The 922746-nt window shown below is 53.9% G+C and carries 881 protein-coding genes, 11 tRNA genes, 1 other RNA gene, 14 pseudogenes, 2 riboswitches and 1 other annotated feature (2 of these 910 only partly in view); of the genes and pseudogenes, 528 read left to right on the top strand and 379 right to left on the bottom strand.

Annotation, left to right across the window (positions count from 1 at the left end; translation table 11 throughout):
• Nucleotides 1-26, bottom strand: partial view of a helix-turn-helix domain-containing protein gene (locus K7B04_RS20800; RefSeq protein ID WP_223802925.1) — the beginning only. 640 nt of this gene lie to the left of the window's left edge; 26 of the gene's 666 nt are visible here — the first part of the coding sequence; the start codon lies at nt 24-26; its stop codon lies beyond the left edge, outside the window.
• Between the two features lie 475 nt (nt 27-501).
• On the opposite strand from K7B04_RS20800, the gene K7B04_RS20795 reads away from it, so the two are divergent.
• The 6 genes from K7B04_RS20795 to K7B04_RS20770 all read left to right on the top strand — a co-directional run bounded on the left by K7B04_RS20795 (nt 502) and on the right by K7B04_RS20770 (nt 7471).
• Nucleotides 502-1041 (top strand): fimbrial protein, encoded by a 540-nt coding sequence (locus K7B04_RS20795; protein ID WP_163448865.1) that lies wholly within the window; start codon nt 502-504, stop codon nt 1039-1041.
• 54 nt (nt 1042-1095) lie between these two features.
• The gene (locus K7B04_RS20790) at nt 1096-1839 is read left to right on the top strand and encodes a molecular chaperone (protein ID WP_223802924.1); all 744 of its coding nucleotides are present in this window, start codon (nt 1096-1098) and stop codon (nt 1837-1839) included.
• A gap of 52 nt (nt 1840-1891) precedes the next feature.
• Entirely contained in the window at nt 1892-4543 is a 2652-nt protein-coding gene (locus K7B04_RS20785; RefSeq protein ID WP_223802923.1) for a fimbria/pilus outer membrane usher protein, read from the top strand.
• Nucleotides 4544-4558: 15 nt separating this feature from the next.
• Nucleotides 4559-5905, top strand: a complete 1347-nt coding sequence (locus tag K7B04_RS20780) for a fimbrial protein (protein ID WP_223802922.1) — start codon at nt 4559-4561, stop codon at nt 5903-5905.
• Nucleotides 5905-6630, top strand: coding sequence for a molecular chaperone (locus K7B04_RS20775; RefSeq protein ID WP_223802921.1), 726 nt, complete (start codon nt 5905-5907; stop codon nt 6628-6630). Before K7B04_RS20780 ends, K7B04_RS20775 begins: the two co-directional genes overlap by 1 nt.
• Before the next feature lie 220 nt (nt 6631-6850).
• Nucleotides 6851-7471: a LuxR C-terminal-related transcriptional regulator gene (locus tag K7B04_RS20770; protein WP_167575506.1), complete on the top strand. Its 621-nt coding sequence runs from the start codon at nt 6851-6853 to the stop codon at nt 7469-7471.
• A 154-nt stretch (nt 7472-7625) separates the two neighbouring features.
• Here K7B04_RS20770 and K7B04_RS20765 read toward each other — a convergent pair.
• The 9 genes and pseudogenes from K7B04_RS20765 to K7B04_RS24555 form a co-directional block, all read right to left on the bottom strand.
• Nucleotides 7626-7829: pseudogene (locus tag K7B04_RS20765) on the bottom strand (hypothetical protein).
• A gap of 319 nt (nt 7830-8148) precedes the next feature.
• Nucleotides 8149-8580 (bottom strand): hypothetical protein, encoded by a 432-nt coding sequence (locus K7B04_RS20760; RefSeq protein ID WP_223802920.1) that lies wholly within the window; start codon nt 8578-8580, stop codon nt 8149-8151.
• Nucleotides 8562-10007, bottom strand: coding sequence for a UvrD-helicase domain-containing protein (locus K7B04_RS20755; RefSeq protein ID WP_223802919.1), 1446 nt, complete (start codon nt 10005-10007; stop codon nt 8562-8564). Before K7B04_RS20755 ends, K7B04_RS20760 begins: the two co-directional genes overlap by 19 nt.
• Nucleotides 9997-11868, bottom strand: a complete 1872-nt coding sequence (locus K7B04_RS20750; protein ID WP_167575508.1) for an AAA family ATPase — start codon at nt 11866-11868, stop codon at nt 9997-9999. The genes K7B04_RS20755 and K7B04_RS20750 overlap by 11 nt, the downstream gene beginning before the upstream one ends.
• A 160-nt stretch (nt 11869-12028) precedes the next feature.
• Nucleotides 12029-15631, bottom strand: a complete 3603-nt coding sequence (locus K7B04_RS20745; protein ID WP_167575509.1) for an AAA domain-containing protein — start codon at nt 15629-15631, stop codon at nt 12029-12031.
• 448 nt (nt 15632-16079) lie between these two features.
• Nucleotides 16080-16460, bottom strand: coding sequence for a hypothetical protein (locus K7B04_RS20740; RefSeq protein WP_223802918.1), 381 nt, complete (start codon nt 16458-16460; stop codon nt 16080-16082).
• Complete coding sequence (locus K7B04_RS20735; RefSeq protein ID WP_167575510.1) at nt 16453-16863, bottom strand: DUF1493 family protein; 411 nt, start codon at nt 16861-16863, stop codon at nt 16453-16455. The genes K7B04_RS20740 and K7B04_RS20735 overlap by 8 nt, the downstream gene beginning before the upstream one ends.
• Nucleotides 16864-17271: 408 nt before the next feature.
• Nucleotides 17272-17511 (bottom strand): annotated as a pseudogene (locus K7B04_RS20730) (RHS repeat-associated core domain-containing protein); the annotation flags it as partial.
• A gap of 36 nt (nt 17512-17547) precedes the next feature.
• Nucleotides 17548-17808: pseudogene (locus tag K7B04_RS24555) on the bottom strand (contractile injection system protein, VgrG/Pvc8 family); the annotation flags it as partial.
• A 332-nt stretch (nt 17809-18140) separates the two neighbouring features.
• Here K7B04_RS24555 and K7B04_RS20725 point away from each other — a divergent pair.
• A complete protein-coding gene (locus tag K7B04_RS20725) occupies nt 18141-18425 on the top strand; it encodes a hypothetical protein (RefSeq protein WP_163449321.1) in 285 nt (94 codons plus the stop codon).
• A 379-nt stretch (nt 18426-18804) separates the two neighbouring features.
• A pseudogene (locus K7B04_RS20720) lies at nt 18805-19395 on the top strand (integrase domain-containing protein); the annotation flags it as partial.
• Nucleotides 19396-19565: 170 nt separating this feature from the next.
• Here the strand turns inward: K7B04_RS20720 and K7B04_RS20715 are convergent.
• From K7B04_RS20715 to mtfA, 3 genes and pseudogenes are all read right to left on the bottom strand, one after another.
• Nucleotides 19566-20703, bottom strand: a pseudogene (locus K7B04_RS20715) (integrase arm-type DNA-binding domain-containing protein).
• Nucleotides 20704-20864: 161 nt separating this feature from the next.
• Nucleotides 20865-20940 (bottom strand) — tRNA-Asn (locus tag K7B04_RS20710).
• A 100-nt stretch (nt 20941-21040) separates the two neighbouring features.
• A complete protein-coding gene (gene mtfA, locus K7B04_RS20705) occupies nt 21041-21838 on the bottom strand; it encodes a DgsA anti-repressor MtfA (RefSeq protein WP_167575511.1) in 798 nt (265 codons plus the stop codon).
• A 90-nt stretch (nt 21839-21928) separates the two neighbouring features.
• On the opposite strand from mtfA, the gene K7B04_RS20700 reads away from it, so the two are divergent.
• Nucleotides 21929-22018 (top strand) — tRNA-Ser (locus tag K7B04_RS20700).
• 66 nt (nt 22019-22084) lie between these two features.
• Here K7B04_RS20700 and K7B04_RS20695 read toward each other — a convergent pair.
• The 6 genes from K7B04_RS20695 to K7B04_RS20670 form a co-directional block, all read right to left on the bottom strand.
• Nucleotides 22085-23128: a tyrosine-type recombinase/integrase gene (locus K7B04_RS20695; RefSeq protein ID WP_223804206.1), complete on the bottom strand. Its 1044-nt coding sequence runs from the start codon at nt 23126-23128 to the stop codon at nt 22085-22087.
• Nucleotides 23067-23345: a DUF4224 domain-containing protein gene (locus K7B04_RS20690; RefSeq protein ID WP_223802917.1), complete on the bottom strand. Its 279-nt coding sequence runs from the start codon at nt 23343-23345 to the stop codon at nt 23067-23069. The genes K7B04_RS20695 and K7B04_RS20690 overlap by 62 nt, the downstream gene beginning before the upstream one ends.
• 69 nt (nt 23346-23414) lie before the next feature.
• The gene (locus K7B04_RS20685) at nt 23415-25550 is read right to left on the bottom strand and encodes an exonuclease (protein ID WP_223802916.1); all 2136 of its coding nucleotides are present in this window, start codon (nt 25548-25550) and stop codon (nt 23415-23417) included.
• Between the two features lie 141 nt (nt 25551-25691).
• Nucleotides 25692-26036: an Rrf2 family transcriptional regulator gene (locus K7B04_RS20680; RefSeq protein ID WP_346015173.1), complete on the bottom strand. Its 345-nt coding sequence runs from the start codon at nt 26034-26036 to the stop codon at nt 25692-25694.
• Nucleotides 26037-26077: 41 nt separating this feature from the next.
• Entirely contained in the window at nt 26078-26218 is a 141-nt protein-coding gene (locus K7B04_RS20675; RefSeq protein WP_167576110.1) for a hypothetical protein, read from the bottom strand.
• 254 nt (nt 26219-26472) lie between these two features.
• Nucleotides 26473-26883, bottom strand: a complete 411-nt coding sequence (locus tag K7B04_RS20670) for a helix-turn-helix domain-containing protein (protein WP_223802914.1) — start codon at nt 26881-26883, stop codon at nt 26473-26475.
• Between the two features lie 131 nt (nt 26884-27014).
• Here K7B04_RS20670 and K7B04_RS20665 point away from each other — a divergent pair, with 131 nt between their 5' ends.
• The 54 genes from K7B04_RS20665 to K7B04_RS20400 all read left to right on the top strand — a co-directional run bounded on the left by K7B04_RS20665 (nt 27015) and on the right by K7B04_RS20400 (nt 65016).
• Nucleotides 27015-27236: a YdaS family helix-turn-helix protein gene (locus tag K7B04_RS20665; RefSeq protein WP_042897101.1), complete on the top strand. Its 222-nt coding sequence runs from the start codon at nt 27015-27017 to the stop codon at nt 27234-27236.
• A 2-nt stretch (nt 27237-27238) separates the two neighbouring features.
• Nucleotides 27239-27793: a toxin YdaT family protein gene (locus tag K7B04_RS20660; RefSeq protein WP_223802913.1), complete on the top strand. Its 555-nt coding sequence runs from the start codon at nt 27239-27241 to the stop codon at nt 27791-27793.
• Nucleotides 27794-27847: 54 nt separating this feature from the next.
• Complete coding sequence (locus K7B04_RS20655; protein WP_223802912.1) at nt 27848-28669, top strand: DUF1376 domain-containing protein; 822 nt, start codon at nt 27848-27850, stop codon at nt 28667-28669.
• A 2-nt stretch (nt 28670-28671) separates the two neighbouring features.
• Nucleotides 28672-29412, top strand: coding sequence for an ATP-binding protein (locus K7B04_RS20650; protein WP_064546128.1), 741 nt, complete (start codon nt 28672-28674; stop codon nt 29410-29412).
• Between the two features lie 18 nt (nt 29413-29430).
• On the top strand, nt 29431-29871 hold the full coding sequence (locus tag K7B04_RS20645; RefSeq protein WP_064546126.1) for a PerC family transcriptional regulator: 441 nt from the start codon (nt 29431-29433) through the stop codon (nt 29869-29871).
• 2 nt (nt 29872-29873) lie between these two features.
• Entirely contained in the window at nt 29874-30200 is a 327-nt protein-coding gene (locus K7B04_RS20640; protein ID WP_223802911.1) for a DNA-binding protein, read from the top strand.
• Nucleotides 30197-30445 (top strand): hypothetical protein, encoded by a 249-nt coding sequence (locus tag K7B04_RS20635; RefSeq protein WP_223802910.1) that lies wholly within the window; start codon nt 30197-30199, stop codon nt 30443-30445. Before K7B04_RS20640 ends, K7B04_RS20635 begins: the two co-directional genes overlap by 4 nt.
• The gene (locus K7B04_RS20630) at nt 30442-30885 is read left to right on the top strand and encodes a hypothetical protein (RefSeq protein ID WP_223802909.1); all 444 of its coding nucleotides are present in this window, start codon (nt 30442-30444) and stop codon (nt 30883-30885) included. Before K7B04_RS20635 ends, K7B04_RS20630 begins: the two co-directional genes overlap by 4 nt.
• Nucleotides 30878-31213, top strand: a complete 336-nt coding sequence (locus K7B04_RS20625) for a hypothetical protein (protein WP_223802908.1) — start codon at nt 30878-30880, stop codon at nt 31211-31213. Before K7B04_RS20630 ends, K7B04_RS20625 begins: the two co-directional genes overlap by 8 nt.
• Nucleotides 31210-31530, top strand: a complete 321-nt coding sequence (locus K7B04_RS20620) for a hypothetical protein (RefSeq protein ID WP_223802907.1) — start codon at nt 31210-31212, stop codon at nt 31528-31530. The genes K7B04_RS20625 and K7B04_RS20620 overlap by 4 nt, the downstream gene beginning before the upstream one ends.
• Before the next feature lie 5 nt (nt 31531-31535).
• Complete coding sequence (locus K7B04_RS20615; RefSeq protein ID WP_223804205.1) at nt 31536-32048, top strand: hypothetical protein; 513 nt, start codon at nt 31536-31538, stop codon at nt 32046-32048.
• Entirely contained in the window at nt 32045-32806 is a 762-nt protein-coding gene (locus K7B04_RS20610; protein ID WP_223802906.1) for a DUF551 domain-containing protein, read from the top strand. The genes K7B04_RS20615 and K7B04_RS20610 overlap by 4 nt, the downstream gene beginning before the upstream one ends.
• A complete protein-coding gene (locus K7B04_RS20605) occupies nt 32806-33033 on the top strand; it encodes a hypothetical protein (RefSeq protein ID WP_223802905.1) in 228 nt (75 codons plus the stop codon). The genes K7B04_RS20610 and K7B04_RS20605 overlap by 1 nt, the downstream gene beginning before the upstream one ends.
• Before the next feature lie 65 nt (nt 33034-33098).
• Complete coding sequence (locus tag K7B04_RS20600; RefSeq protein WP_223802904.1) at nt 33099-33584, top strand: DUF1643 domain-containing protein; 486 nt, start codon at nt 33099-33101, stop codon at nt 33582-33584.
• Between the two features lies 1 nt (nt 33585).
• Nucleotides 33586-33834 (top strand): DNA polymerase III subunit theta, encoded by a 249-nt coding sequence (locus tag K7B04_RS20595; RefSeq protein ID WP_223802903.1) that lies wholly within the window; start codon nt 33586-33588, stop codon nt 33832-33834.
• Between the two features lie 76 nt (nt 33835-33910).
• A complete protein-coding gene (locus K7B04_RS20590) occupies nt 33911-34111 on the top strand; it encodes a hypothetical protein (RefSeq protein WP_223802902.1) in 201 nt (66 codons plus the stop codon).
• Nucleotides 34112-34240: 129 nt separating this feature from the next.
• Entirely contained in the window at nt 34241-34570 is a 330-nt protein-coding gene (locus K7B04_RS20585; RefSeq protein WP_223802901.1) for a hypothetical protein, read from the top strand.
• A 174-nt stretch (nt 34571-34744) separates the two neighbouring features.
• Complete coding sequence (locus K7B04_RS20580; protein WP_223802900.1) at nt 34745-34978, top strand: DinI-like family protein; 234 nt, start codon at nt 34745-34747, stop codon at nt 34976-34978.
• Nucleotides 34979-35400: 422 nt separating this feature from the next.
• Nucleotides 35401-35601: a hypothetical protein gene (locus tag K7B04_RS20575; protein ID WP_223802899.1), complete on the top strand. Its 201-nt coding sequence runs from the start codon at nt 35401-35403 to the stop codon at nt 35599-35601.
• A complete protein-coding gene (locus K7B04_RS20570; protein ID WP_167576098.1) occupies nt 35598-35975 on the top strand; it encodes a RusA family crossover junction endodeoxyribonuclease in 378 nt (125 codons plus the stop codon). The genes K7B04_RS20575 and K7B04_RS20570 overlap by 4 nt, the downstream gene beginning before the upstream one ends.
• Nucleotides 35960-37009, top strand: a complete 1050-nt coding sequence (locus tag K7B04_RS20565; RefSeq protein ID WP_223802898.1) for a DUF968 domain-containing protein — start codon at nt 35960-35962, stop codon at nt 37007-37009. Before K7B04_RS20570 ends, K7B04_RS20565 begins: the two co-directional genes overlap by 16 nt.
• A gap of 12 nt (nt 37010-37021) precedes the next feature.
• Nucleotides 37022-37621, top strand: coding sequence for a hypothetical protein (locus K7B04_RS20560; protein ID WP_223802897.1), 600 nt, complete (start codon nt 37022-37024; stop codon nt 37619-37621).
• 406 nt (nt 37622-38027) lie between these two features.
• Nucleotides 38028-38414 carry a phage holin family protein gene (locus K7B04_RS20555; RefSeq protein ID WP_223802896.1) on the top strand — a complete coding sequence of 129 codons (387 nt, stop codon included), beginning with the start codon at nt 38028-38030 and terminating at the stop codon, nt 38412-38414.
• On the top strand, nt 38401-38682 hold the full coding sequence (locus K7B04_RS20550; protein ID WP_185670054.1) for a phage holin family protein: 282 nt from the start codon (nt 38401-38403) through the stop codon (nt 38680-38682). The genes K7B04_RS20555 and K7B04_RS20550 overlap by 14 nt, the downstream gene beginning before the upstream one ends.
• Complete coding sequence (locus K7B04_RS20545) at nt 38682-39224, top strand: glycosyl hydrolase 108 family protein (RefSeq protein ID WP_223802895.1); 543 nt, start codon at nt 38682-38684, stop codon at nt 39222-39224. Before K7B04_RS20550 ends, K7B04_RS20545 begins: the two co-directional genes overlap by 1 nt.
• Complete coding sequence (locus K7B04_RS20540; protein ID WP_223802894.1) at nt 39221-39496, top strand: hypothetical protein; 276 nt, start codon at nt 39221-39223, stop codon at nt 39494-39496. The genes K7B04_RS20545 and K7B04_RS20540 overlap by 4 nt, the downstream gene beginning before the upstream one ends.
• Entirely contained in the window at nt 39447-39641 is a 195-nt protein-coding gene (locus tag K7B04_RS20535) for a hypothetical protein (RefSeq protein WP_346015167.1), read from the top strand. Before K7B04_RS20540 ends, K7B04_RS20535 begins: the two co-directional genes overlap by 50 nt.
• Nucleotides 39642-39671: 30 nt before the next feature.
• A complete protein-coding gene (locus tag K7B04_RS20530) occupies nt 39672-39965 on the top strand; it encodes a hypothetical protein (RefSeq protein ID WP_223802892.1) in 294 nt (97 codons plus the stop codon).
• 194 nt (nt 39966-40159) lie between these two features.
• Complete coding sequence (locus tag K7B04_RS20525; protein ID WP_223802891.1) at nt 40160-40513, top strand: hypothetical protein; 354 nt, start codon at nt 40160-40162, stop codon at nt 40511-40513.
• Between the two features lie 120 nt (nt 40514-40633).
• Complete coding sequence (locus K7B04_RS20520) at nt 40634-41350, top strand: Fur-regulated protein (RefSeq protein ID WP_223802890.1); 717 nt, start codon at nt 40634-40636, stop codon at nt 41348-41350.
• A gap of 11 nt (nt 41351-41361) precedes the next feature.
• Nucleotides 41362-42819 (top strand): glycosyltransferase family 2 protein, encoded by a 1458-nt coding sequence (locus K7B04_RS20515; protein ID WP_223802889.1) that lies wholly within the window; start codon nt 41362-41364, stop codon nt 42817-42819.
• Nucleotides 42801-43412 carry a hypothetical protein gene (locus tag K7B04_RS20510; RefSeq protein ID WP_223804204.1) on the top strand — a complete coding sequence of 204 codons (612 nt, stop codon included), beginning with the start codon at nt 42801-42803 and terminating at the stop codon, nt 43410-43412. The genes K7B04_RS20515 and K7B04_RS20510 overlap by 19 nt, the downstream gene beginning before the upstream one ends.
• 36 nt (nt 43413-43448) lie before the next feature.
• Nucleotides 43449-43817 (top strand): HNH endonuclease, encoded by a 369-nt coding sequence (locus K7B04_RS20505; protein ID WP_223802888.1) that lies wholly within the window; start codon nt 43449-43451, stop codon nt 43815-43817.
• A gap of 106 nt (nt 43818-43923) precedes the next feature.
• Nucleotides 43924-44433: a terminase small subunit gene (locus K7B04_RS20500; RefSeq protein ID WP_223802887.1), complete on the top strand. Its 510-nt coding sequence runs from the start codon at nt 43924-43926 to the stop codon at nt 44431-44433.
• Nucleotides 44434-44436: 3 nt separating this feature from the next.
• Nucleotides 44437-46095, top strand: coding sequence for a terminase large subunit (locus K7B04_RS20495; RefSeq protein ID WP_223802886.1), 1659 nt, complete (start codon nt 44437-44439; stop codon nt 46093-46095).
• A gap of 58 nt (nt 46096-46153) precedes the next feature.
• A complete protein-coding gene (locus tag K7B04_RS20490; RefSeq protein ID WP_223802885.1) occupies nt 46154-48088 on the top strand; it encodes a phage major capsid protein in 1935 nt (644 codons plus the stop codon).
• Between the two features lie 204 nt (nt 48089-48292).
• A complete protein-coding gene (locus K7B04_RS20485) occupies nt 48293-49648 on the top strand; it encodes a phage portal protein (protein WP_223802884.1) in 1356 nt (451 codons plus the stop codon).
• Nucleotides 49645-50550, top strand: coding sequence for a phage gp6-like head-tail connector protein (locus K7B04_RS20480; RefSeq protein ID WP_223802883.1), 906 nt, complete (start codon nt 49645-49647; stop codon nt 50548-50550). Before K7B04_RS20485 ends, K7B04_RS20480 begins: the two co-directional genes overlap by 4 nt.
• Complete coding sequence (locus K7B04_RS20475) at nt 50547-50873, top strand: head-tail connector protein (protein WP_223802882.1); 327 nt, start codon at nt 50547-50549, stop codon at nt 50871-50873. Before K7B04_RS20480 ends, K7B04_RS20475 begins: the two co-directional genes overlap by 4 nt.
• An 8-nt stretch (nt 50874-50881) precedes the next feature.
• Nucleotides 50882-51232 (top strand): phage head closure protein, encoded by a 351-nt coding sequence (locus K7B04_RS20470; protein ID WP_223802881.1) that lies wholly within the window; start codon nt 50882-50884, stop codon nt 51230-51232.
• Complete coding sequence (locus K7B04_RS20465; protein WP_223802880.1) at nt 51229-51678, top strand: HK97-gp10 family putative phage morphogenesis protein; 450 nt, start codon at nt 51229-51231, stop codon at nt 51676-51678. The genes K7B04_RS20470 and K7B04_RS20465 overlap by 4 nt, the downstream gene beginning before the upstream one ends.
• The gene (locus K7B04_RS20460) at nt 51675-52022 is read left to right on the top strand and encodes a DUF3168 domain-containing protein (protein WP_223802879.1); all 348 of its coding nucleotides are present in this window, start codon (nt 51675-51677) and stop codon (nt 52020-52022) included. Before K7B04_RS20465 ends, K7B04_RS20460 begins: the two co-directional genes overlap by 4 nt.
• A gap of 54 nt (nt 52023-52076) precedes the next feature.
• On the top strand, nt 52077-52547 hold the full coding sequence (locus K7B04_RS20455; RefSeq protein ID WP_223802878.1) for a phage tail tube protein: 471 nt from the start codon (nt 52077-52079) through the stop codon (nt 52545-52547).
• 54 nt (nt 52548-52601) lie between these two features.
• A complete protein-coding gene (locus K7B04_RS20450) occupies nt 52602-53003 on the top strand; it encodes a phage tail assembly chaperone (protein ID WP_223802877.1) in 402 nt (133 codons plus the stop codon).
• A 23-nt stretch (nt 53004-53026) separates the two neighbouring features.
• The gene (locus K7B04_RS20445) at nt 53027-53290 is read left to right on the top strand and encodes a DUF4035 domain-containing protein (RefSeq protein WP_223802876.1); all 264 of its coding nucleotides are present in this window, start codon (nt 53027-53029) and stop codon (nt 53288-53290) included.
• Nucleotides 53291-53324: 34 nt separating this feature from the next.
• The gene (locus tag K7B04_RS20440) at nt 53325-56612 is read left to right on the top strand and encodes a phage tail tape measure protein (RefSeq protein WP_223802875.1); all 3288 of its coding nucleotides are present in this window, start codon (nt 53325-53327) and stop codon (nt 56610-56612) included.
• Between the two features lie 2 nt (nt 56613-56614).
• A complete protein-coding gene (locus tag K7B04_RS20435) occupies nt 56615-56953 on the top strand; it encodes a phage tail protein (RefSeq protein ID WP_223802874.1) in 339 nt (112 codons plus the stop codon).
• Entirely contained in the window at nt 56950-57708 is a 759-nt protein-coding gene (locus tag K7B04_RS20430; protein WP_223802873.1) for a phage minor tail protein L, read from the top strand. Before K7B04_RS20435 ends, K7B04_RS20430 begins: the two co-directional genes overlap by 4 nt.
• A 1-nt stretch (nt 57709) precedes the next feature.
• Complete coding sequence (locus tag K7B04_RS20425; protein ID WP_223802872.1) at nt 57710-58420, top strand: C40 family peptidase; 711 nt, start codon at nt 57710-57712, stop codon at nt 58418-58420.
• Between the two features lie 29 nt (nt 58421-58449).
• The gene (locus K7B04_RS20420) at nt 58450-58791 is read left to right on the top strand and encodes a hypothetical protein (RefSeq protein WP_223802871.1); all 342 of its coding nucleotides are present in this window, start codon (nt 58450-58452) and stop codon (nt 58789-58791) included.
• Between the two features lie 43 nt (nt 58792-58834).
• Nucleotides 58835-59440 carry a tail assembly protein gene (locus tag K7B04_RS20415; RefSeq protein ID WP_116325831.1) on the top strand — a complete coding sequence of 202 codons (606 nt, stop codon included), beginning with the start codon at nt 58835-58837 and terminating at the stop codon, nt 59438-59440.
• Nucleotides 59441-59494: 54 nt separating this feature from the next.
• On the top strand, nt 59495-62713 hold the full coding sequence (locus tag K7B04_RS20410) for a host specificity protein J (protein ID WP_223802870.1): 3219 nt from the start codon (nt 59495-59497) through the stop codon (nt 62711-62713).
• A gap of 4 nt (nt 62714-62717) precedes the next feature.
• Nucleotides 62718-63683, top strand: a complete 966-nt coding sequence (locus K7B04_RS20405) for a DUF6453 family protein (RefSeq protein ID WP_223802869.1) — start codon at nt 62718-62720, stop codon at nt 63681-63683.
• Nucleotides 63684-63696: 13 nt separating this feature from the next.
• Nucleotides 63697-65016, top strand: coding sequence for a tail fiber domain-containing protein (locus K7B04_RS20400; protein ID WP_223802868.1), 1320 nt, complete (start codon nt 63697-63699; stop codon nt 65014-65016).
• Nucleotides 65017-65558: 542 nt separating this feature from the next.
• Here the strand turns inward: K7B04_RS20400 and K7B04_RS20395 are convergent.
• On the bottom strand, nt 65559-67535 hold the full coding sequence (locus tag K7B04_RS20395) for an alkyl sulfatase dimerization domain-containing protein (protein ID WP_223802867.1): 1977 nt from the start codon (nt 67533-67535) through the stop codon (nt 65559-65561).
• 385 nt (nt 67536-67920) lie between these two features.
• Entirely contained in the window at nt 67921-68121 is a 201-nt protein-coding gene (locus tag K7B04_RS20390; protein WP_163449323.1) for a hypothetical protein, read from the bottom strand.
• Nucleotides 68122-68163: 42 nt separating this feature from the next.
• Here K7B04_RS20390 and lpxO point away from each other — a divergent pair, with 42 nt between their 5' ends.
• On the top strand, nt 68164-69066 hold the full coding sequence (gene lpxO, locus K7B04_RS20385; protein ID WP_223802866.1) for a lipid A hydroxylase LpxO: 903 nt from the start codon (nt 68164-68166) through the stop codon (nt 69064-69066).
• A 183-nt stretch (nt 69067-69249) separates the two neighbouring features.
• Nucleotides 69250-69879, top strand: a complete 630-nt coding sequence (locus K7B04_RS20380) for a winged helix-turn-helix transcriptional regulator (RefSeq protein WP_163449325.1) — start codon at nt 69250-69252, stop codon at nt 69877-69879.
• Nucleotides 69880-69932: 53 nt separating this feature from the next.
• Here K7B04_RS20380 and K7B04_RS20375 read toward each other — a convergent pair whose 3' ends face one another.
• The gene (locus tag K7B04_RS20375) at nt 69933-70316 is read right to left on the bottom strand and encodes a hypothetical protein (RefSeq protein ID WP_223802865.1); all 384 of its coding nucleotides are present in this window, start codon (nt 70314-70316) and stop codon (nt 69933-69935) included.
• Between the two features lie 254 nt (nt 70317-70570).
• Between K7B04_RS20375 and K7B04_RS20370 the strand changes: the two genes are divergently transcribed.
• Nucleotides 70571-72553: an alkyl sulfatase dimerization domain-containing protein gene (locus tag K7B04_RS20370; RefSeq protein WP_223802864.1), complete on the top strand. Its 1983-nt coding sequence runs from the start codon at nt 70571-70573 to the stop codon at nt 72551-72553.
• A 59-nt stretch (nt 72554-72612) separates the two neighbouring features.
• Here the strand turns inward: K7B04_RS20370 and K7B04_RS20365 are convergent, their stop codons facing one another.
• The 5 genes from K7B04_RS20365 to K7B04_RS20345 all read right to left on the bottom strand — a co-directional run bounded on the left by K7B04_RS20365 (nt 72613) and on the right by K7B04_RS20345 (nt 80990).
• The gene (locus tag K7B04_RS20365) at nt 72613-73593 is read right to left on the bottom strand and encodes a LacI family DNA-binding transcriptional regulator (protein WP_223802863.1); all 981 of its coding nucleotides are present in this window, start codon (nt 73591-73593) and stop codon (nt 72613-72615) included.
• 17 nt (nt 73594-73610) lie between these two features.
• Nucleotides 73611-74513: an ROK family protein gene (locus K7B04_RS20360; protein ID WP_223802862.1), complete on the bottom strand. Its 903-nt coding sequence runs from the start codon at nt 74511-74513 to the stop codon at nt 73611-73613.
• A 195-nt stretch (nt 74514-74708) separates the two neighbouring features.
• Entirely contained in the window at nt 74709-77078 is a 2370-nt protein-coding gene (locus tag K7B04_RS20355) for an autotransporter domain-containing protein (protein ID WP_223802861.1), read from the bottom strand.
• 691 nt (nt 77079-77769) lie between these two features.
• Entirely contained in the window at nt 77770-79419 is a 1650-nt protein-coding gene (fumA, locus tag K7B04_RS20350) for a class I fumarate hydratase FumA (RefSeq protein WP_163449331.1), read from the bottom strand.
• A gap of 56 nt (nt 79420-79475) precedes the next feature.
• Nucleotides 79476-80990, bottom strand: a complete 1515-nt coding sequence (locus K7B04_RS20345; RefSeq protein ID WP_209438759.1) for an anion permease — start codon at nt 80988-80990, stop codon at nt 79476-79478.
• 629 nt (nt 80991-81619) lie between these two features.
• Here K7B04_RS20345 and K7B04_RS20340 point away from each other — a divergent pair.
• On the top strand, nt 81620-84424 hold the full coding sequence (locus K7B04_RS20340; RefSeq protein WP_223802860.1) for a flavocytochrome c: 2805 nt from the start codon (nt 81620-81622) through the stop codon (nt 84422-84424).
• A 69-nt stretch (nt 84425-84493) separates the two neighbouring features.
• Complete coding sequence (locus tag K7B04_RS20335; RefSeq protein ID WP_223802859.1) at nt 84494-85459, top strand: FAD:protein FMN transferase; 966 nt, start codon at nt 84494-84496, stop codon at nt 85457-85459.
• Here K7B04_RS20335 and dcuR read toward each other — a convergent pair.
• A complete protein-coding gene (gene dcuR / locus K7B04_RS20330) occupies nt 85440-86159 on the bottom strand; it encodes a two-component system response regulator DcuR (RefSeq protein ID WP_163448941.1) in 720 nt (239 codons plus the stop codon). The two genes, K7B04_RS20335 and dcuR, sit on opposite strands and share 20 nt — an antisense overlap.
• Nucleotides 86156-87775 (bottom strand): sensor histidine kinase, encoded by a 1620-nt coding sequence (locus K7B04_RS20325; protein WP_223802858.1) that lies wholly within the window; start codon nt 87773-87775, stop codon nt 86156-86158. The genes dcuR and K7B04_RS20325 overlap by 4 nt, the downstream gene beginning before the upstream one ends.
• Nucleotides 87776-87943: 168 nt before the next feature.
• Here K7B04_RS20325 and K7B04_RS20320 point away from each other — a divergent pair, with 168 nt between their 5' ends.
• Nucleotides 87944-88840 carry an N-acetylmuramic acid 6-phosphate etherase gene (locus tag K7B04_RS20320; protein ID WP_223802857.1) on the top strand — a complete coding sequence of 299 codons (897 nt, stop codon included), beginning with the start codon at nt 87944-87946 and terminating at the stop codon, nt 88838-88840.
• Between the two features lie 56 nt (nt 88841-88896).
• Here K7B04_RS20320 and ompC (K7B04_RS20315) read toward each other — a convergent pair whose 3' ends face one another.
• On the bottom strand, nt 88897-90084 hold the full coding sequence (gene ompC, locus K7B04_RS20315) for a porin OmpC (protein ID WP_223802856.1): 1188 nt from the start codon (nt 90082-90084) through the stop codon (nt 88897-88899).
• A 695-nt stretch (nt 90085-90779) separates the two neighbouring features.
• On the opposite strand from ompC (K7B04_RS20315), the gene drpB reads away from it, so the two are divergent.
• The 4 genes from drpB to K7B04_RS20295 are packed head-to-tail and all read left to right on the top strand — an operon-like array spanning nt 90780 to nt 93764.
• Nucleotides 90780-91061 carry a cell division protein DrpB gene (gene drpB / locus K7B04_RS20310; RefSeq protein ID WP_163448945.1) on the top strand — a complete coding sequence of 94 codons (282 nt, stop codon included), beginning with the start codon at nt 90780-90782 and terminating at the stop codon, nt 91059-91061.
• 44 nt (nt 91062-91105) lie between these two features.
• Nucleotides 91106-91813, top strand: coding sequence for a phosphohydrolase (locus K7B04_RS20305; protein ID WP_163448946.1), 708 nt, complete (start codon nt 91106-91108; stop codon nt 91811-91813).
• Nucleotides 91814-91867: 54 nt separating this feature from the next.
• On the top strand, nt 91868-93289 hold the full coding sequence (locus K7B04_RS20300) for a DNA cytosine methyltransferase (protein WP_223802855.1): 1422 nt from the start codon (nt 91868-91870) through the stop codon (nt 93287-93289).
• Entirely contained in the window at nt 93270-93764 is a 495-nt protein-coding gene (locus tag K7B04_RS20295; protein WP_223802854.1) for a very short patch repair endonuclease, read from the top strand. Before K7B04_RS20300 ends, K7B04_RS20295 begins: the two co-directional genes overlap by 20 nt.
• Here K7B04_RS20295 and yedA read toward each other — a convergent pair.
• Nucleotides 93724-94650: a drug/metabolite exporter YedA gene (gene yedA / locus K7B04_RS20290; protein ID WP_223802853.1), complete on the bottom strand. Its 927-nt coding sequence runs from the start codon at nt 94648-94650 to the stop codon at nt 93724-93726. The genes K7B04_RS20295 and yedA overlap by 41 nt on opposite strands.
• 176 nt (nt 94651-94826) lie before the next feature.
• Here yedA and K7B04_RS20285 point away from each other — a divergent pair, with 176 nt between their 5' ends.
• The 3 genes from K7B04_RS20285 to dgcQ all read left to right on the top strand — a co-directional run bounded on the left by K7B04_RS20285 (nt 94827) and on the right by dgcQ (nt 97847).
• Nucleotides 94827-95738 (top strand): DUF808 family protein, encoded by a 912-nt coding sequence (locus tag K7B04_RS20285; RefSeq protein ID WP_167575526.1) that lies wholly within the window; start codon nt 94827-94829, stop codon nt 95736-95738.
• Between the two features lie 77 nt (nt 95739-95815).
• On the top strand, nt 95816-95998 hold the full coding sequence (locus K7B04_RS20280) for a DUF2158 domain-containing protein (RefSeq protein ID WP_163448950.1): 183 nt from the start codon (nt 95816-95818) through the stop codon (nt 95996-95998).
• A gap of 154 nt (nt 95999-96152) precedes the next feature.
• A complete protein-coding gene (dgcQ, locus tag K7B04_RS20275) occupies nt 96153-97847 on the top strand; it encodes a cellulose biosynthesis regulator diguanylate cyclase DgcQ (RefSeq protein WP_223804203.1) in 1695 nt (564 codons plus the stop codon).
• 315 nt (nt 97848-98162) lie between these two features.
• Here dgcQ and K7B04_RS20270 read toward each other — a convergent pair whose 3' ends face one another.
• Complete coding sequence (locus tag K7B04_RS20270; protein ID WP_167575527.1) at nt 98163-98369, bottom strand: DUF2525 domain-containing protein; 207 nt, start codon at nt 98367-98369, stop codon at nt 98163-98165.
• 172 nt (nt 98370-98541) lie between these two features.
• On the opposite strand from K7B04_RS20270, the gene dsrB reads away from it, so the two are divergent.
• Nucleotides 98542-98733, top strand: a complete 192-nt coding sequence (gene dsrB / locus K7B04_RS20265; protein WP_064544524.1) for a protein DsrB — start codon at nt 98542-98544, stop codon at nt 98731-98733.
• A 48-nt stretch (nt 98734-98781) separates the two neighbouring features.
• Here the strand turns inward: dsrB and rcsA are convergent, their stop codons facing one another.
• The 14 genes from rcsA to fliF all read right to left on the bottom strand — a co-directional run bounded on the left by rcsA (nt 98782) and on the right by fliF (nt 110304).
• Nucleotides 98782-99405: a transcriptional regulator RcsA gene (gene rcsA / locus K7B04_RS20260; RefSeq protein WP_163448953.1), complete on the bottom strand. Its 624-nt coding sequence runs from the start codon at nt 99403-99405 to the stop codon at nt 98782-98784.
• Between the two features lie 278 nt (nt 99406-99683).
• Nucleotides 99684-100478: a flagellar biosynthetic protein FliR gene (fliR, locus tag K7B04_RS20255; protein WP_163448954.1), complete on the bottom strand. Its 795-nt coding sequence runs from the start codon at nt 100476-100478 to the stop codon at nt 99684-99686.
• 5 nt (nt 100479-100483) lie between these two features.
• Nucleotides 100484-100753: a flagellar biosynthesis protein FliQ gene (gene fliQ, locus K7B04_RS20250; protein WP_062778154.1), complete on the bottom strand. Its 270-nt coding sequence runs from the start codon at nt 100751-100753 to the stop codon at nt 100484-100486.
• A gap of 9 nt (nt 100754-100762) precedes the next feature.
• Entirely contained in the window at nt 100763-101500 is a 738-nt protein-coding gene (gene fliP, locus K7B04_RS20245) for a flagellar type III secretion system pore protein FliP (protein ID WP_163448955.1), read from the bottom strand.
• Complete coding sequence (gene fliO, locus K7B04_RS20240; protein WP_223802852.1) at nt 101500-101937, bottom strand: flagellar biosynthetic protein FliO; 438 nt, start codon at nt 101935-101937, stop codon at nt 101500-101502. The genes fliP and fliO overlap by 1 nt, the downstream gene beginning before the upstream one ends.
• Nucleotide 101938: 1 nt before the next feature.
• Nucleotides 101939-102352 (bottom strand): flagellar motor switch protein FliN, encoded by a 414-nt coding sequence (gene fliN / locus K7B04_RS20235; protein WP_064544530.1) that lies wholly within the window; start codon nt 102350-102352, stop codon nt 101939-101941.
• Nucleotides 102349-103353, bottom strand: a complete 1005-nt coding sequence (gene fliM, locus K7B04_RS20230; protein ID WP_064544532.1) for a flagellar motor switch protein FliM — start codon at nt 103351-103353, stop codon at nt 102349-102351. The genes fliN and fliM overlap by 4 nt, the downstream gene beginning before the upstream one ends.
• Nucleotides 103354-103357: 4 nt before the next feature.
• Nucleotides 103358-103825 carry a flagellar basal body-associated protein FliL gene (gene fliL / locus K7B04_RS20225; protein ID WP_223802851.1) on the bottom strand — a complete coding sequence of 156 codons (468 nt, stop codon included), beginning with the start codon at nt 103823-103825 and terminating at the stop codon, nt 103358-103360.
• A gap of 104 nt (nt 103826-103929) precedes the next feature.
• Complete coding sequence (locus K7B04_RS20220; protein WP_223802850.1) at nt 103930-105123, bottom strand: flagellar hook-length control protein FliK; 1194 nt, start codon at nt 105121-105123, stop codon at nt 103930-103932.
• Complete coding sequence (gene fliJ / locus K7B04_RS20215) at nt 105120-105563, bottom strand: flagellar export protein FliJ (RefSeq protein ID WP_064544537.1); 444 nt, start codon at nt 105561-105563, stop codon at nt 105120-105122. The genes K7B04_RS20220 and fliJ overlap by 4 nt, the downstream gene beginning before the upstream one ends.
• Before the next feature lie 21 nt (nt 105564-105584).
• On the bottom strand, nt 105585-106955 hold the full coding sequence (fliI, locus tag K7B04_RS20210; RefSeq protein ID WP_163448967.1) for a flagellar protein export ATPase FliI: 1371 nt from the start codon (nt 106953-106955) through the stop codon (nt 105585-105587).
• A complete protein-coding gene (gene fliH / locus K7B04_RS20205) occupies nt 106955-107653 on the bottom strand; it encodes a flagellar assembly protein FliH (RefSeq protein WP_163448959.1) in 699 nt (232 codons plus the stop codon). Before fliH ends, fliI begins: the two co-directional genes overlap by 1 nt.
• A complete protein-coding gene (gene fliG, locus K7B04_RS20200) occupies nt 107646-108641 on the bottom strand; it encodes a flagellar motor switch protein FliG (RefSeq protein ID WP_163448960.1) in 996 nt (331 codons plus the stop codon). Before fliG ends, fliH begins: the two co-directional genes overlap by 8 nt.
• Nucleotides 108634-110304 (bottom strand): flagellar basal-body MS-ring/collar protein FliF, encoded by a 1671-nt coding sequence (gene fliF, locus K7B04_RS20195; RefSeq protein ID WP_223802849.1) that lies wholly within the window; start codon nt 110302-110304, stop codon nt 108634-108636. Before fliF ends, fliG begins: the two co-directional genes overlap by 8 nt.
• A gap of 216 nt (nt 110305-110520) precedes the next feature.
• Between fliF and fliE the strand changes: the two genes are divergently transcribed.
• Together fliE and yedD are read left to right on the top strand one after the other, a co-directional pair.
• Complete coding sequence (gene fliE / locus K7B04_RS20190; RefSeq protein ID WP_163448962.1) at nt 110521-110832, top strand: flagellar hook-basal body complex protein FliE; 312 nt, start codon at nt 110521-110523, stop codon at nt 110830-110832.
• A gap of 149 nt (nt 110833-110981) precedes the next feature.
• Complete coding sequence (gene yedD / locus K7B04_RS20185) at nt 110982-111395, top strand: lipoprotein YedD (RefSeq protein ID WP_223802848.1); 414 nt, start codon at nt 110982-110984, stop codon at nt 111393-111395.
• Between the two features lie 42 nt (nt 111396-111437).
• On the opposite strand, the gene fliT is transcribed toward yedD, so the two are convergent.
• From fliT to fliD, 3 genes are read right to left on the bottom strand one after another with little or no spacing between them, the layout of a single operon-like run.
• Nucleotides 111438-111812 carry a flagella biosynthesis regulatory protein FliT gene (gene fliT, locus K7B04_RS20180; RefSeq protein WP_223802847.1) on the bottom strand — a complete coding sequence of 125 codons (375 nt, stop codon included), beginning with the start codon at nt 111810-111812 and terminating at the stop codon, nt 111438-111440.
• On the bottom strand, nt 111812-112222 hold the full coding sequence (fliS, locus tag K7B04_RS20175) for a flagellar export chaperone FliS (RefSeq protein WP_064544546.1): 411 nt from the start codon (nt 112220-112222) through the stop codon (nt 111812-111814). The genes fliT and fliS overlap by 1 nt, the downstream gene beginning before the upstream one ends.
• A 24-nt stretch (nt 112223-112246) precedes the next feature.
• Nucleotides 112247-113653 (bottom strand): flagellar filament capping protein FliD, encoded by a 1407-nt coding sequence (gene fliD / locus K7B04_RS20170; protein WP_223802846.1) that lies wholly within the window; start codon nt 113651-113653, stop codon nt 112247-112249.
• A 265-nt stretch (nt 113654-113918) separates the two neighbouring features.
• Here fliD and K7B04_RS20165 point away from each other — a divergent pair, with 265 nt between their 5' ends.
• From K7B04_RS20165 to sdiA, 8 genes and pseudogenes are all read left to right on the top strand, one after another.
• Nucleotides 113919-115706: a FliC/FljB family flagellin gene (locus tag K7B04_RS20165; RefSeq protein WP_223802845.1), complete on the top strand. Its 1788-nt coding sequence runs from the start codon at nt 113919-113921 to the stop codon at nt 115704-115706.
• Between the two features lie 166 nt (nt 115707-115872).
• The gene (locus K7B04_RS20160) at nt 115873-116592 is read left to right on the top strand and encodes an RNA polymerase sigma factor FliA (protein WP_064544586.1); all 720 of its coding nucleotides are present in this window, start codon (nt 115873-115875) and stop codon (nt 116590-116592) included.
• A gap of 60 nt (nt 116593-116652) precedes the next feature.
• Nucleotides 116653-117138, top strand: a pseudogene (fliZ, locus tag K7B04_RS20155) (flagella biosynthesis regulatory protein FliZ); the annotation flags it as partial.
• A 151-nt stretch (nt 117139-117289) separates the two neighbouring features.
• Nucleotides 117290-118090 carry a cystine ABC transporter substrate-binding protein gene (gene tcyJ, locus K7B04_RS20150; RefSeq protein ID WP_163449006.1) on the top strand — a complete coding sequence of 267 codons (801 nt, stop codon included), beginning with the start codon at nt 117290-117292 and terminating at the stop codon, nt 118088-118090.
• An 81-nt stretch (nt 118091-118171) separates the two neighbouring features.
• A complete protein-coding gene (gene dcyD / locus K7B04_RS20145; protein ID WP_223802844.1) occupies nt 118172-119158 on the top strand; it encodes a D-cysteine desulfhydrase in 987 nt (328 codons plus the stop codon).
• A gap of 13 nt (nt 119159-119171) precedes the next feature.
• Nucleotides 119172-119840, top strand: coding sequence for a cystine ABC transporter permease (gene tcyL, locus K7B04_RS20140; protein ID WP_064544553.1), 669 nt, complete (start codon nt 119172-119174; stop codon nt 119838-119840).
• A complete protein-coding gene (tcyN, locus tag K7B04_RS20135; protein WP_064544555.1) occupies nt 119837-120589 on the top strand; it encodes an L-cystine ABC transporter ATP-binding protein TcyN in 753 nt (250 codons plus the stop codon). Before tcyL ends, tcyN begins: the two co-directional genes overlap by 4 nt.
• Before the next feature lie 321 nt (nt 120590-120910).
• On the top strand, nt 120911-121633 hold the full coding sequence (sdiA, locus tag K7B04_RS20130) for a transcriptional regulator SdiA (RefSeq protein ID WP_223802843.1): 723 nt from the start codon (nt 120911-120913) through the stop codon (nt 121631-121633).
• Nucleotides 121634-121703: 70 nt separating this feature from the next.
• On the opposite strand, the gene K7B04_RS20125 is transcribed toward sdiA, so the two are convergent.
• Nucleotides 121704-121928: a DUF2594 family protein gene (locus K7B04_RS20125; RefSeq protein WP_064544561.1), complete on the bottom strand. Its 225-nt coding sequence runs from the start codon at nt 121926-121928 to the stop codon at nt 121704-121706.
• 456 nt (nt 121929-122384) lie between these two features.
• Here K7B04_RS20125 and uvrY point away from each other — a divergent pair, with 456 nt between their 5' ends.
• From uvrY to arsC, 9 genes are all read left to right on the top strand, one after another.
• Nucleotides 122385-123041 (top strand): UvrY/SirA/GacA family response regulator transcription factor, encoded by a 657-nt coding sequence (uvrY, locus tag K7B04_RS20120; RefSeq protein WP_064544562.1) that lies wholly within the window; start codon nt 122385-122387, stop codon nt 123039-123041.
• On the top strand, nt 123038-124870 hold the full coding sequence (uvrC, locus tag K7B04_RS20115; protein WP_223802842.1) for an excinuclease ABC subunit UvrC: 1833 nt from the start codon (nt 123038-123040) through the stop codon (nt 124868-124870). The genes uvrY and uvrC overlap by 4 nt, the downstream gene beginning before the upstream one ends.
• Nucleotides 124871-124925: 55 nt before the next feature.
• Nucleotides 124926-125474 (top strand): CDP-diacylglycerol--glycerol-3-phosphate 3-phosphatidyltransferase, encoded by a 549-nt coding sequence (pgsA, locus tag K7B04_RS20110; RefSeq protein ID WP_064544567.1) that lies wholly within the window; start codon nt 124926-124928, stop codon nt 125472-125474.
• Nucleotides 125475-125625: 151 nt separating this feature from the next.
• Nucleotides 125626-125701: transfer RNA gene (locus K7B04_RS20105), tRNA-Gly, on the top strand.
• A gap of 40 nt (nt 125702-125741) precedes the next feature.
• A tRNA-Cys gene (locus K7B04_RS20100) sits at nt 125742-125815 on the top strand.
• 11 nt (nt 125816-125826) lie between these two features.
• Nucleotides 125827-125913, top strand: a tRNA-Leu gene (locus tag K7B04_RS20095).
• A 265-nt stretch (nt 125914-126178) separates the two neighbouring features.
• Complete coding sequence (locus K7B04_RS20090) at nt 126179-126499, top strand: transcriptional regulator (protein WP_167575540.1); 321 nt, start codon at nt 126179-126181, stop codon at nt 126497-126499.
• Between the two features lie 43 nt (nt 126500-126542).
• Nucleotides 126543-127835: an arsenic transporter gene (locus K7B04_RS20085; protein ID WP_163448990.1), complete on the top strand. Its 1293-nt coding sequence runs from the start codon at nt 126543-126545 to the stop codon at nt 127833-127835.
• Between the two features lie 10 nt (nt 127836-127845).
• A complete protein-coding gene (gene arsC / locus K7B04_RS20080) occupies nt 127846-128271 on the top strand; it encodes a glutaredoxin-dependent arsenate reductase (protein WP_167575542.1) in 426 nt (141 codons plus the stop codon).
• Nucleotides 128272-128389: 118 nt separating this feature from the next.
• Here the strand turns inward: arsC and K7B04_RS20075 are convergent, their stop codons facing one another.
• Nucleotides 128390-129346, bottom strand: a complete 957-nt coding sequence (locus K7B04_RS20075; protein WP_163448988.1) for a sensor domain-containing diguanylate cyclase — start codon at nt 129344-129346, stop codon at nt 128390-128392.
• A 539-nt stretch (nt 129347-129885) separates the two neighbouring features.
• Between K7B04_RS20075 and K7B04_RS20070 the strand changes: the two genes are divergently transcribed.
• From K7B04_RS20070 to K7B04_RS20045, 6 genes are all read left to right on the top strand, one after another.
• Nucleotides 129886-131004, top strand: a complete 1119-nt coding sequence (locus K7B04_RS20070; protein WP_064544573.1) for a branched-chain amino acid ABC transporter substrate-binding protein — start codon at nt 129886-129888, stop codon at nt 131002-131004.
• Nucleotides 131005-131083: 79 nt separating this feature from the next.
• Complete coding sequence (locus K7B04_RS20065) at nt 131084-131998, top strand: branched-chain amino acid ABC transporter permease LivH (RefSeq protein ID WP_065357839.1); 915 nt, start codon at nt 131084-131086, stop codon at nt 131996-131998.
• Nucleotides 131999-132007: 9 nt separating this feature from the next.
• A complete protein-coding gene (livM, locus tag K7B04_RS20060; protein ID WP_163448987.1) occupies nt 132008-133297 on the top strand; it encodes a high-affinity branched-chain amino acid ABC transporter permease LivM in 1290 nt (429 codons plus the stop codon).
• The gene (locus K7B04_RS20055; protein WP_163448986.1) at nt 133294-134172 is read left to right on the top strand and encodes an ATP-binding cassette domain-containing protein; all 879 of its coding nucleotides are present in this window, start codon (nt 133294-133296) and stop codon (nt 134170-134172) included. Before livM ends, K7B04_RS20055 begins: the two co-directional genes overlap by 4 nt.
• Entirely contained in the window at nt 134169-134885 is a 717-nt protein-coding gene (locus tag K7B04_RS20050; protein WP_163448985.1) for an ABC transporter ATP-binding protein, read from the top strand. Before K7B04_RS20055 ends, K7B04_RS20050 begins: the two co-directional genes overlap by 4 nt.
• Nucleotides 134886-134970: 85 nt before the next feature.
• Complete coding sequence (locus tag K7B04_RS20045; RefSeq protein ID WP_223802841.1) at nt 134971-135639, top strand: YecA family protein; 669 nt, start codon at nt 134971-134973, stop codon at nt 135637-135639.
• Nucleotides 135640-135677: 38 nt separating this feature from the next.
• Here K7B04_RS20045 and tyrP read toward each other — a convergent pair whose 3' ends face one another.
• Nucleotides 135678-136889: a tyrosine transporter TyrP gene (gene tyrP, locus K7B04_RS20040; RefSeq protein WP_223802840.1), complete on the bottom strand. Its 1212-nt coding sequence runs from the start codon at nt 136887-136889 to the stop codon at nt 135678-135680.
• Nucleotides 136890-137085: 196 nt separating this feature from the next.
• Between tyrP and K7B04_RS20035 the strand changes: the two genes are divergently transcribed.
• Entirely contained in the window at nt 137086-137325 is a 240-nt protein-coding gene (locus K7B04_RS20035; RefSeq protein ID WP_223802839.1) for a YecH family metal-binding protein, read from the top strand.
• Between the two features lie 34 nt (nt 137326-137359).
• Here the strand turns inward: K7B04_RS20035 and ftnA are convergent, their stop codons facing one another.
• The 3 genes from ftnA to K7B04_RS20020 all read right to left on the bottom strand — a co-directional run bounded on the left by ftnA (nt 137360) and on the right by K7B04_RS20020 (nt 140655).
• Complete coding sequence (ftnA, locus tag K7B04_RS20030; protein WP_163448981.1) at nt 137360-137857, bottom strand: non-heme ferritin; 498 nt, start codon at nt 137855-137857, stop codon at nt 137360-137362.
• A gap of 190 nt (nt 137858-138047) precedes the next feature.
• On the bottom strand, nt 138048-138383 hold the full coding sequence (gene yecR, locus K7B04_RS20025) for a YecR family lipoprotein (protein WP_163448980.1): 336 nt from the start codon (nt 138381-138383) through the stop codon (nt 138048-138050).
• Between the two features lie 85 nt (nt 138384-138468).
• Nucleotides 138469-140655: an HD domain-containing phosphohydrolase gene (locus tag K7B04_RS20020; RefSeq protein WP_223802838.1), complete on the bottom strand. Its 2187-nt coding sequence runs from the start codon at nt 140653-140655 to the stop codon at nt 138469-138471.
• Between the two features lie 288 nt (nt 140656-140943).
• On the opposite strand from K7B04_RS20020, the gene K7B04_RS20015 reads away from it, so the two are divergent.
• Complete coding sequence (locus K7B04_RS20015) at nt 140944-141582, top strand: RpiB/LacA/LacB family sugar-phosphate isomerase (RefSeq protein WP_065357827.1); 639 nt, start codon at nt 140944-140946, stop codon at nt 141580-141582.
• A gap of 63 nt (nt 141583-141645) precedes the next feature.
• Here K7B04_RS20015 and K7B04_RS20010 read toward each other — a convergent pair whose 3' ends face one another.
• A complete protein-coding gene (locus K7B04_RS20010; RefSeq protein WP_167575548.1) occupies nt 141646-143070 on the bottom strand; it encodes an MFS transporter in 1425 nt (474 codons plus the stop codon).
• 210 nt (nt 143071-143280) lie between these two features.
• On the opposite strand from K7B04_RS20010, the gene azuC reads away from it, so the two are divergent.
• Both azuC and K7B04_RS20000 read left to right on the top strand, forming a co-directional pair.
• Complete coding sequence (gene azuC / locus K7B04_RS20005) at nt 143281-143370, top strand: stress response protein AzuC (protein WP_015963980.1); 90 nt, start codon at nt 143281-143283, stop codon at nt 143368-143370.
• A gap of 81 nt (nt 143371-143451) precedes the next feature.
• A complete protein-coding gene (locus K7B04_RS20000; protein ID WP_223802837.1) occupies nt 143452-143703 on the top strand; it encodes a DUF2766 family protein in 252 nt (83 codons plus the stop codon).
• A 70-nt stretch (nt 143704-143773) separates the two neighbouring features.
• Here the strand turns inward: K7B04_RS20000 and K7B04_RS19995 are convergent, their stop codons facing one another.
• Nucleotides 143774-144277: a non-heme ferritin-like protein gene (locus K7B04_RS19995; RefSeq protein WP_064544615.1), complete on the bottom strand. Its 504-nt coding sequence runs from the start codon at nt 144275-144277 to the stop codon at nt 143774-143776.
• A gap of 632 nt (nt 144278-144909) precedes the next feature.
• Between K7B04_RS19995 and K7B04_RS19990 the strand changes: the two genes are divergently transcribed.
• The 4 genes from K7B04_RS19990 to araH all read left to right on the top strand — a co-directional run bounded on the left by K7B04_RS19990 (nt 144910) and on the right by araH (nt 149323).
• Nucleotides 144910-145467, top strand: a complete 558-nt coding sequence (locus tag K7B04_RS19990) for a DJ-1/PfpI family protein (RefSeq protein WP_167575549.1) — start codon at nt 144910-144912, stop codon at nt 145465-145467.
• 303 nt (nt 145468-145770) lie between these two features.
• Complete coding sequence (locus K7B04_RS19985; RefSeq protein WP_223802836.1) at nt 145771-146751, top strand: arabinose ABC transporter substrate-binding protein; 981 nt, start codon at nt 145771-145773, stop codon at nt 146749-146751.
• Nucleotides 146752-146813: 62 nt separating this feature from the next.
• Complete coding sequence (gene araG, locus K7B04_RS19980) at nt 146814-148328, top strand: L-arabinose ABC transporter ATP-binding protein AraG (RefSeq protein WP_223802835.1); 1515 nt, start codon at nt 146814-146816, stop codon at nt 148326-148328.
• A 14-nt stretch (nt 148329-148342) separates the two neighbouring features.
• Complete coding sequence (araH, locus tag K7B04_RS19975) at nt 148343-149323, top strand: L-arabinose ABC transporter permease AraH (protein ID WP_163448974.1); 981 nt, start codon at nt 148343-148345, stop codon at nt 149321-149323.
• Nucleotides 149324-149405: 82 nt separating this feature from the next.
• Here the strand turns inward: araH and uspC are convergent, their stop codons facing one another.
• Complete coding sequence (gene uspC, locus K7B04_RS19970) at nt 149406-149825, bottom strand: universal stress protein UspC (RefSeq protein ID WP_223802834.1); 420 nt, start codon at nt 149823-149825, stop codon at nt 149406-149408.
• 791 nt (nt 149826-150616) lie between these two features.
• Here uspC and flhD point away from each other — a divergent pair.
• From flhD to cheW, 6 genes are all read left to right on the top strand, one after another.
• Nucleotides 150617-150967, top strand: coding sequence for a flagellar transcriptional regulator FlhD (gene flhD, locus K7B04_RS19965; protein WP_163448972.1), 351 nt, complete (start codon nt 150617-150619; stop codon nt 150965-150967).
• Entirely contained in the window at nt 150964-151548 is a 585-nt protein-coding gene (gene flhC / locus K7B04_RS19960) for a flagellar transcriptional regulator FlhC (protein ID WP_191091026.1), read from the top strand. Before flhD ends, flhC begins: the two co-directional genes overlap by 4 nt.
• A 123-nt stretch (nt 151549-151671) precedes the next feature.
• Entirely contained in the window at nt 151672-152565 is an 894-nt protein-coding gene (motA, locus tag K7B04_RS19955) for a flagellar motor stator protein MotA (RefSeq protein WP_064544632.1), read from the top strand.
• Nucleotides 152562-153488: a flagellar motor protein MotB gene (gene motB / locus K7B04_RS19950; protein WP_163448970.1), complete on the top strand. Its 927-nt coding sequence runs from the start codon at nt 152562-152564 to the stop codon at nt 153486-153488. The genes motA and motB overlap by 4 nt, the downstream gene beginning before the upstream one ends.
• A gap of 10 nt (nt 153489-153498) precedes the next feature.
• Nucleotides 153499-155523 (top strand): chemotaxis protein CheA, encoded by a 2025-nt coding sequence (gene cheA / locus K7B04_RS19945; protein ID WP_223804201.1) that lies wholly within the window; start codon nt 153499-153501, stop codon nt 155521-155523.
• 23 nt (nt 155524-155546) lie between these two features.
• Complete coding sequence (cheW, locus tag K7B04_RS19940; protein ID WP_064544638.1) at nt 155547-156050, top strand: chemotaxis protein CheW; 504 nt, start codon at nt 155547-155549, stop codon at nt 156048-156050.
• Nucleotides 156051-156090: 40 nt separating this feature from the next.
• On the opposite strand, the gene K7B04_RS19935 is transcribed toward cheW, so the two are convergent.
• Nucleotides 156091-156270 carry a hypothetical protein gene (locus K7B04_RS19935; protein ID WP_167575553.1) on the bottom strand — a complete coding sequence of 60 codons (180 nt, stop codon included), beginning with the start codon at nt 156268-156270 and terminating at the stop codon, nt 156091-156093.
• 451 nt (nt 156271-156721) lie between these two features.
• Here K7B04_RS19935 and K7B04_RS19930 point away from each other — a divergent pair, with 451 nt between their 5' ends.
• Complete coding sequence (locus K7B04_RS19930; RefSeq protein ID WP_223802833.1) at nt 156722-158008, top strand: porin; 1287 nt, start codon at nt 156722-156724, stop codon at nt 158006-158008.
• Nucleotides 158009-158186: 178 nt separating this feature from the next.
• On the opposite strand, the gene K7B04_RS19925 is transcribed toward K7B04_RS19930, so the two are convergent.
• Nucleotides 158187-159449, bottom strand: a complete 1263-nt coding sequence (locus K7B04_RS19925) for a dicarboxylate/amino acid:cation symporter (RefSeq protein WP_223802832.1) — start codon at nt 159447-159449, stop codon at nt 158187-158189.
• Nucleotides 159450-159724: 275 nt separating this feature from the next.
• On the opposite strand from K7B04_RS19925, the gene tar reads away from it, so the two are divergent.
• The 12 genes from tar to K7B04_RS19865 all read left to right on the top strand — a co-directional run bounded on the left by tar (nt 159725) and on the right by K7B04_RS19865 (nt 174649).
• On the top strand, nt 159725-161383 hold the full coding sequence (tar, locus tag K7B04_RS19920) for a methyl-accepting chemotaxis protein II (RefSeq protein WP_163449518.1): 1659 nt from the start codon (nt 159725-159727) through the stop codon (nt 161381-161383).
• Between the two features lie 39 nt (nt 161384-161422).
• Entirely contained in the window at nt 161423-163027 is a 1605-nt protein-coding gene (locus tag K7B04_RS19915) for a methyl-accepting chemotaxis protein (protein WP_223802831.1), read from the top strand.
• Nucleotides 163028-163050: 23 nt separating this feature from the next.
• Complete coding sequence (gene cheR, locus K7B04_RS19910; RefSeq protein ID WP_223802830.1) at nt 163051-163917, top strand: protein-glutamate O-methyltransferase CheR; 867 nt, start codon at nt 163051-163053, stop codon at nt 163915-163917.
• A complete protein-coding gene (locus tag K7B04_RS19905) occupies nt 163914-164963 on the top strand; it encodes a chemotaxis response regulator protein-glutamate methylesterase (RefSeq protein ID WP_064544649.1) in 1050 nt (349 codons plus the stop codon). Before cheR ends, K7B04_RS19905 begins: the two co-directional genes overlap by 4 nt.
• A gap of 16 nt (nt 164964-164979) precedes the next feature.
• A complete protein-coding gene (cheY, locus tag K7B04_RS19900) occupies nt 164980-165369 on the top strand; it encodes a chemotaxis response regulator CheY (RefSeq protein ID WP_024552273.1) in 390 nt (129 codons plus the stop codon).
• 10 nt (nt 165370-165379) lie between these two features.
• Nucleotides 165380-166024: a protein phosphatase CheZ gene (gene cheZ / locus K7B04_RS19895; protein ID WP_163449515.1), complete on the top strand. Its 645-nt coding sequence runs from the start codon at nt 165380-165382 to the stop codon at nt 166022-166024.
• A 200-nt stretch (nt 166025-166224) separates the two neighbouring features.
• Complete coding sequence (gene flhB, locus K7B04_RS19890; protein ID WP_163449521.1) at nt 166225-167379, top strand: flagellar biosynthesis protein FlhB; 1155 nt, start codon at nt 166225-166227, stop codon at nt 167377-167379.
• Nucleotides 167372-169453: a flagellar biosynthesis protein FlhA gene (flhA, locus tag K7B04_RS19885; RefSeq protein ID WP_223802829.1), complete on the top strand. Its 2082-nt coding sequence runs from the start codon at nt 167372-167374 to the stop codon at nt 169451-169453. The genes flhB and flhA overlap by 8 nt, the downstream gene beginning before the upstream one ends.
• Nucleotides 169453-169848 carry a flagellar protein FlhE gene (locus K7B04_RS19880; protein WP_064544662.1) on the top strand — a complete coding sequence of 132 codons (396 nt, stop codon included), beginning with the start codon at nt 169453-169455 and terminating at the stop codon, nt 169846-169848. Before flhA ends, K7B04_RS19880 begins: the two co-directional genes overlap by 1 nt.
• Before the next feature lie 269 nt (nt 169849-170117).
• Nucleotides 170118-171704 carry an MFS transporter gene (locus K7B04_RS19875; protein WP_163449513.1) on the top strand — a complete coding sequence of 529 codons (1587 nt, stop codon included), beginning with the start codon at nt 170118-170120 and terminating at the stop codon, nt 171702-171704.
• Between the two features lie 4 nt (nt 171705-171708).
• The gene (locus K7B04_RS19870; protein WP_163449512.1) at nt 171709-172848 is read left to right on the top strand and encodes a glycoside hydrolase family 105 protein; all 1140 of its coding nucleotides are present in this window, start codon (nt 171709-171711) and stop codon (nt 172846-172848) included.
• A 232-nt stretch (nt 172849-173080) separates the two neighbouring features.
• Nucleotides 173081-174649 (top strand): MFS transporter, encoded by a 1569-nt coding sequence (locus K7B04_RS19865; RefSeq protein WP_167575558.1) that lies wholly within the window; start codon nt 173081-173083, stop codon nt 174647-174649.
• 21 nt (nt 174650-174670) lie between these two features.
• On the opposite strand, the gene mrdA is transcribed toward K7B04_RS19865, so the two are convergent.
• The 4 genes from mrdA to K7B04_RS19845 all read right to left on the bottom strand — a co-directional run bounded on the left by mrdA (nt 174671) and on the right by K7B04_RS19845 (nt 178759).
• Nucleotides 174671-176542: a penicillin-binding protein 2 gene (gene mrdA, locus K7B04_RS19860; RefSeq protein ID WP_223802828.1), complete on the bottom strand. Its 1872-nt coding sequence runs from the start codon at nt 176540-176542 to the stop codon at nt 174671-174673.
• Nucleotides 176543-176969: 427 nt separating this feature from the next.
• Nucleotides 176970-177057: transfer RNA gene (locus K7B04_RS19855), tRNA-Ser, on the bottom strand.
• Between the two features lie 145 nt (nt 177058-177202).
• Entirely contained in the window at nt 177203-177880 is a 678-nt protein-coding gene (locus K7B04_RS19850; RefSeq protein WP_163447956.1) for an isochorismatase family protein, read from the bottom strand.
• 18 nt (nt 177881-177898) lie between these two features.
• Nucleotides 177899-178759, bottom strand: a complete 861-nt coding sequence (locus K7B04_RS19845) for a pirin family protein (protein WP_167575559.1) — start codon at nt 178757-178759, stop codon at nt 177899-177901.
• A 114-nt stretch (nt 178760-178873) separates the two neighbouring features.
• On the opposite strand from K7B04_RS19845, the gene K7B04_RS19840 reads away from it, so the two are divergent.
• Nucleotides 178874-179779: a LysR family transcriptional regulator gene (locus K7B04_RS19840; RefSeq protein WP_223802827.1), complete on the top strand. Its 906-nt coding sequence runs from the start codon at nt 178874-178876 to the stop codon at nt 179777-179779.
• A gap of 29 nt (nt 179780-179808) precedes the next feature.
• On the opposite strand, the gene K7B04_RS19835 is transcribed toward K7B04_RS19840, so the two are convergent.
• Nucleotides 179809-180540: a MerR family transcriptional regulator gene (locus K7B04_RS19835; protein ID WP_167575561.1), complete on the bottom strand. Its 732-nt coding sequence runs from the start codon at nt 180538-180540 to the stop codon at nt 179809-179811.
• A 220-nt stretch (nt 180541-180760) separates the two neighbouring features.
• Nucleotides 180761-181981, bottom strand: a complete 1221-nt coding sequence (locus tag K7B04_RS19830; protein WP_163447960.1) for a diguanylate phosphodiesterase — start codon at nt 181979-181981, stop codon at nt 180761-180763.
• A gap of 327 nt (nt 181982-182308) precedes the next feature.
• Between K7B04_RS19830 and ycgZ the strand changes: the two genes are divergently transcribed.
• The 4 genes from ycgZ (at nt 182309) to K7B04_RS19810 (ending at nt 183876) form a co-directional block, all read left to right on the top strand.
• The gene (gene ycgZ, locus K7B04_RS19825; protein ID WP_163447961.1) at nt 182309-182548 is read left to right on the top strand and encodes a regulatory protein YcgZ; all 240 of its coding nucleotides are present in this window, start codon (nt 182309-182311) and stop codon (nt 182546-182548) included.
• Nucleotides 182549-182611: 63 nt separating this feature from the next.
• Nucleotides 182612-182917 carry a hypothetical protein gene (locus tag K7B04_RS19820; protein ID WP_163447962.1) on the top strand — a complete coding sequence of 102 codons (306 nt, stop codon included), beginning with the start codon at nt 182612-182614 and terminating at the stop codon, nt 182915-182917.
• A gap of 39 nt (nt 182918-182956) precedes the next feature.
• Complete coding sequence (locus tag K7B04_RS19815; RefSeq protein WP_223804200.1) at nt 182957-183223, top strand: biofilm development regulator YmgB/AriR family protein; 267 nt, start codon at nt 182957-182959, stop codon at nt 183221-183223.
• 92 nt (nt 183224-183315) lie between these two features.
• Nucleotides 183316-183876 carry a LuxR C-terminal-related transcriptional regulator gene (locus tag K7B04_RS19810; RefSeq protein ID WP_163447963.1) on the top strand — a complete coding sequence of 187 codons (561 nt, stop codon included), beginning with the start codon at nt 183316-183318 and terminating at the stop codon, nt 183874-183876.
• Nucleotides 183877-183950: 74 nt separating this feature from the next.
• Here the strand turns inward: K7B04_RS19810 and argS are convergent, their stop codons facing one another.
• Nucleotides 183951-185684, bottom strand: coding sequence for an arginine--tRNA ligase (gene argS / locus K7B04_RS19805; RefSeq protein ID WP_163447964.1), 1734 nt, complete (start codon nt 185682-185684; stop codon nt 183951-183953).
• 211 nt (nt 185685-185895) lie between these two features.
• On the opposite strand from argS, the gene K7B04_RS19800 reads away from it, so the two are divergent.
• Together K7B04_RS19800 and cutC are read left to right on the top strand one after the other, a co-directional pair.
• Nucleotides 185896-186462: a VOC family protein gene (locus K7B04_RS19800; protein WP_223802826.1), complete on the top strand. Its 567-nt coding sequence runs from the start codon at nt 185896-185898 to the stop codon at nt 186460-186462.
• Nucleotides 186463-186536: 74 nt separating this feature from the next.
• Nucleotides 186537-187277 carry a copper homeostasis protein CutC gene (gene cutC, locus K7B04_RS19795; RefSeq protein ID WP_167575564.1) on the top strand — a complete coding sequence of 247 codons (741 nt, stop codon included), beginning with the start codon at nt 186537-186539 and terminating at the stop codon, nt 187275-187277.
• Nucleotides 187278-187511: 234 nt separating this feature from the next.
• On the opposite strand, the gene cmoB is transcribed toward cutC, so the two are convergent.
• From cmoB to K7B04_RS19770, 5 genes are read right to left on the bottom strand one after another with little or no spacing between them, the layout of a single operon-like run.
• Entirely contained in the window at nt 187512-188480 is a 969-nt protein-coding gene (cmoB, locus tag K7B04_RS19790; RefSeq protein ID WP_065358126.1) for a tRNA 5-methoxyuridine(34)/uridine 5-oxyacetic acid(34) synthase CmoB, read from the bottom strand.
• Nucleotides 188477-189220 (bottom strand): carboxy-S-adenosyl-L-methionine synthase CmoA, encoded by a 744-nt coding sequence (gene cmoA, locus K7B04_RS19785; protein ID WP_167575565.1) that lies wholly within the window; start codon nt 189218-189220, stop codon nt 188477-188479. The genes cmoB and cmoA overlap by 4 nt, the downstream gene beginning before the upstream one ends.
• A 39-nt stretch (nt 189221-189259) precedes the next feature.
• Nucleotides 189260-189655, bottom strand: coding sequence for an MAPEG family protein (locus tag K7B04_RS19780; RefSeq protein WP_064544680.1), 396 nt, complete (start codon nt 189653-189655; stop codon nt 189260-189262).
• 51 nt (nt 189656-189706) lie between these two features.
• A complete protein-coding gene (locus K7B04_RS19775) occupies nt 189707-190525 on the bottom strand; it encodes a DUF72 domain-containing protein (protein WP_167575566.1) in 819 nt (272 codons plus the stop codon).
• Nucleotides 190522-191088 carry a hydrolase gene (locus K7B04_RS19770; protein ID WP_163447970.1) on the bottom strand — a complete coding sequence of 189 codons (567 nt, stop codon included), beginning with the start codon at nt 191086-191088 and terminating at the stop codon, nt 190522-190524. The genes K7B04_RS19775 and K7B04_RS19770 overlap by 4 nt, the downstream gene beginning before the upstream one ends.
• 267 nt (nt 191089-191355) lie before the next feature.
• Here K7B04_RS19770 and aspS point away from each other — a divergent pair, with 267 nt between their 5' ends.
• The 6 genes from aspS (at nt 191356) to ruvB (ending at nt 196627) form a co-directional block, all read left to right on the top strand.
• Complete coding sequence (gene aspS / locus K7B04_RS19765) at nt 191356-193143, top strand: aspartate--tRNA ligase (RefSeq protein WP_223802825.1); 1788 nt, start codon at nt 191356-191358, stop codon at nt 193141-193143.
• A 1-nt stretch (nt 193144) separates the two neighbouring features.
• Complete coding sequence (gene nudB / locus K7B04_RS19760; protein ID WP_163447972.1) at nt 193145-193588, top strand: dihydroneopterin triphosphate diphosphatase; 444 nt, start codon at nt 193145-193147, stop codon at nt 193586-193588.
• Nucleotides 193589-193616: 28 nt separating this feature from the next.
• Complete coding sequence (locus K7B04_RS19755; RefSeq protein WP_064544690.1) at nt 193617-194360, top strand: YebC/PmpR family DNA-binding transcriptional regulator; 744 nt, start codon at nt 193617-193619, stop codon at nt 194358-194360.
• A gap of 34 nt (nt 194361-194394) precedes the next feature.
• A complete protein-coding gene (ruvC, locus tag K7B04_RS19750; RefSeq protein WP_064544692.1) occupies nt 194395-194916 on the top strand; it encodes a crossover junction endodeoxyribonuclease RuvC in 522 nt (173 codons plus the stop codon).
• An 80-nt stretch (nt 194917-194996) separates the two neighbouring features.
• Nucleotides 194997-195608 (top strand): Holliday junction branch migration protein RuvA, encoded by a 612-nt coding sequence (ruvA, locus tag K7B04_RS19745; protein WP_064544698.1) that lies wholly within the window; start codon nt 194997-194999, stop codon nt 195606-195608.
• 8 nt (nt 195609-195616) lie between these two features.
• Complete coding sequence (ruvB, locus tag K7B04_RS19740) at nt 195617-196627, top strand: Holliday junction branch migration DNA helicase RuvB (protein ID WP_163447974.1); 1011 nt, start codon at nt 195617-195619, stop codon at nt 196625-196627.
• A gap of 71 nt (nt 196628-196698) precedes the next feature.
• On the opposite strand, the gene znuB is transcribed toward ruvB, so the two are convergent.
• Both znuB and znuC read right to left on the bottom strand, forming a co-directional pair.
• Entirely contained in the window at nt 196699-197484 is a 786-nt protein-coding gene (gene znuB, locus K7B04_RS19735) for a zinc ABC transporter permease subunit ZnuB (protein ID WP_163447975.1), read from the bottom strand.
• Nucleotides 197481-198236 (bottom strand): zinc ABC transporter ATP-binding protein ZnuC, encoded by a 756-nt coding sequence (gene znuC / locus K7B04_RS19730; protein ID WP_064544705.1) that lies wholly within the window; start codon nt 198234-198236, stop codon nt 197481-197483. Before znuC ends, znuB begins: the two co-directional genes overlap by 4 nt.
• Nucleotides 198237-198313: 77 nt before the next feature.
• On the opposite strand from znuC, the gene znuA reads away from it, so the two are divergent.
• From znuA to lpxM, 3 genes are all read left to right on the top strand, one after another.
• Nucleotides 198314-199273, top strand: coding sequence for a zinc ABC transporter substrate-binding protein ZnuA (gene znuA, locus K7B04_RS19725; RefSeq protein ID WP_167575569.1), 960 nt, complete (start codon nt 198314-198316; stop codon nt 199271-199273).
• Nucleotides 199274-199285: 12 nt separating this feature from the next.
• Nucleotides 199286-200608, top strand: a complete 1323-nt coding sequence (gene mepM, locus K7B04_RS19720; protein WP_163447977.1) for a murein DD-endopeptidase MepM — start codon at nt 199286-199288, stop codon at nt 200606-200608.
• 131 nt (nt 200609-200739) lie between these two features.
• On the top strand, nt 200740-201717 hold the full coding sequence (lpxM, locus tag K7B04_RS19715; RefSeq protein ID WP_163447978.1) for a lauroyl-Kdo(2)-lipid IV(A) myristoyltransferase: 978 nt from the start codon (nt 200740-200742) through the stop codon (nt 201715-201717).
• A gap of 113 nt (nt 201718-201830) precedes the next feature.
• Here lpxM and pyk read toward each other — a convergent pair whose 3' ends face one another.
• Entirely contained in the window at nt 201831-203273 is a 1443-nt protein-coding gene (gene pyk / locus K7B04_RS19710; protein ID WP_064544712.1) for a pyruvate kinase, read from the bottom strand.
• A gap of 110 nt (nt 203274-203383) precedes the next feature.
• The gene (locus K7B04_RS19705) at nt 203384-204253 is read right to left on the bottom strand and encodes a MurR/RpiR family transcriptional regulator (RefSeq protein ID WP_064544714.1); all 870 of its coding nucleotides are present in this window, start codon (nt 204251-204253) and stop codon (nt 203384-203386) included.
• A 397-nt stretch (nt 204254-204650) separates the two neighbouring features.
• Between K7B04_RS19705 and zwf the strand changes: the two genes are divergently transcribed.
• The 3 genes from zwf to K7B04_RS19690 all read left to right on the top strand — a co-directional run bounded on the left by zwf (nt 204651) and on the right by K7B04_RS19690 (nt 208853).
• Nucleotides 204651-206126, top strand: coding sequence for a glucose-6-phosphate dehydrogenase (gene zwf, locus K7B04_RS19700; RefSeq protein ID WP_064544716.1), 1476 nt, complete (start codon nt 204651-204653; stop codon nt 206124-206126).
• A gap of 234 nt (nt 206127-206360) precedes the next feature.
• Nucleotides 206361-208172 carry a phosphogluconate dehydratase gene (gene edd, locus K7B04_RS19695; RefSeq protein WP_223802824.1) on the top strand — a complete coding sequence of 604 codons (1812 nt, stop codon included), beginning with the start codon at nt 206361-206363 and terminating at the stop codon, nt 208170-208172.
• 39 nt (nt 208173-208211) lie between these two features.
• The gene (locus K7B04_RS19690) at nt 208212-208853 is read left to right on the top strand and encodes a bifunctional 4-hydroxy-2-oxoglutarate aldolase/2-dehydro-3-deoxy-phosphogluconate aldolase (protein WP_064544721.1); all 642 of its coding nucleotides are present in this window, start codon (nt 208212-208214) and stop codon (nt 208851-208853) included.
• A gap of 76 nt (nt 208854-208929) precedes the next feature.
• On the opposite strand, the gene purT is transcribed toward K7B04_RS19690, so the two are convergent.
• Nucleotides 208930-210108, bottom strand: coding sequence for a formate-dependent phosphoribosylglycinamide formyltransferase (gene purT, locus K7B04_RS19685; protein WP_163447980.1), 1179 nt, complete (start codon nt 210106-210108; stop codon nt 208930-208932).
• 183 nt (nt 210109-210291) lie between these two features.
• Between purT and K7B04_RS19680 the strand changes: the two genes are divergently transcribed.
• Both K7B04_RS19680 and ptrB read left to right on the top strand, forming a co-directional pair.
• Complete coding sequence (locus tag K7B04_RS19680; RefSeq protein ID WP_163447981.1) at nt 210292-210933, top strand: tellurite resistance TerB family protein; 642 nt, start codon at nt 210292-210294, stop codon at nt 210931-210933.
• An 83-nt stretch (nt 210934-211016) separates the two neighbouring features.
• A complete protein-coding gene (gene ptrB, locus K7B04_RS19675; RefSeq protein ID WP_223802823.1) occupies nt 211017-213068 on the top strand; it encodes an oligopeptidase B in 2052 nt (683 codons plus the stop codon).
• Here ptrB and exoX read toward each other — a convergent pair whose 3' ends face one another.
• The 3 genes from exoX to K7B04_RS19660 form a co-directional block, all read right to left on the bottom strand.
• Nucleotides 213069-213728: an exodeoxyribonuclease X gene (gene exoX, locus K7B04_RS19670; protein ID WP_163447983.1), complete on the bottom strand. Its 660-nt coding sequence runs from the start codon at nt 213726-213728 to the stop codon at nt 213069-213071.
• Nucleotides 213729-213750: 22 nt separating this feature from the next.
• Nucleotides 213751-214419, bottom strand: coding sequence for a carbon-nitrogen hydrolase family protein (locus K7B04_RS19665; RefSeq protein WP_167575575.1), 669 nt, complete (start codon nt 214417-214419; stop codon nt 213751-213753).
• An 88-nt stretch (nt 214420-214507) separates the two neighbouring features.
• Nucleotides 214508-214738, bottom strand: a complete 231-nt coding sequence (locus K7B04_RS19660) for a DNA polymerase III subunit theta (RefSeq protein ID WP_064544733.1) — start codon at nt 214736-214738, stop codon at nt 214508-214510.
• 137 nt (nt 214739-214875) lie between these two features.
• On the opposite strand from K7B04_RS19660, the gene yobA reads away from it, so the two are divergent.
• The 3 genes from yobA to K7B04_RS19645 are packed head-to-tail and all read left to right on the top strand — an operon-like array spanning nt 214876 to nt 216473.
• Complete coding sequence (gene yobA / locus K7B04_RS19655) at nt 214876-215250, top strand: CopC domain-containing protein YobA (protein ID WP_167575576.1); 375 nt, start codon at nt 214876-214878, stop codon at nt 215248-215250.
• A gap of 2 nt (nt 215251-215252) precedes the next feature.
• Entirely contained in the window at nt 215253-216122 is an 870-nt protein-coding gene (gene copD / locus K7B04_RS19650; protein ID WP_223802822.1) for a copper homeostasis membrane protein CopD, read from the top strand.
• 12 nt (nt 216123-216134) lie between these two features.
• Entirely contained in the window at nt 216135-216473 is a 339-nt protein-coding gene (locus tag K7B04_RS19645) for a YebY family protein (RefSeq protein ID WP_163448017.1), read from the top strand.
• Nucleotides 216474-216967: 494 nt separating this feature from the next.
• Here the strand turns inward: K7B04_RS19645 and cspF are convergent, their stop codons facing one another.
• The gene (gene cspF / locus K7B04_RS19640; protein WP_223802821.1) at nt 216968-217180 is read right to left on the bottom strand and encodes a cold shock-like protein CspF; all 213 of its coding nucleotides are present in this window, start codon (nt 217178-217180) and stop codon (nt 216968-216970) included.
• A 480-nt stretch (nt 217181-217660) separates the two neighbouring features.
• Here cspF and K7B04_RS19635 point away from each other — a divergent pair, with 480 nt between their 5' ends.
• Together K7B04_RS19635 and uraH (K7B04_RS19630) are read left to right on the top strand one after the other, a co-directional pair.
• The gene (locus K7B04_RS19635) at nt 217661-217843 is read left to right on the top strand and encodes a cold-shock protein (protein ID WP_167575579.1); all 183 of its coding nucleotides are present in this window, start codon (nt 217661-217663) and stop codon (nt 217841-217843) included.
• A 125-nt stretch (nt 217844-217968) separates the two neighbouring features.
• The gene (gene uraH, locus K7B04_RS19630) at nt 217969-218379 is read left to right on the top strand and encodes a hydroxyisourate hydrolase (RefSeq protein ID WP_223802820.1); all 411 of its coding nucleotides are present in this window, start codon (nt 217969-217971) and stop codon (nt 218377-218379) included.
• A 103-nt stretch (nt 218380-218482) separates the two neighbouring features.
• Here the strand turns inward: uraH (K7B04_RS19630) and K7B04_RS19625 are convergent, their stop codons facing one another.
• Nucleotides 218483-218695 carry a KTSC domain-containing protein gene (locus K7B04_RS19625; protein WP_167575581.1) on the bottom strand — a complete coding sequence of 71 codons (213 nt, stop codon included), beginning with the start codon at nt 218693-218695 and terminating at the stop codon, nt 218483-218485.
• Nucleotides 218696-219250: 555 nt separating this feature from the next.
• Here K7B04_RS19625 and lpxP point away from each other — a divergent pair.
• Complete coding sequence (gene lpxP / locus K7B04_RS19620; RefSeq protein WP_223804199.1) at nt 219251-220186, top strand: kdo(2)-lipid IV(A) palmitoleoyltransferase; 936 nt, start codon at nt 219251-219253, stop codon at nt 220184-220186.
• 31 nt (nt 220187-220217) lie between these two features.
• Here lpxP and K7B04_RS19615 read toward each other — a convergent pair whose 3' ends face one another.
• From K7B04_RS19615 to yebS, 4 genes are all read right to left on the bottom strand, one after another.
• The gene (locus tag K7B04_RS19615) at nt 220218-220457 is read right to left on the bottom strand and encodes a YebV family protein (protein WP_163447991.1); all 240 of its coding nucleotides are present in this window, start codon (nt 220455-220457) and stop codon (nt 220218-220220) included.
• Nucleotides 220458-220568: 111 nt separating this feature from the next.
• A complete protein-coding gene (rsmF, locus tag K7B04_RS19610) occupies nt 220569-222008 on the bottom strand; it encodes a 16S rRNA (cytosine(1407)-C(5))-methyltransferase RsmF (protein WP_223802819.1) in 1440 nt (479 codons plus the stop codon).
• 84 nt (nt 222009-222092) lie between these two features.
• Nucleotides 222093-224726, bottom strand: a complete 2634-nt coding sequence (locus tag K7B04_RS19605) for a PqiB family protein (RefSeq protein ID WP_223802818.1) — start codon at nt 224724-224726, stop codon at nt 222093-222095.
• On the bottom strand, nt 224695-225978 hold the full coding sequence (gene yebS / locus K7B04_RS19600) for a membrane integrity lipid transport subunit YebS (protein ID WP_167575584.1): 1284 nt from the start codon (nt 225976-225978) through the stop codon (nt 224695-224697). The genes K7B04_RS19605 and yebS overlap by 32 nt, the downstream gene beginning before the upstream one ends.
• Nucleotides 225979-226121: 143 nt before the next feature.
• On the opposite strand from yebS, the gene K7B04_RS19595 reads away from it, so the two are divergent.
• From K7B04_RS19595 to htpX, 4 genes are all read left to right on the top strand, one after another.
• Complete coding sequence (locus K7B04_RS19595) at nt 226122-226619, top strand: GAF domain-containing protein (protein ID WP_167575585.1); 498 nt, start codon at nt 226122-226124, stop codon at nt 226617-226619.
• Nucleotides 226620-226716: 97 nt separating this feature from the next.
• On the top strand, nt 226717-227409 hold the full coding sequence (proQ, locus tag K7B04_RS19590; protein ID WP_163447996.1) for an RNA chaperone ProQ: 693 nt from the start codon (nt 226717-226719) through the stop codon (nt 227407-227409).
• 19 nt (nt 227410-227428) lie between these two features.
• Nucleotides 227429-229477, top strand: a complete 2049-nt coding sequence (gene prc, locus K7B04_RS19585) for a carboxy terminal-processing peptidase (RefSeq protein ID WP_163447997.1) — start codon at nt 227429-227431, stop codon at nt 229475-229477.
• A gap of 192 nt (nt 229478-229669) precedes the next feature.
• Entirely contained in the window at nt 229670-230554 is an 885-nt protein-coding gene (gene htpX, locus K7B04_RS19580) for a protease HtpX (RefSeq protein ID WP_163447998.1), read from the top strand.
• A gap of 51 nt (nt 230555-230605) precedes the next feature.
• Here the strand turns inward: htpX and pgaD are convergent, their stop codons facing one another.
• The 4 genes and pseudogenes from pgaD to pgaA all read right to left on the bottom strand — a co-directional run bounded on the left by pgaD (nt 230606) and on the right by pgaA (nt 236807).
• On the bottom strand, nt 230606-231034 hold the full coding sequence (gene pgaD / locus K7B04_RS19575; RefSeq protein WP_223802817.1) for a poly-beta-1,6-N-acetyl-D-glucosamine biosynthesis protein PgaD: 429 nt from the start codon (nt 231032-231034) through the stop codon (nt 230606-230608).
• A pseudogene (gene pgaC, locus K7B04_RS19570) lies at nt 231034-232343 on the bottom strand (poly-beta-1,6-N-acetyl-D-glucosamine synthase). The gene pgaD and the pseudogene pgaC overlap by 1 nt, the downstream one beginning before the upstream one ends.
• Nucleotides 232336-234351: a poly-beta-1,6-N-acetyl-D-glucosamine N-deacetylase PgaB gene (gene pgaB, locus K7B04_RS19565; RefSeq protein WP_223802816.1), complete on the bottom strand. Its 2016-nt coding sequence runs from the start codon at nt 234349-234351 to the stop codon at nt 232336-232338. Before pgaB ends, pgaC begins: the two are co-directional and overlap by 8 nt.
• 8 nt (nt 234352-234359) lie before the next feature.
• A complete protein-coding gene (pgaA, locus tag K7B04_RS19560) occupies nt 234360-236807 on the bottom strand; it encodes a poly-beta-1,6 N-acetyl-D-glucosamine export porin PgaA (protein ID WP_223802815.1) in 2448 nt (815 codons plus the stop codon).
• A gap of 615 nt (nt 236808-237422) precedes the next feature.
• Between pgaA and K7B04_RS19555 the strand changes: the two genes are divergently transcribed.
• Complete coding sequence (locus K7B04_RS19555; protein WP_223802814.1) at nt 237423-238040, top strand: LuxR family transcriptional regulator; 618 nt, start codon at nt 237423-237425, stop codon at nt 238038-238040.
• Here the strand turns inward: K7B04_RS19555 and K7B04_RS19550 are convergent.
• Nucleotides 238037-239410, bottom strand: coding sequence for an MFS transporter (locus tag K7B04_RS19550; protein ID WP_163448004.1), 1374 nt, complete (start codon nt 239408-239410; stop codon nt 238037-238039). The genes K7B04_RS19555 and K7B04_RS19550 overlap by 4 nt on opposite strands.
• 176 nt (nt 239411-239586) lie before the next feature.
• Between K7B04_RS19550 and kdgR the strand changes: the two genes are divergently transcribed.
• Nucleotides 239587-240378 carry a DNA-binding transcriptional regulator KdgR gene (gene kdgR / locus K7B04_RS19545; RefSeq protein ID WP_064544768.1) on the top strand — a complete coding sequence of 264 codons (792 nt, stop codon included), beginning with the start codon at nt 239587-239589 and terminating at the stop codon, nt 240376-240378.
• A gap of 50 nt (nt 240379-240428) precedes the next feature.
• Here kdgR and K7B04_RS19540 read toward each other — a convergent pair whose 3' ends face one another.
• On the bottom strand, nt 240429-240668 hold the full coding sequence (locus K7B04_RS19540) for a YobH family protein (protein ID WP_064544772.1): 240 nt from the start codon (nt 240666-240668) through the stop codon (nt 240429-240431).
• Between the two features lie 168 nt (nt 240669-240836).
• Here K7B04_RS19540 and mgrB point away from each other — a divergent pair, with 168 nt between their 5' ends.
• The 5 genes from mgrB to rlmA all read left to right on the top strand — a co-directional run bounded on the left by mgrB (nt 240837) and on the right by rlmA (nt 243438).
• On the top strand, nt 240837-240980 hold the full coding sequence (gene mgrB / locus K7B04_RS19535) for a PhoP/PhoQ regulator MgrB (protein WP_163448005.1): 144 nt from the start codon (nt 240837-240839) through the stop codon (nt 240978-240980).
• Between the two features lie 72 nt (nt 240981-241052).
• On the top strand, nt 241053-241346 hold the full coding sequence (locus K7B04_RS19530) for a YebO family protein (RefSeq protein WP_163448006.1): 294 nt from the start codon (nt 241053-241055) through the stop codon (nt 241344-241346).
• A 756-nt stretch (nt 241347-242102) separates the two neighbouring features.
• Nucleotides 242103-242273: a DUF2627 domain-containing protein gene (locus K7B04_RS19525; RefSeq protein WP_074398761.1), complete on the top strand. Its 171-nt coding sequence runs from the start codon at nt 242103-242105 to the stop codon at nt 242271-242273.
• Entirely contained in the window at nt 242260-242469 is a 210-nt protein-coding gene (gene cspE / locus K7B04_RS19520; RefSeq protein ID WP_001062678.1) for a transcription antiterminator/RNA stability regulator CspE, read from the top strand. Before K7B04_RS19525 ends, cspE begins: the two co-directional genes overlap by 14 nt.
• Nucleotides 242470-242640: 171 nt before the next feature.
• On the top strand, nt 242641-243438 hold the full coding sequence (gene rlmA, locus K7B04_RS19515; RefSeq protein ID WP_163448007.1) for a 23S rRNA (guanine(745)-N(1))-methyltransferase: 798 nt from the start codon (nt 242641-242643) through the stop codon (nt 243436-243438).
• On the opposite strand, the gene mntP is transcribed toward rlmA, so the two are convergent.
• The 5 genes from mntP to manX all read right to left on the bottom strand — a co-directional run bounded on the left by mntP (nt 243435) and on the right by manX (nt 247593).
• Nucleotides 243435-244007: a manganese efflux pump MntP gene (gene mntP / locus K7B04_RS19510; protein ID WP_223802813.1), complete on the bottom strand. Its 573-nt coding sequence runs from the start codon at nt 244005-244007 to the stop codon at nt 243435-243437. The genes rlmA and mntP overlap by 4 nt on opposite strands.
• Before the next feature lie 378 nt (nt 244008-244385).
• Complete coding sequence (locus tag K7B04_RS19505) at nt 244386-244844, bottom strand: DUF986 family protein (protein WP_065356793.1); 459 nt, start codon at nt 244842-244844, stop codon at nt 244386-244388.
• 54 nt (nt 244845-244898) lie between these two features.
• Nucleotides 244899-245750, bottom strand: coding sequence for a PTS mannose transporter subunit IID (locus K7B04_RS19500; protein ID WP_064544784.1), 852 nt, complete (start codon nt 245748-245750; stop codon nt 244899-244901).
• A 12-nt stretch (nt 245751-245762) separates the two neighbouring features.
• Nucleotides 245763-246563, bottom strand: a complete 801-nt coding sequence (gene manY, locus K7B04_RS19495; RefSeq protein ID WP_064544786.1) for a PTS mannose transporter subunit IIC — start codon at nt 246561-246563, stop codon at nt 245763-245765.
• A gap of 61 nt (nt 246564-246624) precedes the next feature.
• Complete coding sequence (manX, locus tag K7B04_RS19490; RefSeq protein WP_163449283.1) at nt 246625-247593, bottom strand: PTS mannose transporter subunit IIAB; 969 nt, start codon at nt 247591-247593, stop codon at nt 246625-246627.
• Nucleotides 247594-248048: 455 nt separating this feature from the next.
• Between manX and yoaE the strand changes: the two genes are divergently transcribed.
• Nucleotides 248049-249608, top strand: a complete 1560-nt coding sequence (gene yoaE, locus K7B04_RS19485) for a CNNM family cation transport protein YoaE (protein WP_167575592.1) — start codon at nt 248049-248051, stop codon at nt 249606-249608.
• Nucleotides 249609-249642: 34 nt separating this feature from the next.
• Here yoaE and K7B04_RS19480 read toward each other — a convergent pair whose 3' ends face one another.
• The 4 genes from K7B04_RS19480 to pabB all read right to left on the bottom strand — a co-directional run bounded on the left by K7B04_RS19480 (nt 249643) and on the right by pabB (nt 254801).
• Nucleotides 249643-251199 carry an EAL domain-containing protein gene (locus tag K7B04_RS19480; RefSeq protein WP_167575593.1) on the bottom strand — a complete coding sequence of 519 codons (1557 nt, stop codon included), beginning with the start codon at nt 251197-251199 and terminating at the stop codon, nt 249643-249645.
• Between the two features lie 136 nt (nt 251200-251335).
• Nucleotides 251336-252700, bottom strand: coding sequence for an L-serine ammonia-lyase (sdaA, locus tag K7B04_RS19475; protein ID WP_064544793.1), 1365 nt, complete (start codon nt 252698-252700; stop codon nt 251336-251338).
• A gap of 164 nt (nt 252701-252864) precedes the next feature.
• The gene (locus K7B04_RS19470) at nt 252865-253443 is read right to left on the bottom strand and encodes a CoA pyrophosphatase (RefSeq protein WP_163449280.1); all 579 of its coding nucleotides are present in this window, start codon (nt 253441-253443) and stop codon (nt 252865-252867) included.
• Nucleotides 253444-253445: 2 nt separating this feature from the next.
• On the bottom strand, nt 253446-254801 hold the full coding sequence (pabB, locus tag K7B04_RS19465) for an aminodeoxychorismate synthase component 1 (RefSeq protein WP_223802812.1): 1356 nt from the start codon (nt 254799-254801) through the stop codon (nt 253446-253448).
• 91 nt (nt 254802-254892) lie between these two features.
• Between pabB and K7B04_RS19460 the strand changes: the two genes are divergently transcribed.
• Both K7B04_RS19460 and K7B04_RS19455 read left to right on the top strand, forming a co-directional pair.
• On the top strand, nt 254893-255072 hold the full coding sequence (locus K7B04_RS19460) for a YoaH family protein (RefSeq protein ID WP_223804198.1): 180 nt from the start codon (nt 254893-254895) through the stop codon (nt 255070-255072).
• A 3-nt stretch (nt 255073-255075) separates the two neighbouring features.
• Nucleotides 255076-255798: a phosphodiester glycosidase family protein gene (locus K7B04_RS19455; protein ID WP_223802811.1), complete on the top strand. Its 723-nt coding sequence runs from the start codon at nt 255076-255078 to the stop codon at nt 255796-255798.
• A 30-nt stretch (nt 255799-255828) separates the two neighbouring features.
• Here K7B04_RS19455 and K7B04_RS19450 read toward each other — a convergent pair whose 3' ends face one another.
• Together K7B04_RS19450 and K7B04_RS19445 are read right to left on the bottom strand one after the other, a co-directional pair.
• A complete protein-coding gene (locus tag K7B04_RS19450; protein ID WP_223802810.1) occupies nt 255829-257826 on the bottom strand; it encodes a heparinase II/III family protein in 1998 nt (665 codons plus the stop codon).
• A complete protein-coding gene (locus K7B04_RS19445; RefSeq protein WP_223802809.1) occupies nt 257826-259064 on the bottom strand; it encodes an alginate lyase family protein in 1239 nt (412 codons plus the stop codon). Before K7B04_RS19445 ends, K7B04_RS19450 begins: the two co-directional genes overlap by 1 nt.
• A gap of 514 nt (nt 259065-259578) precedes the next feature.
• Here K7B04_RS19445 and K7B04_RS19440 point away from each other — a divergent pair.
• Genes K7B04_RS19440 through K7B04_RS19420 form a run of 5 tightly spaced genes read left to right on the top strand, consistent with a single transcriptional unit; the run spans nt 259579 to nt 264928 of the window.
• Nucleotides 259579-260868: a sugar ABC transporter substrate-binding protein gene (locus K7B04_RS19440; protein ID WP_167575598.1), complete on the top strand. Its 1290-nt coding sequence runs from the start codon at nt 259579-259581 to the stop codon at nt 260866-260868.
• 11 nt (nt 260869-260879) lie between these two features.
• Nucleotides 260880-261821, top strand: a complete 942-nt coding sequence (locus K7B04_RS19435; protein WP_223802808.1) for a sugar ABC transporter permease — start codon at nt 260880-260882, stop codon at nt 261819-261821.
• Nucleotides 261822-261830: 9 nt separating this feature from the next.
• Complete coding sequence (locus tag K7B04_RS19430) at nt 261831-262670, top strand: carbohydrate ABC transporter permease (RefSeq protein ID WP_064544808.1); 840 nt, start codon at nt 261831-261833, stop codon at nt 262668-262670.
• Nucleotides 262671-262680: 10 nt separating this feature from the next.
• Nucleotides 262681-263775, top strand: a complete 1095-nt coding sequence (gene ugpC / locus K7B04_RS19425) for a sn-glycerol-3-phosphate ABC transporter ATP-binding protein UgpC (protein ID WP_223802807.1) — start codon at nt 262681-262683, stop codon at nt 263773-263775.
• A gap of 7 nt (nt 263776-263782) precedes the next feature.
• Nucleotides 263783-264928 carry an alginate lyase family protein gene (locus K7B04_RS19420; RefSeq protein ID WP_163449272.1) on the top strand — a complete coding sequence of 382 codons (1146 nt, stop codon included), beginning with the start codon at nt 263783-263785 and terminating at the stop codon, nt 264926-264928.
• Nucleotides 264929-264997: 69 nt separating this feature from the next.
• On the opposite strand, the gene K7B04_RS19415 is transcribed toward K7B04_RS19420, so the two are convergent.
• Nucleotides 264998-265342: a RidA family protein gene (locus K7B04_RS19415; protein WP_064544814.1), complete on the bottom strand. Its 345-nt coding sequence runs from the start codon at nt 265340-265342 to the stop codon at nt 264998-265000.
• A 128-nt stretch (nt 265343-265470) separates the two neighbouring features.
• On the opposite strand from K7B04_RS19415, the gene K7B04_RS19410 reads away from it, so the two are divergent.
• The 5 genes from K7B04_RS19410 to rnd all read left to right on the top strand — a co-directional run bounded on the left by K7B04_RS19410 (nt 265471) and on the right by rnd (nt 271853).
• A complete protein-coding gene (locus K7B04_RS19410; RefSeq protein ID WP_167575601.1) occupies nt 265471-267381 on the top strand; it encodes an ATP-dependent DNA helicase in 1911 nt (636 codons plus the stop codon).
• Nucleotides 267382-267448: 67 nt separating this feature from the next.
• Nucleotides 267449-268144, top strand: a complete 696-nt coding sequence (tsaB, locus tag K7B04_RS19405) for a tRNA (adenosine(37)-N6)-threonylcarbamoyltransferase complex dimerization subunit type 1 TsaB (protein WP_223802806.1) — start codon at nt 267449-267451, stop codon at nt 268142-268144.
• 37 nt (nt 268145-268181) lie between these two features.
• On the top strand, nt 268182-268763 hold the full coding sequence (locus K7B04_RS19400) for a Slp family lipoprotein (RefSeq protein ID WP_223802805.1): 582 nt from the start codon (nt 268182-268184) through the stop codon (nt 268761-268763).
• 207 nt (nt 268764-268970) lie between these two features.
• Nucleotides 268971-270656 carry a long-chain-fatty-acid--CoA ligase FadD gene (gene fadD / locus K7B04_RS19395; protein WP_223802804.1) on the top strand — a complete coding sequence of 562 codons (1686 nt, stop codon included), beginning with the start codon at nt 268971-268973 and terminating at the stop codon, nt 270654-270656.
• Nucleotides 270657-270737: 81 nt separating this feature from the next.
• A complete protein-coding gene (gene rnd / locus K7B04_RS19390) occupies nt 270738-271853 on the top strand; it encodes a ribonuclease D (protein ID WP_167577273.1) in 1116 nt (371 codons plus the stop codon).
• Nucleotides 271854-272009: 156 nt separating this feature from the next.
• On the opposite strand, the gene minE is transcribed toward rnd, so the two are convergent.
• The 3 genes from minE to minC are packed head-to-tail and all read right to left on the bottom strand — an operon-like array spanning nt 272010 to nt 273826.
• Nucleotides 272010-272279, bottom strand: coding sequence for a cell division topological specificity factor MinE (gene minE / locus K7B04_RS19385; RefSeq protein ID WP_064544824.1), 270 nt, complete (start codon nt 272277-272279; stop codon nt 272010-272012).
• A gap of 3 nt (nt 272280-272282) precedes the next feature.
• Nucleotides 272283-273095: a septum site-determining protein MinD gene (minD, locus tag K7B04_RS19380; RefSeq protein ID WP_064544826.1), complete on the bottom strand. Its 813-nt coding sequence runs from the start codon at nt 273093-273095 to the stop codon at nt 272283-272285.
• 23 nt (nt 273096-273118) lie between these two features.
• Entirely contained in the window at nt 273119-273826 is a 708-nt protein-coding gene (gene minC / locus K7B04_RS19375; RefSeq protein WP_223804197.1) for a septum site-determining protein MinC, read from the bottom strand.
• A gap of 127 nt (nt 273827-273953) precedes the next feature.
• Between minC and K7B04_RS19370 the strand changes: the two genes are divergently transcribed.
• The 3 genes from K7B04_RS19370 to K7B04_RS19360 all read left to right on the top strand — a co-directional run bounded on the left by K7B04_RS19370 (nt 273954) and on the right by K7B04_RS19360 (nt 275489).
• Nucleotides 273954-274235 (top strand): YcgL domain-containing protein, encoded by a 282-nt coding sequence (locus tag K7B04_RS19370; protein ID WP_163449266.1) that lies wholly within the window; start codon nt 273954-273956, stop codon nt 274233-274235.
• Nucleotides 274236-274289: 54 nt separating this feature from the next.
• Nucleotides 274290-274949: a fumarylacetoacetate hydrolase family protein gene (locus tag K7B04_RS19365; RefSeq protein WP_163449265.1), complete on the top strand. Its 660-nt coding sequence runs from the start codon at nt 274290-274292 to the stop codon at nt 274947-274949.
• A 93-nt stretch (nt 274950-275042) separates the two neighbouring features.
• Nucleotides 275043-275489 (top strand): YcgN family cysteine cluster protein, encoded by a 447-nt coding sequence (locus K7B04_RS19360; protein WP_163449264.1) that lies wholly within the window; start codon nt 275043-275045, stop codon nt 275487-275489.
• A 267-nt stretch (nt 275490-275756) separates the two neighbouring features.
• Here the strand turns inward: K7B04_RS19360 and dsbB are convergent, their stop codons facing one another.
• Both dsbB and nhaB read right to left on the bottom strand, forming a co-directional pair.
• Nucleotides 275757-276287: a disulfide bond formation protein DsbB gene (gene dsbB / locus K7B04_RS19355; RefSeq protein ID WP_163449263.1), complete on the bottom strand. Its 531-nt coding sequence runs from the start codon at nt 276285-276287 to the stop codon at nt 275757-275759.
• 139 nt (nt 276288-276426) lie between these two features.
• Nucleotides 276427-277980, bottom strand: a complete 1554-nt coding sequence (nhaB, locus tag K7B04_RS19350) for a Na(+)/H(+) antiporter NhaB (RefSeq protein WP_163449262.1) — start codon at nt 277978-277980, stop codon at nt 276427-276429.
• Between the two features lie 212 nt (nt 277981-278192).
• Here nhaB and fadR point away from each other — a divergent pair, with 212 nt between their 5' ends.
• Nucleotides 278193-278912: a fatty acid metabolism transcriptional regulator FadR gene (fadR, locus tag K7B04_RS19345; protein WP_163449261.1), complete on the top strand. Its 720-nt coding sequence runs from the start codon at nt 278193-278195 to the stop codon at nt 278910-278912.
• A gap of 319 nt (nt 278913-279231) precedes the next feature.
• On the opposite strand, the gene K7B04_RS19340 is transcribed toward fadR, so the two are convergent.
• Both K7B04_RS19340 and K7B04_RS19335 read right to left on the bottom strand, forming a co-directional pair.
• On the bottom strand, nt 279232-280515 hold the full coding sequence (locus K7B04_RS19340) for an autotransporter outer membrane beta-barrel domain-containing protein (RefSeq protein ID WP_223804196.1): 1284 nt from the start codon (nt 280513-280515) through the stop codon (nt 279232-279234).
• Nucleotides 280516-280518: 3 nt separating this feature from the next.
• Complete coding sequence (locus tag K7B04_RS19335) at nt 280519-282786, bottom strand: hypothetical protein (protein ID WP_223802803.1); 2268 nt, start codon at nt 282784-282786, stop codon at nt 280519-280521.
• Nucleotides 282787-283635: 849 nt separating this feature from the next.
• Between K7B04_RS19335 and K7B04_RS19330 the strand changes: the two genes are divergently transcribed.
• Complete coding sequence (locus K7B04_RS19330) at nt 283636-284256, top strand: helix-turn-helix domain-containing protein (protein ID WP_223802802.1); 621 nt, start codon at nt 283636-283638, stop codon at nt 284254-284256.
• A gap of 5 nt (nt 284257-284261) precedes the next feature.
• Nucleotides 284262-284858, top strand: coding sequence for a hypothetical protein (locus tag K7B04_RS19325; protein ID WP_167575606.1), 597 nt, complete (start codon nt 284262-284264; stop codon nt 284856-284858).
• 395 nt (nt 284859-285253) lie between these two features.
• Here K7B04_RS19325 and K7B04_RS19320 read toward each other — a convergent pair whose 3' ends face one another.
• On the bottom strand, nt 285254-286786 hold the full coding sequence (locus K7B04_RS19320) for a SpoVR family protein (RefSeq protein WP_223802801.1): 1533 nt from the start codon (nt 286784-286786) through the stop codon (nt 285254-285256).
• Between the two features lie 325 nt (nt 286787-287111).
• On the opposite strand from K7B04_RS19320, the gene K7B04_RS19315 reads away from it, so the two are divergent.
• Both K7B04_RS19315 and dadX read left to right on the top strand, forming a co-directional pair.
• Complete coding sequence (locus K7B04_RS19315; protein ID WP_167575607.1) at nt 287112-288410, top strand: D-amino acid dehydrogenase; 1299 nt, start codon at nt 287112-287114, stop codon at nt 288408-288410.
• 9 nt (nt 288411-288419) lie between these two features.
• On the top strand, nt 288420-289490 hold the full coding sequence (gene dadX, locus K7B04_RS19310; protein ID WP_163446229.1) for a catabolic alanine racemase DadX: 1071 nt from the start codon (nt 288420-288422) through the stop codon (nt 289488-289490).
• A 90-nt stretch (nt 289491-289580) separates the two neighbouring features.
• On the opposite strand, the gene K7B04_RS19305 is transcribed toward dadX, so the two are convergent.
• Both K7B04_RS19305 and ldcA read right to left on the bottom strand, forming a co-directional pair.
• Nucleotides 289581-291314 (bottom strand): potassium/proton antiporter, encoded by a 1734-nt coding sequence (locus tag K7B04_RS19305; protein WP_223802800.1) that lies wholly within the window; start codon nt 291312-291314, stop codon nt 289581-289583.
• 94 nt (nt 291315-291408) lie between these two features.
• The gene (gene ldcA, locus K7B04_RS19300; RefSeq protein WP_223802799.1) at nt 291409-292323 is read right to left on the bottom strand and encodes a muramoyltetrapeptide carboxypeptidase; all 915 of its coding nucleotides are present in this window, start codon (nt 292321-292323) and stop codon (nt 291409-291411) included.
• Nucleotides 292324-292416: 93 nt separating this feature from the next.
• On the opposite strand from ldcA, the gene emtA reads away from it, so the two are divergent.
• Nucleotides 292417-293028 (top strand): membrane-bound lytic murein transglycosylase EmtA, encoded by a 612-nt coding sequence (gene emtA / locus K7B04_RS19295; RefSeq protein ID WP_065356773.1) that lies wholly within the window; start codon nt 292417-292419, stop codon nt 293026-293028.
• Here the strand turns inward: emtA and K7B04_RS19290 are convergent, their stop codons facing one another.
• A complete protein-coding gene (locus K7B04_RS19290; RefSeq protein WP_163446226.1) occupies nt 293029-293760 on the bottom strand; it encodes a flagellar brake protein in 732 nt (243 codons plus the stop codon).
• A gap of 269 nt (nt 293761-294029) precedes the next feature.
• Here K7B04_RS19290 and K7B04_RS19285 point away from each other — a divergent pair, with 269 nt between their 5' ends.
• Both K7B04_RS19285 and K7B04_RS19280 read left to right on the top strand, forming a co-directional pair.
• Nucleotides 294030-294284, top strand: coding sequence for a GlsB/YeaQ/YmgE family stress response membrane protein (locus K7B04_RS19285; RefSeq protein WP_064544875.1), 255 nt, complete (start codon nt 294030-294032; stop codon nt 294282-294284).
• A gap of 150 nt (nt 294285-294434) precedes the next feature.
• Nucleotides 294435-296543, top strand: a complete 2109-nt coding sequence (locus K7B04_RS19280) for a TonB-dependent siderophore receptor (RefSeq protein WP_223802798.1) — start codon at nt 294435-294437, stop codon at nt 296541-296543.
• Between the two features lie 71 nt (nt 296544-296614).
• Here K7B04_RS19280 and hpaX read toward each other — a convergent pair whose 3' ends face one another.
• Entirely contained in the window at nt 296615-298006 is a 1392-nt protein-coding gene (hpaX, locus tag K7B04_RS19275; protein ID WP_223802797.1) for a 4-hydroxyphenylacetate permease, read from the bottom strand.
• Nucleotides 298007-298267: 261 nt separating this feature from the next.
• On the opposite strand from hpaX, the gene K7B04_RS19270 reads away from it, so the two are divergent.
• The 14 genes from K7B04_RS19270 to catA all read left to right on the top strand — a co-directional run bounded on the left by K7B04_RS19270 (nt 298268) and on the right by catA (nt 310067).
• A complete protein-coding gene (locus K7B04_RS19270; protein WP_167575614.1) occupies nt 298268-298741 on the top strand; it encodes a MarR family winged helix-turn-helix transcriptional regulator in 474 nt (157 codons plus the stop codon).
• Between the two features lie 334 nt (nt 298742-299075).
• Nucleotides 299076-300197 carry an amidase family protein gene (locus K7B04_RS19265; protein ID WP_223802796.1) on the top strand — a complete coding sequence of 374 codons (1122 nt, stop codon included), beginning with the start codon at nt 299076-299078 and terminating at the stop codon, nt 300195-300197.
• 105 nt (nt 300198-300302) lie between these two features.
• Nucleotides 300303-301430, top strand: a complete 1128-nt coding sequence (locus tag K7B04_RS19260) for an acyl-CoA dehydrogenase family protein (protein ID WP_223802795.1) — start codon at nt 300303-300305, stop codon at nt 301428-301430.
• A gap of 21 nt (nt 301431-301451) precedes the next feature.
• Nucleotides 301452-301811 (top strand): IacB protein, encoded by a 360-nt coding sequence (locus tag K7B04_RS19255; protein WP_167575617.1) that lies wholly within the window; start codon nt 301452-301454, stop codon nt 301809-301811.
• Between the two features lie 11 nt (nt 301812-301822).
• Nucleotides 301823-302374 (top strand): nuclear transport factor 2 family protein, encoded by a 552-nt coding sequence (locus tag K7B04_RS19250; RefSeq protein ID WP_223802794.1) that lies wholly within the window; start codon nt 301823-301825, stop codon nt 302372-302374.
• Nucleotides 302364-303674, top strand: coding sequence for an aromatic ring-hydroxylating dioxygenase subunit alpha (locus K7B04_RS19245; protein WP_223802793.1), 1311 nt, complete (start codon nt 302364-302366; stop codon nt 303672-303674). The genes K7B04_RS19250 and K7B04_RS19245 overlap by 11 nt, the downstream gene beginning before the upstream one ends.
• On the top strand, nt 303675-304157 hold the full coding sequence (locus K7B04_RS19240) for an aromatic-ring-hydroxylating dioxygenase subunit beta (RefSeq protein WP_223802792.1): 483 nt from the start codon (nt 303675-303677) through the stop codon (nt 304155-304157). It abuts the gene before it with no gap.
• A 10-nt stretch (nt 304158-304167) separates the two neighbouring features.
• On the top strand, nt 304168-304902 hold the full coding sequence (locus K7B04_RS19235; RefSeq protein ID WP_223802791.1) for an SDR family NAD(P)-dependent oxidoreductase: 735 nt from the start codon (nt 304168-304170) through the stop codon (nt 304900-304902).
• A gap of 10 nt (nt 304903-304912) precedes the next feature.
• Nucleotides 304913-305845 (top strand): PDR/VanB family oxidoreductase, encoded by a 933-nt coding sequence (locus K7B04_RS19230; protein WP_223802790.1) that lies wholly within the window; start codon nt 304913-304915, stop codon nt 305843-305845.
• A 10-nt stretch (nt 305846-305855) separates the two neighbouring features.
• A complete protein-coding gene (locus K7B04_RS19225; RefSeq protein ID WP_223802789.1) occupies nt 305856-306350 on the top strand; it encodes a flavin reductase in 495 nt (164 codons plus the stop codon).
• Nucleotides 306351-306371: 21 nt separating this feature from the next.
• Nucleotides 306372-307715 carry an MFS transporter gene (locus K7B04_RS19220; protein ID WP_223802788.1) on the top strand — a complete coding sequence of 448 codons (1344 nt, stop codon included), beginning with the start codon at nt 306372-306374 and terminating at the stop codon, nt 307713-307715.
• A complete protein-coding gene (locus K7B04_RS19215) occupies nt 307702-308814 on the top strand; it encodes a muconate/chloromuconate family cycloisomerase (RefSeq protein ID WP_223802787.1) in 1113 nt (370 codons plus the stop codon). Before K7B04_RS19220 ends, K7B04_RS19215 begins: the two co-directional genes overlap by 14 nt.
• A gap of 12 nt (nt 308815-308826) precedes the next feature.
• Nucleotides 308827-309105, top strand: a complete 279-nt coding sequence (gene catC, locus K7B04_RS19210; protein ID WP_167575624.1) for a muconolactone Delta-isomerase — start codon at nt 308827-308829, stop codon at nt 309103-309105.
• Between the two features lie 35 nt (nt 309106-309140).
• Nucleotides 309141-310067, top strand: coding sequence for a catechol 1,2-dioxygenase (catA, locus tag K7B04_RS19205; RefSeq protein WP_167575625.1), 927 nt, complete (start codon nt 309141-309143; stop codon nt 310065-310067).
• A gap of 43 nt (nt 310068-310110) precedes the next feature.
• Here the strand turns inward: catA and proX are convergent, their stop codons facing one another.
• Nucleotides 310111-311109: a glycine betaine/L-proline ABC transporter substrate-binding protein ProX gene (gene proX, locus K7B04_RS19200; RefSeq protein WP_223802786.1), complete on the bottom strand. Its 999-nt coding sequence runs from the start codon at nt 311107-311109 to the stop codon at nt 310111-310113.
• A 398-nt stretch (nt 311110-311507) separates the two neighbouring features.
• On the opposite strand from proX, the gene K7B04_RS19195 reads away from it, so the two are divergent.
• The 9 genes from K7B04_RS19195 (at nt 311508) to K7B04_RS19155 (ending at nt 319756) form a co-directional block, all read left to right on the top strand.
• The gene (locus tag K7B04_RS19195; RefSeq protein WP_167575627.1) at nt 311508-311816 is read left to right on the top strand and encodes a hypothetical protein; all 309 of its coding nucleotides are present in this window, start codon (nt 311508-311510) and stop codon (nt 311814-311816) included.
• Between the two features lie 596 nt (nt 311817-312412).
• Complete coding sequence (locus tag K7B04_RS19190) at nt 312413-312988, top strand: fimbrial protein (protein WP_167575628.1); 576 nt, start codon at nt 312413-312415, stop codon at nt 312986-312988.
• A 16-nt stretch (nt 312989-313004) separates the two neighbouring features.
• A complete protein-coding gene (locus tag K7B04_RS19185; protein WP_223802785.1) occupies nt 313005-313589 on the top strand; it encodes a fimbrial protein in 585 nt (194 codons plus the stop codon).
• Nucleotides 313590-313626: 37 nt separating this feature from the next.
• Nucleotides 313627-314334 carry a fimbria/pilus periplasmic chaperone gene (locus K7B04_RS19180; RefSeq protein WP_223802784.1) on the top strand — a complete coding sequence of 236 codons (708 nt, stop codon included), beginning with the start codon at nt 313627-313629 and terminating at the stop codon, nt 314332-314334.
• 24 nt (nt 314335-314358) lie between these two features.
• The gene (locus K7B04_RS19175) at nt 314359-316974 is read left to right on the top strand and encodes a fimbrial biogenesis usher protein (protein WP_223802783.1); all 2616 of its coding nucleotides are present in this window, start codon (nt 314359-314361) and stop codon (nt 316972-316974) included.
• Between the two features lie 16 nt (nt 316975-316990).
• Complete coding sequence (locus tag K7B04_RS19170; RefSeq protein ID WP_223802782.1) at nt 316991-318004, top strand: fimbrial protein; 1014 nt, start codon at nt 316991-316993, stop codon at nt 318002-318004.
• A gap of 10 nt (nt 318005-318014) precedes the next feature.
• Nucleotides 318015-318548, top strand: coding sequence for a fimbrial protein (locus tag K7B04_RS19165; RefSeq protein WP_223802781.1), 534 nt, complete (start codon nt 318015-318017; stop codon nt 318546-318548).
• Nucleotides 318548-319066, top strand: coding sequence for a fimbrial protein (locus K7B04_RS19160; RefSeq protein WP_223802780.1), 519 nt, complete (start codon nt 318548-318550; stop codon nt 319064-319066). Before K7B04_RS19165 ends, K7B04_RS19160 begins: the two co-directional genes overlap by 1 nt.
• Before the next feature lie 12 nt (nt 319067-319078).
• Complete coding sequence (locus K7B04_RS19155) at nt 319079-319756, top strand: molecular chaperone (protein WP_223802779.1); 678 nt, start codon at nt 319079-319081, stop codon at nt 319754-319756.
• A gap of 170 nt (nt 319757-319926) precedes the next feature.
• Here the strand turns inward: K7B04_RS19155 and K7B04_RS19150 are convergent, their stop codons facing one another.
• Nucleotides 319927-320535, bottom strand: coding sequence for a helix-turn-helix domain-containing protein (locus tag K7B04_RS19150; protein WP_317983357.1), 609 nt, complete (start codon nt 320533-320535; stop codon nt 319927-319929).
• Between the two features lie 320 nt (nt 320536-320855).
• Between K7B04_RS19150 and K7B04_RS19145 the strand changes: the two genes are divergently transcribed.
• A complete protein-coding gene (locus K7B04_RS19145; protein ID WP_167575635.1) occupies nt 320856-321479 on the top strand; it encodes a hypothetical protein in 624 nt (207 codons plus the stop codon).
• Nucleotides 321480-321495: 16 nt separating this feature from the next.
• Here the strand turns inward: K7B04_RS19145 and K7B04_RS19140 are convergent, their stop codons facing one another.
• The gene (locus tag K7B04_RS19140) at nt 321496-322452 is read right to left on the bottom strand and encodes an AraC family transcriptional regulator (protein WP_223802778.1); all 957 of its coding nucleotides are present in this window, start codon (nt 322450-322452) and stop codon (nt 321496-321498) included.
• 115 nt (nt 322453-322567) lie between these two features.
• Between K7B04_RS19140 and K7B04_RS19135 the strand changes: the two genes are divergently transcribed.
• Nucleotides 322568-323764, top strand: a complete 1197-nt coding sequence (locus K7B04_RS19135; RefSeq protein WP_223802777.1) for an MFS transporter — start codon at nt 322568-322570, stop codon at nt 323762-323764.
• A 47-nt stretch (nt 323765-323811) separates the two neighbouring features.
• Here K7B04_RS19135 and K7B04_RS19130 read toward each other — a convergent pair whose 3' ends face one another.
• The 4 genes from K7B04_RS19130 to K7B04_RS19115 form a co-directional block, all read right to left on the bottom strand.
• Nucleotides 323812-324132, bottom strand: a complete 321-nt coding sequence (locus tag K7B04_RS19130) for an AzlD domain-containing protein (RefSeq protein WP_223802776.1) — start codon at nt 324130-324132, stop codon at nt 323812-323814.
• A 1-nt stretch (nt 324133) separates the two neighbouring features.
• The gene (locus K7B04_RS19125; protein ID WP_223802775.1) at nt 324134-324874 is read right to left on the bottom strand and encodes an AzlC family ABC transporter permease; all 741 of its coding nucleotides are present in this window, start codon (nt 324872-324874) and stop codon (nt 324134-324136) included.
• 129 nt (nt 324875-325003) lie between these two features.
• Nucleotides 325004-328081 carry a beta-galactosidase gene (locus K7B04_RS19120; RefSeq protein ID WP_223802774.1) on the bottom strand — a complete coding sequence of 1026 codons (3078 nt, stop codon included), beginning with the start codon at nt 328079-328081 and terminating at the stop codon, nt 325004-325006.
• A 143-nt stretch (nt 328082-328224) separates the two neighbouring features.
• Nucleotides 328225-329301: a LacI family DNA-binding transcriptional regulator gene (locus tag K7B04_RS19115; protein WP_167575641.1), complete on the bottom strand. Its 1077-nt coding sequence runs from the start codon at nt 329299-329301 to the stop codon at nt 328225-328227.
• A 189-nt stretch (nt 329302-329490) separates the two neighbouring features.
• Between K7B04_RS19115 and K7B04_RS19110 the strand changes: the two genes are divergently transcribed.
• Together K7B04_RS19110 and K7B04_RS19105 are read left to right on the top strand one after the other, a co-directional pair.
• A complete protein-coding gene (locus tag K7B04_RS19110) occupies nt 329491-329928 on the top strand; it encodes a hypothetical protein (RefSeq protein ID WP_223802773.1) in 438 nt (145 codons plus the stop codon).
• 122 nt (nt 329929-330050) lie between these two features.
• Nucleotides 330051-330683: a helix-turn-helix domain-containing protein gene (locus tag K7B04_RS19105; RefSeq protein WP_223802772.1), complete on the top strand. Its 633-nt coding sequence runs from the start codon at nt 330051-330053 to the stop codon at nt 330681-330683.
• Here the strand turns inward: K7B04_RS19105 and K7B04_RS19100 are convergent.
• Nucleotides 330670-331902 carry an MFS transporter gene (locus tag K7B04_RS19100; RefSeq protein WP_223802771.1) on the bottom strand — a complete coding sequence of 411 codons (1233 nt, stop codon included), beginning with the start codon at nt 331900-331902 and terminating at the stop codon, nt 330670-330672. The two genes, K7B04_RS19105 and K7B04_RS19100, sit on opposite strands and share 14 nt — an antisense overlap.
• Nucleotides 331903-332405: 503 nt before the next feature.
• Between K7B04_RS19100 and K7B04_RS19095 the strand changes: the two genes are divergently transcribed.
• The gene (locus K7B04_RS19095; protein ID WP_223802770.1) at nt 332406-332816 is read left to right on the top strand and encodes a hypothetical protein; all 411 of its coding nucleotides are present in this window, start codon (nt 332406-332408) and stop codon (nt 332814-332816) included.
• Between the two features lie 28 nt (nt 332817-332844).
• Nucleotides 332845-333072, top strand: coding sequence for a hypothetical protein (locus K7B04_RS19090; protein ID WP_167575646.1), 228 nt, complete (start codon nt 332845-332847; stop codon nt 333070-333072).
• 77 nt (nt 333073-333149) lie between these two features.
• On the opposite strand, the gene K7B04_RS19085 is transcribed toward K7B04_RS19090, so the two are convergent.
• The 6 genes from K7B04_RS19085 to hpxD all read right to left on the bottom strand — a co-directional run bounded on the left by K7B04_RS19085 (nt 333150) and on the right by hpxD (nt 339326).
• On the bottom strand, nt 333150-333542 hold the full coding sequence (locus tag K7B04_RS19085) for a hypothetical protein (protein ID WP_223802769.1): 393 nt from the start codon (nt 333540-333542) through the stop codon (nt 333150-333152).
• 175 nt (nt 333543-333717) lie between these two features.
• Nucleotides 333718-334719 carry a porin gene (locus K7B04_RS19080; protein WP_223802768.1) on the bottom strand — a complete coding sequence of 334 codons (1002 nt, stop codon included), beginning with the start codon at nt 334717-334719 and terminating at the stop codon, nt 333718-333720.
• A 216-nt stretch (nt 334720-334935) separates the two neighbouring features.
• Complete coding sequence (locus K7B04_RS19075) at nt 334936-336021, bottom strand: YadA C-terminal domain-containing protein (RefSeq protein ID WP_223802767.1); 1086 nt, start codon at nt 336019-336021, stop codon at nt 334936-334938.
• Between the two features lie 274 nt (nt 336022-336295).
• A complete protein-coding gene (locus K7B04_RS19070; RefSeq protein ID WP_223802766.1) occupies nt 336296-336502 on the bottom strand; it encodes a hypothetical protein in 207 nt (68 codons plus the stop codon).
• An 801-nt stretch (nt 336503-337303) separates the two neighbouring features.
• Nucleotides 337304-338275: a PDR/VanB family oxidoreductase gene (locus K7B04_RS19065; RefSeq protein ID WP_223802765.1), complete on the bottom strand. Its 972-nt coding sequence runs from the start codon at nt 338273-338275 to the stop codon at nt 337304-337306.
• A 13-nt stretch (nt 338276-338288) separates the two neighbouring features.
• Nucleotides 338289-339326, bottom strand: coding sequence for a molybdenum cofactor-independent xanthine hydroxylase subunit HpxD (hpxD, locus tag K7B04_RS19060; RefSeq protein WP_223802764.1), 1038 nt, complete (start codon nt 339324-339326; stop codon nt 338289-338291).
• A 123-nt stretch (nt 339327-339449) separates the two neighbouring features.
• Here hpxD and hpxR point away from each other — a divergent pair, with 123 nt between their 5' ends.
• Nucleotides 339450-340358: a LysR family hpxDE operon transcriptional regulator HpxR gene (gene hpxR / locus K7B04_RS19055; protein ID WP_223802763.1), complete on the top strand. Its 909-nt coding sequence runs from the start codon at nt 339450-339452 to the stop codon at nt 340356-340358.
• Nucleotides 340359-340375: 17 nt separating this feature from the next.
• Here the strand turns inward: hpxR and hpxO are convergent, their stop codons facing one another.
• On the bottom strand, nt 340376-341530 hold the full coding sequence (gene hpxO / locus K7B04_RS19050; RefSeq protein ID WP_223802762.1) for an FAD-dependent urate hydroxylase HpxO: 1155 nt from the start codon (nt 341528-341530) through the stop codon (nt 340376-340378).
• Nucleotides 341531-341874: 344 nt separating this feature from the next.
• Between hpxO and K7B04_RS19045 the strand changes: the two genes are divergently transcribed.
• The 3 genes from K7B04_RS19045 to uraH (K7B04_RS19035) are packed head-to-tail and all read left to right on the top strand — an operon-like array spanning nt 341875 to nt 344058.
• The gene (locus K7B04_RS19045; protein WP_223802761.1) at nt 341875-343257 is read left to right on the top strand and encodes a nucleobase:cation symporter-2 family protein; all 1383 of its coding nucleotides are present in this window, start codon (nt 341875-341877) and stop codon (nt 343255-343257) included.
• Nucleotides 343235-343735, top strand: a complete 501-nt coding sequence (gene uraD / locus K7B04_RS19040) for a 2-oxo-4-hydroxy-4-carboxy-5-ureidoimidazoline decarboxylase (RefSeq protein ID WP_223802760.1) — start codon at nt 343235-343237, stop codon at nt 343733-343735. The genes K7B04_RS19045 and uraD overlap by 23 nt, the downstream gene beginning before the upstream one ends.
• Entirely contained in the window at nt 343732-344058 is a 327-nt protein-coding gene (gene uraH, locus K7B04_RS19035; RefSeq protein ID WP_223802759.1) for a hydroxyisourate hydrolase, read from the top strand. Before uraD ends, uraH (K7B04_RS19035) begins: the two co-directional genes overlap by 4 nt.
• Before the next feature lie 45 nt (nt 344059-344103).
• Here the strand turns inward: uraH (K7B04_RS19035) and guaD are convergent, their stop codons facing one another.
• Both guaD and K7B04_RS19025 read right to left on the bottom strand, forming a co-directional pair.
• Complete coding sequence (gene guaD, locus K7B04_RS19030; RefSeq protein ID WP_223804195.1) at nt 344104-345423, bottom strand: guanine deaminase; 1320 nt, start codon at nt 345421-345423, stop codon at nt 344104-344106.
• 104 nt (nt 345424-345527) lie between these two features.
• Nucleotides 345528-347015, bottom strand: a complete 1488-nt coding sequence (locus tag K7B04_RS19025; RefSeq protein WP_167575656.1) for an NCS1 family nucleobase:cation symporter-1 — start codon at nt 347013-347015, stop codon at nt 345528-345530.
• Between the two features lie 144 nt (nt 347016-347159).
• On the opposite strand from K7B04_RS19025, the gene K7B04_RS19020 reads away from it, so the two are divergent.
• The 3 genes and pseudogenes from K7B04_RS19020 (at nt 347160) to puuE (ending at nt 349565) form a co-directional block, all read left to right on the top strand.
• A complete protein-coding gene (locus K7B04_RS19020; RefSeq protein ID WP_223802758.1) occupies nt 347160-347876 on the top strand; it encodes a GntR family transcriptional regulator in 717 nt (238 codons plus the stop codon).
• Nucleotides 347876-348748 (top strand): annotated as a pseudogene (gene hpxA / locus K7B04_RS19015) (allantoin racemase). Before K7B04_RS19020 ends, hpxA begins: the two are co-directional and overlap by 1 nt.
• The gene (gene puuE / locus K7B04_RS19010) at nt 348633-349565 is read left to right on the top strand and encodes an allantoinase PuuE (RefSeq protein ID WP_223802757.1); all 933 of its coding nucleotides are present in this window, start codon (nt 348633-348635) and stop codon (nt 349563-349565) included. Before hpxA ends, puuE begins: the two are co-directional and overlap by 116 nt.
• A gap of 40 nt (nt 349566-349605) precedes the next feature.
• Here the strand turns inward: puuE and hpxZ are convergent, their stop codons facing one another.
• Genes hpxZ through hpxX form a run of 3 tightly spaced genes read right to left on the bottom strand, consistent with a single transcriptional unit; the run spans nt 349606 to nt 351571 of the window.
• Nucleotides 349606-349992, bottom strand: coding sequence for an oxalurate catabolism protein HpxZ (gene hpxZ / locus K7B04_RS19005; protein WP_065356721.1), 387 nt, complete (start codon nt 349990-349992; stop codon nt 349606-349608).
• Nucleotides 349989-351386 carry an AtzE family amidohydrolase gene (locus K7B04_RS19000; protein WP_223802756.1) on the bottom strand — a complete coding sequence of 466 codons (1398 nt, stop codon included), beginning with the start codon at nt 351384-351386 and terminating at the stop codon, nt 349989-349991. Before K7B04_RS19000 ends, hpxZ begins: the two co-directional genes overlap by 4 nt.
• Nucleotides 351383-351571 carry an oxalurate catabolism protein HpxX gene (gene hpxX / locus K7B04_RS18995; protein WP_223802755.1) on the bottom strand — a complete coding sequence of 63 codons (189 nt, stop codon included), beginning with the start codon at nt 351569-351571 and terminating at the stop codon, nt 351383-351385. The genes K7B04_RS19000 and hpxX overlap by 4 nt, the downstream gene beginning before the upstream one ends.
• 198 nt (nt 351572-351769) lie before the next feature.
• On the opposite strand from hpxX, the gene hpxU reads away from it, so the two are divergent.
• The 7 genes from hpxU to hpxK all read left to right on the top strand — a co-directional run bounded on the left by hpxU (nt 351770) and on the right by hpxK (nt 358173).
• Nucleotides 351770-352609 carry a MurR/RpiR family transcriptional regulator HpxU gene (gene hpxU / locus K7B04_RS18990; protein WP_167575661.1) on the top strand — a complete coding sequence of 280 codons (840 nt, stop codon included), beginning with the start codon at nt 351770-351772 and terminating at the stop codon, nt 352607-352609.
• A 213-nt stretch (nt 352610-352822) separates the two neighbouring features.
• Entirely contained in the window at nt 352823-353608 is a 786-nt protein-coding gene (locus tag K7B04_RS18985) for a transporter substrate-binding domain-containing protein (protein WP_223802754.1), read from the top strand.
• 9 nt (nt 353609-353617) lie between these two features.
• Nucleotides 353618-354283 (top strand): amino acid ABC transporter permease, encoded by a 666-nt coding sequence (locus K7B04_RS18980; RefSeq protein ID WP_223802753.1) that lies wholly within the window; start codon nt 353618-353620, stop codon nt 354281-354283.
• Complete coding sequence (locus K7B04_RS18975; protein ID WP_223804194.1) at nt 354283-354939, top strand: amino acid ABC transporter permease; 657 nt, start codon at nt 354283-354285, stop codon at nt 354937-354939. The genes K7B04_RS18980 and K7B04_RS18975 overlap by 1 nt, the downstream gene beginning before the upstream one ends.
• Nucleotides 354920-355657, top strand: a complete 738-nt coding sequence (locus tag K7B04_RS18970; protein WP_167575664.1) for an amino acid ABC transporter ATP-binding protein — start codon at nt 354920-354922, stop codon at nt 355655-355657. The genes K7B04_RS18975 and K7B04_RS18970 overlap by 20 nt, the downstream gene beginning before the upstream one ends.
• A 15-nt stretch (nt 355658-355672) precedes the next feature.
• Nucleotides 355673-356914 carry an alanine--glyoxylate aminotransferase family protein gene (locus tag K7B04_RS18965; protein ID WP_223802752.1) on the top strand — a complete coding sequence of 414 codons (1242 nt, stop codon included), beginning with the start codon at nt 355673-355675 and terminating at the stop codon, nt 356912-356914.
• Nucleotides 356911-358173, top strand: a complete 1263-nt coding sequence (gene hpxK / locus K7B04_RS18960; RefSeq protein WP_223802751.1) for an allantoate amidohydrolase — start codon at nt 356911-356913, stop codon at nt 358171-358173. The genes K7B04_RS18965 and hpxK overlap by 4 nt, the downstream gene beginning before the upstream one ends.
• 64 nt (nt 358174-358237) lie before the next feature.
• Here the strand turns inward: hpxK and K7B04_RS18955 are convergent, their stop codons facing one another.
• Nucleotides 358238-359083 (bottom strand): Vmh family MBL fold metallo-hydrolase, encoded by an 846-nt coding sequence (locus K7B04_RS18955; RefSeq protein WP_223802750.1) that lies wholly within the window; start codon nt 359081-359083, stop codon nt 358238-358240.
• A gap of 115 nt (nt 359084-359198) precedes the next feature.
• Between K7B04_RS18955 and K7B04_RS18950 the strand changes: the two genes are divergently transcribed.
• Nucleotides 359199-360077 (top strand): LysR family transcriptional regulator, encoded by an 879-nt coding sequence (locus tag K7B04_RS18950; protein WP_223802749.1) that lies wholly within the window; start codon nt 359199-359201, stop codon nt 360075-360077.
• Between the two features lie 266 nt (nt 360078-360343).
• Here K7B04_RS18950 and K7B04_RS18945 read toward each other — a convergent pair whose 3' ends face one another.
• Entirely contained in the window at nt 360344-361060 is a 717-nt protein-coding gene (locus K7B04_RS18945; protein ID WP_223802748.1) for a hypothetical protein, read from the bottom strand.
• A gap of 342 nt (nt 361061-361402) precedes the next feature.
• On the opposite strand from K7B04_RS18945, the gene K7B04_RS18940 reads away from it, so the two are divergent.
• From K7B04_RS18940 to K7B04_RS18745, 40 genes are all read left to right on the top strand, one after another.
• The gene (locus K7B04_RS18940) at nt 361403-362872 is read left to right on the top strand and encodes a winged helix-turn-helix domain-containing protein (protein ID WP_223802747.1); all 1470 of its coding nucleotides are present in this window, start codon (nt 361403-361405) and stop codon (nt 362870-362872) included.
• A gap of 19 nt (nt 362873-362891) precedes the next feature.
• Nucleotides 362892-363374: a transglycosylase SLT domain-containing protein gene (locus tag K7B04_RS18935; protein WP_167575671.1), complete on the top strand. Its 483-nt coding sequence runs from the start codon at nt 362892-362894 to the stop codon at nt 363372-363374.
• Between the two features lie 123 nt (nt 363375-363497).
• A complete protein-coding gene (locus tag K7B04_RS18930; protein WP_167575672.1) occupies nt 363498-364256 on the top strand; it encodes a helix-turn-helix domain-containing protein in 759 nt (252 codons plus the stop codon).
• 3 nt (nt 364257-364259) lie between these two features.
• On the top strand, nt 364260-365924 hold the full coding sequence (gene sctC, locus K7B04_RS18925; protein ID WP_223802746.1) for a type III secretion system outer membrane ring subunit SctC: 1665 nt from the start codon (nt 364260-364262) through the stop codon (nt 365922-365924).
• Entirely contained in the window at nt 365915-367078 is a 1164-nt protein-coding gene (gene sctW, locus K7B04_RS18920) for a type III secretion system gatekeeper subunit SctW (RefSeq protein ID WP_223802745.1), read from the top strand. Before sctC ends, sctW begins: the two co-directional genes overlap by 10 nt.
• A 2-nt stretch (nt 367079-367080) precedes the next feature.
• The gene (locus K7B04_RS18915) at nt 367081-369132 is read left to right on the top strand and encodes an EscV/YscV/HrcV family type III secretion system export apparatus protein (protein ID WP_167575674.1); all 2052 of its coding nucleotides are present in this window, start codon (nt 367081-367083) and stop codon (nt 369130-369132) included.
• Between the two features lie 17 nt (nt 369133-369149).
• On the top strand, nt 369150-369551 hold the full coding sequence (spaK, locus tag K7B04_RS18910; RefSeq protein WP_223802744.1) for an SPI-1 type III secretion system chaperone SpaK: 402 nt from the start codon (nt 369150-369152) through the stop codon (nt 369549-369551).
• On the top strand, nt 369551-370843 hold the full coding sequence (sctN, locus tag K7B04_RS18905; RefSeq protein ID WP_223802743.1) for a type III secretion system ATPase SctN: 1293 nt from the start codon (nt 369551-369553) through the stop codon (nt 370841-370843). The genes spaK and sctN overlap by 1 nt, the downstream gene beginning before the upstream one ends.
• Entirely contained in the window at nt 370833-371279 is a 447-nt protein-coding gene (locus K7B04_RS18900) for a hypothetical protein (protein ID WP_223802742.1), read from the top strand. The genes sctN and K7B04_RS18900 overlap by 11 nt, the downstream gene beginning before the upstream one ends.
• Nucleotides 371267-372223 carry a type III secretion system needle length determinant, SpaN/EivJ family gene (locus K7B04_RS18895; protein WP_223802741.1) on the top strand — a complete coding sequence of 319 codons (957 nt, stop codon included), beginning with the start codon at nt 371267-371269 and terminating at the stop codon, nt 372221-372223. The genes K7B04_RS18900 and K7B04_RS18895 overlap by 13 nt, the downstream gene beginning before the upstream one ends.
• Nucleotides 372220-373167: a FliM/FliN family flagellar motor switch protein gene (locus tag K7B04_RS18890; protein ID WP_223802740.1), complete on the top strand. Its 948-nt coding sequence runs from the start codon at nt 372220-372222 to the stop codon at nt 373165-373167. The genes K7B04_RS18895 and K7B04_RS18890 overlap by 4 nt, the downstream gene beginning before the upstream one ends.
• Entirely contained in the window at nt 373154-373822 is a 669-nt protein-coding gene (locus K7B04_RS18885; RefSeq protein WP_167575680.1) for an EscR/YscR/HrcR family type III secretion system export apparatus protein, read from the top strand. The genes K7B04_RS18890 and K7B04_RS18885 overlap by 14 nt, the downstream gene beginning before the upstream one ends.
• 12 nt (nt 373823-373834) lie before the next feature.
• On the top strand, nt 373835-374092 hold the full coding sequence (locus K7B04_RS18880; RefSeq protein WP_167575681.1) for an EscS/YscS/HrcS family type III secretion system export apparatus protein: 258 nt from the start codon (nt 373835-373837) through the stop codon (nt 374090-374092).
• Nucleotides 374093-374094: 2 nt separating this feature from the next.
• Nucleotides 374095-374871 (top strand): type III secretion system export apparatus subunit SctT, encoded by a 777-nt coding sequence (gene sctT, locus K7B04_RS18875; RefSeq protein ID WP_223802739.1) that lies wholly within the window; start codon nt 374095-374097, stop codon nt 374869-374871.
• A 19-nt stretch (nt 374872-374890) separates the two neighbouring features.
• Nucleotides 374891-375955 carry an EscU/YscU/HrcU family type III secretion system export apparatus switch protein gene (locus tag K7B04_RS18870; protein ID WP_167575683.1) on the top strand — a complete coding sequence of 355 codons (1065 nt, stop codon included), beginning with the start codon at nt 374891-374893 and terminating at the stop codon, nt 375953-375955.
• An 81-nt stretch (nt 375956-376036) separates the two neighbouring features.
• Entirely contained in the window at nt 376037-376543 is a 507-nt protein-coding gene (sicA, locus tag K7B04_RS18865) for a type III secretion system translocator chaperone SicA (RefSeq protein WP_223802738.1), read from the top strand.
• 52 nt (nt 376544-376595) lie between these two features.
• Nucleotides 376596-378488: a type III secretion system translocon subunit SctE gene (gene sctE / locus K7B04_RS18860; RefSeq protein ID WP_223802737.1), complete on the top strand. Its 1893-nt coding sequence runs from the start codon at nt 376596-376598 to the stop codon at nt 378486-378488.
• A gap of 18 nt (nt 378489-378506) precedes the next feature.
• Nucleotides 378507-379616 (top strand): hypothetical protein, encoded by a 1110-nt coding sequence (locus K7B04_RS18855; protein WP_223802736.1) that lies wholly within the window; start codon nt 378507-378509, stop codon nt 379614-379616.
• A 56-nt stretch (nt 379617-379672) separates the two neighbouring features.
• On the top strand, nt 379673-380833 hold the full coding sequence (locus K7B04_RS18850) for an IpaD/SipD/SspD family type III secretion system needle tip protein (protein ID WP_223802735.1): 1161 nt from the start codon (nt 379673-379675) through the stop codon (nt 380831-380833).
• Nucleotides 380834-382273: 1440 nt separating this feature from the next.
• The gene (locus K7B04_RS18845) at nt 382274-385465 is read left to right on the top strand and encodes a hypothetical protein (protein ID WP_223802734.1); all 3192 of its coding nucleotides are present in this window, start codon (nt 382274-382276) and stop codon (nt 385463-385465) included.
• A 31-nt stretch (nt 385466-385496) separates the two neighbouring features.
• Nucleotides 385497-385742, top strand: coding sequence for a phosphopantetheine-binding protein (locus tag K7B04_RS18840; RefSeq protein WP_223802733.1), 246 nt, complete (start codon nt 385497-385499; stop codon nt 385740-385742).
• Nucleotides 385743-386344: 602 nt separating this feature from the next.
• A complete protein-coding gene (locus tag K7B04_RS18835) occupies nt 386345-387562 on the top strand; it encodes a PrgH/EprH family type III secretion apparatus protein (RefSeq protein ID WP_167575689.1) in 1218 nt (405 codons plus the stop codon).
• 1 nt (nt 387563) lies between these two features.
• Nucleotides 387564-387827, top strand: coding sequence for a type III secretion system needle complex protein (locus tag K7B04_RS18830; RefSeq protein ID WP_167575690.1), 264 nt, complete (start codon nt 387564-387566; stop codon nt 387825-387827).
• Nucleotides 387828-387842: 15 nt separating this feature from the next.
• Complete coding sequence (gene sctI, locus K7B04_RS18825) at nt 387843-388145, top strand: type III secretion system inner rod subunit SctI (RefSeq protein ID WP_167575691.1); 303 nt, start codon at nt 387843-387845, stop codon at nt 388143-388145.
• A gap of 2 nt (nt 388146-388147) precedes the next feature.
• Nucleotides 388148-389020, top strand: coding sequence for an EscJ/YscJ/HrcJ family type III secretion inner membrane ring protein (locus K7B04_RS18820; RefSeq protein WP_223802732.1), 873 nt, complete (start codon nt 388148-388150; stop codon nt 389018-389020).
• Nucleotides 389010-389549, top strand: a complete 540-nt coding sequence (locus K7B04_RS18815) for a type III secretion apparatus protein OrgA/MxiK (protein WP_223802731.1) — start codon at nt 389010-389012, stop codon at nt 389547-389549. Before K7B04_RS18820 ends, K7B04_RS18815 begins: the two co-directional genes overlap by 11 nt.
• Nucleotides 389530-390243 carry a hypothetical protein gene (locus tag K7B04_RS18810; RefSeq protein ID WP_223802730.1) on the top strand — a complete coding sequence of 238 codons (714 nt, stop codon included), beginning with the start codon at nt 389530-389532 and terminating at the stop codon, nt 390241-390243. Before K7B04_RS18815 ends, K7B04_RS18810 begins: the two co-directional genes overlap by 20 nt.
• Nucleotides 390230-390430, top strand: a complete 201-nt coding sequence (locus K7B04_RS18805; RefSeq protein WP_167575695.1) for a hypothetical protein — start codon at nt 390230-390232, stop codon at nt 390428-390430. The genes K7B04_RS18810 and K7B04_RS18805 overlap by 14 nt, the downstream gene beginning before the upstream one ends.
• Entirely contained in the window at nt 390417-391010 is a 594-nt protein-coding gene (locus K7B04_RS18800) for a hypothetical protein (protein WP_223802729.1), read from the top strand. The genes K7B04_RS18805 and K7B04_RS18800 overlap by 14 nt, the downstream gene beginning before the upstream one ends.
• A 224-nt stretch (nt 391011-391234) precedes the next feature.
• A complete protein-coding gene (locus K7B04_RS18795; RefSeq protein ID WP_223802728.1) occupies nt 391235-392782 on the top strand; it encodes a winged helix-turn-helix domain-containing protein in 1548 nt (515 codons plus the stop codon).
• 674 nt (nt 392783-393456) lie between these two features.
• The gene (locus K7B04_RS18790; protein WP_167575698.1) at nt 393457-393990 is read left to right on the top strand and encodes a fimbrial protein; all 534 of its coding nucleotides are present in this window, start codon (nt 393457-393459) and stop codon (nt 393988-393990) included.
• Between the two features lie 52 nt (nt 393991-394042).
• Nucleotides 394043-394600 (top strand): fimbrial protein, encoded by a 558-nt coding sequence (locus K7B04_RS18785; RefSeq protein ID WP_167575699.1) that lies wholly within the window; start codon nt 394043-394045, stop codon nt 394598-394600.
• Nucleotides 394600-397098: an outer membrane usher protein gene (locus tag K7B04_RS18780; protein ID WP_223802727.1), complete on the top strand. Its 2499-nt coding sequence runs from the start codon at nt 394600-394602 to the stop codon at nt 397096-397098. The genes K7B04_RS18785 and K7B04_RS18780 overlap by 1 nt, the downstream gene beginning before the upstream one ends.
• An 80-nt stretch (nt 397099-397178) precedes the next feature.
• Nucleotides 397179-397931: a fimbria/pilus periplasmic chaperone gene (locus K7B04_RS18775; RefSeq protein WP_167575701.1), complete on the top strand. Its 753-nt coding sequence runs from the start codon at nt 397179-397181 to the stop codon at nt 397929-397931.
• 71 nt (nt 397932-398002) lie between these two features.
• The gene (locus K7B04_RS18770) at nt 398003-398569 is read left to right on the top strand and encodes a fimbrial protein (protein ID WP_223802726.1); all 567 of its coding nucleotides are present in this window, start codon (nt 398003-398005) and stop codon (nt 398567-398569) included.
• A 10-nt stretch (nt 398570-398579) separates the two neighbouring features.
• Nucleotides 398580-399077 carry a fimbrial protein gene (locus tag K7B04_RS18765; protein WP_223802725.1) on the top strand — a complete coding sequence of 166 codons (498 nt, stop codon included), beginning with the start codon at nt 398580-398582 and terminating at the stop codon, nt 399075-399077.
• A 10-nt stretch (nt 399078-399087) separates the two neighbouring features.
• Nucleotides 399088-399603: a fimbrial protein gene (locus tag K7B04_RS18760; protein WP_163446177.1), complete on the top strand. Its 516-nt coding sequence runs from the start codon at nt 399088-399090 to the stop codon at nt 399601-399603.
• Between the two features lie 10 nt (nt 399604-399613).
• Entirely contained in the window at nt 399614-400168 is a 555-nt protein-coding gene (locus K7B04_RS18755) for a fimbrial protein (RefSeq protein ID WP_167575703.1), read from the top strand.
• Between the two features lie 10 nt (nt 400169-400178).
• Entirely contained in the window at nt 400179-401102 is a 924-nt protein-coding gene (locus tag K7B04_RS18750; protein ID WP_223802724.1) for a fimbrial protein, read from the top strand.
• A gap of 289 nt (nt 401103-401391) precedes the next feature.
• Entirely contained in the window at nt 401392-401892 is a 501-nt protein-coding gene (locus K7B04_RS18745) for a hypothetical protein (protein ID WP_223802723.1), read from the top strand.
• A gap of 132 nt (nt 401893-402024) precedes the next feature.
• Here the strand turns inward: K7B04_RS18745 and ychF are convergent, their stop codons facing one another.
• Both ychF and pth read right to left on the bottom strand, forming a co-directional pair.
• On the bottom strand, nt 402025-403119 hold the full coding sequence (gene ychF, locus K7B04_RS18740; RefSeq protein ID WP_064544932.1) for a redox-regulated ATPase YchF: 1095 nt from the start codon (nt 403117-403119) through the stop codon (nt 402025-402027).
• 115 nt (nt 403120-403234) lie between these two features.
• Nucleotides 403235-403819 (bottom strand): aminoacyl-tRNA hydrolase, encoded by a 585-nt coding sequence (gene pth, locus K7B04_RS18735; protein WP_064544934.1) that lies wholly within the window; start codon nt 403817-403819, stop codon nt 403235-403237.
• Nucleotides 403820-404097: 278 nt separating this feature from the next.
• Here pth and ychH point away from each other — a divergent pair, with 278 nt between their 5' ends.
• Nucleotides 404098-404382 (top strand): stress-induced protein YchH, encoded by a 285-nt coding sequence (ychH, locus tag K7B04_RS18730; RefSeq protein ID WP_064544936.1) that lies wholly within the window; start codon nt 404098-404100, stop codon nt 404380-404382.
• 79 nt (nt 404383-404461) lie between these two features.
• On the opposite strand, the gene lysC is transcribed toward ychH, so the two are convergent.
• The gene (gene lysC / locus K7B04_RS18725; protein WP_223802722.1) at nt 404462-405826 is read right to left on the bottom strand and encodes a lysine-sensitive aspartokinase 3; all 1365 of its coding nucleotides are present in this window, start codon (nt 405824-405826) and stop codon (nt 404462-404464) included.
• A gap of 614 nt (nt 405827-406440) precedes the next feature.
• Between lysC and K7B04_RS18720 the strand changes: the two genes are divergently transcribed.
• The 9 genes from K7B04_RS18720 to K7B04_RS18680 all read left to right on the top strand — a co-directional run bounded on the left by K7B04_RS18720 (nt 406441) and on the right by K7B04_RS18680 (nt 417001).
• Entirely contained in the window at nt 406441-407826 is a 1386-nt protein-coding gene (locus K7B04_RS18720; RefSeq protein ID WP_167575705.1) for a diaminobutyrate--2-oxoglutarate transaminase, read from the top strand.
• A gap of 15 nt (nt 407827-407841) precedes the next feature.
• Nucleotides 407842-409305, top strand: a complete 1464-nt coding sequence (locus K7B04_RS18715) for an aspartate aminotransferase family protein (protein WP_223802721.1) — start codon at nt 407842-407844, stop codon at nt 409303-409305.
• Nucleotides 409306-409500: 195 nt separating this feature from the next.
• Nucleotides 409501-412266, top strand: a complete 2766-nt coding sequence (locus K7B04_RS18710) for a sigma-54-dependent transcriptional regulator (RefSeq protein ID WP_223802720.1) — start codon at nt 409501-409503, stop codon at nt 412264-412266.
• 100 nt (nt 412267-412366) lie between these two features.
• A complete protein-coding gene (locus tag K7B04_RS18705; protein ID WP_065356707.1) occupies nt 412367-412789 on the top strand; it encodes a PTS sugar transporter subunit IIA in 423 nt (140 codons plus the stop codon).
• A gap of 14 nt (nt 412790-412803) precedes the next feature.
• Nucleotides 412804-413274: a PTS sugar transporter subunit IIB gene (locus tag K7B04_RS18700; protein ID WP_065356706.1), complete on the top strand. Its 471-nt coding sequence runs from the start codon at nt 412804-412806 to the stop codon at nt 413272-413274.
• Nucleotides 413275-413290: 16 nt separating this feature from the next.
• On the top strand, nt 413291-414070 hold the full coding sequence (locus tag K7B04_RS18695; RefSeq protein WP_163446163.1) for a PTS mannose/fructose/sorbose/N-acetylgalactosamine transporter subunit IIC: 780 nt from the start codon (nt 413291-413293) through the stop codon (nt 414068-414070).
• Nucleotides 414048-414899 carry a PTS system mannose/fructose/sorbose family transporter subunit IID gene (locus K7B04_RS18690; protein WP_065356704.1) on the top strand — a complete coding sequence of 284 codons (852 nt, stop codon included), beginning with the start codon at nt 414048-414050 and terminating at the stop codon, nt 414897-414899. The genes K7B04_RS18695 and K7B04_RS18690 overlap by 23 nt, the downstream gene beginning before the upstream one ends.
• A gap of 12 nt (nt 414900-414911) precedes the next feature.
• Entirely contained in the window at nt 414912-415973 is a 1062-nt protein-coding gene (locus tag K7B04_RS18685) for an SIS domain-containing protein (protein WP_223802719.1), read from the top strand.
• Nucleotides 415974-415990: 17 nt separating this feature from the next.
• Nucleotides 415991-417001, top strand: a complete 1011-nt coding sequence (locus tag K7B04_RS18680; RefSeq protein ID WP_064544951.1) for an SIS domain-containing protein — start codon at nt 415991-415993, stop codon at nt 416999-417001.
• Nucleotides 417002-417043: 42 nt separating this feature from the next.
• Here K7B04_RS18680 and dauA read toward each other — a convergent pair whose 3' ends face one another.
• From dauA to lolB, 4 genes are all read right to left on the bottom strand, one after another.
• Nucleotides 417044-418732 carry a C4-dicarboxylic acid transporter DauA gene (dauA, locus tag K7B04_RS18675; protein WP_256450013.1) on the bottom strand — a complete coding sequence of 563 codons (1689 nt, stop codon included), beginning with the start codon at nt 418730-418732 and terminating at the stop codon, nt 417044-417046.
• A gap of 123 nt (nt 418733-418855) precedes the next feature.
• Nucleotides 418856-419803, bottom strand: a complete 948-nt coding sequence (gene prs, locus K7B04_RS18670; protein WP_003856663.1) for a ribose-phosphate diphosphokinase — start codon at nt 419801-419803, stop codon at nt 418856-418858.
• 205 nt (nt 419804-420008) lie between these two features.
• Nucleotides 420009-420860 carry a 4-(cytidine 5'-diphospho)-2-C-methyl-D-erythritol kinase gene (gene ispE, locus K7B04_RS18665; RefSeq protein ID WP_223802718.1) on the bottom strand — a complete coding sequence of 284 codons (852 nt, stop codon included), beginning with the start codon at nt 420858-420860 and terminating at the stop codon, nt 420009-420011.
• Nucleotides 420857-421474 carry a lipoprotein insertase outer membrane protein LolB gene (gene lolB / locus K7B04_RS18660; RefSeq protein ID WP_223802717.1) on the bottom strand — a complete coding sequence of 206 codons (618 nt, stop codon included), beginning with the start codon at nt 421472-421474 and terminating at the stop codon, nt 420857-420859. Before lolB ends, ispE begins: the two co-directional genes overlap by 4 nt.
• A gap of 206 nt (nt 421475-421680) precedes the next feature.
• Here lolB and hemA point away from each other — a divergent pair, with 206 nt between their 5' ends.
• Genes hemA through kdsA form a run of 6 tightly spaced genes read left to right on the top strand, consistent with a single transcriptional unit; the run spans nt 421681 to nt 427014 of the window.
• A complete protein-coding gene (gene hemA / locus K7B04_RS18655; protein WP_065356699.1) occupies nt 421681-422937 on the top strand; it encodes a glutamyl-tRNA reductase in 1257 nt (418 codons plus the stop codon).
• A 35-nt stretch (nt 422938-422972) separates the two neighbouring features.
• Nucleotides 422973-424055 (top strand): peptide chain release factor 1, encoded by a 1083-nt coding sequence (gene prfA / locus K7B04_RS18650; RefSeq protein ID WP_163446160.1) that lies wholly within the window; start codon nt 422973-422975, stop codon nt 424053-424055.
• Nucleotides 424055-424906: a peptide chain release factor N(5)-glutamine methyltransferase gene (gene prmC / locus K7B04_RS18645; RefSeq protein ID WP_223804193.1), complete on the top strand. Its 852-nt coding sequence runs from the start codon at nt 424055-424057 to the stop codon at nt 424904-424906. The genes prfA and prmC overlap by 1 nt, the downstream gene beginning before the upstream one ends.
• Nucleotides 424903-425295 carry a SirB2 family protein gene (locus K7B04_RS18640; protein WP_167575711.1) on the top strand — a complete coding sequence of 131 codons (393 nt, stop codon included), beginning with the start codon at nt 424903-424905 and terminating at the stop codon, nt 425293-425295. The genes prmC and K7B04_RS18640 overlap by 4 nt, the downstream gene beginning before the upstream one ends.
• Nucleotides 425296-425298: 3 nt before the next feature.
• Nucleotides 425299-426108, top strand: coding sequence for an invasion regulator SirB1 (gene sirB1, locus K7B04_RS18635; RefSeq protein WP_163446158.1), 810 nt, complete (start codon nt 425299-425301; stop codon nt 426106-426108).
• Between the two features lie 51 nt (nt 426109-426159).
• The gene (kdsA, locus tag K7B04_RS18630; protein WP_064544969.1) at nt 426160-427014 is read left to right on the top strand and encodes a 3-deoxy-8-phosphooctulonate synthase; all 855 of its coding nucleotides are present in this window, start codon (nt 426160-426162) and stop codon (nt 427012-427014) included.
• A gap of 140 nt (nt 427015-427154) precedes the next feature.
• On the opposite strand, the gene K7B04_RS18625 is transcribed toward kdsA, so the two are convergent.
• Both K7B04_RS18625 and chaA read right to left on the bottom strand, forming a co-directional pair.
• Nucleotides 427155-427262 carry a type I toxin-antitoxin system toxin Ldr family protein gene (locus K7B04_RS18625; RefSeq protein ID WP_167575712.1) on the bottom strand — a complete coding sequence of 36 codons (108 nt, stop codon included), beginning with the start codon at nt 427260-427262 and terminating at the stop codon, nt 427155-427157.
• A gap of 311 nt (nt 427263-427573) precedes the next feature.
• Complete coding sequence (gene chaA / locus K7B04_RS18620; RefSeq protein WP_064544973.1) at nt 427574-428674, bottom strand: sodium-potassium/proton antiporter ChaA; 1101 nt, start codon at nt 428672-428674, stop codon at nt 427574-427576.
• Between the two features lie 364 nt (nt 428675-429038).
• On the opposite strand from chaA, the gene K7B04_RS18615 reads away from it, so the two are divergent.
• Nucleotides 429039-429719: a gamma-glutamylcyclotransferase gene (locus K7B04_RS18615; RefSeq protein ID WP_163448671.1), complete on the top strand. Its 681-nt coding sequence runs from the start codon at nt 429039-429041 to the stop codon at nt 429717-429719.
• A gap of 46 nt (nt 429720-429765) precedes the next feature.
• Here K7B04_RS18615 and K7B04_RS18610 read toward each other — a convergent pair whose 3' ends face one another.
• The 3 genes from K7B04_RS18610 to K7B04_RS18600 all read right to left on the bottom strand — a co-directional run bounded on the left by K7B04_RS18610 (nt 429766) and on the right by K7B04_RS18600 (nt 430895).
• Nucleotides 429766-430011, bottom strand: coding sequence for a DUF1883 domain-containing protein (locus K7B04_RS18610; RefSeq protein WP_064544976.1), 246 nt, complete (start codon nt 430009-430011; stop codon nt 429766-429768).
• Between the two features lie 245 nt (nt 430012-430256).
• Nucleotides 430257-430610 carry a DsrE/DsrF/TusD sulfur relay family protein gene (locus K7B04_RS18605; RefSeq protein ID WP_065356693.1) on the bottom strand — a complete coding sequence of 118 codons (354 nt, stop codon included), beginning with the start codon at nt 430608-430610 and terminating at the stop codon, nt 430257-430259.
• Between the two features lie 9 nt (nt 430611-430619).
• Nucleotides 430620-430895 carry a hypothetical protein gene (locus tag K7B04_RS18600; protein ID WP_223802716.1) on the bottom strand — a complete coding sequence of 92 codons (276 nt, stop codon included), beginning with the start codon at nt 430893-430895 and terminating at the stop codon, nt 430620-430622.
• A 153-nt stretch (nt 430896-431048) separates the two neighbouring features.
• Between K7B04_RS18600 and K7B04_RS18595 the strand changes: the two genes are divergently transcribed.
• On the top strand, nt 431049-432398 hold the full coding sequence (locus K7B04_RS18595; RefSeq protein ID WP_275957290.1) for a YchO/YchP family invasin: 1350 nt from the start codon (nt 431049-431051) through the stop codon (nt 432396-432398).
• Nucleotides 432399-432441: 43 nt separating this feature from the next.
• Here K7B04_RS18595 and narL read toward each other — a convergent pair whose 3' ends face one another.
• Both narL and narX read right to left on the bottom strand, forming a co-directional pair.
• Nucleotides 432442-433092 (bottom strand): two-component system response regulator NarL, encoded by a 651-nt coding sequence (gene narL / locus K7B04_RS18590; RefSeq protein ID WP_065356687.1) that lies wholly within the window; start codon nt 433090-433092, stop codon nt 432442-432444.
• Entirely contained in the window at nt 433085-434884 is a 1800-nt protein-coding gene (gene narX / locus K7B04_RS18585) for a nitrate/nitrite two-component system sensor histidine kinase NarX (RefSeq protein WP_223802715.1), read from the bottom strand. Before narX ends, narL begins: the two co-directional genes overlap by 8 nt.
• 310 nt (nt 434885-435194) lie before the next feature.
• On the opposite strand from narX, the gene K7B04_RS18580 reads away from it, so the two are divergent.
• From K7B04_RS18580 to narI (K7B04_RS18560), 5 genes are all read left to right on the top strand, one after another.
• Nucleotides 435195-436586 (top strand): NarK family nitrate/nitrite MFS transporter, encoded by a 1392-nt coding sequence (locus K7B04_RS18580; protein ID WP_163448665.1) that lies wholly within the window; start codon nt 435195-435197, stop codon nt 436584-436586.
• A 392-nt stretch (nt 436587-436978) separates the two neighbouring features.
• The gene (locus K7B04_RS18575; protein ID WP_223802714.1) at nt 436979-440722 is read left to right on the top strand and encodes a nitrate reductase subunit alpha; all 3744 of its coding nucleotides are present in this window, start codon (nt 436979-436981) and stop codon (nt 440720-440722) included.
• Complete coding sequence (narH, locus tag K7B04_RS18570; RefSeq protein ID WP_223802713.1) at nt 440719-442257, top strand: nitrate reductase subunit beta; 1539 nt, start codon at nt 440719-440721, stop codon at nt 442255-442257. Before K7B04_RS18575 ends, narH (K7B04_RS18570) begins: the two co-directional genes overlap by 4 nt.
• Entirely contained in the window at nt 442254-442964 is a 711-nt protein-coding gene (narJ, locus tag K7B04_RS18565; RefSeq protein ID WP_167575716.1) for a nitrate reductase molybdenum cofactor assembly chaperone, read from the top strand. Before narH (K7B04_RS18570) ends, narJ begins: the two co-directional genes overlap by 4 nt.
• On the top strand, nt 442964-443641 hold the full coding sequence (gene narI / locus K7B04_RS18560; RefSeq protein WP_064544999.1) for a respiratory nitrate reductase subunit gamma: 678 nt from the start codon (nt 442964-442966) through the stop codon (nt 443639-443641). Before narJ ends, narI (K7B04_RS18560) begins: the two co-directional genes overlap by 1 nt.
• Before the next feature lie 180 nt (nt 443642-443821).
• Here narI (K7B04_RS18560) and K7B04_RS18555 read toward each other — a convergent pair.
• The 4 genes from K7B04_RS18555 to K7B04_RS18540 form a co-directional block, all read right to left on the bottom strand.
• Nucleotides 443822-443906 (bottom strand) — tRNA-Tyr (locus K7B04_RS18555).
• 34 nt (nt 443907-443940) lie between these two features.
• Nucleotides 443941-444025 (bottom strand) — tRNA-Tyr (locus tag K7B04_RS18550).
• A 163-nt stretch (nt 444026-444188) separates the two neighbouring features.
• Entirely contained in the window at nt 444189-445031 is an 843-nt protein-coding gene (gene purU, locus K7B04_RS18545; RefSeq protein WP_163448661.1) for a formyltetrahydrofolate deformylase, read from the bottom strand.
• A 48-nt stretch (nt 445032-445079) separates the two neighbouring features.
• A complete protein-coding gene (locus K7B04_RS18540) occupies nt 445080-445538 on the bottom strand; it encodes a YchJ family protein (RefSeq protein WP_163448673.1) in 459 nt (152 codons plus the stop codon).
• Nucleotides 445539-445651: 113 nt separating this feature from the next.
• On the opposite strand from K7B04_RS18540, the gene rssA reads away from it, so the two are divergent.
• The 3 genes from rssA (at nt 445652) to galU (ending at nt 448894) form a co-directional block, all read left to right on the top strand.
• Nucleotides 445652-446563, top strand: coding sequence for a patatin-like phospholipase RssA (rssA, locus tag K7B04_RS18535; RefSeq protein WP_163448660.1), 912 nt, complete (start codon nt 445652-445654; stop codon nt 446561-446563).
• A gap of 91 nt (nt 446564-446654) precedes the next feature.
• Entirely contained in the window at nt 446655-447668 is a 1014-nt protein-coding gene (gene rssB, locus K7B04_RS18530; RefSeq protein WP_163448659.1) for a two-component system response regulator RssB, read from the top strand.
• A gap of 317 nt (nt 447669-447985) precedes the next feature.
• Nucleotides 447986-448894, top strand: coding sequence for a UTP--glucose-1-phosphate uridylyltransferase GalU (gene galU, locus K7B04_RS18525; RefSeq protein ID WP_163448658.1), 909 nt, complete (start codon nt 447986-447988; stop codon nt 448892-448894).
• 162 nt (nt 448895-449056) lie between these two features.
• Here galU and hns read toward each other — a convergent pair whose 3' ends face one another.
• On the bottom strand, nt 449057-449470 hold the full coding sequence (hns, locus tag K7B04_RS18520; RefSeq protein ID WP_064545023.1) for a histone-like nucleoid-structuring protein H-NS: 414 nt from the start codon (nt 449468-449470) through the stop codon (nt 449057-449059).
• A 913-nt stretch (nt 449471-450383) separates the two neighbouring features.
• On the opposite strand from hns, the gene tdk reads away from it, so the two are divergent.
• Nucleotides 450384-451013 (top strand): thymidine kinase, encoded by a 630-nt coding sequence (gene tdk, locus K7B04_RS18515; RefSeq protein ID WP_163448657.1) that lies wholly within the window; start codon nt 450384-450386, stop codon nt 451011-451013.
• Between the two features lie 143 nt (nt 451014-451156).
• Here tdk and adhE read toward each other — a convergent pair whose 3' ends face one another.
• On the bottom strand, nt 451157-453829 hold the full coding sequence (adhE, locus tag K7B04_RS18510) for a bifunctional acetaldehyde-CoA/alcohol dehydrogenase (RefSeq protein WP_223802712.1): 2673 nt from the start codon (nt 453827-453829) through the stop codon (nt 451157-451159).
• A gap of 496 nt (nt 453830-454325) precedes the next feature.
• Here adhE and K7B04_RS18505 point away from each other — a divergent pair, with 496 nt between their 5' ends.
• The 7 genes from K7B04_RS18505 (at nt 454326) to K7B04_RS18475 (ending at nt 462193) form a co-directional block, all read left to right on the top strand.
• Complete coding sequence (locus K7B04_RS18505; protein ID WP_163448655.1) at nt 454326-454973, top strand: YchE family NAAT transporter; 648 nt, start codon at nt 454326-454328, stop codon at nt 454971-454973.
• 760 nt (nt 454974-455733) lie between these two features.
• Nucleotides 455734-457365, top strand: a complete 1632-nt coding sequence (gene oppA / locus K7B04_RS18500; protein ID WP_064545033.1) for an oligopeptide ABC transporter substrate-binding protein OppA — start codon at nt 455734-455736, stop codon at nt 457363-457365.
• A gap of 85 nt (nt 457366-457450) precedes the next feature.
• On the top strand, nt 457451-458371 hold the full coding sequence (oppB, locus tag K7B04_RS18495) for an oligopeptide ABC transporter permease OppB (protein WP_163448654.1): 921 nt from the start codon (nt 457451-457453) through the stop codon (nt 458369-458371).
• Nucleotides 458372-458385: 14 nt separating this feature from the next.
• Nucleotides 458386-459294, top strand: coding sequence for an oligopeptide ABC transporter permease OppC (oppC, locus tag K7B04_RS18490; RefSeq protein ID WP_163448653.1), 909 nt, complete (start codon nt 458386-458388; stop codon nt 459292-459294).
• A gap of 11 nt (nt 459295-459305) precedes the next feature.
• Nucleotides 459306-460301 (top strand): ABC transporter ATP-binding protein, encoded by a 996-nt coding sequence (locus K7B04_RS18485; protein WP_163448652.1) that lies wholly within the window; start codon nt 459306-459308, stop codon nt 460299-460301.
• Nucleotides 460298-461302 (top strand): murein tripeptide/oligopeptide ABC transporter ATP-binding protein OppF, encoded by a 1005-nt coding sequence (gene oppF, locus K7B04_RS18480; RefSeq protein WP_163448651.1) that lies wholly within the window; start codon nt 460298-460300, stop codon nt 461300-461302. Before K7B04_RS18485 ends, oppF begins: the two co-directional genes overlap by 4 nt.
• Nucleotides 461303-461350: 48 nt before the next feature.
• Nucleotides 461351-462193, top strand: coding sequence for an ion transporter (locus K7B04_RS18475; RefSeq protein WP_167577287.1), 843 nt, complete (start codon nt 461351-461353; stop codon nt 462191-462193).
• 41 nt (nt 462194-462234) lie between these two features.
• Here the strand turns inward: K7B04_RS18475 and K7B04_RS18470 are convergent, their stop codons facing one another.
• Complete coding sequence (locus K7B04_RS18470; protein ID WP_163448650.1) at nt 462235-462564, bottom strand: HI1450 family dsDNA-mimic protein; 330 nt, start codon at nt 462562-462564, stop codon at nt 462235-462237.
• Between the two features lie 33 nt (nt 462565-462597).
• On the bottom strand, nt 462598-464058 hold the full coding sequence (gene cls / locus K7B04_RS18465) for a cardiolipin synthase (protein ID WP_163448649.1): 1461 nt from the start codon (nt 464056-464058) through the stop codon (nt 462598-462600).
• A gap of 143 nt (nt 464059-464201) precedes the next feature.
• On the opposite strand from cls, the gene K7B04_RS18460 reads away from it, so the two are divergent.
• The gene (locus tag K7B04_RS18460) at nt 464202-464375 is read left to right on the top strand and encodes a YciY family protein (protein ID WP_122983154.1); all 174 of its coding nucleotides are present in this window, start codon (nt 464202-464204) and stop codon (nt 464373-464375) included.
• A 54-nt stretch (nt 464376-464429) separates the two neighbouring features.
• Here K7B04_RS18460 and K7B04_RS18455 read toward each other — a convergent pair whose 3' ends face one another.
• Entirely contained in the window at nt 464430-464726 is a 297-nt protein-coding gene (locus tag K7B04_RS18455; protein ID WP_064545104.1) for a YciI family protein, read from the bottom strand.
• A gap of 220 nt (nt 464727-464946) precedes the next feature.
• Between K7B04_RS18455 and tonB the strand changes: the two genes are divergently transcribed.
• Nucleotides 464947-465660, top strand: a complete 714-nt coding sequence (gene tonB / locus K7B04_RS18450; protein ID WP_223804192.1) for a TonB system transport protein TonB — start codon at nt 464947-464949, stop codon at nt 465658-465660.
• A 29-nt stretch (nt 465661-465689) separates the two neighbouring features.
• Here the strand turns inward: tonB and K7B04_RS18445 are convergent, their stop codons facing one another.
• Together K7B04_RS18445 and pfkB are read right to left on the bottom strand one after the other, a co-directional pair.
• Entirely contained in the window at nt 465690-466550 is an 861-nt protein-coding gene (locus tag K7B04_RS18445) for a fructosamine kinase family protein (protein ID WP_167575721.1), read from the bottom strand.
• A 252-nt stretch (nt 466551-466802) separates the two neighbouring features.
• On the bottom strand, nt 466803-467735 hold the full coding sequence (gene pfkB, locus K7B04_RS18440) for a 6-phosphofructokinase II (protein WP_163448646.1): 933 nt from the start codon (nt 467733-467735) through the stop codon (nt 466803-466805).
• Nucleotides 467736-468050: 315 nt separating this feature from the next.
• Between pfkB and K7B04_RS18435 the strand changes: the two genes are divergently transcribed.
• Together K7B04_RS18435 and K7B04_RS18430 are read left to right on the top strand one after the other, a co-directional pair.
• Nucleotides 468051-468809: a YdiY family protein gene (locus tag K7B04_RS18435; RefSeq protein ID WP_163448645.1), complete on the top strand. Its 759-nt coding sequence runs from the start codon at nt 468051-468053 to the stop codon at nt 468807-468809.
• 270 nt (nt 468810-469079) lie between these two features.
• Complete coding sequence (locus tag K7B04_RS18430; RefSeq protein WP_163448644.1) at nt 469080-469325, top strand: hypothetical protein; 246 nt, start codon at nt 469080-469082, stop codon at nt 469323-469325.
• A gap of 248 nt (nt 469326-469573) precedes the next feature.
• Here the strand turns inward: K7B04_RS18430 and yniD are convergent, their stop codons facing one another.
• Entirely contained in the window at nt 469574-469681 is a 108-nt protein-coding gene (gene yniD, locus K7B04_RS18425) for a small membrane protein YniD (protein WP_100249959.1), read from the bottom strand.
• A gap of 290 nt (nt 469682-469971) precedes the next feature.
• Here yniD and thrS point away from each other — a divergent pair, with 290 nt between their 5' ends.
• The 14 genes from thrS (at nt 469972) to selO (ending at nt 482691) form a co-directional block, all read left to right on the top strand.
• The gene (thrS, locus tag K7B04_RS18420; protein WP_064545116.1) at nt 469972-471900 is read left to right on the top strand and encodes a threonine--tRNA ligase; all 1929 of its coding nucleotides are present in this window, start codon (nt 469972-469974) and stop codon (nt 471898-471900) included.
• 3 nt (nt 471901-471903) lie between these two features.
• A complete protein-coding gene (gene infC, locus K7B04_RS18415) occupies nt 471904-472446 on the top strand; it encodes a translation initiation factor IF-3 (RefSeq protein WP_071845866.1) in 543 nt (180 codons plus the stop codon).
• A 96-nt stretch (nt 472447-472542) separates the two neighbouring features.
• Nucleotides 472543-472740 (top strand): 50S ribosomal protein L35, encoded by a 198-nt coding sequence (gene rpmI, locus K7B04_RS18410; protein ID WP_003030583.1) that lies wholly within the window; start codon nt 472543-472545, stop codon nt 472738-472740.
• Between the two features lie 50 nt (nt 472741-472790).
• The gene (gene rplT, locus K7B04_RS18405) at nt 472791-473147 is read left to right on the top strand and encodes a 50S ribosomal protein L20 (RefSeq protein WP_000124850.1); all 357 of its coding nucleotides are present in this window, start codon (nt 472791-472793) and stop codon (nt 473145-473147) included.
• 118 nt (nt 473148-473265) lie between these two features.
• Nucleotides 473266-473390: a sequence feature (Phe leader region), on the top strand.
• Nucleotides 473271-473315, top strand: a complete 45-nt coding sequence (gene pheM / locus K7B04_RS18400; RefSeq protein WP_001386830.1) for a pheST operon leader peptide PheM — start codon at nt 473271-473273, stop codon at nt 473313-473315. Its footprint overlaps the feature before it by 45 nt.
• A 60-nt stretch (nt 473391-473450) precedes the next feature.
• Nucleotides 473451-474434, top strand: coding sequence for a phenylalanine--tRNA ligase subunit alpha (gene pheS, locus K7B04_RS18395; protein ID WP_064545118.1), 984 nt, complete (start codon nt 473451-473453; stop codon nt 474432-474434).
• 15 nt (nt 474435-474449) lie between these two features.
• Nucleotides 474450-476837: a phenylalanine--tRNA ligase subunit beta gene (gene pheT / locus K7B04_RS18390; RefSeq protein ID WP_223802711.1), complete on the top strand. Its 2388-nt coding sequence runs from the start codon at nt 474450-474452 to the stop codon at nt 476835-476837.
• 4 nt (nt 476838-476841) lie between these two features.
• On the top strand, nt 476842-477141 hold the full coding sequence (gene ihfA / locus K7B04_RS18385; RefSeq protein WP_003030571.1) for an integration host factor subunit alpha: 300 nt from the start codon (nt 476842-476844) through the stop codon (nt 477139-477141).
• A gap of 99 nt (nt 477142-477240) precedes the next feature.
• Nucleotides 477241-478224, top strand: coding sequence for a vitamin B12 ABC transporter permease BtuC (gene btuC, locus K7B04_RS18380; RefSeq protein WP_163446509.1), 984 nt, complete (start codon nt 477241-477243; stop codon nt 478222-478224).
• Between the two features lie 99 nt (nt 478225-478323).
• Nucleotides 478324-478878 carry a glutathione peroxidase gene (locus tag K7B04_RS18375; protein ID WP_163446508.1) on the top strand — a complete coding sequence of 185 codons (555 nt, stop codon included), beginning with the start codon at nt 478324-478326 and terminating at the stop codon, nt 478876-478878.
• Nucleotides 478875-479636 carry a vitamin B12 ABC transporter ATP-binding protein BtuD gene (gene btuD / locus K7B04_RS18370; protein WP_223802710.1) on the top strand — a complete coding sequence of 254 codons (762 nt, stop codon included), beginning with the start codon at nt 478875-478877 and terminating at the stop codon, nt 479634-479636. Before K7B04_RS18375 ends, btuD begins: the two co-directional genes overlap by 4 nt.
• Nucleotides 479637-479730: 94 nt before the next feature.
• Complete coding sequence (locus K7B04_RS18365) at nt 479731-480195, top strand: NlpC/P60 family protein (RefSeq protein ID WP_163446506.1); 465 nt, start codon at nt 479731-479733, stop codon at nt 480193-480195.
• Nucleotides 480196-480473: 278 nt separating this feature from the next.
• Complete coding sequence (locus K7B04_RS18360) at nt 480474-481187, top strand: EAL domain-containing protein (protein ID WP_163446505.1); 714 nt, start codon at nt 480474-480476, stop codon at nt 481185-481187.
• 61 nt (nt 481188-481248) lie between these two features.
• Nucleotides 481249-482691, top strand: coding sequence for a protein adenylyltransferase SelO (selO, locus tag K7B04_RS18355; protein ID WP_223802709.1), 1443 nt, complete (start codon nt 481249-481251; stop codon nt 482689-482691).
• 32 nt (nt 482692-482723) lie between these two features.
• Here the strand turns inward: selO and hemP are convergent.
• The 3 genes and pseudogenes from hemP to K7B04_RS18340 all read right to left on the bottom strand — a co-directional run bounded on the left by hemP (nt 482724) and on the right by K7B04_RS18340 (nt 485071).
• A pseudogene (gene hemP / locus K7B04_RS18350) lies at nt 482724-482946 on the bottom strand (hemin uptake protein HemP).
• A 91-nt stretch (nt 482947-483037) separates the two neighbouring features.
• Complete coding sequence (gene aroH, locus K7B04_RS18345; RefSeq protein WP_163446502.1) at nt 483038-484084, bottom strand: 3-deoxy-7-phosphoheptulonate synthase AroH; 1047 nt, start codon at nt 484082-484084, stop codon at nt 483038-483040.
• A gap of 153 nt (nt 484085-484237) precedes the next feature.
• Nucleotides 484238-485071, bottom strand: a complete 834-nt coding sequence (locus K7B04_RS18340; RefSeq protein ID WP_035896136.1) for a pyruvate, water dikinase regulatory protein — start codon at nt 485069-485071, stop codon at nt 484238-484240.
• A gap of 331 nt (nt 485072-485402) precedes the next feature.
• Here K7B04_RS18340 and ppsA point away from each other — a divergent pair, with 331 nt between their 5' ends.
• Nucleotides 485403-487781, top strand: a complete 2379-nt coding sequence (ppsA, locus tag K7B04_RS18335) for a phosphoenolpyruvate synthase (RefSeq protein WP_223802708.1) — start codon at nt 485403-485405, stop codon at nt 487779-487781.
• Nucleotides 487782-487945: 164 nt separating this feature from the next.
• Here ppsA and K7B04_RS18330 read toward each other — a convergent pair whose 3' ends face one another.
• Together K7B04_RS18330 and K7B04_RS18325 are read right to left on the bottom strand one after the other, a co-directional pair.
• Entirely contained in the window at nt 487946-489148 is a 1203-nt protein-coding gene (locus K7B04_RS18330) for a glycoside hydrolase family 88 protein (protein WP_223802707.1), read from the bottom strand.
• Between the two features lie 44 nt (nt 489149-489192).
• Nucleotides 489193-490443 (bottom strand): oligosaccharide MFS transporter, encoded by a 1251-nt coding sequence (locus K7B04_RS18325; protein WP_223802706.1) that lies wholly within the window; start codon nt 490441-490443, stop codon nt 489193-489195.
• Nucleotides 490444-490729: 286 nt separating this feature from the next.
• Here K7B04_RS18325 and K7B04_RS18320 point away from each other — a divergent pair, with 286 nt between their 5' ends.
• Nucleotides 490730-491581 (top strand): helix-turn-helix domain-containing protein, encoded by an 852-nt coding sequence (locus tag K7B04_RS18320; protein ID WP_163446498.1) that lies wholly within the window; start codon nt 490730-490732, stop codon nt 491579-491581.
• A gap of 203 nt (nt 491582-491784) precedes the next feature.
• Nucleotides 491785-494157: a glycoside hydrolase family 3 N-terminal domain-containing protein gene (locus K7B04_RS18315; RefSeq protein ID WP_223802705.1), complete on the top strand. Its 2373-nt coding sequence runs from the start codon at nt 491785-491787 to the stop codon at nt 494155-494157.
• Between the two features lie 45 nt (nt 494158-494202).
• Here the strand turns inward: K7B04_RS18315 and rprA are convergent.
• Together rprA and ydiK are read right to left on the bottom strand one after the other, a co-directional pair.
• Nucleotides 494203-494302, bottom strand: an RNA gene (gene rprA, locus K7B04_RS18310) — antisense sRNA RprA.
• A 175-nt stretch (nt 494303-494477) separates the two neighbouring features.
• On the bottom strand, nt 494478-495599 hold the full coding sequence (ydiK, locus tag K7B04_RS18305) for an AI-2E family transporter YdiK (RefSeq protein ID WP_064545139.1): 1122 nt from the start codon (nt 495597-495599) through the stop codon (nt 494478-494480).
• Nucleotides 495600-495845: 246 nt separating this feature from the next.
• Between ydiK and K7B04_RS18300 the strand changes: the two genes are divergently transcribed.
• Nucleotides 495846-498902 carry an FAD-binding and (Fe-S)-binding domain-containing protein gene (locus K7B04_RS18300; RefSeq protein ID WP_223802704.1) on the top strand — a complete coding sequence of 1019 codons (3057 nt, stop codon included), beginning with the start codon at nt 495846-495848 and terminating at the stop codon, nt 498900-498902.
• A complete protein-coding gene (gene menI / locus K7B04_RS18295; RefSeq protein WP_163446494.1) occupies nt 498899-499309 on the top strand; it encodes a 1,4-dihydroxy-2-naphthoyl-CoA hydrolase in 411 nt (136 codons plus the stop codon). Before K7B04_RS18300 ends, menI begins: the two co-directional genes overlap by 4 nt.
• A gap of 42 nt (nt 499310-499351) precedes the next feature.
• Here the strand turns inward: menI and K7B04_RS18290 are convergent, their stop codons facing one another.
• The 3 genes from K7B04_RS18290 to K7B04_RS18280 all read right to left on the bottom strand — a co-directional run bounded on the left by K7B04_RS18290 (nt 499352) and on the right by K7B04_RS18280 (nt 501576).
• Nucleotides 499352-499645 (bottom strand): putative quinol monooxygenase, encoded by a 294-nt coding sequence (locus K7B04_RS18290; protein ID WP_163446493.1) that lies wholly within the window; start codon nt 499643-499645, stop codon nt 499352-499354.
• Nucleotide 499646: 1 nt separating this feature from the next.
• Entirely contained in the window at nt 499647-500654 is a 1008-nt protein-coding gene (locus K7B04_RS18285) for a zinc-binding alcohol dehydrogenase family protein (protein ID WP_223802703.1), read from the bottom strand.
• Between the two features lie 109 nt (nt 500655-500763).
• Nucleotides 500764-501576 carry a DNA-binding transcriptional regulator gene (locus tag K7B04_RS18280; protein WP_163446491.1) on the bottom strand — a complete coding sequence of 271 codons (813 nt, stop codon included), beginning with the start codon at nt 501574-501576 and terminating at the stop codon, nt 500764-500766.
• 188 nt (nt 501577-501764) lie between these two features.
• Here K7B04_RS18280 and K7B04_RS18275 point away from each other — a divergent pair, with 188 nt between their 5' ends.
• From K7B04_RS18275 to K7B04_RS18235, 9 genes are all read left to right on the top strand, one after another.
• Entirely contained in the window at nt 501765-503429 is a 1665-nt protein-coding gene (locus K7B04_RS18275) for a bifunctional 3-(3-hydroxy-phenyl)propionate/3-hydroxycinnamic acid hydroxylase (RefSeq protein ID WP_223802702.1), read from the top strand.
• Nucleotide 503430: 1 nt separating this feature from the next.
• On the top strand, nt 503431-504375 hold the full coding sequence (gene mhpB / locus K7B04_RS18270; protein WP_163446489.1) for a 2,3-dihydroxyphenylpropionate/2,3-dihydroxicinnamic acid 1,2-dioxygenase: 945 nt from the start codon (nt 503431-503433) through the stop codon (nt 504373-504375).
• A gap of 17 nt (nt 504376-504392) precedes the next feature.
• Complete coding sequence (mhpC, locus tag K7B04_RS18265; protein WP_223802701.1) at nt 504393-505259, top strand: 2-hydroxy-6-oxonona-2,4-dienedioate hydrolase; 867 nt, start codon at nt 504393-504395, stop codon at nt 505257-505259.
• A gap of 9 nt (nt 505260-505268) precedes the next feature.
• Entirely contained in the window at nt 505269-506072 is an 804-nt protein-coding gene (gene mhpD / locus K7B04_RS18260; RefSeq protein WP_223802700.1) for a 2-keto-4-pentenoate hydratase, read from the top strand.
• Nucleotides 506069-507019, top strand: coding sequence for an acetaldehyde dehydrogenase (gene mhpF, locus K7B04_RS18255; RefSeq protein WP_223802699.1), 951 nt, complete (start codon nt 506069-506071; stop codon nt 507017-507019). Before mhpD ends, mhpF begins: the two co-directional genes overlap by 4 nt.
• A complete protein-coding gene (gene mhpE, locus K7B04_RS18250) occupies nt 507016-508035 on the top strand; it encodes a 4-hydroxy-2-oxovalerate aldolase (RefSeq protein ID WP_223802698.1) in 1020 nt (339 codons plus the stop codon). Before mhpF ends, mhpE begins: the two co-directional genes overlap by 4 nt.
• Before the next feature lie 106 nt (nt 508036-508141).
• The gene (mhpT, locus tag K7B04_RS18245) at nt 508142-509359 is read left to right on the top strand and encodes a 3-(3-hydroxy-phenyl)propionate transporter MhpT (protein ID WP_163446484.1); all 1218 of its coding nucleotides are present in this window, start codon (nt 508142-508144) and stop codon (nt 509357-509359) included.
• A gap of 95 nt (nt 509360-509454) precedes the next feature.
• Nucleotides 509455-510321: an aldo/keto reductase family oxidoreductase gene (locus tag K7B04_RS18240; RefSeq protein WP_223802697.1), complete on the top strand. Its 867-nt coding sequence runs from the start codon at nt 509455-509457 to the stop codon at nt 510319-510321.
• A gap of 11 nt (nt 510322-510332) precedes the next feature.
• Entirely contained in the window at nt 510333-510740 is a 408-nt protein-coding gene (locus tag K7B04_RS18235) for a GFA family protein (RefSeq protein WP_163446482.1), read from the top strand.
• 71 nt (nt 510741-510811) lie between these two features.
• Here K7B04_RS18235 and azoR read toward each other — a convergent pair whose 3' ends face one another.
• Nucleotides 510812-511414 (bottom strand): FMN-dependent NADH-azoreductase, encoded by a 603-nt coding sequence (azoR, locus tag K7B04_RS18230; RefSeq protein ID WP_064545170.1) that lies wholly within the window; start codon nt 511412-511414, stop codon nt 510812-510814.
• A 200-nt stretch (nt 511415-511614) separates the two neighbouring features.
• Between azoR and hrpA the strand changes: the two genes are divergently transcribed.
• Nucleotides 511615-515517 (top strand): ATP-dependent RNA helicase HrpA, encoded by a 3903-nt coding sequence (hrpA, locus tag K7B04_RS18225; protein ID WP_163446481.1) that lies wholly within the window; start codon nt 511615-511617, stop codon nt 515515-515517.
• Nucleotides 515518-515607: 90 nt separating this feature from the next.
• On the opposite strand, the gene K7B04_RS18220 is transcribed toward hrpA, so the two are convergent.
• From K7B04_RS18220 to K7B04_RS18180, 8 genes are all read right to left on the bottom strand, one after another.
• A complete protein-coding gene (locus tag K7B04_RS18220; RefSeq protein ID WP_163446480.1) occupies nt 515608-515715 on the bottom strand; it encodes a type I toxin-antitoxin system toxin Ldr family protein in 108 nt (35 codons plus the stop codon).
• Between the two features lie 271 nt (nt 515716-515986).
• Nucleotides 515987-517288, bottom strand: a complete 1302-nt coding sequence (gene pbp4b, locus K7B04_RS18210) for a penicillin binding protein PBP4B (RefSeq protein ID WP_163446520.1) — start codon at nt 517286-517288, stop codon at nt 515987-515989.
• A gap of 104 nt (nt 517289-517392) precedes the next feature.
• Nucleotides 517393-518052, bottom strand: coding sequence for an O-methyltransferase (locus tag K7B04_RS18205; RefSeq protein ID WP_163446479.1), 660 nt, complete (start codon nt 518050-518052; stop codon nt 517393-517395).
• 21 nt (nt 518053-518073) lie between these two features.
• Entirely contained in the window at nt 518074-519450 is a 1377-nt protein-coding gene (locus K7B04_RS18200) for an efflux transporter outer membrane subunit (protein WP_223802696.1), read from the bottom strand.
• A complete protein-coding gene (locus K7B04_RS18195) occupies nt 519447-520532 on the bottom strand; it encodes an HlyD family secretion protein (protein ID WP_223802695.1) in 1086 nt (361 codons plus the stop codon). The genes K7B04_RS18200 and K7B04_RS18195 overlap by 4 nt, the downstream gene beginning before the upstream one ends.
• Nucleotides 520533-520556: 24 nt before the next feature.
• A complete protein-coding gene (locus tag K7B04_RS18190) occupies nt 520557-522209 on the bottom strand; it encodes an MFS transporter (protein WP_163446476.1) in 1653 nt (550 codons plus the stop codon).
• Nucleotides 522209-522640 carry a MarR family transcriptional regulator gene (locus K7B04_RS18185; protein WP_163446475.1) on the bottom strand — a complete coding sequence of 144 codons (432 nt, stop codon included), beginning with the start codon at nt 522638-522640 and terminating at the stop codon, nt 522209-522211. Before K7B04_RS18185 ends, K7B04_RS18190 begins: the two co-directional genes overlap by 1 nt.
• 147 nt (nt 522641-522787) lie before the next feature.
• Nucleotides 522788-524110: an MFS transporter gene (locus tag K7B04_RS18180; RefSeq protein ID WP_223802694.1), complete on the bottom strand. Its 1323-nt coding sequence runs from the start codon at nt 524108-524110 to the stop codon at nt 522788-522790.
• Between the two features lie 360 nt (nt 524111-524470).
• On the opposite strand from K7B04_RS18180, the gene K7B04_RS18175 reads away from it, so the two are divergent.
• Nucleotides 524471-525265, top strand: coding sequence for a YdcF family protein (locus K7B04_RS18175; RefSeq protein ID WP_223802693.1), 795 nt, complete (start codon nt 524471-524473; stop codon nt 525263-525265).
• Between the two features lie 48 nt (nt 525266-525313).
• Here the strand turns inward: K7B04_RS18175 and K7B04_RS18170 are convergent, their stop codons facing one another.
• The 4 genes from K7B04_RS18170 to gap all read right to left on the bottom strand — a co-directional run bounded on the left by K7B04_RS18170 (nt 525314) and on the right by gap (nt 528971).
• Entirely contained in the window at nt 525314-525802 is a 489-nt protein-coding gene (locus K7B04_RS18170) for a hypothetical protein (RefSeq protein WP_163446519.1), read from the bottom strand.
• Nucleotides 525803-526026: 224 nt separating this feature from the next.
• Nucleotides 526027-527091: a methylated-DNA--[protein]-cysteine S-methyltransferase gene (locus tag K7B04_RS18165; protein WP_163446472.1), complete on the bottom strand. Its 1065-nt coding sequence runs from the start codon at nt 527089-527091 to the stop codon at nt 526027-526029.
• Complete coding sequence (locus K7B04_RS18160; RefSeq protein WP_223802692.1) at nt 527075-527851, bottom strand: isocitrate lyase/phosphoenolpyruvate mutase family protein; 777 nt, start codon at nt 527849-527851, stop codon at nt 527075-527077. Before K7B04_RS18160 ends, K7B04_RS18165 begins: the two co-directional genes overlap by 17 nt.
• A 118-nt stretch (nt 527852-527969) precedes the next feature.
• Nucleotides 527970-528971 (bottom strand): type I glyceraldehyde-3-phosphate dehydrogenase, encoded by a 1002-nt coding sequence (gap, locus tag K7B04_RS18155; RefSeq protein ID WP_223802691.1) that lies wholly within the window; start codon nt 528969-528971, stop codon nt 527970-527972.
• A gap of 224 nt (nt 528972-529195) precedes the next feature.
• Here gap and cybB point away from each other — a divergent pair, with 224 nt between their 5' ends.
• The 5 genes from cybB to K7B04_RS18130 all read left to right on the top strand — a co-directional run bounded on the left by cybB (nt 529196) and on the right by K7B04_RS18130 (nt 533817).
• Nucleotides 529196-529723, top strand: coding sequence for a cytochrome b561 (gene cybB / locus K7B04_RS18150; RefSeq protein WP_163446469.1), 528 nt, complete (start codon nt 529196-529198; stop codon nt 529721-529723).
• Nucleotides 529724-529797: 74 nt separating this feature from the next.
• Nucleotides 529798-530436, top strand: coding sequence for a leucine efflux protein LeuE (leuE, locus tag K7B04_RS18145; protein ID WP_065357142.1), 639 nt, complete (start codon nt 529798-529800; stop codon nt 530434-530436).
• Between the two features lie 130 nt (nt 530437-530566).
• Nucleotides 530567-530842, top strand: a complete 276-nt coding sequence (locus K7B04_RS18140; RefSeq protein ID WP_163446466.1) for a metal/formaldehyde-sensitive transcriptional repressor — start codon at nt 530567-530569, stop codon at nt 530840-530842.
• A 23-nt stretch (nt 530843-530865) separates the two neighbouring features.
• Nucleotides 530866-531984 (top strand): S-(hydroxymethyl)glutathione dehydrogenase/class III alcohol dehydrogenase, encoded by a 1119-nt coding sequence (locus tag K7B04_RS18135; RefSeq protein WP_163446465.1) that lies wholly within the window; start codon nt 530866-530868, stop codon nt 531982-531984.
• A 138-nt stretch (nt 531985-532122) separates the two neighbouring features.
• Nucleotides 532123-533817, top strand: coding sequence for a methyl-accepting chemotaxis protein (locus tag K7B04_RS18130; RefSeq protein WP_163446464.1), 1695 nt, complete (start codon nt 532123-532125; stop codon nt 533815-533817).
• Between the two features lie 46 nt (nt 533818-533863).
• On the opposite strand, the gene K7B04_RS18125 is transcribed toward K7B04_RS18130, so the two are convergent.
• The 4 genes from K7B04_RS18125 to pcaH form a co-directional block, all read right to left on the bottom strand.
• Nucleotides 533864-536239, bottom strand: coding sequence for a membrane-bound PQQ-dependent dehydrogenase, glucose/quinate/shikimate family (locus K7B04_RS18125; RefSeq protein WP_223802690.1), 2376 nt, complete (start codon nt 536237-536239; stop codon nt 533864-533866).
• A 407-nt stretch (nt 536240-536646) separates the two neighbouring features.
• A complete protein-coding gene (locus tag K7B04_RS18120; RefSeq protein ID WP_064545207.1) occupies nt 536647-537570 on the bottom strand; it encodes a LysR substrate-binding domain-containing protein in 924 nt (307 codons plus the stop codon).
• A 185-nt stretch (nt 537571-537755) separates the two neighbouring features.
• Nucleotides 537756-538376: a protocatechuate 3,4-dioxygenase subunit alpha gene (gene pcaG, locus K7B04_RS18115; RefSeq protein WP_223802689.1), complete on the bottom strand. Its 621-nt coding sequence runs from the start codon at nt 538374-538376 to the stop codon at nt 537756-537758.
• Nucleotides 538373-539113 carry a protocatechuate 3,4-dioxygenase subunit beta gene (gene pcaH / locus K7B04_RS18110; RefSeq protein ID WP_163446461.1) on the bottom strand — a complete coding sequence of 247 codons (741 nt, stop codon included), beginning with the start codon at nt 539111-539113 and terminating at the stop codon, nt 538373-538375. Before pcaH ends, pcaG begins: the two co-directional genes overlap by 4 nt.
• A gap of 225 nt (nt 539114-539338) precedes the next feature.
• On the opposite strand from pcaH, the gene K7B04_RS18105 reads away from it, so the two are divergent.
• From K7B04_RS18105 to rimL, 4 genes are all read left to right on the top strand, one after another.
• Nucleotides 539339-540682, top strand: a complete 1344-nt coding sequence (locus K7B04_RS18105; RefSeq protein ID WP_223802688.1) for a VOC family protein — start codon at nt 539339-539341, stop codon at nt 540680-540682.
• A gap of 44 nt (nt 540683-540726) precedes the next feature.
• On the top strand, nt 540727-542232 hold the full coding sequence (locus tag K7B04_RS18100) for a carboxylesterase/lipase family protein (RefSeq protein ID WP_223802687.1): 1506 nt from the start codon (nt 540727-540729) through the stop codon (nt 542230-542232).
• Nucleotides 542233-542346: 114 nt separating this feature from the next.
• A complete protein-coding gene (locus tag K7B04_RS18095) occupies nt 542347-544002 on the top strand; it encodes a glucan biosynthesis protein (RefSeq protein WP_167575756.1) in 1656 nt (551 codons plus the stop codon).
• 62 nt (nt 544003-544064) lie between these two features.
• Nucleotides 544065-544616 carry a 50S ribosomal protein L7/L12-serine acetyltransferase gene (gene rimL, locus K7B04_RS18090; RefSeq protein WP_223802686.1) on the top strand — a complete coding sequence of 184 codons (552 nt, stop codon included), beginning with the start codon at nt 544065-544067 and terminating at the stop codon, nt 544614-544616.
• On the opposite strand, the gene ydcK is transcribed toward rimL, so the two are convergent.
• Complete coding sequence (gene ydcK, locus K7B04_RS18085; protein ID WP_223802685.1) at nt 544611-545591, bottom strand: YdcK family protein; 981 nt, start codon at nt 545589-545591, stop codon at nt 544611-544613. The two genes, rimL and ydcK, sit on opposite strands and share 6 nt — an antisense overlap.
• A gap of 153 nt (nt 545592-545744) precedes the next feature.
• Between ydcK and tehA the strand changes: the two genes are divergently transcribed.
• The 3 genes from tehA (at nt 545745) to K7B04_RS18070 (ending at nt 548157) form a co-directional block, all read left to right on the top strand.
• Nucleotides 545745-546749, top strand: a complete 1005-nt coding sequence (gene tehA, locus K7B04_RS18080; RefSeq protein WP_223802684.1) for a dicarboxylate transporter/tellurite-resistance protein TehA — start codon at nt 545745-545747, stop codon at nt 546747-546749.
• Nucleotides 546746-547342, top strand: a complete 597-nt coding sequence (gene tehB / locus K7B04_RS18075) for a tellurite resistance methyltransferase TehB (RefSeq protein ID WP_223802683.1) — start codon at nt 546746-546748, stop codon at nt 547340-547342. Before tehA ends, tehB begins: the two co-directional genes overlap by 4 nt.
• A gap of 146 nt (nt 547343-547488) precedes the next feature.
• Nucleotides 547489-548157 (top strand): DUF3313 domain-containing protein, encoded by a 669-nt coding sequence (locus tag K7B04_RS18070; protein WP_163446453.1) that lies wholly within the window; start codon nt 547489-547491, stop codon nt 548155-548157.
• 160 nt (nt 548158-548317) lie between these two features.
• Here K7B04_RS18070 and K7B04_RS18065 read toward each other — a convergent pair whose 3' ends face one another.
• Complete coding sequence (locus tag K7B04_RS18065; RefSeq protein ID WP_223802682.1) at nt 548318-549217, bottom strand: EamA family transporter; 900 nt, start codon at nt 549215-549217, stop codon at nt 548318-548320.
• Between the two features lie 185 nt (nt 549218-549402).
• Here K7B04_RS18065 and K7B04_RS18060 point away from each other — a divergent pair, with 185 nt between their 5' ends.
• Nucleotides 549403-550278 (top strand): AraC family transcriptional regulator, encoded by an 876-nt coding sequence (locus tag K7B04_RS18060; RefSeq protein WP_163446451.1) that lies wholly within the window; start codon nt 549403-549405, stop codon nt 550276-550278.
• On the opposite strand, the gene K7B04_RS18055 is transcribed toward K7B04_RS18060, so the two are convergent.
• Nucleotides 550255-551421 carry a benzoate/H(+) symporter BenE family transporter gene (locus K7B04_RS18055; protein WP_223802681.1) on the bottom strand — a complete coding sequence of 389 codons (1167 nt, stop codon included), beginning with the start codon at nt 551419-551421 and terminating at the stop codon, nt 550255-550257. The genes K7B04_RS18060 and K7B04_RS18055 overlap by 24 nt on opposite strands.
• 133 nt (nt 551422-551554) lie before the next feature.
• Between K7B04_RS18055 and K7B04_RS18050 the strand changes: the two genes are divergently transcribed.
• Together K7B04_RS18050 and K7B04_RS18045 are read left to right on the top strand one after the other, a co-directional pair.
• The gene (locus K7B04_RS18050) at nt 551555-552130 is read left to right on the top strand and encodes an XRE family transcriptional regulator (protein ID WP_163446449.1); all 576 of its coding nucleotides are present in this window, start codon (nt 551555-551557) and stop codon (nt 552128-552130) included.
• A gap of 199 nt (nt 552131-552329) precedes the next feature.
• Entirely contained in the window at nt 552330-554300 is a 1971-nt protein-coding gene (locus K7B04_RS18045; protein ID WP_223802680.1) for a U32 family peptidase, read from the top strand.
• Between the two features lie 123 nt (nt 554301-554423).
• Here K7B04_RS18045 and K7B04_RS18040 read toward each other — a convergent pair whose 3' ends face one another.
• Genes K7B04_RS18040 through K7B04_RS18030 form a run of 3 tightly spaced genes read right to left on the bottom strand, consistent with a single transcriptional unit; the run spans nt 554424 to nt 556956 of the window.
• Nucleotides 554424-554549: a DUF2474 domain-containing protein gene (locus K7B04_RS18040; RefSeq protein WP_223802679.1), complete on the bottom strand. Its 126-nt coding sequence runs from the start codon at nt 554547-554549 to the stop codon at nt 554424-554426.
• A complete protein-coding gene (gene cydB / locus K7B04_RS18035; RefSeq protein ID WP_223802678.1) occupies nt 554549-555559 on the bottom strand; it encodes a cytochrome d ubiquinol oxidase subunit II in 1011 nt (336 codons plus the stop codon). Before cydB ends, K7B04_RS18040 begins: the two co-directional genes overlap by 1 nt.
• Complete coding sequence (locus K7B04_RS18030) at nt 555556-556956, bottom strand: cytochrome ubiquinol oxidase subunit I (protein ID WP_223802677.1); 1401 nt, start codon at nt 556954-556956, stop codon at nt 555556-555558. The genes cydB and K7B04_RS18030 overlap by 4 nt, the downstream gene beginning before the upstream one ends.
• Nucleotides 556957-557185: 229 nt before the next feature.
• Here K7B04_RS18030 and K7B04_RS18025 point away from each other — a divergent pair, with 229 nt between their 5' ends.
• The 8 genes from K7B04_RS18025 (at nt 557186) to K7B04_RS17990 (ending at nt 564977) form a co-directional block, all read left to right on the top strand.
• Nucleotides 557186-558598, top strand: coding sequence for a PLP-dependent aminotransferase family protein (locus K7B04_RS18025; RefSeq protein WP_223802676.1), 1413 nt, complete (start codon nt 557186-557188; stop codon nt 558596-558598).
• Nucleotides 558599-558894: 296 nt separating this feature from the next.
• Nucleotides 558895-560040 carry a putative ABC transporter substrate-binding protein YdcS gene (ydcS, locus tag K7B04_RS18020; RefSeq protein WP_223802675.1) on the top strand — a complete coding sequence of 382 codons (1146 nt, stop codon included), beginning with the start codon at nt 558895-558897 and terminating at the stop codon, nt 560038-560040.
• Nucleotides 560041-560057: 17 nt separating this feature from the next.
• On the top strand, nt 560058-561071 hold the full coding sequence (locus K7B04_RS18015) for an ABC transporter ATP-binding protein (RefSeq protein ID WP_223802674.1): 1014 nt from the start codon (nt 560058-560060) through the stop codon (nt 561069-561071).
• Complete coding sequence (locus tag K7B04_RS18010; protein ID WP_223802673.1) at nt 561072-562013, top strand: ABC transporter permease; 942 nt, start codon at nt 561072-561074, stop codon at nt 562011-562013.
• The gene (locus K7B04_RS18005) at nt 562003-562818 is read left to right on the top strand and encodes an ABC transporter permease (RefSeq protein WP_223802672.1); all 816 of its coding nucleotides are present in this window, start codon (nt 562003-562005) and stop codon (nt 562816-562818) included. Before K7B04_RS18010 ends, K7B04_RS18005 begins: the two co-directional genes overlap by 11 nt.
• Nucleotides 562819-562832: 14 nt before the next feature.
• Nucleotides 562833-564257 carry an aminobutyraldehyde dehydrogenase gene (patD, locus tag K7B04_RS18000; RefSeq protein WP_223802671.1) on the top strand — a complete coding sequence of 475 codons (1425 nt, stop codon included), beginning with the start codon at nt 562833-562835 and terminating at the stop codon, nt 564255-564257.
• Between the two features lie 111 nt (nt 564258-564368).
• Nucleotides 564369-564605: a hypothetical protein gene (locus K7B04_RS17995; protein ID WP_223802670.1), complete on the top strand. Its 237-nt coding sequence runs from the start codon at nt 564369-564371 to the stop codon at nt 564603-564605.
• A 198-nt stretch (nt 564606-564803) separates the two neighbouring features.
• On the top strand, nt 564804-564977 hold the full coding sequence (locus tag K7B04_RS17990; RefSeq protein ID WP_163446438.1) for a GhoT/OrtT family toxin: 174 nt from the start codon (nt 564804-564806) through the stop codon (nt 564975-564977).
• Nucleotides 564978-564980: 3 nt separating this feature from the next.
• Here K7B04_RS17990 and K7B04_RS17985 read toward each other — a convergent pair whose 3' ends face one another.
• Entirely contained in the window at nt 564981-566012 is a 1032-nt protein-coding gene (locus K7B04_RS17985) for an AI-2E family transporter (RefSeq protein WP_167575776.1), read from the bottom strand.
• Nucleotides 566013-566412: 400 nt separating this feature from the next.
• Here K7B04_RS17985 and mdtJ point away from each other — a divergent pair, with 400 nt between their 5' ends.
• The 3 genes from mdtJ (at nt 566413) to K7B04_RS17970 (ending at nt 569360) form a co-directional block, all read left to right on the top strand.
• The gene (gene mdtJ, locus K7B04_RS17980) at nt 566413-566781 is read left to right on the top strand and encodes a multidrug/spermidine efflux SMR transporter subunit MdtJ (protein WP_163446436.1); all 369 of its coding nucleotides are present in this window, start codon (nt 566413-566415) and stop codon (nt 566779-566781) included.
• Nucleotides 566774-567103 carry a multidrug/spermidine efflux SMR transporter subunit MdtI gene (gene mdtI / locus K7B04_RS17975; RefSeq protein ID WP_163446435.1) on the top strand — a complete coding sequence of 110 codons (330 nt, stop codon included), beginning with the start codon at nt 566774-566776 and terminating at the stop codon, nt 567101-567103. The genes mdtJ and mdtI overlap by 8 nt, the downstream gene beginning before the upstream one ends.
• Nucleotides 567104-567194: 91 nt before the next feature.
• Nucleotides 567195-569360 carry a bifunctional diguanylate cyclase/phosphodiesterase gene (locus K7B04_RS17970; protein ID WP_223802669.1) on the top strand — a complete coding sequence of 722 codons (2166 nt, stop codon included), beginning with the start codon at nt 567195-567197 and terminating at the stop codon, nt 569358-569360.
• On the opposite strand, the gene K7B04_RS17965 is transcribed toward K7B04_RS17970, so the two are convergent.
• The 3 genes from K7B04_RS17965 to K7B04_RS17955 form a co-directional block, all read right to left on the bottom strand.
• Nucleotides 569357-570181: a serine protease gene (locus K7B04_RS17965; RefSeq protein ID WP_163446433.1), complete on the bottom strand. Its 825-nt coding sequence runs from the start codon at nt 570179-570181 to the stop codon at nt 569357-569359. The genes K7B04_RS17970 and K7B04_RS17965 overlap by 4 nt on opposite strands.
• Before the next feature lie 340 nt (nt 570182-570521).
• A complete protein-coding gene (asr, locus tag K7B04_RS17960) occupies nt 570522-570941 on the bottom strand; it encodes an acid resistance repetitive basic protein Asr (protein WP_163446432.1) in 420 nt (139 codons plus the stop codon).
• Nucleotides 570942-571112: 171 nt separating this feature from the next.
• Nucleotides 571113-572309 (bottom strand): MFS transporter, encoded by a 1197-nt coding sequence (locus K7B04_RS17955; protein WP_163446431.1) that lies wholly within the window; start codon nt 572307-572309, stop codon nt 571113-571115.
• A 438-nt stretch (nt 572310-572747) separates the two neighbouring features.
• Between K7B04_RS17955 and K7B04_RS17950 the strand changes: the two genes are divergently transcribed.
• A complete protein-coding gene (locus K7B04_RS17950; RefSeq protein ID WP_223802668.1) occupies nt 572748-573386 on the top strand; it encodes a hypothetical protein in 639 nt (212 codons plus the stop codon).
• Between the two features lie 56 nt (nt 573387-573442).
• Here the strand turns inward: K7B04_RS17950 and K7B04_RS17945 are convergent, their stop codons facing one another.
• Complete coding sequence (locus tag K7B04_RS17945) at nt 573443-574657, bottom strand: MFS transporter (RefSeq protein ID WP_223804191.1); 1215 nt, start codon at nt 574655-574657, stop codon at nt 573443-573445.
• 152 nt (nt 574658-574809) lie between these two features.
• Between K7B04_RS17945 and K7B04_RS17940 the strand changes: the two genes are divergently transcribed.
• The 3 genes from K7B04_RS17940 (at nt 574810) to bioD (ending at nt 577881) form a co-directional block, all read left to right on the top strand.
• A complete protein-coding gene (locus tag K7B04_RS17940) occupies nt 574810-575712 on the top strand; it encodes a LysR family transcriptional regulator (RefSeq protein ID WP_163446428.1) in 903 nt (300 codons plus the stop codon).
• A gap of 124 nt (nt 575713-575836) precedes the next feature.
• Nucleotides 575837-577054 (top strand): sugar metabolism global transcriptional regulator Mlc, encoded by a 1218-nt coding sequence (mlc, locus tag K7B04_RS17935; RefSeq protein WP_163446427.1) that lies wholly within the window; start codon nt 575837-575839, stop codon nt 577052-577054.
• 131 nt (nt 577055-577185) lie between these two features.
• Nucleotides 577186-577881 (top strand): dethiobiotin synthase, encoded by a 696-nt coding sequence (bioD, locus tag K7B04_RS17930; protein ID WP_163446517.1) that lies wholly within the window; start codon nt 577186-577188, stop codon nt 577879-577881.
• On the opposite strand, the gene clcB is transcribed toward bioD, so the two are convergent.
• The 5 genes from clcB to ynfE are packed head-to-tail and all read right to left on the bottom strand — an operon-like array spanning nt 577834 to nt 583728.
• On the bottom strand, nt 577834-579129 hold the full coding sequence (gene clcB, locus K7B04_RS17925; RefSeq protein WP_163446426.1) for a voltage-gated ClC-type chloride channel ClcB: 1296 nt from the start codon (nt 579127-579129) through the stop codon (nt 577834-577836). The genes bioD and clcB overlap by 48 nt on opposite strands.
• Nucleotides 579130-579143: 14 nt before the next feature.
• Nucleotides 579144-579758, bottom strand: a complete 615-nt coding sequence (gene dmsD, locus K7B04_RS17920; RefSeq protein ID WP_223802667.1) for a Tat proofreading chaperone DmsD — start codon at nt 579756-579758, stop codon at nt 579144-579146.
• A gap of 47 nt (nt 579759-579805) precedes the next feature.
• Nucleotides 579806-580663, bottom strand: coding sequence for a dimethyl sulfoxide reductase anchor subunit family protein (locus tag K7B04_RS17915; RefSeq protein WP_223802666.1), 858 nt, complete (start codon nt 580661-580663; stop codon nt 579806-579808).
• A 1-nt stretch (nt 580664) separates the two neighbouring features.
• Entirely contained in the window at nt 580665-581282 is a 618-nt protein-coding gene (locus tag K7B04_RS17910) for a DMSO/selenate family reductase complex B subunit (RefSeq protein ID WP_223802665.1), read from the bottom strand.
• 10 nt (nt 581283-581292) lie between these two features.
• Nucleotides 581293-583728, bottom strand: coding sequence for a selenate/tellurate reductase subunit YnfE (gene ynfE / locus K7B04_RS17905; RefSeq protein WP_223802664.1), 2436 nt, complete (start codon nt 583726-583728; stop codon nt 581293-581295).
• A gap of 265 nt (nt 583729-583993) precedes the next feature.
• Here ynfE and K7B04_RS17900 point away from each other — a divergent pair, with 265 nt between their 5' ends.
• Entirely contained in the window at nt 583994-584395 is a 402-nt protein-coding gene (locus tag K7B04_RS17900; RefSeq protein WP_163446421.1) for a dTDP-glucose pyrophosphorylase, read from the top strand.
• 32 nt (nt 584396-584427) lie between these two features.
• Here the strand turns inward: K7B04_RS17900 and K7B04_RS17895 are convergent, their stop codons facing one another.
• Entirely contained in the window at nt 584428-584682 is a 255-nt protein-coding gene (locus K7B04_RS17895) for a DUF1161 domain-containing protein (RefSeq protein WP_163446420.1), read from the bottom strand.
• 103 nt (nt 584683-584785) lie between these two features.
• Here K7B04_RS17895 and K7B04_RS17890 point away from each other — a divergent pair, with 103 nt between their 5' ends.
• Nucleotides 584786-585496, top strand: a complete 711-nt coding sequence (locus K7B04_RS17890) for a YnfC family lipoprotein (RefSeq protein ID WP_223802663.1) — start codon at nt 584786-584788, stop codon at nt 585494-585496.
• 49 nt (nt 585497-585545) lie between these two features.
• Here the strand turns inward: K7B04_RS17890 and K7B04_RS17885 are convergent, their stop codons facing one another.
• Nucleotides 585546-585887: a DUF1283 family protein gene (locus tag K7B04_RS17885; RefSeq protein ID WP_163446418.1), complete on the bottom strand. Its 342-nt coding sequence runs from the start codon at nt 585885-585887 to the stop codon at nt 585546-585548.
• A 150-nt stretch (nt 585888-586037) separates the two neighbouring features.
• On the opposite strand from K7B04_RS17885, the gene K7B04_RS17880 reads away from it, so the two are divergent.
• The 6 genes from K7B04_RS17880 (at nt 586038) to K7B04_RS17855 (ending at nt 593064) form a co-directional block, all read left to right on the top strand.
• Nucleotides 586038-586364, top strand: a complete 327-nt coding sequence (locus tag K7B04_RS17880) for a YnfA family protein (RefSeq protein ID WP_223802662.1) — start codon at nt 586038-586040, stop codon at nt 586362-586364.
• Nucleotides 586365-586558: 194 nt separating this feature from the next.
• Nucleotides 586559-587773: a starvation-sensing protein RspA gene (gene rspA / locus K7B04_RS17875; protein ID WP_223802661.1), complete on the top strand. Its 1215-nt coding sequence runs from the start codon at nt 586559-586561 to the stop codon at nt 587771-587773.
• A 47-nt stretch (nt 587774-587820) separates the two neighbouring features.
• On the top strand, nt 587821-589227 hold the full coding sequence (gene uxaC / locus K7B04_RS17870; protein WP_223802660.1) for a glucuronate isomerase: 1407 nt from the start codon (nt 587821-587823) through the stop codon (nt 589225-589227).
• Nucleotides 589228-589253: 26 nt separating this feature from the next.
• A complete protein-coding gene (locus tag K7B04_RS17865; protein ID WP_223802659.1) occupies nt 589254-590795 on the top strand; it encodes an MFS transporter in 1542 nt (513 codons plus the stop codon).
• A gap of 168 nt (nt 590796-590963) precedes the next feature.
• On the top strand, nt 590964-592424 hold the full coding sequence (locus K7B04_RS17860; RefSeq protein ID WP_223802658.1) for a mannitol dehydrogenase family protein: 1461 nt from the start codon (nt 590964-590966) through the stop codon (nt 592422-592424).
• A 211-nt stretch (nt 592425-592635) separates the two neighbouring features.
• Nucleotides 592636-593064 carry a universal stress protein gene (locus K7B04_RS17855; protein WP_163446413.1) on the top strand — a complete coding sequence of 143 codons (429 nt, stop codon included), beginning with the start codon at nt 592636-592638 and terminating at the stop codon, nt 593062-593064.
• Nucleotides 593065-593096: 32 nt separating this feature from the next.
• On the opposite strand, the gene K7B04_RS17850 is transcribed toward K7B04_RS17855, so the two are convergent.
• On the bottom strand, nt 593097-593783 hold the full coding sequence (locus K7B04_RS17850) for a GntR family transcriptional regulator (protein WP_163446412.1): 687 nt from the start codon (nt 593781-593783) through the stop codon (nt 593097-593099).
• A gap of 92 nt (nt 593784-593875) precedes the next feature.
• Nucleotides 593876-594625: a bifunctional NADP-dependent 3-hydroxy acid dehydrogenase/3-hydroxypropionate dehydrogenase YdfG gene (gene ydfG / locus K7B04_RS17845; protein ID WP_163446411.1), complete on the bottom strand. Its 750-nt coding sequence runs from the start codon at nt 594623-594625 to the stop codon at nt 593876-593878.
• Between the two features lie 300 nt (nt 594626-594925).
• On the opposite strand from ydfG, the gene dcp reads away from it, so the two are divergent.
• The gene (gene dcp, locus K7B04_RS17840) at nt 594926-596971 is read left to right on the top strand and encodes a peptidyl-dipeptidase Dcp (protein ID WP_223802657.1); all 2046 of its coding nucleotides are present in this window, start codon (nt 594926-594928) and stop codon (nt 596969-596971) included.
• Nucleotides 596972-597324: 353 nt separating this feature from the next.
• Nucleotides 597325-597495 carry a hypothetical protein gene (locus K7B04_RS17835; RefSeq protein WP_163446409.1) on the top strand — a complete coding sequence of 57 codons (171 nt, stop codon included), beginning with the start codon at nt 597325-597327 and terminating at the stop codon, nt 597493-597495.
• A 167-nt stretch (nt 597496-597662) separates the two neighbouring features.
• On the opposite strand, the gene mgtS is transcribed toward K7B04_RS17835, so the two are convergent.
• A complete protein-coding gene (mgtS, locus tag K7B04_RS17830) occupies nt 597663-597758 on the bottom strand; it encodes a protein MgtS (protein WP_163446408.1) in 96 nt (31 codons plus the stop codon).
• Between the two features lie 82 nt (nt 597759-597840).
• Nucleotides 597841-598830: a transcriptional regulator FtrA gene (ftrA, locus tag K7B04_RS17825; RefSeq protein WP_223802656.1), complete on the bottom strand. Its 990-nt coding sequence runs from the start codon at nt 598828-598830 to the stop codon at nt 597841-597843.
• An 85-nt stretch (nt 598831-598915) separates the two neighbouring features.
• Here ftrA and K7B04_RS17820 point away from each other — a divergent pair, with 85 nt between their 5' ends.
• Together K7B04_RS17820 and K7B04_RS17815 are read left to right on the top strand one after the other, a co-directional pair.
• Nucleotides 598916-599314, top strand: coding sequence for a rhodanese-like domain-containing protein (locus K7B04_RS17820; RefSeq protein ID WP_163446516.1), 399 nt, complete (start codon nt 598916-598918; stop codon nt 599312-599314).
• 152 nt (nt 599315-599466) lie between these two features.
• Complete coding sequence (locus K7B04_RS17815) at nt 599467-600573, top strand: cobalamin-independent methionine synthase II family protein (RefSeq protein ID WP_163446406.1); 1107 nt, start codon at nt 599467-599469, stop codon at nt 600571-600573.
• Between the two features lie 37 nt (nt 600574-600610).
• Here K7B04_RS17815 and ydeE read toward each other — a convergent pair whose 3' ends face one another.
• Nucleotides 600611-601801 (bottom strand): efflux MFS transporter YdeE, encoded by a 1191-nt coding sequence (gene ydeE, locus K7B04_RS17810; protein WP_223802655.1) that lies wholly within the window; start codon nt 601799-601801, stop codon nt 600611-600613.
• A gap of 196 nt (nt 601802-601997) precedes the next feature.
• Here ydeE and eamA point away from each other — a divergent pair, with 196 nt between their 5' ends.
• Nucleotides 601998-602900, top strand: coding sequence for an O-acetylserine/cysteine exporter (gene eamA, locus K7B04_RS17805; protein ID WP_167575794.1), 903 nt, complete (start codon nt 601998-602000; stop codon nt 602898-602900).
• Between the two features lie 32 nt (nt 602901-602932).
• Here eamA and marB read toward each other — a convergent pair whose 3' ends face one another.
• The 3 genes from marB to marR are packed head-to-tail and all read right to left on the bottom strand — an operon-like array spanning nt 602933 to nt 604014.
• Nucleotides 602933-603145: a multiple antibiotic resistance protein MarB gene (gene marB, locus K7B04_RS17800; protein WP_163446403.1), complete on the bottom strand. Its 213-nt coding sequence runs from the start codon at nt 603143-603145 to the stop codon at nt 602933-602935.
• Nucleotides 603146-603175: 30 nt separating this feature from the next.
• Nucleotides 603176-603559, bottom strand: a complete 384-nt coding sequence (gene marA / locus K7B04_RS17795; RefSeq protein ID WP_163446402.1) for an MDR efflux pump AcrAB transcriptional activator MarA — start codon at nt 603557-603559, stop codon at nt 603176-603178.
• A 20-nt stretch (nt 603560-603579) separates the two neighbouring features.
• On the bottom strand, nt 603580-604014 hold the full coding sequence (gene marR, locus K7B04_RS17790; protein ID WP_064545351.1) for a multiple antibiotic resistance transcriptional regulator MarR: 435 nt from the start codon (nt 604012-604014) through the stop codon (nt 603580-603582).
• Nucleotides 604015-604243: 229 nt separating this feature from the next.
• Here marR and K7B04_RS17785 point away from each other — a divergent pair, with 229 nt between their 5' ends.
• On the top strand, nt 604244-604912 hold the full coding sequence (locus tag K7B04_RS17785) for a MarC family NAAT transporter (RefSeq protein WP_065358073.1): 669 nt from the start codon (nt 604244-604246) through the stop codon (nt 604910-604912).
• Between the two features lie 42 nt (nt 604913-604954).
• On the opposite strand, the gene K7B04_RS17780 is transcribed toward K7B04_RS17785, so the two are convergent.
• Entirely contained in the window at nt 604955-606154 is a 1200-nt protein-coding gene (locus tag K7B04_RS17780; protein ID WP_167575795.1) for a sugar transporter, read from the bottom strand.
• A gap of 200 nt (nt 606155-606354) precedes the next feature.
• Here K7B04_RS17780 and K7B04_RS17775 point away from each other — a divergent pair, with 200 nt between their 5' ends.
• A complete protein-coding gene (locus K7B04_RS17775) occupies nt 606355-607143 on the top strand; it encodes a PhzF family phenazine biosynthesis protein (RefSeq protein WP_223802654.1) in 789 nt (262 codons plus the stop codon).
• Nucleotides 607144-607183: 40 nt separating this feature from the next.
• On the opposite strand, the gene K7B04_RS17770 is transcribed toward K7B04_RS17775, so the two are convergent.
• Nucleotides 607184-608128, bottom strand: coding sequence for an L-lactate dehydrogenase (locus K7B04_RS17770; RefSeq protein ID WP_163446399.1), 945 nt, complete (start codon nt 608126-608128; stop codon nt 607184-607186).
• A 151-nt stretch (nt 608129-608279) separates the two neighbouring features.
• Between K7B04_RS17770 and K7B04_RS17765 the strand changes: the two genes are divergently transcribed.
• Nucleotides 608280-608759, top strand: a complete 480-nt coding sequence (locus tag K7B04_RS17765; protein ID WP_223802653.1) for a GNAT family N-acetyltransferase — start codon at nt 608280-608282, stop codon at nt 608757-608759.
• Here K7B04_RS17765 and K7B04_RS17760 read toward each other — a convergent pair.
• Complete coding sequence (locus tag K7B04_RS17760; protein WP_223802652.1) at nt 608731-609591, bottom strand: LysR family transcriptional regulator; 861 nt, start codon at nt 609589-609591, stop codon at nt 608731-608733. The genes K7B04_RS17765 and K7B04_RS17760 overlap by 29 nt on opposite strands.
• A 103-nt stretch (nt 609592-609694) precedes the next feature.
• On the opposite strand from K7B04_RS17760, the gene sad reads away from it, so the two are divergent.
• From sad to K7B04_RS17720, 8 genes and pseudogenes are all read left to right on the top strand, one after another.
• Nucleotides 609695-611080 carry a succinate-semialdehyde dehydrogenase gene (gene sad, locus K7B04_RS17755; RefSeq protein ID WP_223804190.1) on the top strand — a complete coding sequence of 462 codons (1386 nt, stop codon included), beginning with the start codon at nt 609695-609697 and terminating at the stop codon, nt 611078-611080.
• Between the two features lie 71 nt (nt 611081-611151).
• Nucleotides 611152-612078, top strand: coding sequence for a glutaminase B (gene glsB, locus K7B04_RS17750; RefSeq protein ID WP_223802651.1), 927 nt, complete (start codon nt 611152-611154; stop codon nt 612076-612078).
• Nucleotides 612078-612443, top strand: coding sequence for a DUF4186 domain-containing protein (locus tag K7B04_RS17745; protein ID WP_163446395.1), 366 nt, complete (start codon nt 612078-612080; stop codon nt 612441-612443). The genes glsB and K7B04_RS17745 overlap by 1 nt, the downstream gene beginning before the upstream one ends.
• Nucleotides 612444-612608: 165 nt before the next feature.
• Nucleotides 612609-613602 (top strand): annotated as a pseudogene (locus K7B04_RS17740) (diguanylate cyclase).
• A gap of 88 nt (nt 613603-613690) precedes the next feature.
• The gene (locus K7B04_RS17735) at nt 613691-614218 is read left to right on the top strand and encodes a GNAT family N-acetyltransferase (protein WP_167575800.1); all 528 of its coding nucleotides are present in this window, start codon (nt 613691-613693) and stop codon (nt 614216-614218) included.
• 114 nt (nt 614219-614332) lie between these two features.
• Entirely contained in the window at nt 614333-615784 is a 1452-nt protein-coding gene (locus K7B04_RS17730; protein ID WP_223802650.1) for a tagaturonate reductase, read from the top strand.
• A 273-nt stretch (nt 615785-616057) separates the two neighbouring features.
• Nucleotides 616058-616972, top strand: coding sequence for a bestrophin family protein (locus K7B04_RS17725; RefSeq protein WP_163446391.1), 915 nt, complete (start codon nt 616058-616060; stop codon nt 616970-616972).
• A gap of 10 nt (nt 616973-616982) precedes the next feature.
• Entirely contained in the window at nt 616983-617423 is a 441-nt protein-coding gene (locus tag K7B04_RS17720) for a GNAT family N-acetyltransferase (protein ID WP_167575803.1), read from the top strand.
• Between the two features lie 314 nt (nt 617424-617737).
• Here K7B04_RS17720 and K7B04_RS17715 read toward each other — a convergent pair whose 3' ends face one another.
• Entirely contained in the window at nt 617738-618685 is a 948-nt protein-coding gene (locus tag K7B04_RS17715; RefSeq protein WP_223802649.1) for a helix-turn-helix domain-containing protein, read from the bottom strand.
• A gap of 15 nt (nt 618686-618700) precedes the next feature.
• Nucleotides 618701-619477 (bottom strand): MBL fold metallo-hydrolase, encoded by a 777-nt coding sequence (locus tag K7B04_RS17710; RefSeq protein ID WP_223802648.1) that lies wholly within the window; start codon nt 619475-619477, stop codon nt 618701-618703.
• A 269-nt stretch (nt 619478-619746) separates the two neighbouring features.
• On the opposite strand from K7B04_RS17710, the gene K7B04_RS17705 reads away from it, so the two are divergent.
• Entirely contained in the window at nt 619747-620097 is a 351-nt protein-coding gene (locus tag K7B04_RS17705; RefSeq protein ID WP_163446387.1) for a PerC family transcriptional regulator, read from the top strand.
• Here the strand turns inward: K7B04_RS17705 and K7B04_RS17700 are convergent.
• Complete coding sequence (locus tag K7B04_RS17700) at nt 620094-620831, bottom strand: helix-turn-helix transcriptional regulator (protein ID WP_223802647.1); 738 nt, start codon at nt 620829-620831, stop codon at nt 620094-620096. The two genes, K7B04_RS17705 and K7B04_RS17700, sit on opposite strands and share 4 nt — an antisense overlap.
• A 175-nt stretch (nt 620832-621006) precedes the next feature.
• On the opposite strand from K7B04_RS17700, the gene cfa (K7B04_RS17695) reads away from it, so the two are divergent.
• Complete coding sequence (gene cfa, locus K7B04_RS17695) at nt 621007-622161, top strand: cyclopropane fatty acyl phospholipid synthase (protein WP_167575807.1); 1155 nt, start codon at nt 621007-621009, stop codon at nt 622159-622161.
• Between the two features lie 49 nt (nt 622162-622210).
• On the opposite strand, the gene K7B04_RS17690 is transcribed toward cfa (K7B04_RS17695), so the two are convergent.
• A complete protein-coding gene (locus tag K7B04_RS17690) occupies nt 622211-623422 on the bottom strand; it encodes an AAA family ATPase (protein ID WP_223804189.1) in 1212 nt (403 codons plus the stop codon).
• A 327-nt stretch (nt 623423-623749) separates the two neighbouring features.
• Nucleotides 623750-625024, bottom strand: coding sequence for a glycoside hydrolase family 10 protein (locus tag K7B04_RS17685; protein ID WP_163446513.1), 1275 nt, complete (start codon nt 625022-625024; stop codon nt 623750-623752).
• A 416-nt stretch (nt 625025-625440) separates the two neighbouring features.
• On the opposite strand from K7B04_RS17685, the gene K7B04_RS17680 reads away from it, so the two are divergent.
• Both K7B04_RS17680 and K7B04_RS17675 read left to right on the top strand, forming a co-directional pair.
• Nucleotides 625441-628647, top strand: a complete 3207-nt coding sequence (locus K7B04_RS17680; protein ID WP_223802646.1) for a molybdopterin cofactor-binding domain-containing protein — start codon at nt 625441-625443, stop codon at nt 628645-628647.
• 43 nt (nt 628648-628690) lie between these two features.
• Entirely contained in the window at nt 628691-629149 is a 459-nt protein-coding gene (locus K7B04_RS17675; RefSeq protein ID WP_163446383.1) for a (2Fe-2S)-binding protein, read from the top strand.
• Between the two features lie 45 nt (nt 629150-629194).
• On the opposite strand, the gene fdhF is transcribed toward K7B04_RS17675, so the two are convergent.
• Together fdhF and K7B04_RS17665 are read right to left on the bottom strand one after the other, a co-directional pair.
• Nucleotides 629195-631348 (bottom strand): formate dehydrogenase subunit alpha, encoded by a 2154-nt coding sequence (gene fdhF, locus K7B04_RS17670; protein ID WP_223804188.1) that lies wholly within the window; start codon nt 631346-631348, stop codon nt 629195-629197.
• A 143-nt stretch (nt 631349-631491) separates the two neighbouring features.
• On the bottom strand, nt 631492-632964 hold the full coding sequence (locus tag K7B04_RS17665; protein ID WP_223802645.1) for a nucleobase:cation symporter-2 family protein: 1473 nt from the start codon (nt 632962-632964) through the stop codon (nt 631492-631494).
• 477 nt (nt 632965-633441) lie between these two features.
• Here K7B04_RS17665 and ygfT point away from each other — a divergent pair, with 477 nt between their 5' ends.
• Together ygfT and K7B04_RS17655 are read left to right on the top strand one after the other, a co-directional pair.
• Nucleotides 633442-635382, top strand: coding sequence for a formate-dependent uric acid utilization protein YgfT (ygfT, locus tag K7B04_RS17660; RefSeq protein ID WP_223802644.1), 1941 nt, complete (start codon nt 633442-633444; stop codon nt 635380-635382).
• The gene (locus K7B04_RS17655; RefSeq protein ID WP_223802643.1) at nt 635379-635843 is read left to right on the top strand and encodes a 4Fe-4S dicluster domain-containing protein; all 465 of its coding nucleotides are present in this window, start codon (nt 635379-635381) and stop codon (nt 635841-635843) included. Before ygfT ends, K7B04_RS17655 begins: the two co-directional genes overlap by 4 nt.
• Before the next feature lie 154 nt (nt 635844-635997).
• Here the strand turns inward: K7B04_RS17655 and ssnA are convergent, their stop codons facing one another.
• The 3 genes from ssnA to K7B04_RS17640 form a co-directional block, all read right to left on the bottom strand.
• The gene (gene ssnA / locus K7B04_RS17650; RefSeq protein ID WP_223802642.1) at nt 635998-637332 is read right to left on the bottom strand and encodes a putative aminohydrolase SsnA; all 1335 of its coding nucleotides are present in this window, start codon (nt 637330-637332) and stop codon (nt 635998-636000) included.
• A complete protein-coding gene (ygfK, locus tag K7B04_RS17645) occupies nt 637329-640400 on the bottom strand; it encodes a putative selenate reductase subunit YgfK (RefSeq protein WP_223802641.1) in 3072 nt (1023 codons plus the stop codon). Before ygfK ends, ssnA begins: the two co-directional genes overlap by 4 nt.
• Nucleotides 640401-640655: 255 nt before the next feature.
• Complete coding sequence (locus K7B04_RS17640) at nt 640656-641240, bottom strand: NTP transferase domain-containing protein (RefSeq protein WP_163446377.1); 585 nt, start codon at nt 641238-641240, stop codon at nt 640656-640658.
• Between the two features lie 38 nt (nt 641241-641278).
• Between K7B04_RS17640 and yqeC the strand changes: the two genes are divergently transcribed.
• Together yqeC and yqeB are read left to right on the top strand one after the other, a co-directional pair.
• Nucleotides 641279-642037, top strand: coding sequence for a selenium cofactor biosynthesis protein YqeC (gene yqeC / locus K7B04_RS17635; RefSeq protein ID WP_223802640.1), 759 nt, complete (start codon nt 641279-641281; stop codon nt 642035-642037).
• Nucleotides 642038-642079: 42 nt separating this feature from the next.
• The gene (yqeB, locus tag K7B04_RS17630; RefSeq protein ID WP_223802639.1) at nt 642080-643705 is read left to right on the top strand and encodes a selenium-dependent molybdenum cofactor biosynthesis protein YqeB; all 1626 of its coding nucleotides are present in this window, start codon (nt 642080-642082) and stop codon (nt 643703-643705) included.
• Nucleotides 643706-643754: 49 nt separating this feature from the next.
• Here the strand turns inward: yqeB and arcC are convergent, their stop codons facing one another.
• From arcC to ygeW, 5 genes are read right to left on the bottom strand one after another with little or no spacing between them, the layout of a single operon-like run.
• Nucleotides 643755-644687: a carbamate kinase gene (arcC, locus tag K7B04_RS17625; protein WP_223802638.1), complete on the bottom strand. Its 933-nt coding sequence runs from the start codon at nt 644685-644687 to the stop codon at nt 643755-643757.
• Nucleotides 644688-644699: 12 nt separating this feature from the next.
• Nucleotides 644700-646106, bottom strand: a complete 1407-nt coding sequence (gene hydA, locus K7B04_RS17620; protein ID WP_223802637.1) for a dihydropyrimidinase — start codon at nt 646104-646106, stop codon at nt 644700-644702.
• A 44-nt stretch (nt 646107-646150) separates the two neighbouring features.
• Complete coding sequence (locus K7B04_RS17615; RefSeq protein ID WP_064545433.1) at nt 646151-647368, bottom strand: YgeY family selenium metabolism-linked hydrolase; 1218 nt, start codon at nt 647366-647368, stop codon at nt 646151-646153.
• A gap of 32 nt (nt 647369-647400) precedes the next feature.
• Entirely contained in the window at nt 647401-648600 is a 1200-nt protein-coding gene (gene dpaL / locus K7B04_RS17610) for a diaminopropionate ammonia-lyase (RefSeq protein WP_163446372.1), read from the bottom strand.
• Nucleotides 648601-648660: 60 nt separating this feature from the next.
• Nucleotides 648661-649848, bottom strand: a complete 1188-nt coding sequence (gene ygeW, locus K7B04_RS17605; protein ID WP_163446371.1) for a knotted carbamoyltransferase YgeW — start codon at nt 649846-649848, stop codon at nt 648661-648663.
• Between the two features lie 19 nt (nt 649849-649867).
• Between ygeW and K7B04_RS17600 the strand changes: the two genes are divergently transcribed.
• The 3 genes from K7B04_RS17600 (at nt 649868) to K7B04_RS17590 (ending at nt 653997) form a co-directional block, all read left to right on the top strand.
• Nucleotides 649868-650158 (top strand): hypothetical protein, encoded by a 291-nt coding sequence (locus tag K7B04_RS17600; protein WP_223802636.1) that lies wholly within the window; start codon nt 649868-649870, stop codon nt 650156-650158.
• A gap of 147 nt (nt 650159-650305) precedes the next feature.
• Entirely contained in the window at nt 650306-652087 is a 1782-nt protein-coding gene (locus K7B04_RS17595) for a sigma-54-dependent Fis family transcriptional regulator (RefSeq protein WP_223802635.1), read from the top strand.
• A 260-nt stretch (nt 652088-652347) separates the two neighbouring features.
• Nucleotides 652348-653997: an OFA family MFS transporter gene (locus K7B04_RS17590; protein WP_223802634.1), complete on the top strand. Its 1650-nt coding sequence runs from the start codon at nt 652348-652350 to the stop codon at nt 653995-653997.
• A 77-nt stretch (nt 653998-654074) separates the two neighbouring features.
• Here the strand turns inward: K7B04_RS17590 and K7B04_RS17585 are convergent, their stop codons facing one another.
• Nucleotides 654075-654359, bottom strand: coding sequence for a VF530 family protein (locus tag K7B04_RS17585; protein ID WP_223802633.1), 285 nt, complete (start codon nt 654357-654359; stop codon nt 654075-654077).
• A gap of 314 nt (nt 654360-654673) precedes the next feature.
• Nucleotides 654674-654771, top strand: a riboswitch (guanidine-I (ykkC/yxkD leader).
• Nucleotides 654772-654828: 57 nt separating this feature from the next.
• On the opposite strand from K7B04_RS17585, the gene K7B04_RS17580 reads away from it, so the two are divergent.
• From K7B04_RS17580 to uca, 6 genes are all read left to right on the top strand, one after another.
• Nucleotides 654829-655887, top strand: coding sequence for a putative urea ABC transporter substrate-binding protein (locus K7B04_RS17580; RefSeq protein ID WP_223802632.1), 1059 nt, complete (start codon nt 654829-654831; stop codon nt 655885-655887).
• A gap of 17 nt (nt 655888-655904) precedes the next feature.
• Nucleotides 655905-656720, top strand: coding sequence for an ABC transporter permease subunit (locus K7B04_RS17575; RefSeq protein ID WP_223802631.1), 816 nt, complete (start codon nt 655905-655907; stop codon nt 656718-656720).
• Nucleotides 656717-657493: an ABC transporter ATP-binding protein gene (locus tag K7B04_RS17570; RefSeq protein WP_163446365.1), complete on the top strand. Its 777-nt coding sequence runs from the start codon at nt 656717-656719 to the stop codon at nt 657491-657493. The genes K7B04_RS17575 and K7B04_RS17570 overlap by 4 nt, the downstream gene beginning before the upstream one ends.
• Before the next feature lie 4 nt (nt 657494-657497).
• On the top strand, nt 657498-658214 hold the full coding sequence (locus tag K7B04_RS17565; RefSeq protein ID WP_167575825.1) for an urea amidolyase associated protein UAAP1: 717 nt from the start codon (nt 657498-657500) through the stop codon (nt 658212-658214).
• 11 nt (nt 658215-658225) lie between these two features.
• Nucleotides 658226-658858 carry an urea amidolyase associated protein UAAP2 gene (locus tag K7B04_RS17560; protein ID WP_223802630.1) on the top strand — a complete coding sequence of 211 codons (633 nt, stop codon included), beginning with the start codon at nt 658226-658228 and terminating at the stop codon, nt 658856-658858.
• A 151-nt stretch (nt 658859-659009) separates the two neighbouring features.
• Nucleotides 659010-662612: an urea carboxylase gene (gene uca / locus K7B04_RS17555; protein WP_223802629.1), complete on the top strand. Its 3603-nt coding sequence runs from the start codon at nt 659010-659012 to the stop codon at nt 662610-662612.
• Nucleotides 662613-662709: 97 nt separating this feature from the next.
• Here uca and K7B04_RS17550 read toward each other — a convergent pair whose 3' ends face one another.
• The 4 genes from K7B04_RS17550 to galB are packed head-to-tail and all read right to left on the bottom strand — an operon-like array spanning nt 662710 to nt 666120.
• Complete coding sequence (locus K7B04_RS17550; RefSeq protein ID WP_223802628.1) at nt 662710-663585, bottom strand: NAD(P)-dependent oxidoreductase; 876 nt, start codon at nt 663583-663585, stop codon at nt 662710-662712.
• Nucleotides 663585-664667, bottom strand: coding sequence for a 4-oxalomesaconate tautomerase (locus tag K7B04_RS17545; protein WP_223802627.1), 1083 nt, complete (start codon nt 664665-664667; stop codon nt 663585-663587). Before K7B04_RS17545 ends, K7B04_RS17550 begins: the two co-directional genes overlap by 1 nt.
• A 2-nt stretch (nt 664668-664669) precedes the next feature.
• Nucleotides 664670-665383 carry a 4-carboxy-4-hydroxy-2-oxoadipate aldolase/oxaloacetate decarboxylase gene (locus K7B04_RS17540; protein WP_223802626.1) on the bottom strand — a complete coding sequence of 238 codons (714 nt, stop codon included), beginning with the start codon at nt 665381-665383 and terminating at the stop codon, nt 664670-664672.
• Nucleotides 665380-666120: a 4-oxalmesaconate hydratase gene (gene galB / locus K7B04_RS17535; RefSeq protein WP_223802625.1), complete on the bottom strand. Its 741-nt coding sequence runs from the start codon at nt 666118-666120 to the stop codon at nt 665380-665382. Before galB ends, K7B04_RS17540 begins: the two co-directional genes overlap by 4 nt.
• Before the next feature lie 128 nt (nt 666121-666248).
• Between galB and K7B04_RS17530 the strand changes: the two genes are divergently transcribed.
• Entirely contained in the window at nt 666249-667475 is a 1227-nt protein-coding gene (locus tag K7B04_RS17530) for a LysR substrate-binding domain-containing protein (RefSeq protein WP_223802624.1), read from the top strand.
• Here the strand turns inward: K7B04_RS17530 and K7B04_RS17525 are convergent.
• The 5 genes from K7B04_RS17525 to K7B04_RS17505 all read right to left on the bottom strand — a co-directional run bounded on the left by K7B04_RS17525 (nt 667472) and on the right by K7B04_RS17505 (nt 672040).
• Nucleotides 667472-668734, bottom strand: coding sequence for a gallate dioxygenase (locus K7B04_RS17525; RefSeq protein ID WP_223802623.1), 1263 nt, complete (start codon nt 668732-668734; stop codon nt 667472-667474). The genes K7B04_RS17530 and K7B04_RS17525 overlap by 4 nt on opposite strands.
• A 13-nt stretch (nt 668735-668747) precedes the next feature.
• Nucleotides 668748-670118, bottom strand: coding sequence for an aromatic acid/H+ symport family MFS transporter (locus K7B04_RS17520; protein ID WP_223802622.1), 1371 nt, complete (start codon nt 670116-670118; stop codon nt 668748-668750).
• A 503-nt stretch (nt 670119-670621) separates the two neighbouring features.
• On the bottom strand, nt 670622-671332 hold the full coding sequence (locus K7B04_RS17515; RefSeq protein WP_223802621.1) for a winged helix-turn-helix domain-containing protein: 711 nt from the start codon (nt 671330-671332) through the stop codon (nt 670622-670624).
• Nucleotides 671329-671721: an amino acid-binding protein gene (locus K7B04_RS17510; RefSeq protein WP_223802620.1), complete on the bottom strand. Its 393-nt coding sequence runs from the start codon at nt 671719-671721 to the stop codon at nt 671329-671331. Before K7B04_RS17510 ends, K7B04_RS17515 begins: the two co-directional genes overlap by 4 nt.
• Nucleotides 671714-672040 (bottom strand): antibiotic biosynthesis monooxygenase, encoded by a 327-nt coding sequence (locus tag K7B04_RS17505; RefSeq protein ID WP_223802619.1) that lies wholly within the window; start codon nt 672038-672040, stop codon nt 671714-671716. The genes K7B04_RS17510 and K7B04_RS17505 overlap by 8 nt, the downstream gene beginning before the upstream one ends.
• Before the next feature lie 160 nt (nt 672041-672200).
• On the opposite strand from K7B04_RS17505, the gene K7B04_RS17500 reads away from it, so the two are divergent.
• Nucleotides 672201-672785 carry a GDP-mannose pyrophosphatase gene (locus tag K7B04_RS17500; RefSeq protein ID WP_163445610.1) on the top strand — a complete coding sequence of 195 codons (585 nt, stop codon included), beginning with the start codon at nt 672201-672203 and terminating at the stop codon, nt 672783-672785.
• 4 nt (nt 672786-672789) lie between these two features.
• On the opposite strand, the gene K7B04_RS17495 is transcribed toward K7B04_RS17500, so the two are convergent.
• Complete coding sequence (locus tag K7B04_RS17495) at nt 672790-673680, bottom strand: LysR family transcriptional regulator (RefSeq protein ID WP_223804187.1); 891 nt, start codon at nt 673678-673680, stop codon at nt 672790-672792.
• 149 nt (nt 673681-673829) lie between these two features.
• Here K7B04_RS17495 and K7B04_RS17490 point away from each other — a divergent pair, with 149 nt between their 5' ends.
• A complete protein-coding gene (locus K7B04_RS17490; RefSeq protein WP_167575835.1) occupies nt 673830-674807 on the top strand; it encodes a nitronate monooxygenase in 978 nt (325 codons plus the stop codon).
• 32 nt (nt 674808-674839) lie between these two features.
• Here the strand turns inward: K7B04_RS17490 and K7B04_RS17485 are convergent, their stop codons facing one another.
• Nucleotides 674840-675220 carry a tautomerase family protein gene (locus tag K7B04_RS17485; RefSeq protein WP_163445606.1) on the bottom strand — a complete coding sequence of 127 codons (381 nt, stop codon included), beginning with the start codon at nt 675218-675220 and terminating at the stop codon, nt 674840-674842.
• On the bottom strand, nt 675211-675534 hold the full coding sequence (locus tag K7B04_RS17480) for a carboxymuconolactone decarboxylase family protein (RefSeq protein ID WP_223804186.1): 324 nt from the start codon (nt 675532-675534) through the stop codon (nt 675211-675213). Before K7B04_RS17480 ends, K7B04_RS17485 begins: the two co-directional genes overlap by 10 nt.
• Nucleotides 675535-675630: 96 nt before the next feature.
• Here K7B04_RS17480 and K7B04_RS17475 point away from each other — a divergent pair, with 96 nt between their 5' ends.
• Nucleotides 675631-676515, top strand: a complete 885-nt coding sequence (locus K7B04_RS17475) for a LysR substrate-binding domain-containing protein (RefSeq protein WP_163445602.1) — start codon at nt 675631-675633, stop codon at nt 676513-676515.
• Nucleotides 676516-676534: 19 nt separating this feature from the next.
• On the opposite strand, the gene K7B04_RS17470 is transcribed toward K7B04_RS17475, so the two are convergent.
• From K7B04_RS17470 to K7B04_RS17450, 5 genes are all read right to left on the bottom strand, one after another.
• The gene (locus K7B04_RS17470) at nt 676535-677605 is read right to left on the bottom strand and encodes a protein-tyrosine phosphatase family protein (RefSeq protein WP_163445600.1); all 1071 of its coding nucleotides are present in this window, start codon (nt 677603-677605) and stop codon (nt 676535-676537) included.
• 373 nt (nt 677606-677978) lie between these two features.
• Nucleotides 677979-678293, bottom strand: a complete 315-nt coding sequence (locus K7B04_RS17465; RefSeq protein WP_163445599.1) for a non-heme iron oxygenase ferredoxin subunit — start codon at nt 678291-678293, stop codon at nt 677979-677981.
• Between the two features lie 10 nt (nt 678294-678303).
• Entirely contained in the window at nt 678304-678780 is a 477-nt protein-coding gene (locus tag K7B04_RS17460) for an aromatic-ring-hydroxylating dioxygenase subunit beta (protein ID WP_223802618.1), read from the bottom strand.
• Nucleotide 678781: 1 nt separating this feature from the next.
• On the bottom strand, nt 678782-680041 hold the full coding sequence (locus tag K7B04_RS17455) for an aromatic ring-hydroxylating dioxygenase subunit alpha (protein ID WP_223802617.1): 1260 nt from the start codon (nt 680039-680041) through the stop codon (nt 678782-678784).
• Nucleotides 680042-680074: 33 nt separating this feature from the next.
• Nucleotides 680075-681052 (bottom strand): 2Fe-2S iron-sulfur cluster-binding protein, encoded by a 978-nt coding sequence (locus K7B04_RS17450; RefSeq protein WP_163445594.1) that lies wholly within the window; start codon nt 681050-681052, stop codon nt 680075-680077.
• A gap of 115 nt (nt 681053-681167) precedes the next feature.
• On the opposite strand from K7B04_RS17450, the gene K7B04_RS17445 reads away from it, so the two are divergent.
• A complete protein-coding gene (locus K7B04_RS17445) occupies nt 681168-682073 on the top strand; it encodes a LysR family transcriptional regulator (RefSeq protein WP_163445592.1) in 906 nt (301 codons plus the stop codon).
• Here the strand turns inward: K7B04_RS17445 and K7B04_RS17440 are convergent.
• Entirely contained in the window at nt 682063-682869 is an 807-nt protein-coding gene (locus tag K7B04_RS17440) for a helix-turn-helix transcriptional regulator (RefSeq protein ID WP_223802616.1), read from the bottom strand. The genes K7B04_RS17445 and K7B04_RS17440 overlap by 11 nt on opposite strands.
• A gap of 102 nt (nt 682870-682971) precedes the next feature.
• Here K7B04_RS17440 and K7B04_RS17435 point away from each other — a divergent pair, with 102 nt between their 5' ends.
• The 3 genes from K7B04_RS17435 (at nt 682972) to K7B04_RS17425 (ending at nt 687777) form a co-directional block, all read left to right on the top strand.
• On the top strand, nt 682972-683730 hold the full coding sequence (locus tag K7B04_RS17435) for a class I SAM-dependent methyltransferase (RefSeq protein ID WP_163445588.1): 759 nt from the start codon (nt 682972-682974) through the stop codon (nt 683728-683730).
• Between the two features lie 235 nt (nt 683731-683965).
• Nucleotides 683966-685660 (top strand): NAD-dependent malic enzyme, encoded by a 1695-nt coding sequence (locus K7B04_RS17430; protein ID WP_223802615.1) that lies wholly within the window; start codon nt 683966-683968, stop codon nt 685658-685660.
• Nucleotides 685661-686064: 404 nt separating this feature from the next.
• Nucleotides 686065-687777: an ATP-binding cassette domain-containing protein gene (locus K7B04_RS17425; protein WP_223802614.1), complete on the top strand. Its 1713-nt coding sequence runs from the start codon at nt 686065-686067 to the stop codon at nt 687775-687777.
• Nucleotides 687778-687842: 65 nt separating this feature from the next.
• Here the strand turns inward: K7B04_RS17425 and K7B04_RS17420 are convergent, their stop codons facing one another.
• Nucleotides 687843-688442 (bottom strand): inorganic diphosphatase, encoded by a 600-nt coding sequence (locus tag K7B04_RS17420; RefSeq protein ID WP_167575842.1) that lies wholly within the window; start codon nt 688440-688442, stop codon nt 687843-687845.
• Between the two features lie 217 nt (nt 688443-688659).
• Here K7B04_RS17420 and adhP point away from each other — a divergent pair, with 217 nt between their 5' ends.
• Complete coding sequence (gene adhP / locus K7B04_RS17415; RefSeq protein ID WP_163445580.1) at nt 688660-689670, top strand: alcohol dehydrogenase AdhP; 1011 nt, start codon at nt 688660-688662, stop codon at nt 689668-689670.
• A gap of 35 nt (nt 689671-689705) precedes the next feature.
• On the opposite strand, the gene araJ is transcribed toward adhP, so the two are convergent.
• The 4 genes from araJ to fdnG all read right to left on the bottom strand — a co-directional run bounded on the left by araJ (nt 689706) and on the right by fdnG (nt 695678).
• Complete coding sequence (gene araJ / locus K7B04_RS17410; protein WP_163445578.1) at nt 689706-690863, bottom strand: MFS transporter AraJ; 1158 nt, start codon at nt 690861-690863, stop codon at nt 689706-689708.
• Between the two features lie 219 nt (nt 690864-691082).
• On the bottom strand, nt 691083-691739 hold the full coding sequence (gene fdnI / locus K7B04_RS17405; RefSeq protein ID WP_223802613.1) for a formate dehydrogenase-N subunit gamma: 657 nt from the start codon (nt 691737-691739) through the stop codon (nt 691083-691085).
• The gene (gene fdxH / locus K7B04_RS17400; RefSeq protein ID WP_163445576.1) at nt 691732-692619 is read right to left on the bottom strand and encodes a formate dehydrogenase subunit beta; all 888 of its coding nucleotides are present in this window, start codon (nt 692617-692619) and stop codon (nt 691732-691734) included. The genes fdnI and fdxH overlap by 8 nt, the downstream gene beginning before the upstream one ends.
• Before the next feature lie 11 nt (nt 692620-692630).
• Entirely contained in the window at nt 692631-695678 is a 3048-nt protein-coding gene (gene fdnG, locus K7B04_RS17395) for a formate dehydrogenase-N subunit alpha (protein ID WP_223802612.1), read from the bottom strand.
• A gap of 220 nt (nt 695679-695898) precedes the next feature.
• Between fdnG and yddG the strand changes: the two genes are divergently transcribed.
• Nucleotides 695899-696777 (top strand): aromatic amino acid DMT transporter YddG, encoded by an 879-nt coding sequence (yddG, locus tag K7B04_RS17390; RefSeq protein WP_163445572.1) that lies wholly within the window; start codon nt 695899-695901, stop codon nt 696775-696777.
• A 5-nt stretch (nt 696778-696782) separates the two neighbouring features.
• Here the strand turns inward: yddG and K7B04_RS17385 are convergent, their stop codons facing one another.
• From K7B04_RS17385 to K7B04_RS17375, 3 genes are all read right to left on the bottom strand, one after another.
• Nucleotides 696783-697478, bottom strand: a complete 696-nt coding sequence (locus K7B04_RS17385) for an RES family NAD+ phosphorylase (protein WP_223802611.1) — start codon at nt 697476-697478, stop codon at nt 696783-696785.
• Nucleotides 697475-697876: an antitoxin Xre-like helix-turn-helix domain-containing protein gene (locus K7B04_RS17380; protein ID WP_064545512.1), complete on the bottom strand. Its 402-nt coding sequence runs from the start codon at nt 697874-697876 to the stop codon at nt 697475-697477. Before K7B04_RS17380 ends, K7B04_RS17385 begins: the two co-directional genes overlap by 4 nt.
• Before the next feature lie 123 nt (nt 697877-697999).
• Entirely contained in the window at nt 698000-699490 is a 1491-nt protein-coding gene (locus K7B04_RS17375) for an MFS transporter (RefSeq protein WP_223802610.1), read from the bottom strand.
• Nucleotides 699491-699614: 124 nt separating this feature from the next.
• Between K7B04_RS17375 and K7B04_RS17370 the strand changes: the two genes are divergently transcribed.
• The 7 genes from K7B04_RS17370 to K7B04_RS17340 all read left to right on the top strand — a co-directional run bounded on the left by K7B04_RS17370 (nt 699615) and on the right by K7B04_RS17340 (nt 709901).
• Nucleotides 699615-700196, top strand: coding sequence for a TetR family transcriptional regulator (locus K7B04_RS17370; RefSeq protein ID WP_163445568.1), 582 nt, complete (start codon nt 699615-699617; stop codon nt 700194-700196).
• A gap of 175 nt (nt 700197-700371) precedes the next feature.
• Nucleotides 700372-701760 carry a NarK family nitrate/nitrite MFS transporter gene (locus tag K7B04_RS17365; protein ID WP_163445623.1) on the top strand — a complete coding sequence of 463 codons (1389 nt, stop codon included), beginning with the start codon at nt 700372-700374 and terminating at the stop codon, nt 701758-701760.
• A gap of 59 nt (nt 701761-701819) precedes the next feature.
• Entirely contained in the window at nt 701820-705560 is a 3741-nt protein-coding gene (locus tag K7B04_RS17360; protein ID WP_223802609.1) for a nitrate reductase subunit alpha, read from the top strand.
• A complete protein-coding gene (gene narH / locus K7B04_RS17355; protein WP_223802608.1) occupies nt 705557-707083 on the top strand; it encodes a nitrate reductase subunit beta in 1527 nt (508 codons plus the stop codon). The genes K7B04_RS17360 and narH (K7B04_RS17355) overlap by 4 nt, the downstream gene beginning before the upstream one ends.
• Nucleotides 707083-707778: a nitrate reductase molybdenum cofactor assembly chaperone gene (gene narW, locus K7B04_RS17350; protein WP_065357005.1), complete on the top strand. Its 696-nt coding sequence runs from the start codon at nt 707083-707085 to the stop codon at nt 707776-707778. Before narH (K7B04_RS17355) ends, narW begins: the two co-directional genes overlap by 1 nt.
• A complete protein-coding gene (gene narI, locus K7B04_RS17345) occupies nt 707775-708455 on the top strand; it encodes a respiratory nitrate reductase subunit gamma (RefSeq protein WP_064545526.1) in 681 nt (226 codons plus the stop codon). Before narW ends, narI (K7B04_RS17345) begins: the two co-directional genes overlap by 4 nt.
• A 194-nt stretch (nt 708456-708649) precedes the next feature.
• Nucleotides 708650-708833, top strand: a riboswitch (M-box (ykoK) riboswitch).
• 54 nt (nt 708834-708887) lie between these two features.
• Nucleotides 708888-709901, top strand: a complete 1014-nt coding sequence (locus K7B04_RS17340) for a magnesium transporter (protein WP_223802607.1) — start codon at nt 708888-708890, stop codon at nt 709899-709901.
• Between the two features lie 34 nt (nt 709902-709935).
• Here K7B04_RS17340 and K7B04_RS17335 read toward each other — a convergent pair whose 3' ends face one another.
• The 3 genes from K7B04_RS17335 to nhoA are packed head-to-tail and all read right to left on the bottom strand — an operon-like array spanning nt 709936 to nt 712195.
• Nucleotides 709936-710457 carry a shikimate kinase gene (locus K7B04_RS17335; protein WP_223802606.1) on the bottom strand — a complete coding sequence of 174 codons (522 nt, stop codon included), beginning with the start codon at nt 710455-710457 and terminating at the stop codon, nt 709936-709938.
• A gap of 42 nt (nt 710458-710499) precedes the next feature.
• A complete protein-coding gene (locus K7B04_RS17330) occupies nt 710500-711291 on the bottom strand; it encodes an MBL fold metallo-hydrolase (RefSeq protein ID WP_223802605.1) in 792 nt (263 codons plus the stop codon).
• A gap of 58 nt (nt 711292-711349) precedes the next feature.
• Nucleotides 711350-712195 (bottom strand): N-hydroxyarylamine O-acetyltransferase, encoded by an 846-nt coding sequence (nhoA, locus tag K7B04_RS17325; RefSeq protein ID WP_223802604.1) that lies wholly within the window; start codon nt 712193-712195, stop codon nt 711350-711352.
• A 184-nt stretch (nt 712196-712379) separates the two neighbouring features.
• On the opposite strand from nhoA, the gene K7B04_RS17320 reads away from it, so the two are divergent.
• From K7B04_RS17320 to K7B04_RS17305, 4 genes are all read left to right on the top strand, one after another.
• A complete protein-coding gene (locus K7B04_RS17320; RefSeq protein ID WP_163445555.1) occupies nt 712380-712964 on the top strand; it encodes a flavin reductase family protein in 585 nt (194 codons plus the stop codon).
• A 252-nt stretch (nt 712965-713216) separates the two neighbouring features.
• A complete protein-coding gene (locus K7B04_RS17315) occupies nt 713217-714299 on the top strand; it encodes a glycoside hydrolase family 88 protein (RefSeq protein ID WP_223802603.1) in 1083 nt (360 codons plus the stop codon).
• Nucleotides 714300-714328: 29 nt separating this feature from the next.
• Complete coding sequence (locus tag K7B04_RS17310; protein WP_223802602.1) at nt 714329-716812, top strand: hypothetical protein; 2484 nt, start codon at nt 714329-714331, stop codon at nt 716810-716812.
• 36 nt (nt 716813-716848) lie between these two features.
• Complete coding sequence (locus tag K7B04_RS17305) at nt 716849-718195, top strand: MFS transporter (protein ID WP_191091002.1); 1347 nt, start codon at nt 716849-716851, stop codon at nt 718193-718195.
• A 25-nt stretch (nt 718196-718220) separates the two neighbouring features.
• Here the strand turns inward: K7B04_RS17305 and K7B04_RS17300 are convergent, their stop codons facing one another.
• The gene (locus tag K7B04_RS17300) at nt 718221-719261 is read right to left on the bottom strand and encodes a LacI family DNA-binding transcriptional regulator (protein WP_223802601.1); all 1041 of its coding nucleotides are present in this window, start codon (nt 719259-719261) and stop codon (nt 718221-718223) included.
• Nucleotides 719262-719264: 3 nt separating this feature from the next.
• Nucleotides 719265-720086 (bottom strand): helix-turn-helix domain-containing protein, encoded by an 822-nt coding sequence (locus K7B04_RS17295; protein WP_223802600.1) that lies wholly within the window; start codon nt 720084-720086, stop codon nt 719265-719267.
• Between the two features lie 201 nt (nt 720087-720287).
• On the opposite strand from K7B04_RS17295, the gene K7B04_RS17290 reads away from it, so the two are divergent.
• Together K7B04_RS17290 and K7B04_RS17285 are read left to right on the top strand one after the other, a co-directional pair.
• Nucleotides 720288-721859 (top strand): sugar hydrolase, encoded by a 1572-nt coding sequence (locus K7B04_RS17290; protein WP_223802599.1) that lies wholly within the window; start codon nt 720288-720290, stop codon nt 721857-721859.
• A gap of 22 nt (nt 721860-721881) precedes the next feature.
• On the top strand, nt 721882-723261 hold the full coding sequence (locus K7B04_RS17285; protein ID WP_223802598.1) for a glycoside-pentoside-hexuronide (GPH):cation symporter: 1380 nt from the start codon (nt 721882-721884) through the stop codon (nt 723259-723261).
• Between the two features lie 55 nt (nt 723262-723316).
• Here the strand turns inward: K7B04_RS17285 and pptA are convergent, their stop codons facing one another.
• Nucleotides 723317-723544, bottom strand: a complete 228-nt coding sequence (gene pptA / locus K7B04_RS17280) for a tautomerase PptA (protein ID WP_163445541.1) — start codon at nt 723542-723544, stop codon at nt 723317-723319.
• Between the two features lie 58 nt (nt 723545-723602).
• A complete protein-coding gene (locus K7B04_RS17275) occupies nt 723603-724160 on the bottom strand; it encodes an adenylate kinase (RefSeq protein WP_223802597.1) in 558 nt (185 codons plus the stop codon).
• 102 nt (nt 724161-724262) lie between these two features.
• Here K7B04_RS17275 and K7B04_RS17270 point away from each other — a divergent pair, with 102 nt between their 5' ends.
• Nucleotides 724263-725153: a LysR family transcriptional regulator gene (locus tag K7B04_RS17270; protein ID WP_223802596.1), complete on the top strand. Its 891-nt coding sequence runs from the start codon at nt 724263-724265 to the stop codon at nt 725151-725153.
• A 62-nt stretch (nt 725154-725215) separates the two neighbouring features.
• Here the strand turns inward: K7B04_RS17270 and paaY are convergent, their stop codons facing one another.
• The 13 genes from paaY to paaA form a co-directional block, all read right to left on the bottom strand.
• Complete coding sequence (gene paaY / locus K7B04_RS17265) at nt 725216-725812, bottom strand: phenylacetic acid degradation protein PaaY (protein ID WP_223802595.1); 597 nt, start codon at nt 725810-725812, stop codon at nt 725216-725218.
• 11 nt (nt 725813-725823) lie between these two features.
• Entirely contained in the window at nt 725824-726750 is a 927-nt protein-coding gene (gene paaX / locus K7B04_RS17260) for a phenylacetic acid degradation operon negative regulatory protein PaaX (RefSeq protein WP_163445534.1), read from the bottom strand.
• 157 nt (nt 726751-726907) lie between these two features.
• Entirely contained in the window at nt 726908-728224 is a 1317-nt protein-coding gene (gene paaK, locus K7B04_RS17255) for a phenylacetate--CoA ligase PaaK (protein ID WP_163445532.1), read from the bottom strand.
• Nucleotides 728225-728252: 28 nt separating this feature from the next.
• Nucleotides 728253-729458, bottom strand: a complete 1206-nt coding sequence (gene pcaF / locus K7B04_RS17250; RefSeq protein WP_167575863.1) for a 3-oxoadipyl-CoA thiolase — start codon at nt 729456-729458, stop codon at nt 728253-728255.
• Nucleotides 729458-729880 carry a hydroxyphenylacetyl-CoA thioesterase PaaI gene (paaI, locus tag K7B04_RS17245; RefSeq protein WP_163445528.1) on the bottom strand — a complete coding sequence of 141 codons (423 nt, stop codon included), beginning with the start codon at nt 729878-729880 and terminating at the stop codon, nt 729458-729460. The genes pcaF (K7B04_RS17250) and paaI overlap by 1 nt, the downstream gene beginning before the upstream one ends.
• Nucleotides 729873-731291 carry a 3-hydroxyacyl-CoA dehydrogenase gene (locus K7B04_RS17240; protein WP_223802594.1) on the bottom strand — a complete coding sequence of 473 codons (1419 nt, stop codon included), beginning with the start codon at nt 731289-731291 and terminating at the stop codon, nt 729873-729875. Before K7B04_RS17240 ends, paaI begins: the two co-directional genes overlap by 8 nt.
• A 3-nt stretch (nt 731292-731294) precedes the next feature.
• Nucleotides 731295-732083 (bottom strand): 2-(1,2-epoxy-1,2-dihydrophenyl)acetyl-CoA isomerase PaaG, encoded by a 789-nt coding sequence (gene paaG / locus K7B04_RS17235; protein WP_223802593.1) that lies wholly within the window; start codon nt 732081-732083, stop codon nt 731295-731297.
• A gap of 2 nt (nt 732084-732085) precedes the next feature.
• Complete coding sequence (gene paaF, locus K7B04_RS17230; RefSeq protein ID WP_223802592.1) at nt 732086-732853, bottom strand: 2,3-dehydroadipyl-CoA hydratase PaaF; 768 nt, start codon at nt 732851-732853, stop codon at nt 732086-732088.
• The gene (gene paaE, locus K7B04_RS17225) at nt 732850-733920 is read right to left on the bottom strand and encodes a 1,2-phenylacetyl-CoA epoxidase subunit PaaE (RefSeq protein WP_223802591.1); all 1071 of its coding nucleotides are present in this window, start codon (nt 733918-733920) and stop codon (nt 732850-732852) included. Before paaE ends, paaF begins: the two co-directional genes overlap by 4 nt.
• Nucleotides 733921-733927: 7 nt before the next feature.
• On the bottom strand, nt 733928-734428 hold the full coding sequence (paaD, locus tag K7B04_RS17220; RefSeq protein ID WP_167575867.1) for a 1,2-phenylacetyl-CoA epoxidase subunit PaaD: 501 nt from the start codon (nt 734426-734428) through the stop codon (nt 733928-733930).
• A gap of 12 nt (nt 734429-734440) precedes the next feature.
• Nucleotides 734441-735196: a 1,2-phenylacetyl-CoA epoxidase subunit PaaC gene (gene paaC, locus K7B04_RS17215; RefSeq protein WP_223802590.1), complete on the bottom strand. Its 756-nt coding sequence runs from the start codon at nt 735194-735196 to the stop codon at nt 734441-734443.
• Between the two features lie 7 nt (nt 735197-735203).
• A complete protein-coding gene (gene paaB, locus K7B04_RS17210; RefSeq protein ID WP_003030843.1) occupies nt 735204-735491 on the bottom strand; it encodes a 1,2-phenylacetyl-CoA epoxidase subunit PaaB in 288 nt (95 codons plus the stop codon).
• Nucleotides 735492-735501: 10 nt separating this feature from the next.
• Complete coding sequence (paaA, locus tag K7B04_RS17205; protein ID WP_223802589.1) at nt 735502-736431, bottom strand: 1,2-phenylacetyl-CoA epoxidase subunit PaaA; 930 nt, start codon at nt 736429-736431, stop codon at nt 735502-735504.
• 285 nt (nt 736432-736716) lie between these two features.
• On the opposite strand from paaA, the gene paaZ reads away from it, so the two are divergent.
• The 4 genes from paaZ (at nt 736717) to K7B04_RS17185 (ending at nt 743446) form a co-directional block, all read left to right on the top strand.
• Nucleotides 736717-738762, top strand: coding sequence for a phenylacetic acid degradation bifunctional protein PaaZ (paaZ, locus tag K7B04_RS17200; RefSeq protein ID WP_223802588.1), 2046 nt, complete (start codon nt 736717-736719; stop codon nt 738760-738762).
• 184 nt (nt 738763-738946) lie between these two features.
• A complete protein-coding gene (gene tynA / locus K7B04_RS17195) occupies nt 738947-741214 on the top strand; it encodes a primary-amine oxidase (protein ID WP_223802587.1) in 2268 nt (755 codons plus the stop codon).
• Nucleotides 741215-741460: 246 nt separating this feature from the next.
• The gene (asd, locus tag K7B04_RS17190) at nt 741461-742579 is read left to right on the top strand and encodes an aspartate-semialdehyde dehydrogenase (RefSeq protein ID WP_167575872.1); all 1119 of its coding nucleotides are present in this window, start codon (nt 741461-741463) and stop codon (nt 742577-742579) included.
• Between the two features lie 213 nt (nt 742580-742792).
• Nucleotides 742793-743446 carry a LysE family translocator gene (locus tag K7B04_RS17185; RefSeq protein ID WP_163445505.1) on the top strand — a complete coding sequence of 218 codons (654 nt, stop codon included), beginning with the start codon at nt 742793-742795 and terminating at the stop codon, nt 743444-743446.
• Nucleotides 743447-743605: 159 nt separating this feature from the next.
• Here K7B04_RS17185 and K7B04_RS17180 read toward each other — a convergent pair whose 3' ends face one another.
• Nucleotides 743606-744130, bottom strand: coding sequence for a hypothetical protein (locus K7B04_RS17180; RefSeq protein WP_223802586.1), 525 nt, complete (start codon nt 744128-744130; stop codon nt 743606-743608).
• 400 nt (nt 744131-744530) lie between these two features.
• Here K7B04_RS17180 and K7B04_RS17175 point away from each other — a divergent pair, with 400 nt between their 5' ends.
• Entirely contained in the window at nt 744531-745151 is a 621-nt protein-coding gene (locus K7B04_RS17175) for a histidine phosphatase family protein (protein ID WP_167575875.1), read from the top strand.
• A 190-nt stretch (nt 745152-745341) separates the two neighbouring features.
• Here K7B04_RS17175 and K7B04_RS17170 read toward each other — a convergent pair.
• Nucleotides 745342-745933: pseudogene (locus tag K7B04_RS17170) on the bottom strand (isochorismatase family cysteine hydrolase); the annotation flags it as partial.
• Nucleotides 745934-745973: 40 nt separating this feature from the next.
• Nucleotides 745974-747176 (bottom strand): MFS transporter, encoded by a 1203-nt coding sequence (locus K7B04_RS17165; RefSeq protein WP_223802585.1) that lies wholly within the window; start codon nt 747174-747176, stop codon nt 745974-745976.
• An 85-nt stretch (nt 747177-747261) separates the two neighbouring features.
• Between K7B04_RS17165 and K7B04_RS17160 the strand changes: the two genes are divergently transcribed.
• Both K7B04_RS17160 and K7B04_RS17155 read left to right on the top strand, forming a co-directional pair.
• Nucleotides 747262-747912, top strand: coding sequence for a GntR family transcriptional regulator (locus K7B04_RS17160; RefSeq protein ID WP_223802584.1), 651 nt, complete (start codon nt 747262-747264; stop codon nt 747910-747912).
• A 210-nt stretch (nt 747913-748122) separates the two neighbouring features.
• Nucleotides 748123-748524, top strand: coding sequence for a hypothetical protein (locus K7B04_RS17155; protein ID WP_223802583.1), 402 nt, complete (start codon nt 748123-748125; stop codon nt 748522-748524).
• A gap of 171 nt (nt 748525-748695) precedes the next feature.
• Here K7B04_RS17155 and K7B04_RS17150 read toward each other — a convergent pair whose 3' ends face one another.
• The 4 genes from K7B04_RS17150 to K7B04_RS17135 all read right to left on the bottom strand — a co-directional run bounded on the left by K7B04_RS17150 (nt 748696) and on the right by K7B04_RS17135 (nt 751192).
• The gene (locus tag K7B04_RS17150; protein WP_163449599.1) at nt 748696-749070 is read right to left on the bottom strand and encodes a hypothetical protein; all 375 of its coding nucleotides are present in this window, start codon (nt 749068-749070) and stop codon (nt 748696-748698) included.
• Nucleotides 749071-749186: 116 nt separating this feature from the next.
• Nucleotides 749187-749777: a GNAT family protein gene (locus tag K7B04_RS17145; protein WP_223802582.1), complete on the bottom strand. Its 591-nt coding sequence runs from the start codon at nt 749775-749777 to the stop codon at nt 749187-749189.
• Between the two features lie 154 nt (nt 749778-749931).
• Entirely contained in the window at nt 749932-750237 is a 306-nt protein-coding gene (locus tag K7B04_RS17140; RefSeq protein ID WP_223802581.1) for a transposase, read from the bottom strand.
• A 244-nt stretch (nt 750238-750481) separates the two neighbouring features.
• Entirely contained in the window at nt 750482-751192 is a 711-nt protein-coding gene (locus K7B04_RS17135; protein ID WP_223802580.1) for a YnfC family lipoprotein, read from the bottom strand.
• A 231-nt stretch (nt 751193-751423) separates the two neighbouring features.
• Here K7B04_RS17135 and K7B04_RS17130 point away from each other — a divergent pair, with 231 nt between their 5' ends.
• Nucleotides 751424-751741, top strand: a complete 318-nt coding sequence (locus K7B04_RS17130) for a YebG family protein (protein WP_223802579.1) — start codon at nt 751424-751426, stop codon at nt 751739-751741.
• A 217-nt stretch (nt 751742-751958) separates the two neighbouring features.
• Complete coding sequence (locus K7B04_RS17125; protein WP_163449594.1) at nt 751959-752345, top strand: VOC family protein; 387 nt, start codon at nt 751959-751961, stop codon at nt 752343-752345.
• A 69-nt stretch (nt 752346-752414) separates the two neighbouring features.
• On the opposite strand, the gene K7B04_RS17120 is transcribed toward K7B04_RS17125, so the two are convergent.
• Entirely contained in the window at nt 752415-753440 is a 1026-nt protein-coding gene (locus K7B04_RS17120) for an NAD(P)-dependent alcohol dehydrogenase (protein WP_223802578.1), read from the bottom strand.
• Between the two features lie 105 nt (nt 753441-753545).
• Between K7B04_RS17120 and K7B04_RS17115 the strand changes: the two are divergent.
• Nucleotides 753546-754452 (top strand): annotated as a pseudogene (locus tag K7B04_RS17115) (LysR substrate-binding domain-containing protein).
• Between the two features lie 104 nt (nt 754453-754556).
• Here K7B04_RS17115 and K7B04_RS17110 read toward each other — a convergent pair.
• A complete protein-coding gene (locus K7B04_RS17110) occupies nt 754557-756056 on the bottom strand; it encodes an aldehyde dehydrogenase family protein (protein ID WP_223802577.1) in 1500 nt (499 codons plus the stop codon).
• A gap of 233 nt (nt 756057-756289) precedes the next feature.
• Here K7B04_RS17110 and feaR point away from each other — a divergent pair, with 233 nt between their 5' ends.
• Nucleotides 756290-757198 carry a transcriptional regulator FeaR gene (feaR, locus tag K7B04_RS17105; protein WP_223802576.1) on the top strand — a complete coding sequence of 303 codons (909 nt, stop codon included), beginning with the start codon at nt 756290-756292 and terminating at the stop codon, nt 757196-757198.
• Nucleotides 757199-757209: 11 nt separating this feature from the next.
• Here feaR and K7B04_RS17100 read toward each other — a convergent pair whose 3' ends face one another.
• Entirely contained in the window at nt 757210-757431 is a 222-nt protein-coding gene (locus tag K7B04_RS17100) for a YgdI/YgdR family lipoprotein (RefSeq protein WP_163449589.1), read from the bottom strand.
• A 140-nt stretch (nt 757432-757571) separates the two neighbouring features.
• The gene (locus K7B04_RS17095) at nt 757572-758636 is read right to left on the bottom strand and encodes a YncE family protein (protein WP_167575887.1); all 1065 of its coding nucleotides are present in this window, start codon (nt 758634-758636) and stop codon (nt 757572-757574) included.
• Nucleotides 758637-758893: 257 nt separating this feature from the next.
• On the opposite strand from K7B04_RS17095, the gene pqqU reads away from it, so the two are divergent.
• Nucleotides 758894-761005 carry a TonB-dependent receptor PqqU gene (gene pqqU, locus K7B04_RS17090; RefSeq protein ID WP_167575888.1) on the top strand — a complete coding sequence of 704 codons (2112 nt, stop codon included), beginning with the start codon at nt 758894-758896 and terminating at the stop codon, nt 761003-761005.
• A 44-nt stretch (nt 761006-761049) separates the two neighbouring features.
• Here pqqU and K7B04_RS17085 read toward each other — a convergent pair whose 3' ends face one another.
• Together K7B04_RS17085 and K7B04_RS17080 are read right to left on the bottom strand one after the other, a co-directional pair.
• Complete coding sequence (locus tag K7B04_RS17085; RefSeq protein ID WP_223802575.1) at nt 761050-761715, bottom strand: GntR family transcriptional regulator; 666 nt, start codon at nt 761713-761715, stop codon at nt 761050-761052.
• Between the two features lie 173 nt (nt 761716-761888).
• On the bottom strand, nt 761889-762464 hold the full coding sequence (locus K7B04_RS17080) for an XRE family transcriptional regulator (protein WP_163449539.1): 576 nt from the start codon (nt 762462-762464) through the stop codon (nt 761889-761891).
• A gap of 38 nt (nt 762465-762502) precedes the next feature.
• On the opposite strand from K7B04_RS17080, the gene K7B04_RS17075 reads away from it, so the two are divergent.
• Entirely contained in the window at nt 762503-763021 is a 519-nt protein-coding gene (locus tag K7B04_RS17075) for a GNAT family N-acetyltransferase (RefSeq protein WP_167575890.1), read from the top strand.
• Nucleotides 763018-763467, top strand: a complete 450-nt coding sequence (locus K7B04_RS17070) for a DMT family transporter (RefSeq protein ID WP_163449541.1) — start codon at nt 763018-763020, stop codon at nt 763465-763467. Before K7B04_RS17075 ends, K7B04_RS17070 begins: the two co-directional genes overlap by 4 nt.
• A gap of 56 nt (nt 763468-763523) precedes the next feature.
• Here K7B04_RS17070 and K7B04_RS17065 read toward each other — a convergent pair whose 3' ends face one another.
• A complete protein-coding gene (locus tag K7B04_RS17065; RefSeq protein ID WP_163449542.1) occupies nt 763524-763757 on the bottom strand; it encodes a DUF2526 family protein in 234 nt (77 codons plus the stop codon).
• Nucleotides 763758-763766: 9 nt separating this feature from the next.
• Nucleotides 763767-765365 carry an ABC transporter substrate-binding protein gene (locus K7B04_RS17060; protein ID WP_223802574.1) on the bottom strand — a complete coding sequence of 533 codons (1599 nt, stop codon included), beginning with the start codon at nt 765363-765365 and terminating at the stop codon, nt 763767-763769.
• A 258-nt stretch (nt 765366-765623) separates the two neighbouring features.
• Here K7B04_RS17060 and K7B04_RS17055 point away from each other — a divergent pair, with 258 nt between their 5' ends.
• The 4 genes from K7B04_RS17055 to K7B04_RS17040 all read left to right on the top strand — a co-directional run bounded on the left by K7B04_RS17055 (nt 765624) and on the right by K7B04_RS17040 (nt 773616).
• A complete protein-coding gene (locus tag K7B04_RS17055) occupies nt 765624-766946 on the top strand; it encodes an SrfA family protein (RefSeq protein WP_223802573.1) in 1323 nt (440 codons plus the stop codon).
• A 3-nt stretch (nt 766947-766949) separates the two neighbouring features.
• The gene (locus tag K7B04_RS17050; protein WP_223802572.1) at nt 766950-769931 is read left to right on the top strand and encodes a virulence factor SrfB; all 2982 of its coding nucleotides are present in this window, start codon (nt 766950-766952) and stop codon (nt 769929-769931) included.
• Complete coding sequence (locus K7B04_RS17045) at nt 769928-772051, top strand: virulence factor SrfC family protein (protein ID WP_223802571.1); 2124 nt, start codon at nt 769928-769930, stop codon at nt 772049-772051. Before K7B04_RS17050 ends, K7B04_RS17045 begins: the two co-directional genes overlap by 4 nt.
• A gap of 131 nt (nt 772052-772182) precedes the next feature.
• On the top strand, nt 772183-773616 hold the full coding sequence (locus K7B04_RS17040; RefSeq protein ID WP_223802570.1) for an aldehyde dehydrogenase: 1434 nt from the start codon (nt 772183-772185) through the stop codon (nt 773614-773616).
• 73 nt (nt 773617-773689) lie between these two features.
• Here the strand turns inward: K7B04_RS17040 and K7B04_RS17035 are convergent, their stop codons facing one another.
• The 10 genes from K7B04_RS17035 to K7B04_RS16990 all read right to left on the bottom strand — a co-directional run bounded on the left by K7B04_RS17035 (nt 773690) and on the right by K7B04_RS16990 (nt 782104).
• Nucleotides 773690-774940, bottom strand: a complete 1251-nt coding sequence (locus K7B04_RS17035) for a putative acyl-CoA thioester hydrolase (RefSeq protein WP_223802569.1) — start codon at nt 774938-774940, stop codon at nt 773690-773692.
• Nucleotides 774941-775131: 191 nt separating this feature from the next.
• On the bottom strand, nt 775132-775941 hold the full coding sequence (locus K7B04_RS17030) for a PhzF family phenazine biosynthesis protein (protein ID WP_163449549.1): 810 nt from the start codon (nt 775939-775941) through the stop codon (nt 775132-775134).
• Nucleotides 775931-776587, bottom strand: coding sequence for a PAS domain-containing protein (locus tag K7B04_RS17025; RefSeq protein WP_163449550.1), 657 nt, complete (start codon nt 776585-776587; stop codon nt 775931-775933). Before K7B04_RS17025 ends, K7B04_RS17030 begins: the two co-directional genes overlap by 11 nt.
• Complete coding sequence (locus K7B04_RS17020; protein ID WP_167575900.1) at nt 776584-776949, bottom strand: RidA family protein; 366 nt, start codon at nt 776947-776949, stop codon at nt 776584-776586. The genes K7B04_RS17025 and K7B04_RS17020 overlap by 4 nt, the downstream gene beginning before the upstream one ends.
• Nucleotides 776950-777037: 88 nt before the next feature.
• Complete coding sequence (gene pcaC / locus K7B04_RS17015; protein ID WP_223802568.1) at nt 777038-777430, bottom strand: 4-carboxymuconolactone decarboxylase; 393 nt, start codon at nt 777428-777430, stop codon at nt 777038-777040.
• A complete protein-coding gene (gene pcaD / locus K7B04_RS17010; RefSeq protein ID WP_223802567.1) occupies nt 777420-778184 on the bottom strand; it encodes a 3-oxoadipate enol-lactonase in 765 nt (254 codons plus the stop codon). Before pcaD ends, pcaC begins: the two co-directional genes overlap by 11 nt.
• The gene (locus K7B04_RS17005) at nt 778162-779526 is read right to left on the bottom strand and encodes a 3-carboxy-cis,cis-muconate cycloisomerase (RefSeq protein WP_223802566.1); all 1365 of its coding nucleotides are present in this window, start codon (nt 779524-779526) and stop codon (nt 778162-778164) included. Before K7B04_RS17005 ends, pcaD begins: the two co-directional genes overlap by 23 nt.
• 9 nt (nt 779527-779535) lie before the next feature.
• On the bottom strand, nt 779536-780738 hold the full coding sequence (pcaF, locus tag K7B04_RS17000) for a 3-oxoadipyl-CoA thiolase (RefSeq protein ID WP_223802565.1): 1203 nt from the start codon (nt 780736-780738) through the stop codon (nt 779536-779538).
• A gap of 9 nt (nt 780739-780747) precedes the next feature.
• Nucleotides 780748-781404, bottom strand: a complete 657-nt coding sequence (locus K7B04_RS16995) for a 3-oxoacid CoA-transferase subunit B (protein ID WP_223802564.1) — start codon at nt 781402-781404, stop codon at nt 780748-780750.
• A gap of 10 nt (nt 781405-781414) precedes the next feature.
• Nucleotides 781415-782104, bottom strand: coding sequence for a 3-oxoacid CoA-transferase subunit A (locus K7B04_RS16990; protein ID WP_163449557.1), 690 nt, complete (start codon nt 782102-782104; stop codon nt 781415-781417).
• Nucleotides 782105-782271: 167 nt separating this feature from the next.
• On the opposite strand from K7B04_RS16990, the gene K7B04_RS16985 reads away from it, so the two are divergent.
• A complete protein-coding gene (locus K7B04_RS16985; RefSeq protein ID WP_064545606.1) occupies nt 782272-783078 on the top strand; it encodes an IclR family transcriptional regulator C-terminal domain-containing protein in 807 nt (268 codons plus the stop codon).
• Here the strand turns inward: K7B04_RS16985 and smrA are convergent.
• Nucleotides 783075-783638 carry a DNA endonuclease SmrA gene (gene smrA / locus K7B04_RS16980; RefSeq protein ID WP_167575905.1) on the bottom strand — a complete coding sequence of 188 codons (564 nt, stop codon included), beginning with the start codon at nt 783636-783638 and terminating at the stop codon, nt 783075-783077. The genes K7B04_RS16985 and smrA overlap by 4 nt on opposite strands.
• 598 nt (nt 783639-784236) lie before the next feature.
• Between smrA and ogt the strand changes: the two genes are divergently transcribed.
• Together ogt and fnr are read left to right on the top strand one after the other, a co-directional pair.
• The gene (gene ogt, locus K7B04_RS16975; RefSeq protein WP_163449559.1) at nt 784237-784752 is read left to right on the top strand and encodes a methylated-DNA--[protein]-cysteine S-methyltransferase; all 516 of its coding nucleotides are present in this window, start codon (nt 784237-784239) and stop codon (nt 784750-784752) included.
• Nucleotides 784753-784947: 195 nt separating this feature from the next.
• Nucleotides 784948-785700 carry a fumarate/nitrate reduction transcriptional regulator Fnr gene (fnr, locus tag K7B04_RS16970; RefSeq protein WP_061708991.1) on the top strand — a complete coding sequence of 251 codons (753 nt, stop codon included), beginning with the start codon at nt 784948-784950 and terminating at the stop codon, nt 785698-785700.
• A 67-nt stretch (nt 785701-785767) separates the two neighbouring features.
• Here the strand turns inward: fnr and K7B04_RS16965 are convergent, their stop codons facing one another.
• The gene (locus tag K7B04_RS16965; protein WP_223802563.1) at nt 785768-786274 is read right to left on the bottom strand and encodes an anti-virulence regulator CigR family protein; all 507 of its coding nucleotides are present in this window, start codon (nt 786272-786274) and stop codon (nt 785768-785770) included.
• A 219-nt stretch (nt 786275-786493) separates the two neighbouring features.
• Here K7B04_RS16965 and uspE point away from each other — a divergent pair, with 219 nt between their 5' ends.
• On the top strand, nt 786494-787444 hold the full coding sequence (gene uspE / locus K7B04_RS16960) for a universal stress protein UspE (protein WP_163449561.1): 951 nt from the start codon (nt 786494-786496) through the stop codon (nt 787442-787444).
• Between the two features lie 106 nt (nt 787445-787550).
• Here uspE and K7B04_RS16955 read toward each other — a convergent pair whose 3' ends face one another.
• From K7B04_RS16955 to pntA, 3 genes are all read right to left on the bottom strand, one after another.
• Nucleotides 787551-787739: a YdiH family protein gene (locus K7B04_RS16955; protein WP_163449562.1), complete on the bottom strand. Its 189-nt coding sequence runs from the start codon at nt 787737-787739 to the stop codon at nt 787551-787553.
• A 138-nt stretch (nt 787740-787877) separates the two neighbouring features.
• A complete protein-coding gene (gene pntB / locus K7B04_RS16950; RefSeq protein ID WP_163449563.1) occupies nt 787878-789266 on the bottom strand; it encodes a Re/Si-specific NAD(P)(+) transhydrogenase subunit beta in 1389 nt (462 codons plus the stop codon).
• A 10-nt stretch (nt 789267-789276) separates the two neighbouring features.
• Complete coding sequence (gene pntA, locus K7B04_RS16945; RefSeq protein WP_223802562.1) at nt 789277-790806, bottom strand: Re/Si-specific NAD(P)(+) transhydrogenase subunit alpha; 1530 nt, start codon at nt 790804-790806, stop codon at nt 789277-789279.
• A 525-nt stretch (nt 790807-791331) separates the two neighbouring features.
• Between pntA and ydgH the strand changes: the two genes are divergently transcribed.
• The 3 genes from ydgH (at nt 791332) to folM (ending at nt 794594) form a co-directional block, all read left to right on the top strand.
• Nucleotides 791332-792282, top strand: coding sequence for a DUF1471 family protein YdgH (ydgH, locus tag K7B04_RS16940; protein WP_163449565.1), 951 nt, complete (start codon nt 791332-791334; stop codon nt 792280-792282).
• A 168-nt stretch (nt 792283-792450) separates the two neighbouring features.
• Nucleotides 792451-793833 carry an amino acid permease gene (locus K7B04_RS16935; RefSeq protein WP_223802561.1) on the top strand — a complete coding sequence of 461 codons (1383 nt, stop codon included), beginning with the start codon at nt 792451-792453 and terminating at the stop codon, nt 793831-793833.
• Nucleotides 793834-793871: 38 nt separating this feature from the next.
• The gene (gene folM, locus K7B04_RS16930; RefSeq protein WP_223802560.1) at nt 793872-794594 is read left to right on the top strand and encodes a dihydromonapterin reductase; all 723 of its coding nucleotides are present in this window, start codon (nt 793872-793874) and stop codon (nt 794592-794594) included.
• Between the two features lie 3 nt (nt 794595-794597).
• On the opposite strand, the gene K7B04_RS16925 is transcribed toward folM, so the two are convergent.
• Nucleotides 794598-794933, bottom strand: a complete 336-nt coding sequence (locus K7B04_RS16925) for a GlpM family protein (protein ID WP_064545630.1) — start codon at nt 794931-794933, stop codon at nt 794598-794600.
• Between the two features lie 322 nt (nt 794934-795255).
• Here K7B04_RS16925 and K7B04_RS16915 point away from each other — a divergent pair, with 322 nt between their 5' ends.
• Both K7B04_RS16915 and rstA read left to right on the top strand, forming a co-directional pair.
• A complete protein-coding gene (locus K7B04_RS16915; RefSeq protein WP_163449568.1) occupies nt 795256-795363 on the top strand; it encodes a type I toxin-antitoxin system toxin Ldr family protein in 108 nt (35 codons plus the stop codon).
• A gap of 140 nt (nt 795364-795503) precedes the next feature.
• On the top strand, nt 795504-796223 hold the full coding sequence (gene rstA / locus K7B04_RS16910) for a two-component system response regulator RstA (protein ID WP_163449569.1): 720 nt from the start codon (nt 795504-795506) through the stop codon (nt 796221-796223).
• A 126-nt stretch (nt 796224-796349) separates the two neighbouring features.
• On the opposite strand, the gene K7B04_RS16905 is transcribed toward rstA, so the two are convergent.
• The 4 genes from K7B04_RS16905 to K7B04_RS16890 form a co-directional block, all read right to left on the bottom strand.
• A complete protein-coding gene (locus K7B04_RS16905; protein ID WP_223802559.1) occupies nt 796350-796892 on the bottom strand; it encodes an isochorismatase family protein in 543 nt (180 codons plus the stop codon).
• A gap of 51 nt (nt 796893-796943) precedes the next feature.
• Nucleotides 796944-797795 (bottom strand): PhzF family phenazine biosynthesis protein, encoded by an 852-nt coding sequence (locus K7B04_RS16900; RefSeq protein ID WP_223802558.1) that lies wholly within the window; start codon nt 797793-797795, stop codon nt 796944-796946.
• A gap of 74 nt (nt 797796-797869) precedes the next feature.
• Nucleotides 797870-799810 carry an EAL domain-containing protein gene (locus K7B04_RS16895; protein WP_223802557.1) on the bottom strand — a complete coding sequence of 647 codons (1941 nt, stop codon included), beginning with the start codon at nt 799808-799810 and terminating at the stop codon, nt 797870-797872.
• Between the two features lie 17 nt (nt 799811-799827).
• On the bottom strand, nt 799828-800322 hold the full coding sequence (locus tag K7B04_RS16890; RefSeq protein ID WP_163449573.1) for a molybdopterin-dependent oxidoreductase: 495 nt from the start codon (nt 800320-800322) through the stop codon (nt 799828-799830).
• 374 nt (nt 800323-800696) lie between these two features.
• On the opposite strand from K7B04_RS16890, the pseudogene K7B04_RS16885 reads away from it, so the two are divergent.
• Nucleotides 800697-801816 (top strand): annotated as a pseudogene (locus K7B04_RS16885) (IS3 family transposase).
• A gap of 674 nt (nt 801817-802490) precedes the next feature.
• On the opposite strand, the gene K7B04_RS16880 reads toward K7B04_RS16885, so the two are convergent.
• The gene (locus K7B04_RS16880) at nt 802491-803537 is read right to left on the bottom strand and encodes a hypothetical protein (RefSeq protein ID WP_163449259.1); all 1047 of its coding nucleotides are present in this window, start codon (nt 803535-803537) and stop codon (nt 802491-802493) included.
• A 289-nt stretch (nt 803538-803826) separates the two neighbouring features.
• Nucleotides 803827-804657 carry a hypothetical protein gene (locus K7B04_RS16875; RefSeq protein WP_163449258.1) on the bottom strand — a complete coding sequence of 277 codons (831 nt, stop codon included), beginning with the start codon at nt 804655-804657 and terminating at the stop codon, nt 803827-803829.
• A 141-nt stretch (nt 804658-804798) separates the two neighbouring features.
• On the opposite strand from K7B04_RS16875, the gene K7B04_RS16870 reads away from it, so the two are divergent.
• The 3 genes from K7B04_RS16870 (at nt 804799) to tus (ending at nt 807579) form a co-directional block, all read left to right on the top strand.
• Entirely contained in the window at nt 804799-805233 is a 435-nt protein-coding gene (locus tag K7B04_RS16870) for a tyrosine-type recombinase/integrase (RefSeq protein ID WP_223802556.1), read from the top strand.
• 29 nt (nt 805234-805262) lie between these two features.
• The gene (gene rstB / locus K7B04_RS16865; RefSeq protein WP_163449506.1) at nt 805263-806564 is read left to right on the top strand and encodes a two-component system sensor histidine kinase RstB; all 1302 of its coding nucleotides are present in this window, start codon (nt 805263-805265) and stop codon (nt 806562-806564) included.
• 82 nt (nt 806565-806646) lie between these two features.
• Nucleotides 806647-807579 carry a DNA replication terminus site-binding protein gene (gene tus / locus K7B04_RS16860; protein WP_163449505.1) on the top strand — a complete coding sequence of 311 codons (933 nt, stop codon included), beginning with the start codon at nt 806647-806649 and terminating at the stop codon, nt 807577-807579.
• Here tus and fumC read toward each other — a convergent pair.
• The 3 genes from fumC to fumA (K7B04_RS16845) form a co-directional block, all read right to left on the bottom strand.
• Nucleotides 807576-808979: a class II fumarate hydratase gene (gene fumC, locus K7B04_RS16855; RefSeq protein WP_163449504.1), complete on the bottom strand. Its 1404-nt coding sequence runs from the start codon at nt 808977-808979 to the stop codon at nt 807576-807578. The two genes, tus and fumC, sit on opposite strands and share 4 nt — an antisense overlap.
• Before the next feature lie 273 nt (nt 808980-809252).
• Entirely contained in the window at nt 809253-810038 is a 786-nt protein-coding gene (locus K7B04_RS16850) for a hypothetical protein (protein ID WP_223802555.1), read from the bottom strand.
• A gap of 436 nt (nt 810039-810474) precedes the next feature.
• The gene (gene fumA / locus K7B04_RS16845; protein WP_167575929.1) at nt 810475-812121 is read right to left on the bottom strand and encodes a class I fumarate hydratase FumA; all 1647 of its coding nucleotides are present in this window, start codon (nt 812119-812121) and stop codon (nt 810475-810477) included.
• Between the two features lie 199 nt (nt 812122-812320).
• On the opposite strand from fumA (K7B04_RS16845), the gene manA reads away from it, so the two are divergent.
• Nucleotides 812321-813499 carry a mannose-6-phosphate isomerase gene (gene manA / locus K7B04_RS16840; protein WP_223802554.1) on the top strand — a complete coding sequence of 393 codons (1179 nt, stop codon included), beginning with the start codon at nt 812321-812323 and terminating at the stop codon, nt 813497-813499.
• Nucleotides 813500-813597: 98 nt separating this feature from the next.
• Entirely contained in the window at nt 813598-815109 is a 1512-nt protein-coding gene (locus tag K7B04_RS16835; protein ID WP_167575931.1) for a YdgA family protein, read from the top strand.
• 46 nt (nt 815110-815155) lie between these two features.
• Here K7B04_RS16835 and K7B04_RS16830 read toward each other — a convergent pair whose 3' ends face one another.
• The gene (locus tag K7B04_RS16830) at nt 815156-816184 is read right to left on the bottom strand and encodes a Mal regulon transcriptional regulator MalI (RefSeq protein ID WP_167575932.1); all 1029 of its coding nucleotides are present in this window, start codon (nt 816182-816184) and stop codon (nt 815156-815158) included.
• Nucleotides 816185-816360: 176 nt separating this feature from the next.
• On the opposite strand from K7B04_RS16830, the gene malX reads away from it, so the two are divergent.
• The 7 genes from malX to K7B04_RS16795 all read left to right on the top strand — a co-directional run bounded on the left by malX (nt 816361) and on the right by K7B04_RS16795 (nt 824526).
• A complete protein-coding gene (gene malX, locus K7B04_RS16825) occupies nt 816361-817953 on the top strand; it encodes a maltose/glucose-specific PTS transporter subunit IIBC (RefSeq protein ID WP_065356936.1) in 1593 nt (530 codons plus the stop codon).
• 66 nt (nt 817954-818019) lie between these two features.
• On the top strand, nt 818020-819192 hold the full coding sequence (locus K7B04_RS16820) for a MalY/PatB family protein (RefSeq protein ID WP_223802553.1): 1173 nt from the start codon (nt 818020-818022) through the stop codon (nt 819190-819192).
• A gap of 293 nt (nt 819193-819485) precedes the next feature.
• Nucleotides 819486-819860, top strand: coding sequence for a spore coat U domain-containing protein (locus K7B04_RS16815; protein ID WP_223802552.1), 375 nt, complete (start codon nt 819486-819488; stop codon nt 819858-819860).
• Nucleotides 819861-819881: 21 nt separating this feature from the next.
• Nucleotides 819882-820598, top strand: a complete 717-nt coding sequence (locus K7B04_RS16810; protein ID WP_223802551.1) for a molecular chaperone — start codon at nt 819882-819884, stop codon at nt 820596-820598.
• Nucleotides 820564-822906, top strand: a complete 2343-nt coding sequence (locus tag K7B04_RS16805) for a fimbria/pilus outer membrane usher protein (protein ID WP_223802550.1) — start codon at nt 820564-820566, stop codon at nt 822904-822906. Before K7B04_RS16810 ends, K7B04_RS16805 begins: the two co-directional genes overlap by 35 nt.
• Nucleotides 822897-823847 carry a spore coat U domain-containing protein gene (locus tag K7B04_RS16800; RefSeq protein ID WP_223802549.1) on the top strand — a complete coding sequence of 317 codons (951 nt, stop codon included), beginning with the start codon at nt 822897-822899 and terminating at the stop codon, nt 823845-823847. Before K7B04_RS16805 ends, K7B04_RS16800 begins: the two co-directional genes overlap by 10 nt.
• A 100-nt stretch (nt 823848-823947) precedes the next feature.
• Nucleotides 823948-824526 (top strand): nucleotidyltransferase family protein, encoded by a 579-nt coding sequence (locus K7B04_RS16795; RefSeq protein ID WP_223802548.1) that lies wholly within the window; start codon nt 823948-823950, stop codon nt 824524-824526.
• Between the two features lie 29 nt (nt 824527-824555).
• On the opposite strand, the gene K7B04_RS16790 is transcribed toward K7B04_RS16795, so the two are convergent.
• The 3 genes from K7B04_RS16790 to K7B04_RS16780 form a co-directional block, all read right to left on the bottom strand.
• Complete coding sequence (locus K7B04_RS16790) at nt 824556-825440, bottom strand: HNH endonuclease (protein ID WP_223802547.1); 885 nt, start codon at nt 825438-825440, stop codon at nt 824556-824558.
• Nucleotides 825441-825526: 86 nt separating this feature from the next.
• Entirely contained in the window at nt 825527-826060 is a 534-nt protein-coding gene (locus K7B04_RS16785) for a phospholipase D family protein (protein WP_223802546.1), read from the bottom strand.
• Nucleotides 826061-826091: 31 nt separating this feature from the next.
• Nucleotides 826092-826862 carry a DeoR/GlpR family DNA-binding transcription regulator gene (locus tag K7B04_RS16780; RefSeq protein ID WP_223802545.1) on the bottom strand — a complete coding sequence of 257 codons (771 nt, stop codon included), beginning with the start codon at nt 826860-826862 and terminating at the stop codon, nt 826092-826094.
• 217 nt (nt 826863-827079) lie between these two features.
• Between K7B04_RS16780 and K7B04_RS16775 the strand changes: the two genes are divergently transcribed.
• Nucleotides 827080-827601, top strand: coding sequence for a phosphoribosyltransferase family protein (locus tag K7B04_RS16775; RefSeq protein ID WP_167575939.1), 522 nt, complete (start codon nt 827080-827082; stop codon nt 827599-827601).
• A gap of 180 nt (nt 827602-827781) precedes the next feature.
• Nucleotides 827782-828783, top strand: a complete 1002-nt coding sequence (gene add, locus K7B04_RS16770; RefSeq protein WP_223802544.1) for an adenosine deaminase — start codon at nt 827782-827784, stop codon at nt 828781-828783.
• Between the two features lie 43 nt (nt 828784-828826).
• Here add and K7B04_RS16765 read toward each other — a convergent pair whose 3' ends face one another.
• A complete protein-coding gene (locus K7B04_RS16765) occupies nt 828827-829867 on the bottom strand; it encodes an oxidoreductase (protein ID WP_163449418.1) in 1041 nt (346 codons plus the stop codon).
• A 236-nt stretch (nt 829868-830103) separates the two neighbouring features.
• On the opposite strand from K7B04_RS16765, the gene blr reads away from it, so the two are divergent.
• The 13 genes from blr to gstA all read left to right on the top strand — a co-directional run bounded on the left by blr (nt 830104) and on the right by gstA (nt 841984).
• Nucleotides 830104-830247: a division septum protein Blr gene (gene blr / locus K7B04_RS16760; RefSeq protein ID WP_163449419.1), complete on the top strand. Its 144-nt coding sequence runs from the start codon at nt 830104-830106 to the stop codon at nt 830245-830247.
• A 117-nt stretch (nt 830248-830364) separates the two neighbouring features.
• A complete protein-coding gene (locus K7B04_RS16755) occupies nt 830365-831735 on the top strand; it encodes a GH1 family beta-glucosidase (protein WP_223802543.1) in 1371 nt (456 codons plus the stop codon).
• 283 nt (nt 831736-832018) lie between these two features.
• A complete protein-coding gene (gene ydgT, locus K7B04_RS16750) occupies nt 832019-832234 on the top strand; it encodes a transcription modulator YdgT (RefSeq protein WP_163449421.1) in 216 nt (71 codons plus the stop codon).
• An 84-nt stretch (nt 832235-832318) separates the two neighbouring features.
• Nucleotides 832319-832759, top strand: a complete 441-nt coding sequence (locus K7B04_RS16745) for a DUF2569 domain-containing protein (protein ID WP_223802542.1) — start codon at nt 832319-832321, stop codon at nt 832757-832759.
• 77 nt (nt 832760-832836) lie between these two features.
• A complete protein-coding gene (gene rsxA, locus K7B04_RS16740; protein ID WP_064545680.1) occupies nt 832837-833418 on the top strand; it encodes an electron transport complex subunit RsxA in 582 nt (193 codons plus the stop codon).
• Nucleotides 833418-833993, top strand: a complete 576-nt coding sequence (gene rsxB / locus K7B04_RS16735; protein ID WP_163449423.1) for an electron transport complex subunit RsxB — start codon at nt 833418-833420, stop codon at nt 833991-833993. Before rsxA ends, rsxB begins: the two co-directional genes overlap by 1 nt.
• Nucleotides 833986-836115, top strand: a complete 2130-nt coding sequence (gene rsxC / locus K7B04_RS16730) for an electron transport complex subunit RsxC (protein ID WP_223802541.1) — start codon at nt 833986-833988, stop codon at nt 836113-836115. Before rsxB ends, rsxC begins: the two co-directional genes overlap by 8 nt.
• The gene (gene rsxD, locus K7B04_RS16725) at nt 836116-837168 is read left to right on the top strand and encodes an electron transport complex subunit RsxD (protein WP_163449425.1); all 1053 of its coding nucleotides are present in this window, start codon (nt 836116-836118) and stop codon (nt 837166-837168) included.
• Nucleotides 837169-837176: 8 nt separating this feature from the next.
• Nucleotides 837177-837797 carry an electron transport complex subunit RsxG gene (rsxG, locus tag K7B04_RS16720; RefSeq protein ID WP_223802540.1) on the top strand — a complete coding sequence of 207 codons (621 nt, stop codon included), beginning with the start codon at nt 837177-837179 and terminating at the stop codon, nt 837795-837797.
• 3 nt (nt 837798-837800) lie between these two features.
• Nucleotides 837801-838496 (top strand): electron transport complex subunit E, encoded by a 696-nt coding sequence (locus K7B04_RS16715; RefSeq protein WP_167575946.1) that lies wholly within the window; start codon nt 837801-837803, stop codon nt 838494-838496.
• Nucleotides 838496-839131 carry an endonuclease III gene (nth, locus tag K7B04_RS16710; protein WP_064545690.1) on the top strand — a complete coding sequence of 212 codons (636 nt, stop codon included), beginning with the start codon at nt 838496-838498 and terminating at the stop codon, nt 839129-839131. Before K7B04_RS16715 ends, nth begins: the two co-directional genes overlap by 1 nt.
• A 594-nt stretch (nt 839132-839725) precedes the next feature.
• Nucleotides 839726-841231 carry a dipeptide/tripeptide permease DtpA gene (gene dtpA / locus K7B04_RS16705; RefSeq protein ID WP_064545692.1) on the top strand — a complete coding sequence of 502 codons (1506 nt, stop codon included), beginning with the start codon at nt 839726-839728 and terminating at the stop codon, nt 841229-841231.
• 147 nt (nt 841232-841378) lie between these two features.
• On the top strand, nt 841379-841984 hold the full coding sequence (gene gstA, locus K7B04_RS16700) for a glutathione transferase GstA (protein WP_223802539.1): 606 nt from the start codon (nt 841379-841381) through the stop codon (nt 841982-841984).
• 94 nt (nt 841985-842078) lie between these two features.
• On the opposite strand, the gene pdxY is transcribed toward gstA, so the two are convergent.
• From pdxY to anmK, 5 genes are all read right to left on the bottom strand, one after another.
• Nucleotides 842079-842939, bottom strand: coding sequence for a pyridoxal kinase PdxY (gene pdxY, locus K7B04_RS16695; RefSeq protein ID WP_223802538.1), 861 nt, complete (start codon nt 842937-842939; stop codon nt 842079-842081).
• 65 nt (nt 842940-843004) lie between these two features.
• Nucleotides 843005-844279 (bottom strand): tyrosine--tRNA ligase, encoded by a 1275-nt coding sequence (gene tyrS / locus K7B04_RS16690; RefSeq protein ID WP_223802537.1) that lies wholly within the window; start codon nt 844277-844279, stop codon nt 843005-843007.
• A 125-nt stretch (nt 844280-844404) separates the two neighbouring features.
• Nucleotides 844405-845061 carry a pyridoxamine 5'-phosphate oxidase gene (pdxH, locus tag K7B04_RS16685; RefSeq protein ID WP_163449433.1) on the bottom strand — a complete coding sequence of 219 codons (657 nt, stop codon included), beginning with the start codon at nt 845059-845061 and terminating at the stop codon, nt 844405-844407.
• Between the two features lie 57 nt (nt 845062-845118).
• A complete protein-coding gene (gene mliC, locus K7B04_RS16680; RefSeq protein ID WP_064545700.1) occupies nt 845119-845442 on the bottom strand; it encodes a C-type lysozyme inhibitor in 324 nt (107 codons plus the stop codon).
• Nucleotides 845443-845536: 94 nt separating this feature from the next.
• Nucleotides 845537-846661, bottom strand: coding sequence for an anhydro-N-acetylmuramic acid kinase (gene anmK / locus K7B04_RS16675; protein WP_223802536.1), 1125 nt, complete (start codon nt 846659-846661; stop codon nt 845537-845539).
• 274 nt (nt 846662-846935) lie between these two features.
• Here anmK and slyB point away from each other — a divergent pair, with 274 nt between their 5' ends.
• Together slyB and K7B04_RS16665 are read left to right on the top strand one after the other, a co-directional pair.
• Complete coding sequence (gene slyB, locus K7B04_RS16670; RefSeq protein ID WP_064545703.1) at nt 846936-847403, top strand: outer membrane lipoprotein SlyB; 468 nt, start codon at nt 846936-846938, stop codon at nt 847401-847403.
• 216 nt (nt 847404-847619) lie between these two features.
• On the top strand, nt 847620-848978 hold the full coding sequence (locus K7B04_RS16665; RefSeq protein WP_223802535.1) for a GGDEF domain-containing protein: 1359 nt from the start codon (nt 847620-847622) through the stop codon (nt 848976-848978).
• Nucleotides 848979-849014: 36 nt separating this feature from the next.
• On the opposite strand, the gene slyA is transcribed toward K7B04_RS16665, so the two are convergent.
• Nucleotides 849015-849455, bottom strand: a complete 441-nt coding sequence (slyA, locus tag K7B04_RS16660; RefSeq protein ID WP_163447466.1) for a transcriptional regulator SlyA — start codon at nt 849453-849455, stop codon at nt 849015-849017.
• 195 nt (nt 849456-849650) lie between these two features.
• On the opposite strand from slyA, the gene K7B04_RS16655 reads away from it, so the two are divergent.
• Genes K7B04_RS16655 through K7B04_RS16645 form a run of 3 tightly spaced genes read left to right on the top strand, consistent with a single transcriptional unit; the run spans nt 849651 to nt 852778 of the window.
• Complete coding sequence (locus K7B04_RS16655; RefSeq protein WP_223802534.1) at nt 849651-849887, top strand: DUF1656 domain-containing protein; 237 nt, start codon at nt 849651-849653, stop codon at nt 849885-849887.
• A 9-nt stretch (nt 849888-849896) separates the two neighbouring features.
• A complete protein-coding gene (locus tag K7B04_RS16650; protein ID WP_167575952.1) occupies nt 849897-850757 on the top strand; it encodes an HlyD family secretion protein in 861 nt (286 codons plus the stop codon).
• Complete coding sequence (locus K7B04_RS16645) at nt 850754-852778, top strand: FUSC family protein (protein ID WP_223802533.1); 2025 nt, start codon at nt 850754-850756, stop codon at nt 852776-852778. The genes K7B04_RS16650 and K7B04_RS16645 overlap by 4 nt, the downstream gene beginning before the upstream one ends.
• 41 nt (nt 852779-852819) lie before the next feature.
• Here K7B04_RS16645 and K7B04_RS16640 read toward each other — a convergent pair whose 3' ends face one another.
• Both K7B04_RS16640 and K7B04_RS16635 read right to left on the bottom strand, forming a co-directional pair.
• Complete coding sequence (locus K7B04_RS16640; protein ID WP_223802532.1) at nt 852820-853716, bottom strand: aldo/keto reductase family oxidoreductase; 897 nt, start codon at nt 853714-853716, stop codon at nt 852820-852822.
• A gap of 50 nt (nt 853717-853766) precedes the next feature.
• Nucleotides 853767-854006, bottom strand: a complete 240-nt coding sequence (locus K7B04_RS16635; RefSeq protein ID WP_064545717.1) for a DUF1289 domain-containing protein — start codon at nt 854004-854006, stop codon at nt 853767-853769.
• Between the two features lie 143 nt (nt 854007-854149).
• Here K7B04_RS16635 and K7B04_RS16630 point away from each other — a divergent pair, with 143 nt between their 5' ends.
• The 4 genes from K7B04_RS16630 to rnt all read left to right on the top strand — a co-directional run bounded on the left by K7B04_RS16630 (nt 854150) and on the right by rnt (nt 857129).
• Nucleotides 854150-854746 carry a TetR/AcrR family transcriptional regulator gene (locus K7B04_RS16630; protein WP_223802531.1) on the top strand — a complete coding sequence of 199 codons (597 nt, stop codon included), beginning with the start codon at nt 854150-854152 and terminating at the stop codon, nt 854744-854746.
• A 55-nt stretch (nt 854747-854801) separates the two neighbouring features.
• Nucleotides 854802-855899 carry an alkene reductase gene (locus tag K7B04_RS16625; protein WP_163447460.1) on the top strand — a complete coding sequence of 366 codons (1098 nt, stop codon included), beginning with the start codon at nt 854802-854804 and terminating at the stop codon, nt 855897-855899.
• Nucleotides 855900-855971: 72 nt separating this feature from the next.
• Nucleotides 855972-856379 (top strand): lactoylglutathione lyase, encoded by a 408-nt coding sequence (gene gloA, locus K7B04_RS16620; RefSeq protein ID WP_043000807.1) that lies wholly within the window; start codon nt 855972-855974, stop codon nt 856377-856379.
• 102 nt (nt 856380-856481) lie between these two features.
• The gene (rnt, locus tag K7B04_RS16615) at nt 856482-857129 is read left to right on the top strand and encodes a ribonuclease T (RefSeq protein ID WP_163447459.1); all 648 of its coding nucleotides are present in this window, start codon (nt 856482-856484) and stop codon (nt 857127-857129) included.
• 56 nt (nt 857130-857185) lie between these two features.
• Here rnt and K7B04_RS16610 read toward each other — a convergent pair whose 3' ends face one another.
• A complete protein-coding gene (locus K7B04_RS16610; protein ID WP_035896299.1) occupies nt 857186-857530 on the bottom strand; it encodes a Grx4 family monothiol glutaredoxin in 345 nt (114 codons plus the stop codon).
• A 340-nt stretch (nt 857531-857870) separates the two neighbouring features.
• Here K7B04_RS16610 and K7B04_RS16605 point away from each other — a divergent pair, with 340 nt between their 5' ends.
• Nucleotides 857871-858647: a C40 family peptidase gene (locus K7B04_RS16605; RefSeq protein ID WP_223802530.1), complete on the top strand. Its 777-nt coding sequence runs from the start codon at nt 857871-857873 to the stop codon at nt 858645-858647.
• A gap of 123 nt (nt 858648-858770) precedes the next feature.
• The gene (sodB, locus tag K7B04_RS16600; RefSeq protein ID WP_163447457.1) at nt 858771-859352 is read left to right on the top strand and encodes a superoxide dismutase [Fe]; all 582 of its coding nucleotides are present in this window, start codon (nt 858771-858773) and stop codon (nt 859350-859352) included.
• 80 nt (nt 859353-859432) lie between these two features.
• On the opposite strand, the gene K7B04_RS16595 is transcribed toward sodB, so the two are convergent.
• Both K7B04_RS16595 and K7B04_RS16590 read right to left on the bottom strand, forming a co-directional pair.
• The gene (locus K7B04_RS16595) at nt 859433-860599 is read right to left on the bottom strand and encodes an MFS transporter (RefSeq protein ID WP_223802529.1); all 1167 of its coding nucleotides are present in this window, start codon (nt 860597-860599) and stop codon (nt 859433-859435) included.
• 160 nt (nt 860600-860759) lie between these two features.
• Nucleotides 860760-860849, bottom strand: coding sequence for a YnhF family membrane protein (locus K7B04_RS16590; protein ID WP_163447455.1), 90 nt, complete (start codon nt 860847-860849; stop codon nt 860760-860762).
• Between the two features lie 294 nt (nt 860850-861143).
• On the opposite strand from K7B04_RS16590, the gene purR reads away from it, so the two are divergent.
• Nucleotides 861144-862169 (top strand): HTH-type transcriptional repressor PurR, encoded by a 1026-nt coding sequence (purR, locus tag K7B04_RS16585; RefSeq protein WP_064545731.1) that lies wholly within the window; start codon nt 861144-861146, stop codon nt 862167-862169.
• Nucleotides 862170-862172: 3 nt separating this feature from the next.
• On the opposite strand, the gene punR is transcribed toward purR, so the two are convergent.
• Nucleotides 862173-863099, bottom strand: a complete 927-nt coding sequence (punR, locus tag K7B04_RS16580) for a DNA-binding transcriptional activator PunR (RefSeq protein WP_163447454.1) — start codon at nt 863097-863099, stop codon at nt 862173-862175.
• Between the two features lie 112 nt (nt 863100-863211).
• Here punR and punC point away from each other — a divergent pair, with 112 nt between their 5' ends.
• Nucleotides 863212-864405: a purine nucleoside transporter PunC gene (punC, locus tag K7B04_RS16575; RefSeq protein WP_163447453.1), complete on the top strand. Its 1194-nt coding sequence runs from the start codon at nt 863212-863214 to the stop codon at nt 864403-864405.
• Between the two features lie 298 nt (nt 864406-864703).
• A complete protein-coding gene (gene cfa / locus K7B04_RS16570; protein WP_163447452.1) occupies nt 864704-865852 on the top strand; it encodes a cyclopropane fatty acyl phospholipid synthase in 1149 nt (382 codons plus the stop codon).
• Between the two features lie 39 nt (nt 865853-865891).
• On the opposite strand, the gene K7B04_RS16565 is transcribed toward cfa (K7B04_RS16570), so the two are convergent.
• Entirely contained in the window at nt 865892-866530 is a 639-nt protein-coding gene (locus K7B04_RS16565) for a riboflavin synthase subunit alpha (RefSeq protein ID WP_163447451.1), read from the bottom strand.
• Nucleotides 866531-866780: 250 nt separating this feature from the next.
• Here K7B04_RS16565 and mdtK point away from each other — a divergent pair, with 250 nt between their 5' ends.
• The gene (gene mdtK / locus K7B04_RS16560) at nt 866781-868154 is read left to right on the top strand and encodes an MdtK family multidrug efflux MATE transporter (RefSeq protein ID WP_167575960.1); all 1374 of its coding nucleotides are present in this window, start codon (nt 866781-866783) and stop codon (nt 868152-868154) included.
• A gap of 44 nt (nt 868155-868198) precedes the next feature.
• Here mdtK and zinT read toward each other — a convergent pair whose 3' ends face one another.
• Entirely contained in the window at nt 868199-868846 is a 648-nt protein-coding gene (zinT, locus tag K7B04_RS16555; protein WP_223804185.1) for a metal-binding protein ZinT, read from the bottom strand.
• Between the two features lie 274 nt (nt 868847-869120).
• On the opposite strand from zinT, the gene K7B04_RS16550 reads away from it, so the two are divergent.
• From K7B04_RS16550 to K7B04_RS16540, 3 genes are all read left to right on the top strand, one after another.
• Nucleotides 869121-869197, top strand: a tRNA-Val gene (locus K7B04_RS16550).
• Nucleotides 869198-869201: 4 nt separating this feature from the next.
• Nucleotides 869202-869278, top strand: a tRNA-Val gene (locus K7B04_RS16545).
• 4 nt (nt 869279-869282) lie between these two features.
• A tRNA-Val gene (locus K7B04_RS16540) sits at nt 869283-869359 on the top strand.
• 48 nt (nt 869360-869407) lie between these two features.
• On the opposite strand, the gene K7B04_RS16535 is transcribed toward K7B04_RS16540, so the two are convergent.
• The 5 genes from K7B04_RS16535 to K7B04_RS16515 form a co-directional block, all read right to left on the bottom strand.
• Nucleotides 869408-869725, bottom strand: a complete 318-nt coding sequence (locus tag K7B04_RS16535; RefSeq protein ID WP_163447449.1) for a putative quinol monooxygenase — start codon at nt 869723-869725, stop codon at nt 869408-869410.
• A gap of 156 nt (nt 869726-869881) precedes the next feature.
• Nucleotides 869882-870220 carry a thiosulfate sulfurtransferase PspE gene (gene pspE / locus K7B04_RS16530; RefSeq protein ID WP_167575962.1) on the bottom strand — a complete coding sequence of 113 codons (339 nt, stop codon included), beginning with the start codon at nt 870218-870220 and terminating at the stop codon, nt 869882-869884.
• A gap of 131 nt (nt 870221-870351) precedes the next feature.
• Nucleotides 870352-870981 (bottom strand): carboxymuconolactone decarboxylase family protein, encoded by a 630-nt coding sequence (locus K7B04_RS16525; protein ID WP_223802528.1) that lies wholly within the window; start codon nt 870979-870981, stop codon nt 870352-870354.
• A gap of 130 nt (nt 870982-871111) precedes the next feature.
• Nucleotides 871112-872095 carry an aldo/keto reductase gene (locus tag K7B04_RS16520; protein ID WP_223802527.1) on the bottom strand — a complete coding sequence of 328 codons (984 nt, stop codon included), beginning with the start codon at nt 872093-872095 and terminating at the stop codon, nt 871112-871114.
• 16 nt (nt 872096-872111) lie between these two features.
• The gene (locus K7B04_RS16515; protein ID WP_163447445.1) at nt 872112-872639 is read right to left on the bottom strand and encodes an NAD(P)H-dependent oxidoreductase; all 528 of its coding nucleotides are present in this window, start codon (nt 872637-872639) and stop codon (nt 872112-872114) included.
• Between the two features lie 142 nt (nt 872640-872781).
• On the opposite strand from K7B04_RS16515, the gene K7B04_RS16510 reads away from it, so the two are divergent.
• Nucleotides 872782-873735 carry a LysR family transcriptional regulator gene (locus K7B04_RS16510; RefSeq protein WP_167575966.1) on the top strand — a complete coding sequence of 318 codons (954 nt, stop codon included), beginning with the start codon at nt 872782-872784 and terminating at the stop codon, nt 873733-873735.
• A gap of 145 nt (nt 873736-873880) precedes the next feature.
• On the top strand, nt 873881-875182 hold the full coding sequence (locus tag K7B04_RS16505) for a uracil/xanthine transporter (RefSeq protein ID WP_223802526.1): 1302 nt from the start codon (nt 873881-873883) through the stop codon (nt 875180-875182).
• A gap of 89 nt (nt 875183-875271) precedes the next feature.
• Here K7B04_RS16505 and K7B04_RS16500 read toward each other — a convergent pair whose 3' ends face one another.
• On the bottom strand, nt 875272-875478 hold the full coding sequence (locus tag K7B04_RS16500) for a glycogen synthesis protein GlgS (RefSeq protein WP_163447442.1): 207 nt from the start codon (nt 875476-875478) through the stop codon (nt 875272-875274).
• A gap of 250 nt (nt 875479-875728) precedes the next feature.
• Here K7B04_RS16500 and K7B04_RS16495 point away from each other — a divergent pair, with 250 nt between their 5' ends.
• Nucleotides 875729-875869, top strand: coding sequence for a hypothetical protein (locus K7B04_RS16495; RefSeq protein ID WP_100250004.1), 141 nt, complete (start codon nt 875729-875731; stop codon nt 875867-875869).
• A 53-nt stretch (nt 875870-875922) separates the two neighbouring features.
• Here K7B04_RS16495 and K7B04_RS16490 read toward each other — a convergent pair whose 3' ends face one another.
• From K7B04_RS16490 to K7B04_RS16460, 7 genes and pseudogenes are all read right to left on the bottom strand, one after another.
• Complete coding sequence (locus K7B04_RS16490; protein ID WP_223802525.1) at nt 875923-876789, bottom strand: oxygenase MpaB family protein; 867 nt, start codon at nt 876787-876789, stop codon at nt 875923-875925.
• 17 nt (nt 876790-876806) lie between these two features.
• Nucleotides 876807-877682, bottom strand: a complete 876-nt coding sequence (locus K7B04_RS16485; RefSeq protein ID WP_223802524.1) for an NAD(P)-dependent oxidoreductase — start codon at nt 877680-877682, stop codon at nt 876807-876809.
• A gap of 128 nt (nt 877683-877810) precedes the next feature.
• Nucleotides 877811-878741 (bottom strand): annotated as a pseudogene (locus K7B04_RS16480) (MurR/RpiR family transcriptional regulator).
• Nucleotides 878707-879657: an ABC transporter substrate-binding protein gene (locus K7B04_RS16475; RefSeq protein WP_223802523.1), complete on the bottom strand. Its 951-nt coding sequence runs from the start codon at nt 879655-879657 to the stop codon at nt 878707-878709. Before K7B04_RS16475 ends, K7B04_RS16480 begins: the two are co-directional and overlap by 35 nt.
• Nucleotides 879658-879665: 8 nt before the next feature.
• On the bottom strand, nt 879666-880718 hold the full coding sequence (locus K7B04_RS16470) for an iron ABC transporter permease (protein ID WP_223802522.1): 1053 nt from the start codon (nt 880716-880718) through the stop codon (nt 879666-879668).
• Nucleotides 880715-881740 carry an iron ABC transporter permease gene (locus K7B04_RS16465; RefSeq protein ID WP_223802521.1) on the bottom strand — a complete coding sequence of 342 codons (1026 nt, stop codon included), beginning with the start codon at nt 881738-881740 and terminating at the stop codon, nt 880715-880717. Before K7B04_RS16465 ends, K7B04_RS16470 begins: the two co-directional genes overlap by 4 nt.
• Complete coding sequence (locus K7B04_RS16460; RefSeq protein ID WP_223802520.1) at nt 881740-882561, bottom strand: ABC transporter ATP-binding protein; 822 nt, start codon at nt 882559-882561, stop codon at nt 881740-881742. Before K7B04_RS16460 ends, K7B04_RS16465 begins: the two co-directional genes overlap by 1 nt.
• Before the next feature lie 513 nt (nt 882562-883074).
• Here K7B04_RS16460 and K7B04_RS16455 point away from each other — a divergent pair.
• Complete coding sequence (locus K7B04_RS16455) at nt 883075-885156, top strand: TonB-dependent siderophore receptor (RefSeq protein WP_223804184.1); 2082 nt, start codon at nt 883075-883077, stop codon at nt 885154-885156.
• A gap of 146 nt (nt 885157-885302) precedes the next feature.
• A complete protein-coding gene (locus tag K7B04_RS16450) occupies nt 885303-886262 on the top strand; it encodes a L,D-transpeptidase family protein (protein WP_223804183.1) in 960 nt (319 codons plus the stop codon).
• 88 nt (nt 886263-886350) lie between these two features.
• Here the strand turns inward: K7B04_RS16450 and bhsA are convergent, their stop codons facing one another.
• The gene (gene bhsA, locus K7B04_RS16445) at nt 886351-886608 is read right to left on the bottom strand and encodes a multiple stress resistance protein BhsA (protein ID WP_064545779.1); all 258 of its coding nucleotides are present in this window, start codon (nt 886606-886608) and stop codon (nt 886351-886353) included.
• A 245-nt stretch (nt 886609-886853) separates the two neighbouring features.
• On the opposite strand from bhsA, the gene K7B04_RS16440 reads away from it, so the two are divergent.
• Nucleotides 886854-887489, top strand: coding sequence for a TetR/AcrR family transcriptional regulator (locus K7B04_RS16440; protein ID WP_163447433.1), 636 nt, complete (start codon nt 886854-886856; stop codon nt 887487-887489).
• 56 nt (nt 887490-887545) lie between these two features.
• On the opposite strand, the gene K7B04_RS16435 is transcribed toward K7B04_RS16440, so the two are convergent.
• The 11 genes from K7B04_RS16435 to K7B04_RS16385 form a co-directional block, all read right to left on the bottom strand.
• Nucleotides 887546-888082 (bottom strand): glycine zipper 2TM domain-containing protein, encoded by a 537-nt coding sequence (locus tag K7B04_RS16435; protein ID WP_074398785.1) that lies wholly within the window; start codon nt 888080-888082, stop codon nt 887546-887548.
• 259 nt (nt 888083-888341) lie between these two features.
• Nucleotides 888342-889646 (bottom strand): NAD(P)/FAD-dependent oxidoreductase, encoded by a 1305-nt coding sequence (locus tag K7B04_RS16430; protein ID WP_167575976.1) that lies wholly within the window; start codon nt 889644-889646, stop codon nt 888342-888344.
• 273 nt (nt 889647-889919) lie between these two features.
• Nucleotides 889920-890462, bottom strand: coding sequence for an alpha/beta hydrolase YcfP (gene ycfP, locus K7B04_RS16425; RefSeq protein ID WP_163447431.1), 543 nt, complete (start codon nt 890460-890462; stop codon nt 889920-889922).
• 38 nt (nt 890463-890500) lie between these two features.
• The gene (nagZ, locus tag K7B04_RS16420) at nt 890501-891526 is read right to left on the bottom strand and encodes a beta-N-acetylhexosaminidase (RefSeq protein WP_223802519.1); all 1026 of its coding nucleotides are present in this window, start codon (nt 891524-891526) and stop codon (nt 890501-890503) included.
• Nucleotides 891514-892356: a thiamine kinase gene (thiK, locus tag K7B04_RS16415; RefSeq protein WP_223804182.1), complete on the bottom strand. Its 843-nt coding sequence runs from the start codon at nt 892354-892356 to the stop codon at nt 891514-891516. The genes nagZ and thiK overlap by 13 nt, the downstream gene beginning before the upstream one ends.
• Nucleotides 892337-892975 (bottom strand): penicillin-binding protein activator LpoB, encoded by a 639-nt coding sequence (gene lpoB / locus K7B04_RS16410; RefSeq protein WP_223804181.1) that lies wholly within the window; start codon nt 892973-892975, stop codon nt 892337-892339. Before lpoB ends, thiK begins: the two co-directional genes overlap by 20 nt.
• A gap of 22 nt (nt 892976-892997) precedes the next feature.
• The gene (locus K7B04_RS16405) at nt 892998-893372 is read right to left on the bottom strand and encodes a YcfL family protein (protein WP_163447428.1); all 375 of its coding nucleotides are present in this window, start codon (nt 893370-893372) and stop codon (nt 892998-893000) included.
• Between the two features lie 3 nt (nt 893373-893375).
• Nucleotides 893376-893732 carry a purine nucleoside phosphoramidase gene (hinT, locus tag K7B04_RS16400; protein ID WP_163447427.1) on the bottom strand — a complete coding sequence of 119 codons (357 nt, stop codon included), beginning with the start codon at nt 893730-893732 and terminating at the stop codon, nt 893376-893378.
• Between the two features lie 128 nt (nt 893733-893860).
• Nucleotides 893861-894184, bottom strand: coding sequence for a YdbL family protein (locus tag K7B04_RS16395; protein WP_163447426.1), 324 nt, complete (start codon nt 894182-894184; stop codon nt 893861-893863).
• An 11-nt stretch (nt 894185-894195) separates the two neighbouring features.
• Nucleotides 894196-894387: a YnbE family lipoprotein gene (locus tag K7B04_RS16390; RefSeq protein WP_163447425.1), complete on the bottom strand. Its 192-nt coding sequence runs from the start codon at nt 894385-894387 to the stop codon at nt 894196-894198.
• Nucleotides 894387-897026 carry a YdbH family protein gene (locus K7B04_RS16385; protein WP_223802518.1) on the bottom strand — a complete coding sequence of 880 codons (2640 nt, stop codon included), beginning with the start codon at nt 897024-897026 and terminating at the stop codon, nt 894387-894389. The genes K7B04_RS16390 and K7B04_RS16385 overlap by 1 nt, the downstream gene beginning before the upstream one ends.
• Nucleotides 897027-897336: 310 nt before the next feature.
• On the opposite strand from K7B04_RS16385, the gene K7B04_RS16380 reads away from it, so the two are divergent.
• Together K7B04_RS16380 and hslJ are read left to right on the top strand one after the other, a co-directional pair.
• Nucleotides 897337-898326 carry a 2-hydroxyacid dehydrogenase gene (locus tag K7B04_RS16380; RefSeq protein ID WP_163447423.1) on the top strand — a complete coding sequence of 330 codons (990 nt, stop codon included), beginning with the start codon at nt 897337-897339 and terminating at the stop codon, nt 898324-898326.
• Nucleotides 898327-898449: 123 nt separating this feature from the next.
• Nucleotides 898450-898890: a heat shock protein HslJ gene (gene hslJ, locus K7B04_RS16375; RefSeq protein ID WP_223802517.1), complete on the top strand. Its 441-nt coding sequence runs from the start codon at nt 898450-898452 to the stop codon at nt 898888-898890.
• A 3-nt stretch (nt 898891-898893) separates the two neighbouring features.
• On the opposite strand, the gene K7B04_RS16370 is transcribed toward hslJ, so the two are convergent.
• Complete coding sequence (locus K7B04_RS16370; protein WP_064545809.1) at nt 898894-899160, bottom strand: DUF333 domain-containing protein; 267 nt, start codon at nt 899158-899160, stop codon at nt 898894-898896.
• A gap of 308 nt (nt 899161-899468) precedes the next feature.
• On the opposite strand from K7B04_RS16370, the gene nifJ reads away from it, so the two are divergent.
• Both nifJ and ompC (K7B04_RS16360) read left to right on the top strand, forming a co-directional pair.
• The gene (gene nifJ, locus K7B04_RS16365) at nt 899469-902996 is read left to right on the top strand and encodes a pyruvate:ferredoxin (flavodoxin) oxidoreductase (RefSeq protein WP_223802516.1); all 3528 of its coding nucleotides are present in this window, start codon (nt 899469-899471) and stop codon (nt 902994-902996) included.
• Nucleotides 902997-903351: 355 nt separating this feature from the next.
• Nucleotides 903352-904509, top strand: a complete 1158-nt coding sequence (gene ompC / locus K7B04_RS16360; protein ID WP_065358171.1) for a porin OmpC — start codon at nt 903352-903354, stop codon at nt 904507-904509.
• Nucleotides 904510-904549: 40 nt separating this feature from the next.
• On the opposite strand, the gene K7B04_RS16355 is transcribed toward ompC (K7B04_RS16360), so the two are convergent.
• From K7B04_RS16355 to K7B04_RS16345, 3 genes are read right to left on the bottom strand one after another with little or no spacing between them, the layout of a single operon-like run.
• Entirely contained in the window at nt 904550-904834 is a 285-nt protein-coding gene (locus K7B04_RS16355) for a heavy metal-associated domain-containing protein (RefSeq protein ID WP_064545815.1), read from the bottom strand.
• A complete protein-coding gene (locus K7B04_RS16350) occupies nt 904831-905187 on the bottom strand; it encodes a hypothetical protein (protein ID WP_157093548.1) in 357 nt (118 codons plus the stop codon). The genes K7B04_RS16355 and K7B04_RS16350 overlap by 4 nt, the downstream gene beginning before the upstream one ends.
• The gene (locus K7B04_RS16345) at nt 905165-906310 is read right to left on the bottom strand and encodes a transglutaminase family protein (RefSeq protein ID WP_223802515.1); all 1146 of its coding nucleotides are present in this window, start codon (nt 906308-906310) and stop codon (nt 905165-905167) included. The genes K7B04_RS16350 and K7B04_RS16345 overlap by 23 nt, the downstream gene beginning before the upstream one ends.
• Nucleotides 906311-906803: 493 nt before the next feature.
• Between K7B04_RS16345 and K7B04_RS16340 the strand changes: the two genes are divergently transcribed.
• Complete coding sequence (locus K7B04_RS16340) at nt 906804-908513, top strand: penicillin-binding transpeptidase domain-containing protein (protein ID WP_167575997.1); 1710 nt, start codon at nt 906804-906806, stop codon at nt 908511-908513.
• A 23-nt stretch (nt 908514-908536) separates the two neighbouring features.
• On the opposite strand, the gene K7B04_RS16335 is transcribed toward K7B04_RS16340, so the two are convergent.
• Nucleotides 908537-909442 (bottom strand): alpha/beta hydrolase, encoded by a 906-nt coding sequence (locus tag K7B04_RS16335; protein WP_223802514.1) that lies wholly within the window; start codon nt 909440-909442, stop codon nt 908537-908539.
• A 290-nt stretch (nt 909443-909732) separates the two neighbouring features.
• Between K7B04_RS16335 and K7B04_RS16330 the strand changes: the two genes are divergently transcribed.
• The 3 genes from K7B04_RS16330 to K7B04_RS16320 are packed head-to-tail and all read left to right on the top strand — an operon-like array spanning nt 909733 to nt 912549.
• A complete protein-coding gene (locus tag K7B04_RS16330) occupies nt 909733-910800 on the top strand; it encodes an ABC transporter substrate-binding protein (RefSeq protein WP_223802513.1) in 1068 nt (355 codons plus the stop codon).
• The gene (locus K7B04_RS16325) at nt 910787-911794 is read left to right on the top strand and encodes an iron ABC transporter permease (protein ID WP_223802512.1); all 1008 of its coding nucleotides are present in this window, start codon (nt 910787-910789) and stop codon (nt 911792-911794) included. The genes K7B04_RS16330 and K7B04_RS16325 overlap by 14 nt, the downstream gene beginning before the upstream one ends.
• On the top strand, nt 911791-912549 hold the full coding sequence (locus K7B04_RS16320) for an ABC transporter ATP-binding protein (protein WP_223802511.1): 759 nt from the start codon (nt 911791-911793) through the stop codon (nt 912547-912549). The genes K7B04_RS16325 and K7B04_RS16320 overlap by 4 nt, the downstream gene beginning before the upstream one ends.
• Here K7B04_RS16320 and K7B04_RS16315 read toward each other — a convergent pair.
• The 4 genes from K7B04_RS16315 to K7B04_RS16300 all read right to left on the bottom strand — a co-directional run bounded on the left by K7B04_RS16315 (nt 912524) and on the right by K7B04_RS16300 (nt 917448).
• A complete protein-coding gene (locus K7B04_RS16315; protein ID WP_223802510.1) occupies nt 912524-913264 on the bottom strand; it encodes a substrate-binding domain-containing protein in 741 nt (246 codons plus the stop codon). The genes K7B04_RS16320 and K7B04_RS16315 overlap by 26 nt on opposite strands.
• A 67-nt stretch (nt 913265-913331) precedes the next feature.
• Entirely contained in the window at nt 913332-914168 is an 837-nt protein-coding gene (locus K7B04_RS16310; protein WP_223802509.1) for a ThiF family adenylyltransferase, read from the bottom strand.
• Nucleotides 914158-915507 carry an MFS transporter gene (locus K7B04_RS16305; protein ID WP_223802508.1) on the bottom strand — a complete coding sequence of 450 codons (1350 nt, stop codon included), beginning with the start codon at nt 915505-915507 and terminating at the stop codon, nt 914158-914160. Before K7B04_RS16305 ends, K7B04_RS16310 begins: the two co-directional genes overlap by 11 nt.
• Before the next feature lie 90 nt (nt 915508-915597).
• Entirely contained in the window at nt 915598-917448 is a 1851-nt protein-coding gene (locus tag K7B04_RS16300; RefSeq protein WP_223802507.1) for a sugar phosphate isomerase/epimerase and 4-hydroxyphenylpyruvate domain-containing protein, read from the bottom strand.
• 133 nt (nt 917449-917581) lie between these two features.
• Here K7B04_RS16300 and K7B04_RS16295 point away from each other — a divergent pair, with 133 nt between their 5' ends.
• A complete protein-coding gene (locus tag K7B04_RS16295; RefSeq protein WP_223802506.1) occupies nt 917582-918220 on the top strand; it encodes a TetR family transcriptional regulator in 639 nt (212 codons plus the stop codon).
• Nucleotides 918221-918228: 8 nt separating this feature from the next.
• Here K7B04_RS16295 and fumD read toward each other — a convergent pair whose 3' ends face one another.
• Nucleotides 918229-918444, bottom strand: coding sequence for a fumarate hydratase FumD (fumD, locus tag K7B04_RS16290; protein ID WP_163447408.1), 216 nt, complete (start codon nt 918442-918444; stop codon nt 918229-918231).
• Nucleotides 918445-918909: 465 nt separating this feature from the next.
• On the opposite strand from fumD, the gene pykF reads away from it, so the two are divergent.
• A complete protein-coding gene (gene pykF / locus K7B04_RS16285; RefSeq protein ID WP_163447407.1) occupies nt 918910-920322 on the top strand; it encodes a pyruvate kinase PykF in 1413 nt (470 codons plus the stop codon).
• A gap of 311 nt (nt 920323-920633) precedes the next feature.
• The gene (locus K7B04_RS16280) at nt 920634-920870 is read left to right on the top strand and encodes a major outer membrane lipoprotein (RefSeq protein WP_002908860.1); all 237 of its coding nucleotides are present in this window, start codon (nt 920634-920636) and stop codon (nt 920868-920870) included.
• Between the two features lie 63 nt (nt 920871-920933).
• Here K7B04_RS16280 and K7B04_RS16275 read toward each other — a convergent pair whose 3' ends face one another.
• The 3 genes from K7B04_RS16275 to sufS all read right to left on the bottom strand — a co-directional run.
• Nucleotides 920934-921908 (bottom strand): L,D-transpeptidase family protein, encoded by a 975-nt coding sequence (locus K7B04_RS16275; RefSeq protein WP_163447406.1) that lies wholly within the window; start codon nt 921906-921908, stop codon nt 920934-920936.
• A gap of 110 nt (nt 921909-922018) precedes the next feature.
• Nucleotides 922019-922435, bottom strand: a complete 417-nt coding sequence (gene sufE, locus K7B04_RS16270; RefSeq protein ID WP_163447405.1) for a cysteine desulfuration protein SufE — start codon at nt 922433-922435, stop codon at nt 922019-922021.
• Nucleotides 922436-922447: 12 nt separating this feature from the next.
• Nucleotides 922448-922746, bottom strand: the end of a protein-coding gene (gene sufS / locus K7B04_RS16265; protein WP_223802505.1) for a cysteine desulfurase SufS. It continues 922 nt past the right edge of the window; 299 of the gene's 1221 nt are visible here — the last part of the coding sequence; its start codon lies off the right edge, out of view; the stop codon is at nt 922448-922450.

Genomic DNA, 922746 nt, shown 5'->3' with positions numbered 1-922746 from the left:
AGGCCTTTAATATCATTTGAAGTCAATTTCTTATCTCTGCTAAGAGTAATTGGAAAAATCTTAGTAAAACTTAGTATGAGATTGCTTTTTTATATTTAGAATATAAAAAGATGTTCTTTTTGGACTCAATGAGTAACATATTTTTAATAAATTTAATTGAGAATCATTTCTGTTGATGAAGTTCTACGAGAAGATATGATGATTGACGGAAAGGCGAGCTTATTATGTTAATTTAGTGTTAATAACAGAATCCAGGAAAAACAAATATAAGAATTGCCACATTAAAATTGTTTCTATAAATTGCCGTTTAGCAAGTGTGTTATTTTACCAGGGAAACAGTAAGACTCAGGAAAACGCGATAAAAGTATACTCATAGTAATGCTTCTACAGGTTAGTGATATTTGTATAAGAGCAGCGTACGGCCAATGTTTTATGACATGAGTCATCCCGGATGTCACTCGCTAAAATAAGCGTTGAGTTTTTTATTAAGGAATAAATAGTATGAATAATAAATTGATAGCTGTCGCTTTTACCACCGCCGCCGTATTAGGTACTGTGTCTACTACCGTAAATGCGGATAATACTATTAAGTTTCAGGGTGAGGTTGCCGATCAAACCTGTACTGTAAATGTTAATGGTAATGCGTCTTCTCCTCTGGTCTTATTGCCAACGGTTCCTGCCTCATCTTTAGCCACAGCGGGAACAACGGCAGGCACGACTAATTTCACAATTGATATTTCAGGATGTACGGCTTCAACTTCCGATACGGCGATTAAAACTATTTTTGTCGGTAATAACCTGACCAGCAATGGTCGTATGGGAAATACGGGGTCCGCGACAAATGTCTCTTTACAACTGGTCGACCCGGCGACGCCATCGACTCCGCTTGATTTGACAGGGCAGACCGGTGCACCGGGTTTAAATCTGGTCGCAAACGCCACGTCTGCCTCTCACGATTTTGCCGTGCAGTACTACTCAGAAGGCACTGCAACGGCGGGTTCTGTACTGGGTAGTGTTCAGTACGCTATTTCTTACCAGTAATGCTGTCACCCCTTCCGAACTCTCGGAAGGGGGTTTTACGAAGAGTAATTTAAAATGACTACAAGAGCATTTTGCCGACTTATTATTTTTATCCCGGTTTGCATCCTGATGCTCTGTTCACCGGTGATGGCTAGCGTGGTGATGCTGAATACCAGGGTTATTTATCCGGCAGATACTCAATCTCAAACACTCCAGTTTTCTAATAATGACAATATTCCATATGTAATGCAGGTATGGTCAGATGTGAACAATCCCGCTTCAACGCCAGATACTACCGATGCGCCCTTTATGTCGGTTCCGGCACTGTTCCGTATTGAGCCACATACCGGACAGTCTGTCAGGCTGATCTTTACGGGTAAAGATTTACCAAAGGATCGGGAGTCCTTATTTTATCTTAACTCAGTGCAGATCCCTCCAAAAAATGCGATTAGGGGAAATCAGAATCAAATGTCTGTTATTCTGCGTAATCGCTTAAAAATATTTTATCGACCTAAAGATATTGTTGGTAACCCGGATGGTGTTGCCCAACAGATCCATTTCTCTTTAAAAGAAAATAATGGGCATTGGGGACTGGTTGCAGAAAATACGTCTGGATATTATGCCTCTGTCATTAGCGCTTCTCTCATATCCGGCACGCAAATCATACCGTTTCAGACCAGCATGATCCCGCCAAAGACAACGGTAACCTGGCCAATGAACAAGAAAGGACAGTCAATATCAGCGGCTAGCAAAGTGAAGTTTATATTAATAAATGATTATGGCGGCCAGACTCACGCGCAGGCGGAACTCGGCAGATAAGATTTACCCTGATAAAAATATTGCTTAGGATTTTTATATGCAGGGGATAGGGATGAATATGATTAATAAAATACCCCCTCAGAAATTTTTTATTGAAAACAAAAATATCGTTAATTTTGGACTGCCTTTAGAGTGTAAGACCCGGCTTAAACCCTTGGTATTGCTTTTGTGGATGATGACACCACTTATGGTTTCAGCGTCGAATATGCCTGCTCCTGCGGAAACAGAACCATTTGAGTTTGATAACAGTATGTTGATCGGTGCGGCTAAAAACCAGAATATTCTTGCTCGTTTTGATAAAGCGGATTCGGTTGCGCCTGGAGAGTATCAGGTAGATATTTTCATCAACGGAAATTTTTATAATCGTCAGGCGGTATTGTTTTCTGCAGATAAACAAAACAAGGTTTCTCCCTGTTTTTCGCGCGAGCAGCTTATTGCTATTGGCATTATGCCAGGGAGCATTCAGGCCAAAGATGATCATGATACCTGCTTGCGGGTGACTGAACAGGTTCAGGGGACCAGCGCTCAATTTGATTTTTCCCAGCTGCGTCTGAATATACTTATTCCGCAGGCGCAGATGATGCATACGGCGCGCGGGGCGGTGCCTCTGGAGAGTCTTACCGCCGGTGATAGCGTATTTTTTACCAACTATGACACCAACTTTTATCGTACCCAGGCAAGCGGTAATTACAACAGCGATTCGACTTATCTTGGGCTTAATTCCGGGATAAATATGGGGTTATGGCAACTTCGCCAGCTATCAAATTATACCCGCTATTCCACGAACAATGGCCCGGACAGCAGTCATTGGAAATCGGTCAGAACCTATGTTCAGCATCCCATCCCGGCAATCAATAGTGAATTGACGTTGGGTGACAGCTACACCTCCGGCAACTTTTTCAGCAGTCTTGGCTTTCTTGGTATCCAACTGGAAACCGACGATCGCATGATTCCGGAATCTCAACGTGGCTATGCGCCGACAATTCGTGGTATTGCCTCGACAACGGCTAAGGTCACGGTTAGCCAGTCGGGCACGCAAATCTATCAGACAACTGTCGCACCTGGTGCCTTTGTCATCGACGATCTTTATCCGACCAGCTACGAAGGTGATTTGGTGGTCGAAGTTCAGGAAGCGGATGGCCGCGTGTCGTCATTTACCGTTCCCTTTGCGGCCGTACCCGGCTCAATGCGGCCTGGTCGTTCGCACATCAGTCTGTCGGCAGGTCAGGTGCGAGATATTGGCGATAGCGACGATATGTTCGCCGATGCCACCTGGCAGACCGGCCTGACTAACGCCATCACCGCTAACTCGGGGGTGCGTATTTCCGATGGCTATCAGGCTTTACTGGGCGGCGCTGTCTTTGCGAGTGAACTCGGCGCGTTTGGTGTCAACGCCGTTTATTCCCGGGCCAATATGTTTGGCAACTACCTGACAGGTTGGCGATTTGGTGCCAACTATAGCCGTACGTTTGTACCGACATCCACAACGCTGGCCCTGGCGGGTTATCGATATTCAACTGAAGGATATCGCGACTTAACCGACGTATTGGGGGTTCGTAGTGCGGCGAATAGCGACAGTACCTGGACGTCAAGCACCTACGAACAGAGAAACCAGTTCGTTGTGACATTAAGTCAGGGGCTTGGTCAGCTTGGGCAGACCTATATTTCAGGTTCAACCACTACCTACCATGGCGGGCGTGGTCGCGATACGCAGTATCAGGTGGGTTATTCCAATCATTATAACTCGCTCAGTTACAACCTTTCGTTGAGTCGGCAGCAGACAGGACGTACGCGGTATGGTGTACAAAGTACAGACGTTAATGATGGCGGTGGTGTCAGTAACAGTCGCACTGAGAATGTATACATGTTTTCTGTCTCTCTCCCGTTGGGGGCGGGATCGCGTTCGCCGATTCTGACGTCAGGATATAGCCATCAGTCAGACAATGGCGGCCACGATAGCTATCAATCGTCGCTGACGGGTACCCTTGGGGAGTCGCAAAACACCGCTTATAGCCTTAATGCCGCTTACGATAACGGCGGTAGCGGCAGCAGCGCGGGCGCCAGTCTCACTCAGCAACTGCCTTTTGCAACCATCGGAGGGAGTCTCTCGCACGGCAAAGATTACACCCAGTATGGCGCGAGCGCGCGTGGCGCGGTGGTGGCTCACGCGGGCGGCGTAACGCCGGGGCCATATTTATCCGATACCTTTGCATTAGTTGAAGCGAAGGGGGCCAGCGGTGCCCTGGTGGGGGGAGGTATGGGAGCGACGATTAACGATTCCGGTTATGCGCTTGTTCCTTCGGTGATTCCCTACACCTTTAACGATATTACCCTGGATGCCAAAGGGATCAGTAATCCCAACGCAGAACTGGTCGACAACCAGCAACGTGTAGCGCCTTATTCTGGAGCAATGGTGAAAGTGCACTTCAGAACGCTTGAAGGCTATGCCCTTTTAATCAAACTTGCGCCGGGAGGAGGGGAGCCGTTACCGCTTGGTGCAGAGGTTTACGATAGCAAAAATCGGGTTATTGGCCTTGTGGGGCAGGGTAATCAAATTTATGCGCGAGCATCCAGCCGACAAGGCACGTTAAAGATCAAATTGGGAGATGCCGCTGGCGGGCAGTGCCTTTTGAACTACGACCTTCGTGGCCAGGAAATGAATAAGTCAATGTATCACCTGACGCTGCCGTGTCGCCGGAATTAATGTGAGTAACAGCGAATGAAAAAGTATCTCTCTATACCAATACTGCTGGTCGTTGGGATTGGCTTGCCGCAGCTCTCCTGGGCAATGTGCTACCGTATTACCGGGACGAATACAAACTCGGCCTCAAACTATTATACCGAGCCGGGGAAAGGGACGGCGGCCTCCTGGGATGGGATGCCGGATGGCGCTGGCTCTATAGGGACGCTGCCTACCGTGGTGAATATCAATAACAGCGCTTTTCAGCCAGACGGCACGCTGTTAGCCACGGGGATTGTTCCGATGGTCGGGAACCAGGTCTATAACCCGGAGCAGATCCTGTTTCGCTGCCAGGCTGCTGATATTAATAATCTTTATGAATATTACGCGACCAACGGTGATTCAACTTATGCGGGTCACGTGGAGGTAGGGACGGCTGCGGGTTTACCGCAAAGCTACCAGACTTATGTCCCCGGAATGGCGCTGCGCGCAACCAATATGCTGACGGGGGAGTATTACAGCCGTTACTGGAAGGCTCGGCAGCTCACCAATCTTGATACAGATTCTCAGGGTTGGCTTTTAGTGAAAGCGAAAAATTTCAGTAATACCAAAGTGGAGCTGTTTCGCCTCAGCACCAGCGCAGGCGGGTGGGGAGCCACCAGTACCGGCATTTATCCCCAATCGCAACCGGCTACTTATATCGCTTTTAAGGGGCCGGGATTTTCTAACGGTTTGAGCGTAGGCGCTGATTCTAACTCGCAATATGATGGCTGGTATGGCTACTGGCCGGGGGGCGTTAACCTCTATAACCGTCTGTATATCCGCCGCTCTGCGACCTGTGTTGTCAATAATGTGACGCCATTAGTCCTCTTCCCGACGATTTCTGTTTCCCAACTGCAGGCGGGGGCAACAGTACGACAGCCCATTAATATTTCATTTAATTGCCAGACAGGGAGCCCGGCTAACAGCGGGGTGACATCATTCACGAGTGGTGTCGCGGTAAATCAGACCGCAATGGGTATTCTGGTTAATCCGGGTAATGCCGCGACGGCAACGTCATTAGGCCTGACAACAGGCTCTGGCGTCACTTATTTGGTTTCAGATAACTACGGTACGGATCCTTCGGTCGCTACCGGGGTAGGGATTCAGATAAGCAGAACCAACGGAACGCCGCTTAATTTACTCAGTTCGTTAAGTGGTTCGGTATTGGGTGGAAACGCGGCGGGCTGGTATCCGCTTCTGGATGATGCCGTAGGCGGGAGTGTGGTGAGCGGCGTGACGACCTATTCCAAAACGTTAAATGCGACCCTAAAAGCGTTACCTGGAAAGACGGTTACCGCAGGTAAAGTGAGCGCAACCGCGCAAGTAATTATTCAGGTGCAGTAATGAACAAAATAAGTATAACGGTTGCGGGGGTGTTGCTGCTATTGCTGAGTCAGCTGGCGTTAGCCGGCGTGATGGTGGAATCGTCTCGGGTGGTCTTTTCCGCTGCTGACCCTGAGCGTTCGCTGATGCTATTCAATAGTAATGCATACCCGGTTATCGTCCAGAGCTGGGTTGATGATGGCTCACCAGACGGTACGCCAGAAAAAGCGGTCAACTCACCGGTTATGCCGCTGCCCGGTATTTTTCGTCTCGAGCCTGGAGAGAGGAAAAGTCTACGATTACTGGCGACACAGATGCCGTTACCTACCGACCGTGAGATGTTGTACTGGCTTAATATCTATGAAATTCCGCCAGCGGATGCCCACCTGCCGAAAGAGGCGATGTTGGTAAAAGTTGCGGTACGCTTACAGTTGAAACTGTTCTGCCGTCCCGCTCATCTCGAATTGTCCGTCGATGATGTGGCGGAGAAACAGCAGTTCAGCATTATCCGACAACCCGGCTCGCTGGCGCTGAAAGTGATAAATCCTACGCCGTATTACGCTACTTTTGACCGCGCCGAGGTGACAGATGGCACCAAATCACAGCAGGTAAATATTGGTATGTTGGCGCCCTTTGCCAGTAAAACGCTGCTGCTCAATGGGAATCTGATCGCCTTGCCAAAAAGAATCCATTTTCTACTGATAAATGATGATGGGAATCGTGTAGAGAGGAATGACTCCCTATGAGAGATGCTTTTGTTGTATCGCATATCTCCAGGTTTTTTACGCGTTGTTAAAGAATCGACTGTGGCCACTCTGATTGGATACAGAGTAATCATGTCCTGATGAAGATTGAATACTCTATTGTCGTCGAATATTCATTCGACTCGGCGATATAAAAAAGACGCTCGCGGGTTGAGGATTCAACTCTGCTGAGGATGGGTTTAATTAAGTTTTGGCATAAGTAATGATTAATATTGTTATCAAAGATTCAGATGTGTTATTTCAGCGTGGGCTGACCTGGTTTTTCAGTGATTTCTTTTCCAATGAGCAGATGAAAATTGAATTCAATTATAGCCTCACGTCCGAAAGTGTTAAAGTGGCTGACATCATTGTCCTTTCCTTGTGTCCCGGAGAGTGTTTTATTTGTTTACCTGAATTACAGCTACGCAAAAAGGGGATTGTGATTGGCTTTATTGATGATGAAACACGAGTTTCAGCTCAGCGTTCCTGTTTTCAGGATATTATCTTTATTCCTCGCCGGGCGCCCGTGACGCAGGTACGCACAGCATTCAATTCGGCCTGGCGGAGAGTACAGCATGAAGGCTATCGCCAGTCATCGGTCTCATGTTTTGACTGTCGGCAGCAAACCCTAACCGCTCAGCAACTTCGTATCATGATCGGTTTATACAAGGGGATGTCGGTTATGCAAATTGCAGGCGAGTTAGTGATTAGCGATAAAACAGTATTCACGCATAAATATCGCGCTATGCGGAAATTTAATTTGCGCAGCGATTACGAGTTAATGCGACTACTTGATGAAATGGGAAACAGGAATGATTGGCAAAATATGTCCATGAATATATAAAACCATCGTATAAAGAGAGTAGTAGGTTGCCGTTGAGTTTTTCGCTTAGGGCTATAATGCGGTTGTTGTCGGGAGTATCAGTAAGCCGAGAGAGGGGATGGAGAGGCGTTGTACTTCGGATTCGGATGTCGGTAACGGCGATAGAGGGGGGCTTCTATACACTTTCCCTCCCAAATCCACACGCCAGGAAGTCGTTTTCCAGACAAACCCGCTGAATCAAAAGCAAAAAGCCTGCTGAGTTTCCTGAGCAGGCTTTTCTAAATTTGGCTCCTCTGACTGGGATCGCCTTAGCCATTAACTGGCTGACGATTAAGCTAAATCATAAATCTGGTTCTGTCAAGACCACCAAAATGACCACCTATTTTGATCATGTAAGCATTCAATTAGTTAGCTTAATAGGTTCAAAGATTCTATGTATTCTTAGCATGACAAGACTTGTTCTGGTATACAGACTGATACTATTGTAATGACTGTATAAGATACTATATTTGGGCCTTTCCTGTTTTGTCTGAATGATGTACGATATGTAAATATATTTTTAATATTGTAACACTCTCTCTGAAGAATAAACCGAAGTTTTTAAAATATATGGTTAACAAAATAATAGTTTCTTATGAGTATTGCTGTTGCTATGGGTATTTGTAGCAACAGCTTCGTTATAGTAAATATTAATGTCACTATTGAGTTAAATCGCAAATATTCCAACCTGCAAGCTCATGCTTTGAAATATGTTCAGCCGGAAACCCTGATTTATTCATTGCAATACACAATAAGTATTTAGGTCTTGTGAGTGCAACATATATTTGCTTCATAAATTTCTTTTTTCTGGCTTCTGTCGGTTGTGTTAGATTTTCTAAAAGAATGTAGTCAATTAAGGTTGTTATATCATTAGTATGATATTTTGTTTCTAGAAGTAAAGTTGCAGCATGCGTCTCCCCTTTTACAGAATGAATTGTTGCAATTTGATTCTCTATAACCCTTCCCTCAATTTCAAAAGAGATAATATTTCTAGTTGGACTATCAAGGGTTTCATTTATTAGATTACGCTCAAAAGATAAAAAGATGTGATTTCGATTAGATATATTAATACCTAAGTAAGACAATAACAAGACAACAGAATCCCCCAAGTTTCTTCAGATATTTCATTAGTCATTAAGCTCATAACTAACAAATTGAAATCAACAAAAAGTGAAGATAATTTAAGGTGCTTTTTTATGTTTGCAACTGATATATCAGATTGTGAACCATCTTGCATTGTGATCTTAACATTAGATACTCTCCCAAAATGAATAATGCCATCAAGGATTGTACGGTAAGATTCACTGTTACGATTTTGTTGGCGGGCAACATATATATATTGAATTAACTTAGTGTTTTTGAATCCTACCGTAGAATCAGTTTTTTCAAAACTCTCATAATAACTGCAAATCGTTAAAGAGTTTTCACTTCTTTTACCAATTGCACCAACAGATTTTATTGGATATTCACAGTTAATCGGAACTGCTTGCGAGCATAAATTAGCGAAACGCTCAAATACATTAGTGCGAGAACTATCATCAACAAGAAATATTGTATGTAGTGATTGATTAGGATGAGAGATTTCTGATGTTAAATTTATGCGATTATAACTTAGATTTCTAGCAATTGATGCGATAGCGCTATTAAAGCGATGACTATTCTGTACTTTTTCTAACTCTGCTTGATTATAGGTTTGGTTCTCTTCCTCATTAGTCCCATAAATAGCTTGGTCAGGATCGCCAAATCGTTGCATCTTAACTTGAATATTATCATTTCTAAATATCGTGTTTAAAAATTCATCTTGAAATTTTTGGGTGTCTTGCATTTCGTCGATAAAAACGATGGGGAAACGAGATTGAATCGCTTTTATAATATCAGAGTTATGGTAGATATACTCTTTTGATATTTCATACATTTCGTGATAAAAGAAATAACCTTCTGCCATAAGTGTATTTTTTACATTTATCAAATCTTGATAGCTGTTCGACTGTGATTCTCTACGGAAACCAGGGATGTTAAGCTCAAGACATCCATCTATAAATTTATATTGCATATCTTGAATGGATGTTATTCTATTTCTTTCAAGGTAATTTTTCGTTCCTCTATTAAGAAAACTCCAGCCCCTTGCACAACATATTTCATCATCGATATGAGTTATTTTAAATCCTTGAGAACGAAGATAAGGTATTGCAAGAAATTTATTAACGAACTCTTGAATAGTGCCGATGAAATGTGGTGAAGTTAACAACTTTCCACCATGTATACTTGTTTGGAGACGCTCTATAATTTCTTTTTTAGCTACATTAGTATGCGTTAGGACGCATACACCTTGATGTAAACTCATCCATTTTTTTGCAATGATTAACAACTTGGCTGCTACCATTGTTGTTTTTCCGCTACCAGGACAAGCTTGGACATCATTATATGATTGTATTATCTCTCGTCTGGCATCATCAAATGACAAGTTTAACTCTTGCTCTATATCGTTGATGTCCCTTTCACTAATTTCAATGTTCATTCGGCATCTCCTCGTCATCAGAGAACTCTTCGGTCACGTATTCGATGGCTTCTATAATATAAGGAGGTAGCTTAGATCTTAACTCTGAAGGTCGTCCACTATATTTCGATAAGATCTTTGCAAGAAGATAACTCACTTCGCTTTTTCCATCACCTTTATTTTCGATTTGTCCATATAATTGAACAGCCTTTATTTGTGCATTAGTACTAAGATTTTCATAGCCAATAAGGTCACCATGAAGGGCCTCATATAATTCTTCACTTAACCCATATTTGGCAAGGCAAAATTCAAATGTCCAGTCATTTGATATAAATGTTTTAACAAGCTCTCCATCAAACTCGGCTTTACTATTTTTTTTCTGGTTTATTTGTTCTGGCGTCAACTCACTCAGCCAATGTTGAAGGTTTCCCCCTCGGCCGGTGGTTTCATTAGGCTGTATTTTTTGTTTAAACCCATAACTGTTTGAGGTTGTTACCTCCGCTTCATCTGGCCATAGGTCTAAATCAGTAACACACCCAACTTTAATTGGGAGATAAGAAGGGGCCGTTGAAGCGGCGTTAGAACGATAAACTTTAGCGTACCTCTTTCTGGATAAACCATTGACATTAACCAATGACACGGCATAGTCTTCTAGGGGGCGTCCTAGTAATTCAGCTATTTTAGGTATTAACACCATCTCTGCAATACCCTCAACAATCAATATACCTCTTGCAAAAAACATATTTGCCTTAGTTGAGTCTAAGAATTTCTCAAGAAATATATAGTCATCACCACTTAGAGCGGTGCATTCCTTTCTTAAAGGAAATGCCTTTCCATCTTGCATTAAAATTAAGCTTTCCAATGGGGCTTTTGATGAAAGCACTGGACTGTGAGTGGATAGAATACATTGCAGTTTACTATTTTCAGTTCTGAGGTAATTAATGAATTTCAACTGTAGTTGGGGATGAAGATGAGCCTCTGGTTCCTCAACCAGTAAAAGTGAATACTGTTCTTCCTCCTGACGAATTAACATTAGTTCTGTAGCCATAAACAATAGACTGTTGTAACCTAATCCATGCTTAATTCCTGAAGTGTTGAGTTCAAGTGATAATTTCTCTAAAATGGATTTGAGAGCAAACGCTTTCTCCGGGGTGCTCATTTCAGTATACTCTTTACTCCCCAATAAACTTAAAAAAGGTGTAAAGGTATTGGATTTGAATGTTAAAGAGTTCAAGAGAGTTGAAATTTTCTCTTGAGTCATTTGAATAGAAGAGTCATTTTGAATTGCCTGTGTGGCGTGAATTAATAACTCAATAATCCGCTGGGTCGCCTCTTCATCTCCAGCTAAACTGACATTGCTCCCTAAAATCTGGGAGAGCCTTGAGGTTCGCCCTGCTGATAGTTCAACCTCAGCATCGCGTAGCGGTTTTAAATATGTTGTAGCAAGATATTCTCTGATATCTCTTTCTATGATAGGGCCATCATTACTCAAACCAGATCGAATATCCGTCTTGATAAATTGAGTTTTTTTGAATGGATTAATTGTTATGCTTGCTGAGAGATTTACATATAAACAGCTCTTGTTAACATCAGTTGTTACTTCTTCGTTGGTTAAATATTCTAGAAATAACCCTAACTCACGAGTTGACAGATCTTCAAATTTTAATTGAATATATAGTTCATTCTTGCCGCTAAGGAAATCAGTGCTTTTTATACTCACCCATTCTACAGACGTAGTATCAAGAACAATCCGGACTGCATCAATGACGGAACTCTTTCCTGCATTATTTTCACCAACAAGTAGATTAAGTCCTTTATTTAACTTTAAGGAAAAATCTTCGAATTGTCTGAAGTTGTTTATTTTTAGATTTGATAAATACATATTCCCCACCAATGTGTTTTAACTGTGTATAATTTAACTTGCTTTCGGAGTAATCCGTTTTTATATATTGAGATATACGAAAAGATAGCACTGAGAACTGAATCGTCGCAATGTCGAAGATTCAGTTGAGATCAGTTTATCAGCTTTAGTTCTTTGTCAGTTATTCCAGCCGCAACCTCTCCCTAAGTTCTTTCACCAGTGACACATCATCAAGCTCTGCGCTAATCTCATGACGAATAGCATTACTGAACTGTTCACTACGCTCGCAACTATCATGATAACCATGTGACAGCCAGTTCCAGCTCCCGAGAACAATGTAGCGGCCATCGATCATCAGCACCTTTTCATGAGTACCTTCGGTCAGGCGGATAACATTGTCTTTTCCCAGTTGTTCGCGGTACTCAGCAATCAGAGTTTCATCATTATCCTCTGCACGGTCCAGACGTTGATGGTAATACCCGTAATAGACTTTAACGCTGACACCACGCCGCTGTGTTGCCACCAGTTGTGCCAGTTCCGGCCTTTGATATTGTTTACCGCCCCGACGGATCCATGGAGTGATAATAACCAGCTCCTGTTCACACTGGCTCGCCAGAGCACTGAATGCGGCGATATGTTCGCAGTCGCGGTAATAACGCTGCAAACGTGGTGTCTGGCTCAGGCTGGCGAAATTTGGATGCTGACTGCCCTGTTCAAGAATGAAATCTTCAGCAACAGTGTCCGCAAGAACTTTCAGGTATCCACCTGCCTGCCGTAACCGGTGGTGGTTTCCTACTACGATAAACTGCTGTTTTGCGCGCGAAACCACGACATTCAGCATGTTTGGCGCACCGTTCTGAAAATTTGGATTATCAAGGGGATGAAAAATTACCGGGCTGTAAATGATGACCTCAAAGCCCACACCCTGGAACTGATGCACTGTACCAATGCAGTTTTTCTGCCAGTGATTCATACGCTGGGCAAGGCGCTTGATCAGTAATGATTTCTGGTTGCTATAGGGAGTGACGATGCCCACATCGGCAGTCAGATTGTAACCAGCTTCTTCCAGCTTATTCAGCAGTTGCTCAATAGCATCGACTTCATCCAGATTGGTGTTAACCATATCGCCTTTCTGGCCCTCGACGCTGTAGAACATCAAATGATGCCCACCAGACTTCTCAAAGGCGCTGGCAATGCGGTCGGAAGGGGAGGCCGTTTCCACGCTGACGCCTTGATAGCCCGCCAGCCGGATAAAGAGATCGGCAATGGGTTTCTGGCACCGACGATGCTCATCGAGAATAATACCGTTGCCGGTATCATCCACTCGTCCAGAAAGTGTACCTGCCGCGCGGTGCCAGCCTGTAACGCTTGCAGGTGAAACCCGCTCATATAACGTATTATTGTCAGCAAAATGACGTTCGCGCAGTTGTGTTTGCAGGTTTTCTGACAGGTTTCTGATGGGTTCGATTTGCAGAGGATCGCCGACGATCATCGCTTTCTCGCTACGACTCAATAGTGGCACCAGGGATTCAAGCGAAATCATGCCTGCTTCATCGCACAGTGCCAGATGCCAGGGTTTGTGCCCCTTGAGTTCATCAAGTTTACGATAACCCGCCACTTTCCACGCGGAGACCAGTGTGGTTGCCATTACCGGATACACTAGTGACAGTGCACGATAGAATTCATCCAGCTTATCCAGCCAGCGGTAGTAGCCTGCACTGCGGCGATTACTCATCAGAGCCCGCCAGTGAGTCAGCACCTCTTCCAGCTCAATTTTTCGCTTCAGTTGTTCCTGCCAGAGATAGCCGATAGCAGCTTCAAACATTTCCCGGTGCTGCCTGATGAAGCGTTTACGCAAAATGTCACACCAGTTACCTTCGGGGTAATGCTGTTGATACTGCGCTGTAACCTGTTGTGCCCGGATGACCCGCTGCCATTGTTTCCGGAGCGTTGCGATATCAGCACACAGGCTCACCAGATTGTCTTCCTGCTGCTCATCGGGTTCGTCCTGCATGAGCAGTTCCAGCAGGGCCAGATTGTCTGGCTGATGTGACAGCATCTCTCCCGCATCAGCCAGAGCCGCTAGCTGGCGATGGGGCAGGGAAGAAAGACTGAAATGCTGAAAGTCCTCCGGTGCAGCAAGATTCATTTGTTGCAGCCGTGCCGGATATTTTCCCTCGAACAGTCGGGCCAGATGACGCTTTATCCCTTTACGCGGATAGTCGCGGTAATGCAGTTCCAGAGCGGGGCGTAGTGGTGAATCCATCCAGCGCAGTATCTGCGGCAGATTATGTTGCTGTGGCCATGTCGCCTGCAATGTCTGATAAATTCTGCTGGCCTGTAGACGCTGTGCTTTTATCCCGCGAAGTTCCTGCAGGCGTTGTTCCAGCAGGCAGGTTAAGTTGTCCAGGTCGTCGGGATGATGCAGTGAAACGTCAATCCCCAACTGCTGTGCCTGAGCGGCTACCGCGGGCATTTTTGCCATAAAACGAGCCGGGAGCTCTTCTGCGTTTGTGGTGTTCAGATCACAATCCACAACAGACTGTATCGCGGTTGCCTTTTCATTCAGATACGCCCGGTAACAGGCGTTCAACTTGTCGCGATGCCTGAGCAGAACAGCTAAAAAATCGCGCTGGTGTTGTTCGTCATAGCTTTCCTGCCGCCAGCGGCTGATCAGTTGCTCAAGCCGGGTAAGCTCATGCTGAACCTGTTCGTTCGAGCCGCTATGAAACCATAACCAGTCAAGATCCTGGGTTGCAGGGTCACTTCGCAGATCGTCAATGATATTCTCCACCGCTTTTATTGCCGTGGACGTTACCAGCATGCCGAAGTTCTGATCCTTTCCATCAGCAATTGCCAGCGCTCTGGCAACCAGCTGTTGTGCAATGAGTGACTTGAACAGTGTTGTTTTACCCGTACCTGGTGCGCCCTGCACGGCAATCAGGCGCTCATCCTGATTAATGGCCTGTATTGCCGCCATCTGTCCATGACCCAGCGGGTATTGTGTTTCAAACAAGCCACCGGTTACCACTTCGTATATGTCAGGGGCATTCCCGTCATGGTGAATATGGTTGAGATACTGCTCCAGCAGAGGGAAGTCACCAGACGCGTTATTGCACAACCAAGTGAAGTCTTCCGCATCCCGCTTGAGGTTGTAATCCTCATTATGCAACGGAGCAACCAGGGCGTTAAATGCAGTTTCCAGTCCCTGATATTTACGGTTTGATTGCTGAGCAACCCATACCTGGAGAGCCTCAAACGCCTCAAGGAAGGTGTCATATTTACGCCCGGTGAGAGCACTAACGATACTCATCATATGGCGGTTCTCACCCAGTTCATCCAGCTGGATGCCAAACATTTCGCGAAAAGCGAAGGGGAATGCGCTGACCAGTTGTCCGTCTTTAACGGGAACCAACAGTGAGGTATTGCCCTGTTCAAAGAAGGATTTGGGGAGTGGAAAAGAGAACAGTGGCAGGTATTTTACGCTGGCCTTGCCACGCTCATTCTCGATACAGCGCAACACCGGAAACAGCAGATTGACAGGTTCGATATGAGTAATCTCACCCTTTTCACCATACTTAACGAAACGCCTGCGCCAGTTTTCGCGCATTTCTGGCGTAACGCGGAGCACTACGCCGCTCTGGTTTTCTTCACAGTTATCTTCACCGAGCATAAGTTGATGGTGCTCATGCACCTGGCTGGCCGGTATTTTACTCTTTTCCGCACCGCTGAATTTCAAATAATCCTGCCATGCACAGAGGATATCGTTAGAGGAATTTTTCATTATTCTGATAGTGCCTTGCTTAGCTCAACTCCCTGAAATTAATGACAACAGGATAACACAGGCTTGATGGTTTTAACCTGGGCCATATGTCCTTCTCTGTATAGAAATACGATTTTAGTTACAACATCCATGATGGTATATTTGTTCCTAACAGGTCTTTCAGCCTCCAATAGGTAAAGATGCTAAGTCAGGATGAATCAGGGGACGCCACAACATGATTTGGTTATGGTTATCTCTGACCCCAGAGAATCATTACTCGTGTTATCGGTGAACTAATCGGGTATGAAGAATAATTGAGCACCTTGATCTGAACGATGTTTTGCACTTAGCTGACAGCTCAGTGCATTGTCCATAAGGCATCTCTTTAGCAATTTCTTCTTTATCCATTTTTGAGAGTGTAAAAAAACACATAAGACCTCATTGAGTCGGGTAGGTTTTATCTTTATCATCAGTATTTCATCCTCGGCGGAATACCCATTTCTTTGCGGACAGGGTTCTCATGTTTTTTGACATTATTCATTTGCCCTGGTCCGTTATCTTTTTCGCCCATTGCATGCCCCATTTTATGGACGATAACTACACTTAATGGTGTAGGTGTCAGTTTACATACTTTACCTTTTCCTTGATATTGGCATGAGGCATGGTCAGAATCTTTTTCAATATAGAAAATATATTTGGAGGGATCATAGCACGTATGCTCCATAACCCGTTCAGGTGGGAAGGTCACGTTCGCTTCCTGCTGAAATTTCTCCGCCAGCGTGGGGCGAACTGTTTTTGTCAGCCCTATGGTTTCTATTTTGGAATAATTCATTTTGATATTTTTATTCAATAGAATCGGCCCATTTTTTTTCCCTGATACTCATTTCTATCATATGCAATGTAATAGGGCGGTAATTTGCATATATTCCATCCACTTTCTCTTTTATATTTAGAAAATGTTTTCTTGCAATAGCATTAAATTTAAAGAATAATAATGTGTTAAGCTTGTCTATGTGTTTGACATCTTGGGAATATTCAGTAGGGAAGTATTTGTCGAATTTAAAAGATGACATGTCAACATTAAATTCTCTTTGAAGAATTTCTAAAATATTTTCAGCAGTGTCGCCAAATAAATCCAAGTCATGAAATAATCTTGTGTCATATGTAAGTAGAGCGATCTCCTTTTCAGAAAATCTGGCTGTTTTTAAAAAATAGATTATTATCGGACCGAGTTGTCTTGAATGCGGATTCATAATTTGTATCTCATTCATCTCGTGCACTTAATCATCGCAATTACTAGCATCATAAAACTGATATAGAGTAATAGCAGTTCCCACATATGGTATTGCTTTAGCTACTCGTCTTCCTCCATTGCGGAGAACTCTTGTGGTCTCCTTATTGATAACTTTGTTTTTATAAGCATTATGAACCGTCTTGCTGTAAACGGATGTTTTATTTCCTGATGGCCCACCACCGGCGATACCACCACGAGGTCTATTCTCAAACCCACCAAAAGTTCCAACTGCTGCTCCACTTGCTGCATTTCCTGCTTGGCCAAACGCAGTATCTGCGTCAGGGTCTTTACAGTGTTCTTCTTTCCATTGATCTAATGCATAATCGAATACTAAACCACATGCTAATCCAACCAAAATAGGAACGAATAACCCCAATGGGTCAATATCAGTTATCGGATCTAACGGATACTGATATAAATTCCACCCGCCCAGCAATCCAATTGGGTCCTGCGTGGTATACCTACCCTGTAACGGATCATAGTAACGATGGCGGTTATAATACAGACCCGTTTCTGCATCATATTGCAGCCCCGGCAGACGAATGAGCTGTTTCAGATTGTGCGGGTTATTCTCACTGAGCATATTACCCCATGCATCATATTCTGCTGACCAGTCGATTTTTCCGTCGCTGTAATTCATCTGCCAGTCGTTGTTTTCCCCGGTTTCCATCCCGGTAATGATGCCGTGGAGATAGCGCTGTGGGGTGTTACCCTGCCAGATGGTCAGCGTGGCGTTTTTCTCGAGAAAACTGACGGCGGTGAGGCCGGACCGGTCGCTGGCAATATCAACACTGAGAAGAAAAGGCGTGGAGAGATTCTGGTAGAGGGTAAAGCTGACGACAGCTGTTGCCGTCGGCGTTAATCCGTCCACATCCAGCGTAAAACGCAGGCCTTTTTGAGACATAAATCCCCCTCTTATACGTGACAATACTGCCAGTGAATGCCAGAACAGAAATGGTAGATATATAAGTAATATGAAACATTAGAGGTTTTTTTTAACTGATTTTTTTGACGAAAGTCTCTTTTATTAAAAGGCGTTATAAATTAATTATTATTTTCCAAATAATTAATATTTACCGTGGATGACTTTGCTGGCATAAATAAAATTTACTAATGATACATCCGTTATTTTGCTGCTCTCATAGAGTGGCAATAGTCTGTTAATTTGAAAAATAGATGTTGGGATGGCTACGCTGATCACTCACAGAGGAAATATGGAGTGGTAATTCATTAAAAATGACAAAATTTTCAAAGCAAAATTCAGTTTCTTCTTTCAGTATTCGCATACAGAATGTAATTTCCTGCCTGCATTCTGTTGTCTGCGGACGACGCCCTTTGCTTCATGGCCTGAAAGAAGCACCTGAATTATTCAGGATGGCTATTCCCTTTACCGGTGCAAACCTCGTAACACGCCGGGTCACAGAAAGTGTGGCAGAGGTCATTTCTTCACTTCTGATGACCGCCCTACCAGGCGGGCTGCGGGCTGCATTGCCGTCAGGCTTTGCTGCCGCGTGGCCGTAAACCTGCACCAGACCCGTGCGTCACTTTAACCGCGCAAAGCGGGAAAGTGACGCACGCAGCCCTTTAGCTCTGGGCCAGAGAAATCCACTGCACCAGCCCATCGCGGGATTCTGACACCGCCTTTTCAGGCCATTTCACGCATTAAGGAGAACACAAACCGATATCGAGGAGGATCAGGACGATCCGGGGGATGACCCGCTCAGGCGGGCGGCTGCTCAGAGAGCACAACCGACACCCCACAACACCTCAACGGCTGCCGCCCCGGCGCTCAGGTATCGTTCGCAGCCCCGACAAAACTCAGGGGCTACTGGCCTGCGCGCCGGGGAAAGCTGTATCAGTGTTGGGTTATGGATTTGAGGCATCATTAAAAGGGGAAAATATGGGGGTTCTGGTGCAGGAAATGACGCGGCTGGCGAAACTGGCGGGCGGCAGTCACAAGACCGTTCACGACCGTATCGCGCTGGCGCAGCGTTTTTGTGAGCGTCTGGCGATGGCGCAGAATGTGCAGGTCCGTCGGGTGGAGCACCTGAAAGCGCGGCATATTGAAAGCTACGTCCGTGAACGGCTGGCGCAGGGCATTACTAAACGTTCCCTGCAAAACGAGATGGCCGCGATCCGCTGCATGTTGAAACAGGCCGGGCGTGGCAAACTGGCAGACAGTGAGCGGATAAGCAATTGCTCGCTGGGGCTGCGTTCGCAGGAAGCGGTACAGAGCGCGCAGTCGCTGAAGACATGGCGGAAGGCTCTGGAGCGCGAAGAACCCCGGTTAACGGTGGTGTTTGGCACCAAAGGCGGACGTCCGCGGGAAACCGTTATTCTGGATGTTGTGGCGGTCAGAAAGGCACTCGATAAGGCATTATCTGTCGCAGAAAACCGTCATGACAGGCTGCTCGATAAACCGGATCTCAGAAGTGCGATGAAATACTGGCACAGCCAGGCGTCACGTATTGGTTTAAGGGGCGTGTATTCCGGGTAGTTTCTGGTGCAGATAAACGATGATATTGAACTGGTGCAGCTATTGCGTTCCAGCAAGTCGGTTGCTGGTGCTGATTGTCTGACAGTTGTTGCGCAATGTAAAAGCAGATCCGGATTAAAGCAGGATCTGCTTTTTCATTTTCAACAAAATATGCAGTCTCTGGCTCAGGCCGCTTTATGCCGCCGCGCACAGATATAGGGTGCAACGTACCCCTCGCGGCTTACGTCAAGATAGTCTGACCACCACTGCATCATGTCCTTGCGTGCATCGAGATGTTCAGCACGGTGGATATATGCTGCCCGCACGCTGTTGCGTTCCTGGTGACTCATCTGCCGCTCCACTGCATCCCGCGACCAGAGTTCAGATTCCACCAGTGCGCTACAGGCCATTGCCCGGAAGCCATGTCCGCAGACGTCGGTTTTGGTATCGTAGCCCATCAGACGCAGCGCCCGGTTGATGGTATTTTCACTCATTGGTTTATACGGATTATGGTCGCCGGGGAACACCAGTTCCAGATGGCCGGAGATTTCCTTTATCTGCTTCAGAATGGCAAGCGCCTGATGAGATAGCGGGACAATATGCGGGGTACGCATTTTTGCGCCACGGCCCGAGAAACGAACTTTCTCTATCGTTTCCCTTGTGGAGGGGATGGTCCAAATTTTGTGTCTGAAATCAATCTCGCTCCAGCGGCAGGGCGGGATAGTGATTTTTAACCGGCGGTGCGGTGACGCCTTCCAGATGCTGCGCTGGGTTGCTTTCGGTCAGCCCCTGCTGCACGGCGTAGCGCATGATGGAGCAGAGCTGCTGCCGGGTACGGGATGCGACTTCCAGAAAACCTTTATCCTCGATAACTCTCAGCAGTGCCGTGAAATGCTGCGTTTTCAGCATCGTGACGGGCAGATGACCAATTGCCGGAAAGATATGATTTTTCATACTGGCAAGAATGCGTTCTGCATAGTCAGCCGACCATTTCTTGTTGGTTTTATGCCATGCCACCGCAACGGCCTCAAAGCATTTTTCCGGTGATGCGGCAGCTTTTTCAGTCATGCGTTGTTGTGCTGGATTGATATTCTGTGCCAGTAGCTTACGGATATCGTCGCGCTGCTGGCGGGCGTCGGAAAGCGAGACTTGCGGATAGGCACCTAAGGCAATGCGGGATTCTTTTCGGTTGAAGCGATATTTGAGATACCAGAGGCGTGAACCGCCCGGATTGACAAGTAGATACAGACCATGAGAATCGGTCAGTTTAAAGGGTTTATCAGAAGGCTTGATAGTGCAGTTTTTCGCGTCGGACAGGGACATATGGTGGTCACTCCATTATCGAACTGAAATGACCCCAAATCAGACCACCAATTTTGCCGGATGCTCAGGGAAAACCAGATACGCATCGGGAAATATTTTCACGCTAACTTATTGAAACCTAATTAAATAGGAACCTATAAGCACGCCTGAAAACAGGAATTTGGCTCCTCTGACTGGACTCGAACCAGTGACATACGGATTAACAGTCCGCCGTTCTACCGACTGAACTACAGAGGAATCGTGTGAACGAGGCGCATAGTACTGGGCACGAATATTTGTGTCAACACTAAATTTAACTTGCTGATTCAATTGGCTGAATTTAGCACAAGGTGTTGTTTTAGTGTACTGCCGGGGGATTTTCATCCTGCTGGCTATTATCTCGCAACCGCTGTAATGGGTCCTGTCCATAGAAACCGCAAAAACGTTGCCACAGCGCCGGGAAGCGTGGAGCGAAAAGTTCAGGCGCGCTGAAAAAGTACTCCGAAAGCACCGCAAAACATTCTGCCGGGTCGGTCGCGGCGTAGGCATCGATGCTGGCGGCGTTTTCGCCAACTAAATCAATCTCATCCTGGATATTATTCATGGCGGCATGCAGGTCGTGTTCCCAACCCGCCACTTCACGCAGCGGAATAAACGGCACGCCGCTGGCTCGGTCACCGTTGCGCGTATCGAGCTTATGCGCGACTTCATGAATAATCAGGTTAAAACCGGAGGCATCGAAGGAATCCTGAATATCGAGCCAGTTGAGTACGATAGGCCCCTGTTGCCAGCTTTGCCCGGACTGAACTATCCGCTGGTTGTGCACCAGCCCAATATCATCCTCCCATTCGTCGTCGACAATAAACGGGGCGGGGTAAATAAGAATTTCATGGAAACCGTCGAGCCACTCTAAGCCAAGCTCCATGACCGGCAGGCAGAACAGCAGCGCAATACGCGCTTCGGTGATCGGTTCAACGGTTAGCCCCTGTAAAAACACCATCCGCTTTTGCTGGAGGAAACGATCGGCAAGCTGGACCAGCTTCACCTGCTCGTCCGTAGACAGATTGGCTAACAGCGGGATCGCCAGGGCCTGCGCCCACGGCAAATCAGCTTTATCGGCAGTGTCACTCGCTTTCCAGGGCCATTTAATCATCATTCTGCTCGTAAACTCGTCACTTGAACGTAATTGAAGAGACTGGGTCTGTTAAAATGCCAAAATTCCTGGCATGATGGCAACCATCAAAACGGAGAGATGCCGGAGCGGCTGAACGGACCGGTCTCGAAAACCGGAGTAGGGGCAACTCTACCGGGGGTTCAAATCCCCCTCTCTCCGCCACTATTCAAGCACTTACATCAATTCCTTTCAACGATACGCGTCACACTTGGTATAGTGTTGGTATACTCACTTGGTATATTTTCCATGGTGATCACTATCCGAATGCTCCAGTGATGGCCTGTTGAGTGTAGGCGAAACCTTCACTTTTCTGTCGTAAACCAGTACCTGACTTTCAGTTTTATGCCCTGAAAAAAGCTGTTTTTCTTTGCTCGAACCTTCGTAATCAGAAATCCCCTTTGCCTTAAGATCATGGAAAGTACATTTCAGCTTTCTACCAAGAACAGTTCCCGCCGATTCGCGCGCAGCCTCCCATAAGTCGTTAAACCCACTTTTTGAATATTTTGTACCTTTGCTGCTGCAAATCACTGTTGTTCTGCCGCCTAACGTTTTGGCAAGCTCCACAGCGTCGTGTAAACGATCAGTCCATGCTTTTATCTGTTTTGTACCCGTTTTACCCTGTTGAATAAAAATTCCTTCATCACTCACCTGAGACCAGCGCAATGAGAGTACGTCAGATACTCGGGCAGCGCACAAATAAGCGATCTCCATCCCGGCGCGTAGAGCTGGTACCGCTTCAAGATAAATAGCCTGGTATTCCTCATCAGTAATGTATACCTCCCGAGGTTTTAACGTAAATTTACGAACCCCTTTACAGGGGTTGCCTTTCACATAACCTCTTTCAAATCCCCATCCATAAACGCGGGACATACTTGAAATTTCCTGATTAGCCTGATTTTTGCTGGTCAGCCCCCGTCGGTCCATATAAATACGCACCTGTTCAATTCGGATATCATCAGCTCTCATCTTGCCGAACACGGCCAGCAGATTTTTCTGGTGCTGCCGATAGTCAGTCTGCGTTCTGGCTGCCAGCTCTGTAAATGTAGGGCTCTCAAGGAACATTCCCCACAGTTTGGAGAATGTCATAACGTCGTGACGCTTGGCTTTTTCCTCTTCGTATCTCCGCCAAAGTGCGGACATGCTGGTTTCTCTAATCTTCCCAAGGGTTATGCTCAATTTCGTTCCCTTGGGCTTCCACACATAGCTGTACTTATTTTTGGTAACCCTGGGCGGCAGCTGCGCGTCTGATGGGTTTTTTCGTGGTCTTCCCATAAATGGCGTCGAAGTTTGGTTCCGTTGCAACATACTCATCAACCTTTGGTAATTCAGCAATATTCGGTTCCAGGTGCCTGCGCAAAACAATCGGTCTGTTTCTGCCATCAGTGGTAAAAGGAATGCCATGGCATCTTAGTTGCCGCTGTTGTTCTGTGTAGCGTCTGTATCCCGTTATTTCTTCTATTTCCGCTGGTGACAGTGTAAGGGTTTGCATGGCTATCACCTCAGTTAGCCAGCCAGTTAAAAGTAACTGGCTGGGGGGCTGTTTTCTGAAAATAAAAAATCAGTTCTTAATCAATTTCTGCCAGATAGCGGAAACGTATTTGACCTGATGACGGGCATCAGAAAGGGCATTGTGCATATCCCCTTCAAATGGAATGTCGTAACGAGGTTTTATCCCAATGGCCTCACCCATTTCTGTAATGGTTCGCACGTCACGATCATTCCTGAACTTCCACGGGCATTCGATATTTGCTCGCTCATACGATGAACGCAGGATGACATTGTCAAATGATGCGCCATTGCCCCAGACCTGTACGTCAGAGCCAGCGTCTGAATTTTCACTGATAAAATCAGAAAATAACTCCAGTGCATCCACGAGCGGCATTGCGTCATCCATTGTGATGGCAGAACGTGCTTCCGGAGACTGCTTTAACCACCACAAAATAGTTCCTGCATCTGGCAAGCCACCCAACAGCATGGCTGATTCCAGAGATACGACTGCATAAAACTCGGCGCCAGTTCTGCCGCTGGCTGGGTTAAAAAAAACTGCTCCAATCGATACTATGGGTGCGCTAGATTTGTTCCCCATAGTCTCGAGGTCTACCATAACGTGGCGGAAATCATCATTGTGATGAACGGTATCATTATTTAAGGTATCTGTTTGATCGCTATCTTCAGCATTGCCTGTAACTGGGTCAGTTGTTGTTTCGCTAACTGGCATTTCAGGTTCAACCGAGTTTTCATCATTGAGATCTTTTTCCATCTGCACATCGCTGGTTTCCTCGGTATCGACTTGAAGAATTTTTTCTTCGACTGCGCGCTGGCGCACCTGATCTACGACTGAAAGAGCAGGGGCTGGCTGACTGTCCATCAGACCATCGATGGAGAAAACGCCGTTGCCCATGTTGGCGATTTCAGGCTGTGGTTTGGTCAAGTCTTCATGCACCCACTTTGGATCCGTAGGGTCGCTGATACCCGGAACGAATTCCCCGCGTTCGGCTGCCAGTCGGTGGCTTATCTCGTTTTCCCAGCTTTTTTCTGGAACGTGACCAGCTGCAGCCAGCATTTCTTCTGATGGGTGCTGGTGGTCTGTTTCCGTCAGGTTCTTGTTGATGTAACGGCTCAACAGTTCCGGGAAATGGTGAGTGTTTTCTTCGGCTCCGCGAATAAGCGCGAAAATAGCGGCGCGGGAATAATCCAGAATGCCAGCTCGTTTGCGTAGGGCGGCGGACCACTCTTTGAACGGGCTTTCGTTTTTAGTGATGATCTCTTTTGCTCGGCGGTAAACTCCGCCTGGGATATCGTAGATATTGAAATCCATTGGCAGTGTGGCCAGCGCAATATCAACGTCCAGAGTGTCCAGCGTATGAGTCATGGTCGGGTTACGGTCTGTCTTGCCGCCGCCGGCGTTTGTCTTGACGTCGGTGCGCTGAACCTGCGCCACACGGTTCCCACTCAACCACTCTTTGACCAGCAGACCGCGATCGATGTGTTCGGTGCCTCCCCACGCTTTGACGAACTGGATCACCTGGTTCAGTTCGCATCGCTTATCCTGCGGAAATACCTTTTTCACCGCGTCGGTAAGCTTCCAGAGCGTCGGCATGTCGAATGCTTTAACTTCCGGACAGTTCTCGACGGCCAGCAGCAGGTTCTGAACGTAGGTGTTATCCGTGTCCATTTCGAGGCTGGCAAGTTGTGCGCGAGTTTCCTTGTTGATGTGCCATACGTGGCCGCCCTTGGCATTGAACTGTGCCAGCAACTGAATGCGGAATGGCATTTGCGCGATACTGTCGAGAGTATCGATGATTTTACTTTTTGCGTTGCTGCTGTTGTCATCCTGACCAGCATCAGCATCAGCATCAGCATCAGCATCAGCATCAGCATCAGCATCAGCATCAGCATCAGCAGGCTGAGTGACTTGAATCTTTTGCCAGCAGTTCTTGTCGTCGAGTTGATAGCGGTCACACCATGTGCTGTCTAAAACACTTTCTTCTGGCAGATCGTCCAGAACAGGGAAGTTTGTACGAATAGGCAGCTGGTGGTCAGCTGCGCGACCGACGGTGATCCCTTCATCTTCAAGGATGTTGAGAATTTCACGCTCAGCACGGGAATCGGACTTTGCGGAAAACCAGCAGAAAAGGCTTTTTGCTTCTGTGGCTTTTGCTTTTGCTTTTATCAGGTACGCATAGTTGTTCATTGCGTTCGGGCTCCTTCAGGTTGTAAGATACCCGGCAGCTGATGGCAGCCGCCTTGGTGGTGGTCATTGGTCAAAACTCGAAACCGGAACGCTTTGGTCGGCTTTCCGGGTACTTAACCCGCCTTGCGCGGGTTTTGTGCTTTATGGGGCTGGCGAATCGCCCCGTAACAGCTGTGAAACGCGAACGCCGTCAAGCGCTCGCAGGATAGGATAAAAGGTTTTATGGGCTGGCAGTTTAGATACAGCGGTGATCACGTCTGTAACGGTGATGTCATCGCTTCGAGGGCTATATCCGCCACCGGGGCCGCGCTGTGAAATAACCAGGTTACCCGTACGCAGCTTTTTGAAGATCTGCTCAAGGTATGAAGTCGACAGCTTTGACTCTTTGCTGATGGCCGTCAGAGAAACGGGCGAGCCGTTATAGAGCTTATTCAAAGTGGCTGCGGCCTGGACGGATGCCAGAACGCGTTTCATTCCAAATTCCATGATCACTTCTCCGGCCATAACGGCCATTGGTCAAAACTCGATTAGTAACTTTTTACAGGCTGTTGGTCGGCAGCCGGGTCGCCTTTCTGGGCGAGGAAGTAGCAGAGGCGGCGGATCCATGCCTCAATAAAATTCAACTTTACGGCCTGCTGCCGTGCTGGTTCGCGTGCAAAATCAATCATGATTTCTCCTTTGTGCCCTTAACGTCTGGCTGACGGAACGGTACTGCCTGCTGCGCGTTGATTATTGTCATCTCATCCGGTGTTTCGTATGCCGCCGGCAGCTACTTCGTGGGCTTCCTGCCTGGATGACGTGTTGCGATGGGAGTATTATTATCGAAGTAATCGATATGCGTCAAATTAAATCGATAGATAAGGGCGAAAAAAAACAGCAGGTCATGACATGACCCACGAAATGTGGAAGGAGATAGAGGGACTTATTTAGTAGGGGGAATAAGGTTTCTTTTTTGTAGATAGGCCTTTGCGAAATTATCAAGTTCCTCAAGACGCATGTCTATAAGGCTGATAATTCTCTCTTTTTCATCTTCAGTTGGTAACTGTTCAAACGCATTAAGAAGCCTTGCCTGGAGTTCAGAAGACGGCTTGATTTGAACGTTTGTCTCCCATGGGTCCCTATCTTGAGATACTTCACCATCTTCCATAAAAAACCATGAAAGCGGATAACCCGTTGCTGCCGGCAGAAGATTTAAGATTTCAGATCTAGGCAGAATATCAGAGTTACACCAGCCGCTTACCGACTGAGCCTTAACTCCCAACCTGCGGGCTAGCTCAGATTGAGATATGTCGAGATCTTTTATAGCCCTTTGCAATCTCTTTCCGAAGTTCATCTCTTCATCCAATTCATAAAGTTACCACTAATTATACAGATTTTTTCTGTAGGCCTAACTATCGAAATAATTTGACGATATCGATTTAATTTGTTTTATTGTCTTCCATCGACAACTAATGAGATCAACCGATGAAGACATCAACCCAAAAAAAGCTCTTGAACATCTGCAGCCAAGCTGAGCTCGGCCGCCGTATGAAAAGGAGAGCCCAAACAGTTAATGGGTGGTTTAAAAATAAAATACCAGGAGAGCTAGTGATCAAGGTGAGCAAAGCTGTCGACTGGAAGGTAACACCACACGAATTGCGCCCAGATCTTTATCCGAACCCTGCTGATGGACTTCCAAAGGAGTAACCATGCAAACCATCTCTTTTGAAAATCATACCCCGGTGAAAGGTATGCAGCTGAAAACAGAAAATCAGTATTCGCCACGTCGCCGGGATGGCATTCAGTGTCAAAAAATCTATGCCGCCGTGCAGGAGTGGGAATCCACCATCCCCGGAAAATCTCAGGAGGTGGTGGCTCAGCTGGTGGCCGAACAATGGGAAAAACAAAACGGTCGAGGAATCAGCGTTAACAAACAAAACCTGTACCGCTATCTGAAGAACGAAGCCGGTTCCGAAAAGTACACCAGTTATGTGATCCAGCTTTCCTCAGCAATTGCTGATGCGATGCCGATCGAAATCGCCCGTAAATATGGGTTGAAGCACGGGTTAACGGAAACTGAGCTGGTGGCCAGTGCGATCAAAGAATGCAGCGAAGCTCACCAGGCGAAGTTGTTAGGCGCTCCAGTTCAGAAGCTTGAACGCGAGATAAGGGAGGCCGCAATTGCTTTGTTTAACCTGCTACCTGCAGATCTGGCGGGACCACTACTGGCGAGCGTAGCCGCCGTAGCGCCACAGTGTTTTTAATCGAGTTTAGACCAATGACCATAAATCCTCTGCAAGTCGAGGGTAGGAGTAACCATGGCAGCACTGCCTTACATGCAACTCTACATTGCTGACTATCTGGCAGACACCATGCATTTGTCTACAGAAGAGCATGGAGCGTACCTGCTGCTGATGTTCAATTACTGGCAGACAGGCAGGCCGATCCCAAAAAACCGACTGGCGAAAATTGCACGGTTGAGCAACGACCGTTGGATTGCCGTTGAAGCTTCGTTGAAAGAGTTTTTCAACGACAACGGTACGGAATGGGTTCAGGAACGAATCGAGCGGGACCTTGAAGCCGTAAAAATGTCGATTAGTCAGAAGTCAGCAGCAGGGAAAGCCTCTGCACAGGCTAGAAAAGCCAAAAAATCAACGAAAGGCCAACAAAACGGGAACGGTCGTTCAACGGGTGTTGATTCTCCGTTTGAACAGAACTCCAACGGAAACCCAACTAATAAAGATACAGATACAGATCTAATAAATAAAACCAGAGAGAGAGAAGCGCGCGAGCCCGACGAAGAACGGGACGGGAATAACCCCGAGTACATCGCGCCTTTCGGGAAATTCTCGATCACTCCTGAATGGAAGCCGGGGCCCGACTTCGTGAAACAAGCCGCTTTGTGGGGTGTTAATCTTGGCCCCGAACCGGGCTATTCACAGGAGGAATTACAGCAGTTTCGCGATTACTGGGGGCCAGAGGGGAAGGTGAAGCACCACCAGCAGTGGGAGCAGGCGTTTGCACAAAGTCTTAGAAACTCCCGGGCACAGCCACGGAACTTCACTGGCGGTTCGAAAAAACCAGCGGGGATAAAGATTTCTCAACCTGACACAACGATCCCACCGGGATTCAGGGGCTAGCCATGAAATCAACGAGTGACCTGTTTAGCCGTTTACAAAAAATGATGCCACCGGGTGTTCAGCCTCGCTTCCAGAACGCGCAGGAGCTGATGGAGTGGCAGCGCACGGAGGGGAAGAAACGAGCTGCCGAAGTCGAGAAAGAAAACCGGAAGGTGCGCACTGAAAAGATTTTCGGGCGGTCTGGCATCTGTGATCTTCACCGCGGCTGTACGTTCGCCAGCTACCAGGTGAACAACGAAGGTCAGCGCCACGCGTTGAGCATGGCCAAGAGCTATGCCGAACATTTCGGTACTGGATTCGCCAGCTTCATTTTCAGCGGTGGCTGCGGCACCGGAAAAAATCATTTGGCGGCGGCCATCGGCAACAGCCTGATCAAGCGAGATCACAGCGTACTGGTTATCACCGTGATGGACCTGATGCTGAAAGTTCGGGAGTGCTACGACGGTGGCCAGTCCGAAGCGTCTCTGCTGGATAGCCTTTGCCGTGTTGACCTGCTGGTACTTGATGAAGTCGGAGTACAGCGCGAAACACGCGGCGAACAGGTGGTGCTTAACCAGATTATCGACCGCCGCCTGGCGGCAATGAAGCCGGTCGGGGTGTTGACCAACCTCAACCATGACGAGCTGACGAATATCTTAGGCGAGCGAGTTATGGATCGCCTGACGATGGATGGCGGTATCTGGGTGAATTTTACCTGGGGAAGTTACCGCAAAAACGTGACCCATCTACGGGTCGTTAAGTAACAAAGCGAGTTTTGACCAATGACCAAAAAGACCAAAAACCGAGTAACACAGGCGCAGCTGGTGCTCGCCATCGTGGACAGAACGCCAGATTGCGTCCTTCAGGATGTGTGCGAAGTTCTGGAACTCCCATCGAGCAGCGCCGGTAACCATCTGCGCAGCCTCCACAACGCCGGGAAACTGCGCCGGGAGCATAACGGCACGCAGTTTGTGTATTACGTTGCGGCTGGAACCGAGGTGCCTGATGTTGAACTACCGAACATGGAACCGCGGCCAGCAGTTGAGAACATGCAGGAAGTTCAGGCAGCGATAGGCCAGGCCAAAAAACTGGAAGGCAAAGGGCTGTGGCGCCGCGCTGCGACGGTTTATACGGCAGTCATGGGGATGGCCGGTACTTCAAACGAGCTGTGGAGAATCGCCAGAATGCGGTCTCGCTGCCTTCGTAATGCTCAGAGGTGCTAACGATGACCAGGAGAATGCGGAAGAAAGGTAAGGACTGGTGCCGAGCTGAATTAATCGTTGTTCATCAGTGTAGTGGGAACATGAGAGTAAAACAGATTGGTTTGCTCATTGGGCGCTCAGAATCGGCGGTAAGAACGAAAGCCCGGGAAGTTGGTATTAATTTGCGGCTCCGCGGCAGGTTCCACCAGTCGGTTAAATATCCGGAAGCGGATGTGGAGCTTGCGCGCGAACTGCACGCTGGTGGGGTGAAACTCCGGGATATAGCTGAAAAGTTAGAGCTGCCGCTGGGCATGGTGAAACGGTATGTGTATCTGGAGCGGAGAGCATGAACGAAACCACTGTGAAAGAAACCAAAAAGGCGATCGCAATTATCGCTGAATACCTCCAGCGCGCCAGCCGGAACGAGCAGCTGCAGGAAGCCAAAGTTCGGTTGGATAAGAAAATTTTTCTGCTTTCCGACGATGAGAACTGCGATCAGGGCATGCTGATGGCTGCGTTTGTACCGGCCATGACCAGCCACACCCGGGAGAAGTTTTTCGAAGAAATCGCCGTAGCACTGGAGACCGCGCAATGACTGATATCACCGCACTGGCGCAGCGTATGAGAGCGGCAGCAGAGAAAGCGAAACATGCTGGTGAAGCGCCGGTCATGAATTTCTGCTCCCGAATTGATGCCCTCAATGAATTCCAGTTAGCAGCTTGTCCAGCCAACGTCCTGGCGCTGGTAGAGGCGCTGGAGAAGGCGCAGAAGAGTAATGATTTTCTTAAAGGCCAGTTGTCTGAACTTGCCAACTTCAATCCGGATTGGGACAAGTTGGAGGCCAGTTACGAAAGCTGGCGTGAAATTGCTGCTGAATTGCTGGTAGCAAAAAACCGCATCGCCGAGCTGGAGTCCCGCATCGTCACCGTGAAGCTGCCAACAACTCGGTTTTGGGCTGGCATGATCGAGTGCTACGAAAAAGCAGACGTAATCACCGCTATTCGTGAGGCGGGCGGGGAGATTTATAATGATTAGCAGAAAGGAATTATTCGCTGAAATAAGCAACGAGGCCGTTTGTGAAGATGGTGAAGTCGTCGGCTATTTCGTCAAAAATAGCCGAATGGATTTACTGGAGCAAATGCTATGCAGTCAAGCCACCGTGAAGCTGCCAAAGCCACACGCTCACTTAATCTGGATTCAGGCTGGTCACGCACCAGATGATTACTGGGACGATGTCGCGGTATCTCACAGCGAGAAAGATCGGTGCTGCGATGGGTCTGAGCGATATCCAGTTTATGCGCAATGGGAAATCGAAGAAATGCTTGCCGCCGCTGGCATCCAGGTTATCGAAGGAGACGCATGATGAAAGCTGCAAACCTTGCGCCAGTATATTGCGCCATATACCCGGAGTTGGCAGAGATAGCCCGCAAACACGGCTACGCGATGGCAATACACGGAACGATGGCTCGTGACTTTGACCTGATTTGCATTCCATGGGTTGATAGCCCGTCAGCGCCGCAGGCGGTGGTTGATGAAATTACGTCAACTTTCGCGACTACTGACATCACCAACCCGGGGTTTAAACCTCATGGGCGGTTAGCTTACTCAGTTTGTTTTGGCTTCGGTGAGTTCTTTGCCGACCTGTCGTTTATGCCGGTTATCGAAGGAGAAGGACAATGAGCTTATTGCCAGTAACGCATGACGAGCTTTGCCTGATCGCCTGCCAGTTCCTGCAAAATAACGGCTTCAAAATCGCTTTTCATGACCGCTTCCGTGCCTGGACTCCATACGGTGAGCAAGCTGATGCAATCGGCTTTCGTAACGGGGCAAGCTGTCTGATTGAGGCTAAATGCTCTCGTTCTGACCTGTTAGCTGACCGCAAGAAGCCTTTCAGGATTGAGCCAGAAAAGGGTATGGGTGATTGGCGCTTCATGATTAGCGAACCGGGTATCGTAAATATTGAGGATTTACCGCCGGGATGGGGATTACTTCACGTAGTGAAAGGCCGGGTCAAGAAAGTTCATGGCTGGCCCGGTAACGGGTTGTGGGTTAATCGGGACAGCAAACCATTTCAGGCAAACAAACAGGCGGAGTGTGATTACATGTTTAGCGCACTACGGCGCATGGATTTACGCGGTCACCTCAAAGAGGTTTATGACGGTGTAATCGTTAACAAGCCAGAGGGGAATGCAGCATGACAACCAACTTAACAGCCCCTCAAGCACCAGTAACCGAGGAAGAACTAGATCATCTCATCTTGGGGCTTGAGCGCTACGGACTTTATCCACGCCAGCTGGCTGCCCTGAAAGAGCTGCGGGAGTGGCGGAGGGCTATGTGTGAGCCGGTTGCTTACATGACGTACAAGGGATATCTATTGCATGCTGGCGACCCAAAACTTGGTGAATACAGCGAGCCCGTACCGCTTTACGCTGCACCGCCAGAGCCGATAGTGCCTGATGAGCTAACCCGCGAAGAATATAAGCGTCGTTTCATGGCAGATGATTGCTTTGACGATACTTTCCGTGGTGGCTGGAACGCCTGCCGCGCCGCCATGCTCAATACAGAAAAACTTAATCAACATGTTAGCGAAACTGAAGCGCTGCCTTCGGGGTATCTGCAGGGCCACCAGGACGGGCTCGAATGGGCCGCTCAAATGGCTGAAGCTAACCATCCGCAAACTGGTGATTGGCTTCACGATGATCCAATAGCGTTGGCTGCGGCGATTCGCAAAGGTCCGGATATGCCATTAGCCAGTGGCAACTCCCCGGCAACTCCGGATGGTTGGATTCCAGTAAGCGAGCGGATGCCAGAAACGATGGTAAGCGTACTGGTCACAGGAGATTGGTTCCATCATGCTATTGCGTTCTGGGATGGAGGGAGCTGGTGCGATCTTGATTTCGAAGCACCAGCTACCCACTGGCGGCCACTGCCGGCAATGCCAGAGGAGGTGGGGTGATGCCTAAGTTCAGCACAATTCAGGAGCTAACAGGCGCTGATATGGAGCAGGGAGGCTCACTGATGAGACGTTACTGGAATCAGTCTTCACTGCCTGCGAAAGAGAAGCGCTTAAACATGCCGAAGTTCTGTGTATTCCGGCGTGATAGGGTGCTTCGCAGATTGATGAGTAATGAGATGGGCGCTCTCGCCAGTCGTATCGCTGACTGGAGCAATCTGAATGCCTAAATCCCCAGAAGAACGCAAATCAGCGCAGTGATGTATAATCCCCTCAATTCATCGAGGGGATTCTTATGGACGCAATATTTAGCCCGTGCGGTAAATATCGATATAGGCTTGATCGAGAGATTCATGGCGGGCACAAAACGGTAGTGTTTATTGGCGTAAATCCGTCAATAGCCAATGAAGAAAAAAATGATAACACAGTGAAAAGAATGTTGGGTTTCGCGGAGCGAGAAAGGTTTGGCAAGGTAATCGTTGCTAATGTTTTTTCAATTATATCAACAGATATCAATGGATTAAGAGCAGATATTCCACTAAGGGGAGAGGAGCACGATTTCCACTTCCGGAAGATTATTAGTGAGGCCGACATTTTAGTTCCATGCTGGGGGGATAGGACTAAGTTGAAATCGGCTAACAGACACTTTCTGGATGACTGCATGAACTTACTTCTTTCTAGTAGGAAACCAGTTTTCTGTCTTGGTAAAACAAAGGTAACAAATGACCCGTGCCACCCACTAATGCTCTCAGCAAAAACAGAGCTTATTAAGTTGATATAATATGAGTAATTTCAACATCACAGCAAAAACTAAAGACGAGCAGGACAGGGTTAATGTTGACCTGGCTGCTTCAGGTGTAGCGTACAAAGAGCGCCTGAATATGCCGGTTATCGCTGAGCAGGTAGCGCGAGAGCAACCAGAGCACCTTCGTGAATACTTCATGGAGCGCGTACGTCACTATCGCGAACTGAGCATTACGCTGCCAAAAGCATCCGATCCGCGCTACCAAAAACAAGAAGAATCAAAATAAAATGAGAATATTAATTTTTGTGTTTGCATTCACGTCACTTTCTTCTGCATTTGGAGAAACTCTGGACTACCGAAAAATGACTGAATCGGCCTGCTTCAATCCAGGGAACGAAGAGAAGCAGGAGTTGTGTATAAAGTCGGTAAAGTTGATGCTCGTGAATGCTGCGTTTTCTGGCTATGGAGAGGCTGCATGCACGGCAAAAATTGTGAAAGATAAAAAATCCTGTGAAAACAATGAGAAGGAATATCAGGAGATCGTTCGATACGGCATGAAGTAAGCCAGGAATTTTCAGCCTATGGGTGCCTGCAGCAAAGCCATAGTTTTATACCGGCCATCACTAATTGACATGCTATCAGTAAAATAATACTGTTTATATATACAGCATTATTAGTTGATGAGGTGTAAAATGGCCTTCCCATCCCCAGCAAACGACTACGTGGAAACACGTCTGACAGTGGACTCCCTTTGTCAGATGGATGCTAACTGCACAGTCATTCAAACGACAACCGGCTATGCGGTCATTAATCGGTCGCTGAGAGCAGAGCAGGGCAACATCATGCTTATCACTCATTGCGGCCGGACCCAGTTTGCAAAACTGATGGGGGCGGCGCTCATCACGGATGAGGGCGAAGCACTGGAAGGTGATGTGCTGGATGATGTGACGGTGTCCGGTGTTATGACATACGAGATCAACGTAATACGACGCGCCGAACCTGACGAATTACCCATAATTTAGGCCCGAAAACAGCCCAGAAAACACCAGAACCCGCCCCGGCGGGTTTTTTGTTGGCGTGATAAAAACTCATTAGAAACAACATAGTAACCTTCGCAAAAAATGCCTTTATAGGATTGATAAATCTGCCGTATGGGTGTACTGTTTATTTATACAGTATTTCGAGCGGGAGGAATTATGAAAGTTGAAGTGACGATCGACAAAACCAAAAAACTGCCCACTGGCGCAGAAGCCGCGCTGCAAACTGAGCTGCTTCGCCGCCTGAATCAGAGCTTTGAAGATTGCCGGTTGATTGTGCGCCGCGCGGGTTCTGATGGCCTCAGCGTTATCGGTGGCGCAGATGGCGACAAAAAGCGAGTAGAGGAAATCCTGCAGGAAACGTGGGAAAGCGCAGACGACTGGTTTTATTAATTCGACGCTGACACATTGCCGTAGCGAGGGTTTTTTAGTGGAACAAAAACAGAATATGCCTGACCGTGGGTATGTTGTAATCAGGTGTGATGACGGCGTTATAGTCGCCAGGCTGGCGTCATTCCCCGTAACTGAACGTGCTTTGATGTACCGCCGCGGCGATATGGTTTCTTTCATGCCATTACAGCCAGATGAAATTGTCGGCACTCCGTCATTATTCGCACAAATGATTGAAATGGCGAAGTCCAGACCCGGTTACCTCATTCCGTCTGGTTCTGCTAAACTCCCGTCATAGGCCTGAACAACCTATACCTGCTGCGCCACGGAGACACCATGGCGCAAAAAATACACACCACGAATTACTCCCTGATGTGCAGCCACGTCAGCGGTTTCTTTTTGTCTTTTTTCTGCCGGGGTACGGTATGAAAAGAGACTGGTTTTACCAGGACAACCTGACCGAAGAACAGGCCGAAGAGCTGGTGGCCCGTTATCGTGCGAATAACATCACCGTAGAAAAAAGCCTCGATGTTGATCCCCGCTTTTGGGTTGTATCAGCGTTCCTGCCTGTATCAAACGGCCACCAGCGTACACAGCGCTCTATGTGCTCTCGAGGGTGGAAATGAACGAGAAGGTTTTCAGCATTACCCCGCTGGGCAAACCACGAATGACCCGCGCCGATAAATGGAAGAAGCGCCCGGAGGTTCTCCGGTACCGTGCTTTCTGTGATGAGGTGAGGCTGAACAATGTCTCGCTCCCGGAAAGCGGGTATCACGTTATTTTTGTGCTGCCGATGCCGCCGAGCTGGAGCAAAAAGAAACGGTCCCTGATGGACGGGAAGCCCCACCAGCAAAAGCCCGATAAAGACAATTTAGAGAAGGCGCTGCTGGATGCCATTTTCGGCGAGGATAGCCATATCTGGGATGGCCGTGTAACCAAAATCTGGGGCGAAACCGGAAAGATGATCATCCGGGAGGGGGAACCGTGCGAGCTCTCCTGATGCCTGAGATTGCCCGTCATATGGGAATTGTTCTGCTGAAGCCAGGCAAGGAACTGATGGGCTTATTCAGCGCTGGCCGCGTCCTGATTGAACAGCAACCGGACTCCATGAAGGATTTACCGTCGGGAAAAATAGCGGATGCTCGGCAGTTGCTGGCGGAAGACCCGACATTAACCCCTTTCTTTCTGGATGCGCGTGTTGTTCGCGCTGCTGGTGGCGTTTCGGCGCTTGAAGACTGGCTGGGGCGGCATATTTCAAAATGCCAGTGGCCACACAGCAACTACCACCACCGCGAGCTGGTTATGTTCCGGCATGAACCGGGGGCGATAGTTGCCTGCTGGCATTGTGACAACGAATTACGCAACCAGAGCGACAAAGTTCTGGATGATTTGATCGCCAGAAACCTCACTGACTGGGTGATTGAATGTGTGCGGATCAAAACCGGCTGCGCGGCGGACAGAATGCTATCGCTGGCTGAGTTGTGCTGGTGGGCTGTATCTGAGGGGATAGGCGATGCCATAACCGAAAATATGGCGAGCCGCTCCCTTGGCCTCAAAGATGACCTTATCCAGTCAGTCTACAAAGAAAGCGAGATAGTTCCGTCACGTCCTGCAGCGGACATACTCGCCGAACGAATTAGTCTTGTTCCCGCTCGCCCAGCCGCGGCTGAACCAGAAACGCAACCTAAAGCCGTAAAACCAGTTGTTCAGGTTCAGGTGGACGCTGAAGCCCCGGCCACATTATTCGCGCGGCCCAAGCGTATTCGCTGGATCTCTCCGCGCTTTATTGAGTGGGTTAAAACCCAGCCGTGTGTGTGCTGCGGGCAGCGGGCCGGTGATGCCCACCACCTCATCGGATGGGGGCAGGGGGGAATGGCAACCAAAGCCCACGACATTTTCACCATACCGCTATGCCGGGTTCATCATCGGCAGTTACATGACAATCCCGCCGCCTTCGAGCGCGAGTATGCGCCGCAGCCAGTGTTAATCATTCAATTGCTGGACCGGGCCTATGCGCTCGGCGTTCTGGCGTAAAGGAGAATCTTCATGACACCACGTCAACGCCGTAATCACATTGAAGCGCTTGGGAAAGCAGCTGCAGCACCACGCAAAAGCTGGCTGGGTAAAAGTATGCTCCTGACCTGCATTCAGTCCGCATGGATCAAATCATTGCTTTCAACATGGGGGGAAGGGGTTCGGGGCGGAGCCGCCCCGCGTATGCCGCGCGAGCATGCATGCTGGAACGTAATCAGAAGGGGCCGCTGGTCAGACAAAGCTCTGGAGCGATTTACAGTTGCTCTTGACCAGGCAAGGCGCGAGGGTTTCAAAGGTGAGCAGGCTTTAAAGAGAGCGCATTGCATACTCTGGCCTCAAGCGCCACACAGTATCATTGATGAGGCAATGACTAATGATGATGTGGATTTTATAGAAGAGTCTGTACTGTCAGCCTTTGATATCAACGATCCCGTCTACATTATCGGCCTTCAGTATTACACCACGCGAAAGAAAATAGCGGATATTACCAGGGAACTACAATCGATAGCCCCATGGCTGACTGATGGAGAGGCCCGGAAGCGGGTTCGCTGGTGTCTTGAGATTTTCCGGGCAAAGGTATTTCTCTCATCCCGTAAGCTGATGGAAAAATAAACTTGTTTTAGCTATTTGTGCTCTAAATTGGATTTTCTGTTGAAAACTGACCAGAAAATCAGATAATCCATTCATGCTTGGCAGAGCTGCGCCACGATGGCAGCGACGTTAAGCGACAATTTGAATATAGCGAAAGCCCCGCCAGTCGGGGTTTTTGTTTTTCGGCGATACGACAGGGGTATTCGCGAAGGTGCATTGCATCAGTACCCCTGTCATATCGCCGGCCATCCGCACTACCTCACAATATTTCTATTTCCTGTTAAGGCTGCCATCTGGTGGCCTTTTTAATTTTCAGGCTCCGGAAATCACTCCTTAATGACCTTTTACCTAAGAGCCCGCGAGCCTGACCTTTACTCCCCTCATTAATTTTTCTGAGAGGATTCACAGCAATATCAATGGGGGGATTATGTCCGATCCTGTTTCTGGCACTGGAGTCGCTGGTGGAGTCCTGACGGGGGCCAGCGTCTATGGAATGCTAACCGGCACCGATTACGGTGTGGTGTTTGGCGCGTTTGCTGGTGCTGTGTTCTATATAGCAACGGCTTCCGACCTCAGCTCACTCCGTCGGCTGGCGTATTTTGTCGTTTCTTACATCGCTGGAATTATCTGTTCCGGGCTGGTGGGGGCGAAGCTGGCCGCCTGGACGGGGTACAGCGATAAACCGCTGGATGCTATTGGTGCCGTAATCATTTCTGCATTAGCCGTCAAAATCCTGACGTTCCTGAACAATCAGGATGTCGGCTCGCTGGTGGCGCTGATAACGCGCCGGGGAGGTTCAGGTGGTACTAAATGATCCATCAGCGACCATCAACGCGCTGCTTTGCGCCGGGGTCGTGGTAACCCTGATGTTTTATCGCCGGGGTGATTCCCGACACCGACCATGGATTTCGCGCCTGGCATGGTTGCTCACTGTTATCTACAGCGCTGTACCGTTTGCCTACCTGTGCGGGATTTACCCGCATTCATCATTGGCAACCATCGGGGCAAACATCATTTTTCTTTCTGTGCTGGTTGCCGTCAGGGGCAACGTAGCGCGCCTTGTTGATCACCTGAGGCACTAATGACTAAAGACGATATTTTCAATGCCATCCTCGGGAAAGAGGGCGGCTACGTTAATCATCCGGACGACAAAGGCGGACCGACTAACTGGGGGATCACTCAGACAACGGCGCGCGCTCATGGTTATACCGGAGATATGCGCCAACTTACCCGGCTGCGGGCATTGGAAATTTACGAGGCTGATTACTGGTATGGCCCACGATTTGACTTGGTGTCAGCTGTTTCCCCGGCCATCGCAGCCGAACTCTGCGACACCGGCGTGAACATGGGGCCATCGGTCCAGGTTAAATGGTTCCAACGCTGGCTGAACGTTTTCAATATTCAACAACAGCTATATCCCGATCTGCTGGCTGATGGTCAGATTGGTCCGCGAACGATCAGCGCCCTTAAATCGTTCCTGGTTCGCCGTGGATCTGAGGGGGAGACCGTGCTTTTGCGCGCGCTGAACTGTAGTCAGGGGCAGCGTTATCTGGAATTAGCTGAACAGCGACCGGCAAACGAATCGTTCGTGTATGGCTGGATGCGTGAGCGGGTGGGCCTATGACTCTTGAAATGTTTGTTGGTCTGGCGGTGGCTGTGATAGCTGCTATCGCTGGCGCATTTGGCTTTGGTCATATTCGCGGTACCAGCAAGGCAGAAGCAAAAGCCGAACAGCAGCGCACCGAAGAGAACGCAGCGGCGACCGTTGCGGCGGCAGAACGTAAAGCGGAAGTCACTAAAGAGGCCAGCAATGTACAGCAGAATGTTAATCATCTTCCTGATGACGATGTTGATCGCGAGCTGCGTGAATCGTGGAAGCGTCCCGGTAGTCGTTGATACGGCGTGTGACTGGGTTAAGCCAATTTATCTTACCGACCACGATATTAGCGTTATGGATAAGCAAACGAAGCGCGATGTGCTGGCGCACAACAAATCGTGGAAGGCTAACTGCCAGAGCAATAACACAACGGACTCGCAATAGCGGGGCTTTTTAACAATGAGAGAGCGAATAATGGAAAAAGAACAAAACGCCGCTGCAATCTTTCCTGTAGCAAAAGACTTTAAATTCTGCCTGGGCCAACTGGTGAACTTGCGCATTAGTGATGAGTTCGGCGAGGTGCAGGCCCGCTCTCAGCACGTAACGGGTGAGAATCAGTATTACGTTTATTACCAGGCTGCGGACAAATGCGCCACTGAGCGCTGGTATTCCGAATCGCAGTTGGTCGCGGTGGAAGATGACCGCTCACCGGGTATGCCAGTCTTTGGTTGCGTTGAGTTGCCCGAGGGCGCTGTAGTCGAAGAGTAAGGCATTACAGCAGGCATTCACTGAGTGCTTGCGATAATGCACCCAGAAGGACAATCAAATGTTTAATTTACCAATAGTCTTTTTCACCTATCCGACAGCGTTTTTTATGCTGCTGGCAATTTCAATCACCCTAAACGGTTGCATGTTATGGGCACGAGCTAAGGGAAAGTAATCGCCTAATCGAAAGGTGTTTTATGAAATTTGAGAATAAGTCTGGTGACTCAGTCACCATGAGCGAGAAGGGCGTCGTTGTTAATATGGCTGGTGGTGGTCGAATAGTCCTCGGTAATTGGGGAGACAGCGGCACCAGCGTATCAAAGCCCTTGCCACCACTTACGCCTGATGAAGAAAAATATGGGCGTGGACTCTGCCTGTTGCCTGCTGATTGGGAAGACTTAAGCGGCGGCGAGTCGTGGCAGGCACATCTGAGCGACGAGCTACGAGCTCAATGGTCTGAACTCAGCCGTGAACAAAAAATGGCTATCGCTCATACCGTCGGCGAACTGTCTGATGAGTTGATCAACACAGCGTACGAACGCGCCTGGTAACACCTATCCGCGCTTCGCACGCGCACATCAAAGAGAGTCTTTCAGTAGTGAGCCTGGGCAATCCGTTTGCTCTCGGGCGGTTTTGCTGTGCGACAGGCTCACACCTAAAGGAAACATTCCATGAGTAACAAAATCATTACGCTATCTGGCGCAGCTACTGACGTGCTCTACGCGCTTTTTTATCGTGGCGCTCTGGTTTCTGGCGATCTGCCATCTAAATCCGGTGCCGCCGAACTTCGCGAACTGGGCTTTGCTGAAACCAGACATACAGCGACGGAATACCAGAAAGAAAACCACTTCACCTTCCTGACCGCTGAAGGGCAGAAATTTGCCGTTGAACACCTTGTCGATACGCGATTTGGAAGGCAGCAATATTGCAGTTCGATATCGCTTGGCGTTGAGATTGATACCTCTGCCACACAAAAGGCACTTGAGGAACTGGATGAGTTAGTTCGCAAAAGCGACGCCTTCAAAATTCTTGGTAATGATCTGGCGTTCATTAACGACATCACTATCTTCAGTGGGGCGATCCACACAGCGGAAATAGAAACACCTCAGCCTGTGACCAATATCTACAACATCAGCCTGGGCATTCGCGGTAACGATCCGGTGCAGAACAAGGTAACCATCGGTGCCGATAAGTTCGAAGTTAAATCTGGTGTCGATAGCAACATCGATGGCATTTTGAAAAATGCACTGAAAAATGTTGCAACAGTGGCAGCAAGGCAAGCTGAAGCAACCGAAAAGACAATGGTCGAATTATCCGAAGTTGTCCGTAAAGCCATTCACAAAGAGTGCCTGCCCGGTGGCCTAATCTGGCATCAGCGCTGCCGCTGACAGGAGAGAGTATGCAGGTCACAATTGATGGAGTGGATTACTCCCCGGCCAGCAACGCCTCTTCCAGAATCGGCATAGCGATTTCAACTCATAATCGCGCAGACGTACTGAAACGCGCATTGTCACAGCACATGCAGTTTTTACCCGCTGGTGCGCTGGTGGTCGTTATCGATGATGGTTCAAAACCTGCTGCGGTAGTGCCTGACGGCGTGCAGCTGATTCGCCATGAAACATCGCTCGGTATTGTTGCCTCGAAGAACGCCAGCCTGTCAGCTCTGATGGATGCCGGCTGCGAGCATCTTTTTCTGTGGGACGATGATGCCTGGCCAATCGCTGATAACTGGCATCTGCCTTATATCGAATCACCAGAACCGCACCTGGCTTACCAGTTTCTCGATCTGGCTGGCCGCAATAAGCTGAACGACATGTCTGTGCTATATCGGGATGATAAGCACATCGCTTACACCGGACAGCGCGGCGTTATGCTGTATTACCATCGCAGCGCTATCGAAAAGGTCGGCGGTTTTGATCCGGTATACGGCCGCGGTATGTACGAGCATCCTGATCTGGCCCTTCGCATCTACAATGCAGGGCTATCAACCTGGGCATTTGCTGATGTAGCTGGTTCTGAAAAGCTGATCCATTCAATGGATGAGTACGAAGAAGGGTTGCGTTCAATTCCTCGGCCTGAACGTGAAGCGTTGGCAAAAGCCAATGCGGTTATCTATAGCGCGCGGCGTGATAGCGGACATACCGGATTTGTGCCGTTCAGGAAGCAGCGCGACGTTGTAATCACTTCATTGCTGACCAGTCAGATTGATCCACAGAGACAGACGAGAATGGTTCCAACACCGGAAACATTACAGGTCTGGGCCTCATCAATCCGCGGTGCAGATACTGTCATTCTGGCAGATGAGCTGAGCACAGCGCCGGAAGGTGCGAACCTTGTCCGCGTCCCAGCGCTTTCAATGAGTCCCTACTTTGCACGTTGGCTGCATATCTATCAGTACTTACGCGGCAACCCTGATATCAACCGTGTCTGGTGTACAGATGGTACAGACGTTGAAATGCTGCATGAGCCGTGGGATGAAATGGAGCCCGGTAAGATTTACGTGGGCTCTGAACACAATACGTATGCTGAGCCATGGATGAAGGCAAACCACCATGGACAAGCATACAGCACCTTCATTGAGTTACATCGGCACGAGCCCTTGCTAAATGCTGGCCTGTTGGGCGGCGGCCGTGACGATGTAATGGAGTTCGCTCACCGAATCATTCGACAGTACTACCTGATTGAAAGCCACCGTTTCTGGAAGATGGAGACGGCACCTACCACGCTGGTGGACATGGGTGCTTTCGGTATGGCTGCCAAATCATTCGGCGACCGAATCGTTACCGGCCCGCGTATCCATACGGTATTCAAAACGGACGGCATCGGGAAAGAGGTGGCATATTGGAAACACAAGTGAAGTACGTGGTTGTTGGTCACCATTCCCGTTATGCCTCAGCTGCATTGCTGGCTGGCGAACTTGGCGCACACCTTCTTATCGATGAAGGGAATCACGGGGCTAACTGGAATCACCGGCGCGCGCTTGAATGGGCCGCTGAGCAACCTTGCCGGGTAGTGGTGTTGGAAGATGACGCGCTACCGGTTCCTGGGTTCAAGGAAATGGTAGCGGACTGGTTGGAGCGTTTTCATTACGCGCTGGTGAGTTTTTATCTCGGTACTGGCCGACCGCCTCAATATCAGATGCAGATAGCTGAACGGCTAATTATGGCTGATAAACTCCGCAATGATTACGTCACGCTTCCGCGATTGATACATGGTGTTTGCTATAGCGTTCCGCCGGAGCGCATTGAAAAGGTACTGGCGCGCTGGGACAGTCGCAAGCCTGCTGATTATGCAGTAGGTGATGCTTATGATGACGAGGTGGTTTATCCGTGTTACTCACTGGTCGATCATTCCGATGGTGAATCGGTAGAACGCCATCCTGACTTAACACCCAGAACAGAACGCCGCCGCGCGTGGCGATTGGGTATCTTTCCAGTAATGAGGATTTGATGCCACGTACAGAACGCCGATTAGCCTGGAGGTTACATGTCTAAGCTCGCAACGCTAAAGCCACGACTGAAAGCCATTGATACGCGTCGCATAAAGCCGGTTTACGGTGAGCAGCGCCGCATAAGTGGAAGTGCAAGGGTGAGTTTAAAGCGTCGAATCTATGCGCGTGACGGTGGTCAGTGCTGTATGTGTAATCGGGTTGTTGATCTGACTGACAGCGAACTGGACCATCGCATCGCGCTTCAGTTCGGAGGCGATAACTCAGAGCGCAACCTGTGGACTCTCTGCACTGAATGTCACTCAGGTAAGTCAGCACGTGAATTAGCCTCCGGACAGCCTGACGAGCAAGCCCTGCACCATGATGTGCCTGAAGGTAATCGTGGGGCTGGTTTTGTAGGTCTCTGACGCCTGCCAACCCAGGGGGGGGTATCATCCAGAGTAAACATCGATCGCCCTGGACACCGCCCCCTCCCTCACGCGCAGAAAAAATCCCCCTCTGGAGGGTGTAAACATGTTAACAGCGCAAAAGCGGAAATTCGCCGTCGCGCTGATGTCCGGTATGTCTCAAAAAGATGCGGCAATAAAGGCGGGGTACTCTGAGAAATCCGCACGGTCAAAGGGTTCGCAGCTTGCAAAAGACCCGGAGGTCATCGCATTTATTGAACGTAAAAAAAAGGAAGTGATCGAGACAGACGACGTACCGACCTACCGCCAGAATGTTTATACCCCAGCGGTAAACAGCAATGAGAAAGATAAGGCATCGGTACCCCTGCCGGAGGCACCACCTGTTAGCGGCAGTTTCGACGACCCGCTCAAGTTTCTGATGGCAGTGATGAATGATGCCACCGAAGAAATTGACGTCAGGAAGGATGCAGCAAAAGCGATGCTTCCCTATATCCACCCCAAAAAGGGCGAGACCGGGAAAAAAGACGCGCGCAATGCCGCTGCGAGGGTGGCCGCCGGTGCCAGTAAGTTCGGCGCCATGGCACCGCCGAAGCTCGTGGTAAATAACAAGGGGTAAATCATGGCGCAGTGGACTACAGCCTGCACGGACTGGGAATCCCGCCTGGTGGCCGGTGAATCAATCATTCCGCCGCCGATTTTTCCCGACCAGGCAGAGCAGGCGCTCGGGATATTCCGCGAATTGCGGGTTTCTGACCTGCCCGGGAAGCCAACATTTGGCGAGTGCTCGGAAGAGTGGGTTTTCGACTTTGTAAAAGCAATTTTCGGCGGCTATGACGCAGAAACGGGTAACCAGCTGATTCGTGAGTACGGCCTGCTGATATCCAAGAAGAACACCAAATCAACCATCGCGGCAGGCATTATGCTGACCGCACTAATTCTCTGCTGGCGAGAGGATGAAGAACATCTGATTCTGGCGCCGACAAAGGAGGTAGCGGATAACAGCTTTAAACCTGCCGCAGGCATGATACGGGCTGACGATGAGCTGACCGATATGTTTCAGATTCAGGATCATATTCGAACAATCACCCACAGGGTGACACGCAATACTCTGAAGGTTGTGGCCGCCGATACGGATACCGTATCGGGTAAAAAGTCGGGCCGCATTCTGGTAGACGAGCTCTGGTTGTTCGGTAAGCGCGCTAATGCTGAAGCGATGTTCATGGAAGCGCTGGGCGGACAGGTATCTCGCAACGAGGGGTGGGTGATATTCCTTACCACCCAGAGCGATGAGCCGCCTGCCGGCGTATTCAAGGAGCGGCTGGATTACTGGCGCAACGTGCGGGACGGTAAAATAAGCGACCCTAAAACGCTGGGTGTTCTTTACGAGTTCCCGGAACGGATGGTGGAAAGCAAGGCCTACCTCGAGTCAGAAAATTTCTATATCACCAACCCGAATATCGGGCGGTCGGTCAGCTCAGAGTGGATAGCTGACCAGCTTCGAAAAAATCAGGCCAAAACGGACGGCACGCTGCAGCAGTTTCTGGCAAAACACCTGAATATTGAGATTGGGCTGAACCTGCGCAGCGACCGCTGGGCGGGTGTCGATTTTTGGGAGCAACAGGCAAGGCGCGTCACTTTTGAGGATATTCTTCGTCGTTCCGAGGTGGTCACCGTCGGTATTGATGGCGGTGGTCTCGATGACCTTCTCGGCCTGTCTGCCATCGGGCGCGATCGCGAAACTCGCGAGTGGTTGTGCTGGTGTCATGCCTGGGCGCATACCATCGCACTGGAAAGGCGCAAGAGTGAAATTTCAAAATTGAAAGATTTTGAGAGGGCCGGTGACCTGACGATCGTTAAGCGGGTCGGTGAGGATATTGAGCAGGTTGCAGAGTATGTCAGCCGAATTTATGAAGCAGAACTGCTGGATAAAATCGGTATTGACCCCTCTGAGGTCGGGCAAATTCTTGACGCGCTCAGCGAGGCCGGCATTCCTGATGAAGCTGTGACGGGTGTCAGCCAGGGCTGGAAGCTCGGCGGTGCTATTAAAACTACTGAACGCAAGCTCGCTGAAGGTGTTCTGCTTCACGGTGGGCAGCCTCTTATGGCCTGGTGCGTCGGTAACGCACGCGTTGAACCGAGAGGTAACGCCATACTTATCACCAAACAGGCCAGCGGTAAGGGTAAAATTGATCCCCTGATGGCGACATTCAACGCCGTAACGTTAATGGCGCTGAACCCCGAACCGGTCAAAAAAGACTACCAGGTATTTTTCGTTTAACACACACGTCAGTTAATGACCCGCGCATGCGGGTTTTTTCATTTCTGGAGGACAGCAAATGACGCTTAAACGCGCCTGCACCCTCATGACGGTGAAGTCGGTAAATGAGGATGAGCGGATTATCACCGGCATCGCCTCAACACCGTCTCCCGATCGTGACGGTGACATTATGGAGCCTGAGGGGGCGAAATTACGCAGCGACACGCCGTTCCTCTGGCAGCACGACCGCTCTCAACCTATTGGCACCTGCACGCCAAAAATGGTGAAAGAGGGGGTACAGATCACTGCGAAGCTTGTGAAACCAACCCCCGACATGCCATCCCAGCTTATTGCCCGCCTTGATGAGGCGTGGACTTCGATAAAGGCGGGGCTGGTGCGCGGCCTGTCTATTGGATTCAGGCCTATTGAGTATTCCTTCCTGGATGAAGGCGGTATTCGTTTTTTGTCCTGGGACCTGCTTGAGGTCTCGGCAGTGACCATTCCGGCCAATGCCGAATGCTCCATCCAAACCGTTAAATCTTTCGATCGCCAGTTTTTCGCCGCGTCAGGCAATGAGAAACCGGTAGTGAAAACCTCTAAAACCGCTGGCGCTACAGCAACTGAAACCAAAAAAGGAAATAATTCGATGAATATCGCAGAACAAATCAAGAGCTTTGAAGCGAAGCGTGCAGCGCTGGCCGCATCACTGGCTGAAGTGATGTCAAAGGCGGCTGAAGAGGGACGCACCCTGGACACTGAAGAAGAAGAGAGCTACGACAATACGTCCACAGAAATTAAATCCGTTGATGCGCACCTCAAGCGACTGCGCGACATGGAAAGCAATCTGGCATTGACCGCAAAACCTGTATCCAAAGCAGCAGGTGGCGAAGTCGCTACCGTGAAGGCAAACGCACCGGGGATCATTCGTGTAGAGCAGAATCTGGAAAAAGGTATTGCCTTTGCCCGTTTTGCCAAAGCACTGGCGGCAGCTAACGGCAGCCGTTCTGAGGCTCTGGAGATTGCCCGTAAGCAGTATCCGGATGATGCAAAGCTTCATCATGTGCTTAAAGCAGCGGTCGGCGCGGGTACAACGACCGATCCTAAGTGGGCTGGTGCGCTGGTGGAATATCAGGAATATGCAAATGATTTTGTTGAATTCCTCCGCCCGCAGACCATTATTGGTCGTTTCGGTCAGGGTGGTATTCCTGCCCTTCGCCAGGTCCCGTTCAACATCCGCATTCCGGCACAAACTTCCGGCGGATCTGCAAACTGGGTAGGCCAGGGTAAGGCCAAGCCGCTGACCAAATTCGACTTTGAGTCCATCACGTTCAGCTTCGCCAAAGTCTCAGCCATTGCGGTGCTGACCGATGAACTGATCCGGTTCTCCAATCCGGCAGCTGATGCACTGGTGCGTAATGCGCTGGCAGAAGCAGTCATTGCACGACTGGATACGGACTTCATTAACCCGGCGAAAGCTGAGGTTGCCAACGTCTCTCCGGCATCAATTACCAACGGTATTGCGGCTGTTCCATCCACCGGCGATCCGGATGCAGATGCTGAAGCGGCATTCGCTCAGTTTGTCTCTAATAACCTTCAGCCGACTGGCGGTGTGTGGATCATGTCCAGCACTAACGCCCTGGCGCTTTCCATGAAGAAAAACGCTCTGGGACAAAAGATGTACCCGGAAATGACTCTGCTTGGCGGTACCTTCCAGGGGCTTCCGGCTATCGTTTCTCAGTATGCTGGTACCAATCTTACGCTGCTTAACGCGCCGGATATCTACCTCGCGGATGATGGCGGTGTGGCGGTCGATATGTCCCGCGAAGCGTCTCTGGAAATGGAAAGCGATCCGACTGGCGACAGCATTACACCAACGGGAACCGAGCTGGTTTCCATGTTCCAGACTAACAGCGTGGCTATCCGTGCTGAGCGCTGGATCAACTGGAAGCGTCGCCGCACGGCAGCGGTAGCCGTGATTTCCGGTGTGAACTACAGCTCAAATCAGGGCAGCTAATCAGCTACGGAGGGCGGGGGAAACCCCGCCATATTGCATGGCAAAAATCAGATATCTACAACGTACCCATGATTCAAATCCGGAAGACGTAAAACTTGTGGACGATCGGTGCGCAAGGGTGCTGGTGCTGCTCGGCAAAGCTGAATATCACACCGAGGTGGCTACCGGAGTGAAGAAGAACAAGCGCAAAGCGGAGAACGGCTAATGTGGAACCCTTTCCGTAGAAAAGAGGAACAAACAAAAACCCTGCAGCAGCCTGTCAGCCGTGGCGGATGGACGCCGATGTTCAGTTATGTCCATGAACCTTACGCAGGAGCATGGCAACAAAATATGGAGATTAAGCCCAAAACGGTTTTCTCCTATTACGCTGTCTTTTCCTGCATATCTCTGATCGCCAGCGATATCGCCAAGATGCCTCCGCGTCTGATGAAACAGGATTCAAACGGCGTTCGAAAGGTGATTAAAACCGGGAAGATAGCTGCACTGTATTCCAGGCCAAATGCCTTTCAGAACCGCATCCAGTTCTTTGAGCACTGGCTTAATTCCAAGCTGTGCGAGGGTAATACCGTTGCGCTTAAGATCCGGAACAACCGCGGCGAAATAACTGAGCTGAGGCTGCTTGACTGGAATAAGGTTACACCGCTGGTCGCTGATGATGGTTCTGTTTTCTACCAGATCAACCCGGACAATATGTCAGGCATTGAAGCCACAGTAACAGTTCCGGCACGAGAGGTTATCCACGATCGGTTCAACTGCCTGTTCCATCCCCTTATTGGTCTTTCCCCGATTTATGCGGCTGGTCTGGCTGCTATGCAGGGTCACCATATTCAGGAAAGCTCAGCGTACTTTTTCCGCAATGGCGGGAAACCCAGCGGTGTTATCGAGGTTCCGGGCTCGATTACGGAAGAGAACGCAAGGAAGATAAAAGAAAACTGGGATACCGGGTATACCGGCGAAAACGCGGGTAAAACCGCTATTCTGAGTAATGGCGCGAAATATGTTCCACGGACGGTCTCAGCTGCTGATGCGCAGACTGTCGAACAACTCCGCATGACCGCGCAGATTGTCTGTTCCGTGTTTCACGTGCCAGCGTATAAGGTTGGCATCGGCGAGCTGCCGACACATGACAATATTGAGGCGCAGGATCAGCAGTATTACTCGCAGTGCCTTCAGTCCCTGATTGAATCCATAGAATTGCTGCTGGATGAAGCGTTTGAGCTGGATGGCGATACGGGAACTGAGTTTGACGTTAATGCGCTGCTGCGTATGGACAGTGAACGCCGTATCAAATCCCTGGGCGAGGGGGTGAAAAATACCATCCTCACACCAAACGAAGCGCGTAAAAGTGAGAACCTTCCTCCGCTGGCCGGTGGTGATTCTCTTTACCTACAGCAGCAGAATTTCAGCCTTGAGGCGCTGGCGCGCCGTGATGCTTCGGATGATCCCTTCGGTAAAAGCAGTTCGTCACAGTCGTCACCATCCGTGAATGAAGGAAAGGCTTTAACCGACGCTGAGCAATCGGCGGCTAAAGCCATGATCAGAGGATTTCTTACAAAATGAACGAACGCGAACTATCCCTGATAAAGGTGCTGGGCGAGGAATTCGGTCAGGTTCTCGCTGAAATGCGTGACAGCTTCAATAAAGGTCTTCAGGCGCAGCGAGTGGAGTATGAAGGAAAGCTATCCCTACTCGCAAAGCGGGTTGAAGAAATCTGTTCTACGCCTGCCCCCGATTTTCCGGGGATGGTAAAGGCTGCAATTGCTGAATTACCAGCGCCGGAGCTACCGGATATTGCCGCGATGGTCAGCGAGGCGGTAGCAGCCATTCCAGTGCCGCAGGACGGTAAAAGTGTCACTCCTGAGGACGTCCGGCCGATGATTCAGGAGATGGTCAGCAAGGCAGTCTCTGAGATACCTGCTCCGAAGGATGGTAAAGACGTTGAGCCCGCCACGCTTAAACAGGCAGTTGAAGAGGCTGTCAGCGAGGCGGTGGCAGCAATGCCAGCCGCAGAACCGGGCAAGGATGGTGAAGATGGCCGGGACGCCATGTCGCTTGAGATCCTACCTTTCATTGACGAAGGGAAAAGTTACCCGCGTGGTAGCTATGCAACGCATAACGGCGGTCTTTGGCGCGCTTACGAGAAAACGCACGGTATGCGAGGCTGGGAGTGTCTTGTTGATGGCGTTGCGGGTGTTGATATTCAGCGTTCAGAGCAGCGTAGCTTCACTCTGACGGTTAACCGCACCAGCGGCGCCAGAGAAACCAAAACGTTTGACGTGCCTGTGATGATTTATCAGGGCGTATTCAAATCCGGGCAGGAATATATTCCTGGCGACACGGTGACGTGGGGAGGCTCGCTCTGGCACTGCGATGAAACGACGCAGGATAAGCCCGGTGAGAATGGTTCGAAAGGCTGGACACTGGCTGCCAAGCGTGGCCGTGACGGGAGGGATAAAACGTGATTGAACTAGTGACACTGGATGAGATAAAGGATCACCTGCACATTGATCATGATGCTGATGACGGGCCGCTTGAGGAAAAAATTCAGGAAGCCAGCTCAGTGTTGCTGGCTTTTATCCAGGGTAGTCGGGATAAGGTCGTTGATGAGACGGGAAAGTTAATAGAAGGTGAAGCGTTGAGTCGGATGAAAGCCGCCACGATGCGTCTGGTTGGTATGCTGTACCGAAACCCCGATCTGGCTGAAAAAGAAGATTTACTTCATGGGGAGCTTCCTTTTTCTGTGTCGTTTTTAATTCATGATCTCCGTCTCCCGACAATTATTTGAGGGCATTCATGGCTATATCCGCTGGTAAGCTCATACAAATTATTGTGATTCAAAATCCCATACATGCACGCGACAATTCAGGCCAGCCAGTTGAAGCATGGGAAAATGGCGAAACGATCCGTGCAGATATCAGGGGCAGAAGCGGAAGAGAATTAATGTCTGCCGGTGCCGAAATAGCTCAGGCTGATGTCAGGGTATGGGTTCGTGGAAAATCGGGAGAAACAATAACGGCGGCATCCAGGCTAAAGGTTCAGAGTGGGCCATACCGAGGCAAAACACTTAACGTTATAGGCCCGCCCATCCCGGATGAAAAGGGAGGGCGCCTGGAGATATTGTGCAAGCTGGGGGCTGAAAAATGATTGAGACGAGTCTTGATTTTTCCGGTCTGAATGACATTGCAAAGGACCTGGAGGCGCTTAGCCGTGCTGAAAACAATAAGGTTCTGCGTGATGCCACTCGCGCCGGCGCCGAAGTGCTTAAGGAAGAAGTGATCGCACGCGCACCAGTGCGCACCGGGAAACTGAAAAAAAATGTGGTGGTATTGACCCAAAAAAGCCGCCGCCGCGGGGAGATTTCTTCCGGCGTCCATATTCGTGGTGTTAACCCGCGCACCGGGAACAGCGATAACACGATGAAGGCGAGCAACCCGAGAAACGCCTTTTACTGGCGATTCGTTGAAATGGGAACCGTTAACATGCCACCGCACCCTTTCATTCGTCCCGCGTTCGATGTTCGCCAGGAGCAGGCGACAGAGGTTGCGATCAGGCGTATGAACCAGGCCATTGACGAGGCATTAAGCAAATGACGGAAGACGATCTCTATCCTCTGCTGAAGTCGCTGGCCGGAGGGCAGGTTTATCCCTACGTTGCCCCGCTGGGTAGTGACGGGAATCCTTCGATTTCGCCACCCTGGGTAATTTTCTCGCTCATCTCCGATGTGTCTGCTGACGTTCTCTGTGGACAGGCGGAATCAGCCGTTTCTGTGCAGGTTGATGTTTATTCCAGAACCATCACTGAAGCGCGCACGATCAGGAATATGGCACTTGATGCTCTGCAGGTGCTGAAGCCTGAAAGCATTGTGAAAACGCCAGGCTATGAGCCTGATTTGCGCTATCACCGCGCGACGCTTGAATTTCAGGTAACCGTTTAAGCTTACTCACCATAACAGACCGCCTCGGCGGTCTTTTTTTTATCTGGAGAAACCATGACCAGTAAGTATGAAGTTACAAAGGGGATGACCTTTGCCGTCTCCGACGCACCCGTAACCGCCGAGGATTTTAACGCCTCAGGTTTCCCGGGGGCTGGCGTTACCTGGCTGGAAGCAGCCTGTGCAACGAAGGAGATCACCTTCACGGGCGGTCAGAAAGGGGATATCGACGTAACCACTCTGTGCTCAACTGAACAGGAGCAAACCAACGGCCTCGCCGCGCCTGCTGAAATGAGCATTACCCGTAACTGGGTTGGCGATGAAGCAGCACAGGAGGCACTGCAGACCGCATATGAAAACGACGAACTGCGTGCGCTGCGCGTATTGTTCCCTTCAGGAAACGGTTATTACGTGCTTGTCGAAGTGCGTCAGAGCTCATGGTCTGCGGCAACCTCTTCAGTTGTCGGTGCGACGTACTCGCTTCGTGTTCGCGGTAAGCCTAAACGCATTTTCACATCAGGTTCCTGAGCGGCTTCGGCCGCTTTTTTTATCCCTCCGATCATGTAACAAGAGAAAAATGAAATGCCGCAAAAAACATCACAGAATTCATTACGCAACGTGGCGCTTACAGCATCGAAAGCCTATCGCACCAAAGAAGGTATCACGGTCCCTGAATGGGATGGCGCAAAGGTAACGCTGCGTGAACCCTCTGGCGATGCCTGGGTGAAATTCCGGGAGATCGTTAATCCCCAGCTCGCCGAGGGCGAAGAGGCACCGGCGCTGACGGAGGCGGAAAAGTTTCTGCGCAATAAAGAGGCTGATGTGGTCCTCTTTATTGACGTTCTGCTGGATGAAAACGGCGAGCGCGTATTCAGCGACGAGGATCAGGAGTTGGTATCCAAAATTTATGGCCCAGTGCATGCACGCCTGCTGGCTCAGGCGCTTGGCCTCGGAATGAGCCAGGAAGAAGCGGGAAAGCCGTAAAGCAGCCGCTGACCTTCTTCCTGATGTCGCTGGCGCTCCGGTTGGGGCGCACTCTCCACGAACTGCGCCAGACCATGACCGCCAGCGAGCTCAAAATGTGGATCGAGTTCGACCGCATCAGTCCGATTGGTGACTGGCGCGCCGATGCACAGGCGGCGCAGATCTCCGTTGCAATGCTGAACTCTCAGGGCGGGAAATTCACTATCCCTGATGTGATGCTGAAATGGGGTGAGCAGGAAGGAGGCGCTGAAGTCTCTGAACTTGAAGAATGGATGTCCAGTCTTTGACGCCCGCGGCTGCGGGCTTTTTTATGGGTGAATTATGGCAACGCTGCGCGAGCTAATCATCAAAATTTCGGCGAACTCTTCATCTTTCCAGTCAGAGATCGCCAGAGCGTCCCGTATGGGAACGGATTACTACCGCACCATGGAACAGGGCGGGAAAAAAGCTGCAGCGGCCACGCGTGAAACTCAGCGGTCTTTGGCTGACCTGAACTCTCAGCTTGCCACCGTGCGATCTTCTGCTGTTGGACTTGCCGGGGCATGGGCCGGTGCATTTACCACGCATCAGCTGATTCAGTTTGCCGATACATGGAACCAATTGAATGGGCGCCTTCGCCTTGCGTCCTCTTCCAGTGAGGATTACGTGCAATCCCAGCGCGTGCTGATGGAGATCAGCCAGCGCACCGGAACATCACTCGAAGCAAACAGCAACCTTTACAGTCGTATTGCCCAGTCACTGCGTGATGCTGGTTACGCTTCCGCTGACGTGGCAAAAGTTACGGAAACCGTTGCAACCTCACTGAAGCTGTCTGGCGCCAGCACCGAAGAGGCGAGCTCTGTTATCACCCAACTTAGCCAGGCGCTTGGCTCAGGCGTTTTGCGAGGTGAAGAATTTAACGCCATCATGGAGAACGGCGGCCGACTGGCTAAACTGCTGGCTGATGGGCTGGGTACCACTGTTGGTGGCCTGCGAAATATGGCCAACAACGGCGAGCTGACGACCAACAAGATCGTCCCGCTGCTGACCAACGTTGAGATCCTCCGTAAAGAATTCGACACCCTTCCTGCATCCATCAGCGGATCAGCACAGAAAGTGCAAAACGCCTTCCTTGCATGGGTTGGCGGGGCGAACGATGCGGTCGGAGCATCATCAACGCTTTCCGGCGTGCTGGATGGCTTGGCGACTAACATCGATGATGTGGCAAATACAGCCGGTATTTTGGTTGGTGTTGGCCTCGCCCGTTATTTCGGCAATATGGTTGGCAGCGTCGCTCAGTCAACCCGGGCAGTGCTCGCTAATACGGCCGCCGAGGTCGCGCTGGCGCAGGCTCAGGTTCGCGGCGCTCAGGTTAGCGTTGCTGCTGGTCGCCAGGCTGTTTATCGCGCTCAACAGGCGCGCGCAGCGGCGACGAGTATTGAGGCTCAGATTGTCGCTGAGCGTAATCTTGCTGCAGCTCAGGCATCATTGAATACGGCGCTGGCTGGCAGGACCTCTGCAGTTAACAATCTCACCAATACAGCCTCGGTAATGTCACGGCTAGGTAGTGGGGTGCTGGGTATTCTCGGTGGCTGGCCTGGAGTAATTATCGGTGCCGGCGCTGCGATGTATGGCCTTTATCAGCATACCCAGCAGGTTCACCGTGAGGCGGTAGGTTTTGCCAACAACCTTGACGAGATCAACACCAAGCTCCAGCAGATGTCGGTGCTTGGCCTGCGTTCGACCGCGGCTGATGCCCGTACATCTTTACAGGCGCAGAAACAGGACCTGGCCGACCTCGACTCTCAGATCGCGAAGGTGAAAGACAGCCTTAAGGCGGTTGACCAAATCCAGCAGGACTACAACCGCCATCCGACGCTGACCCTGATTAACACCTTCATGGACCAGGCCGACATCACGGCCAAAAACATCGAGCTGACAGATAAGCTGAACCAGCTGGAGTACCAGCGCGAACAGGCAGCCTCAAAAGTCGAGCAAACGCAGAAGCTGGTAAACAATGCCAGCGATCTGGCTACGCAAAAGGCTATCGAACAGGCTGGCGCCGTCTCAATCCTGAAAGGTGCGTATGACCTGCTTAACCGCTCAATGTCAGCGACCGCTGGCGCCAAGCCGCCGCAATATGCCGGGCCCGTCGTTTCACTGGCGAACGCAACTCCTCAACAGCAAACCGCACTGGAGCGCTCACGCCGCGATAACGAGCTGGCCAGCCTCAGCGGATTAGAAAAACTCCATCAGCAGCACGTCTATGAAGCAGAAGACCTGAAGCTGACGGGGGCACTTTACACCCAGTACATCTACAACAAGGATCAGGCAGCCAAAAAGGATGCAGCAGCTGCAGAGGCAAAAAAAACCTCCACTGCTGCCTCAAATGCGCAGAGTAAAGCCGAGCGCGAAGCGGCCAGCACCGCCGAACAGTATTCCCGGAAAATGGCCGATCTGAGCGTGGCTATCGACGTGCAACGCGTCCGGGCCACGGAAGGTGAAAAAGCCTCGGAGCTTTACGCTGCATCGCACCAGGCAGGAACTAAATGGACCGACGAGCAGCGCAGGGCGATCCAGGCATCATCAGCAGAGCTGGCAAAATGGACGCAAAAAGCCGACGAGAACGTGCGTAAGCAGCGCGAACAAGCTGATGCCCTGAAGGATTTAACTGACGCGGCCCGAAAGTTCAGGGATGAGGCGACGCTGACAACCGAAACCGCAGGCATGAGCGAGCGCCAGCGCAGCCGGTTCGACGAGACGCAACAGATCGACCGTGTTTTCACTAAAGCCGGTGGAGACAAAAGCACCCAGGCGGTGATTGCTCGAAATGAGGCCCTCGATGCTCTGGATAAGAAATACAAAGCTATCGCAGCTGCTGAGGCGGATTGGATGTCCGGAGTATCACGCGGCTATGCCAACTGGTTTGATGAAATCAGTGACGTATCCGGCACGGTCTCTGACGGGGTGAAAACCACACTCGACAGCGCGTTTGGTAACGTCACATCAATGCTTGAAGGCAACAAAGTTAGCTGGAAATCGTGGGGGGTTTCTGTCCTGCAGATCATCGAAAAAGTGGCGCTGCAGATGGCGGTGGTCAGTGCGATGGGGGGGGCATCTTCTGCTTCTGGCATCTTTGGCTCACTCATCGGCAGTGTAGGCAGCTTCTTCGGGGGCGGTGCGGGAGCATCAGCCAGCACCGGTACGGCGGTTTCCAGTTACGGATCGAACTTCCAGTTTAACGACAAAGGCGGCGTTTATGACTCTCCATCTCTTAGCGCTTTCAGTAATGGGATCGTCAGAAACCCCACCATGTTCGCTTTCGCAAAAGGCGGTGCCGGAATCATGGGCGAGGCGGGGCCGGAGGCAATCATGCCGCTGACCCGCGCGCCGGATGGTTCTCTCGGCGTTCGTGCGGTCGGAGGTGGCGGAGGTCAGTCCGTATCTTCGGCGCCACAGGTTTATATCACTATCGATGGCAACGGCAACACCTCAACGCAAACCTCACCAGGGCTTGAGCAATTTGGTGCCGATGTCGGGAAATTTGTCGATCAGCGATATAAGCAGAATGTAATGCGTGATATCCGCCCCGGCGGTGATATTTGGAACGCAATGAAAGGAACCCGATAATTATGGCCATCGAAACTTTCACATGGTGCCCACGGATTAACGCTGAAGCTGATACAAATTTCCGCGTCAGAAAAGCCCAGTTTGGCGATGGATATGAGCAGGTTTCAGGGGATGGATTGAACACCAGAACTCAGCAGTGGACGCTTAACTTCACTGGCAACGAAACCTACATTTCTGCCATTAAGTCTTTCCTCGACAGGCATGAAGGAACGAAAGCCTTCCAGTGGAAGCCACCGCTAGAATCTTTGGGTTTGTATCGTTGCGAAACGTATAAACCCACCGGGCTGGGCGCGGGAAAATTCAACCTTGAAGCAACATTCATCCAGGCATTTAAACCATGAGCTTAAACGCAGATTATCAGAAGCTGGAATCCGGAAACGATGTTCGTCTGATTGAGGTGGACGGTTCTTCCTTTGGGCTAACGGACGTTCTCCGCTTTCACAATTACAGCATTCCCCACACAGAAGCGGAAATCATCGCCGCTGGTGGGGATGAGTCCAATCTTCCGGCGAAACCAATCTGGTGGCAGGGAAATGAATACGCCGCCTGGCCGTATCAGCTGGAAGGTCTGGAAAAATCAACCAGTGGGAGCAATGCAACGCCATCACTGACGGTTGCGAACATCGAAAGCTCCATTTCTGCCCTGTGTCTTGCGTATGACGATCTGCTGCAGGCGAAAGTCACTATTCACGACACAAAAGAGAAATATCTCGATGCCAAAAATTTCGCAGACGGCAACCCCACAGCAGACCCGAATCAGGAAAAGCTGCAGGTCTGGTATATCGACGGGAAAACGGGCGAGCTTGCTGGTGAAACTGTTGAGTTTGTTCTGTCCAGCCCGATGGGCCTGCAGGGGCAAATGATCCCGACGCGCCAGCTTCATTCCCTGTGTACCTGGTGCATCCGGAATAAATATCGCACCGGCGACGGCTGCGATTATGCGGGAACCAACTATTTCGACAAAAACAACAACCCGGTCAGCGATCCGTCGCTTGATGAATGCAACGGCACGCTCACGGCCTGCAAACTTCGGTTCGGTGAAAATAACGAGCTCTCGTTTGGTGGGTTCCCTGGCACGTCTTTGATCAGGAGCTGATATGCGGCAGAAAACCATTGATGCCATTATGGCGCATGCTGCAGCTGAATATCCTCGCGAGTGCTGCGGCGTGGTGGCGCAGAAAAGCCGTGTTGAACGTTATTTCCCGTGCCGCAACCTTGCCGCAGAGCCAGAGGACAATTTTGTCCTCTGCCCGGAAGATTATGCAGCTGCTGAGGACTGGGGTACGGTGATCGCCATCGCTCACAGTCACCCTGATGCCACGACACAGCCGAGCGAACTGGATAAAGCGCAATGCGACGCAACGCTTTTACCCTGGCATATTGTGAGCTGGCCGGAGGGGGATTTGCGCACCATCCAGCCGCGCGGAGAACTGCCTCTGCTGGAGCGCCCGTTTGTTCTGGGTCACTTTGACTGCTGGGGGCTGGTAATGAGTTATTTCCGGCAAACGCACGGGATCGAGCTTCACGATTACCGGGTGGATTATCCCTGGTGGGAAAACGACTATCCGGATAACTTCTATCAGGATTGCTGGTACGAGTGTGGATTTCGTGAATTCGACGGTCCACCGAAACCAGGCGATATGGTGATCATGCAGGTCCAGGCTGATAAGTGGAACCACGCGGGAATTCTGCTGGAGGGAAATATGCTGCTGCACCACCTGTACGGACATCTGAGCCAACGCGTGCCGTATGGTGGATACTGGCAGGAACGAACGATGAAGATTCTACGTTACAAATCTCTGTGCTAACCTTTTGTAAAACCAAAGGGGACAGGGATATGAAAAAAGCATTATTGGCACTTTCTTTGTTAATCATGGCTGGTTGTTCGAGTATGCAGGACCTCCGGAAGGAGCCAGCGTCAAATACTTTTCAATCGAAGAAAAAAATTGACGCAGTATCTGAATGCATACTTGTTGGCTGGCAAGAGGAAAGCCAAAAATATGGAAGCGTTTTTATTCAGCCTTATGACGGTGGTAAAACTGTTTTTACACAATCTCAACTTGAGATGGTTGATTTAATATCGGACGGCGAAATTACCAAGATTGAATTCCGTCATCAAGGTGGCCTATTTGCTTATCGAATCAACAGCCGGATTAAAGTAATAGAACGCTGTATCTAACCAAGACTTAACCCGCTTCGGCGGGTTTTTTAATGGTGAGAATATGAAAGAAGTAATGACAACAATTCAGCTAGGCGGAGTATTAGGAAAGACCTTCGGTAGAACCCATCAACGACTGATAGCGCGAACTGGTGAAGCTGCTATTGCTTTAAGTAAAACATTGCCCGGTTTCGAAAGTTTTATGATCAGCAGTAAACGACGCGGATTAACTTTCGCGGTGTTTAAAGGAAAAAGGAATATTGCTGCAGATGAGATGGGTTTTCCCTCAGAGGGCGATGTAGTAAGGATTATGCCTGTAATTATCGGTAGTAAACGCGCTGGTCTATTTCAAACCATATTAGGAGCGGTTTTGATAGCTGCGGCCGTCTTTGTTTCTGGCGGAGTTGGCGCCGCGTTCGCTGCTGGTGGATTGACGGGGTTTGCTGCAGCCACTGGCGCCTCGTTGGTCCTCGGTGGGGTTATTCAGCTTCTTTCACCGCAGCCATCAGGCATAGCCAGTAAACAAAGTGCAGATAACCGCGCATCCTACGCATTCGGTGGTGTAACTAACACCGCGGCGCAAGGCTACCCGGTACCGCTCCTTTATGGTAAGCGTCGAATCGGCGGAGCGATTATTTCTGCCGGAATTTATGTCGAAGATCAGCAGTAGATAACTAACCTTTTTTTCTGGCCACCTTCGGGTGGCTTTTTTTATGGGCGCAATATGGCTACAGATAAAGTGTTAAAGGGCCGCAAGGGCGGCAGCTCAAGTTCCCGAACTCCTACCGAACAGCCTGATGATCTGCAATCTGTAGCGAAGGCAAAAATTCTCGTTGCGCTTGGGGAAGGGGAGTTTGCAGGACAGCTAACCGGCAAAGATATCTACCTGGACGGAACGGCCCTGGAGAATGCAGACGGCTCCCAAAACTTCAGCGGCGTGACGTGGGAGTTTCGCGCTGGAACGCAGGCGCAAAAATATATTCAGGGTATTCCCGGTACCGAAAACGAAATCAGCGTGGGAACTGAGGTATCAAGCGCCACAGCCTGGACGCGCACCTTTACCAATACGCAGCTTTCAGCAGTTCGTCTGCGTCTGAAATGGCCTTCGCTTTTCAAACAGGAGGACGACGGCGATTTGGTGGGTTACTCGGTCAATTATGCGATTGACCTTCAGACGGATGGCGGCACATGGCAGACGGTACTCAATACCAGCGTGACCGGCAAAACGACGTCTGGTTATGAGCGCAGCCACCGTATCGATTTACCGCAGGCTGGCAGCACCTGGACAATCCGCCTGCGTAAGATTACCTCTGACGCCAACAGCGCGAAGATCGGCGACACAATGACGCTGCAGAGCTTCACTGAGGTGATTGACGCCAAGTTACGCTATCCCAACACAGCGCTACTCTACATCGAATTCGATTCCAGCCAGTTTAACGGCTCTATCCCGCAGATCTCCTGCGAGCCTCGCGGGCGTGTTATTCGTGTGCCAGATAACTATGACCCCGAAACAAGAACGTACAGCGGGACATGGACCGGTGCGTTTAAGTGGGCATGGACGGATAATCCGGCGTGGATTTTTTACGATCTCGTTGTTTCTGACCGGTTCGGCCTCGGTCACCGTTTGACTGCTGCGAATATCGATAAATGGACGCTGTATCAGGTTGCTCAGTATTGTGATCAGATGGTACCAGACGGCAAGGGGGGCAACGGTACCGAACCACGTTATACCTGTAACGTGTACATCCAGGACCGAAACGACGCCTACACAGTCCTGCGTGATTTTGCTGCTATCTTTCGTGGCATGACATACTGGGGAGGGGATCAGATTGTGGCCCTGGCTGACATGCCGCGCGATGTTGATTACAGCTATACGCGCGCCAACGTTGTTGGCGGTCGATTCACCTATTCGAGCAGCACCACGAAAAGCCGCTACACCACAGCGCTGGTTTCATGGTCAGACCCGGGTAACGCTTATGCCGACGCGATGGAGCCGGTATTTGAGCAGGCGCTGGTGGCGCGATACGGCTTCAATCAGCTGGAAATGACAGCCATCGGCTGCACCAGGCAGTCAGAAGCGAACCGAAAGGGGCGCTGGGGTATTCTCACCAACAACAAGGATCGCGTTGTTTCGTTTGATGTCGGGCTGGACGGCAACATTCCGCAGCCGGGCTACATCATCGCCGTGGCAGACGAGCTGCTTTCCGGAAAAGTTATGGGCGGACGTATCAGCGCCGTTAACGGTCGCGTTATCAAACTTGACCGCGTGGCAGATGCAGCAGCAGGTGATCGCCTTATTCTCAACCTGCCTTCCGGAGCGTCGCAGAGCAGGACCATTCAGGCCGTGAACGGGGAATCAGTCACAGTTACCACGGCATACAGTGAGACGCCACAGGCCGAAGCTGTTTGGGTGGTTGAATCTGACGAGCTTTACGCGCAGCAGTATCGTGTTGTCAGCGTTTCCGATAACGATGATGGCACTTTCTCGATTACCGGCGCATGGCACGACCCGGATAAATATGCCCGTATCGATACCGGAGCCATCATTGACCAGCGGCCGGTGAGCGTGATCCCGCCTGGTAACCAGTCCCCGCCAGCTAACATTGTGATCAGCTCGTTTTCCGTCGTCCAGCAGGGCATCAGCATTGAAACCATGCGAGTGAGCTGGGACCAGGCGCAAAACGCTATCGCCTATGAGGCACAATGGCGACGCAATGACGGGAATTGGGTCAACATACCGCGTAGCTCTACCACGTCTTTTGACGTACCCAATATCTATGCCGGGCGATACCTAGTCCGCGTCCGCGCAATCAACGCCGCGGAGATTTCATCCGGCTGGGGATACTCGGAAGAGGCAACGCTGACCGGGAAAGTAGGTAATCCGCCGAAGCCGGTTGGATTTGTGGCCACGGGCATTAACTGGGGCATCCGTCTGAACTGGGGATTCCCGGCGAACACCGCCGATACGCTGAAAACGGAAATTCAGTACACGCCAAACAGCGACCAGTCGGATCCGCTGCTGCTGAGCGATGTCCCCTATCCATCATCTGAATACACCCAGCTCGGCCTGAAAGCAGGGCAGGAATTCTGGTACCGCGCGCAGCTGGTCGATAAAACCGGGAACGAGTCGGGCTGGACAGACTGGGTGCGCGGCCTGTCGAACGACAACGCCGATGACTACCTGGGCGATATTGCCGACGACTTCATGAAGGCCAAAGACGGTGACGCGCTGACGAGCCAGATTGACCAGAACATCGAGGGTATCCTGCAAAATGCGCTGGCCAATAACGCAACTATCGAACACCAGTGGGCGCAGTACGGTAGCGTTCGCGCCGATATTCTGGTGGTGAAAACGACAATTGCGAAAGTCGATGAGGCGATGTCGGAGTTAAAAACGCAGGTACAGGCGCAAATCGACGATGTGACGGCCACGCTGGAAGATAAGCTCACAGCAACGGTTGATTCCACTGGCGCCACGGCGATTCATACACTCAAAGCGGGCATCAGGATTAATGGCGTGTACTACAGCGCCGGGATGAGCATTGCGGTACTGGCGGAAAACGGTAAACCGGTTGTCACCCGTATTGGATTCAATGCGAACCAGTTTGTTCTGATGAGTGGTACTGATGATGCGCAATATTCGCCGTTTGCAGTAATTAACGGTCAGGTGTTTATCAGTAGCGCATTTATTCAGGATGGCACAATTACCAATGCAAAAATTGGTAATTACATTCGCTCGAATAATTATGTTGCTGGTGCTACAGGATGGAATATTCCAAAAGACGGCTCACCTGAATTCAATAACGGTACCTTCCGTGGTGCTCTTTATGCCGCATCCGGCGCATTCAGCTTTAACGGCGTGAATAATACTGTTGTGCTGAATGGTAATGGTGTGACTGTAAACCTTTCAAATGGTGGCCGGATCGTTCTCGGCACATGGTAATGCTATGCCAAATGGATTGTTGATTGATTTAAATGACGGCCGTCCTATGGCTATTACTGCCGGACTCCGGGCCCCTGTATTCAGTACAGGGGTTGCTGGTGGGTATTATGGTGACGGTGACGAGGTTTCGTATATTGATACGCCAGGCTGGAGTGGCGGCTATGAATCGGTCTATATCCCCGTTGAAACGGTCGCGGCTTATGAAGTCGGAACAGACCTGTATCCCACGATTGCCTATCTTACCAGCGTGAATCAAGAGTCAGGGCGCTTGCGTCTGACCTCCGGTTCAACCAGCGGGCGACCGCGCAGGCGGAATCTGTGGGCCGGTCAGGTCTGGTTTATCACGCCAGCCAGCCAGTCCGGTAACTCCGGGTTACTTATTCAGGATTCCACTGATTTCACCGTTATACCCACCAACGCCAACCTTGGAAGTTGCATATGGTATGGCGACGTTAATATAAATGGTGCCTGGAATATACCCGTTGATGGAATGGTATTCGCGTCCTGGGATAATCCCAGCGCGGTGTTATCGCGGATGGGCAATACAATTTATTGCACACTCGACCAGAATATTTATGAAGAAACCAGCGGGAATATTTGGGTACGCATTGCGATATTCGGGAATGCTGCCCCTTATGCCGGAACAGGACTTAATTATTTCAACGCCGCGGGACAATGCACTTTTTCAACCACCCGCAAACCTTTTGTGATTCAGGGCTTTTTCTACCCGTCGACTAACTGGCAGGGAATTGGCGGCATGGTACCGCTCGGAACCTGTGGCTGGGCAGTACGGCCAGCCACTAACTCAACCAGCTGGAACATTGTCAGGATGAAAGGGCTGATGATGTCAGGCGGCAACGTAAAGAGCGGTTTTGGCCGTATCGTCAGACGTGTTTCACGTCAGACCTTCGATATTCAGTCAGAGGGCGTATCGGGCGTAAAACTCCCCGTCATCCCGAACTTTTATTAATCAGGAGTAGGCAATGTCTGCTGGAACTATTTCCATTCAAAATAATGCAGCGGCGGTGGCCGGCGCTGGAACGGCATTTACCACTGAATTATCCGCGGGTGATTTCATTGTTATTACCACAGGCGGGGTGACCTATACGCTGCCAGTGAAATTTATCGAGAGCGATACCGCACTGACTCTTGCCCGGAACTACAACGGCCCGGCGGTGACTGGCGCCGCATGGACGGCAATGCCGCGGGATACTCTGAACCGCATCAGCGCGCAGATTGCAGCGGACACTTCCTATGCTATCCGCCAGCGCGTTCTGGAAATCGATAACTGGTATCAGCTGCTGGAAGTCAACGGCGATGTGACAATCAAAATGGCAGACGGTTCGAGCTACACTGGCCCCTCCTGGCCCAAGCTGATTGATGCCATGAACAACCCGACCTGGGCGCTGGCCAAAAGCAAAAACCTATCCGACCTGGAAGACCGCGATGAGGCATGGATGAATGTCCGCCCGACAGGCCCGACACCGCTGGCAGCGGCTCCTGTGGGTGAGGGGGACGCGGCGACAAAGGGATATGTTGATAATAAGAAAATTGATATTGCGCACGGAGGAACCGGGGCGACGACAGAAGCGGGTGCCAGGGAAGCCTTAAAGCTATCATCAGCGGCAACAACTGAAATAGGGACCAGTGGTGCAAAACTTCCGCTTCTGAATGCAGCGAATACATGGGGCGCGACTCAAACTATAAAATCGCCAATAGTGGTCGCCGTCGATGGACCCGCCAGCCCGGCATCAGGGCAGCTTATTAATAGCCCTGTGTTGAGAATGCGTGTTAACGGACGCGGTGCTAATGGCGATGCCCTTGGTGAAATTGGCGATATATTCATCCAGGAAAAAGTAGGTACATATGTCGCTTTAACATTCAATGTTAGCGCTTTTTCTGATAACAAATTCTGGAGTATGAATGCTTCTACGGGAGAAACCTTTTCCCCTCTTGGGGCTCTTGCTGTTCAGGGGTCCGACGTTCGTATCAAATACAATTTCACACCGCCAAAATTAGGGGCATGGAAACGCGTAGAGGCAATCGGCATCTGCGAATATATGTATAACGGCAGCGCCATTCCGCAGCGTGGTTTTCTGGCACAACAGATGGGTGAAGTTGATGAGATGTATGTGTTCGAATCATCTGTCTCTACCGCGAAAGACGCGGACGGTAACGAATTCAACATTCTGAATGTCAATGACCGTGCTGTGATGGCGGATATGATTATCGTCATTCAGGCACTACAGCAGAAAGTCACAGCCCTTGAAGCGCTGGTGGGAAACAAGGTGGCATCTGAATAACCTGAGAACTGCGGTCCGTGGTATGCAAGCACGGACCGCAGTGGTAGGCCAGGGGTTCATGCCGTGGCGCTGGCGCAAGTATAGGGGAAATCGCTCAAACATGTTGGTATACTATCTGATTAAAAGTGGATAACTTATTGAATGTAATAGATATGAAAATAGATGGATATACCATTTATAAAAGATAACTCATTGATTTGTAGTGAATTGCTTCCGGTCTCGAAAACCGGAGTAGGGGCAACTCTACCGGGGGTTCAAATCCCCCTCTCTCCGCCACTATTCAAGCACTTACGTCGTTTCATTTCAGTGACTGAAATCCCACTGAGAAAATCCTTCGAGAAAACAATGCACCGGAAATGGCTTCCGGCGTGTATCTATTTTACCCCTTTTTGTTCGATGTCGGGCTGATCTCACCGTACGAGCATACACTCATAAGTGCCTTCCTGAATGGAAACAGAACATTGGGGGCGAGGTTAATACGGATTGCGTTTTAAATGAGCTAATAAAAAGCTGCCCGTAGGCAGCTTTTTACACAGCGGGGATTACGGCGTGACGATATTGAACCAGAATTCAAATTTGTCCATGTAGCCCAGCATCTCATCAAGCTTAGCACCGTTGCCGGTGACCTTAACTTCACCTTTCTCTTCAGCCTGCTTGAGCGTTTCTTCTTTCAGGATGATCTTATTTAGCGTCGCGCGGTCGAGCGCGATGGTCGCATCGGCATCTTTCGCTTCTGCGTTCGCCGTGTGGTTCAGCACGCCGTTTTCCAGCTCCAGCTTGTATTTACCGCCATCGCTGCCAAGATCAATGTTAAACACCGACTTCGCTGTGCCGGCTTTCTCGCCGTTAATATGGACCGCCAGATAGTCGAAGAACATCTCTGGTGTCATCGCGCGCACGGTATCCGGACTGGCCGTATTTGGCGTAGGTCCTTTCACCACGCCGTTACGCAATTCCTGCGCGCCGGTCAGGTAGAAGTTACGCCACGGGCCTGATTCTGCCTGATAACCCAGCTGTTCCAGCGCATCCGCTTCAAGATTACGCGCGTCCTGGTTATTCGGGTCGGCAAACACAATTTTGCTGACAACCTGAGCCACCCAACGGTAGTTGCCCTGATCGTAGTCCTCTTTGGCCTTCTTCATGATGGCGTCTGCACCGCCCATATAATCAACGAACTTCTTCGCCGCTTCTTCAGGTGGCAGTTCATCGAGGGTGGCCGGGTTGCCATCGAACCAGCCAAGGTACAGCACATAGGTCGCCTTCACGTCATGACTCACAGAGCCATAGTAACCACGGTTTGCCCAGGTGTGTGCCAGGCTATCCGGCAGCTTGAAGTTGGCGGCAATTTCATCACGGGTCAGGCCCTGGTTAGCCATGCGTAACGTCTGGTCGTTGATATAACGATAGAGGTCTCGCTGGCTCTTCAGCAGGTTAACCACATTATCGTTGCCCCAGGTCGGCCAGTGGTGTTGGGCCATAATGATTTCAGCTTTGTCGCCCCAGCGAACAATCGCTTCGTTGATGTACTTAGACCACGGCAACGGCTCACGAATTTTCGCGCCGCGCAGAGAGTAAGTGTTGTGCAGGGTGTGGGTTACGTCTTCCGCAGACTCGATGAGTTTTTTCTCTTCGATATACCACAACATTTCAGACGGAGCCTCAGAACCCGGCGCCAGCATGAAGTCGTAGGTCAGGCCATCAATCACTTCTTTCTGGCCGTCTTTGTCGATGATATTGGTGGGGGCAATCAGGGTAACCGTACCCGCTGAGGTCGTGGTACCGAGACCCGCGCCAACCTGTCCCTTCGCGTCAGGTTTCAGCAGGTTGCCGTACATGTAGCTGGCACGACGGCTCATAACGTTACCGGCCATGATATTTTCCGCCACCGCGGCTTCCATAAAGCCTGCCGGCGCATACACCTTCACTTTACCGGATTTCACATCGGCTTCATCCACCACGCCGCGTACGCCACCATAGTGGTCAACGTGGCTGTGGGTATAAATAATCGCGACAACCGGTTTTTTACCGCGATTTTTGTAGTACAGGTCCATCCCGACTTTGGCGGTTTCGGCAGAAACCAGCGGGTCAACGACCGTAACGCCTTCTTTACCTTCAATGATGGTCATATTGGAGAGGTCGAGGTTACGGATCTGGTAGACGCCGTCGGTGACTTCAAACAGGCCGCTGATGTTGATCAGCTGAGACTGGCGCCACAGACTTGGGTTGACGGTATCGGGGGCCTTTTCACCTTCTTTGATAAACGCATACTGCTGGGGATCCCAGATGACGTTACCCTGTTCGCCCTTGATAACGTCAGCAGGCAGAGCGGCAATAAATCCCTTATGCGCATTAGTAAAATCGGTATTGTCAGAGAATGGTAATTGGTTATACAGCGCGTCGTTGGCTTTTTTGGTGGTGTCGGTTGCCTCTTTGGGGGTGATATCAGCATAAGCCGGCAGAATGACCGTTGACATCAGCCCGGCAAGCGCCAGACTTTTGACAATAAGCTTCAGTTTCATTGGAACCCTCTTTGACTTGTTGGACCGGATAATACATTTACGACACTAACTTCTTAATACATCTACAGATATTTATGTTTAAACATAACCTTATTTTTACATTTGGCAATGTGAAGCCATTAAAAACTTGCCTTAACGTGATAGTAATATTGTTTTTTTGAAGTAAATAGGCGGTTTCTTTTTAAGTGATTGAAATTTATGTATTTTATTTTTAATTTTACATTATATTTGAATTTGACTAATTATGTTTTTTCTACTAGCAATGCGCGTTTATAAAGTTCGGAAATAATGAGTAAATTCCGTGAAATTAATGAGTTGTTAACAAGTTATTGGGTGTTGTGAGTGTGTCTCAAGAAAAGATGTATCGGAAACAGGCTCCATAGCGTTATTTCACAAAAGAGACTGTTAACCATGCTGTTAATTTAGTGGTGGTATTATTCTGAATCAGAAGGGATAGCTGCCGTTCGTGCTGGTGGCGCAGTCCGACATTTTTGCTCTGCTCATCGCTTTTGCCCGCTGATTTTGTTCGTGGCAGATTTTCTTTGCTAAGATTTTTGGGCTGCGGATTTTCTGATGCCGCGGTCATCGAACGAAACGTTTAAAGTAACCTATGGTCGGGTGAGCAAAGATGAAGTACATCATTCTGCTGATAATTATTATTTCCGTGCTCTATGTGCATTTCCGGGGAAAGGTGCGGTTTCGCTTCTGGCGCCAGCTTTCCGATCATTCGACGTTCACGGCACCGTTGAATGGTTTTATGTATCTTTTCTCGCGCGTCGACAATACGCCATATCTCCGCCCAGAATCATTTCCCGAGCTTGCTGTATTACAGGAAAACTGGGAAGTGATTCGTGACGAAGGGGTCCATCTGCAAAATATGGAGAAAATTAAAGCGGCCGAAAAGTACAACGACGCTGGCTTTAACTCATTTTTTAAAACCGGATGGAAACGTTTCTACCTGAAATGGTATGAGGAGGCACATCCGTCGGCCAGCACACTGTGCCCGAGAACCACCGAACTGTTGCGTAGCATTCCCTCAGTGAAGGCGGCAATGTTTGCCACGCTCCCCGACGGTAGTCGCTTACCGCGTCATCGTGACCCTTACGCAGGCTCATTGCGTTTCCACCTGGGTCTGTTGACGCCCAATGACGATCGTTGCTTTATTGAGGTCGACGGCGAACGCTATAGCTGGCGTGATGGTGAAGGGGTTCTGTTTGATGAAACCTATATACACTACGCAGAAAATACAAGCGGTGAGAATCGCCTGATTTTGTTCTGCGATATTGAGCGTCCTATGCGTTACCGCTGGGCGCAAAGGGTAAACCATTGGCTGGGACGCAATTTAATGAGTGCGGCGGTAGCGCCGAATGACGTCGGCGACCGTATCGGCGGTATTAATCGTAGTTTTCGTTATATTTATCAGATTCGTATTGTGGGAAAACGGCTGAAAAAATGGAATAAGGCGGTGTACTACATCGTTAAATGGACGCTGTTTGCGGGGATCGCGGTACTTATCTGGCGAGCATTTTGAGTCGGCGACCCTGATCGACGTTTCCATAATGATAGGCCAGGGAATTGCTTACTTTGTTTAGATTTAAACAAAGTTGCGGTTTGCCACGGGTTCGGGATATGCGTAAATGCTTAATTGTGCAATTTTTACGGACATCCTGTTGCGCTCTATAATCGTAAGGAATGGAACTAATCAGGTATTTCTATGCATATTTTACCGCCTATCCGCCCGGAACAAAGTATCCAGCGTTTGACGGCACTGCTTGAGCCGATTGCCGAAAAAATGAAGGTTGTGCCGCGAAAGCGCATGACCTGGACATACAAAAACCAGCCCCAGCTGTACCTGTTTCAGCAAGGTGAGCTGTCAATCCTCAGGGCTTCCGACGGGCTCTTGATTGTCTCCGTTTATGACCCGCATCTGTTTGGCATTGCCGAAATGATCCAGCCCGTACGGGGCCATTTGCTGCGTGCCGAAACCGAGTCCACGATCCTGCGCGTCGATGCAAACACCGCGATGGAGATGTTTCGTCAGCACGGGGTCTGGGAAGACGTTGCCGCGCTGCTGTCTTACCACACTGCCTATCTTTTTTATCGCGATGCGCTGGTGGTTCAGCAGCGGACCTACTCGGTGATTCGTAACCATTTGCTGGATATGAGCCAACTACCGGAAGAGATGCGTATGCGCGTATCGATTCTTGATTATATTCAGGAACGTACGCACCTGTCGCGCAGTAGCATATTAAACGTGCTATCAGCATTGAAGAGCGGCCACTATATAACGTTTAAACGTGGCGGCTATCTTATGGAACTGCATAATTTACCGGAACGCTTTTAAGAAGACGTTCCTCCTAAAGATTAAAGGCTACCGCCTCAGACGGTAGCCTTTAATCATACCTCGGTAAGTGGTCGAAGGACCTCATTGACTTGCTGTAATCCAGCTGCGTTCTGCTCCTTCAAATAGAGGTTGTTCATCAGTCGAATTTGATCAAGTTTTGATAGAGAGATATAAACCTGATGCGCCTGACTGTGCTCGTCAAATATTTCCGCGGTTTTCACATTCAGCAGATAGTCCGTCTTCAGATTCAGCGTTGTATTATCAAGAATCGTTTTATTCTGCTGGTAGAGTGAACTCATTGCAGCAACGTCACCTGATGGCGAGCCATTTTGTACGACAGGAATTTGGATTGCGTCAATTTTCGTCAGCATGGCGGGAGGTTGTGAAGTGCAGCCCGCTAGCCAGAATGTCAACACCATAAGCAGCAGTTTACGCATTAGTTTTCCTGAGATAAATGAATATGCTGCTCATTATCTTTTTTCGCTGCGATATCGCGAGTGTTGATTTATCCATTTTTAAATGATGCGAAGTCTTGACGTCCAAATTTAAATTTAAATGACTTATCTTTTTCTCTGTATCTCTGCCGGTGCTAGCTTAATGCCATTGTTATTTTCGTTAGATGTCACCTGCCGCCGATTATTTATATCAATATTTTCTTTCCTGTGCGGCGAAATGTAAAAACAGAGGTTTTATGAAACTGAATAAAATGGTTGGCTGGATGGCTATTGCCGGCGTGTGCTCAACATCCCTGATTTCTCTGCCTGTTATGGCACAGGAAATGGGAAACGATGCCACGGTACAGACCAAAACGAGCAATGACGCGCTGTACAAAACCCTGCCGTTCGCCGACCAGACCGACTTTATGAATGCGCATAAGGGTTTTATTGCTCCACTGCCACAGGAGTTGATTAAAGGCGCAGCCGGCAACGTGGTATGGAATCCTCAGCAGTACAACTTCATCAAAGAGGGCGAGAAAGCACCGGATACCGTCAACCCGAGCCTGTGGCGTCAGTCTCAGCTGATCAACATCGGCGGCCTGTTTGAAGTCACCGACGGTGTCTACCAGATCCGTAATCTCGACCTCTCCAATATGACCATCATGGAAGGCAAAGAGGGGATCACGGTCATTGACCCATTGGTTTCCGCCGAAACGGCGAAAGTCGGGATGGACCTGTACTACAAAAATCGCGGTAAGAAGCCCGTTGTTGCGATTATCTATACCCACAGCCATGTGGATCACTACGGCGGCGTACGTGGCGTGGTGGATGAAGCCGACGTGAAATCCGGCAAGGTAAAAGTTTACGCGCCCGCAGGCTTTATGCAGGAAGCCGTGTCGGAAAACATTATGGCCGGGAATGCCATGAGCCGTCGTGCCAGCTACATGTACGGCAACCTGCTGAAGCCAGGGGTCAAAGGTCAGGTGGGCGCAGGGCTGGGAACCACCACGTCCGCAGGGACCGTGACGTTAATTGAGCCGACTGATTACATTACCCACACCGGGCAAAAAGAGGTCATCGATGGCCTGACCTATGACTTTATGATGGCGCCAGGCTCGGAAGCACCTTCAGAAATGCTGTGGTATGTGGAAGAGAAGGGGATGATCGAAGCGGCGGAAGACGTAACCCACACCCTCCACAACACTTACTCTCTGCGCGGCGCGAAAATTCGTGATCCGCTGGCGTGGTCGAAGTATGTCAATGATGTGATTGATCGCTGGGGCGGTAAGGCGAAAATTATTATCGCTCAGCACCACTGGCCGACCTGGGGCAATGAAAACGTCGTTAAGTTGATGAAAAGTCAACGCGATATGTATCGTTATATCAACGACCAGACGTTACGTTTGGCTAACCAGGGCCTGACCCGCGATGAAATTGCCGCTAACTTCAAGCTGCCGTCGGGCCTGGCAAACTCATGGGCCAGCCGCGGCTATTATGGCTCCGTGAGTCATGACGTGAAGGCGACCTACGTGTTTTACCTCGGTTGGTTTAATGGCAACCCGGCCACCCTCGACGAGCTGGCACCGACCGATGCCGCGAAGAAATATGTCGATTATATGGGCGGTGCGGATGCCATTATGCAAAAAGCGAAAGCTGACTACGCGCAGGGGCACTATCGCTGGGTGGCGCAGGTCACCAACCAAATCGTCTTCGCTGATCCGAGTAACCAGGCGGCACGTAATCTGGAGGCAGATGCGCTGGAACAGCTGGGTTATCAAGCTGAGTCAGGCCCGTGGCGTAACTTCTACCTGACCGGCGCGCAGGAACTGCGTAACGGCGTGGTGAAAGGACCTACGCCAAATACGGCCAGCCCGGATACCGTCAAGGCGATGTCGCCGGAGATGTTCTTCGACTATCTGGCGGTGCATATTAACGGCGAAAAGGCGGCCAACGCAAAAGCGGTGTTTAATGTCGATCTCGGCGGCGAGGGGGACAAATACAAGCTGGAGCTGGAAAACGGCGTGCTGAACCATAGTGCGAACGTTCAGGCCAGCAACCCGGACGCCACCATTGTGCTCAACCGCGAAACCCTCAACAAAATTATCCTGAAGCAAGAATCGCTGCAGCAGGCGGAAGCGCAGGGCGACGTACGCGTCACCGGCAATCATGCGAAGCTGGACGAGATGCTAAGCTATATGGATAAATTCGAATTCTGGTTCAATATGGTGACGCCATAAGCGTTCAGGAGAGCCCGGACGAGGCGAGAACGCTGATGCCGGGCATTGACGATAGTCCGTTACGCGCCAGAGCTGGCGCGTACCACCAGTTCTACCGGCAGCAGAACGTTGGTTTCCATTTGCCCGGACAACAATACCGCCAGCGCTTCGCGCCCCAATCGCTGCTTATCGACCGCAATGGTGGTTAACGGCGGCTGCGACCATGCCGCAGGTTCAATATCATCAAACCCCACCAATGCAATGTCTTGTGGCACGCGTAGCCCACGTTCGGCGCACACCGCTAACACCAGCAGCGCGGTGGCATCGTTGTAGGCAAAAATCGCATCCGGCGGCTCGGCGAGATCGAAAAGCTCGTGAATGGCGCGCACCAGGGATTGCTCGGTATCAAGTTGCGGTAGCGCGATGGCCTCGTACTCCGGAGGCATCAGCAGCTGAGCCTCATACAGCGCCTGGCGATAGCCTTTTTCACGCTGACGGATACTGTAGTGTGACAGCGTGCTGGCGAGAAAAGCGATGCGCTTACGCCCCAGCGACAACAAATGACGGGTGGCAAGGTAGCCGCCCTGCATATTATCGGGGTTGATGCAGGGCAGACCCGGCGACCAGAGATCGACCAGGACCAGCGGCAGCTTTAGCTGTTCCAGCAGGGCTATTAGCTCTGGCTCAAAAAAACCGGCGCAGATTAGCGCATCAGGCTGGTGAAGCATCACCTGTTCAGCCAGCGCGTCACCGGGGCCGGTTGCCAGAAAACTCAAGGCGATACCCTGTTCACGACACTCGGCCTCAATGGCCAAAAACAGCGGCGAATAGAAGGGCAGCGCGCGGTTGATATTGTGTTGCCGATGGAGCAAAAACAGAACGCGTTTTATTTTATCGCTGCGCAGGCGCGAAAAATCGTAACCCTGCTGCTCGGCAGCGGCGATGATGCGCTGCCGAGTTTCCTCGCGCAGGCCGGGTTGACCTTTCAGTGCGCGGGATACCGCTCCTGGCGATACGCCGCACGCGGCGGCAATATCGCGAATTCTGACTGCTTTAGCCATCTCTCTCTCGATGTGTGTTATCGACGCTGCGCCCCAAGCCAGGCTGCGCCACGCACGCCGCTGCTGTCACCATGACGCGCCTGTACGACAGGGGTGCAGCATTGCTTACCAAAGACATACTGCGCAATGCGTTCCTGCAGGCCGGTATACAGCTGTGGAATATTCGACACCCCGCCGCCAAGCACGATGACATCCGGATCGAGGGTATTCACGATTCCCGCTAGCGCGCGCGCCACCTGGTCCTGATAGCGATCCCATAGCGCGGCAATCACCGTATTCCCCGCATTCAGCTGAGCAATAATTTCCGGTACCTTATCATGTTTACTAAATATCTGGAAATATTGCCTTTCCAGGCCGCTGCCGGAGATAAAACTCTCGATACAGTTGGTTTGCCCACAGTAGCAAACCTCGCTGGCACCGTCTTTCTCGGGGTGATAGTGAGGAAGCGCGTTGTGCCCCCATTCGCCAGCACAGGCATTGGGCCCGGTAATCAAACGGTTGTCGACGCACAGACCGCCACCGCACCCGGTGCCTAAGATAACGCCGAAGACGACGTCGTAGTCTTTACCTGCGCCGTCGATGGCTTCCGATAAGGTAAAGCAGTTAGCGTCATTGGTCACGGCGACGGGCATGGCAAGTTGCTGCTCGAGGTGCTGGACAAATGGCTGCTGATTTAGCACCAGAATGTTCGAATTTTTAATTAAACCGTCGCGGCCTGCGGCGCCCGGTATTCCCAGACCTATGGCGATATTGTGTTGTGTGGCGTCGCGCGCAGCATGAATGGCGCTGATGACAGCCTGCAAGAAATCCTCATAGCGCTGTTTTGGCGTAGCGTAGCGCTGCCGATAGATGATTTCCCCCCCATCATCTAATACCACTGCCTCTATCTTTGTCCCGCCGATATCCAGTCCTAATCTCATGGTTGCTGTCCTGTTGTTGGAAACGATGGCGGAAGTGTAGAACTTTTGTTTACTATACAGAATATGTAATGCGGAAAAATGTGAGATGGAGAGGTTGGAAAGGCGACAAATTAACAGGATGAAGTGAGAGTACGTATAGTGGACAAGCTGGGAGGGTATAAAAAAGGCCCTGAAGAGTCAGGGCCTGAAGAGTGATTAGAAGTGGTAACTTACGCCTGCCTGGACGCTGGCATCGTTATCCACATCGCCGGTACCGAAGTACACGCCGGTATTCAGAGAGAAATCTTTACCGATGGTGGTATTAATCCCTGCGCCGAAGATACCCATGGTGGCGTTATGACCGTTGGTGTTGTGATAGTCCGCCGCTTTGATATCGGTGTTATCGCTAAACTCGGTTTGATAGCGCGCATCCAGCCATGGATACAGCTCAACGTTTTTATTGAGATCCGCCAGTTTGGTGGTCACCCGCATACCAATGCCGGTGTTCCATTCCGATACCTGGCTGTCGCCGAAGGTGATGGCCTGGTCAGAGAAGCCGTCTTCCTGCGCTTTATCCCAGCCGAGGGTTGCATAAGGCTGGATAACGGTTTCACCTGGCAGTACGACGTTAACGCCCGCCCGCGCTTGGGTGGTGTACAGATTGCCGTCGGAAGACCCGTCCAGTGCCTGGGTCATGCCGGTCGTGGCGTTGCTAACGTTGTTGGCTGAAGTGGAATAGCGCATATCGCCATAGCTGAAGCTGCCGTCAACGAACATGCCCCACAGATTGTCATGCAGCGACTGTTGCCAGCCACCGTACACGCTGTAGTAGTTGCCATAGACGCTGTCGTTAAAGTTGTTGCTACCGCCGTTGGTGCTGCGGTCACGGCTGCGGGTCCAGCCCAGAGCGATACCGCCGGTCAGGCTGTCGCCATTGTTCAGATGCGTGGTCCAGTCCACACCGCCCTGTACGCCCTGAGTAATATCTTTATAGTCAACGTCATCGCTGTAATCGCCGTTCTGGTAGAGGAAATCACCCCAGACCTGCGCACCATCAACGCCGTGGCCGAACAGATTCTGCAAGTGTACCTGGGTCAGGCGGTTCGCCAGATCGTCGGTGATCATGCGGCCGGCTTGTTTGGCGGCATCCAGACCGGCGATCATCCCCTGCACGTCGCTGGCGAGGTCGCCGCGAGAGCTGCTGAACATGACGTTGTACACGGTATCGTTGTTGGCTTGCAGCAGGCCGTTGGACACCGTGCTCGGCTGCGCTTGCTGCGTCAGGCTGTTGTTGTAGTTGTAAGCCCCGTTGCGGCTTTCAACCTGCTGTGCACCGTTGCTGAAGGCGACGGAGACGGCATTCGATGGGTTGCTGGCGCTGGTGGTATAGGTAGCAATCGCCAGATTCTGCTGGTTTGCGGTGCTCATCGAGGTGTTGCTGACCACCAGATTGCTGTTCGCTGTCGCGCCAACGGTGCCTAAGTTCACCAGGCTGTCGGAAGACATATTGACCTGTACGTTACTACCGGTGGTGTTGGTTACAAACAGCGTAGAACCGGATTGGATATTCCAGGTGGTGTTATCTTCAATGGTATCAACGGTCAGGCTGTTATTACCTGCGGTGTTGACGGTTTCGAACTGAGCGATAGACCCATCAACTGAGCTCCCCGCATCCAGGGAAAGCGTATCGGCGCCCGTACCGCCGTCGACAGTGCCAGTCACATGTGAATTATTCGCTAATGTGATGGAATCATTACCCGTGCCGGTGGTGATATTGCCATTGACCGTCGCATTGTTCAGTGCGACAGCGGTGTTGCCTTCATTCGTCGCATCAATGTTGCCCGTTAATGTGCTGTCGCTCATTGATACGGTTGCGGCGCTGTGATCGGCGAGGATGATATCGCCAGTAACGTTGCTGTTTCCGCTCAGGTTTAGGCTTGCAGTGGAACTGCTGCCGGTGCCTACCATGGCAATATCACCGGTAACTTTACTATTGCTCAGCGCAACGCTTGAAGCCTGAGTGCCGGATACGCCCATGGCGATGGTGCTACCGTTCAGCAGATTATCAATGGTGGACGCATTGCTATTGCCAGAGATATTATCTTCAAAATATTTTAAAAGCGTTTTGTCTGTCGGTTCGCTGGCCGAGCCAACGACAGTACTATTCTCCAGAGTAATGGTATTATTGCCGCCATTACTCATAGCATAAATGGCTCCCGTTGAACCATTTGTACCGCCAATCGAGCTGTCGGACATCGAGATATTATTATCCCCGCCCGTGACAGCATACACAGAGCCCATTAGCGAGCTGCCATTTTTGATGCTGATATTATTGGTACCAGCGTTAGATCCGGAGTCGACAAAGAGTGCCGCGCCGTCCATGTAAGCTTTGTTACCCTGGGCTGGTTTGTAACCATATGCCGTGCTGTCGTCTTCGCCGTTTAAGGTCGAGTTATTAATTGCCAGGTTAACGTTTGTAGAATCACCGCTAGTATTATTACCAGCTTCAATCATATCGGTGGTGGCATTATTCAGGGTGATATTTTTGGTGCCAATATAACCACCTTGAATATATGTTCCGGACATATCGGTACCATTTACCGTTAAGGACTGCGTATCTCCGGCTGTCTGATCCCACAGGTATATCGCGTTGCTATTCTGGGCGTCACTCATAATGGCAGAGCCATTATTGTTTACAAAAATCAATGAGGTGCCGTTTGGTCCTGGGCTGGTTTTATCCTGAAAGCCACAGGTCGTTGTTGATGTACCGGTGCAGGGATCGGTTTGGTCAGCGAGCGCAGAACCTGAGATTGCCGAAAGAGACAGAAGAATGCACTGGGAAAGCAGTGTCAATCGAGCTGTATGACGCATTTTAAAAGTCCTTCATATTGTTTTGTGATAATGACGGACAGAGTATTATTTGAATTAACGATTTTATTAATTCGATAAATGTAATGTTATGTATTGAGTAGGTTGTTATTTTTAATGTTTATTCTTCAGGTGAATAGGACGTTAGCCCTAATCCTATATTTACTCAATGAATGTATTTGATCAATAAATGAGCGAAATCGCGTATTCTGGTCGAATTTCCTGAGGTTTAATTATAAATAAATCATGGTTTGCGTTTAATTGACGTTAATTGATAAATGCATTACGTTTCGTTTTTAGATGTATTGTACAGAATTGAAATATTTTCTTACCGCCATAAAAAAAGCTAGCATTGAATAAATGCTAGCTTGATATCAGAAAAAGATATTAATCAAGGCAGAGCGATAGATTATCGCTGCGCACACCCCGCGCACTGCTTGTTCTGTATCTGCTGGAAGAAATCATTCCCTTTATCATCCACCAGAATAAACGCCGGGAAGTTCTCTACCTCAATTTTCCAGATGGCCTCCATACCCAGTTCCGGGTAGGCCACGCATTCCAGGCTCTTGATGCTGGTTTGCGCTAACACGGCGGCCGGGCCGCCGATGCTGCCAAGGTAGAAACCCCCGTGCTTGTGACAAGCGTCAGTTACCTGCTGGCTGCGGTTACCTTTCGCCAGCATCACCATGCTGGCACCGTGAGACTGCAGCAGGTCAACATAGGAGTCCATACGGCCTGCGGTGGTTGGGCCTAAGGAGCCGGATGCATAACCTTCTGGCGTTTTTGCCGGGCCGGCGTAGTAAACAGGATGGTCTTTGACGTATTGCGGCAGCGGTTCACCGTTATCCAGTAGCTCTTTTAGTTTCGCGTGCGCGATGTCACGGGCCACGATAATGGTGCCGTTCAGCGACAGACGGGTAGAGACCGGGTGAGCGGACAACTGGGCCAGAATATCGCTCATCGGCTGGTTGAGGTTGATGCTGACCGCATCGCCTTCACCCTGCTGACGCAGCGCCTCGGGAATATACTGCGCGGGATTGTGCTCCAGTTTTTCAATCCAGATACCGTCACGGTTGATTTTAGCCTTAATGTTACGGTCGGCAGAGCAGGAGACGCCCATCCCAATCGGACATGATGCGCCGTGACGCGGCAGGCGGATTACGCGGATATCATGGGCGAAATATTTACCGCCAAATTGCGCGCCAAGGCCGAGGTTACGCGCTTCTTCCATAAGCTCCTGTTCCAGCTTCACGTCGCGGAACGCCTGACCGTGTTCGTTACCTTCGGTCGGCAGACCGTCGTAGTAGCGAGTGGAGGCCAGCTTGACGGTTTTCAGCGTTGATTCTGCCGACGTCCCGCCGATAACAAACGCAATGTGATACGGCGGGCAGGCTGCTGTCCCCAGCGTACGCATCTTCTCAACCAGGTAATTTTTCAGTTTTGCCGGGGTGATCAGCGCCTTGGTTTCCTGATACAGATACGTTTTGTTCGCGGAACCGCCGCCTTTGGCGATACACAGGAATTTATATTCGTCGCCATCCACGCTGTAGAGGTCAATCTGTGCCGGCAGGTTAGTGCCGGTATTCACTTCTTTATACATGTCCAGCGCGGCATTCTGCGAATAGCGCAGGTTGTCGGAGATATAGGTGTTATACACGCCCTGCGACAGCGCGGCTTCATCGCCACCCCCGGTCCATACGCGCTGGCCCTTTTTCCCCATAATGATCGCGGTGCCGGTGTCCTGGCAGGTCGGCAGCACGCCTTTCGCGGCGATGTCGGAGTTACGCAGGAACTGCAGCGCCACGTATTTATCGTTTTCACTGGCTTCCGGATCGCTGAGGATGGCAGCAACCTGCTGCTGATGAGAAGGGCGCAGCATAAAAGCCGCATCGTGGAACGCCTGCTGGGCCAACAGCGTTAACGCTTCTGGCTCAACCTTGAGAACATCCTGACCGTCAAACTGGGCAACGGAGACGTGTTCACGGCTCAGCAGATAGTATTCGGTATCGTCATGAGACAGTGGGAAGGGGTCCTGGTAGACAAACGGTTTGTTCGACATAGCTCTTCACTCCATAAAAATAAAACCGCCGGAGGTTGCCCGCCGACGGTTATGAATCAGAACATCATAGACATCCACGGGTAGCCGATGACCAGCAGGGCGACCAGGAAGATGCCGCCAAAGATGGTGCCAAGGCGCCAGTAGTCTTTGGTTGGCAGATAGCCGCTGCCGTAGTAAATCGGGCTTGGGCCGGTGCCGTATGGGGTGATGATCCCCATGATACCCAGCGAGGTCACCATCAGCAGCACGAACACTTCCATATTCATACCCGGAATGGTCGAGGCAATGGTGAGCATTGCTGGCAGTAGCGCAGTGGTGTGCGCGGTGGTGCTGGCAAACAGGTAGTGCAGCAGATAGAACGCCAGCAGCAGCACGATGGTCGCTACGCCCGGCGAGATACCGCTCATCAGCATACCGCCTTCTTTACCCAGCCAGCCGATAAAGCCGGTGGAAGAGAGGCCGTCGGCCAGGGCCACAAGGGTAGCGAACCACACGAAGGTGTTCCACGCGGCTTTGTTGCCGGTAATGTCGTTCCACTCCAGCACACCGGTCCACAGCATCAGGCCGATGATCAGCAGGGCGGCCATTGCCGGTTCAATCCACGCCGCGGCGAAGATCCACATCATCAGCGCACAGCAGACAAACACCAGCAGCAGAATTTCATTGCGAGACAGTTTACCCAGTTTCTCCAGCTCACGAGCGGCCCACAGCGGCACCTCATCGTTCACCTTCACTTCCGGTGGGTAGAACCAGTAGGCCAGCAGCGGCATGGTGAGGATAAGCAGCACGCCGAGCGGCAGGAAGGCGATAAACCAGGTACCCCAGGAAATGTTGATACCGACAATACTTTTCACCAGCGCCAGCGCCAACAGGTTAGGGGCGAGGGCTGAGAGGAACATCGAGCTGGTTATACAAGCGGCGGTGATAGCCACCCACATCAGGTATGAGCCGATTTTGCGAGCGCTCGGATCGTTCGGTTTGGAGCCATACAGCGGCGGCAGGTTGGCGATAATCGGATAGATGGTCCCGCCGCTGCGCGCGGTGTTAGAGGGAGTAAACGGCGCCAGAAGCAGGTCCGCCAGCGTGATGGCATAGCCAAGCGTCAGGCTGCGGCGGCCCAGATATTTCACCAGAATCAGCGCCAGTCGGCGGCCAAAGCGGGTCTTATCGTAGCCGGCGGCAAACATAAAGGCGCCAAAGATCAGCCACACGGTAGAGTTACCAAAACCGCTGACCGCCCATTTAAAGGACGCACCCGCCAGATGGAATTTATCGGCAGCCATCTGTTCCGGGCTAAACAGCACCCATTGGCTGCACAGCGCGATGGCGACGACGCCAGTCAGGCCAATCACGGCGCCCGGCAGCGGTTCGAAGATAAGACCCACGATCACGCCGACGAAGATAGCAAAGTAGTGCCAGGCATAAGGAGGAAGCCCGTCAGGAACCGGGACGAAAAGTAACAGCACGGCCACGATAATGGGCAGGGCCATCATCACAAGACGGTTTTTCTTGCCGTCTTTCGGTTTACTCACCGGCGTCGGCGAGTGCGATGTCGCAGATTTCTCGTTCATATTACGCTTCTATAAGTAGTTAATAATTCGATTCGCAAAAACTGCCGGCTGCTTTTTTTAGTTTTTTTACTTTATTTATGTTTCAAAAGTACTGCGGGCAATTTCGAGTATAGGTAATTAACGCTATTTTATTTAGCGCCAATCTGAAAAATTCTTATATTCATATAATGCGCTTTTAAAGGCTATTGCAATTGATCGCGATCAAAAAAAGACAACCATGGTGTTATTTTTATGCTGCGATGAATAACCCTATTAGATTATAGGTTATTAACGACTCATGAAGGCGATGAAAATTATATATCGAGTGTTTTTAATGCCTTTGTTAATTATCATGTTATTGATTTTATTGTGTTTTATTCTGTCTTATAAGTGGTTTGTCCACTGATTTTGAAGTGGTATTTAGCACGGGTTATATTAAATAATTGTGAACGAATTATATTGTAATTAGTAACACCATGGAGGTATTCCTGTTATTCGAGGGATTAAATAGTTTTATAACTAACGTAATGACTTTAGTAACTAAAATTATCGCTATATTAATATCATGATATCGGCATAACAAATAACTCAAATGCAGCCCGATCCCGAATTCTTGAATTTAAATCTTTTAAAGTTTGGAGTTTATTCTTATGAACAGTGATCATCGCGTACTTAGCTCCTTTACCTTGCCCAATGGCACAGAGCTGAAAAACCGTCTGTTTATGGCGCCTATGACGACGTGTTCGGGTTATTTCGATGGCTCAGTCAGCAGCGAACTGGTGGAGTACTACCGTGCTCGTGCCGGGCGTATCGGTACCATCATCGTCGAATGCTGTTTTGTTGATGACTTAGGCCTGGCTTTCCCAGGGGCGCTGGGTATCGACAGCGACGATAAAATTGCCGGGCTGGCGAAAATTGCCGAAGCCATTAAATCTCAGGGTTCCAAAGCGCTGCTGCAAATTTATCACGGTGGCCGTATGGTTGATCCGAAGCTGATCGGTGGGCGTACACCGGTCGGGCCAAGCGCCGTGGCCGCACCGCGCGAAGGCGCTGCGACACCGGTCGCGCTGACCACGGCAGAAGTGGAAGGCATGGTGGGTAAATTTGGTGAAGCGGTACGCCGCGCTATCCAGGCCGGTTTCGACGGTGTGGAACTGCACGGTGCTAATACCTATCTGATTCAGCAATTCTATTCCCCAAACTCCAACCAACGCGACGACGAGTGGGGCGGCAGCCGTGACAACCGCGCCAAATTCCCGCTGGCGGTGCTGGAGATCACCCACAAAATGGTGCGCCAGTATGCGGATGATGCCTTTATTATCGGCTATCGCTTCTCGCCGGAAGAGATGGAAGTCCCGGGGATCCGCTTCGACGACACAATGTATCTGCTGGAAAAACTGGCCGCACGTGGCCTGGACTACCTGCACTTCTCCGTTGGCGCGACCCTGCGCCCGTCTATCGTTGAGACCAATGACCCGACGCCGCTGATTGAAAAATATGTGGCCATGCGCTCTGAAACGCTGGCGCAGGTACCGGTCATGGGCGTTGGCGGCGTGGTAAACGACAACGACATCGAGAGCGCAATGGAACACGGTTACGACCTGGTGGCCGTCGGCCGTGCCTGCATTGCATATCCGGACTGGGCGGACCGTATTGCGGATGGCCAGACGCTGGATCTGTTTATTGACAGCACCCAGCGTGAAGCGCTGAACATTCCGGAACCGTTGTGGCGCTTCTCGCTGGTGGAAGCGATGATCCGCGATATGAGCATGACGGTGTCGAAATTTAAGCCGGGCGTGTTTGTGGAGACCGTTCAGGATGATGCCGGTGAACTGGTCATTAACGTAAGCCTGGAAACCGACCGTATTGCCGATATCGAGCTGACCGGTGGCGTCGATCAGGACGTTGAGTTCGTCACCAGCTTTGAAGAGATCCGTTCCCGTATTCTCGACGCGAATACACCACATGTTGACGCCATTTCCGGTGCAACCAGCCAGAGCGAGGCGGTGAAAAAAGCGGTCTCCAAAGCGATGGTGAAATCCAGTAAAGCGCTGGTGGCGGAAGAGGGCGGCGATGCCGCTGCGCCAAAAGCCTACGACGTGGTCGTCGTTGGCAGCGGTGGCGCCGGTCTGGCGGCGGCGATTCAGGCTCATGATGATGGCGCGAGCGTGCTGATCGTCGAAAAAATGCCGACTATCGGTGGTAACACGATTAAAGCTTCTGCCGGGATGAACGCGGCGGAAACCCGCTTCCAGCGCGTGAAAGGTATTCAGGATAGTAAAGAACTGTTCTACGCCGAAACGCTGAAGGGCGGTAAAAACAAAAACAACCCGGCGCTGTTGCACCGCTTTGTGGAAAATGCACCGCAGGCGATCGAATGGCTGGCGGATCGCGGCATCATGCTGAACGATATCACCACCACGGGGGGGATGAGTATTGACCGAACTCACCGCCCGAAAGACGGTTCTGCCGTTGGTGGTTATCTCATCAGTGGCCTTGTGCGTAACGTCACGAAACGCGGGATTGATGTCATGCTCGACACTTCGGTAGTCGATATTGTGATGGAAGGCGGCGAAGTGGCGGCGGTGCGTCTGCTGACCGACGAACAGGAAAGCGTCACCATTCCGACTCGTAGCATCATCGTGGCGACCGGCGGTTTCAGTGCTAACAGCGAGATGGTGGTGAAATACCGTCCGGATCTGGCGGGCTTCGTAACTACCAACCACAAAGGCGCAACCGGCGGCGGCATTGCATTGCTGGAGCGTATTGGTGCTGGCACGGTGGATATGGGCGAAATCCAGATTCACCCGACGGTGGAACAGAAAACCTCTTATCTGGTGTCGGAATCCATCCGCGGCGGCGGCGCAATTCTGGTGAGCCAGCAAGGCAACCGCTTCTTTAACGAAATGGAGACCCGCGATAAAGTCTCTGCGGCGATCATTGCGCTGCCGGAACATTACGCCTATATCGTCTTTGACGAACACGTCCGTAGCAAAAATAAAGCAGCGGATGAGTATATCGCCAAAGGTCTGGTGACCAGCGCCAGCACGGCGAGTGAACTGGCGGCTAAACTCGGATTAGACGAAGAGACTTTCCTGGCCACGCTTGCCCGCTATAACGATGCCGTGGCGAAACAGGACGACGAAGAGTTTGGTCGTAAAACTGCGCTGCGTGCACCGATTAATGAAGGGCCGTTCCACGCGATTCAGATTGCGCCGGGCGTACACCACACCATGGGTGGGGTAACCATTAATACCGAAACTCACGTGCTGAATGCGCAAAAACAGGTGATTCCAGGCGCTTATGCTGCCGGTGAAGTGGTCGGTGGTATTCACGGTGGCAACCGTATTGGCGGAAACGCCGTTGCTGATATTATTATCTTTGGTACGCTTGCCGGCCATCAGGCGGCGTTGCGCGCGCAGCAGGTACCCTGGGCCATGCTGGAATCAGCATAACGAACGGATGGCACAGTCCCATAGCCCGGCGTTGCCGGGCTATTTCAGCTGAAGTGAAGGGGGATTTTGATGTCAGATACCACTCGGGTATACAGTTATTCCGCGATTCTGATGGGCTCGCCCATCCTGCTAAAACTCTTCGTCCACGACGAGGCGCTCGCCTCCCGCGTGTTCCGTCTGATTAAACAGTATGAAGATCTGCTGACCGTAAACCGTGCTCAGTCGCAGGTGATGGATATCAATCATGCGGCGGGCCAACGTGCGGTGAAGGTCAGTAGCCCGGTTTACGCCCTGATCAAATGCGCAAAAGCGGCAAGCGAGCTACCACAGAGCGCTTTTAACCTGGCGATTGGGCCGTTGGTGAAGCGCTGGCGGATTGGCTTTAAGGGCGACAGCGTGCCGCCAGCGGATGAAATTACGCATCTGCTGACGCTGACCAGGCACGAGCAGGTCATCCTCAACGACGACGATGAGAGCGTTTTTCTGGCGCAGCCGGGAATGGAGATCGATCTCGGTGCGATCGCCAAAGGGTATATTGCCGACCGTGTGCGCGATTTTTTACGTCAGGAAGGCGTGGCGCAGGGGCTTATCAATCTTGGCGGTAACGTACAAACGCTGGGCATGCCGGAGGGCGGGTGGTCAATTGGCCTGAAAAAACCGTTCTCTACCGCAGGCGCGATGATTGGCACGCTCGACGTCGAAAACAAGTCGGTCGTGACCTCCGGTGTTTATGAGCGATTTTTTGAACAAGACGGCCAGCTGTATCACCATATTCTCGACCCGCGTACCGGCTACCCACTGAATAACGAACTCAATAGCGTGACGATCGTTAGCGCAAACTCCATCGATGGTGATATCTGGACCACGCTGATGTATGGCATGGGGGTCGAAAAGGGCTGTGCGGCGCTGCGCGCAAGGCCGGATATTGAGGCGATTTTTGTGACGAAAAAGAAAGAGGTGATCCTGTCATCGGCCCACCTCTATCGTTTCACGCTGTTGGATAACGAGTATCGTCTTACTGACAGTACTGTTTGAGCAGGCCGTATTGTTCCGGCTGCAGGCGATAGCGATAGACTGGACGGCCTGTCGCCCCGTAGTGAATACTGGTAAAGAGAATGTTGATTTGGGCAAGCCAGATCAGATATTTACGGCATGACACGCGGGAAATATTCACCGCCTGCGCCAGATCGTCGGTGGAAAACTCCGTTTCCGGATGCGCATCAATCCACTGGCACAGCGTGCGCAGGGTCTGTGGCGTCAACCCTTTCGGCAGCCGTTTGGTGTCTGCCAGTTCGGGCGAGCCACCGTGCAGCAGGCGGTCGACATCGGCCTGTTCATAGTAGGCGTGACTCCCCATCAACTGCTTTTTCTCGCGCCAGCTCAGCAGCGCTTCTTCAAAACGCGGGAACTGGAAAGGCTTAATCAGATAGTCCACCACGCCGTAGCGCAGCGAAGTCTGAACGGTGGCGGCATCGGAGGCGGAGGAGATCATGATAACGTCAATCGCACGCCCGGCGTTACGCACCTCAGGCAGCAGATCCAGCCCGTTGTCCTGCTGCATATAAACATCCAGCAGGATCAGGTCGATAGACAGCGCAGGATCCAGCAGCTTGTCTCGCGCCTGCTGGAGTGTTGAAGCGATACCGCAGCAGGCAAAACCGTCCACCCTCTCGATATAGCAACGATTCAGGTCGGCCACCATGGCATCATCATCGACTATTAACACATTAATCACGCGCTGTTCCTCTCGCTATCCCACGGAATATGTACAAAAAATTGCGTAAATACGCCAGGCTCTGACTCGACGGAAAGCGTTCCGCCAAGGTTCTCCGTCTGCTGACGGGCCAGGAACAGCCCGACGCCGCGGTTTTCGCCTTTGGTTGAAAATCCTTTATTGAAAATAGCGTCGATGCGCACCGGGTCGATCCCCGGGCCATCGTCGCTGACTTCGGCGCTCAGCCAGCCATTCTGGTAGTGTAGCAGCAGGCCAATTTCACCTTCGCCTTGGCCGGCCATGGCGTCCAGGGCGTTCTCAATCAGGTTGCCAAGCACGGTCACCAGAACCGCCACCTGTTCTTCGTTTGGATTATCGGGCACCAGACTCTCTTCGGCCAGCGTCAGATTCACCCCCACGTCGCCCGCGCGGTTGATTTTACCCAGCAGGAAACCGGCAATAATCGGTGATTTTATTTTATGCTGCAGCGTACCAATATCCGCCTGATAGTTCTGAGCGGTCTGCAGAATGTAGTCTTCGAGCTTGTCGTAGCGCTTCATGTGCAGTAACCCAAGAATGACGTGCAGTTTGTTCATAAATTCATGGGAATGGGCGCGCAGGGCGTCGATGTAGTTGACCAGCCCATCCATACGCTGCATCAACTGACTAACCTCGGTTTTATCGCGGAAAGTGCCGATGGCGCCAATGACGCGCTTGTTGTTGCGCAGCGGAACGATGTTACACAGCAGCAGACGGCCGTTGCAGCCCATTTCACGGTCAGTCACCGGCGAGCCGCTGGCGAGCACTTCTTTGAGGTTAGTGAGCAGCGGCGCGTGTTGCTCAGCGCCTAATGCATGGGCATCAGCAGAAAAAAGAATGTGACGCGCAGCCTGATTAATCAGGGTCACACGGCCTTTGTCGTCAACGGCTATAACGCCTTCGCGCATGGATTGCAGCATGGCCTGGCGCTGCTCGAACATCCTGGAAATCTCATGCGGCTCGAAGCCAAACAGGATATTTTTCAGCACGCGCACCAGCCCCCAGATCCCCAGCGTGCCAACGACCGCGCTAAACAAGACGAACCAGATAGCGGTCCACCGCGCTGCGCTAATTTGTTCATCCACTTTCTGAAGTGAGATACCGACGATAGCCACGCCAATTTGCTGGTGTTGGTCATTGTAGATGGGCGTGAAGACGCGTAGCGCCTCGGCCAGTACGCCGTGGTTAATGGACAGATTCTCATGGCCTTTGAGCGCAGGCTGGAGATCGGCGCCGATAAAGTGCTGGCCAATCAGATGGGTGTTGGGGTGCGAGTAGCGCACCGCATCCATGTTGGTGATAACGGCATACAGCAGGCCATTGCGCTGCTGTACCGCTGTCGCAATCGGCTGAATGATATTGTGTTCAGGCGACCCGGTGAGCCCGCGTTTGATCTCCGGTGAATCAGCCAGCGTGCGGGCGATGGCAAAGGCCTTGTCCTGCAGGCCGGTGCGAGTCGCTTTAGTGATCTGCATGAAATAGAAGGCGTAAACCACCAAAAGGACGGAAATAATCACGCTGCACACCATTAGCGTCACCAGCGTACTGAGCTTCATCGGGCGCTTAGCCTGAGGTGGCTGTTGCGGCATATTGCGCATGAAAACCTTCTATTATCAACGGCAAAAAATCATTATCGCCGATGTATCCCTTTTCTTAAAGCCATCGTGTCCTGACAAAACCAAACCTTTCTTTGTGACCGTACTCGCAGAGCTTTCCATACAAAACACTTTAGTATTGTTGAAGAACCCATAATAAGGAGTCCGTTTATGAGCATTAAGCTTGCAGGTTCAGTCATGGAAAGACGCAGTTCGACAACCGCTGAAATTGACCGACTGTCCACTCACGATATGTTAAGTCTTATTAATCAAGATGATAAGATAGTTTCAGATGCTGTCACCTCCTGTCTTGATGAACTTACACGTCTGGTCGACCGCGCGGTGGCAACCTTAAGCCACGGTGGCCGGGTGGTGATTGTCGGCGCGGGCGCTTCGGGCCGTAACGCGGTGCTGGCCGCTAATGAGTACGCGCCGGATGAAAAACATCCGCTGGTGGGGCTGATCGCGGGCGGGGCGCTGGCGATGCTGCACGACATGCGCGAGGCGGGGCAGGACTATAACCGCGGTGTGTTGGATCTGCAGGCCATCGGGTTTACACAAAAAGACATGCTGATCGGGCTCTCCGTACGCGGCAAAACACCGTGGCTATGGGGCGCCATGCGCCATGCCTGGTCACTGGGGGCGACAAGGGCGCTGATTACCCGCAACGTGCACAGCGAAGCCGCCGAGCTCGCCGATATCGTCATTGCGCCGCAAACCGGCGCGGAAGTGGTGGCGGGCTATGGTAATCCAAAGGCGATTCTCGCGCAGAAGCATGTGCTCAATATGTTGACCACTGCGTTGGCCGTCCGTACTGGCCGGGTCTACAGCAATATGCGTGTTGATATTCGCGGAAACACGACGCAGATGATGGAGCGGCAGATTGCGATTGTGATGGAGGCGGGGGGCTGCACGCGCGCGGCGGCGAAAGCGGCGCTGGAAAGTTGTGACCATAACTGTAAAACAGCGGTACTGATGGTGCTTACCGGGATGGATGCCTGGAAAGCCCATGAACTGCTGGCGCAAAATAACGGCTTTGTGCGTCTGGCGCTGCAGGAAGCGCCGTAATCTGAAATCAGTAAAAAGCCCGCAAAATAATGCGGGCTTTGCTTATCGCGTACAGCTTAGAACTGGTAGGTCATGCCTACACCAACGATATCGTCGGTAGAGATGCCGTTGGCGCTGTAGAACTGTGAATCTTCATCCAGCAGGTTAATTTTGTAATCAACATAGGTGGAGAAGTTCTTGTTGAAGTAGTAGGTTGCACCCAGGTCAACATAGTTCACCAGATCCTGGTCGGTCAGGTAAGAACCGTTGCTGTTGGTGTGAACACCAACGTCTACGCCACGGGAGTAAACCCACGCCAGAGACGGACGCAGACCGAAGTCGAACTGATACTGTGCGGTGACTTCGAAGTTTTGCGTTTTGTTGGCAATACCATCATCGCCAAACGGCGTCATGTTGCGGGTTTCCGCATACATCATTGCCAGATAAACGTTGTAGGCGTCGTATTTCGCACCAACGGTCCAGACGTCAGCTTTATCGCCGCCGGCGCTTACACTACCGTTTTTACCGTTACCATAGCGATTGTTAACACCAGCATAGGCAACCTGATCGTTGGTACGATCGGATGTTGCGTAGGCTGCGCCAATGCTTAAACCCTGTAATTCAGGGACCGCATCAGCGAAATCAAACGTTGTGGACATGCTGTAGCCATCACCGTTCTGGAAACGAACGCTGTTATGACCATTTTTAGTCCCTTCCTGGTTGTTTGAACCGCTTTCGTTAGCGCCCTGATACTGCAGCGCAAAGTTCCAGCCGTTGACCAGACCGAAGAAATCGCTGTTACGGTAGGTTGCTACGCCGTTGGTACGGCCAACCATAAAGTTGTCGGTCCAGGTGTAAGAGTCGCCGCCGAATACCGGCAGCATATCGGTCCAGCCTTCAATGTCGTATACGGTACCGTAGTTACGGCCATAATCGAAGGAACCAAAGTTGGCAAACTTCAGGCCAGCAAACGCCAGGCGGTTGAAGGATTTGTCACCAGCGCCTTCGGTGTCGTTAGCGTAGGTTTTGTATTCCCACTGGCCGTAGCCAGTCAGGTCGTTGGTAATCTGGGTTTCGCCTTTGAAACCGATTTGCACGTAGGTTTCATCGCCGTCATCGCCAGCGTTGTCGGAAAATGTGTGACGTGCGTCGACCTTACCGTACAGATCAACTTTATTGCCGTCTTTATTATACATTTCCGCCGCATTTACCGCGCCTGCCATTAATAAGGCAGGAACCAGCAGTGCCAGTGCTTTAATTTTCATTATACTTTCCTTTGCATGATAACGCATGTGAATATAGTAACGTCATCCGGCGTTACGTGTTCGAATACTATATTGAGAGTTCAATTTATTTCAGGATATAAATGAAACAAAGTTATATTAAATATTTCAAAATATTTCTTTTATAATTAAAGTAATATATATGATGTTTTTTGTATTTTAAATTACCATGAAATTCATTTGTTTATGTGTTTTGCTGATGTGTGTTGATGTAATTATTAATGTTGAGTATGTTTTTATTGAAGGGCGCTACAGGCAAAAAAAATCCCGACTGCACTGGCATACAGTCGGGAAGGTCATAAAAAACTTCTTGATGCATAAACAAAAGGCTAATAACAAGCATGATAATGGCACGATAAAAATGAAAAATAAAGTCTTAGCGTTTCTTTTTTAATATAGAAATGATGAAGTTAATTATGATTAATAAATACTATTTTGTATGAGAACAGAATAAATAGTGGCGATTAACAATAAAGATACTGAGATTGTCCCTGTGCGCCGATACGGCGATGGCGGCACAGGCAGCGCAAACTTGCCAGAGATCAAGGTGGCGGCACTTCGTGGCCCACAGGTCGATCTGGAGACTATCTCGCGGCACGCAAATTGTTATAATGTGATTTGCGTCACATCATTAATGTGACGACCGTTTGAATGAATTGCATGACGAGAGTGTTTTTATGGAAGAAAGGACGAGCCGCGGACCAGGCGGTAAGCTGGCGCTGTGGGTCTTTTACGCGTTTTGCGGCTACTTTATCTGGGCAATGGGTCATTATATTTGGGTCATCAGCGATGTGCAGAGCATTCCCGGCGCCACCCTTGAGGGGGAAATGGGCTCGACCAGCGGCAAATGGCTTGGCGCGTTGTTGGGCTTTCTGGTTCTGAGCATTGTCGGCGGGCTGCTGGGCGGCATTGCGTGGTACACGCGCCCTCGTCGCTACGGGCAGGAAGAACGCCTGTAATCTTGCTATGCTGGGGGAAAATATTCACTCAGGCGACACCCAAAATGGATTTAACCGCATGGCAGCAGGACGTTGAGTTCTGGTTTGAACAACATGAGTTTCACGGCGATGCTTCACATGATATCGCCCATTTTCGCCGGGTGTGGCATACCGCCCGGCAGATAGCGGAAGGGCGGCCGGTCGATTTGCTCGTCATTCTGCTGGCCAGTTATTTTCACGACCTGGTGAGTCTACCGAAAAATCACCCTGATCGTGCGCAATCCTCACAGCTGGCGGCGCAGCGAACTTTAGACGTTCTGCGCCGCGATTTCCCCCATTTCCCCAGCGAACGTTATAGCGCTGTCGCTCATGCGATAGCGGCGCACAGCTTCAGCGCCAGGATCCCACCGCAAACGGAAGAAGCGCGAATTGTCCAGGATGCCGACCGGCTTGAGGCGCTGGGTGCCATCGGGCTGGCTCGCGTGTTTGCTGTCTCGGGTTCGATGAATACGGCGCTGTTCGATGCTGACGATCCCTTTGCCGATCGCCGGCCGTTAGATGACAAAACCTACGCGCTGGACCATTTCCAGACCAAACTGCTGCGCCTGCCTGCGACGATGCAAACTGAGAAAGGGCGGGAATTAGCGCAAAAGAATGCTGATTTCCTGGTGCACTTTATGGCAAAACTGAGCGCCGAACTGGCGGGCGACCCGCTGTCGCTGGATGCGGATGTGCTGCGGCGATTCGCGCCACAAGAATCCAGCAAACTGTGATAATCTCGCCTTTATTTGCGCTTTCTTTTTCCTTTTCTGTATCTGGTCAAATTTATGCAACAACGAGTCTTATCAAACGAGGTAGCGTTACCCGACGAGCCGGACGCTCAGGCGCTGCTGGAGCATATCCTGGAGATTTACGATCTTAAGACCGTTGTCGCCGAGCTGGTTGCCGTAGGGGAACAGCACTGGAGCCCGGCTATTGTTAAACGTGTCGTCACGTTGGGGCGTGCCAATACCCGACTCAGCGAAAACGAGCAGGCGCATCTTGCTGGGTTGCTGCCGAAGCCGCCCGCTCATCATCCGCATTATGCATTCCGCTTTGTCGACCTTTTTGCCGGTATTGGCGGAATACGCAATGGCTTTGAGGCGATTGGCGGCCAGTGCGTGTTCACCAGCGAGTGGAACAAACATGCGGTGCGTACCTATAAGGCGAACTGGTACTGCGATCCGCATGAGCACCAGTTCAACGCCGACATTCGCGATGTCACGCTCAGTGCTCGCACCGACGTCAGCGACGCTGAGGCGCAGGCGCATATTCGCCAATGCATTCCGCAACATGATGTTCTGCTCGCAGGCTTTCCCTGCCAGCCGTTTTCGCTTGCCGGGGTATCGAAAAAAAATGCCCTGGGCCGTGCGCACGGGTTTGCCTGTGATACGCAAGGCACGCTGTTTTTTGACGTAGTACGAATTATTGACGCACGCAGGCCGCCCATCTTTGTGCTGGAAAACGTCAAGAATCTCAAGAGTCACGATGGCGGGAAAACCTTCCGCATTATCATGCAAACCCTGGACGAGCTGGGCTATGAAGTTGCCGATGCTGCGGATACGGGGGCCGATGATCCGAAGATTATCGACGGTCAGCACTTCTTGCCGCAGCACCGCGAACGTATTGTGCTGGTTGGCTTCCGCCGGGATTTAGGCCTGCATCAGGGCTTCACCCTGCGCGATATTCCCGCGCTTTACCCTGCGCGTCGTCCGACGTTTGGCGAGCTGTTAGAGCCGAATGTCGATGCCAAATTTATCCTGACGCCGGTGCTGTGGAAGTACCTCTATCGCTATGCGCGTAAGCATCAGGAAAAGGGCAACGGCTTCGGTTATGGCCTGGTTGACCCAACGCGAGCCAGCAGCGTGGCGCGTACGTTGTCGGCACGCTATTACAAAGACGGCGCGGAGATCCTTATCGATCGCGGCTGGGATCGCACGTTGGGCGAAAAACATTTTGACGATCCACAGAATCAGTTACGTCGACCGCGTCGCCTGACGCCGCGCGAGTGCGCGCGGTTGATGGGCTTTGAATCGCCGCAGGGCTACCGCTTTCGCATTCCGGTCTCGGATACCCAGGCCTATCGCCAGTTTGGTAACTCGGTGATCGTGCCGGTATTTGCCGCCGTGGCCAGGCTGCTGGAGTCGCGTATCCTGCAAGCGGTACAAAAGCGGGATGCGGAGAAGAAGAATGGCGGACGTTCACGATAAGGCCACTCGCAGCAAAAATATGCGTGCTATCGGTACGCAGAATACCGCCATTGAAAAAAGGATGGCGTCCTTGCTCGAGCAGTTGGGCCTGCGCTGGCGGGCTCAGGACACGCGTTTGCCGGGGCGGCCAGATTTTACGCTCGACGACTATCGTTGCGTCATTTTTACCCACGGCTGTTTCTGGCATCAACACGATTGCTATTTGTTTAAGGTGCCCGCCACGCGAACCGAGTTCTGGCTGGCGAAAATTGGCGCTAATGCCGCTCGCGATCGACGGGATATCGGCCTGCTGGTCGAACAGGGCTGGCGAGTGCTGGTGGTATGGGAGTGCGCGCTACGCGGACGACAGAAGCTAAGCGATAGCGCGCTGAGCGAACGGTTGGAGGAGTGGATCTGCGGCGGCGAAGGCAGCGCGCAGATCGGGATTCAGGGGATCACGAATCTAAACCTGCTTTCTTCGTTGGGCAGGGAGTAGCCGACGCTTTCGCCGGGAACAGGTATTTGCCTAAGGTCACCAGGACAACCGCCGCAATGATAATCGCCAGCGCCAGCCACTCAGTCGCAGAGAGATGCTCGCCATTAAAACCGGTGCCCAACAGCACGGCGACCACCGGGTTGACGTAAGCGTAGCTGGTGGCCACGGCGGGGGTAACATTACGAATCAGATACATATAGGCATTAATGGCGATGATAGACCCGAAAATCGCCAGGTAACCTACCGCCAGAAAACCGTGCAGATCCGGTAACGTCGTCAAGCGTTCACCGCTGAGCTGCGAGGCCAGCATCAACACAATACCGGCGGCCAGCATTTCAATTGCCCCGGCCATCATGCCGGTTGGCAGCGTGATACGTGATCCATACACCGAACCAAACGCCCAGCTCAGCGAACCAATCAGAATCAACAGCGCTCCCCACGGGTTGCCGCTAAGGTTGCCGCCGCTGTTTAACAGCACGATGCCCGCCAGACCGATGGCGATCCCCAGCCATTCCAGCTTACGGGTGGCGATGCCGAAAAAGCGGCTAAAGCACAAGGTGAACAGCGGTACGGTCGCCACCATGACGGCGGCAATCCCCGAAGGCACATGCTGATGTTCCGCCACCGTCACCATGCCGTTCCCCACGGCCAGCAGCAGTACGCCAATCAGCGCCGCGTTGAGCAGTGGCCCACGCGGCGGCAGCCGATGTCCGGTCGCCAGCAGATACATCATCAGCACCACGCCCGCCGACAGGAAGCGCACGCCCGCCATCATCAGCGGGGGCCAGCTGGCAACGCCAATGCTGATGGCAAAATAGGTCGACCCCCAGATGATATACAGCGCGAACAGCGCGCCAACCAGGGGTAACAGTTGTTTAATACGCATACTTCCTCACGGCAAAATAGCAAGCAGGCTGATAGTAAACGCGAAAACGAGTTCGCTGGCGAGTGCTTTAATTAAGGGGTTGATGTTATTTTTATGTTATAAATATGTATCTCTTACACCCCGCGCTATTTTGCTTCATACTTTACTCTCAATAACAAAAAGGAAGGATGTCGCTTGTGGCGGGAAGTAGTTTATTAACCTTATTAGATGATATCGCGACTTTACTCGACGATATCTCGATGATGGGCAAACTGGCGGCGAAAAAAACCGCCGGTGTGCTGGGCGATGATTTATCGCTGAATGCCCAGCAGGTGTCAGGCGTGCGCGCTAACCGCGAATTGCCGGTGGTGTGGAGCGTGGCCAAGGGGTCGCTGCTCAATAAGGTGATTCTGGTACCGCTGGCGCTGCTGATCAGCGCCTTTATCCCCTGGGCGGTGACGCCGTTGCTGATGATCGGCGGGGCCTATCTGTGCTTTGAAGGCGTGGAGAAGGTGCTGCATAGCCTGCATGCGCGTAAGCACAAGGGCGATGAAGCTGCCCGTCAGAAGCGTCTGGAGACGATTGCGCAGCAGGATCCGGCTATCTATGAGCGCGATAAAGTTAAAGGGGCGATTCGTACCGACTTTATTCTGTCGGCGGAAATCGTGGCAATTACGTTGGGCATTGTGGCACAAGCGCCGTTGCTCAATCAGGTACTGATTTTATCCGGCATCGCGCTGTTGGTGACCGTGGGCGTCTACGGCATTGTCGGGGTGATCGTCAAGCTGGATGATATGGGTTACTGGCTGGCCGAGAAGCGCAGCGTGCTGGCGCAAGGGCTGGGAAAAGGCCTGCTGGTGGTAGCACCGTGGCTGATGAAAACGCTCTCGGTGGTGGGAACGCTGGCGATGTTTCTGGTGGGCGGCGGCATTGTGGTTCACGGCGTAGCGCCATTGCATCATGCCATTGAAGGTTTTGCCCAGCAGCAGTCGGCGTGGTTGGCCATGGCGTTGCCAACGCTGGCAAATCTGGTACTGGGATTTATCATTGGCGCCGTGGTGTTGGCCGCGGTGAATCTCATTGCCCGTTTGCGTAAAAAGTCGGCATAAATAATCCAATTCCGCTACGCAAAGAGGGCGTGACCAGGCTAATGTAAAACTGTTTCACCCTGATACCGGAGGCAATAATGGTCTTTTTGGTCAGTGATGAAGTCCGGCCCAAAAACGGTGGGCCGCGGATGGTGGTAACCGGTTATGCCAGCGGTATGGTGGAGTGTCGTTGGTATGATGGTTTCGGCGTCAAACGGGAAGCATTCCGTGAAGATGAGCTGATTCCCGGCGCCATCCATCAGCAAGAACAGGCATCATAACCGTGTTTACGCCCGGCATTTGCCAAGCGTTTTAGACCCGATCTTATCGGGCTCTTTGTCGTAGAGCAGTGTAATGGAGCAGCATGAATTTTCAGCAACGCAGTAGTGGGATGTGGGATGGTTCTGTGAGTATCAGGAGGCCAATGTGCGTCCCTTGACCGTCACCACGGCGGCTTCGTCAGGATGGTGGGCGCGGCTCACGCGTCGGGTTAGCCCCGAACGAGTGGTGAATATCTGCTTTCTGGTGGTGCTGTTCTTCTCCACGTTGCTGACCTGGCGCGAAACCATCGTGCTGGAGGATGCGTATATCTCCAGCCAGCGCAATAACCTGAAAAACGTCGCCAACGACATGGACGCGCAGCTGCAGTTCAACACTGACCGCTTGCTGTTTTTTCGCAACGGTATGGAGTCCGCGCTTCAGGTGCCTCTGGCCTTTGAAGTGTTGCGCACCGCTGAGCAGGAGTTTGAGCGCAAGCGTGCGTTCGCCGACTGGCGGATCTCGCTAAACAACAACCGTACGTTGCCGCTGAACGGCGTCTCGGATAATTTCGTCAAACACACCAATCTCCTGTCGCGTGATAACTCGCTGCTGGGCAACGAGTTTATGGCCGCCATCGAACTGGGCTATCTGCTACGCCTTTCTGCCATTACGCGTCAGCATCTTTCCCGTTTTGAAACCCATATGCTGTACGTTTCGCGCGCCGGGTTCTACCTCAGCACCGAACAGAATCAGGGCAATGGCATCACCGAGTACTATTACAGCCTGGCGACCAGCCCGTGGTTTATCCAGCAGTCACAGCGAGATAACCCGGGGCGCGGTGTGAAATGGCACACCAGCTTCAACCGCGATAAAGTGCCGGTAGCCCAGATGGTCACCGCCTCTGTACCGCTCGATTACGATCACTACTGGTTTGGCGTGTTGGCCATTCAGCTGTCGGTTAACGAAATGACCCAGTTCCTGATGCAGTCTGTCGAAGGGGAGGAAGAGGGGGAATATCAGCTCTACGATCGCCGAATGAATCTGATTGCTTCATCCGAAGAGGAGCCGCAAAAACGCACGCAGCTTTCGCAAGAGATTCAGGCGCAGCTGGCATATGCCTACGAGCACGATAACGAGGGGAGCGTGCGCCAGCTTTCCCGCTACATCAGCTGGGAAAAACTGCGCAATTTCGACGGCGTGTTGTTGCGCATTCACAGCCTGGAAGAAGGGATCCGCGGTGACTTTGGCAGCATCAGTATCGCGCTAACCCTTTTGTGGATACTGTTCACCTCCATGCTGCTTATCTCCTGGGCCGTCATCCGCCGCATGGTACGCAATATGTCGTCGCTGCAGGATTCGCTGGAGTGGCGCGCCTGGCACGATATGTTGACCCGTCTGTATAACCGTGCCGCGCTGTTTGAGCGAGCAGGTAAAGCGCTTGCTGTCAGCCAGCAGCGAGGGGCGCCGATGTCGGTGATTCAGCTGGATCTGGACCACTTCAAGCGTATCAACGATCAATATGGTCATCAGGCCGGAGATCGGGTGCTTACCCATATTGGCCGGGTGATTATCAATAAAATTCGCAAATCGGATATTGCCGGACGCGTCGGCGGCGAAGAGTTCTGTATCGTGCTGCCGGAAACATCGCTGGAGCAGGCGGTGGTTATCGCAGAACGCATTCGTGAGAGCATCTATAGCCGTGAAATTCTCATCAGCCGCAATCAGACGCTGCGGGTGAGCGCTTCGTTGGGAGTGTGCAGTAGCGAAGAGTTACAGCGCTATGATTTCCAGCACCTTCAGTCGATCGCTGACGGTCGGCTGTATCAAGCTAAACAGGGCGGGCGTAATCGGGTGTGTGCGGAAGGCTGATTACGTAGGCCATAGCAGCGAAAATCATAAATTTAGCTTATGGATAAGTATTGTAATCAGAATAATCCCAAAACATTATCAATGATTCCGGTTAGAGGAAGTTGCCATCTGATTGATTTATATCGATGTTCTTAAAAGAAGAAACAATGTGTGACGGAGAGGTCATATATATTCATTAGGTGAATAATTCTTGTCATTCAACATAAACAACGATAATGTTTCACCACGTCAGGTTTCCTGATGTAACGAATATTTCAATGCTTCTTGCTTCGGCAAGGTTGATCCCGACGCAGACGTGTCGGGATTTTTTTGCCTTCAACGCGTCACTTCTGTCACGCTGAAGTCGTGAACATCCAGCTCGAAAGCTTCCGCCAGTTCTCGCCAGGTATGGTATTCACGACCGTCGACGCTCACGTGGTGTGGATCGTTCGACGAACGGTGGATTTCGCTTTCGCTGATTTCGTTGATAGCTGCCAGTAGCGCATCAACGTTGATGTCACGAGGATCGATCGCTGATTTCATCACAGATACCCTTTTTACCGCGCCCTGTATAATTATACATGCGTCGTATAATGCTGCTCACTTTTTGCTCAATTTTTGTTATTGGTGGATATTTAGCCAGTTGGTTGTCAAGGCCGCTGTCAGCATGACAATTTTGTTCTACACTGGGAAAAACCAATCAGGAGAGGCGTTTATGCAAGTTAACGATCGTGTGACGGTCAAAACCGATGGGGGGCCGCGTCGCTCCGGAGTGGTGCTGGCCATTGAACAGTTCAATGAAGGGACGATGTATCTGGTCGCGCTGGAAGACTATCCGCTGGGGATCTGGTTTTTCAACGAAGTGGGCCATCCTGATGGAATTTTTGTTGAGAAAAGCGAATCGTAATCGATCATCTGGCGGTAGCCCTACCGCCAGTTTCCCTGCCTGGATATCCTAGCGCATATTGACGAAAATGCCCGAGGTGACATTTTCCGCCAGGCGCACAACATGATAAATAACCTGTTTGTTATGCGTTTTTATTTTCTTCTTAATATTACCCTTATGTGACGATACGGTTTTTGCTTTAATATTCATCTGATCGGAAATCTGAATCGTTCCCTGTCCCGACATCCACATTTTCAGCATGCTTGATTCTGTCCTGCTTAATGACAGAGTAGACATATTAGTTTGCTTTACGTCTGATTTTTCTTTTTTCAGATAATTCCCCAGAATGCTATCCAGGGTTTCCGGTTTTATCGATTTGGAACTTATTAGCAGATTACTCCGCACCATCAGGTATTCGTCAAAATGAATATTGGCAATAGCCATAAAAACAATGAACAAAGTCCTGGGATGTTGATTAATGATCTGCTTGATATGCAAGCTACTCTGCACATCGTGGATGAAGCAGTCCTCATTAATGAACACGACAGATGGATGACGAGTCGCGCAAACTTCTGTAAGTGCTTCTACGCTCTCAACATTGTCAATATCTCGTTTCTTCACTCCACGACTGGCCAGGTATCCGGTTAACCCTAGCCGCGTATAACTGCATAGATCCATAATAATCGTTGACATGGCATACCCTCACTCAATGCGTAACGATAATTAACCCATTACCCTCGAACTTCATCGTCGCAGCGAACCTAATGAAAATAGAAAATTGAGAATGAAGACGATCAGGCGGCATCAACTATCCCGTAAAGTTACGTATAATTTGCCAGGAATCATCTCAAAGTAAAGTAAATGTTAGGTTATGTGAAAGACGTAAAAACAAATAACCCGCGCCAGCGATATGCTGGTAGATGTTTTTGCAAATTTACTTTAGGAATTTCCTCATAATAACCTGGAGGGTACTATGGAGAATTTATACGTGGTAACTCACTGATAATATCAGCTAATAGATCAAATATTTCGCTAAATAAGTGTTCACAGAAGGGGGCCACTAATGGCATTAACGCCGCCATCAGCATAATGCCGACGGTCAGGGTGATGGGGAAGCCGATAACAAACACCGACAGCTGCGGGGTCATGCGGTTCAGCATCCCGAGCGCCAGGTTAACGGTCAGCAGTAGGGTAATGATCGGCAGCGCAAGCATGAGACCGTTGAGGAAAATCATGCCGCCCGCCCGGGCGAGCGCGAGAAACGCATTGCTGTTAATGGGCTCACCGCCGATAGGCAACGTGTGGAAGGTATCGACCAGCAGTGAAATCAGCCACAGATGGCCGTTGAAGACCAGGAACAGCAGCATGGCCAGCATATCGAGAATGCGCGCCAGTACCGGCATGTTGAGATTGCTGCCCGGATCGACAAAGGTCGCGAACGAGAGACCCATTTGCAGGCCCACAATCTCGCCGCAGGTTCGTACGGCGGCAAAGGCAAACTGCATCGTAAAGCCCAGCGCGATACCGATGAGAATTTGTTGTAACGCCAGCCAGAGCGCGTTGGCGGAAAAAATCGGCACATCCACCGGCGGCAGCGAAGGGGCAATGACGAAGGTGATAATAATCCCCAAACCGACTTTCACCCGTTTAGGCACAGAGCGTTCACTGAGTATCGGCGCGGTGGTGATCAGCGCCAGCACGCGCAGCAACGGCCAGAAGTAGAGGCCGAGCCATGAAACCCACTGGTCGCTGGTCATGTGAAGCATAATGCTTAACCGATGATGTAGGGCAGGTTGCTAAACAACGTGCGTACATAGTCAAGCAGCAGATTCAGCATCCACGGCCCGGCGACGATGATCGCGATAAACACGGCGATAATTTTGGGGATAAACGACAGCGTCATTTCGTTGATCTGTGTGGCCGCTTGCAGAATACTGATAATCAGACCGGTGACCAGCGAGACCAAAAGCAGCGGTGCCGCCAGCGCCAGCGCCACTTTCATCGCCTCGGTGCCCATCATCATGACGGATTCAGGGGTCATGGGTACTCCTTAACTGTAAAAACTCTGCGCCAACGAACCGACCAATAACTGCCAGCCATCGACCAACACAAACAGCATCAGCTTGAAGGGCAGGGCAATGGTCGCGGGCGGTACCATCATCATCCCCAGCGCCATCAGCACACTGGCAATGACCAGGTCGATAATCAGAAACGGTATAAAAATAGTGAAGCCAATCTGGAAAGCGGTTTTCAGCTCGCTGGTGACGTAGGCGGGCAGCAGAATGCGCATCGGCACGGCTTCCGGGCCTTGAATCGGTGCGCTGTTGGCCAGCCGGGCAAACAGTGCCAGGTCGGCTTCGCGTGTCTGGCGCAGCATAAATTCACGCAGCGGTTGCGCGCCTTTATCTAACGCCTCCTGCATGGTGATTTTATCTTCGCTAAACGGCTGATACGCGTCGGTATAAACTTTATCAATCACCGGCGACATAATAAAAAAAGTGAGAAACAGCGCCAGCCCCAGCAGCACCTGATTAGGCGGTGCGGACGGCGTACCCAGCGCGCTGCGGAGCAGGCCGAAGACGATGATGATGCGCGTAAAGCTGGTCATCATGAGCAAAATGGCCGGGATAAAGGTCAGTGAGGTGATAAACACCAGCGTTTGGATCGGCAACGACCAGCTCTGCCCGCCGTTGGCCAGCGGCTGGCTGATTAAACCCGGAAGCTGAGCAAAGGCGGAAGGCGAGAGCAATAGCAGCCCGCCCAGCGCGAGGGAATAAATACGGCGCATCAGGATCTCCCGGGACGCTTAAGCATGTTTTTCATCAGTGAAGCAAATTCCGGCGCGTTAGCCTGCGGCGGCGGGTTTTCCGGCGGCGCTGGCGGCAGGGTATGCAGCAGCGTTACCTGCTGGGCGGTGACGCCCAGCACCAGCCGCGCATCCTCGACGTTCACAATCACCACCCGCTCACGCGCCCCTAACGATGCGCTGGCGCTCACCTTCAGGCCGCTGCTGCTTCGGCCCTGCACCGTACCGGGCAGAACGCGTTTAATGACCCACGCGGCGGCCAGAATCAGCACGATAATGCCCAGTAGTGCGCCGCTCACCTGAATCAGCGGCGAAGTCGTCGGTTCATTGGCGTGCGCCACCGTCACCGGCGTGGTGCTGTGGCTCGCCGGCGCAGCGTGCGATGGTGTTACGACAGGCGCGGAGTGGGTTGCGCTCATATCAGCGGCTCAGACGGCGCATGCGTTCTGACGGCGTGATGATGTCGGTAATGCGAACGCCGTATTTATCGGCAACCACCACCACTTCACCTTGCGCTATCAAATAGCCGTTAATCAGAATATCCAGCGGTTCACCGGCCAGACCGTCCAGCGCCACCACCGAACCTTGCGTCAGACGCAGCAGCTCTTTGATGGTCATGCGCGTGCGGCCTAACTCCACGGTCAGCTTGACCGGGATATCCATAATCAGGTCGATATCCTGCAACGTACCGCTGACATCACCGCCGCCCAACTGTTGGAAGACCGCGTCGGCGGCGCTTTTACCGGAGGTGGATTTTTGCTCGTTCAGCGCTTCAGCCCACAGATCGTCCACGGATCCGCTGTTGTCATCGGGTGGAGTATTCATATCACTCATTTGGGCTGTTCCTCGTTCAGCGAATTCAAAATCGGGTTGATCAAATGTTCTACGCGCAGCGCATACTGGCCGTTCACGGTGCCGTACTGGCTGGTTAACACCGGTACGCCGTCGACGTGAGCAATAATGCGGTCTGGCTTGTCAATCGGCAGAACGTCACCGGGTTTAAGTTTGAGTATCTGTGACAAACGCAGCGAGATATCGGCGAAATTCGCCACCAGTTCCAGCTCGGAATGCTGCACCTGGCGTACCAGGTTCTCGCGCCAGTTTTGGTCCTCGTGGCGTGAGTTTTCCAGCGGCGGGTTGACCAGCAGTTCGCGCAGCGGTTCAATCATGCTGAACGGCAGGCAAATGTTAAATTCACCGGTCAGGTTGCCGATTTCCACGTGGAATGGCGTGTTCACCACGATATCGTTCGGTGAGGTGGTAATGTTGGTGAACTTCACCTGCATCTCCGAACGGACGTACTCCACCTCCAGCGGGTTAATCGCTTTCCAGGCATCGCTATAGCCTTCCAGCGCCAGCTTGAGCATGCGGTTAATCACCCGCTGCTCGGTATGGGTGAATTCACGTCCCTCAACCTTGGTCGGGAAGCGACCGTCGCCGCCGAACAGGTTGTCCACCGCGATAAACACCAGGCTTGGCGAGAACACCACCAGGCCGGTACCGCGCAGCGGCTTAAGGTGAATCAGGTTGAGGTTGGTCGGCACCGGCAGGTTACGGGCAAACTCGTGGTAGGGCTGAATGCGGATCGCCCCCACGGTAATGTCCGGGCTACGACGCAGCAGGTTGAATAACCCCATACGGAAGTGGCGGGCGAAACGCTCGTTAATAATCTCCAGCGCCTGCAGTCGCTCACGGACCACGCGGCGCTGGGTATTGGGGTCGTAGGGGCGAATGTCATCTTCGCCCGTCGCGCCCGCCAGCGGTTCACTTGATTTGTCGCTGTCGCCGTTTAACAGCGCATCGATTTCGGCCTGAGAAAGAATACTGTCGCCCATGGCTCTACCGCAGAATAAAGGCAGTGTACAGAACGTCGGTAACGTTCTGTTTCGGCTGACCGGCAATTAACGGCGCGCTCAGCGTCTCTTTAATATCGTTTGCGAGCTGTTTTTTGCCATCGTCTGTTGCCAGTTTAGTCGCATCCTGACGCGACAACAGCAGCAGCATGCGGCTGCGCACTTCCGGCAGATAGTCGTTCAGACGGGCGCGGTCAGCTTCGGACTTCATGCGCAGCGTGATGCCCACGTACAGCACGCGATCGGCATCGCCCAGGTTGACGGTGAAGGTATCCAGCGGGAAAAAGACCGGTGCGGCCGGCGGCGGCGCTTCTTTTGGCGCGGCCGGGGCGTTCTGATGCTCAATGCGCCAGTAGCTGTAACCTGCTGTGGCGCAGGCGGCGAGCGTTACCAGCACCAAAAGTGGGATCCAGAGCGAGCGTTTGCTCTTTTTATTGATAGCGGAGTCAGTCATCTGATGCGGTCTTCCTTTTTACTACTGCTTATCCAATGATTATCCCGCCTCCCGCGCCGGTCAAAGCGTGGAAAAGACGGGAATAATCGTGTTACCTCTGGCGTTTAAGCGAAGATATCTACCGCGTTATCGCCGCGAGAGGCGGCGTGCAGGGCGGCAGGGACGGCCAGCATCTCAGCGTCATCCTGAGCATCGCTGGCGTTGGCGTCAGCGCGCGAGGCGAACGATTGCTGGGAAGAGGGCTGATGTTGCTGGCCCGCAAAGCCGTCGCTGCTGATATTGCTCTGGCCCAGTTGGATTCCGTTGTCTTCCAGTTGGCTGCGCAGCACTGGCAGAGCGGCTTCCAACGCCGCGCGTACGTGGCTGTGCGGCGAGGCCATTTGGATCTGCGCGAGGTTATCTTCCACCTTCAGCGTAATGTGTACCTGGCCTAACGACTCGGGGTGCAGGCGCAGTTCGGCGGTTTGCTGGCCCTGACGGGTAAACAGCGTGATGTGCTGGCTGACGTTCTGCTGCCAGTCCGGAGTACCAAGCTGGGCATGGACGTTGGCGCTGGCGGCCATCGGGGCGGCCAGTGAACTGCTGCTCTGTGGCGAAATCGGCGACACCGTCGCCGTTGGCGCGGTTGGGCTTGGCGTGCTTTCCGCTTCTGCTTTCTGCGCCGGGATCACAAAGGCGGCGTCGGCGGATAGCGCACGGGCATCGGTTTGCGGTTGCGAGGCCGGAGTGCTTTTCACATCGATAAAACCGTCGGCTTTTGCTGAGTCACGTTTGAGTGGCGCGTTTAACGCATTCAGCGTATCGCTGGTGGCGCTGGCGATCGAGTTCACCGCCGTCTGCGGGGCTTGCGGCGGCGTGGGCAGCATCGCCATCAACGCATTCAGGCTGCCCTGTTCGTCGTCGCTGAGTTTGTCCTCGTCGCTCTCTTTATCGCTGAGCTTATCCTTACCTGACGCTATTTCGCCTTTAAGGTGTGCCGCCAGCGAACTGAGCAGCGTTTGCGCATCGCTTTGTTCGCTGATATCCGTCGCTTCACCAATCTCAGCGGTGGCGCGTGTCGCTTCCTGCTGTACCAGCCATTCGGTGATGGATTGACCTTTCGCTTTGACATCGCGCAGCGCCGCCGCGTCCTCGCCGGACAGTTGGGCGATTTTGCCCGCGTTTGTTGCATCGCCGGCTTGCGTTAATGCACCCGCCAGCAGGGCCAGAAAATCCTCGGCGCCGCCTGCGGTTTTGGCTGCGGTATCGGCCCCTGCGAGGCTTGCATCGCTGATGGTCAGGTTAGGCAGAGTGATCATTCTGGTTTCCTCATGGTTGCTCGTTGGGCAAATTCATCCATCTTTTTCTGATCCAGCCGGTTTTCCGCCAGCAGCTCCGCAGAGGCCTGCCGGTCCTGTAGCGTTTGCCATGCCTGCAAACGCTGTTTTTTCTCGCGCCAGAAGTTCAGCGCCTGTTCGACTTTGTTGTTCCACTGAATAAGCTGCTGACGATGCTGGTCAATGGCTTTTTCCAGTGTCTGAATAAACTGCTGGTAGTTTTGCCAGCGCAGGCTCGCGATCCCCTGCGTCATGTCGTTATTCAGGCTGTTCTGGTATTCAAGCTGGTAGTCCATCAACATTTTGAGTTGTTCTTCCGCCTGCTGGCAGCCGCGTCGCATCTCGCCCAACACCAGGGCGGCGTTGTCGACATCGGTTTCTGCCAGTTCTTTAAGCGTTGCTAATGCACCGTGCTGCGCCATATTGGTGATCCTCTTGCTTCACTATGACGTTGGGAAAATCAATTCCAGCGCCTGGATTGATGATTCCCAGTCTGCTTTTTCAAGAATGCCTTGCTGTAAAAATGCTTCCAGGTGCGGCCAGAGCGTGATGGCTTTGTCCAGCATCGGATCGCTGCCTTTGGCGTACGCGCCGACGCTAATCAGGTCGCGGTTACGCTGAAAACTGGAAAGCAGCTGTTTAAAATTGCGCACTCGCGCGTAGTGTTGCTCGCTAATCAGCGCGGTCATGGCACGGCTGATAGAGGCTTCAATATCAATTGCCGGGTAATGACCGGCCTCGGCCAGCCGTCGCGACAGCACGATATGGCCGTCGAGAATGGCGCGGGCGGAGTCGGCGATCGGATCCTGCTGATCGTCGCCTTCGGTTAACACGGTATAAAACGCGGTGATCGAACCGCCGCCGCTGATGCCGTTCCCGGCGCGTTCAACCAGCGCGGGCAGCTTGGCAAAGACCGAAGGCGGGTAGCCTTTGGTGGCCGGCGGTTCGCCGATCGCCAACGCAATTTCACGCTGCGCCATTGCGTAACGGGTCAGTGAATCCATGATCAACAGCACATGCTGTCCGCGATCGCGGAAATCTTCCGCCACGCGGGTGGCGTAAGCGGCACCCTGCATACGCAGCAGAGGAGAAACATCGGCGGGCGCGGCAATCACCACGGAACGTGCGCGGCCTTCGGTGCCGAGAATATTCTCGATGAAATCTTTCACCTCGCGACCACGCTCGCCAATAAGACCGACGACGATGACGTCAGCGCGGGTATAGCGCGCCATCATGCCGAGCAGTACGCTCTTACCGACGCCCGAGCCGGCAAACAGCCCCATACGCTGGCCGCGACCGACGGTGAGCAGGGCATTGATTGGCCGCACGCCGGTATCCAGCACGTGCTCAATCGGCGTACGCTGGAGTGGGTTGAACGGCGGCGTGATCAGCGCGCCGGTTTCCGTGGTATCCGGCGCGGGCAGGCCGTCGAGCGGTTTGCCGCTGCCGTCGAGCACGCGGCCAAGCAGCGCCGGGCCGAGCGGAAGCTGTTTACCGCTTTGCAGTCCGTCGCCGACGGCGCTACGGGCATAAACCCGTGCGCCGGGTAAAATGCCTTCAACTTCTTCAAGCGGCATTAAAAACAGGCGATGACCGTTGAAGCCGACCACTTCGGCTTCCACTTCCTGCATCTCTGTACCCTGTTGACGCTCAATAATGCAGGTTGCGCCAAGCGGCAACTGCAGCCCGGTGGCTTCCAGCACCAGCCCGGTGGCCCGGGTCAGGCGGCCGTAACGGCGCACGGCGGGAAGCTGGGCAATGCGGGCCTCAAAGTTGTCGAGCGTGTTCAGCCAGCGGGTCAGGCGCACGGTCATCAGCAGGCTCCCGGTGCCGCCAGGCGGCACAGTTCCTGCCAGCGCGTGGCCACGCTGGCGTCGAGATCGCCCTCATCGGCGGAGACCTTACAGCCGCCGGGGTGCAGCGTTGGGTCGCCGCGCAGCCGCCAGCCGTGAAGATTCAGCGTGGCGCCCAGCATCTCCTCGACGCGCGGTAAATCTTCCGGGCTGACCCGCAGCTGCGGCTTGCCGCTGAACAGCGGCTCTTGCTGCAGCAGCGATTGAATCTGTTTGATCAGCGCGGTGTTATCGACCACCGGCATCTGGCCGACAATCTGTCGCGCGGCTTCCAGCGCCATCTGCATCAGACGTGAGGCGATCACGCTGTCGAGCGTATCCAGGGTGTGCTGAAATTCGCTCGCCAGCTGCTGCATGCGGGCATGAATAGGGGCCTGATCCTGTTTGGCTTGTGCCAGGCCCTGTTCGAGCCCCTGCGCCAGACCTTCCTGATAGCCCTGTTGTTGACCGGCGGCGTGGCCTTCACGCAGCCCGGCCTGATAGCCCTGTTCATGAGCCTGGATCTGTAGCTGAGCCAACTGCTGTTGCTGCAACTGCTCGGCAGAAATTTCTTCCTGCACGGCGTCCGGTTCGTCGAGGGTGAGGGGAGTAAACTCCACCTCCACCGGCGGCGAGAGATCGTCAGGCTGCCAGACTTTCCACGGCGTGGTATCAGACATAGGTGTCGTCTCCGCTGCCAATCACCATCTCGCCGGTTTCGGCCAGACGACGCACAATAAGCAGAATGGCTTTCTGTTCGTTCTCGACCTGCGACAGACGTACCGGGCCACGGTTGGCGAGGTCGTCGCGCAGAATGTCGGCAGCACGCTGGGACATATTGCGCAGGAACTTCTCGCGTAGCGGCGGCTCGGAACCTTTGAGCGCGATAAGCAACGATTCGGAATCCACTTCCTGCAGCAGGCGCTGGATACTGCGATCGTCGACCTCGACCAGGTTCTCGAACAAGAACATTTCGTCGATAATTTTTTGCGCCAGCTCGCCGTCGAATTCGCGTACCGCGGTAATAACCGCTTCTTCTTGCTGCGTTTTCATCAGGTTGATAATTTCTGCCGCCGTTCTCACGCCGCCCATTTTGCTGCGCTTGAGGTTCTGGCCGTCGAGCAGACCGTTCAACACCTCTGTCAGTTCCGCCAGCGCGGCCGGCTGCACGCCGCCGAAGGTGGCGATACGCAGCATCACGTCGTGACGCAGACGTTCATCGAACAGCGCCAGAATATCGGCCGCCTGACCACGCTTGAGATGGACCAGAATGGTGGCGATGATCTGCGGATGCTCGTCGCGAATAATATCGGCGGCGCTCTGCGGTTCCATAAAGTTGAGCGTCTCGATCCCGCTGGTGGTTTCGCGGGTTTCGAGAATGTCCTCCAGCAGGCTGGAGGCGCGCTCTTCGCCCAGTGCTTTAACCAGCACCGAGCGCAGATATTCATTGGCGTTAACGCTCAGCGCCGCGAACTGCTCGGCCTCTTGCTCAAACTCGGCCAGCACGTCGGTCAGCTGTTTATTCGAGATCTGCTTGATGCCCGCCATGGCGGTACTGAGCTGCTGTACTTCGCGGGTGCTGAGGTGCTTAAACACCTCGGCGGCGCGATCTTCGCCAATCGTCATCAGCAAAATGACGCTTTTGTCGATTCCGGTAAGATTACTCATGGTCGTTATTCATCCATTGGCGAATGACCAGCGCCACCACGCGCGGATCGTTATCAGACATTTCGCGAATACGCTGGCTCATCACCTCGGCGCTCAGGCGCTGGTTGGCACGGCGTTGCTGGGTCTGTTCATCTTTGCTGAGGCGAACCTCAACGGCTTCCTGAATTTCCTGCTGCGCTTTGGCTTTTTCCACCTCGGCCTGGGCGGCCTGTTCACGGCGCACAAGCTGCGGTTTAATCGCTTTACGCCACAGCAGCCAGGCAACAATCAGCACCAGCAGCCAGCGACCGGCGGACATCAGCTGATCGATAAACGACTGCTGCTTCCAGAACGGCAGTTCACCACCGCTGTCATCGCTGCTGTTAAACGGCGAGTTGACCACGTTCAGGGTATCGCCGCGCTGGCTGGAGAAGCCCATCGCCTCGCGGGTTAAATCTTCAATCTGTTTCATCTGATCGCTGGTCAGCGGCAGCGGCTTACCGTCTGGCAGATTGCGATAGTTGACCACCACGGCGACCGACAGGCGCTGAACATCGCCAACGTTCTTTTTGGTGTGCGAAATGGTGCGGTCGAGTTCAAAGTTGCTGGTTTCGCTACGCTGGGTATTGCGCGGACCGGTGGTGGTGGCTGTGCGGGTATTGGCATTCTGCGCGTTGGCCTGATTCGCCGGTGGGTTAGCAATCGGTGCTGACGGCGCTGGGGCAGGGGTGTTTGACAGCGCGCCCGGAACGCCGCCCGGATACGGGCTACCGACCTGGTCGTTTTCGCTGACCTGACGCGAACGAATGGCGGCCTGGTTAGGATCGCCATTCGGACGATATTGTTCGTCAGTCTGCTCTTTATTATCGAAGTTCACCTGCGCCGTGACCTGCGCGTGCACATTACCGTTGCCGACGATCGGCCCAAGAATCGCTTCAATACGGCGCTGAACGCGGCCTTCAACGTCGGCGGTATATTTCAGCTGCGCGTCATTCAGGTCGCGTGCGCTGGTATTGGACTGGGTCAGCAGATGGCCGCCTTGATCGACCACGGTGACGTTACCCGGCGGTAAGCCCGCGACGGCGCTGGAGACCAGATGGACAACCGCGGAGATTTGCCCTTCATCAAGCGCGCGGCCCGGTTCGAGGTTGACGGTAATGGAGGCAGAAGGGGATTTCTGCTCGCGTACGAACAGCGAAGGTTTTGGCATCGCTAAGTGCACGCGGGCGCTTTTGACCGGACCGAGGGTTTCGATGGTACGTGACAGTTCACCTTCCAGCGCGCGTTGGTAGTTCACCTGCTCGCTGAACTGGCTGATGCCGAATTTTTCCTGATCGAGCAGTTCAAAACCTACCGCGCCGCCTTTCGGCAGGCCGAGCTGGGCCAAACGTAGGCGCAGTTCATGCACTTTGTCAGCGGGCACTTCCAGCGCGCCGCCGTTATCGGCGAAACGATAGGGGACGTTCATCTGGGTCAGCTGGGTCACGATGGCCCCCCCGTCCTGATCGGACAGGTTGCTGAACAGCGTGCGATAGTCCGGGGATTTGGCCCACAGTACCATTGCCACGAGAATAGCCACCGCGGCGGCACCGGCCACCATCAGTGGGATTTTTGGATTAGCGCGCAGGCGATTGACCCATTCTACAGTTTTATTTTGTGGCGTAGCCGTAGCACTCGCGCTCATTGCGCACCTCGTCGATCCTGATCAATGGCGTTAAACGTAAACGAAAACAAAGCAGACTCCCTGGCGCAAAACACATAAAAACAGCTATGCCATTATTTGATGCTTCGGGAAATTTGATGGGCCAAATAACCCGTTTTTATAGCGCTATTTAGCGCCTTTATCTTATTGACAAACTGATAAGCTCGTTCTCAGGTTAAACACAATCTGGGAGTCAACATGGCGATTCAGGGTATTGAGGGCGTGCTGTCGCAGATGCAGGCAACGGCATCAATGGCTCGCAGTCAAAGCGTGGATACACAGCCAACCATCAGCTTTGCCGGGCAGCTGCACGCGGCGCTCGACCGCATCAGCGATACACAAAATAGCGCCAAAGCGCAGGCGGAGAAGTTCTCATTAGGTGAACCGGGAATCGCGTTGAACGATGTGATGACCGATCTGCAAAAAGCATCTGTTTCATTGCAGATGGGGATTCAGGTGCGTAATAAACTGGTGAGCGCCTATCAGGAAGTGATGGGGATGCAAGTCTAGCTTCTGTCACTCTCTCAATGGAGTTCAATGTTGGGAGAGTCCTGCCTCCGTTCGTCCGGATTACCCTCTACGCACCGTCTTTTCCGTGAAACCCCCGCAGGTTTAACGCTATAATGTTCCTGTTTTTTTCTCCCGGAACAGGATGAATAATGAAAAAGTTAGCCATTGTGGCAGCGCTGATGGTGCTGGCGGGCTGTGCGCAGATCGAAGACTACTCAACCGTGGTGAAATCGCCTGCTCCGGCGGGGATGGCGGGCTACTGGCAGACCATGGGGCCGCAGCGCGCGCTGGTCAGCCCGGAGGCGATAGCCAGCCTGATTGTCACTCGCGACGGCGACACGCTGGACTGCCGTCAGTGGCAGCGGGTGATTGCGCTGCCGGGTAAACTCACCCTGCGTGATAGCGATGTCTACAACGTGACCAATAAGCTGGATGTTTATGCGGTGGAACGCGATGGTAATTCGCTGAAATACGATGGAATGACGTTGCAGCGGGTTGAGCGACCGACGGTAGAATGTGCCAACGCATTAACTAAAGCGCCGCTGCCGTCGGTGCTGCCGTAAGATTTTGTCGCTCCGGCATAGCTGATGCCGGAGCACTATTCATCAATGATTCAGGTCAACCTTATCCTGCGGAACCAGCACGTGGCCGCCCTGATTACCGTAGGTGGTCATTACCGTTTTTTGGATTGACGATTGTCCGACGAGCTTCGCCAGTTCGTCCATGCGGGCCTGCAACAGGCGCTTTACGGTGTTTTCGTTATCAAGCACTTTACGCAGCATCGGGCGAAGTTGTTCCTGAAGCGGTTCCGTTGGCTGGCTCTCTCGCGTCAGTTGAGCAATCTTTTGCACCGCATTGACGTACTCCATTTCGCTGGCGATTAATTCGTCCCACAGTCCCTCCGTGGCAAGCCGTAGCATCAGATTGCTTTTTTCAACCAGCTTTTGGTACGACAGATAAAGGTGCGGTGCATGGCTCATTAGACGGCGTCCTGAATCAAGTTAGGCGTAAGAAGAGATTCCTTCCAGGCATCAGCGATGTTGCGCATTAACGCCTCAACTTCCTCAATGGCGCTAACATCATTGTGCAGGTTGGCTTGCAGAAGGCGTCTGACCATATAGGCATACAGCGACAGCAGGTTCTGCGTCAGCTCGTCGCGGCTGTCCTCATCCAGGCCAATTTTCAGCCCGTTTTCGATAATGTTGATGGCTTTCGACAGGGAAAGACCTTTCCCTTGCTGGTTGCCGTCCTGCATAAACAGGCGGGCGCGGATCAGCGCGCTGAGCGCGCCGTCAAACAGCATGGTGACAAGCTGCTGTTGACTGGCGCTCATGACGGCGCTTTCCACTCCAATCTGTGCGTAGGCCTGCGTACCTTTTGCCCCGTACATGATGTCTCTCCCGATCAAAAGTGATTACTTGGAATTGCTGGTCGATTCAAACTGCTGCGTCAAGTAGCTGCTGGTACTGTTCAGCGAGGTCATTAACACATCCAGCTGGGTAAACTGTTCTTTGTAGCGCGCAACCTGCGCATCGATACGATCGCTGGCGGCGTTGTAGTCTTTGGTTAATTTGTTCAGCGTTTTGCTGACGCCATCGGTGGCGGCCTTGATGATGCCGGTGGTGGAAAGCCAACTGGTCAGGTTGGTGCCGATGGTGGTGGTGATGCCGGTTTTTTTGCCGTCGCCGACGATCAAAGTACCGACGCCGGTAGCGTCTTTTTTCAGCGCGGCGGTGAGTTTGTCGGCATCCAGCTCAAGCTGGCCGGTGCTCGGGTCGGTAGAAATACCGATCTGCGCCAGCGTTTTGAACTGTGAGGAGCTGGCGCTGTTGCTCAGCATGCTTTTGAGCTGAGTCTGAATCGTGCGCAGCGTCGAGTCGCCGAGCAGGGCGCCGTTGTTTGCGCTCTGGCTATCGGAACCCGGATCTACGGCGGTGTATTTTGTCAGGCTGCTAAAGGTGTCCAGCAGCGAGTTATAGGCGGTGACCCAGTCGCTGATGGCCTTTTGTGCCTTGGTGGTGTCCTGAGTGATGGTCAGCGTCTGGTTGCCGGTGGTGACATCGTTCAGGTTCAGGGTGATGTTTTCCAGCGCATCGCTGATGGTGTTGCTGCTGTTCTCAATGGCGACGTTGTTGACGGTCAACTGGGCGTTCTGCGCAATAACCGAGACATCCATCCCGTTGCTGCTGGCATTGGCGTCATAACCCATAAAGCTTTGCAGCGCGTCGTCGCCTTTGACGGTCAACGTCATGGCGTTATCGCTACCGGTGTCATTTGCGGTCACCGACAGACGATATTCGCCGTTACCGACGTTGATGATACTGGCGCTGACGCCCGCTTTCGCGTTGTTGATGGCATCGCGAATACCGCTCAGCGAGGAGTTGGCCGCGCTGATATCGATGGTGATCGGATCTTTGCCGCCGCCTTGCTGAATGGTCAGCGTGCTGTCGCTGGTGGCGATTGCGGTTTTGGTATCGCTTTTGGTGGTGCTGGTGGTCAGCGTTTGCGCCTGCGCCAGATGGCTGATGTTGATGGTGTATTTCCCGGCAATCGCATTCCCTGCCGTAGTGGCGCTAAACGCGGTGCTGCTGCTGGTGGTGGTGGTGGCGGAAAACAGGTCAGCCTTCGACAGCGCGGTGTTAGCGGTCTGGAACGTGGTCAGCGCGCTTTTCAGCGTCCCGTAGGCGCTCAGCTTTGCGGTATAAGACGTCTGCTGTTTAGAGATAGGCGTCAGCGTCGCCTTCTGGGCGGCGGTGAGGCTATCAAGAATGCTACTTAAATCCAGGCCCGACCCGACTCCCAGCGATGAAATACTTGCCATGTGATTTCCTTTTATCTGTCGACACGTAGAACGAATACCGGGGTTATCGGCCTGAATGTCACAAAGTTTACGCTTAATTCTAAATTTTTAATGGCGGGAATAAGGGCAAGAGAAAAGAGTATTTCGGCGGCTAAAAAAATGCGTGATTGCGAAAAAAAATTCTAAAGGTTGTTTAACGGCAGACGATAACAAGTTTGACGGCGATTGAGCCGACGGGTGGAAACCCATTACGTAATCAACGACTTGCAATATAGGATAACGAATCATGGCACAAGTCATTAATACCAACAGCCTCTCGCTGATCACTCAGAACAATATCAACAAGAACCAGTCTGCTCTGTCGACTTCTATTGAGCGTCTGTCGTCTGGTCTGCGTATTAACAGCGCGAAGGACGATGCTGCAGGTCAGGCGATTGCTAACCGTTTCACCTCCAACATCAAAGGTCTGACTCAGGCTGCGCGTAACGCCAACGACGGTATCTCTCTGGCGCAGACCACTGAAGGCGCGCTGTCTGAAATCAACAACAACTTACAGCGTGTGCGTGAACTGACCGTTCAGGCCACTACCGGTACTAACTCCGATTCTGACCTGGCTTCTATCCAGGACGAAATCAAATCTCGTCTGTCTGAAATTGACCGCGTATCCGGTCAGACCCAGTTCAACGGCGTGAACGTGCTGTCTAAAGATGGTTCTCTGAAAATTCAGGTTGGCGCGAACGATGGTCAGACTATCTCTATCGACCTGAAGAAAATTGACTCTGATACTCTGGGGTTGAACGGTTTTAATGTGAATGGGTCCGGTACTGTAAATAATAAAGCTGCAACCGTTAGTAATCTGACGGCTGCAGGCGCTACTGAAACAGCTCCTGGTTCTGGCCTTTATAATCTGAAGACTTTGAATGATGCAGTTACTGCTAATGATGCTTTCGCTAAGCTGCAAACTGGCGATACGGTTGATGTTACTGTCAAAGGGGCAACTAACACAACAACGACATATACCTATGATGCTGCAAAAGGGAACTTCACCTATGATGCAGCCGTAGCCAATACAGGTGTTAAAGCATTCGCTGGTGGTCTGGTGCCGTCAACGGGGACTGTGTCAGGTGTATATACCGCTACAAATGGTTCAACCGATAGCGTCGATTTTGATGTGGACACTAATGGTAATGTAACTATCGGTGGTAAAACCGCTTATCTCGACAGCGCAGGAAACCTGACGACAAACAACGCTGCTGGTGCGGCGGCCGGAGTTAAGTTCGATGATTTGATGCAAGCAGCGGCTGATAACTCTAAAGCTGGTACTCCAATCACATCCTCTCTGAGCCTGAATGGTACGACTTACAACTTTAATACTAGTGGCGCAAATGCTGGTCAGATGACTTACACCGCTACTATATCTAAAGATGAAGTAATGGCAATGGCTGCTGGTGCCGATTCAACTGGTACTCCCGCGAACGGTACAGTTATTGATGCTAAAGTTAATTATACCTCTGGTGTTATGGCTGGTAGCATCGATTTCGATGGTGCTAAGGTTGGTAAAGCAGCTGGTACTTATAAAGATGCATCAGGAAATCTGACGAGCGTTGCAAGCTTTACTACTCAATATAAAGTTGACCGCGATACTGGTGCTGTAACAGTTAATGCTAACTTGTTAGCAGATGGTGTGACTGTAGATAACAGCAGTTCTAACCCATATGCAAAAGCTGTAGGTTCTGATGTGTTCGTTACAGCTTCAGGTAAAGTTACTACTGAAGCTACTGCTGCAGGCACTGCAACCAAAGATCCTCTGGCTGCCCTGGACGCTGCTATCAGCTCCATCGACAAATTCCGTTCTTCCCTGGGTGCTATCCAGAACCGTCTGGATTCCGCGGTAACCAACCTGAACAACACCACCACCAACCTGTCTGAAGCGCAGTCCCGTATTCAGGACGCCGACTATGCGACCGAAGTGTCCAACATGTCTAAAGCGCAGATCATCCAGCAGGCCGGTAACTCCGTGCTGGCGAAAGCCAACCAGGTACCGCAGCAGGTTCTGTCTCTGCTGCAGGGCTAATCGCTCTCAACCTGACTCAACCCCGCCTCGGCGGGGTTTTTTTGTTACTTAAATTTCACTTTACTGCGCAAATAACCCCACATTTCTCCCACTGTTCCACCGATTAAAACGGCTATAGAAACGGATAATCGTGCCGATAACTCATATTAATGCAGGGCTGTTTATCGTGAATTCAATGTATACCGCTGAAGGTGTAATGGATAAACACTCGCTATGGCAACGCTATGTGCCGTTGGTGCGCCATGAAGCGCTGCGCCTCCAGGTGCGTTTGCCGGCGAGCGTGGAACTGGACGATCTGCTCCAGGCGGGCGGTATCGGCTTATTGAATGCTGTTGAACGCTATGACGCTCTGCAAGGTACGGCATTTACCACTTACGCAGTGCAACGCATCCGTGGGGCGATGCTGGACGAATTACGCAGCCGTGACTGGGTGCCGCGTAGCGTCCGGCGGAACGCGCGTGAAGTTGCGCAAACGCTGGGTCAACTGGAGCAAGAGCTGGGACGAAACGCGACAGAAACCGAAGTCGCGCAGCGATTGGGGATTGCGGTTGAGGAATACCGTCAGGTGCTGTTAGATACCAATAACAGCCAGCTTTTTTCCTACGACGAGTGGCGAGAAGAGTATGGCGACAGCATTGAACTGGTGACGGAAGAGAATCAGCACGAAAACCCTCTGCATCAACTGTTGGAAGGCGATCTTCGCCAGCGCGTGATGGAGGCGATTGAAGCCTTACCGGAACGTGAAAAGTTGGTGTTAACCCTCTATTACCAGGAAGAGCTCAATCTCAAAGAGATTGGCGCGGTGCTGGAAGTCGGGGAATCGCGCGTCAGCCAGTTGCACAGTCAGGCGATCAAGCGTCTGCGCATCAAGCTGGGTAAGCTGTAGGTTGGTATAACGTTACGTTCAACCAAAGAATGCCGCATTAATCAATGAAAACCCGGAGTTATCATGATGATGCAGGTAAAAAGACGGCCGTTAAGCCGCTATTTGAAAGACTTCAAACACAGCCAAACACACTGCGCGCACTGTCATAAACTGCTCGACCGCATCACGCTGGTCCGGCAGGGGGAGATAGTCAATAAAATCGCGATATCCCGTCTCGATACCCTGATGGACGACGCGGCCTGGCAGCAGGAACGCGATGCGTGGTCGGCGCTGTGCCGTTTCTGCGGCGATCTGCACTGCAAAGAGCAGAGCGCCTTCTTCAATATCATCGGCTTCAAACAATACCTCCTCGAACATACCGACATGAGCGCCGGTACCGTACGTGAATACGTCGTACGTTTGCGTCGCCTGGGCAACCACTTCTCCGCGCAACAGGTGCCGCGCACGCTGTTGCTGGAGCGCCAGGCTGACGTCAAGCTGGAGGCGTGGCTGCCGGATACCAGCACCAACAATTATCGTATTGCACTACGTAAATACCTGCGATTTCATCACCAGCAGGCGCTGAACAACGCACAAAACTTCGCAGACCGTGAAACCTCTGATATATATTAAATTGGAATAACATGGATCTTATGGGTGTTTGTCATTGATGATGAACGGTTTAGACTACGGAAAAATAATGTTTTTCGGGGGTATAATGAAACTGAAGTTTCTGGGTCGTCAGGCGCTGATGGGCGTAATGGCCGTTGCGCTGGTTGCGGGAGCAAGCGTGCAAGCCTTTGCTGCCGAAAATTTATTAAACCAGGTTAAAGAACGCGGCACGCTGCGCGTTGGGCTGGAAGGGACCTATCCTCCGTTTAGTTTCCAGGGTGATGACGGCAAGCTGACCGGTTTTGAAGTCGATTTCGCGAATGAACTGGCTAAACACCTTGGCGTTAAGGCCGATCTGAAACCAACCAAATGGGACGGTATGCTGGCGTCGCTGGACTCCAAACGTATCGACGTGGTGATTAACCAGGTCACCATTTCGCCGGAACGTCAGAAAAAATATGACTTCTCCACCCCGTACACCATCTCCGGTATTCAAGCGCTGGTGAAGAAGGGCAGTGAAGACTCCATCAAAACCGCGGCGGATCTGAAAGGTAAAAAAGTCGGCGTTGGTCTGGGCACCAACTATGAAGAGTGGCTGCGTCAGAACGTGCAGGGCGTGGACATCCGGACTTACGACGATGACCCGACCAAATATCAGGATCTGCGCGTTGGCCGTATCAACGCCATTCTGGTTGACCGTCTGGCGGCGCTGGATCTGGTGAAGAAAACCAACAATACGCTGGCGGTGGCTGGTGATGCGTTCTCCCGCCAGGAGTCAGGCGTTGCGTTGCGTAAAGGCAACGACGATCTGCTCAAAGCAGTGGATAGCGCTATTGACGCCATGAAGAAAGACGGTAGCCTGAAGGCGCTGTCCGAAAAATGGTTTGGAGCTGACGTTACGCAGTAATCGCTCTGAAGGAAAAAAGGCGCTGAAAGGGCGCCTTTTTTTATTTACGGCGCATAATAAAAACGAGACTAAGGAGATGCTATGTCACTGCAAAATTTAACCCGTTTTCCGCGCCTTGAGTTTATTGGCGCGCCGACGCCGTTGGAATACCTGCCGCGCTTTTCCGACTACATCGGGCGCGACATTTTTATCAAACGCGATGACGTCACGCCGCTGGCGATGGGCGGAAACAAACTGCGTAAACTGGAGTTTCTCGCTGCCGACGCGCTACGCGAAGGGGCCGACACGCTGGTGACCGCTGGCGCGATTCAATCTAACCACGTGCGCCAGACGGCGGCGGTGGCGGCAAAATTGGGGCTGCACTGCGTGGCGCTGCTGGAAAACCCGATGGGGACGAAGGCAGAAAACTATCTCAGCAACGGCAACCGTCTGCTGCTGGATCTGTTTAACACCCAGGTCGAGATCTGCGAGGCATTAACCGACCCGAACGCGCAGCTGGCTGAACTGGCGACGCGTCTCGAAGCGCAGGGCTTTCGTCCTTATGTGATTCCGGTTGGCGGTTCAAACGCGCTGGGTGCGCTGGGTTACGTGGAGAGCGCGCTGGAAATCGCGCAGCAGTGCGAAGGTGCGGTGTCGATTTCCTCCGTGGTGGTCGCTTCCGGCAGCGCAGGAACGCATGCCGGTCTGGCCGTGGGGCTCGAACAGGTGATGCCGGAAGCCGAGCTGATTGGCGTCACCGTTTCCCGCAAGGTGGCCGATCAACTGCCGAAAGTGGTCACGCTTCAGCAGGAGATTGCGCGCAGCCTTGAACTGACGGCTACTGCCGGAATCACGCTGTGGGACGACTATTTCGCCCCGGCCTACGGTATTCCGAACGACGACGGCATGGAAGCGGTGAAACTGCTCGCGCGTCTGGAAGGCATCCTGCTCGACCCGGTCTATACCGGCAAAGCGATGGCCGGGCTCATCGACGGCATCAGCCAGAAACGCTTCAAAGATGAAGGGCCCATTCTGTTCATCCATACCGGCGGTGCGCCTGCGCTGTTCGCCTATCATCCTCACATTTAAATAGAACGCGCTCATGCAAGAAAGTATTCAATTAGTGATCGACTCCGCGCCGTATCTGCTCAAAGGCGCGGTCTTTACCCTCCAGCTCAGTATTGGCGGGATGTTCTTTGGGCTGGTTCTGGGCTTTATTCTCGCATTGATGCGCCTGTCGCCCATTGCGCCGGTGCGCTGGCTGGCACGTTGCTATATCTCTATTTTTCGCGGCACGCCGCTGATTGCCCAGCTATTTATGATCTACTACGGTCTGCCGCAGTTTGGCATCGAACTGGATCCGATTCCGTCGGCGATGATCGGCTTGTCGCTGAATACCGCAGCCTATGCTGCCGAAACGCTGCGTGCGGCGATTTCGTCGATCGATAAAGGCCAGTGGGAAGCGGCGGCGAGTATCGGTATGACCCCGTGGCAGACGATGCGCCGGGCGATTCTGCCGCAGGCGGCGCGCGTGGCGCTACCGCCGTTATCGAACAGTTTTATCAGCCTGGTGAAGGATACCTCGCTGGCGGCGACGATTCAGGTGCCAGAACTGTTCCGTCAGGCGCAGCTGATCACCTCGCGTACGCTGGAAGTATTCACCATGTATCTGGCTGCATCCCTGATTTACTGGGTGATGGCGACCGTGCTGTCGGTGCTGCAAAACTATTTTGAAAATCAGCTTAACCGCCAGGAGCGAGACCCGAAATGAGTGCAATTGAAGTCAAAAACCTGGTTAAAAAATTCCACGGACAGACCGTGCTGCACGGTATTGATCTTGAGGTGAAAGAGGGCGAAGTGGTGGCGATTATCGGGCCAAGCGGTTCCGGCAAAACCACGCTGCTGCGCAGTATTAATCTGCTGGAACAGCCGGAGAGCGGCACCATACGCGTCGGCGATATCACCATTGATACCGCACGCCCCATCGGCCAGCAGAAAGGGCTGATTCGCCGTCTGCGCCAGCACGTCGGCTTCGTGTTCCAGAGCTTCAATCTGTTCCCGCACCGTACGGTGCTGGAGAATATTATTGAAGGGCCGGTGATCGTGAAGGGCGAGGATAAAGCCGGGGCGGTTGCTCGGGCTCGCGAGCTATTGGGCAAGGTGGGGCTTTCAGGTAAAGAAGAGAGCTATCCGCGCCGTCTTTCCGGCGGCCAGCAGCAGCGTGTGGCGATTGCCCGAGCGTTGGCGATGCGCCCGGATGTGATCCTGTTTGATGAACCGACGTCGGCACTGGATCCCGAGCTGGTGGGGGAGGTGCTGAACACCATCCGCGCGCTGGCGCAGGAGAAGCGTACGATGGTCATCGTGACTCATGAAATGAGCTTTGCTCGTGATGTCGCTGACCGTGCCATCTTTATGGACCAGGGGCGGATTGTGGAGCAGGGCGAAGCCAAAGCGCTGTTTGCCAACCCACAGCAGGCCCGTACCCGCCAGTTCCTCGAAAAATTCCTGATGCAGTAGTCGCTTTGAGGTACGCCAGCAATACACGCTGGCGTGCCTTCTACGGGACTTAATTCGCATAGCAAATAATGACGCCCCTGTACCATCGCCTTTTTAATGAAAAATTTTACTTAAGCATGCCCAATCAATAGGTAAATATTATTCCGTCTGAAAGGTCCATAAAGCGCCGGAAAGCCGGAATATCGTGCGCTAAGTTACAGAAATGAGGCAAGTTAAGATTATTTCAGGCAGGCGTGATATTTTATACATATAAATAAGATTTATGTGTTAGGTTTCTGTATTCATAAAAATGATTATTGATCAGGGGGTTTCTCGTTCGTTATGAGAGACGATGATTTTTTCAGTTGGCGGCGGGAAATGCTGCATCTTTTCCAGGCGGCTTCGGCAAGTGAACAGATATACGCGCTACTTCAAGCGCAAACAGAATATCTGGAATACGATTTCTTCGCCCTGTGCGTCCGACATCCGGTGCCGTTTACCCGGCCGCGTATTTCTGTGTATACCACCTATCCTGATGTCTGGATGTCGCATTATAAGTCTGCGAACTATATGGCTATCGATCCGGTGCTAAAACCTGATAATTTCTCGTTGGGTCACTTACCCTGGGACGATGAGTTGTTCAGCGACGCGCAGGAGTTGTGGCAAGCCGCGCGCGCACATGGTCTGCAAACCGGCGCCACACAATGCCTGATGTTGCCTAACCATGCGCACGGTTTCCTGTCGGTGTCGCGTACCCGTACGCCGGGATCTATTCAGGACCAGGATGAAGTCGCTTTGCGTTTACAAATTCTGCTGGAAATGAGTCTGCTGGCGCTATTACGCGTAGAAGATGAAATGGTGATGCCGCGGGAGATGAAATTCAGCAAACGGGAATTAGAAATTCTGAAATGGACGGCGGAAGGGAAAACATCTGCGGAGATCTCGATGATTTTGTCGATTTCCGAGAATACGGTGAATTTCCATCAAAAGAACATGCAGAAAAAATTTAATGCGCCGAATAAAACGCAGATTGCCTGCTATGCAGCGGCGATTGGATTGATCTGACCTGTATTCGCGTTCTGCGTGCCAGACGGCAAACCGGCTGTCAGCAGCGATGCTGACAGCCGGTTTTTTATTACTGGCGGTAAGCTTGTTTAATTTGCTTAACGGTGCTGGAAAATACGGCAGCCTGAGCTTCATCTTCTAACTGCGCAATTTGCTTTTCCATTTTTATAATCACGCGGCCAGCATCAGCCTGGCCCATCGCCTGCAGCATCAGGGTCAGAAGAGACTTCAGGCAGGAAACTTCCTGGGCCAGATTTTGATTATTTTCTGCAGTGGAAAAATCAGGTGTGCTCATTTATTGCCTCGTACAATTTCTGCGCATTATGCGCGATGCGGATTATGAAAGCGGCGCAGTATACCACAAGCCGTGAGAAAAAAAGGAGTGCCTGTTTTTTGCGCGCTGCTCAGATCTGATATTAATTATTATTTCGTCTGCGTAGACAGCAGGTTAGGCGCAAATTGTTTAAATACGGTTTTGTCATCGTTAATTGTTGTTACATATTATAAGGGCTATTTATCAAATATACGACAAAGCGCCTGTTTACGCCGTTAATCCCTGTAAGCATACTGATATCTGCCATCGGCATCTTACTGTTTTTTAGCGTTTTCCAGTCTCTGTACATGATTATTGCCAAAAACGAGATCAAAATCGGAGCCCTGGCATTTTTAGACTTTCACAGATGATATAAAACCCGGTAGTATGGGGGAATTAAGCAGTAGTAGCGTTATCCCTATTCTGGAGATTATTCCTTTGATCAACGTCCTTCTTGTTGATGACCACGAACTGGTGCGCGCAGGGATACGACGCATTCTCGAAGATATAAAAGGTATTAGAGTCACCGGCGAAGCCAACTGCGGGGAAGATGCGGTTAAGTGGTGCCGTGCCAATCCTGTCGATGTTGTATTGATGGACATGAATATGCCTGGCATCGGTGGCCTTGAAGCAACGCGTAAAATTGCGCGTTCGGCGGTTGATACCAAAGTTATCATGCTAACCGTACACACGGAAAACCCACTGCCGGCGAAAGTTATGCAGGCTGGTGCAGCAGGGTATCTGAGCAAAGGCGCCGCGCCGCAAGAGGTGGTTAACGCTATTCGCTCGGTGTTCTCCGGTCAGCGCTATATCGCGTCAGACATTGCTCAGCAAATGGCGTTAAGCCAGATTGAGCCGGAAAAGACGGAATCGCCATTCTCCAGTTTGTCTGAACGCGAATTGCAGATTATGCTGATGATCACTAAAGGTCAGAAGGTGAATGAGATTTCAGAGCAGTTGAATCTGAGTCCCAAGACGGTGAACAGTTACCGCTACCGTATGTTTAGCAAGCTGAACATACACGGTGATGTTGAGCTGACTCACCTGGCAATTCGCCATGGCCTGTGCAATGCGGAGTCGTTAGCAAGTCAGTGAGTGATGTTTTTGATTCAAAAGCCTTTCTGAAAACCGTAACCAGCCAGCCCGGTGTTTATCGTATGTATGATGCCGGCGGCACGGTTATTTATGTTGGCAAAGCCAAAGATCTCAAAAAGCGCCTTGCCAGCTATTTTCGCGCTCAGGTGTCTTCTCGCAAAACGGAAGCGCTGGTGGCGCAAATCGCCCAGATTGATGTCACCGTCACCCACACCGAAACGGAAGCGCTGCTGCTGGAGCACAACTACATCAAGCTCTATCAGCCGCGCTACAACGTGCTGCTGCGTGACGACAAGTCGTATCCCTTTATTTTCCTCAGCGCGGATGCCCATCCGCGTCTGGCGACGCATCGCGGCGCCAAGCATGCCAAAGGCGAGTACTTCGGTCCTTTCCCCAACGGTTATGCGGTGCGGGAAACGCTGGCCTTGCTGCAAAAAATCTTCCCTGTTCGCCAGTGCGAAAACAGCGTTTATCGCAACCGCTCGCGTCCTTGCCTGCAATACCAGATTGGTCGCTGTCTGGGGCCATGCGTGAAGGGGCTGGTCAGTGAGGAAGAATACGCGGAGCAGGTGGACTATGTACGTCTGTTCCTCGCGGGGAAGGACGATCAGGTGCTGACGCAGCTGATTGCGCGCATGGAGAAAGCCAGCCAGGCGATGGCATTTGAGGAAGCCGCGCGCATCCGCGATCAGATTCAGGCCGTACGGCGAGTGACGGAAAAACAGTTTGTCTCGAATAACGGGGACGATCTGGACGTTATTGGCGTGGCGTTCGAGGCGGGAATGGCCTGTGTGCACGTGCTGTTTATCCGCCAGGGCAAAGTCCTCGGTAGCCGCAGCTATTTCCCTAAGGTGCCGAGCGATACCGAACTTGGCGAAGTGGTAGAAACCTTCGTTGGCCAGTTCTATTTCCAGGGCAGCCAGATGCGCACGCTACCGGGCGAGATCCTGCTCGACTTCTCGCTCAAAGATAAAACGCTGCTCGCTGACTCTCTCTCTGAACTCGCCGGGCGACGTATTCAGGTGCAAACCAAACCGCGCGGCGACCGCGCGCGCTACTTAAAGCTGGCGCGCACCAACGCGGTGACCGCGCTGTCGACTAAACTTTCTCAACAGTCTACCGTACATCAGCGCCTTCAGGCGCTGGCTATCGAACTGAAGTTGCCGGCGATCAAGCGGATGGAATGTTTCGATATCAGCCACACTATGGGCGAGCAGACCGTGGCCTCCTGTGTGGTGTTTGATGCTAACGGCCCGCTGCGTGCCGAGTATCGTCGCTACAACATTACCGGCATTACGCCGGGCGATGACTATGCCGCGATGAATCAGGTGCTGCGCCGTCGCTACGGTAAAGCGATTGATGAAAGCAAAATTCCGGATGTCATTCTTATCGATGGTGGCAAAGGGCAGTTGGGCCAGGCGAAAGCGGTTTTTGCTGAACTCAACGTACCGTGGGATAAGCATCACCCGCTGTTGCTCGGGGTGGCGAAAGGCAGTGACCGTAAAGCCGGCCTCGAAACGCTGTTCTTTGAGCCGGAAGGTGAGGGCTTTAGTCTGCCACCGGACTCTCCGGCGCTGCATGTGATCCAGCATATCCGCGATGAATCGCACGATCACGCTATCTCCGGGCACCGCAAAAAGCGCGCTAAAGTGAAAAGCACCAGCTCGCTGGAGACCATTGAAGGCGTTGGGCCGAAGCGACGTCAGATGCTGCTTAAATATATGGGCGGGCTGCAAGGTTTACAGCAGGCCAGCATTGAGGATATCGCCAAAGTGCCGGGAATCTCGCTTGGCTTAGCAGAAAAGATCTTCTACTCGTTGAAACATTAGGGGCTCTGTAGCAACATAGGGCTAATATTTACTAACAACAGATAGTTACCACGCCATGCAATATAATATCCCTACATTGCTTACGTTGTTCCGCGTCATCCTGATTCCGTTTTTTGTGCTGGCGTTCTACCTTCCGTTCGTCTGGGCGCCGTTTGTCTGCGCGCTGATCTTCTTTGTGGCCGCCGTCACCGACTGGTTTGATGGCTATCTCGCTCGTCGCTGGAACCAGAGCACCCGCTTTGGCGCCTTCCTCGATCCTGTTGCGGATAAAGTGATGGTGGCGATTGCCATGGTGCTGGTGGCGGAGCACTACCACACCTGGTGGGTGACCTTACCGGCCGCCACGATGATCGCTCGCGAAATTATTATCTCCGCGTTACGTGAGTGGATGGCCGAACTGGGTAAACGTAGCAGCGTTGCCGTTTCGTGGATCGGTAAAGTGAAAACCACCGCGCAGATGACCGCGCTGGTGTGGATGCTGTGGCGTCCGAATATGTGGGTTGAGTGGGCGGGTATTGCGTTATTCCTCGTGGCAGCAGTGCTGACGCTGTGGTCTATGCTGCAATATCTGAACGCCGCGCGCGGCGATTTGCTTCAAGAGTGATCGTTTCGGCGTAATTTTCAGCAAACGATACAAAGTTGCGAAAAATACCGTTGACTCACCGCGTGAGATAAGTAGAATGCAACGCATCGAACGGCAGCACTGATTGCCAGACGATAGCAAAATCAAGTGGTTAATGAGTCAACTTGATAATGCGGGAATAGCTCAGTTGGTAGAGCACGACCTTGCCAAGGTCGGGGTCGCGAGTTCGAGTCTCGTTTCCCGCTCCAAATTAAGAGCATCGGCGTTTGCGGATGTTTAAGATTTAAAGGCGCGTTAGCAAAGCGGTTATGTAGCGGATTGCAAATCCGTCTAGTCCGGTTCGACTCCGGAACGCGCCTCCACTTTCTTCCCTGGCCGGATGGTGGAATCGGTAGACACAAGGGATTTAAAATCCCTCGGCGTTCGCGCTGTGTGGGTTCAAGTCCCACTCCGGCTACCATGGGAAAGACAAGAATAATCAAAGCAATAAGCAGTGTCGTGAAACCACCTACGGGTGGTTTTTTTGTTTTTGTACGCCGCTTTCATATTATCACTTCATAATAATCATTGCCCACCATTCGCCCGTTCTCCTCGAATTGGTTGCTCGAGATAATCCGCGTTCAGTGCAAAAAGTCTTCCGTTTTTTATCTCCGGGATCGTTTGGTGATTCCAAAATCAATATATATGATTTAGCATATGTGTATGTAAAGGGAAGGGAGTACAAGATGCTACAGCCTGTTCAGCTATTTAAAATCCTGTCGGATGAAACTCGCCTCGCGATTGTCATGCTACTCAGGGAGGCCGGCGAACTGTGCGTATGTGATATCTGCGCTGCGACAGCTGAATCACAGCCTAAAATTTCTCGCCATATGGCTATCCTGCGTGAGGCCGAGCTGGTACTGGATCGTCGGGAAGGGAAATGGGTTCATTATCGACTGTCCCCCCATATCCCGGCATGGGCCAGTGAGACGATAACGACGTCATGGCAGTGCTTGCGCGATGATGTGCGTGAATGGCTGGATAAATCGGCATGCACGTCTTGCTGATAGTTTTCTCACATATGTATAAACATATATAAAGAGGTCCGGGATGTTTTTGGCAGGGAGTATTTTTATACTGACGCTGGTGCTGGTTATCTGGCAGCCCAGAGGACTCAGTATTGGCTGGAGCGCAAGTATTGGTGCCGTGCTGGCGCTGGGAACAGGGGTCATCCACATTGGTGATATCCCCGTGGTCTGGAATATTGTCTGGAACGCAACAGCGGCATTTATTGCAGTGATTATCATCAGCCTGCTGCTCGATGAGTCCGGTTTCTTTGAATGGGCCGCACTGCATGTTGCCCGGTGGGGGCACGGGCGCGGTCGACTGCTGTTTACATGGATAGTATTGCTTGGCGCTGCTGTCGCTGCTCTGTTTGCTAACGACGGTGCCGCATTGATACTGACGCCTATTGTGATTGCGATGCTGCTGGCGCTGGGATTCAGCCCGAGGACGACACTGGCCTTTGTCATGGCAGCAGGATTTATCGCAGATACCGCCAGTCTGCCGCTGATTGTCTCTAACCTGGTCAATATCGTCTCAGCGGATTTCTTCGGCCTGGGATTTACTCAGTACGCCTCCGTGATGGTCCCTGTAAACCTGGCGGCCATTGCAGCCACCTTGGTTATGCTGCATCTCTTCTTCCGTCGGGATATTCCGGCCAGATATGACGTTTCACTGCTGAAGATGCCCGCCAGTGCGATTAAGGATCCGGCGACGTTCAGAGCGGGCTGGATAGTCCTGCTGTTCCTGCTGGTTGGTTTCTTTGTTCTGGAACCGTTGGGGATCCCCGTCAGCGCGATAGCCGCCGTTGGCGCCGCAGTGCTGTTCGTGGTGGCAAAACGTGGAAATACGATAAACACCGGGAAAGTGCTTCGTGGGGCACCCTGGCAGATCGTGGTTTTCTCGTTGGGTATGTATCTGGTCGTCTACGGCTTACGTAATGCCGGACTCACTGAGTATCTGTCTGCCGTACTCAATATGCTGGCTGACAACGGTCTATGGACTGCCACGTTCGGCACCGGTTTCCTGACGGCGTTTCTGTCATCGGTGATGAACAATATGCCGACGGTGTTGATTGGCGCATTATCCATTGATGGTAGTGCGGCGACCGGCATCGTCAGAGAAGCGATGATTTACGCCAATGTGATTGGTTGCGATTTAGGCCCAAAAATTACGCCAATTGGTAGCCTAGCGACTTTGCTGTGGCTGCATGTGCTTGCACAAAAGAATATGAAGATTGGCTGGGGATATTATTTCCGCACCGGAATTGCGATGACCCTGCCTGTCCTGTTTGTCACGCTGGCTGCGCTGGCGCTACGTCTCTCTTTCACTTTGTCATGAGATACTGAAAATGAGCAACATCACCATTTATCACAACCCAGCCTGTGGTACATCGCGTAATACGCTTGAGATGATCCGCAACAGTGGTACCGAACCTACGATTATTTATTATCTTGAGCATCCACCGTCACGCGATGAACTGGTAAAACTGATTGGGGACATGGGTATTACCGTACGGGCTCTGCTGCGGACAAATGTTGAGCCTTATGAAGCGTTAGGGCTCGCGGAAGATAAATTTACTGACGATCGGCTAATCGATTTTATGCTGCAATATCCGATCCTGATTAATCGCCCCATTGTGGTGACGCCGCTGGGAACGCGTCTGTGCCGGCCTTCAGAATTGGTGCTGGATATCCTCCCGGACGGGCAAAAAGGCGCATTCACCAAGGAAGATGGCGAGAAGGTCGTTAACGATGCTGGTAAAAAACTGATATAAATATCAAGGGGGCTCATGCCCCCTGGCTTCTACGATGCTCATTTTCCGTGTCAGAATCCCCGCCCTGCAAAACAGCCTTTATCAATGCCTGGTATTCATTCTCTGCCAATGTGAAAGGTTATGCGTGCTTCCGGCGTTTTGCTGAGTACATCACCTCATCGCTTTCTTTAAGCATTTCCCGCAGCGACGGGTAACGATCCGGGTCATTACGTAACATCCCATAGGAATAATTGATGTTATAGGGTTTGCCAGAGTTTTCGTTGTACTCATCCACATCGCTGCGCAAACCGTGTAAAAATGCATCCGCATCGGCGTGGTGGGCGAGGAGAACGGCAAATTCATCGCCACCGAGGCGTCCTGCAATATCTCTGGTGCCCAGGCGCTTATATAGCATCGCGGCAAATACTTTTAATACCTCATCACCTTCTGCATGCCCCCAGAGATCGTTGATAGGTTTGAACTTATCGAGATCAAAAAAGATAAGGCTGAATGTTGCATTGGTTTTAGTCAGGGAATGGAATCGCTTTTCGCCTTTACTGTAGAAACCACGACGATTCGGTATGCCCGTTAGGCTATCGGTCATGGCGATACCAATAATTTTAAATTCATCTTCGACAATAAAAGCCAAATCTCTGAGGCAAGCAATATCCTCGTCGCTGAAACCGCGGGGCGTGGAATGAATCAGACAAAGCGTACCCGCAACCGCGCCATCAGGTAGATGTACGGGATAACCCGCGTAGAATCTGATGTAAGGTTCCCCGGTCACCAGCGGGTTATCATGAAAACGTTCATCGTGCGATGCGTCGTTAACAATAAAGGGGCCATCCTCTAAAATGGCGTGGCTACAGAAAGAGATGTTGCGAGGCGTTTCGCGGGTACCCAAACCTTCGCACGCTAGCATCCACTGACGCTCACGGTCGAGCAGACTTATCAGTACCACGGGCACCTGAAAGATTTTTTTTGCCAGTCGGGTTAAACGATCGAATCGTTCTTCGGAGCCGGTATCAAGAAGGTCTGCCAGATAAAGGGATCTTAATCGTTCTTCCTCATTATCCGGGATGCCTGGGAATTTCATATCACCTCGAAGAAATAGATATGTTGATGCCAGATACATTCTGGCGTAAAGCCGGATTAAGGCTGACCAATCATTTGAATATAGTTCAAAAAAGTGCTCCGCAGCCTGAATGCCCCCGATAACCCTCACAACGGTTATCCGGTGAATCAATATGTCGCTCCCCGGCGGGAGTTTTTTTGTTATGCCCATCGCTTGCACCACCGCGCAGCATAGTTTGCACAACTTGCTACAAAAATGCGCAAAGCGTGACTATTGCAATATTTATGTACTTTATTGTTAACCAGATGTGATCCCTCCCGTAATTTCACTTCGCCGGTGCAGAGGCCCTGTAACGGCGCTCTATACTCAACATTGTCTAAATCCCTGCGCTGGTTGCGAAAAGTTGGCAACCATTTTGCTTAATGATTTGACCTGAAAAGCGTAAGGAAACCTCGCCGTTATCAGCAGGATATTGTCAGGATGTCGTATGTCCGGCGCGTGCGCCGGTGGTTCGGCTTCACACCGTTATGCATAAACCTCTTTTGCTAAGGTAGATAATAATGTCGCTGAAATTAATAAGAAGTCCGCTTTCGATTGTGTTGGCAGGGTGTCTGGTGACGGCGTTTTCCGCCCAGGCCGATATCGTGATTGGTGTCGCCGGGCCATTTACCGGGCCAAACGCCACCTATGGCGATCAATATTGGCACGGCGCGACCCAGGCCGCGGCGGATATTAACGCCGCCGGTGGGATTAACGGCGAGAAAATTAAGCTGGTGCAGGGCGATGATGCCTGCGAGCCGAAGCAGGCCGTGGCGGTGGCGAATCGTCTGGTCGATCAGGACAAAGTTCAGGCCGTCGTCGGCCATTTCTGTTCCTCTTCGACGATGCCTGCCTCCGAGGTTTATAACGACGCGGGCGTGCTGGCCATCACCCCGGGTTCAACAAACCCGCTGATCACCGAGCGCGGAATGAACGATATGTTCCGTATGTGTGGCCGCGATGACCAGCAGGGCGACGTCGCCAGCAACTTCATCATTGATAAGCTGAAGGCTAAACGGGTGGTTATCATTCACGATAAAGATACCTACGGACAGGGCCTGGCGGATGCGACCCGCGCGGCGCTGGCCAAGCGCGGCGTGAAGGATGTGATGTATGAAGGCCTGTCGCGCGGTGAAAAAGATTTCAATGCGTTGGTGACCAAAATTGGCGCCCAGAAGCCGGATGTGGTCTTTTTCGGCGGCTGTCACCCAGAAGCGGGGCCGCTGGTGCGTCAGATGCGGGAGCAGGGCGTACAGGCGAAATTCTTCTCCGGCGACTGTATCGTCAACGAAGAGATGGTTACCGCCGCCGGTGGTCCGCAGTACACCAACGGCATCTATATGACCTTTGGCAAGGATCCGCGTCTGATCCCGGACGGCAAGGCGGTGATCGAAAAATTCCGCGCCAACAAGTTTGAGCCTGAAGGTTATACCCTCTATTCCTATGCCTCTATTCAGGCCATCGCCGCGGCGTTTAAGGCGGCAGGCCCCGACTCGGCGAAAGCCAGCGAATGGCTGAAGGCCAACCCGGTCGAAACCGTCATGGGCAAGAAAGCCTGGGATAGTAAGGGCGACCTGAAAGTCTCGGACTACGTCGTTTATCAGTGGGATGATAAAGGCAAGTATAAGGAAGTTGAGTAACCGGACGGAGTCACGCTCAGCGCCGGTATGCTCGCATACCGGCGCTCTATAACATGGCCAATAACACGAGCGCGCGATGATGGAGACATTCTTTCTGCAACAGTTAGTCAATGGCTTGACGCTAGGATCGGTCTACGGGCTGATCGCCATTGGTTACACCATGGTATACGGTATTATCGGCATGATTAACTTCGCTCACGGCGAAGTGTATATGATCTCAGCCTATCTCTGCGCCATCGGTCTGGCGCTGCTGTCCTTCTTTGGCCTGCACTCTTTCCCCTTGCTGATCCTCGGCACGCTGGTCTTTACCATCGTGGTTACCGGCGTGTACGGCTGGACGATTGAGCGTATTGCCTACAAACCGCTGCGCAATTCCACCCGCCTGGCGCCGCTGATTTCCGCCATCGGCATGTCATTAATTCTGCAAAACTACGCGCAAATCAGCCAGGGGCCGCGCCAGCAGGGGGTTCCCACAATGCTGGATGGCGTGCTGCGTCTGCATATCGGCGAAGGCTTTGTACAGATCACCTACACCAAGATCTTTATCCTGCTGGCGTCGTTTGCCGGGATGCTGCTGTTAACGTGGATTATTGGTCACACCCGGCTCGGGCGGATGTGCCGGGCGGTGCAGCAGGATCGCAAAATGGCCTCGATTCTCGGGATCAATACCGATCGTATTATCTCGCTGGTGTTTGTGATCGGTGCGGCGATGGCGGGGCTGGCGGGGGTGTTGATCACCATGAACTACGGCACTTTCGACTTCTATGCCGGGTTTATTATCGGCATCAAGGCGTTCACCGCGGCGGTGCTTGGCGGTATCGGTTCCCTGCCGGGGGCGATGCTGGGTGGGCTGCTGCTTGGCGTGGCCGAAGCGCAGTTCTCCGGGATGGTCAACTCCGACTATAAAGACGTGTTCTCGTTCGGGCTGCTGGTGGTGATCCTGATTTTTCGCCCACAGGGGCTGCTTGGCCGCCCGATTGTGGCCAAAGTGTAGGAGCTGACAATGACGCATTCAACGGCTTCACACGAGGTCTTTTCCCTCAAACGCTGCATTCTTGACGCGATTTTTTCCGGCCTGGTGGCGCTGATTATCTTTGGCCCCATTGTCGGGGTAGTGCTCGACGGCTACAGCTTTAACTTTGAAGGCCAACGTCTAATCTGGATTATCGCCGCGGTAATGATAGGGCGTTTTGCGCTTAGCGCAATGGCCACCACCGCCATTGGTCGACGCTTTACCTCTCGTTTTGAAAGCGATAACGCTGGCGTCTATGTCCGCGCCCCGGACTATAAAAGCCGGATGCGCTGGATAATCCCGCTGGTCGTGGCGTTAGCGGTTTGCTTCCCGTTCGTCGCCACCAAATACGTGCTGACCGTGGCGATCCTCGGCCTGATTTACGTGCTGCTGGGGCTGGGGCTGAACATTGTGGTCGGTCTGGCCGGGCTGTTGGATCTGGGCTACGTGGCGTTTTATGCCATTGGCGCCTACGGGCTGGCGTTGGGTTATCAGTATCTGGGGTTAGGATTCTGGTCAATGCTGCCGCTGGCGGCGCTGATGGCCGCGGCGGCGGGCGCGCTGCTCGGCTTTCCGGTGCTGCGCATGCACGGCGACTATCTGGCCATTGTGACCCTCGGTTTCGGTGAAATCATCCGTCTGATTCTCAATAACTGGCTCAGTTTCACCGGCGGCCCGAACGGTATTTCTGCGCCGCCGCCGACCTTCTTCGGCCTCGAATTTGGACGACGAGCGAAAGAGGGCGGTGTGCCATTTCACGAGTTTTTCCATCTCACCTATAACCCTAACCTGAAGTTTATTTTTATCTACGCGGTTCTGGTGCTGGTGGTACTGCTGGTGCTGTATATCAAGCATCGTCTGACGCGTATGCCGATTGGCCGCGCGTGGGAGGCGCTACGTGAAGATGAAATCGCCTGCCGTTCAATGGGCCTGAATCACGTGCTGGTGAAGCTGTCGGCTTTTACGCTCGGCGCGTCGACCGCCGGGATTGCCGGCGTGTTTTTCGCCACCTATCAGGGCTTCGTCAACCCAACGTCATTTACCTTCTTTGAGTCGGCGCTGATCCTTGCCATCGTGGTGCTGGGTGGAATGGGGTCAACCATTGGCGTGGTACTGGCGGCGTTTGTGCTGACCGTCACCCCCGAACTGCTGCGCAGCTTTGCCGAGTATCGCGTACTGCTGTTTGGCGTATTGATGGTGGTGATGATGATCTGGCGTCCCCGGGGGCTGATTCGCATTAATCGCAGCGGATTTGCGGTGCGTAAAGGAGTGGCGCCATGAGCCAGGATGTGATTTTAAGCGTTGAGCATCTGATGATGCATTTTGGCGGTATTAAGGCGCTGAACGACGTTAATCTGGAGGTACAGCGTGGCTCGATTACCGCGCTGATCGGCCCAAACGGCGCGGGAAAAACCACGGTGTTCAACTGCCTGACTGGTTTCTACAAGGCCTCCGGCGGCAAAATCCTGTTCAACACGCGCGGGAAAACCACTAACGTCATCCAGATCCTTGGGCAGAAGTTTCAGCCGGGTGACTGGGTGAATCCGGCGCACCTCGGGCAGCGGATTTTTTACAAAATGTTTGGTGGAACCCACCTCGTCAACCGGGCCGGGTTGGCGCGGACGTTTCAAAATATCCGTCTTTTCCGTGAGATGTCGGTGGTGGAGAATCTGCTGGTTGCACAGCATATGCAGGTCAACCGCAACCTGGTCGCCGGGATCCTCAATACGCCAGCTTACCGTCGGGCAGAGAGCGCCGCGCTGGATCGCGCTTTTTACTGGCTTGAGGTGGTGGATCTGGTTGACTGCGCTAACCGGCTGGCGGGCGAGATGTCTTACGGCCAGCAGCGCCGTCTGGAGATTGCCCGCGCCATGTGCACCGGCCCGGAGATGATTTGCCTTGATGAACCCGCCGCCGGGCTGAACCCCGTGGAAACCCGGGCGCTGAGCAAAATTATTCGTTTCTTGCGCGAGCATCACGGCATAACCGTGCTGCTGATTGAACATGATATGGGGATGGTGATGGACATTTCGGACGATATTATCGTGCTGGACCACGGCGATGTCATTGCCCAGGGCAAGGCGGAGCAAATTCAGCACGATGAGAAAGTCATTGCCGCCTATCTCGGCACCAGCGAAGACGAGGTCAGCCTATGAGCGAACCGATGCTGGAGTTTCGTGAGGTCGATGTCTTTTACGGCGTTATCCAGGCATTAAAGCAGGTTTCGCTGCAGGTCAATAAAGGCGAAACCGTCTCGCTGATTGGCGCCAACGGCGCGGGGAAATCGACGTTGTTGATGTCCATTTTCGGCCAGCCGCGCGTGCGTAGCGGGCAAATTCTCTTCTGCGGCGACGATATCAGCCATCGCACCACCCATTATGTCGCCTCGGCGGGGATCGCTCAGGCCCCGGAGGGGCGGCGCATTTTCCCTGATATGACCGTGGAAGAAAATTTACTGATGGGCACGATACCAATTGGTAATCAGCATGCCGCTCAGGATCTGCAAAGCATGTTCGATCTGTTCCCTCGTCTCAAAGAGCGGCGCAAGCAGCGGGCGATGACCATGTCCGGCGGTGAGCAGCAGATGCTGGCGATTGCCCGCGCGCTGATGAGCCGACCGAAACTGCTGCTGCTTGATGAGCCCAGCCTCGGGCTGGCGCCGATTGTGGTGAAGCAAATTTTCCATACGCTGCGTGAACTGGCCCGCGACGGGATGACGATTTTCCTGGTGGAACAGAACGCCCACCACGCGCTGAAGCTGTCTGACCGGGGATACGTGATGGTTAACGGGCAAATTCGTCTTAGCGGCAGCGGCGAGGAACTGTTGGGCAATCAGGAGGTACGTAAGGCCTATCTGGGCGGCGCGTAGCAAAGCATTGCTGGAGTTCAATGCTAAACTCCTGCATCATTGCGCCTGAACTGAATGACCTCATCAACAACGACAGAGATTGAGTATGAAAACGGGACCTTTAACCGAAAGCGAGCTGGAATGGCTGGACGAGACCATTGCGAAGTATGCCTCTGACGCGTCAATTATCGACGTCTCCGAACTGGACGGTATGCTGACCGCCATCCTCTCCTCACCGCTGGAGATTGAACCCGCTGAGTGGATGTTTGCCGTATGGGGCGGGGCAGACCATGTGCCGCACTGGGCGACTGACCGCGAGCGTGACCGTTTTGTGAATCTCACGCTGCAACATATGAGTGATATCGCCGATCGCCTGAACGACTACCCGGACCAGTTTGAGCCGCTGTTTGGTACCCGCGAAGAAGAAGGTCAGGAGCTGACCATCGTGGAAGAGTGGTGCTATGGCTATCTGCGCGGCGCGCGCCTGACCGACTGGTCCGGTCTGCCGGCAGAGCAGCAAGCGGCGTTTGACAGCATTACGCTGCACGGCGATGAAGAGAAAAGCGCTGCATTGGAGGCTTTCACGGCTGAGCAGTACTTCGATAGCATTGATAACATTCGCCCTGCGGCGTTGAGTCTGTTTGATTATTGGATGGACAATCCTAAAGAAGCGCCAGTTAAGCAGCCGATTAAAAACGAACAGAAGGTGGGACGTAACGACCCCTGTCCGTGCGGCAGCGGAAAAAAATACAAGCAGTGCTGTTTAGCGAAATAAAAAAGGGGCCGATTGGCCCCTTTCTTCTACCACGAAACTTACCCCACCGACGGTAACAGCCCGGTCGCGATCCCTGCCTGAATGACAATCACCGCGATCCCGCAGGCGAAAACCAGCCACAGCATCGGTTTTCCTCCGGCGACGCGATAGCCGCCCTGAGGGTGATGTTTGCGGCTTTGCAGCGTCAGCAAGGAAGGAATAATCAGCGCCAGTACCGCCAGAGCCACGCCCGCATAACCCAGCGCCATAACAAAACCGCGTGGGTAGAACAGCGCGAAGGCCAGCGGTGGCAGGAAGGTGATACCGCCGGTCTGCAGACGGCCGCGGACGGTGTTTTTGCGCTGGAACAGGTCCGCCAGATAGTCGAATAGCCCCAGTGCGACGCCAAGGAAAGAGGTCGCCAGCGCCAGGTCGGCAAACAGGTGAACGGCCAGTTCAACGTGCGGCGAGGCGACCACTTCGCGAATCGCCATTAACAGGCCATTCAGGCCCGCGTGCTGAGACATGAGCGCGCTAAACACCGGTGAGTCGATGCTGCCAAGGGTCGCCAACTGCCAGAACAGATAGGCGACCAGCGGGATGGCGCTACCAATGATAAAAATACCGCGCAGTTTGCGCACGTCGCCGTTCATGTAGCTGACGATACTCGGTACGCTGCCGTGGAAGCCAAACGAAGTAAAGATAACCGGAATGGCCGACAGGGCCAGCCCCTGGGCAAGCGGTAGCGTCATCAGGTTTATTTTGTGAATATGTGGCAGCAGCAGCGCCAGCATGACGATCAGAAAGATGATTTTGGCGCTGAACAGGAAGCGGTTAAACAGATCGACCAGCGAGGTGCCCACACAGATGACCATGCCGCCAATCGCGGTAAACAGCAGAACGCCCAGCGCAGGCGGCATATCCATATTAAACCACTGACTGAGGCTTGATGCCAGTAGTTCGCCCGCGCCGCTGATATAGGCCGCCGTGAGGGCGTACATCAGGAACATCATGCTAAAGCCGGTGACCCATTGCCCACGGCGTCCCAGGTAGCGTAGCGCCAGAGAGCCCAGCCCGGTGTCGGCGGGAACGTGTTGATATACTTCCAGCAACAGCAGGGCGGTGTAGCACATTAATGCCCACAGGCCGACCAGCAGCACCAGCGTGACGCCAAAGCCGACGCCCGCCGAGGCGAGCGGCATTGCCAACATTCCTGCGCCGATGGTGGTGCCGGCGACGATTAAAATACTCCCCAGAGTACGGTTCTTCACGCTTTCCTCTACTTCACAACGTATTCACAACGAAAGATGTCGCGCAGAGTATGTGAATCCGCTGCTTTCGTCAAATCTGAATTACAGCTGCTGTATACTTATGTTTACGGTTTTAATAAGGCTACAGAAAGCTGCGCTAGCGCAAAACATGCAATACAAATGCAGTTTATGGTGGCGTTTTTTAAGGGGAGAAATAATGGATTCTATTCACGGTCACGAAGTACTGAATATGATGATTGCATCCGGCGAACAGTACAGTGTTGAAAGCCTGGAGGCGGCTATTCATGCGCGTTTCGGCGAGCAGGCGCGTTTTCATACCTGTTCAGCGGAGAATATGACGGCGGGCGAGTTGGTGGCTTTTCTACGTAATAAAGGGAAATTTATACCGCTGGAATCGGGTTTTACGACCGAGGAAAGTAAGATTTGCCAGCATTAATCGGCAGCGGCGTATTGACGCCGCTGCACGAAGATTAATTCTGGGTATCGAGCGTAGCCAGCTCTTTATCAATAAAGTACAGCCCTTCACCGCTTTTACCCGCCAGCGTCAGTTTATCGATAACGGATTTAAACAATTTCTCTTCTTCGTGCTGTTCAGCGACATACCATTGCAGGAAATTAAAGGTCGGATAATCCTGGTTGGACATGGCGGCGTGCGCCAGTTCATTAATTTTGCTGGTAATCAACTGCTCGTGTTCGTAGGTCACGCGGAACAGTTCGTCCAGTGAGGCGTACTCGGCAAAAGGTGAAGAGACGGTGTTGATGCGCGGCAGGCTGCCGGTGTCGGTCAGATAATCGAACAGGCGCTGCATATGCGTCATCTCTTCCTGCGCGTGGCGGCGTAAAAAGGCGGCGGCGCCTTCAAAGCTGTTGTAGCTGCACCAGGCGCTCATTTGTTGATACAGCAGCGAAGAATAAAGTTCGAGATTCATCTGTTCATTTAATTTCTCGATCATTGGCGCTTTCAGCATGGTGTCGCTCCTGAAAAAATACGTTAATAGTTAATTACATCGGAACTATAAATTGTTATTTATTTATTTGCAAAAGGTAAATATAAAATGATTTATATAATAATGCGAATGTGAATAAAACTCATTGGCAGAAATATAACAATAGATATCAAGAGGGAAATAATAACGCCGGAATTCACCGGCGAGTGAACTAATACCAGGCGCTGGTAGCAGGAATATTGGCGACACCCCGGCACTGGTATTGCAGGGTGATATATTCGTTGAGGCACAGTGAGCCGCTAATGGTGGAGCAGGTGGAAATGGGCTGACCATAGGAAAATGCGGTGGCGTAGCCCATTTGCTGGCAGGCCTTATTGGCCTCGGACTGGGCCAGGTAACTGTCGGTGCGGGCGTTTTGCAGTACCGCCTGCCCGTAGGTCAGGCGAACGATACCGCTGGTCGCATCAACTTCGCTGACGCTTGCCGTGCGGGGAACCGAGCACGCGGAAAGTGCCAGCAGGGCAGGGATAAGTAGGAGGCTTTTCATCAAGTCGCTCTGCGCAATCTGTCGTAATCTTATTGTAGCCGCCCCCTCGGTGGCCAATCCCTTGAATAGTCGCCAGATTCAGGGGTTAATCCGCTTGTGACTCATAAATGGCCTGAAACTGCAGATGCAACTGGCAAAACAGTTTGACCAGCGTCGGATCAAAATGGCTGCCGGAACTGCTGACGATAATTTCGTAGGCACGTTCATGGGAGAAGCTGGGCTTGTAGACTCGTTTTTGCCGCAGGGCATCGTAAACATCGGCGATTGCCAGAATGCGTGCCTCCAGCGGGATGGCTTCACCGGCTAATCCATCCGGATAGCCGCTGCCGTCCCATTTTTCATGATGATAATGGATCAGGTTTTCCGCCACAGAGCCGAGCACCAGCCCCTGGACGATACGCCAGCCTTTCACTGAGTGCTGCTGAATTTGCTTAAACTCGTCCTCGGTGAGTTTGCCCTGCTTACGCAGAATCATCTCGGGAACGGCAATTTTGCCAATATCATGCAGCGAAGCGAAATTTTCAATGTCGCGAATCTGGCGCTGGGGCAGCTTCATCGCGCGGGCCAACAGGCTGCAATAAGCTGAAACGCGACGGATATGGCAACCGGTCTCATCATCGTGGACGTGATTAATCTTTTCCATCGCCTCGACAATGCTGCGGTTAATCGCCCGGTTCTGGTTCATATGCCGCCACATCATCAGCATCATACTCAGGATAAAGATCAGCGCGGCCAGCAGCCCGGCGCTAATAATTTGTAATGTATTTTTACTTAGCGACGTGGAGGCCGCGACGCTGGTGGGAGGCGTGAGCTGGTGACGATAGCTGGAGATGAGATGAACCTGAGCCAGCAGCGCGTGCAGAGGGTGATCGATGTTCACCCAGGTCCCTATCTGATAGCTGGAATGGGTCAGCCCGGCAACTTTCAGCGCGCCGCGGAACAGATCGCTGCCGCGAAGCGCTTGCTCCAGCGAGCTTAAATCACCAAGAATAAAGTCGATTTGGTTGTTATCGATGGTATCCAGCAGTTCGTCGATGGTGGCGCGGGCGACCAACGTCACGTCGGTACCAAACCGCTGGCGCAGATAGTATGCGGCAAACGAACCGCGTATCACGCCAATCCGCTGATAGCGCACCTGTTCTTCATCAAGAATAAACGGCTGACCGACCTTATTGTAATAGGCGTTGTACCAGTTCAGCAGCGGGCCAACCAGGCCTTCCAGCTGTGCGCCGTCGCGGACATCAATAATATCGGCAAGCCGCAGTGGCCACTCTTCGTTCTTCATGCGAATCAAATAATTATCAACGAATTGAACGTCAACGTTGATATTAAGCAGATCGCGAAGATCGTTAACCATGCTGATGGCGCTGCCGTGATATCCCTGATTGTCTTTCCAGATAATGGGAGAGAAGTTCTCATTCTTCGGCAGCCACAGCGTCAGACGATTTTCCTGTAACCAGTTGCGCTCTTCGGGGGTGATGATGAGGTTATGGCGGAGAAACTCTATCTGGCTTTGCTCTTCCAGCGCCTGAAGCTTGCCGTTTTGCTGCCACTCGTTAATCAACTGATTGATGTTGTTGCGTAGTGAAATGAGTTCCGGGCTTATCCCGAATGAGGCGGTGATACGCAGTGAATCAAATGGACGAGAAATGGTGTAGTAGTACTGTGGGCTGCCGATTTCTCTGTCTTCATTGATATAGAAATCGGCACCGCCGCTGCGCAGAATTTGCAAGGCCTCTTTACTGCTGTCGACCTCGATGATCTGTTGAAATGTCAGGGAGGGATAAGCTTGCTTGACGATCGTCTGGGTCGGATCGTGCCGGCGGAAAATGACTCTTGTGTCGTTTAGGTCTTGTACGGTCTTGGCTTGTCGAGTGATGCTGGCGGTAACGATGGTGTTTTCGAGCAGGCGTAAGGAAAGGATTGTATTCTTCAGATGTTCACGGGTTTGCAGCACGCTGGCGTAGAGCCCGTAGTCATGATGGCTGAAGCGCTGTTCGAACGTGGTGCCGTCAATGGGCTGCAGGGTCAGATTATAGCCGTAGCGTGAATTGATGGCGTGCAGCAGTTCGGGATAGAACCCGCGAAACTGTCCGTGGTCGTCGCGCCAGAATTCAAAATTATCGGCATCGAGTATCCAGACAGGGACGGTGGAAGCCGTTTTGACTTTTTGTGGCGGTACGGCAAGAGCGCGAGTCGTGCAAACGAGCAACAGGGTCAGTAGAACAAGGAGACCCAGCCCGCGTCGAAGAGATCGGCAGTTCTGTGTCACAAGTCAGTTCCTTTGCGAAGACTATTTTATCCATTTAATAGCGTATATTTTGTGGGCCCATTATTGCCCTTAAGTCAGTTTAGACCACCGTGTGGCCTGGTAACAGTAAAAAAATAATGGTTTATGTAATGATTTATCTATCCGGCATAGGCCAAAAGTGTGACCGCCTCAGTAAAAAGTAAAACCATTTTTCATAAAATTTGAAAGTGCGTTTGTCTGGTAGTAAGGTTACTGTAACGTAATCGAACGACTGCGGGAAATCCCGCGTAGCTTTCAGGAGAGGAAAGAATGAAAATTGCACTGATGATGGAAAACAGCCAGGCCAGCAAGAACGCGACTATTCATCATGAGTTAAAAGCCGTTGCCGATGAAAAAGGCTTCCCGGTCTACAACGTGGGCATGAGCGATGAAAACGATCATCACCTGACCTACATTCACCTGGGTATCATGGCCAGCATCCTGTTGAACTCTAAAGCGGTAGATTTCGTCGTCACTGGCTGTGGTACCGGTCAGGGTGCGCTGATGTCCCTGAACATCCACCCGGGCGTTGTTTGTGGCTACTGCCTGGATCCAGCAGACGCCTTCCTGTTTGCCCAGATCAACAACGGTAACGCGCTGTCTCTGGCCTTCGCCAAAGGTTTTGGCTGGGGTGCGGAACTGAACGTTCGCTATATGTTTGAAAAAGCGTTCACCGGTCGTAACGGTGAAGGCTACCCGCCAGAGCGTAAAGAACCTCAGGTTCGTAACGCCGGTATCCTGAACCAGGTTAAAGCGGCGGTGGTGAAAGAGAACTATCTGGATACTCTGCGCGCTATCGACCCGGCGCTGGTGAAAACTGCCGTCTCCGGTCAGCGTTTCCAGGAATGCTTCTTTGAAAACTGCCAGAACAAAGAAATCGAAGCCTTTGTTCGCGAGATCCTGGCGTAAGTCAGACGTTCTCCTTTCTAATAAAAACCCACGCTCTGGCGTGGGTTTTTTTATGCCGTGAACTCAGGCTTTGGCTTTCTTCGACACCGCGCTGCCCGCGTCTCGCGTCAGATGCAGGGTATCTATCATCCCCACCAGGCAAATCAGCGCGATAAAGACAAAGGCCAGACGGAAGCTGATACCGGGTACCGCGCTGAGATCCAGTACGGCGCTGAGTTTCTCACCGATACGAATCCCAATCGCCCCGAGTGTGATACCCAGGCCAATCGCCAGCTGGCTGGCGGTACTGAACAGCGTGTTGGCATAGCTCATTTGCGGTGAGGGTACGTCGGCAAACGCCAGCGTGCTGACGCCGGTAAATTGAATCGAGCGGAACACGCCGCCGAGGTACAGTACCAGCATAATCACCCATACCGGCGTCTGCGGTGTCAGGAAGGCGCAGGCGACCAGCGCCAGCACGTTCAGCGCACCGTTAATCAACAGCAGGCGGCGGAAGCCCAGCCAGCGAATGAGCGGAGTGGTGGCCGGCTTAATCGTCAGGTTGCCCACGAACACCGCCAGCACCAACAGGCCGGAGTGGAACGGATCCATACCAAAACCGACCTGAAAGAGTAGGGGAAGCAGGAACGGTACGGCACTGATGGAAGCGCGGAACAATGAACCGCCGTACATCGTGACGCGGAAAGTGGGCACCTTGAGCGCATCCATTCGGATCATCGGCGCCGGGCTGCGGCGGAAATGGGACAGCGCATAGTAAAAAGTGGCGCTGCCAAGCAGCAGTAGCGTGATGATTAAGCCGCCCTGCATCTTCTCTGCGCCCAGCAGTTCCATCGCGTAGACCAGGCTCACCATTGACACCGAGGTGGCGAGAAAACCCGGTAGATCGAATGGCCGCCGCTCATCGTCGCGGATGTTGGGGATAATCCGCAACGCCAGCAGGATGGCGATAATGCCCAACGGGACATTAATGAAGAATATCCAGCGCCAGTCGGCCACTTTGGTAATAAATCCACCCAGCGGAGGCCCGATAATCGGCGCAATCAGCGCGGGCCAGGTGAGCGTGGCAATGGCGGTGATGAGCAGGTGTTTTGGCGTGGTACGAAGGACGGCTAACCGCCCGACAGGAACCATCAGCGCGCCGCCTACGCCTTGTAGAATACGCATGGCCACGAAACCGTGAGCGCTGGTGGCGAGGCCGCAAAATACGGAAGAGACGGTGAAAATGGCGAGCGCGAGGCTGAATATGGTGCGCGCGCCGAAGCGGTCCGCTATCCAGCCGCTGGCCGGTATGAGTACGGCCAGCGTGATCAGGTAGGCGCTAATGCCGATATTAAGATCGACGGCTTCCACGCCAAAGGTTTTCGCCATATCTGGCAGGGCGGTGGCAATCACCGTCCCATCGAGGAACTCCATAAAGAATGCACCGGCCACAAGCAGCGCTGCAGGGGATACCCCACGGCTCGCCTGGGCCTGGAGAGGCTCATTCATCGTTGCGTTACCCTATCAAATTAATACGTAAAATTTATAGATTTTGTAGATGCTGCAAGTGACAGATTTTCATAACAATTTCTTTGTAAATTTAACATGTATGATAATTATTATGTGATTTAACTCTCAAAATGGTTGATTTTTGTGATGGTGCTCATATTATGTACCTAAAGACAATAACACCTGCATAACAAAAACCGGAGCATCAACATGAAACAGCGCATGCGTAAAATCCTCAAAAGCATGTTCGAGAACTATTGCAAGACTTTCAAAGACGTACCGCCAGGCGCTATGTTCTGATAAAAAAACCTGCTGCGGCAGGTTTTTTTTATCTTCAGCAAAAGTAGGTTACTATTACGCTCCGCAAAACAGGAGCAAAAAATGTCTCAGAACCTCACCCCGAACGATGAACTGGTTTCCGACGTTGTCGCCTGCCAACTCGTTATCAAACAGATCCTCGACGTTATCGATGTTATCGCGCCAGTTGAAATTCGTGAAAAGATGGCTACCCAGCTGAAAGCGATTGACTTTACCACTCATCCGGCGGGGGCCGATCCGGTAACGTTGCGGGCGATTCAGAAAGCGATTGCGCTGATTGAGCTGAAGTTTACGCCACAGGATGCGACGCACTGATCCGGAATTGACGTCCTCAGGACTAAGTTCAGAAAGAACAAGGGCGGCCATGGCCGCCCTTGTTGCGTAATTAATGCTGCTGTTGGTTAACGATGTTCAGCAGATGCTGGTCCGTTTGCTGGATGCAGAGGCCCGCTTTACGCGCGCTGCGCACTTCATCCAGAATGGTCTTCAGCAAGATACCATCCTGTTCCTGCTCTTCTTCCAGTGCGTTGAGGAAACTCAGGGTGTTATCGTCATGAAGCACTTTTGCCTGTTCAGTCAACTCAGACAGCGTAGAGCTGCGCTGCGCGTGATCTTCAATGGTTTTCAGGAAAAGATCTTCGAGGGTGGCGCACTTATCTTCTTGGGTTTCAAAAGCTTTCACGACCGGATAAGCGCCAGATTTTTTCATATAATCGAACACACGCATCATTTGCGTTACGCTGGATTGTGCCCGTGAACGTAAAAACGTCGCGGTACCATTCAGTCGATGTTCTGAGCACCACTCGCTCAAACGCAAATAATGATTAGATGCATAAAATTCGAGATTCATCTGAGCATTAAGCTTTTGAACCATTCCTGGAACTGCCATACAAATATCCTTATTACTGGTAGGAACGATACGCGTGATACCGCATAGTATCTTAATAGCCGCTAACCATGCGCTATTTACGCGTTGGAGTGTAACTACATATTACTCGTAGTCTTCAACCATGAACAAAAGATATAATTCCTCTTGTGTTCAGAAAAAAGAATACTCTTAGTTTTGGTATAAGAAAACTCTCATGAGCCGCTTTTTACGTTTCGTTACAACCTATATTGCTAATATCTTAATTCGCAAAATATTATTTTCGTAACCCTATGAATTATAGAGAATGTAACTTTCCGGTATACTCTGCGTAAGGCTTTGTTAACATACGAATTCTATGTTGCATTACGTACATCAGGAAGTGTGATCTAACTCTGATTTTCAACCGGATAACGATGGCTCAGATAGGCGCGTTACGCATTATTTGCTATCAATAGTGCATCGCGAATAATAATTCTTATTTATATATCATGATATATGTCGGCTCCCCAATATTAGAATGATGGCAAATTTGTTTTAGATCATTTTTGATAATGGCCGGCAAGAGGATTATGTTCGCGTCATGACGAGTACGCCAAATCCTTCCCCATTCGTCACCAGGAGGGATTCGTTTATATTAATTTACAGGAGTTAAAATGAAACAGGTTGCTGTACTGCTGGCCCCGGGTTTTGAAGAAGGGGAAGCGATTGTCACTATCGATATCCTGCGCCGTCTGCATATTGGTGTTGAGCTGGTGTCGTGCGCTGAGTCACGCGCGGTGGTGAGTTATCACGATATCCCGATGGTGGCTGACGCCACGCTGGCAGAACGTCTTGATACCCTGTACGACGCTGTCGTCCTGCCGGGTGGCCCGCAGGGGAGCGTGAATCTGGCGGCGAACAAAGACGTGATTAATTTTGTGGCTGCCCACGATGCCGCGGGCAAACTGATCTGCCCAATCTGCTCAGCCGCTGCGCGCGTGCTGGCCGGCAATGATCTGCTGAAAGGCCGTCGCTATGTCTGCTCCGGTGATCTGTGGCAGGACGTGAAAAACGGGGAATACGTTGATGCGCCGGTGGTTGAAGACGGCAATCTGATTAGCGGTAAAGGATTCGGTCATGTCTTTGACTTTGCCTTTACCGTCGCGGCACGTCTGCTGGGCGATGAAGCGCCGGTGCGCGACCACGCCGATCATATTTATTACCGCTGGTAATTAATCGGCCACCTCAGAGAAAGATATATCTTCGCTGAGGATATAGATAAATAAGCTATTCTCTCTGCGCGAATTGTCTGACAATTCGCGTTTTTTATATGTACTTATCTGCTGAATCTATGCATCACCTTACTGTAATTCAGGGGTGTGATGGCGCTCTCTTCTGAATGGTTAATTCCTGGCTATTAATGTTTCAACATAGTTAACGCTGTTAATTGTGCAGCTAATACTTTGTTTTATGTCCGATTTAAATGGTTTGTCTGATTTTCCCTACATAAAAGAACATTAAGGCTGGAGTTAACCATGCACAAATTTACGAAAGCGCTGGCGGCCATCGGGCTGGCGGCGGTTATGTCACAATCGGCTATGGCCGAGAATTTAAAGCTTGGTTTTTTAGTAAAACAACCGGAAGAACCCTGGTTCCAGACGGAATGGAAATTTGCCGATAAAGCCGGCAAAGACCTTGGTTTTGATGTGATTAAAATTGCCGTTCCGGACGGTGAGAAAACCCTCAATGCTATTGATAGCCTGGCGGCCAGTGGGGCCAAAGGTTTTGTTATTTGTACGCCAGATCCAAAATTAGGGCCCGCTATCGTGGCGAAAGCGCGCGGCTACGACATGAAGGTTATCACCGTCGATGATCAGTTCGTCAACGCCAAAGGCAAACCGATGGATGATGTGCCGCTGGTGATGATGGCGGCGAGCGAAATTGGCGCGCGCCAGGGGCAGGAGCTGTATAAGGAGATGCAAAAACGCGGCTGGGACGTGAAAACCACCGGCGTGATGGCCATTACCGCCAACGAACTGGATACCGCGCGCCGCCGTACGTCGGGTTCTATGGACGCGCTGAAGGCAGCCGGTTTCCCGGAAAAGCAGATTTATCAGGTGCCCACCAAATCGAATGATATACCCGGCGCGTTCGATGCCGGTAACTCGCTGTTAGTACAGCATCCGGAAGTGAAGCAGTGGCTGGTTGTTGGCATGAACGACAACACCGTGCTCGGCGGCGTACGCGCAACGGAAGGTCAGGGATTCAAAGCGGCTAACGTCATCGGTATCGGCATTAACGGCGTGGATGCGGTGAACGAACTGTCAAAAGCGCAGGCTACCGGCTTCTTTGGCTCGCTGCTGCCGAGCCCGGACATTCACGGCTACAAAACCAGCGAGCTGCTCTACAACTGGGTGGAGAAAGGCGCAGAACCACCGAAATTTACTGCGGTGACGGATGTCGTGCTGATTACCCGCGACAACTTCAAAGAAGAGCTGGCGAAAAAAGGCCTCTGAGTCCTGTTGGTTCTCCTCCCGCCAGGCGGGAGGAGAAGGATCGTGTCATTGTGGAGGTTGCGATGCAACAGTCTACCCCTTATCTCTCTTTCCGCGGTATCAGCAAAACTTTCCCCGGCGTAAAGGCGCTGTCCGATATTAGCTTTGATTGCTATAGCGGCCAGGTACATGCGCTGATGGGCGAGAACGGTGCGGGCAAGTCGACGCTGCTGAAAATTCTTAGCGGTAACTATGCCCCGACGTCCGGCACGCTGGCGCTGCGCGGAGAAGAGATTTCTTTTGCTGATACCACTGCGGCGCTGAACGCGGGTATCGCGATTATTTACCAGGAACTGCATCTCGTCCCGGAAATGACCGTGGCGGAAAATATCTATCTTGGCCAATTGCCGAGTCGCGGCGGTATTGTTAACCGCAAACTGCTGAACTATGAAGCGCGTATCCAGCTTGAACATCTGGGGTTGGACATCGATCCCGATACGCCGCTGAAGTATCTATCGATTGGCCAATGGCAGATGGTCGAAATTGCCAAGGCGCTGGCGCGTAACGCCAAGGTCATCGCTTTTGATGAACCAACCAGTTCACTTTCCGCGCGCGAGATAGACAACCTGTTCCGGGTCATCCGTGAGCTGCGCAAAGAGGGGCGAGTGATCATCTATGTGTCTCACCGCATGGAAGAGATCTTCGCGCTGAGCGATGCCATCACCGTGTTTAAAGACGGCCGCTATGTCTGTACCTTTGCCGATATGATGGAGGTGAGCCACGATCGTCTGGTGCAGGCGATGGTGGGGCGTGACATTGGCGATATCTATGGCTGGCAGCCGCGTCAGTACGGTGAAGAGCGTCTGCGTCTATCGCAGGTGAAAGCGCCGGGCGTGCGCACGCCGATTTCGCTGACCGTTCGCAGCGGTGAAATCGTGGGTCTGTTCGGCCTGGTGGGTGCCGGACGTAGCGAGCTAATGAAGGGGATCTTCGGCGGGACGAAAATAACCGGCGGTGAGATTTTCATCGACGGTGAGCGAGTCACTATCGACAAACCGGCGCAGGCGATTCGCGCGGGGATGATGCTGTGCCCCGAAGATCGTAAAGCTGAGGGGATCATCCCGGTCCATTCCGTGCGTGACAATATCAATATTAGCGCCCGCCGCAAGCATATCCATGCGGGGTGTCTCATCAACAACGATTGGGAGGCCACTAACGCCGACCATCACATTCAGGCTCTTAATATCAAAACGCCGGGCGCTCAGCAATTGATCATGAACCTTTCCGGGGGAAATCAACAAAAGGCGATTCTCGGGCGTTGGCTGTCAGAAGACATGAAGGTGATTCTGCTTGATGAGCCCACCCGGGGTATCGACGTAGGGGCAAAGCATGAAATCTACAACGTGATTTATGCGCTGGCGTCGTCCGGCGTCGCGGTGCTGTTTGCCTCCAGCGACCTACCGGAAGTGCTGGGCGTTGCCGACCGTATTGTGGTGATGCGTGAAGGGGAGATCTCCGGCGAGTTGCTGCACGAGAGCGCCAATGAACAACAGGCGTTAAGCCTGGCGATGCCAAAAGTCAGTCAGGCCGTTGCCTGAGTTAGGAGGTTATGATGTCAACTGTTACTACGCCTGGCGCCCGCCGCTCGTCGCTGAGCTTTAGCCGTATCTGGGATCAGTACGGAATGCTGGTGGTCTTCGCCGCGCTGTTTATCTGCTGTGCGATCTTTGTTCCGAACTTTGCCACCTTTATCAATATGAAGGGGCTTGGGCTGGCCATTTCGATGTCGGGAATGGTGGCTTGCGGGATGCTGTTCTGCCTGGCGTCCGGTGATTTTGATCTGTCGGTTGCCTCGGTGATTGCCTGTGCGGGCGTCACTACCGCGGTGGTGATAAACGTCACTGAAAATCTATGGATTGGCGTATTTGCCGGACTATTGCTCGGGGCGGTAAGCGGGCTGGTTAACGGCTTTGTGATTGCCCGTCTTAAGATAAACGCGCTGATCACCACGCTTGCCACTATGCAGATCGTGCGCGGGCTGGCCTATATCATCTCTGATGGTAAGGCGGTAGGGATTGAGGACGAGCGTTTCTTCACCCTGGGCTACGCCAACTGGCTGGGCCTGCCGGCACCTATCTGGCTGACGGTGGGTTGCCTGATTATTTTCGGCCTGCTGCTCAACAAAACCACCTTTGGCCGTAACACGCTGGCGATTGGCGGCAACGAAGAGGCCGCTCGGCTGGCGGGGGTTCCGGTGGTACGCACCAAGATTATTATCTTTGTGCTCTCCGGCCTGGTGTCCGCTGCTGCGGGGATCATTCTGGCCTCGCGTATGACCAGCGGACAACCAATGACGTCGATTGGTTATGAGCTGATCGTTATCTCCGCCTGCGTGTTGGGCGGCGTCTCGCTGAAAGGCGGGATTGGTAAGATCTCGTACGTGGTCGCCGGGATTCTGATTTTAGGCACCGTGGAGAACGCGATGAACCTGCTCAATATCTCTCCGTTCTCGCAGTATGTGGTGCGCGGGTTGATTCTGCTGGCGGCGGTGATCTTCGACCGTTACAAACAGAAAGCTAAACGCAGCGTGTAGCGCTGTCTGCTCGCCGAAATCATTCAAAATGACCCGGGGGAATGGACGTTCTCCCGGTTTTTGGCTTTTCTCAACGGCATTGTTACAACGTCACAAGCAAAACATCCACACCGCTGTTTCCCACAATGCTTTTTGCCGAGCAGGTCGCACGGGAAAAGAAACTTTGGTTATGGTTACCGCAAATCACCAGGTCGACCGCGTATTTTTTACTGAATGCTTTGATATGTTCGCCCAGTTCACCGCAGGCGATTTGGCTTTTCCAGATGGGATAGTCGGTGGTATCAGCCAGCGTTTGCAGAAACTGTAGGGTTTCTTCTTGCATCAGGTCTCGCAGGTTTTCCATCATCGGGGCCGCGAGGTGATTGTACATTTCCGGGTCGGTCGACAGGGTGATAAGGCTGATACGCGCGTTGAGGGGCCGCGCGATGGCGACAGCTTTCCGTAGCAGGGCCTGGCTTTCCGGGGTGGGCGCGACGGCCACCAAGAGATGTGAGTAAGACATCAGACCTCCTTGCTCCAATAATACGTACTCTTTTTTTATTCTCTTACTCTTTTTGCCTCAACCCTGCAAGGGGAACACAGAATAAATCTGTCTATAACTTAACCTGATACATAAGTTTTTTTTATGCGAATAATTGCGTAATTATTGTACAGATTGCATAAGCAATGCTGAATATATCATGTAATCAATATGGCGAATAAACATTTAATTTTTGCTGAATTAATGTTAATGGAAAGTAAATAATATGCAAATGAATATACTGCAAATGATTCGATGTTTCAATTTATTGAATTTACGATGAATTTTATATATTAGATGAAACTATGATCTGTGATAATTTTTTCGCAATTGTCTCAAGTAAAGTTGCCCACCGTCGATCGTTATTGGATAGTTTCGGTGAATGAATATCCGCCAGACAGGAATAAAACAACGTTTTAAATGGTTATTTATTGTTCAAAATACAACTATGACTGATGGATACAGTGTAAAAATACGGTTTGATTTTGTGATGGAGATCACATAAATTTCAAATTAACAGTGAAGTAACATTGTATGTGTCACATCTGGCGAGTAAAGTTGCGTCGAATTAGGAAAAATCTTAGTAAATTGTAAGAAATGTTTAGATTTGTCGGGCCGTGCGTTCAAAACGTTGCCCGGCGATGGGGCATGAGATTCACCTAATCGGCTATGCATTTTGACCGATTCTTTTTTATCGGGCCTTGCCCGACGACATCACGGGGTATGCGGATTTTCCGCATAAAAGTACAAATTGGTTATTCGGGATGGGGAAAATGCATACATCCGAGTTGCTAAAGCACATCTATGACATCAACTTGTCTTACTTGCTTCTTGCACAGCGTTTGATCGGTCAGGATAAGGCTTCAGCCATGTTCCGCCTCGGTATCAACGAGGATATGGCGAAAGTCCTCGGGGAACTGACGCTCCCGCAGATGGTTAAACTGGCCGAAACCAATCAGTTGGTTTGTCAGTTCCGTTTTGATGACTCCCAAACCATCACCCGTCTGACGCAGGAGTCACGCGTTGACGATTTACAGCAAATTCACACCGGTATTCTGCTCTCCACACGACTGTTGAATCAGGCCAGTCATACAGGCGAACCTGCCCGTAAGAAAAGGGCCTGATCATGAGCGAAAAAAGCATTGTTCAGGAAGCGCGCGATATTCAGCTTGCTATGGAGCTGATTACCCTGGGCGCGCGTTTGCAAATGCTGGAAAGCGAAACACAGCTGAGCCGTGGTCGCCTGATTAAGCTCTACAAAGAACTTCGCGGCAGCCCGCCGCCGAAGGGGATGCTACCGTTCTCCACGGACTGGTTTATGACCTGGGAGCAGAATATTCACTCTTCCATGTTCTGTAATGCCTGGCAGTTCTTACTCAAAAGTGGGCAATGTTCCGGCGTTGATGCGGTGATCAAGGCTTATCGTCTTTACCTTGAGCAGTGTCCGCAGCAGGATGCCGGGCCGCTGTTGGCCCTGACGCGCGCGTGGACGTTAGTCCGTTTCGTCGAAAGCGGCATGCTTGAACTCTCCAGTTGCAACGCCTGTGGCGGTAACTTTGTGACTCACGCTCACCAGCCCGTTGGTAGCTTTGTATGCAGCTTATGCCAACCGCCATCACGAGCCGTAAAAAGACGTAAACTTTCTGAGGATCTTGCCGATAGTAATCCACAACTGCTGGATGAACAGATAGAGCAAGCTGTTTAACCCCACACGGTGTGACGAAAACACTCCAGCAGCGGCCATTATGGCCGCTGCTTTTTTTTACCTGCGTGTGGGTGAAATTGCTCATCTGTCTCCTCTCTTAGTCAACAGTGGAAGGATGATAGCGTGCTGATCTTAATAGGTTACCTGGTTGTTTTGGGGACAGTTTTCGGCGGTTATATGATGACTGGCGGACACCTTGGAGCACTGTATCAACCGGCCGAGCTGGTTATTATCGGCGGGGCGGGGGTTGGCGCTTTCATCGTGGGAAACAACGGCAAGGCGATTAAGGGCACCCTGAAAGCGTTGCCTTTACTGTTCCGGCGTTCAAAGTACACCAAAACGATGTATATGGATTTGCTGGCGCTGCTCTATCGCCTGATGGCCAAGTCACGTCAGCAGGGGATGTTTTCGCTCGAGCGCGATATCGAGAATCCGAAAGAGAGCGAAATTTTCGCCAGCTATCCGCGCATTCTCGCGGATACCGTGATGCTGGAATTTATCGTCGATTACCTGCGCCTGATCATCAGCGGCAACATGAACACCTTCGAAATTGAAGCGTTGATGGATGAAGAGATCGAAACCCACGAAAGTGAAAGCGAAGTGCCAGCCAACAGTCTGGCGCTGGTGGGCGACTCACTGCCGGCGTTTGGTATTGTTGCGGCGGTCATGGGCGTGGTGCACGCCTTAGGATCAGCCGACCGTCCGGCGGCAGAACTGGGCGCGCTGATTGCCCACGCGATGGTCGGTACGTTCCTCGGGATCCTGCTGGCCTATGGTTTCGTCTCACCGCTCGCGAGCGTGCTGCGTCAAAAGAGCGCGGAAACGACCAAGATGATGCAGTGCGTCAAAATTACGCTGCTGTCTAACCTCAACGGCTACGCGCCGCCTATCGCCGTCGAATTTGGCCGAAAAACGCTCTACACCAGCGAACGCCCGTCGTTTATCGAGCTGGAAGAGCACGTCCGCGCGGTGCGTAACCCGGCGGGGCAACAGCAAACGACCACCGAGGACGCATGAAGAACCAAGCGCATCCTATTGTCGTCGTTAAGCGGCGCAAACATAAATCTCACGGCAGCGCCCATGGCTCGTGGAAGATTGCCTATGCCGACTTTATGACGGCAATGATGGCGTTCTTCCTGGTGATGTGGCTGATCTCCATCTCCAGCCCGAAAGAGCTGATTCAGATAGCGGAGTACTTCCGTACGCCGCTGGCCACCGCGATCACCGGCGGCCAGCGGATGGCGAACAGCGAGAGTCCGATTCCCGGCGGCGGGGATGATGTCACCCAGCAGCAGGGCGAAGTACACAAGCAGCCAAATATTGACGACCTGAAAAAACGGATGGAAACCAACCGCCTGAAACGTATTCGTGGCGAACTGGACCAGCTGATTGAGGCTGACCCAAAGCTGCGCGCGCTGCGTCCGCACCTGAAGATTGACCTCGTACAGGAAGGGCTGCGCATTCAGATTATCGACAGCCAGAACCGACCGATGTTTAAAACCGGCAGCGCGGAAGTGGAACCCTACATGCGCGATATCCTGCGCGCCATTGCGCCGGTGCTGAATGAAATTCCCAATAAGGTCAGCCTGGCCGGCCACACTGACGACTACCCGTATGCCACCGGGGAGCGTGGCTACAGTAACTGGGAGCTGTCGGCGGATCGCGCCAACGCCTCGCGCCGCGAGCTGGTAGCCGGCGGGCTGGACGATGGCAAAGTTTTACGCGTAATTGGGATGTCAAACTCGATGCGCTTATCAGAGCACGGCGGCAACGATGCGATTAACCGTCGCATCAGCCTGCTGGTGCTGAATAACCAGGCTGAGCAGGCCATTCTCCATGAGAATGCCGAGAGCCAGAATGAACCTTTAAGCGTATTACCGTCGCCGACGACCTCACCGTCTGCATCAGGTACTACGGCGCCACAACCCGACTCGAGGTGATTGCGTGAGCATGGATATCAGCGATTTTTATCAAACATTTTTTGATGAGGCCGACGAGCTGTTGGCCGATATGGAACAGCATCTGCTGGATCTGGCGGTGGATGACCCTGACGCTGAACAGCTGAACGCGATCTTCCGCGCGGCACACTCGATCAAGGGCGGGGCGGGCACCTTCGGCTTCTCCGTGCTGCAGGAAACGACGCATCTGATGGAGAACCTGCTGGATGAGGCACGCCGTGGGGAGATGAAGCTCAACACCGATATTATCAACCTGTTTTTGGAAACCAAAGATATTATGCAGGAACAGCTCGACGCCTATAAAAGCTCCAGCGAACCGGATGCTGCCAGCTTCGAATATATCTGCAACGCCCTGCGGCAACTGGCGCTGGAGGCGAAAGGCGAAAGCGTCCCACCGGTGGCCGCAAGCGCCCGCCTGAGCGTGGTCGACAACAGTATGCAGACCGAGACGGTTGCGATCGATACCGCCGCCGTCGGCAAAACCCAGATCACGCTGTCGCGCCTGAAGGCCGGTGAACCCGATATGCTGGAAGAGGAGCTGGGTAATCTGGCGACGCTGAGCCAGGTCAACAAAACGGCCGATAGTCTGACCGCGGTGCTCGACGGTAGCGTGGATCAGGACGATATCGTCGCCGTGCTGTGTTTCGTGATCGAGGCCGACCAGATAGCGTTCACCACCGTTGCCGCGGCCACAGAGCCTGCGCTGGTGGAAATAGCCGAAGCCGAAGAGATCGTCGAACTGCCGGTTGTCGCCCCGGCGGCGCCGGCCGTTGCAGCAAGTCAGACTGCACCCCGCGTAGAGCGTGAAAAACCGGCAGCGCGCAGCAGTGAATCTACCAGTATCCGCGTGGCGGTTGAGAAGGTCGATCAGTTGATTAACCTGGTTGGCGAGCTGGTCATTACTCAGTCGATGCTGGCCCAGCGTTCCAACGCGCTGGACCCGGTCTCGCATGGCGATCTGATCACCAGCATGGGCCAGCTTCAGCGCAATGCGCGCGACCTGCAGGAATCGGTGATGTCCATCCGTATGATGCCGATGGAATATGTCTTTAGCCGCTTCCCGCGTCTGGTACGCGATCTGGCGGGTAAGCTTGGCAAGCAGGTGGAGCTGACGCTGATGGGCAGCTCCACTGAACTGGACAAGAGCCTGATTGAACGCATTATTGACCCGCTGACTCACCTGGTGCGCAATAGCCTGGATCATGGTATTGAGCTACCGGAAACGCGTCTGGCGGCCGGGAAATCTGCCGTGGGCAACCTGATTCTCTCTGCGGAACATCAGGGGGGCAATATCTGTATCGAAGTCACTGACGATGGCGCGGGCCTGAACCGCGAACGTATTCTGGCGAAAGCCGTGTCGCAGGGGATGGCCGTGAATGAAAGCATGACGGATGAAGAGGTCGGCATGCTGATCTTCGCGCCAGGCTTCTCCACCGCCGAGCAGGTGACCGACGTTTCCGGGCGTGGCGTGGGTATGGACGTGGTCAAACGAAATATTCAGGAGATGGGCGGCCACGTTGAAATTCAGTCGAAGCAGGGGGCCGGGACGACGATCCGCATTCTGCTGCCGCTGACGCTGGCGATTCTTGATGGCATGTCGGTGAAGGTTAGCGAAGAGGTCTTTATCCTGCCGCTCAACGCGGTGATGGAGTCTTTGCAGCCGCGTGAAGAAGATCTGCATCCGCTGGCGGGCGGCGAACGTGTACTGGAAGTACGCGGCGAATATTTGCCGCTGGTGGAGCTGTGGAAAGCTTTCGATGTACAGGGCGCGAAAACCGAGGCCACGCAGGGCATTGTGGTCATCCTGCAAAGCGCGGGTCGTCGCTATGCGCTGTTGGTCGATCAGCTGATTGGTCAGCACCAGGTGGTGGTGAAAAACCTGGAAAGCAACTATCGCAAAGTGCCGGGCATCTCGGCGGCGACCATTCTTGGCGACGGTAGCGTCGCGCTGATTGTTGACGTCTCCGCCCTGCAGGGACTGAATCGTGATAAACGTCTGGCGAACACAGCCGCCTGAAACGCAGAAAAAAGGTAGAAAACATGACCGGTATGACGAATGTAACAAAACTGGCGGGAGAACCGACAGGTCAGGAATTTCTGGTATTTACCCTGGGCAACGAAGAGTACGGTATCGATATCCTGAAGGTGCAGGAGATTCGGGGTTACGACCAGGTCACACGCATTGCCAACACGCCAGCCTTTATTAAAGGTGTCACCAATCTGCGCGGCGTGATCGTGCCGATTGTCGATCTGCGGGTGAAGTTCAGCCAGCAGGACGTTGAGTACAACGACAACACCGTGGTGATCGTACTGAACCTCGGTCAGCGTGTCGTCGGGATCGTAGTTGACGGCGTTTCCGATGTGCTGTCGCTGGCGGCGGAGCAGATTCGTCCGGCACCCGAGTTTGCCGTAACGCTGTCTACGGAATATCTCACCGGGCTTGGCGCGTTGGGCGACCGGATGCTGATTCTGGTCAATATCGAAAAGCTGCTGAATAGCGAAGAGATGGCCCTGCTGGATAGCGCAGCTAACCACGCGGCATGATGAACGCCGGCCCGGCGGCGTACGACGTCGGGCCTGTATTTCAAATAGCCGCTAACGCAAATTCTTTTTTATTAAAATAAGAAAATGAAAGAAATGTGCGATAACTGCGTGCACAGATAACATTTTTCACGTCTTTCTTTTTTCCTTTCGCATCCTCTTTTTCTGTTATTTTGAAAATTACATCACTAAAATCAATATAATTATTGGAACGATTTTTCATGCGTATATTCTAATGAGGGAAAGAGAACTTGCCTTTATTTTAAATAAAGGTTGTTAATATTTAACCTGCCAGATTATCCGATAAATTAGCCTGCTATGATAAAATCGTGTTAAAAGCAGGGTTGGTAAATGCTGTTTTTAACATTCATTAATGTTTCTTAGTTAAATCTCAATGGTTTAATTTAAACATTAAGAAACACTTTATTTCAAAAAATAAGTAAATCGCTAATAATTAGAATTAAATAATGATTGTTTTTGTTATTTTTAAAACATCTTGTGAAAGGATGAAAGAAAATAATTCTTAGTGATCGCTCTCTTATTTTTTATTTTTACGCATAGAAAATAAAATCGTTCTGTCATTAATATCTGCTCGTGGAAATAATTTGTTTTCCCGGCTTACTAAATTAAAGCAGTCAAAAAAACGAACTTAAATATTAGGTTAAGGGATTTCTATGCGCGTAAAAAAAGTAATGATTAAACCCTCTATTATCGCTCTGGCTATTACTGCGGCGGTAGGCGCTCCGGCTTGTGCTCTGGCAAGCAGCGGCGATTTTGCGTCACCGGCATATACGGCGACGCAAACGAAAGGGGAAATGGTCTATAAAAGCGATGATACCGCAGTGTCGATTATGGGTTCCGTGCGGTTAATGGCGAAAGATGATTCCGCGCATAGCGTAGAACATAATATTCAGAATAATGACTCGCGTCTGGGCGTCGCATTACGGCAGAAAATTAATGACAAAGGTTATTATGCGGTCGGTTATTACGAAACCGGTATTCACGGTCTGGATTCCGCCACTGACGATCAGGGCAATGATGTCTATACCCGTCAGGCGTACGCCGGGCTGGGCAATGATGAATATGGTGTAATCACATTTGGTAAACAGTATGCGCCAACAGACTGGGGGCTGGGTATTGATACCACTTATGCTTACGGCGGTAAGGCGAAACACGATACTGCCGGGATGTCGACGGATATTATTAACTCAGCGGCCATCTATTACTACAACACCAAAGAATTTACCGTCGGCGTAATGGGCCAGGGTAATGATGATGTAGATAAAATTGGCTTCGGTAGCGGTTATGGCGACGGCCCGGATATGCACGATGCTTACCATGACGGTTCTGCCACCGTTCACGGCGGTGCGGCGCTGGCGGCGCAGTATCGCTTTGACAATGGCTTCTCTGTTTCCGGTGCGGCAGCGTACAACAATTATACGGTTAACCAGGGGACAACGACGACCAATATGACCTATTACGACCAGAATGGTAACCCAATGGGCACCGTACCGGTCACCAACGTCACCGGCCCGTCATACGATGGTAACACCTACTCGATGGGCTTAAACGCCAAGTACACCGCCAATTTTGACGGCTTCACCTGGTATAACGCCGCGCAGGCGACTTACTACATCAACAAAGTTGATGATGTTCACGCGGCGGTCAGCGGCACCAGCAACGCCACCGACGATCAGGAAACTATCCTGGGACTGGAATATGCTTCTCAGTTCAAAATTACGCCGGAGTGGAGCGTTTACGCTAACTTTGACTGGACCGAAGGCGGCGATGCGATGGACGGACAGCATTTCCAGTCCACCACGCTGGGTACTGACTACTGGTTAGGTAAAAACGCCGTCACCTATATCGAATACGGCTATGAGAAAGCCAGCGGGAATACCGATGACTCTTATAACGTCTCCGATCACCTGGCTGCGGTAGGCCTGCGTATCTTTATCTAAATGCTGTAAACCCCCATCTTATGCCAGTGGGGTGGGGGCCGTACTTTTCATTTGCTCTTGTTACTATTGTGTTGATGTCGCTGTGGGGAGGGGGAGTGCTTCGCGGCGATAATGGCAGGTTTATTTCCTATTTAGCCAGACCCGGAGGTCTGGCTTTTCTTTTATGTCGCCCTGTCGTTTACATATTCTGCTGTACGACTTCGGGAGCTTCCTGCGCCAGCTCGCCCTCGTTCTGCGACAGCATCGCCGTCGCGACGCCGTTACCCAGAACGTTAATCGCCGAACGGCCCATATCGAGGAAGTGGTCAATGCCCATCAGCAGCAGGATACCCGCAACCGGAATATTAAAGCTCGGAATGGTCGCTGCCAGCACCACCAGCGCCGAACGCGGCACCCCGGCAATCCCTTTGGATGCCAGCATCAGCGTCAGCATCAGGACCGCAATCTCAGAGAAGCCAAGGTGGATATTGTAGGCCTGTGCAATAAACATGGATGCAAAGGAGCAGTACACCATCGAACCCACCAGATTAAAGGAGTAACCAATCGGCAACACGAAGGAGACGATGTTGCGCGAGCAGCCAAATTGGGTCAGCTGTTCAAGGGTTTTCGGATAGGCCGCTTCGGAGCTGCTGGTGGTAAACGCCACCAGCACCGGGTCTTTGAGCATGCTGAGCAGATGGAAGACTTCTTTCTTCAGCACCATATAGCCAATGGCCACCAGCACGCAGCAGGTCAACAGAATTGCCACGTAGTATCCGCCAATAAATGAAGCGTAGTTCAGCAGGATCCCCAGCCCTTCGGTGGCGATAACCGAGGAGATGGCGGCAAAAATAGCCAGCGGCGCAACGTACATCACGTAGCCGGTGACTTTCAGCATGATATGCGAGACCACATCCAGCGCGGCCACTAACGGCGCGTTGAATTTCTGTCCCAGCGAAGCCCCGCCGATGCCGAAGAACATCGAGAAGACCACAATCTGCAGAATTTCGTTATTTGCCATTGCGCCGACGATGCTTGTCGGGATGGTATGTGAAAGGAAACCCTTCAGGCTCATGCCGCTGACCGCCAGCCCGGTATCAACCGCATCTTTTGGCACGGTCAGATTCAGACCCGCCCCCGGCTGTTGTAGGGTGACGATAAACAGGCCCACCAGAATCGACAGCACCGAGGAGCTGATAAACCACACCATCGCTTTACCGCCAACGCGGCCAATAGTCGAGGTTTCACCCAGCTTCATGATCCCGACCGTTAAGGTGCTGAACACCAACGGCGCGATGACCATTTTGATTAGCCGGAGGAATATATCGGTGAGAAGAGTGATGTTACCAGACCATACTTCGATGGTGGTTGCTGATGCATAGGAATGGATCATTGCGCCGGTGAGAATCCCCGCCAGCATGAAAATCACGATAAAAATCGTGAGCTTATTTGCGTTTGCCACAAAAATACCCCGTCAGATTACGAAAAAGCCCTGCGATGAAGAAAATGATTTTTTAGTTATTAAATACCATCAATTTATTCACCACATAAATTGTATGAAAGTGAGGGGATTTACAACTTTTTTTTATATTTTATAAAAAGCGTTGTGATTCAGTGGGTCACACGCACCGTCGTTTTGCTGCCTGAGAACGCTCACGATTTTTACCCTGCGTGCACATAAAGTTTCTTTTTGGGATGCCGATAACAGCGAATAACACGTTATTGAGAAGGTGCTGTATGTTAAACCGTATCCGCGTTGTCACGCTGCTGATGTTGGTGCTGGTCGTCTTCGCACTTTTGCAGTTGGTCTCCGGGGGCTTTTTGTTCTCCTCGCTGCATCAAAACCAACAGAGTTTTGCGCAATCTAACACGCTTCGTACGCAACAAGCCGAACTCACCAAAGCGTGGGATCTGCTGCTGCAAACCCGCATCAACCTCAGCCGCTCTTCGGCGCGGATGATGATGGACACCGCTAACCAGCAAAGCAGCGCCAAAACGGAATTGCTGAAAAATGCACGCACCACGCTAACCCAGGCGGCAGAACACTTTGCGCGCTTTAGCGAACTTCCCTCGCAGCCGGCGATGAATGATGCCAGCGCCCAGGTCACGAAGACCTATCAAAACTATTCCGCGGCGTTACAGGAGCTGGTGGGGTTCCTGGAAGGCGGCAATATGGACGCCTATTTTGCCCAACCGACGCAAGGCATGCAGAACGCCATGGGCGAGGCGATGAATCAATACGCCACGCAAAGTGAAGCGCTTTATCAGCGCGCCTTTACCACCAGCAGCAGCGACTACCAGATTGCCCGCTGGCAGCTGGCGATTCTGGCGGTGGTGCTGGTGATCGTGGTGGTCGGTGCCTGGTTTGGCATCCGCGCGATTCTGCTTAAGCCGCTGGCCTCCGTGATGGCGCACATTCGCCAGATTGCCGCCGGTGATTTAACTCAACGCCTGACGCTGCGCGGGCGAAACGAAATTACCGAACTGGCCGATACGGTTACCCATATGCAAAGCGCGCTGATTGATACCGTCACTCATGTACGTGAAGGGGCAGAGGCTATCTATCACGGCACCAGCGAAATCGCCGCCGGCAATAACGACCTTTCCGCGCGTACCGAGCAGCAGTCGGCGTCGCTGGAAGAGACGGCGGCCAGCATGGAGCAACTGACTGCCACGGTGAAGCAGAATGCCGAAAACGCACGTCAGGCGTCACAGCTGGCGCAGCGCGCATCCGACACCGCGCAACATGGCGGCAGCGTGGTGAATGGCGTGGTGAATACCATGCACGAGATTGCCGCCAGCTCGCAGAAAATTTCCGATATTACCGGCGTTATTGATGGCATTGCTTTCCAGACCAACATTCTGGCGCTGAACGCCGCCGTGGAAGCCGCACGCGCCGGGGAACAGGGGCGTGGGTTCGCGGTGGTGGCCGGCGAAGTGCGTAATCTGGCAAGCCGCAGCGCTCAGGCGGCGAAAGAGATTAAAGCGCTGATTGAAGACTCCGTGGCGCGCGTTGAAACCGGCTCCGTGCAGGTTGAAACCGCGGGGGAAACGATGACCGATATCGTCAATGCCGTGACCCGCGTCACCGACATTATGGGGGAAATCGCCTCGGCTTCTGACGAACAGAGCCGCGGGATCGATCAGGTCGCCATCGCCGTTGCGGAGATGGACAGCGTCACCCAACAAAACGCCTCGCTGGTGGAAGAGTCAGCCTCTGCCGCCGCCGCGCTGGAAGAACAAGCCGAACGTCTGAACCAGGCCGTCGCGGCATTCCGATTGAACGTCGCCTCAGGAAATAGAGCGACGACATCTGTACCGGCAGCAACGCTGGCGGAACCTCGCCAGGCGCCCGCTGCTAATCGAACCTCTGATTCTAACTGGGAAACCTTCTAATTTTATCTGCGGTCCAGGGCCGCCTCCAGGAGTGTGGTGATGCTTTATCGTATTCGAATCTCTACCACGTTGTTTCTGATTTTGATTCTCTGCGGCATTTTGCAGATTGGCAGTAACGGACTCTCTTTTTGGGCGTTTCGCGACGGACAAAACAATATTTATCAGGTGGATCAGAGCAGTCAGCAGCTAAGCACGCTCACGGAATCACGAGCGGCCATGCTCCAGGCCAGCACCATGCTCAACAAAGCCGGTACTCTGGCGGCGCTGAGCTATCCGCCCAATGAAGTGCGGGCCATGGTTGACGACGTGAAGCAGAACCTTTCGCAAGGCGAGGCGCTGTTTCAGGGCTTTATGGCGCTGCAACTGATGAGGGAGAGCGATAAGGCGCTGCAAGAACAGACGGCGAAAAGTTTTACCACCTGGCACGAGATGCTGGCGCATCAGGTCGCCTGGCTGGAGAACAATCAGCTTTCTGAGTATGTCGCGGCGCCCGTGCAGAAAACGCAGGACCAGTTCGATGCCAACTATGAAAGCTGGCGCAAGAATATTGAGCACTATGTGGCGGCGGCGAAAAGCGAAAGCCAGAGCGACTATGCGCGTTCCACGATGATGTTTATCGCGATGGTGATTATCTCCGTGGCGATTACCCTCGTGGCATTGTGGTGGGTGCGCCATATGGTGGTCAAACCGCTGGCCATTATCAGCAGCCATTTCGACAGCATTGCCAAAGGCAATCTGGCGCGGCCAATTGCGGTGTACGGTAAAAATGAAATCAGCGCCATTTTCGCCGGGCTGAAGTCGATGCAGCAATCTCTGCGTAAAACGGTAGGCGAAGTGCGCCAGGGCAGTTTTGCGATGCACACCGGGATTTCGGAAATTGCCGCTGGCAACAACGACCTTTCTTCCCGTACGGAACAGCAGGCGGCGTCGCTGGCGCAAACCGCGGCGAGCATGGAACAGTTAACCGCAACCGTCAGTCAGAACGCCGACAACGCGCGTCAGGCTTCTAACCTGGCCCACGGCGCGGCGGACACCGCTAAACGTGGGGGCGAACAGGCCAACCACGTGGCGCAGACGATGCAGAATATCGCCACCAGTTCGAAGAAAATCAGCGACATTATCAGCGTCATCGACGGCATTGCCTTCCAGACCAATATTCTGGCGCTGAACGCCGCCGTGGAAGCGGCGCGTGCGGGCGAGCAGGGGCGCGGGTTTGCGGTAGTGGCCGGTGAAGTGCGTAACCTCGCCAGCCGCAGCGCCCAGGCGGCAAAAGAGATCAAAGTGCTGATCGAAGAGTCGGTGGCCCGCGTACAGGAAGGATCGGCGCTGGTCGAAACCTCCGCCAGCACCATGAGCGAGATTGTCCAGTCGGTTACCCGGGTGAACGACATCATGGGGGAAATCGCCTCCGCCTCTGATGAGCAGCGCCGGGGCATTGAACAGGTCGCGCTGGCCGTCAGCCAGATGGACCAGGTGACGCAACAGAACGCCGCGCTGGTGGAAGAAGGGGCGGCCGCCACTGAACAGTTGGCAGGCCAGGCCGATCGCTTAACCTCTGTGGTCTCTGTGTTTGAACTCGAAGAAGTGAAAGTGGCCGCCGGGCGTGAAAACGTCTCGCTGGCCGCAGTACCTGCTGTTTCCTGAATGATGTGATGTAAGAAGGCGCTATGACTGTATCTCTGCCAAATGGGCGATCGCAATTACTGAGCCAGCTGACGCAGCGCCTGACGCTCACCGACGCGCAGTTTCGTCGGATCTGCCAACTGATCTACCAGCGCGCCGGAATCGTGCTGGCAGATCACAAACGTGACATGGTTTACAACCGACTGGTTCGGCGCCTGCGGGCGCTGAATCTGGATGATTTTGGCCATTATCTCAGCCAACTGGAGGCCAACGGCGACAGCGCGGAGTGGCAGGCGTTTATCAATTCGCTGACCACCAACCTGACGGCGTTCTTCCGCGAGGCGCACCATTTTCCGACGCTGGCGGAGCATGCTGCGCGCCGGCAGGGTGAGTACCGGGTCTGGAGCGCCGCGGCGTCGACGGGGGAAGAGCCGTATTCCATCGCCATTACCCTGGCCGATACCCTGGGCACCGCGCCGGGTCGCTGGAAGGTGTTTGCCAGCGATATTGACACTGAAGTACTGGAAAAGGCGCAAAACGGCATTTATCGCATGGAAGAGTTGAAAACGCTCTCCCAGCAGCAGTTGCAGCGCTATTTCATGCGCGGAACCGGCCCGCACGAGGGGCTGGTGCGGGTGCGTAACGAGCTGGCGAACTATGTGGATTTCACCACGCTGAACCTGCTGAACGCCCACTACAACGTTCCCGGGCCATTTGACGCTATCTTTTGCCGTAACGTAATGATCTATTTCGATAAAACCACACAGCAGGAGATCCTCAAGCGCTTTGTGCCCCTGCTGAAACCCGACGGGCTGCTGTTTGCCGGGCATTCGGAAAACTTTAGCCATCTTGCCCGTGAGTTCAGCCTGCGCGGCCAGACGGTCTATGCGCTAAGTAAGGGAAGAGCATGAGTAAAATCAGAGTCTTGTCGGTAGATGATTCGGCGCTGATGCGCCAGATCATGACGGAGATTATTAATAGCCACGACGACATGGAGATGGTGGCGACTGCGCCGGATCCGCTGGTGGCTCGCGACCTGATTAAAAAATTCAATCCAGATGTGCTGACGCTGGACGTGGAAATGCCGCGCATGGACGGCCTCGATTTTCTCGAGAAGCTGATGCGCCTGCGGCCGATGCCGGTGGTGATGGTCTCCTCGCTGACCGGCAAAGGGTCGGAGGTGACGTTGCGCGCGCTGGAGCTGGGCGCGGTGGACTTTGTCACCAAGCCGCAGCTGGGCATTCGTGAAGGGATGCTGGCCTACAGCGAAACCATTGCCGATAAAGTGCGCGCCGCCTCCCGCGCGCGCATTAGCGCCCACAAGCCATTAGCCGCGCCGGTGACGCTAAAAGCCGGCCCGCTGCTCAGCTCTGAAAAGCTGATTGCTATCGGCGCCTCTACCGGCGGCACGGAGGCGATTCGCCACGTGCTGCAGCCGCTGCCGCTCTCCAGCCCCGCGCTGCTGATTACCCAGCATATGCCGCCGGGCTTTACCCGTTCGTTTGCCGAACGGCTCAACAAGCTGTGCCAGATTACGGTGAAAGAGGCGGAAGACGGCGAGCGTGTGCTGCCGGGCCATGCCTACATCGCGCCAGGCGACAAGCATATGGAGCTGGCGCGTAGCGGCGCGAACTATCAAATCAAGATTCACGACGGGCCGCCGGTTAATCGCCATCGCCCGTCGGTTGATGTGCTGTTTCATTCGGTCGCGAAGCACGCGGGGCGCAATGCCGTGGGGGTGATCCTCACCGGCATGGGCAACGACGGTGCGGCCGGGATGCACGCGATGTACCAGGCCGGTGCCTGGACCATCGCGCAGAATGAAGCCAGTTGTGTGGTGTTCGGCATGCCGCGCGAGGCCATCAATACCGGTGGCGTCAGCGAAGTGGTCGATCTTAGCCAGGTAAGCCAGCAGATGCTGGCGAAAATCAGTGCCGGACAGGCAATACGTATTTGATCAGGAGAATTATTTTATGGCGGATAAAGAGCTTAAGTTTTTGGTTGTGGATGACTTTTCCACCATGCGTCGCATCGTACGCAACCTGTTAAAGGAACTGGGATTTAACAACGTTGAAGAAGCGGAAGACGGCGTTGACGCGTTAAACAAATTGCAGGCAGGCGGGTTTGGCTTCGTGATTTCCGACTGGAACATGCCAAACATGGACGGTCTGGAACTGCTGAAAACCATCCGCGCTGACGGCGCGATGGCGGCCATGCCGGTGTTAATGGTGACTGCGGAAGCGAAGAAAGAGAACATCATTGCTGCTGCGCAGGCCGGTGCCAGCGGGTACGTGGTGAAACCGTTCACCGCCGCGACGCTGGAAGAAAAGCTGAATAAAATCTTCGAGAAACTGGGCATGTGAGGTGACAGTCATGATGCATTCTTCTATTAAGCCCGGCGATGAACACTCCGCCGCGGACATTATTAGCCGCATCGGCAATCTGACCCGCATGCTGCGCGATAGCCTGCGCGAACTGGGGTTGGATCAAGCCATTGCAGAAGCGGCGGAGGCGATTCCCGATGCGCGCGACCGTCTCGACTACGTGGTGCAAATGACCGCGCAGGCCGCTGAGCGTGCGCTCAACAGTGTTGAAGCCTCTCAGCCGCATCAGGATGAAATGGAAAAAGGCGCGAAAGCGCTGACACAACGCTGGGATGCGTGGTTTGAAAATCCGATCGAGCTGGCCGATGCCCGCGAACTGGTGAGCGATACGCGTAAATACCTTGGCGACGTGCCGGGGCATACCAGTTTCACCAATGCGCAGCTGCTTGAAATCATGATGGCGCAGGATTTCCAGGACCTCACCGGTCAGGTTATCAAGCGCATGATGGATGTGATTCAGGAGATTGAACGCCAGCTGCTGATGGTGCTTCTGGAGAATATTCCGGATCAGGGATCGCGGCCAAAACGTGAAAATGACAGCCTGCTCAACGGGCCGCAGGTCGATACCTCCAAAGCGGGCGTCGTCGCCAGCCAGGATCAGGTGGACGATCTGCTCGATAGCCTGGGCTTCTGATCCCTCTGCGCAGATTTTGCCGGGCTGCACTGCGTTTTCCCGACTAACCTCTGGCACATGGCTGTTCCCTCATGGGGCGGCCATCGCCATTCTCTCCCCGGTTAACGGTCGAATTCCTTCCTTTTCATTCCTTTATTCTGCGCATTGGCAAACGCGCGTCTCGCGATAATACTCGCGACCGTATTTGCGAGAGTGAAGCCGTGGCAGAAGAAAGCGACGACGACGACAAAACAGAAGACCCCACACCCCAACGGCTTGAAAAAGCGCGCGAAGAGGGGCAAATTCCGCGTTCCCGCGAACTGACATCGCTGCTGATGCTGCTGGTGGGCGTTTGCGTGCTCTGGCTGGGCGGGGAGTCTCTCGCCCGTCGATTGGCCAATCTTCTTTCTGGCGGGCTGCGCTTTGACCACAGCATCGTCAGCGATCCTAATCTGATCCTTGGGCAAATTATTCTGCTGCTCAAAGAGGCCATGCTGGCGCTGCTGCCGCTGATTGTCGGCGTGGTGACGGTGGCGCTGGTGGCGCCGATGATGCTCGGCGGGCTGGTATTCAGTACTAAATCGCTCGCTTTCAAGCTCGACAAACTTAACCCATTGCCCGGTATTAAACGTATGTTCTCCGCGCAAACCGCGGCAGAGCTCACCAAAGCCATTATGAAAGCGGTGCTGATGGGCTCCGTGGCGGGTTTTTTCCTGTGGATGCACTGGCCGCAGATGATGCGGCTGGTCAGCGAGTCGCCGCTGTCGGCGATGGGTAACGCGCTGAACATGGTCGGACTGTGCGCGCTGCTGGTGGCGCTGGGCATTATTCCGATGGTCGGGTTCGACGTCTTCTGGCAAATCCACAGCCATCTGAAAAAGCTGCGCATGTCGCGCCAGGACATCCGCGATGAATTCAAACAGAGCGAAGGCGACCCGCACGTGAAAGGGCGTATTCGCCAGATGCAGCGTGCGGCGGCGCGGCGTCGCATGATGGCGGACGTGCCGAAGGCCGACGTTATCGTGAATAACCCGACTCACTACTCGGTGGCGTTGCAGTATGACGAAAACAAAATGAGCGCACCGAAAGTGGTGGCAAAAGGCGCGGGCCTGGTGGCGCTGCGCATTCGCGAAATTGGCGAAGAGAACCGAATTCCGATGCTGGAAGCCCCCCCGCTGGCGCGTGCGCTGTATCGCCATGCCGATATCGGCCAGCAGATCCCCGGCCAGCTGTACGCGGCGGTCGCAGAAGTGCTGGCGTGGGTATGGCAACTGAAGCGTTGGCGACTGGCGGGCGGCGTGCCGCCGAAAAAACCGGATAACATACCGGTGCCTGAGGCACTGGATTTTTTGAACGAGAAGGACTCTGATGGCTAATCTTGTCGCAATGCTGCGTCTCCCCGGCAACCTGAAATCTACCCAGTGGCAGGTGCTTGCCGGGCCGGTGCTGATCCTGCTGATTCTGTCGATGATGGTGCTGCCGTTGCCGGCTTTCGTCCTCGATCTGCTGTTCACCTTTAATATCGCACTTTCCATCATGGTGTTGTTGGTGGCAATGTTCACCCAGCGCACGCTGGAATTTGCCGCTTTCCCAACCATTCTGCTGTTCACCACGTTACTGCGCCTGGCGTTGAACGTCGCCTCCACCCGTATCATTCTGATGGAAGGGCATACCGGCGGCGCGGCGGCGGGGAAGGTGGTAGAAGCCTTCGGCCACTTCCTCGTGGGCGGTAACTTCGCCATCGGTATCGTGGTGTTTATCATCCTCGTGATCATCAACTTTATGGTTATCACCAAAGGTGCGGGTCGTATCGCCGAAGTGGGCGCGCGCTTCGTGCTGGACGGGATGCCGGGTAAACAGATGGCGATTGACGCCGATCTCAACGCCGGAATTATCGGCGAAGACGAGGCCAAGAAGCGTCGCGCAGAAGTGACTCAGGAAGCCGACTTCTACGGTTCAATGGACGGCGCCAGTAAGTTCGTGCGCGGCGATGCGATCGCCGGGATCCTGATTATGGTGATTAACGTCATCGGCGGTCTGCTGGTGTGCGTATTGCAGCACGGGCTGGATCTCGGCAAAGCGGCGGAATCCTATACGCTGCTGACCATCGGTGATGGCCTGGTAGCCCAGATTCCGGCGCTGGTTATCTCTACCGCCGCGGGTGTCATTGTGACGCGCGTCAGCACTGAGCAGGATGTCGGCGAGCAGATGGTGGGGCAGTTGTTCAGCAACCCGCGCGTGATGCTGCTCAGCGCCGGGGTACTCGGGCTGCTGGGGCTGGTGCCGGGAATGCCGAACCTGGTGTTCCTGCTGTTTACCGCGGCGCTGCTGGGGCTGGCATGGTGGATTCGCGGACGCGAAATGAAAGCGCCGGAGCAACCACAGCCGGTGAACGTGCCGGAGAGCAGTTCACAGGCCGTTGAAGCCACCTGGAGCGACGTGCAACTGGAAGATACGTTGGGGATGGAGGTGGGTTACCGTCTGATCCCGATGGTCGATTTTCAGCAGGACGGCGAGCTGCTGGGGCGTATTCGCAGCATCCGTAAGAAGTTTGCGCAGGAGATGGGCTTCCTGCCGCCGGTGGTTCACATCCGCGACAATATGGATCTTTCGCCGGCGCTGTACCGTATTCTGCTCAAAGGCGTGGAAATTGGCAGCGGCGAAGCCTATCCGGGGCGCTGGCTGGCGATTAACCCCGGCACTGCCGCGGGAAGTTTGCCGGGTGAGGTGACAACCGATCCGGCGTTTGGCCTGGATGCTATCTGGATTGAGAGCGCGTTAAAAGAGCAGGCGCAGATCCAGGGCTTTACGGTGGTGGAAGCCAGTACGGTGGTGGCGACACACCTGAACCATTTAATTAGCCTGCATGCCTCGGAGCTGTTTGGCCGTCAGGAAGCACAGCAGCTGCTGGATCGCGTGACCCAGGAAATGCCGAAGCTGACCGAAGATTTAGTGCCGGGCGTGGTCACGCTGACGACGCTGCACAAAGTGCTACAAAATCTGCTCGATGAGAAAGTACCGATTCGCGATATGCGCACCATTCTCGAGACGCTGGCGGAGCATGCGCCGATTCAGACCGACCCGGGCGAACTGACTTCGGTGGTGCGCGTGGCGCTAGGCCGGGCTATTACCCAGCGCTGGTTCCCGGGCAACGACGAGGTGCAGGTGATTGGGCTGGATACGCCGCTGGAGCGCCTGCTGCTGCAGGCGTTGCAGGGCGGCGGCGGGCTGGAGCCAGGGCTGGCAGACAGATTGCTGGCGCAGACGCAGGAGGCGCTGGCGCGTCAGGAGATGCTGGGCGCGCCGCCGGTGCTGCTGGTCAATCATGCGCTGCGTCCTCTGCTGTCGCGCTTCCTGCGCCGTAGCCTGCCGCAGCTGGTGGTGCTGTCGAATATGGAACTCTCCGACAATCGTAATATCCGCATGACCGCGACCATTGGAGGTAAATAATGCCGCGATTTCTTCCGCTGCTTTGCCTCCTGCCGTGTCTGGCGCAGGCGGCGGGTGAGGGGGCTTGGCAGGCCAGCAATATTGGCATTACGCTTAACCATCGTGGCGTGGCGGCCTCGTCACGCCCGCTGTCACCATCGCAACCGGTGCAGGGCGCAACCACGCTGGTTGCCTGGCGCTATGAACTCAACGGGCCGATTCCTGCCGGACTGCGTACGCGTCTGTGTTCGCTTTCGCGCTGTACGGAGCTGGATGCCCTCAGCGGCACCACGATGGCGTTCAATCAGGTTTCCGCCGCTGAGCCGTTTCGTTTTATTTGGGAAATTCCTGGTGGCGGGCGATTAATTCCCGCTCTACAGGTTAAAAGCATTCAAATCATCGTTAACTACCGCTAAGCGCCACACATTCCTCCACTCGCTGCCAGATTATGGTGGCGAGCTCGCATTTCTGGCCCCTGCTTTTGATTGTAAAGAAACGTTGTTTTATAAATCAGTGATGCATATGCCACGACTCTTTGCATTTTTGCCAACCCTACGCCCGCACTGGCAGAAATAGGAAGGTATCCCTTGATGCATACTTTTACTGTAGCCGTGTCAGTACTCCTTTTGTCTCAGCCTTAGCGAGGGAAGGAGATTCATAATAAAAAGCACAGGATTGACGGCTAATGAATAGAACGCGAAAAATAGGACTGGTGAATTACTTCGCCTACGGGTCGGGAGATTTTCTCGGCGCGGGTACGACAGCGTTGACCGCTGCATGGCTTCTCTATTTCTATACCACTTTCTGCGGGTTAAGCCCCATTGAGGCGACCTTTATCTTCGCCACCGCCAGGGTTCTGGATGCGGTGGTCAGTCCGTTAATGGGCTTCCTGACCGACAACTTCGGCTCCACGTGGTTGGGTAAACGCTTCGGTCGCCGTAAGTTCTTTATTCTGTTGGGTATTCCTTGTGTGTTCAGTTATTCCTTTATGTGGATAGGGGACATGGGCTTCTGGTATTACCTCCTGACCTATCTGATTTTTGACGTGGTCTACACCATGATTCTGGTGCCGTACGAAACGCTGGTACCGGAAATGACCGACGATTTCAAACAGAAAACCAAGTTCTCCGGCGCGCGTATCGGTATGGCGCAGATGTCCGCCATTCTGGCCTCTTTCCTGCCGGGTATCCTGCTGACTCACTTTGGTAAAGACAACGCTATCTCTTTCTTCTACGCCAGCCTGGTGTTCTCCGTACTGTGCGCGCTGATGCTGACCTTCGTCTGGTTCTTCACCTGGGAACGCCCGCGTGAAGAGTGGACAGCGGCAGCTCTGAAGGCGGAAGAAGAGAAAAAGCACCTGACCTTTGGTCAGAGCATGAACCGCCTGTTTGTCGAACTGAGCTCCACGCTGCGCATTAAGATTTTCCGCCAGCATTTGGGCATGTACCTCGGCGGCTATATTGCCCAGGACGTGTTCAACGCCGTCTTTACCTACTACGTGGTGTTTGTGCTGATGCAGGAAGCTTCCGTGGCTTCTAACCTGTTGGGTACGATGGCGATTTTCCAGTTCATTGCCGTTATCGCCATGATCCCGCTGTGCATCCGCTTCGGACCGGCGCCGTCTTACCGCATGGTTGTCGTCCTGTTTGGTTTGGGGTCTTTCTCCTACGCCGCGCTGTACTATGCAGGCATGAGCGACATCTACTCGCTGCTGCTGCTGATCTCCGCTATCGCAGGTCTGGGGCGCGGGGGCATCAACTATGTACCGTGGAACACCTACACCTATATTTCTGACGTCGATGAAGTGATCACTGGTCAGCGTCGCGAAGGGATCTTCGCCGGCATCATGACCCTGACGCGCAAAGCCTCTCAGGCCGGTGCGGTCATGCTGGTGGGGATCATCATGCAGCTGTCCGGTTTTGTGTCCGGCCAGAAAACGCAGCCGCCTGAAGTCAGCCATACCATCCTGATGATCCTCAGCATGGGCACCATCATCGTTTTGGCGTTGGGCTTCCTCGTTTCCCTGCGCTTTAAGCTGAACCTGAAAACTCACAGCGTGCTGCGTGAAGAAACCGCGAAAATGCGGGCGTCTGGCCACGTGGTGCCGGAGACCGTCACGCCGCAAGCGCGCGCTACGGTCGAGATGCTGGCGGGGATGCCTTATGAATCCCTGTGGGGCAACAACAACATTGGCTACCTGAATCGTAACAAACCTGCTGCACCTTCACTGAAGCAGGCTGCAACATTGAATTCGACTTACAACAGAGGTTAAGAATATGAAAGTTTGGCCCGTCAAACATAGCCCATTATTACGACAGCCGGAGCGCTTTATCTCCCGGGAAGAGCTGAAAGCCTTGATTCAGACGGTGACGAACAATCTGGTGAATATCAAGGATGAAACCGGCCAATTTCTGCTGCGCCTGGACGATGGCCGTATCATTGATACCAAAGGATGGGCGGGCTGGGAATGGACGCATGGCGTAGGTCTGTACGGTATTTATCAGTACTACCAGCAGACCGGCGATGTGGCGATGCGCGATATTATCGACAACTGGTTTGCTGACCGTTTTGCCGAGGGCGCTACCACCAAAAACGTCAACACCATGGCGCCGTTCCTGACGCTGGCCTATCGCTATGAAGAGACGGGTAATCCGGCGTACCTGCCGTGGCTCGATAGCTGGGCGGAATGGGCAATGAACGAGATGCCGCGCACCGAACACGGCGGCATGCAGCACATTACTCTGGCGGAGGAAAACCATCAGCAGATGTGGGATGACACGCTGATGATGACCGTGCTGCCGCTGGCGAAAATCGGTAAGCTGCTGAATCGCCCGGAATACGTGGAAGAGGCGGTGTATCAGTTCCTGCTTCACGTGCAGAATCTGATGGACCGGGAAACCGGCCTGTGGTTCCACGGCTGGAGCTACGAAGGCAACCACAACTTTGCCAACGCCCGCTGGGCGCGCGGCAACAGCTGGTTGACCATCGTGATCCCAGACTTCCTTGAGCTGGTCGATCTGCCGGAAAACAACGCGACGCGTCGTTACCTGGTGCAGGTGCTGAACGCACAGATTGCCGCGCTGGCGAAATGTCAGGATGAGAGTGGCCTGTGGCACACGTTGCTGGACGATCCGAACTCCTATCTGGAAGCATCGGCGACTGCCGGTTTTGCCTACGGTATTCTGAAAGCGGTGCGCAAGCGCTACGTCAGCCAGGAGTATGCGAGCGTTGCGGAAAAAGCGATCAAAGGCATTGTGAAGCACGTATCTCCGGAAGGCGAACTGCTGCAAACTTCCTTCGGTACCGGGATGGGGTCTAACCTCGATTTCTACCGCGAAATCCCGCTGACCTCTATGCCGTACGGGCAGGCGATGGCGATCCTGTGCCTGACCGAGTATTTACGTAAGTTCTTCTAAGTTCTCATTCTTCAGCCACCCGGCAGCGTCAGTTGCCGGGTTTTTTATTACCCAGCTAATCAAAATTTTTTGAAATTTTCACTTTTGGTTATAAAAAATTTTTAAGTGGATCGCATTCCTGTGTGATGAGTAATAGCCGTAATGACATTAGTGATATAGCTCACATTTAACCCGCCGCCATAAGAATATAAAAACAGTGTTTCAAAATAATAAAACACGAGGTTTATTTTTCATGGCAAGAAATACGGCTTCAGCCCCCCACGGGCTGCAGGGAAGACCTGTCAATCTGCGCCATCAATTGGCATACGGAGGCGGAAACCTCTTAGGTAGCGGCGCGCTGGCGATCAGCGGCGCGTGGCTGTTGTACTTCTACACCACCTTCTGCGGACTGACGTTAATCGAAGCCGCGTTTATTTTCTCCGTCGCCAGCGTCATTGACGCCATCAGTAACCCGCTGATGGGTTACCTCACCGATAACTTCGGCAAAACGCGCCTCGGTAAGCGCTTTGGCCGCCGCCGCTTCTTCCTGCTGATCGGCATTCCGCTGATGATGTTCTACCCGTTGCTGTGGGTGGAAGGGCTGAGTTTCTGGTACTACCTGTGCACCTATGTGATGTTTGAGATTATTTATACCTCCGTCATGGTGCCGTATGAAACATTAGCCACCGAAATGACCGACGACTTCGCGCTGCGCTCGAAGCTGACAGGCTATAAAGCGATTTTCGGCAAACTGGCCAACTTCCTCGCCGCCTTTATTCCGGGGCAGTTCATTCTGCTGTACGGCAAAGATTCAGCGACCCCGTTCTTCCTGACTGGCTTAACCTACGGCGTTATCCTGATCGCGGCGGTGGCCTGCCTGTGGTACAACAGCTGGGAACGTCCGCGCGAAGAAGAGACGGAAGTGCAGGCGAAAACCGGTTTGCTGAATACGCTGCTGTCGCTGGCGAAAGATATGCGCTCAACCTTCTATCTGCGCGTATTCCGTAAGCATCTGGGCATGTACCTGTGCGGCTTTGGCGCCGAGTGGCTGTTTGCCTCCATTTTTACCTACTTTGTTATTTTCGTTCTCCAGCACGATCCGGCGATGGTTGCCGGGCTGAACAGCCTTAACTCTATTCTGCAGCTGATCTCCACGGCGCTGTTTATCGGCCTGTGCGTGAAAAAAGGCTTCAGCAAGCCGTACATTATTGCGTTGAGCATCGTTATCTTCGCCGTGTTGCTCTATACCTCGCTGTGGTTCTTCCATCTGCCGGTGCATCTGGCGACCATTCTGATGTTCGGCATCACGATCATTTTCGGCCTGGGGACCGGCGGCGTGTACTACATTCCGTGGACCGTTTACACCTTCCTCGCCGACGTTGATGAAGTCTATACCGGCCGTCGCCGTGAGGGCATCTATGCCGGCGCGATGACCTTCTCCGGCAAGATTCTGCGTTCGATTATCGTGTTTGTGATGGGGGCCATCCTCAGTTACTACGGCTTCCAGTCAAAAGCCCACGTACAGCCGGAAAGTGCGGTTAACGCGATTGCGGTGGTGTTCTGTGGCGGCGTAGCGTTGCTGGCGCTGATGGCGATTGTCTTCAGTAAACAGATGAAACTGGATCGCGAAACGCACAAAGTGGTGTTGCAGGAAGTCGCGCGTATTAAAGCAGGCGGCAAGCTTGAGGATATCACCCCGGAAGTCCGTGCGGTGGTGGAAGATCTGGTAGGGCACCGCTACGAAGAGTGCTGGGGCAATAGTCCGCTGTTTAAAAACGACGACGCCCCTGTTGTTGTGGAAGCGGTTTCCGCCGGGCGCTAAGGCACCCGACGTTCATGCCTCTTACCCCTGGGACGGCGGCTGCGGCTGACCGTTCTGGGGGGCAAAAAGATGGTCGAGGATTTGGCGCATTACCGGCGCCGCGACCACGCCGTCACTCCCCCCATTTTCCAGCACCAGCGCCACGGCCACCTGTGGATTTTTATACGGCGCAAAGGCGGTATAAAAAATATGGTCGCGCAGGCGCGTTGGAATCATCTTCGCGTTATAGGTCTGGTTCTCCTTCAGGCTAAATACCTGAGAGGTGCCGCTTTTAGCCGCAATACCGTACGGCGCGGTGTGGAAGAATTTGTAGCCGGTGCCGTTCGGTGCATTCGCCATGCCGAACATCGCCTGGCGTACCAGATTCCAGTAAGGTGAAGAGGCGCTGGCAATCTGCGTTTCATTTTTGGGTTCCCGATAGGGTGTCACCGTGTTGCCGGATTCCTCATCCTTTAGCAGGTGAGGGGGGATGACGCGACCATTATTGAGCAGTGCCACCATCGCTTTCACCATTTGAATTGGCGTGGCTATCCAGTAGCCTTGCCCGATGCCGACCGAGATCGTATCCCCCTGATACCACGCTTTTTTATGCACCCGCTCTTTCCAGCTGCGGCTAGGCAACAGACCGTTGTACTCTTCATCAAGATCGATGCCGGTTGGCTTGCCGTAGCCGAACTGGCTGAGCATATTATGAATGCGGTCGATACCCATCATATACGCCACCTGATAAAAGAAGGTGTCGGCAGACTCTTCAATCGCTTTGGTCACGTCGAGCATACCGTGACCGGTTTTCTTCCAGTCGCGGTAATGGCGCTGAGTCCCCGGCAGGGTCCAGGTCGGTGCGCCGAAGAAGCTGGTTTGTGGGCTAATTACGCCGTCGAGCAGCGCCGACATCGCCATATAAGGTTTGACGGTTGAGGCGGGCGGGTACAACCCTTGGGTCACGCGGTTAATCAGCGGCAGATCTTTATCCTGCAACAGCGTGTTGTAGTCCTGATAGCTGATACCTTTGACGAAGGGGTTGGGGTCATAGCTTGGGTTAGAGACCATCGCCAACACGGAACCGTCGTGCGGATCCTCCACCAGTACGGCGGCGCGTTGGCCAACCAGCAGGCTCTCAATATACTCTTGTAGATGCAGATCCAGCGTGAGGTGAATATCTTTACCCGCCACCGGCGGCACGTCTTTTAACAGACGAACGATACGCCCGTGGTTATCCACTTCCACTTCCTGATAGCCGGTTTTTCCGTGCAGCTCGTTTTCGTAATAACGCTCGATACCCTGCTTACCAATGTTGTGGTCGGCGGCATAGTTCTCGGTAATCCCTTCTTTATCCAGCGTTTTGAGATCGGTATCGTTGATTTTCGACACGTAGCCCAGCACGTGCGCTAATTCGGCACCATACGGATACTGACGGTCCTCATAACTGTCTATGGTCACGCCGCTGAAACGGAACTGATTCACGGAGAAACGGGCAATTTCGACGTCGGTCAGCGCGTTTTTCAGCACTACCGGGCGATAGCGGCTGCTTGATTTTAATGCCTTGTGGAATTGTTCGATATCATCTGGCGTCAGGTCGACAAGGGGCGTCAACTGGCGCAGCAGGGCATCCATATTACTGACTTTATAGGGTGTAACAGAAATATCGTACCAGGTAACGTTTTTGACCAGCGGAATGCCGTTGCGATCGTAGATGATGCCGCGCGTCGGCGCGACCGGCAGCATTTTGATGTCGTTGGCGTCCGAACGGGTGGTGTAGTAGTCGTGTTCATCAACCTGGAGATGATACAGGTTGAAAATCAATATGCTAAAGCAGATGACGACCAGGCCAAAGGCCACTAGCGCGCGACGCAGAAAGAGTTTTCTCTCCGCTTCATAATCTCGAAATGTCATGAACGGTACCCAGTGTATAAGCCGCCTAATGATACGGAGCGGTTACTGGCATGACAGGCAAAAAATGTACCATCCCTCCTGGAAATGTGTCATTCCTTGTGTTTTGTAACAAATTGCGCGCGAGATGGGGAATAAGGCCAAAAAAACGGTCGTTGTAGATGAATGCTTCTTTAGATATGGAGTGGGAAGGCGTGCAACATGCAAACAAAAAGCCCGTACTTTCGTACGAGCTCTCTCTCGAATATGGCGGTGAGGGGGGGGATTGACTCGCTTCGCTCGCCCCTTCGGGGCAGCCCGCTCACTGCGTTCGCGGTCTGTCCAACTGGCTGCGCCAGTTGTCGAACCCCGGTCGGGGATTCTCATCCCCCCGCAGGCGTGCAACATGCGAAAAAAAGCCCGTACTTTCGTACGAGCTCTTTCTTAAATATGGCGGTGAGGGGGGGATTCGAACCCCCGATACGTTGCCGTATACACACTTTCCAGGCGTGCTCCTTCAGCCACTCGGACACCTCACCATATTGTTTCGCTGCTCACCGTAGGTGGTCAACGGGGCGCTACTATAGGGAGTTGACCTGAAACGGTCAAGCATAATTTATGCATTCTTTTCCGTTCGGTTAAGCATTGAGCACTCCCCCGCGAAAAACAGCGGGAGAGTGGCGATTAGCGCTGGGAATCAAGCTGTTCGCTATTCTTCACCACATCCTGCGCTTTCGTGTAGCTTTCGATAAGCAGCTGATAGGCCGGGAAGACTTTGGTGTAAATCTCGGCCCATTCGGCGGCGTCCGGACGGTTCCAGGTCCGCTGCAGCTCGGAAGCGACGGCTGCGGTATCCATCGGTACGACACCGGCCTGCACTACACGGGCGAGCGTGATTTCCTGCGCCATTTTGCTGTAGGTGCCGGAGGCATCGATCACCGCAAACACTTTATAACCGTCAGCAACGGCGGCAATCGCCGGGAACGCCATGCAGACGCTGGTGATGGTGCCGGCGATAATCAACGTTTTACGGCCGGTCGCTTTCACCGCGGCGACGAACTCCGGGTTATCCCAGGCGTTGATTTCGCCTTTACGCGCGATGTATTGCGCATGCGGCGCGTTTTCATGAATTTCCGGAATCAAGGGGCCGTTTGGCCCTTGTGGTACGGAAGCGGTGGTGATCACCGGCAGCCCGGCAAGCGTGGCCATCTTCGCCAGCGCCGCGGCGCGTGCGCGCAGCTCAGGCATTGGCATATCGCCAACCGTCTGGAACAGACCGCTTTGATGGTCAATTAACAGCATTGCGGTATCATTCACATCAATAACCGGACGTGCACCGTTGAAATTAGCGGGAGTAGACATTCCTTTCACCTCTGTTGTTTATATTTGACCAAAGCGGCCGGAGTTAAAATCGCGTACAGCTTCAGCGATTTCGGTTTGACTGTTCATCACGAAAGGGCCGTAACCAACAATCGGTTCATTAATAGGTTCGCCAGCGAGTACCAGCACTTTCGCATCGCTGTTGGCGTGCAGATGCACACGTTCACCCTGATGGCTGAATACCACCAGTTGCGCTTCCTGCACGGTGCTTTCACCGTTGACCGTGACGCTGCCTTCCAGTACCACCAGCGCGGTGCTCCAGCCATCGGGCTGCGTGAAGGTGGTCTCTTTATTCTGTTTAAGCTGCATATCCCAGACGTTAAGCGCTGAGAAGGTGCGGGCCGGACCCGTGGCGTCGGCGTAACGTCCGGCGATTGCCCGCAGCGATCCGCTGTCGTCTGGCAAATCGACCACAGGAATGGCTGCAGCTTCAATGCTCTGATAGCCCGGCGCAGTCATTTTGTCTTTTGCCGGCAGGTTGACCCACAGCTGAATCATCTTCAGTTCGCCACCGCGATTGGCAAACGCCGCCGAGTGAAACTCCTGATGCAGAATTCCCGCACCTGCCGTCATCCACTGTACGTCGCCTGGGCCAATAACCCCGCCTTTACCGGTGGAGTCACGGTGTTCCACTTCGCCGGCGTAGACGATCGTGACCGTCTCAAAACCACGGTGCGGATGCTCGCCGACGCCGCGCTTTGCGCCATCTGCCGGGAAGCTGTGCGGCCCGGCGTAGTCGAGCAGTAAAAATGGGCTCAGGCTTTCGCCGTGCGACTGATACGAAAAGAGCGAACGTACCGGGAAGCCATCGCCCACCCAGTGCGGACGTGGCGCGGTATAAACACCTGTAATCTTTTTCATCTGTTTCTCCTGGGGAGTGAGCGTTGATGTGGATTAGCTTATATTCAGGATTAAATTCCCGGTAGATGGCAAAAATGGCCTACACTGTTGCAAAAATAGAACAATGGAGTGGATATGCAGGATCTCAATGATTTCGCGTGGTTTGTCCGCGTGGTCGATCACGGCGGTTTCGCGGCGGCGGGTAGGGCGCTGGATATCCCCAAATCGAAACTCAGTCGCCGTATTGCCCAGCTGGAAGAACAGCTCGGCGTACGTTTGATTCATCGCACGACCCGGCAGTTTACGGTGACCGAGGTCGGCCAGACCTTTTATCAGCACTGTAAAGCGATGCTGATTGAAGCAGAGGCGGCGCAGGAGGCAATTGCGGTGCTACGGGCTGAACCGCGCGGCAGCGTCAGGTTGACCTGTCCGGTTACACTGCTGCATGTTCACGTCGGTCCGATGCTGGCGCGCTTTATGATGCGCTATCCCGGCATACAGATTCAGCTTGAAGCCACCAATCGGCGGGTTGATCTCGTGGCGGAGGGCATCGATGTGGCGATTCGCGTTCGACCCAGGCCTTTTGACGATAGCGATCTGGTCATGCGTGTGCTGGCCGATCGCGGACACTGCCTGGTGGCTAGCCCGTCGCTGGTGGAGTCCTTGGGTAAACCCCGCTCGCCGGATGAGCTCAGCCGCTGGCCGGGGCTGAGTATGGCGGCCGGAAAGCATGTTCATAAGTGGTTACTCGGTGGGCCGGAAGGAGCAAAAGCAGAGGTCCATTTCACGCCGCGCCTGATTACTGGCGATATGCTGGCGCTGCGCGAAGCCGCTGTTGCGGGGGTTGGCGTAGTGCAACTGCCGATCCTGATGGCCCGAGAGCAGTTGGCAAATGGCACGCTGGTTCGTGTACTGGACGACTGGGAGCCGAAACGCGAGGTGATTCACGCGGTGTTTCCTTCACGCAGAGGACTATTGCCAGCCGTGCGGGCGCTGGTGGATTTCCTCAGTGAAGAGTATGCGCAGATGATTGAGGAGTAATTTACCGTCGGCAGTCTGCCACCGGTAAATCATACATGGTGAAAAATCAGGGAATAACCTTGCTCGCGCCAGTGCTGTAATAGCTCCTGTTGCCGACGGGTTGGCGTGATGCCGGTCCAGACAATCAGCTGCTGTCCGGGAAACAGCTCCGGGCGAGGAGATTCCTGGGGTTCAGCGAGCACGGCAATATGCCAGCCTTGCTGAGACAGACGCCAGGCTTCAAGCCACAGACGGGTGCGGTCTTCGGTATCCCAGCCGATAAGCAGTGCATCTTTCCCTGCTTTTTTACGCGCTTCGGCGAGGCAGGAACAGACAAACTCAATCAGAACACCGTCAAGGAGGCTACACATGATGCGCGCGGTATTTTGATCGAGGCTGATGCGCTGGCGGACGGGGATAAAAACGTGGTCGATCAGGTCGCCAGAAGCGTGTTCGCGGCTCAGGGCGCGGATTTTAGCCCGCAGTTTGGCGGGATGCGCAAAGCGAAGCGCCGCCATCATTTCTTCCTGCAGCGTCAACCAGTCGTCGTGGGCCGTGACCTTACTTTGTTCCAGCAGGGCTTTCACTTTGCCCACTGGTACGCCGTTCTTAATCCAGCGTTTTATCTCTTCGATACGCTGGATGTCCTCCTCGTCAAACTGGCGATGCCCACCTTCACTTCTTTGGGGTTTCAACAACCCATAGCGACGTTGCCAGGCTCGAAGGGTGACAGGGTTGATACCACATCGTTCGGCGACATCGCCTATGCTGTAAAATCCCATTCAGCCCTCATCTCTATGCTTGTACGTCTCGTGAAATAATTACGTATCGGTACCAATTGTACAATTTATAATTTATTGTACAGCTGGTTTTTAATCAAGCGAAGCGAGAAAAGCCCTAATATGGTCGGGATGTGAAGAGGAACAAATTATCTCGTTGATATAAAGGAGAAAATGATAGCCTTACGCCTGCCACCTGGCGGTGACAGGGGAACATATGCGGTTACAATTCAGTTTTTTTCTCAGGCCATGCCACGGCGGGGATGCCGTGAAAACAGGGGGATGCAAACAAATGGCCCTGGAATTCCGTGATGCCAGCTGACTCCAGCCACATCCACTCTTCTGCCTTTTCCACGCCCACTGCGGATACCCCAATTTCAAGCGAAGTACAGCATTTAATAATGGCATGAATAATGGCCTGACGTGGCCCGCTTTTGTGTACATCCTGAATAAGGTCGCGGTTGATCTTAATTCTGTCGGGTTGAAATTGCGCGAGCAACTGCAGGCCAGCGAATCCCGCGCCAAAGTGATCGATAGCGACACTTATCCCCGCGCCTTTCAACGCGCGTACCGCGCGGCTAAAGCCATCGAACTGGGAAATGGCTTCGCTTTCAGTGAATTCCACGATGATCTGCTCAGGAACGAGATGATTCTCGGCGATGGCCTGAAGCAATATTTCGACCGCATCCGGCACGTTGACCAGCGTCATCGGCAAAATATTGACGGACAGAGTGCAGTCGCCCAGATCCAGCGCCGCGGCCAGCGCAAAAGCCGTCTTTTTGCTATGTAAATCTGCCAGATAGATCTCATCGCTGCTCAGGCCAGCGAAATAGGCCTGCGGTGAGTCGCCAGAGGTGGTACGTAGCAGCGCTTCAAGGGAGATAACTTCACGAGCGAGAGGGTCGATGATCGGCTGAAAGGCAAAACCGCAGCTGGCCTCGGGGTTTAACTGTTGAGGAGAAAGGCGTCGAGTCCGTTCAGTCGCGATAAAATCCCAACTATCGGCAGAGGGGATTTCGAAGTAATTCTCTTTTTCGATGGCTTCCACGAAAGTCCGGAAAAACTGCAACGCACGATCGCGATAGGTCAGTTGATAGCGTGAGGTTCCCTTATCAAGAATAACTTGTAATACCTCATCCCTTCCGTGTTCGCGCAGATCGAAAAGCTCCATTCCCCTCATACCAAAGCGCCTTGAGGGGCTGTAATCGCAGAGAAGTTCAACCACATTGTAGTGACGGTTATCTGCACAGATAGCGTGATAAATCGCTTTTACGTTCTCTTCAGGGCCTTCAAGTAGCTGGAAAAAGTGGGTGCCGTTGAATAACAGGATCCCCGTTACATCTGCACGATTATTCTTGATATTGGCGTCGGCGACCATACTTTCGAGCGCTTTTACCGGGACATCATCACGAAGATGACTGCGGTAGATAATAGTGGTGAGCATGATTTTCCGGCATAGGAGGGGAATGTCCTCTAACCCTACCAGATTACGCTGCGCTTAACACATTAAATTAACATGGTTTTTACCTGTTAAGCATCTTATGTCTTTCTGGAAATAACTGAGCCCGCTGGCGTCAAACTATCCTCGTGATTTGGTGTACACATATTACGATTTATCTGATGAATTAAATGTCATTAACTATATGAAAATAAAAGATTAGCATTTTTTGTTAAATATGATTCGTTCGGTTGTACAGATTTTGTGTACAATTTTTTGTATCGTTTAATCACACACTGTTTATCTTTTACTTATCTCGTACAGGAGAAACACATGCAGCAAAATGGTTACATTTTTGATACGGCTGGTGCCATTGCACAGTATTTCAATAAGGCCAGCTTGCCAACGCAGCAGGAAACGCTGGGTCAGATTGTGGTCGAGATACTGCACGATGGTCGTCACCTTAACCGTAAAGCGCTTTGTACGAAGTTACTGAGTCGGCTGGAGAAAACCTCGTGCGAGAAGGAGAAAGGCCACTACAACGCGTTGATCGGTCTGCTTTTTGAGCGCTGAATGGCGTACTCAACCCTCGATCGCGGCTGCGAACGAGGGACAATCGAAAGAGAGAGCGTAGTAATGAAGCGAAGTGACATTGAGAAACTGACTGACGAACTTATTGGGCAGGCAGTGTTGTTATTACTCAAGCGTAAGGCGCCGGTAAACTCGATGGCTCTACTTACCGAACTGCGTTCTCTGCAGGCGATCGAAACCGACGCGAGTCGACGCCGTGTCTATACATCGGTCATTGCTGATATTGAGGCGGTACTGATGGATAAAAACCAGGAAACGAAGCAGCAAATCACGCGTGGACAGATGGAAGTGGTCCAATCGTTATCGGGTAAAAGCGCAAGCTTAAACTCAGGAAAGGGAAAAGTGCACTGAGACCTTACTTTTATTAATGGTGAAAAAATGAACGCAGCAATGACTCAACAACCCGATATTTACAGCGCGTTACGCGATCATTCTCTGTCAGACCATTTTCGTCACTCTGGTGAAGTGCTGGCGGAAGAAGCGGTTGTTTTAGGTTCCATCATTCGCCATATTCTGATGCAGGGAGAATGTATTAATAATAAAAATATCATTTTATCCCTTGTACAGCGTTTGGAGGTTACCGAAGACATTGTTCAGGCCGACGTGATTAGAAATACGCTGGAGATTGTTGTGGGTCATACCATGGATGATATTTGAATATAAGGTTCGATAATCGTTAAATATTAAACGGTTGGTCAATAATTTATTATCGACCTTTCCCTGTTTCGCCTTCACTGGATAACTTCATCATGCGTAGAGACGACTATGTACGGACAAAGCATGCCGATTTTTGGCTTTCGGATAATTATCTCAGGCAGGGGCTCGAGAGCATCTTTACCCAGTTCTCATTGGCGGATGACACAATTCGCTATGTGTTTTTAACCGAGCAGAGATACAGTGAAGTTCGCGAATATAATTATGATCTGCAAACAACGAAAATAGTGTTACTGACCGATAGCTCATTCTTTCAATTTCTGAATAACGGATCTATTTATCAATTTCCAATGCGGTCAAGCATTGAGGAATTGCAGCGGTTTGTTATTTCAATTGCTGATAAAACAGAAGAGCCGCGAATGTATAAATCGTCGGTTTCCTTAAGCCAACGTGAACGGCTGTTAATTGATTTAATTAAGCAAGGCAAACGGATCGCCGATATGAGTGAGCTGATGGATCTGCATATCAAAACGGTTTACCAGGCACGCCAGTCGCTGATGAAAAAAATAGGCTGTAGTGGGGCCGTGGATTTGATGCACAAACTGCACAGTGACATCTTCAAAAATTGGCTGGCGGAGAGTCACCGGTTGCATTGAGTTTGCTGCTGGCTGGCCGATGAATAAAAAAAGCCCGCGTACTGACGCGGGCTTTGTTTCATATCTGCATCGAATTACATACGTTCTACGGTTTCAATACCCAGGGTATCGAGGCCGAGCTTCAGCGTTTTCGCCGTCAGCAGCGCCAGCTTCAGGCGGCTATTACGCACCGCTTCGCTCTCGGCAGAGAGGATTGGGCAGTGCTCATAGAAGCCAGAGAACAGACCGGCCAGATCGTACAGGTAGGCGCACATCACGTGCGGCGTACCGTCGCGAGCGACCACGTTCAGCGTCTCTTCGAACTGCAGCAGGCGTGCGGCCAGTTGGGCCTCACGCTCTTCGGTAATGGTAACCGCAGCGTTAACGATCTCGCTTTCTTCCAGCTCCGCTTTACGGAATACGGACAGCACGCGAGTATAGGCATACTGCATATACGGCGCGGTGTTGCCTTCAAAGGCCAGCATATTGTCCCAGTCGAACACGTAGTCGGTGGTGCGGTTTTTGGAGAGATCCGCATATTTCACCGCGCCGATACCGACGGCGTTAGCCAGTTTTTCCAGCTCGTCTGCCGGCATATCCGGGTTCTTCTCTGCCACCAGACGACGCGCGCGCTCCAGCGCTTCATCCAGCAGATCTGCCAGCTTCACGGTACCGCCGGCGCGGGTTTTGAACGGCTTGCCGTCTTTACCCAGCATCATGCCGAACATGTGGTGCTCCAGCGGCACGGAATCCGGAACGTAGCCCGCTTTACGCACGATGGTCCACGCCTGCATCAGGTGCTGGTGCTGACGGGAATCGATGTAATACAATACGCGGTCGGCGTGCAGCGTTTCGTAGCGATATTTCGCACAGGCGATATCGGTGGTGGTGTACAGGTAGCCGCCATCCTTTTTCTGGATGATGACGCCCATCGGCTCGCCTTCTTTGTTCTTGAATTCGTCAAGGAACACCACGGTTGCACCTTCGCTCTCTACCGCCAGACCTTTGGCTTTGAGATCGGCTACGATACCCGGCAGCATCGGGTTGTACAGGCTTTCACCCATCACGTCGTCACGGGTTAGCGTCACGTTCAGGCGATCGTAGGTCAGCTGATTCTGGGACATGGTAATGTCGACCAGCTGACGCCACATTTTACGGAAGTATTCATCGCCGCCCTGCAGCTTCACCACGTAGCTACGCGCGCGCTCGGCGAAGGCTTCGTCTTCGTCGTAATGTTTTTTCGCATCGCGGTAGAAACCTTCAAGGTCCGCCAGCGCCATTTCACCGGCGTTGTCCTGCTGCTGCTTTTCCAGCCACGCAATCAGCATACCGAACTGGGTGCCCCAGTCGCCGACATGGTTGGCGCGGATAACCTTATGGCCCATCAGCTCAAGGGTACGTACCGCGGCGTCGCCGATGATGGTGGAGCGCAGGTGGCCCACGTGCATCTCTTTGGCGACGTTTGGCGCGGAGTAGTCGACCACGATGGTCTGCGCTTCCGGCTGCGCGATGCCCAGACGATCGCTTTTCAGCGCCTGAGTGACATGCTCGGCCAGGAAGGCGGGATCGAGGAAGATATTGATAAAGCCCGGCCCGGCGATTTCCACTTTATTGGCGATGCCATCAAGCTGGAGATGAGACAGTACCTGCTCTGCCAGTTGTCGAGGCGCCATGCCCAGCTTCTTAGCAACCGCCATCACGCCGTTAGCCTGATAGTCGCCGAACTGTACTTTTGCTGACTGACGAACCTGTGGTTCGCAATCGGCAGGTGCGCCTGCCGCAATCATGGCCTGACTGACTTTTTCTGAGAGAAGAGCCTGAATATTCACCGGAATACCTTACGTTTTAGACGCCGTCACCATGCTGGTTCAGCGCCGGGTGTGGATAAATTAAGGCGGGAGTATACTGCATTTGCCGGATGCCGTCAGCATTGGCCCAACGCCGCCTGAACAGGGATTAATCGCTTGTCCGCCTCATAGGTTGGTTCAGCGCCAACAACAGGGTAGATTAGCCTTTTCATTGATTAAGAGTAGGGCTGAAATGGCAAACTGGCAGACGATGGCACAGCTACAGGATATTTCTGCGGATCTCCCGCGCTTCACCGAGGCGCTCAGCGCGCTTGCCCGGCGACTGGGGTTGGATATTGCGCCGCTCAACGCTGACCACATTTCGTTACGCTGCCATCAGAATGCCACTGCCGAACGTTGGCGAGCCGGTTTCGAGCAGTGCGGTACGCTGCTGTCGGAAAACATTATCAATGGTCGTCCCATCTGCCTGTTCAAACTCGATGAGCCGGTCTGCGTCGCGCACTGGCGGTTTACGATCGTTGAACTGCCGTGGCCGGGGGAGAAGCGTTATCCCCATGAAGGTTGGGAGCATATTGAAATCGTCCTGCCGGGCGAGCCGACGCAACTTTACGCCCGCGCGCTGGCGTTGCTGTCCGATGACGGCCTGAGCCAGCCGGGTATTTCGGTGAAAACCAGCTCGCCGAAAGGGGAACGCGAACGCTTGCCCAACCCTACCATGGCGGTGACTGACGGCAAGGTGACGGTAAAATTTCATCCGTGGACGATTGAAGAGATCGTTGCCAGTGAGCAGGCAGTGTAACAATGTGAGCTAACGCGGGGTCTGTCGCACGGAACAGTGGCATGATCGGACGCTGGAGAAAAAGGGAGAGAGACATGGCATTGCTGGAGATCTGCTGTTACAGCACGGAATGCGCGGTTATCGCGCAGCAGAACGGGGCCGACCGCATTGAACTGTGCGCCGCGCCGTTGGAAGGTGGTCTGACGCCGTCGTACGGCGTGTTGAGAGCCACGCGCCAACGGGTGACGATACCCATCCATCCCATTATTCGCCCGCGAGGCGGTGATTTTTGTTATACCGACGGTGAGTTTGCCGCCATGCTGGAAGATGTTCGCCAGGTTCGTTCGTTGGGGTATCCCGGCGTTGTGATTGGCGTGCTCAACCCGGAAGGGCAGGTCGATATCCCACGGATGCGACAAATTATGGTAGCGGCGGGGCCGCTGGCGGTGACATTCCACCGGGCGTTTGATATGTGTGCGAATCCGCTGCAAGCTGCTGATGCACTGGCGGAATTAGGTGTCGCCCGCATACTGACTTCGGGGCAACAGCCGTCGGCGGAAAAAGGTATTTCATTAATTCGGGAACTAATCGCCCGTAACGATACTCCAACCATTATGGCGGGTGCAGGAGTAAGAGCGAGCAACCTTTCGCTCTTCCTGGAAGCAGGCGTCAAAGAAGTGCACAGTTCAGCGGGGCAATGGCTGCCCTCCGACATGCGTTATCGCAACCCCGGATTGTCAATGTCAACGGATCCTGAAGCTGATGAGTATTCGCGTTATGCCGTCGACGGCGCGGCAGTGGCCGCAATGAAAGCGATCATCACGCAGCATGAGTAGCTAACGTTTTTTACCGCGCGTCATATCGCCCAATATGATGCTTGCTTGTACCAGGCCCCTGCCCATTAAACAGGGGCCTTTTTTTCTCCGTTATATTTCAACCTGCCACTGCGTTGGCTTTCCTCGCTCGCCCCAGTCACGTACTGATGTACGCTCCAGGGGACTCGCTGCGTCGCCGCCTTGTTGCAGGCTGAAATATTTAGGAGAAAATGTGCCTGAGAACGGAAAATAGGGTTATGGCTTCCGGGCAATCAGCACCGCGCGCAGCGGGGCGGGATAGCCCTCCACCGTTTTGCTCGGGTCGTTCGGGTCAAGGAAGTCAGCCAGCGACTCGGTCACCATCCACTCGGTGCGGCGCTGCTCTTCGGTGGTGGTCACGCTCATATCAGCGATGCGTACGTCGACAAAGCCGCACTTCTCGAGCCAGTTTTTCAGCGCCAGCGCGGACGGAATAAAATAGACGTTGCGCATTTGCGCGTAGCGGTCTCCTGGCACCAGCACCGTATTCTCGTCGCCTTCCACCACCAGCGTTTCCAGTACCAGCTCACCCTCGCTGACCAGCTGATCTTTCAACTGCCAGATATGCTCCAGCGGCGAGCGGCGGTGGTACAACACCCCCATTGAAAAGACGGTATCAAACGCTTTCAGAGCCGGAAGCTGCTCGATACCCAGCGGCAGCAGGTGCGCGCGTTGATCGTTACCCAGCAATTTACGCACCGCTTCAAACTGGCACAGGAACAGTTGGGTCGGGTCGATACCGACTGCCAGATGCGCGCCTGCGCCAATCATGCGCCACAGGTGATAACCGCTGCCGCAACCGACGTCGAGAATGGTACGCCCGCTCAGGTCAGACAGATGCGGTAATACGCGCTCCCATTTCCAGTCGGAGCGCCATTCGGTGTCGATGTTAACGCCATACAGTGAAAATGGTCCTTTACGCCACGGCATCAGGTTACGCATCAAGGTATCAATGCGTTTAAGCTGGCCTTCACTCAGCGGCGTTTCACTTTCCGCGGTGACGCTGTGCAGCAGGTCAAGTTTCCAGGGCTGAATTTCTGGCAGAAATTCAACGGCATTGGCCCATTGCTTAAACAGACCATGCTGATCGCGCTGCCAGGCGCCAATCTGCGCGGGCAGCGTTTCCAGCCAGTGGGAGAGCGGGCTTTTGGCGATTAACTGATAAAAATTGCCGAATTCGATCATGCCGGGGTTCCTGCTTTCAGTGCCACCAGGGAGCCAAAGTTAAAGCACTGGAACCACAGCTCGCTGTGTTCGAAACCGGCTTCGCGCAGACGCGCTTTGTGCACTTCAACGGAGTCGGTCAGCATGACGTTTTCCAGCATGCTGCGCTTCTGGCTGATTTCCAGCTCGCTATAGCCGTTGGCACGCTTAAAGTCATGGTGCATGTTAAACAGCAATTCGCCGACGGTCGCGTCTTCGAAGCTGAACTTCTCTGACAGCACCAACGCGCCGCCAGGGTTGAGCCCCTGATAAATTTTGTTCAATAACGCCTGACGTTCAGCGGGTTCAAGGAACTGCACGGTAAAGTTCAGCACCACCATGGAGGCGTTGTGAATTTCAATATCGCGAATGTCACCTTCAATCACCTCGACCGGGGTCGGCGCTTTGTAGGCGTCGATATGGCGGCGGCAGCGTTCAATCATCGCGGGAGAGTTGTCGACGGCGATAATACGGCAGTCGTTATAGGCGATGTTACGGCGTACGGAGAGGGTGGCCGCACCCAGCGAGCATCCCAGATCGTAGACCTGCGTGCCGGGCTGCACAAAGCGCTCGGCCAGCATGCCAATCATCGAGATAATATTCGAGTAGCCCGGTACGGAACGTTGGATCATATCCGGGAAGACTTCGGCTACCCGTTCGTCGAAAGTCCAGTCGCCAAGATGGGCGATCGGGGCAGAAAATAGCGTGTCGCGGTCAGACATAAGGTGAAATCCGGAAAAATAAAAACGGCGTATTGTGCGCTAATGAAGGGAGAAAACCAACTCCCACGGCATATACCAGAGGTTCGCCAGCACCATTAGCAACAGCGAAATGTAGGTTGCGCTCATGCCGGAGCGCCGCCAACGGAAGAGGCGATGATGGAATCCATAATAGTGCATCAGCCGCCCGGCCAGCAGCAACAGGCCGCAAATGTGCACCATCCAGGTCTCAGCGCCGTTCATTTCCATAAACAGCAGCAGTACCACGCCAATGGGGATGTATTCCACCGCGTTGCCGTGAATGCGGATGGCGCTCTGCAGCTCGCTAAAGCCGCCGTCACCGTAGGCAACGCGGTACAGCATACGCAGGCGAACGACATCAAAGGAAAACTTTATCAGCAACAATGCCGCCAGCACGGCATACAACGCGCTAACCATACAAACTCCCTTTCTGTTGGCAGATGGCACTCATTATCATAGGTAGGAACGTCAGAAAAGAGAAGATTGTTGTGGTATTGCCGGCGCCTCGCCGAGGTCGGGAAGGGCGGCGCGCAGCGTATTCCACAAAGCGTCTACCAGCTCGGGCGCCTGGGCGATATCCGGCGTATGCAGGAACAAGTAGGGCGTGGCGGTTTGCTGCCATAGCGGCAATTTTTCCAGCCACGGTGTAAACATCGCCAGATTTTGCGCCATATTATCGCTGCCGATAAAGCGCACCATCGGCTGCCCGGCGGTGACCACGGCGTGCACCGGCACCTTAGGCTTTTTACGCTGTGCCTCGATGATAGCTTCATTGTGCGGGATCGCGGCATGCACCGGGCGGCTGTCGAGGATTACGCGATTCACCCCGCGTTCGTGCAGGCCACGATTAAGCTGCCGTTCTTCATCCCCTTTACTGAAAAAGCCAGGATGACGAACTTCCACGCCGTAATGGAAATCTTTTGGCAGGCCGTCGAGGAAAGCCCATAGTGCGGGGAGGTCGCGCGGCCCAAAGGTCGCGGGAAGCTGTAACCAATACTGGCCAATCCGCCCGGCGAGCGGCGATAGCCGCTGGAAAAATTCCTGCGTGAGATCGTCACACTGGCGCAGCGCTGCCTGATGCGAAATGGTCGCCGGAAACTTAAAGCAGAAACGGAAGTTATCGTCCGTCTGCGCCTGCCAGCGGGCGACGATCTCGGCTTTTGGCAGCGCGTACAGCGTCGTGTTGCCCTCTACGCAATTGAAGAAGCGAGCATACTGTTCAAGGCTGGTAATACCCAGTCGCCCCCATTTCGGGTGCGACCATTGGGGAAGCCCTAGATAAATCATAAGGCGGCCAGGATCTCCTCGGTGCTGCGAACCCGGGCGATGCGCGGGAAAATATGCGTCATGCTGCCCTGATGCTGTTCAGCGGAAGCGGCGCTGCACGCGTCTTCGGCGATGATCAGATTAAAGCCCAGTTCCCAGGCGTTACGTGCGGTCGACTCGACGCCGATGTTGGTCGAAATGCCACACAGAATAATGGTGTCAATGCCGCGACGACGCAACTGCATCTCAAGATCGGTGCCGTAGAAGGCACCCCACTGGCGTTTGGTCACTTCAATATCGCTGTCCTGTTTACCCAGTTCCGCTGGGTAGGTCCACCAGTTGTCCGGCAGCGCTTTTGCCGGGGCCTGCGCGTCAACCGGTTGTTTTAACGCTTCGGCAAAGTCGGCGGACCAGCCCACGCGAACCATCACCACCGGCGCAGAGGCGGCGCGGCATTTTTCGGCTAAACGCGCAGCGCGTGCCACGACGTCGCTCGCGGTATGCGGGCCGCCGGCGAATGGCAGAATACCTTCCTGCAAGTCAATGATGACAAGAGCGGTTTTGTTTGCGACTAAATTCAGCATGGTTTTTCCTCTGTAAGCGGGCTGTCGGGGGCATACCTTACAATCGTCGCCAGGTGATCGAATGGATAATTATTGTTAATTTTTGTGAGCGTAAGCAATAAGCGTTCAGCAAACAGGCGTATAAACCGCACTGGGCTTATCGTCAGCGAGAATTTCCAGTATAATAGCCCCCTTTTTTCATCCAGTAGTGACATTCAGCTAAAGCTGCGACAGTAACGCCTGCAGGGCAGGCGACAATCCGCCGACGGCTAAGTTAAGGGATATCTCATGCGTACAGAATATTGCGGACAGCTTCGACAGTCCCACGTTGGGCAGCAGGTGACTCTGTGTGGTTGGGTCAACCGCCGTCGTGATCTCGGTAGCCTCATTTTTATCGATATGCGCGACCGTGAAGGCATCGTACAGGTGTTCTTCGATCCGGACCGTGCGGATGCGTTGAAGTTAGCCTCTGAACTGCGTAATGAGTTCTGCATTCAGGTAACCGGCACCGTTCGTGCGCGCGACGAAAAGAACATCAACGCGGATATGGCAACCGGCGCTATCGAAGTTCTGGCTTCCGATCTGGTTATCATCAACCGTTCAGAATCACTGCCGCTGGACTCTAACCACGTCAACACCGAAGAAGCGCGTCTGAAGTACCGCTACCTCGATCTGCGTCGTCCGGAAATGGCTCAGCGCCTGAAAACTCGCGCTAAAATCACCAGCTTCGTGCGCCGCTTTATGGACGATCACGGTTTCCTCGATATCGAAACCCCGATGCTGACCAAAGCGACCCCGGAAGGCGCGCGCGATTACCTGGTACCGTCTCGCGTTCACAAAGGTAAATTCTACGCGCTGCCGCAGTCGCCTCAGCTGTTCAAACAGCTGCTGATGATGTCCGGCTTCGACCGCTATTATCAGATTGTAAAATGCTTCCGTGACGAAGATCTGCGTGCTGACCGTCAGCCAGAATTTACCCAGATCGACGTGGAAACTTCCTTCATGACAGCCCCGCAGGTGCGTGAAGTGATGGAAGCGATGGTGCGTCAGCTGTGGCTGGAAATTAAAGGCGTGGATCTGGGCGACTTCCCGATCATGACCTTCGCCGAAGCTGAACGCCGTTACGGTTCCGACAAACCGGACCTGCGTAACCCGATGGAGCTGGTGGACGTTGCTGACCTGCTGAAAGACGTGGAATTCGCCGTCTTCTCCGGCCCGGCAAACGATCCGAAAGGCCGCGTAGCTGCGCTGCGCGTACCGGGCGGTGCTGCGCTGACCCGTAAGCTGATCGACGAATACGGCAACTTTGTGAAGATCTACGGTGCGAAAGGCCTGGCATACATCAAAGTCACCGAACGCGCCAAAGGTCTGGAAGGCATCACCAGCCCGGTCGCTAAATTCCTGACCGCCGACATCATTGAAGCTATCCTTGAGCGCACTGGCGCGCAGGACGGCGACATGATCTTCTTCGGCGCGGATAACAAGAAAGTGGTTGCCGACGCGATGGGCGCGCTGCGCCTCAAGCTGGGTAAAGACCTGAATCTGACCGACGAAACGATGTGGGCGCCGCTGTGGGTTATCGACTTCCCGATGTTTGAAGACGACGGTGAAGGCGGCCTGACCGCGATGCACCACCCGTTCACCTCGCCGAAAGACATGACCGCCGAAGAACTGAAAGCGGCACCGGAAGACGCAGTCGCCAACGCCTACGATATGGTGATCAACGGCTACGAAGTGGGCGGCGGTTCTGTGCGTATTCACCGTGGCGACATGCAGCAGACCGTGTTCGGTATTCTCGGCATCAACGAACAAGAGCAGCGCGAGAAGTTTGGCTTCCTGCTGGACGCGCTGAAGTACGGTACGCCGCCGCACGCGGGTCTGGCATTCGGTCTCGACCGTCTGACCATGCTGCTGACCGGCACCGACAACATCCGTGACGTTATCGCTTTCCCGAAAACGACCGCGGCTGCCTGCCTGATGACCGAAGCGCCAAGCTTCCCCAATCCGGCCTCTCTGGGCGAGCTGGGTATCCAGGTTGTGGCAAAAGAGCCGAAAGCGTCGGCGGAGAACGAGTAACATGCTATTCAAGCAGCCCGTCTCTATTCTGGTGGTCATTTATGCCCAGGACAGTAAACGGGTGCTGATGTTGCAGCGACGCGATGACCCCGATTTCTGGCAGTCGGTTACCGGCAGCCTGGAAGCGGGGGAAACCGCGTCGCAGGCCGCCATGCGCGAAGTAAAGGAAGAGGTCACCATTGACGTTGTTTCTGAGCAACTGACCTTGATGGACTGTCAGCGCACGGTGGAGTTTGAAATTTTTCAACATTTACGACATCGCTATGCGCCGGGCGTGGTGCGCAATACGGAATCCTGGTTCTGCCTTGCGCTGCCCCACGAGCGGGAGATTGTGTTCACTGAACACCTGGCCTACCAATGGCTCGATGCGCCCGTTGCGGCGGCGCTGACCAAGTCGTGGAGTAACCGGCAGGCGATTGAAGAATTTGTCATTAACGCTGCCTGATAGGGCAAAGTTTTTTGGAGATATTTTTATGGCAGGTCATAGTAAATGGGCCAACACCAGACATCGTAAAGCGGCGCAGGATGCAAAGCGCGGCAAAATTTTCACCAAGATCATTCGTGAGCTGGTGACGGCGGCCAAACTGGGCGGCGGCGATCCGGATGCTAACCCGCGTCTGCGTGCGGCGGTGGATAAAGCACTGTCCAACAACATGACCCGTGACACCCTGAACCGTGCCATTGCGCGCGGTGTGGGCGGTGATGAAGACTCGAATATGGAGACCATCATCTATGAAGGTTACGGTCCTGGCGGCACGGCGGTGATGATTGAATGTCTGTCCGATAACCGTAACCGTACCGTTGCGGAAGTGCGTCACGCGTTCAGCAAAACCGGCGGCAACCTGGGAACTGACGGTTCGGTTGCTTACCTGTTCAGCAAAAAAGGCGTGATCTCTTTTGAGAAAGGCGACGAAGACGTCATCATGGAAGCAGCGCTGGAAGCCGGTGCAGAAGACGTGGTGACCTTCGATGACGGCGCGATTGACGTTTACACCGCGTGGGAAGAGATGGGTAAAGTGCGCGACGCGCTGGAAGCCGCAGGTCTGAAAGCTGACGCCGCTGAAGTCTCAATGATTCCGTCGACCAAAGCGGACATGGATGCGGAAACCGCGCCGAAGCTGCTGCGTCTTATCGACATGCTGGAAGACTGTGACGACGTTCAGGAAGTCTACCACAACGGTGAAATCTCTGACGAGGTTGCTGCTACCTTAGAATGAGGTGGCTGAACCCTAACATAACAGGAGATGCGTGATGGCTATTATTCTCGGCATTGACCCGGGGTCGCGCATCACCGGTTATGGCGTGATTCGCCAGGTGGGTCGTCAGTTGACCTACCTTGGCAGCGGTTGCATTCGCACCAAAGTCGAGGATCTCCCGTCGCGCCTGAAGTTGATTTACGCGGGCGTGACGGAGATTATCACCCAGTTCCAGCCGGACTATTTCGCGATAGAACAGGTCTTTATGGCGAAAAACGCCGACTCGGCGCTTAAGCTGGGGCAGGCGCGCGGGGTGGCGATTGTCGCCGCCACTAACCAGGAACTGCCGGTATTTGAGTACGCCGCCCGTCAGGTCAAACAGACCGTGGTGGGTATCGGTAGCGCGGAAAAAAGCCAGGTTCAGCATATGGTGCGCACGTTGCTCAAACTGCCCGCCAACCCACAGGCCGATGCCGCGGATGCGCTGGCTATCGCCATTACCCACTGCCACGTCAGCCAGAACGCCATGCAGGTGAGTGACGCCAGGTTGAATTTAGCTCGTGGGCGGTTACGATAATCACAAATGAGGCTGGATAAACATCCAGCCTTTTTTTATGATAGTACATTACATTTCAGCCCTTAACGCAGGAGCGTCACGTGATAGGCAGACTCAGAGGCATCATTCTCGAAAAACAACCCCCGTTGGTCCTTCTGGAAACCGGCGGCGTCGGCTATGAAGTGCATATGCCCATGACCTGTTTTTACGAGCTGCCGGAAGCCGGGCAGGAAGCGATTGTCTTTACCCACTTCGTGGTGCGTGAAGACGCGCAGTTGCTGTACGGTTTCAACAACAAACAGGAACGCACGCTGTTTAAAGAGCTGATTAAAACCAACGGCGTCGGCCCGAAGCTGGCGTTGGCTATTCTCTCCGGCATGTCGGCGCAGCAGTTTGTCAACGCGGTCGAGCGTGAAGAGCTGGGCGCGCTGGTCAAGCTGCCGGGGATTGGCAAGAAAACCGCCGAGCGTCTTATCGTCGAGATGAAAGACCGCTTCAAAGGCCTGCACGGCGACCTCTTTACGCCAGCCGCCGATTTGGTACTGACCTCACCGGCTGGTCCGGAGAGCGACGACGCCGAGCAGGAAGCGGTTGCCGCACTGGTGGCGCTGGGCTATAAACCTCAGGAAGCCAGCCGGATGGTGAGCAAAATTGCCCGTCCGGACGCCAGCAGCGAAACATTGATCCGCGAAGCGCTCCGCGCAGCGCTATGAGGTAAAGGATGATTGAAGCAGACCGCCTGATCTCAGCAGGTAGTACGATAGCCGAAGAGGTGGCCGATCGCGCCATCCGCCCCAAATTACTGGAAGAGTACATCGGCCAGCCGCAGGTGCGCTCGCAGATGGAGATCTTTATTCAGGCGGCGAAACTGCGCGGCGACGCGCTGGACCATCTGCTCATTTTCGGCCCGCCTGGATTAGGGAAAACCACGCTGGCGAATATCGTGGCCAATGAAATGGGCGTTAACCTTCGCACCACCTCAGGCCCCGTACTGGAGAAAGCGGGCGACCTGGCGGCCATGCTCACCAACCTTGAACCTCATGATGTGCTGTTTATCGATGAGATCCACCGCCTGTCTCCGGTCGTCGAGGAGGTGCTGTACCCGGCGATGGAAGACTATCAGTTGGACATTATGATTGGTGAAGGCCCGGCTGCCCGGTCGATTAAAATCGATCTGCCGCCCTTTACCCTGATTGGCGCCACTACCCGCGCGGGTTCGCTGACCTCGCCGCTGCGCGATCGCTTCGGTATCGTACAGCGGCTGGAATTTTATCAAGTGCCGGATCTCCAGCACATCGTGGGCCGCAGCGCCCGCTATATGGGGCTGGAGATGAGCGATGAAGGCGCGCTGGAAGTGGCGCGTCGCGCACGCGGTACGCCGCGTATTGCCAACCGTCTGCTCAGGCGTGTGCGCGATTATGCGGAAGTGAAGCACGACGGCACTATTTCCGCAGAGATTGCTGCGCAGGCGCTGGATATGCTGAACGTTGACGCGGAAGGCTTTGACTATATGGACCGCAAACTGCTGCTGGCGGTGATTGATAAGTTCTTTGGCGGGCCGGTCGGGTTGGATAACCTGGCGGCGGCAATTGGCGAAGAGCGAGAAACCATTGAGGACGTGCTGGAGCCCTATCTGATTCAGCAAGGGTTCTTGCAGCGCACGCCTCGTGGCCGTATGGCAACCTCGCGCGCGTGGACGCACTTCGGCATCCAGCCGCCTGAGATGCCTTAGTGCCTGATGGCGCTTCGCTTATCAGGCCTACGGAATGTGTAGGCCCGGTATGAGAAGCGACGCCGGAAAAATCAGGCAGCGGCTTTCTTTGTCATACTCAGAATAAACAGCAGCGCCGCACACAGCACCACGGAAGGGCCGGCTGGCGTATCGTAAAACGCCGAGAAGGTCAGCCCACCGGTTACCGCAATCATCCCAACACCCACCGCAATCCCCGCCATCTGCTCTGGCGTACGGGCGAAGCGACGTGCCGTCGCGGCCGGAATAATTAGCAGTGAGGTGATAATTAGCGCCCCGACGAACTTCATCGCCACGCCGATGGTCAGCGCTGTCACCAGCATCAGCAGCAGCTTAACCCGCTGTAGCTTCACGCCGTCGACAAACGCCAGATCCGGGCTGATGGTCATCGACAGCAGATTACGCCATTGCCAGAACAGAATTGCCAGCACCACAATCACGCCGAGCGCGATCGAGATAAGATCCTGCGGGGTGACCGCCAGCAGGTCGCCAAACAGGTAGGCCATCAGGTCGACGCGGATGTTCGACATCAAGCTTACCACCACCAGACCGAGCGACAGCGCGCTATGCGCCATAATGCCGAGCAGGGTATCCACCGCCAGGTGAGGGCGCTTTTCCAGCCACACCAGCCCCGCCGCCAGCAGCAGCGTCACGGCGATGACCGCATAAAACGGATTCACGTCGAGCAGTAAACCAAAAGCGACACCCAGCAGGGAAGCATGCGCCAGAGTATCGCCAAAATAGGACATACGACGCCAGACCACAAATGAGCCTAACGGGCCGGCAGCACACGCCAGCATCATTCCGGCAAGCCAACCGGGAAGTAAAATTTCAATCATGACTGCCCATTTCCCCGACGTAAAACAATACGGCCCTGTAAATCGTGGCGGTGGTTATGTTGATGACGATAAATTCCGAGCTGCTCGGCGCCGCGCGGCCCAAACATTGAGATAAATTCCGGGTGCATTGAGACCACATCCGGCGTGCCGGAACAGCAAATATGATGGTTGAGGCACAGCACTTCGTCAGTTTTCGCCATAACCAGATGCAGGTCGTGCGACACCATCAGCACCGCGCAGTCCAGCTCCTGGCGCAGCTGGTTGATCAGATCGTACAGCGCCACCTGGCCATTAACGTCAACGCCTTGAGTCGGCTCATCCAGCACCAGCAATTGCGGTTTGTTCAGCAGCGCACGAGCCAGCAGTACGCGCTGGGTTTCGCCACCGGAAAGCTTCTGCATTGGCGCATCCTGCAGGTGTCCTGCCTGCACGCGCTTGAGCGCCGGGAGAATATCTTCTTTACGTGTAGCAGGGTGCAGACGCAAAAAACGCTTGACGGTCAGCGGCAATGTCGCATCAAGGTAAACCTTCTGTGGTACATAGCCGATACGCAGCTGTTTTTCGCGCACCACGACGCCTTCGCTGGGCGCAACAAGCCCGAGCACTACGCGTACCAGCGTAGATTTACCCGCGCCGTTAGGGCCAAGCAGCGTCAGAATGCGGCCTGGCTTGAGATTCAGTGAGATGTCGGAGAGCACCCGGCGCTGGCCGAAGCTGACGGAGACATTTTCCAGCGATACAAGATTCGTCATAGCAATTAGGGGTTGCACAAGAGAGTGAATGTTATAATATCACACTTCTTTCATTCATTTCGATTATTAGACGCATTATGTTACAGAAAAATACGCTTCTTTTCGCAGCTTTATCCATGGCCCTTTGGGGTAGCGCCGCACAACGTGCCGATGCCGCCGTTGTCGCCTCACTGAAACCGTTAGGATTCATCGCTTCAGCGATTGCCGATGGCGTCACTGAGACCCAGGTTTTACTGCCTGACGGTGCGTCTGAGCATGACTATTCACTGCGCCCATCTGATGCAAAACGCTTACAGAACGCGGACTTAGTGGTCTGGATTGGTCCGGAGATGGAAGCCTTCATGGACAAGTCAACGCAAAGCATTTCCACCGCAAAAAAAGTGACGATCTCGCAGCTGGACGGCGTGAAACCGTTGCTCATGAAAGGGGCTGACGACGACGGTGACGAAGGTGCGGAAGAGGGCGATCATGACCACGCTCACGGCGAAAAAGGTGACGCACATCACCATCATGGCGAATACAACATGCATCTGTGGCTATCCCCAGAGATAGCGCGGCTTTCGGCGGTTGCAATCCATGACAAATTAGTGGAACTTATGCCCCAGAGTCGAGCCCGGCTTGACGCCAACCTGAAAGATTTTGAAGCCAATCTGGCTGCAACCGACAAGCAGGTGGCGAATGAGCTGGCGCCGGTGAAAGGAAAGGGGTATTTCGTTTTTCATGATGCCTATGGTTACTACGAAAAACACTACGGTTTGACGCCGCTTGGGCACTTCACCGTCAACCCTGAGATTCAACCCGGTGCGCAGCGTTTACATCAAATAAGAACACAGTTGGTTGAGCAAAAAGCAACCTGCGTTTTTGCTGAGCCACAATTCAGGCCCGCTGTCGTTGAATCTGTCGCGCGGGGTACCAACGTTCGCATGGGAACGCTGGACCCACTTGGCACGAATATACAGCTGAGCAAAGAAAGCTATCCGGCGTTTCTGACTCAACTGGCGACCCAGTATGCGAGCTGCCTGAAAGGAGATAAGTAAGGAAGTGAATACGTGCAGCAGATAGCCCGCTCTGTCGCTCTGGCATTTAACAATTTGCCGCGGCCCCACCGCGTTATGCTGGGGTCACTCACCGTTCTCACGTTGGCCGTCGCCGTATGGCGGCCATACGTTTACCATCCAACCTCTTCATCACCCGTTACCCGGACGATTGAGCTGGAGAAAAAAGAAATTCGTTCTCTGTTGCCGGAGGCCAGTGAACCGATTGACCAGGCCGCTCAGGAAGATGAAGCCATCCCGCAGGACGAACTGGACGACAAAGTCGATAACGAAACGGGCGTGCATGAATATGTGGTATCCACGGGCGATACCCTGAGCAGCATCCTGAATCAGTACGGTATTGATATGGGAAATATCAGCCAGCTTGCCGCTTCTGATAAAGACCTGAAAAACATGAAGGTGGGCCAGCAGCTCTCCTGGACATTGAACGATGATGGCGATCTCCAGCGTTTAACCTGGGAAATGTCGCGTCGTGAAACCCGTACCTACGATCGCGTTGCAAACGGTTTCAAAATGAGCAGCGAGATGCAGCAGGGCGACTGGGTTAACAGCCTGATTAAAGGTACCGTTGGCGGCAGCTTTGTCTCCAGCGCAACCAGCGCCGGGTTAACCAGCGCGGAAGTTAGCGCGGTAATTAAAGCGATGCAGTGGCAGATGGACTTCCGTAAGCTGAAAAAAGGCGATGAGTTCTCGGTGCTGATGTCGCGCGAAATGCTCGACGGCAAGCGTGAGCAGAGCCAACTGCTTGGCGTACGTTTACGTTCTGATGGTAAAGATTACTACGCGATCCGCGCGGAAGACGGTAAGTTCTACGACCGTAACGGCACCGGGCTGGCGAAGGGCTTTCTGCGCTTCCCAACCTCGCGTCAGTTCCGCGTATCGTCTAACTTTAATCCACGTCGCCTGAATCCGGTGACCGGGCGTGTCGCGCCGCACCGTGGCGTTGATTTCGCGATGCCGCAAGGGACGCCGGTTCTCGCGGTGGGCGACGGTGAAGTTGTTGTCGCCAAGCGTAGCGGCGCTGCCGGGTATTACGTTGCACTGCGTCATGGTCGTACCTACACCACGCGCTATATGCACCTGCGTAAGCTGTTGGTGAAACCGGGTCAGAAGGTGAAACGTGGCGATCGTATTGCGTTGTCGGGCAATACAGGGCGTTCAACCGGCCCGCACCTGCACTATGAAGTGTGGATTAACCAGCAGGCGGTGAACCCGCTGACGGCGAAACTGCCGCGTACCGAAGGGTTGACCGGTTCTGACCGCACCGATTATCTGGCGCAGGTGAAACAGGTTCTGCCGCAGCTGCGTTTTGACTAGTTTCGTCTAAGAAGTAAACGTTCAGAGCCGACGCCCACAGGGTGTCGGCTTTTTCTTTTGTGCGAAGCACCTCACCTCGCTAAACTATCTGATTATCCACACCGACCTGATGATGCGACCCTGGAACAGGCATGGAAACGAAAAAAAATAACAGTGAATACATTCCCGAGTTTGAGAAATCTTTCCGTCACCCGCAGTACTGGGGGGCATGGTTAGGCGTGCTGGCATTTGCAGGGATTGCCTACGTTCCCGCAAAATTGCGCGATCCTATCCTGGGAAAACTGGGTCGTCTGGCGGGGCGATTTGGCCGTAGCGCTCGGCGTCGCGCGCAAATCAATCTTCTGTACTGCTTCCCGGAAAAAAGTGAAGACGAGCGCGAAGCGATTATCGATGAGATGTTCGCTACCGCGCCGCAGGCGATGGTGATGATGGCCGAGCTGGCGTTGAAAGGGCCGGAAAAAATTCTGCCGCGTCTCGATTGGCAGGGGCAGGAGATTATTGACGAAATGCGCCGCAACGGTGAAAACGTTATCTTCCTGGTCCCGCACGGTTGGGGGGTCGATATCCCGGCGATGGTGATGGCTTCGCAGGGCCAGAAAATGGCTGCGATGTTCCACAACCAGGGCAACAAGGTGTTCGACTATGTGTGGAATACCGTGCGTCGTCGCTTTGGCGGCCGCCTGCATGCGCGTAATGATGGCATTAAACCTTTTATTCAATCAGTGCGTCAGGGCTATTGGGGCTACTATCTGCCCGATCAGGATCACGGCCCGGAGCACAGCGAGTTTGTCGATTTCTTTGCAACCTACAAAGCCACGCTGCCGGCGATAGGGCGACTGATGAAAGTGTGCCGTGCGCGCGTGGTGCCGTTGTTCCCGGTTTATAACGGTGAAACGCATCGTTTGACGATTCTGGTGCGCCCACCGATGGACGACCTGCTGGAAGCGGATGACAACACCATAGCCCGCCGCATGAATGAAGAAGTGGAGATCTTTGTGGGTCCGCACGCCGAGCAGTATACGTGGATTCTGAAGTTGCTGAAGACGCGCAAGCCTGGTGAGATCGAGCCGTATCAGCGAAAAGAACTCTACCCAAAGAAAAAGAAATAGCTTAAACCCTGGGCGAGCAAAGCGACGTCGGGATGACTCCAGACCGTTCACGCCCTGTTCTGAGTGCAAAAAAACCGGACATCGTCCGGTTTTTTACATCAAGAACGTGAGCGTTACTCGACGGTCAGAATGCGCGTGGTGTTGGTTGAACCCACGGTGCTCATTACGTCGCCCTGGGTGACAATCACCAGGTCACCGGACATCAGGTAGCCTTTATCACGCAGCAGGTTTACCGCATCGTGGGCTGCCGCAACGCCGTCGCAGGCGCTGTCGAAGAACACTGGCGTGACGCCACGATAAAGCGCGGTCAGGTTCAGCGTACGTTCATGGCGAGACATGGCGAAAATCGGCAGACCGGAGGTAATGCGTGAGGTCATCAGCGCGGTACGGCCGGATTCGGTCATGGTGATGATCGCGGTAATCCCTTTCAGGTGGTTGGCCGCGTACATTGCCGACATGGCGATCGCTTCTTCGACGTTGTCGAACTGCACATCCAGACGGTGTTTAGACACGTTGATGCTTGGGATCTTTTCTGCGCCCAGGCACACGCGTGCCATGGCCGCAACGGTTTCGGATGGATACTGGCCAGCCGCGGTTTCCGCAGACAGCATCACCGCATCGGTACCATCCAGTACGGCGTTCGCCACGTCCATGACTTCCGCACGGGTCGGCATCGGGTTGGTGATCATCGATTCCATCATCTGGGTTGCGGTAATGACCGCACGGTTCAGCTGACGTGCGCGACGAATCAGCGCTTTCTGAATACCGACCAGCTCCGGGTCGCCAATTTCGACACCGAGGTCGCCGCGGGCAACCATCACCACGTCGGAGGCGAGAATGATATCGTCCATCGCATCCTGGCTGCAGACGGCTTCCGCACGTTCAACTTTGGAGACGATTTTCGCATCGCAACCGGCTTCGCGGGCCAGACGGCGAGCGTAGTTCAGATCTTCGCCGCAGCGCGGGAAGGAGACGGCCAGATAGTCGACGCCGATTTTGGCGGCGGTCAGAATGTCGGCCTTGTCTTTTTCGGTCAGCGCTTCAGCGGACAGGCCGCCGCCTAATTTGTTGATGCCTTTATTGTTGGACAGTGGTCCGCCGACGGTCACTTCGGTGAACACCTTCATGCCCTGAACTTCCAGCACTTTTAACTGCACGCGGCCATCATCCAGCAGCAGGATGTCGCCCGGTACGACGTCTGCAGGCAGGCCTTTATAGTCAATGCCTACTTTCTCTTTGTCGCCTTCACCTTTACCCAGGTTGGCGTCCAGCAGGAATTTGTCGCCAATATTCAGGAAAACTTTGCCTTCTTTGAAGGTCGATACGCGGATTTTTGGTCCTTGCAGATCGCCAAGGATAGCTACATGGCGCCCCAGTTTTGCTGCAATTTCGCGTACTTTGTCGGCACGTAACTGATGATCTTCTGGCGTACCGTGAGAGAAATTCATACGTACGACGTTAGCGCCGGCGGAAATTACCTTCTCGAGGTTATTATCGCGGTCGGTTGCTGGGCCTAACGTGGTGACGATCTTGGTTCTGCGAAGCCTTCTGGACATGTAATACTCCGTTGACTAATACAACTCAGGTGTTGCGTGAACAGGAATTCGGCAATATGCCAATAACGGGTTACCGAATGCTTAAATAGGTTACACTTTTTTTATCGCTTTTAGTGATTATCGCTGTGTGTCGATAGCTCTTTATCAAAGCGCGATTCCTTCAACGCTTCTTTGACTCGCTTCAAGTTATCCCTGAATTTCGCCCCGCGGCGCAAGGTAAAGCCGGTGGCCAGGACATCGATCACGGTCAACTGCGCCAAACGTGACACCATCGGCATGTAGATATCGGTATCTTCAGGGACGTCCAGCGTGATGGCGAGCGTGGCCTCGCGGGCCAGCGGCGTACCGGCGGAGGTGATGGCGATGACCATCGCGTCATTTTCCCTCGCCACCTGGGCGACCTCGACCAGGCTTTTCGTTCGCCCGGTATGGGAAATCAGCACCACAACGTCGTCGTCGCTGCAATTCATACAGCTCATTCGTTGCAAAACGATGTCATCGGAATAGATGACAGGGACGTTAAAGCGAAAAAATTTGTTCATGGCGTCGTGCGCCACGGCGGCAGAAGACCCCAGACCAAAGAAGGCGATTTTTTTTGCCTGGGTCAGCAGATCCACCGCGCGATTCACCGCCGACATATCGAGCGATTGCCGCACGTGAGCAAGGCTCGCCATCGCCGATTCGAATATTTTGGCCGTATAGGCTTCAACGCTGTCATCTTCGTCCACATTACGATTAACATACGGTGTACCGTTAGCCAGACTTTGGGCAAGATGCAGTTTAAAATCAGGAAAGCCTCGGGTTTCCAGACTGCGGCAGAAGCGGTTAACGGTCGGTTCACTGACCTCAGCTTCAAGGGCGAGTGCGGCAATGCTTGAATGAATTGCCTGTTCAGGGGCCGCCAGAATCACTTCTGCGACTTTTCGCTCGGATTTGCTAAGGTTTTCCAGTTGGGACTGGATTCTTTCCAGCATGTTCATCGTGACAAGGCGCTCATAGATTGAAACGATTCCATTAATGGGTGAAATCTGCAGGCGTTTTAGCAAGAATATACGCTTGAAGCGGGATGAAAAGTGAATAGGAACAGCAAAATATGTTGTTTTTTTTCATTACATGATCGGTGTCGTATTTTAACTGACACCTTTCGGGCGAAAGAACGAACAAAACAGGCCAATTGCCCTGACTATACGGCGATGGTGGTTCCGAATTGTGCGATCGAAGGCGGTCAAAGCCGTTAAAGGGTTTCGGCAATTTCGTAAACACAGTACAGTGCACCGTAAGAAAATTACAACGATATCCGTCGTTTTCATAAAAACCTGAACGGCGACGGGTAGATAGCCTGGCATAGAACCGGGATTATAAACTGAGGAGAATGACATGGCGGTAACGCAAACGGCCCAGGCATGCGATCTGGTCATTTTCGGCGCGAAGGGAGACCTGGCCCGCCGAAAACTGCTGCCTTCCCTGTATCAGCTGGAAAAAGCCGGTCAGATTAATCCGGACACCCGGATTATCGGCGTAGGCCGTGCAGACTGGGATAAAGCGGCATACACCAAAGTTGTCCGCGAAGCGCTTGAAACCTTCATGAAAGAGAAGATTGATGAAGGCTTGTGGAATACCCTCAGCGCGCGTCTTGATTTCTGCAATCTTGATGTGAATGATGCGCCGGCGTTTTCGCGTCTTGGCGAGATGCTTGATCAAAAAAATCGCATCACCATTAACTATTTCGCGATGCCGCCTAGCACCTTTGGCGCCATCTGCCGCGGTCTGGGTGAAGCGAAGCTGAACGCCAAACCGGCGCGCGTCGTCATGGAAAAACCGCTGGGCACCTCGCTGGAAACCTCCCGCGAGATTAACGACCAGGTGGGTGAATACTTCGAAGAATGCCAGGTTTACCGTATCGACCACTATCTGGGTAAAGAAACGGTACTCAACCTGCTGGCGCTGCGCTTTGCCAACTCCCTGTTTGTGAATAACTGGGATAACCGCACTATCGATCACGTGGAAATCACCGTGGCCGAAGAGGTCGGTATTGAAGGCCGTTGGGGGTACTTCGACCAGGCCGGTCAAATGCGCGACATGATCCAGAACCACCTGTTACAGGTTCTGTGCATGATTGCCATGGCGCCTCCTTCAGATTTAAGTGCTGACAGCATCCGCGATGAGAAAGTGAAAGTTCTGAAGTCGTTGCGTCGCATTGACCATACCAACGTGCGTGAAAAAACCGTCCGTGGACAATACACCGCAGGTTTTGCGCAAGGGCAGAAGGTGCCGGGCTACCTTGAAGAAGAGGGCGCGAACAAATCCAGCAACACCGAAACCTTCGTTTCCATTCGTGTGGACATTGATAACTGGCGCTGGTCGGGGGTGCCGTTCTACCTGCGCACCGGTAAACGTCTGCCGACCAAATGTTCAGAAGTGGTTGTGTACTTCAAAAACCCAGAGCTGAATCTTTTCAAAGAAACCTGGCCTGAGCTGCCGCAGAACAAGCTGACTATTCGTCTGCAGCCGGATGAAGGCGTTGATATTCAGATTCTTAACAAGGTTCCGGGTCTGGAGCACAAGCATAACCTGCAGGTGACTAAGCTGGATCTGAGCTACTCCGAGACCTTCAATCAGACGCATCTGGCCGATGCCTACGAACGTCTGCTGCTGGAAACCATGCGCGGCATCCAGGCGCTGTTCGTGCGCCGCGATGAAGTGGAAGAAGCATGGAAGTGGGTCGATTCCATTACCGAAGCCTGGGCTAGCGATAAAGACGCGCCGAAACCGTATCAGGCGGGAACCTGGGGGCCGGTGGCATCCGTCGCCATGATTACTCGCGATGGCCGTTCCTGGAACGAGTTTGAGTAAGGCCTGACGGTAATCCAGAAGTGTTATTTTACCGGTAACATGATCTAACACAGCAAGTAGTGCTATTTTTGCGCATTTAAGCCCCGGGAGGATTCACCCCCGGGGCTTTTTTTATTACACTGCGAATAGACCTTTGCCTCTGAGCTGCGCTATACGGGCATTTATTGATTCGTCAGCCCTATGTAAACACCGTCGTGAGCCGCAGCCTGGACAGAAAAAATTTAAGGAGCCTTTATGAACTCTGTAATGTTACGGGTAACAAATCGCATTATTGAACGCTCTCGCGATACGCGCGCGGCTTATCTGGCACGTATCGAACAAGCCAAAACTGAAACGGTTCACCGCTCTCAGCTCGCTTGTGGCAACCTGGCGCACGGTTTTGCCGCCTGTCAGCCAGACGATAAAGCGTCGCTGAAAAGCATGTTGCGTAACAATATCGCGATCATCACCTCCTATAACGACATGCTTTCTGCCCACCAGCCTTACGAACACTACCCGGACGTGATCCGCAAAGCGCTGCACAGCGTGAATGCGGTGGGGCAGGTTGCAGGCGGCGTCCCGGCGATGTGTGACGGTGTGACGCAGGGTCAGGACGGGATGGAGCTTTCGCTGCTGAGCCGCGAAGTGATTGCCATGTCCGCTGCGGTGGGGCTGTCTCATAACATGTTTGACGGCGCGCTGTACCTTGGCGTGTGCGACAAAATCGTCCCAGGGCTGGCGATGGCTGCGCTGTCATTCGGCCACTTGCCATCTGTCTTCATTCCGTCAGGCCCCATGGCCAGCGGCCTGCCGAACAAAGAAAAAGTGCGCATTCGCCAGCTTTATGCTGAAGGAAAAGTTGACCGTAACGCGCTGCTCGAATCCGAAGCCGCGTCGTACCACGCGCCGGGCACCTGTACCTTCTACGGCACCGCCAACACCAACCAGATGGTGATTGAATTTATGGGGATGCAGCTGCCGGGTTCTTCCTTTGTTCATCCGGATGCGCCGCTGCGCGCCGAACTGACCGCCGCGGCGGCGCGTCAGGTCACCCGCATGACCGGCAACGGTAATGAATGGATGCCGCTGGGTAAAATGATTGACGAAAAAGTGGTGGTCAACGGTATCGTGGCGCTGTTGGCGACCGGCGGTTCGACTAACCACACCATGCACCTGGTGGCGATGGCGCGCGCGGCGGGCATTATCATTAACTGGGATGATTTCTCCGACTTGTCAGAAGTGGTACCGCTGATGGCGCGTCTGTATCCGAACGGCCCGGCCGATATCAACCACTTCCAGGCAGCGGGCGGCGTGCCGGTGCTGGTGCGCGAGCTGCTGAAAGGCGGGCTGCTGCACGAAGACGTGAACACCGTCGCCGGTTTTGGCCTGTCTCACTACACCATGGAACCGTGGCTGAACGAAGGCAAGCTGGACTGGCGTGAAGGCGCCACCGCGTCGCTGGATGACAACGTCATTGCTACCTTCGATAAACCGTTCTCAAAACACGGCGGCACCAAAGTGCTGAGCGGCAACCTTGGCCGTGCGGTGATGAAAACCTCCGCGGTGCCGGTTGAAAACCAGGTGATTGAAGCGCCTGCCGTAGTTTTTGAAAGCCAGCATGATGTTCTGCCAGCCTTTGAAGCGGGCCTGTTGGACAAAGATTGCGTCGTGGTTGTGCGCCATCAAGGGCCAAAAGCGAACGGGATGCCAGAATTACATAAACTTATGCCGCCACTTGGTGTATTATTGGACCGCTGTTTCAAAATTGCGTTGGTCACTGATGGACGACTGTCCGGTGCATCCGGTAAAGTACCGTCAGCGATTCACGTAACGCCTGAAGCCTATGACGGTGGCCTGCTGGCAAAAGTACGCGATGGCGACATGATCCGCGTGAACGGCCAGACCGGCGAGCTAACGCTGCTGGTTGATGACGCTGAACTGGCCGCACGCCAACCGCATATTCCCGATCTGAGCGCTTCGCGCGTGGGGACAGGCCGTGAACTGTTTGGCGCATTACGGGAAAAACTGTCCGGTGCGGAACAGGGCGCAACCTGTATTACCTTTTAAGATGACACGTTTTGTAGATCTGGCGAGAGAATATTTCTGATGAAAAACTGGAAAACAACGGCTGAAGCAATCCTGACCACTGGCCCGGTAGTCCCGGTAATCGTGGTTAACAAGCTTGAGCACGCAGTACCGATGGCAAAAGCGCTGGTTGCCGGTGGCGTTCGCGTACTGGAAGTGACGCTGCGTACCGACTGCGCGATGGACGCTATCCGCGCCATTGCGAAAGAAGTTCCGGATGCTATCGTGGGCGCGGGTACCGTGACTAACGCACAGCAGCTGAAAGAAGTGACCGACGCTGGCGCGCAGTTTGCTATCAGCCCGGGCCTGACCGACGAACTGCTGAAAGCGGCTACCGCAGGCACTATCCCGCTGATCCCGGGTATTAGCTCTGTTTCTGAACTGATGCTGGGTATGCAGCACGGCCTGAAAGAGTTCAAATTCTTCCCGGCTGAAGCGAACGGTGGCGTGAAAGCGCTGCAGGCGATTGCAGGTCCGTTCTCTCACATCCGTTTCTGCCCGACTGGCGGTATCTCTCCGGCTAACTACCGTGACTACCTGGCGCTGAAAAGCGTGCTGTGTATCGGCGGTTCCTGGCTGGTTCCGGCAGACGCGCTGGAAGCTGGCGACTACGATCGCATCACCAAGCTGGCTCGCGAAGCGGTTGAAGGCGCGAAGCTGTAAGGTGTCTGCTGTACCCGGTCTGATGATCGGGTAAGCAAAAGAAAGGCGGGTATGCGTGAGCAGCCCGCCTTTTTTCTTATTCCTGAATAACGACGGCGGCCGCAGCGATTTTGGCGCGTTCAACGGCATCTTCAACGCTATCGCCGGTGGCCAGCGCTACCCCCATGCGGCGTGAACCGGCGATATCCGGCTTACCGAACAGCCGCAGTTGCACACCCGCACCGAGCGCATTCTGCACGTTATCAAAGGTCACGTTGTTACTGGTCAGCGTTGGCAGCAGCACGGCAGAAGCGGAAGGGCCATACTGGCGAATGGCGCCAATTGGCAAGCCAAGGAAAGCACGCACATGCAGAGCGAACTCTGAAACGTCCTGCGAAATCAGCGTGACCATTCCGGTATCATGCGGACGCGGCGAAACTTCGCTAAACACCACATCGTCGCCACAGACAAACAGCTCAACGCCGAACAGGCCGTAGCCGCCGAGTGCCAGCACCACCTCGCGCGCGATTGCCTGCGCGCGCTCCAGCGCCAGCGCGCTCATCTGCTGCGGCTGCCAGGATTCACGGTAGTCGCCATCTTCCTGACGGTGGCCGACTGGCGCGCAAAAGTGCACGCCGTCTACGGCGTTAACGGTCAATAGGGTGATTTCAAAATCAAAATTGACGACCCCTTCGACGATTACGCGCCCGGCACCGGCGCGGCCGCCTTCCTGCGCGTACTGCCACGCCTGAGCGAGCTGGTCTTCACGGCGAATAAAGGTCTGGCCCTTGCCGGATGAGCTCATCACCGGTTTCACGATACACGGTAAGCCGATGTCGGCAACCGCCTGGCGAAACTGGGCTTCGCTATCGGCGAAGTGATAGGCTGAGGTTGGCAGCTTGAGGAGTTCTGCCGCCAGTCGGCGAATGCCTTCGCGGTTCATGGTCAGTTGGGTGGCGCGTGCGCAGGGCACGACGTGCTGACCCGCCTGCTCCAGTTCAATCAGCATATCGGTGGCGATAGCTTCAATCTCCGGCACGATATAGTGCGGTTTTTCCTGCTCAACCAGCGCTTTCAGCGCCGCGCCATCGAGCATGTTAATTACATAAGAACGATGCGCGACGTGCATCGCCGGGGCGTCGGCGTAGCGGTCAACGGCAATGGTTTCGATACCCAATCGCTGGCATTCGATCGCCACTTCCTTGCCTAACTCGCCGGAACCCAGAAGCATTACGCGCGTCGCAGCCGGACGCAGAGCTGTGCCTAATAACGTCATTTTACCTATTCCACCGTCTCACTAAAATTTGCCGCATTATAAACGAAAACGTTTGCGCGTGTCTCGTTGTCGGCAATCGGGCCGCGCTATCGCTGGATATTTGCGCATCTTTATGTGGAACAGACATATCCTGACATCAGCTCGCTTAGGCTGAGCATCTCACATATTTATACTGGAGGTCGTATGTCAGGCTGGCTTAATCAACTGCAGTCTCTGCTGGGGCAAAAATCGGGTAGCGGTAAAAGCGATCTCAGCCAAATGCTGGTGCCCGGCGCGTTAGGCGGCCTTGCTGGGCTACTATTGGCCAGTAAGTCGTCCCGAAAAATGCTGGCGAAGTACGGCACCGGCGCGTTGCTGGTGGGAGGCGGCGCAGTCGCTGGCAGCGTGCTGTGGAACAAGTATAAAGATAAATTACGCGCAGACCCACAAACCGCCAGCCAGTACGGTGAAGCGCCAGCGCCGCTGGATGTGCGTACCGAACGCTTGATTCTGGCGTTGGTCTTTGCGGCGAAGAGCGATGGACATATTGATGCCAAAGAACAGCAGGCCATTGAACAACAGCTGCGTGAAGCCGGCATTGAAGAGCAGGGGCGTGCGATGATTGCGCGGGCGATGGAACAACCTCTCGACCCTCAGCGTCTGGCAAGAGATGTGCATAATGAAGAAGAGGCGCTGGAACTGTACTTCATCAGCTGTGCGGCGATAGATATCGATCATTTTATGGAACGCAGCTATCTGAACGCGCTGGGCGAAGCGTTGAAACTGCCTCTGGAGGTCCGTGAGGGGATAGAACGCGATTTACAGCAGCAAAAACAGCAACTTTAATGCGTTTTATCACCGCTTTTGCTTGCATCATTGTGTAATTTGTCCACCCTTATAGGGTGTGACTAAAACAGAAGAATAACGAGATGCCGCCAAAAGCAAAACGGATCCCTCACGCCATGACCTTGCATGGCGATACGCGCATTGATAACTACTACTGGCTGCGCGATGACACGCGCGCCAGGCCCGCGGTTATCGACTATTTACAGCAGGAAAACGCCTATGGCCGCCAGGTGATGTCATCCCAGCAAAGCCTACAGGATCGCGTGCTGAAAGAGATTGTTGACCGAATCCCGCCGCGAGAGGTTTCCGCCCCTTACATTAAAAATGGCTATCGCTATCGCCAGGTCTTTGAGCCGGGGCGTGAATATGCCCTTTATCAACGCCAGGCGCTGGGAGAAGAGTCGTGGTCGCTGCTGATTGATGAAAACAAGCGCGCGGCACACAGCGAATTTTATACCCTTGGAGGGCTAAACGTTGCTCCCGACAATAATCTGCTGGCGGTAACCGAGGATTTCCTCTCGCGCCGCCAGTACGGCCTGCGGATTCGTCATCTGGAAAATGAGACCTGGTTACCGGAGGTGATTGAAAATGTTTCGCCGGGCGTGGTGTGGGCCAATGATTCTCGCTCGCTCTATTACGTACGCCAGCACCCGACGACGCTACTGCCGTGGCAGGTGTGGCGTCATCAGATAGGGGAACCCGGTACCCAGGACGAGCTTATCTATGAAGAGCAGGATGACACGTTCTACGTCAGCCTGCATAAGACATCGTCACGCCAGTTCGTGGTGATTGCCTTGTCCAGCGCGACAACCAGCGAAATGCTGCTGGTGGATGCCGATATCCCGGATGCGAAACCACAGACATTTTTAGCTCGCCGTAAAGATCATGAATACAGTCTTGATCACTACCAGGGACATTTTTATATTCGCTCAAACCGCGAAGGTAAAAACTTTGGCCTCTACCGGGGCGTAAACGGGGAAGAGGGCGAGTGGCAGACGATAATCGCCGCGCGCGATACGGTGATGCTGGAAGATTTCACGTTATTCCGCGACTGGCTGGTTGTAGAAGAGCGTCAGCGCGGATTAACCAGCCTGCGGCAGATTCACCGGCAAACTCATCAGGAGACGGCCATCGCCTTTGACGATCCGGCCTATGTCACCTGGATTGCCTATAATCCGGAACCGGAAACGGCCTGTTTGCGCTACGGCTACTCGTCGATGACCACGCCGGATACCTTGTTTGAGCTTGATATGGACAGCGGCGAGCGTCGCGTGCTCAAGCAGCAGGAGGTGAAAGGCTTCGACGCCAGTCGTTATCGCAGCGAACGCTTGTGGGTAACTGCGCGTGATGGCGCTGAGGTGCCGGTTTCGCTGGTCTATCGCCATGAGCATTTTCGTCGGGGTAAAAATCCGTTGCTGGTCTACGGCTATGGCTCTTACGGCGCCAGCATGGACGCCGATTTCAGCAGCAGTCGTCTGAGCCTGCTCGATCGCGGTTTCGTCTTTGCTATCGCTCACATTCGCGGTGGCGGCGAACTGGGGCAGCAGTGGTATGAAGACGGCAAATTCCTCAAAAAGCACAACACCTTTAACGACTATCTGGATGTCTGCGATGCGCTGCTGGCGAAGGGCTATGGCGCGCCGAATTTGTGCTATGGCATGGGCGGTAGCGCTGGCGGCATGCTGATGGGCACCGTTATCAACCAGCGACCCGAACTGTTCCACGGCGTCGTCGCGCAGGTACCGTTTGTGGATGTGCTGACCACGATGCTGGATGAGTCGATTCCGCTCACTACCGGCGAGTTTGAAGAGTGGGGCAATCCGCAGGATGAAACCTACTATCGCTATATGAAATCCTACAGCCCCTATGACAACGTACAGCCGCAGGTTTACCCGCACCTGCTGGTCACCAGCGGGTTGCATGACTCGCAGGTACAGTATTGGGAACCGGCAAAATGGGTGGCCAAACTACGCGAACTTAAGGTCGACGATAACCTGTTGCTACTGTGTACTAAGATGGATGCCGGGCACGGCGGTAAGTCCGGGCGCTATAAGAGCTATGAAGGGGTCGCGCTGGAGTATGCCTTCCTGATTGCCCTGGCGCAGGGAACCCTGCCAGGACAATCAGAGCGTTAGCTATTGGCCGAGGTAGTGCTTCAACGTTAAACGCAGTTCCGGGCTCATGCGGTCAAGGTTGTTAAACAGCCAGCGCAGGTAGCCCGGATCGTTTTTTGCCACTTCCGCCACTTCCTGTCCGCGGTATTTACCGAAGGTAAAGGTACGCAACAGCGCGGGGCGCCCGGTGACGTCAACCATCTGTTCCGGCGTCCAGCCAGAGGTTTGTATGATATCGATCAGCAGCGCGGCGGTGATGTAGCAGTCATACAGCGCGCGGTGGTGATGTAGCCCCGGCGGTGTGGCTACGTTCAGCTTGCGGGATTTGTATAACGCCATATTGCTGTACTTAATTCCCGGCCACAGGCGACGCGCCAGTTTCATGGTGCAAATCCACTCGCCATCCATCTCCGGCAACACGCGGCGGTCAAAGCTGGCGTTATGGGCGACATACCAGGGGCTTCCCTGGTAGAACGGCACGACGTCTTCAATCCACGGTTTATCGGCGACCATTTCTTCGGTAATCCGGTGGATCGCCATCGCCTGCGCGCTGATGGGGCGGTCGGGTCGAACCAGGTGACTCATCGGGTTGACGATTTGCCCGTCAATAACATCGACGGAGGCAATCTCCACGACGCCTCCTTGCAGGTCACAGGTTTCGGTATCAATAACGCGCAGCATGGCGAACTCCCGGCCAAAAGGACTAGCGTAATGGAATGATCTCGCCTTGCCAACCCTGAGCGCTTTTTCTGCCGGTGAGCAGCAATTCTCCGCTGTCGGCCCGAACGATCAGCTGGCCATTCTCATCCCACAGCGCGCTGCCTCCGGAAAAGGTTCCGCTGGCGTAATTCGACTTCAATACCGCGATGGCGTACTTATGCGCAAACCGCTGCAGACGTTGGGTGATACGCTGCTGCTGTGGTTCCGCCATGCAGCTGACGGTCGCCAGCAGCGAGGCCTGAGGGGAAAGCTCACAACCTTCGTGGTTTAGCTCAAAGACGCTGACCTGATCCGATTCTGGCGCCAGGCAAGTACCGTGCCCCTGCTGTTGCTTAATCGGCGCGTCGGCATCGGGCGCGAAAATCACGATTCCCTTAATACGTTTGCCCGCGTTCTCCACTGGCAGCCCGGCAATGATGGTCATCCGGTGGCGCTGCGCGGCATCGCGCAGCGGTTGCAGCTGGCTATCACATGGCGGCGCGGGGAGCGTGTGCTCGTCGTTGGGGCCGGTAAGGGAGAGTTCAGGAAAGATGAGCACTTTACACGCCTGTTCGGCTGCGGCGTCAATAAAGCGCAAATGGTGAGTGATGTTGTCTGCGATATCTCCCCTTCGGGGCGCATATTGCGCTGCAGCAATAGTCCATGTCAGCATCGTTGCGTCCTTCAACACGTTGTCAGCGAGTTTTATTCCGGACAATAGTAACAAGTCTGATGTAAGGAATTGTAACTAACAGTAATAATTATTTCTGTTTCGGCTCATACGGCAGACGGGAAAGGTTTACCGATGCTAAACGATGCGCAATGAGCCGCTCGCGAAACCAGTCGCGCAGGTGCGCTGGCTGTTCACGCTCGACGACTTCGGCTACAACCGGCATGTTATATCGCTCTTTGAAGGCAACGCCCGCCGCGGCAAGATCGACGTTAACTTTATCCATTTCCTGCTGAGGCAGGGCAGCCAGATTGGTTTGCATGGTTTTCTCCTTGGGAATACGCGCAAAAGTTACTAAGAGTCTCGCAAAATGGCAAGTCCGGAGGGCGCTCATCTCGACGTGAACATTATACAGCGTTATTCTTTGACTTATATTGATAACAAAAGGGAATGATGGAAATGAAATTCACCGCGCCTCGCACGCTCTGCGCCACACTGCTTCTTCTGAGTGCCTTCGGCTCCTCGCCCGTATGGGCTCACGCTCACCTGCAACAACAAACACCTGCCGCCAATGCTGAAATCACGTCGACGCCGCAAACGCTGACGCTTAATTTTTCTGAAGGTATTGAGGCTAACTTTAGCGGCGTTAAGCTGATCGGCCCGGAGCAACAGGTTGTTGACACAGGCAAGGCGACGCGCAGCGAAAATGACAAAACGCAGCTGATTGTTCCGTTATCCCAAACGCTGACGCCTGGTCTGTATACCGTTGAGTGGCACGTGGTGTCGGTTGACGGGCACAAAACGAAAGGTCAGTACCAGTTTAGCGTGAAGTAACCATGCTAGCGGCACTCTATATTGGTCTGCGATTTATTCATTTTGCCTCGCTGATGGTGGCCTTCGGCTGCACGCTTTACGCGGGCTGGTGGGCGCCATCTGAACTACGCCGACTGTTGATACAGCGTTTTTCCCAGCTGTTGCGTAGCTCGTTAGGGCTGAGTGTGCTGTCGGCTATGCTGATGCTGGTGGCGCAAGGTGGGTTAATGGGGGAGGGCTGGTCAGACACCTGGCGCCCGGAGGTCTGGCAGGCGGTACTGCATACGCAGTTTGGCAGCGTATGGCTGTGGGAAATCGTGCTGGCGTGGGTGGCGCTGGGTATAGCGTGTGTACAGCCACGGCAGATGATGCGGCGACTTTTGCTTCTGTGCGTCGCGCAGTTTATTCTGCTGGCTGGCGTTGGCCATGCGGCGATGTATGAAGGCGCAGTCGGGGTGGCACAGCGCATTAATCACGCCGCGCATCTACTTTGCGCTGCGGCGTGGGCCGGCGGGCTGGTCCCCTTTTTGTACTGTTTGCGGTTGGCAAAAGGCCGCTGGCGCAAGCTCGCCATTACGACGATGATGCGTTACTCCCGTTATGGGCATCTTGCCGTGGCAGGTGCGGTAGCAACGGGGCTGGTCAATACCTGGATGATTCAGGGTGGTTTCACCGCCTCGACCCCGTACGGCGTTGCGCTGTGGGGGAAAGTGGGATTGGTCGCACTGATGATTATCATGGCGCTGTTTAACCGCTATTTACTGGTGCCGAAGATGACGGCGGCGAATGGATGGGCGCAGCGCGTCTTTTTACGTACCACGCAGGTGGAAATTGTTTTGGCGGCGCTGGTGCTGGCGTGCGTCAGCCTTTTTGCCACCTGGGAACCTTTTTAATTGAACTGGCGAATTATGAAAAAGATTATTCTCTCTTTGTTGTTGTTAACCACTGCCAGCAGCGCGCTGGCAGCGCAGGTCATTACCGTCAGCCGCTTCGAGGTGGGAAAAGAGAAGTGGGCATTTAATCGCGAAGAGGTCATGCTGACTTGCCGTGCGGATAATGCGCTGTATGTGATTAACCCGAGCACACTGGTGCAGTATCCGCTGAACGATGTGGCAGAGCAGCAGGTAAAGGCCGGTAAGACTCAGGCGCAGCCGTTGAGCGTAATTCAGATTGACGATCCGAATCAGCCTGGGGTGAAAATGAGCCTTGCGCCATTTATCGAGCGCGCAGAGAAACTTTGCTGATACATAGCAAATCTCTTTAATATTCAATAAAAAACCGCAACTATTCTCGCTGAATGGTTGCGGTTTTTTTTATGCTATGCCGTTTATTCGACGAAAATTTTCCACTCACCAGGCCTGTGGACTGGAAAAGCTGTCACGGTCATCTATTCTTATAAAGCAAGGCGACTTAGCCTGCATTAATGCCAACTTTTAGCGCACGGCTCTCTCCCAAGAGCCATTTCCCTGGACCGAATACAGGAATCGTATTCGGTCTCTTTTTATCTGTATCATTCTATTGGTTATTTACATCGGGGGTTTTCCCCACCCGATGAAAATCTCCTGCAATCTCCATATGCTCTCTAAACCATATCATACTCAGCACCACGCCCGTCCAGATCTTTTTGCGTTATTGTTAAATTTTTGTGTTCTGCCAGTCGGGGGGTAATGTCATCATCACGTGCCTTTGTATAAGAGTCAGTTTGATAAGCTGCGAAAGTGCGATGAACGGTAGAAGATCAGGATAGGTAGATGTTCGCAGCCGTCGGTCCTTTCAGGCCGTTGATACGACAAAACTCAACGCGGACGCCAGGTATCAGGGATTCAGATTCACTGCTATACACTGCGGAGATATGAAGTAAAACGTCTTTTCGACCATCTGATGGGGTGATAAAACCTTTGCCGCTAAGGGCATCAAAACTTTTGACAATTCCTGTCATTTTACGAGACAAATAGATTCCTTTTAAAAAAACTCGGGCAAACTATACGCTTAAAAAAATAAAAAGCGAATTTTATCGCCATATTTCAATAAAGACTGCTGGACGGCTAAAATAAAATTTGCTAATCATCGCGGAACATGCATTAATGGTAATGGCAGTTATGCAATGCATACAACGTAAAACATTCTACTGAGTAGTCCTCATCGTCTGGCGCTATCGCTGATATCTTCTCTCTTTGAATTCAACGTACAATATCTGCGTTTCAGGGAAATGATTTAAATACCCTATTTGAAGGGCGCAATGTTGAGTTTGCCATTCAGCAAGGTCTGGCGTCAGAATTTTCTGTGTCAGATATTTCCTGGTTCAAAGGGCTGACAGCCTACACATTTATTCAGAGCATCGCTGGTGTTTTATTGCATAAAGTTAAAATTTCAATGAATGCAATGTTGTTGAAACACAAAGTGAAGTTTCTCCCCTTAAGAGGTATATCTTATGAATTTAAATATTCATTTTCGGTGCCCATGTTGTCATGGCTCCCAATATCGAACATCAGTATTTGATGTTTCAGAGAAAAATCCATTTGGCGCAAAATGTATTTTTTGCAAAACCAATATGGTGTTTAATGAAACTGCAACCGTCAGGGGCAGGGATAGAGCACCGAGCGTTGCCGTCTAGTCTGATGTGCTAAAGAGTAAAAACAGCTGTTTTTGTGTGCTGAAGAAATCATAACAAAAAGTTGAATTTTCTTTGTCAAAAACATGTTTAAGCTTGACCTGTGTCTTTAATCACAGGAAGAAAAAATGAACAAAATAATGAGTCTGATGTTGCTGTCTACCGTGGTCTTCGCACCGGCTGCGTTTAGTGCGCCAGCAGGAACCCTTAGCGTTCATATTCTCAACCAGCAAACAGGAATCCCTTCAAAAGACGTTGATGTCACTCTGGAAAAACAACAGTCGACAGGTTGGGATATGCTTGCGCAAGGGAAAACAGATAGCGATGGCCGTATTAAGTCCTTGTACCCTGAAGACAAGGATATGCAGCCAGGGGTGTACAGAGTGACGTTCAAAACAGGCGATTATTTTAAGCGCGAAAAGCTGACCTCATTCTTCCCTGAGGTGCCGGTGTTGTTCACCGTGACGAAGACAAACGAAAAGCTTCATATTCCTCTCTTGCTAAGTCAGTACGGATACTCGACTTACAAAGGGAGTTGATACTGGTCACAGCACCACGCATCTTAGCCACTCAGCCAGCCTAACCGCTGGCTTTTTGTTTTCTATTATGGCGATGTACAGTATGCAAATCCTGATAGGGTGCTTAGCCTATTTTTCGGCAGAGGAATTTGTCTTTAATGACCCCATCAAAAAAGCGTCCTTTTGACTTCACGCTGAGAAATGTTTCATACGTTTTTGAGGTGACGCCGACATACTGGTAAATGCCTGAACTGAAGAACTCTATTTCCAGTGTTTTTTGCTTTGCATCATAACCAATTGATTTAATTCTTGATGATGAGACGTTCTGACGCTGCATTATGTTCTGATTACTCCCTTCATCTTTTGAGTTGCAGGTGGGCCAACTCGATTGAGCCCTTATCTTAACGCTTACTGAAGATTCATCCGCGAAAATTTGATCGCAAAGAAGAATTTTCTTATCTCTCATATGCGCAGGGAAGGTGAGGGTAGCCAGGAATCTTACCCGATTTCTTTAAGTTCTGTTCCAAACATAACCGAGAGTCAAAACATCACGCGTTGTCGCACTGATAAAAAGAAAAATGATTAAAATCATCACGTTAAAAGTTTCATAACCCGCTAATAATATGAAAAGTTAGCATTAAAAAAATAATTTTGTAATGTGAATTAAATTCTCTATTTTTTTGCAGCAAAAAGGCGCATGCTTGCGGCGAGTTGAGCCACAGCCTGCCACCCCCGCCTCATGCCTCTGATACCAGCCGTTTGTAAATAAACGTCCGGGAAGTGAATTTGTCGAATGCAGCAGGGTCCAACATATACACAAACGCATAAAGATGAATGAACGGAATCGATTCTCCTTAAGTGTTACCCTTGCATTTCGTTGCTGGAAAGAATGATGTTTAAAAATTTTGATACCGCTTTACTTCACCCGCGCAACGGGCTGAAGTGGTTCGCTCTGGCCGCCTTATGGCTGGTTGTACAGTTACCTTACCCCGTTTTACATCTCCTTGGCACGTCGCTGGGTAAAGCATCCCGACGCTTTCTAAAACGCCGGGAGCAGATTGCGGCACGTAATATTGAACTTTGTTTCCCGCATATGGATGCCGCGGACCGTGAGACGCTGATCGAGCAAAACTTTATGTCTCTGGGCATGGGGCTGATTGAAACCGGGATGGCCTGGTTCTGGAGCGATGCCCGCGTCAAAAAATGGTTTGATGTGGAAGGGTACGCCAACCTGATGAACGCGTTGAAAGAGCAGCGCGGCGTTATGGTGGTTGGCGTTCACTTCATGTCTCTGGAGCTGGGTGGCCGTGCGATGGGGCTGTGTCGTCCGATGATGGCGACCTATCGTCCGCACAACGATCCGCTAATGGAATGGGTGCAGACTACCGGGCGTCTGCGTTCGAATAAAGCGATGATTGACCGTCGTAACTTGCGGGGTCTGGTGCAGGCGCTGAAGGCCGGTGAAGCGGTATGGTTCGCGCCCGATCAGGACTACGGCCCGAAAGGCAGCGTTTTTGCGCCGTTTTTCTCTGTCAACGAGGCGGCAACCACCAATGGAACAAACGTACTGTCACGTCTTTCCGGCGCGGCCATGCTGACGGTGACCATGGTGCGTAAACCTTGCCAGAAAGGTTATACCCTGCATATCAGCGAAGCGATGACAGACTATCCGAGTGGGGATGAGATCCCCGCTGCCAGCTATATGAATAAAATTATCGAGCGTGAGATTTTACGGGCACCGGAGCAATATCTGTGGGTGCATCGCCGCTTTAAAACCCGACCTCATGGTCAAGCATCATTGTACACTGTGGTGCCGCACGCCAAATAAATAACCCGCCTGTGGGCGGGTTCCTTTTGGGTTAGACAAGCCGCATAACCCAGGCATCGGACGGTTGATCGTAGTGCTTGCGATAAAGAACGGAACGTTCGCCATCAAGAAGGGCCGGGATGCTGGTGTCGGCGTCCCAGGCATCCAACTGCATACATAAATCGGGATCGGACTTACAAGGGATACTTAACGTTCGCTCGCCGTGTTGATCGGCATGCAGCACGGCGTCATCAATTTCGAATGCGCCAATGCGTACGCTGGTTTTACTCATCATGCTCTCCGTTAATCTGCTGACCGTTGTGGTACGACCAGTTAAGCCGTACCTTTTCAGCGTAGTCAACGTCGAGAATTACGCCAGTTAAAAAGTGCGCTTTTTTGTCCGCTACTCCGACCTGCTGGCGAACAGTTTCCCATCTCGTACCAATTCGCGGGGATAACTGTTTTTCAATCGTGAACCAATGCGCTTTGCCAGCCCCAGCGGGAATCCCTGGAAGGTGACAATCACGTCGTCGTGAGCGGGCGGCTGTTGCGGATAGACGTCGCGGCCACGATACCATTCCTGCGCTTCTTCCAGCGTCAGCTCATGCCCCAGCTTTTGCGTATTAGCCAGCGCAACGACCGCTTCGTGCTGCCAGCGAAAACCTTTGTTGTGCGTTTCGGCAAGTTTCAGCCCAATACGGGAAAAACGAACTTTACCCAGCAGCGGCGCGATTTCGGTAGGGAACAGCCAAACCTCTTTGTCGCGCTGCCAGAGCGTTTGCGCCTCATCCCATTCAATGCCCACGCTGCGCGCTGCACTCTCAACGGCAGCGGATTCGCGCGTTTTCATCGGGGTGAACGGGAATTTACCCACCTTGTAGCCCGGCGCTGGCAGCGCTTCAATCGCCGCGGTCTTACGCAGTCGAGCGACGAAGAATCCTTCACAGTCATAAATTTGTGGGAACACGTGCAGGAAGCCTTCAGGCGTCAATGCCTGGTCAGCGCTAGCGAAGAGTTCACCCAAAGGCATAATCTCGACTTCCTGCGGATAACGCGCGAGCAGCCAGGCGACGACCGACTCGTTCTCGTCGCGGTTCAGCGTACAGGTCGAGTAGACCAGTGTGCCGCCCGGACGCAGCGCGTGGAAAGCGCTGTCGATCAGCTCGCGTTGGGTTTCGGCGATCGCCTGGTTACTCGCCAGCGACCAGTTCTTCAACGCATCGGGATCTTTACGCACCACGCCTTCGCCGGAACAGGGGGCATCGAGCAGGATGGCATCAAAGCACTCGGGTAAGGCGGCGCCGAACACGCGGCCGTCAAAGTGTGTGAGCGCGGTATTGCTGATGCCGCAACGGCTGATATTGGCGTGCAGCACTTTGACCCGGCTGGCGGAGAATTCGTTGGCCAGCAGCATACCGCGGTTGCCCATTCTGGCGGCAATCTGCGTGGTCTTCGAGCCCGGGGCCGCGGCAACGTCCATTACCCGAACCGGCTGCAGTCCGTCGGCAAACAGTGCCGCTACCGGCAGCATGGAACTGGCTTCCTGAATATAAAATAGCCCGCTCAGATGTTCAGCGGTACTGCCCAGCGGCAGTGCGTCCTCGTCATCACGCTCAATCCAGAAGCCTTCCGCACACCAGGGGACCGGGGTCAGTTGCCAGCCATAAGGGGCGACCAGAGTGAGGAAATCATCAACCGTGATTTTCAGCGTATTCACGCGAATACTGCGACGCAGCGGGCGCTGGCAGGCGGCAAGGAATGCGTCAAACGAGAGATGAGCCGGCATGGCCTCACGCATCTGCGCGAGGAATTCATCAGGAAAATAGACAGAGTTTTGAGCCACTGGCGAATACCACAAGGAGATAAAGAGCGCGCAGTCTATCATAAAACGCGCCGGTGACGGGACACCGGCGCGTGAGGGAGGGCGTTAACGCGGAAGCGCGGTACCCCATTCGCGCCACTCTTTCGGCTCGGACTCGAGCAGCAGGAAGTGTTTGCCTTCCTGCGCCTTCGGTGCCAGAGGCGTTCCTGGCGGCGTGGCGAAAGCGATACCGCCACGAATGAACTGATTGAAGGTGCCGGTCTTCACCACACCTCCAATCAGGCCAAAGTCGAGACTGTAGCCGGAAGCCAGCCAGAAGACCGAGTTGTTACGCACCAGATGCTGATAGCGCTGGCCGATGCGCATTTCAATCATCACCCGGTCAGAGAGGCTACCGAGATGCAGGCCGGTAACGGTACCGACTTCGATTCCCCGGAACAGCACCGGTGTACCGATACTCAACGAACCGGATTCCGGCGCTTCCACGACCACGTTCAGGCCGTTGAGGTAGCGTGAATCGGAAATGGTCGCCTCCTGAAGTTCAAAATCGCGACGCAGCTCACCGTGACCCGGCTCAACGTTGACGTACGGCTGGAGCAGGGTATCCAGGTGTTCAACGCCGGCCGCTGAGATTTGCGGTGTGATCACGGAGAAACGGGTACCGCGGCGGGCGAAGGTATTCACATACTCAGGGTAAAGAACCGCGCTGGCCTGCACTTCATTGCGCGAGGCATTGAGATCCAGACTTTGTACCTGCCCAATATCGATACCGAGATAACGAATCGGCATGCCCGCTGATAGTTTATCCGCATCAAAGGCATGCAGGGTGATCTGCCCGCCAACGGCGCGCGCGGCGGTTTCTGAAGGGAACAGGACGCGCTTGTCGCCCTTGCGGGTTCCATTATTCGCTTCACTGATGTTATCAAAGCTGACTGCGCCTTTTAACGCCCGTGAAAGCGGGGAAGCCTGCACTGTCAGCCCGCTGCCGTTCAACTGCACTTTCGCGCCGCCTTCGGCCCAGAACACGCTGTTCGGGGTCAGCAGCGAACGGTATTCCGGCTTAATATGCACCGCGATATCAAACGCGTTGGCGCGCGGTTGTACGGAGGTGATTTCACCCACCTCAAACTTACGGTATAGCACGACGGAACCGGTCTGAATATCCGGAAGCGTGTCGGCGGTGAGCATCAACGTGGTTGTCGGGAAATCGCTAAGATTATTTTCCTGTGCTTTTTCCAGATTGGCGAACAGCGGGTAGCTGGCTTTCATCGCTCCCTTTTCTCCGGGTAAAATGCGAATGCCGCCGCTCAGCCATTCATTGGCGCTGGCCCCGAGGAACTCTACACCGTCGATACCGACTTTGACGTCCATTTTGCTGTTCACGACAAACTTGCTGTCGCCGTGCAGCAGGTCACGGTATTGCGGATCGATGGCGATGGCGAAACTGATACCTTTGGCGTTCAGCGTACGCTCCATGACCTGGCCGATGCGCACGCCATGTAGCATGATAGGCTGCCCGGCGTCGATGCCATAGCTCTCAGGCGCGGTCAGCGTTAGCGTCAACACGCCGGGCTGCTGCAACAATGTTTTATCCGCAGCGAGTACGGTAAAGCGATCCTTTGGCGCGCCTTCACCCGGCACCAACTCAAAGGTACTGCCAGTGAGCAACTGACTTAGATTGGTGTTTTCCAGCGACAGCTTCGGTTGACGGAGTTCAATGCGCGTATTTTCGCGCAGCAGCGATACCACGCTCGGGTCGACGGTCATTTCGCCGGTGACCGAACTGTCCGGATTGAGCGTCATTTTTGTCAGTTGACCGACTTCCAGCCCCTGATACAGCATCGGCGTCGATCCCGCTTTCAGCCCATCGCCGTTCGGCAACTGCAGCTGAATAAGCACGCCGCGCTGGCTGTGGGCCAGATCTTCATAGAGGCCAAACTCATCGTTCTGCCCGGCGGCCTGGGAATCGGATGGCGAGTCGAAAGCAATCGCACCGTTAACCAGCGCGGCCAGACTCTCCAACTGCACCTTCGCGCCGCTAAGGCCAACGTCGGCTTTCACGCCGGAGACATTCCAGAAGCGGCTGCCTTTTTTCACCAGATTGGTGAACCGGCGCTCGATCAGCACGTCAATGGTGACGCCCTGATTATTCGGATTGATCGTGTAGTCGTAGACGCGGCCAACCGGAATTTTGCGGAAGTAAACCAACGACCCGGTATTGAGCGAACCGAGGTCCGGCGCGTGCAGGTGGATCATCAGCTCGCCGTTGTTCAGGCGGTATTTCGGCTGTGTGTCGAGGGCGGTGAAATGGTCACGCGGTTCGCCTTTACCGGGCATCATGCCGATATAGTTACCGCCGACCAGCGCATCCAGCCCGGAAACACCTGCGAGAGAGGCTTTCGGCGTGACCAGCCAGAATTGGGTATCTGCCCGCAGTGCGTCTTCCATATCGCTTTTGATGCTGGCGCGGACCTCAATTTTGCTGCGGTCACGGGCCAGGCGGATATCCTGAACCGTTCCCACCTCAACGCCCTGGAAGCGTACCGGCGTGCGGCCGGGAACAATACCATCCGCCGACATAAAGTCGATGGTGATGGTCGCTCCCCGGTCTTCGTAGCTGTTCCAGATAAGCCAGCCGGCAATCATCAGCGCGATGACCGGTAATAGCCAGAACGGTGAAATGCGACGTTTTGTTTTAATTCGCGCCTCAGTCTGTGAAGCGGGCGTTTCCTGACTCATGTGCGTCCCAAAGTAAGCGGCTGTCCAGCCATTCAACAGCAAGAATAGTTAATATTACCGCAGCGCCAAAATAAAACGCAGCGGGACCCATCGTAAAGGCGAGAAGTTGATCGCGATTGATGAGCGACATGGTTAACGAAATAACAAACAGATCGAGCATTGACCAGCGGCCAATCCAGGTGACGAAACGCAGCAGCAGGATGCGCGTCCGCAGCCCTTGTTCGCACTTAAAGTGGATGCTGATAAGCAACGTCAGCATCACGATAATTTTGGTAAAGGGGACCAGGATACTGGCAAAAAAGACTACCGCCGCCACCGCCACGTTGCTATTGGCCAGCGACAGGATCCCGGAAAGAATCGTATCGTCCTGGCGGCCGCCATTGACATAGATAATGGAAATAGGCAGCAGGTTGGCGGGGAGCAGAAAAACAATCGAGCTGATCAGCGCCGCCCAGCTTTTTTGCAGACTGTGTTTGCCGCGGTGATAAAGCGGTGTATGACAGCGGCGGCAGCGACCGCGCATATCCGGGAAACCGGTATAATGGCAACTGCGGCACACCTGGAGCGCGCCGTCAGGCCGCGTGGCGGGGCGCTGGGGATAGAAGCGTTCCCAAAGCTGTTCGACGTTTAGATGAATCAGCGTCAGGATACTGAGCACTACCAGCGAGATATAAGCCAGCAGACCCAGGCCAGGTTGCAGGAACGCGTAGTCCTGCACCTTAATCGAGGCCACGGCGATACCGACCAGGTAGATGTCGAGCATCACCCACTCTTTCAATTTATCGAGCATCAGCAGGACAGGACGAAGATTCATCCCTAAAATGTTACCGAGCCACAAATAGGCGATGGACGTCACCAGCACCGCGGGAGCGGCGACGGTGCAGAAAAACACCATCGCGGCGGTGATGGGGTGTCCGCTATCGGTCATCAGCCAGATCCCATGCAGCAGATTGGCGTCAATGCGGACGCCGAGCAGATACAGCCGCAGCAGCGGTTCGCTCCAGGCGAAGGGCATCAGCAGCAGCATGGCAATCGCCATGGCGCCCAGACGGGTTAACGACCAGTCTCGGCCGTCGCGCACTTTGGCGTTACAGCGTGGGCAATAGGCGCTTTGCGATGATTTTACGACCGGTAACCGAAAAAGCATATCGCACTGCGGGCAACGTTGGTAATGTGCCCACGGCAAAGGTTCTCTGACCGTGTGAATTCGTATTTTTTTCGTCGGCGTTATACGTGATGTTTTCAGTGCCATTTATTACATTGATAAATGAATGTATAACTCTATCTTAACCTAAGTATGGATTCATCTTGAGCCCGAACGCACTTAATGCGTATTTTATAAGGGCCCAGGCAAGGTAACGAATCAGTAACATCGTAAACAATAGTGATTGAATAATGAGCAAAACAGAATTTTACGCGGATCTTAACCGCGATTTTCAGGCATTAATGGCAGGTGAAACAAGTTTCTTAGCGGTAATCTCCAATACCAGCGCGCTGCTGTACGAGCGTCTGTCCGACGTTAACTGGGCCGGTTTTTACCTGCTGGAAGGCGATACGCTGGTTCTCGGGCCGTTTCAGGGCAAAATTGCCTGCGTGCGTATCCCGGTGGGCCGCGGTGTTTGCGGTACCGCGGTAGCGGAAAATCGCGTTCAGCGCGTAGAAGATGTTCATGCTTTTGATGGGCACATTGCCTGTGATGCTGCCAGTAACGCCGAAATCGTGCTGCCGCTGGTGGTCAATAACCAGGTTATTGGCGTGTTGGATATCGATAGCACCGTGTTCTCGCGCTTTGGCGAAGAGGATGAACAGGGGTTGCGTGAACTGGTTGGCCACCTGCAAAAAGTGCTTGAAGCCACCGATTACCAAAAATTCTTTGCACCCGTCGCAGGATAATCAACGGATAACGTAGCATTTACGGATGACGTCATTATAATGTCGCCTGTTCATGCCTGCGGCTTGTTGGCTACGTCCGTTGTAATCAGGAAATTTCATGGAAAATCAACCTAAGTTGAATAGCAGTAAAGAAGTTATCGCATTTTTAGCCGAACGTTTTCCGCAGTGCTTCAGCGCGGAAGGTGAAGCTCGTCCTCTGAAAGTCGGTATTTTTCAGGATCTCGTCGAGCGTGTTGAAGGGGAGATGAACCTCAGCAAAACCCAACTGCGTTCCGCACTCCGTCTTTATACTTCAAGCTGGCGCTACCTGTACGGTATCAAAGCCGGTGCAGTTCGCGTCGACCTCGACGGCAACCCTTGCGGTGAGCTGGACGAGCAGCACGTCGCGCACGCACGTCAGCAGCTTGAAGAAGCCAAAGCTCGCGTTCAGGCGCAGCGCGCTGAACAGCAGGCGAAAAAACGCGAAGCCGCCGCTGCTGCTGGTGAGCAAGGCGATGCGCCGCGTCGTGAGCGTAAACCACGTCCTCCGGTACGCCGTAAAGAAGGGGCTGAGCGTAAGCCGCGCGCTGCTACTGCAAAACCAGCCGCTAAACCGGCTCGCGAAGTGCGCGAAGAAAAACTGACGCCGGTTTCCGATCTGTCCGCACTGACGGTCGGCCAATCCCTGAAAGTTAAAGCGGGCAATAACGCTATGGATGCCACAATCCTGGAAATCACCAAGGACGGCGTTCGCGTTCAGCTTACTTCTGGTATGTCAATGATTGTACGCGCAGAACACCTGGTGTTCTGAAACGGAGGCCGGGCCAGGCATGAACAAACTTTTTAGGCTCTCCGCGCTTGCTGGCCTGTTATTAATAACAGGCCAGGCCTTAGCGGTGGAAGATATTACCCGTGTTGAGCAACTTCCTGTGCTTAAGGAAGAGACTCAGCACGCCACGGTAAGCGAGCGCGTCACCTCGCGCTTTACCCGTTCTCACTACCGCCAGTTCGATCTCGACCAGGCCTTTTCGGCCAAAATTTTTGACCGCTATCTGAACCTCCTGGACTACAGCCACAACGTGCTGCTGGCCAGCGACGTTGCGCAGTTTGCGGCGAAGAAAGGGCAGATTGGCGACGAGCTTCGTTCCGGCAAACTGGATGTCTTTTACGATCTCTACAATCTGGCGCAAAAACGTCGCTTTGAGCGCTATGAGTATGCGTTGAAGGTGCTTGAGCGTCCGATGGATTTCACCGGTAATGACACCTTCAACCTGGATCGCAGCAAAGCGCCATGGCCGAAGGATCAAGCCGAGCTGAATGCGCTGTGGGACGGCAAAGTCAAATATGACCAGCTGAGCCTCAAGCTCGCCGGTAAAGACGATAAAGAAATTCACGATACCCTGGCGCGTCGTTATAAGTTCGCGATCCGTCGCCTGGCGCAAACCAACAGCGAAGACGTGTTCTCGCTGGCGATGACTTCCTTCGCCCGTGAAATCGACCCGCATACCAACTACCTTTCACCGCGTAATACCGAACAGTTCAATACCGAGATGAGCCTGTCTCTGGAAGGGATTGGCGCTGTGCTGCAAATGGATGATGACTACACCGTGATCAACTCCATGGTGGCAGGCGGCCCGGCGGCGAAGAGCAAGGCGATTAGCGTGGGCGATCGTATCGTCGGCGTAGGCCAGGCCGGTAAAGGCATGGTTGACGTGATCGGCTGGCGTCTTGATGATGTTGTTGCGCTGATCAAAGGGCCGAAGGGCAGCAAGGTACGCCTTGAAATTCTTCCTGCCGGGAAAGGCTCAAAAACCCGTATTGTTACCCTGACCCGTGAGCGTATCCGCCTGGAAGATCGCGCGGTGAAAATGTCGGTGAAAGGTACGGGCAACAATAAGGTTGGCGTACTCGATATTCCGGGCTTCTACGTTGGTCTGACTGAAGACGTGAAGGTTCAGCTGCAGAAGCTGGAAAAACAGAACGTCAGCAGCGTTATTATTGACCTGCGCAGCAACGGCGGCGGCGCGCTGACCGAAGCGGTCTCGCTTTCCGGTCTGTTTATTCCGTCCGGCCCTGTGGTGCAGGTACGTGATAACAACGGTAAGGTGCGCGAAGACAGCGACAATGACGGCGTGGTTTACTACAAAGGGCCGCTGGTGGTGCTGGTTGACCGCTTCAGCGCCTCGGCGTCGGAAATCTTTGCTGCGGCAATGCAGGACTATGGTCGTGCGCTGATCGTGGGTGAGCCAACCTTCGGTAAAGGCACCGTACAGCAGTATCGCTCGCTGAACCGTATCTACGATCAAATGCTGCGCCCTGAATGGCCGGCGCTGGGCTCCGTTCAGTACACCATTCAGAAGTTCTACCGCATTAACGGCGGCAGTACGCAGCGTAAAGGCGTTACGCCGGACATCATGATGCCGACCGGTAACGAAGAGACCGAAACCGGTGAGAAGTTCGAAGACAACGCGCTGCCGTGGGATAGCATCAATGCGGCGACCTACGTGAAGTCTGGCGACATGGCGCCGTTTGAGCCTCAGTTGCTGAAGCTGCATGCCGATCGTATTGCGAAGGATCCTGAGTTCCAGTACATCGCTAAAGATATTGCGCACTTCAACGCGCTGAAAGATAAGCGCAGTATCGTGTCTCTCAATTACGCCCAGCGTGAAAAAGAGAACGAAGAGGATGATGCGACTCGTCTGGCACGCGTGAACGATCGCTACAAGCGTGAAGGCAAGCCGCCGATTAAGAAGCTGGACGATTTACCGAAAGACTATAAAGAGCCAGATCCGTATCTGGACGAGACGGTGAATATCGCCGTTGACCTTTCGAAGCTGGAGAAATCCGCGCCCGCTGAACAACCGGCGGCAAGCAAGTAACCCCAACAGGCACAAGCAATTGTGCCTGTTTTTTTATCTCCCTCAAGTTCTTGTCAACAATGATGCTACAAAATGTAAAGTTGTGTCTTTCTCGTGACTTAGCCTCACGTGATCGTTGAAAATCGGCGGATTACCCCTACGATAGGGATAATCGCATAGTGCGTTTTGTTAAGAAGAGGTTAAAAGTAAATTATGATGCGAATCGCGCTTTTCCTGATGACCAACCTGGCCGTGATGGTTGTGTTTGGGCTGGTGCTAAGCCTGACAGGAATTCAGTCGAGCAGCATGACCGGTCTGCTGATTATGGCGCTGCTATTTGGTTTCGGCGGTTCCATTGTTTCATTGATGATGTCGAAATGGATGGCGCTGAAATCGGTAGGCGGCGAGGTCATTGAGCAACCGCGTAACGAGCAGGAACGCTGGCTGTTGGAAACCGTCGCTCGTCAGGCGCAGCAGGTAGGGATTGCCATGCCACAGGTTGCGCTGTACCACGCGCCGGATATCAACGCCTTTGCTACCGGCGCACGCCGTGATGCATCGCTGGTTGCCGTGAGTACTGGCCTGTTGCAGAACATGAGCCGTGACGAAGCTGAAGCGGTCATCGCCCATGAAATCAGCCACATTGCCAACGGTGATATGGTGACCATGACGCTGATCCAGGGCATTGTGAACACCTTCGTTATCTTTATCTCACGCGTCATTGCGCAGATTGCGGCGGGCTTCCTCGGCGGCAACCGTGACGACGGAGAAGAGAGCAGCAACGGCAACCCGCTGATTTACTTCGCGGTGGCGACGGTGCTGGAGCTGGTGTTTGGTATTCTGGCGAGCATTATCACCATGTGGTTCTCGCGCTATCGCGAATTCCACGCTGATGCCGGTTCGGCGAAGCTGGTGGGCCGCGAGAAGATGATTGCGGCGCTGCAGCGTTTGAAAACCAGCTATGAACCGCAGGAAGCCAGCAGTATGATGGCGTTCTGCATCAACGGTAAATCCAAATCGTTGAGTGAGCTGTTTATGACTCACCCGCCGTTGGATAAGCGTATTGAAGCGCTGCGCAGCGGTGAATACCTGAAGTAATCGTTGTTGCCGAAAAGAATGCCAGCCCGTTTACCGCAGGCTGGCTTTTTTTTAGCCGCGATGATGAGACGCGGTTTTTAAATCGATAATACGACCAATATTGTCGTGATAGACCGTCAGCAGATTGTACTGGCTCATCTCCGAAATAATCTGCGGCGCAATGTTAAAACTGCGGGCAAGTTCGTCCCTCTGCAGCGACGCCAGGCGGGCATGGCGTCGGGAATGTGTTCGCCGACGGTTGTATTGATACCAGAGAATCAACAGCCAGCCGTTGATCGCGGCAATCATCAGGTACACCAGCAGAGTATTAAACGCCTCGACCATCGTATCCCAGCGTTGTCCGCCGTCTTCGGTCAGCTTCATTAGCAGATTGGCGTAGAGAAAAAACAGAAAACCGCACCAGGCGAGCAGCGTTAACGCCGCGTCAAAGCAGCGGGGCATCAGGCGGTGTTCGGTTAAAATTATGCTATTTTCGTTCATCACATTCTTCCTTTACCACGATCGGGACTCACCCAACGCGCGCGTGCGCGCTGGCGTTTCAGCATAACTTTCGGGAAGGCGACGATGGTTGTGAACATGCCTATCATCCAGTACACCATCGGGAACCAAATCACCCAGAACAGCGAAAAGGCGACCTTCTTTTCATAGCGGCGTTCAATAAACAGGCTGACGGCGAACTGTAGCAAACACATCACCCCCAGCAGCAGGCCGGTAAACTCCGGGGGAAACAGGCTTCTGACGGCCAGATTTTCCGGCAGCGGCAAAAGAGAGCTGAGCAGAAACAGCAGTACCGTCACCGCATAGGCAAAAGCCCACAGCGTGGAGAGTGCATATTCCGCAAACAGGGGCCACATTCGGTGATGTTCCCAGCTAAACAGTTTGCGCAGATTAACCAGGAAAACTTCCGCCCCGCCTTGTGCCCAGCGTAGACGCTGCTTCCACAGTCCCTTAAGCGTCTCAGGCATCAGGATCCAGCACAGCGCACGTGGTTCAAAAAAGATGTCCCAGTGGTGCAGCTGTAACTTCCAGCTGATGTCGATGTCCTCGGTAATCATATCGGGGCTCCAGTAACCCACGTCGGCCAGTGCCTGTCGACGGAAGGCGGCAATCACTCCGGAGACGGTAAATACCCGGCCATAAATGCGCTGCGTGCGTTTGATGAGCCCGATAATCGAGGAAAATTCACCGACCTGAATACGGCCAATCAGCGTGGATCGCCCGTCACTGCCCCCACATGCGGGTACTGAATCAGCGGCGCGACCAGATAGGCCGCCGTATCGCTATCGAGCAGGGCATCGCCGTCGATACACACCAGCAGGTCGCCCCTTGCCGCAGCGGCTCCCGCTTTTAACGCCACGGCTTTGCCCTGATTTTCCGCCAGATGAATCACCCTCAGGCGTGGCTGCTCGCGCGCAAGCTGTTCAAGTACCTCGGCGGTATCATCTGCTGAGCCGTCGTTGATGGCGATCACCTCAATATGCGGATAACGCTGTGCCAGTGCCGCGCAGAGGGTTTCTCGCGCATTCTTCCCTTCGTTAAAACAGGGGATTAGGATCGATATCAGCGGCTCGCCGGGCAGAACGGGAGGCGGCATTTTGGGAGCCCACGGCCAGCGGCGTTCAAGCTGAAACCAAAAATAAAGTCCGCCGGTGACCCACAGTACCGACATAAATAGTGGCCAGAAGAACACGAAATCGAGAATCAACTCACCGGTAAAAATGGCTGCGACGCCCAGCGGCAGCCCGAACACCAGTCCTAAAATACAAAATGCGATAAGGCGATCAGTCATTTTTGGGGTACCAGTACGAAGAGAATGCGGGCCGAATACGAGCCATGTTGGGCTGGTTTTCGATGAAATCGTCGGGATAGTAGCCGTAGTTTTTCACACCGTTGAGCTGGAGCACCTGCATCCACTCCACCAACTGAGCGTCGGGGACAGCATTTTGCGCCCGGTGATTCCAGTCTTTGGCCTGAAGCTCGAAAATCGTTTTGCTTAACGCGCCCGGACGAGCCGCCACCGCGCTTACCAGCTGAGCCAGCCAGTCATCGGCTTGCGCAGGGGTAACGGATTCCATCAACGGCATGGCCATTGGTACCGTCCAGTCATAGGCGGCCAGAAAATCGTCGAGATTCTGCGCAAACCAGGCCTCGCTCTCCGGCTCCAGCAGCGGGAGGGCGAAAATATTGCGTGCGGTTTTGACCTGGGGGCCACGAATACGCTGGGCAGCGTGGCTTAATTGACGAGTGAACGTCACGAGTGTCTGGCTCTTGAAACGCGTCCAAGCCCGACGCTCGGTAGGGTGGCGGGCCATGTCGGCGATGCTGTAGGGGGAACCGGACTGTTGCCACGCGCTAATGGCCGCCGGGCCCGCATCCTCAAAATCGCTAAGCACGGCATCATCGTGAAATAAAATGCCGTTGAATGGGGCATAACGGGCGAGATCTTCATAGAGATCCGTTATCTGACGACGCGCCTGCGGGCTCCACGGTGACAGTCTGATGTAGGGCTCGGTGGCGGTCAGCGTACGCCCGGTTTGCGGATCCCAGCGTTGTACGCGGGGAAGGGTGGGGGCGAGGTCGAATGCCAGCACTGGCATCCAGGCATAAACCTTAACTCTGGCGCGGGTCTGCAGCTGCCAGGAGACGAAGTTAAACAGATCGGCGCGTACGGGGAGCCAGCGATTGGGGAAATAGAGCGCTTTAATGTTGCCGTCGCCCTGTGGGTCGGAAAACGCCTGTAGAAAGACATGGCTGATCTTCATGTCGTAGACCCGCTGCACCAGCTTGTCGATATTACGGGTCTGCTGGGCGACATCCGGGTCGTAGAGATAGTCGAGATCAACATGCATCACACGCACGACTTCCGGTTCCTGCACCTGCGTCACCATGCTGGCGAAGGCTTTTAGCGAAGGGTTTCCAGAAATGAGCAGGCGAGGGATATTTTCAATGTCGCTGGCATCGCCCAGACCATCGGCCAGCGTAAAGGCTAATTGATAACCGTGCTTTTTGGCGATGGCAAGCGTCGCACCGTTGGCTTCTCCATAGGGCCAAACCCAGGCGCGTGGCGGTTTCCCCGTTACTTCACCGATTTTCGCGGTCACTTTACGCACGTCTTCACTAATGCGCTGGGTGAACTGCTGGTCCGTTTCATAACGGCCGCTTTGCCGATCGTAGAACCGATTGGCGACCGCCGGTTCGAGGCTACCCTGTGGGTTAGCCGGAATGCCATAGTGTGAGGCCCAGGTATGGGCTCCCACTTCCACCAACGGCGAACGGCTGACCTCTCTCACCATCTGCCAGGTGGCAAAACGTTCACGTGGCGTCATCAAGCCGCCAAAATTGACGGTCTGTCCGGCGGGCGTATCGACCCAACTGCCGACCGGCGCCCACAGCGCGGGGACATTCCAGGCTTTCAGCAGCGGCCAGACACGGGTATAAAAGCTGCTGTAGCCATCGTCGAAACTTAGCAAAAATGCCTTTGGCGGCAGCGTCTTACGCGATTGATGCGCATCAATAATATCCTGTACGCTGATGGCGTGATAGCCGTTGTGCAGTAGCCAGCTAATCTGTTCGTTGAGCGCGCTGGTGCGTACGGTCAGGTAGCGCTGGTCGGCGATATCATCTTCAACGTCGTGATAACCCAGCACCAGAAAGTGGTTTTTTGGCCACGGTTGGCTGGCAACTAGCGGCGCGCGATCCTGCGGGGCAATAAAGGGCATTGCTTTGGCATAAGCGACTGCGCTCATGCACAGCCAGCCTATCGTAACCAGGCTGATACGGAGACGTGTGTTCAGCATAATCATCCTTAAAACCGTAAAGTGGCATCAAAGGTGACGGCGAGATTGCTTTCGCGTTTGCCGTCGTAGGGGCGCTTATCCCAATTAAGCATCAGCCCGGTATCAAGGACGTTGTTCCACTGAACGCGTTGCCCGTAACCTAAGAGGGTGATAGCGCCTGGGGACCGTTGTTTCTGCCAGTAGACGCCGCCACCGGCGACGATCTGTTGGCTCCAGAGCGTGTCGTAGTGTCGGTACATCTGGTGGTCGACGGCCAATGAAGCCGCCGCGGAGAGATCCCGCGCCGGGTTGTAATACTGGGTGTCGGCGAGGCTGTTGGCGCTTGCGGAGATTTCCGGGCCAAGGGTGAGCGTCATTGATGGTCTCTGCCACAGACGTTCCTGGCCGGTTACGCTGTATTCCTGCCGACGGTTGCCGTCAGAAAAATCGCTGGCTGCGGCACTGAGGCGGTAGTCGCGCCGTTCATTCTGATACCAATGCACTGAAGCCTCTGCGCGGTTGGCGCTGATCCCATTACGCAGCGCCCGTAAGGGCGTGGTGCGGGAGATTCGCTCTATTTCGCCGCCAAACTGCCAGCTGTCAACTGGTCGATATTTTGCAGCGATGCGTGCGCCCGGCTTGCTGGTGCCGTGATAGTGATTGCTGGACAGTTCGGCCTCGCCCCAAAAATCACGCGGTCGCCACTCCAGACCGCCAAAGAGATGACGCGCGGAGCCTTTGCCCTCATCAAATTGGCCCTGTGCAAAGCGGGTACCGGCAAATACGCGCCAGTTGTCCGCCAGCGGGGGAGAGTAGAGCGTGGCATCCCAGGAGAGATCGTGCGTGCCGCTGATGGGGTTGTCGGAATACAGTCCCTTACCAGCGTTAATGCGTAACTCTGAAAAATGCTGAATGTCGCGCAGCCTGGCCAGCTTCTGCGCGCTGCGATCCTTAGGCCTGCGAGCGATGATATCGTCAGTCAGTACATCCAACTGATGCCATTCATGAAGATCCATGGCGACGTAGGCCTGCTGGCTTTCCAGTTCGATATTTGCAGGTTCCAGCGCCTCTGCCATTTTGAGCTTACGTTCCGCCGCTCTGGGCTGGCCGCGAGCCTGCAGCACCGTGGCGTAATCGATTTGTAGCCCTTGATTGCCCGGCGCGGAGTCAGCCAACTGGCGGGAAAGTGCCTGCGCCTGTGGTAACGCGTTACTCTGCGCGAGGTACTGCACGTAGAGCGATTGTCCGGTCAGCCAGCGATCGTTAGGCAGGGCGATGGGATCGCCATAATCGTACCGGGCCCAGGGCGTATTCTGCATTACCCGGGCAACGTATTGCCTGGCGGCCTGGTACTGACCGGTATCCAGCAGGGCGAAAAATAATGCGTTCTGGTCATCATCAGCGTCCGGGATATAGCCCGGATGCTCGGCGAGGAGCGTCTGGGCGGCGGAAACGTTTTCTTGTTCCAGATAGGCTGAAATAACCCAGCCGATAGCCCAGTCGGGCACGGTTTGCTTTGCGGCGAGTAGCGTCTGGTATTCATGAGTCACCGACGAATAGTCGGCGTTGGCATAGAAGGCGCCAAGTCTGTCGAGACGGGCGCGTATCACATCCTGCTGCGCAGCGGGATCGTCTTTCCAGCGCGTTAACATCACGTCGTAGCGGCTGAGCGCCAGCTGCGCCAGAAAGAAGCGTTCTTGTTCGGTGCGGGTCGGTAGGACTGCAAGGCGCACGATTTCTGCCGTCGCATTGAGATCCAACTGCCGACGCTGCTCGGGCGTGAGTGTCGCCGACGACGCGTGTGCTTGCGCTGGCGTAGCAACTCGGCTATCGCTCAGGGCCGCAACCCACTCGCTGAGCATCGCGCTATCGTGTGGGTCATGGACGAGTGCGAGGGTATCGTTTAATAACCGATCCCAGTCTTTCCCTTGCTGTTGATACACATAGGCCAGCGTTTGCAGATGGGCAGGGGTATGTCGTTCGGTGAGCAAGCGCTGCGCCTCTTTCAACGCCGCAGAGTCCTGACGCGCGTCGGCCAGGGTTTTAATGTAGCCGATACGATAGTCATCATTATCGGGCGCCAGCATAAGGGCCTGTTGCCAAAGCGATAGCGCTGTTTGCCACTGTTGAAGATTTCGCGCGGACTGAGCGGCTGCGGCGACCCCTCGTGGCGGAATCGGCATATATACCTGATAGCGTTGCCAAATCTGAATAACGTCACGATCGCGCCCGGCCCACGATGCCACCTGTAGCCAGTCCGCGACCTGCCCGGCATTTAAGGCATTATGCTGCTGATAGCGTTCAACATAGATAAGAAACGCGGAGTAATTACCGCTCCGCGCTTGCTCAATCTGTTGTTCATATATGGATTGAGCGCCCTGCACCAGGCCCGGAATCAGTAATATCAGGCTAAATGAAAGCGATAATTTGGAGTTGCGATAATAGCGTGTTTTATTGTGATGAGACGAGCTATCCATATCTATTTACCATAACTGTATCCAGAGTTCGTGACAAAACATGGCCGCCTTTCAATCCTGAATCAGGGAAAGGTAATAATTGCGCGAAGCAGATTGTTCTTTTGGTCTGTCTAACTTACTTTTAGGTAATAAAGCATTTCCTCAAACGGAGTTGTATGATCGCTAATATACACCGGATGTGATTGTCGATAAATATACCGAAAATGGCCTCTATGTTTTAGGATTTATCTGTAGATAAATGAAAAAATAGGGTTTTCTGATTGTTTGGTTTTGATTTTAAATTATTGATAATGATCTATTTTGTTGTATTTCATGTGGTTATGAATTAAGGGCGAGGCTCAATAGGTTGTGGCATGAAATGGCTTGTGAACAGGCAATATTTAGGACGTTTTATGACAAAAAATCTTAATCTCTTAAACTGCATCTTTTCTGTGGTTGTTTTTTAATTATAATCACGATGAGTCATTATCATGCCGCCTGTTGTGATGGCGTGATATGGCGGGCAGAGAGGTAATCAAATCAACATAGTTTGTCACCATTATAATAAGCCATGCAATGGAGGTTGTCTTTTCTCCTGAAAGGATGTTCCTGCTTTAAATGTATAAGGGATGATTTGTGGCAACATCTATACTTTTAGTAACGCAAGACAGCTACCTCGTCAGAGGCATTGAACTGTTATTCCCGGATATTATTCAGTTAGATTCGATTGATCGTAAGGTGTTTGATGGCAGCGCCGACGAATATTCTGTATTGATTGATAGTCGCTCACCGCTTCATTGTTATGACTATCTGATACTGGATGCGTCGCGATCGAAAAAACCGGTCTCCTGTATCATGCTGGATATGCGCTATCGTGAAGCTGAAATGCTGAATATGAAGTTGTTTTTACGCAACCTGCTTGAGCCGACGGATATTACGGCATTATTTACGCTGCTGTTGAACATGAAAAGTCGTCGCTTAACGTCGGTCTGGCTGGAAAACCTTGTTCTCAGTGACGCTGAGCGGCTGATGCTACATCTGCTGATGACGGGTATGACCATGGAAGAGGCGGCCGACATGTTGAATATGTCAGTGAGGGGGCTTTATCGACAGCGAACCGAACTGGCCGAACGTCTTGGCGTGGACAATTTTAATGAGGCTTGCTTGTTTATTTTCAAAAATAATCTGCTGGAGTTGCCCGGCGATACCCGCGGGTTAGGCAACCGGCGGGTATCGTCAGAGGAGGGGGCTTAACTTTGCGCGCGCGGCTGCGTTACCCGCAGGCCGCTAAAGAGCGTGGCGACGACGGCGAGCGTACCTGCCAACAGTAGGGACACGTGCGTGCCGCCATTGCCAAAGAGATTAAACATCAGCGCAACCAGCGCCGCGCCGGTGCTCTGCCCAAGAAGGCGCGCCGTGCCGAGCATGCCGCTGGCACCGCCGCTGCGGTTACGCGGGGCGGAGGCAATAATTGTGTGGTTGTTGGGCGACTGGAACAGCCCAAAACCGGCGCCGCACAGCAACATGCGCCAGATAATATCCAGGTCGCTCGGTGAGGTGGGCAGCATCGCCATAGCAAACAGTCCGCAGGCCATAATCCCCATGCCCAGCGCGCCGAGTAGACCGGCGTGAACCCGTTCAATCAAATAGCCAGCCAGTGGCGCCATCACCATGGTTGCCAGCGGCCATGGCGTCAGCAATAGGCCGGTCTCAACTTCGCTACGGCCAACCATCGTTTGCAAGAAGAAGGGCAGTGAAACCATGGCCAGCATTTGCGCGCAGAATGAGCAGATGGAAGTGCAAATGGACAACGAAAACAGCGGGATACGCAGTAGATCAACCGGCAGCAGCGGCACCGGCAAATGAAGCTGCCGGCGGACGAAGAAGAAACCAATGACCAGTAGCGCGGCGACTTCAGCCAGCACCAGCTCAATAGACTGTCCTTGGGCAAAGCTGCTCAGTGCCGTGATAAGCAGGCCGAAGGTCAGGGCATTCATCACTGCGCTTGGCAGATCGAAGCGCGTCGACTGGCTGCGCGTACCGTTCGACGGCAGGAAACGTACGGCCAGCAGCCAGGCTATAACGCCCAGCGGTACGTTGATAAAAAAGAGCCACTGCCAGGTGGCCAGCGAAAGAATGGCCGCGGCGATAGTCGGGCCGGCCGCTGAGGAGACGGCCACCACAAAGGAGTTGATGCCCATACCGCGTCCGAGCTGGCGTTGCGGGTAAATGAGGCGGATCAGCGCCGTATTCACGCTCATCAATGCCGCTCCGCCGAAGCCTTGCAGAATACGCGCCAGGGTCAGCATCTCCAGCGAGTTTGAGAAGGCGCAGAACAGCGAAGCGAGAGTGAAGACCACCAGACCTGCTTTATAGATGCGGTGATAGCCAATCATGTCGCCGAGGAAAGAGAGAGACAGCAGGGAGATGACAATCGCAATCTGGTAAGCATTAACGATCCAAATAGATGCCGCCGGTGATGCGTGCAAATCGCTGGCGATGGTCGGCAGCGCAACGTTGGCGATCGCGCCGTCGAGAACGGCCATGGTAATGCCGATCACAATCGTCAAAATGGCCCCGTACCGCTGTGGCAGTGGCAGGCCATCAATCATGTTTCTAGTCATGTGGGAAGTTGTTTTTGAGGAAATTATTAACCAGAGAATGATTCTAGCATTGATTAATCAATTGAATGTCTAAGATTTGTAACCAGGTAACAGAAGTTTCATTGCTACGGAGGCTTTGCGAAATTATAATAACAACCGGTTCTAATATTTATAAAACAGTTGCGATGAGGTGATAAATGTCAGCAGCAGATTTGGACAAGCAGCCAGATTCTGTCTCTTCGGTACTAAAGGTATTTGGTATCCTGCAGGCGCTTGGCGAAGAACGCGAAATTGGCATTACTGAACTTTCGCAGCGCGTCATGATGTCGAAAAGCACCGTTTATCGCTTTTTGCAAACCATGAAGTCTTTGGGTTATGTTGCCCAGGAAGGGGAATCTGAAAAGTATTCGCTGACCCTGAAGCTTTTTGAACTGGGTGCGCGGGCGTTGCAAAACGTTGACCTGATCCGCAGCGCGGACATCCAGATGCGTGAGCTCTCTCGTCTGACGAAAGAGACCATTCACCTGGGTGCACTGGATGAAGACAGCATTGTTTACATCCATAAAATTGACTCCATGTATAACCTGCGTATGTATTCCCGCGTAGGGCGTCGTAACCCGCTGTACAGTACGGCTATTGGTAAGGTTCTGCTGGCCTGGCGTGATACCGCCGAAGTTCGCCAGATCCTTGAAGGCGTTGAGTATAAGTGCAGTACCGAGCGCACGATTGCCAACACCGATGAGCTGATCACCGTTCTGGAACAGGTGCGCAAGCAGGGCTACGGCGAAGATAACGAAGAGCAGGAAGAAGGGCTGCGCTGTATCGGCGTCCCGGTGTTTGACCGTTTCGGCGTGGTGATCGCCGGTTTGAGTATCTCTTTCCCCACGCTGCGTTTCTCTGAAGAGCGCTTGCATGAGTATGTGGAGATGCTGCATACCGCAGCGCGTAAAATTTCGGAACAGATGGGCTATAACGACTACCCGTTCTGATCGCGAAATAAAAAAGCCCGGTATAGTACCGGGCTTTTTTTTGTCTGCCGTTAACCTTCGTCGACGACGCTGGCCGTTTTACGCAGCAGCGGGCAACTGGGTCGCCCGACCACGCCGTTATCGCCGTGTAGGTAAAATGCGGTGCTAAATCCCTGGGCCGTCAGATACTTACATTGTAGCCCAAGGCCTCCAGCGGTCTTCTGGCTACCCGCCAGTACACCATAGCCGCTCAGCAGCACACCTATCGCAATGATGACCAGGCAAACGATGATCCTGATTAACAGGCGCATAATAAATCCTCTTCTATTATTTCTCTCATGAATACTACCGTAACGTGATTACGGATTGACACAAGTCTATGATTCCTAAAAGCACAAGATGCCGTTACAGTTAGCCGCGGTTTAAGGTTAGCATGCTAACCTGGTTGTATCTGAATAAGAATTCATGCGGAGAGTGGAGTGAAAAAGTTTCGGTGGGTATTACTGATAATCGTGATTGCTGCCTGCCTGCTGCTCTGGACACAAATGATCAACGTGATGTGCGATCAGGATGTTCAGTTTTTCAGCGGGGTTTGCAGTATTAACCGGTTTATACCCTGGTAAAACATTTTTGCCGGCAGCATTTCCTTCCGTGATGTGAGTGGTAGAATAGATCGTTCCTTTTGAGGTGGTAAAATGAGTGATCTTGTAAGTTCTGGGGCATTAAATCTGGCATCTCTGGCGTTATCCTTCCTGCTGCTGTTAGTCGGTCTGGTTCTGTGGTTCTTTGTGAACCGCGCCAGTTCTCGCGCTAACGAGCAAATCGAACTCCTTGAATCGCTGCTCGATCAGCAAAAGCGTCAAAATGCGCTGCTGCGTCGTTTATGTGAAGCCAATGAGCCAGAGAAAAAGGAAGAAGAGGCGCCGCAGGCAGAAAACGGAAAAGAAGACGACAAAGACGATTTTATTCGCCTGGTTGCCGAACGATAATAACTTTATGTGATGACTCCGTGCAGCCTGCGTCAGGCTGCCGGACTGAATGCTGATGCACTGCCCTGGTGCATATCCGTGTCTTCCCTGCCAGTCTCTTATCTTTGCGTGCGTTGGTTGCGGTGTTGCGCAAACATCAGTCAGCGTTAGCGTCGATCTTCCATCCCGGTCGATAACATAACAGTATGTTATTGTTATTCATGACTCATTGACGGGTATTATTTCTAGTCGAAATATTATCGCTCGTAATAATGTTGTAGCGGTGCTTAATATTCATGCGAATCCGCTTTGCATAATCCACACCATAATAGCGAAACGTTTTTATTGCGTTGTTATGAGGCAATGTCACAAAACGATCATTATTTTGGTGCAAAATAACGCGAGCTATTAACCGAACCTCTTCGAAGCGCTTCATGTGGTACGAATGGACTTATAACCGGCCATCAAAATGACAGCTGAAAAAGTTATAGTGAAATTAATCTAAAGATATAAATTTTTTGCTCATAGTAACGACATTCTGGACGCGGAAAAAAAGTTGGTCTATGTTAAAAATGTCTTACGTTACCGTAAGCTAGGTCACGTTTGCGGCATGCTGCTAGCCGCCCGTCAGCGTTTGCTCTTAGGCGTAAAAGCGCCCATGAGCAAATGATTTGTTGGGATTTGTGCGGCCGATCGAGTCACGTTTAAAAATGGCTTGCCATTATTTACGTTGTATGTGATAACACGTTTTGGGTTAAACGAGGTACAGTTCTGTTTATGTATGGCATTATCAGTAAAGAAGTTCTGAGTAAACACGTTGACGTTGAATACCGCTTCTCTGCCGAACCTTATATTAGTGCCTCATGCAGTCATGTCTCAGTTTTATCTATGAAAACGCCTGCGGGCGCAGAAAACACTCTAAGGAATTTTGCAAATGGCAAAGATTAAAGGTCAAGTTAAGTGGTTCAACGAGTCTAAAGGTTTTGGCTTCATTACTCCGGCTGACGGCAGCAAAGATGTATTCGTACATTTCTCTGCAATCCAGGGTAACGGCTTCAAAACTCTGGCTGAAGGTCAGAACGTTGAGTTCGAAATTCAGGACGGCCAGAAAGGCCCAGCGGCTGTTAACGTAACCGCTATCTGATTCGACACCCACTGATCTTGCGGCGCGCAAGCGCAACATTATCAGACATAAAGCCTCGCGTTTGCGGGGCTTTATCATTTCAGCACCATCTGCTTTAAACCCTCACGTCGCCTTCCGTCCGTGCCAGAATAGCGGTACACTTTCGCCCTTTGTTATCCAGCCGGAGTTGTTATGTCCTACAGTTGTCCGCTCTGCCACGCGCCGCTTACGCGCAGCGGCAATAGTTACCTTTGCCCACAGCGTCATCAGTTTGATCGGGCGAAAGAGGGCTACGTTAACCTCCTGCCGGTGCAGCACAAACGTTCTCGCGATCCGGGCGATAGCGCCGAGATGATGCAGGCGCGCCGCGCCTTTCTCGATGCCGGACACTATCAGCCGCTGCGCGATGCCGTGAGCGAAAAGCTGCGAGCCATTAACCCGCAACAGTTGCTGGATATTGGCTGCGGGGAAGGTTATTACACCCACGCGTTTGCCGCGCTGGCGCAGGAAACGTGGGGGCTGGACGTGTCAAAAACGGCGGTCCGATTTGGCGCTAAGCGCTATCCGCAGGTGAATTTTTGCGTCGCATCCAGCCAGCGTCTGCCTTTTGCTGACAGCAGTATGGATGTGGTGATTCGTATTTATGCTCCCTGCAATCCCTCCGAGCTTAAACGAGTGGTGAAACCTGGCGGGTGGGTCATCACAGTGACGCCGGGGCCACGTCATCTCGTAGAGCTAAAGGGGCTTATCTACAACGAAGTGCAGTTGCATGCGCCACACTCAGAAGTGATTGAGGGATTTACGCTCGAGAGCCACGACGCGCTGGCGTACCCGATGCAGTTGACCGGCAATGAAGCGGTGACGCTATTGCAGATGACGCCGTTTGCGTGGCGAGCGAAGCCGGAAGTGTGGGAAACGTTGCAGCAGCAGACGCAGTTTGGTTGCCAGACGGATTTTGCCATTCACGCCTGGCGTCGCGAGGAAGACTAGCCCATATAGTGCGCGTAGAGGATCTGCGCGCCGATGGCGATAAGCACCACCCCGCCCAGAATTTCGGCCCGTTTGCCAAGCAGCGGGCCAATAAAGCGGCCAACCATCATACCCAGCGTCGACATCATAAATGTGGCGCAGCCGATGGCAAACGCGGTGGTCAGAATATTGACCTTCAGGAATGCCAGCCCAACGCCGACAGCCATCGCATCAAGGCTGGTGGCAATTGCCGTCGTGACCAGCAGCCAGAAGCCGTGACGACGTGGCGCTTCTTTTTCTTCGGCGTCGTCGTCATTACCGCGAATACCCTCGATAATCATACGCCCGCCGAGGAACACCAGCAGAACAAACGCCACCCAGTGACTCCATTCCATCACAAACTGGCTGGCCAGCATGCCCAGCCCCCAGCCAATCAGTGGGGTGAGCATTTCGATGACGCCAAAGATCAGACCGGTACGCAACGCTTCAGAGAATTTGGGTTTATGCAGGGTGGCGCCTTTACCAATCGATGCAGCGAATGCATCCATCGACATACCTAAGGCAAGGAGGATAGTGGCGGTTAAATTCATGAGCGTGTCCAGACCGGGAAGTTTCCATACGACACATTCCTGCCCCCAGTAATCAGCAGTAATGCGTCTATGGTCTCGCTTGACTACTGATGTAATCCGTACGCACCACGTTTTGCAACGAGTATGTTGACACGTACATTTCCAGCTAGTGGAAATCAGCTACTCCCCAACGACGGGCGCAACCTTAACATATTTTTAGAATATAAAACAACTCTTGCTATTGTATATTTCGCCTTTTGATGATAACGATTTTCATTTAGATTTATTGCGTAATCAAGAGGTTAATAAATAGGGCAGGGTTTGTGGGAATAAACATAGCCAACGCTATAACTCTGCTGTGTGAAAATAATGCAGTTATAGCGATGGCTATATTTTAACTTATTGATTATTGATGAGAAGGTTGTAGATCTTTTCGAGGTCATCAATATTTTTGACCCGGACAAGAAGACGGCGCTGTTCTAATTGCATCACCAGCACACCATCCTCGGATAAATTCATTTTTTGGATTCGGCTGTATTTAATCCACGCATTGGCGAAGAAAAAGCCTTCCGTTTTGAAAATAATCTTCGGGCTACGGATCCAGAAGAGATAAAAGCCCATCAATGCCAGCGTGCATAATAACCACGTGGTGATTATTTCCCCGTGATGAGTGACGTTGTTATAAACCAGAATGACAATCAGCACGACGAAGATAACGCTGTCCACGCGTCCAGGGCGCAGCAGGGGAACCGAGAGCAGGGTAACGCCATGACGGCGGGGCATAATGAACTGGTCGTAAATGGCGAATGCCAGTAGCGCGAGGATGAAAAGAACCAGTATCAGATCCGTTATTGTCATTAAGCCTCCAGATAAAAAAAACCGGGGGCAGAGGCCCCCGGCATACAGCAGATATTACAGACCCAGCAGGCCGATTGCGTAGCCCACGATACCGATGACGAAGAAGCCAACGATAATCCACAGGGCGTTCACTTTCTTACGCAGCAGCCACATACAAGCGAAGGTCAACAGCAGCGGTACCAGGCCCGGCATCAGCTGGTCGAGGATAGTCTGCACGGTGGTGACGCGAGTCTGGCCATCCTGACCGGTGATGGTTGATACCACCAGCGGGATGTTCACGTGCGTCCACTTGTTCACCAACGCCCCCATGACAAACAGGCCGAGGATGGATGCCCCCTCAGTCAGTTTCTGCAGGAAGCCGCCGCCCATATCTTTAACGATATCGATACCTTTACGGTAACCGTAGGCGACGCCGTAGTAACGGGTCAGCAGACGGACTGCGTTAAACAGAATAAAGAACAGCAAAGGACCCAGCAGGCTGCCGCTCATCGCGATACCTGCACCCAGTGCAGCAAATACCGGGCGAACGGTACCCCAGAAGATCGGGTCACCCACGCCTGCCAGCGGACCCATCAGACCAACTTTGATACCGTTGATGGCACCATCGTCAATCTCTGCGCCGTTTGCACGCTGTTCTTCCATCGCCAGCGTAACGCCCAGTACTGGAGCGGCTACGTACGGATGGGTGTTGAAGAATTCCAGGTGACGCTTAATAGCCTGTTTACGCGCATCGTTGTTCTCTGGGTACAGGCGTTTGATCGCCGGAACCATGGAGAAGCAGAAGCCCAGCGCCTGCATACGTTCGAAGTTCCATGAACCCTGAAACAGGTTAGAACGAATGAACACGCCACGAATGTCACTCGGAGTGAGTTTTTTCTCGGTGGTAGTTTTAGTCATATCAACCATTTCGCTCACCTGTTAGTCCAGTTCGTTGTCGAGATCGTTATTGCCAGCTGCCTGAGCTGGGGCACCGGCTACGCGGTTGTATTTCGGGCTCAGCTGGATGTAGAGGATTGCCATTACTGCGCCAATCACACCCAGAGCAACCAGGTTGAAGTTAGTAAATGCCGCGGTGACGAAACCGAGGTAGAAGAACGGCATCAGGTAGCCTGCGCGCATCATGTTGATAACCATCGCATAACCGACTACGACGATCATACCACCGGCGATGTTCAGACCGCTGGTTACCACTTCCGGAATCGCGTTCAGCATGCCCTGAACTTCGCTGGTGCCGACAGAAACAGCGACGATAACCGCCGGAATAGCGATACGCATTGCCTGCAGGAACAGGGAAGAGACGTGCAGCCAGGAGAGCGCCGTCAGGTTACCGTTTTCCGCCGCTTTATCCGCCGCGTGCTGGAATGCCACGGTGATAGTACGAACGATGATGGTCAGAACCTGGCCTGCAGCGGCCAGAGGAATCGCCAGCGCGATACCCGCACCAATGCTTTGGTGACCGGCGATAACCAGAACGGTAGAGATAATTGAGGCCAGGGCCGCATCCGGTGCAACTGCCGCACCGATGTTCATCCAACCCAGTGCGATCATTTCAAGGGTACCACCGATGATAATACCGGTTTTCATGTCCCCGAGAACGGCACCGATCAGCGTACAGGCCACCAGCGGACGGTGGAACTGAAATTCATCAAGTACCGACTCCATACCCGCGATACATGCGACGATGAACACCAGCACAATCTGAAGAGTGGTAATCTCCATTGTACTTCTCCTATTGCTTATACAGACTTAAGTGTGAAAGCTAAAAAACGGGCCAGAACGGTTATTTTTCCGCTTTGGCAATCAGATCCATCATTTTCAGTTTCTGATCGGTGGAGACCTTACGGGCTTCCAGCTCGATACCGCGCGCGTTCAGTTTCTTAAACGCTTCGATATCTTTCTCATCAACGGAAATGGCGTTATTCACCTGAGTTTTACCTTGACGGAAAGCCATCCCGCCGATGTTGACGCTGGTGATTTTCACACCGCCTTCCACAACACGTTCCACTTCTGTCGGGTTAGTGAACAGCAGCATAACGCGTTCGCCCGCATATTTCGGGTTGTTGTAGACGCGGATCATTTTAGCGACATCGACAACGTGTGCCGTTACGCCTGGAGGAGCAACCTGAGTCAGCAGCGTTTTACGCACGGTATCAGCAGCGACTTCATCGCTGACGACAATAATGCGGGTCACGTTCGTCTCTTTGGTCCAACGGGTCGCAACCTGGCCGTGAATCAGACGGTCATCGATACGCGCCAGACCGATCACCATGTAATCGTTCGGGCCCATTGGTTTCGCTGGTGCAGCGGCTTTCGGCGCAACAGGTGCTGCGACCGGAGCGGCTTTTTCAACCGGTTTTGCTTTCAGCGCTTTTACGCCTTCGCTACCGGTTTCAACGGCCAGAGCGACCAGTTCGTCGAAGCTCGGGTTGTCATCACGGGCCATGAAGGTTTCGACCAGCATCGGGACGTTGACGCCAGCAATCACTTCATAGTTTTCTTTATCGACAACAATACGGCTTGCCGCATTGAACGGGCTACCGCCCCAGGTGTCGACCAGGAACAACACGCCTTTGCTGGTATCAAGCTTGGCCAACTGCGCGTTGTATTTTTCGATTAACGTTTCTGCATTCTCGCCAGGCACGAAATCGATCCAGCCAACATTCTCCTGCTCACCCAACAGCATCTCTGCTGTTTTCAGCAGTTGTTCTGCTGCCCAACCATGTGTGCCTATAACAATAGCAATCGTCACTTGCTACCTCCTTTTATTATCGTGTGCATCAGTAGGTCTGATACATTTTGAGCCGATGTCGTTACCGAATCGATTCAGACAAGGGTTAGAGAGATAAACCAATAATTACCGAGAATTATTTTAGACAGTGAAAGAATAATTAATGTGATGAAGATCCGTAATTTAGTTAAAGGTCGGCAATTATTTCAGGCTGCAAAAAATTACCTTACATTTTGCAAAGACTCGTAAATCTCTGCCAAAAAGTCATTTATTTTTGCTATGTTGTATATCCGTTTAATCACACAGGAGTATAGGGCATCAGCCCGTAGTATGGATCGTCACCGACGCCTTTTCGCAATCAACCGCTCTTGCGGCACACTTCCTGGCCTTGCGCGCCACGCTTTTCTATCATCCGGTATCGTCTCGCTTAAACATGACATAGCGATGACTCGTCACGTCTCTTGTTGGAGTGGTTTATGGAACTGTTAATGGACCCGTCAATTTGGGCCGGATTGTTGACGCTTGTCGTTCTGGAAATCGTTCTCGGTATTGATAACCTGGTCTTTATCGCGATCCTTGCCGATAAACTACCGCCTAAACAACGAGATAAAGCCCGTCTTATCGGTCTGTCGCTGGCGCTGATCATGCGTCTGGGACTGCTTTCCGTCATTTCGTGGATGGTGACGCTGACCGCGCCGCTGTTCAGCGTATGGGGGCAGACCTTCTCCGGACGAGACCTGATCATGCTGGTGGGTGGTCTGTTCCTGCTGTTTAAAGCGACCACGGAACTGCACGAGCGTCTGGAAAACCGTCAGCACGATTCGGGCCACGGCAAAGGCTATTCCAGCTTCTGGGTCGTGGTTTTGCAGATTGTGGTGCTTGACGCGGTCTTCTCGCTGGATGCGGTGATTACGGCGGTCGGGATGGTGAACCATCTGCCGGTCATGATGGCCGCCGTGGTGATTGCTATGGGCGTGATGTTACTGGCGTCGAAACCGCTGACGAACTTCGTCAACCAGCATCCGACGGTGGTGGTGCTCTGTCTGAGTTTCCTGCTGATGATTGGCCTGAGCCTGGTCGCAGAAGGTTTTGGTTTCCATATTCCGAAAGGCTACCTGTACGCGGCGATTGGTTTCTCGATCATCATTGAGCTGTTTAACCAGATTGCGCGTCGTAACTTTATCCGTCATCAATCGACGCTGCCGCTGCGTGCGCGTACTGCCGACGCCATTCTGCGCCTGATGGGTAACCGCAAGCCGGTGAGCGCGGCCCAGGAAGAAGGACACCAGCCGAACGTGCCGGTGCCGGAAGGGGCGTTTGTCGAAGAGGAACGCTATATGATTAACGGCGTGCTGACTCTGGCCTCGCGCTCGCTGCGCAGCATCATGACGCCGCGCGGTGAAATCAGCTGGGTTGACGCCGATCTGAGCGTGGACGAAATTCGCGAACAGCTGCTGTCATCACCGCATAGTCTCTTCCCGGTATGCCGCGGTGAGCTGGATGAAATTGTCGGTATTGTTCGTGCTAAAGAGCTGCTGGTGGCGCTGGAAGCGGGTGAAGACGTGCTGGCGATTGCCGCGGCGACGCCGGCGATTATCGTGCCGGATACCCTCGACCCGATTAACCTGCTGGGCGTACTGCGCAGGGCGCGCGGGAGTTTCGTTATTGTGACTAACGAGTTTGGCGTGGTTCAGGGACTGGTGACGCCGCTGGACGTGCTGGAAGCCATTGCCGGTGAGTTCCCGGATGCGGATGAAACACCGGAAATTGTGGCCGATGGTGAAGGTTGGTTAGTGAAAGGCACCACGGACCTGCACGCGTTACAGCAGACGCTGGACCTCGATAATTTGGTCGATGAAGATAACGACTACGCGACCGTCGCGGGTCTGGTGATTGCGGTAAACGGTCAGATTCCGGCGGTGGGCGAGACGGTTGAACTGCCGTCGCTGCAAATCACCGTGACCGAAGCGAACAGCTATCGCGTCGATCAGGTGCGCGTCGTGAAGCTGGTTTCCGCACACGACGAAGAAGAGTAATACCCGGTAGCCCGGCGTCAAAGTTGACGCCGGGCTAGTTTTTTCGGCTTTCCTGCTCAGCCAGCCACTGCGGAAAATCCGCCAGCGGCATCGGCGGCGAAAACAGATATCCCTGCAATAAGTGGACGCCGTGACGCTGCAAATACTGCGCCTGCTCGCGTGTCTCCACGCCCTCCGCAATCAGTTCGATATTCAGCCGTTGCCCCAGCGCGATAATAATGTCCGTGACCGTTGAGTTCACCGCATCGGTGCCGATGGCGCTGGTGAACGATTTATCAATCTTCAGTACATCGGGATGCAGCATCTCAAGCCAGGACAGGGAACTGTTTCCGGTGCCAAAGTCATCGATCGCCAGCTTGATCTGGTGATTCCCCAGGTCACTGCGCACTTCGTAGTTCACGTCATGCAGGGCATCGCGCTCGGTCAGTTCGACCGTTAGCTGCTGAATGGGGTGACAGCTAAACCAGTGTTGATGTAAGTCCTTCAGCAAGCGGCCGTTCTTGAAGTGCGGTGCGGCAACGTTAATGCCAATCTGGAAGTCACTGTCTTTGGGGAAAAGATGCAGTTTTTGCGCCGTTTCGCTAATCACATAGCGAGTGAGCGGAATAATCAGGTTTTGCGTTTCGGCAATGGGAATAAATACGTCCGGCTCTACCCAGCCGACCCTGGGATTGTGCCACCTCAGCAGGATCTCGACGCCGACACAACGCTGCATCCGGGCATCCATCTGCGGCTGGCAGTACAGGCTAAACTCCTTGCCCGCGATCCCCATATTAATTTCCCGCGAGAAGCTGAGCCGCCCGGCGGTGGCCAGCCAGGCAATCCAGGTAAACAGCACGCTCATGATGATAGCCAGCGGCAGCTCGGAGACCAGATTGCGCAACGCCAACTGCTCGGCGCCGGGGCTGTGGGCGGTGACGCTAAAGGGAAAGGCCGTGGAGGCTCGGGTATAGACGTTGTCACCGTCGTTGACCAGCGCATCGGTAATGCCGGCCTCATGCTGAAAATGATGTTCACCCACGTTCAGACTGACGTGGCTAATCAGCGGAGGGGACGGTTCAAGGATAATATTGCTGATGAGATCAATGTTGATAGACACCAGTACGCCATCCTGGCCGTCGGCAGAGGCCGGATACCATTGAATCAGTATCGGCGTTCCCTTCAGCAGGGAATGGTCGGTGGTTAGCTCAAGCAGCGGCTGGCTGGTCGGCAACTGCGGTTGCAGGGAATGGACGGCAACATCGCGCGCGCCCAGCGCGCTGGAACAGTACAGCTGACCCGATTTTATGAGTGCGATTGAGCGTACCGTTTGCAGGGTAACCGCCAACTTGCGCAACGGAAGATGGATGGCCATACAGGGTTGGCCAACCAGCGCCAGCATCGCCTGTCGCTGGGTTTCCACCGGCTGTAATATTTTATTCAGGCGTTCGACGGAATGGAACGTCAGCGCATCGATCTGTTGCTGATTTACGCTACGCTGCGAAATAAATCGCGTCCCCAGGGTAAGCGCAAAGGCACCCACCGCGATAATCACACAAACAGCGATTCGCTTACGGAGATACTTCCTGATAATCCATTGTGCTGTTTGCATGTCCGATGCTCAGTGCGAATAGAGTGATATTGAAAATACCAGTGCTGCAAAGGCAAGTGTAGTGGCAAGCGAACATTGTGAGGGAAAAGAAGGGAATAATTCACCCACCCGTATTAGGGGTGGGTAAAAAGTGTGATTAGTCACACTGTACTTTAATCGCCAGGCCGCCGCGGGAGGTTTCGCGGTATTTGGCGTTCATATCTTTACCGGTTTCGTACATCGTCTCGATAACCTTATCGAGCGACACGCGCGGTTCACTGGTACGGCGCATGGCCATGCGTGCGGCGTTGATCGCTTTCACCGAGGCGATAGCGTTACGCTCGATACACGGTACCTGCACCTGGCCGGCAACCGGGTCACAGGTCAGACCCAGATTGTGCTCCATACCAATTTCCGCCGCCACGCAAACCTGCTCCGGGCTGGCGCCCAGCAACTCGGCAAGACCCGCCGCCGCCATCGAGCAGGCGACACCCACTTCACCCTGACAGCCCACTTCCGCACCGGAAATCGAGGCGTTCATTTTATACAGCGCGCCAATCGCCCCGGAAGCCAGGAAGTAGCGGATGTAGATATCCGGGGTGACCGGCTCGATAAAGTGATCGTAATAGGCCAGAACCGCCGGGACGATCCCGCAGGCGCCATTGGTCGGCGCGGTCACCACGCGGCCCCCGGCGGCGTTTTCTTCGTTGACCGCCAGCGCGAACATGTTCACCCAGTCCACGACGTTCATCGGATCGTGGGAGAGTTTGTCGCTGGATACCAGCATACGGCGCAGGGCGGACGCACGACGCGGAACACGCAGTGGCCCAGGCAGAATGCCTTCGGTATTCATGCCGCGGTCGATACAGGCGCGCATGGTCTGCCAGACGTTGGCAAAGTAATCTTCAATTTCTTGTTTGCTGTGCAGCGCCAGTTCGTTCTGCATCACCATGCCGGACAGCGACAGGCCGGTTTCTTTGCAGTAGCCGAGCATTTCGGTGGCGGAGGCAAACGGATAGGGGACGGTTACCGCGTTGCTGGCTTCTTTGCCGAAGTGTTCTTCATCGACGATAAAGCCGCCGCCGATAGAGTAATAGGTTTTGCTGTATACCAGCGTATCGCCGGCCCAGGCGTGAATCTGCATGGCGTTCTCATGCAACGACAGGTTCTCGCTGCGAAAACGCATGCCGTCGTCCGCCGGGAAATCGACCTCTACGCGGCCATTGGCCAGCAGCAGACGTCCACGGGTTTCTACATCGCGGATAAACGCGGGTATCGCATCGATATCCACGGTATCTGGCTGGTTGCCCGCCAGACCCATAATAATCGCGATATCGGTATGGTGGCCCTTACCGGTGAGGGAAAGGGAACCGTAGACGTCGACGGCTACGCGCGTCACGTCATCAATCAGTCCCTTTTCGACCAGGTCATCGACGAACTGTTTGCCAGCCTTCATCGGCCCTACAGTATGGGAAGATGAGGGGCCAATCCCCACCTTGAACATGTCGAATATACTAATCACTTTAACACTCCTGACAGGGTTGCCGCGCCGTTGCGGCAACGATGTAATTACTGCGCATAGTGTATGAGGGAACCCGGCGTTCAGCTTAACTATTCACATGAATTTAACTAATGAATAGCCGTGATTTTACTAATACTGAAAACCGGTGGATATGATCAGTATAGTCAGGGCTTGAGGCCCACTTGTAGCGCCAGCTCACGAATGATGCCAGCGGTCATGCCCCAGACAAAATAGTGCTGATACCAGGAGAGCCAGACGCGATGCGAATTACCGCGGCGGTGGATGTCGAGAGGATGATAGCGCCCCAGACGCAGCGCTTCGGCCAGCGGCATTTCAAACACCGACGCCACTTCATCTTCGCTGGCGTGATAATGCAGATTCGGCGGAATAACGCCGACGACAGGCGTGACCTGAAAACCGGTGACGCTATCGACCGGCGGCAGTACACCGATGATATCCACGCATTCGGGTGGGATCGCCACTTCTTCCTGCGCTTCACGCAGGGCGGCGGCAATCAGCGAGGCGTCGCTGCTGTCCACCGCGCCGCCGGGAAAGGCCACCTGTCCTGGGTGTTTGCGCAAACGAGCGGAGCGCTGCGTGAGCAACAGTCCGGGTTCCGGGCGACGGACGATGGGGATCAGAACCGCCGCCTGGCGGGCGTTGAGCGCCGAGCGGGTTGGCTGTGGGCGAAGTAGTTGAAAGCGGGAGAGAAAATCGTCCAGATCCAACGAACGGTCTGCCATGCTCAGGACTCCAGTTGATGTAAGATACGATTAACTTTATCAAATGTTTCCTGATATTCCGCATCTTCATTGCTATCGGCCACCAGCCCCCCGCCCGCCGAGCAGTACAGCGTGCCGTTGGTCGCCGTAACGGTGCGAATGGTGATACTGGTATCCATATTGCCACAGGCGCTGAGGTAGCCGATGCTGCCGCACCAGGCGTTGCGTCGATGCGGTTCCAGTTCGTCGATAATCTCCATGGCGCGTACTTTCGGCGCGCCGGTGATAGAGCCGCCAGGAAAAGCGGCGCGCAGCAGATCGCTGGCGTGCAGCGAGTCGGGTAGTTCCGCGGTAATGGTGCTCACCAGGTGATGCACAGCTGGGAATGGCTCCACCACGAACAGTTCCGGCACCCGCACGCTGCCGGGCGTCGCCACACGGCCAATGTCGTTGCGCATCAGATCGACAATCATCAGGTTTTCTGCACGATCTTTCGGCGAGTTGGCCAGTTTCGACGCCTGAGCAGCATCTGCCTGCGGATCGTCCAGGCGAGGCAGCGTGCCTTTGATTGGCCGAGTCTGGATCTGTCGCTGATGAAGCTGAATAAAACGCTCTGGAGACAGGCTCAAAATCGCGGCGTCGGCAAGGCGCAGAAAGGCGCTGAACGGTGCGCGGTTGGCGCGGTTCAGCCGGACAAACGCCGACCATTCGTCGCCCTGATAGGTGGCCTGAAAGCGCTGGGCCAGATTCACCTGATAGCAGTCGCCGCTACGCAGATATGCCTGCACCTGACGGAATTTCTCGCCGTACTGCTGGCGGCTCATATTGGACTGCCACGCCGAGGTGAGAGCGAAGGGGGGAGACTGCGGCGCAACCTGCTGCTGCAGCCACGCCAGACGAGCTTCCACATCGTCATAGCTCAGTAAGGTGACAACCTGACGCTGATGGTCGACAATCAGCGCCCAGTCATAGATCCCGACCGCCATGTCCGGCAGGGCGATATCGTGCTGCGCCCGCGTCGGCAGCTTCTCAAAACGTCGTCCCAAATCATAGCCAAACAGCCCCACGGCGCCGCCGGTAAACGGTAAGTCAGCCAGCGGCTGGCGGGAGAATTTGCTGTCATCGAGCGAGCGTTGTAGCAGAGCCAACGGATCGTCCGTCGATGAAATTGCGCCGCTCTGACCACTTACCGTGGTGGTATCACCGCAGGTGAGCAGCGTGGTACGCGGTTCGGCGACGACGATGTCGTAGCGGCTGTGCGGATGTTCGGCGTAACCGGAGTGCAGCAGCATCGCCCACGGTGAGGCGCTGAGCGGGGCAAAGTAGTATTCTGCGGCGTCCTGTCGCCAGGGAAGCGTTAGGGTTGAAGGGTGTAACATTGTTATTCAGTCCAGCCAGGTCTGCGCTGCCTATGGCTAATAATCGGGCAGCATGAAATAATAAGCGCACACAATGTAGCAGGAGTAAATGATGTTTGCAGGATTACCTTCACTGAGCCATGAGCAGCAGCAGAAAGCCGTCGAGCGTATTCAGGAACTGATGGCGCAGGGGATGGCGAGCGGCCAGGCCATTGCGCTGGTGGCCGAAGAGCTGCGCGCGACCCATACCGGCGAACGTATTGTCGCCCGCTTTGAGGATGAAGACGAGTAAACGATGACCTTTCGGATGATACCCCTGTTGCTGGCGATAGCGCCGCTGGCGGCAGTCGCGCAGGATGCGTGCCAACTCACAGACCCCCAGCTCACGCTGCAAAGTTACACCGTCGATGCCCAGCATGAACGCATTGCCATGTACTGGCGCCAACCTAACGGCAAAGCCTACGACTCGCTACGCGGGCTGTTGAACGCCATAAACGACGAGGGTCGGGTGCAGATGGCGATGAACGGCGGCATTTACGATAAAGCCCATGTGCCGCTGGGGCTGTATATCGAAAAAGGCCAGCAGAAGGTAGCCGTGAACCGCGCCTCCGGCGGCGGGAATTTTTTTATTAAGCCCGGCGGCGTGTTTTATCTACGCGGGCAGCAGGCGGGGATCGTCAGCCTCAATGAGCTGAAATCCACCAAAGGAATGGACTATGCGGTCCAGTCCGGACCGATGCTGATCGAAAACGGCGTGATTAACTGGCGGCTGAAGCCATCGGCCAGTTCACGTAAGCTGCGCAACGGCGTCGGTATCACTGCGGAGGGAAAGGTGGTATTCATGCTGAGCGAGCGGGAAACCAATTTCTACGATTTTGCCTGTTATGCGCAATCGCGCCTCAACGTACGACAAATGCTCTACCTCGACGGCACCATCTCTAAAATGTATCAACAGGGCGGCTCGATTCCCTGGCAGTACTATCCTTTCGTCAGCATGATAACCGTCGAGAAGCGGTAAACGCGCCTTCCGTTGCCGGAAGGCGGCGGGTCAGAGAAGAATATCTGGTGGCAACGCCGGGTCATCGTAGAGGGTGACGTGGGCGACACGTTCACCGCGCCAGAATGAGAGCTGTGTACCGATAGCCGTGTGGTGCACGCTGACCTCGGTAAGCGGCGATTTCGTCGCCAGATCCCACAGACAGACAAATCGCGCCTGCGGCAGATGATTGCGCATCACCAGGTAGCTGAGGTCGCTAACCGCCGGGTTATCCGGAGCCAGCCCCTGCCACAGTTCGCCGTCGCCGGCCAGCCATAGCGCCACGGTATCGCCTTCACGGGCAAAATGGCGCGGCTGACAGCCATGCAACGGCGTCATGGTCGACTCCGTCATATGCCGCAGCGGACCACTGAGCGAGAAGGGCATTGGCGTACCGCTTTGATCGAGCGCCTGTGCGGCCAGATGCAGCGTCCAGTCAAGCTGCTGGCGGTGCGGGTTATCGACCATGGAGAGGTCGATCAGCACGTCGTCCAGCCACAGCAAGCGACGGCGAAAACGCACTTCGCGCCAGGCCTCTTCATCCCACTCTACGCGGGTATGGCTGTTAAGCTGCGGCGGGGGTTGCCCCCAATCCACTTCCGTATCCAGCCACAGATAATCATCGCCCATATGCCAACCCAGCACCGCCGCATTGGCGGGAGGCTGATTGGTCTGATTAACCGTCAAGGTGTTATGGGTGGCGCTGTTCTTGTAATAGTCGTAATGCATTTTGGCGCCGTAGCCGGTCGTGCCGAGATCCGGCAGTAGCCAACCGTCGCGCTGCCACAACATCAGGCTCAGCCTGTCATAATGGTCATGCTCGCCGCCCCACGGACTGTGTTTGATCAGCACCGCCTGCTGTTGCTGCGGCCGACGCCAGAGCGTCAGACCCGCGCCTGGCGCAAACAGCGACTGCTGAGGGATCAAGTCCGGCGTGGTTTCCGGTAGCGGACTATCACGCCATAGCAGGGTTTCCCTTTCGTCCGGCTGCGCCTCGGTGAAGTGCAAAACGGCCGCGTACTGCGGATCGCGCCAGATAAACCAGGCGAATTCGTAGAGATCCCGGTGGTGCAGTTTCTCCTGGCCCGCGATGCAGTCGTTGAGCCGCGGGAAGGTGCCATCCGGCAGCAGCAGCGAGAGCGGGAAGCTGAGCATTTGCGGGTACCACGGGCCGTCGAGCAGGCTCCAGCGGGTGCCCCGCGCCAGTTTCTCAAAGGCGAAAAAGCCCTGCAACGCGTAGTAGTGATAGTGTACTGAACCTTCGAACCACAGCCCTTCCGCCAGCAGGCCGTGCTCGAGCTGCCAGCGCAGCCCGTAGGGGGCGTTGACGGCGAACTCCAGCAGATCTTCATCTTCCAGCACAAAACCCAGCACGCCCAACGCAGCGCTGATTTTCACTTCGTGGTTATGAATTTGCGGGCTGCGATGCGCCTGCAAAAACGTCGCCGCACAGCGCAGCAGGTTGCGGCTGATATGTTGCCGCTCGTCGTCGGTCAGGCTGTGCTGAATAAAATCGTAACCCAGCGCCATATCCAGAATGCAGTTGGCTTCACACAGAGTCTGGGCGTTCATCTTGCCTGGACCGTTGTGAGGAATCCCGCCGTGTATCTCATAGCCGGGATAGACGTCGGCGTAGCCCATCAGCAGGGTACGCACTTTATCGCGATAAGCCTTCTCTCCGGTGAGCTGCCACAGCAGCCCGAGCTGCTGACAAGCGCTGGCGTTACGGCCATTCATCTCTCGCCACCACGCGCCGTCCCACGGCTCGCCGCGGAAGGCTTCACCGTCGACCGGGCAACAATGGCGGTGCGGTGAGTCCGGCTGCCAGATAAGCCGCACCCCATGATGCGGACAAAAATAGTACAGATTCCAGGTGGCAATTCCGCTTTGCGGAATACGCACCTCGGCGTTCAGCGCCGGTTGTGCATCCTTGATGAGCCGTTCAATCAGGCCGCTATTGCCGGCTGCACGTCTGGCAATATCGGACCATAGCCCAGAAAATTGTTTCATTATTGGTTATCCCTGACCTCTGTTGGCACATTAAGAGGGGCGATGAGCGTCGTGATGTCATCAGGATATTTTGCCCGCAGCCACTGGGCTTTCTCGCGGAACAACGCATCTTCCGGCCAGGCATGTGCGGCGGTTGCCATGTTACGCAGCGCTTTTTTATCGTCCATTTTGTCGAGATCTTTCCACGGCCATGGGGTATCGCTATTGATAAATCCGGCGATGTATTGATAACCCTTGCGCAGGCTGTGATCGTCGAGGGTAAAGTTCCAGATATCGACGCCGGCCTTCTCACCCAAGCGGCCAAGACGGCTGTAGGCATCGAGATTGAAGTTGCTGTAGTGCCACGGGCGGGTGCGCTCCAGCTCGGCCATCTGGCGGCCTTCCACGTCAAACTGCCCGGCAATACGCCGCAGCTGAGTCACATAGAGGCGTTTTTTAGCTTCCTCGGTTTTGCCGCTGAACAGGGCGAAAGTGGCGGCCTGCATATCAAAGTAGGTGCCGTGGTTGTTATGCCAGTTTTCTTCTTCGAAGCCATTCTGGCTGGTGGTCATCCAGTGATAAAAATCGCCGAACCACTGCTTCAACTCGCCAGTGTCCTTTTCGCTGAGCGCACCAGAAGATTGCAGAATGGCAATCGCGTCAACCACATCAACCAGCGCCCGGCTATCGATAATCCCGATGCCGCGACCGGTGTTGATTCCGGGTATCGCCTGGGCATGCTGAAGATTAGGCGTCATGCGGGTTTTCGGGTCGAGGAACCAGGTTTTAATCTGCTGCGCCGCTTTTTGCGCGTAGCGTTCGTCCTGCGAGAAGTACCAGGCCAGCGCCAGCGTTGAGACATCGTTACTCATCTTCACCAGACGGTTTTTATCGGTGGCATCACTGTTGGCGTCGGGGTTGGTTTGCCCATCTTTACGGATGTATGGCAGGCCGTCTTTGGTGTCTGGATTCGGCCACCAGTAAGGCGGGAAGCTGTAATAATCGTGCTTGTTGCCGCTGGCGGCGACGAGCGTTTTATCCATCACCGAAAATAGCGGGTGCTTCAGCGCAAGGTCGGCCTTTTTTAACAACGCGCTTTCGGCCTGCATAAAGAGCGGGTCTTTTGCCGCTATCTGCTGACGGCTGAAGGTCAGATCTTTCGCATCCAGCGTATACGGTTCGGCAGCGTACAGCGAAGCGCTGAGTCCGGAACAGAGTAAGGCAATGCCTAATATTCCTCGGCGTGATATTGAACTCATAGTGATAACCCTTCTGCAAATATGAGAAAAGATAACAAGAGAACTACCCCATTGCGTATTTAACGGCACGCAAAAGGCAGGCTTTTTAATTAACAAAAATAAATGTGTAAATAGGATGGCGTGCAGTGTAAAAGACAAAGTGAATTTTTTTGTGATATTCATCATGCTTATTGCGATGGATAAAAAATGACGCATTTAATGCAATGACGATCACGATTTTGGCTGGTTTTCTACTTTTTTTGATTTAATCAATAATAAGTGTAAAATCATATCTTATTGATATTAATAATTAAATTATTTTTGTCACTTATTCTGTCACTTCTGTGTGTGATCTGATTCACCTTTTGCGTTTTTGAAATAGGATTTCTTTTTTGTCCCGTTGTATTGGAAAATATCTTTCTATTTAATATTCGAAAATAAATTTTTACCTATGTTGTATTAATGCCGACTGCCTCTCAAAACAGTCGGTGCGAATTTATTTACCGTTGTGCCCTACAATAAAGGATATGCCATCATGTCTGCGAATAAATTACGTTCATTATTACTTCTCTCCGCTTTGGGACTTGGCATCGGTCAAAGCTATGCCGCCACCACCCTTAACGTCTGGATCCGCGCAAGTAACGACTCGAAGAATATCTACAAACAGGAGGCCGAGACGTTCGAGCAAAAAACGGGTATTAAAATCGAGTATTTCAACGCGACGACCGACTTCGAGCAGCGCCTGGCACGCGCCGCTGCCGGTAACGCCTTGCCTGACCTGATTTTCAACGATGCCGCCTCGTTGGGGCAATTTATCCAGTTGGGTATCGCTGAAGAGATTGACCCGAAAGCCATCAACGGCGGCGATCAGCTGTATCCCACCGCGTGGAACAGCACCCGCTATATCGACGGTAAATACTACGGCGTCCCGACCTCGGCGCAAACCTTCGCGCTGTTTGTCCGTAAGGACTGGCGCGAAAAGCTGGGCCTGCCGCAGCCAAAAAGCTGGGATGATATTCAAACCCTGGCCAAAGCCTTTACCACTCAGGATCCGGACGGCAACGGTAAAAACGATACCTACGGCTTTATCGTTCCGGCCTCCACAACCCGCGGCTACGCCAGCTGGTTTATGAGCAGCTTTATCTGGCAGGCGGGCGGTGATTTCGTCAAGGAACATAACGGTACCTTCAGCGCCTCGCTGAATACGCCGGAGGTGGCGCAGGCCATGACCTTCATGCGCACCATGATGTGCGAAAAGGTCACGCAACCGGGGGCGATTAACGCCACCACCGCCGACGTCATTCCTTCTTTCCGTTCCGGTCAGAGCGGTATGTTCTTCAGCGGCCCGTACCACATTGCGCTGTTTGATAAAGATCCGGGCAAAGACAAATTCGAAGTCGTGCCGGTGGTGGGGCCGAAAGGCGAAGCAACCCTCGCCGAAGGGACCACCGTCTTTATGATGAAGAGCAGCCAGCAGAAAGAGGCCGCGCGCAAATTCATCGAATTTATGATCTCGCCGGAAGGTCAGGAGATCGGCATGGGTAAAGGCAGCCAGCATATTCCTGTCGTGCGTCTGCCGGTGAACAAAAACGTGGATGTGAAGGCCGTCTACCAGGACGAACGCTGGGAAACCTTTGCCAAATTGTACAACGAGCAAGGGCGCTACGTGCCGCAAATTCCGAACTGGACGCCGGTGCGTCAGGTGGCCGCTGACGGCTTCAACCGCATCTTTGCCGATTGCAATAGCGATATCAGCGCCGAGCTGAAGACGATTGACGGCAAAGTGAACGCCGAGCTGGCAAAACAAAACGTGCTGGCTAAGTAAAGGAGTATGTGATGACGCTGCATGAGACGAAGTCCGCGCCGCTAAAGCAAGCCGCGTCGCCTGACGCCACTGGATGGCTGACGGCAAAACGTAAGCGAGCGCTGATTCCGTGGCTGTTCCTCGCCCCGGCGCTGGTGATCTTCAGTTGGTTTAAGTTCATCCCAATGATTCAGGGTCTGGTGATGAGCTTTTACAAGGTCAATTTTAACCAACCGGACGAATGGGTGGGGTTCGCCAACTTTACCCGCGCGTTTGCCGACGTTGAGCTGCACGCAGCGGTGGTTAACACCCTGCTGTACGTGCTGGTGACCATGTTTGCCGCGGCGATACTGGCCTTTTTCCTGGCCATGTTACTGGAAGGCCCGGCGCGCCACCTGCGCTTTATTCGAACCGCCATTTTCCTGCCGGCGGTCACCAGTGCGGCAATCGTCGCCGAAATGTGGCGCATTCTGTTCAACCCAACGCCGAACGGGGTGGTGAACCATATTCTCAGCTGGTTCGGCGTTGCCGATCAGGGCTTCCTCGCCAGCTCGGATCAGGCGCTGGGCGTCATCATGTTGCTGCATATCTGGAAAGCGGTGCCGTACAACATGGTCATTTTCATCGCCGGCCTGGCCGGTATCAGCCGCGACCTGTATGACGCCTCGAACGTGGATGGCGCTAACTGGTGGAACCGACTGCGCTACGTCACGCTGCCGGGGATGATTCCGGCGCTGTCGGTGGTGCTGATGCTCTCCTTTATTCGTGGTTTCCGCGTGTTTGCCGAAGTGTATGCCACGACCGGCGGCGGGCCGTCTAACGCCACGGAGATGATTATGACCCACATCTATAAGCTGGGCTTCGAACAGTTCGACTACGGCTACGCTTCGGCGGTGTCGTTCCTGCTGTTCGCCTTCACGGTGGTGTTAACCATCTGCCATCTGACGCTGAAAAAACGTATCGCACGTTACTAAGGAGCCATGATGTTAAGTAAACGTTGGGATACCGCAGGACGCTGGTGCATCTACGCACTGCTGCTGATTGTCTTCGTCGGGCCGTTCTGGGGTATCGTGGCCACTGCGTTCAGCGGCGCGCCGGTTAAACCGGGTGAGCTGCTGGCGTGGCCGAACCAGTTCTCGCTGGAGAACTTTATCTTCGCCTGGCAGGACATCGGCGTCTGGCAGTACCTGCTCAACTCTATCCTGGTGGTGTTCTTCGGCACCATTTTGCAGGTGTCGGTGAGCGCGCTGGCGGCCTACGCGCTGGCTCGTAAGAAGTTTCGCGGCGTCGCGCTGGTCAGCCTGGTGATTCTCTCGACCATGATGCTGCCGGAAGAGGTGATCGCCATTCCGCTGTACATGATCATCAACTGGCGGCTGCCGTTTATCGATGCTTCGCTCTACAACAGCTATCTGGGCATGATTCTGCCGGTAGTGGGCTGGGCCTTCTCCATCTTCGTGCTGACCGAGTTTATGTCGGCTATCCCGAAAGAGCTGGAAGAAGCGGCGCGCATTGACGGCGCTAACGAATGGCAGATTTTCTTCCACGTGATTCTGCCGCTGGTGAAGCCGGCGCTGGGAACGGTGGTGACATTCGGTTTCATTATGATTTGGGATCAGTACCTGCTGCCGTTGATTGTGGTCAACCAGGACAGTCTGAACACGATTCCGGTAATCCTCGGCACGCTGCGTACCGACGAGAGCATCACGCCGAACATTTTCATTGCGATTACGCTACTGGCGATGCTGCCAAGCATCATTGTTTATCTGGGTCTGCAAAAACATTTCAACCGCGGGATCATGTCCGGCGCGGTCAAAGGATAAGGAGCTACCAATGGGATCCGTTGTACTGAACAGCGTGCGTAAATCTTATGGCGATGCGCACGTGATTAAAGATGTGTCGCTGACTATCCCTGACGGTGAGTTCTGCGTGCTGGTGGGGCCGAGCGGCTGCGGTAAATCCACGCTGCTGCGCATGATTGCCGGGCTGGAGGAGATTTCCGGCGGCGAAGTGCATATTAATGAGCGTAACGTCACCGAGGTGGAACCGAAGCTGCGTGATATCGCGATGGTGTTCCAGAGCTATGCGCTTTATCCGCAGATGACGGTACGCGAAAATATGGGCTTTGCGCTAAAAATGGCGCGTCTGCCGAAGACGGAAATTAAGCAAAAAGTGGATGAAGCCGCGGCGCTGCTGGGGCTGGAGCCGCTGCTGGAGCGCCTGCCGAAGGATCTCTCCGGCGGCCAGCGTCAGCGCGTGGCGATGGGGCGCGCGATTGTGCGTAAGCCACAGGTATTCCTGTTTGATGAACCGCTTTCCAACCTGGATGCCAAGCTGCGTACCCAGGTGCGCGGCGAGATTCGCGAACTGCATCGTCGCCTGAAAACCACCTCGGTATACGTCACCCACGACCAAATCGAGGCGATGACCATGGGGCAGATGATCGTTGTGCTGCGCGATGGGCGTATTGAGCAGGCCGGGACGCCGCTTGAGTTGTATGACCAACCGGCTAACCTGTTCGTGGCAGGCTTTATCGGTTCGCCGGAAATTAACCAACTGCCGGGCGAAGTGGTGATCAACGGCCCGACTACCAGCCTGCGCCTGAAGGATGGCTCGCTGCTGGCGTTGCCTGCGGGTTTACAGGTGAAAAATGGTCAGCAGGTGGTGTACGCTATCCGCCCCGAACAGGTCAACGTGGTGAATGAAGCGCGGGATGATGCGCTGGCCGCGAAGGTTACGGCGGTGGAGAATACCGGGTCGGATATGCAGCTGTTTTGCGATACCGGCGGCGGGGCCTTTACGTCGGTCTTTAAGCAGCGCCTGGCGGTGAAAGAGGGCGACAACATCTGGCTGCAGCCGAAGCTCTCCGGTGTGCATCTGTTTGATGCGCAAAGCGGCCAGCGCATAGCGTGCCTGGAGGGCCAATAAGGTGGCAATGAAGCTGTACACCCTGGATGAAAATTGCCTGGAAAATGCGCGCGCGGGCCTCAAGCAACCGTTCTCACCGTTGCAACTCGCGCTGAGCAAACTGGTGGCGGAGGCCGATCAGCTGCGGCGCGAGCCGCCAGAAAGCGTGGTGCATAAAAAACTGCGTCCGGCGAGCGGCGACGCCCACGATTACTACAGTCTCGGCACCTACTGGTGGCCGAATCCGCGGCGGCCCAATGGGCTGCCCTATATTCGTCGCGACGGGCATATCAACCCGCAGTGCGAAAACAACGACACCGATACCTCGCGCATTATCCGTATGTGCGAGCGCTGCCTGACGCTGGGACTGGCGTGGTACTTCACCGGCCAGCGTCAGTATGCGCAGGCCGCCGCGCAACAGATTCGCTGCTGGTTCCTTGATGGCGATACGCGGATGAACCCGCATCTCAACTACGGCCAGGCGATTCCGGGGATTGTCTCCGGGCGCGGCACCGGGCTGATTGATACCCGTCTGCTGTGGATGGTGGTTGATACCATCGGGCTGATTAACGGCGCCAGCGTGCTGGATACTGACGATATTATCGGCCTGCACCAGTGGTTCCGCGACTTTAACCACTGGATGTACTACAGCGAAATTGGCCATTCTGAATATGTCTGGCACAACAACCACGGCACCTGGTACGACGCGCAGCGCACGGTGAACGCGCTGTTCTACGGCGATAAGGGGCTGGCGGCGCGCATTATTGAGCAGGGGATTACTCAGCGTATGGCGGCGCAAATTGACCAGGACGGCAAGCAGACGATGGAACTGGAGCGTACCATTCCGTTCCACTATTCGTTGTTTAACCTTGAGGCGCATCTGTTGCTCAACCGCTACGCCGAACACGTGGAGTTCGACCGTTGGAATACCATCCGTGACGGACGCGGGGTGAAGCAGGGAATAGACTATCTGGTGCCGTTTATCCGTGAACCGGAGCTGTGGCCGTACAGTGACTTACAGGGCATCGTCTGGGACAGCGCACTACGGGTATTGCTGCAATCGATACGGGGTTATCCGAAGCAGGCGGCGAGCTACCGTGAAGCGCTGAAGTGCGTGCCGCAGGAGACGCTGCAACTGAAAGAACAGCTGATGTGGTGTCCGGGGCAAGCGTAGTGCCATCAGGCAGTTTGGCGGGCGTTGCCGGATAGCGGCGTACCGCCATCCGGCCAGGGGGATCGTCGCTTATACCGCGGCGATAATCTTAATCTCAACTTTATATTTCGGGTTCATCAGCTTCGCCTGCACCGTGCAGCGCACCGGGGCATGGCCGGCGACGACCCATGCATCCCACGCTTTGTTCATCGCCGCGAAATCATCCCCGTCGGCGAGAAAAATGGTGGCGTCGAGGATGCGTGACTTGTCGCTGCCTTGCTTTTCCAGCACCGCGTCAATCTGTGCCAGCGTGTTAGCCGTCTGCTCAAACGCGTCGGCATCCAGGTTTGCCGGCACGCCGGTGTAGTACAGCGTCTGGTTATGAATTACCACATCAGACCAGCGCGCTTCGGCATCAATACGGACAATCGTCATTTTCCTTTCCTTTTTAACATCACGTCGATGCGCTAAGACTGCCACATTGTCGCCGCGACGTCACGGCTTAGGCTGGCATAACCTGGACTGGCCTGACATAATCACTGGGAATTTTTCCAGGGGGTAACGTGACGGACGATTTTGCAGCAGATGGCCAGCTTGCGCAGGCGATAACCGGCTTTAAACCGCGTGAACCGCAGCGCCAGATGGCGCACGCCGTCGCTCAGGCGATTGATGAAGGCCAGCCGCTGGTGGTTGAGGCCGGCACGGGTACCGGTAAAACGTACGCCTATCTGGCCCCTGCGCTGCGTTCGGGGAAAAAGGTGATCATCTCCACCGGGTCGAAGGCACTACAGGATCAGCTTTACAGCCGTGACTTACCCACCGTTTCGAAAGCGCTGGACTACACCGGCAAGCTGGCGTTGCTAAAGGGGCGTTCAAACTATCTGTGTCTGGAGCGTCTGGAACAGCAAGCGCTGGCGGGCGGCGATCTACCGGTGAATACCCTGAGCGACGTCATTCTGCTGCGCAGCTGGGCGAACCAGACGGTTGATGGCGACATCAGCACCTGCGTCAGCGTCGCCGAGGATTCTCAGGCGTGGCCACTGGTCACCAGCACCAACGATAACTGCCTTGGCAGCGACTGCCCGCAGTATCAGGAGTGTTTCGTGGTGAAGGCGCGTAAAAAGGCGATGGACGCCGACGTCGTGGTGGTCAACCATCACCTGTTCCTCGCCGATATGGTGGTCAAAGAGAGCGGTTTTGGCGAGCTTATTCCCGAGGCCGATGTGATGATCTTCGATGAAGCCCATCAGCTACCGGACATCGCCAGCCAATATTTTGGCCAGTCGCTCTCCAGCCGTCAGCTGCTGGATCTGGCGAAAGACGTGGTCATCGCCTATCGTACCGAACTGAAAGATACTCAGCAGTTGCAAAAGTGCGCCGATCGCCTGGCGCAGGCGACGCAGGATTTTCGCCTGCAGGTCGGCGACCCGGGCTATCGTGGCAACCTGCGTGACCTGCTGGCGGATAGCGCCGTGCAGCGTGCATTGCTGCTGCTCGATGACGCGCTGGAGCTGTGCTACGACGTGGCGAAACTTTCGCTGGGACGTTCTGCGCTGCTCGATGCCGCCTTCGAGCGCGCAACGCTCTACCGCGCGCGCCTGAAACGCCTGAAAGAGATCAACAAACCCGGCTACAGCTACTGGTACGAATGTAACTCGCGCCACTTTACACTGGCGCTAACGCCGCTGACCGTGGCGGACAAATTTAAAGAGGTGATGGCGGCCAAACCGGGCAGTTGGGTTTTCACCTCGGCGACGCTGTCGGTGAATGACGATCTGCACCATTTCACCGAGCGTCTGGGTATTGAAGCGGCGCACTCGCTGCTGTTACCCAGCCCCTTCGACTATGCCAGCCAGGCGCTTTTATGCGTGCCGCGCAATCTGCCGTTGCCGAATCAACCGGGGGCGGCGCGCCAGCTGGCGGCGATGCTCAAACCGCTGATTGAGGCCAACGATGGCCGCTGCTTTATGCTCTGTACTTCGCACGCCATGATGCGCGATCTCGCCGAACAGTTCCGCGCGACGATGACGTTGCCGGTCTTGTTGCAGGGGGAAACTAGCAAGGGGCAGCTTCTGCAACAGTTTGTCAGCGCCGGTAACGCGCTGCTGGTCGCGACCAGCAGCTTTTGGGAAGGGGTAGACGTGCGCGGCGACGCGCTCTCGCTGGTGATCATCGACAAACTGCCGTTTACCTCCCCGGACGATCCGCTGCTCAAAGCACGGATGGAAGATTGTCGCCTGCGCGGCGGCGATCCGTTCGAAGAGGTCCAGCTTCCGGACGCGGTGATTACCCTTAAGCAGGGCGTTGGGCGCCTGATTCGTGATGTGGACGATCGCGGCGTGCTGGTGATTTGCGATAACCGTCTGGTGATGCGCCCCTATGGCGCGACGTTCCTCGCCAGCCTGCCGCCCGCGCCGCGCACTCGCGACATTCGACGGGCAGTGCGTTTCCTGGCGCTGTCATCGACGCGGTAATGCGGTGCAAAGTGTGGTAAGATGCGCGCCATTTTGTTGATCCGTAACTGCGAGAGCGCGACTAACCATGCGAATTCTGGCTATTGATACCGCCACGGAAGCCTGCTCGGCTGCCTTGTGGAATGAAGGTAGCACCAGTGCTCATTTCGAGCTTTGTCCTCGGGAACACACCCAACGAATCCTGCCAATCGTGCAGGATATTCTTACTGAAAGTGGCGTAAGCCTCACCGAACTCGACGCGCTGGCGTTTGGCCGTGGGCCGGGCAGCTTTACCGGCGTGCGTATCGGTATTGGTATTGCGCAGGGGCTGGCGCTGGGCGCTGAGCTGCCGATGATCGGCGTGTCAACGCTGGCAACCATGGCGCAGGGGGCCTGGCGTAAGCAGGGCGCAACTCGCGTGCTGGCCGCCATCGACGCGCGCATGGGCGAGGTCTACTGGGCTGAGTATCAGCGTGATGAACAGGGCGTGTGGCACGGTGAAGAAACCGAAGCGGTGCTGAAGCCGGAAGCGGTACAGCAGCGTTTAGCCGAATTGAGCGGCGAATGGGCGACCGTTGGCACCGGCTGGGCGGCCTGGCCGGAGATGGCGCAGGGCGCGAACGTGCCCCTGAACGACGGCGGCGTGACCTTGCCTGAGGCAGAAGACATGCTGCCAATTGCCTGCCAGCTGCTCGCGCAGGGTAAAACGGTGGCGGTCGAGAAAGCGGAGCCGGTTTATTTGCGTAATGAAGTGGCGTGGAAGAAACTTCCCGGTCGCGAATGACTCTAAGCAGATAAATAGTGAGTCCAGGAGCAGCATCATGGCAGGTCAAAAATACGTCGTTCGTGGCGCAATTGCAGGGCTTATCGCATTAGCGTTAAGCGGCTGCGTCAGCGTGCCGGATGCCATTCAGGGCAGTAGCCCAACGCCGCAGCAGGATCTGGTTCGGGTGATGGCGGCACCGCAGCTGTATGTCGGCCAGGAATCGCGCTTTGGCGGCACGGTTGTGGGTATTGAAAATCAGCAGGGTCGCACCCGTCTGGAAATCGCCACCGTTCCGCTCGACAGCGGCGCGCGTCCGATTCTCGGCGAAGCCTCCCGTGGGCGTATCTATGCCGATGTTAACGGTTTCCTTGACCCGGTAGATTTCCGTGGCCAGCTGGTGACGGTGGTCGGCCCGATCGTCGGCACCGTGGAAGGGAAAGTGGGCACCACGAAGTACAATTTCCTGCACGTTCAGGCCACTGGCTATAAACGCTGGCGCGTTACCCAGCAGGTGGTGATGCCGCCGCAGCCTATCGATCCGTGGGTCTTTGGCCCGCACCCCTGGAATTACGGTTACGGCGGCTGGGGATGGTATAACCCCGGCCCAGCGGAAGTTCGGAACGTCGTAACTGAATAAGATCTGTGCAAAAGCAGACAAAAAAGAAACAGCGGCTAGTCCGCTGTTTCTTCGTTGTAATGGATATAAAAAAAATAAAGAGTGACGCGCTTCGCAACCTTAATTCTGATTAATTCTTAAACTGGTACGCTGAGTTAATATAATGTTAACGAAAGTTTATCATTTGGGGTTGCGATGACGACGAATACGTATTTTAGAGGTGATGCTTTGAAAAAGGTTTGGCTCAACCGTTATCCTGCTGATGTTCCGGCAGAGATCAATCCTGACCGTTATCAATCCCTGGTGGAACTGTTTGAACACGCGGCAACACGCTTTGCCGATCAGCCCGGCTTCGTCAATATGGGCGAAGTGATGACCTTCCGTAAGCTCGAAGAGCGCAGCCGCGCCTTTGCCGCTTATCTCCAGCAGGGGCTGGGGCTGAAGCAGGGCGATCGCGTCGCGCTGATGATGCCTAACCTGCTGCAATATCCGGTTGCTCTGTTCGGCATCCTGCGTGCCGGGATGATCGTGGTCAACGTCAACCCGCTGTACACCCCGCGTGAGCTGGAGCATCAGTTGAACGACAGCGGCGCGCAGGCGATCGTGATTGTCTCCAACTTTGCCCACACGCTGGAAAAAGTGGTTGATAAAACTCAGGTTAAGCACGTGATTCTGACCCGCATGGGCGATCAGCTTTCAACCGCCAAAGGGACGCTGGTCAACTTTGTCGTCAAATACATCAAACGACTGGTGCCGAAATACCATTTGCCGGATGCGATCTCCTTCCGTCGCGCGCTGCATAGCGGCTACCGCTTACAGTATGTGAAACCGGTGGTGAAGGCGGATGATGTGGCCTTCCTGCAATATACCGGCGGTACCACCGGCGTGGCGAAAGGCGCGATGCTGACCCATCGCAATATGCTCGCCAACCTCGAGCAGGTGAAAGCGACCTACGGGCCTCTGCTGCACGAAGGGAAAGAGGTGGTGATCACCGCGCTGCCGCTGTATCACATCTTTGCGCTGACCATGAACTGCCTGCTGTTTATCGAACTGGGCGGGCAGAATATCCTGATCACCAACCCGCGTGATATTCCGGGTCTGGTGAAGGAGCTGGCAAAATATCCGTTCACCGCCATGACCGGCGTGAATACGCTATTCAATGCGCTGCTGAACAATAAAGAGTTCCAGCAGCTCGATTTCTCCACGCTGCATCTGTCGGCGGGCGGGGGAATGCCGGTGAACCATTCGGTGGCTGAACGCTGGGTGAAGCTGACCGGGCAGTATCTGCTGGAGGGCTATGGCCTGACCGAATGTGCGCCGCTGGTGAGCGTCAACCCGCATGATATCGACTATCACAGTGGCAGTATTGGTCTGCCGGTGCCCTCAACTGAGGTGAAACTGGTGGACGATGACGACAACGAAGTGGCCGTCGGCCAGCCGGGCGAACTGTGCGTGAAGGGGCCGCAGGTGATGGAAGGCTACTGGCAGCGCCCGGAAGCCACCGCGGAAATTATCAAAGACGGCTGGTTGCATACCGGCGATATCGCGGTAATGGATGAGGAAGGCTTCCTGCGCATCGTTGACCGCAAAAAAGATATGATTCTGGTGTCAGGTTTTAACGTCTACCCGAATGAAATTGAAGACGTGGTGATGCAGCATTCCGGCGTACTGGAAGTGGCCGCCGTCGGTGTCCCTTCCGGCAATAGCGGTGAAGCGGTGAAGATCTTCGTGGTCAAAAAAGACCAAAGCCTGACCGAAGAGGCGCTGATTACCTTCTGCCGCCGTCAGCTAACCGGATACAAAGTGCCGAAACTGGTTGAATTCCGTCAGGAATTACCGAAGTCCAACGTCGGGAAAATTTTAAGACGAGAATTACGTGACGAAGCCCGCGCCAAAGTGGACAATAAGGGATAAGTCACGAGTCATGATGCCTAACGCCAGCTCTGCTGGCGTTTTTTTTGGCACAAAATAAGAGAGTATGATTTGAACTATCAGATGATCACCACCAACGATGCGCTGCACACTCTGTGCGACGCCGTTCGTCAGACAACCGCCGTCGCGCTGGACACCGAGTTTGTCCGCACCCGCACCTACTATCCGCAGCTGGGCCTGATTCAGCTTTTCGATGGAGAGCGTACGGCGCTGATCGATCCTCTGGATATCACCGACTGGTCGCCGCTGCAGGCGATTCTGCAGGACCGCAACATCACCAAGTTCCTGCACGCGGGCAGTGAAGATTTAGAAGTCTTTATGAACGTTTTCGGCGCCATGCCGCAGCCGCTGATCGACACGCAGGTGCTGGCCGCTTTCTGTGGTCGCCCGATGTCCTGGGGCTTTGCCGCGATGGTCGCTGAATACTCCGGCGTTGAGCTGGATAAGAGCGAGTCGCGTACCGACTGGCTGGCACGCCCGCTGACCTCGCGTCAGTGCGACTACGCGGCGGCGGACGTCTGGTATCTGTTGCCGATAGCCCACAAGCTGATGGCGGAAACCGAGCAGAAAGGGCGCCTTGATTGGGCGCTGAATGAATGCCAGTTGATGCAACAACGCCGTCAGGAAGTGACTGACCCACGCGAGGCGTGGCGTGATATTACCAACGCCTGGCAACTGCGCACCCGCCAGCTGGCCTGTTTGCAACTGCTGGCCGACTGGCGTCTGCGCAAGGCGCGCGAGCGCGACCTGGCGGTGAATTTCGTGGTACGTGAAGAGCACCTGTGGAGCGTGGCGCGCTATATGCCGGGCAGCCTCGGTGAGCTGGATAGTCTCGGGCTGTCGGGCAGCGAAATTCGCTTCCACGGTAAAACGCTGATTAGCCTGGTTGAGAAAGCGCAGGCGTTGCCTGATGACGCGCTGCCGGAGCCGCTGCAGAACCTGATGGACATGCCGGGTTACCGCAAAGCGTTTAAAGAGATTAAGGCGCTGGTGCAGGAAGTGGGGCAGGCGAACGACGTCAGCGCCGAGATGCTCGCCTCGCGTCGCCAGATTAACCAGCTGCTGAACTGGCACTGGCAGCTGAAGCCACGTCATACCGCGCCGGAAATGATTTCCGGCTGGCGCGGTGAGCTGCTGTCCGGCGCGCTGGATAAGTTGCTGGCAGAGTATCCGCGTTAAATCCTGACTGTAGGCCGGATAAGGCAACGCCGCCATCCGGCAATACAATCGTTGGGCGAGGAGCTGCCTGATGGCGCTTTGCTTATCAGGCCTACTCGCAGTTTCCGGACACAAAAAAAGCGCTATCACTAGCGCCTTTTTTTACACCACCGAAAGTCAGGATTTTGACTCTTCCGCTTCCGGTAGCGTGACGTTGAGTTCCAGAATCGAAATATCCCCGTCTTTTTGCTCTAACTGCACCGTGACCATTTCTGGGTCAATCTGCACGTACTTGCAAATCACTTCCAGAATATCCTTCCTTAACTGCGGCAGATAGTGCGGTTCTGCGTCACTGCGGCGACGTTCCGCGACAATGATTTGCAGGCGTTCTTTAGCAATGTTGGCGGTATTCTTTTTCCGTGAGAGAAAAAAGTCGAGTAATGCCATAATTTATCCTCCGAACAGGCGTTTGAGGAAACCTTTCTTCTCTTCTTCAATGAAGCGGAAAGGACGTTCTTCTCCCAACAGACGATCTACGGTATCAGCGTAGGCTTTGCCTGCGTCAGACACCGTATCCAGAATAACCGGTTCACCCTGGTTTGAGGCGCGCAGGACGGACTGATCTTCCGGGATAACGCCAACCAGTTTGATGCGCAGGATTTCCAGCACATCTTCCATGCTCAGCATGTCGCCTTTGCTCACGCGACCTGGATTGTAGCGCGTCAGCAGCAGGTGCTCTTTAATCGGCTCTTCACCATTTTCCGCACGACGGGATTTGGAGGCCAGGATGCCCAGGATACGGTCTGAGTCGCGTACCGAGGAGACTTCCGGGTTGGTGGTGATGATGGCTTCGTCGGCGAAGTACAGCGCCATCAGTGCGCCGGTTTCGATACCCGCAGGGGAGTCGCAGACCACGAAGTCGAATTCCATCTTTTTCAGCTCGTCGAGGACTTTCTCGACGCCTTCGCGAGTCAGCGCATCTTTATCGCGCGTCTGCGAAGCCGGCAGAATGTAGAGATTCTCGGTACGTTTATCTTTGATTAATGCTTGGTTCAGCGTGGCATCGCCCTGAATAACGTTAACAAAATCATACACTACGCGACGTTCGCAGCCCATGATGAGGTCAAGGTTACGCAGACCGATATCAAAATCGATAACGACCGTTTTCTTTCCCTTCTGCGCCAAACCAGTCGCGATGGCCGCGCTGGAGGTGGTCTTACCCACGCCCCCTTTACCTGAAGTCACAACAATAATGCGTGCCATAGAAATTCCTTGTTAAAAAGGGATTAATTTAACGGTTGAATAGTCAAAGCGCTGTCGTCTAACCGCAGACGCGCCGCTTTGCCATAAAATTCGGCTGGGATCTGGTCGCTCAGCCAATATTCCCCGGCGATGGAGACCAGCTCCGCAGCCAGGTGGGTACAAAATACTTGTGCTTCCCGGTCTCCGCCGGCGCCCGCCAGAACGCGTCCACGCATCATGCCATACACGTGAATATTACCGTCGGCAATCAGCTCAGCACCTGCACTGACGTGGCTTGTCACAATCAGATCACAGTTTGGTGCATAAATGCGCTGACCGGAACGTACTGGCGTATCAATCATTCGCGTTTTTGTGATCGGACTAACAATTGGCTCGGGTTCAGTGGGTTTGGGCTGCTCAACGGGCGCGGCACGAACAACTTTTTCTTTACCTTCAGTCAGTAAAGGAAGGCCCGATTGGTCAATGGCCGCTTTGAACTGCGGATTTTTACAGCCGCTGACGCCCACGATACGCAGACCGGCAGCCATAATCGCCTGCTGAATCGCGCGCCACTGGGTAAACTCTTCAAGGTTGCTGACGTTGACCACAACCGGGGCATGACGGAAAAAAGCCGGAGCCTGGGCGACCTTGTCTTCTAACGCCTGACGAATAACCTCGGGTCTTGCATCATGCAAATGGACCACCGATAAGGTGAAGCTACTGCCTTTAAGTTCGATTGGCGTGTTTGACATCCTGGCCTTACTCAATTTGCTATTTATCGCAGCTTCGCGCGCGGCGATATTCCGAAGACTATCAGTCATGTTATAGTCACTAATATATTCAAGCAAGTAACCACAGTCCTAATTCCGAGTATAAAGTATGTTTTGTGTGATTTATCGTAGTTCTAAACGTGATCAAACCTATTTGTATGTCGAAAAAAAAGACGATTTCTCTCGCGTCCCGGAAGAACTGATGCAGGGCTTCGGCCAGCCGCAGCTGGCGATGCTGTTGCCGCTGGACGGACGCAAGAAGCTTATCAATGCCGATCTGGAAAAGGTAAAACAGGCGTTAAAAGATCAGGGCTATTATTTACAGATGCCACCGCCGCCTGAAAATCTGTTGAAACAGCATCTGGCCGACGTCAAAAATAAGGGCGAATAGTTTTCGCTTCCGGCTAATGTCTGTTCCTGGTTACACAACAAATAAGGGAAAAGTATGTATCAACATCATAACTGGCAGGGTGCGCTGCTGGATTACCCGGTAAGCAAAGTTGTCTGTGTTGGCAGTAATTATGCAAAGCATATCCAGGAGATGGGCAGCGCGACGCCGGAAGAGCCCGTGCTGTTTATTAAGCCAGAAACCGCACTCTGCGACTTGCGCCAGCCGCTGATTCTGCCGCAGGGCCTGGGCTCTGTGCACCATGAAGTAGAGCTGGCGGTGCTGATTGGCGCGACGCTGCGTCAGGCGACGGAAGATCACGTCATGCAGGCTATTGCGGGTTATGGTGTCGCGCTGGACCTCACGCTGCGCGACGTGCAGAGCAAAATGAAAAAGGCCGGGCAACCGTGGGAAAAAGCGAAAGGCTTTGATAATTCCTGCCCGATCTCCGGTTTTATCCCGGCGGCTGCCTTCGAGGGCGACCCGCAAAATACCACGCTGGGCCTGAAGGTGAACGGCGAGGTGCGTCAGCAGGGCTCGACGGCGGATATGATCCACAAAATCGTGCCGCTGATTGCCTACATGAGCCGCTTCTTCACCCTCAAGCCGGGCGACGTGGTGCTGACCGGTACGCCGGAAGGCGTCGGCCCGCTCCACGGTGGTGATGAACTGGACGTGCTGTTTAACGGCTATTCTCTGACAACCCGCGTGCTGTAATCCCTGCTTGCCGCCCCAATCGGGCGGCAAAACTTGCATCCCTGTGCCAGACTGGTTATAAGAAGCACCCTGATTTTTGATGTGGACATCCCGATGAGCGAATTACCTTTCTGGCAGAGCAAGACCCTTGACGACATGACCGATGCCGAATGGGAGTCGCTGTGCGACGGCTGCGGCCAGTGCTGCCTGCACAAGCTGATGGATGAAGACACCGACGAAATTTACTTCACCAACGTTGCCTGCAAACAGCTGAACATCAAGACCTGCCAATGCCGTAACTACGAACGCCGTTTCGACTATGAGCCGGACTGTATCAAGCTGACCCGCGATAACCTGCCTACCTTCGAGTGGCTGCCGCATACCTGCGCGTATCGTCTGCTGGCGGAAGGTCAACCGCTGCCGCAGTGGCATCCGCTGATAACCGGTTCGAAAGCCGCGATGCATGGCGAGCGCATTTCGGTGCGTCATATTGCGGTGAAGGAGTCAGAAGTGCGTGACTGGCAAGACCATATTTTGAATAAACCAGAATGGGCTGACTAACGCCTGATTTCGTGCTTCACTCCCGCTTTTAACTCTTTCGTTAATAAAATCACTCCTTAATTCCTGCACTCTGCCGATAGAGATATTATCGGCATCGGTGTGGGGATGGACATGCGTAGTTCAATAAAGCTGTTAGTACTTGCGGTTATGATCAATCTGGGTGGTTGGGGGTTACTGCTGGTCGCCGGTTATGGCATCGGGACATTGGCGGGGATTTGGTAGGAGAGGGGCCAGCAGCGATAGCATCGCCACTGGCTCAAACGACAATTAACGGCCAAACAGGTCGCGGCGTTTCGGTTTAAACGGCTGGGCAATCAGCACCAGCAGCGCCACGATCAGGTAGGCGGCAAAAATACCCACCAGCCACTGCGGCATCTCCAGCGATAAGAATTCCCACTGGCGCACAGAGCAATCGCCGGAAGCGACGAACACCTGAGGCAGCCACTTATCAAGCGGCAGCCAGCTCGGGAAACGGGCCATAAAATCACAGGTCATAAACGGCGACGGATGCAGTTGAATCATCGTGTGCTCCCAGGCCAGCTGCAGCCCGCGGAAGGCGCTATAAAGCCAAATCAGCAGCGCCACATAGCGCAGCGGGCTTTTCGGTGCGATAGCGCCGACAATCCCGGCGCCCATCACGCCAAACAGCGCGCAGCGCTCGTAAATACACAGGACGCACGGCTTTAACAGCATTACATGCTGGAACCATAATGCCACTAACTCAAGCGCAAAAGCGGTTAACGCCAGTAATAACCAGGCACTGCGGCCACGTGAGCTCTGGTTTAAATATCGCAACATAATCATTTCCCTGGAACGTGCTTTGAAAACGCAGTGTAAACGAAAACAATAGCCCTGCCATCTGGCTATACGCAATAATTCGTAAATGATGATGCAATGCCCGCGATAAAACCGACGGGCATCGATAAACGCCGCTATATTAGTGGGTTATTGTGGCAAGTACTAATACTCCCTTATTCATCATCCAGTCAATCATCGGCTGCAGGGTAAACTCAACGCACAGCAGGCCGACCAGCGTCAGCACAATCGTATACGGCAGCGCCATCCACACCATACGGCCATAGGAAAGGCGGATGAGCGGCGCAAGCGCGGAGGTGAGCAGGAACAGGAATGCCGCCTGACCGTTTGGCGTGGCGACCGACGGCAGGTTAGTACCGGTGTTGATAGCGACGGCCAGCAGCTCGAACTGACGCAGATCGATCGCACCGTTATCGAGTGCAGTTTTGGCCTCGTTGATATATACGGTACCCACGAAGACGTTATCCGAAATCGACGACAGCAGACCGTTAAACAGATAAAACAGAGAGCGTTGGGCGTGCGGTGAAGCTTGCAGCACGAAGTCGATAATCGGCGCAAACAGGTGTTGATCGATAATCACCGCTACGACCGCGAAGAACACCGTCAGCAGTGCGGTAAACGGCAGCGCTTCGGTAAACGCCTTACCAATCGCGTGCTCGTCGGTAATGCCGGTAAATGAGGTCGCGAAGATAATCACCGACAGGCCAATCAGCCCCACTTCCGCCAGATGTAACGCCAGCGCCAGCACCAGCCAGACGCCGATAATCCCCTGAACGATGAGGCGCATGCTCTCCTGGCGTGAGCGCTGCTTGCGGCTACGCTCGTCGAAATCATGAAGAATTTGACGAACGGGTTCGGGCAGTTCGGCGCCATAGCCAAAGGCTTTAAACTTTTCCAAAAGCAGACAGGTGATCAGGCCGCAGACAAAGACCGGAACGGTGACAGGGGACATGCGCAGGAAAAACTCACCAAAATGCCAGCCCGCCACCTTAGCGATAATCAGGTTCTGTGGCTCGCCGACCATCGTCATGACGCCGCCCAACGCGGTCCCCACACCGGCGTGCATCATCAGGCTGCGCAGGAACGCGCGGAACTGCTCCAGCACCACGCGCGAGTGTTTATCAATATGGCTGTCGTCCAGCAGGTCGTCATCATCCGGTCGCGCGGAAACCACCCGATGATAGATGCTGTAGAAGCCGACCGCGACGCTGATGATCACGGCGACCACCGTCAAGGCATCGAGGAATGCCGACAGAAACGCGGCGGCGAGACAGAAGGCCAGCGACAGCAGCCGTTTACTACGAATGGTCAGCAGCAAACGGGTAAAGATGAACAGCAGCAGCTGTTTCATAAAGTAGATGCCGGCGACCATAAAGATCAGCAGCAGCAGGACTTCCAGATTAGCCGCCACCTCGTTGCGCACGTGTTCAGCGGACGTCATGCCGATAAATACGGCCTCAATAGCCAGCAGCCCGCCGGGAATCAGTGGGTAACACTTCAACGCCATGGCCAGGGTGAAGATAAACTCCACCACCAGTAGCCATCCGGCGACAAACGGATTGATCAAAAACACCAGTGGATTGATCACTAAGAAAATAAGCAGCAGTAATTTGTACCAATCCGGTGACTGACCAAGAAAGTTGCGCCACAGGGCGCGACCGTAAGAGATTTCCATGACAATCGTCTTCCTCCTGAAAAGATGACATTTTTTACCATTAAAACAGATATACCGCCAGAATTCCCCCCGGCGTGCACCTTTTCCGTCCGGCCACGAAATATGAAAAATGAAACGGCGATCCCTTTTTAATTCCGTTGCCCTGCTATCTGCTCAATGTTGGCTCTGGTATGATGAGTCCAATTGCAACGCTGTGTAATGGAATTTTTACTATGGTCATTAAGGCGCAAAGCCCGGCGGGTTTCGCGGAAGAGTATATTGTCGAAAGCATCTGGAATAACCGTTTTCCACCTGGGTCGATTCTTCCGGCAGAACGCGAACTCTCTGAATTAATTGGGGTTACCCGTACTACCTTACGTGAAGTGTTGCAACGCCTGGCGCGAGATGGCTGGTTGACGATTCAGCACGGTAAGCCAACGAAGGTCAACAATTTTTGGGAGACATCCGGGCTTAATATCCTGGAAACGCTGGCGCGTCTCGATCATGACAGCGTGCCGCAGCTGATTGATAATCTGCTGTCAGTGCGCACCAATATCGCCACCATCTATATTCGTACCGCATTCCGTCAGCATCCGGAAAAAGCGCTGGAAGTGCTGGCGACAACGCGTGAAGTTGCCGACCATGCCGACGCTTTTGCTGAACTGGATTACAGCGTGTTTCGTGGTCTGGCGTTTGCCTCCGGTAATCCGATCTATGGCCTGATCCTCAACGGGATGAAAGGGCTCTATACGCGTTTGGGACGCCACTATTTCTCCAGCCCGGAAGCGCGTGCGCTGGGCCTGGGCTTCTATCATAAGCTGATTGAGCTGTGTGAGAAGGGCGAGTACGAGAAGGTCTATGAGACGGTGCGCCGCTACGGGCACGAAAGTGGCGAGATCTGGCATCGTATGCAGAAGTCGCTGCCGGGGGATTTATCCCTGCATGGACGTTAACAATAAACGGGTCATACGCAACACTGATTGAGTCAGTAAAATAATCGGTTGAACGTTCCGGATGGTTGTCGCCAATAGCCTCATCACTTCTCTGATGGGGCTTTTTTGCTGTGAGTCTGATTTTACTATATCCAGTGCGCGTAGCCCGTACGCATGATTTTCTCGGGCGCTTGATGTCAGTGATACAGCTAAGACACATAAACGTAATATTCCCTGGCTGTTGATTGTAGGGCTGCCTACCAGTTCAAGTGATGGGTCGAATATGTAATGTTGGTAGGTAAGTTAAAAGCGGTAGATACAAATCTACCGCTTTTAAAAATTACCAGTTAACCCGAACGCCTAGATTACCGGCAAAACCATGCATATTCCCTTCAAAGTCATGCTGATATTTCATATCAGCATATAACGATGCGTTTTTGGTGATATCACCGGTAAAACCACCGCCTAGTTCATACCATTGATCAGAGTAATTTTGGTTCATTCTCACTGAGCTCACAGTGACGTCTGGCGAACGACCAATATTGGTGAGAACGTTTGCCGTCAAATATGGATGCGCTTTGGAGGTTTTAACACTATCATAACCGAGTCGTCCGCCTATGCGAGCGAGGCCTGAGTTATCTGATGTTGATTTAACATAGGCAATACCATCATTTGTCGCATCTAAATGAAGGTATTGATACATTAGCTGAACTTGAGGTTCCAGATACAAACCGTTGGTATATTTGAACGGCTTACCCGCTTCCACAGATAAAGTTATACCATCACCATTCTGGGTAGCATCACTACCGTAAATACTATTATAATCATTACGATAATGAGTATATTGAGCCACAGTATCTAAATACACATCATTTGAAAAATATGATGTGTAATAAGCGCCAAAACCGTAGCCTTTAGAGTTGATCTTACCTGTTGTGGTCGATCTATTTTTATATATTCCGCGAGCAGAATCCTTAGCAGAAGTACTCACTTGTCCGAATGTGGCAAATACACCACTATGTACTCTGGTGCCGTCCTCGGCAAATTTGTTATAAAGATCGCCACCAAGCTGGGCAAACCAGGTATCGGCATCATAGTTAAAACGATCTGCGCTGGATTTTGTCTCACCTCCGCCAATACGACCCCAGGCTCCCTGAGGCATATTGCTTTCTTTTTTAATGTTTTCCTGTTCACCAACCCTTTCATGCAAAGTACCAATGGTCTGATAACCATACATGCGGTTTAAGTATGGGGCGATAACGTAGCCAGGCACTGATGGGTTATATGATGGCTTCGATGTTGGGGTCGGATTCGAATTTGGGTTTGGGTTCGTCTCTGGAGCCGGTTCTAAAATCGAACGCAAATACCATCCATTGCCAGATTGGCCACCGTTATACGCAAGATATTCATATGCACCAGCTACAACAGGTTTTGATAGCGCTATGGAAGTAGAGTCCTGACCACTGATGGACGCAAGTTTAATTCCATCGTTTACCGTCAGTGCGCCATTTCCACCAATCTGATTGATATTGATCTTATAGCTACCCGTGGCATCGCCGTTAACTATAATTTTATCTGTAACTGAGTTAGAGTCACCTTCATTAAGTACAGTATTAAAGTGTATTGTTCAATTATTCCAGGATAAAGAATTAGTCGTAATGTTCTTAACATCATTAACACTACTACTTTGGAAGTTAACCAAGGCGTTATTTAATGTAATGGTTTCAGCGTTTGAGTCTCCAGTCACATTCCATTGACTACTATTGGAAATGTTAAGACTTGTCATATCAACAGATTTACCTGTCCAGACAGCGCTATTATTCAGTGAAAGTGAAGCCGTAGATGACGATGTGTTAAGCGCATCTCCCATAATTACAGAGTTATTATCAGCGGTGACATCTAACTCTGCTGCGCCAGTATTATTAATAAATACCCCATTGTTAACGGTTGCATTAATCCCATTTAACTCGATTGTGCCGTCGCCTTCTATAGCATAAATAGACTCACCAGCAAGTGAAGATAATTCACCACCAGTCATTGAAAGCGTAGATACACCACGATTTTGCAGAATCGCTGGACTTTGTATGCTATTTTCAGTTTTAACTGTTGTATTATTAAGAACTACATTACCACCTTCAAGAGAAACACCAGGAGAATAGTTGCCTTTGGTCTCAAATGCACTATTCGTCGCATTGATCGTGCCACCAGAAACAGCCCGTACGGCGGCTGAAATATGATTTTCGGTAAGTATATTTGAATTGCTAATATTGGCTACTGCACCATCCCTTGTCATGAGACCGGCAGCAGATGAATTTTTTGTGTTTATATAGCTATCAGTAACATTGGTGGTGGCTCCTTGGTTTATGGCATATACGCCAAGAGCGCCAAATCCTGAAGTTGAAATGTTCGTTTTTGAGAGCGATACAACTGTTGGGTTGTTCACATCACCATTGCCATCTACATAAACACCATGAATGTTCGCACCTGTTGTGTTGACATTTATGGAATCAGTACCCTGAAGCGAAATATGACTTCCGGTGGCAGCATAAATCGCAGAGGTTGTGAATATGGACGATGATGAATTCTTTTCTACAACACCATTCCCTGACAATGTGATTGTGCTGCTATCTGTAGCAGATATAGCCGACGCATCATCACCTGTACTTACAATGTTGAATTGATCGCGAATTTCGATGTTACTATTATCTTGAGCAACAATCGCCGCTGAACCACTCCCAGTTGAGTTGATACTTAAGAGACCTTGCGAGCTCACTTTTCCTGAATTACTGGCGTATATGCCAGAAGAGTCATCACCAGTAGTGTTGATTGATACGCTATTGAGTTCTGACACTCCACCTGCTATAGCAGAAATACCATCGGCACTCGCACCGCTGGTAGTGATAGATGAATCTTGTATCGCGCCATGGCTATTGCTGCCCAGCAATTTAATACCGTCTGCATCTGCCCCGGATGTATTTACGGTTGAGTCGCTAAGCGAAAAATCATCACCAACAAATACGCCATTAGCATTTGTGCCAGATGTGGAGATTGCTAAATGACTGCCATGCACGGTAGTACCCACACCATTTGCGTCCATTGAGATACCATGCGCGGTATCCCCAACTGTTTTGATATTTAATTTAGACGATGATGTGCCATTAAGTACGATGCTTGCCCCGTTTGATGCAGAAACTGCAGACGAGTTTACCCCGCCTCCGGAGGGGAGAAGAGATGAGGTCTGAATCAGTCCTCCAGCATTGATAACTACCGCTGTTCCGCTTCCGTTAGCTTCAATTGCGCTATATGGGCCGTTAACTGATGCATCATTGTTAGCCGTTACGTTTAATGTTCCGCCAGAAACGTCAACTTTACCGCCGTTCAATGCATATATGCCATATGAGCTTCCATTCGCTGTAATACTGAGGTCCCCCTGACTAGTTACAGAGGAATCGGTACCATCCACTTTAATCCCGGATGAATCATTGCCCGATGTCGTGATAATTGAGTTGCCATTGAGATTGACTGTTCCCCCCGATTGGGCAAGCACCCCCTCGGAGTTACCTCCTGTGGTAGAAATATTCAATGTACCTGATGACAGAATAGATCCTGCATTCAGAGCATGTAGCTCAGGAGTATTAGAAGTATTGCTTACCGATGAATGGTTCACTGGTAAGTTAACTGACGTGTTGTCGGCTATCGTTTGGGCCTTAGCAATTTCAGTTGATGTTGACAGAAGAATACCAATCATTATTGATATTTTAGATAACTTAGTATTTAAGCAAGACATTGATGCTCCTTGATTTCCATATGTCTCTAAAACCTCACGACGAATGCAGTGAAGTTCATTTTTATCTGAATAATATGTAATTGCCTGAGCAATATTAGAAAATACCAATAGCTCGTGACATGACTTAGTTATGTATAGTTCCACGCAGGAGAAACATCAAGTTACATAATTTTACACCACAAGTATACTATGGTTATTAACGCTATCAATTTCCAAAAGACATGAAAATTCCTAAACTGCTTGCCAGAGAAAATCGCTTTTGAATTCCGTATGTTATTGATTTTTATATATTGTTATTTCTGGTTATTTGTCTTGCGCGATCTGTTTTAGTTTTACCTTCCCCCGACTAACATATCAATTTATTAAAAAAATTCCGGTGGTTGATTGACGAGGATTATCGTAACTGATTGATGTTCAGGTGCTATTTTTCCTGGTGGTTGAGTTTTGTTTATTCCCATTATTGATGTAGAGAAGATGGAATTGGTCAATAAACTTGAGGTGTAAGATGCTGCGAGCAAAATGGAGAATCGAGGTGCAACGCCTGATTTAATAACGGAATCAATTATTTCTCGTTTAATGAATCGCCAGGCATTTTGGCCTTTACTGTAAATTTATGTAAAGAGAGTATTCAAATGACACTGCCATGTACATGAGCATCAAGAACCATCTAGTCATAAACTTCATAAAATAAAAATAATGCATGGTGTTTATCATGCGCAATTATTAAAAGTCGGAATTAAATATTGCCAATATCACTACAGGCAAATGCTTGAACCACAAAGGGGTTGTATATTACCTAATAATTTCATTTAATTTCATTAGGTTACCATTTCGATATGAAATTAATTAATTCCCCATCTTGCAAGCAAAGTATTTGCCATGTGAATATACTTACATCGGGCAAGCTAATTGAACATAGATGTCAAAACTCCACTTTCTATAACGAGAATTTTGCATATGATGAAACCGAATGATGAAATGAAGTTAATTATCTCTAAATGGTTATCATCAGGAGCTGCGCGCATCATAATAAAAAGTGAAATTGGAATTGAGCGCACGTTAGGGGTAAAACCAAACAATACTGACTTCGTCTTTCTTACAGAAGGCGCTATGGATATCAGAAGAACGATGGATGACCTGGTATTCTGTACGGCACTTGCTCCTTACATAATGAGTGGTACCGATCACCCTGAAAGTGAAGCGTACTTTTATGGTGAGATAAGAGCACATTCAGTAGCTTATAGGATAAAAAAAGAAACCGCATTAAGCATAGTGGAGAAATTCAATTTATTCAGAGAGTTATGGATAGTTGAAAAGTATAAATCTCAAGCTATATGGCGTCGGGATGCGAATCTTAATGGGGCATCAGTTAAACAAGCAATAGGAGAACTCATTACTGTACTGAGCATGCTTCCGCCAGAGTTCAGAAAATCAATATCTGTTTATAAATTTCTTCAGGAAAGAACAAAATATTCAAAGAGTACGATAATGCGCGTTGTGAATCATTACAGAGATAATGGTCAACTAGATATTAAAAATGGAATGATTAACGAATGGAGTCCTAAAGAGAAAGGATAAGTGCTATGGAATTTTATGTACATACTTACTGTTCTTACACCAGGCAGGGAGTTTTGGGGCTCATCGATGATTTTTTTGAAAATTCAGATTCTACTGAGGTTATCCATATTTTTGATCTCATAGAGAATCCGCACCCTATATTGTTGTTGAGTAAAATCAAGAAATATATGCGTGTGACGTCAGATGAGCCGCAAAAAATACTTGCTGTTTGCAATAAGCAGACGGCTGATTTTTTGAGAAAATTCAATATTTTATGTATTACACCTACAGAGTCGGTGTTAAATTGGGTAGAAATTTTAAAAAAGGCCAAAGGCTATACTAAGTGGTCTGTTGCCAGCATTCCAGAGTTAGAACATCATTATTCGTCAAAGTCATTGACAAGTAGGGATTTTTTTATCCTGGAGCATTTGTGTAAAGGGTATTCGTTTGCTCAAATATCTGAACTCAGTGGTCTGGATGCAAAGATTGTTTACGCCAGACTTAGTAAGATAAAGCATGAGTTTGACTTAAAAAGGAACAACCTTCATCTTGCTTACGATTTCGTTTCAGAATCGATGGGGAATTTCCATGGTTATTATAAACAGTCAGGCTCGGCCTTTTAAAGTACAGGTTTCTCCTAATCATTTACGCCAGGTATTCTGAAACTGCCCGAAGCGGAAAGATAAAAATAAAGAACATTATTACATGGTTTCAACGCGTAGGCAGTGTGTCGGCGATAGTTATATTTATCCTTACTTAGCATAAGCCTCATGAGGGTGATGAGGTGATTTGTGACGTTCTCGTCTGGTACTCACAGGCAAAGTGAGGGGCAACCTCGACGAAATCGAAATTGAAGAAAATGTGGGAGAAGGCGAAGCAATTCATCCAGCCAGAAAAAGAGAACGGCCCAAAAGCAGGGCCGTTCTAATCTCAAAATCCCGTGTTCCGTTCATTCAAGGTCAATTAAGTATATGGCGTGATAACCATATGCTTCTTTGTCGATATCGCCGCTCAGGCACTACAACGCATTTGGCCTTGGTGGGCAGCGTTCCAGCAGCTCAATGCTACCGTCAGCGTTCTGCTGCTCCAGATGTACATCAAACCCCCACAGGCGATGGACATGTTTCAGCACCTCTTTGCGGCCTTTATCCAGCGGTGCGCGGTTATGTGGCACGTAGCGCAAGGTCAACGAACGGTCGCCGCGCAGATCGACATTCCACACCTGAATATTCGGCTCAAGATTACTGAGGTTGTACTGAGAGGAGAGCTGTGAGCGGATTTCCCGATAGCCCTCTTCGTTGTGGATAGCCGAAATCTCCAGATAATTATTACGGTCGTCGTCCAGAACGGTAAACAGCCGGAAATCACGCATGATTTTCGGCGACAGGAACTGGCTGATAAAGCTCTCGTCCTTAAAATCACGCATTGCGAAGTGCAGGGTGGACAGCCAGTCGGAACCGGCGATATCCGGGAACCAGTATTTGTCCTCTTCTGTCGGGTTCTGACAAATGCGCTTAATGTCCTGGAACATGGCAAAGCCCAGCGCGTACGGGTTGATACCGCTATACCACGGGCTATTGTAGGGTGGCTGGAACACCACGTTGGTGTGACTGTGCAGAAACTCCAGCATAAAGCGCTCGGTCACTTTGCCTTCATCGTACAGATGGTTAAGGATGGTATAGTGCCAGAAGGTCGCCCAACCTTCGTTCATCACCTGCGTCTGTTTCTGCGGGTAGAAATACTGGCTAACCTTACGCACGATACGCAGAATCTCGCGCTGCCACGGCTCCAGTAGCGGCGCGTTCTTTTCCATAAAGTACAGCAGGTTCTCCTGCGGCTCGGACGGGTAGCGGCGCGCGGACTCGACGGCTTTCTCTTCATCGCGCTTCGGTAGGGTGCGCCACAGCGTATTCACCTGGCTTTGCAGATACTCTTCACGGCTTTTTTGCCGCGCTTTTTCTTCCTGCATCGAGATTTTTGACGGTCGTTTATAGCGGTCAACGCCGTAGTTCATCAGCGCGTGGCACGAGTCGAGCAGACGTTCCACTTCATCCACGCCGTAGCGCTCTTCACATTCGGTAATGTATTTACGGGCGAACAGCAGATAGTCGACGATCGAGCTGGCATCGGTCCAACTGCGGAACAGGTAGTTGTTTTTAAAGAATGAGTTGTGTCCGTAGCAGGCGTGCGCCATCACCAGCGCCTGCATGGTGATGGTGTTCTCTTCCATCAGATAGGCAATACAGGGGTTGGAGTTAATGACAATTTCATAGGCCAGCCCTTGCTGCCCGTGCTTATACTGGCGCTCGGTCTCAATAAACTTTTTACCAAACGACCAGTGGGGGTAGTTAATCGGCATCCCGACGCTGGAGTAAGCATCCATCATCTGCTCGGAGGTAATGACTTCAATCTGATGCGGGTAGGTATCCAGTCGGTATAGCTTCGCCACCCGGTCGATTTCCGCCAGGTAGGTTTCCAGCAGCGAAAACGTCCAGTCGGGTCCATCGCTCAGACGAGTTGCATCCTTATTCATCGAGTCAATCGTAGCCATTAGCGCGCCCTCATTGTTGGCGACTCTCTCTGTCTGGAGAGCCTCTCTTCAAGAATAGAACACCGCAGAAATTCTGTAACAACCGCCTTTTCTAAACTTCATGATTTATTCATTTTAGTGGCGATATTTTTGCCTGTTCTCAGCATTTTATGCTGACAAAAAATAGCGTGCAGCAGGAGATATCAACTTCGTCGTCACCCCGCAGCATGCGCGCTGTGTGAAGTAAGTCACCATAAAAAAAGCGTATGTTGAATAATATTTTCATCTGGGTTATCAATTTGTAATTAGAAGATTGTTCTTTTACTCATTCTGGACTGGAGTGGCTATGCACATTGTCATACTGGGAAGTGGCGTGGTGGGCGTGACCAGCGCCTGGTATTTAAGTCAGGCGGGGCATCAGGTGACGGTTATCGACCGGGAGGCCGGCCCGGCGCTGGAGACCAGCGCCGCCAACGCCGGGCAAATCTCCCCGGGCTACGCTGCGCCGTGGGCGGCACCGGGCGTGCCGCTAAAGGCGATTAAATGGATGTTCCAGCGCCATGCGCCGCTGGCGATTCGCCTGGATGGCACCGGTTTCCAGCTGAAGTGGATGTGGCAAATGCTGCGCAACTGCGACACTCGCCACTATATGGAAAACAAAGGGCGCATGGTGCGTTTGGCTGAGTACAGTCGCGACTGTCTGAAAACCCTGCGTGAAACCACCGGCATTAGCTATGAAGGTCGTCAGGGCGGTACCTTGCAACTGTTCCGCACCGCTCAACAGTATGAGAACGCGACCCGCGATATCGCCGTGCTGGAAGATGCGGGGGTGCCGTATCAACTGCTGGAAGCTTCGCGTCTCGCCGAGGTTGAGCCAGCGCTGGCGGAGGTTGCCCATAAGCTGACTGGCGGTCTGCGCTTACCCAACGATGAAACCGGTGACTGCCAGTTGTTCACCCAGCGGTTGGCGAAAATGGCCGAACAGGCGGGCGTGCAGTTCCGTTTCAATACGCCGGTAGACAGCCTGATTAAAGAGGGCGAACGCATTGTCGGCGTGAAGTGCGGCGACGAAGTGGTCAAAGCCGATGCTTACGTGATGGCTTTTGGCTCTTACTCAACCGCCATGCTCAAAGGGCTGGTGGATATCCCGGTTTATCCGCTGAAGGGCTACTCGCTGACCATTCCGATCGTCGAAGAGAGCGGGGCGCCGGTGTCCACGATCCTTGATGAAACGTATAAAATCGCGATTACCCGTTTTGATAACCGTATCCGCGTTGGCGGTATGGCGGAGATTGTCGGCTTTAATACCGAGCTGCTTCAGCCGCGTCGCGAGACGCTGGAGATGGTTGTGCGCGATCTGTTCCCGCGCGGCGGCCACGTGGAAGAGGCCACGTTCTGGACCGGGCTGCGTCCGATGACCCCGGACGGCACGCCGGTGGTGGGCAAAACGGCGTTCAAAAATTTGTGGCTGAATACCGGCCACGGCACGCTGGGCTGGACCATGTCCTGCGGTTCCGGCCAGCTGCTAAGCGATTTGATGTCTGGCAGAATGCCGGCTATCCCCTATGATGATCTCAGTGTCGCACGCTATTCACCGGGCTTCACACCCACTCGCGTGCAGCATTTGCATGGCGCGCACCACTAAGGAGAACGCATGTCACGTCCTGTGCTCGCCAGCATCGATCTGCAGGCGCTGAAAAACAATCTGGCTATTGTCCGACGCGCTGCGAATGGGGCCCGCGTCTGGTCGGTGGTGAAAGCGAATGCCTACGGCCATGGCCTTGATCGGGTATGGAATGCCCTGAAGGAAACCGACGGTTTTGCGATGCTCAACCTCGAAGAGGCGATTCTGCTGCGTGAACGCGGCTGGAAAGGGCCGATTCTGTTACTGGAAGGTTTTTTCCATGCCGACGAACTGGAACTGTTTGATAAATATCGGCTGACTACCAGCGTGCACAGCAACTGGCAGATTAAAGCGCTACAGAATGCCCGTCTGCACGCGCCGATTGATATCTACCTGAAGGTAAACAGCGGCATGAACCGTCTCGGTTTTGCACCGGAGCGAGTGCAGACGGTCTGGCAACAGCTGCGCGGTATGAAAAACGTCGGTGCGATGACGCTCATGTCGCACTTTGCGCAATCGGAAAACACCGACGGCGTAACTGAACCGATGCGCCTGATCGAGCAGGCGGCTGAAGGACTGGACTGCCCACGTTCATTAGCCAACTCGGCTGCGACGATGTGGCATCCGGAAACCCATTTTGACTGGGTGCGGCCCGGTATTGTGCTCTACGGCGCTTCACCCTCTGGCCAATGGCAGGACATCGCGAATACCGGCCTCAAGCCGGTGATGACGCTGAGCAGCCAGATTATCGGCGTGCAGAACCTCAAACCCGGCGATGCGGTGGGCTATGGCAGCCGCTATCGCGCAAAAGAGGAACAGCGCATTGGTATTGTCGCCTGCGGTTACGCCGACGGCTACCCGCGCATTGCCGCCAATGGCACTCCGGTGCTGGTGGATGGGATCCGTACCGGTACGGTTGGCGCTATCTCGATGGATATGCTGGCGGTGGATTTAACGCCGTGCCCGCAGGCCGGAATTGGTACCGCCGTTGAGCTGTGGGGGCAGGAAATTAAGATTGATGAAGTGGCGGCCAGCGCGGGCACCGTCGGCTATGAGCTGATGTGCGCGCTGGCGCCGCGAGTCCCTGTCGTGACAGTGTAACGTTTATGCGTTTGCCCGGTGGCGCTGCGCTTACCGGGCCTACAGCCGTTTGCTACTCTCGCAAGCCAGCGCCATCGGGCAACAACCAGGCTACTCCGATTCTTCCTCGGCCACCCGCACGCCGACTTTCAACACCTGATTCTCTTCTTTTTCCGCGACCGTCCATATCATCCCAGCAAACTCCACCTGGTCGCCCACCACCGGCGCTGCGCCAAGCAGATGCTCGACGATATCGCCCAGAGACTGCTGGTTATCGCGGAACTCTTCCCCGCCGTCGAGGCCGTAAATCAGCGCCACGTCGGCAAACTTGGCGCCAGCTTCCAGAATAAAATCACCAAAGAAGCGCTGATCCAGCGATATCGGCGGCGACTGGCTAAACAGCTTGCCCAGCAGAGGCAGGTCGCGCTCGCGGCCAATCACGCACAGAATGTCATTTTCCCGCAGGCGGGTGCTTCCGGTAGGGTGCAGCAGCGCATTATCGCGAAACAGGGCGGCAATACGCGTTTCCGGCGGCATATGCAGGTCGCGCAGCGCCGCGCCCACGCACCATTTTTCGGCGCTAAGCTGATAGATAAACTGCTCCCACGGGTTCTCTGGGTGAATATCCAGCCCCACGCGGGAGATAGGCCAGCCGACAGGCGGTACCACCACTTTGGCTTTCTTCGCCGCCCACGACAGCGAGGTGCCCTGTAGCAGCAGTGAAATCAGGACCACGAAGAAGGCGACATTAAAGAACAGCCGCGCATTCTCGAGGCCTGCCATCATCGGAAACACCGCGAGGATGATCGGTACCGCGCCGCGCAGGCCAACCCAACTGATAAAGGTGCGCTCGCGCAGGTTAAAGCCGCGGAACGGCAGCAACCCGGCGAAAACGGAAAGCGGACGGGCAATGAAGATCATCCAGATAGAAAGCAGCAGCGCCGGAATGGCTATCGGCAACAGATCGGACGGCGTGACCAGCAGCCCCAGCACGAGGAACATCGCAATCTGCGCCAGCCAGGCCAAGCCATCGAAGTTTTGCAGAATACCAAAGCGGTTGCGGATTGGCCGGTTACCCAACAGGAAACCGCACAGGTACACCGCCAGGATACCGCTGCCGTCAAGCGTGGTGGTGACGGCAAAAATCATGATCCCGCCGCTCAGCGCCAGCAGCGGATACAGCCCGGCGGGCAGCGCGATACGGTTGATCATTTGCAGCAGCAGATAGCCGCCGCCAAGACCAATCACGATCCCCAAACCGAACTGCTGAATAATGTGTACAAGGAACATCCAGCTCAGGCCCGTTTCATGCTGCTGGATCATCTCAATCAGCGTGATGGTCAGAAACACCGCCATCGGGTCGTTACTGCCGGATTCAATCTCCAGGGTGGAGCCCACGCGTTCGTTTAGCCCTTTGCCGCCAAGCAGCGAGAACACCGCCGCCGCATCCGTGGAGCCGACAATCGCGCCAATCAGCAAACCTTCCATCATATCCAGCTTAAACAGCCAGGCCGCCATCATCCCGGTGAGCCCGGAGGTGATGAGTACGCCGAGCGTCGCCAGCGAAAGCGCCGGGCCGAGCGCCACGCGAAAGGAACTGGCCTGAGTACGCATCCCGCCATCCAGCAGGATCACCGCCAGCGCCAGGTTACTGACCATATACGCGAAAGGGTAGTTGTCGAACGGAATGCCGCCAATGCCATCAACGCCTGCGAGCATGCCAATGGCTAAAAAGATAACCAGTATCGGGATGCCGAGGCGGGAAGAAAATGAGCTTAAGAGAATACTGCAGGTTACTAAGACCGAACCCAAAATAAAGAGACTAATGACTGCCGTGGCGTCCAATGTTCACGCACTCCCCTAATCGCGCTTGCTGGTAACAAAACGTTACCATAATTAGGGCGCGAACATTGGACTAATAAGCGGTATTTATTGTTTTTTATTCACTTAATACGGGATGACCGCTCAGCGTGAGCATTGAATGACCGGATGCGTGGGTTAACTGTGCCTGTGCGCCCAGCGCCAGGGTCACCGTGCGCTGCTCATGGCCGAAATCGAGCCCGGTGATCAACGGGATTGGCAAACGTGAACGCAGGTAATCATACATGGCGTTCAGATCGTAGCCTGCGTCGTAATCATTCGGCGCCGCGCCGGTAAAACTCCCCAACACAATGGCTCGCTGACGCGACAAAATGCCCGCGTGCAGCAGCTGTAGCAGCATGCGTTCGACGCGGAACGGATGTTCGTTGATGTCCTCGAGCACCAGAATGCCATCGCGGATCTCCGGGAGCCACGGTGTGCCAATCAGCGAAACGATCATCGCCAGGTTGCCGCCCCACAGCGTCCCCTCAGCTTCACAAGCCGGGCCGTTGCCCTGCCACTCCACGGAATAGGTCGGATTTTTCAACGCCAGCCAGAAGTGCCGTTCGGTGAAGTCGTTCAGCGTTTCGGCGCCAAAGTTACCGGCCAGCATCGGCCCGCTAAAGGTGACGACATTGCCCAGGGCCAGCAGCCCCATCTGGATAACGGTGAAATCGCTGTGGCCGCAAATAAGCAGCGGATCGCGCTGCTGGCGAGCAATCAGCCCCTGCCAGTCGATACGCTCAAGTAAACGACTTGCGCCGTAGCCGCCGCGTACCGGCATGACAATCTGATTTTTCCCAGCCAGCGTCACAAGACTGTTAAGATCGCTCAACCGTTCGCTTTCTGTGCCGGCGAAACGACAGTCGCGACGGGCGATAACCTGTTGATGAGCGACCTGATGTCCGGCCTCTTCTAATCGCGATACCCCGCGCAGCGCGGCGGATTGGTTAATGCAGTAGCCGGAAGGGGCGATAAGATGAAACTGGGACATGGCATTTCCTTGCTGAGTACGAAACGAGTATCATGCCGCCTGAGCCAGTGGTTGTCATTAACGGCAGCAAAGTTCAGCTAAAAGGATAGATGCGTGAAATTAAGATGGTTTGCTTTTTTAATTGTATTACTCGCCGGGTGTAGCTCTAAATCGGATTACCGAAATCCCCCCTGGAACCCTGAGGTGCCGGTAAAGCGAGCGATGCAGTGGATGCCTATTAGCGAAAAAGCCGGTGCGGCATGGGGCGTCAGCCCACGCCTGATCACCGCGATTATTGCCGTGGAGTCCGGCGGGAACCCGACGCTGGTCAGCAAATCAAACGCGGTTGGCCTGATGCAACTGAAGGCCTCCACCTCCGGGCTGGACGTCTACCGTTACATGGGCTGGAGCGGCCAGCCGTCGACCAGCGAGCTGAAAAACCCGGAGCGGAATATCTCAATGGGAGCGGCCTATCTGAGCATTCTGGAGCACGGTTCACTGGCGGGCATTAGCGACCCGGAAGTGATGCAGTATGCGCTGGTGGTGTCCTATGCGAACGGTGCTGGTGCGCTGCTGCGCACCTTCTCATCCGATCGTAAAAAGGCGATTGCGGAAATCAACGAACTGGATAAGGACGAGTTCTTCGAGCATGTGGTGAAGAACCATCCAGCGCCGCAGGCGCCACGCTATATCTGGAAAGTACAGAAAGCGATGGACGCCATGTAGTTAGCGGACGTTATTGGCCCGTTCGCGGGCCTCTCGCTCCAGTGAAAAGATAATGCGCTGGAGCGAGCGTTCAAGTACCGGCGTCATATGCAGAAAACGAAAGCTCAGGCGTGGGGTGACAATCGTTTCGTTCTTGCTATCAACCACCTTACGTTCGCTGATCGCCAGCAGTTGCGCATCAAAGCGAAAACGTCCCCATTGTCCCATATCCAGCTCAATCTCTTTCAGCTCCATTCCGGGAACCAGTATTTCTGGCGTGGGTCCATCCAGTAGCGCGCCCATTCCTCCCAGCGAGAGATCAAACAGTCGAAAACGGAGCGGGGTTTTATTCGGCAGCGTGGCGACACCATAGTAGGGCGGATGCAGCGGCGCGGGCATGCGGAAATATTCGCGACGTTGAATAAACCATACTGCTGGCGGCGTCGGCATCACAAAGGCCGGTAACCCCTGATAATCTTCAACCTGCATTTCGGCAACGGTAAATTCTATTTTTGCGCCATTGGTTTCCGCCACGATGCTGATATTTTTTGCCGTTCGAGCGGCGTCGTTATCTGCTTCCCGGCTGCCAAAATCAATAACTAAACGTTGCTGGCTGGCGTCGAGAATGCGGCTAATAAATTGACGTGAAGACCAGCTCACGCGCAGCGCGGCGTTAGCCTGCTGAAGATCGCGGAGAATATTTAATACGGCTAACGGATTTTGCTTAAGAAACTGTGCGTTATGCTCACTCACCTGAAATGGCTCCTGAATGGCAGGTTCTCTATGAGATATCGGCGTCCAGAAACAGAACTTCAGCGTCTAAATAAAAATATTTAACATTACGCCAGATCTGCGCTGTGCAACGGACTTAAGGCAGTGCCTACATCAATATTCGTATTTATCCGTATAAAATATCATCGCCATACCAGGTTTTTTAAGAACAATTACCTATACTTGAAACATTAGCGGCGCAGAATGTCGGCGCTTTTATTGCTGTTAATGGAACAGGAGAGGTGGGAAAAATGGGTATTATTACCTGGATTATTTTTGGTCTGATTGCCGGTGTTATTGCCAAATTCATTATGCCGGGACGCGATGGGGGTGGTTTTATCCTCACCTGTATCCTGGGGATAGTGGGTGCGGTAGTGGGTGGTTGGCTCGCGACCACGTTCGGCATCGGTGGCAGCGTCACCGGTTTTAACCTGCACAGCTTCCTGGTAGCCGTGGTTGGCGCCATCGTTGTGCTGGCGGTATTCCGCCTGATTCGCCGCGAATAATGTCTTCCTACGGCCCCGTCAGGGGCCGTTTCTTACTTCGACAAAAATCCGATCTAGATCACATTTCTATATCCCTTCGTATTTTGTTGTTGAATAGCAAATGCGGATGATAATAATTATCGTTCTTTGTTCTTTTTGAGCTTAACGATAATGAATAACGCCGTTTTCCGCCTTTGTGCACTCTCCGGGATGATAACACTCGCGCTTGCGTCGCAGGCCTATGCCGATAATAACGAATCCACCATGGTCGTGAACGCCTCTGGCGAGGAGAGCGAACTGGCCGCCTGGACCAACAGCGCCACCAAATCCGCGGTGGCGGAGAGTAAAACGCCGCAGGTTATCAACACTATCGGTCAGCATGAAATCACCCTGCGCCACGCTGCCTCGGTGAATGAGATTCTGCGCTATGCGCCTGGGGTAACGACCGAGTCGCGCGGTAGCACGACCTACATGAGCGAATACAAGATTCGCGGCTTTAACGTCGACAACGAATTCTATAACGGCCTCCAGTTGCCCTATAACGTGACCGGCAATACCAAAGCGCGGATCGACCCGCTGCTGGTTGAGAGCGTCGATATCCTCAAAGGGCCGTCCTCGGTGCTCTACGGCAGCGGTTCGCCGGGCGGGTTGGTGAATATTCAGGGGAAGAAACCACAGAACACGCCGCGCACGGAAGTCGGCTTCAATACTGGCACCCGTAACCTGAAAGAGGGTTACCTGGACTCGACCGGGCGGGTTGCCGACAGCGACTGGAGCTATCGCCTGCTGGGTAAAGCGACCGAAGGCGACGATCAGCCGCATACGACCCGCTATGAAGATTATCTCGTGGCCCCCAGCGTGACGTGGCAGCCAAGCGATAAAACCCGCCTGACGCTGGATGCGCTGGCGCAAAATACCCCAAGCCTGACGCCGTCTAACCCGCTGCCGCTTTCTTATTTGCGCTCCAGCTACGCCAATAAACGCGATTATGCCGGTGACGACTGGAACGGCTTCAAGCAGCGCCAGTGGATGGTAGGCTACAGTTTTGAACACCAATTTGATAACGGCTGGGGAATTGCGCAGAAAGCGCGTTACTTTGATATCGACAGCCATCAGCGGAGCGTCTATTCCACCGGCAACGCGGGGAACCCGGTTTATGAACTGAACCGCTTTGCCTATACCACGAACGAAGATCTGCATAGCTTCAATATCGACAATCAGATCACGCGGACGCTGACGGTGGGCGACTGGCAGCACCACCTGCTGGCAGGGTTCGACTATCAGAAGCTGAATTCGCACTACCATTATCGCTATGCGTCGACGACCCCAGGTATCGACATGCGCAACCCGGACTTTACGCAGGTGAATGAAGGGGCGCTGGGACTGTACACTGCGCAGAAAAATCGCCTGTCTTACAACCAGAAAGGCTACTACCTGCAGGATCAGATGGCCTGGGGAGGCCTGAATATTCTCGCCAGCCTACGCTACGACGAATACCAGTCCGCGACAACCGACTACCTTAACCACGACGAGAAAACGTGGATCTCTCAGGATCGCGTGACCAAACGCCTTGGCGTGCTGTACGCCTTTGACAATGGGCTATCGCCGTTTATCAGCTACTCGGAAGGGTTTAAACCGGTATCACCGGCTAACGGCCTGACGGCGGAACAGGTGAAACCTACCACCAGTAAGCAGGTGGAAGGCGGCGTGAAGTACCTGCTGGCGGACTATGCGACCACCTTCACCGCCTCAGTCTTCAACATCCGACAGAAAAACGTGCTGAGCGCGGATCCGAGCTGGGTGTACCGCCAGACCGGGGAAATTGAGTCCAAAGGGGCAGAACTGTCGGCTATCAGCCGCCCAACCGACAATATTAACCTGATCGCCAACTACGCCTATACCCACGCCATCAACACCGAAGATGAGAGCTACCAGGGCAAGCGCCCGACGCAGATACCCGAAAATGCCTTCAACCTGTGGGGCGACTATACCTTCGACCAGAGCCTGGTGCGCGGGCTGACGATCGGCGCGGGGGCACGCTACACCGGTCCGATGGAAATCTCCCCGGATAACAAGGCGGGTAAACTGGGGGGCACAACGCAGTACGATATGTCGCTGTCTTACGATATGTCCGCCGTGGACAGCAGCCTTGCTGGGCTCATGCTGAAAGCCAGCGCGCAGAACCTGACCAACAAAGAGACGTTGACCTGTTATGACAGCACCAACTGCTGGATTGGCCGCGATCGAACCGTGCAGGTGGGGGCGAGCTATACCTTCTGATGGTAGGCCGGATGGCGGCGAAACGCCTTATCCGGCCTACGTGATAATTCCGGGTCGCCTGGACGTGGGGTTTACGCCGACTCCGGGGCTGCGCCAGATACCGCATTCTGGCGTTGCGCGGCTTTCATCGGAATAAACGCGACGATAACGGCACCCAGAATCAGGAAACCGGCCACCATGTAGATCCCAGCGTTAAAGCTGCCGGTGACGTCTTTCATCAGCCCCATCAGCAAAGGTCCCAGCGCCGCGCCGGTCATGCCGGTGCCGTTGATTACCGCGATGCCCAGCGCACGGGCGCGCAGGGAGAGTGCGCGATCCGGCGTGGTCCAGAAGATAACCATCGCCGCAAAGGCGCCCATCGACGCCATCACGATCCCGGTAAATTGCAGATGCGGGTTCGGGCTGGCGGCGGTGAGGATCCAGCCTGCCGCGGCGAACAGATAGGGCAGCAGGGTGTGCAACTTACGCTCGTTGTAGCGGTCGGAACGTTTGCTCCACCAGATCATGCCGATGATCGTACAGACCTGCGGAATCGCGCTCAGCAGACCGATAGTGACGTTGCTGCTCTCGGCGTTAAAGCTACGCAGAATCAGCGGCGTCCAAACGCTCAGGGCGCTCAGCGTATTGGTCAGGCAGAAGTAGGCCAGGGTGTAGAGAATAATCGCCGGGGTGAGTAGCTCGCGCAGCATACTTTTTTGCCCAACCGAGGCGGCCTGAATGGCGCTTTGGGTTTGCAATGCGTTGATTCGGTCGGCTTCCAGCATCTCGTTGAGGCAGGCTTTATCATCGTCGGTCAGCCATTTGGCCTTCGCCGGACTGTCGTCAAGCCAGAACCAGACCACCAGACCGAGCAGCACAGACGGGAAGCCTTCCAGCAGGAACAGCCACTGCCAGCCTTTCAGATTGAGCAGACCATCCATGTTGAGAATGTAGCCAGACGCCAGGGACCCCAACGCCATGGTCACCGGCATGGCGATCATAAACAGCGCGTTGGCGCGAGCGCGATAATGTGCGGGGAACCAATAGGTTAAGTAATACAGCAGGCCGGGAAGAAAACCGGCTTCGGCAATACCCACCAGCATGCGCAGGGCGTACAGGCTGTTGGGTCCGGTGGCGAACAGCGTGGCGGTAGAGGCAATACCCCAGACGATCATGAGAATGGCTATCCAGCGTCGCGCGCCAACGATGGTCAGCATCACGTTACTGGGAATACCGCAGACCACGTACATCACATAAAACAGCGTGGTGGCAAGGCCAAACATAGTGCTGGTTAACCCGAGATCTTTTCCCATGGTTAGCCCGGCGAAGCCAATGTTGATGCGGTCGAGATAGGAAAACACAAACAGTACGAATAAAAACACGATCAATCGGCGAAACAGCTTGTTGATCACCGCCTGCTGCCGCGCGTTGAGCGGCGCTGGACCGGAGGTCGACGTTGGTTCCAGAGAAGGGCTATCGTTCATGAAAAGCTCCACATTGTGATTATGGTTATGGTTATGGGTCGTACAGGCTGGCTAACGTATAGAGAACGTCCGCTGAAGGTGTCAATTTTATGTGTGAAAAATGATACGCAATTGTTATGTGTGTGGCATTTGTGAATCATAATGCGATCTGCGTCGCTAAAAAGCCTCAGGCGCAGATCGACCCGGCATCATCACGTCGGGACGGGGCGAAAGACACAGGGTATAATCGAAAAATCTGCGGCTTGTTTGGTAAGGAAACGCATGAGTTATCTAAAAAAATTATCGGGTGATGGTACTGAAGATGCCGTATTTCATCGTGAAGAGTTTCCGTTCTACTGGATTGTTAACGTCTACGCGCGTTACACCCAAACCGTAGAAATTGCGCTCAAGAAGATCTCTCTGGATGTCTCGCGCTTTCGCGTGTTGATGATTACCCATCAGTACGGCGAGGCGAGCATTTCGCAAATCTCCGAGTATGCGCTGGCGAAAATGCCGACCGTCACCAAAATCGTCGGTCGACTCCGCGACGATGGGCTGGTGACAACCGCCAGCAGCCCCAGCGATGCGCGGGTGACCGTCGTGATGTTAACGGAAGCGGGCCAGCAGAAAGTGGCGGAAGCGATGCCGCTGATGAGCAAAATATTCGACAAAGGTTTTAAAGGAATGACCGCCAGCCAGGTGGAGAAAATGAACCAGGCATTGGCCAACGTGCTGGATAACCTCAACGAACTTTAACCCCGTCTCTCACGCGATCGCGAAACTGTGACTCGTGTAGAAAAAATTCATAACGTCTTGTAAATAAACACTATATTACATACCGTCGTCGACAGCCCGTTCGACGACGGTACCCGCCGTATTGCCTTTTTTTGCTTTATATTTCATCTGGCTGCATAAATAACCATCAACACAGAAAGGTTAATTGATTGTTTATTTTTGGTAAATATAACGTGAAAATTTACTTGAATATTCATCTAAATGTTCCATAGTAAAAACACGTTAGTCAGGACAAAGATGCCGCATTGATGGCTCGCCTGGATATGATTCATTTTTTCTGTGTAAGGTGTTAATTATGCAGCCAGTTTGTGAGAGCAAGGGTTTTGTCGAACGCTTCACCCTCGGTGACGGTGACCTAAGTTTTGCCGTCAAAGATACGCTGGACGTGGCGGGACACCGTACACAGGCCGGCTGTCCGGCGCTGGCAGAAAGCGCAGTGGCGCAGCAGCATGCCAGCGTCGTTGCGATGTTGCTCAGCAGCGGCTGCCAACTGGCTGGCAAAACCACCTTGCATGAGTTGGCGTTTGGCGTCACCGGCATCAACCCGTGGGCGGGGACACCGCTCAATCCTTGTTACCCTGAACTGATTCCGGGCGGTTCTTCCAGCGGTTCGGCGGCGGTTGTCGCCTCGGGAGAGGTTGATTTTGCGCTCGGCACGGATACCGGCGGTTCGGTGCGGATGCCCGCCGCCTGCTGTGGGATCCTCGGGCTGAAACCCGGCTACGGCGTGCTGAGCCGTCAGGGGGTTCTCCCCGCCGAAAGTTCGCTGGACTGCGTCGGTATTTTCGCCCGTGACGCGGACGTGCTGCGCCAGGTCCTGCATCGGTTAAATGTGCCCGTGGATGCGCCGCTAACGACCTTACCGGAGATGGCCTTTATTGCAGCCGCGCAGCCGGAAATTGATGCCATGCTCCTCACGACGCTGGCCCGATGGGAGATCTATCCACAACGCGCTGAATTGTCTTTGCTTAGTGAGGCTCATCGCGCCGGTCTTACCCTGATCAACCATGAAAACTGGCAGGCGTTTGGCCCACTGTTGGCCAGTGGAAAAGTGTCCGCTGATGTCGCCAGCCGCATTCGTCGGGGGGAAACGGTCAGCGCGCAGGACGTGCATGAAGCGGAAACCGTTCGCCAGCGCTTTAGCGCGCAGATGGATGAACAACTGATGAAAACGCCGCTGCTGGCGCTGGCAACCTTACCAGAATTACCGCCAACCTTAGCCGAAGCTCACGATCCGCTGCGTGTGGTTGAGTTAACCCGGCTGGTGCGTCCCTTCAACCTCAGCGGCCATCCGGCACTGACGCTGCCCATGGGCAGCCTGAACGATCGTCCTGTTGCGCTTCAGCTCGTGGCCCGTAAAGGGAACGAAAGCCTGCTGGTGCAGGCCGCCGAATGGCTGATGCGACAACGCGTCTAGCCGCAATACCCGCTTTTTCGTTATCCCAGATGACTCAGTGAGTTCGACTCATTGCGGCTGCGTTCGCCCTGCGAACGGCTGCGTATAACCCTTCCGGAGGAAGCCATGTCTGCCGTACACGTTCGTGAAACGCTGGTACCGCTGCTGAGCGAGGTTGCGACTCGCAGCGCCGATTTTGAGCATCAACGTCATATCTCTGACGACATCATTACCCGCTTTAAACAGGTCGGCGTGTATCGCGCACTGGTCCCAAAAATCTACGGCGGCGACGAGTGTACGCCCGCGCAGTTCTGCGAATTGATTGAGCAAATCGCCACGGCGGACGGCTCTGCGGGGTGGGTGGCAAGCTTTGGCATGAGCCCGTTCTACCTTGGCGCGCTGCCGGTGGAGACGCTGGCTGAACTCTATCGCGACGGCCCGGACGTGGTCTTCGCGGGCGGCATCTTCCCGACGCAGAAAGCGCGTCAGGCCGACGGCGGCTACCGGGTGAGCGGTCGCTGGAGCTTTGCCAGCGGCAGCATGGGCGCATCGGTACTGGGCGTCGGGATTCTGCCGGACGGCGAACAACCGCTGCCGCGCATGGCGGTCCTGCCGCGCGACAGCGTGCAGATCGATCCGGTGTGGGACACCGTGGGCCTCGCCGGAACCGGCAGTCACGACCTGCTGGTGGACGACGTCTTTGTCCCCGAGGCGTGGACCTTTATTCGCGGCGGCGCGCTGAATCTGGAGGGGCCGCTGTACCGCTACCCGGTGCTATCGCTGGCCACTCAGGTGCTTTCCGTTGTCGCCCTCGGCGTGGCCCGCGCGGCGCTCAATGAAATTTACGCCATCGCCCATCGTCAGCAGTCGGTGACCGGCGCGCCACGACTGGCCGACCGCCCGCAGGCGCAAATGCAGATTGCCCGCTGTGAAGCGGATTTACGCTCGGCCCGCGCCTGGTTTTACGAGGCGATAGACGATGTCTGGCAGCGTTTGCTGCAGGGCGATGACGCCAGCTGCGAGCAGATTAACGCCCTGCGGCTGTCTTCCACGCACGTCACGCGCGTCGCCGCCGAAGTGGCGCGTCAGGCGCTGGCGCTGAACGGTATGGGCGGCGTCACCATGACCAGCCCGCTGCAGCGCTACGTTCGCGACACGATGGTGATTACTCAACACGCCTTTATGGGCGACCTCTCGTACCTCAATGCGGGCACGGTCTTTTTCGGCGGTAAACCGCTGCCGGGTTACCTGTGATTGTTAACTAAGGAGCAACAGATGAGCCAAACCAACAAACTACGCGTGCTGTTTTGCATCGGCGTAAATCAGAACTTTTTTGACGCCAGCGCGGCGGAAGCCAAACAGGTATGGGCCGCTTTCGGCGTAATGATGAAGGGCATGGAGGAGACGCCGGGGATCCGCGTCATCGGCAATATGGATGACGACCAGCTGATGGTGGGCCCGTCGACCACCGCGCCGTGGACCACCTACGTACTGGCCGATGCCGAAGCGCTGGAAAACGTCGCGGCGGTCTGCAATCTGTTCCGCACCACGCCGGTAGGCGACAGCGGCAGCAAGCTGTGGAAGTACTGCAAAATCGAAGCCCGCGTCGGGCGTGAACTGATAATTCAGGGTTAACGGAGCGCGCGATGACTTCTCAGGATGCGCTGCGCCTACAGCAGCTCGAAGATCAGCAGGCCGCGCGGGTGTGCATCAGCAACTACATGCACCTGTGTGACCGCCTTGATGATGCCGACACCGTACGCGCCATCGGCGCGCTGTTTAGCGTCGACGCCTGCTGGGAAGGCGTGGGGGAACCCTACGCCGCGCGCCTGGGGCGTCATCAGGGGCGTGCGGCCATTATCGCCATGATGGCGAGCTACGTGCGTCAACCTGCGCACTTCGCCATGAACGCGCATTTTCTCTGTTCCGAGGCGTTGAGCGTGACGGCCGACGGCGAGCTGCATGGTCGCTGGCTGATGCTGCAAACATCCGCCTTCAGCGCGGGCGGCGCGCACCTTAACGCTGCGGAACTCCATGTGACCTTTCGGCGCGAGGCGAGAGAAATGGTGATGCGCCACTTCACCACCCGCAACCTGTTTAGCCGACCCATAAGCCACTGGCACGCCGAGGATCTGCTCCCGGTGCCGGAGCAAAATCAGACCGTCGCAGACGTGCAGGAGAATGGACATGCAGTGTGACCACCTCATTAATGTAAAGAATATCGATACCACGACGACCAACGCGCCGAGCCGCGCCGAGATTGCCGCGCTGGTCCAGCAAGACCGTGTACATACCTCGCTGTACACCTCGGAAGAATTGTTCAATCTCGAGCTGGATCGCGTGTTTGGCAAAACCTGGGTCTGGGTGGCGCATGCCAGCGAAATCCCGGAGACCGGCAGCTTCAAAACCACCGAGATCGGCACCCAGCCGGTGATCGTGGTGCGCGACCGTAAAGGCACCGTTCACACGCTGCTCAACCGCTGTCGCCACCGCGCGGCCACCGTTTGCGAGCATCGCAGCGGCAAAACCAACAGCTTTGTTTGTCCGTATCACGGCTGGGGCTACGCGCTCGACGGCAGCCTGCGCGGCGTGCCGCACCCGGAAAGCTATGCCGACCAGCTGGAAAAGGGCGAGCTGGGGCTGGTGTCGCTGCGCACTGAACAGTACGCGGGGATGATCTTCGCCACCTTCAACGATCGTATTGAGCCGCTGGAAGATTTCCTCGGCGCGGCGAAGAAGTGGATGGATCTGTTTATGAAGCAGGGCGCGGGCTACCCGATTAAAACCGGCCCGGCGCACCGTTTCCGCTTCCCGGGCAACTGGAAAATTCAGCTCGAGAATACCACCGACGGCTACCACTTCCCGGTGGTGCACCGTTCGTTCTTAAGTTCGGTCGATAAGCAGACTGAAGAGATGCTCAACTTCGTTGATGGCAGCGGCTATGTGGAAGACCTCGGCAACGGCCATAGCGTGATGGTGATGATCCCGGAACTGGTGGATCTGGAAGCCAATCTGGATGCGCCGATCCCGGAGCGCTTTACCGAACTGGCCGACGCCCTGCGCGCCGATCACGACGAAGATCAGGTACGTCGCATCGTGCGTGCGGTCGGCGGCTCCGGCTTCAACCTCAATATCTTCCCGAATATTGCCTGCTCGATGGCCTTCTTCCGCGTATTGCAGCCGGTATCGGTGAACGAAACCGAAATTCACCATGCGGTGATCACCATGGACGGCGGTCCGGAAATCGCTAACCAGGCACGTCTGCGTTTGCACGAACATTTTCAGGGGCCGATGGGCTTCGGTACGCCGGACGACTCGGAAGCGTGGGAGCGCGTGCAGCGCGGGGCCACCGCCGGGGATGACCTGTGGATCATGCTCAACCGCGGACTGGCAGGGGAATACCGCACCGACGACGGTCTGCGTAGCGACGTCAGCGCCGAAACCGGCATGCGTGCGGCCTACCAGCAGTGGAAAAAACTGATGACGGAGATGGAATAAATGACGCCCGCTGAATCTGTACTGTTTAACGCCATCGCGGTTATCAACCTCGAAGGTGACCTGCTGGATCAGGGCGAGTTTGATGCCTGGCTGGATCTCTGGCAGCGCGACGGCCTGTACGTGGTGCCGATCGACCCCACCGAGACCGACTTTAAAAACACGCTCAACTACGCCTGCGACGATCACGAGATGCGCGCCAAGCGCGTGAAGCGCCTGTATAGCGGCGAGTCCATCTCCACCACGCCGCGTGCCAGAACGCTGCGCACGCTGTCGCGCTTTCGTCTGCTGGAAGCGAATGAAAACGAAGTAGTGGTACGCGGCGCGCAGTCGCTGTGGGAACACCGCAAGGGCCACAGCCGCCACTACGCCGCCGATATCACCTGGCACCTGCGCCCGCAGGAAAGCGGCTGGCGCATTACCCAGAAGGTAATTCGCCTGGTCAACAGCGACGATGTGCTGCACAGCATCGGCTACATCCTGTGAGGGGCTGTTTATGACGCAAACCGTACTAGTGACCGGCGCTGCCGCCGGTCTCGGCAACGTGATTGCCACCCATCTGCTGGCGCAGGGGTTCCAGGTGGTATTGACCGATGTGGATGCTGAACGCGCACAGGCTGCCGCCGCCGGTCTGGATAGCGATCGCGTGCTGGCATTGGCGCTGGATATTCGCCTGCCGGACGCCTTTGAGCGCGCGCTGGCGGCCACCATTGAGCGCTTCGGCGGCCTACAGGCGCTGGTCAATAACGCCGCGCTGACGCTGGCGACGCCGGTAATGGAGATAACGGCGGAAGAGTTTGACCGGGTAATGACCACCAACCTGCGCGGCACCTTTGTGGGCTGCCAGACCCTTGGGCGTTACTTCGCCCGCCGCGGCTATGGCCGCATTATCAATCTGGCGTCGCTGGCCGGGCAGAACGGCGGCACCGCCTCTGGCGCGCACTATGCGGCCTCGAAGGGCGGCATTCTGACGCTGACCAAAATTTTCGCCCGCGAGTTGGCGAAATCCGGCGTGACCGTGAACGCCATCGCTCCTGGGCCGATGGATTCACCGGCGGTTCATGCGCTGGTGCCGGAAGAGAAGATGGCGGGGTTATTACAGATGATCCCGGTTGGCAAGCTCGGCGAGGCGGAGTTTGTCGCCCAGGCCGTGGCGCTGCTGGTTTCGCCACAGGCGTCGTTTGTCACCGGGGCCACCTGGGACATCAACGGCGGGCTGTTTATGCGCTAAGGGGAAGAAGATGCTGACATTACAGATTGTCCGCCGTGAACTGCGCGGCGAGGTGGTGCTGCTGACGCTGGCTCACGCTGAGGGTATCGCGCTGCCCGCGTTCACCGCCGGGGCGCATATCGATCTGCATTTAAACAACGATCTGGTGCGCCCGTACTCGCTGTGCAGCGACCCTCAGCAACGCTTTCACTATCAGCTCGGCGTACTCAAAGATCGCCAGTCGCAGGGCGGTTCGCTGGCGGTGCACGCCCTGCGTGAAGGGGATGAGGTCCGCGTCAGCGAGCCGCGCAACCTGTTTGCACTGGATGGGCAGGCCAAACACAGCCTGTTGATCGGCGGCGGCATCGGTATTACGCCGATGCTGGCGATGGCGGCGGAATTACGCGCCGCCGGGCGTTCATTCAGCCTGCATTACTGTGCGAAATCGCGCGCTGAGGCGGCGTTCGTCGCGCATCTGGAAGCGGCGGACTACGCGCCGCAGGTTCACCTGCATCTCAGCGATGAGCAGCGTATCAACCTCGATGCGGTGTTGTGCGACGTACCACAAGGCACACACGTCTACGTTTGCGGCCCCGCACGGTTGATGGATGCGGTGAGCGAACGCGCGGCGGCGCACGGTTACACGGCGGAACAGATTCACCAGGAGTGCTTCAGCGCTGAGGTTGCCACCGATGGTCAGCCGTTTGAAGTGGTGGCCGCCGCCAGCGGTATTACCGTACAGGTGGCGGCAAACCAGACCATTGTCGAGGCGCTGGCCCTGGCCGGGCTGAAAGTGTGCGTCTCCTGTAAGCAGGGGATCTGCGGCAGTTGCCTGACCGACGTACTCGAAGGCGAGCCGGATCACCGTGACCACTACCTGACCGACGACGAGAAAGCCGACGGCGATCAGATTCTGTTGTGCTGTTCACGGGCGAAAAGCGCCCGCCTGATTATCGATCTTTGAGGCTCTGACTATGACTCTGCAAACCGAATTTCGTAACGCTATGGCGCAACTTGGCAGCGCGGTATCCGTGATCACCACCGACGGCCCGGCAGGCAAATTTGGCTTTACCGCCTCCGCCGTCTGCAGCGTGACCGACCAGCCGCCGACGCTGTTGGTGTGCATGAACCGCAACTCCTTCGCCCACGCGCACTTCAAGCAAAACGGCGCGCTGTGCGTCAACGTGCTGTCGAGCGACCACCAGGCGCTGTCGGGTATTTTTGCCAACGCCAGCCTGCGCTCCGAAGAGCGTTTCTGCCACGACAGCTGGCAGGTGATGGCCAGCGGCGCGCCGGTGCTGAGCTCAGCGGTGGCGAGCTTTGACTGCCTGATTGACGACTGCCACGAAGTGGGCAGCCACTCGGTCTTTTACTGCCGGGTGCAGGCCATTCGCATCAGCGAGCAGCCGCGCGGGCTGGTCTATTTCAACCGCCGCTACCACACGGTTGGCTGCGACGTGGAAGTCTGATAACGAAAGGGGGAATGCCGGATGAGCAATGTCGTTTCTGAAACTGCCGTCACATCAACGACCGTCCGCCATGACGCGCAGCAAATGCGCAAGCTGGTGGTCGCGTCGGTACTGGGTAATGCGTTGGAATGGTATGACTTCTTTCTCTACGGCACCGCCGCGGCGCTGGTGTTTGGCCCGCTGTTCTTCCCGGTAGGCGGCGACCCGCTGCAGGGCACGCTGCTGGCGTTTTCCGGCTTTGCGGTTGGTTTTCTGGCACGCCCGCTCGGCGGCATCCTGTTCGGCCATCTCGGCGATCGCTATAGCCGTAAAATGACGCTAATCATGACCCTGACGCTGATGGGGGCGACGACCTTTGTTATTGGCCTGCTGCCGACCTACGCGCAGATAGGCATCTGGGCGCCGCTGTCGCTCATCATCCTGCGCTTCTTACAGGGCGTAGCTTCCGGCGGCGAGTGGGGCGGCGGCGTATTGATGCTGAGCGAAAATGCGCCCGCCTCGCGGCGCGGCTTCTATACCGCGTGGAGCCAGATGGGCGTCTCCGGCGGCTTTGTGCTCTCCGCCTTTGCCTTTTACCTCGTCCAGCAGTTGCCGCAAAGCGATTTCCTGAGCTGGGGCTGGCGCGTGCCGTTCTTGCTGAGCATCGTCATCTTCCTGGTCGGCGTTTATATCCGTAAAAACATTCGCGAGAGCAAAGCTTTCACTCAGGCAAAGCCGGAAGAGAAGCATGAAAAGATCCCGCTGCTGGTGCTGGTGCGCGAACACCCGAAAGCGCTGTTGCAGGCCATTGCCCTGCGGCTGCCGGAAAACGGGGCTTCCTATATTTTCTTCACCTTCTCGGTGGTCTACGCCAAACACATTGGCATTGGCACCGGGGAGATCATCAGCGCGGTGACGCTGGCGATGCTGATTGAGTTTTTCTCGATCCTGTTCTGGGGCGCGCTGTCGGACAAGATTGGCCTGAAACCCGTTTACTACATCGGCGTGATTGGCCTGTTGGTGATGGCGTTTCCGTTCTTCTGGCTGCTCTCCACCGGCAACTATGGCGCGGTGATGCTGGCGATGTTCCTCGGTCTGCCGGTGTGCCACGGCGCGATGATCGGCACCCAGCCGTGCATCATGAGCGATCTCTTCCCGGTGCGGGTGCGCTACTCCGGGCTGGCGCTGGGCCACGAAGTGGGGTCCATCTTCTCCGGCGGCCTCGGCCCGATGCTGGCGGTGGCGCTGCTGATGGCCGTCGATTCCTCCTGGCCGGTTTCTTTACTGTTGATGGCCTACGCGCTGCTGGCATGGATTGCCCTGAGAAGCCTGCCTTCAACCCCCTTACAACACAAAAATGCAGGAGCAACGGATGTTAACGATTGAATCACTGACCTGCTGGCTGGTGGATATTCCCACCATTCGCCCGCACAAACTGTCGATGGCCACCATGGGCTGCCAGACCCTGACCCTCGTGCGCATGCAGTGCGCGCAGGGCGTGGTCGGCTGGGGCGAAGCCACCACCATCGGCGGGCTGAGCTACGGGGCGGAAAGCCCGGAGGCCATCCGCTCGGCCATTGAAACCTACCTGTCGCCGCTGCTGTGCGGCCAGACCTTCAACGGCGTGGCGGCGCTGGCAGAGAAAATGAACGCCAGCGTCAAGGGCAACACCTTTGCTAAATCGGCGCTGGAAACCGCGTTTCTCGATGCCCAGGGCAAGCTGCTGGGGCTGCCGGTCAGCGCGCTGCTCGGCGGGGCGATAACCGACCGTCTGCCGGTGCTGTGGACGCTGGCGAGCGGCGATACGGAGAAAGACATTGAAGAGGGCAAACGGCTGCTGGCGGAAGGGCGGCACGATGCCTTCAAGCTGAAAATTGGCGCCCGGGATCTCAAAACCGATATTCGCCACGCGCTGGCGATTAAAGCGGCGCTCGGTGACGAGGTCAGCGTTCGTGTTGACGTCAACCAGGCGTGGGACTTCACCTCCGCGGTGAAAGGGATGAGCCAGCTACAGGACGGCGGTATCGACCTCGTTGAACAGCCAACCCCGCTCTGGGACCGGCAGGGGCTGATTGCCCTGAGCCAGCGTTTTGAGGTGCCGATTCTCGCCGATGAAGCGGTGGCAACCAGCCACGACGGTTTTGCTCTGGCGCACGGCGGCTTTAGCGGCGCTTATGCACTGAAGATTGCCAAAGCCGGCGGTCCGGCGCAGGCGCTGAAGCTGGCGCATGTCGCGCAGGCGGCGGGCGTGGCGTTGTACGGCGGCACCATGCTGGAAGGGACGATCGGCACGGTGGCCTCGCTGCACGCCTGGTCCACCGTCAGGATGCAGTGGGGCACCGAGATGTTCGGCCCGCTGCTGCTGAAAGATGACATCGTGGTCACGCCGCTCGACTTCCGCCAGGGGCAGGTTTCGCTGCCGCAAGGGCCGGGGTTGGGCGTGGAGATTGACCTCGACAAACTGCGTTATTACGCGCGCCACTAAAAGGATATCCCGATGCTGTTCAAAGTTGAAATGACCGTCAATATCCCCTCGTCGCTGCCTAAAGCCGAAGCCGATGAGATCAAGGCAAAAGAGAAAGCCTACTCCCAGCAGCTTCAGCGCGAAGGGAAATGGCTGCATATCTGGCGCGTCGCCGGGCTGTACGCCAACGTCAGCATTTTTGACGTGGCCGATAACCAGGAACTTCACGACCTCTTAACCGCTCTGCCGCTCTATCCGTATATGGCGATCAGCGTGCAGCCGTTATGCCGACACCCGTCGGCCATTGATTAAAACAACAACCCTTACCCTACGAAGAGGAATACGCAATGTCCGTTAATCCCGCAAAACAGACCGAACTGGAATCGTTACTGGCGATCAGCAGCGGCTTAAATGCCGAACAGGGCAACGAGCGTTTTAAAGCGATTATGCATCAGGTGCTGAGCGACCTGTGTCAGACCATCAAGAAGTTTGATATCAGCGACGAAGAGTTCTGGCTGGCCGTCAACTACCTGAATGAACTGGGCGAGCGCAAAGAAGCGGCGCTGCTGGCCGCCGGACTGGGGCTGGAGCATTACCTTGATATGCGCGCCGATGAAAAAGAGGCAGCCGCCGGTCTTGATGTTGGTACGCCGCGCACCATCGAGGGGCCGCTGTATGTCGCTGGCGCGCCGCTGAGCAAACAGTTTGCGCGGATGGATGATGGTAGCGAAGCGGGAGAGCCGATGTGGCTGCACGGGCAGGTGACCGATCTTCAAGGTCAACCGGTGGCGGGCGCGATTGTCGATATCTGGCATGCCAACACTCTCGGCGGTTATTCATTCTTCGATCAATCACAGAGTGAATATCACCTGCGTCGTCGTGTGGAAACCGGGGCGGACGGACGTTATGCGGTGCGCAGTATTGTCCCTTGCGGTTACGGCTGCCCGCCGGATGGCCCGACCCAGAAGCTGTTGAATCAGCTTGGCCGTCACGGTAATCGTCCGGCGCACGTGCATTTCTTCGTCTCAGCGCCGGGCTATAAACACCTGACGACGCAAATTAACCTCAACGGCGACGCCTACCTGTGGGATGACTTCGCCTTTGCCACCCGCGAAGAACTGATTGCCGATCCGGTCAAAATTACCGACGACAAGCTGGCGCAGGAACGCGATATTCACCAGCCGCACACGGAGGTGAGCTTCAACTTTACGCTGGTGGAATCCGCGCAGGCTGAGGAAGAAAACCGCATCAAGCGCGCGCGCGTGATGGAGTAAGTAAGCCGCCCGGCCCGCGTTGGCGAGGCCGGGCGTTGACTGCTTACTGCGCTGCCAGCGCCTGCTTTATCCAGCCGTCGAACGTCTGCTGGTGGGCGTGGATCCAGCCGTCTACATGACGCTGGATATCCGCAGCGGTCGACTCCCCTTTATGCATTAGCTGATTCTGCGCATTGACGTCCGCCAGCGGCAGCTTCGCGATAGCAAACAGTTTCGCCGCGGCGGGGTTTTTCTCCGCCCAGGCTTTATTGGCGACGATGTACTCATTGTTGACCGCAAAACCGTAGTTCTTGCCGTTCGGCAGTTCGGTATTCTGATCTTTCAGCGAGCCCGGGTTAGCAGAGAAGGGGACGGTTAGCCAGGCCACATCTTTACCCGGTTTCAGTTCATCACTGACCCAATAGGGCGTCCAGGTATAATAGATCACCGGCTTGCCTGCTTTATAACGGGCGAGGGTGTCCGCAATAATCGCGGCATAATTTCCCTGATTCTGTGTAACCGTATTACTGAGCCCATAAGCTTTTATTTGCGTATCAATCACCGAGCCACAAACCCAGCCGGGATTACAGCCGGCTAAATCGGCTTTACCGTCGCCGTTGGCATCAAATAATTTCGCGAGTTCAGGATCTTTTAGCTGAGAAATATCTGTAATGTTATATTTCTCTGCAGTTTTTTTATCGATCATATAACCCTGGGCGGCGTTACTAATATAAGTACCCTGACGGTAGAATTTCCGATCGCCGCCGCTGGCGTCATACATATCCTGCTGCATCGGCAGCCAGTTGGCGGCCATGAAGGTCGCATCACCGGCCGCAATCGCCGTATAGGCGACGTTGTACTCCACCTCTTCAATCGGGGTGACATCATAGCCTAGCTGCTTCAGCGCGCGGTTGATTATCTCGGTCTGGAACGTTTCTTCCGGTAGGGTACTTTGCACAGGGTGAACGGTAATGCCTTTGCCGGGCAGGTCCGCGGCAAAAAGAGTGGGGGAGGTAAATAACGCAGCCAGCGTGAGGGTGCGCAGAGTTGTTGTTGTTTGCATAATAATAACCTTGTTATTTTCGCGTGTTAAGCCAGAGGTGGCATATTATTCCCGCTTGGATAAAAGGTGGAAATAAAGGATGGTAGGACGATTAATCTCTCCGGGTTTTGTTAGCAACAATAACTTACCCTAACATAATAAAGCATATATGCAATCCTCAATATTCCTCAGAATTCTTTTTTACCCTTATATATGGCTAAGGATATTCTTAAAATGAATTGTAATGGCTAGATATTAACGCTTATGAATACGACAAATGACGGATTCAATTCTGATGAGGACGTACGCTATAGTGATTAGCCTGATTCTCATGAAAAATGAGAGTGCCAGGAGGCAAAACGAGCTGCATCAATGAGAGTAGATGATGCGGATTCATTCTCACAGGAAGTGGGGGTAGTATGAAGAAAATAGTACCTGTAGTATGTCTGTCGCTGTTAAGCCTGGCGTTATCCGGTGTGGCGCAAGCGCAGAGTCGGTCAAACTCCGGCACCATTCATTTTATCGGGCAGGTGGTCGAAGGGGGCTGTAACGTCTCGCCATCGGGCCAGGGTTTGCAGATTGCCTGCTACCGTGACGGCGCTATTCATGAACAGCATGTCGCGATGTCGACAACGTCCAGTACGCCATTTAAGGTCATCAGCCGAATCGATCGCCGCACGCTGCCGGGGAATCCTCATCTTCAGGAAGTGACCATCAGTTATCTTTAAGTCTTTTCTCCTGGCGCTGCCTGTCTGAATGACTGGAAATGCAGGTAGCGCTTCATCTACGCAAGTGATGACTCACGAAATGAGTCAGTCATAACGGAATAAAATATAGCGTCTCTTCCCAAAGTGAAATATTCATTTTTATAAATTAAATATGCACTTTTGGGAACTTTAGGAATTATTTTGTGGGTAGAAAAAATGCACTTTCTGCACAAATAATTAGCCTTCTATGTATTCATTTCAGATTCTCCTTTATGGGTATAAAAACAAAAAATTAACATTTTTTAAAGAATTAATTTCCTTTAATAACAGTATGATATAGCAATTGTTTCGTATGAAAGCTGTTGCGCGCAAAAAATAACTGTCCACTATCGGAAAAAAACGACGTTGTAAAACATTAATCGCATTGTGGATAATCGGCGGCGTCGGATCGGGATGGTCTGAAGACAAAATATTATTTTTAGCGATGGTATTGGTAAAAATAACCTCATTTTAAATAACGCAGCGAACCGTTTAATTAATATTTAATGGGAACGTTCCCTGTTTTTGTCTTAATTATCATGGAAATATTCGTTTGGACTGTTCAAGGACAATAAGCAATGAAAAATTTTACGGTTAAAGCACTGGCGCTGGCATTAACGATGGTTGGAGGCTCCGCGATGGCGGCATCAACGGATGTCAGCGAGCTCCTGGGCCCAACCACGGTGACCGGCGGCTCGGTACACTTTACCGGGTCGGTTGTGAATGCGGCCTGTGCGGTAGCGGAAGACTCGATCAATAAAACCGTGGATATGGGACAGGTTCGCCTTGCCGCGTTTGGCGAAACCCCGGCTGCCGGTAACGTTGCCAACCAAAAAACCCCCTTCACCATCAAGCTGACGGATTGCGATACCAATGTGTCAACACAGGCGTCTGTGACCTTTAACGGCACGGCGGCGGCAGGGTATTCCAGCGTGCTGGATAACACCGCGGGCGCGGGTGGTGCGCAGGGCGTGGGTATCCAGATTTACGACACCGATGGTACCGCGCTGGATCTCGGCAAAGCCTCCAAAGCGGCGACGCTCATCGACGGCGATAACACCATGAGCTTCTCCGCTGACTATATCGCGACGAACAGCACGCTGGCAGCAGGTAACGTGGACGCAACGGCGACCTTTAACGTTACCTACCAGTAATCGCGACAGGAATTAGATGCCATGGACGGCGGTGTCGATTGGGGAGGTTGCCATGAAAGTGATGTCGTCAGGCCTTGCGCTGGCGTTTCTCGCCTGTTTGCCGTCGCTGGCGCAGGCAGGCCATCACCACGTTGTCACCGTCCCCGGTGGCGATGTTCATTTTATCGGGGCGGTAGTGAAAGCGGCCTGTGTTGTGGATACCAACAGCGATGCGCAGACCGTGGAAATGGGGCAGGTGCGGTCCAGCATTTTTAACGGTGCGGGTAGCTGGGGTCATCCACAGCCGTTCAGCATTGTGCTTAAAGATTGCGATACCAACATCAGCAAGCAGGTTGGCGTCGCGTTCAACGGCGTGACGGATGCAAGGGATCCTGCGGTTCTGGCGGTGACCAGCGGTGCGGGCAGCGCCGGCAATGTCGGTATTGGCATTTTTGATAGCGCCGGGAATCTGATGATCCCTAACACTCAGCCCCAGCGATTTTCCACGTTGAAAGATGACACTAACGTGTTGAGTTTTATCGCCAAATATAGGGCCACGGCGGCCAATGTTACGCCCGGCGAGGCGGACGCGCAAACCTGGTTCACGCTGACCTACATGTAATTTCCCGCTGCGGCGGCCGTATTTTTATAGGTAAATCATGTTCATTATTTCTCGTACCCGTGCGCTGTTGACGGCGTTAACGCTTATCTCTCTGTCACCGCTCGCGCATGCGGCGGATTATGGCGGTATTGCTCTGGGCTCCACTCGCGTTATTTATCCGCAGGGCAGCGAGCAGATATCGTTGTCGGTCAATAATACCGACAGCAAGGGCGTGTTTTTAATTCAGTCGTGGGTTGAGAATGCCGATAGCCATAAAAGCAGCGACTTTGTCGTCACGCCGCCGTTATTTGTGATTAAACCGAAGAAAGAAAATACGCTCCGGGTGATGTTTATCGGCCAGGATAACGCGCTGCCTAAAGACAGAGAAAGCCTTTACTGGATGAACGTGAAGGCGATTCCGGCGGCGAGCAAAGATTCACAGAATAAAAATACCCTGCAAATTGCGGTTCTGAATCGCATTAAGCTGTTTATTCGTCCGGCGGGGCTGGCAATGAAGTCGGCTGACGCCCCGAACCACCTGCGTTTTCATCAGTCGGGCGCGCAACTGGTCGTCAAAAACCCGACGCCTTATTACATCACGCTGGTGCAGCTGATGGACGGAGCCGCCGAGCTGCCGGCCACCATGGTGCCGCCAATGGGGCAAAGCACGGTGTCTGTCCCTCATAACGCTCACGGTCAAATTACCTTCCAGACGGTGAATGACTATGGGGCAAATACGCCAAAACAAAACGCAGTGATGGAATAATTACCGGGACAGGTCGGCAAAATAATGGCATTCCGTATTCGTATTACCCTACAAGCGTGGCTGGAATATAAACAACGCTACCTCGTTATTTTGCCGGTCGCGTTGGGCGTCATGCCGTCTATGGGCTACGCGGACAATTATTTCAACCCGGCTTTCCTTTCCGGAGACAGTTCGGCGGTGGCTGACCTGTCACGCTTTGAAAATAGCAACGGGCAGGCACCGGGTAAATATCGCGTCGATATCTCGGTGAACCAACAATTTGTCGCGAGCGAAGATGTCACTTTTCAAGCTGATAAAAAAAGCCAGGATGATACCGGGCTGACGCCCTGTTTCACCCTTACCCGGCTGGAAGCGATGGGATTGAATAAAAATGCGTTTCCGGCGTTGAAAGCGCTGCCGAAAGACAGCTGCGTACCGTTTGCCGATATTCCGGATGCCAGCACCCACTTTGATTTTGAGCACCAGAAACTTGATATCAGTATTCCGCAGGCCGGTATGAAGCAAAGCGCGCGCGGCTATATTCCGCCGGAGCAGTGGGATCAGGGGATTAACGCCCTGACGCTGAACTATGATTTCTCCGGTAGCAGCAGCGGCGGCACCAGCCATCAGGACAGCGACTATCTTAATCTGCAAAGCGGCCTGAATCTGGGCGCCTGGCGTCTGCGCGATTATTCGACGTGGAACTATAGCCATGGCGAGGGCAGCTCACAGAATTCATGGGAGCACATCAGCACCTATGTTGAACGGACGATTATCCCGCTAAAAGCCGAAATGACGCTGGGCGAGAGCTATACCCCTTCCGATGTGTTTGATTCACTGAGCTTTCGCGGCGCGCAGCTGGTCTCGGACGATAATATGCTACCCGACAGTCTGAAGGGCTTTGCACCGACGGTACGCGGCATCGCGCGCAGCAACGCCAAAGTCACCATCAAGCAGAACGGCTACGTCATTTATCAAACCTACGTCTCGCCCGGCGCCTTTGCGATTACCGATCTCTATCCCACCTCATCCAGCGGCGATCTGCTGGTGACCGTACAGGAAACCGACGGCAGCGAAAACAGCTATAGCGTGCCTTATTCGGCAGTGCCGCTGCTGCAGCGCGAGGGACGGATCAAATATGCCCTCACTGCGGGTAAATATCGCAGCAGCAACGATCAGCAGGAAGAGGTGAATTTTGCCCAGGGAACGTTAATTTGGGGGCTGCCAAAGGGCTTCACCGCCTATGGCGGCAGCCAGGCTAGCGATGATTATCGGGCGTTTGCGCTAGGACTGGGGCTGAATATGGGCGATGTCGGGGCGCTATCGGTTGATGTAACCCAGGCGAACAGTACGCTGGTCGACGGCAGCCAGCATGAAGGGCAGTCCGTCCGTTTCCTTTATGCCAAGGCGCTAAACGGCCTGGGGACTAATTTCCAGCTGCTGGGCTATCGCTATTCGACGCAGGGCTTTTATACCCTCGATGAAACCACCTATCGGCATATGGAAGGCTATACCGGCGACGATAGCTGGCAGGATGACGATCATGATGGCCAGCAGGACAAGCCGGAATGGACCGATTTTTACAATCTCTACTACACCAAAAAGGGCAAGGTTCAGCTCAACATCTCGCAGACGGTGGGGGAGCACGGCTCGTTGTTTGTTACCGGCTCTGAGCAAAGCTACTGGCACACCGACGAAACCGACAGGTTAATTCAGGTGGGCTACAACGGCACCTGGAACGATATTTCCTACGGTTTAACCTGGAACTATGACCGTTCGCCAGGCGAGAGCGAAGCCGACCAGGTTTACGCTTTTACGCTTTCTCTGCCGCTGGGCGAATGGTTATCCGGCGGCAATGCCGATATTTATCACGCCGCCAACACGCTGAATGCCTCCTATAACATGAGCACCGATCGTCACGGCAAAGCGTCACAAACCGCCGGCGTCAACGGTACGCTGCTGGCTGAAAACAACCTCAGTTATAACGTCCAGGAAAGCTACGCGAACCACGGTACCGGCGATAGCGGCAACGCCAGCCTCAACTACCAGGGCACCTACGGCAACCTGAAAGCGGGATACAACTACAGCGACGGCTATCACCAGCGCAACTACGGGATGAGCGGCGGCGTGGTGGTTCATCGTGACGGTGTCACGTTAAGTCAACCGTTGGGAGACACCAATATTCTGGTGAAAGCGCCAGGCGCGGCGGGCGTTGAGCTGGAAAATACCACTGGCATAAAAACTGATTGGCGCGGCTACGCGGTGGTGCCCTACGCCACGACCTATCGGCAGAATCGCGTTGCGCTCGATACCAACTCAATGGGGAGCAACGTGGATATTGATGATGCGGTGGTCAACGTGGTGCCGACGCAGGGCGCGTTAGTGCGCGCTGATTTTAACGCTCACGTTGGGGCCCGCGCGCTGATTACGGTACTGAAAAATCAAAAGCCGGTGCCGTTTGGCTCAACGGTCACGCTTGACGACAGCCAGCTCAGTAGCCTGGTGGGGGATGACGGGCAGGTCTATCTCTCCGGCTTGCCGTCGTCCGGGATGTTGATGGTGCAGTGGGGGGAAGATGCCGACAAACGTTGCTCCGCACATTACCAGCTTTCTTCAGACCAGATGTCGGAATTTAACCGCCTGACGGCAACCTGCCGCTAGTTTTTGGGAAACCACCATGAAATACGTTTTAAAAATAGCGTTCTGCATAATGTGTGTTGTCGCGATGAATACGGCGTACGCCGGCTCGTCCGACAGCTGTACCAACGCTTCAGGCTCAACGCAGAACGAGAACTTTGACGTCTCAACGTCACTGAATGCCGATACTAACGTGGCGGGTAAAACCACGCAGGTGGTGCGTTCCGGCGATATTCATATGAATGCCGTGTGCCCGAAGAAATTTGGTGAGACAAGCAACTACACCTACCGTTCTTATGTCTCGAATTATCCGGTGGTGGAGACATCAGGCAACTGGAAGTATCTGTCGCTGAACGACTATCTGGAAGGGGCGCTAAGGGTAACGGATGCTGTGGCGGGGGACGTCTATGCACCGACAAACTATGCGCGGATGGGGGAGGATAACTGCGTCTCCAACGGCTGTAATTTCCCGGTCTCCGATTCCAATATCACGCTGCAGATTAAAATTGCCAAACCTTTTGTTGGCAACGTCACCATCCCGCAGACGCATCTGTTCAACGTCTATGTGAACCGGACTAACAGCTCGCCGTTTGGCACGCCGGTTTACACCATCTCATTTAGCGGCTCCATCACGGTGCCGCAAAGCTGTGAGGTGAACGGTAACCAGGTTATCACCATCAACTTTGGCAATATCGCCTCGGGCAACTTTAAAACCACAGGGCAAAAACCGTCAGGCTTTACCCCGATTGCCAGGCAGGTGCCGGTTAAGTGTGCGGGCGGCATCTCCGAGATGGCCAGTCTGAGTTTTCGCTTTCAGGGGCAGGCGGACAGTAACGAACCGTCGGCCATCGCCACCGACAATAAAGATATCGCCGTGCAGTTCACCGATATTCTCGGCAACGTAATTACGCCCAACACCGGCACGATCCCTTTCCAACTGGATAACTATGCGGCGATGGTGCCCTTCACCGTGTTCCCCATCAGCGCCACCGGCAACAAACCGCAGCAGGGGGTGTTCCATGCGCAAGCGTATATCGTGGTCGATTTTAACTAAGGTGGCGTGAATGATGAGCAAACGGAGTATCGGGCTGTTGGCGGTGGGCATGATGATGTCCGTCGCCCACGCATCAGATAATGGCGTCGAGATCGATATGAGCGGCACGGTGATTGCGTCGACCTGCGACGTGGAAACCGCAGATACGCTGCAGACGGTGTATATCGGCAATTTCGCCAGCACGCTGTTTTCGTCGGTCGGTGATGTTTCTCCGTCGGCGGACCTGCTGATTCGGTTGAACAACTGCAGCAGCGGCATTAGCGGCGCAACGGTGAAGTTTAGCGGTACGGCGGATAACGATAACAGCAAGCTGCTGGCGCTTTCTGATACCGCGGGTGCGGGGGGAATGGCCGCCGGCGTGGGCGTGGAGATCCTTGATGCGAATAAAAATAGCGTGGCGATCAACACCGATAGCGCCAGCCAGCCTTTGCAAGAAGGCGATAACAATACGCTGACCTTCTTCTTGCGCTACAAGGCGACGAAGATCCCGGTGACCGCGGGTAACGCGTCGTCAGTGATGTACTTTGACCTGAGTTATCAGTAATGAAAAATCGTACTCTTCTTGTCGGTATGCTGTTGCTACTCAGCAGCTTTGCCGCGCAGGCCCATGACGGGCAGGTCTATGTCAGCGGTACGATTCAGGCGAATACCTGCATTGTCGCACCGCAATCGCAGGCGCAAAGCGTGCCGTTGGGAGATATTCCCGGCAAACAATTCTCAGCAAAGGGCAGCGGCTCTCAACCCGTCGCCTTTGTGATTGACTTGCAAAAGTGCGGTGCTGCTGCCAGCGGGGTGGATTTTACCTTTACGGGGACGGCAGACGGAACCGATCGGGAACTGCTGGCACTGGATGGCGCCGAGGCCGCCAGCGGCATTGGTATTGAGCTACAAAACGCGGATCACAGCCGATTACCGCTGAATACGGCATCGGCAACCTATCCGATTGATCCGACGCTTGCGGATAACACCTTTCTCTTTTACGCCCGCTATTTGTCGACGGCGGATAATGTGACCAGCGGCGCGGCAAATGCCACGGCCACTTTCACGCTGACCTGGCAATAAGGCAGGATGCTGATGATCAACTGGATAGTATTATGCATAGCGGCTTTCACCTGTTGTTACGCGCAAGCTGGCGTGGTCGTTGAGGGAACCCGCTTTATCTTCGATGCCGACAAATCGAGCATCACTTTTACGGTCAACAATACCTCGCAGCAGCGTTTTCTGCTGCTGTCCAAAGTGCTGGATGCGCAGGGCCAGGCTACCCGTGATGTGCCGTTTATGACCACGCCACCGCTGTTTCCCCTCGCGGCGGGGCACAGCAATATAATTCGAATTATACGTACTGGCGGAGACCTGCCGGACGATCGCGAAAGTCTGTTCTGGCTCAGTGTGGCCAGCATTCCGCAAACACAGGGTAAGCCTTCGCCAAATTCACTTCAGGTGGCGATTCGTAGTCGTATGAAACTCTTCTTTCGCCCGCTGGGACTGAAGGGACGCGAAGAGGACGCCTATCGTCAACTCACGTGGCAACGCGCCGGAACGCAGGTGCAGGTCAATAATCCGACACCGTATTACGTCACGCTTTTTCATCTTCAACTCAATGGTATTGCGGTGAATAACGTCGGGATGGTGGCACCCTTTAGCCGCGTAACGATATCCGGCTGCCCGGTTGACGGTCCCTGCAGGGTGCAATGGCAAACGATCAATGACTACGGACGAGTGATGCCCGCGCGGCAACAGGCGCTGAACTAATCGTCTGGGGAGCGAACTGATGTTGCTGACTGGAATAGCGATAGGGGGCGATGTCGATATGTTCGATAATGTTATTCAGATCAATGTATTCCTGGGCTTAACGTTCGCCGGCAAAACGTTAAAAACAGAAGCTCAAAGGATATTAACCGAAGGATTCGGTTTACTCATAATTAGAACGCGGTCGGTAATTTATCCATATAAACCAGAACGCCAGATTGCACTTCAATATAGTGACCTTTTTTTAATTCAGCGAGTACGTCCATTATTCGGCTGCGGGAGATGCGGGTTCGCCGCTGAATAAAAGAAGAGACTTTAATCTGTCGCCGAATGTCTTCCGGGTAAAGCCACAGCTCCATGAGCAGCGAGCGGATTTTACTGTAGGCATCGTTGCCGACCATTTCGCTGTCACGGGCGCTCATCACCATTACGCGCTGAGCGAGGATCCGCGCGATATCATGCCAGAGATTAAACTCATCACACTTCTCGACGAAGGTATCCAGCGGGATAATCCAGCCGGTACATTCGGTCTCGGCGCGAATATAGTGTTGCGGCCTGGCCGGCACATCGTAGTACAGACTGTAGCCATCGATAAGCCCCACCACCGTTGGCGCGAACACCGTTGCCATATGCAAATCAACCTGAGCATGGCTAACGGAAAAGCAGCCGGTGGTGACCAACACAATAAAAGCAGTTTCTCTATCATTACTGAGCAACATTTTGGCAGAGGGATTTAAAGTAAATGCGCTACCAAACGGCGCCAGAATAGAATGCAGCGCCATAATTGCCTTTAGTGGTTTCGTTTTTTGACTAAACTCAAATGCATGCAATGAACGAGATGAATCATCTGATTGCGACATGACTTATTTCTCAGTGAATAATATGCGTAAAGTATAGCATGCGTCAGAAGAATGAGTGATTGATATTTTACGATAATTCTCGTTTTCCGTGAGTCCAGGACTAATCTTTTTGTGGTCGGTGAGAATATATATTTAAAATAAAAAATGGTGCAGTCCAATTATGGACTTTAATTACATTGAAATGACATTTCATAATCGTTAGTGTTTTAATTGTAAAGTGTATTTCCAGGGGTGGGAAGAATATGAAGGTAGTCAGTTACAGTGATGACGCTTTTCTGAATTTTGGTATTCAGCAACTTCTTAACACGCCTCAAAAAGAGACGCGTGTCTGTCGAATAGGACACGTCGCTCTGGATTTCATCGTTATTCTCAACGACCTGGATATCACCTTGTCAGTTCAGCGGTTAGCCCGGGATGCACATCTTTTTTCCTGTAAAAACATCATGGTACTGACAGAGGTTGTCTCGCCTCTGATTATCGGTTACCTGCTGCGTAGCGCGAGTGGGTTGGTGGTGTATAACATTAAGAATAACCACAGCGAAATGCTGATTGATATATATTCGCCGGGAGTGAATAGCGAAGCAGAGAAGTCGCTCTATTTTTCGCTTTCCGATAATGAACTGTTTATTCTACTGGCGTTGAGCATGGGAATAAAGCCTGAACTATTGACGCGCATTACCGGTCGTTCAGAGAAAAGAATTAGCGCCATCAAACGAAATGTTATGAACAAGTTGGAAATAAGAAACGGTAAGGTTTTTTATTCGGTTATTAAGGCATTATTCATTCATGATGCAAATAATTCAAGCGACTCACGCGCGGCCATATTAACGGTAAAACACGAACAGCTATCCTCACGTGTATTATGATGGCCGGGCGTAGCAACTATACCTCTGGAGCAACCTCACTATTTTCGCGTAGTGCTCCCGGCGAATGCCCGACAACGCGTTTAAACGCCCGACTGAACGCGGCGACTGAGCCATAGCCGAGTTTGAGCGCCACGGTCTCAATCGCCTGTTGCTCCTGGCCGATATACTGTACCGCCAGCCGCATGCGCAGTTCGCCCAGGTATTTTGCCGGCGTGGTGCCGGTCGCGGAAAGGAATCGTTCAGCGAACACCGAGCGCGAAGTACCGGCTTCTTTTGCTAAGTCCGCCACACTCCAGTTGATGCCGGGCTGCTGATGCATCGCGTAGATGGCGCGGCTGAGGCGTGGATCGCGCAGCACCTGAATCCAACCGGTGGCTTTGCCGCAGCCTGCTTCCACCCAGCCACGGACAATCAGTGCTGCTACGACATCCGCGAGACGGGCAAGGATCCCGGCAAATCCGACCTGGCGGCCCTGTGCTTCACGCTCCATGGCGGAAAGCAAGGGGTGGATTTCCGGCCAGGTCGACATCAGTCGGCTCACCATCATCACTTCTGGCATTGCTTTCACCAGCGGCTGCATGCCGCCAAGATCGAAATCCATACATCCACTGAATATAACCACGTTGCCACCGTCGGGGCAGGGCTGGCAGTGAATATCGCACACTGAACTGCAAATCGGTTCGCTGGGAAAGTCGGCGAGTGGCGTCACGATAGCGTGATCATCCGACAGCAGGGCGTGAGCATCGCCGTTGGGAATAAACAGCGCATCGCCGCTCTGTAGCTCGAAGCGCGCGCCGCTCTCGGTTCTTAAGAGCGCAGGGCCCTGGCTGACAAAGTGAAGCTGCGCTTTGCCTGATGCCCGACCGAAAGCCACGCCAAAGGGCGAGCTGGCTTCAATACGGCGATATTTAACGCCGGACAGGCGCATTCCGCGCAGCAGCTCGCTGATTAAATCGGGGGCATGGTGGCTCATGGGCGCAACTCCGGACGAATTATCAATAATTGGAGATTATATGTCATAGATCGTCCAGGCGGAACTTTCTATGCTTTGCGACATATATCACATTTTCATAACGGGAGAGTAACAGATGAATTCATGCGTCGCTGAAAGCGGGTCTTTAGCCCCGGCCAAACCCGCCTGGCGTGCCGTATGGTCGCTTGGGCTGGGGGTTTTTGGTTTGATTACCGCCGAGTTTTTACCGGCCAGCTTGCTTACACCAATGGCGGCAAGCCTCGGCGTGAGCGAGGGCGTTGCCGGGCAAACGGTGACGGCGACCGCGCTGGTGGCGTTGGTGACCGGGCTGCTGATTACGTCGGCCACCAAAAGCATCGACCGTCGTTGGGTGCTGATGTTCTTTACCCTGCTGCAAATTGTCTCCAGCCTGCTGGTGGCGTTTGCGCCGTCGCTGCACGTGTTGTTATTAGGGCGACTGCTGCTGGGCGTGGCGATTGGCGGCTTCTGGGCGATGTCGACGGCGACCACGATGCGGCTGGTGCCGGCGAGCGATGTGCCAAAAGCGTTGTCGATTATCTTTGCCGGTGTGTCGATAGCCACCGTCGTCGCCGCACCGCTCGGCAGCTTTCTCGGAAGCCTGATTGGCTGGCGTAACGTTTTTATTCTTTGCGTGGTGCCCGGCGCGTTGGCGCTGCTGTGGCAGCTATGGGTGTTGCCGTCCATGCGTCCGAACAGCGGCGCGAGCCTTGGCACGTTGTTTAATGTGCTGCGTCGCCCTGGCATGGTGGGCGGGCTGCTGGCGACCATTTTCATTTTCAGCGGTCATTTTGCCTTCTTCACCTACCTGCGCCCGTTCCTTGAAACGGTTGGTCAGGCAAGCGTGGAAACCATTTCGCTGATTTTGCTGGGTTTTGGCGTGGCGAATTTTGTCGGCACGTCAATCGCTGGACATCTGCTGGCGCGGAACCTGCGCCTGACGCTGGCGTTGGTGCCGTTGGCAATGGGGATTCTGGCGTTGATGATGGTGGCCTTCGGTCATCTGGCGCTGCTGGACGGCCTGCTGGTGAGCCTGTGGGGATTTGCCTTCGGCCTGGTGCCGGTAGGTTGGTCAACCTGGCTTGCCACCACGGTACCGGATGAAGCAGAAAGCGCCGGTGGCCTGCTGGTGGCCTCCATTCAACTGGCCATTAGTGCGGGCGCGGCAGGCGGCGGGCTGGTTTTCGATCTTAACGGCGCCAGCGGCGTCTTTACCGCCAGCGGTGTGCTGCTGGTGGTGGCGATGATGGTGGTGCTGGCTGGCGTGCGGGTGAAAGCGCCTGCTGCGGAGTAACGCGACCGTAACATGGCGTTCTGTTGTCAGCAGAACGCCATGTCACATCAGGTGAGAAGGAAGCTGAGCCCGGTAAAGGCCACCATTCCGGCAATCACCGTGGCAAACAGGCTGCGGCTGAGTATGCCGACAAGCGTCGCCGCTGCCGCGGCGAGCAGCGAAATGCTCACCCCGCCGGGCGTGAGCGCCGGTTTGCCGATAAGCTCAGCGGCGATAATCGCCGACATAATGGCGGCAGGGATAAAGCTGAGCCACTGCTGTAGCGCGGGCGGCATGCGAAAGCGAGATAGTAAAAGAACCGGCACGGTCCGCATCAGCGCGGTCACCACCGCCGAAGCAATAATGGCGAGCAGAATATTGCGTTCCATTTTATTGTTCTCCCTTCGCGAACAAACGCAGTCCCAGCGTGGCAAGCGTTGCGGAAACGGACGCGGCGACAATCACCACCACGCTGGTGTCGGTATGGCCGGCCATGAACAGCGTAATCAACACCGAGACGGCGATAGCAACGGTCTCCAGCAGCCGACGACGGCTGGCGAACCACAACATCAGCACCAGGCCGATAAACATGGAGACAAGGCTAAAGCTCAATCCTTCCATCAGCGCGGGCGGCAGCGCGGAGGCCAGACCGGCGCCGACGATACAGGCGAGGATCCAGTTCAGCCAGGCGGCGACGTTAATCCCCAGCATCCAGGCAAACGGGACTTTGCTGTGCGCGCCGCCGTACTGCACCGCCACGCCAAATGTTTCGTCGGTCAGCAGTAGGCCGCTGAGGATTTTTTGGACAGTGGTGTGCTCGCGAAAGAAGACGCTCATCGCCGAACTCATCAGCAGATAGCGCAGGTTGACCAGCAGAACGCTGATCACCACCGATGCCACCTCCGCGCCCGCGGCCCACAGCGAGTAGAATAAAAATTGTGCCGACCCGGCGTACAGCAGGCTAGCCAGTAGCGCCGTTTGCAGAGTAGTGAAACCCGAAAGTGTGCCGATAGCTCCGGCGGCAAAACCAATGCTCCAGTAGCCGGGGATCGTCGGAAAGCAGGCGACTACCCCGGCGCGAAACTGTGCTCTGACCTCGTGAGGCGCTGAGGCCGTTGTTTTCATCAACATCCATTCTTCCCGTAATATAAAGCGTGATAATCATAAGCGTTTGTAGGAATACGATTATCATATGGTGAGCTTTCGCGCACGCATAAAAAAATCCACGCGTCGGCGTGGATTTTTACGCTTACGGCAGGGCTAGCGACGCGCCCAGCGCAGACTGTAGTGATAATGCGGCTGTTGCAGCAGATACTCCGCGGAAACGCTCGGGCTCCACGAGTCATCGCCGCCAACGCCCATATGGAAGCCATCAATATTCAGCCAGCTTCCGGCTTCTTCGACCAGCAGGTGCCGGTGTGAGGTGTTATGCAACTGAGACTGGCTATAGCGGCTGAGGTTGAACTGGAAATTACCGCGCCAGAGATTGGCGCCATATTCCAGACGTTGAGTACCGCAGCGCAGGCCGTTTTCGCTCGGGAAGACGTACGGCGTGTACATCTCAGCTAGCGGAAGCTGCCAGCGATCGTAGTGGGCCGACGCCTGACGATCGGGGTAGTTTTCATGCGGCCCCAGCCCCAACCAGCTGACCTGCGGCGCGACTTCCGCCAGCTGGCAGGTCAGGCCGATGCGTGCCGGAGACGGCGTGCCGCGGGCGACGTCAACATCAACGCTAATTTGTAGCTCGCCCTGATTATCAATAATGTAAGTTTTGCGGCTGATAAACAGCAACTTACCGTGCGCCAGCCAGTGATGCTCGGAGCGGAGTTGTACCGTCTGCGATTCTGTCAGCGTATCGGCGCTCAGGCTGACGGTATGGCACGCCATGGTGTAATAACCGGCCGCTTTCCAGCGCTCAACCCAGGCATTGGGATCGATACGCGTCACTTCGCTGACGCCAATGTCGTTATCCAGCGGCGCGCGGGTGAATTGATCCTGGAGCGGCGTCAGCAGAACGTTCTGGCCGTGGCTGACCCACTGCGTCAGCAGGCCGCTGGCACGATCGAACTGCCACTGCTGCTCGCCGTGGGCAATGAAATAATGAGTATCGCTTTGCGTCAGTACCGGAGTTTTGCCGCGGGTGACGACGGATTCCGCGTTAAGCAGACCCGGCAGTTGCCACTGCTCGCGGGCGCAGACGTGTCCGGCTTCACTCCAGCGGGTGGCGGCGTTCTGCCTAACTTCGACATTCAGCCATACCTCGCCGCTGCGGGCGATCGACGGCAGATCGAGGGCGATCGTCTGTTTCCCCTGTGGCGCAATAGTCAGCGGCACGCTGCCGCTGGCAAGCGATTCACCCTCGAGCTTCACCGTCCAGCACAGCTGCTCATTGTCGGTGGTACGGAACAGGTATTCGCTGGTGACTTCCAGCTGATTGTCGGCAAGCCAGCGGAACTGGAAAAACTGCTGGGCGTAACGCGCTTCATACAGCGACGGGTGCGGGGTGCGGTCGGCAAACACCAGGCCGTTCATACAGAACTGACGGTCGTTCGGCGTATCGCCAAAGTCACCGCCATAGGCGGAGAAGGTTTGACCGTTTTCATCGCGTTTGTTGAGCGACTGGTCGACCCAGTCCCAGATAAAGCCGCCCTGCAAACGGGGATACTGACGGAAAGCCTGCCAGTATTTATGGAAACCGCCAAGACTGTTGCCCATCGCATGCGCGTATTCGCAGAGGATCAGCGGACGGTTTTCATCCGTCATGCCGACCCATTTTTTGATGGACCATTTTGGCACCGCCGGGAACGGTTGATCCTGGTCGACGCGAGCATACATCGGGCAGATGATATCGGTGGCGGCGCTGTTTGCACCGCCGCCTTCATAGTGGACAGGGCGGGAGGGATCGTTGGATTTGATCCAGCGATACAACGCGTCGTGATTATCGCCATGCCCGGACTCGTTACCCAGCGACCAGATAATAATCGACGGGTGATTGCGGTCGCGCTGCACCATGCGGGTGACGCGCTCGCTCATCGCCGGCAGCCAGCGAGGGTCATCGCTGAGACGGCGCATCGGCACCATCCCGTGGGTTTCAATATTCGCTTCATCCACCACGTACAGGCCGTAGTAATCGCACAGCCGATACCATTGCGGATGATTAGGGTAGTGGGAACAGCGCACCGCGTTGAAGTTATTCTGCTTCATCAGCAGGATATCCTGACGCATGGTGTCGATGTCCATCACCTGGCCGTTATCCGGATGATGTTCATGGCGGTTAACGCCGCGAATCAGCAGCGGCTGACCGTTCACTTTCAGCAGCCCGCCGCTGATTTCAACCTTTCTGAAGCCGGTGTCGTAGGCTTCCGCCTCAACCAGCGTATCGCCGCGTTTGAGCAGCACTACGGTGCGATAAAGCGCGGGGACTTCCGCACTCCACAGCGCGGGCTGCGCCACCGGCAGGCGCAGCGTGGTACGATCGGCATAACCGCCACGCTCATCAATGATGTCGCTTCCGAGCGGCTGCTCTGCTTCGCTCACCAGACGATCGTCCTGCCACAGCTGCACGGCGACGCGCGTGTCGTGGGTGATATCGCCTTCAACGATCACGGTCGCTTCCAGCGTGCCGCGACTGAATTCGTCGTTGAGCTGGGTAACCAGTTGGACGTCGCTCAGGCGAGTCGTTGGTTTATGCAGCAGCGTAACATCGCGGAAAATACCGCTCATCCGCCACATGTCCTGATCTTCGAGATAGGTGCCGTCGCTCCAGCGTAGCACCATCACCGCCAGGCGGTTCTCGCCGTCAACCAGCAGCTCACTAAGATCAAACTCTGACGGTAAGCGGCTGTCCTGCGCGTAGCCGACCCACTGGCCGTTACACCAAAGGTGAAAGGCCGAGTTGACACCGTCGAGGATAATGCGCGTCTGCCCGTCGATCAGCCATTGTGGATTAACGTTGAATGTGAGCGAATAACATCCCGTGGGGTTATCCTGCGGTACAAACGGCGGATTGACCGGAATGGGATAGGTGACGTTGGTGTAAATGGGCGCATCGTAACCCAGCATCTGCCAGTTGGCAGGAACCGCAATGCTGTGGGCGTCCGCCAGGTCGTGCTGCAACCAGCTTTCCGGTACCAACTCCGGTTGCGTAAAGTAGCTGAACTGCCAGCAGCCATTGAGAAGTTGCCGCGACGGTGATACGGCGTCCCGGCGGGCGTCATCGGCCTCACGCCAGCTGGAAAAGGGCGGATGGGCGGCCAACGCGTTGAGCTGGGTGACAGCGGGATTTTCCCAGTCGCGGCGGGCGAGTACGGCGGCCAAAGAGAGAGGTTGAGGGCTCATAGTGGTGGTTCCTTGATGTATTTGCGATTCGCTCACAATTTTAATTACTATGTGAGGATACCCGCTGCATGTAAAGGATCATCGCGGGAGAGGGTGAAGGCAATCACAAATCATGGCCCCGAAGGCGGGGCGCTGGAGAGCGGTTATTGCAGGCGGGCAACCTGCCGGGCGAGGCGAGCCAGTTCCTCTGCAAGCTGCTGCGGGCTGAGCGAATCAGACGGCGGTTTGGCGGTGGTTTTGCGCACCACCAGGCTGACCGGCAGTAATTCGGATACCGTTTCTTCTCCGTCGATCAGCGCCAGCAGACGCTCAATGCTGACTTTCCCTAACGCCCTGAAATCCTGTTTGATGGTGGTGAGCGGCGGGGTGAAGCAGGCGCTATCTTCCGTATCATCGTAGCCGACCACCGAGACGGCCCCGGGGACCGGCAAACCGTATTCGGAAAGTGCGCGTAGGGCGCCCAGCGCCATCTGATCGTTTGCCACCAGGATGGCCGTCGGGAGGGTTCCCTCGTTAAGCAGCCGCGTAACCTGCTGGTAGCCCGATAGCGAGCTCCAGTCGCCAAACATCACCGCCACCGGCATCAACTGGTGTTCCGCCAGGCAAGACTGCCAGCCCTCCAAGCGCAGACGCGCCGAAATGGAGCTTAGCGGGCCGGACAGCAGGGCTATCTGCTGATGACCCCGTTCGAGCAGATGATCGACACCCAGCTTCGCGCCCATCTGCGGGTCAAAAACAATATGGTGCGTGGTGGTTGACGGCGAGACATCCAGAAACAGCACCGGGATAGCGCCGCACAGCCGCACGATTTCCTGGGTGTGTTCTTCTTCCATGGGAATATTGACCAGAATGCCGTCAACGCGCTGCGACAACAGCTGGCTGACGGCGGCTTTGCTGGCCTCCAGCCCTGACTGCTCGGTCATGGCGATCACCACGTTAAATTGCAGTTCGCCCGCCCGCGACTTGGCGGCGGCCACAATCTGCGACGGCGCATGCAGCGCCAGATTGCTGGTGGCAAACCCCAGCGTATGGCTCAGTTTACCTGCCAGCTGCTGCGCCATGCGGTTGGGAATATAGTTCAGCGCATCCATCGCCGCTTCCACCTTGCGGCGCGTTTTTTCGGATACGTGAGCGGCCTGATTAATCACCCGGGAGACAGTCTGATACGAGACGTTAGCGTGCTCGGCTACGTCATAGAGGGTGACAGACTTCGCTTTCATGCCGGGATTCCTCGTCATTAATCATGTTGAAGATGACTGTCAGGCAGCCAAAAATCGTTGGCATATCATAGCATTTGTTCGCGGAGGGCGCACGGTGGCGGGGTTAACCTACCGACGCGCGATTTAATATTACCCGCTGTTTTGTCGCTTAAGGATTCTATCTTATGAGGGAAAAGTGGAACCTAAAAAATGGTCAAAGTCGTGTTATCCGTTGTGGTCTGTTTGCTGCTGAGCGGCTGCGCCACCATTGTCGGCGAGTCAACGCAGAGCCTGTATCTGGAAAGCGACCCGGTGGGGGCGCAGTTTGTTATCTCGGATAATCATGGGGTGGTGAGCGCGCGCGGCGTAACTCCGCAACGAGTCACGCTGCCTAAATCGGATAACCGCTATTTTGGCAAACTCACCTATAACGTGACTTTTCTGCACGCGGGTTATTATCCGACGCTGGTACCGCTGCAAACCCGAACCACCCACTGGTATACGTTCGGCAACCTCCTGTTCCTCGGCGTCCCCGGCTGGTTCCTCATTGACCCCTTCAACGGCGGGATGTACGACATTTATCCGCAGCGCGTGAATGCGCTGATGCAGCCGTGCCCGCGCGGGCCGTGGCGCGATACGTGTGAATAGCATCAGGCATCGTGATGGCCGTTGAAATCACGGATTATTGTTGTCAGATAGAGGCTTCCGGTGCTCGCGCGTCGCTGGTAAAGTGAGCGACGCATAATACGATAATCAGAAGGGTATCAACGGTGAGCGGGCGCATTGACTACCAGATTGAGAAATACCGCTTTACGGAGGCGACGGAAAGCGAACGCCTCACGAAACAGTGGGCCGATGTGATAGCGGAATGTCAGGCGAGCGGGGCGGGAGCGGAAGAACGCCTGCGCATTGCCTTGCTGAATGTGGATTACGTCACCAGCTTCGAACTGCCTTTTCGGCTGCTGCTGACGCGCGCGCCGCAGCTGATCGCCAGCGTGCGCGATGAGCTCGCCCTGAATCAGAAAAGTGCGACCTTTAACGGAAAGCGTTTTGGCTGTGTCTATAGCCTGAAAAGCGATCTCACTGGCGTGCCGGAAGCGTTTCAATACCATCTCTCCACCCGCATTCGCCGCACAGACGAGGCGGGTAGCAGCGAAACGCCCTATCGCGAAATCGCCCAGCAGGTGAAACATCCGCGGGAACGCCTGCGGCTTGCGCTGGAAAACAGGCTGGCGGTGACGGCGCTGGATGGGTTGTTCTGGTTTGGCCTGCAACGCATTGCCGCCGATGTACAGCGGCTGCGCAAAACGGGGATGCGGATCGCCACGTCGGAAACGGACGTTTTTGATACGCTAACCGGCACGACGCGACGCGTGCCGGTTTATCAGCTTACAGCGATCTGACCTGAGCGGTATTCTCCAGCCGCCTGATTGCCGGAACCAGGCTGGCGCAGACGGTGGCGATCACCACCGCGATGCCGGCAACCAACAACACGTGGCTGTTGCCGTACTGCATTGCTAACGGCCCGGCAACCAGTTCACCGAAAGGGATGGCCACAAAAGAACCGACGGCGTCATAGGCATAAACGCGGGCGAGCTTTTCCGGCGGGATATGCGTTTGCAGTGAATGGGCCCAGGCAACGCCGAACCGGCCAAATGCGACGCCGGTGAGAAAGAACGCCGCCATCAGCCAGACGGCAGAGGCGGCCTGGCTGAGCAGCAAAATAGGGGCTGCGCAGAGCCCAACCAGCATGACGCCGATAAACAAATCACGGCGTGGCCGCCAGCGCAGGGCGATAAAGGTGCCCACGATTAACCCGACGCTTTCGGCCGCCACAATGATCCCCCAGTTCGCCCGGCCAAAGGTGGCGTCGGCTATCGCCGGACCAAGCACCATCACTATGCCGCTGAATGCCGCGTTGATAATCGTAAACTGAACCACGACTGACCACACCCAGGCACGACTGGCGAACTCTTTCCATCCCTCTTTTAAATCCTGCAGGATGTTACTTTGCGCGGCGCTGACCCTGGACGAGGCCACGCGAATCATAAAGTACAGGGGGGCTGCGGCGGCAAAGCCCATGGCATCGATTGCCAGCCCCCAGCCGGGGCCGACCGAGCTGGCGAGGATCCCGCCAAGGGACGCGCCAATCACCGTGCCGCTGTAAATACCGAGCTGCACCAGCGCGTTGGCTTCGCGAAGATTTTTGCTGGGTACCGTCTGCGGGACGAGCGCCTGTGAGGCCGGTAAGGCGATACCGGCGGAGGCCCCGTTAAGCATGCCAAGCAGGGCAAGGCTTAATACCGTCGCAGAGCCATCCAGCACCAGCCAGGCCACGATGGCCTGCGAGAGGGCGGCGACGCTGGATGAGTAAACCAGCACCCGGCTACGCGAGTAGCGGTCGGCCAGGACGCCACCGAGCAACAGAAAGGCGACGTTGAGAATGGAACGAGAGGCAACCACCATCCCCAAATCAGAAACGGTTCCGCCGATATCGAGAACCGCGAAGGCTAGCGCAATCGGCGCCATACCGTTGCCGAGGACCGTCAGCAAGCGGGCGGTGAACAGATAGCGGAATGCGGGGAAGTGATAGGCGCGAACTTTTTTATTATACGTATTCATTATGGCAATGAGTTCAGGGTTAGAAAGCGTTTAACAGACGGCCTGCGAGCGTTGAAGACGCAAGAATCAATAGGGTTACGCATAATATCATGTAATTTCGGTACGGAAGTGCTGATTTATCATCAACCTGCCGAGCACCGCCAGCAAGCCATCGGCATCGTTTTCTCTCAAATGAGCCATCATTGAACGGTAACGAGCAAATCAGCAGCAACGCCGTCTTGTTCAACGCTCACTGTTTATATCATTAATCTCTTTTGGCTTTCTTTTGTTCACTATTTATTGATCGGATTTTTCCGTATTTAAAGTATACATTTGTTTTTCTTGGTCATGGAAAATAAAAAACCTTAGTATTGCCAGGGTAGTCTCATGCCAGGCATTTTGCTGGTCAGGGTGTTTATTAAAACAATCATATTCGTTCTTAACTGCAAATATCCGTGCAAGTCGATATGCGCGCGGGTAAACGTTAATTGTTTATTTAATGTCATGGTTTTATAGGTGGAAGGATGGGGGTTATTAAAAAAGCCATGCTGGGAATATTCATTTTGATGAGTGCGCTCAGCTTGTTTCGGGAATTTCAAGACTTTGGTTTTAAGACCGGGTTGCTATTATCAGCGCTGTTCCTGTTGAGTACGGCTTTCTTGTGGCAATGGGCTTCCGGCCGCCTGCCACAGCTTGGCAAGCTGTACGCGGTGATGGTGATGATGGCTCTGACGCTGGTGTTTTTAGGGACCATTGACTACGCCATGGCAGACAGTTTCAACGTGGATCTGCTGGAAGTCATTCGCACGACCATGGTGCATAGTCCATGGTTCTATGTGGCAACGTTTACCGGCGCAGGAATCAAAGTCTTCTTCTGGCATTGGCTATTTTCCGGTGTACGGCAAAAGAATGCAGAACACACCGCCGCAGGATAAGTGAATAATAACGATCGTGAAACATAGAATGAAATATCGCAATTACAATACGCGAACGGAAGCACTCCGGCAGTTGAAAGAGTTGGGCGAATGTATTCTGTTGTTCCCCTACAATGAGGGGGCCTTTCAACAGGAATCTACCAGTATAAAAGCCGCCTCGATTCGCCAGGGAATGAAGGTTGAACTCAAGTCCGCTTTGCTGGTTGTCGAGGGGGAGTTGCCGCAGAGAGTATTGCGCGTAAAGAAGGTGGCGTAACCCATCGTGCGGGCGATGCCATAAACAGGTATCGCCGTTATTCAGCGTAATAAAAAGGCTCCGCAGGAGCCTTTTTATTATTTAACGATCTGGGCGTTACGCACCACGCCTTTATCTTCGATAATACGCAGTTCGTGGCCGGCTTTTTTCCAGTCACCGTTAGACTGCTGGCGCCAGCCTTTCTCAACCAAAAACTCCTCCGCCGCAATGCCTTTCATCCCGAGGATAGTTTCAGCTTCGCCAACAATCTGCCCGTATTGCTGGCTGACCGTCAGCTTAGGCTTCGTGGCAGCCTTTGGCGCCTGTTTGGCGTTCTGCGCTTTGGTTTTGTTAATGTCGCAGGAGACGCCGGCGGTCATTTCAGTACAGCCAGAACGTTCAAGTTGCTCGCGGTATTTGGCGTTAATGGCCTGTGCTGGCATCGCAGCCAACGCGGTCAGAGCAAGAACGGAAACCATGATTTTTTTCATTGTGATAAGCCTGTTTTATGAAAGATATTACGCGTCACTGCCCGCAATCAAAAAATCCCCCCTCACCCGGGGGGACAGTATAAGACATACTCAAAGTTAATGATTTAGACAGGTCAGTCTGATTGTCGGCGATAGCATGTCCACACTTCCCGCCGACGGTAGCGATCGTATGGCCTTAGAACTGGTAGGTCAGGCCAGCCACAACGGTGTTGTCGCCGTTATCAGCCAGATTGATCTGATAGCCGATATCCGCCACCATATTTTTGTTGAAGTAGTAATCTGAACCCAGTGCGACATACTCGGTGATATCACGATTGTTATTGTCGCGTGCGTGCACGTAGCCCACGTTCGGGCGCAGGCCAAAGTCGAACACATACGCGGCCATCGCTTCAAAGTGTTTCGCTTCGTGAGCGCCTTTCAGCAGATTGTGAGATTCGCCGCCCATGGTTGCAACGTATACGCGGTTCGCGTCATATTTCGCACCCACGCCCCAGAACTCAGCGTTGTTCCCGGTCCAGCCCGCCGTTTTCTGGTGGCCCGTGACCGCGCTGGTCGCGTAGGTGGCGATAGTCGAAATACCGGAATCAGCGATGTTGTCATAACCCAGAGAGAAGCCGTAACCTGTACCATGCTGTTTAGCGGGGTCGCTATCGGTCGCGTCTGCGCCCTGGTATTGTGCGCCGAAGCTGACGCCGTCCGCTAAGCCGAAAGCGTTGCTGGTACGTAATGTAGCAACGCCACTAGTGCGACCAGTAAGGAATGAATCAGTGCCTTCATAGGAGTCGCCGCCGAATTCGGAAAGGTTGTCAGTATAAACCCCGACATCGTAAGCGATACCGTAGTTACGGCCATAGTCAAAGCTAACGTTGTGACCATAGTCCAGGCCAGCATACGCCAGGCGGGTGGATTCGCCATTCTGAGAACCTTCTGCGTTCGCAGCGTCAAGCTGACTTTCGAACTGGCCGTAGCCCGTTAACTCCTCGTTGATTTGGGTTTCACCCTTGAAGCCCAGACGCGCATAGGTACCATCCTCGTTTTTGCCGTCCGTCCAGCTATGCGCGGCTTTAACCTTGCCGTACAGATCCAGCTTATTGCCGTCTTTATTATAGATTTCCGCTGCCTGTGCGGAAGTTACCCCTAAAGCCAATACGGCCAATGCCACTGCTGTTTTTTTCATTTCAAACTCACTTTCTAGTTGTGGTTGCTATCGTCATTACAGCTTTGTTAAGTAGATTTTCCTTCTACTTAAAAAAGCCCCCGTACCCGGGGGAAACATCTCTCTAACTACGAAAAAAGTGGCAAATACAACAATAACGATGAAGGCTGGGCTTTCGCCCTTATTGCGTGGTTCAGCGCAATAATGTTCCCCTGTGAGGGCAGGAGGAATGTGCTCTTAATAAGAAAACAGCACGCCCGCGCCTGCGCCGACGTTGTCCGCAGTATCCCAGGACAGACCGGTTTTTACGGAAACGTTGGCTGACACGCGAGCGCTGATCCCGGCAGATACGGCGTTCTGGCCATTAAAGGTTCCGACGCCCATGCCGAAGCCGACGGTGTGGCCCTGCGGCGCTTGCGGGATGGCGGTGAGGGCGAAAGCGCCAGCCAAACCTGCGCGGAACTCTTTACGATCTTTGTTCTGCTGGTCTTTCAGCGAATTGAAGTTGGTCTGGTTGTTGGCTTCCAGATCGGAAATGCGCTGTTCGTGGTTAGCCAGCGTTTTCTCGTCGTTGGCAAGGCGCTGGTTGGTGTTCGCCAGCGCCTGATGGTTTGCTTCGGCGTTGGCAAAGGCGACATCAGCGCGATTCTGAGCGGCCGCGCCGGTGGTCTGGGCCTGCTGCACGCCGGATGAGAGGGTGGAGAAGTGCTGCTGTTCGGCCTTCACTTCGGTATCGATAGCGGATTTGTTGGCGGTGATGTTAGCTTCATCGGCGGTAATCGCCTTTTTGTTCGCATCAACGTCGGCCTGGTTCGCTTTACTGCTAACGGTATTTGTTAACGCGGTAACGATTTGATCCTGGCGATCCTGGTCGGTTTTGAATTCCGGTTTAGTGACGAAATTGCCAATCTGCCCCTGCAGTTGTTGTACGTTGCCGCCGAGTACAGACAGCGCTTTCGTGTTGATATTCACATCCTGGCGCAGTTGTGCTGTTTGGCCGTTAAGAATGGTAGCTTCCTTTTCGAGGTGACCGATACGAACGGTGTTAGTGCCAGCATCTATACGATTATCTTCAACCTGTTTACCCATCTTAAGGATATCGGCATTCGCTTTATCGGCGGTCACTTTTGCGTCGGCGGCAACCTGTGCATCCTGCTGCATTTTATCGAGGTCGTAAGCCTGATTCGGCGTACCCACGATGGTGTATGAACCAAGGCCGTAGGGATCTGTCTGGTCAACGCCGACTTGTTGAGCAATCGCGCTGCAGGAAGATATCGCGGCCAACACCGCGACGGCGATAATACTTTTACTTACTGACTGCATGATGAGTTACCTGTCATTAACTGAATTTATTCACCTGTTATGGCGTTTTTATTTAGCGAGTGGCAGGGGCGTACAGCAGCCCTGAAGTGTAATAACCTCAGCCACGATGTTTTGTGATTTATTATTTTTCTGACAAAACATTATTTCACCGAAAACAGGCTGATATTGACCTGTTATCTGTGAGAGTGAATAAAAAACGGGTTATTGTTTTTTATTCACTGTTAAATATTTAGCGATCGATCAATATCGTCTCTGTTTGATGCTATCTCTTTGTTTATTCGAGTGTTTCAATTCCATTGGCCTGATGTAGCATCAGCGCCTCGGTGATAATTTGTTGTTTACTTTTACGGGTTTGAAAAGCCACCTCACGAACGTATTCGCAAAGGTCATCAGCGATGCGTGCGCTGAGCATAGTCAAACTGGCATTTTGTACTTCGCCGCGACGTCTGCGTTTCGCGGGATATGTCCTGGTGTTGTTCATGAGATTCCTCATGTAATCCGATTCATTATTTTTCTTCGTAAAATATGCAGGGGGAAAAAAGACATGTCAATATTCGGGAAACGCCGCTTATTTTGTATTAAAAACGTTAAGGTAATTGGTGATTATTATTTGTATATTCGAATGAAAGCCGAAGATGTGGGTTACGGAGAGAACATTTTTTTTGAAACGATGGACCATAAAGGGTGAGAGAGAATCGCCTGGAGGACATTGGCTAACAGAAGGCAGGAACGTAATAAATTGACATAAATATCAAGCCTGGCAGCCTATTACGATTTTGTGCGGAGTAGTGATGTACTTCACATTTTATCAGGGGGATAGTCAGGGAATTTGAGTGATTATGCGGAGGGTGGCTGAAAGTATTCTTTCATAATCCGTTTACTAGTACAAAAGTATCCGTATTTCTCGCAACAGTTTCGTAAAGAAAGGTAAGATTGTGTGTCGTGAAAAGTGTCATAAAAATATGCGTAGTTTGACTGGGATCAATTAAGCGTGAAGGTATACATTGCTTTAAATGAGAACAGGAACATGATTATCATTTGGAAATCAATCATTAGCATGAAAAGCAGTGCGAATATCGTTAAATTTATCGTATTTCCTGTTTTTATTTTGTATTGAAATTGTGTTTTTTGATTGCGTGATTGATTATTCATTTTAGATACCGTTTTTTAGCGAAGCAGAATCATATAACCACGTTATTGGGCCCTATAATTCGCGGCATAAACTAAGCGATATTGTTGGAGAACAGGCATCATGACGTTTTACGCTTCATTATCTGCCTGACTACAAATCAATACACAAATTGGCCGACCGACTGCGCGAGCAGCACAGGGCAATCTGCTGCCGGCTGGCCGATTTCTCCGCCGCCGACTGCACAGAATCACGGTGGTCGACAATGCCCTCCACAACCGGCGTCAGGCAAGCGCCGCAGATCCCCATTTCGCAGGAAAGTGGGACGGCCACGCCGTTCTCCTGGAGCACCTGAGCGATGGTTTTATTCGCGGGCACCGGCCAGCGTTCGCCCGACGAGGCCAGCGTCACGTTAAAGGTTTCACCGTCCTCCTCCGCGCTGATGGAGGGGGCTAGCGGTTGAAACGCTTCACTGTGAATTTGCGCTGACGACCAGCCTTTTTCCACGGCGACCCGACGCGCGGCCGCCATGAAACCTTCCGGCCCACAGAGATAGATTGGCTGACGGGGCTCGACCCCCTCCAGCGCTTGCGCCAGATGCTGGCGGGCGCTGTCTCCTTCCTGGGAGCAGTGAATCGCGAATTGTTCTGCGCCGAATTGCTGCTGCAGTTCACGGACAAACGCGCCCTGGGCGCGATTTTTCAGATAATAGTGCAGCCTAAACGGCACCCCCTCCGCATTCAGACGTAACGCCATCGCATACAGCGGCGTGATGCCTATCCCGGCGGCCAGCAGCGTCACCGGCTCCAGCGCCTGGAGTGGAAACAGGTTGCGCGGAGGCGAAATCAGTAGCGTCTGTCCGGGGCGTAGCTGTTGGTGGATATAACGCGAGCCGCCGCGTGACGTGTTTTCCTGTGCCACGCAAATCAGATAGCCGTCGTCGGCGCTTCCTGCGCCGGTGAGCGAATACTGGCGGATAATCCCGCAGGGCAGGTGCACGTCGATATGCGCACCGGGCTGCCAGGCGGGCAGCGGCTGGCCGTTTTCGGCCACCAGTCGGATCGCCAGATTCTGTTCTCCCTGACGCCAGAGACCCTCAACGACCACCTTTAAGACATCATTCATTCTGGTTCTCCATTTAGACGAGGAAAAAGTCACCGAAGCCCATTTTCTTCAACCCACGGCGGTAGGCGATGGAGCTACGGTCGGCGGGAATATGCGCTTCGAGGGTTAAATCCAGCGGCAGTTTCTCAGGCCGCTGGCTCTCAACCATCAGCCGGTCCTCCTCAAATACGCGCAGGTTAAAGGCGTGCACGTCTTCCACCGGTACATGCAGGTCGAAGTTACGGGCGATGGGCGCAAACATGCGGGTGACGCGCGCGGAAACCGGCGAGGCGGCATTCATAATCACCAGCCTGGCGTCACCGGGAAAATGAATCGTCAGGGTGGCGGTAAACGGCAGATGCATCTCGAAATGACGCAGCCAGCGGAAGCCTTCCGGGGCGCGAAAATCGGCGCTGGCGGGATAGTTGCCCACCGAGCTCCAGTAATCGGCGATGAAACCGAACGTCGTCTCCTGAGGGCTGTAGTCGGGCACCAGCTGATTTTCCGGATCGGCGAAGGTGTCGGTATGGATCCAGGCGAAATGCGCGACATCGAGAAAGCCTTCCACCTGGCGGCCCGCAAAGCCGTTGACCTCAAAGGCCGGGCAGTTGATCTGCTGAAATCCCTCGTCATGCCAGTGCGGCATGACCGGCAACGGCTGTGGATTTTCCGGGTCGAAGGCCAGACAGGTCCAGATCAGCCCATAGCGTTCTTCCACCGCAAAATGGGTGAGATTGAGTTTTGCCGGTACCGGTTGGTCGGGGCTGGAAGGGATGCGGTTGCAGCGGCCATCTTCACCGAAGCGCAGGCCGTGGTACGGGCAGACGATCCCTTCTTCATCATGAAAGCCCAGCGTCAACGGCACGCCGCGATGGGGGCAGGCATCGCGTGCCACCACGACCTGGCCCTTTATACGATAGATAACCAACGGCTCATCAAGCAGGGTGGCTTTCACCGGGGCCGGGCCAATGTCGCAGGCGCGGGCGACCGGGTGCCAGCATTGCGCCAGGCGCAGCCAATCCTCAGGTTCAAAGCTGCAATGGGCGGGTGGGGCGATAGACGGTTGGTGCATGGCGTTCTCCGGCTCACAAAAATAACTGTTTAATTGTTGTGAGATTATTGTTGCCATATTAGGGTGTTGACATCCATCACCATTAATTCACTTAACCGTTGCAAAAAAGAGAACAGGTAAAGGATGAGTCCATTTTCACGATTTGCACTCTATTTTGTTGAAGTGGCGCGCTGCGGCAGCCTGCGGCGCGCGGCAGAAAAACTGCATATTTCCGCCTCCGCCATTAACCGACAAATCCTGCAGGCCGAAGAGACGTTCGGTACGCCGTTGTTTGAGCGCCTGCCGGAAGGGCTGCGCATGACCACTGCTGGCGAGCTGCTGTACGATAATCTGCTGCGTTGGCAAAAGGAGTTTCATCTCACGCGACAAAAGTTTGATGAGCTACAGGGGTTAAAGCGTGGCAGCGTCAGCGTGGGAATGGTGCAGGCGCTGGCAGAGGGGAGTTTTGCCGCCGCGCTGGCGGATATCATTACCGACTGGCCGTGGCTGGAGTTAAACCTACAGGTTTCCGATAGCCACACCGTCAGCCAGAAGGTGCGTCAGGCGGATCTCGACTTTGGCCTGATTCTCGACCCGGAAGGTCAGGCCGGGCTGAGCGTGCTGGCGTTTGCCGAGCTGGCGATGGGCGTCGTGATGCGCCCGGATCATCCGCTGGCGCGCGCCGAAAACGTATCATTGGGCCAGCTCAGCGAAGAACGGCATATTGTGCCCGGTGCGCCGTTGATTGTGCATGAGCGGGTAGCGATGCTCTATCGGCAGCACGATTTATTTCCGGCCAACAGCATTGGCTGCAACGATATTCGGTTGATTAAATCGCTGGTGCTGAAAGGCAGCGGCGTGACGATCCTCAGCCGGCTTGACGTGCTGGATGAGGTCAAACAAGGTCTGCTGGCGTTTGTTCCGCTGCGCAATAAGCAACTGAGACCGCTTACGCTGGCCTTATGTACCGCCCCTTCACGCCAGCTTTCGCGTCCGGCGCAAAGGGTGATTCAGAAGCTCACTGCGGTGATGGAGGCGATGCAGACAAGCTGAAGGAGCCGCTGGCCCGGTTAGCCTAACGGGCCGCCCTGAATGGTTTCGCACAGGCCGTTAATAATGCGCTCACCGGTTTCGCTTTTTAACTCCTCATACCAGGCCTGCGTTTGCAGCATATTTTTGCCGTGAGTGACATCGCAGCGCTTACGCGCTTTCAACACCAGATCGCGCACCCGGTCGCAGCGCTGCGCTTCGTACTGACGCAGCGTGCTGACGATGTCGCGGCTGTGGCGGAACAGATCGCCTAGAACGACGGCGTCTTCCAGCGCCGCGCAGCCGCCCTGGCCGATATCCGGCGTGGTGCTGTGTCCGGCATCACCGAGCAGCGCCACTTTGCCGCGCACCAACCGGTCAAACGGTTCGATATCATGAATTTCAATGCGGTTGGTGGTCTGCGGATCCAGGGCGGCAATCAGCTTCTGCACCGGCGCTGCCCAACCGCTGAAGTAGCGGTGCAGATCGTCGCGCAGGGTACTGCGATCTTCGGCAAGCCCTGGCGGCAGCGGGACATCAAAGAAAAAGTAGAAGCGGCCAGCGGAAACCGGCATCAGCGAGACGCGTTTTCCCTCGCCAACAAAGGTGGTCCATTGATTGCCCGGCGCAATCTCCTCATCAATGTCGACCAGACCGTTCCAGTTCACATAGCCCGCGTAACGGCGTTCGGGGGTATAGCCCAGCACCCAGGGGCGCAGCGCCGAATGGCTCCCGTCAGCGGCAATCAGAAAGTCGCCTTCAGCCTGGGTGCCGTCGGTAAACCAGACGCGGACGCCGTCGTCATCTTCTTCGCAGCGGACAACGCGTTTGCCGAACTGCACGGCGTCGCGGCCCCAGACGTCGAGCATTTCACGCTGCAATTCGGCGCGGGAAACCGGGCAGGGACGGCCACCGGTGCGTGCTACCAGCGGCGCAAGGCTGAACTGGGTGAGGGTTTCACCGCGCAGATACTCCTTATAAGCCAGAAAATGCATCGGGCCGCCGTAGTTTTCAATAATCTCGCCCATCCCCAGATGCTGCATGCACTTCACGCCGTTCGGCCAGATGGAAATGGCCGCGCCGACCGGCTTAATTTCTTTTACCGCTTCAAAAACGTCGCATTCGATTCCCGCATTTTTCAGCGCGACCGCCGCGCTCAGCCCGCCAATTCCACCGCCAATGATCAATGCTTTCATTTACATCTCCTTTACCTGTGTCGTGAAGGCATTCAGCAATTTGCGTACCACAATGGCGAAGACGCGGATTTGGCGGGTTTGCGAGGGAAGTGGGCAATGGCTTGCACAGAATGGGTGCATATTGGCGTTTTTGTTGCCTTTTTGTGAATCAATAATTTCCATATTGGCTTAATGGAATCGAAAGTTTCACTGCCTTGCCCTCGCTGGCTTCGGGAAGTATGGGGATGTATTTTTTATATCTCATTGTAAATAATGAAAAAGATTAAATGTTGCGAAAGTGTAATTGGTTTTGGCCTGTTTTATGCACTAGCCACTGTACGCTTACTCGCAATGGATGAAAGATCATGTCAGATGAAAAGAACGGGGGTTTACTGTACGGCCTTGAGCAGCGCATTCCGCCGCTTCCGGCCTTTTTCAGCGCGTTGCAGCACGTGCTTGCCGGTCTGGTGGGCATTATCACGCCGCCGTTGATTATCGGCGCGACCTTAGGATTAGGGGAATGGCTACCCTATTTGATCAGTATGTCTTTGCTGGCTTCGGGGATCGGCACCTTTTTGCAATCTAACCGGGTGTGGGGGATTGGCGCCGGAATGATCTGTATGCAAGGCACCAGCTTTGCGTTTCTCGGGGTCGCCATTGCCGGCGGTATGTGGGTTAAAGGGCAGGGCGGCACGCCGCAGGACATTATGGCCATGCTGTTTGGCGTCAACTTTGTTGCTGCGCTGGTGCCTTGCATTGTCAGTCGTTTTATCGAACCGCTGAAGCGTATTTTTACGCCGGTGATTACCGGCAGCGTGATTGCGCTGATTGGCATCAGCCTGATTAAAGTCAGCATTATTAACTGGTGCGGCGGCGAGCAGGCAAAAGCGTTTGGCAGCATGAGCAATATTACGCTGGGGGCGGTAACGCTGGCGACGATTGTGCTGCTGAGCTGCCTGAAAAACCGCTGGCTGCGCCTCTCTTCCGTGGTCATCGGCATTGCCGTTGGCTGCCTGGCCGCGGCGCTGAGTGGGATGTTCCAGCTAAAAGGCGTGGGCGACGTCTGGTTCCGTCTGCCGCAGCTGTTCCCGTTCGGTTTCCAGTTCAACGGCGCGATTTTCTTGCCAATTGCGCTGGTTTCGCTGGTCTGTATTCTGGAGGCTGTTGGTGACCTGACGGCAAACTGCCTGATCTCACAGCAGTCCATTGATGATGGCGCCTTCCGTTCGCGGCTGAAGGGCGGCATTCTGGCCGATGGGATTAGCTGCATGGTGGCGGCGATGCTGTGCGCGTTCCCCAATACCACGTTTGCGCAAAACAACGGCGTGATTCAGATGACCGGCGTCGCCAGCCGCTACGTTGGGCGTTACATTGGGGTTATCTTAATTCTGCTCGGCCTGTTCCCGCCGTTTGGCGAAATCCTGCGTCAGATTCCGGCGCCGGTATTAGGCGGCGCGACGATGGTTATGTTCGGTTGCGTCGTGGCGGCGGGAATTCGCATTATCACCCAGAAGCCGCTGACCCGCCGCGATATGCTGATTGTTGGGCTGGCATTTGGTTTTGGTCTGGGGATTGAAGCGGTACCGGCGTTTCTGGCCCATTTCCCGCCGATGGTGGAGAACTTGTTTGGTTCTGCCGCTACCAGCGGTGGCCTGGTGGCGATTGTCCTCAATCTGATTATTCCTGAAGAGAAAGCCCCGCAGGAGAGCACCACAAGGAGCCGCGATGATCGCGCTGAATCACTTTAATCAATTAAGCGGCACGGAGGCCGCTTCACTGTTGGCGCCTTGCGTGGCCATTCCAGAGTGGGCCGCCACGCTGGCCGCCGGGCGACCCTGGCGCTCACGCGAAGAACTGCTCAATACCGCGCAGCGGCTGATGGCGAGCTGGGGCGAAGCCGAACTGGCGCAGGCCCTAAGCGCCCATCCGCGCATTGGCGAGAAACCCACGGGCGAACAGGCGCACGCGGCGCTGTCACGCCAGGAACAGGGGAATGTGGACGATCGCGATGCACAGCTCGCACAGGCGCTGAAAGCGGGCAACGCCCGCTACGAAGCGCGCTTTGGTCGGGTGTTTTTAATTCGCGCCAAAGGGCGCAGCGGGGAAGACATTTTAGCGGCGCTGACGCGGCGTTTGCAAAACAGCGAGCGCGATGAGGTGCAGGAAGCCTTAGCGCAGCTGCGTGAAATTACGTTATTAAGACTGGAAGGAGCGATTGGCGAATGAGTACCTTAAGCACGCATATTCTGGATGTCTCGACCGGCCAACCGGCGCAGGGCGTCAGGGTGACGCTGGCGCGGGATGGCGCCGCGATTGCCCATGGCGTGACCGATGAGCATGGACGTATTGGCGCACTCAACGACGGGCCGCTGAAGGTGGGAAACTATCGGCTGACGGCGGAAATCGGCGACTGGTTCGCCGCCCGCGGGCGTGAGACGCTGTACCTGAGTGCGCAAATCGATTTTGTTATCCGCGAGGCGGCGGACGATCACTACCATCTGCCGTTTTTAATTGCCCCAGGCGGTTGGTCCACCTATCGCGGTAGCTGATGCTGAGCCTGTTTTCCCGGCGTCGCGGATGACGCCGGGAGCGGATTATTCCTCTGCTGCATTCCCCCACACCCGTTTGCCGTTGACCCATGTTTCACTGATATTGCGTTCATCCCCCAACGTCATCAGCACAAACAGCTGTTCATAGATATCTTTGCACCGTTCGCTGCGCAGCTGCTGTAGCGGCGTCACCGCCGGATCGATGACCACGAAATCGGCCTCTTTACCGGGATGAAAATTACCAATGTAATCATCCAGACGCAGGGCGCGCGCGCCGCCAAGCGTGGCATGGTAAAACGCTTCGCTGGCGCACAGACGATAGCTCTGGAGCTGGCTGACTTTGTAGGCCTCACCCAGCGTTCGCAGCATGCTGAAGGTGGTACCTGCCCCCACATCGCTGCCGATACCCATGCGCACCTGGTGATGCCAGCAGGTTGGCAGGCGGAACAGGCCGCTGCCCAGAAACAGATTTGACGTCGGGCAAAATGCCACCGCCGAACCGGTATCGTGCAGACACTGCCACTCCGCGTCCGCGAGGTGAATCGCGTGGGCAAACACGCTGCGTGGGCCGGCTAACTGGTAGTGATGGTAGACGTCGAGGTAGTGTTCATGCTCCGGCCACAGGTTTTTGACCCAGGCGATTTCGTTGAGGTTTTCGCTCAGATGGGTGTGCAGCCAGGTGTCGGGAAACTCTTCGCGCAGTTGCTGCACCGCCGCCAGCAGCGCGGGCGTGGAGGTTGGCGCGAAGCGCGGCGTAATGGCATAGCCCAGGCGGCCACGCTGGTGCCAGCGTTGTATCAGCTCGCGGGTCTGCCGATAGCTCTGTTCCGCGCTTTCGCTGAGATACTCCGGCGAGTGACGATCCATCATCACCTTTCCGGCCAGCAGACGCATATCCAGACGCAGCGCTTCGCTAAACAGCGCATCCACCGACTCCGGATGCAGGGTACAAAATACCAGCGCGGTAGTGGTGCCGTGGCTGAGCAACTGGCTCACAAAAAAGCGCGCGATCTCTGCGGCATAGTCGGCATCGGCAAACTGACGTTCAACGGGAAAGGTATAGGTGGTCAGCCACTCAAGCAGCTGTTCGCCGAAAGCCCCGATCATTTCCGTTTGCGGATAGTGGACGTGGGCATCGACAAAGCCCGGCAGCAGCAGCTTACCGCGCAGGTCGCGATAGCCCGTTAGCGGATGCAGATATTGCTCGGCTTCCTGCCAGGGGAGCAGCGCGTGAATGCGGCCATCGCGCAGAAACAGCACGCCATCGTCCAGATAGCGGGCGTGGCTGGCGATATCGTCCGCGCTGTCGGCGACAGCGGCGATATCAAAAAAGGCGCCGCGCAGGGCGACGGAGTAGTCAATCATCATAGCTGCCTTGTGGGTGCGCGAAGGGAGAGAGAAAATCAGCAAAATTAATGCCAGTTTGCAGGAAAATACGCCGCGACAGGACGCCGCGGCGTACGCATCCATTACTCTTTCTGGGCGAGGGCGTTAAAGCCGGCCGGTGCGGCGACACGCTCGTCGCGGGCAATCCAGCGATAGGCCGCGCCGCTCAGGAAGACGCCGATAAACCAGCTAAAGTTTGCCACTTCGTGCAGTGCAGGAATAAAGCTGATGACCAGGCCGATGGCGACGGAAGGCACCAGCGCCGCAATCGCCTTCGGGTTAAAGCCGTTGCGGTACCAGTATTTGCCCTTCGGCGTATCGTCGAACAGATCGTTAACCGATACCTGGCCGCGTTTGATGAGGTAGAAGTCGACGATCAGAATGCCAAACAGTGGCCCGATAAACGCTCCCAGCACGTCGAGGGTGTAGTGAATCAGCTCCGGCGAGTTAAACAGATTCCACGGCGTCAGCAGGATGGAACCCACGGCGGCGATCATCCCGCCGGTGCGGAAGCTGATTTTCTGCGGTGAACAGTTCGAGAAATCAAACGCCGGCGAGACAAAGTTGGCCACGATGTTGATGCCGATAGTGGCCGTAATCATGGTCAGCAGGCCAATGGCCACCGCCAGGTCGTTGCCGACGCGGCTGACGGTTTCAATCGGGTCGGTGATCATGCGGCCAAACAGCGACTGGGTGCCGGAGACAATCACTACCGTCACGATAGAAAACAGCAGGAAGTTGAACGGCAGACCCCAGCGGTTGCCGCGGCGAATCTCGCCCATGCTTTTACCGTAGCGCGAGAAATCACCAAAGTTGAGCAGCGGGCCGGAGAAGTAGGAGACCACCAGCGCAGTCGCGGTAATCATCTGCCAGGTTTGCTCCCCGGCGCTTAGCGATTTGCTGGCCAGCGTAAAGGAGATACCGTCAAAACCGGTTTTGTATACAATCCAGCCGGCCAGCCCCAGCATCACCACGTAGACCGCCGGCCCCGCGATATCGATAAAGCGTTTGATGGCGTTCATCCCGTGCCAGAAGACCATCGCCTGCAGCAGCCACATGGTGGCGAAACAGAGCCAGCCCAGATGCGACAGGCCAAGGAAGCTGGCTTCGGTCAGCGCCGACAGCGACGGCCAGAACTTCAGCATCACCAGCATCAGCGCGTTGGCCGCCAGATAGGTCTGAATGCCATACCACGCGAAGGCGATAAGCCCGCGGATCACCGCCGGAATATTCGCGCCGAAAACACCGAACGCCTGGCGACAAATCACCGCATAAGGCACGCCCGCCATCTGGCTGGGTTTGGCGACCAGGTTGGCGCACAGCTGAACGATACAAATCCCCACTAACAGGCACAGCAGCACCTGCCAGCTCGCCAGCCCCAGCGTAAAGAAGCTCGCCGCGACCACGTAGCCCCCCATGCTGTGCACGTCCGACATCCAGAATGAAAAGATGTTGTACCAGCTCCAGTTCTGATCGCGCGTCGGCGCCAGATCCTCATTACAAAGCCGTGGGCTGTATCCAGCGTGGGGATCAGCGGCCTTAACCTGATGCGTATTTTGTGTATTTGGCATGAAACCTGCTCCTGTTAATCAAAACCCATTGAGATGAACTGCTGAGGCTGTTGCAGGAATTGGGCCAAAATGCTTAATCTTGTATGCAAGAAATGAAATTTATGTATACGATTCGATGTCGAAAAGTAAAAACCGGAGTGGTTAATGAACAACCCTTATCTCGCCCAGGCCGCGCCAGCTCTGCATGACAAAGACGAATCCATCTATCAGGCGCTGATGACCGCGATTGTCGAGCATCAACTGCCACCGGGCAGCAAACTGCCGGAAGAGGCGCTGGCTGAGGTGTTTGGCGTGAGTCGCACCGGGATCCGAAAAGTGCTGCAACGACTCGCCACTGTGCAAATGGTCACATTAGCGCCCAAACGTGGTGCGCAGGTGGCCAGCCCGACGGTTGAAGAGTCTCAGGAGATCTTCCGGACTCGCGCGCTGCTGGAGGTGGCTAATTTGCCGAATGTGCTGGCCCACTGCCAGCCGCCGCATCTGGCCGCGCTGGAGGCCATTACTCGTCAGGAACAACAGGCCCATGAGCGCTACGACGGCCCGGCGGCGATTCGCCATTCAGCCGAGTTCCACATTCATCTGCAGGCCATTTCCGGTAATCAGGTGCTGACCGGGATGGTGACCCATCTGAGCCAGCGCTCTTCATTAGTTATTGCCGCATGGGGATCGCCCTGGCGGCAGGGCTGCCGCTGTGACGACCATGAAAGGTTGATTGAACTGCTGCGGGATAAAGCCTTAAAGCCCTTGAGTGATGCTCTGACGCACCATTTTGAACATATCGTCGCCAGCCTCTGCTTTGAGCGTTCTGGCGTCACCTTGCCTGATTTTGCCCGGTTATTTGCCGGTTATAAGGAGTCATGATGCCCGCCGTTCGTATACAAGTGATCAACCCCAACACCAGCCTCGCGATGACCGAGACCATCGGGGCCGCCGCCCGGGCGGTTGCCGCGCCGGGAACCGAGATTCTGGCGGTCTGCCCCAGCGCGGGCGTGCCGTCCATTGAGGGGCATTTTGATGAGGCGATTGCTGCCGTTGGCGTGCTGGAACAAATCAAAGCCGGTCGTCAGCAGGGTGTGGATGGCCACGTGATTGCCTGCTTCGGCGATCCGGGGCTTCTGGCGGCGCGCGAGCTGGCGCAGGGGCCGGTGGTGGGGATAGCCGAAGCGGCATTGCATATGGCGACGCTGGTGGCGACTCGCTTTTCCATCGTTACCACGCTGCCGCGCACCTTAATTATCGCCCGCCACCTGCTGCATCAATACGGTTTTCACGATCGCTGTGCGGCGTTGCACGCCATCGATCTCCCGGTGCTGGCGCTGGAGGACGGCAGCGGTCTGGCGCAGGAGAAAGTTCGCGCGCGCTGTATTCAGGCATTAAAGGAAGACGGCTGCGGCGCCATTGTGCTCGGCTGCGGCGGCATGGCGGATCTGGCGCAGGAACTGACTCGCGAACTGCGGGTGCCGGTCATCGACGGGGTGAGCGCGGCGGTCAAAATGGTCGAATCGCTGGTGGCGCTGGGACTTTCGACCAGCAAGCACGGTGATTTAGCCTTCCCGGAAGCCAAGGCGCTGAGCGGGCAATTTCAGGCGTTAAATCCATTCTAATAAGAGGTAGCAGATGGCATTTCTGGCAGACGATTACCCGCGCGACCTGCGCGGCTACGCAGGACAACCGCCGCACGCGCGCTGGCCAAACAACGCGCGCATCGCCGTACAGTTTGTTCTCAACTATGAGGAAGGGTCGGAAAATCACGTGCTGCACGGCGATGCCGGTTCCGAACAGTTTCTCTCGGATATTATCGGCGCGGCCAGCTACCCGGACCGCCATATGTCGATGGATTCATTGTATGAATACGGTAGCCGGGCAGGGTTCTGGCGTATTCATAACGCGTTCAGCAAGCGCGGTTTACCGCTGACGGTATTCGGCGTCGCCATGGCTCTGGCGCGTCAGCCTGATGTGGTTGAGGCAATAAAAGCAGCGAATTATGACGTGGTCAGCCACGGCTGGCGCTGGATCCACTATCAGAATATGTCCATCGAGCAGGAGCGGGAGCACCTGCATAAAGCGGTGCAGGTCTTAACCGATCTCTTCGGCAAGCCGCCTACCGGCTGGTATACCGGACGCGACAGCCCCAATACGCGCCAGCTGGTGGTGGAACACGGCGGCTTTGAGTATGACAGCGATTACTATGGCGACGATTTGCCGTTCTGGCACGAAGTGGAATGCAGCGACGGCACGCGCAAGCCGCATCTGATTGTGCCGTACACCCTGGATGCGAACGATATGCGCTTCGCTACCGCCCAGGGGTTCAATACCGCCGAGCAGTTTTATACCTACCTGAAAGATAGCTTCGATGTGCTGTATGAAGAGGGGGAAAGCGCGCCGAAAATGATGTCCATCGGTATGCATTGCCGTCTGTTGGGGCGTCCGGGACGTTTTCGCGCGTTGCAGCGTTTTCTCGACTATATCCAGCAGCACGACGGCGTGTGGGTGTGTACGCGTCAGCAGATTGCTGACCACTGGCGGAAGACGCACCCGTTTAATCCATAAAGTCTCGCCCCTCTTCTTGTTGGGAAGAGGGGCCAATCGGTTAGCTCATCAGGCTGACCTGCGCGGCGACAATACGCCAGCCGTCGGCAAAACGAATCCAGGTTTGCTGCTGACGGCCAATACGATCGCTGCCTTCACGCGTGAATTCGGTGCTGCATACCGCGTAATCATTGCCAAACGTGGTGATGAGGGTATTGCGCAGCGTGCGTTGTAACCCCGCCGCGGGGCGAGCGGCGCGGAAAGCGCGGATTTCATCAATACCGTACAGGTTCTCGCCCGCCCCTAAACGGACCGTACGCGGGTCGTGCCAGAATAACGCATCCAGCACTGCCACATCGTTGCTCACCAGCGCCGCTTCGTAACGGTAAAACGCCGCGCTGACTTCGGCGTGGACCTGTGGTTGATTAATCTGTTCTGACATCATCATGCGGCTAGCTCCACGGCGCGGGACTCGGTGAGGCCCATCTCTTCCAGTACCCGCGCGACGCGCAGGCAGGCCTGTTCATTAAATGGCGCGGCAATCAGCTGCACGCCAATCGGCAGGCCGCCAGCGGTCCGCAGGGGCACGGTGACCACCGGTAGCCCGAGGAAGGAAATCGGCTGTGTCAGCATCCCCATACTGGCGCGAACAGGTAGCGCCTGGCCGTTGATTTCCATGGTTTGGTCACCAATAAGGGTTGCGCTGCACGGTGTGGCCGGGGCGATCAGCACGTCGGCATGGGCGAATAACGTCTTAAACATTTGCTGTGCGTGACGGCGGAAACGCTGCGCCTGAATATACCAGGCGGAGGGGATCATCGCCCCGGCCAGCAGACGCTCGCGGGAGTGTGGCTCAAAGCGATCCGGCTGACGACGTAGCTCCGGAAGATACTGATTTCCGCCTTCGGACGCGCTAACAATAAACGCGGCAGAACGGGCCAGCTCGGCCTGGGCAAACAGCAGTTCGTCCTGCACATCGAGCGCGTGTGCGACCTGTTCGACGGCGGCACGCGCATCGTTATCGCACCAGGTGGCAAAATAGCCGCCCAGGGTGGCGCAGCGTAAACCATCCAGCCCGCGCGACAGCAGGTTCATTGTGCGATCGCTGGCTTTGTCAGCCTGAAAACCGTCGGCCGGGTCGCGCCCCTGTAGCGCATCGTAGACCGCCGAGAGATCGCCAACGCTGCGGGCAAAGGGGCCAATATGATCGAGGCTGGCGACGAACGGGTGGCTGCCCGAGCGCGATAAACGGCCAAAGGTCGGTTTTAAACCAAAGATTCCGCACAGCGAGGCCGGAACGCGTATGGAACCGTTGGTATCGCTGCCCAGGGAGAATGAGACCAGACCCGCCGCGACCGCTGCCGCCGAGCCGCCGGACGATCCTCCGGCGATCCGCGAGAGATCGTGCGGGTTGTGCGTGGCGCCGTAATGGCTATTTTCGGTAGTGAAACCGTAGGCGTAGGCATCCATATTCAGCATCCCCGAGAGCAACGCTCCCGCGCTGTGTAGCTGGCGTACTGCCCAGCTATCGGCGGTGGCGGCAGGGCGATCGCTGAGCAATTCGGCCCCGGCAAGCGTTGTGTGTCCAGCGACATCGAACAGATTTTTTACCGCATAGGGAACCCCGGCCAACGCAGGGAGGGGTTTCGATTCTCGTCGTAAGGTGTCGATGTTGTCCGCTTCGGCGAGCATCCGTTTTTCACAGACATGGGTCCAGGCGTTAAGCTGTGGATTGCGCAGCGCAATCTTCTCCAGGGTGCTGCGGGCGATCTCCCTGGCGCTCAGTTCACCGCTTGCCAGCGCGCGTTGAATATCATGGATGGTCATCTCTGGCAGCTTCATGCTTTATACACTCCGGCAATTTCGATACGGTCATCGAGGGGGAAATCCAGCAGCGGCGAGGCCATGGCGGCAATGCGGCTAAATTGCACTCTAAGCTCCGCGCGCCGTGTGTCGTCCAGTTCCAGCGCCAGCAGCTGTTCCATTTGGCTGAGATAAGCGTCCCAATCGGGTTGTGGTGTATTCATTATCGACTCCTCGAACATCGGTGGCGGTTCTATGCGCCTTCAAATAGCCCTGTTGTCCGCTGAGCGTTGCAAAAGCTGTTCCATGTCTGAACGTAAAGTTTCATGCCTGACCGATAGCGCGCACTTTTTGCCGAACTGGCATGCATTATGAAAGCAGTTAACGGTATAGTGCGATGAAACGAAAGTTACAGAGGTCTTATGCAACAGCTTGATGAACGACTGAAAGCGCAGTACGCGTCTTTATCGCCGCAGGAACAACGGGTGGCGGATTTTATTTTCGATCATTTTGATGACCTGATTAGCTATAACAGTGCCGAGCTGGCGCAGCTCAGCGGGGCTTCGAAGGCTACCGTTAGCCGTCTGTTCAAACGCCTGGGCTATGAGAAATACAAAGATATGCGCGATGAGCTGCGCACCCTGCGCCAGAGCGGGATGCCGCTGACCGATCACCGCGATGCGGTGCAGGGCAATACGCTGCTGGCGCGCCACTACAAACAAGAGATGGCCAACCTGACGCAGTGGGTTAACGCGCTGGATCCGCAGCAGTTCGCCGAGACGCTGCAGGCGATGGTGGCTGCCCGGCGGGTGGTGATTATCGGCATGCGTAACGCCTATCCGGCGGCGCTGCACCTGCGCCAGCAGCTCCTGCAGGCGCGAGGTCAAGTGCTGGTGCTGCCGCAGCCGGGGCAAAGTCTAAGCGAAGAGCTGGTCGATTTAAGCGCTGAAGATCTGGTGGTGGTGATGGCGTTCCGCCGTCGTCCGCGTATTATTCGCCCGCTGTTGCAGCAGCTACAGCAGCGCGGTATTCCGGTACTCTTGATGTGCGAACCCCAGGCGCACGGGCTGTTTCCACTGGCGCGCTGGCAGCTTTGTGCGCCGCTGGACAGCGTCTCGGCGTACGATAGCTACGCCTCGGTCAATAGTCTGATCAACCTGCTCGCCAACGCCTTCCTGCACGAAATTCTCGATAAAGGGCGTCCGCGTATTCACGACATTGCTTCTCTTTATCAGGATCTGGACGAACTGGAGCAACGTTAATGGGGCGCCAGCGTGGTGCTTTGCATTTTTCTGGTGCAACTTCACAATAGGGAAACGCGCTGCCGTTTCCTTTCTACTACTCGCTTTTCTTGATATTCCGGTGATTAACGGCCACTTTGTGGCTGTCCTGCTGGCGAAATATACCTGGCACATTAGTTGCAAAAGTCATTCGTAAGAATCTTTTGTTTCATGCTAACGTAACGGGTAAACATCATGAAGAAACTGTTGATCGCACTGGCCGGGGCCGCTTGTCTGTTCACCAACCTGTCGGTGGCACACGCTGACCAACTGCAGGATATCGAAAAACGCGGCGTTATTCGTATTGCGGTGCCGCAGGATTTCCCGCCGTTTGGCTCCGTGGGCACCGACCTCCAGCCGCAGGGCTATGACATCGATACGGCGCGCTATCTCGCCAAAGCGATGAAGCTCAAGCTACAGCTGGTGCCGGTCACCAGCGCCAACCGCGTACCGTATCTGCAGACCGATAAGGTCGATCTGGTGATTTCCAGCCTCGGGAAAAACGCCGAGCGCGAGAAGGTGATTGATTTTAGCCGTGCCTACGCGCCGTTCTTCCTTGGCGTGTTTGGTCCGAAAGGCGCTGAGCTGAAAGACCCGGCGGCGCTGAGCGGGAAAAGCGTTGGCGTGACCCGCGGCGCGGTGGAAGACATGGTGCTGAGCAGCGTGGCGCCGAAAGAGGCGCAGATTAAGCGTTATGAAGATAACAACACCACGCTGTCAGCGTATCTTTCCGGTCAGGTGCAGTATGTGGCGACCGGTAACCTGGTGGTCGCGGCCATCACCCGGCAGAACGCCGATAAAGCGCCGGTACCCAGCTTCATGCTGAAGGATTCTCCGTGCTTTATCGGGCTGAAAAAGAACGAACCCGCGTTGAAGGCGAAAGTGGACGCGTTAATTGAAGCGGCCATGAAAGACGGCACTCTGAACGGGCTGTCTGAGAAGTGGCTGAAAGCGCCGCTGCCTGCCAACCTTGGCGCATAAGGCCGGGGCATGACGGAGCAACTTGATTTCTCTGCGCTCTGGCCGCTATGGCCGGAGCTGCTGGCGGGGCTGTGGGTGACCGTACAGCTGACGGTGCTGGCGACGACAGGTGGCCTGGCGATAGGCATCTTCGGCGCGGCCATCCGCAGCGGGCGTCCCACGTGGTACAGCCGGATATGGGGCGGGTATGTCGAACTGATTCGCAACACGCCGTTTGTGGTGCAGCTGTTTTTTATCGTCTTTGGCTTGCCGAATCTGGGGCTAAAGATGACGGCAGGCGAAGCCGCGCTGCTGGCAATGATCGTCAACCTCGGCGCTTACAGCACCGAGATCGTCCGTGCCGGCATTCAGGTAACGCCAAAAGGGCAGTGGGAGGCCGGGCGCGTGCTGGGGCTCAGTCGGCTCCAGACCTTTATGCGGGTGATTTTACCGCCCGCGTTACAGCGCATTTATCCGGCGTTGGTCAGCCAATGCATCATCGTGATGCTGGGTTCATCGGTGGTATCGCAGGTCTCTTATGAGGAGCTGACGTTTGCCGCCAACCTGATTCAGTCGCGTACCTTCTTGAGTTTTGAGGTCTATCTGGTGACGACGGGGATTTATTTGATGCTGTCGATAACGATGCGTCAGCTGCTGATGGCGGCAGGGCGGAAATGGCTGGGGGTGCAGGCATGATGAGCACCTTTACCGATTGGGACATCGTTCGCAATCTGCTGCTGGCCGCACGCTGGACGGTGCTGTTGTCGCTGGTGGCGTTTATCGGCGGCGCGCTGGTGACGCTGCCGCTCTTGTTGCTGCGTCTGACCGGTAGACGTCAGGTGAAACGGCTGATCCGCGGCTATATCGAACTTTTTCAAGGCACGCCGCTGCTGATGCAGCTGTTCCTCGCCTTTTTCGGCGTGGCGCTGTTCGGCATCGACGTCTCGGCGTGGACCGCAGCCTCGCTGGCGCTGACGTTCTACACCAGCGCGTTTCTGCTGGATATCGGCTTCGGCAGCATACGCGCCCTGCCAAAAGGCCAGTGGGAAGCGTCGCGCTGCCTGGGGTTGAGCTTTAGCCAGACGCTGTGTCGGGTGATTGCGCCACAGGCGCTGCGCATCGCCATTGCCCCGACGGTGGGTTTCGCCGTGCAGGTGATTAAGGGCACGGCGCTGGCGTCGATTATCGGTTTCGTTGAGCTGACTAAAGCGGGCACTATGCTGACCAACGTGACCTATCAGCCGTTTAAGGTCTTTGCGCTGGTGGCGCTGGGCTACTTCATTCTGTGTTACCCGCTGTCGCGCTACAGCCGTTATCTGGAGAACAAATTCAATGCCTCTCATCACCATTAACCAGATGCAGAAGTATTACGGCGATAACCACGTGCTCAAAGGCGTCGATCTGGATATCGACATGGGCGAAGTTATCTCCATTATCGGGCGCAGCGGTTCGGGCAAAAGCACGCTGCTGCGCTGTATCAACGGCCTTGAAGGCTATCAGGACGGCAGTATTAAACTCGGCGGGATGACCATCACCGACCGCGACTCGCAGGCGCGGGAGATCAGCCGCTCCATCGGCATGGTGTTCCAGAACTTCAACCTGTTCCCGCATATGACGGCGCTGGAAAACGTGATGCTGGCGCCGCGTCGGGTGTTGAAGAAAAGCGCCGCCGAATGCCGTGAACTGGCCCAGCGGATGCTGGAAAAGGTCGGCCTTGGCGACCGGCTTGATTATTATCCGGCCAATTTGTCCGGCGGCCAGCAGCAGCGAGTGGCCATTGCCCGCGCGCTGGCGATGTCGCCGAAAGTTTTACTTTGTGACGAGATTACTTCAGCGCTGGACCCGGAGCTGGTGGGCGAGGTGCTCAAGGTGCTGGAGCAACTGGCGGCAGAGGGTATGACGCTGATTCTCGTGACCCATGAAATGAATTTTGCCCGCGAAGTGGGCGACCGCGTGGTGTTTATGCATCAGGGACGCGTCTGGGAACAGGGCGACAGCAAGACGCTGTTCGCCAACCCGCAGACGACCGAATTGAAGCAGTTTATCTCCTCCGTGCGCGGCCTTAATTAACTCAAGGACTTTCCGATGGATATCACTCAGTTTGCACAAATTAACCCGCCGTCTCGTCTGCTGATGGGGCCTGGGCCAATCAACGCCGACCCGCGCGTGCTGCGCGCCATGGCGAGCCAGCTTATTGGTCAATATGACCCGGCGATGACGCACTATATGAATGAAGTGATGGCGCTGTATCGCGGCGTCTTTCGGACCGAAAACCGCTGGACGATGCTGGTAGATGGTACGTCGCGTGCCGGGATTGAGGCGATTTTACTTTCCGCGATTCGCCCTGGAGACAAAGTGCTGGTGCCGGTGTTTGGCCGCTTTGGTCATCTGCTGTGCGAAATTGCCCGCCGCTGCCGCGCAGAAGTACACACCATTGAAGTTCCATGGGGTGAAGTCTTTACCCCGGACCAGGTTGAAGACGCCATCAAGCGCGTGCGCCCGCGCATGTTGCTCACGGTGCAGGGGGATACCTCCACCACCATGCTGCAACCGCTGGCGGAGTTGGGTGAAATTTGCCGTCGTTACGACGTACTGTTTTATACCGATGCCACCGCTTCGCTGGGCGGTAACCCGCTGGAGACCGATGCCTGGCAGTTGGATGCGGTGTCGGCAGGGATGCAAAAATGCCTCGGCGGCCCGTCAGGCACCTCGCCGATTACCCTCAGTGCGCGGATGGAAGAGGTGATACGCCGCCGCAAATGCGTGGAAGCAGGTATTCGCACCGAGGCCCACCGCGACGGCGTCGATGAGATGGTCTACTCCAACTATTTCGACCTCGGCATGGTGATGGATTACTGGGGCCCGGAGCGCCTGAACCACCATACCGAAGCTACCTCGGCGCTGTTTGCCGCGCGGGAATGTGCGCGTCTGATCCTTGAGGAAGGTCTCGAGAACGGCATCGCCCGCCATAAACTGCACGGCGATGCATTGCTCAAAGGGATTCAGGCGATGGGGCTTGAGACCTTCGGCGACCTGAAACACAAGATGAACAACGTGCTGGGAGTGATGATTCCGCAGGGGGTTAACGGCGACCAGGTGCGCAAATTGATGCTCGAGGATTTCGGGATTGAAATCGGCACTTCATTCGGCCCGCTGCACGGCAAAGTGTGGCGCATCGGCACCATGGGCTACAACGCCCGTAAAGACTGCGTGATGACCACGCTGAGCGCGCTGGAGTCGGTGCTGAACTATCTCAAATTCCCGACCACCCAGGGCGCGGCGATGCAGGCCGCGTGGGATCGCTACCGCAGTGAGAGCGCGCAATGAGTCAATTGATACGCCAGCAGGCGGAGAGGCAGCAGGCTGCGGCGCGGGCGATGGCGCGCGCCGATGAACTGGCCGCCATCAGCGAAACACCGGACGCGCTGACCCGGGTCTATCTTTCACCGCAACATTTACAAGCAAATCAGCAGGTAGCGCAGTGGATGATGCAGGCGGGGATGCGCGTCTGGCAGGATAGCGTCGGCAATATTTGCGGCCGTTATGAAGGCGAGCAGGAGGGCGTTCCGGCTATATTATTAGGATCGCACCTTGATACCGTACGTAACGCCGGACGCTACGACGGTATGCTGGGCGTACTGGCGGCTATCGAGGTGGTGCATGCCTTGCATCAACAGGGGCGGCGGCTGGCGAAAGCGATTGAGATTGTTGGCTTTGGCGACGAAGAGGGGACGCGTTTTGCCATTACGCTGCTCGGCAGCCGTGGGCTCACCGGCACCTGGCCCGATAACTGGCTGGCGCAGAGCGATGCCGACGGCATCAGCGTGGCGCAGGCGATGATTGACGCCGGGCTCGATCCCGCCCAGATCCACCTTGCCGCGCGCCGAACGCAGGAGATTGCCGCCTATCTGGAGCTGCATATCGAGCAGGGGCCGTGTCTCGAACAAGCCGGGCTGGCGCTGGGGGTGGTAGAAGCAATCAACGGTGCGCGTCGTTTGAACTGCCGCTTTATGGGTGAGGCGGGGCACGCAGGCACGGTGCCGATGAGCCATCGTAAAGACGCGCTCGCCGCCGCCGCCGAGTGGATGATACAGGTTGAAACGATGACCCGTGAACAGGGCGGGAATCTTGTGGCGACGGTAGGGACGCTGCGCTGTGCTCCCGGCGCGGTGAACGTGATTCCCGGAGAGGTGACGCTCACGCTGGATATTCGTGGACCGAGCGATGAGCCGCTTGAGGCCCTACTGAACGCACTGCTGGCCCAGGCGCAGGGGATTGCTGAACGTCGTCATTTACAGTTCAGCGCTGAGACGTTTTACCGTATTGCCGCCACCGCCTGCGACCCGGGATTACAGCAGATATTGCGCGATGCGGTAAGCGAGGTACAGGGCGGTTCGCTGACGCTCCCGAGCGGCGCGGGGCATGATGCTATCGCCATCGCCGAACGCTGGCCGGTGGGCATGCTGTTTGTCCGCTGTAAAGGCGGGATTAGCCATCATCCGGCGGAGTCGGTCAACGTTGAGGATGTGGCGCTGGCGATCGACGCTTTTTCTCGCGCGGTCGTGGCGCTGGATAAAAACGCGTAAAAAGGGCTGTGTCCTGAAACACAAAATCCACGCCGGGGCGTGGATTTTGTGTTGTAAAGCTCCGCTACCACTTCATCTCGCCGGTATTGACCTTCGCGCTCAGCTCCAGCGAGCTTTCATCGGCAAGGTTCGGGTAGGCCGCCTTCATGGCGCCGATAACCGCAGCCGATCCTTTTTGCTTTTTCAGCGTCTGCTCAAACGTTTGCAGGTAGTTATGGGTGAAGGTGATAGCCGCATCTTTTTCCGGGCGCGGGCCCAGATAGTGCCCCGGAATGACCTGCTGAGGTTTGAGCGCCTGCATTTCGTTGAGTACCGTCATCCAGCCCTGACGAATCGCCGGGGTCTGCGTATCCGCCGTCCAGACATGAATGCCGGAAGCAATCCCGGTCCCACCAAGAATCGTTTTGTTGGCCGGGATCCAGACGTAGGCGGCATAGTCTCCCGTGTGTTTCAGTTCCAGCGGCTCGCCGTCTACCGTAAAGCGGGTGGCGCGGGTCGCTTGCGGCACAATGATTTTGGTTGGCGCGCCGTCTTTCATTTGCGGGCCCCAGAAGGCCAGCTTGGCGTCTTTGGTCGCCTTAATATGATCCACGACGGAGGGAGAGGCCACCACCTCGGCCTGAGGGAAAGCGGTCACCAACGGTTCCAGACCGAAATAGAAATCCGGATCGCCCGAGGTGATAACGATCGTTTTCAGCGTTTTGCCGCTCTCTTTGATCATCTGTACCAGCTTTTCCCCATCTTTCACGCTGAACTGGGCGTCAAACAACACCGCTTCTTTCGGGCCCGAAACCAGCGTGGAGGAGACCGGGAAAATGCCTTTTTCCTGCGGGTTATAGACGTCAAGATGCAGCGGGGCGGCAAAAACGGGCGCCGCGGCCAGGGTGAGGATCAGCGAAAGTGATTTCATATAAAGGGTATTCCTGAAGCGTTGAGTGATGCCACTATTTTACAGATTTGCGCTTTTGCCATAATTCCTGAAACAATACATGCTGAGTTTCATAAAACGATCAAATGGGGATGTGATGGACAGGATCATGGCGGCAATTACCTACAACCGCATTTGTGAACTCGGGAGTCTGAGTGCGGCAGCCCGTTCGCTGGGGATCTCTCGTCCCATGGTGAGCCGTTATCTCGATGAGATGGAGAAATGGGCCGGTTCGCGACTGATACACCGCTCAACCCGTCGGCTCACCATTACCCCGGCGGGTGAAAAAACGCTGGAGAAAACGCGGCAACTTGCCCTGTTATCACAGGGAATTGAAGGGGGGACCACCCGCCTTGCCCCGTCAGGAACGCTACGCGTTGCCTCCGCGCATTTTACCGCGACGCATTTGCTGGCGCCGATTGTCCCCACGTTTCTCGCCCGCTATCCGGCGTTACGTATTGAGGTGGAGATTAATAATCAGCCGGTAAGTCTGGTCGGTGAGCGCATCGATCTGGCGATTCGCATCACCAACGAGCCTGAACCGGGGGCTATTGCGCGCTATCTGGGGACGTGCCGCTCAGTGCTGTGCGCCTCGCCAGGCTATCTTGAACGGGCGGGAACGCCGGCCTCGCCAGAGGAGTTGCCACAGTATAATTGTTTACACTACAGCCGTTTCTCCGGCCAATCCTGGTCCTTCCGCGACAGTGAAAACAGGGGAACATCGGTGGCCGTGCGCGGTAATTTCAGCGCCGGGATCTCCTCACTGCTGTGTGATATGGCGGCGGCGGATGTGGGGTTGGTGATGGTGCCTGAAATTGAAGCGCGCGCGGGGCTGGAGAGCGGCCAGTTGGTTCGTGTATTGCCACAGTGGGAACCGCAGCCGCTGGGGATTTATGGACTTTATCAGTCGCGCGATCATCAGCATGCGGCGCTTAGTTTGTTGTTGGAAGCGATTAAGCGGCATCTTGCGAGGTGAAGATTAAATATCCTAAAGGATAATCAACTACCCATAGTGATGCATTTCGCGCGGTGGGTGGTTTTTCCTGATATTAAAGGTGGCTATTCAATTAACGGCGTTAAATGAAATTGGTTGAGACGTTGTAGGACATGGGATGTATTTAGCTGATGTTAATGGCACCCGTCGTGAATGAAAAAAATCCACGCGATTGCGTGGATTTTTTTCATTGCAAATTACGCCACTTGCTGGTTCTTGGGGACTGCTGTCCCCATTTAGTGGCTATTCTACGAAGACGATTCTACGTGATTTTTAATGCGAGGCATAAAGTCAATGAGCGCTTGCTTTTGCTCTTGGGAGAAATCATCCCTATCTCCTAGATCCTTCAAGGTGATGCCATCAATTTTTTCCGCCAGTAAAGTTGTGTAGGAGTCTACGTGAGGTTTGAGGGCAGGGGTAGGGTCAAGATGTTTAAGACCGCTCATATTGGTTACCACTCGACGAATTTGATCCGGTTCAACGGATTCTGTATTGACGATACCATCACAGAGCTTCAGCAGATTGCCTTTAAGATGATCGATGTTCTCACTACTTTTTAAAGAAGCCTCCATGCACATAATGTGCATCTTATTAACGGCTTCTACCGTGGCTTGATCTGTCTCCCCTGTCACGGAGGATGAATGTGTTTTCACAATGACCTTATTGTGAACAATGCCAGATGGTATAATGGTTTTGAGTCGGTTATCCAGATATTTTCTGGTATAAGCTGCCCGCTCTTTCAAATCATAGAGTTTACATGCCTTCGAAATGCTATCATTGAAAATGCTACAATTGATTGAACTATTACGTGCTTTCTTCAGATCTTTGGCAATAATTGATTCGGCTCTTCGGCAATATTTATCAGCTTTATTGAGTTCATTCTTGGTGGAATAAAATCTAGACATGTCAAGATTAGCGTTACTATTGCCGAAAAAAGCGCTAATGCGAGTAGTGATACCTGGCATTTATCTCTCCTTTATAAGTTTATTTAATTAGTAATTATCATTCATCCCTACATAACTGACTTTAAAAAAACGGGTTTTTATGTAAATTGTTATGCTGAAAATGAGCGCAATTTGGTAGTCATGAACTTGTAAATATTTTAAATTATCAGGTGTTGAATTCTTTTTTACTAGTGCTGCTAAGAAATGAAATTGATAGTCATAATCTCTGCGCTGGTAACATGTGGTGCGAGAAAAATAGAATAGAACCAATCTGGTGGTAAGGAGAACCATGGCTGAACACGTTTGTGTTCAGCCTTTTTATCAGTAAAAGCCAGGATTGCCAGACACAAAAGGAGGTCATAAATGTTCGATAATGAATGGAGAAACAAATTTTTCGCTGAATATTATTTTGGCGACTACTGTCTTAAATTCAACGAAGTTTTGTTGAAAAATGGTCGAGTAATACCTATTCCACCAAAAGAGCTGCACATATTGAGTCTTCTTGCTGCCAATGCAGGGCGCCTTCTGAGCAAAGAATTTCTCATCAAGACGGTATGGAATGGCGGTATTGTGAGTGATGAGTCATTAACCCGATGCATCTATTCCTTAAGGAAGATCTTAGAAAAAAATGGTGATTCTGGCTATATAGAAACGATATATGGAAAAGGTTATGCATTCGCATCAGAGATATCACTGACCCCTTGTGTTAAACATAATACGCAAGAGATGCTGGCGGTTTTTCCCTGTGGGAAATTTTCCGATCTGGCATTTGTCGATGTCTATGAGATGTTTTCTGAGAGCCTGCCTGTGGATGTCAATATTTACCCCTATGCTTTATTAAGCAAATGTAAAAATCCTGAAGATTTTCAGATGTTTATCAAACATCATAATCCAAAATATGTTGTCTATTATACGCTTACCGATGTTGATCATAATGAACGGATCATTAATTTTAGCATCGAAAACAGAATGGCAGATGAGGCGGTAGCCTGGCTGACGGTTGATGTCACGCAGCTAAAAGAACGCAACTATACTTATTTCAAGCATCGTATTCAGCGCTATTTGAAACCTAAATTCTCCAATGATGATGGGCAACAGGTCTTTGAACAGACCAGTTTTACAGAAAAAAATCATTTGCATCACTCTTTGGTGAATTATCTGATTGATGATTACAGCCACTCCAGCCTCACCACGACCGTCAATGTATTGCTAAAAAATGCAAACTGCATGAATCATCACGTTGATGGAGTTATAAAGCTTGCAGAGTGCTATCTGGGATTCATTTTGTCCGGGGATAGCAATGTCTATAAACTGATTTATAAAATTAAAAAGATCATCGATAGTCTGCTTCTGGTTGAACCATTAAACGCCAGGGTGCTGGCGCTGATGGGGGTGGTGAAAAGTATCGATAAAGAGGATGAGCATTCACATCATTGTTTCTCCCAGGCCAATTATTTAGCGCCGAATGATGATTTTGTGATTTATTATTATGCTTTGCATTTTTTTTTCAAAGGCCAATATGGGCTTTTTCTTGATGAAGTACAAAAACTTAGCCATTCATCTGCTTTTAATGGTCGCGTTCAGTTTCTGAAACATAAGATTCACGCTCAACAGCTTGGAGGAGACGGCGATTCGGGAAAAAAACTGTGTCAGATTTCGGCTGATAGTATGGCTATCGATGATGTTTCTGATGAAACCTATCATGTTTATGCTAAAGATAAACGTAATACTCTGCGGGGCAGGCATAAACAGTTGCTCAATGCCCGATTGAATGAACTTAAAGAAATATCTTATCACCCCCTCAGAATACGTAATAGTATCGACTGGATGTAAAGAGAGAGTTAGCAAAGAGATGAAGTTGATATTGGCAATTGTTCTTACTATGCCGTTCATTCGTCATGTTCATGCTGATTGCTGGGAGTTTACCGCTAAACGATTCAATATTGAAGTCCGGCTCCTGCAGGCCATTGCACAAGTAGAGTCAAGAATGGAACCGGCATCAATAGGTAAAAACAGAAATGGCACTCGTGATTATGGACTCATGCAAATCAATAGTATCCACCTTGACAGACTAAGAAAAAAAGGGATCAGTGAGTCAATGCTAGTGAGCGACCCCTGCATTTCATTATTGGTAGGCGCATCCATTCTGAAAGATATGGTCAATATCTATGGTTACGGTTGGGAAGCCGTCGGTGCCTATAATGCTGGGGCTGCCAAAGGGCGTTACAACCTGCGAATGAAGTATGCTCGGCAGGTATGGCAGATCTATCAACGACCCGTTGGCGAACGTCTTGATATTCCATTAGAAGAATTCCATCGTCGAATATCTTTATGACTTAATTCCGATTTAAATATAATGGAGTTGTGCGCGTTTAATGGTTTTTTTCATCATAATTTCGTCATGATTGTGGTGCGTTGAAACACTATAGTGATTATATCTTTCTTCGCAAAAGAACTTATGATGAAAATTGCTATCCGTAACAACAAATTGGCTGCTGGGGACGAGATTACCTTCGCCGGGCATTCATTGCTTTATATCGCCACTGGAAGTGATGGTTGCAATCTTAATATATTATCTCGAGCGCAGGAGTCGGTTAAATTCATCGGCGGAAACCAGCAAGGAATGCTGGTATTGAAACCATGTACTTTGGCTATTGAATCCGGACAATTAAACTACAGCAGCGTTAAATTTCCGTTCCTGGTCAAACTACAGGTTTTCATTGATCGTGCTCGTAAGCATCAGAAGACCTACGATGAATTTAGCCCTTATGGATATTTGCCGGCTGAGCTAGGGCCCCGGCCTTCATTGAGAAAAGTGGAATACTGGTTCTTAAACCAGATATTTATGCAAACTGATGGAGTCAATCAGTTCTCAAGTGTATTACAGCATAACGAATGGTATAACCTGGTTGAGTTTCTCCTTGATGAGTCTTGCGGCAATAATACCCAACACTTGCGATTATTGTGTGAGCGTTATGGTTTATCTGCCTCTCATTTCAGACGGCTAGCCAGAGTGGCTTTAGGTAAAACAGCGAAAGTTGAATTGCGCGATTGGCGACTGGTGCGAGCGCTATTTGATATGTTGGAAGGTAACCATAACCTGACGACTATTGCGATGAATCATGGCTACTCATCGCTGTCTCATTTTTCCAATGAGGTTAAAGAGGCATTTGGCGTGTCGCCAAGAAATTTAAAAAAAGTTTTATACGTGAGCTGATTAATGATGATTTTTAACAAATACCTCAATGTTTGCATTCTTATCGCAGCTTCAATGACGACAATAATTCCGAATACGGGAATTGCAAATGCACTAGCCGCGCAAGGATATGTTGCACGAGATGAGGGGGTAAAAGGCATCTTTGACGCACTATCTTCGACTATGCACAAACCTATTGTTATCAGCAAAATTGCCGCCCGTAAGAAAATAAGCGGTGAGTTCGATATGACGCGTCCTGAGCAGGTGGTTGATGCTGTGGCCAATCAACTTAGTCTTATCTGGTATAATGATAACCAGGCTATATATATTTATGACTCATCGGAAATTCGCAATGCGGTCATTGTTTTGAAAAATACCTCACTTAACGTGGTGGTCAATTTTTTGAAATCCTCCGGGCTCTATGATACTCGCTATCCAATTCGCGCAGATAATCGTAGTCAGACATTTTATGTGTCAGGTCCACCTATTTATATCGACCTGATTGGCAATGCTGCAAAATTCCTCGATCGCAAAAGCGATGGTTTTGATGGCCGAGAAAACTTAGCGGTTATCCCATTGTTCAATACTTTTGTTGACGATCGTGAATATACCTACCGTAGCGAGAAAATCACCATTCCCGGCATGGCCAGCGTAGTGAACCGAGTCATGTCCAGCGGTAAAGCGCCGGGGGGGGTGGTGCAAATGAGTCCACGTAAAGAGGATGAAGCGCTTTTGCTCAATTCATTTCCCGGCGATACCAATGAATCCGAAGCACGCGAGGTCAGAAGCCTCGACACCGAAACAAAGGTGCAGCCGACTGGCAATGGGATGAGTATTATCGCCGACCCTGGAACCAATAGTCTTTTAGTTCGCGGAAGCGCTGAGCAGGTTTCTTATATCCGCAATCTGGTTAATTCCTTAGATATCCCTAAGCGACACGTCGAACTTTCAGTATGGATAGTCGACCTGCAAAAAGATGCCTTTAATAATTTGGGGGTTGAGTGGTCAGGGAGCATTAATGTTGGCAACAGTTTTGGACTATCGCTGAACGGAGGAAGCAGCACTATAGATGGCGCGAGTTTCATGGCCGCGGCCTTAGCTCTGAGCGAGAAAAATAAAGCCAATATTGTTTCCAGACCGATGATTCTGACCCAGGAAAATATTCCGGCGATCTTTGATAACAGCAGGACGTTCTATTCAAAACTCGTCGGTGAACGTACGGCTCAGTTGGAAAATGTGACCTACGGAACGCTAGTGAGCGTATTGCCGCGTTTTACGGAAAACGGAGAGATAGAAATGATGCTCAACGTTGAGGATGGTAATCAATTCGATAACACTCGCACCGGCACCGATGATCTACCTGAAGTAGGTAGAACGAAGATCAGTACCGTGGCAAGAGTCCCGAAAGGGAAAAGTCTGCTTATCGGCGGTTATACCCGCGATGAAGAATCAAAGGTAGAAGGAAAGATCCCATTACTTGGCGATATTCCATGGTTAGGGCAGTTATTTAGCTATACGCGTGACCGTGGCTCCAATATGGTGCGTGTGTTTCTGATACAGCCACGTGAAATCGATGGTCCATTAGCCCTCGATGCCCACAGCCAGATTGCCGAGATGAAGAAGAACTTCTCACGCGATGATTTGCAGAACTGGATGACCAATTATCTGGATAGCCAAAAATGGCGATAGGAATCAATAATAATAGCCCGTCGATGCAAATATATATGCAGCGCAGGGACAAGTTGTCGACTGAAAAGCAGACGCTTTCAGATCAGAATGAAATTAAAAATGCGTTAGCCGGAGACGATGCGGCGATAGTTGAAGACGAATCTCCCGCGGCATTATTGCAGCGCTTTGCGAGCGCTACGGATGAAATGTCGGCAGCAATGTCACAATTTCGTAGCCGTCGCGATTACGATAAAAAAATGGGGGCATCGGCAGAAACCAGCTTTGACCAGGTACTTGATGAGGATGTTTTCCCAAAAGCAGACCAGCTTGTGAAAATAATGAAAGGTCAGCAAGGCGCTAATATTGAAAATATGCTGCGCCATGCACGCTCACTTTTCCCTGATGAAAGTGATTTGGTGTTGGTTTTACGTGAAACGCTTCGCCGTCGAGAACTTGATGAAGTCGTCCGTAAACGTCTGAAGAAATTATTAAGCCAGGTTGAAAAGGAAGCCGATCCTAAGCGGCTGAAAGCGGGTATTAATGTAGCATTGAAAGCGCGCCTGTTTGGCAAGACGCTGAGTATGAGCCCGGCAATAATGCGTGAAAGCTATCGCAGCTTTCTGGAGAGTGAAGATCACGAAATTGAGGTTTATCAGGATTGGGTCACGACATATGGCATTGAACGTCGCAGCATTGTCGTTAACTTTATGGAGGATGCGATTCTCTCTGATATTGACTCTGCCGACCCCAGTTGCAGCCACGTTGAGTTCAGTTATTTACTCGGGCGTGTTGGGCAAATAAAAATGATCCGCTCCTGTGATGCTCTGTTTATTAAGAACGTGCTCAGCGATCAGGCAGTGCGAGAAGTCAATCATGATGAAGGATCCTGGTTGTTTTTTATGTTTGGCATATTGCGTGGTCCACAGGATATTAATGAGCTCCTGACTTTAACGGTTGGGGATTACCTGCGTTTTGTTAAACGCGCAGAGCAAGCTAAGTTTTTACAATCAGTATATACCAACTGTAAAAAATTGCCCTGTGAGGCATTTATTTCGCTTGAAGAAAGAAACAATTTGCTGATGTATTTTGAAACACTCATTAATAAAGCACTGCACAATGAGAATATTGAACGGCGTAATGCCGCTGATGCACCAATTTCTAAAGAGCATGAATAATAATGAATAAGTTTTTACATCAGATACGACATCATCCAGAGCTATTTATCCTGGTTCTGATCGTTGTAATCATCTCCATGCTGGTGATTCCGCTGCCGACTTTTCTTGTCGATTTTTTAATTGGCTTGAATATGGTGCTGTCGATCCTTGTGTTTCTGGCATCATTTTATGTTGATCGCATTCTAAATTTCTCAACATTTCCTTCGGTGCTATTAATTACGACATTATTTCGCCTGGCTTTATCGGTCAGCACCAGCCGTTTGATACTAAATGATGCAGATGCGGGTGATATTATCGCCACCTTTGGCGAGTTCGTTATCGGCGATAACTTAGTCGTTGGTTTTGTTATCTTCGCGATCGTCACCATTGTGCAGTTTATGGTGATTACAAAAGGTGCTGAGCGCGTCGCGGAAGTGGCGGCCCGTTTCTCGCTTGATGGTATGCCTGGTAAGCAAATGAGTATTGATGCTGATTTGCGCGCGGGCTCAATTGATGCTGATGCCGCAAAAGAGCGACGCAGTGTCGTGGAGCGAGAAAGCCAGCTCTATGGCTCCTTTGACGGTGCGATGAAGTTTATTAAAGGCGATGCTATCGCGGGTATTATCGTCATCTTTATTAACTTTATTGGCGGCATCAGCGTTGGCGTTTCTCAGCACGGCATGGATATGTCCACTGCGCTGTCGACCTACACCATGCTGACCATCGGCGATGGTTTAGTTGCCCAGATTCCGGCGCTACTTATCGCGATTGGCGCGGGCTTTATTGTTACGCGCGTGAATGGCGAAGCCGATAATATGGGCCGAACTATCGTCGGCCAGCTATTTAAAAATTCAACGGTGCTGCTGATTGGCGCGATTATCGCACTGGGTATAGGGAGTCTGCCGGGCTTTCCGCTTGCTGTATTTGTCATTCTGGCTCTCTCGCTGACCGCCATGTTTTATTATCAGTACCTACAAGAGCGAAAGAGCAGCGGCGCCGCGGCTGACACAGCCCCAGTCAGCAGCTTTGATCCCGATGCTCAGCCCGATGAATCAGGCAGCTCACTGGGCATGCTCACCGATCTCGATAGTATCGCTTCGGAAACCGTGCCGCTGATTATTTTGCTTAATGATAAAGATCTCGAATTATTCGAAAAGGATAAGCTCGCACAGCGTTACCGCAGTCAGTTCTTTATTGATTATGGCATTAATTTGCCGGAATTCACCCTAAAATCGTCGGTGAATATTGAACCCGATACCGTGACGCTACTGATTAATGAAATTAAGGCAGAACAATTTCAGACAAAATTCAACCATTATCATGTGGTGAATAGCTCCCCAGAGATTGAGAAAATGGGAATCCCTTATGTTCTGATTGATAATCTGGTATGGGTCGATGAGCGTCAACGTAAGACGTTAACCCAATTAGGTTACCAGCTGAGAAATAGCATTGATGAGGTTTACCATACCCTTGCGGCTATTCTGATTCGCCACATTAATGAATATTTTGGCGTTCAGGAAACGAAAAATATGCTTGATAAACTTGAGGAGAAATATCCTGATCTGATGAAAGAAGTTATGCGTCATGCCACCGTACAGAGGATCTCAGAAGTTCTGCAAAGGCTTCTTGGGGAAAAAATATCGGTGCGTAATATGAAGCTAATTATGGAAGCTATTGCTCTGTGGGCACCCAGAGAAAAGGATGTCATCTCGCTGGTTGAGCATATTCGTGGCGCAATGTCACGCTATATTTGTCATAAATTTTCTCATTCTAATAGCCTGCAGGTAATCATGCTATCGGGTGAGTTTGAGGAGCGAATCAGGGCAGGGATTCGCAATACTTCGGCGGGTACTTTTTTAAACCTTGAGCCCGCCGTTTCGGATGAACTAATGGATAAATTCGCTCTGGCTATGGATGGCGTAACTATTTCTTGCCGTGATTTGGTGGTGCTGACTTCAGTTGATATTCGTCGTTTCTTAAAGCGGTTTATTGAAACGCGTTTTAAAGATCTGGAAGTTATGTCATTCGGCGAAATTAGTGACAGCGTATCTATAAATGTCATAAAGACGATTTAACAGGAGTTATAACAGTAATGAATATTGATATTGTTGCTTTAGTTCGCTTGGCACTCGTTGAAAGCGGCTGTGATGAATCGCTGCTGGGGGATTTTGACGCCCACTCAACGATTTCCCTCGATTTTGAAAACTCGCCAAGCCTGTTGATTAGCATGGTAGATGACAATGTCTGGATCTGGTCAAAAATATGTGAGGCCCATGAAACTATTCTGCGTAACAACGCCAGTGCAATTCTGGAAAAGATCATGGGTGGCTGCCAGTTTTCAATCACCGAACAACTGCAGTTAACGGAAAATGAGGGCTACCTTGAGCTTCGCGGAATGGTACATCCTGGCTACCTGGAGAGCAGCCAGCGCTTTGCCGATGCGCTGGACGAATTCTTTAGCCACCAGGAAGATTTTCTGAGGCTTATTCGCTAATGACTATTGGAATGCTATTACGGCAGCAGGCACATCCTCTGCGTTTGTCCGGCCCGTTGATCGAAGCACTTTTACCTGGGGTAAAAGTGGGAGAGCTTTGTGAAATTCGCCGCAGCTGGGACGAACCGGAAGTTGTGGCCAGAGCGCAGGTACTAGGATTCCACGCCGATCGAACGATTCTCAGCCTGATTGGCACCGCCCAGGGCTTGTCACGGGATGCTGTGATTAGCCCTACCGGTGCGGGACTCTCGGTCACCGTGAGTCATGAGTTGCTGGGTTGTGTGCTCGATCCGGCTGGGAATATCGTCGAGCGATTTGGCGAGCAGTGCGAAAGCTATGCCAGGCAAGTTCGCCCGGTAGATGCCTCTCCGCCTTCCTATCAGGATAGGGTCGGTATCCGTGAACCATTTTTAACGGGGGTACGTGCAATTGATGGGCTGATGACCTGTGGTATTGGCCAGCGACTGGGAATATTTGCCGCCGCTGGCTGCGGCAAGACAACATTGATGCATATGCTGATTGAACAGTCCGAGGCGGACATTTTTATTATCGCGCTAATTGGCGAGCGTGGCAGGGAGGTTACCGAATTCTCAGAAGCGTTGCGCCATTCTAAGCATCGGCATAAATGCATTCTGGTTTATGCAACATCAGATTATTCGTCATTGGATCGCTGCAATGCAGCGCTTGTTGCCACGACTGTCGCCGAGTATTTCCGTGATTCAGGCATGAATGTCGTGCTGTTTCTTGACTCGATGACCCGCTATGCCCGCGCACTGCGTGATGTTGCGCTTGCCTCGGGCGAGTCGCCGGCACGGAGGGGATATCCGGCATCGGTGTTTGACGCACTGCCGAAGCTGCTTGAGCGTCCTGGTTGTACCCGAGATGGCAGTATTACAGCCTGGTATACCATTTTATTAGAAAGCGATGATGAGCCGGATCCTATCGCCGATGAAATTCGCTCTATTCTCGACGGGCATTTGTACTTGAGCCGTAAGCTTGCCGCCAAAAATCATTATCCGGCCATTGATATCCTCAATAGCGTCAGTAGGGTTTCAAGCCAGGTGTGTGACGAGGAGCATCTACAGTTGGCTGGCGCGGTACGGCGTATTCTGGCCAAAATTGAAGAGCTGCAAATCTTTGTCGATCTTGGGGAATATCAGCCTGGTGAGAATGCGGAGAACGATCGCGCGATGGATTTGCGCGATTCGATATTAGCCTGGCTTCGACAACGTGGCGATGAGCATGCCAGCTTTAATCAGATCCTTCAGGAGATGAGACATTTTGCGTCGTAAAATACATTCACTGATTGTGCGTTCGGAATTTAAGCTACAACAGAATGATTTTCTCATCGCCAAAAATGAGAGTGAGCACAAGAGGCTTAGCAGCAAAATAGCGCATATTCATCAGGAAATGAATGCGGTGCAGTCGCTTAGCCAGAGCCTATATCCTCAGGGAGTCCTTAATAAGGAAAAGCTGCTGGCCATTCAACGTCGCCAGGGAGCATTAAAGCGAAAGCTTGCCGATATGAGAATGCAGGTTTCCCAGATTTTGTTAGACAAAGAACGTTGTGAAAAAGATAAAGAAATGCTCTGTGAAAAAAAGAAAATTTTCCTTAAGAAAATTGATAAATATGATTTTCTGAGAGTGAGGGAGCGTCGCGAAAGGCAGCTAAGGGAAGTGCGAATGGAAGAGTCAGAAATTGAAGAGAGGGTATCATGGCAACGATAAATAACGTCACTAATTATCCCAATGTTTCTCAGGATAAACATATTTCAGGTGAGTCTAAAAAACTCGATGATATCGTTCGAAAGAAGAAAGTTGAGGATACAGATGCCCCGACGGCATTACCCACTACGTTAACTGGCGGCATCGTGCAGCAGAATTCTTTGCTGCGGCTTTCGCTTGCTTTGCGTGGACACGGGGAAAAGGTTACGGAGCGGAGCCCTAAAACGGTGGCAGCCGCTCCAGTCACCCTTGCCAAAGTGGTATCTGAGCGTTTACGTGTCAGCGAAAAGCCTGCCGTGGAGCAAAGCCTAAAAACGGACGCACCTGCGGAACGAAAAGAGAACGGCGAAGTTAAAAAAGCTGTGAAAGAACCGAGTCTGGCCACAAAACCGCTTAGCGAAGTAGCCGGAACGAATTCTGATAGACATGTCCAGGCGCCAGCGACCGTGGCAGACAGCATAAAAGTCGTCCAGCAAGCGGATATCAGACCGATATCTGAACAGGATCGCAGCGATGTATCAGATAAGCCGCTCAGTCATAGAAATGATGTGACGTTTATGCCACCGCAATCGACGCCGCAGGGCGCACGACACGTCGAGATGAAAGAGAGCGCTGTGGTGAAAAGAGAAAGTCAGCAAATGCTCTCAGGCAATGCGCAGGTCGTTGATGCTGGCCGCACTGTAGCAAACGAGTCCGTTAAGGGCAGCAGTAACCTGACTTATCATTTTTCGGAATGGGGAAGCGGCCATCGAGTTAACGTGCAGCTCGCTGCACAGCAGGGCTTACCGCTGGTGCTCAGCCCATCAGATAACCTTGTTCAGGATCGCCTTGCTGACCAGGGCGGCCAGAATGACGGTGGGCAGCCGCAGTGGATATTCCAGGATGAGCAAGATCAGCAGCAATCCCGTGGCGGTAATCCGCCAAAATATGCTGAGGAACCGATGTGATCAGAGAACATTTACGCAGCTATTCCAGAGAAGAACGGGCATGGCGTCAATGTATTGCTTACTGGAATACCCAAGGCTATCAATTCGAGCAAGGCATAGAAGCGGAAGGGCCTCTGCTGCATTTTTCTACCGATCGCGGCTGGGAGGGTCTTATTGATCTTCGAGACTGGTATGCCAGTTTCATGCCGCAGCAGGCACGTATGGCCAGCGTGTCTTGCACTGTTGAACAGTTGAAGATCTTGTTTCTCAACAGCATTCAACCGCTGGTTGGACTGCCCACTGGGCTTGAATATCAGCGCGTTGAAAGCCGCGGACTGGTGGAAGACAAGAAAAGCGTTAAGGGTCTGTTTTCCTGTTTACTTCCACACGGCCGAATGTGGTTGAACGGTAAACGACCGGACGCAATTTCTCCGCCAGAACGTCAAAGCACACTGGATATCCTACGTGTTCCCGTGACGCTGTTTTTTGAAATCGGGCATAGCTTTATTAGCTATCGTTTGTTGAAAAAAGTTTGTCGTGGCGATGTGTTACTCGTTAATCATGTTGAAAACAAGATGAAAATTCACGGCGAGTCTCTCGCTAAATTTGTCCGCAATGAGGAAGGTTTTATGTTAGATGTTGAAGATGGTCATGAATTTATCGAAAACACCGACTCTGTCGCTGCCGACGAATCAACAAGTTCGATTGAAAAAAAAGCTTTACTGCCTGTAGATAAGATCAAAATTGAACTTGGTTTCGTTTTACAGAAAAGCACTGTCAGTCTCCAGGATATTGAAGGGTTTTATCAAGGGGAGATTTTGCCTTGTCACTTTGATGCGGAGAAAAATATTGAGATTACCGCTAACGGTGCTGTCGTAGCGAGAGGGGAGTTGGTATGGTTTGAAGAGCGTTTTGGCGTGGAAATTAAAGAATTATGTCATGAGGTCAATAATGATCCAAGGTAATGATATTTCGCTGATTGCCATTCTGGCTTTCTCCACGTTATTGCCGTTTATCATTGCCTGTGGCACTTGCTATATCAAATTCTCGATCGTATTTGTGATGGTCCGCAACGCCCTCGGTCTGCAACAAATCCCGTCGAATATGACGCTGAACGGCATCGCGTTAGCATTATCTTTCTTTGTAATGATGCCAGTGGTAAAGAACGGTTATGAAGAATATAAACGCTCTGATATGGATACCAGTAATCCAGAATCCGTGGCATATTTCATTGAGCATGGCATGGATAGCTACCGGGACTATCTACAAAAATATTCTGACCCTGAACTTACGCAATTCTTTGAACGCGTTCAGTTGCAAAGAGATCAAGATGCGATGGGGGCCGCCGAGGAGGAGGAAAAACCTTCTATAATATCGCTGCTGCCTTCTTATGCGCTCAGTGAAATAAAAAGTGCCTTTAAAATAGGATTCTATATCTATTTGCCTTTTGTGGTTATTGATTTATTGGTATCCAGTATTTTGCTGGCTCTGGGGATGATGATGATGAGTCCGGTGACGATATCGGTGCCAATAAAACTGGTGTTGTTTGTGGTCATGGATGGATGGACCTTATTATCCAAAGGCTTGATTTTGCAATATATCAATCTGGCTACTTCATAGGTTTTTATAACAATGAATGAAATAGCATATGCAGGTAATAAAGCGCTGTATCTGATCCTCATGCTATCGGCTCTGCCGATTATCGTGGCGACGGTTGTAGGCCTGTTGGTTGGTCTTTTTCAAACGGTTACGCAGTTGCAGGAACAAACGCTACCCTTCGGCCTGAAACTATTAAGCGTGGCATTATGTCTATTCCTGGTCACCGGTTGGTATGGCGATGTGTTGGTTGGGTTTGCTAAAGAGGTGATTCGTATGGCAATGGTAAGCTGACGATGTACACGCTACTTTTCTTTGATCTTCATCGATGGTTATATGAAATGGCAATGGTATCGGCAAGAGTGATGCCTGCCTTTATCTTATTACCTTTTTTTAACTCCAGTACCCTGAGCGGCGCAATTCGTATGCCAGTGGCCATGCTGGTTGGCGTTTCTCTTTGGCCTTATCCCGGTGCACCCATCGCCGGGTTTGACAATGCCTGGTTTCTCATTCTTATTGCTAAAGAGCTAATGCTAGGGCTGATTATCGCCTTTTTTTTATGCTTACCTTGCTGGGTACTTCATGCTACCGGCAGCTTTATCGATAATCAGCGCGGGGCAACATTAAGTAGTTCTATTGATCCCCTTTCTGGTGTTGATACCTCTGAGCTAGCCAATTTCTTTAACTTATTTGCGGCGGTGGTGATGCTGCAAAATGGCGGGCTGCTGCTGTTGCTGGAAGTTTTTGAAAGGAGCTATCTTCTTTGGGCTCCTTATCAAATGGAAATGCCGGGTTTTATGCTGGTGGTGAAGTTTATTACGCTGGTGGTCAGTCACGCGATTGTCATTGCCAGTCCGTTGATCATCATATTTTTGCTTACCGAGCTTTGCCTTGGCCTGCTAGCACGATTTGCGCCGCAGCTTAACGCCTTCGCATTAGCATTGACCGTGAAAAGCATCATCGCATTTTTTCTTCTGCTTCTGTACTTCACGCCGATCATTCCAGGGAAAATCATGTCTCTACAGTTGGTCCCGGATATTTTAAATGGATTGTCAGTTAAAACAATTTATTGAGTAACAAGTCGAGGAGTAAATGTCAGGAAGTAAAACCGAAAAGCCAACACCGAAGAAGAAAAAAGAAGCCGCCGAGAAAGGACAGTCTTTTAAAAGCAAGGACCTGATTATCTCCTGCTTAATACTCCTTGGTGTGCAATACCTTATTAATACTCATGATGCAGTAGAATTTATGACCCTGTTACGTAGAGTCATTGAAAATGGCTTTGCCAATGATATGGAGGGATATGCTAAAGCCGTTTTCTGGACCGGTATCAAAATATTCCTACCTTTTTTATTGCTTTGCATTGTGGCATCGGCTCTCCCTGCGCTCTTACAAACAGGGTTCCTGCTCGCCAGCAAAGCTCTTAAGCTTAATTTCTCCGCGCTCAACCCAGTGAATGGTTTTAAGAAATTGTTTAGCTTGAGAACCGTAAAGGACGTCATCAAATCATTACTGTTTTTGGTCAGCTTTGTGTGTGCTGCCATCATGTTCTGGAATAAGAATAAGGTTACAGTTTTCGCTCAGGTCAATACAGATACGGTCAATATGTTCCCAATATGGGCCCAGCTATTTGGCGCGTTGGTTTATCTTTGCTTGGGTTGTGCACTTATGGTGTTGATTCTTGATGCCCTTGCTGAATATTTTCTGCACATGAAAGATCTGAAAATGGATAAGCAGGAGGTTAAAAGAGAGCATAAAGAGCAGGATGGCGATCCTGAGATTAAATCAAAGCGTAAAGAACTGCATATGGAACTGCTTTCCGATCAGGTGAAATCTGATATTGAAAACTCCAAGGTTATCGTCGCTAACCCCACCCACATCGCGGTTGGTATTTACGTCAACCTTGAAGTAGTGGGGATACCGTTTATTTCTGTACTGGAGACCAACCAGCGCGCCCTGGCTGTCCGCGCTTATGCGGAGAAAGTGGGCGTGCCAGTTGTAGAAAACATCCATCTTGCCCGTCGCATCTACAAAACCCACCGCCGATATTCATTTGTTAGCCTCGAGGAACTCGATGAAGTTATTGAAGTTTTAATCTGGCTTGAACAGGTTGAGAATGCCTGGAAGAGTGAACATGTTACCCCTACTGAACGTGAATGAGCGTTCTTTGTGCGTACACCTTAAATCATTATGTTGTAATGCAGTCATCAGTCGGTGATGACGTAATCAGAGAGTAAATAAATGATGAAAAAAGATATTACCGAGCAAGAAGCATCCTTAGTTCTTACGGCCACTTTGGAACATGGTGCTACGTTAAGAGAAATCCATGGTATTCCTGATAATACAATGGAAAACATTTATGCCCATGCCTACCAATATTATAAAGAAGGGCGATTGGATGAAGCGGAGAGTTTCTTCAACTTTCTCTGCATGTACGATCTTAAGAACCCCGATTACTTCATTGGGTTAGGGGCGGTTAACCAGTTGAAGAAAAATTATATTAAAGCCTGTGATTTTTATGCACTGGCATATGTGATGGCTGATAATAATTTCACGCCGGTATTTTACTCGGGGCAATGTCAGCTATTAATGGGTAATTTTGTTAAAGCCCTACAGAGCTTCGAGATTATCTGTAATCGTTGTCCCGATGAGGCCTTGGTTAATAAGGCAAAAATATATATGGAAACCATTCGTAGTAATCGTTTTGAACAAGCCGAAGTTGAAGATACTCAGGAGGTGGAACAGTAGTTTTAAAATATCTATTTATGTGCTGAAAGCTAATAAGTTATAAGGAAATTATATGAGTTTAACTTTATCTAATAATGTTCACGCTGGGAAAGTGGTCGACACCACTGTATCCAGTGATGCCATTAGCCACAAAACGCATATTTCCAGCAGTCAAGGCTCGCGGCTTAACTTGATCGCACAGCAAAAGAGCATGGATGAAATTGCGACAGGTGTTTCTGATGAACTTGCTCGGGAGATTGAGACTGAAATTGACAGGCCCGCTATTCGGCAGTCAACGGGTAAGCTGACCAATAAATCGCAAATGTTATTGACCATGCTGCGTTATCAATCGGTCAGCAACTCAATGAGCGAGAGTATGCTGGCTAACGCGGCGGCTGTTTTTAATGCCCAGGCGAATGCCAATATTCAGAAGGCCCAGGAATTATCTGCCGAACTTGACAAGCTAAAGGAGGAGTTTGATACCCAGTCAGGCGTGATTAATGACATGCAGGATGTCTTTGACTCAGCGAAATCAGATTGGGGGAAAGCTAACAGTAAGTTAACCGATGCGCAGAACACGCTCAATAACTTACTCGACGATCCCGACGCGAAAAGCGAAGACATTAAAAAAGCGCAAACAGCCGTTGCTGAAGCTCAGCAGGGATTAACCCAGGCTTCACAGGCGCTGTCGAATGCTCAGCGTAATCTCGATAAGGCGTTGGACGTCGGGCAAAAGATACTCAATAACGTCAATGCCAAAACGGCTGAGATGAATGCCAAATATAGCAACGTTCAGTTTAACAATACTGCAGGTAAACCTGCAGAACAGCATTCAGAACAGGCGCTCACCCGCACGGCAATCATGATCCAATTGATTACCGAGTTCATCATGAAGATGGATGATATTTCTTCTGAAAAGCTAAAGAACGATCTTGAAATCAATAAGATGCAAACTCAGGCTCGTCAGGCTGAAATGAAGCGTAAATCTGATGAATATGAAGAGCAGGTACGCAAAGCTGAGGAAGCACAAAAAACGGCAGGCTGTATCGGCAAAATTTTAGGTGGCCTGGCTATCGCTTTCGGCGCGATTACCACCATTTTTGGCGGTGGCGGCGCGGCGCTGATGGCTGTTGGTATTGCCTTGATGGTTGCCGACCCCATTGTCGAAGCAATTACTGGTCAATCCCTGACCGGCATGATTATGGATCCTCTTATGGAACATGTCCTCATGCCGCTAATGAATGTTCTGGGTGATATTGTTACTAAAATCTTTGATAACACCCCGCTAGGGCTGCTATTGAATGCCATTGATAAAGCAACCGGCGCTAACATGATGGACACAATCCACTCTGTAGTAACCGCGGCGGTGGCGATTGCGGCGATTGTTGCTGTGGCCTTTGTCGCTAAAAGCGCGGCCAAATTCTTGATTGAGAAAATGTCGCAGGCGATGACTTCTGCCATTGTTCAAACGGTGAAAGCGGCGATTGCTAAAGCGATCAATAAGCTCATCCCGACGCTGGTTAAAAATTCAGCGAAGCAGGGCGCCGCTGCCGCCAGAGCGGTAGCCACACAGGTTTCGCAAAGCATTCAAAATGTTACCCAGAGTGTCACTAAAAATATTACTGGTTTTCTTCAGGGGAGTGAGTCGACGGTTCTGAATAATCTGAGCAAGATTAATATGAACCATATCATGATGGCGAACGTCGGTGTCAACACTTCCAATGGCATTATCCAGTCCGGCATGAGCATGAATATTGCCAATATTCAACTGGAAGCCCAGAAAGCATTGGCGAGTTTCCAACTCGCACAAACCGATGTGAGAATACTAAGCGATATTATCTCGAGCTATTTGACACGTTTTAAACAAGACCAGGAGCAAGTGCAGAAAATGGGGCTGACGCTCTCTGATATGCTGCAAAATCAGGCTGCGACTGGTGCTGCTGTTATTAAAAATATGAAAGCTTAATTTTATTCAGGATATATTATGACGACTATTTATAATTCCGTTGTATCACAGCGTCCAATAACTACGCTCGATAATGATAGCTATGTTAAAAAGGCCGAGTCGGCACCGTTAAAATCTCAGGAAATTACGCAAAGCACTGCCACACCTGTATTTGTTGACAGTGCAGCAAAAAATGTGGTGTCTGCGGCGTCTCTGAAAGACACCGCCCCTGATATTGTACCTAGTCCAGTGCAGGCAGACCCAGAAGCCTTCACCAAACAGGTTTCTCAGGCGTTGGGGTCCATTTCTAACTTAACCCAGTCCGAAGCCTCAAAAGCCATGGAGCAGATGAACGATTCATTGGTTGTGCTGGCTAATAAGAGCGGCTTCGATATTTCGACTATTGCCAATGGTTTTAGTGGCAAAGCAGCACAAGTTCTGCAAACGATTTGCCTGGCCGCACAATATAACCAATCTATTATGCGTGAACAGTCTAGTGCCAATAACATGATGGCGCGCAGTTTGGGGGAGATGAGCTCTAAGCAAATTGTTCAGGCTGGTATTGAAAATAAAGCGATGGTGGATAAACAGGCCGGTATTTCGTTAGCGACAACAGCTGTGTCCGGTGGTATCCAGACCAAAGCGTTAACTAAATCAAACCAGGCGATTCAAGTTCATGGTTCAAAATCTATTAACCTTAAGCGCGATTCCGATGCGCTGGGTGCCAGTGCGGTACCAGGCTCACGTTCAAGACTGGATAAGATGACGTCACAGGATGCCTCTGATATCAAGCTGCTGAAGAAAGAGTCTAATCGATTGAAGCATGATTCTTCAGCAGAAAACTTGCAGCAGCAACTGCGCGCTAACGATGCAAGCAAACTGCAAATGCAGGGGATGATGTTTGGTCAGGGGGGGCAGGCGGTTGCGAACCTGTCTTCTTCAAATGGTCATGTTGACAAAGCAAACGCTGAAGCGAACGCACAGCTTCTGAAAACTGATGAAAACGTCTTTACTTCACGTAAAGAATCTGACGAGCGCGAGCAGCAGGCCATCGGTCAGTTTAAGGCGGAATTGATGCAATTACTCAACCAGATTCTCGCCAACCGAGCGGGCACTGTCAGAGCCATGACCGCTAATCTGAAAGCCTAGTCCTCCTGTTATCATTAAGCCCAGCCTCCTGCTTAAGGAGGCTTTTGTGAGTTAAAATGCCAATTGATCATATTACGTCGAACCCCATTACTCCGGCTTGGCTATTGAACAAAACGGTGGAGAGCGAGTCGCCAGTTGATAATAACCAAAATCTGGCATCGACAGATGATATGGCCCCGGAGTCCACCGCCACACTGAAGGGTTTACTGCCAGATTCCGTTGTCCGTTTACTCTTAAAATCAACGCCATCAACCCGTGATGACGTCGCGGAACTTAGCAAGTTGGTTGAAAACGGGCAGACGTCCGAACTACAGAAAAAGCTGGAAGTCATTAAGGCTAAAAATGCCATGACAAATCTGGCTGTTGAGCAGAAGAAAGCACTTTTAGCGGGTGTCGCAGCGGGATTGTCTTCATCCGTTAGCGCCGCTGGCGTGAGTACAGGTAATGAAGTGCCGGCGGCGCTAACCCTTGCCGATCAGGAATTCCTTAACTCGGCCAGGACAGCCGCGGCGTTCACCCGTACCTCGCTACCGGTTGCAGCCGAAACGCCTGATGACGCCTCCACGGTAGATGCGGAAGAGATTCTCAGCATATTTAATGAGGTGGCTAAGGATAGCGAATTTTCCACTTCCAGTAGCAAAGAGATTTGCGATGCCGTTGCCGAGGCAATTGCCTCAATGGGCGAAAACTATCTTGATGTTTTTCAGAAAGCCGTAGAGGTGTACGCCAGCTTTTACGCCGATTTTTCTGATGTCATGGCGAACCTGAAGAAATACATCTCGGTTGATGACGAAGATATTAAATTTAATGGTAGAGGTTTTGCTGCTGAATTAAAAACTGTGATTGATAAGTACAGCGGTGATGCTGGGATCTTATATAGCGCATCCTCCCCGGAGGAGGCAAAGGCCTGGGCTAAGGAAATGGGGCTTGACCCAGATAAATGCGTTGATGGGAATAATGTTCGTATAGATTTATCATCGGTCAGGAAGCTATATACAAGTTCTTATAACGATTACAATAACAAAACACTTAACTCAGCGCAGTGGGCTGCATATCAAAGTAGTGTCGATATTGTGAAGGATTCCGTGCAAACCGGCATGCAGTCTCTGACGCAGAAATATTCAAACGCAAACTCTACATTTGATAATTTAGTCAAAATATTAAGCAGTACTATTTCTCAGCTTTTAGAGTCTGATAAGTCCTTCTTTAATATTTAATAGGGGGTTGTTATGATACCTACTTCACGCACGGCATCACCACTACCTTGTTTCTCATTGAATAACCCTGCAACTCAAGTGCGGGGACCACTTAGTACAGTTACTGGCGTTTCAAACATCAACTCACAGCTTGTGCTGAAAAGTGCCGAGCAACAGTTTATCTCTCACCATAAATCTGTTACTGAGCTCCTGACCCAGGCAGTATCGCTTGCGCAGAACGCAATAAATACCCGTGAAACGGATTCGGCGCAAAGGGCTCAAGAGCCAGCAAACGGGGCGCTTAGTCGAGATTCGGTGGATAATCACGCTGAGGTCACGCAGAATTCTCGTGTGCCCGGGGACGCCTCGCTGAACGAGAAAATTGCAAAAGCATTAGAGAAATTGCCCACTGGTGAGAAGTTCGCTGCCCAAAAAGCTGAAACCGCAAAGCAGGCGCTGTTAAATGAAATTGCCACCTTCCAATTGCCAGGTAAAACAGTAGCAGCGTTTACTGCAATTGTTGAGAATAATAGCGGTAACGCTGACCCAAGGGCCATGAAATGTGTTGAAGATTTTATGGTCATGCATCATGAGATTAAATCACGCCTGGCGCCAGATGATAGTAAGGCGATTAAAGAACTTAAAAATTTGACTAAATCATTCATCCCCAGCATTGTTAAGAACGGTGTGGGGATGGATTCTCCAGCGGCTGGGTCGAGTAAAAATCACAGCGAATTAAAAAAACACCAGGCGATCTGCAACAATCTGGTTGCGCTTGATAAGCATTCTCAGCAATCTTCAGGCTTGAGTTTCAATGTCGAAATAGCAAATCGTATTTATGAATCACTGATTAATGAGGGTCTATCTCAGGAGGAATGTGTCCAGGTGATGGACAACGTTCATAACATTTTCAGGAATTCGATTGCGGAGCAAAATTCCTCCCTGAGTATTATCAATCGGAGCCGCAATTTATCCCCTTTCGAGCAGGCCCAGACTCGACTCGCTCAGGAGTCGATAACATTTGATCTATTGAGAAATGCGCTGGCTGATATAGCGCAACCCAAAGCGGATGATGCGGCCAATCCGGGCCCTGGCCCTGAAATAGAAATGGGGCCTTCGAATCAACCGGGTATCAATATTACAATCAATGCACCTTTCACTTACACCTACCATGAAGGTAATCAGGGGAGTGAATCTCCGGGCATGGCTTCGGGAAGCCAACCGGCCTTTACGACATCTTCCGGTATAACTCAGACTGATGATCCCATTGCTCCACAATCAGTGACGACTGCAGTGGGAACTGAGGAAATGGATTCATCTACACATCCGTTACAAGACTCTCAGCGCCCTACGATGACTAATGCCGTCGAACGATCGGTTCAGCATGTACCCGATCTTTCTGAGCAGGATAGTCAGACAATATCTCCCGATGAGTCTCCGCGCCAATCTGTTAGTCGAGGTTTGGCTAGCAACAATGATGCTGCTAATGAACTGCATCACGATGTCATTGATGCGGCGACGGGGCCAGCCGTTCAACCTACGGATCAGCAAGAAGAACAGAACACCGTAAACGCCACTCGTACTGACCAGGCGAGCGGCACAGATGGCGATAGGGCATCGCTTCGGTCCCCGGTTTCGTCGTATATCGGCGGCCCGGGCTCCGCAAACGCCCGGTCGAACCCGGCAGAAGCCCGGCGTATTGTGGAGCCTGGCCCGAGGGTGCTGAACAGCCAGGGAACGCAGTTCCGGATGCCGGCCAGCAGCCTGGCGGGAAATATGCCTGGCAAGCCGGCGTCAGCAGCCACGCCGGATACGTCAGCAGGGCGTATGCCTGATGGCGGGACAACGCGGAACAAAGAGACACAAACGCCGGGGAACACGCTGTCTCAGGGCACCGGTGACGGAAAGGTACGCGACGCGACAGGTCAGCCGCCGGCCGCGGCAAAACCAGACGTGCCATATATCGGCGGCCCGGGCTCCGCAAACGCCCGGTCGAACCCGGCAGAAGCCCGGCGTATTGTGGAGCCGGGCCCGAGGGTGCTGAACAGCCAGGGGACGCTGTTCCGGATGCCGGCCAGCAGCCTGGCGGGAAATATGCCGGGCAAACCGGCATCAGCAACCACGCCGGATACGTCAGCAGGGCGTATGCCTGATGGCGGGACAACGCGGAACAAAGAGACACAAACGCCGGGGAACACGCTGTCTCAGGGCACCGGTGACGGAAAGGTACGCGACGCGGCAGGTCAGCCGCCGGCCTCTGCAAAACCAGACGCGCCGTATATCGGCGGCCCGGGCTCCGCAAACGCCCGGTCGAACCCGGCAGAAGCCCGGCGTATTGTGGAGCCGGGCCCGACGGTGCTGAACAGCCAGGGGACGCTGTACCGGATGCCGGCCAGCAGCCTGGCGGGAAATATGCCGGGCAAACCGGCATCAGCAACCACGCCGGATACGTCAGCAGGGCGTATGCCTGATGGCGGGACAACGCGGAACAAAGAGACACAAACGCCGGGGAACACGCTGTCTCAGGGCACCGGTGACGGAAAGGTGCGCGACGCGGCAGGTCAGCCGCCGGCCGCGGCAAAACCAGACGCGCCGTATATCGGCGGCCCGGGCTCCGCAAACGCCCGGTCGAACCCGGCAGAAGCCCGGCGTATTGTGGAGCCTGGCCCGAGGGTGCTGAACAGCCAGGGAACGCAGTTCCGGATGCCGGCCAGCAGCCTGGCGGGAAATATGCCTGGCAAGCCGGCGTCAGCAGCCACGCCGGATACGTCAGCAGGGCGTATGCCTGATGGCGGGACAACGCGGAACAAAGAGACACAAACGCCGGGGAACACGCTGTCTCAGGGCACCGGTGACGGAAAGGTACGCGACGCGACAGGTCAGCCGCCGGCCGCGGCAAAACCAGACGTGCCATATATCGGCGGCCCGGGCTCCGCAAACGCCCGGTCGAACCCGGCAGAAGCCCGGCGTATTGTGGAGCCGGGCCCGAGGGTGCTGAACAGCCAGGGGACGCTGTTCCGGATGCCGGCCAGCAGCCTGGCGGGAAATATGCCGGGCAAACCGGCATCAGCAACCACGCCGGATACGTCAGCAGGGCGTATGCCTGATGGCGGGACAACGCGGAACAAAGAGACACAAACGCCGGGGAACACGCTGTCTCAGGGCACCGGTGACGGAAAGGTACGCGACGCGGCAGGTCAGCCGCCGGCCTCTGCAAAACCAGACGCGCCGTATATCGGCGGCCCGGGCTCCGCAAACGCCCGGTCGAACCCGGCAGAAGCCCGGCGTATTGTGGAGCCTGGCCCGAGGGTGCTGAACAGCCAGGGGACGCTGTTCCGGATGCCGGCCAGCAGCCTGGCGGGAAATATGCCGGGCAAACCGGCATCAGCAGCCACGCCGGATACGTCAGCAGGGCGTATGCCTGATGGCGGGACAACGCGGAACAAAGAGACACAAACGCCGGGGAACACGCTGTCTCAGGGCACCGGTGACGGAAAGGTACGCGACGCGGCAGGTCAGCCGCCGGCCTCTGCAAAACCAGACGCGCCGTATATCGGCGGCCCGGGCTCCGCAAACGCCCGGTCGAACCCGGCAGAAGCCCGGCGTATTGTGGAGCCGGGCCCGACGGTGCTGAACAGCCAGGGAACGCAGTTCCGGATGCCGGCCAGCAGCCTGGCGGGAAATATGCCTGGCAAGCCGGCATCAGCAACCACGCCGGATACGTCAGCAGGGCGTATGCCTGATGGCGGGACAACGCGGAACAAAGAGACACAAACGCCGGGGAACACGCTGTCTCAGGGCACCGGTGACGGAAAGGTACGCGACGCGGCAGGTCAGCCGCCGGCCTCTGCAAAACCAGACGCGCCGTATATCGGCGGCCCGGGCTCCGCAAGCGCCCGGTCGAACCCGGCAGAAGCCCGGCGTATTGTGGAGCCTGGCCCGAGGGTGCTGAACAGCCAGGGAACGCAGTTCCGGATGCCGGCCAGCAGCCTGGCGGGAAATATGCCTGGCAAGCCGACGTCAGCAGCCACGCCGGATACGTCAGCAGGGCGTATGCCTGATGGCGGGACAATGCGGAACAAAGAGACACAAACGCCGGGGAGCACGCTGTCTCAGGGCACCGGTGACGGAAAGGTACGCGATGCGGCAGGTCAGCCGCCGGCCGCGGCAAAACCAGACGCGCCGTATATCGGCGGCCCGGGCTCCGCAAACGCCCGCGCGAACCCGGCAGAAGCCCGGCGTATTGTGGAGCCTGGCCCGACGGTGCTGAACAGCCAGGGGACGCTGTACCGGATGCCGGCCAGCAGCCTGGCGGGAAATATGCCTGGCAAGCCGGCGTCAGCAGCCACGCCGGATACGTCTCAGGGTGCCGGTGACGGAAAGGCACACGACGTGACAGCTCAGTCGCCAGCCTCCGCAACATCAGGTTCCTTAAGCGCCCGCGCGAACACGACTGAAGTACCGCGTTCCAATCAGAAGGAACCCGGCATGTTGAACCGTCAGGGTTCGCACTGGCAAGGACTTGATGGCAATCAGGCCAGCAAAGTGACTCCTGGTCAGACATACAAATCGTCATCGTTTGTAGGGAGTCGTGGTTCATCACAGGCGACGCCATATTTCAGCGGTGTTTCAAAATCCACAGCGAAAAAGTAGTTTGCTGCGAGCCATTTTGAACGAGGAAGCCATGAGAAGAATAGAACAAAATGTTGTAGGTACCGTGAATAATATTATTGCTCAAGCATTATGTTGTGATATTGAGCAGGTCACTAAAGATAAAGATATGTATTACGATCTTTTGGCCGACTCATTAGCAATGATTGATATTTTTGTTGCGCTGGAGCAAACGTATTCGATTGCTTATACAGAAGAAGATATAACAAAAATAGAACGCGTGGAGGATATATATCATTTTGTCAATGTTCACATTTAGAGAGGGACGTTTGATGAATATCAATGCCATTATCTCTGCGGAGTATCGCTACTACACTCCAGGGGGAGGGGCCTCGTATCCATATCGGCATTTTTTGTCGCAATTAGAGGGCGTAAGGGGAGGGATCCCAACGAATATGTTCAGGAAAAATGTATGTGATTATCATAATCTCATGAATTATAAAATAGATGATGATGATCTTAGTGATGAGTATGTGGTATCTCCATTACGCAAAGACAAGCCACTGCACATAATATCATTTATCCGGTTGGTTTCCGGTGTCGAAAGTCACCTCCTGGCTTATTATGTACCTTACCAGTATCGAAAGCGAACGGTCTTTAAAGTGCGACATCGTGGATACACTGTCAGAAAGTGCAAAAATATCTAGGGTCACTTTACAATTAGATTAATCAGCGTAATCAAAGGGCACTATGACTTTATTATCATAGTGCTTTTTTTATGAAAAAATGATCGTTTTTGTCGTTGTTCGATTATGTTTTCATCACAATTGAATCATGATTTTTATCGCATCTCTGAGTACTATTACGTCATGATTGATGGGCTCGATGTCTATCATTTCTCACAGGATCATAAAACTAATTATGCTGGAAAAAAAACAAAACAATAATTCTGCGCGAAAAGTTGTAATTCGTTTGATTAATGGTTCGCTACGCGGGTGTGAGTTCACGCTTACGGCCGGGAGAACCGTATTCATCGTCTGTCATGCAGATGATATTAAGCAGCAACACCAGGGAACCCTCACCCCCGATAACACGATTTACATCCCCTGTAGCGTACCGTCGCCCAATTTTGAAATATTTGTGCCAGAGGATAAAGATAAGCTTCTTGTTTTACATGTATTTGACGTCGATGGTGCGACTGAACAAGAAATTTCTGCGAACAAATTAATTGCTATCGGTGAGCAGAAGATCTGTTGGAGAGATGAAAAGGATGCCTTTTCCGACGATTTGTTAACCGATTATGTTCATCAACAGTCACATGATGATGCTGAGCAAAATGATGATGTCAGAACGACCACCGGTAAAAGCCCTTGGTGGAAATTGGCTGCGGCTTTCGTCATTATTGGCTGCGTCTCCGCTGCCGGATACTCTTATCTGAACGAAACTCAGCGTCAAATTACTTCAGTTGCTGAATTTCTGGATAATAAGGTAGGCGATTACCATATCATCTATGGTAAGGACAGTATTATCTACATCCTCTCTGAAAGCGAAAGCGCGGCGCAATGGGCCATTCAGAGTATGATTCGAACGCCTTCGCCTTACCGCACTAAGATCTTGACAACCGACAATGAAGCACAGCGAATCGGCACATGGATAGAAAGCAACTGGCCGCAGGTCAAGCTTCATCGTGTCAGACTTGATTATCCCGAGCATCCTGTTATTGAGGTTAGTGCGGAGCGAACGAAATTATCTCCAGCGGAAATGAAGAGGTTTACTGATTCGATCGCCAAAAATATTAATTATGCTACTGATATCTCAGTTAAGAGCATTTCTGACCAAAGCATTCGCCGCCTGGCTATCGATGGCCTCGAAAAATTGTCGCTCTCTTTTACAGAGGTAAAAAATAGCAACAGCGTGACGCTGGTTATTCGTGGAGCACTCGACGATGGTGAGCTTGAAAGATTAAAAACATTTATTACTCACTACTCCCAAATATGGAAAGGAGAGTATGTGCAATTTGCTATGGAGCTTAAAGATGATTGGCTGAAAGGCAAATCATACAAATATGGAGATCGCGGATATGTCAAGTTATCTCCGGGACATTGGTATTTTCCACGCAACATAAAAAAGGAACTATGAAATGAGTGATGTTAATTATGCAGCATTTGCCAACTGGGATGGTTTTTTATCTGAGATGTCTGGATCGTTCGATTCTGGTGTCACAAATCTGAACACTGAACTGGATGAAGCATTAAAATTGTTGACAGCCGATCCATCAAACCCTGAGCTTTTGGCTAAATATCAGTCACGCTTATCAGAATATACACTTTATCGTAATGCACAGTCCAACGTGGTTAAAGTATATAAGGATGTGGCTTCAGCAATTATCACCAACTTCCGTTAATATGAGATTAATGTTATGAGCTTTATTGTTAATCCTATAGAGGCATTCGCTGAGCAATCAAAAGACATCTCAATGGCAGATCCAACCTCTGTCACGTTGGAAGCTCGGATGATTCAGGCCTATGCCAAAACCTCAACATCATTTGAAGCTGAACAAAATGATGTGATCAATCGATTACAACAATCGAAAGTGACATCGGACCCTGCAGAGTTATTCAAGTTACAGCAGCGCACGTCAGATTATAACCTGCAAGTTTCTATGATCAGTACCTTAACTCGCAAAGGCGTCAGTGCGGTTGAAACTCTACTACGTTCCTGATAATGAAAAAATCATACTTATTTTTGCCATTAACAGTGTTGCTTCTTACGGGCTGTAAGGAAGAGCAATTACTCAAAGGTCTTGAGCAAAATCAAGCTAATGAGGTTATTGCTTTGTTGCAGCGGAATAACATCATGGCCGAGAAACTGAGCACGGCTAAAGAAGGTTTTGCCGTTTCTGTTAATGCCCGGGATTTTGCCGCTGCCGTTGATCTTATGGCTATGTATGGTCTACCCAGACCACCTGAGATCGAAATTGCACAGATGTTTCCTGCTGATTCTCTTGTGTCGTCTCCGCGAGCGGAAAAGGTCCGACTTTATTCTGGTATTGAACAACGCCTTGCCCAGTCGTTGTTAGCTATACGGGGAGTCGTCTCAGCCCGGGTACACGTTAGCTATGATATTGATGCAGGAGAAGGGAACAGCAGGAAAAAGCCTATCCATTTATCGTCGCTGCTCAATTACGATAATCAGATCACTGATACCTCGCTTTTGGTTGGGGATGTGAAACGTTTTTTGAAAAACAGTTTCGAGGATGTGGAATACGATAATATTTCGGTCATTTTGTCAAAAGTTGACAGCGTTCAGCGGATAGCGCCAGCTATTGCGCCTGAGCGCTCTCCATCGTTGATGACTTGGTTATTTATCGTAGCTATGTTAGCAGTGAGCTTTGTATTAATCGCTGCGATGGTATTCAAAAAGAAAGGGCATACATTAGCTTCGGCTTTAGGTAAGCATTCCATGCTCAATGGGAATAAAGGCCAGCACCAGCAAACGGGCGAGGCACAGGCTGAAATTAACCCCGAAGTTCAGAACAGCGTAGCGGTTTCCGATCAAAAATCTTCGCCGTCTGAAGGGAGGGAGAATGTACGCTGAAACACAGCGGATACTTTATGACCCTGTATCCTGGATTCATCCACATCGATTTCCGGCGATAGAGAATTTATCATCAGTCAGATGTCAATCTGTATTGAATGACATTCTTTTAGAAGGGTTTAAGTTATCGACTGATTGCGTTGATCTTAATAATAGTCGTGAGCGTTATATAATTTCGCACTGGGCACTATTGCCCGGTGCGGCATTAATGGCTGCCTGCCATCGCCATCGGGCAAAACTCGCGCGTAGCGGCCTGATTGCAAAACTGGATAAGGTGACTCAGCAATTTGCGCTGTCTTGCCTTACCGAGTCAGAAAGCCAGGGGCATGAGAGATTAACAGCTCAGGAGTTAGTACGGTTGGCCTGTCAGGAGGCAATGGCATTCAGTTGTTCACTATCGGTATCAATACGAGAAAGAGTCCCATTGCTTTTTTCCTCTTCACCGCCGATTTCACATAGTGCAGTTTATAGTGAAAATGATGAACTGCTATTAAGGATGGCTATTCAGCATGCAAAACGAGCCTCATGATATTATTTTTCGAAATATTGCCGAAGATGTTTTATTGCCTGCAAGTAAATTATCCCTGATAAAGCGATCGCATGACATTATTGCGCAGGCAAAAAAAAATGCCAGTAGGATAATTAAAGAGGCAGAAGCAGAATGCGAGCAAATTCGCCGTGAATCATATAGCGCTGGCTATGAACAGGGGTTGGTAATGTCTCTCAGTTCGGTCTGCCAATTCATTGACAACAGCGAAAAACATACTCAAGAAATGGCGGTCAAGATACGAAATGATCTGAAAAATACTTTGTCGGATATCATCAGCGAAGATGATTTTAATGTAAAGGTGGTTGAGCATTGGGCTGAAGGACTTGACAAAAGTGATGAATCTTTACCATTACATATCCTAATGCCTTATGCCAATCGAAAGCTAAAGGAAAGGTTTGCTCAGGCGATCAAAAAGAACCATTCCGGGGGCGTGATTTTTGAGTTCCACGATGAACCTAGGTTCGTATTTAAATATAATAACCGACTGGCTGAGTTTTATCCTGAAGAGTTTATCTATGCTACCGTTGATGCACTGACATCAAAATATACTTTTGCCGAGCGAAAGCGCGAAATATCTAATGAGGCCATCAGATATCTCCATGAACAGTTGAGCTTATTGTATCCACCGTTACAAGAAGAAGGCATTGCGGAGTTAACAGATGAACAATATTGATACAATCAGTAGTTACAACTCAGAAGTGGTCTTGCAAAATCATGTCGAGGAAATTAAAAGTCTCGATGAAAATATGAGTGAGTCGAAGACCGACCTGAATCTTGGCTTCTTGATGATGTATGAAGAATGGAAACAAAAGATTCTCTTATCCAATGGGATTAATGAGGATGAAAATGCTGAATGGTAAATTGTTGTATATGAAATGCAGTATTGCTATCAGTGTTATTTTGCTTGGCGGCTGTCAATCATTCCCGCCGAATAAAACGCTAATGGCAAGCCATCATCAAGAAGTTGTTGGCCCGGCATATCGTTGCGTCCCTGGAGAAGGCAAAATCAATAGTGTATTGCCGGCGACACTGTATGAGCATATGAATGCGTGCGTTGTCAGAGAATCATGGAGTGATGCGGTATATTTGTATGCTCTGGCCGGGAGTTTAACATGGTATGACGCGGTTCAGGTAGATACGCAATTTGCGCGTTCCATGCACACTCGGTTGCTAAAAGAAAGTATTGATGCTCTTGATAATAACCAGCGAAATAATTTCTGGCTGCACATTCAAGCTACTATGTCAGACCTTACTCAAAAGACAGCATTATGTGAAAATCTCATTGCCTTAGGTGCACCAACATATCAACCTGATTATATGCTGTTATCTGCTTCTGTGAACGTAGAGAGAAGGGAGCCAATAGCGATGAACTGGAAAAAAGCCGTTTATTCATATATTGGTTGTGATAGTGAAAGTTACCTTGATAACTATTCTTCATAAAAAACGAGCTATTCCTGGACATTGTGCATGTTTTTTCGTTTAAGATGTTTCAACTCCTTTCTTTTATTATATGGGTGTGTTAAAAAACAATAGGTATGATGATTTGAGCTATCCTTTTATCTGCAATAAAATGCTTGGGTAAAAAATCATTGTGTTTATCAACTCGTTTATAGAATATTTAGACTATATTGGGATTTTTATCTTCACGGTAAAAGGATTTTTTTATGGATTCTATATGTTACAAATTTGAAGGATTTAAGTTTCGATATGGACGTCTTGTCAACAGTGAAATGAATGAGATTACGCTTGCACCAAAGGAAAGTGCAGTGCTGAAACTATTGCTGGAACGTGCAAATGAGGTTGTCACTAAGGAGGATTTCGTACGGCTAGTTTGGAAAGGGGGGATTGTTTCCGATGAGTCACTGACACGCTGCATCTATGTTCTGAGACGAATTTTGGGGCACTCTCATAGCAAGCGCTTTATTGAGACAGTTTATGGTAAGGGTTATCGTTTTGTCTTTGATGTGCAGATAGCCGATGACGATGTTTCCTTAGATGATACACCTACGCCAGTACTACAACCCCCTGCATCGGGCAACCCCAGCATTGCATTATTTCCGTTTGAAATGGAGAATAATAAATTATCTATATCGCTTCACGATATGCTGGTAGAAAGATTACAACGCATAAAAATGAAAAGTTCAGTATCCATGCACGTGATTTCTTCATTTGTCACACGAGCCTATCGGGACTATAGTGATTTTTTATTAGCAATTGAAAAATCAAATGCAGACTATTACATCACTGGTGCAGAAGTCTATTCTGACGATAACTGTATTATCAGGCTGGAGTTAGTCAGAGCTTACGACCATTCTGTGCTTGGTCGTGAGGGGGTGACCCTGACGGGCGATCATCATCTTAATTTTCACGCTATTTTTAAGATGATCACCATACTGCTTTCAGGGATTGGTGTAACGATAAGAGATGTGAATATCGCTACTCCCGTGACAGAGATAGGTAGTGAAATAATCGCGGAAGAAAAGCATCAACATTACTCTACTCGCGCATTGAGAAAACATCTGGACCTTATCTGTGAACAGGAGGGACTGCGAAAACACTATGTGAATAAATTCCATGAGGCCATGGCTATCTACTTCTCAATCGTTAATCATGGAATCATTAAATATTCGTATTTACGCGATGAGATAAACCATATCTTTAAGAAGATGGCGGCCAGGGAACAAAATAAAGCGATCGCTTTAGCGTTGCAGGGCGTTCTCGATGAAGGGGATACCGCAGAGGAGAAATTCAAACTCGCACTGTTGTTGTACCCTGGTGTGGCGGAAGTCTATTACTACTACGCTTGTTACCTTGTCACTAATGGCGACTATTATAATGCACTGCGGATGAATAATATTTCTATTGATCTTAATAAGGCGTCATACTCTGCAAGGACATTATCACTGATTATTTATTATCTGATGGGAGACTATTCTAATGTCTTTGAAATCGGTGACAAGTTGTTACTCACACGGTCCTGCTTTACATCAATTGTGAAAGGCATCCTGGCTTTAATTTATGTCAGAGGAGGGGAGCTAAAAAAAGCACAACACTTCACCCATGCTTTTGAGAAAGTAAAGAGTGAGTGTGATTTTATCGCCTACTGCTATGATGAGGTGCAGTCCAAAGTGAAGGGTAATCACACAAGCCATGTCCCAAATGCAGTAGAGAGAAAGGCTCAAGAAAGTAAATACGTTGCTTGTAATCCATGATAATTATTATTTACACAAGGCTATTGTAATGTGATTTTAAAACGCGCATTTATAATTATGAATGATAATGAATGTCCTCTCCGTATAATTAGCGATAAGCATGTGTCAGCTGTTTTTTTTCTATTTGATATATGGTGTATGTCGAATTGAAAGTGTGTTTATTGAGTTAGAGGTTATTCATAATGATATTTAATGCGTTTTTAATTGGCGCTGTGAAATAGAGGAAATAGAACGTCGATTGATTTTATTGTCAATGTATAAACTCTTCCTACAACTTCAATAATGATGAGTGCAGAAAGCGCACAGATATATAGTTTTTAAAACTAGAGTCTCCTTCTGGCGACAATCGCCAGAAGGGTGTTAAGATCTTGCTCTATCGTACTAACAGCAGTGTTTCACCACGCCCTAAAACTCTTAACCTGGACAGGTTGTCTGATTATATGCGTGGAGAACAATGCTGGTATCAGCATACGCGAGTAACGCTAAAAATCAGCCGTAATTATTCTTGCAAAAAACACTTTTATCAAATGGCATATATTAACTGTGTCGTTTTTTGAAAGTCCTGATTGTATAAATTAAGTAGATTTAATCCACATAAAAATGTGGTTCACCAGCACTATGCGGATAAAGCAAGTGTTGGTGATATCTATTCACTTTTGCAGGAATGAACAAAGATGCAATTAATTAAATGGGCTTGGGCTATTGGCTTGACGACCACCGTATTCTCCGGTTATGTGCAGGCAGGAGATCAGGGCCATGGTAAGGTTACATTTACCGGAGCAATTATTGATGCCCCATGTTCAATCACTCCCGATAGTATTGAGCAAACAGTCGATCTTGGCGAAATTTCTAACAAAGCCCTGATGAATGGGGGAAAATCACGTCCACGACCATTTGATATCAAATTGGAAAGTTGCGATCTCTCCGGACTCACAGATAAAACGGTCACCATCACCTTCACCGGCTCAGAGTCCAGTGCCCAGCCGGGCTACCTGGCGCTGGTTGGCACCGCCAAAGGCGCGGCAATCGCCATTACCAATGATGAAGGTACCAATATTCCACTCGGAACACCCAGCACGGCAACGAAAACTCAGCAAGGGGATAACACCCTGACCTATGCCGCTTATTTGCAGGGCAATGGTGCCTCTTCGTCCGTTGTGCCGGGCGACTTTTCCTCGGTTGCTAATTTTACCCTGGCCTACCAGTAAGCCGAGTCTGGCCTTACGCATTTTCGGTACGGTTTTTATATGCGGGGTACCTATGAAATGTAGTGCTTCATTTGTCACGCCTTTGCGGCTGCTGTGGTTAACACTGCCATTTTTCTCCGCGAGCGTACTGGCGACCTCCGTTGGGGATCAGGGGCATGGAAAGGTCAGCATGCAGGGGGCAATCATCGATACGCCCTGTGCGATTAAGGTCGATAGCCGGGATCAGGTTATCGACCTTATCACCTTGCCGTTGGACCAAATTATCAGCACCGGTGTTGGACCGTCGAAGTCGTTCAGTATTCACCTCGAGAACTGCGCGCTGGAGCCGATGTTGCCAAACCATCCTGACTGGTCACATTTTAGCGTCACTTTCGATGGCGCTATCACCGATGGAACATTGTTTGCCCTGGGTGGTGAGGCCCGTGGAATTGGTCTCGAAATTATGGATGCGGCGGGAAACCGTATGTTACCGGGTATCGCTTCTTCTGAGGGGCAGATAATGCCTGGCGCCATGCGTCTTGATTACAGTCTACGTCTGGTGGGTAACCATCAAAAATTGCGGGCTGGTGCCTATCAGACGACGGTGCGTTTTAAACTGGATTATTTTTGATGAGGCAAGTTTTTAACTACTCAGGGATTGCGCTGCTGGTTGCGCTGGCTATACAGGGAGCGCCGAGCCTGGTATATGCGGCGGAAGCTATCCAGTTCAATACCGACGTGCTGGATGTTGGTGACCGGGCGAAAATAGATCTCAGCCAGTTTTCTCGCGCCGGTTTTATCATGCCGGGAAAGTACCATATGGTCGTGCGTCTGAATAAGACCGAGTTGCCTGAACAGCCGCTGAATTTTTTCGCGCCGGATGATGACCCAAAGGGGAGTGAGGTTTGCCTGACCCCGGATCTGGTCGCGCAGCTAGATCTTAAATCTTCCGTGAAGAACTCGCTCACATGGTGGCACCACGATACCTGCTTACAGTTGGTCAGTTTGCCTGGTGCCAGCGTCCGCGCGGATCTTGGTAGTAACACGCTATATCTGAGCATTCCCCAGGCGTATCTGGAGTATACCGCTGAGAACTGGGATCCTCCCGGAAGTTGGGATGAAGGAATCGGTGGGGCGATTTTCGATTATAACCTCAACGGACAATCCTCTCGCTATGCGGTGGGAAACCGTCGTGAGACGAAGTCATTGACCGGTAATGGGACGACCGGTTTTAACCTCGGCAGCTGGCGTGTACGCGCCGACTGGCAAGGGCGCTATAGCCATAGTGATGGAATGAACAAGGACGAACAACGTGAGTGGGCGTGGAGTCGATATTACGCATGGCGCGCTCTACCTACGCTTAAGGCGAAACTGATGTTAGGCGAAAACTATCTTAACTCAGGATTGTTTGACAGTTTCCGCTATACGGGAAGTAGCCTGGAGTCGGATGACACCATGCTGCCGCCAAATCTCCGCGGCTATGCGCCGGAGGTGGTTGGCGTCGCCAGAACTAACGCTAAAGTCACCATCAGCCAGCAGGGGCGTGTGCTCCACGAAACCACCGTCGCGGCGGGGCCGTTTCGTATTCAGGATCTGAATACGGCGGTCTCCGGCACGTTGGATGTGGCAATACAGGAACAGGATGGCAGCGTACGCAGTTTCCAGGTGGATACCGCCAATATTCCCTATCTGACACGGCCGGGAATGGTGCGTTACAAACTGGCAATGGGTAAACCGTCGGACTACCGTCACAACAGCCTGGGACCGGGATTTGTGACGGGGGAATTTTCGTGGGGTGTGAACAACGGTTGGTCACTGTACGGCGGTAGCCTGCTGGCGGGCGAATATAACGCGCTGTCAGCGGGGATCGGACGCGACCTGCTGGCTTTAGGTGCGATCTCATTCGATTTGACGGAATCTCATGCCGTACTGCCGCGCGCGGGCAGTAAAACGGGTGGATCCTGGCGTCTTAGTTACTCTAAACGCTTTGACGAATATGACAGCCAGGTCACTTTTGCGGGCTATCGATTTTCGCAGCGTAATTTTATGAATATGTCTGAGTTCCTCAACGCGCGCTATCACGGCATTGCGGGTAATAACAACAAGGAGCTTTACACCATTGCCTTCAATAAACAGTTTCGGCAGATCGGGCTAAGTGCCTACATGAACTATAGCCACCAGACCTACTGGGACCGACCAGATAACGAAACCTACAATTTCTCGGTATCACGCTTTTTTGATGTCGGGCAATTGAAAAACCTGGGTCTGAATTTCTCCGCCTACCGCACCTTTTTTAACCATACCCGTGACGATGGCGCTTACCTTAGTCTCTCGGTGCCGTGGGGAAATGGCGGAACCTTTAACGTCGATAGCCAGGCGGGAAGTTCAGGCAATGGCGCAACGGTGGGTTATTTCAACAGCATTGATCTGAACAACAGCTATCGACTTAAAGCCGGTGTTGCTCAGCAGGGACGGGGAACCAGTAGCGCGTATTTTACCCATAAAGGTGATGTCGCGGAACTCTCGGTAAATACAAGCTACGAACAGGGACACTATCGTTCATGGGGCGGTGCCATCCAGGGGGGGCTTACGGCCACAGCGCAAGGGATGGCGATGCACCGGGTAAGCAGTATGGGCGGGACGCGCATGATGGTGGATACCGCTGGCATAGCCGGGGTACCCATTCGCGGCTACGGTGCGGGAACGCAGACGAACCGTTTTGGCAAGGCAGTGGTCGCGGATATCAACAAAGGCTATCGCAGCAGCGTCAGCGTGGATGTGAACGATCTTGCCGATAATGTGGAAGCCACGCGATCGGTCGTGCAGGGAACGCTAACGGAAGGGGCTATCGGCTATCGCCGTTTTGGCATGATCGCCGGACACAAATCCATGGTGCGATTGCGTCTTACGGACGGCAGTGCGGTGCCATTTGGCGCGGTGGTGGTCAGCCATCACGAAAGCCAGGCAGGGATCGTTGACGATGATGGAATGGTGTGGCTAACGGGGATGGTGGCAGGAGAGAGCATGCGGGTGATGTGGGATGGGCAAACGCAGTGCGCAATCATGCTGCCAAAACCCTTACCGACAACTACCCGTATTCTACCGTTAACTTGCTCACCGCAAATTTAACACCTCAACTCTCCGCAGCCGTGGAGACAACATGCGGCCCGGCGTATTTATGGCGGGCCAATAACAGCGAGTATCTCTGTATGAAATATCATTTATTACCCACGATGGCTGGCGCGGCTCTGACTTGCGCACTGATAAGCCACGGTTCTCAGGCTGCCGTCACGCTCGATCGCACTCGAGCGGTGTTTAACGGTGCAAACAAGTCAATGAGTTTGAACATCACCAATCAAAACAAAGCATTGCCATATCTGGCACAGGCGTGGATTGAAGATGAATCGGGAAACAAAATCAGCGGCCCGATTGCGGCGTTACCGCCATTGCAGCGGGTAGAATCAATGGCTAAAGGGCAGGTGAAGCTGCAGCTGACTGATGATGCACAATCGCTACCGCAGGATAGAGAGTCAATTTTTTATTTTAATCTAAGGGAAATCCCGCCTAAGAGCAGCAAAGCAAATACCCTTCAGATTGCGTTGCAAACGCGAATTAAACTGTTTTATCGCCCCGCTGCGCTACAGCTCAACCGTGGCAACGCCCATGATCTTTGGCAGAAAAAACTGGTGTTAACCCGCCAGGGTGAGGGCTATCGCGTCAGTAATCCCAGTCCTTACTATGTGACGCTGGCCGCCGCTTTCAAACAGCCTGACGGTAAACCTGTTTCGGGATTCGACCCGGTAATGATTGCGCCTTTCAGCGAATCACCGCTCACAGTGAAGGCCGGTGCGCTAGGTGATAAACCGGTCTTGACCTGGATTAACGATTATGGCGGTCGGCCAAAGCTGATATTTAGCTGTCAGCACGATATTTGTCGGGTTGTGGACAGTAAGGCCGGATAAGTGCCATGACGATGATTGAAACGATGAATGGCCCTGGATGGCGGATGGTGCAGGCGAGAAAAGTTTTCGCGATGTTGCTTGTTGCCGGCACCGTCGGTCTGCCATCTGTGGCTTGCGCCGATCCGGACAACTGGAAGGTGGAAGGGGAACACGGCGAGTTGCACGTTTACGGCGAGTTTGTCGAGGGCGCCTGCCGTCTCGATATGGCCTCGCAAAATCAGGAGGTCACGTTGGGGCGGATCCCGGCGCAGGTTCTGAGCAAGGTCGGGTCCCGCAGTGAGGCGATAGCTTTCGTTTTGCGCCTGCGCGACTGCGTTCATGTTGGCGGCAATATGCTCGACCAACGTACGGGCAATCACCTTTGGGATCGTTATCAGCCTATGGTCAGCGTGACGTTTGTCGCCCCTGCGGATGCCGATACGCCTGAGCTTATTAAAGTCGAGGGCATCACCGGAATGGGGCTACGTATGACTGATAGCGCGGGTCGCAATGTTCGTCTTGGGCAACGCGGCGCGCCACAATTCGTCACCCCGGGGAACGATGCGTTGATTTACCGCGTTCAGGCGGAAAGGACGACGCAGGCGCTAATCTCGGGCGAATGGCGCGCAACGGTGGGGTTCGAGCTGAATTATGACTGAGGAACGCTTTATGAAGTCTCTGACTCACAGCGTGGCCGCGATGACGCTGCTCGTGGCTGCTAACTCGGCTGCCGGGCCGGGCTCCAGCAATGTGAATATCAGTCTGACCGGCGAGGTCATCGCGACCGCGTCCTGCAGTTTTTCTAATGGCGACCCCATTAAAGTCGAATTCGGCGATGTTTATATCAATGAGATCGTTGGAACGACCTATCGCCAGATGATCCCCTATCAGGTGAACTGTAAAGGTGATCCGGATGGTAAAACCCTGCAGATGCAGGTTGCTGGTATCTCGGCGGACGGTGATAACAGCAAGCTTAAAACGGATGCCAACGGCCTGACGATAAAGTTGCAAAATGGCAGTGTAACCTTACCGCTTAACCAATGGTTTGACTTTAATAATGCCAGCCCACCTACGTTGTATGCAGTGCTGGAAAAACAAAACGGCGCCCGGTTTCAGGATGGTCAAGCGTTTAACGCTACGGCAACCCTGAAGGTGGCTTATAACTAAGGCGAACAGGATGAACTATTCCATTATCAGCCGACAATCTCTGTGCGCTGCACTTTTTTTAGTTGCCCTTTGCGGCACCGGGCCGGTTCTCGCCGTGGCGACCGGAGACAGCCGTGATATCGCATTTCATGGCACCTTGAGAATCCACCCCTGTCATATCAACAACGATCGTGACCTGAGTATTCATTTTGACAATGTGGGTATTCATAAGGTGGACGGGCAGCGTTACAAACAGACTATTGGTTACCAACTGGTCTGCGATGATGTCGACCCGATGTGGCGTTTGACCATGATAGTGAAAGGCAACGCCACGTCGTTTGACGCCAGCGCGCTGAGCACCAATGCCACAGGGCTGGGAATCCAAATTCGTCAGAACGGCCAACCATTTGAGCTCAACAAAGCGTTGGATATCACCTATCAGAACCCGCCTACGCTCGAAGCCGTGCCGGTAAAAGATCCCAACGTTAGCGAGCTGACTGAAGGCGCGTTCAGCGCAACCGCAACCCTGCTGGCGGAATATCTATAAGGAGAGTGGCATGAATAACATCAGCAAGCGGCGCATCGTGCTCGGCATATTACTCCTGAGCGCGGCGCAGGGAGTTGTGGCTGCCGGAGGTGGAGTAAAAGAGGTCAGTAATAATCTGCACTTTGATGGCCAATTGGTTGCCGATCCTTGCGAACTCGACCCAACCTCTACTGCAATTACCCTTGATTTCGGCACGGTGATAGATACCTACCTTTATTTGCACACCCGCACACATGCGCAGCCGTTTGTCATCAAACTTAAAGAGTGTGATCTCACGCTGGGCAACCAGGTTGAAGTGACGTTTAAGGGCACCGAGAGCACGGAGCTTCCAGGTCTGTTAGCCGTAGCTTCGCCTACCGATAGCGGGTTGGCCATCGGAATGTCGCTGCCTGACGGTACGCCATTGCCTTTTAATAAAACGATACCTGCGTTTTCTCTTCATAGCGGTAATAGTGAGCTGGAGCTTAATGGCTACGTGATGGGTGAACCTGGTGCGTTGGCAAATCGCACTTTGCGTCGTGGCGTATTCAGCGCGTTGGCGACTTTTGAGCTTAATTACCCCTAGGAAAGATCAAATGAAAACAACATTGCCTTTGCTGGCATTTTTGCTGCTTCAAAGTGCGGCTGCATCGGCCTACGAGTGTGCTTCGATAGGTTGGCACGGTGGTGACGCTGATATCCATGTTAACATCAGTTCAGATGTCAGCACCGGGAAAAACAGAATTATCGATCTCGCCCCACAAATTACCTGTAAAAATACGGCAGGACAGAAAGGATGGATAGATACCATGTGGCTGGGGAGTGATGGGGTAAAACTTGATAGTACTATTTTTAAAAATCTTAAATATGGTGTGTTGATCTCAGGTGTGGATCATCCGTCGCCGGTATCAGAGACGAAAATTTTCGATCTCGACGATGGCGAATCAAGACAATTGCCCGTCGTACTCTATTTCGAATTAACCTCGCTGGGTGAGGAACTTCATATCAAGTCCGGTGATAAACTCGGTAGCATACGATTTGTGCAAACGAATAATCACGGCGAGCGTCACAACTATACCTGGACGTTCTTTGCGGCGAATGATGCAGATATTAATACCGCTACTTGTAAAGTTTTATCCGGTGCAACTTTTAATGTAGATTTGGGGCAGATAGAACGTGGCGATATTGTCTCTGGCGGCACATCATCACAAACTATAAATAAAGATTTCAACATTGTTTGTGATGCCGCACATACTGTAGATTTTGATGTCAGAATGAGCCTGGTATCTCCTGCGTGGAATAATAAGGCGATTCGAACCAGCAATGATAATCTGGGGGTGGAAATGCGCTGGAATGGCCAGACGGTCAGCGACGGTGTGAGTCAGAAGTTAAGTGTGACGAACGGTAGCGCGACTGTGCCATTAAGTTTTACGCCAGTTAAGCCGGCCTCACTGAGTTTTGATGATATTGCAACGGGGGCATTTACTGCTTCGGCTACCTTAATTTTGACGCAGTATTAATAGGCTCAATAGCGTTTTTTGATAGAGAACATTCTGTTCCCTGTGTTAGATTTTAACCATGGATTGAGTCGGAGGTAATGATAATTTATGTTATCAATACAACTCCGGGTAAAGGTAACCACTCATGTAGCATGAGGATATTGCTTTTGGGCGAACAGGGACGTTCGCAATTCCATATGATTATTTCTCTACAATACGGTGATATGGGACAGCAGAGTTTATTATTCTACTGATGTGTTTTCTGTTGCTGAGCTAGTCAAACTAAAAATAAACAAAAATGGATTAGGATGTGAAAATTCTTTCGAGGGATAATTATTTCATTTCTGGGATGACGAACATTATTAAGCGGATGCCAGTTTTCAATACTGATGATCTTATCGTTTTCGATACTGGGCAGCACTATGTTTATATCTTTCACTCCACTGAGTTACAGAAACATAAGATATCAGACCCATATCGTGCATTGCTGTACTTTTGTGATTATCGGATCATGCGTGATGCGCCAGTAAAGGAATATATTCAATGCTTGTTAACCGAAGAGACGAATAAGGCGTTAATCCCGAGTTTAAGCGGCAGAGAAGAATGGGTCATTAAGATATTGTTTGGCGAACCTGATGCAGACGAATTGAGCGAGCGGTTGTGTATTAGCAGAAAAACGTTCAGTGCGCACAAAGTTAAAGTTTTACGTAAGTTTGGGGTCAAGAATTTGAATCTGCTTCATTCGTTGCTACAGACATGGACGGAACACTGGCCCTCCATTCAATCAGAGCTTCACTGTGAAGCGACATAAACATGTCCTCAAGCCATGAGGAAAATCTATTTCTCAGTTTTCGTCTATAAAAAATCCACGCAATTGCGTGGATTTATAGCTTTATTGATGTTTATGAGATTCAGCGAAACCTCATGAGACAGCAGCTTTTATTTAGACGTTGAACAAGAAGTTCATCACATCGCCATCTTTAACGATGTAATCTTTCCCTTCTGCACGCATCTTGCCCGCTTCTTTCGCGCCTTGCTCACCTTTATAGGTGATGAAATCTTCAAACGCGATGGTCTGTGCGCGGATAAAGCCTTTTTCGAAGTCGGTATGGATTTTACCCGCCGCCTGCGGTGCGGTTGCGCCAACAGGGATGGTCCATGCGCGAACTTCTTTCACGCCCGCGGTGAAGTAGGTCTGCAGGTTCAGCAGTTCGTAACCGGCGCGGATCACGCGGTTCAGGCCCGGTTCTTCGAGACCCATTTCAGCCATGAATTCTTCACGGTCAGCATCGTCGAGTTCAGCGATATCGGCTTCGACAGCGGCGCAAACGGCAACCACGACTGAACCTTCAGCCGCGGCGATTTCGCGCACTTTATCGAGGTACGGGTTGTTTTCAAAACCGTCTTCGTTGACGTTGGCGATATACATGGTTGGCTTCAGGGTCAGGAAGCTCAGGTATTTGATGGCCGCTTTATCTTCGTCGGTCAGCGTTTTCAGCGCACGCAGCATGCCTGCGTTTTCCAGCTGCGGCAGACATTTTTCCAGCGCGGCCAGCTCGGCTTTGGCGTCTTTGTCGCCGCCTTTAGCTTTCTTCTGCACGCGGTGAATCGCGCGTTCACAGGTGTCGAGGTCGGACAGCGCCAGCTCGGTGTTGATGACGTCGATATCGTCAGCCGGATCCACTTTGTTATTCACGTGGATAATGTTGTCGTTTTCGAAGCAGCGAACAACGTGGCCAATCGCTTCGGTTTCGCGGATGTTGGTCAGGAACTGGTTACCCAGGCCTTCACCTTTAGATGCGCCTTTTACCAGGCCCGCGATGTCGACGAATTCCATGGTGGTCGGCAGGATGCGCTGCGGTTTAACGATTTCCGCCAGCTGGTCCAGACGTGGATCGGGCATCGGCACAACGCCTGTGTTCGGCTCGATAGTACAGAACGGGAAGTTCGCCGCTTCAATACCCGCTTTGGTGAGCGCGTTGAACAGGGTGGATTTGCCTACGTTTGGCAAACCAACGATACCGCATTTGAATCCCATGTTTAAATCACCTTAATCTTTTGATATTCAACCTGTCATAGAGAACAGATTGTAGAAAAGTAAATAACTCAGACCATTATACACGTCATGCGGGAAAAATACCGCAGTCGTCGGTCTATTGCGCCTTAAAAGCGTGTAATCGGTTAGTTGCTTTGGTCAGCCCGTCTTTCAGCCAGATCTCGGTGCAGCGCGCCGCTTCGTCTACCGCATCGTCGATCAACTTCTGTTCAGCCGCCTGCGGTTTACCCAGCACAAAACCCACAACTTTGTTTTTATCGCCCGGATGGCCGATTCCAATACGTAAGCGATGAAAATTAGGGTTATTGCCCAGTTTGCTGATGATGTCCTTCAGGCCGTTATGGCCGCCGTGGCCGCCGCCGAGTTTAAACTTCGCCACGCCCGGAGGAAGATCCAACTCGTCATGAGCCACCAGAATTTCATCCGGATTAATACGATAGAAGGTTGCCAGCGCCGCCACAGCTTTACCGCTGAGGTTCATAAAGGTGGTTGGCACCAACAGGCGTACATCTTCCCCGGCCAGATTAATGCGGGAGGTGTAGCCAAAAAACTTACTTTCTTCACGCAGCGGGGCGCGAAAGCGCTCTGCCAGTAAATCGACGTACCATGCGCCCGCGTTATGACGCGTTCCCGCGTACTCTGCGCCGGGATTCGCCAGGCCGACAATCAGTTTAATCGTCACGTTTTTGTTCCTGAGTGGGCAATCTTTCCGGCGGCTAGTTTACGTTGTGACGACGCGCTTGACAAAAATTAGCGCTGAAAGGGCTGAAAACTGAATAGTTGATGTACGGAATAATATTGTTTGAAAAGTATTTCAGTCACTTAAATGTAAAGTTATGTTGATGATATGTTCACGTTTGTGATCGGCCACGCACTTATCCACAGCGCTGTTGTCTATACTTTACACACAAGGAATAGGGATATATCCCTAAACCCAAAGCAATCTACGGAGGTGACACTATGAAACGCAAAAACGCTTCGTTACTCGGTAATGTGCTCATGGGGTTAGGTTTGGTCGTTATGATCGGCGGTGTAGGTTACTCCATTTTAAACCAATTGCCGCAGCTTAACCTGCCTCAGTTTTTTGCGCATGGGGCGATTTTAAGCATCTTCGTTGGCGCTATTCTTTGGCTGACCGGTGCACGTATCGGCGGGCATGAGCAGGTGAGTGATAAGTACTGGTGGGTTCGTCACTATGATAAACGTTGCCGCCGCGGTGGGGGTACCTCGCACCGTCATAGCTAAATAAAGGGTTCCTGAGAGGGGCCAGTAAACAGATAATAAAGTCCCGGTCGCAAGGCCGGGACTTTTTGTTTTTATCGCCTTATGACTCGAAAAGCTGGAGATGCAGGGCCTTGATGGCGCTATCGGCCTCGTTGGCAGGCAGCAGGAAGCACAGGTTATTACTGGATGCGCCGTGGCAGACCATGCGTACCGCGTGTTCTTCAAGCCAGGCAAAAACATCTTTAAATACGCCGGATGCCTGCGTGAGCTGATTCCCAACCAGCGTGACCAGCGCCAGCCCGGTTTCCACTTCAACTCGACAGTGGGAAGAGAGCTCGGTAAATAATGACGTGGTTAGCGTATGGTCCTCACCGGAGGTGGCGTGAGTAGAGTCCAGCGCCAGCGCGATGCTGTTTTCAGAAGTGGTGACCAGGTCGGCGGCGACAGAATGACGCGCTAACAGGGCAAACATCTGGGCTAAGAAGTGGCAGGACGGCTGCGCGTCAAGGCTGTGCAAGCGCAGCAGCGTTTGCTTACGTCGTACCGCCACCGCGCGATAACGCGGCGGGTTCTCGGTGGTGCTGCACACCAGCGTGCCACCGGCGGCGGTATTTTTACTTGAGCCGACAAACACCGGGATGTTTTTGCGCATGGCTGGCAGCAACGTTGCCGGATGGAGCACTTTCGCGCCGTAGGCGGCCATATCGCTGGCCTCAGAAAACGAGATACGATCGATACGTTTGGCGTTCGGCGCGATACGGGGGTCAGTGGTGTAGATTCCCGCCACGTCGGTCCAGATATCAACCCGACCAGCATTCAGCGCTTCGCCGAGCAGTGAGGCCGTGTAGTCGCTGCCGCCGCGACCCAGGGTCGTGGTATGGCCCTGCGCGTCACGGCCAATAAACCCCTGAGTAATCATAATGGCTTGTTCCAGGCGCGGGCGCAGATGCGTCTCGGCCAGCGTCGCCAGGGCATCAATATCGGGTGCTGCACAACCGTAGGTGTCGTCCGTGCGAATGACGCTGCGGGCGTCAAACCAGCTGGCCTCCGCTTCACGCTCACGAAGGACCTCGGTAAACAGCAGGGAAGACATCAGCTCACCGTGGCTGACCAGTTCATCACTCAGCGCGGCGGATGGCGAAGTGGCCGCCGTTTGCGCCAGGTGACCGATATTGTCGAGGAGATTATCAATTTCCTTGCTGATAACGGTCGGCTGCTTCAGGCGGGAAATAATATTGTACTGGATAGTACGTAACGTCTCGAGCTTGTCTAATTGCTGACGACTTTCCAGACCTTCAGAAAGCTCGACCAGAAGATTAGTCACGCCTGCCGAAGCAGAGAGAACGACTAAACGAACGTTGGGATCAGCAAGAACAATGCTGGCACTGCGGTTCATCGCGTCAAAGTCAGCGACGCTGGTGCCGCCAAATTTGGCAACGATGAAATGTGGATAAATGCGAGTCATAACAATCTCATATCAGGGCGCCATCATGTAATGGCTAGAAAATTTTCATTCTCGGCATAAGGGAAGCGGTCTTCGCCTTACGAAATGTCCGCCCGCGAACATTTCTAATAACAACCCAGGAATCACTCCTGTTGTCGATAACGTGTTTCGCCTGTACGCGTTACCGGGTGATGCGCATTAGTTCTTTATTTACAGAGCCTGCAAATAAGCGCGCCATAGTAAGTGATTTATTCAGAGGGATCGACTTTTTTATTATATTTCATCGCAAACAAGTGAAAAATCATGCTTTAACGACTTAATGCATACATTAATAATGGTAAATTCATGTAAAAGAATAATAAAACCATGAAAAATCGATGGCTTTCTTTACATCATTCGGATGACGGCTGTATGACGTTTTGTAAGATAAAAAGTAACAAATTCTTATAAAATGAGCATTATGATGTTGCTGTTATGCATTGATTTTAAAGGTGAAAATGACATTTTTCTGCAATGCAAAATAAATGATTGAGTCCAGTGCTAAAACAACATATATTAGCCGCGCTTTTTTACAGGTAATCCTTATAACCATTTATTCAATCAGGCGTTAATCTACACCTGGTTGTAGGAGTGATATGATGACGGATAAAGTCCGTATTGATACTTTAAGTGCTAATTCATTACCACAGAGCAATGATACCTTTTTAGCAAGACAGGCTGAGTTTGAATCTAATGTCCGCAGCTATCCGCGTAAACTGCCATTGGCTATTGCCAAAGCGCAGGGCGTCTGGATTACCGACGTAGAAAATAATCAATATCTTGATTGCCTTGCAGGTGCCGGTACCCTGGCGCTCGGTCACAATCATCCTGAAGTGCTCCAGAGCATTCAAAGTGTCATCACAAGCGGCTTACCGTTACATACGCTTGACCTTACTACGCCGTTAAAAGATGAATTTTCATCTTATTTACTTTCTTTATTGCCGGGCCAGGGCAAAGAATATTGCCTGCAGTTCACCGGGCCGTCCGGCGCCGATGCCGTTGAAGCGGCGCTGAAGCTGGCGAAGAAAGTGACCGGCCGTTCCAGCATTATCAGCTTCTCCGGCGGCTACCACGGGATGACCCATGGCGCGCTCTCCGTGACGGGCAACCTGTCGCCGAAAGAAGCCGTCAGCAACATGATGGCTGAAGTGCAGTTTATGCCGTATCCGCATCAGTACCGCTGCCCGCTGGGTATTGGCGGTGACGCTGGCGTGAAAGCATTGACCTACTACTTCGAAAACCTGATCAACGACGTTGAAAGCGGCGTGCGTAAACCGGCTGCGGTGATCCTCGAAGCAGTACAGGGCGAGGGCGGTGTAAACCCGGCTCCGGTCGAGTGGCTGCAGCGCATTCGCAAAGTCACGCAGGAACACGGCATTCTGCTGATCATCGATGAAGTTCAGGCAGGCTTCGCGCGTACCGGTAAGCTGTTCGCCTTCGAACACGCCGGTATTGAGCCAGACATCATCGTGATGTCCAAAGCGGTTGGCGGTGGTCTGCCGCTGGCGGTACTGGGCATTAAAAAGCAGTTCGATGCGTGGGCTCCGGGCCACCATACCGGTACCTTCCGCGGCAACCAGCTAGCGATGGCCACCGGTCTGACAACGCTGAAAATCCTCAAAGACGACAAGATTGCCGATAAAGTTGCCGCCCAGGGCGAGTGGCTGAAAGGCAAACTGGCCGACCTGCAGAAACGCTACCCGGTGATTGGCCAGGTACGTGGTCTGGGTCTGATGATCGGTATTGAAATTGTTAAGCCGAACGAAGCGCAGGATCACATGGGCTGCTACCCGGCCGATGGCGAGCTGTCCGCGCTGCTGCAGAAAAAATGCTTCGAAAACGGGCTGATTCTGGAGCGTGGCGGCCGTAACGGTTGCGTACTGCGCCTGCTGCCGTCTCTGCTGATCACTAACGCTGAGCTGGAAGTGTTCCTCGATAAATTCGAAAACGCCCTGCTGGGTGCTGGCGTGAAGCCGGTTTAAACGGAGTTGGAACGAATGTCAGACGTAAACCCGATTCTGTCCGGCTCGGCGCAGAGTATTGCCGCCTATCAGGACGCTATCGAGCAGAGTACGAAAGCGGTCGTTGAATGGTTGAAACAGCCTGAGATGTATCAGGGCAAAACCGTTGAACAGCTGCGCGAACGTATCAACCTGAACTTTACGTCTCAGGGCCTGGGCAACCAGGCCGCTATTGAGCGTGCGGTTGAATACTTTCTGAAAGACAGCCTGTTGGTTCACCATGCGCAGTGCGTGGCGCACCTGCACTGCCCAAGCCTGGTGATTAGCCAGGCGGCGGAAGTGCTGATCAACGCCACTAACCAGAGTATGGACTCCTGGGACCAGAGCCCATCTGCGACCATCATTGAGATCAAACTGATCGAATGGCTGCGTGAGCAGGTAGGTTATGCGGCGGGCGACGCGGGCGTGTTCACCAGCGGCGGCACCCAGAGCAATCTGATGGGCCTGATGCTGGCGCGCGACGCTTTCTTTGCGCGTCAGGGGCACTCCATTCAGCAGAATGGTCTGACCGGCGATCTGAGCAAAATCAAAGTGTTCTGCTCTGAAAGCGCGCATTTCTCCGTGCAGAAGAACATGGCGCTGATGGGGCTGGGCTACCGTTCCGTCACCCAGGTGAAGACCGATGCCTTCTCACGTATGGATCTGGCGGACCTCAAAGACAAGCTGGCCCAGGCGAAAGCCAACGGCGAGCAGGTGATGGCGATCGTCGCTACGGCCGGAACGACCGATGCGGGCGCAATTGATCCGTTAGCGGACATCGCGGCGCTGGCGGCAGAGCACCAGATCTGGATGCACGTGGATGCAGCATGGGGCGGAGCGTTACTGCTGTCTGAGAAGTATCGTCACTTCCTGAACGGCCTTGAGCTGGCGGATTCCGTTACCCTGGACTTCCATAAGCAGTTCTTCCAGACCATCAGCTGCGGCGCGTTCCTGTTAAAAGACGCGCGTCACTATGAGCTGATGCGCTATCAGGCGGCGTACCTGAACTCTGATTTCGATGAAGAACACGGCGTACCGAACCTGGTATCGAAGTCGCTGCAGACCACGCGTCGTTTCGACGCGCTTAAGCTGTGGATGGGCCTCGAAGCGCTGGGTAAAAAGCAGTATGCCGAAATCATTGATAACGGCGTGACGCTGGCGCGCGATGTGGCTGAGTTTGTCAAAACCCAGCCACATCTGGAACTGGTGATGGAGCCGCAGCTGGCAAGCGTGCTGTTCCGCTTCCGCCCGCAAAGTGACGACATGGCCTTCGTTGCGCTGCTGAACCAGCGTATTGGTGACGTGCTGCTGGCTTCCGGTAGCGCCAACGTCGGCGTGACCGAAGCCGATGGCGTCACCTGCCTGAAGCTGACGCTGCTGAATCCTACCGTGTGCCTGGAGGACGTTAAAGTTCTGCTGGCGAGCGTGAAGGCGACGGCTGAGCAACTGCTGAAAGCCTGAATTTTCAGGCTTGCTCGCGAGCCCTGACGGGCAGACGAATCCGGAAGCGTTTACGCTTCCGGATTTTTTTATCCTCGCGACCAAACGTCCTCGCGCTGGTTTTGTGGCTTAGAGCACAAAAAATAAATTATGCGCCAACGCCGGGTCGATTTCCCCGCATCATAAACGCCTGTGATGGTGATGATGGGGGATGAGATGCGTAAAACGGAACTATTGGCTTTTCTACAAAATCAGACGGATTTTTTTGACCCCGATAACCTGAGCGACGTTTTTACCGCCAGCGACCTGGCTCAACGTTTTGCCATGCAGCGCAATACCGCCAGCCATTATCTCAATCAGCTGGTTGCTCAGGATGTCCTGGTGAAGATCAACACGCGTCCGGTCTACTTCCTGCATAAAAAGGCGTTCAGCCAGCAGTTCTTTCCACTATCCCGTAACGAGTACGCCAGCATGGCGGATCTGCTCGCTGAGAGCGATCGTCGGCCGGAGCCGGTCGACCATTTTTCACTGCTGACCGGGCATGACGGTAGTCTGCGAAAGCCCATTGAACAGATGAAAACCGCGCTGTTTTATCCTGACGGCGGGCTGCCGCTGCTTATCACCGGCGACAGCGGCACCGGGAAAAGCTATATGGCGGAACTGATGCACGCATACGCTATTGCCCAGGGGCTGCTGGCCCCCGACGCTCCCTTCGTCAGCTTTAACTGCGCGCAGTATGCCAATAACCCGGAACTGCTGGCTGCCAACCTGTTTGGCTATGTCAAAGGGGCTTTTACCGGCGCGCAGGGCGATAAAGCAGGGGCCTTTGAGGCGGCGAACGGCGGGATGCTGTTTCTCGATGAAGTTCATCGTCTGAACGCGGAAGGGCAGGAAAAGCTGTTTACCTGGCTGGATCGTAAAGAGATATACCGCGTTGGAGAGAGCGCGCAGGGGCTGCCTGTTTCACTGCGGCTGGTTTTTGCTACCACCGAAGACATTCACAGCACCTTCCTGACAACTTTTATTCGCCGTATCCCGATTCTCATCAGCCTGCCGGATTTACAGCATCGCAGCCGCCACGAGAAAGAGGCGCTGATGCTGCAATTTTTCTGGCAGGAAGCACGAACGCTCAACGCACGGCTACAGCTGACGCCGAGGTTGTTGCAGGGGCTGACGCACTATGTTTATCGCGGCAACGTTGGCGAGATGAAGAATGTGATCAAATACGCGGTGGCTTCGGCCTGGGCCCGGCGGCCGGGCAGCGAAGTGCTTAATGTGACGCTGCACGATCTGCCGGAGAACATCGTGGCCGCAACGCCAGCGCTCAATGAGCCTCTCCTCCAGGAGGAGCCGCTGCTTGTTGAACCCCAGACCAGCCTGCACTGGCTACAGCGCGCGCGCGATCCGGCGCAGAGCCTGATTTACGATACCCAGTGCCGCGTGCTGGCGTTGTATGAAGCGGTGCTGAGTCAAAAAAATAGCTGGGAGGAGGCGCAAAAAAGCATGGGTGAAGAGATTGAAACGCTCTTTGACCGGCTGATTTTCGATAACCCGGACGCCCACAGTGCCCATATGCTGTTGCTGGCCACGCAGCAGGTGCGGGAAGAGTTCTATCGGCTGGAAAAACGCTTCAATATTCAGTTTAACGGCAACTGTATTTATGCCCTGAGCCACTATCTTATCCATCGCTCCCGCCAGACACTGTCCACTTTAAGCCGCGAGAAAAGCCGCCAGCTGGAGAATTTTCTCGCGCAGAAATTTCCGCTGCTGTACCGCTTTTGCGAGGCGATCCTCGCCGCGCTGGCGCTGAAGCTTGATATCGAACCACGGCGCGTGGATCTGCTCTTGCTGGTACTGTGGCTGCAAAAAACCGGTGCCGTCAGCCAGCAGCAGGTGACCCGGGCGATCGTTCTGGCCCACGGCTATGCGACCGCCAGCAGTATCGCCAACGTGGCGAATCGGCTGCTGAAAAGCCAGCTGTTCGAGTCGTTTGATATGCCGCTCGATGTGACCCCCGAGGCGATCGCCAACCAGGTTCAGAGCTACATTGAGAGTCATGCACTGGGTTCCGGGCTGATTATTCTGGTCGATATGGGCTCGCTAAAGGCGATTCACAGTCACTTTAATCGCCGCCTGTCGACGCCGGTCGCAATCGTCAACAACGTCTCGACCAGCATGGCAATGTATGTGGGAGAACGCATATTGCAGGGGGATATGCTGGAAGATATTGTGCGGGAGATTGACGGCGCGCTGGCCGTTGAGCATCAGCTTTATTACCCGCAAGCCGATAAACCCAGGGCCATTCTCACCACCTGTGCGACCGGTATGGGCGCGGCGGCTAACCTGTCGGCACTATTAAGCGCCAGCATCCCGGCTGCGCTGGCCATTGATATTGTGGCCTGCGATGTCGATACGCTGGCCTGCCCGGCACGTCGTGAGCCGCTGCTCAGTCGCTACGAGGTGCTGGCGGTGGTCGGCACTCTCGATCCTCATCTCGAGGCGCTGCCGTGGATCTCGCTGGATTCGCTGATGTCAGGCGAAGGCAGCAGGCCGCTGATGCGTATTTTCGGCGAGCTGGCGACGGCTGAGCAGGTGAGCGAAATTAATAACCTGCTGCTCAAAAACTTCTCGCTGCGCCGGGTCATTGAATCAGTAACGATCCTTGATACGGGGAAAGTGATAAACCAGGTGGAGCAGTTTTTACTGCGCTATGAGCACCTTGCCGGCTGCCAGGTGGCTAACGATCGGAAGGTGGCGCTGTATGTTCATATTAGCTGCCTGATTGAGCGGCTGATCCGTAATGCCTCGCCGACCCCTGATGCAGGGAAACAGTGTCCGGAGAGCGAACTGGTTATTCTGCGAGAAGCCTTTAGTGTCATAGAGAGCGGATATAGTGTCAAAATCCCCCGCGTTGAGCTTTGTTACATTCACGATATTCTGACGCGCGAGACAGAATATATCCAGCAAGATCAAGAGTTTTAACACACTTCATCTTTTCATTCTGAGCCTGACCGGTGCGCCACTGTTTCTGGCATGCCGGTTGCAATAAGAGAAAGCAGTGGAATGCGCTTTCGAGGTAAGGATGAAACGACACTATATTTTTGCCAGTCATGGCACTTTCGCAAACGGCCTGTTGAATTCCGTGGAGCTGATTCTCGGTAAACAGCCGGATATTCACACCCTGTGCGCCTATGTAGATGATGACGTTGACCTGACCCAACAGGTCGAATCACTGCTGGCGAACTTTCCCGCCGACGATGAACTGATTGTGATTACCGATATTTTCGCCGGTAGCGTGAACAATGAATTTGTCCGCTTTTTATCGCGCCCGCACTTTCATTTATTGTCCGGTCTGAATTTGCCGCTAATTATCGACTTACTTATTTCCACGCAGGAAAGTGATACCGATAAATTAATTTCTGAAGCGCTAGCTAGCGCTAAAGAGAGCATTCAGTACTGCAATCATACCATTGCCAGTGCGACGACTATTGATAAAGACTTCTGAACACAGGAGGCGTCATGATTAAATTTTTAAGGGTAGATCATCGTTTACTTCACGGTCAGGTGGCTTTTTCCTGGACGCAATATGTTGGCGCAGACTGTATTTTAATCGCTAACGACAATGTGCCCAACGATGAACTGCGGAAAACCACGATCAAGCTTGCTAAACCGCCTTCGGTCAAGCTGGTGATTAAAAATATCGATGACTCAATCGAGTCGATAAAAAGCGGCGTCACGGATAAGTACAAACTATTTATTGTCGTGGAATCGGTGACCGATGCCTGGCGCATAGTGAATGCCGTGGAGGGTATTAAAAGTATTAATTTGGGTGGGATTAAAGCGAAAGAGGGCAGCCAGAATATCTCGAAGGCGATTAATTTATTGCCGGAAGAAATCGTGCAGCTGCAACAGCTCATCGACAGCGGCGTTGAGGTCGAAATTCGCCAGGTCCCGAACGATCGCAAACAGCTTTTAGCGGAATGCCTTTAATTCCGGAGGACAGATTATGGTAGAGGCTCTGTTACTCGGTCTGGTGGCGTTTATCGCGCAATCAGAATACGCGATGGGAACATCGCTCATTTCGCGGCCCATCGTCACCGGCCTGCTGACCGGATTAGTACTGGGGGATGTGCAAACCGGCGTCATCATGGGGGCTACGCTGGAGCTGGCGTTTATTGGCTCTTTCTCGGTGGGCGCATCGATTCCGCCCGATGTGGTCACTGGCGGCATACTCGGCGTGGCGTTCGCGATTACCTCCGGTGCGGGCACGGAGACGGCGCTGCTACTGGGCCTGCCGATTGCCACCCTGACGCTGATTTTGAAAAACGTCTACCTGGGGATGTTTATTCCCTGGCTCAGTCAGAAGGCCGATGGTTATGCCGAAGAAGCGGATACGCGCGGTATTGAGCGTATGCACCTGATTGCCGGATTCGGGCTGTCGTTAATGTTGGCGACGGTGGTCACGGTATCGTTTCTTGTCGGCAGTAACGCGGTGAAATCGCTGCTGGACGCGATCCCGGAATTTATTAAACACGGGCTCAGCGTGGCGACCGGCATTATTCCGGCGCTCGGCTTCGCAATGCTGGCCAGATTGCTGATTAATAAGAAAGTCGCGCCGTACTTTTTCCTCGGCTTTGTGTTGATGGCCTATCTGAAAATCCCGGTGACCGGTATTGCCATTCTGGGCGCGATTGTCGCGGTAGTGATGGTTAACGTCACTGCATTGAACTCACCCCGTACGACGACAGAACAAGGAGTCAGCGATGACGACGAAGATGATTTCTGAAGAGAATCTCGCGCCTCAGGAACAGGATGACACGCGCATCACGCCGCGCGACCTACGCCGGGTATTCTGGCGCTCTTTCCAGATGGAGTTCTCGTGGAACTACGAGCGGCAGATGAATCTCGCCTTCGTTTATGCGTTGATTCCGGTGTTGAAAAAACTCTATCCACGTAAAGAGGAGCTGGCTGGGGCGCTAAAACGGCATCTGGTGTTTTTCAATACCACGCCGCATATCGTCACCCTGTTGCTGGGAATTACCACGGCGATGGAGGAGAAAAATAGCCAGCAGAACAAGATGGACGCCAGCGCGATTGATAACGTAAAAGCGTCGCTGATGGGACCGCTTGCCGGGCTGGGAGACTCTTTCTTTTGGGGAACGCTGCGGCTGATCGCCACCGGCATCGGCACCAGTCTGGCGCTGAAGGGCAACATCCTTGGGCCAATTTTATTTCTGCTGGTGTTCAACGTGCCGCACATCCTGGTGCGCTGGTTCTTCACTCGCTGGGGTTACGTACTGGGGACAGGCGTGCTGCAGCGGATCCAGAAAAGCGGAATGATGGAAAGCCTGACCTACGGGGCGTCAATTATCGGCCTGATGGTGGTAGGGGCGATGACTGCCTCGATGATTGATATCACCATTCCCATCTCTTTTGGTGCCGGGGAGGCGAAAACCCAGGTGCAGGACATTATCAACGACATTATGCCTTGTCTGCTGCCACTGGTGAGTTTTGGCATTGTCTACTGGCTGCTGGGGCGAAAGGTCAAACCGCTCACGATTATTGGCGGGATGGCGCTGGTGGGCATTGCTGGATCGTGGATTGGATTATTTTAACGGGAGATGAATATGGTACCCACAATGATGACGTATATCCGCGAGGAACCTGAATGCCTGGCGCAGATCATCCGCCACTATCGGCAAAATCTGGCGGCAATTGAAACATTTGCCCGCCAGCATCCGGTACGCCGAATTCTGCTGTTGGCTACCGGGTCGTCACTGAATGCAGCGCTGTGCGCGCGCTATTTCTTCGAGCAACGCTTCGGCCTGCTGGTGGAGATTAAAGAGCCGTATAACTTTACCCACTATGAAATGATTGACCCGCATATCGACCTGGTGGTGGCGATTTCACAGAGCGGAAAAAGCGCGTCAACGCTGGAGGCGATGCGTAAGGTACAGGCGGCGAAGCTTCCTGTATTCGCGCTCACCTCTGATCCGCAAAGCCCGATTGCGAAGGCGTGTGACGGCGTTCTGGATATCAATACCGGTATTGAGAGCGTGGGCTTCGTTACCCGAGGTTTTAGCGCGACGGTATTGAATTTGTTGCTGATGGCCCTGTTGATTGCCCGAGGTCAGGGGAAAGCCAGCGCTGATGAAGAACGGCATTATCTCGCGGAACTGCGGCGGTTGGCGGCGGCAATCCCGGCGGCGATAACCCGTACCTCGCACTTTATCGAGCGGCACAGCGCGACGCTGCGCGACGGCGAGCGTTTTGTCGCCATCGGATACGGGGCGCTGGTGGGCGTGGCCAAAGAGTGTGAAACCAAATTCACCGAGACGGTACGCGTCCCTTCCAGCGGTTTCGAGCTCGAGGCCTATATGCACGGCTCTTATCTGGAGGCTAATGTCCGCCATATCATGCTGTTTATTGAAGACCAGCCGGATGAACGCAGCCGGGCGCTGCGCGACTACATGATGCCATCTGTCGCGCAGGCTTTCACGCTGACGCTCAACGACGAGGAGGATGAGCATACGCTGGCGCTGAACTGCCCGTGTGAACATCATCTGGCGCCGCTTCTGCTGGTGGTGCCGATCCAGATGCTGGCCTGGCATATCGCCGGACTTAAAGGTATCGACCTGGGAAAACGTATTTTTAACGATTTCGATCGCGTATTAAAAAGTAAAATCTGATTATTCAGGAGAAAACTATGTTGGGTTTTAATCAGGACGAGTACCTGACCAGTGCTCGCGAGATCATTGCTGCGCGCAAACAGGCGGAAAACGTCGCCGATGATATTTATCAGAGTGGCTGTAGCGCATTATTTTTTGCCTCAGTAGGCGGTTCTTTGGCGCCTATGATGGCGATTAATGAATTTGCTAAACAATTAACCGACGTGCCGGTTTATCTTGAACAGGCAGCGGAATTGATCCATCACGGGCATAAGAAATTAACCAAAGACGCGGTGGTCGTGACCTTGTCTAAATCCGGTGATACGAAAGAATCGGTGGCGATTGCAGAATGGTGTAAAGGGCAAGGTATTCGCGTGGTCGCTATTACCCGGAATGCCGATTCACCATTAGCTGAGGCGGCGAAATGGCATATTCCGATGTGTCACAAAAACGGCGTAGAATATGAATATATGCTGCTCTACTGGTTATTTTTCCGCGTAATTTATCGTCATGGTGAGTTTGCGGATTATGAGCGCTTTGCCAGCCAGTTGGAATTATTGCCGGAAAATCTCTTACAGGCTAAACGGCAGTTTGATCCGCAGGCGGATAATATCGCTGCGCAGTATCATGACCGTGATTATATGATGTGGATCGGTGGAGCCGAGATGTGGGGGGAAGTTTACCTGTTCTCGATGTGTATCCTGGAAGAGATGCAGTGGAAGCGAACCAAATCGGTCAGCTCGGCGGAGTTTTTCCATGGCACTCTGGAACTGCTGGAGAAAGATGTTCCGCTGTTCCTGGTGAAAGGCGAGGGTAAATGCCGGGCACTGGATGAACGTGTTGAGCGCTTCGCGAAAAAGATAACCGATCATCTGGTAGTCATTGACCCACGCGACTATCCGCTAAACGGTATTGATGACGCTTTCCGTTGGATAATGGCACCGTGTGTCGTGTCAACGTTGCTGGTGGACAGACTGGCGGCCCACTTTGAACATCATACCGGGCACGACCTGAATATTCGCCGTTACTACCGGCAGTTCGATTACTAATGTGTCTGCGGCGACCAGTGCGCTGGCCGCCGCAAATGTGACTCAGCGCGGTGAGACGTCTGCCAGCGCCGCATCTTTATTCGGGAAGAAGGCCAGACGCCCTGGAATTGGCTGAATCCCAGCTCGCGCCATGGTGCGCAGCGGCTGGAACTCGAGGTTTGAAACGCGCAGTTCGCAGCCGTCAGGCAATTTTTTGACAAAGCGCTGGAAGGCATCCAGACCACCGGCATCCAGTACCGGCACTGCATCCCATTTCAGCACCACAATTCGCTTACCCGCAATCCGCGACTCCAGGTCGGTAAACAACCCTTCGGCGGCGGCAAAGAACAGCGGGCCAATCACCCGCAGCACCAGCACATCATCCGGGACGGTCACGTTGACCGCAGACAGTCGCGTCATGCGTGCAATGCGGCGCATAAACAGCAACGAAGCCAGCACGATGCCTACGCTAATGGCGATAACCATATCGAACAGCACGGTCAGCGACATACAGATAAGCATCACGATAATGTCGTCTTTCGGCGCTTTACGCAGCAGATAGACCACTTTGTGCGCTTCGCTCATGTTCCATGCCACCATCAGCAGCAGCGCAGCCATTGCTGACAGCGGCAGCCAGGAGAGCACGGGCGCGAGGATCAGCAGCGCCAGAATGACCAGAATGGCGTGGATGACGGCAGACACTGGCGAAGTGGCTCCGGCGCGAACGTTGGCCGCCGAGCGGGCAATCGCGGCGGTGGCGGTAATCCCACCGAAGAACGGCGCCACAATGTTACCCAGACCCTGGCCGATCAGTTCGCTGTTGGCTTTATGTTTGGTGCCGGTCATACCGTCGAGCACCACCGCACACAGCAGCGATTCAATCGCGCCGAGCATCGCCATGGAAAACGCGGCGGGCAGCAGCGCGTGCAGCGATTCCCAGCTCAGGGTAAAGCTGGAGCCCGGAAGATCCCACGGCAGAACAAACTGCGGCAGTAACTGCGGGATCCCGTTACCCTGGGTACCGTCGGCCAGAATATAGTGGAACTGGGAGCCAATAGTGGCAACGTGGCCGCCGAGCAGATTGACAATCAGCATCACAAGGCAGCCGGCAATCAGCGCGGGCAGGTGGCCCGGAAGACGCAGTCCAAGACGCGGCCAGAGAATCAGCGTGCCGAGAGTGACAATACCAATTGCGGCATCACCAAAGTTAATGGTCGGCAGCGCCATCACCAGCGCGCCCACCTTCTGTAAATAGTGTTCAGGGACATGCGCCATCTGCAGACCGAGAAAATCCTTAATCTGCATGGTACCGATGGTAATACCGATCCCCGAGGTAAAACCGAGGGTCACCGACAGCGGAATGTATTCAATCAGGCGACCAAAACGGGCCAGGCCAAAGAGGATTAAAAACAGTCCTGAAAGCAGGGTGGCGACCAACAGGCCAGCCAGACCAAACTGCTGAGATACCGGGTAGAGTATGACCACAAAGGCGGCGGTTGGCCCGGAAACGCTGAAGCGCGATCCGCCGGTCAGCGCGATAACGATCCCCGCGACGGCGGAGGTGTACAGGCCGTACTGCGGCGCGACGCCACTACCAATTGCCAGCGCCATCGCCAGCGGAATGGCGATAATACCGACGGTGATCCCGGCGATAAGGTCTCGCATAAAGCGGGCCGAGGTGTACTTCTCCTTCCAGCAGGCGTCAATAAGCGCGCGGAAAGGCATCACTTGGGGAGAGAGTAATTTATTCACAATACTGTTTCATCCATGAGCGCATCATCTGTCACGTGAATGGCAGTGAAGTTGGCATAAATCATACAAATAAACTATACAGACAAAAAAACCCGCCGCAGCGGGTTTTTTAACCAAATCCGATTAATGTTCGAACATGGCGGAGATGGATTCTTCGTTGCTGATACGACGAATCGCTTCGGCCAGCATCCCGGACAGGGTCAGGGTACGTACGTTTGGCAGCGCTTTGATCTCATCGCTTAACGGGATGGTATCGCAGACAACCACTTCGTCAATGACGGAGTTACGCAGGTTATTGACCGCATTGCCGGAGAAGATCGGGTGGGTTGCGTAAGCGAATACGCGTTTTGCACCGCGTTCTTTCAGCGCTTCTGCTGCTTTGCACAGCGTGCCGCCGGTATCGATCATGTCATCGACCAGCACGCAGTCACGACCGGCAACGTCGCCGATGATGTGCATAACCTGGGAAACGTTCGCACGCGGGCGACGTTTGTCGATGATAGCCATGTCGGTATCGTTCAGCAGCTTAGCGATAGCACGAGCGCGAACCACGCCGCCGATGTCCGGAGAAACCACGATCGGGTTATCCAGGTTCAGCTGCAGCATATCTTCAAGCAGGATTGGGCTACCGAATACGTTATCCACCGGAACATCGAAGAAGCCCTGGATCTGTTCAGCGTGCAGGTCTACGGTCAGTACGCGGTCAACGCCAACGCTGGACAGGAAGTCAGCCACAACTTTAGCGGTGATTGGCACACGAGCAGAGCGAACGCGACGGTCCTGGCGAGCATAACCGAAGTAAGGGATAACGGCGGTGATACGGCCTGCGGAAGCACGGCGCAGGGCATCAACCATAACGACCAATTCCATCAGGTTGTCGTTAGTAGGGGCACAAGTGGACTGGATGATGAAAATATCACCACCGCGTACGTTTTCGTTGATTTGTACGCTGACTTCGCCGTCGCTAAAGCGACCTACAGCGGCGTCGCCGAGAGAAGTGTACAGGCGGTTGGCAATACGTTGTGCTAGTTCCGGGGTGGCGTTACCAGCAAAAAGCTTCATATCAGGCACGAGAAGAACCTCAGGCATGCGTCCAGTGGTGGATGAATCGGGCCGAAAACTGTGCGGGCCAGGCCGATTTCATCCAGGCGGTGTATTAAAGAGCGCGATGCAACGTCTGGAACAGGGTGACGTTGTCACCGGAGCTCAGTTTGCCCGGCAGGGTTACTCATCACCATTCTTCTTTCGTCAGCAGAACTGACGGAAACCGAATGATTCAGAGCAGGGCTTGCTTCAACGGAGAGAGGTTGACACCTTTCGCCACAAAGCCTTGCAACCATTCCGGGGCTTGCTCAAGCACCTGGCGGGCAGCGAGTTCCGTGTCGAATTCAGCAAAGACACAGGCTCCTGTTCCAGTCAGGCGCGACGGCGCGTATTCTAACAGCCAGGAAAGCACATCATCAACCTCGCGAAAACGTTTTCTTGCGATAACCTCGCAATCATTGCCGAATTCACAATTTAATAACGTTTCTATTGACCTGACCGGGGTATTTCGTGGCAGCTCCGGATCGCGAAAAATGATCGGCGTCGGGATGCTGACGCCCGGATGGGCCACCAGGTACCATTTTTCCGCCACGTCGACCGGCGTGAGCACTTCGCCAACGCCTTCGGCAAACGCGGCGTGGCCGCGAACAAACACCGGCACGTCGGCGCCCAGCGTCAGTCCGAGCGTCGCCAGCTCATCTTCCGGGAGCCCACACTGCCAGAGATGATTCAGCGCGACCAGCACGGTGGCCGCGTTTGACGAACCGCCACCAAGGCCGCCGCCCATGGGAAGGCGCTTCTCAATGCTGATATCGGCGCCGCTGCCTGCGGGCAAACGACCCGTTTCCGCTGCGGCTTTCATCAAAAGATGTGCAGCGCGGATAATCAGGTTATCTTCATCCGGCACGCCTGCGACTGGGGTGAGCAGCCGCAGCTGCCCGTCGGTGCGTGGCGTAATCGTCAGCGTGTCGCCGTAGTCGAGAAACTGAAACAGCGTCTGCAGCGTGTGATAGCCATCAGGGCGCTGGCCGGTAATGTACAAAAACAGGTTCAGCTTTGCGGGAGAGGGCCAGGTGGTCGTCATTTGGCGATCCAGTTATCCATTTTCAGCTTGATGCGCTGGGACCCTTCGGTCAGTTCCATGTTAGACGGCAGCGCCGGCTGGGTTTTGCTGTCGTACCCGCTGTATACCACTTTCCAGGTCTTGCCGTTCTGGGTGTAGTTGAGTTCACTCAGGCGATACTGGTCGTCGAGCTTATAGTCGGTGGCGTCGCCCGGCAGGCCGAGGATCCACTGGCGCAGGCTGTTAAGCGGAATCGGCATGCCGGTCAGCTTACCAATCATCTCTTCGCCGTCGGTGGCGGTATAGTGCTGGCCTTTGTTATCGGTCAGCTGCGCGGAGCCTGGCTGACCAACCAGCTCCAGCTCGGTGCTGCCCAGCGGGTTGGTCAGCAGCAGACGATAGTTGTCCTGACCGGTTTGCTGCCAGAAGAAGCGGGCATAGACTTTTTGCTGATCGGACAGATAGGCAAACGCGCCGCGCGTCTGGTACTGGCTAAGCTGGCGCACTTCCTGCTGGTGCTGTTGCCACTGCGGCGAGGTCGGGCTTTTGCCTGGGCCTTTTGGCGCATTGACGGTACAGGCGGTAAGAACCAGTGCTGCTAAAGGCAGCAGACGAATCAGGCGAGGCAGGGCCATGATGACAATCCTTGATATGCGTTGCGATTATAACGCTTAATGCTAGCGTCGCTGGTGGGCAGCGTCTACGCTCAAGTTGTCTTAAATCATAAAATTAACCCGTAATACCTATTACTCCAAAAGGGGGCCGTCCCTTTTATTGATCTCGCGCATCCTGTATGATGCGCACAGACTAACCTTATCAACGCTGGTACTACTCCCGCACAATGACCCTTTTAGCACTTGGCATTAACCACAAGACAGCCCCGGTAGCGCTGCGAGAACGCGTCACGTTTTCGCCAGACACGCTTGACCAGGCGCTGGAGAGCCTGCTGGCTCAGCCAATGGTGCAGGGGGGAGTGGTCCTGTCGACCTGTAACCGCACCGAACTTTATCTCAGCGTCGAAGAGCAGGATAACCTGCACGATGCCATCGTCCGCTGGTTGTGCGAATACCACGGCCTGAATGAAGAAGATCTGCGCCAGAGCCTGTACTGGCACCAGGATAACGACGCCGTCAGCCACCTGATGCGCGTCGCCAGCGGCCTCGATTCGCTGGTACTGGGCGAACCGCAGATTTTAGGCCAGGTCAAAAAAGCGTTTGCTGATTCCAGCCGCGGCCATCTGCACGCCAGCGAGCTGGAACGCATGTTCCAGAAATCATTTTCGGTCGCCAAGCGCGTGCGTACAGAAACGGATATCGGCGCCAGCGCGGTGTCGGTGGCGTTCGCCGCCTGTACCCTGGCGCGTCAAATTTTCGAATCTCTCTCCACGGTGACTGTGTTACTGGTTGGCGCGGGAGAAACCATCGAGCTTGTCGCGCGCCATCTGCGCGAACACCACGTGCAAAAAATGCTGATTGCCAACCGTACCCGCGAACGCGCACAGCTGTTGGCCGATGAAGTGGGCGCGGAAGTCATTGCGCTTAGCGACGTTGACGAGCGCCTTAAAGAGGCCGATATCATTATCAGTTCAACCGCCAGCCCGCTGCCGATTATCGGTAAAGGCATGGTGGAGCGCGCGTTGAAGGCGCGTCGCAATCAACCGATGTTGCTGGTGGATATCGCCGTACCGCGCGACGTAGAGCCGGAAGTGGGGAAACTCGCTAACGCCTATCTCTACAGTGTGGACGATCTGCAAAACATTATTCAGCATAACCTCGCGCAGCGTAAGGCCGCCGCGGTGCAGGCTGAAACCATCGTTGAGCAGGAAACCAGCGAGTTTATGGCCTGGCTGCGCGCGCAAAGCGCCAGCGAAATCATCCGTGATTATCGCTCCCAGGCGGAAACGGCGCGTGAAGAACTCACCGCTAAGGCGATGGCCGCGCTCGAACAGGGCGGCGATCCGCAGGTCATCATGCAGGATCTGGCGCGGAAATTAACCAATCGCCTGATCCACGCGCCAACCAAATCTCTTCAGCAGGCTGCCCGTGACGGGGATGACGAACGCCTGCATATTCTGCGCAACAGCCTCGGGCTGGAGTAGCACAACTCTATTTATAACAAGGTGCATTTACGCCAATGAAGCCTTCTATTGTTGCTAAACTGGAAGCTCTCTACGAGCGCCATGAGGAAGTTCAGGCGCTGCTTGGAGACGCAGCAACTATTGCCGATCAGGACCGTTTCCGTGCGTTGTCCCGCGAATACGCACAGCTGGGCGATGTGGCCCGCTGCTACACCGACTGGCGTCAGGTTCAGGAAGATATCGAAACCGCGCAGATGATGCTCGACGACCCGGAAATGCGCGAAATGGCGCAGGAAGAACTGCAGGAAGCCAAAGCTAAAGAAGAACAGCTGGAACAACAGCTGCAGGTGCTGTTGCTGCCGCGTGACCCGGACGACGAACGTAATGCCTTCATCGAAGTGCGCGCCGGGACCGGCGGTGATGAAGCAGCGCTGTTTGCCGGCGACCTGTTCCGTATGTATACCCGCTATGCTGAATCACGCCGCTGGCGCGTTGAGATCATGAGCGCCAGCGAAGGCGAGCACGGTGGCTTTAAAGAAGTGATCGCCAAAATCAGCGGTGAAGGCGTGTATGGCCGTCTGAAGTTTGAATCCGGTGGTCACCGCGTGCAGCGCGTACCGGCTACCGAATCTCAGGGGCGTATCCATACCTCCGCCTGTACGGTCGCGGTATTGCCCGAAGTGCCGGAGGCCGAGCTGCCGGATATCAACCCGGCGGATCTGCGCATTGATACCTTCCGCTCCTCCGGCGCGGGCGGTCAGCACGTTAACACCACCGATTCCGCTATCCGTATTACCCACTTGCCTACGGGGATTGTGGTGGAGTGTCAGGATGAACGTTCTCAGCATAAAAACAAAGCGAAAGCGATGTCGGTGCTGGGCTCGCGTATCCGTGCGGCGGAAATTGCCCGTCGTCAGCAGGCGGAAGCCTCCGAGCGCCGTAACCTGCTGGGCAGCGGCGATCGCAGCGACCGTAACCGCACCTATAACTTCCCGCAGGGACGCGTTACCGACCACCGCATCAACCTGACGCTCTATCGTCTGGACGAGGCGATGGAAGGTAAGCTTGATATGCTGATCGAGCCTATCGTGCAGGAATATCAGGCTGACCAGCTGGCTGCGCTGTCCGAGCAGGAATGATGACCTGGAGAGAGTGGCTGCAACAGGCGATAGCGGCGCTTCAGGGGGGCGAGAGCCCTCGTCGCGACGCCGAGATCCTGTTGGGGCATGTTACCGGCAAATCGCGCACCCAGGTTCTGGCCTTTGATGAGACCGAGCTAAGCGCCGCGCAGGTGGACACGCTGGCGGCGCTGCTGTCACGGCGTCAACGCGGCGAGCCGGTCGCGCACCTGGTGGGCACGCGTGAGTTCTGGTCGCTGCCGCTGTTTGTCTCCCCGGCGACGCTGATCCCGCGCCCGGACACTGAGTGTCTGGTGGAGCAGGCGCTCGCCCGTCTGCCGCAGACGCCGTGCCGTATTCTTGATTTGGGCACCGGCACCGGCGCGGTCGCGCTGGCGTTAGCCAGTGAGCGTCCTGACTGTCAGGTGACCGCCGTCGACTTTATTGCCGATGCCGTCGCCCTGGCGCAGCGCAATGCCGTTCATCTGGCTATCAACAATATTACGATTGTGCAAAGCGACTGGTTCAGTGCGCTGGACGACCAACGTTTTGCAATGATCGTCAGCAACCCGCCGTATATCGACGAGCAGGATGAACACCTGTCTCAGGGTGACGTGCGTTTTGAGCCCAAAACCGCGCTGGTGGCGGCCGATCATGGGCTTGCCGACCTGGCCCATATTATTTCGCAAGGCCGCGCCTGGCTTGAACCCGGCGGTTATATGCTGCTGGAGCATGGCTGGAAGCAGGGCGCCGCGGTGCGTGAATTGTTTAGCGCGGCAGGCTATCGGCAGGCGCAAACCTGCTGCGACTACGGCGACAACGATCGTCTGACGCTTGCGCAGTGGCACGGATATTCGGAGGCGCAGGCGTGAATTTGTTCCAGTTCGTGCTCTATTTACATATCGCGTCGGCGATTTTCTCCGCCTCATTTTTTGCGCTGCGTTACTGGTGGATGCACCAGCGTAGCGCCTTGTTTGACGCGCGTTGGGTGCGTGTGCTGCCGCATTGCGTTGACAGCACGCTGTTGCTCAGCGGCGTGGCGCTAATGGTGATGACGCGCTATTACCCCTTCACTGAAGAGGGGGGATGGCTGACGGAGAAACTGTTTGGCGTTATCATTTACATCTTTTTAGGGTTTGTCGCGCTTGGACGTCGTCGTCCGCGCAGCCAGCAGAGCGGGTTTGTCGCGTTTTTGCTGGCGCTGATGGTGTTGTGCATCATCGTTAAACTCGCCATCACTAAAGTTCCGCTGTTGGGGTAAGGTATGAAGTCACTGGCTGATTTTGAATTTAATAAAGCGCCGCTGTGCGATGGCATGATCCTTATTTCCGAATTGATTCGTGATGATTTCCCGTCGCAGAAGGTGCGCGAGCAGCTTGATTGTCTGTTGGCGCTGGCGCGTGAAGAGATTAGCCCGTCATGGACGCTGACGCGTCAGATGGAGCGACTGATCGAACTGTTTTACCACGAATGGAATTTTGGTGATTCATCCGGCGTGTATCGTCTGTCCGATGCGCTATGGCTCGATCAGGTCCTTAAGAATCGTCAGGGCAGCGCCGTGGCGCTGGGGGCCATTGTGCTGTGGATTGCGGCTCAGCTCGACATCCCGGTCGTGCCGGTGATTTTCCCGACCCAACTGCTGCTGCGTGCTGATGTCGACAGCGAAGAGCTATGGCTGATTAACCCGTTTAATGGCGATACCCTCGATGAGCATACGCTTGAAGTCTGGCTGAAGGGGAATATCAGCCCGATGGCGGAGCTGTTTAACGAAGACCTCGATGAAGCAGATAACGCAGAGGTAGTGCGTAAACTGCTCGATACGCTGAAATCGGCATTGATGGAAGAGCGGCAGATGGAGCTGGCGCTGCGCGCCAGCGAAGCGCTGCTGCAGTTTAACCCGGAAGATCCGTATGAAATTCGCGACCGCGGGCTGATTTATGCCCAGCTGGAGTGCGAGCATATTGCACTGAACGATTTGAACTATTTCGTTGAACAATGTCCGGAAGACCCGATCAGCGAAATGATTCGTGCGCAGATTAATACCATCTCGCACAAACAAATTACTCTTCACTAAACGGTAATAACCTCGGTTATAATCGCGGAAATACCCTAACAAGGCGATCTTATGAAAGAAAAAGTGGTTAGCATTGGTGATATCAAGGTAGCAAACGATCTGCCGTTTGTTCTGTTCGGCGGCATGAACGTGCTGGAATCACGCGACCTGGCGATGCGTATTTGCGAACACTACGTGACCGTGACCCAGAAGCTGGGCATTCCTTACGTATTTAAAGCTTCATTTGATAAAGCCAACCGTTCTTCTATCCATTCCTACCGTGGTCCAGGTCTGGAAGAGGGGATGAAGATTTTCCAGGAACTGAAGCAAACTTTCGGCGTTAAGATCATCACTGACGTCCACGAAGCCAGCCAGGCGCAGCCGGTTGCCGATGTGGTTGACGTGATCCAGCTGCCGGCGTTCCTCGCACGTCAGACCGATCTGGTAGAAGCGATGGCGAAAACCGGCGCGGTTATCAACGTCAAGAAGCCGCAGTTCGTCAGCCCGGGCCAAATGGGCAACATCGTTGACAAATTCATTGAAGGCGGCAACGACAAAGTGATTCTGTGCGACCGTGGTTCCAACTTCGGTTACGACAACCTGGTTGTCGATATGCTGGGCTTTGGCGTGATGAAAAAAGCGTCCAACAACTCCCCGGTTATCTTCGACGTGACTCACTCTCTGCAATGCCGTGACCCGTTTGGCGCAGCAAGCGGTGGTCGTCGCGCACAGGTTACCGAGCTGGCCCGTGCCGGTATGGCGGTAGGGATTGCTGGTCTGTTTATTGAAGCGCATCCGGATCCGGACAACGCACGCTGTGACGGCCCGTCCGCGCTGCCGCTGGACAAACTGGAACCGTTCCTGAAGCAGATGAAAGCCATCGACGACCTGGTGAAAGGGTTCGACGAACTGGATACCAGCAAGTAAGTTTTGCTACTGCATTGAAAAGCCGGCCCGTTTATCGCGTTCCGGCTTTTTTATGGCCGCAAAAAAGGCCGCAGGCTGTTACCCCTGCGGCCCGTTTCGGGCGCACGTTGCCATTACGGCAGCCTGACGCCCTCAGTGCGTTACTTCCTGTTACGCCACCCGCTCACAATCGCTGCGGTGATGATTCCCGCAATGACCGGAGCGGCAAGATCGTGCCAGAAAGCGACGCCAAACTGCGCGAGCGTCATATAGCCGCCTCTATTGCAATAACAACGGTTCGCGGCTATTCTTGAAGGGTCAGGTTTCAAGATAGCCCCCCGTTATGCTGTCAGGTTTACGCCTCTCAACGTGCGGGGGTTTTCTCTATCCAGCAACCTATGCCGCCAGGGATCAAGCCCCCGCAACATTGCGCCTCACCGGAGCAACTCCGGCTTAGCGCAGATTCTACGTGTACATCCTGAACCACTTCACTTAGCGAATGCGCGCGATGCGTGAGGCATTCCAGCTTTTCTACGCGCGTTGCATCCTGTTAGCCACATTCTCGCGTCGGCTCGCAGTATCAGGCAAATATCGTCATCAGATAGGCGGCAAACAGTGCCAGGTGTGCCGCGCCGTTAAGTACATTGGTGCGCCCGGTGGAGAACGAGATGTGGCACAGAATTAACGACGCGACCATCACGATCATCTCCGGCATTCCCAGACCAAACATCAGGTCGTTGCCGGTCATAAAGGCGATCAGCGTGACGACCGGTACCGTCAGGGAGATGGTTGCCAATACTGAACCAAAGAACAGATTCATGGCGCGCTGAACCTGGTTGTTCAACACCGCCTTCAGTGCGCCCAGCCCTTCCGGCGAGAGAATCAGCAGCGCCACCAGGAAGCCGGTAAAGGCCACTGGCGCGTTCATGCTGGTCAGCAACGTCTCCAGCGGGTTAGCATTCATTTTGGTGACCGCAATCACCGCCACCAGATGGACAACCAGCCAGATCGCGTGCCACATGCTGCTGTGCGCCGAAGGCTTACCGTGGTGCGGGTCATCATCATCGCTGTCATCTTCGTGCTCGTAGACAAACAGGCTCTGGTGGGTTTTGGTTTGAATTAACAAGAATACGCCATACATCGCGGCGGAGATCAGCGCTACCAGCAGCGATTGGCCGATCGTGAAATTGGCGCCCGGCAGTGAGGTCGGGAATACCAGCACAATAATGGCCAGCGGAAACAGCGCAATTAAATACTGTTTAATACCGAAAAGATTCATATATTGCGTGGCAAATTTACGTCCGCCAAGCAATAACGAGAAACCGACCAGGCCGCCGGTAACAATCATGATAATGGAATAGAGCGTATCACGCATAAGCGTTGGCGCGGCGTCGCCGGTGGCCATCAGTGCGGATATCAGGCTGACTTCCAGAATAACAACGGAAAGGCTTAAAATCAGAGAGCCATAGGGCTCGCCAAGGCGGTGGGCTAATACGTCCGCGTGGCGGACTACGCTAAATGCGCTGCTAAGAATGCCGACCAGCGCTAAGGCATTGATGGCAATAACCACTGGCAATGACTGACTGCTTCCCCAGAAGAACAGGATTGCCAGCGCCACCACCGGGAAAATGAGCGACGTCTCCTTGTGGCGAGTTTTCACCGCCTCATGTGCGTGAGTCATGTGTTTCTCCATGTATGCAGGTATTTATAATTATAGAAAAATTCAGTGACGTAAATTAACAAATTTTTCGACCTGGAATGCGATCTTTTACTAAAGTTTACCTGTGAGGCCATTTTTCATTAAAGATGGCTATAATATAAATTATTGGTCAAATATCTATTAAATAACAGCATATTGATGCACGGATTTCCCTATTTTTACCATCGGTGAAATCCTCGTAATAGCCCGAACGCCCCGGGAGACAAATTGCATCCCGGGTCATAAAGCTGGATAATATTTCGTCAACGACAGCTCCGGAGGTCGCCATTCGTTCCCTTGAGGGCGCATGTGTTGCAGGGAAGAGAAGTGGTGGTGGAGGTTTAAAGTGTTAACGCGTGATTTCTTGATGAAGGCGGATTGTACAACGGCGTTTGGCGCAATAGAGGAATCGCTGCTCTGGTCCGCTGAACAGCGTGCGGCATCGCTGGCGGCGACGCTGGCCTGTCGTCCGGATAATGGTCCGGTCTGGATTTTTGGCTACGGCTCGCTGATGTGGAACCCGGCTCTCAACTACAGCGAGTCGGTCACCGGCACCCTCATCGGCTGGCATCGGGCGTTTTGTTTGCGGCTGACAGCGGGGCGCGGAAGCGCCTGCCAGCCGGGGCGGATGCTGGCGTTGAAAGAGGGCGGACGTACCACCGGCGTGGCCTATCGTCTGCCGGATGACGAAATTGAAAATGAGCTGTCGCTGCTGTGGAAGCGCGAGATGATTACCGGTTGCTATCTGCCGACCTGGTGTCGGTTGAGCCTTGACGATGGGCGTACGGTGAATGCGCTGGTGTTTATTATGGATCCCCGTCATCCGCTGTATGAGTCTGACACCAGTGTACAGGTGATTGCACCGCTGATTGCCCGTGCCAGTGGCCCGTTAGGAACCAACGCGCAGTATCTGTTCTCGCTGGAGCAGGAGCTGCAAAAGCTGGGCATGCCGGATGATGGTTTAGATGAGCTGATTAATAAAGTGCGTGTCCTGGTCAGTGGCGTGAACCCGCCGGGGCTGGCATAAGCGCAAAAAGCGGAAACCCCGGAAGTGCGTGCTTCCGGGGACATTATCAGGCTGCGACGTAGCTGATAGAGTGCTCAAGCGACTGGCTGTGGCTATCAATCAGTACATTCCAGGTGCCGCTATAGGGCACGGTGAGATACGCTTTTTCTTCGTTTTGTACGCTCAGAATATCGGCGCCATGATTGCTGGCGCTCTTTTGGGTGCTCATTAAATGAATGTGGCAACGCTCAGAGCAACGCACCACCACCGTATCCCCGCCAAATAATGTCAAACTTGCCTTTACCATCACCAAAATACCCCGCTGCCATGAGTCAACGCGTTCCCTGCGACCAAATCCTGCCTGTGATGTTGTTCACAATTCACTCATCGCATAACACCAAACACCGCGTGCCTTGATGCTGATTTTGATCAAAAAATGCCGTAACGCTTCAACAAAAATGACAAAATCCCTGAATCCTTTCAGCCTTCGTGACATTCATAGGCAAAATGTGGCAGAGGTAACATAATATCCTCCCAAAGCGGGTAAAGGCGGCAAAATCAGAAGGTCAATACTTTATCTGCGGCCAGCGTCCACTGTGCCAGCTCAACCAGGGTGCCAATCTCCACGCCGTCGATCAGCGGCAGGGTGGTCATGCCGCGCCCGTCGGTGCAGGTTTTACACAGCTTCACCGGCACGCCCTGAGCGGTGAGGATCTCCAGCATCTGCTGGATGTTGTAGCCTTCAGCCGGTTTTTGCCCGCGCAGGCCAGCGGTGACGGCGTCTGACATTAAAAACAGCTGCAGGTGAAGGTCGCTCTGTTGCTCGCGCAGCGCGATGGCAAGGCGCAGGCTGTTAAACAGCGATTCGCTGCCGTAGGCAGCTCCGTTGGCGATAATGACAATACGTTGCATCTGAACTCCTTAATCAACTTCATGAAGATAGAGATCACCCTCTACCGGGTGTGCAAATGATACACCCGACACCGCAGGGGCTTGAAACGGTGGTGAAAAAATTGTGTGGAGCTGTTTCAACACAGGCGAAAAAAGCATCGTGGAAGCCATTGAAAAACAAGGCTGCTCAGCGGTCGACGAAGGAGGGAAATGCCTGAAAAGCAGGACAAACTGCGGTTTCTGTATGCCATAACTCTCAAGTGCTGCTGGCCGGCGTAACGTGTAAAACGGTGATTTCATCGTCATTCAGTCTATTCCTGGAATGCGGCGTGAAAGCTGAAGAATGAGGGGGATGGGGGTAAACTACAGGTTTGGGTGGGTGACATCTGACCCCCATTGGTTGCTGGCTATGAGGTTGTGCTTTTGTCTTTGCGTTTTTACTCGTCATTTTTCGTTGTGCTGGTGTTGGCCAGCAACTGCGCCCGGGCGCGGCAGTCGTTTATCGAAGAGGCGGAACACCCTTTCGATAACTTGCCGGATCTCGGCATCGCGCCGGAAAATCGCGAGGGCGAAAAACAGTTTGCCGAAATGGTGAAGTCTTTTGGCGAAGCCAGCATGACCGATAACGGCCTGGACACCGGCGAACAGGCGCGACTTTTTGCGCTCACGCAGGTGCAGGAGAAGCTGAATAGCGAAGTGAACCAACAACTGGGTAGCTGGCTCTCACCCTGGGGCAATACGGATTTTCAGATGCTGGTGGATGAGAAGGGTAAGTTTACCGGTAGCCACGGCAGTTGGTTTGTGCCGTTGCAGGACAACACCCGCTATCTCACCTGGACCCAGATAGGGTTAAGCCAACAGGACGAAGGAACGGTAGGGAACCTCGGCGTCGGCCAGCGTTGGGTCGCCGGGCGATGGTTGCTGGGCTATAACACCTTTTACGATAGCCTGTTGGGTGATGATCTCAACCGTGGCGGCGTTGGCGCGGAGGCCTGGGGTGAAAATCTGCGCTTTTCAGCCAACTACTACCATCCGCTTCATGCCTGGGAAAACAGCGGCACGACGCTACAACAGCGTATGGCGCGTGGCTACGACGTCACCGCACAGGCCTGGATCCCCGCCTGGAACCACATTAATACCAGCCTGAGCGTAGAGCAGTACTTCGGCGATAGCGTCGATCTGTTCCGCAGCGGTACGGGGTACCATAACCCGGTCGCGGTTTCGCTTGGCCTCAACTATACCCCCATTCCACTTCTCACCTTTAGCGCTCAGCACAAGCAGGGAGAGAGCGGGGTGAATCAAAACAATCTTGGCATGAAGGTGAATTTCCGCTTCGGTGTGCCGCTGAAAAAACAGTTAGCGGCTGATGAAGTCGCGCAAACGCGCACCCTGCGCGGCAGCCGCTACGATGCGCCAGAGCGCAATAGTTTGCCGGTGATGGAGTATCGACAGCGTAAGAGTCTGACGGTCTATCTTGCGACGCCGCCGTGGAACCTGAGCAGCTACGAAACGGTCGAGCTTAAACTTCAGATACACGACGAGTACGGCGTGAAATCGCTGACCTGGCAAGGTGATACTACCGCGCTCAGCCTGACGCCGCCGGCGTCGAATAACAGCACCGACGGGTGGAGCATCATTATGCCCGCGTGGGATTATACGCAAGGGGCCAGCAATACCTGGCATCTGTCGGTGGTGGTGGAAGATAAGAAGGGGCAACGTGTTACCTCCAATGAGATAACGCTGGCGTTGACCGAGCCGGTCGTCAGCTTTGCGCCGATGGAAAATGGCTGGTCGGGCATGACGCCTTAATTGTGCGTGACAGGAGCTGTCACGACAATTAAGGAGCGGGCAGTCAGAAAATACGTTCCTGATGCACCCAGACCGCGGCTTCAACGCGCGATTTCAGCTTCATTTTCTTCAACATATGCTTCACGTGCACCTTGACGGTGCTTTCGGTGATGTCCAGGCGACGAGCGATCATCTTATTCGGCAGGCCTTGAGCGATCAGTTTCAGAATATCGCGTTCGCGTGGCGTCAACTGATTGATATCACGATCGGAGGTCGCACGGTTAGCGCGCAGGCTGGCTGCGAGAACCGGGGTTAACGCTTCACTCAGCACCATTTCGCCCGCTGCAGCCTGCTGCAGGGCTTTCAGCAGATCTTCCGGCTCCATATCTTTTAGCAGATAGCCGTCGGCACCGCGTTTGAGCGCAGTGACGACGTCTTCTTCATGGTTAGAAACGCTGAAAACCACCACGCGGCCAGAGAGTGATTTTTCGCGCAGCTTGTCGAGGGTTTCCAGACCGTTCATGCCGGGCATGTTGAGATCGAGCAAAATCAGATCCGGATCGAGCGCTTCTGCCAGTTCAATGCCTTGCTCGCCGTTGCTGGCTTCGCCCACAACCTGTATATCCGATGCCATACTGACCAGCTGTTTTACGCCAGTACGCAGCATGGGATGATCGTCAATTAGCAGGATGGTAGCCCGTTCCTGATTACTCATGGATTTCTCCTTGGAAAGTTGAAAGCGATTTTTCAGGGATAAACGAGACCACGACTTCAGTACCGCCGCTTTCACGGCGACGAACCTGGCAATCGCCACGCAGGCTCTGCGCGCGGTCACGCATAATAATAAGACCATAATGGTTGCTGCGTTCAGCGTGCAGCGGCACACCGCAGCCGTTATCCGCCACCACCAGTTTGACCTGATTACCCTGTTGGGTAACGGTCACCTTCACGTCGCTGGCCTGTGAATGCTTCAGCGCATTGCTGAGTGCCTCACGGGCAATTTGCAGCACGTGAATGGCCTGATGCGACGGGACGTAGCGCGGCGGTAGCTGATAGTCCAGCTGGACCGGGAAACCAAAGTGTTTGCTGTATTCCAGACAACTGCACTCCAGTGCCGGGCGCAGACCCGACTCGGTCAGCTTCAGGCGGAAAGTGGTCAGCAGCTCGCGCAGTTGCGCCCACGAGGTGTTTAGCTCGTTACGGACCTGGCCAAGCAGTTCGCGGCTTTCTGCGGACGACTGTTCGTTCTGCATCATTTGCAGACAGCTGACCTGCATTTTCATACATGAGAGCGATTGGGCGATGGAGTCATGCAGCTCGCGGGCAATGGTGGCGCGCTCTTCCATAACGATGAGCTGTTGCTGACGCTCCAGCTGTTTATCCAGCGCCAGCGTCGAGGTTAGTTGTTCGAGCAGCGTGTCGACCAATTGCTGCTGATCGTGGCTCAGCTCGCGACCATGGGGCAGGGTGGCCAGCAGAATGCCATACTGATTGCGCGGGTCGGTAAGACGCCATTTGAGCGTCGCGCCTTCGGTCGCCGACATATCAACGTCCCGTGGACACAGGTAACAGCCTTTATCGTCGCATTCCCAGCCTGAATGGCAGCTAAATTCCTGGTGGTTCTCTTCATCTTCAGTGTCGTAGACCCGCACTTCAATTTCCCGTAGCGGCGTCAGCTGTTGCAGGCCGTTCAATACCGGCGAAATACGCTCGCACAGCGGTGCGCTGCTGTGTAGCCGGCGGTTCGCCTGCCACAGGAAGGAGAGTATGGCATTCTTCTGCTCCAGACCGGCGGTTTTTTCCTGCACCCGGCGTTCCAGCGATGCATAGCTTTCGGCCAGTTCGGCAGACATGTTGTTCAGCGCCATGCCCAGCGTTGCCATTTCATTACGTCCGCCGATCTGCGCGCGATAGGTAAAATCACGATGACTGATGGCTTCCGCCATCCGCAGAAGCTGACGCCACGGATGCAGCAGGCGTGTACGTAGCCAGAAGACGGTGAAAATAAACAGCACGGCCATGAAAAAAGCCATCAGGCGGTGCATCCACACCACGTGAGAGATGCGCTCTTCGGTGGTGTGATCGAAAACGGTGACTAACTGATTAATGCGGTCGACGAAGCCCGAGACATCGGCATTCACTTCATCCTGGCTTTGTGCGCCGCGAATGTCGGGCGCCAGATGATTCAGCCAGTACTGCTGTAGCGCTTTGAGCTGTGCCACCTGGCCATCACGTTCTGCCGCCAGCTGTAGCTCCGGGCTGAAGACGGTTTTTTGCATTTCATCAAACAAGGGCTGGTCGTGCTCTTGCACGGGAATGGCCGCCAGCAGACGGTAGCTCTGCATACGCAGAGAGCCTGCCTGGTTAATGGCGTGCGCGCTGCCCTGGACGCCGTTGACCAGGCGTGCGGAAATCATCATGCTGGCCACCCCGATGAGGGTAGAGAGCAGGACGATGAGGGCCAGTTGATTCACCAACGTGAGTGGTGTAAAAAAGCGTCTAAACATTGTGCGTTACAGCTCCTGACGGAAGGCTCTCCGGCGAGTGGCGTTATTTTCGACTATCGCCTGGAGTATACCCATACCCCTAAGGAGTTACTCCTTTATTTCCATAATAGTAAAGGTGCCGGGGGGAGAGGGGTAGCAACGTAACAGCCGTGTGATAAAACAGGTTTTTTTAGACAAAAAAGACTACTCCCTAAGGATGATGCTGTTTTTTTGCCCATTCTGTAGCCCACTTTTCCTTTGATTTATATCAACTTACCTCGCGGTGTAAACCCTAAGGTGCGAGGGTTGATATTAATAATCAGAGGTGTCTATGAGTCACTCCACTGCTCCTGAAAGGGCAACCGGCGCTGTCATTACCGACTGGCGTCCGGAAGATCCGGCATTCTGGCAGGAACGCGGCCATCGCGTTGCAAGCCGGAACCTGTGGATTTCAGTACCGTGCTTGCTGCTGGCTTTCTGCGTATGGATGTTGTTCAGCGCCGTTGCGGTCAATTTACCAAAAGTGGGCTTCCAGTTTACGACCGACCAACTGTTCATGCTGACGGCGCTGCCGTCTGTGTCAGGGGCGCTGCTACGCGTGCCTTATTCCTTCATGGTGCCGATGTTTGGCGGCCGTCGCTGGACAGCGTTCAGCACCGGGATCTTAATCATTCCATGCGTATGGCTCGGTTTTGCGGTGCAGGATACCTCTACGCCGTTTAGTATCTTTATCATCATCTCTCTGCTGTGCGGCTTTGCCGGCGCAAACTTTGCGTCCAGCATGGCTAACATCAGCTTCTTCTTCCCGAAACAGAAGCAGGGCGGCGCGCTGGGCCTGAACGGTGGACTGGGTAACATGGGCGTGAGCGTCATGCAGCTGGTGGCTCCACTGGCGATTTCGCTGTCTATCTTCGCCGCCTTTGGTAGCCAGGGCGTACAGCAGCCTGACGGCTCAGAGCTGTTCCTGGCGAACGCGGCATGGATCTGGGTGCCGTTCCTGGCCATTTTCACCCTTGCGGCCTGGTTTGGTATGAACGAGCTGGCGACCTCTAAAGCATCGCTGAAAGAACAGCTGCCGGTTCTGAAGCGTGGTCACCTGTGGATCATGAGCCTGCTGTATCTGGCAACCTTCGGTTCGTTTATCGGTTTCTCCGCCGGTTTTGCCATGCTGTCGAAAACCCAGTTCCCGGACATTCAGATTCTGCACTACGCTTTCTTCGGGCCGTTTATCGGCGCGCTGGCGCGTTCTGCGGGCGGGGCTATCTCCGACCGCCTGGGCGGGACTCGCGTGACGCTGATTAACTTTATCCTGATGGCGGTATTTAGCGCGCTGCTGTTTATGACCCTGCCAACCAACGGCGTGGGCGGTAACTTCATCGCCTTCTACGTAGTCTTCCTGGCGTTGTTCCTGACGGCCGGTCTGGGCAGCGGTTCCACCTTCCAGATGATTTCCGTGATCTTCCGTAAGCTGACGATGGATCGCGTGAAAGCCGAAGGCGGTTCCGACGAGAAAGCAATGCGCGAAGCGGCGACCGATACGGCGGCAGCGCTGGGCTTTATCTCGGCGATTGGCGCTATCGGCGGCTTCTTTATTCCGAAAGCGTTCGGTACCTCGCTGGATTTAACCGGCTCACCGGCTGGCGCAATGAAGGTGTTCCTTGTGTTCTATATTGTTTGTGTGGTGGTGACTTGGGCAGTATATGGTCGCAAAGCGAAAAAATAACGCTTAACGTTATTTAAAAATAAAGGCGCGAGTTTTCGCGCCTTTATTACATTCCTGGTTAGTTACAACATACTGTTGGTGTTACGACGATTTTGGCAGCGTGCCAAAATGGGCTTAGCAGGAGGGGAAAGGGACTCTACCCCTTAATACCAGATGGCCCCTTTTTTACAGACTGAAACATTATCCATTTAATAAAAATCTTTATTTTACAATGCATTATAAAATACAAATGTATACCACCTTGGTGGTATGTGAGTTTTTGGCCGCAATTGTTAAGCCTGCCCGCCTTGATCGTTATCAATTCCCTCCATCTTTCAGCGCGTTAACTTCGCTGCAAATTCAGCAATGTCGATTTATCAGAGAGCCGTCAGGCTCCAAACAGGAGAGACCCGATGAGTAAATTCCTGGACCGGTTTCGCTACTTTAAACAAAAGGGTGAAACATTTGCCGATGGGCACGGACAGATTCTAGATACCAACCGGGATTGGGAAGATGGATACCGAAGCCGCTGGCAGCATGACAAAGTTGTGCGCTCCACGCACGGCGTAAACTGCACCGGTTCCTGCAGCTGGAAAATCTACGTTAAAAACGGTCTGGTCACCTGGGAAACCCAGCAGACCGATTACCCGCGCACCCGTCCGGATCTGCCAAACCATGAACCTCGCGGCTGTCCGCGTGGGGCGAGCTATTCCTGGTACCTTTATAGCGCCAACCGTCTGAAATACCCGCTGATGCGTAAACGCCTGATGAAAATGTGGCGTGATGCGAAGAAACTGCACAGCGATCCGGTTGATGCCTGGGCATCCATTATTGAAGATGCCGACAAAGCAAAAAGCTTCAAGCAAGCGCGTGGCCGCGGTGGCTTCGTACGCTCCTCCTGGCAGGAAGTGAACGAGCTGATTGCCGCCTCCAACGTTTACACCGTCAAAACCTACGGCCCGGACCGTGTGGCAGGTTTCTCGCCGATCCCGGCGATGTCGATGGTTTCCTATGCTTCCGGCGCCCGCTATCTCTCCCTGATCGGCGGCACCTGCCTGAGCTTCTACGACTGGTACTGTGACTTGCCGCCAGCTTCTCCGCAGACCTGGGGCGAACAGACCGACGTACCGGAATCCGCCGACTGGTACAACTCCAGCTACATTCTCGCCTGGGGTTCCAACGTTCCGCAAACGCGTACCCCGGACGCGCACTTCTTCACTGAAGTTCGCTATAAAGGCACCAAAACCGTCGCTATCACCCCAGACTATGCTGAAATCGCTAAGCTGTGCGACCTGTGGCTGGCACCGAAGCAGGGGACCGATGCGGCGATGGCGCTGGCGATGGGCCACGTGATGCTGCGTGAATTCCACCTCGACAAACCGAGCCAGTACTTCACCGATTACGTTCGCCGCTACACCGACATGCCAATGCTGGTGATGCTGGAAGAGCGTGATGGTTTCTACGCCGCGGGCCGTATGCTGCGTGCAGCGGATCTGGTGGATGGCCTGGGTCAGGAAGAGCATCCGGAATGGAAAACCGTCGCCTTTGATGAAAAAGGTGAAATGATCGCGCCAAACGGTTCAATCGGTTACCGCTGGGGCGATAAAGGTAAGTGGAACCTCGAACAGCGCGACGGTAAAACTGGCGAAGAGGTTGAATTGCGCCTCAGCCTGCTGGGCAGCCACGACGACGTGGCTCAGGTTGGCTTCCCGTACTTTGGCGGCGACGGCACCGAACACTTCGCCAGCGTTGAGCTGGAAAACATCCTGCTGCACAAACTGCCGGTGAAACGCCTGCAGCTGGCAGACGGCAGCACCGCGCTGGTAACTACCGTTTATGACCTGACCATGGCGAACTACGGCCTGGAACGCGGTCTGAACGATGAAAACTGCGCGACCAGCTACGAAGATATTAAAGCGTACACCCCGGCGTGGGCGGAGAAAATCACCGGCGTTTCCAGCGCACAGATCGTCCGTATCGCGCGTGAATTTGCTGATAACGCAGATAAGACGCATGGTCGCTCGATGATCATCGTTGGTGCCGGTCTGAACCACTGGTATCACCTCGATATGAACTATCGTGGCCTGATCAACATGCTGGTGTTCTGCGGCTGCGTCGGTCAGAGCGGCGGCGGCTGGGCACACTACGTAGGCCAGGAAAAACTGCGTCCGCAGACCGGCTGGCAGCCGCTGGCGTTTGCGCTTGACTGGCAGCGTCCGGCACGTCACATGAACAGCACTTCCTACTTCTATAACCACTCCAGCCAATGGCGCTATGAGTCGGTTACCGCGCAGGAGCTGCTGTCCCCGCTGGCGGATAAATCTCGCTACACTGGTCATCTGCTGGACTTCAACGTGCGCGCAGAACGCATGGGCTGGCTGCCGTCTGCGCCGCAGTTAGGCACCAACCCGCTGCGCATTGCCGATGAAGCGAAAAAAGCCGGCATGACCCCGGTGGATTACACCGTTAAGGCGCTGAAAGAAGGTTCTATCCGCTTTGCCGCTGAACAGCCGGAGAACGGTAAAAACCATCCGCGTAACCTGTTCATCTGGCGCTCTAACCTGCTGGGCTCTTCCGGTAAAGGTCATGAGTACATGCTGAAGTATCTGCTGGGTACCGAGCACGGAATTCAGGGGCTGGATCTCGGCAAGCAGGGCGGCGTGAAGCCGGAAGAAGTGGAATGGCAGGATAATGGCCTCGACGGCAAGCTGGATCTGGTGGTGACGCTGGACTTCCGTCTGTCGAGCACCTGTCTGTACTCCGACATCGTGCTGCCGACTGCGACATGGTATGAAAAAGACGACATGAATACCTCGGATATGCATCCGTTTATTCACCCGCTGTCTGCCGCCGTTGATCCGGCCTGGGAGTCGAAAAGCGACTGGGAAATCTACAAAGGCATCGCCAAGAAATTCTCTGAAGTCTGCGTTGGCCACCTCGGTAAAGAAACCGATGTCGTCACGCTGCCAATTCAGCACGACTCCGCTGCCGAGCTGGCGCAGCCGTTAGACGTGAAGGACTGGAAAAAAGGCGAATGCGATCTGATTCCTGGCAAGACCGCGCCGCACATTATTCCGGTTGAACGTGATTACCCGGCAACCTACGAGCGCTTTACCTCTATCGGTCCGCTGATGGAGAAAATCGGTAACGGCGGTAAAGGTATTGCCTGGAACACCCAGAGCGAAATGGATCTGCTGCGTAAGCTCAACTACACCAAGGCGGAAGGCCCGGCGAAAGGTCAGCCAATGCTGGATACCGCGATTGATGCCGCAGAGATGATCCTCACTCTGGCGCCGGAAACCAACGGTCAGGTGGCGGTGAAAGCCTGGGCGGCGCTGAGCGAGTTTACCGGTCGCGACCACACCCATCTGGCGCTGAATAAAGAAGACGAAAAAATTCGCTTCCGCGATATTCAGGCGCAGCCGCGCAAGATTATCTCCAGCCCGACCTGGTCTGGCCTGGAAGACGAACACGTTTCCTACAACGCAGGTTACACCAACGTTCATGAGCTGATCCCATGGCGTACGCTCTCGGGTCGTCAGTCCTTGTATCAGGACCACCAGTGGATGCGTGACTTCGGTGAAAGCCTGCTGGTTTACCGTCCACCTATCGACACCCGTTCGGTGAAAGAGGTGATGGGTAAGAAATCCAACGGTTACCGGGAGAAGGCGCTGAACTTCCTGACGCCGCACCAGAAATGGGGCATTCACTCCACCTACAGCGACAACCTGCTGATGCTGACCTTAGGTCGCGGCGGCCCGGTGGTATGGATGAGTGAAGAAGATGCCAAAGAGATCGGTATTGAAGATAACGACTGGATCGAAGTCTTCAACAACAACGGTGCACTGACCGCGCGTGCGGTCGTGAGCCAGCGTGTACCGGCCGGGATGACCATGATGTACCACGCGCAGGAACGTATCGTGAACCTGCCGGGTTCAGAAATTACCGGTCAGCGCGGCGGTATCCATAACTCGGTGACCCGCATTACGCCAAAACCGACCCATATGATTGGTGGCTATGCGCACCTGGCCTACGGCTTTAACTACTACGGCACCGTAGGTTCTAACCGTGATGAGTTCGTGGTGGTACGTAAGATGAAGAACATTAACTGGCTGGATGGCGAAGGCAATGACCAGGTACAGGAGAGCGTAAAATGAAAATTCGTTCACAAGTCGGCATGGTGCTGAATCTCGATAAATGCATCGGCTGTCATACCTGCTCAGTCACCTGTAAAAACGTCTGGACCAGCCGTGAAGGGACCGAGTACGCGTGGTTCAACAACGTTGAAACCAAACCGGGCACCGGTTTCCCGACCGACTGGGAAAACCAGGAGAAATACAAAGGCGGTTGGATCCGTAAAATCAACGGTAAACTGGTGCCGCGCATGGGCAACAAAGCGCTGCTGCTGGGTAAAATCTTCGCCAACCCGCATCTGCCGGGTCTGGATGATTACTACGAGCCGTTTGATTTCGACTACCAGACGCTGCACAACGCACCGGCGGATAGCAAGGCACAGCCCATTGCCCGTCCGCGCTCGCTGATTACCGGCAAGCGTATGGACAAAATCACCAAAGGCCCGAACTGGGAAGATGACCTTGGTGGTGAGTTTGAGAAGCTGTCGAAAGACAAAAACTTCGAGAACATGCAGAAGGCGATGTACGGCCAGTTCGAAAACACCTTCATGATGTACCTGCCGCGCCTGTGCGAGCACTGCCTCAATCCGGCGTGCGTGGCAACCTGCCCAAGCGGTGCCATCTACAAGCGTGAAGAAGACGGCATTGTGCTGATCGACCAGGACAAGTGCCGCGGCTGGCGTATGTGTATTACCGGTTGCCCGTACAAGAAGATCTACTTCAACTGGAAGAGCGGCAAATCTGAAAAATGCATCTTCTGCTATCCGCGTATTGAAGCGGGTCAGCCGACCGTGTGTTCAGAAACTTGCGTAGGCCGTATTCGTTACCTTGGCGTGCTGCTGTATGACGCGGATGCGATTGAAACCGCAGCCAGCACCGAAAACGAGAAAGATCTGTATCAGCGTCAGCTGGACGTGTTCCTCGACCCGAACGATCCGAAAGTGATTGAACAGGCGCAGAAAGACGGTATCCCGCTGAGCGTGATTGACGCGGCGCAGAAATCGCCGGTCTACAAAATGGCGATGGACTGGAAGCTGGCGCTGCCGCTGCACCCGGAATACCGTACGTTGCCGATGGTCTGGTACGTGCCGCCATTGTCGCCGATTCAGTCCGCCGCCGATGCGGGCGAGTTGGGCAGCAACGGTATCCTGCCGGACGTTGAAAGTCTGCGTATTCCGGTGCAATACCTGGCGAACCTGCTGACCGCAGGCGACACCGCACCGGTGCTGCTGGCGCTGAAACGTATGCTGGCGATGCGTCACTTCAAACGTACGGAAACCGTCGATGGCGTTATCGATACCCGTGCGCTGGAAGAGGTGGGGCTGACCGAAGCACAGGCGCAGGAAATGTACCGCTATCTGGCGATTGCCAACTACGAAGACCGCTTTGTGGTGCCAAGCAGTCACCGTGAACAAGCGCGCGAAGCGTTCCCGGAGAAAAACGGTTGTGGCTTTAGCTTCGGTGACGGATGCCACGGTTCGGACAGCAAGTTCAACCTGTTCAACAGCCGCCGTATCGATTCGGTGGATGTGAGCAGCAAAACGGAGCCGCACGCATGATTGAACTCGTGGTGATTTCACGTCTCCTTGAGTACCCGGATGCTGCCTTATGGCAGCATCAAGGCGAACTCTTCGACGTATTGTCTGAATCAGACAAACTGGAAAAAGCGGATGCTCAGGCGCTGGGCATCTTCCTGCGTGATTTAACCGCGCAGGATCTGCTGGACGCTCAGGCGGCCTACAGTGAACTGTTTGACCGTGGTCGCGCCACCTCGCTGCTGCTATTCGAACATGTTCACGGCGAATCCCGCGATCGCGGGCAGGCAATGGTCGATCTGCTGAATCAGTATGAGCAGCACGGTCTGGTCCTCGACAGCCGCGAGCTGCCGGATCACCTGCCGCTGTATCTGGAGTATCTGGCACAATTGCCAGAGAGTGAAGCGGTTGGTGGCCTACAGGATATCGCGCCGATTCTGGCGCTGCTCTGCGCGCGCTTGCAACAGCGTGAGAGCCGCTATGCGGTGTTGTTCGAACAGTTGTTGAAGCTCGCCAACAGCGCGGTAGATGAAGCGAAAGTGGCGGAAAAAATTGCGGACGAAGCCCGCGATGATACGCCACAGGCGCTGGATGCGGTGTGGGAAGAAGAGCAGGTGAAATTCTTTGCCGACCAGGGCTGCGGTGATTCGGAAATCGCCAATCACCAGCGTCGTTTTGCCGGAGCCGTGGCCCCGCAATATTTGAATATCTCTAACGGAGGACAGCAATAATGCACTTCCTGAATATGTTCTTCTTTGACATTTATCCGTACATCGCGGGTTCTGTCTTCCTGATTGGCAGCTGGCTGCGCTATGACTACGGCCAGTACACCTGGCGTGCCGCCTCCAGCCAGATGCTGGATCGCAAAGGGATGAACCTGGCATCGAACCTGTTCCATATCGGGATTCTGGGGGTATTTGCTGGTCACTTCCTGGGGATGCTGACCCCGCACTGGATGTACGAAGCATGGCTGCCACTGGAAGTGAAACAGAAGATGGCGATGTTTGGCGGTGGTGCGGCAGGTCTGATGTGCCTGGTCGGTGGTGTGCTGCTGCTCAAACGCCGTCTGTTTAGCCCACGGGTGCGTGCGACCACGACCGGCGCCGATATTCTGGTACTCTCCGTGCTGGTTATTCAGTGCGCGCTGGGGCTGCTGACCATTCCGTTCTCCGCCCAGCATATGGACGGGAGTGAAATGATGAAGCTGGTCGGCTGGGCGCAGTCCGTGGTGACCTTCCATGGTGGCGCCTCCGCACATCTGGACGGTGTAGCCTTTATCTTCCGTATGCACCTGGTGCTGGGCATGACGCTGTTCCTGTTGTTCCCATTCTCGCGCCTGGTACATATCTGGAGCGTGCCGGTCGAGTACCTGACCCGCAAGTATCAGATTGTTCGTGCACGCCATTAATACGGTGCTGTGACGCTCTAAACCCCGCTTCGGCGGGGTTTTTTTGTGCGGTCTGTTCCCCGGCCAAGCGCAGCGCCGCTGGGATATATATGGCAGAGAGGCAAGATAGAGCTAGAGAAATAAAAGAAATGACTGAGAGAGATTTGAATATTTAATGGAAAGAGGTGCTACCGGAGATGATGGTGGTGGGGGAAGGATTCGAACCTTCGAAGTCGATGACGGCAGATTTACAGTCTGCTCCCTTTGGCCGCTCGGGAACCCCACCAGGGGCAATTCAAATTGTAGGTAAAGCTTGAAGATGGTGGTGGGGGAAGGATTCGAACCTTCGAAGTCGATGACGGCAGATTTACAGTCTGCTCCCTTTGGCCGCTCGGGAACCCCACCACTGGGGTAATGCTTGGTTTTACTGGCCTGCTTCCTTCTCGGGAAGCGGGGCGCATCATATCAAATGACGCGCCGCTGTAAAGCATTCGTTTATCGAAAATGAACTGTTTGCCTGCTTTTTATCCGCAACGGGTTAAAGCTAATCAATTCATTTCGCTAACGATTAAAGAATAATCGTGCGATTACCGTAAACGAAAACGCGTTGCGCCAGCACCTGATACAGCGCGCGGCTCAGTACATTTTTCTCGACGTCACGACCGGCTCGCATCATGTCTTCTGCCGTATAGGTGTGATCGACGTGAATAACGTCCTGCATGATGATTGGACCTTCATCCAGGTTATCGTTCACGTAGTGTGCGGTCGCACCGACAATTTTCACGCCGCGCTCGTAGGCCTGATGGTACGGGCGGGCGCCAATAAACGCCGGCAGGAATGAATGGTGGATGTTGATAATCTTGTTCGGGAAACGGGCGACAAACTCAGGCGTCAGCACGCGCATATATTTCGCCAGCACTACGTAGTCAGGCTCGTGTGCTTCGATGGCATCGGCCATTAATTTATCGTGCTCTTCGCGTGCCAGCCCTTCATGACTGACCAGCTGGAACGGAATACCAAAACGTTCAACCAGCGTACGCAGAGTCTCGTGGTTACCGATGACGGCGGCAATTTCGACATCCAGGCCGCCGTAGTTGGCTTTCATCAACAGATCGCCAAGGCAGTGCGCCTCTTTCGTCACCAGAATAACGATGCGGCGGCGTCCCGCAGGATTCAGCTCGCGTACGGAACCTTCCGGCAGCGCGCTGTCTAAATCTGCGAGCAGGGTGGCGTCGTTGAAGATGCCTTCCAGTTCGGTACGCATAAAGAAACGTCCGGTGCGGTGGTCGACGAATTCATTGTTCTGCACGATGTTCAATTCGTGTTTGTAGCAGATGTTGGTGATGCGCGCGATCAGGCCTTTCTGGTCAGGGCAGATGGTGCGTAGTACTTTTCGTTGAATGGAGTGCATTGCCGGGTAAATCCTGTTGATGATGTTTGCGAAGCTGTTGTCAGGCGTTTATTGCCCACAGCATTTTTTAAATTTTTTCCCTGAACCGCAAGGGCAAGGGGCGTTTCTGCCAATCACTGGCCGCGTACCGTCAATATAGTACCACTGACCGTTTTCTTTTAAGAATCGCGAACGCTCAATGATGGCGCCATTTTTGTTATGTTCACGAAAACGAGCGACAAAGCTGACAAAACCTTCATCCGCGTTGCGGCCTTCGTCGGTGGCGAACACGGTCAGCCCTAGCCATTCGGTATGGGCAAAACCGTTATGAATATCATCACGAAACGCGGCAGCCTGACAGCTGGGATGCCAGGTTTTGACCAGATAATCTGCATCCTTCTTCACGAAGGCGCAATAGCGTGAGCGCATAAGGTGTGATGGGCTCGGTGCGACTTCGTTGCCGGACAGATAACGCTGGCAACATAAGCTATACTCGAGGGCGCTCCCACAGGGGCAAAGTTCAGACAAAGCGATCTCCCTGAAACGATAAATTAACGGCGACGTTACGCCTGATTGCACTATGGTAACCGAGCGATGGGGATGATACCACGCCAGAAGCAAGAGGATGTTCATCGGTCACAATGAGAAAGATTAAAATTGGCCTGGCGTTAGGTTCAGGGGCGGCGCGGGGCTGGTCGCATATTGGCGTGATTAAAGCGCTGCAGAAAATGGGTATAGAGATTGATATCGTTGCCGGGTGTTCCATCGGTTCGCTGGTGGGGGCGGCGTACGCCAGCAATCAACTTCCGGCGCTGGAGAAGTGGGTCTGTTCATTCAGCTATTGGGATGTGCTGCGCCTGATGGATTTGTCATGGCGTCGGGGCGGCCTGCTGCGCGGTGAACGCGTCTTTAATCACTATCGGCAGATTATGCCAAACGACACGATCGAACAGTGCGAACGTCGTTTTGCGGCGGTTGCGACTAACCTTAGTACCGGCCGTGAACTGTGGTTTACCGAAGGTGATTTGCATATGGCGGTTCGCGCATCGTGTAGCATACCGGGGTTGATGGCGCCGGTGCAGCATAACGGTTATTGGTTAGTGGATGGCGCGGTCGTAAACCCGGTACCGGTTTCGTTAACGCGTGCGCTGGGGGCTGACATCGTCATTGCGGTCGATTTGCAACACGACGCACACCTTATGCAGCAGGATCTCCTGTCCGTTAATATTCAGCCCGATGGAGTGATGAATGAATCGCCAGATGAGCTATCATGGCATGAGCGCCTGCGCGCCCGTTTGGGGCGCGTCGCTTCTCGCCGGTCGGTGGTTGCGCCCACAGCAATGGAAATTATGACAACGTCAATCCAGGTGCTGGAAAATCGGCTCAAACGTAACCGCATGGCGGGTGACCCGCCGGACATTCTGTTACAACCGTTTTGCCCCCAGATTTCAACTCTGGATTTTCATCGAGCTTCATCTGCAATAGCCGCGGGTCAACAAGCGGTTGAAAAAAAGACAGATGAGCTGCTGCCTTTAGTACAGAGTTCAACTTAAGGCATTTTTTTCGACTACTTCAGCAAATTCTGAAAGGCGTTTATCACAATAGCATGCCACTATTTAGATATCGTCGGGCAGGGGAGATATCATGACGCAGCCGTTGGCGGGAAAACAGATTTTGATTGTCGAAGACGAACCGGTTTTCCGCTCACTTATGGATTCATGGCTTTCGTCGCTCGGTGCACACACGCTGCTTGCTCAGGACGGCGTTGACGCGCTTTCGCAGATGGAAAGCCAAAGACCCGATCTGATGATATGTGACCTGGCAATGCCGCGAATGAACGGCTTACAGCTGGTCGAACATCTGCGCAATGCCGGCGATACGCTACCCATTCTCATCATTTCCGCGACCGAAAATATGGCTGATATTGCCAAAGCGCTGCGCCTTGGCGTTCAGGATGTGTTATTAAAGCCGGTTAAAGATTTGAACCGTCTGCGTGAAACGGTATTGGCCTGCCTTTATCCCAATATGTTTAATTCCCGGGTGGAAGAAGAAGAGCGGTTATTTGAAGACTGGGATGCGTTGGTGAACAATCCCGCGGCGGCGGCAAAGCTTTTACAAGAGCTACAGCCGCCGGTGCAGCAAAGAATATCGCACTGTCGGATAAATTATCGCCAGCTGATGGCGGTCGACGCCCCCGGTTTAGTGTTGGATATAGCGCCACTGTCTGAGCACGATTTGGCATTTTATTGCCTGGATGTTACCCGCGCGGGCGATAATGGGGTACTGGCGGCATTATTATTGCGTGTGCTCTTTAATGGTCTCTTGCAAGAACAGCTGGCACATCAAGGTCAACGCCTACCCGAATTAGGCAGTTTGTTAAAGCAGGTCAATCAGCTATTGCGTCAGGCCAATCTTCCTGGACAGTTTCCGCTACTCGTGGGTTATTATCATAGCGGGTTAAAAAATCTCATCCTGGTCTCTGCTGGTTTGAACGGCACATTAAATACCGGCGAACATCAAATACAAATAAGTAATGGCGTACCGCTGGGGACGTTAGGTAACGCTTATCTTAATCAAATAAGCCAGCGTTGTACCTCCTGGCAGTGCCAGATTTGGGGAAATGGTGGTCGTTTACGCTTAATGTTGTCTGCGGAATGAGCAAACGCATTTTTTTACAGGGATAGCTTTAACGGCTTTTCTGCCGTAGTGCTACTATCTGGCAAATTGATGTGGATATACTCGTCATACTTCAGCGTGCTGGTGCGTTGAACGGACCCGTTATCTTCGGCGGCGGTGATTAACGTTAGCACGGAGTTTATGGGCAGCGCTCTTCCTTCAGTCCGACTTTCGAGTATAAATCTTAATTCGATGTCATCGCGTCCTTTTCAGAGCAGCCTCAGTAGGTTGTGATGATATACTCGACGCGTTATTAATAAACGAGCAAGTTCAAAGTTTGAACAGTTCAGGAGATTTGAATGGCTGCCCTAAATTCGAAAGTAAGAAAGGCTGTTATCCCGGTTGCCGGATTAGGTACAAGGATGTTGCCCGCGACTAAAGCAATTCCAAAGGAAATGTTGCCTCTGGTCGATAAGCCTTTAATTCAGTATGTCGTGAACGAGTGTATCGCAGCTGGTATCACTGAAATTGTACTGGTTACCCATTCTTCCAAGAATTCTATTGAAAACCACTTCGACACCAGCTTTGAGCTTGAAGCCATGCTGGAGAAGCGCGTAAAACGTCAGCTTCTGGAAGAAGTGCAGTCTATCTGCCCACCGCACGTCACCATTATGCAAGTCCGTCAGGGGCTGGCAAAAGGTCTGGGCCACGCGGTGCTGTGCGCGCATCCTGTCGTTGGTGATGAGCCTGTCGCGGTCATCCTGCCGGACGTTATTCTTGATGAATACGAGTCCAATCTGAGCCGGGATAACCTGGCTGAAATGATCGCACGCTTTGATGAAACGGGTGTAAGCCAGATCATGGTTGAGCCGGTTGCTGACGTTACTGCTTACGGCGTGGTCGATTGCAAAGGCGCTACCCTGAACCCGGGTGATAGCGTGCCGATGGTTGGCGTGGTTGAGAAGCCGAAAGCCGACGTTGCACCGTCTAACCTCGCGGTTGTGGGACGCTACGTCCTGAGTGCAGAAATCTGGCCATTGCTGGCGAAAACCCCTCCAGGCGCCGGTGATGAGATTCAGCTGACTGATGCTATCGACATGCTGATCGAAAAAGAGACCGTGGAGGCCTATCACATGAAAGGCAAAAGCCATGACTGTGGTAACAAGCTGGGGTATATGCAGGCGTTTGTGGAATACGGCATCCGTCATAATACGCTGGGTGAGGATTTCAAAGCGTGGCTGCAAGACACGCTGGGCATCGCGAAGTAATATCGTGAGGACGAAAAAACCGGGGAAACCCGGTTTTTTTATTTTTAAATAACACGAAAGGATAAAAAATGAACGAGCTTGTGCCGATGTGTTTTCAAGCTGGCGGTAAAGGTCCAGATATAAAAAATCCCGCCGTAGCGGGATTTTTACACAGCGTGAGGATTAATCCTTGATCAGGAAATCGTCCAGAGATTTACCCTGCTCATCCATCGCTTTTTTGATTACTGCTGGGGTACGGCCCTGGCCAGTCCAGGTTTTGGTTTCGCCGTTTTCATCAACGTAGCTATATTTAGCAGGACGTGCAGCACGTTTCGCTTTGGTGCCAGTCTTGGCTGCAGCCATGCTATTCAGCAGTTCGTTCGGATCAATACCGTCAGCAATCAGCATTTCGCGGTATTGTTGCAGTTTACGGGTGCGCTCTTCGATTTCTGCCGCAGCAGCATTTTCTTCTTCACGACGTTCGTTAACAACAACTTCTAATTTTTCCAGCATTTCTTCAAGCGTTTCAAGGGTGCATTCTCTTGCCTGCGCACGAAGAGTACGGATGTTGTTCAAAATTTTAAGTGCTTCGCTCATTGTAGTAATCTCAAACTTATATTGTGGGGTGGTTTGTTGAACTAATAATAGAGCGATAAAATCAGATGTGCAATAGGGAAGAATGTAAGGAATTCAAAATAACGTGTTATTTGATGCTGTCATTAATATTTATAAGTTAAATTGTGGGCCAGGTTCCTCATCTTTCCCGTACTAATTGTCAGGAGGCGTAGCGGGATAACGAGCGGGGCGGAGAGGATGGGATGTGTATAAATATACCCCGTACGGGTAAATATCAACCTTATGTATTAGCTGGTATGCATCCATTTTGTGCATTACTTTATCGACAATGAATGATTGCGTGACTCAACCACTTCACGGCCTGTCCGGGCTTTTGCAGCGCATTCCTTAACACTATTAACCTATTTGCCTCAGAGCCTGTATGGGTAAATTGCATGGCGGTGAAAACGATTTTACCGTGCGGACAATGGCAATACCGCAGGCAGCATCAGGGTTATCGGCTTTAAGCCCATAGTTATGACGATGTTATTTCAACCTGTGACTGTTTAATTTATGGATAACAATGTCCTGCAAGTCGCTACACAAATTGGCGGCGATCACATTTTTTTAGACAGACTCATTCATCTTTTCAACTATTAACCTCGCTAGCTAATTTTACCGTGATGGTCCGCCAGCTGTATGCGGCGGCGGAGGGCAAAAGTGGTTAACTATTTCAGATTTATGATGAAGTTACCTTCGTGCCAGGGATAAATAGGTAGGGCGAAAACGACAGTGACGTAATATATCGGTTTTTCTGAATATTTCAGTTGTATCAGGCTCATAATCGAGAGGTGTCTTCATCCTGCAATGGTGAAGAGGACACAGGAAGACTGTGGGCAAAATATGCTACACTGCACGCCGTTTAAAAAACGCATCGATTAGGATTTTGCAGCCAATGGCACAACTTTATTTCTACTACTCAGCAATGAATGCCGGGAAGTCGACCGCTCTGTTGCAGTCGTCATACAACTACCAGGAGCGCGGTATGCGCACTATCGTTTATACCGCAGAAATAGACGATCGCTTTGGCGCCGGGAAAGTGAGCTCGCGAATTGGCCTCTCTTCGCCTGCGAAGCTGTTTAATCAGACCAGTAATCTGTTTGCCGAAATTAGCGCTGAGAATGCGCGTGAACGCATTAACTGCGTGCTTGTCGATGAATGCCAGTTTCTGACGCGTGAACAGGTCTACGCGCTTTCTGACGTGGTAGATAACCTGGATATTCCGGTATTGTGCTACGGGCTGAGAACGGATTTTCGCGGCGAGCTGTTTAGCGGTAGCCAATATTTACTGGCGCTCTCTGACAAACTGGTTGAGTTAAAAACGATCTGCTTCTGCGGTCGTAAAGCCAGCATGGTGCTGCGACTCGATCAGGAAGGGCGGCCGTACAATGAGGGTGAGCAGGTGGTGATTGGTGGCAACGAGCGTTATGTATCCGTTTGCCGTAAGCATTACAAGGAGGCGCTTGAAAAGGGCTCTCTGGCTGTTATTCAGGACCAGCACCGTATGACCTGCCGTTCTTGTTAAACGTCTCTACGTACGTTTGAGGCCCTGATGGATATGGGGAGCCAAACGTGCGTGGTTTTCCGTTGATGTTTACGGAATAAAAAAAAGCCCCATCATGATGATGGGGCTTTTTGCTTATGCTTTTCAGCGAGCGTTAAAGCGGATTATTTCTTCGCTTTTTTCTCAGCTTTCGCCGGAGCGGCTTCTTTCTTCTCTGCTGCCGGAGCGCCTTCAACGAATTCACGACCGTAGTAGGTATCCAGCAGAATCTGTTTCAGTTCAGAAATCAGCGGGTAACGCGGGTTAGCGCCGGTGCACTGGTCGTCAAACGCATCTTCAGACAGTTTGTCAACGTGCGCCAGGAAGTCAGCTTCCTGCACGCCAGCTTCACGGATAGACTTAGGAATACCCAGTTCAGCTTTGATTTCGTCCAGCCAGCCCAGCAGTTTTTCAATTTTCGCTGCAGTGCGGTCGCCCGGAGCAGACAGACCCAGGTGGTCAGCGATTTCCGCGTAGCGACGACGTGCTTGCGGACGGTCGTACTGGCTGAATGCAGTCTGTTTAGTCGGGTTGTCGTTCGCGTTATAACGAATAACGTTGCTGATCAGCAGGGCGTTCGCCAGACCGTGAGGAATGTGGAACTGAGAACCCAGCTTGTGCGCCATAGAGTGACATACACCCAGGAAGGCGTTCGCAAACGCGATACCGGCGATAGTCGCTGCACTGTGAACACGCTCACGCGCTACCGGGTTCTTAGAACCTTCGTGGTAGGACGCTGGCAGGTTTTCTTTCAGCAGTTTCAGAGCCTGAAGTGCCTGGCCGTCGGAGAACTCAGAAGCCAGTACGGAAACGTAAGCTTCCAGGGCGTGAGTTACCGCATCCAGACCACCGAACGCACACAGTGACTTCGGCATATCCATCACCAGGTTGGCATCAACAATCGCCATGTCTGGAGTCAGCGCGTAGTCAGCCAGCGGGTATTTCTGGCCGGTTGCGTCGTCGGTTACTACCGCAAACGGAGTCACTTCAGAACCGGTACCGGAAGTGGTGGTGATTGCAACCATTTTTGCTTTCACGCCCATTTTCGGGAACTTGTAGATACGTTTACGGATGTCCATAAAGCGCAGCGCCAGCTCTTCGAAGTGGGTTTCCGGGTGTTCGTACATAACCCACATGATTTTCGCTGCATCCATCGGGGAACCGCCGCCCAGCGCGATGATCACATCTGGTTTGAACGAGTTCGCCAGGTCTGCACCTTTACGGACGATGGTCAGAGTCGGGTCAGCTTCAACTTCGAAGAACACTTCGGTTTCAACGCCAGCCGCTTTCAGAACAGAAGTGATCTGGTCAGCGTAGCCGTTGTTAAACAGGAAGCGGTCGGTCACGATCAGCGCACGTTTGTGGCCATCGGTAATCACTTCATCCAGCGCGATTGGCAGAGAGCCACGGCGGAAGTAGATAGATTTCGGAAGTTTGTGCCACAACATGTTTTCAGCTCGCTTAGCAACGGTTTTCTTGTTGATCAGGTGCTTAGGACCAACGTTTTCAGAGATGGAGTTACCACCCCAGGAACCACAACCCAGAGTCAGGGAAGGTGCGAGTTTGAAGTTATACAGGTCGCCGATACCACCCTGAGAAGCCGGGGTGTTGATCAGAATACGCGCGGTTTTCATCATCTGACCGAAGTAAGCTACGCGTTCTGGCTGGTTGTCCTGGTCGGTGTACAGGCAAGAGGTATGACCGATACCGCCCATCGCAACCAGTTTTTCCGCTTTATCAACAGCGTCTTCGAAGTCTTTCGCACGGTACATGGCCAGGGTCGGAGACAGTTTTTCGTGAGCAAACGGCTCGCTCTCATCAACGACTTTTACTTCACCGATCAGAATCTTGGTGGTTTCAGGAACAGAGAAGCCTGCCAGTTCTGCAATTTTGTATGCCGGCTGACCAACGATAGCCGCGTTCAGCGCGCCATTTTTCAGGATAACGTCCTGAACAGCTTTCAGCTCTTTACCCTGCAGCAGGTAGCCGCCGTGAGTCGCGAAACGCTCACGTACTGCGTCATAAACGGAATCAACAACAACAACAGACTGTTCAGAAGCACAGATTACGCCGTTATCGAAGGTTTTAGACATCAGAACGGACGCAACGGCACGTTTCACATCAGCGGTTTCATCAATTACAACCGGAGTGTTACCAGCGCCTACGCCGATAGCAGGTTTACCGGAGCTGTATGCCGCTTTAACCATGCCTGGGCCACCGGTCGCGAGGATCAGGTTGATGTCCGGGTGGTGCATCAGCGCGTTAGACAGTTCTACAGACGGTTGGTCAATCCAGCCGATCAGATCTTTCGGTGCGCCAGCAGCGATAGCAGCCTGCAGCACGATGTCAGCCGCTTTGTTGGTTGCGTCTTTAGCACGCGGGTGCGGAGAGAAAATGATGGCGTTACGTGTCTTCAGGCTGATCAGCGATTTGAAGATAGCGGTAGAAGTCGGGTTAGTGGTCGGTACGATACCGCAGATGATGCCGATAGGTTCAGCAATAGTGATGGTACCGAAAGTGTCGTCTTCGGACAGCACGCCACAGGTTTTTTCATCTTTATAGGCGTTGTAGATATATTCTGAAGCGAAGTGGTTTTTGATCACTTTATCTTCAACAATACCCATGCCGGATTCGGCAACGGCCATTTTGGCGAGAGGGATTCGAGCATCTGCAGCGGCCAGAGCGGCGGCGCGGAAGATTTTGTCAACTTGCTCTTGAGTGAAACTGGCATATTCACGCTGGGCTTTTTTTACGCGCTCTACGAGTGCGTTAAGTTCAGCGACATTAGTAACAGCCATAATGCTCTCCTGATAATGTTAAACTTTTTTAGTGAATCATCTGCTCGACAAGTCAGTATAGACAAATCACCTGCAGCTGGCGAAAAAGTTAAGGAAACAAAGCGTTACCCACGAACTGATCCACTTGATTTACTAAAAGAGCTTCGATTTAGCCAAGGAGCTTACCGGAAAAAATACGACTTTTTTATGAGGTCGTTTCTCTTTCGGTGTAAGCAGATTACCCACTTCTGAGTACGATTTACGTGATCTAAATCAAATTTAAGCTAAGCTGACACCTTTCAGCAGGGCTGTTTTAGCAAAATGTAGAAGCTGTTAATCATTCGTGAGTATCGGTGCTGTAAACATTAGCATACTTTATACGAATTTATAACACTCTGTTTTTACCTCATTTTTCTGGACAATTCTGGTGAACATGGTCGATAAAAAAGGTATTGTCTGCGCCACTCTCGATTTACTGTTCATCAACGACAACTTTTAATGATGCTCCGGGGTTCACGTGATTCAGACGTTGTTTGATTTTCCTATTTTCTTTAAGTTCTTTATTGGACTGTTTGCACTGGTGAACCCGGTTGGTCTGATTCCGGTTTTCATCAGCCTGACGAGTTATCAAACGGCAGCGGTGCGCAACAAAACCAACCTGACGGCTAGTCTGTCGGTTGCCATTATTCTCCTGACTTCGTTATTCCTTGGCGATCTGATCCTGCAACTTTTCGGTATCTCGATTGATTCCTTCCGTATTGCTGGCGGGATCCTGGTGGTCTCGATTGCGATGTCGATGATCAGCGGCAAGCTGGGAGAAGATAAGCAGAACAAGCAGGAGAAATCAGAGACTGCCGTGCGTGAAAGTCTGGGGGTTGTGCCGCTGGCGCTGCCATTGATGGCGGGGCCGGGGGCTATTAGCTCCACGATCGTATGGGGTACACGCTATCATTCGCTAACCTATCTCCTCGGTTTTTCCTTATCTATTGCGCTATTCGCCTGGTGTTGTTGGGGCATTTTCCGTATTTCTCCGTGGCTGGTGCGTATGCTGGGGCAAACGGGGATTAACGTGGTCACCCGTATTATGGGGTTGTTACTGATGGCGTTGGGGATTGAATTCATTGTGACCGGTATCAAATCCATCTTCCCGGGTCTGGTCGGCTAATTATTCTGCGGCGACGGTAGGGCACTCAAAACTACTGTTGCCGTTAATATCAGAAAAACATATCACTCATTCCGCAAGTCGCTGTACAAATAATCAATTTGAATATTTGAATAAATATATACATATCAACAAGATATTCTTGTCCTGCCATACCATCTTTCTTCACATAAATGTTATTTCCCTCACACGATACTCTGGGGCTTGCTGTTAGATAATTGAAATGATATTAGTAATTTCAGTTTCAGGGCAGAGTTATGTGCTAAAAAATGAGCAACTGTTAAATTTTCGTACAAAAAACAGCCTCTGATACTGAGCCAGCAAACAACAGGCACCATTTTTTGTATATCTATCTGATAATAATAGATTTAAGAATATCGTGTTTTGTGCATACGCTGTCATCAACAGGCTGCTTTGCTGGCTAAAAGAGAATTGGTTAACAAATTTGCAAATTATATTGGCGGCGATAATCGGCATTTGGTACTTTCCGGCCTGAGTTATTCGCAACATAAAGCTATGTAAATGATAACTGTTTCCATATGTAAGCAGTTATGAACAGAATAAGAAAAGCGTCCCGACAGGGGGGAGGCTTTAATGAATCGACGTCAGGCTGCCATAAGAGCGGCCGTAATAAAAAAGTCGGTGATAGCAGGCAGTAAATGACCTGGCAGACGCAAAAATCTCCTGCGCTGCACAGGAACCCGAAAGGGGACTAAACAGGCTGACCACAGTCAGTAATAATAATGAACGGAGTATCAACACAATGTCCATCATCACAAAAAAAAGCCTGGTTGCGGCTGGCATTCTCACAGCGCTGATCGCAGGGAACGTAATGGCTGCAGATGTTCCTGCAGGCACCGAGTTAGCGAGCAAACAAACGCTGGTACGAAATAGCGGTGCTGAACCGCAGTCTCTCGACCCGAATAAAATTGAAGGGGTGCCAGAGGCGAATATCAGCCGCGACCTGTTCGAAGGGTTGCTGAATACCTCTCCAAAAGACGGTCACCCGATTCCGGGCGTCGCCGAAAGCTGGGACAATAAAGATTTTAAAGTCTGGACATTCCATCTGCGTAAAGATGCCAAATGGTCCAACGGCGAACCGGTTACCGCACAAGATTTCGTTTATAGCTGGCAGCGTCTGGTCGATCCGAAAACCGCATCGCCATATGCCAGCTATCCACAGTACGGCCATATTGTGAACGTTGATGAAATTATCGACGGTAAAAAAGCACCGAGCGAACTGGGCGTCAAAGCGATCGATGACCACACTCTGGAAGTGACGCTGAGTGAGCCAGTGCCTTATTTCTATAAGCTGCTGGTGAACCCGGCGATGTCTCCGGTTTACAAACCGGCGATCGAGAAATTCGGCGAGAAATGGACTCAGCCGGGCAACATCGTAACTAACGGTGCGTACACCCTGAAAGACTGGGTTGTTAACGAACGTATCGTGATGGAACGTAACCCACAGTACTGGGATAACAAGAAGACCGTTATCGATCAGGTAACCTGGCTGCCGACCTCTTCTGAAGTGACTTACGTAAACCGCTACCGCAGCGGTGAGCTGGATATGACCTATAACCAGCTGCCGATCGAACTGTTCCAGAAACTGAAAAAAGAGATTCCGAACGAAGTTCACGTCGATCCGTATCTGTGTACTTATTACTACGAAATTAACAACCAGAAAGCCCCGTTCACCGACGCTCGCGTACGTACCGCACTGAAGCTGGGTCTGGACCGCGATATCATCGCTAACAAGGTCAAAGGCCAGGGCGACCTGCCGGCTTATGGTTACACGCCGCCGTATACCGATGGCGCGAAGTTGACCGAACCAGAGTGGTTCAAGTGGTCACAGGAAAAACGTAATGAAGAAGGTAAAAAACTGCTGGCGGAAGCGGGTTATACCGCTGATAAGCCGCTGACCTTCAACCTGCTGTACAACACCTCCGATTTGCACAAAAAACTGGCTATCGCCGCGGCCTCACTGTGGCGTAAGAACCTGGGCGTTGAAGTCAAACTGGTTAACCAGGAGTGGAAGACCTTCCTCGACACTCGTCACCAGGGGACTTATGACGTTGCGCGCGCTGGCTGGTGCGCGGACTACAACGAACCAACCTCCTTCCTGAACACCATGTTGTCCGGTAGCTCAATGAACACCGCGCACTATAAGAGCGAAGCGTTCGATAAGATCATGGCTGAGTCGGTAAAAGCCGCCAACGAAGAGCAGCGTACAGCCGCGTATGCCAAGGCTGAGCAGCAGTTGGATAAAGATACCGCTATCGTACCGGTCTATTACTACGTTAACGCCCGCCTGGTGAAACCATGGGTTGGCGGCTACACCGGTAAAGACCCGATGGATAACGTCTATACCAAAGATCTGTACGTTATCAAGCATTAATGGCAATACGTGGGGCGAGCATGTGCTCTCCCCATCGTGTCTTATTTGAGAGCAGTGCAAAGGCACATGCCAGAAGGTACGGGCAATGTTGAAATTTATATTACGTCGCTGTCTGGAAGCGATTCCGACGCTATTTATCCTTATTACGATTTCCTTCTTTATGATGCGCCTTGCGCCGGGCAGCCCATTTACGGGTGAGCGTACGCTGCCGCCCGAGGTCATGGCCAACATCGAAGCAAAGTATCACTTAAACGATCCTATCCTGGTGCAGTACGGTAATTACCTGAAGCAGTTAGCCCACGGTGATTTCGGCCCATCCTTTAAATATAAAGATTATTCCGTTAACGATCTGGTCGCAGTGAGCTTCCCGGTGTCGGCAAAATTAGGCGCGGCAGCGTTTCTGCTGGCGGTTATTTTGGGCGTCACGGCTGGCGTGATTGCGGCATTAAAACAGAACACGAAATGGGACTATGCGGTCATGGGGGTAGCAATGACCGGGGTGGTTATTCCCAGCTTCGTCGTCGCGCCGCTGCTGGTGATGATATTTGCGATTACGTTGCACTGGCTGCCCGGCGGCGGCTGGAACGGTGGGGCGCTGAAATTCATGATTCTACCGATGGTTGCGCTCTCTCTGGCCTATATCGCCAGCATTGCGCGTATTACCCGTGGCTCGATGATTGAAGTTTTACACTCCAACTTTATTCGTACCGCCCGCGCAAAAGGGTTGCCGATGCGGCGGATTATTTTCCGCCACGCGTTAAAACCCGCGCTGCTGCCGGTGCTTTCTTATATGGGGCCTGCCTTCGTCGGTATTATTACCGGTTCGATGGTGATTGAAACCATCTACGGCTTGCCGGGGATTGGACAGCTGTTCGTTAACGGAGCGCTTAACCGCGATTACTCTCTGGTGCTTAGCCTGACGATTCTGGTTGGCGCATTAACGATCCTGTTTAACGCGGTGGTAGATGTGCTCTACGCCGTTATTGACCCGAAAATCCGTTATTAAGGCTGGAGCTCGCTATGATGTTAAGTAAAAAGAACAGCGAGGCGCTGGAAAGTTTCAGCGAGAAGCTGGAAGTCGAAGGGCGTAGCCTGTGGCAGGATGCGCGCCGACGCTTTATGCATAACCGCGCGGCGGTCACCAGCCTGGTCGTGCTGGTGCTGATTGCGCTCTTCGTAACGCTGGCGCCGATGTTATCGCAGTTTTCCTACTTCGATACCGACTGGGGCATGATGTCCAACGCGCCAGATATGGAGTCCGGTCACTATTTTGGCACCGACTCTTCCGGGCGCGATCTGCTGGTGCGTGTGGCAATCGGCGGACGTATCTCACTGATGGTCGGTATTGCTGCCGCGCTGGTGGCCGTCATCGTAGGGACGTTGTACGGTTCGCTCTCTGGCTATCTGGGCGGCAAAGTTGATTCGGTGATGATGCGCCTGCTGGAAATCCTCAACTCCTTCCCGTTCATGTTCTTCGTCATTTTGCTGGTGACCTTCTTCGGGCAAAACATCCTGTTGATTTTCGTCGCCATCGGGATGGTTTCCTGGCTGGATATGGCACGTATCGTGCGCGGTCAGACGCTTAGCCTGAAACGTAAAGAGTTTATTGAGGCGGCCCAGGTCGGCGGTGTCTCTACCGCGAGCATCGTTGTCCGCCATATCGTGCCGAACGTACTCGGGGTCGTGGTGGTTTACGCCTCTCTGTTGGTGCCAAGCATGATTCTGTTTGAATCCTTCCTGAGCTTCCTTGGTCTGGGGACACAAGAGCCGCTGAGCAGTTGGGGAGCGCTGTTAAGCGATGGCGCTAACTCGATGGAAGTGTCGCCGTGGCTGCTGCTGTTCCCGGCTGGATTCCTGGTCGTGACGCTGTTTTGTTTCAACTTTATCGGCGATGGCCTGCGTGATGCCCTCGACCCGAAAGACCGTTAAGGAGTGTTGCCATGAGCATAATTGAAACGGCAACGACGTCGCAGCGGTTGCTGGACGTAAAAGATCTGCGTGTGACCTTTAAGACGCCTGACGGTGATGTGACCGCCGTTAATGACCTCAACTTCAGCCTGCGTGCGGGTGAGACGTTGGGGATCGTCGGCGAGTCCGGTTCGGGTAAATCGCAAACGGCGTTTGCCCTGATGGGGCTATTGGCAAGCAACGGGCGGATCGGCGGTTCGGCACTGTTTAACGGGAAAGAGATCCTTAACCTGCCAGAGCATGCGCTGAATAAACTGCGTGCCGAGCAGATTTCAATGATTTTCCAGGACCCAATGACCTCCCTGAACCCGTACATGCGGGTAGGCGAGCAGCTGATGGAAGTGCTGATGCTGCATAAAGGCATGGGCAAGGCCGAAGCGTTTGAAGAGTCGGTCAAAATGCTGGATGCGGTCAAAATGCCGGAAGCGCGTAAGCGTATGCGAATGTATCCGCACGAGTTTTCCGGCGGTATGCGTCAGCGCGTGATGATCGCGATGGCTTTGCTGTGTCGGCCAAAACTGCTGATTGCCGATGAGCCCACCACCGCGCTGGACGTGACCGTTCAGGCGCAGATCATGACGCTGTTGAATGAACTGAAGCGTGAGTTTAACACCGCAATTATCATGATCACCCACGATCTCGGCGTCGTCGCCGGGATCTGCGATAAGGTGCTGGTGATGTACGCGGGCCGTACAATGGAATATGGCAAAGCGCGCGATGTGTTTTATCAGCCTGCGCACCCGTACTCTATTGGTCTGCTGAATGCGGTTCCACGTCTGGACGGTGAAGGTGAATCGCTGCTGACCATTCCTGGCAACCCGCCAAACCTGTTACGTCTGCCAACCGGCTGCCCGTTCCAGCCTCGCTGCCCGCACGCGATGGAGGTGTGTAGCAGCGCGCCGCCGCTGGAAGAGTTTGCGCCAGGCCGCTTACGCGCCTGCTTTAAGACCGTGGGGGAACTGGTATGAGCGCCGTGACTGACGAAAGAAAAGTACTACTCGAAATCGCGGATTTAAAGGTCCACTTCGAGATTAAAGATGGCAAACAGTGGTTCTGGCAGCCGCCGAAAACGCTGAAAGCGGTAGATGGCGTCACGCTTCGACTGTATGAGGGCGAAACGTTAGGGGTGGTCGGCGAGTCTGGCTGCGGGAAATCAACCTTTGCGCGAGCCATTATCGGTCTGGTGAAAGCCACCGATGGTAAAGTGGCCTGGCTGGGGAAAGACCTGCTCGGCATGAAGCCGGATGAGTGGCGCAATGTGCGTAGCGACATTCAGATGATTTTCCAGGATCCGCTGGCGTCATTGAACCCACGTATGACTATCGGTGAGATCATTGCCGAGCCGCTGCGCACCTACTACCCGAAAATGCCGCGTCAGGAAGTGCGCGACAAAGTGAAAACCATGATGATGAAGGTGGGGTTGCTGCCAAACCTCGTCAACCGCTATCCGCATGAGTTTTCCGGCGGCCAGTGCCAGCGTATCGGCATTGCGCGTGCGCTGATCCTTGAACCGAAACTGATTATCTGTGATGAGCCAGTTTCGGCGCTGGACGTGTCGATTCAGGCGCAGGTGGTCAACCTGCTGCAGCAACTACAGCGTGAGATGGGGCTGTCGCTGATCTTCATCGCTCACGATCTGGCGGTAGTGAAGCATATCTCCGATCGTGTACTGGTGATGTATCTGGGACATGCGGTAGAGCTGGGCACCTACGATGAGGTGTACAACAATCCGTTGCATCCTTACACCAGAGCGTTGATGTCCGCCGTGCCGGTGCCCGATCCCGACCTGGAGCAGAATAAAACCATTCAGCTTCTGGAGGGCGAACTGCCTTCGCCGATCAACCCACCGTCAGGCTGTGTATTCCGGACCCGCTGCCCACTGGCGGGGCCAGAATGTGCGCAAACGCGTCCACTTCTGGAAGGAAGTTTCCGTCACGCCGTTTCCTGTCTCAAGGTTGACCCGTTATAATCGTCAGGGCTGGCAGGTTGCCAGCCCTTATTTTTTATACGAGGGTTCATCGTGACCGGGATTAGCGCTTTGCGCCATCGTCTTTATCATTTCTTATTCGATCAACGCACGCGGACCGGGCGCCGGTTTGAAGCGCTGTGCGGTTGTTTTGCCTTATTAAGCGTTGTCACTATCTTTATTGAGTCGGGTATCGGTACAACTTACCATCTCACCTACGATGAATGGCATGCTTTTGTCTGGCTGGAAATTGCCTTTACGCTGGTGTTCACGCTGGAGTATTTCCTGCGTCTATTCTGCTGGCCCAATCCCGCACGCTACGTTTTCAGCTTCTGGGGATTTATCGACCTGGCCACCATTCTGCCGTTTTACGTGATCATGCTATGGCCTGAAATCGGCGTGGAATATTTGTTTGCCTGGCGAGCGATGCGTGTGATTCGCGTACTGCGAATTTTGAAGCTGCTCCGGCTGATGCCCGCGCTGAATAGTTTGTGGAGCGCGATCGTTAATTCCCGTCATCAGCTGATTCTATTCTACGCGTTTATCGGCATCGTAATGGTTGTTGCGGGGGCGCTTATGTACGGAATCGAAGGGCCGGTGAACGGTTTTACGACGCTGAGTACGGCGGTATATTGGGCGATTGTGACGGTCACGACGGTGGGTTATGGCGATATTACGCCACATACCGCTGCGGGCAGAATGGTGGCGTCTGTTCTGATCTTAATCGGTTACTCTGTGATCGCGATTCCGACCGGGATTATTACCGCTCAGATGACCAGCGAATTCCAGAAACGTCGTCAGGAACGGGTGTGTCCGCATTGTAAACAGCGACACCATGAGCCAACTGCGCGCTATTGCAACGGCTGTGGTACCGCGCTGCCTCGGCAACAATAATTTGCCGACAAAAAAGGGCAGCGTGGCTGCCCTTTATCTTATTACTCGCGCCAGAGAATATGGCAAAGCTTGTGATCTTTTTCGCGACACAGTAGCACGCGGGCGAAAATATCGTTGATCTCGCCGCCGTCGGTATCCGCCAGACCAATCACCACTTCAGCGAAGAAATCGGGATTCAGATCGAAATCAACGTGATCTTTCCAGTCTTCGGAAGGGTCGAACAGCTCGGCGCCGCCGCGCTCTTCAAACTGCAGGTTGAACAGAATAATGTCGGCCGGGTCAAGGTTGTCACCCGCAAGCTCAAGAAAAATGTCATAAGCCTGTTCGAGCGTTTCATCTTCGGTCAGACGATTGTTTAAATCCATATCCATGATGGCTACCTGTTGAGTGCTAATGGGCACGTTTTACAGTAATGGGCTAAAGAAGTAAAACAGTCGTTCGGCGAGACGATGCCAGAATGGTCGTTTCACCCACAGTCGTGCATCCAGCAGACGTGAACGGGAAATATAGTCGTCCTGTACGGCAGCCAGATCGCTACCGAATCCGCTGTCGTCTATCACCAACGTAATCTCGAAGTTGAGCCACAGGCTACGCATATCGAGGTTAACCGTCCCGACCAGGCTTAGTTCACCGTCGACCAGCACGCTCTTGGTATGCAGCAGGCCCCCTTCAAACTGATAGATTTTGACGCCCGCAGCCAGCAGTTCCGTAAAGAAGGCTCGACTGGCCCAGCCAACCAGCACTGAGTCATTTTTACGCGGCAAAATGATGCTCACATCAACTCCACGCTGCGCGGCGGTGCAGATAGCGTGCAACAGATCTTCGCTCGGAACAAAGTACGGAGTCGTCATGATCAGGTATTCGCGAGCGGAATACGCCGCGGTGAGCAGTGCCTGATGGATCAGGTCTTCAGGGAAACCAGGCCCGGACGCAATCGTCTGGATGGTATGCCCGCTGGCCTCTTCAAACGGCATGATGTTGAGGTCGGGCGTCGGCGGTAAAATGCGTTTGCCGGTCTCAATCTCCCAGTCGCAGGAGTAAACGATACCCATGCCGGTGGCGATAGGGCCCTCCATACGCGCCATCAGATCAATCCACTGGCCGACTCCGGAGTCTTGCTTAAAGAAACGTGGGTCGACCATGTTCATACTGCCGGTGTAGGCAATATAGTTGTCGATCATGAGCATTTTACGATGCTGGCGTAAATCCATCCGGCGCAGGAACACACGCATCAGATTAACCTTCAATGCTTCAACAACCTCGATGCCCGCATTGCGCATCATGGCGGCCCAAGGGCTACGGAAGAAGGCAACGCTGCCTGCGGAGTCCAGCATCAATCGGCAGTGCACGCCGCGACGGGCAGCGGCCATCAGCGATTCAGCAACCTGATCGGCCATGCCGCCTGGCTGCCAGATATAAAAGACCATCTCGATATTGTGGCGCGCCAGCTGAATATCGCGAATGATTGCCTGCATCACGTCGTCAGACTCAGTCAATAGCTGTAGCTGATTGCCCTTGAGACCCGCTATACCCTGACGGCGTTCACATAGCTTAAACAGAGAAGAGGCAACCTGGCTGTTGTCTTCGGCGAAGATATGTTTGCAGGCTTTTAGATTGTTCAACCACTTTGCGGTTGACGGCCACATCGCACGCGCACGTTCTGCGCGGCGTTTTCCAAGGTGTAGTTCACCGAGTGAAAGATAGGCGATGATACCGACCAACGGGAGAATATAAATAATCAGCAGCCAGGCCATGGCTGAAGGCACGGCACGTCGCTTCATCAGAATACGTAACGTTACCCCGGCGATTAACAACCAATACCCCAGAATGGCCATCCAACTTACTACGGTGTACACGGTTGTCATATTTCGAAAATCCTTTTGCTTGCCAGTTGTTAAGAGTTTACGCATCAGAAGAGATCTGGCAAATAAAAACGCAACGAGAAACCGCTGGTCAGCCATTTGCAAGGGGCTATAATGGGGCGTCTTTTTTAGCAAGAGCGTTAGAAATGAAGCGTAGTAGACCGGAAGTGGGGCGCTGGCGGATGGTGAGACAAGCCAGTCGTCGCAAAGCGCGTTGGTTAGAAGCACAATCGCGTCGTAATATGCGCATCCACTCCATCAGAAAGTGCCTGGTCGGCCGGCAGCGAAACTGCCTGTTGTTTGCCATTTACGATCTCTGATGATTAAAGGGCACCGTCAGGGTGCCCTCTGTTTTTCAGCCTGCTTAGCGCAACTCAAAAAACCTTTTTATACGGTTTTACCGAAACCTGCTGATACACCCCAGCCGCGACGTAGGGATCGTCCTGCGCCCAGGACTGAGCTGCTTCCAGCGATTCAAATTCTGCAATCACCGTTGAACCACTAAAACCTGCCGCGCCCGGATCGTTGCTGTCAACGGCTGGCATTGGCCCGGCGGTCAGTAGACGGCCTTCATCATGCAGCAACTGCAAACGAGCCAGATGAGCGGGGCGGACCGAAAGACGTTTTTCAAGAGAGTCGGCGATATCCTGAGCATAAATGACGTAAAGCACGGGCGGAGCTCCTGTTTAAATAGTTTGCGGATTACGGTAAGACAAAGCGCCAGCGACTGCAATGCAAAGTTTTGTGTGCAGAAAAACACGCGAAGCGTCGCGGTTTTTTTGACCAGGCGCAGGAGAAAATTGACCGAAGATAAGATGGCTTATTGAATATGATTGCTATTTGCATTTAAAATCGAGTTCTCATTTTTCAACTGTAACGACTATGACTGCAATGACCCTTGATTTACCCCGCCGGTTTCCGTGGCCGACGTTGCTCTCTGTTGGCATCCATGGTGCCGTCGTGGCCGGTCTGCTTTATACCTCGGTACATCAGGTTATTGAATTGCCCGCTCCCGCGCAGCCGATTAGCGTCACGATGGTTGCGCCGGCCGATCTCGAGCCTCCTCAGGCTGTCGCTCAGCCGCAGCCAGTCGTTGAGCCGGAGCCCGAGCCTGAACCCGCACCGATTCCGGAGGTGCAGCAGGCGCCGGTCGTTATTCACAAACCAAAACCGAAGCCGAAGCCAAAACCCAAGCCGGTGAAAAAAGTCGAACAGCCGAAGCCTGAAGTAAAGCCGGTTGAATCGCGTCCTCTGTCAACGGTTAACCGTGATGCGCCGCCGGCGCGTTCGGTTGCCAACAATTTGCCGGGGGCAAGCGCGCCGTCGGTTAGCGCGCCTACCGGTCCACGAGCGTTGAATCGCCCGCAGCCGGGTTACCCATCGCGCGCTCAGGCGCTGCGTATCGAAGGTAAAGTACGGGTGAAATTTGACGTGACCGCCGATGGTCGCGTGGAGAATGTGCAAATCCTCTCAGCGCAGCCATCCAATATGTTTGAGCGCGATGTTAAAACGGCAATGCGGAAATGGCGTTACGAATCCGGCAAGCCGGGGACGGGGCTGATTATGAATATTGAGTTCCGCCTGAAAGGCGTCCAGATGAACTAAGTAAAAGCCCCCGAAAGGGGGCTTTGTCATTATGCGGCCAGAACCTTATCCATTGCCTTTTGCGCGATCACCAGATGCTGTCCGCCAAATAGAATCGCCCGGTTAATCAACGTATAGAGCTGATATATCGGCTGGCGCTCAAGAAATCCGGCTGGTAGCGGTGAAATCGACTGATAGCCGTCGTATATTTGCGGTGGTTGGTCGGGATGCAGCGGCAACATCGCCAGATCACACTCGCGATCCCCCCAATAGCAAGCCGGGTCAAAAATGTACGGCCCGTTTGGCCCCAGTGCGCAGTTGTTTGACCAGAGGTCGCCGTGCAGCAGCGAAGGCTGCGGCTGATGCGAACTCAAGCGCTGCTGGATATGATCGACAATCGCGTCGATATCGCCAAACTCCATGCCTTTTTCTGCGGCCAACTCTAACTGCCAGCCAATTCGCTGCTCGGCAAAAAAATTCGACCAGCGACGTTGCCAGGCATTGGGCTGTGGGGTGGTGGAAAGGTCGTTGTCAAAATCGAGGCCAAACTGCGGTTGGTCGCTCCACTGATGCAGGTGAGCGAGCTGCTGGCCCAGCAGGAAGGCATTATGTGCGTCCAGAGGACGGGGCGGCAGATACTCCATCACCAGGAAACTGTAGTCGCGGTCTGTACCCACGACGAACACTTCCGGGACGGTCACGGTTTTACTGCGAGAGAGCAGCTCGAGCTGATCGGCCTCCGCGGTAAAAATGGGCAACAATTCACGTTCATCGCACTTCACGAAGAAATCCCGACCGGCATAACGTATATGCCATGCGGCATGAATTTCTCCGCCGGGCAGTTCAGTACGCAGATCGATTTCGCCACTTCCAAGTTGCTCGCCTAACAGGCTACTGATCGCTTGCCACATGATGTCTCTCCCCATGTTTTCTGCCGTATCATAAGGTTAGCGCATTACTGCTGGGTAAAAATTCGAGCTATACCGCACAACGGGTAAAAAGAATGTAGATCGCAGAGGCAGGATCGTACTCCCTCTGCTACAGACGTGTGATGACTGCGCTTCGTATGCACCCCATTGTTAACCATGGAGTTTGCTTAGCATAGCCGATTACGGCGATTTAGCGACCTGCGGGATGCCCCGCAGATCCGTTTTCCTGCACATTTAGTGCTGTTGCAGATAAGAATAAATTTTCTGCGTATTTTCGCGTGAACACAGGCGGGTACCTTGATTGATCGTGGCGGCACTGCCTGCCGCGACGCCATAGCGCACCATTTCCTCAAGGCTGGCGCCCTCTGCAAGTTTCAGCGTCATGGCGCCGACCATGCTGTCACCTGCGCCAACGGTGCTCTGGCTTTTGATCGGCGGCGGGACAACCTGCACGCATGAATGCGCGTCAACGGCCAATGCCCCCTGTGCGCCCAAAGAAACCACTACGCGGCGCGCTTTCCCGCTGCGAACGATCTCCTGCGCGGCGTTGCGAACATCATCCGGTTGGTTCAGGTCCCGCTGAACCAGTGCGCTAAGTTCTTTCTGATTGGGTTTAACCAGCTCGATGTCGCCGATCGCCAGCGCGGCCGCGAGGGCGTCGCCGGAGCTATCAATAATGCAGCGTAGCCCGTGCTGCTGGGCGGATTTAATCAGGCTGACAAACTGTGTGAGGGAGACCCCTGGCGGCAGACTTCCGCTAATAACCAGCAGAGAGCCAGAATCGATCTGCGATATGTTGTTTTGCAGCGCTTCCAGTTCATCATCATGCAGCGTGGCGCCTGGCATGACAAAGCGATACTGCTCGCCGCTTGCATCAACGTGGACGTGGAGATTCTGCCGCGTCCATTCACGGGATTCGACACTGTTGACGGGAACATGTTCGGCTTGTAGTAACGCCACCAGATGTTCTCCGGTCGCACCGCCCGCCGGAAAGAGAGCGGTAGCGTTGCCACCCAGAAAGGTAATCGCGCGCGCAACATTGATTCCACCTCCGCCAGGTTCAAAGACAGGAGCGCTACAACGAAGTTTACCTTCGGGATAAATTTGTGGTGTTTGCGTGGCGCTGTCGAGTGAAGGGGCGAGCGTCAGTGTGTAAATTTTAACCATAGCTATAACCTCCCTTTATGAGCAAATAGACTGCTCTGGACACAACCTGGTTTAAGTCTGGCACTTGCCTGATGAGAATGAAAGAAACAACAGCATGATTTTTATAGAAAAGTGTAAATAACTGCTGACTTTTATTATGAAATAAAATGCGCTTTAAGACGGCTCTTATTCAAAAAATGAAAGACGAATAGCATTGCTATGTTATTCGTGCCTTTTTATAATTTGTTGCCTTTCTATGGACCACCCCGACGTTGATCCTCGCGAAAGTTTCCGGGACGGAATCGTCTCCTTTTTTGTTGTACGGACTCATAATAAATGAAGCTTTTGAAGACAGTACCGGCAGCGGTTGTGCTGCTGGGGGGCGTGTTTGCGTCTGCATATGCAACCGCCAGTGATACCGTTTTTACTGTCATGGATGACCCAACCAGCGCTAAAAAACCTTTTGAAGGTAACGTGAATGCGGGCTACCTCGCACAATCTGGCAATACCAAAAGCTCATCAGCAACCGCTGATTCAACGCTGACCTGGTACGGAGATACGACGGCATGGTCCCTGTGGGGCAATGCCAGCAATACATCCGCTAACGATGAACGCTCTTCTGAAAAATATGCTGTTGGCGGCCGTGGTCGCTATAACATGACGCATGAAGACTACCTGTTTGGCCAGGCTAGCTGGTTAACCGACCGTTATAACGGCTATCACGAGCGTGATGTCTTTACCGCAGGTTATGGTCGCCAGTTCCTGACCGGGCCGATCCACAGTTTCCGTTTTGAATTTGGTCCCGGTGTTCGTTACGACGAATACACCGACGGAAACTCGGAAACACAGGCGCTGGGTTACGCGTCTGCGGCCTATGCATGGAAGATGACCGACACCACTAAATTCACTCAGGGTGTCTCTGTATTGGGGGCCGATGATACGACCGTCAACTCAGAAACCGCGCTAAATGTTGCTATCAATGAGCACTTTGGCCTGAAAGTGGCCTACAACGTGACGTGGAACTCTGAGCCACCGGAAACGGCACCGAATCACACCGATCGCCGTACTTCTTTGACGTTGGGTTATACCATGTAGTCATTTACGGGCCGGAGATAAGCCGGCCTGTATTTTCAATTTTGCGCGATGTGTTATTATTAAATACGACCGCTGTTTTATTTAATTAAAAATTCATAACCTCCATAATATCTCCACATTTGCCCCTTTCGACATAATATTCAATAAATTTGACACGAATAGCTAAATATTTTGACTAGGCAAAAGTGTGATCTGGATCTACACTTGTGTTCAAGGGCGAAATGATGCCTTGGCGTTCAAAAGTCTTAATCCAGTTAGAGAATAAACATTATGAAAAATATCAAAATCGCATCTGCAGCTATTCTGCTGTCAACACTCTCTTTCGGTGTATTTGCTGCCGAGCCTGCCACGCAGCCAGCCAGTTCCACTAAAGCCGCTACCGTTCAGCACGTTGGTATCTCCAGCGCCTATGACGTTGAAGCCGGTTCCAACATTGCCCCGGGCTCACAGAATACCGGTCGTTCTATGGATGACGCATTCAATGTTCACACCCTGGTTGCAGGTGAGTGGTACTAACTATTCTGTGCTGTAATAATTTGATTTCTTATTAATTATTAATACCGGCAGAGAAAACCGGGTAGAGTCGTACCGGTTTTTCTTGCTGCTATTGATATTTGTTAAAATAAGAAAATTCAGTATTTGTATTTAAAACGTCAGTTCAGGTATTTTTACCGCACGTATTGTTAATAAATAAACGTTAAAGGCATTTTTGTATATAAATGATCTTTAACCAGAGTTTCCCGTCACGGTTGTTTATCTATTTATTATCCCCATATCATTGCCGCCCATCTGAGTAGCAGCATGGCACCACAGATGGCGATTAACACCAGCACCATTTTCCAGTGTTTTTTCGCGAATCGATGTGTCGGCATTGGTTCACTCCCTTATATATGCTGTGTTTCACGTAGTGTACCAGAATTGTCGACAAACATAGCAACCCGCACAGGGTAGGGCAATTGCGGCTTTAATCACGCCCTGATGATGTGTAAACTAACCCACGGTATTATCAACAGCGGATCCAGGCGGAGCCCGGTACACCGTACAGGTTCCTCATTTTTCGCAGAGTGAAGCGGAAATCAATCCATAACGTGTTGATAAATTTAATCATATAGTTTTGTATGTGCTCTTTCGTGTGGGGCACCACTGCAAATAAGGACATGAAATGCCTGTAATTACTCTTCCTGATGGCAGCCAACGCCATTATGACCATGCCGTAAGCCCGATGGATGTCGCTCTGGACATCGGCCCTGGTCTGGCAAAAGCCACCATCGCTGGGCGCGTGAACGGTGAACTGGTTGATGCATCCGATATCATTGAAAACGATGCAACGCTGTCTCTCATCACTGCGAAAGATGAAGATGGCCTGGAAATCATTCGTCACTCCTGCGCTCACTTGCTTGGTCATGCCATTAAACAGCTGTGGCCAAACACTAAAATGGCGATTGGCCCGGTTATCGACAACGGCTTCTATTACGACGTTGATCTTGACCACACGCTGACCCAGGAAGACATCGACGCGCTCGAAAAACGTATGCATGAGCTCGCCGAGAAAAACTATGACGTCATCAAGAAGAAAGTGAGCTGGCATGAAGCCCGCGAAACTTTCGTGAAGCGTGGCGAAACTTATAAAGTTTCCATCCTTGATGAAAATATTGCGCATGATGACAAACCCGGTTTGTATCATCACGAAGAATACGTCGACATGTGCCGCGGTCCGCACGTGCCGAATATGCGTTTCTGTCACTACTTCAAGCTGATGAAAACCGCCGGTGCCTACTGGCGCGGCGACAGCAACAACAAGATGCTGCAGCGTATCTACGGTACGGCGTGGACGGACAAAAAAGCCCTCAATGCCTACCTGCAACGCCTGGAAGAAGCGGCGAAGCGCGATCACCGTAAAATCGGTAAGCAGCTCGACCTGTATCATATGCAGGAAGAAGCGCCGGGTATGGTCTTCTGGCATAACGACGGCTGGACTATCTTCCGCGAGCTGGAAACTTTCGTGCGCTCCAAGCTGAAAGAGTACCAGTACCAGGAAGTGAAGGGCCCGTTCATGATGGACCGTGTGCTGTGGGAAAAAACCGGCCACTGGGACAACTACAAAGATGCGATGTTCACCACCTCTTCTGAGAACCGTGAGTACTGCATCAAGCCGATGAACTGCCCGGGGCACGTTCAGATCTTCAATCAGGGTCTGAAATCTTACCGCGACCTGCCGCTGCGTATGGCGGAGTTCGGTAGCTGCCACCGTAATGAACCGTCAGGTGCGCTGCATGGCTTAATGCGCGTGCGCGGCTTCACTCAGGATGACGCCCATATCTTCTGTACGGAAGAGCAGGTGCGTGACGAAGTGAACGCGTGCATTCGTTTAGTCTATGATATGTACAGCACTTTCGGTTTCGAAAAAATCGTGGTCAAACTTTCAACGCGTCCGGAAAAACGTATCGGTAGCGATGAAATGTGGGATCGTGCAGAAGCGGATCTGGCAGTTGCGCTGGAAGAAAACAACATCCCGTTTGAATATCAGCTGGGTGAAGGCGCATTCTACGGTCCGAAAATTGAATTTACCCTGTATGACTGCCTCGATCGTGCATGGCAGTGCGGTACTGTACAGTTAGACTTCTCTCTGCCGGCTCGTCTGAGCGCCTCTTATGTTGGCGAAAACAACGAACGTCAGGTACCGGTGATGATTCACCGCGCAATTCTGGGGTCTCTGGAGCGCTTCATTGGCATCCTGACCGAAGAATTCGCTGGCTTCTTCCCAACATGGCTTGCGCCGGTGCAGGTTGTGGTGATGAATATTACCGATTCTCAGTCTGAATACGTTAACGAATTGACCCGCAAACTACAAAATGCAGGCATTCGCGTAAAAGCGGACTTGAGAAATGAGAAGATTGGCTTTAAAATCCGCGAGCACACTTTACGTCGTGTCCCTTACATGTTGGTCTGTGGCGACAAAGAGGTTGAAGCCGGCAAAGTTGCCGTGCGTACCCGTCGTGGCAAAGACTTGGGCAGCCTGGACGTAAATGAAGTTATCGAGAAGCTGCAACAAGAGATTCGCAGCCGCAGTCTTCAACAACTGGAGGAATAAGGTATTAAAGGCGGAAAACGAGTTCAAACGGCACGTCCGAATCGTATCAATGGCGAGATTCGCGCCCAGGAAGTTCGCTTAACTGGTCTGGAAGGTGAGCAGCTGGGTATTGTGAGTCTGAGAGAAGCAATCGAAAAGGCTGAAGAAGCTGGAGTAGATTTAGTTGAAATCAGCCCTAACGCCGAACCGCCAGTTTGTCGTATCATGGACTACGGCAAGTTCCTTTATGAAAAGAGTAAGTCTTCTAAGGAACAGAAGAAAAAGCAAAAAGTTATCCAGGTTAAGGAAATTAAATTCCGTCCTGGGACCGATGATGGCGATTACCAGGTAAAACTCCGCAGCCTGGTTCGCTTTCTCGAAGATGGCGATAAGGCCAAGATCACACTGCGTTTCCGCGGTCGTGAGATGGCCCACCAGCAGATCGGTATGGAAGTGCTTAATCGCGTCCGTGACGATCTGAGTGAACTGGCAGTAGTCGAATCCTTCCCTACGAAGATCGAAGGCCGCCAGATGATCATGGTGCTCGCTCCTAAGAAGAAACAGTAAGGCCTTCAAGTAACAACGTTCGTGAAGCCTTCGGGCTTCACTGATGTTGTTCGCCTATGTTTCGTTTATTAACAATGCGAAGTGGAAGTTATTAAGATGCCAAAAATTAAGACCGTACGCGGTGCTGCTAAGCGCTTCAAAAAAACCGGTGGTGGTGGATTTAAGCGTAAGCACGCAAACCTGCGTCATATTCTGACCAAAAAATCTACTAAACGTAAACGTCACCTGCGTCCAAAAGGCCTTGTTTCTAAAGGCGATCTGGGTCTGGTTATCGCGTGCCTGCCGTACGCATAAGCCGTTAACGTTTAATTTTTTACTAAGAATATAGATACAGGAGAGCTCACATGGCTCGCGTAAAACGTGGTGTAATTGCTCGTGCACGTCACAAAAAAATTCTGAAACAAGCTAAAGGCTACTACGGTGCGCGTTCTCGCGTATACCGCGTTGCCTTCCAGGCTGTTATCAAGGCTGGTCAGTACGCTTACCGTGACCGTCGTCAGCGTAAGCGTCAGTTCCGTCAACTGTGGATTGCACGTATCAATGCGGCAGCACGTCAGAACGGTATTTCTTACAGTAAATTCATCAACGGCCTGAAAAAAGCCTCTGTTGAAATCGACCGTAAGATCCTGGCTGACATCGCAGTATTCGACAAAGTAGCGTTCACCGCTCTGGTCGAAAAAGCGAAAGCAGCACTGGCATAAGCCAGTTGAAAGAGGGAGCTAGTCTCCCTCTTTTCGTTTTAATAGCATCAAAACGTTGACATTTATTTCCGTAGCCCTTTCAATAAAGGTGTTACGACTCTTACCACACAAGGTAACGCAAGCATGAATGCTGCTATTTTCCGCTTCTTCTTTTACTTTAGCACCTGAACTCAGGAGGCTTGCGCGTGAAAGAAGAAACGAAAAATCAGCGCCAATAAGCCTCCAGATGGAGGCTTTTTTTGTATCTGAATTCGAGATTAAGTCCACCAAACCGGTGTCTGCACCGACATAATGAGGAAAACCATGTCACATCTCGCAGAGCTGGTTGCCAGTGCCAAGGCAGCCATTAACCAGGCTTCAGATGTTGCCGCGTTAGACAATGTCCGCGTCGAATATCTGGGCAAGAAAGGGCATCTGACCCTTCAGATGACCACACTGCGTGACCTGCCGCCAGAAGAGCGTCCGGCTGCAGGCGCGGTCATCAACGAAGCGAAAGAGCAGGTACAGCAGGCACTGAACGCGCGTAAAGCCGATTTAGAAAACGCTGCGCTGAACGCTCGTCTGGCCGCAGAGACCATTGATATCTCCCTGCCGGGGCGTCGTATTGAAAACGGGGGCTTACACCCGGTAACGCGCACCATTGACCGTATTGAAAGTTTCTTCGGTGAGCTCGGCTTTACCGTTGCAACGGGCCCGGAAATCGAAGACGACTACCATAACTTCGATGCGCTGAATATTCCGACGCACCACCCGGCACGTGCTGACCACGACACTTTCTGGTTTGACGCTACCCGTCTTCTGCGCACTCAGACCTCTGGCGTACAGATTCGTACCATGAAGGAGCAGCAGCCGCCAATCCGTATCATCGCGCCGGGCCGCGTGTATCGTAACGATTACGATCAGACGCACACCCCAATGTTCCATCAGATGGAAGGCCTGATTGTTGATAAAAACATCAGCTTTACCAACCTGAAAGGGACGTTGCACGATTTCCTGCGCAACTTCTTTGAGGAAGACCTGCAAATTCGTTTCCGCCCGTCCTACTTCCCGTTCACCGAACCGTCCGCTGAAGTTGACGTGATGGGTAAAAACGGTAAATGGCTGGAAGTGCTGGGTTGCGGGATGGTGCACCCGAACGTTCTGCGCAACGTAGGCATCGATCCGGAAGTGTATTCCGGCTTCGCCTTCGGTATGGGCATGGAGCGTCTGACCATGCTGCGTTACGGTGTCACCGATTTACGTGCGTTCTTCGAAAACGATCTGCGTTTCCTCAAACAGTTTAAATAAGGGCAGGACAACATAATGAAATTCAGTGAACTGTGGTTACGCGAATGGGTTAACCCGGCTATCGACAGCGAAGCGCTGTCGGGGCAAATCACCATGGCGGGCCTGGAAGTCGACGGCGTTGAAGCCGTGGCTGGCAGCTTTAACGGCGTGGTGGTCGGTGAAGTCGTTGAGTGTGGTCAGCATCCGAACGCCGACAAACTGCGTGTCACGAAAGTGAACGTAGGCGGTGAACGTCTGCTGGATATCGTCTGTGGCGCGCCGAACTGCCGTCAGGGCCTGAAAGTGGCCGTGGCAACCATCGGCGCAGTGCTGCCGGGTGATTTCAAAATCAAAGCGGCAAAACTGCGTGGCGAACCGTCTGAAGGCATGCTGTGCTCCTTCTCCGAGCTGGGTATTTCCGACGACCATAGCGGCATTATCGAACTGCCGGCCGACGCGCCGTTGGGTACCGATATCCGTGAATACCTGCAGTTAGACGATAACACTATCGAAATCAGCGTCACGCCAAACCGTGCCGATTGCTTAGGCATCATCGGCGTGGCTCGCGACGTGGCGGTACTGAACAAGCTGCCGCTGAACGCGCCGGAAATCGCGCCAGTGGCGGCGACCATCGCGGACGTGCTGCCAATCGAAGTTGAAGCCGCCGACGCCTGCCCGCGCTATCTGGGCCGCGTGGTGAAGGGCATCAACGTCAAAGCGCCAACGCCGCTGTGGATGAAAGAGAAACTGCGTCGCTGCGGTATTCGCTCCATTGATGCGGTCGTTGATGTGACTAACTATGTCCTGCTGGAACTGGGTCAGCCGATGCATGCGTTCGATAAAGATCGTATTGAAGGCGGCATCAAAGTGCGGATGGCGAAAGAGGGCGAAACTCTGGTCCTGCTGGACGGTTCTGAAGCCAAACTCAGTGCAGACACCCTGGTGATTGCCGACCACAACAAAGCGCTGGCGATGGCCGGTATCTTTGGCGGCGAGCACTCTGGCGTGAATGACGAAACCCAAAACGTGCTGCTGGAATCTGCTTTCTTCAGCCCGCTGTCCATCACCGGCCGTGCGCGCCGTCATGGCCTGCACACCGATGCTTCTCACCGCTACGAGCGCGGTGTGGATCCGGCGCTGCAGTACAAAGCAATCGAGCGCGCTACCGCGCTGCTGATCGAACTGTGCGGCGGCGAAGCGGGTCCAATCATCGATGTGACTCATGAAGCCGCGCTGCCGAAGCGTGCGACCATTACGCTGCGTCGTAGTAAGCTGGATCGCCTGATTGGTCATCATATTGCTGATGATCAGGTGACCGATATTCTGACTCGCCTGGGCTGTGAAGTGACGGTCGGTGACAACCAATGGCAGGCGGTTGCGCCAAGCTGGCGTTTCGACATGGAAATCGAAGAAGACCTGGTCGAAGAAGTGGCGCGCGTTTATGGCTATAACAGCATCCCGAACGAGCCGGTACAGGCCGGTCTGGTGATGGGCAGCCATAAAGAAGCCAATCTGTCGCTCAAGCGTGTGAAAACCATGCTGAACGATAAAGGCTATCAGGAAGTGATCACCTACAGCTTCGTGGACCCGAAGGTTCAGCAGCTGGTTCACCCGGGTGAAGAAGCGCTGATTCTGCCAAGCCCAATCTCCAGCGAAATGTCCGCCATGCGTCTGTCTCTGCTGACCGGCCTGCTGTCGACGGTGGTGTACAACCAGAACCGCCAGCAGAACCGTGTCCGTATCTTCGAGACTGGTCTGCGCTTCGTTCCGGACACTCAGGCACCGCTGGGCATCCGTCAGGATGTGATGCTGGGTGGGGTCATCTGCGGCAACCGCTACGATGAGCACTGGAATCTGGCAAAAGAGACCGTTGATTTCTATGATTTGAAGGGCGATCTGGAATCTGTTCTCGATCTGACCGGTAAATTATCTGAAATTGAATTCAAGGCAGAAGCCAACCCGGCACTGCATCCGGGCCAGTCTGCCGCGATTTATCTGCGCGGTGAACGCATTGGTTTCATTGGTGTTATCCACCCTGAACTGGAGCGTAAACTGGATCTGAACGGCCGTACACTGGCGTTTGAACTGGAGTGGAACAAGCTCGCAGACCGCGTGGTTCCTCAGGCGCGCGACGTTTCTCGCTTCCCGGCAAACCGTCGTGACATCGCCGTTGTGGTCGCTGAAAATGTGCCGGCAGCGGATATTTTAAACGAGTGTAAGAAAGTTGGCGTAAATCAGGTAGTTGGCGTAAACTTATTTGACGTGTACCGTGGTAAGGGTGTTGCGGAAGGCTATAAGAGCCTTGCTATCAGCCTGATTTTACAAGATACCAGCCGTACACTCGAAGAAGAGGAGATTGCCGCTACCGTTGCCAAATGCGTAGAGGCATTAAAAGAGCGATTCCAGGCATCATTGAGGGATTGAACCTATGGCGCTTACAAAAGCTGAAATGTCAGAATATCTGTTTGATAAGCTTGGGCTTAGCAAGCGGGATGCCAAAGAACTGGTGGAACTGTTTTTTGAAGAGATCCGTCGTGCTCTGGAAAACGGTGAGCAGGTTAAACTGTCCGGTTTTGGCAACTTTGATCTGCGTGACAAAAATCAACGCCCGGGACGTAACCCAAAAACGGGTGAAGATATTCCCATTACAGCCCGGCGTGTGGTGACCTTCAGACCAGGACAGAAGTTAAAAAGCCGGGTCGAAAACGCAACACCCAAAGAAGAGTAATTCTGATCTAACTAAAAAGGCCGCTGATGCGGCCTTTTTCTTTTCTGGGCGGCGTTGTCACCGTAAAATCAAACGCTTCTCCACGGGCGACGGATAACTATGCAGGTTTATGTAGATCAACAGCAGCGGCGTAATCGTCGCTGGCTTACCGGATTGTCTCTGGCCCTATTGGCGATGCTGACCATCAGCCTGTGCGCGGGCGACCAGTGGATCCCTCCCGGCGAATGGCTCACGGCCAAAGGTCAGTTGTTTATCTGGCAGATTCGCCTGCCGCGTACCGTTGCGGTGCTGTTGGTCGGCGCGGCGCTGGCCTTGTCGGGGGCGGTGATGCAGGCGTTGTTTGAAAATCCGCTTGCCGAACCGGGATTGCTTGGCGTCTCTAACGGCGCGGGCGTCGGACTTATTGCGGCAATTATGCTCGGCCAGGGTCATCTTCCGGGCTGGGCGCCAGGGCTGGCAGCCATTGCGGGCGCATTGGTGATAACCGGAATACTAATGCGCTTTGCACGACGCCATCTCTCCACCAGCCGCCTGCTGCTGGCGGGCGTGGCGCTGGGCATTATCTGTAGCGCGTTGATGACGTGGGCGGTCTATTTTTCGACGTCGTTCGACCTTCGCCAACTGATGTACTGGATGATGGGCGGATTTGGCGGCGTGGACTGGCAGCAGACAGGGTTGATGGTGGTGCTGCTGCCGGTGATTGTCTGGGTTTGTCTGCAAGCTCAGCCGTTAAATCTGCTGGCGCTAGGGGAAACCTCTGCTCGCCAACTGGGCGTACCCATCGCCTTCTGGCGTAAGCTGCTGGTGATGGCTACCGGCTGGCTGGTGGGTGTCAGTGTGGCGCTGGCGGGTGCTATCGGTTTTATTGGACTGGTGGTTCCGCATATGTTGCGCCTGTGCGGCCTGACTGACCATCGCGTGCTGCTACCGGCCAGCGCGCTGGCGGGGGCGAGCACGCTGCTGTTTGCTGATATTATCGCACGATTGGCGCTGTCGGCCGCTGAGCTGCCAATTGGCGTTGTGACCGCGACGCTGGGGGCACCGGTGTTTATCTGGTTGTTGCTAAAGTCAGGACGCGACTAACGCAACGTCCTGATTAAAAAGCTTTGGTGTCGTGCCAGCGTATCTGGCTATTATTAAAGACCGGGCGATAAGACCCAAACACGCTGAAAAGAGGATGCTATGCAAACCACCATACTGAACACCCCTGTCACGACTATCGACGGCGAGAAAACAACCCTGGAAGGCTACAAAGGCAAGGTACTGCTGATTGTTAACGTTGCCTCTAAATGTGGCCTTACACCGCAGTACGAGCAGCTAGAAGCGCTACAGACGTCTTTACAGCACGAAGGCTTTACGGTGCTCGGCTTCCCGTGTAATCAGTTCCTGGGCCAGGAGCCGGGTAGCGAAGAAGAGATTAAAACGTTTTGCAGTACGACTTACGGCGTAACGTTCCCGCTGTTTAGCAAAATCGACGTGAACGGCGACACGCGTCATCCGCTGTATAGCCTGTTGACCCGTCTTGCGCCGAAAGCCGTAGCGCCGGAAGGCAGCGGCTTTTATGAACGTATGGCCAGCAAAGGACGCGCCCCTGCGCATCCGGGCGATATTCTGTGGAATTTCGAAAAGTTCCTGATTGGTCGTGATGGTCAAATCATTAACCGTTTCTCTCCGGATATGACGCCGGATGATCCGATCCTGACCGCGGCCATCAAGCAGGCTCTTGCTCAGCCATGATGCCGCTGATGCAGCTTCAGCATGTTGCTGAAGGCAGCCGCCTTCATGCGTTCAGTGCCAGGGTGGAGCCCGGTGAGATCATTCATCTTGTTGGGCCAAACGGGGCTGGCAAGAGTACGCTGCTGGCCAGAATGGCCGGTCTGAGTAGCGGGAAGGGCGCCATCACGTTGAATGCGCAGCCGCTGGATGAATGGCCTGCGCAGACGTTGGCGCGCCATCGCGCGTATCTTTCTCAGCACCAGACGCCACCCTTCGCCATGCCTGTCTGGCAATTTCTGATGTTGCATCAACAAGGCGAGCGGCAATCGGCGCTCGCCGTTCACGTGACTGAGATGTTGGATCTGAGTAATAAGCTCGGACGTAACGTCAGCCAGCTCTCCGGCGGCGAATGGCAGCGAGTTCGGTTGGCGGCCGTCATTCTGCAAATTCACCCTGACGATAATCCAGATGGTCAGCTTCTGCTGCTGGATGAGCCGATGAACAGTCTTGATGTCGCTCAGCAGGCGGCGCTGGATAGGTTGTTGGCTGAACTGAGGGGGGCAGGCGTCGCTATCGTGATGAGCAGCCATGACCTGAACTATACATTACGCCATGCCGGACGTGTCTGGCTATTATGTCAGGGGCGTTTGATCGCCAGCGGTGAGACCGAGAACGTTATGCAGCCCGCGCATTTATCTGCCGCGTATAATATGCGCTTTCAGCGACTGGATATTGCTGGGCACCAAATGCTCATTTATGACGATGTCGGCGAAAATTAATCCAACTCCGCTTGAAATGGCGGTGATTGCTTGCCAGGCAAACCGCAATAGATATAATTTATTAGCTGAATAAAAAACTGAGGATTCGCTGGATATGCGTTTCTGGACTCTTTTTCTCGTGGCTTTCGTTTTAGCAGGGTGTAGTAGCCATCGCGCGCCGCCGCCCAATCCCCGGCTTTCGGATTCTATTACCGTTATCGCAAGCTTAAACGATCAGTTGCAAAACTGGCACGGTACGCCTTATCGCTATGGTGGGATGAACCGCCGCGGCGTGGACTGTTCCGCTTTTGTGCTGATGACTTTCCGCGATAAATTCGAAATGCAGCTTCCTCGGGAAACACGGCAACAAGCGAAGATCGGCACCGAAATAGATAAAGATGAACTGCTGCCCGGCGACCTGGTGTTCTTTAAGACTGGCGCAGGCGAGAGCGGGTTGCACGTGGGTATTTACGATACCGACAACCAGTTTATTCATGCCTCCACCAGCCAGGGCGTCACGAGGTCATCGCTCGATAATGTCTACTGGCGAAAAAACTTCTGGCAGGCCAGGCGAATTTAATCAAAAAGAAAAGGAGGCGAAATGCCTCCTTTTCTTTTTATAGACGACAACATTTTAAATAAATAGCCGACAATATGCCGATTTTGTCAGGTGAGATCATAGAACTTAAGGTTGATTGTGTTAATCCATTACTTTCGATTACAATCATTATGATCCAGTGACGGACCACAAAAATAAAAGGAACCGATGAAAGGAATAACAGCAGTATTCATTACCGTAGGTTTTTTGCTTTGTGACGTCGGAAACCCGGACATGACTTTTAGTGAAGGGCAGTCGCAATGATTGTATCGCTGGATAATACGTATTGTTCTCAATTGTTTTTCCTTCCCGCCAGAAATAGCGACGGGCGTCTTGTCGGTCTGAAAATCGTCAGCCAATTTAGCGGTCTTGATAATCACATACGCATTCCCACTGGTCTGGTGCTGCCGCGGCTGACTCCACAACAAGAAATAACCTTATTTGAGGAAAAACTGGCGCTGTTGAATAACTGTCAGTTGTTCTTTCGTCAGCACAACCTCAAAGCGTGGATCACTGCGCCACCGGGGCTTGTTACGGCGCTGCTTGCCGACGATGAGCTCGTCGCCAGCGCGCAGCGTTTTCCGTTTCTGGAGTTGGCCGTTAGCGAAAGCTATCCTGGCCTCAATCAGGTAGATGAAAATCATCCTTTGGCCCACCTGTGTCAACACTTCCCTTTAGTGCTCAGTGACTTTGGTTCCGGTGATGCCTCCACCCGCGCGGTATTCGCCGGGCTGTTCACTCGCATTGTTCTGGATAGAAGCTTTGTCCAGCGCCAGTCAAAATCCGCGTCTTTTGAACCGTTTCTGCGTGCGATCGTGACGCAGATCCAGCCTTACTGTCAGGGTATTATGATCTCCGGTGTGGATGACGAGCACACGCGTCAGCGCGTAGCGTCCTTCGGGTTCAGTGGGATGCTTGGCAACCTGTGGCCGGTAGTGGCAGAATCTTCCTTAACAACATTAGTGCAACAATAACCCTGCACTTACCCGGGTGTTTAACGTACAGTAACCCAATACACTACGGGCAGGAGGAACCATGAACCTGTCATTTAACACCCGCTGGCGCGATGAGCTGCCAGGATTTTACAGTGCGCTACAGCCCACGCCGCTGCATAACGCCCGCGTGATCTGGTACAACGCGCCGCTGGCGCAAGCGCTCGCGATTCCCGAATCACTTTTCACGCCTGAACATGGCGCAGGCGTCTGGGGTGGCGAAACGCTGCTGCCCGGTATGTCGCCGTTAGCACAGGTATACAGTGGTCATCAGTTTGGCGCCTGGGCAGGGCAACTGGGCGACGGGCGCGGTATCTTACTGGGCGAACAGCAGTTAGAAAACGGCAAAACGGTCGACTGGCATCTTAAGGGCGCTGGACTCACGCCGTATTCACGAATGGGCGATGGGCGAGCGGTACTACGTTCGACGATTCGTGAGAGTCTGGCCTCGGAAGCCATGCATTATCTTGGCATTCCGGGCACCCGGGCGCTGGCGATAGTGACCAGTGATACGCCGGTCTACCGCGAAACGGTAGAATCTGGCGCGATGCTGATGCGCATTGCCGAAAGCCACATCCGATTTGGCCACTTCGAACATTTCTACTACCGCCGCGATATCGACAGCGTACGTAGGCTGGTGGACTTTACGATCCGTCATTACTGGCCGCAGTTGCAGCATGAGGCCGATGATTATGCGCTGTGGTTCCAGGACGTCGTGGCGCGTACGGCGCAGATGATTGCCCGCTGGCAAACGGTGGGTTTCGCACATGGCGTGATGAATACCGACAACATGTCGATACTGGGTCTGACGCTTGACTACGGTCCGTTTGGTTTCCTCGATGACTATCAACCCGCGTTTATCTGTAATCACTCGGATCATCAGGGTCGCTATCGCTTCGATAATCAGCCTGCAGTCGGTCTGTGGAACCTTCAGCGTCTGGCGCAGGCGGTGTCACCTTTGATTGAGGTGGATACGCTTAACGCTGCGCTGGAAGGCTATCAGGCGGTGCTGTTCCGTGAATATGGGCAGCGAATGCGTCAGAAACTCGGGCTGTTCAGTGAAAGAACAGGCGATAACGATCTGCTTAACGGCTTGTACGCGTTGATGGAACGAGAAGGGAGTGACTATACACGTACCTTCCGCTTGCTCAGTGAAACGGAGCAGCACAGCGCCGCGTCGCCGCTGCGTGATGAGTTTATTGACCGCGCAGCCTTTGACAGCTGGTTTACTCAGTACCGCGCGCGTTTACAGCTGGAACAAGTGGATGACGCGACGCGCCAGCAGGCAATGAAACTCGCCAACCCGGCCATGGTCCTGCGAAACTGGTTGGCGCAACGGGCGATTGAGCAAGCGGAGAAAGGCGACTATCGGGAGCTCTATCGCCTGCATGAAGCGCTGCGCGATCCGTGGCGCGATCGGAATGATGACTACAGTCGACGTCCGCCTGACTGGGGTAAGAGACTGGAAGTCAGCTGTTCAAGCTAATGTATTCAGGCTGCGCTATGACAATGGCGCAGCTATTTGGTCAATATCAGCTTTCCTGCCTGGGTTTGCCGTAGCAGATACTGCTGCTCTCCATGCTCAATGATTAAACGACCCTCATTGCCTAACAGCGTCTGGCTGTCGATCCGCCGATCCTGAGGAAGAGGATGGGGGGTATTATCCTTCTTGGTTTCCTGTTTTGCGCAGCTATCCATTTGCTAAATTTATAATGAAAATCAATATAACAATGAGAATTATTATCGATTTTTGGCGAGACAACCGCAAGCGTTATTTACCACTAGATCGGGTAGGGGCAATGGCCCACCGCTGAACGGTGGGCGGGGGAGGCTTAGAGACGAGTGGCGACTGCGGCTGCCAGCTTTTCCAGCAGCAGTTCGGTATCTTCCCAGCTCAGACACGGATCGGTAATCGACTGACCGTAGGTTAGCGGCTGGTCAGCGACGATCTTTTGCGTCCCTTCACGCAGGAAACTTTCCGCCATAATACCGGCAATAGCCGAGGAACCATTGCGGATCTGTTGGCAGATATCGTCGCACACTTCCAGCTGACGGCGATGCTGCTTCTGGCAGTTGCCGTGACTGAAGTCAACCACCAGGTGCTCGGGGAGATCAAACTGATGCAGCGTGTCGCAGGCCGCGGCGATATCGTCGGCATGGTAGTTCGGTTTTTTGCCGCCACGCATAATGATATGGCCATACGGGTTGCCGCTGGTCTGATAGATAGTCATCTGACCGTTTTTATCCGGCGACAGGAACATGTGGCTGGCGCGCGCCGCGCGAATAGCGTCAACCGCAATGCGGGTGTTGCCGTCGGTGCCGTTTTTAAAACCTACCGGGCAGGAGAGCGCAGAGGCCATTTCACGGTGGATCTGGCTTTCCGTTGTCCTGGCGCCAATGGCGCCCCAACTGATTAAATCGGCGATAAACTGACCGGTCACCATATCGAGGAATTCGGTCGCCGTCGGTACACCCAGCGTGTTGACCTGTAACAGCAGCTTACGTGCCTGCTCAATACCGTGGTTAACGCGGTAGCTGCCGTTCAGGTCGGGATCGGAGATTAATCCTTTCCAGCCCACCACGGTGCGCGGCTTTTCGAAATAGGTGCGCATGACGATTTCCAGCTCGCCCTGATGCTTTTCACGCAGCACCTGAAGGCGACGAGCATAATCCATCGCGGCATCGAGGTCATGAATGGAGCAGGGGCCCACTATCGCCAGCAGACGACGGTCTTCACCGTTGAGGATTTTTTCAATACGATGGCGTGAGGCGGTGACGTGGGCCGCAACGTCCGGTGATACAGGGTGGCGCTGAGCAAGTTCAGCAGGCGTAATCAGGCTCTCAATTCGAGCGGTACGCAATTCATCGGTCTTATTCATGGAAGTCTCAGAAATTTGTTGCTTCACCAGTCAAGATGCTGGGAAGTGATGCACATCACGATAAACCAATCTGGGTTTAATTCAAGCGTGGCAGGTAATGTGCTCTCAATCACAAAGCTATGATAACCAAATTTGCTGCATTGTACTAGTGTGTTAGTACATTCTGCGACTTAATCCCATTATATCCATGATTTTCGTGGCAATTTCTTCAACCGAGTAGTTTGTACTGTTCAGCCATGGGATCTGATGACGGCGGTAAAGCGCCTCGACCTCGGCCACTTCCATTCGGCACTGGCGCATTGACGCATAGCGGCTGTTTTCCCGCCGCTCTTCACGAATGGCCGCCAGACGCTCAGGATTGATTGTCAGTCCGAACAGCTTATGCTGCAGCGGTTTGAGCGAGGCAGGCAGCACCAGGTTGTCCATATCATCGGCAATAAAGGGGTAGTTGGCTGCGCGAATGCCGAACTGCATCGCCAGATACAGGCTGGTCGGGGTTTTGCCGCAGCGCGAAACCCCCAGCAGAATCACCTGCGCCTGATCGAGATTACGCAGCGAGATGCCGTCGTCGTGTGCCAGGGTGTAGTCAATGGCGGCGATACGTGCATCGTATTTGGTCAGGTTGCCGGGGGTTAAGCCGTGGGTACGGTGAGCAATCGGCGTTGGGTCAAGCTTCAGCTCTTCCTGCAACGGCGCGACCAGTGCCTGCACAATATCCTGACAAAAACCTTCACATTGCAGAATAATGTCACGAATTTCGGGGATCACAATCGAATAGAACACAAGAGGCCGTACGCCCGTTTGCTGGTAGATAGCATCGATCTGTTCCTTCACCGCCCGCGCGCGACTTTCACTTTCGATAAACGGCAGAGTGATGCTGTTTATCGCTACCGGGAACTGCGACATGACCGCGTGGCCGAGCACCTCCGCCGTAATCGCGGTTCCGTCAGAAATATAAAATACCTGCCTGTCGACTGCGTTATCCATATTGCTTGACTCCCGTTAATTGCCTGAAAGGGTAAATTAAATTTAAACACAAGCCAGACGTATTTGTCTTAAATTTAAAAATGAAACGGTATTTTTATTTTTAATGAAATGGTCGTTTCAATTTCCAAAAGAGGTCAATAGACCGCATGTTTTTGTGCCTTTTCAGGCTAATCAGTAGGTTATGAATAAACAGGAATCAATCCTAAAAAGTAAAAAAATAATTTGCTTACACGATTCACCGTTTTTTTCGGCCGTTTAAATATGCGAGGATATTTTAAGTAGTCAGTCGTTTCTTATCACTGCTTCTTTAAATCAAAAAAGGATTGTCTCGATGTCCAACAATGGCTCGTCACCGCTGGTGCTTTGGTACAACCAACTCGGCATGAATGATGTAGACAGAGTTGGAGGCAAAAATGCCTCCTTGGGTGAAATGATTACTAATCTGTCCGGAATGGGTGTGTCTGTGCCCAACGGATTTGCCACCACTGCCGATGCGTTTAATCAGTTTCTCGACCAGAGCGGCGTAAACCAGCAGATTTATCAACTGTTGGATAACACCGATATTGACGACGTTACCGCCCTGGCGAAAGCCGGCGCGCAGATCCGCCAGTGGATCATCGACACTCCTTTCCAGAGCGAACTGGAACAGGCAATTCACGAAGCGTATAACCAGCTGGCCGCTGATAACGCCAATGCTTCCTTTGCCGTGCGTTCTTCCGCAACAGCTGAAGATATGCCGGACGCTTCCTTCGCCGGTCAGCAGGAAACCTTCCTTAACGTCCAGGGCTATGACGCGGTGCTGGTGGCGGTGAAGCACGTGTTCGCTTCACTGTTCAACGACCGCGCTATTTCTTACCGCGTGCATCAGGGCTATGACCATCGCGGCGTCGCGCTCTCCGCGGGCGTACAGCTGATGGTGCGTTCCGATCTCGCTTCCTCTGGCGTCATGTTCTCCATCGATACCGAATCCGGCTTTGACCAGGTGGTGTTTATCACCTCCGCGTGGGGCCTGGGGGAAATGGTGGTGCAGGGCGCGGTGAACCCGGACGAGTTCTACGTTCACAAACCGACCCTCGCCGCCGGTCGCCCGGCGATTGTTCGCCGTACCATGGGCTCGAAGAAAATTCGTATGGTCTATGCGCCGACCCAGGAGCATGGCAAACAGGTGCGCATTGAAGACGTGCCGCAGCAGCAAAGCGATATCTTCTCGCTGACTAACGACGAAGTGCAGGAGTTGGCGAAGCAGGCGGTACAAATTGAAAAGCACTACGGTCGTCCGATGGACATCGAGTGGGCGAAAGACGGTCATACCGGCAAGCTGTTTATCGTTCAGGCGCGTCCTGAGACGGTACGTTCGCGCGGGCAGGTGATGGAACGTTATACGCTGCACTCGCAAGGGCGTATCGTGGCGGAAGGCCGCGCCATCGGTCACCGTATTGGCGCGGGCCCGGTTAAAGTCATTCATGACATCAGCGAAATGAATCGCATCCAGCCGGGCGATGTTCTGGTCACCGACATGACCGACCCGGATTGGGAACCGATCATGAAAAAAGCGGCGGCGATTGTCACCAACCGCGGCGGACGTACCTGCCACGCGGCGATTATTGCCCGTGAGCTGGGGATCCCGGCGGTGGTGGGCTGTGGCGATGCCACCGAGCGCATGAAGGATGACGAAAAGGTCACCGTTTCCTGTGCCGAAGGCGACACCGGCTACGTTTACGCCGACCTGCTGGACTTCAGCGTGAAAAGCTCCAGCGTGGATACCATGCCGGATCTGCCGCTGAAGATCATGATGAACGTCGGCAACCCGGACCGCGCGTTTGACTTCGCCTGCTTGCCAAACGAAGGCGTGGGTCTGGCGCGTCTGGAGTTCATCATCAACCGTATGATCGGCGTGCACCCACGTGCACTGCTCGAATTCGACGACCAGGAACCAAAACTGCAAAACGAAATCCGCGAAATGATGAAAGGGTTCGATTCGCCGAAAGAGTTCTACGTTGGCCGTCTGACGGAAGGGATCGCCACGCTGGGCGCGGCGTTCTATCCGAAACGCGTGATTGTGCGTCTGTCTGACTTTAAGTCGAACGAATACGCCAATCTGGTTGGTGGCGAACGTTATGAACCGGAAGAAGAGAACCCGATGCTCGGCTTCCGTGGTGCTGGTCGCTATGTGTCTGACAGCTTCCGTGACTGCTTTGCCCTCGAGTGTGAAGCGGTGAAACGCGTGCGTAACGACATGGGGCTGACCAACGTCGAAATCATGGTACCGTTCGTACGTACCGTGGATCAGGCGAAAGCGGTGGTGGATGAACTGGCGCGTCAGGGCCTCAAGCGCGGTGAAAACGGGCTGAAGATCATCATGATGTGTGAGATTCCGTCCAACGCCCTGCTGGCGGAGCAGTTCCTTGAACACTTTGACGGCTTCTCCATTGGCTCAAACGACATGACGCAGCTGGCGCTGGGTCTGGATCGAGACTCTGGCGTCGTTTCCGCGCTGTTTGATGAGCGTAACGAGGCGGTGAAAGCGCTGCTGTCGATGGCGATTCGCGCAGCCAAGAAGCAGGGCAAGTATGTCGGTATCTGCGGCCAGGGGCCGTCCGATCACGAAGACTTTGCTGCCTGGCTGATGGATGAAGGAATCGATAGCCTGTCGCTGAACCCGGATACCGTCGTGCAGACCTGGCTGAGTCTGGCCGAGCTGAAAAAGTGATGACCATTCTGCTGAGATCCCGGGCGTTCAGTTAATGCCTGGGTGACGGCAAAGCGGTGATATAGAAATCCGTAATCTCACAGAGATTACGGATTTTTTTATGGTGAGTCATACTGTTACGGCTATGAGCGCCAAACGTTCAATTAGCGCGATTCTCACCTGAGTTACCAATAAGGCTTCCAGCACTGACGTACGCGAATCAGAGCTTCAAGGTAAAAGTAATCTCCCCAGGAACAGCATTCATCAACGCCTTTACCGGCCGGCATATGATAAACCGAATGCATCAGCAGTCCCTCACAGCTCTCGTCATGGGTAGAAAGATAGTGCTCCGTTAATGAATGAATAATGTGCAGTGCGCACTCTTCATACTGCATCCGATGCGCATCGGTCGCAGGGAGCGCTTTCGTCAGCTCCAGCAGCCCACAGGCTGCAATAGCGGCGGCGGAACTGTCGCGCACGGCGTCTGTATCAACGAGCGCCAGATCCCAGTGGCAGACGAAGTCTTCTGGCAAACGGTTGATAAAGTAGTGGCTCAGGCTACGCGTCAGGTCGACCAGGCTGCTTTTGCCGGTATACAGGTAGCTGAGCATAAACCCGTAAATTCCCCACGCCTGTCCACGCGCCCAGCAGGAACTATCGCTATAGCCCTGGTGCGTGTTGCCATAGCGCGGTTCGCCGGTGTTCACGTCCATATAGTAGGTGTGATACGTCGAAGCATCGGGCCTGACAATATATTTTGCAGCCTGCGTGGCGTGGGACAATGCCGCCTGGGCAAAGGCAGGGTTACCCGTCTGCTCGCTAGCCCAGTAGAGCAGCGGAAGGTTCATATTGCAGTCGATAATCATCCGCCCTTGTTGCTCCGGGTCCGTCAGATCGCCCCAGGCCTGGATAATCCCCGCCGTGGGGTTGTAGCGTTGCATCATCATTTCCGCCGCATGCAGCGCGATATCGCGCGCACGGGTATTGCCGGTCAGACGCCATGCGTTTACGCAGGAGAGACTATAGAGAAAACCAAGGTCATGGGTATCCGTCTCAACCCGGTTTGCCAGCCGATGAGCAAAAGAGAGAATAAATCGCTCAGCCGCCTGACGATATTTATCGTAGCCGGTCATCTCCCAGAGTAGCCAAAGCTGGCCGGTCCAGAAACTATTGGTCCACTGATTATTTTCTGCCGGTTGCCATTTCCCTCCTTCGCAGGCTTCATTAGGAAACTTATCGCCCAGCGCAAATAGCGTGCGGTCAATCCGTGAGGTAATATGCTGAAGAGCATTATCCACTTTTATTTTTAATACCTGACGATCTATCGGTGCGTTATCGAATGGGCGCAGGGCTTCAGTAACGACGTGCGCCGTTTTATTACTAGTCATAAATTATCCTGTAATTACTACTTGGGTGTTTAAATAATTCTTGATTACGCGCTTTCAGCCCGAGCTGGTAATGTCTTTTTTCCTGCAATGCTGCTGGATAAGGTAAAAGCCGAGATGGCTGTGAATAATAACGCGCAGCAGCCCATGATTAAAAATGTGTGAGAGAAACCTATTTTATCGTATAAATAACCCGCCGGTGGTGCGACGACAACGGAACCTACATAGACCATGGCCTGATAACCTAATAAATACATGGTGGCATTGACCCGTTTGTGGAAATGCTCCGCGATGTATTTAAAAACTGATATTAAGAGCAGCGCGATTTCAACACCATAGAAAGGTTTGATAATCGAAATCATAATAGGGTCGACGGTCAAGCCAGACAGAATCAGACGGCAACCCACCACTAACCCACAGAGCAATAATCCTTTTTTGGCCCCGTAATAGTTAACTAACGCCGGAATAAACATCATCATCAGAAATTCGATACCGGCCTGTAGCGTTCCCAGGTAACCATACCAGGCATTACCTTGCTCTTTGGTGGCAAAGAAGGAGACAAAATAGCGCGGGAACTGTTGCTCCGCGACAAACATCATCCACGCAACGCCGGCGACATACAGGCTAAACATCCAGAATTTACGGCTTTGCATCAAGGCGATGACATCGGCAAAAACAATCTTGTTATCGGAGATAACGGTGTTATTGCGCAGCTGTTCGTCACCTATCTTCAAACTCAATAACACCGCCAGCATCACTAAAGAGGTCGTACTGCTCAGCAGAAAGTTAGCCGCGGGCGTATAGTTAAAAAGTACCCCAGACATCGAGGCGGCAAGCGCCCAGCCAAGCGAGCCCCACATTCTGATACGGCCAAACTCCAGACCGTAAAGGCGACTGAAGCGATCGGCATACGACTCGGCGGCTGCCACACCGGCATACCAGCCTAAGCTTAAATAAAATGCCCCTATAATAATTCCCAGCAGCGTATGGCTTAGCAGTAGAGGTTGATAAATAAAAACAAAAAAAGGTGCCATTAAAGCTGATGTGGCACAAACAAAATAGAGCAACCACTTGCTCATCCCTATTTTGTCCATGATGTAACCGTATACTGGCTTTAATACTACGGCAAAGACACCATTGACGGCGAATACAGTACCAATAGTGACGCTATCCAATCCAACTTTCTGACTTAACCATAAGGCATATAACCCAAAGCTGGAAGACCAGGTAAAAAAATAGAGAAATATAAAACTGCTCATTTTGAACTGTGCTATACGGGTCAATAACATCGTGTTCATGATGCGACTCCAGTATAAATTGGGTAATCATCAGAGTACGGAACAAGCATAACATATTCTGTCGTAATCATAATTTCCTGCCGTGTTGATAGATATTTATAGGATAAGGCCTGAAAGCACAACCCGGATGCTGACGGACGGAGATTAGCGTCTTTATTTCCCGTGCTAGCGTGAGCATGTTCACAGAATTATTGTCATTTTTAAGTTTGATTAGATTTATGTTCAAACATTAAGCAATATCTGCAATGTATAGCAGTAAAGCTTAATTTTATTGTCATGGTGAAAAATGAGTGAACCGCAAAAGCTGGAAAGAATTGCGCTAGGAAATGAGGTGGTGTCGTTTCAGAGGCCAATGGGGTCAAGCGCTCATTATTATCACTGGCATCAGTGTGTTGAGTTTCTATATATCTCAAAGGGTTATGGGATTGTTGTCGTAGACAAGCAGCACTACACGGCCAGGCCCGGCCGGCTTTTTATCTTCCCACCATTTCGCCTGCATAAGGTGCAGGTTGAGGTGGCAGAGAACAACCCTTCTTATCGCACGGCGATGCATATTGAGCACAATGAAGTGAATAGTGCCTTGCGAATGTTCCCACGTCAGCAGGCGCAATTTGCTGCACTGTCTGGCACGCACGCGCCTGCGCAAATTCACGATCTCAGCGAACATGCAGATTATGTCGCTCATATCCTCGATCGCTTCGAAGCGCTGGAGCGTAAAGGCTATAACTCCGCCAGCGATGTCGCTTTTCTGGTGATGCAGTTACTGGATTTTCTCCCTGAACAACTGCAAGGCGAGGCCCATCAGCAGCAGACGATCGCTGCCCGCATCATGCATTGGGTGGAAGAACATTATCAGCAGAAATTTTCGCTGGATGAGCTGGCATCGGACATGGGATTTTCACGCAGCTACACCTCGCGAATTTTCCGCCAACAAACGGGAGGAGGGATCCAAGAGTATATTCTGACGCGCAGAATTAAAAAAAGCTGCGATTTGTTGCGCTATTCGTCACTGAACGTGACGGAAATTGCCCATACCGTAGGTTTTACTGATATGACCTATTTTATTACCTGCTTTAAAAAAATGTTGGGCCAGTCCCCTTTGCAATACCGTAAACAATATGCCGAAGAAAACCATTGAACGCGCGGCATAGCGCTAAGAAATGCCTGTAATCATGCTACAAGAGTTGCGGGCGATCACACTCCGCAAAGAAAACCAAATATCGTAAATCTTCAGGCAATTTCAACAATTGTTCCCCATCCGTCACTTCTGAATACTGCTACCTGGACCACAAGCTTAGCGGAATATTTTCGGCTATTTATCAGCGAATCAGGAGAATGGCTATGACCCCGATTTACAAAGATCCTCAACGTCCCATTAAGGAACGCGTCGCCGACTTATTGGCGCGAATGACGCCTGAAGAGAAATACGCCCAGATGCATGCCTGGTGGCTGGTGCTGTCGGAAGACGGCAACCATCGTGAGCGTACCGACATGAGCGATGAGTTTGCGGGCGTCAGTGAGCAAACTTCCCTGAGTGAACGTTTAAAGATGGGCGTCGGGCAGATCACCCGCCCGTTGGGTACCCATATTGTCGGCGCCAAAACCGGCGTGCGCGCGGCTAACCGCCTGCAAAAAATGATGATGGAAGAAACGCGTCTGGGGATTCCTGCACTGTTCCATGAAGAATGTCTGGTGGGGCTCCTGTGCAAGGATGCAACGCTGTTTCCTTCGTCGCTAAACTATGGTTCCACCTGGGATCCTGAACTGGTGAAACGCGCGGCCCGGCAAATAGGGGAAGAGGCGCGATCCACGGGCTGTAAGCAAGGGCTGGCGCCGGTACTGGACGTTTCACGCGATGTGCGTTGGGGGCGTACGGAAGAGACATTTGGCGAGGACCCGTGGCTGGTGGGCGTGATGGCCTGCGCCTATGTTGAAGGCCTGCAGGGCGAGAAACGCGACGTGCTGGCGACGCTGAAGCACTACGTCGGTCACTCTTTCAGCGAAGGAGCGCGTAACCACGCGCCGGTGCATCTCGGCTTTCGTGAACTGAACGATACCTTCCTGCTGCCGTTTGAGATGGCGGTGAAACGTGCAAACGTCGGTTCGGTGATGCCGGCCTATCACGACATTGATAACCAACCCGGCCACAGCGACAGCTTCCTGCTGACCACCATATTGCGTGAGCGCTGGGGCTTTGACGGCATTGTGGTGGCCGATTACGGCGGCGTCAGCCTGCTGCATCAGCACCATGGCGTGGCGCAGGATGCGGCGGAATCGGCGGCGCTGGCGTTTAACGCCGGGCTGGACGTTGAGCTGCCGAAGGATGACTGTGCGCGTCACCTGGCAGAGGCGGTTGCGCGTGGGCTAATCACTCCGGAAAAAATTGACGAAATCGTCTCACGTACCTTAACGGAAAAATTCCGTCTTGGTCTGTTTGAGCATCCTTACGTTGATGAAAACGCGATCTCGCTGCAGTCCGACGCTACGCGACAGGTGGCCAGAGAGGTGGCTACCCGATCCATCACGTTGCTGGAGAATCGCAATGCGCTGCCAATCGCCGGAAATTCACGCGTTGCGGTCGTTGGCCCAACCGCGGACGACCCGCTGGCACTGCTTAGCGGCTATAGCTTCCCGGTGCATTTGATTATCAGCGATATGGTCGACAACACCTCGCAGGTCACCACGCCGCTGGCGGCGTTGCGTGACTATCTTGGCGACAGCCATGTACGTTATGCCAAAGGCTGTCACATCATCGAGCAGAGAATGGCCGGTGCGCCGGTTTTCCCCGGCGACAGCTCGGGCAAACCGATGCAGCCCTCCCCGGTGTCACAGGATCTCAGCCTGATTCCCGACGCGGTGCGTGCTGCGCAGGACAGCGATGTGATCGTCGCCTGTGTCGGCGATCTGGCGGGTCTGTTCCAGAGTGGGACGGTAGGGGAAGGGTCGGATACCGATAGCCTGAATCTGCCAGGCGTTCAGCAACAACTGCTTCAGGCGCTGGTGGATACCGGCAAGCCGGTGGTAGTGGTGATGACCGGCGGACGTCCATATAACCTGCAAGGGCTGGAGAAAAAAGTGGCGGCGCTAATGCTGGCCTGGGCACCGGGGCAGGAAGGCGGTTGGGCGATTGCTGATGTGCTCACTGGCCGCGCTGAACCTCAGGGGCGTCTGGTGGTGAGCGTACCGAAAAGCGCGGGCGCGATGCCGTTTTACTACAACCACAAGTTGAAGAGCGGCGGTACGCCGTTTGCGTTCCATTTTGGCGCGCTGTATCCATTTGGCTACGGCAAAGGCTGGGGGGATTTCCACTACGGTGAGCCGCAGTTAACGCAGTCAGAAGTGTCTATCGACGGTGACATCACGCTACGTGTGACGGTGAAAAACCACGGTGAACGCAGCGGCAGTGAAGTCGTTCAGGTCTATGTCCGCGATAAGGTCGCCTCAATGGTGCGCCCACTTCAGGAACTGAAAGCGTTCCAGCGCGTTACGCTTGCGCCGGGTGAACAGGCGACGCTCATCTTCACGCTGCCGGTCGATATGCTCAACTTCACCAGCTACGAAGGCCAACGCATTGTTGAGCCCGGCGAGTTTGAACTGCAGGTGGGGAGTTCTTCGGCGGACATTCATGGCCGCGCGACGGTGAGGGTAACCGGTGAGACCCGCGTTTTGCCTTTCAACTGGCAAATGATGAGCCGCTGCGAAGTGGGGCGTTAATCGCGAACACGGGTGTGATGCATCCGGGGGATCGCTGTGCAACAGGCAAAAAAAGGCCCATCGTGGGAGATGGGCAAAGACTACACACAGCAATTCGTTGTTTCACTCAGGGGATATATAAATCAAGGGGTTGATCTATTGCCTTGGTCCTTATAGTAGGCATGGCCGATTTTTGCGTCGATCGGATTCGTCTCAATAGTTAAATAAATGTGAATGATTTCCGCGGTATGTCGCAGAGAGAGGGCGCTACAGGGGCAAAAAAGAGGAAATAAATCAGCGGTACTTAAGTAAAAGGCGGGTTTCCCCGCCTTTTATCTATCTTATTGTTTCGGATAGTTATCTTTTTCCAGCTCGTTAAGCTCTTCCAGCACGTCGTCCGGGTCGGTCGATGGCGGTGGCACTTCGTGTAGCCAGGCATCAAACAGACGCCAGGAGACAGCCAGTAACACCGGCCCGATAAACAGGCCAATCATGCCGAAGGCGACCAGACCACCGATAACGCCGGAGAGAATCAGAATCATCGGCAGGTCAGCGCCCATACGAATCAGCATCGGGCGAATCACGTTATCCATCGTGCCCACCACGCAGCTCCACACCAGCAGCACCGTGCCCCAGGTGGTATCTCCGGTCCAGTACAGCCAAATAATGCTCGGGACTAAAACAATCAATGGCCCCAGTTGCACCAGACAGGAGAAGATCATCACCACCGTCAGCAGCGTGGCGTAGGGTACGCCGGAAATACCAAGGCCAATCCCGCCCAGTACCGCCTGGACCAGCGCGGTGACTACCACGCCGAGCGCCACGGCGCGGATGGCCTGTCCCGCCAGCAGCACTGCCGCGTCGCCGCGCTTGGCGGCAAGGCGCGTAGCAAAGTAGCGCATCCCGAAGGCGACTTTCTCCCCCTGCCAGTACAGCAGAGCGCTAAACAGTAGCATCAGCGCGCTGTGCATCAAGAAACGGCCGACGTGCGCCGCCTGGCCGACAAACCAGGTCGTCGTGGTGCCGATGTAAGGGCGAACTTTCGCCATCAGCGCGCTGCCCCCCATGTCCAGCAGACTATGCCAGCCGCTGTAGAGCTTCGCGCCAATAAACGGAATACTGTTTAACCAGGCCAGGTCCGGCAGTGTCAAATTGCCGCTGGTGATGGCATGCACCAACGGGGTACTGCCGTCAACCAGGCTGTTGACCAGCAGAGAGATGGGAATAACAAACAGTAAAAAGAGCAAAAGCGTCATCACCAGTACGGCGAGCGAACGGCGACCGAAAAGCAGGCGCTGGAACCAGAGCAGCACAGGCCAGGTGGCAATCACGATAGTCGCCGCCCAGGCGAAGCCCAGAATAAACGGCTGAACAATCCATAAACAGGCGATGATCATCAACGCTAAAAACAGCACCGATAGCAGTATTTGTGGAATATCACGAGGCCGAGGGATCGTGTTCATAAATGAGTTTTACCTTCTGTTGCTCGTCAGATCGCTGACGCAGCGTAAATCGTTCATTGATAATAATATCAATAAATTCCCGGCGCTGATTCTGCGACAAAAACTCCCGGGCGTATAAGAAAAAAATGTGATAAAACGATAACGGCACGACGCAAACGATTAATTATCTATCCACAGTGTGCCGCCTGAGCGCAAACCGGCGGACCGCTGTGCGTACAACACAACATTCAGAAAGGGTCAAACGTAATGATCCCACAGATTTCTCAGGCACCTGGCGTAGTTCAGCTGGTGTTGAATTATTTGCAGGCACTGGAGCAACAAGGCTTTACCGGCGATACCGCCACCCGCTATGCCGACAGGCTAACGATGGCGACCGATAACAGTATCTACCAGCTTCTTCCCGATGCGGTAGTGTTCCCGCGCTCCACGGCGGATGTCGCGCTGCTGGCTCGTCTGGCGGCAGAAGAACGCTTTCAATCTCTGGTGTTCACCCCGCGCGGTGGCGGCACTGGCACCAACGGCCAGGCGCTGAATCAGGGCATCATTATCGACATGTCCCGTTATATGAACCGCATCATTGAAATCAACCCTGAAGAGGGCTGGGTGCGCGTGGAAGCGGGCGTGATAAAGGATCAGCTTAACCAGTACCTGAAACCCTACGGTTATTTCTTCTCCCCGGAGCTGTCGACCAGCAACCGCGCGACGCTGGGCGGGATGATCAATACCGATGCCTCCGGACAGGGGTCGCTGGTGTACGGCAAAACCTCCGACCACGTGCTGGGCGTGCGCGCCGTGCTGCTGGGGGGCGATATTCTCGATACGCAGCCGGTGCCGGTCGCGCTGGCCGAGACGTTAGCCAAAGAGCAGTCGGCAGCGGGGCGTATTTACCGCACCGTCTTTGAACGCTGTCGCGACAACCGTCAGCTGATCCTCGACAAATTCCCGAAACTGAACCGCTTCCTCACCGGTTATGACCTGCGCCACGTTTTTAACGATGAGATGACTGAGTTTGACCTGACCCGTATTCTCACCGGTTCGGAAGGCACGCTGGCGTTCATTACCGAAGCGCGGCTGGATATTACGCCGCTGCCGAAGGTTCGTCGGTTGGTCAATATTAAGTATGACTCCTTTGACTCCGCGCTGCGCAATGCGCCCTTTATGGTGGAAGCGCGCGCCCTGTCGGTTGAAACCGTCGATTCGAAGGTCTTGAACCTGGCGCGGGAAGATATCGTCTGGCATTCGGTGAGTGAGCTGATTACCGACGTTCCCGATAAAGAGATGCTCGGGCTCAATATCGTTGAGTTCTCTGGCGACGATGAAGCGTTGATTGAAGGCCAGGTCAGCGCGCTGTGTGCACGTCTGGATGAACTGATTGCACAGAATGAAGGTGGGCTGATTGGCTGGCAGCGTTGTAACGAGCTGGACGGCATCGAGCGTATTTACGCTATGCGTAAAAAAGCGGTAGGCCTGCTGGGTAACGCCAAAGGGGCGGCTAAGCCGATCCCGTTTGCTGAAGACACCTGCGTGCCGCCGGAGCATCTTGCCGACTATATTGTGGAATTCCGTGCGCTACTCGATAGCCATGGCCTGAGCTACGGTATGTTTGGCCACGTCGACGCGGGCGTGCTGCACGTGCGTCCGGCGCTGGATATGTGCGACCCGCAGCAGGAAGTGCTGATGAAGCAGATTTCCGACGAAGTGGTGGCGCTGACGGCTAAATATGGCGGTCTGCTGTGGGGCGAGCACGGAAAAGGTTTCCGTGCGGAATACAGCCCGGCTTTCTTCGGCGAGCAGTTGTACGCTGAGCTGCGCAAAGTGAAGGCGGCCTTTGACCCTGATAACCGCCTTAACCCTGGCAAAATTTGTCCGCCGGAAGGCGTGGATGCCCCGATGATGAAGGTGGACGCGGTAAAACGCGGCACCTACGACCGACAAATCCCGGTGACCGTGCGTTCATCCTGGCGCGGCGCGATGGAGTGTAACGGCAACGGCCTGTGCTTCAGCTTCGATGCCAAAAGCCCGATGTGCCCGTCGATGAAAATCACCAATAACCGCATGCACTCGCCGAAAGGCCGCGCCACGCTGGTGCGCGAGTGGTTACGCCTGCTGGCGGATCGCGGCGTTGACCCGTTGTTACTGGAAAGAGAGCTGCCGGAGAAACGCGCCAGCCTGCGTTCGTTGGTTGAGCGCACGCGCAACAGCTGGCACGCGCGTAAGGGCGAATATGACTTCTCTCATGAGGTGAAAGAGGCGATGTCAGGCTGTCTGGCCTGTAAAGCCTGCTCAACTCAGTGTCCGATTAAAATCGACGTGCCGGAGTTCCGTTCACGTTTCCTTCAGCTTTATCACACCCGTTATCTACGCCCGGTGCGCGATCATCTGGTGGCAACGGTCGAAAGCTATGCTCCGCTGATGGCCCGCGCGCCGAAGACCTTTAACTTCTTTATGAGCCAACCGCTGGTGCGCAAGCTGTCGGAAAAACACATCGGCATGGTCGATTTACCGCTGCTTTCCGCGCCATCGTTGCAAAAACAGATGGTTACCCATCGTTCGGCCAATATGACGCTCGAACAGCTGGAAACGTTGACGCCGGAACAAAAAGCGCAAACCGTGCTGGTGGTGCAGGATCCGTTCACCAGCTACTACGACGCGCAGGTGGTGGCCGATTTTGTTCGTCTGATTGATAAACTCGGCTATCAGCCGGTGCTGCTACCGTTCTCACCGAACGGTAAGGCGCAGCATATTAAGGGCTTCGTCACTCGCTTTACCAAAACAGCGCAGAAAACGGCGGATTATCTGAACCGCGTTGCGGCGCTCGGGATGCCAATGGTGGGCGTCGACCCGGCGTTGGTGCTGTGTTATCGCGACGAGTACAAGCAGGTGCTGGGTGACCAGCGCGGCGACTTCAACGTTATGCTGGTGCACGAATGGCTGCCGCAGGCGGTTGAGCAACGCGAAAGCGTGTCGCCATCGGGTGAGTCCTGGTATCTGTTTGGTCACTGTACCGAAGTGACCGCGCTGCCGACGGCGCCGAAGCAGTGGGCGACAATCTTCGCCCGCTTTGGCGCGACGCTGGAAAACGTCAGCGTGGGCTGCTGTGGCATGGCGGGAACCTACGGCCACGAGGTGAAGAACCACGCTAATTCGCTGGGGATCTACGAATTGTCGTGGCAGCAGGCGATGCAGCGCCTTCCGCGCAATCGCTGCCTTGCAACAGGTTACTCGTGCCGCAGTCAGGTTAAGCGCGTTGAGGGTAACGGCGTGCGCCATCCATTACAGGCTTTACTGGAGATTATCGGATGATCTGGAGACGGCAAACCACGCTCGAGGCGCTTAACGCCATGGGTGAGGGGAATATGGTGGGGCTGCTGGATATTCAGTTTACGCACCTGGGGGACGATGCGCTGGAAGCGACGATGCCGGTGGATAGCCGCACGCATCAACCGTTTGGCCTGCTGCACGGCGGCGCATCTGTCGTGCTGGCCGAAACGTTGGGCTCTGTCGCCGGGTACCTTTGTACTGAAGGCGAGCAGCGGGTGGTCGGGCTGGAGGTTAACGCTAACCATATTCGTTCTGTCCGCAGCGGGCGAGTACGGGGAGTGTGTAAAGCACTGCATGCCGGGCGTCGCCATCAGGTCTGGCAAATTGAGATCTTTGACGAGCAGGGGCAGCTCTGCTGCTCCTCGCGGTTGACCACCGCCGTGGTGTAAGACGATGCACTCTCTTCTTCAGAAGAGAGTGCATATTCATCGTTAGTCAGCCTCAATCGGCGTTAAGTAATCCAGCCGTAGCGGTTCCGCCAACAAACTCTCCATCTGCCCAATAAAAGCCTGAAAGTGCGGCAACGCAATATGTTCCTCCAGCGCCGCCTCATCTCGCCAGGATTCCCGCATGTAAAACGTCTCTGGCTCATCACGCAGTTGAAAGAGCGTATAGTCGAGATTGCCTGGCTCCTGACGTGTGGGCAGCAGCAGTGCTTTCAGCGCGTCGCGCAAGGATTCCGTTTTACCCGGGCGCGCTTTCAGCACCGCTATAATGGAAATCATCTTAAAACCCCTCCAGCACAATTTTCCCGACCGCACGACCGGTTTCCAGCTGTGCGTGCGCTTTTTGCAGATTTTCGGCAGTGATCGCGCCGTAATGCTCGCCGAGCGTGGTTTTAATCACCTGGTTATCAATTAACGTCGCCACTTCAGACAGCAATTGATGCTGGGCAATCATGTCGCGGGTTTCAAACATGGAACGAGTAAACATAAACTCCCAATGCAGCGAAATGCTTTTCAGCTTCAAGGGCACCACATCAAGGCTTTGCGGATCGTCAATCAGCGCCAGTTTGCCCTGCGGGGCCAGCGCGGCGATCAGCGACAGATAATGCGCCTCAGTATTGTTCAGGCTGGCAACATGGGTCACTTCTTTTACGCCAATACGCGCCAGCTCTTCGCTTAGCGGTTTGCTGTGATCAATCACGTGATGCGCACCGGCTTCGCGAACCCACTGCTGGCTTGCCGGACGTGAGGCCGTACCGATGACGGTCATTTTGGTCAGCTTGCTGGCTAGCTGGGTCAGAATGGAACCCACACCGCCTGCCGCGCCGACGATCAGCAGCGTATCGCCTTCGTTACCGTCGCGTGTTACGCCCAGTCGGTCGAACAGCAGCTCCCATGCGGTGATGGCGGTCAGCGGTAGCGCGGCGGCAGACGCGTTATCCAGCGAGCGTGGTTTTAACGCGACAATACGTTCATCAACTAACTGGAATTCGCTGTTGCTGCCGGGGCGGCCTAACGCGCCGGCGTACCAGACTTCATCGCCAGGGGCGAAAAGGGTAACTTCATTACCCACGGCTTTTACCACGCCAACGGCGTCCCAGCCCAGCACTCGCGGCGTGTCGGCAGAGAAACCGGCACGCACTTTGGTGTCGACGGGGTTAACGGAAATCGCCTTGATTTCTACCAATAAGTCATGTCCCTGAGCCTGCGGGACGGGGAGGGTAATTTCGTTGATATACGCAATGTTGCTGCCGTTGGTGGCTGCGCGGGTAATCGCAAATGCTTTCATGATGTCTCCGGGTATGGACTGGCAATACCCGGATAGTAGAAACAACGGCTGATAAGAAAAACCCGGCTGTGGCGATAACACTTATACGTTAACTGCGAAAATCCCGCGTTTAACGGTGCTCATAAAAAATTTCTTCCTCTTCCATTCGTTCCTCAATCTGCCGGGTAACGCGCAGTAGGGCGGCCAGATGTTTTTCCGCCGCCTGTTCAATCGTCATCGCTTTGGCGATATACACCAGGTTCAGGCAGCCAATCACGCGCTCCTGGCTACGGACCGGTACGGCGATAGAGGCGATTTTCTGCTCCAGTTGCCAGCCCTGGAAGTTTGAACCGTAGCCGTTTTTGCGCGTCTTCTCGAGAATCGCGTGCAGTTTTTCCGGCTCACGGGCCAACTGGTATTCCTCTTCCGGTCTCGCTGCCAGCATCTCAATAATGGGCTGACGCTCGTGCTCCGGCGAAAAGGCCAGCCAGGTCAAGCCGGAAGCGGTCAGCAGCAACGGCAGACGGCGACCCACCATCGAACGGTGGAAGGAAAGGCGGCTAAAACGGTGGGTTGTTTCACGTACCACCATGGCGTCGACGTCCAGCGTGGTTAAATCGGTCGGCCAAATGACCTCGCGCAATAATTCTCCAAGTAACGGCGTCGCAAGTGCAGAAATCCAATGTTCGTCACGAAATCCCTCACTTAACTGCCGCACTTTCATCGTCAAACGGAAACTATCATCTGACAAACTGCGTCGCACATACCCCTCTTCCTGGAGGGTCTCCAGCAGCCTTCTGACGGTGGTACGGTGCAGGCCGCTAAACTCCGCCAACGTCGCGGTTGACGCGCCTCCGTCGAATTTATTTAACAAATTCAGCAACAATAAACCCCGCGTTAAACCCCGCACGGTTTTGTAATCGGTCGCATCGTTATTCTTCATATTTCCTGACATTTTTATATCTAAAACAACGTTGTGCACCTGGTGCACATCCTGGTCTGTTTTGATTGTAGCCTAAATCCCCGGACATATACTGCGCTCATTATAAAAATATTTTTACATCAAATTAACAAGCGCACTTGTGTTGTAACACAACAAACGCGCCTGGTCCGAGTCGTGAGGTATTGAAAATGACAACATCCAATCCGGATATCCAACCCGCCGTTCAACATCAGGTACAGGTGGCTATTGCTGGCGCCGGCCCGGTGGGGCTGATGATGGCCAATTACCTGGGGCAGATGGGCGTTGAGGTGCTGGTGGTCGAGAAGCTGGATAAATTGATCGACTACCCGCGAGCCATTGGTATTGATGATGAAGCGCTGCGCACCATGCAGTCCGTCGGGCTGGTGGATAAAGTGCTGCCGCACACCACGCCGTGGCACGCGATGCGCTTTCTGACACCGAAAGGCCGCTGCTTTGCTGACATTCAGCCGATGACCGACGAGTTTGGCTGGTCGCGCCGCAATGCCTTTATTCAACCCCAGGTGGATGAGGTGATGTACCAGGGGCTGCGCCGTTTTCCAAACGTCCGCTGTCTGTTCTCTCGCGAGCTGGAAGCGTTTAGTCAAAACGGTGACACTGTCACGATCAACCTGAAAGGGCCGGATGGCGAACGTGAAACCGTGCAGGCGAACTGGCTGGTGGCGTGCGACGGCGGCGCGAGTTTTATCCGCCGCACGTTAAACGTGCCGTTTGAAGGGAAAACCGCACCAAACCAGTGGATCGTTATCGACATCGCTAATGACCCGCTGGCGACGCCGCATATCTATCTGTGCTGCGACCCGGTCCGCCCCTATGTTTCGGCGGCGCTGCCGCACGGCGTACGTCGCTTTGAATTTATGGTGATGCCGGGCGAAACCGAAGCGCAGCTGAGCGAACCGGCAAATATGCGCCGCTTACTCAGTCAGGTGCTGCCGGACCCGGATAACGTAGAGCTTATCCGCCAGCGCGTCTACACCCACAACGCGCGCATCGCCGAACGCTTCCGTGTTGATCGCGTCCTGCTGGCCGGTGACGCAGCCCACATCATGCCGGTGTGGCAGGGGCAGGGTTACAACAGCGGCATGCGCGATGCCTTTAACCTGGCGTGGAAACTGGCGATGGTGGTGAACGGCAAAGCGGGTGATTCGCTGCTCGATAGCTATCAACAAGAGCGTCGTGACCACGCCAAAGCGATGATCGATCTCTCCGTAACCGCCGGTAACGTCCTGGCACCGGCGAAACGCTGGCATGGCACCGTGCGCGACGGTATCTCCTGGCTGCTGAACTACATTCCGCCGGTGAAACGTTACTTCCTCGAAATGCGCTTTAAGCCGATGCCACAGTACCGTAAAGGTGCGTTGTTGCTGGAAGGTGATGCGAAAGCGTCTCCGGTCGGCAAGATGTTTATCCAACCGAAAGTGACCCGCGAAAACGGCGATGTCGTGCTGCTGGATGATGTGATTGGCGCGAAGTTCGCGGTGATCGCCTGGGGCTGCAACCCATTGTGGGGGATGAGCGAGAGTCAGATTGCGCAATGGCGTGCGCTGGGAACCTGTTTTATCCAGGTGGTGCCGGACGTCCAGATTCGTACTCCGCAGGACAATTTTGACGGCGTGATTCGCCTTGGCGATACCCAGAACCGCCTGAAAACCTGGTTTGCCGCGCAGAACGCTTCGCTGGTGGTGGTGCGCCCGGACCGATTCGTCGCCGCGCTGGCTATCCCGCAAACCCTCAATAAAACTCTTGACCAGCTCGCTCATGTGATGGCGCTGACGAGCGTGGAATCGGCTCTTAATGAAGAAAAGGTGGCCTGAGATGAATACCTATCTCCACTGTCTCTCCCACACGCCGCTGGTGGGCTATGTCGACCCGGCACAGGACGTGCTGGATGAAGTGGACGGCGTGATTGCCGCCGCCAGCGCGCGTATTGCGGCGTTTGACCCCGAACTGGTGGTGTTGTTCGCCCCGGATCACTACAACGGCTTTTTCTATGACGTGATGCCCCCGTTCTGTTTAGGCGTAGGCGCCACCTCGATTGGCGATTTTTCCACCGCCGCGGGCGTGCTGCCGGTCCCGACGGAGCTGGCGGAAGCCTGTGCCCATTCGGTGATGAAAAGCGGCATCGATCTCGCCGTCTCCTACTGCATGCAGGTCGATCACGGGTTTGCTCAGCCGCTGGAGCTGCTGCTCGGCGGGCTGGACAAGGTGCCGGTGCTGCCGGTGTTTATCAACGGTGTCGCCACGCCGCTGCCAGGCTTCCAGCGCACGCGCATGCTCGGTGAAGCGATGGGCCGTTTTCTCTCAACGCTCAATAAAAGGGTGCTGATTTTAGGCTCCGGCGGCCTGTCGCATCAGCCGCCGGTCCCTGAACTGGCAAAAGTCGATGCCCATATGCGCGACCGCCTGCTGGGCAGCGGCAAGCAGCTGCCGCCGGATGAACGCGAACTGCGTCAGCGTCGGGTCATTGAAGCCGCCGAGCGCTTTGTGGAAGACCAGAAAACCCTGCATCCGCTGAACCCGATCTGGGACAACCAGTTTATGACGCTGCTGGAGCAGGGCCGCCTGGCGGAACTGGACGCCATCAGCAACGAAGAACTTTCCGCGATCGCCGGCAAATCGACGCATGAAGTGAAAACCTGGGCCGCCGCGTTCGCCACGCTTTCCGCGATGGGCAGCTACCGCACGGAAGGCCGTTACTATCGCCCGATCCCTGAATGGATCGCCGGATTTGGCTCGTTAAGCGCCACCACAACGAATTGATTAAGCAGGAGAATATGATGAGCTATCAACCTCAAACCGAAGCCGCAACCAGCCGTTTCCTCAACGTTGAAGAAGCCGGACAGACGCTGCGCATTCACTATAACGACTGCGGTCAGGGCGATGAAACGGTCGTGATGCTACACGGTTCAGGCCCGGGTGCTACGGGCTGGGCCAACTTTAGCCGCAACATCGACCCGTTAGTCGAAGCGGGCTATCGCGTGATCCTGCTGGACTGCCCTGGCTGGGGCAAAAGCGATTCGATCGTCAATACCGGCTCTCGCTCTGACCTGAATGCGCGCATTCTGAAAAGCGTGGTCGATCAGTTAGATATCCCGAAAGTTCACCTGCTGGGGAACTCAATGGGCGGTCACAGCGCTGTGGCGTTCACCCTGACCTGGCCTGAGCGTGTAGGCAAACTGGTACTGATGGGCGGCGGCACCGGCGGGATGAGTCTGTTCACCCCGATGCCGACGGAAGGTATCAAGCTGCTGAACGGGCTGTACCGCGAGCCGACTATCGAAAACCTCAAGAAAATGATGAGTATTTTCGTCTATGACACCAGCGACCTGACGGAGGCGCTGTTTGAAGTGCGCCTGAACAATATGCTGTCGCGCCGCGATCACCTGGAAAACTTTATCAAGAGCCTGGAAGCCAACCCGAAACAGTTCCCGGATTTCGGCCCGCGTCTGGGGGAAATTAAGGCCCAGACCCTGGTGGTATGGGGACGTAACGATCGTTTCGTGCCGATGGACGCGGGCCTGCGCCTGCTTTCCGGCATCAACGGTTCCGAACTGCACGTTTACCGCGACTGCGGGCACTGGGCGCAGTGGGAGCATGCGGAAGCCTTCAACCAGCTTGTGCTGAACTTCCTCGCGCGTCAATAAGGAGCCGCTATGTCTACAAATTCTCTGGCCTCGCTGGCCGCAGCATTGCGTGAAGCCGAGCAGACGGGTGTGGCTGTTGAGCCGCTGCGTGAGGTGATTGGTATTGATAACGCGGAAGCGGCGTATGCCATTCAGCGTCTTAACGTCGAGCACGCGGTGGCGCAAGGGCGTCGTATCGTCGGGCGTAAGGTGGGGTTAACCCATCCGAAAGTACAGCAGCAGTTGGGCGTTGACCAGCCGGACTTCGGCACGCTGTTTGCCGATATGTGTTACGGCGATAACGAAAGCATTCCCTTTGGTCGCGTTCTACAGCCAAAAATTGAAGCGGAAATCGCGCTGGTGTTAAAGCGCGATCTGCCGCATGCCGACACCACGTTTGATGAGTTGTACAACGCCATCGAGTGGGTCGTTCCGGCCCTGGAAGTGGTGGGCAGCCGCGTGCGCGACTGGTCTATCAAATTCGTGGATACCGTGGCGGATAACGCTTCCTGCGGCGTGTATGTGGTTGGCGGCCCGGCGCAGCGTCCGGCAGCGCTGGATCTCAAAAACTGCGCGATGACCATGACGCGTAATAATGAACAAGTTTCCAGCGGTCGCGGCAGTGAATGCCTGGGCCATCCGCTCAACGCCGCCGTCTGGCTGGCGCGCAAAATGGCCAGCCTGGGCGAGCCGCTACGTGCGGGTGACATCGTGCTCACCGGCGCGCTGGGGCCGATGGTGGCGATAAAGCCGGGCGATCGTTTCGAGGCGGTAATCGAGGGCATTGGCTCGGTATCCGCGACGTTTTCAGAGCAAGAAGGAAGTCAGTCATGAGCAAATGTAAAGTCGCCATCATCGGTTCCGGCAATATCGGCACCGACCTGATGATCAAAATCCTGCGCCACGGCAAGCATCTGGAAATGTCGGTGATGGTTGGGATCGACCCGAACTCCGATGGTCTGGCCCGAGCCGCGCGTATGGGCGTCGCCACGACCCACGAAGGGGTGAGCGGCTTAATGGCGATGGATGAATTTGCCGACATCGACATCGTCTTCGACGCCACCAGCGCCGGCGCGCATGTCAAAAACGACGCTGCGTTGCGCAAGGCGAAACCGGGGATTCGCCTGATTGACCTGACGCCAGCAGCCATCGGACCTTACTGCGTGCCGGTGGTCAACCTCGATAAAAATCTGTCGCAGGGCAACGTCAACATGGTGACCTGCGGCGGACAGGCGACCATCCCGATGGTGGCCGCCGTTTCACGCGTGGCGAAGGTGCACTACGCGGAAATTATCGCCTCGATCTCCAGTAAGTCGGCCGGGCCGGGAACGCGCGCTAACATCGACGAATTCACCGAAACGACCTCGCAGGCGATTGAGGTGGTCGGCGGCGCGGCGAAAGGCAAAGCCATCATCATTCTCAACCCGGCTGAGCCGCCGGTCATGATGCGCGACACCGTCTATGTGCTGAGCGAAGCGGCGTCACAGGCGGAGATTGAAGCATCTATTGAAGAAATGGCGGCGGCGGTACAGGCCTATGTGCCGGGCTATCGACTGAAACAAAAAGTCCAGTTTGAAGTGATTCCACAGGATAAACCGGTCAACATTCCGGGCGTGGGGCAGTTCTCCGGGCTGAAAACCGCTGTCTATCTGGAAGTCGAAGGGGCGGCGCACTATCTGCCGGCCTACGCCGGTAACCTCGACATTATGACCTCTGCGGCAATGTCGACCGCAGAAAAAATGGCCGAAACGCTGGTGAAAGTGGCAGGAGAAGTCGCATGAACGGTAAAAAACTCTATATCTCGGATGTGACCTTACGCGACGGCATGCACGCGATTCGTCATCAGTATTCGCTCGATAACGTGCGCCAGATTGCTAAAGCGCTGGACGACGCGCGCGTTGACTCGATTGAAGTGGCCCACGGCGATGGTCTGCAAGGCTCAAGCTTTAACTATGGCTTCGGTGCGCACAGCGACATCGAGTGGATTGCCGCCGCCGCAGAAGTGGTGCAGCACGCCAAAATCGCCACGCTGCTGATTCCGGGTATTGGTACGTTGCACGATCTGAAAAATGCGTATCATGCCGGGGCGCGTGTCGTGCGTGTGGCGACCCACTGTACAGAAGCGGACGTTTCCGCACAGCACATTGCGTACGCCCGTGAGCTGGGTATGGACACCGTGGGTTTCCTGATGATGAGCCATATGACAACGCCGGAAAACCTGGCAAAACAGGCGAAGCTGATGGAAAGCTACGGCGCGACCTGCATCTACGTGGTGGATTCCGGCGGCGCGATGAACATGAACGACATCCGCGATCGCTTCCGCGCGCTGAAAGAGGTGTTGAAGCCGGAAACCCAGACCGGTATGCACGCGCATCACAACCTGAGCCTCGGCGTCGCTAACTCGCTGGTGGCGGTAGAAGAGGGCTGTGACCGCATCGACGCCAGCCTGGCGGGGATGGGCGCGGGGGCCGGTAACGCACCGCTGGAGGTATTTATCGCCGCTGCCGATAAGCAGGGCTGGCAGCACGGTACCGACCTGTATGCATTGATGGCCGCGGCGGACGATCTGGTGCGTCCATTGCAAGACCGTCCGGTGCGCGTTGATCGCGAGACGTTAGCGCTGGGTTATGCCGGTGTTTACTCCAGCTTCCTGCGTCACAGCGAAGTGGCTGCCGCACGTTACGGCCTGAGCGCGGTAGATATTCTGGTCGAACTGGGCAAACGCCGGATGGTGGGCGGTCAGGAAGATATGATCGTCGACGTGGCGCTGGATCTGAAAGCGAAAGCGCAAGCCTGATAACGATCCGGTCGGCAATGTATCGACCGGACGCATGGCAAAGAAAAAAACGCGGCTGGCAATGTACCAGCCGTCTTTACACCTGCACTCTACAGAAGGTAGCACTATGTCGAATATTACCCATGTCTCCTCACCGCCGAACACCGCTCGCCTGATGCAAACCGTCGGGCTTTGCTTTTTGGTCGCCCTGATGGAAGGGCTGGATTTACAGGCCGCGGGCATTGCCGCTGTGGGCATCGCTCAGGCGTTTTCACTCGATAAAATGCAAATGGGCTGGATCTTCAGCGCCGGGATCCTCGGCCTCCTGCCGGGCGCATTGTTCGGCGGCATGCTCGCCGACAGGCATGGGCGCAAGAAGGTGCTGTTGGGGTCCGTTGTGCTGTTTGGTCTGTTTTCCATCGTCACCGCGCTGGCGTGGGATTTTCACTCGCTGGTCTTTGCCCGCTTTATGACCGGGGCCGGTTTAGGCGCCGCGCTGCCTAACCTTATCGCGCTTACTTCGGAAGCCGCAGGCCCGCGTTTTCGCGGCACGGCGGTGAGCCTGATGTACTGCGGCGTGCCGATTGGTGCGGCGTTAGCGGCGGCGATGGGCTTTAGCGGCCTGACGCAGGCGTGGCAAACGATCTTCTGGGTCGGCGGCGTGGTGCCGCTGTTACTGGTTCCGCTGCTGATGCTCCGTCTGCCGGAGTCACAGGCGTTCAGCAGCCAGCAGCAGGAGGCGCCCGCACCGCTGCGGGCAATTTTCGCTTCCGGAACCGCTTCTTCGACGCTGCTGTTGTGGTTGTGCTACTTCTTCACGCTGCTGGTGGTTTACATGCTGATCAACTGGCTGCCGATGCTGCTGGTCGATCAGGGTTTTAGCCGTTCTCAGGCGGCCGGAGTCATGTTCGCCCTGCAAATCGGCGCGGCGCTCGGTACGCTGATGCTGGGGGCGTTGATGGATAAACTCAGCCCCATCAAAATGTCGCTGCTGATCTACTGCGGCATGCTGGCATCGCTGATTTCTCTTGGTGCGGCCAGCTCGTTCGGCATGATGCTGGCCGCAGGCTTCGTGGCCGGGATGTTCGCCACCGGCGGGCAGAGCGTGCTTTATGCGCTGGCACCGCTGTTCTACCGCACCGAAATCCGCGCCACCGGCGTTGGCACCGCGGTGGCAGTAGGGCGCTTGGGGGCGATGAGCGGCCCGCTGCTGGCGGGAAAAATGCTGGCGCTGGGCACCGGGACCGTCGGCGTGATGGCAGCTTCGGCGCCTGGAATTGTGCTGGCGGGCGTAGCGGTGTTCTGGCTGATGAATCGTCACCAGCGTAGTGTGGCAGGACAATAAGCTTTTTTTGTCGTTATGGCATAAAAAGCACAGTTACTAACGGGAAAGCGTTTCTATACTGTCTGTCACTTTCATGATGCTACAGGCAGGACGTTATGACTCAGTACGGTACGTTTTCCCTTGGTTCTCAATTTGTTAATCGCCTTGGCTACGGGGCGATGCAGCTTGCCGGTCCCGGCGTTTTTGGCCCACCGAAAGACCGTCATGCGGCCATTTCCGTGCTGCGCGAAGCCCTCGAACTGGGCGTCAATCACATCGATACCAGCGATTTCTACGGCCCACACGTCACTAACCAGATCATTCGCGAAGCGCTGCATCCCTATGCTGACGACCTGACGATTGTCACCAAAATCGGTGCCCGCCGCGGCGATGACGCCTCCTGGCTACCGGCATTTTCCCCCGAAGAGCTCAAGCAGGCGGTCCATGACAACCTGCGTAATCTCGGGCTGGACGTGTTGGATGTGGTCAATATGCGCGTGATGATTGGCGATGGTCATGGGCCGGGCGAAGGCTCGATTGAAGCCAGCGTCAGCGTGCTGGCTGGGCTCCAGCAGCAGGGGCTGGTGAAGCATATCGGGCTGAGCAACGTGACGCCGACGCAGGTGGCGGAAGCGCGCAAGATTGCGCCGATTGTCTGCGTCCAGAACGAATACAACATTGCCCATCGCGGCGATGACGCGCTGATTGATGCGCTGGCGCGTGACGGTATTGCCTATGTGCCGTTCTTCCCTTTGGGCGGGTTTTCTCCGCTGCAATCCTCCACGTTGAATGAGGTTGCCCATTCGCTTGGCGCGACGCCTATGCAGGTTGCACTGGCCTGGTTGTTGCACCGTTCGCCGAATATTCTGCTGATCCCCGGCACTTCGTCGGTGGCGCACTTGCGGGAAAATATGGCGGCTGCGGAGTTGACCTTGTCCGCTGAGACGCTGGCGACCCTTGACGGTATTGCCGCGAAAGGCTGACGGGAGGCGCGATGACTAACAAACTTTCCGCCCAGTGTCACTGTGGCGCGGTGGCGTTTACCGTTGAATTGAGCGATGGCTTCAACACTGTGCGTCGCTGTAACTGCTCGTACTGCCGGATGCGTGGGGCGGTTGCCGTTTCTGCGCCGCTGGCGGGAATCGAGATCCTACGAGGGAAGGATAAACTCACCGAGTATCGTTTTAATACTGGTGAGGCGGCGCACTTTTTCTGCTCGGTGTGCGGCATTTATACCTTCCATCAGCGGCGTTCGAATCCGCAGCAGTATGGCGTAAATGTGGCCTGTATTGAGGGTGTATCACCGTTTGATTTCGCCTGTGTGGAGGTTCATGACGGCGTTCACCACCCGAAAGATGGCGGCGGCGGTATTGCAGGCTACCTGCGTTACGAGAAAAAGTAACCGTAGCACGCTGCCGGGAAGGCAAAAAAAAGCCCTGCGCTTGTGCAGGGCTTTTGACTGTCAGACGGCGATTACGCCACGAGGCTGTCGATCGCTGCTTTGGCTTCAGCAGTCGCTTTGGTCGCCATTTCCGGGCCGTAAGCGATGCCTTCAGCGAAGACGACGTTCACGTCGGTGATGCCGATGAAGCCCAGGAACACGTTCAGGTACGGGGTGATCAGGTCGGTCGGGGTATCTTTATGGATGCCGCCGCGGCTGGTCAGAATGATCGCGCGTTTACCGGTCACCAGGCCTTCCGGGCCTTTTTCGGTGTAGCGGAAGGTGACGCCAGCGCGGGCAATCAGGTCGAAATAGTTTTTCAGCTGAGTCGGGATGTTAAAGTTGTACATCGGCGCGGCGATAACAATCACATCGTGGGCTTTCAGCTCGGCAATCAGTTCGTCAGAAAGATTCAGCGCTTCCTGCTGGCGCGGAGTCAGCGGGGAATCGCTCGGACGCAGCGCGCCGACCAGTTCACCATCCAGTACCGGAATCGGGTTGGCGGCCAGGTCACGTACGGTGATTTCATCTGCAGAGTGCTTTTCACGCCACTGTTCAACAAAATAGTCGGACAGCTGACCAGATTGAGAGTAGCCTGCCAGGATGCTGGATTTCAGAACTAATACTTTGCTCATTACGTGATTCCTTATATTTGATTGACGGGCTTTGCCCTGTTGCTTAGTGACACTCTATTCACAATCCTGCCACAGGGATAGCGCAATATATCGAATTCTATATTCAGTTTTTTTGAACAAAGCTCAGAATGCCCGAATGTGGTATGATAGAGCGATACTTGATAAGCGATTTTCCAGGCACTGTACTGCCCAATAAGACTATGACAGAACAACAAAAAATAACTTTCGCTATGCTTAGTCAGCGCCTTGATGCGCTAACCTTGCGGGATAAACAGCGGTTTGCCCGTCGACTGCACGGCGTTAAGAAAGTTAAAAATCCTGATGCTCAACAGGCCATTTACCAGGAGATGGCGCAGGAAATTGAACAGGCTGCCGGTAAGGTTGTGCTGCGTGAAGCGTCACGCCCGGTCATTGACTACCCGGAAAATCTGCCTGTCAGCCAGAAAAAACAGGACATCCTCAACGCGGTCCGCGATAACCAGGTGGTGATTGTTGCCGGTGAGACAGGTTCGGGTAAAACCACTCAGCTACCGAAAATCTGTATGGAGCTTGGGCGCGGCATTAAAGGCCTGATTGGCCATACTCAGCCGCGTCGTCTGGCGGCGCGAACCGTCGCCAACCGTATTGCTGAAGAGCTGAAAACCGAACCCGGTGGCTGCATTGGTTATAAGGTGCGATTCAGCGATCACGTCAGCGATAACACGATGGTCAAACTGATGACCGACGGTATTCTGCTGGCTGAAATTCAGCAGGACCGCCTGCTGATGCAGTACGACACCATCATCATCGATGAAGCGCACGAACGCAGTCTGAACATCGATTTCCTGCTCGGTTATCTGAAAGAACTGCTGCCGCGTCGCCCTGACCTGAAAGTGATCATCACCTCGGCAACCATCGACCCGGAACGCTTCTCCCGGCACTTTAACAACGCGCCAATTATTGAAGTTTCTGGCCGCACTTATCCGGTCGAAGTGCGTTATCGCCCGATCGTGGAAGAGGCGGACGATACTGAACGTGATCAGCTACAGGCGATTTTTGACGCCGTGGATGAACTGGGGCAGGAGAGCCCGGGTGATATTCTGATCTTTATGAGCGGTGAGCGTGAAATCCGCGATACCGCCGATGCGCTGAGCAAACGCGATCTGCGGCATACCGAAATTTTGCCGCTGTACGCGCGGTTGTCGAACAGCGAACAGAACCGCGTATTCCAGCCGCATAGCGGGCGACGTATCGTGCTGGCTACCAACGTGGCGGAAACCTCGCTGACCGTACCGGGTATCAAATACGTGATAGACCCCGGTACTGCGCGTATCAGTCGCTATAGCTACCGTACGAAGGTACAACGGCTGCCGATTGAGCCAGTGTCGCAGGCTTCCGCTAACCAACGTAAAGGCCGCTGCGGGCGCGTCTCTGAAGGGATCTGTATTCGTCTCTATTCAGAAGACGACTTCTTGTCCCGCCCTGAGTTTACCGACCCGGAAATTCTGCGTACCAACCTGGCGTCCGTTATTTTGCAGATGACCGCGTTGGGCCTGGGCGATATCGCAGCGTTCCCGTTTGTTGAAGCGCCGGATAAACGCAATATTCAGGACGGCGTGCGTCTGCTGGAAGAGCTGAGCGCGATCACCACCGACGAGCAGCAAACCGCTTATAAGTTGACGCCGTTAGGCCGCCAGTTAAGCCAGCTGCCGGTCGATCCGCGTCTGGCGCGGATGGTGCTGGAAGCGCAGAAACACGGCTGCGTGCGTGAGGCGATGATCATCACCTCGGCGCTATCCATTCAGGATCCGCGCGAGCGCCCGATGGACAAACAGCAGGCTTCCGATGAAAAACATCGCCGCTTCCACGATAAAGAGTCTGATTTCCTGGCGTTCGTTAATCTGTGGAACTACCTCGGCGAGCAGCAGAAAGCGCTGTCGTCTAACCAGTTCCGCCGCCAGTGTAAGCTCGATTTCCTCAACTATCTGCGCGTGCGTGAGTGGCAGGATATCTACACCCAGCTGCGGCAGGTGGTGAAAGAGCTGGGCATTCCGGTCAATAGCGAGCCGGCGGCATACCGTGAAATTCACGTCGCGCTGTTAACCGGCCTGTTGTCGCACATTGGTATGAAAGACGCGGATAAACAGGAGTTTACCGGCGCGCGTAACGCGCGTTTCTCCATCTTCCCTGGCTCAGGGTTATTTAAGAAGCCGCCAAAATGGACGATGGTTGCCGAGCTGGTGGAAACCAGTCGTCTGTGGGGGCGTATCGCTGCGCGCATCGACCCGGAATGGGTTGAGCCAGTCGCCCAGCATTTGATGAAGCGCTCCTATAGTGAACCGCACTGGGAGCGGGCGCAGGGCGCGGTGATGGCCACTGAAAAGGTCACCGTCTATGGCCTGCCGATCGTTGCCGCGCGTAAGGTCAACTACAGCCAGATTGACCCGGCGCTGTGCCGCGAGCTGTTTATTCGTCACGCGCTGGTGGAAGGCGACTGGCAAACCCGTCACGCTTTCTTCCGCGATAACCTGAAGCTGCGTAGCGAAATTGAAGAGCTGGAACATAAGTCACGTCGTCGCGACATTCTGGTCGATGATGAAACGATGTTTGAATTTTACGACCAGCGTATCAGTCATGAGGTGATTTCCGCGCGCCACTTTGACAAGTGGTGGAAACAGGCCAGCCGCGAAACGCCGGATCTGCTCAACTTTGAGAAGAGCATGCTGATCAAAGAAGGGGCGGAGCAGGTCAGCAAGCTGGACTACCCGAACTTCTGGCATCAGGGCAATCTCAAGCTGCGTCTGAGCTACCAGTTTGAACCCGGGGCAGACGCCGACGGCGTGACGGTGCACATTCCGCTGCCGCTGTTAAACCAGGTGGAAGAGGCCGGGTTTGAGTGGCAAATCCCAGGGCTGCGCCGCGAGCTGATTATCGCCCTGATTAAATCGCTACCGAAGCCGGTGCGCCGCAACTTCGTGCCTGCACCCAACTATGCCGAAGCGTTTTTAGGCCGCGTCACGCCGCTGGAGTTACCGCTGCTCGATTCGCTGGAGCGTGAGTTGCGCCGAATGACCGGCGTTACCGTCGACCGCGAGGCCTGGCAGTGGGATCAGGTGCCCGATCACCTGAAAATCACGTTCCGCGTGGTGGACGATAAAAACAAAAAACTTCAGGAAGGCCGCTCTTTGCAGGAGCTGAAGGACGGACTGAAGGGCAAAGTGCAGGAGACCCTCTCGGCGGTGGCTGACGATGGTATCGAGCAGAATGGACTGCATATCTGGAGTTTTGGCGACCTGCCGGACCGCTACGAACAAAAGCGTGGCAACTATAAGGTGAAAGCCTGGCCTGCGTTGGTGGACGAACGCGACAGTGTCGCCATCAAGCTGTTTGATAACGAGCTGGAGCAGCAGCAGGCGATGTGGCGTGGTCTGCGCCGTTTACTGCTGCTGAACATCCCGTCGCCGATCAAGTATCTGCACGAGAAGTTGCCGAACAAAGCCAAGCTGGGGCTGTATTTTAACCCTTACGGCAAAGTGCTGGATCTGATTGATGACTGCATCTCCTGCGGTGTCGATAAGCTGATCGACGAGGCCGGCGGCCCGGTGTGGACCGAAGCGGGCTTTAACGCGCTGCATGAGAAAGTGCGCGCCGACCTTAACGAGACGGTGGTCGAGATTGCTAAACAGGTTGAGCAAATCCTCACGGCGGTATTTAACGTCAACAAACGACTGAAAGGCCGCGTGGACATGACCATGGCGCTGGGGCTGTCGGATATTAAGGCGCAGATGAACGGTCTGGTTTATCGCGGTTTCGTCACCGGCAACGGGTTCCGTCGCCTGGGCGATACGCTGCGTTACCTGCAGGCAATTGAAAAACGGCTGGAGAAAATGGCCGTCGACCCGCATCGCGACCGTGCGCAGATGCTGAAGGTAGAGAGCGTTCAACAGTCATGGCAACAGTGGCTGAACAAGCTGCCGCCGTCACGGCGTGAGGATGACGATGTGAAGGAGATCCGCTGGATGATTGAAGAGCTGCGCGTCAGCTTCTTCGCGCAGCAGTTAGGGACGCCGTATCCGATTTCGGATAAGCGTATTTTGCAGGCGATGGAGCAGATTACGGCGTAAGTTGACGAAAAAGGCCGCAAGGTTTACCCCTGCGGCCTGGTTCGGGCGCATGTTGCCATTGTGGCGGATCATAACGCCCATCAGAATGCGTTACTTCCGGTTACGCCACCTGCTCACAATCACACTAACGAGAACGCCAGCGATGACAGGAGCGGCAAGATCGTGCCAGAAAATAACGCTAAACTGCATTAGCGTCATACAGCCGCCTGTGGTTGCAATGGCAACGGTTCGCGGCTATCCTTGAATTGTTGAGAGACAAGATTAGCCCCCGTGATGTTGCCGGTTTACACCGAACAATGTGCGGGGGTTTTCTCTTTCCAGCAACAACGCCACCGGGGATCAAGCCCCCGCAACACTGCGCCTCACCGGATAATTCCGGCTTGCGGCGAATTCTACGTCGATGCGCGACGCAAATCATCCTGCCGTTCGTCAATCTGCGTAGCATCTCGAATGCCTTTGCAAAGCCGCTTTACTGTTTCAATGCCCCATAGATCTGATCGACAATCCAGCCATAGGTGGCGATGGGCAGTTGCCCGCTGACGAACTGATTGGGGTTCGCTTTCGGGTTAGCCACCGGCGAGTGTGGGCGATTGCCGAGGATTACTATCGCCATATGATTAACCGGGTCGATCGCCGTCAGCGTCCCGGTCCAGCCGGTATGGCCGTAAACCTGTTGGTTGCTTAAGCTGCCGAAAGTGGTGGTCATCGACGAATTGCCGTTTACCCGCCAGCCAAGGCCGAAGGTAGCATCCGCTTTTGAACTGCGGGTGAAATCGCCTACCGTTTTTGCGTCAAATAGCTTCACCTTTCCGTAACCGCCGCCGTTGAGCATCACCTGCATCAACACTGCCATATCATGGGTATTCGAAAATAATCCTGCGTGGCCGGAGACGCCGCCCATCGCATACCAGGCCTTCTCATCATGCACTTCCCCCCAGATTGTCTGAGTGCGGATATGCGGAAAATGGATAACGCCGTCACGGGTGTTGCCGTTGAGTTCTGTGGCCGCTATCTGGCTACGGCTGAAGCCTTTTTGCAACGGATTGAACACCGTATGGGTTAACCCTAATGGACGGTAGAGAGTCTTCTCAACGTAGCTGTCCAGCGGCATACCCGTTACTGATTCGATGATAAAACCGAGGATCATATAATCAACGTCGCTATAGACATGCTTTGTGCCCGGCGCATACTGCAACGGCGTGCGCTTAATCATCTCCAGCGTAGTGACTTTATCCTGGGAGTAGAGTTTTCCGGCAACCTGTGGATTAGGGTATTGCGGGTCGGCGGGAAATCCTGCGGTGTGGTGCAGAATATCGCTGATGCGCAGCGTGTCCTTACCTTTAATCTTATCCTCTGGCCGGTCGGCAAAGCCGGGCAGGTAGGTGGCAACGCGGTCATCGATGCGGATTTTGCCTTCATAGACCAGTTTCTGCAGCGCAAAATTGGTGGCATACATTTTGGTATTCGAGGCGAGATCGTACAGCGTGGCGGTGGTGGCTCGAAGCGGTAAGGACATTAACGTGGAACCGTCATACTTCTTCGCATCGCCAAATGCTTTTTGATAAACAATATGGTTGTCTTTAACGATCAGCAGATTGAGGCTGGGGTAACCCTGATTAATTTGATCCTGAATCCAGCTATCCAGCTTATCAAGCCGGGCGCGATCAAAGCCCACCGACTCCGGCGCAGCTTGGGTTAAAACGGGGTAATCGGCGGCAAAGCTGCTGGCGGAAAAGGCCAGCAGTGAAACCAGTAAAAAACGTCGTGTCATCATGCGTCCCTCATCATCGTTTGCCCGATGGTGCAACTCGCGACGCGCAAATACCAGTGCGAATCAGGAGGAATGCAGGAGGGATCGCATTGTCTGTCACCGCGTTACGCGTTCACCCATGCCAGCGTAAAACCATCCCAGCCTTTGATGCCGACGGTTTGTAGTGCCGTCGCCGTCAGGCGCGGGTCGTTACGCATCATCTCAATAAACCGGCGGACGCCCTGTACGCGCTCATCATCGCTGTCTGGATGGGTGACTTCGCCGTCGCGTACTACGTTATCACCGATAATCAGCGTACCGGGCCGTGAGTATTTCAGCGCCCATTGCAGGTAGTAGGGGTTATTCGGTTTATCGGCATCAATGAAAATCAGGTCGAACGGCGCGGCGTCCTCCAGCGTCGCTAATGTATCCAGCGCCGGGCCTTCACGCAGCGTAATGCGATCCTCCAGACCCGCCAGCGCGATATTTTCCCGCGCCACCCGCGCATGCAGCGGATCGGCCTCCAGAGTGATTAAACGCCCGCCAGGCGGCAGCTCGCGAGCCATCCAGATGGTGCTGTAAGCCCCAAGCGTGCCAATCTCAAGAATGGATTTCGCCCCCACCATACGGACAAACAGCGCCAGCAGCTGCCCCTGATTAGCGGCGACATCATGCGCGGGGAGACCCGCACGATGATTGTTTTCCAGCACTTGCGCCAATACGGCATCGGTGGGGACTAAATTTTCGATCAGATACTTATCAACCTCAGACCACTGCTTTTGCATTGTGACACCTTTAAGGTTCTGTCAGCCTGACACTGAAGACCAGCCGCCTCCAAGCGACCGGTAAAGATCGATTTGCGCCAGCAGCAGGTTGTTCTTTACCTGCACCGCGCTTAATTGCGTTGAAAACAGCGTGCGCTGGGCATCCAGCACATCAAGATACGAAGAGTAACCGTTGCGATAGCGGTTCTGCGCAATGCGCAGGGTTTCCTGGGCCACGCTTTCTTGCCCCTGTAGCTCTGCCAACTGCTCGCCGTAGCGAGTGATAGCGTCAAGACTATCATTCACCTCTTTAAAGGCGTTACGCACCGTTTTCTCATAGCCGTACAGCGCCTGATTGCGTTGAGCCATCGACACGTCAACCTGTGCATTCAATGCCTGACGGTTCAACAGCGGCGCCAGAATACTGCCGCCAAGGCTCCATAAGCGCAGCGGGTTATCGAGTAGGTCGGGTAGGGTGCGATCCTGGAGGGTACCGGTGGCGGTCAGGTTGATGGACGGCAGCAGCTGCGCTTTCGACGAGGCCAGTGTGGCATCAGCCGCCAGCAGCTGACGCTGTGCCTGAACGATATCCGGTCGACGCTCCAGAAGCGTCGACGGTAGCTGAGAAGGCAAGGTTAGCGGCGTGAGCTGCGCAAACTCATGGCGAGCGACAGCGCCGGGATTATTGCCCAGCAATACGCTCAGCGCGTTCTCCTGCTGCGCAATCTGATGACGTAATAACGGAACCTGAGCGCGCGTGGCCCGCAGCTCGGAGTCCGCCTGCATAAGTTCGAGCCGCGAAGTATAACCGGTCTCAAACTGCCGTTTTGCCAGATGCCAGGCATCTTCGCGCGATTTCAGCGTCTGTTCGGTGACGCGCAGCTGCTGGTCCAGTGAAAGCAGAGTGACATAGCCGGAGGCGACGGCGGTCGCTACCGTCAGGTCAGCGGCGGCGGCCGCGGCTTTTTGCTCCTCCAGACTGGCCTGTGCGGCATCAGCGGCGCTGCGGTTGGCGCCCCACAGATCGACATCGTAACTTGCCGTCAGCCCACCTTTATAGACGGTGCTGTGAATCGGCAGGCCTGTGGCGGCAGACTGTGCGCGAGCGCGGCTTCCGCTCAGGCTGGCATCCAGTGAGGGAAACAGGCTGCTGTCGGCGGCGTAAGCGCGGGCCTGATATTCGTTGACCCGCTCGCGGGCGATCAGCACGTCGCTGTTATGGCGCAGTGCCTGGTCGACGTACTGATTCAGCGCACTGTCGTGGAAGTTACGCCACCAGACGCCTTCCAGCGCGCTGGTCGGGCCGATATCGGCGCGCCAGGCGGCAGGGATTGCCAGCGTAGGCTGAGCCTGCTGGACATCCGCAGACTGGCAGCCCACCAGGGCGAGCGCTAAAGCAAGGGCCTGAGGACGGATCATTTTTCCGCCTCCGCGCGCGTATCAATGGTCACCTGTACCGACATCCCTGGGCGCAGGCGTTCAAGGTTTTTTTGCCCGTCGTCAACAGCGATACGTACCGGAATACGTTGAGCGATTTTGACGAAATTACCGGTGGCGTTGTCCGGCGAAATGGCGCTGAACTCGACGCCAGTGGCGGGCGAGATACTTTGTACGGTACCGCGGAATTTCTCGCTGTTCAGGGCGTCAACGCTAAACGTCGCTGGCTGGCCGACGCGGATGTTTGCCAACTGCGTTTCTTTCAGATTAGCAATGACCCAGTGCTGCGGGGGAACCAGCGGCGTCAGGTGCGTGCCCGCGGTGACGTATGCGCCTAAACGCACGGCAATCTGCCCGAGCTGCCCATCGGTGGGGGCGATAATGCGCGTGTTTTGCAGGTCAATTTCCGCCAGTTCCAGCGCCGCTTTGGCGCTGGCAACGTCCGCTTCCAGCGAGTCGCGGTTAACGATGGTGGACTGCAGATCCTGACGCGACATCTCCAGCGTGGCTTTCGCCTGTTCAATATCGGCAGCACCCTGCGCGGCGCTGGCGCGAGCGGAATCGCGCTCGCGAACGGACAGCGAGCCATCGGCGGTGAGTTCCTGCACGCGTTTTAAATCTGCCTGCGATTTAAGATTTTGCGCGCGCGCGTTTTGTAGCGCCGCTTCGTTGCGGACGATCACCGCTTCGGCGCTTTTCCGCTGCTGAAGATTGTTTTTTAACGCCGCCTCTTTCATGGCCAACTGAGCCTGCGCCTGATGTACGCGCTGTTTATAGATGCGATCGTCAATCTGAAACAGCACCTGACCTTTTTTCACCTGATTAAAATCCTGCACGTTAACGCCGGTGACATAACCGCTGACCTGCGGGCTGATAAAGGTGGTCAGGCCGCGTACATAGGCGTTATCGGTAAACTGGCTATGGCGGGTGAAGGGCGGCAGCTGCCAGGCGTACAGCACAACCAGTACGCCGACCAGGCCGATAGCGGCGGCGGTAAAAATAGACACCACGCGGATGTTGTTTCGGGTGTTGGCCTGTTGCTGGGCCGCGTCCTGCTGACTCATGACGACTCCGGATCTCTCTTGTTGTTACTTGCTGCCCGTCGCGCGTTTCAGCGCAATATGAGCAGTGATTTTCAGTCTGCATAATCGCCAGAACACCCACAGCAGCGTCGCGGCGGAAATCGCGGCCGTCAGCATATAGGTGTCATTGTAGGCGAGGATATTGGCCTCCAGCGTCGAGAGGGTTTGCAGGACGCTGCTGGCCTGAACGTTGAGTAGCGCGCTATCGCCGATCTGGCTTTGGTACTGCTGTGCATACTGCTGCAAACGTTCATTAATCAGTGGGTTGAGGGTGGTTATCTGGTCGGCAAGCTGGCTGGAGTGGAATTTTTCACGCCAGGTCTGAAAAGTGCCGAGAATGGCGGAACCCAGCAGGCCGCCGACGTTCTGACTCATGCCAAACAGCACCGAGAAGCTCACCAGATTGCGCTGGTCGGCCACTACGCCGCCGATGCCCGCCAGCATTGCCGGAGCGAGGAAAAAGGCGCTGCCGAAGCCGAGCAGAAACTGGCTGAACATCAGTTGGTCCGGGCGCGTCAGGCTGTTGGATTGGCTGTCGAGCAGTGAGGCAATCATGATAAGGGTCAGCGCCGTGGCGGTGGGCCAGTACAGACGGCGCGGGTTTAGCGTCAGACAGCTGGCGATAATACCGCATACGATGCCGGCGAAAATCGCCCAGGCCAGATCGGTCATCTGCTCATTTTGCAGGCCGACATACTGCAGCCAGCCGATCACGCCGGTGTTTTGTTCCGCCAGAACAATACGGATTAACACCATAATCAACCCCAAACGCAGAATACTGCCGCTGGAAAGCCAACGGGTATTGAGCAGCGGGTTGCGACGGTTATGTTCAAACGTGACGGCGGCGACAATCAAGACGATCGCGGCGGCGAGTGACCAGCCAATCCACGGCGCTTCGAACCACCAGTCGAGGCGGCCCAGCGAAAGTACGGCACAGATTAGCGCCATGCCCGGCGCCAGCAACATGAAGGTGATAAAGTCTTTTTTCTCGAAGACTTTCTTGCGATCGCTTGGCGGCAACTTCAGTGCAATCACGCAGGCCAGCGAAATTAACGCCAGCCCCAGTTCGAAGAAATAAAGCCCGCGCCATTCGTCAATTTGCAGCAGTTCGGTGGAAAACAGGCGGGCGAGAGGAATGGCCAGCGACGACCCGGTAATTCCAATGGTTAGCGCCTTCAGGCGGTGTTTCGCCGGCCAGGCCTGAACCTGATAGTAGATACCGAGAGAACTGAGCGCGGCGGCCACCATGCCGTGGGCTGCGCGAACCATCAACGCGGAGCTGAGATCGTTGACGAACAGGTGAAAGAAAGTCACCAGCACGTACAGAACGAGGAAACCTTCGGTAAAGGCGCGCAGGCCATACTGTTGGCGGAACTTCACCAGCAGCAGGTTGATTGAGACGTTGGTCATCACGTATACCGCGGGCAGCCAGGCAATCTCCGTTGACCAGGCGGCGAAGGAGCCTTGTAAATTCTGCAGGTTGGCGGTGACCACCGCGTTGCCAAGCGCACCAGTCAGGCATACCAGTAGCCCAACAATACCGTAGGCGATGCGCTTTGGCGTGCTGTGGATGGGCGTTGATGGCGAGCCGAGGATGGCCGGTTTTTCGTGCGGTTCCCAATCGTGAGGGGCGTAAGGGTCGCGACGTGGCGGAGCCATTATTTTTTCTCCACTTCACGTAGCAACTTCATCAGCACCTCGTAGGTCTGTTCCTGCTCCTGAGGCGTGATGACGGTCATTATCTCTTCGCGCAAGGTGTCGGCGACGTCTTTCACCTGATGATACAGCGCGATACCTTTCTCCGTCGCGACCAGCAGACGTTTACGTTTATCGCGCTCGGTGATAACGCGTTCGACCAGCCCGAGACTGACCAACCGATTGATCAATGGCACCACGGTAGCGCCTTCTACGCCCAGTTCCTGCGCCAGTTCAGTTTGTGACAGCGGGCGTTCGTTACGCGCAATGCTGGCAACGGCAACCCAGGTCGCCTGGCTCATGCCTAACCCTTTCAGACGGCGGTCAACGGCAAGCCGCCAGTGGTGGGCGGTCAGGTAGAGAAGATGGGAGAAATTCAGCTGGCGGTTGTCCATGGCGTTTATTCAGAATCATTAGAGCTCTAATGATTCTAAGTTCGCTGTGAACCATAATTCAAGAGAATGTGAAAAATAATTGTGATTGGGTAGTGACTATTCGTGGATAACCCGGCCAGGCGCGGTGGCTCTGGCCGGGCTTCAGGTTTAGATCTGGCTGGCCTGCGCGTTAACCGAGGACGTATGACGCTTACTGCGGCTGGCGAAGAAAATGGCGGTCAGCGAGATAGCCACTGTGGCGGCCAGATACCACGCAACCGGCACCCAGTCACCGTTGTATTTTGCCAGCAGGCCGGTGGCGATCAGCGGGGCGGTGCCGCCAGCCAGCGCGGCGCCAATCTGATAGCCGAGCGTGATACCGGTGTAGCGGACGTTGGCGCTGAAAATTTCCGAACACAGCGTCCCCAGCACGGAGGTAATGGGCGACCACAGGATCCCAAAAGTGATCACCGTTGCCAGAATAATGCCCCAGGTGGTACCGGTGTTAAGCAGCATAAACCACGGAACGATAAACAGGCCCAGCAGTACGACGCTGATGGCATACATGCGTTGACGGCCAATTTTGTCAGACAGCAGGCCCATTAGCGGGATCATCACCGTCGACACCAGCGCCCCGAGCGTAACGGCTTCCAGCACCTGTGATTTTTGATAGGTCAGGGTGGTGGTGGCGTAGCTGACCACAAAGGTCGAGAAAATGTAGAACGGCGCGGTTTCCACCACCTTCAGCCCGGCCGCGATAATCACTTCACGCCAGTGATGGGTCAGGGTATCGCGCAGCGGCGCTTTTGCCACTTTGCCAGACTCTTTCACCTTTTTGAATTCCGGGGTTTCGTCGATATCTTTACGGATCCACAGGCCAATCAAGACCAGTACGGCGCTCATCAGGAACGGGATACGCCAGCCCCAGGAGAGGAACTGCTCTTCACTAAACATGGTCATCAGCGAGACGATAAACGTCGCCATCAGCATGCCGATGGTCACGCCCGCCTGCGGAATACTGCCGAAAAAGCCTTTACGTTTTTCCGGGGCGTATTCGTAGGCCAGCAGCAGCGCGCCGCCCCATTCGCCGCCGATGCCCATACCCTGGATGATACGCATCAGAATCAACAGAATGGGCGCCCAGATACCGATCTGGTCATAGGTCGGCAGCAAACCGATCATCACGGTTGCACTTCCCATCAGCGACAGGGTCAAGACCAGCGTTTTTTTACGTCCGATACGGTCGCCAATGTGGGCAAAAATGACGCCGCCAATCGGACGAATGAAGAAGGTCAGCGAGAAGGAAAGGTAGGAGAGAATCAAGCCGATGACCGGATCAACCATCGGGAAAAATATCTTGTTGAACACCAATGCAGCAGCTGTGCCGTACAGAAAATAATCAAACCATTCAATGGAACTGCCCGTCAGGCTAGCAATCAAAACCCTTTTATTCTTTTTCAGGATCGTGGTGCTGCTTTCTTGTATTGTCATGAAGAATAACTCCCGCCACATTGGGTTAAAATCTGGTGCCACCTTTTTTACAAAGGGGTGCAACCTGGATTGTGAAAAAGGTTGTGTGTTTGTTAAGCAAATTAGATATGGGCGTTATCTTTGGCAAGCGCGGTGTTGAAATTTGTGAGTTAAAATGAGAGTCATTTTCATTTTTTGTGACTTAATAACCGCTGTTTTACGGTTTTAAGTTCCAAATAACTGCATTTTTATAGTGTATTATTCAGGTGCAACCGCATTGTTTTTAGACGTTTCTGGTTATTTCATCTTTGTTACAAAATGGTTGGGCTGAGGGCGTTTTTATCCCGCAATTCACGGTTAAAGAAAGGAGCCGAGTTCACGATGAGTCTGTTACATCTGTCGGAAAACACGCTGGCTGCCGCCAATCTTCTCGGTAGTTGGCTGGCACAAAATGACTTTACTTCGTCACCGGACGCGCATGAGAGCCAACTGGTGGTGATGGCGGGGAATGCGGTAATGCCAACCATTGATGCCGGCTGTCGGCTGGTCAGTCAATATGGCGGCGTGTTGTTGATTAGCGGTGGTGTTGGTCATTCAACGTCGTTTCTTTATGAGGCGATTGCCCAACATCCTCGCTATTGCAGTATTGAAACCCAGGGGCAGCCGGAGGCCGTGCTGCTGGCGGAAATTGCCTACCGTTTCTGGCAGATTCCGCGTGAGCGGATTGTGATTGAGGACCGCTCAACCAACTGTGGGGAGAATAGTTGGTTTACGCGTCGCATGATGGAACAACAGGGCATCACCGCCCCTTACGCCACGGTGATTCAGGACCCCACGATGCAGCGCCGTACCATGGCGACTTTCGCTCGCGTCTGGCAGGATGTTGGCGATGCACCGCGCTGGTTAAGCTATCCGGGCTTTACACCGGAATTAGTGAATTCGCCGGACGGCATTGCCTGGAAGCAGCCCGTTGAAGGGTTATGGTCGGTAACGCGCTACCTGTCGCTGATCCTCGGAGAATTGCCGCGTTTGCGTGATAATGCGCAAGGGTATGGGCCGCGGGGCAAAGATTTTATTGCCCATGTAGACATTCCAGAGGCGGTCGAGGAGGCCTGGCAGCAGCTCAGCACCGATCCACAATTACAAGACGCGCTTGCCAGCCGTACCCTGGCTTGAACATCGTTTCCCGGCCAAGCGAATAGTGACGCCGGGACGACAAAGCGCTTAACGGAAACTCCACTGCATGCTCACCACGAAGATCGATGGCAGAATAATCCCGCTCTCAAGGCCAAAGTAGTCGGTAAAGTTATATTGCAGCCCATGATAAATGTACGGCGAGAACCCCACGCCGGTAATCTTCCTGGCCGTATGGTAAGCACCTTCATCCCCGCAGTGGCTGAATGCATCGAAAAAGAACTCGCCGGTGTAGGCGTATATGCCTTTGAACGTCCACCCTTTGTTATGATTACTGCCCTGCAGCCAGTCACGACGCACGCCTAGCGTCAGGCAACGATCGGCAAAGCTGTTTTTCATTGTCCCAATGAGCAGGCTGTATTTCGATTCCGCAGAGAATTTCCGTTCAACGGAAAAGAAATCGTTGTTGAATTTCTCATTATATTGGCCGTGATTACCGGTCATATGGTAGACAAACGAGCCTGTGTTCACGGAGTACAGGTTTAGCTCACTGGAATAGCTCGACGCTGCTGGAACCACTGTCGCTATAAATACCAGCGCGTTGGGCATTTTACGCATGATAAAACTCTGGAAAGCTTAAAAAAGAAAATAATGCTCTCCATCATACGTTTTACACGATAAACAAAGACTCAACCGTCGCGGAACGTCGATTCATGATAGCCGTTCCGCGTGCTCCTGGCGCCGCCTTATCCGGCTGCATTCTGGGACTTTGCCGGAATTGGGCGGCTATACGACACCCGACTTCAGCTTACGCTTTGCCTACGGGTGATCTTTTTCTCGTGTTCAAGTAACCAGGCTTTGCGCGCGATGCCGCCACCGTAGCCAGTCATTGAACCATCTTTGCCGATGACCCGATGGCAGGGAATGACGATAGCGATACGGTTCGCGCCGTTGGCAGCCGCTACCGCACGGGCGGCTGTGGGTTTGTGCAGGCTTTCCGCCAGGGCCTGATAGTGGGTTGTTTCTCCGCACGGCAACTGGCGTAGTGCAGCCCATACGCTGCGCTGGAAGTCGCTGCCGGGGCTATCCAGCGACAGCGAGAACTGCTGGCGCTGACCGGCAAAATACTCGCCAATTTCGCGCTCGGCCCGTTGAGTATGGGCATTTTGTCCAGCCATGATGCGTGCGCGTAACAGCCGTTGCAGATCGCTGAATTCGCTCTCCAGCATGCGGCGATCGACAAATTCCAGCAGGCAGACGCCGCGTTCGGTCGCGCAGACAAACATTGGGCCGAGCGGGGTGGTAAAACGGTGAATCAGCACGGTCTGCGGCTGCCCGGCGGGTGAGCGCCCGGTCAGTTTCTTGCAGGTATAGCCAAAGCCACTTAACGACTCATAGCCGTTATCGAATGCGACATCGGTCGTGCTGCGTCCTCCTTTTAACTCTTGCAGAGCAACATTCACCCGCTGCATGCGTTGAAACGCCTGAAAAGTGATGCCGTGATGCTGCAAGAACCAACGTCGAATGCGCTCGGGGCTAAGGTTATGTTCCCGTAGTTGACTGTCGCTAACGCGGGCTTTTGGCGTGAGCCGAACCAGTGCTAGCGCCTGTTCAATAAAGGGTGGGGCGCTGCAGGCGTTTTCCGTAGGACGGCAGACTTTGCAGGGACGATAACCGGCGTCCAGAGCCGATTTGAAATTGCTGTAAAACTCGACATTTTCACGCTTTGGCTTGCGTGCCCGACACACGGAGATGCAAAACACGCCGGTGGTCTTCACGCCAACGAAAAATACCCCGGTATATTCCGACGCGCGGGCCAGGAGGGCTTCGTACCAGGTATCGCACTGCGCGCTATCGGTGATTTTCATCGCAAAAAACTCCGGCAAATGACTGCTGCTGGTGGAGAGTTAACAGTAAAGTGTTTAGCGTACCTTGTATTGCACAATGTACGGCATTGCCCATCGAAATACGACGCACGCCCATTTTTCCCAGCGTAGCGAAGTCGGCAAGTCCTGGCACGCACATGACGTTGAGCGGCAACGAGGTATGTTGTACCAACGCAGCGATATCTTGTACATCGCTGACACAAGGGACAAACAGGCCGTCAGCGCCGCCAGTTTCATAACAGCTTATGCGTGACAGTGTCACGTTTAATGCATCGGGAAGATTCAATAGAAAGGCATCGGTACGCGCGTTGATAAACAGTGGGCAACCCTTGGCTGATAATCCAGAGCGTACGGCGCTGAGGCGTTGGCTGAAAACCTCTGGGTTGTCCAGGGTGCGAACGCCTTTGATGATCCGACTATCTTCCAGATTCACACCGACCACGCCGAGCGCCGCGAGCTGGCATAAATGAGCGACAATATCCTCCGGATTATCGGCGTAGCCTGCTTCCATATCGACGCTCAACGGTAATGAGGTGACCGCGCGAATGCGGCGGACGATATAGAGCAGCTCATCAAACGCCATTCCTTCGCCGTCGGCGTAGCCCAGCATATTCGCAATGGCGGCACTGGACGTGCCAAGGGCCTGGAATCCCGCCTGCTGTGCGGCAATGGCGCTTGGTGCATCCCAGACGTTGGCGATAACTAACGGTTTTTCTTGATAATACAATGCTGTGAAATCCATGATTTTTACCGGTTGTGTGTGTCTGCCGAGTGTGCCGCGACGGCAACGTGGCTCACAACCGAAAATTGGACAAGCATTTTTTGAAAGAAACGGCGGGCGCAGATGCCCGCCGAAGGCATTACATTTTGGCGAATTTTTCCAGCACGCGAATTAGTTGGGTGACAAAACCGTACTCGTTATCGTACCAGGAGACGGTTTTCACCAGTTGCAGCCCACCGGCTTCGGTGACTTCTGTCTGAGTGGCATCAAACACCGAACCGAAATGGGTGCCAATGATATCGGATGAGACAATCTCTTCCTCGGTGTAGCCAAAGGATTCGTTGTTTTCGGCGGCTTTTTTCATCACCTGGTTGACTTCATCGGCAGTGACTTTTTTACCGAGAATGGAGACCAGTTCGGTCACCGAGCCGGTTTTTGTCGGTACGCGCTGGGCGTGACCTTTCAGCTTACCGCTCAGCGCTGGAATCACCAGGCCAATCGCTTTCGCCGCGCCGGTCGTATGCGGAATGATGTTTTCAGCGGCCGCGCGTGATGCGCGCAGATCTTTACCGCGCGGACCATCGACCAGCGACTGGGTGCCGGTATAGGCGTGGATGGTGGTCATCGTCCCCACTTCAATCCCGAAAGCGTCGTTGAGCGCTTTAGCCATCGGCGCCAGGCAGTTGGTGGTGCAAGAAGCAACGGAGATGATCTTGTCACTGGCATTCAACGTATCGTCGTTGACGTTAAACACCAGCGTTTTCATCTCACCGGCCGGCGCGGAGATCAGCACTTTTTTTGCCCCGGCGTCCAGGTGGGCCTGGGATTTTTCCGTCGAGGTGTAGAAGCCGGTACACTCCACGATGAGTTCGGCGCCCTGTGCGGTCCATGGGATATTCTTTGCTTCCTTTTCAGCATAAACGGTAATGGTTTTACCGTTGACAATCAACGCATTGTCGGTGAAATCAACGCTCCACGGGAAGGGGCCATAGTTGGAGTCGTGCTTCAGGAGATAAGCCAGCACTTTTGGCGACGTGAGGTCGTTAATCGCGACCACTTCATGACTGCTGGATACTTCCAGTAAGCGGCGTAGCACCAGACGGCCGATGCGCCCAAACCCGTTAATGCCAATTTTACTCATGGTGTTCTCCTGTCAATGATGGGGTGTCAGCCCAATACGTGTACTTGAAACCGCTGATAGATAAGTGTGGATTATATGTTTCACCTGTCCAGGCTTAGCTCAGTCATCGGAGAAGGGCAATGTCATTTTGCGCGGTTAATTTGTATCGATATGAAAAAGTTAATGAATTTTTAAGAAAACGCGGCTATTTTGCTTTTTATATTACTTTTCAGAGTGTCCCGGCGATGAACGATAAATATTCCCGCTTACAAATTGCGATCCACTGGCTGGTTTTTCTGCTGGTGGTGGTGGCCTACGCGGCGATGGAACTGCGCGGACTGTTTCCGCGCAGCGACCGCCCGATGATCAATATGGTGCATGTTTCCTGCGGTATCAGCATTCTGGTGCTGATGGTGGCGCGTCTGCTGATCCGCCTGAAGCGCCCGGCGCCGCCGATTGTGCCGAAACCCAAGCCGATGATGACCGGTCTGGCGCACCTTGGGCATCTGGCTATCTATCTGCTGTTTATCGCTTTGCCGCTGATCGGCCTGGTGATGATGTACAACCGTGGTAACCCGTGGCTGGCGTTTGGTCTCACCATGCCGCACGCCGCCGAAGCCAATTTCGACCTGGTGGATACGCTCAAGCAGTACCATGTTTTCCTGGCTAATCTGGGCTACTGGCTGATTGGTCTGCACGCGCTGGCCGCACTGGCGCATCACTATCTCTGGAAGGACAACACGCTGCTGCGCATGATGCCGCGTAAGCGTTAAGAAGGCTTTAAACTCCCTGGGCTTCGCGTTACCATACGCCATCAATTTTGTTACGTATGCGTAGGGAGAACGGGGTGTTCGCAGATTTTGGCGTGCTGAATTACTGGACGTATTTACTCGGGGCCATTTTTATTATTCTGGTTCCGGGGCCAAATACCTTTTTCGTCCTGAAAACCGGCGTCGCACACGGTATCCGTAAAGGATACATGGCCGCGCTGGCAGTGTTTATCGGCGATGCCGTGCTGATGTTCCTCTCCTTTGCTGGCGTCGCCACGCTGATAAAAACGACGCCAGTGTTGTTTAACATCGTGCGTTATCTGGGCGCTATTTATCTGCTTTATCTCGGCGGCAAGATGCTTTACAGCACGCTCAAGCGCAAAACGGCGGGGCAGGATGACGAGCCTGAGCCGGGGCACGCTATCTTCAAACGCGCGTTGACCTTAAGCCTGACAAACCCGAAAGCGATTCTGTTCTATGTTTCGTTTTTTGTGCAGTTTATTGATGTGCACGCTAAAACACCGGGTCTGGCGTTCTTTATCCTCGCGCTGACGCTGGAGTTGGTTAGCTTTACCTACCTGAGCTTCCTGATTGTTTCCGGTTCGCTGGTTACCCGCTATGTCAAAACCCGTAAGAAGCTGGCAAAGATTGGCAACAGCCTGATCGGCCTGGTGTTTGTCGGTTTTGCCGCGCGTCTGGCGACCTTGCAGTCCTGAGTTATCAATGCCGGAGAAGGCGGTAACCGCCGTCCGGCAATTCCCTCCCGCTTTTCGCAAATCCTGCGCAATCATTTTACAATTTCTTAAAACAAATGATAGTATACCCCCCTATATCACCGGAGGGCCTATGCCGCATTCACCTGAAGACAAAAAACGCGCATTAACCCGGGTTCGCCGCATTAAAGGGCAGGTTGAGGCGCTGGAGCGCGCGCTGGAGTCCGGCGATTCCTGCCTGACTATCCTGCAACAGATTGCTTCTATTCGCGGGGCTGCCAACGGCCTGATGGGCGAAATGGTCGAGATGCATCTCAAAGACGAACTGGTAAGCGGAGACACCACGCCGGATCAGCGTGCAGTACGCATGACGGAAGTGGGTCATCTGCTACGATCCTATTTAAAATAATCATCACAACGGAAGAGACAGCTATGAAATCACGTGCTGCAGTTGCGTTTGGCCCAGGTCAGCCGCTGAAAATTGTTGAAATTGACGTCGCGCCGCCAAAGAAAGGCGAAGTGCTGGTCAAAATCACCCACACCGGCGTTTGCCATACCGATGCGTTCACGCTGTCTGGCGATGACCCGGAAGGCGTTTTCCCGGCGGTGCTGGGCCATGAAGGTGGCGGCGTGGTGGTTGAAGTCGGTGAAGGCGTCACCAGCCTGAAGCCGGGCGACCATGTTATTCCGCTATATACCGCCGAATGCGGTGAGTGTAAGTTCTGTAAATCCGGTAAAACCAACCTGTGCCAGGCCGTTCGTGCCACCCAGGGCAAGGGCCTGATGCCGGACGGTACCACGCGTTTCTCTTATAACGGCGAGCCGATTTACCACTACATGGGCACCAGCACCTTCAGCGAATACACCGTGGTGGCTGAAATTTCACTGGCGAAAGTGAACCCGCAGGCGCCGTTGGACAAAGTTTGCCTGCTGGGCTGCGGCGTGACCACCGGTATTGGCGCGGTGCACAACACGGCGAAGGTGAAAGAAGGTGATACCGTGGCGGTCTTTGGTCTTGGTGGCATCGGTCTGGCGGTGATCCAGGGCGCGGTACAAGCGAAGGCGGGGCGTATTCTGGCGGTTGATACAAACCCTGAGAAATTTACGCTGGCGGCAGAAATGGGTGCGACCGACTTTATCAACCCGAAAGACTACGATAAGCCTATTCAGGATGTGATCGTCGAAATGACCGACGGCGGCGTGGACTTCAGCTTTGAATGTATCGGCAACGTCAACGTGATGCGTTCCGCGCTCGAATGCTGTCATAAAGGCTGGGGTGAAAGCATCATCATCGGCGTCGCCGGTGCGGGTCAGGAAATCAAAACTCGCCCGTTCCAACTGGTGACCGGCCGTGTATGGCGCGGTTCGGCGTTTGGCGGCGTGAAGGGCCGTACTCAGCTTCCGGGCATGGTAGAGGACGCGATGGCGGGCAAAATTCAGCTTGATCCCTTCATCACCCATCGTCTGCCGCTGGAGCAGATTAACGAAGCTTTCGATTTGATGCATGAAGGCAAATCTATCCGCACCGTGATTCATTTCGGCGATAAATAACGCCCACCTCCCGGTGGGAGTTGTCCCGCCGGGAATATGAAGTGTGACCCGCCTTACGTTTTACATCTTTCCCGATAAGAAATTAGCGGCAATGGCCGATGACTCTGGTACTTACCTCAAGTACAAGAGAGTCAACTCATGGATAAAAAGGCTGCGCCGGTCCGTGCGCAAAAGATCGGTTTCTTACACCACATCCGCCTGGTACCGTTTTTTGGTTCCGTTTTTGGCGGCATCCTGCTGCTTTTTGCCCTAAGCTCGGGGCTGGCTGGCTACTTTATGTGGAAAGCCGATATTGACCAACGTGATGTCACCCATGAGTTACAGGTACGGGTGGGGATATCCGACAGCGCTAACTATCTGCGCGAAGCACGTCTGATGATGATTCATGCTGGGGCGGACAGCCGTATTGCGGAAATGGACAGCATGAAAAAAAACCTCGCGGCGGCAGCCCACTGGATTCAACGTTCGCAGGCTGGATTTAAGGTTTACACCGACAGAAACGTGAAAACACCGGCAGACCAGGCGTTGGATGGTGAAATGAATCAACGCTATACCGCCTACCTGGAAGGGATGAAACCGATGCTGAAATATGCCCAGAACGGCATGTTTGAAGCGATCATCAACTACGAAAGTGAGCAAGCCCGTGCGCTGGATGACGCCTACAACGAGGTACGATTGAAAGTTATCGATATCCGTACCGCCCGCGCCAATCAATTAGCTGAGATGGCTCACGATCGTACCCGCCTCGGCGTCATCTTTATGATTGGGGCTTTCGTACTGGCTCTCGTCATGACGCTACTGACCTTTACCACATTACGCCGCGTGGTTATTTTGCCATTGCAGCGTGCCGGCGTACGTATCGCGCAGATTGCCAGCGGCGACCTGACCATGGCGGATGAACCGGTAGGGCGCAGCGAAATCGGCCAGCTCAATGGTAACCTGCAAAAGATGCAGCATGCGCTGGTGCAGACGGTGGGCACGGTGCGTCAGGGGGCCGAAGAGATCTACCGTGGCACCAGCGAAATTTCAGTCGGTAACACCGATCTCTCTTCCCGTACTGAACAGCAGGCCGCGGCCATTGAACAGACGGCGGCCAGTATGGAACAGCTGACCGCAACGGTGAAACAAAACGCCGATAATGCGCATCATGCCAGCAAGCTGGCGGAAGACGCTTCGGGTAAAGCGTCGCGCGGCGGTCAGTTGGTGTCCGGCGTGGTGGCGACCATGGGCAGTATCTCAACCAGCTCGAAGAAAATTTCGGAAATTACGTCGGTCATCAACAGTATTGCCTTCCAGACCAATATTCTCGCCCTGAATGCCGCGGTCGAAGCGGCGCGCGCGGGCGAGCAGGGCCGCGGGTTTGCGGTGGTGGCCAGTGAAGTGCGCACGCTGGCAAGCCGCAGTGCTCAGGCGGCAAAAGAGATTGAAGGGCTAATTAGCGAGTCTGTCACCTTAATTGAACGCGGCTCAGACGAAGTCGTGCGGGCTGGCTCGACGATGACCGATATTGTGGATGCGGTAAAACGCGTGACCGATATTATGCTGGAGATTGCGGCGGCCTCCGATGAGCAAAACCGCGGTATTCAGCAGGTGAGCCAGGCGGTGACTGAGATGGATAATGTCACTCAGCAAAACGCCTCGTTGGTAGAGGAAGCCTCAGCCGCGGCGGCTTCGCTGGAAGAGCAAGCGGCACGCCTTACCGAAGCCGTCGGGGCGTTCCGTATCCAGCGTAGTGAAAATCATGGGCATGAAAAGTCCAGCGCCAAACCGGCGTTTACGCCGACACGTCCGGCGGTGGCCACAGCGGGTGCGGATAACTGGGAAACGTTCTGATAAACAGAAAAAACCCCGTAGCCAAGGGTGGCTACGGGGAAGAGGATTACTGCGAATCCGGCAGGGCGTAAGCGATGATGTAGTCACCGCGATCCGGCGACTGTCGAGCGCCTCCGGCGTTAATCACGATGTACTGCTTACCGGTTTTTGGCGAAACATAGGTCATTGGGCCAGACTGGCTGCCGACCGGCAGACGGTCTTTCCAAATCTCTTTCCCGGTTGCGGTGTCAAATGCACGCAGGTAGAAGTCCTGGGTGCCCGCGAAGAACAACAGACCCGATTGCGTTGACAGCGATGCGCCAAGTGTCGGCATGCCGATCGGAATTGGCATATGCATGCGGATACCCAGCGGACCAGTGTCTTCTACGGTGCCAACCGGTACTTGCCACACGATCTTACCGGACTTCAGATCCACTGCCGACATGGTACCAAACGGCGGTTTCTGACAGGGGATACCCAATGGCGACAAGAAGCGTTCGCGCATCGCGCCGTAGGGGGTACCTTCCATCGGCACAATTCCCATCTCGATACCACTGGCACCTTTCGCCACGTTTTCACGCGGTACCATATAGTTCGCCAGGCCCAGGCGCATATCGTTAACGAACATCAGGCTATTGTTAGGATCAACCGACACGCTGCCCCAGTTCATACCGCCCAGTGACCCCGGATATTGCAGGGAGCGATCAACGCCCGGCGGGGTGAAAATCCCCTGATGGCGCATTTCTTTAAACTGAATACGGCATAGCAGCAAGTCCACCGGGGTTGCGCCCCACATATCGGACTCTTTTAACTGCTCGTTGCCGATCATCGGCATGCCGACGGAGTAAGGCTGCGTTGGAGAATAGCGCTCGCCATGCACGTTGCCCGCCGGAACCGGGCGCTCTTCAACTTTGGCGACTGGCTCGCCGGTTTCGCGATTGAGCATGAAGATCATGCCTTGCTTGCTGGTTTGTACCAGTACCGGCGTGGTGCTGCCTTTACCGTCTGGCAGATCGTACAGCAGCGGTTGCGAAGGCAGGTCGAAGTCCCACAGGTCGTGGTGTGTGGTTTGATAGTGCCAGCGGACTTTACCGGTTGTAGCGTCAACGGCGACGATGGAGGAACTGTATTTATCGTCCAGCGCGGTACGTTCACCGGCCCAGAAATCCGGAGTGGCGTTACCGGTTGGCAGATAAATGAGGTTCAGTTTCGCGTCATAGGACATTGCAGACCAGACGTTTGGCGTACCGCGAGTGTAGGTCTGGCCTTCCGGCGGCAGGCCCGTCAGATTCGGGTTACCTGGATCCCAGGCCCAGGCCAGCTTGCCGCTACGTACGTCGTACGCGCGAACCACGCCCGGCGGTTCATCGGTAGAGAAGTTATCCGCGACTCGGCCACCCACCACCACCACATTACCCGCGACCAGCGGTGTGGAGGTTTGCTGATAGTAACCCGGTTTGACTTCGCCCATACCGACGCTCAGGTCCACAATACCGTGGTTGCCAAAGTCTTCGCACAGCTTGCCGTTATCGGCGTTGATGGCGATCAGGCGCGCATCGGTGGTTGGCAGGAACAGGCGGCGCGGACAGGCAGCTGGCTGCGCTGTGCTCTGCGGCGCGTTCAGCACCTGCGTATCTTCAAAGTAGCCCAGACCACGGCAGCGCTGCCAGTTCGGCGCGGTGGCTTTCGAATCATAGCGCCACTTCTCTTTACCGGTATCGACATCCAGCGCCAGTACTTTGCTATACGGTGTACAGACAAACAGGGTATCGCCTACCTGCAACGGCGTGTTCTGATCTTCCGCACCTGAACCATTGCTCAATGGGATATCACCGGTGTGGGCAGTCCAGGCCACCTGCAGTTTATTGATGTTCTGCTTGTTAATCTGATCCAGGGCAGCAAAACGGTCACCATGGGTGGTATTACCCCAATGTTCCCAGTTTTTCTGCTCTTCACCGGCGGCTACCGGTTTAACCGGCACCGCTTCGGTAGCAGAAACCAGCGTTTGTGGCTTGAACATACCACCAATGCTTGCCAGCAGCGCGACAGCAATGACCGCCGCAAGGGCAAACGGCAGGCCTTTTTTAGCTGGCTGGGTGGTAGACATAAACGGCCAGACCAGCGCACAGAGGAAAGCCAGCACGCCAAAGGCAAACAGACGTGAGAAAAGCGGCCAGAAATCCCAGCCTGCATCGCTGATGGACCAAACGATCGCGACGATAAAGGCCAGCGCGTACAGCACAATGCCGCCGCGGCGATGACGGGCGATCAGGATGGCGCTGACCACCATCACCAGCCCCATCAGGGCAAAGAACCAGGTGCCGCCCACGGAGGCAAGTTTTGCCCCCAGGGCACCAATCGCCAGACCGATGAGCGCCATCAGCCCGATAAGAAGCCACTGCAAGATTCGGGGGAATCCTCGCGGCACGTTGCCAGTAGCCATACTGTTCTCCTTTCGACAGCATAAAATGCACAAAATGAACCAACTGGGGTTAACTTCGTTGCATTGGTGTTTTGAATGAAATATTGGTGTGTTTCTTGTCGAGGTATTTAGTTAGGTTATGAAATTACCTGTGAACCATTTGGTTAATTTATGGCTATGATAGATCTGTTAAATTGCATTGCGCAATTGTTAATAAATGATTTCGCATTATTTGCGTATAGGGCAGGGAAAAGTTGCCCGAAGGAGGCTATCGATAGTGAAGTTCAGCAGTCGGTGCAAGCAATGACGATTTTAGATCGCGTTAAATGGCGAATGTTTCATTCGCAATGCAGCCTTGCCTAAGCTCTCCGGGGGATGTTAATAAACAAGGGAGCCAACGTGGCCTGTTTGGCCACGTCACGCAATTATCAGGCAGGCATCGACTTTCGTACGGCGCTGAGCAGCGTCTGTGCGCCGGAGGAGAGCGTCGTGTCTACGCGAGTAAGGATGCCGATGGGTTCGCCCTGGCCTTGGGTCGCGATAGGCAGCGCGGTGAGCGTACCGCGCCGCAGATCGTCCTTCACCGCACCGGAAGGCACGAACCATACGTAGTTGTAGTCAACCGTCAGTTGGCGTGATAGCGATGCCGAAAGCGTTTCAATGCAGCCCGCAGGCATCTTACACCCCTGGCTCTGAAGGAGTGTCTCGGCATTCTGACGTGGAACCGTACCTTTTGGTGAAACGACAACCGGCCAGTCCAGTACGCGGCTCAGGGTGATGTTTTCATGCAGAATAGGGTGGTCTGGCCGCACCACCAGCTTCAATGATTCGAGGAACAAGAGCTCATAGTTTAGCCCGGTCATCAGTTCCGGATCCGACATCCGTCCAATACCAAGATCGATATCTCCGGACTTCAGCGCCGCCAACAGCATGGTGTTATTCATGGTGGCAACCTGGAGGGTGACGTCCTTTTGCTGTTGATGAAATTGCCCAATCACCGCTGGCAAGACACCCAGCGCAGCGGTGGGCAGTGCGCCAATTCGCACTACATCATTGTTAACACCTTCTTTACGAACAAGCGCCTGCCCGGCGGTATTTAACGCATCCAGCACCTTGACCGCATGGGTTAAGAACTGTTCGCCGACGAGAGTTAACTGTGCGCCCAGTCGACCACGCTCAAATAGCCGCGTGCCGGTTAGCTGTTCAAGCTCATTCAGCGTCTTGGAGAGTGCAGGCTGGCTGAGATTAAGTGTTTCAGCCGCGCGCCCCAATGTTCCTTGCTGGGCGACGGCCACGAATGTGTGCAGATGGCGCAGACGAATGCGCTGACTAAAGAGAGCATTTTTTTCCATAAGCGATGTTAAAAACAGAGCGGCATGGGTGACAAGTAATGTTGTTTAATTTTGATAACTTGCTAGCAAATTATTATTAACATTTGTGCGGTTTAACAGACAAGCGTTTTGTTGCATGGATAAAACCCGGCGTCGTTGCACTCAGCCGGGTCAGGTAAAGAGGAGATGCCAGAGAATATCAGCGCTTACACGTCAAAAAAGACCGTTTCTTTTTCACCTTGTAGATAAATATCAAAGTGGTACACCGTCTCACCGTTGCGCGTTTCTTTGTGGCCAATCAGCGTCTGACGGCGAACTTCCCACTCGATCAGATTCAGTACGGGATCGATGGCGTTGGCCTCCTGCTCGTCAGAAAAGTACATGCGCGTATTCAGGCCGATGTTGATCCCACGAGCGACGATCCACAGGTTGACGTGCGGCGCCATCATGCGCCCATCGCGGCCAACCGCCTGTCCGGGCTTAATGGTGTCAAAGCGCCAGACGCCCGTATCAAAGTTAGAGCAGGCACGGCCCCAGCCACGAAAATCAGCGTCCAGTGATTTGCCTTCCTGCCGATCGGCGACGTGGTTGTAGCGTCCCTCGGCGTTGGCTTGCCAGATCTCAATCAGTACGTCGCGTACTGGCGTACCGGAACCGTCGAAAACGCGGCCTTCAATGGCAATGCGTTCACCCGGTGTATGGCTGTTAACCAGCGTTGGGCCGAAGTTTTTCTCAAAAATATGAAAACCGGCGGCGTCCGGCGCGAGGCCAATGTGGACGTAAGGCCCAGCGGTTTGCGATGCGGTTTCGGGTAAATAGTCTTTCATCGTGCAGCCCCCTGCGTACGGTTTTCAAACAGCGTGGCGCGCTGGCCGCGCAGCACCAAATCAAAACGATATGCCAGACAGTCCAGCGGTACGGCGGCATGAGTATCCAGCTCAGCAATCAACGTACGAACCGCGTCGTCGTTATTGATGGCTTGCACGATTGGGCATTGTTTAATTAACGGATCGCCTTCGAAGTACATTTGCGTAATCAGACGCTGAGCAAAGGCTTCACCAAAAATCGAGAAGTGAATATGCGATGGTCGCCAGTCGCTGACCTGGTTGCGCCACGGATAGGGGCCGGGCTTGATGGTCCGGAAGAAGTAATAGCCGTTTTCATCTGTCATCACGCGGCCACAGCCGCCAAAGTTGGGGTCGATGGGGGCCAGATACTGATCTTTTTTATGCCGGTAACGGCCACCAGCGTTGGCCTGCCACACTTCGACCAGCGTATTTTTCAGCGGACGTCCGAAGCCGTCACGCACGTAGCCGTGAACAATAATACGTTCGCCGATCGGCAGGCCATCTTTGGCGTAGTTCAGAATCAGATCGTTATCCAGCGGGCCAATATCCTGCTGGGAGAAGACCGGGCCGGTGATCTCCGATAGAGAATTCTGCAATGAGATCAGCGCATTACGCGGCGAGCGCAGCACGCTGGTTTTGTAACCCGGCGCGTAGGCCGGTGGGTGATTGTTATAATCCCGGTGAATCACTTCTTGCGGTGACCATTTTGTGCTCATAGGTGGCTCCGTGTAGGGTATTTTATTATTGCCTCACACAGTGTGTGTAAATATATTGTTAATTAATAGTGAATTTAAGGTGTATTTTAAATAACCTGTGGTTATGTAATGGCCGGGATTCACTGCAAAATCAACTCAGTCGCCGGGATCACACTTTGTAAATTCTTACCGCATAGCCTCATGTGCTTACCTACACTGCAAATATAGGCACAGGAGATGGAAAACATGGCGCACACCCTTTCAGCAGATGATATTCGGGAAGATTTTTCACAAGCAATGTCGGCAATGTACCAGCAGGAAGTCCCGCAATATGGCACGTTGTTAGCGCTTGTTGCTGATGTGAATCTGGCGGTGCTGGAAAATAATGCACGCTTGCATGAACAGCTGGCGAACGCCGATGAGTTGGCGCGTCTGAACGTTGAGCGTCATGGCGCCATACGGGTGGGAACGGCTGAAGAGCTGGCGACGCTATGTCGCATGTTTGCCATTATGGGGATGCAACCGGTCGGGTATTACGATCTTTCGGTCGCTGGCGTACCGGTTCACTCCACCGCGTTTCGCCCCGTGGATGACGCCGCGTTACAACGCAACCCATTCCGAATCTTTACCTCATTACTGCGTCTGGAGCTGATCGACGATCCCGCGCTGCGCGAAAAGGCGGCGAAGATTCTCGCCCGGCGCGATATTTTCACTCCGCGTTGTCGGGCGCTGATGAATCTTCATGATAAACAGAACGGTTTCAACGTCGAGCAGGCACAAGAGTTCGTCCACGAAGCGCTGGAAACTTTCCGTTGGCACCGGCATACCACGGTAGACAAAGAAACCTACGAGGCGCTTAACCGCCAGCATCGGCTGATTGCCGATGTGGTTTGCTTCCCTGGCTGCCATATCAACCATCTGACGCCGCGCACGCTGGATATCGATCAGGTTCAGTCGCTGATGGCCGAATACGGGATCGAACCAAAGGCCGTCATAGAAGGGCCGCCGCGCCGTGCGGTACCGCTACTGCTGCGTCAGACCAGCTTTAAGGCGCTGGAAGAGCCGGTGGCATTTGCCGGCGATGCCAGCGGCACGCATACCGCGCGTTTTGGTGAAATTGAGCAGCGTGGGGTGGCGTTGACGCCAAAAGGCCGGGCGCTATACGACCGGTTGTTGAACGAAGCGGGCGTGGGGAAAGATAACCTCAGTCATCAGCAGCATCTGCAAGAAGTGTTTAAAGCCTTTCCCGATAGCGAATTCCTTCTGCGTCAGCAGGGGTTGGCCTGGTTCCGCTATCGTCTTACGCCGAGTGGTGACGCGCACCGTCAGGCGATCCGTCCCGGTGACGACCCGCAGCCGTTTATTGAACGCGGCTGGATAACCGCCCAGCCCATCACCTATGAAGATTTTCTGCCGGTGAGCGCTGCCGGGATTTTCCAGTCGAATCTGGGCGGCGATGCGCAGACGCGCAGCCATGGCAATGCCAGCCGTAGTGCCTTTGAAGCCGCCCTGGGACGGCCAGTTCTGGATGAATTCAAGCTCTATGAAGAAGCGGAGGTGCGCAGCAAACGCCGTTGCGGTTTGCTCTGAAACGGTTAATCTGCAAAGGAATCAACAAAAAAGGATGAACACCGATGCAGAATGCCTCAACGCGCGTAGAGACCTTACAAGGGTCGTTGTCAGGACGAGTGGACGAGGATATCCATCTGTGGTGCGGCATTCCCTATGCCGCACCGCCGGTCGGCTCCCTGCGCTGGCGCGCGCCGCAGCCGGTCATGCCGTGGCAGGGTGTTCGCCCCGCCGAGACCTTTTCGGCTTCCAGTTGGCAAAACAGTGAATACTGCCAGGAACTGGGCGGCGGCGATCCGGGCCGCTTCTCTGAAGATTGTCTTTATCTCAACGTCTGGTCGCCGGCGCAACGTCATGAGTTGCTGCCGGTAATGGTCTGGCTGCACGGCGGAGGGTTTACTATCGGCGCGGGCGGGCTGCCGCCATACGACGGCAAGGCGCTGGCACGGCGCGGCGTGGTGGTGGTGACGCTTAACTATCGCCTCGGCCACCTGGGCTTCTTCGCCCATCCGGCGCTGGAGGAAGAAGACGGCGAACGGCTGTATAACTTTGGTCTGATGGACCAAATCGCTGCGCTGCGCTGGGTGCAGGATAATATCGCTGCCTTCGGCGGAAACCGCGACAATATCACGCTGTTTGGTGAATCGGCGGGCGCGCGCAGCGTGCTGTCACTGATGGCTTCGCCGAAGGCGAAAGGCCTGTTCCATAAAGCCATTATCCAGAGCGGCTATACGTTGCCGGATATGCCGCGTGAAACCGCGCTGGCCCGCGGTGAACGGTTAGCTGAACACTTCAATCTCCCCAACGCGTCTGCGCAAAGTCTGCGTGAAATCCCGGCGGATGCATTCTGGTCGTTGACTGCACCGCATAATCTGGGGCCTGCGCCGATTGTCGGCGATGCGGTACTGCCACAGCCCATGCTGGATGTTTTTTTTGCCGCAAAGCAGCACCCCATGCCGGTACTTGTTGGTTCCAACAGCGACGAAGCGAGCGTCATGGCGGTCTTTGGCGTTGATTTGGCCGGAGAAATCCAGAAGCTACGCCGCGAGCGCCGCCTGGGACTGGGGTTAATCAAACTGCTTTATCCCGGCGTGAAGGGCGATGAGGAGTTGGGGCGTCAAGTGTGCCGCGACATGGCGTTTACCACGCTCGGCTACGTGGTGATGCAGGCCCAGCAGCGGCTGAATCAACCGTGCTGGCGTTATTGGTTCGACTATGTTGCTGAAGCGGAACACGATACTTATCCTCACGGCGCGTGGCATGGCAATGAAGTCCCTTACGTTTTCGATACGCTGGGGCACATACCGCCATCTTGTGATTACGTTTCGCCGCGCGATTTAGCCTTTGCCGCCCAGGTGGCCGATTACTGGGTGAACTTCGCGCGTCATGCCAGCGCGGAGCATGCGGTTCTGACGGGCCCGGTGCGTTGGCCTGCCTCGGTACGGGGCCGTGACCGATTGCTGCGTATCGGGTTACACAAGCACGCCGGCTTCCGTGTGGAAAACCGCTTTATGCGCGCGCGTCTGGCGCTGTTTAAACGCGTGATGAAACACCATGTGAATCTGGATTAGCAGATTTTCTTGCGCTACCAATTGGATTATCAGTCAATTTTGTCTAGAGTGGGCAGCAATATCGCCGTAATTTTTTAGCAGCATTCCGACTATAAAAAGGACGCTTTGCCAGGCATGAATCGCAGACACTTTCTAAAATCTTCAATGGCTGTTGCCGCCGTGTGCGGGACTTCCGGTTTTGCATCGCTTTTCTCCCAGGCCGCGCTGGCGCAGGAGTCTGACATTGCCGACGGCCAGACGCGTCGCTTTGACTTCAGCGTGCTGCAATCAATGGCTCACGATCTCTCCCGTCAACCGTGGGGAGGCGCTCCGCGCGCGTTGCCAGAGACGCTGGCAAATCTGACGCCGCAGGCTTACAACAGCATCCAGTACGATGCGGCGCACTCCCTGTGGAATAACGTGAAAGACCGCCAGTTGGATATTCAGTTCTTCCACGTGGGCATGGGTTTCCGTCGCCGCGTACGTATGTTCTCACTCGACCCGGCGAGCCAGCAGGCGCGTGAAATTCACTTCCGCCCGGAGCTGTTCCAGTACAACGATGCTGGCGTCGACACCAAACAGCTGGAAGGGCAGACCGACCTCGGTTTCGCCGGGTTCCGCGCGTTTAAGGCACCAGAACTGGCGCGTCGCGACATCGTCTCCTTCCTGGGCGCGAGCTACTTCCGCGCGGTCGACAGCACCTATCAGTACGGCCTGTCTGCGCGCGGTCTGGCGATTGACACCTATACCGACTCACTCGAAGAGTTCCCGGACTTTACCTCTTTCTGGTTTGAAACGGCTAAACCAGGCGACACCACCTTTACGGTTTATGCGCTGCTCGACAGCGCCAGCGTGACCGGCGCTTACAAATTCGTGGTGCACTGCGAGAAGGCGCAGGTGATTATGGATGTGGAAAACCATATCTATGCGCGCAAAGATATCAAACAGTTAGGCATCGCACCGATGACCAGCATGTTCAGCTGCGGGAATAATGAGCGCCGCGTCTGCGACACCATTCACCCGCAGATCCACGACTCCGATCGTCTGGCGATGTGGCTCGGCAACGGCGAGTGGGTCTGCCGTCCGCTGAACAACCCGCAAAAACTGCAGTTCAATGCCTACCAGGATAAGAATCCGAAAGGTTTTGGTCTGCTGCAGCTGGATCGTGATTTCACCCACTATCAGGACGTGATGGGCTGGTACAACAAGCGTCCAAGCCTGTGGGTCGAGCCGCGCAATCAGTGGGGCAAAGGGGCGGTAAGCCTGATGGAGATCCCGACGACCGGCGAAACGCTGGATAACATCGTCTGCTTCTGGCAGCCGGAAAAACCGATGAAAGCGGGCGACCAGTTAAACTTTAGCTATCGCTTATACTGGAGCGCGATGCCGCCGGTCCGTTCGCCGTTAGCCCGCGTACTGGCCACCCGCACCGGGATGGGCAGCTTCCCGGAAGGCTGGGCGCCGGGCGAACATTATCCGGATAAATGGTCCCGCCGTTTTGCGATCGACTTTGTCGGCGGCGATTTGAAAGCCGCTGCGCCGAAAGGCATTGAACCGGTGATCACGCTTTCCAGCGGTGAAGCGAAGCAGATTGAAATTCTCTACGTTGAACCGTTTGACGGCTACCGTATTTTGTTCGACTGGTATCCCACGTCAGACTCCACCGACCCGGTGGATATGCGCCTGTTCCTGCGCTGTCGTGGCGACGCCATCAGCGAAACCTGGCTGTACCAGTACTTCCCGCCAGCGCCGGATAAACGTCAATATGTTGACGACCGTATTATGAAATAACCAAGCCCGGACCCGGCCGAGTCATGCGACGCCGGGTTTTCTTTTAGACTGAGAACCTACACATGACCTGTGTTGAAACGATCGTCGCTTCCGACGTCATCACCCTTGAAGCCGTTAATGAGTCGCACGTAGCCGAGCTGCATCAGATGGTGCTGCGCAATCGCGACTGGCTACAGCAAACGCTCAACTGGCCGCAGTTTGTCAAAAGCGAACAGGACACCCGCCAGAATGTGCAGGGCAATATGATGCTGCACCAGCGCGGCATTGCCAAAATGTTCCTGATTTTTGTTGAGGGGAAATTGTCGGGCGTGCTTTCCTTTAACCAGATTGAACCGTCCAACAAGACCGGTTATATCGGCTACTGGCTGGACGAGGCCGCGCAGGGGAAGGGCATTTTATCCGCCTCGCTGCAGGCGTTTATGCGCTATTACGCTGAGCGCGGAGAAATTCGCCGCTTTGTGATTAAGTGCCGGGTGGACAATCCGCGCAGTAATCAGGTGGCGCAACGTAACGGTTTTCAACTGGAAGGTTGCTTGCGCCAGGCAGAGTTTCTGAATGGCGTGTTCTATGACCAGAATATTTACGCGCGAATTATCGACAATACCCGGTCATAGGGCACCAAATAGCGGGGTGCGCGTAATTCGCTGTGCGCCGGTAATGGCTTTGCGCCCGCGCAGATGAATAGCTTCGCCAGGCAGCGCTTCAACCACCACGTTGTCGGTGATATCAATGTGATACTCGATCAGCACATCGCCTTCGATACGCGCATCGCCCTGAATCAGCACGTGATCGTCGAGCAAAATGGGCCCGCCGCGGAGCCGGGCATTGCCGCCAACCAGGACGTGGTGTTTCAGCACGCAGTTACCTTCAATCACGGCGTTCTCCGCGACCTGCGAGCTGTAGCGTAGGGTGGGGATATCATCTTCGCCATGCCCGGCAATGATACGCGCGTGGCCGTAAACTTTGGCGCAGTCGCAGACCCAAATGTTGTTTTCCTCATTACCTTCAAGGCGCGCGCTGTCGTAAATCTCCGCTCGATGTTCCACAAAGGCGTGGTTTAGCCTGGCGTCACCGTAAATTTGTGCCTGATGTACGACCCGGCAATCGCGCAACCGGACGCGGTCGTAGATTTGCAGCAGACGTTCGTTGTCGGCGGTCAGGCCTTTTGCCCCGACAATCTGGCAGCCCTCGCCGATATGGGCATCGCCAAACAGGTGGCAGTGACCGTGTACGCGCGCGTTATCGACCGTGACATTGCCGCTCAACAGCGCCCCCTGACCGATCCGGCTGGCCAGCACGCGAGCGTTGCCGCAGATAATCGCCTGATGACTCACTTCGCAGGAGTCTATCAGCCGCGCGTTTTCCTCTATCTTTGCTCCGGCGTAAACGAGGCTGTTTTCATCGTAAATCCAGCAGTTGCCGTCGTGACTCAGTGCGTTTTCATCATCAACCCAGCCGCCCAGAGTGCCGGCTGTCACGTCGGCAAAATCCCTCAGGGCAATGATTTGCCGCATCACGATGCTTTCCCGCGCGCCGGGTTCGCCAATCTGAACGCTGCGTGAAGCGTCGCTAAGACGGTATTTTTTCATGATAACCTCAGCTAAGTAGATACACTAAATGTAGCAAATCCTCTGCCGCAGCAGTGCGAACGGCTGACGTTTTCTGGACCGACTTTTGGCGCTAGCGCCGGCCAAAAGAATCATTTAAAATGCAACTTAAATAAATTTGATTAAATAAACAAAATGCATAATGAAACCGATGGGCAGCGGGTATTGAATTTACCTGCGGGCTATTTTGGGATGGTGCTGGGCACTATTGGTATGGGTTTCGCCTGGCGTTACGCCAGCACTATCTGGCCGCTGAGCCCGGCGATTGGCGAAGGGCTGGTGATACTGGCGATTGTGATGTGGGCGCTGTTGACGCTGGCCTTTATCACCCGAGCGATACGTTTTCCCTACAGTGTCTGGCTGGAGATGCGCCACCCCATCGCCAGCAGTTTTGTGAGTTTGTTTCCGGCGACCACCATGCTGGTCGCCATCGGCGTCACACCGTGGATGAGACCGCTGGCGCAGGCGCTGTTTATTATTGGCGTGGTGCTGCAATTGAGCTACGCCGCCTGGCAAACGGCGGGGCTGTGGCGCGGCGAGCATCCGGCAGATGCCACCACGCCTGGATTGTATCTGCCGACCGTCGCCAACAATTTTATCAGCGCCATGGCCTGCGGAGCGTTGGGGTTTAACGATGCCGGACTGGTCTTTCTGGGCGCTGGCGTCATTTCATGGATAACGCTGGAGCCCGCTATTGTGCAACGCCTGCGCAGCGGCGGCGCGTTGTCCGTGCCGTTACGGACCTCACTCGGCATTCAACTGGCACCGGCGCTGGTCGCCTGCAACGCGTGGTTGAGCATTAACGGCGGACACGCCGATGTGTTCGCGAAAATGCTGTTCGGCTACGGGCTATTACAGTTGCTGTTTATGTTACGCCTGATGCCCTGGTATCTGCGTCAGGCGTTTAATGCCTCGTTCTGGAGCTTCTCGTTCGGTATTTCCGCGCTGGCTTCTACCGGCCTGCATCTGGGACATGCCAGCGGAACCGGCTTCTTCCATAATCTGGCGCTGCCGCTCTTTATTTTCACGAATATCGTGATCGGCCTGCTGCTGGTAAAAACGCTGCTGTTGCTGCTTCAGGGTAAACTTTTGACGCGTGTTGCACCGTCGACACTGATGAAACCGAAGGATGAACAATGACCATTCGTGATGAAAATTACTTTACCGACAAATACGGCCTGACCCGAACCCATTCAGAAGTGGTGCATGCCGCGACTATTGTTAAGCCGGGGAAAACCCTCGATCTGGGGTGCGGTAACGGGCGCAATAGCCTTTATCTGGCGGCGAACGGCTACGACGTAATGGCGTGGGATAAGAACCCGATGAGTATTCAGAATCTGCAGTCGATTCGTGAAGCGGAAGGGCTGAAAAATCTGCAGGTGGCGGTTCACGATCTCAATACGCTTAGCTTTGACGGTGAGTACGATTTTATTCTCTCTACCGTAGTGATGATGTTCCTTGAAGCGAATACCATTCCGCGTCTTATCGACAACATGCAGCGCTGCACCAAACCGGGCGGCTACAATCTGATAGTCGCGGCGATGGACACCGATGATTTCCCCTGTACGGTTGGTTTCCCGTTTGCCTTTAAAACGGGTGAGCTGAAAAACTATTATAAAGGTTGGGATTTGCTGAAATATAACGAAGACGTCGGCGAACTGCATCGTACTGATGAAAAGGGCAATCGTATTAAATTACGCTTCGCGACGATGCTGGCGCGCAGGGAATCATAATTGTTATTTATATAACGGGCGGGAGCCCGTTATATAATGAATCATTTTTATAAATAATGAGAGCCGCCTCCATTTTTGTCGCGACAAACTCCTGATGCATTTGCTATAACTTACGGGCATCTGTGCATTTATCAGGGATTATTCTCATGCGTACTCAAGCGTTTTTCAAAGCGGCGGCCCTTGTGGGCGTTTTGGCATTAGCAGGTTGTGCATCGAAGACCACCACTCCTGAGCAGTACTCCGGCTTTTTAAAAGACTATTCCGGCCTGAAAGAAGCCACAACGGCGTCGGGGAAAACAGAATTGCGTTGGATCTCTCCGGACTATAAACCGGCCAATTATGCCAACGTGGTCTATAACCCGGTAACCTACTATCCGGTACCGAAACCGACCACTCAGGTTGGGCAGAAAGCGCTGACCGATATTCTGAACTACACCAATACCGAGCTGAAAAAAGCCATTAGCGAGCGTAAACCACTGGCGACCAAGGCGGGCCCGCATAGCCTGATCTTCCGCGGTGCGATTACTGCCGTTGACTCCAGCAAAGAAGGGTTGCAGTTCTACGAAGTGATTCCAATTGCGATGGTTGTTGCCGGCACTGAAGCCGCGACGGGACACCGTACCATGAACACCAACCTGTACTTTGAGGCAGAACTGGTCGACGCCGCCACCAATAAGCCGGTGATCAAAGTGGTGCGTAAAGGGGAAGGCAAAGATCTGTCTAACTCTAACGCCCAGCTGACGCTGGATACATTGAAACAGGTTATTGATGATATGGCCATCGATGCGGTGAAATTCGACCCGTCGCAGAAATAAGCCATTATTGCTATCGCAAATAAAAGGGGAGACGTGATGGTCTCCCTTTTATTATTCATATTAGGACGGTATTGACTATTTCCGTCATATTCTTCTTCTGTCGATATTCTTTTTTTCAGTGAATGCAGTATGGCTGTCGGTACGTATCGGAAAGCGGGCCTCAGGCGCGGCTGAGAAGCGGTAATCGCCAGATTTGTGGTTTGGCGAACATCACCAGGTTACCTAACAAAATCAGCACCAGCCCAACGATGGCATTAGCATGCCACTGATAGCCTTCATAAATTGTAGACAGCGTCAGTGCCACCAGAGGGAACAGCAGCGTGCTGTAGGCCGCGTTGCTGGCGCCGATACGCCCCACCAGAGTGAAATAGACGCCAAAGGCAATCACTGAACCGAACAGCGCGAGGTAGAACAGCGCTCCCATATAGCTCACCGTCCACTGCGGCGTAAAATCATCGCCGCGCAGCAGCGCCACAATGCCGATAACGATCGTGCCATAGAGCATCGCCCAGGCGTTAGTGGTCAATGTTTCCAGCCCCCGCCGCTGGTGGCGCCAGCTCAACATATTGCCCAGCGAAAAGCCGTAGGTACCCAGCGCGCTGAGCAAAATGCCCGCCAGTAGAGTACTGCTCATGCCCACTGCCTGCAGGTCGTGCCAGAAGAGCGTGATAATGCCAGCCAATCCGAGCAGGGCGGCAAAGTAAAAGCGCTTCGGCGGCGTCTGGCGAAAGAAAATAAAACTATTGATGGCGTTAAACAGCACTGCCATGGAGAAAATCACCGATTCCAGCCCGGTATTGATCCATTTTGCGGCGGTATAAAAACAGAGAAAGTTGAAACCAAACACGCAGCAGCCCTGCACCATGCAGAACAGGTGATCGCGCAACGCCAGCGGTCGCAGGCGGCGCAGACACAGCAAAATCGTCAGCATAGTGCCGCTGGCGATGGCGAAACGCCAGAAAATGGAGACGGCTTCAGGCACCGGCCCCTGCTGTAAAAAGATGGCAATCCAGGTGGTTCCCCAGATAACAACGACCAGCGTATAGAGCAGCGCGTTCATAGTTCCTCACAACGATAACAGCGATAGAAGGCGCAGTGTGACGCGTGCTGGCGGTCAGAGCTTGCAAGGAGTTGCGGTACACTTGCAAATTCTTGCGGTTTTTTTTATCCGCTGGGGCAGAAAGGTAGCATCCATGCGTGACAAGCCCTAGACTGGGTTTACCTATCATCGTGACTGAAATGTTAATGGCGCACACCTACGCGACGTTTGAGAGACTACAGAGCCAGAAGGCGATTCTGCGGGAGACCGTGGCGCTCAATTCAGGCATTCAGCTTGCCGCTTGGTATAACAAACGCGATACGCTGACGGTGCAAAGCGATCATCACACGCTGAGCCTGTATGTCGCCGATGGTTATGAAAGTTATCAAAAAACGCCCTACGGCTGGAAAAACGGCGGTGGGCCAAATCGCTTCTGCCTGATGCCCGAAGACAGTGAATCGACGTGGGATATTCGTGATGATCTGTCCTTTGTGCATCTTTATTGTACCGACGAGCACCTGCGTAAGGTCGGTGAGCAGGTGTGGGATCGCAGTCCGGCAACGATTACGCTGGATGAACAAATTTTTGGTGACGACCCCAAAATCACGCTGCTGTACCGCCAGTTTTTGCTTGGCTGCGACTGGCAGCAGCCGGCTAATCAGTTGACCCTCAGCAGCGCCAGCACGCTGCTGCTTACCCATTTGCTACAGAACTACGCTAATGTGCAGTGGCGTCTACCGACGGTCACGGGCGGGCTGGCTCCGGGCGTCCTGCGTAATACGCTCGATTTTATCGATGCACATCTTGGCGATCCCTTAACGCTTGCGGAACTGGCTGCGCAAGCGACACTCAGCGAATATCACTTTGCGCGCATGTTCCGTCAGTCCGTAGGTTTAGCCCCGCATCAATACGTGATGCAGCGTCGGATGGACAAGGCGCAGCAGTTGGTGCGCCACACCGCGCTGCCGCTAACCGATATTGCGTTAAGTTGCGGCTTTAGCTCCGCCAGCCACTTCAGTAATCGCTTTAAAGCGGTGACCGGCGCCACGCCGTCGCAGCTACGCGCGGGCCTGGCGCGATAGCAGGGCAAAGCTGGCACCACCGATAACCAGTCCCCAAAACGCCGACCCAACCCCCGCCAGGGTGATACCGCTCGCCGTGACCAGAAACGTGACCATCGCGGCGTCGCGTTCATGTGCGGAAGTGAGCGCCTGGAACAGGCTGCCGCTCAGCGTACCCAGCAATGCCAGCCCGGCAAGCATTTGAATCCACACCACAGGTAAGGCCGCCATCAGCGCGGTGATTGAGCCACCAAATACGCCCGCCAGTAGATAGAAAACACCGGCAGCGGCGGCGGCAAGCCAGCGTTTCTGCGGGTCCGGATGTGCGTCCGGGCTTTGGCAAATAGCGGCGGTAATGGCGGCAATACACACGGAATAGACGCCAAAGGGGGCCAGCAGCAGCCCAAAGGCGCCGCTAATCACAATCAACGGCGACACCGGCACGCGATAGCCGGAGGCCTGAAGCGTGGCGAGACCGGGGGCGTTCTGCGAAGCCATGGTGACCAGAAAGAAAGGAATACCCACGCTGATCAGTTGCGTTAGCGAGAAATTGGGGGCAATAAATTGAGGCGCGACAAACCCCAGCGTGGATGTATTTGTGACAACGTCACCTTTTAGTAAGGCGACAATAATTCCCACCGCCAGCGCGGCAACCACGGCATAGCGCGGCGCGAGGGCCTTAAACAGCAGCCAGCTAACCAGCATACTGCCGCACAGCAACAGTTGCCCCTGTAGCGTGGCAAATGCCTGAAGACCAAAACGCAGCAAGATTCCCGCCAGCATGGCAGCGGCCAGCGAATGGGGGATCAGCTTCATCAACCGGGCAAACCAACCGGTCAGCCCGCAAATGACAATCAGTGCGTTGGCGAAGATAAAGATGCCTACCGCATCATTGAGGGTGGCTCCCTGTAAACCAGCGACCAGCAGCGCGGCGCCGGGGGTTGACCAGGCGGTGAGAATCGGGACCTTGCGCCACAGCGTCAGTGCCAGCGTGCTGATCCCCATAGCCAGACCCAGCGCCGTCATCCAGCCGGAAATTTGCTGTGCGTTGGCACCTGCTGCTGCAGCGGCTTGCCAGATAATGGCGGCAGAACTGGCATAGCCGACCAGCACGGCAACAAATCCAGCCAGCAGAGTGGGAAAAGGGATAAAAGCGGCGCGCATATCGATGACCTCTTGTGCGTTATAGCGTCCATGCACTATATCATTGTGCGTTATAACGTACAATGTTGTGCTTCACGGACGTAAATAGCGCGCAGGTGAGGTATACTTTGGCGATAGAAAACATGGAGGCCGAATGAATATTGCGCAACATCTGGCGGCGACGCTTAAAAATTTGCGTCAGGAACGGGCATGGAGCCTGTCAAAGCTGGCAGAAGAAACCGGTGTATCCAAGGCGATGCTGGGGCAGATTGAACGTAATGAATCCAGCCCCACGGTGGCGACGCTGTGGAAAATCGCCACGGGCCTGAACGTCCCGTTTTCCGTTTTTATTACCCCACCGGAAGCAGACGGCGAGCAGTCGTTCGACCCTCAACAGCAAGCGATGGTGGTGACGCCGATCTTTCCCTGGGATCCTGAACTGTGCTTTGACCATTTCTCGATCACCCTGGCGCCTGGCGCACTAAGCGAATCGACTCCGCATGAAAAAGGGGTGATTGAACATGTGGTGGTGATCGGCGGCCAGTTGGATATGTGCATTCAGGGGGAATGGCGTCGCCTTGAGGCGGGAGAAGGGCTTCGGTTTGCGGGCGATCTCCCGCACGCTTATCGCAACAGCGGCGAGCAAACCGTGCATTTCCACTCTATTATTCATTATCCAAAAGAAAAAGCCGCAGGCAGGCCTGCGGCAAATCACGACAATGAACCATAACGTGGCCGTTACGAGGAAAGTCCGGAATACGGGGCTGACTCTAACCTATTGATGATGCAAGCGGAAATGACCATTTCGGCAATAGGTTGCCGAAATTCAGCTAACCGCGGCGCAGAAGCGATGGAAACTGTTTTCGTCTATCGCAGCTTCTGGCTACAATAGCCGCCATTTTGTGACCCTACTGGATAACTCCGACTGTATGCGCCAGCAAAACGCTCATCTTGAACTTCTTAGCCCGGCACGCGATACGGCAATTGCCCGCGAAGCCATTCTGCACGGCGCTGATGCCGTTTATATTGGCGGCCCCGGTTTTGGCGCACGCCATAACGCCAGCAATAGCTTGCAGGATATCGCCGAACTGGTGCCGTTTGCCCATAAATTTGGCGCCAAAATTTTTATTACGCTGAATACCATCCTGCATGATGATGAGCTCGAACCGGCGCAAAAGCTGATTACCAACCTGTATGACGCGGGCGTTGATGCGCTGATCGTGCAGGATATGGGAATTTTGCAGCTGGATATTCCCCCCATTGAGCTCCACGCCAGTACGCAATGTGATATCCGCAGCGTAGAAAAGGCTAAATTTCTCTCCGACGTCGGATTTAGTCAGATCGTGCTGGCGCGCGAACTGAATCTTCAGCAGATCAGAGCGATTCACGAGGCCACCGACGCCACCATCGAGTTCTTTATCCACGGTGCGCTGTGCGTGGCTTATTCCGGCCAGTGTAATATCTCGCATGCCCAGACCGGGCGTAGCGCCAACCGCGGCGATTGCTCTCAGGCCTGTCGACTGCCGTATACCCTGAAAGATGATCAGGGACGCGTGGTCGCCTTTGAAAAACACCTGTTGTCGATGAAAGACAACGATCAGACCGCCAACCTGGGTGCGCTGATTGATGCGGGCGTGCGCTCCTTCAAGATTGAAGGCCGCTACAAAGATATGAGCTACGTGAAGAACATCACCGCCCATTATCGCCAGATGCTTGACGCCATTATTGAAGAACGCGGTGATTTAGCTCGCGCTTCCGCGGGACGTACCGAACATTTCTTTGTTCCGTCGACCGATAAAACCTTCCATCGCGGCAGCACGGACTACTTCGTCAACCAGCGGCAGATGAACATCGGCGCCTTCGACTCACCGAAGTTTGTTGGTCTGCCAGTGGGCGAAGTGCTGAAGGTCAACAAAGAGACGTTGGATGTTGAGGTGAGCGAACCGCTGGCGAACGGCGATGGCCTGAATGTGCTGATCAAACGTGAAGTCGTCGGTTTTCGTGCCAATACGGTGGAAAAAATCGGCGAAAATCGCTATCGCGTTTGGCCGAACGAAATGCCGGCGGACCTGCATAAGGCGCGACCGCATCAGGTGCTGAACCGTAACCTCGACCATAACTGGCAGCAGGCGCTGCTGAAAACTTCCAGCGAGCGTCGTATCGCAGTGGATATCGAGCTTTCCGGTTGGCAGGAACAGCTGGTGCTGACGCTGACCAGTGAAGATGGCGTCACGGTGACCCACACGTTAGACGGCGAGTTTGCGACGGCGAACAACGCTGATAAAGCGCTCACTCAGTTGCATGACGGCGTCGCTAAACTCGGGCAAACGCTGTACTACGCGCGGAACGTTGATGTGATGCTGCCGGAAGCGTTGTTTGTCCCCAACAGCCAACTCAACCAGCTGCGCCGTGAAACCGTCGATTTGCTCGATCGGGCGCGTCTCAACGCCTATGTTCGCGGTAGCCGTAAAGCCGTCGCCAGCCCGGCACCGGTTTATCCGGAAAGCCATCTCAGCTTCCTGGCGAACGTCTACAACCATAAAGCGCGCGAGTTTTATCACCGCTATGGCGTGCAGCTGATCGATGCAGCGTATGAAGCGCATGAAGAGAAGGGCGATGTCCCGGTGATGATCACCAAGCACTGCCTACGTTTTGCGTTCAATCTGTGTCCGAAGCAGGCAAAAGGATCGATTAAAAGCTGGAAGGCGACGCCGATGCAGCTGATTAACGGTGATGAAGTGCTGACGCTGAAGTTTGATTGTCGCCCATGTGAAATGCACGTGATTGGCAAAATCAAAAATCACATTTTGAAAATGCCCCTGCCGGGGAGCGTGGTGGCGTCGGTAAGCCCGGATGATTTGCTGAAAACGTTGCCGAAGCGTAAAAGCTCACCGTTGTAGTCCGCCAGCGAGCAGCAACTCTGGTGATATGGGCCGGAAAGCCATTACGCTTTCCGGCCTTTTTTCACTCGTTATGCCGGACGTTTGCGGGTATAGAGTGACGAAAATGTGCCGGGTATTCTCTCAGGATTTAAACCCGGCAGCGGTCATCAGTAAGCGGAATAAACTCCCCACCACCGCTAGCGTCAGTACGCTGCCTCCCCACAATGCAACCAGCCAGAATATTCGCGACATCCAGCGATTTTTCATCAGTGGTACCCCTCATTTTGCGGCACTTTGCCGCGGAAAACGTAGTAACTCCAGAAGGTGTACACCAGAATTACCGGAATGATAAATATCGCGCCAATCAGCATAAATTCCTGGCTTTGCACCGGCGCGGCAGCCTGCCACAAGGTGATAGACGGTGGAATAATCGCAGGCCAGATACTGATGCCGAGCCCGCTAAAGCCGAGAAAGATGAGTGCCAGCGTCAGAATGAACGGCGGCACGTGGCTTTCCGGTTGCCCCAGATGGCGCCACAGCAGCGCGCTGACGGCGAGTACCAGCAGCGGTACGGGCAGCAAATAATAGAGATTGGGCAAGCTGAACCAGCGCGTGGCGATGGATGAATGCAGCAGCGGGGTCCACAGGCTGATGCCAGCGATCACGGCCAGCAGCGCCAGCAGCAGCCCGCGCGCGGCGCGTCGCATACTGGCTTGCAGCGCGTCTTCGCTTTTCATCACCAGCCAGCTGGCACCCAGCAGCGCGTAAGCGATAACCAGCCCAACGCCACAAAACAGCGTAAACGGCGTCAGCCAGTCGAAAGCGCCGCCGCTGTAAGCGCGGTCGGTGACCTGGAAACCGTTGATTACCGCACCCACGACGATCCCCTGGCAGAAGGTAGCCAGAATGGAACCGCCCATAAACGCCTTGTCCCAGAACGGGCGATGAGAGGGCGTGGCGTTAAAGCGAAACTCGAAGGCGACGCCACGAAATATCAGCCCCACCAGCATGAGGGAGAGCGGGATCGTTAACGCGTCGATGATCACCGCGTAGGCCAACGGAAACGCGCCGAATAATCCTGCGCCGCCGAGTACCAGCCAGGTTTCGTTGCCATCCCACACCGGGGCCACGCTGTTCACCATGACATCTCGCTCCTGGGCCGTTTTGGTGAAGGGGAACAGAATGCCGATCCCTAAGTCGAAGCCATCCATCACGATATACATCAGGGTGGCAAAAACGATAATCACAAACCAGATAATGGACAGATCGAGGCTCATGCGCGCTCCTCCTTAGATTGTTGTGGCTCAATAGCGGCAGAGAGCGGACGTGCTGGCGTACCGTGTGGTTCAGGGTTAAAAGGCTGCGGCCCTTTGCGAATCAGACGCACCATGTAGCTGTAGCCCACGCCAAAGACCGAGCTGTACACCACGAAGAAGGTCAACAGGCTGATGCTCATATGCAGGTCACCGTGTGCGGAAACCGCGTCTGCTGTGCGTTGCAAACCATAAACCACCCACGGCTGGCGGCCCACTTCCGTGGTCACCCAGCCGGCGAGGATCGCCACCAGACCGGATGGCCCCATTAGCAGCGCGAACCACAGGAACGGACGCGAGGTATAGAGGGTCTGCTTCTTGCGCAGCCACAGCGCGACAACGCCGAGCAGCAGCATCAGCATGCCCAACCCGGCCATGATGCGGAACGACCAGAAGACGATTGTCGAGTTTGGCCGGTCTTCTTTGGCAAACTCCTTCAACGCAGGAACCTGTTTGTGCAGACTATGGGTGAGGATCAGGCTGCCGAGCGCGGGGATCTCCAGTCCATAACGGGTACGTTCCTGTTCCATATCCGGCCAGCCGAACAGCAGTAGCGGCGTCGGTTCTCCCGGCGGGTTCTCCCAGTGGCCTTCAATGGCGGCAATTTTTGCCGGCTGATGTTTGAGGGTGTTAAGACCGTGCATATCGCCGACCATCGCCTGAATGGGGGCGACAATGAGCGTCATCCACAATGACATGGAAAACATGACGCGTATGGCAGGCGACGTGTTGCCGCGCAGCAGATGCCAGGCCGCCGACGCCCCAACGAACAGCGCGCTGCTCAGGAACGCGGCGATAGACATGTGCAGGAGTCGATATGGGAAGGATGGGTTAAACACCACTGCGAACCAGTCAACCGGAACAACCTGACCGTTGACGATTTCATACCCCTGCGGGGTCTGCATCCAGCTGTTGGAGGCGAGGATCCAGAAGGTAGAGATGATCGTTCCCAGGGCGACCATGCAGGTGGCAAAAAAGTGCAGGCCCGGCCCGACGCGCTTCCAGCCGAACAGCATCACGCCAAGAAAACCCGCCTCAAGGAAGAAAGCGGTTAGCACCTCGTAGGTCAGTAACGGGCCGGTAATACTGCCTGCAAACTGCGAGAAGCCGCTCCAGTTAGTGCCAAACTGATAGGCCATGACCAGGCCAGAAACGACCCCCATGCCGAAGTTAACGGCGAAGATCTTTGACCAGAACTGGTACAGCGAGCGCCAGACTGGGTTGCGGGTTTTAAGCCATAGCCCTTCCAGCACCGCCAGATAGCTTGCCAGGCCAATCGTGATGGCGGGGAAGATGATGTGAAACGAAACGGTAAAGGCAAATTGAATTCGCGCGAGGTGAAACGCATCAAGACCGAACATGCTGACTCCGGGGAAATAAATATCTCCCGGCGATTGTACGAAGCTTGTGGTTTGGGTTGCAGAAACAGTCTGGGTGTTTTAATTGATAACAGTTTACTGATGCTAATGACGTTATGTTATGTAAACACGCTGGGCGTTCACTGTTTGAAACTCATATCAGTTACATAAAAATGCATTTTTTTTAACGCTGATATAAAATGCTGGTAAGACAGAGCTAGCGGAATTGATCATGAAAAAGTACCAGCGTCTTGCTGCGCAAATGACGGAACAGATCGCCCACGGGGTATGGCAACCGGGTGATAAGCTGCCTTCGCTACGCGAGCAGGTGGTCAACAGTGGGATGAGTTTTATGACGGTCAGTCATGCTTATCAACTGCTGGAGAGCCAGGGCAGAATCGTCGCGCGCCCGCAGTCTGGTTACTATGTCGCGCCACACCCTGTTTCACCGCGTGCCGCGGCCTCTGCGCCACAGGTCATGCCTGATAACGCCGTCGACATTAACACCTATATTTTCGAGGTCCTGCAGGCCAGCCGCAACGCGGCGGTGCTGCCGTTTGCCTCCGCGTTTCCTGACCCGCGTCTTTTTCCATTGCCGCAGCTGAACCGCTCACTGGCTCAGGTAAGTAAAACCGCGACGGCCATGAGCGTGATTGAAAACCTGCCGCCGGGTAACGATGAACTGCGACATGCAATTGCACGTCGCTACGCATTACAGGGAATGACCATTTCGCCGGATGAGATTGTCATTACCGCCGGGGCGCTGGAGGCGCTAAACCTGAGCCTGCAGGCGGTCACGGAGCCCGGCGACTGGGTTATCGTGGAGAACCCGTGTTTTTACGGCGCGTTACAGGCGTTAGAGCGGCTGAAGCTAAAGGCGCTTTCGATAGCGACCGATGTGAAAGAGGGGATCGATCTCGATGCGCTGGTACAGGCGTTGCAACATTATCCGGTAAAGGCCTGCTGGCTGATGACCAACAGCCAGAATCCACTAGGCTTTACGCTGACGCCGGAGAAAAAGGCGCGATTGATTGAGATCCTCACTGCGCATAACGTCACGCTGATTGAAGATGATGTCTACAGCGAACTCTATTTTGGCCGCGAAAAGCCGTTGCCCGCAAAGGCATGGGACAAGCAGGATATGACGCTGCACTGTAGCTCGTTTTCTAAATGTCTGGTGCCGGGGTTCCGCATCGGTTGGGTTGCGGCGGGCAAGCATGCCCGCCGCATTCAACATTTACAGTTGATGAGTACGCTTTCCACCAGTTCGCCAATGCAGCTGGCGTTGGTCGATTATCTGGCGACCAAGCGTTATGACGCGCATCTGCGGCGCCTGCGTCGTCAGCTAGCGGAACGAAAACAGATGGCGTGGCAGTCGCTGATGCGTTCGCTTCCGTCTGAAGTGCGTATTCATCACAATGACAGCGGCTATTTTCTCTGGCTGGAACTGCCGGCGGGAATGGATGCTGGAACGTTAAGCACACGTGCGCTGGAACATCAGATCAGCATTGCGCCGGGCAAAATGTTTTCAACGACTGACAACTGGGCGTCATTCTTTCGTTTTAATACCGCCTGGGGCTGGGGAGAAAGAGAAGACCATGCGGTGGAAACCCTCGGTAAACTTATTCGCCAGATGCTGAATTAATCACAAACGCTTATTCCAGATTATCCCCTTAATAATATTCATGCTAATTAAGGGGATATTTCATTGCACCGGTCATAGGAAATACGCATAGCGCTCCTGGCTGGTAACTCCTTGTCTATAATCCATATTATCAGCATCAACTCATTCATTTTGCGGAATGCGCCCTTTGTCACAACCTGTGCAAATTTTTATCTGCGGCGCAGGTGAGTGGCTTAGTGACGTCTATTTTTAAACAGGGAGATATTTTTAACGGCACGGCTGCCGCTCCATTTCATTGTGACAGGAGTAAAAACTTTATGAGCAAGAAATTTGCCCACAGCAGCCTGTGCGCGTTGGTCGTGACGATCGCCACGGCCCACGCCGCCGAACCGCCGACATCGTTGGGAAAGGGGGAAGGGCGGCTGGATATTATTGCCTGGCCGGGGTATGTCGAACGTGGTCAGACCGACAAACAGTATGACTGGGTGACCGCGTTCGAAAAAGAGAGCGGCTGTCAGGTGAACGTCAAAACGGCGGCTACCTCGGACGAAATGGTCAGCCTGATGGCAAAAGGCGGCTATGACCTGGTCACCGCATCCGGTGACGCCTCGCTACGCCTGATTATGGGCAAACGCGTGCAACCGATTAATACCGCGCTTATCGAAAACTGGAAAACGCTTGACCCGAGGCTCGCCAAAGGCGCCTGGTTTAACGTTGACGGAAAAGTCTACGGTACGCCCTATCAGTGGGGGCCAAACCTGCTGATGTATAACACCAAAACGTTTCCTACGCCGCCAGACTCCTGGAGCGTGGTCTTTGTGAAGCAGGATCTACCGGATGGCAAGACGAATCAGGGGCGTGTGCAGGCTTATGATGGCCCGATTTACATTGCCGATGCGGCGCTGTTTGTCAAAGCGACGCAGCCGCAGCAGGGGATTAGCGATCCTTACCAGCTCACTGAAGAACAATATCAGGCCGTGCTTAAGGTTCTGCGCGATCAGCATGCCTTGATTCACCGCTACTGGCACGATACCACGGTGCAAATGAGCGACTTTAAAAACGAAGGCGTTGTCGCGTCCAGCGCCTGGCCGTATCAAGCTAACGGCCTGAAAGGCGAAGGTCAGCCGATTGCCACGGTGTTCCCGAAGGAGGGCGTGACCGGATGGGCGGATACCACCATGCTCCATACTGACGCTAAACATCCGGTCTGTGCCTACAAATGGATGAACTGGTCGTTAACGCCAAAAGTCCAGGGAGATGTCGCGGCCTGGTTTGGCTCGCTGCCGGTGGTGGCTGACGGATGTAAAGCCAGTACGTTGCTCGGCGACAAAGGTTGTGAAACCAATGGCTACAGCTTCTTCGACAAGATTGCCTTCTGGAAAACCCCGATTGCTGAAGGCGGCAAATATGTCCCCTATAGCCGCTGGACGCAGGACTACATTGCGATTATGGGCGGTCGTTAATCAGTCGGGAGCTCATCATGACCTATGCAGTCGAGTTTCATGACGTCTCGCGGTTTTATGGCGACGTTCGGGCGGTGGATGGCGTGAGTATTGCCATCCATGACGGCGAGTTCTTTTCTATGCTGGGGCCGTCAGGCTCCGGCAAAACCACCTGCCTGCGTCTGATTGCCGGGTTTGAACAACTGTCCGGCGGCGCGATGTCGATTTTTGGACGCCATGCCAGCGAACTTCCCCCGTGGGAGCGTGACGTCAATACCGTTTTTCAGGATTACGCGCTGTTTCCGCATATGTCAGTGCTCGATAACGTTGCCTACGGACTCATGGTTAGAGGGGTGGGCAAGAAAGAGAGGCAGACTAAAGCTGCGCAGGCGCTAGAAAAGGTGGCGCTGGGATTTGTCGCGATGCGAAAACCCTCGCAGCTTTCCGGCGGCCAGCGTCAGCGGGTGGCGATCGCCCGTGCGCTGGTGAATGAACCGCGCGTGCTGCTGCTTGATGAGCCGCTGGGCGCGCTGGATCTTAAGCTGCGTGAACAGATGCAGTTCGAACTGAAAAAGCTCCAGCAGGAGCTTGGCATCACCTTTGTCTTCGTGACCCACGATCAGGGCGAAGCGTTGTCGATGTCCGACCGGGTGGCGGTGTTTAACAGCGGGCGCATTGAACAGGTCGATACGCCGCGCGCGTTGTATCTGCGGCCACGTACGCCGTTTGTGGCCAGCTTTGTGGGGACGTCGAACGTGTTTAATCCGGCTATGGCCGAAACGTTGTGCGGCATGAGCGGAAACTGGGCACTGCGCCCTGAACATATTCGCCTGAATGAAGGTGGTGAAGTAGAGGTAAAAGGCCGGGTGCAGGCGGTGCAGTATCAAGGCGCGGCGACGCGCTATGAATTGCTGTTGGAAAGCGGCGATCGGCTGCTGGTCAGCCAGCCAAACTTCTCCGTCGGGCTAAATGCTGAAGGGCCAACGGTCGGCGGCGAAGTACTGGCTTCCTGGCCGCGAGATGCCATGGTGGCGTTGGATGGAGGGAGGTGAATGGAGATGAGCATGTCGCCTGTTCCTCCTGCCCGCAATGCCGGGAAAATATCCAGTCTGTTCTGGCGTAAGCCGACGTTAGGGTTATTCCTGTTGCTGCTCGGGCCGCTGATGTGGTTTGGCATCGTCTATTTTGGCTCACTGCTCACGCTATTGTGGCAGGGCTTCTACACTTTCGATGACTTCACCATGTCGGTCACGCCTACGCTCACGCTGGCAAACCTCTATGCGCTATTTAACTCAGCCAACTACGACATCATTCTACGAACGCTGGTTATGGCGCTGGCGGTAACCGTCGCCAGTGCGCTGCTGGCCTTTCCGATGGCGTGGTATATGGCGCGCTATACCCGCGGTAAACAGAAGGCCTTCTTTTACGTGGCGGTGATGCTGCCGATGTGGGCCAGCTATATTGTGAAAGCCTACGCGTGGACGCTACTGCTGGCGAAGGACGGCGTCGCGCAGTGGTTCCTTAGCCATCTGGGCTTGCAGCCGGTGCTGGCGGCTGTGCTGACGCTACCGGGGATCGGGGGGAATACTCTTTCGACGTCGGGGCTGGGGCGCTTTCTGGTGTTCGTTTATATCTGGCTGCCCTTTATGATCCTGCCTGTACAGGCTGCGCTCGAGCGCATTCCCGGATCGCTGCTGCAGGCTTCAGCGGACCTTGGCGCGCTGCCGCGCCAGACTTTCCGCCATGTGGTATTGCCGCTGGCGATTCCAGGGATTGCCGCGGGGTCGATTTTCACTTTCTCGCTAACCCTTGGAGACTTTATCGTCCCGCAGCTGGTGGGGCCGCCGGGGTATTTTATCGGCAATATGGTTTATTCCCAGCAGGGGGCGATCGGCAATATGCCGATGGCGGCGGCATTTACCCTTGTTCCCATCGTGCTGATTGCCCTCTATCTGGCGTTCGTGAAACGTCTGGGAGCGTTTGATGCACTCTGATCGCGCACCGTGGTTTCTCAAAATCGCCGCCTGTGGCGGTGTGATTTTTCTCCATTTTCCGTTGGTGATTATTGCGCTATACGCGTTCAACACCGAAGACGCCGCCTTCAGCTTTCCGCCGCAGGGCCTGACGCTGCGCTGGTTTAGCGAAGCGGCAGGGCGCAGCGATATCTACGAGGCCGTGACACTGTCACTTAAAGTAGCCACCCTGTCGACGGCGATTGCGCTGGTACTTGGCACGCTTGCTGCAGCAGCGCTCTGGCGGCGGGATTTCTTTGGTAAAAGCGCGATATCGCTGTTGCTGCTCCTTCCCATCGCTTTACCCGGCATTGTCACGGGGCTGGCGCTGCTGACGGCGTTTAAGACGGTGAATCTGGAGCCGGGGCTGCTCACTATCGTGATTGGTCACGCGACCTTTTGCGTGGTGGTGGTTTTTAACAACGTGATTGCCCGCTTTCGCCGTACATCATGGAGCCTGGTGGAGGCGTCAATGGATCTCGGCGCCAACGGCTGGCAAACCTTCCGCCATGTGGTGCTGCCGAACCTTGGCTCGGCGCTGCTGGCAGGAGGCATGCTGGCGTTTGCGCTGTCGTTTGATGAAATTATCGTCACCACGTTTACCGCAGGCCACGAGCGTACGTTGCCGCTGTGGTTGCTGAACCAATTGGGCCGACCACGCGATGTGCCGGTGACCAACGTGGTAGCACTGCTGGTGATGGTGCTGACGATGATACCGATTTTAGGGGCGTGGTGGCTGACGCGCGAAGACGAAACAGCCGCTGGCGGTGGGACGACATTTAACTAAAACAGGATCATGCTATGCAACATAAGTTACTGATTAACGGTGAACTGGTGGCCGGTGAAGGCGACGCGCAGCCGGTCTATAACCCGGCGACGGGCGAGATCCTGCTGACGATTACCGAGGCTTCGGCCACTCAGGTTGATGCGGCGGTGAATGCCGCCGACCGCGCATTTGTTCAGTGGGGGCAAACGACGCCGAAACAGCGGTCGGAGTGCTTGTTAAAACTGGCAGACGTTATTGAAGCGCACGCAGAAACCTTCGCCCGGCTCGAATCGCTCAACTGTGGCAAGCCGTTGCACTGCGTGGTGAACGACGAAATCCCGGCGGTGGTGGATGTGTTCCGCTTCTTCGCCGGTGCAGCGCGCTGCCTGAACGGGCTGGCTGCCGGGGAGTATCTGGAAGGCCATACCTCAATGATTCGCCGGGATCCGATTGGCGTGGTGGCGTCGATCGCGCCGTGGAACTATCCGTTAATGATGGCGGCGTGGAAGCTGGCTCCGGCGTTGGCGGCAGGTAACTGCGTGGTGCTGAAACCTTCTGAGATCACGCCGCTCACGGCGCTGACACTGGCTGAGCTGGCGAAAGATATCTTCCCGGCAGGTGTACTGAACGTGCTGTTTGGTCGCGGCCAAACCGTGGGCGATCCGCTGACCGGGCATGCAAAGGTGCGGATGGTTTCGCTGACGGGCTCGATTGCCACCGGCGAGCATATTCTGGCGCACACGGCGTCCTCGATTAAGCGCACGCATATGGAACTGGGTGGGAAAGCGCCGGTGATCGTCTTTGATGATGCCGATATTGATGCGGTTATTGAGGGGGTCAGAACCTTTGGTTTCTATAACGCCGGGCAGGATTGCACCGCCGCCTGTCGTATCTACGCGCAGCGGGGCGTTTACGACCGGCTGGTCGCCAGACTTGGCGCGGCGGTGGCGAGCCTGAAGTTGGGGGCGCCGGAAGATGAGAGCACCGAACTGGGGCCGTTGAGCTCCCAGGCACACCTCACGCGCGTTAGCGATGCCGTCGCGCGCGCCAAAGCCTTACCGCACGTCAAAGTGGTAACCGGCGGTGAAAAGGTGGCGGGGAAAGGGTTCTATTTCCAGCCAACGCTGCTGGCGGGCGCTCACCAGGAGGATGATATCGTCCAACGTGAAGTGTTTGGCCCGGTTGTCAGCGTGACCGTCTTTGACACTGAAGAGCAGGTGCTGGCATGGGCTAACGATTCGCAATATGGGCTGGCTTCATCGGTGTGGACGCAGGATGTTGGCCGCGCGCATCGCTTGAGCGCGCGCTTGCAGTACGGCTGCACCTGGGTCAACACCCACTTTATGCTGGTCAGCGAAATGCCGCATGGTGGGCAAAAACTGTCAGGCTACGGCAAGGATATGTCGATGTACGGTCTGGAGGATTATACCGTGGTGCGGCATGTGATGATTAAGCACTGATTACTCCCTTTGGGGTAGGGGACAAACCTGCCGCGCCGCGCGGCAGTTTTGACATGCCCGGAGCAACGTGCGAGGATCCGCGCCGTTGTAAAACCGGGCATAGTCAGAGAGATGAAAAAGAGTATTGTGTGCAGCGTCGTTGCCGCGGCGGCTTTAATGGGTACAGGCATTTATTATTCAGCAGGCCGCATTGCCGCCTGTGATGGCGATAACCACGTAACAGCGGCTTGCCTGGCTGAAGCCTGGGATGCCGAAAAAGTGAATTTAATTCCGCAGTACGATCCGAATCATTATGTAAGCGATCCGACCACCGACAGCATTTTTGCCGCCTCCAAACCAAAACGCTAAGTGTAAGCTGAATCACAGCATGAAAAACTAAATCGGCGTACCGTGACTTTAGTTTTAATCGTTCACGCAGTTAATTTATCTGGAGATAGATCTGCGTGGACTGAATAGCCTCACGCGAAAAGCGGCGAAAAACTTGATGTACGTCAAAAAACGTAGCATATTGCGCCGCTTTAACGATCAATGGTAAGGACTCAATTGGTGACGCTGTACCAACATATGCTCATTTTCTACGCCATCATGGCGGTTATTTGCGCCGGAATTACCTGGTTTCTCACCAAAGAAAGCACCTCAATCCGTCTGATTGCCACCTTTTTAATCGGCGCAACGTGGCCGTTCAGTTTCCCCGTTGCGCTGCTGCTGTCGCTATTCTGATGGCTATTTACTGAGATCGCTGAGCAAAATAGCGATGCTTTTACCGCCCTCGGTCTGCTCCAGCGCAATTTTCACGATAATGGTGAGCGGCACGGACAGCAGCATACCGACCGGACCCAGCAGCCAGCCCCAGAATATTAACGATAAGAACACCACCAGCGTGGAGAGCCCCAGGCCGCGTCCCATGATGCGGGGCTCGAGAATGTTGCCAAAGACGAGATTTATCACCAGATACCCCGCAAGTACGATCAGCGCATCGTAAAAGCCGCTAAAGACCAGAACCTGCAAAATAGGGGGGATCGCCGCCAGCACCGAGCCAATATTCGGAATATAGTTGAGCGCAAAGGCCAGCAGCCCCCAGATAAAGGCAAAACGGACGCCCAGTAGCTCCAGCATGCCCCATACAACCAGACCCGTTACCAGGCTAATCGCCGTTTTCAGCACCAGATAGTGCGATACGCTGTCCAGCCCTCGCTGAATCGCCGCCATTCCCTCTACCGGACGGGACATGACCTGCTGAAGTTTCGCCGGTAGCTGTGGCACTTCCAGCAGCATAAACACCACCGTCAGCAGCAGCAGAAAAATAGACGACATCGCGTTCGAGAGTTGGGTCAGTAGGCGTGAAACCAATGTCATGGCGGCATTGGGGTCAATATATTTAATCAGTTCTTCAGGGCTGACGCTGATACCAAATCGCTGCATCCACGGCTGCAGATTATAGATCGGTACCGCCAGTGACGAGCGGTACTGAGGCAGCGTGCGCGTCAGTTCGTTGAGTGATGTGCCGAGTGAGGCCAGTAATAGTACGGCCAGCAGAATAATCACGACAATCAGTAGCGAGATGCCGAGCACGCGTGGTACGCGGCAGCGTACCAACAGCTGAACAACCGGGTTGAGCACCACGGCGATAAACAGCGCCAGCACGAAGGGGACGATGATCTCCGCAGCAAAACGGATCCCCGTCAGAATGATAACCAGCATGCCGAGCATGATGACGATTTTTAATCCATTAAGCGTGATGATCGGCCTGGACATGATAGCTCCTGCTATAAACTCTGCTGATTATGATAATTGCGAATTGGCTTATAATAAATGAATGTACATCAAACAACATCCGTAAAGATTTGAAAACATTTTGAGATACTTCGACAACTGTGTTAGAAATTAGCTGTGTTTAACTACTGAGGACAATTTTAATCCGCAATGATGAGAAGCAATACCGCGGATAATTGTAATTTTATGGACAATATGTTCAGGACGTACATTTCTACTCAATTCACTGTTTTCCCTTCTTTTTCTGCCTTCTGCGGTGAGCACCACTGGCGCAACGCGCTGTAGTCCTTTTCTTCGTTTGAGCTAAATTTTAATCATTTTATTTCGGTTTGCGCCACGTCGCGAACTGCAACGGATTATATTCTCATGCAGGAGAAGGACCATGTTTTACTGGATTTTATTAGCCCTGGCTATTGTGGCCGAAATTACAGGTACGCTGTCTATGAAATGGGCAAGCGTAAGCGATGGTAATACCGGCTTTATTTTAATGCTGGTGATGATCTCACTGTCTTATATTTTTCTTTCGTTCGCGGTTAAGAAAATCGCCCTCGGTGTCGCCTACGCGCTTTGGGAAGGTATCGGTATTGTGCTGATTACGCTTTTCAGCGTCCTGGTCTTTGACGAAAGTCTGACGGTGATGAAAGCGGCGGGTCTGGCAACGCTTATCGCCGGGATTGTGTTGATCAAATCGGGTACGCGTAAAGCGCCGAAGAAAAGCGTTATGATCAATAACGAGGTGAATCATGCTTAAGTTCGAATTGATTCACGGCCTCTGGCTGGCAGGTTCCATCGTACTTGAAATTGTCGCTAATATTTTCCTGAAATTCTCTGACGGTTTCCGTAACAAACTGTACGGACTCCTCTCACTGGCCGCCGTGCTGGCCGCGTTTAGCGCCTTGTCGCAGGCGGTGAAGGGCATTGACCTGTCGGTTGCCTACGCTATCTGGGGGGGCTTCGGCGTAGCGGCCACTCTGGCGGCGGGGTGGATCCTCTTTGGTCAGCGCCTGAATAATAAGGGCTGGGTTGGACTTGGCCTGCTGTTGATCGGTATGGTGATGATTAAACTCGCTTGATGTGATAGCTGCCCGGGAAATCGGGCAGCGAAATTTATGGCCTGTATTACGCTTGTAACAAAGGGTTTCTTTGTGACTGCGAGGGTGGGGCATGTTTAATCCGTCACGCTGGCGTAATATTGCCACGGCCAGAACGCTGTTCGTGATGATCTTTTTAGCAGGCGTTGGCCTGATCTTTTCTATTATTTCACTGCTTTACCTGTCGCAGAATTTAATCAGTAGCAAAACTAACGATATTGATGCCCGCCGTTCCGCACTTTCTGTTGATGGGGCCCTTCAGACATCCATTAACCGCGTGCTCTCACTCGTTACCGACAACTCTATCTGGGACGACGCCGTCCGTCAGGTTTATGCGCCGCAGCTGGACACCACGTGGCTGTATAATACCTGGGGAGCAGGCTTCAAAATCAATAATCTCTACGATGGCACATTCGTCCTGGATGAAAACTATCGTGTTCTCTGGGGCTCGTTTCATAGCTCACCGTTTAATGAACATAATCTCGATTTCTTTGGTGAGGGGCTGGAAGCACTTATTAGTCAAAATGAGGATGCGCTGCGTCGGGGGAGCAATGTTTTTGCCGGCATAACCCAGACGCGAGCGGGGATTGCCTTTGTCGGGATCGGGCTGATTCGCCCTATGGTTGGACGTTTACAGGTGTACGACGCGACGCGGCGTTATCTGGTGATCACCCGGCATATCAATCCTGGATTACTCAACATTCTGGGAAATACGTTCCAGATTGAAAAACTGACGTTGGGTACTGCGCCGCAGAACCAATACAACATTCCGGTGCGAACCTCTGGGGGGAAGGTGGTGGGCTGGCTTGATTGGCAGCTCAGGCAGCCTGGGGCTGAGGCTGCCAGCGCCGCATCACCGCAAATTCGTGAAATTGTGCTGCTTGCGACCGGGTTAATTCTGCTGTTTATTCTGCTGAGCAGCTTAGGCTTGTGGAAGCTGGCGCGCGGGGAACGCCAGGCGCGAGAAATTGCGTTGACCGACTGGTTGAGCCATCTGCCCAACCGCCGTGCGCTGATTGAACAGCTGGAGCGCATCAGCCAGCGTGGCGATCGCGACGTGAAAACGGTGGTGTTTATCGATCTTGATGGCTTTAAAGATGTTAATGACATTCATGGCCATGATGTCGGCGATATTCTGATTATTCGTATCGCCGCCATGCTACAAACGCTGGTGCCTGACGGCGGAATACTGGCGCGCATGGGGGGCGATGAGTTTGCGATGACCGTGGGCGGTGAGCACTCAGAAGCGCGCGCGGCAGCCTTTGCGGAAAGCGTGCTGGATTACCTTAATGCGCCAATCCGTATCGATGGCCGTACGTTGCACATCAGCGCCAGCATAGGCATCGCCAGCGGAAAATTGCAGCTGAACTCCAGCTCTGAGCTTTTCCGCCAGGCAGATATCGCCATGTATCACTCGAAGATCACCGGCAAAGGGCGCATTACCCACTATGACGCTGAACTTAACAGCGCGCGCGAATACCAGGTCGCTATCGAGAATGACATTCGCCACGGGCTGGAAAACAATGAGTTTGAAGTCTGGTATCAGCCGATCGTCTGCGCGCGGACGCAGGTGATGATTGGCGTTGAAGCGCTGGTGCGCTGGCCGCGACGGAAGAAAGGCGAGCTGATGCCTGATGCGTTTATTGCTGTCGCTGAAACCAGCGGGCTTATCTATGCGCTCGGGCAGTTTGTATTGGCTCGCGCGTGTCACGATCTGCTGGCACACAACGATCTTAAGCTCTCAGTTAATATTTCGCCGGCGCAATTCCGCGACCCTGAGTTTGAAAATAAGGTTTCCAGCGTGCTGAAATCATCTGGTTTTCCGCCGTCCAGGCTACAGCTTGAGGTTACCGAGACCTACGTGCTCGAAAAACCGGAACGCGCGCGTGCGGCAATCGCGAATCTGAAAGCGCTGGGTACCGCCGTTGCGCTGGATGATTTTGGTACCGGTTACTCCAGCATTGGCTATTTGCGGCGCTTCAATTTCGACACCATTAAAATTGATAAATCGCTGGCCGGGCTGGTGGATGACGACGATCAGGCTGCTGCTCTGGTGGGGGGCACGATTCGGATTGCCAGCGCGCTAGGCATGACGGTGATTGCCGAAGGCGTCGAAACGGAGAGACAGATGAAGCTGCTGCGGTTGGCGGGTTGCGATCAGCTTCAGGGATTCTATTTCAGCGAGCCGATGCCGTTATCTTCGCTGCTGGCGTTGCGTCACCAGCAGCTTCAGAGTTAATTGTCGGCGGCGAGCGCTTCCAGCTTGTCGCGAAAACCGGTGACGGCGATGGCGCGGTTGTCGGCACGCCAGCGATCTTTGGCCGCCGGTGCTGAGCTTTGTACCGCAATCAGTTGCCAGCCGGCGTCGGTTTTCAACAGCAGCGGTGAGCCGCTATCACCCGGCAGCGTATCGCACTGATGGGAAAGCACCGACGCCTGCGCCCAGCCGGTGACGGTACAATCTTCATGACTGTACAGTGAATCCAGATGATCGACCGGGTAACCTGACTGCGTCACTTTGCGCCCAGCGGCTTTCAACGCGGCGGTCAGTTCGGCTTTGTCGCCGGTAAACAGCGGCAGTGGCGTAATACCAGAAGGGGGATAGCGAAGGACGATCAGGCCGAAATCCCATGGTGCCGCTGAAGACGGCACAATCCAACCGTCGCCGTCGGGCTTCAGTCGTTTGCCCAGCGAAGGGTCAACCCGTCCCTCAATGCCATGAATCTCATAGCGCCAGCTGCCCTTTTGCGACACAAAGCGCAGGGCTACCGCTTTATCCAGCTTGCCACCTGGCGGCTCCAGCAGACAGTGTCCGGCGGTTAAAGCCAGATGGGGAGAAATCAGCGTCGCGGTACACAGATTGCCGCTGGCGGTTTCAAGTTGCCCGATGGCGTCCCACGGTTCTTGCGCCGGATGGCTGACAAGGACGCGATCGTCCTGACCAAAAAACAGGGTTTTAATATCTTTTGCGCTAATGCCGCTATCACTGTCATCAGCATGAGTTATTAAAGGCAGAACGGATAACGATCCCAGTAAACAACACACAAAGGCTGTACGCATATCACTCTCGGATGGGGCAATTATGATTATAAAAACTAAACCCAGTGAGACTACTATAGACGGGAGACATGAAAAGTGGGAGTAAAATCAGCGAACTACATTCAGTAAAAGAAGAACTGAGTCGCGATAAGCGCGCAAACGATCAGTAATGCCAGGATGAGCTCGAAACGATAACGCCGCAACATGGTTGGCTCCCCGGGAAAAAATCGGCGCTGAAGTAGCGCCGATACGGATAATTGATCGCCTCAGACAGCAGGGCTAACACCGGCGTCGGGGGCGACGCTACGTGATGCACCTGTCTGCCTGAATCGGCGCGCAGAACGCGCCGACTGCGTAGTCATTAAGCTGCTGGTTGTGCTGCTGGTTTAGCGGCTTCGTGTTTTACTGCTTTTTTGTGTTTTTTAGCAGCCTGCGCTTTCTGCGCTACAGCCGGTTTAGTAGCTGCTTTTTTGTGTTTTTTAGCGGCCTGCGCTTTCTGCTCTACAGCCGGTTTAGTGGCTGCTTTTTTGTGTTTTTTAGCAGCCTGGGCTTTCTGTTCTACAGCCGGTTTAGCCGCTGCTTTCTTGTGTTTTTTGGCAGCCTGCGCTTTCTGTGCTGGTGCTGCTTTTTTGTGTTTCTTGTGGTGAGTGGTTTTTGCCGGAGCCGCGTGAGTGGCGGTCGCAGTAGCAGCCGGAGCCGGCGTAGCCGTCGCGTCAGCAGCGAAAGCAGCAGAAGACAGACCCATAGCAGCGGCAACAACCAGAGCTAATACTTTTTTCATTCTCATACCCTCGAATTGGTTTTTTCATTCAACCCCACTGCGGGGCCGTTGAAAGAACTATACCTACGGGCTATCGGTCTTTCCGTGAGTGATTGGTATCGGCGTGTAACGTAATGTACGAGAGGTGTTGCACAAATGTACAGAGGCGATGGGTCTTCGCCCCTCACGAGGTTAGTTCGCGCAAGGTGTGCGGCTGGCGCGTTGCATCAGGTAAACGCGCAGAATAAGCGCGAAGGCCATTGCCACGACCACGGCAGCCAGCAGGTAAATGCTGTCCAGACCCTGATAGCCTGCAATCCAGCCCGCAACAGGGCCGGTAATGCCAAGTGCCAAATCCAGGAAGGCGGAATAGGTGCCCAGCGCGGTCCCCTGGTTTTGTTCTTCCACCTGCTTGACCGCTTCGACGCCCAGCGCCGGGAAGACCAGCGAGAAACCGGAGCCGGTAAGGAAGGCGCCTAGTCCGGCGATCCAGGCATTCGGGGCAAACCAGATAATCAGCAGCCCCAGGCATTCAAAAACGTAGCAGACCAGCGATACGCGAATGCCGCCAAACCGGGTGATGGTGTTACCCAGCACCAGACGAATGCAGATAAAGCCAATACTGAACAGTGAGAGCGTGAAGGCGGCACCTTGCCAGCCGTGTGCGGAGAAGTAGAGCGTGATAAATGTCGCAATCACCCCGAAGCCTACTGTACCCAGGCCTAGCCCCAGACCGTACGGCCAGATTTTGCGCGCCACGACGTGGAAAGGCGCTCGGATGCCCGCGCTGACGCTGACGTCAGCACGAGTACGGGCAAAGAGCAGGCCAATAACGGCGATAATCACAATCAGCGCCGCGAAGCCGCTGATGCCAAACGCGCTATTGAGCATCACACCCAACGGCGCACCGGCGGCCATGGCGACATAGGTAGCGACCCCGTTCCAGGAAATGACGCGGGAAGTGTGGATCGCGCCGACGGTTTTAATCCCCCACAGCGTGGAGCCGGTAGAGGTAAAACTCTCGCCTACACCAAGGAACACGCGGCCGACCAGCAGCAGAATGACCGCCAGAATGGGGCTGGCGTGCGCGGCCGCGGCGGCGAGCGTGAACAGGCCGCTCATCATGCAGCAGATAATCCCCAGGCTGACAACCTTCTTCGGCCCCCAGATATCGGTATAGCGCCCGGCGTGGGGGCGGCTGACGAGAGTGGAAATGTATTGCAGGCTAATCACCGCGCCGGCGACCAGCGTGCTGTAGCCGAGATCGTAGTGGATAAATCCGGGGAGTACCGCCAGCGGCAGGCCGATGGAGAGGTAACAAATACAGGTGAAAACCACGATCGAAATAATGCGTAGATTAAGCTGGGTATTGCTGGTGTAGGTAGTCATAACACGGAACAGGAAAGACAAAAGTGGGCGTATTATAGAACCTGTCGGTATTCTCTTGAAGTTATTAGGATTTCATGCGCACGAATAATCACAAGGGGGACGTCTGAACGCAGCCGTGCTGGTTGCGGAAAGCCTGGCGACGATCCACACCATCTTATCGAGAATGGCTTCGGCGGTACCGGCACGAAGGGAGGCAAACCGACGGTACCGCAAATGGCGTGGATAGCGCGATTGCAAGGGGCAGGATACCGAGAGGAAGTGTGTTATGGGTTTGGTGAAGCGATAGCGGTGATTACAGATTACTTGGGGCTCTTCAATTGATGAATTGAACGATCACACAAACATTAAGATAACCTTAAGAAAATCGCATTCAATGTTAATGGATTAAATTTCTTAAAAGCTACTATCAGTAATTCATTATTAACTTGAATGATTTGTATGAAATTCGATACGCATTTACCCTTTTCCGTTGTTGTTATGGCGGTTCTGTCGTTGTTATTTCCGTTTGCCGCAGACTGGCATCTACCGTTGCTTGGCGGTGCCTTAGTGACGCAGATTGAAAACGCTCAGGCGCTATGGCTGCTGTTTGGCGCGTTGTTTACCGCTTGGTATATCAAACCGCTTTCGAGGCCTGAAGGAGAAAAACAGTTCTGGATGTGGGCCGTGCTGTGGTGGATGGTGTTGCTAGGACGAAGTACGGGTTGGGGGCGGGCTTACTTTCCGGAGGAACCTCATCTTGTGTTTAGAGTGATTTCCGTCACTCTGATCGGAGGTTTAGCGCTTTCTCTGTTATCCGGGCCATTACGTAAGGACATCGTCCGCAGGGTTAAGGAAGTGAAAATGCCGGTATGGTTGCTGGCTGTTACTATTTGTACGTTTATCATTTCCGATACCATTGAGCACCATCGTCTGTTGGCACCGTTGTTTGTTCATAATCCTCAATATGCTGACCTTATGGAAGAGTTGTATGAAATTCCATTTATGGTAGGGCTGTTGCTTGTTACGTACTATTTTATGAAAACGGATAAGTCCTCCGACCAGCTTTTCCCGCTAAATATCAGTATGGACTGTAAATAGAAAATGCCTCGGCGTTTAGGGCGCTGCGGCATTTTTTAGCCTGTTCTTAATTGAGTTTAGCGTAAGCGTTTATGCAGAGCATAGCCGGTCAGCAGTGCGCCAACCAGCAGCAGGGCAATAAATGCCCCCACGCCGTTCCAGCCGTATTTGTGCCAGAAGACGCCGCCGAGCGTCCCGGCAATACTTGAGCCGAGATAGTAGCTAAAAAGATACAGCGACGACGCCTGACCCCTGGCGCGGCGCGCACGCGGGCCAATCCAGCTGCTGGCCACCGAGTGTGCGGCAAAGAACCCTGCGGAGAACAGCAGCATGCCGGGGAAAATCACCCACAGCGGCGAGAACAGCGTGAGCAGAAGCCCCAGCAACATCACGCCGGTGAAGAAGATCATGACCGGGCCACGACCGTAGCGGGTGGTCATTACGCCGGCTTTTGGTGAGCTCCAGGTCCCGGTCAGGTAGGCGACGGATAGCAGACCCACCACCGCCTGGTTGAGCGACCAGGGCGAGAGCATCAGGCGGTAGCCGATGTAGTTAAAGAGGGTGACGAACGCGCCCATCAGCAGAAAACCCTCGACGAACAGCAGCGGTAGGCCGCGATCGCGAAAGTGCAGATGAACATTAATGAGTAATGATTTCGGCTTCAGCGAGCTGGGGCGGAAATGGCGGGATTCCGGCAGAATGCGCCAGAACATGATGGCCGAGGCCAGCGCAAAGAGGCTGATCACCGCCAGCGCCACGCGCCAGCCGAAGAAATCGGTAAACACCCCAGTGAGCAGACGTCCGCTCATCCCGCCAATCGAGTTCCCGCTGATATATAACCCCATTGAGAAGGCGACGAAACTCGGGTGAATCTCTTCACTGAGATAGGTCATGCCCACCGCTGCCACGCCGCTGAGCGACAGACCAATCAGCGCGCGCATCAGCAGAATTCCATGCCAGCTGGTCATCATTGTCGACAGGAGTGAACAGCAGGAAGCCAGCAGCAGCGCGGTGACCATCACCTGTTTACGCCCGATGGCGTCGGAAAGCGGCCCGGTAAACAGCAGGCCAATCGCCAGCATGACGGTGGAAATTGACAGCGAAATACTGCTGCCCGCCGGAGAGATGCCGAACTCATGGGAGAGCACCGGCAGAATGGGTTGCACACAGTACAGCAGGGCAAACGTTGCCAGCCCGGCGGAGAAGAGGGCGAGCGTGACGCGAATAAAGGCCGGCGTGCCGCGGCGGATAAACGTATTGTTGACAGTGGGGGTATCGTCGCGGACATCAATAACGGGCGTATGGTCTGCGGTAGTTGTGCGGCTCACGGGAAGATCCTTGGCTAAAAACAACGAGTAATGGCGACATAGGTCACATAATCAGAGTAGGAAAATGTAAATATTCTGTCTAATATATTAATAATCTCAATTGATACTTATGAAATATGAATATCGAGCTTCGTCACCTGCGCTATTTCGTGGCCGTTGCGGAAGAGCTGCATTTTGGCCGTGCCGCGGCGCGTTTGAATATTTCTCAGCCGCCGCTGAGCCAGCAGATTCAGATTCTGGAACAGCAGGTTGGCGCGCGACTGTTTGCCCGCACCAACCGCAGCGTCAGCCTGACGGAGGCCGGGAGACAGTTCCTTGCCGACAGCCGGCAGATCCTGCTGCAGGTGAACGAAGCCGCCGCGCGCGCCAGTCGTCTGCATCACGGGGAAACCGGTGAACTGCACATTGGCTTTACCTCATCTGCTCCCTTTATTAAGGCCGTTTCCGATACGTTGTCGACATTCCGTCAGCGTTACCCTGACGTGCATATTCAGACGCGTGAGACTAATACCCGCGAACAGATTTTACCGTTGACGGAAGGTGCGCTTGAGCTGGGACTGATGCGCAACACGCAGCTCCCCGATACCCTCGACTGGCAAATTATCCTGCGCGAGCCGCTGCTGGCGATGATTCACCGCGACCATCCGTTAGCCAGCCAGCCGTCGGTCAGCCTTGTCGAGCTGGCGAAAGAGCCGTTTGTCTTTTTTGATCCGCATGTGGGTACAGGCCTGTATGACGATATTCTCGGCCTGATGCGCCGCTATGGCGTGACGCCGGTGATTACCCAGGAGGTCGGGGAGGCGATGACGATTATCGGTCTGGTGGCATCGGGGTTGGGGGTGTCGATTTTACCCGCCTCATTTCGTCGCGTTCAGTTGTATGAAATGCGCTGGGTACCCATCGCAGAAGAGGACGCGGTGTCGGAAATGTGGCTGGTCTGGTCAAAACACCATGAGCTTAGCCAGGCGGCGCAGCGCTTTAAGCAGCACTTATTAAACGCGGCAAAGGTCAGCGTTTAGCCGCCAAAAGTGTGAAAAAATGTGCGTTAAATCACAAGGCTAAGTAAATATTTGACGTCGACCATTGAAGTACTTCACCATAGTCCACAGTTTATTTCGAAGCGCGAAAATAAGGGAGTTTACGGTGGTAGCGGACAGTCAGCCAGGCCATATTGATCAAATCAAGCAGACCAACGCAGGGGCGGTTTATCGTCTCATTGATCAGCTTGGCCCGGTGTCGCGTATTGACCTTTCCCGACTTGCGCAACTGGCCCCCGCCAGTATTACCAAAATTGTCCGTGAGCTGCTGGAAGCCCATCTGGTGCAGGAAACGGAAATCCAGGAGGCGGGGAGTCGCGGCCGTCCGGCGGTGGGGCTGATGGTGGAAACCGAAGCCTGGCACTACCTTGCCGTGCGCATCAGCCGCGGTGATATCCATCTTGCGCTGCGCGACCTGAGCAGCAAACTGGTGGTCGAAGAGCAGCTTGAGCTGGCGCTGGAAGATGAAACGCCTTTCCTGAACCGCGTGCTGTCGCATATCGACCAGTTCTTTATTCGCCACCAAAATCTGCTGGAACGCTTAACGGCCATTGCCATCACGCTGCCGGGTATCATCGATACCGAAAACGGCATCATTCATCGCATGCCGTTTTACGATGTCAAAGATGTCCCGCTGGGGGAAACGCTGGAGGCGCATACCGGCGTGCCGGTGTATATCCAGCACGACATCAGCGCCTGGACCATGGCCGAAGCGCTGTTCGGGGCCTCTCGCGGCGCACGCGACGTGATTCAGGTGGTGATTGACCATAACGTGGGCGCAGGGGTAATTACCGATGGTCGCTTACTGCATGCTGGCAGCAGCAGCCTGGTTGAGATTGGTCATACCCAGGTTGACCCTTACGGCAAACGCTGCTACTGCGGCAACCACGGCTGTCTGGAAACGATTGCCAGCGTGGAGAGCGTGCTGGAACTTACCCAGGTGCGGATGCAGCAGTCAATGAGCTCGATGTTACATCAAAAGCCGCTCACCGTAGACTGGCTCTGCCAGGCGGCGCAGCAAGGGGATCTGCTGGCAAAAGATATCATCAGCAGCATCGGCACCAACGTCGGGCGTATCCTCGCGATTATGGTCAATTTGTTCAATCCACAAAAAATTCTTATTGGTTCCCCGTTTAACCAGGCGGCGGATATCCTCTTTCCGGCGATTGGCGACTGTATTCGCCAGCAGTCGCTGCCCGCCTACAGTAAACATATTGCCGTAGAACAGACGCAGTTCTCCAACCGCGGCACGATGGCGGGTGCGGCACTGGTAAAAGATGCGCTTTATAACGGAACACTGCTGATCAGACTGTTACAGGGTTAACATTTTTTTGCCGTTTTGCAAAAAATTGCGCTATCTCAATCCGACCTCCTGACGCATCACGTAAACTTTCACCCCGTTGAATTATTCATTGTCTTGATATTCTATCGGCAAATTTGTGGGGCTAGTTAGTGATGCTAAATCGTTTCTTTATTACTGGAACTGATACTTCTGTCGGCAAGACGGTGGTTTCTCGTGCGCTATTGCAGGCGCTCGCCGCCAGCGGGAAACGGGTGGCAGGCTATAAGCCGGTAGCCAAGGGTAGCAAAGAGACCCCCGAGGGGTTGCGTAACAAAGACGCGTTGGTGCTACAAAGCGTGTCGTCGCTGGCGCTACCTTATGAGGCGATTAACCCTATCGCGCTGAGTGAAGAAGAGAGCAGCGTTGCACACAGCTGTCCGATTAACTACACGCTGTTGTCCGACGGACTGGCGAATCTGAGCCGCCAGGTTGATAACGTCGTCGTGGAAGGCACGGGCGGCTGGCGCAGCCTGATGAACGATTTGCGGCCGCTTTCTGAATGGGTAGTGCAGGAACAGCTGCCGGTACTCATGGTGGTTGGGATTCAGGAAGGGTGCATCAACCATGCGCTACTGACCGCACAGGCCATCGCCAATGACGGGCTGCCGCTGATTGGTTGGGTCGCCAACCGTATCAACCCAGGTTTGGCGCACTACGCGGAAATTATTGATGTGCTGAGCAAAAAACTGCCCGCACCGCTGATCGGCGAACTGCCGTATCTGCCGCGTGCGGAACAGCGCGAGCTCAGCCAGTATGTTGATTTAGCGATGCTCCGTAACGTGCTGACGGTAGATAGAATTCTGGCGTAAGGTGCGCGATAGCACTGAGGCTAACACGCAGGCAATCAGCAAGCCGGGCAGCAGCATATACTGCCCGGTCATTTCACAAATCATCAGCGTCGACATGATTGGCGCATGCGTTGTTGCCGCCAGCAGGGTGGCCATTCCGGTAATTCCCAACAATATCGCGATGCTCTCGTGACCGGGAAATCCCAGACTCCATGTATTAGCAAACAAAATCCCCACTCCCAGACCAATAAATAGCGTAGGGGTAAACACGCCACCGGGCGCGCCTGAACCGCTACTGGCGAGAATGGCGAGCAGTTTGCACAGGAAGATCCCGGCGATGAGGGTCAGGGTGGGCGGTGCCAGCAGGAAAGCTTGCACCACGCTATACCCATTGCCCCATACGGCAGGGGTTAACAGCGATAATACCCCGACGATTAACCCGCCAAGGGCCAGTTGCCATGGTGGAGACAACTTCAACGCCAGGAAACCGCGATGAGTTGTATCCATTAACCACATCAGCAGCGGACCACCGAGGCCGCACAGAAGACCGGTGGCGAGCATCAGCACATAATGCGTGGCAGTGAGCGTGGGTAAGGCCTCGACGCGATAAAGCAGCTCCGCGCCGCCGTTCATCGCCTGCGTGGTAAGCAGGGCAGCAACCGCTGAAATCACCACGGGTCCGAGCGAGGCGAGCATCAGCGTGCCAAAGAGGATCTCGGCAATAAACAGGCTGCCGGCCAACGGTGCGTGGTAGGCACTGGCCATCCCCGCGGCGGCCCCGCAGGCGATCCACAGTTTCCACTCCGCTTTTGGCGTAAAGCGTTGGGCAAAAAATGAAGCCGCCAGCGCAGCCAGTAAAATCATCGCTCCTTCCCGGCCAATCGCGCTGCCGCTGGCCACGACCAGCAGAGAAGCGGTTGATTTGACAAGGCTGGAGCCGGTGTCGAACTTGCCTTCGTCGCTTTCCAGGGCCTCCATGTAGTCTGTTGGCGCATGAGGGCGCTGACGCGTATAACGTTGCCAGCCCCACAGTAGGGTTCCCGCCGCCAGGCCTCCGAGCGCCGGGGTGATAAGGCGTCGCCACCAAATCAGCCCCTCCGCCGCGTTGACCAGACTGCCGCTGTCATTGCTTAAAAATAACCACTCCAGCAGGTACATGGCGTGACGAAACAGGGCTACCGCCAGCGCCGCGAGGACGCCAATGACAATAGCCAGCAGCAGGCGACGTAACATCGCCTGAATATCGGGATAGGAATGAAGACGCTGCATATGAGGCGAAACGCTTAGCGATACAGTTTTTTATCGGCAACGGGGATCAGTAGCTGTGACTGCCACTGGGCGAGGGTGTTCTGCGCTAATTCCGCCAGGGCCTTGAAGAAGGGGTGATTGGCTTTGGCGACAAATTCACTCAGGAAGCGCGGTGCCCATGGCAACAGGTGCCAGGCCAGCAGCTGGTCGCAGGCTTCCTGACGATCGTTTTCAACCAGCCAGGCCGCCAGCATCAGCAGGGTGCCGAAATGATCTTCCGGTTCATTTTGCGCAACGTCGAAGGCGATCTGGTTTTCGCGCATCCACTGGCGCAGCGCCAGAGTCGAATCGCCAAACAGGACATTTTCACGATCTAACCAGACGGACCCCCACGGCGGTGACGGGAGGGCCGACGGGCCAATAAACAGCCGCTGCCAGGCTTCCGCCAGCGATTCGTCGCAGGGAGCGGCAAAAGCGGCGGACAGTGCGTCGGCGTTGGCTACCGGGTATGGCCATTGTGCGGCCCATTCGCCGTCACGAAATGCGGCAACCAACGGCTCGGCAAGCGCGCTGTCCGGTGCGAAGTAAAACAGTGCTCCCAATACGCGAGCAGAAAAAGCTAAGGCGTCGTTGTGCTGAACGTCATTCATTACTGCAATTCCTTAAAGAGGCGCGGGCCAGTTCCCGCGCCGATAGATTACCCGGCAATCGCCATGCCGACGGTCATATGCAGGCCATAGAACAGCCCGCGGCCGATCAATTCTCCCACTATCATCAGAATCAGACCGATGGTCAGTCCGAGCGCCGTAGGTGGAACCCGGCGCAGCAGCGGGCAGATCCAGCAGCCTAATCCGGCAGCCAGTAGAATAAAGCGCCCAACCTGCCATGTGCCCCAGTCTGGCAGCAGCGCATTCGCCTGCTGTACGGAACTGTGGATGAAGCCCAGATCGCTGGTCTGTAAAACCACCACCGCCAGGCTTGCCAGCAAGGCCAGCACGCTTAATGCTGCGAAGAATTTGCCGTTAAACGGCACCTTCGCCAGCTTCAACAGCAGAGCGGCAAACATCGGCCCGGTGAGCAGCATAGTCAGGAAAAACGCGGCTGTCGTGTAACCATTATACCAGGTTGGTACGGTATCTATCTGATAAACACGCGTCATTGCCCAGACAAATACCAGACCCAGCAGCATGCTGACGATAAGCCAGATACGCCCCAGCGCCTGCGGCATTTTACCGAGCACTGAGAGCAGCCACCAGAATCCGCCCACGGCGAAGAAAAGGGAACCACTCGCGATTTCATTGCTCAGCGCAGAAGCGCCGACCCGGTTGAGCGAATTAAACGCCCGCAGCGGTGAGCCGAGATGCAGTACCGACGCAAAAAAGGCTATCCCCATGATGACCCACAGGAAGAACATACTCAGTACGATGCGCCGCTGGTCGGCCGCTTCTTGACGTGCCGCCAGCCAGCCCATGCCGCTAATAATGGTCGCCCCCGCCACACATTGCCCCAGTACCGTAAACAGCACCAGTGGCCATTCATGCCATCCGTTGCCCATCTCACACCTCCTTCGGATTGGCCAGGTAGCCAGTGGTATCGCCGCACGGACGTGCATTGGCGTTCGGTTTAATCACAATGCTTGGTTTGGTGAAGTGCGCCGACGGCAGCGGCGCAACAGCCGCCAGTTGGCCGTACTTCTGGCGCAGTTCTTCAATCGGCCCAAAGTCCAGCGCGCGCAGCGGGCAGGATTCCACACAGATTGGTTTTTTGCCTTCCGCCACGCGCTCATGGCAGCCATCGCACTTGGTCATGTGGCCTTTGGCCGCGTTGTATTGCGGCGCGCCGTATGGGCAGGCCATGTGGCAGTAACGGCAGCCGATGCAGACATCTTCGTTAACGACCACAAAACCGTCTTCACGTTTGTGCATCGCGCCGCTCGGGCACACTTTGGTACAGGCCGGATCTTCGCAATGGTTACAGGCAATCGACAGGTAGTAGGCAAAGACATTCTGGTTCCAGACGCCGTTGTCCTCCTGCCACTCGCCGCCCGCGTATTCGTAAATACGGCGGAAGCTGACGTCCGGGGTTAAGTCTTTGTAATCTTTACACGCCAGCTCGCAGGTTTTACAACCGGTGCAGCGTGCCGAGTCAATAAAAAATCCGTATTGAGTACTCATTAGCTAGTCCTTATACCTTCTCGATCTCAACCAGATTGGTGTGCTGCGGGTTGCCTTTCGCCAGCGGTGAAGGGCGGTGAGTGGTCAGTGTGTTGATACAGGAACCGTGGTCGATGCGGTCGCCGTCCATCTGCGCGTCGTGCCAGGCTCCCTGGCCCATCGCTGACACGCCCGGCATGATACGCGGTGTGACTTTTGCGGGTATCCGCACCTCGCCGCGGCCATTGAATACTCGCACCATATCGCCGTTCTGAATGCCGCGTTTCTGCGCGTCAATCGGGTTGAGCCACACTTCCTGGCGACAGGCGGCCTTCAGCACATCGACGTTGCCATAGCTGGAGTGCGTGCGGGCTTTATAGTGGAAGCCGAACAGCTGGAGCGGGAATTTGTCGCGCATCGGATCGTCCCAACCCTCAAAGGTCGAGGCATAGACGGGCAACGGGCTGATGGTTTCATCTTTCTCCAGCTGCCATTTTGCGGCGATGTCCGCCAGACGGCTGGAGTAAATTTCTATTTTCCCCGAGGGTGTTTTCAGCGGATGGGCTTGTGGATCGTTGCGGAAATCGCGGTAGGCGACAAAATGGCCGTTCGGATCTTTACGCTTGTAGATGCCCATTTTTTTGAGTTCGTCGTAGCTCGGCAGCGCCGGGTCTTTCGCGCGCATTTTCGCGTACAGATAGTGCAGCCACTCCGCCTGAGTGCGGCCCTCGGTAAATTTCTGATGAACGTCATCACCAAGGCGTTTGGCCACTTCGCTGAGGATCCAGTAAATAGGCTTACGCTCGAACTTCGGCGCGGTTGCGGGCTGGATAAAGATCAGATAACCCATATTACCGGCATAGTCGTTCGGAATGATGTCCTCTTGTTCGACGGTCATCAGGTCAGGCAGCAGGATATCGGCATATTTTGCCGAGGCGGTCATGAAGTTTTCAATTACCACAATCATTTCGCATTTGCTTTCGTCCTGCAAAATCTCATGGGTTTTGTTGATGTCCGAGTGCTGGTTGATGATGGTGTTACCGGCGTAGTTCCAGAAAAACTTAATCGGTACATCCAGCTTCTCTTTGCCGCGCACGCCATCGCGGGTGGCGGTCATCTCCGCGCCGTGGTCGATTGCATCCGTCCAGGTAAAGCAGGAGATGGCGGTTTTTACCGGGTTTTCCAGCACCGGGAAACGTTCAATGGTAATGGTGTAGGTCGACTCACGGGCACCGCTGTTCCCGCCGTTGATACCAACGTTGCCGGTCAGAATGGGCAGCATGGCAATCGCGCGTGCGGAAAGTTCACCGTTGGCCTGACGTTGCGGGCCCCAGCCCTGGCAGATATAGGCCGGTTTGGTGCTGCCGATTTCACGCGCAAGTTTGATAATGCGGTCAGCCGGAATGCCGGTAATGCGTGAGGCCCACTGCGGCGTTTTGGCGATGCCATCATCGCCCAAGCCCTGAATATAGGCCTTGTAGTGGCCGTTGGCGGGCGCGCCTTCCGGCAGCGTTTTTTCGTCGTAACCCACGCAGTACTTATCGAGGAACGGCTGATCAACCAGGTTTTCGTCAATCAATACCCACGCAATACCGGCGACCAGTGCGGCGTCGGTGCCCGGGCGAATCGGGATCCATTCATCTTCACGCCCGGCTGCGGTGTCGGTATAGCGTGGATCGATAACGATCATGCGCGCATTTGAGCGTTCGCGCGCCTGTTCCAGATACCAGGTAATGCCGCCGCCGCTCATACGCGTTTCAGCCGGGTTGTTGCCGAACATCACCACCAGTTTGCTGTTTTCGATATCGGAAGTGCTGTTGCCGTCATTGCTGCCGTAGGTGTAGGGCATTGCGCAGGCTATTTGCGCGGTACTGTAGGTGCCATATTGGTTGAGCGAGCCGCCGTAGCAGTTCATCAGTCGCATGACTGCCGAGCCAGAAGGGGAAGAGCGGGTAATGTTGCCACCAACAATGCCGGAAGAGTAGTTGATGTACACGGCTTCGTTGCCGTAGTCCTTCACGACGCGTTTGAGGTTATCCGCAATAGTATCCAGCGCTTCCTGCCAGCTAATACGCTCAAATTTCCCCTCGCCACGTTTACCAACACGTTTCATCGGGTAGTTCAGTCGGTCCGGGTGATTGATACGACGACGAATGGAACGGCCACGCAGGCAGGCGCGCACCTGGTGATCGCCGTAAATATCATGACCCGTATTGTCGGTCTCAACCCAATAAACTTCATTGTCTTTTACGTGCAAGCACAGCGCGCATCGGCTGCCGCAGTTAACGGAGCAGGCGCCCCAGACCACTTTATCTTCGACCTGAGCGGCCTGCTGCACCGCGGCGGCGGTTGCTCGCAGAGAGAAGGGCAAAGAGAGGCCGCCCGCGGCAAGCGCCAGGGATCCTATCGCCGACGATTTAATAAGGGTACGTCGACTTAGCCCCCCTGGTTTTTCCTGATTAGACATCGCTCACTCCATTATTATTTGATTATTTCGACCTGAAATTAAGAACCGGCTAATGGATGAAAATGATACCTCTCCGGTGGTATACAAGTATTAACCCTGGTCAATTCTGAAGAGATCCGGACGATGAGATTTTGCGGGCGGCATTTGCCAGCAAAGGGAGGGCTGTGCATAATTGTTTTACAACAAAAAAAACGCTATTTACGGTCTTCTGGCGGTATCAGCGACCGGGAATATTGGCCTCATCCTACGCTTATGGAAGAACCCTATGCAGGACATTGCTACGCAAGTTATCCCGATGCCCGAGATTGATACGGTCACGGTTCCTCATAAAGGGGTGAATTTTTTACGCCCCGAAATTTTGCTCGATTTTATTAGCGTGACCAACCAACCGGTTTTAGCGGTAACGCCGCTGGCGGTGCTTTATTCGACGGTTGGCGTGCTACAGCAGACGGAGTTGCGCAAGATTCCGGTGCTGGTTTCCGGACGAGTGGTCTATCCCATTACCTCACAGGCGCTTCCTTGCCTGCACTCAAAACTTACGATCAATACGTCGACGCAAAAGCTGCGCTTCCAGGGGGATCTGGATGCGTTATCGGACGATCGTTCGCTGAAGGATGGGGTGCTGATTGGCGTGGCGCTGGAGTTTATCGTCGAGCAAAAGCCGTAAATGCGGCCGCCTCGTTCAGAGGCGGCAGAACATTATTGAGCGCTATCGGTACGGGTGTAGAGAATTTTAAAGGTATCATTGGCGCAGTGGCCGACCACCTGCGCGCCGGGCTGATCGGCTTGATCGTTAGGGACGACATCAAGCGTAAACGCGCTTTCCGCGACGCCGTTATGGATAATTTTCTGCTGAATGTCGCTGCGAACGCGTTCACAGGAATCCGGTACGGCCGCCAGAGCGGGCATGGCGCCTGTTAGCAGGAGTGCCAGTAACCAGCGTGAAGTTCTCATGTTCGGCTCCTTTTCGTTAGAGACGTAAAAAGTATAGCAGTGCTAGTGTAAACAATTGTATTTCCTAATATGATTGAGAAAACTCCCGAAACAGGATGACGGTGTGAAGAAAGTGATTTTGCTGGTGTCAGTGATGGCTCTGCTCAGTGGTTGTGAGAAGAACGATTCCCCGGCGGCGTTCACGCCGGAAATGGCCAGCTTCTCCAACGAGTTTGATTTTGATCCGCTGCGCGGGCCGGTGAAGGATTTCAGCCAAATGTTGCTCAACCAAAAGGGCGAGGTGGCGAAGCGCGTGAGCGCACAGGTTTCGCCGGAAGGCTGCTTTGATATGCTGGAGTTTCACAATATCGAAGAAGATACCGGCGCGCTGCTGGTGCTTAACGCCAACTACTATCTTGACGGCGTGACGCACGAGAAACGCGTGCGCTTACAGGGAAAATGCCAGTTGGCTGAGTTTCCGTCGGCGGGCGTGACCTGGGAAACCGACGATAACGGTTTTGTGGTGAAGGCGCTGGGGAAAGAGAGCGAAGTTGATTACCGCTACGATGCTGAAGGGTATCCGCTGGGCAAAACGTCGACCGTCAAAGATACCACGCTGTCGATTATCTCAACGCCGTCGCAGGATGCGCGTAAGAAGCTCGATTATACCTCAGTGAGTCTGCTGAATAAGCAGCCTATTGGCAATGTGACGCAGAGCTGTGATTACGACAGCTATGATAACCCGGTGAGCTGTGATTTAGTCATTGTTGACGAAAGCGTGAAACCCGCCACCACCCAACGCTATACGATTAAAAACACGATTGAATATTACTAAAGCTTCACGCAGCTTCATGAAAAAAGGGCGCCAACGGCGCCCTCTTCAATTATGGGTTCAGCGTGCGGCCCGTTGAACGGTCAAGGCAGCGCAGGGTGTTGGGTTCCCAGTAGGCGTTGACGTTCGGGCTTTGCAGACACTTATCGCGGGCGTCGAACGCCACGTCGGCTTTGTCCCACTCTTTTTCCGCGCGCTTATTTACTTTCTGGCGCAGCTGGCGAGTGTCGTTCCACTGCTCTTTGTCCATCGCTGCGTTCTGGCGGCTCTGCGCGCTATCGCCAGATTCAATGATCAGCTTGCTGGTTTCAGCAGACGCAGACGCGGTGTACACGATGGCACCCAGCGCAAGCATTGCCGTCAGGCACAGGCGTTTGCCAAGTGTAATTTTCATTTGCGGGTTCCTTTAACGTGATAAAAACAATGGCTCCTGTTGAGCAGTCTACTACATCTCTTTGGGCTGGCATACCCGCGAAAAGAGTATGGTCGATTGAGGCTTATTTTTACGTATGATAGGCCCACCCTAAGTGAATGATGATTAACGATGATAAAGACGTCGCTGCTATTTTTTGCTACCGCGCTGTGCGAAATTATCGGCTGCTACTTGCCGTGGCTGTGGCTTAAGCGCGGTGAAACGCCGTTGTTACTGCTACCCGCCGGATTGGCGCTGGCGATGTTTGTCTGGCTGTTGACGCTGCATCCGGCCGCCAGTGGGCGTGTGTATGCGGCCTACGGCGGGGTATACATCTTTACCGCACTGCTGTGGCTGCGCGTCGTTGAAGGTGAAAAACTGACGATCTACGACTGGCTTGGCGCGGCGGTCGCGCTATGCGGCATGTTGATTATCGTCGCGGGCTGGGGCAGAGGGTAACATTTCTGCCAGCATCTCCTGTGCCTGGCCTGGTTTGGGCTAAGCACCATTTCTTTGTGATCCCTCATGCATTTGTCTGACTTAATCCCCTTAATTTTGTGATCTTTCTCGGTAATTTTTAATATTTATACTTGTATGGTAGTAGCTCAGGGCGTAAGTTTGCCTCACTAACCGATGAGATGTAAGGATTGAAGATGAAAATTGTGGGTGCTGAGGTTTTTGTAACCTGTCCTGGTCGTAACTTTGTCACGTTGAAAATTACCACCGATAGCGGATTAATCGGCTACGGCGATGCGACGCTGAATGGCCGCGAGCTGTCCGTTGCATCCTATTTAAAAGATCATCTGTGCCCGCAGTTGGTGGGGCGTGATGCGCACCGCATCGAAGATATCTGGCAGTTCTTCTATAAAGGCGCTTACTGGCGTCGCGGCCCGGTCACGATGTCGGCTATCTCCGCCGTCGATATGGCGCTGTGGGACATTAAAGCCAAAGCCGCCAACATGCCGCTGTATCAGCTGCTGGGTGGCGCGTCTCGCGAAGGCGTGATGGTTTACTGTCACACCACCGGCCATACCATTGATGATGTGCTGGAAGATTATGCGCGTCATAAAGAGATGGGCTTCAAAGCGATTCGCGTCCAGTGCGGCGTGCCGGGGATGAAAACCACCTACGGCATGTCGAAAGGAAAGGGGCTGGCCTACGAGCCTGCAACGAAAGGGCAATGGCCGGAAGAGCAACTGTGGTCCACTGAGAAATACCTCGATTTCACGCCGAAGCTGTTCGACGCGGTACGTAACCAGTTCGGCTTCGACGAACATCTGCTGCATGACATGCATCACCGCCTGACGCCGATTGAAGCGGCGCGTTTTGGTAAGAGCATTGAAGATTATCGTCTGTTCTGGATGGAAGATCCGACCCCGGCAGAAAACCAGGAATGTTTCCGTCTGATTCGTCAACACACCGTCACGCCGATCGCCGTGGGTGAAGTGTTCAACAGTATCTGGGACTGCAAACAGCTTATCGAAGAGCAGCTTATTGATTACATCCGTACCACTATCACTCATGCGGGCGGGATCAGCGGCATGCGCCGTATCGCCGACTTTGCTTCGTTGTATCAGGTACGTACGGGTTCACATGGCCCATCGGATCTCTCCCCGGTTTGCATGGCGGCAGCGCTGCACTTCGATCTGTGGGTACCTAACTTCGGCGTGCAGGAATACATGGGTTACTCCGAGCAAATGCTGGAAGTCTTCCCACACAACTGGACCTTTGATAACGGCTATATGCATCCAGGTGATAAACCGGGCTTAGGCATCGAGTTTGATGAAAAACTGGCGGCGAAGTATCCGTATGACCCGGCCTATCTGCCGGTTGCGCGTCTGGAAGATGGCACGCTGTGGAACTGGTAATGACCTTCGATTTTTAAATTAAGCTTTATTTTAACAAGAGAAATAACATGGGCTTCATTAACGATCGTTTTATGATCGATAGTGAAGTCGGTGTTCGGTTATATAAAGATGTAGCTGCACAATTACCGATCATCGACTATCACTGTCATCTTGATGCAAAAGAAATCTACGAAAATAAAAACTTTGATAATATCACTCAACTATGGCTAGCTGGCGACCATTATAAATGGCGCGCAATGCGGGCAAATGGTATTGCCGAGAAATATATCACCGGTGATGCTTCGACGGAGGAAAAATTTAAAGCGTATGCGGAAACAGTTGAGTCTGCTTTTGGCAATCCACTGTATCACTGGACGCATTTAGAACTGAGCCAATATTTTTCCTGTAATGAAATGCTGGGTAGCGATAACTGGCAGGATATTATGCGGCATTGTAATAGCATGATTTCAAGCGAGGAGTTTAAGCCCCGTAGTTTAATTACGCGCTCTAATGTTGAAGTTATTTGCACCACCGATGCGCCGCTGGATTCGCTGGAATATCATCGGTTGTTGCAGCAGGACCCGAGCTTTACCACCAAAGTGCTGCCAACTTTCCGACCGGACGATATTTTTGCCGAGGACGCCAGCGAATTTGCTCTCTTTATCGATAAACTGGCGCAGGTGACAGCGTGCGCAATTGGCAGCTTCAGCGATTTCACCACGGCAATGGCTCAGCGTATTGACGTGTTCCATGAAGTGGGGTGCCGAATCTCAGACCATGGGCCTGTTAGCGTTGAGTATCAGCCCGCTGATGCAGCACGGGTGAATGCGTTGTTTACTCAGAAACGCAATGGCACGGGGTTGAATGAAGAGGAAACCGCGCAGCTCAATAGCGCGATGTTCGTGATGTTAGGGCAGGAGTACAAAAAACGCGGCTGGGCCATGCAAATTCATTTTGGCGCTATCCGTAATAACAACAGCATCATGCGCGAGAAGCTGGGGATTAATACCGGTTTTGATTCTATTACCGACCAGAGCAATCTTGCTGCCGGATTAAATCGCCTGCTCAACGCGATGGCGCAAAATAATGGCCTACCCAAGACCATTCTTTATAATCTGAACGCCAGCTATAACGATATTGTGGCGACAACTATCGCTAATTTTCAATCTGGCGAAGACGGCGTGAAATCGCCCATGCAATTTGGCTCTGGCTGGTGGTTTAACGATACGCGGCGTGGCATGGAGAATCAGCTTAATAGTCTCGCAGATCAGGGGTTATTAATGCATTTTGTCGGCATGCTGACGGATTCACGTAGCCTGGTATCTTATCCTCGCCACGATTATTTCCGTCGTATTCTGTGTAACTTAATTGGTGGTTGGGTTGACCGTGGTGAAGTTCCTGATAATAAGAGGATCTTAACGCGGATGGTTAAAAATATTTGTCACGATAACGCAGTTAATTATTTCAGATTCTAACGTCCTTCCTTACATGAGGGTAGAACATGTCTCGTACTAATAGAAAAATAACAATCCCTGTCAGTATTGGCTATGGCTTAACAGATATTATGGGAGGCGGTGCGTTTACCGTTATTGGCGCCTGGCTCTTATTCTTTTACACGACGTTCGTCGGCTTATCGCCGGTTGAGGCAGCGTCCATCGTCGCCATTGCCCGTATTGTTGATGCCGTGGTGAGTCTGTTTATGGGCAGCTTTACCGATCACTTCTATAAAAACCCGCTGGGCAAGCGTTTTGGACGCCGTCGTTTCTTCCTGCTGGTCGGCGCGCCGCTGATGCTGGTGTATATCCTGCTATGGGTAACCGGAATGAACTTCTGGTTCTATCTGGCGGTATACCTGGCGTTCGAAATCATTGCGGCGGTTGTGCTGATCCCATGGGAAACCCTGCCGTCAGAAATGACCAAGGATTTTAACTCTCGTACCAAGCTATCAACCTGCCGTATGTTCCTTTCGGCCTCAGGCACCTTCCTGGCGACCTTTATTCCGGGTTTATTAATCAGTTATTTTGGCGAACACGATCCGCACGCCTACTTTATCAATGGCGTCGTTTTTGCCGTGTTGTTCATGGTCTGCGTGTTTATTTCCTGGAAAGTAACCTGGGAGCGCGAGTTGACGCCAGAGATGTTGGCGGAGCTGGAACGCGATCGTCGACCACGCTCTTTTGCTGAAAAAATTAGCGCCGTTGGCGGTCTGTTTAAAGAGTATTTTTCAACCTTAAAAGTACGCGCCTTCAGAAAACATCTGGCTATCTATCTGTTCTCTTTTACGGCGAAAGATGTCTATAACACGGTGTTTGTCTTCTTCTGCGTGTACTGTCTGAATGTCTCGCCATCACTGTCCGGCACGCTGTTGTCGATGAGTATCGTCGGTTTGCCGGTCACGCTGCTGGCGGGGGTGGCTATCATCAAGTTTGGCCCATCTCGTCTGTACGTTTTCGCCTATACGCTGATGATGCTGTGCCTGGTGGGACTGTTTATGGTTTACCAGTTCCCAACCGACAATAAAGTCACCATTCTGGTGGTGCTGGCCGCATTGTACCAGGTCGGACGTTGCGTACTGGAATTTACGCCGTGGAACGTATTCCCGTTTATCCCGGATATTGATGAGATGATCACTCGTCAGCGTCGCGAAGGCCTGTTTGCCGCAGTGATGACCTTCTCCCGTAAAACGACGGTGGCGATCGCAACCTTTATTGTGGGCGTGATGCTGCAGGAAGGGGGCTTTGTGAAGGGTAGCCAGGTTCAGCCTGAGAGCGCGGTGAATACCATTGCGATGCTGCTGTTCATTGGTACCGCAGGTCTGCTGCTGATTGCATTGTGGCAGGCGGTGACTTTCCGTCTCAACAAACGCACACACAAAATCTTTGTTGATGAAGTTGAGCGCCTGAAAGCGAAGGGGGCGAAACAAGATGTCACGCCGGAGACGCGTCATATTGTCGAAGATCTGACCGGGTACTCTTATGACGATCTGTGGAATGAACCGCAGCAAGTCGACAAAAAACTGAGCCGACCGGCACAGGTGAACTAACGTCCAGCCGTGACAGCATAGGTAAGAGCGCCGACTTTGCTTATGCTGTCACACAACTTAAAAATCATGTCATACCAATCGCCAATATATTAATGCAAATCAAAATCTCCTCAGATGAACTCGTTAATCTAGTATGGCAATCAACATTCTCTACAGTGAGTCAAAAAGATGCAGAATACGCTATTAACCGCTAAGGCAACTATCCCGACCTACGATCGCAGCAAACTGGTGCCACGTATTGTGCACCTGGGCTTTGGTGCATTCCACCGCGCCCATCAGGCTGTATACGCCGATATCCTCGCCTCAGAACACGGCAGCGATTGGGGTTATACCGAAGTTAACCTGATCGGCGGTGAGCAGCAGATTGCCGACCTGAATCATCAGGACAATTTATACACCGTGGCGGAGATGTCCGCGGATGCATGGACTGCCCGCGTGGTAGGCGTTGTCAAAGAAGCGCTGCATGCGCAGGTCGATGGTCTGGAAACTGTGCTGGCAAAAATGTGCGAGCCGCAGGTGGCGATTGTCTCTTTGACTATCACCGAAAAAGGCTATTGCCACTCTCCGGCAACCGGACAACTGATGCTCGATCATCCTTTCATCGTGGCCGACCTGCAAAACCCGCATCAGCCGAAATCTGCGCCGGGCGTGGTGGTGGAGGCGCTGGCGCGTCGTAAAGCGGCGGGTCTGCCGGCATTCAGCGTGATGTCCTGTGACAACATGCCGGAGAACGGTCACGTCATGCGTAACGTCGTTTGCGCCTATGCGCGCGCCGTCGACGCCGAGCTGGCCGATTGGATCGAAGCACATGTGACGTTCCCGTCCACCATGGTTGACCGTATTGTTCCGGCCGTGACTCCAGAAACACTGGACAAAATTGAACAACTGACCGGTGTTCGCGATCCGGCTGGCGTGGCGTGCGAACCGTTCCGTCAGTGGGTTATTGAAGATAACTTCGTCGCAGGCCGTCCGGCGTGGGAAAAAGCAGGCGCCGAACTGGTGAGCGACGTTATTCCGTTCGAAGAAATGAAACTGCGCATGCTGAACGGCAGCCACTCTTTCCTGGCTTATCTGGGCTACCTGGCGGGCTATCAGCACATCAACGACTGCATGGGCGACGACAACTACCGTCGTGCTGCGCACGACCTGATGCTGAAAGAGCAGGCGCCGACGCTGAAAGTACAGAACGTTGACCTGGCGCGCTATGCCGACCTGCTGATTGAACGCTATACCAACCCGGCGCTGCGCCACCGTACCTGGCAGATCGCGATGGACGGCAGTCAGAAACTGCCTCAGCGTATGCTGGATTCCGTGCGTTGGCACCTGGCGGATAACAGCAGCTTCAAGCTGCTGGCGCTGGGCGTCGCGGGCTGGATGCGCTATGTCGGCGGCGTAGATGAGCAGGGCAATGCCATCGAAGTGTGCGACCCGCTGCTGCCGGTGATTCAGGCTGCGGTACAGCAGAGCGAAGAGGGCGAGTCTCGCGTGAAAGCGCTGCTGGCTATCGAAGCGATCTTCGGTAAAGATCTGCCGCTACAAGGCCAGTTTGTTGATCAGGTGACCAATGCTTACCTGTCACTGCTGAGTAAAGGCGCGAAAGCGACCGTTGCTGAGTTTGCCGCGCTGTAATGAGTCTATTATGCCGCCAGCAATGGCGGCATCTCACTTTTCTTCCCCGCATGACACTTCTTTAAGTTAATTCAAGTCAGTTGAAATAATGGACGATTATTTTCACGCTGAAACTATCAGTTTTGTGAATTAATGCTATATCAATAGGCATAAATATGGCATGGTTATTGCGAAACAAAAAATGGATCCTCTGGAATAAGGAGCTCGGGCTATGTATAAAAAAATTCTCATGCCTGTAGATATTTTTGAAATGGATTTAAGTGATAAGGCTATTCGTCATGCGGTATATCTGGCGGGGGAGTCTGGCGAAATTACGCTGCTGAACGTACTACCAAACAGCAATCGTTCTATTTTGCGCGGTTTTGCTTCGGATATTAAAAAATTCGAAGAATTTATGCAGTCAGAATCGGCAAACAAAATGAAGAGTTTGCGGCGGCTATTTGATATGCCCGCAGAGCGCATACACACCGAAGTTCGCTTTGGTAATATTCGCGATGAAGTACTCGCGTTAAGTAAAACTGGTGAGTACGACGTGATTGTGATTGGTTCCCGTCAGCGCGGGATCACTACCCATCTACTGGGGTCGAACGCGGAATCTATTCTACGTTACGCCAACATTCCGACGATGGTTATCCGATAAAAAAAGGGCCTTCAATTTGAAGGCCCTTCTTCTTAATCTTCGCTAAACCAGTCGCGGTTTTCCTGGCGAATGAGCAATACGGATTCACTGATTTCCTGCAGATGCGCAGTCATCGCTTTTTCTACCGTATCGGCATCACGTTTTTCAAGCGCACTGAATATTTCATGATGCTGTTGCAGCAGCATTTCCGGTGAGGAGACATGATCGAGGCTCATATAACGCACCCGGTCAATTGCCGCTTTAATATTCTCGATGGTATCCCACGCAAGCTGGCAATCCGCAATATTTGACAGCAGCTGGTGAAATTCATCATCCAACAGGAAGAAGTCGTTTAGCTGTTGGCGATCAATCGCAATACGCTGCTGATGCAAATTTTGTTCTAGCTGATAGATCTGGGCATCGGTGATCATTGTTGCCGCTCGGCGTGCTACCGCGCATTCGATGGCCTGACGTACAAAACAGCCGTTGCGAACCTGCGAAAGGGAGATCTTATTGACGTAACTGCCGCGCTGAGGGCGAATCTGGATAAGTCCGTTTTCGGCCAGTTTAATAAAGGCCTCACGTACCGGCTGGCGGGAAACGTCAAAGCGAAGAGAGACTTCCTTTTCCGAAAGCGGCGTGCCCGGCGGAATAAGACAGTGAACGATATCGCGACGCAGAATGCGATAAATCTGTTGATTGACGGGCTGTGTTGGGTTCAGTTGTGTTTCGGCGGCCATTGAGTCGTTCTTATCAGCTGATTAAGCTGTTATTTTACGCTTTTTTTGCCGCCGCGCCCAGACCCGACCGAGGGTCGGGCTGGGATAAAATGTTAACTTCCGCGATGAACGCTAAGTCCTGCGTAGGTCTGGCTGACCGGCATCATCTCAACGGTATTGATGTTGACGTGTTTCGGCAGCGTCGCGACCCACCATACGGCTTCGGTAACATCTTCTGGCGTCAGCGCGTTGGCATTTTCGTAGGTTTTACCTGCTTTTGCGTCGTCACCCTTGAAACGAACGTTGGAGAACTCGGTGCCGCCGACCAGACCCGGCTCAATATCCGTTACGCGAACGGCCGTACCGTGCAGGTCGGTACGCAGGTTCAGGCTAAACTGACGTACGAAAGCTTTCGTTGCGCCGTAGACGTTGCCACCTGCATAGGGCCAACTGCCCGCGGTTGAACCGATATTGATAATGTGGCCACGATTGCGTTCTACCATACCCGGCAGCACGGCGCGGGTCATGTACACCAGCCCTTTGTTGTTGGTATCGATCATATCTTCCCAATCTTCCACGCTGGCGCGATGCGCGGGTTCCAGACCCAGCGCCAGCCCGGCGTTGTTGACCAGGATATCAATTTCGCGCCATTCGGCTGGCAGGTTGGCGATCGTTTCTTCAATAGCTGCGCGGTTGCGCACGTCCAGCTGTACGGTCAGGATGCTGTCGCCTAACTCATCTTTCAGCGCTTTCAAACGTTCGTTACGACGGCCAGTGGCAATAACTTTGTGCCCGTTGGCAATAAAACGGCGAGTGATGCTTTCGCCAAAACCTGCCGTTGCTCCGGTTACCAGTACGATCATTTCTCTGTTCCTTCAACGCTTAAGTGTTGCATTACGATAGCAGAACGAAAAGTGCATAACTATCCTGGCGGATTGATGTTTTGGAATAAATAGAAAAACAGTTTTAGATTTTTTAATGGGATATGAAATCTCGCTGTTATCTAACCTACATTTGAGGGAGGCTGCGCTTGTGGAACAAACGCGCAATTGCGATGGAGGCTCTCAGTGCCCAATCCTTTTGCCTTCTGAAGATATAATCGAGCAGCGCGGCCTCAATTTGTTTATTCTGCCAGAGTTAACCGTTTTCTTCAGGAGCATGACATGTCGGCTATGAATCCCTTTTTCGCCAGCAGCACTTTACCTTATCAGGCGCCGCCGTTTGATGTGATTAAAGACGAGCATTATCGTCCGGCCTTTGACGAAGCGCTAAAACGCAAACGCCAGGACATCGCCGACATTGCCTGCAATCCTGCCGAGGCGACTTTCGAAAACACCTTTATTGCGCTGGAAAAAAGCGGTGAAATGCTTTCGCGCGTGACGGCTGTTTTCTTTGCGATGGCCGCATCAAATAGCAATGATGAGATTCAGCGCCTTGATGAGGCGTTCTCGGCAGAGCTTGCCGGGCTGGCAAACGATATTTATCTTAATGACGCGCTATTCAAGCGGGTTCAGACGGTCTGGGAAAAGCGAGGAACGCTGGACCTGGACAGCGAGTCCTGTCGACTCATCGAGGTGATTTATCATCGCTTTATTCTTGCCGGGGCGATGCTTGGCTCACAAGAAAAGACCGAACTGAAAACGTTGAATACCGAAGCGGCGACGTTAAGCAGCCAGTTTCATCAGTGCCTGCTGGGAGCGGCAAAAAATGGCGGGCTGGTTGTTGATAATGAGGCCGACCTGGCTGGTCTGAGTGATGATGAAGTCGCGTCGGCCGCAACCGCTGCTGCGGAGCGCGGTCTGGCGGGCAGTTGGCTGATTCCGCTTGTCAACACGACACAGCAGCCTGCATTGGCCTCATTGCGTTCACGTGAAACCCGGGAAAAATTGTTTAAAGCGGCATGGCAACGTAACCAGCGTGGAGATGCCAACGATACGCGTGAGCGTATTCTCAGACTGGTGGCCATCCGCGCCAGACAGGCCGAACTCCTGGGGTATGCCGATTACGCGAGCTGGAGCATGGCCGACCAGATGGCGAAAACACCAAAAGCCGCGTTTGATTTTATGCGTGAAATTACGCCTGCGGCACGGGCCAGAGCGGAATGCGAGCTGGCGGATATCCAGGCGCTGATCGACAACGGCTCATCATCGTTCACTGCCCAGGCCTGGGACTGGCTTTATTATTCCGAACAGGTTCGTCGTGAGAAATATGCGATCGACGAAGCACAGATTAAACCCTGGTTCGCGCTGGAGCGCGTACTGGTTGACGGCGTGTTCTGGTCGGCCAGCCAGCTGTTTGGTATCCGCTTTGTTGAGCGTTTTGACCTGCCGGTTTATCACCCTGATGTACGCGTGTGGGAAATATTTGATGCCGATGGTGAAGGCATGGCGCTGTTCTACGGTGATTTCTTTGCGCGCGATAGCAAGAGCGGTGGGGCATGGATGGACAATTTTGTGCCGCAATCCACCCTGTTGGGTACCCGTCCGGTTATCTATAACGTATGCAACTACCCGAAACCGGCCGCCGGCAAAAGCGCACTAATATCCTGGGATGACGTGATCACGCTATTCCATGAGTTTGGCCATGCGCTACACGGATTATTCGCGAAACAGCGCTATGCGACGTTATCTGGCACGAATACGCCACGCGATTTTGTCGAGTTCCCATCGCAGATTAATGAACATTGGGCCAGTCATCCCGACGTATTCGCCCACTATGCGCGTCATCATGAAAGCGGTGAGCCGATGCCGGATGCGCTGCGTGAAAGTCTGTTCCTCGCGTCGAGCTTTAATAAAGGTTACGATATGACTGAACTGCTCAGCGCCGCGTTATTGGATATGAACTGGCATAGTTTATCCGCCAGTGCCTTGCCGAAGAATGTGGAAGAGTTTGAGGCCGAGACGCTCCATCGCGAAAATATCGATCTCATCGCTGTACCGCCGCGTTATCGCAGCAGCTACTTCTCACATATTTTTGGCGGCGGTTATGCTGCCGGATATTACGCCTATTTGTGGACACAAATGCTGGCTGACGACGGTTACCAGTGGTTTGTTGAACGCGGTGGTTTAAATCGTGAAAACGGGCAGCGATTCCGTGATGCGATTTTATCCCGGGGTAATAGTAGCGATTTAGAAAAATTGTACCGCGACTGGCGTGGGCACGATCCGTTAATTTCGCCGATGCTTAAAAACCGTGGCTTGAGTGACTAAACCAGGTGTTAAGGGCATGCCTGTCGTCATTTTTTACGCGTAGGGCCATGCTGAAAAATATAAAAAGAACCCGCACACAGGGCTGGCGGGTTAAGTATCACAATAAGATAGAGCATTCTGACTATCCTCCCGTTCAGGGAGGATAGTCGATGAGATTTTACGGCACCGTAGTCGTTTCGCAACCTGACATTTTCGGTAGGGTATTATTGTTTAAGGGGGTTAAGTGCGCTGGCTCACAGGCTCTTTACAAATACGTGCAGTTATTGAAGAAACTCGCCATTCAACTTGCTAATATTGCTGCGTAAATCGTTGAGTTAATGGATTTAATATCGACAATCTGCCCGGAGGCACGAATGAAAAAATCCCAGCGTAAAACGCGTCGCGAGTCCATCTGGTCCACCCGTCCTGAGCATCAGGACCTACAGGAATCACGTTCCGGCAGATTGTGGGCTGGCCGTCAGGCCGGCTGTCAGAGTAAAAAGGCGTGGAAAAATTATGGCTTAAACAATGCACTCGCCGTTTAGCTTTAGTTGAATAACTCAGTGGTAAGATTATTTTACAGCAACGGTTACCTAATCAAGGAGAGCGGGTAACCGGAGAAGTAAAAATCTATCCATGCAAGCATTTATACCGCCAGTCATTCTGGCGGTTTTTTTTATCTCTTTATCCGGGATGATTATTGTGGTGTCGGTTAGTCATTCCATTTTCCGCTTAAATAGGCGGTGAGAAAACCGGAAAGCAGAATGAGTCCCACAGCAACCAGAAACACTTGCATATTATCCAGCATGACGACCTCCTCTTTAACGATTTCACTAGCAACATCTATTAGCGTACTCTCTTAAACTTAGACTAACGCCCTCATTTGTGAATTAATTATTTGTTGCGGTAAATCTTTTTCGATAGGCCAGCGGGCTGATTGCAAAATGTTGCTGAAAGCGCAGACGGAGATTTTTGGCATTACCAAATCCGGTGATTTCCGCGACCTTTTCTACGCTCTCTCTGCCGGTAGTCAAATGGTGTTGAGCCTGCAACAAACGCTCGTCAAGCAGCCAGCGTGCAGGGGTTTTTCCGGTTGCTTCCTGGAAGCGGCGCAGGAATGTGCGTTCGCTCATGCCGACTTTGTCAGCCAGCGAACGCACGCTATGGCTCTCCGCCAGGTGCTGGTGGAGAAAGTCAAATAACATCCCTAAGCGCTGACTTTCGCGGGAGCGGGCGACGGGCCGGGTAATTTGTTGCTTTTGCGCGCCGTCGCGGTGTGGCTGGATGACCAGTCGTCGAGCAACCCGGTTGGCGGCCTCCAGCCCAAAATCAAGCCTGACAACGTGTAAGCAGAGATCGATGCCAGCGGCGCTGCCGGCAGAAGTCAGTACGTTCCCCTCGGCGATATAAAGTACGTCATCCACAACGTTGATTGCCGGGTAGCGTTGCTGGAGTAGCGTGGTATAACGCCAGTGGGTCGTGGCACGTTGACCATCAAGCAGGCCAGCCGCCGCCAGGACAAACACGCCGGAACAGATAGATAACACCCGGCATCCGCGCCGATGCGCCTGCTTTAGCGCCTGGCTCAACGCTTCCGGCACCGGGCTATCCACACCGCGCCAGCCAGGGACGATAATGGTATCGGCTTCTTCAAGCAGGCTCAGATCGCCATCGGCCATCACGCGAACGCCGCCGGTAGCGCGCAGGGCACCTTCATCGACGGCAGCAACGGCAAAGCGATACCAGCTTTCACCCATTTCAGGCCGGGGCAGGCCAAACACCTCTACCGCCACGCCAAATTCAAAGGTACAGAGCCCGTCGTAGGCTAGCGTCACCACCAGGGGGGCGCGTATTGTCATATTCTGGCTGTTTTCTGTCATTTCTGTGGGCAGTTCTCGTATCGGGAGCCTGTTTATACTCATCACATCGTTACCATAGTGGTAATACCTAACGGGAGAGTCAATGATGAGTTACGTTACCGAATTTCCGGCGGCCAGCGCGGCTGACGCCGCAGCCCATTTTCGCCAGCGTCTGGGTTTTGAAACTGACTGCGCCGACGTGCACGCCGCCCTGCAGGAGCCAGAAGTGGATTTTGTCCTGCTCCATGTGGTTGGCAGCGCCGGGACGTTTGCCCGACGCCATTTACCCGGCGCGATCCATCTTCGCCATGCTGAGATGAGCGCTGAACGCATGCAGGAATGGCCGCAAGAGACCTTATTTGTGGTCTACTGCGCCGGTCCACACTGCAATGGCGCTGACCGCGCGGCATTAAAGCTGGCGACGCTGGGCCGACCGGTGAAAATTATGCTTGGCGGTATTACCGGCTGGGAAGATGAAGGTTTTGCCTTTAGCCAGGGATCGTGAATTTTTTTCATCTATCATGAATTATTCTCGTTTGCTTGTGGCGCACACGGATGACACTATCTGGACATATAGCCATCCAGAAGGCTAAAAAGTTCAAATAATAAATTATCACTCCGGGTAACGAGTTTGCCCGAGTGAATAAGGAGAATCGCATGCCACATCAACACGCCCCGTACCGCGCCGATATTGTCGGCAGTTTTTTACGCCCGCTGGCCATCAAACAGGCGCGCCAGCAGCTGGCTGACGGTGAAATTACCGCGCAGCAGCTGCGTGCCGTTGAAGATGCTGAGATTCGTCGCGTGGTGCAGCATCAGTGCGACTGTGGCCTGCATGTGGTGACCGATGGCGAATTCCGCCGCGCCTGGTGGCACTTCGATTTCTTCGACGGTTTGCAGGGCGTGGAGCGCTATGACTCAGATAAAGGTATTCAGTTTAACGGCGTACAGACTCGCGCTCACGGCATTCGCGTGACCGGTAAACTTGGTTTCGGCGACCATCCAATGCTGGAGGATTTCCGTTTCCTGAAAAGCATCAGCGGCGACGCAACGCCAAAAATGACCATTCCAAGTCCGAGCGTGTTGCATTTTCGTGGGGGCCGTAAGGATATTGATGCGACCGTATACCCGGATCTGGCTGATTATTTCAACGATCTGGCCGACACGTGGCGTGATGCTATCCGCGCCTTCTACGATGCTGGCTGCCGTTATCTGCAGCTGGATGACACCGTTTGGGCCTATCTGTGCTCGGAGGACCAGCGTCGTCAGGTTCGTGAGCGGGGCGATGATCCGGATCAACTGGCGGCTATCTATGCCGACGTGCTGAACCGCGCGCTGGAAGGTAAACCGGACGATCTGATTATCGGTCTGCACGTGTGCCGCGGTAATTTCCGCTCCACGTGGATTTCTGAAGGCGGCTATGAGCCGGTGGCGGAAATTTTGTTTGGCCGCGTCAACGTCGATGCGTTCTTCCTTGAGTACGACAACGACCGTTCCGGCGACTTCGCGCCGCTGCGCTTTATTCGTCCTGGTCATCAGAAAGCCGTCCTGGGGTTGATTACCACCAAGAACGGCGAGCTGGAAAACCCGGAAGGCGTGAAAGCGCGCGTTCAGGAAGCGGCACACTACGTTGCGCTGGAACAGATTTGTCTCAGCCCGCAGTGCGGTTTTGCTTCGACCGAAGAGGGCAACAGCCTGAGCGAGCAGCAGCAGTGGGACAAGGTCCGCCTGGTGACGGGCGTCGCGGCCGACATTTGGTCATAACGATCTCTTCCCGGGGCCGAAGTGGCCCCGGATAACCCTACGCCGCGCTGACGGTGGTGCCCCAGGTACTGGCCTTAATTCCACGGAAAATCAACAGCCACGCCAGCACAATGGTGACCATCATGATGGGGAATAGCATGACTGGCGGGAAATGGGTCAGGATCTGCCCGGTCAGTAGTGGGTTAAGAGCAGCGCCTAACCAACCCAGCGCCTGAGCGGAAAAATAGCTGGCTTTCATACCCGGTGGAGCGATGTTATCGATCAACATGTATTCACCCGGTGCGTAGATGACTTCTCCCAGGGTGAAAACGGCTGCCGCCAGCCCCCAGAACCACAGGTTCTCGCCAGAAAACATAAACCCTGTCAGACCTATCACATAGCAAACGGTACCAAAGGTCATTAATGGTCGCAGATTATTGGCAGTGAGCTTGCGACCAATCGCGTACTGAAGTGTGACGACCACGGCGGCGTTCACCGGCAAAATCACGGCCACGACCTTTTCAGCAAAGTTACTGTCGCCAACTGCCAGCACGTACTGAGAGAGGCAGGAGGCAAAAGAACCGCCAACGAAGGACGCCAGCAGGCCCGACAGCGTGAACCATAGCAGCGCCCGGTCGCGCAGCAATACTGACGGTGACCAGGCGATGGGCGTTTCCGCGATTTCCGTTGGTCTCAGACGTTCAACGTAGCGCTGGATAAACAGCAGCGGGAAGGCCGCGCATATCGCTGCCAGCCAGAAAGGCAGGTTAATGCTTTGCATGACCAGCAGCGTTCCAATCGGCGGACCGATAGTCCAGCCAATATTCAGAAACGTGTAGTTAAGCGAAAAAACCTTCGCTTTGGTTGTCGGCGCGAGGGTATCGGAGAAATAGGCTTTCAGTACGGTGGAAAACACCGAGTACGAGCAGTTGATCAGCGAGAAGAAAAAAACCACCAGCACCACGCTATGGACCAGCGGAATGGCGACAAAACCGCAGATAAAAAAGGCGACGGCAATCAGCATGTAGCGTTTTTTATCAAATTTATCGGCCAGAATCCCGAAGCCGAGGCTGAACATGACGCCAACCACCAGCGCAATGGACATGGCATAACCGATGGTATCTACCGTCATGGCGTACTGACGCGTGAGATAAATGGTCATAAAGGGAAGTGTGGCACCGCGTCCGATAGTTAACAGTAACGACGATGCCAGTAGCGCGATCGTAGATCGTCTGGTCGTTGGTTTCATTTTCCTGCCTGATAGATGTCGTTGTATTGTTTTTTGTTATCTCTTTCACAAATATCATGCCATAAGCAGCTTGTATAGCCGTGGTCGTGTTGGGGAGTGCGATTTTGAACTGCCAAAAATAATGATCTATTCCTCGTCTGAATTTTTCGTTACTTTGGTTAGGTTTACATAAATTTAAAAAACGTTGGGGCGAGGCATGACGCGTAAAGATGGGCTACTGGCGCTGTTGGTGGTTGTGGTTTGGGGGCTGAACTTTGTGGTGATCAAAGTCGGCCTGCACGGTATGCCGCCGCTGCTGTTAGCGGGGCTACGCTTTTTATTTGTCGCTTTCCCGGCGCTATTCTTCGTTCCACGTCCGCGGGTTCCGCTACCGCTGCTGCTTGGCTACGCGCTCACCATCAGTTTTGGCCAGTTTGCCTTTCTGTTTTGTGCCATCAACTTCGGCATGCCGGCTGGGCTGGCCTCGCTGGTGCTTCAGGCACAGGCTTTCTTTACCATCATTCTTGGTGCCTTCGCCTTTGGTGAGCGACTGCAGCGTAAACAGCTGGTGGGGATTTCGCTGGCGGTGTTTGGCGTGCTGGTGCTGATTGAAACCAGTATGAGCGGGCAACACGTTAAGCTGCTGGGCTTTATGCTGACGCTGGCGGCGGCGCTGTGCTGGGCCTGCGGTAATATCTTTAATAAGAAAATCCTGCACCATGATTCGAAACCCGGGGTGATGTCGTTGGTGGTATGGAGTGCGTTGATTCCTATTCTGCCGTTTATGCTGAGCTCGTGGATTTTCGAGGGTCCGCAGTTGATGACCCAAAGCCTGATTCACATCGACCTGACGACCATACTGTCGCTGGCGTATCTCTCGTTTATTGCCAGCATTGTGGGTTATGGCATCTGGGGTTCGCTGCTTGGCCGTTATGAAACCTGGCGCGTGGCGCCACTGTCACTGTTGGTGCCGGTGGTGGGGCTCGCCAGTGCAGCGTTGTTGCTGGATGAAACGTTGTCGGCAATGCAGTTGATTGGTGCGCTGTTGATTATGGCCGGACTGTTTATTAACGTCTTTGGTCTACGTTTGCCAGGGATGCGGCGGGCGGTGAAGGGCTAAAAAAAGCCCCGCGATAGCGGGGCAATGAATGTTTAGCGATTATTTTCATTGTAATAAGGTACACCCAGCTCATCAGATTTATCGCTACCGGCACCCATATGATTGAAATCAAACGGTGACTGGCTGCTGGCGGACGGCATCAGCATGGTGTCGTGCGCGGTTCTGTGGGCCGGAAGTTGCTCCGCGTAGCTCTGAGTTGAGGCCATCGCTAGCAGGGCGAAGGCAACGGAAGCGAACAGTTTCATTATTTCCTCGATACGTCTTATTGCAGGCGATTAACAAACACAGTGATTAATAGGGTGGAGATAGCGAGACTCTCCGTGCATATTGGTGACGCGGTACTTGTGCGGCGGCACGTCGAAATAGTTTTTAAACGTTCGCGTCAACGTCTGCTGAGATTCAAAACCGTAGCGTTCGGCCAGATACAGAATCGGCTCATTACCTTCTTTTAATTTCTGGGCGATTTCCGTCAGCTTACGGGTGCGAATGTACTGACCTAATGAATGACCGGTCTCTTTTTTAAACATCCGCTGCAGGTGCCATTTGGAGTAACCAGAACGTTCTGACACTTTTTCAAGCGACAGCGGCGATTCCAGGTTCTCTTCGATCCAGTCCAAAATGCTATGAATAGTAATAGCGTCAGTGTTACGTCTGGACATCGTCTTACCTCTTCTTCTGTTTACGGCAATATTTTTTTAAGCAGAAGCTCGAGTGTTGCTACTTCATTTGCCGTTAAGTTTTTTGTTAATTCCTGGTGCAGGTTTTGCCCAACGAGCAGATGGCATTGTTCACAAATGGCTGCGCCTTCCGGCGTCAACTGAATCAATACACCCCGCTTGTCGCTTGGATTGGGTAACCGGGCTATCCAGCCCCGACATAGCAAACGGTCAAGCATGCGGGTGAGCGCGCCCAGATCCACCGACAAGGTTTTTTTCAATTCCACGGGGGTGATACTGCCTTTACAACGAATAGAGCACAGCACTCTAAACTGTGAGGCGGTAATGTCTTCTGGCGATAAATGCTCGTTGAGTAAGCGATCTTTCTTTTGGTTAACCAGGTGAATCAAATGCCCAAGTGGAATCATTTCATTGAAGAGATCGCTTGTGCTGTTCACAATGGTTGCCCTGGCAAGTACTTTAGTTGCGATGGATATTATTTCTCACGCAACCATAAGTCAACTGAATGGGTCAGGCGATGCCACGAATTGCTAAAACGCTTCAGGAAGGCCTAAATAGGATATCCTGTAAAGGAGCACCCCGTAGCAAGAGATGCTGTACAAAAGGGCGGCGACCTGGCGTACAGACCGATTTTTTCCGTAAAACAGACAGGATTTTTAAACGCTTATGAAGGAACTCTTTCAGGCAATTGGGCTGGGTCTGGTGGTGTTGCTACCGCTGGCTAACCCGCTAACCACCGTCGCGCTGTTCCTCGGCCTTTCGGGGAATATGAACAGCGCGGAGCGTAACCGGCAGTCGCTGATGGCTTCCGTTTACGTTTTCGCCATCATGATGGTGGCCTACTATGCGGGCCAGGTGGTGATGAATACATTCGGGATATCAATACCTGGCCTTCGTATCGCCGGCGGGCTGATTGTCGCTTTTATTGGTTTTCGCATGCTGTTCCCGCAGCAGAAGGCGCATGACTCACCGGAAGCGCGCAGTAAGTCCGAAGAGCTTCAGGAAGAGCCGACCGCCAATATCGCCTTTGTGCCGCTGGCGATGCCCAGCACCGCGGGCCCAGGTACCATTGCGATGATCATCAGCTCGGCTTCAACGGTGAAGCATGGCGTCAACTTCCCGGAGTGGGTGGTACTGGTCGCGCCGCCGATTATCTTCGCGCTGGTGGGGGTGATTTTATGGGGCTGCCTGCGTAGTTCAGGCGCCATTATGCGTCTGGTGGGCAAGGGCGGCATCGAGGCGATTTCCCGTCTGATGGGCTTCCTGCTGGTGTGCATGGGGGTGCAGTTTATTATTAACGGCGTGCTGGAAATTATTAAAACCTATCCCGCGTAATAGCAGTCAGGCCGGGACTCACTCTCGGCCTGATCTCGCGTGTTAATGCTGATGAGCCTGTTCTTCTAACGATGCCGTTGGCCAACGGCGGAAAATGACCACCGCCCAGATAAACGCCGCCAGCGCAGGCACGGCGCCCACATAGCCGATAGATGACATCGATAAATGGGTGCTAATCTGGCTGCCCAGCAGGGCGCCAGCCCCAATCCCGATATTGAAAATACCAGAGAATAACGACATCGCCACGTCAGTGGCATCCGGTGCCAGCGCCAGAACCTTCACCTGCATACCCAGGCCAATCACCATAATGGCGATTCCCCAGAAGATGCTTAGTACGGCCAGATGTGTCGCATCCTGTGCCGCAGGTAACAGCAGCAGCAGACATACGAGCAGCAAGCCAATCGCACTGCTGATGAGCCCGGATGCATGCAGGTTCCCCAATTTGCCAAACAGCACACTACCGATAATTCCCGCACCGCCAAGAATCAGCAGCAGCACAGTGGCAAAGTTGCCGCTCAGTCCGGCCACGGTCTGGACAAAGGGTTCAATATAGCTGTAAGCGGTGTAGTGGGCGGTGACCACCACGACGGTCAGCAGGTAGATGCTCATTAGCGCCGGACGGCGGAACAGCACCGGCAGGCTTTTCAGGGAACCGGAATGTTCGCTTGGCAACCGCGGCAGCAGCTTAATCAAGGCCAGAAGCGTTATCAGCGCCCCGACGCCGATGGCGAAGAAGGTGGTGCGCCAGCCGAAGTACTGGCCGACGATACGGCCAATCGGGATGCCGAAAACCATCGCCAGCGCCGTGCCGGTGGCAATCAGGCTCAGCGCCTGAGCGCGTTTTCCTGCGGGCGCCATACGAATAGCCAGAGAAGCGGTAATCGACCAGAACACCGCGTGGGCGAAGGCGATGCCAATGCGGCTGGCGACCAGCACCGTGAAGTTCCACGCCAGGAACGAGAGCACATGGCTGGCAATAAACAGGACAAAGAGCCCGATCAGCAGCTTGCGGCGCTCCATCTGGCTGGTGAGCAGCATAAACGGCAACGACATGACCGCCACGACCCACGCGTAGATGGTCAACATAATGCCGACCTCGGCGGTTTGCATGCCAAAGCTGTCGGCGATATCTGACAGCAGGCCAACCGGAACGAACTCAGTAGTATTGAAAATAAAGGCCGCGACAGCCAGCGTGACTACCCGAAGCCACGCGATCCGACGAGAGACGGCGTTTGTTGTCATAGATAATGCACCGGGGGCGTTAGATAAATGAAGAGACGTGGGATCTTAAAGCTATTATTGCTGCAAACACAATCATTATGTGATTCAGATCTCATTTTAAGTTTGAGTGACAGTGTCACAGATTGCAAAAAAAAGGGTCTTGTCGTTGTTAAGATTTTGTGTCAGTTTGCGATAACGTGGAGACAATGCAGAGGAATAATATGCACGAGATTGATTTTTTTATGGTTGATGCCTTTAGCGACCGAGCCTTTGGGGGCAATGCGGCGGCAGTCTGTCTGCTGGAAGCATGGCCAGCAGATGACCTGCTGCTTAAAATGGCGCAACAACATAATCAGTCGGAAACCGCGTTTATTGTCAAACAGCCAGGTGGCTTTGCGTTGCGCTGGTTTACCACGCGTCATGAAGTTAACCTTTGTGGTCACGGTACGCTGGCCAGCGCCCATGTGGTGTTCAACTATCTCGACTATCCGGATGAGCGAGTTCATTTTGAGACGCTATCTGGTCGTTTAACCGTGACCCGTCGCGGTGAATGGTTGACGCTGGATTTCCCCATCAGTGTGACCGAAGAAGCGCTGCCGCCAGAAGAGATGCTGCGTGCGCTCGGGATCGGCGAGTATCGCCACGCGCGTAAAGGCCGCGCATGGGTGATTGAACTGGAGAATCGGCAACAGGTTGAAGCACTGCAACCGGATATCGGCGCGATGATACCTGGCGAACATAAAGTGTCGGTGACGGCGAAAGGCGACGGCGAATACGATTTTGTCAGCCGATTCTTCTCGCCAGGCGAAGCGGTCTGGGAAGATCCGGTGACTGGCTCGGCGCACACGATGTTGATTCCTTACTGGGGTGAAAAGTTGGGGAAAACGCAGATGTTCGCGCGTCAGGTATCCGCCCGTGGCGGCGATGTACGCTGTGAGTGGCGGGGAGAACGGGTCTTCATGAGCGGGAAGGCGAGAACCTATTTGCAGGGTAAGGTGTTTCTGGATTAACCCGGCGTTGCTGTGCTCAGCCGGGTGGACTGACTCAGAACTAGGGTAATAGCGCAATATTCGCTTTAATCACCTCAACAGACCGGGCGAACTTTTCCTGTTCGTCCGCTTCCAGCTGAAGCTCAATCACTTGCTGAACGCCGCTTTGCGCCAGCACGGCAGGCACACCGATAGCGACGCCGTTCACGCCATATTCGCCATCAAGAATGCAGGAGATGGCCAGCGCACGATGGCTACCGGTGAAGACATTGCGACAGATCTCTGCAATGGTTCCCGCAATACCGTACTCGGTACAGCCTTTACCGGCGTAGATCTCAAAACCTAGCTTGCGCACGCTGTCGGCCATCGCCTGGCGGTCAAGTTCGCGGCCGGTACGGTGCCGATAAACCTGTTCGATTGGCGAGCCATAGACTGAAGAGTGCGACCAGACCGGAAACTGGCTGTCGCCGTGCTCGCCGAGAATAAAGGCGTCAATGCTTTGCGCACCGATATCCAGATCCTGCGCCAGCTTGCGGCGAAGACGCGTGGTATCGAGCCACACGCCGGTGCCGATGACCTGACTGCGAGGGAGGCCGGATAGCTGCCAGACTTGCCAGGTAATAATATCGCACGGGTTGGTGGCGATCAGAAAGATGCCGTTGAAGCCGCCTGCCATCATCTGCGGCACGATACTGTGGACGATTTTGGCCGTGCTTTTTAACTCATCCAGACGGGTTTGACCCGGCTTTAATGCGCCGCCGGACACCGTGATCACGGCGATATCCACATCGGCGCAGTCGCTGGCATCGCGACAGGTAATGGTCATCATGCCGGGCATATAGGCGGCGGCATCGCTAAGATCCTGAGCATGCGCTTCTGCGCGGGTCTTGTTCAGGTCGACCAGGATAAGTTCTTCGCAAATATTCTGATTCAGTAGCGCATAAGCAGCTGACGCGCCAACGTTACCGGCGCCGATGATCATGACTTTACGGGCTTTCGTGTTCATGGTTATTCCATTACATGGGCAAACGACAGGGGATAAAGCTACTCGTTAACAAGTGGTTAGCGCAATACCCGGCCGACAATATAAGTTAATGCTATGAGAAGACATGAGGGTGAATGATAGAGTGGGGTGATAAAATAAACAGGAGCCTGCCATGTACACGATCGCTATCACTTCCCCCTCCGACCCGGATGTCAGCGCGTTGATTCACGAGCTGGATAAATATCAGAGCACGCTCTATCCGGCAGAAAGTAACCACCTGATTGACCTTGCGGCGCTGCCGGAAAACCAGATTATCGTCATGCTGATTCGCCAGGGGGAAACCGCTGTCGGCTGCGGCGCCATCGTATTAGCAGACGACGGTTGCGGTGAAATGAAACGGGTATTTATCGACCCGACGCACCGAGGCCAGCGGCTCGGGGAAAAACTCCTGACAGCGCTGGAGACGGTGGCACTGCAACGCGGTTGCACCACGTTGCAGCTGGAAACCGGAATTCATCAGCATGCGGCAATTAACCTGTACACGCGCAGTGGCTATCAAATTTGCGCGGCGTTTGCGCCGTATCAACCGGATCCGCTCAGCGTATTTATGACGAAGCCGTTGGTCACGCAGGTTCATCAAGCAGCGCAATAAACGCTTCCAGTTGGCGGCTCATCGCGCCGCGCCGCCACACCAGCCAGGTCGTTAGCCAGCGCCATTTCTCGGCCAGCGGCCATGCGGAGACCTGCTGATGCCCGGGCATACTTTCCAGCATGCTACGCGGCATTAATGCCAACCCGGCGCCGGCGATCACGCAGGCCAGCATGCCGTGATAAGACTCCATTTCGTGAATACGCCCTGGCGTGGCCTGATCGCTATGAAACCAGCTCTCAAAATGACGACGATAGGAACAGTTAGCGCGAAACGCGTAAATGCTGGTGCCGTTGACCTCACTGGCGCGGGTAATCGGGGGATGGCCGTGGGCGGCGACAATCATCATCTCTTCCTGATAGACCGGCATACCGTCGAGGCCAGGATGCATCACCGGACCATCGACAAAAGCGGCGCTCAGTGTACCTTCCAGTACGCCGTCGATCATGGTACCGGATGGGCCGGTGGCCAGATCAAACTGGATCCGCGGGTAGCGGCGGTTATAGGACGCCAGCGTCTGCGGAATGCGCACGGCGGCGGTGCTTTCCAGCGCACCGAGTGCAAACAGCCCTTGAGGCTCATCGCCAGCGACAACCATTCTGGCCTCATCGACCAGCGCGAGAATTTGCTGACTGTAGCGCAGAAAGCTGTGCCCCGCTGGCGACAGGCGCAGACGCTGGTTCTCACGAATGAATAAATCAACGCCAAGGTCGGCTTCCAGCTGGCGAATGCGAGTGGTCAGATTAGACGGCACGCGGTGCACCTTCTGCGCGGCGTGAGTAATGCTGCCGGTTTGGGCGACGGCGTTAAACATCTCCAGTTGAGTTAAATCCATGGCTTTCTCATATCGTGAATGGTTCGGTTAATATTATTCAGTTTTCATAAACGGAAGAATAGGTGAGGATGTCACCATGACGCAATCAATCAGAGAGAAAAAGATGACTTCACCTGCAACCCATGCCGTCTCCGTTAACCCGGCCAACGGCGAAACACTCTCCGCGCTGCCGTGGGCGTCCTCTACTGACGTGGATCTGGCGATTAGCCTGGCCGATAACGCTTTCCGTCAGTGGCGCAAAACGTCCATTGCGCAGCGTGCCGATGCCCTGCGCGCCATTGGCCGCGTTCTGCGCGAGCGGGCTGAAGAGATGGCGCACTGCATCACCCGCGAAATGGGTAAACCCATTAATCAGGCGCGCGGTGAAGTGGCAAAATCTGCCCATCTGTGCGATTGGTATGCCGAATATGGCCCGGCGATGCTGGCAACCGAAGCAACCCAGGTGGAAAACCATCAGGCGGTTATCGAGTACCGTCCGTTGGGGCCGGTGCTGGCGGTGATGCCATGGAACTTCCCGCTGTGGCAGGTTCTGCGCGGCGCGGTGCCGATTATGCTGGCGGGGAACAGTTATCTACTGAAACACGCGCCGAACGTCATGGGCTGTGCGGCGCTGATTGGTGATATCGTTGCGCAAGCGGGCGTTCCGGCAGGCGTCTTTAATTGGGTGAATGCGACGAATGACGGTGTTTCCCAAATCATTAACGATCCGCGGATTGCCGCTGTCACTGTTACCGGCAGCGTGCGCGCGGGTAAGGCGATTGGTGCGCAGGCGGGTGCCGCGCTGAAAAAGTGCGTACTGGAACTGGGCGGTTCCGATCCGTTCATCGTACTGAACGATGCGGACATCGATACGGCGGTGCAAGCGGCGGTGATTGGCCGCTATCAGAATACCGGACAGGTCTGTGCGGCGGCTAAGCGTTTTATTCTGGAAGCGAGCATTGCCGAGCAGTTCACCGACAAGTTTGTTGCTGCCGTCGCGGCGCTGAAAATGGGCGACCCGCGGGATGAAGCAAATTATCTCGGCCCAATGGCCCGTTTCGATCTGCGTGATGAGCTGCATGGTCAGGTGATGGCGACGATTAACGAAGGGGCGACTCTCTTACTGGGCGGCGAACTGCCCAGCAGTGAAGGCAACTATTATCCGGCCACCGTGCTGGTCAATGTGGCTCCGACGATGACCGCCTTCCGTCAGGAGATGTTTGGCCCGGTGGCCGCGATCAGCGTCGCACGCGATGCCGATCACGCGCTGGCGCTGGCGAACGACAGTGAGTTTGGTCTGTCGGCAACGGTCTTTACCGCGGACCCGATACAGGCGCAGCGTTTTGCCGACGAGCTGGAGTGCGGCGGCGTGTTTATCAACGGCTACAGTGCCAGCGATGCGCGCGTGGCCTTCGGCGGCGTGAAAAAGAGCGGCTTTGGTCGTGAGTTGTCGCATTTTGGCCTGCGCGAATTCTGTAACGTTCAAACGGTATGGAAAGATCGTCGATAAGCGAAACGACGTAGCCCTTACGCTCTGCTATACTCCCTGGCCGAAAATAGCCTGTGGGCAAGGAGTGGTAAGTGGCTACGGTTATCAATAATGTCATGCTGGCGTCGATCCTCGACGACGTCAGGCCGCTGATTGGGCAGGGGAAAGTGGCGGACTATATTCCGGCATTGGCCTGCGTAAGCGGCAAAAAACTGGGGATCGCTATCAGTACCGTCGATGGGCAGCACTTTAGCGCTGGCGACGCCAACGAGCGATTCTCCATTCAATCAATTTCCAAAGTCCTCAGTCTGGTCGTGGCGATGAATCACTATCAGGCCGAGGAGATCTGGTCGCGGGTGGGTAAAGATCCTTCCGGGCAGCCGTTTAACTCTCTTTTACAGCTGGAAATTGAACAGGGTATTCCACGTAACCCGTTTATTAACGCTGGCGCGCTGGTTGTCTGCGATATGCTGCAAGGGCGACTCAGCGCACCGCGCCAGCGGATGCTGGAGATCGTACGTAAGCTGAGCGGCGTGTCGAACATCGGTTATGACGCGCAGGTCGCGCGCTCGGAGTTTGAACATTCGGCGCGGAATGCGGCGATCGCCTGGCTAATGAAATCCTTTGGTAACTTCCATCACGACGTGGCGACCGTACTGCAAAATTATTTCCATTACTGTGCGCTTGAGATGAACTGCGTAGAGTTGGCGAGGACTTTTCTGTTTCTTGCCAACCAGGGGCAGGCGCTGCATCTCGACACGCCGGTGATCACCCCCATGCAGACGCGGCAGGTTAATGCATTGATGGCGACCAGCGGTATGTACCAGAACGCCGGCGAATTTGCCTGGCGAGTAGGGCTGCCAGCGAAATCTGGCGTGGGTGGCGGCGTGGTTGCTATCGTACCGCACGAAATGGCGATAGCCGTCTGGAGCCCGGAACTGGATGACGCGGGTAACTCTCTGGCCGGCGTGGCAGCCCTGGAGGCGCTGACGCAGCAGATAGGACGTTCAGTTTACTGATGGATACTCTCGACAGTTTATTTGCGCGGCTGCAGCGTTCAACCTTCCGCAGCCGCTTTCGCCTTGGCGCAAAAGAGCGGCAGTACTGTATTGATAAAGGCCCGGAGATTATCGATAGCCATGCGGCCGATTTTATCGCCGGGCGTCTGGCGCCCGCACAGCCGAAGAACGACGGTAAGCAGACACCGATGCGTGGTCACCCGGTATTTATTGCCCAGCACGCCACCGCTACCTGCTGTCGCGGCTGCCTGGAAAAATGGCACCATATCCCGCAGGGGCAGGCGCTGAGTGCGGATCAACAGCGCTATATTGTGGGTGTTATTCACCACTGGCTGGTCATCCAGATGAACCGTAACGAACGCTAGCACGCTTAAGTTTATTCTGAAAAGCTATCTATTTTGATAGCTTGTTTCGACATGCCGCCCTCAATATGATACGGCTGGCATCGCATCGGAATAAATTGTGTTATGAAGAGTTTTGACAAACTTATTGCGAACAATGGGGGAGTGGGAACCCGGTTTGTCAGACGGATGTTTCTGATGCGGATGCTCGGCACCTTCCTCTGTTTTCTGCCTATTTTCTCCGTTCTTGCCGAACTTCATCGACCTGAATACCTGAAGATCTTACTGGCGTTGAACGCCTTTGTCTGGCCCTCCGTAGCTTATCTGCGTGCCATGCTCGCGCCAATACCCCGTGAGGTTGAACAACAGAACCTGTTATGGGATGCCGGAGTGGGTGGCTTCTGGATAGCGATGATGGCGATGAATCCGCTGCCATCAGTCGCGATTGCCACGATCCTGCTGACTGACAGGCTCTCTGCGGGGGGGGCAAATGTTGATGCGTAAAGCCGCGCTGGCCATGCTGGCGGGATTTGCGATCAGTTGGGTAGTGATCGGTATGCCATTTTATGGCGCGGTAAGTCAACGCACAATGCTGGCGACGCTGCCACTGATTTCCTTATATGTTCTGGCACTGAGTCTGCTTACCGATAGCATTGCCGTCAAGCTGCGGCTGAAGAGCCAGGAACTGGAACGTATTGCGATGCTCGACCCGCTGCTGGATATCGCCAATCGTCGTCTGCTGGAGCAGCGTATTTCATGGGAATTGATTCGATTGCAACGGGACTGCGGCCATTCGCTGCTGATGTTTATCGACGTCGACAATTTCAAAGAGATTAACGATCGCTACGGCCATAAGGTGGGCGACGTGATGCTTAAAACCGTGTCGCAAATTTTGCAGATGGCGACCCGGCCAACGGATACTCCCGCACGTCTGGGCGGCGATGAATTTGTTATCCTGCTCCCGGATACCACGCTTGAAGAAGGGCGCTCAATCGCCCAGCGAATTATGGACGCTACCGCGGTGGTGACGGAGCGTCCGGATCATCGCCAGACGCTCACGCTAAGCATTGGGATTGCCGACGCGCTGCCGGAAATGCTGGAAGTCTCCGACTGGCTACAGGCGGCGGACAGCGCGCTGTATGAGGCAAAACGTCGTGGTAAGAACCAGATTTTTGCGCATTAGCGCATCATAAGAAACTGCGATGATAAGACCTATTGTGTTATCAATAAGTTAACGCAATAGTGATAACCTCATTTTCCAGGAGGCCATCATGAACGCATCATTTACGCTGCATACCTTTTCTGAAGCGGAGATTCTCTCCCATCTTGAGCCGCTGTCTGACGTCCTGACCAACTGCGTCAATGGCGGCGCATCGGTTAGCTTTATGCTGCCTTTTCATCACGATACCGCGCTGGCATTCTGGCGGCGAACTGCCGCCAGCGTTGGGCGCGACGAACGCGTGGTTCTCGTGGCCAAAGATGTCGACCAGACGATTGTCGGTACCGTTCAGCTGATTATCGATCAGCCAGAAAACCAACCGCATCGTGCCGACGTGGCAAAACTGTTAGTACACGAACGCGCCCGTCGCGGCGGCATTGCGCGAGCGCTGATGCAGCGACTGGAAGCGGTTGCGGTTGATGCGGGGAAAAACGTGCTGGTGCTGGATACTGCCACTGGCAGCGGGGCGGAAAACTTCTATCAGCGCTGCGGATGGCAGAAAGTGGGCGAAGTGCCGCGCTATGCCCTTATGCCAGACGGTACGCTGACGGCGACCTCGATTTTTTACAAATTTTTATAGACTCACTATTTATTCTCGCAGTTTTGATCAAAACAGGGTTTCATAAGCGGAAAATCTGATAAGTTATTAGACCAATTGAGCAGGCTGTATGACTAATCCAGAAAGGAACCCATTGTGAAAACACTTAACCGCCATGATTTCCCCGGTGCCCAATACCCTGAACGTATTATCCAGTTTGGCGAAGGAAACTTCCTGCGCGCGTTTGTTGACTGGCAGATTGACCTGCTGAACGAAAAAACCGACCTGAATTCAGGCGTGGTTATCGTTCGTCCGATCGCCAGCGACTTCCCGCCTTCACTGAGTACTCAGGATGGCCTGTACACCACGATTATTCGCGGTCTGAATGAGAAGGGTGAAGCGGTGAGCGATGCGCGCCTGATCCGCTCCGTCAACCGTGAAATCAGCGCCTATAACGATTACGCAGAATTCCTCAAGCTGGCTCATAACCCGGACATGCGTTTTGTGTTTTCCAACACCACCGAAGCGGGTATTAGCTATCACGCAGGCGATAAGTTTGACGATGCACCGGCGGTTAGCTACCCGGCAAAACTGACTCGTCTGCTGTTCGAGCGCTTCAGCCATTTCAACGGTGCGGCGGATAAAGGTTGGGTGATCATTCCTTGCGAACTGATTGATTATAACGGTGAAGCCCTGCACGAGCTGGTGGTTCGTTACGCGCAGGAGTGGGCGCTGCCGGCAGAATTCATGACCTGGCTGAATGAGTCTAACGCCTTCTGCTCAACCCTCGTTGACCGTATCGTGACCGGTTATCCGCGTGATGAAGCCTCTCAACTGGAAGCGGAACTGGGTTATAAAGACGGTTTCCTCGATACCGCTGAGCACTTCTACCTGTTCGTGATTCAGGGGCCAAAATCACTAGCCAGCGAACTGCGTCTGGATAAACTGGCGCTGAACGTGCTGATTGTTGACGACATCAAGCCGTATAAAGAACGTAAAGTTGCGATTCTGAACGGTGCGCACACCGCGCTGGTGCCGGTAGCTTTCCAGGCAGGTATTGATACCGTGGGTGAAGCGATGAACGATGCGGAAATCTGCGCATTCGTTGAGAAAGCGATCCACCAGGAAATCATCCCGGTGCTGGACCTGCCGAAAGACGAGCTGGAGTCGTTTGCGAGTGCGGTAACTGGTCGTTTCCGTAACCCGTATATCAAGCACCAACTGCTGTCTATTGCGCTGAACGGTATGACGAAATTCCGTACCCGTATTCTGCCGCAGCTGCTGGCAGGGCAGAAGGCGAGCGGTAAATTGCCTGCGCGTCTCACTTTTGCGTTGGCTGCTCTGATTGCCTTCTATCGCGCAGAACGTAACGGTGAAGCCTATCCGGTGCAGGATGATGCGCACTGGATTGAACGTTACCAGCAGCTGTGGGCGCAACATCGCGACCAACAGATTAGCACCACCGATCTGGTTAGCGCGGTACTGTCTGTCAGCGAACACTGGGAACAAGATCTTACACAGGTTTCTGGATTGGTCGAACAAGTCGCTGCTGACCTCGACGCTATTCTGACTCAGGGCATGCGTAAAGCGGTACAGCCGCTTTGCTAATCACGGCCTGATCGCAGCTGTAAACCCGGCACTGGCCGGGTTTTTTGTTTGTTGTGCGACCAAACGCAAAGAGGGCGATGCATCGTTGCTAGCCTGCTTTATTAGTTACAACATACATTTTTTATTCGCTTATTATCCTCATGAAACATCGAGCAAAAGGGTCTGCCAGTAAGAAGGAGCGCCGCAAAGCATATCATTACCGCCTGATCATCGCTTGAATACATGATGAAGATCACGTTTAATACACAACTTATTAACCTGATTGATATAAAAATGATCGTTCGTCCTCACCAGCACTGGCTGGCTCGCATTTTCGTTTGGCACGGCTCGGTACTGCCAAAAATTTTCTCGCGTTTACTGCTCAACTTTCTGTTGTCGATTGTGGTGATCCTCATTTTGCCGTGGTATTCGTCGCTTGGCGTGAAATTGACCGTCGCGCCGTTCAGTATTCTCGGCGTGGCCATTGCAATCTTTCTGGGTTTTCGCAATAACGCCTGCTATTCACGCTACGTCGAGGCGAGGCAACTATGGGGCCAACTGATGATCGCCTCACGCTCTTTGCTTCGCGAGGTCAAAAATACGCTGCATGACGATCCGCATGTCAGTGAATTTGTAGGTTTGCAGATTGCCTTTGCCCATTGTCTTCGTCTGACTCTACGCCGTCAGCCGACACGTGCCGTGCTGGCAAAGTATCTTAGCGAGCCGCATCTTAACCAGGTGCTGGCCGCACAGTCTCCGGCGAACCGAATTCTGTTGATCATGGGTGAGTGGCTGGCGGAACGTCGTCGGGCGGGTGAGTTGTCGGATATTCTGTTCCACAGTCTGAATATCCGTCTTAACGATATGTCTATCGTGCTGGCGGGCTGCGAGCGTATTGCCAACACGCCGGTACCCTTCGCCTATTCGTTGATTCTTCACCGTACGGTGTATCTGTTCTGCATCATGCTGCCTTTCGCGTTGGTGGTTGATTTGCACTATATGACGCCGTTTGTCTCGGTGCTGATTTCGTATACCTTTATCTCGCTGGATACGTTAGCAGAAGAGCTTGAAGAACCCTTCGGTATGGAAAATAATGACTTACCGCTGGATGCCATCTGCAATGCCATCGAGATCGACCTGCTGCAAATGAACGATGCCACAGAGATACCTGCGCGCCTTACCGTCGATAAGTACTATCAGCTCAGCTAAGAGGTGACACGTGAACGTTGTGAATCGTCCCATTCAGGCAGAAGATAAAGCTCAGTGGTTAGCGCTGTGGAAAGGATATAACGACTTTTATGGCAGCAGCCTTGCTGATGAGATCACCGAGCATACCTGGCAGCGGATACTGAGTCCTGAATCGCCAATTTTTGGCCGGGTTGCCGTGGTGGATGGACGTGTGGCGGCATTCGCGCTCTGTGTTCTGCACGAAGGGACCTGGGTAAGTTCACCCATCTGCTATCTGGAAGACTTGTTCGTTGAGCCGGCGTACCGCGGCCAGGGAATTGCACGCCAGCTGATGCATTTCGTGCTAAATGAGGCCAAAGAGCAGGGGTGGTCACGTTTCTACTGGCATACTCGTATTCATAATCCTGCCCGTAAGCTTTATGATGAATTCATCGCTGCGGATGATTATGTACGATATTGTGTTAGGCTTTAAACCGAATACACAGAATAAATCATTAAGGTTTTCCGTGTTTAATGGTTGCAGTGACATAAGGAGAATCAAAATGGAAAGGCGTATCGAGACTGCCGTTAACATCATTCTGTTCATTTCACTGTTTGCGACTGCCTGGGACCTGTCGCTGGTTCGTTCCTTTAGCTGGTAAGCTAAAGTGAGTAGAGCGAAACCGTCCTTCCGGGCGCGATACCTGTTGCGCCCTTGTACAATGTATGAACATGCCAATAATCAACGGCTTTTAGGCTATTTACCCACAAGGTTGTGCACCGTTTCTGTGGATAACATCGGGCGCTTCATCCCTGAAACGTCTTACGCCACTCGCCGGGACTGACGCCCATTTTTTCACGAAAGGTCTGACGAAACGTGATAGATGACTGAAAGCCCGCACGTTCCGCAACCTGCTCAATGGACAGCTGGCTGCTCTCCAGCAGTCGTTGGCTTCGCCGCAGTCGCTCTGTCGTCACCCATTCCCCAATCGACATCCCCATGGCCTTCTGGAAATGGCGGGTCAAGGAGCGACGACTCATTGCCGCGCGTTCGGCCAGCAGATCAATACTGAGCGGTGTCTCGAGATTCTGCTGTAAGAAATCCAGCAGATTATTGATGCGTTTATCGTAGCTCCGTTGCGGCAGCGCTTGCTCAATGTACTGCGTCTGGCCGCCTTCCCGATGGGGCGGCGTGACCATCCGTCGGGCTATCTGGTTGGCTACTTTTGTGCCAAAACGCTGACGGATAACGTACAGACAGCAGTCCAGCGCCGCGGCGGTACCGGCGGAGGTGATAAGACCGTCATCGTCCGTATAAAGCACGTTGACGTCGAGCCGCACGTCGGGAAATAAACGCAGAAACGCGTTTTCAAACTCCCAGTGGGTCACGGCGCGATGATGGTCCAGTAACCCCGCATAAGCCAATGCGAAGGTGCCGAGGCACAGACCGACCAGCGTAGCGCCATTTTGACGCGCGGCGACCAGTGCAGCGAGCAGCGCGGGTGAGGGTTTTTCATCCACATCCCGCCAGTAGGGAACAATGACAATCTCGCATTGCGCAAGGGTAGAAAAATCAGCATCAGCGATGACCGCCGTGCCCTCCTTAGACCAGACCATTCCAGGCGTTTCTGCGCAAATATAGCGAGTGAAACGCTTTTCGCTGCTGACACTATCGCCAAACAGAATCAGCGGAACCGAAAAATGAAATGTGCTGAAGCCTTCGCTGGCGACGATAGCAACCGAGGTGGTGGTCATAGCGTTTTTCTCTTGTTAATAGGTGACAGTGTCACCATCAGCCGGGGCGCTGACAACGGTTTCAATCTGATTATCGCGCGCATAGTCCAGCAAGGCGCTGCGCGTAACAAGACAGTGATTGAGTGCCTCCATATGGGTGGCGACGATCTGCGCTTGCGGTAACAGGCTGTGGGCTTTGAGGACATCTTCCATTCCGAAGATGATGGGGCCAAAACCCAGCAGGTGTGCCCAACCGGTATTCATGATAAGCACATCGGGCTGATACTGGCGCAGGTTCTCTTCAATACCTTTGGTCCAGATTGAATCTCCGATCAGATAGAGCGTTTTTTCATCAGGATGCTGGAATACCACACCGCAGGCTTCCCCCAAACGCTGAGCCAGCTCAGGAATCGCATAGGCGGCGTCAGAACCATGTTGACCGTGGGTTTTGGTCAACATGATATCGCCATAGCGGCTGGTGTCGGAAAGCTGGCGTAATTGGGTAAACCCCTGAGCGCGGAGCATGGCCTCGTCGCTGGCATTCTGCACATAAATCAGCATAGATTTCGGAATCAAAGCCGCCGCAGCGTCGTCCCAATGGTCGGGATGGGTATGTGTCACGATGATGGCGTCCACATCCAGCAGGCGCTCGATGGGGACTGGCAATTCAACCATCGGGTTACGAAGGTGAGCGCGTGCGCTGCCTGCAAAGCCAGGATAGGCGTCTTTTGCCGCCAGCATTGGGTCAATAAGGAAACGTTTACCCGCATAAGCGATCAACTGAGTCGCATTGCGTATTTGCATGATGTCCATCGTCAAAATCCTGTGTTGGGGTCACTGAAGACAGTATGCGGCAGCGGCAAAATCTCGCCATTGGCTGAAAGCCAGTTTTCGATGAAATTGGGCCAATTTTCTACTGTCTGGTACCGCAACGATGCCATTCAGGCATGGAAAGTATGAAAAATCAGTATGTAAAAAGAGCAGGTTGTCCGTAGACAGTACGGGGAATTTGTATTTATCATACAAATGAAGTCAGCCATAGCGCATACGCGTACTGTCCATTCATTACTGGGTCTTTGATTATGTCCGCAGAAGTTAATGCACTCATTGTGCTCGCCCAACTTAACGAAACGAAAGGTTTTTACCGCCGTGCTCTACGTATCTGGCGGGAAGTCTCTACACATTTTGACGCTGATAAAACCCAGTGCCGACTGGCAGCGGAAAAAATAGATCTCTGCAGTTTACATTTGCAAATAAAATCACCTGCTGTAGCGCTCACAGGAAACGAAAAGAAGCAAAATATTGAGCGCGATAAAATAAGAATTCAGCAGTTGCTACAGCAAGGATATAGCATTAAAGAAGTCCAGCTGCTCACCGGAAGATCGAGTGCGTTTATCTATAAATATAATCCCAGAAGCAAACCTATCCATTAATAACTGGAAGGAGGAACGCCCAAAGCCTGGCGGAAAGCATAACTAAATGCAGCCGTGCTCGAATAACCCACCTCTAACGCTACGGCGGTGACATTTTTGTTTTTCTTCAGCAGCATGACCGACTCCAGAATACGCATTTTCTGTTTCCACGCGCTAAAAGGTAGACCGGTCTCTTTTTTAAAATGACGGGAAAAAGTACGGGCCGACATGCCCAGATGATCGGCCCAATATTCCATTGAATGTTCCAGTCCTGGTGATTCCTGAATCGTTCTGCATACCTTTATCAGAGCATCATCATGCGGCCACGGTAACATCAACTCCACCTCCGGAAGCTGCAAAAGAACATCCAGCAGCACGCTCACCAGTTGACCCTCTTTACCGGAAATGTCATAGCGTTCTGGCGTGTTTGTGGTGGCATAATGAATGAATTCGCGGGCAAAATCGCTGATTGCCACCATTTTACACTCGTTGATCGGCTCGGGTAAAAATGCCGGTTCAACATCCACGCTCTCCAGGTACACATCATCCAGCGCCCATACCGCATGCGTGATGTTGTGTGGGATCCAGATTCCATAATGCGCAGGAATCACCCAACATTTTCCCGCCACGTCGATGCGCATACTACCGGTACGGGCAAAATGGAATTGGGTGAAGACATGGCTGTGGTCGGCAACATGATTATTGGCTTCAAGCACATATGAGCGAAAATAAACCGACTGCGGCAGCTCTTTCATCGAATCATCCTGCGATGAAAACCACTTCTTAGGCTGTATGCTGGAAAAAGGGGGGCGCTTGTCGACCATAATGGCGTCTACTCGATAAATAATGTCCTGACATCATAATACATACCATCGTGTTATCAATGATAATCTCACGCAGAATAAAATGACTTGATGACGGATTAGGATTATGGCGACGGTTTGCTCTGACGTAATAAATGTTGAAGAATTGAATGATAATTGGTCGCGAATGGCTAAAGAACTGCTTCAGCAGGCGGATATTAAGATTAACGGTTCGCGCCCCTGGGATATTCAGGTTCATCATGCTGATTTTTTTAAGCGTGTTTTTCAGCAAGGTTCTCTCGGTTTTGGCGAAAGTTATATGGATGGTTGGTGGGATTGCGACCGACTGGATGTGTTGTTCTATAAAATTCTCAAAGGCAAACTGGATAAACAGATGCCGGGAAACCTGAAAGATATTCTGCGCATTGCCGGTGCACGATTATTTAATCTCCAGACGCGTCGACGTTCCTGGATTGTTGGCAAAGAACACTACGATATTGGCAACGATCTCTTCGCCCGCATGCTTGATCCCCACATGCAATACTCCTGCGCTTACTGGCGAGAAGCGGAGACGCTTGAGCAGGCGCAAAATGCCAAGCTGAAGATGATTTGTGAAAAATTACAGCTCAAGCCAGGTATGCGTCTGCTGGATATTGGCTGCGGCTGGGGAGGGCTGGCAGCCTACGCCGCGCAACACTATGGCGTTAGCGTTGATGGCGTGACCATCTCGCAAGAGCAGCAGAAAATGGCCCAGCAGCGCGGTGAAGGTTTAGACGTCACGATTCTGCTTCAGGATTATCGCGACCTGGATAGAACGTACGATCGCATTGTGTCTGTGGGGATGTTCGAGCACGTCGGGCCGAAAAACTATGACACCTACTTTAGCGTAGTTGACCGCTGCCTGAAGAAAGAGGGGCTGTTTTTGTTGCATACCATTGGCAGCAATGAAAGTGGTGTAAACGTCGACCCGTGGATCAACAAGTACATTTTCCCGAACGGGTGTTTGCCTTCGATTCGTCAGATCGCCAGCGTGAGCGAAAAACGGCTGATCATGGAGGACTGGCACAACTTTGGCAGTGATTACGACAAAACCTTGATGGCATGGCATCAACGTTTTAACGACGCCTGGCCCGAACTGGCCCTACGTTATACGCCGCGTTTCCGTCGGATGTTTAATTACTACCTGTGTGCCTGTGCCGGCGCATTTCGCGCCCGCGATATTGAACTCTGGCAGGTGCTGTTTAGCCGGGGAAAGGAAGGCGGGATGTACGTTTATCGTTAATGCGTGAGGGTGGCATAGGCCACTATGCCACCCTTGAGTCAGCTTGTTTTCAGAACATCCCGTAAAGCAGCGCGGATACTGTCAGAATGCCGCTGATCATCACCATGATTGAGACCACACCGCGCATCGGTTTCAGCGCAGCCCGGGTGAAGATTAACCAGGTTGGAATAATAAACAGGAAAATGGCAATTAACGGGCCACAAAGTGTTTCGATCATATTAATGACATCCGGGTTAATATAAACCACCACCGATGTGACGATAAACATTAAGACCGAAATCATTAATTTAATCTGCTTAATATGGCTGGTCCGTTTAATACCCAACAGGTCCGTTGCCAATACGTTAAATGTTTCGGCCACCGGCATTGAAATACCTAAAAATGATTTGGTCATTCCCAGAATCGCAATCAGCGGTGCCAGATAGATCATCACATTCATACCGTCATTACCGCCGATAACCGACAGCACGTTGAGGTTTTGCGCTTTGGCCATTTCAAAGGTTTCGCGCGGGGTGCTCAAAATGCAGCTCAGTACGAAGAAAATAATGCTGAAGAATATCAGACCATAGGCGCGACGAATCACGCGAACGGATTGGGTTTCCCCACCGTTGCCCGGTTCGCGATACCAGGAGGCCAACGCGGGAATCAGCGGCGCGGAGCAGAGTGAAAAGGCGATCAGCGGCAGCGTCAGCCACAAATCTTTCAGTGAATTACCAACCGAGGTGGCGTGAGTCAACTGCCAGGCGTGGGTGATGTTGCTGATATCCCATGCCGGGATTTGCGAAGCGGCCACCACAATGATGGCGATGGCGAACGGTAACGCCAGTGCGCTCATAGTACTGACGACTTTATCGCGGCCTTTACTCAGCACGAGATGCAAAATCGCAAGCACGACCAGCATCAGAGAGGCGCGGTTGAAGCCGGCGAAATGCAGACGTTCGTTAAGGAAATGGCTGAGGGCATTAATGAGCGAAACGGCGTACACCAACGTCACAGGATAGTGCGCGACGCAGAAAAACAGCTTCATTGCCTGGCGGCCTTTGGCGCCGAAGAAAGAGCCGAAGAGCGGCAGCGTGCGGTCGTTTTGCGTTTGCCCGGCATTATCGCGCATAAAAACGCGGCAAATCAGCACGTGCGGTACTAACGATAGCGGGAAACCGAGTAGAAGCAGGAGAATAAAGACGAGCGGACCGCGCGTGCCGATTTCTACCGGCAGGAAAAGCGTGCCTGCTCCGACGGTAGCGCCATACACACCCATCATCCAGATGGTGTCCTTTTTCGTCCATTGAGGACGAGATATTACGGTGTCTTTAGTCATAGTACTCATATATATCGAGAATAACGCGAACGTTAATGGGCGAATTATTGGGTATCCAAACGGGAAAGAAATGTAGAGGGATGAGGTCGTTGTTATTATTTATTCATTGTGCTTGTTTTCGATACTACGGGTACCGCCGCAGCGGCTGCAAGCTTTTTTTCTTATTATTGGTGAGATAAAAAGATATTACTGATTATAATTCACACCGATGTAACTTATCTCGATTTTTATTAAAGGAATCAGCCAGTAGTGGCTGATTCCTTGTGGTTATTATTTCCCCCAGCGGCTTCTTAAATAATCAACGGCCTGCTGCGTTTGCGGTTGTTCCAGATAAGCTTCGCGGAACAGAATCGTTCCATTGATGTTGGCGGCCGACTCATTCAGGTCAATCTGCTTTTTCAGCTCCGGCACACCGCCTTCGATGCTCCAGTCCGGCTCATTCTTCGAGGGTTCGCCCACTTTATACAGCGCGATGCCAATATAAAGGCGCGTGTTGGTCGGTTTAACCACGTCAGCCCACCATTTGGCCAGCACGTCGTAACGCGCCGCATCACGGGCAAACGGCCAGTAAATCTGCGGGGCGATATAATCGAGCAAACCCTGCTGCACCCACTGACGGGTATCGGCATAGGATTCATCGTAGGCTGCTGCACCGCGAGTCTCCGATCCCGCCGGATCGTGCGAACGGTTACGCCATACGCCGGCAGGACTCACGCCAAACTCGACATTCGGCTTCAACTGCTTAATGGTGCGGGAGACCTGGGCGATCAATTCCTGCGTATTGTGTCGACGCCAGTCCGCTTTCGAGGCAAACCCCTGACCGTAGCGGCGGAAGGTCACGGTGTCGTTCAGCGAAGAACCGGCGGTTTCGGTATAGAAATAATCATCAAACTGCACGCCATCGATGTCATAGCGCGATACCACCTCGGCAACGATGCTGGTGATCCAATCACGCGCTTCCGGAATACCGGGGTCGAGGACAAAACGGTCACTGGCCGTGCGAATCCAGTCACGATGTAACACAAACACGCTCGGAGGCGTCATCGACAGGGTGTTATTGAGCGCGGTGACGGTTGAGGGTTTGGTATTGGTCGAAACCCGATACGGGTTAAACCAGGCATGGACTTTCATGCCGCGTTTGTGCGCTTCATCGAGCATAAACTGCAGCGGATCGTAGCCAGGATATTCGCCAATATTGCCGGTCATCACATCAGACCAGGGCAGAATGTCCGATTTCCATAGCGCCGTTGCGTCCGGTTTTACCTGGAAAAAAACGGTATTGATGCCGAGACTTTTCAGCTTATCGAGTTTTGCCCGCAGCGCGGCTTGCTGTTGTTCGACGCGCAGGGTGGCGTCAGGCGCATTGATGGAGCTTATCGGCGGCCAGTCAAGACGTGACACCGTGGTTAGCCAGACGCCGCGCATCGGTTCGTTGCTCTGCTGTGAACTGCCCGGTTTCACGGTAGAGGAGGGCGTCGTCGATTGTTTCGAATCGCAGCTAACCAGTAAAAATGCGGCAACGATCAGCGCGCTGGCCTTTTTCAGGGTGGAGAGGCGGGAAAAACGAAAAGAGCTGGAAGTCATAGGTGCCGTTATTCGGGTTGTCACGAGTGGGGAACATTTTCGTACTATTTGCGGCGAAGTCAATCGCTTAGCCAGCAGGGAGCGTTACCTTTACTGACCCTTGACAGTGAATGTTCGGTTAATACGCGCTAAGCCATTATTATTTTGATAAAAACCGATTATTACTTTGATAATTCACCGACAGCACGACACGAATTCTCTGCCCACTCCTCGTTCGACAGGCCGATTTCTCCCTGTGATTGACCATTAACGCGGGCGCAATCACAAAAACGAACCCTAACAGCCACCTCGTTGATCTCTGGCATAAATCTTGGATTTGTACGTAGCGATGGGCTTTTCCCGTAACTACTTACAGGATTGATAATAAGGGGAGCGTTATGTGTGCTTTGCGTTCAGCGTCGCCAGGACGCGTGGATGGATTGGCGAAAGTCAAAGGAACCGCCCTATACGGCGATGATATTACGTTGCCGGATATGCTCTACGGCGTCTGCCGCTATGCGGATATCCCGGCGGGCAAAATCGAAGAACTGGATCTCAGCGACGCGCTGGCGGTAGAGGGTGTGGTCAGGATTGCCACCTGGCAGGATATTCCCGGCACGCCGGTGGTCGGCGTTATCGTTAAAGATTACCTGCCAATCGTCAAAGATGAGGTGGTCTTTCACGGCGACGTGATCGCCGTCGTCGCCGCAACCACCTATGAGGCGGCATGCGAAGCGGCTGACAAAATTCACGTGCGCTACACGCCGTATGCGCCGCTAACCGACGTGGAATCCGCGCTGGCGCCGGATGCACGGCGAATTCACCCGGAGCGCGACGACAATATTGCCGCGCATCACCACACGTTGAAAGGCGATATCGAAAAGGGATTTGCCGATTCCCGGCATATCCTTGAACGCGAATATGAGGTGGGCTTCCAGGAACACGCCTACATTGAGCCGGAAGTGGTACTGACCTGGCTTGATCCTACCGATGGCAGCCTGATTATTTCCGGCTCCATTCAGAACCCGCACCGCGTGCGCGGCTTTGTGGCCAAATTTATGGGCTGCCCGCAGAGCCAGATTAACGTCAAGCGCGCGGTGATGGGCGGTTCGTTTGGCGGTAAAGATGATGTGATTGATCATCTTGCCTGCCGCTCCGCGCTGCTGACACGGTTGACCGGAAAACCAATCAAGTTCGCCTATACCCGTGAACAGTCCATTATTGAAAGCTGCAAGCGCCACCCGTACAAAATGAAATACAAAGTCGGCTTTAGCGACGCCGGACGTATCCAGGCGATGAAAGTCGATATTCTCGCCGACAGCGGGGGCTATGCCGCGTCATCACCGTTTGTGACCTGGCGTTCTTCCGTACAGGCGGCAGGTCCTTACGCCATTCCTAATGTGCATATTGATGTGAAAGCGATATACACCAACAACAGTTATACCTCGGCGATGCGCGGTTTTGGTTCCCCGCAGGTGGTTTATGCGAATGAATCGTTGATGGATGAAATTGCCGAGTATCTGAATATTTCCCCGGTTGAAATACGTGAAATCAACGCATTACGTCAAGGCGATACGTCCGTCACTGGCCAGGTTTTCGATCAGCATACGGTGTCGGCACTCGAGGTGCTGAAAAAGGCCGCCGCCTCGGCGGAGTTTATGGCCAAGCGTAAGCATTACCATGTGCTGAACGAACAGGGTGGCGTATATCGCTACGGCATTGGGTTAGCGCTCAGCTACCGCGGCTGCTCCATTGGTGCGGAAGGTGTCGATACCTCAACGGCGTTGATTCAGGTGAACGAGGACGGCAGCGTCAACCTCTCCACGTCGGTGTCGGAAAACGGTCAGGGGCTACAGACCACCATGTCGCTAATCGCCGCTGAAGCTTTCGGGATCGCGATGGCCGACATTCACTTCAGTGAACCGCCCACCTCGGTGATCGGCGACGGGGGCTCAACGGCGGCCACGCGCGGGACGATGGTTGGCGGCGGGGCGATTCTGGACGCGGCAGAGAAAATTAAGCGCCGTATTCTGAGCGTCGTGGGTGAGACCATCGGCGCGACGCGACTTGAAGATACCCGCTGGCAGGACGGTTTTATCATCAATAAACAAGATGATAGCCAACGTATCGCGTTTAAAGATGCGGTTAATAAAACTAAATGGGCCAGCGTCAGCCTGACGGAATACGGTTGGTTTGTGCCGCCGCCGATCCACTGGGATGAAGAAAAAGGCTGTGGCAGCCCGTACTTCACCTGGGTATATGGTTGCCAGGTGGCGGAAGTGCGGGTGAACATCAGCACGGGTAAGACCGACCTGCTGCACGTCACCGCCGCGCATGATGTCGGTCAGGTGCTCAATCCCGTCGGTTTTGAAGGGCAGGTATGCGGCGGCGTGGCGCAGGGCTTCGGCTACGCACTACTGGAAGATTTCAATATTGAGCACGGCCAGGTGAAGTCGGAGAACTTTGATAGCTACCTGCTGCCAACGATCAAGGACATTCCCGCCATTACGGTGATCGGGGTGGAAAACCCGGATAAAGCAGGCCCGCTTGGGGCAAAAGGTATCGGCGAACCGGCGACTGAACTGGCGGCCGCCGCCATCAATAACGCCGTAAGTTTTGCGCTAGGCACGCGTTTTAATAAGCTGCCGCTGACGCTGGAACAGGTGATTCTTGGCTATAACCTGAAAAAACCGGCACGGCAAAGTGAACTGATGATTGAACAGGAGAACAAAAAGCAGGTGCTGCGGCTGACAGACGTTACGGTGACGCGCCCGAAGACGCTGGATGAAGCCCTGGCGCTGCTTGAAAGTGACGGTGTCACGGTCATCGCAGGGGGGACCGATGTGATCGTTCAGGGGCGTCTGCAAACCAAATCGGTGAAGCTGGTTGATATCTCTCGTCTCAGCGAACTGACTCAGGTGACGGAAGACCCGCAAAGCCACGAAGTGTCGATTGGCGCCGCGGTCACCTTTAACCGTATTACCGACCACCCTCTGCTGCGCGAACGTTACCCGCTGCTGGTGCAGGCCTGTCATACCGTCGGCTCACACCAGATTCGTAACCGCGCCACCATCGGCGGCAATATCGTCAACGCGGCGCCATGTGGTGACTCCATCCCGCCGTCGATTCTCTACGACGCCAGCGTTGAACTGCGTTCCCATGCTGCCACACGGCGTATGTCACTGGCCGAGTTCCTGCTCTCTGGCTACAAAACGCAACGCCAGCCAGATGAACTGCTGACGCGCGTGATCCTTCCGCCGCCGGCGCACCCAAAAGCGAAGGGGTTCTACCATCAGCTTGGACGACGTAATGCACTGAACATTACCCGCCAGAGCTTAACCGCGCTGCTGGAATTCACCGCTGACGGTACCGTGAGCTACTGCCGTCTGGTCGACGGCGCGTTATTCAGCAAACCGCAGCGTCTGCTCGATGTCGAGCGCTGCCTGGTGGGGCAGCGTATCACGCCGCAAACCGTTGATAGCGCCTGCGAGGTGCTGGACAAGCTGATTTATGCCGCGATCGGCAAACGCTGGTCTGCCGCCTATAAGCAGCCGGTTTTTGTCAGCATGTTCCGCGACATGATGACGCAGGCATCCGCTCAATAATCAATGAAAGCAGGGCGCCCGGCGCCCTGTCGAGGACAACGAGATGAGTATCATTAAAGTGAAGGTCAACGGCAAACTGGTGGAAGCTAAGGTCGAAGGCAATATGCGTCTGCTGGATTTGGTTCGCAACACCCTGAAGCTAACCGCGACAAAAGAAGGCTGCTCTATTGGTGAATGCGGTGCCTGTACGGTGATGATGGACGGCAAAGCGGTCTGTTCCTGTCTGGTGCTGGCAGAACAGTGCGATGAGGCGGAAATCACCACCCTGGAAGGGTTAAACGACAACCCCATTACGCAAAAATTGCAGAATGCTTTTGTTGAGAAAGGCGGCGTTCAGTGCGGATTCTGTACGCCGGGCGTGCTGGTCAGCACGACCGCGCTGCTGCAAGAGGTGCCGCAGCCGAGTGATGAACAACTGAAGGATGTACTGGAAGGTAATATCTGTCGCTGTACCGGCTACCAGCCGATTCTTGATTCAATTCACCACGCCTTAAAGTCATAACGCGGTGATGGCGCCCCGGGGAGGTTGAAACCTCCCCAACGCCGATTACGCATGACTCTCGCTGCATTCCCGTAGTTGTGCTTTGAGCTTCGCATACTCTTCTATGACATAGCGTTCCGCTGCCGCCTGATCGGCAATCGCCTCTACCCGCACCGCACAATACTTGTACTCCGGCGTTTTGGTGACTGGGCTAAGATTTTCCGTGACCAGCTCGTTACAGGCGCCGACCCACCACTGGTAGGTCATGTAAATCGCCCCTTTATTGGGCCTTTCGCTGACTTTGGCCCGGGTAATAATTCGCCCTTTACGTGAGTTCACCCACACCAGCGATTCATCGGCAATACCTAAACGCGCTGCGTCGGCGGTATTGATCTGCGCATAACCCGGTTCGTCGGCCAGCGTCGAGAGCGCTGAACAGTTGCCGGTCATCGAACGGCAGGAGTAGTGGCCTACCTCGCGTACCGTCGAGAGCACCATGGGAAATTCTTCCGTTAATTTATCGATTGGCGCTACCCAATCACAGGTGAAGAATTTCGCCAGCCCGTTTGCCGTGGAGAAGCGATCGGCAAACAGCCATGAGGTTCCCTTATCCGCCGGTGATTCATCCCGACATGGCCACTGTACGTACCCGAGCTCACCCATTTTCTCATAGGTGGCGCCGAAGAAATCCGGACACAAGTGCCGCAATTCATCCCAGATTTCCTGAGTGTTACGGTAGTGCATCGGATAGCCCATGCGGGTGGCGATTTCGCTAATAATTTGCCAGTCGGTTTTCAGATCCCACTGCGGCTCCACCGCTTTAAAGAAGCGCTGGAAGCCCCGGTCTGCGGCAGTATAAACCCCTTCATGCTCGCCCCACGACGTCGAGGGGAGGATGACGTCGGCCGCCGCAGCGGTTTTGGTCATGAAAATGTCCTGCACAATCACCAGCTCCAGCGTCGCAAACGCCTTACGCACCGCCGACAGCTCGGCGTCGGTTTGTAACGGATCTTCACCCATAATGTACGCAGCACGGACTTCCCCGTTCGCTGCCCGATGCGGTAGTTCGCTGATACGATAGCCAGTATGAGCCGGCAGGCTTTCGACGCCCCAGGCTTTGGCGAACTTCTCGCGGTTTTCGGCAACGTTAACGAACTGATAGCCCGGATAGGTATCCGGCAGGGCGCCCATATCACAGGCCCCCTGAACGTTATTTTGCCCGCGAACCGGGTTGACGCCGACGCTCGCTTTGCCAAGATTGCCGGTCAGAATCGCCAGGCTGGTCAGAGCGCGCACCGTTTCTACCCCCTGGTAGAACTGGGTGACGCCCATGCCCCAAAGAATCGTGGCCGTCGTGGCGCGGGCATACAGTCGGGCGCACGCGCGAATGTCCTGCGCGCTGACGCCGGTAATCTCTTCAACCGACTCCGGCGGATAGCCTTCGACGATTTTACGGTACTCTTCAAAGCCCTCAGAACGCTGGGCAACGAAAGATTTGTCGTAGAGATCCTCCGCAATAATGACGTGGCCGATAGCGTTTAACAGCGCGATATTCGAACCATTTTTTAGCGCCAGATGCATATCGGCAATCCGGGCGGTTTCTATACGCCGTGGATCACAGACAATAATTTTGGCGCCATTTCGCTTCGCATTAAGCACATGATTGGCGACGATAGGGTGAGAATCTGCCGGATTGTAGCCGAAGATAAACACCAGCTCACTGTTATCAATTTCGGTGATGGCATTGCTCATTGCGCCGTTACCGACCGATTGGTGCAGACCTGCAACCGAAGGGCCGTGTCAGACGCGCGCGCAGCAGTCAACGTTATTGGTGCCGATGACCGCGCGGGCGAACTTTTGCATCACATAGTTAGTTTCGTTGCCGGTACCCCGCGAAGAACCGGTGGTTTGAATGGCGTCGGGGCCATATTTTGCTTTGATCTCGCTAAGCCGCGCGGCGACGTAATCCAGCGCCTCGTTCCACGAAACGGCTTCCAGTTTGCCGCCACGCTGGCGACGGATCATTGGCGTTTGCAGCCGTGGCGTCAGAATGCGGGTATCGTGGACAAAATCCCAGCCGTAGTAGCCTTTCAGACACAGCGTCCCCTGGTTATTTTTGCCCATCGCCGCTTCTGCGCGCACGATCCGCCCGTCCTCAACCACCAGCTGCAGCTTGCAGCCAGCGGCACAGTAAGGGCAGACGGTGGTCACTTTCTTCATCATGACTCTCCAGATAATGGTAAAACGCTAAAACAGCAGCCCAAAATCAAAACGGCTGCTCACCCCAAAGGCAATGGCCTGCTGGACGGCGGGGATCGTCATTAACGCCAGCGCCAGCAGCGCCAGTATGAGTCGGTTGTGCATTATTCCCCCGCGCTGTGTTGTGGTTGTTGACCTTTCTGCACTTTGCGCAGCAGCAGCCACATACGGACGGTGCGCACCGCCATATTTCGCGCCGCAGCGCTCGGCGGCAGCGGATCGGGTTCCGGTACATCGTGAGAAATACGCAACGGCACGCTGCCGTTGAGCGTCAGGTTGGCAACGATGGCCGTGAGCGTCCCGATGGTGATACCACTGTGCAGGAAAAGCTGCATCATGGGGGGGAACTGGGTGAACAGGTTGGGCACCAGCACCGGCATCATGCCGAGACCGAGGGTCAGTGCGACCACCATCCCATTGTTATTGTTACGGTAGTTGACCTGTCCCAGGGTACGAATACCGGAGACGGCGACCATGCCAAACATGACGATCCCGGCACCGCCGAGGATCGGTTTGGGGATCAGCACCACCAGCGCGGCCATTTTCGAGAACACGCCCATCAAAATGAGAATCGCCCCTGAGGCCGAGACGACAAAGCGGCTGCGAACACCGGTCAGGCCGATTAACCCGACGTTCTGCGCAAAGGCAGCATAGGGGAAGAGGTTGAAGAATCCGCAGATGGTGGTGGCCAGCCCGCAGGTGTTCAGACCGTTGCGCAGCATGGTGGCATCCACTTTCTTACCGACAATATCGCCGGTGGCCATAATTGAGGACATGGTCTCCACCATCACCACCACCATTACCATAGAGAGCAGGGCGACGGGCACGATATGAAACTCCGGGCGGGCAAACTGCATCACCGACGGCAGGTGCAGCCACGGGGTAGCGTTCACGAGGTGAAAGTCGAGCGGCTTGAAGAAGCTCCAGAGAATAGTGCCAATAATCAGCCCAATGAGTACGGCGGTGTTTTTGACTACTCCGGTAGCAAAGGTATACAGATTAAGGATAATAACCAGCGTGATCGCGGCCATCAGCAGCGAAAACAGGTCGCCAAATCCTTCCATTTCACTGCTTCCGCCGCCGATCCACCCGCCGGCCACCGGCATGATCGACAGACCAATCAACGTCACGATACCGCCCATCACCACCTTGGGAAAGAAGCGAATCAGACGGCTAATCCACGGCGCGCAGCAGAGGATAAATATCCCCGAAACAATCACCGAACCGGAAATGGTGCCGATGCCGTATTCTTTGCCGATCAGCACCATCGGGATGAGCGCGGCGAAGGTACAGCCCTGAATCAGCGGCAAACGGCAGCCGAGCCAGGGGCGAATCCCCATCGACTGAACAATGGTGGCCGCGCCGCAGATAAATAGATCGGCGCTGATCAGTAAAATAATGTGCTCGGCGGGCAAGCCAACCGCGCTGCCCACCACCAGGGGAACGGCTACCGCACCTGCGTACATCACCAGCACGTGCTGCAGTCCGTAGAGAATCATTTGCATAATCGGCAAAACCTCATCGACCGGCGCGGTTGATGCCGTCGGGCGTGAGGCAGGAATGGCTGAATCTTTCATGAAGTGGTTATCTCCTGTACGACTTTCGCCCCAGCGAGAGCGGAAGTTACGATTCGAAGGCAGTTATCGCCTCCCTGAACTGATGTTGTCATCAGCATGTTGCGCGCACGGCGATATCTATGCGTAAGCTGTGCCAGAATTAACCGTTATCGGAAGCAAATAATATTTTTGTGAATGGAATCACGACTTGCCGGATATTATTCCGGGGTGACAACGCGGAATGAAAGGGCGGTAAAATACCGGCTATCACTATGAGAGTATTTATCTCTCATTTTGGTAGGGGCGAAGAGAACGACGTCTGGAATGGCTAAATGAGATTAATTATTAATGCCATGATTTTATGAGCATTATTTTATATATGACCGGTTTATTTGACCTGTATCGCAAAAAATCACCTCGACAGACGCGAAACCAAAAATGCGCCTGAATATTGCATCGCGACCCTTGATGAATATCTGAATAATAAAAGGGAAGCTAATGAACCGATTTATTGTTGCTGATGCCGCCAGCTGTATTGGTTGTCATGCCTGCGAGGTTGCCTGCGTTACCGCCCATCATCAGGATAACTGGCCGTTACATCGGCAGGATTTCATGCCGCGTATTCATGTTGTTTTCCACCGTAAAGAGAGTCGTACCGCCACCTGTCACCACTGTAACGACGCGCCCTGTGTGGCTTCCTGCCCAACCGACGCCCTTTATTTCGCCGATAACAGCATTCAACTGAAGCAGGAAAAATGCATAGGTTGTAAGAATTGCGTCATCAGTTGCCCGTTCGGGGCCATCGAAATGGTGGCCGCCAATGAAGATGCGCCACAGCTGGCGCAGAAATGCGACCTGTGTAGCAAACATCCCAGCGGGCAACCGGCCTGTGTGGCAACTTGCCCAACGCAGGCGCTGCGCTTGATGGACGAACAACAGCTTGAAAAATTACGCCGCGAGCGCCAGACGCGAACTGTGCTCGGACAGCCGGTGCAGCCCCGTCAGACAGGCCGTCGCGAAATGTTTCTGGCAAAACCGCCTCGCGTCGGCGCCGGGAAGGTGGACGCCGCGCTGCGCAAAACGCATTTCGAGGAGATTTACTACGGTTTGTCCTGCTCAGCCGCAGAATATGAGAGCGAACGCTGCCTGAGCTGCGCGCAGAAAGCGTGGTGCAACTGGACCTGTCCGCTGCATAACCACATTCCCGATTTTATTCGCCTGGTTAATGAAGGAAAAATCATTGAAGCGGCGGAGCTGTGCCACCAGAGCAGTTCGCTGCCGGAAATCTGTGGCCGCGTTTGTCCGCAGGATCGTTTATGTGAAGGGGCATGCACGCTGAAAAACGAAGGCGGCTCGGTCGCGATTGGCAATCTCGAACGCTACATCACCGACACCGCGCTGGCGATGGGCTGGCGTCCGCAGGTGGTTGGCGTGACGCCGCGTAAGGAGCGGGTCGCCATTATTGGCGCCGGGCCTGCCGGGTTGGGCTGCGCCGATATTCTGGCGCGCGCAGGTGTGCAGGTGGATGTTTTTGATAAGCATCCGGAAATTGGCGGGCTGCTGACGTTCGGCATCCCGCCATTCAAGCTGGATAAAGGGATCCTCGGTATGCGCCGGACGATCTTCAGCGAAATGGGCATTCAATTCCATCTGAACCAGGAAGTTGGGCGTGATGTCGACTTCAATGATTTAGTCGCCAATTACGACGCGGTGTTCCTTGGCGTCGGTACCTATGGCCTGATGGCGGCGGGGCTCGAAGGTGAAGACGCGCCGGGTGTGATCCAGGCGCTGCCGTTCCTGATTGCCAGCACCCGCGAGGTGATGGGGCTGGAAGAGAGTCCGGAGTACCCGCTTATCGATATCCAGGGCAAGCACGTCGTGGTGCTGGGCGGTGGCGATACTGCGATGGACTGCCTGCGTACGGCGGTGCGACGCGGGGCCGCGAGCGTGACCTGCGCTTATCGTCGAGACGAGTTGAGCATGCCGGGGTCGAAAAAAGAGGTGGTCAACGCGCGGGAGGAAGGTGTGGAATTCCAGTTCAACGTCCAGCCGCAGTATATCCAGCGCAACCGTAAGGGACAGGTCAGCGCGATCGGTATGATCCGCACCGACATGGGGGAACCCGGCCCGGACGGACGTCGTCGTCCAAGACCGATTGTTGGCTCCGGCTTTGAGCTCCAGGCGGATGTGCTGATCATGGCATTTGGCTTCCAGGCCCACGATATGCCGTGGCTACGCGGCCATGGCGTGCAGCTGGACCGTTGGGGCCAAATCCGCACCGGTGGCAGCGGTCGCGGCACCACGCAAACCAGCAATGACAAGATTTTTGCCGGCGGTGACGCGGTACATGGCGCTGACCTGGTGGTCACGGCGATGGTGGCGGGGCGTCAGGCCGCCAGTGAAATGCTGACGCTGTTTAAGAGTAAGGAGGGGGCATGACCAGCTTTATCATGGCTAATCCGGCGTCCTGTATCGGCTGTCGCACCTGCGAGATAGCCTGCGCGCTGGAACATGCCACAGAGTCTGCGGCGTTCGCGCCGCGCTTAACGGTGCTGCGTCTGGATACGCTTAGCGTGCCGGTGATGTGTCATCAATGTGAAAATGCCCCCTGCGTGGGGGCGTGCCCGGTAGGTGCATTAAGTATGGGGGACGAGCGGGTTGAAGCCGATGATTCCCGCTGTATCGGCTGTCAGAGCTGCGTGGTGGCCTGTCCGTTTGGCGTGATTAACATTGCGTCAGCTAAAAATCAGTCGGCAACGATTGTGAAGTGCGATCTCTGCCGCGGGCGCGAGCGCGGCCCGGCCTGTATTGACGTCTGTCCAACCTCTGCGTTAAGCAAAATCACCGGTGAGACGCTGGCGGAAATGCAAAAGCAGCGCAAGATAACCACCGCGTTCTGACGTGATTGCCGGGGATGAGTGGCTTCCCCGGCGACAACTGCGTCACGATCTGTATTTTGGCTTTGTGCCGTCGCCCATTGCCCCCAATACACTGTTTTATAAAATTTAGTTTGTTGACCCGGCCAGCACGCGCGACCGGGCCATTGGTTGTGGATCAGTCTAGCCCATCCATCCGTTTCCACATCTTCGCCGCCACGTTGCGCGCCTCGGCAAAAATCGGCTCGCAGTCGAAGGTAAACTCACGGTTTTCATAGACCATCACACCGTTGACCATCACGCTGTGCACGCTGCCCGATCCCATGCCAAAAGCAATATGTCCGGCGATGTTCTCCGCCACCAACGGGGTGGGCGGCAGATAGTCGCAGACGGTGAGATCCGCTTTATATCCCGCGGCAATACGACCAAACTGCGCATTGAAGTTGCGACTGAGCAGGGTATTACCGTTACTGAGCGCACGAGCAAAGCTGTCTGGCCAGAGCGGGCCACCGGCGTCGCGATGTTTAAAGAAGGCGAACTTCAGCTCTTCGAACATATCGGAGCCGATTCCGTCGGTACCCAGCGCCAGATTGCGATAGGCGACGAGCTTGCGGTTATAGCCCACGTGGTTATTCATGTTCGAACGTGCGTTATGCACCAGGAACCCGTCGCGCTCGTTGAGCAAGGCGATATCGGCGTCGGAGAGATACAGGCCGTGAGCGATCAGCGTTTTACGGTCGATCAGGTCAAATTCCGCGAGGCGAACCAGTAAATCCTTACCGTAGTGATGGTGACTATGCGAGACGTCGTAGCTGTCCTCCGCCGCGTGGATATGCAGCCCGCGCCCGGTCGCTTTCACCGCTTCGCTGAGCATGGATAAACCCGCATCGGTCACGGTGAACGGCGCGTGCGCGCCGATATGCGCCTCGACCAGATAGGGTTCTTTCCCGGCTTCCCGCGCACGGTCTATTTCGCGCGCAAAACGGATATTTTCTTCGACGCTGGCCTGCAGTTCCTGCTGGCCGCCGTTACGGTCGGTAGTTTCAAAGCAGGTCATGCCGCGCAGGCCGACCTTCAGGAAAGCGTTACGCAGTTGGCTGAGCGACCCGGCAATGTAGTTCGGCGAGGCATGATGGTCGATGACGGCCGTACAACCGCTGCGAATCGCCTCCATCGCGCAGATAAGCCCGCTGTAGTACAGCGATTCCTCGTCCAGCGCGCGGTCCAGCCGCCACCATAGGTTTTTCAGCGTGGAGATAAAGTCCGGGCTCGGGGCGATATTGGCCTGGATACCGCGCGATAATCCCGAATAGAAGTGGTTATGTGAGCAGACCATCCCCGGCATCACCAGCTTGCCGTGCATCTCTTTGATTTTTGCCTGCGGGTAGTGATGGCAAAGATCGTGCCCGACCGCGATGATGTCCGTATTTTCAATCACGATATCGACATTTTCCTGCACCATTGCCGGATAGAGTTGGGCGATGGTGGCATTTTTCAGCAGTAACTGGCTCATACTTCAACGGCCCCCAGAAGATAGTGATGATGACGATGGACATGGCTGATGATGCGGCACATGGCGTCTAACTGCGGTGGTATCTGATTGAACTCCCCATGGTCGTCGAGGGTCAGCAGCCAGGTTTGTTCATTCTGACGAATATGAACGCGATTCCCCTCGACCAGGAAGCCTGGATTGCTGCTGTTGCTGAAATCCTGCGGCAGGCTAAAGACGGTAATTTTGTCTTTGTACGGTTTGCCCTGCCATGGGCAGAACTGGGCGCAGTTACCGCATTCGTTGCAGTAGGCGTCCAGGTGCAGCGTCTGATAGCGATTTTCGAAGCCGGGGACGGCAATCGACACGTTGGCGCGGTTCGGGCAAACGTCCACGCATTTACTGCACACATAGTTGCATTCCAGGCAGCGTGCGGCTTCCTGGGCGACGAAAGCGTCGCGATCGTCTTTGCCTACGTTGGCAAGCACAATGGCGCCTTTACGCCGGTAAATTTCAGCGGGATCCACGTTGTTCCAGTGTTTGTCGCCATGGTGGCTGCGGATGTTTTCTCGCGCCAGAATGGTATCCGTTGCCCGGCGGGCGTTACCGATGGCGGAGACAATTGAAGACGGGCCGCGCTGAACGTCGCCAATCAGGAAAACGCCCGCTTTACGGGTTTCACCGTCGGCGTTCACTTCCGGCCAGCCGTTTGCGTCCAGCGGAATGCCCATCGCCGCGAGCGCGTCACCGTCCTGCTGCTCGCCGATGGCGGTAATCAGCGTGTCGACCTGTAGCGTACAGGTTTCTGCTGTCTCTACCGGTCGGCGGCGGCCTTTTTCATCCACATCACCGAGCGCCATGACGCGTACGGTCAGTGTACCGTCGGCATCGAATCGCTCCGGATTATTCAGGAAGCGGAAGGTGACGCCATCGTGTACCGCTTCTTCATACTCTTCGCGCCAGGCGGGCATCTCCTGCTGCGAACGGCGGTAGATGACGGTTGCCTGCTCTACACCCGGCACGCGCAGGGCGGCACGGGCACAGTCCATCGCGGTATTGCCCGCGCCAATGATGGCCACGTGCTTACCTAACTTCAGGTTATCGCCGCGGTTATATTCACGCAGGAAGGACAACGATTTACGCACGTTCGGGTTATCGCCCTGCAGCTTCACGCCGCTGTTTTTATCGGTACCGGTGCCGACCAGAACGTAGCGGTATCCCTGTTGCTGAAGTTTTTCCACCGTCAGGTGCGGGTCGCAGCCGTAGACGATGTTGACGCCGTGGCTCACCACAAAGTCGATATCCTGCTGGATAAGCTCGCCGGGAATACGGAACTGCGGAATGATATTTCGCACCACGCCGCCCGCGTTAGCTTCGCGTTCAAATAACGTGACACTGTAACCTGCGCGTGCGAGGAAATAACCCGCGGCCAGCCCTGCGGGACCGGCGCCAATCACTGCCACCGGGTGCTGGGTGCCGGAACCGGCGGGTTTATGCCAGCGACGCTGATATTCATCCCAGCCTTTTTCGAGGGCGATTTTCTTCAGTTCACGAATATTCAGCGCGCTATCGTAGTCGAGGCGTGTGCAGTTGTACTGGCACTGATGGTCACAGATATGACCGGTAATGGCCGGCAGCGCGTTGCGCTGATAGATAAGTTCCAGCGCGTCAACGTAGCGCTGTTCGCCCATCAGTCGAATGTACTCCGGGATATCTTGCTTGATGGCACAGGCGCTCACGCAAGGGGCAACGTAGCAGTCGGTCAGCGGCAATTTTTCGCCGACATCAATACGATCGTCCGGCTTCCAGTGCTTCTGGGTATACTCCATGCTGACCGCTTTTTCCGCTAGCGCGTTCAGGCGCTTCACGTCGACCTGAGTCATCTGCCAGCCGTCGGCCTGTTCCAGTTCGCGCATACATTCGCTTAAGCGCAGATAGCCGCCGGGCTTCAGCAGATCGGTGGCCATGGTGATCGGGCGGATGCCGGTCTCGAAAATATCGCGGATGTTCAGTTGGCTGGCGCCGCCGGAGTAGGAAATAGGCAGCTTGCCGTCAAACTCGCGCGACAGCAGGGCGGCGACGTTGATTGACAGCGGGAACAGCGCGCGTCCGGACATATACATTTCGTCGCCCGGCAGCGCGCCTTTGTTGTTTACCGTACCGAGGGTATTGGTCAGCTTCACACCGAAGCCAAGATTTTTACTTTTGGCCAGCGTCATCAAGCGCTTAAGCATTTCCAGCGCCTGGCCAATTTTCAGATCGTGGTCGAAAGAAGCTTCGTTCAGGCCAATATAGCCAAAGCCGCAGGTATCGAGAATTTCACGTACTCGCTTGAAGCCCAGCAGCGTCGGATTGAGTTTCACGAAGGTATTCAGCTGCTTTTCTTCCAGCATATAGCGACAGATGGCTTCAATTTCGCCCGGCGGGCAGCCGTGCATCGTGGAGAGCGTCACCCCCTGAACCAGTTTTGCCGGAATGCGGTTCACCAGCGCGGCGTTTTCTGGCCGATGTTGTCGCAGCCAGCGAGTTAGCGTGTCGCGATACTGGGCAAACTTGGGATGCGATCCGGCGTTCATCATGTTGTCGATAAACTGCTGCATCGGAGGCTGTTTGATACCTTCGAGGTTATAGCCGACGCTCATATTGAAGATAAACGACTTGCCGTCTTTAACCGGCGTCAGCGGCAGGATCTCCTCCAGCAGGTGCAGAATAAACCACGCCTTCAGATACTCATCCCACGCCTTAAGCAGGGTAAACTCGGTGGACCATTCGGTATTGAAACATTCATCTTCGGCGTCGATACAGGGTTTTTCCAGCTCCAGACGGTCGAGGATTTGTACCGTTTTCAGTTCGATAAACCGTCCACCGGTCAGCCAGGACGTAATAATATTTTGCGCCAGCTGGGTATGCGGCCCCGCCGCCGGGCCAATCGGCGTCGCGCAGGTTTCACCAAACACGCTCACCTTATGCGGGCTGTTTTGTGAATAAAACTGCTGTTCCGGAATACCAAAGATGGAACGATGATTCTGATATTCATCAACAATACGCGTTAAGAGTTCCTCAAACGGAACGGGACGCATGATATCGCCCATAATCCTCTCCTTAGACTTACCTGTTAAATCATAGTGGCCGGTATTGAGATAATTCCGACGGATAAGGGGAGGTCAGCAACAATCACACCAGATATTGAGGTAATAGAGAGAATTAGTCAGGAAATGTGAGAGAGATCTAAAGTTAAAACGGCGTGATGCAGCGTGATTCGATTTGTTGATGAGAATTAAAATCACTCAGGCAAAGACGCTTTGCTTATTTATCAATAATGATAGCGGGCTATCAAATTGATAATATCATTTGGGCATTGATGTATTGTGGTTCTTATTTAAGCGAGTAAAGTCTTCCGGGGTATCAATATCGAGGATAATTGCGGGATTATTGAGCGTTAGCTTACGATAGGGGCCTGTGAGTAGACATTGACGTACCGAGGTCTGGTGAGCGTCGCTTAAACACTGCTGCAAATTACCGGTAGACGTGAGAATGGGATGCCCCGGCACGCCCGCGTAATATGGCAGCAGCGTACCTTCGAAGCGCTGTTGCCAGAGTTCATCAAAAACACCATCGTCGAGGCATGGTAAATCGCCGTGGGTGATAAAACAATAATCATGGCGTAATGCCTGAATACCCGCCTTTACCGAAGAATAGAGCCCCTGGCGGAAGTCAGGATTATAAATCAGGGTCATGTTGGGCATGCCAGAATATCGTGTTATTAGCTCCTTATGGCGAAATCCGGTCACTAAAATAATATGCGAGCAGCAGCGGCGCGCATTTTTAATACTTGCATCAAGTATTGTGCCATCCTGCCAGGGTAACATCATTTTCCATTGTCCCATTCGAGAGGACAGCCCCGCGGCGGTAATAATGCAATCGACCTCCATTTTTATCTTTGCTCCTGAATATAGGGATATCGCGCAACATGGAAAATATACCGCACGTTGACGATCTATTATGTGATTTGAACGCCACTGCTAGCCCTTTACTGATTGCCGCCGTGGGGGCGGGTGGGAAAACCAGCACGTTGTTCTGGCTGGCAGAGCTGTTTCAGCAGGCAGGGCGACGCGTGCTGCTGACCACCACGACCCATATGTTTGTCCCCCACACCTTGCCGGTCACCCTGTGCCGCGATCCGCAGACACTGCCCGCCACATTCTGGCAGCAGCCGATACAGGCGTGTTTTTCTGCCTGGCTGCCGGCGTCAGGAAAGGTCAGAGGCTTTACGCCCGCCCAACTGGACGCGCTCATGGCGAGTGGCCTGGTGGACGTCGTGCTGGTAGAAGCTGACGGCGCTCACGGTTTTGCACTTAAAGCGCCGGATGAGCATGAACCTTGCATCCCTCATTCCTGTTGTTGCGTAGTTGCCATTACAGGAGCAGGGATGCTCGGAAAACCGATTGGGCCAGCCACTGTCCACCGCTGGCCACTTTTTTCCCGCATCACCGGCGCTACGGCGCATGACGCGCTCATGTGGCCGATGTTGCATCGCCTGGTTCAGCATCCGCAAGGCGCGTTTAAAGGCGCGCCAACGGGCTGCCGGCGTATCTGGCTGCTCAACCAACTTTCTCAAAATGAGAATTTGCAGCCTGGCAATTTGATAATGAGAAAGGATGTCGACGTCATCTGGGCCGGTTCGGTCCAGTCGCGTCCGGCGATTACGCGCAGACGAGTGAGAAAGTGACTCCATTCTGGGGTGATCAAGGAATATCCATTTGAGGTTGTTATGAATATTTTCTCAGAAGCGGCAAGACTCGAAGCACAAAACCGTCCGTTCGCGCTGGCGCAAATCGTCGACAGTCGCGGTTCCACCCCCCGACATTCCGCGCAGATGCTGGTCCGTGATGACGGCAGTATTGTCGGAACGATCGGCGGCGGTATGGTTGAACGCCGGGTCATTGATGAAGCCCTCGATGCCCTGCGTGAAAAAGCCTCGCGCATGTTTCATGGCCGGATGGCGCGTACCGGGGCCGATGCGGTGGGCTCGGACTGCGGCGGCGCGATGTCGGTGTACATCAGCGTTCATGGCCTGCGCCCCAGGCTGGTGTTGATTGGCGCCGGTCATGTGAATCGTGCTGTGGCTCAGAGCGCAGCATTGCTGGGTTTTGAAATCGCGGTGGCGGATATTTACCCGGAAAGCCTCAATCCTGAACGTTTCCCGCCGTTCACCCAATTGGTACAAGCACAGAGCTTCGGCGATGCCGTGGAAAAACTGGCCGTTCAGCCGGATAACTATGTGCTGATCGCCACCAATAATCAGGATCGCGAAGCGCTGGATAAGCTGGTCGTACTGCCCACCGCCTGGCTGGGCCTGCTTGCCAGCCGTCGTAAGGTGCAGGTGTTTTTACGTCAGCTGCGCGAGAATGGCGTTGCCGAGGAACATATCGCCCGGCTGCACGCGCCGGTGGGCTATAACATTGGCGCCGAGACGCCGCATGAAATCGCCATCAGCGTGCTGGCGGAGATCTTACAGGTGAAAAATCGCGCGCCGGGCGGGCTGATGATGGCCAGCGACTCGCCAACGCAACCGCTGCGGGTGGTTATTCGCGGGGCGGGCGATATCGCGACGGGCGTGGCGCTGCGATTGTGGCATGCCGGTTTTAAAGTGGTGATGCTGGAGGTGGAGAAACCGACGGTGATTCGCCGTACTGTGGCTTTTGCCCAGGCGATATTTGACGGTGAAATGACGGTAGAAGGTGTGACCGCGCGTCATGTTGCCTCTGCCCAGGACGCTATGCGGGTGGCGGAGAGCGGTACCATTCCGGTGCTGGTTGATCCGCTGTGCGAGTCGCTGCGCGAGCTGAAGCCCGACTGCGTGGTGGATGCGATCCTGGCGAAAGAGAATCTGGGGACTCACTGCGGGCTGGCCCCGTCGGTGATTGCGCTTGGGCCGGGTTTTTGCGCGGGAACCGACTGTCATGCGGTGATTGAAACCAATCGTGGTCACTGGCTGGGGCAGGTTATCTATCAAGGTCGCGCGCAGGAGAACACCGGCGTACCGGGAAATATTATGGGGCATACCGCCAAACGCGTGATCCGCGCGCCAGGCGCGGGCGTGATGCGCGCTCGCGTGAAGCTGGGCGACATCGTCAACGAGGGCGATGTGATTGCCACCGTTGGTGAGGCTGAAATTCGGGCTCCGCTCAGCGGTATGGTGCGCGGGCTGCTCAACGATGGTCTGGTGGTCGATATTGGTTTTAAAATCAGCGATATCGACCCGCGCGGTGATAAGGCTGACTATACCAGCGTATCGGACAAGGCGAGGGCGATTGGTGGTGGTGTGCTGGAAGCGTTGATGATGCTGACAAATCAACGCATTAAACAGCAGAATCGTAGCCCAATTGCCGTATAAGCCAACGCCGGGGCCGCGCTGAGCCTGGCCCCGGCGTTATTGGGTGGTTTTATCCTTCGATAATGGTGCCGGTTTTACCTTCAATACCTTCCTTCGCTTTGCTCAACACTGTGATCAATGCTTTACGCCCAGGACGGGAACGGGCAAAGGAGGCTGCAGCTTCCACCTTCGGCAACATGGAACCTTTTGCGAAATGTCCTTCAGCAATAAAACGGTCGGCGTCGCCTAAAGTGAGTTTATCCAGCCACTGCTCGTTGGGTTTACCAAAGTTGATGGCCACTTTCTCCACCGCGGTCAAAATGATAAGCATATCGGCATCAATCATGGCTGCCAGCTTCGCGCTGGCCCAATCTTTATCAATGACCGCGCTGGCACCGCGCAGATGATTCCCCTCGCGGATCACCGGGATCCCGCCGCCGCCGGCGGTGATCACCACGTGGCAGGCATCCATCAGCGCTTTTACCGTTTCTTTTTCAATAATATCAATCGGCTGCGGTGAGGCGACCACGCGGCGATATCCGCGCCCGGCGTCCTCTTTCAGGATGTATCCCTTTTGGGCCAGCTGTTCCGCCTCTTCTTTGCTGAAGAAGGAGCCGATCGGCTTGGTAGGGTTACTGAATGCTGGATCGTTGGCGTCAACCTCCACCTGGGTAATCAGCGTGGCGACCGGAATATCCATATTGCGTGACAGCAGCTCCTCGCGTAGCGCATTTTGCAGGTCATAACCGATATACCCCTGACTCAGCGCCACGCACACCGACATTGGCAGCATTGGGGTATGGGCATCGGTTTTGGCGGCGGCTTCAAACGCCAGATTGATCATCCCCACCTGCGGGCCATTGCCGTGGGTTACTACCACCTGATGGCCTTGTGCAATCAGGTCGACGATGGCCTGTGAGGTTTGTTTAACGGCCTGCATTTGCCCGGCCAGATCGTCCCCCAGTGCGTTTCCGCCCAGGGCGAGTACGATTTTTTTACTCATGAAATCCTCTCTTTAAGATGGCATGCCGCTTACAGGAAGGGCTGCGGAAGAAAAGGGGGCGCGCCGCAGGAAACGGCCCTGACCGGCGACGCCGCAGAAGGTGCCGTTACTGAAGATGACCCGGCCACGCGACAGCGTCTGGCGGATGGAGCCCTGACAGATAAAACCTTCCCACGGCGAATAGTCGGCGTTGTCGTGCAGCATTTCGTGACGAATGGTGGTCGTCCGGCGCGGATCGATAATCACCACGTCGCCGTCCGCACCTGCCGCCAGCACGCCTTTATGTGGCCACAGGCCGAACAGCTTCGCCGGATTAGCGCTGGTGAGGGCGACGAAATGTTCGGGCGTAATTCGTCCGGTCATCACACCGTGAGAGAACAGCAGTAGTAGACGGTTTTCAGCCCCCGGCAGACCGTTCGGGCAGCGGCTAAAATCGCCGTTTGACAGATGCTGACGCTGGGCCATCGAAAAGGCACAATGATCGGTGGCTATCACATCGATGGAGCCGTCGCTCACCCCGCACCACAGCGCGTCATTGTTGCTGGCATTACGCAGCGGCGGGCTGAGCAGATATTTCAGCGCATCCTCGCGTTCATAGCAGCGGTCATCGAGCAACAGATACTGCGGGCAGGTTTCCACCCACACCGGTTGATGACGCGAACGCGCCAGCTTCAGGTATTCCAGCCCCAGTCCGTTCGACAGATGCACGATATACAGCGGCGCATTACCAGCGAGTTGCGCTAGGTTAATCATGCGCGCGATAGCTTCCGCTTCGCATTCCAGTGGCCGGCTCAGGGCGTGATAGCGCGGCGCGGTTTTCCCCTGTGCCAGAAATTCAGCGCGTTTACGGGCAATGGCGGCGTCGTTTTCCGGGTGCACGGTGGTCAGTGCGCCCGCGCTGTGCAGATGGCGCATCACCTGAAGTACGTCGTCATCGCTCAGCTTGTACTGGTAGGTTAAATAGAGTTTGAAACTGCTGATCCCCGCGTCGACCATCATGGGAATTTCATCGAGGATCGCAGCGTTGATGTGCTGAATGACGCCGTGAAAGCTGTAGTCAATGACGGCTTTGTAAGCGGCGTAACCGTGATAGGTCTCCAGCTGATGGCGCAACCGACAGCCTGCCGGACCAAATCCCATATGATCGACGACAGTGGTTGTACCGCCACAGGCCGCGGCGCGGGTGCCGGTAAAGAAATCGTCGCAGCTGCGGGCCAGACCGGTATCAATGTTGAAATGGGTATGAACATCCACGCCGCCGGGCATCACGTAGCAGCCGCTGGCGTCAATCACTTCGCAGGGTTGTTCGACGGTTATCTCTTCGGCCAGTCGGCTAATCAGGCCGTTTTCAATAAGCAGGTCCTGTCTGGCCCGTCCGTCGGCGTTGACGACGGTGCCGTTTTTAATCAGTACGCGCATATAAACTCCAGACTCCCGCCGCGAACGGCGGGAGGAATAGCGGACTACAGTGACTCGGTGGCCAGCCAGCTCAGCGGAATTGCGGCATACATTGCGGCGCAGGTGACCAGGTGTGACTTCCAGGTTTTTTCGTTTGGCGCGTGGGCTTCCGGCTCTTTACCCGGACCAAAACCAATCACCGGAATGCCGTGACGGCCCATGATCGAGACGCCGTTGGTGGAGAAGGTCCACTTATCGACCACCGGGGCTTTGCCGAAGAGGCCTTCATAGGCATTGCTCAGCGCGCGCACGGTGAAGTGATTCTCTTCCACCTTCCAGGTCGGGAAGTAGCACTCGGTCGGATACACCAGCCCGGTCCAGGATGGACGGTCATAGTTGTACATAGAGACCACCGCACCGGCTTTTTGTACCGCAGGCAGGGCGCGAATTTCCTCCAGCGCGCCTTCCCAGGTTTCACCCCACGTCAGACGACGGTCGATGGAAACGGCACAGCTATCGGCGACCGCGCAGCGGCTTGGTGAGGTAAAGAAGATTTCCGAGACGGTGAGGGTGCCTTTACCGAGGAATTCATCGTTGCCCAGCTTGTGGGAAAGATCCTGCAGTTCGTTGAGAATCGGCCCCATTTTAAAGATGGCGTTGTCGCCGCGTTCTGGCGCGGAGCCGTGGCAGCTGACGCCAGAGACATCGATACGAATCTCCATGCGGCCGCGCTGACCACGGTAGATCTGGCAGTCGGTGGGTTCGGTGCTGACCACGAACTCCGGACGAATGCCGGACTGTTCGATAATATACTGCCAGCAAAGCCCATCGCAGTCCTCTTCCTGCACCGTACCGGTCACCAGCAGGGTATATTCGTCTTCCAGCCCCAGATCTTTAATAATCTTGCCGGCGTAGACCATCGACGCCATCCCGCCTTCCTGGTCAGACGCGCCGCGCCCGCCGATGAGTTCGTCGGTTTCCATGCCCTGGTAGGGGTCGAAGCTCCAGTTCTTGATATTACCGATACCCACGGTATCAATATGCGCGTCCATCGCCACCAGACGTGGGCCGTGGCCGATATAACCCAGCACGTTACCCATAGGATCGATTTCCACTTTATCGAAGCCCACTTTTTCCATCTCTTCTTTGATGCGGTGCACCACGCGCTTTTCATCGCAGCTTTCGCTTGGGATAGCAATCATATCGCGCAAAAAGCGGGTCATGTCCTGTTGGTAGTGGTTGGCTTTTTCAACAATCAGTTTAAAAGGAATATGCTTAGCCATGAGGATGTTCTCCAGTTCTGAATTTGTAGGATTTATTGCGCTGCCGGATGCTTACCTTCCCAGACGATTTCCCGATAATGCTTCACGTCGGTGTCGCCTTCGGTGCTGATGATCAGCACGACGGAGTGGCTATCCAGCTGCAGTTTGTTCATGAGCGCGTCGCGCTGTGGGTGATAGTGAACGGCGGCGAGTACGCCAAGGCCGACCGCGCCGGACTCCCCGGAAATGACGCGCGGGTCGTGGCCAGGCGGGTTACCCAGCACCCGCATACCCAGTGCGGAAACCGCGTCCTGGCAGGAGATAAACTGGCTGGCGCAGTTGCGCAGAACTTCCCAGCCGAGCGGGTTGGGTTCACCGCAGGCCAGACCCGCCATGATGGTGGCCATATCGCCGCCGACGTTGACGATTTGCCCCTTCACCCCGGAGCGGTAGAGGCAGTCGGCCAGCTCGGGCTCAACGATGACGGAACGCAGATTCTCCGCGCCGTAGACGTCTACCAGGTAGCCAAGCACGCCGCCTGCCAGCGCGCCAACGCCGCCCTGCAGGAAAACGTGCGTTGGGCGAGCGATGCCCATCGCCGACATTTGTTCAACGGCTTCATCGGCCAGCGTGGCGTAGCCCTGCATAATCCAGGTGGGGATTTTGGTGTAGCCATCCCATGCGGTATCCTGTACCACCTCCCAGCCGTTTTTCTGCGCCGTCTGCATGGTGAAGCGCACGGTATCGTCATAGTTCATGTCGGTGACGATACACTCCGCGCCCAGACGCAGAATGGCGTCCACGCGTTCCTGAGCTGAACCTTTCGGCATGTAAATCACCGCGTTTTGCCCCAACTGCTGCGCCGCCCACGCCACGCCGCGTCCGTGGTTACCATCGGTGGTGGTGGCGAAGGTCATTTTTTCTTTAATGCGCGATTTCAGGCCATCGAGTGACAGCGCGTTGATATCCAACTGGTACTTTTCACACAGTAATTGTGCAATCGCGTAAGAACCGCCCAGCATCTTGAAAGCGTTAAGGCCAAATCGCTGCGACTCGTCCTTCACCAGAATTTTGTTTACGCCAAACAGGGTGGCCAGTTCATTCAGCGCGTACAGCGGCGTGGGTTGGTAACCGGCAATTTTCTGATGGAAACGGCGCGCCTGTTGCGCAGGCTCGCGCGCAAACAGCGGCGAGGTTTCACCGGTATAAAAACGGTTATCGGCAATATCCATTTTCAGTGAGAAAGCAGACATACACTGTCCTTATTCATCATTACGGGGGAGTGATGCTGGCCCGCAGGCCAGCGAAGGTGGCTATTTGATGCGTTTCTGCGCCTCGGCCAGCAGTTGCTCCAGCAACTTGCCCGGCTTCGCGTATTTGCGGCAGAGGATCATGGCGGCGATGATGTACGGCTTCCAGCTGGCCTCTTTGTAGGTGGCAATACGGTATTTTTCGAACACCGCTTCGGTGACTTCACCTTCATTACAGGAAACGCCGGTAATATCGGCTGGCAGGCAGTGCATATACAGCGCGTCGCCGTCACGGGTTTTCGCCATCATCTCTTCGGTGCAGTGCCAGTCTTTATGCTGGGCGTTTTGCGCCAGACAGGCTTTCTCCAGCGCCTTCAGACCGTCGTGATCGTTAGCGCGCAACAGCTCGGTACGCTGCTCCATGACCTGATACGGCGCCCAGGACTTCGGATAGACGATATCGGCATCTTTAAAGGCTTCTGCCATGTCCGTCACCTGACGGAAGCTGCCGCCCGAGGCCTTGGCGTTATTTTTCGCGACCTCAATCACATCAGGAATCAGGTCGTAGCCTTCCGGGTGGGCGAGGGTGACGTCCATACCAAAACGGGTCATCAGGCCAATAATGCCCTGCGGCACAGAGAGCGGCTTGCCGTAGCTTGGAGAATAGGCCCAGGTCATGGCGATTTTCTTGCCTTTAAGATTCTCCAGCGAACCAAAGTGTTCACGTAGCCAGGCCAGATCGGCCATCGCTTGCGTCGGGTGGTCAATATCACACTGCAGGTTAATCAGCGCCGGGCGCTGCGGCAGCACGCCCTGTTTGTAGCCATCATCCAACGCTTCGCCCACTTCACGCATATAGGCATTACCCGCGCCAAGATACATATCGTCGCGAATGCCGATAGCATCGGCGCAGAACGAGATCATATTGGCGGTTTCACGTACCGTTTCGCCGTGGGCAATCTGCGATTTTCCTTCGTCGAGATCCTGCTGCGCCAGCCCGAGCAGATTCAACGCCGAGGCATAGGAGAAGCGGGTACGGGTTGAGTTATCGCGGAATACGGAAATCCCCAACCCGCTGTTAAACACTTTGGTGGCAATATTTTCCGCACGCAGCGTTTTTAACGCTTCCGCGACGTCCAGCACCTGCTTGAGTTCGTCCGGCGACTGTTCCCAGGTCAGCAGAAAATCCTTCTCATGCAGATTGGAGTTCAGCGTGTTGATATCCTTAATCAGTTCGTTAACAGTTTTCATATTTCAATCCTGGTCGTGAATGACGGGCTTATTGATTGCTGGTTACCGCTGCGGCGAATGCCAGCGCTGGTATTTCACTAACAATAAGCGTGCCAATTTCCAAGAGACCCAATTAACAACGGTCAATATGCGGAAATTATGCGATGGATATCACGAAAAGAATGCGTTGATGTTGGGTGGGAATAACATGGGGGCGCTGTGGTCAGGTGATGTGTTTATTTATACATGGTTTTTTTTTCAGGCGTTATATTACCCGTCAGCAGAGAAACGCACCATATTGATAAAATCATCATCGAAATTATCATATTGATATGAAAATGTGATACCACTTCCATATTTGATTCAAGAATTGAAAAAGAGAAAGTGCTCAGGTCAATTATTGCCAGGGGCTGCGGTAGTATCATTGTAAAGAAATAAGCGTTGACGTTCACCCCGTTAGCTTTCAGTGAGTGATATTATGATACCTTCCAGTTCATCATCTATCTTGATGCAGATTCAGCCTACAATTCAACGTTTTGCCCGCATGCTCTCCAGCGTTCTTCAGCTTGAAGTTGAAATTGTCGACAATACGCTATGCCGCGTGGCCGGGACAGGAAGTTATGGGAAATTCCTTGGCCGTAAATTAAATACAGACTCGAGACTTCTTCGTTACATAATTGAAACAAAAAAGGAGAAGGTTGTTACCCATTCTCGTTTTGATCCCCTCTGTAAAGGTTGTGAAAGTAAGGAAACCTGCAAAGAAAAGGCCTTCCTCGGAACGCCGGTGATTTATCAGGAGCAGTGCGTCGGCGTTATTAGCCTGATTGCCCTGACGCGCGACCAGCAGGAGCGAATAAATGATAATATCACCGAGTTTTCCGATTATGTTCGTCACGTCTCCTCCATATTTGTCTCCCGTTTACTGGAGGATCAGAGCGGTGGCGACAATATCCAGAAAATGTTTTTAACGATGCTTGACAATATGGACCAGGGCGTGCTCGTTGTCAGTCAGGAACAGAAAGTCAAATTTGTTAATCAGGCAGCGTTAAAAATCCTTGGGGTGTCCCAGGGGAATATGGTGGGTAAAGAGATTCATTTCCGGCCTCTGACGTTCGCGCAAAATTTTATTCGCGGACACGTTCAGCATGTCATTTCTATTGATGATAAGAAAGAGCTCATCATTGGTCAGCTGCACGCCATTCAGGATCAATGGCTGTTTCTGATGGCGTTTCATCAGTCACACTCTTCGGCGGATATTACCGCGCCGCAGGAGGGGCCGCAGATTGAACAAATGGTCGGAGAATGTCGGCCAATGCGACAGCTGAAAAAGCTGATAACTCGCGTTGCCCCCAGCCCATCAAGCGTGATGATTGCCGGAGAAAGCGGAACCGGTAAAGAGGTTGTCGCCCGTGCGGTGCACAAGCTGAGCGACCGCAAAGATAAGCCGTTTATTGCCATTAACTGCGCGGCCATTCCTGAACAACTGCTGGAAAGCGAGCTGTTTGGTTACGTGAAAGGGGCCTTTACTGGCGCATCGGCCAACGGCAAAACGGGGCTCATTCAGGCCGCTAACCACGGGACACTGTTTCTGGATGAAATTGGCGATATGCCGCTCACGCTGCAAGCCAAGCTGCTGCGCGCCATTGAATCACGTGAGATCCAGCCGGTAGGGGCCAGTCATCCTGTGCCGGTGGATATTCGAATTATTTCCGCCACCAATCAAAACCTCGATCAATTTATCGCCGAAGGTAAGTTCCGGGAGGATCTCTACTATCGTCTCAATGTGATTCCGTTACGTCTGCCGCCGTTACGTGAACGTCAGGATGACATCGAACTGCTGATTCACTATTTCCTGCATCTGCATACCCGTCGGCTGGAGCTGGTCTATCCCGGTGTCGCGCCGGAGGTGATTGCACTGCTGAAAAGCTATCGCTGGCCGGGCAATATTCGTGAGTTGAGCAACCTGATGGAATATCTGGTCAACGTGGTGCCCTCCGGCGAAGTGATTGATGTTTCGCTGCTGCCGCCAAACCTGGTGAGCAGTGGAAAAATCGGCGAACGTCCGGATGCCCGAGGGGCAACGGTGCTCAAAACCGCGAAAGAAGAGGAGGGGGTCACCGGGCTTGAAGAGATGGAACGTCAGATGATTCGCGATGCCTTGAGCCGCTATAGCAATAAAAAGCAGGCAGCAGACGAGTTAGGTATCGGGATTGCTACGTTGTATCGCAAGATCAAAAAATACGATCTGATCGTTATCTAGATCCGCCTGCGGAAACCAACGTCGCTGTCGTATCACTCTGAGAGCGACGTTTATCAAAATCGACATTATCATCTCGTTTGTATACCCGTTCATAATTTAACCGACTATAGCTGGTTTTTTTGTTCTGTTAGTCAGGTGCTGCTTGCTCGCTTCAGTCGTCATTTCTGTACGTATTTTGAGCGAATGGCACCTTTCTTGCCTTTTACCTCCTGTCTCCGACGGCGCGTTCGTCGGCCATTACACATGAAAAGGACAGGAATATGGCGCAAATGAATGAAAACATCGCCACCGCACCGGTTTCACCGCTGCGCGAGTTTTTTGCCAAACCGCGGATTATCGCCAGACCGGGTTTTAACCGCTGGCTGGTGCCGCCCGCTGCGTTGGCCGTCCATCTTTGCATCGGTATGGCCTATGGGTTTTCCGTTTACTGGCTACCGATGTCCCAGCTTATTGGTGTTAGCGAGCACTTACAATGCCCAGTTAACCTCTCCTTCTGGCAGCAGCTGGTGACCCGCGACTGCGACTGGAAGATCTCCATGCTCGGGTGGACTTATACGCTGTTTTTTGTGTTTCTCGGCTGTTCGGCAGCATTATGGGGAAGCTGGCTGGAGAAGGTAGGGCCACGGCTGGTGGGCTTTGTGGCGACGCTGTGCTGGTGCGGAGGGCTGCTGCTATCCAGCGTGGCGATCTATTTTCATCAGCTCTGGCTGCTGTGGTTGGGGGCCGGGGTGATCGGCGGGATCGGCCTGGGGCTTGGCTATATTTCCCCGGTTTCCACACTTCTGCGCTGGTTTCCTGATAAACGCGGCATGGCGGCCGGGATGGCAATTATGGGCTTTGGCGGCGGGGCGCTGGTGGGCGCACCGTTAGCTAACGCGCTGATGAATTTCTTTGCCGGGCCGGAAGGTAACGGCGTGTGGCAAAGTATCCTGGCGCTGGCGGCGATCTACGCGTTATTTATGCTCTGCGGTACCTTTGGCTACCGCTTACCGCCGATGGGCTGGCACCCATCGGGAGAAAAAGCGCAGAACACGATCCGCAATCACTCAACTATTCAGGTTCACGTGAGCGTGGCTTGCCGTACGCCGCAGTTCTGGCTGTTATGGCTGGTACTGTGGCTGAATGTTACCGCAGGTATTGGCATCCTCGGCATGGCGTCGCCGATGCTGCAGGAGATCTTTGCCGGCAAGCTGCTGTCGCTCGACCTGAACTGGTATGCGCTGAATAGCGAACAGCTGAAGCGCATTGCCACCATGGCGGCGGGATTCACCGGTTTACTGAGCCTGTTTAATATTCTGGGGCGTTTCTTCTGGGCATCGGTCTCTGATTTATGCGGACGCAAAATGACTTTTGCGATCATTTTCTGCCTGGGCGCGGTGCTGTACGGCACGCTGCCGCTGGTCAACCATGGCGGTTACGTGGCGCTCTACGTCTGCGCGCTGTGCGTTATTATCTCGATGTACGGCGGGGGTTTTGCCAGCATTCCGGCCTATCTTGCCGATGTTTTTGGTTCACAAATGGTAGGGGCGATTCATGGGCGGCTGCTGACCGCCTGGTCGGCGGCGGGGATTAGCGGCCCGGTGCTGGTGAACTATCTGCGTGAATATCAGCTGGCGCATGGTGTGACGCCCGAGCGGGTTTATGACATTACGCTGATAGTGCTGACCGGCCTGCTGATCATCGGTTTTATCTGCAACCAACTGGTGCGACCGCTGCCGGAGAAATACGCGATGACTGCCGAACAGCAGCAGCAGGCGAAGGGGTTGTATACCATCAATAAAAATGCTCAGCTGACCTGGGAGGCTCAGCCGTCGACGCTGTTAATGACGGCAAGCTGGCTGGCCGTTAGCGTGCCGCTGCTGTGGGGTATAGCAACCACGCTGCAGGAGGCGGTGAAATTCTTCCTGTAAAGACAATGACCGACGCCAGCGAGCGTCGGTCGTGGTCTGATATCACAACGGTTTATAGGGCAAACCGTTAGTACGCATCAGTGCTTAGCGCGGCTATTTGCCCACGGATCGAACGCCGGTTCTGCCGGCGTCACATCAACTTCGTCATGTAAGGCATCGAGATATAAGGCTTCAACTTCCGCACGCGCCCAAGGCGTACGGCGCAAAAATTTGAGGCTGGACTTCACGCTGGGGTCATTCTTAAAACAGTTGATTTTGATCAGTTGGCTCAACCGATCCCAGCCGTAGCGGGCGACCAGCGCGTTAACCTGCATTTCAAGGGTTACGCCGTGTAGAGGGTCTTTAGAGGTATGCGCAGTCATGAGCGTCCATCGTTGATGAAATTTAGCGGAGGAAGAGTACAAGAAAGGCGCGGATCCGGCAACGCGGATTGATCTTCTGATGGCGGAACAGGAGGTTTGCGAGTTTATTATCAGAAACCTCTGCGCATATTCATCGTAGGGTGGACTTTAATATATTTCCCCAGGCACCACCGCAGTGCACCACCTCCACAAACCCTCCCCAAAATAGTGATTCCTCGGATAACACAATCTCTAATCAACTGATAATAAAGAAAATTAAATCCTGGCATATCCCTTGCTTAGATAAACCGGAAAGGGCAGCACACACAATCTAATCAATAGCTGGCTAGGGTTCCGGTTCACTGAGTGAATGACTGGTCCAAGAGCTGGCGACCTCTGAGAGGTTACACGGCGGGACAAAAGCCCGGGAGACAGCAGCACCCATTGGTGTCGCGCTGCCCCCTAATTTTGTGCCACTCAGAGGTCAAGCATGAAGAAAACGCCATTACTCCGCTCTGTTGTACTGTCGCTGGCAATGCTGGTCAGTCTCCCCACTTTTGCTGCTGTGAAAAAAGAGTTCAACGTCTGCTGGACCATCTATGCCGGGTGGATGCCCTGGGGGACCATTAGCAGCAGCAAAATTATCGATAAATGGGCCAACAAGTACGGCATCAAAATCAACGTAGTACAGCTCAACGACTATATCGAATCCATCAACCAGTACACGGCGGGCCAGTTCGATGGCTGCACCATGACCAATATGGATGCGCTGACCATTCCGGCCGCAGGTGGCGTAGACAGCACCGCACTGATCCTCGGTAGCTACTCGGAAGGCAATGACGGCGTGGTGATGAAGGGCGAGGGCAAGACCCTTAACGATCTAAAAGGGATGAAGGTCTACCTGCCAGAATTGTCCGTTTCCCACTATTTACTAGTTCGCGGTCTGGAAAAAGCGGGACTGGCGGAAAAAGACGTTACCGTCGTGAACACCTCAGATGCGGACATTGTCTCGGCGTTTGGTACCTCCGGCGTACAGGCGGCAGTGGCCTGGAACCCGCAGCTTTCTGTTATCAAAGGCACGCCGAAAACCACCGAAGTGTTCAGCTCCTCGCAGGTACCGGGTGAGCTTATCGACATGATGGTCGTCAACAGCGAAACCCTGAAAGATAACCCTGCACTCGGCAAAGCCTTAACCGGCGCGTGGTACGAAATGATGGGGATGATGAAAGCCCAGGATACGAACGCGCTGAATGCAATGGCGGCCGCCTCCGGCACAGATTTGGCTGGATATCAGGCGCAGCTGAAGACCACCCATTTGTTCTACACCCCACAGGACAACATTGCCTTTATTAGCTCCCCGGAACTGGCGAAAACCATGCAGCGCGTGGCCGCGTTCTCCTTTGATAAAGGGCTACTGGGCGATGGAGCGCAGAGTGCCGATTTTATTGGTATGCGCTTCCCTGGCAACGTGACTCAGGGTGATGCCCATAACGTCAAACTGCGATTTGACGATAGCTTCGTGAAAATGGCCGCTGCCGGCACGCTGTGATAACGGACGGAGTTCCCATGCGACAAATTAATCGTCATCCCACTTCTGGTATGCGGCTGATACTGGTCATGATGCCTTTCCTCCTGCTGCTGGCTGCCTACTTCTTTGGCTCGGCGGTACGGCTGGAGGCTAACCCGCAGGACAAGCTGCTGCCGGGTCTCCAGCAGATGCTGGATGCGCTATCACGGATGGCGTTTACCCCGGATAAACGCAGCGGTGAATATCTGTTCTGGGTCGATACCCTGGTCAGTCTGGCGCGTCTACTGGTTGGGCTAACCATTGCCTCACTGCTGGGCCTGTGTATCGGCGTGACGTCCGGCGTGTTCCCGCTGTGGCGCGCGTCGCTGTCACCGCTGATGACGGTGTTGTCGATGATCCCGCCGCTGGCGATTTTACCGGTGCTGTTTATCGTTTTTGGCCTCGACGAACTGTCGAAAGTGATGCTGATTGTTATCGGTATCACGCCGATGCTGGCACGCGATCTGGAGCATCGCGCCTGTGAAATCCCGCCGGAGATCCTGATTAAAGCCCAGACTCTGGGCGCGAATAGCTGGACGCTGGTGCTGCGCGTGGTGCTGCCGCAACTGCTGTCGCGTCTGCTGACTTCGCTGCGTCTGCTGCTGGGTTCGGCATGGCTGTTCCTGATTTCGGCTGAAGCCATTTCATCCACCGCCGGATTGGGCTACCGCATTTTCCTCGTGCGCCGCTATATGGCCATGGACGTGATTATCCCTTACGTCCTGTGGATCACGCTGCTGGCCTGGCTGATGGATCTGGCGCTGCGCAAACTACATCAAACCTGTTTTCCCTGGGCGGAAGGAGGGAAGGCATGAGCTTTATCACTATCAACAATATCTGGCAGGAATACGGCGACCACGTCGTACTGGAACGTCTTAACCTGCAGGTGAAAGAGGGCGAGTTCTGCTCGATGGTTGGCGCGTCCGGCTGCGGAAAATCGACGTTTTTGCGCCTGCTGCTCGGTCAGGAAACGCCGAGCCGGGGTTCTATCACTCTGGATGGTCAACAGCTCCATGCCGAACCGGATAGCAGCCGGGGCGTGGTGTTCCAGCGTTATTCAGTTTTTCCACACCTGAACGTGCTGGATAACGTCGCTATTGGTCTCGAACTGCCGCAATCACCACTGTTCGGGCGACTGTTCGGCGCCAAAAAACGCGCGGTACGCGAGCGGGCGACGGAGATGCTGGAAAAAGTCGGTCTTGGCCATGCGCTGGACAAATATCCGGCGCAGCTTTCCGGCGGCATGCAGCAGCGTTTAGCCATTGCGCAGGCGTTTATTATGCAACCGCGCGTACTTCTGCTCGATGAGCCTTTTGGCGCACTCGACCCAGGCATTCGTAAAGACATGCATGCGCTGCTGCTGCAGCTGTGGGGTGAAACTCGCATGACCGTATTTATGGTCACCCACGATCTATCCGAAGGTTTCAACCTCGGCACCCGTTTACTGGTGTTCGACAAAGTGCGCATCGACCCTCAGGCGCCCAATGCCTTTGGCGCGCGCATTACCTATGACATTCCGCTCAACGAAACGCGGCTCTCTGCGCTGAGCGGTACGGCTCCCGACAACGTTTATGCCTTAAGGGGTTAATCATATGAAGACCGAAACATTCCTGCGTGAAGAGATCTTGCCGGGCGGCGGGCACCTTTCGTTTGTCCTCAAACGCGGGCAGATCCTGCGCATGACGGATATCGACGGCGGGGCAAACGTCAGCCTGCTGATGCTTAACCCGCACCACAAAAGCGAGCGTCTGAACCTCCCCGATACGCTGAAAGGTCAGCATACGGCGCGGCTCACCGCCGGGCACTGTTTTTACTCCGATATGGGCCGCGTACTGGCAGGCATTATTGCCGATACCAGCGGCTGGCACGATCCGTTTGGCGGCGTATTGAACGCGCAGGAAGTGGCGGAAAAATACGGGCAGGGGCGCTATCAGGAACGGCGGAACGGTTTCTACCGTAACGGTACCGACAACCTGCTGGTCGAGATGGGAAAGTGGGATCTTAACCTTGAAGATCTGCTGATGGTGGTCAATTTCTTCAGCAAGGTCACGGTGGATGACAACGGACAGTTCAGCTTCCACAGCGGGCATTCGCAGCCGGGGAGTTACATCGAACTGTTCGCGCCCATGGACACGCTGGTTGTGATGACCGCATTGCAGCATCCGATGGACCCATCCCGTGAGTATGCGCCACGCCCGGTGCAGCTGAGCTGGAGGCAGGCTGAGGATCAAGACGCCGCCATTAACGCATTGCGGACACGGCCGGAAAACGAACGCGCCCTTATCAACACTCAACTTTTTGCCCTGTAAGGAGCCATAAGATGACCGTAGCCAGCGAGAAACAAGCCCAGCACGCCAGCTTTCGCCACGTAATCCCGGCAGGTGAACCCTACCTGTTTGAAGTGAAGAAGGGGCAAACTTTGCGCCTGCTCGACCTCGAAGGGAATCAAGCGGTAGACACGCTGTTTTATAACGCGGATAAACCGCGCGAACGCTACGACGCCCAGCGCACGCTGCGTCGTCAGAACAACGCGTATCTGACCAGCGGCAGCGTGCTGTATTCGAACCTCGGTAACCCGCTGCTGACCATTGTCGCCGATACCTGTGGGCGCCACGATACCCTCGGCGGCGCCTGCGCACAGGAGAGCAATACCGTTCGTTATGCCCTCGACAAACGGCATATGCATAGCTGTCGGGATAATTTTCTCTGCGCCTGCCTGCATGATGGCCGGCTGCAAAAGCGCGACATCGGCGCGAACATCAACTTCTTCATGAACGTGCCGGTGACGCCGCAGGGCGGACTGACCTTTGAGGACGGCATCTCTGCGCCGGGTAAGTATGTAGAGCTACGCGCCGAGTGTAACGTCATCGTGCTCATTTCTAACTGTCCGCAGTTGAATAATCCCTGCAACGGCTGGAATCCAACGCCTGCTGAGGTGCTGATATGGAAATAACACCAAACCGCTGGCAACGCCTGCGTCGGGCGATTTACCGCCTGTTTGAAGTCCGTGCCGGACGCCTCCTGCCATGAACGCTTTTTCCCCATGGACGACCATGGGTGAGCCAATATTCGGCGGGACGACCCGCCATGATTGAGTCTGACCTATGCTGACGACACTCCTGATTGCAAACCGCGGGGCGATTGCCTGCCGCATTTTACGTACCCTGCACGCAATGAACCTGCGCGGCGTGGCGGTCTATTCTGAGGCTGACATCAGCAGCCTGCATATTCGCGAAGCCGATGAAGCCCTGAGTCTGGGCGAAGGCCCGGCGGCCAATACCTATCTGGTGACGGAAAAAATCATTGCGGCCGCGCAAGCCAGCGGCGCACAAGCCATTCATCCAGGTTATGGTTTTCTGTCTGAAAACGCCGCTTTTGCGGAAGCCTGCGAAGCCGCAGGTATTGCCTTTGTTGGCCCGACACCGGAACAGCTGCGCCTGTTTGGCCTGAAACATACGGCCCGGGCGCTGGCTAAATCCCATGGCGTACCGATGCTGGAAGGCACTGAACTTCTGGCCGATGTGACTGAAGCGCTGCAGGCCGCTGATCGCGTTGGTTACCCGGTAATGCTGAAAAGCACCGCGGGCGGCGGCGGTATCGGGATGCGCGTCTGCTATACCCCAGAAGAACTCAACGACGCGTTCGATGCCGTGGTACGCCTGGGGAAAAACAACTTCAGCGATGCGGGGGTATTTATTGAGAAATACATCGAGCGGGCGCGGCATCTTGAAGTACAGCTATTTGGCGATGGCAGAGGCGAGGTGATTTCCCTCGGCGTGCGCGACTGCTCAATACAGCGCCGTAATCAGAAAGTGCTGGAAGAAACCCCTGCGCCGAATCTGCCTGAAGGCATGGAAAATGCCTTGTGTGAGGCGGCGATCAGGCTGGGTAAAGCGGTCAACTATCGCAGCGCGGGCACCGTCGAGTTTGTCTACGACAGTCACGCTGAACGGTTTTATTTCCTGGAGGTGAATACCCGTCTGCAGGTTGAGCACGGCGTGACCGAGCAGGTGTGGGGCGTGGACCTGGTGCGCTGGATGATTGAGCTGGCAGCAGGAACCTTACCGCCGCTGGCGGCGCTGCGAGAAAACCTCAAGCCTGATGGCCATGCGATTCAGGCACGCGTTTATGCCGAAGATCCGGGTCGTCAGTTCCAGCCGTCTCCGGGGCTGCTCACCGAAGTCGTCTTCCCGGCAAATGACCGCCGGATGCTACGTATCGACAGTTGGGTGGAATCCGGCTGCGAGGTCCCCCCGTTTTTTGATCCGATGCTGGCGAAAATCATCGCCTGGCAGCCGACGCGCGAACAGGCGATTCGCACACTACATACAGCTCTCGGCGAAACGCGCCTTTATGGCGTAGAAACCAACCGTAGCTATCTGCAGCAGATTTTAACCTTTGCCCCGTTTGCGAGCGGTGAACCCTGGACTCGCTGCCTGGAAGGGCTGAAATACGAGGCGTTCACGCTGGAAGTTCTCAACGCCGGAACACAAACCACGGTGCAGGATTACCCCGGAAGAACCGGGTACTGGGCGGTAGGCGTTCCACCATCCGGCCCAATGGACAGTCGGGCGCTGCGTCTGGGTAACCGGCTGTTGGGCAATGATGCCAACGCCGCCGCGCTGGAAATTACGCTCAGTGGCCCGACGCTCAAATTTAACTGTGACGCGCAACTGGTGGTCACCGGGGCAGAGATTGCGCTCACGTTGGATGGCGAACCGCTGGAGAATAATCGTATTGTCACCGTGCAGGCGGGCATGACGCTACGAATGGGCGACATCCGCAACCAGGGCGTGCGCAGCTATCTGTGCCTGCGTGGCGGCTTCAACGTGCCGGATTATCTGGGCAGTAAAAGTACCTTCACATTGGGGCAATTTGGCGGCCATGCCGGACGAGCGCTGCGAACTGGCGACGTGCTGCATCTGGCGCCTTTATCAGAGCGCGTTCAGGAAAGCGAACTGCCGCAAGCGCTGCGGACCACGCTGGGAACGGTGCGCGAGCTGCGTGTTGTCTATGGCCCGCACGGCGCGCCGGAGTATTTCACGCCTGATTATATAGAGACTTTTTTTGCCACCGAATGGGAAGTCCATTTTAACTCCAGCCGGACGGGCGTACGCCTGATCGGGCCGAAACCGGAGTGGGTACGTGAGAGCGGCGGTGAAGCCGGTCTGCATCCGTCAAACATTCATGATAACCCGTACGCCATTGGCGCGGTGGATTTTACCGGTGACATGCCGGTGATCCTCGGCCCGGATGGCCCGAGCCTGGGCGGATTTGTTTGCCCTGTCACGATTATCGAGGCCGATTTACCGGCGGTCGGGCAGGTGAAAGCCGGTGATAAAATCCGCTTTGTTCCTGTCGATATCGCGACTGCGCGCCGTCTGGCACAGGCTCAGGAAACCGAGATTGCCAGCCTGACGCCACAGCACCCTGTCTGGCAACCCGCGACTTTGGCCTCGCCAGCGGTGCTCAGTCTTGGTGCCGCCGATAAGCGACTGGTGGCAAGGCTCTCTGGCGATACCCATCTGTTGCTGGAGATTGGCGAACCAGAGCTGGATCTGGTTCTGCGTTTTCGCGGTCATGCGTTGATGCAAGCGCTGGAGGAAAAAGCGCTGAGTGGGATCATCGACCTCACGCCGGGGATCCGCTCGTTGCAAATTCACTACCAGCCGGAAACGCTAAGTCTGGCAACGCTTCTGGAGATAGTCTCCGGAGTATGGAATGGCGTGTGCGAGCAGGATTCGCTGGCAGTGCCGTCGCGCATCGTCTGGCTGCCGCTCTCCTGGGACGATCCGGCGTGCCAGAAGGCTATCGACAAATACATGACCACCGTGCGCCGCGATGCGCCCTGGTGTCCGAGTAATCTTGAGTTTATCCGTCGCATTAACGATCTGGCGAACGTCGATGAAGTGTATAAAACGGTGTTCGACGCCAGCTATCTGGTGATGGGGCTGGGAGATGTCTATCTCGGTGCGCCGGTCGCGACACCGCTTGATCCGCGCCATCGACTGGTCACCACCAAGTACAATCCGGCGCGCACCTGGACGGCGGAAAACTCGGTGGGCATTGGCGGGGCATATCTCTGCGTTTATGGCATGGAGGGGCCGGGCGGGTATCAGTTCGTTGGCCGTACGCTGCAAATGTGGAATCGCTATCACGCGGTTGACGATTTTGGCGGTAAACCGTGGCTGCTGCGCTTCTTCGACCAGATTCGTTTCTACCCGGTTTCTGCCGACGAGTTATTGACGATCCGCCGTGATTTCCCGCTGGGGCGTTATCCGCTGCGTATTGAACATACCACGCTGAACCTGCCCGACTACCAGCAGTTCCTGGCGGATGAAGCCACGGAAATTGAGGCTTTCCGTGCCCATCAGCAGGGGGCGTTTGATGCAGAGCGCGAGCGCTGGATTGCCAACGGTCAGGCACATTTTGATAGTAGCGATACGCTGGTCGAAGAGGGCGAAGATGCACCGTTAAGGGCCGGTCAGGCAAGCATCGACAGTCCGGTATCTGGCAACCTGTGGCAGGTGAACGTTGAAATCGGCAACACCGTACGCGAAGGCGACGTTCTGGTGATCCTCGAGTCGATGAAGATGGAAATTCCGTTAGTGGCCTCGCAGGATGGTGTGGTCAGCCAGGTGCGAGTTCAACCGGGTTCATCGGTGAGAGCGGGTCAGTGCGTGGTGGTGTTGGAAACTGCGGTCTGATGTATTGCATGCTCTGACGACTGAGGAGCAGAGAGTCGGTTCAGTCGTCAGGGCTTCACGGTATTTTGTCTACTTTCCTGACATGTTGTTCGCTGCGTTAAATGTGTTCTTTAAGCAACGCTGTCAGCGCTTTCCAGTTAAACGGCTCAAGCTGCGCATAGGTAATTCCTAGCGCGGCCATACGTTCTGGCAGGTGGCGTTGGGCTATCGCCGTCGCCTGGCTCATCACGCTCTCTCCCGCGGCATCGCGAAGGGTTTTGACCACTTCTTCCATCTCTTCGCTGCGTCGGATGCCATGCTCGGCAACGCGGCTTATCAGGTAGCCGGGGAAGGCATCATTCCAGCCCAATGAGGGGAAGCTGGCGTGGAGTGATGCCAGCACCGCTTCCTCAACGCCGTACTGGTGGGCGGCGAACAGGCATTCGGCGGTAAGCGCCTCCAGTCCTTTGATCATGACGCTGCGGCACATCTTGATTGCCGAGACGCTGCCAATGCCGTTCCCGCCGTAGCGGGCATGACATCCGAGCGCAGTCAGTAATTCGGTGATGGCTTGCGCCTGTGGGCCCCCGATCAACAAAGGCGTTCTGAGTGCTGCGGGGGGAACAGGCGCCATCACCGCGACATCGACGTAAGTGCCGGGCTTAAAGCATTCGGCAGCCTGCCGCTTGGTCTGCGGGGCGACGGAGTTAAGGTCAAGAAAATACTGCTTATCCGTCATCAGCAGGGCTGCTTGTGATGCGACATCCAGCGCGGATCCTGCGGTGACGGTGGAAAAGATGAGCTCGGCGCCTGTCAACGCGTCGGCCAGAGAGATAGCTGCCCGCACGCCTCCCTGGCGCGCCTTCATTATCATCGCATCGCGTTCTGGACCATTAAACTTGCAATCCCAGACGGTGACCGGGTTCTCTTTTGCCAGTGCATCTGCAAGAATGCCTCCTGCTTCACCATAGCCTATAAATGTTATTGTCGTCATTACAGCTCCTCACGCGGCCATACACTGGCCGGAATACAAACGTCGCCGGTGAACAGCAGTCGCGCCGTGCGCAGCAGGCCGCAGCCAGTCAGTTGGCCGTTATCGGCGAGCTGAAGCGCCACGCTGAATTCACCAGTTGGGTGCTCAACGCTCAGTTCTGGCATACGCTCAAGACTCGCCAACTCTTGCGCCACTGAACCTTCAATAAGACAGGCGCTGGCGACGCTCACCGCGCCGAAAACGCCAATCGAGGTATGGCAGCGGTGCGGAATAAAGGTACGACTGCTGATGGCTCCCCCGGCACGCGGCCTGGCAATGAGCGCCATTTTGGGAACCGTACGTTGCGACACATCACCCAGATTCATGCGCGGTCCGGCCTGCAGGCGAATAGACTCCAGCCGCTGCTTCAGCTCATCGTCGGCGTCGAGCTGTTCACGGGTCTCATAACCCGTGCGCCCGAGGTCGCTGGCGCGGACAAGTATCACCGGCATACCATTATCGATACAGGTGACATCGATGTCGTCGAAGCGATCGCGAGCCCGTCCGGTCGGGAGCAGCGCCCCGCAGCTTGATCCCGCCACGTCGAGAAAATTGAGCACAATTTTACTGGCCGTACCGGGTACGCCATCAATGCGGGTGTCGCCCGCATACTCCACGCCTTCGTTGTCACAGGGCACTTCTGCAACCGCAAGCTGGCCGGTGTTCTCCATATAGATGCGCACCCGGGTCAGGGGGGCGACGCAGTCCACCAGGCCGCGTTCAATGGCAAAAGGTCCAACAGCAGCAAGAATGTTGCCGCAGTTTTGACCGTAATCGACCACGGCACGATCGACGTTGACCTGGGCAAAAAGATAATCGACATCGGCATCTGGCCGCGCCGAGCGGCGAATAATCGCCACCTTACTGGTCAACGGGTCGGCGCCGCCAATACCATCGATTTGACGTGTATCAGGGGAACCCATCGCCGCTAGCAGCACCGCGTCGCGCATTGAGGGTCCTACCGGTAAATCATCCGCGAGAAAGCAGGCCGCCTTCGAGGTGCCTCCGCGCATCAGTAGGCAGGGAATTCTGCGTTGTGCCATGTTTAACTCTCCACGTCTTCGGCGCTATCGTAATAACGCAGCCCTTTCTCGGCGAGGCGCGGGCGCATTGCGTAGATATCCAGCCCCAGTTCGCCGCTCCCCATCCGCTCTCGTTTCGCTGCTTCGTTTGCTATTCGGGTTTCGGCTTTTACCAGCACTTCGCGGGCAAGCCCGTGCGGAATGACCACCACGCCGTCGTCGTCGGCGACAATCACATCCCCCGGCGTTACCAGCTGGCCTGCACAGATAATCGGGACGTTAACCGAGCCCAGCGTCTCTTTCACCGTACCCTGGGCGTAAACCTGCCGGGACCAGACGGCAAAGCCCATCTCGCGGAGGGTATGCGAATCACGGATGCCGATATCACCCACCAGACCCACGACGCCGCGCGACTGTAACGACGTGGCCAGCAGGTCGCCAAAAAAACCATCCCCGCAGGGCGAAGTAGGGGCTACCACGAGGATATCGCCCGGCCGGCACTGCTCGACGGCAACGTGGAACATCCAGTTGTCGCCGGGCGTGACCAGCACGGTGACCGCATTTCCGGCACGGCATATGCCCTGTTGTATTGGCCTGATGTACGGGGCCATAAGCCCCTGTCGGTCATAAGCTTCGTGAAGCGTAGCTACCCCCGCCGCGCTGAACTGACGCAGGGCGGTGTTGTCGTGGCGGGGAAGGGAGCGGATGACAATGCCTTTACGGTTAAGCAGGTTCATGCAAGGTTCTCCGTCACACGAGGGAAGATGCTCTGGAAAGCTTCGGCATGCACGATGTCACGTGCCGCGGTGATGCCGATATTACGTTTAGCCTGCACGCCCCGCTGGAGCGCCACGCGAGTATAGTATTCCCACAGGTGTTCCTGGCCCTGCATGCACTGGATTGCCTGATACTTTTTGTCCCAGACGCGGGTGATATCCAGCAGAACGTCCGGCTTCCAACTGCACTGCTCAGGCTGATGCGGCTCAAAGCAATAGACTGGCGGCGCCTGTACGACAGGTTCACCAGGACGGTATCCTTCGGCCTGGGCGATAATGCGGGCTTCCTGTGCCAGGTTCGACGCCATCGGATGATCGTAGTTATAGGGATCCTGCATGGAGTGGGTCAGAACAAAGTGCGGCTGCACCCGACGATAAACATCCGCCAGGCGGAACAGTGTCTCTTTGTCGGCACGCAGCGGATAGTCACCAATATCAAAAAACTCCACGCTGGCCCCGAGAATGTTGGCAGCAGCCTGCGCTTCTTCCCGACGATGATGTTTTACCGTTTCTTCAGTCATATTGCCTTTGCGCCACAGTTTAGCGGACTCCCCGCGCTCGCCGAACGACAGGCAGACGATATGCACCTGATAGCCCTGCTCGACGTGCAGGGCTATCGCGCCGCCTGCACGCCAGACGAAATCAGCGGAGTGGGCGCTAACGACAAGGGCACTTTTTTCACGAATCGGTTGGGACATGATGACTTCCTCTGTTGTTTTTTGTCAGCTTGTCATGCTCCGTCGCAGGAAGGTAATTCGTTAACTTGTGAACGCTATGATTTTTATTTATGTTGTTATTAAGTTCATTGAGTGGCGCTGGGCCGATCATGCAGAGAAAAATACGAAGTAAATCGATAAATATTATGCAGCTACGCTTTTTCTGTCAGGTAGCGTTAAGGGGCAGTGTTTCCCGTGCCGCCGATGATTTATTCCGTACACAGTCTGCCATTACACGTGCAATACGCGACCTGGAAGCCTCACTGAACGTCATTCTTTTCGAGCGTCACTACAGCGGTATGGTGCTTACGGAGTACGGGAAATGCATATTACCGCGCGCCAGGCGGGCGGTAGAGGATTTACAGGCAGTTCCGGCCCTGATGCAAAAATTGAGGGTGCGCACCAGCGCGTCTAAGGCGCTGCCGGATGCAGGCTGGCTCTTTCATACCCGTCGACTGGAAATTTTTATTCAACTGTATCATGTCAATCATACCCAGACCGTCGCGACGCAGCTCGGGGTGACGCAGCCGGCCATCAGCGCAGCGCTTAAAATTCTGGAGAAAGGGGCCGATGCGCCGCTGTTTCGCCGTACTCCGGAAGGGGTTCGTCCGACAGCGGCGGCAGACGTACTTTATCCTCACATCAGTCGGGCGCTGAACGAACTGGATAATATCTGGAGCGATCTCGCCGCCCGGCGTGGCGTGCTGCAGGGAAGCGTGCGTATCGGTGCGCTGCCGCTTAGCCGGACACAACTGCTACCCGGCGCGATCGCCAGTTTCCTGGCGTGCCATCCCAACATCACAATAATGACCAACGAGAGCCCGTATGAGTCTCTGGTGTCGGACATGCGTGCGGGCAATATTGATTTTATTATTGGCGCCCTGCGCCAGGATGAGGATCTCCCCGACCTGGCAAGCGAGGCGCTCTTTGAAGAAGATATGCTGATTCTGGCGCGCAATGACCATCCATTGCTGCACGATCCTGATCCCCGGAGCAAGCTGGGGCAGGCGCAGTGGGTGCTGCCTCGCTCAAACGCTCCGGCGCGGCATCTGCTGGACAATGCGTTTCTCATCTCAGGGCTGCCTCTACCACAGCCCTGTGTTGAAACCGGTGATGCGGCAATGGTGCGTGGCCTGCTGCTTCACTCCGATATGTTGGCTGCGGTCTCTACAAGCCAAATGCGCTATGAAATTGACAACGGGCTGCTCACCGTTTTGCCTGTCCGCCTGCCCGATACTACACGCCGTATCGGGCTGACCTTCCGGGAAGGGAGCCTACCGTCACCCGCTACACAAGCCTTGCTCACTTTTATTCATAACCACGTGGCGAAAGGTTAACGGCTGCCAGCGACAGAATAGGTGACCTGCTGGTTTCGCGTCTTCTGAAATTCCTCCAGCGTTTGACCGCGCATGGCGGCGTAAATATGCAGATTCGATACGCCGACCACTGCGCCCATTTTCTCCAGCAGGAAAAAACTCGCGCCGTACTGGATCAAACCACGCCAGTCGCGTTCGGTCAGCAGACGTTGTTCCTCCTCGCTCAGCCCGGCCACCTCATACAGTGCCTGCGGCGCACTCAGGAAACGCTGGCGCCAGGTGGGCTGCGTCAGCTTATGCAGGAAGTTGTTCAGCCGCAGGCCGTTCAGACTGCGCTCATGCGTAAAAGGATACGTTCCCGGCAGGTTATCAACACCAGCCAGTTGCAGCGCCATATGCTGGCGGTGGCGGGCCAGGGTGTCCACCGGCGGCGTGCGGGCGTTATTTTCCAGAATCAGCGTGGCAATGCCGGTCATTGAGGGCAGGTAGTAATCACGCCAGGTCTCAGTGACATTGGCCGAAAGGGCGCCACGCATCACCAGCCACATAATAACCTCTGAGCCTTCCATACCGCCCAGCGTCGCATATTCACTGATGGTCATTTCGGTGAGTTTTTCCGGGTCGTTAACGAGCATGTCGACGAACTGCGCGTCCCAGTCGGTATTGTTGAATCCGCAGCGTTCCCCGTGAACCTGGTGCGACAGCCCGCCGGTGGCGACAATCGCCACGTCAATATCCTCCGGATAGCTTTCGATGGCACGACGTAATGCCTGGCCCAGCTTATAGCAACGTTTTGCGCTCGGCACAGGGAATTGCAGTACGCCGATTTGCAGCGGGATCACGCGGGTTGGCCATCCCTCTTCTTGCTGCCAGGGCAGAAGCGCCGACAGGGGGGAAAACAATCCGTGGTCCAGTTTTTTGTTCATAAAGAACGACATATCAAACTCGTCGGCCATCAAGCTTGCACCAATATGCCGCGAGAGTGCCGCATCGCCTTTTACCGGCGGCAGATTGCGCGGGCCGCCGCCTTCGTCCGCTACGCCATACTCTTTGTCAATTCCGAGGGTAAACGTGGAATAGTGGTCAAAGAAAAATGCGGTCACATGATCGTTAAAGATATAGACCAGCGCATCGGGCTTTTTCTCATCAAGCCAGCGCTGGAGGGGCTCGAAGCTTTGGAAAATAGGGGACCACGCCGGATCCTGCTGTTTGTGGTGATCAACCGCGAAACCAATCGTCGGTGTGTGTGAGACGGCAATACCGCCAAGTATTCGGGCCATAATGAAACTCCAGTTATCGGTTACGCAGGGTTTGCGCGAGTGCGCTTATTTCTGCCTCTGTTGCTCGAGGCTCTTTTCGGTTCATACGGTGCAACAAAATAGCAATGCCCGCCAGACATGCTGGCAAAGCGAGCACCAGGAAAATGGATGAGTGCCCCGGAACAGCCAGCATGATGACGCCGCCGAGCGTAGAGCTCAGAATCGCCCCCGTGCGGCCGATGCCGTGCATCCAGCTTACGCCCGTGGCGCGAATTTCCGTTTGGTAATAAGCGGGGGAATAAGCCTGAAGACCATTTTGCGCCCCATTAATGCACATCCCGCTGATGAAAATCAGCACCGCCAGCGCCGCTGAACCGAAATCCATCAGTCCTTGCGTTAACAGACACAGGCAACCAAGGAAATAGGTAAGGGCAATGACTTTTTTGGCGGCGGTGCGGTCCATCATATAGCCAACGATAATACCGCCGAGTGGACCACCAAGCTGGAACAAGCCGGTGATGATTGCAGCCTGCTGCAGTGAGAGCCCGCCGGAACGCAGAATAGTAGGTAGCCAGCCATTAAGCAGGTAAATGACAAACAGTCCCATAAAATAGGTCAGCCATAATGCCACTGTCCCTCTGGCGTATCCGTGACGAAACAGTTGAATCACCTTACTGCTGCGCGATATCTGCGGGGTATTCAATGTGAAGATATTATTTTTATTGAAGTTTCCACCCAGACGATTCAGCACGTTAGCAATTTTTTCTGTTGGCACTCGGCGGGCAACCATGCTCATAGCCGACTCTGGCAGCAGGGCGATCATAATGGGCAGCAGAACCAGCGGTAGCACACCTCCGAAAATCAGGGCCGAGTGCCAGCTGTAGTGTGAAAGCAGAGCAGCGGCAATAAATCCACCCAGTCCGGAGCCGACATTAAATCCACTGTACATCAGGGTGATCATTAAGCCTTTACGGCGTTCAGGCATGTACTCCGCAACGAGCGTGACGCAGTTTGGCATGACAGCCCCTAAACCTAACCCGGTGAGAAAGCGCATCAGCGCCATTTGTAGCGGACTCTGCGCGGCTGCAGCAGCCAGGCTGAAAAGGGCGAACAAAGCAACTGACCAGAGCAGGATCCGCTTGCGGCCATAACGATCCGACAACGGCCCAGCGACCAAAGCACCGATAGCGACGCCGAACATGGCAGCGCCCAGTATCGGGCCTAGCTGAGCGCGACTGATGCCCCAGTCTTCAATTAACGCAGGAGCAATAAAGCCCATAACTGCGGCGTCATAACCATCAAGCATAATGATAAGAAAGCAAAGGAGCAGGACATGCCATTGAAAACGTGATATTGGCCGGGCATCGATCCACGCCTTTACATCAACGATGTTTGTTTGATTCATAGAGTGACTTCCTTAAGCAGGCGGTATGAATGTTCTGTTTGTGTTATGTGATGAACGTTCGCATACAACTTAAGGCAGGCGACGAATTGTGTCTGGTTCGAAAAACCAGCCACAGGTATGAGTTCTATTTATAATGTGATGGATCTGGCGAAAACCAGGGGGGGTGAGGAAAAGCAGAACAGAATGCGGGGACAGGTGGTTGGCTATAGTGATGAAAAACGACTGGCTGTAGATTATCTTTGATTTAACATAATATACATTATGCGCACTAACATAAAGTCAGGCAGAATCCAGCATTTTGTGGTTATGATTATCTTGCTCACTGCGCCGCTCAAATCCTCGCCATACTGCGTTGACCATCACCAAATCTGAAGCCGCAATTGCCTCGTTACCCCCTGATGTATAAATTAACGATATGTCCGCATTGTAATGCGAATATTCATCGGCGATGTCCGTATTTAAAGTCCAAACATAGCTTATTAATATTCGACAGCGCAATGGCGTTATTTCAGCTTCACATTAAAGAAATGGAACAGTGCCTGTTCTCCGGGGCTAGTAAAACGCACCTCCCGATAACCCGGTACACGTTCAATCCAGCCATTTTGTTCGAAGGCCTTCAGCATCGCTGCCCCGGCGTTACCCCCAAGATGCATCCGTCGTTCGCTCCAGTCCAGACAGCCACAGGCTTCTTTTCGTTTGGAACGAGGCGCCAGCACCGCGCCTATCTTGGCAAATCGAGTGATTCCGGTCGCGGATAATGACTCCTTTTCGGGGATAAACCAGCCCGCTTCCGTCATAAACGCATACAGCTCGACCGCGATTTCTCCCGCCAAATGATCGTAGCATGTCCGCGCTTTACGCAGATGAACAGGAGCACTGGTTTTGACCTGCGGCGTCCTTTCCATCGACACGCCCATCAACGTTTCCAGCAGCGAGGCGATTCCTCGCCCTGCTAACCGGTAATAACGATGTCGCCCCTGAGACAGGCAACTAATTAGCTGACCGCTCAATAGCTTATTCAGATGTGCGCTGGCGGTTGATGGCGCAATATCCGCCACCGCGCTCAGCTCCGTTGCTGTCCACGCCCGCCCATCCATCAAAGCGCAAAGCATGCTAACCCGTGAGGGATCCGCGATGGCGGCTGCCACCTCCGCCATCGCATGTTGCAGAACTTCGCCATCATCGAGTTCCTGCTTTGCTTCAAGCAACTTCATGACAAATTCACACTCCAGGGTTTTGTGATACTGTCTGCCAGTTGGTTATTATCGGTCAGTAGAATCAAGTGGTTATCATGGTCGCTGTACTGTACGAGGATGTTAATACCCTGCTCAGCTAACACGCTAGCGATTTCACCTAATTCACCGGGTCGTTCTTGTTTGAGTTGACGAATCAATGGCTCGGTAACGCTAACAACCTGAATCCCGGCATCGCACAGAACCTGTTGCGCCCGTTCGCCCTCTGAGACCAGAAAATGAGCATGCGCTACCTTGCCTGCGGTAAAAACACCGCCGCCTTCCAGGCCTATACCGTTCTGCCCCAGAGTAGTACCTAATTTTGCCAGTTCTCCCGGGCAAGCACGCAAAATAACATGAATATCATACATGATGCGCGTGCCCTCGTTGATCGGATGAGTATTCCCGAATGACCTGTGCGACACGAATACGATAGTCACTGAAGAGGGTCTGCTTTCCTTCTTGTTGCGCGGCTGCATGTAATGCATTTTGCTTCCATTCCCGTACAGACTCTTCATCTTCCCACCAGGATAACGACAAAATTTTGCCTTCTGTCGATAAACTTTGAAATCGCTCGAGGGCAATAAATCCCGGGGTCTTTTCCAGTTCTGACCGCAGTTCGGCGGCCAGCGCCAGGTATCGGCTCTGGTGGGCGGCTACGGCTTGTGCTTCAAACAGTACGGCAATCATCACAACCTCCTACATATATTGAGGTGGCCACTGTAGCGTTTGAAAACGTTGAATACTTCGATAGCCAACGAAATGTGTCCGCCGTGTTGAATGCATGAATTATCTTGATAATGCACGAATGTGCCGTATATGATGGTTTTTCAACAATGGAGAAACCCCTGTGCACGAAAAAAACGCAAAAATACGCATTATCAAGACAGACACCCTCTCAGATGACTGGTATGTGCTAAAAAAATATACTTTTGAGCTACAGCGGCAGAACGGCGAATGGCAGCGGCAAAGCCGTGAAGTCTATGACCGTGGTAACGGCGCGACAATTCTGCTTTACAACCGCGAACGTCGGACGGTGATTCTCACCCGCCAGTTCCGTTTTCCAACCTACATGAACGGCTATCCAGGGTATTTAATCGAGACGGCAGCGGGATTGCTGGACAATATGGATGCGGAAAGCCGTATTAAGGCGGAAGCCGAAGAAGAAACCGGTTTTCGCCTTGCCAACGTGCAGAAGGTTTTAGAGGCCTTTATGAGCCCGGGCTCCGTGACTGAAAAGCTGCATTTTTTTATTGCGGAGTATACCGCTCGGGATAAAGTGAGCACCGGCGGCGGCCTGGCAGCGGAGGGCGAAGATATTGAAGTACTGGAGATGGCCTTTGACGAAGCATTGGCCGCCATTGATAGCGGCGCGATTGTTGATGGCAAAACGATTATGCTGCTCTATTACGTGGCGCACAAAGGCATTCTCTAAGCCATTAACGCAGGCAGCCCAGCAACCCTTCCAGCCATTGGGCAAACACCCTCACCTTATGTGATAAATGGCGATGAGGGTAAAGCAGCGACAGTTTGCGCGACGGGCACGGGAAGCCCGGCAGCACCTCCACCAATTGGCCGCTGTCGATATACGGCTGTAAGAAGAAATTCATCCCCTGAAGCAGGCCAAGCCCGGCGAGGCCTGCAGCAATATACACTTCTGAGTTATCGAGGATCAGCTTGCCCGGCAAGGTGATCTCTTCGATACCAGCGGGTGTCACAAAGTGCCAGGGAATGACTTCGCGGTCGTTGCTGATAATCCAGTTCACGGCATGATGATGCTGAAGATCGGCAAGGGTTTCTGGCGTGCCATATTGCGCGAGGTAGTGTGGGCTGGCGCAGGTCATTCTTTTCACGGTTCCCAATGGGCGAGCCACATAGTCTCCGTCGTCTAGCTCTCCTACACGTAGCACACAGTCAAGACCGTCACGCAGCATGTCACGACGCACGTCGCTACTGCTCAGGATAATCTCGAGATCCGGGTGAGCTTGATAGAACTCCTGCAGTTTAGGTACGACGACCAGGCGAGCAAAGGCAATGGGCATATCAACGCGTAGCTGACCATGTAGCGGCCGGTCCGGTGAAAAGGATTCCAGTAAATCATCGGCCTGGGACAGCAGTGGCTTACTGCGCCGATAAAACTCTTCGCCTTCCGGCGTCAGATAGATGCGGCGCGTGGTACGTTGCAGCAGCCGCACCCCGCTATGTTGTTCCAGCTGTTGTACCGCTCTGGTCACAGCGGGACGATGAATTTGCAGGTTTTCCGCGGCCTGAGTGAAACTGCCGGTATCGATGATTTCGATAAATATTTTAATATTTTCAAATAGATTCATCTGCATAGTACACGCCCCTTTTCTGTCATCGCCCCATTGTTACTAATTTCATAATAGTGATGAACATTTTTCACTATTTTTCTGAATAATAAACCACTCTACACTGCCCTTATTCCAGCGAATTCGCGCTGTAACAAGGAAATAACATCATGAAAAATAACCGTATATGTCAGATTTTAGGTATCGAAAAGCCGGTCATTCAGGGGCCTCTTTCCTGGTTGACCGATGCGCGTCTGGTCGCTGCTGTCAGTAATGCCGGGGGCCTTGGTGTGCTGGGGCCAAATGCCGGGTTGACCGCTGAGACCGCCGTCTCAACGCCGGAAGAAACCGCAGAGAAAATGCGCGAAGAGATTCGCAAAACCAAAAAACTGACCGAAAAACCGTTCGCCGTAAACCTGATCCCCTCAGCGGAGAATGATATCTGGACACCGGGAATCCTACAGGTGATCAAAGAAGAAGCGGTAAAAGCCGTGGTTTATACTGGCTACAGCGACGGTGCGATTATTCCTGAATTGTTTGATGAGCTGAAAGCGGCCGGTATCGTCATTATCTATCGCGACATTAACCCGACGCCCGCCAACAGCCGCGCAGCGGAGCATGCCGGCGCCGATATGATTGTCGCCACCGGTTTTGATGAAGGTGGCACTCTGCCAGGTACCGCGCTGGGGACGTTCTCTATTGTCCCGTTGATTGTCGATGCCGTGGAAAACGTTCCGGTTCTTGCCGCCGGCGGTATCGTTGATAAGCGTACGGCCAAAGCCGCCTATGCGCTGGGCGCTGAAGGGATATTCGCGGGTTCCGTGTTCATCAGCACCGTGGAAAACCGTGTGCCGCAGTCAGTTAAAGAGAAAATTGTCGCGGCGAACGGCCTTGATTTACGTTTGTTCCGCACCCTGCCCGACTACTATCGCTCGCTGCCTGGGAAGTTGGCAGAGAAACTGGTCGCACTCGATAAAGCAGGCGCCAGTAAAGAAGAGTTAGCCAGCGTGATGGGCGGCCTGCGTGGGTTACGCCTTGGCATGCTGGAAGGCAACACCGATGAAGGCTATATCTCACTGGGTACCGGTATTGGCGGTATCAAGCAGATTCTCAGCGTCGCTGAAGTGGTCGAACAATTATCGGCATAACATAACAAGGGCAGCCTGCGCTGCCCTTTGAGTTAGGGACAAAACATTTCACCGCGGCTAAAACTCCAGTCCTCAGCCTGGTTGAACTGGATAATTATCATCACATCATCCGGTGAGATAGCCAGTTCACGTTCAAGACGTTCGTTCAGCATGCGATAAAAACTTTGCTTTTGTTCCCGCGTTCGCGGTCGGCCTGCGGTGATCTGTATCAGGACAAATCCTTCACTACGGCCACCGCTAAGGTAGTGAGTATTGAATATGCGCTGATTGGCCGGCAATTTATCGATCAACTGAAAACAGTCTTCAACGGGAACAGCAAAGCTATCGACCAGGCTTTGATGAAGAATCGTCGACACCATTGCTATCTGTGTATCGCTATAGATATCACCCAGCGTTATGCGCGTTAAGGGCATGATCGTTCCTCCTTTTCACTGATGCAGCCCAGCGCCGTGACGGCTGCGGGCCAGCCGATATAAAAAGCCAGATGCGTAAAGGCCTCTATGATCTCTTCCTGCTGCAGACCGTTTTGACGTGCAAAGTCCAGGTGCCAGGGTATCTGTTGTGTGCGCCCCATCGCCGCTAGCGCGGACAGGGTTATCAGGCTACGGTCGCGTGGAGAGAGGTCTTCCCTCTGCCAGATATCATTGAAAAGGAGTTGGCTGCTCACTTCGGCAAGTTTTGGGGCTATTTTTGCCAGGGTATGACGATCCAGTGATGACGACATAATGGTTCTCCGTATTGACAGTCCCCTCATACTGGCGCAACAGTAGTGTCCTGAATATCGAATAGTTCAGGACCAACCGTCCTGATAAAAAGGATGAATATGCAAAAGAGGCTTCCTGCACTGGATCTGGACGCGTTACGTAGTTTTATAACCGGTATTGAGTGCGGTAGTTTCGCCCAGGCGGCCACGCAGCTTTGCCGGTCAACATCTGCAGTCAGCGCTCAGCTCAAAAAGCTCGAGCACCAGTGCGGTACCGCGCTGGTGATGAAAAAAGGTCGTCACCTCCAGCTCACTTCTCAGGGAGAAATATTGCTGGCTTACGGACGTCGCCTGTTGGCCTTGAGCGATGAAGCACAACAAGCCATCAAAGGTGCCCAGTTACAAGGCGAAATACGTATTGGCATGCAGGAGGACTTTGGCGAGTCGTTGATGCCTGGCATTCTGGGACAATTTCATTATCAACATCCTGACGTCAGGATCATGGCGAAAGTTGACCGTAATGACCCCTTACAGCAGGCTCTTGCTGAACAGGCTCTGGATATGGCCCTGTTCTGGCAGCCGGACCTCAGCGCAAGCGATGGCAAACTGTTAGACGTACGGCCGCTGGAGTGGATTGGCTCAGAAAATGGGGTTCTTGATCAATTACTTGCCGACGGAGAGCCCATTCCCCTGGTGATGTTTGAACACCCCTGCCTGATGCGCGCTCGTGCCACGGCAGCCCTGGATAACGCGGGAATTCCCTGGCGTGTGGTATTCGTTAGCCATAGTCTGGGCGGTATTTGGGCCGCGGTTCAGGCGGGCTTGGGGCTTACCGTCCGTACGCGGGTCGGCATGCCAGCGAATCTAAGAACGGTAAACGCCCGACTGCCTTCGCCGGGCGTTATGGGAATCACGTTAAAACATAATCCCGCCAGTTTATCGACACAACACCCGGCACATTTGCTACTGGAGCAACTGATTGTCCAGGCGCTAGCGGCTGCTTAACGCTAATCCTATGAAGCGCTTACGGCTGCCCTGTCCTTAACATCTCATTAAATTCGCATAGCGTTTGGTATTGTTCCAAAGTTTGCACCATCTTTCCAGAGCCCGTTTTCCGCATATTCAGAACAATATTTTCAACGCTATGTTGATTGGCTTTATCAGCTAATGCCATTGCCCCGATTAACGTACCGGTGCGGCCAACCCCGGCATTGCAATGAATCAGTGGCATTTCACTAAGATTATTATTTTCCGCGCATTTATCGCTTATTTTATTCTTGACATAACGAGTCAATTCATTTAATTCCATCACGTTAATTGAGGTTTTGTCGGGCCAATTTGTAACATGGGTAACTGAATGCGTACTTTCCTTCTGCCCATCATTAATCTTCATTTTATAATGATTTAATATTAAACTTCCAATTTGCGTGTTTACTTTCACTCTTGTATTTTTGTTAATTTTTGGCGCGATGGCAACCTGTATGCCATCATAATTCCCACTTTCACAAAAATACATAGGAAGTCCTTTATCGGCAATATCATTTGATGAGGATAACACAACGACCACTGCTGGCTTTTGCTCCAGCAACATCCGGCAATGCTCGGCCATATGATCAGCTTTGGGATACTGGCAGCGCATTGCAATTTCTTGACCGTTAATCGAAATCTTATTTGCTGGCATAGCCGTGCCGTTTGATGTTCGAATCTGTGAACATACAGCTGTACCTATATCGTTGTAACGCTGAAGATTCGGAACGGTGATATACTGAAAAGACTGCGTAAGCTCATTTATTTTATTATACTCGGCCTCCACATTATTATTTTGAGCATAATCTTTGGCGGGCAGCGCTGGAAATAAAGCATTCGTACGGGAAAGAAGATGTGCATACTTCTCTGAGCGCAGCATTTTCATACCATTATAAATAACTGGTTTATCTTTCCCCAAGTTTTCAGGGCTATTTTTCACCTCAAGTAATCTTTTGGCAAAGCAAATGTTGTTAGGGGTCTTATTCTTTTCAGCCAAACTAACTGCGGCCACAGTGCTCTTGAATAGATGAGCTTTAATGTAAAGTATGGGGGGATTCATTTTAATCATGTTATTACCATTTTTCACGCGTTGAGCTAATGCTCTGATTAAGAGGTGTGCTAGCGTTTTCCAATGCTGTAATTAACTTAGAGCCTATCTCAATCTGATGAGTCTCGATTATAGTTCTGCGTTGTGTTGCTGGCATGGTCAAACATCCTTTTCCGGGAAAAGGAATATCTTAAGTTCCCCTTCTTTGAAAAAGATATCATTTAACGATTATTCAGCCATGAGTTAATTGATTAGCGTGAGTACCTGTGCGGCAAGAGAAAAAGCAAGAAGAGAGTCTGCAACAGACATTTTCGTTCTCCGAAAGCGAGGAGACTATTTCGGAATTTACTTTTTGGCAACATTTTTGGCCCGGCGAGTACCGGGCCAATGGGTATCAGGAAAACTTGAGATACACCTTTTCTTCCTCAACCTGCACCGGGTAAATCGTCACCCCCTCGGTCAATGGGCTACACATCGCTTTTCCGGTTTTGATGCAAAAACGTCCCTGATGCAACGGGCACTCAATTTCACCGTCTTCCAGAAAACCATCGCTCAGGCGAGCATTGCCGTGTGAGCAACGGTTATCGCTGGCGAAAATGCCTTCATCGGTGCGATACAGCGCAATATCGCGGCCATTAACCTCCACGCCAATCACATCATCTTCTGGCAGTTCGGCCAGCGAGGCGGCTAAGATCCAGCTATCAGACATCGTTATCCCCTTAAATTGGATAGATCAGCGAGTTGGGCACCAGTTCGCTATCAAAAATACACAGACGGCTGGCAAATCGTAGCCCTTCCGCGGTTTGGACCACCGTGTCGAGGTAGTAGCCGACATTAAACACTTCGCTATGCCCATCTGATTTGGTGCGAAAAACCGCATAGTGAGTACGCGCGGTAATGCCCTTCTCGTCCATCGCCAGAATATGCGGCAGCCCCACGACGTGACGTTGGTAGTACGGATCGTGGAACAGCGTCTCGGCGATACCATAGATGCGATCCTTCAGCATCCCTTTGCTTTCTAGGTTGATGGTCGCTAGCGGCAGTTGGCGATCGTAATTCTCGCGTGGAATCACCTTGTAGCAACAGTCGTCGGTAAACAGTTCTGTCCATCTCGCCCATTCTGCGCGGTCGACAATGTCGCTGTACGCCGTTTGCAGCGCGACCAACTGCTGCCAGATTTCAGGGTTAATCATCATGTTAAATCTCCAGTACGCCGCGCCAGTAGTGATACATCCCACGAATTAAACTTTCCGAAACCATATGATCGGTATTTTCGTAGCCGGTGCCGTTCATTTCTGCGAGCGTGCGACGATGGTCATTGTGATGGAAGCCTTGCTGCGAGAACTCCACCACTTCGCCATCATCCGCAGACACAAAACCCGCTGGGCCGAACAGATTGGCTTGTTTAAGGCGACGTTGCGTCATTTCGTCGTCGTCATCAGCAAAGCCAAAATGGGTCCAGACGAAATCGAATTCGTTTGGCCCTCGCGGTTGGATATGGCGCACCGACATGGAGTTGACGTTCTGCTGGACCACCAGACTCGGAAACAGCGTCATCATCACCACCGTCGGGCCATTCCACCAGGGCTCCTCTACTACGTCGAGGAAACTGGCGTCGTTAAGTTGCATCTGCTCTTTAAAGCTGCTCACGCCTTGAGTGACCGCACTTTTACCGCCGTTGCCTTTACGGCTGATCATCGCCGCGTGGCGGTATTGATCATCCATAATCAACTGGGAGCGATTATCGGCGCGCCATAGTCCAAAAGTAACAAACCAGGTGTGTAGCAGGCCTGCGTGGTACGGATCTTTAATGTTCTCCTGCATCAGCTTCCAGTTACCAGGAATACGCTGACGGTTATAACCCAGTAACTTCAACTGACGACCACTGAAGACACGTTCAAAATAGGCCAGAATTTCCGGGCCCAGATACTGCTCAAGCGGCTCGACATCGTACGAAAATGAGGCGAATACCACGCCGTTATGGCAGGCGACGTTGAGTTTTTTCAGCCCGTGTTCCGCGGGGTTAAAATCTTTAGGCATCCCGCCGTTCACTTTACCATCCTGCTTGACGCCGCGGCGGAATGGCACGCCCTGCAGGTTACCGTCGAGGTCGTAATTCCATTGATGATAGGGACAGACAAAATCCGTGCGGTTACCGGATTTTTCCCGACAGAAGCGCATTCCACGGTGAGCGCAGACATTTTCCACCACGTTGATCTCGCCCTGCGGGTTGCGTACGGCAATCACCGAGCGTTCGCCCACCACGCTGCGGACAAAATCGCCCGGTTCCGGGATCTCCGCTTCCAGCGCCACGTAGCACCAGTGTTTGCCGTAGAAAATTTTCTCCAGTTCGTGCTGGTAGATATCGTCGCGGGTATAGGCCCAGTAAGGAATGCGGCTGGTGCCGTCGTCAGGCCAGAGTAAATTGCTATTGGGTGCAGAGGTGAAGCTCATCATGACTCCTTTTCGTTATCTATCCGGGAAACGACATTACGGTTGGTAATAAAACGCGTCGGCATGAATATCGTCAGCCCGCGCGCCCAGGGCGCGAGCCTGAAGGCTCATGGCTTCGACCATTGCCGGTGGTCCGGCGGGGTAAACTTTCCAGCCGGTTAAGGCGGGCAGATCCAGGGCGACAGCTGCGGGCAGTCGGCCTGTGCGGTACGCTGCGGATGGGGTTTCCTGACTCAGAACGAGGTGGTAACGGAAATTGCGATAGGTTTGGGCGAGCGACTCCAACTGATCCACACCGTAGAGATCGCTAGCCCATCGGCAGCCGTAGTAAAGATGAATGGGGTTAGCCATCCCGGCTGCCAGCGCCGCACGAATAATAGAGAGTTGCGGCGCCAGGCCAGTGCCGCCGGCGACGCACAGCATTGGGCCGTCATGTTTTTGTCGCAGCCAGCTGCCGCCCATCGGACCGTTGAGTTTGATCATCGTCCCCGGTGTCAGGCTCTCGATCAGGCCCGGTGTGACACGGCCATCAGAAACAATGCGAATATGAAACTCCAGCTCATCGTCCTGCGGGAGCCCTGCCATTGAGTAGCTGCGCTGACCGCCGCCGGGAAACGTCAGTCTGACAAACTGTCCGGCTGACCAGGTAAAGGGTTTGGCGGGCTTCAGGCGAAGCTGCCATACGTCGTGGCACAGCGGTGAAAATGCCGTCACCGTGGTTTTTAACGTTCGCGCCGGATGCACCACGATCTCATCGGCGGGCGGCAGCTCAATGGTGCACGCCGAGTGCAGCGTGGTACAACAGGCCAGCACCTCACCCGCCGCCATTTCTGGCACATCATCCGGCAGAATTTGTTCGACGTTACCGCTAACCACCTTACAGCGACAGGTCTGACAGCGCCCCGCCATGCAGCTGTATGAGATAGGAATTTGTTGCTCGCGTAAGACGTCCAGCAGATTGCTGCCGGGGGTAACGGTGACCTGGCGGTTAACCGGAGTGAAATCCACTTGCATCACAGTTCCTTACCTTTAATGTTGTTATTTTGTTAACAAAGCGTATAAAAAAACGGAGCGGTGAGATATGCCGTACGGTTTATAGCGGTTATTAATCGGATTGATAACGATATCTATGTCACGTTTAAACGAAGTGGATCTCAATCTTCTGGTGGTCTTTCGCCATATGTACAGCGAGCGTCATACCGGGCGTGTTGCGGAAATTATGGGGCTCACGCAGCCTTCGGTAAGCCATGCGCTAAAGCGCCTGCGTATTATGCTGGGCGATGAATTATTTGAAAAAGCGTCGCGCGGGATGCGCCCGACGCCCTATGCCGAGGCGATAGCGGCAGATGTCGATGAGGTATTGAGCACACTAGAAAAAACGCTGAACTACCGTAATACGTTTAATCCCTGTGACAGTCAGCGAGAATTTCGCGTGGCGATGACCGACCTTGGTGAAATTTATCTGCTGCCGCGGCTGATGAATTTGCTCAGCAAAGAAGCGCCTGGGGTACGAATTACCACCGTGCGCGACACGGCGGTACCGTTAAAAATCGAGATGGAGAATGGCGGTGTCGATTTGGCCATTGGGCTGCTGCCGCAGCTGGAGGCGGGATTTTATCAGCGCCGCCTGTTCGACCAGCGCTATGTGTGCCTGATGCGCAAAGACCATCCTTTGAGTACCGTTCCCTTTGATGAAGAGGCCTTCCGGGCAGCTCAGCACATCAAAGTGATGGCCCAGGATTCCGGGCATAAACGGATTTTTGAGCTATTTGCCAAAGCGGGCGTGACCGATCTCAGCCCGCTCTGCGTGCCGCATTTTATGGCAATCCCCTATATTCTCAGTGAGACCGACTTTATCGTCACCGTGACGGAGAAGCTGGCGCTGCAAACCGCGCAGCGCTTCGGGCTGATTATTCGTCCGTTGCCCTATGAGTTACCCCGTATTCAGATTAACCTGTTCTGGCACAGTCACGTCCATCAGGACGCCGCCAACACCTGGCTACGTCGTTGTTTTATGCGGTTATTTACCGAGTAACAGAATGCTGCGAATCACTCTCCGGGACCAGCATGATCATTTTTAACGCCCGGTTGCTTGCCAGTTGCCAACTCAGTTGCCGATAGGTGACGTCACCTTTTACCGCATGATGAAAAACGCGTTCGCCCCCTTCCCGTACAATGACCTGCTGTTGAGACCAGAACTCACGAAAATCGCGGCTGTTATCGATCATTTGCTGCACAAACGCGTTAAGCGTGCTGTCCTTCGGATAATGAATCGCATCTGAACGGAGTTCAGCGACGATACGCCGCGCCCGCGCTTCCCAGTTATCGACCAGCGTGCGCGCCAGTGGATGCTGGAACATAAAGGTCATCATATTGGGTGCAGGTTCGGTGCCCAGCCAGCCGCTAAACAGCGTCTCAGCGCCTTTATTCCACGCCAGCACCTGCCAGGTGAGATCCAGCAGATAGCAAGGTTCCGAGACGTGATGCACGGTAGACAGAATCGTCTGTTCTACCGCAGGTACCTGTTCGCTGAGTGGGTCGCTCTTATGCGCCAACAAAAAGAGATATTCACGCTCTGCGGGTTTGAGCTGCAGCGCAATGGCAATACCAGAGAGCGTTTGTGCGGAAACGGTGATATCACGCCCCTGCTCCAGCCAGGTATACCAGGTGGTACTGATACCGCTCATTTGTGCGACCTCTTCACGCCGTAGCCCCTTCGTTCTCCGGCGTGAAAGAACGGGAATGCCCAGCATTTCCGGCGAGGTGCTTTCGCGCTTCACCCGTAAAAATGTCCCTAACGCTTCTGGCCCTGTCAGCCCGGTTTTGTCCATGGTAGTAACTCGATATACCAGTATAAGTGCCAATATTGTACCCGTATTAATCCCGGCGTATAGTCCGTTGTAACAAGAACATAACAACAGAGGAAGACGGGTATGAACAACCATCATGAAGCATTGGTGAAGTCACAGTTTGGCGGTCAGGCGGCGGCCTATTTACAGAGCAATGTCCACGCCCAGGGAGCCGATTTGCGGCGCCTGAGCGAATGGTTATCCGAAGATAGCGAGGCCACGGTACTGGATGTTGGCTGTGGCGCCGGGCACGCCAGTTTTACCGCCGCGACACAGGTTGCACAGGTGACGGCATACGACCTGTCTGAAGGGATGCTGGCGGTGGTTGCCGAGGAAGCGCAAAAACGTGGGCTCAACAACATTACCTGTGCACAAGGCCCGGCAGAAATATTGCCATTTGGCGATAACAGCTTTGATATCGTTATCAGCCGCTATTCCGCCCACCACTGGCACGATATGCAGGCGGCGCTGATGGAGATTCGCCGCGTCCTGAAACCAGGTGGCCGCTTTATCATGATGGATATTGCATCACCGGGAAAAGCGATTCTGGATGTGTGGCTGCAAACCATTGAAATGCTGCGCGATCCATCGCACATTCGCAATTATTCGCAAGGCGAATGGCTGGCGATGGTCAATAACCGGGGAATGGTCGTCGATAAACTGGTTGGCGATACGCTGCACCTGGAGTTCTCCTCCTGGGTTGCGCGGATGAAAACGCCGGACAATATCATTGAGGCCATTCGTTACCTGCAAGAAAAAGTCTCTCATGAGGTACGCGAGCATTTCGCTATTGCCGCGGATGGCAGCTTCACTTCCGACACCATTATGTTCCAGGCACGCTAAAAGTGCAGGTTGTCGCCAGAATTGGCGGCAACCTCTTTTCTTACTTCAGTTTAAAAGTGACACTGTCACAATGAAAGACCATCAAACAAACCTGAAATTGCCGAGCTTTTAGGCAGTCACCCGCTTTTTTGTGCCCTTTCTATCGATTTGCCACCATCATGTTAAGCGTTGCTCTATAATCTTGCGCGCTGCACCCGCCGCTGGGTCTGGAGTGAAGATAACGGAGTTAAGTCAGATGTTACCAGGCAAGAAAAATCGTTCCCTGTATATCCCTTATGCGGGGCCGGTTCTGTTGGAATTTCCGCTGCTGAATAAAGGCAGCGCGTTCAGTATGGAAGAACGCAGCAACTTCAACCTGCTGGGGCTACTGCCCGAGGTTGTCGAGAGTATTGAAGAACAGGCCGAGCGCGCCTGGATTCAATATCAGGGTTTCAAAACTGAAATCGATAAGCATATCTACCTACGCAACATTCAGGATACCAACGAAACGCTGTTCTACCGTCTGGTTGAAAACCATCTCGATGAGATGATGCCGGTAATCTACACGCCGACTGTCGGTGCGGCCTGCGAACGTTTCTCTGAGATTTATCGTCGTGCGCGTGGCGTCTTCATTTCTTATCAGAATCGTCACAACATGGACGATATCCTGCAAAATGTGCCAAACCACAACATCAAAGTCATTGTGGTTACCGACGGAGAACGTATTCTCGGCCTGGGCGACCAGGGTATCGGCGGTATGGGGATCCCTATCGGTAAGCTTTCGCTGTACACCGCCTGCGGCGGCATCAGCCCTGCCTACACCCTTCCGGTGGTACTGGACGTCGGCACCAACAATCAACAGTTGTTGAACGACCCGCTGTATATGGGCTGTCGTAACCCGCGTATCAGCGACGAAGAGTACTACCAGTTTGTTGATGACTTTATCCAGGCCGTGAAACAGCGCTGGCCAAACGTGCTGCTGCAGTTCGAAGATTTTGCGCAGAAAAACGCGATGCCGCTGTTAAACCGCTATCGTGATGAAATCTGCTGCTTTAACGACGATATTCAGGGCACTGCGGCGGTCACCGTCGGTACGCTGATTGCGGCAAGCCGCGCGGCGGGTAGCCAGTTGAATGAGCAGAAAATTGTCTTCCTCGGGGCCGGTTCTGCGGGCTGCGGCATCGCCGAGCAGATCATTTCGCAGATGCAGCGTGAAGGTCTGAGCGAAGAACAGGCTCGCAGCCGCGTGTTTATGGTCGACCGTTTCGGTCTGCTGACCGACCAGATGCCTAACCTGCTGCCGTTCCAGAGTAAACTGGTGCAAAAACAGGAAAAAATTCACGACTGGCAGCATGACAATGAGCAGATTTCACTGCTCGATGTGGTGCGTAACGTGAAGCCGAATATCCTGATTGGCGTATCTGGTCAGACGGGGCTGTTCACGGAAGAGATTATTCGTGAAATGCACAAACACTGCCCGCGTCCGATTGTGATGCCATTGTCGAACCCGACGTCACGCGTAGAAGCCACGCCGCAGGATATCATCAGTTGGACTGATGGTCAGGCGCTGGTTGCTACCGGCAGCCCGTTCGCGCCGGTGGCCTGGAAAGATAAGGTGTACCCGATCGCCCAGTGTAATAACTCTTATATCTTCCCGGGGATTGGTCTGGGCGTAATCGCTTCCGGCGCTTCGCGTATCACCGACGAAATGCTGATGTCGGCGAGCGAAACCCTGGCGAAACACTCTCCACTTGCCAATCACGGCGAAGGACTGGTGCTTCCGGAGCTGAAGGATATTCACATCGTCTCGCGTGCCATCGCCTTTGCGGTGGGTAAGATGGCGCAGCAACAGGGGGTCGCGACGAATACCTCTGCTGACGCGCTGCAAGAAGCGATTGATGAGAACTTCTGGCTGCCGGAATATCGCAGCTATCGTCGTACCTCGATTTAACCTGTCCCATTAGCCCGGCTGAGCAAGCGTGACGCCGGGTTGTTCACTCAATCTTCTGACTGAAAATAATGGTAGGCACGATGCTGAAAGTGTCTTATTTTAAACACTTCATATGTATGTTGTAACTAATATCTTTGGTGGCAAAGACATTACACACCCGCTACACTGCATTCACCGAATCACCTGACATCATGAAAAGGAGGCTAATTATGCTGTACTGTGAAATTTTCAATGTTTCACATACATTTGGTGATCGCACCAGCTCAAGCGTTATCGGTATCGTGCTGCGATAACTTCTGCTTGAGCGAAGACACCAACCTTTAAACCCTTCCCTCGGGCTTATCAAGTTATCGTCAGCGTTGTATGACGAGGCATTCTCATGCCTGTAACACTTGAGTAAGCAAATGAGCACATTACTAACTGCACAATCTCTTCACGTTGAAACGGCATTCGGCCCTCTTTTCAACGCACTCTCCTTCACCCTGAAGAAAGGCGATCGTATCGGTCTGATTGGCTATAACGGTTGCGGGAAAAGTACATTATTACAGGTACTTGACGGAACCATTACCCCTTCGTCCGGTAGCGTGTCCATCGCAAACCATTGCCTGATGGCGCGTGTCGAACAGCATCTTCCTGATGAGCTGCTGGCGCAATCGCTTATACAGGCGGTACTGGCGCAGCTGCCTCTCACCGCGCGTGAAAGCCAGCGCTGGCAGGCTGAGCGGCTGCTGATGGAAATGGGGTTTCACGCTGATGAGCTTGAACAGGCTGCCACCACCTTAAGCGGCGGACAACATACGCGGCTACTGCTGGCGCGCGCGCTGATTCTTAATCCCGATCTGTTGCTGTTGGATGAACCGGGTAACCATCTCGATCTGCCAACGCTGCTTTGGCTTGAAACGTTCCTGAATAACTGGAATGGAAGCTTTGTGCTGGTTTCACATGATAATCCGCTACTGGATGCCGTGACCAATACCAGTTGGATACTGCGTGATAATACCCTGCACGCGTTCTCACTCCCCTGCACCGCCGCTCGTCAAGCGCTGGCAGAACAGGATGAGAGCGATGCGTTAAGGCATAAAGCGGAACAAAAGGAGATCGACCGGGTCACCGCCAGCGCCAAACGGTTGGCCACCTGGGGACAGGTCTATGACAACGAAGATCTCTCCCGCAAGGCCAAACAGATGGAGAGGCAGGTTGCCCGGTTGAAAGCAGCGCAAACCGACCTGACCGCCGGCACGCCATGGCAACTGGAACTCAATGGCGATGCCGTACGGGCCGACCGGTTACTGGAAATGGAGCACCTTGCCGTCCCCCCAGCGCCGGGTCTTGCGCCACTGTTTACCACCGGCACCGCCCGGCTGCAAAGCGGTGACCGCGTGGCCATTATGGGACGCAACGGCGGCGGCAAATCTTCGCTTCTGCGACTGCTTTGGCGACAAATGCAGCAGGAAGCACCAGACGCCGGGCTTAAGTTGCATCCGCGTCTGCATCCGGGCTATTACGATCAGACGTTACACCAGTTAGCGGATAACGCCACGCTGCTGGAGGCGCTGGAAATGTTCGAGCCGTCGGGTGAAACCCGCAAGCGCGCGCTGATTTCAGCCGGTTTCGGCTGGACGCGTCATGGGCAAAAAGTCAGTACGTTGAGCGGCGGCGAACGTTCGCGCCTGCTGTTTGTCGGCCTGTCCCTTGCCCGCTATAGCCTGCTGTTGCTGGATGAACCCACCAACCATCTGGACATCGACGGTAAAGAAGCTCTGGCAGAAACGCTCTGTCACTACCCCGGAGGCCTGCTGCTGGTCAGCCACGACCGCCAGCTCATCAACCAAAGCTGTAACCGCTTCTGGCTGATTGACGAGTTCGGGTTGAGCGAATGGCCAGACGCCGACGCGGTATATGAGCAGTTACGCCAGCGTACCCGCGCAGAAACTCCGGACGCGGCAACGGTTTCATCCCCTGTAACCACGCCGGAAGGCGATGACCTGCTTGAGCGCTTAATTACGCTTGAACAGCGGTTAGCGGAGGATCTGGCGCGCAAGCCGAAGCATCAGAAGCCACTGATGCAGCAACGTTGGCGAGAGGAGATTGCCTTAATCAATAAGCAGTTAAGCTAAACGGTACCCCGGTCGAGCATTGCGACGCCGGGGTTTCCTTTTGTTGGCCGCTTTAGCGCGACAATTTATTGCGGGTTTTTCTGCAGCCACGCATTCCACGCTTGCTTAATCTCCTGCTTGGCGGCGGCGGCATCGTTAAAACCGTTCAGCTCCACCTTTTTACGCCCTTCCGGCAGCTGTTTGTAGACGCGGAAAAACGCCTGCAACCGCTCCTGCTCGACTTTTGGCAGATCGCTGATGTTTTTAATATCGTCATAAGTTGGGTCAATTTTGCTGGCAGGAACGGCAATGATTTTGTCATCTTTCTCACCGCCGTCGATCATCTTCAGCACGCCAATCGCGCGTAACTTAATTAGCGTACCCGGAGCCATTGGCGCGCGGGTATAAAACACCACATCCAGCGGGTCGCCATCTCCCGCCAGCGACTGGGTCAGCGAACCGTAGTTAGCCGGATAAGCCACCGGCATCGACTGGAAGCGATCGGCGATCAAAAAACCGGTTTTGGCGTCGGTTTCATATTTGATAATTCCCCCTGCCGGAATCTCGGTCACCGCATAAAACTCTTCCGGGTTATTCTCGGGCTGCGGAAACTCGAGGATATTGTGCGCCTGAGCGGCAGCGGAAAGAAACAGGCTTGCGGCAAGGATAGTTTTGACCAGATGCATTGTGTGTTCACTCTATTGTTATAGGGAAAGTAAAAAGCACACCGTAGAGTTTGCGAGTGAACAAAGGATGACCGTTTGATGACAATACGGTTAACCCTTAATGCTATCAATATGAAAACCCACCAGATTCTTCTCTCTTCATGCCTTGCGTTTTACGCCCCTATGACTAATCATTAATGAGTATTATTTTCGAATACAACATAACCAGGAGTAGGATATGAAGGCTGCAGTTGTCACTCATGACCATCAGGTAAACGTCACCGATAAAAAGCTGCGTCCGTTGCAGCACGGTGAAGCGCTGCTTTCCATGGAGTGCTGTGGGGTCTGTCACACCGATCTGCACGTAAAAAACGGCGATTTCGGTGACAAGACCGGGGTGATCCTCGGCCATGAAGGGATTGGTATTGTTAAAGAGATTGGCCCAGGTGTGACCTCGCTGAAAGTGGGCGACCGCGCGAGCGTGGCATGGTTCTTCGAAGGCTGCGGGCACTGCGAATACTGTAACAGCGGTAACGAAACCCTTTGCCGCTCGGTAAAAAATGCCGGTTACAGCGTCGATGGCGGCATGGCTGAAGAGTGCATTGTTACCGCCGATTATTCGGTAAAAGTACCAGACGGCCTCGACTCCGCCGCGGCGAGCAGCATCACCTGCGCGGGAGTCACCACCTATAAAGCGGTGAAAGTGTCGCACATCAAACCTGGGCAGTGGATTGCCATTTACGGTCTTGGCGGCCTGGGTAACCTGGCGCTGCAATATGCGAAGAACGTCTTTAATGCCAAAGTGATCGCGCTGGACGTTAACGATGAACAGCTGAAGCTGGCCGCGGAAATGGGTGCGGATCTGACCATCAACTCCCGCAGCGAAGACGCGGCGAAAATCGTACAGGAAAAAACCGGTGGCGCGCATGCCGCCGTGGTCACCGCGGTGGCGAAAGCCGCATTTAACTCAGCGGTTGACGCGGTTCGCGCCGGTGGCCGCGTGGTCGCAGTCGGCCTGCCGCCGGAGTCGATGAGCCTCGATATCCCGCGTCTGGTGCTGGACGGCATTGAAGTCGTTGGTTCTCTGGTTGGCACCCGTCAGGATCTGACCGAAGCCTTCCAGTTCGCCGCCGAAGGAAAAGTAGTACCGAAAGTCGCGCTGCGTCCATTAACCGACATTAACGCGATCTTTAAAGAGATGGAACAGGGCCAGATCCGTGGCCGTATGGTGATTGATTTACGCCATTAATGTTCTCAGCCTCTCCCTGATGGGAGAGGCTTATTTCAGACAAGCGCCCTGCGCTGCTGATAACGCGCGTAAAGCAACAAAGACGACATCGCGAGAAATGACAGTGCCGCCGCCGGTAATGCGACGCTGTTCCAGCCGAAATTCAGGGTAATCATCAGCCCGCCGAAAAACGCGCCAATCGCGCTGCCCAGATTAAAAGCAATTTGCCCACCAGCCGCTCCCAGCATTTCTCCGCCCTTCGCATTTTGCAGCAGCAATATTTGCAGCGGCGCGGAAAGCGCAAACAGCCCGGCACAGCAGATAAAAGCCAGCGTCAGTGACGCAACCTTAATGCCGCCCAGCGCGAAGATCATCAGCAGTGCCACCACGATAACGAAATCGGTAGTGGCGGCAATGCGCAGCGGGCTGTAGCGCCCGGAAAGCTTGCCGCTCAGAATGTTGCCCAGCACCATACCGAGGCCCACCAGCATCATGATGAACATCATCGCGCCCTCGGAAAACCCGGAGACGTTCATCATAAACGGCTTGATATAGCTGAACCACGCAAATACCCCGGCGTTGCCAAACATTGTGGCCGCGAAAATAAGCCACGGCGCGGGGCTTTTGAGAAAATGAAACTGCTCGCGTAAACGCGCATCTGACTTATCAAATAGCGTGGGCACCCAGGCGATGATCGCCAGCAGCACCGCCACGTCAAACAGAGCAATGGCCAGAAAGGTATAGCGCCAGCTGAATTGATGTCCCAGCCATGTCCCTGCCGGCACGCCAACCAGATTCGCCACCGTCATCCCGGCAATCATCCCCGCCACCGCCGCGGTCACCCTTCCGGGTGGCGCAATTTTCGACAGAATAATGGCCCCTACGCCAAAGAAAGCCCCGTGCGGAAAACCTGACACCAGTCGCCCGAATGCCAGCATCACATAGCTGGAGGAGAAGGTAAAAATGACGTTGCCAGCAATACAGAGCGCGGCCAGCAGCAACATGATGGACTTGAGGGAAAAGCGCGTAGAGAACAACGCGATGATCGGCGCGCCAATGACTACCCCAAAAGCGTACCACGAGATCATATTCCCCGCGACCGGGATTGAGATCCCCACGTCGTGCGCCAGCTCGGGCAGTACGCCCATAATGCCAAATTCGGCCATTCCCAGGCCAAACGTGCCCAGCGCCAGCGCGAAGATTGTTTTTTTCATCCCTCTAATCACTTGTTTATGTTGAGTTTGCGGGTCGGCATTATCGACCATTCGTAGAATGCAAACCAGACAAAAACGCGTGACGGCAGGTTTATCCATAAAAACAGCGCGAATAACGCATGCTGACTGCGTGGCTCCCTTATGACCACACAAATAAAAAGAGCGGCTTAATGCCCCCGTCGAGAAACATCAAACCGCTCTTACCATGATGAGAAAGCGTTACTTCAGCCCTTCCTGACTCTCTCTTTTCGCCTCTTCGCGTTCCACTTCGCGATACCAGCGCGGATGGTGCTTCTGCGCCCAGCGACGGCTCACTTTACCTTCAATCATCCCCTTAATTGATCCTTTAACCCAGAAAGCCATATACATATGGATAAGGATCGCGTGGATCAGAATGATGGCCGACGTCGCGTGAATCAGCAGCGCGTAGCTCACAACCTGAATCGGGAAATACGGCGCAAAGTACGGACGCCAGATAATGACCCCGGTCACCAGCAGCACAAAAATCATGCTCATGATGCTCCAGAACATCATCTTCTGCCCGGCGTTGTATTTGCCAACCTTCGCGACCTTATGTTCATTGCCTTTCAGCACTTCGACAATCCCTAACACCCACGGAATATCCTGCTTATCCGGGATGTTATGGTGCACAAAGCGCACGAACATAAACATCAGCACCACGAAAATCAGCACGCCGAAGAACGGATGCAGAATGCGCCCCATCTGCGGGGTGCCGAAGGTTTCAGTCAGCCATTGCAGCGTCGGGAAGAAGAAGGAAATCCCCGAGACCGCCACCAGGAAGAAACAGATAACCACCGTCCAGTGACAGGCGCGATCGACAAACTTCGTGCGCACAATCATTTTCGACTTACTCATGGCCATCCTCCTCTTCGTCATCGTCCACTTCCTTATTCGGGCCAATACCAATGTAGTGATAGATAAGCCCGGCAAAAGTGGCAATAAAACCTGCGGCGGATAACGGTTTCAGCGCCCCTTTCCACAGATTAATGCTGGTATCAATGGCAGGTTCCTTCGGCAGCTTATGATAGAGCTCGGGCTGATCCGCATGATGCAGTACATACATCACGTGCGTTCCACCCACCCCCTCCGGGTTATAGATGCCGGCATTGGCATAGCCACGTTTCTTCAGCTTATCCACGCGTTCCTGCGCCACATCCAGCATCTCTTTCTTGGTACCGAAATGAATAGCGCCGGTCGGACAGGTTTTCACGCAGGCAGGCTCCATGCCGACGCTGACGCGATCCACACACAGGGTGCATTTATACACGCGATTATCCTCTTTATTGAGGCGCGGAATATTGAACGGACACCCGGCAATGCAGTAACCGCAACCGATACAGTTGTCCTGCTGGAAGTCGACGATGCCGTTGGCATACTGAATAATCGCCCCGGCGGACGGACACGCCTTCAGGCAGCCCGGATCTTCGCAGTGCATACAGCCGTCTTTACGAATCAGCCATTCCAGCTTACCGTTCTGCTCGGTTTCGCTAAAGCGCATCACCGTCCAGGACTTGGCGCTCAAATCCGCCGGATTATCGTAAACCCCCACGCAATGACCTACCTCGTCGCGAATATCGTTCCACTCGGAGCAGGCCACCTGGCAGGCTTTGCAGCCCACACAGGAAGAGACATCAATCAGCTTGGCAACTTCTGCCTTATAATCCCGCGCACGAGGCGCAGGAGTGATCGGGTTGGTCGCAGAGCGTTTAATAATGTCTTGTGTTTCCATCGCCATTTAAACGCTCCTTACGCTTTCTCGATGTTAACCAGAAACGCCTTATACTCCGGCGTCTGCGAGTTGGAATCGCCCACGTTCGGCGTCAGGGTGTTGGCGATGTAGCCTTTACGCGCCACGCCTTCATAACCCCAGTGCAACGGGATACCAATGGTTTCCACCTGCTGGCCGTTCACGTTCAGCGTTTGCAGACGGCGAGTGACCACCGCGACGGCGCGAATAAAACCACGCTGGCTGCTGACGGTCACACGATCGCCGTTGGCAATCCCCTTGGCTTTCGCCAGCCCTTCGCTGATTTCCACAAACTGTTCCGGTTGGGCAATAGCGTTCAGGCGCGCATGCTTGGTCCAGGTATGGAAATGCTCGGTCAAACGATAGGTGGTCCCCACGAACGGGAACTTGTCCTTCTTGCCGAGACGCACGGCATCTTCTTCGTACAGACGAACCACCGGGCTTGAGATCACGTTCGGATGCAGCGGGTTGGTACCCAGCGGCGTTTCCATCGGCTCGTAGTGCTCCGGGAACGGCCCTTCTGCCAGCTTATCGAGCGCAAACAAACGGCCCAGACCTTCAGGCTGCATGATAAATGGATTGGTTTTGCTTCCCGGCGGCGCGGTATTGAAGTCCGGAATATCGTTACCGGCCCATTTCGTGCCATTCCACTGGATCAGCATGCGTTTCGGATCCCACGGTTTGCCGTTAACATCCGCCGAGGCACGGTTATACAGTACGCGACGGTTCAGCGGCCACGCCCACGCCCAGCCCAGCGTATTGCCAAGGCCTGACGGATCGGCGTTATCGCGGTTGGCCATCTGGTTGCCCTGCTCGGTCCAGCTACCGGTATAAATCCAGCAGGAGGACGACGTCGTACCGTCATCGCGCAGCAGCGCAAAGCTATTGAGCAGTTGGCCTTTTTTCGCCACCAGCGTGCCGTTGGCATCATAGAGATCCGCCAGCGCATAGCCGTTGTTCTCTTTCGCCACTTCTTCTGATTCCGGATGGTCCGGCTGTTTGTAGTGCCAGCCCATCTTCAGCAGCGGCTCAACGCCTTTACCGCCTTCGTTGCGATACATCTCGCGCAGACGATGGTAAATACCGGCCAGAATCTCGCCATCGTTACGGGCTTCACCCGGTGCTTCCTGGCCTTTCCAGTGCCACTGCAGCCAGCGGCCGGAGTTGGCGATAGAACCGTCTTCTTCAGCGAAACAGGTGGACGGCAGGCGGAACACTTCCGTCTGGATCGTCGATGGGTCAACATCGTTCGATTCACCGTGGTTCTGCCAGAAGGTGGAGGTTTCGGTCACTAACGGATCGATAACCACCATGTACTTCAGCTTGCTTAAGCTGCGCACCACTTTGTTTTTATCCGGGAATGACGCTACCGGGTTAAAGCCCTGACAGATGTAACCGGTGACCTTGCCGTTATCCATCATGTTGAAATATTTGATAACGTCGTAGGCCTGGTCCCATTTTGGCAGCCAGTCGAATCCCCAATCGTTCTCTTTTGTCGCCGCGTCGCCGTAGAAGGCTTTCATCAGGCTGACGTAGAACTTCGGATAGTTGCCCCAGTAGTTAACCTGATCCGCCAGTGTCGCTTTCGGCGTATTGGCGGACAGATAGCTTTGCAGATCGGTCTGTTTTTCCGACGGCAGCGTCAGATAGCCTGGCAGGCTGGTCGACAGCAGACCCAAATCGGTTAAGCCCTGAATGTTGGAGTGACCGCGCAGCGCGTTCACGCCGCCGCCCGCCATCCCCATATTGCCAAGCAGCAGCTGGATCATCGCCATGGTGCGGATGTTCTGTGCGCCAACGGTGTGCTGAGTCCAGCCCAGCGCATACAGGAAGGTGGTGGTACGGTCTGCCGCGCTGGTCGAGGCCAGTACTTCACACACTTTCAGGAAGTCCGCTTTCGGCGTACCGCAGATATTTTCCACCACATCTGGCGTATAGCGGGAAACGTGCGTTTTCAGCAGGTTCCACACGCAGCGCGGGTCGGTCAGCGTTTCATCGCGTTTGGCGTAGCCGTTCTCATCAAACTGGTAGTTCCACGAGGATTTATCGTACTGGCGTTTTTCGGCATCGTAACCGCTGAACAGACCGTCTTCGAAGGTAAAGTCTTCCCGCACCAGCAGGCTGGCGTTGGTATAGTGCTTCACATATTCGGCGTTGATCTTGTTATTTTCGATCAGGTACAGCAGCACCCCCGACAGGAAGGTAATGTCGGTGCCGGAACGAATCGGCGCGTAGATATCGGCCACCGACGCGGTACGCGTAAAGCGCGGGTCGACGACGATAAGCGTCGCATCATTGTTGTTTTTGGCTTCCATCGCCCAGCGGAATCCCACCGGATGGGCTTCTGCGGCGTTACCGCCCATCACCACCACGACGTTAGCGTTTTTGATATCAACCCAGTGGTTGGTCATCGCACCGCGACCAAATGTTGGAGCAAGACTTGCTACCGTTGGTCCGTGTCAGACGCGCGCCTGGTTATCTACCGCCAGCATGCCGAGCGAGCGCACAAATTTTTGCGTCAGCATACCGGTTTCATTACTGGCCGCCGAAGCGCACAGCATCCCCGTGGACAGCCAGCGGTTGACCGTCACGCCCTGCTCGTTCTTCTCAATAAAGTTGGCGTCGCGGTCGGCCTTCATCAGTTTTGCGATGCGATCGAAGGCTTCATTCCACGAAATACGCTGCCATTTATCCGAGCCAGGCGCACGGTATTGCGGATAGCGCAGGCGGTTTTCACTGTGTACGTAGTCCAGCAGCCCTGCGCCTTTCGGGCACAGCGCGCCACGGCTCACCGGATGATCCGGGTCACCTTCAATGTGATAAATTGATTCCCGGGTATTTTTAGCCCCATCGCCCAAGCTATACATTATAAGCCCACAACCCACGGAGCAGTATGTGCAGGTATTACGAACTTCTTTGGCGCGCAGCAATTTGAAATTACGCGCCTGAGCCAGCGCCATTTTAGGAGCAAATCCTAATGCCGCTGCCGTCGTCCCGGCCATACCGCCCGCGCAGATTTTAAAAAACTTTCTGCGGCTGACGTCCATTGTTTTCCTCATTGTATGGATGTACTTCGCCGGAAAAACTAACAGCAATACTCTTGATTTATTTGCGTCAAATCAATGTCGAAAACCGATCCCCCCTTAATAGTCAAGGGCAACCAATTTTATTAATCCTTTAGGGTTAATCGTTATGGAAAAATATCCCAGTTAGCCGAAAAAAAATGCTATAAACGCAGACTTCGTTTGTAAAATCATCGGGTCAGAGATGGATAAAAAAAGAGCGACGCTCATCGGCCTCACCGCCATTGTATTATGGAGCACTATGGTGGGGTTAATTCGCGGCGTCAGCGAAGGGCTTGGCCCGGTGGGCGGTGCGGCGATGATCTATTCCCTTAGCGGCCTGCTACTCATTTTCACCGTCGGTTTCCCGCAGTTACGCCAGTTCCCACCGCGTTATTTGCTTGCCGGCAGCGTGCTGTTTGTCTGTTATGAAATCTGTCTGGCGCTCTCACTTGGCTACGCCGGCACGCGTCAACAGGCAATTGAAGTTGGCATGGTCAATTATCTCTGGCCAAGCCTGACGATTCTGTTTGCTATTCTGTTCAACGGTCAAAAAAGCAGCTGGTTGGTCATCCCGGGATTATTGCTCTCCCTGTTCGGCGTCACCTGGGTATTAGGCGGCGAACAAGGGCTGGATATCAATGAAATAACCCGCAACGTCATCTCAAGTCCACTCAGCTATATTCTGGCCTTCGTCGGCGCGTTTATCTGGGCAGCCTACTGCACCGTCACCGCCAAATATGCCAAAGGCAAAAATGGTATTACCCTGTTTGTTTTGCTGACGGCCTTAAGCCTGTGGGTGAAATTCTTGCTAAGCGATCAACCGCCGATGATCTTCAGCTGGCCGGTGATCGTTAAGCTTGTGATGTGCGCGCTGGCGTTAGGATTAGCCTATGCCGCTTGGAACGTAGGGATACTGCACGGTAACGTCAGCCTGCTGGCCGTCGCCTCTTACTTTACGCCAGTGCTCTCTTCTGCGCTGGCGGCGGTGTTGCTCAGCGCCGCGCTCTCCTGGTCGTTCTGGCAAGGCGCGGCGATGGTCTGCGTGGGCTCACTGCTCTGCTGGCAGGCCACCCGGCGATAACCGGGCTAGTCTCCGTAGAGCTTAATACTCAGGATATTGGTAATTGAACGGCCATTCCAGTGGTACTCCAGGTGCTCTGCCTGCGTCACCTTCGTGACCAGACAGGGCCGATACAGCACATAGCAGGTGTGCCCAATATGGCGCACCGAACAATAATGAATACCATCCCTGCCCTGCATCTTTTGGCCCTGCGCAAAGACTTTCGACTGGCTATAATCCGTCGCGTGATAAAGCGGCGATGAGATAAACGGCTCGTGGGTGATATCCGCTAAGGTCGCATTAAATTCGGTAAACAGCACCCGCATTTGTACTTTTTGCGCCGGCTCGTTGGTATAACCAAAGATACGTTCCTGATGGTAGACCGTTTCTTTAATCGCGGTGTCGAGCTGAGGCGCGCAGTAATAGCCGCCAAAATCGCCGGTGCTAAACCGCGCCCCTTCCGGATTAATATGGGTGAAGGCCGCCATCACGTAACTGCTGCCGTTAAGCCCAACCAGCCAGTCCGCTTTCGGCACCCGCATCAGCTCACCGGCCTGCTCCAGCAAGCGTTCATTGGTAAGCGCTTCAACGGCCCACACCGCTTCAAGCTCATCGCTGCTGGCGACATCCTCGAACAAATCAATGGTGGGATAGCGGCTGGGAATGATCCGGTACGCCGCTGCCCCTGTTACATCAATGAGTGGTGGCGTTTCAGTGCTCAAGCCATGCCCCCTCGCCAGGACTGAAGACGGGTCGCGACCTCGTAGAGATCGGCAACACGTCCACCGTTCATCACATCCATCGCTGAACGGCCCGCAAAGAAAGGATGGGAATTTGGTTTGCGCACCCAGCCATAGATGCTGTCATCAGCGGTGAACAGCAAACGCAGGCATTTATGGATATTCAGGATGTAGCTCATCCGTTCCTGAATATCCAGACTTAAACGAATGCCACCCTTCGACTCTTTGTATTTGTTCAATGTTGAACGTGAACTAATACCCAGAAGCCGAAGCTGTTCATCTGTGTTGCACTGCCATTTTTCCAGGATGCGGAACACAACCGGCAGTGCCTTGCTGGTATCAACGTTACCGTTTACATGGCTTTCTTGTACTGTAGCCATATGTCCTCCCATGCTTCATTTCGCGACACGCCAAAAAACTGGCCTGTACATTTAATAACAATTGTAGCCTAACTGTTCAATAATGTACATTGTCGGATAAAAAGCCACAAGGGTCTACCCGGATTAAACCGGGTCCGGAATCTTAGCCAGGCTACGCCAGATCCCGCCAGCCAGCAGCAGAAGCAGTACGCCTGCGGTCGCCAGCACGATGCTATGCGAATTGATAAACGCTATTTTTGCCGCCTCCATCAGGCTTTGCGCCGGAATGGCGGGCATCGACTGCGCCAGCTTGATCGCTTCGCTGATTGAGGAAGCTGCCTGCTCCGCGGCCATACCGTCGATCCCCGCGGGCAGCACGATCGACGAGGTATAGCTGCGGGTCAGGATCAGACCAAACAGCGCAATGCCCAGCCCCGCTCCCAGCTCGTAGGCCATCGTTTCGATGGCGCCTGCCGCTGACGCTTTCTCTTTAGGCGCCGCCGCCATAATCGCCGCACTGGAGGCGAGCAGCGCGCTGGCAACGCTAAAGCCCAGCAGGGTCATCATCCCCCATGCCAGCCACGGGTGGGCGCTGAAATCGGTCATAGACAGGCCAAGGAAGCTCAGCGCGCTTAACAGCATTCCGCCGGTCGCCACCTCACGCAGCCCAAGTTTCGACACCAGTATGCCGGCAATTGGCCCGCTAAAGCCGCTCGCCACCATCAGCGGCAGCATAAAGAGCCCGGCTTCAAATGGCGTTTTACTGTGTACAAACTGCAGCTCCTGCGCCATCAGCAGCTCAAAGCCCACCAGGGTAATCAGCGCCGTCATTGCCATCATCACCCCGCTTAAAATAACGCGATGGGTAAAGAGACGCATGTCCACCATTGGACGCGCAGACGAGAGCTGTTTACGCACAAACCAGTACAGCATACCGGCACCGGCGATCGCCACCATCGACACCAGCCACAGCGCAAGCTGCCCTTTCAGCGCCGACTTGGCACTAAACACCAGCATCAGAATGGCGGCAATCAACACCAGCGCCTGGAGCAGATTCAGCGGCTGTTCCCGTCGCGCGGGCTGACGCGGAACCACTCTGGCATTAATGGCAATAACCACCAGCACAATCGGCACGTTGATCAGGAATACCGAGCCCCAATAAAAGTGTTCAAGCAGCATCCCGCCCACCAGTGGGCCAAACGCCGCGCCACCAGAGCCCACGGCCGCCCACAGCCCTAGCGCCATATTACGGTGACGAGCCTGCGCAAAGGTGGTGCGGATCCCTGCAAGCGTCGCGGGGACAATCATCGCCGCGCCAATGGCCAGCAGCGCGCGGGAGGCAATCAGCGTCAGCGCGGTTGGCGAAAACGCCGCCGCCAGCGATGCCAGACCAAAGATCCCGCTACCCAGCAGCAGCAGGCGTTTAAAACCAATCTTATCGCCGAGCGCGCCCATCGGCAGCACCATCCCGGCCATCACCAGTGAATAGATATCAATGATCCATAGCAGCTCATTGCCGCTGGTACCCAGCGCGACGCTCAGCGTCGGCGCGGCCACGTGCAGCACGGTGGCATCAATCGCCACCGGGATATAGACCATCAAAATAGCCATGAGCGTTAACCATTGGCGTGACATTTTTTTGTTCCTCAAATCATTATTTATTGTTGGACATGCGTCCAGGAACGAGATCCTGCCGGATTGTTGAACGCATGTCCAATTTTTTGTTATTCTGTTCGAAACCCTACGTAAACGAAGAAAAATGAATTATTTAACCCGAGAAGAACGGCGGGAAGAGATCCTCAAAACCGCCATGAAGGTCGCGCTGAGCGGCGGCTTTAGCGCCATGACCGTTCGCCATATCGCCAGCGTCGCCGGGGTCTCCAGCGGCCAGGTGCACCACCACTTCACCTCGATTGGCGAACTAAAATCCCTCGCCTTTGTCCGGCTGATTCGTGAAATGCTCGATATGCCGCTGGTGGCCGATGATGCCAGCTGGCACGACCGCCTGTTTTCGATGCTCGGCAGCGACGATGGCCGCCTAGAACCCTATGTGCGTCTGTGCCGGGAAGCGCAACTGCTGGCGGACAGCGACAGTGATATTAAAGGCGCCTATCTACTGACGATGGATATGTGGCATAAGGAAACCGTTTCACTGATTGTGCAGGGCACAGAAGCAAATGAATTCAGACCAATAGATAGCGCGGAAAATATTGCCTGGCGATTAATTGCTCTGGTGTGTGGACTGGATGGAATTTATGCGCTAGGGATGACGGAAATAAGCGACGAGATCTTTGCTCGTTATATACAGCATTATATTACACTAGAACTCCACCCCGCATAATTTACATTTAGTAACAATTAACAACGTTTTATTCACAGCGCGTTTTCTTACAACGCGCTTTTTTTATCTATTCTTCAACGATAAAGAGATAAAACGGCCAGACGATAATAATCCTCTTCCTACCTACTTCGCTGTTTTTCCTTTGTTTCTTTTTTATGACGTGTCTATCGAGGGTATTATGCCAAGCAATGAGAAAGATAATCATTACCTTTTAAAAGAATGGAAACCGGAAAATCCTGCCTTCTGGGAAAATAAAGGTAAATCAATCGCAAGGCGAAATCTGTGGATTTCCGTTGCCTGCTTATTACTCGCGTTCTGCGTCTGGATGTTATTTAGCGCAGTGGCGGTCAATCTCAATAAAGTCGGTTTTAATTTTACAACTGACCAACTCTTTTTATTAACCGCACTGCCTTCTCTCTCTGGTGCTATTTTGCGCGTGCCCTACTCCTTTATGGTACCTATATTTGGAGGGCGCTATTGGACGGTATTAAGCACGGTTATCCTTGTTATTCCGTGTATTTGGTTAGGTATCGCCATTCAGGACACCGCTACTCCGTTCTGGGTATTTATCATCATCGCTCTGCTGTGCGGTTTTGCAGGCGCTAACTTTGCCTCGAGCATGGGTAACATCAGTTTCTTCTTCCCCAAAGCCAAACAGGGCAGCGCGCTGGGGGTCAACGGAGGTCTTGGCAACCTTGGCGTTAGCGTGATGCAGATGGTTGCCCCGGCGGTCATTTTTCTGCCCATGTTTGCGTTTATCGGCATTCACGGCGTCACGCAGGAAGACGGTTCGACGCTGGCGCTCAGCAACGCCGCGTTAATCTGGGTGCCGCTCCTCGTGATTGCCACGCTCGCCGCCTGGTTTGGTATGAACGATATTGCCAGTTCCAAAGCCTCGGTGCGCGAACAGCTGCCGGTACTCAAACGTCCACATATGTGGCTGCTGAGCCTGCTTTATCTCGCCACCTTCGGCTCGTTTATCGGTTTCTCGGCAGGGTTTGCCATGCTGGCAAAAACCCAGTTCCCCGACGTTAACATCCTCAAACTCGCCTTCTTCGGGCCGTTTATCGGCGCGCTGGCGCGTTCGTTTGGCGGGGTGATCTCCGACCGACTTGGCGGCGTCAAGGTCACGCTGGTGAACTTCATTCTGATGGCGCTGTTCTCCGGCCTGCTGTTCCTGACCTTACCGGGCAGCGGTTCCGGCAGCTTCCTTGCCTTCTACGTGGTGTTTATGGGGCTGTTCCTCACCGCCGGTCTGGGCAGCGGTTCAACTTTCCAGATGATCGCCGTCATCTTCCGTCAAATCACCATCGACAGCGTGAAAAAGCGGGGCGGCACCGACGAGCAGGCCCAACATGAAGCGGTGACCGACACCGCCGCCGCCCTGGGGTTTATCTCCGCCATTGGCGCGATCGGCGGCTTTTTCATTCCGAAAGCGTTCGGCACCTCGCTCGCCATGACCGGTTCGCCGGTTGGCGCCATGAAAGTGTTCTTTGTCTTTTACGTCGTCTGCGTACTGGTGACCTGGTTGGTCTATGGCCGCCGCAAACCGACGTCCAAATAAACATAAAAATGTGAGCAGTGTAACCACGGGGGCGCAATCCCCCGTCAGGAGAAAATGTCATGAGCAAACTACTGGATCGCTTTCGCTACTTTAAGCAGAAAGGCGAGACCTTTGCCAATGGTCACGGACAGGTCTATGACAATAACCGTGATTGGGAGGATAGCTACCGTCAGCGCTGGCAGTTCGACAAAATCGTCCGCTCGACGCACGGTGTGAACTGTACAGGCTCATGCAGTTGGAAGATTTATGTCAAAAATGGCCTGGTGACCTGGGAAACCCAGCAAACCGACTACCCGCGAACCCGCCCCGACATGCCCAACCATGAGCCCCGAGGCTGCCCCCGCGGCGCAAGCTACTCCTGGTATCTCTACAGCGCTAACCGCTTGAAATATCCGCTGGCGCGCAAGAAGTTGATTGAACTGTGGCGCGAGGCGCTGGCGCAGCAAACCGATCCGGTGCTGGCCTGGGACAGCATCATGCAAAGCCCGGAGAAAACCCGTCGCTACAAAGAGGCGCGCGGAAAAGGCGGATTTGTCCGTTCGTCGTGGAAAGAGCTGAACCAGCTGATCGCTGCCGCTAACGTCTGGACTATCAAAAACTACGGCCCCGACCGCGTGGCGGGCTTCTCGCCCATTCCGGCGATGTCGATGGTCTCTTATGCCGCGGGGACGCGCTACCTGTCGCTGATCGGCGGAACCTGCCTGAGCTTCTACGACTGGTACTGCGACCTGCCGCCGGCCTCGCCGATGACCTGGGGCGAGCAGACCGACGTGCCGGAGTCTGCCGACTGGTACAACTCCAGCTATATCATCGCCTGGGGCTCTAACGTCCCACAAACTCGCACCCCGGACGCCCACTTCTTCACCGAAGTACGCTACAAGGGAACCAAAACCATCGCCATTACCCCTGACTTCTCGGAAGTGGCCAAACTCAGCGATCAGTGGCTGGCGCCGAAACAGGGTACCGACAGCGCGCTGGCGATGGCGATGGGGCACGTGATCCTCAAAGCATTCCACCTGGATAATCCGAGCGATTATTTTATCAACTACTGCCGCCGCTATACCGACATGCCGATGCTGGTGATGCTCGATAGCCGGGAAGATGGTTCATACGTCGCGGGCCGAATGCTGCGCGCCGCCGACCTGGTCGATGGCCTTGGCGAGAGCAATAACCCGGAGTGGAAAACCGTTGCCTACAACAGCGATGGCGAACTGGTGGTACCAAACGGGTCCATCGGCTTCCGCTGGGGTGAAAAAGGGAAATGGAACCTCGAATCACAGGCATCCGGTAAAGAGACCGAGCTGACGCTTTCTCTGCTCGATAATCGCGACACGGTGGCGGGCGTGGCCTTCCCCTACTTTGGCGGCAACGAAAACCCGCACTTCCGCAGCGTGAAACAGGATCCCATCCTGGTGCGCAAACTGCCAGCAAAAGAGCTCACCCTCGCCGACGGCAGCCGTCGCCTGGTGGTCAGTGTTTATGACCTGACGCTGGCCAACTACGGGCTCGATCGCGGCCTGGACGACAATCTGGCGGCCAAAAGCTTTGACGAACTGAAAGCCTATACCCCTGCCTGGGCCGAACAGATCACCGGCGTGTCGCGGCAGAACATCGAAAAAATCGCCCTCGAATTCGCCGATACGGCGCATAAAACCCATGGCCGTTCGATGATTATTCTCGGTGCCGGGGTGAACCACTGGTACCACATGGACATGAACTACCGCGGCATGATCAACATGCTGGTGTTCTGTGGCTGTATTGGCAAAAGCGGCGGCGGCTGGGCGCACTACGTCGGCCAGGAGAAACTGCGGCCGCAAACCGGCTGGCTGCCGCTGGCCTTCGCGCTGGACTGGAACCGTCCACCGCGCCAGATGAACAGCACCTCTTATTTCTACAATCACGCCAGCCAGTGGCGCTACGAGAAGCTGACCGCGAAGGAGCTGCTCTCACCGCTGGCCGACCCGACGAAATATAGCGGTCACCTGATCGACTTTAACGTGCGCGCCGAGCGCATGGGCTGGCTGCCCTCCGCCCCGCAGCTCAATCTCAATCCGCTGTCACTGAAAGCGAAAGCCGACGCGGCCGGGATGACGCCGCAGGACTATACCATACAAGGGCTGAAGTCCGGAGAGATCCGCATGGCCTGCGAGCAGCCGGACAGCGGGAAGAACCACCCGCGCAATATGTTTATCTGGCGCTCAAACCTGCTGGGCTCCTCCGGTAAAGGTCATGAATATATGCTGAAGTACCTACTGGGGGCAGATAGCGGTATTCAGAGTGAGGAATTTGGCTCCGCAGAAGACGTGAAACCGGAAGAAGTGGAATGGCAGACCGCCGCGATTGAAGGCAAACTCGATCTGCTGGTGACCCTCGATTTCCGCATGTCCAGCACCTGTTTGTTCTCCGATATCGTCCTGCCAACCGCCACCTGGTACGAAAAAGACGATATGAACACCTCGGATATGCACCCGTTTATCCACCCGCTCTCTGCCGCCGTGGATCCGGCGTGGGAATCGAAAAGCGACTGGGAAATCTACAAAGGCATCGCCAAATCGTTCTCCGAAATCTGCCAGGGACATCTGGGTACGGAAACCGACGTAGTACTGCAACCCCTACAGCACGACTCCCCCGCCGAACTGGCGCAGCCGTTCGCGATTCAGGACTGGCGCAAAGGCGAATGCGATCTCATTCCGGGTAAGACCGCGCCAAATATTGTCGCCGTGGAGCGCGATTATCCGGCCACCTACGAACGCTTTACCTCGCTCGGCCCGTTGATGGACAAGCTAGGTAACGGCGGCAAAGGCATCGGCTGGAAAACGCAAACCGAGGTCGACTTCCTCGGCAAGCTTAACTACGTCAAGCAGCAGGGGCCGGCGAAAGGCCGCCCCTGTATCGAGACGGCAATTGACGCTTCAGAAGTGATCCTCGCCCTCGCCCCGGAAACCAACGGGCAGGTTGCGGTGAAGGCCTGGCTGGCGCTGAGTGAATTTACCGGCCGCGACCACACCCACCTGGCAACCAACAAAGAGGACGAAAAAATCCGCTTCCGCGATATTCAGGCGCAACCGCGCAAGATTATCTCCAGCCCCACCTGGTCTGGTCTGGAAGACGAGCATGTCTCTTACAATGCGGGCTATACCAACGTTCACGAACTGATCCCGTGGCGCACCGTCTCCGGGCGTCAGTCGCTGTATCAGGATCACCCGTGGATGCGCGACTTCGGTGAAAGTCTCGTGGCCTATCGACCGCCGATTGACACCCGCAGCGTGAGCCAGATGAACGCTATTCCGCCGAATGGGTTCCCGGAAAAAGCACTCAACTTCCTGACGCCACACCAGAAATGGGGCATCCACTCCACCTACAGCGAAAACCTGCTGATGCTGACGCTGTCGCGCGGCGGGCCAATCGTCTGGCTGAGTGAAACCGACGCCAAAGAGCTGGGCATTGCCGATAACGACTGGATTGAGGCGTTTAACGCCAACGGCGCGCTCACCGCCCGTGCGGTGGTCAGCCAGCGCGTGCCGCCGGGCATGACCATGATGTACCACGCCCAGGAGCGCCTGATGAATATTCCCGGCTCGGAAGTGACCGGGCGGCGCGGCGGGATCCACAACTCGGTAACCCGTATTTGCCCGAAACCCACCCATATGATCGGCGGCTATGCACAACTGGCCTGGGGCTTTAACTACTACGGAACGGTCGGTTCGAACCGTGATGAGTTCATTATGATTCGCAAAATGAAAAACATTAATTGGCTGGATGATGAAGGCAATGATCAGGTACAGGAGGCGGCAAAATGAAGATTCGCTCACAGGTTGGGATGGTGTTAAACCTCGATAAATGCATTGGCTGCCACACCTGCTCAGTGACCTGTAAGAACGTCTGGAGCAGCCGCGAAGGCATGGAGTATGCGTGGTTCAACAACGTCGAAACCAAGCCTGGCATCGGTTTCCCGAAAGACTGGGAAAACCAGGAAAAATGGCAAGGCGGCTGGGTACGCGGCATCAGCGGTAAACTGACGCCGCGCATGGGCGGACGCGTCGGCGTGCTGGCAAAAATCTTCGCTAACCCGCTGATCCCGGGCATCGACGACTACTATGAGCCGTTCACCTACGATTATCAGCATCTGCATAACGCGCCGGAAGGCAAAAACCTGCCGACCGCCCGCCCACGATCGCTGATCAGCGGCCAGCGGATGAACAAGATTGAATGGGGGCCGAACTGGGAGGAACTGCTCGGCGGCGAATTCGAAAAACGCGCCCACGACCACAACTTCCAGGAAATGCAAAAGGAGATGTACGGCCAGTTCGAAAATACCTTCATGATGTACCTGCCGCGCCTGTGCGAACACTGCCTCAACCCAAGCTGTGTCGCCACCTGCCCGAGCGGCGCTATCTACAAGCGTGAAGAAGACGGCATTGTCCTGATTGACCAGGACAAGTGCCGCGGCTGGCGCATGTGCGTCAGCGGTTGCCCGTACAAAAAAATCTACTTCAACTGGAAAAGCGGTAAATCAGAAAAATGCATCTTCTGTTATCCGCGTATTGAGTCCGGCCAGCCGACCGTGTGCTCGGAAACCTGCGTCGGCCGTATCCGCTACCTCGGTGTGCTGTTGTACGACGCAGACCGCATTGAAGAAGCGGCCAGCACCGAGAAAGAGACCGATCTTTACGAGCGCCAGTGCGACGTGTTCCTCGACCCGAATGATCCGGCCGTCATTGAGGAAGCCCTGAAACAGGGGATCACTCAGAACACGATTGATGCCGCCCAGCGTTCGCCGGTCTACAAAATGGCGATGGACTGGAAGCTGGCGCTGCCGCTGCATCCGGAGTATCGCACGCTGCCGATGGTCTGGTACGTCCCGCCGTTGTCACCGATTCAGTCGGTCGCCGACGCGGGCGGCCTGCCGAAAACCGATAGCATCCTGCCCGCGGTGGAAAGCCTGCGCATTCCGGTGCAGTACCTGGCGAATATGCTCAGCGCCGGCGATACCGGCCCGGTACTGCGCGCCCTGAAACGTATGATGGCGATGCGCCACTATAAGCGTTCGCAGACCGTAGAAGGCGTGACCGACACCCGCGCCATTGAGGAAGTGGGCCTCAGCGTGGAACAGGTCGAAGAGATGTATCGCTACCTGGCGATCGCCAACTACGAAGATCGCTTCGTGATCCCCACCAGCCACCGTGAAATGGCGGAAGACGCCTTCCCGGAACGCAACGGCTGCGGCTTCACCTTCGGCGACGGCTGCCACGGGTCAGACACCAAGTTCAACCTGTTTAACAGCCACCGTATCGACGCCATTAACATCGGGGAGAAAGACTAATGCGGATCCTGAAAATCATCGGGCTGCTGCTGGAGTACCCCGATGAACTCAGTTGGGACAACAAGGACGAGCTTTTTGCCCTGATTGACAGCGATGCCCCGGCGCTGCGCCCGTTCCTGGAGCAGCATCTGGCGGTCTCGCTGCTCGATAAGCAGGCCGAGTGGTGTGAGATTTTTGAGCGCGGGCGTGCGACCTCGCTGCTGCTGTTCGAGCATGTTCATGCCGAATCGCGTGACCGCGGCCAGGCGATGGTTGAGCTGATGGCGCAGTATGAACAGGTGGGTCTACAGCTCAACTGCCGCGAGCTGCCTGACTATCTGCCGCTCTATCTGGAGTACCTCAGCATTCTGCCGCAGGCTCAGGCACAGGAAGGCCTGCAAAACGTGGCGCCGATTCTGGCGCTGATTGGCGGTCGGCTGAAACAGCGTCAGGCGCCGTGGTATCAGCTGTTCGATACCCTGCTGACGCTGGCCAATACCTCACTATCAAGTGACAGTGTCACAAAACAGGTGGCGGGCGAAGCGCGAGACGATACCCGCCAGGCGCTGGATGCGGTCTGGGAAGAGGAACAGGTGAAGTTTATCGAAGATAACGCCACCGCCTGCGACAGTTCTCCGCTGCAGAGCTATCAACGACGCTTTAGCCAGGACGTGGCGCCACAGTATGTGGACGTCCGTATGGGAGGCCCGAAATGATACAGTACCTTAACGTCTTTTTTTACGACATCTACCCTTATCTCTGCGGCACGGTGTTCCTGCTGGGCAGTTGGCTGCGCTACGATTATGGCCAGTACACCTGGCGCGCCTCCTCCAGCCAGATGCTCGACAAACGCGGAATGGTGATTTGGTCAAACCTGTTCCATGTCGGCATCCTCGGCATCTTCTTCGGCCACTTCTTCGGCATGCTGACCCCGCACTGGGTGTATGAATCCTGGCTGCCGCTGTCGCAAAAACAGCTGATGGCGATGATTCTCGGCGGTGCCTGTGGGGTGATGACGTTGGTCGGCGGCGCTGGCTTGCTGATTCGCCGTCTGTTTAACCCACGTATTCGCGCCACCTCGTCGACCGCGGATATTCTGATCCTCAGCATTCTGCTGATCCAGTGCTGCCTCGGCCTGACCACCATTCCGTTCTCCGCGCAGCATCCGGACGGCAGCGAAATGCTGAAACTAGTCGACTGGGCGCAGGCGGTGGTCACCTTCCACGGCGGCGCCTCCGCGCACCTGGACGGCGTAGCCTGGGTCTACCGCGTGCATCTGGTACTCGGCATGACCATCTTCCTGCTGTTCCCGTTCACCCGCCTGGTGCACGTCTGGAGCGCGCCGGTGGAATATCTGACCCGTCGTTATCAGGTGGTGCGTTCACGCCGATAGCCTTTTCGAACCCTGTAACCCGGCCGAGCATCGCGACGCCGGGTTTTTTATGCCACAAATAAAATATTAAACCTATTCTCAACCACTTTATCTTTCACCGCCACAATGCGTAATAACGCGCTATATTACGCTCGTTGAATTTATCGTAGTGTCTGACAGCACGCGGGAAATATAAATTCACCCAGCATCGTAATTAATAATCTTGTTATGGCGAGGCTCCTGAATAAACATAAGTTATCGCCCTGGTGGTATCGAGAGAGACCATCACAGGGAAATACAGGCATCCATCGAATCAAGGTGTTGCCAAGATAACTTCTGACGGCTCAAGGCCGTACAGATACGTTGTTCAGTGCTAAAACCGGGACGTAGGGATTTTTCTCAGCTTTTCCTGTTTTGTTCGCCCTATATAGAATTTCTATAGGGAACATTTTAATGTCTTACATTCATGCCACTGCGCCGCACTACCCAACCGTCCCTGTAACGGGCGATATTATTGCAAGCTATATGTCGAAAACGTTTATTTCGCTGCCGGAACCACTGAGCGTAAAAGAAGCGCGCGAGATGTTCCTGCGACAATTAAATGACGACCATTTCCCCTGCTCCGTATTCGTGGTTTCCGGCGACAACCTGCGCGGAATATTATCGACACGCACGCTGCTCCAGGCGTCCGATGATAATCAGCCGGTCGCGCAGTTGATGACCACCACCCTATACCACGTCGGCCCGGACGATACCCGCGATGTGGCAGCGGAACTGATCGAAAAGCACCGTCTGACCCTGCTGCCGGTGATTAAAAACGGCAAGCTTATAGGCTGCCTGAATGAAAAAGAGATCGACCAGCTGCTAGCGGATGAAATCACCGAAGACGCGCAGCTTCAGGGGGCGACGCTGCCGCTGGAAAAACCGTATCTGGAGATAAGCCCGGTTACGCTGTGGAAAAAACGCGCCGTCTGGCTGCTGCTGCTGTTTATCGCTGAGGCTTACACCAGCACCGTTATCCAACACTTTGAAGAGGCGCTGGAATCCGCCATCGCACTGGCGTTCTTTATCCCACTGCTGATTGGCACCGGAGGCAACAGCGGCACACAGATAACGTCCACCCTGGTGCGCGCGATGGCGCTTGGCGAAGTGGGCCTTCGGGATCTGGGACGGATCCTGCGTAAAGAGATGTCGACGGCAATGCTGGTCGCCATCACCCTCGGCGCGGCAGGCTGCCTGCGGGCGTGGATAATGGGAATTGGCCCGGAAATTACCTTTATCGTCAGCCTGACGCTGGTGTGCGTCACCCTCTGGAGCGCCGTGGTTTCCTCTGTGATCCCGCTGGTCATCAAACGCGTCGGCATTGACCCGGCGGTGGTCTCCGCGCCGTTTATCGCGACGCTGATTGACGGCACCGGGCTGATTATCTACTTCAAAATCGCCCAGCACTTCTTAGGCTTAAACTAAGCGAACGCCCGGCCGAGGCATAGCCAACGCCGGGCTACAGGGCGGCGATGATTTTGTTAACGATGATTTCCGGCGAGTCCATCGCAAAAACCTGAATATCGCCCAGCGCCATGTAGTCGGCAAATCGCTGGCGAAATTTCACCGCTTCTTTTTCCCGAAACAACCCAAACCCGCGTTTGAGCTGACGTTCAACGACGCTGTAACACGCGACATCGACATCCTTTGACGGCATAAGCAAAATAGAACGCCCGGACTCCCGCACGCGCTGACGGTTGCGTTGAACGATATCCGGGCGAATATCGGTAGCGAGAAAACCGGAAGACAGCGCAAAAACCACATTATGATGGCGCAGCTCAACCGATAGCGCTTCAAACAGCGCGGAGTTTTGTTCAAGATAAGCTTCATAGCCGTCAGTCTTGAGGTAATCACGAATGTTTGCCAGACGTTCGCAAAATTGCGTATCAAGATCGACAAACGCGTAGCCCAGCTGTTCGGCCAGTCTTTCCCCGACGGTGCTTTTCCCCACCCCGCCAGGGCCAATCATAAAAAGATGCACGCTCCCCTCCATCACTCGACCAGAACAATGTCGCGAACACAGCTATTCAAACACAAACGTATCTCCGGTCGCCGGGGAGATAACCTCCGGTAACCACAGTTTTCCCCACGCGCCAGTGCAGTGGCAACCCATGATTTTATCGGGCTTTAACTGCTGGAGAAACTGCCTGCTCTGCCAAAGCGTACGCGGAGAGGCGCAGCGCAAATGAAAGCCGCCAATCAGCGCATGAACGCGGTTTATCCCGGTAATTTTCTGACAGTGCTGGACAATGTTAATGATTCCACGATGTCCGCAGCCGGTAATAATCACCAGCCCGCGTTCCGACAAGTAGATCAGTACCCCTTCATCAATCACATAATCCGTTTTACCCGCGGCCACGCCATAGGCTCGGGGGTGATCGACAGCAATCTCACCGGACCAGATAAAACGTTCGCTAATCGGCAACGGTGTGCAGGTGTACTCCATGTGATGACGGGTGTAATCAATATCCAGCGAGAGTTTTTTGATTTTATGGCTGCGCCCCGCAACGTTCACCGCGGCAAAGCGCTCCTGCCCAATTGTCGGGTGGCAGATGATGCGACTATTGTCCGGCAGCCAGGGAACGCCGCCGCAATGATCGTAATGACCATGCGAAAGCACCGTCGCCGTGAGGTTATCAAGAGAAACGCCCATCAGAGCAGCATTGTGAAGGAAACTGTCATCCGGGCCAGTGTCGAATAAAACAGAGGTGGTTTCATCCTGCAACAACAGGCTTAATCCGGCTCGGTTCCGTAACCGACTGTCGGCATCGCTGGCGAGATGATTTTCCAGTAAAACACAAAGCGTTAATGCCATGATCATTCATCCCTGAGGGTTTACCCCGGCGTCGGCTATCCCTCGGCCGGGCTACCTGTTATTTACCGGCTTCCGGATGGGTGTCGAATGCCGCCATCACCGCCGCCAGTTCGCTGACGCTAAAACCATATTTCGGATCGGTGACGCCAAGTCCAAAGCGGGTTTGTAGCGCTTCATACAGCGCGGGCACGTCCGGGAAATCCACCTTCTCGACCACGTGGTTTTTATCCCAATGGGTAAAGTGAAAGTTGGTCAACGTCATCTTGCCGCCGTCCGGCAGATGGCGGCACATCAGCAGGTGATGACGGAAATGCGACTGCGGCCAGTGCGCCGACCAGAAGTTGCCCATCACATAGTCAGAAGCGTACTGACGGCCCAAATCAAAGTGATACATCGACTGCCAGTGATCGTGATGGCTGTATTGCAGGATCCACTCCTGATTTTCATACAGTAAACGGTAATCACCGTGCGGGGTCGATTGCACAATATCCGCCAGCAGCTTGATCGGCGCGGTCAGCGTCTGGCCGCCAAAACCAACGTCGGCAATCCAGCGCTCTCCGTCGACCTCGACCAGCAGCAGGCGATGGGTACGCGGCGGCATCTGCGGCGGATGCGCCAGCACAACCCGCCCCAGCAGGCTACGCACGTGAAAGCCAATCTCCCGCAGCACGCGTTCAAACAGGCCATTCTGTTCAAAGCAGTAGCCGCCACGACGGGCGTTAACCAGCTTGTCTTCCAGCGCCTGGTCGTCAAGATGCATCTCGCGTGGCAGGAGTACGTCGAGATTCTCAAAGGGAATTGCGCTGTTGTGATGGATATGCAAACTACGCAGCGTTTCCACCGAGACGTCGGGAGTGCCCGTCCAACCCAGACGAGCAAAATAGGCGTTTAAAAAAGGGGTCATCAATGGCTCCAGCATGAGGTTTCCGTCTTTTATAGCTTATTTTGCGCTTAAGAATGATTGTTTTGTGCGATCGGTTGAGGCGGCGTGTACAACGTCAAGCGCCCCACTTTATTCTGTATATTGCTTACGCTTTTCACACCAATTAGTGTGAAAGCTGCATACCTTCATTCTCAGAGGAACCTCTATGAGCCGTTTTCGCCCCGTCGAACTTCACCACGCCAGCCGTTTACTTAACCATGGCCCAACCATTCTGATAACCAGCTATGACGATGAAACGAAGCGCCGCAACGTGATGGCCGCGGCCTGGTCTATGCCGGTTGAATTCGAACCGCCGCGTATCGCCATTGTGGTGGATAAAAATGCCTGGTCACGGGAAATTATTGAACGTAATGGCACCTTTGGCATTGTGGTGCCGAGCGTTGCCGCCGCCAACTGGACCTATGCGGTTGGCAGCATCAGCGGGCGCGAAGAGGATAAATTCAATGCCTACGGTATTCCGACAATCAACGGACCGGTGCTTGGATTGCCGGTGATAGAAGAAAAATGCCTGGCATGGATGGAGTGCCGACTGCTGCCCGCCACCGCAGCGGCATCACACTATGACACTCTGTTTGGCGAGGTGGTGTCCGCTGCTGCTGATGAACGGGCGTTCGTCGCCGGACGTTGGCAGTTCGACGATGATAAGCGCAATACGCTACATCATCTTGGCGCAGGCACCTTTGTCGCCAGCGGTAAACAGATCCGCGTGCCGCTCATTGACGCGCAATAAGGCCTTTTTTGAAGACTGCGCAAAAAATTTGTGCAGTCTCCTTAGCAGGAATGAAACACTGTTCCAACAACTCTTTGTTTTATCAACAATTCCCTCCTCTATTTCGCGCAAAAAAACCTCTGCGTAGACCAATAAAATATCGGCAATGCTCACAGAATATGAACGCAAAAATTTTTCGTATTGCGCATATGAAATGCGTAGTGATTTAATCCTTATTGCCAAATCTTCTTTACACGTAGACTGAGAATAAAAATGGAAAAGCGTTCACTGAATAAAAATATTGATTTACTCCTGCGCGGCTTTACTGAATTAAAAGATAATGGGCGTTTTAATGAACCCAATCTTGACGGGAGCGCCGGAGATTATATTTCATTCTCCAGTTGGGAATGGCCGCAGGGCGTTGGGCTATTTGGACTGGTACGTTTATGGGAAAACACAAAGTCTGATGATCTATATCAAATTATCGACCAGTGGTTTCAGGGAAATATCGAAAAAGGTCTGCCGAGCCTCAACGTAAATACCACCGCGCCGATGCTGCCCCTCTCGCTGTTCTGGTCCCATCACCGTCAGCCGCACTACCAGCAGGTGCTGGATAACTGGGCAAACCGCGTGATGACTGAGCTTCCGCGCACCCCGGAGCAAGGCTTCCAGCATGTGGTTTCCGACGGTATTAACGAAATGGAGATCTGGGACGACACGCTGTTTATGGTGGTGCTATTCCTCGCGCACTACGGTACGGTTTCCGGGCGTCAGGAGTTGGTTGATGAGGCGGTGCGTCAGTTCCTGCTGCATGCGCGCTATCTTAACGATCCGCAAACCGGTTTGTGGTACCACGGCTGGAGCTTTGTTGAGAACAGCAACTTTGCCAAAGCCCGCTGGGCGCGCGGTAACGCGTGGATTACCGTTGGTATCCTTGAGCTGCTGGAACTGGCAGACGTGGGCGCAGGCGTGCGCGAATACCTGATCGAGTGCCTGAAAAAACAGGTGAATACGTTGATTGACCTGCAGGCGGATAACGGCGCCTGGCATACCCTGCTGGATCATCCCGATTCTTACATCGAAATTTCCGCAACCGCCGGTTTTGGCTACGGCTTATTAAAAGGCGCACGCCTGGGAATTGGCGACGAACGCTGGTTAGAGGCAGGAATGAAAGCGCTGGCGATTGTTCAGGATAATATTGATGCTGAAGGAACTGTTCATAATGTTTCTTATGGCACGCGAATGGGGCGAACCCTGCAATTTTATAAAGACATTCCATTACAACCAACCGGCTATGGGCAAGCGTTGGCAATATTATGCCTGAGTGAAGGTTTGCGCCTGGCGGATAACAAATAAAATACGACTCTTCTCTTTGGGAGAAAAAAATGGCTATTGAATATAGTAATTTTAATTTAACGGCGGGAAACGCCGTGCGCTACTGGCAGCTATCTGATATTACAAGTTTGCGCTATGACACGGTGGATTCACCGATGGCAGGCGAAATGGATCCGTTTTTCTTTTTAAGCAAACATAAAAACTTTATTCCTCACACCTATCCGTGCCGCGATGATTTTCGCCAGCACTTTGCCGAGAAAAAGCCGCAGCCGTTCGCCAGTGCAAGCTACACGCGTTGGTGGTTCCCGTTTGCCTCTGACAGAGTCGATCTCTCGGGCTTTTGGTTCCGGCCAACCCGCGTTGGCGCCTGGGCCAGAACGCAGCTCGACTGCCCACAGGCGGGTGAGTATCGTTTCCGTCTGGCGACCTGCGGCGGCGCATTGCTCAAGCTGAACGGCGAAGAAGTGCTCTGGATGGCGGATTATCAGCGCAACCTGGAAAACCAGCGCGAATTCACCCTTTCGCTGAAAGCGGGGAAAAATGAGCTGGAGCTGTGGTTTGATGACTTAGCCGAACGCGATATTCGCTTCTTTTTCCAGCTCGACTACCTTGCCGGCGAACCGCTGCAGGTAGCACTGGAAACCCCGCTGGTCGACGCGCAGGTCAAGGAGATGGAGCTGCTGCTTGACGGCGCATCCTTTGAGCATCCGGTGTATAACCGCGGCACCATTCGTCTGGTATTTCCTCAGCCGGCATCGACGGACTATGACCTGCACGTCAATGTGCTGGGCGATTTTATCTCTCTCGATGAACCGGTCGCGCTGGACAGCCGTCTGCCCGCCGGCGAGTCGCTGGTCGCCATTGCGGAAAGTGAAGACATCCCGGCTGACTTCCGTAATTTCCACATTACGCTGCAACGCGAAGGTTTCAGGATAAGCCGCACCCTCGGCGTCGAAATCTGCCACGCCGACCGCCAGACGGCGATCCCGCAAACCCAGGAAGCGCGCATTGCGGAAGCGTTGAACGTCGTCGCTCAGGAAGGTGAATACAGCAGCGTTAAAGCGCTGGCGCGCCTGGCCTGCGGTCTCAACGATGAGCAAACTCAGCAGATGCTGGATGGCGTTCTGCCGTCGGTACTCGACTGCCATGATTGCGCTGACTTTACGCTGGTGCCGTTGCTGTGGTGTCGCACCGTGTGGGGCGACAAGATCGATCCCGCGGTTCGCGGGCGCATCGATGATGCCATTCTGCGCTTCCGTTACTGGATGGACGAACCGGGCAACGATGTTCAGTGGTACTTCTCTGAGAACCACGCGCTGCTGTTCCACACCGCCGCGCTGCTGGCAGGCAACCTCTTCCCGGATGCCATTTTCACCCGCTCCGGGCGCAGCGGTCGCGAACAGGCGGCGGCAGGTAAGGCTCGCGTCATCAGCTGGCTGGATCATTTCGAGCAGTGTGAAATGGCCGAATGGAACTCGGTACCTTATTTCCCGATCGACCTGAAAGGGCTCACCGCGCTGGCAGCCCTGTCGGGCGACGAGCAAATCAGCCAACGCGCCATTGCGGCGATCACCCGTTTGCTGGCACAGATTGCCCGTTCCGCTCACCAGGGATTCCTGACCGCGTCGCAGGGGCGTTCTTACGAACATACCCTTCGCGCCGGGCGCTCTCTGGAGCTGGCGGCGATATCGCGTCTGCTCTGGGGTAAAGGCAACTACGGCTGCCGTTTCCATGCCCTGCCGCAACTCGCCCTGCTGCTGCGCGATGGCCTGCTCACCCTGCCGGCAGAACTGGCGGAGGTGGCTGCATGGCAAAAAGAGAGCGCCATTGAGTGGTGCTTTGCTCAGGGGGCCAACCGGATTGCCAAACTCTATCACTACAAAAACCGCCATGCGGTGATGGGCTCAATTGCCGGCTACCGCTGGGGTGAATGGGGTTATCAGGAGACGCCTTTCCATTTGCGTCTTGGCAACCAACCCGAAGCGCAGATCTGGATTAACCACCCCGGTGAAACCCTGCACGGCGGTTTCGGTCGCCCTTCTTACTGGGGTGGATGCGGCACGCTGCCTCGCGTTCAGCAATATCGCGGGCTGGCCGTACTGACGTTCAATCTGCATGCCGATCAACCGCCGTTTACGCATGCATGGCTGCCGCAAAGCCAGTTCGATGAAGTCGCTATCAGCGGCCAGCGCGCTGCCGTACGTAGCGGCGACGGCATGGCGCTGCTGCTGGGCAATCAGGCGTTCGAAACGGTGAATACGGGCCCAACCCGCGGCTGTGAAATTCGCCTTAATGGGCAACAAACCTGCTGGCTGGTTCGCATCAACGATCGGGTCGACAGCGACCTGGAGACTTTCAGCGCGCGCTTTAACGATCTGACCATGACGCAACATGACGACGGCAGTATCGAAGTCAACGATCCGCTGTACGGCACGGTGCGTTTCCTGGCCGATGGCCGAGTGAGCGCCGAAAACCGCACGCTTGACCCACGGCAGTGGACCGTTGCAGGCAGTAGCAGTGAACTTCCTCTGTAACCAACGCCCGGCAGAGACCGGGCAAGGAAAATAATAATGGATACGCAAATAGATAAACCATCTGCGCCTGCCGGGCAGACCTCTGGTGACGTTAATCCGAATACGCTGCACAACCCCGCTCGCGAAGTGGCGAAACCGAAAAGCAACTATCGCTGGGTGGTGTGTTCCATGCTGGTATTTGCGACGACGGTTAACTACATGGACCGTCAAATTCTCGGCCTGCTGGCGCCGATGCTGCAAAAAGATATCGGCTGGACGCAGATGGAGTACAGCTGGTTGGTCAATGCGTTTACCGTCGCCTACGGCGTCGGCACGCTGGTGTGCGGGCGCATTATCGACAAACTGGGGACCAAAATCAGCTATGCGGTGGCGATGGTAGTCTGGAGCGCCGCGGCAATGGCGCACGCGGTCGTCGGTTCGGTCGCCGGTTTTGCGCTGGTTCGCGTGCTGCTGGGTCTCGGTGAATCGGCTAACTTCCCGGCCGCGATGAAGGTGATTGCCGAGTGGCATCCCAAGAAAGAACGTACGCTGGCCACCGGTATTCTCGGGGTTGCGGTCAATATCGGCGTGGTTATCTCGCCGGCGTTGATCCCGCTTATCGCGGTGCATTACGGCTGGCACGGCGCATTCTTAATTCTTGGCGCCGTCGGCTTCCTGTGGCTGATTCCGTGGTTTATCGCCTTTGGTCCGGTGAAAGCGAAAGCCAGCGCCGAAGAGCAAGCGTGGATTGCCCAGGATAAAGAAGAAACCGTCAGCGTTTCCGCGATCAAATGGACACGTCTGCTGGGCTACCGTCAACTGTGGGCCGTCGCATTAGGCAAAATGTTGACCGACCCCATCTGGTGGTTCTTCCTGTTCTGGCTGCCGAAGTGGCTCAACGAGTCACGCGGTATCAACATGGAAGGTCTGGGTCTGCCGCTGATTGTCATTTATCTGTTCGCGATCGTCGGCAGTCTGGGCGCGGGCTGGTTACCCGGTAAGTTGATGAGCAAAGGCTTTAGCACCGCCCGCGCACGTAAAATCACCATGCTGATTTGCGCCTGTCTGGTACTGCCGATTTTCGCCGCCACTCAGGTCGAAAATCTGTGGGCCGCCGTCGCGCTGGTCGGTTTAGCGGCGGCAGCACACCAGGGTTGGTCCGCCAACATTCTGACTTCGGTATCTGACCTGTTCCCAAGCGCCGCCGTCGGCTCCGTCGTCGGGATCGGCAGCACCTTCGGGATGATCGGCAGCGTTATCTTCTCTACGGTCATTGGCGCCGTGCTGGAAGCTTCTGGCAACTACTGGGCGCTGTTCGCCATCAGTTCTGTCGCTTACCTGCTGGCATGGGCAGTGATGTATCTGCTGTTAGTGCCGAAAATGGAACGGGCTAAATTCGAGTAACCCGCTCCTCTCCGGCTGGCCCGTATCAGGCGATACGGGCCACCGATTGACGCTCAACGATGGCGCACGCCAGCTCAATTCGTCGCGGTATTTCCACACTTCCTGCAATCATATCCTGCAACAGCTCCAGCGCCAGCGTGCCAATTTCCTGTACCGGCAAATGTACGGTGGTCAACGGCGGCATGGCAAACTCCGCCTGCGGCAGGTTATTCATCCCGATCACCGAAATATCTTCCGGCACGCGCAGCCCTAAGGCCCGCACGCCATTGATCGCCCCGAGCGCCAGCGAATCATTCGCACAAAGTATTGCCGTGCACTCCCGCGGATTATCGCGAAAACGCGCAATCACCGCCTGCTCCGCCAGTTCCGGCAGCCAGTCGGTGACCGTCAGAATACGTGAATCGTCGCACTGCAGTTGACGGCAGCGCATCGCGTCTCGCCAGCCGTCTTCACGCTGTTCAATCGTTCGGCGGCCCGGGTGCGTTAAAAACAGAATATCGCGATGGCCGCGATCCAGCAGGTATTCACAGGCCATGCGCGTGGCAGAACGGTTACACGGCAGCACGCTGGATAAGCGCATCAGCGGATCTTCGGTGTTCACCAACACCGCCGGTTTTTTCAGGTTCACCACCGTATTGAGAAAGCCGCTGTCATCCACCGTCAGCGCCAGTACGCCCCCGACGTCCGGTTCTTCCAGCAGGGCTTGCAGGGCGCCGTTATCATTATCGTTGAGCGGATGGGTGGTGAGATCAACGCCCAGCACTTTCGCCCGTTCCTTCAAGCCTTGCAGAACATACCAGCTGAACTGGTAGCGGTTATAATCGAGCATCGCTACCTGCGAAATGGCCAGCACAATGCGCGCGCCACCCAGCTCCTGAGCCGGTGTGTAACGCATCGCCCGCGCCACTTCCTGAATACGCGTACGCAGTTCATGGCTGACCCCTTTTTCACCGGAGAGCGCCCGTGACACCGTACTGAGCGAAGTGCGACAACGGGTCGCAATATCTTCCAGCCGGACGCGGCGATATCCCGCATCGCGCTCGGCCTGATTGTCTGATTTACTCATCTCTCATCCTTTCTGCCGCCGCTCTTCACTCGGCGTAATTCCAAAGACCTTTTTATACAGTGTGGTGAAATGATTGCTGTTAGCAAAGCCGCATAAATAGGCAATTTCGGTCACCGACATTTCCGTTTCACGTAATTTAACCCGTGCTGAAACCAACCGCAGCCGTTTTAAATAGTTATCCGGCGTTAATCCCGTCGCCTCTTTAATATGACGAAACGCGGTGCGGGTCGTTAAATGGAAGCGCTCGGCAAGCTGTTGCCAGTTATGGTCTTCAAAACAGTGTTCTTGTAGCCAGGTTAATAGCTTATGCAGTTTATATTTGGTCGAGCTGTATTCCGCCTGCGTTTGCGCGTATTGCAGCGTAGTGACCAGCTGAAAAAAACGCGCTTCGCGTAACGCCTGATTTTCCGCTTCCCGCATCTCTGGCAGAAAGATCTGTGCAATCATCTCTTTACACGCCATACGCGTCTCCGGCGACAGCCAGCCGTAACAGCTGGCCTGCTGCGCTGAAAACTGCCCCAGCAGCGTGTCAATCTGCTGCAAATATTGGAACGGCACCTGCGGATTGATCAAAATATTAATCAGCTTAAGGGTTCCCAGCTCATCGTAAAAATGAAAATCGCCAGATTTGACGTAAAAAACGTCCCCTTGTTGAATATACAACGGGCGACCATTAATAACATGCAGACCGTGGCCATGCTCCACAATCACCAGTTCATCAAACTCGTGGCTATGCTCGCAGTTATTATCCTCCGGGTCGCTGGCATACATCGCCAGCTTATCGCCGGTACTGGCGAAATAATATTCAGTAGTCAGTGTAATCATTGATGCTATCCAAACGGCTTACCGCACGACGGCACGATAAGCCATTTTTGCCCCAACGACGATTGAGAATCGCGGATTTGTGATCGTCAGTCGCACTATCCCACCATCAGTGCCACTCTCGCGCCAAATTTGGCATTAGCAGAGTGGTTGCCGTCCCTCACGCCGCCGTATCCTGCGGACAACTTATTCCGAGGACGTCGTATGTCACAAGCCATTCAGCTTAATGCCCAGCTCCCCATGGTCCGCCAGCCGCAGTTCTTGCACAAGGCAGACTCGCTCACCCCTGAGTTGCATCGTCAGCCGCGATCGCCGCTTGCCGTCATTAACGCCGTTGCCGATCCGCAGGCGCTGTTCGGCTGGCGCGCCGAGCCGCTCTGTTCGCTGGAAGCGCTGTATCAGCGCGAGTTCAGCGAAGGCGAAAGCGTGATTATCGATTTTGGCAGCCACTGCGTCGGTTATCTGCAGTTTGCCTGCCACAGCGCCGGGAGCCCGCCGGATGCCCCCGCCCATCTGCAACTCACCTTTGGCGAGACGCTCTGCGAGGTGTGCGAACCGTTTAGCGATTACCGCGGCTGGCTCAGCAGCAGTTGGCTGCAACAGCAGGATTTATGGCTGGATGTGTTGCCCGCCGAGGTTGCGCTACCGCGTCGCTACTGCTGCCGCTACGTGAAAATTGAGGTCAAAGCCGTGTCGCGCAAATTCCGCCTGCGCTTCGACAGCCTGTTGCTCAACACCGTGACTTCGGCTCCCGAGCAGTGTCCGCCATGTGAAAGCGCCGACGCCGAACTCCAGGCCATTGACCGGGTGTCGGTACTGACGCTGAAAAACTGTATGCAGGAGGTCTTTGAAGACGGTCCGAAGCGCGACCGCCGCCTGTGGCTGGGCGATCTTCGCCTGCAGGCACTGGTCAATGACGTGACCTTTGCCCGCCACGATCTGGTGCGTCGTTGCCTGTATCTGTTCGCGGGCCACACGCGTGCCGACGGCATGGTTTCCGCCAACGTCTTCGTCAAACCGCAGACGATCGCCGACGACACCTTCCTGTTCGACTACTCGCTGTTTTTTGTCGATGTTCTCTACAACTATCTGCAAAGCGCCGAAGATCTTGCCACGGCGCGCGAATTGTGGCCGGTCGCCAGACGACAGCTCGAACTGGCCTTTACCCGCCTCGACGACCGTGGGATCGTGCGCGACAGCGACGACTGGTGGGTGTTTATCGACTGGCAGGAAAGTTTAAACAAACAGGCCGCGGCCCAGGGCGTGCTGATCTACTGCCTGCAACGCGGCCTGTGGCTGGCTGAACGGTTTGAGCCGCAGCTTGTCGCCGCCTATCGCGCACAACTTCAACGCCTGAAAACCGCAGCGCAATCGCAGCTTTGGGATGACGCGCAGGGCTATTTCATCAGCGGCGAGGCGCGCCAGGTTTCCTGGGCTTCGCAAATCTGGCTGGTGCTGGCGGAAGTCGGCCACCCGGAACAGCGTCTGGCGGTTATGCAGCGGCTGCTGAGCCATCCGCCCGCGATCGCCATGAATACCCCCTATCTCCGCCACCATTTTATTGCCGCCCTGCTGCAATGCGGGCTGCGCGAGCAGGCAGTCAAGGAGATCAAAGCCTACTGGGGGGAAATGGTGCGCTATGGCGCGGACACCTTCTGGGAAGTGTTTGATCCGCAGCATCCTGAATTTTCTCCGTATGGTAGCAAGCTTATCAATAGCTACTGCCATGCATGGAGCTGTACCCCGGCCTGGTTTATCCGCCTGTACGGTCTGTAACAACTAACGCGAGTTTATTTATATGGCAGAAACAACGTTTGAACGCTGGAAACAGCGCGTGGGCTACGGTATCGCCGATCTCTCCTGCAACCTGGTGTGGCAGCTTATCTCGCTGTACCTGATGTTTTTTTACACCGACGTGATGGGCTTACCGGCTTACTACGTCGGGTTGATGTTCCTCGTCACCCGCCTGGTCGACGGCGTGGCCGATGTGCTGATGGGGCTGGTGATTGACAATACCGCGACCCGCTGGGGGCGCTGCCGCCCCTATTTGCTGTTCGGCGCGGTTCCCTTTGGTCTGCTGTGCATTCTGGCGTTCTATGTCCCGGACTTTGGCACCACCGGCAAACTGGTTTACGCCTTTATCACCTATTTGTGTCTGTCGTTCCTCTATACGCTGGTGAATATTCCGTTCTGCGCCATGCTGCCGTTCCTGACCAATGACTCCGGCGAGCGCACCACGCTCTCTACCGTGCGCATTTTGCTCGGATCCCTTGGCGCAACCATTGTAGCCGTCGCCACGCTGCCGCTGGTCAGCGTACTGGGTAAAGATAACCAGGCGCACGGTTTCTTCTACACGGCGATCGTGTTCGGCGTGATCGCTACCTTCTTTTTGCTGGTCAGCTTTCGCAACGTGAAAGAGAGTATCAGCATTACTCAGGAGCGCATGACCCTCAAGCGCGCGTGGGTGAGCCTGCGAGCCAACCGACCGTGGTTTGTTTTCGCCATCAATATCTTTCTGATGTGGGGCGCATTTTTCTTCCAGACCGGCGCGCTGGTGTACTTCTTCCACTACTACGTCGGCAACGTTGAGTTGACGGCGGTGGTCGCGGGGATTTCCACCTTCGTGCCGCTGCTCGGTACGCTAACGGTGCCGATGCTGGCCAGCCGCATGAAAAAACGTCATGTCTATCTGGTCGCCAGCACCATTAACCTGCTGGGCATGGGGGTGATGATTGCCGCCGGAGCGAATACGTGGGGGCTGATTGTTGGCGCCGTGATCCTGTCGCTCGGCGCAGGTCAACGCACGGCGATTTACTTTTCGATGCAGGCCGACCCGGTCGACTACGGGGTATGGAAAACCGGCATTAATACCGCAGGTATTCTCACCTCCATCAATGGTTTCCTCGGTAAAGTCGCTATGGCGGGAGCCGGGGCAATTATCGGCGTGCTGCTCTCCTCCAGCGGCTATGTCGCCAACGCGACGCAAAGCGCCAGCGCTATGCTGGCGATAAAAGCCTGCTATCTGTATATTCCGGCGCTGCTGATTGTCGCTTCGATGATCTGTATTGGACGCTTTTATCGTCTGGATGACGACTACGAGCAGATTCGCGCCGACCTGGATGCGGGGCGGCATGCACCACAAGAGATGACCGCGGTCGCCGCAACTAAAACCGCTTAATATCTTCGCGCAGAAGTCGCCCGGCGTGCCAGAGCAACGCCGGGCGACATCATCATCACATACTGTAACCCGGCTTTTTAATCAGCGTCTCCATCTGCGGCGCAATCTCGCTATCCCAGACCTGCTGCCAGTCGCTTTCCTGCACCTGATTCAGGGCCACGCTCACCGAGCGGTCTTTGGTATTAAGATGGCGAATCAACACTTCAGTGATGTCCGCCGCGAGCGCGGTTTTCTGTTCATCGTTCAGGTCGCGGGGGAAACATTTAATATCAACATGTGGCATGGGCAGGACTCCTTATAATGAGAACCCTAAAACTACCACAGTCAGGCCGCTTCATCCGTCATTTCGTGCGCGAGCAAGGAGTGAATTCAGCGCTTAATTGCGCGATAAACGCCTCGGTTTCCCGCTGATTGCGCAGGCGTACAAAGCGGATGTGCGCCCAGGCTGGATCGGCCATGTCTTGCAGGTAGCGCTGGCGGTTGAGACGCCAGGTTTTTAGCGTCCACAGAATGATCGAATCGCGGCTAAAAAATGAGCGACGAAAACTCTCACGGTTGTCGGTACCCGGCCACAGCTCTTGCTGACGCCATGCGCGCACTGTCGCACGCGTGACGGCCTGCCGAAAGGTGCGCCAGAAACTGTAATCAACCCACACCACCAGATCCACGTCGCGCCATTTTACCGGGCGACTGCGATTATAGTTGCCGTCCAGCACCCAGTCAGGGCCCGCGATGGCCTGCGCCAGCCCGGCGAAAAGCGTCTCATCGCTGACCCCCTGCCAACCGGAACGCCAGTAAAGCGTATCCATTTCGATATAAGGCACGGAAAATAGCGCCGCCAGACGCTTTGCCAGCGTCGATTTACCCACGCCGCTGGTGCCTACCACATTGATTTTCATTGTCATCTCACCTGATATCACCTGTTGCATATAAATCATCGGCTATTACACTGAAAAAATCATTCTGCAACGATGAGCCTGATTCATTAATGGTCGCACCTTATGTTAAAAGATAACATCAACGATCTGATCTCTTTTATGGTCGTCGCGCGCGAGCGCAGTTTTACCCGCGCGGCCGCACAGCTTGGGGTTTCACAGTCGGCGTTGAGCCATGCGATGCGAAATCTGGAAAGCCGTCTCGACGTTCGCCTGCTGACGCGCACCACCCGCAGCGTCGCCCCGACGGAAGCCGGAGAAAGACTTTATCAAAGCCTCAGCCCACATCTGCAAGAAATTGAACAGGAAATTACAGCTCTACGCGATTCTCGCGAACGACCGGCGGGCAATATTCGCCTGACGGCTGCTGAGCACTCAATGAATACCGTGCTCTGGCCACGACTCAAGACGTTTATGCAGCAATACCCGGACATCAATATTGAAGTGATTGTGGATAACGGCCTTACCGATATTGTCGGTGAACGGTTTGACGCGGGAGTACGCCTCGTTGAACAGGTGGCGCGCGATATGATTGCGGTGCGTATTGGCCCCGACATGCGCATGGCGGTTGTCGGTTCTCCCGGATATTTTGCCCACCGCGGTATCCCGCAAACACCCCACGACCTTCAGCATCATCGCTGCATCAACATGCGTTTGCCAACGCGCGGCGGGTTATATGCATGGGAGTTCGAACGAAACGGCGAGCCGCTGCGGGTTCGGGTTGAGGGACAATTAACCCTTAACTCCCTGCCCCAACGCATCGAGGCCGCCGAAGCCGGTTTGGGCCTGGCCTACGTGCCGGAAGACACCATCGTCGATGGCGTAGCCGCCGGACGTTTGCAGCATGTGCTCGCCGACTGGTGCGCGCCGTTCGCGGGTTACTCGCTTTACTATCCCAGCCGTCGCCAGCATACCGCCGCGTTTGCGCTGTTAGTGGATGCGTTACGCTACTCATAAAAACGCGTAGGCCGGATAAGGCAAAGCCGCCATCCGGCCTACATTTCCGTAAGAGGTCAGAGCTAAACTGCGGATTTAGGCTGCAGGTTCTCGTCGAACACCAGCCGCTTTCTGTCCGGTTCTTCTTCGGTTAACGGTTCAACGGCAACCAGCGTCTTCTGGCAACGGTCGACCAGCACCTGATATTCGCGAGTGCCCTGCTTTTTCCACTCAAGTTCCTGCTCGGTTAAGGTACGAATCGCCTTTGCCGGGCTGCCGATAATCAAATGATTGGCAGGCATTTCGGCACGCGCTTTCACGAATGCGCATGCGCCAACAATACTGTTTTCACCAATGGTCGCGCCGTCGATAATCACCGCGCTCATGCCAACCAGCGCATTACGGCCAATCACGCAGCCGTGCAGGATCGCCCCGTGGCCGATATGCCCGTCTTCTTCCACGACGGTGTCCTGACCGGGAAAACCGTGCATCACGCAGTTATCCTGGATGTTGGCCCCATCTTTCACCACGATACGGCCAAAATCGCCGCGCAGGCTGGCGTTCGGCCCGACGTAAACTCCTTTACCGAGGATCACATCGCCAATCAGCACGGCGGTGGGGTGAACGTAGCTTTCCGTCGGAACAACCGGGGTCATCCCGTCTATCTGGTAAATCGGCATGGCTTCTCCTGTTACGCTTCGGGCAATCCCCCAAAACGCTGGTAATAGAGCGGCCCCGGCGCAGGGAGTTCGCCTACCGAGCTTTCGCCTTTTTCACTGACGAAAGCCTGTGCCCCTGGGGCCACACGTTGATAGATGTTGATACAGAGCTGGCGCGCGGTTTGGCCCAGCCAGTGGGCAGGCAACAGCTCTTCTGGCAGCAGCGGATCCTTCAGCACCACACGGCGATAGAAGTGGATCAGCAGTAGACGGATCTGAAAACAGCGTTCCGGCGTGAGTTCATCCGGCCCCGCATCCCGCAGCAGCGGCAACAGTGGGCGGAACAGTGTGATAAACGCTTCGTACATGGCGTTCTGCTCGGTCAAATGCCAGCACTCCTCTACCCGCTCACGCAGCGCGGCGCGCGAGAGCGCCAGCGGCGAATGCGCTTCGAAGAAGATCACGTTCTCCGCCACGCCGGCTTCGTGCAGCAGCGACTGGACATCCGCCAGCTTTTGCGACGGCGAGGCTAAAAGGCTCGGCGCAAGCACGCCAAACCCCTGCCAGATCAGCTGTTTTTTGACTTCGGCCAGGGTGTTTTTTTCCAGCCCTTCAGAGAGCAGCAGCAGCCAGGTACCGTCCCATTCCGGCGCGTTGGCGCGGTAAATTTTGCTCTCGGCACGACGCGTCAGGCGCAGGCCTTTGTCGCTCAGACGATAGAAGCTACGGCGGCCAATGCGCACCACGTCCAGCCACTCTTCTTTGTTGAGGCGAAACAGCGCGGTACGCACGAAGCGTTCGCCAAAGCCTAACCCTTCAAGCAGCGCGGCCACGCTGCCAAGCCAGACTTCGCCGCCGCGCTGGGATAAACAGTCACCGTAAAGCGAGGCAATCAGCGAGGTGCCGCTGATTGGCATTGCTGTCACCGCCTGCTGAATAAAGCTATCGAGTTTTTCCATATGATTCATAGTGTTGTTGTTTTTGTCCTTTTTGAATCATAGCACAGGAATAAAGCCGCGAAACGCCAGGAGTTTGTAGGCCGGATAAGGCAACGCCGCCATCCGGCAAGCTGCGCCGAATTGCCTGATGGCGCTGCGCTTATCAGGCCTACCATTCTCAGCCGTTGGCAGCGGCCTTACGCAGGTCAAACACGCGGCACGCCTTGCCTTCTGAGCGTGGAATACTGCCGCAGTTAACGATGCTGACGTCGGTGGAAATGCCGACCATCGACTTAATGCGATGACGCAGGTGGTGGCAAATCTGGCAGCGCTGCTCATGGCTCAGCACCAGGCTACTCTCTTTGAGTTCCACGCGCACCGAAAGTGAATCAAGATGCCCACGGCGATCGACTTCCAGCTGGTAGTGCGGCGCCAGATGTTCAATCTTGAGGATCTCTTCTTCCAGCTGCGACGGGAAGACGTTCACGCCGCGAATAATCAGCATGTCGTCGCTGCGCCCACTGATACGATCCATACGGCGCATAGTGCGGGCAGTGCCCGGCAGCAGACGCGTCAGGTCGCGAGTACGGTAGCGGATCACCGGCAGTGCCTCTTTGGTGAGCGTGGTGAACAGCAGTTCGCCGTGCTCGCCATCGGCCAGCGGCGTACCATCGTCCGGGTTGACCACTTCCGGGAAGAAATGGTCTTCCCAGATGGTGGGGCCATCGCCGGTTTCAATACATTCCATCGCCACGCCCGGCCCCATGACTTCAGACAGGCCGTAGATATCCAGTGCGGTAATACCGAGGCGACGTTCAATCTCCGCCTTCATACCGGTGGTCCAGGGTTCCGCGCCAAAGACACCGGTACGCAGCGAACAGCCGCGCGCGTCGCCGCCCATCTGGCGCTCCAGTTCTTCAATCAGGTTCAGACAATAAGACGGCGTCACCATGATCATGTCGGGTTTGAAATCACGGATCAGCTGCGCCTGTTTCTCGGTCTGCCCGCCGGACATCGGGATCACCGTGGCCCCTAAGCGTTCAGCGCCGTAGTGCGCCCCCAGGCCGCCGGTAAACAGGCCATAGCCGTAGGCGACGTGAATTTTATCCTTCGCCGTGCCGCCTGCGGCGCGCAGCGAACGGGCGACGATATTCGCCCAGGTATCAATATCGTTCTGCGTATAGCCAACCACGGTTGGCTTGCCGGTGGTGCCGGACGACGCATGGATACGCACCACTTGCTCCATCGGCACCGCAAAGGTATCGAACGGATAGTTGTCGCGCAGATCCTGCTTGGTGGTGCAGGGAAACTTATTGAGATCGCTCAGCTCATGAAAATCGTCAGGATGGACGCCCGCCGCATCGAACTTACGGCGGTACATCGGCACATTTTCGTAAGCGTGTTTCAGCGTCCACTTCAGACGCTGGGTTTGCAGGGCCTGTAACTCGTCACGCGATGCAGTTTCAATCGGATCTAATGTTGTTGTAGTTGTCATTTTGTAGGGTACTCGCAGGTCAATTAGCTCACACTCTCTCGAGGATCATGGCAATGCCCTGACCCACGCCAATACACATCGTACACAGCGCATAGCGTCCATTGCGTCGTTCCAGCTCCAGCGTCGCTGCCAGCGCCAACCGCGCGCCGCTCATACCTAACGGGTGGCCTAAGGCGATGGCGCCACCGTTGGGATTCACATGCGCCGCGTCGTCCGGCAGCCCAAGCTGTCTGAGCACGCCCAGCGCCTGGGCGGCAAAGGCTTCGTTCAGCTCAATCACGTCCATATCGTGAATATTCAGCCCGGCGCGCTCCAGCACTTTACGCACCGCCGGAACCGGTCCAAGCCCCATGAATTTCGGTTCGACGCCCGCCGTCGCCATGGCGACAATACGCGCGCGCGGCGTCAGGCTCTGCGCGGCGGCCTGCTGCGAGCTGGCGATAATCAGCGCCGCGGCACCGTCGTTCACGCCGGAGGCGTTGCCCGCCGTCACCACGCCGCCCTTGCGGAACGGAGTTTTCAGCGCGGCCAATTGCTCAAGGGTGGTATCTGCACGCGGATGTTCATCTTCACGCACCGCGCTGACCGCGCCCTTCTTACCGATAATCTGCACCGGCACGATTTCCTGCGCCAGAATGCCGTCATGCTGCGCTTTAGCGGTACGCTGCTGGCTGCGGTAAGCAAAGGCATCCTGGTCGGCACGGCTTATTTTTAACAATTCCGCTACATTCTCTGCCGTTTCCGGCATGCTGTCAGTACCAAATTGTTGCTGCATGAGCGGGTTCACAAAACGCCAGCCGATGGTGGTATCAAACATCTCGGCCTGACGCTGGTAAGGCGTGGTCGCCTTGCCCATCACGAACGGCGCACGGGACATCGACTCCACGCCGCCGGCAATCATCAGATCCGCATCGCCCGCTTTAATCGCCCGCGCGGCGAAGCCAATCGCATCAAGGCCGGAGCCGCACAGGCGGTTGATGGTGGTGCCGGAAACCCCGTACGGATAGCCCGCCAGCAGCGTCGCCATATGGGCGACGTTACGGTTATCTTCCCCGGCCTGGTTGGCGCAGCCAAAAATGACATCGTCGATACAGGTTGGGTCTAACTTCGGGTTACGGCTCAACAATTCACGCAACGGAATAGCCGCCAGATCGTCGGCACGAACCCCGGCCAGCGCGCCGCCGTAGCGGCCAATCGGCGTACGAATGCCGTCACAAATAAATGCATCACGCATCAGACTTCTCCTGTTATCGTGCCGCCGATGCGGTGCGATTTGCCGCGAAACAGCGCCACGGTTTTTTGCTGCGGGTTGACGATTTCAATGTCATAGACACCGGTCAGTTTGCCCTGCTGTTTCACCCGGGCGGTGGCGGTTAATTTCTCGCCCGCAAAGGCCGGACGCAGAAAATCGATGCTGGCAGCCGATGCCACCGCCGCCAACCCCTGGCTGTTGCAGGCGTAGGCAAAGGCGGTATCCGCCAGCGTGAAAAGCTGCCCACCATGGCAGGTTTGATGTCCGTTCAACTGCGAGGACGATACGGTCATCGTCATCTGCGCGTAGCCGTCGTCCATCTCGATAATTTCGATCCCCAGCGCCTGCGCGCAGGTGTCTTTCTCATACATGGCACGGGCGTTGCGCCAGGCTTCGTTACTCATCACGCATCTCCATCAGCGCTTTCTGGCGCAGCAGCGCACTGGGGCGATAACGTTCTTCGCCGTAGTGCTGTTGTAGGTTTTCCAGCAGACGCAGCACGCGCCCCCAGCCGAGCGATTGCCCCCAGGCCAGCGGGCCACGTGGATAGTTCACCCCAAGACGCATCGCGGTATCGATATCCTCGGCACTGGCCACGCCTTTTTGCACCGCATCCAGCGCTTCGTTCGCCAGCATCGCCACCGTACGCCACACCAGAAGTCCTGGGTAGTCGGCAATACGCAGCACTTTTTTGCCCTGCTGCTGGAAGTAGTACACCGCTTTGTCGGTATCGGAATCCGTGTTGGTTGGCGCGCCGGCCAGCACAACGGTATCGCCCGCGGCATGGTCATACACCACCACCGGGCGCTGGTACTGCACACTTAAGGACAACGCGGTTTCACCGGTGGTTTCCAGCAGCAGCACATCGTCTAATTCTGTGACAACGTCACTTTCAACCCTCTTCGCGGCGCGTTCGGCAGATACGGCAGCCAGCGCCAGTTCAGGCTGATTTTCCAGAGGCCAGCGATAAACGCCGTGGCCGCTTTTTTTACCCAGACGCCCCGCCAGCGCCAGCTCCTGTTGCAGCAGCGACGGCAGAAAACGGCGGTCCTGCCAGAAGGCGTTAAACACCGAACTGGTCACGGCGAAGTTCACGTCCTGGCCGATAAGGTCAGTCAGCGCCAGCGGCCCCATCGGAAAACCGCCGCCGTCGCGCAGCGCCGCGTCAATCACTTCCGCTGATGCCACCTGCTCTTCCAGCGCGCGCCAGGCTTCGGCGTAGTACGGACGCGCCACGCGGTTAACGATAAAGCCCGGCGTGGAGCGGCAGCGTACCGGCTGCTTGCCCCAGGCGGTTACGCACTGGCAAAGCTGCTCGACCACTTCGGTAGAGGTGGCAAGCCCGCTCACCACTTCCACCAGTTTCATCACCGGTGCCGGGTTAAAGAAGTGCAGCCCGGCCACGCGTTCCGGGTGTTTCACACCCGCCGCAATCGCGGTAATGGAGATGGACGAGGTGTTGCTGGTCAGCAGTGTTGACGGCGAACAAATCTCCGCCAGCTCGCTGAACAGCGCCTTTTTAATCTCCAGACGCTCGGAAGCGGCTTCAATCACCAGCTGGGCGTCGGCAAGCTGCATTAATTCGGTTGCAGGGGTAATACGCGCCAGCAGCGCCTGCGCCTGTTCAGTGCTAATTTTGCCGCGGCTAACGCGGGCGTTCAGACGCTGGGCAATGCCGTCGATAGCGCGCGTAATCGCCTCGGCGGAAATGTCATACAGCCGCACCGCATGCCCGGCGCTCGCTGCCACTTCGACAATCCCGGCCCCCATGGTGCCGCCGCCAATCACCGCGACGGTGTGAAGAGTCTGGCTCATGGCTTATTTCCCGCTGAACTGAGGTGGACGTTTGGCGAGGAAGGCGCTGACGCCTTCGCGATAGTCGTCGCTGCGACCGGCCAAACGCTGGTAGTCGCGCTCAAGCTCAAGCTGCTGATCCAGTGAGTTGGTTTCAGAAAGTTGTAAGGCTTTCTTAATCAGCCCCAGACCATAGGTCGGCTGGGTGGCGAAATGGCGCGCCATGGTCAGCGCGGTATCTTTCAACTCGGCGTCGTCAACCACCTGCCAGATCATCCCCCACTGCGCGGCCTGTTCGGCGCTGAGGTTGTCGCCGAGCATCAGCAGGCCAACGGCACGAGCACGACCGGCAACGCGCGGCAGTACCCAGCTTCCACCGCAGTCCGGCACCAGGCCAAGCTTGCTGAAGGCCATGACAAACTTTGCTGAACGCGCGGCAATCACGATGTCGCAGCCCATCGCCAGCGTGGCGCCAGCACCGGCGGCGACGCCGTTCACCGCGCAGATAACCGGTTTTGGCAGCGCGGCTAAACGGCGCACCAGTGGGTTGTAAAAGCGTTCCACCGACATGCCCAGATCCGGCGCGGGGCCGCTGGGGTCAACGTTACGGTCGTTCAGATCCTGCCCGGCGCAAAAGCCGCGTCCGGCGCCGGTGATCAGCAGGCAGCGAATGGTGTCGTCGCGTTCGGCCTGTTTCAGGCAGTCGGCAAGCTGCTGGTGCATCACATCGTTAAAGCTATTGAGTCGGTCCGGGCGGTTCAGAGTGAGGGTCATTACACCCTGTTCCACTTCGCTGAGAATGAATGCATCCACGATTAGCGTCCTTTAAATTCCGGTGTGCGTTTTTCTAAAAAGGCGCTCACGCCTTCACGACGATCTTCGGTGCCGCTGAGCAGCGTAAACAGCTGACGTTCCTGCACCAGACCGGCCTGCAATCCCACCTCCTGGGCCAGACGCAGCGACTGCTTTGCCGCCCGCAGCGCCAGCGGTGAGTGGCGAGCGATGGTCGCCGCCAGCTTCAGCGCGTATTCATCAGAGAGGTTCGCCGGGTGAATATCGCTCACCAGCCCGGCCTGCTGCGCGCGCCCGGCATCAATACTTTCGCCACTCAGTACCATGCGGCTGGCCAGCGCTTTTCCGACGCTGCGAATAAGGCGCTGCGTACCGCCAGCGCCCGGCATGGTGCCGAGGGTAATTTCCGGCAGACCAAAGCGGGCGTTATCGCCAGCAATGACCAGATCGCACAGCAGCGCCAGCTCGCAGCCCGCGCCCAGCGCGTAGCCGTTCACCACCGCAATCAGCGGTTTGTTGAAGGCATCAATACGCGCCCACAGACGCGGGCGAATATCGTCGAAGGTGGCGGGCAGGTCTTTTTCCGCCATTTCGTTGAGATCGGCACCGGCGGCGAAATAACGCGGGTTGCCGCTAATCACGCAGACGCTGATACCTGAATCTGCCGCCGCGCTTTCCAGCGTTTCGGCAATCTGCGTCAGCAGCGCATTGTTCAGGGCGTTACGCGCCTGCGGGCGGTTCAGGGTCAGTTGCAGCACGCGGTCGTGACGGGTAATCAGCAGTTCGCTCATGCCATCCCCCGCGCGTCAAAGTCGACTACCACGTCGCCGCTGGTGGGCAGCGCCTGGCAGCTAAGAACATAGCCCGCCGCCACTTCATCGGCTTCGAGGCTGTAGTTGGCGGCCATCGCCACTTTACCGCTCACCACCTTGCATTTGCAGGTGGCGCAGACGCCGCCTTTACAGGCAAATGGCAGGTCAGCGCCCTGACGCAGCGCGGCGTCGAGAATGCTGTCATCTTCGGCGTTCAGCGAAATCAGGCGATCACGGCCGTCCTGGCGGATAGTGACCGTGCGGCCCTCCGCCTGTACGCCGGTGGCGCGTTTCACGCTGCTGCCGGGGGTGTTAAAGCGCTCAAGGTGAATCGATTTCTCCGGCACGCCCAGCTCGCGCAGCGCCACTTCGGCTTCGTCCATCATCGCCGACGGGCCGCAGATAAAAGCATCGTCAAAGCGACTGAAATCGATCAGCGTTTTGCCGAGCGCATGCAGTTTGTCGCCGTCGATGCGCCCTTGCAGCAGATCGCTGTCCATCGACTCCTGGCTGAACAGGTGCACTATCTGTAAACGCTGCGGATAGCGGTCTTTCAGGTCAGCCAGCGCCTGACGGAACATCATGCTGTGGCTGCTGCGGTTGCCGTAGATCAGGGTGAACTGACTCGCCGGTTCGGTCGCCAGTGTGGCTTCGATAATCGCCATCATCGGCGTAATGCCGGAACCGGCGGCAATGGCCAGATACTCCGCTTCGCGCCCGGCCTGCGGTTGGTAGCCAAAGTGCCCCTGCGGCACCATCACCTCAAGCGCCATGCCCTGCTGAATATCGCTCTGGGCATAGCGGGAGAAGCGGCCGCCGTCGATGGCTTTGACCGCCACGCTGATTTCAGACGGCGAGCGGCTGCGGCAGATGGAGTAGCAGCGGCGTAACTCCTCCCCGCCGAGGCGGGTTTTCAGCGTCAGATGCTGGCCCGGACGGAAGGCGTAAACGCTACGCAGCGCGTCGGGAATGGCAAAAGTGATGGTGACCGAATCACGGGTTTCCGGTTCAACCTTTGCCACGGTAAGCGAATGAAATGTTGTCATCGCAGCCTCAAATACATTTAAAGTAATCAAAGGGTTCACGGCAGCTATCGCAGCGATACAGCGCTTTGCAGGCCGTGGAACCGAATTCGCTAATCAGCGAGGTGTGGGTGCTGCCGCAGCGCGGGCAAACCACATCCTTCGGCAGCGCGTCGGCGTGGCAGGCGTGGGCCTGCGGCGGGCTGATACCGTACTGACGCAGACGTTCGCGGGCATCCGGGCTCATCCAGTCGGTGGTCCACGGCGGGTCGAGCTGCAGCACAATATGCACAGGCGTATAGCCGTGCTCCGCCATCACCGCGCGAATTTCCCCCAACAGATGTTCAGTGGCCGGGCAACCCGAGTAGGTCGGCGTAAAGCCAATCACCCAGCCGTCGCCGTGACGCTCCACGCGGCGCACCATGCCGAGGTCGGTAATGGTCAGCACCGGCACTTCCGGGTCTGGAATGGCGCTTAATAATCCCCAGACGGTACGCACTTCCGGGGGCGCGATTGCGGCGAGACGTTGCATAGCCACCTCCTGCTACCACTGCTGGCCGGGATACGACCGCTGTAAATACTGCATCTCTGCCAGCATCGGGCCGAGATGTTCGCTGTGCAGCCCCTGCTTACCGCCGCGACGGAACGCCGCTTCTTCAGGGATTTGCAGACCCGCATCGAACAGCGCGGTGTGCACCGTCGCCTGCCATTCGGCCGCTAATTCGCGCGGGTCAACGGCGATGCCCTGCTCGCTCAGGCTGATATCCAGCTCATCGGCCATAAACAGTTCACCGGTGAAGCGCCACAGGTTGTTGATTGCCTGCTGCATCAGTTGCGCGGAATAGTCGGTGCCGTTGCCCAGACGCTCCAGCCAGCCGCGGCTAAAGCGCAGGTGATAACGCACCTCTTTCAGCCCTTTGGCGGCGATGGCGGCAATCTGTGCGTCGCGGCTATTCACCAGACGGCTGAACAGCGCCACATGCCAGGCATCGATAAAAAACTGACGGGCAATGGTGTCGGCGAAATTACCGTTCGGCTGTTCCACCAGCAGCAGGTTGCTGAACTGACGTTCATCGCGGCCAAAGGCCAGCGTGTCTTCATCACCACTACCGTTCAGTTCGGCGGCGTAGCTCAGGAAGTTGCGCGCCTGACCCAGCAGGTCAAGGCCGATATTGGCCAGCGCGAGGTCAATCTCCAGCTCCGGCGCGTGGCCGCACCAGGCGCCTAAGCGCTGGGCCAGCACCAGGCCGTTATCGCCAAGACGCAGCGCATAGGTTGCAACGGGGTTTTGCGTGTTCATCGTTGCCTCACATATGTTCCATGCCGTCCGGCACGGTATAGAACGTCGGGTGACGGTAGACCTTGCTCTCGGCAGGGTCGAAAAACTCACCGCGGTCTTCCGGCTGTGAGGCGACGATTTCGCTCGCCTTCACCACCCAGATGGAGCAGCCTTCGCTGCGGCGGGTGTACGCATCGCGGGCATTTTCCAGCGCCATTTGATCGTCGGCGGCGTGCAGGCTGCCCACGTGACGGTGCGACAGACCCTGTTTGCTGCGGACAAACACTTCGTATAACGGCCAGTATGTTTTGCTCATCTTTTTCTCCTCAGGCGGCATCGCGAGCGCGTTGTTTTTCGGCATGCGCCAGCGCGGCTTCGCGCACCCATGCCCCCTCTTCCCAGGCTTTGCGCTTGGCGCCCAGACGTTCGTGGTTACAGATGCCACGCCCGTTGATGACTTCGTTGAGTTCCTGCCAGTCGATTTCGCCGTAACGGTAGTGACCGGTGGCTTCGTCAAACGCCAGATCGGCATCCGGCACCTTCATGCCAAGGATCTCGACCTGCGGGACAGTGTTGTCGACGAAGCGCTGACGCAGTTCATCGTTGGAATGCAGTTTGATCTTCCACGCCATGCTGCGGGCGCTGTTCGGCGAGTTGTCATCGCTCGGCCCGAACATCATTAATGCCGGCCACCAGAAGCGGTTGATCGCGTCCTGCAACATCTGCCGCTGTTCTTCACTCCCCGCCGCCAGCGCCATGCAAGCTTCAAAGCCCTGACGCTGGTGGAAGCTCTCTTCTTTGCAGATTTTGACCATTGCCCGGGCATACGGGCCGTAGGAGGTACGGCACAGCGCCACCTGGTTAACGATGGCCGCGCCGTCGACCAGCCAGCCAATCACGCCGATATCCGCCCAGGTCAGCGTCGGGTAGTTAAAGATGGAGGAGTATTTCATCTGCCCGTCGAGCATCTTCTGGTAGATGTCTTCGCGAGCGCAGCCGAGCGTTTCCGCCGCGCTGTAGAGATAGAGGCCATGCCCGGCTTCGTCCTGCACCTTCGCCAGCAGAATCGCTTTCCGGCGAAGCGTTGGGGCGCGGGTTATCCAGTTGCCTTCCGGCAGCATGCCGACGATTTCTGAATGCGCATGCTGACCAATCTGGCGGATCAGCGTTTTGCGGTACGCATCCGGCATCCAGTCCTGCGGTTCGATGGCTGTTTCCTGCGCGATGCGCTGGTCAAAGCGTTGTTCTTCTGTCACGTCATCACCTTATGATTCCGATAAATTCAACAAATCATTTTTTGCGAATCACTTTGTTTTATGAAAGTTACATCTTAGTTAAATAAAACCACAAATTTTGTTTACTAATTTTGTGATACATACCGCAATCACCGCTGATTTATCGCAGGTAAACCGAATGCTAATCAATGCACGTAAGGTGCCCGCGATCGCATTGTTAACAAATTATTAAAATCTGACTTGCATTTAATGATTCATGAAAGAACTATTAATGGCGAGAATTCGTAACATATCTGGAGAAACACCATGCAGCAGTTAGCCAGCTATTTGTCCGGCGTCTGGCAAACCGGCCGGGGCCGCGCCCGTACTATCCACCACGCCATCAGCGGTGAGCCGCTGTGGGAAGTGACAAGCGAAGGGCTGGATATGGCGCAGGCGCGCCGTTTTGCGATTGAGCACGGCGGCAAAGCGCTTCAGGCGATGACCTTTATTGAACGCAGCGCGATGCTGAAAGCAGTCGCCAAACATCTGATGGAATTGAAGGCCGACTTCTACGCCATCTCCGCCGAGACCGGCGCAACGCGCGGCGATAGCTGGGTGGATATCGAGGGCGGTATCGGCACCCTCTTCACCTACGCCAGTCTGGGCGGTCGCGAGCTACCGGATGACGTACTGTGGCCGGAGGATGAGCTGATCCCGTTGTCCAAACAGGGCGGCTTTGCCGCGCGCCACGTGCTGACGTCGAAATCCGGCGTGGCGGTGCATATCAATGCCTTTAACTTCCCCTGCTGGGGCATGTTAGAAAAACTGGCGCCGACCTGGCTTGCCGGGATGCCTGCCATCATCAAACCGGCGACCGCCACCGCCCAACTCACCCAGGCGATGGTCAAAGCCATTATCGACAGCGGCCTGGTACCGAACGGCGCGATTAGCCTTATCTGCGGTAGCGCGGGCGACCTGCTCGACCATCTCGACAGCCAGGACGTGGTGACCTTTACCGGTTCGGCACATACCGGGCAGCAGCTGCGCGTGCATCCGAATCTGGTGGCGAAGTCTGTCCCCTTCACCATGGAAGCGGACTCGCTGAACTGCTGTGTGCTGGGCGACGATGTCACCTCAGAGCAGCCGGAATTTGCGCTGTTTATCCGTGAAGTGGTGCGCGAGATGACCACCAAGGCCGGGCAGAAATGTACCGCCATCCGCCGCATTATCGTGCCGCAGGCGCAGGTAAGCGCAGTCAGTGAGGCGTTGATTGCCCGTCTGCAAAAAGTGGTGGTCGGCGATCCGGCGCAGGAAGGCGTGAAGATGGGCGCGCTGGTGAACAGTGAACAGCGTCAGGATGTGCAGGATAACGTCAACCGTCTGGTGGAAGCGGGATGCGAGGTGCTGCTGGGCGGCAAAGCAGATCTCAGCGCCGCCGGAGCCTTCTTCCCGCCAACCCTGCTGTTCTGCGCGCAGCCGGATGAAATCTCCGCGGTACATGCCATTGAAGCCTTTGGTCCGGTTGCCACCCTGATACCGTATCAGAATACCGAACACGCGATGACGTTGGCTCGCGCCGGTGAAGGCAGCCTGGCCGGAACGCTGGTAACCGCCAGCGGCGAACTGGCGCGTGAGTTTATCCTCGGTGCCGCCCGCGCTCACGGGCGTATTCAGGTGTTAAACGAGGAATCCTCCGCGGAATCCACCGGCCACGGTTCCCCGCTGCCGCAATTGGTACATGGCGGCCCAGGACGTGCAGGCGGTGGTGAAGAACTGGGCGGCCTGCGCGCGGTGAAACATTACATGCAGCGCACCGCTATTCAGGGCAGCCCCACCATGCTGTCTGCCGTTAGCCAGCAGTGGGTGCGCGGCGCGCAGGTGGTGGAAGATCGTATTCACCCGTTCCGTAAATACTTCGAAGAGATTCAGCCTGGCGATAGCCTGTTGACCCCGCGTCGTACCTTAACCGAAGCGGATATCGTCAACTTTGCCTGCCTCAGCGGCGACCACTTCTATGCCCATATGGACAAGATTGCGGCAGCCGATTCCATTTTCGGCGAGCGCGTGGTGCACGGCTACTTTCTGATTTCCGCGGCGGCCGGTCTGTTTGTTGACGCGGGCGTCGGCCCGGTGATTGCTAACTACGGCATGGAAAACCTGCGCTTTATTGAGCCGGTTAAGCCGGGCGATACCATCCAGGTGCGCCTCACCTGCAAGCGTAAAACGGTCAAACGCCAGCGCAACGCCGAAGAGAAAGCCACCGGCGTGGTGGAATGGGCGGTGGAGATTTTCAACCAGCATCAGCAGGCGGTGGCGCTGTATTCCATTCTGACATTGGTCGCGCGTCAGCACGGGGATTTCCCGGCGTAAGCGGTGGTGACGTCCGGCAATTCAAACATTCATGCCTCTGCGGAGGCATTTTTTGTAACTGGCAAAACTGACAAATAACCTGGCAAGCGCAAGCAAACGTCTCGTGACGATCGGCTGCTAGGGTAAGAGACTGAAGCCGAAGTAGCAGCGGCAAGGCACAACATAACGATAAGATGAGGTCACAATGTCAACAGGCTCGATTCGTTCAAACCGTAAAACAGCGCTGGCGCTGGCCGTCGCCCTGTTCTGCGCCTGGCAAGCTCCAGCCTTCGCCCACGGCGGCGAAGCGCATATGGTTCCAATGGATAAAACCCTGCAGGATTTCGGCGCTGATATGCAGTGGGATGACTACGCGCAGATGTACACCCTGATCAAAGACGGCGCATTCGTGAAGGTGAAACCGGGCGCGAAAACCGCGGTCGTCAACGGCAAACCCCTGAACCTACAGGTGCCGGTAGTGATGAAAGACGGTAAAGCATGGGTCTCCGATACCTTTATCAACGACGTTTTCCAGTCTGGCCTCGATCAAACTTTCCAGGTTGAGAAAGTGCCTCACCCGCTGAACTCCCTCTCTTCTGCTGAAATCAGCGAAGCGGTCACCATCGTGAAGGCCGCGCCAGAGTTCCAGCCGAACACCCGTTTTACCGAGATTTCCCTGCACGAGCCGGATAAAAAGGCGGTGTGGGAGTTTGCCTTAAAGGGCACTCCGGTTAACACTCCGCGCACCGCCGATGTGGTGATGCTGGACGGCAAGCACGTGATTGAAGCCGTGGTTGACCTGCAGAACAAAAAAGTCCTCTCCTGGAAGCCGATTAAAGACGCGCACGGCATGGTGCTGATTGACGACTTCGTCAGCGTGCAGAACATCATTAACGCCAGCAGCGAATTTGCTGAGGTACTGAAAAAACACGGCATCAAAGACACCACTAAAGTCATCACCACCCCGCTGACCGTCGGCTACTTCGACGGTAAAGACGGCCTGAAGCAGGACGCGCGCCTGCTGAAAGTGGTGAGCTATCTGGATACCGGTGACGGTAACTATTGGGCGCACCCGATCGAAAATCTGGTGGCGGTGGTTGACCTTGAACAGAAGAAAATCATCAAGATTGAAGAAGGCCCGGTTATTCCCGTACCGATGGAGTCTCGTCCATTTGATGGCCGGGACCGCGTAGCCAAGGCGGTGAAACCGCTGGAAATTATTGAACCTGAGGGTAAAAACTACACTATCACCGGCGATATGATCCACTGGCAGAACTGGGACTTCCACCTGCGCCTGAACTCCCGCGTGGGGCCGATTCTCTCCACCGTGACCTATAACGACAACGGCACCAAACGCCAGGTGATGTACGAAGGTTCGCTCGGCGGGATGATCGTGCCCTACGGCGACCCGGACGTAGGCTGGTACTTCAAAGCCTATCTGGATTCCGGCGACTACGGCATGGGCACCCTGACCTCGCCTATCGCGCGCGGTAAAGATGCCCCGAACAACGCCGTGCTGCTGGATGAGACCATCGCCGATTACACCGGTACGCCTACCACCATTCCTCGCGCGGTGGCGGTATTCGAGCGCTACGCCGGGCCGGAGTATAAACACCAAGAGATGGGCCAGCCGAACGTCAGCACCGAGCGTCGTGAACTGGTGGTTCGCTGGATCAGTACCGTGGGTAACTACGACTATATCTTCGACTGGGTATTCCACGAAAATGGCACCATCGGTATCGATGCCGGCGCCACCGGTATTGAAGCGGTTAAGGGCGTGAAGGCCAAGACCATGCACGATCCAAGCGCCAAAGAGGATACCCGCTACGGTACGCTGATCGATCATAATATCGTCGGCACCACCCACCAGCATATTTATAACTTCCGTCTCGACCTCGACGTGGACGGCGAAAATAACACCCTGGTGGCAATGGACCCGGAAGTGAAGCCGAACACCTCGGGCGGCCCGCGTACCAGTACGATGCAGGTCAATCAGTATACGATTGAGTCTGAGCAGAAAGCGGCGCAGAAATTCGATCCGGGTACCATTCGCCTGCTGAGCAATACCACCAAAGAGAACCGTATGGGGAACCCGATTTCGTATCAGATTATCCCTTATGCCGGTGGTACCCACCCGGCGGCGACCGGCGCGAAGTTTGCCCCGGATGAATGGATTTACCATCGTCTGAGCTTTATGGATAAACAGCTGTGGGTTACCCGCTATCACCAGGAAGAGCGCTATCCGGAAGGGAAATACCCGAACCGTTCCGTTCACGATACCGGCCTCGGGCAGTACGCGAAAGATGACGAATCGCTGAGCAACCAGGACGATGTGGTGTGGATCACGACCGGCACCACCCACGTGGCGCGCGCCGAAGAGTGGCCGATTATGCCAACCGAATGGGCCCATGCGCTGCTGAAGCCGTGGAACTTCTTTGACGAGACGCCGACGCTGGGCGAGAAGAAGAAATAATTCACAGCCTCGAATAGCCTCAGCAATGAGGCTATTCTCTCCTAAAACGCGATTAATCGCGCGCTCCCCCTGATATTAACGCCCTTTCGATTGCCCCCATTGTTCTTTCATTATTTTTACTAACCCCAGATGAAACATTCTTATTAAAGCGTTTTTTATCGTTTCACTTGATGACGATGTTTTATGAATAAGATATAAATCCCCCTCTTGATATTAACATTTTAACAACATCATTAAGGTTAAAAAATGACGCAGGTTGGCATTATTGGTTGGCGCGGGATGGTGGGTTCTGTTTTGCTGCAGAGAATGCTGGAGGAGAATGATTTCAATGGCATTTCCGCCCATTTTTTTAGCACCTCCAGTGCGGGTGGTCACGGTCCGGTTATTGATGGCATCCGCTATACGCTGAAGGATGCGCATTCTATTGAGGCGCTTGCTGAAATGGATATTATCATTACCTGTCAGGGTGGTGAATATACTAAGGCTATTTACCCCGCTCTGCTTGAATATGGCTGGAAGGGTTACTGGATTGATGCCGCTTCGGCGCTGCGTATGGACGAGAGAGCCTGTATTATTCTTGATCCCGTTAACCGTAAGAATATCGATCGCGCCGTCAACGATGGTATTAAACTTTTTGTCGGCGGCAACTGCTCTATTACATTAAGCCTGATGGGTCTTGCCGGTTTGATAAACGCAGACCTGATAGAGTGGATGAGCGTCATGACCTACCAGTCGGCTTCCGGCGCCGGCGCCAAACACGTTCGCGAACTCATCGCGCAAAGCGCTTATATCAGCCAACATTTGTCGCCCGATGAGCTGGAAAATCCAGGCTCGGTGCTGCCTTTAGTCAACAAAGTGAGCGAGTTGATTCGCAGCGATAAGATGCCCATCGACAACTTTGGCGCACCGCTAATGGGGAGCATTATCCCGTGGATCGACAGCGACTTAGGGGATGGAAACAGCCGGGAAGAGTGGAAAGGCGAAGCGGAAACGAACAAAATCCTGGGCCTTCCCGTGGGGACCATCCCGGTCAACGGTTTGTGCATCCGTGTTGGCGTGATTCGCTGCCATAGTGCGGCTATCACGCTGAAACTCAAGCGCGAAGTCAGTGAGGCCGAGTTTGAGGCATTGGTGACGCATTCCCATCCCTGGGTGAACTATGTGCCAAACAATAAGGAGGCAAGCGTGGCTCAATTGACCCCTGCCCACATCAGCGGTTCTCTTCAGGTGGGTATTGGTCGCTTTAAAAAAATGGCGCTGAACAATGACCCTATCTACTCGGTACTGACCGTGGGCGATCAGTTGCTTTGGGGGGCAGCAGAGCCGCTGCGTCGTATGCTGAATATCTTGTTGAATAGAATTTAACGATGAAAAGCAGCGCAGGATAGAGAGTGATTGAGGAATATTCTGCGGCTGTGGATTGAGCACAAAATGGCCCGGGGAAGCCTGGGCCAGCTTGTTTTTTGCGCCGTTAATTTAGCACCACTTTGGTAAGTTCGCGTTGTGCAATATGTTCCGCTTTTCGCGCGAATCAGTCTGCGGTAACGTAACGGAAAAATTTCTCCGGATTCAACAAACATGCCTTCCCTCGAAACGTTTATGACTTTCCTTCTCGCGCTGACGCTTCTGGAGATTTCTCCGGGGCCAGACATGATGCTGACTATCGCCAGAGGCGTCGGCCAGGGAAGACGTATTGCCCTTCTTACCGTTCTGGGTAATGTCTTTGTCGCAGGTTTTGTGCAAGTTTCCTTTCTTGTCCTTGGGCTGGTTACCGTCGTTCATGCGTGGCCGGTGGCGCTAGACCTCCTGAGGTGGGTGGGCGCAGCTTATCTGATGTGGCTGGGCATAAAAATGATTGCGACTTCCGGAACCGATACCCGGCTACGAAAAACGGCAAAAATTTCTGACTGGAATGCCGTTAAGGAAGGCGCCCTGAATAGCCTAACTAACCCAAAATCCCTGCTGTTTATGTTTGCTTTTCTGCCTCAATTTGTCGATCCCGCCGCGGGTCCTGTCTGGCTGCAATTGCTTGTGCTGGGCAGTATCCAAAAACTGGCAGGAATTGTTTCACTGGGCTCCGTCGCAATGGCATCAGGAACATTTGGGAACTGGCTAGGCCAGCACCCGGGGTTTATCAAATGGCAGGAACGTTTTACCGGCGTTGTGATGATAGGACTTGGTATCCGCATGCTGTTGAGCGGCTCTGGTGTAGTAACGAAAGCTGTCAGGTAATTTTACTGAAATGGTGGGCGAAATGTCCGCTTCGTGCCAGAAGCGGACATTGCTAAGTCTGCATTGCATTCACTGGAGACGTACAATGCAGACGATTAAATTACCTCTGCCAGTCACTGAAAACCTCCAAATGAGGCCCAGCCGAGGGCTGTTGACTGGCTATTTCAGCTTCTGTCTCAGATCGATGTAGACATTAGTCAGCTTTGCGACATTGGCTTCATCCATGGAGAGCGCTGAGAAGTCCACAAACCAGTTTCCAGTACTATGCTTATTGATAACAAATAGCTTTTTACCGTTCACGAAGCGATACTCAACATCGTAGTCTTTATGGGTCCACGAAAGATTATCCAGAATAGTAAATTTTGTCGGCTGCGCTGGATTTTGCGGATCCCATTTTAAAAAGTCGGTGTACATGGTTATCCAACTTTCGAGACTGTCCTTGGTGACATATCCGAAGTGACTCGACATATCCCCACCGTTGTATATAGCCATTACTGCGTATTTGCCTTTATCGTCAAGGCGAAGAATTCCATCAAAACCATCTTTGTACTGCGGTTCATTAACCAGCATCACTTCAACACCGGTTTTGTACTGTGTCCAAGTATAATAGAAAGCTGGTTTTCCTGGCGTTGAACACCCTGCCGTAAGTAACAAAAATATAAACCCTAAAATTCTAATCATCATTATTCCTTACTTAATAAAAACCATGTCTTTATCACAGTCAATATGTTATCTAACTTCAGTGCATAACATCCATGTTATATCGGCAAAAAAAAACCTTTCATGAGCGGTTATCTGAACTACATATGACGCCTCACCAGATTGTGATTCAATCAGTAGAGAACCGTCCGCTCCTCGCTCACAGCGGACCTTCACCTCAGTGACCTAGTCCGCTTCGTGCCAGAGGCAGAAGTTAACTACGGATAAAATTCAGCGCCTCACACCCAGAGCCGCTGCATAACGGCAATAAGCTACACTTGTTCATTATTTCCAAAACAGGAAAGCCTTCCACTGCTTCAAAGGTGTGTGTTTGACATCGCGCTGTTGGGGCATTTTGATCAACAACGAGCAAGGCCCGCTAACGATGAAATTGATACTTGTTCGACACGCAGAAACAGAGTGGAATTTGGAAGGAATTATTCAGGGGCACAGCGATAGCCCCTTGACCTGTCGGGGTTTTCGTGAAATATCCGTCCTACTAGCAGCGTTTAGTGCAAGTGAGTATCAAATAGAGCGTGTTTACGCTTCTCCGCTTGGACGTGCCTGGCAAATGGGGCGAAGCCTGGCTGAAAATTTTCGCTGTTCACTGACGGCTGAACCGGCCCTTAAAGAGCAGGCTTTTGGTCAGTTTGAAGGTATGCCGTTAGAACTACTCAGACAAAAACATCCGAACGATGCAAATGCGTTATTCAGGCTTGATGCAGAGTATTGTCCACCTGGGGGGGAGTCACTGGCGCATGCTTCTCAGCGAGTTATGCGTTTTTTACAAAACCTGGAAGAGACCTCATCACATCAACAAACAATATGTATTGTGTCTCACGGGCATGTCAGTCAGGGCACTCTGGCAATCCTTAAAGAAGGGACTGTCAATAATTTCCCTCGCTATGCTCACCCCAATGCAAGTTATTCTGTTATCGACCTGATCAATGGAAAATGTATCGGCCTAAAGTGGGGGATTGCTACACATTTACGTCACCTGAATTAGTGGCCACCTTGCAATCATTGAACACCCATCCTGCCAGAGCTATCATTATTTAAGCACAATTTCAGCTAGCGGACCTTCACCCCAGTAAACTCGTCCGCTCAGTGCCAGAAGCGGACGTTTATATGACCGGCAATCGCGCTTCTCCGGTCAACTCTACAACCCAAACGGTGGGTACTTCGACATCAGATATTTTATGCCCAGGCTTTTGATATTTCAGCAGAACCGGTAACAAAAGCATGTTGAGGCAGAATTTTTTCAAGTAAAAACAAATTGGTGTCATGATCTGGATCGGCACAACAATCTCTCGCAATCACCAGCCGGTAATCCAGGTCAAAAGCTTGCCCAACGGTAGACAGCACAACGCCACTTGTGGTGACGCCAGTAAGAATCAAGGTTTCTATTCCCTGCGCCCTAAGAACCAAATCGAGTTCAGTAAAGGAGAAAGCCCCCACTCTGCGTTTAACAATGACGACCTCATTCTCTTCAGGAGCGACATCTGCATGAATGGCCGTACTCTCGTTATCAACCATAAAAATGCCATTCTCTTTAATTGACGAGAAAATCGTGTTGTTGTGACTGACTTCAGGGTAACCCTTGCGGAATCCGACACTCACGTAGATAACCGTTACGCCAGCTGCGCGTGCGGTAGATATCAGCGATGCCGTGTTGCGAATAACATCCCTGGCACTCTCTTGCGGGAGGAAGTTGTTGAGGATGAGCATCTGAAAGTCCATTACCAGCAGCGCGCTATTTTTATTGATATTACTGAGTTGAGTCGTCATAAAATCTCCGGGATTTGCAGGTAAGAGGCAATGCCGTCAGTCAACGCGTTGCTAACTGACGATAAATTTTGAGGTTCCAGGCTGCTCCGAGCAGCACTATGCAACTGGTTGCCAGGAAGACGGCTCGCATACCGATATGCCCGCCGACAAAGCCGCCGATCAACGGCCCGATGAACTGACCTGCGAACTGTGCCGCTACGGAATAACCGAGGATGCTACCTACCATTCCTTCTGGTACACGATGACGTATTACCGCCGCCATACATGGCAGTAATCCACCTAGTGCCAGCCCCATAAGGAAACGCAGAGCAATAAGCTGGCAGCCTGAGGAAACAAACGCCTGAGGAATAAGCAGAAAACCGGCTGTCGCCAATGCCATTGTGATAATGCGTAAATGTCCTATCCTGTCAGCCAGTTTTCCAAGCCAGGATGCAGAAATAATGCTGCCCAGGGCTGCGGCAGCCATTACATATCCTGCCACTTTGGTTATCTGAGAAGCGTCACTGACGAGAGTTCGCACATAGACCGTAATAATGGGCTCTATCGACATGTTGGCCAGCATCAGCAGCAGACCGGTGCAAAGCATGCAAATAATTACAGTACGGGCAGGCAACTGCGACCAGCTCACTGCCGTTTTTGCCAGCGTATTCTCAGGCTTTTGCACCTCTTCGCGAATGAGAGTGAGGGTCATGATAAAGGATAGAAATATCAGCGCACCTGCACAGAAAAACGTGGTTCGAATGCCGAGCAGACCAGGTAGCCACCCGCCGGCAAGTGGACCGATAAGATTGCCCGCCATTACACCGGATGAAACAATCCCCAACGCCCAGGCTGCACGTTCTCTGGGAGCCTGGACTGCGATAAGAATTGTCGCACCGGATGAGTAGCCACCAGCCAGACCAACTAACAACCTTAGTCCGACAAGTTGCCATATATTGGTCACCAGCCCCATAAGCGAAACAGTCACCGCCATGCCAAGGCTGGCTCTCACGAGCATCGACTTGCGTCCATATCTGTCACCGAGTTTCCCCCAGACAGGGGCGATCAACCCGGCAGTGATAAACGTTGCGCTGAATGCTACGCCAGACCATTGCACGACCGCAGCATGCCCACTAACACCCAGTTCTTCGACATACAAAGGCAGAAACGGCAGCATAAGGGTCATTGCGAAGACCGTTGAGAACGAGCCAATGACGCAAACAAGCAGGTTTCGCTGCCAGAAGCTGTTATAGAATTGGGTCATAGAAACACTCTTTCTTGGTATACCAAATTGGTATACCATATCGATTGCGCATCTTACTGTCAATTTGCGGGAGAACATTGTTGTTATGAGTCAGGCATCAGAAGTTGAAAACCAATTAAGAAAACTGATACTCAGTATGGAGCTGGGGCCAGGAGAACGACTTACCGAGCGCTGGGCTGAAGCAACGTTTAACGCATCCCGAACGCCTGTGCGAGCCGCATTACAAAAACTGGAGTCAGAAGGACTGGTCCGTCGTGATGGGCTGCGCTGGTTAGTGGCACCGATCGATGTCGCAGAAGTTGAACAGCTATGTATTTACCGGGAAGTACTGGAAGTGGCGGCATTAAAACTAGCAGCCAGCCAGATGACAGAAGAACAACTCAACGGTCTGGAAAACCTGCTCAAAACGAAGACTACTGATGTGTCAGAAGAGGTGATGGAGGATGCCGGGACATTATTCCATCTACAGCTGGCCCGTCTTTGTCAGAATGCGTTTATTTTCGAAGGGGTAAGCGATGCCCTGCGCCGGCTTTCACGGGCACGATGGCTCGACAAAGCACCATCGAATCCCGCATGGGAAGATCATCAAGAGATCATAGCTGCGCTTAGGTCGCGGGAGACTGAAAAAGCGGCAGAGTTACTCGCCGTTCATCTCAGCGAAAGCCGCCTTCGCCTACTGGAAGCCATCAATTCAAGTAGACGGAGCTTGAGGGCAAGAGGTATTGCTATCTCCTGATTAAGCGGTGATTTTTTACGACAACATGACAGAGGTCCGCTCCTCGCTCACATCGGACCTTAAGCTCAGTCAGCAATGTCCGCCTTGTGCCAGGGGCGGACGTGGAAAACAAGAGTCTTAGTTGGTCAACGGAGAGCTGGTCAGCGGTTGTTGTCAATGCCAGGCTTCAACGTTTTAAATATTGCATTCACAATGGTAGGGATTCTACACATGAAAAAACAATTATTACTGCTTATATTGCTCGTCACTTCCCAATCGTGGGCAAATCAACCCTCCCCAGAGGAGCAAGCTAAACAAATGGCTGAAGCAGCATGTCTATACCAATACAATGTCATCTACTCTCGCTTTACTTTGGGTTTTTCTGAGGAAAAAGCAATTCAAGCATCGTCTCAAATACTAACTAATTATTTGGAGAGTCATAAAGAAAATGCAGGGGATTTTTTTCTCTCCTCGATTCGTAGAAGCACAATTGCACAATTACGGGAGTTAGAAGTAAATATAGCGGCAGTGCAGCAATTAAGAGATCCCCCATCAGATTTTAAAGATAATTTTTTATCCTCTTGTAATGAAATGAAAAAAGAGCAGTTGGAAGCTATGCATGTTTTTGGTTAAATCCACCATACATGCTGATGTGCTTATTTTTCGGCCATCGCATTTGTTACTTTTGAGCATCACTCATAGCATATTTCGCCACGCTTCAGGCGGTCCACTGCGTTCCAGGAGGAGACGTTGCTAACTACAGTCTTAGTTGGTCAACGGGGAGCTGGTCAGTATTTCTGCTCATCACTTTCGCAGACCCAACCGTATAAAATTATGAGGGAATAAAGGCGTAATCATTATCTTATCGTTAAAAATAAAAAGCTTAGGTGATATGGAGATGACATCGTAGATATTATCGACAATGAGTTGTAGATGGGTTCTGAACACGGGCACATCGGCATCATCCGCTATGACAAATACTGTTTCATTGCCTAAGCCGCTCCCATTAAACATATCATGAGTAAGTTCATAATCGCTGAAATCCATTTCCGACCATATGAGATTACCGCTATACCATGGATATTGATGAAAAATATCCATTACCATACTCAAATCATCCCCTTCCACAACATCAAAATCTGCCTTGAGCAACTCCTTACATCCCTCAAACAATGTCATGTCCACTCCCTTTGTGGCTGTATATTTTTATCATAACCTCCCGGGAGGATTGTCTAAAGGAATTATGAACTTCCGCTCCTCGCCCACAGCAGACCTTCTGTCCGCAAAACCTCGAGTTATTTTTCTTCCCTGTAACGGGAAAGGCGGTGCTCAAGGTTAGTCCGAACCTGCGGCCACTCATCATCAATTATGCTGTAGCGTATGGAAGTCCGTTTTCGACCATCAGGCATAATGCGTTCATTTCTGATGATGCTTTCCTGAACCGCGCCAATACGGAGAATGGCTGCCTGCGAGCGCTCATTCAATACATCAGTCGTAAACTGAACGCGAACACACTTCAGTTGCTCAAAAGCGTATTGCAGCAGTAACAGTTTACTCTCGGTATTTGCAGCTGTTTTTTGCCAGCTTTGGGAATACCAGGTGTGGCCTATTTCGAGTTTTCGGTTTTCTCGATCAATCTTCCAGAAACGTGTTGACCCAATGACGCGTTGGTCGGATGAGAGCGTTACCGCAAACGGCATGACTGTGCCTTCGGCCTGCCCCTTCAGGGCTTTCTGAATGTAGGAATCAGCGGTGTCAGCAGACGGAACCACCGTAAATGGCAGGGACCAGAGTTCCCCATCCGCCGCCGCATCAATCAATAGCTGAGCATCTGTCTCAAGCAGAGGACGGAGCGTGACTAGCGATCCTTGCAATGTAGGCGTCATATTTGTGACCTCACCGTTATTCTGTGTCGATGGATTGGACTGAATAATCCTGTTCCGAATGGCTTACTATGCCCCGTTTGCATTGAATAAGCGACTCATCAACAGGCGATTATCTGCTCACTGCTCCTGATGGTAGCTTGTACGCTCGGCGCCATTACCTGACGTTATATCCTTTTATGCTAATTCCCTTAATGTTGTATATCCCTGTTCGCTTAATTCGCTTGCCCTTTTTATCCGTAATAGTCGCTGTAATTGTGCTACAACGAATGGAATACCGTTCATCAATCACCAGCCGAATTGCTTCTGAAGGGTCTTCCACCTCCAGGAGGTCGTCAGTTTTATCCATGCCAAATGGTACAAGGTGAAAGGCGGTTTTTCCCGTTGATTTTCTGGTTATCTTCACAGGGTACAGTACATCACCACTTTTATGGATCAATTCAAGGCGTTCAGTGTAAATCATGGCAATTCTCCAGGGTTTGTCTACATGACAGTACAAATCGAAGCCAGGAGATACAACAAAAAAAGATCGGCAAAGATAAAATAGCCTAACACACATCATAATTCATTGAATTAGATACAAATAATCATAGACACTTTGAGCGGCGGTAATCTTTTACTGTTGTTTTGGTTGTAAGCCTGATGACGCAACGCTTGTCTGGCCTACAGGTTCGTTGCGATACGTGACTATCGCGCTTTTGCACCAATCAGAAATATTCCGTGTCGTGGTTTGAAACCCAGAACAGAATTGAGCCACGATATTCCTCATTTCCAGAGGATATCAGCGAGCATTTATCGGCATTGCCATCAACAGTATAAGAACAACTCTGTTTCACGCGCACAGTCGATTCCCCTCTTTTCGACACGATTTCTGAATCAACAAACTGTGCGCTTCCTGACGGATAAAAAATACGCTGGTCGGTGTTATCCTGGTAGTTTCGGATACGTACGGGTAATTGGCTATTGCCATATTCATATCGTTCTACCACTTCGCCCGTACTTTTATCGACAATAGTCTCAAGCAACCCACGTATATTGTAGTTAAGGGTATATTGCCCTGTTTCATTTTCAAGCTCAGTGATTTCGCAGCGACCGTTAATTTTTCCGGTAATGCGCTGACCATTAAAAGAGGTTAACGCCCCTTCTTTATTGACCAAATGAAAAATACGAGTGTTCTCCTTGTCAACCATATTGATATGAGTAAAACAGCCATTACGGTCATATCTTACTTCCGTCATCACCCTGAGTTTGCCGTTAACATCCCGAATCCACTGCACACTATGTTTGACGTTGCCGATGGTTGGATCATGCTCAAACAAAAGAGCAGCATTTAAGACCGCCGGTTTAAATTGCGTAATAGCTGCGGCATTAAATGATGCAGCGAAAAGAAACAGACTGCAAAGCGCCCTTACTTTCATTATTTATTCCTTTATGCAAGCCGTTTATCAAATTTGTTGCAAATAGCCATGGGTATGTTCGGTGTCAGCGGCCGCTGTTAATACGGGAGAACCACCAGGCCATTCTAGCGTCTTCCTGAAACAAGTTATATTCCGGTTTCTGGTAGGGCTTGCTCGGCTGTGGGTATTTTTAGCTGCAACACGGCCTCTGACTTGATATACTGGATATAATCACAGTGTAAGGGGCAAATCATGGCCGTTGAAATAAAATATGTTGTCGTAAGAAAAGGTGAAGAGAAAATGACATTTGCCAGTAAGAAAGAGGCTGACGCTCACGACAGACTGCTCGATATGGCAGAAGCGTTTACCGACTTCCTGTTGCAAAGCGGAATGCCGATGGATGAAACGCAGGCAGAAGATCTTGGTCTGTATCTCGCCGAGCAGAAAGTGACCGTGCAGCATATTTTACGCACCAGCAAGCTGCCGGAGATGAATACCGCAACGAAAACCGACACTCCAGCGTCTGATACGGCTGACAGTAAAAAAATTAAAGCCGTGAAGGCAGCCTGAATACCAGAACGTAACCTCACCGCTCCTGGAGCCGTAAGCAGAACACTGCTTGCGGCTTTTATTCTGCAAGGTGCCATCATCCATCCCTTGATGGACCTCATACATCAAGAATTAAGCGTATCTGGCAGGCTCTCATCGACAAATCAAAAGCAGGCTAACGTGTAAACTCATCGAAGATATCCACGTTCATACCCTATCTTCGCCAGGAGAGTCGCCGATGTTTAGCCACATGCGTATTGCCAGACCCGTCACCAATATTGAACGGTCTTTTTTGATGTACAGTCAGGGGCTGGGGCTGCAGAAAATTGCTGAATTCAACGACCATGACGGTTTCAACGGAATCATGTTAGGCCGGGAAGGCTTAGGCTGGCATATCGAATTGACTCATTGCGAATACCATCCGGTTCAACCGCTGCATACCGAAGAGGATTTACTCGTTCTTTATTATCCGGATGAAAAGGAATGGATGCATGCTTGCCAGAAAATGACCGATGCCGGTTTTATCATGACAAAATCATTCAACCCTTACTGGGACGTGAACGGGAAGACATTTGTTGACGTCGATGGATACAGAGTCGTTATCCAGAACAAAGCGTGGGGGTAGGACACGTACTCGTCAGCGCGTGTCCCCTGCTCGCCTGTATCCCGGTTAGTGCGGTGACCTCCCCGGCAATCAGTTAATCTGAATGACGATTTTGCCAAACGCGCCTTTATCGAGGTAGTTTAGCGCCTCTGGTAGTTCGTCGAAGCGGAAAGATTTGTCAATAACCGGTTTCAGGGCAATCGTGTCAACGGCCCGAACCAGATCTTCCAGCGCCCGCCGATGGCCAACGCCAATCCCCTGAACGGTTGGCGATTTGAGCAACAGTAACCCCCCTGGTGCTGAGGTGTCGTGCGTGTCCATCATCCCAATGAGTGAGATACGACCGTGCGACGCCACCGCGCGAACAGAATCGGCAAAATTACGGCCACCAACGGTATCCACAACGTGATCGATACCACGCTGATGAGTCAGCCGATAGACCGCGTCAACCCAGTCCTCTTTGTTGCGGTTAATACCATGATCAGCGCCAAGGGTCGCCGCTGCGGCCAGCTTGTCGTCACTGGATGAGGTAATAAACACTTCGGCCCCCATCGCTTTGGCAATCTGAAGGACAAAGATCGCCACGCCGCCCGTCCCCTGAACCAGTACGCTTTCACCGGCATGCAGGTGCCCACGCTCAACCAGGGCAAACCAGGCCGTCAGCCCCGCACACACCAGCGTACTGGCCTGCGCGTCGTTGAGCGTTCGTGGCGCCGCAACCAGCCACGCTTCACGCATCACGACGTATTCCGCCAGAACGCCCTGGATAGCGTACCCCAGGGTGTTGTAATGCGGATTGGCGGCATTATTTTCCAGCTTGCCATCAATCCAGTCGGCGTTAAAAGAAGAAATCACGCGATCGCCAGGGCGAAAACGGGTCACCCCAGGCCCAACGGCCTCAACCACGCCAGCCATATCGGAACCGGGGGTAAAAGGCATGGGCATGCCGTTCCCCATTCCGCCTTCAATAATGACCTTATCCCGGTAGTTAAGAGCGACCGCATTCACCCGCACCAAGACTTCATTCTGGCCGGGCTGCGGGATTTCTGCTTCGGTGAGTTTGAGATTCTGACGTCCGGTTTCGTTTAGCGTCCAACGTTTCATCGTACGGTTCATGGCGATTCCTGCAAAGTTAATCACGGATGGTATGGATGGTAACATTGCGCTTTACGCTACAGTGGAGATAGTATTTCCTCTAATTGATTCCTGAATGGCAACAATATGAAAAGTGAATTGAACAGTATTCCCGTCTTTGTCGCCGCGGCTGAATCGGTGAGCTTTTCACAGGCTGCCGCCAAACTTCACGTCACGCGTTCGGCGGTAGCCAAAACCGTCTCCCGGCTTGAGGAAAGATTAGGCGTAACCCTTTTTAGCCGTACCACCCGCAGCCAGAGTCTGACCGACGAAGGCTCGCTTTATTACGAATACTGTCGCCGGGCGCTGGCGGAAATCAAAACGGCAGAGGATATCCTGGACAGCGGCAAACTCCAGGCAAACGGCAAACTGCGGGTCTCCGTTCCTGTTCTGCTCGGCCACTTGTGTATTGCGCCGCTATTATCGGCGCTGGCAAAAGAACATCCGCAGCTGATACTGGAAATCTCGTTCAGCGATCGCCAGGTTGATTTGTCAGAAGAAGGGTTCGATCTGGCCGTCAGGATCGGCGCACTGGCCGACAGCAGTAGCCTGATTGCGCGTCAGCTGGCCGCACACCATGGTTTTCTGCGCCTCTGCGGATTATCTCCGCCGCGCCGGTGAGCCCACTTGTGCAGAAGACCTTCATCAACACGAGGCGGTGGCCTACATTCATTCCGGGCGCATTCTCAAATGGCGAGTGCAAAATGAGCGTGGGGAAGCAATCGAGATGAATCCTCCAGCCAGAATCATGATGGATGATATGCAGGCGGTAAAAGACAGTGCGTTAACGGGAGCGGGAATTGTCTGGCTGCCCTACTGGCTGGTCAAAGAGCAACTGCTTAACGGCGAACTGAAACAAATATTAAAAGCGCAGTCTTCGGGAACGTGGCCAGTTTATGCCGTATGGCTGAGAACGCCCCATCCTTCTCTTAAGGTCCGACTGGCCGTCGATAAACTGATAAGCGAGTTGCCCGCGATGATGACTGTCGCATAAATGCCGGAACTCGCTTGGTTGCCTGATGGCGCTTCGCTTATCAGGCCTACAGATTATGGCGATAGGTTTAAGTATCGCCTCAACCGTAGGCCACCCGGCATCACTCAGTAACGAACGCACACCGACTTGGTTTCACACCAGTCGTTCAGCCAGTCCGGGCCAAAATCACGCCCCGTGCCCGACTGTTTCATGCCGCCAAACGGCAAGTTAGCATCAATCAGCGTATGGCTGTTGACCCATACCGTACCGGCTTGCAGGCGGTCGGTATAGTTCAGCGCCTGGGTCAGGTCGCGGGTCCAGACGCTGGCGGTCAGGCCGAAGTCGCTGTCGTTGGCCAGGCGCAGCGCCTCTTCGCCGTCGGTGACGCGCACCAGGTTCACGACCGGGCCAAACACCTCTTCGCGGGTTAAGCGTAGGTTGGCGTCTGGGTTGATAACAAGCGTCGGCGGAATGTAGAAACCCTGCGCGTCCGGGCCAACGTTGCCGGCGATCAGTTCCGCATTCTGTTTACGTGCCTCGTCCAGATAAGCCGCCACTTTAGCGCAGTGCGCCTGAGAAACCACCGGGTTAATCTGTGTGGTCTCCAGCATACCTGGCCCCACCTGCAGCGATTTCACCGCCTGCTCGAAACCGCTCACCAGGGTGTCGAACAGCGGCGCTTCAATATAGATGCGTGAACTGGCCGCGCACACCTGCCCCTGATTGAGGAAGCTGCCGGTCATCAGCCCTTCAATCACCCACGTCGGGTCGGCGTCTTTCAGGACAATCGCCGGGTTTTTCCCGCCCAGTTCCAGCGTGACGCGGGTCAGCCTGTCGGCGGCAACGCGGGCAATCTGTTTGCCGGTGGCGGTCGAGCCGGTAAAACTCACCTTGGCCACATGTGGATGCGAGGTTAACGCCGCACCGCACTCGGCGCCGCTACCGGTGACCACGTTGAAAATACCTTCCGGCACCCCGGCCTCGATAGCCAGTTCAGCCACGCGCAGCAGCGTCAGCGGCGTAGTTTCGGATGGCTTAATCACAATAGAGCAGCCCGCCGCCAGCGCGGGCATCACCTTCCACATGCCGATCATCAGCGGGAAGTTCCACGGCACAATACCGGCAACTACCCCGACCGGCTCTTTTTTGGTCCACGCCTGATAGCGCGCGCCCGGCGGGAACGGAATGGAAACATCCAACGTGCGGCCGCTGATTTTAGTGGTTAATCCGGCGGTGTAGCGCATCCAGTTCAGCGTACAGCCCACTTCGAAAGCGCGGGAGATATTGATCGATTTGCCCTGCTCCAGCGTTTCCAGCTGGGCCAGTTCTTCGCCGTTCTGTTCAACGAGGTCAGCAAAACGCAGCAGAATATGTTCACGTTCCGCAGGCGTTCGACCTGCCCAACTGCGGGAAACAAACGCGCGCCAGGCGGACATCACCGCGCGATCAACGTCAGCCGCGTTGGCATCAGCCGTGGTGGCAATCGCTTTGCCGGTCGCCGGATCCCAGACGGTGAGACGTTTTTCGCTCTGCGCCGCCTGCTGCGCGCCATCAATAAACAGGCCATGCTGACGGTCTAAAAATTGCTGCACGCCTGGGAGCAGCGCTACCTGTGCTGAGGACATATCGTCTCCTTATTCTTCGCGGTTAGTCATTTCAGTCTACGGCGGGTCTGAAGAAGTCGCTTTTGTCTCTGTGACATTCGCTTGTGCGGCTGTGACAGACGCCGCAATTAAGCAGATTGCGTTGGCAGAAGTGTGTCGCAGGTAATAGTTCTTTCATATATTCCTGAGAACAGCCTTGTTTAAAGAAACACAAATGCAACAATAACATCACATTTTCATTGCAGAGATGACGTATGGCAGCGGTAAAAGGCGGTGAGACGTATCATGACTGGCTGGCGAAGATTAATCAGGTCTGCGGGCATTTTGCCGCACGTCCGCTGGAAGGCGACTTCCACGGCGAGATTGATACCAGCTATGCGGGCAGCCTGAAGCTCAGTACCGTCACCACCCGCAACGTCAATCTGTATCGCACGCGTCAGGAGATCCGCGGCGGCAATGACGCCTGGTTCTATACCGTTTTTCAGCTTTCCGGCGAAGCCAGCATTGAGCAGGACGATCGTCAGGTGTGCCTGCAAAGCGGCGACATGACGCTGATTGATGCTTCGCGTCCCTGTTCTATTCTCTGGCAGCAAACCTCGCGTCAGGTCTCGCTGTTGCTGCCTCGCCAACTGCTGGAAAACCAGCTGCGCGGCAGCGGAATTCGCGTCGCCACCCGTCTGGATAAATCGCTACCGATGGTGCAGCTCAGCCAACGTCTGCTGCATGAGAGTATGAGCAGCCCGCAACTTTCGGCCAGCGAAAGCGAAGCGGCGCTCGATGCGATGGTCTGCCTGCTGCGTCCGATGCTGCATCAACAGGATGTCCAGCCCTCGCGGCGAGAGAAGCAGTATCTAAAAATCATGCGCTTGATTGACGATGCTATCCAGGAAGAACATCTGCGCCCTGAATGGTTGGCCAGCGAAACCGGGATGTCGGTTCGTAGCCTGTACCGGCTATTTGCTGATAAAGGTCTGGTGGTGGCGCAATATATAAAAAATCGCCGTTTAGATTTATGCGCCCAGGCGCTGCTGAGCGCGCACGACGATGAAAAGCTGGCGGGAATTGGCTACCGCTGGGGGTTCAGCGACCACAGCCACTTCTCTACCGCCTTCAAACAGCGGTTTGGCATGTCGCCGGGAGAGTACCGTAAACGCGGCCGCTGAGGTCAGCGTAATCAGTTATCTTCGACCAGTTGCGCCACGTCACTGCTGTTAATTTCTCGCGCGTTGCCGTCCTGATCGGTATAGCTGGTCATACCGGTCTCTTTATCCAGCTGCGGCTTGCCGTGCGTCACAATCGTTTGTCCGCTTTTGGTGGTCATCACGTAGTTAGTGGTGCAACCCGCCAGCGCCAGAACCATCAGGCCCGCACACAGCGCATATAAAGATTTTTTCATGGTTTCTCCGTTCATTCTTCTACCCACCGTGGGGTTAAGTGGGTGCATTGTATGCCCGATGGCGCAAAATGAAATAAACCGGATGTAACAGAAGATAAATTAGCAGGATACGGGAGACGTCGACCGTCTCCCGTTAAAGGTTACAGCGCGATACGAATCACATCATCCGGGGCGGTCGCCTCTTTCTGACGAGTAGATTCCTGCTTCACGCTCACAAACAGCGTTTTGCCATCGGCAGACAGCGCCAGGCTGTTCGGGAAGGTCGGGGTCTGAATGGTTTTGGTCACCTTGTAATCTTTGGCGTCGATAACCGTCACGGTGCCCGCTTTGCGCTGGGTAACATAGACTTCATTACGCGTCGGGTTAAACAGCACCGCCAGCCCTTCTTTGGTATCCACCTTCGACAACACTTTGCCATCTTTCAGGTTCACCACCAGCAGTTCCGGCTGTTTCGAGTCGGTAATAAAGGCGCGCTGACCGGCGGTATCCAGGCTCAGGTTGATGTAGAAGTGCTCTTTGCCATCGTCCTGCAGTTTCTGACGATTGACGATTTTGTTGCTCGCGGTATCAATGGTCACCAGCTCGCCGTCGGCATTCGTCACGTACAGGCGCTGTTTCTCCGCATCAACCGCCAGCCCGGTGCCGAAGCTGCCGGTCCCTTCGATTGTGGTTTTCAGCGCGATTTTATCGCCATCGACAACCCATACCGCGCTGCCCTCTTTCCCAACACCGGTGATATACACGGTGTTGGTCTTCTCATTCACCGCCAGCTGACGTGGCTGCAGCGGTTTCACCGTTTCGCTACGTTGACGACCATCAAGCACCAGACGCCCTTTCACGTCACCGCTTTTCGCATCAATGGCGGTGACAGCACCGTTGATGGTGTTGCCAAACCACAGCGTCTGGGTCTGCGAGTTCAGAGTGGCACCAAACGGTTTAAGATCGTTATGGATCGTTTGGGTCACTTCCAGCGTAGTCGGGTCCAGGCGGTACACCACCCCACCTTTATCCGTTTTACGGCTTTGTGAGGTGGCTAGCCACAGCGCATTTTCCTGCTGGCTGTAGGCCATTTCATATGCCCCTTTACCGACCGCTTTACGCAGCATTTCCTCTGCGGCCTGCGCGCTAAAGCTTCCCGCCAGCAGTAAGGCACTCAACAACAGAGAACGGCGCAGGCGCGGTGCGGACAATTGACGTAATGACATGACGACTCCCTTTGATGAACTTAATTGTTACTGCTCACATGGCTTCAGCCTTCGCAGCGTCATGGCGCTACGTTTTGTAGATGCGAATAGTAATCATTAATTTATACAAAGTGGAGCTTTTCTTTCTACCGTGCGGCAAAAAGTTTCTATTTCATCACCTGAAATTAACCATTTATGCTGCTAAAGTTTTCAATATATTTACAAAAGTATTACTCTATTCAGAGTCTGTTCCATTTGGTACATTTTGCGAGTTTTTCATGAAAATCATTTCTGTGCGCTCAGCGACGCTGCCTGTGCTGCTGTTGCCGCTTGCTTTCTCCCCCTTTTCCTGGGCCGCTGACGAACAAACGTTAATTGTGACCGCCACGCCTCAAACCGTCTCTGAGCTGGATACGCCGGCCGCGGTCAGCGTGGTTGACGGCGAGGATATGCGCCACGCCACGCCGCGCGTTAACCTGTCAGAATCGCTCGGCGCCGTGCCGGGTTTACAAATTCAGAACCGGCAGAACTACGCCCAGGATCTCCAGCTGTCGATTCGCGGCTTTGGTTCACGCTCCACCTACGGTGTGCGCGGTATTCGCATGTACGTTGACGGCATCCCGGCGACCATGCCAGACGGTCAGGGGCAAACGTCAAACATCGATATTGGTAGCGTCGATCATATTGACGTGCTGCGCGGCCCCTTCTCCGCGCTATACGGCAACTCATCCGGCGGCGTAGTCAACGTCACTACCGAAAGCGGCAAACAGCCCACCACGCTGGAAGCCAGCAGCTATTACGGTAGCTATGGCACCTGGCATTACGGTATGAAAGCGACGGGCGCCGTCGGCGACGGTAGTCACGCGGGGGATGTCGATTACACCGTGTCGACGAATCGATTCATCACCCGTGGTTATCGCGATCACAGCGCGGCGCGCAAAAACCTCGCCAACGCCAAACTGGGTGTACGCATCAACGATGTCAGCAAGCTGACCCTGCTGTTTAACAGTGTCGATATTAAGGCCAACGATCCCGGCGGGCTGGACTACAACGAACTGCACCAGAATCGCGAGCAGTCGCCGCGCGGTGACCAGTACAACATGCGCAAAAGCGTAAAACAGACCCAGGCAGGCCTGCGCTACGAACGTCAGCTCAGTGAACAGGACGATTTAAGCGTCATGATGTACGCTGGTGAGCGTCAAACCACGCAGTATCAGTCGATTCCACGTGCCCCGCAGCTCAAACCCACCCATGCGGGCGGCGTGATCGACCTCGATCGTCACTATCAGGGCATCGATACCCGTTGGACGCACCGCGGCGAACTGCTGGTTCCGGTCAGCTTCACCACCGGCCTGAACTACGAGAACATGAGCGAGAAGCGTCGCGGTTACGAAAACTTCGTGATGAATGGCACCACGCCGGAATACGGTGAGAAAGGTAATCTGCGTCGCAATGAACGCAACCTGATGTGGAATGTCGATCCCTACCTGCAAACCCAGTGGCAGTTAACCGATAAACTCAGTCTTGATGCAGGCGTGCGCTACAGCTCGGTGTGGTTTGACTCCAACGACCACTACATCACCGCGACAAATGGCGACGATAGCGGCGACGCCAGCTATCACAAATGGCTACCTGCGGGATCGTTGAAGTACGCGGTCACCGATGCGTGGAACGTCTATCTCTCCGCCGGACGCGGCTTTGAGACCCCGACGATTAACGAGCTTTCCTACCGTTCGGACGATCGCGGCGGACTGAACTTTGGATTGCAACCTTCGACCAACGAAACGGTGGAAATTGGCAGCAAAACGCGTATTGGCAACGGTTTGCTGACGGCGGCGCTGTTCCAGACAGATACCGATAACGAAATTGTCGTCGACAGCAGCAGCGGCGGACGTACCAGCTACAAAAACGCCGGTAAAACACGTCGCCAGGGGGCGGAGTTGTCGCTGGATCAGCAATTCGCTGAAAACTGGCGCGCCAAAGCGGCCTGGACCTGGCTTGACGCGACCTATCGTACCAACGTTTGTGATGACGCCAATTGTAATGGCAATCGCATTCCCGGGATTGCGCGCAATATGGGCTTTGCCTCTCTGGGCTATGAACCGGAGAACGGCTGGTATGCGGGTGCCGACGTGCGCTATATGAGCGATATTATGGCCAACGATGAAAACACCGCCCGCGCGCCATCGTGGACGGTTGTCGGATTGAACACCGGCTACAAGTTCGATATCGGCAACTGGAATCTGGATGTGTTTGGCCGGGTCGATAACCTCTTCGACCGCCAATATGTCGGCTCCGTTATCGTCAACGAGTCGAATGGCCGTTATTACGAACCGGCTCCTGGGCGTAACTACGGCGTTGGCGTGAATGTCGCCTGGCGTTTTGAGTAAAGTGCGTGAACGTTTCCGGGGAAACCCGGAAACGTATTTGCAGATTAATGGCTAGGGCAATACTGGCGCTGTAAAAAATGCGCTGATTCATCAACAATCTGGCACATTGCCGTATGGCTGGCCATCGAGTCTTTTTTCTCCAGTGCCATCAGCAGGCGCTGATATAAATTGGTCTGCTGAAACGGTTCTACTGAATTTAAATATAAATAGTGGAAACTTGGCCCTACCCGAACCCATAATTGTTCGATCATAATCATTAAAGTGGGCATTTCCGCGTATTCATATATTCGAAAACGAAACTGGTAATTGCTCTGCAGCATGCGGGTGATATCACCAGAGGCTTTTGCTTCATGAAGTAACGCCAACAGATGATGGAGTTCCTGCATTTTTTGTGCGGTCATATTCACGGAGGCCGCTGCGGCCGCCATTCCTTCGAGATTTTTTCGTATCTGGGTTATTTCCTGATAGCTGGAATCGGTTAGCACCGGAACCATAAATGCCTGCGCCGGTGCGGCCTGCAATGCCCCCAAGGAGACCAGCCGCAACAGCGCCTCGCGAACGGGTGTAATGCTGATCCCTTGATTCGCGGCTATTTCACGCGTCACGAGTCGGGCGCCGGGTTTTAATGCGCCAATGATAAGTGCGTTCTTGATATTATTCTCAACCTGCTGTGTCAGGCTCATACGTTGTGCTTTAGCAAAATCCAGCATATTTATTATAACCCCACGGTTAATTGGCCCAGAGCCTATAATAATTAATAGCTGGCGTTTCCTGTTTTGTGCAAAAAACACAATATATATTTTTCACATGTTGCAGACGTGAAATTAAAAGCGATTGAGAGCGCTTCGCCAAATGACGCATTAATACGTCATTAGCGAAATAATCACGAGAGTGGAAGATTCAAACGAACAACCAGATAAACACATGTATGACCGCTATCGTTAATAAAGCGGCAGTCGTTCGGCGGCCCCAGTTCCAGACAGTCGCCAGCCTGCATACGATGCCCGGTTTCCCCTTCCATGAAGAGCAATTCCCCTTGCTGAACCCAGATCAGCTGACGCGCCATCGCGTAAGCCGAAGCCGGCATCGGGATATCGCTACCTGCGGGAAGCTCAATTTGTACCAAATCGACAGGCAATTCACCGCGCGGCGAAACATGACGCCGCAGATAGTGGCTTTGTGGATCGTGCCACACGGGCTGGTCCGCGAAACGCAGCAGTTTCCCCTCCTGAATCTCGGCGCGGGCAATCAAGGTTGACATGCTGATGCCGAACGCGCCGGAAAGCCGCGCCAACAGCGTCGCCGTGGGGCTGCTTTCACCGCGCTCAATTTTGTGAATCATCGCCCGAGATACGCCAGCGCGCTCGGCTAACTCACTCAGCGACCAGCTTCGCGATTCGCGCTCAATACGAATTCTTGCGCCGATCCGTTGATTTAAGTTGTCTTCAATAGTATTCATATCGTTATACTATAGTGAACAACACACAGGGTGCAACCATGCCTATTCGTTTTGCGACCAAAGAAGACTGCGCCGCGATAGCGGCCATCTATAATCACGCCGTGCTGCATACCGCGGCCATCTGGAACGATAAAACCGTCGATACCGACAACCGCATTGCCTGGTTTGAAGCGCGTCAGCTTGGGCACTTTCCCGTATTGGTCAGCGAAGAAAACGACGTGGTGACGGGCTATGCCTCCTACGGTGACTGGCGCGCGTTCGATGGATTCCGCCATACCGTCGAACACTCCGTTTACGTCCACCCGGACCATCAGGGTAAGGGGCTGGGCCATATTCTGCTTGCCGCGCTGATTGAAGAAGCGAAACGTCGCGGCAAGCATGTGATGGTGGCAGGCATCGAGTCGCAAAACCATGCGTCCCTGCACTTGCACGAAAAGCACGGTTTTGTCACCACCGGGCAAATGCCGCAGGTGGGCACCAAATTTGGCCGCTGGCTGGACCTCACCTTTATGCAGCTTCAGTTGGATAATCGTCGCGATCCGGACGGTAAAGCATGAATCAATCCCTCACGTTGACGTTTCTGGTTGCCGCCGGCATCGGCCTGGTTATCCAGAACACGCTGATGGTGCGGATCACCCAATCGGCCTCGACGATTCTGGTGGCGATGCTGCTCAATTCACTGGTTGGTATTGTGCTATTCGTCAGTATTCTGCTGATCAAACACGGGCTGGCGGGCGTAAACGAACTCATCTCAACCGTTAAGTGGTGGACGCTGCTTCCCGGTCTGTTGGGTTCGTTCTTCGTCTTTGCGAGCATCAGCGGCTATCAGTACGTGGGCGCGGCAACCACGATTGCCGTGCTGGTCGCCAGCCAGCTTATCGGCGGTCTGGTGATGGACGTGATGCGCAGCCATGGTGTGCCCTGGCGAGCGCTGGTGGGGCCGGTGTGCGGCGCGGTGATGTTGATTGTCGGGGCGTGGCTGGTGGCGAGGAGACAGTTCTGAATCAGCGCCGCCTCCCCGCGCTGCGCCTGGCCGGGGCTCAGCCCGGCCAGAGCGGTTTACAGGATTGTTCCACCCTGAGTGAGCTGCTCTTTACGTGACTCTTCCTGCTCGCGCAGATGCTGCCCGTGATGGGAAATCGTCACGCGCAGGCGCTGCTGCTGGGTAAAACGATCTTCACGACTCAGCTCTGCATCGTCGCTTAGCGCCACCAGCAGCTCATTCATGTGCGTAATCACGCTCTCTTCAATCGCCGCGTCAACGCGCGCGATGACCTCATCCAGATGTGACATACCTGCTCCTTAATTGATTTTCACTTTCGAGAAATCGCTGCCCATCAGGCTTACGCTGTAGCCGGTTACGTTGCTACGCGTGGCATAGAACGTTTTGCCGTTCGCCAACGCAATCCACGGCGCCTGCTGGTAGTAAATCTCTTGCGCCTGCTCGTAGAGCGCGGCACGTTTCGCCGGGTCGCTCACCACCAGCGCTTTTTTCACCAGGCCATCATACTCTTTATTACACCAGCGCGCGGCGTTAGAGCCCGTTTTAATGCTATCGCATCCGAGCAGCGTATTGGCAAAGTTATCCGGATCGCCGTTATCCGACATCCAGCCGTACAGCGCGCTGCCATGTTCGCCTTTGCGGATACCGGAGAGGTACTCCCCCCACTCATAGGTCACAATTTTGGCCTTCACGCCCACTTTGGCCCAATCGTTCTGGATCATTTCCGCGATCCGGCGCGAGTTCGGGTTATAAGGGCGCTGCACCGGCATTGACCACAGCGTCACATCAACCCCCTTCTCTAACCCGGCCTGTTTCAGCAACGCTTTCGCTTTTTCAGGATCGTAGCTGTAATCTTTCAGATCTTTATTAAAGCCCATCATGTTTGGCGGGATCGGCGATTTTGCCACCGTGCCGGAGCCCATAAACACCGCATTGACGATCGCCTGCTTGTCGGTAGCGTAGTTCAGCGCCTGGCGGACCAGCACATTATCGAACGGCTTTTTCTCGGTATTAAACGCCAGATAGCCAACGTTCAGGGCTTCGACCGCATGCAATGCCAGATCGTGATTGTTTTTAATCACATCAAACTGCACCGGCGACGGCGCAGGGATAATCTGGCATTCGTTGGTTTGCAGCTTGGCCAGACGCGTCTCGACGTTCGGGGTGATGGCGAAGATCAGGTGCTTCGTCGGCACCGCGCCGTCCCAGTAGTTCGGGTTAGCAAGGTAGCGAATCTGCGAGTCAGCCTTATATTGCTGTAACACGTACGGTCCGGTACCAATCGGCCAGTTATCCACGTTTTCCGGCGTGCCTTTTTTCATCATCGCATCGGCGTACTCCGCCGACAGAATAGACGCAAAATCCATCCCCCAGTCGGCCAGAAATGCGGCGTTCGGCTCGCTCAACACAAACTGCACGTGATAGTCATCGATTTTTTTCACCGATTTAATCAGCTTATCGAGACCCACGTCGTTGAAATATTCGTAGTTGCCTTGCGAAACCTTATGGTACGGATGATCGCTATCTTTCTGTCGTAGTACGGAGAAAATCACGTCATCAGCGTTAAAGTCGCGGGTCGGCGTAAAGAATTTATTGCTGTTGAACTTCACGCCCTGACGCAGCGTAAAGGTATAAGTCAGCCCATCCGGGGAAATCGTCCAGTCGGTAGCCAGCGAGGGAATCGGTGTATTTTTCACCGGATCAAAGTTGATCAGCCGGTTATACAGCGTTTGCGAACTGGCGACGAACGTCGGGCCTGAGCTGGCGATTTGCGGGTTAAAGGACTCCGGCGAGGCTTCGGAGCAGTAGACGAGCGTGTCGTTGTTCGCCGCCCAGGCGGCGCTTGCCGGTAACAACGCGCTGAGCGCCAGCGCGAGGAGCGTTTTCCCTGTGGTCATGGTTATAAGCCTTTCGATTTTATTATATGAACGGCTTAATAACAGCACAGCCCCGTATAACTGGCAAATAACCAATTTGTCTCAGGTTATGCTGAATAACCTTAATTTGTTGGTTTCTTCATCGGCGATTCCTCAGGTTTGACTTAAGTCCAGCGATTCAATGCCGCGAGAATTACCCGATTTACCCCTCTCTTTCGCCGTTTGTTGCATTTTGCTTTGCGTAAAGTAATGCCGTGAAGAAGTCTATGGGACAGGAACGTGGCAAAAACTCTTTTACGCAGCGGAAGTCTTGATGACTTTCAGGCCGTAGGCGGCGGCGGGCAAACCGTATTTCATTCCGCGCTTCAGGTGCGCGAAACCCTGCGTTTACGTAAGCAAAACGCGCTGGTCGACTGCCTGGCGATACCGCAGTTAAATGATGAAGGCGACCGGGTGGACTGGTATTCGCCCATTGATGGTACGGCGATGAGCTGGAAAGCAGCGGATGAAACCTCACGCACGCGGGCGCTGCACTATTTAGAAGGTTTGCAGGAGAGCGCACGCACGCTCAGCAAAAAATGCCTGCAATCCGACAAAACCGCACAACAACTGTTCGGCGCCCTGCTGGATAAATCGCTGCAATTTCCCAGTGAAAATCACCTGTTCCTCGTCGACGGTAAGCCGGTTATCAGCTTCTGGGGCTTTGTGAACCTCAACGAAGGCGCACGTGAAGACGTATTCGACTGTCTGCGCTACGTTGAACCGGAACAACCACAAGCGCCGACCATTGACGAAGTGCCTCTCGTAGAAGAACCCGAACCCACCGTGGTGACGTTTAGCGAAGCCGATGCGCCGCTGATTTCAGCGAATGAACCGTTGATTAATGCCTACACGCTGCCGGTGGAAGAGCCTGAAGAACCGCAGGCACCCGCCGAACCGATGATACCGATGACGGTCGCCAGAACGCGCCGTCCGCGCTGGCTATGGGGCCTGCCGATTGCTGCCGCTGTTGCCGCCGTAGCGATTGCGGTTCCCATGATGATCCCGACCACTCAGGCTGAGTCCGAGCCCGTCGTTCAGACTGCCGACGCGCCTGCCCTCCCGCAAACGCCCGCCATGCCGGTATTAATTACCGACCTGCCGTTGCATCAGGCCAGTGTGAAAGCGGAACCGGTGGTGAAAGAAGAAGAAAAACCGGTGGTGATTGCCGTTATTCCAAAAGATGCGCTGGTGATGGATGCCGACCAGATGCGCGCAGGCACCACGCGCTTCCTCAACGGCAACTGGCGGGCACAGATGGATATCAGCGACGCGCATACCGGTAAAGCGCCAAGCCTGCGCTACCAGATTCAGAACAATAAAGGCGCCGTGCGCCTCGTGCGAGAAGGCAATATCGTCTGTAAAGCCGCGGTCTTTTCTGGCCTGCATCAAAACGGCGAGCTGATGATCAAAAGCCGCGGCAACGCCCAGTGCAGCGACGGCGCCCGCTACCCGCTGCCGGAAATCAGCTGTAAACCCGGCAACAGCAACGTGGCTGTGTGCACCGCCCGCTTTGACGCCAGAACGGTGGTACCGCTGACCTTTAAGAAGACGGGAGCGTAACCTATGCTGGTCACTCTTTGCGATTACAAACAGAGCGTCACATTAATTGCCAACAGCGGCGTGCAGTTTCTCGACTTTGGCCTTAGCCCGCAGGAGTCGCTGCAAAACGGTCGTTTCGTGCGAAAAACCGCTAACGGCCCGCTGCTACGTCTGGACTATGACGTCGTCAATCAGCGCTACACGCTGCCCGGTGAAGCCGGACGCGCGCCCGAGGTGGTGAAACCGGAATCGACCCTGGCCCTGCACCACTCACTCACGCTGTTAGACGGCATCTGGCTGCCGCTGCCGTTCCTGCGTTTTAACCCGCCGCGCACCTTCGTTGAAGGACCGGACAACTGGGCGCGCGTGCAGATTCGTCGCCTGGCGGAACCGGACAACGCAGGCAATACGCACCGCGTGACGTTAGCGTTTGATAGCCAGATCAGCGACGATGACGCCAACGGCCTGTCGCCCGTCGCGAGCGATCTGCTCAACGGTACCCGCTTTGCGCTGGCGTGGCGCGACAATGAAATCAGCGACTTCCTCGATCAAACCTGGATTGACGGCTGGCTGCGAGAAGTATTCCAGCAGACCGTTGCCGCTCATGAATCCCGAAGCGAACGCGATGTGGCACAGGCGCTACGCAGTTTTGAATATCAGGGCCACTGGCTGAATATTCTGGCGCTGCTGGGCGAACAATTGACGGTGCCGGAAATTAAAATCGTCACCGCCACGCTGAGCACTCCGGCCATCCCGGTAGATTTGATCCTCGACGTGGGTAACACCCATACCTGTGGCGTCATTATCGAAGATCACGGCGACGCGAACGACGGTTTACGCCAGACCGCCGAACTGCAAGTGCGCTCATTAAGCGAACCGCAATATCTGAATGAACCGCTGTTCACCAGCCGCGTCGAGTTCTCGGAATCACGCTTTGGCAAGCAGCATTTCTCGGTGGAAAGCGGCCGCGAAGACGCGTTTATCTGGCCATCGCTGGTGCGTGTGGGTGATGAAGCCCGTAAGCTGGCGATGCAGCGTTTAGGTACGGAAGGCTACAGCGGAATCTCCAGCCCACGCCGCTATTTGTGGGATGAGACGCCGACCGTACAGGACTGGCGCTTTAGCCAGATGAATGGCAAGACCCAGCGCGAACCGTTGGCCACCGCCTTCCCGCTGATGAACCTGATGAACGACGAGGGCCAGCCTCTGTTTACCCTACCGCCGGACGAGCGGATGCCGGTCTTCTCGCCGCAGTACAGCCGCAGCACCCTGATGACCCATATGCTGTGCGAACTGCTGGCACAGGCGTTGGGGCAGATTAACAGCGTCGCCACCCGCCTTCGCCTGGGCTTCCCCGCGTCACCGCGCCAGCTGCGAACGCTGATCCTCACGCTACCGTCGGCCATGCCAAAGCAGGAACGCGAAATTTTCCGCCGCCGGATGTTTGAAGCTATCGCGCTGGTGTGGAAAGCGATGGGTTGGCACCCGCAGGATGATGATTTTGCCCCTGTTCGCGTGCAGGAAAAAAGCATCGTGCCCATCCCGAAAATTCATATGGAGTGGGATGAAGCCAGCTGCGGCCAGCTGGTGTGGCTTTACAACGAAGCGATTTCCCATTTCTCCGGGCAGACCGAAGCGCTGTTTGCGGCGATGGCGCGGCCGGACCGCCAGCCGGAGCCAGGCATCGCGCCGGGCCGCGCGCTGCGCATCGCCTCGCTCGATCTCGGCGGCGGCACGACAGACATGGCTATCGCCCAGTATCAACTGGACGACGGTATTGGCGGCAACGTCAAAATCACCCCACAGCTGCTGTTCCGCGAAGGATTTAAAATTGCCGGGGATGATGTCCTGCTGGATATTATTCAGCGCTGCGTGCTGCCCGCGCTGCAAACCCAGCTGCAAAAATCCGGCGTCGCTGACGCACAGGCGCTGATGGCCACGCTGTTTGGCGACTCCGGCAGGCTGGATACTCAGGCCGTGCTGCGCCAGCAAACCACGCTGCAGCTCTTTATGCCCATCGGCCACGCCATTCTGGCGGCGTGGGAACAGAGCGACCCGCAGGATCCGCTCGCTGGATTGCATGCCACCTTCGGTGAACTGCTGAACCAGGCGCCGACGCGTAACGTAATGAACTACGTCGGCCAGGCCGTAGAGCACGCCTTGCCTGCCGGTAGCGCGCCGTTCGACCTGCTGGCCGTACCGCTGGAAGTGACCTTCAGCCGATTGCAGGAAGCCATGCTCGCCGGTGAGTTTACCCTCGCCGGTCCGCTGCACGCGCTCTGCGAGGCAATCTCACATTATGCCTGCGACGTGCTGCTGATTACCGGGCGGCCCGGCTGCCTGCCGGGCATACAGGCGCTGATCCGCTACCTTCAGCCAGTGCCGGTCAACCGGATGGTCTGGCTGGATAAATATCATGTCCATGAATGGTATCCGTTCAGCCAACAGGGGCGTATCGGCAACCCGAAATCCACCGCCGCCGTGGGAGCGATGCTGTGCAGCCTGGCGCTGGATCTGCGCCTGCCGCACTTCAACTTTAAAGCCGCCGATATTGGCGCGTACTCCACCGTGCGCTATCTGGGGGTACTGGATAAAACCGTCAACACGCTGCGCGATGAAAATATCTGGTACCACGATCTCGATCTCGACAAACCTGGCGCCAGACTGGATGCCCGCCTGCACTTCCCGCTGCGCGGCAATGTAACCCTCGGCTTCCGCCAACTGGCGAACACCCGCTGGCCCGCGACGCCGTTGTATACGCTGAGCATCAACTCGCCAGAACTGGCGAAAGCCATCGCCGGAGACGGCGTGCTGCAGGTTCGCCTGAAGCTTGAAGGCGGTAGCCGACACGAAGCGCCGCTGTCGTTTGTGTTGAGCGACGCCTGGCTTCAGGACGGCACGCCGGTTTCGCCGGATGCCCTGACCCTGAAACTCAATACCCTGGCTGACCGTCGCCATAGCGGCAGCCACTACTGGATCGACAGCGGGAGCGTATTCCTCAAATGACCACGATAGCCGCAGTAATCGACTGGCTCGCTGCCGCCCGTCAGGAGCATCCGTTACTGGATGATGACGCCAACGCGCTGCTGATTCGACTGCTGGCGCTCGACGCCCAGCAGAAAGCGCGTCAGGACACTCGCGCCCAGCCCGCCAGCATCGCGCTGTTTGGCCATTCACAGGCCTCTAAAGCCCACCTGCTGCGCACCCTGTGCGGCAGCGGCGATGGCCGTCTGACGGTGCAAACCGGCAGCAAAACGCTGGACTACTTCAGCCATATCAATCCCGGTCACAGCCTCACGCAAATGGCGGTTCGCTTTAGCCGCGAGCAGCCTACGCCGGACGACGCCTTCCCGCTGCGGCTGGTGCTGATAAGTGAAGCCGAGCTGGTACAGCTGTTTATCGCCCATGCCTGGCAGCGCGGCGATATTCGCCCACCGGATAGCCACCTTATCGCCTCCCGCCTGCGCGGTTGGCAGAACCTGCGCCAGCCGCAGCCGGTGCCGGGCCTGACAGCGGCGGAAGTGGCCAGCGTGGCCCGCTTCTGCCGCGATACGCTACCGACGGCGTACCAGACGATCGATGACGATCTGTGGTACCAGTTCGCGCATCTCCTGCCGTCGCTGGATCTCACCGCGCGCGCTCGGGCGTGGTCGCTACTGTGGGGTGAACAACAGGAACTCACCCAACAATGGTTGACGCTGGCACATACCCTGCACCAGGCGGGCAACCGCCGGGAAGTAATGGCGCCGCTGAGTTTATTGGTGGATGCGTTTACCCTGCCGATGGATGCGTTCCTGACGCCGGGCGTTGAGAGCGATGACGCGGTACTGGTGCATCCGCTCACCGACGACGGTTATCAGAATGCGGTCAGCATACCGGTTGCCACCCTGGCGCTGCTGACCGTTGAACTGGTGCTGAACGCGGAACAAGGCGTGCTCGACAATGTGGACATTATTGATATTCCCGTGCCGTCGCTCACCCCTGACACCCCGCTGTGGGCCAGTAAATGTCGCTGGCTGTTGGAAAACTATCGTCAGCATCGGCAACCGGATATCCTGCTGGTCTGTAACGCTACCGCCCAGCGTGCGGCGATTCCGTCTACCGCCAGGGCGTTACTGCGTTGGGTAAAGGCCACCCAACCCACGCAGGAGAACAAGCTGCCGGGGCTGGTGTGGACCATTACGCCGGAAGACGATCGTTTCTTACATAAGCGTCACTTTGATGAGGCGATTCAACAGCTGGTTGGTAAGCCAGGCCAACATTGGGGAACGCTGCAAGCGCTGGATCACAGCAGCCTGCAACGGTTGATGGAATGGCTGTCGCAGGCCACACAGCCTGAACTGCGCCAGCGCCGTTTTGCCGCCATGGCAAACACCCTTCAACAGCAGTTGATCACCCTGTGCCAGCCGCTGCTCGCTTCGACAAGCCATGACGCCACGCAGGCGGAAACGATGATTCGTGAACTGCAAACGCACGCTTCGCGCCACGGCGAGCTGCTGGAGAGTCTACTTCCCGCTCTGCCCGCCTTCGAGGCGTTGTGCCAGGTTCAGCAGCAGCGTGAAGAAAAAGCCAGCGGGTTGTTTAATGAATCCGTCGACCTGTTCGCAGCTCCGGAAGCCGTCAGTCAGACTACGCCGACGTATCAGGATCGGGGATCGCAGGTTTATGCCCTGTGGTGTAAACATTTGCGCCAGTGGAGTCGCCAGCCGCACCCGCAGCTCACATCAGCCACTCAGCAGCAGCTGGTACTTGCGCTGATGACCGCCAGCCAACGACAAGGGCTGGCGCAACAGTTACGCCACGCAAGCGCAGAACAGCAGGCTGGCGCGGCGCAGCTGCGGGCGATCATCGCGAACTTTATTCACTGGCTAGGCTACGCTGAACAGCCCATCAGCCAGCGCCCCGCCAGCCGTATCGCCAAAGGTAGCGCGGTTTTCGCCCACGATGCGCCAACCTCCAGCGCACGCCTGACTCAGCTTGGCGAACAGCCGGTACACGCCGCCACACGCTACGTGTACGACTGGCTGGTCGCGCTGTATGCCCGCAGCACTGAATCGGGCGAGACAGTGAACCTCCTCCAACTCAGCGACAGCAGCCAGCGCGAGCTGCGGGCGCGACTCGCGTAACCCTCGGCGGCACAAGGATGTGAACCGCTTTCAAAAGCTGAAAAAAAGCGTGCGAAATCCGTATCATGGATATTCAGCACGCTTGCGCCTCTCTACACTCAGAGCGTTACCCGAGCCCAGAAGAGGTTTCCATGACCATCACCTGTACCCTGTTGATTAACGGCGAAGCGTGCGCCGCGCAAGGCAATGCGACCTTTACACGCCTGAATCCCGTCAACGACGCCGTTGCGAGTACCGCTCCAGCAGCGGGTCTCATTGATGCCACACACGCCGCAGACGCCGCTGCCGCCGCGTTTCCCGCCTGGCGTGATACCACACCCGGCGAGCGACGTCGCCTGCTGCTTGCCGCAGCAGAGAGGCTTGAACAACGCCGCGAGCAGTTTATTGCCACCATGAATGCTGAAACCGGCGCGACGGCGCACTGGGCAGAGTTTAACGTCCACCTCGGCGCGGAGATCCTGCGTGAAGCTGCAGCGCTCACCACGCAGATTGAGGGCCAGGTGATCCCGTCCAATATTGCGGGCAATCTGGCGATGGCGACACGTCAGGGGGCTGGCGTGGTGTTAGGGATGGCGCCGTGGAACGCGCCGATTATCCTGGCGGTTCGCGCCATTGCTACCCCGCTCGCCTGCGGCAATACGGTTATCCTCAAAGGTTCTGAACTTTCTCCGGCGACACAGGGGCTGATTATTGATGCGCTGGCGGCAGCCGGATTCCCCGCGGGCGTGGTGAACTATCTGACCTGCGCGCCGCAGGATGCACCGGCCTTTGTCGAAACGCTGATTGCCCATCCAGGTGTCAGACGGGTGAACTTCACCGGATCCACGCCGGTGGGAAGGATCATCGCCCAAACCTGCGCGAAGTATCTGAAACCGGTGGTGCTGGAGTTAGGCGGTAAAGCGCCCTTGCTGGTGCTGGACGATGCCGATATTACCCAGGCCGCCGCGGGCGCGACTTTCGGCGCGTTTGCTAACGCCGGGCAAATCTGCATGTCCACCGAACGTATTATCGTTGAGGACCGCATTGCCGAAGCGTTTATCAGCGCACTGGTGAAGCGTGTTAACGCGCTACCGGACGGGCTGTTAGGTTCAGTGGTCGAGATGAAAACCGTTGAGCGCTGCAATGCATTGATTGACGATGCGTTGGCCAAAGGCGCGACGCTGCTGACCGGCGGCAAGGCCCACTCTACGCAGATGTCGGCAACGCTGCTCGATGGCGTAACGCCTGCGATGCGTATCTGGCACGAAGAGTCATTTGGCCCGGTGAAAGCGGTGATCCGCGCCCGTGACGAGCAGGAGGCGGTGCGCATCGCCAATGACAGCGCCTACGGTCTGTCGTCGGCGGTGTACAGCCGCGATACCGCCCGCGCGTGGAACGTGGCGCAAAATCTGCAAACCGGGATCTGCCACATCAATGGCCCCACGGTGCACGACGAGGCGCAAATGCCCTTCGGCGGCACCAAAGACTCCGGGTATGGGCGCTTTGGCGGTCGTGCGGGAATTCATGAATTTACCGAGCTACGCTGGGTAACGATGCAGACGCAGCCGAGAACGCTGCCGTTTTAAGCCGTCCTGCCAGGAATCAGGCCGGATAAAGCGTTAACGCTATATCCGGCCCTCTTTACGCTGCTACGGGTTTTCATTTTTCCCAGCGCGTGTTCCACTCCCAAAGACGGTTCGTGTTCACATCGTTCAACTGACGTGAAGGCTCCGCGTTCCCCTTAAACGGCCTGGCGGTAGTTGCCGCCGCGCCCCAGGGCGACAGGCTGTCATAGCCGCTATCAATCGTGCTGTTCACAATCAACACCTGCCCATTCGCGGTCTTGCCCGGCAGATACCCCGTTTTCCCTGCCCCCTGATCCCATGCGCGGCCCAGCTTGGCTTTAAAGGTGCCTTTGTAGCCATCATCCGTCGTGAAACGGCTGTTTTTGACCAGGAAACCGTAAGGATTGTCGGGGAGCGTATTCGGTGCCAGCACATAGGCTTCCGGCGATTGGCGGCTCGAGACGGTATGGAAATGCACGCCGTCAAATACCACGTTGGCGCGACCGAAGACATAGTCAACGTCACCTTCAATGTAGCTATCCTGCACGTAAACCCGATTAATGCGATCGGTCAGCGCATCATTGTGCCGATTGCTGACGTTGAGATAGAGCGTATCCTGGCGCCCAAGCAGGCGAACGTTTTGCAGTTGAATGCGGTCGCCATCGGTTCGCAGAGCGACGCCCTGGTGGGTGCCGCCGTCAACCGTGTCGAGCAGGCTGTTGGCAATGGTTAAATTGACCAGTTGGAGATCGTGACTTTGCGACCAGAATACCGCGGCGCAATTGGTGCCAATCATCGCCGTGGTTTTCCCCGCACACAGCGCATACTGGTAATACGCTGGTGAGGTCGGCGGATAGTGGTCGGCGTCGACGGTCTGACGATATTTCGCCGGACTGAACTGCGAGTCCAGCGCCAGTTCAATACGTACATCCTCAGGCCCTTTTCCCGTACCAAAAAGGGTAATCGGCGGCGCATCGTCGGGGATATACACCGTGCCGCTGTAAACGCCCGGTTCAAGACGAATGTAGAGACGTTCATTGCCCTTATGATGAGCCAGAGCGGCATCCACCGCCTGCTGGACGCGGGTGTAAGGCGCGCCTTCTGGCGCGACGCGCCATGGTGTCTCAATGTGCGTCAGGGTAATTTCCGACGGCTGCCAGGGCCCCTGTGGTTGGCTGAACAGGCCACCCTGTGCGAAGTAGTTTTTGGTGGTATACGGTGCGGCTTCCTGCGCCGTCAGCAGCGGTCTTGTCGCCGTTCCTGTTGACGAAGGCGCGGCGCAGCCCTGTAGCACCAATGGCATACAGAGCAGCGTCGACATGCCCAGATAAGGTATTTTTGACATCGGTTCTCCATTAACAACGTTAAATAGAAACTGAGAACCGATAATAATGGAACGTTATTTTATTTTAACCCTGCACGATCACGCTTTACGACATCAGGAAAGCCAGATCAGCAGGCCATATAGCACCAGCATGCACACTATCGTTAACCGGACAACCCGGCACTCAACGGGCGATTTATCGTTCATCGGCTTTACAGACGGAACGTCCCCTCAATCATCAGCTTCGCTTGCCCGTACAGCGAAACACGACCATCAGCGCCCAACACACAGCGCAGCGTGCCTTTACGCGCGCCGCCCTGCTGCGCATGAAGGGTATTTTTACCGCAGCGTTTAGCCCAGAACGGCGCCAGCCAGGTATGTGCCGAACCGGTCACCGGATCTTCATTCACCCCGACCTGCGGGCCAAACCAGCGTGACACGAAATCAAACTCCGCATCATCTGGCGCCGTGACGATCACCCCGCGGGTGTTAAACGCCGACAGCAGGTTGAAATCGGGCGATAGCCCCTCAACGATCGCTTTATCCTTCACCAGCACCACAATGTCATCTGATTGCCAGAATCCTTCTACGCCATGGGTAATGCCCAGCGCGGCCAGCAGCCCCTGTGGTTCGTCAATCGGCTGGAGCGCTTTCGTCGGAAAATCCATGCACAACTCATCGCCCTGCCGCGTGACGGTCAGCAAGCCGCTACGGGTGGTGAAACGCAGCGTCTCTTGCGGATAGTTGAGTACGTTGAAAAGTACCCATGACGCAGCGAGCGTGGCATGGCCGCAGAGATCCACTTCGACCGCTGGCGTAAACCAGCGCAGATGAAATCCCTCATCAAGTGGCACAAAAAACGCGGTTTCGGACAGGTTATTTTCGGCGGCAATCGCTTGTAATACGCTGTCTTCTGGCCATTCCGTCAACGGCATCACCGCCGCCGGGTTACCGCCAAATGGCTTAGCGGTAAAAGCATCAACCTGATAAAACGCAAGCGTAGCCGGGAGATTATTGTTCATTGAGTTTATCCAGGTAGTTGTAGATTGTGTAACGCGTCACGCCGAGCGCTCTGGCGACTTCATTGACGCTGCCCTTAATTTTGAAAATGCCCATCGAATGCAGTTCGCTGACCACCCGCAGGCGAAACGCTTTTGGATTTTCCTCTGGGGAGGCCTGGAAACGAGCCAGAACCTCCGCCAGAGATTGCGCGGGTAACGAGGTGGCAGGATTTTCCGCGGGTTGTGCTGCCGACATACCGGAAACCAGATAATCCAGTTCGCGACGAAAACGCATCACCGGCTCCATGTCGACGTTGACGCAAAACGCCGCCACCGCCTTTCCGTTGGCATCGTAGTACAGCGTCGACGCGCTGCTTAACGGTTTACCGCCGCGCGCGTACGAGGTGTAACCGCTGAACAGCCGCGTTGAGGATGGCGGCTGCGTCTCGTCGATAAGCCCCAGAAAACCATCATCTTCTTCTGGCCCGCTAAGCAGTCCATCGCCTACCTGCCGCCCGCTGACGTGACCGTTAACAATACCGACTACCGAGGATTGCGGCTGAGTTAAATCGTGCAATACCACTTCGGTATTCGCCGGTAATGTCGCTTTCAACGCCGCCAGCGAGGCGCTCAAGGTGGCGATGAGGGTATCCCGTTCCGCGCTCATGGCAGCACCGCCTGAAATTCAATTTCCACGTCGAGATCGAATGCCAGTCGGCTGGTGGTGACGCTTCGGCTGGGGAAACCCTCGGGGAACCATGGACGCCAGGCCTGATTGAATTCCGCGAAGTGCGCCATATCGCTTAACCAAACCTGCGCGCGCACCACATCGCGCAATTGCGCGTCACCGCGCGCCAGCGTCTCGCTGACCGAATGCATAATGCGATTAACCTGCTCGGTAATGGTACCGTACAGCGGCTGTCCGTCCGGACTCATTGAGACCTGGCCAGAAAGAAAGAGAAACCCGTTCGCCGCAACGGCGTCGGAAAAAGGAAAAGGTTTACTCGTGGGATAACGGACAAGTGCCATCGTCAACTCCTGCGGTTAAGGAGCCATAACGATAGCACTGCCCTTTTACATATTCAACAAAATTATAAATTTCAACAAGTGTTGATGTTTATTGCGACTGTACCGCATCCATTTCATCAAAGACCTGCTGTGCCAGATGCATCGTGGCATTTGCCGCCGGCAGACCGCAATACAGCGCCGAATGCATGATCAGCTCTTTCAGCTCATCGCGGGTTACGCCGTTGTTGAAGGCCGCGCGCAGATGCATTTTCAGTTCGGCTTCGCGATTGAGCGCAATCAGCATGGCGATGGTGATCATACTGCGGGTGTGGTGGTCCAGACCTGGACGGGTCCAGGTTTCCCCCCAGGCGTAGCGGGTGATGAAATCCTGAAACTCTTCGTTCAGCGGTGTTAATTTTTGCAGCGTCCGGTCAACGTGGGCATCCCCCAGCACCTTACGGCGCACTACCATACCCTGCTGATAACGTTGATTATCTTCCATCATTCCTCCGTAAAAATGCGATCAACGCGGCGGTAAACTCTTCGCTGGCTTCGACGTTCGACAAATGCGATGCCGCCAAATCTACCTGGAAAGAACCGTCAATTTGTTGATGTAAATAATCGGCATCGGCTACGGTGGTCACCGGGTCGAACTCACCGGCAATAATCAGCATCGGCACAGTGATAGCCGCGACTTCGCCTCGTAAATCAGCCGCCGCCAGCGCTTCACAGCATTCCGCGTAACCTTCCGCCTCGGAGGTGGCGAGCTGGTGACAAAGCTGTTCAACCACCGCCGGTTGATGTTGACGGAAATGCGGTGTAAACCAACGATCCGCCGACCCTGCCGCCACCACGCCCATGCCTTCGGTACGCACAGTGCGCGCCCGCGACAGCCAGTTGGCCTGCTCGCCAATCTTCGCCGCCGTATTCGCCACCGCAACGGCAGTAAAGCGTTCCGGCGCGAAACGAGCCAGCCAGAGGCCGGTCAGGCCGCCCATTGAAATGCCGCAGAAAAAGGCCTGTGGAATATTCAGGTGATCGAGTAGCGTAATGACGTCTTCACCCAATTGTGACAACGTCACCTTTCCGCGTTTTTGCGTTTGTCCATGACCGTGCGTGTCGTAGCGCAACACGCGAAAATACTCGGTCAATGCGGGCATCTGCGCATCCCACATAGCGTGAGTCGTACCCAGCGAGTTAGAGAGCACCAACACCGGTGCCGTTTCTGGTCCTTCAAGGCGATAATGGATGTTCATTTCCCTGCTCCTGATAGCGCGCCACAACCTGGCGCACAAAGTGGTCGGTACTGCCGAGTGCGGTCGCTGGGTCCAGCAGTTGCGAGAGTTGCGCTGAAGAAAGATGCTGGCTGACCAGCGGATCGTTCTCCAGCAGTGGTTGTAACGGGCAATCCAGCGCTATCGCCCGATGACAGATTTTTTCTACCTGATGATGGGCGTCGGCTTTGCCAATAAAGGCCGCCAGCGCCTGAGTAACGGATTCGGCCATAATCAGACCGTGGGTGATATCCAGATCGGCGCGCATCTTCGCCGCATTAACCTGCATACCGCGCAGCAGATATTCACTGTTTTCCAGTACGCCGCCAGTCAACATCACTAACTCTGGCAATGTTTCCCACTCGGCCTGCCAGCCGCCCAGCGCACGCTCATGCTGTTGAATTTGTGCGCCGTACAGCGTCGCCATCAACCCGGGTATACGCTGTACGGCGGCAAGAATCGCCGCGCAGCTTACCGGGTTGCGCTTATGCGGCATCGCAGACGACCCGCCACGACCTTCGGCAATCGGTTCGCTTACTTCAGCGACTTCGGTTTGCATCAACAACGAAAAATCATTGGCAAATTTACCCAACGTGCCGCTAAGCCCCGCAAACCAACTCGCCACTTCAACAATACGATCGCGCTGGCTGTGCCAGGGGGTATCGGGCAGCGAAAGGTTGAGCGTGTCAGCCAGCCGCTTCGCGACCTCTGGCCCTTTGTCTTTCAGCGAGGCCAGCGTCCCCGCCGCGCCGCCAAACTGTAGAGTCAGTACGCGCGGGCGCAGTTCATCCAGCCGCAATTGCCAGCGCAGCAGCGCGTCAAGCGTACCGGCCAGCTTCAGACCAAAGGTGATAGGGAGCGCGTGCTGCATCCAGGTGCGGCCCGGCATCAGCGTGTGTTGATGGCGGGTAATTTGTTCGGCCAGCACTTGCGTAAGGCGGCGAAGACGGACTTGTGTCTCATCGAGCGCCTTGCGCAGCTGTAAATTCAGCCCGGTATCAATGGCGTCCTGGCTGGTTGCTCCCCAGTGGACGTAGCGTGCTGCTTCAGGGTCGTGCGCTTTCACGCGCTGCGTCAGCTGCTTAACCAGCGGTATCGCCAGATTACCGGCGTTGGCCGCCGCGCTCGCCAGTGCGGGTAAATCCAGCGACTGCGCCTGACAGGCTGCGGCGATCGGCGCAACCGCAGCGTCAGGAATCACCTGACACTGCGCCTGTGCCTTCGCGAGCGCCGCCTCAAAATCCAGCATCCCCTGCACCGTTTGCTCGGCGCTGAAAAATTCCGTCAGCGCCTGGGTACGCAATAGCGGGGTCAACAAACTCATTCCAGCTCCTTATACGCGTTCAATAATCAGCGCGATCCCCTGGCCGACGCCGATACACATCGTGCATAGCGCATACCGCCCGCCGGTACGACGCAGCTGGTAGGCCGCGGTCATCGCCAGCCGTCCACCGGAAGCGCCCAGCGGATGCCCCAGCGCAATCGCCCCGCCGTTCGGGTTCACGTGCGCGGCATCATCCGGCAGACCTAAATCGCGCAGCACGGCCAGCGCCTGGGCGGCGAAAGCTTCATTCAACTCGATAACGTCCATCTGCGCCAGCGTCAGACCCGTTTGAGCCAGGACTTTCCGTACCGCTGGCGCTGGCCCGAATCCCATAATACGTGGCGCAACACCGGCAGTTGCCACGCCGACGACGCGAGCCAGCGGCTGTAAATCATTCTGCGCCATCGCCTGCTCGCTGGCTAACAGCAGCGCACAGGCGCCATCGTTTACCCCGGACGCGTTACCCGCGGTGACGGTCGCATCAGGGCGCACCACGCCTTTCAGCTTCGCCAGCGCCTCAAGCGAGGTGCTGCGCGGATGTTCATCCTGGGCAAAACACAGGGGTTCGCCTTTGCGCTGCGGGATCCACACCGGGATCAGCTCGTCATTAAACGCGCCATTGGCCTGCGCCTGTGCGGTACGCTGCTGGCTACGTAGCGCGAAAGCATCCTGGTCGGCACGGGAAATGGTAAAATCTGTCGCCACGTTTTCTGCCGTCTCCGGCATCGAATCCACGCCGTACAGCGCTTTCATTTGCGCGTTGATAAACCGCCAACCGATGGTGGTATCTTCCATCTTCATGGCGCGGCTGAACGCGCTTTCCGCTTTGCCCATCACGAACGGCGCGCGCGACATGCTTTCTACGCCCCCCGCAATCATCAACTGGGTTTCACCACTTTTAATCGCCCGCGCCGCCACGCCAATGGCGTCCAGGCTGGAGCCGCAAAGACGGTTGATGGTGCTGCCCGGTACTGTTTCCGGCAGCCCGGCCAACAGCAGCGCCATACGCGCGACGTTACGGTTATCTTCCCCGGCCTGATTCGCGCAGCCATAAATCACATCGTCAATACGCGCCGGGTCAAGCCCGCGATGACGCTCCAGCAACGCTTTCAGCGGCAGAGCGGCCAAATCGTCGGCGCGTACGCCAGCCAGAGTACCACCAAAACGACCAAACGGTGTGCGTACCGCGTCGCAGATAAATGCTTGATTCATCATCATTCCTTAGGCGCTTTCCGCGACCGCGTCGTAAATCAGGGTAACAGGGGTAATACGCTGTAATTCATCGAAAGAGATACCGTTGAAGATTTCGCGCACCACCGGGCCATTGGAGGTGATATCAATGACGGCGAGATCGGTATAAATGCGGCTGACGCAACCGACGCCGGTCAGCGGATAGGTGCACTGTTCCACTAACTTACATTCACCGTCACGGGTCAGGTGGTCCATCATCACAAACACCTGACGTGCGCCAACGGCCAGATCCATCGCCCCGCCAACGGCAGGAATCGCGTCCGGCGCGCCGGTGCTCCAGTTGGCCAGATCGCCAGCGGCAGAAACCTGGTAGGCTCCCAGCACGCAAATATCCAGATGGCCGCCGCGCATCATGGCAAAGGAGTCGCCATGATGGAAATAACAGCCGCCCTGCAGCAGAGTCACGTACTCTTTGCCGGCGTTAATCAGTTCGGGATCTTCTTCACCGGGCGCCGGTTTTGGCCCCATGCCCAGCAGGCCGTTTTCGCTGTGTAAAAAGACTTCTTTATCAGACGGCAGATAGTTGGCAATGCGGGTCGGCAGGCCAATGCCCAGGTTCACGTAGGCGCCTTCCGGAATGTCCTGCGCCACGCGTTTTGCCATATCGTCACGAGAGATTTTTTGCATTGTCGGCTCCTTAAGCTCGCTGCGCCTGAGCGGTGAAAGATTCCTGCGCGAACACGCGTTGCACAAAAATGCCCGGCGTGACGACGTTTTCCGGGTCGAGATCGCCCAGCGCCACCATGCTGGTGACTTCCACAATGGTGGTTTTCGCCGCCGTGGCCATAATAGGCCCAAAGTTACGTGCCGCTTTGCGATAAACCAGGTTGCCCCAACGGTCAGCCTGGTGAGCTTTAATCAGCGCAAAGTCGGCGCTAATCGGGTACTCCAGCACATAGTGGCGGCCATCGATTTCACGGGTTTCTTTGCCTTCCGCTAATGGCGTGCCGTAGCCCGTCGGGGTGAAAATAGCGCCAAGGCCTGCGCCAGCGGCCTGAATGCGGGCGGCCAGGTTCCCTTGCGGAACCAGTTCCAGCTCCACTTTGCCGCGGCGATACAGGTCGTCGAAAATCTGTGAGTCGACCTGGCGTGGGAATGAGCAGATCATTTTACGTACCCGCCCGGCCTTCAACAGCGCCGCGAGGCCGATTTCACCGTTTCCGGCGTTGTTATTGATAATGGTCAGGTCGCGTGCGCCCTGTTCAATCAACGCATCGATCAGCAGCGTTGGCTGCCCGGCCGGCCCAAAGCCGCCGATCATAATGGTCGCCCCATCGTGAATACCCGCGACGGCATCCGCCAGCGTCGGCACACTTTTATCAATCATCAGGTTGCTCCTCGTTGTGCGGTTATCGCACTAATATTCGTTGTTCGCACAAAATGTGACCCGCTTAACGATGCCGGTCAAGGGCGATAATCGAAATATGGTGCGATAATCGAACATCGTGTATGTTTAGGCTGAGAATGTGATCGGCGGCATAATCGGAGAGAAAAATGGAGAAACATCCAGACGATATTTTGACGGGCGATAGCGACCCGTTTAAAGGTGACCCTAACTTTATGGCCTCGCTGGCGCGTGGGCTGGAGGTGATTCAGGCCTTCACTCCGCAGCGGCGGCTGCTGTCGATTTCGCAAATCAGCCAGAAGACGGGGATCCCCCGCGCGGCCGTCCGTCGCTGCCTGTATACCCTGGGTAAATTGGGGTTTGTCTACGCCGAGGATGGCAAAAATTTTCAACTGCGCCCGCGCATTTTATCGCTGGGGCACGCATGGCTGGCCTCTACGCCCCTGGCACGTTCCGCGCAGCCGGTGCTGAAACATTTAAGCGATATGCTTAATGAGTCTTGCTCAATCGCCACCCTCGACGGCGACGATATTCTCTACATCGCCCGAGCGTCCAGCTCGCGCATTATGACCATAGACCTGGATATCGGCAGTCGTTTGCCGGCGTGGTCAACCTCAATGGGGCGCGTGCTGTTGAGCTACCAGCCAGAAGAAAAACTCAACGATATGTTGGCCCGCATCACCATGATCCGCTATACCCCGCAGACCATTTCGTCTGTCAGTAAGCTGCGCAGCGAGCTGAAGGCGGTGCGTCAACAGGGGTATGCGTTAAACGATCAGGAGCTGGAGATGGGTCTGCGTTCACTTGCGGTGCCGCTGTTTAATTCGCAGGGCCAGGTGGAGGCGGCGCTGAACGTCGGCGTCCATGCCGGACAGGTATCCGCGGCTGAATTGCTGGATCGCGTGTTGCCCGAACTGCAAAAAGCCGCATCAGAGTTGACGCTTTTGCTGCGTTAGCGGCTACGTTTAGCGTGGCGCTCCCAGTTTTCCTGTTTCGCCGCCGCCGATTTACGCAGCGCCACATAACATGCGCCGCTACCGCCATGGTGCGGTAGCGCGCTACAGAAAGCCTGAACGTCGTCGAATTCAGTTAACCAGCGAGCAAGATAGCTGCGAATAATGTTTGCGTGCGAGCCCTCTTCCTTACCTTTACCGTGAATAATCAGGATATTGCGTAAATTGTCTTGTTCAGCCTGTAGGAGAAAGGCAAACAGGCTCTGACGGCACTGTTCAACGGTCTGCTTACGTAAATCCAGGCTGGCCTGCTGGCTGTATTTGCCCTGCCGCAGTTTATCCAGAACGCCTGTCTGTAGCCCTTCTCGCTTAAACTCCAGCGGGGTGGCGAGCGGGACAATGTCGAGAAAACCGGTGGTGAGAAAATTATCGAGCTGCAGTGTATCCACCTGCTGGCGGGTTCGGGCGTTGCGCACTGGCTGCCAATGAACGTCGCTGTGGCGCTTCAGCGGCTGGACATCCTCCATGGCGTCAAGAAACAGCGATTTGTCGTCAAGATTCATGAGAATTCCCCCCTTATTACCACAGGCGGATACTATAGCCGCGCGGCCTTGCAGGCTCAATGCTTTTCCCTTTGCGTCAAAATGATTGGCATGCAAAATAGACTGCACGATAATTAATTTGCTACACGTATGATTGAACTAAAACTTAAATGATATAAATCATTAATTAATTATCTATCCCTATTCAGAATACGTGAAATAAATCACCAAGAATTATCTGGAAAATAAGCGCAGACCCGTTATAAATAGTATTACCCGCTGTGCGGAGCAAAATGTGGGAATCGGTACGGATACACCTGTGTGGTTGCTGCGGGGTCTGGCGATGTCGACAGACCCCGATTTTTATTACGAGTCATTCATCTTAAATTTCATTGAGTTACATTCAAGCAGAACGCTTTCCCTCAGCGTTTATCTGGTTATATTTTAACCAAGCCTTCATCAAGGTATTATTCGATATAACCGAGCTTTATAGTTGATGATAAATAAGCCATATCCTTTGTGATGTTATACATCTGAGGTATAGAGCCAGCGGCCATTCACATGCTATGGTGTCAAGCAGGAATAATTTGCGTAAACATATCATATATAGAGAGTGCGCATGCTGACGTTGCTTGAAGATAAAATTGCCACACCGCTCGGGCCGCTGTGGATTCTGTGTGATGAGAACTTTCATTTGCGCGCCGTGGAATGGGAAGAACACAGCGACCGTATGGTGCAACTGCTGGATATTCACTACCGAACTGAAGGCTATACCCGCGTCACATCACGCAACCCCGGCGGGCTGAGTCAGCAGTTGGCGAACTATTTTGATGGCGACCTGGCGGTGATCGAATCCCTGCCTACCGCCACCGCCGGAACCCCCTTTCAGCGCGAAGTCTGGCAAACCCTGCGCACCATCCCCTGTGGTCAGGTGATGCACTACGGGCAGCTAGCCGAACAGCTTGGCCGTCCGGGAGCCGCTCGCGCCGTAGGCGCCGCCAATGGATCTAACCCGGTGAGTATCGTCGTGCCCTGCCATCGGGTGATCGGACGCAACGGCACCATGACCGGTTATGCTGGCGGCGTACAGCGTAAAGAGTGGCTTCTGCGACACGAAGGCTATCTGCTGCTTTGATTTTCTGTGCCCTTTATGAGCTTAACAGGCGCTTTAGCGATAAATGCGCCTGAAAATTTATATTCTATATCAATGATATATATCTCATTCCCTGCTATCCCATTTTAATCTTGGGTGAATACGCGCGCCGAGACTTACCTGCTCAACAAAAAGATGTTAAAATTGACCAATATCAATTACGGCTTGAGCAAACCTATGATCCCGGAAAAGAGAATTATACGACGCATTCAGTCTGGCGGTTGCGCGATCCATTGCCAGGATTGCAGCATCAGCCAGCTTTGCATCCCGTTCACTCTTAATGAGCATGAGCTTGATCAGCTGGATAATATTATCGAGCGCAAAAAGCCTATTCAGAAAGGGCAAACGTTATTCAAAGCCGGAGATGAACTGAAGTCTCTGTATGCCATCCGTTCCGGTACCATCAAGAGCTACACCATTACCGAGCAAGGCGATGAGCAGATCACCGGTTTCCATCTGGCAGGCGATTTAGTTGGCTTCGACGCCATCGGCACCGGCCATCACCCGAGCTTTGCTCAGGCGCTGGAAACTTCCATGGTGTGCGAAATCCCGTTTGAGACCCTTGATGACCTCTCAGGCAAAATGCCGAACCTGCGTCAGCAGATGATGCGTCTGATGAGTGGAGAGATCAAAGGCGATCAGGACATGATCCTGCTGCTGTCGAAGAAAAACGCGGAAGAGCGCCTGGCGGCCTTTATCTATAACCTGTCGCGTCGTTTCGCTCAGCGTGGTTTCTCGCCGCGTGAATTCCGTCTCACCATGACCCGTGGCGATATCGGTAACTACCTGGGTCTGACGGTAGAAACCATCAGCCGACTGCTGGGTCGTTTCCAGAAAAGCGGCATGCTGGCGGTGAAAGGTAAATACATCACCATTGAAAACAGCGATGCGCTGGCTATTCTCGCGGGTCATACTCGTAACGTCGCCTGACCGCTGTTTCATGACACCAATACAAAACCCCGGCAAGCCGGGGTTTTTTATTGTCTGCTTCAGCTCTCTAATCAAATACGCCGTTAATCACCGACGTGACAATCGCCGTACTTAAAGCAATGAGTACCAGGTTATCGCCAATCACCTGCCATTCATAACCGGGGTAATAAGGAAGCTGATTGAGCATTGATCCCGGAACCGCTTTTTTCGCAATACCCGGTGGCAGCGGTTTACCTCGCGCCAAATTTTTAGCAATGCCCGGTGGCAAAGATTTGTAGCCGGTCAGGCCATAGTTAACCGCGAGCTGCCTGGCCGTTGCGTAGCTGATATCGCGGTCAACATGGTCGGGTTTGCCGTAATTCTTACGCGATGTCGATCCGTGGTCCTTGTCCTGGCCTTTACTCCACTGCTGGCTATTCCCTTTATCGCTTTTACTATTACCGTGGCTACTGTTGCCGTGGTTGCCGTTACCGTTGCCATGCCCGTTGCCGGGGTCGGCCAACACTGGCGCTGCGCAGAGCGACAACGCAACGACGGCCGCGACCGTCTTTAAGAGTGAGGAACGCTGGGTCATCGTCATTTCCTTGTGTGCGGGGTATCTGAGAGAAATCTATCTCATTCTGTGTAAAAAAACCTACGCATTAAATCTGAATTTATCGAACTTCTCCGATGCCCACGACAAGGCTAATTTATCCTGTTTATTGATCTTGCGAAGGTTCCCCCCTGTTTCAATCCCACTATATGAGTTATCTTTTACTTACAAACTGTGGTTACAGCTGTAAGGAGACCCTGTATGGCCAGATATCAAAATATGCTCGTGGCGATCGATCCGAATCAGGACGACCAGCCTGCGCTACGACGTGCTGTGTATCTTCATCAACGGATTGGCGGCCGCATTAAAGCCTTTTTGCCGATCTATGACTTTTCCTATGAAATGACCACCCTTTTGTCTCCTGATGAGCGCACCGCAATGCGCCAGGGCGTGATTAGCCAGCGAACCGCATGGATCCGCGAACAGGCCAAATACTACCTGGAAGCCGGCGTTCCGCTGGAGATCAAAGTGGTGTGGCATAATCGCCCGTTCGAAGCCATCATCCAGGAAGTTGTCAGCGGCGGCCACGATTTGCTGCTGAAAATGGCCCACCAGCACGACAAGCTGGAGTCGGTGATCTTCACCCCAACCGACTGGCACCTGTTACGTAAATGCCCATGCCCGGTATGGATGGTGAAAGATCAGCCGTGGCCTGAAGGCGGTAAAGCACTCGTTGCCGTCAACCTTGCCAGCGAAGAAGCGTACCATAACGCGTTGAACGAGAAGCTGGTCAAAGAGACCCTTGAGCTGGCCGAACAGGTCAACCATACCGAAGTGCACCTGGTCGGCGCTTTCCCGGTCACGCCGATCAATATCGCCATTGAATTGCCTGATTTCGACCCCAGCGTTTACAACGATGCGATTCGCGGCCAGCACCTGCTGGCGATGAAATCGTTGCGCCAGAAATTTGGTATTGATGAGAAGTTTACTCACGTCGAGAAAGGGTTGCCTGAAGAGGTCATTCCGGATCTTGCCGCGCATCTTGACGCCGGCATCGTGGTACTGGGCACTATCGGACGAACCGGTATTTCGGCGGCCTTCCTCGGCAACACTGCCGAACAGGTTATTGACCACCTGCGCTGCGACCTGCTCGCGATCAAACCCAATGACTATCAGACCCCCGTCGAGATGGACGACGAAGAAGACGATTAAGTGGTGTGATGTGACAAAAAAACCGGTCAATTCAAATGGCCGGTTTTTTTTGTCTTGCGATTAGCTTCCCGGCATCATCATGCGCTGCCAGGCTAGCGGGATGCTATCAATGGAGCCCTAGTCGCCAGGCAAAGTCGATCTCTTCTTTCAGTTCAATGGCAGAAAGCGCCATCAGGTCAGCAAATTCCAGCTCAAGTTGCTTAACGCGTTTCAGGTACTGTGCAGGGGTTAAAGGTGTGGTTTCGCGACGAAGATATTCGATGGCCAATTGTGCAGGCGTTAACAAGGTATCCATAAGTTCCTCTGTTGGTTTGAACGACATAGAACATTATAACACCTTTCACTGCGCACTTTTTGACCAAAAACAATCATAAATCAAATATAAGGCCGCCATTCCTCAGAAGAATGGCGGCCTTCATTTTATACGCGGTGATTACAGCGCTTTCAGAATGGCATCCACGCTAGCTTTCGCATCGCCGAACAGCATCTGAGTATTTTCTTTAAAGAACAGCGGGTTCTGTACCCCAGCGTAACCGGTATTCATGGAGCGCTTGAAGACAATAACATTCTGCGCCTTCCACACTTCCAGAACCGGCATGCCAGCAATCGGGCTTTTCGGATCGTCCTGCGCGGCCGGGTTAACGGTATCGTTCGCGCCGATAACCAGTACGGTATCGGTGTCAGCAAAGTCATCGTTGATTTCGTCCATCTCCAGCACGATGTCGTAAGGCACCTTCGCTTCCGCCAGCAGCACGTTCATGTGGCCCGGCAGACGCCCGGCAACCGGGTGGATACCAAAGCGCACTTTGATACCGCGCGCGCGCAGTTTTTCGGTGATTTCCGCTACCGGATACTGTGCCTGCGCCACCGCCATGCCATACCCCGGGGTGATGATTACCGAGTGGGAGTTTTTCAGCATTTCAGCGGTTTCTTCGGCGTTAATTTCGCGATGCTCGCCCACTTCTTCATCACTACCGGTAGAGGAACCGTCGGTACCAAAACCACCCGCAATAACGCTGAAGAACGACCGGTTCATCGCCTTACACATGATGTAAGACAGGATGGCACCGGAAGAACCCACCAGCGCACCGGTGACGATCAGCAGGTCGTTGCTGAGCATAAAGCCCGCCGCCGCCGCCGCCCAACCGGAGTATGAGTTCAGCATCGAGACCACTACCGGCATGTCTGCCCCACCGATAGATGCCACCAGGTGCCAACCGAAAGCCAGCGCGATAATGGTCATCACCAGCAGGCACAGCACCTGAGTGCCCACGCTGTCGGTGCGCACGAAAGCCACCATCAGCAGGAAGGAAACCACCAGCGCCGCCAGGTTCAGCTTGTGACGATTTGGCAGCATCAGCGGCTTCGAAGACATCTTGCCGCACAGCTTGCCGAACGCCACGATAGAACCGGTAAAGGTGACCGCACCGATAAAGATACCGAGGAACACTTCTGTCAGGTGAATATTGACCAGAATCTGCTCCATACCGGTTTCATGCTGCAGGTAGCTGTTGAAGCCCACCAGCACCGCGGCCAGACCGACAAAGCTGTGCAGCACCGCGACCAGCTCCGGCATTTCGGTCATTTCCACTTTCTTCGCCAGGCGAATACCGATCGCGCCGCCGATAATCATCGCCAGCAGGATCCACGCCACATTGCTGGTATCCGGCCCGAAGATGGTCGCGATCAGGGCAATCGCCATACCGGCGATGCCGTAGTAGTTGCCCTGCTGCGAGGTTTCGTGTTTGGAAAGCCCGGCGAGACTGAAAATAAACAGGATTGCGGCAACAATGTATGCAGCTGTAACTAATCCTCCAGACATTTGTTACCCCTTATCCTTTGCGGAACATTTTCAGCATGCGCTGAGTGACGGTGAAACCACCAAAAATATTAATGCTGGCGATCAATACCGCGATAAAACTCAGGAAGCTTACCCAGCCACCATGGCCAATCTGCAGGAGCGCGCCAACCACGATAATGCCTGAGATAGCATTCGTGACCGACATCAACGGCGTGTGCAATGCATGCGAGACGTTCCACACCACGTAATAACCCACTACGCAGGAGAGCGCGAACACGGTGAAGTGACCGAGGAACTCTTTCGGTGCGACGCTCGCCAGCCAGCCAAACAGAATGATGGCCAGCGCGATCAGCGCATATTTACGCCACGGTGACACCGGTTTCTCCGGCTCTTTTGGCGCTGGCGCGGCTTTCTGCGCTGCCTGCGGCTGTGCCGAAACCTGAATCGGCGGTGCCGGCCAGGTGACTTCGCCTTCGCGGATGACGGTCACGCCGCGCACCACGACGTCATCAAAATCGATAGTGATGTTGCCGTCTTTCTCTTTGCACAGCAGCTTCAGCAGGTTCACCAGGTTGGTGCCATACAGCTGAGATGACTGCGTCGGCAGGCGTCCGGCCAAATCGGTATAGCCGATCACCTTCACGCCGTTTGCCGTGACGAAAATTTCATTTGGCACGGTGTATTCGCAGTTACCGCCGTTTTGCGCGGCCAGGTCGACGATGACGCTCCCCGGCGTCATGGAATCCACCATTTCGCGGGTAATCAGCTTCGGCGCCGGTTTGCCCGGAATCAACGCGGTGGTAACGATGATGTCGACCTCTTTTGCCTGCGCGGCAAACAGAGCCATTTCAGCGGCAATAAACGCCTCTGACATCACTTTGGCATAACCGTCTCCGCTGCCGGCTTCTTCTTTGAAGTCCAGCTCAAGGAATTCGGCGCCCATGCTCTGCACCTGCTCTTTCACTTCCGGGCGGGTGTCGAACGCACGCACAATCGCGCCAAGGCTGTTCGCCGCGCCGATAGCGGCAAGACCCGCTACGCCCGCGCCAATCACCATCACTTTCGCCGGTGGAACTTTCCCCGCCGCGGTGATTTGGCCGGTAAAGAAACGACCGAACTCGTGAGCCGCTTCGACGATAGCGCGATAACCCGCAATGTTCGCCATCGAACTTAACGCATCCAGCGATTGGGCACGGGAAATACGCGGCACGGAGTCCATCGCCATGACGTTAATATTCCGCTCAGCCAATTTTGCCATCAGCTCAGCATTTTGTGCCGGCCAGATAAAGCTAATCAGCGTCGTACCCGGGTTCAGCAGCGCAATTTCTTCATCCAGCGGCGCGTTAACCTTGAGGATAACGTCGGATTGCCAGATATCATCGCCTGATACAATCTCTGCACCAGCCTGCACAAATGCTTCGTCATCAAAACTGGCTAGTTTTCCTGCACCACTTTCAATGGCCACGCTAAAACCGAGCTTCAGCAGCTGCTCAACCGTTTTCGGCGTTGCTGCGACTCGCGTTTCCTGGGCCCACCTTTCTTTTGGTACACCAATACGCATAACTATTCCCTTATATCGGTTCTTATTTAATGGTTTGCCGTTTTGTCAGTTTGTTGCGGGTAACCCGTAAGTGACCTAACAGGCGAACAACCTGAATAAATAAAACAGTAACAAACTGTCTATAACCTACTGAAAATACCGATTGTGATCTAGCGCCGAAAAACACTATTTTTGCATTAAATGCCAAATAAGGAGTTCCAGCCGCTACAAACAGCGATATTTGCCCCGATTTGAGTAGCGAGCCCCATAATTCGCTTCTTCTCCGTGGGAAAACATGATTTTTCGCGGGCAAGACGGCGCGGTTAACATTCTATTAACTTAAAAAAGTCATATGGTTGACCGCTTTTTCCGGTCAAGCGCCCGTTTTTTCAACATATCAGGAAAAGTTATCCAAAACCGTCACCGGGTTCGCATCTGAAGTTAAAAATGACGCAGACAGTAGCGTCATTTCAATGCCATAATCAGACGTTTTCCCGTTAACAACATGACCCGAATTTGGTTTGCGCAAGGCGAAGGATTATTTTTATGAAGCTTAAGAACACCCTCCTCGTGTCCGCCATGCTGTCTGCCGCGGCAATGTCCGCTCATGCAGCCACCGAGCTGACCCCGGAGCAAGCGTCCGCACTGAAGCCCTATGACCGCGTGGTGATCACCGGTCGCTATACCGCCATTGGCGATGCAGTCAACGCCATGTCCCGCAAAGCGGACAAAGAAGGCGCAGCCTCTTTCTATGTTGTCGATACCTCTGATTACGGCAACAGCGGCAACTGGCGCGTCACGGCAGATCTCTATAAAGAAGACGCGCCGAAAGCCGACGCTCCGAAAAATCGCATCATCAATGGCGTGATGGAACTGCCGAAAGACCAGGCCGTTGCGCTGGTGCCTTACGACACCGTCACCGTTCAGGGCTTCTACCGCAGCCAGCCGGAAGTGAACGATGCTATTACCAAGGCCGCCAAAGCCAAAGGCGCCGCCTCCTTCTTTATCGTCCGTCAGGTTGATGCGAACGACGGCGGTAACCAGCGTATTACCGCCTACATCTATAAAGCCGATGCGGAAAAACGCGTATTGCAGAGCCCGGATGCCATTCCGGCAGATTCTGACGCCGGACGTAAACTGCTGGCAGAAGGCGGCGAAGCAGCGAAACAGGTTGAGATCCCGGGTGTAGCGACAACCGCCGCCGTCGGTGCGGGCACCGGCGTAGGCCGTTTCTTCGAAACACAGACCACCAAGGGTGGGCGTTACAGTGTCACGCTTCCTGACGGTACGAAAGTCGAAGAACTGAACAAAGTCACTGCCGCACAGATGATTCCGTTCGACAGCATCAAGTTCACCGGTAACTACGGCAACATGACCGAAGTGTCTTATCAGGTGGCAAAACGCGCCGCTAAGAAAGGCGCTAAGTATTACCACATTACCCGTGAATGGCAGGAGCGCGGCGGCAACGTCACCATCAGCGCCGACCTGTACAAGTAAGCAACAGCAAAAGGCGGCGTAAGCCGCCTTTTTTATTCATTTCTTTTTATACATTGTTGCATGTATGCATCGCTCTCCGTAAAATCGCCGCCTCAGCGCAATCCTCCATGTTTATGCGATTTCGCCAAATAAATATTCTTGTTCTTCGCCTTCCACGACAGGATTCTCATGGAAAAGAAATTAGGGCTTAGCGCCCTGACGGCTCTGGTTCTGAGCTCAATGCTCGGTGCGGGCGTATTCAGCCTGCCGCAAAACATGGCCGAGGTCGCCAGCCCCGCCGCACTGCTGATTGGCTGGGCTATCACCGGCGTGGGCATTCTGTTCCTTGCCATCGCCATGCTGGTACTGACCCGCATCCGTCCGGATCTTGACGGCGGTATCTTTACCTACGCGCGCGAAGGTTTCGGGGAACTGATCGGCTTTTGTTCCGCATGGGGTTACTGGCTGTGTGCGGTGATTGCCAACGTCTCCTATCTGGTGATTGTTTTCTCCGCCCTCAGTTTCTTTACCGATACGCCTGAACTGCGCCTGTTTGGCGACGGTAATACCTGGCAATCCATTGTCGGGGCTTCGGTGCTGCTCTGGGTGGTTCATTTTCTGGTTCTGCGCGGCGTACAGACGGCTGCCAGCATCAACCTGGCCGCGACGCTGGCCAAGCTGGTACCGCTGGGGTTGTTTATCGTGCTGGCGGCGATCGCTTTTAAAAGCGAGACCTTTACTCTGGATTTCCACGGTATCGACCTTGGCGTGCCGGTGTGGGAACAGGTGAAAAACACTATGCTGATAACGCTTTGGGTGTTTATTGGCGTGGAAGGCGCGGTGGTGGTGTCGGCGCGCGCCCGCAATAAAAAAGATGTTGGCCGCGCGACGCTGCTGGCCGTGATTTCCGCGCTGGGGGTTTATCTGCTGGTCACGCTGCTGTCAATGGGGGTGGTTGCCCGTCCTGAACTGGCAGAGATGCGCAATCCATCAATGGCGGGCCTGATGGTGCGTATGATGGGTTCCTGGGGTGAAATTGTGATTGCCGCCGGGCTGATTGTCTCCGTTTGCGGGGCCTACCTGAGCTGGACAATTATGGCAGCGGAAGTGCCGCTGCTGGCTGCCACGCATAAAGCATTCCCGCGAATCTTCGCCCGACAGAACGCGAATAACGCCCCTGCCGCCTCGCTGTGGCTCACCAACCTGAGCGTACAGGCAAGCCTGGTGCTAATCTGGCTGACCGGTTCTGACTACAACACGCTGCTGACTATCGCTTCCGAGATGATCCTCGTGCCTTACTTCCTGGTCGGCGCGTTTTTACTCAAGGTGGCGCGTCGTCCGCTGCATAAAGTGATTGGTGTCGGTGCCTGCATTTATGGCTTATGGTTATTATATGCGTCCGGCCCGATGCACCTGCTGCTATCGGTCGTACTCTATGCGCCGGGCCTGTTAGTCTTTATCTATGCGCGCCGCACGCATGAAGATAATATCCTGCTCAAGCGTCGCGAATTAGCCTTAATCGGCCTACTTCTGGTTGCCGCTGTGCCGGCAACGTGGATGTTAATGGGGTAACGCGGTCACCCCATCGCAGAATACATATGGAGATAACGATGGGAAACATGCTATCACGCCCCGTACTGATAACCGGTGGAGGCCGCCGTATCGGCCTCGCCCTTGCCCACCATTTTCTCACCCAACAGCAGCCGGTTATCCTCAGCTATCGTACGCACTATCCGGCCATTGATGTGATGCGGCGAGCGGGCGCTGTCTGTATTCAGGCAGATTTCGCCCACGATGAGGGAATTAATGCCTTTGCCGAGGCGGTGAAATCACATTGTACCAGCCTGCGCGCCATCATCCATAACGCCAGCGGCTGGCAGGCGGAAAGCCCATCTACGCCGCTCAGTCAGGTGCTCAACGCCATGCTGCAAATTCACGTGCATGCGCCCTACCTGCTCAACCATGCTCTTGAAGGCCTGCTGCGCGGACACGGCCACGCAGCCAGCGACATTATTCATTTCACGGACTATGTGGTGGAACGCGGCAGCGACAAGCATATCGCCTACGCCGCCAGCAAGGCCGCGCTAGACAACATGACTCGCTCGTTTGCCCGCAAGCTGGCACCCGAGGTGAAGGTTAATGCGATCGCCCCGGCGCTGGTGCTGTTTAACGAGGATGATGACGCCGAATATCGGCAAAAAGCGCTGAATAAATCGCTGATGAAAATCGCCGGCGGCGAGAAAGAGATAATCGACCTGGTCGATTATCTGCTCGGCAGCAGCTATGTCACGGGCCGCTCTTTCGCCGTCGATGGCGGGCGGCCTCTGGTCTAACGCTTAGTGAAAACGGCCCCACAGGAAAATTAATAGCCAGGCGCTAACGCCCCAACAGGCCACGGCGCCGGCTAACGCCAGCGGCAGGCGCATCATGCCGGTGAAATACCACAGCGACAACAGATAGAGAAAATAGGGAATAATCGACCACATTCCAAAAACGATGGTCGCCCGCAGAGCTTCGGTTCCCCGCTCGCTGGCAACGATATAGTGCGCAATCAGCGCAAAGGTGGGAAAAAGCGGAATCAGCCCAGCAATGGCGTAGTTTTTCGTTTTTGCCAGAATGCCAATCAACACCACAACCAGCGCGCCAAGCAGCGCCTTAATTAACAACCCCATCTTATTATTCACCAATAAACAACATGTTGCTCCAGCATAGCGGAAGCGGTTGTCTTTATGAATGAAAATTCAGAAGCGTGCTCGCAATTAAAGAGGATGGACAAAGCGCATTGGGCAAAAGATTGTAGAATTCGCGGCAAGCCGGACTTTCCGGTGAGGCGCAGTGTTGCGGGGGCTTGATCCCCGGCGGCGTTGTTGCTGGATAAAAGAAAACCCCCGCACATTGTTCGGCGTTAACCGGGCAACATAAGGGGGCGATTCTTGAAACCCAACAGTTCAAGGATAGCCGCGAACCGTTGCCATTGCAACAGAAGGCGGCTATATGACGCTGATGCAGTTTGCCGTTATTTTCTGGCACGATCTTGCCGCTCCCGTCATCGCTGGCGTATTGGTCAGCCTGATAGTGAGTCACTGGCGTAGTCGGAAATAATCGCGAGATGGGCGTCATTTCCGCCGCAGTGGCGGCATGCGCCCGAACGAGGCCGCAGGGGGGATCCCTGCGGCCTTTTTTGTGGCGGCAAAGCTGCGCGCGGTGTATCGTAGCCGTTTTGTCAGCCAGTGCGTAGAGTCATGAATAAGATCGTTTATGTTGAGGATGATCCGGATGTAGGGGCGCTGATCGCCGCCTATCTGGGCAAGCATGATATGGATGTGGTGGTCGAGCCGCGGGGCGATAATGCCGAAGCGACGATTGCCCGTGAAAATCCGGATCTGGTGCTGCTGGACATCATGTTACCGGGTAAAGATGGCATGACGCTTTGCCGCGATCTGCGCGGTCAATGGGCGGGCCCTATCGTACTGCTCACTTCTCTGGATAGCGACATGAATCATATTCTGTCACTGGAAATGGGCGCGAACGACTATATTCTCAAAACGACCCCGCCCGCCGTGCTGCTGGCGCGCCTGCGTCTTCACCTACGACAAAATCCGGGTAACGGGAGTCAAACGGTCGCCGCGCAACCTGCCTTGACGCCGCACAAAACCATTCGCTTCGGTACGCTGGTCATCGACCCGGTGAACCGTCAGGTCCTGCTGAGCGGTGAAAGCATCGCCCTTTCCACCGCCGATTTCGATTTGCTGTGGGAGCTCGCGACTCATGCGGGGCAAATCATGGACCGCGACGCACTGCTGAAAAATCTGCGCGGCGTCAGCTACGACGGGATGGATCGCAGCGTGGACGTGGCGATTTCCCGGCTACGCAAGAAACTACAGGACAGCGCGACCGAGCCATATCGCATTAAGACCGTGCGTAATAAAGGCTATCTGTTCGCGCCGCATGCCTGGGAGTAGTCAACAGGATTTTATGCTACCTGTAAAACTATAACCCTCGAGGACGCGCTCACCATCATCATCAAAAACAGCGCATATATGCTGCCACCTGACGCCTTTTTCGCCCAATGGCAGCATTATCTATATTTAATGGTTGCTCAGCTGAAGTTCAGCCGTATTTATCCCGCTGGCAAAGCCGTTTTCCAGCAACGCTAGCGTCACGCGATAGACCTCTTCTGCGCTAATTTCCGCATTCTCGAGCGGGAAGCTCAGCACCGCATCGCGAATCACCGTCATGGAAAGCCCAAGGTCTGCTCCCATGCGCACGGTAGAGTTAACGCAGTAACCCGCCACTGCGCCAATCACCGCGACATCGCTAATCTGCGCGCGCTGTAACCAGCCGTGAAGATCGGTAGAACTGAACGCCGACGAGGTTGTTTTTATAAAGACAGGCTCGCCCGCGTGTTCTTCAAACCCAATAACGGGCTGGAAATGGGCGCTATCGCGTTGCAGAGGCGAACCTGGCTCGAGGGTTTCATGGCGAACATGCAGGACCGGTTTTCCCGCTGCCCGAAATGCCGCAATCGTCGCGCGCATATTGTCGATACTGCTGGCGGGAAAATAGGCCATCCCTCCCGCAATGCGATCGGGAACAAAACCTTGCATATCGATAATCAGTAAAGCCTGCATAGCAACCTCATTCATACCTGTCGGAAAGAAACAAATTACGCCAGGCAACAGTTAAGGACAACCTGCTGATTTTAAGGTTGCCAGGGCCTTCTTACCAACAGCATGCTCGTCCTGGCGCAGAAACACTTTACCTGTCAGATAAGTCGTTGCCTGTCCGCCGATAAAGACGCGATCGCCCTCAAGTCGACAGCGTAGCTCTCCACCTCTCTCTCCCCCCTGATAGGCCAGCATCGGTGTCTTTTGCAGTTTATCTGCCCAATATGGAATCAGCATGCTATGTGCAGAACCGGTCACCGGATCTTCCGGTACCGCGTCACCCGGACAAAAAACGCGGCTGACAAAGTCATATTGCTTATCACCAGGCGCCGTGACGCAAATCATTTTGCCCAGCGGGATCATAGCCTGAATATCCGGTTGTAAAGCCGCAACCTGCTCTTGATTCTCTAACACGACCAGATAATCGCGCGCGACACGCACTTCCCTGTATGTCCTGATGCCCAAAGCATCCAACAGTAAAGGAGGCGGAGTTATCGGCTCTGCGTGCCATGCTGGTAAATCAAGCGTCAGCCATTCGCCGCTACGCGTCACCGTCAGCGGACCGACAAAACGGGTTTCAAAATGGATAGATGAGCCCGTGTAATCCAGATGTTCGAAGATGACGTGCGCCGCCGCGAGGGTTGCATGGCCGCACAAGTTGATTTCCCCCAGAGAGGTAAACCAGCGCAGTTCAAAGCCCTTCTCACTGACGACGAAGAATGCGGTTTCCGACTGATTATGCTGCTTCGCCATTTTCAACAGCGTCTCGTCGGGCAGCCACTCCATCAGGGGACATACTGCGGCAGCATTGCCGGAAAAAGTGGTGCTGCTGAACGCATCAACCATATAGAAATCAATTTGTTGCATAATAGAAACCTGTCATCGTTCTCGTAGCAACAAACACTGTACCATATCGCGACCGCGACAGACTTTTTCACGCATTATTCATGCTGCGGACCGTTTTTGATTTCCCCATCGATATAAGGCTGAGGTTGACGGAAGAGATATCCCTGGGCGAAATCGCTGCCCAACGCTTTAAGATTTTCCAGTTGTTCGCGGGTTTCAACCCCTTCAGCAACAACCTTCATACTGAGGGATTTTGCCATGCCCGTAATAAGCTTAATGATATTAAGGGCGTCTTCCTGTACTGATATTGAATGCACAAAAGATTTGTCGATTTTGATTTTATCGAAAGCAATGCGACTCAGACGCGAAAGTGAAGAATATCCCGTGCCAAAATCATCAATTGATATTTTCACCCCCAGAGCTCTGAGCCTGTTAAGGGTATTCATCGGCGCATGACTCTCGGAAAAGAGAGAGGATTCCGTTACTTCCAGTTCAAGACGGTCGGCCGGAAGCCCCGTTTCTTTCAGAATCGACAGGACGATGCCGGCGAAAGCTTTGCTATTGAGCTGAACAGGAGAAACATTCACTGAAATTTTCACCGGCACTACCCAGGATGCCGCTTCCCGGCATGCCATCTCAAGCACTGATTTTCCCATTTCGTTAATCATGCCGGTTTTTTCTGCCACAGGAATAAAGCTATCTGGCGACATGAGTCCCTTCAAAGGGTGGATCCACCGAATAAGCGCTTCATAGCTGTAAATTTCGCTGGTAAACGAATCGACAATAGGCTGATAGTAAACAACGAATTCGTTATTCGCTAACCCTAATGCCATATCATGCTCGAGGGTTCTGCTTTCTTGAAGCTTGTCTAACATCCACTGCCGGAAAACTTTTATCTTACTCGAACCTTCATTTTTAGCTTCATAAAGGGCGAGATCGGCATATTTATAGAGATAGTCAGAGCGGTGTTCAGTATCTGAGATAGCTATACCGACACAGGTGGTTATATTGATTATCGCATTATAGATGGTATAAGGCTGGTTAATCGCAGCGCATATTTTCTGTGCCTGGGAAACCGCTGTCATCTCCGTCAGTCCACTCGCGAGCAAGGCAAATTCATCGCCGCCTAAGCGATAAAAGGTCTCTGAAGCAAAGTTCATCGAAACCAGACGCTGGGAGATCTGTTGTAATAATATATCACCAACATCGTGTCCGTAGGTATCATTTACCTCTTTAAATCGGTCCAAATCAAACAGCATCACTGTCACAGAATCATCATTTTTTTCTGCCTGAGCAATGGTGTTATTTAATTTTTCCCAGAAGAAATGCCGGTTGTTCATCCCAGTCAGAGAATCATGGTAGGCGTCATACTCCAGTTTTACATTCTGAACTTGCAGTTTCTCTTTTGATTTTTGCAACTCGTCGGCAAGATTCTTCACCTGAAGGTGTGCCTTGAGGATATTTCTGTTCTGATAAAATATGAGAATCCCGAGGATCGCACTGACTATTATCAGCAGCACAGATGTTGCTGAATAAATAAAGTAAAGCGTCCTGATTTTGAGGTTGGCGCTATTAATCGAGTTGACATCCTTGTCTAATGCACCGGATGAAAGACGGCCAAGGGGGGTATCCAACGTATGCATGACTTTCAGATATTTTTGTAGCTCCGGGCGACTCATGCTCTCAAGATGCGCATCCAGATAATCCAGTGTTTCTTCAAGCTTTATCGCCAAATCATGGTGCGCTTTGTTGTTGTTTATATAATGACCTAAATCACCTTCTTTGACTAAATCACTCTGGCTGAGCATGATGTCGAGACGCAGACGCACATCATCAAGTGTCATCGCATCATCAATAGTGTAAAGACCGAGCCACGATTCAAAGCGATAATATTCTGATACCATCTGGGCGGCAGACCATGAATCAGTGTATTGCGTGAGTTTTTGTAGCTCTTGCTGTCTTTCATGGACAAGAAAAGAGATATATCCAGTAGATACAAAAAGGAAAAATATAATGCCAGCCAGTATTCTGTTCATGATGTTCCGCTGAACCCCTACTCTATATCCATTCTACTGACTTGCCACGCTGATCTTGAATAATAGACCTGGTTATTCAGTTCAGGGATGCTGTCATAAGGATACACCACGAATAGCGGGCCTTTATCACGGATGGGCATGTATTCTCCGTTGATTTTTAAGGCAAGGATAACATTGTATTTTTTGAAGTCACTCAGCGGAATGATGGTGGTGTAGTCATTGAGCGCGGTAACTTTAACGACCGATCCTTTCGCCCCGACATAATCCATAAGTTTCTGCAGCGGAATACCCGTAAAAGTGGTGCGGCCATTATACCAGGGAGAGGTAGTCTGGAAACTGACCACCCCCAGCTTTTCAAGACTGGCGATATCCAGAACGGCTTTCCCATCCCGGTTTGTATTTTCGATATGACCGGACAGGGTTAAAATGACTTTACCGGTAGGTTTAGCAAGATCGCCCGCCCAGATCGATGTGGAGACCATAAAGCTCAACAGCATGACAATTAAGCGCATTCTAACCTCGACTATTGACCAGATGTAAAAGAATTATAATTTAGTCATCATGTTATTAATATATGCTACCCAGCCATTATGGATTCAATTAATTGATTTATTTTTTATAATATAAAAATCAATAAGTTAGATTTATTTATTTTATTATTGTTGATTAAAAAAAGACCTCCGCGATATTTGTTGTACACTTAATAGTTTGGGTTAGCACAAAAAATAAACCATTTTTTCGCCCTGAAATAAACACACAAATACAATGGGTTATTTGAACAGGTATGAAGTATCATTTGTTCTGTTGGGTGACATTGACCTGCTCCCCGTTGATTAATACACCGAGATGTTAGTAATGTCTTCATAAGCCACATGAGGACATCCTCATGAAGAAGCGTTTTTCCGACGAACAGATCATCAGTATCCTCCACGAAGCCGAAGCCGGGGTTTCTGCCCGTGAGCTCTGCCGTAAGCACGCCATCTCCGACGCCACCTTTACACCTGGCGCAAGAAGTATGGCGGTATGGAGGAGCCCGAGGTCAAGCGCCTGAAGTCGCTTGAGGAAGAGAACGCCAGACTCAAGAAACTGCTTGCCGAAGCCATGCTTGATAAGGTGACACTTCAGGTTGCCCTGGGGCGAAAGTACTGACGACAGGCCACAAGCGGGAAGCCGTTAAGTTTATGTGTGATGCGATCGGTCTGTCGCAACGTCGTGCCTGCAGGCTTACAGGTTTGTACCTGTCGACCTACCGCTATGAGGCTCAGCGTCCAGCGGCTGATGTGCACTTATCAGGGCGCATCACTGATCTGGCACTGGAGCGCAGGCGTTTTGGCTACCGCCGCATCTGGCAGTTACCGCGCCGTGAAGGCCTTCATGTTAATCACAAGCGCGTGTATCGCCTTTATCATCTCAGCGGGCTGGGGGTAAAACGCAGACGACGTGGTAAAGGGCTGGCAACAGAACGTCTGCCGTTGCTCCGCCCGGCGGCCCCAAACCTGATCTGGTTGATGGATTTTGTCATGGACGCGCTCGCCACCGGTCGCAGGATCAAGTGCCTGACCTGTGTGGACGACTTCACGAAGGAGTGTCTGACAATTACCATCGCATTCGGGATTTCAGGCGTTCAGGTCACGCGTATTCTGGACAGCATTGCACTGTTTCGAGGCTATCCGGCGACGATAAGAACTGACCAGGGGCCGGAGCTCACCTGCCGCGCACTGGATCAATGGGCCTTTGAGCATGGTGTTGAGTTACGCTTAATCCAGCCGGGTAAGCCAACACAGAACGGATTTATTGAGAGCTTTAACGGACGATTTCGCGATGAATGTCTGAATGAGCACTGGTTCAGCAATATCGATCACGCCAGGAAAATCATTAATGACTGGCGGCAGGATTATAACGAGTGTCGTCCACATTCAGCACTGAATTATCAGACGCCATCAGAGTTTGCAGCACGGTGGCGGAATGGGAAATGTGAAGGTAAACAAACCGACATTACTAACTGATGGTTGTATCTAATACTGGGGGCAGGTCACCCAATTGCTGACAGCATCAAAATTGCAAAATAATGCCTTTGTATGTTTTCAATTAATCACCTGTGTTTTCAAATAACTAACTGTCACTGGCTCCAGATACGGATTCACCTGGCGGTTCTGAGTGAACAGACCGTTACCCCGCTTCTTTTGCACAGGGTTATCACTCGACTTATCGTAGTCAGCGCACGTGCAGCTCGGCGATTCACTCCCATCGTTACATTGCTCATAACCATCACTTCCGCATGCCGCCACACCGCCATGATGTGAGCAGCAACCGCTGCGAGCAAATGCCGAAGTCGAAAGCAGACACATCACCGAAATCAATAACACTTTCTTAATCATACTCACCATGCATCAAATTGATTTAAAGAGGTTTTAATTCTCACCTGGTTTGTATGATGAATATTTGATCTGAATTAGATGCACATCAAAAAGCCGTATTTTTATCCAACTAACGTCAGTTAGACAGCAATAGCTGTACGAATTTTGATGACCAGAAGGTGAGCAATTTGATACATGCCCTTCTACCACTCTTACCTTGACAAAAGGATCGAATCCCGGTGGTGTTCCACCGGGATTCGTCGGCTTAATGTGCAAGTAAGGGGATCACGACCTTCCCACGTTAACGGAGAAACCGCACCGGATTACGAAATGCGATTTATTTTTACCAGTGACTGAAAAGGACATAAAAAATCCATCCCTGTTACAGGCTGATGATATTGGTAAAAAGCAAGTGTCATTTTATTCAAATCACAAGGAACCCATCCATGTGAGTATAATGGTCCGAAACCGCTAGCTATTAACGTGTTTACTACTGAGTTATTCAACAGCAGTCGGGAGTGTAAAAAAACACACCTTTCTAGTGAAAAGAGCACAAGATAATCATGCCAAAATGAAACCACAGAAAAAGTAGCACTACAATCAAGACGCGGTTTAAGTATTTTTAAAAGCTGTTCTGAATAATATTTGCACGATCTCATTATTTTATCATGGTGCATTATATTTTGTGTTGACGTTCCTGCACATGTAGTCCCGCCGCCTGGAGACATAATAATAAGACCGTTATCTAAAGAAATCGGTACTGTTACATTGCTTTTTCGCAGAAGCGCTCTTTCGGATGGCGTAAATTTGTCTCCACCTAAAAGTCCACGTAACACAAAAGGCTCAATTAAGTGTGGCCAATGGTCATAACATTTCTGAATCAATGTTGGATCTGAGAAAAGATCTTCGTGTCCAGAACCATGTTTATAAATACCAATAACATAAAAATCATCATTTTCTACTTTGGCTATCAGTACATATCCTGTTCTTTCTATAAAACCTTTATTCTTACCATGACGCTGTAATTTTTCTCCAAGGTGAAAATGATGAAAGCCAAAGTCATTTAAAAATGAATCATAAAACTCAATTCTTTTCAGATGAGTGCTTTGATATGAATTCAGGTTCTTTCCTAACTCAACCTTACGTAGAAAAATTCGAACGCCATTTAGGCGTTCAATAGGAATAGTAAAATCCTTAGGCAATTGAACCTTTCTAGGTCTTAGATCAATAATTCGCTTCATAGCATTGAGGTAAAGTATTAAATAGTTACCAATCTTAGGCTCCTGAGTTATTTTGTAACCTATTTTTATCAATTTCTCCTTGCATAGATTATTTATATCTTTAGACAAGGAAAATCTAATGTCTTGCATTACTCCTCCATCAGGGTTCTGTATATCAACCATGGATCTAGTCTACCATAAAAAATAGAGGGTACTGACAAATTCAGGCATGCACATCCAATGCCGATAAACAAGGGGTTGCTGCGGGTGTGCGTACCTAAATTTCGCGAGAACAGCAAAGCGAGATGGTTCACGACGGTGCGAGAATCCCGGTGGCGGACACCGGGATGTGTCAGTTTAATGTGCAAGCTAGGAGATCACTGCCATCCCACATTAGCGAAGAAACTACTCCGAATTATGAATTATCTTATCGTATGATTTAATATAAATTATTCTCATTATATGCCCTTCGTATACTTGACGAGTCACCGTTGATTGCATTCGCCCAGATATCAAAATCAGGTTCACATATACGTTCAATATGTTGAGAAACATCATTCTCCCCAATAAATTCAAAGATAACCACCTTGCCCGCTATCTTTGGGAAGAATCCATTTGTTATATTCTCAATATCATTCAGAAAATTATGCATATCAATGACAATATCGTCTAACAATTTGATAAATGTTTCAGTGATTTTTATCGCCTTCTCGAAAACAAGCCTATTCGGTCCGTCCAAAGAAGTAAAATCGAAAACAAGAGCCCCGCTAGAATCATATGAGACAAGCTTATCAATTTCACCTACCAATTCATTTCGAACGGCAGATAAATACACTAATTTATTATACTGCCAAACCATTTTACATATGTTGTCGATATCAGCCCAACCAGAAATTATTTTATTTGGGTTTAAAAAATACATATCCTCTACATTTTTAACATCAGGAAACTGAGTGGTTATCTCCTTAATCAGGAAAATTCGAGTTGTGACATTGGAATGATTACGCATGAAATAATAATATTTTTTCTTTTCCGTCAGCAATGCTTGAAATGCATTTCTTATTTGAATAAGGAATGCATTTGTTTGTTTAAGCCTGATAGCTTCTGATAGTTTATTTTGTTGCCATTTAAAACTGAACCTTGCAATAAAATAACCGAGCAGTGCCGTTGTAACAACAGGTATAAAAGGAAATATATAACTTTTAAAAATTGAACTAGATTGATGTAGGCTATCTATAGCATCTACCAATGCTTTTGTATCTGGAGACATAGTCCCTCCTTATTAAAAGCAGAACTTATATCATGGTGGGTACGTTTTTTTTTGTGTCATTGAGGCATGCACATCCGATACCGATAAACCAGGGGTAGTTTGTTGCGGGTGTGCATGCCTGACTTTCACGAGGTTAGCAAAATGGTCGTGTATATCGCGGGGCCGATAACCAATCTCCCCGAATTCAACCGCCCGGCGTTCTTTGCCGCAGCTGCCCGGCTACGTGGCACCAGTAAGCATTTCGTTTTCATGCCGAGGAAGGCTAAAGGAGAGCAAGCGAGTCACTACTCAGTCAATTCAATCAGCTCGCTGTGGAACACAACTATACGTCTTTCAGGTGTTCGCCGGCGCCGTCCGTACCAGACTCGTCATACCTACGCCTGCTGGATGCTTTCTGCCGGGGCAAACCCGGCGTTTATTGCAAATCAGATGGGTCACGAGAATGCAGAAATGGTTTATACGGTGTACTCTGCCTGGATAAACGCGCTCGACGGTGACCAGATAGCATTCCTGAACCAGCGCATCGGCGGATACAGCAGTGTCCCCCAGGTGCCCCCGGAGGTTGACGCGCTATAGCTAACACATTGAACGTTCGGTGGTTTTAAATGAAAAAGCTGTTTGTGCAGTTCTATCTGCTGCTGTTTGTCTGCTTTCTGGTCATGACCATGCTGGTCGGGCTGGTCTATAAATTTACCGCCGAACGCGCGGGTCGTCAGTCGCTTGATGACCTGATGAAGAGCTCACTCTATTTAATGCGTAGCGAGCTGCGCGAAATTCCCCCGCGTAACTGGAGCAAAACCCTCAACGAGCTGGATCTGAACCTGTCGTTCGATCTACGTATTGAACCGCTGAGCAAATTCCAGCTGGGTGAAAGCGCCATGCAGCACCTGCGTGCAGGCGATATCGTGGCGCTGGACGATGAATACACCTTTATTCAGCGCATTCCGCGCAGCCACTACGTGCTGGCCGTCGGTCCCATCCCCTATCTCTATTTTATGCACGAGATGCGCCTGCTCGATATCGCGTTAATGGCGTTTATCGCTATTTCACTGGCCTTCCCGGTGTTTATCTGGATGCGTCCGCACTGGCAGGACATGCTGCGCCTGGAAAATGCCGCCCAACGCTTTGGTGACGGACATCTGGGAGAGCGTATTCACTTTGACAGCCTGTCGAGCTTTGAGCGTTTAGGCGTCGCCTTTAACCAGATGGCCGACAACATCAACGCGCTGATCGCCAGCAAAAAACAGCTCATCGACGGTATTGCCCACGAGTTGCGCACGCCGCTGGTGCGCTTACGTTATCGGCTGGAAATGAGTGAGAATCTCACTGAAGCCGAATCACAGGCGCTTAATCGGGACATTGGCCAGCTCGAAGCCCTGATTGAGGAACTGCTCACCTATGCCCGTCTCGATCGCCCGCAAACCGAACTGTCGCTCACCACGCCCGACCTCCCTGGCTGGATTGCCGCACACGTTGAAGACGTACAGGCGGTAAACCCGCAGCGCGAAATCACGCTGAATCAGCTGACGCAAGGCGACTACGGCGCACTCGATATGCGCCTGATGGAACGCGTGCTCGATAACCTGATTAATAACGCCATGCGCTACAGCCAGGCGAAAATTCAGGTAAGCCTCACGCTCAACGGCAGCATGGCCTGCCTGCAGGTGGACGATGATGGCCCCGGCATTGCCGCTGAAGAACGCGAACGCGTCTTCGAACCTTTTGTGCGCCTCGATCCCAGCCGCGATCGCGCCACCGGCGGCTGTGGCTTAGGTCTGGCGATTGTTCACTCCATCGCCACTGCGATGGGCGGCCACGCGAGCTGCGATAGCAGTCCGCTTGGCGGTGCGCGCTTCAGCTTACAGTGGCCGATTTACCACCACATCTCCCTGCCCGCGGCTAGCTGACCGCGGTTTGCACGGTGCCGCATCCTGGCTTATAGTGACTATACATTTAGTATGTTGTAACTAATTAATCAGGACAACTACCGTGACCCGCTACGATCTCGTTGAACGACTCACCGATACTTTTCGCCAGCTTGAGCGCAACCTTGCCGAACTGCGTAACGAACTGTCGGCATGCCGTCTGCTGACAGCGCGCATTTTTGTGCTGCCTGAGGTCCGTAAAGAGTCTGAACACGCGCCGCTCTCGCAGATTCAGGTACAACAGCATCTGGGGCAGACAGCGTTTGCCATGGCGCTCCAGCATTTTAGCCATCTGTTTATCCAGCAGCAGTCAGAAAACCGCAGCAGTAAAGCGGCAGTGCGCCTGCCGGGCGCCATCTGCCTGCAGGCCAGCAGCGAGCAACACGAGGCGATAAGCGCCCGAGTGCAACAGATTAACGGCCTGAAGGCTGAACTGGAAAAGATCATCACCGTTGATTCCGGCCTACCGCCCGTGTCGCGCTTCGAATGGGTGCATCGCTACATCCCCGGGCTGATTACGCTCAATGCCTACCGCTCGCTTGCGCTGCTCTCCGACCCGAGCACGATTCGTTTTGGCTGGGCGAATAAACATATCATCAAGAATCTGACGCGCGATGAAGTGCTGACGCAACTGGAGAAAAGCCTGAAGTCGCCGCGCGCCGTCCCGCCGTGGACCCGGGAGCAGTGGCAAGCGCGTCTGGAACGTGAGTATCAGGATATTGCCGCCCTGCCGCAGAAAGCCAGGCTGAAGATTAAGCGTCCGGTGAGGGTACAGCCGATTGCCCGCGTATGGTACGCGGGCGAACAAAAGCAAGTGCAGTACGCCTGTCCCAGCCCACTGATTGCGGTGATTTCCGGTCGCAATGGCGTCAGCGTACCTGACCTGGGCGAGCTGTTAAACTATGACGCCGATAACGTACAGTATCGCCACAAACCCGAGGCGCAGCCGCTACGGCTGATAATTCCCCGACTCCACCTCTGGCTGGCGACCGATTAAACCTTATCCGTCAGACTGCCGACCATATCCTGCGGACGTACCCAACGATCGAACTCTTCGGCGCTGAGATACCCTAACGTCAGCGCCGCATTCTTCAACGTCAGCCCCTCTTTATGCGCTTTTTTAGCAATTTCAGCCGCCTTATCGTAGCCAATATGCGTGTTAAGTGCCGTCACCAGCATCAGCGATTCGTTAAGCAACTGGTCGATACGTTCGCGGTTAGGTTCAATGCCCACCGCGCAGTGCTCGTTAAAGCTTTCCATGCCATCCGCCAGCAAACGTACCGACTGCAGGAAATTATGAATAATCATCGGTCGATAAACGTTCAGTTCAAAGTTACCCGAGGCTCCTCCCATATTGACCGCCACATCATTGCCCATCACCTGGCAACAAAGCATGGTCATCGCTTCACACTGAGTCGGATTCACTTTACCCGGCATAATGGATGACCCCGGCTCGTTTTCCGGTATCGACAGTTCACCGATACCGCAGCGAGGGCCGGAAGCCAACCAGCGTACGTCGTTGGCGATTTTCATCAGCGAGGCCGCCAGCCCTTTTAACGCGCCGTGCGCATGCACCAGCGCATCGCAGGTGGCCAACGCTTCAAACTTGTTTGGCGCGGTGACGAACGGTTGATGCGTCAATGCAGCAAGCTCCTGCGCCACCCGTACCGCGTATTCTGGATGCGTATTCAACCCGGTCCCCACCGCCGTGCCGCCCAGCGCCAGTTCGCTCAAATGTGGCAGACTCTGTTCCAGGTGGCGACGGTTATGCTCCAGCATCGCGACCCAGCCGGAGAACTCCTGGCCCAAAGTGAGCGGCGTAGCATCCTGCAGATGGGTACGGCCAATTTTAACGATATCGCGAAAACGCCCGGATTTCTCACGCAGCGTTTCCTGTAACACAGCCAGCTGCGGCAGCAGATGTTCGCGTAACGCAATCACCGCCGCCACGTGCATCGCCGTGGGGAACACATCATTAGAACTTTGGCTTTTGTTCACATCGTCATTCGGGTGCACTAATCGCGACATGCCACGCTCGCCGCCCAGCAGCTCGCTGGCACGGTTTGCCAGCACTTCATTCATGTTCATGTTGCTCTGCGTGCCCGAACCGGTCTGCCAGATAGCCAGCGGAAACTCATCCGGATGCTGGTTGTTCAACACCTCATCCGCTGCCGCAATGATAGCGCCAGCTTTGTCGGCCTTCAGCAGACCTAAATCCTGGTTCACCTTAGCCGCCGCGCGCTTGGTCAGCGCCAGGGCGTAAATCAACGAAAGCGGCATCTTCTCGGTGGAGATACGAAAATGCTCAAGGGATCGCTGGGTTTGCGCGCCCCACAGTTTGTCGGCGGGAACCTCAATCGGCCCCATAGAATCGCTTTCGCGGCGTGACGTTGTCATTACTTTCTCCTTGAATTCAAAGTGATTGTGAAGTGACACAAAAATCATATCATATTGAAACAAAACAATTTATTTCGCATCACATCCACATATTGACCACATCTAACAAAACCCCGTCCACATAGCTGGGTTTTTTAATGCCGCTTTTATTGTAGTTGATCGCACACCTGACACCCTCGACGAAAACCAGGCATTTAGTTTCCCGGCCCACCTTTTCTCTCCCCGCTGCGTGGTGCGGTGAACTTAGCCCCTTACAGGGCGAGCATCATCGGTTCAGCCCGTGTATTTATCCTTCTTCTGAGCACTTTTAAATGCGATCTCCTTTGCTAACTCCAGCGTATTCGCTGGCATTTGCCATTTTCTATCATGTGCAAATTTGTGGTTATTGTCATTATCAAATCCAGCCAGTAGCGCTTTAGCGGCAAATTTTGAACAATTATGAGTTAAGACATTAAACTTATGATCCCCAAAGTTTTTAATATGATCCTCAATATTTTCAACATTCAGGTTCGGAAGGAATATCACATTCTCATCCTGGAGCATGTCATTCCAATTCGCCATCTCATTTAAAATATTACTCGCAAGTCCATACCGACCATTTTTAATATAACGCACCTCATTATCTTCACCCGAAACATTATACATACTAAACATACCATCACTATGATGTATAACAATTGCACTATGTGCGGATTTGTCGAAGCTCAGTAACGCAACATTATTATTTTTTTCAGTCAGTTTGTTAATAATTCGGTTAACCCTCTTATAGATAATATCCTCATCAATATTAACAGCATGTTTTCCTGTTTTAAATTCAGCAAACCAACACCTAATGCCACGAAAAAGTTTATGCGGCTTTACATTTTCGAATGAGTTAGAAAATGTAGAAGGCTTACGAGCGCCAGGAAAAACCGGTTCAACTGGTGTGTTTTCAACAATTTTTATTTTGCCAATAAAACTATCAGAGTTAATTTCACTTTTATTTCCTTTTTGCACAAGGTTATATGCTCCTCTGCTCCTATGAAAAAAAAGGTTAATACCTGAATTATTCAATTTCATGCTAATTATCTTTTATAAAAGGTTCAAAAAAGTTGGATAGTGCCAAACCCATATAAATAACCATTAATATATGCGTGCACAATATTTTATAACACGCGCTATCGTTTATGCATTGCAAAAAACAACCATATTTAAAAATTGTAATCTAACAACTAAATTCATTCACATAGCACGCAGCCCCTGGATAACACATGCAGTCCCCTTAACTGGTACTTTCATTATTTAACGCAGCTGCAGCACGGCCGTAAATGGCCGTACTCGATACACGCTTCCGGCAGCAGTACGCCAGGCGATATCTAAATCGCTACACGATGGATATGAGGGGTCGGCAGTTAGAGCTAGTTAAACCTGATATGTCATTGTGAACTGACATTGCCCAAGCAGGCTAAGATGATTATGGTACAAATAGAAACCGCCCCGAAGGGCGGTTAAAAGATTACTTCACGCAGCGGGCGCACTGTGACGCCTGAATCTGTTGGAAGAAGTCGTTGCCTTTATCGTCCACGAGGATAAACGCCGGGAAGTCTTCCACTTCGATTTTCCAGATCGCTTCCATCCCCAGTTCAGGATACTCCACGCACTCCAGACTCTTGATGCTGCTTTGCGCCAGCACCGCCGCCGGTCCGCCAATGCTGCCCAGATAGAAACCGCCATGCTTATGACAGGCGTCGGTTACCTGCTGGCTACGGTTACCTTTTGCCAGCATGATCATACTGCCGCCTTCAGACTGCAGTTGGTCAACATAGGAGTCCATACGCCCTGCCGTGGTCGGGCCGAGAGAGCCAGAAGCGTAGCCTTCCGGCGTCTTTGCCGGGCCCGCGTAGTAGATCGGGTGATCTTTAATGTACTGCGGCAGACCTTCGCCTTTGTCCATACGCTCTTTCAGCTTGGCGTGCGCAATATCGCGCCCCACGATAATCGTGCCGCTGAGCGACAGGCGCGTCGAGACCGGATACTGAGAAAGCTGCTTCAGGATCTCCTTCATCGGACGGTTGAGATCTACCTTCACCGCTTCGCCTTCACCGGCTTTACGCAGCGATTCCGGAATATACTTGCCTGGGTTGTTCTCCAGTTTTTCAATCCAGATACCGTGGCGGTTAATTTTGGCTTTGATATTACGGTCAGCCGAGCAGGAGACGCCCATCCCTACCGGACAAGAAGCGCCATGACGCGGCAGACGGATCACGCGAACGTCATGGGCGAAGTATTTTCCGCCGAACTGTGCGCCGAGGCCCAGATTCTGCGCTTCTTCCAGCAACTCTTTTTCGAGCTGCACATCGCGAAACGCCTGACCGTGCTCGTTACCTTCGGTCGGCAGGCCGTCATAGTATTTGGTCGAGGCCAGCTTGACGGTTTTCAGCGTCGCTTCAGCCGACGTACCGCCAATGACAAAGGCAATGTGGTACGGCGGGCAGGCCGCGGTGCCGAGAGTGCGCATCTTCTCAACCAGATAGCTTTTCAGCTTCGCTGGGGTGATTAGCGCTTTGGTTTCCTGATAAAGATAGGTTTTGTTCGCCGAGCCGCCGCCTTTAGCGATGCACAGGAATTTATATTCATCGCCATCCACGCTGTAGAGATCGATCTGCGCCGGCAGGTTGGTGCCGGTGTTGACCTCTTTGTACATATCCAGCGGCGCGTTCTGCGAGTAGCGCAGGTTGTCTTCGATAAAGGTATCGTAAACCCCGCGCGCCAGCGCCGCCTCATCACCGCCACCGGTCCACACGCGCTGCCCCTTTTTACCCATAATGATCGCGGTGCCGGTATCCTGACAGGTTGGCAGAATGCCTTTGGCCGCGATATCGGAGTTACGCAGGAACTGCAGCGCCACGTACTTGTCGTTTTCGCTGGCTTCCGGGTCGTTCAGGATATCCGCCACCTGCTGCTGGTGCGCTGGACGGAGCATGAAGGAGGCGTCATGGAAGGCGTGTTTGGCGAGAAGCGTCAGCGCTTGCGGGGCAACTTTGAGGACTTCCTGCCCTTCAAATTCTGCGACGGAAACGTAGTCGTTACTCAACAGATAATATTCGGTCTCGTCCTTTTTTAACGGAAAAGGATCCTGATAATAAAAAGGTTTATTCGACATTGTGCTCTCACTTACAGCTTTGATGATGTGGTGAAGGGCAGTCTTTCCATTTGCCCAGGTTAAAAGCGAGTTACCCTATCGTACACAATTTTTTAACAAAAACTGAGACTAGTACGACTTTTTATTTCTTGAGGATACGAGAGCGCATTTTTTTGCTTTAATACGTCGCAAAGAATCCACATTAAAACAGGGCTTGATAATGCAAAAACTCATCAACTCAGTGCAAAACTATGCCTGGGGCAGCAAAACTGCGTTAACGGAACTCTACGGAATGGCCAATCCTGACGATCTGCCGATGGCGGAACTGTGGATGGGCGCGCATCCCAAGAGCAGCTCAAAGATAACGGATAACGAAGGAACCGTACACTCGCTGCGTGATGTCATTGATGCCGACAAAACCGCGCTACTGGGCGACAAAGTCGCCGCCCGTTTTGACGAGCTTCCTTACCTGTTTAAAGTGCTGTGCGCCGCACAGCCGCTCTCCATTCAGGTGCATCCGAGCAAAGTGGCCGCGGAAGTGGGTTTTGCCAAAGAAAACGCTGCCGGTATCCCGCTGGATGCCGCCGAGCGTAACTACAAAGATCCCAATCACAAGCCGGAGCTGGTTTTTGCCCTGACGCCGTTCCTGGCGATGAACGCCTTCCGCGAATTTGCTGACATCGCCGCCCTGCTTACGCCGGTGGCTGAAGCCAACCCGATTATCGGCCAGTTTATCGCCGAACCAACCAGCGAGCGCCTCAGCGCCCTCTTCGCCGGCCTGCTAAATATGCAGGGAGAAGAAAAAGCCCACGCCCTGCGCGTGCTGCGTACCGCGCTGGAAACGCAACAGGGCGACGCCTGGGACGCCATCCGCTTGATTGCCGAGTTCTACCCGGACGATAGCGGCCTCTTCTCCCCGCTGCTGCTGAACATCGTCAAACTGAACCCAGGCGATGCGATGTTCCTGTTTGCCGAAACGCCGCACGCCTACCTGCGTGGCACCGGCCTTGAGGTAATGGCCAACTCCGACAACGTGCTGCGCGCCGGCCTGACGCCGAAGTACATTGATATTCCGGAGCTGGTCGCCAACGTCAAATTCACCGCCAAACCGGCGAACGAACTGCTCACCCAACCGACTCAGCACGGCGCCGAGCTGGATTTCCCGATTCCGGTCGATGATTTCGCGTTCTCCCTGCACGATTTGTCCGCAGAGCAAGCCAGCCTCGCTCAGGACGGCGCGGCGATTGTCTTCTGCGTGGAAGGTGAGTCGGTACTCAGTAAAAACGGTCAGCGTCTGGTGCTGAAACCGGGTGAATCCGCCTTTGTCGCAGCCAATGAGTCTCCCGTACAGGTGAGCGGCAGCGGTCGTTTAGCGCGTGTATATAATAAGTTAAAGTAAATACTGAAGTTTGCGGACAGGCTTGCTACTCTTTGGCATAGCCTTATGACTTAACCAGGCGGCCTTCCCGCCTGGTTTCATTTTTATGGACAAATACGATGAAAAAAACGCGGGTTGCTGCAGGTGTCATTATCGCTTTAGGGGTTATCTGGACGGCGGGCTCCTGGTACACGGGTAAACAGCTTGAATCACGTATCGCCGAAATGGTCGCGCAGGCGAACGCTCAGCTGAAGCTGACCGCGCCGGAAGCGGGACTGGAGCTGAGCTATCAGGATTACCAGCGCGGCGTGTTCAGCAGTCAGTTGAAAATGGTCGTCAAACCGCAGGCTGGCGCTAAAGACTCATGGCTGAAGCCGGGTCAGAGCGTGCTGCTGGACGAAAACGTCAGCCATGGTCCCTTCCCGCTGGCTTCGCTGAAATCCTTCAACCTGGTGCCTGCCATGGCCTCAGTCAACACGGTGCTGGTTAATAACGACGTCACCAAGCCGCTGTTTGATATCGCCAAAGGGCAATCGCCGTTTGATATCAACACCCGCATCAGCTACAACGGCGATACCGCATCCGCCATCTCACTCAAACCGCTGGATTACGAAAAAGAGACCGACAAGGTGACCTTTAGCGGCGGTGAATTCACGCTTTCCGCCGACAACCAGGGCAGTCTGGTGTCATTGACCGGCGAAGCCAAAAGCGGCCAGGTGAACGCGGTTAACGAATACGGTCAGAAAGTGCAGTTCACTTTCAACAATCTGAAAACTGACGGCTCCAGCAAACTGACCACCTTTGATGAGCGCATCGGCGACCAGACGCTGAGCGTTGAACGCCTGGCGATTGGTGTGGAAGGAAAAGATCTGGCCGAACTGAACGATATGCGTATCGCCGGCAAATCTGAGCTGACCGCCGATGGCAAAAAGATCAACAGCCAACTGGACTACTCGCTCAACAGCCTGAAGCTGCAAAATAAAGATTTCGGCAGCGGACAGCTGACGCTGAAAGTCGACGGTATCGACGGCGTAGCAATGCATCAGTTCAGCCAGCAGTACCAGGCGCAGACCCAGGCGCTGATGGCGCAGCCGGATCTGGCGCAAAACCCGGAGCTGTATCAGCAGAAAGCGGTCGACGCGCTATTCAGCTCGCTGCCGATTTTGCTGAAAGGCGACCCAGTTGTGACACTGTCACCGCTTAGCTGGAAAAATGCCAAAGGTGAGAGTTCGCTGAACCTGTCACTGGCGCTGAAAGACCCGTCTCAGGCCACCGGTGAAGCACAGACGCTGGCGCAGCAGCTCGATCGTGGCGTGAAATCGCTGGATGCCAAACTCAACATCCCTACCGGGATGGCCACCGAACTGATGACCCAGGTTGCACAGCTGGAAGGCTATCAGCAGGATGAAGCGGCGAAGCTTGCCAAACAGCAGGTACAGGGGCTGGCGGCAATGGGCCAGATGTTCCGCCTGACCACCACGCAGGATGACGCTATCACCAGCAGCCTGCAGTACGCCGATGGTCAGGTGACGCTGAACGGGCAGAAAATGCCGCTGGATGATTTTGTCGGTATGTTTGGTATTCCGACGCTGGCTGACCCGGAAGAACCGGCCGCCGCACCCGCGCCGTAACCGTCTCCCCACCATGAACGAAAGCCCCTCAATGAGGGGCTTTTTATTATTTTCGCGCCACCAGCCGCGGCGGCATAATCAGATTTCTCGCCGCCCCCTGGCCGGTATCAATACGTTGTAAAATCCGCTCGGCCACGCTGTGGCCCATTTCCCTGGCGGGTGTCGTCACCCAGGTCAAGGGGACGTCATCCAGCGCCGCCTCCGGCACGTCGGCAAACGCCGCCAGCGCCACACGCTGTTCAAAGTAGCTCTCGACGCTGTCTTCGCCACTTTGTTTACCTGCTCGCATCAGACCGAACCACGCGCCCATGGCGATCACGCTGTTGTAGCAAAGCACTGCCGAGATGGTCGGATTATGGCGAAGTAGCGCGGTTATCGCTTCCGCCGCCTGTTTCTGGCTGGACTCGCACTCCAGCACCCACTCGCTGTGAAACGGCAGACCGTACTTGATGAGCGTGGCACAGTAGCCGCCCACTCGTTCCGCTCGTGTGAGCGACGAACTTTGCCCGCCAAGCCAGGCAATACGTTGATGACCGCGACGAATCAGATGTTCAGTCACCAACTGCGCGGCCTGCATATTGTCCGGACGAATAATATCGACCTCGTCGAGGTAGCTCGCGCGCGAGGCAAATACCAGCGGCGTGGCGGTTTCTGCCGCTTTGGCCCGTAGCTCTGAAGCTTGATCCACCGACCCGGCGATCACCACGCCGTCAACACCCTGCGAAACCAGGGTTTCAAAGCGTTGCAGCATCTGCTCCCCACGTTTGCCACCCTGGGTTAAAAAAACCATTTTGCCCTGTGACTCAAGCGCAGCAGTCATCCCCGCCGTCAGTTCTGCGTAAAAAGGCGATGACAGGTCGCCAACAATCAGGCCAATCACTCCCGTCTGGCCGCCGCGTAGCGAGACCGCCTGGCGATTACGCACAAACCCTAGTTGATCAATGGCCTGATAAACCCGCTCGCCGGTTGCCGACGAAATTCGCCCCTTGCCGCTCAGAACCAGCGAAACGGTACTGACAGAAACCCCTGCCGCCAGCGCAACATCGTTAATGGTGACTTTCTTTGCAATCGCCATAGCTCCTGCGCGACTCCTTCTGCTTAAGCGATAAAACGTTTTATCAATGTATGTACTTTATAAACTGTATTATCACTTGCTTTTGTGATTTGTTTCTCACTAAAAAATGATAAAACGTTTTATCTTCCTTTCCCGTTACTCAAAAGAAACCCTTTTTCAGGATAAGGAGTCGCTTCATGACGGCGAAAACCGCACCAAAAGTCACCCTCTGGGAGTTCTTCCAGCAGCTTGGCAAAACCTTTATGCTGCCGGTCGCGCTGCTCTCCTTCTGTGGGATTATGCTCGGCATCGGCAGTTCGTTAAGCAGTCATGACGTGACGACGCTGCTGCCCTGGCTCGATACGCCGTTCCTGCAAGCGGTCTTTATCTGGATGAGCAAAGTTGGCTCGTTCGCCTTTAGCTTCCTGCCGGTGATGTTCTGTATTGCCATCCCGCTGGGTCTGGCGCGCGACAACAAAGGCGTTGCCGCCTTCGCCGGTTTTGTTGGCTACGCGGTCATGAACCTCGCCGTTAACTTCTGGCTGACGGCAAAAGGCATTCTGCCCACCACCGATGCGGCGATCCTGAAAGCCAATAACATTCAGAATATTATCGGTATTCAGTCCATCGACACCGGGATCCTTGGCGCGGTCATCTGCGGGATTATCGTGTGGATGCTGCATGAACGCTTCCACACTATCCGCCTGCCGGACGCGCTGGCCTTCTTCGGCGGCACCCGCTTCGTGCCGATTATCACCACCGTCGTGCTCGGTCTGGTTGGTCTGGTGATCCCGCTGGTATGGCCAATTTTCGCTATGGGCATCAACGCGCTGGGCCACGTAATCAACAGCGCCGGTGACTTCGGCCCGATGATTTTCGGTACCGGCGAACGTCTGCTGCTGCCGTTTGGCCTGCATCATATTCTGGTCGCGTTGATTCGCTTTACTGAAGCAGGCGGTACCATGGACGTCTGCGGCCACGACGTCAGCGGCGCGCTGACTATTTTCCAGGCGCAGCTGAGCTGCCCGACAACTCACGGCTTCTCAGAAAGCGCCACTCGCTTCTTATCGCAGGGTAAAATGCCGGCCTTCCTCGGCGGTCTGCCGGGCGCTGCGCTGGCGATGTACCACTGCGCGCGTCCGGAAAATCGTCATAAAATTAAAGGCCTGCTGATTTCCGGTGTGATTGCCTGCGTGGTTGGCGGCACCACCGAGCCACTCGAATTCCTGTTCTTATTCGTGGCGCCGGTGCTGTATGTGATTCACGCGCTGCTGACCGGTCTGGGCTTCACCATGATGGCGATTCTGGGCGTAACCATCGGCAATACTGACGGCAATATCATCGACTTCGTGGTGTTCGGCATCCTGCACGGTCTGTCCACCAAGTGGTATCTGGTGCCGGTGGTGGCCGCGGTCTGGTTCGCCGTGTACTACGCGATTTTCCGCTTCGCTATCGTGCGCTTCAATATCAAAACCCCGGGCCGCGACATCGATACCGCACCAGCTGCTGAGCACACCACCAGCGGTGCAACCGGTAAATCGGGCTACAACGTCCCGGCTATCCTGGCGGCGCTGGGCGGTGCGGAGAACATCGTGTCCCTCGACAACTGCATCACCCGTCTGCGTCTGTCGGTAAGCGATATGGATAAAGTGGATGTCGATACACTGAAGGCTAACCGCGCCATTGGCGTGGTCAAACTCAACCAGCATAACCTCCAGGTCGTTATTGGGCCGCAGGTACAGTCGGTTAAGGATGAAATGTCGGTATTGATGAATACCGTACAGGCTTAAACCCCTTTGCCCCCGTTCATAACGGGGGCAAAATATCTCACCTCTTTTCTTCGTTAGGATCCTCACATGTTTGATTTCTCGACGGTGATTGACCGGCATGGTACCTGGTGTACGCAGTGGGATTATGTGGCCGACCGTTTTGGCGACGCCGATCTGCTGCCCTTTACCATTTCGGATATGGATTTTGCCACCGCGCCCTGTATCCTCGATGCCCTGAGCGCACGTTTATCCCACGGCGTATTTGGCTACAGCCGCTGGAAAAATGACGCCTTCCTGCCCGCCATTGCCCACTGGTACGCTCATCGTTTTCACAGCGCCATCAACACGGATAGCATCGTCTACGGGCCCTCTGTTATCTATATGGTGGCCGAGATGATCCGCCAGTGGTCAGCTCCCGGTGACGGTATCGTGGTGCATACGCCTGCCTATGACGCTTTCTTTAAGACCATCGAGGGCAACCAGCGTCAGGTGGTCGGCGTCGCGCTGGAGCAGCGTGAGGGTGAATGGTTCTGTGATATGGCGAAGCTGGAGGCTGCGCTGGCTAAACCGCATAACCGCGTGTTACTGCTGTGCAGCCCACAAAATCCGACCGGCAAAGTCTGGACCCGCGAAGAGCTGCAAACGATGGCCACGCTTTGCGCAAAACATAACGTGCGGGTGATCAGCGATGAAATCCATATGGACATGACCTGGAACGGTCATCAGCACATTCCGTGGTGTGATGTGGCGCAAGGGCCGTGGGCGCTGTTCACATCGGGCTCGAAAAGCTTCAATATCCCGGCCTTTACCGGTGCATACGGGCTGATTGACGACGAAAGCACTCGCAATGATTACCTCAACGCTCTGAAAAGTCGCGATGGCCTCTCCTCGCCGTCTGTACCGGCGCTGGTCGCCCATATTGCCGCCTATGAGCAGGGTGAGCCGTGGCTGGACGCGCTACGCGACTATCTGCAGGAGAATATGCGTTACATTCAGCAGACGCTGAACGCCGCCTTCCCTGAGCTACAATGGCGCATGCCGCAAGCCACCTATCTGGCGTGGATCGACCTACGTCCGCTACACATCGACGACCGTCAGCTTCAGGAAGTCCTCATCAAACAGCAAAAAGTGGCGATCATGCCCGGCTACACCTATGGCGAGGAAGGCAACGGCTTTATCCGCCTGAATGCTGGCTGCCCGCGCGTGAAACTCGAGCAAGGCGTTGAACGTCTGATTGCCGCCATTCATACCCTGCGCTAACCCTTATTGCGCAACGTCGCCCGGCGTTGCGCAGCGTTAATGCATGAGATCTCAGTTGTTAATATCAGATCTTGTTATTCACATCGCTTAGACATAGCACGATTACTCAATCTCAGAAAATTCTTAATCACTATTCTCCGCCCCCCGTAGTTTCAAGTAAGAAATATTAATAGATCTTTTTAGAGAGCCTTAAAGTGATTAACCGTCAAGCCACTGCATTAACGTTGACTGCGATTAGCATTTTATTTTCATCTGCAGCATTCGCAGATACCACGGAAACGGCAACCGCCGATATGCATGTCTCCCTTACCGTCGAAAAATCCTGCCAGATTAGCGTAGGTGATATGGATTTTGGTTCGCACCCCAGTGATACGGGGCAATTAACGGTGACAAGTCAGGCCAGCGTGACCTGTACCAATGGCACGGAATATCAGCTCAGCAGCGCCAGCGACCATACCTACGAGATGGCAAACGACAATGGCGATACCGTGGCCTACACCATCTACGGGGATACTTCCGGTAGCGATCTATCCAAAACACCTGTCGATAATATTGGCACCGGTTCCATTCAGACGATCCCTATTTATGGTCGCGTCACCGCCGATGCCCTGGCTCAGGCGCCTGCAGGCAACTATTCCGACACCGTCACATTGACTGTCGCTTACTAACCACAACCGAAGGGGAAGCCTGTGAAGCGTTTACTCTCTGGCGCGGCGATCGTTGCATCCTGCGCGCTGTTTACCTTGCCTTCAGCGGCGGCCACCCTTCAGGTTTATCCGGTCAACATCGGCTTTTGCGCGGGTGAAACCGCGCAGGCCGTTTACGTAAAGAACACAGGTAGCGCGGCAATTGGCGCGCAGATCCGCGCCTACGCCTGGCATCAGCAGAATAATAAAGAAGTCCTTAGCGACACCGGGGATCTGCTGGTCAGCCCGCCAATGACCAATATCCCTGCGGGCCGCCAGCAGTTGATTCGCGTCATTCTTCCCGCCCCGCTTAGCGGCAGTGACGAACGCGCCTACCGACTGGTGATCGACGAACTTCCTGGCGCCAACAATATGGCCCCCAAGGATGGCGTGCGCTTTTTACTGCGCTACTCCATCCCGGTATTCGTCAACTGCAAACCACAGCCACCCAACCCGCAGGACCTCGAATTTACCCTCGACCGTTCGACCCGCCCGGTCATGCTCAAGGTGCGTAATAACGGCTCGCAGCACAGTAAACTCGGCAATATTACCCTGCTCACAGGCGGCCGTAGCCAGGTGATGAGTCAAGGGTTATTGGGGTATGTATTGCCCCACAGTGAAAAGGAATGGCCTTTACCTGACGGAATCAGCAGTGCGTCATCCCTGTCACTTAATTTGAACGATAATGAGCAAAAACAGACCTTCTCGCTTACGCCTTAAAACCCTTCCACTATGGTTTATGGTCTGTTTTTACGCCCACGCCGCCGACAAGGAAACGCTCTACCTGACCGCGTTTGTTAACGGGCAAGCCATCAAAGGTTTTGTAAAGGCCAGATATATTGATAATAAGCTGTTTATTGCCGCCAGTGACGCCCGTAAGTTAGACATCAAAACCGCGTCGCTTCCAGAACAGAAAGGCTACGTCGATTTCAGTTCGCAGGACGGGCTGAACGTTACGTTCGATAATCTGAGCCAAAGCGTCAATATCGCCGCCAGCCAAAACTGGCTTGGTCGTGATAGCCTGCTGACTAACCACAACGGTTCGCATCTGCTGCACGCCGCCCAATTGTCGCCGGAAGTGCGCGGTCTGGCGCTGAACTACAACGTGTTCACCAGTCATGAGAACGGCGAGCAGGATGCTTCGCTGTTCAGCGAGTTTCGCACCTTTGGCCTTGGCCCCGGGTTCTTCTCGACGTCAATGAACACCCAGGCTTCCTCAGCGAGCGAGAGCACCAACAGCGGCACCCAACGGTTGATGAGCAGCTGGAATTACCAGAACGTCGACAAATTGTTTTCCATGACGCTCGGCGACAGCTTTACCTCAACTCAAAGCTGGACCCATAGCGTACGCTTCGGCGGGATTAGCCTGGCCCACAACTACGCCACGCAGCCTAACTTCAGCACCTCATCGCAGGACATTCTGACCGATAGCGTTACCCTGCCGTCGACCGTCGATCTGTACGTTCGCGGCATCAAAACCGCCTCGCAAAAGGTAGAACCCGGCCAGTTCACCCTCAATACCGCCCCCATTTTTACCGGCGATGAAGGGGCGCAAGTGGTGATTACCGATATCAATGGCCAGCAGAGAGTCGTCAATCTCGACCTGTATGGCGCGACGCAGTTGCTGTCGGCCGGCCTGACGACCTGGGGCGTCAGCGCGGGATGGGTCAGAAAAGATTATACGGAGCGTTCCTTCAGTTACGACAACCAGTTAGTCGGGGTCGGCGACTGGCGCTATGGCTTGAGTAACAGGGCGACGCTGGAAGCTCACGCGGAACAGAGCGCAGCGTTACACAACCAGGGACTCGGCTGGGATTACCTGTTGGCCCCCAGGCTGGGAGTAATTCACGCGAATGTGGCAAGCGGTCATTATCATCACGACGGCGGGCGTCAATGGGGCGCGGGCTGGCAGTGGAACAACCGCCGATTCAATCTGTCGCTCGACCATTCGCAGGCCGATAGCGGCTTTCGCGATATTTCATCTCTCGCAGATAACAGCCTTACCACCCGTGAAGATTCCGCGTTTGCCAGTGTCACCTTCGAGGCAATCGGTACCTTCGGTATGAGCTGGGTACAGCAAAATTACTGCGATTCCTCAGCGCAGTATCTTGGCTTATCGTGGTCGAAAAGCCTCACCCAACAGATCAGCCTCTCCTCCAGCATCACCGAAGAAGTGGGCGACGAGCGTAATACCACGGTCTATCTGAATTTCAGTATGCCGCTCAATCAGCGTAAAGATTATCTTTCACTGCAGAACAGCCACGATAACGATGGAAATGCCCTTCAAGCCAGTCTTTCACGTTCGCTGGATTCGAACCAACCGGGGTGGGGCTGGAACCTGTCGGCGCAAAACGGTAAAAACAGTGATGTGCATACCAGCCTGCAACGGCGTACTCGCTGGAGTGACATCGCGCTGGGTATGAATCAACAAACTCACGATAACGCGCTTTATGGTTCACTCTCCGGCGCGTTAGGCCTGTTTTCCGGTAATTTCTACGCCACCCGCGTTCTGGGTAGCGCATTTGCCATCGTCGACACGGCAAGCGTCCCCCACGTCCCGGTGTATCTTGAACATCGCCCGGTGGGTCATACGGATAAAAACGGCAAGCTGTTCCTGAATAATCTCAATCCCTATCAGGAAAATCGAATTGATATCGATGCACTGGGTCTGGAGGAAGATTATCGCGCGCTCTACACCGAAGAAGTGGTGATCCCACAAACCGGCCGCGGCGCCCTCGCGCGGTTCAGCATCTATAAAACGCAGGCAGTCCTGCTGACGGTGACCTTGCCCGATGGAAAAAACGTACCGTTTTCTGCCCAGGTTAACGTCGCCGATAGTCACGGCCAGAAGCCCGCGCGCGGAACCCAACAGACGATCGCCGGTTACGACGGCAAAATCTATCTTGAAGATCCTCCGGCAGGCGGCAGACTGAAGGTGCAATGGGCATCCTCTTCCTGCAGCGTGACGCTGCCGCAAAAATTCCGTCCAACTCGCTCACTGGAGACGCTCAACGCACGATGTCTATAAATCGCCTTCTCGGGCTAACCGCCCTATTATTCACGTTGATGTTAACCTTAAGCCCTGGCGCGAGGGCGGCAAACTGCTGGAACGGCAGCCCGGCGGGGTTAAGTTTTGGCACCGTCACGCCCGGACAGAGTAGCGCCACCAGCACTAAGCTCCCTTTTACCTGCAATAACTATGACGGCCACACCGAGTTTGTTCGCGCCTGCCTGAAGCTGATGGCCAACGACCCAATTCCGATGAGCCAGAATGAGCCGTCAACCACACCGCTCTATTTCTCGCTGTATTCGCTTTATGATCTCCATCATCCGCTCAGCCAGAACAGCGACGTCTATGCCCAGATTGACCTTGAGCTGGCCTCGGGGCAAGCCAACGTCGAGCACGACATCCCGTTGATTGGCAAAATCAACGCCGGGCAAAACAACGTCAGCGCGGGCAATTATTATGATTACGCCACTAGCGTGCAGATAAGCTATGCCTCGGCGTCATCTATGCAGTCTCTCCCTTCATGCAGCGGGCTCTCCGGCACCACCGTGACCGATCAAATCAGCGCTACCGCCACGGTCAAAAACGGCTGCGAGATACTGAACGTTGATGATATGGACTTCGGCAATAAAAGTCCGGTTCAGGGCAACCAGCTTCAGGCGGATGCGACGGCCAGCATAGCTATCCAGTGCCCTACCGGCACTAGCTATGCGGTGAGCATCGGCGAGGGTTTACACCCGGACGGCAGCCAGCGTCAGCTCTGCAATAACGGAGAATGTCTCCGCTACGATCTTTACCAGGACGCCGCCCATACCACGATCTGGACACCAAGCCGCCCGCAAAAGCAGTTCGCCAGCGACGGGCAGGCGCAGCAGATGGTAGTTTATGGCGAAGTACCTGCGCAGCAATGGCCCTCGGCGGGGGTTTATACCGACACGGTGGTGGTGACATTGAGTTACTAAACCGGTGATATCGCCGCTGACGCGCGGCGAAAAGTCTGCTTTCTCCTTCCCGTTTTCCGCGTAATATGGAGCTCGCTCCTCATCGAGAAAACGCCGGCCCATGAACTATTCGCCAACGCTGCAGACCTTAATTCTGAACGACGCCTTGAGAATGGAGGCGCTACTCGCCCTTCGTCATCTTCATCTCCCCGACGGCTGGATTGGGGCCGGATTTGTGCGCGACGCCGTTTGGGCATATCGGCATAAACATCCACGGTCTCCTGTGCCTGCGGACGTGGATGTGGTCTGGTTCGATGATAAGCAACTCTCTGAAGGGCAGGATCGCGCGTTTGAGACGGCCCTGAAGCGGCTTAACCCCGCCTTTAACTGGTCGGTAAAAAACCAGGCGCGAATGCACCGGCGCAACGGCGACGCCCCCTACCGCTCAACGGAGGATGCGCTACGTTTCTGGCCCGAGACTGCGACCGCGGTAGCCGTAAGGCTAACGGATGACTATCGTCTGGAGACGATAGCGCCCTATGGGCTCGAGGACCTGTTTGAACTGCGGCTACGACCAACGCCGCGCTTTGAACATGAAAAACAGGCAATATTCTGGCAGCGAGTTGCGAAGAAGCGGTGGCTGACAAGGTATCCTTTGTTACGGATTATTGAGGAGCCACCTCGCCATCAAACAAAATGAAACCCGCACAGAGCGGGTTTACATAATAATTACTCATCCCGACCGATAAACAGATTATCGCGATGCCAGGCGAGATAAGGAATGTTCTCTGCTTTGGGCTGAATACCCATCGTATCATTACATCCTAATACAATGCGGGCCGTTTCCGGTAAGCGCGGAGAGATTAATATGCCTCCATCATCCTTGAATGAAATCAGGCCTTTATCAAATAAGATGTCCAGATTAGGGACAAGAAGCAGGCCATTATACACATCCAACCGTTCCTCATTGGAGGACACGGACCAAGGTTTAATATGAGAGGCGCGCAATGCGGGAATATAGTCACAGCCCGATACACTGCATCCTTGCCATAAGTTAATTAGCCCCGTGCGAAAATCGCCCTGACCGACTCTTGCCAGAACAACCTGCTCGCGCTCTGTCTCCCCCAGTTCCCCGGCGGTCTGCACGTCATGCATAGCCATCTCTTCCAGCAGCGTGTTTAAATCAGCAAAGTCAGGCGACAACCAGTATTTTCTCTCAACACCAAACGTCCCCTTGTTCGATGGCGCAATACCATTTGCAACGCAGAACTGGCGGTAATATTTGTCCAGCAGCGCGTTAGGCGTTGGATTCTGACCAAGTATGGCGTTGATGGCCTTGTTAGTTACCCGACCATCACGCGTCGCATTCTCTTTATGGCTGACAAGCGTATTGCCAACATAGCCAATAAAGCGTGACGGTGCAAAAGCCACCCCTTTTGCTGAGCGGTACAACATAAAACAAGTTCCGCGTTGAATCAGCAGCCGGTACTCTTCTAACTTCGCGCCGGTGGATACACGCCCCCGTTCAAGCTCGGCAATGTTTAATTTAATTTGTTCAATACCGTGCACCAGCTGCATATTCTTTCGTTGCTCCATTAAGATAATAAAAACCATACAGCGATTAATATCGACTAACTTGCAGTTATTCTTAAATTAAAATGGAAGAAAGAGCGTCGAATCATCGCGCTGTTGACGCGTAGTTAAGACTGTTGCTTTGGTGATGTGCTGTGATACGGCTCGGATAACGCCCAGCGCGAAGCAAAATGCGCCTGATACTGCTGCACTATCTTTGGCGCATTTTTGATGATCAGGACATTCTCACTATTATCAACTTCCGCAGACCGGGCATAATTAAAAGACCCGGTTTCCAGCGTCGTGCCATCAATAATCATCAGCTTGTCGTGCTGAATATGATAATGACCGTCGACGCGAAGCGCGATTCCATGGTTAACCATATCGCGCATGGCGGCTTGCGAAACTCGTCCCGAATTACGGCGTCGGTCGACCACTATTTCAACCTTTACGCCTCTGTGCTGCGCTGCATCCAGCGCTGCCACAATGTCCTTAGCCTGGAAGGCGTAGGCCATCATCTTAATGGAGATATGCGCATCGGTGATGGCCTTGATGACCAGCTTACGCGCGCCGCCATCCGGCGAAAAACCCGCTTCAATGGAAGGCGCGGCATGCGCAGAACTCAGCATCACGAGGAATAAAAGAGCCCGTTTTTTTATCATCAGAGAAGCAGCCTATTGTCGCCATATCACGCTAAACGGCGTGAATTTGAATATCATATTCACGGAAAGCGTCGGCATATTGTTTACTCACGCTCTCCTCAACCACCAGAATATCAATCTGATGGCTTTCTGCGACAATATAGCGCGCGACGGCGGGAATTTTGTTGGACGTTAAACCCACGATAATCTCGCTGCACTGCGCGATAACCGCTTTTTTAAATTCACAATCAGCATAGTCAAAGCCGGTCAGGCCCGACTCTGGCGCCATGGCACAGCCGCCGATAAAGCCCTGATCGAAAAGAATATCCTTCAGTTGCGCCAGTGCCGGGGCGCCTACGCAGCCACCGGACGTGCGCTGCACGCCACCACCCAGCATAATCACTTCACACAGCGGCTTTTTAAGCAGCGCGGTGGCGATTTCCGGCGAGTTGGTGACGACCGTCAGCGTGACGGTTGACGGCAGCGCTTCAGCCATCGCCAGATTGGTTGTCCCGGAATCAATAAAGACGCAGCCGTTAGGTTTGACGAGTTGTGCACATTTCTGCGCGATTATGCTTTTTGCGTCCGTTTCCTTCGTTTTTCGCTCGACGAAATGCCCCGCATCAGGCAACGTCGCGACAGCGCCGCCATAAACCTTTTTACAGATACCCTCTTTGCTAAGCCCATGTAAATCACGGCGAATAGTATGTTCAGACACGCCTAATTGCGCGGCTAACTCCACGCAAACCACCCTACCTTTCTCGGCGAGAATCTGGCGAATCCGGGCTTGCCGTTGATCCGGGAAAACTGCATAATCGAGCAAGACAACTCCTTGACACATTAAAACGAGCAACAAGCATCATGATCGTGCAATCCTGAGACCGCTGTCAACCTCCTGTTATTGCGATTAGAGTGCCACCATGCAATCTGCCCAGGATATCAGTCACGATCGGTTCTTTCAGGGTCATAAACGATAAAGTGATTAAGGTGGGTTAATTCAACTCAATAACCGCCTTTAATAAACGAAAACGGGTCTTACTATGAACACTCACACTATTGGCGATATCATTCTCGACGAAGCGAGTATTGCGGCGGGCGTGCGTAATGTCGCCGCACAGCTCAGCCAGGATTACACTGATGCCGTGGTCATTACCGTGGTTCCGGGCGGGATTCTCTATACGGCGGATCTGACAAGACAGCTCCATTTTGACATTAACATGGATTATATCTCCTGCCCGCACACACCCGGCGAACGCAATAACAGTTCGGCTATCGTTTATCACCAGAACATTCAGATTGAGAACCGCCACGTCATTCTTATCGATGATGCAATCGAATCTGGCGGCACAATGAAGCGCCTTGTTGAATATATCCAGGACAATTTTCGTCCGGCTTCTGTTGCCGTGGCCGTCCTGTTCGTCAAACCGGGCCGCGTGACCATTCCGGCAAAATTGTACTATGCCTATGAAATGGAAAATGACGATCTGCTGGTGGGCTATGGGATGCCATGGGAAGATAAATACCGCAACCGGCCGAATGTGGCAAAACTCATCACGGAATAAAAGAGAGACAGGGCATTACCGTGCGAGCGGTTTGGCAACCATCAGGAGACACAATAAACTGCGGCAAATCTCCTGATCGTTTCGCTAATGCCCTGTTACGTGAGTTTTTTTCGATACTTTTAATCGGTTATAGCCCTATGGTATAATGATTTGCACTTTAACTAAAATAAGAGTGCTGCCATGATCGATACCAACCTGCCTTTAACTGACGTTCACCGCCACCTTGACGGTAATATTCGCGCCCAAACCATCCTCGATCTCGGCCGCCAGTTTAATCTGTCGCTGCCTGCCTCTACGCTGGAAACGCTGCTGCCGCACGTGCAGGTCACCAGCAATGAACCGGATCTCGTGAGCTTCCTCAGCAAGCTTGATTGGGGGGTTAAGGTGCTGGCTTCTTTAGAGGCCTGTCGTCGCGTTGCTTATGAAAACGTGGAAGATGCGGCGCGTAATGGCCTGCACTACGTTGAGCTGCGTTTCTCCCCACGCTATATGGCGATGACTCACCAGTTACCGGTAGACGGCGTGGTAGAAGCCGTGATTGCCGGGGTAAAAGAAGGTTGCAAGGCGTTTAATGTTGAAGCGCGTCTGATTGGCATTATGAGCCGCACATTCGGCGAGGCGGCCTGTGAAGAAGAACTGAACGCCCTGCTGGCGCACCGCGATGGCATTACCGCACTCGACCTGGCCGGGGATGAGCTCGGCTTCCCTGGCACTCTGTTCCTCGACCACTTCACGCGCGCGCGCGATGCTGGCTGGCGCATTACCGTCCATGCCGGTGAAGCTGCCGGCCCGGAAAGTATCTGGCAGGCCATTCGTGAGCTTGGCGCGGAGCGCATTGGTCACGGCGTCAAAGCGGTTGAAGATCCGGCGTTGATGGATTTCCTCGCGGAAAAACGCATCGGCATTGAATCCTGTCTGACCTCCAATATTCAGACCAGTACCGTCGCGTCGCTGGCGCAGCATCCTCTGAAAACCTTCCTCGAACATGGGGTACTGGCCAGCCTGAATACCGACGACCCGGCCGTACAAGGGATTGATATTCAACACGAATACCGTGTCGCCGCTCCCGCCGCGGGTTTAACTCCTGCGCAGATTCGTCAGGCGCAGATTAACGGCCTGGAAATGGCATTCCTGTCGGCGGGCGAAAAGCAGGCGCTCATCGCCCGCGTCCAACGCGGATAAAAAGCATCCCGGTAGCTTTCGCTACCGGGATTTTCCTGCCTCTTTATACCAGCGTCAGCGCAGCACGATGCTTCGCGGATTCAATGCCCAGCTCAATCAACTCCATGATCTGAATGGCCTGACCTGCGGGCACCGGGTTCTCACCGATGCCGTTCAGGGCATCGCGAATGGCGGCGTAATATGCGGGGTAATTACCCGGCAACGTCAGCCAGCTTTCTTCGACTCGCTCTTCACCTTCAACCGTGGTCAGAATGCCGTCGCGCATGTCATAGCCCCAATCGGCTTGCGGCAAGCGCTCACCGTTTTTCAGGCGATCTTCCTGCGGGTCAAGGCCAAATTTCACGTAGCTGGCCTGTGTGCCATGGACGATATAGCGTGCCGTTTCTGCCGCGGCCAGCAGCGTTGAGTGGAGCACGACGCGACGCTGCGGATAGGTTAGCACCGCATGGAAGTAATCCGTCGCCTGCGCCCCCGGACGCAGCTGGCCGAGATCGACATACAGGCTTTGCGGTAAGCCAAACAGATTGACCGCCTGATCGAGTAAATGCGGCCCTAAATCATACCAGATGCCGCTACCCAGCCCAGCCTGTTCACGCCAGCGGGCACGAACCTGCGGACGATAACGGTCAAAGTGTGATTCGAAATGGGTGATATCGCCTAATTTACCTTCATTAATCAGCGCCTTAACCGTCAGAAAATCGCTGTCCCAGCGACGGTTGTGGAAAACAGACAGCAGTTTGCCCTGCTGTTTTGCCAGCGTGTCCAGCTCGCGCGCCTGTGACAGTGTCACGGTAAAGGGTTTGTCGACTACCACGTTCTTCCCTGCTTCCAGCGCGGCTTTAGCTAGCGGGTAATGGGTATCGTTCGGCGTAGGAATGACAATCAGATCAATACCGGGGTCGTTAAACAGCGCCTGGGGGTCAGATACCACGCTAACCGCAGGCCAGTCGGTATGCACCTTAGCGGCGTCACTGCTGGAGACAATCGCCAGTTCCATACCTGGCGTGCCGCTAATCAGCGGCGCATGAAATGTCTTACTGGCGTAACCATAGCCCACCAGCCCTACGCGGATTGGGTCACTCATATTGCAGCCTCACTTCTGAAGTAACGGGATTCAACCAATTTTGTAATCGATTTCTTATTTGACCTCATCTTATGATGCCGTACAACAGTTTAATAACATTATGGCGCGGCAAATGGCTATCTGTTGAAATAATAAGCACTCGTGGAATCGATTCCGCTGAAAACTTGCGTTGTGGCGCGGGCGCGCTAAGATCTTGCTCTGGCGTTATTTTATCAATGGATTGTTAGATAAATTTCATGAATTCCGTATTGTCTCGTATTGTTGAACTGATTGGTTGGGTTATTCTGGGTTTTTCCGTTCTTCTGCTGTTTGTCGCGCATCACATTGACGACTACAAGTCGCCCGAACCCACGGCCACCGCATCACTGCAAAAAAAGTAATTTCGACACGTTAAAAAAGTGATTCGGATCGCATCTGTGCAACCGGTTTCTGAAACCGGTTGCACATCATGAGCCCTCACTTTACACTCCCCTTATCACACAGATAAGGAGTGTTACATGTCTGCTTTTCCCCAAAATTTTCTCTGGGGTGCCGCTACTGCAGCGTACCAGGTTGAAGGTGCATATAACGAAGACGGCAAAGGCCCGTCCATCTGGGATATTTTCTCTCATCAACCCGGGACCACCTACCAGGGCACCAACGGCGATGTCGCCGTCGATCACTACCATCGCTTCAAAGAAGACGTTGAACTGATGGCCGAAATGGGTCTGCAAAGCTACCGTTTTTCCATCTCCTGGCCCCGCCTGTTGCCGGAAGGCCGCGGCGAAATCAATGAAGCCGGAGTCAAGTTCTACAGCGATTTAATTGACGCCCTGCTGGCACATAACATTGAGCCAATGATTACCCTCTATCACTGGGACCTGCCACAGGCGCTGCAGGATGAAGGTGGCTGGGAAGCGCGTTCCACGGCGGAGGCGTTTGAAGAGTATGCCCGCCTGTGTTATTCACGCTTTGGCTCGCGGGTGAAGAAATGGGCCACCTTTAACGAAACCATCGTGTTTATTGGCCACGGCTATATCACCGGCAGCCATCCGCCGTCAGTGCGTAACCCGGCTCGCGCCATTCAGGCCTGTCACCACGTCTTTGTCGCCCACGCCATGGCCGTGAAAGCCTTCCGCGGTATGGAAATAAAAGGTGAAATTGGCTTTGTGAACGTGCTTCAGCCGCACTCGCCGCTGACCAATAGTGCGGAAGATATCGCGGCAACCGAGCTGGCGGATGCCATTCATACCCACTGGCTCTACGATCCGGTGTTGAAGGGCCGCTATCCGGATGAGCTGCTGGCGCAGACGCAGGCGTTATGGGGCGTGCCGCGCTTTGCGCCGGGTGATGACGAACTGCTACGTAACAACCGCTGCGACTTTATTGGTCTCAACTACTATCGTCGTGAGACCGTTTCCGCCCAGCCGCCTAAAGAAAAAGTCAGCGGCGAACAGGGTGTCGAGGGGCTGTTCTATTTCGTACGCAACCCGGAAAGCGTCTATACCGAATGGGGTTGGGAAATCTGGCCGCAGGGGCTGACCGATGGCATCATGATGATCAAAGAACGCTACGGCGATATTCCCGTCTATATCACTGAAAACGGCCTGGGCGCAGTTGACCCGATTATCGATGGAGAAGTGGTTGATGATCCGCGGATCGACTTCCTGAGCGTACACATTGATGCGCTGGAAAAAGCGATTGCGCTTGGTGCGGACGTCCGCGGGTATTATCCGTGGTCGTTTATCGATTTACTGAGCTGGCTCAACGGCTATAAAAAGCAATATGGCTTTGTTTACGTCGACCATAAGCAGAACCTGGCGCGCAAGCGTAAAAAAAGTTTCTTCTGGTACAAAGACGTCATTGCCAGTCGCGGCGAGAACCGCTAACTCTTCCCTTTCAGGGCGTCAGACGACGCCCTGACTGCATAAAATCGCCCTAATTTTGGGGCGAAATCAATAAGCACATTTTCTGTCATTGTAATTCATTCTTAATAGCCAAATAATTCGCGATATCCCATCGAGGTTGAGCTATAGACGCTGAACTCTCTATTAAAACGGATGTCGATAAACACATTGGCTATAAATGCCGCATTAACTGTCTCGTTTTCTCCCCATTGCCTGGTAGAAAACGGTGTACGGTGAGCTTTAACATTATAATGGATGCCCTCAAATGACCGTTCTGGATTATTTATTAAAGTTCCGCAAAGTTAGTTCGCTGGACAATCTTGAAAAACTCTACGACCACCTGAACTATTCGCTGAGCAACACTGAAGAACTTATCAATATGTATCGCGCCGCCGACCATCGCCGTGCTGAGCTGGTTTCTGGCGGTCGTTTGTACGATCTTGGACAGGTTCCCAAGAACGTTTGGCGTTTTGTGCAATAATAGTTTTTTCCTCAGCGCCAGTTGCTTATACTCCTCGACCTGTATTTTTCCTCTCATGGCTGGCGCTGATTTTCAGGAGACACAATGTCAGATAATTCTGCAGAACGTATTGGCGGATGGCTGCTTGGCCCATTAGCCTGGCTGCTCGTGCAGCTTTTAAGCATCACCATCACGCTGGTGAAATTTGGTTACGTCCTGCTCAATCCGCACACTCTGGCGCTGGTTAAAGAAATGGGCGGCAGCAATACGCTATTTCTCGGACTGTCATTCCTGTCATTTATTGCCATGTGGTATTACACGCTGTGGCTGACAATTGCTTTCTTCAAACGCCGACACAACGCGCCAAAACACTACATCATCTGGCTGATGATTGGCGTACTGCTGGCAGTCAAAGCTTTTGCGTTTTCGCCTATCTCCGATGATCTGGCCGTGCGTCAACTTCTGCTTCCCCTGCTGGCAGCCGCGCTGATTGTGCCTTATCTCAAGCGTTCTCAACGGGTTAAACGCACCTTTACCCGCGCGTAATAACCCCACAGTTAACCTGTTGTCGCTTGAGGCACTTTGTCAGATAATAGGTGGCTTTTTTTGTTACAGGTCGAATGATGACTGACTATTTATTGCTCTTTATCGGTACAGTTCTGGTAAATAACTTCGTCCTGGTGAAGTTCCTTGGGCTGTGCCCGTTTATGGGCGTTTCCAAAAAACTGGAAACCGCTATGGGAATGGGGCTGGCGACAACCTTCGTGATGACCCTGGCATCTATTTGCGCCTGGCTTATCGACACCTGGATCCTCATCCCGCTGGATTTAGTCTACCTGCGCACGCTGGCCTTTATTCTGGTCATTGCTGTGGTCGTCCAGTTCACCGAAATGGTGGTGCGTAAAACCAGCCCGGCGCTGTATCGTCTGCTGGGTATTTTCCTGCCGCTTATCACCACCAACTGCGCCGTGCTCGGCGTGGCATTGCTGAATATCAACCTCGGCCACAATTTTCTGCAATCGGCGCTGTACGGTTTCTCCGCCGCCGTGGGCTTTTCGCTGGTTATGGTGCTCTTCGCCTCCATCCGGGAACGCCTGGTGGTCTCCGACGTTCCCGCCCCTTTCCGCGGCAACGCCATTGCGTTGATTACCGCAGGTTTAATGTCGTTGGCCTTTATGGGCTTTAGTGGGTTGGTGAAGTTGTAATGATGACCTTCTGGATTGCTGTCGCTGCAATCAGCGTGTTAGGGCTGATTTTTGGCGTCATTCTCGGTTACGCCTCGCGCCGTTTTGCTGTTGAGGACGACCCGGTAGTCGAAAAAATTGATGAACTGCTGCCGCAAAGCCAGTGTGGCCAATGCGGCTACCCTGGCTGTCGCCCTTACGCCGAAGCGGTCAGTAACGGCGAAAAAATTAACTGCTGCGCACCTGGCGGTGAAGCCGTCATGCTGAAAATCGCCGAGTTACTGAACGTCGACCCGCAGCCCATTGGCGGCGACGAAGCGGTGTCGGAGCCTGTGCGTATGCTGGCGGTTATCGATGAAAATAACTGTATCGGCTGCACCAAATGCATACAGGCCTGCCCGGTGGATGCCATCATTGGAGCCACGCGTGCCATGCACACGGTGGTGAGCGATCTGTGTACCGGCTGTAATTTGTGTGTTGCCCCGTGCCCTACTCAGTGTATTGAGTTACGCCCGGTAGAAACGACCACTGAAAGCTGGAAATGGGATCTGCAAACGATCCCGGTACGAATTATTCCTGTGGAACACCATGCTTAAGCTATTCTCCGCCTTCAGAAAAGACAAAATCTGGGATTTCGACGGGGGTATTCACCCGCCAGAGATGAAAACGCAGTCTAGCGGGACGCCACTGCGCCAGATACCGCTTGCCCAGCGTTTTGTTATTCCTCTGAAGCAGCACATCGGCGCCGAAGGCGAACTGTGCGTTCAGCCGGGCGATCGCGTTCTGCGCGGCCAGCCGCTAACCCGTGGTTGGGGGCGTATGCTGCCCGTTCATGCGCCGACGTCAGGTACGGTTGTCGCCATTGAACCTCATGCGACAGCGCACCCTTCTGCGCTGCCGGAAATGAGCGTGATCATTGATGCCGACGGTGAAGACCGGTGGATAACTCGCGACGGCTGGCATGATTACAAAAATCACAGCCGTGAAGCGCTGATTGAACGTATTCATCAGTTCGGCGTGGCCGGTTTAGGCGGCGCGGGCTTCCCGACGGGCAGCAAACTGCGCGGCGGTGGCGATAAAATTGAGACGTTAATCATCAACGCCGCCGAATGTGAGCCGTACATTACCGCCGACGATCGCCTGATGCAGGACTGCGCGGCGCAGATTGTCGAAGGCATCCAGATTCTGGCACACATTCTGCAGCCACAGCAGGTGCTGATTGGCATCGAAGATAACAAGCCGCAGGCCATCTCAATGATGCGCGCCGTGCTTGCAGGCTGCCACGGCATCAGTTTACGTGTCATCCCAACCAAATACCCCTCCGGCGGCGCGAAACAGCTGACGCAAATTTTAACCGGTAAACAGGTGCCGCACGGCGGGCGTTCTTCCGACATTGGCGTCCTGATGCAAAACGTCGGTACGGCCTACGCGGTGAAACGTGCGGTGATTGACGGCGAGCCCCTCACTGAACGTGTGGTGACGCTGACCGGCGAATCAGTTTCGCTGCCGGGCAACGTCTGGGCGCGCCTCGGCACGCCGGTCAAACATCTGCTGAGCCACGCGGGATTCTGCCCGACCAGTGACCAAATGGTGATTATGGGCGGCCCGCTAATGGGCTTTACTCTGCCCTGGCTCGACGTTCCGGTGGTGAAAATCACCAACTGTCTGCTGGCCCCGTCGGCGGCGGAAATGGGCGAACCCGAAGAGGAAAAAGGTTGCATCCGCTGTAGTGCCTGCGCTGACGCCTGCCCGGCAGACCTGCTGCCGCAGCAACTTTATTGGTTCAGCAAAGGTCAGCAGCACGACAAGGCCACTGCCCATAATCTGTCTGACTGCATTGAGTGCGGCGCCTGCGCATGGGTGTGTCCAAGCAGTATTCCGCTGGTGCAGTATTTCCGTCAGGAAAAGGCGGAAATCAACGCCATCCGCCAAGAAGAACAGCGCGCCGCTGAAGCCAAAGCCCGTTTCGAAGCGCGTCAACAGCGCCTTGAACGTGAGAAAATCGCTCGCGAGGAACGTCATAAAAAAGCGGCCGTTCAGCCTACCGCTAAAGACCAGGACGCTATTCATGCCGCCCTGGCGCGGGTGCGTGAAAAACAGCAGCAGGCAACGCAGCCAATTGTGATTCAATCCGGCGCACTTCCGGATAACAGCGCCGTCGCTGCCGCGCGTGAAGCCCGTAAAGCGCAGGCTCGCGCCGCTCAGGCGGAAAAACGTCAAAGCGCGAATGATGTCATCGATCCACGCAAAGCTGCCGTAGAGGCAGCTATTGCACGTGCAAAAGCCCGTAAAGCGGAAACGCAGCCAGAAGCCGATGTGAAAGAGGCAAGCAGCGACCCACGTAAAGCGGCGGTTGAGGCAGCCATTGCCCGCGCCAAAGCACGCAAAGCGGCGCAATCGGCAGAAACTGCGCCCGTCGTCAACGAGAGCGAAACCGTTGACCCGCGTAAGGCCGCAGTTGAGGCAGCCATCGCCCGTGCCAAAGCCCGTAAAGCGGCGCAATCGGCAGAAACTGCGCCCGTCGTCAGCGAGAGCGAGACCGTTGACCCGCGTAAAGCCGCGGTTGAGGCTGCCATCGCCCGTGCCAAAGCGCGCAAAGCGGCGCAAAACGCGGTTAGCGAACCCGCCGCCAACGACGACCCACGCAAAGCCGCCGTTGCTGCTGCTATTGCCCGTGTTCAAGCCAGGAAAGCCGCTCAGGCCGTTAACGAGGATTAAATGGTTTTCAAGATCGCAAGTTCCCCATACACCCACAACCATCGCCAGACATCGCGCATTATGATGCTGGTGATCGTCGCCGCCCTGCCCGGCATTCTGGTGCAGAGCTGGTTTTTTGGCTGGGGAACCTTTATTCAGCTCATCCTGGCGATAGTAACCGCCCTGCTTGCAGAAGCGCTGGTCTTGCGTCTGCGCAAGCAAAATATTCCCCGCACCCTGGCCGATAACTCAGCGCTGCTGACCGGCTTGTTACTGGCCATCAGTATTCCGCCTTTCGCGCCGTGGTGGATGGTCGTTCTGGGCACGGTCTTTGCCGTTATTATCGCCAAACAACTGTATGGCGGACTCGGACAGAACCCATTCAACCCGGCGATGATTGGCTACGTGGTACTGCTGATCTCTTTCCCGGTTCAAATGACCTCCTGGCTGCCGCCGCACGGCGTTGCCGCCGCCACCCCGGGTTTTATGGACGCGGTGCAGATGATCTTTACCGGCCACACCGTCGCGGGTCAGGATATGAATGCCCTGAAGTTAGGTATTGATGGCATCAGCCAGGCAACACCGTTGGATACCTTTAAAACCTCCCGCCACGCCGGTCAGCCGGTAGAAAATATTCTGAACTCAGCGATTTACCATGGCGCGCTGGCCGGTGTGGGCTGGCAGTGGGTGAACATCGCCTACCTTGTGGGTGGCCTGTTCCTGTTATGGCAAAAAGCGATTCGCTGGCATATCCCGGTGAGCTTCCTGTTAAGTCTGATGGTCTGTGCGACGCTTGGCTGGCTGCTCCATCCGGACGACCTCGCCTCACCGCAGATGCATCTGCTGTCCGGCGCGACCATGTTGGGTGCTTTCTTTATTCTGACCGACCCGGTCACCGCCTCGACGACCAACCGCGGACGTCTGATTTTTGGCGCGCTGGCGGGCCTGCTGGTGTGGCTGATTCGCAGCTTCGGCGGTTACCCGGACGGCGTGGCTTTTGCCGTGCTGCTGGCTAACATCACGGTACCGCTGATTGACTATTACACGCGCCCGCGCGTTTACGGACACCGCTGAGGATAACGATGTTAAAAACCATGCGTAAACACGGTGTCACGCTGGCGCTGTTCGCCGCAGGCTCTACCGGGCTAACCGCGGCGATCAACCAGTTAACCAAGCACACCATCGACGAACAGGCAGAAAAGCAGCAAAACGCGCTTTTCCAGCAGGTCATTCCCGCTGACAGCTATAATAATTCGCTGCTCAAGAGCTGCTTTGTCGTTGACGCCCCCGAGCTGGGGAAAGGCGCGCACAAAATCTATATCGCCCGCAAGGACGATAAACCGGTGGCCGCAGTAATAGAAGTCACCGCGCCAGACGGCTATTCCGGCGCCATTCAACTGCTGGTCGGCGCCGACTTCAACGGTACTGTACTGGGCACACGCGTCACCGAGCATCATGAAACGCCGGGGCTGGGAGATAAAATCGAACTCCGCCTTTCCGACTGGATTACTTTCTTCAGCGGCAAGAAGATCGCCGGTCCTGACGACAGTCAATGGGCGGTGAAAAAAGACGGCGGGCAATTCGACCAGTTTACCGGTGCGACAATTACCCCGCGTGCGGTGGTCAACGCGGTGAAACGCGCCGGGCTGTATGCCAAAACGCTGCCGAATCAACTGTCGCAACTTCAATCCTGTGGAGAGTAAATCATGAGCGAAGTTAAAGAGGTTATTGTCCAGGGTCTCTGGAAAAATAACTCCGCGCTGGTTCAGCTGCTGGGCATGTGCCCACTCCTGGCGGTGACCTCTACCGCCACCAACGCGCTGGGTTTGGGCCTGGCAACCACGCTGGTGCTGACACTGACCAACCTAGCCATCTCCAGCCTGCGTCGCTGGACACCCGCGGAAATTCGCATTCCTATCTACGTGATGATTATCGCGTCGGTGGTGAGTGCCGTACAGATGCTGATCAACGCCTACGCCTTTGGCCTGTATCAGTCTCTCGGTATCTTTATCCCGCTGATCGTCACCAACTGTATCGTGGTGGGCCGCGCGGAAGCCTTTGCGGCCAAAAAAGGCCCGGCGCTGTCGGCGCTGGATGGTTTTGCTATTGGCATGGGAGCCACCTGCACGATGTTTGTGCTGGGGTCAATTCGCGAGCTGCTGGGTAATGGGACGCTCTTCGACGGCGCCGACGGCCTGCTGGGCAGTTGGGCGAAAGTATTGCGTATTGAAGTCTTTCATACCGATACCCCTTTCCTGCTGGCAATGCTGCCGCCGGGCGCCTTCATTGGTCTCGGTATGCTGCTGGCGATCAAATACCTGATTGACGAACGGACGAAACAACGTCGTGCACAGGCTGCTAGCGCAGAAAATGCAGGCGTTGATAGCGCAGAGAAAGCCTGATGAATAAAGCGAAACGGCTGGAAATTTTAAGTCGTCTGCGGGACAACAATCCGCACCCGACCACGGAATTGAATTTCACATCCCCTTTTGAACTGCTGATCGCGGTGCTGCTCTCGGCACAAGCTACGGACGTGAGCGTCAATAAAGCGACGGCAAAGCTTTACCCTGTTGCCAACACCCCACAGGCGATGCTGGACCTCGGCGTAGACGGTGTGAAGGAATACATTAAAACGATCGGCCTGTTTAACAGTAAAGCTGAAAACGTGATTAAGACCTGCCGTATGTTGCTTGAACTGCACGGCGGGGAGGTTCCGGAAGATCGTGCAGCGCTGGAGGCTCTGCCGGGAGTCGGCCGTAAAACGGCCAACGTGGTGCTCAACACCGCCTTCGGCTGGCCGACCATCGCCGTCGACACGCATATTTTCCGCGTCTGCAACCGCACCAACTTTGCCCCCGGTAAAAACGTTGAGCAGGTTGAAGATAAGCTGTTAAAAGTGGTTCCTGCCGAGTTTAAGGTCGACTGCCACCACTGGCTGATTCTTCATGGCCGCTACACCTGCATCGCGCGCAAACCGCGCTGTGGCTCTTGTCTCATCGAAGATCTCTGTGAATATAAAGAGAAAACCGAGCTGTAGTTCATATCTGGCTGCGTGGCAAGTCAACGCCACGCATGCTCAACCTCACTCAAGCAGCGTTTACTCCCATATAATTATTCAGTATTTGGCACTTTTAGCGCTTATATACCGCTTTGGCAGGTTAAATACGTCATCACTAGCGAAAATTTCTATACAAACGCTGACGAGAACATCCGAGCAACATAATGTTGCATTTATGTTTCTTTACGTAGCAAACGCCGCCATCATCACAATGCCCCATTTACAGAGCACAAGATGATCATCCAGCAATTTTTCAGAATCCAGCCTATATCACTACTTTTAAGCGCTATCAGCAGAAGATATGGTTATTTTACGCGTTTTGCCCTACTTTATCAGAAGAATAAACCATCAATTTTTAAACAGTGAAATTTAACGCTAAATAACATTTGCAAAGACGGTTGATTGTACCAGATTTTTTATTTGTAACAGAGTATTGCAAAAGCCTTGTCTGAAGGCGCAGGATAGTGAACATTACTTGCCGTTTCCCTCCAGAATAACTATAAGGCGGGTGCCAAAAAGAGCATCTCCGCCCAGTACACCCCCCATGAAATGGGATGTAAATAAGAGGTATATGTGTCTACTGCAAACAAAAAACCAACGGAAAGCGTTAGCTTAAACGCCTTCAAACAACCTAAAGCGTTCTATCTCATTTTCTCTATCGAGTTGTGGGAGCGTTTTGGTTTCTACGGCCTTCAGGGCATCATGGCCGTTTACCTGGTGAAACAGCTGGGTATGTCCGAAGCGGACTCCATTACTCTGTTCTCTTCCTTCAGTGCTCTGGTCTACGGTCTGGTTGCTATCGGCGGCTGGCTGGGCGATAAAGTGCTGGGGACAAAACGCGTTATCATGCTGGGCGCCGTCGTTCTCGCCATCGGCTATGCTTTAGTCGCATGGTCAGGCCACGACGCGGGTATCGTTTATATGGGTATGGCGGCAATTGCCGTGGGTAACGGCCTGTTCAAAGCCAACCCGTCTTCCCTGCTCTCTACCTGCTATGCCAAAGACGACCCGCGTCTGGACGGTGCATTCACCATGTACTACATGTCCGTCAATATCGGTTCGTTCTTCTCTATGCTGGCAACGCCTTGGCTGGCAGCCAAGTACGGCTGGAGCACCGCGTTCGCGCTGAGCGTCGTCGGTATGCTGATCACCGTTGTGAACTTCGCCTTCTGCCAGCGTTGGGTTAAACAGTACGGTTCCAAACCTGACTTCGAGCCGACTAACTACCGCAATCTGCTGCTGACCATCGTTGGTGTCGTTATCCTGATCGCTATCGCGACCTGGCTGCTGCACAACCAGGGCATCGCACGTATGGTTCTGGGCGTTATCGCACTGGGCATCATCATTATCTTCGGTAAAGAAACCTTCTCCATGACCGGTGCGCCGCGTCGTAAGATGATTGTGGCCTTTATCCTGATGCTCGAAGCGATCATCTTCTTCGTGCTGTACAGCCAGATGCCGACCTCACTGAACTTCTTCGCGATTCGTAACGTTGAACACTCTATTCTGGGTATCGCGTTCGAACCGGAACAGTATCAGGCGCTGAACCCGTTCTGGATCATCATTGGTAGCCCGATTCTGGCCGCTATCTACAACAAAATGGGCGACACCCTGCCGATGCCGACCAAATTCGCGATTGGTATGGTGCTGTGCTCCGGTGCGTTCCTGATTCTGCCGCTGGGCGCGAAGTTCGCTACCGACGCAGGTATCGTTTCCGTTAACTGGCTGATCATCAGCTACGGCCTGCAGAGCATCGGCGAACTGATGATCTCTGGTCTGGGTCTGGCAATGGTTGCACAGCTGGTTCCGCAGCGTCTGATGGGCTTCATCATGGGTAGCTGGTTCCTGACGACCGCTGGCGCAAACATCATCGGCGGCTATGTCGCTGGCATGATGGCGGTGCCGGAAAACGTAACCGACCCGGTGATGTCTCTGGAAGTGTATGGCCGCGTGTTCCTGCAGATTGGCGTTGTCACTGCCGTTATCGCCGTGCTGATGCTGCTGACGGCACCGAAACTGAACCGTATGACTCAGGACGACTCAAAGCCTGCTGCTGACGGTAAAGTCGCTTCCGCATAATGTCATCGGGAAACGAATAATTTTGGGCCGCTAACGTATGTTAGCGGCTTTTTTTTTATCTGCGCAGGCACTAACATACTTTCATATCCATTGGCCGCCCTTCTGCCAACGGACAACAAAAATAATCATAGTCTGAAGGAGTTACCCATGAAATTGTTCTACAAACCCGGCGCCTGTTCCCTCGCATCGCACATCACGCTGCGGGAAAGCGGAAAGGATTTCACGCTGATCGGCGTCGATCTGATGCACAAACGTATGGAAAACGGTGACGATTTCCTGAAGGTCAACCCGAAAGGCCAGGTTCCCGCCCTGCTATTGGACGACAATACCCTGCTGACTGAAGGCGTGGCGATCATGCAGTATCTCGCCGATAGCGTCGCGGACCGTCAACTGCTGGCGCCGATCGGCAGCATTAACCGCTACAAGACGCTGGAGTGGCTGAACTTCATCGCCACCGAGCTGCACAAAGGCTTTACTCCACTGTTCCGCCCGGATACGCCGGAAGACTACAAACCGACGGTTCGTGCGCTGCTGGACAAAAAGCTGGCCTATATTGATGAGTCGCTGGCTGGCGCACAGTGGATCAGCGGTTCTCGCTTTACCATTGCCGATGCTTACCTGTTTACCGTGCTGCGCTGGGCCTTTGCCGTGAAGATGGATATGGCGGGGTATCAGAATATTGCGGACTATATGGCTCGCGTTGCGGCGCGTCCGGCTGTTGCCGCGGCGCTGGCGGCGGAAGGGTTGAAATAATCCGTTTTTACTTCGTTCGGGCTACATCGCACGTGCAGATTACGCGAACGTAGCCCGACAAAACGCTGCATTCATTGCAGCGCTCGGTGCTAAGTTACAGTTGCGTGGCACTAAAGCAGTGCTCGGGCTTCGCGATCAGGTCCTGTGCAGCAACAACCTGCAGTTCATACTCACCCATCGTTTTGGTCGTCAGCATAATTTCATAAACTGCCGCCGTCACATGCTCAAGCGCATCGCGCAGCGTTGTCCCCTGCAGGAGCTTAACCAGCAACAGGCCGCTGGTGACATCGCCAACGCCAACCGGGTGGCGAGAACCAAAATCAATCAGCGGACGACTGATGTGCCATGCGGCATCGGCGGTGACCAGCAGCATCTCAAAACGATCGACGCTGTAGCCTGCGCGCGCCAGATGTTTCACCAGGACAATTTCCGGCCCCTGGGCGATCAGTTCGCGAGCCGCACTGACGGCTTCACTCACGCTGTTAACTTCGTGCCCTGAAAGAATCTCCAGCTCAACCAGGTTCGGCGCGATAATATCGCTCGCCGGCAGCGCATAGCGTTTGTGGAACTCCGCCACGCCCGGCGCCACAATGCAGCCTTTTTCCGGATGGCCCATCACCGGGTCACAGAAATATTTCGCCTGCGGGTTCGCCGCTTTAACCTGACGCACAATGCCGAGGATATGCTCGCCCTGCTCCGCAGAGCCAAGATAGCCGCTCAGCACCGCATCACAGCGCTTAAGCTGATCGATAGCCGCAATGCCCTGCACAATCTCCGTCAGATGCGCAGGCGGCATCACACAGCCCGTCCATTGACCATATTGGGTGTGATTGGAAAACTGCACGGTATTCAGCGGCCAGACGTTGGCGCCGAGGCGACGCATAGGAAATTCCGCGGCGCTGTTGCCGGCATGCCCGAAAACAACGTGGGATTGAATGGCGAGGATGTTGTTCATTGGTTCTACTCAGACGACATAAAAAGAAGGGGGCGTAGTTTCCCACGCCCCCCTGTTTCTGAAAATTACTTCCAGCAGATCAAACAGTAATTCTTCTTACCGCGACGTAACAAGGTGTAACGCCCGAACAGAATATCGCTGTCTTTGAAGAAATATTCCGGGTCAGCCTGTTTCTCACCATTGATGGTGACCGCATTGGAGGCAATGGTCTTACGCGCCTGCCCACGAGACGGCTGAAGCTCAGAGTCTACCAGCGCCTGCATCAGGTCGGCGCCTTTTTCCATCTCAACCATCGGTACGCCGTCCTGCGCCAGCTGCTCGAAGTCAGCTTCGCTCAACGCGCTCAGAGAGCCGCTGAACAGGCTCTCGGTGATGCGTTTTGCCGCCACCAGGCCTTCTTCGCCGTGAACCAGACGGGTGACCTGCTCGGCCAGTACATACTGGGCATGTGGGGCTTTGCCGCTGTTTTTGTCTTCTTCTTCCAGCGCATTGATCTCTTCAATGTCCATGAAGGTGAAGAACTTCAGGAAGCGGTAAACGTCAGCATCCGCGGTGTTGATCCAGAACTGATAGAATTTGTACGGGCTGGTTTTCTTCGGATCCAGCCAGACTGCGCCGCCTTCGGTTTTACCGAATTTGGTGCCATCCGCTTTGGTGATCAGCGGAACGGTAAGGCCAAATACCTGGTTCTGATGCAGACGACGGGTCAGGTCGATACCGGAGGTGATGTTGCCCCACTGGTCGGAACCGCCAATCTGCAGCGCGACGCCGTGCAGTTTGTTCAGGCAGGCAAAGTCATAGCCCTGCAGCAGGTTGTAGGAGAACTCGGTAAAGGAAATACCCTGGTCGTCACGATTCAAACGCTGCTTCACCGCTTCTTTGTTAATCATCTGGTTAACAGAGAAGTGCTTGCCGATATCACGCAGGAAGGTCAGCACGTTCATGCCGCCAAACCAATCATAGTTGTTGGCGGCAATCGCGGAGTTCTCGCCGCAGTCGAAATCGAGGAACGGTGCAACCTGTTTGCGGATTTTATCCACCCACTCCTGCACGGTGTCTTCGGTATTCAGCTTACGCTCGGCGGCTTTAAAGCTCGGGTCGCCAATCAGACCGGTAGCGCCGCCCACCAGCGCAACAGGCTTATGGCCCGCCTGCTGGAAGCGTTTCAGGCATAACAATGGAACAAGATGCCCCAAATGCAAGCTGTCAGCGGTAGGATCGAAGCCGCAATAGAGCGCGATCGGGCCTTGCGCCAGTCGCTCTGCTAACGCTACCTCGTCCGTTACCTGGGCAACTAGCCCCCGCTCTTGCAGTTGTTTAATCAAGTTACTGCTTGCCATCAAATTCTCCATGTATATACGACTGCACCTTTGCCGGTACACGACTTTTCGCCAGACGCGAAAGCTCTATAGAATAAAGCGCTGAGGGCGTCAGCGCTAGCGCTTAAAACAACAAATTTGGGGGATTACGGCGCCAGGCGGTCGATTTTCCACGCGCCATCTTCACGTTGGTATAAAAAACGGTCGTGAAGACGATGTTCACCGCCCTGCCAGAATTCCATCTGCTCAATAGAGACGCGGAAACCGCCCCAGAAACTCGGCAACGGCACTTCGCCCTGCTGGAATTTCTGCTTCAGCTCAAGGAATTTGCTTTCGAGGATCCCGCGCGCAGAAATGCGGCTGGATTGCTTGGAAACCCATGCGCCAATCTGACTGTCGCGCGGGCGGCTGTGGAAATACTTCACGACTTCAAGGGTAGACAGACGCTCCGCCTTGCCGATCACCATTACCTGACGCTCCAGCATGTGCCACGGGAACAGCAGGCTGATACGCGGATTCTTCTCCAGTTGGTGCGCTTTGCGGCTCCCCAGGTTGGTGTAAAACACCAGCCCTTTTTCGTCATAGTGCTTCAGCAGAACGATTCGCTGATACGGCTGACCATTTTCATCAACCGTCGCCACCACCATGGCCGTCGGATCGGCTAACTTTGCCTCGCAGGCCTGAGAGAGCCAGCGCTCAAAAAGCGGCAGAGGTTCTGCAGGAAGGTCGTGGCGACGCAAGCCGCCACGGGTGTACTCTCGGCGCAGATGCGCGATTTGCTGTAGTTCGTCGTTGTCAGACATGGCGTTTGGACTAGTCATCATTGGGTGACGTTATTGTGCGCCGCTCGCCTGAAAATCTCAACGCTTGGGATTTTGTAACTGACAGTTATTCAGTACGATACGGTCACGTTTGTAGACGGTTGCCTCGTTACCTTTCGACCAAAAGACATAGATACCGTCGGTATAGCGTGCGCCTGAAGCCGAGACGCCCTGCGCCAGATTGAGCTGCTGGTTGTCATAAATGAAGCTCACCTGCTGACGTGGGTTATTGAGATGCACCGTCAACGGTTTCTCATCACACTGGTATTCCAGCGTGTCAGTTTGCATCCGCTCCATAAATTGGTTGTAGGCGCTACAGCCGGAGAGCATCAAAGGGAGGGCAACAATAAGCAATTTTTTCATATTTTCTGAGCCTTTAGACATTCCTGGTCAAGGAGTGATTGTCCCACTCCCGTTTGCCTTTAGTCTATCGGCCCAGTGTAAAAGAAGATGTCAGTTAACTCTTATTCTTCTGCGGGTTGGCGGGAAAAATCGCCCCAAGAACTGTCGCTTGCGATGCGCCGGTGACCGACGGAAGGTTGCCAGGCAAGCCAGCAACCGTACGCCACGCCAGCCAGGCAAAAGCCAATGCTTCCATATCGTCACCGCTAATACCGTATTCATCGGTCGTCGCGACCTCAGTCCCAGCCAACAAACCCGCCAGACGAGCCATCACCAGCGGGTTACGGCTCCCCCCGCCACAGACCAGAAGGCGCTCACAGCCGCCGCTGAGCAGAACCTGCTCGCTGATAGTCACCGCCGTAAGTTCTGTCAGGGTAGCCTGTACGTCCTGAGCACGCAGCCCAGGATAGCGAGCCAGGAATTGCGCCAGCCATCCGTAGTTGAAGTACTCGCGCCCGGTACTTTTTGGCGCCGGGGCGGCGAAATAAGGATCGTTCAGCATGTCCTGTAACAAAGGTAAAATCACTTTGCCTTCGTTGGCCCACTCAGCATCCTTATCATAGGGTTTGCCAAGGTTGCGCCAGATCCAGGCATCGATCAGCATATTCCCCGGCCCGGTGTCAAAACCGCGCACCGGCTGGCCGGGAATTAAAAGGGAAAGATTGGCGATCCCGCCAATATTGAGAATCATACGGCGTTCACTGACATGCGCCAGCAGAGCCTGGTGGAATGCCGGTACCAGCGGCGCACCCTGCCCGCCCAGCGCCATATCGCGACGACGAAAATCGCCAACCACGCTAACACCGGTGCGTGCAGCGATGATGTTATTATCACCAATCTGCATAGTATGCGGCGCATCGCCAGTCGGCTCGTGCCACACGGTTTGACCGTGGCAACCAATCGCCACAATGTCCTGCGCTGCCAGTTTCTCTTGTGACATGAGCGCCAGAACGGCATCCGCAAAGAGATTCCCCAGCCGATTGTCCAGTTGTCCAAGCTGCGAGAGCGTCAGCGGCTGCCCCTGGCAAATGGCCAACACCGCCTCTTTCACCGCGATGGGAATGGGCCAGGAAAGACTAGCCAGCTGCGTCACGCTATTTTCATCAATGACCGCCAGCACCACATCCACGCCATCAAGGCTGGTTCCTGACATCACGCCAATATATCGCCCGGATTTCATACGCCGTCCTTAGTCAGCTATGCAAAGTTAACACTCCAGCATAAAGTGCCACGTAATGCTATTAACCAATAAAAAATTTTAACAATATGGGGCTCTTTTTTCGCAAGAATCTCAGGAGGGACGCTGTTTCCCTTGCGTTTACCGTTGGTTAAGCCAGGATGGTTTATTATGGTTAATAATGAATGCGGAATATATGACCGCCCCGATCAAATACCATATAATTGTTTAGTACGGATGCTCATGAGAGCAATTCTTAGTGAACTGGAGATTCATAATGATGTTACGTGTATTGGCTGTTTCAATGATTGGTTTATCCCTGGCCGGATGTGTCAACAACAGCGGTTTGTCAGGTGATGTTTACTCTGCATCCGAAGCGAAACAGGTCCAGAACGTGACCTACGGTACCATCGTACACGTTCGTCCGGTACAAATTCAGGGTGGCGATGACAGCAACGTGATTGGCGCTATCGGCGGTGCGGTACTGGGCGGCTTCCTGGGTAACACCGTTGGCGGCGGCACCGGTCGTTCTCTGGCAACCGCAGCGGGTGCTGTCGCAGGCGGCGTAGCCGGTCAGAGCGTTCAGGGTGCGATGAATAAAACCCAGGGCGTTGAACTGGAAATTCGTAAAGATGACGGCAACACCATCATGGTGGTGCAGAAACAGGGCGATACTCGCTTCTCTGCTGGTCAGCGCGTCGTGATGGCGAGCAATGGCCGACAGGTTACTGTGTCTCCGCGTTAATGTTCTCCGGGTACGCGCTTGCAACAAGCGCGTACCCATATCCCTGCCTTTACCCTTCCTTCATTAATATTCATACGACAAATATATAATAGTTATTCACCCTATCTATTATTTGCGCGCGGACAATATTTCTTTACGTGAAATCAATTAAACTTGAGTCTTATAGGGCCAGGATGCCTCATTGCTTGCAGTGCTTAGCGTACACAGGACTCATATATGCTTTTAAAATTCCCCCTGCAGCGTTTTTTGATTTATATCACGATTTGCTTGATTGGTATTCTATTACTCAATCACTTTTCTAATGTTTTTATTCGCCATGTCCCGGCGATTGCACCTATTTTGTTTCCTACGCTTACGATGTTTCTGATGGTTTTCCATACCATGATTGCGGTATTCATGGTCATGAAATACCTCTGCGATCGACGTCGGCTCTACCTGATGGCCATCGCCTGCGCCTTCGCGAGCTCAGCGGTGCTGATGCTCGGTACACTAAACAGCTATCCTACGTGGTTCCTGTGCGGTGCATCAGATAATATTAACTATAATGACGCCCTGATATTTTATTTCTTCCGCAATATCATAATGGCGGTTTTGTTTATTACCTCCGTGGTGCTGTACGCGATAAAATCGCGCGATATGCATAGCATGCGGAATCATATTTTTATCTTAGGCGGATTGTTCGGGTTCGCCATTGTCATGCTGGTATTATCGTGGCTCTATTCCAGCCATGATTCTTTATTGAGCGTTAAGCTCGTTGATAATAACACTTTCCAGTACAGCGAAATTTGGAACAACATTGTCAACTGGGCATTAGTTGTAATATGGTTAATCACACTATTTACGCTTATCTTTACGACACAGCTGAACAACATTTTCTGGTATAGCGGCGCATTTTTCTGCGCTTGTTATATCTTCACCCTGCTGGTCCTGATGTCCGGGCAGGATACTGCCAGCTACAGCTGGTATCAGGCACGGTTGTTCGAAACCATTTCCACCCTGTTCCTGATCTTTGTGCTGTTCTGCGACGTGTTTACCCTTTATCGTCAGTCCAATACAAAGTATCTCAACTCATACCAGAACTCGATCCGCGACCCTTTGACGCGGCTGTTTAATCGCAGCTACTTTTATGACTCATTTACCGCCCTGCAGCCGACGATCGCCAACGGCCATCCGGTGTCGGTTATCGTCAGCGACCTCGACCACTTCAAGCGCATAAATGATAAGTACGGCCATCTGCAGGGAGATAAAGTTATTCAGTTTGTCGCCAGGGTACTGCAGGACTCTGTGCGCCAGAACGACGTAGCGGCGCGTATTGGTGGCGAAGAGTTCGCGCTACTGTTGATCAATACCTCACCTGAGGTGGCGCGCACGATTGCAGAACGTATCCGCCTGGCCATCAGTCAGCATGATGCAGGCAGCAGCAATGCCCAACTGCCGGAGTCAATCACCATCAGTATGGGGGTGTTTACCGCCACGGATCTGTCCGTTTCGGTAGAAGAGTGCGTGCGGCGTGCCGATGAGGCCATGTACCGCGCGAAAGCGGCGGGACGAAACCGGGTCGTCGTCTGGGAGTAAGTGAAAAAAACCCGCGAACTTCGCGGGTTTTTCATATCAATCTCGGGATTGCAGCTCGATGATATTCTGCTCAAGCTTACGAATAAGCATGATAAGCATCTCAAGCTCCTCAGCGGAGATGCCAGCCAGAATATCGCCGCGCGTGTGGCTGATAACCGCTTCCATTTCCTCGATCAGAGGCTCAGCTTTCTCCGTTAACTTAATGCGTTTAGCACGACGGTCGTTGGCACAAGTCTGACGGGATATCAGCCCCTTCTCTTCCAGCTGATCCAGCGTTCGGACGAGAGACGGCTGCTCAATGCCAATCGCTTTAGCCAGTTGGATTTGCGACTGCTCGGGTGGAAGCTGATGAATATTATGCAGCGTGACCCAGTGCGTCTGCGTGAGTTCCAGAGGTTTGAGGCGATGGTCAATCAGAGCACGCCAAATGCGCACCAACCGTGCCAGATCAGAACCTAGTGGCGATTCCAATTTCATCTCCTTATAATTAGCTTGCTAAGTTATTATACTGATTTTAGAATAGTGTGCAGTAATTAAATTAGCAAAACAAATGTATTGCCACGTGCACGCAAACCAGATCTATGCTTTACACTGTTTCAAATCATGTGATTTTATGTCAAAACACGACACACTATCGAGCTATAACTCTTCAATTGCAAAGGATTTCTGCTTGTGAAGCTGACTCTCCACATACCGGGACTGCCTCTACAAGACCTCGTCGTCGGTGCTTCAATTTATTTTCCACCTGTATTTAAGGCTGTCCTTCTCGGCTTCCTTTTCTGGCTGATTCTGCACCGTTTGTTACGCGACTGGATGTACGCTGGCGATATCTGGCATCCGCTATTAATGGATCTCTCTTTCTTTGCGCTCTCGGTCTGCCTTGCGCTGCTACTGTTGGTCATGTGGTGATTTAATCCAATGAAAAAATTAAAATATTTCTCAACGCTGCTGATTGCTGCCCTGGCCATTATTGCCGTCTGGATGGTGTGGAATTACTACATGCAGTCACCGTGGACGCGCGATGGAAAAATCCGCGCTGAGCAGGTTGATATCACGCCGCAGGTATCGGGAAGTATTCTGAGTCTGAACATCAAGGATAACCAGTACGTCAAAGCCGGCGACGTGCTGTTTCAGATAGACCCGACGCCGTGGAAAATCGCCATCATGAATGCGGAAGCAAAAGTGGCGAAAGCTCAGTCGGACCTGCTGCGGGCAAAACATGAAGTTGAGCGCCGTCGTGGTCTGTCGCAAAACTTTATCTCTGCCGAAGATATCGATACGGTCAACATCGCGCTAAAAGTGGCGCAGGCTAATGCTGACGCCGCCAAAGCTGAACTGGAGCACGCACGTTGGCAGCTATCGCAAACCGAGGTCAAAGCCCCCGTTGACGGCTGGGTCACCAATCTCACGACGCGCGTCGGTAACTATGCCGCCGTCGGTCACCCGGTTTTCGCGCTGATTGATAGCCACTCCTTCTATGTCGTCGGGTACTTTGAAGAGACTAAGCTTCGCCATATCCGTGAAGGCGACCGCGCCGATATTGTTCTGTATAGCGATGACAAAAAGTTACAGGGTCACGTATCCAGCATTGGCCGCGCGATCCACGACCAGAGTCTGGCCACTGACGGCAAGCTGGTTGCAGATATCAAACCGACCATCCCATGGGTACGTCTGGCCCAGCGCGTACCGGTGCGCATAGATTTAGGCGCGCTGCCGGCTGACACGGTACTGGTCGCAGGCACCACCTGTACCGTCTCAATCATGAGTGACCGACAATGACCTTTCCGGCGTTGACCTGGCAGTCACTGCCCTGGTTTAAAGCGACGCCGCCGCAATGGCGTTATGCGTTGCGTAACGCTATTGCCATGTGCCTGGCGCTGAGTTTCGCCTACTGGCTGGATCTTGATGAACCCTACTGGGCAATGACCTCCGCAGCCGTGGTGAGTTTCCCGACCGTCGGCGGAGTCATCAGCAAAAGCCTCGGACGTATTGCCGGCAGTCTGCTGGGGGCTGGCGCCGCGCTGATTATCGGCGGACATACGCTGACTGACCCATGGCTGTTTCTGTTTGCAATGTCCGGCTGGCTCGCGCTCTGCACCTGGGCGTGCGCGATGTACACCAACAACGTTGCCTATGCCTTTCAGCTCGCGGGCTATACCTGCGCCATTATCGCGTTCCCGATGATTAACGTCGTCGACGCCACGAAGCTGTGGGAAATTGCCCAGGCGCGCGTCTGTGAGGTGATCGTCGGTATTTTAAGCGGCGGGCTGATGATGATGATTTTACCCAGCACCTCCGATGGCACCACGCTGCTTAGCGCGCTAAAAAATATGCACGCGCGGCTGCTGGAACACGCCAGTATGCTGTGGCAGCCCGTCACCACCGACGCCATTCGCAGCGCACACCAGAGCGTTATCGCACAGATCCTCACCATGAATCTACTGCGTATCCAGGCGTTCTGGAGCCACTATCGCCTGCGTCGGCAGAATACGTTATTAAACTATCTACTCCATCAGCAATTGCGTCTGACCAGTGTGATTTCCAGCCTGCGCCGCTTGATGCTCAACTGGCCCAACGCGCCGCAGAATTTACGTCCGGTACTGGAATCACTGTTGCAGGCGCTGGCCAGACCCGATTGCGATGCCTACACCGTCGCACGTATTATCGCCCCGCTGGCGCCCAGCGATCCGCAGGACTACCGACATCATGCATTCTGGAGCCGGCTCCGCTATTTTTGCCGTCTCTATCTGACCACCAGCCATTGGCTGTTACGGCTGCAAAATGCGACCGCGGTCAGCGAATTTAACGTTCCCGCCGCCCCCGCCTTGATGCGTCACACTGACCACGCCGAAGCGGCCTGGAGTGGCATTCGCACCTTTTTTGCCCTCGTCAGCGTGGGAGCCTTGAGCATCAGCACGCAGTGGGAGTCCGGCGCGGCAGCGCTGACGCTGGCCGCCATCTGCTGCGTGCTCTACTCTAACGTCCCCTCGCCGTTCAGTTCACTGACGCTGCTGATGCGTACGCTGATTCTGCTGTCCATCTTCAGCTTCGGCGTCAAGTTTGGCCTGATGGTGCAAATCAGCGACCTGTGGCAGTTCATGCTGTTCCTGTTCCCGCTGCTGTTGACGATGCAATTGTTAAAGCTGCAAATGCCGAAACAGGCGCGGCTATGGGGCTCGTTGATTGTTTTCATGGGATCGTTTATCGCCGTCACCAACCCACCGGTTTACAATTTTGGCGATTTTCTCAATGATAACCTGGCGAAAATTATCGGTGTGGGGTTGGCATGGTTGGCTTTCGCCGTGCTGACGCCCGCGTCAGACGCGCGCAAAAGTCGCCGCCATATTCGTGCGTTACGCCGTCACTTCGTCGACCAACTCAGTCGTCACCCTTCCAGCAGCGAGCACGAGTTCGAATCGCTGGTGTACCATCACGTCAGTCAGTTGAGTACTAGCCAGGATGAGCAGGCACGGCGCTGGCTGCTGCGTTGGGGGGTGGTACTGCTGAACTGTTCGCATGTGGTTTGGCAGCTGCGCGGCTGGGAATCACGATCGGACCCGCTCTCTCAGGTACGAGATATGTGCATTAGCTTATTGCGTGATGTCATGAGTGAGCGCGGCGTTCAGCAACGCCCGCTGGCCGCCACGCTTGAAGAACTCCAGCGCATTTGCCAAACCCTCTCCCATCACCACCAGCCAGCGGCGGCGGAGCTGGCATCGATTCTCTGGCGACTGTATTGCTCACTCTCGCAGCTTGAGACTGCGCCGGCTCCCGGCACGCTGACCGAGCAAACGGCGTAAAGAAAAAATAGCCCGGCGACGCCGGGCTATGAAGGTAATGATTACGGAACGTCGTAACCCAATGCGGCTTTACGAATGCGGAACCACTGCTGGCGCGTCATGTCGAGAGACTGCGCAACGATCGCCGAGCGCACGCGCTCAATTTTGCCGGAACCGATAATCGGCAGCGGCTGCGACGGTAGACGCATGACCCACGCATAGACCACCTGCTCGATGCTGCCCGCATTCAGTTCATTTGCCACCTTCGCCAGCTCATCGCGCAGCGGCTGGAACTCCTCGTCATTGAATAAACGACCGCCCCCCAGGCATGACCAGGCCATCGGACGGATACGCAGTTGTTGCAGCTGATCCAGCGTGCCATCCAGCAGCGTAGACTGGTGAATCGGCGAAATTTCAACCTGATTCGTCGCCAGCGTAAAGGGCAGACGCGACTGCAGCAGCGCGAACTGCGCAGGGGTAAAGTTAGAGACGCCGAAATGACGTACTTTGCCGCTCTGGTGCAGTGCGGTGAACGCCTGCGCCACTTCATCCGCATCCATTAGCGGGTCCGGACGGTGAATCAACAGCAGATCGATCACATCCGTCGCCAGGTTACGCAGCGACTGCTCAGCGCTGTGAATGATGTGGTTACGATCGGTAATGTAGTGACCCAGCGCATGCTCTGGCTTGGCGGTGGTGGCGATACCGCACTTGGTGACAATTTCCATGCGCTCGCGCAGATGCGGCGCCAGCTTCAGCGCTTCACCAAACGCCGCTTCGCACTGATAGCCACCGTAAATATCCGCGTGATCGACGGTCGTCACGCCGAGATCCAGGTGTTCCTCAATAAAGCTCACCAACTGGCGCGGGGACATGTTCCAGTCCATCAGACGCCAGTAGCCCATCACGAAACGTGAAAATTCCGGGCCCTGAGGCGCCAGGGTAATACGTTGAACCATAACCACTTCCTCAATGAAAAAATATCAATCGAGTATACGCACTTTTGCGCTTAAAACAGTGAGGGCTGCTGAGGTTCTTCCGCGTCGGGCGCTTTACCTGCGCGCAATTTGCGCAGTAGCCGCTGACGGCACAGCCGCAGCACCTCCTGTTTTTGCGCATCGCTCATATTCTGCCAGTGAAAACGCTCATCGCGGCTGCGAAAACAGCCACGGCAGAAACCGCGTTCATCCGACTGACAAATTCCCCGGCACGGACTTTGAACCGGGAAGAACTCCAGTTGCTCCGCCACCTTAGCCCCCTATTTACCTCGTCATCCCTTCATTGAAGACGTTTAATTCAGCGGGCGCAACTTTTCTCCCGTTTGATGCGCGCCAGACGGCATTTTCAAAAATTCATTTGCATTAGACCAATCGGTCTATTACAGTGCCTATCATGAGCAAATCGATTGAACATGATACCCGTGAACACATTCTGGCTACCGGCGAGCGTCTTTGCATGCACCGCGGTTTTACCGGAATGGGTCTGAGCGAACTCCTGAAAACGGCAGAAGTGCCTAAGGGCTCGTTTTATCACTATTTTCGTTCAAAAGAGGCGTTTGGCGTGGCCATGCTGGACCGGCATTTTGCCGACTATCACCAGCGGCTGGTGCAGCACTTTACGCAAGGCGCGGGAAACTACCGCGACCGCCTGCTGAACTACTACCAGCACACGCTCGAACAGTTTTGCCAGCAGGGGTTGATTAGCGGCTGTCTGACCGTGAAGCTCTCTGCTGAAGTGTGCGATCTTTCCGAAGATATGCGCGCTGAAATGAATAAAGGCGCCAGCCAGATTATGGTTTTGCTGGCGCAAGCGCTGGAAAATGGCCGCCGTGAAGGCTGCCTGACGTTCAACGGCGAAGCCGAAACCACAGCCCAGGTGCTCTACTCTCTGTGGCTGGGGGCGAACCTGCAGGCGAAAATTTCGCGCAGCTCGGCACCGCTGGAAAGCGCGCTGACGCACGTCAGGAATCTGATTGCCACGCCGGAGTGATCCCGGCGTTTTTATTTCCTATACCACTAGACGACCGGTCTACTCAGGAGTCACCATGTCGCAAGAAAAACTGTTTACCCCACTGAAAGTGGGTGCGGTTACCGCCCCGAACCGCGTGTTTATGGCCCCGCTGACGCGCCTGCGCAGCATTGTACCGGGCGACATTCCTACTCCGCTGATGGCGGAATACTATCGCCAGCGTGCAAGCTCTGGCTTGATTATCACCGAAGCCACTCAGATTTCCGCTCAGGCGAAAGGCTACCAGGGCGCTCCGGGTCTTCACAGCCCAGAGCAGATTGCCGCCTGGCAGAAAATCACCGCTGGCGTTCACGCCGAAGACGGACGTATCGCCGTTCAGCTGTGGCACACCGGTCGTATTTCGCACAACAGCCTGCAGCCAAACGGTGAAGCCCCGGTGGCACCGTCTGCGCTGAGCGCCAATACCCGTACCTCGCTGCGTGACGAAAATGGCCACGCGATTCGCGTCGATACCTCGATGCCACGCGCGCTGGAAACCGCAGAAATCCCGGGGATCGTCAACGATTTCCGTCAGGCCATTGCCAACGCGCGTGAAGCCGGTTTCGACCTGGTAGAGCTGCACTCTGCGCACGGCTACCTGTTGCACCAGTTCCTCTCTCCTTCCTCTAACCACCGTACCGATCAGTACGGCGGCAGCGTTGAAAACCGCGCCCGCCTGGTGCTGGAAGTGGTTGATGCCGGTATTAAGGAATGGGGTGCCGAGCGTATCGGTATCCGCGTCTCGCCAATCGGCACCTTCCAGAACGTCGACAACGGCCCGAACGAAGAAGCCGATGCGTTGTATCTGATTGAAGAACTGGGTAAACGCGGCATTGCTTACCTGCACATGTCCGAACCTGACTGGGCCGGCGGCGTGCCGTACAGCGACGCGTTCCGCGAAAAAGTACGTGCCCGTTTCCACGGCCCGATTATCGGTGCGGGCGCCTATACGCCAGAAAAAGCGGAAGCGCTCATTGAAAAAGGATTAATCGATGCCGTGGCCTTTGGCCGCGACTATATCGCTAACCCGGACCTGGTCGCGCGTCTGCAGCGCAAAGCCGAGCTCAACCCGCAGCGCCCGGAAAGCTTCTACGGCGGCGGTGCGGAAGGTTACACCGATTATCCTACGCTGTGATCCTGCATTGATAGCGGCGGCGTTCCGCCGCTATACTAGTGAGATTATTCATAAGTAAGGACGAGGGATATCATGCGTTTACTGCATACCATGCTGCGCGTCGGCGATCTGCAACGCTCCATTGATTTTTACACCAAAGTTCTGGGCATGAAGCTGCTGCGCACCAGCGAAAACACCGAATACAAGTACTCTCTGGCATTTGTCGGTTACGGCGAAGAGAGCGACGAAGCGGTGATCGAGCTGACCTACAACTGGGGCGTGGATAAATACGAGCTGGGTACGGCCTATGGCCATATCGCCCTCAGCGTTGATAACGCCGCGGAAGCCTGCGAACGCATTCGCCAGAACGGCGGCAACGTAACCCGTGAAGCTGGCCCGGTAAAAGGCGGCACCACGGTGATTGCGTTTGTGGAAGATCCGGACGGTTATAAAATCGAACTGATCGAAGAAAAAGATGCCGGTAAAGGTCTCGGCAACTGATTCTCCTCGGGTGCGCGAGCGCACCCGTTTTTTACCCGCCTTTCCAAGCCGCGGCAAAATTTGCCATAATGCGCGCTACTTTTTCTGAGTTAAGAGATTCTGATGTCCGACAATGCGCAACTTAATGGTCTATGCGACCGTTTTCGTGGGTTTTATCCTGTAGTCATCGATGTGGAAACTGCCGGATTCAATGCCAAAACGGATGCCCTGCTCGAAATAGCGGCAATTACGTTGAAAATGGATGAGCAAGGCTGGCTGATGCCGGACACCACGTTACACTTCCACGTTGAGCCGTTTGAAGGTGCCAACCTCGAACCGGAAGCACTGGCGTTTAACGGCATCGACCCCAATAATCCACTGCGCGGCGCGGTAAGCGAATACGATGCTCTGCATGCCATCTTCAAAATGGTGCGTAAAGGCATGAAAGACAGCGACTGCAACCGCGCGATTATGGTGGCGCACAATGCCACTTTCGATCACAGCTTTATGATGGCCGCAGCCGATCGCGCCTCGCTTAAGCGCAACCCGTTTCACCCCTTCGTCACCTTTGACACCGCCGCGCTAAGCGGGCTGGCGCTGGGGCAAACGGTGTTGTCTAAAGCCTGCATCGCTGCGGGCATGAATTTCGACAGCAGCCAGGCCCACTCTGCCCTGTACGATACCGAGCAGACGGCGATCCTGTTTTGTGAAATCGTCAACCGCTGGAAGCGCCTGGGCGGCTGGCCGTTGCCCATCGCGGCTGACGAGTAGCGGCATAAAAAAAGCGACCCATGGGTCGCTTTTTTGTTTCAGTGCCTGTTAGCCAATTACTCTGCTTTCGGCTCTTCCGCATATTTCGCTGCGGTTTCTTTGATCAGCGGCTGCAATTCACCACGCTGATACATTTCAATGATGATGTCGCAACCGCCGACCAGCTCGCCGTCAACCCACAGCTGCGGGAATGTCGGCCAGTTGGCATATTTTGGCAGCTCCGCACGAATGTCCGGGTTCTGCAGGATATCAACATAAGCAAAGCGTTCGCCACAGGCAGACAGTGCCTGAACGGCCTGCGCAGAGAAGCCACAGCTTGGCAGCTTCGGGGAACCTTTCATGTACAGCAGGATCGGGTTTTCAGCGATCTGGCGCTGAATTTTTTCAATTGTTTCGCTCATTGTCTTGCTTCCTCAAACTTCTTTTTACGGCAGTAGTCCACCATTGTAGCGTTTTGCGGCCTGAACAGAAAATAACATTTTATTCACGCCTTACTATTTTATCGTCTGATGAGAGAAGTTGCCTTATAAATATGTGTTTATCGGCAGGCGGATAAAAAACTTGTTCATTTTTTAACTGAACCTGTATCAAATGATGTTTTTTTTTGCACTTGCTAACGAAACAGCGTTTTAGAGTGAAAAACACTATTAACATTTCGTGTTTTTATGGATTAGAATCGTTGAGTTTTGTAAACCATACCCAGGCAAGGATATTTAGCCTGCATACTCAGAGGGTTGTTCAGTGGCGCAGATAAAAAAATGGTCGTTCACGCTCTGTGCATTGTTGTTTACATCATTATCCTTCACGCCGTTGGCGCATGCTACAGGGCATGCCAAAACACCCACGGCGCAAAAGTCGCTTCCCGTAAAAGGCAGCGAACGTAAGAAAAAGAATACGGTCAGCAAATCCAACACCAAGAAAAAGACCGCCACTACCGTTACGAAGAAAAAAACCACATCGGTTGTCGCTAAAAAAGCGGCCCCCACCTCTCGCAAAACCGCCAACGTGGTGACCACCTGTAAGACGACGCGTAAAGGCCATAAGAAAACCTGCACCACTAGCCCGGTAGAAACACAACCCACCACGATTGCGCAGGCACACAAGGTTCGTGTCCAGAAAGCGCAGAAAACCGCGATGAACAAACTGATGGGTCAGTTGGGTAAACCTTACCGCTGGGGGGGGAACTCACCGCGTACAGGCTTCGATTGCAGCGGCCTGGTTTACTATGCGTATAAAGACCTGGTAAATATCCGCATTCCCCGCACCGCGAACGAAATGTATCACTTACGCGATGCCCGCCCGGTGAACCGTAGTGAACTGGAAAGCGGCGATTTAGTCTTTTTCCGTACCCAAGGCCGCGGCACCGCCGATCACGTCGGCGTATATGTCGGTAACGGCAAATTCATTCAGTCGCCGCGTACCGGTCAGGATATTCAGATTACCTCGCTCAGCGAAGATTACTGGGTCCGCCATTACGTTGGCGCCCGCCGCGTGGTGACCCCGAAGACCATTCGTTAATCACTTACCCCGTTTGTTAATAAACGGGGTAAGCTTATCTTTTCTCTCACCTTTTAATTTGCTACTCTATCCATACTCAATACAGGGTTATTGAGAGTACACAATAATAAAAGGAGAGTAGCAATGTCGTTCGAATTACCTGCATTACCGTATGCCAAAGACGCTCTTGTTCCACATATTTCCGTGGAAACGCTCGAGTATCATTATGGTAAACACCACCAGACTTACGTTACCAACCTGAACAACATGATCAAAGGCACCGCGTTTGAAGGTAAAACGCTGGAAGAGATCGTGCGCACTTCTGAAGGCGGCGTGTTCAATAACGCAGCTCAGGTCTGGAACCACACTTTCTATTGGCACTGCCTGGCGCCAAATGCCGGTGGCGAACCGACCGGTGCTGTCGCAGAAGCCATTAATAAATCCTTCGGCAGCTTCGCAGAGTTCAAAGCGCAGTTCACCGATGCCGCTGTGAAAAACTTCGGCGCTGGCTGGACCTGGCTTGTGAAGAAAGCAGACGGCTCTCTGGCCATCGTGTCGACCTCTAACGCGGGCACTCCGCTGACGACCGACGCCAAGCCGCTGCTGACCGTTGACGTGTGGGAACATGCTTACTATATCGACTACCGCAATGCGCGTCCGAACTACCTCGAGCACTTCTGGGCTCTGGTTAACTGGGCATTCGTAGCTGAAAATCTGTCAGCATAAGTAGCAAAAAACCCAGCGTCGCAAAGCTTCGCCGGGTTTGATTGATTAACGCAGAGGGAAACGCCTTCTGCGTTTTTTTGTTACTGGCTGGCGAAGGCCTCTTCACCATGACGACGGCCGCTCATGAACACCACCAGCAGGGCCAGCGCGGCGACAATCGCCCCCATCACCGGCACAAAGCTGTAGCCCAGTCCACCGGAAATCACCGCCCCACCGGCCACCGCACCCAACGCGTTACCCAGATTAAACGCCCCAATATTGACCGAAGATGACAGCCCCGGCGCTTCGTGCGCCACACGCATGACACGCATCTGTAACGGCGGTACCACGGCGAAGGTTGCCGCGCCCCACACCACCATGCTGAACGCGGCACCGACCTGTGTTTGCGCAAGGAACGGTATGGCCAGCATGATAGCCATTAACAGCAGCAGGAACCCCTTCAGCGTGCCGCTGACTGAACGGTCAGCAAATTTGCCACCGAGGTAGTTACCGATAGAGAACCCAACGCCAATCAGCACCAGCATCAGCGTAATGAAGCCCGGCGTCGCATCCGTGATCGTATGCAACACCGGTGAGATATAGGTGTAAAGCGTAAACATCGCGCCAGCGCCGAGTACGGTGGTCAGCAGTGCGGAAAGCACCTGTGGGCGCACCAGCACCGACAGTTCACGTTTCACATCAGGTTTTTCACCCGCCCCCCCCTTCGGCAAGGACAACCACAGACCGATAATGGCGATAATCCCCAGTCCCGCAGTCGCCAGGAACGACATACGCCAGCCGATTGTTTCACCCAGCCAGGTTGCTGCCGGCACGCCGCCAATATTGGCGATCGTCAGACCCATAAACATCGTCGCCACCGCGCTGGCCTGCTTATGTTTCGGCACCACGCTTGCCGCTACCACTGAACCCAGGCCAAAGAACGCACCGTGGTTCAGGCTGGTAATAATGCGCGACAGCATTAAGGTGGTGTAGTCCGGCGAGATGGCCGACAGCACGTTGCCAAGGGTAAAAATGGCCATCAGAAAGATCAGCGCGTTGCGGCGGGCACGATGAGAAAGCAGCAGCGTCATCAGCGGCGCACCGACCATCACGCCAACCGCATAGGCGCTAATCAGCATACCGGCAGCCGGGATCGAGACGTCAACGCCCTTTGCGATGACCGGCAGTAACCCCATCGGCGAGAATTCGGTGGTCCCTATGCCAAAAGCCCCAATGGCCAGCGCGAGTAAGGGAAAATTGATTTTCATGCAAAAGCTCCGATTGGCCGCACGACAGACGCGGCATGGCAATATAGGGCAAAAGCATGACATTAATCACAGAAAAGCAGAAGTGTACAAAACAGCAAAAGATTATTGCTAATTTGCTAACAATCAGACATGAGGGCGCGAACGCCCCCTCATGGAAGAATCAATGCAGAACAGCGGTAAGTCCAGCGGCGACGATCAACGCCAGCACAATAACGGTCGTGGTGAGTGACATCTTAAGTTCGGTACTCATCAATTTTTCTCCTTTTTATGACCACAGCAAAACTGAGCTCACTCATTTTTGCACAGATAATCGTAAAAATCTTCACAGATTTAGCAGGATGTTGGTTTTTGCTCTTCCACTTTGCGTCCGGATACGTCAAAATTCGACGCTTATTTATAAGCGTACCGGCCATTGACCCCCTCCTGTCGTCCTGTATCGTTTTCCTGGCGAACCGCAATCCACAAAATTGCGTCAGGGTGTATAAAGGCAAACGTTTTCGTTTCGAGTTTATCAGGGGCAGGCCAGGGTCTGGAGTGAGATGGAATGGCAACAATTAAAGATGTAGCGAAGCGCGCAAACGTTTCCACTACAACCGTATCACATGTAATTAACAAAACGCGTTTTGTCGCCGAAGAGACGCGGGAAGCGGTGTGGGCAGCGATTAAAGAGCTGCACTACTCGCCAAGCGCCGTTGCCCGTAGCCTGAAGGTCAACCACACCAAATCGATTGGTTTGCTGGCGACCAGCAGCGAAGCGGCCTACTTTGCTGAAATTATCGAAGCCGTTGAGAAAAACTGCTTCCAGAAGGGCTATACCCTGATCCTTGGCAACGCGTGGAACAATCTCGAGAAACAACGCGCCTACTTGTCAATGATGGCGCAAAAACGCGTTGATGGCCTGCTGGTGATGTGTTCCGAATATCCGGAATCCCTGCTCTCAATGCTGGAAGAGTATCGCCATATTCCAATGGTGGTGATGGACTGGGGCGAAGCCAAAGCCGACTTTACCGACTCGGTCATCGACAACGCCTTCGAAGGCGGCTATATGGCGGGACGTTATCTGATCGAACGCGGCCACCGTGATATCGGCGTCATTCCTGGCCCGCTGGAACGTAACACCGGCGCAGGACGCCTGGCTGGCTTTATGAAGGCCATGGAAGAAGCGCAAATCAATGTTCCGGCAAACTGGATAGTCCAGGGTGACTTCGAGCCGGAGTCTGGCTATCGCGCTATGCAACAGATTCTCTCCCAGCACCCGCGCCCTACCGCTATCTTCTGTGGCGGCGACATCATGGCCATGGGCGCGCTTTGCGCCGCCGATGAAATGGGGCTGCGCGTGCCGCAGGATATTTCGCTGATCGGGTATGACAACGTGCGTAACTCACGTTTCTTTACCCCGGCGCTGACCACCATTCATCAGCCGAAAGACTCACTTGGTGAGACGGCCTTCAATATGCTGATGGATCGTATCGTCAGCAAGCGCGAAGAGTCGCAGTCGATTGAGGTGCATCCGCGCCTGATCGAGCGACGTTCCGTGGCCGACGGCCCGTATCGCGATTACCGTCGTTAAGGGTTAACTGTGGGCGTCCTGAACGGGCGTCCGTAGCCACTCATCGTTTAGCGTCTCGCTATCCCCCAAATATTCCAGCAGCCAGCTTAATGCCGGCGACGCTTCGCTCTGTTGCCAGGTCAGACAACAGGCTGCATCCGGGAACGGATTCTCCAGTTCCAGCGCAACCCACTCTCCGCTTTCCAGCCACGGCTGCGCCAGATGTCCCGGCACCATCGCCGCACAAAGTCCGGCAGAAATACAGGTCTCCGACGACGACCAGTCCGGCACCACCACCCTCTTCTGGTTATCAAGCAGCCAGGTCGTTCGCTTGGGTAGCGACCGTGAGGTGTCTTCCCGTACCAGCGACGGCCAGTTGCGCAGCACGTCATCGCTCAGCGGCCCATCCATCTTCGCGAGCGGATGCGTACTGGCCACCACGCAGTGCCAGTTGAGCATGCCCATGTCGCGAAAGGCAAAACGGCCACCAACCGGGATGGCCTGCGTCGCGCCAATCGCCAGCTCCACGCGCCCATCCGCCAGCGCATCCCAGACGCCGTTAAACACTTCCTGATAGACAATCAGTTCGACGTCGCTGAAGTGGCGATAAAAATCGACAATCAGCTGACGGGTGCGCTGAGGTTTCACGATGTTATCAACGGCAATCGCCAGCTGGCCGCGCCAGCCGTTGGCAATCTGCTGACACTGCTGACGGGTGATCTGCATTTTTTTGATAACAGAACGCCCTTCTTTGAGAAACCATGCTCCCGCAGGCGTTAATTCAACATCCCGATGGCGACGTTCAAACAACGGCACCGCCAGCCATTCCTCAAGCTGTCGCACCGTATAGCTTACTGCAGAGGGCACCCGGTGTAGCTCCTGCGCCGCGGCGCTAAAGCTACCGTTGCGCGCGACCGCATCAACCACTTCCAGAGAATATTCAGACCACATTTTCTGCCTGCAAAAAATTTGAATCCATGCCTCAAATATTAGCGTTTCACAACCGGGAATGCACTCTCTACACTCAGCGGCACAGTGTGAACTACGATAAAAAAGGCAATTTATGCAACCTGGGAAAGGATTTTTAGTCTGGCTCGCGGGACTGAGCGTGCTGGGCTTCCTGGCTACCGATATGTACCTACCGGCGTTCGCCGCCATTCAGCAAGACCTGCAAACGCCGGCATCCGCCGTCAGCGCGAGCCTGAGTCTGTTCCTCGCGGGTTTCGCCGTGGCGCAGCTACTGTGGGGGCCGCTGTCTGACCGCTATGGCCGTAAACCGATCCTGCTGGCCGGTTTGACCATTTTTGCCATCGGCTGCCTTGGCATGCTGTGGGTTCGCGATGGTACCACCCTACTGGTGCTGCGCTTCGTGCAGGCGGTTGGCGTTTGCGCCGCCGCGGTGACCTGGCAAGCCATGGTTACCGATTATTATCCCGCTCAGCGCACCAACCGTATTTTTGCGACCATTATGCCGCTGGTCGGCCTGTCACCTGCGCTGGCCCCGCTGCTCGGCAGTTGGCTGCTGGCCCACTTTGATTGGCAGGCCATCTTCGCAACGCTGTTTATCATTACCCTGGTATTGATGCTGCCCGCTCTGCGCCTGAAGCCTGCCCACAATAAAAACGTCGCCAGTGAAGAGAAGCTCACGTTTTTACGTCTGCTGCGCAGTAAGGACTACCGCGGCAACGTGCTGATTTACGCCGCCTGCTCCGCCAGCTTTTTCGCCTGGCTGACCGGTTCGCCATTTATTCTGCATGAAATGGGCTACAGCCCGACGGTGATTGGTCTGAGCTATGTACCGCAAACCATCGCCTTCCTGATTGGCGGCTATGGCTGTCGCGCGGCGCTGCAAAAATGGCAGGGTAGCCAAATGTTGCCGTGGCTGCTGGTGCTCTTTGCGCTTAGCGTTATCGGGACCTGGGGCGTCGGCCTCGCGGAAGGCGTCTCCCTGACCGCGCTGTTGATCCCCTTCTGCATCATGGCAACCGCCAACGGGGCGATTTATCCCATTGTCGTTGCGCAGGCGCTGAAGCCCTTCCCACAGGCAACTGGCCGAGCTGCCGCGCTACAGAACACGTTGCAGTTGGGGCTGTGCTTCCTGGCAAGCCTGGCGGTCTCAACGCTGATTGCAACACCGTTGCTGACCACCACGAGCGTGATGCTGGTCACCGTGGTTCTCGCCGGCATTGGCTACCGCATGCAGCGCTCTGCACGTCGTGCTGAACGTCAAAATGAGCACGCGAGTTCCCACGCCTAAACATCACTCATATCAATGCCATAAGAAATGATTAGGGCGCTAAGTTTTTAGTTGAATCAATACACTTAGCGTCCTATACTGGATCGGCATCACATAATTAATATACATTAAACTAATTAAGCGGGAGCAGGATAGCTTCCCGTTAAACCATGGATTGGCTTTCGGCAAGGGGTTCTTCCCTTCCTCTGTGCTACGTCGGATAGCAGGCTCACGAATTTTTCGTGACATTTCTCACAAACCAGAAAAAAGCGTCTACGCTGTTTTAAGGTTCTGATCATCAGGTCGGGATGGAGAAGCTATGAGCTCATCGTGTATAGAAGAAGTAAGTGTACCGGACGACGACTGGTATCGCATCGTTAGCGAGCTGCTAAACCGAGCAGGTATTGAAATCAACGGCAATGCCTCCTGCGATATTCAAGTCAGAAATCCGCGTCTTTTCAAACGTGTTTTACAAGAAGGTTCGTTAGGCCTTGGCGAAAGCTATATGGACGGTTGGTGGGAATGTGACCGTCTCGATATCTTCTTCGACAAGGTGCTGCGCGCCGGATTAGAAAATCAACTTCCGCACCATTTCAAAGATACGCTGCGCGTTGCCGGCGCTCGTCTGTTTAACCTCCAGAGCCGCAGACGCGCCTGGCAGGTTGGCAAAGAACACTACGACCTTGGCAACGATCTTTTCAGCCGCATGCTTGATTCATTTATGCAGTACTCCTGCGGCTACTGGAAAGAAGCCAAAACGCTGGAAGAAGCCCAACAGGCCAAGCTCGACCTCATCTGCCAGAAGTTGCAGTTGAAGCCGGGAATGCGCGTGCTGGATATCGGCTGCGGCTGGGGTGGTTTAGCCGCCTTTATGGCGAAAAACTACGGGGTTAGCGTCAAAGGGGTTACCATTTCCGCCGAACAGCAGAAAATGGCGCAGGCGCGCTGTGAAGGGCTGGATGTGGAGATCCTGCTTCAGGATTACCGCGACCTCAACGATCAGTTCGACCGTATCGTCTCCGTGGGAATGTTCGAGCACGTGGGCCCGAAAAACTACGACACCTATTTCAACGTCGTCGACCGCAATCTGAAGCCCGATGGTCTGTTCTTACTGCACACCATTGGTTCGAAGAAGACCGACAACAATGTCGATCCGTGGATCAACAAATACATCTTTCCGAATGGCTGTTTACCCTCAGTTCGCCAGATTGCCGTCGCCAGCGAGCCTCACTTTGTGATGGAAGACTGGCATAACTTCGGCGCTGATTACGATACCACGCTGATGGCCTGGTACGAGCGTTTCCTCGCCTGCTGGCCGGAAATCGCGGACAACTATTCTGAACGATTCAAGCGAATGTTTAGCTACTATCTCAACGCCTGTGCGGGCGCGTTCCGCGCGCGGGATATTCAGCTATGGCAGGTGATGTTCTCCCGAGGGGTAGAACACGGTCTGCGCGTCGCGCGCTAGTACTTCAACGCCTGCACCGTGTGGTGCAGGCGTTTTCTTTTACTCTGCAATCGCCTGGGTCACCGCGGCTTCTTTTGCCGCCATCACGCGCTCTACGGTGTCGACAACCGCCTGAGTTTGCGGATCAATCTCGATATTCACGCGATCGCCAAGGCGTTTTTTACCCAGCGTGGTACGCTCCAGCGTTTCCGGAATCAGGTGCACGCAGAAGCGAGTCGCCGTCACTTCCCCAACGGTCAGGCTAATGCCATCAATCCCGATAAAACCCTTATACAAAACATATTTCATCAGCGATGGATCCTGGATTTTAAACCAGATCTGCTTGTTGTTTTCCGAGGTCAGAATTTTTGCGACTTCCGCAGTGGTCATAATATGACCCGACATTAAGTGGCCGCCAATTTCATCGCTGAATTTCGCCGCACGCTCGACGTTAACCAGATCGCCCACCTTGACATCGCCCAGGTTGGTAATGCGCAGCGTCTCTTTCATTAAGTCGAAGCTAATCTGGTCGCCGTTAATTTCCGTGACCGTTAAGCAGCAGCCGTTGTGGGCCACTGAGGCGCCGGTCTCAAGGCCAGACAGCATATGTTCCGGCAGCGCCACGACGTGGGTGCGGAAGTTAGGTTTTTCATCAATGGACACGATTTTTGCCGTGCCCTGCACAATACCAGTGAACATATCGTTAACTCCTGTTAATCATCGTACCGGTATCGCTACCGGTTTATCTGCTACGCACAATAGCAGTTGATAAAACAGGTTGCCACCTTCCGCGGCACGCCCCCTTTTTTTTGACTAGATTAATAGCAAATCCTCGCTACAATATCGGAGCAATTCCTCTATTTATTCTTCTTGCTGCCGGTTAAGGCGGCTTATCTGTCTCCCGTGCTCACGTACGGCGAGAATAAATAACAACAATACAGGTGTTCACGTGCAGAAGTATTTTAGCGAAGCGCGTCAGTTATTAGCTCTGGCTATCCCGGTTATCCTTGCGCAGGTGGCCCAAACAGCAATGGGGTTTGTCGATACGGTCATGGCTGGCGGCTACAGCGCCACCGATATGGCCGCGGTGGCGATCGGTACCTCCATCTGGCTGCCGGCGATCCTTTTTGGTCACGGTCTGCTGCTGGCGCTGACGCCGGTTATTGCTCAACTTAATGGTTCCGGCCGCCGGGATCGCGTCGCCCTCCAGGTTCGCCAGGGTTTCTGGCTGGCCGGTTTTGTCTCAATATTAATCATGGTGGTCCTGTGGAACGCCGGGCATATCATTCGCGCGATGCATAACATTGACCCGGCTCTGGCGGATAAAGCCGTTGGTTACCTGCGCGCGCTGCTCTGGGGCGCGCCGGGCTACCTGTGCTTCCAGGTGGCGCGTAACCAGTGTGAGGGGCTGGCGAAAACCAAGCCCGGTATGGTTATGGGCTTTATCGGCCTGCTGGTGAATATTCCGGTTAACTACATCTTTATTTACGGTCATTTCGGCATGCCGGAGCTGGGCGGCGTGGGCTGCGGCGTGGCGACCGCGTCGGTTTACTGGGTGATGTTCTTCAGCATGCTCTACTACGTTCGCCATGCGGGTTCAATGCGCGATATTCGCCATAGTGAGCGTTTCAGCCGCCCGGATTTCGCCATTCTGAAGCGTCTGACCACGCTCGGGCTGCCGATTGCGCTGGCGTTGTTTTTTGAGGTCACGCTATTCGCAGTCGTTGCGCTGCTGGTTTCACCGCTGGGGATCGTTGACGTTGCCGGTCACCAGATTGCGCTCAACTTCAGCTCGCTGATGTTTGTCCTGCCGATGTCGCTGGCGGCGGCGGTAACCATCCGCGTCGGCTTCCGTCTGGGCCAGGGTTCAACGCCGGACGCACAGGTTTCCGCGCGTACCGGTTTGGGCGTCGGAATATGCATGGCAGTCTGCACCGCGGTATTCACTAGCTTGATGCGTACCCACATCGCCTTGCTGTATAACGATAACCCCGAAGTCGTCACGCTCGCTGCCCAGTTGATGCTGCTGGCTGCGCTATATCAGATTTCAGATTCAATCCAGGTTATCGGTAGCGGTATTTTGCGCGGTTATAAAGATACGCGTTCAATCTTCTTTATTACCTTTATCGCCTACTGGGTGCTGGGTCTGCCGTGCGGCTACGTACTGGCGCTGACCGATCTGGTGGTTGAGCGGATGGGCCCGGCGGGCTTCTGGTGGGGCTTTATTATTGGCCTGACGTCGGCGGCAGTGATGATGATGCTGAGAATGCGCTTCCTCCAGCGCCAACCCGCATCGGTCATTCTACAACGCGCCGCGCGTTAATGTGGCTAGCCCCCTCGCCGACTCAGGCTGAGGGGGCGCTGCGCTTAATGGTGCAGCATCTCATCCACTACCTGCTTTTTGGTCAACTGGTACGGGTAGTAAGTCGGCCAGTTGTCCATCTCTGTCAGCAAGGCTTCCTGAGATTTATTCCCCATAAAAATATGGAAGTGAGCGGATTTTCTCGGCCCAATAATATGGTCGCTGAACTGCACGTATTTCGGCGCAGCGCTGTTTGCATCCTGACACTCAAACAGATAGCGCACGCCCTTTTTACCTGATGCGTAGGTTAAGACTTTGTGCCCGGCGTAGCGGTACTGGCAAGCGCTGACCTTATCACCAACGTGAAATTCCATGACGCCATTTTCAATACCGATCATATTGACGTTGGTCGCATAGCCCGTGCGGTAATATTCTTTTATCTGCCCAAAGGTTTTACTCTTGTCTTTCGCGGCTTTTTGCTGGAAAACCGGATCCAGGTCGCCGGAGAGCAACAGCGGATTCACCGACTCCCACACCCCGTCCCAGTCTTCCAGGGGACGATCTTTTACATCGGCAACATCAAATATCCCTTCTGCCGCCTTCTGTTCTTTTTCCGTCAGCGGCTGACCGTGATCGTGGTGCCCATGTGCCAGCGCCTGGCCACTTACCAGTAACGCCCCCGCCACCAAAACCATTTTCCCCAGATGTTTCATTTGCATTTTATCCTTACCGTTTGCGCGAAAAAACAAACGTTATAACATAACATTTTCAATTTCAATCATCAGGGACAAAAAGGGTCGTTAGATGGATTGTCCGAGCAAAGTGACAACACGATAAAATCGAAGGAGATCAACGAAGTTAGATGAACCGCAGAAAAATGCAGCAGAGATGGGCAAAAGTTCTCCAGTCGGGTGAAATCACACATTTTCCGCTTGCCACAGCACGCGGCTGCCGCTAATATTCGTCCCCGTTGTCGCAAGCAACAATGCGTTCGTAGCTCAGTTGGTTAGAGCACCACCTTGACATGGTGGGGGTCGTTGGTTCGAGTCCAATCGAACGCACCATTATGCGTTTATAGCTCAGTTGGTTAGAGCACCACCTTGACATGGTGGGGGTCGTTGGTTCGAGTCCAATTAAACGCACCATTATGCGTTCGTAGCTCAGTTGGTTAGAGCACCACCTTGACATGGTGGGGGTCGTTGGTTCGAGTCCAATCGAACGCACCATATCTCCTCGATATGGCGCTTTTCTTCTCTCTCTTCTGCGAATCAATCTTACAGTTTTGTTAATCGCTGTACGTTGATGCTTTCCAGTTTTCCATCCAGAATTGCCAGAAAATCATCATGATAGGGCATCGCTACGTGCTTTTTCAGATCGGCTTCCGACTTCCAGCGCTCAATAAAAACAAACGACACACCACCTTCATTTGCCAGTTCGCGGACATCGGGAATCGCCCGGCTTTCATGCAGATCGTACTGTAAGCACCCCGCTTCCTGATGCGTGAGAGGCACCATCGCCTGCGCAGCTTTTCTGATGGTATCGATATGTTCCTGGCGGGGCGTCAGGGTAGCAACAATCTTAACTTCGCTCATGTGAGATCCTTCGTGCGTCAATAACAAAATCGGGTGGTTGCACTGGGGAACCACCCGGATACCTGAACTATTGAGGCTAGCAACGTCGTCTCGATTACGCCAATCTATCTTTTATCAACGGGAAAGCCGCTAGCCTACCGCGGGTGGAGAAAAGCGCTATTTTACCAGGGGCTGTTTTTTCTCGACATCTTTCAGGCCGCCTTCATTAACTGCATTTTTATAGCCCATTTTTTGCAGCAGCGTTTCCGCTTTGCCTGACTGATTACCGGTGTTGCAGTACAGATACAGCGTGTCATTCTTATCCTGCGTCACTTCCCCAATGCGTTCAGCCAGCTGCTTAAGCGGAATATTCACCGCGCCCTGCACGTGCGTCTCCTGATACTGATCCGCAGTACGCACATCAATCCAGTGTTCCGCAGCCCAGGAGGCAGTGGACGTCAGCAGTACCGCGCCAGCAAGCAGCATGTTTTTCAGTAATCGGGTTGGTTCAGACATGATATTTCCTCATTATTGAATGTCATGTCGAATTATAGCCCTTTGTTTTATATGGAATAGGCGAAAAACTCGGTAAAAGGTGACCTGAGTCGTGGATAGGTCTTTTTACCGACTGCTCGCCGTTATGCCGGCTAATTAAGATACTGCGCCAGCACCGCGCGAGCATTAGCCGCAATATCGGGCGCGCATTTTTCCGCTAGCACGGCGACAAAGGCGTGAAGCTGTTCCGGCGTGATACCGTTGTTGCAGCTAATCGCGTAATGGCTTTTCAACTGACTCTCCGCCCCGGGTATCGCCGCCAGAGCCGAAATGGTTGCCAGCTCGCGCGCGGACCAGCTCAGTACATCGCGCTGGAAGATATCACCAAACAGATGCGCCTTCAGGTAGACATCAATAACGGGGGCAAAATCGAATAACGGCCCGCTAACCCTCTGCCCCACCAGCCGAGTCTGATTTTCCGTCCCCGCCGCCAGGCTGTCCCAGTTTTCGGGCAGCGGTGTCGCGGTGTTTCCTTCCTGATCCACGATCCCTCTTGCCTGACGGGCTTTGACCACTGACATAAAGCAGCCCAGCGCATTCAGGCTACGCGGGAAGCCGCAGTAGGCGTATAGCTGTACCAGAACCTCTTTGATTTCATTTATCGATAAACCGGCATCCAGCCCCTCATTCAATGCCTGCGTCAGTTTGTCTATGTCGCCGCGCGCGGTGAACGCCGCAATTGGGATCATCGCCTGTTGTTGATTATTCAGTGAGTTTTGCATTGTCTTTTCTCCGTGAGGGGGCCGCGTCCCCATTAGCAGGTAAGTGCGAACAGTATAGTGAGCTCATTTGCGCATGATTAGCGCGGATAATCAGAACTGGCCTATGATTCAATTTCATAAATCCAGGTCGTTACTTGCCAGAGAACCGCAGGATTTCAGCCGGATAGCGTTCGCCCTGAATCGTAATATTGGCCCCTGCAATGCGCTGTAAATCCTGTACATCCAGCCGCACATTGAGTGCGCCAATGTTTTCTTCAAAGCGACTCAGACTACGAGTGCCAAACAGCGGGACAATCCACGGTTTTTGCGCCAACAGCCACGCCAGGGCAACCTGCGCGGGAGTGGCTTGATGACGATCGGCAATTTCGCGAATCAGCATAATCAAACGCTGGTTACTGGCACGCGCCTCCTCGGTAAAGCGAGGCGTTTTGGCACGAATATCATTGCTATCAAATACCGTTTCAGCATCTATTTTTCCGGTTAAAAAACCTTTCCCCAATGGACTGTAAGGCACCAGACCAATACCCAATTCTTGCAGCGTGGGTAGCACCTGTGCTTCAGGCTCGCGAGTCCACAAAGAGTATTCACTCTGTAACGCCGCCAGAGGTTGAACCGCATGAGCGCGGCGAATAGAAGCTTCGCTGGCCTCGGACATTCCGAACCAACGTACTTTTCCCTCCGCTATCATATCTTTTATCGTTCCTGCGACATCCTCCATCGGAACATCAGGGTCGACACGATGCTGATAGCAGAGATCGATATAGTCTGTGCCAAGACGCTTCAGACTGCCCTCCACCGAGCGGCGAATCTGTTCTGGCCGACTGTTTACGCCTCCCCGATGCTCACCGGTTCGTTGATCGATATCCCAGCCAAACTTGGTGGCAATTTTGACCTGGTGGCGCAGCGGCGCAAGCGCCTCGCCTACCATCACCTCATTGGTCCATGGGCCGTACACCTCAGCGGTGTCAAAAAAATCCATCCCGCGAGCCACCGCGCTGCGCAACAGTTCAATCATCTGCCCCCGGTCCGGCAGATCGCGTGCTTTGCCATAGCCCATTGCCCCCAGCGATAGTGCGGAAACCTCCAGTCCTTGCCCCAACTTACGTTTGATCATTTCTCGCTCCTCTGCATTATTTCTCTGCCAGTAGCGTCGCGAAACGGGCCTGAAAATCGGCGACCTTATCTTGATTACCGCTCGCCACCTCATAAAACGCCAGCGGCTTGCAATAGTGCATCCCCACGTAGCGAGCGCTGGCCCTCATCGGCGTCAGTACCTCTTCCATGGTGTTATTCAGCAGACCATCATGCGAGTAAGTAAACTCACTGGCGCCTGCAGTTGTCACTATCTGCAGCTGCTTATTTTTTAACGCCGTACCGCCCGTACCAAACGCCCAGCCGTACGTCCAGACTTCATTGAGATAGGCTTTGAGCATCGGTGTCAGATTAAACCAGTGGGTGGGATAGAGAAAAACCACCCGTTCCGCCTCACGGTAAGCCGCCTGTTCAGCGACAACATCAATGGTCGCCACTTCATCACCGTATATCGTCTCAAGGTTACGAACCGTCACGTTGTCTGCGTTTTCTGCCGTTCGTTGCAGGGCGCGGATCACCCTTGATTGGGAAAAATAGGGATGGGAAACAATCACCAATGTCTTCATAGCGTCTTCACCTTATCGCGTTCATCTTGAATGACAGGCAGTATGCCGCCGATGATTGATAACCTTAATAGCGTTTATGGTTGAATCGCCTTCAACCTAAAGTTAATAATGGTGAGCCATGAATCCCGTTCAGGAGACCACAATGGAACTCTCACAACGCGTTCGCGCGATGACATCCTTTATCGATGCTGCCGATGCCGGTAGCTTCGCCGCCGCCGCGCGTCTTCAGGGGGTAAGTACTGCAGCCATCAGCAAAAATATCGCCGGGCTTGAGCAAGCGCTAGGTGTCCGCCTGATGAACCGCACGACACGAAAGCTCAGCCTGACTGAAGAAGGCGCGGCGTTTCTCCAGCAAGCGCGTATCGCTATCGCCGCACTGGATACTGCCGTCGATACGGTAGTGGCGGGCAAAATGGAAACCCGTGGACATGTGCGTATATCCACTAGCGCCGCTTTTGGCCGCGAACAGCTCCTGCCCGCGTTGCCGGGATTACGTCAACGCTACCCCGGGTTATCCGTAGAAGTGGATTTTGACGATCGGGTGACCGATATCGTCCGCGATGGCTACGATCTGGCCATCCGCGGCGGGCGTATCATCGACTCCTCGCTGATTTCGCGCCCGGTATGTCAGCTCAACATGGTGCTGGTCGCCTCTCCGGATTATCTGGCAGAGTACGGCATACCGCAGACACCAGAGGATCTCAAAAAGCACCATCTGATCGCCCGTCGATTTCTCGGCGGACGGGTATCTCCGTGGGGATTCAGTGGCAAAGACGGTAGCCTGACCACCCTTGAGCCCGACTCGGCCGTTATCACCCTCTCCGCCCCCGAAGCTCAGCTTCAGGCGGCCCGGCTCGGGCTGGGGATTGCGCAGGTGGGGGTCCATCATGCCATCACGCACCTGCAAACCGGTCAGTTGAAAGTATTACTTTTTGGCCAGCATGATCCTGGCAGCTATGAAATGGTGATTCAGTATCCACATCGAGCGCTGATTGCCCCCCGCGTACGGGTAACGATTGAGTATCTGCTGGATACCCTGAGGCAGGATCCCTCGCTGCATTTCCCGCTTTCCAGACTGGCGGAGTTCGCGGTATAGGCAATAATGAATATATTCATCACACAAATAATGCATTTCATGCTGCCTGGGCGGCATTTCATTCCGCTTTTCAGGCCGTTAGTGCTGATTTTTCCCGAGGAGTGACAGAAAAGCATACAGTAGCGTTTATTTACGGATGTGCCCTATGCCGATTTCTCTCTTGTCACGCGAAAACCTGCTGTCCGGTTTTCAATGGTTCTTCTTTATCTTCTGCAATACCGTGGTGGTTCCCCCTACGCTGGTTTCCGCCTTCCACCTCCCACAAAGCAGCCTACTGATGTTGACGCAGTACGCGTTCCTGACCACCGCCGTTGCCTGTCTGCTACAAACGTTCTGCGGCCATCGCCGCGCCATTATGGAAGGCCCTACCGGGCTGTGGTGGGGAACGATTCTGACGATTACGCTGGCTGAAGCATCGCGCGGTACGCCGTTGAACGATATCGCCAGCAGTCTGGCGGTAGGTATTGCGATCTCGGCAGTGCTCACCATCCTCATCGGTATCAGCGGGCTGGGAAACCGGCTGGCGAAGTTGTTTACCCCAACGGTGATGGTCACCTTTATGCTTCTGCTCGGGGCACAGCTCACGGCGATTTTCTTTAAGGGCATGTTGGGGCTGCCGTTTGGTATTGCCAGGACTACCGTTAGCCTGTCACTCGCCCCGTTTCTTCTTTCGGTCGCGGTGATGCTGTTTGTGATTGGCCTGATTATTTTCCTGCCGCCGCGTATTTCGCGCTATGCGCTGCTGATAGGTACCGTGGTGGGTTGGGCGGTGTGGCGGATATGTTTTGGCGCCGCAGAGACTGCATTTGGTGAACTGCACTGGCAGTGGTTCCCGCTCGGCAGTCACGGTGCGCTGTCGCCGGGGATTATTCTGACCGCCGTAATGACCGGACTGGTTAACATCAGCAACACCTATGGCGCGATTCGCGGTACCGACGTATTTTACCCATCGGCTACGGCCAGCGGTGCGCACTATCGCCGCAGTTTTATCGTCTCCGGCATCATTACCCTCGTGACCGTGCCATTTGCCGTGATCCCCTTCTCACCCTTTGTTTCTTCCGTCGGATTGTTAACCCAAACTGGCGATAGCTCGCGACGCTCCTTCTTCTACGGTGGAATGCTGTTCCTGTTGGTCGCACTCATCACCCCACTCACCCGCTTCTTCTGCGCCATCCCGTTGGGCGTTAGCAGCGCGGTGATGCTGGTTTCCTATCTGCCGCTGCTCTACTCCAGCCTCGTTTTCAGCCAACAGGTCAAGTTTACCTCGCGGAATATCTATCGCCTCGCCCTGCCGCTGTTTGTTGGGCTATTCCTGATGAGTCTGCCACCCGTGTATCTGCAGGATGTCCCGCTCACTCTCCGCCCGCTGCTCAGCAACGGCCTGCTGGTCGGTATCCTGCTGTCGGTGTTGCTGGATAACATCATTCCGTGGGAGCGTATCAGATAAAGGTTCCAGATAGCGGTGTTATCTGGAAACAACAACGGGCACTGAAAGTGCCCGTTTGAATAAGAACGGGCCATTCGGCCCGCTAATGATTAACACATTTCCAGCGCTTGCGCTTTGGCCCTTTCAGCCTGCTTTCGGTAATGGTCATATCGCGCGCAGAACCAGATTCTCTGCTGCTCGTTCATGTTGCCGGTGATCGTGCTGATGTCGATGGGGTGGCCCACCGCGTACATATGCGCAAAGCTGCGGGCCAGAAAATCAAAATTGTTTAATGCCTGTAGTTCCTGTTTCTGCATTGCATATCCCTCCGATCTGGTACTCGTTTTTAAGGTTATATGCTTTCCTGTTTCCAGTATTCGCCTGTTATCGATATCTCTTTGAACACTGCGTGCGTATTTCAGCAGCGCTACGTCACATTTCGGCAATGAGGCCGGGACAAGAATGACGGTTCGTGCTGAATAGGCGGTCACGTCCATAAGCGGGTACATCAATCAACATTTTTGCAATATACTGTGACAAGTGTAGAACAGAGTGAGTAGATAACGAATGGAAATTGATCTGGATAACCTGGTCTTCGACGGCCTGGAAGAAGCGCAAGAGCGCAATGCGGAACGTCTGGACGATGCAGACAAAAAAGCGCAGGCGATTATTGCCGATGATGACTGCGGCGACGCCTGCAAAATCTGATAAAAAAGCCGGCACTGAGTGCCGGCTTTTTTTCGCTCACTTTTCTACTTTCATCAACGCTGCATACGCCGCATCGCGCAATGATAGGCGCCATTCCGTACCGAGCGACGCAGGACGGCCGCAATCAGATGCACGCTACCGCGAACCACACGCTGTTCCACCGGGTTCAGCCGTAAATCCAGCATCTCCTGGGCCCAGTCGGGCAGCAAATCGATACCGGCTTTCATAAAAATCCTCCCCGCAGGCTGCGTGAAACGACCAGGCAGCCGGGTGGTCATCAAAACCCTTGCCACTTCCCGGGTACGCGCATCGCAGCGCAGTTGCGGGCGCATCTGCTCAAGATAATCCGCCACCGCCTGGGGCGTTTTGGGCACATTACGCGCCCCCAGTTTTTCGGCAATGCTGGCCGATTCAATAAAGTATTGTGCCTGCCGCGCGGGCGAGACCACCGTACGCCGATAGCGCAGGTGCGAGGCCATAAACGAGCTGCATTCCGCTACGTGGACCCAGGTCAACAAATCCGGATCGCTGGCGGCGTATGGCGTACCATCAACGTCGGTACCGCTAATACGCATGTGGATGGCTTTCACTTTCGCGATCAGCCGTTCAGCATCCGGTTCCGTGGCAAAGGTGGTGGCGGAAATAAACTGGCTGGTTCGGCGCAGACGGCCAAAGATATCCTCGCGGAACGACGAATGATCCCAGACGCCTGCCAGCGCCAACGGGTGCAGCATCTGCAACAACAGCGCGCTGATGCCGCCGCACAGCATCGACGTAAAATCACCGTGCACCGGCCAGATGGCCGACTGGGGGCCAAACAGCCCCGGTTCGCCGACCGGGTGCTCGAAATCAATTTCCTTGAGCGCCATCCCCGTCAGGCCCAGCACCTGATGCTCAATTCGCTGGCGTAGCCATTCCATTTGCGCCCCCTTCGTCGTCAGGCCTGACGCGCGTTATCCAGCCACGCGTAGACCGCCGCCAGATCCTGTTCAGCCAGCCCGTTTTGCGCGGCATTTTCCCACAGTGCGGCGATATCGCTCATCATCGGCATTGTGCCCTGCGGGGCATTTGCCAATGCCAGGCGTGCGTCTTTCAGCGCATGTTGAAGCTGCATCTGCGGGGTGTAATCCTCTTTGCGGATCATCTCCAGCTTGCCCTTCACATAGGGTGCCGCCAGCGGGCCGCCTTCCAGCGTTTCCCACAGCTGGTTTGTCGTAAAGCCAAACTGTTTTGCCAGTTGCATGCTCTCTGCGACGCCCTGCATCATGGCGATAAGCCAGGCATTAATCACCAGCTTCATTTTCTGGCTGTTGCCCGCCTCGCCGTACCACTGGGTGCCGCGAGAAATGGCGTCGAATACCTGCTGTGCGGCACCGGCGCGCGTCTGGTCGCCGCTTGCCATCACCAGGATTTGCGCGTTTTCAGCCGGCGCTTTAGTGCCAGAAACCGGCGCATCGAGATACAGCATATCCGGGCGCAGCGCATGGAGCAGCGCAATCGCCTCGGCGGTTTCCTGAATACCGATGGTTCCCATCTGGCAGAACGTCGCGCCCTGCGGGCACGACGGCGCAATGGTGCGGATAATGGCTTGCGTGGCGGCACCGTCGGTGAGCATCGCAATAATGACTGACGCATCGGCTACGGCCAGCGCCGCATCGTTGCACAACTGAAGACCGTTGGGTTGGAGATCCTCCCCTCGCCCAGGCGTACGGTTCCAGCCGTACACCGTGAACCCTTTTTTGAGCAGGTTGGCGGCAAATGCGTGCCCCATTGCGCCTAAACCCAGAACCGCTACCGCAGGCTGTGCCTTCATTTCTCTCTCCTCACATATTCGGTCGTTTTTTGTAGCCTGATGATTTTCCGACCCAAAAGCAACCGGAGAATCCTGCGGCCCATCATAGTTTCCGACCGTGAGGTGTGGCATTAGCAAAGCTTGCGCGATTACCCTTTCCGCCCGCCGGATTTACCGATGGCTTTGTGCAGATCGTTAATACGTTTCATCGAACGAATCGTGCGCTGCGACGCGGTGGATGCCACCGACAAAACCAGCATTTCCAGACACACCATCACCGTACCATGTAGCGGTACCCGGCCATTTTCGCCGCGCGGCACGTGGATCACCACTTGCGACATCTCGCTAAATCGCGAGTCGGTCGCCTGGGTCAGCAAAATCGTTGGAATACCTAACCGCTCGGCCTCCCGAAGCGTGGTCAGCCCCTCACGGTGCGGTGACTTCTGGCCCATCATAATCAGCACATCGCCGCGCTGCAGCGATATCAACTGCTCGGCCAGGCTAAACCCCGTGCGATTCAGCACGTAAGACGGCAGGCCGATACGGTTGAATAACCGTGCGGTGTACTCACTTAAAATACCCGATGCGCCAATGCCAAACAGCGCCACCTGGCGAGCTTCGCTCAGTAATGCCACCGCCTGGGCAATCGCCGCGCGGTTATCCGGCGTCGCCAACATCTCACAAGCTCGCTGATGCCCTTCCAGCACGAAGTCAATGCTTGAGCTGACATCGCTGGTGAGTGCCGCGACGGTGGTGACCATCTTTTCTGCAGAACTGATGGTCGGGCCAAACCAGTGCTGCATGGTTTGCTTGAGGTCGCGCAGCCCGGCAAAGCCTAGCGCCTGGATGGCGCGGACCACCGTGGCGTCGGAGGTTTGCGTGGCGGCGGCGATTTCCATCGCCGTGTGGTCAAGCACCGCTTCGCGATTGTCATCAATCCAGTGAACGACCGCCAGCAAACGCGGCGAGAGTTGGGGGGCACGGCTGCGCAGACGTTCGCCAAACAAATCTACCCGCCGCTTTTCGTGACGAACGACCGGCGGGCTCATTTGACCTCCTGCGGAATCGGTCTTCCGGCAATATGCGACTGCACTTCCGCCACCAGCAGGCTTAAAGCGGCATACGAGTTAGAAATGACCTCTTCGCGCGGCAACAGCACATAATGTCCGCTGCGACACGCACGCATAAAGTCACACCAGCCCGGCAACACTTTCTCCATCTCATCGCGCTCATCCTGCGGTTTACCGCCGGTATCAGAGCGCCAGGTGGCAAAAACAAAATCAGCGTCAAGATCCGGCAACTGCTCGGCGCTCACATCCATACGCTCACCGTCCGGAATGCGCTCAATCAGCGCAGGGAAACGGAAGCCCGCATCACGCAGCACGCGACCAAGTGCATGGTAAGAATGATGAACCGTTACCTTGCCGTTATTGGCCTGAATCACTGAAACCGTGATTTTCTGCGTATCCACGGTCTGTTTCAGCTGTTGGATTTGCGCCTGATAGCGTCGGTCGAGTATCGCCAGACGCGCCTCAGTGCCGGTCAACTGCGCCAGCTTGCGGTAAATCCGCGGCGCGCTACCCAGCAGATGGTCAATACTCACCGTCGGCGCAATCTTCGCCAGCTGTTCAATCGGCACGTTACGGTTTGGCTCGGTGATGATCAGATCCGGTTTCGCCGCCGCCACCGCTTCAAGGTCAATGTCGGCGGTACCAATAAATTTAATGTCGCTATTATCGAAATCCACACCGGTCAACTGCGCGCTTGAACGCAGATAGTGGCTGCCGTCCGGACGCGTGCGCCCATGACTCGCTACCGGCGGTACGCCGAGCTCAATCAGCGGAATGGTAATATCAAGATCGTGCATAGAAACAATGCGCTTCGGGTGTGCCGGCACCTGCACGACACGCCCGAGATCGTCGGTGAATGCCTGCGTTTGCGCGCCGGCCACCGTGCTTATCAGCCACAAAGCGGGGAATAGCCCTCGAAAAGTCATCCTGAACCTCATAACGCGTCGCGACGACGCCACAACAGTAAAATAAAAAAGGGGCAGCCAATCAGCGAGATAATGATTCCAGCCGGAATTTGTAACGGGGCAAACGCCAGTCGACCAATCGTATCGGTCAATAACACCAGCAATGCGCCAATCAGCGCGCTGCCGGTCAGCAGCGACACCTGGCCGCCGGGAAGGAGAAAACGCGCCATATGCGGCGCCATCAGCCCTACGAATCCAAGGCTCCCCACGCATGAGACGCTCGCTGCCGTCAGCAGAACCGGCGCAAGGAAACGCAGCAGGGTCAGCCGCGCCAGGCGAACGCCGAGACTGCTGGCAACCTGATTGCCCAACATCGCCACATCCGCCGCTCGAGCGCTCAAATAGAGGATGACCACCGCCGGTAGCGCCCACGCGACGGCGACCGCCAGCAGCGGCCAGGTCGCCGCATGCAGGCTACCCGCAAGCCAGGTCATCGCCGTTTGTACATCACGAATATCCGCCGTGGTGACAAACAGCCCCATCGCCGCCGACAGCGCCCACGACACGCCGATGCCAATCAAAATAAAGCGCGGGCGCGAGAGATCGCGCGCCAGTACCATCACCAGCAGCGCGACCAGCATGCCACCGAGCATTCCCGCAAGCGGACGCCATGTCAGGCTCAGTGAAGGAAAAGCCAGAATCAATGTCAGCACCACCACGCTGGTGCCCTCTTTCACGCCAATCAGCCCTGGGTCAGCCAGACCGTTGCGAGTGATCGACTGCATCGCGGCCCCGGCCAGCCCAAGCATGCCGCCGCAGAAGACAGCCATCAGCAGGCGCGGCAGGCGAATATCGCGCACGATATACACCTGCTGAGCGCTCAGTACGTCCGGATAAAACAGCGCGCGGCCAATGGCGCTGGTGGGAATCGGCAGCGATCCGCGCGTCACGCCGTAGATAACCAACAGCCCCACCACCAACGCCAGCATGGCAGCTATCTTTACCAGTCGGGGACGCAGCAGCACACGAAATGGCCCCCACGTCAGAGGACGAAAACCCGCTTTGCTTAACGCATGCCTCATTTAAAAAACCTCACGGCAATGGCGATAAAAATCGGCGCGCCGACCAGCGCGGTCATCACGCCGGTCGCCAGCTCCTGCGGAGCCAGCAGCCAGCGGGCCAGAATATCGGCCAGCAGCAGCAATAATGCGCCGGTCGGTAGCGCCAGCAGCAGCCCGATACGGATATCCTGCCCGGCCCAGCGGCGAATGGCGTGCGGCACCACCAGCCCGATAAAACCGATTGGACCGGCGATGGACACCGATGCCCCGCACAGCAGCGCAATCGCCAGCACGCCCAGTATGCGCGTACGGGTCACCGCAACGCCCAGACCACTCGCCACGCGGTCGCCGAGCGCCAGAATATTCAACCGGGGGGCGAGGAACGCCGCCAGCAGTACGCCCAGCAGCGCCGGAAGACAGGCGACGCGCAGCGTATGCATGCTGACCCCCGACAAATCACCCGCCAGCCAGGTCCGCATGGCCTGTAGCGTCTGCTCATCGAGGATCAGAATCGAGGCGGTCACCGCCGAGGCAAACGCCGACAGCGCCACGCCGCAGAGGGTAATCTTCATCGCCGTCGCCCCTGCGCGACCGGAGGAAGCCAGCAGCATCACCAGGCCGAACAGCAGTGCTGCGCCGCCAGCCGCGGTCAGAGGGCGGCTGACGCCCCATTCGCCGAACGAGATCCCGGCTGCCGAACAGGCCACCACCGCCAGCGTCGCTCCGGCGTTCAAACCGAGAATATGCGGTTCACCCAGCGGGTTGCGGATTATCGTTTGCAGCAGCAGCCCGGCGACACCCAGCGCGGCCCCGGTCATTAGCGCCGCCAGCAGACGAGTGAGACGCAGACTCACGATGATACGGTGGTCAAAATTGTGCGGGTCATAATGCAGTAGCGCATCAATCACGACACGCGGCGCAATTGCCCGCGCGCCCAGTCCAAGATGGATCACCGCCGCAGCACATAACAGGCAGCCGAGTACCGCGAACGCGGCTGACGGATAACGATCGCCTCGACGCGTAAGTACGCTTTGTATCGACATCAGACGGTTACCGGTTGGGCGCTAAAGGGCATAAAGAGGGGCTTACCGCTTTGTGGGTTATGCAGCATCTGCACGTCAACATCGAACACCTGCTTAATCAGCGCGGGCGTGCAGTCCTGCGAGTCGTGAATTACGCCCGCAACCTGCCCCTGCTTCATAAACACCAACGTGTCGGCATAGTTCACGGCGAAATTAAGGTCGTGCAACACGGTAATGACCGTTCGTCCATGTTCGCGGGTCAGCTGTTGTAGCAGTTCAAGAATTTCCACCTGGTAGCGGAGATCAAGCCAGGTGGTGGGTTCATCCAGCAGGATAGTCGGCGTTTGCTGCGCCAGCGCCATGGCTATCCAGCAGCGTTGGCGCTGGCCGCCGGAAAGGCTGTCCACCGTCAAATGCGCGTACTCAAGCGTGCCGGTCAGACGCAGCGCTTCTTCCACCGCACATTCATCCTCCGGGGACCACTGGCGGATGAGCCCCTGCCAGGGATAGCGCCCGCGCGATACCAGTTCAAACACCGTCAGCCCTTCCGGCGTGAGCGGTGATTGCGGCAGAAGGCCCAACTGGCGCGCCACCTGCTTCGTCGGCTGCTGATGAATATCTCGCCCATCCAGACGCACGCCGCCCCCGAGCGGTTTCAGCATCCGCGCGATGGTGTTCAGCAAGGTTGATTTACCGGAACCGTTCGCTCCCGCCAGCACCGTCATTTTTCCGACGGGCAGCGTCAAACTAACGTCATTGACAATACGTTGGCCGCCATAGCCGGCGCACAGGGACGCCAGTACAATCCCGCGTTCCTGCGGGTTTTCTTGCCGCTGAGGCATATTTCTTTCTCTCCGGCCGCAACGACGTGGTATCGTTCTGCACCTTAAATAAATCTCATTCTCTTTTGATCATGCTATGCCGTCATGTAGTAGTCAATAGCGCTACATTACCGCTTTATTTCATCAGGCTTTTAGTCCCTCACTCATCTCTACGGTTAAACCACTATAAATAAAATCATTGAATTTCAATTCATTAAAAGAAAACCGCATGACGTTTTGGCCCTCAAATGTGGGCATAACCCGCATTGCATAAATTTGTCATCGACTGCATTTACTACTACATCACTGCGTGATTGAATGATTCTCAATTACATATCCGGAACATTTTTGGCGATGTGAACGGGTAGCTTTCGCAATTCAGGGCAATGATTTTTTAATTTTGGCTGCCATCTATCGGCAGTTTTTTTATGGGAAAACAGACAGATGACACACTTCTCCCCGACGTTCACGGGCACAACCGGGCGCGCGCTATTTTCACTCCTCTTTCTGGGGGCCGTCAGTTCGCCTTCGCTGATGGCGGCTGAAAAAACCACACGTAGCGACGACTCCAAAAAAGAAGAGGCGATGACGGTTATTGGCACGACCGCGCAGGCGGACCAGACCGTCACCGACGGCTATCAGCCCTTGAGCAGCGCTACCGCTACGCTAACGTCGATGCCACTGCTCGATATTCCGCAGGTCGTCAACACGGTGAGCGATAAAGTATTAGAAGATCAGCATGCCACCTCGCTGGACGAAGCGCTGTATAACGTGGCCAACGTAGTGCAAACCAACACCCTTGGCGGCACTCAGGACGCGTTTACTCGCCGCGGCTTTGGCGCCAACCGCGACGGTTCGATTATGACCAACGGTCTGCGTACCGTGCTGCCGCGCAGCTTTAACGCCGCCACATCGCGCGTGGAGGTGCTAAAAGGCCCCGCTTCCACGCTGTACGGCATCCTCGACCCCGGTGGATTAATTAACGTGGTGACCAAGCGCCCAGAGCGCACTTTCTCCGGCGATATTTCAGCCACGTCCAGCAGTTTCGGCGGCGGTAGCGGACAGATTGACGTTACCGGCCCCATTGAAGGCACCCAACTGGCCTATCGTCTGATTGGCGAATATCAGAATGAAGATTACTGGCGTAACTTCGGCAAGGAGCGCAGCAGTTTTATCGCCCCTTCCCTGACCTGGTTTGGCGACGACGCGACGGTGAACCTTTCGTGGTCGCACCGTAACTACAATACGCCGTTCGACCGCGGCACCATTTTCGATCTGAATACCGGTCAGGCGGTCAACGTACCGAGCAAGGTACGTTTCGACGAGCCGTTTAACATTACCGATGGCAATTCCGATCTGGCGCAGCTCAACGCGGAGTATCGTCTGAACAGCCAGTGGACCGCGCGTTTTGACTACAGCTTTAGCCAGGATATGTACAGTGATAACCAGGCTCGCGTGATGGCCTACGATGCCAAAACCGGCAACCTGACCCGCCGTGTAGACGCGACGCAGGGCTCGACCCAACGGATGCATGCCACGCGGGCCGATTTGCAGGGCAATGTGGTGATTGGCGGTTTCTATAATGAGTTGCTTACCGGCATCGCCTATGAAAATTATGACCTGCTGCGTACCGATATGATCCGCTGCAAAAACGTCAAGAATAGCCTCAATATCTATCACCCGGTGTACGGGACGCTGGATAAATGCACCACCGTATCGGCGGCCGATAGCGATCAGCGCATTCAGCAGGAAACCTATGCGACGTATTTGCAGGACGCGCTCTATTTGACGGATAAGTGGATTGCCGTGGCGGGCGTGCGCTATCAGTACTACACCCAGTACGCAGGAAAAGGTCGTCCGTTCAAAGAAAACACCGACAGCCGGGACGAAAAGCTGACGCCGAAGTTTGGCCTTGTGTACAAGGTGTCACCCACCGTTTCGCTGTTCGGCAACGTTGCGCAGTCGTTTATGCCGCAATCGTCCATCGCCAGCTATATTGGCGACCTGCCGCCGGAAGAGTCCACGGCTTATGAAGTGGGGGCTAAATTCGACCTGTTCGACGGCGTGACCTCTAATATCACCTTCTTTGATATTCACAAACGTAATGTGCTTTATACCGAAACCATTGGTGACGAGACCTACGCCAAAACCGCGGGCAAAGTACGCTCGCGTGGGATTGAGGTGGATGTCGCCGGTTCGCTGAGCGAAAACCTTAACGTCATTGCCAGCTACGGCTACACCGATGCTAAAGTCGAGGAAGATCCGGAATACGCCGGTAAACCGCTGCCCAACGTGCCGCGCCATACCGGATCGCTGTTCCTGACCTATGACATTAACAACGTCTATGATAGCAACACGCTTACACTCGGCGCTGGAGGGCATGCGTTGAGCCGCCGCTCCGGTACCAACGGCGCAGATTACTACCTGCCCGGCTACGCGGTCGCGGATGTCTTTGCCGCCTACAGGATGAAGCTACAGTACCCGGTTACGTTGCAGGTGAACGTGAAGAACCTGTTCGACAAGACCTACTACACCTCATCGATAGCCAGCAATAATCTGGGTAACCAGATTGGCGACCCACGCGAAGTGCAGTTTACGGTAAAAATGGCCTTCTGATTCCGCCAACGCCCAGCCCTCTCTTAGCCAGAGAGGGCCAACCTTTACATACTCTTTCAATCCCGCATCACTTCCCTACAGTCCGCTTACGCATAATAGTCGCTTTAACTTTTAGACAACATTTTTGACTTTGAGGGATTAGAGTGATGCGTCAAATTCTGCAACTTTCACGCTGGCTAGCAGGATTGCTTCTTGCCGTCAGCGTTGCGCTGCCAGCCAGCGCCAACTCCTGGCCACTGCCGCCGCCGGGCAGCCGTCTGGTGGGCGAAAACCGTTTTCACGTCGTCGACAACAGCGGTGGCTCACTGGAAGCCATCGCCAAGAAATATAACGTGGGTTTCCTGGCGCTGTTGCAGGCCAACCCTGGCGTCGATCCGTATGTGCCTCGTGCGGGCAGCGTACTCACTATCCCGCTGCAAACACTGCTACCCGACGTACCGCGTGAAGGCATCGTACTAAATCTGGCCGAGCTGCGGCTGTACTACTACCCGCCGGGCAGTAAAACCGTAACCGTCTACCCTATCGGCATCGGTCAACTTGGCGGCACCACGGTGACCCCCACCATGGTCACCACCGTTTCAGATAAGCGCGCCAACCCAACCTGGACGCCAACCGCCAATATCCGCGCGCGCTATCGCGCTCAGGGTGTTGAGCTGCCAGCGGTAATGCCTGCCGGACCGGATAACCCGATGGGGCATCACGCCATTCGTCTTGCGGCCTACGGCGGCGTGTATCTGCTACACGGCACCAACGCCGATTTTGGTATCGGCATGCGCGTCAGCTCAGGCTGTATTCGCCTGCGTGATAACGACATTAAGGCACTTTTCGATCAGGTTACGCCTGGCACGAAGGTAAACATTATCAATACGCCAATTAAAGCGTCGATTGAGCCAAACGGCGTTCATCTGGTGGAAGTTCATCAACCGCTGTCCGAGCATATTGATGACGACCCGCAGACTCTGCCAATTGTGCTTAACGCCGGGATGAAAGCCTTCAGCCAGAACCCTGCTACCGATAGCGAAGTGATGAAAAAAGTGATGGATGTGCGCTCCGGGATGCCGGTCGATGTCACCCGTCATCACGATGTTCCGCAGCAAAATATGTAGTTGAAAAGCAAAAGTAAAAGGCCCTGAGCGTATTCCGCTCAGGGCCTTTTTTATGGCAGTGGCATAAGCATTATGAGGGTTTTAACGCTTATTTGTAGATTACCGCAGTACCGTGGAGGGAGTTCGGACCGCTAACGGAAGTGATGCGGAAAGATTTCGCACCCATTTCATCGGCTTTCTGAGACAGTTCTTGTTCCAGAGACGCCAGGTTCGGGCCTGCAGATGCGGCAATGTTACCGACTTTGTGCTGATCTGCTGGAGTGGATTGCACTTCAACAGCGGCAAAGCTTGCAAATGACAGTGAGCTAAGGACTGCGGCGATAGCCAGGGTTTTTACGTTTTTCATAATTTTTACCTTGCAGATGAATTTTTGTAGGTCAGACGTTATTAACTTAACGATCGATAAATTAATAATAATGAGATCCAGGTCACACGTCAACGGATTTTTATAACGATCATTTATTTAATTAGAATTCATATATTTTTCATATGAATATGTTGAATTCTTTTTTGCGACGGAAGCGCTGGCCCCCGCCGATAATTATTTTTATAATGAGCATTCACTAAACACCGACTGAGGTAGGCGGCACGATGACAACTGACACGCAAAGTTGCGCGAAAAAAGGCCGTGGTCGACCTAAAGTATTCGACCGGGAAGCGGCGTTGGATAAAGCCATGACGCTGTTCTGGCAGTATGGCTATGAAGCAACATCGCTTTCCGATCTTGTCGAAGCCACCGGCGCCAAGGCGCCGACGCTGTACGCTGAATTTGTGAATAAAGAGGGGCTCTTCCGCGCCGTACTCGATCACTACATCAGCCGTTTTGCGTCGAAAAATGAAGCCTGTCTGTTCTGTGAAGACCAGACGCTGCTGGAGGCGCTTCGCCACTATTTCACTGCCGTCGCCACCTGCTTTACCAGCAAAGACACGCCGGCGGGCTGCTTTATGATCAACACGTCTGCCGCCCTTGCCGCCTCTTCCAAAGAAATTGCGAAGACCATTAAGTCGCGTCACGCGGTGCAGGAACAGACGTTATACAAGTTCTTACAGCTGCGTCAGGCGCGCGGGGAAATCCCGGCAGAAAAAAACGTCGCCGAGCTGGCGCAGTTTCTGAGCTGTATTTTGCAGGGAATGTCGATTAGCGCCCGTGAAGGGGCGAGCTTTGAAACGCTGATGCAGATTACCGAAACCACCCTTCGCCTCTGGCCACAGATGATTGCCGTATAAAAAAAACGCCCCTCAGTCTGGGAGACGGAGGGGCGAATCAGCACACTCACACTTTTTTAGGCTTTATTCAGTACCAGCTGACCATTGCTATCCAGCGGGATCTGGCTGCCGGGCTGTTTATCCATACGGATTTTGCCCTGCTGGTCGCCGATTTTGTAGGTCACATCATATCCGAGCGTTTTCTCAGACTTGTCGTACACTGTTTTACAACGCTGCTCCGTCGTGGTGTAGGTGTCGTTATTCTGCATCGCACCCTGCACCTGGTTACCTGCATAGCCGCCGCCTAAAGCACCGACGACGGTTGCAACATCTTTACCGCGTCCGCCACCAAACTGGTGCCCGATGACCCCACCGGCAACGGCGCCCAGCACCGATCCGGCGATGCGGTTTTCATCCTGTACCGGACGACGGTGCGTAACCGTCACGTTGCGGCACTCCTGACGCGGGTTTTTAACGGTTTCCTTGATTGGCGTAGCGGAGATCACCTGCGCATACTGCGGGCCACGATCGAATACGTTCATGCTCGCTACGGCGGCAACCCCGAGAGCAGCTGCAACGCCAATACCAATACCCGCCAACATTGATTTATTCACGGGACTTCCTCCTTTGTTGCTATTGCTAACAATTGTGCAACTTAAGTCAAACCATGACTATCAGACAAAAACTCAAAAGCAGGATTTTATGTGGGATTAGAGATGTTTGAGAGAATTCTGAAGGTAGAGACAGGTAACAATTGAAAGCGCTGATAAGCGCAGCGCTTTGGGCGGAACATTGGCGCTCATTGCCGGATGGCGCTGCGCTTATCCGGCCTACATGCATAACAACATGCAGGCCGGGAGCCTTAAAACGCGATTAGTGCAGTTTCAGTCGCGGACGGATAACGCGGTTGATACTGCCCACCAGCATCATCAGGCCGGTTTTCACGTAACCGTGCAGCGCAATCTGGTGCATACGGTATAGCGAGATATAGACCATACGCGCGATACGCCCTTCGATCATCATCGAACCACGCATCAGGTTACCCATCAGGCTGCCGACGGTTGAATAGTTGGAGAGCGATACCAGTGAACCGTGATCCTTATAGGTATACGGCTTCAGCTCTTTACCCTTCATCTGCGCCAGAATGTTGTTAAGCGCACAGGTCGCCATCTGGTGCGCAGCCTGGGCGCGCGGCGGCACAAAGCCCCCTTCCGGACGGGCGCAAGAAGCACAGTCGCCGATAGCGTAGATATCCTGATCGCGGGTGGTTTGCAGCGTCGGCTCAACCACCAGCTGATTGATGCGGTTAGTTTCCAGGCCGCCGATCTCTTTCATGAAATCTGGCGCTTTAATGCCCGCCGCCCATACCATCAGATCGGCCTGAATATATTCGCCATCTTTCGTGTGCAGACCGCCTTCATCGGCACTGGTCACCATCGTCTGGGTCAGCACGCGTACACCCATTTTAGTCAACTCGCTGTGCGCAGCGCCGGAAATGCGCGGCGGCAACGCAGGCAGAATACGTTCACCGGCTTCCACCAGCGTGACGTTCAGCGCTTCGTTATTCAGCCCTTTGTAGCCATAGCTGTGGAGCTGTTTCACCGCGTTGTGCAGTTCAGCGGACAGCTCAACACCGGTCGCCCCGCCGCCAACAATGGCGATATTCACCTTGCCGTTCGCGCCCAGGTTAGCGGAATATTTCAGGAACAGGTTCAGCATTTCCTGGTGGAAACGACGCGCCTGGTGCGGGTTATCGAGGAAGATACAGTGCTCTTTCACGCCCGGGGTGTTGAAGTCGTTTGAGGTGCTGCCCAACGCCATCACCAGCGTGTCGTACGCCAGCTTGCGCTCAGGCACCAGCAGTTCGCCCTTCTCATCGCGCAGTTCTGCCAGGGTGATGGTTTTCGCTTCGCGGTTGATATCCATCACCGAGCCCAGCTGGAACTGGAAGTGATGATTACGCGCATGTGCCAGATAGCTCAGCGCATCGACACCTTCATCCAGAGAACCGGTCGCCACCTCGTGCAACAACGGTTTCCACAGGTGGCTATGGTTGCGATCCACCAGCGTAATTTTCGCTTTTTTACTCCGGCCAAGCTTGCGACCCAGCTGAGTAGCCAGTTCCAGGCCGCCAGCGCCGCCACCTACAATTACAATTTTCTTCATTGGCGTAGTCACGAGACCCCCTTAAAATTTATTAACCAATTGTTAATTAAAAGTTATTAATTTAGCTCTTAGTTAACAACAAGTTACTCACAAGAAACCATTCAGCTGCAATGAGAATAACATGAATGGTGCATTGGTCATACCAAAATTGATGTGTATCAAGTTTTATCGCGCAGAAGTTGAGCGAACGGCATTGCGGTGAGCGAAATGGGAGTCAGCGGGGTTAAAAATTAACAAAAAAAAGCCCCGGCAACCTAAAGTTGCCGGGGCTTCTCAGACGAAAATTTAGCCTAACGTTTTGAACGCTTTAATCCGCTGCAGATGCGGCGAAATGTTTTTAAACTTATGACCCTGCTCTTCGTCCCAGATGATCTCATAGTAGTGATGCAGCACGTCTGCTGAACGCTGGCTATCAAGCGCATCGTCGTGGCGAGAGAGAATGGCCAGGCAACGGTCACGGTTCTTCTCGCGGAAGTTGTTCACACATTTGGTGGCAATATCCACGTACTCTTCCGGGCGATCGATCTTGCCGTCCATATTCTCGTTCGGGAACAGGTTCGGGTTAAACATCACCTGGCGAATATCGCACAGAAAACCAATTCGCTCCGCCCAGTAGCCGCCCAGCCCTACGCCGCAAATCAGCGGCCGCTCATCGGCATTCAACTGCAGCATTTTGTCGACTTCTTTCAGCAGATGCTGCATGTCATGCTTGGGGTGCCGCGTGCTGTAGCTAATCAACCGCACATCCGGGTCGATAAACTGCAGTTGCAGCACTTTCTCATGGTTACCAGGGCTATTGGAGTCAAAACCGTGTAAATAGATAATCATTGCGTCCTCACCACACCATTACTCCCACACCGGGAGGGTTAATGACCAGCCTTCACTTCCTGCCAGCGTTCGTGGAGTTGCTCCAACTGAGCGCTAACTGTTTTCCAGCGGGCGGAGTCCATCAGTTCCTGACGGCTAAATGAACCTTTATGATACAACTTCGTAACACGCTCTGCGTTGATCGGCGACAGGTTATCCAGCACGCTCACCGCACCTTTACGATTATTGCAGACGAGGATCATATCGCAACCTGCGTCGAGCGATGCCTGGCCGCGTTCAGCATAGCTGCCCATAATCGCCGCGCCTTCCATTGAAAGGTCGTCAGAGAAAATCACGCCCTCAAAACCCAACTCGCCGCGCAGCACGGTCTTCAGCCAGTGCGCAGAGCCGCTGGCAGGACGCGGATCAACGGCGTCGTAAATGACGTGCGCCGGCATAATGGCGTCGAGCGCATTTTCGCTAATCAGCGTTTTAAACACCGCCATGTCTTTCCCGCGGATTTCCGCTTCCGGACGCGGATCGTGCGGCGTCTCTTTGTGCGAATCGGCAGTGACCGCGCCATGGCCTGGGAAATGTTTACCCGTGGTTTTCATCCCGGCAGCGTGCATGCCGTCAATAAAATGACGCGCCATCAGCAGCGCTTTCTGCGGGTCCGCATGATAAGAACGCTCGCCAATGGCGGTACAGATGTGGCCCACGTCTAATACCGGCGCGAAGCTGATATCAATATCCATCGCGATCATCTCACTGGCCATCAGCCAGCCCGCATCGACCGCCATCCGGCCACCGTCCTCTTCCCCCAGCACCGCGGCAAACGACTGTGCGGCCGGTAAACGGGTGAACCCTTCGCGGAAACGCTGTACGCGGCCCCCTTCCTGGTCAACAGCCACCACCAGTCGGTTACGCGAGGCGCTGCGAATCTGGCGAACCAGTTCACGAAGCTGCTCGGGGTCGTGGTAATTACGGGTAAACAGAATTAAACCGCCAACCAGCGGGTGCGCCAGAATCTCACGTTCTTCGGCATCCAGCTCGTAGCCTTCCACATCCAACATTACTGGCCCCACACGGCCTCCTTTTTGTTCTTAAGCTGCTGCCAGATTTCATTGGCCAGCGTGATAAATTGTTCGTCACCGGTCTGTTGCCAGCGACACTCGAACCAGCCCGCCATCAGCATCAGCACCCACGGACGCCAGCGTAATGTCTGTTGCCACAGGGCGTCCGGGGACATATGTGCCAGCCTGGCATAGGCCTCAATCAGTTGATAGCGTTGTTGATTGTCCGGCATCCACACCGCCGCCAGCTCCAGCGCAATATCGCCGTCGCCAGCGTATTCCCAGTCGATGAGCCTTAAACCGCCTTCGGCGTGCACAATATTGCCAGCGTGGACATCCATATGCAGCGGTGCCAGGCGCAACGGTCGCGGCTCCTTCCGCTGGCGCAGCCGTTGTAAGCTGCGCAGCCAGAAAGGCGTGCGTCGTGACGGACTGCACTGCTGCCAGTACCGTTCTAACAAAGGTAAGAGCGCCAGCCGCCAGCCAAATCGGGGCTGCTGATGCAAATCATACAGGAGAGTCGCCAGCGGTTGATGCGCCGGAAGCACGCTTTTGATCTCTCCGGCTAAAAAATCAACTGCCATCCAGCCGCGCGTATAAAAAACAGGCTTTGGCGCCAGCGTGGCGGGTAGCTGACGAAGGGCGTGATATTGACGGAGGAATTCGTGTTCCGGCGCGTCGGGCGCATGATGCTGACGCAGTACCAGCCGCCGTTCACCGTGTTGAAGAATACAGCTGCTGCCGCTCAGCCCCGCGTATTCGGGGCTGGCGACGATGTGATAGTGCGGAAATTCACGTGACAGCAGTGCGTCACGCGAAAGCTTACTGTTGCGCAACCGCACCTTTACCTGACCAGACGATCTCACCGGTTTGTACCAGCATCAGCTGCATTTGCAGCGTCGGCGCGTTCACGTTGCCGGTAGCGTTAGAGTAGAGCACGTACTGAGCTCCCACATTACGGGCAATGCCCATCGCTTTACTGCGCGAACCCAGGCTGTCCTGCGGCGACAGTCCTAACTGCTGCTTAGCCACCGCCAACTGTTGGGCCGACACCAGGGTAAACTTGCCGTTACCTGCCAGCGCGTTACGCAGCGCGGTAGTCGCTTCCCCGGAGTTCAACGACCCGTTGGTACGGTTGTTAACGCTGTCGACCAGCAAAATGCTGCCCGCGGTTACGCCGCCGGTTTGCAGCATTTTGCCAACCAGCGGCTGTGCTGCGCCGTTCCAGTCATAGTGCCGTACGCGCGGCGTGGGCTGCGCAGGCGTTTCACCGCCGTGCTCAATCGGACCTGGCTGCTGCGGAATCGTCGGCACGCTCGGTACCGTTGGCACCGGCTGCTGCGGCTCAGCAGGCTGTTGTGGCTGCTGCGGATTCGCCGTATCGACTGGTGCCGGTTGTTCGCGCACCGCACACCCTGCCAGTATCAGTGCCAGCGAGGCCATCAACGCATAGCGACCCAATTTACTCATTCCAGTTTACCCCTCACAGATAAAGATAAAGTCGGGCTTTATGCGCCCCTAAACCGTTAGCGGTCCCGTACAGCGTGACCGACCCCATTGCGGGAATCGTAATGCTGCGCGGCGCTTCCAGCGGGTGCATTTCCAGCCCTCTGGCGTCATACCAATAAAAACGATAGTGAACGGTGACCGGCTGCCGCCTTTCGTTGAACAGTTTTGCGCTGGCGGTCGCCTGTATATCCGACGACGTTAGCTCAGGCTTTTCCGCGCTGATACCTGCCGCCAGAACGTTAGACTCCATCACCAGCGTCTGCTGTTCACTGACGGCGATTTCCGGGCGCGAATGACACCCGCTCAGCAGCACCGTACCTAACAAAAGACCCAGACATGCCGATTTCATAGATTAGCCTTTATGCGCCAGCATCGGCCCCAGCGGGCGGCCGCCCAGCAGGTGCATATGAATGTGGTAAACTTCCTGCCCGCCATGGCGATTGCAGTTCATGATCAGACGATAGCCGTCTTCGGCAATCCCTTCCTGTTGTGCAATTTTCGCCGCCACGGTAATCATGCGCCCCAGCGCCTGCTCATGCTCGGCGGTGACGTCGTTGGTGGTGGCAATCAAGGTATTGGGGATAATCAGAATATGCGTCGGCGCCTGCGGAGAGATATCGCGAAACGCGGTAACCAGCTCGTCCTGATACACCATATCCGACGGGATTTCACGACGAATAATTTTGCTGAAAATGGTTTCTTCTGCCATACGGAATTCCTTTATTATTCTCATATGCCGTCGGTAAAATCGTTGCCGACGAACAGGTTAGATGCCAGAGTATGAGCGAGTTACGCCACTTCTTTCAACCGTAATACGATTTTTCTTACCTCTGGTCGTTACTTACGCACCCACTGGCCGTTAATGCCCTGCACGTATTCACCCGGCAGCGCTTTATCGATCAATTTTTTGCCCGCCAGCCGAGCTACCTCCTGCTGAGAGAGATTGTTGCTCAACGCCAGCTGCTGATAGCTTTCGCTGCGGGCCTGATTAATGTTCTTCACTAGCGCCAACGTTTCGCTGTCCTTAGCCAGCGCCGCAAGATAGCCACCCTGCGTTTCCCCTACCCGGCCCTGTGTTCTCGCCTCTGACAGCGTTAACGCGAACGCCTGAACGCTAAACAGCCCCAACAGCAGAACCGCGATAATGCGCATTTTTCTCATGGTGGCGGCCCTCAGAATAAGTCGCTACGCGATTTCAGCAGATCCTCAACGTCCTTATCGGCCTTGATGCGGATCTCGTGCTCAATCTTGACGTTCATATTGATGGTAATCGGTTCTTTCGGCGCAGCCACCTCGATGCGCGGTACGCAGCCTGATAACAGTGCCGTTGCCGCGATCCCCAGGATGGCGATGGATAATTTCATTAGTGCTCCTTACATTCCGTGCCGCTGCGACACGGTACGCCGGGAAGGGTCGCGTGTTGCTCAAGCCATGACTGAAGTTTGTCGCCAAAGCGCAGGCTTCGCCACAAATCAAAAACATTCTCCTGGTGCGTGTAATTCAGACGCACCGTACTGCGTTTCTCGTCCATCACCCCGGTACCGGTCACCGTCGCCTGCAGCGTCAGCATACCCAGACTATCGAGATTGATCCGCGTCCACGAGCGGGAGATTTCCATATAGCGTAGCCAGTTGATTGCCGCGCCCGCGGCGATATTATCGTCGGCAACCGCGTCCGCGGTGTCTTTATCCAGGCGCAGCGTCATCGGGCCGGGATTATGCAACCAGCCATCCTTAATAATCCATTTGCTGTCGTTCAGCCACAGCGGTAGCGCGCCGTCAACCGGGCCGGACATGGCAAACTGTTTCGGGTTCACCGCGCTCACCAGTTCGCTGGTAGAAATATGTTGTAAGCGCAGAAGCGCGGCGTCGCGCTGCGGCATGCGCAGCTGCTGCATCGTGACCTTCCCACCCAGCACATCCACGCTGACATCGCTCAGCTGCAGCGGCGCCTCTTCACTCCACGGCCAGGTACCCTGCAGATCGGCGGTTACGTTGCGTGCAGTGACCTGGTTAATAATTTCCGCAATGCGCAGCGACACCGGTCGCCGCGTTCCCAGCTGCCAGACGCCGGCTTTTAAGCGGAACGGCAGCACAAAATCGACGCCGTTGATCTCGTTATCCGGCATCCACGCGCTACCGTTGTGTAGCACGCCGTGACCACCGGCCTCAAATCCTTGCCCGGCGGCGGCAGAGAACGCAACCTGCGCGTACAGCGAACCGTCGCGCAGCTTCATTTTCCAGTCCGGCGGCACCAGCGGCTGGAACACCTCCAGCGACTGTTTTGGCCACCACGCCTGGCCACGTAAACGCTCGCCGTCCCAGCGTCCCGTCACCCGCACCGGCCCAATTGCCTGCGCCTTCAGATCGCCTTTAAACTGGAAGAAGGTCGGATCGCGCCCTTCCACGCTAAACGTCAGCGCCGAGGCAGGCAGCATGCTGCCGCCGGTAAAGCGCGTTTCGCTGGCATCAAGCGCCAGCGCACCTTTAAAGGAAGGATGTTGTTCATCGCGGATCCAGTGAATGGGTTGTTCCAGCTTGAGACGCGGCTTATCAATGGTCATGGTGCCGTATTGCAGCTTATCGAAGCCGGTAGAGAGCGTATTCAACACAATGGCGCTGTCACGCCACTCGCCGGTCCCGGTCACATCCCAGCGCGCCTGCATCGGCGTAAAATGGCCGTCGCCCCAATAGCGCCAGCGCCAGGTGCCTTTATCGGGCATGAAATTGTCAGCCTGGCCGTCCAGGTGCAGCACAAAATCCCCGGTCTGCTGTTCATGCGCACGCAGAATGGCCTGTAGGCGTCCATCAATGCCCTGCGTTGAAATTTTCACTCCCGCCAGCGGCCAGCGCACTTCATCAATATTTAGCGCATCAATTACCCGCCCGCGCGAACGTAGCAATGCGCCCGGCTGGAACGCCAGTACTGGGGTAACCAGCGGGCCGCTCAGGTGAGCGGGCAGTTTTGCGTAAAAGATCAGATCGCCCTGTTTCGCTTCCCCCACCAGTTGCAGCGGCATGTCGCTGTTATCCATGCTCAGCACGCCCGGCCCGACGTTCAGTACCGCCACGCCTTTCCCGGCATCTCCCGCGGTCAGAACACTAAGGCGGCCGGTCACCTGCGTTTTATCTTCGCCCTGTTGCCAGTTTTCGAGCTTCACCCCCACGCGGCCGCTGAGCGGGATACCTGCCTGATACGGCCAGTTCCAGCGCCCATCGCTGATGGTGAGCAGTTGTTCCGTTAACGTCCAGGGCAGATCGACTAAGGGATCGTCCTCGCCGCGCGCCATCATCACCAGTTGCCCCTGATTGCCGTCCCAGTTGAGTTCCGCATCGACCAGCGAAGGCACCTGCGGCACCTGGAAGGTAGACTCGAGGTGCCCTTTTACCGGTAACCCGTCCGGCACCAGCGGCATCGTGAACTCACCGAGTAATTTAACCGGCGGCTCTCCGTCGATCAGGCTGGCGTGAAATTCGCTTACCGTCAGCGCCTGCCCGTGCAATCGTGCGCGCAGACCAACCTGTTCGCCCATATATTCCACATCCTGCCGCTGAGATGTCAGTGAAACCTTGAGCTTGCCCTGCCATTTTTCCCACGGCGTGACGCTGAGCGCGTCGATGGTCAGCCAGGTATTGGGCAGCATTGACTGCCATTCCGCCAGCGTGCGCGGCGCGCCGGGAACCGTATCGTTTTGCGGCAGCTTGCTAAAGCACAGAGAATTGAGGTTGGCCGATGCGGCGTGCAGTCGCCAGCGGCTTGGATGTGACAGGGTCACGTCTTTCAGGGTCGCCAGTTCGCAATCCCCCGCCAGATAGCGCAAATCGGGAATGTGCAGGGCCGAACGCGTTAGCCGAGGGCTTTCGTTAAGCGCAATACGCGTGCCTGCCGGAAGCCAGATACCCACCAGCGTAGGAACCCAGTACCCTAGCGTCATCAGCAATGTGAGCGGCAGAAGTACTAAAAGCAGGAGTAGCGCAATAATGGCTTTATATTTACCCTTCATGGGTGCAGTCATATCCTGATTGAACAAGCGGTGATGCCAGACCGCGCAGCGGGCAGTCCAAAGGCGCATATTGTGTCATGTCAGACCAGAGAGTGAAAGCCGCTGTAATGTTTTAAGAATAGCTGCTGCAAAATAAAACGTGAGGGATTTCAGTTGATTCTGATTGAGAACCGTCATTCGCGCCCCCATTTAAAGCGGGTATACTGAAGGGAGTTTCTTTACGAATCCTTAGCCTTCAAAACATTTTTATATTTTGTAAGAATTTTTGAATTATGCTAACTTGACTCTAAAATCATTGGAGAAAAGTCTCATGAAAATCGCCGTTTACAGTACTAAGCAGTACGACAAAAAGTACCTGCAAAATGTTAACCAGGCATATGGCTTTGAGCTTGAGTTTTTTGATTTCCTGTTAACGGAAAAAACCGCCAAAACCGCCCATGGCTGTGAAGCGGTCTGTATTTTCGTTAACGACGACGGTAGCCGTCCGGTGTTGGAAGAGTTGAAAAAGAACGGCGTGAAGTATATCGCGCTGCGCTGCGCGGGCTTCAACAACGTCGACCTCGACGCAGCGAAAGAGCTGGGTCTGCGCGTGGTTCGCGTGCCCGCTTACGATCCGGAAGCCGTGGCCGAGCACGCCATCGGGCTGATGATGACATTGAACCGCCGCATTCACCGCGCCTATCAGCGTACCCGTGATGCTAACTTCTCGCTGGAAGGGCTAACCGGATTCACCATGTTCGGTAAAACCGCAGGCGTGATTGGTACCGGGAAAATCGGCGTCGCCGCTCTGCGTATTCTGAAAGGTTTCGGTATGCGCCTGCTGGCGTTTGACCCGTATCCTAGCGCTGCTGCGCTGGAGCTGGGCGTTGAATATGTCGACCTGCCGACGCTGTTTGCCGAGTCTGACGTGATTTCCCTGCACTGCCCGCTCACCCCTGAGAACTATCATCTGCTGAACGCCAGCGCGTTTGAGAAGATGAAAGATGGCGTGATGATCGTCAATACCAGCCGTGGGGCGTTGATTGACTCTCAGGCCGCGATTGAAGCCCTAAAAACGCAGAAAATCGGCGCTCTGGGGATGGACGTATATGAGAACGAGCGCGATCTGTTCTTTGAAGATAAGTCTAACGATGTCATCCAGGATGATGTATTCCGCCGTCTCTCAGCCTGCCACAACGTTCTGTTCACCGGCCACCAGGCGTTTCTGACTGCTGAAGCACTGACCAGCATCTCAGAAACCACTCTGCAAAACCTGCAGCAGATCGACACAGGCACAGACTGCCCTAACGCTATCGCCTGATACACCACACTCCCCGGCTACGGTCGGGGAGCATTTTCGGATAAGCCCCACAGACACCTCCCGCAGTACAGTTATGCTTCAAACATATTCACACCGCAAATGATTAATAAGAAGTCCTGTACTATGAAGAACGTATTTTTCGTGCTGGCTGCGGCCGCCCTTCTCTCTGGTTGCGTCTACAACAGCAAAATGTCAACGAACGCTGACCAGCTTCAGCATCACCGCTTTGTTTTAGAGAGTGTGAACGGTAAAACGGTGAGCAGCAAAGGCACCCCACTCGAACTGAGCTTTGGCGAAAAGCAGCCGATTCTTGAAAAGATTTATGTGTCGGGCAACATGTGTAACGGCTTTTCCGGCACCGCGACCCTGCACAAAGGCGAGCTAAAGACGAGCGAGCTCGCCATGACGCGCAAACTTTGCAGCGACGCCCAGCTTAATGAGTTGGATGCCACGTTCAGCAACATGCTGCGTCAGGGCGCGCAGGTTGATTTAACCGAACAACAGCTGACGCTCGCCACAGCGGACCAGACGCTGGTCTATCGCCTGGCCGATCTGATGCATTAAGGCTTAGTAGCTGCCGCAGGTGCCGGTAGCAAGAGACTGTTCGCTGCAACGTTTACCGTTTGGCAGCGCGCACATACCGATACTGGAGCCGTCCAGCTGGCGCGCGGCGGAAAGTGACCCGCCAATCATCGCGCAGTTCGCTTCGCCCGAGCTGGACATTGCCGCTCGCATTCCCGGCGTCACGTGTGCCGCCGTTGCCTGCTGAACAGGTTCACTGCTGCACGCGGATAATAATAGCGCCGCACACCCGACTAAAAACGCAGCTCGCATCTCTTCTCTCCGTATCGCAAAAATAAGAACAAACCTAAGCATCATAGGCAGAGCTGGCCGCTCCGTCGAGAGACGAAGTGCGCATTTATGCGTTGTAGAAACATTTTCTCGCAATTTTGTGGCTCAAAACATTCGTATCATTGATACAGACGCGCCCCAAGGACACAAAAGCAAAAATGATTCAGCGCCGGGTTTGCTAAACTTCACTTAACATCATCCCTAAGAGCGATGTGTCAATTAAGGACAAATTCCCGGTTGATGGGTAAACCCGTGAACCTCTTTTTTGCGCAATGTAAGGTGTCATATCAATGATCACAATTGACGGTAATGGTGCAGTCGCCTCGGTTGCGTTCCGTACCAGTGAAGTCATCGCCATTTACCCGATCACGCCGAGCTCAACCATGGCTGAACAGGCTGACGCGTGGGCGGGAAACGGGCTTAAAAACGTTTGGGGCGACGTCCCACGCGTGGTAGAGATGCAGTCCGAAGCCGGGGCCATCGCTGCCGTGCACGGGGCCTTGCAGACCGGCGCACTGTCGACCTCATTTACCTCATCGCAGGGTCTCCTGCTGATGATCCCCACGCTGTATAAGCTGGCCGGGCAATTGACGCCGTTCGTGCTGCATGTGGCGGCGCGCACCGTCGCGACCCACGCGCTGTCTATTTTTGGCGACCATTCCGACGTGATGGCGGTGCGCCAGACCGGCTGCGCCATGCTGTGTGCCGGTAGCGTGCAGGAAGCGCAGGACTTTGCGCTGATTTCACATATTGCGACGCTCAAGAGCCGCGTGCCGTTTATTCACTTCTTCGACGGGTTCCGCACGTCGCATGAGATTAATAAAATCGTGCCGCTGGCCGACGATACGATCCGCGGCCTGCTGCCGCAGGAAGACATCGCCGCCCACCGCGCCCGCGCCCTGAACCCGGAGCATCCGGTTATTCGCGGCACCTCCGCAAACCCGGACACTTACTTCCAGTCTCGTGAAGCCACCAACCCGTGGTACAACGCGGTTTACGATCACGTTGAGCAGGCGATGAATGATTTTGCCGACGCCACCGGTCGAAGCTATAAACCGTTTGAATATTACGGCCATCCGCAGGCGGAACGCGTTATCGTTATTATGGGGTCGGCGATCGGCACCTGTGAAGAAGTGGTGGATGAACTGCTGACGCGCGGCGAAAAAGTGGGTGTGCTGAAAGTGCGCCTCTATCGTCCGTTCTCGGCGAAACATTTATTGCAGGCGCTGCCGGAAAGCGTACGCAGCGTCGCGGTGCTTGACCGCACCAAAGAGCCGGGCGCTCAGGCCGAGCCGCTGTATCTTGACGTGATGACCGCGTTGGCGGAAGCTTTCAACCAGGGTGAACGTGAAACGCTGCCGCGGGTGATTGGCGGCCGCTATGGCCTGTCGTCAAAAGAGTTCGGCCCGGACTGCGTGCTCTCGATTTTCCACGAGCTGTCGCAGGCGAAACCAAAATCGCGCTTCACCGTCGGTATTTATGATGATGTCACGAACCTCTCCCTGCCGCAGATGGAAAACACCCTGCCATCTCACGCGCGGCTGGAGGCCTTGTTCTACGGATTGGGCAGCGACGGCAGCGTGTCGGCGACCAAAAACAACATCAAAATTATCGGTAACTCTACGCCGTGGTTTGCTCAGGGTTACTTCGTCTACGACTCTAAAAAGGCCGGTGGCCTGACGGTCTCGCACCTGCGCGTGAGCGATAACCCGATTCGCTCTGCTTATCTCGTCGCACAGGCCGATTTTGTCGGCTGTCACCAGCTACAGTTTATTGATAAATACCAGATGGCCGAGCGCCTGAAGCCTGGCGGTATTTTCCTGCTCAATACGCCGTACAGCGCCGATGAAGTGTGGGCGCGACTACCGCAGGAAGTGCAGGCGGTGCTGAATCAAAAGCACGCGCGCTTTTATGTGATTAACGCCGCCAAAATCGCCCGTGAATGTGGCCTGGCGGCACGTATTAATACCGTGATGCAGATGGCGTTCTTCCACCTCACGCAAATTCTGCCGGGCGATAGCGCGCTGATGGAGCTGCAAAACGCCATCGCGAAAAGCTATAGCAGCAAAGGTCAGGATCTGGTTGAGCGTAACTGGCAAGCGCTGGCGCTGGCCCGAGAATCCCTGTTTGAAGTGCCGCTACAGCCGGTCAACGCCAGCAGTCCAAACCGCCCACCGGTGGTTTCTGACGCCGCGCCAGACTTCGTTAAAACCGTCACTGCCGCCATGCTTGCTGGCCTCGGCGATGCCCTGCCGGTGTCCGCGCTGCCGCCGGATGGCACCTGGCCGGTCGGTACCACGCGCTGGGAAAAACGCAATATCGCCGAAGAGATCCCTATCTGGAAAGAAGATCTCTGCACCCAGTGTAACCACTGCGTGGCCGCCTGCCCGCACTCGGCGATTCGTGCAAAAGTAGTCTCACCAGACGCGATGGAAAACGCCCCGGCGTCTCTGCATTCGCTGGACGTGAAATCGCGCGATATGCGCGGTCAGAAATATGTCCTGCAGGTTGCGCCGGAAGACTGCACCGGCTGTAACCTGTGCGTTGAGGTATGCCCGGCGAAAGACCGTCAGAACCCAGAGATCAAAGCCATCAATATGATGTCGCGTCTGGAGCATGTTGAAGAAGAGAAAGTGAACTATGACTTCTTCCTCGACCTGCCGGAAATCGATCGTACCGCACTGGAACGCATTGATATCCGTACTTCACAGTTGATCACCCCGCTGTTTGAATATTCCGGCGCCTGTTCTGGCTGCGGTGAAACACCGTATATCAAGCTGCTGACGCAGCTGTACGGCGACCGTATGCTGATTGCCAACGCCACCGGCTGTTCGTCTATCTACGGCGGTAACCTGCCCTCTACGCCATATACCACCGACGCGAACGGCCGCGGACCAGCGTGGGCTAACTCGCTGTTTGAAGATAACGCCGAGTTTGGTTTGGGCTTCCGTTTAACGGTCGATCAGCATCGCCAGCGTGTGATGCGTCTGCTGGACGGCTTTGCGGAACACATCCCTGCTGAGCTGAACGAAGCTTTGCATACGGACGCCACGCCAGAGGTGCGCCGCGAACAGGTGGCGGCGTTGCGTAGCGCATTAACCGGCGTGGAAGGTGCGGAAGAGCTGCTGACCGATGCTGACGCGCTGGTCGAGAAGTCTATCTGGCTGATTGGCGGCGACGGCTGGGCCTACGATATCGGCTTCGGCGGTCTGGATCATGTGATGAGCCTGACCGAGAACGTCAATATTCTGGTGCTCGATACCCAATGCTATTCCAACACCGGCGGCCAGGCTTCAAAAGCGACGCCACTCGGCGCGGTGACCAAGTTTGGTGAGCACGGTAAACGTAAAGCGCGGAAAGATTTGGGCGTCAGCATGATGATGTATGGTCATGTCTACGTGGCGCAAATCTCACTGGGCGCACAGCTTAACCAGACGGTGAAAGCGATTCAGGAAGCGGAGTCCTATCCGGGTCCGTCGATTATTATCGCTTACAGCCCTTGCGAAGAGCACGGTTACGATCTGGCGCTCAGCCACGATCAGATGCGCCAGCTTACCGCTACCGGCTTCTGGCCGCTGTTCCGCTTCGACCCACGTCGCGCCGACGAAGGTAAAATCCCGCTGGCGCTGGATTCCCGTCCGCCGTCAGACGCGCTGGCCGAGACGTTAATGAACGAACAGCGTTTCCGCCGTTTGAACAGCCAGCAACCAGACGTCGCCGAACAGCTATGGAAGGATGCGGCAGAGGATCTGCAAAAACGCTACGACTTCCTCGCCATGATGGCCGGCAAGGCGGAAAAACCGACGCCGCAGGAATAACCGAATTAAGGCCATTCTCAAACCATAAAAAAAGCCCGAATATCAATTCGGGCTTGTCATTTTAAGATGACGAAGAATATTAAAGACACACGGCAACATAAATACGTTGTGTGACAAAAAGGCATATAACGGCTGTAGCTTACGTCAGCGACTTTTATTTGTATAATTTTTATTTTATATATATCCGGACAAATCATTCACGATAATTATCATCATTTCAGCAGAATTATATCCTTTAGATTTTACTCATGCTGTAACAAATGTTATTTACCATATCAGATTCGTCTCTATTAGCATGACTGTGCTTTCTTAGTCAGAAAGTGCGCGTATAAAAAATACTAAAGGAATATATTCAATGAACAGAAAAGTACTGGCCCTCGTTATTCCTGCCCTGTTAGCCGCAGGCGCAGCTCATGCCGCAGAAGTTTATAATAAAGACGGCAACAAATTAGATCTCTACGGTAAAGTAGATGGTCTGCACTACTTCTCCAGCGATTCCTCTAAAGACGGTGATCAGACTTATGTCCGTATGGGTATCAAAGGCGAAACTCAGATTAATGATATGCTGACTGGTTACGGCCAGTGGGAATATAACGTTCAGGCAAACTCTACTGAAGGTGATGGCGCGAACAACTGGACCCGTCTGGCATTTGCAGGTCTGAAATTCGGCGATTACGGTTCATTCGACTACGGTCGTAACTACGGCGTGCTGTACGACGTTGAAGGCTGGACAGATATGCTGCCAGAGTTCGGTGGCGACTCCTACACTCAGACTGATAACTACATGACTAGTCGTGCTAACGGTGTTGCTACTTACCGTAACACTGATTTCTTCGGTCTGGTTGATGGTCTGAATTTTGCTCTGCAGTATCAGGGTAAAAACGAAGGCCGTAGCAATAATGATATTAACCAAGGCACTAACAACCGCGGTACTGATGAGAAAGATACTCGTTATGATAATGGCGACGGTTTTGGTGTATCAACTTCTTACGATCTGGGGATGGGCTTCAGCGCTGCTGCGGCTTATGCGACTTCCGATCGTACTAACGACCAGGAGCACGGTACTGCAAACTACGCAGGTGGCGATAAAGCCGATGCATGGACTGCTGGTCTGAAGTATGATGCTAACAACATCTACCTGGCAACTATGTACTCCGAAACTCGCAACATGACGCCTTATGGTAGTGTTGATAGTAATAATGGCGGTGGCATTGCAAACAAAACTCAGAACTTTGAAGTTACTGCGCAATACCAATTCGATTTCGGTCTGCGCCCAGCAATCTCTTATCTCCAGTCCAAAGGCAAAGATCTTTACAATGCTGACGGAAGTGCTGTAGGAGATAAAGATCTGGTTAAATACATGGACATCGGTGCGACATATTATTTCAACAAAAATATGTCTACCTATGTTGACTACAAGATCAACCTGCTTGATGGAAATGATAACTTCTACCAGCAGAACGGTATTTCAACTGACAACATTACCGCAGTCGGTATTGTTTACCAGTTCTAATACGATTAAAAAACCCGCCGTCATGGCGGGTTTTCTTTATTTACTGCACCACGCTTTCGCCGTGGATTTCCCCTTTAAATCCGGTTTTAGCAATCGCCGCTAATAACCGCTGATTATCAAAATTCTCCGGCACCACCACTTCCGCCTGACGCGTTTTCAGCGAAGCTTTCGCCTTAATGACGCCATCGGTGCTGCGCAGCGCCTGGTTAATGGAAATCACGCACAGCGGGCAGTTCATTTCGCCGACATCAATGGTGACCAATTTATCGGCCGCCCAGCCCAGTGGCGTAAACATCAGTAACGCCAGACACACGGCTTTTTTCATTCCATCCACTCCCAGATCCAGGGTAATACATAAGGATAGGTAATCAAGGCCAGCACTAACGGCACCGCCAGCCAATACAACCACACCAGCACCCGACGGCTTACGACGTTAACGCATACCGGTTTCGACGACAGATGCAGACGCCAGAATCCGCGCGCCATCAGACCAACGGCGACAATAATCATCGGGATTTGCAGCCAGGACGCCCCCGGAATACCCACCAGCCCGGCAGCGGAAACCCCAAACACCAGATACAGTAGCGGCCCAATGCAGCACAGCGTTGACGCGCCCGCGGCTACGATCGCCGCGAGCAACGTTAACACGCCGCCCTTAATGCTGTTCGACGCTGACATAGTCGTAGCTAAACGCAGCTGGGTCGTAGAAATTCAGCGGATCGCCGTCGACTTCTGCATACGGATAGCCCAGGTTATTCACGTCACCTTGCTCCGCGGCTGGCGACAGTGCGAAATCACGCGCGTGGTTGAATCCCACCCAGTTCATTTCCCAGTTACCAAACAGATAATCGTTCACCGCGGTGACCGCCGGGTCGCCATTCTCTTTTTTCTCTGTCAGACGCATTTTGGTCACGTCTGCCGGGTCTGCTGGCATCCAGCCGAAACCGGCTAACCAGAACATCGCGCGACAGTGTTGACCGCCGCTGATTTTGGCCACGCCTTTATCGTCGGCGCTGCCAAATGCTTTCGTGGAGTATTGATTAAGCTTGCGGCTCGCGCCTAAACGGATGCCAAACATTTCACGTGCCGGAATGCCGACCGCACGGCACAGTGCGACAAACACCGAGTTAATGTCGGTGCATTTGCCACCGAGCTTGCCGGTTTTCAGGATCTCCCCGACATCGCCGGTTCCGCAACCTATGACCGCGTCATCACGATGCATATGGGTGCTGACCCAGTCATGAATCAGACGCGCCTGTTTCAGCGGCGCTTTTTCGTTGCCGATAATTTTCAGCGCGGTCTCTTTCACCAGCCCATCCACCGGAATATGCGCCGTCGCCTGCAGGAAAGGTTTAATCTCATCGGGGATCACCGCCCCTTCCTCCGGCAACTGCCAGTCAGTGAGACGATTGTCTTTCAACACTTCCCAGTCGCGGGTTTCAATTTCCATCTCCACGTTAATATTCAGCGGTCCGTTTGAGGCCGGCCACGTCACGTACAGTACTTTCGCGCCATAGCGATTATTGGCATTCAGCGTGGCACTTTGATAGTTGCCGCTGAAGGAGAGATTGATCAGTTGCTGGAAGGCGGTCTCTTCCGGGATGGGGATCCACAAATTCACCTTCCCGGAAGAGCCTTCCGGTGCCTTCAGGCTATAGGTTTGGGTCATAATGAAGCGGCGGTATTTGCCGGAAGATGAGACAGCAGGCTGAGCCTGCGTTTCTGTTTTAGCAAAAACCGGGCTCACCAGACCCAGCGTTGAGAGGGCTGCAGCACCTTTCAGGAAGTTACGCCTTTGCATTGTGTATCCTTCATCACCAGAAAAAGCTGGCGCTTAACCCCGCACCTGCGGAGGTTGGCCGCTATTATGCGGCCATGTATTCATCACCACAATGAATAAGAGGCCATAAAATCCCTTATGGTTAAAATGTCTCAGGCCAGAACAGCATGATGTTATAAAAATGATAAAAACGGAGGCCTACAGATTATTCTGATTAACGCCTTTTCATAACATAAATATCCATATGATTTCTGCGGTAAATTATCTCGTTACCGGCTCATGCTTGTCGCTATTCTTCACGATTTACCCCCTGATTTGCTGAGCATACCGCGCACGAATAAGCCCGTGATAATGAAATAATATGTTAACTTAATGGCTTGTTATCAATAGCATTAGCTGTAAACTGTTTCGCGAAGTCGCCTGTAAATGGGTATTTATATTGCATTAATGCGGCCATCGATAAATCTCGGCCGGTGGGCAATTTATTATAAAAAATAAAAATTCATGTGGTTTTATGTTACAAATGAAAAGAAAATCAACAGAAAAACAAAATAAAGACTCATTTATTACGTCTCGTTACACAATAATTTGTCTGGGCATCCTTGGCTGCCTGGGGGTTTTATTGGTTAGAGTCGCCGACCTGCAATTTTTAAATCACCCTATGCTGGCAAAAGAGGCCGATCAGCGTTCACTGCGCACCGTCGTGTTGCCGACAAACCGCGGCACGCTGGTCGACCGCGATGGCGAGGCGCTCGCCATGAGCGTCCCGTCACGTGACGTTGTGGTCGATCCGGTCAAAATTGTTGAGGCCAGTCCGAATTTCCGCGATGCAAAATGGCAATATCTCGCTTCCGCGTTGAATACCACCCCCGATCAAATTGCGAACAAAATTTATCAGAATGCGCACCGTCATTTTCTATTCCTGGGACGCAAAGTTGAGCTTGGGATTGCGAAAGATATCGCCGATCTGCATATAAAAGGTATCAGCGAGGTGTATGACGACAGTCGTTTCTACCCAATGGGGGAAGCGGCAGCGCCTTTAATCGGCATTGTGGGGGCCGATAATAATGGCCTGAACGGCGTAGAACGTGGCTACGATTCTATTTTACAGGGCGAACCGGGCAAGGAAATTTATCGTAAAGACGCTAATGGCGGTATTATTAACGTCCTCGATTATGACGCGCCAAAACAGCCGCCAACCGTTCAACTCAGCATTGATAAATTTGACCAATATACGCTGTACAGCAAACTGCGCGACGGCGTGCTGCTGAATAAAGCGGACTCAGGCGCGGCGGTGCTGGTCAAAATTGATACCGGTGAGATCCTGGCTATGGCTTCTTACCCCTCGTACAACCCCAACAATTTCGATAACGCCACACAAACGCAAATGCGTGATGTGGCGATTAACGACAGTTTCGAACCCGGTTCCACGGTCAAGCCGTTGGTGATTATCGAGGGGCTGGAGAGAAACATTATTCAGCCAAATACGTTACTGGATACCACCCCTTATCGCGTCAATGGCCATCTGATTCGCGACGTGGGTCATTGGCCACAGCTTACGCCAACCGGTATTCTGCAAAAATCGAGCGATATCGGCGTTTCTCATATTGCGCTGGCGATGCCGGCACAGGCGCTGGTTGATACCTATCAGGCGTTCGGTCTCGGCAAACCCACTGGCCTGGGGCTTAGCGGGGAAAGCGTAGGCTATTTTCCGCTGCACCGTCGGCAGTGGGCCGATATTGAACGCGCGACCTTCTCCTTCGGCTACGGATTGCGCGTCACGCCGCTGCAGATAGCCCGCGAATACGCCACCCTGGGTTCGTTTGGGGTCTATCGCCCCCTGTCGATCACCAAAGTGACCCCGCCGGTAATGGGCCAGCAGGTGGCCGATCCGTCGATCGTTAAAACCGTGGTACATATGATGGAAAGCGACGTGCTTCCCGGCGGCAGCGGCGTGCGGGCGGCGGTGCCGGGGTATCGGTTGGCGACCAAAACAGGGACCGCTGAAAAACTGGGCGATAGCGGCAAGTATGACGGCGGCTATGTGAACTACACAGCAGGCGTCGCGCCGGTTAGTCACCCGGAAGTCGCACTGGTCGTGGTCGTTAACAACCCCACTGCCGGTACTCACTTCGGCGGTTCCGTCGCGGCGCCGATTTTCGGCAACATCATGGGGCCGGTATTGAAGAATATGAATATCGCGCCGGACGCGCTGATACAGTAGGCCCCCAAATTTGGCTGCGGTGTTTATCGTTCCCGCAGCCATTTTTCATACTGCTCAGGCCACGCGAGAGTTTGGGTTCCAGCCCTGCCCATCCCAAAACCATGTCCCCCGGAAGGATAACGATGCATTTCTACCGATACGCCTGCACGGAGGCAGGCCGTCTGTAAAATTAAGGTGTTGTGCGGATCGGACACCGAATCATCTTCCGCCTGAACCAGAAACATCGACGGAGTCGTTGGCGTCACGTAATGTTGTACTGACCAGGCGGCATCCTGCGCCTGCGTCGCATTCTTCCCCACCAATACCCGATGCGTTGAAGTGTGGCTGTAAGGTTTCTCCAGCGTCACGATGGGATAAATCAGCGCCGCGCCATCAGCTCGCGCCGGTAGGCTGTCCAGCGCATCAAGCGGCGTATAGCTGCGCTCTTCAGCGCGCGTTGCCGCCATTCCCAACAGATGCCCTCCGGCGGAAAATCCCAGCACGCTCACCCGCTTCTCCCGCTGACGGATGATGCGCAACGCCCGCTGGGCATCCTGTAAAGCAACGCGAGAGCCGTCGTGCCAGCCTTCTCCCGGCAGGCGGTAGCTGAGTATATAAGCGGTATAACCTCGGGCTACCAACCAGCGCGCGGCGGGCCAGCCCTCCTTCGCCATCTCAACGCGGGTATAACCACCGCCCGGTGCGACCAGCACGCCGCGCCCATTCGCCCTGAACGGCGTCAGAATCGTGAGGAAGGGAACGGCAATATGACGCTGCGCCCCATGCACACTCAGTTGCACTGACCCCGTTGGACCGCCGCCGCCGGGCGGAATTCCCGGCCATAGTGGCAGCATCTCTGTCGAGACGTCTGAAGGCGTGGATAAAGACAGCCCCGCCCTCGCCGCCAACAGCGTGGCACTCAAACCGAGAAGAAATTGACGACGCCGCATAGTGTCACTCTGACGCGAAAAGAGTTTTCAGTTAAGCAGATAAATAAGAGGGAAAAATGAAGACTGTCGGGCTAAATTCTAAAAAAAAACCTCGAGCTGTAGATTTATACAGAATCTTCATTGCCAGGGTTCTACGCACCGCTATAGGAATGCGGTAATCCCCTGCGGCTCTTTTCGTCGCTGGGTATTTTCTCATAAGCCATTCGGGGTAATCCGCCCACAGGATTTGCATTTTTCTTCGTTATATAATCAAATATACATCGATTATTTCCCTCCTTGATGAGCAATGCATGTCTACATTACAACGTTTACTCCTGAGCTTGACGCTGGCCTGTGCCAGTCTGACAGCCGCAACGCCTGCGCTGGCCGAGCGCACCGTCACCGATCAACTTGGTCGCACAGTCACCCTGCCTGATACCGTGAATCGTGTTGTGGTGCTCCAGCACCAGACGCTCAACCTGCTCGTGCAGCTCAACGCCGCCGACGATATCGTCGGCGTATTAAGCAGTTGGAAAAAACAGCTCGGCCCAGAGTTCGCGCGCTTTATGCCCGGCATTGTCAAACTGCCGATGCCCGGCGATCTGACCCAGGTGAATATGGAAAGCCTGCTGGCGCTGCATCCGCAGGTGGTGTTTATCGCCAACTACGCGCCAGCGGCGATGATTCAGCAGATAACGAACGCCGGGATCCCGGTAGTAGCCATTTCTCTGCGCCAGGACGCGGCGGGTGAGAAAAACAAAATGAATCCCTCGATGGCCAATGAGGAACAGGCTTACAACGACGGGCTCAAGCAAGGTATTCGGCTGATTGGCGAAGTGGTCAACCGCACCGCCCAGGCGGATGCATTGATAGACTACACCTTTGCCGCACGCGACCGATTTAACGCGCCGGTCGCGGATATTCCGGCGGCGGAAAAAGTGCGTGTTTATATGGCCAATCCGGACCTGAACACCTACGGTTCCGGTAAATACACCGGCCTGATGATGCAACATGCCGGAGCGATGAACGTCGCCGCCGCCACGGTAAAAGGCGCGCGTCAGGTTTCGCTGGAACAGGTATTACAGTGGAATCCACAGGTGATTTTCGTGCAGGACCGTTATCCCGAGGTGGTCAAACAGATCGTCAACGACCCGCAGTGGCAAGGCATTGACGCGGTGAAAAATCATCGCGTGTGGCTGATGCCGGAATACGCGAAAGCTTGGGGCTACCCCATGCCGGAAGCATTAGCCATAGGCGAACTGTGGATGGCGAAAAAGCTCTACCCGGAACGCTATAAAGATATTGATGTCGACGCGCAGGCCCAGGATTACTACCAACGCTTTTATCGTACCGACTGGCAGCCAAATGCGCATCAGTAGTCACGCCAAAACGATACAGGGTGGCCTGATGCTGCTCACTCTGGCTGTGGCGGTGTCTTCTCTCTGTCTGGGTCAATACAAGCTGTCAATAGGCCAGGTGCTGGCTCAGTTTGCTCAGCCGCATAATACGTTAGCGATCGCCCATCAGATTGTCTGGGACATTCGCCTACCGCGTATTTTGCTCGCCCTGCTGGCCGGCGGCGCGCTTGGCCTGTGCGGTGCCACCTTACAGGGCGTATTCCAGAACCCGCTGGTGGATCCGCACATTATCGGCGTCACCTCCGGCTCCGCGTTTGGTGGGACGTTGGCAATTCTGCTCGGGCTGAGTATGCCGCTGATGATGGCAACCACTTTCTTCTTTGGTCTACTGGCGCTGATGCTGGTGTATCTGCTGGCAGCACTTCAGGGTCGAGAGAACACGCTGGTACTGATTCTCGCGGGGATCGTGCTCAGCGGTTTCTTTGCCGCGCTGGTCAGCCTGATGCAGTACCTGTCAGATACTGAAGAAGTCCTCCCCAACATTGTCTTTTGGCTGTTGGGCAGTTTCGCGACCGCCAACTGGCACAAAGTCCTGTTGTTGACCCTTCCAGTGATCGCCGCCGCACTGGTGCTGTACCGGCTGCGTTGGCGCATCAACCTGCTGTCGCTGGACGACAAAGATGCCCGCGCGCTGGGCGTCAGCGTCACCGCGCTGCGCCGCGGCGTACTGCTCTGCTGCGCACTGCTGGTTGCCGCGCAGGTGGCGGTCAGCGGCAGTATTGCCTGGGTGGGGCTGGTGATCCCGCATCTGGCGCGGATGCTCTGCGGTGCCGATAATCGTCGTTTGCTCCCCTGTGCCTTCTGGATGGGGGCCTGTTTTATGATTGTGGTCGATGACCTCGCCCGCACGCTGACCGCCGCCGAGATTCCCATAGGGATCATTACCGCGCTGGTCGGCGCCCCCTTATTTGCCGTGATGCTGGTACGGGCCAGCCGTAAAGGGATGCTGAAATGACGCCGACGCTAACGCTATCGCAGCTGGAATATGGTCATCAGTCTGCGCTGTTTACGCCGCTGAACCTGCATTGCCAGCCCGGTGAGATATGGGCAGTCCTTGGCGCCAACGGTCGCGGTAAAAGTACCTTACTCGATACCATTACCGGCGTTTTACCGGCGCTTGCTGGCAGCGTGAAGGCCTCCGGCGGAGTGGGGATCGTGCCGCAGTCATTCCGTCCGGCCTTCGCCTGGCGGGTAAAAGAGGTGGTGCTGATGGGGCGTGCGCGACATATCGCCCTTTTCGCTCAGCCGCAGAAAGAAGATGAACGTCAGGTGCTTGATGCGCTGGCACAGCTAAATATCGCTGACCTGGCCGAGACGCTATTCAGCACCCTCTCTGGCGGCCAGCAGCAACTGGTGATGATCGCCCGCGCGCTGGTCGGCGCCAGTCAGAATATCCTGTTGGATGAACCCTGTTCAGCACTGGACCTGGGCAATCAGCAAACGGTATTACAGCTGATTAGCGATCTGTCACACAACCAGTCGCGCACGGTGATGTTTACCACGCACGATCCCACGCATGCGCTACAGGTCGCCAGCCACACGTTGCTGCTGATGCCGGGCAACCAGTGGTTGGCCGGGCCAACGCCGGAGGTGGTGCAGGAAGCGAATCTCCAGCATGCTTACGGCGTGCAGGTTCGTCGGCTCCAGCTTGAGGGTTATCCGTCTCCGGTGGTGACGCCGCTCTTTAGCATTCGTCGCCCGGCGACATAAACCCGGCGTCGCGTAAACAGCGGTGCCCCTCTTCACCGAGGATAAACCGGCAGAACGAGTGCGCGGCGTCACTTTCATCCAGCAGTGTCAGGTAGTATTCACAGCAGATGTTCCACGGCGCAGGAATCGTCACACAACGTATTTCTGCCTGATTCGCCAGTGCCGCCGCATAGTGCGCATAGCCGATAAACAGATCGGCGTGCCCTTCATCAATTAACCACCGACTGGCGATGACGCCGTTCGGTAGCCTGAGCGAATCGCGGCCGCCAACCAGCGGTATCGCGCGCTGTTTTAGCGCGTGGCCCAATCCAGGATGGCTCTGTTCAATACGCTCAAACAGCTGCCACGTATAGTCGCCGGAAGGATCGCACTGCGGTGTGGAGGTTCCCAGCCGCAGCGTTGTATCCGCCAGCAGCTCCAGCCACGTTTTCCCCGTCGTCTGCGGCGTATTTCGAACAGTCAACATCAGCGTGTTACGGGCGAACAGATGGAGACCGCGGGCGCGCCCCGCAGCACAAAGCGTTTGCGGATGCTGACGGTTCGCCGAGGCAAACAGCGAGCACCGCTCGCCATTCTCGATCCGTTCACGCAGAAGCCCCGCCGGGCCAAAAACCAGCGAAACCGGAATACCGGTCTGCACGGTAAACGCCGCCTGGAGGGGAATCAATGCGCGGCGAAGGCTTCCCGCCGCCATCAGTGTCAATGTGGAGTGCATAAGCGCAAGGTCATAGCCCGAACATAAGCGTTATATTATCCGGGCTATTACGCTATTGACCAGCACTTTAGTAGCGAATTTCAGCCAGCGCCTGCAGTTGCTCCGGCGTCGCCACCGGCAGATGGAAGAAGTCCAGGTAGGCCGGGATCATTTCAAACAGCATATCGGTACCTCGCTGCACCGGGCAGCCGCGGGCCATCGCCGCCTGTAGCAACGGTGTGTATTCCTGCTTCATCACCACCTCGCCGACAAATGTCCCTGCATCAAGACGTTCGACATTCAGCGGGAGCGGATCGCCGGGCGACATACCAAGCGGCGTTGCGTTGACCACCAGCGAATGCCCCGCCGGATCGCTCGCCATCACCGTCAGCTTCAGTTGCGGATAGTGCGCGAGCAAACGATCGGCCAGCGCCTGCGCCGCGCTTTCTCGGGCATCCACCAACGTCAATGCGCTAACGCCTGCCGATGCGAGCGAGGCGGCAATCGCTGACCCCACGCCGCCGCTGCCCACCACCAGCGCTCGCGCGCCAGTAGTGCGAAACCCCTTGCGCTGAATACCGCGCACAAAGCCGTCGCCATCAAACATATCGCCGGTCAGCGAACCGTCGGCTTCCCGGCGAATCGCGTTGCAGGCTCCGGCAATCTGCGCGGTGGGGCTCATCCGGTCGACCAGTTCGCAGGTGGCGATTTTATGCGGCATGGTCACCAGCGCCCCCGCGATGTTGGTGAGTGAAAACAGCGTGGGGATCAGCGCCGCATAGTCTTCCGGCTTCACCCCCATCGGCACCACTTTGACATCCACGCCCTGGTCGGCAAACCAGGGGTTGTAGATCATCGGCGCTTTAAAACTTTCAGTTGGATAACCCAAATGAGCAATTAACCGCGTATGCCCACTAATTTGCATGTGTCCCCTCCTGCACAGGCAGATCCAGTTCGATGCGCTTCACGTCACCGAGAATAAACACATACGCCACCACGCCGAGCAGCGCCGCGCCGCCGATGTAAACCAGGGCGTAGAAGAAATTGCCAAAGGCGGCAACGATAAAACCGATCACCAGCGGCGTGAGAATACCCGCCAGATTGGCGCAGAAGTTAAACAACCCGCCGGTCAAGCCGCCCAATCCTTTTGGCGCCATGTCGGAAATTAAGGTCCAGCCAAGGCCGACCATCCCCTGCCCGAAGAAGGCAAACGACATGACCAGGATCACCGCCGTGTCGCTCGAAAGCCAGTTGGCGCTGATAATGCTGCTCGCCATCAGCAGGCCGGCGATAATCGGCAGCTTACGGCCCAGATTGGCGCTGCCGGTCGCTTTCAGCAATTTGTCAGACACCCAACCGCCGAACATCACGCCGCCCGCCGCCGCCAGGAATGGCAGAATGGCAAAGAAGCCAACCTTCAGCCATGGCATATGACGTTCGGTAGCCAGATAGGTCGGGAACCAGGTCAGGAAAAACACCAGCACGGTATTGCCCGCAAACTGACCAATACTGGCACCAATAATCTGCCGTTTGCGCAACAGCTGGCGGACCAGCGGCCAGCTAAAGGCTTTACGCTGCTCGGCGCCGGTGGTCATGCCGCCGCCCGCGGTGATGTACTCGCGCTCCTGCTGACTCAGACGGCGGTCCTCATGCGGTTCGCGATAGTGACGCCACCAGACCAGCGCAAACAGCAGCCCGACCACGCCAACGGTAATAAACAGCGTGCGCCAGCCAAAACCATCCATGATCCAGAACAGCAGCGGCGCGAAGCAGGCCAGTCCGAGATATTCACCAACGGTATAAACGGCGGTCGCTTTTGCGCGCTCGTGTTGCGGAAACCACGCGCTGACCACCCGGCTATTGACCGGAAAGCACGGCGCTTCGCTGACGCCAAGGCCAAAACGGCACAGCAGCAGCGTTTTCAGCCCCACGGCGAAACCGTGGAACAGCGTGAACAGCGACCAGAAGCTAAGGGCCAGGAAATAGGTCACCTTATTACCAAACCGGTCGAGGAACATACCGCCCGGAATTTGCGCCAGCGCATAGGTCCAGGCAAAGGCGGAAAAGACAATCCCCATCACCGCCGCGCTGATACCCAGCTCCTGAGTGAGCTGCGGCGCAGCGATGCCCAGCACGGTGCGGTCGAGATAGTTAATCATGGTCCCCACTGCCAGCAGCGCCAGAATACCAATGCGCCGCCGGGAGCGGGGTACCGCGTTAACCGCCTCAGCGGTAGCCACGCGATTTTGGCCGAGTGAGTTCATAGTGTTTACCTGTCGTTGTCGAGTGCAGATGAAAGTTTATAGTTATGGTCTGTCCTTCGCCGTTAGCGTACCGGGTGGTACATCTTTCCGCTAACGGTACTGCATAGCCGCCAGTCGCACAGCGGCATTGACCGCGCCATATTGCGCGTAGCCGTGGCGTCTTTCGGTTAATTCAAAGAAGAAGCGTCCTTCGCTGAACGGCCAGGTGTAGCGATGTAAAAACTCGCCGCCGGCACCGTCGCGATCGTAGAGAATCTGCTGACGCTGCAAGGTTTCCACCTGGGCCGCGTCGCCGAAGCGCGCCTGTAAATCCTCGTAATAGTTGGCCGGTACCGGCAGCGACAGCGAGGCCGCCAGCGGCTGATTCTCCAGGAAAGTGGGCAGAGCGTCGCTGGCGAACGCCGCATGCTGTAAACCGGCCCCCTGATAACACGCCACCGAGCGGGCAATCTGCGTCGCGCGGCTTTGTGAAATATTCAGCGCCAGGCGCACGTTACCCTGCGGGCTTTGCACCGCCAGGCTGCGCACCAGGCCGTAAGGATCGGGCATGGTCTGCTCATGTTCCAGCGTGAACCCCAGCACCGCACGGAAGAACATCACCCAGTTATCGCGGCTGTCAGCCTCCATACCGAGCGCCAAATGGTCGATACCTAAAAGCTGTCCGTCGGTCGCCGCAGCGGTAAGATTGAAATCCTGCGCGTAGATATCTTTCTCATCATCCACCAGATAAACCAGACTGCCGTCCGGCGCGCACACCGCCGGGATGGTACTCTCATTCGGCCCGACCTCTCCCTGCCAGGTCGCATAGCCGTAAGCTCTGGCGCGGGCGACGATCGGCGCGCTGGCGCTGACGCGCAGAGCCATCGCGCACAGAGAAACGCCGTGGCGTTGATAGAAGTGATCGGCCCAACTGTACGGTTGATAGTTAATAATCACCCGCGCACCGCCGTTGCTCCACAGCGCGACCTGTTTGGAACGGTGCATCCCTGCCAATTGAAAACCCATGCCATTGAGCATGACGCCCAGCTTTTTCGCCTCAGCGGGGCTGGCGGCAAACTCAATAAATTCGATGTCTTTAAAGGTTGGGAGATCGGCTGTGTGAAAGAGTTCGGCGTCGCTTTCTCCCTGCGCGCGGCGGGTTTGCTCCTCCAGCCACAGCAGCGAGCGGTAACCATCTTTCGCCGTCGCGCCGTTCGGTGAGGCGCGGAAACCATCGTTAAAGATTTCCAGCGACCATGGCCCACGGTAGCCTAAGCGGGTCAACTCACGGGTAAATTCCACCAGCGGCAGTTCACCCTGCCCCGGGAAACAGCGGAAATGGCGGCTCCACTCTAGCACGTCCATTTTCATCAATGGTGCGTCGGCGAGCTGGAGGAAAGTGATTTTGTCCATTGGCACTTCGTGCAAGCAGCTAAGATCGTCGCCGAGCGCCAGAATATGGAAGCTGTCGAGCACAATGCCCATCGCCGGGCTATCCACCGCTTTTACCCGCTCCCATGCCTGATACCAGCGGTTTACGTGGGCCCCCCACGCCAGCGCTTCATATCCAATACGGATATTTTCCTGCTCCGCGAGCGTCGCCAGCGCCCGCAGGTCAGCCACCTGCTGTTCGAAATCGGCGGAGCTGTCAGCCTGCACGTTGCTGCACAGCAGCAGCGTGTCGCACCCCAGCTCATGCATCAGCGCAAACTTGCGCTTCGCTCGCGCCAGGTTGGCCGCGAACTGGGCGCGTGTGCCGCCCTCAAAATCGCGAAACGGTTGAAACAGCGTGATTTTGAGCCCCAGATCGTCGGCCATGTTACGGACATCCGCTGGCGTACCGGTATAATAGAGCAAATCGTTTTCGAAGATTTCAACGCCCTGATAACCCGCCGCTGCAATCGCGCTCAGTTTTTCAGGCAGGGTTCCGGAAATGGATACGGTAGCAATAGAACGCAACATAGTTTCACCTGGCTCACGCTGTAACAGTTGCATCGAATATGAATCATTTGGTTCAGTGACGCCAGAATTGGTTGCTAAATTGTGATCATTGTGTGTATTTTTTGTGCACGGTAAAAAATGAACAGGAGTTGTTATGTCAGCCATTGCTCAAGATGATGCACAGTCGCTAAAAACACGGATTTTTACCGCCGCCATTGCGGTGTTCGCCGAACATGGGCTAGCTGGCGCACGCATGGAGCAAATTGCCTCCGAGGCGCAGACCACTAAACGGATGGTGGTTTACTACTTCAAAACCAAAGAGCTGCTGTACCAGGCGGTTCTGCAATATGTTTATTCGCGCATTCGCGAAACGGAACAACAGCTCGGGCTGGAGAACCTGCCGCCGGTCGAGGCGCTGGTACAATTGGTGAAATGGAGCGTTCGCTATCATGTCGAACATGCGGACTTTATGCGGATTATCTGTATGGAGAATATGCAGCGCGGAAAATGGCTGCTGGCTTCCGGCGATTTAAAGCGCCTGAACAAAAGTGCTCTCTCCCTGCTGGAGCAAATTCTGCACCGCGGACAAGAACTCGGGATTTTTCAGCCCGCGCTCGAGGCCCGCGACGTTCATCGGCTCATCAGCAGCTTCAGCTTCTATCAGGTGTCGAACTTCTACAGCTTTAATAGCCTCTATCTTGAAGGTCCGCTTCCGGATATTGATGATGAAGCGCTCATTCGCCATCACAGCGATCTGGCGGTGAAATCGATTCTGCGCTTCGTTATCGCCTAATCAGCGAGTTACGGCTGCCCTGAAAGCGCCGTGACCACTTTTTGCATCGCTTCACGCGTCAGCTCAGCGCGCTGGACCTTATTATTCGCCAGCGCCGTGCGCAACACCCCGGCAATCACAATATGCTTAGGTTCCTGCCCTAAATCGCGCATTTCCAGCACCACTTTGCCCACTACGCGACACATTTCCTGGTATAAAACGTCGTCTTTCGCCTGATTTCCCATCGTTTACGCTCGCTAATTTCCATTAATAATCAATTTATTATTGGTTCGTTTCGCCCAGAAAGCAAATTCGCGCCTGGCAGAATGCGCGAGCAAACCGCGTGTTGCGCATCGCCAGTGTTACATTTTCACAAAAAAATCGTTTTTGTTTTGTTAATTAGCTAGTTTTGTTTTTGAAACAGTGTTTTTATTTTCTTTTTTCGCCATAACATCGTATAATCCGCCGCGTTTCTTTCTTGAATGGTTTCAGCTCATTGGACTACATCAATAAACGATTAAAACATCGCCTTTTTGACTATGCTGAACCTCTAGCACACTTTCCTCTGCACGCTTTTTTTATGTCACCTATTCTTATGGCGTGGCATAGCAACTTTCGTAATACAGGTTTGACTCCGTGGCTGTGCGCGCATGGAGCGAGAATTCAAAATCCTAATCCTTCTCAATCTCAACTTAAAGACTAAGACTGTCATGAAAAAGACCAAAATTGTTTGCACCATCGGGCCGAAAACCGAATCCGAAGAGATGTTAGGCAAAATGCTCGACGCGGGCATGAACGTTATGCGTCTGAACTTCTCCCACGGCGACTATGCTGAACACGGTCAGCGCATCCAGAACCTGCGCAACGTGATGAGCAAAACCGGTAAGAAAGCCGCTATCCTGCTGGATACCAAAGGCCCGGAAATCCGTACTATCAAGCTGGAAGGCGGTAACGACGTTTCCCTGAAAGCTGGCCAGACCTTCACCTTCACCACTGACAAATCTGTTGTCGGTAACAGCGAAATCGTTGCTGTCACCTACGAAGGTTTCACCAAAGATCTGTCCGTTGGTAACACCGTACTGGTTGACGATGGTCTGATCGGTATGGAAGTGACCGCTATCGAAGGTAACAAAGTTATCTGTAAAGTGCTGAACAACGGCGACCTGGGTGAAAACAAAGGCGTTAACCTGCCGGGCGTTTCTATCGCTCTGCCGGCACTGGCTGAGAAAGACAAGCAAGACCTGATCTTCGGTTGCGAGCAGGGCGTTGACTTCGTTGCGGCTTCCTTTATCCGTAAACGTTCTGACGTCGTTGAAATCCGCGAGCACCTGAAGGCGCACGGCGGCGAAAACATCCAGATCATCTCCAAAATCGAAAACCAGGAAGGCCTGAACAACTTCGACGAAATCCTCGAAGCTTCTGACGGCATCATGGTTGCTCGTGGCGACATGGGCGTTGAGATCCCGGTTGAAGAAGTTATCTTCGCGCAGAAGATGATCATCGAAAAATGTATCCGCGCGCGTAAAGTGGTTATCACTGCGACCCAGATGCTGGATTCCATGATCAAGAACCCGCGTCCGACCCGCGCTGAAGCTGGCGACGTGGCTAACGCCATCCTCGACGGTACCGACGCAGTGATGCTGTCCGGCGAATCCGCGAAAGGTAAATACCCGCTGGAAGCGGTCACCATCATGGCAACCATCTGCGAACGTACCGACCGCGTGATGACCAGCCGTCTGGAGTTCAACAACGACAGCCGTAAACTGCGCATCACCGAAGCCGTTTGCCGTGGCGCGGTTGAAACTGCAGAAAAACTGGACGCGCCGCTGATCGTGGTTGCTACCCAGGGCGGTAAATCTGCACGCGCTATCCGTAAATACTTCCCGGATGCCACCATCCTGGCGCTGACCACCAACGAAACCACCGCGCGTCAGCTGGTGCTGAGCAAAGGCGTTGTCGCTCAGGTTGTCAAAGAAATCAACTCTACCGATGATTTCTACCGTCTGGGTAAAGAAGTCGCTGTCGAAAGCGGCCTGGCACAGAAAGGCGACGTAGTTGTGATGGTTTCCGGCGCGCTGGTTCCGAGCGGCACCACCAACACCGCATCCGTGCACGTACTGTAATAATTCACATACTTATTATAGTTTGCCTAAAAAAGCGCCCCTCGGGCGCTTTTTTTATACATTCTGATAACGAAGCTCAATAAATAATCCAATAGGCTGTCACTATTTAAACTTCGATTATCTAAGATGAATCCGATGGAAGTCCTCTGTTTTCACACACTTTTTCCCCGTAAAACCGTAAAGTCGATGCTTCTTTGAGCGAACGATCAAAAATAAGGGAAATCGCATAAAAAAATATTCTCAATATAAAAAAGTTTGTGTAATACTTGTAACGCTACATGGAGATTAACTCAATCTAGAGGGTATTTATAATGAATCGTACTAAACTGGTACTGGGCGCGGTAATCCTGGGTTCTACTCTGCTGGCAGGTTGCTCCAGCAATGCTAAAATCGATCAGCTGTCTTCTGACGTTCAGACTCTGAACGCTAAAGTTGACCAGCTGAGCAACGACGTGAACGCAATGCGTTCCGACGTTCAGGCTGCTAAAGACGACGCAGCTCGTGCTAACCAGCGTCTGGACAACCAGGCTCACTCTTACCGTAAGTAAGAGTTCTGGTAATAAAAATGGCGCACATTGTGCGCCATTTTTTTGCCTGCGATTTACCCTTTCCTACTGCGTCACGGTTTCTGAGGCCACTGTACTATTCTGCGCCGACAGCACCGATGCCGCGCCTTTCCCCTCAGAGACAATCACCGGATACCCGGCACGACGCGACAGCGCGCTTTTCACCTGCCCTTCACTCGCCTGTTCAGCAAACTGCTTGAAGCCCGACGACAAGGTCATCTTCATGGTTTGCGTATCCTGCGCTTCGTTCTGCGACAACGGGCGGTGCACTTCCAGATAACGTGTGCCATTCGGCTCTACCGCATACTTCACTGGCTCATTAATCACCCGCACCGGCGTGCCGCTGCGCACCTGCGCGAACAGCGCCTTGATGTCCGGCGCATTCATGCGAATGCAGCCCGAGCTCACGCGCAGGCCGACGCTATCCGGCGCGTTGGTGCCATGGATGAGATATTCGCCATTACCGTATGCCAGACGCAGCGCATAAAGCCCCAGCGGGTTATTGGGCCCGGCAGGCACGACCGGCGGCAATGTAACGCCACGCTCCAGAGAACGCTTGCGGATACCCGCCGTCGGCGTCCAGGTTGGGTTTGGGATCTTCTGTCCTACCCGAGTCGTCATTTCCGGGGTTTCCAGCCCCTGCAGGCCAATACCAATCGGATAGACCTGTACCTGCTGTTCGCCCGGCGGGAAGTAGTACAGGCGCAGTTCGGCAAGGTTAACCACAATCCCTTCGCGCGGTACGTCCGGCAGCAGCATCTGCGATGGAATGGTCACCACGGTACCGGGACGAGGAACCGGCGCGATCGTATTGTTGGCTTCAAGAATGAGCATCGCCGCCGTATCAAAGCGGCGGGCGATCGCCTGTAGGTTCTTATCCCCCTCCTGAACGGTGTAGGTTTGATTGTGGCCGATTAAACGGCTATTGGCTGGGGGTAATGGGTAGTCGACTGCCCAGGCGCTGGAAATCGCGCTGAGGGCACCTAAAATGCTGAGTGTTAAGAGGGACGCGCGCTTCATATCTGGATTCCTTATTCATATTCACTGACAACATGCCAGAAAGCTGAACCACCAGCGTGGTGAGCTGCTCGCCCACCTTTCGTAACAGAATGAAAGCTGTCTATTTGATATTAGCTAAAACTCGCCGCCTGCGTGCGGATCGCACGAATCATCGCCTCCAGCCCCTGAGAACGCGATGGTGTAAGATGCTGCGCCAGCGCCATTTGTTCAAACCAGGGGCGCACATCAAAGGCCTGTACATCCGCGGCGGTCATCCCATCGTAAAGGATAAAGACGACGGCAATCAACCCCTTAACAATCGCCGCATCGCTATCCCCCTGTAGCGTGATGTGCCCTTGCGCATCGCGCCCCATTACGATCCACACCTGGCTCTGGCATCCCTGAATGATATGCTCCGGGCTATGCTGCTCGGGGCTGAGGGGGGGCAGCCGCTGGCCCAGTTCGATGATATAGAGGTACTTCTCTTCCCAGTTGGCGCAACGGTTGAAATTGCGCAACAGTTTGTCTTTGTCAGGTAAAGCCGCCATGATGACTCCCTGTTATCCTAATAAACGGCGAATGCGTTGCAGGCCCGCCACCAGGCGGTCGACCTCCTCAACGGTGTTATACATCGCCAGCGACGCCCGGCACATCGCGGGCACCTGATAAAATTCCATCAACGGCATCGCACAGTGATGACCCGTCCGTACGGCGATACCGTAATTATCAAGGAAGCTACCCACGTCATAGGCATGATGCTTGCCGAGATTAAATGCAATCACCCCCAGCCGCTCCGCAGGGCCATAGAGATGCAGGTCCGGCACGTCCGCCAGCGCATCCAGCGCGTAGCGCATCAGCG

The organism is Kluyvera sp. CRP, assembly GCF_019930565.1.
GTDB classification, from domain to species: domain Bacteria; phylum Pseudomonadota; class Gammaproteobacteria; order Enterobacterales; family Enterobacteriaceae; genus Kluyvera; species Kluyvera georgiana_A.
The sequence above is the reverse complement of the archived record's forward strand: the minus strand, read 5'-3'. Positions and strand labels throughout refer to the sequence as shown.

Excerpts from the sequence above, each read along its gene's own strand:
- cybB (WP_163446469.1), top strand. The coding sequence starts at position 529,196 with ATGAACGATAAATATTCCCGCTTACAAATTGCGATCCACTGGCTGGTT.
- K7B04_RS20560 (WP_223802897.1), top strand. The coding sequence starts at position 37,022 with ATGACACCACGTCAACGCCGTAATCACATTGAAGCGCTTGGGAAAGCA.
- hinT (WP_163447427.1), bottom strand. The coding sequence starts at position 893,732 with ATGGCAGAAGAAACCATTTTCAGCAAAATTATTCGTCGTGAAATCCCG.
- K7B04_RS17295 (WP_223802600.1), bottom strand. The coding sequence starts at position 720,086 with ATGATTACACTGACTACTGAATATTATTTCGCCAGTACCGGCGATAAG.
- K7B04_RS20780 (WP_223802922.1), top strand. The coding sequence starts at position 4,559 with ATGAAAAAGTATCTCTCTATACCAATACTGCTGGTCGTTGGGATTGGC.
- nudB (WP_163447972.1), top strand. The coding sequence starts at position 193,145 with ATGCTATTCAAGCAGCCCGTCTCTATTCTGGTGGTCATTTATGCCCAG.
- K7B04_RS18720 (WP_167575705.1), top strand. The coding sequence starts at position 406,441 with ATGATGACGGATAAAGTCCGTATTGATACTTTAAGTGCTAATTCATTA.
- K7B04_RS17690 (WP_223804189.1), bottom strand. The coding sequence starts at position 623,422 with ATGATGGGTGTGTATGGCGCTACCGTCGGAGCAGGCACGCTTTTCCTG.
- K7B04_RS16495 (WP_100250004.1), top strand. The coding sequence starts at position 875,729 with ATGGAAATTGATCTGGATAACCTGGTCTTCGACGGCCTGGAAGAAGCG.
- K7B04_RS16765 (WP_163449418.1), bottom strand. The coding sequence starts at position 829,867 with ATGAGTGACCCAATCCGCGTAGGGCTGGTGGGCTATGGTTACGCCAGT.
- fliN (WP_064544530.1), bottom strand. The coding sequence starts at position 102,352 with ATGAGTGATATGAATACTCCACCCGATGACAACAGCGGATCCGTGGAC.
- fumA (WP_163449331.1), bottom strand. The coding sequence starts at position 79,419 with ATGTCGAACAAACCGTTTGTCTACCAGGACCCCTTCCCACTGTCTCAT.
- pcaF (WP_223802565.1), bottom strand. The coding sequence starts at position 780,738 with ATGAATCAAGCATTTATCTGCGACGCGGTACGCACACCGTTTGGTCGT.
- folM (WP_223802560.1), top strand. The coding sequence starts at position 793,872 with ATGGGAAACATGCTATCACGCCCCGTACTGATAACCGGTGGAGGCCGC.
- ruvC (WP_064544692.1), top strand. The coding sequence starts at position 194,395 with ATGGCTATTATTCTCGGCATTGACCCGGGGTCGCGCATCACCGGTTAT.
- K7B04_RS17375 (WP_223802610.1), bottom strand. The coding sequence starts at position 699,490 with ATGTCACGCCAATGGTTAACGCTCATGGCTATTTTGATGGTCTATATC.
- hpxU (WP_167575661.1), top strand. The coding sequence starts at position 351,770 with ATGCAACAGCTTGATGAACGACTGAAAGCGCAGTACGCGTCTTTATCG.
- K7B04_RS20680 (WP_346015173.1), bottom strand. The coding sequence starts at position 26,036 with ATGGAATTTGGAATGAAACGCGTTCTGGCATCCGTCCAGGCCGCAGCC.
- hslJ (WP_223802517.1), top strand. The coding sequence starts at position 898,450 with ATGAAGAACGTATTTTTCGTGCTGGCTGCGGCCGCCCTTCTCTCTGGT.
- lysC (WP_223802722.1), bottom strand. The coding sequence starts at position 405,826 with ATGACTCGCATTTATCCACATTTCATCGTTGCCAAATTTGGCGGCACC.
- K7B04_RS20375 (WP_223802865.1), bottom strand. The coding sequence starts at position 70,316 with ATGCGTAAACTGCTGCTTATGGTGTTGACATTCTGGCTAGCGGGCTGC.
- K7B04_RS17380 (WP_064545512.1), bottom strand. The coding sequence starts at position 697,876 with ATGGCTACAGTACAAGAAAGCCATGTAAACGGTAACGTTGATACCAGC.
- K7B04_RS18710 (WP_223802720.1), top strand. The coding sequence starts at position 409,501 with ATGCGTAAAACGGAACTATTGGCTTTTCTACAAAATCAGACGGATTTT.
- pcaD (WP_223802567.1), bottom strand. The coding sequence starts at position 778,184 with ATGAACATCCATTATCGCCTTGAAGGACCAGAAACGGCACCGGTGTTG.
- sodB (WP_163447457.1), top strand. The coding sequence starts at position 858,771 with ATGTCGTTCGAATTACCTGCATTACCGTATGCCAAAGACGCTCTTGTT.
- tonB (WP_223804192.1), top strand. The coding sequence starts at position 464,947 with ATGACCCTTGATTTACCCCGCCGGTTTCCGTGGCCGACGTTGCTCTCT.
- K7B04_RS17820 (WP_163446516.1), top strand. The coding sequence starts at position 598,916 with ATGAGTTACGTTACCGAATTTCCGGCGGCCAGCGCGGCTGACGCCGCA.
- ychH (WP_064544936.1), top strand. The coding sequence starts at position 404,098 with ATGAAACGCAAAAACGCTTCGTTACTCGGTAATGTGCTCATGGGGTTA.
- fliQ (WP_062778154.1), bottom strand. The coding sequence starts at position 100,753 with ATGACCCCTGAATCCGTCATGATGATGGGCACCGAGGCGATGAAAGTG.
- K7B04_RS16340 (WP_167575997.1), top strand. The coding sequence starts at position 906,804 with ATGTTACAAATGAAAAGAAAATCAACAGAAAAACAAAATAAAGACTCA.
- K7B04_RS17540 (WP_223802626.1), bottom strand. The coding sequence starts at position 665,383 with ATGAACCTGCTTAACCGTAAAGGCATTGTCATCCGCTCCCTTCCCCGC.
- K7B04_RS17110 (WP_223802577.1), bottom strand. The coding sequence starts at position 756,056 with ATGTCCTCAGCACAGGTAGCGCTGCTCCCAGGCGTGCAGCAATTTTTA.
- K7B04_RS16625 (WP_163447460.1), top strand. The coding sequence starts at position 854,802 with ATGTCGCAAGAAAAACTGTTTACCCCACTGAAAGTGGGTGCGGTTACC.
- ydcK (WP_223802685.1), bottom strand. The coding sequence starts at position 545,591 with ATGAAAAAATACCGTCTTAGCGACGCTTCACGCAGCGTTCAGATTGGC.
- K7B04_RS19635 (WP_167575579.1), top strand. The coding sequence starts at position 217,661 with ATGAATTTAAATATTCATTTTCGGTGCCCATGTTGTCATGGCTCCCAA.
- hpxR (WP_223802763.1), top strand. The coding sequence starts at position 339,450 with ATGAGTCCATTTTCACGATTTGCACTCTATTTTGTTGAAGTGGCGCGC.
- K7B04_RS17600 (WP_223802636.1), top strand. The coding sequence starts at position 649,868 with ATGACGGGCTTATTGATTGCTGGTTACCGCTGCGGCGAATGCCAGCGC.
- cheR (WP_223802830.1), top strand. The coding sequence starts at position 163,051 with ATGACTGTATCTCTGCCAAATGGGCGATCGCAATTACTGAGCCAGCTG.
- K7B04_RS18975 (WP_223804194.1), top strand. The coding sequence starts at position 354,283 with ATGAGCACCTTTACCGATTGGGACATCGTTCGCAATCTGCTGCTGGCC.
- catC (WP_167575624.1), top strand. The coding sequence starts at position 308,827 with ATGCTGTTCAAAGTTGAAATGACCGTCAATATCCCCTCGTCGCTGCCT.
- K7B04_RS16450 (WP_223804183.1), top strand. The coding sequence starts at position 885,303 with ATGCGTCAAATTCTGCAACTTTCACGCTGGCTAGCAGGATTGCTTCTT.
- K7B04_RS20365 (WP_223802863.1), bottom strand. The coding sequence starts at position 73,593 with ATGGCTAAAGCAGTCAGAATTCGCGATATTGCCGCCGCGTGCGGCGTA.
- K7B04_RS18165 (WP_163446472.1), bottom strand. The coding sequence starts at position 527,091 with ATGAAAATCACCGATAGCGCGCAGTGCGATACCTGGTACGAAGCCCTC.
- K7B04_RS17300 (WP_223802601.1), bottom strand. The coding sequence starts at position 719,261 with ATGAGTAAATCAGACAATCAGGCCGAGCGCGATGCGGGATATCGCCGC.
- rpmI (WP_003030583.1), top strand. The coding sequence starts at position 472,543 with ATGCCAAAAATTAAGACCGTACGCGGTGCTGCTAAGCGCTTCAAAAAA.
- K7B04_RS20425 (WP_223802872.1), top strand. The coding sequence starts at position 57,710 with ATGCGGCAGAAAACCATTGATGCCATTATGGCGCATGCTGCAGCTGAA.
- paaY (WP_223802595.1), bottom strand. The coding sequence starts at position 725,812 with ATGCCGATTTACCAGATAGACGGGATGACCCCGGTTGTTCCGACGGAA.
- fumC (WP_163449504.1), bottom strand. The coding sequence starts at position 808,979 with ATGACAACGTCACGCCGCGAAAGCGATTCTATGGGGCCGATTGAGGTT.
- hpxX (WP_223802755.1), bottom strand. The coding sequence starts at position 351,571 with ATGAATACACCACAACCCGATTGGGACGCTTATCTCAGCCAAATGGAA.
- K7B04_RS16405 (WP_163447428.1), bottom strand. The coding sequence starts at position 893,372 with ATGAAATCGGCATGTCTGGGTCTTTTGTTAGGTACGGTGCTGCTGAGC.
- K7B04_RS18015 (WP_223802674.1), top strand. The coding sequence starts at position 560,058 with ATGACCTATGCAGTCGAGTTTCATGACGTCTCGCGGTTTTATGGCGAC.
- K7B04_RS16595 (WP_223802529.1), bottom strand. The coding sequence starts at position 860,599 with ATGAAAATCAATTTTCCCTTACTCGCGCTGGCCATTGGGGCTTTTGGC.
- ispE (WP_223802718.1), bottom strand. The coding sequence starts at position 420,860 with ATGACGACCACCTGGCCCTCTCCCGCAAAGCTGAACCTGTTTTTGTAC.
- ugpC (WP_223802807.1), top strand. The coding sequence starts at position 262,681 with ATGGGATCCGTTGTACTGAACAGCGTGCGTAAATCTTATGGCGATGCG.
- cmoA (WP_167575565.1), bottom strand. The coding sequence starts at position 189,220 with ATGTCTGACCGCGACACGCTATTTTCTGCCCCGATCGCCCATCTTGGC.
- K7B04_RS18135 (WP_163446465.1), top strand. The coding sequence starts at position 530,866 with ATGAAATCACGTGCTGCAGTTGCGTTTGGCCCAGGTCAGCCGCTGAAA.
- paaF (WP_223802592.1), bottom strand. The coding sequence starts at position 732,853 with ATGAGCGAACTGCTGATTACCCGTCACGACCGCGTGCTGCAACTGACC.
- K7B04_RS16745 (WP_223802542.1), top strand. The coding sequence starts at position 832,319 with ATGTCAGATAATTCTGCAGAACGTATTGGCGGATGGCTGCTTGGCCCA.
- K7B04_RS20665 (WP_042897101.1), top strand. The coding sequence starts at position 27,015 with ATGAAGACATCAACCCAAAAAAAGCTCTTGAACATCTGCAGCCAAGCT.
- K7B04_RS17525 (WP_223802623.1), bottom strand. The coding sequence starts at position 668,734 with ATGGCCCGAATACTTGGCGGTATTGCCGTCTCACACACACCGACGATT.
- narH (WP_223802713.1), top strand. The coding sequence starts at position 440,719 with ATGAAAATTCGTTCACAAGTCGGCATGGTGCTGAATCTCGATAAATGC.
- nth (WP_064545690.1), top strand. The coding sequence starts at position 838,496 with ATGAATAAAGCGAAACGGCTGGAAATTTTAAGTCGTCTGCGGGACAAC.
- K7B04_RS18760 (WP_163446177.1), top strand. The coding sequence starts at position 399,088 with ATGAACTATTCCATTATCAGCCGACAATCTCTGTGCGCTGCACTTTTT.
- nhaB (WP_163449262.1), bottom strand. The coding sequence starts at position 277,980 with ATGGAAATCTCTTACGGTCGCGCCCTGTGGCGCAACTTTCTTGGTCAG.
- K7B04_RS17080 (WP_163449539.1), bottom strand. The coding sequence starts at position 762,464 with ATGAATACTATTGAAGACAACTTAAATCAACGGATCGGCGCAAGAATT.
- rsxG (WP_223802540.1), top strand. The coding sequence starts at position 837,177 with ATGTTAAAAACCATGCGTAAACACGGTGTCACGCTGGCGCTGTTCGCC.
- ychF (WP_064544932.1), bottom strand. The coding sequence starts at position 403,119 with ATGGGATTCAAATGCGGTATCGTTGGTTTGCCAAACGTAGGCAAATCC.
- oppC (WP_163448653.1), top strand. The coding sequence starts at position 458,386 with ATGATGTTAAGTAAAAAGAACAGCGAGGCGCTGGAAAGTTTCAGCGAG.
- K7B04_RS17725 (WP_163446391.1), top strand. The coding sequence starts at position 616,058 with ATGATCGTTCGTCCTCACCAGCACTGGCTGGCTCGCATTTTCGTTTGG.
- K7B04_RS20055 (WP_163448986.1), top strand. The coding sequence starts at position 133,294 with ATGAGCCAGGATGTGATTTTAAGCGTTGAGCATCTGATGATGCATTTT.
- K7B04_RS19460 (WP_223804198.1), top strand. The coding sequence starts at position 254,893 with ATGTTTGCAGGATTACCTTCACTGAGCCATGAGCAGCAGCAGAAAGCC.
- K7B04_RS17050 (WP_223802572.1), top strand. The coding sequence starts at position 766,950 with ATGCTGGTCACTCTTTGCGATTACAAACAGAGCGTCACATTAATTGCC.
- tcyJ (WP_163449006.1), top strand. The coding sequence starts at position 117,290 with ATGAAACTGAAGTTTCTGGGTCGTCAGGCGCTGATGGGCGTAATGGCC.
- K7B04_RS18810 (WP_223802730.1), top strand. The coding sequence starts at position 389,530 with ATGCAAAACGAGCCTCATGATATTATTTTTCGAAATATTGCCGAAGAT.
- cheW (WP_064544638.1), top strand. The coding sequence starts at position 155,547 with ATGACCGGTATGACGAATGTAACAAAACTGGCGGGAGAACCGACAGGT.
- K7B04_RS18700 (WP_065356706.1), top strand. The coding sequence starts at position 412,804 with ATGATTAAATTTTTAAGGGTAGATCATCGTTTACTTCACGGTCAGGTG.
- K7B04_RS19995 (WP_064544615.1), bottom strand. The coding sequence starts at position 144,277 with ATGGCAGTTCCAGGAATGGTTCAAAAGCTTAATGCTCAGATGAATCTC.
- K7B04_RS20335 (WP_223802859.1), top strand. The coding sequence starts at position 84,494 with ATGTCAGATACCACTCGGGTATACAGTTATTCCGCGATTCTGATGGGC.
- K7B04_RS20435 (WP_223802874.1), top strand. The coding sequence starts at position 56,615 with ATGGCCATCGAAACTTTCACATGGTGCCCACGGATTAACGCTGAAGCT.
- ldcA (WP_223802799.1), bottom strand. The coding sequence starts at position 292,323 with ATGTCCCAGTTTCATCTTATCGCCCCTTCCGGCTACTGCATTAACCAA.
- K7B04_RS18605 (WP_065356693.1), bottom strand. The coding sequence starts at position 430,610 with ATGCAACGTATTGTCATTATCGCCAACGGAGCTGCCTACGGCAGCGAA.
- K7B04_RS17100 (WP_163449589.1), bottom strand. The coding sequence starts at position 757,431 with ATGAAAAAATCTTTATATGCGCTGTGTGCGGGCCTGATGGTTCTGGCG.
- K7B04_RS19540 (WP_064544772.1), bottom strand. The coding sequence starts at position 240,668 with ATGCGCCTGTTAATCAGGATCATCGTTTGCCTGGTCATCATTGCGATA.
- K7B04_RS18695 (WP_163446163.1), top strand. The coding sequence starts at position 413,291 with ATGGTAGAGGCTCTGTTACTCGGTCTGGTGGCGTTTATCGCGCAATCA.
- K7B04_RS18785 (WP_167575699.1), top strand. The coding sequence starts at position 394,043 with ATGAAATGTAGTGCTTCATTTGTCACGCCTTTGCGGCTGCTGTGGTTA.
- K7B04_RS20580 (WP_223802900.1), top strand. The coding sequence starts at position 34,745 with ATGAAAGTTGAAGTGACGATCGACAAAACCAAAAAACTGCCCACTGGC.
- K7B04_RS18955 (WP_223802750.1), bottom strand. The coding sequence starts at position 359,083 with ATGAAATCACTTTCGCTGATCCTCACCCTGGCCGCGGCGCCCGTTTTT.
- K7B04_RS19265 (WP_223802796.1), top strand. The coding sequence starts at position 299,076 with ATGCAGCCAGTTTGTGAGAGCAAGGGTTTTGTCGAACGCTTCACCCTC.
- K7B04_RS20325 (WP_223802858.1), bottom strand. The coding sequence starts at position 87,775 with ATGCGCAATATGCCGCAACAGCCACCTCAGGCTAAGCGCCCGATGAAG.
- K7B04_RS17780 (WP_167575795.1), bottom strand. The coding sequence starts at position 606,154 with ATGACAACAAACGCCGTCTCTCGTCGGATCGCGTGGCTTCGGGTAGTC.
- K7B04_RS19815 (WP_223804200.1), top strand. The coding sequence starts at position 182,957 with ATGACTCAACAACCCGATATTTACAGCGCGTTACGCGATCATTCTCTG.
- K7B04_RS19830 (WP_163447960.1), bottom strand. The coding sequence starts at position 181,981 with ATGCTCACCACTATTATCTACCGCAGTCATCTTCGTGATGATGTCCCG.
- fdnI (WP_223802613.1), bottom strand. The coding sequence starts at position 691,739 with ATGAGTAAGTCGAAAATGATTGTGCGCACGAAGTTTGTCGATCGCGCC.
- K7B04_RS18030 (WP_223802677.1), bottom strand. The coding sequence starts at position 556,956 with ATGTTCGGTCTTGATGCGTTTCACCTCGCGCGAATTCAATTTGCCTTT.
- K7B04_RS20445 (WP_223802876.1), top strand. The coding sequence starts at position 53,027 with ATGTCGCTGGCGCTCCGGTTGGGGCGCACTCTCCACGAACTGCGCCAG.
- K7B04_RS17560 (WP_223802630.1), top strand. The coding sequence starts at position 658,226 with ATGACCGTAGCCAGCGAGAAACAAGCCCAGCACGCCAGCTTTCGCCAC.
- add (WP_223802544.1), top strand. The coding sequence starts at position 827,782 with ATGATCGATACCAACCTGCCTTTAACTGACGTTCACCGCCACCTTGAC.
- K7B04_RS17775 (WP_223802654.1), top strand. The coding sequence starts at position 606,355 with ATGCACGAGATTGATTTTTTTATGGTTGATGCCTTTAGCGACCGAGCC.
- K7B04_RS16310 (WP_223802509.1), bottom strand. The coding sequence starts at position 914,168 with ATGCAAATTAGTGGGCATACGCGGTTAATTGCTCATTTGGGTTATCCA.
- K7B04_RS20505 (WP_223802888.1), top strand. The coding sequence starts at position 43,449 with ATGTCTAAGCTCGCAACGCTAAAGCCACGACTGAAAGCCATTGATACG.
- K7B04_RS18050 (WP_163446449.1), top strand. The coding sequence starts at position 551,555 with ATGAATATTGCGCAACATCTGGCGGCGACGCTTAAAAATTTGCGTCAG.
- ygeW (WP_163446371.1), bottom strand. The coding sequence starts at position 649,848 with ATGAAAACTGTTAACGAACTGATTAAGGATATCAACACGCTGAACTCC.
- ppsA (WP_223802708.1), top strand. The coding sequence starts at position 485,403 with ATGTCCAACAATGGCTCGTCACCGCTGGTGCTTTGGTACAACCAACTC.
- yqeB (WP_223802639.1), top strand. The coding sequence starts at position 642,080 with ATGAATATTTTCTCAGAAGCGGCAAGACTCGAAGCACAAAACCGTCCG.
- znuB (WP_163447975.1), bottom strand. The coding sequence starts at position 197,484 with ATGATTGAAATTTTACTTCCCGGTTGGCTTGCCGGAATGATGCTGGCG.
- K7B04_RS19500 (WP_064544784.1), bottom strand. The coding sequence starts at position 245,750 with ATGGTTGATATGACTAAAACTACCACCGAGAAAAAACTCACTCCGAGT.
- yedA (WP_223802853.1), bottom strand. The coding sequence starts at position 94,650 with ATGCGTATTAAACAACTGTTACCCCTGGTTGGCGCGCTGTTCGCGCTG.
- mhpC (WP_223802701.1), top strand. The coding sequence starts at position 504,393 with ATGAGCTATCAACCTCAAACCGAAGCCGCAACCAGCCGTTTCCTCAAC.
- K7B04_RS18100 (WP_223802687.1), top strand. The coding sequence starts at position 540,727 with ATGCAGAATGCCTCAACGCGCGTAGAGACCTTACAAGGGTCGTTGTCA.
- adhE (WP_223802712.1), bottom strand. The coding sequence starts at position 453,829 with ATGGCTGTTACTAATGTCGCTGAACTTAACGCACTCGTAGAGCGCGTA.
- K7B04_RS16815 (WP_223802552.1), top strand. The coding sequence starts at position 819,486 with ATGCATGTCTCCCTTACCGTCGAAAAATCCTGCCAGATTAGCGTAGGT.
- K7B04_RS19665 (WP_167575575.1), bottom strand. The coding sequence starts at position 214,419 with ATGCTGACATGGACTATTGCTGCAGCGCAATATGCGCCCCGAAGGGGA.
- K7B04_RS16455 (WP_223804184.1), top strand. The coding sequence starts at position 883,075 with ATGGCGGCTGAAAAAACCACACGTAGCGACGACTCCAAAAAAGAAGAG.
- K7B04_RS18045 (WP_223802680.1), top strand. The coding sequence starts at position 552,330 with ATGCGCCAGCAAAACGCTCATCTTGAACTTCTTAGCCCGGCACGCGAT.
- sufE (WP_163447405.1), bottom strand. The coding sequence starts at position 922,435 with ATGGCGGCTTTACCTGACAAAGACAAACTGTTGCGCAATTTCAACCGT.
- pgaB (WP_223802816.1), bottom strand. The coding sequence starts at position 234,351 with ATGCTGAACACACGTCTCCGTATCAGCCTGGTTACGATAGGCTGGCTG.
- pheT (WP_223802711.1), top strand. The coding sequence starts at position 474,450 with ATGAAATTCAGTGAACTGTGGTTACGCGAATGGGTTAACCCGGCTATC.
- kdgR (WP_064544768.1), top strand. The coding sequence starts at position 239,587 with ATGTCAGCAGCAGATTTGGACAAGCAGCCAGATTCTGTCTCTTCGGTA.
- K7B04_RS17175 (WP_167575875.1), top strand. The coding sequence starts at position 744,531 with ATGAAATTGATACTTGTTCGACACGCAGAAACAGAGTGGAATTTGGAA.
- K7B04_RS20620 (WP_223802907.1), top strand. The coding sequence starts at position 31,210 with ATGATGAAAGCTGCAAACCTTGCGCCAGTATATTGCGCCATATACCCG.
- fdxH (WP_163445576.1), bottom strand. The coding sequence starts at position 692,619 with ATGGCGATGGAAACACAAGACATTATTAAACGCTCTGCGACCAACCCG.
- K7B04_RS20595 (WP_223802903.1), top strand. The coding sequence starts at position 33,586 with ATGAGTAATTTCAACATCACAGCAAAAACTAAAGACGAGCAGGACAGG.
- manY (WP_064544786.1), bottom strand. The coding sequence starts at position 246,563 with ATGGAGATTACCACTCTTCAGATTGTGCTGGTGTTCATCGTCGCATGT.
- oppB (WP_163448654.1), top strand. The coding sequence starts at position 457,451 with ATGTTGAAATTTATATTACGTCGCTGTCTGGAAGCGATTCCGACGCTA.
- K7B04_RS19215 (WP_223802787.1), top strand. The coding sequence starts at position 307,702 with ATGTTAACGATTGAATCACTGACCTGCTGGCTGGTGGATATTCCCACC.
- K7B04_RS18885 (WP_167575680.1), top strand. The coding sequence starts at position 373,154 with ATGATCCAAGGTAATGATATTTCGCTGATTGCCATTCTGGCTTTCTCC.
- K7B04_RS19870 (WP_163449512.1), top strand. The coding sequence starts at position 171,709 with ATGAAAGTTTGGCCCGTCAAACATAGCCCATTATTACGACAGCCGGAG.
- mhpF (WP_223802699.1), top strand. The coding sequence starts at position 506,069 with ATGAGCAAATGTAAAGTCGCCATCATCGGTTCCGGCAATATCGGCACC.
- K7B04_RS18850 (WP_223802735.1), top strand. The coding sequence starts at position 379,673 with ATGCCAATTGATCATATTACGTCGAACCCCATTACTCCGGCTTGGCTA.
- K7B04_RS16470 (WP_223802522.1), bottom strand. The coding sequence starts at position 880,718 with ATGAGGCATGCGTTAAGCAAAGCGGGTTTTCGTCCTCTGACGTGGGGG.
- K7B04_RS17885 (WP_163446418.1), bottom strand. The coding sequence starts at position 585,887 with ATGAAAATTACACTTGGCAAACGCCTGTGCCTGACGGCAATGCTTGCG.
- K7B04_RS20395 (WP_223802867.1), bottom strand. The coding sequence starts at position 67,535 with ATGAAACTGAAGCTTATTGTCAAAAGTCTGGCGCTTGCCGGGCTGATG.
- fnr (WP_061708991.1), top strand. The coding sequence starts at position 784,948 with ATGATCCCGGAAAAGAGAATTATACGACGCATTCAGTCTGGCGGTTGC.
- pcaC (WP_223802568.1), bottom strand. The coding sequence starts at position 777,430 with ATGGAAGATAATCAACGTTATCAGCAGGGTATGGTAGTGCGCCGTAAG.
- bioD (WP_163446517.1), top strand. The coding sequence starts at position 577,186 with ATGCTAAATCGTTTCTTTATTACTGGAACTGATACTTCTGTCGGCAAG.
- K7B04_RS18715 (WP_223802721.1), top strand. The coding sequence starts at position 407,842 with ATGTCAGACGTAAACCCGATTCTGTCCGGCTCGGCGCAGAGTATTGCC.
- K7B04_RS16925 (WP_064545630.1), bottom strand. The coding sequence starts at position 794,933 with ATGGGGTTGTTAATTAAGGCGCTGCTTGGCGCGCTGGTTGTGGTGTTG.
- ftnA (WP_163448981.1), bottom strand. The coding sequence starts at position 137,857 with ATGCTGAAAGCGCCAATGATCGAGAAATTAAATGAACAGATGAATCTC.
- K7B04_RS18855 (WP_223802736.1), top strand. The coding sequence starts at position 378,507 with ATGACGACTATTTATAATTCCGTTGTATCACAGCGTCCAATAACTACG.
- yobA (WP_167575576.1), top strand. The coding sequence starts at position 214,876 with ATGAAATTCACCGCGCCTCGCACGCTCTGCGCCACACTGCTTCTTCTG.
- sad (WP_223804190.1), top strand. The coding sequence starts at position 609,695 with ATGACTTCACCTGCAACCCATGCCGTCTCCGTTAACCCGGCCAACGGC.
- K7B04_RS18805 (WP_167575695.1), top strand. The coding sequence starts at position 390,230 with ATGAACAATATTGATACAATCAGTAGTTACAACTCAGAAGTGGTCTTG.
- K7B04_RS17565 (WP_167575825.1), top strand. The coding sequence starts at position 657,498 with ATGAAGACCGAAACATTCCTGCGTGAAGAGATCTTGCCGGGCGGCGGG.
- fliG (WP_163448960.1), bottom strand. The coding sequence starts at position 108,641 with ATGAGTAATCTTACCGGAATCGACAAAAGCGTCATTTTGCTGATGACG.
- K7B04_RS17495 (WP_223804187.1), bottom strand. The coding sequence starts at position 673,680 with ATGAATCTATTTGAAAATATTAAAATATTTATCGAAATCATCGATACC.
- K7B04_RS18055 (WP_223802681.1), bottom strand. The coding sequence starts at position 551,421 with ATGCGCGCCGCTTTTATCCCTTTTCCCACTCTGCTGGCTGGATTTGTT.
- mliC (WP_064545700.1), bottom strand. The coding sequence starts at position 845,442 with ATGAAAAAATTGCTTATTGTTGCCCTCCCTTTGATGCTCTCCGGCTGT.
- tynA (WP_223802587.1), top strand. The coding sequence starts at position 738,947 with ATGTCAACAGGCTCGATTCGTTCAAACCGTAAAACAGCGCTGGCGCTG.
- K7B04_RS17700 (WP_223802647.1), bottom strand. The coding sequence starts at position 620,831 with ATGAAAGAGCTGCCGCAGTCGGTTTATTTTCGCTCATATGTGCTTGAA.
- ompC (WP_223802856.1), bottom strand. The coding sequence starts at position 90,084 with ATGAAAATTAAAGCACTGGCACTGCTGGTTCCTGCCTTATTAATGGCA.
- uraH (WP_223802759.1), top strand. The coding sequence starts at position 343,732 with ATGAGTACCTTAAGCACGCATATTCTGGATGTCTCGACCGGCCAACCG.
- K7B04_RS18435 (WP_163448645.1), top strand. The coding sequence starts at position 468,051 with ATGAAGCTTTTGAAGACAGTACCGGCAGCGGTTGTGCTGCTGGGGGGC.
- K7B04_RS18830 (WP_167575690.1), top strand. The coding sequence starts at position 387,564 with ATGAGTGATGTTAATTATGCAGCATTTGCCAACTGGGATGGTTTTTTA.
- rsxB (WP_163449423.1), top strand. The coding sequence starts at position 833,418 with ATGATGACCTTCTGGATTGCTGTCGCTGCAATCAGCGTGTTAGGGCTG.
- K7B04_RS20660 (WP_223802913.1), top strand. The coding sequence starts at position 27,239 with ATGCAAACCATCTCTTTTGAAAATCATACCCCGGTGAAAGGTATGCAG.
- K7B04_RS19480 (WP_167575593.1), bottom strand. The coding sequence starts at position 251,199 with ATGCAAACAGCACAATGGATTATCAGGAAGTATCTCCGTAAGCGAATC.
- prmC (WP_223804193.1), top strand. The coding sequence starts at position 424,055 with ATGACCTGGAGAGAGTGGCTGCAACAGGCGATAGCGGCGCTTCAGGGG.
- K7B04_RS17435 (WP_163445588.1), top strand. The coding sequence starts at position 682,972 with ATGAACAACCATCATGAAGCATTGGTGAAGTCACAGTTTGGCGGTCAG.
- K7B04_RS16785 (WP_223802546.1), bottom strand. The coding sequence starts at position 826,060 with ATGATAAAAAAACGGGCTCTTTTATTCCTCGTGATGCTGAGTTCTGCG.
- K7B04_RS18945 (WP_223802748.1), bottom strand. The coding sequence starts at position 361,060 with ATGCCAGGTATCACTACTCGCATTAGCGCTTTTTTCGGCAATAGTAAC.
- K7B04_RS19415 (WP_064544814.1), bottom strand. The coding sequence starts at position 265,342 with ATGACGATTGTCCGTATTGATGCCGAAGCGCGCTGGTCTGATGTGGTA.
- K7B04_RS17950 (WP_223802668.1), top strand. The coding sequence starts at position 572,748 with ATGAAATTCGATACGCATTTACCCTTTTCCGTTGTTGTTATGGCGGTT.
- K7B04_RS20415 (WP_116325831.1), top strand. The coding sequence starts at position 58,835 with ATGAAAGAAGTAATGACAACAATTCAGCTAGGCGGAGTATTAGGAAAG.
- K7B04_RS20465 (WP_223802880.1), top strand. The coding sequence starts at position 51,229 with ATGATTGAGACGAGTCTTGATTTTTCCGGTCTGAATGACATTGCAAAG.
- K7B04_RS20520 (WP_223802890.1), top strand. The coding sequence starts at position 40,634 with ATGAGTAACAAAATCATTACGCTATCTGGCGCAGCTACTGACGTGCTC.
- K7B04_RS20405 (WP_223802869.1), top strand. The coding sequence starts at position 62,718 with ATGCCAAATGGATTGTTGATTGATTTAAATGACGGCCGTCCTATGGCT.
- K7B04_RS17040 (WP_223802570.1), top strand. The coding sequence starts at position 772,183 with ATGACCATCACCTGTACCCTGTTGATTAACGGCGAAGCGTGCGCCGCG.
- K7B04_RS20320 (WP_223802857.1), top strand. The coding sequence starts at position 87,944 with ATGAGCATTAAGCTTGCAGGTTCAGTCATGGAAAGACGCAGTTCGACA.
- edd (WP_223802824.1), top strand. The coding sequence starts at position 206,361 with ATGAACTCTGTAATGTTACGGGTAACAAATCGCATTATTGAACGCTCT.
- K7B04_RS18930 (WP_167575672.1), top strand. The coding sequence starts at position 363,498 with ATGATGAAAATTGCTATCCGTAACAACAAATTGGCTGCTGGGGACGAG.
- ygfK (WP_223802641.1), bottom strand. The coding sequence starts at position 640,400 with ATGGGCGATATCATGCGTCCCGTTCCGTTTGAGGAACTCTTAACGCGT.
- cfa (WP_167575807.1), top strand. The coding sequence starts at position 621,007 with ATGGCGACGGTTTGCTCTGACGTAATAAATGTTGAAGAATTGAATGAT.
- fadR (WP_163449261.1), top strand. The coding sequence starts at position 278,193 with ATGGTCATTAAGGCGCAAAGCCCGGCGGGTTTCGCGGAAGAGTATATT.
- K7B04_RS17880 (WP_223802662.1), top strand. The coding sequence starts at position 586,038 with ATGATAAAGACGTCGCTGCTATTTTTTGCTACCGCGCTGTGCGAAATT.
- K7B04_RS19360 (WP_163449264.1), top strand. The coding sequence starts at position 275,043 with ATGAGCGAATTACCTTTCTGGCAGAGCAAGACCCTTGACGACATGACC.
- tehB (WP_223802683.1), top strand. The coding sequence starts at position 546,746 with ATGACCATTCGTGATGAAAATTACTTTACCGACAAATACGGCCTGACC.
- fliJ (WP_064544537.1), bottom strand. The coding sequence starts at position 105,563 with ATGGCGCAGCACGGTGCATTAGCAACGCTTAAAGAACTGGCAGAAACC.
- K7B04_RS17910 (WP_223802665.1), bottom strand. The coding sequence starts at position 581,282 with ATGAGTACTCAATACGGATTTTTTATTGACTCGGCACGCTGCACCGGT.
- K7B04_RS17185 (WP_163445505.1), top strand. The coding sequence starts at position 742,793 with ATGCCTTCCCTCGAAACGTTTATGACTTTCCTTCTCGCGCTGACGCTT.
- K7B04_RS17145 (WP_223802582.1), bottom strand. The coding sequence starts at position 749,777 with ATGACGCCTACATTGCAAGGATCGCTAGTCACGCTCCGTCCTCTGCTT.
- cheA (WP_223804201.1), top strand. The coding sequence starts at position 153,499 with ATGGATATCAGCGATTTTTATCAAACATTTTTTGATGAGGCCGACGAG.
- htpX (WP_163447998.1), top strand. The coding sequence starts at position 229,670 with ATGATGCGAATCGCGCTTTTCCTGATGACCAACCTGGCCGTGATGGTT.
- K7B04_RS19930 (WP_223802833.1), top strand. The coding sequence starts at position 156,722 with ATGCGCGTAAAAAAAGTAATGATTAAACCCTCTATTATCGCTCTGGCT.
- K7B04_RS19430 (WP_064544808.1), top strand. The coding sequence starts at position 261,831 with ATGTTAAGTAAACGTTGGGATACCGCAGGACGCTGGTGCATCTACGCA.
- K7B04_RS17585 (WP_223802633.1), bottom strand. The coding sequence starts at position 654,359 with ATGACTGCGCATACCTCTAAAGACCCTCTACACGGCGTAACCCTTGAA.
- K7B04_RS16345 (WP_223802515.1), bottom strand. The coding sequence starts at position 906,310 with ATGCAAAGGCGTAACTTCCTGAAAGGTGCTGCAGCCCTCTCAACGCTG.
- K7B04_RS19250 (WP_223802794.1), top strand. The coding sequence starts at position 301,823 with ATGACTTCTCAGGATGCGCTGCGCCTACAGCAGCTCGAAGATCAGCAG.
- narX (WP_223802715.1), bottom strand. The coding sequence starts at position 434,884 with ATGTTTAGACGCTTTTTTACACCACTCACGTTGGTGAATCAACTGGCC.
- K7B04_RS16775 (WP_167575939.1), top strand. The coding sequence starts at position 827,080 with ATGAACACTCACACTATTGGCGATATCATTCTCGACGAAGCGAGTATT.
- K7B04_RS19315 (WP_167575607.1), top strand. The coding sequence starts at position 287,112 with ATGCACATTGTCATACTGGGAAGTGGCGTGGTGGGCGTGACCAGCGCC.
- K7B04_RS18200 (WP_223802696.1), bottom strand. The coding sequence starts at position 519,450 with ATGATCCGTCCTCAGGCCCTTGCTTTAGCGCTCGCCCTGGTGGGCTGC.
- K7B04_RS20645 (WP_064546126.1), top strand. The coding sequence starts at position 29,431 with ATGACCAAAAAGACCAAAAACCGAGTAACACAGGCGCAGCTGGTGCTC.
- K7B04_RS17745 (WP_163446395.1), top strand. The coding sequence starts at position 612,078 with ATGGATACTCTCGACAGTTTATTTGCGCGGCTGCAGCGTTCAACCTTC.
- K7B04_RS20280 (WP_163448950.1), top strand. The coding sequence starts at position 95,816 with ATGGTCTTTTTGGTCAGTGATGAAGTCCGGCCCAAAAACGGTGGGCCG.
- K7B04_RS19435 (WP_223802808.1), top strand. The coding sequence starts at position 260,880 with ATGACGCTGCATGAGACGAAGTCCGCGCCGCTAAAGCAAGCCGCGTCG.
- K7B04_RS20750 (WP_167575508.1), bottom strand. The coding sequence starts at position 11,868 with ATGTATTTATCAAATCTAAAAATAAACAACTTCAGACAATTCGAAGAT.
- K7B04_RS17305 (WP_191091002.1), top strand. The coding sequence starts at position 716,849 with ATGGATACGCAAATAGATAAACCATCTGCGCCTGCCGGGCAGACCTCT.
- dmsD (WP_223802667.1), bottom strand. The coding sequence starts at position 579,758 with ATGAATGACGTTCAGCACAACGACGCCTTAGCTTTTTCTGCTCGCGTA.
- K7B04_RS18220 (WP_163446480.1), bottom strand. The coding sequence starts at position 515,715 with ATGACGCTAATGCAGTTTAGCGTTATTTTCTGGCACGATCTTGCCGCT.
- K7B04_RS16640 (WP_223802532.1), bottom strand. The coding sequence starts at position 853,716 with ATGGTTCAACGTATTACCCTGGCGCCTCAGGGCCCGGAATTTTCACGT.
- K7B04_RS20635 (WP_223802910.1), top strand. The coding sequence starts at position 30,197 with ATGAACGAAACCACTGTGAAAGAAACCAAAAAGGCGATCGCAATTATC.
- K7B04_RS18840 (WP_223802733.1), top strand. The coding sequence starts at position 385,497 with ATGAGAAGAATAGAACAAAATGTTGTAGGTACCGTGAATAATATTATT.
- yqeC (WP_223802640.1), top strand. The coding sequence starts at position 641,279 with ATGGAAAATATACCGCACGTTGACGATCTATTATGTGATTTGAACGCC.
- K7B04_RS18130 (WP_163446464.1), top strand. The coding sequence starts at position 532,123 with ATGGATAAAAAGGCTGCGCCGGTCCGTGCGCAAAAGATCGGTTTCTTA.
- fliS (WP_064544546.1), bottom strand. The coding sequence starts at position 112,222 with ATGTACGGGGCAAAAGGTACGCAGGCCTACGCACAGATTGGAGTGGAA.
- K7B04_RS17320 (WP_163445555.1), top strand. The coding sequence starts at position 712,380 with ATGAGCCGTTTTCGCCCCGTCGAACTTCACCACGCCAGCCGTTTACTT.
- K7B04_RS19835 (WP_167575561.1), bottom strand. The coding sequence starts at position 180,540 with ATGGGATTTTACAGCATAGGCGATGTCGCCGAACGATGTGGTATCAAC.
- uraD (WP_223802760.1), top strand. The coding sequence starts at position 343,235 with ATGATCGCGCTGAATCACTTTAATCAATTAAGCGGCACGGAGGCCGCT.
- K7B04_RS19000 (WP_223802756.1), bottom strand. The coding sequence starts at position 351,386 with ATGAAGCTGCCAGAGATGACCATCCATGATATTCAACGCGCGCTGGCA.
- K7B04_RS17915 (WP_223802666.1), bottom strand. The coding sequence starts at position 580,663 with ATGGGCAACGGATGGCATGAATGGCCACTGGTGCTGTTTACGGTACTG.
- ydgT (WP_163449421.1), top strand. The coding sequence starts at position 832,019 with ATGACCGTTCTGGATTATTTATTAAAGTTCCGCAAAGTTAGTTCGCTG.
- K7B04_RS19615 (WP_163447991.1), bottom strand. The coding sequence starts at position 220,457 with ATGAGTAAAACCAGCGTACGCATTGGCGCATTCGAAATTGATGACGCC.
- K7B04_RS18330 (WP_223802707.1), bottom strand. The coding sequence starts at position 489,148 with ATGACTAGTAATAAAACGGCGCACGTCGTTACTGAAGCCCTGCGCCCA.
- K7B04_RS19605 (WP_223802818.1), bottom strand. The coding sequence starts at position 224,726 with ATGAGTCAGGAAACGCCCGCTTCACAGACTGAGGCGCGAATTAAAACA.
- K7B04_RS18985 (WP_223802754.1), top strand. The coding sequence starts at position 352,823 with ATGAAGAAACTGTTGATCGCACTGGCCGGGGCCGCTTGTCTGTTCACC.
- K7B04_RS17070 (WP_163449541.1), top strand. The coding sequence starts at position 763,018 with ATGAATCAATCCCTCACGTTGACGTTTCTGGTTGCCGCCGGCATCGGC.
- K7B04_RS18320 (WP_163446498.1), top strand. The coding sequence starts at position 490,730 with ATGAGTGAACCGCAAAAGCTGGAAAGAATTGCGCTAGGAAATGAGGTG.
- K7B04_RS19280 (WP_223802798.1), top strand. The coding sequence starts at position 294,435 with ATGAATAACGCCGTTTTCCGCCTTTGTGCACTCTCCGGGATGATAACA.
- proX (WP_223802786.1), bottom strand. The coding sequence starts at position 311,109 with ATGCAAACAACAACAACTCTGCGCACCCTCACGCTGGCTGCGTTATTT.
- K7B04_RS17940 (WP_163446428.1), top strand. The coding sequence starts at position 574,810 with ATGAATATCGAGCTTCGTCACCTGCGCTATTTCGTGGCCGTTGCGGAA.
- K7B04_RS18240 (WP_223802697.1), top strand. The coding sequence starts at position 509,455 with ATGACTCAGTACGGTACGTTTTCCCTTGGTTCTCAATTTGTTAATCGC.
- K7B04_RS17330 (WP_223802605.1), bottom strand. The coding sequence starts at position 711,291 with ATGGCATTAACGCTTTGTGTTTTACTGGAAAATCATCTCGCCAGCGAT.
- hns (WP_064545023.1), bottom strand. The coding sequence starts at position 449,470 with ATGAGCGAAGCACTTAAAATTTTGAACAACATCCGTACTCTTCGTGCG.
- rplT (WP_000124850.1), top strand. The coding sequence starts at position 472,791 with ATGGCTCGCGTAAAACGTGGTGTAATTGCTCGTGCACGTCACAAAAAA.
- zwf (WP_064544716.1), top strand. The coding sequence starts at position 204,651 with ATGGCGGTAACGCAAACGGCCCAGGCATGCGATCTGGTCATTTTCGGC.
- K7B04_RS16280 (WP_002908860.1), top strand. The coding sequence starts at position 920,634 with ATGAATCGTACTAAACTGGTACTGGGCGCGGTAATCCTGGGTTCTACT.
- K7B04_RS18125 (WP_223802690.1), bottom strand. The coding sequence starts at position 536,239 with ATGGCTACTGGCAACGTGCCGCGAGGATTCCCCCGAATCTTGCAGTGG.
- K7B04_RS16565 (WP_163447451.1), bottom strand. The coding sequence starts at position 866,530 with ATGTTCACTGGTATTGTGCAGGGCACGGCAAAAATCGTGTCCATTGAT.
- oppA (WP_064545033.1), top strand. The coding sequence starts at position 455,734 with ATGTCCATCATCACAAAAAAAAGCCTGGTTGCGGCTGGCATTCTCACA.
- clcB (WP_163446426.1), bottom strand. The coding sequence starts at position 579,129 with ATGCAGCGTCTTCATTCCTATCCCGATATTCAGGCGATGTTACGTCGC.
- K7B04_RS16820 (WP_223802553.1), top strand. The coding sequence starts at position 818,020 with ATGTTTGATTTCTCGACGGTGATTGACCGGCATGGTACCTGGTGTACG.
- azuC (WP_015963980.1), top strand. The coding sequence starts at position 143,281 with ATGAAACAGCGCATGCGTAAAATCCTCAAAAGCATGTTCGAGAACTAT.
- K7B04_RS16755 (WP_223802543.1), top strand. The coding sequence starts at position 830,365 with ATGTCTGCTTTTCCCCAAAATTTTCTCTGGGGTGCCGCTACTGCAGCG.
- btuC (WP_163446509.1), top strand. The coding sequence starts at position 477,241 with ATGCAGGTTTATGTAGATCAACAGCAGCGGCGTAATCGTCGCTGGCTT.
- K7B04_RS20585 (WP_223802901.1), top strand. The coding sequence starts at position 34,241 with ATGGCCTTCCCATCCCCAGCAAACGACTACGTGGAAACACGTCTGACA.
- K7B04_RS17445 (WP_163445592.1), top strand. The coding sequence starts at position 681,168 with ATGTCACGTTTAAACGAAGTGGATCTCAATCTTCTGGTGGTCTTTCGC.
- K7B04_RS16875 (WP_163449258.1), bottom strand. The coding sequence starts at position 804,657 with ATGTCTCCAGATACAAAAGCATTGGTAGATGCTATAGATAGCCTACAT.
- K7B04_RS18375 (WP_163446508.1), top strand. The coding sequence starts at position 478,324 with ATGCAAACCACCATACTGAACACCCCTGTCACGACTATCGACGGCGAG.
- cutC (WP_167575564.1), top strand. The coding sequence starts at position 186,537 with ATGGCATTGCTGGAGATCTGCTGTTACAGCACGGAATGCGCGGTTATC.
- paaZ (WP_223802588.1), top strand. The coding sequence starts at position 736,717 with ATGCAGCAGTTAGCCAGCTATTTGTCCGGCGTCTGGCAAACCGGCCGG.
- mdtJ (WP_163446436.1), top strand. The coding sequence starts at position 566,413 with ATGTTTTACTGGATTTTATTAGCCCTGGCTATTGTGGCCGAAATTACA.
- pspE (WP_167575962.1), bottom strand. The coding sequence starts at position 870,220 with ATGTCTGAACCAACCCGATTACTGAAAAACATGCTGCTTGCTGGCGCG.
- K7B04_RS20295 (WP_223802854.1), top strand. The coding sequence starts at position 93,270 with ATGGCGGACGTTCACGATAAGGCCACTCGCAGCAAAAATATGCGTGCT.
- rssB (WP_163448659.1), top strand. The coding sequence starts at position 446,655 with ATGACGCAGCCGTTGGCGGGAAAACAGATTTTGATTGTCGAAGACGAA.
- K7B04_RS20695 (WP_223804206.1), bottom strand. The coding sequence starts at position 23,128 with ATGGGAAGACCACGAAAAAACCCATCAGACGCGCAGCTGCCGCCCAGG.
- hpxO (WP_223802762.1), bottom strand. The coding sequence starts at position 341,530 with ATGAAAGCATTGATCATTGGCGGTGGAATTGGCGGGCTGAGCGCGGCG.
- dadX (WP_163446229.1), top strand. The coding sequence starts at position 288,420 with ATGTCACGTCCTGTGCTCGCCAGCATCGATCTGCAGGCGCTGAAAAAC.
- azoR (WP_064545170.1), bottom strand. The coding sequence starts at position 511,414 with ATGAGCAAAGTATTAGTTCTGAAATCCAGCATCCTGGCAGGCTACTCT.
- proQ (WP_163447996.1), top strand. The coding sequence starts at position 226,717 with ATGGAAAATCAACCTAAGTTGAATAGCAGTAAAGAAGTTATCGCATTT.
- K7B04_RS18010 (WP_223802673.1), top strand. The coding sequence starts at position 561,072 with ATGGAGATGAGCATGTCGCCTGTTCCTCCTGCCCGCAATGCCGGGAAA.
- K7B04_RS18970 (WP_167575664.1), top strand. The coding sequence starts at position 354,920 with ATGCCTCTCATCACCATTAACCAGATGCAGAAGTATTACGGCGATAAC.
- K7B04_RS17550 (WP_223802628.1), bottom strand. The coding sequence starts at position 663,585 with ATGACGACAATAACATTTATAGGCTATGGTGAAGCAGGAGGCATTCTT.
- K7B04_RS20670 (WP_223802914.1), bottom strand. The coding sequence starts at position 26,883 with ATGAACTTCGGAAAGAGATTGCAAAGGGCTATAAAAGATCTCGACATA.
- adhP (WP_163445580.1), top strand. The coding sequence starts at position 688,660 with ATGAAGGCTGCAGTTGTCACTCATGACCATCAGGTAAACGTCACCGAT.
- pdxH (WP_163449433.1), bottom strand. The coding sequence starts at position 845,061 with ATGTCTGACAACGACGAACTACAGCAAATCGCGCATCTGCGCCGAGAG.
- K7B04_RS17490 (WP_167575835.1), top strand. The coding sequence starts at position 673,830 with ATGAAAAATAACCGTATATGTCAGATTTTAGGTATCGAAAAGCCGGTC.
- K7B04_RS18185 (WP_163446475.1), bottom strand. The coding sequence starts at position 522,640 with ATGGACAACCGCCAGCTGAATTTCTCCCATCTTCTCTACCTGACCGCC.
- K7B04_RS18285 (WP_223802703.1), bottom strand. The coding sequence starts at position 500,654 with ATGAAAGCATTTGCGATTACCCGCGCAGCCACCAACGGCAGCAACATT.
- K7B04_RS16305 (WP_223802508.1), bottom strand. The coding sequence starts at position 915,507 with ATGAACTCACTCGGCCAAAATCGCGTGGCTACCGCTGAGGCGGTTAAC.
- K7B04_RS18915 (WP_167575674.1), top strand. The coding sequence starts at position 367,081 with ATGAATAAGTTTTTACATCAGATACGACATCATCCAGAGCTATTTATC.
- prc (WP_163447997.1), top strand. The coding sequence starts at position 227,429 with ATGAACAAACTTTTTAGGCTCTCCGCGCTTGCTGGCCTGTTATTAATA.
- K7B04_RS19320 (WP_223802801.1), bottom strand. The coding sequence starts at position 286,786 with ATGGCTACGATTGACTCGATGAATAAGGATGCAACTCGTCTGAGCGAT.
- K7B04_RS18980 (WP_223802753.1), top strand. The coding sequence starts at position 353,618 with ATGACGGAGCAACTTGATTTCTCTGCGCTCTGGCCGCTATGGCCGGAG.
- K7B04_RS19680 (WP_163447981.1), top strand. The coding sequence starts at position 210,292 with ATGTCAGGCTGGCTTAATCAACTGCAGTCTCTGCTGGGGCAAAAATCG.
- K7B04_RS16460 (WP_223802520.1), bottom strand. The coding sequence starts at position 882,561 with ATGCCTCAGCGGCAAGAAAACCCGCAGGAACGCGGGATTGTACTGGCG.
- K7B04_RS16935 (WP_223802561.1), top strand. The coding sequence starts at position 792,451 with ATGGAAAAGAAATTAGGGCTTAGCGCCCTGACGGCTCTGGTTCTGAGC.
- K7B04_RS18780 (WP_223802727.1), top strand. The coding sequence starts at position 394,600 with ATGAGGCAAGTTTTTAACTACTCAGGGATTGCGCTGCTGGTTGCGCTG.
- K7B04_RS19400 (WP_223802805.1), top strand. The coding sequence starts at position 268,182 with ATGGCAGGTCAAAAATACGTCGTTCGTGGCGCAATTGCAGGGCTTATC.
- K7B04_RS20010 (WP_167575548.1), bottom strand. The coding sequence starts at position 143,070 with ATGAATGAGCCTCTCCAGGCCCAGGCGAGCCGTGGGGTATCCCCTGCA.
- cheZ (WP_163449515.1), top strand. The coding sequence starts at position 165,380 with ATGATGCATTCTTCTATTAAGCCCGGCGATGAACACTCCGCCGCGGAC.
- K7B04_RS16355 (WP_064545815.1), bottom strand. The coding sequence starts at position 904,834 with ATGAAAAAAGCCGTGTGTCTGGCGTTACTGATGTTTACGCCACTGGGC.
- K7B04_RS17900 (WP_163446421.1), top strand. The coding sequence starts at position 583,994 with ATGCAGGACATTGCTACGCAAGTTATCCCGATGCCCGAGATTGATACG.
- K7B04_RS19175 (WP_223802783.1), top strand. The coding sequence starts at position 314,359 with ATGGCATTCCGTATTCGTATTACCCTACAAGCGTGGCTGGAATATAAA.
- K7B04_RS19095 (WP_223802770.1), top strand. The coding sequence starts at position 332,406 with ATGGGGGTTATTAAAAAAGCCATGCTGGGAATATTCATTTTGATGAGT.
- K7B04_RS19935 (WP_167575553.1), bottom strand. The coding sequence starts at position 156,270 with ATGAAAAATCGTTCCAATAATTATATTGATTTTAGTGATGTAATTTTC.
- blr (WP_163449419.1), top strand. The coding sequence starts at position 830,104 with ATGAATTCCGTATTGTCTCGTATTGTTGAACTGATTGGTTGGGTTATT.
- K7B04_RS16315 (WP_223802510.1), bottom strand. The coding sequence starts at position 913,264 with ATGCACTCCACATTGACACTGATGGCGGCGGGAAGCCTTCGCCGCGCA.
- pcaG (WP_223802689.1), bottom strand. The coding sequence starts at position 538,376 with ATGAAAGACTATTTACCCGAAACCGCATCGCAAACCGCTGGGCCTTAC.
- ydiK (WP_064545139.1), bottom strand. The coding sequence starts at position 495,599 with ATGAACACGATCCCTCGGCCTCGTGATATTCCACAAATACTGCTATCG.
- ptrB (WP_223802823.1), top strand. The coding sequence starts at position 211,017 with ATGCCGCCAAAAGCAAAACGGATCCCTCACGCCATGACCTTGCATGGC.
- K7B04_RS17165 (WP_223802585.1), bottom strand. The coding sequence starts at position 747,176 with ATGACCCAATTCTATAACAGCTTCTGGCAGCGAAACCTGCTTGTTTGC.
- K7B04_RS19130 (WP_223802776.1), bottom strand. The coding sequence starts at position 324,132 with ATGGAACGCAATATTCTGCTCGCCATTATTGCTTCGGCGGTGGTGACC.
- K7B04_RS17505 (WP_223802619.1), bottom strand. The coding sequence starts at position 672,040 with ATGATTGCCGTACTGTTTGAAGCACAAGCCGTAGCCGCCCACCAGAGC.
- K7B04_RS18430 (WP_163448644.1), top strand. The coding sequence starts at position 469,080 with ATGAAAAATATCAAAATCGCATCTGCAGCTATTCTGCTGTCAACACTC.
- K7B04_RS18190 (WP_163446476.1), bottom strand. The coding sequence starts at position 522,209 with ATGGCTCCGCCACGTCGCGACCCTTACGCCCCTCACGATTGGGAACCG.
- K7B04_RS17060 (WP_223802574.1), bottom strand. The coding sequence starts at position 765,365 with ATGACCACAGGGAAAACGCTCCTCGCGCTGGCGCTCAGCGCGTTGTTA.
- K7B04_RS19180 (WP_223802784.1), top strand. The coding sequence starts at position 313,627 with ATGTTCATTATTTCTCGTACCCGTGCGCTGTTGACGGCGTTAACGCTT.
- patD (WP_223802671.1), top strand. The coding sequence starts at position 562,833 with ATGCAACATAAGTTACTGATTAACGGTGAACTGGTGGCCGGTGAAGGC.
- K7B04_RS20050 (WP_163448985.1), top strand. The coding sequence starts at position 134,169 with ATGAGCGAACCGATGCTGGAGTTTCGTGAGGTCGATGTCTTTTACGGC.
- K7B04_RS17035 (WP_223802569.1), bottom strand. The coding sequence starts at position 774,940 with ATGTCAAAAATACCTTATCTGGGCATGTCGACGCTGCTCTGTATGCCA.
- rsxA (WP_064545680.1), top strand. The coding sequence starts at position 832,837 with ATGACTGACTATTTATTGCTCTTTATCGGTACAGTTCTGGTAAATAAC.
- K7B04_RS18175 (WP_223802693.1), top strand. The coding sequence starts at position 524,471 with ATGAGTCTGTTACATCTGTCGGAAAACACGCTGGCTGCCGCCAATCTT.
- K7B04_RS17075 (WP_167575890.1), top strand. The coding sequence starts at position 762,503 with ATGCCTATTCGTTTTGCGACCAAAGAAGACTGCGCCGCGATAGCGGCC.
- K7B04_RS17710 (WP_223802648.1), bottom strand. The coding sequence starts at position 619,477 with ATGGACATCATGCAAATACGCAATGCGACTCAGTTGATCGCTTATGCG.
- K7B04_RS19985 (WP_223802836.1), top strand. The coding sequence starts at position 145,771 with ATGCACAAATTTACGAAAGCGCTGGCGGCCATCGGGCTGGCGGCGGTT.
- pheS (WP_064545118.1), top strand. The coding sequence starts at position 473,451 with ATGTCACATCTCGCAGAGCTGGTTGCCAGTGCCAAGGCAGCCATTAAC.
- ftrA (WP_223802656.1), bottom strand. The coding sequence starts at position 598,830 with ATGACAGAAAACAGCCAGAATATGACAATACGCGCCCCCCTGGTGGTG.
- K7B04_RS16900 (WP_223802558.1), bottom strand. The coding sequence starts at position 797,795 with ATGCAACAAATTGATTTCTATATGGTTGATGCGTTCAGCAGCACCACT.
- dsbB (WP_163449263.1), bottom strand. The coding sequence starts at position 276,287 with ATGTTGCGATATTTAAACCAGAGCTCACGTGGCCGCAGTGCCTGGTTA.
- galU (WP_163448658.1), top strand. The coding sequence starts at position 447,986 with ATGGCTGCCCTAAATTCGAAAGTAAGAAAGGCTGTTATCCCGGTTGCC.
- K7B04_RS17150 (WP_163449599.1), bottom strand. The coding sequence starts at position 749,070 with ATGACATTGTTTGAGGGATGTAAGGAGTTGCTCAAGGCAGATTTTGAT.
- K7B04_RS16650 (WP_167575952.1), top strand. The coding sequence starts at position 849,897 with ATGAAAAAATTAAAATATTTCTCAACGCTGCTGATTGCTGCCCTGGCC.
- K7B04_RS20000 (WP_223802837.1), top strand. The coding sequence starts at position 143,452 with ATGTCTCAGAACCTCACCCCGAACGATGAACTGGTTTCCGACGTTGTC.
- arcC (WP_223802638.1), bottom strand. The coding sequence starts at position 644,687 with ATGAGTAAAAAAATCGTACTCGCCCTGGGCGGAAACGCACTGGGGGAC.
- K7B04_RS17125 (WP_163449594.1), top strand. The coding sequence starts at position 751,959 with ATGTTTAGCCACATGCGTATTGCCAGACCCGTCACCAATATTGAACGG.
- paaD (WP_167575867.1), bottom strand. The coding sequence starts at position 734,428 with ATGCAACGTCTCGCCGCAATCGCGCCCCCGGAAGTGCGTACCGTCTGG.
- K7B04_RS17860 (WP_223802658.1), top strand. The coding sequence starts at position 590,964 with ATGCAGAATACGCTATTAACCGCTAAGGCAACTATCCCGACCTACGAT.
- K7B04_RS19905 (WP_064544649.1), top strand. The coding sequence starts at position 163,914 with ATGAGTAAAATCAGAGTCTTGTCGGTAGATGATTCGGCGCTGATGCGC.
- araG (WP_223802835.1), top strand. The coding sequence starts at position 146,814 with ATGCAACAGTCTACCCCTTATCTCTCTTTCCGCGGTATCAGCAAAACT.
- pdxY (WP_223802538.1), bottom strand. The coding sequence starts at position 842,939 with ATGAACAACATCCTCGCCATTCAATCCCACGTTGTTTTCGGGCATGCC.
- narI (WP_064544999.1), top strand. The coding sequence starts at position 442,964 with ATGCACTTCCTGAATATGTTCTTCTTTGACATTTATCCGTACATCGCG.
- K7B04_RS19245 (WP_223802793.1), top strand. The coding sequence starts at position 302,364 with ATGCAGTGTGACCACCTCATTAATGTAAAGAATATCGATACCACGACG.
- K7B04_RS18580 (WP_163448665.1), top strand. The coding sequence starts at position 435,195 with ATGAGTCACTCCACTGCTCCTGAAAGGGCAACCGGCGCTGTCATTACC.
- K7B04_RS19270 (WP_167575614.1), top strand. The coding sequence starts at position 298,268 with ATGAGTTATCTAAAAAAATTATCGGGTGATGGTACTGAAGATGCCGTA.
- K7B04_RS20470 (WP_223802881.1), top strand. The coding sequence starts at position 50,882 with ATGGCTATATCCGCTGGTAAGCTCATACAAATTATTGTGATTCAAAAT.
- cspE (WP_001062678.1), top strand. The coding sequence starts at position 242,260 with ATGGCAAAGATTAAAGGTCAAGTTAAGTGGTTCAACGAGTCTAAAGGT.
- K7B04_RS18280 (WP_163446491.1), bottom strand. The coding sequence starts at position 501,576 with ATGAAGAATAACGATGCGACCGATTACAAAACCGTGCGGGGTTTAACG.
- K7B04_RS18795 (WP_223802728.1), top strand. The coding sequence starts at position 391,235 with ATGGATTCTATATGTTACAAATTTGAAGGATTTAAGTTTCGATATGGA.
- K7B04_RS16505 (WP_223802526.1), top strand. The coding sequence starts at position 873,881 with ATGCCGATTTCTCTCTTGTCACGCGAAAACCTGCTGTCCGGTTTTCAA.
- K7B04_RS18060 (WP_163446451.1), top strand. The coding sequence starts at position 549,403 with ATGGCGCACACCTACGCGACGTTTGAGAGACTACAGAGCCAGAAGGCG.
- dpaL (WP_163446372.1), bottom strand. The coding sequence starts at position 648,600 with ATGTCTGCTTTCTCACTGAAAATGGATATTGCCGATAACCGTTTTTAT.
- bhsA (WP_064545779.1), bottom strand. The coding sequence starts at position 886,608 with ATGAAAAACGTAAAAACCCTGGCTATCGCCGCAGTCCTTAGCTCACTG.
- chaA (WP_064544973.1), bottom strand. The coding sequence starts at position 428,674 with ATGACTCACGCACATGAGGCGGTGAAAACTCGCCACAAGGAGACGTCG.
- asd (WP_167575872.1), top strand. The coding sequence starts at position 741,461 with ATGACGCAGGTTGGCATTATTGGTTGGCGCGGGATGGTGGGTTCTGTT.
- oppF (WP_163448651.1), top strand. The coding sequence starts at position 460,298 with ATGAGCGCCGTGACTGACGAAAGAAAAGTACTACTCGAAATCGCGGAT.
- slyA (WP_163447466.1), bottom strand. The coding sequence starts at position 849,455 with ATGAAATTGGAATCGCCACTAGGTTCTGATCTGGCACGGTTGGTGCGC.
- pgaA (WP_223802815.1), bottom strand. The coding sequence starts at position 236,807 with ATGGATAGCTCGTCTCATCACAATAAAACACGCTATTATCGCAACTCC.
- K7B04_RS20535 (WP_346015167.1), top strand. The coding sequence starts at position 39,447 with ATGTTGATCGCGAGCTGCGTGAATCGTGGAAGCGTCCCGGTAGTCGTT.
- pfkB (WP_163448646.1), bottom strand. The coding sequence starts at position 467,735 with ATGGTTAAAATTTACACACTGACGCTCGCCCCTTCACTCGACAGCGCC.
- K7B04_RS18880 (WP_167575681.1), top strand. The coding sequence starts at position 373,835 with ATGAATGAAATAGCATATGCAGGTAATAAAGCGCTGTATCTGATCCTC.
- K7B04_RS17510 (WP_223802620.1), bottom strand. The coding sequence starts at position 671,721 with ATGTATGATATTCATGTTATTTTGCGTGCTTGCCCGGGAGAACTGGCA.
- galB (WP_223802625.1), bottom strand. The coding sequence starts at position 666,120 with ATGTCCCAACCGATTCGTGAAAAAAGTGCCCTTGTCGTTAGCGCCCAC.
- mhpT (WP_163446484.1), top strand. The coding sequence starts at position 508,142 with ATGTCGAATATTACCCATGTCTCCTCACCGCCGAACACCGCTCGCCTG.
- mtfA (WP_167575511.1), bottom strand. The coding sequence starts at position 21,838 with ATGATGATTAAATGGCCCTGGAAAGCGAGTGACACTGCCGATAAAGCT.
- rsxC (WP_223802541.1), top strand. The coding sequence starts at position 833,986 with ATGCTTAAGCTATTCTCCGCCTTCAGAAAAGACAAAATCTGGGATTTC.
- K7B04_RS17045 (WP_223802571.1), top strand. The coding sequence starts at position 769,928 with ATGACCACGATAGCCGCAGTAATCGACTGGCTCGCTGCCGCCCGTCAG.
- K7B04_RS20390 (WP_163449323.1), bottom strand. The coding sequence starts at position 68,121 with ATGACCGCGGCATCAGAAAATCCGCAGCCCAAAAATCTTAGCAAAGAA.
- K7B04_RS18820 (WP_223802732.1), top strand. The coding sequence starts at position 388,148 with ATGAAAAAATCATACTTATTTTTGCCATTAACAGTGTTGCTTCTTACG.
- K7B04_RS20545 (WP_223802895.1), top strand. The coding sequence starts at position 38,682 with ATGACTAAAGACGATATTTTCAATGCCATCCTCGGGAAAGAGGGCGGC.
- K7B04_RS19990 (WP_167575549.1), top strand. The coding sequence starts at position 144,910 with ATGAAACAGGTTGCTGTACTGCTGGCCCCGGGTTTTGAAGAAGGGGAA.
- K7B04_RS20305 (WP_163448946.1), top strand. The coding sequence starts at position 91,106 with ATGGATTTAACCGCATGGCAGCAGGACGTTGAGTTCTGGTTTGAACAA.
- K7B04_RS19165 (WP_223802781.1), top strand. The coding sequence starts at position 318,015 with ATGATGAGCAAACGGAGTATCGGGCTGTTGGCGGTGGGCATGATGATG.
- K7B04_RS16390 (WP_163447425.1), bottom strand. The coding sequence starts at position 894,387 with ATGAAATTATCCATCGCCATCCTGGGGATCGCGGCAACGGCACTGTTA.
- K7B04_RS16490 (WP_223802525.1), bottom strand. The coding sequence starts at position 876,789 with ATGGAATGGCTACGCCAGCGAATTGAGCATCAGGTGCTGGGCCTGACG.
- K7B04_RS18360 (WP_163446505.1), top strand. The coding sequence starts at position 480,474 with ATGATTGTATCGCTGGATAATACGTATTGTTCTCAATTGTTTTTCCTT.
- uspE (WP_163449561.1), top strand. The coding sequence starts at position 786,494 with ATGGCCAGATATCAAAATATGCTCGTGGCGATCGATCCGAATCAGGAC.
- tsaB (WP_223802806.1), top strand. The coding sequence starts at position 267,449 with ATGCGAATTCTGGCTATTGATACCGCCACGGAAGCCTGCTCGGCTGCC.
- cmoB (WP_065358126.1), bottom strand. The coding sequence starts at position 188,480 with ATGATCGAATTCGGCAATTTTTATCAGTTAATCGCCAAAAGCCCGCTC.
- K7B04_RS16485 (WP_223802524.1), bottom strand. The coding sequence starts at position 877,682 with ATGAAGGCACAGCCTGCGGTAGCGGTTCTGGGTTTAGGCGCAATGGGG.
- rstB (WP_163449506.1), top strand. The coding sequence starts at position 805,263 with ATGAAAAAGCTGTTTGTGCAGTTCTATCTGCTGCTGTTTGTCTGCTTT.
- yddG (WP_163445572.1), top strand. The coding sequence starts at position 695,899 with ATGGATAAAAAAAGAGCGACGCTCATCGGCCTCACCGCCATTGTATTA.
- tdk (WP_163448657.1), top strand. The coding sequence starts at position 450,384 with ATGGCACAACTTTATTTCTACTACTCAGCAATGAATGCCGGGAAGTCG.
- pntB (WP_163449563.1), bottom strand. The coding sequence starts at position 789,266 with ATGTCTGGAGGATTAGTTACAGCTGCATACATTGTTGCCGCAATCCTG.
- purR (WP_064545731.1), top strand. The coding sequence starts at position 861,144 with ATGGCAACAATTAAAGATGTAGCGAAGCGCGCAAACGTTTCCACTACA.
- lolB (WP_223802717.1), bottom strand. The coding sequence starts at position 421,474 with ATGGCCCTGCCTCGCCTGATTCGTCTGCTGCCTTTAGCAGCACTGGTT.
- K7B04_RS19025 (WP_167575656.1), bottom strand. The coding sequence starts at position 347,015 with ATGCCAAATACACAAAATACGCATCAGGTTAAGGCCGCTGATCCCCAC.
- pgaD (WP_223802817.1), bottom strand. The coding sequence starts at position 231,034 with ATGAACGAAAATAGCATAATTTTAACCGAACACCGCCTGATGCCCCGC.
- K7B04_RS18950 (WP_223802749.1), top strand. The coding sequence starts at position 359,199 with ATGGACAGGATCATGGCGGCAATTACCTACAACCGCATTTGTGAACTC.
- K7B04_RS17155 (WP_223802583.1), top strand. The coding sequence starts at position 748,123 with ATGAAAAAACAATTATTACTGCTTATATTGCTCGTCACTTCCCAATCG.
- znuC (WP_064544705.1), bottom strand. The coding sequence starts at position 198,236 with ATGACGAATCTTGTATCGCTGGAAAATGTCTCCGTCAGCTTCGGCCAG.
- K7B04_RS20795 (WP_163448865.1), top strand. The coding sequence starts at position 502 with ATGAATAATAAATTGATAGCTGTCGCTTTTACCACCGCCGCCGTATTA.
- K7B04_RS18685 (WP_223802719.1), top strand. The coding sequence starts at position 414,912 with ATGGTACCCACAATGATGACGTATATCCGCGAGGAACCTGAATGCCTG.
- K7B04_RS17360 (WP_223802609.1), top strand. The coding sequence starts at position 701,820 with ATGAGCAAACTACTGGATCGCTTTCGCTACTTTAAGCAGAAAGGCGAG.
- K7B04_RS17965 (WP_163446433.1), bottom strand. The coding sequence starts at position 570,181 with ATGCGTACAGCCTTTGTGTGTTGTTTACTGGGATCGTTATCCGTTCTG.
- K7B04_RS18105 (WP_223802688.1), top strand. The coding sequence starts at position 539,339 with ATGGCGCACACCCTTTCAGCAGATGATATTCGGGAAGATTTTTCACAA.
- K7B04_RS17020 (WP_167575900.1), bottom strand. The coding sequence starts at position 776,949 with ATGGCACTTGTCCGTTATCCCACGAGTAAACCTTTTCCTTTTTCCGAC.
- K7B04_RS16500 (WP_163447442.1), bottom strand. The coding sequence starts at position 875,478 with ATGCAGAAACAGGAACTACAGGCATTAAACAATTTTGATTTTCTGGCC.
- narW (WP_065357005.1), top strand. The coding sequence starts at position 707,083 with ATGCGGATCCTGAAAATCATCGGGCTGCTGCTGGAGTACCCCGATGAA.
- K7B04_RS20725 (WP_163449321.1), top strand. The coding sequence starts at position 18,141 with ATGACAAAATTTTCAAAGCAAAATTCAGTTTCTTCTTTCAGTATTCGC.
- rnd (WP_167577273.1), top strand. The coding sequence starts at position 270,738 with ATGATCACCACCAACGATGCGCTGCACACTCTGTGCGACGCCGTTCGT.
- yedD (WP_223802848.1), top strand. The coding sequence starts at position 110,982 with ATGAAAAAGTTAGCCATTGTGGCAGCGCTGATGGTGCTGGCGGGCTGT.
- K7B04_RS19880 (WP_064544662.1), top strand. The coding sequence starts at position 169,453 with ATGCCGCGATTTCTTCCGCTGCTTTGCCTCCTGCCGTGTCTGGCGCAG.
- K7B04_RS16880 (WP_163449259.1), bottom strand. The coding sequence starts at position 803,537 with ATGCAAGACATTAGATTTTCCTTGTCTAAAGATATAAATAATCTATGC.
- K7B04_RS16440 (WP_163447433.1), top strand. The coding sequence starts at position 886,854 with ATGACAACTGACACGCAAAGTTGCGCGAAAAAAGGCCGTGGTCGACCT.
- K7B04_RS16790 (WP_223802547.1), bottom strand. The coding sequence starts at position 825,440 with ATGGTTTTTATTATCTTAATGGAGCAACGAAAGAATATGCAGCTGGTG.
- ydcS (WP_223802675.1), top strand. The coding sequence starts at position 558,895 with ATGAGCAAGAAATTTGCCCACAGCAGCCTGTGCGCGTTGGTCGTGACG.
- sicA (WP_223802738.1), top strand. The coding sequence starts at position 376,037 with ATGATGAAAAAAGATATTACCGAGCAAGAAGCATCCTTAGTTCTTACG.
- pqqU (WP_167575888.1), top strand. The coding sequence starts at position 758,894 with ATGAAAATCATTTCTGTGCGCTCAGCGACGCTGCCTGTGCTGCTGTTG.
- K7B04_RS16395 (WP_163447426.1), bottom strand. The coding sequence starts at position 894,184 with ATGAGAAAAATGCGCATTATCGCGGTTCTGCTGTTGGGGCTGTTTAGC.
- rsxD (WP_163449425.1), top strand. The coding sequence starts at position 836,116 with ATGGTTTTCAAGATCGCAAGTTCCCCATACACCCACAACCATCGCCAG.
- nifJ (WP_223802516.1), top strand. The coding sequence starts at position 899,469 with ATGATCACAATTGACGGTAATGGTGCAGTCGCCTCGGTTGCGTTCCGT.
- fliH (WP_163448959.1), bottom strand. The coding sequence starts at position 107,653 with ATGTCTGATACCACGCCGTGGAAAGTCTGGCAGCCTGACGATCTCTCG.
- K7B04_RS18315 (WP_223802705.1), top strand. The coding sequence starts at position 491,785 with ATGACCCCGATTTACAAAGATCCTCAACGTCCCATTAAGGAACGCGTC.
- K7B04_RS17955 (WP_163446431.1), bottom strand. The coding sequence starts at position 572,309 with ATGACTACCTACACCAGCAATACCCAGCTTAATCTACGCATTATTTCG.
- K7B04_RS19045 (WP_223802761.1), top strand. The coding sequence starts at position 341,875 with ATGTCAGATGAAAAGAACGGGGGTTTACTGTACGGCCTTGAGCAGCGC.
- K7B04_RS18235 (WP_163446482.1), top strand. The coding sequence starts at position 510,333 with ATGACTAACAAACTTTCCGCCCAGTGTCACTGTGGCGCGGTGGCGTTT.
- ydfG (WP_163446411.1), bottom strand. The coding sequence starts at position 594,625 with ATGATCGTACTGGTAACCGGAGCAACGGCAGGTTTTGGCGAAAGCATC.
- K7B04_RS17485 (WP_163445606.1), bottom strand. The coding sequence starts at position 675,220 with ATGCCCTTAACGCGCATAACGCTGGGTGATATCTATAGCGATACACAG.
- fliO (WP_223802852.1), bottom strand. The coding sequence starts at position 101,937 with ATGAGCGCAACCCACTCCGCGCCTGTCGTAACACCATCGCACGCTGCG.
- K7B04_RS20605 (WP_223802905.1), top strand. The coding sequence starts at position 32,806 with ATGCCTAAGTTCAGCACAATTCAGGAGCTAACAGGCGCTGATATGGAG.
- K7B04_RS17590 (WP_223802634.1), top strand. The coding sequence starts at position 652,348 with ATGGCGCAAATGAATGAAAACATCGCCACCGCACCGGTTTCACCGCTG.
- mntP (WP_223802813.1), bottom strand. The coding sequence starts at position 244,007 with ATGAATTTAACCGCCACTATCCTCCTTGCCTTAGGTATGTCGATGGAT.
- K7B04_RS19155 (WP_223802779.1), top strand. The coding sequence starts at position 319,079 with ATGATCAACTGGATAGTATTATGCATAGCGGCTTTCACCTGTTGTTAC.
- K7B04_RS20035 (WP_223802839.1), top strand. The coding sequence starts at position 137,086 with ATGGATTCTATTCACGGTCACGAAGTACTGAATATGATGATTGCATCC.
- K7B04_RS17130 (WP_223802579.1), top strand. The coding sequence starts at position 751,424 with ATGGCCGTTGAAATAAAATATGTTGTCGTAAGAAAAGGTGAAGAGAAA.
- K7B04_RS17970 (WP_223802669.1), top strand. The coding sequence starts at position 567,195 with ATGTTTAATCCGTCACGCTGGCGTAATATTGCCACGGCCAGAACGCTG.
- K7B04_RS17530 (WP_223802624.1), top strand. The coding sequence starts at position 666,249 with ATGCAGAGAAAAATACGAAGTAAATCGATAAATATTATGCAGCTACGC.
- K7B04_RS18445 (WP_167575721.1), bottom strand. The coding sequence starts at position 466,550 with ATGTGGCAAGCGATCAGTAGCCTGTTAGGCGAGCAACTTGGAAGTGGC.
- K7B04_RS16380 (WP_163447423.1), top strand. The coding sequence starts at position 897,337 with ATGAAAATCGCCGTTTACAGTACTAAGCAGTACGACAAAAAGTACCTG.
- K7B04_RS19120 (WP_223802774.1), bottom strand. The coding sequence starts at position 328,081 with ATGAGCCCTCAACCTCTCTCTTTGGCCGCCGTACTCGCCCGCCGCGAC.
- aspS (WP_223802825.1), top strand. The coding sequence starts at position 191,356 with ATGCGTACAGAATATTGCGGACAGCTTCGACAGTCCCACGTTGGGCAG.
- K7B04_RS17735 (WP_167575800.1), top strand. The coding sequence starts at position 613,691 with ATGAACGCATCATTTACGCTGCATACCTTTTCTGAAGCGGAGATTCTC.
- K7B04_RS18625 (WP_167575712.1), bottom strand. The coding sequence starts at position 427,262 with ATGACGCTCGCGCAGTTTGGCGTCGCTTTCTGGCACGATCTTGCCGCT.
- K7B04_RS17765 (WP_223802653.1), top strand. The coding sequence starts at position 608,280 with ATGTACACGATCGCTATCACTTCCCCCTCCGACCCGGATGTCAGCGCG.
- K7B04_RS17370 (WP_163445568.1), top strand. The coding sequence starts at position 699,615 with ATGAATTATTTAACCCGAGAAGAACGGCGGGAAGAGATCCTCAAAACC.
- pyk (WP_064544712.1), bottom strand. The coding sequence starts at position 203,273 with ATGTCCAGAAGGCTTCGCAGAACCAAGATCGTCACCACGTTAGGCCCA.
- paaC (WP_223802590.1), bottom strand. The coding sequence starts at position 735,196 with ATGAACACGCAAAACCCCGTTGCAACCTATGCGCTGCGTCTTGGCGAT.
- K7B04_RS16805 (WP_223802550.1), top strand. The coding sequence starts at position 820,564 with ATGAGCAAAAACAGACCTTCTCGCTTACGCCTTAAAACCCTTCCACTA.
- K7B04_RS19780 (WP_064544680.1), bottom strand. The coding sequence starts at position 189,655 with ATGGTTAGCGCGTTGTATGCCGTGCTGGCGGCATTGTTGCTGATAAAG.
- K7B04_RS20530 (WP_223802892.1), top strand. The coding sequence starts at position 39,672 with ATGGAAAAAGAACAAAACGCCGCTGCAATCTTTCCTGTAGCAAAAGAC.
- K7B04_RS19135 (WP_223802777.1), top strand. The coding sequence starts at position 322,568 with ATGAATTCATGCGTCGCTGAAAGCGGGTCTTTAGCCCCGGCCAAACCC.
- K7B04_RS19090 (WP_167575646.1), top strand. The coding sequence starts at position 332,845 with ATGAAATATCGCAATTACAATACGCGAACGGAAGCACTCCGGCAGTTG.
- K7B04_RS18065 (WP_223802682.1), bottom strand. The coding sequence starts at position 549,217 with ATGAACGCGCTGCTCTATACGCTGGTCGTTGTTATCTGGGGAACCACC.
- K7B04_RS19100 (WP_223802771.1), bottom strand. The coding sequence starts at position 331,902 with ATGAATACGTATAATAAAAAAGTTCGCGCCTATCACTTCCCCGCATTC.
- K7B04_RS20300 (WP_223802855.1), top strand. The coding sequence starts at position 91,868 with ATGCAACAACGAGTCTTATCAAACGAGGTAGCGTTACCCGACGAGCCG.
- K7B04_RS19160 (WP_223802780.1), top strand. The coding sequence starts at position 318,548 with ATGAAAAATCGTACTCTTCTTGTCGGTATGCTGTTGCTACTCAGCAGC.
- uspC (WP_223802834.1), bottom strand. The coding sequence starts at position 149,825 with ATGTCTTACTCACATCTCTTGGTGGCCGTCGCGCCCACCCCGGAAAGC.
- K7B04_RS16665 (WP_223802535.1), top strand. The coding sequence starts at position 847,620 with ATGCTTTTAAAATTCCCCCTGCAGCGTTTTTTGATTTATATCACGATT.
- purU (WP_163448661.1), bottom strand. The coding sequence starts at position 445,031 with ATGCACTCCATTCAACGAAAAGTACTACGCACCATCTGCCCTGACCAG.
- fumA (WP_167575929.1), bottom strand. The coding sequence starts at position 812,121 with ATGTCGAATAAACCTTTTTATTATCAGGATCCTTTTCCGTTAAAAAAG.
- K7B04_RS20640 (WP_223802911.1), top strand. The coding sequence starts at position 29,874 with ATGACCAGGAGAATGCGGAAGAAAGGTAAGGACTGGTGCCGAGCTGAA.
- K7B04_RS19530 (WP_163448006.1), top strand. The coding sequence starts at position 241,053 with ATGAGTGATCTTGTAAGTTCTGGGGCATTAAATCTGGCATCTCTGGCG.
- narL (WP_065356687.1), bottom strand. The coding sequence starts at position 433,092 with ATGAGTAATCAGGAACGGGCTACCATCCTGCTAATTGACGATCATCCC.
- K7B04_RS19850 (WP_163447956.1), bottom strand. The coding sequence starts at position 177,880 with ATGTCTACTCCCGCTAATTTCAACGGTGCACGTCCGGTTATTGATGTG.
- fliR (WP_163448954.1), bottom strand. The coding sequence starts at position 100,478 with ATGCTTCACATGACCAGCGACCAGTGGGTTTCATGGCTCGGCCTCTAC.
- K7B04_RS16385 (WP_223802518.1), bottom strand. The coding sequence starts at position 897,026 with ATGAAGGGTAAATATAAAGCCATTATTGCGCTACTCCTGCTTTTAGTA.
- K7B04_RS20460 (WP_223802879.1), top strand. The coding sequence starts at position 51,675 with ATGACGGAAGACGATCTCTATCCTCTGCTGAAGTCGCTGGCCGGAGGG.
- K7B04_RS18755 (WP_167575703.1), top strand. The coding sequence starts at position 399,614 with ATGAATAACATCAGCAAGCGGCGCATCGTGCTCGGCATATTACTCCTG.
- fliL (WP_223802851.1), bottom strand. The coding sequence starts at position 103,825 with ATGACTGACTCCGCTATCAATAAAAAGAGCAAACGCTCGCTCTGGATC.
- K7B04_RS20450 (WP_223802877.1), top strand. The coding sequence starts at position 52,602 with ATGCCGCAAAAAACATCACAGAATTCATTACGCAACGTGGCGCTTACA.
- K7B04_RS16915 (WP_163449568.1), top strand. The coding sequence starts at position 795,256 with ATGACGCTGATGCAGTTTGCCGTTATTTTCTGGCACGATCTTGCCGCT.
- mhpE (WP_223802698.1), top strand. The coding sequence starts at position 507,016 with ATGAACGGTAAAAAACTCTATATCTCGGATGTGACCTTACGCGACGGC.
- K7B04_RS17475 (WP_163445602.1), top strand. The coding sequence starts at position 675,631 with ATGCAAAAGAGGCTTCCTGCACTGGATCTGGACGCGTTACGTAGTTTT.
- K7B04_RS17850 (WP_163446412.1), bottom strand. The coding sequence starts at position 593,783 with ATGGCCGCCGAAACACAACTGAACCCAACACAGCCCGTCAATCAACAG.
- K7B04_RS17315 (WP_223802603.1), top strand. The coding sequence starts at position 713,217 with ATGGAAAAGCGTTCACTGAATAAAAATATTGATTTACTCCTGCGCGGC.
- K7B04_RS17160 (WP_223802584.1), top strand. The coding sequence starts at position 747,262 with ATGAGTCAGGCATCAGAAGTTGAAAACCAATTAAGAAAACTGATACTC.
- K7B04_RS19235 (WP_223802791.1), top strand. The coding sequence starts at position 304,168 with ATGACGCAAACCGTACTAGTGACCGGCGCTGCCGCCGGTCTCGGCAAC.
- K7B04_RS19145 (WP_167575635.1), top strand. The coding sequence starts at position 320,856 with ATGAAGGTAGTCAGTTACAGTGATGACGCTTTTCTGAATTTTGGTATT.
- mhpD (WP_223802700.1), top strand. The coding sequence starts at position 505,269 with ATGTCTACAAATTCTCTGGCCTCGCTGGCCGCAGCATTGCGTGAAGCC.
- K7B04_RS17140 (WP_223802581.1), bottom strand. The coding sequence starts at position 750,237 with ATGATTTACACTGAACGCCTTGAATTGATCCATAAAAGTGGTGATGTA.
- K7B04_RS16630 (WP_223802531.1), top strand. The coding sequence starts at position 854,150 with ATGAGCAAATCGATTGAACATGATACCCGTGAACACATTCTGGCTACC.
- pptA (WP_163445541.1), bottom strand. The coding sequence starts at position 723,544 with ATGCCACATGTTGATATTAAATGTTTCCCCCGCGACCTGAACGATGAA.
- K7B04_RS18470 (WP_163448650.1), bottom strand. The coding sequence starts at position 462,564 with ATGGATATGGATTTAAACAATCGTCTGACCGAAGATGAAACGCTCGAA.
- pntA (WP_223802562.1), bottom strand. The coding sequence starts at position 790,806 with ATGCGTATTGGTGTACCAAAAGAAAGGTGGGCCCAGGAAACGCGAGTC.
- dsrB (WP_064544524.1), top strand. The coding sequence starts at position 98,542 with ATGCAAGTTAACGATCGTGTGACGGTCAAAACCGATGGGGGGCCGCGT.
- K7B04_RS20675 (WP_167576110.1), bottom strand. The coding sequence starts at position 26,218 with ATGATTGATTTTGCACGCGAACCAGCACGGCAGCAGGCCGTAAAGTTG.
- lpxP (WP_223804199.1), top strand. The coding sequence starts at position 219,251 with ATGTTTAAAAATTTTGATACCGCTTTACTTCACCCGCGCAACGGGCTG.
- K7B04_RS16320 (WP_223802511.1), top strand. The coding sequence starts at position 911,791 with ATGACGCCGACGCTAACGCTATCGCAGCTGGAATATGGTCATCAGTCT.
- sirB1 (WP_163446158.1), top strand. The coding sequence starts at position 425,299 with ATGAAGTCACTGGCTGATTTTGAATTTAATAAAGCGCCGCTGTGCGAT.
- K7B04_RS17290 (WP_223802599.1), top strand. The coding sequence starts at position 720,288 with ATGTCACAAGCCATTCAGCTTAATGCCCAGCTCCCCATGGTCCGCCAG.
- rnt (WP_163447459.1), top strand. The coding sequence starts at position 856,482 with ATGTCCGACAATGCGCAACTTAATGGTCTATGCGACCGTTTTCGTGGG.
- K7B04_RS16895 (WP_223802557.1), bottom strand. The coding sequence starts at position 799,810 with ATGAACAGAATACTGGCTGGCATTATATTTTTCCTTTTTGTATCTACT.
- K7B04_RS20685 (WP_223802916.1), bottom strand. The coding sequence starts at position 25,550 with ATGAACAACTATGCGTACCTGATAAAAGCAAAAGCAAAAGCCACAGAA.
- K7B04_RS18935 (WP_167575671.1), top strand. The coding sequence starts at position 362,892 with ATGAAGTTGATATTGGCAATTGTTCTTACTATGCCGTTCATTCGTCAT.
- K7B04_RS20070 (WP_064544573.1), top strand. The coding sequence starts at position 129,886 with ATGTCGCTGAAATTAATAAGAAGTCCGCTTTCGATTGTGTTGGCAGGG.
- K7B04_RS20690 (WP_223802917.1), bottom strand. The coding sequence starts at position 23,345 with ATGCAAACCCTTACACTGTCACCAGCGGAAATAGAAGAAATAACGGGA.
- K7B04_RS19595 (WP_167575585.1), top strand. The coding sequence starts at position 226,122 with ATGAGCAAAACAGAATTTTACGCGGATCTTAACCGCGATTTTCAGGCA.
- tehA (WP_223802684.1), top strand. The coding sequence starts at position 545,745 with ATGCATAATGAAACCGATGGGCAGCGGGTATTGAATTTACCTGCGGGC.
- K7B04_RS16525 (WP_223802528.1), bottom strand. The coding sequence starts at position 870,981 with ATGCAAAACTCACTGAATAATCAACAACAGGCGATGATCCCAATTGCG.
- rcsA (WP_163448953.1), bottom strand. The coding sequence starts at position 99,405 with ATGTCAACGATTATTATGGATCTATGCAGTTATACGCGGCTAGGGTTA.
- K7B04_RS16325 (WP_223802512.1), top strand. The coding sequence starts at position 910,787 with ATGCGCATCAGTAGTCACGCCAAAACGATACAGGGTGGCCTGATGCTG.
- ssnA (WP_223802642.1), bottom strand. The coding sequence starts at position 637,332 with ATGAGCCAGTTACTGCTGAAAAATGCCACCATCGCCCAACTCTATCCG.
- K7B04_RS20785 (WP_223802923.1), top strand. The coding sequence starts at position 1,892 with ATGAATATGATTAATAAAATACCCCCTCAGAAATTTTTTATTGAAAAC.
- yoaE (WP_167575592.1), top strand. The coding sequence starts at position 248,049 with ATGGAACTGTTAATGGACCCGTCAATTTGGGCCGGATTGTTGACGCTT.
- K7B04_RS17985 (WP_167575776.1), bottom strand. The coding sequence starts at position 566,012 with ATGTCCAGGCCGATCATCACGCTTAATGGATTAAAAATCGTCATCATG.
- K7B04_RS16475 (WP_223802523.1), bottom strand. The coding sequence starts at position 879,657 with ATGACTTTTCGAGGGCTATTCCCCGCTTTGTGGCTGATAAGCACGGTG.
- tyrS (WP_223802537.1), bottom strand. The coding sequence starts at position 844,279 with ATGGCAAGCAGTAACTTGATTAAACAACTGCAAGAGCGGGGGCTAGTT.
- K7B04_RS16835 (WP_167575931.1), top strand. The coding sequence starts at position 813,598 with ATGAAAAAAACGCGGGTTGCTGCAGGTGTCATTATCGCTTTAGGGGTT.
- K7B04_RS20355 (WP_223802861.1), bottom strand. The coding sequence starts at position 77,078 with ATGTCCGGAACATATATTCAAGGTGGTTATATTGGCACCAAAAATATC.
- K7B04_RS20600 (WP_223802904.1), top strand. The coding sequence starts at position 33,099 with ATGGACGCAATATTTAGCCCGTGCGGTAAATATCGATATAGGCTTGAT.
- K7B04_RS19470 (WP_163449280.1), bottom strand. The coding sequence starts at position 253,443 with ATGGCAGACCGTTCGTTGGATCTGGACGATTTTCTCTCCCGCTTTCAA.
- K7B04_RS19370 (WP_163449266.1), top strand. The coding sequence starts at position 273,954 with ATGTTTTGTGTGATTTATCGTAGTTCTAAACGTGATCAAACCTATTTG.
- btuD (WP_223802710.1), top strand. The coding sequence starts at position 478,875 with ATGATGCCGCTGATGCAGCTTCAGCATGTTGCTGAAGGCAGCCGCCTT.
- K7B04_RS19800 (WP_223802826.1), top strand. The coding sequence starts at position 185,896 with ATGGCAAACTGGCAGACGATGGCACAGCTACAGGATATTTCTGCGGAT.
- K7B04_RS20625 (WP_223802908.1), top strand. The coding sequence starts at position 30,878 with ATGATTAGCAGAAAGGAATTATTCGCTGAAATAAGCAACGAGGCCGTT.
- fliI (WP_163448967.1), bottom strand. The coding sequence starts at position 106,955 with ATGACCGTGCGCCTGACCCGCTGGCTGAACACGCTCGACAACTTTGAG.
- K7B04_RS17895 (WP_163446420.1), bottom strand. The coding sequence starts at position 584,682 with ATGAGAACTTCACGCTGGTTACTGGCACTCCTGCTAACAGGCGCCATG.
- K7B04_RS19020 (WP_223802758.1), top strand. The coding sequence starts at position 347,160 with ATGAACAACCCTTATCTCGCCCAGGCCGCGCCAGCTCTGCATGACAAA.
- hydA (WP_223802637.1), bottom strand. The coding sequence starts at position 646,106 with ATGCGCGTACTGATTAAAAACGGCACCGTCGTCAACGCCGACGGACGG.
- uca (WP_223802629.1), top strand. The coding sequence starts at position 659,010 with ATGCTGACGACACTCCTGATTGCAAACCGCGGGGCGATTGCCTGCCGC.
- puuE (WP_223802757.1), top strand. The coding sequence starts at position 348,633 with ATGGCATTTCTGGCAGACGATTACCCGCGCGACCTGCGCGGCTACGCA.
- K7B04_RS17310 (WP_223802602.1), top strand. The coding sequence starts at position 714,329 with ATGGCTATTGAATATAGTAATTTTAATTTAACGGCGGGAAACGCCGTG.
- K7B04_RS17460 (WP_223802618.1), bottom strand. The coding sequence starts at position 678,780 with ATGATGATTAACCCTGAAATCTGGCAGCAGTTGGTCGCGCTGCAAACG.
- K7B04_RS20770 (WP_167575506.1), top strand. The coding sequence starts at position 6,851 with ATGATTAATATTGTTATCAAAGATTCAGATGTGTTATTTCAGCGTGGG.
- K7B04_RS19450 (WP_223802810.1), bottom strand. The coding sequence starts at position 257,826 with ATGAAACAATTTTCTGGGCTATGGTCCGATATTGCCAGACGTGCAGCC.
- K7B04_RS19110 (WP_223802773.1), top strand. The coding sequence starts at position 329,491 with ATGGTCAAAGTCGTGTTATCCGTTGTGGTCTGTTTGCTGCTGAGCGGC.
- K7B04_RS17470 (WP_163445600.1), bottom strand. The coding sequence starts at position 677,605 with ATGATTAAAATGAATCCCCCCATACTTTACATTAAAGCTCATCTATTC.
- yebS (WP_167575584.1), bottom strand. The coding sequence starts at position 225,978 with ATGGCACTGAAAACATCACGTATAACGCCGACGAAAAAAATACGAATT.
- sctT (WP_223802739.1), top strand. The coding sequence starts at position 374,095 with ATGTACACGCTACTTTTCTTTGATCTTCATCGATGGTTATATGAAATG.
- K7B04_RS18815 (WP_223802731.1), top strand. The coding sequence starts at position 389,010 with ATGTACGCTGAAACACAGCGGATACTTTATGACCCTGTATCCTGGATT.
- K7B04_RS20045 (WP_223802841.1), top strand. The coding sequence starts at position 134,971 with ATGAAAACGGGACCTTTAACCGAAAGCGAGCTGGAATGGCTGGACGAG.
- K7B04_RS17030 (WP_163449549.1), bottom strand. The coding sequence starts at position 775,941 with ATGAACAATAATCTCCCGGCTACGCTTGCGTTTTATCAGGTTGATGCT.
- dcyD (WP_223802844.1), top strand. The coding sequence starts at position 118,172 with ATGTCACTGCAAAATTTAACCCGTTTTCCGCGCCTTGAGTTTATTGGC.
- minD (WP_064544826.1), bottom strand. The coding sequence starts at position 273,095 with ATGGCACGCATTATTGTTGTGACTTCAGGTAAAGGGGGCGTGGGTAAG.
- K7B04_RS17575 (WP_223802631.1), top strand. The coding sequence starts at position 655,905 with ATGCGACAAATTAATCGTCATCCCACTTCTGGTATGCGGCTGATACTG.
- K7B04_RS17275 (WP_223802597.1), bottom strand. The coding sequence starts at position 724,160 with ATGAAAATCAATGTGGTAGGCACCAGCGGCGTGGGTAAATCGACGCTG.
- tcyL (WP_064544553.1), top strand. The coding sequence starts at position 119,172 with ATGCAAGAAAGTATTCAATTAGTGATCGACTCCGCGCCGTATCTGCTC.
- zinT (WP_223804185.1), bottom strand. The coding sequence starts at position 868,846 with ATGAAACATCTGGGGAAAATGGTTTTGGTGGCGGGGGCGTTACTGGTA.
- K7B04_RS20065 (WP_065357839.1), top strand. The coding sequence starts at position 131,084 with ATGGAGACATTCTTTCTGCAACAGTTAGTCAATGGCTTGACGCTAGGA.
- mgtS (WP_163446408.1), bottom strand. The coding sequence starts at position 597,758 with ATGCTGGATAATATGCAAGTGTTTCTGGTTGCTGTGGGACTCATTCTG.
- K7B04_RS17570 (WP_163446365.1), top strand. The coding sequence starts at position 656,717 with ATGAGCTTTATCACTATCAACAATATCTGGCAGGAATACGGCGACCAC.
- K7B04_RS16645 (WP_223802533.1), top strand. The coding sequence starts at position 850,754 with ATGACCTTTCCGGCGTTGACCTGGCAGTCACTGCCCTGGTTTAAAGCG.
- paaB (WP_003030843.1), bottom strand. The coding sequence starts at position 735,491 with ATGAGCAAAACATACTGGCCGTTATACGAAGTGTTTGTCCGCAGCAAA.
- K7B04_RS18365 (WP_163446506.1), top strand. The coding sequence starts at position 479,731 with ATGCGTTTCTGGACTCTTTTTCTCGTGGCTTTCGTTTTAGCAGGGTGT.
- K7B04_RS16370 (WP_064545809.1), bottom strand. The coding sequence starts at position 899,160 with ATGCGAGCTGCGTTTTTAGTCGGGTGTGCGGCGCTATTATTATCCGCG.
- hrpA (WP_163446481.1), top strand. The coding sequence starts at position 511,615 with ATGACAGAACAACAAAAAATAACTTTCGCTATGCTTAGTCAGCGCCTT.
- K7B04_RS16295 (WP_223802506.1), top strand. The coding sequence starts at position 917,582 with ATGTCAGCCATTGCTCAAGATGATGCACAGTCGCTAAAAACACGGATT.
- K7B04_RS19185 (WP_223802785.1), top strand. The coding sequence starts at position 313,005 with ATGCCATGGACGGCGGTGTCGATTGGGGAGGTTGCCATGAAAGTGATG.
- sctC (WP_223802746.1), top strand. The coding sequence starts at position 364,260 with ATGATGATTTTTAACAAATACCTCAATGTTTGCATTCTTATCGCAGCT.
- rspA (WP_223802661.1), top strand. The coding sequence starts at position 586,559 with ATGAAAATTGTGGGTGCTGAGGTTTTTGTAACCTGTCCTGGTCGTAAC.
- exoX (WP_163447983.1), bottom strand. The coding sequence starts at position 213,728 with ATGCTGCGCGTTATTGATACCGAAACCTGTGACCTGCAAGGAGGCGTC.
- K7B04_RS17815 (WP_163446406.1), top strand. The coding sequence starts at position 599,467 with ATGCCACATCAACACGCCCCGTACCGCGCCGATATTGTCGGCAGTTTT.
- flhA (WP_223802829.1), top strand. The coding sequence starts at position 167,372 with ATGGCTAATCTTGTCGCAATGCTGCGTCTCCCCGGCAACCTGAAATCT.
- rssA (WP_163448660.1), top strand. The coding sequence starts at position 445,652 with ATGAGAAAGATTAAAATTGGCCTGGCGTTAGGTTCAGGGGCGGCGCGG.
- znuA (WP_167575569.1), top strand. The coding sequence starts at position 198,314 with ATGTTACAGAAAAATACGCTTCTTTTCGCAGCTTTATCCATGGCCCTT.
- K7B04_RS20340 (WP_223802860.1), top strand. The coding sequence starts at position 81,620 with ATGAACAGTGATCATCGCGTACTTAGCTCCTTTACCTTGCCCAATGGC.
- K7B04_RS17465 (WP_163445599.1), bottom strand. The coding sequence starts at position 678,293 with ATGTCTGATAGCTGGATCTTAGCCGCCTCGCTGGCCGAACTGCCAGAA.
- K7B04_RS20440 (WP_223802875.1), top strand. The coding sequence starts at position 53,325 with ATGGCAACGCTGCGCGAGCTAATCATCAAAATTTCGGCGAACTCTTCA.
- K7B04_RS17675 (WP_163446383.1), top strand. The coding sequence starts at position 628,691 with ATGAGTATCATTAAAGTGAAGGTCAACGGCAAACTGGTGGAAGCTAAG.
- K7B04_RS18965 (WP_223802752.1), top strand. The coding sequence starts at position 355,673 with ATGGATATCACTCAGTTTGCACAAATTAACCCGCCGTCTCGTCTGCTG.
- K7B04_RS18575 (WP_223802714.1), top strand. The coding sequence starts at position 436,979 with ATGAGTAAATTCCTGGACCGGTTTCGCTACTTTAAACAAAAGGGTGAA.
- K7B04_RS16995 (WP_223802564.1), bottom strand. The coding sequence starts at position 781,404 with ATGCAAAAAATCTCTCGTGACGATATGGCAAAACGCGTGGCGCAGGAC.
- K7B04_RS17995 (WP_223802670.1), top strand. The coding sequence starts at position 564,369 with ATGAAAAAGAGTATTGTGTGCAGCGTCGTTGCCGCGGCGGCTTTAATG.
- K7B04_RS16965 (WP_223802563.1), bottom strand. The coding sequence starts at position 786,274 with ATGACCCAGCGTTCCTCACTCTTAAAGACGGTCGCGGCCGTCGTTGCG.
- uxaC (WP_223802660.1), top strand. The coding sequence starts at position 587,821 with ATGGGCTTCATTAACGATCGTTTTATGATCGATAGTGAAGTCGGTGTT.
- K7B04_RS18195 (WP_223802695.1), bottom strand. The coding sequence starts at position 520,532 with ATGAGTCAGCAGGACGCGGCCCAGCAACAGGCCAACACCCGAAACAAC.
- K7B04_RS16590 (WP_163447455.1), bottom strand. The coding sequence starts at position 860,849 with ATGAGTACCGAACTTAAGATGTCACTCACCACGACCGTTATTGTGCTG.
- K7B04_RS17455 (WP_223802617.1), bottom strand. The coding sequence starts at position 680,041 with ATGATGAGCTTCACCTCTGCACCCAATAGCAATTTACTCTGGCCTGAC.
- K7B04_RS20570 (WP_167576098.1), top strand. The coding sequence starts at position 35,598 with ATGAACGAGAAGGTTTTCAGCATTACCCCGCTGGGCAAACCACGAATG.
- cls (WP_163448649.1), bottom strand. The coding sequence starts at position 464,058 with ATGACAACCGTGTACACCGTAGTAAGTTGGATGGCCATTCTGGGGTAT.
- K7B04_RS18750 (WP_223802724.1), top strand. The coding sequence starts at position 400,179 with ATGAAAACAACATTGCCTTTGCTGGCATTTTTGCTGCTTCAAAGTGCG.
- K7B04_RS18340 (WP_035896136.1), bottom strand. The coding sequence starts at position 485,071 with ATGGATAACGCAGTCGACAGGCAGGTATTTTATATTTCTGACGGAACC.
- K7B04_RS19115 (WP_167575641.1), bottom strand. The coding sequence starts at position 329,301 with ATGAAAGCGAAGTCTGTCACCCTCTATGACGTAGCCGAGCACGCTAAC.
- feaR (WP_223802576.1), top strand. The coding sequence starts at position 756,290 with ATGGCAGCGGTAAAAGGCGGTGAGACGTATCATGACTGGCTGGCGAAG.
- K7B04_RS18600 (WP_223802716.1), bottom strand. The coding sequence starts at position 430,895 with ATGACGATGAAATCACCGTTTTACACGTTACGCCGGCCAGCAGCACTT.
- K7B04_RS20790 (WP_223802924.1), top strand. The coding sequence starts at position 1,096 with ATGACTACAAGAGCATTTTGCCGACTTATTATTTTTATCCCGGTTTGC.
- K7B04_RS18895 (WP_223802741.1), top strand. The coding sequence starts at position 371,267 with ATGGCAACGATAAATAACGTCACTAATTATCCCAATGTTTCTCAGGAT.
- pbp4b (WP_163446520.1), bottom strand. The coding sequence starts at position 517,288 with ATGACACGACGTTTTTTACTGGTTTCACTGCTGGCCTTTTCCGCCAGC.
- K7B04_RS19330 (WP_223802802.1), top strand. The coding sequence starts at position 283,636 with ATGATGAAACCGAATGATGAAATGAAGTTAATTATCTCTAAATGGTTA.
- K7B04_RS16990 (WP_163449557.1), bottom strand. The coding sequence starts at position 782,104 with ATGATTGATAAAAGTGTGCCGACGCTGGCGGATGCCGTCGCGGGTATT.
- K7B04_RS17270 (WP_223802596.1), top strand. The coding sequence starts at position 724,263 with ATGTTAAAAGATAACATCAACGATCTGATCTCTTTTATGGTCGTCGCG.
- K7B04_RS18940 (WP_223802747.1), top strand. The coding sequence starts at position 361,403 with ATGTTCGATAATGAATGGAGAAACAAATTTTTCGCTGAATATTATTTT.
- sctI (WP_167575691.1), top strand. The coding sequence starts at position 387,843 with ATGAGCTTTATTGTTAATCCTATAGAGGCATTCGCTGAGCAATCAAAA.
- flhD (WP_163448972.1), top strand. The coding sequence starts at position 150,617 with ATGCATACATCCGAGTTGCTAAAGCACATCTATGACATCAACTTGTCT.
- K7B04_RS19075 (WP_223802767.1), bottom strand. The coding sequence starts at position 336,021 with ATGCAGTCAGTAAGTAAAAGTATTATCGCCGTCGCGGTGTTGGCCGCG.
- K7B04_RS16275 (WP_163447406.1), bottom strand. The coding sequence starts at position 921,908 with ATGAAGCGCGCGTCCCTCTTAACACTCAGCATTTTAGGTGCCCTCAGC.
- K7B04_RS19260 (WP_223802795.1), top strand. The coding sequence starts at position 300,303 with ATGTCTGCCGTACACGTTCGTGAAACGCTGGTACCGCTGCTGAGCGAG.
- fliM (WP_064544532.1), bottom strand. The coding sequence starts at position 103,353 with ATGGGCGACAGTATTCTTTCTCAGGCCGAAATCGATGCGCTGTTAAAC.
- K7B04_RS17715 (WP_223802649.1), bottom strand. The coding sequence starts at position 618,685 with ATGACCACCACCTCGGTTGCTATCGTCGCCAGCGAAGGCTTCAGCACA.
- rlmA (WP_163448007.1), top strand. The coding sequence starts at position 242,641 with ATGTCCTACAGTTGTCCGCTCTGCCACGCGCCGCTTACGCGCAGCGGC.
- K7B04_RS20775 (WP_223802921.1), top strand. The coding sequence starts at position 5,905 with ATGAACAAAATAAGTATAACGGTTGCGGGGGTGTTGCTGCTATTGCTG.
- K7B04_RS19285 (WP_064544875.1), top strand. The coding sequence starts at position 294,030 with ATGGGTATTATTACCTGGATTATTTTTGGTCTGATTGCCGGTGTTATT.
- guaD (WP_223804195.1), bottom strand. The coding sequence starts at position 345,423 with ATGATTGACTACTCCGTCGCCCTGCGCGGCGCCTTTTTTGATATCGCC.
- eamA (WP_167575794.1), top strand. The coding sequence starts at position 601,998 with ATGACGCGTAAAGATGGGCTACTGGCGCTGTTGGTGGTTGTGGTTTGG.
- K7B04_RS16515 (WP_163447445.1), bottom strand. The coding sequence starts at position 872,639 with ATGAAGACATTGGTGATTGTTTCCCATCCCTATTTTTCCCAATCAAGG.
- pcaF (WP_167575863.1), bottom strand. The coding sequence starts at position 729,458 with ATGCGTGATGCATTTATTTGTGACGGCATTCGTACGCCGATTGGCCGC.
- K7B04_RS20655 (WP_223802912.1), top strand. The coding sequence starts at position 27,848 with ATGGCAGCACTGCCTTACATGCAACTCTACATTGCTGACTATCTGGCA.
- K7B04_RS19820 (WP_163447962.1), top strand. The coding sequence starts at position 182,612 with ATGAAGCGAAGTGACATTGAGAAACTGACTGACGAACTTATTGGGCAG.
- hemA (WP_065356699.1), top strand. The coding sequence starts at position 421,681 with ATGACCCTTTTAGCACTTGGCATTAACCACAAGACAGCCCCGGTAGCG.
- pabB (WP_223802812.1), bottom strand. The coding sequence starts at position 254,801 with ATGTTACACCCTTCAACCCTAACGCTTCCCTGGCGACAGGACGCCGCA.
- cfa (WP_163447452.1), top strand. The coding sequence starts at position 864,704 with ATGAGCTCATCGTGTATAGAAGAAGTAAGTGTACCGGACGACGACTGG.
- malX (WP_065356936.1), top strand. The coding sequence starts at position 816,361 with ATGACGGCGAAAACCGCACCAAAAGTCACCCTCTGGGAGTTCTTCCAG.
- K7B04_RS18140 (WP_163446466.1), top strand. The coding sequence starts at position 530,567 with ATGCCGCATTCACCTGAAGACAAAAAACGCGCATTAACCCGGGTTCGC.
- sdiA (WP_223802843.1), top strand. The coding sequence starts at position 120,911 with ATGAGAGACGATGATTTTTTCAGTTGGCGGCGGGAAATGCTGCATCTT.
- punC (WP_163447453.1), top strand. The coding sequence starts at position 863,212 with ATGCAACCTGGGAAAGGATTTTTAGTCTGGCTCGCGGGACTGAGCGTG.
- K7B04_RS20500 (WP_223802887.1), top strand. The coding sequence starts at position 43,924 with ATGTTAACAGCGCAAAAGCGGAAATTCGCCGTCGCGCTGATGTCCGGT.
- lpxM (WP_163447978.1), top strand. The coding sequence starts at position 200,740 with ATGGAAACGAAAAAAAATAACAGTGAATACATTCCCGAGTTTGAGAAA.
- K7B04_RS17640 (WP_163446377.1), bottom strand. The coding sequence starts at position 641,240 with ATGGAGGTCGATTGCATTATTACCGCCGCGGGGCTGTCCTCTCGAATG.
- pgsA (WP_064544567.1), top strand. The coding sequence starts at position 124,926 with ATGCAATATAATATCCCTACATTGCTTACGTTGTTCCGCGTCATCCTG.
- tcyN (WP_064544555.1), top strand. The coding sequence starts at position 119,837 with ATGAGTGCAATTGAAGTCAAAAACCTGGTTAAAAAATTCCACGGACAG.
- sctN (WP_223802743.1), top strand. The coding sequence starts at position 369,551 with ATGACTATTGGAATGCTATTACGGCAGCAGGCACATCCTCTGCGTTTG.
- selO (WP_223802709.1), top strand. The coding sequence starts at position 481,249 with ATGAACCTGTCATTTAACACCCGCTGGCGCGATGAGCTGCCAGGATTT.
- ogt (WP_163449559.1), top strand. The coding sequence starts at position 784,237 with ATGCTGACGTTGCTTGAAGATAAAATTGCCACACCGCTCGGGCCGCTG.
- K7B04_RS17705 (WP_163446387.1), top strand. The coding sequence starts at position 619,747 with ATGTCCGCAGAAGTTAATGCACTCATTGTGCTCGCCCAACTTAACGAA.
- K7B04_RS17615 (WP_064545433.1), bottom strand. The coding sequence starts at position 647,368 with ATGGCTAAGCATATTCCTTTTAAACTGATTGTTGAAAAAGCCAACCAC.
- K7B04_RS16955 (WP_163449562.1), bottom strand. The coding sequence starts at position 787,739 with ATGGATACCTTGTTAACGCCTGCACAATTGGCCATCGAATATCTTCGT.
- K7B04_RS18205 (WP_163446479.1), bottom strand. The coding sequence starts at position 518,052 with ATGCAAAAGCAGTGGTCTGAGGTTGATAAGTATCTGATCGAAAATTTA.
- K7B04_RS18325 (WP_223802706.1), bottom strand. The coding sequence starts at position 490,443 with ATGAACACGATGTTATTGACCCGTATAGCACAGTTCAAAATGAGCAGT.
- uraH (WP_223802820.1), top strand. The coding sequence starts at position 217,969 with ATGAACAAAATAATGAGTCTGATGTTGCTGTCTACCGTGGTCTTCGCA.
- K7B04_RS17515 (WP_223802621.1), bottom strand. The coding sequence starts at position 671,332 with ATGAAGTTGCTTGAAGCAAAGCAGGAACTCGATGATGGCGAAGTTCTG.
- fumD (WP_163447408.1), bottom strand. The coding sequence starts at position 918,444 with ATGGGAAATCAGGCGAAAGACGACGTTTTATACCAGGAAATGTGTCGC.
- K7B04_RS20555 (WP_223802896.1), top strand. The coding sequence starts at position 38,028 with ATGTCCGATCCTGTTTCTGGCACTGGAGTCGCTGGTGGAGTCCTGACG.
- hpaX (WP_223802797.1), bottom strand. The coding sequence starts at position 298,006 with ATGAACGATAGCCCTTCTCTGGAACCAACGTCGACCTCCGGTCCAGCG.
- K7B04_RS17340 (WP_223802607.1), top strand. The coding sequence starts at position 708,888 with ATGTCTTACATTCATGCCACTGCGCCGCACTACCCAACCGTCCCTGTA.
- ihfA (WP_003030571.1), top strand. The coding sequence starts at position 476,842 with ATGGCGCTTACAAAAGCTGAAATGTCAGAATATCTGTTTGATAAGCTT.
- K7B04_RS19625 (WP_167575581.1), bottom strand. The coding sequence starts at position 218,695 with ATGCAGCGTCAGAACGTCTCATCATCAAGAATTAAATCAATTGGTTAT.
- K7B04_RS16795 (WP_223802548.1), top strand. The coding sequence starts at position 823,948 with ATGAACTATTCGCCAACGCTGCAGACCTTAATTCTGAACGACGCCTTG.
- ydgH (WP_163449565.1), top strand. The coding sequence starts at position 791,332 with ATGAAGCTTAAGAACACCCTCCTCGTGTCCGCCATGCTGTCTGCCGCG.
- K7B04_RS17180 (WP_223802586.1), bottom strand. The coding sequence starts at position 744,130 with ATGATGATTAGAATTTTAGGGTTTATATTTTTGTTACTTACGGCAGGG.
- K7B04_RS17085 (WP_223802575.1), bottom strand. The coding sequence starts at position 761,715 with ATGCTGGATTTTGCTAAAGCACAACGTATGAGCCTGACACAGCAGGTT.
- manA (WP_223802554.1), top strand. The coding sequence starts at position 812,321 with ATGCAAAAACTCATCAACTCAGTGCAAAACTATGCCTGGGGCAGCAAA.
- K7B04_RS19220 (WP_223802788.1), top strand. The coding sequence starts at position 306,372 with ATGAGCAATGTCGTTTCTGAAACTGCCGTCACATCAACGACCGTCCGC.
- K7B04_RS19770 (WP_163447970.1), bottom strand. The coding sequence starts at position 191,088 with ATGCTGAATTTAGTCGCAAACAAAACCGCTCTTGTCATCATTGACTTG.
- K7B04_RS18835 (WP_167575689.1), top strand. The coding sequence starts at position 386,345 with ATGCTGGAAAAAAAACAAAACAATAATTCTGCGCGAAAAGTTGTAATT.
- K7B04_RS17005 (WP_223802566.1), bottom strand. The coding sequence starts at position 779,526 with ATGAGTTTGTTGACCCCGCTATTGCGTACCCAGGCGCTGACGGAATTT.
- prfA (WP_163446160.1), top strand. The coding sequence starts at position 422,973 with ATGAAGCCTTCTATTGTTGCTAAACTGGAAGCTCTCTACGAGCGCCAT.
- K7B04_RS20090 (WP_167575540.1), top strand. The coding sequence starts at position 126,179 with ATGCTACAGCCTGTTCAGCTATTTAAAATCCTGTCGGATGAAACTCGC.
- K7B04_RS19660 (WP_064544733.1), bottom strand. The coding sequence starts at position 214,738 with ATGCAAACCAATCTGGCTGCCCTGCCTCAGCAGGAAATGGATAAAGTT.
- K7B04_RS19420 (WP_163449272.1), top strand. The coding sequence starts at position 263,783 with ATGAAGCTGTACACCCTGGATGAAAATTGCCTGGAAAATGCGCGCGCG.
- K7B04_RS20610 (WP_223802906.1), top strand. The coding sequence starts at position 32,045 with ATGACAACCAACTTAACAGCCCCTCAAGCACCAGTAACCGAGGAAGAA.
- tar (WP_163449518.1), top strand. The coding sequence starts at position 159,725 with ATGTTAAACCGTATCCGCGTTGTCACGCTGCTGATGTTGGTGCTGGTC.
- K7B04_RS19240 (WP_223802792.1), top strand. The coding sequence starts at position 303,675 with ATGACGCCCGCTGAATCTGTACTGTTTAACGCCATCGCGGTTATCAAC.
- K7B04_RS17835 (WP_163446409.1), top strand. The coding sequence starts at position 597,325 with ATGAAAAAATCCCAGCGTAAAACGCGTCGCGAGTCCATCTGGTCCACC.
- K7B04_RS16335 (WP_223802514.1), bottom strand. The coding sequence starts at position 909,442 with ATGCGGCGTCGTCAATTTCTTCTCGGTTTGAGTGCCACGCTGTTGGCG.
- K7B04_RS18790 (WP_167575698.1), top strand. The coding sequence starts at position 393,457 with ATGCAATTAATTAAATGGGCTTGGGCTATTGGCTTGACGACCACCGTA.
- K7B04_RS20495 (WP_223802886.1), top strand. The coding sequence starts at position 44,437 with ATGGCGCAGTGGACTACAGCCTGCACGGACTGGGAATCCCGCCTGGTG.
- ydeE (WP_223802655.1), bottom strand. The coding sequence starts at position 601,801 with ATGAAACCAACGACCAGACGATCTACGATCGCGCTACTGGCATCGTCG.
- arsC (WP_167575542.1), top strand. The coding sequence starts at position 127,846 with ATGAGCAACATCACCATTTATCACAACCCAGCCTGTGGTACATCGCGT.
- K7B04_RS18680 (WP_064544951.1), top strand. The coding sequence starts at position 415,991 with ATGTTGGGTTTTAATCAGGACGAGTACCTGACCAGTGCTCGCGAGATC.
- K7B04_RS17665 (WP_223802645.1), bottom strand. The coding sequence starts at position 632,964 with ATGAAAGATTCAGCCATTCCTGCCTCACGCCCGACGGCATCAACCGCG.
- K7B04_RS18485 (WP_163448652.1), top strand. The coding sequence starts at position 459,306 with ATGAGCATAATTGAAACGGCAACGACGTCGCAGCGGTTGCTGGACGTA.
- K7B04_RS19775 (WP_167575566.1), bottom strand. The coding sequence starts at position 190,525 with ATGATTTATCTAGGGCTTCCCCAATGGTCGCACCCGAAATGGGGGCGA.
- K7B04_RS17240 (WP_223802594.1), bottom strand. The coding sequence starts at position 731,291 with ATGAGCCAGACTCTTCACACCGTCGCGGTGATTGGCGGCGGCACCATG.
- copD (WP_223802822.1), top strand. The coding sequence starts at position 215,253 with ATGCTAGCGGCACTCTATATTGGTCTGCGATTTATTCATTTTGCCTCG.
- spaK (WP_223802744.1), top strand. The coding sequence starts at position 369,150 with ATGAATATTGATATTGTTGCTTTAGTTCGCTTGGCACTCGTTGAAAGC.
- K7B04_RS18765 (WP_223802725.1), top strand. The coding sequence starts at position 398,580 with ATGAAGTCTCTGACTCACAGCGTGGCCGCGATGACGCTGCTCGTGGCT.
- K7B04_RS17770 (WP_163446399.1), bottom strand. The coding sequence starts at position 608,128 with ATGAACACGAAAGCCCGTAAAGTCATGATCATCGGCGCCGGTAACGTT.
- K7B04_RS20515 (WP_223802889.1), top strand. The coding sequence starts at position 41,362 with ATGCAGGTCACAATTGATGGAGTGGATTACTCCCCGGCCAGCAACGCC.
- K7B04_RS20420 (WP_223802871.1), top strand. The coding sequence starts at position 58,450 with ATGAAAAAAGCATTATTGGCACTTTCTTTGTTAATCATGGCTGGTTGT.
- K7B04_RS17520 (WP_223802622.1), bottom strand. The coding sequence starts at position 670,118 with ATGAATCAAACAAACATCGTTGATGTAAAGGCGTGGATCGATGCCCGG.
- livM (WP_163448987.1), top strand. The coding sequence starts at position 132,008 with ATGACGCATTCAACGGCTTCACACGAGGTCTTTTCCCTCAAACGCTGC.
- ygfT (WP_223802644.1), top strand. The coding sequence starts at position 633,442 with ATGAACCGATTTATTGTTGCTGATGCCGCCAGCTGTATTGGTTGTCAT.
- catA (WP_167575625.1), top strand. The coding sequence starts at position 309,141 with ATGTCCGTTAATCCCGCAAAACAGACCGAACTGGAATCGTTACTGGCG.
- araH (WP_163448974.1), top strand. The coding sequence starts at position 148,343 with ATGTCAACTGTTACTACGCCTGGCGCCCGCCGCTCGTCGCTGAGCTTT.
- K7B04_RS20125 (WP_064544561.1), bottom strand. The coding sequence starts at position 121,928 with ATGAGCACACCTGATTTTTCCACTGCAGAAAATAATCAAAATCTGGCC.
- K7B04_RS17095 (WP_167575887.1), bottom strand. The coding sequence starts at position 758,636 with ATGTCATTACGTCAATTGTCCGCACCGCGCCTGCGCCGTTCTCTGTTG.
- sctW (WP_223802745.1), top strand. The coding sequence starts at position 365,915 with ATGGCGATAGGAATCAATAATAATAGCCCGTCGATGCAAATATATATG.
- asr (WP_163446432.1), bottom strand. The coding sequence starts at position 570,941 with ATGAAAAAAGTATTAGCTCTGGTTGTTGCCGCTGCTATGGGTCTGTCT.
- marA (WP_163446402.1), bottom strand. The coding sequence starts at position 603,559 with ATGTCCAGACGTAACACTGACGCTATTACTATTCATAGCATTTTGGAC.
- gap (WP_223802691.1), bottom strand. The coding sequence starts at position 528,971 with ATGAGTAAAATTGGCATTAACGGGTTTGGGCGCATCGGCCGTCTGGTG.
- K7B04_RS19365 (WP_163449265.1), top strand. The coding sequence starts at position 274,290 with ATGTATCAACATCATAACTGGCAGGGTGCGCTGCTGGATTACCCGGTA.
- K7B04_RS16350 (WP_157093548.1), bottom strand. The coding sequence starts at position 905,187 with ATGTCAGCGTCGAACAGCATTAAGGGCGGCGTGTTAACGTTGCTCGCG.
- pcaH (WP_163446461.1), bottom strand. The coding sequence starts at position 539,113 with ATGAGCACAAAATGGTCACCGCAAGAAGTGATTCACCGGGATTATAAC.
- narI (WP_064545526.1), top strand. The coding sequence starts at position 707,775 with ATGATACAGTACCTTAACGTCTTTTTTTACGACATCTACCCTTATCTC.
- rimL (WP_223802686.1), top strand. The coding sequence starts at position 544,065 with ATGACCTGTGTTGAAACGATCGTCGCTTCCGACGTCATCACCCTTGAA.
- K7B04_RS18095 (WP_167575756.1), top strand. The coding sequence starts at position 542,347 with ATGAATCGCAGACACTTTCTAAAATCTTCAATGGCTGTTGCCGCCGTG.
- K7B04_RS18160 (WP_223802692.1), bottom strand. The coding sequence starts at position 527,851 with ATGGATTTCACAGCATTGTATTATCAAGAAAAACCGTTAGTTATCGCC.
- K7B04_RS18040 (WP_223802679.1), bottom strand. The coding sequence starts at position 554,549 with ATGAAAAATCGCTGGATGTCGCGAATATTCTGGCTGGTTGCATTGTGG.
- drpB (WP_163448945.1), top strand. The coding sequence starts at position 90,780 with ATGGAAGAAAGGACGAGCCGCGGACCAGGCGGTAAGCTGGCGCTGTGG.
- K7B04_RS20360 (WP_223802862.1), bottom strand. The coding sequence starts at position 74,513 with ATGAGATTAGGACTGGATATCGGCGGGACAAAGATAGAGGCAGTGGTA.
- marB (WP_163446403.1), bottom strand. The coding sequence starts at position 603,145 with ATGAAACTGTTCGCTTCCGTTGCCTTCGCCCTGCTAGCGATGGCCTCA.
- paaK (WP_163445532.1), bottom strand. The coding sequence starts at position 728,224 with ATGACAACTACAACAACATTAGATCCGATTGAAACTGCATCGCGTGAC.
- lpxO (WP_223802866.1), top strand. The coding sequence starts at position 68,164 with ATGAAGTACATCATTCTGCTGATAATTATTATTTCCGTGCTCTATGTG.
- K7B04_RS17420 (WP_167575842.1), bottom strand. The coding sequence starts at position 688,442 with ATGCATCTGGTCAAAACTATCCTTGCCGCAAGCCTGTTTCTTTCCGCT.
- minE (WP_064544824.1), bottom strand. The coding sequence starts at position 272,279 with ATGGCATTACTCGACTTTTTTCTCTCACGGAAAAAGAATACCGCCAAC.
- K7B04_RS19255 (WP_167575617.1), top strand. The coding sequence starts at position 301,452 with ATGAGCCAAACCAACAAACTACGCGTGCTGTTTTGCATCGGCGTAAAT.
- anmK (WP_223802536.1), bottom strand. The coding sequence starts at position 846,661 with ATGAAATCCGGGCGATATATTGGCGTGATGTCAGGAACCAGCCTTGAT.
- K7B04_RS20075 (WP_163448988.1), bottom strand. The coding sequence starts at position 129,346 with ATGAAATTCCCAGGCATCCCGGATAATGAGGAAGAACGATTAAGATCC.
- K7B04_RS19325 (WP_167575606.1), top strand. The coding sequence starts at position 284,262 with ATGGAATTTTATGTACATACTTACTGTTCTTACACCAGGCAGGGAGTT.
- K7B04_RS19140 (WP_223802778.1), bottom strand. The coding sequence starts at position 322,452 with ATGAGCCACCATGCCCCCGATTTAATCAGCGAGCTGCTGCGCGGAATG.
- K7B04_RS19845 (WP_167575559.1), bottom strand. The coding sequence starts at position 178,759 with ATGAAAAAGATTACAGGTGTTTATACCGCGCCACGTCCGCACTGGGTG.
- K7B04_RS17430 (WP_223802615.1), top strand. The coding sequence starts at position 683,966 with ATGTTACCAGGCAAGAAAAATCGTTCCCTGTATATCCCTTATGCGGGG.
- K7B04_RS20410 (WP_223802870.1), top strand. The coding sequence starts at position 59,495 with ATGGCTACAGATAAAGTGTTAAAGGGCCGCAAGGGCGGCAGCTCAAGT.
- rstA (WP_163449569.1), top strand. The coding sequence starts at position 795,504 with ATGAATAAGATCGTTTATGTTGAGGATGATCCGGATGTAGGGGCGCTG.
- araJ (WP_163445578.1), bottom strand. The coding sequence starts at position 690,863 with ATGAAAAAAACAATCTTCGCGCTGGCGCTGGGCACGTTTGGCCTGGGA.
- fliD (WP_223802846.1), bottom strand. The coding sequence starts at position 113,653 with ATGGCAAGTATTTCATCGCTGGGAGTCGGGTCGGGCCTGGATTTAAGT.
- K7B04_RS19445 (WP_223802809.1), bottom strand. The coding sequence starts at position 259,064 with ATGAGTTCAATATCACGCCGAGGAATATTAGGCATTGCCTTACTCTGT.
- K7B04_RS16330 (WP_223802513.1), top strand. The coding sequence starts at position 909,733 with ATGTCTACATTACAACGTTTACTCCTGAGCTTGACGCTGGCCTGTGCC.
- K7B04_RS19690 (WP_064544721.1), top strand. The coding sequence starts at position 208,212 with ATGAAAAACTGGAAAACAACGGCTGAAGCAATCCTGACCACTGGCCCG.
- K7B04_RS19070 (WP_223802766.1), bottom strand. The coding sequence starts at position 336,502 with ATGAACAACACCAGGACATATCCCGCGAAACGCAGACGTCGCGGCGAA.
- K7B04_RS20220 (WP_223802850.1), bottom strand. The coding sequence starts at position 105,123 with ATGATCACTCTGCCTAACCTGACCATCAGCGATGCAAGCCTCGCAGGG.
- smrA (WP_167575905.1), bottom strand. The coding sequence starts at position 783,638 with ATGAATCTTGACGACAAATCGCTGTTTCTTGACGCCATGGAGGATGTC.
- K7B04_RS20485 (WP_223802884.1), top strand. The coding sequence starts at position 48,293 with ATGTGGAACCCTTTCCGTAGAAAAGAGGAACAAACAAAAACCCTGCAG.
- kdsA (WP_064544969.1), top strand. The coding sequence starts at position 426,160 with ATGAAAGAAAAAGTGGTTAGCATTGGTGATATCAAGGTAGCAAACGAT.
- K7B04_RS19440 (WP_167575598.1), top strand. The coding sequence starts at position 259,579 with ATGTCTGCGAATAAATTACGTTCATTATTACTTCTCTCCGCTTTGGGA.
- fliE (WP_163448962.1), top strand. The coding sequence starts at position 110,521 with ATGGCGATTCAGGGTATTGAGGGCGTGCTGTCGCAGATGCAGGCAACG.
- K7B04_RS19150 (WP_317983357.1), bottom strand. The coding sequence starts at position 320,535 with ATGGCGCTGCATTCTATTCTGGCGCCGTTTGGTAGCGCATTTACTTTA.
- ycfP (WP_163447431.1), bottom strand. The coding sequence starts at position 890,462 with ATGATTATCTATTTACACGGTTTTGACTCCAATAGCCCTGGTAACCAT.
- K7B04_RS19865 (WP_167575558.1), top strand. The coding sequence starts at position 173,081 with ATGGCAAGAAATACGGCTTCAGCCCCCCACGGGCTGCAGGGAAGACCT.
- K7B04_RS17450 (WP_163445594.1), bottom strand. The coding sequence starts at position 681,052 with ATGCAAGTGGATTTCACTCCGGTTAACCGCCAGGTCACCGTTACCCCC.
- K7B04_RS18705 (WP_065356707.1), top strand. The coding sequence starts at position 412,367 with ATGAAACGACACTATATTTTTGCCAGTCATGGCACTTTCGCAAACGGC.
- K7B04_RS17545 (WP_223802627.1), bottom strand. The coding sequence starts at position 664,667 with ATGGCACAACGCAGAATTCCCTGCCTACTGATGCGCGGAGGCACCTCG.
- K7B04_RS18290 (WP_163446493.1), bottom strand. The coding sequence starts at position 499,645 with ATGATTTCCATTATAGCGGTGCTGAAAGCGCGCCCGGGTAAAACGGAA.
- ompC (WP_065358171.1), top strand. The coding sequence starts at position 903,352 with ATGAACAGAAAAGTACTGGCCCTCGTTATTCCTGCCCTGTTAGCCGCA.
- paaX (WP_163445534.1), bottom strand. The coding sequence starts at position 726,750 with ATGGAAAAACTCGATAGCTTTATTCAGCAGGCGGTGACAGCAATGCCA.
- K7B04_RS17025 (WP_163449550.1), bottom strand. The coding sequence starts at position 776,587 with ATGAGCGCGGAACGGGATACCCTCATCGCCACCTTGAGCGCCTCGCTG.
- K7B04_RS18770 (WP_223802726.1), top strand. The coding sequence starts at position 398,003 with ATGTTGCTTGTTGCCGGCACCGTCGGTCTGCCATCTGTGGCTTGCGCC.
- K7B04_RS17440 (WP_223802616.1), bottom strand. The coding sequence starts at position 682,869 with ATGGACAAAACCGGGCTGACAGGGCCAGAAGCGTTAGGGACATTTTTA.
- K7B04_RS16610 (WP_035896299.1), bottom strand. The coding sequence starts at position 857,530 with ATGAGCGAAACAATTGAAAAAATTCAGCGCCAGATCGCTGAAAACCCG.
- K7B04_RS17595 (WP_223802635.1), top strand. The coding sequence starts at position 650,306 with ATGATACCTTCCAGTTCATCATCTATCTTGATGCAGATTCAGCCTACA.
- K7B04_RS18800 (WP_223802729.1), top strand. The coding sequence starts at position 390,417 with ATGCTGAATGGTAAATTGTTGTATATGAAATGCAGTATTGCTATCAGT.
- fliF (WP_223802849.1), bottom strand. The coding sequence starts at position 110,304 with ATGAGCGCGAGTGCTACGGCTACGCCACAAAATAAAACTGTAGAATGG.
- sctE (WP_223802737.1), top strand. The coding sequence starts at position 376,596 with ATGAGTTTAACTTTATCTAATAATGTTCACGCTGGGAAAGTGGTCGAC.
- K7B04_RS18025 (WP_223802676.1), top strand. The coding sequence starts at position 557,186 with ATGAAAAAGTACCAGCGTCTTGCTGCGCAAATGACGGAACAGATCGCC.
- aroH (WP_163446502.1), bottom strand. The coding sequence starts at position 484,084 with ATGAATAAGACCGATGAATTGCGTACCGCTCGAATTGAGAGCCTGATT.
- K7B04_RS19755 (WP_064544690.1), top strand. The coding sequence starts at position 193,617 with ATGGCAGGTCATAGTAAATGGGCCAACACCAGACATCGTAAAGCGGCG.
- K7B04_RS19085 (WP_223802769.1), bottom strand. The coding sequence starts at position 333,542 with ATGAAAAAAATCATGGTTTCCGTTCTTGCTCTGACCGCGTTGGCTGCG.
- K7B04_RS20745 (WP_167575509.1), bottom strand. The coding sequence starts at position 15,631 with ATGAAAAATTCCTCTAACGATATCCTCTGTGCATGGCAGGATTATTTG.
- K7B04_RS16715 (WP_167575946.1), top strand. The coding sequence starts at position 837,801 with ATGAGCGAAGTTAAAGAGGTTATTGTCCAGGGTCTCTGGAAAAATAAC.
- K7B04_RS17580 (WP_223802632.1), top strand. The coding sequence starts at position 654,829 with ATGAAGAAAACGCCATTACTCCGCTCTGTTGTACTGTCGCTGGCAATG.
- paaI (WP_163445528.1), bottom strand. The coding sequence starts at position 729,880 with ATGAGTAACGAAGCCTGGCGCAACGCCCGTGCCATGTATGAGAAAGAC.
- mrdA (WP_223802828.1), bottom strand. The coding sequence starts at position 176,542 with ATGACATTTCGAGATTATGAAGCGGAGAGAAAACTCTTTCTGCGTCGC.
- K7B04_RS20455 (WP_223802878.1), top strand. The coding sequence starts at position 52,077 with ATGACCAGTAAGTATGAAGTTACAAAGGGGATGACCTTTGCCGTCTCC.
- K7B04_RS17865 (WP_223802659.1), top strand. The coding sequence starts at position 589,254 with ATGTCTCGTACTAATAGAAAAATAACAATCCCTGTCAGTATTGGCTAT.
- paaE (WP_223802591.1), bottom strand. The coding sequence starts at position 733,920 with ATGACAACATTTCATTCGCTTACCGTGGCAAAGGTTGAACCGGAAACC.
- K7B04_RS17285 (WP_223802598.1), top strand. The coding sequence starts at position 721,882 with ATGGCAGAAACAACGTTTGAACGCTGGAAACAGCGCGTGGGCTACGGT.
- K7B04_RS20380 (WP_163449325.1), top strand. The coding sequence starts at position 69,250 with ATGCATATTTTACCGCCTATCCGCCCGGAACAAAGTATCCAGCGTTTG.
- K7B04_RS18005 (WP_223802672.1), top strand. The coding sequence starts at position 562,003 with ATGCACTCTGATCGCGCACCGTGGTTTCTCAAAATCGCCGCCTGTGGC.
- K7B04_RS16850 (WP_223802555.1), bottom strand. The coding sequence starts at position 810,038 with ATGAAATTGAATAATTCAGGTATTAACCTTTTTTTTCATAGGAGCAGA.
- hpxK (WP_223802751.1), top strand. The coding sequence starts at position 356,911 with ATGAGTCAATTGATACGCCAGCAGGCGGAGAGGCAGCAGGCTGCGGCG.
- dcp (WP_223802657.1), top strand. The coding sequence starts at position 594,926 with ATGTCGGCTATGAATCCCTTTTTCGCCAGCAGCACTTTACCTTATCAG.
- K7B04_RS20345 (WP_209438759.1), bottom strand. The coding sequence starts at position 80,990 with ATGAACGAGAAATCTGCGACATCGCACTCGCCGACGCCGGTGAGTAAA.
- K7B04_RS17135 (WP_223802580.1), bottom strand. The coding sequence starts at position 751,192 with ATGAAAGTAAGGGCGCTTTGCAGTCTGTTTCTTTTCGCTGCATCATTT.
- punR (WP_163447454.1), bottom strand. The coding sequence starts at position 863,099 with ATGTGGTCTGAATATTCTCTGGAAGTGGTTGATGCGGTCGCGCGCAAC.
- K7B04_RS18460 (WP_122983154.1), top strand. The coding sequence starts at position 464,202 with ATGAAGCGTAGTAGACCGGAAGTGGGGCGCTGGCGGATGGTGAGACAA.
- K7B04_RS20540 (WP_223802894.1), top strand. The coding sequence starts at position 39,221 with ATGACTCTTGAAATGTTTGTTGGTCTGGCGGTGGCTGTGATAGCTGCT.
- narJ (WP_167575716.1), top strand. The coding sequence starts at position 442,254 with ATGATTGAACTCGTGGTGATTTCACGTCTCCTTGAGTACCCGGATGCT.
- K7B04_RS20270 (WP_167575527.1), bottom strand. The coding sequence starts at position 98,369 with ATGAAATCAGCGATCGATCCTCGTGACATCAACGTTGATGCGCTACTG.
- K7B04_RS17655 (WP_223802643.1), top strand. The coding sequence starts at position 635,379 with ATGACCAGCTTTATCATGGCTAATCCGGCGTCCTGTATCGGCTGTCGC.
- K7B04_RS16465 (WP_223802521.1), bottom strand. The coding sequence starts at position 881,740 with ATGTCGATACAAAGCGTACTTACGCGTCGAGGCGATCGTTATCCGTCA.
- mhpB (WP_163446489.1), top strand. The coding sequence starts at position 503,431 with ATGAATACCTATCTCCACTGTCTCTCCCACACGCCGCTGGTGGGCTAT.
- K7B04_RS17065 (WP_163449542.1), bottom strand. The coding sequence starts at position 763,757 with ATGTCACATCTGGATGAGGTCATCGCGCGCGTTGACGCGGCGATTGAA.
- K7B04_RS16890 (WP_163449573.1), bottom strand. The coding sequence starts at position 800,322 with ATGCGCTTAATTGTCATGCTGTTGAGCTTTATGGTCTCCACATCGATC.
- K7B04_RS19195 (WP_167575627.1), top strand. The coding sequence starts at position 311,508 with ATGAAGAAAATAGTACCTGTAGTATGTCTGTCGCTGTTAAGCCTGGCG.
- K7B04_RS19505 (WP_065356793.1), bottom strand. The coding sequence starts at position 244,844 with ATGACAATAACGGATCTGATACTGGTTCTTTTCATCCTCGCGCTACTG.
- K7B04_RS16520 (WP_223802527.1), bottom strand. The coding sequence starts at position 872,095 with ATGATCAAACGTAAGTTGGGGCAAGGACTGGAGGTTTCCGCACTATCG.
- ruvB (WP_163447974.1), top strand. The coding sequence starts at position 195,617 with ATGATTGAAGCAGACCGCCTGATCTCAGCAGGTAGTACGATAGCCGAA.
- hpxD (WP_223802764.1), bottom strand. The coding sequence starts at position 339,326 with ATGCACCAACCGTCTATCGCCCCACCCGCCCATTGCAGCTTTGAACCT.
- K7B04_RS19230 (WP_223802790.1), top strand. The coding sequence starts at position 304,913 with ATGCTGACATTACAGATTGTCCGCCGTGAACTGCGCGGCGAGGTGGTG.
- K7B04_RS19170 (WP_223802782.1), top strand. The coding sequence starts at position 316,991 with ATGAAATACGTTTTAAAAATAGCGTTCTGCATAATGTGTGTTGTCGCG.
- K7B04_RS16800 (WP_223802549.1), top strand. The coding sequence starts at position 822,897 with ATGTCTATAAATCGCCTTCTCGGGCTAACCGCCCTATTATTCACGTTG.
- narH (WP_223802608.1), top strand. The coding sequence starts at position 705,557 with ATGAAGATTCGCTCACAGGTTGGGATGGTGTTAAACCTCGATAAATGC.
- K7B04_RS19190 (WP_167575628.1), top strand. The coding sequence starts at position 312,413 with ATGAAAAATTTTACGGTTAAAGCACTGGCGCTGGCATTAACGATGGTT.
- fliP (WP_163448955.1), bottom strand. The coding sequence starts at position 101,500 with ATGCGCCGTATTTATTCCCTCGCGCTGGGCGGGCTGCTATTGCTCTCG.
- K7B04_RS20755 (WP_223802919.1), bottom strand. The coding sequence starts at position 10,007 with ATGAACATTGAAATTAGTGAAAGGGACATCAACGATATAGAGCAAGAG.
- K7B04_RS20575 (WP_223802899.1), top strand. The coding sequence starts at position 35,401 with ATGAAAAGAGACTGGTTTTACCAGGACAACCTGACCGAAGAACAGGCC.
- hpxZ (WP_065356721.1), bottom strand. The coding sequence starts at position 349,992 with ATGATGATGTCAGAACAGATTAATCAACCACAGGTCCACGCCGAAGTC.
- K7B04_RS16535 (WP_163447449.1), bottom strand. The coding sequence starts at position 869,725 with ATGAGCGAAGTTAAGATTGTTGCTACCCTGACGCCCCGCCAGGAACAT.
- gloA (WP_043000807.1), top strand. The coding sequence starts at position 855,972 with ATGCGTTTACTGCATACCATGCTGCGCGTCGGCGATCTGCAACGCTCC.
- K7B04_RS17680 (WP_223802646.1), top strand. The coding sequence starts at position 625,441 with ATGTGTGCTTTGCGTTCAGCGTCGCCAGGACGCGTGGATGGATTGGCG.
- K7B04_RS20590 (WP_223802902.1), top strand. The coding sequence starts at position 33,911 with ATGACTGAATCGGCCTGCTTCAATCCAGGGAACGAAGAGAAGCAGGAG.
- K7B04_RS18070 (WP_163446453.1), top strand. The coding sequence starts at position 547,489 with ATGCGTACTCAAGCGTTTTTCAAAGCGGCGGCCCTTGTGGGCGTTTTG.
- K7B04_RS18300 (WP_223802704.1), top strand. The coding sequence starts at position 495,846 with ATGATCCCACAGATTTCTCAGGCACCTGGCGTAGTTCAGCTGGTGTTG.
- gstA (WP_223802539.1), top strand. The coding sequence starts at position 841,379 with ATGAAATTGTTCTACAAACCCGGCGCCTGTTCCCTCGCATCGCACATC.
- K7B04_RS17785 (WP_065358073.1), top strand. The coding sequence starts at position 604,244 with ATGAAGGAACTCTTTCAGGCAATTGGGCTGGGTCTGGTGGTGTTGCTA.
- K7B04_RS16300 (WP_223802507.1), bottom strand. The coding sequence starts at position 917,448 with ATGTTGCGTTCTATTGCTACCGTATCCATTTCCGGAACCCTGCCTGAA.
- slyB (WP_064545703.1), top strand. The coding sequence starts at position 846,936 with ATGATGTTACGTGTATTGGCTGTTTCAATGATTGGTTTATCCCTGGCC.
- cheY (WP_024552273.1), top strand. The coding sequence starts at position 164,980 with ATGGCGGATAAAGAGCTTAAGTTTTTGGTTGTGGATGACTTTTCCACC.
- pykF (WP_163447407.1), top strand. The coding sequence starts at position 918,910 with ATGAAAAAGACCAAAATTGTTTGCACCATCGGGCCGAAAACCGAATCC.
- K7B04_RS20015 (WP_065357827.1), top strand. The coding sequence starts at position 140,944 with ATGAAAATTGCACTGATGATGGAAAACAGCCAGGCCAGCAAGAACGCG.
- K7B04_RS18870 (WP_167575683.1), top strand. The coding sequence starts at position 374,891 with ATGTCAGGAAGTAAAACCGAAAAGCCAACACCGAAGAAGAAAAAAGAA.
- K7B04_RS18690 (WP_065356704.1), top strand. The coding sequence starts at position 414,048 with ATGACGACGAAGATGATTTCTGAAGAGAATCTCGCGCCTCAGGAACAG.
- K7B04_RS17760 (WP_223802652.1), bottom strand. The coding sequence starts at position 609,591 with ATGGATTTAACTCAACTGGAGATGTTTAACGCCGTCGCCCAAACCGGC.
- purT (WP_163447980.1), bottom strand. The coding sequence starts at position 210,108 with ATGACGTTATTAGGCACAGCTCTGCGTCCGGCTGCGACGCGCGTAATG.
- K7B04_RS20735 (WP_167575510.1), bottom strand. The coding sequence starts at position 16,863 with ATGAATCCGCATTCAAGACAACTCGGTCCGATAATAATCTATTTTTTA.
- K7B04_RS19455 (WP_223802811.1), top strand. The coding sequence starts at position 255,076 with ATGACCTTTCGGATGATACCCCTGTTGCTGGCGATAGCGCCGCTGGCG.
- K7B04_RS18775 (WP_167575701.1), top strand. The coding sequence starts at position 397,179 with ATGAAATATCATTTATTACCCACGATGGCTGGCGCGGCTCTGACTTGC.
- K7B04_RS19125 (WP_223802775.1), bottom strand. The coding sequence starts at position 324,874 with ATGTTGATGAAAACAACGGCCTCAGCGCCTCACGAGGTCAGAGCACAG.
- K7B04_RS17120 (WP_223802578.1), bottom strand. The coding sequence starts at position 753,440 with ATGAACCGTACGATGAAACGTTGGACGCTAAACGAAACCGGACGTCAG.
- K7B04_RS19065 (WP_223802765.1), bottom strand. The coding sequence starts at position 338,275 with ATGAATGATGTCTTAAAGGTGGTCGTTGAGGGTCTCTGGCGTCAGGGA.
- K7B04_RS19840 (WP_223802827.1), top strand. The coding sequence starts at position 178,874 with ATGCAGGATCTCAATGATTTCGCGTGGTTTGTCCGCGTGGTCGATCAC.
- K7B04_RS20490 (WP_223802885.1), top strand. The coding sequence starts at position 46,154 with ATGACGCTTAAACGCGCCTGCACCCTCATGACGGTGAAGTCGGTAAAT.
- minC (WP_223804197.1), bottom strand. The coding sequence starts at position 273,826 with ATGTCAAACACGCCAATCGAACTTAAAGGCAGTAGCTTCACCTTATCG.
- K7B04_RS19225 (WP_223802789.1), top strand. The coding sequence starts at position 305,856 with ATGACTCTGCAAACCGAATTTCGTAACGCTATGGCGCAACTTGGCAGC.
- K7B04_RS20525 (WP_223802891.1), top strand. The coding sequence starts at position 40,160 with ATGAAATTTGAGAATAAGTCTGGTGACTCAGTCACCATGAGCGAGAAG.
- yniD (WP_100249959.1), bottom strand. The coding sequence starts at position 469,681 with ATGCCGACACATCGATTCGCGAAAAAACACTGGAAAATGGTGCTGGTG.
- K7B04_RS19080 (WP_223802768.1), bottom strand. The coding sequence starts at position 334,719 with ATGAAAAAAACAGCAGTGGCATTGGCCGTATTGGCTTTAGGGGTAACT.
- K7B04_RS19915 (WP_223802831.1), top strand. The coding sequence starts at position 161,423 with ATGCTTTATCGTATTCGAATCTCTACCACGTTGTTTCTGATTTTGATT.
- ycgZ (WP_163447961.1), top strand. The coding sequence starts at position 182,309 with ATGCAGCAAAATGGTTACATTTTTGATACGGCTGGTGCCATTGCACAG.
- nhoA (WP_223802604.1), bottom strand. The coding sequence starts at position 712,195 with ATGACCCCTTTTTTAAACGCCTATTTTGCTCGTCTGGGTTGGACGGGC.
- K7B04_RS19705 (WP_064544714.1), bottom strand. The coding sequence starts at position 204,253 with ATGAACATGCTGGAAAGAATCCAGTCCCAACTGGAAAACCTTAGCAAA.
- mdtI (WP_163446435.1), top strand. The coding sequence starts at position 566,774 with ATGCTTAAGTTCGAATTGATTCACGGCCTCTGGCTGGCAGGTTCCATC.
- K7B04_RS16830 (WP_167575932.1), bottom strand. The coding sequence starts at position 816,184 with ATGGCGATTGCAAAGAAAGTCACCATTAACGATGTTGCGCTGGCGGCA.
- K7B04_RS16905 (WP_223802559.1), bottom strand. The coding sequence starts at position 796,892 with ATGCAGGCTTTACTGATTATCGATATGCAAGGTTTTGTTCCCGATCGC.
- menI (WP_163446494.1), top strand. The coding sequence starts at position 498,899 with ATGATCTGGAGACGGCAAACCACGCTCGAGGCGCTTAACGCCATGGGT.
- thrS (WP_064545116.1), top strand. The coding sequence starts at position 469,972 with ATGCCTGTAATTACTCTTCCTGATGGCAGCCAACGCCATTATGACCAT.
- K7B04_RS17425 (WP_223802614.1), top strand. The coding sequence starts at position 686,065 with ATGAGCACATTACTAACTGCACAATCTCTTCACGTTGAAACGGCATTC.
- K7B04_RS20430 (WP_223802873.1), top strand. The coding sequence starts at position 56,950 with ATGAGCTTAAACGCAGATTATCAGAAGCTGGAATCCGGAAACGATGTT.
- motB (WP_163448970.1), top strand. The coding sequence starts at position 152,562 with ATGAAGAACCAAGCGCATCCTATTGTCGTCGTTAAGCGGCGCAAACAT.
- K7B04_RS17855 (WP_163446413.1), top strand. The coding sequence starts at position 592,636 with ATGTATAAAAAAATTCTCATGCCTGTAGATATTTTTGAAATGGATTTA.
- K7B04_RS20085 (WP_163448990.1), top strand. The coding sequence starts at position 126,543 with ATGTTTTTGGCAGGGAGTATTTTTATACTGACGCTGGTGCTGGTTATC.
- K7B04_RS20630 (WP_223802909.1), top strand. The coding sequence starts at position 30,442 with ATGACTGATATCACCGCACTGGCGCAGCGTATGAGAGCGGCAGCAGAG.
- K7B04_RS18120 (WP_064545207.1), bottom strand. The coding sequence starts at position 537,570 with ATGGAAAAAAATGCTCTCTTTAGTCAGCGCATTCGTCTGCGCCATCTG.
- K7B04_RS20370 (WP_223802864.1), top strand. The coding sequence starts at position 70,571 with ATGAAACTGAATAAAATGGTTGGCTGGATGGCTATTGCCGGCGTGTGC.
- fliT (WP_223802847.1), bottom strand. The coding sequence starts at position 111,812 with ATGAGCCATGCACCGCACCTTTATCTGTCGTACCAAAAGCTGGTTGAA.
- K7B04_RS19525 (WP_074398761.1), top strand. The coding sequence starts at position 242,103 with ATGTATGGCATTATCAGTAAAGAAGTTCTGAGTAAACACGTTGACGTT.
- K7B04_RS16870 (WP_223802556.1), top strand. The coding sequence starts at position 804,799 with ATGGTCGTGTATATCGCGGGGCCGATAACCAATCTCCCCGAATTCAAC.
- K7B04_RS20165 (WP_223802845.1), top strand. The coding sequence starts at position 113,919 with ATGGCACAAGTCATTAATACCAACAGCCTCTCGCTGATCACTCAGAAC.
- yecR (WP_163448980.1), bottom strand. The coding sequence starts at position 138,383 with ATGAAAAGCCTCCTACTTATCCCTGCCCTGCTGGCACTTTCCGCGTGC.
- cydB (WP_223802678.1), bottom strand. The coding sequence starts at position 555,559 with ATGAGCCTCGATCTGTCCATTATCTGGTTTGTGATTATCGTTTTTGCC.
- K7B04_RS16985 (WP_064545606.1), top strand. The coding sequence starts at position 782,272 with ATGGAGAAACATCCAGACGATATTTTGACGGGCGATAGCGACCCGTTT.
- ynfE (WP_223802664.1), bottom strand. The coding sequence starts at position 583,728 with ATGTCTAATCAGGAAAAACCAGGGGGGCTAAGTCGACGTACCCTTATT.
- K7B04_RS20650 (WP_064546128.1), top strand. The coding sequence starts at position 28,672 with ATGAAATCAACGAGTGACCTGTTTAGCCGTTTACAAAAAATGATGCCA.
- K7B04_RS18275 (WP_223802702.1), top strand. The coding sequence starts at position 501,765 with ATGACAACATCCAATCCGGATATCCAACCCGCCGTTCAACATCAGGTA.
- K7B04_RS18180 (WP_223802694.1), bottom strand. The coding sequence starts at position 524,110 with ATGACAATACAAGAAAGCAGCACCACGATCCTGAAAAAGAATAAAAGG.
- K7B04_RS19550 (WP_163448004.1), bottom strand. The coding sequence starts at position 239,410 with ATGACTAGAAACATGATTGATGGCCTGCCACTGCCACAGCGGTACGGG.
- K7B04_RS20480 (WP_223802883.1), top strand. The coding sequence starts at position 49,645 with ATGAACGAACGCGAACTATCCCTGATAAAGGTGCTGGGCGAGGAATTC.
- K7B04_RS19875 (WP_163449513.1), top strand. The coding sequence starts at position 170,118 with ATGAATAGAACGCGAAAAATAGGACTGGTGAATTACTTCGCCTACGGG.
- K7B04_RS19810 (WP_163447963.1), top strand. The coding sequence starts at position 183,316 with ATGCGTAGAGACGACTATGTACGGACAAAGCATGCCGATTTTTGGCTT.
- K7B04_RS20400 (WP_223802868.1), top strand. The coding sequence starts at position 63,697 with ATGTCTGCTGGAACTATTTCCATTCAAAATAATGCAGCGGCGGTGGCC.
- K7B04_RS16510 (WP_167575966.1), top strand. The coding sequence starts at position 872,782 with ATGGAACTCTCACAACGCGTTCGCGCGATGACATCCTTTATCGATGCT.